A 922,746-nucleotide genomic window follows, 5' to 3' on the forward strand; every position below is an offset into this window, starting at 1 on the left:
TCCCTTTAACAAATTATCAATAACACTCGTTATCAATAATTTACCATTATGTTTATGTAAATGTATTAAACATTTGTTGGTATTCACAACTTGTTTCATATGCAAAAATTCATCTGAAACAAAAGTGAATTTAGCAGCTTCATAAAACGAATTATACATAGATTTCGCTTCTTCAACAGTTCCTTCAAAATCGGTATAAAGTGTTGCAAAAATACCTCTCGAAAAATTACCTCTATTTGGCATAAAAATAATTTCAGAAGAAAAATCGTTTTGTAACTGATTAACCGATTGATTAATTTCTCCTAAATGCTGATGCGTAAATGGTTTGTAATATGAAAAATTATTATCTCTCCAAGTATAATGTGTTGTTGCAGACAATGAGGTCCCTGCTCCTGTTGCTCCTGTTACTGCATTAATATGCACATCGTTATTTAGTAAACCTGCCTCTGCTAATGGCAACAAGCCCAACTGAATTGCCGTAGCAAAACAACCTGGATTCGCTATATAATTTGCAGTTTTAATATCTTCTCTTTGTAATTCTGGCAAACCATAAACGAATGTTTTTCCGTTAAAAACTTTATCTGATTCTAATCTAAAATCGTTTCCTAAATCAATAATTTTAGTGCTTTCTGAAAATGTATTTGCTGACAAAAACTTAACCGAATTACCATGACCCAAGCATAAAAATAGCACATCAACTTCTGGATTTACCGTATCGGTAAATTCTAAATCTAAAGACCCAACTAAATCCTGATGTACTTTACTTATTTTATTGCCTGCATTGGATGTGCTGTATACAAAATCAATCTCGGTTTCAGGATGATTAATTAGCAATCTAATTAATTCTCCTGCTGTATAACCTGCTCCTCCAATAATTCCAACTTGTATTTTTTTCATTTTATACTGTTTTTGTTCATTTCTACCATATCACAAATTATGCGATTTCTTCCTTTGTCGAAATGACTCAGTTATTCAATTTAAATTACTTATTTAGAATTTACTTGTTGATATATTTTATTTTGGTTTCCAAAGATTTTAATAAAACCTTTAGCCTCATCGGCTGTCCAACCCTTATTTTCTTCTCCGTAACTTCCAAATTTAGCACTCATTAAATCGTGTTCAGAACTAATCCCGTCTAAAGAAAAATGGTATGGTCTTAAAGTAACAGTTACATCACCACTAACCTTGTCTTGACTGCTTTGTAAAAACGCTTCCATATCTCTCATTACAGGATCTAAATATTGACCTTCATGTAAATGCATACCATAAAAACTTGCCAAATATTCTTTATGTTGTAATTGCCATTTAGTTAATGTATGCTTCTCTAATAAATGATGCGCCTTAATAGTTATTAATGCTGCTGCTGCTTCAAAACCAACACGCCCTTTAATACCTACAATGGTATCACCCACATGAATATCTCTACCTATAGCATAAACAGATGCTAAACTATTTAGCACTTCAATATTTATCTCAGGACTATTTTCAACGCCATTTACAGCTACTAATTCTCCTTTTTCAAAAGTTAATTTTACTTTCTCTTCTTCGGCATGTTTTAATTGCGACGGATATGCTGAATCTGGTAATGGTTTATCAGAAGTCAATGTTTCTGAACCACCAACACTCGTTCCCCAAAGTCCTTTATTAATTGAATATTTTGCTTTTTCCCAAGACATATCGATACCATTGGCTTTCAAATAATCAATTTCTTCTTGTCTTGTTAACTTTTCATCTCTAATTGGCGTAATAATTTTAATATTTGGCGCCAAAGTTTGAAAAATCATATCGAAACGTACTTGGTCGTTTCCAGCTCCTGTACTACCATGAGCTATATATTCTGCATCTATACTTTTTGCATACTCAACAATTTCAATAGCTTGAATAATACGTTCGGCACTTACCGATAATGGATAGGTATTATTTTTTAATACATTTCCAAAAATTAAATACTTCACTACTTTTTGATAAAAAGTTGCAACCGCATCAATGTTTTTATACGTTGTAACGCCCATTTTATAGGCATTACTTTCAATATAACTTATTTCGTCTTTTGTAAAACCACCTGTATTAACGCTTACCGCATGTACGTCATATTCTTTAGATAAACTTACCGCGCAATACGACGTATCTAATCCGCCACTATATGCTATTACTAATTTTTTCATGTGAATATTATTTATTGTTTTTAATTTCTGTAAAACAGAAATCCTTTATTTTTTTTCTTTTTTTAGAAAAAGTGCCTCTTTGATGCTTTTTAATCTTTTAAAAACACTTTCTTTAATTGGTTTTACTTCTTCTTTTTTTGCCTTTGGGTCATACAACATACCTGTACATAAACACATTTTTCTATCGGTACGTGTTAATACATCGTAGTTCTTACAAGTTTGGCAACCATCCCAAAAAGACTGATCGTCTGTTAACTCAGAAAATGGCACAGGTTTATATCCTAAATCACTATTTAATTTCATGACTGCCGAACCTGTAGTAATACTAAACACTTTAGCATCTGGAAACTTAGTTCTTGAATGTTGAAATATTTTGTGCTTAATCTTTTTTGCTAAACCTATATTTCTAAAATCTGGGTGTACAATCAAACCTGAATTTGCTACAAATTTACCATGTCCCCATTTTTCTATATAACAAAACCCAGCAAATCTAGTGCCTTCTAAAGCAATAACAGCATTGCCATTCTTCATTTTAGAAGCAACATATTCTGGTGTTCTTCTTGCTATTCCTGTACCTCTAACTTTAGCAGATTCAGCAATTACATCACATATTTCTTGTGCATACTTGACATGATCATCATTAGCGATTATGACATCTATTTTTTTCATGTGTTTATAATCATCGTTTTTTATCGGTCATATGTAACATTCATTTAATCATTTCCTTGAATATTGAAAATTTAGTTTTGAATGTTTCATAAACGAATACCGTCTAAATAAACTTAAAAAATTAAATACTTGTTTTTTTTAAAATCCAATGAGACTATAGAGTATAGACTTATACACACGAGGTATAATGATTTTTAAAATTTCTATAAATGGATTTTTTGCTCTCGGGGAAGCAGGACACACCTACTTCAAAATAAAACTAAACCCCCAGGGGGCGACGAAAGCGGCGTGCAGGATTAGTAATATTAACTAATATGTTCAAGAATTGAACCTTAACTTCTGTAATAATAAAATTTACCGTTTTCATAATAATAGTAACTCTAAATCGTCGGCCTTAGCCCCTTTCGTTAACTAGATAGTGCAATATTACATAAAAAAAATGACGTAAAGCAAAGGAAATCATAAAATATAATAGATTTTATAATGTTCAAATTTTATTTTACATTAATAATAACTGGTAGTTCAAAGGCTATTTTAACTTGTTGCCCTCGTTTTATTGCTGGAAATATTTTAGGCAATGAATCTATACTTTTATTAAGTAAAGTCTTAATATTTGGAATTTCTTGAAAAGTAAGGGTATCTATTTTAGAGCTTGAAAGCGATAATACACCTGTTTCAGACACTTCAAAGCTTAATACAATAGTATCATTAATATCTTGAGTAACTACAATACCTTCGCTCTCTAAAAAACTAAAAATTTGAGTTGTTAAGTGGCTTTCAAAACATTGCTTTTTTTCTTGCTTAGTTAGCATAGAGTCACAAGAAGAAAAGGTTGGATATGCATCAACATCATTCCAATTAAAAGTTTGTAATTCTTCGTTTAATATAGCCTCGGAAGATGTTTTTTTTACATTAAAATACTCGCAAGAGGTGAGCATAAAAACTAATATAAAAACGTAGAGGTGCTTCATGGATTAAAAGTATGCACGAAAATACGATTTTTTTAGATTATTAACTCACACTATTTTTCACCTTCTTCTTTATTAACTTTAAGAAACTTTTCTTTTTTTAACTCTGTAATACGATGATTTGCAAATTCTTTCATTTTACTATCTGGGAATTTTTTATTTAAATCTTCATAAACTTTAATTTTCGCATCATAATCTGCGTAATAATTCTCAAGCGTCAAAGCTAAATGAAAATGAGTCATTTGGTTTGTTGGATTTTCTCTTATCGCTTTTTTTAATGTAGTAATAGCCTCTTTAGGTCTTTTAAGTTGATTTAATACCGTTGCCAATTTTGCGTATTCAGTATCTAAGGGTTTATCTAATAAAAATATGGCTTTTGAAATATACTTTTCGGCAGTCTCAAAATCATTTATACGCTCGTAATACGTACCAATAACATATATAGAAGTAGCATCAAGTGGATTAAACTTTAATGCTAACTCTCCATATTCTATTGCTTTTTCGTAATCATACAATTTAATATAACTAAGACTTAGTTTTTCATAAATAAATCCAAGAGACTCATCTAAAGCAATTAACTTTTTAAACCATATTATAGCATTATCATAATCTTGTTTATTATAATAATTTTGAGCTTTTAAATTAATAAGCTCTATATTATTCTCATACGTTTCTAAACCTTTATCTACATACTCATTTACAAGATCATACTTTCTATGTTTAAGAAAATATTTGGCTATTCTATAAATGGCTTTTTGATGGGTTTGGTCTAGCTCATATGCAGAACGAAACCTATTTATAGCTGTAGAATCTTTTAATTTTTCTAAAACCAATCCTAATTCGTAATGATAATTTGGGTTTTTATCATCTATATAAACCAAATCGTTAAAAACCTTAACGGCTGTTTCATGTTTTTTAGTTTTAGATAATAGTCTTGCATATTCAAACTTCAATAAGACATCTTCTGGATTTGCTTCAATGCTTAACTCATAATTTTTAAGCGCTTCATCATAATTACCAATAGCTATGTATGCTTTCGCTATTTTACCATACACTTCTTTTTGATTATTATACCTTTTATAACTATTAATGGCTTTGGAATAATTTCCATTAGCATACAAACTATCTGCAACATTTAAAACCGAAGTTTGCGCTTCGGTTTTAAATAGCATTAACAATAAAATGATTGTAAATATTCTAACCATTTTTAATCTGCTACTTGAAATATTATTGGCAAACTATAAGGCACATTTACTTTTTTCCCTTTCTGCTCGCCCGGAATCATTTTAGGGAGTGTTTTAATAACCCTTATAGCCTCTTCCTCTAAACTAGGATGTGGCGCTCTTGAACGTACATCAATCACATTACCTTCTTTATCAATTTTAAAAATAACATTGATGCGCTGCCTTCCTGTTAGTCCGTTATCCTTTGCTATTTTTGTATTGAAATATTTGTTGAAATGTTTAGAAACTTCATTAGATGTACATTTTCTCTGTTCACTATTAGACATGTTTTCGCACCCAGGAAAAATTGGAGCTTTTTCTACAACAGTAAATGGTATATCAATATTTTCATCAATAAGAACTTCATTTAAAGGAATCGTTTCTAACTCTTTATTTTTAACATCATCTTGAACTTGAAAAATGATAGGTAATGAGTATGGCACATTTACTATTTTTCCTTTCTGCTTGCCAGGAATCATTTTTGGCAAAGTAGAGATTACTCGTATTGCTTCTTCTTCTAAATCAATATGCGGTGCTCTTGCTCTAATTTCATCTGTAGTTATACCTCCCTTTTCATTAATTTTAAATATAACATTAATGCGCTGCCTACCTGTTAAACCTAAACTATCTGCTATATTGGTATTGAATTTTTCTTGAACAAGTTTTGAGATTTTTTCAGACATACAGTCTCTTCGCTCTTCATTACTAGTTAGATCTTCACAACCTGGAAAGACTGGAACCTGTTCTATTACAGAAAAAGGCACATCTATATTTTCTGTATACTCATCTGCTACTTGAAAAATGATAGGCAAACTATAAAGCACATTCACCTTTCTCCCTCCTTGTCTACCAGGAATCATTTTAGGCATTATTTTAAGAACTCTTAAAGCCTCTTCCTCTAAAGCAGGATGTGGAGCTCTTGTACGAATATTAACAACATTACCTTCTTTATCAATTTTAAAGATTACATTGATACGCTGTCTACCTACTAAACCTAACTCAGTTGCTAAATTTGTGTTGAAGTTTCGATTTACATATTTATTTATATTTTCAGAAAGACATCTTTTTTGATCTATAGTATTTAAATCTTCACATCCAGGAAAAACAGGAGCTTGATCTATTTCAGAAAAAGGTACATCCTCTAAATTGGCATATTTAGTTTTATCAAGTGTTTTAGATAAACCAATCATTGCCTGCTTTTCTTCTTCTAATGTAATTTCTTCTTTAGCTTCAATAGCATTTTTTAATTGGTTTATTTGCTCTACTAAAGGTAATTCTTTTTTTTCTACTTTGTTTTTATAACTCGCACACGATGTATAAACCAACATCCCAAAAACCAGAGGAATTAGCAAGCCATACTTAAATAAATGAATTTGTTTTGATTTCGATTTTGTTAACATAACGATTCGTTTTTTGATTAATGATTGTTTAAAAAAGGTATTGATGAATGATATATTTTTAGTCTCGAAAACTTGAGCTAACAAATTTTGATAGTACTGAGATTTATCTTGATGTTTTACAGCTTCGGCATCTGCAATAAACTCATGAAGTGTATTTATTCTATTTTGATACATATATACCAAAGGATTAAACCAGAATAAAATACGAAGTATTTCAAAAAATAATAAGTCTAAACTATGCAAATGTTTTACATGAACCGTTTCGTGTTTTAAAATAGCTTCTCTTTCTTCACTTTTAATAAAATCTCCAAGAAACACATATCGAAAAAAGGAAAATGCGGCATTGCTATTTATCAATTTTACTAACGTTAAGTCTTTTTGATAAGTCTTAGGGTTCTTAAAAATTAAAACTAAAATTCTAATTAACTTATATAAAAAAACAGATAAAGCTATAGCAATTCCTATATAAAAAGCGATTACCCAATAAGAAACACTATTATCTATAACAACTGTTTCTAATAACACGGTGTTATTTGTATTTGAAGCCGATTGCCCAATAACGACTTCTGGTAGCGATATAATATATTCTTGAGGCAAAACATCTTTAAAACGATTAATCTTTATAAACGGTATTGCAATTGACAATAAAGAGGTTACTATAAGATACATTCTATTCCAATTAAAAAAAGTTTCCTTTTTTAAGAATACATCATATATTAACAAAAAGAATAATTGAAACGCAACGGTTTGAACAATATAATGTAACATAACTATTCCTTTTTATTAATTTCCTTTAAAACCGATTCTAACTCGTTTAAACTGATATCATTTTTCTTAACAAAAAACGACACCATACTTTTAAATGAGCCTTGAAAATAATTATCAACTAATTTATTTATAGATTGATTACTATAGTCTTGTTGCTCTAATAGTGGAAAATAAATATGCCCCTTACCTTCTTTTTCATAACCAACAAATCCTTTATTTTCTAATATTCTAACAATGGTTGACACGGTATTATAGGCAGGTTTTGGCTCTGGAAATTCTTTAATGATGCTTTTAACATTGGCCTTTTTTAGCTGCCATAATATTTGCATGATATCCTCTTCTGCTTTGGTAAGTTGTTTCATAACTTATAATAATTAATTTATTCAACTAAGATTTTAGTTTAAACAAATATAACTAAAAAATTAGTTTAAACTAAAGTCTTAGTTAAAAAAAGCTATGATTAGGATTAATTGTTGAAATTTTAAGCCCTATTACCGGAGGTATTATTATCGCCCCTTTTTAGGACATTAATTGTATAACTTATAATAAGAGTGCTTCTAAAACAGTAACTCGATCTGCTTTTGGCAACTATATAAGTTTTCTAAGACCTAAGTTTATAAAATTTATAGTTGCAATACGCTATTTCGGAGTTTTTATTGGATTATTTATAGACCACAGTAGCTACCTAATTAGTGGATAGAAGAAACCCTGTGGGTCTCTCACCTCCACAGGGCTATGTAAATTGCTATTATCAACAAAAAAATTGAGGGATTAAATAATTTTTTGAAGTGTTGATACACAAATTTAATCAAATCATTTGTATTTGAAATGTGGGAAACCCGTAACTTGATTGCGGGTTAAGCATAGTGTCTTGTTATAGTAGGCTTTATGAAGGTAAAAAAAAAAAAAAAAATTAAATAAACCCTCTGATTCTAGCCTCATTTAACAACGTTTCATCTTGTCCATCCTGAACTTCAAAAATTTCTCTTAGATGTTTTTTTCTTTTCTCAACAGCACTTAATGAAATATCTAAATGAGAGGCTAAGTTTTTTGTTTTTATGCCTTGAGATAACAAATAAAGTATTTTTCTGTTTTTTTCATCTACAACGATATCACTAGTAATTGCTTTTCTAATAAAGCTGTTTACTGTACCACTATAAAATGGTGGATTATTAAGTACTGCTTGAAACGCACTTGCAAGTTCGCTAGATGTTAAATCACTTTTAATTAAAAACCCTTCAGGATCAATTGTTTTTATAATATTATGAATTCTAAAAGGTTCATTAAACATTGTTAAAATTATAATTTTTGCCCCAGGTAAATTTTTACGAGCATAGCCTGCTAAATCTTCTCCAGAAGTCATTTTCCCATCTGTTGATGGCGGCAAACTAATATCAACAAATAACACATTATAATGTGATTCATTTTCAATAGACTTATCCATTAAAGCAATAGCCTCATCGCAATTATTCGCTATATCTATTTGTAATTCTTGATTTTCCTTTTTAGTAAAAAGCAATGTATTTTGATACCCCTCAATAATCATTGGATGGTCATCAATCATTAATATTTTAATTTTTTGAATCATAAAATTTAGTTTTTAGGCTATTGGAGCTTCAATAGTTACTGTTGTTCCTACGTTTTCTTTTGAGGTTATATTAATTGTTCCATCAATTTCTTTGATTCTTGAATTCATATTCTTTAAACCTATGCCAGATTTTGCTTTATTCACATTAAATCCTAAACCATCATCGGTGATGGTTAAACAAATTACCTTGTTTTTTAATTTAAAATTAATATCTACAATAGATGCATTAGCATGCTTATAAATATTATGTAAAGATTCTTGAATAATTCTATAAATATGAATCTTTGTTTTATTAGAGATTTCATCCCAAATAATGGCACCATCATGATCTAGATTATACTCTAACTTATAAACATTGGTTTGAGTTTCTACCAAGGTTTTAATAATATCTATAAAACCAGAGCCAGAAACAAAATCGGTATTTAATTCATGTGATACTTTCCTAATATCTTGTTCAATTGTTTTTAGTTCATCAATATATTGGCTTCTAGTTTTAATAGCCTCAGCACTATTGTTCATGTTTAAGCTATCTAAACTTAAACGAGTGCCAAATAAACGCCCTAAAACACCATCATGTAACTCCTCAGAAATCCTCTGTTTTTCTAGTGTTCTAGCTTCTTCTATACTTTCATTTTGAGACAGCATCAGGTTGTAAATTTCTTCATTTGCTTCCTGCTGTTGCTGTATAAATTTTAATTGTCTATTTTTATTTCTTTGTGTTATTACTATGTATAATAATAATGATGTTACAACTAAAATTATAGAAATTATTAGCAACCATAATCGCTCTCTAGTAATTTGCTTATTTTTTTGCTCTATTTGATTGGTTTCATATTGTATTCTTGTAAATTTCTTTCTTGTAGCCCTTTCATTTTTAATTAAACTATCATTAAGTTTTATATATTTATCATAATACTTAACAGCAACACTATCATCTTCAATCTGAGACAATAACAATAATGACCTTAACAAATCGTCTTTTGAATATTTTTCTGAAATTTCTTTAGATTTATAAGCATAGTGTTTAGCCGAATCTATTTTATTAAAACTCTTATAATATTGTGCTAAATGTTGATTAATTATTACAGTATAAGACTCTACGCCTATACTATCGCAAATTTTTAACGCTTTTAGATATAAGTTTGGAAGTTTTTCATAATTATTTGATAGAAATAAAGCATGGGCATAATTGTCTAAAACTAAAGCATAAAAATCTGGTCTTTCATTTTTTAAATTTTTATTGTCTAAAATTTCATTTAGCTGATTTAACGCATAGTCATATTGACTAGCATCTTTATATGTTACGGCTAAATTATTTTTTAAGTTATTTAACATAACTTTATTACTACTATCAAACTCATTTTGTTTATCAATTGATTTTTTATAATAAAAAATAGCTTCATCAAATTGTTCTAATATTTTGAAAATATGACCTAAATTATTGTAAAAATGCAATTGATACTTAATAACATCTTTTGTTTCCTCTAATTTATCTAATAAAGACAAACCTTTAATAGACGTTAACTCGCTGCCTGTTAAATCTTTTTCTTGTTTTTGAATTAATGCAATATCTAAAAGCACTACAGCTCTATTATAATTGTCTTTAAGGGCATTAAACAACTTTTCTGCTCTATCATCATAATAATAAGCACTATCAATTACCCTATTATAATAATAATAGCCTAAATTTTTATTTACTTTTGCTAATGCAATAGAGTCCTTTATTTTATAGGCTAGTTTTAAAGCATTATGGTTATAATATAAAAACTCTTTATTATTATTTTTTTCAGAATAAATTGAAGATAAAGTAATATAACTCTTAACAATTAAAGAATCTATTTGTTCGTTTTTAGATAAGATTTTTGCGCGATTTGCGTAATGCAATCTTTTATCAATAGTGCTAAATTTAGTATTCTCTGTCTTGGCAAGATAATATTGAATACTATCTAAATTATGATTTATGACTTCTTGAGAAAAAGAGGCATAAGAACAAAATAACAATAGAAGATAAAATTTAATATTCAAGTGGATAAATTAACTAATTTATCAAATGTATTTATAATTTTTCAATTTTATAAAAAAAGATAAGGCCTTTATCATACAATAAAGGCCTTTATAAAAATTATTTTTATATATTATTATCTTGTTTCTACAATTCCATCTCCAACAAATTTAGCTGTTTCTGGGTTAAGTAACACATCATCTTCGTTTAAATCTTGTTTAGTACAAGAAGTAAATGATGCAAAAATAACTGCTACAATTAGGGTGATTTTTAGGGCTTTCATAATATTTCAATTTTAAGGTTAATTTATTTTTCACTAATTTTTAATAATAATTGTATCGAAGACTTTGAAAAACAAAATCTTTAATAGAGGGAAAAATGGATAATTAACTTAAAAATCGAACGCACAAAAGCGCACAGATTTTTCACTTTAAAATTGAGGGATTTGACAATACTGTCAATAAATGGATTAATTTTCTTTCGGAGCTGAGGGGAATAATAAGGGGTGCTCGTTAAGAAGTACTAAAATAGGTTAAACCGCTTGTTAAAATGAAATATATTCGATGAAATACATGATTTCAACGATTAAGTGTAGAAAACTACTTTGTTATTGTTCACAACTTGTTGAAAACTATAAAAGCGTTGATTTATTTTTAACTAAACTCGTCTTAACAATTATTGTTCTAACATCTTCATTTAAATGCATATTCTGCAATCTATTAACAAGCAATTGAGTAGCATTAGCACCAATAACTTTAGCATGTTGACGTATAGTAGTTAATCTTGGCAATGTATGGTTCGAATCAGATTTACTTGCAAAACCGATTACAGACATATGTTTAGGTACTTTTTTACCTAAATTAATAGCTGAATTTATTGCTATTATCGCAGAAGAACTATCAGCAGACACAACACCATCAATAGTATTGTTTTTTCTAAAAAAAGATTTAATTTTTTTCTGATGATCATCTTTCTTGAATATTCTTAAAACTAAAGGGTCCTGTCCTCCATTTTCTAAAATAGCTTTATTATAACCACGCTCTCTTAGCTTTCCAACACTTAAATCATCTATATTACTTATAAATACAATATTCTTTCTATTTTCAAGCAGCAAGTTTTTAGTCGCATTATATGTAGCATCAAAATCATCAACAATTACCTTATCACACATAACATCATGAGCTACTCTATCAAACATAACTATTGGTAAACCTTGACTTATTGTTTTTTTAAAATGATCTATTTCATTTTTAATCTGTGTTTCCTCTGAAACGCATAAAATAAATCCATCAACACTTCCACTTGCCAATAATTGTAGACTTGCTTTTTCTGTTTCTAAAGACTCATTAGAAATACATGTAATAATATTGTACCCTAATTTAGTTGCTTCTCTTTCAATACCAAAAAGAACTTTTGCTAAAAAGTGATTAAGAATATTAGGTATAATAACACCTATGGTTTTAGTTTTATTCTGTTTTAAACTTAAAGCCATTCTATTTGGCTTATAGTTATATAATTCAGCAAGTTCTTTAACACGCTTTACGGTTTCCTCTCCAATTTCTTCACTATTATTTAAAGCTTTAGAAACTGTAGAGATAGAAACATTTAACTCTTTTGCAAGCTGTTTTAAAGTAACCATGTTATATATTTAAATAAATTAAAAGTGCACGCAATTTACAAAAATCTCTTTTCGAAATAACTTTGTCTAAAATAAGTTATTAAAGGTTTCTTTTAAGCATGAATATTTTTATTCTGAGCAATAAAAATATAATCTTAAATATAATTTAATGTTTTAAAAGATTGAGAATGGTATTTTTGTGCTTTTAAAAAATATGATATGGATTTTTCAAAAGTAAAACTTGTAGTTAGTGATATGGATGGCACCTTACTTAACACTAATAGCGAAGTAAGTAATCGATTTTTTATTCAGTTTGAAAAACTTAAACAACGTAATATCCACTTTGTAGCTGCAAGCGGTAGACAATACCAAAGTATTTTAGAAAAACTAGATACTATAAAACATGATATTTCCATCATTGCTGAAAATGGTGGCATTATGCAACATAATAATGAAACAAATATTCTTTTACAGTTATCTACTGAAGATGTTTTAAAAACTATTAAAACTTTAAGAAATATTGAAGGATGTTATATTGTTTTATGTGGAAGAAAATCGGCTTACATAGAAACTAACGATTCGAATTTTATTTCAAAATTCAGTAAATATTATGCAGAGTATAAAATTGTTGAAGACCTTACCAGAGTAACAAACGATGATTTTTTAAAAATTGCTGTTTATCATTTTGAATCTTCTGAAACATATATTTATCCACATTTAAAAGCATTATCAAACCAATTGCAAATAATTGTTTCTGGACAAAACTGGCTAGATATTTCCCATGCTAATGCAAATAAAGGATACGCCTTAAATATGATTCAAGAAAAGATGGGCATACATAAAAATGAAACGATGGTTTTTGGCGACTACAATAATGACTTGGAGATGCTAAAATTGGCGCATTTTAGTTACGCAATGGAAAATGCACATCCAGACGTAAAAAAAATAGCAAGTTTTGAAACTAAAAGCAACTCTGAAGAAGGCGTAGAAACTATACTTGATCAACTTTTAGAAAGATTGTATATCTAACAATTTTTGAATACGCATATAAACTGTTTAAAACAAAAAAGCATTCTTTTTTATATAATAAAAAAAGAATGCTTCAAAATAAATATATAAACTACTAATTAACTTCTTACTTCATTAACAATTGCTAAAGCAGCTTTTACATCTTGCTCTAACTTAGCATAATCCTTATTAGCTATAATGTCTTTAGATATTAATTGAGATCCCATACCAACACAAGTAACACCTGCATCAAACCATCCTTTAAGATTTTCTCTTGTTGGAGATACACCTCCTGTAGGCATAACGCTTGTCCATGGTTGAGGTCCTTTAATTCCTTTTACAAATTGTGGCCCGTAAATATCACCCGGGAATAATTTAACAATCTCACACCCTAATTCTTCAGCACGTGTAATTTCTGTTAATGTACCACAACCTGGAGACCATAATACTTTTTTACGGTTACAAGCAATTGCAATATCTTCTCTTAAAACAGGTGTTACAATAAAATTTGCTCCTAAAGCCATATATAATGATGCGGCAGCTCCATCGGTAACAGAACCAACTCCCATAATCATACCTGGTAATTCTTTAATAGCATATTTAGTTAATTCGCCAAAAACTTCATGAGCAAAATCACCACGAGCTGTAAACTCCATCAATCTAGCTCCACCATCGTAACATGCTTTTAATACTTTCTTACTTAATTCTATATCATTGTTAAAAAACAAAGGAATCATCCCTGTGTCTTTCATAGCTTGAGCTACTTCTAATCTTGAAAATTGTGCCATTTTATAAATGTTTATTTGTTGAATTGTTTGTTTGTTGAACTATTAAACCCATTAAACGATTCAATAGTTCAACAATTAAACACTAATATTATCTTGCTACTCTACCAGATGCATCACCACCCATTAATTTTTCCACTTCTGCAACAGTTACTAAGTTAGCATCGCCTTTAATAGTGTGTTTTAAACAAGATGCTGCTACGGCAAAATCTAATGCATTTTGATCATCTTCTGGGTATGTTAATAATCCGTAAATTAAACCTCCCATAAATGAATCTCCACCACCTACTCTATCAACAATATCAGTAATTTGATATTGACGTGTTTCAAACATTGTTTTACCATCGTATAATACGCCTGCCCATGTATTATGAGAAGCTGAAATAGAACCTCTTAACGTAGTAATTACCTTTTTAGCTCTTGGAAATTTTTTCATCATTTGTTGACAAACAGATAAAAAAGCTTCCGCTTTTACATCATGACCTTGAGTTTGAACACTAATACCTTCTGGTTTAATTCCAAAGTGCATCTCTGCATCTTCTTCATTACCTAAAATAACATCACAATACGATGTTAATTCAGTCATGATCGCCTCACGGTCACCACCATATTTCCATAATTTAGCTCTATAATTTAAATCGGTAGAAATAGTAATTCCTTTTGCACTAGCAGCTTTTACTGCTTCTAAACAAACATCGGCAGAACTTTGAGAAATAGCTGGAGTAATACCTGTCCAGTGAAACCACTCAACACCTTCAAAAACAGCATCCCAATCAACCATTCCTGACTGAATATCTGCCATAGAAGAATTAGCTCTATCATAAACTACTTTACTACCTCTAGAAACCGCACCTGTTTCAAGGAAATAAATACCTAAACGGTCTCCACCCCAAACAATTTTATCAACACCAACACCTCTTTTACGCATTTCCATCATAGCACATTCACCAATATCATTTTTTGGTAAACGCGTTACGAAATCACATGATATTCCATAGTTAGCCAATGAAACAGCCACGTTAGACTCTCCTCCTCCATAAACAACATCAAAGTTATTTGCTTGCGAAAATCTTAAAAATCCTTGAGGAGCTAATCTTAACATGATTTCTCCAAATGTTACTACTTTACTCATTACTTAAATTATTATTTAGTTAATTATATATTTGCTTAAACGTTTAAGCAATTTTTTGAAATTTAATCAAAACCAATTAAAATATAATGGTTTTGATTATAAAAACTAAAACATTATATTTGCTTAAACGTTTAAGCAAATATATAAAAAAATTGAATACAAAAAAGAAAACAACCATAAAAGATATTGCTAACGTATTAAACATTTCTCCTGCAGCAGTTTCAAAGGCACTTCATAACGACCCTAGAATAAGTGATAAAACAAAAAAAGCGGTAAAACAAGTAGCCAAAAATTTAAACTACCAGCCCAATCATCTAGCTAGTGCATTACGCAAAGGAAAAAGTAAATTAGTTGGTGTTATTATACCCAGAACAAACAGTAACTTTTTTTCTTCTGTTATTCAAAATATTGAAGAAGTTTTAAATAAAGAAGGTTACAATATAATAATAACACAATCTAATGAATCGTACCAAAAAGAATGTAACAACATAGATACATTATTATTTACTCAAGTTGATGGTATTATAGCTTCAATGGCAAACGAAACTATTGATTTAAACTATTATAAAAAAATCAAATCTAAAGGTATTCCGTTAATTTTATTTGATCGTGGAGAAAACGATTTAAACGTTGATTATATAGGAATTAATGATTATGATAGCAGTCATAAAATTGTTGAACATTTGGTAAATCAAGGCTGTAAACGCATAGCCCATATTGGTGGATATAAACACACCCGAATTTTCAATAATAGAATAAAAGGCTATCTAGATGCACTAAAAAAACATAATTTACCTCTTGAAGATGAGCTTCTTATTGAAAGTAGCCTTACTATAGAAGATGGAAGGCAAAAAATGTCGAAATTATTAGCTTTAAAAAACCGACCAGATGCTGTATATGTAGCTGGAGATTATGCAGCATTAGGTGCTCTTCAAATACTAAACGAACACCATATTAACATCCCTAAAGACATTGCACTAGTGGGTTTTGGAGACGAACCCTTTACGGCTATGGTTACGCCAACAATAACCAGTATAAACCAACACAGTGCTGAAATTGGAAAACAAGCTGCTTATACATTTTTAAAGCATGCCAAAGAAACAACTATTAAGCAAAAATTAAACAAAATAATTTTAGACGCAGAATTAATTATTAGAGATTCTTCAAACGTAAAAAAGCTTAATTCTTAATATAAAAAAAAGCGTATAAATAAATATACGCTTAAACTGCTATTAATCTTTCTATAAGTTGAATTTGAACAATAGATAGAGAGAGAACAATATTACAATTTTTAATTATTTCACTATGTAACTTTTGTTACATTAAGTTTATTCTACAAAATTACAATCACAGCTAAAACAGAAAAAGCATCTCGATTTCCTATAAAGAAAAAGAAGGCTTACAGGATAAACCTAAAAACATTTAACTAAGTAATTAATTTCAGCTATTCCTCTCAAAAACCACACAACTTCTTTAATTACAAAAAAGCCCTAATCTCTTAGAGCTTTCGGAAATTTGGCAATATGGATAAGGCTCCTACTTAATGATAATTTTAAATAAACAAAATACATCTATACCTTTTAATGTTTTATAAATTTTAATGTCGCCTTTTTATCATCAGCAATTATCATCAAATAATAAATTCCAACAGATTTGTTCTTTATCTTTAATTTAAATTCTTGTAAATTCATAAAAGATTCTTGCTGGATTAGTTTACCTATATCATCAAATACCTTTACCTTAATTAAATTATAACTCACTCCTAAATTAAAATTAACAATACTTTTTGTTGGATTTGGGTAAGCGGTAATTAATTGTTCAAAAGTATTTTCTATGACACTAAGACTAGTTAACGAAAAATCATCTGAGGTTACTATACTCCAATTATTTGAAGAATCTTTAAATTGAAAATGAATCGTGTAATCTCCAATCACCAGACCAGGAAAATCAATAGCTTCACTTAAATTTATTAGCTGTGATGGGCTATCTATGGATACATAAATTGCATTAGCAATGTCATTATTTACCCAATAGCGATATGCAGTAATTTTATTATTAACTACAGAATTGGTTTTATAAAAAAACTGATTCACTGGGACACTCCAATTACCTTTATCATCCTTAAACCTAATACTAAAAAGATGCAGTCCCTCTTCAATATTCTCAATAGGAATCACTTCCATTAATTGCATTTGTTGCATTGGTGTAGTAGCAACAAGTGCATTGGTATCAATGTCATTATCAAACCAAAATTGGTAAGCTACAATATTGCTATCCGTCAAGTTATTATAATAAAAAAACTGATTTTGAGGAATGCTCCATCTTCCTTTATCATCTTTAAAATGAATGCTAAAAATATGAAGTCCATCAGATAGTGTTTCTAAAAATATTGAAGTGTCCAATAGCAATTGTCCATTCGGCGAAACCGTTTCGATTATTTGTGAACTATAATCATTATCAAACCAATACTGATAGCCATTTATATTATTGGTAATTAATTCATTATAATATAAAAAATCACTTGAGGTATTACTCCACCTATTTTTACTGTCTCTAAAACGAATATTAAAGCGATGCAATCCATCCTTTAATGTTTCAAGAGGAATTGCTGAATTCAACATTAAGTTTTCTGTTGAAGAAACCGATGCATAGATATTTGAATCATAGTCATTGTCAAACCAGTATTGATAGCTGTTTATACTATTGGCTGTCAAATTATTAAAATAGAAAAAATCACTTGAGGTAACGCTCCAACGATCATCAGTATCTTTAAAACGAATATTAAAAATATGTAGTCCATCAGATAGTGTTTCAAGAGGTATATCTGTATTCAATTCTAAGTTTTCTACTGGAGAAACCGATGCATAGATATTTGAACCATAGTCATTGTCAAACCAGTATTGATACCTAGAAATGTTATTTTGGGCCATGCTATAAGAACCTAAAAACAGATAGTTTATAAAAAATATTAGCCCAATTTTCAATAGTTTTTTCATAACTAATTTTGTTGAGCGTTAACTGTAAAAGAAATATTTAAAACCCCATTACTATCGGTAGTGGTTTGTATAGATTTAAATGAAACATGAGGATTTATAGGTACCGCTCCTTCTTTAAAGGGCAATAGTCCTCCATAAAGCCCCACTTCAGTTCCGTCATCACCTAAATACGTTACAGAGGCATCGGGTAATAGATGAAAATCTGATGCAACCATATCAACAAAAACAGTTGCCATGTCAACCTCCTTGTAATTATTTAAATCTGTAGCTCCTGTTTGAAGAGAAGGAGATGGGTGAGCAAAAATGTTATATTGAAAATTATTGTAACTACAATTTCCATCCGAAAGTAAATTAGTAGTGGTGAAAATATTGTTCATAAATGTATTTGCATCACAATTCGATAATGTACCAAATCCAGATTCATATGTTATAACATTATTTTTAAAGACATTGGAATTAGACTCAAGTATTCTACCTCTTAGGATACAGTTTGAGATTACCGAATAGGTTACCCCTTGAATATGAAAATCGCCAAGAATATCACATTGAATTACGGATGCATTTGTTGGAACTATTCCTGTATTGGTAAAATATAAATTCGCAATTTTTAATCTTATCAAAGTGAATCCATTAATATCAGCATCAGATTTAACCAAACCTCCTTGGAATTGCATGCCTTCCATATATAGGTTGGATGCATTGCTTCCTATAACAATACGACCAGAATTGATGGTAGAACTATAAATATAAGTTTTTCCTGTTACTGCGGTTGAATCTGTATCATACCCCGCACCTATAATTACCAAACCTTTATCTATGGTGGTAGGCGCTACAAAATTACCTCCTGAAACATACAACGTATCACCAGTTATTGAAGCATCATAAGCATCTATCAAAGGTGCATCTCCACCAAAAATAGTTGTAGTTCCGTCGCTATGCAAAGCAACTGACTTTTGAGCTGTTGAATAAACAACTACAAAAAGTAAAAAAATTGAAAGTAAAAATTCTCTTTTCATAATAGTATTATTAATTAATTATAGTAGTTGTTCTAAAGTATACTATGTTAAAAAGAAGCCAAATGATATTAATCAGTCCAATTATAATTACAGAACTTAAAAGCTTCATATTAAGTTTTCAAAAAAAAGCATCCCGATTTTCTATAAAGAAAAAAGGAAAGCTTTCATATGAATACATTTTCAAAGCTAATATTTTCATTATAAATCACTGAATATCAATTATTTTTAACTATATTTATAAATATTAACTTCTGTTCTAGGAGTATTGGAATAAAGCTTCCCCACAATCTTCACTTTTTCGTCCAACAAGCTTCTAAACACTAAAAAATTATTTACTATGATTAAATTACTATTAAAATCGACAGTAAGTTTTTGCCTGTTCGTAGCTTTAGGTTTAACGTTATCAGGATGTAGCAACGAATCGCTTGTAGATATGCAAGCAGAAGACTCATTAAATATCACTTTGTTCGCTAAACAAAGCGCCTCACAAAAGGACAAAATGAATATTACTACGCACTTAAGTGGCGATAACGAAGTACCCGCCAGAGACACTAATGCCACTGGACAAGTTGTTGTTCGCATTAACAAAGATGAATCGTCAATTTATTTTAAAATTATTGTCGCCAATGTACAGACGAACATTACTGGTTCACATTTTCATATGGGTCCTGCTGGCACTAATGCGGGTGTTGTTGTAAATCTGTTAAATATTAGTGACTTTCCTCCAGAGACCATTGCTCCTGTTAACGGCGTTTTGGCTGAAGGCACTATTACAGCAAGCAACTTATCAGGTGCCCTTGCTGGTAAGCCATTAAGTAATCTGATTTCGGCTATTAGAGCAGGTAACATTTATGTTAATGTCCATACAACAACTTATCCAGGAGGTGAAGTTAGAGGACAATTATAATAACAACTAAAATTAAAAACCTAGCTAAAAAATCAATCCTTCATGCTAGGTTTTTTTTTATTATCGTTGCATACTAAAACAAAAAAGCATCTAGATTTTCTATATAGTAAAAGAAAAGCTTCGACAAGTAGTTAAGTAATTTAATTTACCTGATAAATGTCATTCTTAAAGGCTATGATATATAATACTTTAGCCTTTAAAAGACATACTATGCAATCTAAGTCATTATTATTCGCGGGGATTATCTTATTAGTAGTTGGTATTCTTCTTAAAAAAATGACACAGCTGGAAGTAATAGGATTAGCTACCATTATTACTGGTGTTACATGTAAGTTAATTTACATCGTTTTAAAAGCGAGAAATGGGGAATATAAACCAGGAACAGAGCTTTTTATTTTAACTGTTGGACTATTGTTGTTTTTTACAGGCCTGTATCTGAAAGGTGTAGAACAAAACCTGATTAAACCAATCTATTTAATTGTTTTGGGAATAACTCTAAAAATAATTTTTATCATCAAATTTATTCAGAATATTCGATCAAATTAAGGATAGGGTATTGTCATCAAACAAAAAGCCTTAAAACAAAAAAGCATCCCGATTTTCTATAAAGAAAAAAGGAAAGTTTCACATGGAGAAACAATACAATTATTTATTTAGGTTCTGTATCTTTTGAAAATAGCCAGAATTGCAGCAACTGTAATAACTAATGAAACAATGCCAACAATACAGAGAAACATCACCACAACCCAACCAATCATAGCCTGTATTTTGGGAATATCAGGATTAGGAGGGCTACTACTTCCTTCAATAATATGTGCTATTCCCATCAACAAGGCAAACCAACTAATAATTCCTGAAATTATAAGGATAACCACATTTAAAAAAACAGGGGTCTTCAACAATGGATTTTTCATAACACCTTATATATAAAACCTTAAATTAAACTACAAAAAAACCACCTCTTTATAAACATGAAGTGGCTCTCTTAAGCTACACTTAAATTCAATTCATCTGAACCTCATTCCACTTTTCTGCAAGTTTGGAAAGGTTGGACTTCATTAAATCATCGGGTGTCATGGCAATTCTGAATTCGCATATGGCTTCAAAATTTAAAAACCATGGTTCGGCAATAGATGGGATGTCTGAAGCATCAGGAACATCCACCACCATTACGGCTCCGCGCTTGCCATCCTGTTCGGTAAAATAAATACTTTCTGGTTTAATATCATCGATGACTCGACCAATAATTTCACCAGCAGTACCATTTCTAACCATTGTATTGAAAGGCTCAATAGGACAGGTTACATTAACTAACATTCTCATATCTATTAGTTTTATGGATTAATAATCCCTTGAAGATACAAAATAATGCTGTTATTTAATTATTTAACATGTTAATTTTTAAGCATCTATACTGTTTTGAAATATATTCCATAACAAAAAGCGCCCCAATCTTCAATTAAGAAAAAGGAACCCTTATCCATTGATAATCATAAAGAGCCTATCAAACAACACAACTTCTTTATACTGCCAAAAAAAGCCCTAATTTATTAGAGCTTTTTTAGATTACTGCTATTTGCTAAAGATTTTAATTTTTAACAATATAGGATTATAATTTATTCAGGGATTATTTAACAAGTAGAAATTTAAACGTTACCGGAGTCTGAAGTGTTACGGAGTTGTTTTGTGGATTATATAATATTACTTGAACATTTGCTTGTCCATTACCATCAATACTTTGTAAATAAACAGACAAAATACATCCTTTTAAATCAACATTGGCGGAAGCAAGAAAAATATCTCCCATTTCAAAAGGTTTACCCACTGGAGGGTCAACTTTTAGACTGTTTGGAGAATACCATGGGCTATTTCCACTAATGGTGCCATTACTTCCAACAGGAATGGTAAAAGAGCCATCGGCACTGGTAGACACAGGTGGTGAACTTATTGTAATGGTGCCTGGAGTATTATCAATTACAACACCATCTCCAGCAGTAATAGTTGATAATTTAAAGTCATTGGTTGTACCATCCCCAATTAAAATTTGACCATCTGTAACCGTCGAAGCATTAAGCCCCGTACCTCCATGTTCAACAGATAGTATATCTGTTACCTTAGTTGATAAGTTTATGGTATTATCAGCAATATCTTCATTTAGAATGGTTCCATTCAGAATCTCAGAAGTTTCAACAGCCCCCTCATGAATATCCTCAGCAAGGATTTCCTCATTTAGTATTTTTTCAGTTGTAATGGCATCATCAGCAATATCATCGGCATAAAATGCATAGGGCACAGCCATAAACTTTTGATTGCTTACCATTGTATAATTACCATCATTATTGGTTGATATTTCAACTTTTAAGAACTGGTCTGCATCAATCCAAGGAATATCAAGTAAACGCACATAACTAGTGCTTGTCACCTCACCTTTCCCAATGACTAAACTAAACAAACCATGAGCATCTGTAGTCGTAATATGGGTTTCTTCCCATTGAACCTCTCCATCAAGCCCTTTTGCAATAGTAAACCGAACTCCAATTTCTTTGTTATAAAGAGGGTTTGCTTCAATATCAATACCAACAATTTCCTGCGTTTTATCGTTAAGAGCTACAGCTTGATAATAAATGCCATCCAGATTGCCTATTCTCTGTGCTGAAATTAAATTAATGGCGCTAATAAAAGTTACTATAAAAATATATTTAAATTTTTTCATTACAATCATATTAAAGGTTATTACTACTCAGTTAAATTAAAGGAAAGGCCTAATGTGATACCGTAGCTTCGGTTAGCGGAAGTTTGACCTGAATCTTTTTCTATATTACCTAATCCATATAGGTATAAGCCTTCTGCATATGCAGATATAAAATTAGAAATATTAAAGTTGAGTCCTATATTACCAATAATTCCAAAATCTGACTTCTTCAGTATGCCTGACTTTGTAATATTAAACTCCTCATTGTTTAAAATCTGGGTACCACGTAACAAATAACCATAGTATCCATTCAGAACAAAATAGGGACTAAACACTCTTCTTTTTAATATATAGCCTCCTCCTATTTTGGCCTCTGCATATTCTAAACGCCAGGAATAATTCATGCCATCGTAAACATAGTTGGCCCCTCCATTCCTCTTACCCAAACCTGCTTTAAAAATTACGTTATTTCTAAAAATATTGCGGTATCCTATACCATATGAGCCTGCGAATACTGTTTGGTAATCAGGATTTTGCTTGACATTATCACTATTAACAAATTTAAAGTCACTTACCAATTGAGATGCCTCTATGGTGAAACTTGGTTCTTGCGCTTTGCTTGAAAGCGAAATAAAAGTTAATGTTAATACTAGTATAATTCTTTTCATATTAATGATTATTTAGATATTATTAATTTACTGACAGATTGCTTATTATTATCGTCTAGGACCTTTAAAAGATATATTCCTATTGCCCAGGAGCTACAGTTAATAACGTGCTCTCTTAGGTTTTGAATTTTTTGCTGGTAAATAGTATTTCCTTGTATGTTAGAAATACTGATAAAAGCTTCTTTAAGCACATTGGTACTTTGCAGGGTAATCCTGTATTGAGATGGATTGGGAAAAACTTTAATGTCTAATGCTTCAAAATCATTTTGAATCACTTTCTCAATTTTATAGCTTAACGGCTGAAGAAAACCTTGCGAAACATTATTATTTTCAACATTTTGGGTGTTATAGGCTTGTCCTATGGTTTGCTCATAAGAATGCCCATCTTTTGATGTCGTTGTCCCATAACTTGAGATACTTTGTCTTGCTATTGTTTGTGAGTAACCATTAAATGATAAGAGCATAATAGCAACTCCCCATTTAAAAAGCCATCCTTTGAATTTTTGTTTTTCTAATAATAGTTTCATGTATAATTGTTTCATAGATCTAAAATTTAAATTTTATAAAATATAGGGTAAAAGCGATTTTTTTTTCGGCCGTTAACTTGTTAGCATTACTATATTATATAACATGTCACAATTTAGAATTCCTACCCCATGTTCTGTTTTTTTTATAATTTTTCGTTGAAATACTTGTAAGTTTCTGAAAAACAAATTTTTTTAAAAGTACTGTGAAGATTACAGGTGGTCATAATACACACTCGCTTATTATAATTTCCATTTATGGAACACCCTTGTTTTAAATGTACTGTGGAGGTGGTAGTGCAATTAATGATTATATACCAGTTAAAAAGTATAATAAAGATGTTGCCTAAAACAAAAAAGCATCCCGATTTTTACTAAGTAAAAAAAGGAAAGCTTCTCATTGGTATACCAAATTTACTTTGGTAAACTACTTTCCCGAATATTAATTCGGGAACAACACAACTTCTTATTATTGCCAAAAAAAGCCCTAATTTCTCAGAGCTTATTTGTTGCAATTTTGCGGTCTGGACGGGACTCGAACCCGCGACCTTCGCCGTGACAGGGCGACATTCTAACCAACTGAACTACCAGACCGTTGCTTTATTGCGGTTGCAAATATACACGCCTTTTTTAATATGTCAAACCTTTTTTATACTTTTTTTTGACTTTTTTTTATTAATTAAATTTTTGACGCTCTACCATATAGGTAGTGAGGATGTTATCAAAATTTTTATTAATATCGGCTTCTACATATTTTATTTTATACTGCGCACATTTTAAACGTAACGCCGTAAAATAATTATTTACTACTTCATGATAATTTTCTTTTATACTATCGGCGTACAAATTAATAAACTCACCTGTTTCAACATCAACAAACCGCTTTGGTTTATTATCAAAGTCGAAATTTTGTTCTTTTTCTTTATCAAAAACATGAAATAGAATAACTTCATGTTTATTATATTTTAAGTGGCGCAATGCTTCAAATATTTTCGTTTCATCTTCTGAAGTTTGAAACATATCGGTAAACAAAAAAATCATAGAACGTCTATGTACTTTTTCTGCTATTTCATGTAAATATTTATAAGTCTCTGTTTGTTTATTAACTGGTTTTGATACCACAGCTTCACTTAAATGATTTAAAAGCATTTGATGATGCCTCTCACTACCCTTCTCTGGCGCATAATAATCATAATCATTACTATAAATACTTAAGCCCACAGCATCACGTTGTTTTTTTAAAATTTGCATTAATGCAGCTGCTGCTAATGCCGAAAATGCTACTTTATTTAAATTATTAATAGAAAAGCGATCCATTTCAGGATAATGCATCGAACTACTATTATCTAAAATGATATGACAACGCAAATTAGTTTCATCATCATAACGTTTGGTATAGAGTTTATCTGTTTTAGCAAATAGTTTCCAATCTATATGACGTGTACTTTCGCCTTGATTATATATTTTATGCTCTGCAAATTCTGCCGAGAACCCATGAAACGGACTTTTATGCATGCCAGCAATAAACCCTTCTACGACTTGCTTTGCAAGTAATCCTAAGTTTTTAAAACCTTCTGCTTTATTAAGTTCGTTTTGTAAATTCATGAGTTTTATTGCAATTATTTTAAAACACCATCAACAATACCGTAAGCAACAGATTCATCGGCACCCATCCAATGGTCGCGATTAAAATCTTTCATTATTTTATCAAAAGTTTGTCCGCAATTATCAGCTAAAATTCGTGCGCTTAACTCTTTTGTAATTACAATTTCTTTAGCCGTAATTTCAATATCACTAGCTTGTCCGCGTGTTCCACCACTAGGTTGATGAATCATAACACGGGCATGTGGCTGTATAAAACGTTTCCCTTTTTGTCCTGCAGAAAGTATAATAGACCCCATAGAAGCAGCAAAACCAGTACATATGGTAGACACTTGACTGTTTAGTGATTTTACACAATCGTAAATAGCAAAACCAGAAGTTACATAACCTCCAGGGCTATTAATATATAATTGAATATCAAAATTATTCAAGGTATCTAAATACATCAATCTATCGATAACATGCTTTGCAGATTTATCATCTACTTGTCCCCATAAGAATACTTTACGTTGCTCTAATAATTTGGTATCAATAGCATCTTGTACTTTTATTTTATCACTCATTTTTATTTAATTTTTATCTAAAATAAAAAAAGGTTTACCATTACGGCAAACCTTTTCAATTTTCTTTTTATTTAACTTTTATAATAGACCGTCAATAGCATCTGTATAGGCATTTTTAGGTGCTACACCAACTTGTCTACCAACAACTTCTCCGTTTTGAAAAACTAAAACAGTAGGAATGTTACGCACACCATATTTAGCAGCAAACTCTTGATTTGCATCTACATCAACCTTACCAACTACTGCTTTCCCATCATATTCTTCACTTATTTGTTCAATAATTGGTCCAACCATTCTACATGGTCCACACCAAGCTGCCCAAAAATCAACTAATACAGGTTTATCACTTTTTAATACTGTTTCTTCAAACGTCGCATCTGTTATTTCTAATGCCATAATATTTATATTTTAATATGTTCTTAATTCATTTTAACAACACAAAATTAGTCAAAAAAAACTTTAAAGCTTACAACCCAACAATTTGTTTTACCTATAGCTATATTGTTGGAAGTTATTTTTGATATTTGAGCGCATAAAACAAGCTATCTGCTATATCATTTTAAGTAAGCTTTGTGTTTAATAAAAAAAATCTCATCCATAACTATTAAAAAATTAATTTAATTTATAAACCACATTTTGTTCTTCTAGCTCTTTTATCAATTCTTGAGATACTTTCACCTTTTGTTTTCTGCTTGGCATACTCAATTTTATTTTTTCTTTGGTATCGTACACTAAAAAATTAAGCATCTGATTTCCGGGATGCATGTTAACCAATTCCTTTAAAGCTTTTATTTTTTGTTCATCTAAATCTTTAATATCCAGTTGTATTGAGAGCTTTTTAGCATAATGCTCCATCACATCATGCAGCAATTGAAAATTATTAAACTGCATTCGTGGATCGCTCTTTTTTCCAGTATCTTTATTTACCCAACCATCTCGAATAAATGTTTTAACATAAACGAAATTATTCTGCATTAAAAAATGTCTGAATTTTAAATATTCTTCACCAAAAATTCTAAATTCATGACTATCGGTATAATCTTCAACAGTAAATAACGCCCATCCTTTTCCTTGTTTACTCACACGATGTTGTACATCGGTTACTACGCCACCAAATACAAGTTCACGGTTCACATAAGGTGCTACATCATTAAACATGGCAAGTGTTGCATTGCAAAAAGTTTTCATTTCTGTTTTAAAATCATCTAATGGATGTCCCGAAATATAAACCCCAACCACTTCACGTTCTTGGGCTAATTTCTCCATAGTTCCCCACTCTTCACATGGAGGCACTTCTGGCTCAGCTATTTGAACATCACTAGCATCTCCAAACAAACTTACTTGTGCCGAATTCTCATTTTCTTTATAACGCTGTGCATATTTAATGGCCATTTCTAAAAACGTCATACCATCACCTTCTCTATGAAAATATTGTGCTCTATGCGTATTTTCAAAACAATCAAATCCGCCTGCTAACGCAAGATTCTCGAATGCTTTTTTATTGGCCGCACGTAAATCGATACGCTTTGCTATATCAAAAATAGATCTATAATTACCGTCTTCTTTTCTATTATCAACAATAGTCATAACAGCCCCATGTCCTACCCCTTTTATAGCTCCCATTCCAAAACGAACTGCATTGTCTTTATTTACCGAGAACTTATAATAACTCTCATTAACATCGGGTCCTAAAACAGGTAACTTCATGCGTTTACATTCTTCCATAAAAAATGTAACCTGCTTAATATCATTCATATTATTCGACAATACCGCTGCCATATATTCCGCTGGATAATGCGCTTTTAAATATGCAGTTTGGTAAGCTATCCAAGCATAACAAGTAGAGTGTGATTTATTAAAAGCATAACTCGCAAAGGCTTCCCAATCTTTCCAAACTTTTTCTAAAACTTTAGCATCATGTCCATTTGCACTGGCTTGTTCAATAAACTTTGGCTTCATTTTATCCAGTACCGCAATCTGCTTTTTACCCATCGCCTTACGCAATACATCGGCTTCACCTTTAGTAAATCCTGCGAGACTTTGGGACAATAACATCACCTGCTCTTGATATACGGTAATACCATAAGTTTCCTTTAAGTATTCTTCCATGGCTGGTAAATCGTACTCAATTTCCTCATCACCATGTTTACGACGAACGAAACTTGGAATATACTCCATAGGTCCTGGACGGTACAAAGCATTCATCGCAATTAAATCTTCAAACACCGTTGGTTTTAAATCACGTAAATGTTTTTGCATTCCGGGAGATTCATATTGGAATACACCTACTGTTTCACCTCGTTGGAATAACGCATAGGTTTCTTCGTCATCTAAAGGAAAAGTATCTGGATCGAGTAAAATATCATGTTTTGCCTTAACAATTTTAACGGTATCCTTAATTAAAGTCAGCGTTTTTAATCCTAAAAAGTCCATTTTTAATAAGCCCGCATCTTCTACAACGGAGTTATCAAACTGGGTAACATATAAATCGGAATCTTTAGCAGTTGCTACTGGAACGAACTTTGTAATATCATCGGGCGTGATAATAACACCACAGGCATGAATTCCCGTATTTCTTACCGAACCTTCTAAGGTTCTTGCCAGGTTTACTGTTTCAGCTTGTAAATCACTTCCATCTGCTATATTTAAAAGTTCATTAACTTTTTCTAAATCTTCAGCACGAAACTTACTCGCTAAATCTTTTTCGCTTAAACCGAAAATTTTTCCAAGTTTAGACATGGTTGGAATCAACTTCGCTATTCTATCAGCATCAAAAAGTGGTAAATCTAAAACACGTGCTGTATCTCGAATAGACGACTTTGCCGCCATGGTTCCGTAAGTAATAATTTGTGCTACTTGGTTACTTCCGTATTTTTCAATAACATAATCCATAACTCGACTTCGACCTTCATCATCAAAATCGATATCAATATCGGGCATACTCACACGATCTGGATTTAAAAAACGCTCAAAAAGCAAATCGTACTTAAGTGGGTCTATATTAGTTATCCAAAGACAATAAGCAACTACCGATCCTGCTGCCGATCCACGCCCCGGACCTACAGACACATCCATTTTTCGAGCTTCGCGAATAAAATCTTCTACAATTAAAAAATATCCTGGGTACCCAGTATTTTCTATAACACTTAATTCGAAATCGAGACGTTCTACAACCTCTTCTGATAGTTCTTCTCCATATCGTTTTTTAGCACCTTCAAAAGTTAAATGTTTTAAAAACGCATTTTCTCCTCGCTTACCCCCATCAACTAAATCCTCTTCATGTTTAAATTCATCAGGGATATCGAATGCTGGCAATAATACATCTCTCGCTAATTGATACCCTTCTATCTTATCAACCACTTCTTGTACATTAGAAATGGCTTCAGGAATATCTTTAAACAATTGTTTCATCTCATCAGGAGATTTAAAATAATACTCCTGATTTGGCATACCGTAGCGGTAACCTCGACCACGACCTATGGGAGTTGCCTGTTTTTCACCATCTTTTACACACAATAAAATATCGTGTGCATTAGCATCTCCTTGCTTTTTGTAATAGGTATTATTGGTAGCCACCAACTTAACATTATGCTTATTTGCCAATGCTATTAAAGTTGGATTTACACGATTTTCATCTTCTTGATTATGGCGCATCAATTCTACATACAAATCGTCACCAAACTGTTCTTTCCACCAGATTAGAGCTTCTTCTGCTTGATTTTCACCAATATTCAGGATTTTACTTGGTACTTCACCATATAAATTCCCTGTTAAAACAATTAAATCTTCTTTATATTCTTCAATTAATTTTTTATCAATTCTTGGTAAATAATAAAACCCATTTACAAAGGCATGCGACGATAATTTTGCAAGATTATGATACCCGTTTTTATTCTTCGCCAAGAATACAATTTGATAGCCATTATCTTTTCTAGATTTATCTAAATGATTTTCACAAACAAAAAATTCACAACCAATAATAGGTTTCATTTCTTTAACAGTAACGGCTTCGCCTGTTGCTTCTGCTGCTGCAATTTTAGCTTTAACACTACTATTATGCCTGCTTACTGCATTTACAAAGTGAAACGCTCCCATCATATTAGCATGGTCGGTTAGCGCTACTGCTTCCATATTATATTCGGCTGCAACCGAAACAATATCGGCAACACCCATAGTAGATTGTAATACTGAAAACTGGGAGTGGTTATGAAGATGCACAAAATCCACATCGGCTAACTCCGATATATTTTGTTTAATTTCTTCGGAAGAAATTTGGCTTCCTTCAGCTTTTTTTATTCGCTCTAAAATTTTAGCACTTTCACGCTTAAGATTAATATGCTTTAATCCTATAAGCTGAATCGTATCTGGGTTAGCCTCTTTAAAATTCTCAAAATAATCAGGTTGAACATCCAATTGGTCTTTGGTATATTCACCCAAACGCACCAATTCGAAAAAACAACGTGTAGTAGCCTCTACATCGGCAGTCGCATTATGCGCTTCAGAAAAGCCTACATTAAATAAATGCTCGTGTAACTCAGATAATGTTGGTAATTTAAACTTCCCGTAACGCCCACCTGGAATTTCGCATAAACTTGCTGTATGCTCTGTACAGGTATCTAAAACAGGTAATTCTTGTAATGGGTTTTCAAGAGCACCGCGTACAAATTCAGCCCCCATAATATTAAGGTCGAACTTTACATTTTGCCCAACTACAAACTTAGTTTTACCTAAAGCCTCATTAAACTTTTCTAAAACCTCAGCTAATGGAATACCTTGCTCTTGTGCTAATTCAGTTGAAATACCATGAATTTTCTCAGCATCATAAGGAATGTTAAACCCTTCTGGTTGCACCAAATAATCCTGACTTTCAATACAGTTACCCATTGCATCATGCAGTTGCCATGCTATTTGTATACAGCGTGGCCAATTATCGGTATCGGTAATTGGGGCATCCCAGCGTTTTGGTAATCCAGTAGTTTCTGTATCGAAAATTAAGTACATTAAATCTATTTATATGTTTATGGATTTATTCGTTTAGAACAAAAAACGAAGAGTATAAAAATACACAGAAATTCGTCTTTTTTAAACTGAAGTTATAAACATTTATAAACAAAAAAACGCAACCCTAGGGGTTGCGCATATCTTAACCTAAAACACTATTTACTACACCAACTCTTTATATGATTTTTCTGTATTAATAGATGCTTGAATAGCACTTTTGTGCTTTAATAATAACGAATCAATAGTGGGGGGTAAATTTCTATCTTTCAAAATCTCATTATATTCTTCCAATCCAGCTTCCTCGCCTCTAATAGCTTCATTCAATATAGCTTCTTCATTATTTGAAGTAAGCAATGTTTTTAAAGATGCCCAATTTCTGTGCAAAACACCTTTAAAAGCACCTGAATCTTCGGGTATTTCACCATAACGCAAAATTTCAGTTCTTAATTCTTTTGCAAATTCACTTCGTTCTGAAACTCTTCGTTTAAAAAACATTTGTAACCTTTCATCATCCACATGGTCGATAGCATTCAAATACCCTTTTTCAGCATCATAATTCTTAATTAATAATTTGTTTAATTTATTTGAAATTTCTTCTGTGTACTTCATAAAATCATTTTCATTTTAAATTCCAATAAGTTCTTTTAAGATGCGTATTGTTTCACATCTGCCACTATTAACATAAGGCACAAACCCAATAAAAACAAAGGATTTAACAGTTTTGTGATAATTTTAGTATCTTTTAACACAAATGGACGACTATAATATTTTATAGTACATTTGAAAAACAATATATTATTATGAAATCTAACTTTTTATTACTCACCCTACTTATTTTCATAAGCTGTAAAGCCCAAAACACACCATTATACATTGGTACTTATACAGATGGTTACAGTGAAGGTATTTACAAATTAGATTTCAACCAAAATACTGGGCAACTTAGCAATCTGCAATTAGCTATTTCTACCCAAAACCCATCATTTATTACATATTCCAGAAATAAAAAATACATCTATGCCGTAAGCGAAAGCTTAGGAGGCTCCGTTTCTTCATTTAAAATTCGAGAAAACGGACATCTCAAATTTTTAAATAAAGTGAGTAGTAATGGCGAAGGTCCTTGCCATATTTCATTAAACAGACAAGGAAATAAAGCTGTAGTTTCAAATTACCGTGGCGGTAGTGCTTCTATTTATAGCATTGCAAGAGACGGAAAACTTAATGATGCTACTCAAATTTTTAATTACAACACAGACGATAAGGTATCGCATGCCCATTCTGCCCAATTTTTTAGAGATGAATTATATATAGCTGATTTAGGCATAAACGCTCTATACCAATATAAACTTAAAGGCGATACATACGAATTAGCATTACCTACTATTGTTGAAATGACAGAAAACCCGGGACCTCGTCATTTTACAATAACAAAAAACGGTCTATTTATATACATTATAAATGAATACGGAAATTCCATTACCTCGTTTAAAAAAACAGAAAACGGATTTGAACAAATTGATTATGACACTACTTTAGATAAAAACTATGAAGGCAATAATTCCTGCGCCGATATTCATTTATCTAGGAACGAACTTTACTTATACGGATCTAATAGAGGTGAAAACTCCATCGTAGTTTTTAAAAGAAATAAGTTTAATGGCACGATTCAAAAAATCCAAACAGTGCCTGTTCATGGTGACTGGCCAAGAAACTTTACACTAGATCCTTCTGGAAAATTTTTATTAGTAGCAAACCAAAAAAGTCAAAATATTTCGGTTTTTAGTATCAATTCATCTACAGGAAAACTTTCTTTTTTAAATGACGTAAAAGTACCAAGACCTGTATGTTTGTTATTTTAAAAAATTATGGCAATCAATTTAATTCAAAAGCAAAATAAAGCCTTGATAATTAAAAAAATATAGTATCTTTGCGCCCTCATTAATAACCGAGGTCGAGAACCTCAAATAATTAATTATTATGCCAGTAAAAATTAGATTACAAAGACATGGTAAAAAAGGGAAACCTTTTTACTGGATCGTTGCAGCTGATGCACGTTCAAAAAGAGACGGTAAATACTTAGAAAAATTAGGTATCTACAATCCAAACACAAACCCACCAACTGTTGAATTAAACGTTGATGGCGCTGTAACATGGTTGCAAAATGGTGCACAACCAACTGATACAGCAAAAACACTTTTATCTTACAAAGGTGCTTTACTTAAAAATCACCTTGCAGGTGGTGTTAGAAAAGGCGCTTTAACTGAAGAGCAAGCTGAAGCTAAATTCACAGCTTGGTTAGAAGAAAAAGAAGGAAAAGTACAAGCTAAAGCTGATGGTTTATCTCAAGCTGAAGCGAAAGCTAAAGCTGATGCTCTAGCTGCTGAAAAAGCTGTTAACGAAGCAAGAATTGCTGCGGCAGCTCCTGTTGCTGAAGAAGAAGTTGTTGAAGAAGCGGCTCCTGAAGTTGAAGCATCAAACGAAGAAGAATAAAAAACAATAATTTTTTTATACTTTTAAACTCCGATATTAATATCGGAGTTTTTTTGTGAAATAGTATTTTGATTTGCAAAATATATTATTGAACAAATCCCGATGAAAATCGGGATCTCACAATTATTAATACTTTTAAAGATCCTGAAACAAGTTCAGGATGAAAAAAATTAGTTTTCAATGAAAAAAGAAGATTGTTTTTATTTAGGGAAAATTGTAAAGAAATACAGTTTTAAAGGTGAAGTTTTAGCTAAATTAGACACAGATCAGCCAGAACTTTATGAACACTTAGACGCTATTTTTTTAGAATTAAAAAATAACCTCGTGCCTTTTTTTGTTGAAAGTTCACAATTGCACAAATCAGAATTACTTCGTATAAAATTTGAAGATGTTGACGAAGAAGCAGATGCCGATGCTATTATGAAATGTGGTTTATATTTACCCTTAGACTTATTACCTAAACTAGAAGGTAATACGTTTTACTTTCATGAAGTGATTAACTTTACTATTGAAGACGTTAATTTTGGGAAAGTAGGTATTATTAAAGCTATTAATGACTCTACAGCCCAATCCCTTTTTGAAATTGACAGAGAAGGTGTAGAAATCCTAATTCCTATGAATGACGAATTTATAGTAAAAGTCGACAGAGCAAACAAAACTATTTTAGTGAATACCCCAGAAGGGTTAATCGACTTGTATTTAGAATAAAAATTAAGCGAGCCGCATCGCTTCTGCCTCTCTTGTTATATGATGTAACGAAGATTCAATACAATCGCGTTGTTTAATTAAAAGTTTACAAAGTGATAAAGGCAAGTTCATTTCCATCAGAAACTCGTTATATTCATAAATACTCAATTGCATCACATTATTAACTTGTCTAAATAAGTCAACATCCTTATCATAACGCAATATTTTTTTTAAATTCAACTTTGTTAAATGATTTCTTCTATTTAACATGATAGAGTCATCTATCTTTGTTTCCAATTTCTTTGATTCATTTTGCAACATCGTACAAAATTCGCTTCTCTCAATCTCTTTTTCTTTAAAAAAAGATTTTAAACTACTATCAACATCATCATATTGTATTTTTGAAAATATTTTTTCTACTTCATGATTCATTAATAACAAATCATTTAATTTCATTAAAATTTTATCGTATCGTTTTACCCCCAAACCATTAAGTATTTTTATAATCTAATATACGCTAATTATAACTCAATCTGGATGTCGATAGTATATTATTTAACATAGTTTATCCACATTTAACATTTTATTTATACTATTGTCCTAATTCTCAATACAATTTCATGTCTAAAAAACCTTTTGTTTTCAAACAATTTAATGTAAACCAAGATCAATGTGCTATGAAAATCGGTACCGATAGTGTATTGCTTGGTGCTTGGACTTCTATTGAAAATAACCCTTTTTCTGTTTTAGATATTGGAGCAGGAACAGGTGTACTATCTCTTATGCTAGCACAACGCTGCTTCGCAGAACTCATTGATGCCATTGAAATTGATGATAACACCTATGAACAATGTGTCGATAATTTTGAACAATCTACGTGGGGAGACCGTCTTTTTTGTTATCATGCTTCATTAGAAGCGTTTGTAGAAGAAATTGAAGATAAATACGATCTCATTATTTCTAATCCGCCGTTTTACTCCGAAGATTTTAAAACTGAAAATACGCAACGTGATTTAGCTAGATTTACCGATGCTATGTCATTTGAACATTTAATTGATAGTGTTTCAAAACTGTTATCTGAAGACGGTATATTCTCTGTAATTATACCTTTTAAAGAAGAAGTTGCATTTATTGAAATCGCTTCAAATTACCATCTTTCGCCCAATAAAATACTCCGTGTTAAAGGCAATCCAAATTCAGAAATTAAAAGAAGCCTTTTAGAATTCTCTTTTCACAAAAGCCACATAAATGTAAATGAGTTAATTATTGAAACAGAACGTCACAAATACACTGCAGACTATATAAATCTTACCAAAGATTTTTATTTAAAAATGTAACTAATTCCGTAAAGATTAATTAAATTTGAGAAGGTAAAATGATAAATTCTTAAAAAAAATAAGGATTTCTAATTATTTCACTAAAACCTTTTAATTTAATTTAAATGAAACCAGATTTATTTGAAGCACCAGATTATTATAATCTTGACGAATTATTAAGTGATGAGCATAAATTAGTTCGTGATGCTGCTCGCGCCTGGGTAAAACGTGAAGTCTCACCAATTATAGAAGACTATGCTCAAAAAGCAAAATTCCCTAAGCAAATTATAAGTGGCTTAGCTGAAATTGGTGCATTCGGACCATACATTCCTATGGAATATGGCGGTGCTGGTTTAGATCAAATTTCCTATGGGTTAATTATGCAAGAAATAGAACGAGGAGATTCTGGTATTCGCAGTACAGCTTCGGTACAATCTAGCTTAGTTATGTATCCTATTTGGAAATATGGTAATGAATCACAGCGCCAAAAGTATCTACCCAAATTAGCTAGTGGCGAATGGATGGGTTGTTTTGGTTTAACAGAGCCAGATCATGGTAGCAACCCAAGTGGTATGGTTACTCATTTTAAAGATATGGGCGACCATTATTTATTAAATGGAGCTAAAATGTGGATTAGCAATGCGCCTTTTGCACAAGTTGCGGTAGTTTGGGCCAAAGACGAAAACGGACGTATTCATGGTTTATTAATAGAACGTGGCATGGAGGGCTTTACCACTCCTGAAACCCATAACAAATGGTCGTTACGAGCAAGTGCTACAGGCGAACTTATTTTCGATAATGTAAAAGTCCCTAAAGAAAATTTACTACCTAACAAATCTGGTCTAGGTGCGCCTTTAGGTTGTTTAGATTCTGCTCGTTATGGCATTGCTTGGGGTGCTATTGGTGCCGCTATGGACTGTTATGATACAGCTTTACGCTACAGCAAAGAACGTATACAATTTGGAAAGCCTATTGGACAATTTCAACTGCAACAAAAGAAACTTGCTGAAATGATTACCGAAATTACCAAAGCTCAACTTTTAACATGGCGTTTAGGTGTTTTACGTAACAATGACAAAGCAACATCTGCGCAAATATCTATGGCAAAACGCAACAATGTAGATATGGCTATTAATATTGCCCGTGAAGCTAGACAAATGCTAGGTGGTATGGGAATTACAGGCGAGTATAGTATTATGCGCCACTCTATGAATCTTGAAAGTGTTATTACCTATGAAGGCACTCATGATATTCATTTATTAATAACAGGTCTTGACATTACTGGATTAAATGCTTTTAAATGATTTATCTTTTTTAATAAAGAGATCATTAATCGTATTCGCTAAAAAGCTTAATATCTAAAATGAGGTTCTATGGCATAGAATCGCTATCTAAATACCCCTTTTCAAAAATCTTTATAACTAAAATTTAGAAAAAAAGTGACTTTCGACAGGTTTTAAAAAAAAATCATACCTTAAATTTGTCGCTTACAAAAAACATTCAACCTTTTGAAACTATGCAAGAATCAAGAAAAGACATTGTTCAATTTATTAATTTACAGTTAGCGGCACTAGGCCAACCTATTTTTAAAGATAGTGATGACAGTGATGAAAAATTTTGTGACCCAAAATTCGAATTACTGACCACTGAATTAATAAAAAGTATCCGTCAAAAATCAAGATTATTGGCAGATCACCATTGCCCCGCAGATTCAAGAATTCAAAACTTTATAGATGATTATTTAAAAGAGGTTTCAATTAATAAATCATTAAAAATACCTAATAAAACATTAATATTATCTAAAAAAGGTCATGCTAGAGAGGTAAGCCTACCACCTAATGGAAATTTATTTAAAAGTGATTTAGTTACAACCAATAGAGTTAAACAAGGGATTTTAAATAATCCATTACATGATAAAAGAACAACAAAAGGCACCTTTCATATTGTTGAAGGATCTTTACCAGTGCCACTAGATAAAAAAGAGGTTCCCAAAATCACGTTTGCACACCTTTTAAACGCAGCGTTTAACCCATCTGATGAATTAAAAATATTGCCATTTACTGCCAATCAAGAAGAGAAAGCAAAAACAATGGTATCAATGTTATTAAGACCTATCGTTTGCCCAGAAGTGCCAAACGTCATTTCTAAAAAATCTTTAGAAGTACGCTTTTTTGCGCCTGGAAATTTAGTGAGTAATTTGGATTTTGTGGAATCTATTTTCGGGAATGCAGGCAATCCTAATTTAGCTTTAAATGATGCAGCATTAGACACAGAACATTGGATAGGCCACACAGGTTGTATTGTTTTAGCTCCCCAATTAATAACACTAAAGAAGAAAGATGTAGGACTACCTCATTTTGATGAGGCTACAGAGCGTCAAAAAAGAGATGGCATGTTCTGGAAAGACGCCAACGAGTTATATAATGATGGTGGTGCTTTTAAAATTACATGTAGAGACGACAGAGGTGTGGTAATTACCCTAATTGCAGATAATTATTACGGGTATTCTAAAAAAGAAATTAAAACACAAATTAGTTATTCAGCTAATTTATTTGGCTTAGTTGAAGAAGAACATGCTGGAGGAGCAATGGCTTTTGCCAGAAGAGTAATGGGAGACACTCTAGACGGTAAAGATTACTACGAATTTAATGATGGAAAACATACTTTTGAAGATGTTAAAACACTGCTAGGGAATAATATTGATATAATGCCTGAAAATTATGCAGTAGATAAAAAATATCCTAACATTATATACATTCCAGAATTTTCATATGTAAACACAAACACCAATAGTATTACCTGGGAACATGATGGTAAAGAACAAAAACTAACCATATCGCCATACAAAACATATATACATCCTACTGGAAATAAATTTAGATTAGAAAAACATAAAACCATTAATTTATGGCGAATAGTAGATACATTTGCAGAAGGTGTTTTTTGCCATAAACCATGTACTGTTTCGGGCGGCGGAAAGTCTGAAATTTCAAAGTCTATGCAAAACGCAATTACTTACAGCACATTTAACATTCATGATATTGATGAAGACTTTAAAAAAGCAGATGAAATAATAGAATTTAACTATTCTACACGTTGGAAAATAAAAGACCCAAACCGACCTAAATCTAGACATTTTTTAAGTGATGATAGAACACTAAGTTCGGCGGTAAAACTACTAACACCTTCAAAAGAAAACTCTGATGAATTCAACGAATTTTTAAGTAACATTCCGGTACATATCAGATCATTAGTGCTTTTTGTAAAACGATTATACAGACAAGCACATGGTGCATTAAACTGGAAAGATTATATGTCTGTAGAAATAATCAATGGACAAAAAGGAACAGGTCTTTTGTATAATAACACTCCAGTAGTTGGTAGTTATGTTCGCATCGGGTTCAATCAAAAAGGAAACTGGATGTTAAATAAATTAAGATCTGATTTTTCTCCTTGTGAAAAAATTCAAACCGAAGATGATATTACTGCTTCAATAACATTACCAAGAGAACAGATAAAAAACTTAAATCCAGAATTTAGTAATAAAAGTGTAAAAGTACTCACTAACTGTGAAGCGCATCTATTTCAAAGACCTGATGAAGCTGTTGTAAGAGGCTATGATAAGAATGCAGAGTTAGATATTATTTCAAATGGTCGTTTTTTAACAAATTATGAATTATTAAAAAAAGCAGATGCTATAGCCATTTATGAAGACACTATCAACTTCGACAAATACACACAACCAGTAAAAGACTTCATTACAAACATAGTAAATAGTGCTAATGATGAAGAATATTTTGTACTGCCATCGCATACCAGAATTGTGAATGGAGAACCTACTGCAAACCCTCGATATTTGGAACCAAGTAGACATATTGAAGAAACTGAGGAAAGTTATTTAGCAGATACAGGTATAAGATTACTTAGAAAAATAAAGTTCGATCAACCAGTTGTTCATGTCGTAAATGCCGTTCTTCCTGGCAGAAGAAATAACCCTGTTGATAAGGCCGCAGGAATTCGTCCATTGGCAGTGTACAACCCAATTCATTACCAAGAAACTCCAGAATTGTTTATGGACTTTATTTGTAGTTTAACAGGTAAGTCGCCATCAACTACAGGAGCAGGTTCTGAGGGCGCCTTAACCAAGGCTCCATTTAATATGCTAACACCAACTACCGATTTAAATAATGCGTTATTGTCGCATATTTTAACAGAATCAAATGGTTTTAGTACTGCTGCTGGATATGTAGGTGCAGAAAACAAAATAGATCATGATGTTAGTTTACTTATTCCAGAGATTTGGGCTCGATTGGAACCAAAAGATAGAGATCCAAAAAAATTAATACAAAATGGATCTTTAGAAAAACTTGAAGATTTTGAACATAACGGCCAAACTATATTAGCAAGTCGTTTAGGATATAGAATTACCAAAACATTTTCATTAAGATGCTTAAATCGTTTATTTGACGAACCTACTGCTGTTTTTAATGAAAAAATGTTAAAACCAGAATTACAAGGTTTAGAAGATTATGTAGACGGTATAAATAATATTGTTGAAGCTCAAGAAAAAGTAGCATTAAGCTATTTTGAAGATGGCAGTATTGAAGCAGCTATTCCGCCGTTAAAAATATTATTACACATCATGGCATATGGTTCTTATGAAGGAAAAAATATTAACGATCCAGAATTAAGAACGTATTTTGACAGAGACTATGTCATTAATAGTGATTGGTATAAAGAACGATTGGAAATAAAACAGAAAAAAGATATTTGTTTTTACGATTCTCAAATAGCATATTTAGAAACATTTATGAAAAACCCAAATAATGACGCTTTAGTTTCTGAAATGAAAATTAAAGAACAATTAGATACTGTAAAAGAACGTTTTAATAGTGTAAAATCTAATGATTACATAAACCGTCTAGTAGGAACTATAGGAGCCGACCCTTTGTATCATAAATAAAACACAATAGTAGTTTTTGTAAATAAAAAGCGTTTCAAATTGAAACGCTTTTTATTTACATTTACTTTAACTCTATCTGTTTTCATCTCAAAAAGAGATTAGATTTATAAAGCTATTAACTCTCAGGGGCAAGTTCCACCTCAAGACCTTCCATTTCAGGCGACATTTGTATTTGACAACCTAAACGCGAATTGTCTTTAACATCAAAAGCTTCTGAAAGCATAGCTTCTTCATCATCGCTCATTTCTGGCAATTCTGTATCACTCGTTACGTAACATTGACAAGAAGCACACATAGCCATACCACCACAAACTCCAATAGTACCTTCTGGGGCTAATTCATAAGACCTTACAACCTCCATAAGATTCATAGCCATATCTGTTGGCGCTAGCAATGTATGTGCTACACCATCTCTATCTGTTATTTTTATTGTAATATCTGACATTCAAAAATTTTAAGACGCAAAAATAAGTAAATAATTTGAAATAAACTATTAATCCTACTAAATTAGTAGACTATTAAAAATATCAGTAAACATAATACCTGAACAATAATTTGTAAGTTATTTTTTAACTAAAAATTGTTAATTCTAAATTTTAAAGCTAACATAAGTCATAAAATTGCCTGAGACAATAGATTAATTTTACAGTATGAGTCTTTTAGGTTAATTAAATGTATTTATGAATTCTCAACCATCAAATAAAAACACATTTATACATGCTGGTATTGTCTCCAAAATTGGAGACGAATCGGTTGTGGTTTCTTTAGAGCAAAATATTCATTGTGAATCATGTCGAGCTAAAGCTGCTTGTGGTATTTCAGAATCTAATACCAAAGAAATTGAAATAATAAACCCAAATGATTCATATAAAATTAATGAGCATGTTAATGTGGTTTTAAAAAAAGCACTTGGCTTTAAAGCTGTGTTTTGGGCTTATGTTTTTCCTTTTATTTTAATGTTTCTTACTTTAATAATAGCATCTATTTATTTAAAAGAATGGATTGCTGGAATCTTATCATTACTCATATTAATACCTTATTATCTCACGCTCTATTTTTTAAAAAGCACGTTAAAAAGTGCCTTTAAAATTTCCATATTAAAAATATAATTAAGCATGTCTGAATCTGTTTTATATAGTGTTTTCTTATTAGCTTCCTTGGGAATCATTGCAGCTATTGTTCTGTATGTAGTCTCTAAAAAGTTCTATGTTTATGAAAATCCTTTAATAGGAGAAGTTGATAATTTATTACCAGCTGCCAACTGTGGTGGTTGTGGATCTCCTGGTTGTAAAGCTTTCGCTGAAAAACTAGTAAGCTCTGAAGATATTTCAGATCTTTTCTGTCCCGTTGGAGGCAACGATGTTATGAAACAAGTTGCTACGGTTTTAGAAAAAGAAGTTGCCGAAAAAGACCCTACGCTAGCCGTTTTACTTTGTCAGGGTAGCTGTGAAGTGAGACCAAAAACTACCGAATATCAAGGCCCTAGAAACTGTGCCATATCTGCAATGATCTATAGTGGAGAAACCGATTGTCAATATGGTTGTTTAGGCGATGGTGATTGTGTTGCAGTATGTAAATTCGACGCCATGTACATGGATGAAACTACTGGACTTCCCGTAATAATTACAGACAAATGTACATCTTGTGGTGCTTGCGCTGAAGCTTGTCCGAGAGACATAATTGAAATGCGTCCTAAGCACAAAAGGGATTTAAAAATATTTGTTGGCTGTTTAAACCAAGACAAGGCAGGTATTGCAAAAAAAGCCTGCGATGTTGCTTGTATAGGATGCTCTAAATGTGAAGATATATGCCCAAAAGATGCTATAGACATGTCGAATAACTTAGCATATATAGATCCTGTAGCCTGTACTTTATGTAGAAAATGTGTCGATGTTTGCCCTACACACTCTATTATAGAAACAAATTTTCCGAAGAAAAAAGTGAAAAAGGTTGAACCTAAAGTTGAAAAAGCAGAAGCAAATGTTGAATCTGATAAAATAAAGACCGATGCTTAAAACATTTCCAAAAGGCGGTATTCATCCACCAGAAAATAAAATAACGTCATCTAAAGGTATTAAAAAAATGACAGTACCTAAAGTTGTATATGTTCCCATATCACAACATATAGGTATTCCTGCCGAAATAATTGTTAATGTTAAAGACAAAGTAGAGAAAGGGCAGGTTATTGCAAAATCTGGCGGATTTGTTTCTTCTAACATACATACTCCTGTAGCTGGAACAGTTACCAAACTAGATAAAATAATAGATACCAGTGGCTACAAAAAACAATGCATTGTTATTAGAACTGATGCTAAAAATGAAGCTAATTTTGAAGAAATTGAATTCCCTTTAAAAAAGGAGATTATTCTTGAACCTAAAGACATTTTACAGAAAATAAACGATTATGGTATTGTTGGTTTAGGAGGTGCTACATTTCCTTCTCATGTAAAATTAAGCGTAAAAGAGGGAAACATTTTAGACCACCTTATTATTAATGGTGTAGAATGTGAACCGTACTTAACAGCAGACCATCGTTTAATGCTTGAAAAAGCTGAGGAAATTATAGTTGGCATCCATATTTTAATGACTGCTTTAAAAATTAATAAAGCTATTATCGGTATTGAAAACAACAAAAAAGATGCTATAAATATCTTTAAAAAACTAACTCAAAACGATCCAAAAATTCAAGTTGCTGCTTTACAAGTTAAATACCCACAAGGCGGCGAAAAACAACTAGTAAGAGCCCTATTAAATAGAGAGGTTCCTAAAAACGGATTACCATTAGACGTTGGTGTTATTGTACATAATGTTGGAACCATTTACGCTATTTATGAAGCCATTCAGCATAACAAACCATTAACAGAACGTGTGGTTACGGTTACAGGAAAAAAATTAGAAAATGCTTCTAACTACTGGGTTAAAATAGGAACTCCTATTAAAGATTTAGTATCTGAAGTTGGAGGCTTACCAGAAGGTACTCGTAAAATAATTAATGGCGGACCTATGATGGGAAAAGCTATTAAAAACCTAGACGTCCCAGTAACTAAAGGCACTTCAGGCATCTTGGTTATTCATGAAGATGAAGCAAGCAGAGGTGAACCAAAAAACTGTATTCGTTGTAGCGAATGTGTAAATGTTTGCCCAATGGGATTAGAACCGCATCTTTTAATGAATCTTTCAGAAAAAGGGATGTATGAAAAAGCTTCTTATGAAGATATTATGACTTGCATAGAATGTGGTTCTTGCAGTTATGTATGTCCTTCACACAGACCCTTATTAGACTACATAAGATTTGGAAAAAACATTGTTAAAAAGTTAAATACAGCTAAAAACTAACTATGAGTAATCAATCCATAATTGTATCGGCGTCTCCGCATGTACACTCAGATAGAACTTCTAAAAAACTCATGTATGATGTGGTTATAGCATTAATACCTGCATTTTTAATTTCTATATATGTATTTGGAATTAGTGCATTAATAGCAACAACTGTAGCAATTGCCTCGTGTATGTTGTTTGAATATCTTATTCAGAAATATCTTTTAAAAACAGATGTCACTATAACCGATGGTTCTGCTTTAATTACAGGGATTTTATTAGCATTTAATTTACCTGCTACCTTACCAATCTGGATGATTATTGTTGGTAGTTTAGTTGCCATTGGCGTTGCAAAACTATCCTTTGGAGGCTTAGGATTCAATATTTTTAATCCAGCTTTAGTAGGACGTGTATTTTTACTCGTATCATTCCCAGTACAAATGACCATGTGGCCAACAGCTATTGAAAACAACACCAAACTTGTAGATGCTGTTACAGGAGCAACGCCACTTGGTGTGATAAAAGAAGGTCTGCAATATGGCGAAACAATGACTGAAATTAGTTCGAAAATCCCTTCTACTATCGAGATGTTATTCGGATTTACAGGAGGATCTTTAGGAGAAATGTCGGCAATAGCTTTACTATTAGGAGGCTTATATTTAATTATACGAAAAGTTATTACTTGGCATATTCCAGTTACACTCTTAGCTTCTATGGCAGTTATAACAGGTGTTTTCTGGCTTATAAACGCAGAGCAATATGCCAACCCAATAATTCATTTACTTTCTGGTGGTGCTATTTTAGGAGCCTTTTATATGGCAACCGATCTAGTAACAAGTCCTATGACAAAAAAAGGCATGATCATTTTCGCCATTGGTATTGGGTTAATTACTGTTTTAATACGGCTTTTTGGAGCCTATCCCGAAGGTATTTCGTTTGCTATTTTAATCATGAATGCCTTTGTGCCATTAATCAATAAATATTTCAAACCTAGAAGATTTGGAAATAAAATAAAATCTAAAATCGTGTAATTATGAGTAAAAAAGAATCAACATTTCTAAGTATGGTGGTATCTCTTTTATTGATAACACTCATTTCGGGGTTCGCCTTAGGCTTTGTAAACGATTTAACAATTGAACCAAAAGCAAAGGCCAAATTAGCAAAAAAAGTAAATGCTATAAAATTGGTATTACCAGAATTTGATAATAACCCTGTTGAAGACGTAAAAAAAATTAAAACAGCGCTTGCTAAAGATAGTATTGAAGTGTATCCTGCTTTTAAAAACGACCAATTCGTTGGTGCTGCTGTTATTAGTTATTCTGATAAAGGCTTTAGCGGTTTAGTAAAAATTATGGTCGGTTTTAAAGCTGATGGAGCTATAAAAAACATAGCGGTTTTAGAACAAAAAGAAACCCCTGGATTAGGAACAAAAATGAAAGACGAATCGTTTTTAAAACAATTTAGAGATAAAAACCCTGCCACATTTAAATTAAAAGTTAAAAAAGATGGCGGAGAAGTTGATGCATTAACAGGAGCAACCATTTCTTCTAGAGCCTTTAGTGAATCGACTAAAATGGCTTACGATATTTTCGTAAAAAATCTTGAGGCTATCAACAAAACTAAACATTAAGAATTATGGCTGAACTACTGAATCAAAAGCAAAATTTCTTAAAAGGAATTATTAAAGAAAACCCAATTTTTGTGATGCTGTTAGGTATGTGTCCTACATTAGGTGTTACCTCATCGGCATTTAATGGTTTAGGAATGGGTGTCGCTACCCTATTTGTGTTATTAATGTCTAACATTGTGGTTTCATTAGTGAAATCTCAAATACCTAGTAAGGTTCGTATTCCTGCGTTCATCATTATTATAGCTTCTTTTGTGACTATTGTTGAAATGGTTTTAGAAGCTTTTATTCCATTTTTATATGAGCAATTAGGAATTTTTATTCCCTTAATTGTGGTAAACTGCTTGATACTTGGTAGAGCTGAAGCTTTTGCATCAAAAAACAATGTTTTAGCATCTATTCTTGATGCTTTAGGTATGGGATTAGGTTTTGTTCTAGCTTTAACTGTTTTGGGTGCTGTACGCGAAATACTAGGTAGTGGTAGTTTATTTAGTTTAAAATTTGTTCCCGAAAATGCTAACACATTTATACTATTTATTTTACCTCCAGGAGCCTTTATTGCCTTGGCGTATTTAACTGTTATTTTCAACAAGCTAACCTCTAAAACAATTTAAGATATGGATTATGTAATTATACTTATAGCGGCCGTATTTGTAAACAATATTGTATTATCACAATTTTTAGGCATCTGTCCTTTTTTAGGAGTATCTAATAAAGTATCGACGTCTATTGGGATGTCTGGTGCGGTTTTATTTGTAATGACGATTGCCACAACCGTAACTTATTTATTGCACCAATATGTACTAGTGCCAGCAGGATTAAACTATTTAAGAACCATTACGTTTATATTAGTCATTGCTGCTTTAGTACAAATGGTAGAAATTATGCTGAAAAAAGTAAGTCCGTCCCTATATCAAGCATTGGGTGTATTTCTTCCTTTAATAACGACTAACTGTGCTGTTTTGGGTGTTGCTATATTAGCTTTAGGATTAGACAATGGCAGCTTATTAAAAGCCGTATTTTTTGCTATTTCAAACTCTCTTGGTTTTGCTTTGGCATTAATTGTTTTTGCAAGTATTAGAGAACAACTAGAACTCGCTAATATTCCAGAAGGTATGAAAGGGGTTCCTGTTAACTTATTAGTTGCAGGACTTTTATCTTTAGCGTTTTTAGGGTTTACTGCTTTGGTGTAACATTTTATAGGTGGAAGGCACGAAACTAGATGCTGAAATAAAATCAGCATAATAAAACACTTCAATTAAAAATGCCTTTTTCAAATTGTTGAAAAAGGCATTTTTAATTTGGGTTAGCCAACTTCTAAATTAATTCACTTGATATATTTCACCCGAAAAGAAAAGATCATCGGTTTGAGTAAATTTTGAATTGGATTTAACTTGCTTTGTTAAAGCATCTTCTCTTTCTTCTAAAGTAATATCATCAAAACGTCTTATAATACCGGTCACTAAAGGATATTTTAATCGCACTAACATTTGATGCATCGTCGGATCTTGTTCTTTTGCATTATGAACTAAAATATCTTCTTGTTCAACGCCATTTTCTCCAATGGTGACAACTTCTAATTTCAACCCGTTTAACACCAAACCTTTATCTCTATTTTTTCCAAAAACCATAGGTTTTCCATCTTCAACAAATAACTGTTTATCCTCACGAATATTTTTATCGGTAAATTGGGTATAGCAACCATCATTAAAAATTACACAATTTTGTAAAACTTCAATTAAAGATGTACCATTAAATTTTTCAGCATCAATAAACATTTGTGTCATTTCTTTGGGCGTATTCCCTCCTATTCTAGCAAAAAACCGAGCTTGAGCTCCTATAGCTAATTCACCTGGTTGAAAAGGTTGTTGCGTATTTCCGTAAGGTGATGATTTTGTTTTTTGACCAACCAAAGACGTTGGTGAAAATTGCCCTTTTGTTAATCCGTAAATTTCATTATTAAACAATACAATATTTAAATTTATATTTCTACGTAACACGTGAATAAAATGATTACCACCAATAGCCATAGAATCGCCATCGCCAGTAATAACCCAAACACTTAAATCTGGGTTTGCTAACTTAACGCCTGATGCTATAGCAGGTGCTCTACCATGAATACTGTGCATACCATACGTATCCATATAATACGGGAATCTTGAGGAGCATCCTATACCAGAAATAAAAACAACATCTTCCTTTTTTACACCCATTTCTGGAAGTGCTTTTTGCATGGCTCTTAAAATAACATAATCATCACAACCTGGGCACCAACGTACTTCTTGGTTGCTTGCAAAATCCTTAAACGTATATTTTTTAACTGCTGTTGTTTCCATAATTAGTCTACTATTTTTTTGAATTCTGTGATTAGTTCACTATTTCCAAAAGGCAAGCCTTGAATTTTGTTATATTGTAACAATCCACAGATATTAAAATTCATTTTTAAAATATTTACAAACTGACCATTGTTTAACTCGCAAACCACAATTTTCTTGAACTTACTTAAAACGCTTTCTGTGTTTTTGGGTAATGGGTTTATATAATTAAAATGAGCATACCCAATTTTATTATAGCCTTCATTATTTAATTGTTTTACTGCCGAATGTAAACTACCATAAGTACCTCCCCAACCAACAACTAATAAATCACCTTCTTCTGCAAATTCAGTAGTTAAATCGGGTATATAATTTTGTACACGTTTAATTTTTTCAGCCCTAATTTTTGTCATGAATTCATGATTTTCTGGAACATGAGACACATCACCTGTAACGCTGTCTTTTTCTAAACCACCAATTCTATGTTCTAAACCAAAAGTACCTGGAACTGCCCAATTACGAGCTAGCGTATCTTCATCTCTATCATACGGATGCCAATTTCCTGTCACTTTAGTAACTTTATTGTTTTTAATTTCAGGCATTTCAGCAACTCTTTTTATTTTCCAAGGTTCAGAACCATTAGCAATATATCCGTCTGTTAATAAGATAACAGGCGTCATGTGTTCTAAAGCCAATTTTGCAGCTTGATAGGCATAATTAAAACAATTAGAAGGCGTACTTGCCGCTAAAACTATAACAGGACTTTCACCATTTCTTCCATACATAGCTTGCATTAAATCGGATTGTTCTGTTTTCGTTGGCAACCCCGTTGAAGGACCTCCACGTTGTACATTTACCACCACTAAAGGCAACTCTACCATCATAGCTAAACCTAAAGCTTCGCCCTTTAAGGCTAAACCAGGTCCAGAGGTTGTTGTAATTGCTAAATCGCCAGCAAATGAGGCTCCAATAGCAGAAGTAACACCTGCAATTTCATCTTCAGCCTGAAATGCTTTTACTCCAAAATGTTTGTGTTTAACAAGTTCGTGTAAAATATCTGTTGCCGGAGTAATGGGATAGGAACCTAGAAATAATTCTAATCCCGACTTTTCTGCGGCTGCTAAAAAGCCCCAAGCTGTGGCTGTATTGCCTCCAATAATTCTGTATGTACCCGATTCCATTTTTGCAGGCGAAATAGTATATGCATTAGGAATTAACTCTAGTGTTTCGGCATAATAATAGCCTGCATTTAACACTCTTGTATTCGATTCGATTAAGTGAGGTTTAGAAGCGAACTTTTTATTAAAAAAATCGATAGTATGCTCTGGTGAGCGATCATACATCCAATACACAATACCTAAAGCAAACATATTTTTACTTCGGATAATGGTTTTATTATCTAAATTCTCAATATCCTTTAAAGCCTCTTTAGTTAATGAAGACATAGACACTTCTATAACTCTATAATTACCTAAACTTCCATCTCTAAGAGGGTTTGTCTCGTATTGCGCTTTTTCTAAATTCTTCTTTGTAAATGAATCTGAATCAATAATAATTGTATGTCCTGGTTTTACCGAATATAAATTTGTTTTTAAACCTGCTGGATTCATTGCCACCAATAAGTCTACATCATCTCCAGGAGTACTAATTTCAACACTACCAATATGGACTTGAAAACCAGAAACACCATACAAACTTCCTTGTGGCGCTCTTATTTCTGATGGATAGTTAGGAAATGTTGAAACATCATTACCAAACATAGCAGATGTATCTGAAAATTGTGTTCCTGTTAACTGCATACCATCGCCAGAATCACCAACAAATCTTATAACTACAGCGTCTAACGCTTCACTCTTAAGATTTATATTATTTGAAATTTTATTAGCTATCATGAGAAATTAATTATTTTTAAAAAGCGTCTTTACACTAAAACCATTTTATCAAATATAATTTTCATTTTTTAATATAAACGTGACAAAAGTCATATTTAGATCATAAAATGGAAAGTACTTTTACTGCATTAAATACAATTAATTATGGCAATTATTATAACCGACGAATGCATTAACTGCGACGCTTGCCTTACAGAATGTCCAAATAATGCAATCTATGAACCCGATCAAGAATGGGCATATTCAGACGAAACTGCTTTAAGTGGCACTATTACTCTTCCAAATGGAGAGGAAGTAGATGCAGATGAAATGAACGAACCGATATCGGATGAATTTTATTTTATTGTACCAGATAAGTGTACAGAATGCAAAGGTTTTCATGACGAACCTCAATGTGCTTCAGTATGTCCTGTTGACTGCTGTATACCAGATGAAAACCATGTAGAAGATGAAGCTACCTTATTAAATAAGAAGGCTTGGTTACATGCAGAGTAATATTTACAAAACATTATTTTAAGGATTTACGTTTCCTTTTTCGTGTTAATTTCAAACGTTCAACAACCTAAGAAATTATACGTTATAAAAATGAGGATTTCATACCATTTGAAATCCTCATTTTTTTTTTAAAAGTAGTTATCTACAAAACAAAGCACATAAAAATTCTTTTCAATTAATTATTTATCACATGACAATTATCATAGTCTAAATGTGATTCTAGTCTTAATTTTAACCAGTTGATTTAATAACTGAAGGTTAAATCATTATGTGAAATACTAATGTTGTTGTAATCGATTACATTTCACATGAAAATTTTACCAAAAGTTTTATAAATACTATTTTATTTAAAATAAGATAATTAATATTATGAAAAAAAAATTTCCAAAATTAATTTGCGATGCTAATGAGGCAGTTGCTAGAGTAGCTCATAAAACAAATGAGGTCTGTGCCATCTACCCTATTACACCCGCATCTCCTATGGGCGAACATGTAGATGTTTATAGCTCAAAAGGACAAAAAAATATTTGGGACAATGTTCCTAGAATTGTAGAAATGCAAAGTGAAGGTGGTGCTGCTGGAGCAGTTCATGGTGCGTTGCAAGCTGGGGCTCTAACTACAACTTTTACAGCTTCACAAGGACTCCTTCTTATGATTCCTAATATGTATAAAATGGCAGGTGAATTATTACCTTCTGTTATACATGTTGCAGCAAGAACCATTGCTACTCATGCGCTTTCAATCTTTGGTGACCATTCTGATGTTATGGCTGCAAGACAAACAGGTTTTGCGATGTTATTTGGAGGGTCTGTACAAGAAGCCCAAGATATGGCATTAATCTCGCAAGTAGCAACTCTAAAATCTAGAATTCCTTTCTTAAATATTTTTGACGGATTTAGAACATCTCATGAAATTTCAAAAATTGATTCTATTACTGATGATATTATTGAAGCAATGATGCCTGAAGACAAAATTCTAGAACACAAAAAACGCTCACTAGACCCAGATAGTCCGGTAATTAGAGGGACGTCTCAAAATCCAGATGTATTCTTCCAAGCTAGAGAAGCAGCCAATACATTTTACGATAAAGTGCCTGGAATTGTTGAAGAAACTATGAATGAATTCTACGAGCATACAGGTCGTAAGTATAGTTTATTCTATTATGAAGGTCATCCAGAAGCGGAACGTGTTATTATACTTATGGGTTCTGGTGAAGGAGCAGCAAGAGAAGCTGTTGAAGCTATGGTACATAACGGCGAAAAAGTAGGTGTGTTATTTGTACGCTTGTTTAGACCATTCTCAATCAAACATTTTGTTGATGAATTACCAGAAACTGTTAAAAAAATAGCAGTTCTAGATAGAACAAAAGAACCTGGAAGTGTTGGCGAACCACTATACCAAGATGTTATTACAGCATTAACTGAAAGCGACAGAGATATGCCTGTTGTTGTTGGTGGTCGTTACGGTTTATCTTCAAAAGAATTTACACCTCAAATGGTTAAAGGCGTTTATGATGAATTATTAGATGATAAACCTAAAAATCACTTTACAGTTGGTATTAATGATGATGTTACTTTCACAAGTCTACCAATTGACACCTCTTTTTCCATTGAACGTAACACCTTTAATTGTATGTTCTACGGTTTAGGGTCTGATGGTACTGTTGGAGCTAATAAAAACTCTATTAAAATTATTGGTGACACCACTGATAATTTTGTTCAAGGATACTTTGTTTACGATTCTAAAAAAGCAGGAGCTCAAACCATTTCACATTTACGTTTTGGACCAAAACCAATATACTCTTCGTACTTAATTGATAAAGCAGATTTTATTGCGAGTCATCAATATAAGTTTATTAAAAAGTTTAATATGGTTGCCGATTTAAAACAAGGAGGTACCTTCTTATTAAACTCACCATACTCTAAAGATGAAATATGGGATCATTTACCAAAAAGAATTCAAAAAGAATTAATCGAAAAAGAGATTAATTTCTATGTAATTGATGCCACAAAAGTAGCTGCAGAATCGAATCTTGGTAAACGAACAAATACGGTATTACAAACTTGTTTCTTTGCTATTTCTGGTATTTTACCAAAAGAAGAAGCTATTCAAAAAATTAAAGACGCTATTGTAAAATCGTATTCTCATAAAGGAGAAAGCATTGTTAAAATGAATTTTACCGCGGTTGATAATTCGCTTGCTAATCTTGAAAAAGTAGAATATCCAAAAGAAGTTTCTAGCGAAAGACACTTAGAAACCGCTATGCACAATGCTCCAGATGGATTTGTCACTGAGGTTTTAGAAAAAATACTAGGTGGTTTTGGAGATGAATTACCTGTAAGTGCATTCCCTGTTGACGGAACCTTCCCAACAGGAACCACTAAATATGAAAAAAGTGGTATTGCAGATACTGTTCCTGTATGGGATGATGCCGATTTATGTACACAATGTAATAAATGTGTTGCTATTTGTCCGCATGCTGCCATTAGGGCAAAAGTTGTAACCAATGAAACGCTATCTAATGCACCAGGTTCTTTAAAATCAGTTGCTGCAAAAGGAAGCCCTTTTAATAAAAATGAAGAATCTTATGTCCTTCAAGTGTCTCCTCAAGATTGTACAGGTTGCGACCTTTGTGTTGCTGTTTGTCCTGCGGTAAGTAAAGAAGATCCAGACTTTAAAGCAATCAATATGCATAAAAAACTGGAAGTTGAAACTGTAGAGGATGTAAATTGGGATTACTTTATTGATTTACCAGATTATAACAGAACCGAATTACGTATTACAAATGTAAAAGGCTCTCAGTTTTTAGAACCTTTATTTGAATTCTCTGGCGCTTGTTCTGGTTGTGGAGAAACACCTTATATTAAGTTACTAACCCAATTATATGGCGATAGTATTTTAATTGCAAATGCCACAGGATGTTCTTCAATATATGGCGGTAATTTACCAACAACACCTTACACAACCAATAAATTTGGTCGAGGACCAGCTTGGGCAAACTCACTATTTGAAGATAATGCTGAATTTGGTTTAGGTATGAAATTAGCTTTATCTAAGAAGCAAGAAATTGCAGTAAACTTATTAAAATCTGTTGAAAATGAAGTTGGAACAGAATTAGTTGATGCTATTCTTAATAATCCTGAAAGTAACGAAATTGAAAAAGCTGAGAATTTCAAAAATCTAGATGTTTTAAATGAAAAACTGGCGAGTATCGATAATAAAAATGCTAAAAAGCTTTCTCATCTTACTGAGTATCTACGTAAAAAATCTGTATGGATTTTAGGTGGCGACGGTTGGGCTTATGACATTGGTTTTGGTGGAGTAGATCACATCTTAGCCTCTGGAGAAAACATCAACATTCTAGTAATGGATACTGAAGTTTACTCTAATACTGGCGGACAAACATCTAAAGCAACACCTCTTGGTGCCAGTGCAAAATTCTCGGTGTCTGGAAAACGTACTAGTAAGAAAAGTTTAGCACTACAAGCTGTGTCTTATGAGAATGTTTATGTTGCTCAAATTGCTATCGGTGCTAAAGACCTTCAAACGCTTAAAGCTATTGAAGAAGCAGAAGCATATCCAGGAACATCCATTATAATTGCTTATTCACATTGTGGTGAACATGGTTATGATTTAGCTCAAGGTGTTTCTCAGCAAGAAAAAGCTGTCGATAGTGGTTATTGGCCTCTATTTAGATTTGACCCTTCTAAGCCACAAGGCAAGAAGTTTAGATTAGATTCTAAAGCGCCTTCAATTCCTCTTAAAGATTTTATGTATAACGAAACTCGTTTTACCAGAGTCGCTAAAGAAAATGCTGAATTGGGAGCTCAACTTCTAGAACAAGCTCAAGAAGAAGTGAATTCTAAATGGGAACGTTTAGAACTATATAGAGATATGTAAAAATCTCTTAATAAAATGAAATTCCCCATGCTACAAAAAGTAACATGGGGAATTCATAATACTTATAAATACTAACAATAAATATACTTATTATGGAAAATGATGCAAGTAAATATTTTATAAATGCTGCTCAAAAACTCAATCAAGCAAGTAAAGAGCTATTTAAACCAGAAGATGATATTGTTACATATCTAGTCTGTAAAAATTCTCAATATGCTATTGAAAATTATTTAAAAGGGTATCTTTTAAAAAATGAAGTTGACACTACTGAATATGAAACAATAGAAAATCTTTATGAACAGTGTAAAAAACTTAACAAAAAATTTGAAAAAGTCAGCTTAGTTGGTTTTGATTGTAAAGCTCATAATCTAGATTCTAGATATTGTAATGAGGTTACAAAAATTAACAATTGTTTTGATATAGCAGATAGCTTAGATACTTTTCTAAGAAAAGAAAAAATAATTTAATTTATATTTTATTTAGCTTTAGTGTAACTGATTAATACGTTAATCAACACTAAGCTATGTTTAAAATTTAAAAACTATTAAGCTTCTATATTAATAACTTGTTCTATTTGTGGCACGTACTTTTTAATAGTCATTTCCACACCAGATTTTAACGTCATTTGATTAACGCTACAACCAACACAAGCACCTTGCAACTGAACCTTAACCAAGGTATCGTTTTCTTCTATAGATAATAGAGAAATATCTCCTCCGTCACTTTGTAAAAAAGGACGGATTTCATCTAGTGCTTTCTCTACATTTAATCTAACTTCTTCTGCTGTCATTTATTATTTTTTAACTGCTGAACATCCAGCCATCGTTGTAATTTTTATAGCTTCGGTAGGTGGTAAATCTTCATTACGGTTTACAACTTCTTGTACTACATTTTGTGTTATTTTCTCAAAAGCTTGCTCTAACGGAGTTGCTGTTTGTAATGCTGCTGGACGACCAACATCTCCTGCCTCTCTTATACTTTGTACTAAAGGTATTTCTCCTAAAAATGGTACTTGTAAATCTTCAGCTAAATTTTTAGCACCTTCTCTTCCAAAGATATAATATTTATTATCAGGAAGTTCGTCTGGTGTAAAATATGCCATATTTTCTATAATTCCTAACACTGGAACACTAATGCTTTCTTGTTGAAACATAGCAACTCCTTTTTTAGCATCTGCCAATGCTACATTTTGCGGTGTACTCACTACCACAGCACCAGTAATAGGAAGTGATTGCATAATACTTAAATGAATATCTCCTGTTCCAGGAGGTAAATCTAAAAGCAAGAAATCTAGTTCTCCCCAATGTGCATCAAAAATCATCTGATTTAAAGCTTTTGCTGCCATAGGACCTCGCCAAACTACAGCTTGATCTGGTTGTGTAAAAAATCCAATAGATAAGATTTTAACACCATAATTTTCAACAGGCTTCATTTTAGATTTTCCAGCGACATTTACAGCTAAAGGTTTTTCTGCCTCAACATCAAACATAATAGGAATAGATGGTCCATAAATATCGGCATCTAAAACACCGACGTTAAATCCCATTTTGGCTAAAGTTACTGCTAAATTTGCAGTGACTGTAGATTTCCCTACACCTCCTTTACCCGATGCCACGGCCACTATATTTTTTATACCAGGAATAGGGTTTCCTTTTATAACATTTGCTTTGGGGGTAGCAGGTGCATCTACCTTTACATTCACTGTTATTTTAGCCTTTTCATAAACTAAATTATGAATGGTTTTTAAAATATCTACTTCTGTTCGTTTCTTAGCTTGTAAGCTAGGGTTTTTTATAGTAATATCTACAATAACTTCATCTCCAAAAGTAACTACATTTGTCACGGAGCCACTTTCAACCATATTTTGTCCTTCACCCGGAACCGTAATAGATTCAAGAGCTTTAAGTATGTCTTGTTTACTTAATTTCATCTGTATTCTTGTTTGTTCAAAATTAATATCATCCTACTAAATCTATCTTGCATCAAATAATTTAGATTTGTTCTAAAGTACAAATATACGCTGAAAAGTTAATATTTTAAAACAGATTTATTGAAATGATTGCCAAAGGTATTTGCTTTCAATATTAAATTAACTGATTTAAATCATGTGTCAAATTAAAGTTTAAAAGTATTATGTATTAATAATGAATTACAACATTCTTCTGTCATTAATTAGATGATTTTGGTATGATTTATGATAGATATTTTTTTAAATAACACAAAGCTGGCTTATGAAAAACTTTATCCTTTATTGTGTTTTTATATTTTTTATTGGAATTTCAAGTTACGGACAAGGTAAAATTGGTCGCACCGAAGAAAGTTTAAAGAAAAACGAGAAAACAACTAAAAATTCTAAAAGTAGTATCAGCAACAACAACTCTAATAATAATTTATTAACCGAACTTGTTGGCGGCTTCTTTGTACAAATATTTGCTTACACTGTCTATGGCATTGCTATTGAATCGCCTTTTGAAGTAGAACATCAAGCAAGTAACGCACACCTAAGTAAACACCCTTATTTCAATTCAAAAAAAGGTAATTATACGTACGAATGGAACCAAGACACTCCTCTTTTTAGAACCTCATTATCTGCTAAATATATTATGGAAAATAGCAGATTAAAAGGGTCTCATTTAAATATGGATCTGCGGTTTTTAAAAAGGTTCGGATTAGAATTAAATTATCTTCAATTATGGGAAAACAATCCTAACTTTGGAAATGATAATTTAGCAATTTATACCGCACTTGCAAAATACCACCGGGTACGTACCGAAAAATTTAATGCTTGGTGGGGATTAGGGCCTTCTTATGTTGATGGCGCCGTCAATGAATTAGGTTTTACCTATGGATTAGGTGCTGAATTATTTTTTACCAAACCACTAAGCCTTGAAACTAACTTTAATCAGACCTTTATAAACAGTGAAACTATTAATAAATTTAATGGATTAATAAATTATCATATTAAAAAACACAAACTAATTATGGGTTACGAGCATCTTAAAATTGGAAGTCAGACTTTTTCGACTGCTACAGTAGGCATTGGTGTTTTCTTTTAAATTAAAGCTTATAACTCTTTAGAAGGGTCCCAAAAAATGGCATCAAAATCTTGAATTTGATTTTCAACAACTTTAACCCCTTCACTTTCTAGAAGTTGTTGCATTAAATTAGTGCCATCAAAATGATGTTTACCTGTTAACAAACCCTTTCTATTTACTACACGGTGTGCTGGCACATCTTTATTATGAGAGCCGTTCATAGCATAACCTACCATTCTAGCACTTCTAGCTGCTCCAAGATATTTAGCAATAGCACCATAACTTGTAACACGTCCGTAAGGTATTTGCTTTGCAACTTCAAAAACCTTATCAAAAAAGTTTAATGTCTCTTGCTGCATAAACTACATTTCTTTAATAATATTAATTAAAGTTACAATAGAAATTATACCAGTTATACCTCCAATAAGGTAGTTCATACTTTTTTGAGAAGCTATGGGTTTATCTTTTATTTTATGGAAAAAGAACATATAAACATAAAGCATAACAAAGGTTCCCATAGCAGCCCCCGAAATATATGCAATGATACTAATCTGGCTAAAGTTTAACCAGCCAAAGGATGCCAAAGTAATGGTCATATACGCTTGATAAGGAATAGGAAACATATTAATTGCTGATAAAAAAACACCTTGAAAAAACCGACTTTGCTTACTTTTCATTTGAGGCTCCACAAGTTCCTTTGATTCCTTTTTAGCTACAAGAAGAAAATAGATGGTAATTAAAACGAAAATAACAAAAGCAACACGTTGAAGAACATCTACAATCTCTATATGATTACTTAAATATCGTGCAAAAATGGCAGCTACATAAGTTTGTATTAATACAACAACACAAACCCCTATTGAAAACACAATACCTCTCGTAGGACCTTCCTTTAAGCTAATTTTAGCTGCTGTCATGTTTAACAAACCTGGAGGAATAACACCTACTAACGCTATAAATAGCCCTAAAAAAAAGATAAAAGTTATATTCAAACCTATTTAATTTTAAATCGAATATACGTAATTGGTTTGTTTTGTTCTAAATATTGCGATTCGTAAAACGTCTGAATACTTGTAACTTCCTCTGGACTTCCTTCCTGTTTATACACATTATGATTGGCATATAACACCTCATGCCCTGCACCATGTAACAGGCCTAAAGTATAACCATGCATAAACTCGCTATCGGTTTTTAAGTTTACAACACCGTCTGGTTTTAAAATAGTTTTATAGCGTTTTAAAAACACATCATTAGTCATTCTATGTTTAGTTCGCTTATATTTTATTTGCGGATCGGGAAAAGTAATCCAAATTTCATCTACTTCATTTTTACCAAAAGCATGATCTATAAGTTCTATTTGAGTACGTAAGAAAGCAACATTGGATATGTTTTCTTCAATGGCTGTTTTAGCCCCTCGCCAAAAACGTGCGCCCTTTATATCAATACCTATAAAGTTTTTATTAGGATATTTTTTTGCTAATGCTACAGAATACTCTCCTTTACCACAACCTAATTCTAAAACTAAAGGATTATCATTTTTAAAAACTGCTGTTCTCCAATTTCCTTTTAAACTGAAACTTGAATCTACTAATTCTTCTCTTGATGGTTGAATAACATTAGAAAAAGTTTCATTTTCTCTAAATCTCCTTAGCTTATTTTTACTTCCCACAGGTTACTAATTATTTTATTTTTATTGAAATAATAATTATTTGGTAAAATTAAGGAAATATACGAGAGTGTTTATATCCTTATCTTTGAAATTACTAAAAATTGCGTGTGAGTCTGAGTCCCGATAACTATCGGGATTGGAACACCTCGCAGAAAGCGACTTGTAAAATAGTTATATTCATGAGTTCAATAATTTAAAATATTTACCAACAAGTAAAGCCCGACCACGTCCAAGCGTAGTCACACCACTTTATATAAATGAAAAAAAAATTTTAGTAGCGCCGTTAAATTGGGGATTAGGACATGCCACAAGATGCATTCCTATTATTAAGGCTTTAATTAATAATAATTACACACCAATTATTGCTAGTGATGGTGTTGCGCTTTCGCTTTTAAAAAAGGAATTCCCTAATCTATCATCTGTCGAATTACCATCTTACAATATAACCTATGCTAAAAATGGCAAGTATTTTAAATTAAAAATGCTGAAAGATTCGCCCAAACTTATTAAAGCTATAAAAGCTGAAAAAAAGCCATAAAGCACATTATTGAAAACAGTAGTATTGATGGCATCATTTCAGATAATAGATTGGGTGTTTATAGCAAAAAAATACCTTCCGTTTTTATAACACATCAATTGAATGTTTTAAGCGGAATTACGACCTGGTTTAGCACTAAAATTCACGAGCAATTTATTAAAAAATTCAACATTTGTTGGGTACCAGACACTAAAGGCGCACTTAATTTAAGTGGTAAATTAGGGCATATAACCACCTTTAAAATACCGTTAGAATATATTGGTCCTTTAAGCAGATTTGAAAAAAAACAGGCAACAATTATTAATGATGTTTTAATTTTACTTTCCGGACCAGAACCACAACGGACCTTACTTGAAGAAAAATTACTGTTAGAATTTAAAAACTATAAAGGCAAAGTTGTTTTTATACAAGGTATTATGGAAACCGAACAAAGCATACAGGTTCTAGGAAATATGACTATTTATAATTTCATGACTTCAGAGTTATTAGAAAAAACTATAAATGAAAGTGCTTTAGTTCTTTCTAGATCTGGTTATACAACGGTTATGGATTTAGCCAAACTTAACAAGAAAGCTTTTTTTATTCCTACTCCTGGACAGTTTGAACAAGAATATTTAGCAAAACGCTTTACTGAATTAAGCTTAGTACCAAGTTGTAAGCAAGAAGACTTCACTTTAAACAAACTAAATGAAATTAATGCCTATGAAGGTTTAAAAGCATTTGATTATAAAACAGATTATAAAAAATTATTTCGCCTTTTCGAGAGTGAATGAAAACTCGCTACCTACACCAAACTCACTTTCTACATAAATTTTTTCATCGTGCGCTTCGATAATATGTTTTACGATAGACAAGCCTAAACCTGAACCGCCTTCTTTACGAGAGCCACTTTTATCAACACGATAAAAACGCTCAAATAAACGTGATAAATGGACTTTCTCAATACCTTCTCCATTATCGGTTACTCGAACAATAACTTTGTTTTTTATAAGGTTCTCTATACTTACCTCAGTTGTGCCTTTATCTCTTCCGTATTTTAATGAATTCACTATTAAATTCATTAAAACTTGTTGTATACGTTCCTTATCTGCTTTCACCAAAATAGGTTTAGTATAATTCATATCAAAAGTTAATGTAATGCTTCTTCTACTTGCTTTCATTTCTAGCATATCAAAAACATTTTTTACTAACTCGACAATATCAAAAGTTTCAATATTTAAACTTAAATCACCAACTTCTAACTTGGTTATCATGTCTAAATCTTTGATAATGTAACCTAGTCTATCAATCCCTTTACTAGCCCTTTCTAAATATTTTTCTCTTAGGTTTTTATTATCCATGGCGCCATCCAACAATGTTAAAATATAACCTTGAACAGTAAATAAAGGGGTTTTTAATTCGTGTGACACATTACCAAGAAACTCTTTTCTGTATTTTTCTCTAACTTTAAGTGTTTCTATTTCAATTTTTTTGTCGCGCGCAAACTTATCAATTTCTTGAGTAAGTGTTCGCATATCTGTAGTTATGGCTCCTTTTGTTAAACTAGCAGACTCTAAAAGAGTTAAATCGTCGTATATTTTTTTTACACGTCTGTATATAAAACGCTCTACCCTATATTGAATTAAAAGAAAAGAAAATATATAAGTGGTAACAAAAAAAACAAAGGGCATCCACCATATAAGTTCAAAATAGTAATATAAAAAAACGCTCATTAAGAGCGTTATATATATGGTAATATAAAACGAAGTTTTTGTTGCAAACCGATATGATTTTTTAAATTTTGCCTGCATTAATCAACAAACTTATAGCCTACTCCTTTTACTGTTTTAAAACTATCATCACCTAATTTCTCACGAAGTTTACGAATGTGAACGTCTATAGTTCTTCCTCCTACTACCACTTCGTTTCCCCAAACGGTATCAAGAATTTCATCGCGTTTAAATACCTTTCCAGGTTTAGATGCTAACAAAGATAATAATTCAAATTCTTTTCTAGGAAGTATAATTTCTACACCTTTAGAAGTGATTTTATATTCGTCTCTGTTTATTTCTAGAGTTCCTATTTTCACAGTATCTACAACATCTTCTTCTTTAAATCGACGTAAAAGTGCTTTTACTTTACTTACTAAAACCTTAGGTTTTATTGGTTTTGTTATATAATCGTCTGCACCAGCATCAAATCCTGCTACTTGAGAGTAGTCTTCACCTCTGGCTGTTAAAAAAGTTACAATGGTATTTTTTAAATCTGGATTTTTTCTAATCAACTCACAGGCTTCAATACCGTCCATTTCTGGCATCATCACGTCTAATATGATTAAATGTGGCTGATTTTTTTTTGCTTTTTTAACACCTTCTAAACCATTTTCGGCAGTAATTACTTGATAACCTTCAGCTGATAAATTATAACCAACTATTTCCAAAATATCTGGCTCATCATCAACTAACAATATTTTTATATCTTTTTTCTTCATCTGTGAATTTTATTACTTTTTATTAAATCATATGAAACATTCTTATTTAATCACGAATATGTCATGTTGAAAAGTATAAAGTAATCTTATTTTTAAGTAAAGATAAAACTAATAACAAGATTTAATTAATATCCTAAGATAAATAACATTAAGGTAACAAACAATATACATAAACTTAATGTTTCGACATATAACTTAAATATTTAACAGTTTTTTGGCATCACTTTTGCTGTATTTTATTACCTTTATTAATCTTAATAGAAACTATGAAAAAAAACTACTTTTTCACTTTAATATTTGCTTTAACACTTTTGATTTCCTTTCAAGGATTTTCTCAAAGTAGTGTTAACACTACTTTTGTACAGCAAAATATTAAAGAATTATCTATTTACCCTAACCCTGTTACTAACGGTAAAACATTTATATACATTACATCTAAACGTAATTTAACCAAAAAGGTTGAATTTTTTAACGTACTTGGAAAACAAATTTTCTCAATAGTACTAACAGGCAAAGAATTAAATATTTCTAACCTAAGTAAAGGTGTTTACATATTAAAAGTTACCGAGAATAATGTTAGTGAAACACGAAAACTTATAATTAAATAATTTAATCAAACTTTATAATTTTAAAGCGTTACCAAATGGTAACGCTTTTTTATTTTATCTACTTTTGCTGTTATGATAGATCAAAATTCCATATTTAATATTAAGACACAAACCCAATTTAACAATTTGGCACTTGAAGTCTTTAACTATCAGTTTAAAAACAACAAAGTATACAGGTCATTCTGTGATTTATTATACAAACACCCCAGCGATGTTAAAACTATTGAGGACATCCCTTTTTTGCCCATTCAATTCTTTAAAACCAAAAACATCTTAAGTTCAAAAGCATCTATACAAACAACTTTTACTAGCTCGGGCACTACAGGAAGTTCTACAAGCAAACACCATATAACCGATTTAGACATATATAAACAAAGCTTTACCAAAGGCTTTAAACAGTTTTATGGCAACATAGACGATTATGTTATTCTTGCCTTATTACCTTCTTATTTAGAACGAAAAGGGTCGTCGTTAATTTATATGGTAGACGATTTAATTAAACAATCTAAACAACCTGAAAGTGGGTTCTATTTAAATAATATTTCTGAATTAAAGGATAAACTTATCAAGCTTGATCATGAAGGTAAAAAAGTGCTTTTAATTGGTGTTTCTTTTGCTTTATTAGATTTAGTTGAAACTTATACATTCAACTTAAAAAGCACCATTATTATGGAAACTGGTGGTATGAAAGGACGAAGAAAAGAATTAATAAGAAATGAATTACACAAACAACTAAAACAGGGGTTCGGCGTTGAAACTATACATAGTGAATATGGCATGACCGAACTTTTAAGTCAGGCATATTCTAATGGAAATGGTGTTTTTAAATGCCCGAATTGGATGCGTATATTAACTAGAGATACTGAAGATGCTTTAACTATCAATCCTTCTGAAAAAGCTGGTGGTATTAATGTTATTGATTTAGCTAATATTAATTCGTGTTCGTTTATTGCTACACAAGACTTAGGTCGTGTAAATAAAAATGGAGAATTTGAAGTTATTGGTCGTTTTGATAATTCAGATATTCGTGGATGTAATTTGATGGTCTTGTAAGTTACCGACATCCCTTAAGACTTATTATAAAAAAAATCATGAAAAGTCTTTTTTTATTACTTTTACTAAGTACCTCCTTATCCTTTTCTCAAACTACAGATTATAACACTAAAAAAGGATTTGCAGCCAACGGTTATGATGTTGTAGCATATTTTAGCAACCAAGCTTTAGAAGGAAACAATATTTACAAAACAACATATGATGCCGTTGAATATAAATTTGTTTCAAAAGAAAACTTAAATACTTTTAAAGAAAATCCTAAAAAATTCATTCCCCAATATGGAGGATATTGCGCTTATGCTATAGCTTCAAAAGCACATAAAGTTGCTATAAACCCAAAAACCTTTGAAATAAAAAATGGCAAACTCTATCTATTTTATAACGCCTGGGGAACAAATACTTTAGAGTTATGGCAAAAAGAAAATAACGACACTTTAATAGAAAAAGCCGACAAAAACTGGGAACTCATAAAATTTAAAAAATAAAATATTTCCTGTAAGTTTTAGAAAAACATTACGACCAAAAAAGAGCTAAGAAAAAGAAGAATTAATTTTTAGTTGGTTGGTTAGTTTAAAGCCTGATTTCTCTCGAAATCAGGCTTTATTTTTTATACTAAACGTAAAACAAAATAGTTTTTCTTGCCACGTTGTAACAATACAAATTTGTTATTTATTAAATCTTTAGCGGTAATACTATAATCTTCTTTTACCTTTTCTTTATTAACCGAAATAGAGTTTTCCTTTAATGCACGTCTTGCTTCTCCATTAGATTTTAAAAAACCTCCTTTTTCTGCCAAAGCTGCAATAATATCCAGTCCGTTTTCAATATCAGACTGCACAATTTCAGTTTGTGGCACACCATCAAAAACATCTAAAAATGTTTGTTCATTAAGCTGTTTTAAATCATCACTAGTCGATTTCCCGAAAAGTATTGCACTCGCTTTAATAGCATTATCTAAATCTTCTTTAGAATGCACCATAACCGTAATTTCTTCAGCTAAACGCTTCTGTAAAACACGTAAATGCGGCGCTTCTTTATGTGCTTCAATTAAAGATTTTATAGCTTCTTTTTCTAAAAAAGTAAATATTTTAATATACTTTTCGGCATCTTCATCACTTGAATTTAACCAATATTGATAAAATTTATAAGGTGATGTTCTATTAGCATCTAACCATACATTACCACCTTCAGATTTTCCAAATTTAGAACCATCAGATTTTGTAATTAAAGGACACGTAATAGCAAATCCTTTTCCTCCACCAACTCTTCTAATGAGTTCTGTTCCTGTTGTAATATTACCCCACTGGTCGCTTCCTCCCATTTGTATGGTGCAATTTTTTTCTTTATATAAATGAAGAAAGTCATAACCTTGAACAAGCTGATAGGTGAATTCTGTAAAACTCATGCCTTCTGAAGATTCTGATGAAATTCTATTTTTAACAGAATCTTTCGCCATCATATAGTTTACTGTAATGTGCTTACCTACATCACGAATAAATTCTAGAAATGAAAAATCTTTCATCCAATCGTAATTATTCACTAAAATTGCAGCATTTTGGGCATCACTTTCAAAATCTAAAAAATGTGCCAATTGTCCCTTTATTGCTTCTTGATTATGACGTAAGGTTTTTTCATCTAACAAATTACGCTCGTTAGATTTCCCTGATGGATCTCCAATCATTCCCGTAGCACCACCAACCAAAGCAACAGGTCTGTGTCCACAACGTTGATAATGTGCTAATAGCATAATAGGGACTAAATTTCCAATGTGTAAAGAATCTGCTGTAGGATCAAAACCTACATAAGCACTTCGCATGCTTTCCATTAAGTGTTCTTCTGCTCCAGGCATTACAGTATGTATCATGCCTCTCCAAGTTAATTCTTCAACAAAATTCTTTATCATTATTAAATCAATTTAGTAATCTTTGGCAAATATAAAAATACGGATAGAATTACTAATGCATTATCATTATTTATTACTTTAGTTGCATGATTTTAGTAACAGGAAGTACAGGTTTAGTTGGCGCACATTTACTTTATAAATTAGCTAGTAATAATGAAAACGTTAAAGCTATTTATAGAAGTTCTCATAAATTAGAAAACGTAAAAAATGTATTTTCTACTTATACCAAAGATTATGAGCTCCTTTTTAATTCTATTGAATGGATACAAGCGGATATTCTAGATATTCCTTTATTATCTGAAGCTTTTAAAAATGTGTCTTATGTTTATCATTGTGCTGCCTTTGTATCATTTGAGCCAGATAAATACCAACTTTTAAGACAAACTAATATTGAAGGCACTGCTAATATTGTAAATCTTTGTATTTCAAACGACATTACAAAACTTTGTTATGTAAGCTCTGTAGCAACAATAGGAAACACTTTAAACAAAGAGCCAATTACCGAAAAAACAGAATGGAATCCAGAAGTAGACAATAGTGTTTATGCAATTACAAAATATGGTGCCGAAATGGAAGTCTGGAGAGGTACGCAAGAGGGTCTTAATACTGTTATTGTAAATCCAGGTGTTATTTTAGGAGCAGGTATTTGGCGTTACGGAAGTGGCAGTCTGTTTAAAAAAGCACATAAAGGTTTAAAACATTATACATCGGGAACTATCGGACTTATTTCTATTGACGACGTTATTAGTATCATGATACAACTTTTAAAAAGTGATATTGTAAATGAACGCTTTATATTAGTTGCCGAAAACTGGACATACAAGCAGTTTTTACAAACCTTAGCAAAATCTGTTGACGCTAATATTCCTGAGAAACTAGCATCAAAAAGATTGTTAAAAGTAGCTTGGAAATTAGATTGGTTAAAAAGTAAAGTAACAGGTAAACGCAGACAGCTAACCAAGCAAATTGCGTATTCATTATCATCTAAAAAAAACTATAGTAGCAATAAAATAGAAACAACTCTTAACTATACGTATAAAGACGTTAACAAAAGTATTACTGAGATTGGGAGTCTGTACTTGAAACAGGCGAAATAAGTTGTCCTTCTTCTTTAATTTTCTTTTTCAAAAGAATTTCGGTTAAAGTATCCTTTTTCATTATTAACTTTAAAGAGTCTTTAATTTTTATATTTTTTATAGAATCTAAAGCTTTCACTTTCATTAAAGCTTCCAGAGAGTCCTTTACTATTTTCTCCTTTTCTTCCTTTAATTCTAAATCTTTATAAATCTTTTTAAGACGCTCTAAACTGTCTTTAATTTTTTCATAAATTTCTTGGTATTCTTTTATATGAAATGCATAATATTCGTTACTTAAAGCAAACTGTAAACTATCAATATGATGCTTGTCAAAAACATATGTATTATGATTAATACCTGAATCCTTTAATATTTTTCTATACTTATTATTAGCAGATGTAAGCAATTTGATATCAATTAAAACATCTACCATTTTATCCTTAGAAATTAAATTCTCTGGTTTCTCGGGTTTTTTAAATTCATAACAAGCTGTCGCTAATAAAAGAATTCCGAAACCTAATATGAATCGTTTTAAAATCATCTATTAAAGGTTAATCGTTTAGCAGATTTTATATCAGAAAATTTAGCATTTTGATATACTAAAGCACCGTTTAAAAATGTATGTGTTATTCTAGATTTAAACGTTGTGCCTTCAAAAGGCGACCACCCACATTTATAAAGAATATTATCTTTTTTAACAGTCCATGGATTATTTAAATCTACTAAAACCAAGTCGGCAAAATAACCTTCTTTTACATAACCTCTTTTCTCTACTTGAAATAATATAGCTGGGTTATGACACATTTTTTCTACTATTTTTTCTATAGAAATTTTACCTCTATGAAACATTTCAAGCATCGCAGGTAAAGCATGTTGTACTAATGGTCCGCCAGATGGTGCACTTGTATATACATTGTTTTTTTCTTCAAGAGTATGTGGCGCATGGTCTGTAGCAATAACATCTATTCTATCATCTAATAAAGCCTTCCATAATTGATCTCTATCTTTTTCGGTTTTCACCGCTGGATTCCATTTAATAAATGTTCCTTTTTCATCATAATCTTTATCGCTAAACCATAAATGATGCACACAAACTTCGGCAGTTATTTTTTTATCTTTTAGCGGCATTTTATTTGTGAACAAACTCGTTTCTTTTCCTGTTGAAAGATGAAAAACATGTAACCTTGCCCCTGTTTTTTTAGCTAATTCTATAGCTTTTGAAGATGACAAATAACAAGCCTCTTCACTTCTTATAATAGGATGACACTTTACAGGAATATCATCACCATACGTTTCTAAATGCTCTTGAAAATTCTTTTTAATAGTTGCTTCATCTTCACAATGCACCGAAATAACCATATTGGTACTTTTGAAGATTTTTTCTAAAATTTCTGGATCGTCAACCAACATGTTTCCAGTAGAAGATCCTAAAAATAATTTTAATCCAGCAACCGATTTCGGGTCTACTTTTAAAATCTCTTCTAAGTTATCATTGGTTCCACCAAACATAAACGAATAATTAGCAAACGATGTTTTAGAGGCTATTTCAAACTTTTCTTCTAATTTTTCAACTGTAGTCGTTTGCGGATTTGTATTTGGCATTTCTATAAACGATGTAATCCCTCCCGCTATGGCTGCTCTAGATTCTGATTCTATATTCGCTTTATGCGTTAACCCTGGTTCTCTAAAGTGTACCTGATCATCAATAGCTCCTGGTAATAAATATTTACCTTCAGCATCAATAACATGTACATCGGCAGATTTAGCACTTATAGAATCATTAATCTCTTTAATATATTCGCCTTCAATTAATATATCACCATTAAAAATGGAACCTTCGTTTACAATGTTTACATTTTTAATTAGAATCGTTTTTTTCTTCATAATTTCTACTTTGTAAAAAGACTTTTAAGTTTCATTGATACCACTCCAAAAATAGCTTCTGAAATTATACCTGAACTTAATTTAGACTCTCCTCGCGTTCTATCTGTAAATATAACTGGTACTTCTTTAATCTTAAACTTTTTTAAATAGGCTTTAAACTTCATTTCTATTTGAAACGCATAGCCAATAAACTTAATTGCATTTAAATCTATGGTTTCTAATACATTTCGTTTATAACAAACAAAACCTGCAGTGGTATCATGAATTTTCATACCTGTAATGATACGCACATATTTTGAAGCCAAATAAGACATTAAAACACGATTCATTGGCCAATTAACAACATTAACGCCGGTAACATATCGAGAACCTATAGATAAATCTGCACCCTCAATATGACAAGCATTATATAATTTCTGTAAATCATTTGGATCATGAGAAAAATCGGCATCCATTTCAAAAATATATTGATACTTTTTATTCAAACACCATTTAAACCCATGAATATAAGCCGTTCCTAATCCTGATTTCTCATTACGTACTTCTAAAAATAATCTATCCTCAAAAACTTTTTGAAGTTCTTTTACTTTTAAAGCAGTTAAATCTGGTGAATTATCATCAACAATTAAAACGTGAATAGCGTTCGATTTAGATAATACAGCTCTAATAATTGCTTCAATATTTTCTATTTCGTTATATGTTGGAATGATAACTACTGTATCTTGCATACTCTATTCTTAGTATAAACACATTATTTTCAGCAAATGTACATCATTTAAAAGATTTTTTTTTCTAAATATTCCTTAATAATGTAGCTATATTGTTAATAATTATAATAATTTTATGCTATGATTCGCGATGTATCTTCAAATGAATTATTTACCATTTTAATCCTTTTTGGTATTGCTATAATAGCAGTAGCAAAGTTAGTGGCGCCTAAGCGTTTTGAAGATTTTCTTTATGTTATAGGAAACTTTAAGTATCTTAAAATATATTCTAGAGAACAAAAATTCTTTGACAACTTTGATGCTTTATTGTTTATAAATTTAATTATTTCAGTATCTATTTTTAGTTTTATTATATATCAGCATATTACAGGAATTCAAAATGTTTCAATTAACCTTATTTTTAAGCTAACTATTGGTATTGGATCTTTTATTTTAATAAAAGTACTTATTGAACGCTTAATAGGTAGCATTTTTGAAATTGATAAAATTATAGATGCATATCTTTTTCAAAAGATTAGTTATAAAAACTATCTAGGCCTTGTATTACTGCCACTAAACGCTCTTTTACTATTTAGTTTTAAAAATTCGTTAAGTTTAGTTTATATAATTATTACCCTAATTTTGATTGTAAACATAATCGGACTTATTACGTCAATTAAAACACATCTAAATTTAATAAAGGGCAACTTTTTTTATTTTATTTTGTATCTTTGCGCTCTCGAAATTACACCTTACATCATTTTATACAAGGTGTTTATTGACAGATAAAGAACAAAACTACTTGCGTTTATGAAAGTGAAAACCATTTTAGTATCTCAACCTGAACCTAAAATTGAGAACTCGCCCTATTTCGATTTACAAGAAAAACAAAAGGTAAAAATAGATTTCAGACCCTTTATTCATGTTGAAGGTGTTTCTGCTAAAGATATCAGGCAGCAAAAAGTAGATTTAAACAATTACACTGCTATTATTTTAACGAGTAGAAATGCTGTGGATCATTTTTTTAGAATTGCTGAAGAAATGCGCTTTAAAGTTCCAGATAGCTTGAAATATTTCTGTCAATCTGAAGCAGTTGCTTATTATTTACAAAAATATGTGGTTTATAGAAAGCGTAAAATTTATGTTGGAAAACGTACATTTTCAGAACTTTCACCATTAATAAAGAAATACAAAGACGAAAAATTCTTATTACCAAACACAGATAAAGTAAAACCAGAAGTTCCTAGTACTCTTGATGCATTAGGAGTAGATTGGAAACAAGCTACTTTTTACAAAACAGTAGTAAGTGACTTATCTGATTTAGCAAATGTTTCCTATGATGTATTAGTGTTTTTTAGTCCATCTGGAATAGAGTCGTTATTTCAAAATTTTCCTGATTTCAAACAAAATGAAACCAGAATTGCTGTTTTTGGAAACACAACCATTAAAGCTGTTGAAGAAAAAGGATTGCGTGTAGATATTGCTGCACCAACTCCAGAAACACCTTCAATGACTATGGCTTTACAAAAATATATTGAAAAGGCTAATAAAGGAAAATAGTTCTATTTTATAATACTATTAAAAAAGCCCAATTTTTAAATAAAATTGGGCTTTTTTGTTTTAAAACGCATACCGCTGCGGACCACCACGCCTAATTTCTTCACTACAATGCATTTCAAACTTTTTAAAGTTTTCTCGAAAGGCATTAGTTAATTTAAAAGCTGTTTTATAATAAGCGTCATCATCATTCCAAGTTGCTCGCGGACTCAAAACACTTGTTGGCACTCCAGGACATGATCTTGGTTGCGCCACTCCAAAAACGGAATGTATATGATACGTATCATATGTATACAACCCTAAATCACCATTTAAAACGGCATTAATCATGGCACGTGTATATTTTAACTTCATTCTAGTACCAACGCCATAAGAACCGCCTGTCCACCCCGTATTTACCAACCAAACATTAACACCAGATTCTATCATTTTATTGCTTAACATTTCAGCATATTTAGAAGGGTGTAATGGCATAAAAGGCGCTCCAAAACAAGCCGAAAATGAAGGTACGGGTTCTACAACACCAGCTTCGGTACCAGCAACTTTAGCCGTATAGCCTGAGATAAAGTGATATGCAGCCTGACTTGGTGTTAATTTAGAAATTGGAGGTAATACTCCAAAGGCATCAGCCGTTAAAAAAAAGATGTTTTTTGGGTTCTTACCTATCGAAGGTATCTGAATATTTTCAATGTGATTTATAGGGTAACTTACTCTAGTATTTTGTGTTATGGAAGTATCTTCAAAATTAACATGTCCGTTTTTATCTAAAATAACATTTTCTAAAATAGCACCTTTTTTAATAGCATCATAAATTTCGGGCTCATTCTCTCTTGATAAATTAATCACTTTTGCATAACAACCACCTTCAAAATTAAAGACTGTATTTTCTTTGGTCCAACCGTGTTCATCATCGCCAATTAAGCTTCTATTTGGATCTGTAGATAGCGTTGTTTTTCCTGTGCCTGAAAGACCAAAGAAAATAGCAGTATCACCATCTTTCCCAACATTAGCACTACAGTGCATTGGCAAAGTATTTTTATATACAGGAAGAATAAAATTTAACGCTGAAAAAATACCTTTTTTAATTTCACCAGTGTAACCCGTTCCACCAATTAAGGCTATTTTTTTAGTAAAATTTAAAATCGCAAAATTATGTTGGCGCGTACCATCAATTTCTGGGTTTGCCATAAAACCTGGAGCATTAACTACTGTCCATTCTGACTCAAAATCTTTTAGCTCATCCTCATTTGGTCGTAAAAACATATTATAAGCAAATTGATTACTCCAAGGATACTCATTTACAACCCGGATATTTAGCTTATAATCTTCATCGGCACAAGCATAGCAATCTCTAACAAAAACTTCTTTTTCAGAAAGATAGTTCGCTACCTTATTATATAAAGCATCAAAAGCATCTGCCTCAAACGGAATATTAATATCTCCCCACCACACAAGATCTTTAGTAATAGCATCTTTTACAATAAATCGATCCTTTGGAGAACGCCCTGTAAACTCGCCCGTATTAACAGCTAAAGCTCCAGAAGATGCCTCAACACCTTGTCCTTTTTCAATAGCAATGTCATGAAGTTGTTCTGGGGATAATTGATATTGAACTTTAGCATTTTTAATACCATATTTTTCTAACGAAATCGTTGTAGTAACTTGCTTGTAGTTTTTCATATTTTGCTTAAAATTTATTCATATCGCAAAATTAAAATAATTATTTTAAATTATTCTTAAAAAATATCATTTTTAGGTTTCATTTTTAACAAATTAACAAAAAGCAACCCCCAAGCGATAATTAAAAACAAACCTCCTATTGGAGTAATAAAACCTATAGTTTTAAAATCGAAACTTGATAAGCTATTCGTTGCTAAACCATAAATTGAACCTGAAAACAAAATAACACCGAACAACACAAAATAGAATAGGATTTTTTTATTCTTTACCTGTACATTCGAGACATTTCCTATAAATAATAGTAACAACGCATGATACATTTGATAACGCACCCCTGTTTCAAAAGTTTTTTGTGCTTCAACTGTTATTAATTCTTTTAAAGCATGCGCACCAAAAGCACCTAAAATAATGCTTATTAAACCTAAAATGGATGCCGTAATCAAGATAGTTTTATTCATAATATTTATATTATTCTTAACAAAATAGTGATATATTTATTAAATTCACAAGACAGAAAACATTATCTGATTTCTAATTGATATTAACAAAATTAATCAACAAAACTCAATATGCGAAAAATTTTAGTCATTGGTTCGGGAAAATCAACTTCTTATCTTTTGAAATATTTACTGAATAAATCTATTTCAGAAAAACTTCATATAACTATTGGCGATATAAATATTGAAAACGCTAAAAAACTCATCGGGAATCATAAAAATGCAACAGCAATTCTATTAGATGTATTTAATAATAAAGCTCGTAATGAAGCTATTAAAAACACAGATATTGTAGTTTCTATGCTACCTGCTCGTTTTCATATAGAAGTTGCTAAAGACTGTATTTTATATGGCAAACATATGGTAACGGCGTCGTATGTTAGTGAAGACATGCAGGCACTAGATGTTGACGCTAAAGCTAAAGGTATTGTTTTAATGAATGAAATTGGTGTAGACCCAGGAATAGATCACATGAGTGCTATGCAAGTTATTGACCGTATTAGAGATCATGGCGGACACATGATTTTGTTTGAATCGTTTACAGGCGGTTTAGTAGCTCCAGAAAGTGATAACAATCTATGGAACTACAAATTTACTTGGAATCCTAGAAATGTGGTTACTGCAGGACAAGGTGGCACTGCCAAATTTTTACAAGAAGGTACCTATAAATACATTCCTTATAATCGTTTATTTAGACGTACAGAGTTTCTAGATATTGAAAAATTTGGTCGTTTTGAAGTTTATGCCAACCGCGATTCTTTAAAATATCAAAGTGTTTATGGCTTAGACCATGTGCACACCTTATATAGAGGCACCATGAGACGTGTCGGTTTTAGTAGAGCATGGAATATTTTCGTTGCACTTGGTATGACCGATGACAGTTATACTATTGACGATAGTGAGAATATGAGTTATCGCGATTTTGTAAATGCTTTTCTTCCTTATAGCCCTTCAGACTCCGTTGAATTAAAACTAAGACACGAACTTAAAATAGATCAAGATGATATTGTCTGGGACAAACTTGTTGAACTCGATATTTTTAATGCTCAAAAAAGAGTAGAACTTAAAAAAGCAACCCCAGCTCAAATTCTTCAAAAAATATTGATGGATAGTTGGACACTTGCCGAAGATGACAAAGACATGATTGTTATGTATCATAAATTTGGCTATGAAAAAAATGGCAAAAAATATCAAATTGATGCTAATATGGTGGCATTAGGAGAAAACCAAACCTATACTGCCATGGCTAAAACAGTAGGATTACCAGTGGCAATGGCAACTATAGCTATTTTAAATGGGAAAATTAAAGCTACTGGTGTACAAATTCCAATCAAAAAAGAAATTTATCGGCCAATTCTAGAGGAGTTAAAAGAATATGATATTAAATTTAATGAAAAAGAAGTTCCCTATTTAGGCTACAATCCATTAAATAATTAGGAATAAATCAACCCTATGTTTACCGCTACAATATCAAAAAACACGCTTCGAGTAATCATTAATACAAAAAATAGTTTCAATTTAAAATCAAATAATTACTTTTACATTCTAAATTAAAACAATTCATTACATTTAACATCCATGACTTTATGGATATTAAATATGACCATTGACCAAACCATAAATACAAACATATGAAAGCCAAAACAAAAACCATCACCATTGACGGTATAGACAAAAAAATACTCCGTACTTTAATGGAAGATGCAAGAATACCTATTTTAGAAATAGCTCGAAATGTTGATATTTCCGGAGCAGCTATTCACCAAAGATTGCGTAAACTTGAAAAATCTGGTTTAATTTCTGGTTCTAAATTTATTATTAACCCCAAAATATTAGGCTACGATACCGTTGCTTTTATTGGAGTTTATTTAGACAAAGCCGTACACAACCCAGAAGCTATAAAACAATTAAAAAAAGTACCTGAAGTACTAGAATGCCATTACACTACTGGTAACTGGAATGTTTTAATCAAAATATTATGTAAAGACAATGCGCATTTAATGCATTTACTTAATAATGACATACAAACCATATCTGGCGTTTCAAGAACAGAAACTTTTATTTCATTAGATCAACAAATTGACAGACAAATTTCAATATAAAAAAATCCCAAACAATTATGTTTGGGATTTTTTGTTTTATTGAGATACTGAAACAAGTTCAGCATAACAAACTAAGTTTGCTACATTTTCATTAACCAAGAACGTACATCGACTTCTTGTTTAATAATAGCTCTTAACTCTTCAATTTTAACACGTTGTTGCTCCATAGTGTCTCTATGACGAATAGTAACTGTATTATCTATTAAAGTATCATGATCTACTGTAATACAAAATGGTGTTCCGTTAGCATCTTGCCTTCTGTAACGGCGTCCAACAGCATCTTTTTCATCATAAATGATATTAAAATCCCATTTCAATTCATCTACAATTTTACGAGCTACTTCTGGTAAACCATCCTTTTTAACCAATGGTAAAATAGCCGCTTTTACTGGCGCTAAAACACTTGGTAATTTTAAAACCGTTCTTGTAGTTCCGTTTTCCAATTCTTCTTCTTGTAAAGAATTTGAAAAAACCGCCAAAAACATACGATCTAAACCTATAGACGTTTCTAACACATAAGGTGTATAACTTTTATTTTCTTCATGGTCAAAATATTGTAATTTCTTTCCAGAATATTCTTCATGTGCTTTTAAATCAAAATCGGTTCGTGAGTGAATACCTTCTAATTCTTTAAAACCAAATGGAAATTTAAATTCAATATCGGCTGCGGCATCAGCATAATGCGCTAATTTTTCATGATCGTGAAAACGATAATTCTCAGCACCCATACCTAAACTTAAATGCCATTTCATTCTAGTTTCTTTCCAGTAGTTATACCACTCTACTTGCGTGCCCGGTTTAATAAAAAACTGCATTTCCATTTGTTCAAACTCACGCATTCTAAAAATAAATTGTCTTGCAACAATTTCATTTCTAAAGGCTTTTCCTGTTTGTGCAATACCAAAAGGAATTTTTTGTCGGCTTGTTTTCTGTACATTTAAAAAGTTTACAAAAATACCTTGTGCCGTTTCAGGACGTAAATATAAATCCATCGCCGATTCAGCAGAAGCTCCAAGCTTAGTACCAAACATTAAGTTAAACTGCTTAACATCAGTCCAGTTTTTACTTCCTGTAAGTGGATCCGCAATTTCCAATTCTTCAATAAGTGCTTTCACATCAGCTAAATCTTCATTTTCTAAAGATTTTGCCATTCTTGAAAGTATTGCATTTATTTTTTCTTGATAGCCAACAACACGTCCGTTTGTAGATACAAACTCTTCTTTATTAAAAGCATCACCAAAACGTTTTGCCGCTTTAGCAACTTCTTTATCAATTTTAGCCTCAATTTTAGCACAATAGTCTTCAATTAAAACATCGGCTCTATAGCGTTTTTTAGAGTCTTTGTTATCAATTAATGGGTCGTTAAACGCGTCAACATGTCCAGAGGCTTTCCAAGTGGTAGGATGCATAAATATAGCGGCATCAATACCCACGATATTTTCATTCATTTGCACCATGGCTTTCCACCAGTAGTCACGTATGTTTTTCTTTAATTCTGCGCCGTTTTGTGCATAGTCATACACTGCACTTAAACCATCGTATATCTCACTACTTTGAAATACATATCCGTACTCCTTTGCATGCGATATTACCTTCTTAAATTGATCATCTTGATTTGCCATGCTGCAAAAATAAAAAACCGCTCGAAACAAAAGGGGGTCTTTGTTAAAAATTAAGTATCTAAGTTGTTTATTTTTTATTTAATTCAAGTTTTTTGTACAAAAAGCATCATTATGTTCAATACTAGTAACTTTATATTTTCCCAGTAAGGCTTCAGTACCCAAACCAGAACCTTAAAATCAAGTTTCGCTCCTAGTGATTTAAAACCTATAGATTCAGAAGCATCACTTAGTTTTAAAAGGTTACTCCCTACTCTAGTGGTTTCAGACAAATCACGTATATCTTGCAAAGAAATAAGTTTTCCGTAATGTTTAGCTATAATACGTAAACAAGTGGGTCCACAGTCTTTACTGTCAGGTTGTTTGTAAAAAGGGAAGGCGTTTTTCAAGAGTTTTTCTTTATTCAATACTATTAATAATTCTTTTAAAAACAATACTGTCCGAGGGATGTGGTGAATTATTCAAAACAACCTGATTTTGTTTATTTAGAATTATATATCTTGGAATCGAATGTACTTTTAAATATCTTCCTAGTGATGAATTTTTACCATTGATAACTAAATATTGATTACGAATATTAAGATAACTTTCAAGTTCTTTTGATTTTTTTAACCACTTCTTTTCATCTTCATCTATTGATAGGTAAATCCATTCTACGCTATTTTTAACTGATAATTTATCTCTAAAGTTTTGTGCTTTTTTTATTTCGCTTACACAAGGAGGGCACCAACTTGCCCAAAAATTTATAACTCTTATCCTTTTATTAGAACGGTTAAAAATTTCGCCTAATGTTAAAGTATCCCCATTTTTACTGAGTAATTTGGTGTTTAATGCCGATTGAGAAAGTTTTAATTCGAAGGAATTTAAATCTTCTATAAAATCTTCCATTTCCTTTGTATACTCGGAATCTGGATATTTTTTGCCATATTCGCGAATTACATTTTTAAAAAAAGAAACACTTTTTTTACTGTACCCAAAGCCTCTTCCATGATAAACAGTTATGAGAGAAGCGATTGCGTACTCCTTGGTTTTTTCATCAAAATTATGTTCTATAACAGCTTTTTCTGCCAAAAATTTTTCTTTGGAATAACTTGGATGATCTGAAGTGTCAAAGTAATTTCTTATGAGTACTGATAAAGCAGATTTGAAAGAACCTATATTTAAATGGCTCTCATCCTTAAAATCATCTATTGTAATATCTCCTAAATAGTCTTTAAAATTAAACAACTGCTCTTTACTGCTATACTCTTTTTGAATAATTGTAAATAATTCCTCTGGGCCAGCCAAGTAAAAAGAGTCTCCATTTTTTTGTGTTCTGGGGATTATTAATTCATATATGTGCGAATATTTCAAATCGGATTCTACAAAATCAATAAATAACTTTGATGTGATATTATGCCTCCTTACGTATTTATTAAAAAAGCCTACTTTTTTTCTGTAAATAGAGTCTACCCTGGATTTATATTCTATGATACTGCCTTTATAAGGATTGTGTATATATCTTGGAGTAGAATCTTGTAAACTTGAATAAAAGTTATGTTCATCTGCTTTTTCTCCCTTAATGCTAAATCGCTTATTTTTAATTTCAAAAATTATCGTATCATTTGGTTTCGCCATAAATGTAGCACGATACTTGAAATCTTTGGACCATGAAGTCAAGTGTAAGAGTTGCGGTTCTAAAATAGAATCGATCTCCATGACTATAGAGTCACCAATCACTTTTCGGTCAGTAATGCAATTTCCATGAATAAGTGAAGCCGAAGACGCATTTAGTACACTAAAATGGTTAAAAGGTCTTAAATCATCTGTTTTACCAATAATTAAGACTTTTCCTTTTTTTACATTATTTATGTCTTTAATCTTTTTATGATTGCTATTGTTTTTACTATTACAGCTAAAGACTACAATAACTAATACGATATAAAATATTATCTTTCTCATTGAAATATTAAATGCAGTTAACACAGGTTAAAAGTAATTACCTTTAACCTGTGTTTTTGTTAAAGTTGAACTAAAGGTCCCGTACATATCAAACTGGTATAACTTGTAGGAACATTAGCGTCACACCAACTTCCACAGTTCTCACAGCTATTGACGTCTCCCCACCATGCAGCTCCAGTATTACTATTTTTACAGTAGCATTGATTACTGCCATAACCACCGAATACTATTTTAAGTTCGTTGCACTGAAGCATATCACTAGCTTCTAACTTTAACTTTTTTAAACGTAATATTTAAATTAATAATTGAGAGACGATCAAATGTAAGAATTATTTTCTAATATTTGAAGTAAAAAATAAATTAACAATAATAAAAACCTACTTGCTTAAAAGTAAAAAACTATACAAATAAGTACTTATACTTACAAAAATAAATTAGAAGCGACAAAGAAATTTTCTAGACTAAGCATCTATGCACAAATTTTTTATTTAACTTTATAAACTGTCTTATCTATATCAATGCTCAAATCAATTCTAAATTTATTCTTCCCAAAAGTCTGTTATGCTTGCCATAACCTATTGAATGATAATGAGGACACTATTTGTATCGATTGCCGACACGATTTACCCATAACCAACATTCATTTTGAGGATAATGATACTATAAAAAAAGTACTTTACGGACGCGCAAACATTGAAAATGGCACTGCCTTATTTAGGTTTGAAAAAAAAGGACTCATACAACAACTCATCCACAATTTAAAATATAAAGGCTATGAACATATTGGATTTGTTTTAGGAAATTGGCTGGGTGGTGAACTAAAAACTCTAGAAACATACAAAGACATAGATGTCGTAATTCCTGTACCACTGCATGATAAGAAGCTTAAAAAACGAGGTTATAACCAAGTTTCAAAATTCGGACAACAAATTTCTGAAGCTTTAAATATTGATTATAAAGATGACGTGCTAATTAAAATTACGAATACAAAATCGCAAACCAACAAAAGCCGATTCTCTCGCTGGACTAACACAGACGAATTATTTGCACTAAAAAACATGAAAACTATTGATAACAAACATATTTTATTGGTAGACGATATTATTACAACAGGAGCAACACTAGAAGCCTGTATTTCGGTTTTAAATCAAGCAAAAAACATAAAAATAAGTATTGCAACCATGGCAATAGCCTAATAAGATTGTCGTTATATCTATAAACTCACATCATACATCAGAAAATCTATTACATATTAAAACTACTGTAAAATATATCACATCCCTACTTCTTTAAGTTTATCCATAGCGGTGCTATGCAAAAACTTATAAGAAGTCATATTTTATTGTATTTTTAATCTTCATGACGACTTTCTAATGCATGATGTGAATTAAAAATTATGTAGGTTTGTGCAAAAGTATTATTTAGTAATGATTAAGACGCTTTCAAATTTTATTTTAGCTCTATCTATCGGGCTTGTTTTTGTTAATTGCGCCAACCGTGGTACACCCGAAGGCGGTCCTAAAGACTTAGACCCTCCTGTTATTGTAAAGGCGATTCCTGAAAACTATTCTACAAATTTTAGTGGTAATGAAATTAAAATCTATTTTGATGAGTATGTTAAAATGAAAGACCTTCAAAAGCAGCTTATTATTTCGCCTCCAATGGATACACAGCCAGAAATTACACCTATTGGAAGCGCAAGTAAATACATTACTATTAAAATTCACGACACCTTACAACCTAATACTACTTACGCATTTAACTTTGGAAATAGCATTGTAGATAATAACGAAGGAAACCCTTATCCTTATTACCGATATGTACTGTCTACAGGAGGTTATATTGATTCACTTACTGTTAAAGGAAATATTATTGATGCCCTAAAAAGACAACCTGAAACCTTTGTAAATGTAGCACTTTACGAAGTCGATTCTACCTTTTCAGATTCTATTATTTATAAAGAAAAACCAAAATATATTACCAACACATTAGATAGCATTACAACCTTTTCTATTGAAAACATAAAAGCTGGAAAATATATGTTAATAGCTTTAAAGGATGGTAATAGCGATAATAAATTTCAGCAAAAAACAGATCAGATTGCATTTTACAAAAATTTTATTGAAGTGCCTACAGATTCGCTTTATACACTTAAATTGTTTTCTGAAGACCTCGATTTTAAAGCTGTAAGACCTATTTTAGAAGCTAGTGAAAAAATTACATTTGGTTATGAAGGTGATTATAGAGGCATGAAGATTAACATTAATTCTGAAATACCTGACGATTTTAGTTACCGCATTACCAAAGACGAAAAAACAGATACACTTTACTATTGGTACAAACCTAAATTAGAAGTAGACTCCCTTCTTTTTACAGTTTCTAATACCAAATATAAATTTGAAAAAGATTATACCGTTAAAATACGAGATAAAAAAAGAGATTCGCTAACCTTAAAAGGCATACCACCTGTAGGCTCTGAAGATCCTTATAAAATAAGAGGAAGTGTGCCTTTTATGAGTTTTGATGATTCTAAAATTAGTTTAATGGATAAAGATTCTTTAACCATTGATTTTACTACACAATTTGACACTATTAATAATACTTATGCTATAAACTTTAAAAGAACTGAAGCAAATAGCTATAAAATACAAGTGTTACCAGAAGCTTTTGTTGACTTTTTCGACACTACTAATGATACTTTAAACTATTCTACATCTACTAAAAAAACATCCGATTATGGTTATGCGCGTTTTACCCTAGTAAATGCTACATACCCACTTATTGTTCAATTAACTACTGAAAAAGGAGATGTGAAATTTGAACAATATGCCGTTTCTGAAAGCACCGTAGATTTTTTAAATCTGCCACCAAGTACCTATTACATTAGAGTTATTCATGATGTAAACGGTAATAAAAAGCACGATACGGGTAATTATCTTAAAAAAATACAACCCGAAAAAGTGAGTCATTTTAAAGAAATTGAAATTAGAGCAGATTGGGGTTATCCTGAAACACTTCAATTTATAACAGAGTAAAGGTATCTTTATCGTTTAAAAATTTAAGTTTATTTCTATAAGCTTCAACGTGTCTTTTTTCTAAAGTAACCACTTCAACCTGTTCTTTACCAGGTTTAAAAGTCGTTTTTATATTTCCTAAAACATCGTACACCGCAGAGTGTCCTGAATATTCCATATTTAAACCATCTACGCCTACTCTATTGACGCCAATAACATAGCTCATATTTTCAATAGCACGCGCTTTTAACAAGGCATCCCATGCAGATATTCTAGGTTTTGGCCAATTGGCAACATACATTAAAACATCATAATTTTCAACGTTTCTTGCCCAAACAGGAAATCGTAAATCATAACATACTAGCGGACAAATTTTCCAACCTTTATAATCAATAATCACTTTTTCATTTCCTGCCGAAAACACTTTATCTTCGCCTGCAAGGGTAAAGGTATGTCGCTTATTATAATAGGTTATTTTACCCGAAGGTTCTACGAAAAGCAATCTGTTATAATACTTATTTTCTTCTGAAATAATAAGACTTCCTACGATGGCTGCATTTGTTTTTGAAGCCATTTTTTGCATCCATAAAACGGTATCACCTTGCATGGTTTCAGCCACTTTTGAAGCTTCCATTGTAAAAGCTGAAGTAAACATTTCGGGAAGTACAATAACATCTACTTCATCAGATATCTCATCTATTTTATTTGAAAAACTTATACGATTCTGCTTTGGGTTTTCCCAAACCAAATCAGATTGAACTAATGCGATTTTAAGTTGATTTTGCATAATTAAAATGGCGCTTTAAAATATTAAATCTAATTTTATAACTTTTTGAATAAATCAATTAATTATTTTTAGCTCAGCTTCCTTTAATTTCTGTTCTAATTTTTTAAGTCGATTTTGCCATTTGGCTTCATCGTTTGGAGATAATTCACCATTATCTTTTAATTTTTGATAGTCTTCTTTTACATCATTTAAATTATCTCTGACTTCAAAGAAATAATCTCTTACTTCCTCTCTTTTATCAATTTTATCATCTAACTGTTTCTGTTTTTCCTTAAGTTCCTCCTCCTTTTTCCTTAATTCTTTTAAAGATTCTTCAATTTGCTCTTGCTTTTCTGCTGCAAGCTTTTCGGCTTCAAGGCGTTTTTCTAAACTAGATTGTATTCTCTCTTTTTCTATGTCAGAAAGTTTATTCGTAACATCTTTACCTTTATTATAAAAATTATCCCCTTTAACATTATACACTTTGCCATCATTTGTAATAACGCGCTCTTTAGTCCCGCAAGAAATAAACAATACTGTAATAACAATAGTAATCAATCTTCTCATTTTTGCTTTTTAATTTAAGTTCCATCTATGTAACAACAATAGCATCATTACATTCCCATATTTTATTATAATATAAGGGTTTTCATATATTACACAAAATATCAGTGGCTCTTTTTAAAGTATCTTCTGTCTTTGCAAAACAAAACCTTAACACTTTATCATCGCTGTTATTGCAATTAAATACTGATAAGGGAATGGATGCTAAACCTTTTTCTACAGTTAGTCGTTTTGCAAAATCGACATCATATTCATCAGTAATTTCAGAATAATCTAACACTTGAAAATAAGTACCTTTTGAAGGCGTAAATTTGAATCTGGAATCTTTTATTAAACTTAAAAATAAATCTCTTTTTTTCTGATAAAAAGCAGGCAATTCTAAATAATGTTTCGGCTCTTGCATATAGTCTGCAATTCCCTTTTGCGTTGGATGATGAATACAAAACACATTAAATTGATGTACTTTCAAAAACTCCTTCATGAGCTCCTTTGGCGCACAACAATAGCCAATACGCCATCCAGTATTATGAAATGTTTTACAAAAAGAAGCTACTACAAAACTTCTAGTTTTCAACTCTGGAAACAAACAGGCACTTTGATGTTTTTCTTTATCAAAAATCATGTGTTCATAAACCTCATCACTTAACACAATAATATTAGTGTCTTTTGTAATGGCTTCCAATTGTAACATGTCTTCATGCGAAAACACAGTCCCCGTTGGATTATGAGGCGTATTAATAATAATCATTTTAGTTTGACTATTAATCTTTTCTTTTACCTGCTCCCAATCTACCTTAAAGTTATTATACGCTTGCATCTGAATAGGAATAACTTTTCCTCCGTTAAGCTCTACTATTGGTTGGTAACTGTCATAAGCTGGTTTAAAAATAATAACCTCATCATTCGGTTTTACAAATGTTGTAATAATAGTAAAAATAGCTTGTGTTGCTCCAGCTGTTATGGTAATTTCAGTTTCTGGGTGATAACTCGTACCATAAAGTAAATCAAACTTTTTTGCAATTACCTCTCTTAATTCTAAATTACCCGTAATTGGTGCATAATGATTATAACCAGAATTCATAGCCTGACTTACTAAGTCAATTAATTTTTGGTCACTATCAAAATCAGGAAACCCCTGTGATAAATTTATAGCATGATGTTCTGCTGCTAAGCCACTCATCACAGTAAAAATGGTTGTTCCTACATTAGGAAGTTTAGAAATATGTTGCATTTTTTGATAAATAGAGTTGTAAATTTACAATAATAAATAAATGCTTTTTTATATTTAAGCATATTCAATTTTTAACACTATGAAATATCTTAAAATTATTCTTCTTTTTATAACTATTAATATCTCTGCTCAGCAAGGAGGCATGTGGATTCCTTCACTTTTAGAAGGCTTGAATGAAGAAGAAATGACTAGTCTTGGAAGCAAACTATCAGCTAAAGATATTTATGATATTAACCATTCTAGTTTAAAAGACGCCATTGGTCATTTTGATGGTGGATGTACCAGTGAAGTTATTTCACCCAAAGGGTTAATATTAACAAACCATCATTGTGGTTTTGGTCAAATTCAATCCCATTCTTCGCTTGAAAACGATTATTTAAAAGATGGTTTTTGGGCTATGAACCTTGATGAAGAACTGCCTAATAAGGGCTTATATGTAGAGTTTATTGTAAGCATTCATGATGTTACTAATGAGGTTTTAAATTTGATTAGTGATGATATGACTGAAAAAAATAAGCAGTCTGTTATATCTAAAACCAGTAATAACATCATGAAAAACTGGCCAAAAGAAACCTGGCAAGATGTTAAGGTTAAATCTTTCTACAAAGGCAATCAGTACTTTTTATTTGTTACAGAACGATTTGAAGATATCCGATTAGTTGGAGCGCCACCAACAAGTATTGGTAAATTTGGCAGTGATACTGATAACTGGGTTTTTCCAAGACATACAGGCGATTTTTCATTATTTAGAATTTATGCCGATGAAAACAATCATCCAGCAACATATAGCAAAAACAACAAACCATATAAACCAAAACACTTTTTACCAATTTCTTTAGATGGCATTGAAGAAGGAGATTTTACTTTGGTATTTGGTTTCCCTGGTCGTACTAATGAGTACTTACCTGCCGTTGCCTTAGAACATATTACAAAAGAATTTAATCCAACAAATATAGCTATTCGTGAAGCAGCTTTAAAAGTGATTGATGCAGAAATGAAAAAAAATGATGACGTACGCATCAAATACGCATCAAAACAATCCGATATTGCTAATGCGTGGAAAAAATGGATTGGCGAGAATTTAGGAATTCAAAAAAGTAATGCCGTAGCAAAACGACGTGAATTTGAAGCAACTTTCACAAAAGCTTTAAAGGAAAAAGGTTTAGAAGCTAAATACGGATCTATTCTTCCCAAATTTGATGTGTTATACAAAGACTTTGCGCCTGTAAATATTAAACGCCGTAATTTTATTGAGGTTTTTTTAATAACCAATGAGTTAATGCAAATGGTATTTAGAACATATCAATTTGAGAACGCTATAACAGCAAATTCCGAGAATTTAGAACAAGCAAAAGCTAGTTTAATTGCCGACTTTAAAGGTGTTCATAAAAATTATGATATTACCGTAGATAAAGACGTTTTTGAAGCCGTGATGCCATTTTACAGCAACAATGTAGACTCCAGTATTTATGACAAAACAGCATTTACTCATTTAGATAGCGCTTTAAAATTATTAGAAGGTTCTAATGTTAAAGATATCATCAAAAAATTGAATAAAGATGCTGCTTATCAGTATGCAAAACCTATAATTGACGAATTTTTCAACACCATTAATAATGAGTTTCAGAAAAAAAATGAACCTATAACTGCCTTACAAACCAAATATATGACGGCTTTAATGGAAGCTTTGCCAAATGAGCGATATTTTCCAGATGCCAACAGTACACTTAGAGTTACCTACGGGCAAGTACGTGGTTATTCTCCCAGAGATGCTGTACAATATAATGCTGTAAGTTATTTAGATGGGGTTATTGAAAAATATGTACCGGGAGATTATGAATTTGACGTTCCTGAAAAATTACGTGATTTATACGAATCTAAAAATTATGGGAAGTATGCAGATAAAAATGGAAAAGTTCCAGTTTGCTTTTTAGGAACTAATCATACCACTGGAGGAAACTCTGGAAGTCCTGCTATTGATGCCTATGGAAATCTTGTTGGTTTAAATTTTGACCGTGTTTGGGAAGGTACTATGAGTGATATGAACTATGACCCAGATATTTGTAGAAATATAATGGTCGATTTACGGTATGTGCTTTTTATAATTGATAAATATGCTGGGGCAGCACATTTAATTGATGAAATGGTTTTGGTGCATCCTAAAAACTAAATCTCTTAATTTATTTTTGTTTTAATCCTCGATACAATTTCGAGGATTAAAAGATTTTCTTGAAATCAACTATCCTTTAGGCAGAAGCATAGAGATATTTCTCTAGTTTCATTTTAACAAAATGTCAAAAATCAAAATTCTGTTATTTAGATTCCCGTTTTCACGGGAATGACAATTTCAACGAAAATCCATAGTCAGAGCCTTCAGGAATTCTTTTCGATTAAACAATCTCCATTTTCTTCAATAAAAAAGATGCATTCATATTTTTACATATACCCGTTTTTAAAGTGTAATCAAAATGAAGTTCATCATTAATAATTTCAGCATCAAAATAATAGTTTTTTACATCGTCAAGCTCCTTTTCAATTTCACATAAACTTAAATCATGTGTTGCAATAATGCCTGTAGCATTTGAAGCAACTAACTTTTCAACAAATTTACGCGAGCCAATAGCTTTATCGGTACTATTGGTGCCTTTTAAAATCTCATCTAAAACAATAAAATACGGCTCTTTTTGAATGGCATCTACAATGTATTTTAATCGTGTGAGCTCTGAAAAGAAATACGAACTATCGTCGGTTAGCGAATCTGTTGTTCGCATACTTGTAATTAACTTAACTGGCGAATATTTACTGGTTTTAGCGCAAATTGGTAAGCCTACATTTGCCATAACAATATGCAAAGACACCGTTCTTAAAAATGTACTTTTCCCAGCCATGTTTGCTCCTGTAACAATAAAAAATTGTTCATTATTAATGGTTAAGTCACTATCAACCCGTTTATTTTTATTTAGCAACGGATGCCCTAAACCTTCAGCATGTATAACCGAACCATCATTTACAATATCTGGAAACACAAAATCTGGGTGATTAAAAGCAAAATTTCCTAAGGAATTATAAGCATCAAAAAACGATACAACTTCAAACCATACAGCTACTTTATCGGCATGTTCTTCAATCCATTTTTCAATATGGAAACTGTTTTTAACATCGGAAAGAAATAACCCATTTCCAAAAATGGCAGAAATTAAATTATTTCTATTATCCAAAGCATCTATAGCCTTAGAAAGTTCTTTAAAAATGGTTGAAGCCTTTTTATTTTCTTTCTGAATTTGTTGCTGCTTTTGTTTTAATAATTCTGATGAAAAGGTTTCGTTTTCTATTAAATCTAACAATAAGGCATATTGACGAAACGTATCTTTAACCTTATCGGTATTAGACGCAAGCGAATTTATCTTTTTAAGATAACTGCCTGTTACCCCCAAACCAACTAACAACCAGTAACCTATTAAAGCTTGATTTGTTATTATACCAAAAAGTATAAGGGTAAATACAAGTATTGAAATTACTAAAAAGCCTAAAGGCAACCTCTTCATAACTTTAGGTAAAAACGACTGATAATTCTGCAACCAATTTATAATTTGCTTTGCAGGCGTTTCTATATGTACCAAACTTGAAGTCGCCGAATAATATTGTCGCCATTTGGGTTTAGCGCTCAACTCTTTTATAGCATCTTGTCTCAAAACAATATCATCAACATGATTTGCTTTTAAGGCATTCGCTAAATTTTGAGTACCTTCTTTACTCGTGGTTCTATTTATGAATTGAAAAAAAGAACCACGCCCAAATAAATCGATATCTAAACTATAAAAATGATTGGAATCTTGAAATTCTAAACCGCCTTGCCTATGATGAAAATCACCTGAAGCAATTTCAATTTCATCTTCATTAATTTTAACCAAAGCTTCATTAAAATGTCTTTGTGCTTTTACATCATTATATTTTGATAATAAAAGCAAAAATATAACAACTCCAATAACAGCAATAAAAACAGCTACTTGCCATTGAGAAAACGTTAAATAAACACCAAAACTCACTGCTATAAAAACAACCAATCTTAATGTACTTAAACCTGTCATTTGTTTATAAAGCTTTTGAACTTCTGCTTTATAAATATCTAAATGCTTTTTATAGTATGACAAAGGATTACTCATTATCTGTTTTTTATGGACTCGTAAAGAAACAAAAAGCCCTGAAAAACTTCAGAGCTTTTAACTTATATTTTATAGATTTTTAATTTAGTCTCTTGACATAAAGATGCGTAACACATACCAGAACAACAACATTAATGAAGCAAATAAACCTAATGCTGCTGGAATATATTCATCTTCAGAATATTTATTTACCAAATTTGAAGTTTGATATAAAATAGATCCTGCTGCTAAAGCACACATGCCAACTGAGAACCAAAGCCCCAAATTAAATCCAAATAATGTTCCAGCCAATATCAAACCAATTGCTATAAAAAATCCAACGGTTAAACCTGCTCTTAAAAATGAAAAATCTTTTTTAGTAACAAACACAATAGCAGACAAACCAGTAAATAAAGCCAACGTAACAATTGCAGCCTGATTTAAAATTTCAGTACCATCTTCCATATAATAGGCCGCAATATAAATTATAGGCACAAAAATAAATGCTTCAGCAAGTATATAAACGCCGTATGCTAAATATTGTGTATTCTTATCTGGTGTTTTTAAAGTCATTTTCTCTGCATAGTTAGTTACAAACATAAAGCCTCCTAACATAATTAACCAACGATAACCTTCAGTCATTGAAAGCATAAAATCAACAATAGTTTCACTTTGAAGTAATAAGTACTCAAAAAGAATAAAAACTAATACTCCACCAGCAACATGTGAATAAGTCTTTTTATAAAATGCCACACGATCTATATCTGATACTTGGCTTAATAACAATTTATCATTATTTTGAAACTGCTCCATAAAATTTCTATTTTAAAATATGGGTTTAAATTTATAAAAAAGAAACCGAATTTTTACTTAAAAAGTAAGAATTCGGTTTCTAAATCTATATTAAATAAAAATTAATCTCGTCCTCCTGCAAACACTCTAAAACCCCAATAAACTAAAGTTGCTAAAGAGCCAACTGCTGCCACTAAATAGGTTCTTGCTGCCCATTTAAGCGCATCTTCAGATCCTTTATACTCATCTTTAGATACCATATTTTTGTTTTTCAACCAAGCCAAAGCACGATGACTAGCATCATATTCAACTGGTAATGTAATAAAGCTAAACAAAGTTGCAAACCCCATCATAACCAAACCTGCAACAGCGACCCAATAACCTAATCCTAAGCCTGCTGCAGCACCTAACATAAGTCCTCCAAAAACAATCCAAGTAGACATTCCAGAAGTAACACTAACTATAGGCACTAAAGCAGATCGCATGGTTAACCATTGGTATGCTTTAGCATGTTGTACGGCATGTCCACATTCATGTGCAGCTACAGCTGCAGCCGCAGCATTACGTTGATTGTAAACTGCTTCACTTAAGTTTACTGTTTTATTTTTCGGGTTATAATGATCGGTTAAACGACCCGATGTAGAAACAACCTCAACATCCATAATACCATGATCTGATAACATTTTTTCAGCAATTTCAGCACCACTCATCCCATTATGTAAGTGTACTTTTGAATACTTAGCGAACTTACGTTTTAACGTACTACTCACTAACCAACTGATTAACGTAATACCTCCTAATAATATATAATATACTAACATTCTAAATCTTTTTAAAATTTTAATTCATAATAAAATAGAACAAAAATAACGCCAATTTTAATTTATTGATATTATGTCAGTAAATTAAAAAGTGAGGAGTCTAATTTATAGAATCCCCACTTTAAAAAACACTTAAAAGTTAACCAAAAAATTAATGTTATGCTTCAGCATATTCTAAATCGAATGCCTCAGCTATTTCTTTATAAACAATTTTACCATTAACAATATTCAATCCTTTTTCTAAAGACGGACTATGTTTACATGCTTCTTCCCAACCTTGATTGGCTAATTTAATAACATAAGGTAAAGTTACATTAGTTAATCCCATAGTGGAGGTATAAGGTACTGCTCCTGGCATATTGGCAACAGAATAATGCACCACCTCATCTACAATATACGTTGGATCTTGATGTGTTGTTGGTTTAGTGGTTTCAAAACAACCTCCTTGATCTACAGCTACATCAACCATTACGGTTCCTGGGCGCATGTCTTTAAGCATATCTCGGGTAATTAATTTTGGTGCTTTTGCTCCTTTTATCAATACACCACCAATAATTAAATCGGAGTCTACTATATGTTTTCTGATGTTATATTCACTAGAAAATTCACTAACAACGTTATTAGGCATCACATCACTTACGTAACGTAATTGCTTCATATTAATATCTAAAATATGTACACTAGCACCTAACCCTGATGCCATACGAGCAGCCTGAAGTCCTACAACGCCCGCTCCTAAAATCAACACTTTTGCTGGAGGCACACCTGGTATCCCACCTAATAAAATACCACGTCCCATAATGGGTTTCTCTAAAAATTTCGCACCTTGTTGAATTGACATTCTTCCTGCCACCTCAGACATTGGAATTAATAATGGTAAGGTACCATCCGCATCTTCAACCGTTTCATAAGCAATACATACCGCATTACTTTTTATCATAGCATATGTAAGAGGTTCGCTTGATGCAAAATGAAAATATGTAAAAACAACTTGATTTGACTTAATTAAATGATATTCTTCTTCAATAGGCTCTTTTACTTTAACAATCATATCGGCAACATCATAAACTGCTTCAATGGTGTCAAGAATAGTTGCTCCTGCTTCTGTATAATCTTCATCTAAAAAACCACTATTAAAACCTGCATTTTTTTGCACGTAAACTTCATGATTTCTTTTAGTAAGCTCAAACACTCCTGAAGGAGTCATACCTACTCTATTCTCGTTATTTTTTATTTCAATAGGAACTCCAATTTTCATAAGTAAGCGATATTATTTATTAAGTTAGTTTTAATTTTTATCAAAAATAAACGAATTGATTGATATTTGAAGTTTAAATTTTAATTTATTTAAATTATTATTATCAAATTTAACATTTTATTAGTAAATATATAATGTATACCGATTTACTAGACATATTACCGAGGATTCAATAATTGAATAAAAATGAATTAAGAATACTAAAAGAAAACGTACTGTATATCTAGTTCTTCTGATATTTTATTTTGAAGAAAAGCAATAAAAAGGAAGAAATAATGGTGATACTATTAGCAAAAATCATAGATGGACTTTCCTTTAAAACCCCATAAATTAACCACCCCAAAACACCAACAAAAAAAATAGCTAGCATGGGTAAAGACAGACCCGAAACGTCTTTGGTTTTCCAAGTTTTATAAACCTGAGGTAAAAAAGCTGCAGTTGTTAAAATAGCTGCGACAAATCCGATGATTTCCATATAATTTATGTGTTATTATTTAAATAAAAAATATTTGGACGTTACCACAAGGGTCGGGCTTTATTCGTTGGTTTATATTTTAAATTATTGAACTCATGAATATAAATATTTCACTACTCGCTTCCTCCTATCGTGGGTGAGCTCAAACAGACCGTTCAATCCCTAACGTGGGAACCAATAACCTTTGTCGTTTCGAACGAAGAGAGACATCACATAATCAAATACGGAATAAATTATGTGATGTCTCAATCGTACCTCTGTCTACATGACAAAACAATGTTATTAACCTACTATATTCACAATTTTACCAGGAACTACAATCACTTTTTTAGGTGTGCGTCCTTGTAATTGTTCTTGAGTTTTTTCGTGCGCTAAAACCGTTTTTTCAATATCATCTTTACTCATATCTAATGGTAATTCTAATGTGAAACGCATTTTCCCATTAAATGAAATTGGGTAGTTTTTACTGCTTTCTACTAAATGACTGGCATCAAATTCTGGAAATGGTGCCGTTGTAATAGACTCGTTATGGCCTAACTGATTCCATAATTCTTCAGCAATATGAGGTGCATACGGAGAAATTAAAACTAATAAAGGTTCCAAAATCTCTTTTGAAGTACATTTTTGAGCCGTTAACTCATTAACAGCAATCATAAAGGTTGACACCGACGTATTGAATGAGAAATTCTCAATATCTTCTTGTACTTTTTTAATGGTTTTATGAAGTGTTTTTAGAGCATCTTTTGATGCTGCTGCATCTGTAACTTTAAGCCCATTATCATCAGCATACAATTTCCACATTTTTTTAAGAAACGAATGCACCCCTGTAATACCAGCAGTATTCCAAGGTTTATATTGTTCTAAAGGCCCTAAGAACATTTCGTAAAGACGCAAACTGTCTGCGCCGTAATCTTTTACAATGTTATCTGGATTGACAACGTTGTATTTGGATTTAGACATTTTTTCGACTTCGCGAGACACTTTAAAAGTTTCGTTTTCTTCTGTAATAAACTCAGCATTTTTATATTCTTCTCTCCAGTTTTTAAACGCTTCAACATCTAATTCATTAGAAGCATTTACAAATGATACATCAGCATGTAGCTTTACAAACTGAAATTCAATTTTATCACGCATAAACTCAATTATCTCTTCATTTTTCATCGAGTTTAACGTATCAATTATTAAAGGGTCGTCACCAAATATTTGTTTCAGCTTTAATGAATGTAATACTGGTAATTCAGACATTAACCATTCCAATAAATCATCTTCAGCTTCTTTATCTATAAAACTCTCATCTAATTTAAAGTTACTATTGAAACTTTTAAATACTGGCTTATGCTTTATCGGATGCCAACGATTAAGACCTTTATCGTCAATTTTTAAATATGAAATCCTTCTATAAACAAAAGCACTAGTCCCCAAAATCATCCCTTGGTTAATCAGTTTTTTTGCAAACTCATCAACAGGAACAGCACCTTTATCAAACAAGAATTTTTGCCAAAAACGCGAGTACAATAAATGTCCTGTAGCATGCTCACTGCCGCCAATGTATAAATCGACATCTTTCCAATAGTTAAGCGCTTCTTTGCTCGCAAATACTTCAGTATTCGAAGCATCCATGTAACGATTAAAATACCATGAACTTCCTGCCCACCCTGGCATGGTGTTCAACTCTAATGGATGAATGGTTTCATTATCGATTAAATCATTTGAAACGACTTCATTCTTATTGGTGTCCCAAGCCCAAACAGTCGCATTTCCTAATGGCGGTTCACCGGTTTCGGTTGGTAAATATTTTTCTACTTCTGGTAATTTTATTGGTAAATTTGCAGCATCAATCATTTGTGGCATACCATCAACATAATACACAGGGAATGGTTCACCCCAATAACGCTGACGACTAAATACCGCATCGCGCAAGCGGTAATTTGTTTTTCCTTCACCTTGACCAATTTGCTCCAATTCGTAAATAGCACGTTTGGTTGCTTTTTTGTAATTCATTCCGTTAAGGAAATCACTATTACCAATAACGGTTTTATCTTTATCTGAAAACGCTGATTCTGAAATATCTACACCTTCAAAAATATTTATAATGGGAATGTTAAAATGTTTTGCAAAAGCATAATCTCGTTCATCTCCACAAGGCACCGACATGACTGCTCCTGTTCCGTAACCTGCTAAAACATAATCGCCAATCCATACTGGAATAGGTTCTTTTGTAAACGGATGTTCTGCATACGCACCTGTAAATGCTCCAGAAATGGTTTTTACATCGGCCATTCTATCGCGTTCGCTACGTTTTGCTGTAGCTAAAATATACGCATCAACCGCTTCTTTTTGTTCTGGTGTTGTTATCTGTGATACGAATTCGTGTTCTGGTGCCAACGTCATAAAACTAACACCAAAAATGGTGTCGGGTCTTGTTGTGAAAACGTCAATTTGGCGAGACCCTTCGACTGCGCTCAGGGTGTCATTAGAAATTACATTGAATGTTACACTTGCTCCAACCGATTTACCAATCCAGTTACGCTGACTTTCCTTTAAAGAATCTGTCCAATCTATGGTATCTAAACCTTGAAGTAACCGTTCGGCATAAGCAGAAATTCGCATACTCCATTGGGTCATTTTTTTCTTATTACAGAATGGCCACCACGTTCTGAAACACCATTAATTATTTCATCATTTGCCAAAACTGTTCCTAATGCAGGACACCAGTTTACCTCAGTTTCTGCTAAATAAGTTAAACGGTATTGCAGTAATATTTTTTCTTGTTTTTTTGAAGTAAAAGCATTCCAATCTTCAGCAGAAAAAGGGTCAATATCAGCATCACAAACCGCATTTACTTTTGCATTTCCTTCAGCTTCAAAAAGCTTTACTAACTCGGAAATATCTTCAGCTTTATCGCTATCATTATTATACCAAGAATTGAATAATTGAATAAAAATCCACTGCGTCCATTTATAATAACTAGGATCACTTGTACGAACCTCACGAGACCAATCGAATGAAAATCCAATTTGATCCAATTGACGGCGGTATGTTTTTATGTTTTCGGCAGTTGTAATCGCTGGGTGTTGCCCCGTTTGAATCGCATACTGTTCCGCAGGCAAACCAAAACTATCATAACCTTGTGGATGTAATACATTAAAACCTTGATGGCGTTTATAACGTGCATAAATATCAGACGCAATATACCCTAGCGGGTGACCAACATGTAATCCTGCACCACTTGGATACGGAAACATATCTAACACATAAAATTTTGGTTTATCACTTATATTTTCGGCTTTAAACGTTTGATTTGTTGCCCAATAATCTTGCCACTTTTTCTCGATTTTATTGAAATCGTATATCATCCTGTCTGTATCTACTTTTTAAAAGCGCAAATTTACGGTTTAAATAGAAACCAGTAAAGTGTTTACTTCTAATTAATCTATTCTATTAAATAATATGTCTTTAAAAAGCAATTTGTAATTTCGCCGCAAAATTAATTTCACGAATTTGATTAATAATACAACCAAAGCACATTTAGCTTTATTAGGCGCTAACACTATTTATGGCGCTAATTATATTATAGCCAAAGGTATTATGCCAGATAAAATTGGACCATCGGCATTTGTATTTATTAGACTTTCTTGCTGTGTCATCTTATTTTGGATTATAAAACTTCTATTTGTTAATGAGAAAGTAGAAAAAAAAGACCTCTTTAAACTTGCGCTTTGCGGATTATTTGGAGGTGCCTTAAACCAAATGCTGTTTTTTCATGGCATAAACTTAACATCGCCCATAGATGCCTCAATAATTCAAACTGCAACTCCTGTATTAGTTTTAATTTTTAGCATTATCATTTTAAAAGAACGGATTACAAAAAATAAAGTTATAGGAATTTCTTTGGCTGGGGTTGGCGCTATATTTTTAATTCTTTATGGAAACAAAGTACAGGGAACCAGTTCTTTTTTAGGCAATCTATTTGTATTTTTAAATGCTTGTAGCTATGGGTTATATCTCGTAATTGCTAAAACCTTAATGAAAAAATATAATGCTATTACCGTTATTAGCTGGATATTTTTATTTGGATTTCTTTACGCTTTCCCTTTTGGGGTTAATGATTTTTTAAGTACAGACTTTAAAGAATTTACAGTTAACACCTATTTAACTATAGCTTATGTCGTTTTATTTACAACATTTTTAGCGTACCTATTTAACATTTATGCGCTTAAACACTTAGCACCCTCTGTAACTAGTAGCTATGTTTATTTACAGCCAGTAGTTAGCTTTATCATGGTTAGTGCACTCGCATATATCTTTATGCAAGAGGAATATGCACAAGATATTAATCTTATAAAAATATTAAGTTGTGTTGTTGTTGCAAGTGGTGTTTATATAATAAGTAAACCAGAAAAAAAAATCAATTTAAAACAATATTGAAAGTTTAAGCGTTGTTATTTATACTGTATTAGAATACTTTGTTATTTTTACGTTATTAATCCAAGTTACTTTATGAGCTCATCATTTGAAAAACATCAAAAACGCAGACTTATTTCATCTTACTTTTCGGTCGTATTAAGTATTGCTTTGGTATTGTTTTTATTAGGATTACTAGGCATGCTCGTTTTAAATGCAAAAAAAGTATCCGATCATTTTAAGGAACAAGTTGTTCTTACTATATATTTAAAAGACTCGGCAAAAGAGGTTGAAACAAAACAGCTTGAAAAAAGTTTAGCCATGTCTGATTATGTAAAATCCACCGAATACATCTCAAAAGAGCAAGCAGCCGAATCAATGAAAGCTGAAAACGGCGAAGATTTTATGGATTTTGTAGGTTATAATCCCTTACAAAATTCTATCGACGTTCATTTAAAAGCTGACTTTGTAACTTCGGAACAACTTGAAAAAATTTCAACAGAAGCAACCTCTAAAAACTTCGTAGATGAAGTAGCTTATGATAACGACTTGGTTAATTTAATGAACGATAACGTTAAAAAAATAAGTTTCTGGGTACTGGTTATAAGCGGTATTTTCACCTTAATTGCTGTATTACTTATAAATAGTTCCATAAGATTGGCCGTTTACTCCAAACGATTTACCATAAAAACCATGCAAATGGTAGGCGCTACAAAACAATTTATTCGTCGCCCCTTTGTCTGGAAAAGTGTGCGTTTAGGTATTATTGGTGCTGTTTTAGCTTTAATAGGAATGGCTATTGTTTTATATTATTTAAACAAAACATTTACCGAATTAGAGTTACTAAGTAATCCCATATTAATAAGCATGTTGTTTGCTTTCATATTTGCTTTAGGCATTATCATTACTTGGATTAGCACCCATTTTGCTACCCAACGTTTTTTAAATTTAAAAACAGACGACCTTTATTATTAGATAATTTATAATAGCCTTAACGTAAGTTTTTAAATAAATCCGTTAATTTGCATCACTACTTTTAGATTAATCATGGGAGAAAAAAAACAAAAAGACGCTACAAAACCTGTTTTTGTATTCGGAAAGAAAAACTATAAATTCATGTTTATAGGCTTAGCATGTATTGCCTTAGGATTTATATTAATGTCTGGTGGAGGTAGTGACGATCCTAATGTTTTTAATCCTGAAATTTTTAGCTGGAGACGTATTCGTTTAGCTCCAATGCTAATTCTTACTGGTTTTGGTATTCAAGTGTATGCCATTTTACTTAATCCTGATAAAAAGTAATCAACTTAATGTATTAGCAAACTTTGCTGCCATTATTTTTACATAATCAAACCCATTCTGCATAGCATCATCTAAGTTTTTTGAATGTTTTAATACGGCATCAGAATAATCTATTCCAAATTTCTTAATACTATTTTTATCTAAATCTATAGCACCACAAAAAGTAGCAACTCTAATATTTTTAGCGTTCGCGGAAGCAATAACACCTTGAATCGTTTTTCCTAAAAAAGTTTGAGAATCTAATTTACCTTCACCAGTAATAATCCAATCGGCATCTTCTATATGTGCATCAAAATTGGCAAGATGCTTTACTAACTGAATCCCCGATTCTAAAGCACCATTTAAAAAAACTTTTGACGCTATTCCCATTCCTCCAGCTGCGCCTGCACCTTTAACTAATTGAGCTTCCACACCAAAAGTCTTTTTAATAATTTTAGAAAAATCTTTTAAGCCTTTATCTAGCATTTCGATGTCTATTTGCGATGCTCCTTTTTGAGCACCATACACATAGGCCGCACCATTTTCTCCGTATAAAGGATTTGTAACATCACAAGCCACTTGAAATTGAATGCTTTTTAGTTTAGGATGAACACCTGCAAAATCAATGGAAGTAATTTGAGACAGATTAGCCCCTATTGGTTTTATCTCTTCTCTGTTTTTATCTAAAAAACGATACCCTAAAGCAACTGCCATTCCAATACCGCAATCGTTAGTGGCACTTCCTCCAATACCCAAAATAATTTTTGTGGCACCTTTATTAATGGCATCTAAAATCATTTCCCCTGTCCCTAGAGTAGTTGCCTTTTTACAATCAAACTCATATGGCTCCAATAACTTGACACCAGAAGCTTCAGCCATTTCTATAAAGGCTGTTTTAGAATTTTCGGAATATAAATACGAGGCTTCAATGGGTTGAAAAAACGGATTGTTTACTTGAATCTTTACAATTGTTCCATTCAAATAATGATTCACCACATCAATAGTGCCATCACCACCATCAGCTAATGGCAACTTTAAAATAGTTGCATTTGGTAAAATAGTTTTAATACCAACCTCAACAGCATTACAAAATTGTAATCCTGTTAATGAGTTTTTAAATTTATCTGGGGCTATTACTATTTTCATTGATTGATATTTTAACTTAAAATAGATGGAAGAAAATAACTAAAAATTAATATAGCCACAAAAAACATGACAAGAATATAAACTTCTCTTATCATAAAGTCTGATTTTTTAATAGCTACATTAAAATTTGATATTCTTTTTATTTCTGTTTTACCCGTTAATGCACTGACAAGGTATGCTACAACTAAAGCTATTATTACACCCGTGAAATTAAGCCAAATCCAGAAAATATGAATTCCTAAGTCTATATGAAAAATCTCTTGAATAGTTTTTGAAAATATTAAATTAATAAGTACCGCTGAAATAATGCCTGCGTTCATTCCTATATGATTTACTTTTTTTGAAAAGAATGCTAAAAAGAAAGTAACCAAAACGGGACCATAAAACACAGAACCAATAGCATTAATAATCTCTATAACCGCACTTTTGCTTCCTCCAAAAAGAAAGGCACTAGTAATGCATACCAATCCCCAAAACACCACGGACCCTTTCGAAATAAACATGTATTTTTTTGTACTCAATTTTGTTTCTCCTCGGTTAAAGAAATCTTCAACCGTTACAGCAGATAAGGAATTAACCGTTGAACTTAAAGATGACATAGCCGCAGATAAAATACCAACCATTAAAATACCTATTAGACCGTGTGGTAAATATTTCATTATAAAAACAGGAACCATTAAATCTGCTTTAACTCCATGAGTAGCATACTCGTTAGGAAAGTATTTTTGAGTTGTGATGGCTATTTCTTCAAGAAAACCTGGTGCCGTTGTTATTAAACCACCAATAACCAATCCCATGATACAATAAATTAAAACGACAGGAAACCTTAAAAGACCGTTAGCCATTAAAAGGGTTCTAATTGTTTTTTCATTTTTAGCAGATAATAACCGTTGCGCTTGTGTTTGGTCGCAACCATAGTAGGATGCATAAAGAAAAAAGCCTCCTATAATCATTGGTAACAAACCATATTCATTTCCTTCTCCTATTCCTAAATTATAGTCTATAACTTGTAATCTTTCAGGAGAAAAACCTTCTGCTAAACCGCCATGTTCTTGTAAAAGACTCCATCCAAAATACAAGCAAATAATTAACCCTACAAATAAGATAATCATCTGTATGGCATCTCCCCAAACTACAGCTTTCATACCGCCTTGCCATGAATAAATAATAGTAATAACACTTATAATTAAAATAGTATATACAAAATCTATATCTAAAACAGCTTGTAAAATAATAGCAATAGTATAAACCATTACTCCAGTTCCTAAAGCACGACTAATTTGAAACACGATACTTAAAATTAACCGCGTAGAGGTGCTAAATCGTTTTTCTACAAACTCATAAATGCTAACGACTCCAGACCTAAATAATGGAGGAATAATCACTATCATTATAAAAATCATGGCAAGCGGAACAGCAAACTCAAAGGTTAACCATTTCATGCCTCCACCTAATTTTAAACCTACAAAAGCTGGCGCTGATATAAAACTTATGGCCGATAATTGTGTTGCCATTGTAGAGAGACTTAAAGGAAACCACCCCATGCTTTTACCTCCTAAAAAATAATCTTTAGAGTCTTTATTATCTTTAAAGAAAAAACCCATTCCTAAAAAGAAAATGATGTAAAATATTATTATACTATAATCTAGCCAATTCATAATCTATATATACGTTTTAATCTCTATTAATTAGTTTGCTTTCTAAATCGATTTTATTGAACTCGTTTAAACTTTTTTATTACTAAAATCAACTATTTAATAAATCAATTAATAAAGCTGCGCTCCATGAAAAATTATTCCCGCCATAACCTGCATTTCCATGTTCATGTATTTCTTTTCTTGAATCAAAATATTCGTAAAAACCATTTTTCTCAATAATACTAATAGTGTCTTGTTTTACGCGTTCTGCAATATCGTTATATCCATATTGTTTTAAACCATTATAAAGTATCCAGTTAAGATTAATCCACACAGGGCCTCTCCAATATTTTTTAGGACTAAATCGTTCGCTTGTTGGATCAAAAGAAGCACATAAATATTGATGTTCTCCACCAAATTTATCCAGCATAACTTTAACCATTGAAGCTGCTCTTTCCTTGTTAGGAATATTAGCAAACCATGGAGAAAATGATGATGAAGATATATATCTGATTGGTTTTTCATTTCGCAAATCATAATGAATATAAGCACCTAACTCTTCATCAAATAATTTATCGTTAAATGATTTAATACTTTTTGTTTGCCATTTTTGTAGTTGTGCAATTTTATCTTCATTATTTCCCATAAGCTTGTATAATGCTATCAAGCTTTCGTTAGACTTTATTAGCACAGAATTAAATAAAGGATCTTGCACTAAAAACGGAGATAATTCTGCTATTTTTTCATCGCTATAATTATTTTCCTTTGCTATTTCAATAATATACAAATAATGATCATATTCTCTTTTTGAAGGTCTTTCTGAAGCATCTACATGAGTTGTATCTCTTCTCTCAAAAGTATATTCTGGCGAATTCATAGTTTTCCATATATCATCCCAAATAGGTGAATTATCGGTTCCAGATTCCCAATTATGGTATATATATATTAAACCTTCATCTTGAGGATCTCTATTTTTATAAAAATATTCATGATTAAAATAAACCTTATCAATAACCGTTTCTATAAACTTTAAAGTTGCTTTTTTATCGCTACTAATTCTATATAAATTTTCTAAAACAAATCCCGTTACAGGAGGTTGTGTCATGCCAGTAGATTTATACTTTTTTGAAGCTTCAGGGTGTAAATTTGAACAATGAAAATCAGGCCCCGGAAAATAACTATCACTTTCGGTATGAAAAATGATATGTGGTATAAATCCATTTCCCCATTGCGCATCTAACAAGGTATTTATTTCGGCTTCGGCCTTTTGCATATCAAAATGCGCAAAACCTATGGCAATTAAACCAGAATCCCAAAACCATTGGAATGGGTATAAGTTTGCACAAGGAATACTAAAACGATCCTTCCAATTGTTATTAAGAACTTCTCTAGCTTTTTTTTGTAATTCTTTCATAGGTATCTATCTTACTAAAAAACTCATCACCTACACTTAGCAGTAAGTGATGAGTAATTAAACTAAATTAATATGGGTTAAAAGTTAAACGTTGCAGTTATAAAAAACCGTCTTGGCAAAATTGGTCTTCCAAAGAAGAACTCTGCATCACCAGCTTGATTAACGTTTCTTGGATCTCCTTCTGTTACACCTTCATCATCAAATAAGTTAAATATGGAAAATCCTAATCTTAAAGTATCATTACTGTCTTCATTATCTCCCATTTTAAACATATAACCAGCACCTAAACGTGCAATAGTTATTGCATCTAATTCAACAGTATTATTATCTGCTGCAAATTTGCTTCCTGTATGGTTAAACGAGAATAATGCATCAAACGCTCCAACATCATAATTTACACCTAAGCTCCCTAAAAAGTTTGGTTGTCTTGCTAACTCATTACCTTCGTTAACAGTTGATGATGTATTATTTGTTAAATCTGTAGAAACATTTTTAGTAATTTCATGATCTTGATACGTTGCTGTGCCTCTTAAACTAAAGTTATCTGCAAACGCCCAATCAAATGTTGTTTCTAAACCAATTGTTGATGTACTTTGTTCAGATCTTGTTAAATCTACTAAAGTACCACTTACAAAACCTTGGTCTATTTTTATTCTATCGCTCAACCCAACATAGTAAGCTGCTAAAGATCCTTTTAATTTTTCTGTTCCTACTTTTGCACCTGCTTCAAATTGAATAATCTGTTCAGAATCATATTTACTACCAGTTACACCAGTTGCTATAGGAGAGAACCCTCTAATTTGTGGAAAGAAGAACCCTTTAGAAAAGTTAGCATATAAGTTTACTTTCTCATTTAATTTATATAAACCTGCTAAAGATACTGCCCAATCTGTTGCACTAACATTTGCTCTGGTAAAACTCCCATCGGCAAAACGCACATTTGCTAATTCTGGTGTTAAACTATTATCTTCATAAACTTGACTTTCTACTATATTTCCATTACTAAAAGTCCCCTCAGTACTCTCAATTCTAAATCCTACATCAAAACGCCATTTATCAAAAACCATCTCATCAGTTAAATAAAATGCTGACTTATTTTGAGATAAAAATTTGTTTGAAGTCATTCCTATCCTATTATATAGTCCGCCTTGTGAAAAAGTAACATCATTTCCTCCTGCATCAACATAACTTAAGTTAACTAGTTTTGGATTATTATTGAATTCGGATAAAACACGGTATTGGTAATTTACATCTTCAGCTTCAGTACGAGCTAAAAACACACCTCCTGTAATATTATGTGTTCCGCTAGCTCCTTCTAAAGTTTTAGTTAAAGACGCCTCTCCAGAATAATCTGTCATAGGACGCAATCTATCTATATGTAAATTATCTATAACCAAATCATTCCCACTTATACCTGTAGACATTCCTTGGTATTGAGCTGTAAACCCCTGATTATCTGGCGCTAAATTAGTAACATATTCGTTTAATGTTATTGGGTTTGGACTAGCACCATTACCTCCTATATACAATGCAAAGTTGTGCTTATAATTTGCATATTTCACTTTAGATTTAAACACTAAATCACCAGAGAAGTTATAATTAAAATCTCCCATGATATAACCACCTTGTGTAAAAACACCGTCTTCTATAGGGCTTTCATAAACACCTCCTGGTGTTAAAAATGATGTATGGGCTAATTCACCCGACAACAACTGAGAAACATCCTTTCCATCATTACCAGTAAGTCTTGTTCTGCTGCCTCCGTCTAATGGTAATGGCATAAAAAACTGTGCTTTATCATTTATAAATTGACCATGAACTGTAAATGATCCATTTTCAAATTTCTTTTTAATATTGGCTCTAAACTGAACTCCTTTTGTTGGTAATCCTGTTTCTATTGGCCCCTCATCTTTTCTAACAAAACCTGTAAACGCATAGTATGTATTAGAATCTTCTCCACCTAATTTTCCACCTGTATAAAAGTCGGTTTTTAAACGTCCTTTATCTGCCCACTCAACATTAACAATATTTCCTGGGTTAGAATCTCCTGTTTTACTAGTATAATTAATAATACCTGCAACAGATCCTGCTCCATATAAAACGGCAGCACCACCACGAACAAATTCAACACCTTTAAAACCTATATCTGGTCTTGCATATACGTCATGTGCAGATGAATTTAAACCAAATGTGCTCATTAATGGCATACCATCATATTGCAATGGATTAAACACATATTGTCCTCCAGAAGGCAAACCTCTTACAAAAACGTTTGTAGCAGTTTCACCACCACCACCTTCAGCAGTAATACCTGGAATACTTCTAATAATATCGGCTTGACTATTTGCAGAAAGCTTGGTTATTTCTTTTTGCTTTATCGAACTAATAGACATTGGTGTTTCTTTTTGTGATCTAAACGTTGCAGATGCAGTTAAAACAACTTCATCTAAAGAATTCCCACCTTCTTGCATTACAATCTGTAAATTAATAGAACTTCCTTCAAGATTAATAGATTTCTCTTGAGTTAAATAACCTAAGTAAGTTATTTGTAAAGTTTGAGTTCCCGTGACACTGGTAGTAAAACTAAACTTTCCATCAAAATCTGATGTAGTTCCAGAGGCACTTTCTAAAATTAGGATATTAGCTCCTGTAATTGGAACACCTGACTTATCATTAATAGTTCCCGAAATTTCAGTTTGCGAAAACATTACTGAAATGCTAAAAAGGCATAATAGTGTTAAAATAGTTTTTTTCATTTTATTTAGAATTAGTTAAATTTAAGTCAAATATACAGTCGAATACATAATAAAAGTGCTAAAAAATTATGATATTTGCATGCAAACGTTTGCGGGAACGTTTGTCATTCTGTTTTTTAACAAAAAAAGTCCAATGAAAAAAGAAATTATTACTTTAAAAAAGTTAGCCGAAATACTTAATTTGTCTATTTCTACAGTTTCAAGAGCGCTTAATGACCATCCAGATATTAGTGAAACTACTAAAGAAAAAGTTAAAAAATTAGCTCATACTATGCACTACATTCCTAACCTTTTTGCTAAAGGATTTAGAAAACATAGAACAAATATTATAGGCGTTATAGTGCCTAACATTACGCATTATTTTACAACTACTATAGTTAGAGGTATTCTTGAAGAAGCATCAAAAAGAGGCTATCGCGTTATTATCTCAGAGTCCAATAACGATGTAAAAAAACAAACAGAAATGTTAGATACGATGATACAATTTGGCGTAGACGGTATTTTAGCATCACTAACCAAAATGACAAGAGATATAGATAAAATTTTACCAACCATAAATACGGTTCCATTTATTTTATTTGATAAAGTCTCAACTAAAATTCCCTGTACACAAATAACTATAAATGATGAAGAGGCCGCTTTTAATGCTGTTGAACATTTAATAAATATTGGCAAAAAGAGAATTGCCATAATTAAAGAAAGAGAATTTTCATATAATTCTGAAAAAAGATATGCTGGTTATTTAAGAGCCTTAAAAGAACACAATATTGAAGTAGATGAAAAAATAATTATAAGTGTTGATGATATTTCCTTACATCAAGGTAAAAGCATGACAAATTTATTGCTTAGTTTTAAAAAAAGACCCGACGCTATTTTTACTATAACAGATAGTGCAGCAATTGGGGTGATTAAAACATTAAATAAGTTTAACATTAAAATACCAGAAGACATTGCTGTAGTTGGCTTTAGTAATAACATAAACTCTACTATTATTGAACCTAAACTAACAACCATAGATCAACCTGGAGAAACTATAGGGAAAACATCTGTTAAATATTTAATAGAAGAAATAGAAAGTGTTACAGATAACATTACGAATAAAATGATAGAAATAAAAGGAAATCTTATAATTAGAGATTCTACCTTTAAAGCTTAAAATATTTGTTATAATTACACATTACTACCTCTATTTTAATATTTTTGCCGCATGGATATAATCGACTCTATAATCCTTGGCATTATTCAAGGACTTACCGAATTTTTACCTGTATCGTCAAGTGGCCATTTAGAATTAGGAAAAGCCATTCTTGGAGACAACTCTATTCCTGAAGAAAGTTTACTGTTTACAATCGTTTTGCATTTTGCAACAGCTTTAAGTACTATGGTTGTTTTTAGAAAGGATATTTTAAACCTTATTAAAGGCGCTCTAAAATTTAAATGGAACGAGGATTTACAATTCATTTCAAAAATTGCTATTTCAATGATTCCTGCGGCTATTATAGGATATTCTTTCGAATCAGAGTTTGCTGAATTATTTAGCAACAATATTAAATTAGTAGGCTTTATGCTTATTCTTACCGCTCTATTACTTTATCTAGCAGACAATGCTAAAGACACAAATAAAAAAGTATCCTTTAAAAATGCTTTTATTATTGGTATATCTCAGGCCATTGCTATGCTTCCTGGCATATCACGTTCTGGAGCAACTATTTCAACATCCGTATTATTAGGAAACGACAAAACTAAAGCGGCACGTTTTTCTTTTTTAATGGTAGTTCCCTTAATTTTCGGAAAAATAGCTAAAGATATTTTAAGTGGTGATTTGACTTACAATAGTGAAAACTTCACGTCTCTATCAATAGGATTCACGACCGCTTTTGTTGCTGGTTTATTTGCTTGTACATGGATGATATCTCTTGTTAAAAAGAGTAAGCTCTCTTACTTTGCAATCTATTGTGCTGTTGTTGGTATTATTGCTATTAGTTATTCTTTAATGAATTAAAAATGAAAACTGCCGAAGACTACCTTTCTGGACAAGTTCTATTAATTGACAAGCCCCTTAATTGGACGTCTTTTCAAGTCGTTAATAAATTGCGTTGGGAAATTCGTCAAGCTTTCAACATAAAAAAAATAAAAGTCGGTCACGCAGGTACTTTAGACCCTTTAGCAACTGGATTATTAGTTATTTGCACAGGCAAAATGACTAAGCAAATCGATACATTTCAAGGGCAGATAAAAGAATACACAGGCACTATTGTATTAGGAAGTACAACACCTTCTTATGATTTAGAAACCGAAGTTGACAACACCTTTCCTACTAGTCATATTACTGATGATTTAATTAAAGAAACCACCAAGCAGTTTATAGGAGACATTCAACAATTACCTCCTGTTTTTTCAGCATTAAAAAAAGACGGAAAACGTTTATATGAATATGCCAGAGCAGGTGAATCTGTTGAAATTAAAGCACGAACGGTTTCCATTTCAGAATTCGAAATCACAAAAATTGCCGGCATACATATCGACTTTAGAGTGGTTTGTAGTAAAGGCACTTACATACGCTCTCTAGCAAACGATTTTGGAAAAGCATTACATTCTGGAGGACATTTATCTGCATTACGCCGCACTAAAATTGGTGATTTTGATGTTAGCAACAGTACTTCTATAGAAAACTTTATCGCATCGCTTAAAGGCTAAGTTGTTTAGTTTTACGTATATTTATTAAACATTTGCTATAAACAAACCGATTTGAACCTAACAAATCAACATAAAGCCCTACTACTTACGTTTCTTATTTCTGGAACCGTAATACTTTCTGTTTTCAATTTAAGCTTAAAACAGCATGATGAAAATATTTCTGAAAGTTATTATGAAATGGAACCTGAAAAAGAGCTTACCGAAGAGGACGTTAAAATTATTGAAGCATTAGAAAAATTAAATGCTAGTAAAGCTGAAACCAACAAAGCATATAATGAAACTCAAGATAATAAGCACTTTGCACAAGCTTATAAACCCATTGCTCCACCAGAAGACTATGTTCCTAAACACAATAGCTCTGAGGAAAATAGAGACGCTTACACTAAAGCTTATGATGTTGCTGATACCCCTAAAGTAAACCAAGATGAACTTTCATCTTTTGATAAAGTAAATGACTTATTAAAAAAACAAAAAGAAGATGGATCTAACTCAAAAAGCACCATTAGTTTTTCATTAGTAAACAGAACAAAAATACATATCCCTATACCTATTTATCTTTGTGAAGTTGATGGTAAAATTGTTGTAAATATCACTGTAAATGACAAAGGAAGTGTTATAGATACCTATGTAAATACATCTTCAAATTCAACTAACGAATGTTTAATTGAGCATGCTTTAGATTATGCAAAAAAATCACAATTTAGTGTTGATGCATCAAAAAAATCACAAATAGGATCAATTACATTCTACTTTATTGGCAAACATTAGGCTCTAATTGACAAAGCATTTCGGTAACATCTTCTATAATGTTTTGCCCTTTATCATCATTATACCAATGTTGTAAATCTTCTTTAAATTCTGGTGTTAATTCACCATTTTCAGCCTTAAACCTATTTACATAGCTTGTTGCTTCACTTGGTCGTGGACCATAGGTAGTTAAAACATCTCCTGTTTCGTCATCAATCATAATTAATTTAGGTACAGAACGAGACCCATAAGTTAAAAAAGCATCCATTAACTCCAAGTTTTCGTCACGAATCACAATTTTCATATCAATATAATTGCTCAACTCTGCAATCTTATTAATTGCAGGTAACATATGTGCTGCATCGCCACACCAACTTTCAGTAATAACAAGCCAAGTAATATGATGACGAAATTCGTTAATCCTACGATTTGAAGCTTCAGATATTTTAATAGTTTTATCCCAACGCTTCATACGTTTATCATTAAGCTTTGTGTAATTTGCTAGCGCTTTTGTTTTTTCTTCTCCTGTATTTGACTTCTTATCCACTAAATGCTTAACTAATTCTCTGTAAGCTTGATATGATATACCTTTTTGCAAACTATTTTTTATAATTGCGCTCATAATATAATTCTTTTTGGTGACACAAAATTAGTATCTTGGTGTTCTATTTTAGCTGACTTTTGTCATGCTTTGTTTTTATACCTTACATTTTTAATAAAAAACCATGAAAAAACATAGATGCAGTTGGTGTGAAGGTGATGCTTTATATGAAGCCTATCATGACAAAGAATGGGGAGTTCCCGTTTATGATGATGCTACGCTTTTTGAATTTTTAATTTTAGAAACCTTTCAAGCAGGCTTAAGCTGGATAACCATACTTAGAAAGCGTGAAAATTTCAGAAAAGCTTTTGATGATTTTAATTATAAAAAAATAGCAACATACAAGCAAGATAAAATTGACGCTCTATTACAAGATGCTGGTATTATAAGAAACAAATTGAAAGTTAATGCAACTGTTAGTAATGCTCAAGCATTTATAAAAATTCAAGAAGAGTTTGGAAGTTTTAGCAATTATATTTGGGGTTTTGTTGATGGAAAGCCCATAAAAAATAACTGTAAAACCTTGCAGGATATTCCTGCTACAACAGAAATAAGTGATATTTTAAGTAAAGATTTAAAAAAACGCGGGTTTAAATTTGTGGGCTCCACGGTTGTCTATGCGCATATGCAAGCTACTGGAATGGTAAACGATCATGTGGCTGAATGCTATAGATATGAGGAAGTTTAGCTATTATTTTAAATACCTGTTTATATTATTGTGAAAAAGTCTAATTATTTCAGTTGTACTCATTCAAAAAATAAAAAATGAAAAACATATTTTACAACGGTTTGCTATGCATATTACTTTTATGCTATTTTCAATCGTGCAAGAAAAAAACGGAACAACTCAAAAGTGAAGAATCAACATCAATTTTAAAAAACGACACTAATTTTACATCAATATTTGATGGAAAAACGTTAAACAATTGGAAAGGTGACCCAACTTATTGGCGCGTTGAAAATGGATGTTTGGTAGGAGAAGTTACTCCTGAAACAATTTTAAAAAGAAACACTTTTATTATTTGGCAAGGCGACAAACCAGCTAATTTTGAATTAAAGCTGGAATATAAAATCTCTGCAACAGGCAATAGTGGCATCAATTATAGAAGTGAACTTATAACCGAAACTCCATTTGCACTTCGAGGTTACCAAGCAGATATTGATGGAAAAAACAGATATACTGGACAAAATTACGAAGAAAAAAAGAGGACGACTTTGGCTTATCGAGGCGAAAAAGTTATTCTTGAAAACAACAATAATATAGTTGATTTAAAATCAAATATAAAAAACAATTGTTGGCAAATTAGAGATGTTGTTGAATCTTTAGGGCAATCTGATTCGCTTAAGGTAAGCATAAAAAATAATGACTGGAACCAAGTTCATCTTATAATAAAAGGAAACAGACTAAAACATTATGTGAATGATATTTTGATGAGCGATGTTATTGATAACGACTCTATTAATCGAAATTTATCTGGATATTTAGGCGTACAAGTACATACTGGCCCCCCTATGAAAGTGGAATACCGAAATATTAAATTAAAAAACTTTAATTAATTATTTTTTCAAGACTTTTGTTAAATCTGGAACAATAGATTGTTTCGCTTTATTCACATTAATATAATCGTCCAAATCTTTTATTGAAATGACCTTAAAATTATGGTCAGTTAAATACTGAAGGTGTTCTTTAAATAATTCTGGTGGTGTATTAACCCAAGGATGTTCAATATCTGGCACGCCATGAATCGTTATAACCACAATACTCCCATTTTTAGCTTGATTAAAAGCATCAATAATCTCATCTTTATTATCCGCTTTCATTGCCCAACTTGGTATTAAAAAAGGGTGATCTTCTAATGGATTATAAGGTCTGTTTCCTCCCGCACGTGCATATTTATAACCCAATTGCTGAAGTATTTCTAATGCAGAAGCATTTAAATCGTAAGCTGGATAAGCAAAAGATTCTAATTTCTCAATAGCCATTGAATCGCATTTATACTCAATAGCTTTTACTTGTTCTATATATTGCTGATTTGTAATTTTATTAATTTTCGCGTGCGAAAGTGTATGATTTCCTACTTCAAACCCCATTTCTGAAAGCGCCTTAACCTGACCCCAAGTCATATATTTTGTACTATCCTTATAATTTGGAGGGAACTCACACATAAAAAAAGTGGCATTAAAATTATGCAGTTTTAATAAAGGCGCAACAACAGTATATTGGCTTGCACAACCATCATCAAACGTAAGCACAACTAATTTGTCTGGTATATCTTGCTTTAAAATTTGTGAATATCCAAAAAACGAAAAAGAAATCAGCAATACAATAATATATCTTTTCATGTATTTTTTCTAAATTAGATGTCTACAAGATAAAATATTTTTAAATTCTTACTTTAAATAGGTCAAAAAATTGTCTCGAGAAATATTTTCTGCACCAAGGCTTTCTAGATGATTGGTGTATACTTGGCAATCTATAAGTTTATAATTAGTGTTTTGAATAAAAGTAATAAAACCCACTTTACTTGCATTACTTTCTTTAGCAAACATACTTTCTCCACAAAACACACCATTTCCTAAATCGATTCCATAAAGTCCACCAACTAAAATATCATTTCGCCAAACCTCTACAGATTTTGCAAAACCTAACTCATGTAATTTCACATAAGCATCAATCATGTTATTGGTTATCCAAGTCCCCTCTTGCCCTTCCCGTTTAGCTATTGAGCATGCTGTTATAACTGTTTTAAAAGCTTTGTTAACCGTAACCGTATAGTTTGTTTTACGCAATACCTGTTTCATACTTTTCGACACTTTAAGCTTCTCTGGAAATAGCACAAAACGTGGGTTAGGTGACCACCACAAAATAGGCCCTTCGGAATCATACCAAGGAAAAACGCCTAATTTGTAGGCTAATAATAAACGCTCTACCGATAGATCGCCTCCAATAGCCAACAAGCCATCTTCATTAGCTTGAGACACCTCTGGGAAACATAAATCTTGTGTTAGTAAATGCATTAATTTTAATACTAAAGATAATTCTATAAACTAATAAACCTCAATATTTATTATAATATTGAGGTTTTAATTTTTCACCCTTCCGTATTTTAATACTTGGGAATCAAAATCTATCTTCCCTAAAAAAGTTAAGGAATAATTATTTGCTTTTAAAACGGTAAATCGTCGTGATCATCTTCTTTTAAATCTCCTGCAGGCTCAAAAGCATCTGCTGGTGGTACTGGTGGCATATTTCCTCCTGAAGCTTCAGCTTGTAAAGCTTCAATTCGCCAACCTTGTATAGAATTAAAATATTTAGTTTCTCCTTGTGGGTTTACCCATTCTCTACCACGTAAGTTGATACTAATTTTTACCTGTTGTCCTTCTTTGTAGCTGTTCAACAAATCTGTTTTATCTTGCACAAACTCCACCATAATATGTTGTGGATATTGTTCTTCTGTTGTTACTACAATTTCTCTTTTTCTAAACCCGTTACTCCCAAAAGTTTGAGTTTCGCCTACCATTTTTATTCTTCCTTGAACTTCCATGTATTACTATTTAAATCTATTATTTCACAAATGTAACTATTATGTTGTTTAACTAAAAACAGATTTACTAACAACTTGAACAATAATATTAACAGATTTACATTATATTACATGATTAATTAATTCAAACATGATTTTAACCAAAAATAGTAATGCCTTTAGATGGATCATAATAATAGCTTCATTTATTATTGTCTCGTTAATTTTATGGGAAACCTATAAATTTTTTCAGCATTTTAAAGATGAAGAACGCATTAAAATGGAAAATTGGTCGTTCGCTCAAAGTGATTTACTAAAAACAGATAACCTTAATGAAGACATGGGTAATTTACCTTTAAAGGTTATAACTAGTAATAAAACTACCCCAATGATTATGGTTAATGTAGATGGAAGCATTGATTTTAATAATATAAATAACAAGAAAATAAATGATTCCATTTATGTTAAAAAATTAATTTCAAAATTTGAAAAAGAAAACCGTCCTATTGAAGTTAAATTTGACGGCAAACTTTTCAGCACATTATACTACGGAAATTCGCCATTGTTAAACAAATTAATATACTACCCATTTGCTTTATTACTTATCATTATTCTTTTTATAGCGCTTATTTACTTTTTTTATAAGAGTTCAAAAAATGCCACTCAAAATAAGCTTTGGTCTGGTATGGCAAAAGAAACAGCGCATCAAATTGGCACACCTTTATCATCTTTAATTGGGTGGACCGAAATCTTAAAAACCGAACATGTAAATCCTGATTATATTACTGAAATTGAAAAAGATGTAGACCGGTTACAAACGATTACCGAACGTTTTAGTAAAATTGGTTCCATCCCTACTCTAGAGCCTTTAGATATTATTGAAGAAACTATAAACTCGTATGATTATTTAAAATCGAGATCTTCTAATCTTATAGAATTTAAAATAATAGTACCAGAAGGTAATATTTTTGTAAATCTTAATAAGCAATTATATAGTTGGACTATTGAAAACTTAGTAAAAAATGCTATTGATGCCATGAAAGGTCGTGGGAAACTTACCGTAGAAATTTCGCAACTGGAAAACAATATAAAAGTAAGTGTAACTGATACTGGAAAAGGAATTCAGAAAAAAGATTTTAATAGAATATTTGAACCAGGCTACACTACAAAAAAACGTGGCTGGGGTCTAGGCTTATCACTTACAAGACGTATAATTGAAGATTTTCATGATGGTAGAATAAAAGTTCTACAATCTGAAATAGACAAAGGAACCACAATACAAATTGTATTAAAACGCGCTATAGATTATGCAGGATAAACTCATTCTGATAAAAGAAGTTATTTTAAATAATAACTGCCCTGAATGTTATAGTAATAAAGGTTTAAATTTAAGCTTTAAACAACAATTTGTTGAAACTAAATTTCATAAATCAATTACTACCGAAATTAAACACGAGATTAAATGTCAAACTTGTGATACTATTATTTATCCTGTACAATGGACTGATGATATTGAGCGTGTTGTTGCCTATCAAAAAAGAGCATTTATACCTAAAAAAGCATCAACCTATTTAAAAAAAATGTCCTGGATTATTATTGGTATTGCACTCGCTATAATTATTACTACTGTATCGATTTTACTTTATACAAACTTATAATTGTGCTTTAATAGCATCTGCTGTGGATTTAAATTCTTCCACAGTTAGCGTTTCTTTTTTAATAAAACGTGCATCTTCCATGCTATGCAACGGAATTAAATGTACATGTGCATGAGGCACTTCTAAACCTATTACAGTAACCCCCACTCTATGACAAGGAATTGCTTTTTCAATAGCTAAAGCTATTTTTCTAGAAAAACTCATAAGGCCATTATAAGTAGCTTCATCCAGATCGAAAATTTTATCGACTTCATTTTTGGGAATACAAAGTGTATGTCCTTTACTATTAGGGTTTACATCTAAAAATGCTAAAAAATCATCGGTTTCAGCAATTTTATAACAAGGGATTTCGCCATTAACTATTTTAGTAAAAATTGAAGCCATAATAATTGAGAGTTTGAATAACTGTAAATATAAAAGATTCCTAATAATATTAATTAGGAATCTTAATTAGAATTTAATAATGTTTAAATAGATTCCTGCCTTCGCAGGAATGACAATTATCTAGAAATCTCGATAATATCAAATTTCATAACACCGTTTGGCACTTGAATTTCTGCAACATCGCCAACAGATTTACCCAACAAACCTTTACCAATAGGAGAATTAACAGAAATTTTTCCTGTTGCTAAATCTGCTTCACCATCAGCAACCAAAGTATAATTCATTTCCATACCATTGGTTTGGTTCTTTATTTTTACTTTAGACAATACCAGTATTTTAGAATTATCCATTTGAGATTCATCAATTACACGTGCTCCTGCTAAAGCATCTTCTAATTTAGAAATGCGCATTTCTAACATCCCTTGTGCTTCTTTGGCAGCATCATATTCGGCATTTTCACTTAAATCGCCTTTATCTCTTGCCTCAGCAATAGCTCTTGATGCTTTTACACGTTCTACATCTTTTAATTGCTTAAGTTCGGCTCTTAATTTTTTTAATCCCTCAGGTGTATAGTATGATACTTTACTCATAACTTCATCGTTTATTTAATAATAAAATGCTGAAACAAGTCCAGCATAAAAAAAATCCCGTATAAACGAGATTAATAACAAATATACAAAAATTTTAACTCAGTTTGCAATTTGTTGTAAATTGCAAATCAATTTTTTAAGTCTTATGAAATCTATTTTATTTCTACTTTCTCTTATTATTTTAACTTCGTGTAGTCGTAATGATATTATCAAATCTAATCCATACATACCTAATTATAGTTTTAACACAGGAATTTTAATAAATACTAATTTACCAGAATATAGTCAGCTAAAATTTTCAGGTAACCATGTTATTTTAAATAACTATGGTTTTAAAGGTGTTGTGCTTTATTATGTGGGTGGCGAGCAATATACAGCTTTTGAATTAACAGATCCCAATCATATCCCTAGCTCATGCTCTAAACTAAATGTTGAAGGTGTTATTGCTACTTGCGGTTGCGATGACGGTAATAGTTACGATATTTTAACAGGATCAATGCGAGAAGGCACAACTGGCGGCTATACTTTAAAGCCATACCGTGTTGAAGTTTCGGGAAATATTATACGCGTTTCTAATAATTAAAAAACCTCAGCATAAGTAAATGCTAAGGCTTTTTAAAATATATTATGATTTCTTAAAACTTTAAAGTAACGCCTACTAAAAAGTTTGTTGTTGCTTGCGGATAATAGCCCTGTACTTCAAAAGATGTACCTGGAGTACTCCAATTATCTAAATAAGTATAACCTCTATCGACATATTCTTTGTTAAATATATTATTTACTAATCCAGATAATACAATCGATTTAAAAACAGAGTTCGTTTTTATTTCATATACTATATTAAAATCACTCGTAAAATAACTAGCTAATTTTGAAGCTTCTGTATCTGTATTACTTAGATATTGTTCTCCTACATATTTAGACAATAAAGAAAATTGTAAATTATCTATTGGCTGGTACACAAATGCATTGCCTGCAACAACACTAGGTGAAAATGAAATAGTTGTATCTCCTAAATTATTAGTAGATCCATCTCTAGTTAAAACAAAATCTTTAATTTTATTCTCACTTAAAGTAATATTTGGACGTACACTAAGGTGTTTGTTTAATATAATATCGGCATCTATCTCTAAACCTAATCTATAACTTTTATCTACATTATCACGCAAAAACTCTCCAACATCATCTATATCTCCTGTTAAAACCAATTGATTTTTATAGTTCATATAATAAACATTCGTATTTAACTTCACGTTATCACTTTTAAATCGCCATCCGAATTCCAAATCGTTTAATTTCTCTGATTTTACATTATTATTACTTTGGAAATCATTCCTGTTTGGCTCTTTATTAGCTATAGCATACGACAAATAAAGACTGTTTTTTGTATTGAATTTAAATGTAGCTCCCAGTTTAGGGTTAAAAAAACTATAGTCTTCTTTTACCGCAATTGGATTTCTACTAGAAGTTAATCCAATTGTTTTATAATTCACAAAGCGCCCTTGTAAATCTAAATAGGCACTTAATTTATTGGTAACCTTTAAGGTTGCCTTAGAAAAAACACTTAAATCTTTTTTCTTTGCATCACTAAAATAGTAACGATCTCTAATATTTGCTGTTGGAGCAAATTCTTTAGCCCAAATAATTTCACCAAAATGATCTCCTGTATAATGGTTATAAGACAATCCAGAAACTATATTTATCTTTTCATCTTTATAAGTCACGTTTGCATTAGCCACATAAAACTTGTTATCTAACCAACGGCGTACAATTAAATTGGTTGCTGGGTTTCCATACCAATCTTCACCTGTCGCAATAACTAAATCATTATACTTAGAAACTGGACTATCTTCTTTAAACTGTTCGAAAAAACCTTGACCTTTTGTATAGTTTAAGCCAACATTTGTAGACCAATTATTATTTAAACGTTCATTCCAATGAAGTTGGTAGTGGTCTTGCTGATAATCGTCAACTTCATTTTCATAAGTATATGGATTTTGACGACGATCTTCTTTTAATTGCGTCGCGTCTAAACCATACCAAGCTTGATAAGTCTTTTCCTTACCTCCAAAAGTTATCGCTTTAATTAAAGTATTATTATCAATATAAGACGCCTGTAAAAAATATGATTTTAAATCTGTAGATGCTCTATCAACATAACCATCAGAAGAAATTTTAGATAAACGCCCTGCAATTTCTATATGATTATTAATCCTTCCTGTACTAAATTTAACATTATGTTTTCTAGTGTTATACGAGCCAATAGTATTTGAAATCTCACCAAATGCAGTCTCTGAAATGGCATCAGTTAAAATATTTAAACTGGCACCAAATGCTCCAGAACCATTTGTTGATGTTCCTACTCCACGTTGTAATTGTATGCTTTGTACAGATGAAGCAAAATCACCTAAATTCACCCAAAAAGAACCTTGGCTTTCTGCATCATTATACGGAATCCCATTAATTGTAACATTAACTCGTTCTGAATTAGAACCACGCACATTCATATAAGTATATCCAACTCCTGCACCAGCATCAGATGAAGTAACCACTGAAGGCAAATATTTAAGTAAAATAGGAATATCCTGTCCTAAATTACGCTTTTCTAATTGTTCTTTCGTTACGTTTGAATGTGTAATTGGAGAATCTGCGTTTACACGCACTGCACTAACTAAAACTTCATCTAGTTTTTCTGTTTTAGTTGAATCTTGTTGTACTTGATTTTGTTGTGCGGTTGCACCGACTGATAACACTAATAGTGTTAAAAAAAGAAATAAATTTTTCATACGATTATGATTTTATAATCGAATAAAAAGAGGTAATTATTCTTAGTTATTAATAAATTATTTTTTGAAGCAAAACGCTTCATTTTCCATGAGCTTAATCATATATCTAATTGACATGAATTAAAACTCGATTTCCTAAACAGCATTACCTGTTCTAGGTTCAGTGGGTATGATCTCAGCCTTTTGGGAGTTAAAAGTTAAAAGCTAAAAGTTAAAAGTTTATTAGACTGTTAACTGAAAACTGATGACTGCTAACTGAAAAAGCACCCCTTTTTTGAGAACGCTGCAAATGTACTAACGAATTGCTTATTATCAATTATTAATTGTCAATAATTTTCAATCTAAATTTGGTTTTCTTCTGTTTGCTTTTTTTTCAGATAGATTACGTTTATTTTTCAACCGTTTTCTAATGACTGATTTAGGAATTTTTGTTGAAATCCGCTTTTTAGGAATAATTAATCCAGTTCTTATTAGGTTTAAAAACCTATTAATTACAAGCTCTTTATTTTTATGCTGACTTCTACTTTCTCCACATTGTAAAATTAAAACACCTTCTTTTGTCAATCTATTTTCTAGCTTATAAAAAAGGCGTTGCTTTTGTTCTTCATTTAAAACTGAAGATTCTTTTAAATTAAAAATCAATTCTACTTTTGAAGCTACTTTATTAACATGCTGTCCTCCTGCTCCAGAACTTCTAATAGCTTTAAAGGTTAATTCTTTTAATAAGGCTTCGGTATTAAACATGTTTTACGCTTGATGCGGATCTTTAAGTAAATCGTTTACTGTTTTTACTGGATTAAATGTTTCTAGAGGCACCTCAACAAATATAGAATTCCAATAAGCCATACTACCATTCCATAACCCAGGAAGTTCTAATGCTTTAATATCAATACCATTTTGTGTTTTCATCGTTATAAAAGCAGCCTCAGGATCTACAAAGTCTAAAAGATTAAATTTCTCGCCTTTATAATTTTTAACACCACAAACTAAATCTGTTGGATTAAAATGAGTGGCATTTTTAACGATATCTTCTTGTGCTTTATTTTCAATATCTATTTGAGCAAATTCAACGATTTGTAATGATATATTTCCATTTTCATCTTTTACCCAAAATGGACCTCCACCAGGCTCCCCTTCATTTTTAACCATACCGCAAACACGAATAGGTCTGTTTAGCTTATCTTTTAAATAATTTCTTTTTACTTCGGAAGTAAAATCATCAAACTCTGAATCAATTGAAACATTTAATTTTTGAGATAAAAACATGGCTATTTCGATCATGTCGTTTTCAGAAACCAAGTCACCATCCAACTGATTTAAAAACGTAAAAGCTTTTTCTTGAACTTCTAAAAGAACACCTGCTAGTAATTTTTTGTATTCTGAAACTTTAATATTTGTATTAGCAACAACAATATTATCTATGTTTTTTATAAAAACCAGATCGTTATTTAGCGTGTTTAAATTCTCTAATAAAGCGCCGTGACCAGCTGGTCTAAATAAAATAGAACCATCTTCATTCCTAAAAACCTCACTTTCATTTGTTAATGCTATAGTTTCCGTTGCTTGATTTTGATATGAATAGGATACGTTAAAAACTGTATTTGTTTTTTGTTCTAAATCGGTTTTAATTTTATTTAATTCTGAATTAAAATAATTATGATGTTGCTCAGAAACCGTAAAATGTAAATCGGCTTTATTATTAGAAGAAGCATACAATGTAGATTCAAATAAATGTTCGTAAAAAGCAGTTACTACTTGCTGTTCATATTTATGAAATGGCAGCAATCCTTTTGGTAAAAAACTATAATTCAAACCGTTTTCATTAAGCATGGTTTTTACAAATTCTAAATACTTTTCACCTGCTGCTAAACTTTCATAATTAGAATTCGATACTTTTACTTTAGAATTAACCTCATCATAAAAAGGGAATTTTTCTAAATTAGAAATAAAGGTTTTTATTAATGTATCATTTTGTCTTTTAGCATAATCTACTATAGTTTCATTTGAAGCATCAAAGTTTTTCAAAAACTGAAATAAAAATTTAAACATTCGTGTTGCTGCACCTGAAGCAGGCACAAACTTCACAATAGATAATGCATTTTGTTTCGCGTTATATAATTCAATAAAACCTTGAGTCTTACCCTCATTAAAACACTCAACACCTTTCCCTATAGTAGCTGCTTCAACTAAGTTAGAATAGGACATGCCATTTTTAATGCGACTTATTTGGGCATTCACTTGTGCTTGTGTTATCCCTTTATTTTGTATTTGTTGAATATCTTTTTCGGTAAACATTAATTATTTTTTTAAAAGTATATCAATATGTTTAATTGCTAATTCTAAACGTTCTTCCCTATTTCCTTTTAATAAAACATAAGGTCTTTTATTTACAACCAATGCCTCTTGAAAAGCTTTAAACATTTTTTCTCTGTGTTCTGACTTATCACGTAAATCATCTGCTTCCCAAGGCGTGTCAATATAGGTTAAAAAATATAAATCGTACGTATTTTCTAACGCATACTTTTCAAGAATAGGATCACAGCTTCCTAAATAATAAGCCTCAGAATAGACTTTGGTTTCTAATAAATCGGTGTCACAAATTAAAACCGTTTTTGTTTTTTGCGCCAATTTATTTTCAAGTTTTATTTGACCTTCTGCAATGGGTAACAAATCATCAACCTCGCAAGTTTTACGTTCGTTATTCCATTTATTCTGAAGATATTCACGTGCATACTCAGGCACCCATATAGAATTATAATGCCTAGCTAATTGCCTAGACAAGGTTGTTTTACCTGTAGATTCTGGTCCAAACAAAACTACTTTAATACAGTTTGTCGATTGCTGTTTATACTTTTCTTCCATGTTAAATAACCAAATATAGCTATTATTGTAAATCCTAAATATTGCAAACTTGTAAAAGTAAATCCTTTGTAAAAATATAATGGAACCGAAATTAAATCACCTACAATCCAAAATATCCAATTCTCTAATTTTCTCCTTGCCATAAGCCACATACCAACAAAAAATATAGCGGTAGTAAGCGTATCAACATAAGCAACCCAACTTGTCCATTTGTCAAATGCATTGTAAACTAAGTAAACAAAAAGCAGTGTTACTAAAAATATAGTTGCACCTAATTTTTTTTCGTTAAACGTTGTTTTCGAAATTGGAGTCACATGTGTTTCATCAACTTTTCGAGTCCAGATATACCAACCATAAAGACTCATAATAAAATAGTAGACATTAATCATCATATCTCCTAACAATTCCCATTTTAACAATAAGTAAACAAAAATAGCAGTACTAATGATTCCCGTTGGGAATACCAAAATGTTATTTTGTTTTGAATACCAAACAGATAAAAACCCAAATATTACAGCTATTATTTCAAGAACGATATCTAATGTTTCATAGGCTGTGTATTGCCCAAAGAGGAAGTCAAAAAGGGAGTTCATAGTTGTCTGGCAAAGGTGTTAATGTTAATTCTACTGATACTTTCATATATAACTCACTTCTTTTTATTAGCCCAAAAACGACATGTCATTCTTAAAATTAGCCCTAAATGTAATACCTTTTTTTTCAAGAGAGAAAAACACATCAACTTCTATATAAATAGTTTTAATCTGTAGATATGAAATGGATGATATTCCATTCATAATGTTAAAAACTATTCATAACAGCAAAAATTAAAGACTAGAATCTATCTTGTCGATACACTTTTCTATCTAATTAATCCTCAAGATTATATTTTATTTAACAAATTTAAAATATTGAAAATCAATTAATTATTGTCCTTACTATTTTATTTAAAAAACATAAATAACTAATAATCAGTATTTTAATTAAAAATATACGTTAAATAAAATATAAACTTGTTTTTTATAAATTTAAAAAAATCAGAATAGAGCAGGATAGAGCAGGATAGTCTTTTTAAATGTGAAATTTACATTTGATAACTAACTAACAACTAAATACATTTTTTATGAGAAACAAAATTACGATTTTGATTTGTATTGTGCTTTGTACATTATTTTCTGCACCAGTGCAAGCGCAAGAAAAAAAGGTCTCTGGGACAATTTTGGACACTGCGGGTCAGCCGTTACCTGGTGTTAACATTATTATTAAAGGAACTCAAAGAGGTACAAGTACTGATTTTGATGGAAATTTTTCTATCAGAGCAAATGAAGCAGATATTCTAGTAATATCTTACCTTGGTTTTGTAACCAAGGAAATTGCGGTTAAAGGTAAATCTACTATTAATGTATCACTAGATTCTGATACTAGTGATTTGGATGAAGTAGTATTGGTAAGTTTTGGTAAACAAAAAAAGAGTAGCGTTATTGCCTCTATTAGCACTATTAAACCATCTGAATTAAAAATTCCATCTAGTAATTTAACAACTGCTTTAGCAGGAAGAGTTGCTGGTTTAATTTCTTTCCAAAGAGGGGGCGAACCAGGAAGAGATGATGCGAGCTTCTTTGTGAGAGGCGTTACTACATTTGGATATGGTAATGGCCCTCTTATTTTAATTGATGGAGTCGAATTAACGGTTAGTGATCTTCGTAGAATTCACCCAGATGATATTGCTGCATTCTCTATTATGAAAGATGCATCGGCGACTGCCTTATATGGTGCACGTGGAGCAAATGGTGTTATTTATGTTACATTAAAAGAAGGTATTGAAGGTCCTGCTCGTTATTCTGGCAGAATAGAAGCGTCCTTTTCATCTCCAACAAGAAATATCGAATTAGCCGATCCTATTACTTATATGAGAATGGGCAATGAAGCTGTAAAAACAAGAGATCCTTTAGGATTATTAATTTATTCTCAAGAAAAAATAGCAAAAACAGCTGCTGGTATAGACCCTATTCTATATCCTACTACAGATTGGTATAGAGAGCTATTTAAAAATTACACACTAAATAAAAGAGCCAATTTTAACGTAAATGGTGGTGGTAAAGTAGCAAAATACTACGTAGCCATGTCTGCTACCCAAGATAATGGAATATTAGAAGTGCCAAAATTAAATGATTTTAACAATAACGTTAAGTTCACTCAGTTTAATCTTCGATCCAATACCAATATTGACTTAAGTAAAACATCTAAACTTAATGTTAAATTTAACCTTGCTTTTGATGAATATAGTGGACCAGTTACTCCAAGTGGTCAAAGTGGTGGTCAGTATGTGTATAATTTAGTAATGCGGTCTAATCCTGTTTTATTTAGACCTTTTTACGAACCAGATGCTGCAAATGAATTTACCAATCATATCCTTTTCGGAAATTATGCAGAAGACGACAACACTCCTAGTTACATAAACCCTTTCGCTGAAATGGCTAAAGGTTACCAAGAGGGTACCACCAATAAGTTGATAGGACAATTAGAATTTATTCAAAATTTAAAGTCTGTTACAGAAGGGCTTGAATTTAAAGGTGTTTTTGCTGCTACTAAAGAGTCTAGATATTCTATTAATAGAGCTTATAACCCTTATTATTATTCGCCATACCAAAACCCTGATACTGATGAAGTGATATTGATACCACTAAACGAAGAACAAGGGACAGAATATTTAGATTTCGCTGATGGCGAAAAGTATGTTTCATCTACAACCTATTTAGAATCTAGGCTTACCTATAATAAAACCCTCAATGAAACACATGATTTTACAGGACTGCTAGTATATACCTTAAACCACAGATTATTTTCTGTTACAGGGGGAACATTACAAGATGGATTAGCATTCAGAAATATGGGGCTAGCTGGTCGTTTTACATATGGATATGACAATCGTTATTTTGGTGAATTTAACTTTGGCTATAATGGCTCTGAAAGATTTGCTAAAAATGAACGTTGGGGTTACTTTCCTTCACTTGGTTTTGGATGGTTAGCGTCTAATGAAAAGTTTTTAGAAAACAATAATGCCATTACAAACTTAAAGTTTAAAGTTACTTACGGTTTGGTAGGTAATGATGCTATTGGAAGTAGATCCGACAGGTTTTTTTACTTGTCACAAGTTAATCTAAACGATGGCAACTATACATACCCTACAGGTGAAGCCTACGATTATAGAAACGGAGGCATTAGCATAGGTAGATATGCAAACGATCAAATAACTTGGGAAACGGCTAAAAAATTAAATTTAGGAATTGAGCTGGGTTTATTTAACGATTTAACATTTGAAGTCGATTTTTTTAGTGAAAAAAGAGAAGATATTTTAACAGATAGAATAATACCTTCTACATTAGGTTTGCAAGCAGGGGTGAGAGCCAATGTGGGTGAAGCTAAGAGTCAAGGTATTGATGGTTCATTAGTGTATAATAAAAGTTTTGATAGTGATTTTTGGCTACAGGCCAGAGCAAACTTTACCTATGCAACTAATGAAATTACTAAAATTGAAGAACCAGATTATTCTGAAACTCCTTGGTTATCTCGGGTAGGCCAACCAATTAACCAAGTATGGGGGCTTGTTGCCGAACGGTTATTTGTAGATCAAGCAGAGGTTAATAATTCACCAGAGCAAAGTTATGGAGAATATACTGGGGGAGATATCAAATATAAAGATATCAATGAAGATGGTAGAATTACAGAATTAGATAGAGTGCCAATAGGTAATCCTAGTGTACCAGAAATTGTATATGGTTTTGGGGTATCAGTTGGTTATAAAGGGTTTGATTTATCATGCTTTTTTCAAGGATCAGCAAATTCATCTTTTTGGGTAAATGCTTTAGCAACAGCTCCTTTTTATAATGGACAACAACTATTAAAAGTTTATGCAGATGATTATTGGTCTGAAACTAACAGAAATGTATTTGCAACATGGCCAAGACTTTCAAATTCAAGAATCCGTAATAACGATCAAACAAGTACATGGTTTATGCAAGATGGTGCCTTTTTAAGATTAAAGTCTGCTGAGATAGGATACAATTTACCTGATAGCTTTACTAAAAAATTAAAAATGGATAAAGTACGTTTGTATGCAAGTGGAACGAATCTATTTGTTTTAAGTAACTTTAAACTTTGGGATCCAGAGTTGGCAGGAAATGGCTTAAGTTACCCTAACCAAAAAGTACTAAATCTAGGTTTAAACGTTTCATTTTAAAAAGATAAACTATGAAAAAATATATATATTCATTAACAATAATTGTAGCATCTTTATTTTATACGTGTAGTGATTATTTGGATGTTGTGCCCGATAACGTAGCGACTATAGATAACGCGTTCACAGATAAATTTAATACAGAGAAATTTTTATACACCATATATGCCGCTCTACCAAGTGCAGGAGATGTATTCAACCCTGGACTAAATACGGCAGATGAAGTTTGGTATCCCAGAGAGCGAAATTGGAATATTGATATTCCAATGGGAAGACAAAATGTAACTACTCCTGAATTAGACAGGTGGGCAGGAACAGGAAAGAACAACCTCTACGTAGCAATAAACAACTGTAATATTTTCCTAAATAGAATTGAGGGCGTAAGAGATATGACTGACTCAGAAAAAGAATTATGGACTGCAGAGGTTAACTTTTTAAAAGCATATTATCATTTTTATTTAGTGCAAATGTACGGTCCTATCGTTATTAATGATGAAGAAATAATAGTTTCAGATTCTGCAGATAAGATTCTTCAAGTACGTAGTTCAATTGACGAATGCTTCACTTATATTATTGATTTGTTAGATAAAGCAATCGTAGATTTACCTCTTAACTTAAACTTTGAAGTTGAAGAATTGGGACGCGTCAACAAATTAATTGCAGCGTCTATAAAAGCGAAAGTTTTAATGACATATGCCAGCCCATTGTTTAATGGTAATAGCGTTTATACTAACTTTAAAAACAGTGAGGGAGAAGCCTTATTTCCAACTGCTTACGATCCAGAAAAATGGAATAAAGCCGTTATAGCTTGTAAAAAGGCTATAGATTTATCAGAAGAAGCAGGTATAAAATTATATCAAAAAGAAGATTATCAAAATGCATTTCAAGCAAATCTTTCAGATGAAACATTATTAACAGCAGCTTTAAGAGATAGAATTACTAAAGAGTGGAACAATGAACTCATTTGGGGCGATACTCAATTTGCAGCAAACGGAAGCACTTTGCATGGTAATTCGATGACTGTTTTATTTCCTCTAACAAGTCAATATAGACCAGCACAAACACATGCTGCAACAATGCGAATAGCTGAACTGTACTATAGCGAAAATGGAGTTCCTATTGATGAAGATGTATCGTTTGATTATGCTAATAGATTTAAAACTAGAACAGCATCAGAGGACGATAAGTTTCATGTAGAAGTAGGTGAGGAAACAGCAGTTCTAAATTTTAATAGAGAAACACGTTTTTATTCAGATTTATCTTTTGATAGATGTGTATGGTATGGTAATGGAAAACAAGGTGCTGAAGATGATGTATATTATATCCATAAAAGATCTGGTGAGTTTGCTGGACCTGTATCAAGGTCAGATTATAATATGACAGGTTATGCGCCTAAAAAGTTAATAGGAATGGATACCGAAATAGCTGGAGGAACACGTTTAGCTATAGTAAGATACCCTTTTCCTATAATCAGGCTAGCAGATTTGTATTTATATTATGCTGAGGCATTAAACGAATCTAAGACCGCTCCAGACAGTCAAGTTTACGAGTATATAGATTTGGTTCGCGACAGAGCAGGTCTTGAAGGTGTTGTTTCTAGTTGGTCAAACTACTCTAATGCACCTAATAAGCCATTAACTAAAGAAGGAATGAGAAAAATTATTCAGCAAGAAAGACTTATTGAATTCACATTCGAAGGTGGGCGCTTTTGGGATTTAAGGCGTTGGAAATTATTAAAAGATTATATGAATAAGCCAATAAAAGGATGGTCTGTTGAAGAAGAAGCGTTAGATGATTATTATACTCCAAGGGTAATATTTAGCCCAACTTTTTCTGAAAAGGATTATTTCTGGCCAATTCCAGAGAATGAGATAATTAATAACCCAAGATTAATTCAAAATTTAGGATGGTAGTTTATTATTAACATAAAACAAACGATTATGAAAAAAATATTTAAATTATTAATGTTAGCCCTTTTTTTCTCAGCTTATATAGCTTGTGATGAGTACGAGCACATGCCTGTTTCTTCTGATAGAGAAAAACCTTCTATAATAGAGAATATTCAATATTCTGCAATAAACGGAGGTGTAGATATTACATATGATATACCAAACGATAAAGATTTATTATATGTAAAAGCTGTTTATACAAATACCTTAGGTGAAGAATCTGAAGTAAAAACATCTATTTTCGATAATAAAATTCAAGTTTTAGGATTTGGGGACACTTCTGAAAAGAAAATCTCCTTATATGCCGTAGATAGGTCTAATAATGTTTCAGAACCAGTAAGCATAATGGTAACACCATTAGCATCTCCTTTATCTTTGATACAACCATCTTTGAGTATTATAGCAGATTATGGAGGCGCTCGTTTTACATGGGAAAACGAAACCAATACACCAATAGCTATAGAGTTAATGGTTAAAAATAACCGTGGAAAAATGGAAATTTTAGAAACGGTTTATACAGAAGCAAAATCTTCGCAACAAGCCTTAAGAGATTTAGAATCTGTACCTACATTATTTGCAGCACTTATTAAAGATAATTATGGTAATGTTTCAGATACCATTTTTGCGAATACTCCAGATAAATTATTAACACCTTTATTTGAAGAGAAATTAGATAAAAACTTATTCTTACCTGTTTACTTAGACAATGATGATAACTGGAATGCATGGGGGGATTATTTTGGTATTTTTGATGATAATCCTACAACTATGGGACATACAGGAGGTTCAGGTTTAGGTACAGGTACAAATATTTTTACGGTAGATTTAGGTGTTAACGTATCCTTAAGTAGAATTAGGCTTAATAGTAGGTTAAGAAAAACACAAGAAATATATGGTAGAGGCGCTCCTAAACAATATAAATTGTATGGTGCTAAAACATTACCAGGTACAGACGGTAATTTAGATGATTGGACATTTTTACGTACATGTGATACTTGGAAACCTTCAGGGTTACCATTAGGGTCTCTATCAGACGAAGATGTAATTCAATATACAGCTGGATTTGAATTTATTTTTGATCTGCCTGTAGAAATTCGTTATTTTAGAATAGTAGTTACTGAGACCTGGGATAATGCGGCTTTCTGTAATATTACAGAAATGAACGTATGGGGTAGTATCTTTGATTAAAAAATTAAAAATTTGAATTATGAAAAAAAATAAATATATTTTACTACTATTAATTATAGTAAACCTTTTTGCGCTATCATCTTGTACAGATACTTATGATTTACATCAAAAATATCTTGAAGATGGAGAAACTATATATACAAACAAGGTAGATTCTGTTGCTTCTCTTCCAGGAAATAACAGATTGAAACTTTCAGGTTATATTACAAATGCTTTTAATGTCGAAAAGATAGTTGTATATTGGAATAATGGCGAAAACAGCCAAACGTTTCCTTATACAAAATCAGAAAATTTCACAGACCCTTTAGACTTAGTTATTACTGGGCTAGATGAAAATTCATATCAATTTGATATTTTTTCAGTAGATGCAGATGGTAATAAATCTGTTAAAGTAACAGCTTTTGGAACTTCATTTGGAGAGATTTATAGATCAAACTTAGAATCTAGATTATTAAAATCCTATTATTACAAAAAAGATAGTGATGCTATAGTTAAATTTAATATTAAGAGCGATTTGACTCGAGATACTGAAGTGTCATTCACTAATTTAAGTGGAGAAGACGTTTCTGTAACACTAGGAGAAGATGACGAAGAAGTTATACTGGTTAACATAGATCCAACTAAAGAAGTCATGTACAGAACTAATTACGTACCAACACCTATGGATGATGAAACAGCAGAAGAAACATCTATAGACGAGTTTACCTCTGATTGGACATCATATACATTACCATCCACGTTAAAAACAATTGCAGAAAGTTTCATGTTCACACCTACTCTAGGTGGTTCTCAAGCCAATTGGACTAATGAAAATGGCCTTAATATAACCGTTGAGTTTAGAAAAAGTGTTGCTGGCTCTATAGTAAGTTCTAGTACAACTTCAAACGAAGTAGCAGGAACTTATGAAATTAGAGGCATGGAACCGGGACAGCAGGACATCGAAATAGTGGTTACAGATATTTATGGAAACTCTTATGCTACCACCTATTCTGCAAAACCAATTGAAGCCTATAATAGAGATTTATGGTCTGTTATAGATGTTTCTTCAGAAGAACCAAAGGAAAACACTTGGGGTAATGGTGGTGAAGGTATTCACGCTATAGACGAAAGTACTGCTACATTCTGGCACACACAATGGGATTTGGCACAACCAGATTACCCACACCATCTTACTATAGATATGGGAGAAAGCCTAACTATCTTAGCTTTTGAGGTTCTTGGTAGAACCAAAAACAATAATAAAGCTGCAGGAGAACATGAGTTCTGGGCAAGTTCAGACAACGCAACTTGGACTTTAATTGCTAGTTACACAGGTGAATTATCAACAAGTAAAATACTTATTGAAACAACAGAAACTACTGCACGCTATATTAGATATAATGCTGTTGCCCCAGGAAGTGGCGCTACAAATTATACTTTTTTAGCTGATTTAAGTATCTATGCAAAATAGAAAAACGCTATTTAAGTCACATAAAAAAGGGTTGATAAATCAACCCTTTTTTATTACCTCATTTATGTTCTTTTCAAGATAAGGAATAACTATTTATATAATCTCCATTTTAAATTTGTTATGATTTTATAATAATCCGTTTTAATTATAATTTTATAAAAAAATGAAACATACTTTTATTTTTAAATATGCACCTTCTGCAATAATTTATATTTTCATACTTTGTATCTCCTCTCTAAAAGCACAAAATTTTACTCGAATAGAATCTGTTGCAGGGCTAAGTATATTAGAAGAAAACAATGGTGTTTCCATAGCAGATTATAACCGTGATGGTTATCTTGATGTTTTTGTGGTTGCTTTAGGAAAAGATGAAGATGGCATTGCTAAAAGTCATAGCCGCTTATTTAAAAATAATAACGACGGTACTTTTATTGATGTAACAGAAGCCTCTGGTTTACGTATCGATTTGTTTCCTGTAAATGAGCAAGAAGGCGTGTTTAAAAATTTAGAAGGCGTTAAATATGGCGCTTTTTGGGGTGATTATGATAATGATGGATTCCCAGATTTATTTCTAACAAATATTTATAAAATATATCTTTTTCACAATGAAGGTAATGGAACTTTCCAAGATATCACCACTCAAGCAGGCTTTCAAAAAAATAGTACCTGTTTAAATACCGGAGCAACTTGGTTTGATTATAATAAAGATGGATTCTTAGATTTATATATATCAGATTGGAATGGATGCGACAGCAATAAACTTTATGAAAACAATGGAGATGGCACTTTTTCTAATGTTACAAATTTATTTGGAACTTTAGAAAACAAACAATCTTTTATGAGTGTTCCTTTCGATTTTAATAGTGATGGTTGGCTAGATTTATATGTAGTAAATGACAATGCTACAAAAAAAAATGATTTGTTTATAAATCAAAATGGAACAAGTTTTATTGAACAGGCAAGTACTTATGGATTAGACCATGCTGGAGATGATATGGGAATTGCCATTGGTGACTACAACAATGACGGTTTTTTTGACATACATGTAACAGCCATAAACATAAGTCCTCTTTTCTTGAATAAAGGAAATAACACATTTAATAACGCAGCTCCTGAATTAGGTGTCGAATTAACTGGATGGGCATGGGATACCGTGTTTTCAGATTTTGACTTAGATGGCGATGAAGATTTATTTATAGTTAATGGATTTGATTTTGGAGGAAATAGCACTGAAAATAATATTTATTTTGAAAATTTTCATGCAAATGGAGAACCTAAATTTATTGATAGTTCAAGCAAAACTAATTTAGAAGCCTTAACAATTAGTATGGGTGCCGGCATTTTTGATTTTGACAACGATGGTGATTTAGATATATTAGTAACAAATGCAGATAGACCTTCCTATTTATACGAAAACAAAACAACCGATTTAGCGTTACCCGATAAAGATTTGCATTGGTTTAAAGTTTCCTTACAAGGTACCACATCCAACAGAGACGCTATAGGAACAACGCTTTCAATAACTACTGATCAAAAAACCTTACACCGCTATTATTCAGGAAAAGGGTTTTTGTCACAAAATTTAAAACCAGTTCATTTTGGACTGGGAACAGCTACCGAAATTCAAGAATTAAAAATTACATGGCCTTCAGGACTGGTTGAAACTTTTAATAACCTCCCTTTAGATAAAACAATTCTAGCCAAAGAAGGGGCTAATTATGAGGTTTCCACCACACAACCTAGTATTAAGGTTTATGGCTGTACTGATCCAGATTCATGCAATTACAATCCAAATGCAACCATTAGTTCAGGAGAGTGCTCTTATCTGGAGTCAAAATCTATTTATGGAAACGTAAATGCTATCCAATTGAGTACTGAATTTTATAGCTATCCTCTATCAAATGGTTCTTCAGTCACTTGGAAAGTTGATGGAGGTAACATTTTAGAAGGAAGTGGTAGCAGCATTATAAAAGTTAAATGGGATAATACAACTATAGGTACCGTTACTATAATAGAAAGTAATGATAATTGCTCAAGCCAAAATGTAGAATTAAAGGTTAACCTAAGATCTGAAAATGACTCATTTACCATAATTCCCAGAAAATCCGTGGCTCGATTATGGAATGAAGCCTTATTAGATGCTATTCGAAGAGATTATGCACGCCCTACTGTTCACGCTAGGAATCTATTTCATACTAGCGTAGCCATGTATGATGCATGGGCCATATATGATTCCCAAGCAAAACCATACCTTATTGGAAATACAGTACATGGGTATTTAAATAAATTTGATGGTTTTGAAACATCTGAAAACTTGAGTGACGCACGAGATAAAACGATAAGTTATGCGGCCTATAGACTATTACAATATCGTTTTAGAGATTCACCAAAACATGATGAAGTATTCAAAATTTTTGATGATTTGATGACTGAATTAGGCTATAGCCTAAACGAACTATCAGCTGACTATTCTAATGGAAATGCGGCAGCATTAGGAAATTATATAGCCGAAACAGTTATCGATTATGGACATACAGATGGTTCAAATGAAATAAATAAATATAGCAATCAGTATTATAACCCTATAAACTCGCCTCTTCTATTAAATAATCCCGATCAAATTAATGAACCTTTAATAAACCCGAATAGATGGCAACCATTAAGCTTTGATACTTTTATAGATCAAAGTGGTAATTTAATTGAAGGCTCTACACCTGATTTTTTAGGTCCCGAATGGGGCAATGTAAAACCTTTTAATTTTAATGAAGCTGAAAAAACAATTTATTCACGATCAGGAAATCAATATATTGTTTATGATGATCCTGGAAGTCCTCCGCAACTGGATGTATCAAAATCAACACCCTCAAGTGATGCTTATAAATGGAACTTTTCATTAGTTTCAATTTGGAGCTCACATCATAACCCTTATGATAATGTTATGTGGGACATCTCACCTAAATCTATTGGGAATATTAATTTTGAATTGATCCCTAGAGAACAGGAAAATTACAAATATTTTTATCAGGAAGAAGATGGTGGGGATATAAGTTCTGGACATGCTATTAACCCGTACACCAATGCTCCATATGAGGAGCAAATAGTACCAAGGGGTGATTATACTAGAGTTTTAGCTGAGTTTTGGGCAGACGGACCAGATTCAGAAACACCTCCTGGTCATTGGTTCACAATACTTAATTATGTTAGTGACCATGAGTTGTTTGATAAAAAATTCAATGGAAAAGGAGATAAACTTAATAATCTTGAATGGGATATAAAATCCTATTTTATTTTGGGAGGAGCTATGCACGATTCTGCAATAGCTTCATGGAGTATTAAAGGATGGTATGATTATATAAGACCCATTTCTGCCATACGCTTTATGGCAGAAAGAGGTCAAAGCACAGATTCTTCTAAAGACAATTATAATGTTGCGGGCATTCCATTAAAAGATGGATATATTGAAACTGTGGAAGAGGGCGACCCTTTAGCAGGTAATGCAAATGAAAACGTTGGAGAGATTAAAGTTTTAGCATGGAAAGGTCATGATTATATTAGTGATTCTAATACCGATGAAGCTGGAGTAGGTTGGATTTTAGCAAAAAATTGGTGGCCATATCAAAGACCATCTTTTGTCACACCTCCTTTTGCAGGGTACGTTTCTGGACATTCAACGTATTCAAGAGCTGCAGCAGAGGTTATGACACTAATTACAGGAAGTGAATACTTCCCTGGTGGGATGGGAGAGTTTATTGCTGAAAAAGATAATTTTTTAGCCTTTGAAAAGGGACCTTCGGTGGATGTTACATTACAATGGGCCACGTATCGTGATGCTTCTGATCAATGTAGTTTATCAAGAATATGGGGAGGCATACACCCCCCTGCAGATGATATTCCCGGAAGAATAATTGGAGAAAAGATTGGCCAAAATTCATTCTATTTTGGAAAGGATTATTTTCAAGAGAATATTAAAACAACCAATAAAGAGCAATTAATATATCCTAATCCAGTAAATGCCTCACTAAATGAATTACATATAACAAATACTGAGAGCTCCGATGCATTTAACCTTTTCGATATTAATGGAAGACATATCAAATTAATAGATATTCAATATTCTGAAAACCTTAAAGCGACCATATTAAAATTTCCAAATACAATTACAACAGGGGTTTATATCCTCAAAATAAATAATAATTCAAAAAAATTAGCATTTACAAATTAGAAAATAACCTTCCAGTTTACCAATTAAAAAATATGAAGAAAGAACTACCAACAATTACTTGCCTAAAAATTATGCTATTTATTGCTGTATTTGGATTTTTATCAATGTCGGTTATCGCTCAAAAACAAATGGAAAATTTAGACCGTGGGGTATTAGCTGTTAGAACCAGTAGTAGTAAAGTTTTGGTAAGTTGGAGAATTTTTGGAACAGAATTCTCAACAGCTTCCTACAATGTATACCGAGGCTCTACTAAAATAAATGCAACCCCTATTACTGGTGCAAGTAATTTTGAAGACACAACAACTACCAATAGTACTTACAGTGTTTCTGCGATTATTGATGGAGTTGAACAACAACTGTCAAATACTGTTAATACATGGGCGGATATTTATAAAAAAATACCTCTAACGCCTCCTCCTGGTGGAACAACTCCCGATAATATTTCATATACTTATACTGCTAATGATGTATCGGTTGGAGATTTAGATGGTGATGGGCAATATGAACTTGTTTTAAAATGGACACCTACTAATTCCCATGATAATGCCCATAAGGGCTACACAGGAAATACGTTTCTCCAAGGATTAAAAATGGATGGCACTATTTTATGGACTATAGATTTAGGTAGAAATATTCGTTCTGGAGCTCATTACACACAATTTATGGTGTATGATTTAGATGGTGACGGAAAAGCGGAAATTGCTTGTAAAACTGCAGATGGCACAATAGATGGATCTGGCACTATTTTAGGAGATAAAAATGCAGACTATAGAGACAATAGAGGTTATGTTTTAGAAGGATCGGAATATTTAAGTCTCTTTTCAGGCGAAACAGGAGTTTTTATTGCTACACAAGACTACATTCCTGCAAGAGGAAAAGTATCTGATTGGGGAGATAGTTATGGCAATAGGGTCGATCGTTTTTTGGCATGTATTGCTTATCTTGATGGTAAACGCCCTAGTGTTGTTTTTACTAGAGGCTACTATACACGTACGGTTTTAGCAGCTTACGATTATAGAGATGGACAATTAACCAATCGTTGGGTGTTTGACACTAACAAAAAGGGCAATGAGAAATATTTCGGACAAGGAAATCACAATATAGCAGTAGGTGATTTAGATGGTGACGGAAAAGATGAAATTCAATTTGGATCTTGTGCCATAGATGATAATGGTACTGGATTATACTCTACAGGTTTTGGTCATGGAGATGCTGCACATTTAGGAGATTTTAACCCTGAACATGAAGGATTAGAATATTTTATGGCTCACGAAGAAGCAAACAACCCTAAGGTACCACAGATTGATTATAGAGACCCTAAAACTGGTAAAGTTTTCTGGAGTATTCCTGGTAATGGAGATATAGGTCGTGGAGTAACTGCAGATATAGACCCAAACCATATTGGCACAGAAAGTTGGGCATCTAACGGATCTGGAATACACAATACAAAAGGCGAAGTAATTTCTACAACGTATCCCACTGCTGGTCGAAGAGGTGCTAGCTTTAACATGTTTGCATGGTGGGATGGAGATTTATTACGAGAAATAGTAGATAAAACAGTAATTGCCAAATGGAAACCAGAAACCAAGACTACAGAAATATTACTTAAAGGTTACAACTATGATGGCATGAATTTAAAAAGTAATAACTGGACTAAATCTAACCCTTGCTTAATTGCAGATATTTTAGGAGATTGGAGAGAAGAGATTATTTGGAGAAATGAAGAAAACACAGCATTAGTAATTTTTTCTACACCTTATCCAACAACCAAAAGAATTTTCACATTAATGCACGACCCATTATACCGTACAAGTATTGCTTGGCAGAATGTAGCTTATAATCAACCTGCTCACACTAGTTTTTATTTAGGACATGGCATGAAAAAGCCTCCTGCTCCTAAAATTTATTTAGCAAAAAAAGAAATAAACTCTAAAAGAAATTAAAAATTATTACATGAATATCTTTCAAAAAAAAAGCTTAAATATATCGATAAAATTAGGGGCGCTCTTTGTAATAATATTCACAATAGTACAATGCGCCACTCCTACTAAACAAATTGATCTAAAAGGAAATTGGTCGTACAAACTAGACAAAGAAAACGTTGGTTTAAAAGAAAAATGGCAAACTCTTAAATTCAAAGATACCATTCAACTTCCAAGTTCTTTGAGAGATAAAGGCATTGGAGACAATCCAACATTAACAACCGAATGGACAGGAAGTATTTACGATAGCACATGGTTTTTTAACCCAACAATGCGTAAATACAGAAAAAAAGATAGCTTAAAATTTCCATTTTGGTTAACTCCAGACAAACATTATGTAGGAGCTGCTTGGTATCAAAAAGACATTATAATTCCAGAAAACTGGAAAGACAAAACCTTAGGTTTAGAATTAGAAAGACCACATTGGCAAACTCAAGTTTGGATAGACACTGTTTATGGTGGCTCTCAAAACAGTTTATCGGCATCTCACCAATATACTTTTAACCAAAATATAAATCCAGGAAAGCACACAGTAACTATTCGTATAGATAATGCCATAAGAGACTTAGATGTTGGCATTAATTCGCATAGTATTTCAGACCATACACAAGGAAATTGGAACGGCATTGTTGGAAATATGATTTTGTATCCAATCAATGAATATAAAATAAATCAACTTAAAATAACTCCTAATCTTAGCGATAAAAACATTCAAGCTAAAATCATTCTGAATAAAAAAACACAAGAAAATTTAAAAGTCTCAATTAAGATAAATGGTTTAAATCATGAACAGCATTTAGAACCTTCAACTTTCAACTTTGAAAATAATTCAACCGAATGTATTATTAAAATCCCAATGGGTGATGATTTTAAAACTTGGAGCGAGTTTAATCCAAACCTATATAAAATTGAAGTCGCCATAGAAAATGAAGATGGTATTCAAGATGTAAAAGAAGATGTTTTCGGAATGCGAGCATTCACTATAGAAGAAAAACATTTCAAAATAAATGGCACTCAAATATCTTTAAGAGGCACTACAGAATGTAGTGTATTTCCGCTAACGGGTTACCCTCCTACAGATGAAGCTTCATGGACACGTATTTATGAAATATGTAAATCATTCGGATTAAACCACATGCGTTTTCATTCGTATTGCCCGCCAGAAGCTGCCTTTATAGCAGCAGATAAAGCGGGGATTTACCTGCAAGTTGAAGGTCCAAGTTGGGCAAAATATTCTGTTAGTTTAGGAAACGGAAAACCCATTGATACCTATTTAATGGAAGAAACAAAACGCATTATTGATGCTTACGGCAATCACCCTTCGTTTTGTATGATGGCTTATGGAAATGAACCTTCTGGAAATTATGTTCCTTATTTAGAAAATTGGGTGAGTCATTTTAAAGCTTATGATCCTCAGCGTGTATTTACTGGAGCATCAACAGGTAGAAGCTGGTCTATTATTGAAAATAGCGATTTTATTGTGCGCTCTCCTCCTCGTGGTTTAAATTGGAAAAATGAACAACCACAAAGCCTATTTGACTACCGAGATAAAACTGAAAACCAAAATAGGCCTTATGTCACTTTCGAAATGGGACAATGGTGTGTGTATCCTAATTTTGATGAAATTAAAAAATATACAGGTCCACTAAAAGCTAAAAATTTTGAATTGTTTCAAGAAGATTTAAAAGATCACCATATGGCAGATCAGGCAAATGATTTTTTAATGGCATCGGGTAAATTACAAGCTTCTTGCTACAAACAAGAAATAGAAGCGACTTTACGAACTCCTAATTTAGCAGGGTTTCAGTTGCTAAGTTTAAATGATTTTTCTGGTCAAGGCACTGCGCTAGTTGGAGTTTTAGATGCTTTTTGGGATGAAAAAGGATACATTTCTGCTGAAGAATTTAAATCGTTTTGTAATGATGTTGTACCACTTGTAAGATTACCAAAATATACGTTTTATAATGATGAAACTTTAATAGCTAATGTTGAAGTTGCTAATTTTAGTGGTGAAGTATTAAAAGATGCAAACTCAAAATGGGAATTACTTAATGAAGAAAACACAATACTTCAATCAGGACATTTAAATTCAGAAGCTATTCCTATTGGAAAAGGCAATAAAATTGGAGACATTAACTTACCATTAAATTTTATAAATAAAGCTTCAAAATTAACTTTAAAAGTTCATGTAGGAAACTATACAAATCAATGGTATGTTTGGGTATATCCTAAAACTGAAACAAAGGTTAATGTTAATGACATCTACATCACCAAAAGTTTAGATAAAAAAGCAACTCAAATTTTAAAACAAGGCGGCAACGTATTATTACTTGCTGCTGGTAAAGTAGAAAACGGAAAAGATATTGTGCAGTATCAAACCCCTGTTTTTTGGAATACATCTTGGTTTAAAATGAGACCACCACACACAACAGGCATTTTACTGAAAGACAAACATCCTGTGTTTAATGATTTTCCAACAGATTATTATGCTGATTTACAATGGTGGGAAATTGCAAATAGACAGCAAATTATGAATTTAGAAAACTTCCCGCCTAATTTTAGACCAATCGTTCAACCTATTGATACTTGGTTTTTAAATAGACGATTAGCAATGCTTTTTGAAGCACATGTAAATGGTGGAAAGTTGATAGTTTGTAGTATTAATTTAGATGGAGTTAATGACAACCAACCTGTAGCAAAACAATTATACAAAAGCATTATAAGCTATATAAATTCAGATGATTTCAAACCTAATGATACTATTTCATTAGACATTATTAATGAGTTATTTGAAAAGAAAGAACGTACAATATGGAATTCTTATGTAAAAGAAAATCCATAAATATTACTTAAAAACGTTTAGTTATTATGAAGTTTTACTTTCATTATATTCTCATTTTATTATTAGCTACAAAGTCTGTTAATAGTCAAACGATTACTATTGACGCACAAATTGAAACTCCAAAAATTATTGAGAATAGCTTAAAAATGGGTAATCCAGGATCAACTGGAAAAGAAATTACTATAAACAATAAGTTCTTATCATTAGCAAGCAAACCCATGATTCCTGTTATGGGAGAAATTCATTTTTCAAGATGTAATCCTGATAAGTGGGAAGATTTAATTCTAAAAATGAAAGCCAATGGCATTACCATTATTTCTACCTATGTTTTTTGGATTTATCACGAAGAGGAAAAAGGAACTTTTAATTGGGAAGGAAGTAAAAACTTAAAACGTTTTATAGAGCTATGTAAAAAGCATGATGTTTGGGCATATCCTCGAATTGGTCCATGGTGTCATGGCGAAGTTAGAAATGGTGGATTACCAGATTGGATTGTGAACCAAGAAGCATTTAAACCACGAACTAACGATGCCAAATATCTTGAATATGTTGACCAATGGTATCGTGAAATTTCCGAGCAATTAAAAGGACTTTATTATAAAGATGATGGTCCTGTTATTGGAATTCAATTAGAAAACGAATATTGGAGAGGAAAAGGAGGCGAAAAACACATCATGACTTTAAAAAATATAGCTTTAAACTACGGCATTGATGTGCCCATGTATACCATTACTGGCTGGAGAAATACGTCTACTCCAGAAAATGAAGTTATACCGCTTTGGGGAGGTTATCCTGCTGCTCCTTGGAATACCAATATTAAAGAAATAAAATCTAATGCCAGTTATGTGTTTAACAAACCTATAAACGATCAAAGTATAGGAAACGAAGCCAGTACTACTAAATACCAACCAAATTACTCGTTATACCCATACTTTACTTGCGAATTAGGAATTGGCAACCAAATTTCAGAACACAGAAGACCTGTTTTAAACCCTATTGACGGCATAACTATTGCAACATCAAACGTAGCTTCTGGAAGTAACTTACCAGGATATTATGTATTTGCAGGTGGCTTAAACCCTGTTGGAAAACTCACCACATTGCACGAGGAAAGATATGAATCTGGTTATTGGAATGAATACCCAATTATATCTTATGATTTTCAAGCTGCTTTAAGAGAAACTGGCGAAATATCATCAGCATATCATAAATTAAAACCTTTACATTATTTCTTGTCGGAGTTTGGAGAGCAACTTGCTCCCATGACACCCATTATTCCTTCAAACAACGACAATCCAGACGATTTGCAATACGCTTTTAGAGTAAAAGATAATAGCGGGTATTTATTCGTTTCAAATTATTATAGAGGACATAAAAAAACTACTAAAAAAGATGTACAATTTCATATTAAATTAAAAGAAGGAGATATTAAAATTCCATCTTCATCAATAAACATAGAAGACAGCACCGTTTTTATATGGCCTGTAAATCTTAAAATGGGTAATAATATATTAAAATATGCCACTGCCCAACCCATTTGTAATATTAAAACTAAAAAAACTGAAGACTGGTATTTTACGGAAACGAAAAACATAAACACCGAGTTTCTATTTGATTCAAAAAGCATTGGGACAGTTACTATTAATGGTCTAAAGCAAGAAAAAAAGAATGATGGTTATTTATTGAATACTATTAAATCAGGACTAAGCAATCCTATTATTATTAAAAATAGGGATGGTTCTGTGAAGCGCATTTTTGTATTATCAGAAAAGCAAATGGATAACTTTTGGTATTTCAAAAGCAAAAACAAAACATATGCATTTCTCTCTACAGCCCATTTAGTGATGAATGAAAATGAAAATCTACACGTGTTTTCAACTCATGAAACCGATGAAGTTATTGCATTAAACAGCACATTGAAATCATCAAGCAAAACTAAAAACGGCTTTAAATATTACACCATAAAAAACGAAAAAAATAACATCAACTTTAATCTTGAAAAAGTCGATTTAATTGATGAAGCAAAATGGCTTCAAATTTCACCAGAGAATTATCAAGATAAAAATGAGATGTATCACAAACAGTTTTTTAAGCATTTTAAAGTTGAAAACACTGCAGACATCAAAAAAGCCACTTTTCATTTTCTAACAGAAGAAACTTGTATAATTCGTATCAATGGTAAATGGCTCAATCAAAACATAGCTATTGAAAAAACAAGCCAATTAGACTTTACAGGGTATTTTAAAAAAGGAGAAAACGACATCCTATTAGATTTTCCTTATGTAAAAAATAAAAAAGCTTTTGTTGGTGTTTTAGAAGTTGAATTCTATAACGCAAACAAAATACTTATTCCAACAGATCTAAGCTGGCTAAACACAGAGCAATACAAAATTCCTGCACCTTGGGATCTTGTTCGTAACAAAACAAAACCTGTAATAACAGAAAAACCAATCCAATATCAAGATTTTGGTTTCACACCAAACAGATACCAACTAACTTTAGATAAAACTCAAATAGACACATACAAAAACATATATTTAAGACTTAATTATTCTGGAGACAAAATAACATGCTATTCTGGCGAAAATTTGGTTGCAGATAATTTTAATAACGATACTACTTGGTCTATAAATCTTACTGATATTAAATTAGAAAAAGATGTGCCATTAATTTTTGAAATTGAACCCTACGGAGAAAATCCTAAAATTTATTTTGACTTACCTCAAATTTTAGATAAAACAAAAATAAATTCAATAGAAATAAATGAAGAATATCTGAACGTTTTTGAGCTAAAAAAATAGAAAAACCACCTATTTCAAATCATCAAAAAACGATTCATCATCTTCAAAAGCAGTACCAATAACAACCATATCGGCTCCGGAATTATAAGCGTTCTCTAATTGTTGTTTACAACGAATTCCGCCACCAACAATAAGCGGGATTTTTAGGTTTTTTTTCACAAGAGGAATAATGTCTGCATCCACAGGCACTGTGGCTCCACTACCCGCTTCTAAATACATGAGTTTCATACCCAACAACTCGCCTGCTTTTGCGGTATCTATAATGTTTTGAATATTATTTCTTAACATAGGCTTGGTGTCAGTAACACACGCTACAGCAGTTTCTTTTCCACTTTCAATCAAAATATAGCCTGTTGAAATTACTTCTAAACTTGTGTTTTTTAATTTTGAAATAGAACGCACATGCTTCCCTATTAAATATTCAGGGTTTCTACCAGAAATCAAACTTAAAAACAATATAGCATCGGCTTCATCAGTAATTTGTGAAACATCACCAGGAAATAAAACAATTGGTAAATTGGTGTACTTTTTAATTTCAGTGACCAAAATTTCTGTCGAATCAACATCTACTGTACTACCGCCAACAAAAATATGAGTGGCTATAGATGTATTTACTTTTTTAATAAAACGGCACGTAGTTTCAATTAAAAACTTATCAGGATCTATTAAAACTGCTAGTAGTTTTTCACCATTTAAAATCGAATCATTTATGTTGTTATAAATATTATTCATTAGGCGCCATAGCAAAAGCACAGGTAAAACCTTCAAACTCTAAAAATTGAATATCATAACGATGCTTTTTCGTTTTATAATCAATCCAAGCATTCGTTTCTTCATCTATTATTTCAAACGGGATGACCAAACAATGCTTTTTAAAGCTTAATCCAGGGGTCGCATACAACTTATATAACGATTCTTTTATACACCAAATAACTGTCAATTTTTTTGTATAACTTATATCCCTTTCATTTAAATAATCAAACTCATAATCAATAAATTTATGAGCGATAACATTTATTTTATCACGTTGCTTTTCAATATCAACACCTATAATTAAATCGCTTATTATAACTGCAGAAAAAATAAAGGAGTGCGTTATAGAAATTTGCTTACCATCTTTTAAATGTGGTTTTCCATTTTCATCATAAAACAAATCGGAATCCTCATATCCAAAGGCTGCTAACAAATGACGTACACTTAAAAACCCACGCTGATGCAACTCACTTTTCATACCTAAAACACGCTCTAAACTTTCGGGTTTTAAATTAATGGGGTGCATTAAATCATTAAAAGACTCTTCTATCTTCCAGATTTTAACAACAGTTTGTGAATTTGGTGTAATGGTTTTATAAAGTGGCATTTAATATTCTAAATGTTATTAGTTATCTTTGCACCGCCAATGGCATATTAAACATTTTTGATAAGCGAATTTAACTATTTTAAATACGAATGCAAAGATGTTTTCCCTTTATAAAATTGAAAAAGAAAATAATATGAGTACAAAAACGATTCCTTTCGTAGCTAATAAAGTTAAAGACTTATCACTTGCCGATTGGGGAAGAAAAGAAATAGAATTAGCTGAAGCTGAAATGCCAGGACTAATGAGTCTTCGTGAAGAATATGGAGCATCTCAACCCTTAAAAGGTGCGAGAATTGCAGGATGTTTACACATGACTATTCAAACAGCGGTTTTAATTGAAACCTTACAAGCTTTAGGAGCCGAAGTTACTTGGAGTTCTTGTAATATATTTTCAACTCAAGATCAAGCTGCTGCTGCTATTGCTGCTGCAGGAACAGCGGTTTATGCTTGGAAAGACATGACCGAAGAAGAATTTGATTGGTGTATTGAGCAAACCTTATTTTTTGGTGAAGACAGAAAACCACTGAACATGATTCTGGATGATGGTGGCGATTTAACCAATATGGTTTTAGACAAATACCCAGAATTATCTGCTGGTATTAATGGTTTATCTGAAGAAACAACTACTGGTGTTCACAGACTTTACGAACGTGTAAAAAATGGCACACTAACTATGCCTGCAATTAACGTAAACGATTCGGTAACAAAATCGAAATTTGATAACAAATATGGGTGTAAAGAAAGTGCTGTAGATGCTATTCGTCGTGCTACCGATATTATGTTAGCTGGAAAACGTGTTACTGTTTGTGGTTATGGCGATGTTGGTAAAGGTACAGCGGCTTCTTTTAAAGGCGCTGGAAGTATTGTAACTGTTACAGAAATTGACCCAATATGTGCACTTCAAGCGGCTATGGACGGTTTTGAAGTTAAAAAACTAGAAACGGTTATTGGCAATACAGATATTGTAATTACAACAACAGGAAATAAAGATATTGTTCAAAGTCATCATTTTGAAGCTTTAAAAGACAAAGCTATTGTTTGTAACATTGGGCATTTCGATAACGAAATAGATATGGCCTGGTTAAACAAAAACCACGGTCATACCAAAAACACCATCAAACCTCAAGTAGATAAATATACTATAAACGGAAAAGATGTTATTATTCTTGCCGAAGGGCGTTTAGTAAATTTAGGTTGTGCAACTGGTCACCCAAGTTTTGTAATGAGTAACTCATTTACAAACCAAACTTTAGCTCAAATAGAACTTTGGACTAATGCCGATGCTTATGAAAACAACGTGTACATGTTACCAAAAGCATTAGATGAAAAAGTCGCAAAATTACACCTAGCTAAAATTGGAGTAGAACTTACAGAGCTTCGTGACGACCAAGCCAGTTATATTGGTGTCACTGTTGACGGTCCTTATAAGCCAGAACATTACAGATATTAATTAAGTTCCTGCGAAAGCAAGAATCTCATAAACTGAAACTACATTATAATTAGAACCCTTACAGAAATGTGAGGGTTTTTTTATTTATTTCTATTCATCAACCATATCTTCTTCAAAATACCACCACAAGCTGGAATCAATAGAAGCTTTCATTTTATTAATATCTACATCATCTTTTAAAAAAATAGTAATGTTTTCATCCGCACGATTCTGCCCCATACTTTCCCTAATTTCAATAAGCTCTATTTCCTTAAAATGTTGTAGATGATTTTTTATTTTAGTGTCTAAAGTCTCATCACTCAAGAAAATCTTGATAGTTTGCTGGTTTGGGGAATTTCTAATCTCAGATCTAAAAGGAAGTTGCATAAAAAATAGTTTTAAGTGAAACAATATTTAATCTAAAAGAATTTCTCTAGGCAATGCCTTAGGATTTCTATTAAAATTGTCATTCCTGCAAAGGCAGGAAATCTAAACAGGATTTTTTGTTTCAAAAAAATTCTGTGTTTACAAACGCAATACACTAAGTTAGTAATTTATTTTTTATAAATCAATAAAAAAAGCCCTCACTAAAACAGTAAGAGCTCTTAAATTTTTAAAGAACACTTTTATTCTATTAATTTAAGGGTCGCTAAATCATGAAAATAAAAGTTTCTATCGTTGTTCATAGACACAAATAAACCATTAGGAAATGCACTTCCAAGAGATTCTGTAGTAACATCGCAACCATCGGTTTCTGTGGTTCCTAAATTAATCTCTTTAATAAAAACATTCGTTTTTAAATCGAAAATATTAAACGTATTTGATTGCTGATTAGATACAATTAAAAACCCTTTGTCTTCATATTTAGCAATAGCAATACCTTCTATATCTTGTTTAAAATACTCGCCTCCAAAACAATAAATCTCCTTATCACCCATTGATGGTTCTGCATAATATTTACGAATGCAATGCTTCTCATCAGAATAATACACAATACCTGTTTCATTATCTACAGCAATAGCTTCAATTTCCTTTTTACCACTAAATGCTCCAAAACTTCTAACAAAATTAGCATGTACACCTAAACTATCTGAAACTATTTCATATTGGTATAAATAACCTTCCATTGGGCCTGCTTTTCTTCCCACAATAGCATAAAGCCTTTCTGTTTTTGACGATTTGTAAAGCGCGATACCCATAGGTAGGTTAAACTCTGGCTCAGTAACATCAGTAAACACTTTAAAACCGCCATGATCTAATGGGTTCATCTCTGGAACTGAAAACAAACGTATTTGATGACGTTCTCTTTCGGTAAATGCAATGACATCTACTTTAGTAGAATCATTCAACTTGAAACCATATTCTAAATCGATATTATTAGGTCTTTTTACATTTGTAATGCTTTTATTTTTAATAATTTTTCCTTTCAAATCAAAGGCATAAATGCCTCCATCTGTATCTTTATCAGTTCCAAAAACTATACTTTTTGAAGCATCTTTTGGGTTTATCCAAATTGCAGGATCATCGGTATCATGAGGTGTTTGCTCTGTTACGATAGTGGCTACTATTTCTGGTAATTTGGCCATACAACCCAAAAGCAAAACAGTAATACCAAAAACAATATTTATTTTTAATTTACGCATTTTAGGTTCTTATTTTTTCTTGAATAAATCATATTTTAAACCAAAGGTAAGACGTCTTCCGTAGTACTCCATTTGCATGGTTCTTGCTTTAACGCCTTGAAAATATCGCAAGGGTTGATCTGTAATATTATTCAAAGAAAAGTATGCACTAAAACCATTTCCTATTTTGTAAGATCCATTAAAATCTACCAAAAATTGTTCGCCGTAGTATCTATCTTCAAAAGCATTACCTCCAATTTCATCAATATAAGAATCTGAATAGTTTGCAGATAAACGTAAGCTTAATCTATTACTAGTATATGCTAACGACCCGTTAAACATATTTGGTGCAGTTCCTGGCAAATCTAAATCACTTCTCTCTTCTCCATCACTATTTCTTATTCCATCTGCATTAGATGTTAAGTATGTGTAGTTTACCATGATACTAAAGTTTTTAGCAAATCCTGGTAAGAAATCTAACTGACGTTGAAAATTAACCTCGGCACCAAAAATACTAGCATCGTCACCATTTTGTGGTTGAAACACATCAAAACCAGTAGCAGTATCTTCATATTGATAAGTATAAATAAAGTCTTTTATTCCTTTTTGAAACAATCCTCCTGAAATAATACCTACGTTCTTAAAATAATGTTCTGCCATAACATCAAAGTTCATAGAAGTTGTTGCACTTAAATCTGGATTTCCTAAAACTATTTCTTCATCATCTGTAATAACATCTCTATTTGGCACTATATCGGCATAATTTGGTCTTGCTAATGTATTCGTCCAAGCAAAACGTAAAACAGTTCTATCATTTAAATTATATTTTAAATGCACTCCTGGTAATATATGAGCATAATCTTTTTCTTTAGTAATGGTACCTAAAATATCTTCTTCATCCTCAATTTGATTCCCTGTTGCTTTGGTTTTAGTTCCTTCTACTCTTAAACCTGCTAATACACTAAACTTATTCGAAATTTTTTGATTAGCCATAAAATAACCTGCATATACATACTCTTTTACTTTGTAATTTGCCCTTGCGTATTCACTAGGAACATCTTCAACTTCAAATAAAGAAGCATTATTTAAATCTAAACTTCCTAAAAACTTATTGTCTACAAATTGTCCTGCAGCATATTTACTTCCTGCTAAGTAATCTGAATCTGTTTGATCTATTAGCGGTAAAGCTGTTAAATCATCGAAAGCAGAGTTTAACGGAGCATATTCAAAAAAGTTATTTTCACGTTCCTTGTTTTTAACTTTAGAGCGTCCACCAAACTTAATAAACCCATCATTTGTATTAAAAAAGTTTACTGGCAATTTAAAATTCACAAACGCATTAAAATCTTTTTCGTCAGTATATTGATTTTCTTCGGTTATTTCTTTTAAACCAAATTCGCTAAAATCTACATCACTAGCGTTTACAGGAGTAAGTAACGGAAATTCTGTATCTGATAAATCTTCATTTAAAGCCACATCTTTTACTCTATATGATATGTAACGCTCATTCAAACGCTCTTCTGATGCTGTTGAAAAAGAAGTCATCCAATCCATTTCTAAGGTACCCAATAAATGGTTTCCACCTAAGCTGTAGTTTTGCATACGCTGATCTTCAAGACGCGCATTTTTATTCCTGTTACTGTCAATACCACCTTTAGTCTGTCTATCAATTTCACCTGTATAACCTATAATGTTATCTGAAGCATCTAATTCTGCCTCTATTTTTTTGTATCGCAGTCTATAACGATTTTCTCTATCGTCTCTCCAGTTATACATCGTTTTTAAATAAATAGTATTATTAGCATCAAAAGCATAATCGAAATTAGCAGAGAAGCTACGACGAATACGTTCTACTAAATAGGTTCTTATATCAGATTCTTCAATATATGGTTTTACTTCTACATCATCACCAACCATATTTTCAGCTTCATTAACCCAAACAGCTTCTACATTATCCGATCCAAAATCATTATCGTTAATTGAAGTTGAAAGCATCCATCCAAATTTTTTGTTTTCAGATTTTCCACCAACTAAAAAAGACCCGTTAAGGATTTTCTTGTTAGTAATAAAATTAACGCCCGAACCCAGTGTAGCAGATACTCTATAACCATTAGGAGAGGTTCTTGTTACTAAATTTACAGATCCTCCTAAAGCATCAGCATCCATATCTGGAGTTACCGCTTTATTAACTTCTATAAGTTGAATCATGTCTGACGGAATTAAATCCATTTGAACATTTCTATTATCACCTTCGGCTGAAGGAATACGACTTCCGTTTAGAGTAACCGAGTTTAATTGAGGAGCAAGACCTCTAATAATAACATTACGCGCTTCCCCTTGATCGACTTGCATCGTGATACCAGGAATACGTTTTACAGCATCACCGATATTAGCATCTGGAAATTTCCCGATTTGATCGGTAGACACAATATTAGTAATATTTTGTTTGTTTTTTTGCGCGTTTAAAGCTTTTGCTTGTCCGCTATTAAATCCGTTAATAACAATATCGTCTAATGCTAATGCTTTAGGCTTAATAGTTATTGTAACAGTAGATGTTTTACCATCTTGCACCATAACATCCATTTTAGCATCTTCATAACCTAAATACTTAACTGTTATGGCTTGATTTCCTGCAGGAACTTCCAGTAATAAAAAATTTCCATCGACATCTGAATAAGCTCCTTTATTTAAAGACTCAATTAAGATGTTACTAAAAGGAACTTGGAGACCATCATTATCTATAACAACTCCCTGTATATTACCTTCTTGTGCAAAAGTTAAAAAAGATATCATTGTAATAAACAATGATAATGCGTAATTTTTTTTCATGATTTTTGTTAGTTTTTTATATCGTACGAAATAACAAAATCAATAAGGCAAGTGTTTTAAGTAATTTTTAAATAAAGGTTATCTATCAATATAAAACAATTGAATTTTACACTTAATTAACATTAATAAAAACTTTTGATGATACTAAGGGATTATTGAAAACAAATTAATAAAAAAGAATTTCAATTATATTCAAACAAAAAAAAGCCCTTTCTGTAAACAGAAAGGGCTTTAAATTTTTAAAAGAAAAATTATTTCTTAAGCATCAAAAGGCTCAATAGAAACATAAGATTTGTTATCTTTTTTCTTTGTAAACTTTACAACACCATCAACATAAGCGTGTAATGTGTGATCTTTTGAAGAATATACATTCTCACCTGGGTGATGTGTATTTCCTCTTTGTCTTACAATGATATTTCCAGCTAATGCAGCTTGTCCACCAAAAATCTTAACACCTAAACGTTTTGATTCTGATTCTCTACCATTTTTCGAACTTCCGACTCCTTTTTTATGTGCCATTTTATTTCGATTTTAATTTTTAATATTAACTTAAAGCAGCTATTAAATCGGCTTTCTTCATAGAAGAAATACCTTCAACACCTTTAGCTTTTGCTAAGTCTTTTAATTCAGCAACTGTTAATTTGCTTAAATCTTGATTTGCTTCTGCTTTTGGTGCAGCAGCTTCAACTTTAGGTTCTGCTTTTGCTGGAGCAGCTTTTTTAGCTCCTGAAGCAGCAATACTTTCAATTACAATTTCAGTTAAAGACTGACGGTGACCATTTTTAACACGGTATCCTTTACGTCTTTTCTTTTTGAAAACTATAACTTTATCACCTTTAAGGTGCTTTAAGACTTTTGCTCCTACTTGAGCTCCGTCTATAGCCGGGGCGCCTACAGTTACATTGTTACCATCATCTAAAAGAAGAACATTATCGAAAGAAACTTTCTTACCTTCTTCTGTTTGTAAACGGTTAACAAAAACTCTTTGGTCTTTAACAACTTTAAATTGTTGCCCTGCTATCTCTACAATTGCGTACATAGCGTAACGTTTTTATTTATTAATTTTGTTCAAAAATGAGTGCAAATATACAGCTAAATAATTAATCTACAAACGTTTTATTTGTTTTGATTAACATTTCCGCTGTTTTTAAAAAGTTGCATAACAACCAGTGTGGAAACTATAGTAGTTGCAAATCCCATAATAGCAACAATAAAAGCAATTAAACCTTCATTTATATCAAAACTACCATTCATAGAATCTAATAATAGAGGTAAAAAATCATGATTAATTTCAGTAGAATAAAATAAGAAAAAAACTGTAAATATAATAGTAGCGATAGCACCAGTAGTTATACCAATTTTAAAACCTTCTCCATAAGAAAAAGAATTTGGTTCATTTAGTTTTCTTAAACGAACAACTTCATAAATTCCAAAAGCAGTAATAACAGCATTAAAAAAACTAAAAACAGGATTTGTATTTAAATTAAAAAGTGCTAAAATTAAAAAATACGCAATTAAAACAGCACTAGTAACAAGTCCAAACCTAAGAGTAAGTGATATTTTTTTCATATTTATCTATATTATGTGTACTTCAATTTCGTGAAAAATTATGTATTATAATAATTTTTTTATCACTTTCTAAAGTAAATGGTATTTTCCTTTATAATTAAGAGTTATAAAATCTGATTTTTTAACAACCTAAAACAGCAATATTTAGTAGTTTTGTAGTCGTAAAAAATAATAAACAGAAACAAATGAAAACTATAAAAAGTATATTAAGTCTATTTGTAATTGCAACTATTTTTTTTAGCTGTAAGAACACTAATAAAGCAGAAATTAAAACCATTGAAGTTGCAACTGAAACAGTAAAAGAGTTAGACCCCAATGCAACTTATGCTAAAGCAGAATTCACTATTAATGGAATGACTTGCGCTATTGGTTGTGCGGCTACAATTGAAAAGAAAATAGCCAAAATGGATGGTGTGAAAACTGCTAAAGTAGATTTTGATAAAAAGTTAGCTATGGTTGAATATAACGAGGCTAAAGTAACACCTAACTTGCTGGAAGAAACCGTTACTAAGGTAGCCGATATTTATAAAGTTGCTGACATGAAAACGGTTGATGCTTTTTCGAATACTAAATAAAAAATAGATTCCTCCTGAAAAAATTAAGCTGTTTGCACAGCAAAATATAATAAAAAAGCTTCACTACATTAGTGAAGCTTTTTTATTTCCATTTTATAGTTTCCATAATATGCCTAATATCTTTTTCTAAATAATAGGCTGCAGGCAAAATAGAATCGTATTTAGTTTTTACATTAAAATACAAAGAGCCTGTTAAAAAATGATTCACACTATCAGTTACATAAAATTGTGCTGGCGATGCTACATCTCCTATGACTTCTGAAAACTGCCCATAAACTTTACGTTCTTTATTCTCATAAGGAAACACAGGAATTTCATCGGCCTTAATCATATGTTTTTGAGTAAAATTTTGAGCATCCTTAATATAATTTATTAATTTTCCATCACTACCACCTATAGGTTTATAGGTTAAAAACAAAGTTGCATTTAACGATGGGTATTCAATATTTAAACCATAACTCCGAGTTGTTGATTTTACCTGCTTAGAGCTCACTTTTGTAGCCAACAAGTTGGTTTCAAAAGCAAAAGGCAGTTCTAATTTTGTCTGAACATATTTTGCTTCTGGATAATCTAACCGTAAAAAAGCTTTAGGCTTTGGCACATAATCTTCTCCACAAGAAAAAAAGGATATCATAAACAATAAAATGTAAAAATTCTTAACCATTATCTTATTGTGAATTTTACTAGTTTGATACGTTTTTTATCTAAAGCTTCAATAGTAAAAACGTAATTTTCAAAATTTATTTTACTATTTAATTTAGGAAAACTACCAGAAATTTCAAGGACAAAACCTGCTACAGTTTCAGCCTCTCCTTTGTTTTCTTCAAAAACAGAAGCATTTTCTTCTTTTATAATTTTATAAAAATCTTTTAAAGCTGTTTTCCCTTCAAACACATAATTATTGTTATCTAATTTAGAATACATTAAATCTTCATCATCAAACTCATCACTAATATCGCCCACAATTTCTTCAATAATATCTTCTAAAGAAATTAAGCCGGAAGTACCGCCATACTCATCAACTACCATAGCTAAATGCACTTTCTTTTCTTGAAACTCCGCCATTAAATCATCTAACTTTTTATTCTCTGGCACAAAGAAAGGCTCTCGTATTAAACTTGTCCAATCAAATTGTTTTCTATCAATAAAAGGCAACAAATCTTTCACATAAAGAATCCCTTTAATAGTATCTATATTGTCTTTATAAACAGGGATTCTAGAATAGCCATTAGCAATTATTTCTGGCATAATATCAACATATTTCTGTTCAATATTAAGAGCAAAAATATCAATTCTAGGACGCATAACTTGTTTCGTATCCGTATTTCCAAAAGACACAATACCTTGCAAAATCTTGTGTTCTTCTTTTGTGGTATCTTCTTCACTTGTTAATTCTAGAGCCTGAGACAATTGATCGACACTTAAATTAGACTTTTGCTTCCCTAATTTTCTATGTATAGCTAGCGTTACACTTCGCATAGGCAAACTAACTGGCGATAATAGAACATCTAAAACCCTTAATGGGTATGCCATAAAACTAGCAAACTTTAAATTATTTCTACTTGCATAAATTTTGGGTAAAATCTCGCCAAAAAGTAAAATCAAAAAAGTAACAATAATAACTTCTATAGTAAATTGAAGAATTGGATTTTCTATAGACTCAAATAAAAAACGACCCAAATATGCAAACAAAATTACAATGGCAATATTTATAAAATTATTAGCAACTAAAATGGTGGCTAATAACTTTTTGGGACGCACTAATAATTTTGAAATAATTTGAATACGTTTAGACTTTGCTTCTAATCCAGCTTCTATATCTGTTTTAGAAAGCGAAAAAAGAGCCACTTCAGCACCAGAAATAAGAGCTGAACATGTTAAAAGGAAAAACAACAATACATATCCAAATGCCATTGAAAAATCAATTGCTATAAAAAAAACTTTAAAACTCGCGGGGTCAGGATCCAATTACTACGGTTTTAGTTAAACATAAGGCTTTCGATAAAAAGTTCGGACTCATTATCATTAAAATGGCAGATCATCATTATCTTCTACTGCTGGTTCGCTAGTTGCTTGTTGGCTAGCAGCAGGTTTTTGAGCAACTGGTGCATTTGATGCACTATTTTCACTTTCTTTCTTAGTAGATAAAAATGTAAAATCTGTACATTGAATTTCGGTAGAATATCTATCGGCTCCTTTATCGTCTTGCCACTTTCTAGTTTTTAAGCGTCCTTCAATATAAACCTTATCGCCTTTGCTTAAATATTTTTCACAAATTTCGGCACCTTTATTTCTAACAACAATATTATGCCACTCAGTATTTGTAACACGTTCATTAGTTTGCTTGCTTACGTATGTTTCATTTGTTGCCAAAGGAAAACGACCAACGCAACCTCCACCTTCAAAATAATGCATTTTCACTTCATCTCCCAAATGCCCAATTAGCATCACTTTATTTAATGTTCCAGACATAATATTTGTTTTTATAATAGAGCAAAAGTAAAGAATTGCTTTCCATTTGTTTAAAATTAATAAAAAAATGTGACTACGTATCTATTCTATTTTAAAAATTAAATCTTTCGATAAAATTTCCAATCAGTATTGGCACTGGATAATCATGAATTTCATCAATTAAAATACCCGCTTCTTTAAGTATACCTACATTAACAATCCAAAATTTAGTGTACAAGTGTTGGTGTGATAATTTATGAATAATAGTGTCCTTATTATATTGTACTAATTCAAAAGAAATATCTTTTAGTAAATCATGTTCAGAAATTAAAGGCTTTAATGTTTTAACATCCATTTCATTTTCAGTTTCAATTAACGGAAACTGATATAAATTTTGCCAAATCCCTTTTCCTTGCCTTTTTTGCAAAATGGTTTTTTGGTCTACAGAAATAAAAACCAAAAAATTGAAATGTTTCTTTTTCGCTTTCGCAGATTTAATTTTAACTGGTAAATCACTAATCGTATTTTTATTAAAGGCGATACAACTATCTTGAAACGGACAAATATTACAATCAGGATTTTTAGGCTTACACTGGATAGCCCCAAATTCCATAATAGCTTGATTAAAGTCTGCTGGATTATTTACATCTATTAACTCTTGAGCCAATTGTTTAAATTCTTTAGAACCTTTTGATGAATTAATAGGTGTATCAATTCCAAAATAACGAGATAATACTCTATAAACATTACCATCTACGACAGCTGCTACTTCGTTAAAACAAATAGAAGCAATAGCACTTGCAGTATAATCGCCTATACCTTTTAACTTTAATAAGTTTTTATAATTGTTTGGAAACTCTCCTTTTAACTCGTTAGCTACATGCTTAGAAGTAGCATGTAGATTTCTAGCTCGCGAGTAATATCCAAGCCCTTGCCAAAGTTTTAAAACATCACTTTCATTCGCATTGGCAAGGTCAAAAACAGTAGGGTATTTAGCAATAAAAGCTTCATAATATGGTAAGCCTTGTTTCACTTGTGTTTGCTGTAAAATAATTTCTGATAACCAAATATAATACGGGTTATTGGTTTGCCTCCACGGCAAATTCCTCTTGTTAATTGAATACCAATGTGTTAGTGTTTTTGAAAATATCATTAATTGAATAAATAAGGGAAACAAAAATAAACGTTTATAATCTTAAATTTTAATGAATTAGGTTTGAAATATTGAATATTTAATTCCTATATTTGCATCCCTTTAAAATTATATATAGTAACCTAAAAATAAAATATTAAAAATGACGAAGGCGGATTTAGTAGCGAAGATTTCTGATAAATTAGGAATTGAAAAAGGAGATGTTCAAGCAACTGTTGAAACATTTATGGAAGAAGTAAAAACTTCTTTAGAAAGTGGTGATAATGTTTACTTAAGAGGTTTTGGAAGCTTTATTATTAAAACTAGAGCTGAAAAAACTGGTAGAAACATTTCTAAAAATACTACAATAAAAATACCAGCTCATAATATTCCTGCATTTAAGCCTGCAAAAGTTTTTGTTGAAGGTGTTAAAACAAATGTAGACGTTAAATAAAGCATTAAAATAAATTATTAATTTAAAAAACTCAATGTATGCCAAGTGGTAAAAAACGCAAGAGACATAAGGTAGCAACGCACAAGCGTAAGAAACGCAGACGCGCTAACCGTCACAAAAAGAAAAAATAAACCACAAAAGAGTAGTTAGATTAACTACTTTTTTTGGTTTTAAAAAAAACGTTCTTTGAAATGAGTTCTTAAAAAATTTCACACTTATATAAGTGCTTTTTGAACTCCACGGATTTAATAAATCCTGTGAAGTCTATTAATTAAAATTAATTAATAGATGAATAATGTATAATCCATCTGTACAGTTCAGTGAACAGTAAACAGTTACAGTTAGCAGTAAAAATTACTGTAAACCGTAAACTGACACTGTGAACTAGAAAGTATGGATAAAAATTAACTAAATGGATAAAGAATTGATCATTAGATCTAGTTCCGAAGAAGTTGATTTTGCCTTATTAAAAGATGGAAAACTTATTGAATTACAGAAAGATGAAGGGGTTAATAACTTTTCGGTTGGTGATGTGTTTATAGCCAAAATAAGAAAAGCTGTTCCTGGTTTAAATGCTGCATTTGTAAATGTAGGTTATGAGAAAGATGCTTTTTTGCATTATCATGATTTAGGACCAAAACTTCCTTCACTTTTAAAATTCACAAAAAGTGTAAGCGCAGGTAAACTAAAAGATTTTTCTTTAAAAAATTTCCCATTTGAAAAAGATATTGATAAAGACGGAAAAATTTCTGATGTCTTAAAATCAAATCAATCGCTATTAGTACAAATAGTAAAAGAACCAATTTCTACAAAGGGCCCTAGAATAAGCTCAGAGCTTTCTATTGCTGGTAGATATATTGTTTTAGTTCCTTTTTCTAGTCGTATTTCTATTTCTCAAAAAATAGAAGACAAAGAAGAGAAAGACCGATTAAAACGATTGGTAAAAAGTATCACACCGCAAGGTTTTGGTATTATAGTTCGTACTGTAGCACAAGGCAAAAAAGTAGCAGAGCTAGATAAAGATTTACAAAATTTGCTTAGTCGTTGGACGGCAATGTGTAAAAAGCTACACAAAGCACATCATCCGAGTAAAGTATTAGGAGAAATGAATAAAGCCTCGTCTATTTTGCGAGATATATTTAACGACACCTTTACAGGAATTACTGTTGATGATGAAGAGCTTTACATCCAAATTAAAGATTACGTGCAAGAAATTGCACCAAACAAAGAATCAATAGTAAAATTGTATCAGTCTAATATCCCTGTTTTTGAAAAATTTGGGATTGAAAGACAAATAAAAACCTCCTTTGGTAAAACCGTTTCTATGGCAAAAGGTGCGTATCTAGTAATAGAACACACTGAAGCACTACATGTTATAGATGTAAACAGCGGTAATAGATCTAACAAAGCCAACAGTCAAGAGGATACAGCATTAGAAGTTAATTTAATAGCTGCTACCGAAATGGCTCGTCAATTACGTTTACGTGATATGGGCGGCATTATTGTAGTAGACTTTATAGATATGACCAATGCTGAAAACAGGCAAAAGCTTTTTAATCACCTTCGTGATGAAATGAAAGATGATAGAGCTAAACACAAAATATTGCCTCCAAGTAAATTTGGATTGATACAAATAACTAGACAACGCGTTCGCCCAGAAATGAACATTAAAACACGTGAGGAAAATCCGGATGTGATTATTAATGGCACTGAGGTTGAAGCACCAATAGGAATTGTGCAAAAAATAACACACGACCTTGAACAACTATTAAAAAAAGACTATAAAAAGCTGACTTTAAACACACATCCTTTTATAGCAGCCTTCTTAACAAAAGGCTTTCCATCTATACGTTCTAAATGGTTTTTAGAACACAAAAAATGGGTTAAAATATTACCAAGAGACGCTTACACGTACTTAGAATATCATTTTTTTGATAAAGATGGTAATCGAATTAAATAATTAAAAAACCCGCTACTTTATATAGTTTGCGGGTTTTTGTTTTTATATAAGTTTTAGTTTTATATCTGCTTTAAAATCACCGATAAAAGAGGTTAGGAAATTATATTTTACATCCAAATTTTTCTGAAACTATTCTATCCATGATGGCAACTTAAAAATGTAAGTTCCATCGAAACGGCATTAATTCAAATTTTTGAGATGCTTAAACGAGTTCAGCATGACATATCTTTTACAACGACGGAGCATTGAAGGTATCTCCTTGAGATAAGTCGCCCGTTTCAAATCCCTTTTTAAACCAACGCATGCGCTGTGCAGAAGTGCCATGGGTAAACGAATCTGGCACCACTCTACCCGTTGACTGTTTTTGTAATCTATCATCTCCAATGGCATTAGCCGCATTTAAGGCTTCTTCAAGATCGCCAGTTTCCATCATACGCGTCATCGTTTGTGAATGATGCGCCCAAACACCAGCTAAAAAATCGGCCTGAAGCTCCAATTTAACTGAATGTTTATTGTATTCAACCTCACTAACCTGACCTCTTAATCGTTGCACTTTTTCAGAAATTCCTGTAATTTTTTGAATATGATGCCCAACTTCGTGCGCAATCACATAAGCCTGAGCAAAGTCTCCAGGTGCATTTAACCTTCTTTCCATATCATCAAAAAAACTTAAATCTAGATATAATTTCTCATCGCCTGGACAATAAAAAGGTCCTGTAGCACTTGAAGCTGAACCACAAGCAGAAGACACAGAACCTGTAAAAAGCACTAAGGTTGGCTCTCTGTAATCATCTAAAAGTTTATTCCACACATCTTCTGTATTTGCTAGGATGGTCGCACTAAATTCAGCTAATTCTTGGTCTTTTGCACTTGCTGTATATGGCGAAGAAGATTCAGTTTGTACTCCCCCACCACTTAAAAACTGACTTATTAGAGTTAATGGATTTTTGCCCATTATTAAAGAAACAACCAAAAATGCACCAACAATAAACAGTCCAACTTTTGAAAAAAGAATCTTAAGCAATGGCCTTAATAATGATGGATTAAATCCGCCTATTCCTTGACCAGAACTACGTTTACCTCTACGATCTTCAATATTGGAGCTCTGCCTTTTACCTTTCCATTTCATATTGATTGCTAATTTATTAGTTGTTTTATATGACTTATATTTTAATTATAATTGCTCTAAAACATTAACAAGCTGGATTTGGCAACTCAGCGTGCACTTCATTAATTTGTTCTAACAACTCATCACTTAAAGTCATATCTATAGAACCTATATTCTCTTTAAGCTGTTCTAAACTAGTAGCACCAATTATATTACTAGTTACAAAAGGTTGTTGTGTAACAAATGCTAAACTCATTTGTGCCAAGGTTATATTATTATCCTCTGCTATTTTTAAATAGCGTTTTGCAGCTTCTGTACATTGATCGCTACTATAACGTGCAAATCTTGGAAATAATTTAAGTCGGGAATTATCCCCCGCAACACCTTTAATATACTTGCCTGAAAGCACTCCAAAAGCCATTGGTGAATAGGCTAATAAACCAATATTTTCACGTAGAGACACTTCAGCCATATCGCCTTCAAAAACTCTATTAATAAGTGAATAAGCATTTTGTATGGTTATCATTCGGGGTAAATCATTTATTTTAGATTCTTCCATATAGCGCATCGCACCCCAGGCTTTTTCATTAGACATACCTATATGGCGAATTTTACCTGCTTTAATTTGTTCGTTTAAAGCATGTAATACTTCATTAAAATTATCTTTCCAAACATCATCAGGATTATGCTTATAATCTCGTACTCCAAACGTATTGGTTTGTCGCTCTGGCCAATGTAATTGAAATACATCTATATAATCTGTTTGCAAACGTTTTAACTCATTATTTACAGCATCATTTATGGCATTTTTACTAAAACCTGTTGTACGAATATGAGCTGTATAATCGCCAGGTCCGGCAATTTTTGAAGCAATAACAACCTTGCTTCTATTGCTGGTTTTTTGTAACCAAGTGCCAATAATTTCACTTGTTCTACCTTGTGTTTCGGCAGTTGCAGGAACCGGATACACTTCGGCGGTATCAATAAAATTGACACCTTGCTCAAAAGCATAATCTAATTGTTCGTGACCTTCAGCTTCTGTGTTTTGGTTTCCCCAAGTCATAGAGCCTAAACATATTTTACTAACTTTAATATTGGTATTTGGTAGTGTTGTATATTTCATAATTACTTTTTATCATTCTCCTTAGTATGGCAGAAATCTTTTTAATTAAAACTCAAATTTATTAATATTTACAAAAAGCCTAAAGATAAAAAACCTTTCAAGTTAAATAAAACTTGAAAGGTTATAAAATTATAATCAAATCAATTTATAGATTCCCGCTTTTACGGAAATGACAAAAAGTTTAATTATCGTTTAACAATTTGGACAATTCATCTAATTTAGGTGTTAAAACGACCTCGATACGTCTATTTTTTGCTCTTCCCTCTGGAGTATCATTTGTAGCTATTGGAGCAAATTCACCACGTCCTGCTGCGGTTAAATTTCCAGCATTAATAGCCACATTTTCTCTTAGGATATTAACTATTGATGTCGCACGTTTGGTTGATAAATCCCAATTACCTTTTAATTGTCCGCTACCTTGGTAAGGTACATTATCGGTATGTCCTTCGATTAAAACAGCGATGTCTGGATTATCTCCCAATACACTGCCTAATTGCTGAACTGCTCTTCTACCTTCAGTTCCAACAGCCCAACTTCCTGAACTAAATAACAATTTATTTTCCATAGACACATACACCTTACCATCACGCTGTTCTACAGTTAAACCTTTACCTTCAAAATCGGTTAACGCTCTTGAAATAGCATTTTTTAAGGCTGTCATAGCAGCATCTTTAGAAGCTATTACATTTTCTAATTCGGCTACTCGGATAGAACGTTCTTCTAATTCTCTTTTAAGTTTTTCTAAACGAGCATTTTCATTAGCTAAAGCTTGTTCTTTAGCTTCTAACTGTGCTAATAATTCTCTGTTTTTTTGAGAATTAGCAGCAATAGCCTTAGAGCTATTCTTTTCTAAAGCATCATAAGACGCTTTTAGATTATCTAAATTAGATTTTGTCGCATTATAATCGGTTTGTAATTTATCGCGTTCTGCTAAAGCCTCATCATAGGCGGATTTCAGTTGCTTTAGTTCATTTTCGGCAGCATTTTTATCGCTTAAAAGCGATTCGTTATCATCAGAAAGTTTTCTATTTTCTTTCTTTAAATTATTATATTTCCCTTCTAAATCTTTGTATATTTTTGGTGAAACACAAGAAGCAAAAAAGGTTAACACTAATACGGCTAATGAAATTTTTTTTATCATTTTATTAAAATTCTATTTGGGTTATTTAATTTTCTATTTCTACTAAAATCGGACAATGATCGCTATGTACAGCTTCCGAAAGTATAACGGCTCTTTTTATGTTTTCTTGTAATCGTTTTGAAACCATAGCATAATCTAATCGCCAACCTTTATTATTTGCTCTAGAATTAGCTCGATAACTCCACCAACTGTATTGCTGTTCTTCCTGATTTAAATACCTGAATGAGTCTACAAACCCACTACCAATAAAACGTCCAATCCACTCCCGCTCTTCTGGCAAAAACCCAGATACACCTTTCATTTTGGGGTTATGAATGTCTATTTCTTCATGACAAATATTATAATCACCACAAATAACCAAATTAGGAAAGCCTATTTTCAATGTATTGATATACTCTTGAAACATGTCCATGTATTCTAACTTATGGTCTAAGCGTGCATCATTAGTTCCAGATGGTAAATACAAACTCATTACCGAAACGCCATCAAAATCTGCACGAATATTTCTTCCTTCGAAGTCCATTGACTCAATTCCTGTGCCATACTCAACATGATTAGGTTTTATTTTACTTAAAATAGCAACCCCACTATATCCTTTTTTTTCTGCACTAAACCAATAACTGTAATTATAACCTGCTTCAATAAAAACATCTAAATCTAACTGCTCTTTTAATGCTTTAATTTCTTGCAAACAAATAACATCTGGATTAGCCGCTTTTAACCATTTTATAAAGCCTTTATTAATTGCCGCTCGAATACCGTTTACGTTATAGGATATAATTTTCATATTTTACTTATTCAAATTAAAAACTCAATCTTAGTTGTGATAACCCTTTATTTAAAAGCGTTATTTTTAGCTAAAATAAATAATACGCTACTTTTACACTATTAAATACAATAGGAGTTTTAACGAAGCTATTAACAAAATATTTTCAACGATTTACAGTTTAAATATCTAATGAAGTTTTATACATCCATTTTAATGGTTTTAATTGGGTTTTGTGGATTTTCGCAAAATCAATCTTCAAATTATAGAACTATAAATGTTGCTGTAAAAGACTCTATTTATATAGATACTGTAAGTATAAATTCTAGTTCATTCTCAATTAAAAGAAAGGATAAAACTAATATTGATTCAACCTTCTATAATATTGATTTTGGAAAAGCACTGTTAACTTTTAAAAAGCCTGTAGAAACCGATTCTATCATTATAAATTATCTGAGATTTCCAGATTTTTTAACTAAAACCTATAAACAATTAGATGAAACTATTATTGTAGAAAACACAAGCAATCTTGAAAGATTATATAAATTATCACAACCTAATAATACGACGAACACAATTCCTTTTGATGGTTTAACAACTTCTGGAAGTATTTCTCGTGGTGTAACTATAGGGAATAATCAAAACTCGGTTTTAAATAGTGAATTAGATCTTCAAATTACAGGAAAACTAAATGATAAAGTATCACTTCGAGCATCAATTCAAGATGCTAATATTCCATTACAAGAAAGCGGTTACTCGCAACGATTAGATGAATTTGATCAAGTTTTTATTGAGCTATTTAGCGATAACTGGAATATTCGTGCTGGCGATATCGATTTACAAAACAACGACTCGTATTTTGCCGCATTTTCTAAGCGAGTACAAGGTCTTTCGGTAAATTTAAACTTAGGTGATGACAATAAAAAAACAAACCTATTTGCTGCTGGTGCTATAGTAAGAGGTCAATTTACTACCAGCCAATTTACAGCACAAGAAGGGAATCAAGGACCTTACAAATTACAAGGACAAAACGGAGAATTGTTCGTGCTAATTGTTTCTGGTAGTGAGACCGTTTATGTAAATGGCATTCCTGTAAAACGAGGTGAAGACCAAGATTATATTATTGACTATAATGCTGGAGAAATTATTTTTAACTCGACATACCCCATTACCTCTGAAATGCGTATAACAGTCGATTATCAATTTAGTGAACGTAATTATTCTAGATTAGTGGCTTATGGTGGTGGACGTATTGAAAGTGAAAAATTAAAATTTGGTGTTTCTGTATATTCTGAAAATGATGCAAAAAATCAACCATTACAACAAAATCTATCGGAAAACCAAGTAGAAATCTTAGCAAATGCAGGTGATGATAAAACACAAATGGTAGCGCCTTCAGAAATTCAAGAGGCTTTAAACGAAAATAGAATCTTATATAAAAAAGAACTTAATAATGGTGTTGAAACCTTTGTTTTTTCTAACAATCCAGATGATGAATTGTACCGAGTTACTTTCACACCAGTAGGTGAAAATCAAGGTAGTTATATTATAAGTAACATTAATGCCATTAATAATATTTATGAATATGTTGGCGTTTTACAAGGAAATTATGCTCCTATCATTCAACTTGTAGCACCTACAAAGCTTCAAATTGCGGTTGTGAATGGTAGTTATAAACCAACAGAAAAAACACAGGTTAATTTTGAAGCTTCGGCTAGCAAAAATGATTTAAATTTATTTTCAAATTTGAATGATAATAACAATGATGGGTTTGCTGGAAAATTAAATTTTGAACAACGCCTTATTAAAAGCGACAGTCTTTGGAGTATTAATGCCTTTTTTGATAGCGATTATATTAGTGCAAATTATAGAAATATTGAAGGCTTGTACAATCCAGAATTTAATAGAGACTGGAATTTAGATCCCTCGAATATAAACGGAATAGGAAATAATTTAGGAAATCAAACCTTATTAAATTCGGGAATTCGAATTTTTAACCCTAAAAAAGGTCGTATTAATTACCACTTTGAACATTTAAATTATTCTGATGGATTTACAGGAAACAAGCATGTTGCAAATACTAATTTACTTTTAAACAAACTAAGTCTTGTCTCTTATTCTAGCTTTTTAAATGCAAATTCTAATATAAATACTTCAACGTTTTTAAGGTCGTATAATACGATTACTTATAGCATGAAAAAAAATTGGATAGGTTCAAAATTAGCTATTGAAAACAATAAGCAAAAAAATATTTCAACTCAAGAATTAACAGCTTTAAGTCAGAAATTTAAATCGTACGAACTCTTCTTTGGTGTTGGAGACAGTACCAACGTTTTTGCTGAAGTTGGCTATAAAAACAGAGTTAACGACAGTATCAGAAATAACGAATTACAAAAAGTAAATACCTCGAATACTTTTTATTTAAACTCTAAATTGGTTCAAAATAAGAATACTAATTTATCGCTGTACTTTAATTACAGAACACTTACCAATGAAGATGAAACGATTGATGACGAGCGTTCTATAAATTCCAGATTGCAATACAATCAAAAACTATTTAAACAAATTATACAATGGAATACTATTTTTGAGACCAACTCTGGCACACTTCCACAGCAAGATTTCACATATATTGAAGTTGAACCTGGACAAGGCACTTACACATGGATAGACTATAACGAAAATGGTATTCAAGAATTAGAAGAATTTGAAATCGCTCAATTTCAAGACCAAGGTAAATATATTCGAGTGTTGTTGCCAAATCGTATATTTATAAAAACACATCAAAACAGATTGAGCCAAACACTTACTATAAATCCGTCTCAATGGTCTGTTAGCGACATTGAATCACGAAAATTTTGGTCACATTTTCATAATCAAACCACATATCTAATAGATAGAAAATTAAAACGAAACAACAATAGTTTTAATTTAAATCCTTTTGAAACCAATTTAGAAAATCAATTAGGCTTGCAATTAAATTTTAGAAACGTGTTATTTTTTAATCGTGGAAAACAAGATTATACAACGTCTTACACGTATTTATCTAATACCTCAAGGAATATCCTATCTATTGGTTTTATTGAAAATAGTTTAAAAAGTCAGCAATTAAATTTTAATCATAAACTAGCCGAAAATTGGTTAGTAAATTTACTTGCAGCGTTTGACTCTAACGAAAGTATTAGCGAAAATTTTGTAAGCAAAAATTATAATTTTGAGGAAACTCGCTTCAATCCAAAACTATCTTATTTATTTAACGATAACTCTCGTTTTGACATCTTTTATCAGCATGCTTCAAAAGATAATACTATTGGCAATTTAGAATCTTTAAAGCAACAAAAGTATGGTGCTGCCTTTTCGTTCGCAAATAAAGAAAAAGGCGCCATAAATGGTGAATTTAACTTTTTATCTAACACGTTTACAGGTAATTCAAACACACCAGTTTCCTACCAAATGCTTGAAGGTTTACAACCTGGAAAAAACTTCACTTGGAGTTTGTTGGCACAGAAAAAACTAACCAATTTCCTTGATCTTAATTTAACATATTACGGCAGGAAAACTGAAACCAGTAAAACCATTCATACAGGTTCTGTTCAGTTAAAAGCTTATTTTTAAAACCTAGAATTATCTACTTTTTCAAAAATTGTTATGATACTTCTAACAGCTTCTATATAAAACTCAGGATGAATATTTTCATAATCATCTGTTGGTTTGTGATAATCTTCATGATCATCAACACCAAAATATAGAAACGGAATATTTTTTCTGTAAAAACTTGCATGATCTGAAGAGAAAGTCCAATTGTCGTTCCAACGACCTTCATCATGCCCAATCAACAACTTCAACGTTTTAGAATTCTGAAATTCTAAAACTGCTTCTTTTAGAAAATTATGACGTATAGTTCCAACGGCAAATAATTCGTTTTTATCACTACGACTTATCATATCTAAATTAATATTTACTTTTATGTCCATTATTGGAACAATGGGATGTTCTACAAAATATTTCGAGCCTTGTAAATCTAATTCTTCGCCATCAAAAGCTGCTAAAATTACCGAATGCTTAGGTGGGTACATTTTAAAAAATTCAGCAAAAGCAAACAAAGCGCTTATACCAGAAGCATTATCATCTGCTCCATTGTATATGTCTCCTTTCTTAATACCTTCATGATCGTAGTGTGCACTAATAACAATATATTCGTTAACCAAAGTCGTTCCTTTAATAAGCCCTAAAACATTTATTCCATTATACTGTTTTTTGTCGTTTACAAATGAAAATAATTGTTCGTAAGTTTTGTTTATTGGCAAAACATCTAACTTAGAATATTCATTAATAATAAATTTCTTAGCTCTTATCGCTCCTTGTGTTCCTGTTCGTCTACCTTCATATAAATCAGAAGATAAGATTTTCAAGTTCTGTAAAAGTGCTATTTCATTAAATAAAACTGTTTTTTCTACAGCCGCTGTTTGTCCGTTACTATTGAAAAATGAAACTAATAAAAAAAGAAAGAGGCAAATTACTTTAGTATGCATTTAATTAATTTAGATATTAAATCTAAACAAAAAATCCCACACAAAATGTATGGGATTTCAATTTTATAAAAATTAATTGCGCTTTTTACAAATTCGCTTTCATTAATTCTCTATTCATTCTTGCGATATTATCTAATGAAATTCCTTTAGGACATTCCACTTCGCAAGCACCTGTATTAGTACAGTTTCCGAAACCTTCTAAATCCATTTGAGCTACCATATTTTTAACACGATCTGCTGCTTCAATTTGTCCTTGAGGCAATAATGCATATTGAGATACTTTAGCACCAACAAATAACATAGCAGAAGAGTTTTTACAGGTAGCAACACAAGCTCCACACCCTATACATGTTGCAGCATCCATAGCTTCATCGGCTGCATGTTTAGAAATAGGAATAGAGTTAGCATCTTGAGTATTTCCTGATGTATTTACAGAAATATAACCTCCTGCTTGTTGAATACGCTCGAAAGCCATTCTATCTACAACTAAATCTTTTATTACTGGAAAAGCTGCTGCTCTAAATGGTTCGATGGTAATCGTATCACCATCTTTAAACATACGCATGTGTAACTGACAAGTGGTTATACCTCTATCAGGACCATGTGCTTCTCCATTAATATACATAGAACACATCCCGCAAATACCTTCACGACAATCATGATCGAAAGCTACAGGCTCTTCACCAGAGTTTACAAGTTGTTCGTTTAGAACATCCATCATTTCTAAAAAAGACATATGCTCTGAAATATCAGTGACTTTATAATCGACCATTTGCCCCTTAGCAGAAGCGTCTTTTTGTCTCCAAATTTTAAGTGTTAAATTCATAGTGTCTTTATTATTTATATGAACGTTGTTTTAATTCAATATCTTTAAATTCTAATTCTTCTTTATGTAAAACCGCATCAGCAGGTTCACCTTTATATTCCCAAGCAGATACAAAAGCAAAATCTTTATCATTACGTTTTGCTTCTCCTTTTTGTGGTCCAGATTCTTCTGCAGATTCTTCTCTAAAATGTCCGCCACAAGATTCTTCTCTTACTAAGGCATCTTTTGCAAATAATTCTCCTAACTCTAAGAAATCGGCAACACGACCTGCTTTCTCAAGTTCAGTATTCATTTCGTTAGCACTACCAGGCACTTTAACTTCTTTCCAGAATTCTTCACGAATGGCTTTAATTTCAGCCATTGCTTCAGTTAACCCTTGAGCATTACGAGCCATTCCTACTTTATCCCACATTACTTTCCCTAGACGTTTGTGGAAATAATCAACAGATTTTGTTCCTTTATTATTTACAAAGAAATCAATTCTATCTTTTACTTCTTTTTCAACTTCGTCAAATTCAGGTGTGTCAGTCGGAATCTTTCCTGTTCTAATATCATCAGCTAAATAATCACCAATAGTATATGGTAATACAAAATAACCATCTGCTAAACCTTGCATTAATGCAGATGCTCCAAGTCTGTTTGCTCCGTGATCTGAGAAATTAGCTTCTCCAATACAATAACATCCAGGAATGGTTGTCATTAAATTATAATCTACCCAAACACCACCCATAGTATAATGAACTGCAGGGTAAATCATCATTGGTGTTTTATATGGATTTTGATCTACAATTTTCTCATACATTTGAAATAAGTTACCATATTTAGCTTCAACTATGGCTTGACCTAATTCGTATATTTTTTCTGCTGATGCATTTTTTATGTTATGAATTTTTGCTTGCTCTTTTCCATAACGCTCAATAGCAGCTGCGAAATCTAAATACACCGCTTCTCCTGTTGCATTTACTCCGTAACCCGCATCGCAACGTTCTTTAGCTGCTCTAGACGCCACATCACGAGGCACTAAGTTTCCAAATGCAGGATAACGACGCTCTAAGTAATAATCTCTTTCGTCTTCAGATAAGTCGGTTGGTTTTTTACTTCCTTCTCTAATAGCCTTTACATCTTCTATATTCTTTGGAACCCAAATACGTCCATCATTACGTAATGATTCGGACATTAACGTTAATTTAGATTGATAATCCCCGGAACGTGGAATACATGTTGGGTGAATTTGTGTATAACAAGGATTAGCGAAATACGCACCTTTTTTATGAATTTTCCAAGCTGCAGTAGCATTAGAACCCATAGCATTAGTTGATAAGAAATATACATTTCCGTATCCTCCTGTTGCAATTACAACGGCATGAGCAGAATGTCGTTCTATCTCTCCTGTAATTAAATTACGAGCTATAATACCTCTTGCTTTACCATCAACTTTTACAACATCTAGCATTTCATGGCGGTTAAACATTTCAATTTTACCACGAGCAATTTGTCTATTCATTGCTGAATATGCACCTAATAATAATTGTTGTCCTGTTTGACCTTTAGCATAAAATGTTCTAGAGACTAATACGCCACCAAATGAACGGTTATCTAAAAGCCCACCATAATCACGAGCAAAAGGCACTCCTTGAGCAACGCATTGATCTATAATATTTGCAGACACCTCAGCTAAACGATATACGTTAGCCTCACGAGAACGATAATCGCCTCCTTTTACGGTATCATAAAATAATCTGTATGTTGAATCACCATCTCCTTGATAGTTCTTTGCTGCATTAATTCCTCCTTGAGCTGCAATTGAGTGTGCTCTACGAGGTGAATCTTGATAAGCAAATGCTTTTACATTATATCCTAATTCTGCTAAGGTTGCAGCGGCTGATCCTCCTGCTAAACCTGTTCCAACAACAATAACATCAATATGTCTTTTATTCGCTGGATTTACTAAATTGATATGATTTTTATAATCTGTCCATTTATCTTTAATTGGACCTTTTGGTACTCTTGAATCTAAAGCCATACTATACTAAGATTAATGGTTAAGGTGATGAAAAAGTGCAATAATTATAAACCCTAATGGAATTATAATTGAATACATTTTACCAATATTTTGTAATGTTTTCTTTCTTCCTGCCGTAACTCCCATAGATTGGAAAGCAGATGTAAAACCATGAGCTAAGTGTAATCCTAAAAACACAAAAGCTACTACATATGCTGCTACGCGCCAAATAGGAATAAATTTGTGTTGTAACTCTCCAAAATATCTTGTTGGATCTTCTGGTAGAAACTCAATATACTTATGGTTAACTTCAGGCAACCAAAAATCAATAAAGTGTAATAAAATGAATGCTAAAATAGCAAGCCCACTATAAATCATATTTCTACTCATCCAAGAAGAATTTGCTGCCCCATTATTTCTAGCATAGGCAACGCCTTGGGCTTTTTTATTTTTAATTTCTAAAACAAAACCTAAAACAAAATGAAATACAACACCAAAAATTAAAACAGGTTGTAAAGCAAATTGCACCAATGGATTGGTTCCCATAAAATGGGATAATTCGTTAAAAAGGTTTTCACTAAAAAGCGATGTTATATTTACCGCTAAATGAATAATTAAAAAGAAAATAAGGAAGAATGCTGAAAGTGCCATAGCTACTTTTCTTCCAATTGAAGATTTAATAAATCCGCTCATATTTTAAGTTATTTTGTATTATGCAAATGTAGGTCAGAGAGCTTTTATAGACAACTAACAATCGTCATGTTTTTGCTATTTAGAATGGTTTTAAAAAAAGTGTTTTTAATACAGCTAATTATTCAAAAACAATTTTCTTAGTAATCATAGAATTATCTGAATGTATGTTTACAATGTAAATTCCTTTAGATATTCCTGTTAAAGTAATTGTTTGTATTCGAGATGAATTGGAAATATTAATATTAGATATTAATCGTCCACTAACATCATAAATAACCACCTTTTCTAGATTAATAAACGATTCATTCTTAATATAAAATTGCCCAGAACTTGGATTAGGATAGATACTAATGGCTTTATTTAATTCTTTATCTTCAACATTTAAAGGACATGAGTATGTTACCATAGGAGATTTAGTATCGAAACATGAAAAATTAGAAGGGAAACTCGATTCACTTCTACTTTGTACATCATTTGCTGCTGTAATATTATTAACGGATAATATTCGCTGCTGTTCACTTAATCCAATGGCGTAATGCATCACATCATTTCCGTTATTAACAAAAGGCGAATTATCTATTACATGAGCTAACTGATGTGCATGTCCTAATTCATGAAGAGCTACGCTTTCAAAATCAATTTTAGCCCCTTGGCCTCCTACCCCATAGTACCAATCTTCTCCATCATCAAAAACGATATCGATTTCAGCTGTAAACACTTCAAAATCTTCTGCGGTAAATCCACAGCCTGAAAAAGAATAACTTGCCTCGCCTAAAGTTCCTTCTGGTAATTCTGACCCTACATCAAACCTTATTATATTTACACCATTTGAATCATTAGAAACGGTATTACCAATAGTAAAATTTACACCTGTTTCGCAACGCCATGTATCTAACGCAGTTAAAAACGATGTTTTTGCAGCTGTATTTGCATTAAAACTTGTTTGCATATTAAAAATATAACCTCCACTTCCATCATTATTAACGTGTCTTGTTTGGTAAGCATAAATATTTCCAGAATTACTAGGTACTTCGAACTCACCATTAATTTCTGAATAAGGAATTGTTAAATCTTCAGTAGATATTATACTATTTGAAGCATTATCAGCCACCATAATCTTTCCAGTCCCAGCTCCAGATGGCACTTCGACAGTAATTGATGATGCAGACCAAGTAACTTGAGTGTCTAAAGCATCAATAAAAGTATCACCTCCATCATCGCCATTACTAAAACTTACTTTGCCTTTATCTATCCCAAAATCGCCTGTAGAACCATCTGGAATAGTAATTGTAATTATTGACTTTGTACCAGCCGTTATGGTAGTTGGAGAAAAACTAATAGCACTAGGAACTAATGTTTGACTTGTTTTAGAAAAAGTTTTCTGGGTAGATAAATTAGATAATTCAGTATACTCCGTTTTTGTATATAACTTAATATCATCATATAATGAATTTGAAGTACTTTTTCCAGACTTAAATGGATGCATTACAGTGCCCTTATTTAAATTATATTTATAAAACCCTTGCAAAGAACTATATACTGTAAATTTATTTTTATCAGACACCTTATTACTTGAAATCACATTGTTTTTATGCAAAGTAAAAATACCCAAATCACCCTTATTCAACTTTAAATTAGGTACAATTAATTGACTTTGCATTCCTATTGTACCTCCACGAGTAATGACTTCAATAGTATTGAAAAGTTCTCCTTTAAAAACCTTATAAACTTTAATGATATTAGATGTATATATCTTACCATTATCTTCATTCCAAAATGACTTTTTTGATATTACTTCACCTTCTACAACTAAGCTAGAATTCTCAATCTGTTGCTTTAAAGATATTTTTCGAAGTAATTTCTGAGCACTTAAATTAGAAACACATACAAAGAAAAAACATAAAGCTAATATTATTTTATATGTTATATCTCTTTTCATGATAATCGAAAACAATTTTATTCAATGATTGTAATATTATCAAATATAACAATTATTAATATATAATTTATTTAGCTTTGTTATTAGTTTACTTATTTTTAATATCTTAAAACTTATATGAAATACTCACCAATACATAATCTACTCTTTATTCAAAACAGAAAAAACTTTGTATCCAAAATGAAACCTCTAAGTTTGGCTGTTTTCAACTCTAACGATATTTATCCTATTAGTGCAGATAGCACCATGCCTTTTCAGCAACACAGAGATATTTTTTATTTAAGTGGTGTAGATCAAGAAGAAAGTATTTTAGTACTTTTTCCTGATTGCCCAAAAGAAAAACATCGTGAAATCTTATTCTTAAAAGAAACCAATGAGCATCTCGCTATATGGGAAGGTGAAAAACTAACTAAGGATGCTGCTTATGCCACCAGTGGAATAAAAACTGTTTATTGGTTGCAAGACATGGAAAAAATCATGTATGAATTGATGACTCAATGCGATACTATTTATATAAATACAAATGAGCATTATAGATCATCTGTTGAAACTGAAACTAGAGAAGACCGTTACACTAAATGGTTAAAAGACAAATATCCTGCACATGCTGTTGCCAAAAGCGCTACTATTTTACAAAATCTACGTTCTGTTAAAAATCAAATTGAAATAGACTTAATACAACAGGCTTGTAATATTACAGAAAAAGGATTTCGTCGTGTTTTAAACTTTTTAAAACCTGATGTTTGGGAATATGAAATAGAAGCAGAATTTATGCATGAATTTTTGCGCAATCGCTCAAAAGGATTTGCTTATAGTCCAATTATCGCTTCGGGAAATAATGCCAATGTATTACACTATCTTGAAAACAATAAACAATGTAAATCTGGCGACTTATTATTACTAGATGTTGCAGCTGAATATGCCAACTATTCTAGTGATATGACACGAACAATTCCTGTTTCTGGTCGATACACACAACGACAAAAAGACGTTTATAATGCTGTTAATAGGGTGAAAATAGAAGCTACAAAAATGCTAGTTCCTGGAACTGATTGGGCTAATTATCATATTGAAGTGGGAAAACTAATGACTTCTGAGCTTTTAAGTTTAGGATTACTTAACAAAGCCGATGTGCAAAATGAAAACCCCGATTGGCCTGCTTATAAAAAATATTTCATGCACGGAACTTCTCATCATATGGGTCTTGACACACATGATTACGGCATTTTAACCGACCCAATGCAGGCTAATATGGTATTTACTGTTGAACCTGGCATTTATATTCCTGAAGAAGGTTTTGGTATTCGTTTAGAAGACGATGTTGTTATTCAAAATTCTGGAGCACCTCTTAACCTAATGAAAAATATTCCTATTGAGATTGAAGAAATTGAAGATTTAATGAATTCTTAAAAAAATAAAAGAGGGTTGTATTTTAAAATACAACCCTCTTGCTAGCAATACTAAATTTGTATTTTATAGAGTGACTAATTCAAATAAATAATCGTTTAGTTTTTGCAGCGTATTAATTTTATCTTTTGAGTTTATTAATAAGGAAATATTATTATTACTTCCTCCATAAGAAATCATTCTAATTTTTATATCCTGTAATATTTGAAATAATTTATAGGTGTTTTCATGAGCAACTACTGAGTGACCAACCAAACAAACAATACTTTGATTTTTATCTACTTCTACTGAAGAAAACCGCTCTAACTCAGCCACTATTTTATCTAAGTTTTTATCATCATCAATTGTTAATGAAACTGCTACTTCAGATGTTGTGATCATATCTATAGACGTCTCATAAACTTCAAAAATTTCAAATACTTTTTTTAAGAAACCATGAGCTTGTAACATTCTGCCAGATTTAATTTTTATGGCAATAATATTATCTTTTGCAGCTATAGCTTTAATTCCGTTTTCAGATGTTTTACTAGAAATTAAAGTACCATAAGCCTCTGGATCCATGGTGTTTTTTAACCGCACAGGAATACAATCTTCTCTAACAGGAGTAACTGTTTGCGGATGTAATATTTTAGCACCAAAATAAGCTAATTCTGCAGCCTCATCAAACGATAAATTAGAAATTGGTTTTGTGTTTTCAACATATCTTGGGTCGTTATTATGCATCCCATCAATATCGGTCCAAATTTGCACTTCTTCAGCTTTAATAACGGCTCCTATTATTGTTGCTGTATAATCACTTCCGCCACGTTGCAAATTAGAAACTTCATCATTAGCATCTAAACAAATAAATCCTTGAGTAATATATATATCTGAAGATTCGGCTTGGCCTAAAACAGTTGCAAAATGTTCTTTAATATATTCAAGGTTAGGTTCTTTTGCACTATCAATACGCATAAAACTTAATGCTGGTAACAATGCTGAACGAATACCTTCTTGTTTTAAATATGCATTAAACATATAAGTTGAAAGTAACTCACCTTGTGCAACAATATTATTTTCTAAAACAATTGTAAAAGACTTATAAGTACATTCTACTAAAAAATTAAAAACACTAGACACATAATCTTTAACGTTTTTATTTAAATCAGTATTCAATATAAGACCATCAATAGTCTTAAAGTAAGCTTCATGTAAACTGTTAATCTTTTCAATGGCTTCATTAGGAAGCTTCTCTTCTATATCTTTTGAAATGGCAACTAGTTGATTTGTTGTACCAGACATCGCTGATAGTACAACTACCTTTTTTTTACCGTCGTTAATAATATTTTTAACGTTACATATATTTTCAATGGAACCAACTGATGTGCCCCCAAATTTCAATACCTTCATTTTCATTAATTTGAGCGCTAAACTATAACTAGTTTATATAATAAAGATATTTATTTAAAAAAAAGTTTATTTTTGCACAAACTGTTAAATAATTAACACAAGCATTTTGTTTTAAACTTTAAAACCAGAAATTAACTTTGCAAAAAGGCTAAATGCTATCATTAGTAGATGAACCATCCATAACTAAATCCTGATATATAAAGGAATACTTAAATGGATGTTTCATGTGACCAAAACAATAAAAATAAACACATGAAAACGGTATCAAATTGTGTTGAAGACATTTTAATAACACAACCTTACTTAGAAGAAGCACTATCTAGAAACATTATAAACTTTAGTGCTTTGGCAATTGAATTAACTGAACCCATTAGTAAAATGCTAAAAAAACCGGTAAAACCAGGAGCAATTATGATGGCTTTAAGACGTTATAATCCACCTGTTACTTTAGGAAATTCAATAAAAATGAAAAAGGTTATTCAAAATTTAGGCGATATAACGGTTCGTTCCAACCTTACTGATTTTACGATTAAAAATTCCGATACTATTATTGATAATCACTCTAAAATTTTAAATAAAATAAATCAAGAGACGAAACTATTTTACACATTCACAAGAGGTATTCATGAAAGTAACATTATAATTTCTAGCATTTTAGACGACTTTACTCGTGAATGTTTTAAAAACGAAACATTTCTGGCAACACAAGATGGACTTTCTGCCATAAGCGTTAATCTGCCACAAGACAATTCTAAAATAGCAGGTTTATACTATCAATTTTTTAAACGATTGGCTTGGGAAGGCATTGTGCTTTATGAAGTCATTTCAACAACAAACGAATTTACAATCTTAGTTGAGGAAGAATTTGTAGATAAAGCTTTTTCTGCTATAAAAAAGGTGAAGGCTTAAAAAAATTGAAACTCTGACTTACAGTTCTTACGAAAAACAAAATATGAACTTAATTTACAAAGGCACAACTATTTTTTATACAGATGATGGTACTGGAAATATGGTAGTATTGCTACATGGCTTTTTAGAAAATAGTAATATGTGGCTTCCGTTTATTCCAGCGTTATCAAAAAACAATAGAGTTATTTGTATTGATTTATTAGGTCATGGAAAAACAGATTGCTTAGGATACGTTCATAGTATGGAACTCATGGCCGATGTTGTTCACGCTGTTCTTTCTCATTTAAAAATTAAAAAAGCAACTATTATTGGGCATTCTATGGGTGGCTATGTGGCACTTGCTTTGGCAGAAAAAAAACCAAATTTAATAAAAGGTTTATGTTTAATGAATTCTACGGCACAAGAAGACTCGTTCGAAAAAAAGAAAAACAGAGACAGAGCCATTCTAGCAGTAAAACAAAACCACAAAACATTTATACGACTTGCTATATCAAATTTGTTTAGACCAAAAAACAGAACCATTTTTTCTAAGGAAATAAAACAAATAAAAAAAGAAGCATTACAAACACCTTTACAAGGAATTATTGCCGCCTTGGAAGGCATGAAAATCAGAAAAAACAGAACCTTTATATTATCTAATAATAGCTATAAACAAATGATGATGGTTAGCAAAAAAGATCCTGTATTAAATTATGATAGCTTAATAAATCAAACAAAAAACACCCAAGTTAAAGTTGTAGAATTTCCAGATGGACACATGAGTCATATTGAAAATAAAAACTATTTCTTACAAGAAATTATTCATTTCATCGAAAAATAAAGCTTTTGAACTATTTTTTGTGTAATTTTTTTATATATTTAGGTTCTAAATATTTTTCATCATGAATAATAAATCTGAACAACTTACTTTAATTCCAAAAATATACTGTAGTCTTTTTGGTCATGATTATCAAGTTACAAAAAAAGTTACTTACCATGTTAAAGAATATACGTGTTGTCATTGCAAAAAACAATTAACTACAAACAGCAATGGAAAATTAATTGAGCTAACACCTAAGTTTAAAGAAATTAATGACATCCTTGAGCGCATTCACTCCAAAAGAATGATGCGTTTAAAGAGAAAAACAATCACTTCGTCGATTTATTAATGCCTTATTAAAAATTAACAAATCTTTTTTAATACATTATTACGCTCTAATTGAAGCTAATAAAAAAAGTAAATGAAAAACATTCATTGTAAGATGTTTGGTCATGATTTTCAAGTAACAAGAAATGTGACCTATCATGTTAAAGAATACACCTGTAAAAACTGCAAAAAAGAACTCACTACAAATAGCAGTGGTAAATTAACAGAGTTAACACCTAAATTTAAAGAAATAAACGACGTATTAGAACGTATTCACTATAAACGCAAATTGAAAACTTCTGAACAAACCGTTACAAATAACAACTTATTGGTTTTTAGTCATTAATACTCTTCCACCCTTGCGCTTTAATAGGTATTTTAGTTTCTGCTCTTGTAACTAAGTCAATGCCATCATTAGCTTCTTTAATAAAGCCAATTACAGTAAAATTTGGATTTGCTTTAATTTTAGGAAAATCTGCTTGAGAAATAGTAAATAACAATTCATAATCCTCTCCGCCATTTAAGGCAACTGTTGTGCTATCGATATTAAATTCTTCACATGTAGAAATAACTTGAGGATCTAAAGGTATTTTAGACTCATATAAATCACATCCCACATTACTCTGTTTACATAAGTGTATAATTTCAGAAGACAAGCCATCACTAATATCAATCATCGATGTTGGTTTAACCTCTAAATCTTTAAGCAACTTAATAATATCTTTACGAGCTTCTGGCTTTAATTGACGCTCCATTAAATAAGAATAAGGTTCTAAATCTGGTTGATTATTAGGGTTTACTTTATACACTTCTTTTTCTCGTTCAAGTATTTGTAATCCCATATAAGCAGCTCCTAAATCGCCAGTAACAACGAGTAAATCATTTGGTTTAGCTCCGTTTCTATATACTTCATTATCATCTTCAACTTCACCAATAGCAGTTACAGAAATTAACAAGCCCGTAGTTGATGATGTAGTATCACCTCCTACTATATCAATATTATAAATATTAGCAGCCGTTTCAATACCTGCATACAAATCTTCAAGTGCTTCAAGAGGAAACCTATTAGAAACCGCTATTGAAACAGTAACCTGTGTAGCTATTGCATTCATAGCATACACATCTGAAAGATTCACTACAACCGCTTTGTAACCTAAGTGTTTTAATGGCACATAACTTAAATCAAAATGAACACCTTCAATAAGTAAATCGGTGGTTACAACAAGTTTCTTTTTATTAAATTCTAAAACAGCTGCATCATCACCAACACCTTTAATTGTTGACTTCTGTTTAATCTTAAAATTTTTAGTTAAATGATCTATAAGGCCAAATTCTCCTAAATCACTTAGTTGTGTACGTTGCTGATTTTTATCTTCTATCATGCTGCAAAAATAAGAAGCTTATTTTACAAACGTATAACTTTTAGTAAATATGCTTTAAAATCATTTTATTAATAAAATTAACATATAAGCAGTCACTTTCTACATCATAACAAAAACCTATAAAACTATATGCTAATATAATGTTAGGTTGTATGGAAATCCATGACTTATATTGTATATTTGCAGTCTATTTAGACAAAATCTAATTAAAGATTATGATAAAAGTTTCTGATACAGCTAAGAAAAAAGTTATTGAGCTTATGCAAGATGATGGCTATAACCCAACTATAGACTTTGTGCGCGTTGGTGTTAAAAGTGGAGGTTGTTCTGGTTTGTCCTACGATTTAAAGTTTGACAAAGAAAATAATGATGGTGATAAAGTTTTTGAAGATAATGGTGTTAAAATTATTATTGACAAAAAAAGCTTTTTATATTTAATAGGAACAACACTAGAATATTCTGGTGGATTAAACGGAACAGGATTTGTATTTAATAATCCTAACGCAAACCGCACATGTGGTTGCGGAGAATCGTTTTCATTATAAAAAATAAGAAGCATTATGTCAAAGTATACAGAAGACGATTTACGCGAAGAGCTTAAAACCAAAGAATACGAATACGGTTTTTATACCGATATTGAATCTGACACATTTCCTATTGGTTTAAATGAAGATATTGTACGTGCCATTTCTAAAAAGAAAGAAGAACCACAATGGATGACCGACTGGAGATTAGAAGCCTTTAAAGCTTGGAAAGAAATGACTGAGCCAGAGTGGGCAAATGTGCATTATAAAAAACCAGATTTTCAAGCTATTTCCTATTATTCGGCTCCTAGTAGCAAACCAAAATATGATAGTTTAGACGAAGTAGATCCTGAATTATTAGCAACTTTTGCTAAACTGGGAATTTCTATAGATGAACAAAAAAAATTATCTGGGGTTGCTATGGATGTTGTTATAGACTCTGTCTCTGTAGCTACAACATTTAAGAAAACACTAGGTGAAAAAGGTATTATTTTCATGAGTATTTCGGAAGCCATAAAAGAGCATCCAGAGCTTGTTAAAAAATATTTAGGAACTGTAGTACCACAAAAAGACAATTTTTATGCCGCTTTAAATAGCGCTGTTTTTAGTGATGGAAGTTTCTGCTACATTCCAAAAGGCGTACGTTGCCCTATGGAACTATCTACTTATTTTAGAATAAATCAAGCAGGTACAGGACAATTTGAAAGAACGCTTGTTATTGCTGATGAAGGCAGTTATGTAAGTTACTTAGAAGGTTGTACCGCTCCAAGTCGCGATGAAAACCAATTACACGCAGCCGTAGTAGAGCTTATCGCTTTAGATGATTCCGAAATTAAATATTCAACGGTACAAAACTGGTACCCTGGAAATGCAGAAGGTAAAGGTGGCGTTTTTAACTTTGTAACCAAAAGAGGTTTATGCGAAAAAAATGCTAAAATCTCATGGACACAAGTTGAAACTGGTAGTGCTGTAACTTGGAAATACCCTAGTTGTGTATTAAAAGGCGATAATTCGGTTGGTGAGTTTTACTCCATTGCAGTAACTAATAATTATCAACAAGCCGATACTGGAACAAAGATGATTCACTTGGGTAAAAACACCAGGTCGACCATTATTTCAAAAGGAATTTCAGCAGGAAAATCACAAAACAGTTATCGTGGTTTAGTAAAAGTTAGTCCAAACGCAGATAATGCCCGTAACTTTTCACAATGTGATTCTTTATTAATGGGTAACGAATGTGGTGCACATACATTTCCATATATAGAAGCTAAAAACAAGTCGGCTAAAATTGAGCACGAAGCCACTACCAGTAAAATTGGTGAAGACCAAATTTTTTATTGCAACCAACGCGGTATTGATACCGAAAAAGCCATTGCCTTAATTGTAAATGGTTTTAGTAAAGAAGTATTAAATAAACTTCCTATGGAATTTGCTGTTGAAGCACAAAAATTATTAGAAATAAGTTTAGAAGGAAGTGTAGGTTAAAATAAAATGAAAAAATCAATAATTCTACTTATATGTTTTTTAGCCATTTTAAGCTGTAAAAACGAAACGAAATCTAAAGCAGTTAATCAAAATAATGAGTTAACCTTGCTAGAAGGCGAGTTCGTATTTTATGATGGTGCAGCTGTTCTACAAACACCTACCGAAATTTATGGTGTGTTTATTACAGATAAAATCCAAGAATTAAATAAGCAGGCTAAACAATACCAAAAAGCACCAACAGATATGGTTAAGGTTGAAATAAAAGGTAAAGTTTCAACACAAAAAGACGATAAAATTCTTTGGGACAATAAAGTAGAAATTGTTGAAATATTAAATATATCAGCATCCAATCAAGTAGATAATAACGTAGTAAAATTAGGAGAACAATAACATGTTAAAAATTGAAAATTTACACGCCAGTATAGAAGATAAAGCCATTTTAAGAGGCATTAATTTAGAAGTAAAACCAGGAGAAGTGCATGCTATTATGGGACCAAATGGTTCAGGAAAAAGCACATTGGCTTCGGTTATTGCTGGAAAAGAAGAATATGAAGTTACTAATGGCTCCATTCTTTTTAACCAAGAAGATATTAATGAACTAGCTGCTGAAGAGCGTGCTCATAAAGGTGTGTTTTTATCATTTCAATACCCCGTAGAAATCCCTGGAGTTTCTGTCACAAACTTTATAAAAACAGCTATAAACGAATCTCGTAAAGCTAAAGGATTAGAGGATATGCCTGCGAAAGACATGCTAAAACTAATTCGTGAAAAAGCAGAGTTGTTAGAAATTGATAGAAAATTTTTATCACGCTCATTAAACGAAGGATTTTCTGGTGGTGAGAAAAAACGTAACGAAATTTTTCAAATGGCTATGTTAGAACCCAAATTAGCCATTCTTGATGAAACTGATTCTGGTTTAGATATTGATGCCTTACGAATTGTTGCAAATGGCGTAAATAAACTTAAAAGCAAAGACAACGCAGTTATTGTAATTACACACTACCAACGCTTGTTAGACTATATCGTTCCAGATTTTGTTCACGTACTTTACAATGGTCGTATAGTAAAATCTGGTGGAAAAGAATTAGCACATGAGCTTGAAGAGAAGGGCTACGACTGGATTAAAGAAGAAGTAAACGCATAGTTAGTTCGCAGTATCAGTATACAGTTTGCAGTTGCTTACTCAAGTTCTGATTACTCTTGCTAATCTATTAAATAATAAAACAGTTATAAATTATACAGATTTAGTAACACCTTTTAAGGCTTACTGAAGACTGACCACTGAAGACTGAAGCATGGATTTAAAAGAAAAATTATTATCATCCTTTTTAGTAGTAGACAATCAAACAGACGTAAATGCTTACGTTCACGATGTTAGAAACGATGCTATAAAAATATTTAAGGAAAAAGGCTTTCCCACAAAAAAAGAGGAAGCATGGAAATACACCTCTTTAAACAAAATATTAAAAGAAGATTATAGCGTTTTTCCTAAGCAAGAAAATGCTATTGAATACAGAGATGTCAAAAAGTATTTTATCCATGAAATAGACACTTATAATATTGTATTTATAGATGGGAAATATTCATCACACCTATCTAGAACGACACACGATGGCATGGATATTTGCCTTATGTCTTCAGCATTAACAAAACCAAAATACCGTTTAATTATTGAAAATTATTTCAATAAAGCGGCAACTACAGATAGTTTAACGTCTTTAAACACGGCTTTCGCAAGCGAAGGTGCTTACATATATATACCAAAAAACAAGTTGGTTGATAAGCCCATTCAAATTATAAATTTCTCTACAGGAACCGAAGCAGCAACTATATTGCAACCGCGCAATTTAATTGTAGTTGAAGAGAATTCGCATGTACAAATAATTGAGCGTCATCAAAGTTTAACCAATAATGCGGTTTTAACAAATAGTGTTACCGAAATTTTCACAAACAAACGTGCTATTGTAGATTATTATAAAATACAAAATGATAATACCAACGCATCGTTAATAGATAATACCTTTATAAAACAAAAACGAGAAAGTGTAGCATCAGTGCACACCTTTTCATTTGGTGGTAAATTAACACGTAATAATCTTAATTTCTATCAACAAGGAGAACGTATAGATTCTACGCTTAAAGGTGTTACAATTATTGGCGAAAAACAACATGTAGATCACAACACACTTGTACATCATATAGAACCAAATTGTGAAAGTCATCAAGACTATAAAGGCATATATGGAGAAAATTCAATAGGTGTTTTTAACGGAAAAATAATTGTAGAAAAAGAAGCGCAAAAAACAAACGCCTTTCAAGCAAACAACAATATTTTAATTAGTGATAAAGCAACTATAAACACCAAACCTCAACTAGAAATTTTTGCCGACGATGTAAAATGCTCACACGGTTGTACCATTGGACAGTTAGACGAAAGTGCTATGTTTTATATGCGTTCTCGTGGTATTCCAGAAAAAGAAGCTAAAGCACTTTTAATGTATGCATTTAGTAATAATGTATTAAGCTCGGTTAAAATTCAAGAAATAAAACAACGCATCACCAAAATTATCGCTAATAAATTAGGGGTTAATATTGGTTTCGATCTGTAAAATTATTTGAAGCTAATCCCGCTTTCGGCAGTCGCTCTCTGCGAGGAGCTTCAACAAATGCCTCAATCGGGGCTAGATATAAACGCTATGTTCAACGTAAACGACATAAGAAAAGACTTCCCCATTCTTTCGCGCAAAGTAAATGGTAAACCATTAGTCTATTTCGATAATGCTGCAACTTCACAAACACCACAACAAGTTATTGATGTAATTGTAGATTATTATTCAAATTACAATGCTAACATTCATCGTGGTGTACACACTTTAAGTCAAGAAGCAACCGATTTATACGAACAAGCACGTCAAAAAATTCAAAAACACTTCAATGCGAAATTCTCGCATGAAATTATATTCACTTCTGGCACAACCCATGGTATTAATTTAGTAGCCAATGGATTTTCATCACTTTTAAAAAAAGGAGATGACATTATTGTATCTGCATTAGAACATCATAGCAATATTGTACCATGGCAAATGCTTTGCGAAAGTACAGGGGCTAGTTTGAAAGTTATTCCCATGAACCTAGAAGGCGAATTGGTAATGTCTGAATTTGATAAATTACTTTCAAAAAACACTAAACTTGTATTTGTAAATCACGTATCAAATGCTTTAGGTACAATAAACCCAATAGAATACATTATAGAAAAAGCCCATCAAGTAGGCGCGGCCGTTTTAATTGATGGCGCACAATCTGCACCCCACATAAAAGCTGATGTTCAAAAATTAGATGTTGATTTTTATGTTGCATCAGCTCATAAAATGTGTGGACCAACTGGCGCTGGTATGCTTTATGGTAAAGAAGTATGGTTAAACAAACTACCACCTTATCAAGGCGGTGGCGAAATGATTGCCGAAGTTACTTTTGAAAAAACAACCTATGCCGATTTACCACATAAATTTGAAGCTGGAACACCAAATATTTGTGGAGGGATTGCTTTTGGAGCAGCATTAGATTATATGAATACTATTAGCTTTGATTCTATTGCTAAATATGAGAATGATCTTTTAGAATATGCTACTAAAAAACTTCTAGACATAGAAGGCTTAAAAATTTACGGTACTTCAAAACAAAAAACATCAGTCATTTCATTTAATTTAGAAGGTATTCATCCATATGATGTGGGCACAATTTTAGATAAATTAGGTATTGCTGTTCGTACTGGTCATCACTGCGCTCAACCTATTATGGATTACTTTAAAATTCCAGGGACTGTGCGTGCTTCATTTGCTTTTTACAATACCAAGCAAGAAATAGATACTTTGATAGCAGGTGTTAAAAAGGCAAAACTGATGCTTTCTTAAAATCAGTTTAAAACAAAATATCTACTCTCCTATTAAATTTTAGATTGGGTATCTTATCGAAGAATTTATGTCTTCATACGATTTTTGTTAATCTTTTCATAAAAAAACCTATCTTTAATAGATTATAACCTTCTAATTAATAGCACATGAAAAAATTAATACTAGCATTTGCTGCCCTATCTTTTGTTTTAACATCGTGTAGCAATAATGAAAATGACATTACTTCGGAGCAATCTAAGATTGATATGAGTGATTTTTATGTTTACACTAATGCCGATGTAGATGAAACCTCTAAGCTGACAGCAACAAAAAGCCCTTTAAAGTCTTGTTATACCATGGTTAATCTTAACCGGTTATTAAAGGAAAACCCTGGTCTTGAAAAAAAGATGTACGATATTGAATATTTTACAAGACAGTTTATTGCTAGTAAAAAACCAACTGGAACACCAGGTGGAGGACCTGGCGGAGGCACTACAGATCCACCAGCTGACACAGATACAGATGGTGATGGCATCTATGACATTTATGATGATTGCCCGACTATATCTGGTTTGTCTGAATATAATGGCTGTCCTGCCCCTTATGCTAACGAAATCATTATTCCAGTTGTAATCAACATTATAGAAAAGTATGATGGTCAAGTAACCCAGGAACAAATAGATTCGCAAATAGCTATTTTAAATGAAGATTTTAACAATTTAAACTCAAGGACTGTAAATACTCCTTTAGAATTTTCGACATCTGTTGCGAACTTCGACATCACGTTTACACAGAGCTCGGTTAAAAGAACAATTTCAAATAAAAAAAGTTGGGGAACCAGAGATGCCATGAAATTTTCCAGTCAGGGTGGTATTGATGCTACTGACCCATCAACATATTTAAATATTTGGGTTTGTGAAATTGGACGTGGCATATTAGGGTATGCTCAATTTCCTGGTGGTCCAGAAGCTACAGACGGCGTTGTTATTGGTCCCAATTATTTTGGAGAAACAGGTGGCAATTATGGACATGGAAGAACCGCAACCCACGAGATTGGTCACTGGTTAAATTTACGCCATATATGGGGAGATGGTGGATGTTCGTATGACGATTTTGTAACAGACACTCCTACTTCCGACGGACCTAATTATGGTTGTCCTGAAGAAACTATTAATTGCGGCACAGTTGATATGACCATGAATTACATGGATTATGTTTACGATGATTGTATGTATATGTTTACCCATGGTCAGAATGACAGATCAAGATCTCTATTTACCAGTGGTGGTTATAGGTATAGCTTTGTAGACTAAATCGATAATTGTTTATAAAATATTTAAAAGACACCAACTTTGGTGTCTTTTTTGTATATTATTTTTTTAAATTTTATAATAAAATTCATGAAACTTTTAACCTTATTACTCACGATGTTTGTTCTACAATCTTGTAGATGCCAAAAAGAAACATCAACTATGAATGATAATTCTGAACAAGAAAAACAAACTGAATTACTCTCTGGGAGTTATACAATTTCATCAATAGAAAGTAACAGAAATCTTCCTGATAATTTAAACATAACATTTGATCAAAACACGAATAAAGTATCTGGTTTTACTGCATGTAATCGGTTTTTTGGAACCTATACAATTGAAAAGAACTCCATATCCATTAGCAATTTAGCTACTACAAAAATATATTGTAAAAATGTTATGGATATTGAAAAACACTTACTAAAAGCTTTATCAAATATTAAGACGTATTCGATAAAAAACAATCAAATAAATTTAAATAATGGTGATGCTATTTTAATTGAAGCTTCAAAAGATTCACTTGATAGCATACAACCAGAAAACAATTATCTTATTGAATATTCTGTTTCATCAAGAGGCTTTTATAAACAAATTACAATAAACAAAAAAAACATTTCAATCTTAGAACAAAGAGCAGGAACACCAACAGCTTTTAGTTTAGGAGAACAGAACTGGAAAACCCTTATAAAAGCCATTAGTTCTATAAATACTAAAACCATCCCAAACCTTGAAGCTCCAAGTAAAGCATTTCAATATGATGGTGCTGCTATTGCTCGATTAAAAATAACTGATAATGGGAAAACTTATCAAACTCAACCTTTTGATCATGGAAACCCACCAAAAGAAATAGCAAATCTTGTTAAAGAAATCCTATCAATTTCAGAAAACATTGAATAGCAACGTTTGATGTTGTATTTTTACATAAAATTTTTAAGTATGAGTATTGAAGAAATTCAAAACGAAATTATAGACGAATTCTCCATGTTTGAAGACTGGGAAGAGCGTTACCAATATATGATAGATTTGGGCAAAGATTTACCCTTAATTGACGACCAATACAAAACGGACAGCAACATTATAAAAGGTTGCCAAAGCAAAGTATGGGTACATGCCGAAATGAAAGACGATAAAATAGAATTTACTGCCGATAGTGATGCTATAATTACTAAAGGTATTATTGCTATATTAATTCGTGCGTTTTCAAATCAGCATCCAAAAGATATTATTAATGCCGATACCGATTTTATAGACCAAATCGGGTTAAAAGAACATTTGTCGCCAACACGTGCCAATGGATTAGTAAGCATGGTAAAACAGCTTAAAATGTATGCCATAGCATACCAAACACAACTGAAATAAAATTGATTCGTTTTTTCGTTCATAAATAAAACTCTAAACGACTAAACAAATAAACGCATAAACATTTAAAAGATGAGTAACACAACAATAGACACTGCCGAATTAGGTGAAAAAATAGTTAACGTTTTAAAAACTATTTACGATCCAGAAATACCTGTAGATATATACGAATTAGGTTTAATTTATGATGTTTTTGTAAATGAAGACTACGACGTAAAAATATTAATGACTTTAACAACACCTAATTGCCCTGTAGCAGAAACATTACCCTTAGAAGTTGAAGAAAAAGTAAAATCTTTAGACGCTGTAAAAAGTGCTGAGGTTGAAATTACTTTTGATCCACCATGGACACAAGAACTTATGAGTGAAGAAGCTAAATTAGAATTAGGAATGCTTTAGAATTTAATTTTAAAATAAAATGACAAAAGAAGTTATAAAAAAAGAAGAAGACGTTGTAGCATTAAGCCCTACTTTAAATAGAAAAGTTGTTCATTTAAAAGATTTAATGATTACTGTTATAGAATTTACTAATGGTCCTATGGCTCAACCAGATCCTCCACATAATCATCCACATGAACAAATTTCTTATGTTGCAAGTGGCTCACTTAAATTATTTATAGAAGATCGAGAATATATTTTAAATGAAGGTGATGTTTTTAAAGTAGAATCTAACCTTAACCACTGTATTCAAACCTTAACAGAAAACGTTAAGCTTATAGATGGTTTTGCGCCAATTCGAGAAGACTTTCTTTAAAATTTAAAATAAAGAATAAATAATGCCAGACGACATTATAAATCGCGTAGCGAATAGTAAATTAATAACTATTAACTTAGAAGACTATTATCCAAAAGGGCAACGTATACTCTTTGATATAAAAGACTGGTTATTTGAAGGATTTGTGTTGCGTGAAAAAGACTTTAGAAACCAAGTTACATTATTTGATTGGTCACAATATAAAGATACCTATGTTGCATTAACATGCAGTACAGATGCCATTATACCTGGATGGGCGTATATGTTAATAAGTATTCAATTAGAGCCTTTTGCTAAAAAAATAACAATTGGTAATCTTGATCATTTAGAAACTAGCATTTATCAAGATGTTTTAAATGATTTGGATGTTACTGAATTTACAAACAAACCTATCATAATAAAAGGTTGTTCAAAAAAACCTGTACCTCAAAACGCCTATATAATGCTAGCAACAAAGTTAAAACCTATTGCAAAATCTATTATGTATGGTGAAGCTTGCTCTTCTGTTCCATTGTATAAAAATAAATAATTCTTACAAATTTTATGTGACCTAACATGTATTAAGGGTCTTAATTTTATATTTGCACAAGTTTAAAAAATTATAAAAAAACATGAAAAAATTATTATTTATTTTTTTGGTTGGAATTGCGTCGGTAAATGCACAAACTAAAAAAGAATTACAAGCACAAAAAGCAGAAAAACAAGCAACAGCAAATGCTGCTCAAGCTGAAGCTAATGCTTTACAAGCTAAAATAGACGCCTTACCTGGATGGAGAACAGGAGCTTTTGGTACTATTGGAGGTAGTTTGTCTAATTTTAATAATTGGTACGCACAAGGTGCTCCTAATAATGCCTCTGGTAATTTAGGGTTTACTTTAAATGCATATGCTAACTTAATAGAAGAAAAATTCTTTTGGAGAAATTCATTAAGCACTAATTTGAAATGGGTAAAATTAGATAATAAAGATATTGAAACAGATGACGATAGCTTTAATCCGACGACTGATGTCTTTAACATATCATCATTATATGGAAGAAACATTACTAAAACTATAGCAGTTTCTGGATTAATGGAATATAGAACAACATTATTAGACAACTTTAACGACCCTGGATATTTAGATTTAGGTATTGGAGCTACATGGACACCAATCCAAAATTTAATAGTAGTTATTCATCCCTTAAATTACAACTTTGTTTTTAGTGATAATGATACCGTTTTTGAATCGTCTTTAGGAGCTAAAATTGTTGCAGATTACACAAGACAAATAGGAGCAATAAACTTTAAATCAAACTTTTCTACATTCCAAAGTTACAAAAGTAGTGATTTATCAAACTTTACTTGGACAAACTCATTTGGCTATACCCTTTGGAAAATGATTGGTGTAGGTTTTGATTTCGGATTAAGAAGTAATAAGCAAGAAGCTTTAAACTATGCTTTAGCTCAAACCCCTGCTACAGCAACTTCTTTTGATGATGTTGATAATAAGCTACAAACCTATTATACAGTTGGTTTGAGTTATAAATTTTAATTTTAAAAAAAACATTCTTTAACTATAAGCGCACTTTATAAAGTGCGCTTTTTTTGTTTATAAATGTAAGTGAAATTTAAATAAATTGCATTTTAACCTATTTATTTGATTTTTATCGATATATAGCTCTATATTGCCCCCGATTACTAAAGAGCTATTTAGAGACACTTTGTTTTCAGTATTATTGTTTGCCCTAAACACTAAATGAAATTAACACTATGATTGAAAATAATATAAAAATTGTTTTAGCAGAAGACAATACTACACTTTCCTTATTACTAAAATTCAGGTTAGAAAAAGAAGGATACCATTTATTCATAGCAAAAGACGGTAAAGAAGCTCTAGAATTAATAGAAACTCACACACCAGATTTAATCATAACGGATATTATGATGCCTTTTATAAGCGGATTAGAGGTTATTAGCCATGTTCGAATAAAACTAGATATGGATGCTCCAATAATAGTGTTTTCTGCTGCTGGACAAGAAGAAATGGTACTTAAAGCTTTTAACTTAGGAGCTAATGATTTTATGGGAAAACCATTTAGCCCAAATGAATTAATGATTCGAGTAAAAAGACTTTTAGGATAAAAATTTTATGCTAGAATATCAAACCTATATAGATTATATAAAAGACGCTCCTTTGCTAATGAAAATAGCTTGGGGAGCATGCTGTTTTTTAATTTCAATAATTCTGCTACTTACCATCTATCTCAAATTCATAAGAAGATATTTAAGAATAAAAGAATTAGAAGATTTAGAGTTTAGAAAAGAATACGAAGTATCAATAATTGAATATCTATACTCAGGAGATGATAGTGGAACCATTAATTCTATTCAAGAATCAATTATAGATAAAATAAAAGTATCGATAAATAACAAATCAAAACGAAAAATTATCATAAAAGTTTTATATGATTTAATGAATGAAGTTTCAGGAGAAATGTCTGATTCAATTAAGATATTTTATTATAAAACAGGACTTATAAATGACGCATTAAAACGTTTAGAAAGCAAAAAATGGCATATTATAGCAAAAGGGATTGGAGAATTAACACGCTTTAAAATTGATGAAGTTAATAATAATGTCACAAAATTCATAAAACACCCTAAAAAAGAAGTTCGGAAAGAAACACAATTATACCTAGTAAGCTTATATAAATTTGAAGGACTTTCATTTTTAAACAACATGGCAACACCTTTGTCTGAATGGACTCAAATACAATTATTAGAAATTTTACAAAATTTCGATGATCAGCAAATTTGTGATATTAAACCTTGGTTAAAATCAACAAATGATAGCGTGGTATTGTTTTCATTAAAATTAGCACAAGTCTATAATCAATTTGAAGTTCAAGAAACTTTAATGGAATTACTATCACATAATTCTAAAAATATTCGAGTTTCAGCCATCGAAACTTTAACGCATTTATATGGTATTGAAGCCAAAGAAATGCTTAAAACTAACTTTAATGAATTAAGCTTAGAAGAACAAATTTCATTCTTCGGTATGCTTGAAAAATTAGTAGTTCCAACAGACGAACCTTTTGTAGAAAAATATTTATTTCATAAAAACTTTGAAATACAACTTTTAGCACTTAAAATATTAAAATCAATCAATCTTGATAAGTACATAGGCTTAAGTAAAATGCCTATAGACGAAAAAGATTCATCTATGTTAAAACTAGTAGATTCCCTATAATTATGGATACAAGTAGCGTACAAATAATTTTAAAATTACTGCATTATCTCTTTTTTGGGTATGCATTTATAGCCATATTATCATACATTATTTTATCTGTTATTTCTGGAAAAGAAACTATTGAGTATCTTAAAAAAAATAGCTTTGTTAATTATAAAGATATTCTATCTTCAACTATGTCTCCTTCAATAACGATTATAGCACCAGCATATAATGAAAGTCTTAATGTTGTAGAAAACGTAAGATCCTTATTATCTAATCATTATGTTAATTACAGTGTTATTATTGTAAATGATGGCAGTAAAGATGATAGTCTAGAAAAATTAATTAAAGCCTACGATTTAGAAAAAATAGAGTATTTAATTAATGATAAAATTAAAACCCAACCACTAAGAGCTGGTGTATTTAAATCTAAAAATCCTGCCTTTGAAAAATTAATGGTAGTAGATAAAGAAAATGGAGGAAAAGCTGATGCTTTAAACATGGGTTTAAACATTAGTAAAACTAAATATGTTGCCTGTATCGATGTAGATTGCTTACTATTAGAAGACGCCCTTCAAAAAATGATAAAACCGTTTCTAGATGAAACAGGTACAAAAGTTATTGCTGCGGGTGGTGTTATTAGAATAGCAAATTCGTGTGTTATAAGAGGCGGTAAACTAATAGATGTAAATCTCCCAAAAAACCTACTTATTCAATCTCAGATTTTAGAATATTTGAGAGCTTTTCTTCTTGGAAGAATGGCTTGGAGCAGACTAAATGGATTGTTAGTAATTTCAGGTGCATTTGGCATATTTGACAAAGAAATAGCCATTGCGGTTGGAGGTTATGACACGCAAACTGTTGGAGAAGATATGGAGATTATAGTTAGAATGCGTCGCTATATGGAAGAACGAAATGAAAAATATAGAGTTTCGTATATCCCCGATCCACTATGTTGGACAGAGGCACCAGATAGTTATAAAGTATTTATATCGCAACGAAATAGATGGACACGCGGCACTATTGAAACCTTAAAGAAACATCGAAAAATTGGTTTTAATAGAAAATATGGATCGTTTGGTTTAATAAGCTATCCCTATTGGTTAATATTTGAGCGCATGGCTCCAATAATTGAAGCAGTAGGACTTATTTATTTTATAATATTAATTGCATTACGAGAAGTAAGATGGGAATATGCCTTATCATTTTTAGTATTGTCCTATTTATTTTCAGTTTGCTTTTCCATCATTGCTATTTATTCAGAAGAACTAACCTTTCATCAATATAAAAAAAGAGGCACCGGCTATAAACTTGTTTTATTAAGTGCTCTAGAACCTTTTGTACTTCATCCTTTTATATTATATGCAGCCATTCGTGGTAATTACGATTACTATTTTAATAAGAAAAAAAAATGGGGAAATATGGTAAGAAAAGGTTTAGCAACAACTTAAAATTACCATTATAAAAAACAAAAAACCAATGAAATATAAACTAAACCCCCAGAATACATACAAATTTGCATATTTAGCAATATCATTAATTTGTGGATTTTGGCTAATCAGTTTATTTGAGTTTATTTTATCAAAATCAACAGAAATAAATCTAATATTAAAATTTATAAACGACTTTTGGTGTGGCTTCATAATAAGCCTTTTATTATTTCCTTTTTTTCTTCTAATCAATATATTTTCAAAAAAATGGAGCTTTATAATCCTTAAGATATTACTCATACTTATTATAGTCATCCAATTTTCATTAGTTAAATATAGTTTATCGACTATGCTAAACTTAGGAGCCGATATTTTAGGTTATTCGTTTGATGATGCTTTTAGTACTGTTTCAGTATCTGAGTCTATTTCTATAACTTACTTTTTACCGTTTATAATTTTCCCGCTATTGTTTCTTGCAATATATCAAATTATTAAAAAGTATATAGATACAACAATGCTAAAAGGAATAGGCGTTATATCTATTTTGATTTTTGGTAGTTTAAAGTTGATATTTTCAACAGTCTCAGTGGCAGCTAATAAAAATAAGATTGCCTTCTTAACATATGATATTATAAAGTTTCAGAAAGAAAAGAACCTTTTAAAAAATTTTAATTTAGATGGAAGGGAAGATTATCCACTGTTAAAACCTTTTGATCTATCTAAAGATGTATTATCTCCATTTATAGAAGCAAAAACCGAAAAGCCTAATATAGTTGTAATTGTTGTAGAAGGCTTAGGTAGTGAATTTGTAAATAATAACGAATACAGTGGATTTACACCTTACATTGACGAACTAATAAATAAATCGTTATACTGGGAAAACTTTACAAGTACTACGGGTAGATCGTTTGGAATATTACCCGCTTTACTAGGGTCTTTACCATATGGCGAAAAAGGATTTTTAGAATTAACTAAAACACCTTCTCATATATCACTTATTAGCGTCTTAAAAGCCAATGGATATACAACTTCATATTACTCAGGAGGCCCATCTAGCTTTGATAGAAAAATCAATTTTTTAGAATATAACGGTATTGATAAATTGATAGATGAAAATAAATATGGTTCAGATTATCAAAAAACAGCTAGCAATGATGGTGGATTTTCATGGGGATATCCCGATGGTGAAATCTTTAGAAAAGCATTAACTTCTTTAGATACTGAAAAACAACCGCGCTTAGATATAGTAATGACTCTTTCTTCTCACGAGCCTTTCGAATTCCCTGATAAACAAGAATACATGGCTAAAGTTGACAAAATGTTAAGTACCTCACAAAGATCAGAACTCCTTAAAAATAAAATATCCAGTCACAAAAATATTTTCTCTTGTCTTCTTTATACAGATAATGCTGTAAAAGAATTTATGAACAGTTATAAAGAAAAACCTGAATATTCTAATACTATTTTCATAATAACAGGTGATCACAGATTAATTCCAATCACTCAAAAAGATAAACTCTGTAGGTTTCATGTACCCTTTTTAATATACAGTCCTATGTTAAAAAAAGCAGAAAAATTTAAATCTATATCGTCACATTGGGATGTTACACCTAGCTTATTAAGACACTTATTTAATAATCATAAGTTTAAACCATTAGAGAAAACTGCTTGGATTGGTAATGGATTAGATACAGCTAAACAATTTAGAAACATTCATAAAATACCTTTAATGAGATATAAAGGCAGTCTAAATGATTTTATATATAAAGATTATTTCTATTCTGATGGCGAATTATTTAAGATAAATGAAAATTTTGGCACTTATAAAGTTACAGAAGATGCACTTCAAAAAGCCATTGCAGATTCTTTATTAGCATTCAAAAAAATAAATGCATATGTTACACAACGTAATAAAATATTCCCTGACTCACTTAATATTTATGTTACTCCAAAAATGGAGTTTTCAGAAAAACAATTAGCAATAATTAATAACTATAAAAAAGAAAAAACATTTGATGAATTATTATTAATTACTAGAGATTTAGCTTTTAAAAAACAATATGCAGAAGCACGTTTATTATGTGATTTCATTTTAAACGAATTCCCAAATTATACAGATGCCAGAGTACTTAAAGGTAGAACCCTTGCTTGGGAAAAAGATTTTGAAAACTCTGAGAAAGTACTTCTAAATGCTCTTAAAAGATCACCTTATTATGATGATACTTATTTAGCAATATTAGACTTGTATTGGTGGTCTGGACAAGAAGATAAATCAATAGAAATATACAATCAAGCCATAAAAAATGAAGTTAAAAACCCAGAGATTAGTTATAAAATAGCAAAAACCTATCAACGGGGAAATAACACTAAAATGTCAATTAAATTAATTGATAGTATTATTAAAAACCACCCAAACAACACTGATTATTTAACCTTTAAAAAAACCTTGCGTTAAGGGTTTTAAATTATGAATAAACACATATATTTAATATTATTTTTAATAAGCTTCAGTTCCTTAGGGCAACAAAAAGTGTTTAAAGGAGATCCCGATCGAGCTTTCAAAGTAGCAAGAGAATTGGCTTTTAATAAAGAACGTAAAAAAGCGCAAGACACCCTTTTATTAATATTAACCAAATACCCAAACTATCATGATATCCGTTCCTTTTTAGCTAGTACATACTCATGGGATGGCGATTATGAAAAAGCAAAAAAAGAGTTTACATATATTTTAAAAAACAATCCAAACAGACTAGATACTTGGGAAGCTGCAATTAAAAATGAATTATGGAGTAAAACGCCTTTTAAGGCTTTAGAAATGAGTAATAAAGCTTTAAAATATTTTCCTAAAAACCCTGAAATCTTATATTTAAAAGCAAGTGCAGAAGATGGGTTAGACAATCCAGAGGAAGCGTTATTAACCATTGAAGACATATTACAAGACCATCCAAATCATGAAAAAACAAAAGCTTATAAAATAAACTTAATAGATAAATTAAGTCTCAACATTATTGGTTTAAAATCTTCTGTAGATATATATTCAACAGTCTTCAACCCTATGCAATTCTACCTAATAAAGTATGTTAGACAAACAAAATATGGTAGTATTCATAGTAAAGTAAATATAAGTAGACGTTTTGAGTCAACAGGAGCACAATTTGAAGTAGATATGTATCCAAGAATAACAAAAGGATTGTATGCATATCTTAATTTTGGTATCTCCAATTCCTTTTTATTTCCAGATATAAGATATGGCGCAGAATTACATAAGTCTTTACCATTAAGTCTTGAAGCATCTTTAGGATTTAGATCTCTAAAATTCTCTTCATCTACTACTACAATTTATACAGGTTCAATTGGTTGGTATACAGGAAATAATTATTGGTCGTTTAGAACTTATGTAACTCCTGGAGATTCTGGTGCTAGTAAATCAGTAGCACTTACATATAGGAAATACAGAAGAGATGCTAATAATTATTTAAGTGCAGAAGCAGGAATGGGAATCTCACCAGATGAAGACAGATTCAACCTTAGTTCGAATGCAACAATAAACCTAAACTCTCAAAAATTTAATTTGGGATACTACTTTACTTCTAAAAACGAAAAAAACTTATGGGGTATTCAAAGTGGTATATCTCATCAAGAAATTAGTTTTAATCCAGGTTCTTATTTCTGGATATATTCCTTTTCGTTATCTTGGGACCTAAAATTTAGATAACCCAAAACAAGTAAAACATTAAATGAATCTGAAAAACAAACTTTCATTAACCTACGCTAGAAGTCTTATGGTTACTGGAGCTATATCTGAATCCTGTAGAGAAGTTGAAATTGAAATATGTAAACATATTTCACAAGATAATAATAAGATTATAGTAGAGTTTGGAATGGGTCAAGGTAATATAACCCGAGAAATACTAAAAAGGATATCACCTACATCTAAATTATATGCCTTCGAGGTCAAAGAAAGCTTTTGTAATGATGCAAAGCAAACTATTTTAGACGACCGACTAATAATTATAAATGATGGTGCTGAAAATTTGCAAAAACATATACAAGGAGAAATCAACACTGTAATTTCTTCAATTCCATTATCTTTTTTTAGTAAAGAAAAAAGATCTACAATTATAAATGGAGCATATAATCTTTTGGAAGACAATGCATATTATAGTCAACTTTTATATACCAAGATTCATTTAAAAAAGTTTAAAAGAATCTTCGAAGAATGTTATATAAAATCACATAAAAATCTTTTTCCAGAACACGTTTATCACTGTAAGAAAACAAGAAACTAAAATAAAAAATCACTCCATATCCTCGCCATCATAATCAGGATACAAGAACTTATTATAAGGAAAACGCGTTACATGAATCTCACGAACCTCATCGTAAACTCGTTTTTTAAAGTCTTCTAAATTTTGCTTGTTCAAAGCAGAAATAAACAAGGCGTTATTACCAACTTTACTCATCCATGTACTTTTCCATTCCTCTAATGAGTAATGTCTTTCCGTACGTTCAGTTTCTAAATCATCTTCATCTATATGATCTTGCTGATATGCATCAATTTTATTAAAAACCATAATAGTTGGTTTATCCCCACTCTTTATTTCTCCTAAAATTTTCTCAACAGATGCAATGTGCTCTTCAAAATTAGGATGTGAAATATCAACTACGTGCAATAATAAATCGGCTTCTCTAACCTCATCAAGTGTACTCTTAAAACTATCTACCAATTGTGTTGGTAGTTTTCTTATAAACCCAACCGTGTCACTTAATAAAAAAGGTAAGTTTTGTATCACCACTTTTCTAACTGTAGTATCTAAGGTTGCAAATAGTTTGTTTTCGGCAAACACCTCGCTCTTGCTAATCACGTTCATTAAAGTAGATTTCCCAACATTTGTATAACCAACCAAGGCCACACGCACCATTTTACCACGATTACCACGTTGCACAGCCATTTGTTTATCAATGGTTTTAATACGTGCTTTTAACAACGCAATTTTATCACGTACAATACGTCTATCTGTCTCAATCTCCGTTTCACCAGGACCACGCATACCAATACCCCCTTTTTGGCGTTCAAGGTGTGTCCACATACCTCTTAACCGAGGTAATAAATATTCACATTGCGCCAATTCCACCTGTGTTCTTGCGTAACTGGTTTGAGCACGTTGGGCAAAAATATCAAGGATTAAGTTCGTTCTATCTAAAACCTTAACATTAAGTATTTTACTAATATTTCGTTCTTGTGCCGATGATAATTCATCATCAAAAATAGCCGTACCAATATCATTTTCTTCAATAAATATGCGCACATCTTCCATTTTACCTGTACCTATAAAGGTTTTAGGATTGGGCATATCCATTTTTTGAGTAAATCGTTTTATGGCATATCCACCAGCAGTATATGTTAAAAACTCCAACTCATCTAAATATTCTTTAGATTTTTCTTCATCTTGTTCTTTTGTTATAACACCTATTAAAACAGCACGTTCTAACGAAATATCTTTCTCTTCTATCATAAGTGCAAAGTTACATAATTGCGATCATTTTTATTTGAAAAAGAATTCTAAGATATGAAATATAGAAGTTTCCATTAAAATCATCATAATCGCTAATACAGGAATCTAAAATATAGAATTTAAGAAAATTATATATTTATTATTTTTAAGCCTATTTTTGATTTATGACAGACACTTTTGAAGACATACCAGTAAGACACGATTTACAGACTATTGCTTTTTATAATACTGAAAATTTATTCGATATTTATGATGATAAGTATACTAATGACAACGACTTCTTGCCTTCTACTGCAAAAAAGTGGACACCAAAACGTTATGACAACAAGCTTAGAAAATTAAGCTTTGCCATTTCTAATATAGGAAAAAAAGAAACAGGTAAACACCCTGCTCTTGTTGGGTTGGCAGAAGTTGAAAATGCTAAAGTTATCGAAGATTTAATAAGCTCAAAACATCTTGAAGATTGTAATTACGGCTATGTACATTATGATTCTTTAGACGAACGCGGTATTGACGTTGCGCTTATGTACGATAGAAATGCTTTTCAAATAATATCGTCTGAACCTTTTACTATTAAATTAACAGATGATGATGGCTATCCTGATTATACCCGAGATATTTTATTGGTTTCTGGACTATTAGATGGCGAAAATGTACACATTCTAGTTAATCATTGGTCGTCTAGACGTGAAGGAGAAAAAGAAACCGAATTCAAACGTATTGCTTCCTCTGATAAAGCTGGAGAAATTATTTCTAATCTCCGATTTGAAGATGAAGATGCTAAAATTATAGTGATAGGCGATTTTAATGATGATCCATCAAGCAATAGTATTAAACGTTTGGTTGAAGGTTTTGATTTGTTTAACCCTATGGAAACCCTACGTTCATACAACCGTGGTACAACCAACTATAACCGCCAATGGAATTTATTCGACCAAATATTAATTTCTACCAATTTTTTTAAAACCTCTGATAATTTATTTGAGTATCATACTGCTAATATTTTTGATGAAGATTTTTTAAAACTTTTTAACGGAAAATTTAAAGGCACACCTTTTAGAACCTATGTGGGGAAAAAATATAAAGGAGGCTATAGCGATCATTTTCCTGTATATGCTATTTTGAAAAAGTAATAAAACGTTGTTGCGAGAAACAACAACAATCTTTTTGTCATGTCGACGTAAGGAGATATCGCACACTCTATGTTGCCTTTATTATGTGATGTCTCCTTGCGTCGACATGACAATTAATGCCTTTTAAACAGCCATAGAAAGCACATAAGTCAATCCTAAAACAAGAACAGGCAGCAAGAATAACAACCAAATATTATAAGTGTTTGATTTCTTTTTATTCATTTTAGCATTAATCATCATGCGGCGTTTACCTGTATATTGCATCCAGTTTTTAAAACATACAAATCCTGAAACCAAAATAAATATAATCCACGCTTTTTCTTGAGACATCGTGCTCACATGCATTTTACTAAAAAAACCTGCAAAGAAAACACCTAAAAGCAATAGCAATGCACATTGTAAAACGGACACATATACTATAGCAATAGTATTAGATTTTTGCTTGTATTTAGGCTTGAAATATAAAAATATGCTGTAAAACAGAATGTCGAAAGCGTTCATTTAAATAGTTTTGGGCGAAAATACTATTAAAATTCATATGGTTTATTATCATTCCACATAATCCACACGAACTTCATCCAACTCATAAACCCCATCAAAAGTATCTTGTCCACTACCAGTAAATTTAAATGCGATATGGATGGTGCCTGTAGCACAAGACAAATCAACGGTTCCAGAATTAAACCATGGCACAAATGAATCAGAATCTTTTACCACATAAGCAGCAGAAAGCACTCCCCAAGTTGCAGAGGTAATATGATCTTCGGTGCCATCCCAATCTAACGAATACAAGACTTCCATAAAGCTACTATCTGCTAAACTGTTAGAAGTTTTAAAACGAAGTGTAGCACTACTATAAGTATCTAAATCAATGACAGGAGTGATTAACCATCCTATATTACTAGCATCACCCGAACTTGCTGATTGAAATCTTGCAGATCTTCCTAAAGATGCATTGGAGGATGTTGACGAATACCCTTCCCAAGCTTCTGTGCCTGCTTCTATATAATTTGTCCAACCATCAATAACTATAGGTTTATTATTTTTTTGAGATTCGAAATCTTCATAAAATAAATTACTTGTTCCTATACTAGAAGCTAATCCGCAATCTAATTCTATGGGGTCACAACGTTCACTACTATCAAAATTAACATCAGTTACACTATTAACAATAATAACGTTAAAATCGTCTCCAAAATCTCGACTAAATACACCTGTAATACTTCCTTTTCCCTGCGGAATAATAACCGATTTAAAATCTGAAAACGTACTGGTTTGCATAAGTATTGATGTTCCCGAATCGCAACTTTCTAAAGTACGCAGCCCGTCATACTCATCAATAGATTCACTGGCATATGTAGCTCCTAACTCAAACCTATTAAGCTGCATATTATCCATTTGTATTAAAGTGTTTTGATCGGCATTCGTTAAATTTTCAGGACTTACTACTTTCGGAATTATGGTAGCGACTTCATTAGTTCTAATAACTATATCACGATATTCGGCTGCTTGAATTTGTTTTACTTTTACCGCATCGCCCTTTCCAATGGTTATCACACCATTTGATTCACCAATAGTTAATCCCGCTAATTTTATATATATCTTCCTTCCAAATTCATAGGTATCAGACAAGCTACTTACATTAATATCTACTTTCAGTCCTAACCTTGGGTCGGCATCTGTATCACTATCATCTATTTTATTTTGAATAATAAGTTCTTCAAAAAAGTTTCCAGCAGCATCACTAGAAACCACATAACCTTCGATATAAATATCTTCATCCTCATAAATTCTAGCAATTAAATCCCCGCTATTTACTGCTTGCTCATACCTTTGTTGAACGGCTCTAAAGGTCGTTATCTTATTTTCAGGAATACTTATATTTTCAGAATCACTTGGCAAAGGAATATTATAATCGTCATCATTAACACAGGATATTATTATAAAAACACCCAACAGAATGCATAGTTTATTAATATATTTTAGCTGTATCATCTCTTTATTTTTTTTTAAAATCTTACATTCAAATTAAGGAAATAGGTTGCCCCACGTCCGTACCAATATTTAGACCCAAACACGGGTTTATCGAGTGCTTTATCATCTCGTAATTGTCTGTAATTGGCATTGCGCCCTTGTTCAAAACCTCCTGTTTTATAAACTTCATCTAGCAAATTATTTACACTTGCAAAAAAACCTATATAATAATCACCAACTAACCACGATTTACCACCAGTTAAGTTTACTGACATATAATTATCAAACGTTTCTTGTTTTAAAAGCTCTAGAGCAATGGTTTCATCATAATCAATGAATGGTTGTCCATCGACATCTTTGTAAAAATTATCGGTTCGAGTCAATGGACTGATATCTATATATGTTTTATCGAAAAAATTAGCTGTGGCTCCAAACCACCAATAATCGGGATCGCGATACTCGAAACCAACTGAGTAAGCCTGATGTGGACCTACTGCTAACTTATAATTTTTTAAATATGATTTACCTAAATACACATTCTCGAATCGATCTGAAGACAGATATAAATTAGGATTATTAGCATATGTATATTGCCCAAGCGCCACTACTCCTTTTAGTTTAATAGTAGTTGTAACTTGTGCTTCAATACCTAATTCGGTTCCTAAATAATTTTTATCAACACCCTGTAAAATCTCTTGAATAAACTCGGTATCATCAGTTCCTGATTGTTGTGTACCCGATTCTGCAATAACATTTCCAATGCCATCGGCGAAGAAAAACGAAATTTCGTTAGCATCTTTCAACGATGTATAAAAGCCAGTTAATTTTGCTTTTACAATGTCTGAACGATAAATATAACTAGCGTCAACAGACATTAGTTTTTCTTCGGTAATATTTGGTACGATGTTATGATTTGATCTAGAATTTGAGAAACTATTTCTAATAGAAGGCGCTTTGGTAATATAACCCATATTAACATCTATAATATGCTTGCCAGAAATTTTATAGATTGCACCTGCCTTTACACCCATTCCTATAAAAGATAAGTTTTCTCCTTTACCTAAAGAATTATTAGCGAATGATTCATTTTGGAACAACCCTTCTCTTTGATATTGTGTGCTGGTTATACTTGTAGAAACATAAAAATCAAACTTATTATATTTAAACTGAGCTTGAGCATAGCCAGAAAAAACACTAGCAAACATATTATAATTGTAACCATAGGTTTCGCCAACTTTTGCATTAGTATTTGGGTTTTGCAAATCAAATTGAACACCATCAAAACTATCAATATTTAAAAACCCAGTGCCTCCTAACAAATCTAAAACCTCAGCATAATTTTCAGATTTTAAATTTTTATAATTTAATGCAGTATTAAATATTATATGCTCATTAATATCTTTTTTATAAACCATATTAATAGATAATTGTTTGTCATCTACCCTATCTTCATACAACATGTATGTTGCATTTCTTCCTAAAGATGTATTAATAGAATTTGCATCGTATAATTGTTTCCAATCTAATTGTCCATTATTTAAAAACGCTTGTTGGGCTTGGTATGCAAAACCCAAATCGTTCGGAAAATTTCGTTCAAAATAGCTTGGTAGTTTTTGGTAATAGCTAGGACTTGGGTTTGTTCCTCCGCTTTCAAACGTATTTTGTCCATCGTTTGTGGTTACTAAATTTGCACCTCCATAAGCCAATCGGCTATTTCCAAATTTTCCAAATTGATAACCAATGTTAGTATTTAAAGATGATTTAGTGTTGATATTCCAATAATGATTCAGCATCACAATAGGTTCAATCACTTCTTTAATACGTGAATTACGTTTTTTACCATCTTGATAACCCCAATATTCATTATACTTTATGCCTTTTAAATCGTAAACCTCTTGAGTATTTGCTGATGATTTACCGCGTTTATTAGGGGCATAAATCCCTGTGAAACTTAAACTATGTTTCTCATTAAACTTTTTTTCTGCGGAAGCGAATAAAGAATTAGAATCATAAAGTGTTGCGTCTTGATAACCTTCGTTTCCCCAACGACGCCCTAAAGACAGCGTATATGCCCAGCCACTTTTTAAAAGACTAGAAGCATAGGTTGCCATAAGTCTGTTTGAATAACTTCTATTTGAAGATGAATAGGTAATACGCCCTCCAGATTTCATTTGGGAAGCTCTGGTATTAATATTCGTTGTTCCTAAAATGCCTCCAAAGTTATAGCTTGATGGCGTTAAACCCGAAGTTAATTCTTGATTACGTAAAACATCATTCATACCTCCCCAATTACTCCACTGTGGGCGACCGTTGTAAATTTTATTCATTTCAATGCCATTAATTAAAACGGAACTATTATCTGAATCTAAACCACGCATTCTAAAAAAAGAGGAACTAAACTCGAAGGCAGCAGTACGCTGAAAAATATTTAAAGACGATGACAGTAAACCAGAAATATTACCATAACCACTTTCGTCCCCATCTAATTCGTCATCAGATAATATAATAGTAAACAAGTCTTGAGAAGATCGCTCAAGCTCTAAAGTCATATCAGTAATATTTACCGTCAATCCTTCATTTACAATTATTGGATATCGTTTTGTAAAATATCCTAATTTAGATATTTTTAGAATCTGTTCTCCCAAAGGGATGTTTTCAGTAAACTGAAATTCACCTAATTCATTAGTTAATTGTATTTGTTTAGTAGCTTCTATGGTAATTGTAACATTTGTGATAGGTTGAAAAGAGTCTCCATCAATAACACTCCCTTTTATTAAGGTTTGCTGTGAATTAGCAAAAATTGCAAACTCACATAATAATAAAAAAATTATAAATTTTTTCATGTTAATTTTAAACACCTATTGATTGAATAAGCGACTTTAAAAGTAAGAAATTTATATTAAATGTATTTTTTGGTTAATTTTTGTATTATATTAACTATATTTAAATACAGTTTTTTACTACTATGAAACCTCTTAAATTCTTTATTCTTTCTTTGTTTTTATGTGTATTTATTAATATCAATGCACAAGAAAAAATATTTAAAATTCACACTATTGCCTTTTATAATTTGGAAAATTTATTTGACACCATTAATGACCCAAACAAATTAGATGAATATAGTCCTATGATGGAACTTAAAACAAATAGAAGTGTTGTTTACCTAAAGAAAATTAAAAACATGGCTCAGGTTATATCAGAAATTGGTGTAGATATTACTAAAAATAGTCCTGCTATAATTGGTGTTGCCGAAATTGAAAACAAACAGGTACTAAATGATTTGGTTAACGATTCTATTTTGTTGAGAAAAAATTATGGTATTATACATTTTGATTCTCCTGATGCTAGAGGTATTGATGTAGCGCTTTTATATCAGAAAAAAATATTTACACCTATAGCATCAAGTAAACATGAACTGAAAATTTATGATGATTCAAGAAAACGAGTTTATACAAGAGACCAATTATTGGTTAGTGGAAACTTAGATGGCGAGCTTATTCATGTTATTGTTTGCCACTGGCCATCGCGTCGTGGTGGTGAACAACGAAGCAGACCAAAACGTGTGGCTGCTGCTAAAGTTAGTAAACACTTAGTTGATTCCTTACAAACCATAAACCCATATGCAAAAATTTTTATTATGGGTGATTTAAATGATAACCCAACAAACAAAAGTGTAAAAGACATTTTAAAAGCTAAAAAAGACAGACAAAAAGTTGAATTAAAAGGTGTTTATAATCCTTTTGAAACGTTTTATAATAATGGCGAAGGAACAACAGCCTATAGAGATTCATGGAGTTTATTTGATCAAATTATGGTAACGAAACCTTTACTAGAAAAAGACTATTCCACTTTTAGATATTATAAAGCAGGTATCTATAACAAAAACTACTTAATTACTAATACAGGGAAATATAAAGGTTATCCTCACAGAAGTTGGTCAAATGGCGGGTTTGATAATGGTTATAGCGACCATTTCCCTGTTTATACTTATATTATAAAGGAAGTCCCAGCTGCCATTCAGACATCTTACCAAAAAACTAAAACCAACTAATAGTACTACCTACAACCAAGTATTCCAAGGAATTCTAGATAAGAATAACACTAGAGCTATTGTATAAAAAACAGCAATAGTTTTTAATTTTACATTAGAAGTTAATTTCTTTTTATGTTTTGAATACCCAATAGTTATTAAAGCTACTGCTAAAATATTTACAAACGGGTGTTCTACAAGGTATAATCTTGCTAAAGAATTACCCATAACGCCTCCTCCTAATTCACTCCATAATTCAAATCGAGGTGATACAAAGTAAAGTATCAAACCAATTAATAATTGAATATGAGACACTATTAAAGTAAATAACGATATTCTAAAATCTTTGGCTTCGTATTCTTTATCTCCAAAAGTTTTAATTAAAGCATTTACAACTGCAACGATTAAAACTAAAAGCACTAAATATGCCCAACATGAATGAATTGATAATATGGTTTCGTACATGAATACAATTTTTTAGAATTTATAATAGCAAATGTAATAATTAAAAGCATTAAAAAATCGCTTCAAAGGAAGCGGTTTAAAAATTTATTATATAATTACACGGTTATTCTTGTGCTTTTTCAGCATTATTACTACACAAAAAACTCTATCTAAACGTAGGTTATTATTACGTTAAGGGGCATAAATATTTTGAATAATTAATTGATTTCAATATATAAACAATAAATTTGTAATAACTACAAAATCTAATTAACTAACGATTCATTTATGAAAAATCTATTCATTTATACACTCACTTTTTTATGTGCCATTTCTTCTTTTGGGCAAATTCAATCTTATTATAATGGTCTCGATTTGACAAATACTGGTGAAGATTTATTTTTAGAATTATCAACTAGATTAAAATCTACTCACATATCAATTCCCTATACATCTACAGCAACTGATACTTGGGATGTTTTAAAGCAAGCGGAAGAAGATCCAGATAACCCTTCAAATGTATTATTGATTTATGGTTTTGATGATACAGATGGAGATTATAAAACAGATAGAACAAGAGCGAAAACGGAGACTGATACTGGTGGTGGCGATCCAGGTAAATGGAATAGAGAACATATTTTTGCAAAGTCTATAGCAAATCCTATTTTAGTAACTGATGACCCAGGTCCTGGAACTGATGTACATAATTTAAGACCAGCTGATTCAGAATGGAATTCGCTGCGTAGTAATCGTAAATTTACAGATGGAAGTGGTGATTCTAAAATTATAGCAGGCAATGGTGGCTGGTATCCAGGTGATGAATGGAAAGGAGATGTTGCACGTGCAATTATGTACATGTATTTACGGTATAATGGTGATGGATCTAAGACGTCTGAAACACAATGTTTTCCTAAAGCAATAGGCTACGGCAACGTATTATCTGCAGATCCTAATATGATAGATTTATTTTTAAAATGGAACGCTGAAGACCCAGTTTCTGATTTTGAAGACCAACATAACCCAGTTGCAGAGGGAATTCAAGGTAATAGAAATCCGTTTATAGATAATCCGTATTTAGCAACCCTTATTTGGGGTGGTTTAATAGCTGAAGACCGTTGGGATTTAAATGATAATTCAGATACTGAAGCACCAAGTTTGCCTGAAAACCTAATAGCAACAACTATTAAAGATGATGAAATTGAAATTAGTTGGGATGCTTCTACAGATAATGTTAATGTCATTGATTATTTAATTTATTTAGATGGCGTGTATTTACAATCAACATCAACAACCTCTACTTTAATTGAAAATTTATTTTCAAACACAACATATCAAATTACTATTAAAGCTAGAGACAATTCTTCTAACTTGTCCGCTGCAAGTGAGATTTTGAATGTTACAACTTTACAGGGACCTATAGTTTTATTTTCAGAAGATTTTGAAAATTGTGGTGATTTGAATTTCTTTACTTATAGTGAAAGTAGTACTAAAGATTGGATATGTAGCCCGCAATACGGAGAGAATAATTCAGGTTCGATAGGTATTAACGGCTACCAACAGGTTACTTTAAGTAAAGATTGGTTAATCACATCTAATTCAATTGATTTTGATACAAGTTCTGGAGAAAAATTAAGTTTTTATACTGATGCTGCTTATGGTTCATCTACATTAGAATTAGTGTATTCATCAGATTATGATAAAACAGATGGTCCAGAAAATTTCACTTGGACAGCAGTACCAAACGTTACAATCCCTTTGCATTCTGATGGGTCAGGAACAGAAGAAGTATACACCTTTACTGATATAGATATTAGTGAAATTACTGGCTCTGTTTATTTTGCATTTAAATACTATTCAAACAATGAACCGACTCGTTGGACGGTTGACAGTTTTGAGATTATTGCTGGAAATTCTCTTGCTATTGATGATTTTAATACTGAAAACTCCATAGTAAAAGCATACCCAAACCCAAATGATGGGAGTTTTAGCATTACTGTTCCTTTAGTTGAAAAAGAAGTTGTTGTAGAGTTATATTCCATACAATCTCAATTAATTTCTAGAAAATCACACATCGTTAATGATGGAATAGTAAAAATGAATATACAAGAAAAACCAGCTGGTTTATATATAGTTAAAGTACATTTAGAAAGTAAACTTAATGATATAGCTTTAAAAGTTGTAAAAGGATAGAGAAACTTTTTGAAGTTGAGCTTCTAAATAAAAAAAGCCCATTTATATATTGTTAATAATATACAAATGGGCTTTTTTATTTACTGAATGATTCCAAAAGAATTAAAACTTAGACTTTTAAAGGTCTATTAGGATTTTACATTCTATTATATTCAATCCAAACATAAACAATTCAAATTAAGAATATGATATTACATCATGAAATAAACATTACACCTTATAGAAATAGTTTGTGTATGTATTGAACTTAATAGCAGAGTATTAAAATAACTAACGATTATTAATTAATTTAACTTAAAACTTGAACTTAGTTTTTGAAACGAATTATGACAATGTATAAAAACAAAAAGACCGTCTTTACGACGGTCTTTTCTATGTTTAATGTGATTATTAATTATTCATTAACAACCCACGAACCATTAGTTTTAATAAACTTAGTAGTGTATTCATTTTCTCCGCTATCATAAATAACATAAGTTAGAAGATACTTTTGTCCTTCTGCAGCATTAGGATCTAAGTTATCTAAAAGTATAGCTAATGCATACTGAATTTGTGCATCTGACCAATTATAATCAAAATCACCATAACTAGCTAAGTTTCCAATTAATCCTGAATATTCAGGATCAGTTAATTGAGATGCCATATATTCATAATCACCATTTCTTACTAAAGTGTATCTGATAGTATTATCTGGAATCCAAGTGTTATCTTCTTTTCCAAATTGCAAACTACTATCAATTGTTGATTGATAACCTACCCAGACACCATCTATTTTTGTATATGAATTACCACGTGTTTGAGCTCCGCTTGAACTAGACACATAACTATATAATACATTTAACTCTTCTCCTTCTTGTGCAAAAGGGAATTTTAGATTTAAAAATGTTGGCAAATAACCATCTGGTTGCGTTGAACTTCCAAAAGTTTCAATACCCATGGAAGTAAAATCTTCATCACTTACTAAGTAAACCCCATCTGTAGCTATTTCCCATCCGTCCTCTGTAAAAGTATAAATCACTTTATTTGATGTTGTACTTCCTACTGTTTCATCATCTAAAACGTCATTAGTCATAATTGCCGACCAAGTATTGGCAACACGAATACCATCTATTGTTCCAGTTGGACCGTTAGTACCTTGGCGAATTGCAATTCTATTTGCTGTATTACCAGCAAAACCAGTATTTGTTGCTTCTGGTGTTGTAGGCTCTGTAGCTTCTGGTGAAGTTAAAACATATAAATTTGATGTACCAGTAGCTATATCATAAGTTGCAACAATAAGGTATGTTGTATTTAAATCAAACGGTGTAGAACCCCAAGTTGGGCTATTAAATGAGCTAGCTCCAATACCGAACAAAACATTTCCAGATCCATCACTTTTAGCACCAACTCTAGCTGAATAATTAAAACTACCATCTTCTTCCATTAGGTGGAAAAAATAGGTTCCATCACCAACTTCACTTAAGTTTATTAAGGCACTCGCATAAACTGTTCCAGTTTCTATAATTGATGTAAAAGAGGTATTAACATCTTCAAAACCTGAACCAAAAGCTATAGCACCCCCTATATTAGTACTAGGATAATCTGTCATTTCTAAACTTGAAGTATTATATACTACAAAACCTGAAGTTCCTGAATGTGCAGTCCAATCAGAAGTAATAGTTGTTAGGTCTCCTGCTGCGGATCCATAATCAAAATTTTCTTCAAGAGAAATTGTTGGAGTCACTTTATATGCACTTCCTGTATATTGAAAATATGATGCTGCTACATAATCGCCTTCATTTGGAGAACTGTAATTATCACTAATAATATCTACTAAATAATCTTCTGGAGTAGCATCAGATTGAAAACCTAATAAATCACTTCCGCTTAAGGCATAATCTTCTTGCTTTAAACTATAATCTCTTAACCAAAAAGCACTACCAATGTATAGTCTATAATCTACTGTTACAGCCGACCCATTACTTAAAAATGGATATAATTCTGATAAATAATCTGGTAACATTGATTTAGCATCGTCTAACGAACTAAAACTCCCAAATGATAAATCTAATTCATCATAATCATCATCACTAAGTGTTAATTTAACTTCTTCTACAACACCTGGATTATTTGCATTAGCGTCATTATGAATATCTTCCATAGGGTTACAACCAACAATGATTGTTCCTAACAAAATTGTATATAAATAAAATATTTTTTTCATAGTTCTTTTTTTAAAAATTTACTTTTAATCCTACACTATACGTTCTACCTGCTCCATAATATACTAAAGCGGTTGCAGCCGTTCCATCTACATCATTTGCATCTGATACATATTCTGTATTAAATACATTATTTATTTTACCATTTAACACAGCTTCAAATGAACCCATATTAAATACATGGCTTACACCTACATCAAACAAACCGTATTCTGGAACTTCCCATGTATCAGGAAGTCCTGCTTCGCCCCTACTTGTAACTTGGTAAGAAGCAAACATATCTCCAGCGTAGTTATAATCTACATAAAGGCTTGATTTGATAGCAAATTTATAACTTGCTCCCAAGGCAAATGTAGTTTGTGCTGCATCACCAACTTTTAAATCTTTTGCAAACACATCAACCTCACCTACTGGTGTGCCGTCCTGACTTCTAATAATTGCCGACACGTCACTTTTCCATTGCCAATCACCAATAGATGCCATACCTGTAACAGTAAATTCGTCTGATAGTTTATATCTAAAATCAACTTCTATACCTTGATGTAAAGCATCCATACCAAGTAGATTGTAAAAAACTAACTCATCACTTGAAGACGGTCCTGGTAGAGAACCATTTATAGCTTTATCTAACCAGCTTGTCATATATAGGTTAACATTGGCAGATAGCTTATCGCTTCTATATCCATAACCCAGCTCAAGACTAAATACTTTTTCATTTTCCGCGTCTTGATTAGCATCAATTCCATCTTCATCTTGGAATACCGTATCTAAGAATGGTGCTTTTGAAAAATACCCAACATTAACAAATACATTATTATTTATATCTAGGTTATAGTTACCTCCACCTTTAATTCCATATCCAACAAAATTAACTTTCTCAGAATTTCTAGTACCAATAATTTCACTATTCATATACTCTTTTTGTTGATAATTAGTATTTGAAACATCAGCAGCCATAAATAAATTTAACGATTCATTAACCTGATATTCTGCTTGACCAAAAAGACCTGATCTTACAACAACACCATCGTAATCCTTATTGTATTTATCTCCAACTCTTAAAGGTTTACCAAAAGCATACGTATCAGACTCATTATCTAAGAAAAATTGTCCTCCTAATAAATCATCTACCTCATACCAGTGCGACCCCACATAGTAACGTGCATCTAAACCTCCAGAAACAGTTAACTTCTCGTTAATTCTATTTTTGTAAGTCGATAATAGTCCATACCATTCATGAGAATTTCTAGAAGAAGAAATAATGTCTGAAGAACCTGCTGTTCCATTAGCTATATTTTCTTCAACGACTTTGTCAAAATCAATTGGCTGCAATCCTGCACCACCTATTCTATAATCGCTTGATCCTATTTTAGATCCTTCATCTCTTCGACCACCTCCAGATCCAAATGAAGCATATAATGCTGTCGATAATGCCGACTTATCATTAATGTTCCATAAATGATTTAAAGATATTTGAGGTTTGTGATAAAAATTATAAGATTGGTGATATACTTCTCCATTTTTATAACCCCAATCTTTATTAGCCTTTTGTGGTCCAGAATCTGTATCTAATAATTCTGAAATCGTAGAACGATTAAAACGTTGTCCATGCGTTTGTTGTGCACCAAACGCAGTAAATGTTAACCTGTTCTTTTCATTTAATTGTTGAGATAAACTTATAAAGTAATTATATCCTGAAAATTCTCCGCCATCAATATATCCATCACCAGATATTTTTGATGCACTAACCGTTGCGGCAAATCCTTTGTCAGATAATCCTGTAGAATAAGTCATTCCATATTTTAAGTAGCCATCATTTGCAATTCCAGTGAAAACATTCCCACCTGCTTCTGCATCAGTACTTTTAGTTAAAATGTTAATAGTTCCTCCAATAGAAGGCACTGCAACTTTTGAAGCTCCTAACCCCCTTTGAACCTGCATTGAAGAAGTAACATCACCTAAACCTGCCCAGTTAGACCAATAAACACGGCCGTTTTCCATATCATTAACAGGAACTCCGTTAATCATTACAGCAACATTTTCAGAGCTAAAACCTCTCAAGGAAACTCTACCATCACCATAACCACCACCAGATCTAGTAGCATAAACACCTGGTGTTGCTTTTAATATTTCTGGAAATTCTTGTGTGCTTAATTTTAAAGAAATATCTGCAGCTTTAATAGTAGAAACAGCTACTGGTGTTTTTCTATCGACAGCCACAGAAGCTATAATTTGAATCTCTTCTAAACCAACTTGACTAGATTCAAGTTCAATATTACCCATAACTTTATCTCCAGAAAAAGAAAAAGTTTTAGAGGTGTAACCCACATAAGTAATTACAATTTCTCCCTGATTAGATTCAGTCTTTATAGAGAAATTACCATCAAAATCGGTAACAACTCCATTAGTTGTACCTTTTTCAATAACATTAGCTCCAGGTAAAGACATGTTTGTTCCAGCTTCTAAAATAGTACCCGAGATAGTACTTTGAGCCATAATTACTGTAGAAAACAAGAATCCTACAGTTAACATTAAAAAATGCGTAGTTTTTTTCATAATTAATTATTTGAAATTAGTCATGGCAAAAATACATATTAATTGGCATTATATATTATGTAATTGTTAACAAATATTAACAATTATTACAAGCAAAAACAGCATAAATATTAAAATATTCATGCTGTTTTTGTGATTTTAACAAAAAATTGTTAAAAACTAAGTTAAATTCTTATAGTAATTTAACAAATTAGAAGTAGAAGAATCATGTTCGTTATTACTTATATTGTTAAATTCTTGTAAAATTTTAGTTGCCAGTTGTTTACCTAGCTCTACACCAAATTGATCGTAACTAAAAATATTCCAAATGACACCTTGTACAAATATTTTGTGCTCATACATGGCTATTAACTCACCTAAGCTTTCTGGTGACAACCTATTAATAAATATAGTATTTGTTGGTTTGTTTCCTTGAAACACTTTAAAAGGTATTAAATCTCCTGTTGCTCCTTCAGAAATAACTTCAGCTTCACTTTTCCCATTTAAAAGCGCTTCTGTTTGTGCAAAAAAGTTGGACATTAATTTATCTTGATGATCTTTATTTCCATGTAATGCATTAGCAAAACCAATAAAATCGGCAGGTATTAATTTTGTTCCTTGATGGATTAACTGAAAAAAAGCATGTTGCGAATTAGTTCCAGGTTCACCCCAAATAATAGTTCCTGTTTGATAGTCTATTGGGTTTCCATTTCTATCAACACTTTTACCATTACTCTCCATAATACCTTGTTGCAAATAGGTTGCAAACTGATTCAAATATTGAGAATAAGGAATAATAGCTTCACTCTCCGCATCAAAAAAGTTATTATACCAAACACTTATTAATGCTAAAACAACAGGGATATTATTTTTAAAATCTTCATTTTTAAAATGATTATCCATTTTATTAGCACCTTGTAGCAAACTATCAAAATTATTATAACCTACAGCTAAACTAATACTTAAGCCCACAGCACTCCAAAGTGAAAAACGACCACCAACCCAATCCCACATTGGAAAAATATTGTTTTCATCTACTCCAAAAGCTTTAACATTAGCAATATTAGTTGATACTGCTACAAAATGTTTTGCAATAGCATCTTCTGTTGCCGATTGTAAAAACCAGTCTTTTAAAGTATTGGCATTAGATAACGTTTCCTGTGTAGTAAATGTTTTTGAAACAACAACAAAAAGAGTCGTTTCCGGATCTAATTTTTTAATGACCTCGTTAACATGATCGCCATCTACATTACTAACAAAATGTGTTGTTAAATGGTTTTTATAATATTGAAGAGAATCTACAACCATCGCAGGTCCTAAATCGGAACCTCCAATTCCAATATTAACCACATCGGTAAATGCCTTACCAGTAAAACCTTTTCTTTCACCATTTACCACCTCATTAGTAAATGCCTCAATTTTTTGCTTTACTTGATAAATCTCTGGCATCACATTAACACCATCTACAGTAAAATTGGAGTTTTTAGGCGCACGTAATGCGGTATGCAAAACAGCTCTTCCTTCAGTTTCATTTATTATTTCGCCAGAAAACTGACTCTTAATAGCGTCTTTTAATTTAACTTCATTAGCTAATTCAATTAAAAGCTTTAAAGTTTCTTCTGTAATCCTGTTTTTTGAAAAATCTACATAGAAATCATCCCACTTAACAGTAAACTTATTTGCTCGTTCTTTATCTTGAGCAAATAAATCTTTCATATGAACATCTTTTACAGAATTAAAATGTTGTTGAAGTTTTTTCCATGCTTCTGTTGTTGTAGGATTTATAGTTGGTAACGCCATATACTAATGGTTTAATGTGACTAAATTATTATTTAATGTTTCTTCAGATTTAGATTCTTCAAATGGAATCGCATCCAATTGAGTTTTTATTGGTTTTATAAAATCTAAATACTTTACTTTTAATGAATCTGAAATTGGCTTTGCCTCTGGTAATTTTTGTTTAAATGGATCAACCTGTCTACCATTTTTCCAAAAACGATAACATACATGCGGTCCTCCCGTATTACCTGTCATGCCTACCCAACCAATAACATCACCTTGTTTTACAAACTGACCAACCTTAGCCTTACGCTTACTCATATGAAGGTATTGCGTTTCGTAGGTCGCATTATGTCTTATTTTTACATAATTACCATTTCCTCCTCGTCTTTTAGACTCTGTAACAGTACCATTAGCAGTTGCCATAATAGGTGTTCCTATAGCTGCAGCAAAATCGGTTCCTTTGTGTGGGCGCACTTTATAACCATAAACTGCAATTCTTCTTTTTAAATTATATCTGGATGATATACGTTTAAATTTCACTGGTGCTTTTAAAAAGGCACGACGTAAATTTTTGGCTTCATCATTAAAATAATCTACAATACCTTTTACAGAATCTGTTTCAAATTCAAAAGCATAAAAAGGTTCACTATTGTGCTCAAAAAAAGCAGCTTTAATATTATGAACACCTGTATAAATGGTATCATCTATATATTTATCTGTATAAATCACTTTGAAACGATCTCCTTTTTGAAGACGCCTAAAATCAATAGTCCATGCATAAATTTCATCTGCCATTTTATAGGCTAAACGCTGACTTAAACCTTGCTCTTCTAAAGTTTGAGAAATATTATTATTAATAATACCTGTGGCTATTTTTTCAACATACTTTATAGGTTTTCTACTCGTATAGGTATGAATAGAATCGTGAAAATTAATAACGACATACTCTTCTAAATTTGGTTGATATATAAAACATTTTGGTAACTCTAAAGAATCTTTAGAACAAAGTAAGGTATATGGTTTGCCAATTTGAAGACGTCTTATATCAAAACTATCTTTAGCTTTTTCGGCGATATGAAATATTTTAGGATAACCAATTCTATTTCTTTCAAGAATTTCTCCAAAACTATCTCCTTTTTTTATAGTATCTCTTTTAACAACAAAGTCATTTAATTTAAACCCAAATTCATATAATTCTTTAGGTATTTCAACTGCTGCTAATTCTTCTTCTACTAATTTTGTTTTTGGTTCTTCTTTACAACCAATAAATAGCAATATTAATAACGTTAATATTAAATATCTATTCCCCAATTTTCTATTTCTTGTATTGTCCATAACTCTGGAAAAAATATTCTCTTTTGATATTTTGGATGCATGTATTTTACCCATTCACTTCCTCCTGTTGCTTCGGCCGTTTTTCCGCCTATTTTTAAATAATGATTTGCTGTATTATAATGTGCCATCACCCACTTTATATTAACGGTATAATCGTAATGACGCATAGCATCAACTAAGTCTTTGTTTTCTCTAGCTTCTTTTGGAAGTTCTTTAAATTTAGAGTACAAATTGTTAGTTTGATAAAATTTGGTAAATCTAATAAATTCGTCTTTATATCTCTCTTCAAAAACTGTTAATGTATAACTTTTTTTTCCTGTTTTATAATCTTTTCCCGCAGCTTGCCAATACAAATGCTCAAAAGCATTTTCGTAAGATGAATTTCTATCAATTGTATCTCTAAAACGTTTATCAATAAGATTTATAAGTTCGGTAGACGCAAATTCAATCTTTCTGTATTGTGCACTTTGAAATCCGCTTGCAGGTGTTAATGTGGTTCTAAACTTATTATAATCGTCTACATCCATACCATCTTTCATAATGCTAAAAGACGACGTTAGCATATCAAAATAACGACTAATACGCATGAGTTTAGAAGTAAATAGAATTGCATCAACCTCATCTGTTTTAGCCACCTGATCTATCTCCCAAAGTATCATTTTAAATAAAAGTTCATTTATTTGATGATACATGATGAAAACCATTTCATCTTTAAAAACCGTACGTTGTACTTGAAGATTTAATAAAGCATCTGTTTGAATATAATCCCAATAATTTAAAGGTTTACTATTTAACAAACCTTCAAGATAGCCTTCTAAATCTTGATCTATTGCTTCGTATTTTTTTAAGTTGGTTTTCTATTTTAGACTTCAAAATTCCTTAATTATTGACAACTATTTTGAATGGATGTTTTAATCCTTTAAAAGCTTCTAAATCTGCTCTTAATGAGCCAACTGCTAAATCTGCTTTGATTCGTAAAGGTAATTTATTTTTATCTTTTGAAACCCAAAGTGTTAAACTTTCTTCTTCTTTAAAAACACGACCTGCCATAACGTAAGGTCTAAATTTCAATGTTTCAATTTTACCAAAATCGGTACTAATGGTTTCTTCTCCTAAATATTTAAGTTTAAAACCGTAATTTTCTTCATCAAAGAACATATCTATACGAACTTCATCTCCAATTTTCAAATCACTTGTATCTAGGTTATTTCGCAAGTAATAAAATGTAGACACCATATCTTGAATATTAGGTTTCGTATCTATTACAGATTTTTTATTATGCTTCTTGTCATTAACGTAGGCCTTGTTATTTTGCTGATCAAAATCTATTTCTAAATCTTTGGTATGTCCCCCTTCATCAATATTTCTAACAAATTTATACGGCATATTGGTTTCCTTATCAAAATAGCTTTCGTATCTATCTTTTACTTTAAAAAACCATTTTATCATACCAGTAGTCCAGCCTTTGCCAACAACATGGTATACATCTTTATCTCCTAATTTAGAATCTTTAACCGTAAGTGTAGCGTTTCCAGCTTTCATCCAGCCGCTATAGCTCATTTTAAATTTAAACCATTCCCCATCTTCAAACGCAGATTCTTGCTGCGAAAAAGACATTTGTATGGTAAATATTACTGTTATTATAAGTAGTATGTTTTTCATCTGTTATGGGTCATTGACATGTAACTTCTTAAATTTACATTTATTGTTTTAAGTAAGAAATTACAATTACTATTCCAAAAATATAAAAATTCTTAAGACATGATGTTTATATAAGAAGTTCTTAACCTTAATTTGTTACATAAAACAGAAAACCTTAATCGTTTTTGTTTTGATGGAGTCTCTTATTAATGCTAAATAAAACCTAAAACCAAAAACCGATATTAAAAAACCAAATACTTTGTTTTTGTTCTGGGGAGTAGCTATATTTTACCTGAATAGGTCCAATGAAAGTTTCTATGCCATATCCTAAACCATAACCTTGATAATCTGGGAGCGTGAGCCATTCACCACTTTCAAATAAATCATCTTCTATATTTGCCCAATTTCCTTCTAAAGTTATGTGGTGCTTTTTATAAATCTCATAATCCGCACTAAAAGAAGCTTTTATATAACTATCGCCTGTAAGAGAAATAAAATCATATCCTATAAAAGGAATAAAATTGTTTATTAAATTATTACCATAACCTCCAAGAGCAAAATCTAATGATCGGGTAGATTTATCACCAAATTTAAAACCACCACTACTATGTATATTAAAAGCTAATTTATCTGATAGACTAAAAGCATATCCTAAAGCGCCTTTCATTATTGAAAAATTATCAAAATCTTGGTTAAACTTTGAAGCATAAAAATAGTTATATATATCGCTATTAAAATAAACACCTTTGTTAGGGAAATATTTATTATCGTATGTATCTAATTTTATATTCGCAAAAACACTAAAATAATCGGTGTTTTCAAATATAAAATCATCATTTCCATTAGAAATTTTTAGTGTTTCTGATTTCACTTCTAATCGTTTATGCTCTATTCCCATACTTAATGCAAAATCCTTTCTAAAAAGCGTTTGCAAATAAAACTGATTGGTTTGATCTTGTAATTTAGCATCAATTTTATTAAGCCCCATGGCACTTACTTCAGTGTCTTCTAAAAGTAATTGGGCATTTATATTTTTATTAAATGTATTATATCTAGAACGCACACCTACACTCCAATAAAAACCTCTGTCGATTAAATATTCAAAATTATACCTAACCTGATCCCCTAAAATAAAATCTATTGAGGCTATATCATTGTCAAATAATAAACGTTTTTGGGTTAAATTAATTAATGCTGCACTTTTATATAAATCGTCAAAATGTAACCCTAATTTTAAAAAAGTTGTGTTTTTTGTTTCTTTCAGTTTTGCTATTAAATGATAATTTTCTTCATTTTCACTTTTAGCTAATTTGTATTGAAAGGAATCAAAATTGTTAGTTGCAACAAGATTATCTATCCCTTTTGAAAAATCATTGTAACTTATTTTTTTATTAGATTTTAATTTTAGCTTTCCTAAAACGTAAGCTCTGGTATAATTATTTATTCCTTCAATAGAAAAAGAACTAATTGTAATACTATCTGGAAATTGCTTTATTATTTTTTCATTTTTTTTAGTTTTAAAAAAAGATTTTAAAGCTTCAGATTTTAAAATAGCAGCTCGCTTACCACTTTCAATAATTTTTGCTCCATCATCAAAGGAAACGACATTATAAGCTTTAATATCTGGTTTAATATAAATATCCGTTTTTTGTGCTTTAGTCTCCATAGTCTTTATAGTTCTAAAGTTATTTATTTGAATTAAAACATCTGGTGCCGATGTTAATTCATCCCGATTTAATAACTCATCCTGAACATCAACTCCAATAATAACAGCCATTCCTTTTTCTCGTAATTCATCAATAGGATAGTTATTTATTACACCACCATCAATTAATACTTGATTCTTAATCATAACAGGTTGAAAAAGCGATGGAAGCGCACTACTTGCCAATATAGATTGTGTTAAATCGCCTTTATCTAACAACACTTGTTTACCTGTTTCCACATTAGTTGCTATACAGAAAAACGGAATGGGCAACTTATCAAAACTATTAATATTATTAACATGAAAGGTTAATTTAGATAGCAAACTATAGGTATTTTGCCCTCTCGACAGCGCCGAAGGCAACTTAATTTTAAAGTTATCGAACGGCAGGGTTAATATATATTTTTCAGAATTATCACGCTCATAAAAAGCTTTTGAAGCTCTAGGCAATTCATCATTTATAATTTTATCAAAATCTACTTCTTTAAAAATGGAATCGAGTTCTTTACCAGAGTAACCAGAAGCATATAACGCACCTATAATAGCCCCCATACTTGTACCTGCTATATAATCAACTTTTACCCCTAAACTATCAATAACCTTTAACACACCAATATGCGCTAATCCTTTTGCACCACCACCACTTAACACTAAGCCTACCTTAACCTCATTATCTTTTTGTTTATCCTGCGAAAAACTCTCAAGGCAAACAACAAATAATAAAAAGGTTAGTAGGTATTTCATGTATTTCTATTTATTTTTTCAATTTTCACTTGTAACACTTATAAAATCATTACTCTGTACCTTTAAATTAATAGTCATGGATGTTTCATTTTTTATGATAATAATTATAAACTTTCTCTGCACGAGATACACCAACAACTAATTCTAATTCGTCTAATTTTGCATTAGCAACACGTTTTACCGACTTAAAATGTTTCAATAAATCTACAACTGTTTTTTCTCCTATTCCAGAAATAGTTTCAAGTTCTGTATTTAAAGCACTTTTACTTCGCTTATTTCTATGATGTTCTATCCCAAAACGGTGAGCTTCATTTCGTAAAAACTGAATCACTTTTAGGGTTTCACTTTTCTTATCTAAATATAAGGGAATTGGATCATTTGGATAGAATAATTCTTCTAAACGTTTTGCAATACCAACAATGGCTATTTTTCCTCTTAAATTTAAAGCGTCTAAACTTTTTAATGCTGATGATAATTGCCCCTTTCCCCCATCAATAATAATAAGTTGTGGCAATGGCTGCTCCTCTTCTACTAGACGCTTGTATCTGCGATACACCACTTCTTCCATAGAAGCAAAATCGTCTGGTCCCTCAACTGTTTTTATATTAAAATGACGATAATCTTTTTTGCTTGGTTTCCCATTTTTAAACACCACACAAGCCGCTACAGGGTTTGTTCCTTGGATATTAGAATTATCGAAACACTCAATATGTCTTGGCTCTTCATGAAGACGTAAATCGGTTTTCATTTGTGCCATAATCCGCTTCTCGTGTCTGTCTGGGTCTACAATTTTTATTTGTTTAAAACGCTCTAATCTATAATACTTGGCGTTTCTAATAGATAAATCTAAAATATGCTTTTTATCGCCTAATTTAGGTATAGTAATTTTAACATCATCTCCTAATTCTACCTTAAAAGGCACATAAATTTCTTTTGAATTGGAATTAAATCGTTGTCTAATCTCGGTTATTGCTAATTCTAGTAACTGCAAATCGGTTTCATCTAATTTCTTTTTAATCTCTAAGGTATGTGAACGGATAATAGAACCGTATGATAATTGCAAAAAATTAACGTAACCATAACTTTCATCACTAACAATAGAAAACACATCTACATTGCTAATTTTAGGATTTACAATCGTAGACTTTGCTTGGTAGTTTTCTAAAACCTCAATCTTTTCTTTTATTTTTTGAGCGTCTTCAAACTGCATGTTTTCAGCAAAACTTTTCATTTGAAGCTTAAATAGGTTTAAAGAATCTTTAAAATTTCCTTTTAAAATTTCTTTTATAGCTTTAATATTTTCATTGTAAGATGCTTCAGTCTCTAAACCTTCACAGGGACCTTTACAATTTCCTAAATGATATTCTAAACATACTTTATACTTACCAGCCTCAACTTTATCTTCAGCTAAATGATAATTGCAAGTGCGCAAACTATACAATCCTTTTATTAAATCTAACAGTACATGTACTGTTTTTCCACTGGTATAAGGTCCAAAATATTCGCTACCATCTTTAAAAACACGTCGGGTAGAAAACACTCTGGGAAAACGTTCTTTTTTAATACATATCCAAGGATACGACTTGTCGTCTTTCAACATCACATTATAGCGAGGTTGATATTTTTTAATTAAGTTATTTTCAAGTAAAAGCGCATCAGTTTCTGTATCAACAACGATATGCTTTATGTCGGCAATTTTTTTTACTAATACTCGGGTTTTTCCATTATCGTGAGTTTTTGTGAAATAGGAGCTTACCCGTTTTTTTAAATTTTTAGCTTTTCCTACATATATAATTGTTCCTTCTTTATCGTAATATTGATAAACTCCAGGTTGATTTGGTAGTGTTTTTAATTGTATTTCTAAATCGGGAATATCCATTAAATCAAAGGTAATTATTTTAATTTTTTATTGTTGAAATACTACTTATATATATGTGTTAAACTTTTAAACATTTTCAATTTTTAATTGACTAATTCCCTACATTGTGCCTATTTCTGAAAAACAATAAAATGAACAAAAAAATTATCGGACGCATTGATATTGTTGATTTTCCTGGATTAGGACTATTCAATATTGACGTTAAAATTGATACAGGCGCCTATACATCGGCTATTCATTGCTCTAAAATTATTGAAGAAAACAATAGTTTAAGATGTATTTTTAATAGTGACGACCATAAAAACTTTGGAAAAACTGAAATTATTTTCGATACATTTTCTCGTACTAATGTAAAAAGCAGCAACGGATTTAAAGAAAACAGATATAAAGTGAAATCTGAAGTTGTATTTTTTGGAAAAACATATAAGATTAACTTAACTTTAAGCACAAGAGACGATATGAAATTCCCTGTATTAATTGGGCGGCAATTTTTAAAACAAAAATTTATTGTTGATGTAGATTTAGAAAACGTTTCTTTTAATAAAAAAACACAATGAATATAGTAATCTTATCAAGGAATTCAAATTTATACTCAACTGAAAGGCTAATTGAAGAAGGCGAAAAAAGAGGTCATAAAGTTGAGGTTATAGACCCACTAAAATGTGATATCATTATAGAAAAAGAAAAACCTACTATTTATTATAAAGATAGATATTTAGACTATGTTGATGCCATTATTCCTAGAATTGGAGCTTCGGTAACCTTTTATGGTTGTGCTGTAGTAAGACAATTTGAAATGATGGGTGTTTTTACCATTGTAACTTCAGATTCTATTCAACGCTCAAGAGACAAACTACGTAGCTTACAACGCTTAAGTAAAGCAGGTATTGGCATGCCTAAAACTGTTTTTACTAACTATTCCAGAGATGTTGAAGAAGTTATTGAGCATGTTGGAGGCACACCTGTAATTATTAAATTATTAGAAGGTACACAAGGCTTAGGAGTTGTTTTAGCAGAAACAAAAAATGCAGCAGAATCGGTTCTAGAGGCTTTTAACGGCTTACAAGCTAGAGTTATTGTTCAAGAATTTATAAAAGAAGCCGGCGGTGCTGATTTAAGAGCCTTAGTTGTTGATGGTCAAGTTGTAGGCGCTATGAAACGTCAAGGTAAAGAAGGTGAATTTCGTTCTAATTTACATCGTGGCGGCTCTGCAAATATTGTAAAACTTAATCATGATGAATTAAAATTAGCAATGAATGCTGCAAAAGCATTAAAACTGCCCGTTTGTGGTGTAGATATGTTACAGTCTGCTCGTGGTCCTTTACTATTAGAAGTAAACTCTACACCAGGATTAGAAGGTATTGAAGCTGCTACAGGACGAAACATAGCAAAAAGTATTATTTTTTATATTGAAAAAAACAGTCATAAAAAATAAATGAAACTTCCAAAAACTAACATACTAACCATTCTAAACACTAAAATATATCCTGGAGAAAGCAAGGAAGTTAATTTTGATGTAGCCAACTTGCACACATCAACACCTGTAAACATTCCTATTATTGTTGAACGTGCAAAAAAACCAGGACCAATTGTATTATTCACAGCTGGTATTCATGGGGATGAGGTTAATGGTGTTGAAATTGTTAGACAATTAATTGCAAAAGGTATAAATAAACCTAAGTGTGGCACTATAATATGTATGCCTGTAATTAATATTTTTGGGTTTATAAATTTAAAACGGGAATTTCCAGATGGTAGAGATTTAAACCGTGTGTTTCCTGGTACTATTAATGGCTCTTTAGCTAGTAGAGTTGCTTATAAATTGATAAACCAAGTGCTCCCTTATGTAGATTATATCATGGATTTTCATACAGGTGGTGCTGGTCGTTTTAATGCACCACAAATACGCATTATAGATAAAAACAAACAACTTAATGATTTAGCAAAAGCTTTTGGAGCGCCTTTTGTTTTATATTCTAAAAACTTATCAAAATCATTTAGACATACCTGTTTTAAATTAGGCAAACCTATGCTACTTTTCGAAGGCGGAAAGTCATTTCACATCGATGAAACTATAACAAATTCTGGAATTAATGGCGCTAAACGTGTTCTAAAACATTTAGATATGCTAAGTGTTAAATTTAAAGTATCACACCCTAAAAAAGAAACCGTTTTTATTGAAGAAAGCAAATGGCAACGCGCCAAATATTCTGGTATGTTTAGAGCTACTATTGCTATTGGCAAACATGTTGAAAAAAAGATGTTTTAGGAAACATTACCGACCCATATGGAAAATTTAGTTACGAAGTAAAAGCACCAAATTCTGGATATATAATTAATGTAAATGAATCCCCTATTGTTTATCAAGGGGATGCTTTATTTCATATCTCAACAAAACTTGAAGCTTAAAATATGACCAAATCTGAATTACGAAAAACATACAAAACACTTCGTAATAATTTATCAGAAAATGATATTGATGAATGTAGTTTAGCTATCGCCAACCAGCTTTTAAAGCTGCCTATTTGGGAATATGTTTTCTATCATATTTTTTTAGCTATTGAAGAACAAAAAGAAGTTAACACCGATTATATTTTAAATATTCTTTCGGGTAAAGACAAAAATATTCTCATTTCAAAAAGTGATTTTGATACTGGAGATATGACTCATTTTCTTTTAACAGATAGTACCGTTATTAAAAAAAATAAATACAATATTCCTGAACCCATTGATGGCATCGAAATTTCTAGTGATAAAATTGACGTCGTTTTTATTCCGCTTTTAGCATTTGACAAAAAAGGGCATCGTATTGGTTATGGCAAAGGTTTTTACGACCGGTTTTTAGCTGGTTGCAAACCCAAAACCATCAAAATTGGGTTATCTTTTTTTGAAGCCGAAATTGAGATTGTAGATGTTTATGAAAGCGATATTAAGTTAGATTATTGCGTGACTCCCGAGCAAGTTTATAGGTTTTAATTATTACAATTCTCGCAATAGGTTTCTCTTAAATAATTATTTTCTAATAATTGAAATGTAACACCACCATCTTCTACTGCATTAAATAATTTACAGTAGCGTTCTTTATTCATGTTAATGGCATTTAGCATAATGGTTTTGTAATTTAAATCTTTGGTAAAATCTACACTTACCAAGGTTAAGTTTAAATAGTAAAACAATAAGTTTTCATCAATATCAATACTTCTTGCTTTATTTTCAAGCAATTTTACAGACAATTCGATATTAGCATAATAACTAAAAAATTGTGCTAAACTTAAATAATCATAATCGGAAAGCGGAAACTTGTTGTAATTATTATTAATATAAGCAACCGATTTATCTTTATTTACATAATCTCTTTTTTGCATTAAATTTTCGGCTCTAACAATATGAAAATTAACCATCATTCTAGAAATAAGCGCACTATCTATTCCGTAATTTCTTAATGCAGCAATTTGACTTTTTAACTTAGTTTCATCTATTTCTATTGCTTTAAAACGCCATAATTGAATTTTAAGAGCTGCTATATTGTATTTTACTTCTCGATCTTTAGGAACTAATTTTTCTAATTCTAATAATTCGTTATAAACAATTAAAATTTGTCTAACATTTAGCATATATCTAAAGGCTGAATTTTTATTAAATATCTTAACAAATTTGGCTTGTTTTGGGATATTCATTTTTCTTAAAATATCTGGTGATACTTCTTTTTCTTTAAGCCTTTCGAAAATTGAATTTTGAATAACCCTTGCTTCATCTAATTTTTCGGCAGTAATAGCCGTATTAAATTTATTTAATAAAACATCAGCAGTCATCGTTTTATACTTGTCTTTCTTTTCTAATTCTAACTCTAAAACCGCCTTTCTATGATGCTTCAAGATAGACTCCATCTCTTCTGAAAGTCCTCCTATTAATTTTGCCTTAATTTTAGATTTACTCAAGCCCGATAAACTTTCGTACTTAGTTCCTTTAATATCATTTAAAAACTCCACCCAATTTTCCGAAGAAGAAACCGTTGTTTTAATAGTTGGTTTTTGAAATGATTGTAACGCCGCTACAATACTATTAGCACGTTGCTCCTGTAATTCTATATTTCTATCTAAACGTCCTTCTATAGACGAATATGCTTTAATATTTATAGCTTTAATATTAAAATCTGTTAATCGTAAAGAATCATAAATGGGTTTTATATCTTCTTGGGAATAATTAGATTTATTCTTTTTAAAAGGAATTTTAAACTTTAAAGTTTTGTTTCTAAGCACATAACTTTCTTGTGCAGATGATTTTATTTCTTTTGGATTATATGTTAACGAATCTAAGTACATTCCCATATCTAACAACTCCCAAGGGTAAGATTCTAAATCGTAAATTGTATAATACTGACATAAGTTTTTATTGTTTAAAAACAAGATGTTATATTCTAATTCGTCATTAAGAAAACCTTCTGGTATTTTACCAACAAACGTTCTAAAAATATTTTCTCCATTGGGTTTTAACCCTTTTCTTAAGTCTTTAGTATAAACAGGCTTAAGTAAAAACCCTCTTATTTGACTCTTTTTAATCAATTCAATATCACAGGCATACCTGTCTTTTAAAACAATATCAATAGCAACACCATCTCCATCATTTTTAAACAATAAATTGAACCAATTTTTATCATTAACCTGAAAATACAGATTATCATGTTCTCTTTTTATTGAAAACTGAACCTCCTTGGGTTTTTTATTAAATATTTGAAAACATTGTTGACACTTTTGATTTCTGTCATTTCCCGGAAAAACAATATCATAAGTGTTTTGAGCACTAATTATATTTGAAAGACATATGAAGAATAAGGCAAGAAGCAGGTATTTAATTTTCATTAATTGAGGGTTTTAAAAAAATTTATTAAATATAACAAATACCTTTAAGAGTAGAAAAATACTTACCTAATAAATAATTGAAGTTTCTACTTAATTATTAGAAAACGCCTTTTTATTAAAAACAATAAGCATAATAAAACCTGTACTTATAGCCATATCTGCGATATTAAAAACAGGTTCGAAAAAGTTAAAACGTTTACCCCCATAAAACGGAATCCATTGGGGTAAATCTACTTCAAATAACGGGAAGTATAGCATATCTACGACGCGACCGTGTAGTAAGGAATCATAACCTCCTGCTTCTGGTAAAAATGTTGCAACTTGATTATAACTGTCATCAAACAAAACACCATAAAAAACAGAATCAATTATATTTCCTAAAGCTCCTGAAAATATTAAAGCTATTGCTATTATTAATATTTTAGAACCCTGTTTTTTAGTCGTGTCATACAACCAATATCCAATACCAAATATAGCAACGACTCTAAATAAAGTTAAAGCTACTTTTGCAGTTCTATCTGAGATGAAAGAGACAAAGTCACTAATTTTTGTTCCCCAAGCCATACCATCATTTTCAATAAAATATATTTTAAACCAACTAAAGACATCAATACTTTCATGAAGCGTAAAATGGGTTTTAATATATATTTTACTAACCTGATCGATGAGTAAAATAAGAATGATTAAGAAAATAGATTTTTTTAGTGACATCAAACAAAAACGCTTTAAAATGTATTCCTTCCCGATAGCTATCGGGATGCGCAGGAATGACAAATAAAAAACGTCTCAACCCCGACAACTATCGAGAGAGACGTTTCAAATATATATTCATTGAAAATTATTGCATGTTTTTTGCTTCAATACTTAACGTAGCATGAGGCACCAACTTTAAACGCTCTTTATTTATTAACTTACCTGTTACACGACATATACCATAGGTCTTGTTTTCAATTCTAATTAAAGCATTTTTTAAGTCACGAATAAATTTCTCTTGACGAATGGCTAATTGTGAATTAGATTCTTTACTCATAACAGCACTTCCTTCATCAAAGGCTTTAAATGTAGGCGATGTATCTTCTGTACCATTATTATGGTCATTCATATATGCACTTTTAATAAGCTCTAAATCATGTTTTGCCTTTTCTATTTTTTCTGAAATCAGCACTTTAAATTCTGCTAAATCTGCATCCGAATATCTTATGTTGGTGTCTAAATTCATAGTTTCTTAATGTTTTTGAATATACAATTTGGTATTTACATCATCAAAAGCAATTTCTATACCATTTTCTAATTTGTCTATAATTTGTATTTCGTTTGTTAATGTTTCTGATTTTATATAAGTCATATTAGCATCTACTGCACTTGTAATATTTTCATCTTTTTGAAAGGTTACATCAATTCTATCTGTAACTTCAAATCCTGAGTCTTTACGTAAATTTTGAATACGATTAATTAACTCTCGTGCAATACCTTCCTTTCGTAAATCTTCACTAATAGTTACATCTAAAGCTACTGTTAAAGATCCTTCATTTGCAACCAACCAGCCTTCAATATCTTGAGATGTAATTTCTACATCTGCACGTTCTAAAGTGACTTTTTTTCCGTTTACTTCGATGCCTAAAATACCATTTTGTTCAATATCTTTAATATCTTCAGAAGTAAAGTTATTAACGACTTTAGCCACATCTTTCATGTCTTTACCAAAACGAGGTCCAAGAACTTTAAAGTTTGGTTTTATTTGTTTTACTAAAATATCTGATGCATCTTCTAAAACTTCGATTTCTTTTATGTTAACCTCTGATTTTATAAGGTCTGAAACTGCTAATATTTCATTTTTTTGAGATTCACTATCTACAGGAATCATTATTTTTTGTAAAGGTTGCCTTACTTTTATTTTTTCTTTAGCTCTAAGTGATAAAACCAAAGATGAGATAATTTGCGCACTTTCCATTTTGTTTTCCAGAGACTTATCAACATATTGGTTGTCAAATTTTGGAAATTCTGCCAAATGTACACTTTCGAAAGTTTCTTTTTGAGATACAGAATTTAAATCTAAGTACAACTTATCCATAAAGAACGGTGCAATTGGAGCACCTAGCTTAGCAATAGTAAGCATACACGTATAAAGTGTTTGATATGCCGAAATCTTATCCTGTTGATAATCCCCTTTCCAAAAACGTCTTCTACTTAAACGCACGAACCAGTTACTAACATAATCTTGAGTAAAGTCTGAAATTGCTCGAGCAGCCTTTGTAGGCTCATAGTCGGCATAATAGGCATCTACTTTTTGAATTAAGGTATGTAATTCTGAAAGTATCCAACGGTCTATTTCTGGTCTTTCATCTAAAGGAATATCAGCTTCGCTATAATTAAAACCATCAAGATTTGCATATAGCTGAAAGAATGAATAGGTGTTATAAAGCGTTCCGAAAAACTTACGTTTCACCTCTTCAATACCTTCTAAATCGAATTTTAAGTTGTCCCAAGGATTTGCATTAGAAATCATATACCAACGCGTGGCATCGGCACCGTAATTTCCTAAAGTTTCAAAAGGATCGACTGCATTCCCTAAACGCTTCGACATTTTTTGTCCGTTTTTATCTAACACCAAACCGTTAGACACCACATTTTTATAAGCAACAGAATCAAAAACCATAGTACCTATAGCATGAAGCGTATAAAACCATCCACGTGTTTGATCGACGCCTTCCGCAATAAAATCGGCTGGATACGATTTTTTATCGTCAATTAATTCCTTATTCTCAAACGGATAATGCCATTGTGCATAAGGCATAGAACCAGAATCAAACCAAACATCTATTAAATCGCTTTCACGGAACATTTTCTGTCCTGTTGGTGATACTAATACAACCTCATCAACTATATTTTTATGCAAATCGATTTTTGCGTAGTTTTCTTCGGAATTGTTTCCAACTTCAAAATCTGCAAAAATATCTTCTGCTAAAACACCTGCTGAAACAGCTTTTGCCATTTCACTTTTTAGTTCTTCAACTGAACCAATACAAATTTCTTCTTTACCATCTTCGGTTCTCCAAATTGGCAGAGGAATTCCCCAATAACGAGAACGTGATAAATTCCAATCGTTAGCATTTGCTAACCAATTCCCAAAACGACCTGTACCTGTTGCTTTTGGCTTCCAGTTAATGGTTTCGTTAAGTTCGAACATACGTTCCTTAACATCGGTTACTTTAATAAACCACGAATCTAACGGATAGTAAAGAATAGGTTTATCGGTTCTCCAACAGTTTGGGTAACTATGTTTATATTTTTCAACCTTAAAGGCTTTATTTTCTTCTTTTAATTTAATGGCTATTTCAACATCTACCGAGCGTTCTGGTGCTTCTCCTTCATTATAATATTCATTCTTCACATATTTACCAGCATATTCATCCATTTCTGGTCTAAAACGCCCTTGTAAATCAACTAATGGCACCAAATTACCATTGTCATCTTTCACCAACATTGGTGGCACTTCTGGTGTTGCTTGTTTTGCAACTAAAGCATCATCTGCTCCAAAAGTAGGTGCTGTATGAACAATTCCTGTACCATCTTCCGTCGTTACAAAATCTCCAGAAATAATTCTAAACGCATTTTCGGGGTTATCGTTTGGTAAGGCATACGGCATTAATTGCTCGTAAGTGACACCTACTAAATCTTTACCAACAAACTCTTTTACAACGTAAAAAGGGATTTTTTTATCCCCCGATTTATAAGCTAATAATTCTGATTTATCTTCAACTTTATTGAACTTTCCTGAGAATTGATAATTCACCAACTTTTTAGCTAAAACTACATTTATTGGCTCAAACGTATATTGATTGTATGTTTCAACTAAAACATAGTCAATTTTTGGACCAACAGTTAATGCTGTATTACTTGGCAATGTCCAAGGCGTGGTTGTCCAAGCTAAAAAATAAATATCACCTTCGTTTTGTAAAAAATCTGGTAATGATTCTGGTTTTGCTTTAAACTGAGCTACAATAGTTGTATCAGTCACATCTTGATACGTTCCTGGTTGGTTTAACTCATGCGAACTTAAACCTGTTCCAGCTTTTGGAGAATACGGCTGAATGGTATACCCTTTATACAACAAGCTTTTGTTATATATTTCTTTAAGCAACCACCAAACACTTTCCATGTATTTAGGCTCGTAAGTAATATATGGATCGTCCATATCTACCCAATAGCCCATTTTTTGTGTTAAATCATTCCAGACATCTGTGTAACGCATAACAGCTTTACGACAAGCGGCATTATAATCTTCAACTGAAATAGTTTTTCCAATATCCTCTTTGGTAATGCCTAGCTCTTTTTCTACACCAAGTTCTATTGGTAAACCATGTGTATCCCAACCCGCTTTACGCTTTACTTGATACCCTTTCATGGTTTTATAACGCGGAAAAATATCTTTAATAGCACGTGCTAAAACATGGTGCACACCAGGTAATCCGTTTGCAGAAGGTGGCCCTTCAAAAAACACGAATGGCTTATGACCTTCTCTGGTAGTTACACTTTTTTCAAAGATGTTGTTTTCTTGCCAATAGTTTAAGATTTCATCTGCAACATTTGGTAAGTCAAGTCCTTTATATTCAGGAAATTTCATCTGATATTCTTTATTTTGTCTAAATGGACAGATGTAAGCTTAATTTTTAAAATATTTAAAAACACATATTAATTGTTAATTGTCTAAATATTAAAGCTTTCACGCTCATTTACCCTATATTCTTATAAGGTTGCGAATTTAAGAAATTTTGTGAAATTAGAGCGTGTTAAATTAACTTATTGACAATAAGGAAATACAATTTTATTACCTCTTATTTTTAAAAATTGTTTCTCTTTAAATTAACAATTAATACCTCATTAATTTTCGAAACAATAAACTAGACAAATAACAAATCTAATTCTAGACGCTGAAGACTAAACCAGAAACCCTACCAAGTCTTCAATTTTAGAAATCAATTGAATTTTAATGACTGTATTTTTAAGCGATATTTTATTGTATTTTGAAACAAAAATAGTTGAAAAACCTAATTTTTCGGCTTCAAGAATACGTTGTTCGACACGCTGTACTGGTCTAATTTCTCCAGACAAACCCACCTCGGCAGCAAAACAAAAGTCTTTTTGCAAAGCCACATCTTCGTTAGATGATAAAATTGAAGCAACTACTGCCAAATCTATCGCAGGATCATCTACTGTAATGCCTCCTGTTATATTTAAAAATACATCTTTAGCACCAAGCCTAAATCCTGCTCGTTTTTCTAAAACGGCTAATAACATATTTAAGCGTTTTGCATTAAAACCTGTGGCACTTCTTTGAGGCGTTCCATAAACTGCTGTACTCACTAAAGCCTGAACTTCAATCATTAGCGGACGCATACCTTCAAGAGTAGCTGCTATAGCATTTCCAGACAATTCTTCGTCTTTCTTAGAAATTAAAATTTCTGATGGATTGGAAACTTCACGCAAACCAGAACCTTGCATTTCATAAATTCCTAATTCATTTGTGGAACCAAATCTGTTTTTATGGGCTCTTAAAATTCTGAATACATGATTGCGATCGCCTTCAAATTGCAAAACCGTATCAACCATATGCTCTAAAATTTTAGGACCTGCAATATTTCCATCCTTAGTAATATGACCAATTAATAATACAGGAGTTGCTGTTTCCTTTGCAAATTTTATTAGTTCAGTAGTACATTCTTTTATTTGAGAAATACTTCCAGAAGACGATTCAATATAATCGCTATGTAAAGTTTGAATAGAATCAATTATAACAATATCGGGCTCTAAAGCTTCTATTTGCTTAAATATATTCTGCGTTTTCGTTTCTGTAAGAATATAACAATTGTTATTGTTTGGATTGATACGTTCTGCACGCATTTTTATCTGTTTCTGACTTTCTTCTCCTGAAACATAGAGTGTTTTATATGGTAATTTTAATGAAATTTGAAGTAGCAAGGTGCTTTTTCCTATACCTGGTTCTCCTCCTAAAAGTGTTAATGACCCAGGAACAATTCCACCTCCTAAAACGCGATTAAACTCGCCATCAAAAGTATCTAATCGGGGTTCTTTAGAAACATCAATATCTTTAATCCGTAATGGAATGGATGCTTTTTTAGCAGTCGAAGTTGGTGATTTCCAATTGCTTTTTTCTGGTTTTTGAATAACCTCTTCTACAACAGTATTCCATTCTTTACAAGCATTACATTGCCCCTGCCATTTGGCATATTGCGTGCCACAGTTCTGACAGAAAAAAGTAGTTTTAACTTTTGCCATTAATACCCGAAATCTGCTTTAATTAAATCTGCTTTTTCAAGCACTAAATCTTTAGTAATACCTGCTATTTCTTTTAACGTATAAGCAGATTGATAAGTACGCATCGCTTTTTTGGTCTCACCCGTTTCTTCATAAAAACGTGCTAAATAATAACCTCCTAAAAGCGTTTCTGGATATGCTTTTCTTGCCATTTTTCCTAAATCTTCATAATATTCAAAACTTTCATTTTTTTCTATAGCTGCAGAAATCGCTTTAAAATCGTTAATTAAAATCTGCTTATCAATACCAAACAAATCATAAATAATTTGATATTTCTCTTGAAGATAAACAACTGGAGATATTTCTAATTCAAGAATTGTTTCTTTATACTCCTTTTTACTAATAGGTTGAAAAACTTTAAAAATACCTTCTATAGCATTTGGTATAGCATGTGTTGGTACAGAATAGTGAGACGGTCCTTCAAAGCTATCAAAATCAAAATATAAATTTTTATTCTCTATATTAGAAATATCGGTCTTTAAAACATTTGTCATTTTTTTAACAGACGACGCATCATTATTGGTATTTGCCAAATAATAAAAGGTTTTAGAATCTAATTTAGCCAGTCTTTCTGGAATATAATCAATCAGATTTGGCGCTAATTCTGGACTGACAGCTATATATCCTTGAAATAATGGCTGTGGTTTTAATAAAAAATAATTGATAAAGTTTGCTGTTTCACCATGACCAACAGCAACTCTAAAATTAACTGTTCTATATTTATTCTCTATATAAGGTATCAATTCCATTCCTACAAACTCAAAAAAAGCTGCACCAGTTTCAATAGGTAATGAATTTTGCTCAGAATACATACAATCGTCATAACGTGTATTGAACTGATTAACACCAACAACAATGGTCTGGGGCATATCTTCCCAATAACTATAATAATCCACATTTCCCGCAACAGATTCAAACAAATAATCGCCATCAAAAACTATAAATATGGGATACCTTTTATCTTCATTTGTAGTATATCCTCTGGGAAGTTGAATTTTTAATTCACGCGTATCACCTAATTTTGAAGAGGCTATAGTTTCGTATTTAACTTGCGCTTCAATAAAAGAAGACATAAAAAACAGAAATAAAAAGGAAATAATAGTATGCTTCATTTTTAATTGATTTGAGATTTAATAGCAGCAAGGTATGAAATAAAGCGAAACTATAAAATGTGCTCGTTCTTCTTTTTTCTATTATAAATAGGTAAGCATATAAGGGACAATCCTCCGAAAATAATAATCATAAGTGTTTGTGACGCCCACATAATCCAACCAAAAGCAATACTAGGTTCTTTGGTAATTCCAAAAATTGAAAAGCCTAAATAAACAGCAACAGGATAGGCACCAATACCTCCACTGGTTGCCGCAATACTAAAACTTGCCGAAATAAATCCAATTAAGATCGCTCCAGTTGAAATTCCATTCAAGTCATCAATAGCCAAAGAAGTCACATAAAACATAAGCAGATACATAACCCAAATAAATAAGGTATGAAAAATAAATGCCCACTTCTTTTTCATTTTAAAAATACTTAATGCACCTTCAATTAAACCAGCTACAAAAACTCTTATTTTTAAGGCTATTTTAGAGTCGCTTTTTCTAATATATCTTAAAAAAAACACCATTAGAACTATTCCAAAAACTAAAGCAATAACAATTTTAGTTACATCAAATTTTTCAATTAAAAATCCATAAATAAAATCAAATTGCAAAAAAAGCGTCATTATAATAATACCTAACATCACAATTAAATCGGCAATTCGCTCTGCTACAATAGTTCCAAAACCTTTTTCAAAAGGCACTCCTTCATAATTTGCAAGTATAGATGCTCTAGCCACTTCTCCCGCTCTTGGTATGGTATAATTTATTAAATAGGTTGCAAAAACAGCCATAATACTATTTCCGAACTTAATATTATACCCTAAAGGTTCTAATTGAAAACGCCAACGATATGCTCGAGACAAATGACTCAAAAAGCCTAAAAACAATCCCAATAAAATCCAACTTTTATTTGAAGATTTCCAAAATTCTAAAATTTTAGGCAAGGGAACATCACTTAAAGAATACCAAACTAAAAAAACTCCCAGTATTAATGGGAGTGTGATTTTTAGTATGTTCTTTATCTTTTTGTTCAAAAGCTTATATTAATAAGTTTGTACCTTCATCTGGAAAAACTAAAGAAGGTTTAAACACCTTTGCTTCTTCAATATCCATAAAAGCATAAGTAATTAATATTAAAGTATCTCCCACCGAAACTTTTCTAGCGGCAGCACCATTAAGAGTGATTTCACCACTATTTCTTGGCCCTGGAATACAATAGGTTTCCAAACGCTCTCCATTGTCATTATTTACAATTTGAACTTTTTCACCTTGTATAATATTGGCCGCTTCCATTAAATCTTCATCTATAGTAATACTACCAATATAGTTTAGTTCTGCACCGGTACATTTTACTCTGTGAATTTTAGATTTTACTACTTGTATTTGCATGTTGCAAAGATAATTAATTTAAAGCGATATTATCTATAAGTCTAATATCATCTGCATAGGCAGCTATAAATGCTCTATACGTTTTATTGTTAGATTTTCGTTTAACTGGTTTTAGGGTTTCTGTATCTGCAATAATGAAGTATTCTAACTTTAATAAATCGTGATTTGCAAACTGATTTTCAACCCATTCCTGTACTTTATTAGCACTTTTTGTGCCAAATTTATTTTTGGCAGTTGTTAAGGTTTTATAAATAAATGGTGCTGCATCTTTATATTCTGGATTCAATCTAGTGTTTCTTGAACTCATTGCTAAACCAGATGCCTCTCTATGTATATCACAACCAACTATAGTTACAGGAATATGGTGTTTTTCAACCATTTTCTTGATAATTTGAAGTTGTTGAAAATCTTTTTCACCAAAATAAGCATTATCTGGTTTTATAATTTCAAAAAGGCGTTTCACAATCGTTCCAACACCATTAAAATGTCCATCACGAAATCTTCCTTCCATTTCAAACTCTAGACCATCAAAATCAAACGATTCTGAGACCGTGTTATCTCCATAAACATCAGCTACTGAAGGCGCATAAATCAAAATAGCATCTTTACTTACTGTTTTTAGTAGTTCTAAATCGCTATCTAATGTTCTTGGATACTTTTTAAGATCTTCTTTATTGTCAAATTGTGTAGGATTCACAAAAATACTAACAACAACTCTATCGTTATTTTCGAATGCCTTTTTAACTAATTCTAAATGTCCTTCATGCAGTGCTCCCATAGTAGGAACTAATCCTACGGTTAACTTTTTAGCTTTTAAGGCATCGAGAGCAGCCGTAATTTGTTGTTTTTCTGAGTATACTTCCACTTTTTAATATAAAATTAACGCGTGCAAACTTAAGATTTTACCATGAAACTGCATAAAATTTTGTACTTTTGCGTGTTTTTTATTTTGAATTCTAAAAAAAGAAACAACATTTATGTAATAAAACACGATATAATTTCTGCTTAATTTAAAAAGCAAATTATTATTTATTCCATAATCATTATTAAGTCAACAAAAACAAACATATGAAAGATAAGAGGATATTGTATGTATCATCTGAAGTAGTGCCTTATTTACCTGAAACCGAAATTTCTTCAATGTCTTTTGAAGCACCTAGATTAGTAAATCAACAAGGTGGACAAATTCGAATTTTCATGCCTCGATATGGCAATATTAATGAAAGAAGACACCAATTACATGAAGTTATAAGATTATCTGGAATAAATTTAGTGATTAATGACTTAGATATGCCACTTATAATAAAGGTAGCTTCTATTCCTAAAGAGCGTATTCAGGTTTACTTTATTGATAATGATGAATATTTTAAAAGAAAAGCTACGTTAACAGATGAAGACGGAAAACTATTTTCTGATAATGATGAACGTGCTATCTTCTTTGCAAAAGGTGTTATTGAAACCGTAAAAAAATTAAATTGGTCGCCAGATATTATTCATGTACATGGCTGGTTAGCTGCTTTACTTCCTGTTTATTTAAAAGAATATTATAAAGACGAACCTTTATTTAACGAAAGTAAAATTGTTACTTCTATCTACAACCAAAGTTTTAACAATACTTTAAATAAAGATATGATCAATAAAGTTAAATTTGACAATATTAATGAAGAGGCTATTAATGTGCTTGAAGAACCGTCATTTAACAACTTAATGAAAGTAGCTATTGATTACTCTGATGCATTAATAATAGGATCTGAAAATATTACAGATGAATTGAATGATTATTTAAAAGCATCGAACAAACCTATTTTAGAGTACAAAAGCAAAGATGAATTTGGAGAAGCGTATACTAACTTTTTTAATACAGAAGTTTTAAGCTAAACACCTACATATTCATTATATTTTATATATGAAAAAGATAATTAAAGCCCTTAAATTTCCTGTTACTTTTCTTTTAATCCTTGTTTCTTTTATTGCTTGCGATAAAGATTTTAGTGTTATAGAAAGCGATGTTCTAGGTAAAGAAAATGCCAATTTTTTAACAGATAGTGTATATCTACCTATATCGGCATATAACAAAAAACTCGATTCAGTACAAATTAATGGATTAGCGTCTAATTTATTAGGGGTTTTTAATGATCCTGCTTATGGACAAACCACAGCGAATATTGTTACGCAAATAACACCAACAACATTTAATCCTGATTTTGGTATAAATACTAAAATTGATTCGGTAGTTTTAACCATCCCTCTTTTTAGCAGAACTATAACTGATTCCACTTATACTATAAGTGACTCCTTATATGGTAACTCACCAATTAAATTATCTGTCTATAAAAACGATTATTTCTTAAGAGACTTTGATCCAAACTCGACTCTTGGAACGTCTCAAAAATATTATTCAAAATCTGATGGAACTGTTTTAAATGGAACTTCTGTTATTAATTTTGAAGATCATAAAAGTGATTTAATATTAGAAGATTTAGATTTTATTCCTAGTAACAAAAGAATAAGATTAGATGTTTCTGACACAGATGGAACTATTACTACTTCATATTCTACTCCAGCTTTAAGAACAAAATTAGATACTCTTTTTTGGAGAAATACAATTATAAATAAGCAAGATGACCCTGTACTAAGTAATCCAAGTAACTTTAATAATTACTTTAGAGGTTTGTACTTCAAAGCAGAAGCTATTGATGGGAAGGGTAATATGATTTTATTAAACCTAGCGTCTACTGGTGCTAACATTATTATTTATTACTCTAAAGACTCTTCAGTAGCAGGAGAAAGAACACAATCAACATACACATTTAATTTTACAGGAAATAAACTCAACACCTTTATTAATGATTACAATCTGGTCTCTTTACAAAACGGGAATAAAGATTTAGGCGACACAAAACTTTATTTAAAAGGAGGCGCAGGATCAATGGGAGTTATAGATTTATTTAATGGAAATGTAGAATATACAGATGAAAATAATACAACTTCTATTATTACAGCTCTAGATGCTTTTAAAAAATCCTATAGAAAAACAGATGCTACAGGAGAATTTATTAAAGATAGCAATACTGGAAATTACATTCTAAAAAGGTTGATAAATGAAGTGTTTTTAACCATTTATGAAGATGAAGAAATCAATATTGGCACATATAGCAATGAATTTCATAAATATGACCGTATTTACGCATACGATATTGAAAACAATCAATCCACTATTGATTATCAAATAGATCCAATTGATTCTAAATTAATTAGTTTAAGCCAAAGAGATACTATTCTAGGGAAATACAAAATACGTCTTACAGAACATTTAAATAATATTTTACTAAGGGACTCTACAAACACAAAAATAGGATTGGTATTATCTAATAATGTCAATTATACAAATAATGCTGAAATTTTAAACAGCAATGATGCTGTAACTGGTATTCCTGCAGCAGCTATAATTTCTCCAAGAGGTACTATTTTGTATGGTAGTAATGAAAATGTTCCAGATAATAAAAGATTAAAATTAAAAATATTTTATACTGAACCTAAAGGAAACTAACTAGTTAACCTGTTTTTGTTTCATAAAAGTCACTCATAGTTATAAAGATGAATTTCATCGTGTAAAAAAGGACTTCATATAATAATTATTATTCATTAATATTTATTTTACATATTTGCTTAAAATTATTAAACCCCAAAATCTAAATTATGTGTGGAATTGTAGGATACATTGGTCATAGAGAAGCTTACCCAATTGTAATAGAAGGCCTTAGACGTTTAGAATATAGAGGCTATGATAGTGCTGGTATTGCATTATTTGATGGTACAGATTTAAAAATTTGTAAAACAAAAGGAAAAGTAGCCGATTTAGAAGAACGTTCAGATAAGGAAATAACAAAAACAGGAAATGTTGGTATTGGACATACACGCTGGGCAACTCATGGTGTTCCTAATGATGTTAACTCGCATCCTCACCTTTCAAACTCAGGAGATCTTGTAATTATTCATAATGGTATTATTGAAAATTACGATTCACTTAAACAAGAATTAATATCCAGAGGATACACTTTTCAATCAGATACTGACACCGAAGTTCTTATAAATTTAATTGAAGACGTAAAAAAGCAAGAAAATGTAAAACTTGGACATGCTGTACAAATTGCATTAAACCAAGTAATAGGAGCTTATGCCATTGCTGTATTTGATAAAAACAAACCAGAAGAAGTTGTTGTTGCTCGTTTAGGAAGTCCATTAGCTATAGGAATTGGTGAAAACGAAGATGAATTTTTCATTGCAAGTGATGCCTCTCCTTTTTTAGAATATACTAAAAACGCTGTTTATCTTGAAGATGAAGAAATGGCGGTTATTAGATTTCATAAAGGCATAAAAGTTAGAAAAATTAAAGATGATTCTTTAGTTCCTACCTATGTTCAGGAATTACAATTAAATCTAGAGCAAATAGAAAAAGGTGGTTATGAACATTTCATGCTTAAAGAAATTCATGAACAACCTAAAGCTATAACAGATACATATAGAGGAAGATTATTAAGAAATGAAGCTATTATAAAAATGGCTGGTGTTGAAGATAATATGAAAAAGTTCCTCAATGCAAATCGTATTATTATTGTAGCTTGTGGTACCTCATGGCATGCTGGGTTAGTTGCTGAATACATTTTTGAAGATTTAGCAAGAATCCCAGTAGAAGTAGAATATGCTTCTGAATTTAGATACCGGAATCCTATTATTACAGAAAACGATGTACTCATAGCCATTTCTCAATCTGGTGAAACAGCTGATACACTTGCCGCTATTAAATTAGCAAAATCTAAGGGGGCTTTTGTTTTTGGTGTTTGTAATGTGGTGGGATCTTCTATTGCTAGAGAAACACATGCTGGCGCATATACACATGCAGGACCAGAAATTGGGGTTGCTTCAACAAAAGCATTTACAACACAAATTACAGTATTAACATTAATGGCTCTTAGGTTAGCTAGAGCCAAAGGCACTATTAGTAGTTCAGATTTCCGTCAGCATTTACTAGAATTAGAAATGATTCCTAAAAAAGTAGAAAAAGCTCTAGAATCCGATTCTATAATAAAACAAATTGCCGATATATATAAAAATTCAACCAACTGTTTATATCTTGGTAGAGGATACAATTTCCCTGTTGCTCTTGAAGGTGCTTTAAAATTAAAAGAAATTTCTTATATACATGCTGAAGGCTACCCTGCAGCAGAAATGAAACATGGGCCAATTGCTTTAATTGATGAAAACATGCCTATTGTTGTAATTGCAACAAAAAAAGGTCATTATGAAAAAGTAGTTAGTAATATTCAAGAAATTAAATCTAGAAAAGGTAAGATTATTGGAATAGTAACAGAAGGTGACGTTCAAGTAAAAGAATTAGCAGATCATGTTATTGAAGTTCCTGAAACATTAGAGTCTTTGTCTCCTCTTTTAACCACTATCCCTTTACAATTATTATCATATCATATTGCTGTTTTATTAAATAAAAATGTAGATCAACCAAGAAATTTGGCAAAATCGGTAACGGTAGAATAACTTTAAAATAGGATCTATTATATTATATAAGACTAAGAAATGATAAAATCTCATATTTTAGTCTTTTTTTTGTCAAAAAAAACAACAAAACACCTGTTTTTTTATTAAAAAATACTATGCGTGCATAATTTTTTTATATTTTTATATTCAACTAATGTTTTATTTACATATATTACTATCCTGAAATTAACTAATTCTAAAAATAGATGAAAACAATTTTTCAATTTTTATTGTTGTTTTTTTGTGCTATATCATTCTCACAAACAACAATTACTGGTGCTGTTGTTGATGATAACAACCAACCTATTCCTGGAGCAAATATTATTGTTGTCGGAACTTCGTCAGGAACAGTTACTGATTTTGACGGTAACTTTATCCTAAATTATAATCAAATTGTACCATTCAAAGTCCAGGCAAGTAGTGTTGGCTTCGAATCAATGACAATTGAAGTCACAGAAAACAATCAAATATTAAATTTTATACTTAATGAAGGAACATCATTAGATGAAATTGTGATTTCAGCATCAAGAACACCTGAAAGTATAAGAGAGTCTCCTGTTACCATTGAAAGGTTTGATATTAAAGATATACAATATGCATCCTCACCAGACTTTTACTCTAGTTTAGAAAATTTAAAAGGAGTAGATGTTAATAAAGGAAGTTTAACTTTTAATGCTGTTAATACTCGTGGATTTGCTACTTTTTCAAATACACGATTTGTTCAACTCGTTGATGGAATGGATAATTCTCTTCCAGGATTAAATTTTGCTTTAGGTAACATATTAGGATTAAGTGAACTGGATATAAGTAGTGTAGAAATATTACCAGGAGCATCTTCGGCCCTTTACGGAGCAAATGCCTTTAATGGTATTCTATTTATGACTAGCAAAGATCCTTTTACACACCAAGGAGTGAGTGCTTATGTAAAAACAGGATTGACTGTACAAGATGAAGCTGGCGATAATCAATTTCATGATTTTGGATTTCGTGCTGCTCATGCATTTAGTGATAAATTTGCAGCAAAAGCGTCATTTTCTTATTTAAGAGGTACAGATTGGTTTGCATCAGACAATAACCAATATACGTTAGGAGCGGTAGGAACAGCAGATATTATATCATCTTTTAGATCTGACCCTGCCCATGACGGATTAAATATATATGGAGATGAAGTAGCTTTAGCAGCAAACGAAACAGGTCAACCACAAAATCTTAATGAAGTTGCTCAGTTTTTAGAAGCCAATGGAATTTTACCAACAGGTGCAAGTGGATTAGTACCTGCCGTAAATGTTGCAAGAACAGGATATAAAGAATCTGATTTAACCGACTATAAAGCTGAAAGTATTAAGGCATACTTTACACTTAACTACAGACCTTTTGGAAATAATACTGAAATTATTTGGAGTTCTAAAATTGGGAAAGGTTCATCTATATATCAAGGATCAAATAGATATGCCATAAAAGATTTTGCATTACAACAACACAAGTTAGAATTTAGAGGCGATAATTTTTTCCTTAGAGGCTATACAACTATAGAAAATGCTGGTAATTCATATGACATGCGATTTACAGGAATTAACATGAATAAAGTAGGAGCTTCGGAATGGTTTGGAGCGTATGCCGCTGCTTATGCCCAAGGAGCTGGACAAATAGCGGGAAGCGGAGGCAACATTAACGACCTTGCAATCCAAACTCAAATACATAATGGAGCGAGGACATTTGCAGATAACTTATACACCCCACAACCAGGCACTCCTGAATTTATAGCTCTTTTTAATAAGGTTACAAATGACCCAGATATAACAACTGGATCTAAATTAGTGGACGAATCTAAAATGGACATTGCAGAAGGAAATTATAACTTTAGAGATTTGTTGAATAATGTTATAGACCTACAAATAGGTGGTCAATACAGACAGTATTCATTAAATTCTAGTGGAAGTGTGTTTACAGATTATGATGGCTCTATTGATTATAATGAATATGGCGCTTACCTACAAGGTATCAAAAAATTAATGGACGATAGATTAAAAATTACAGCGTCCATTCGTTATGATAAAAACGAGTTTTTTGATGGCAGCTACTCACCAAGGCTTTCTTTAGTTTATGCTGCTGGGGAAAACAAACAACATAATTTTAGAGCCTCCTTACAAACGGGATTTAGAAATCCAGATACTCAAGCACTCTTTATTGGTTTTGATGTGGGTAGAGCTATATTAGTAGGTTCAGCTCCAGATAATTTAGATAGAAAATTACCTAATACAACTTTAACAGGTAGAGATGCGTATTTCAATGCTTACACATTATCTTCAGTACAAGGATTTGCAGCTAGTGGAGGCACCACATCTTTAGTTCCCGTTAATGGTAATGGTATTACTTCCCTAGCTAAACAAGAAAAAGTTACAGCCTTTGATGTAGGGTATCGTGGGAAAATAGAGTTTATAACCGTAGACCTTAATGCCTATTTTAATACTTATGACAACTTTAGTGCTCAAAAATTTATTGTTACACCAAAGTCGGGTTCTGTAAATGATGCATCAGGGGTTATTGATGTTGCAACGGGAAATTTTCAAGTTTTTAATGTATACACCAATTCATCGGCAGATATTAGTTCATATGGTGGTGTTATTGGTTTATCCACCAAAATTGCACGAGAATTTAATCTAGGATTCAATTACACGTATTCAGAATTAGATTTTGATCAATCAACAGACCCGGATTTTAGTGCAGGATTTAATACCCCAAAGCATAAAGTAAAAGTATCATTAGGAAACCCTGAATTATTTAAAAATTTCGGATTTAATGTTAATGCACGCTGGAGTGATAAATATTTTTGGCAAGCAACCATAGCTAATGCTATTATATCTGCTAGAACGGTAGTTGATGCACAAATAAACTATTCAGTGCCTTCCATGAAATCTACATTCAAAATTGGAGGAACTAATTTAGGTGGAAAAGAATATCAAAGTGCTGTTGGTTCTCCTTTTATTGGTTCACAATATTTTGTTTCATGGATCATTAATAATTAATTGATTCTAAAAAAGAATTTAGTATAAATTATATTTTTAAAACACCTTCTGTTATAAGGTGTTTTTTTATTCCAAAAAACCTCTAAAAACAACTTTTTTTTTAAATTAAAAAATATATCTTTGCACGCGAAAACTAAAACTGTTTTCACACAATTAAATCGCATAATATTAAACATATAAGTAATGTCTAAAGTTACAGGTAAAGTTGCACAAATAGTAGGTCCGGTTATCGATGTTGCATTCGATGCAGGTTCAGAGCTTCCAAAAATTTACGATTCATTAGAAATTAAAAGACCTGATGGTTCTTTATTAGTACTAGAAGTACAATCTCACATTGGTGAAGATACCGTACGTACTATTGCAATGGATTCTTCGGATGGTTTAAGTAGAGGAACAGAAGTTGTTGCAACTGGAGCGCCTATACAAATGCCGATTGGTGGTGATGTTTACGGACGTTTATTTAATGTAATTGGAGATGCTATTGATGGTCTTGGAAATTTACCTAAAGCTGGAGATGCTGGGTTACCAATTCACCGTCAAGCACCAAAATTTGAAGATTTATCAACCTCTACTGAAGTTTTATTTACTGGTATTAAAGTAATCGATTTAATTGAGCCTTATGCAAAAGGGGGTAAAATTGGTTTATTTGGTGGTGCTGGTGTAGGTAAAACAGTACTAATTCAAGAGTTGATTAACAATATAGCAAAAGGTCACGGTGGACTTTCAGTATTTGCTGGAGTTGGAGAAAGAACTCGTGAAGGAAATGACCTTTTAAGAGAGATGTTAGAGTCTGGTATTATTAAATATGGTGATGACTTTATGCATTCTATGGAAGAAGGCGGATGGGATTTATCTAAAGTTGATAAAGCTGGAATGAAAGAATCTAAAGCGACTTTCGTATTTGGACAAATGAATGAGCCTCCTGGAGCACGTGCACGTGTTGCCTTATCTGGTTTAACTATTGCTGAATATTTCCGTGATGGTGCTGGTGAAGGACAAGGAAAAGATGTACTTTTCTTCGTAGATAACATTTTCCGTTTTACACAAGCTGGTTCTGAAGTATCTGCATTACTTGGTCGTATGCCTTCTGCGGTAGGTTACCAACCAACATTAGCAACAGAGATGGGTGCGATGCAAGAACGTATTACTTCAACTAAAAGGGGTTCTATTACATCTGTACAAGCGGTATACGTACCTGCGGATGATTTAACGGATCCTGCTCCTGCTACAACTTTTGCTCACTTAGATGCAACTACGGTATTATCTCGTAAAATTGCTGAGTTAGGTATATATCCTGCAGTAGATCCATTAGATTCTACATCAAGAATTTTAACTGCTGATATTTTAGGACAAGAACATTATGCTTGTGCTCAACGCGTAAAAGAGTTATTACAACGTTATAAAGAATTACAAGATATTATTGCTATCCTTGGTATGGAAGAATTATCTGAAGAAGATAAATTAGCTGTAGGTAGAGCAAGACGTGTTCAACGTTTCTTATCTCAACCTTTCCACGTAGCAGAGCAATTCACAGGGATTCCTGGTGTATTAGTTGATATTAAAGAAACTATTAAAGGATTTAACATGATTATGGATGGTGAATTAGATCGCTTACCAGAAGCAGCGTTTAACCTTAAAGGAACTATTGAAGAAGCTATTGAAGCTGGAGATAAAATGCTTGCTGAAGCTTAAAATTAGTTAGCAGTAATCAGTATTCAGTCCTCAGTGACTGTAAACTGTAGACTGCAGACTGCAAACTAAAAGATTATGTATTTAGAAATTGTATCACCTGAAGCAACCTTATTTAGCGGAGAAGTAACTAGTGTTTCTGCTCCTGGAGTAAATGGTGAATTTGAAATGCTTAAAAATCACGCCCCTATTGTTTCTTTATTAAAAGAAGGGTTTGTTAAAATTTCGGGAAACATCGAATTAGAAAAAGAAGTTGAAGATAAATTTACTAAAGGAGACAAAGGCAAAACTTTACTAAAAATAAATTCTGGAACTTTAGAAATGAAAGATAATAAAGTGATTGTTTTAGCCGACTAACTTTTTTTTATTTTAAAGTATAAACAAAAAACGCGAAGCATTTGCTTCGCGTTTTTTGTTTATACTTTTTTAATCACATTGGTAACAATACCCCAAATTAAAAAGTTGTTTTCTTCTGTAATGTGTATGATGGGATAATCTGGGTTTTCTGGCTGCAACCAAACTTCGCCATTAGACACTCTTAAGCGTTTTACCGTAAACTCGCCATCTAAGAAACAAACGGCTATTTTATTGTTTGTGGGTTCTAAACTTCTATCTATTACTAATAAATCGTTATCATCTAATCCAGCACCAATCATAGACTGTCCGCTTACTTTAGCATAAAATGTAGCTTCTTTGTTTTTTACCAGTTCTTCATCTAAAGATAAACGTTGTTCTTTAAAATCTTCGGCTGGTGATGGAAAGCCTGCTGAAACGCCTGCATCGAAAAAATGAGCTGAAGCTCCATCAACGGCTTCTGGTGTAAAAAATGTTAAACTTCCTGATTTATGTGCTATCATTTTATTCTTTATTACTGTTTAAACTTAATTCTTAATTTTGCATAAGGGATTGCAGTGGAAATCCTTTTGTTTACTTTAGATAATACAGAACTTTAAAAAAGTCCTGACTTTATTATAGATTCCTGCCTACGCAGGAATGACAAAACAAAAGATTGCAACGTAAAGCCCGACCTGTTCCTGAACTAAATTCAGGATAAAGGTAACGCCCAAATTAACATTTTACTTTTATAATATCGTTAATATTAGTGGTATATCTTGGTGATAATCGTTCTTGACGCATTTTCCAAGTGCGTTTTAAATCTTGATTACCTATTTTAATTTTGTAATTTTTATACTTGCTATTCATACTATCAATAGCTTGCATTAAAGGTTGATGTTTTGGGTTTTCGTGTTCGAAAATATTTAATTGAAAATTATCAACTGGAACTAAACCTGTAACAATAACCCCTGCCCTTTTATATTTTATTCCTGTTTTAAAGATAGACATTACTGCGCTAACAGCACAATTACTTATAATTAAAGATGAATTTGTTGGGTAAGACAGGTTGACGCTGGTACTTGCACGATGTTGTTCTAAGTCTTTTTTATGCCTGTCGCTACTAAGCGTAACAATAATAACGTAGCAACTAGAACCTTGCTTTCTTAGCTTTTCGGCACAGCTTGATGCAAATGTTGAAACGCGTTCTTTTATATTATCGATATCTGAAAATGTGTATTCGAAACTTCGAGTGGTGGCAATAGCTTGCTTATCTTTTACCTCATCTAATTGCAAGGTTGGAATACCTTGTAAATCTTTCTGTAATTTCCATTCGGTTATTGAAAAAGTTTTACGCACCCATTCATCAGGAAGTTGTGTGAAATGGAATGCTGTGTAGCATCCTTTTTCTTTTAAACGCTTTGCTAAACGGCGTCCTATGCCCCAAACATCTTCAATTTTAATCCATTTTAAAGCTTTTATGCGTTTTTCTTCAGAATCTATAACATAAACTCCTTTAGTTTGTTTTGGAAATTTACGTGCTATTTTATTAGCCACTTTACTTAAGGCTTTTGTTGGTGCAATACCAACACTAGTAGGGATTCCTGTCCATTTTAAAACACGTTTCCTTATTTGATTTCCGTAGTCGTCAAAATTAAAGTTTTCAAAGCCTTTAAATTGCAAGAATGATTCGTCAATACTATACACCTCAGCATCTGGTGTGAATTGCTTTAATATAGACATAACACGGCTACTCATATCGCCATACAGCGGATAGTTAGAAGACAACACATGAATATGATTTGATTTACAAAAGCTTTCCCATTTAAAAATAGGTGCACCCATTGGAAGGTTTAACGCTTTGGCTTCATCACTTCTAGAAATGACACATCCATCGTTATTTGAAAGAATAGCAATTGGTTTCCCTTGTAAATTAGGGTTAAAAACACGTTCACAAGACGCATAAAAATTATTACAGTCTACTAAGGCATACATAGTAGTAAAGATAAATGAAAGACTTAAAAAAATTACATTTTTAAGTAAAATTGAATGTTAAAAAAACTTATTGTTTTCTATAATAGAATTACCAACACGCTTATAACTTACTTGTTTTCCGTTGGCACAAAAATCATACCTTCCTTTAGCTTTTTGTTCTGAGGCAGATAACAACACCACATCATCTACAGTACAATTATAATCTTTAGCGACTTTCTTTTTAATATGGCTAATAGTTGCGCGCCCTTTTTTTAATTGATTTTGAATTTTGTTATCTAATTTAGGTTCTTCAAAATCGTCAGCCAACTTACACCCGTTCTTTTCAGCAGATTTTGCGATTTCTTTTACCTCAACATTATCTTGTGTAGCCTTATTATTTTTAGAACTTTCGGCATCAATATATTCCCAGGTATAATCGGCTTTTAAAAGTACACGCCTTCCATCATCGGTTTTTACTATATAGTTGTTTTGTGCAAAACTAAAACCTGAAATAATAAATAAGAGAGTAAAGAAAAACGTTTTCATAACAAGATTATATTTAATGGAAATTCAAAAATACGTTTTTAATAAAAACGATGAAACTATTCTTCAACATACTCTAAAATATCTGCTGGTTGACAATCTAAGGCTTTACAAATAGCTTCTAAAGTTGAAAAACGCACCGCCTTTGCTTTTCCCGATTTTAAAATGGAAAGGTTTGCAGGCGTGATATCAATAATTTCTGCCAATTCATTGCTTCGCATTTTACGCTTTGCTAGCATGACGTCTAAGTTTACAATTATTGGCATGGTTAGATTGTTAGTTCGTTTTCTTCCATCAAAAAATTTCCTTCTTTAAATATTTCTGCAAAAACAAAAGCTAGAAGCATTAGAATTAGAGGAGTAAATGATATAGAAAACCCACTAATACCTCCATCTTGGAATCGTACAGCAAAATAGCATGTTAATAGAAAGAATATAAACAAATATTTTCCAATTTTCCGAAATGATTTAATATTATCTTCTCGAAATGTATTAAGATGCTTCACTGATTGCATTACTTTTTGAAACTCTTTAATAAGTAAAAATATCACGAGCAATACAGCAACATACTTAAAGTAATTTAGGTACAGAGAACTGGTTGTTATTTTCTCTAAAGAATATACCTCCTTATCTTCTCCTACATCAATTTTTTTCCACTTAGTGAATGCATTAAAAGCATTGGTCTGTGCATTGAAATTAAACTCTCCCTTAGAATAAAAATCTTTATCCAATTGAAAATGTATTAAAAATGCAGTCAATGCAATAAATAAAAAAATGTGAATTACTTTTATGAGTCTACAAAGATTAACTGCAATATTCAAAAGTCTATTTTTAGTCATAACGCTGGTTATTTATCGTTTATCAATAACAAATATGTAAATAATTATCGAAAAACAATAATTTTTTATTGAAAAAACATAATTTTAAAATCTTCGAAAGTTCTTTTTACATTTGTAAATATGAGTGATACTTTTAAAACCATAGCTAAATTTCAGTATTCTAGTGAAGCCCAAATTATAAAAGGACGGTTAGAATCTGAAGGTATAGACGTTTTTTTAAGCGACAACTTTACCATAGACACAGACCCGCTTGTAAGTAATGCCATTGGTGGTGTAAAACTTAAGGTATTAACCAAAGATGCTTTAAAGGCTGAAAATATACTTAATAATATTTCAAAATATTCTTTAGATGATGAGGGCAACTCCTTAGATTGCCCTAATTGTAATAGCAACAAAATCCAATTATTTTCTACAATTAAAGATTTTAAATCATTCTTTTCGTTTATAATTGGTTTCCTCTTTGGAACATTACCTTTTTACGCTAAAGACAAATACAGATGCGACGTTTGTAATCATGAATTTGACATCAAACTATAAGCTTCTTTTAGCTTTTTAACAACTGTTTCAATTTCCTCTTCATTTAAATCACCAAACCCGAAACGGATACAACAGGTGCTTTTATCTTGGTAAAGAATGGTTTTTGGAAGAAATAAATCATGCTTCTGAGCTTGTGCTGCTAACTTAACTAAGGATATTTTTGGTTCAAAACGTAACCATAACGCTAAGCCTCCTGAAGGTTTTCCCCAATAAACCCCTTTCTTAAAATTTTTGGTGAGACATTCACATAAAAAATCACGCCTTTGTTTATAAATGATGATGTTTTTCTTAATTAATCGGTGTATTTCACCTTCATAAATAAGTTCAGACAACATTTGTTCTTGAATTAAATCTCCTTGCCTATCTAATATTTGTAAATAGTTTTTAGCCTCTGAAATTAAATTTTCTGGAGCTATTACAAATCCGGTCTGGAAACTTGGAAATAAAGATTGTCCCAGTTTTCCTAAATAAATAATAACACCATTAGCATCAGAACTCGCCATAGGTAACATAGCAGAACCATCAAACTGAAAATCGTAATCGAAATCGTCTTCAATAATAGCAAACTGATAGTCTTTAGCAAGTTGCATTAATTGTAAACGACGTTCGGCACTAAGCGCTCTCGTAGTTGGGTAATGTCTATGCGCACATACATAAATACACCTTATAGCATTTTTTATAAAATGTTTCCTAATATAGTCTACATCTATCCCATCGTCGTCTATGGGAATGGTTTTAATATTGGCACCAGATTGCTGAAAAATCATATTGGCAGCATAATTACTTAAATCGCCAACCAAAACAGTATCATTGGGTTTTAATAATAATTGAGAAACAATATATAAACTCATTTCTATACTTCGTGTACTCATTAAATTATGAGACTTAATATGAAATCCGCGCGTAGCATTTAAATAATTACATAATTGAATTTCGAAAGCAGAATGAGAAGGTAGTGCTGTTTGATTCCATTTTGAAATTAACGTTTTTCGCTTCATGGAGGCACTATACCATTTAGAAAATTGATGTGTAGGGTGTAATCTTAAATCGGGTTGCCCATCATTAATACTGTACTTTTTTTTATTTTGTTCTTCCGTAGGAGCCAAATTAAAAGAAGGCTGAAAAGGAAAACCTGTTGTTTTGGAATACTCATTAACTTGATCAATATGTTGCGACGTCGCTTTAATAGCTGCCGTTTTCTGTTCTGGAACTAAGATACAAGTACCTTTATTTGGTATAATCTCCACCCAACCTTGGGACGCTAATTCATCATAAACAGCAACAACCGTATTTCTGTTGAGATTAAATAACTCACCAAAAGTACGAGTTCCAGGTAACCAAGTGCCTTCGGTTAAATAGCCACGTTGAATCGCATTAATAATTTGTTGCGACGCTTGAATATATACAGGCGTTGCATTCGATTTTTCAAGATGAATTAATTGCTCTAAAAGTTTACAAACCGGACTATTCATTATTTTAAAACTGGACTACTTAACTAGTCCAGAAAGTTACGAATTTTGCAGCGTAAAAAACACATTGAATTACTTGTTATGAAAAACAATTATTTTTTAGCTATAGCTATACTAGTTTCTATTATCGGAAATGCTCAAAATGAACCTATTAAACAACGAGACACAACTGCTCTTGGAGAAGTAATAATCAATTCCACACGAATAGATTTACCTTTTAAAGAAAACTCTAGAACCATTTCTATAATTTCTTCAGAAGATATTAAAAATAGTGCTGCCAATAATATAGCCGATTTATTACAGCAAGTAGCTGGTTTAGATATTAGACGACGTGGTACAGCCGGAAGTCAAGCCGATTTATACATTCGTGGAGGAGGTTTCGATCAAACCTTACTACTTATAGATGGTATAAAAATGGACGATGCACAAACAGGACATCACACCATGAATGCCGCTTTACCTATAGAGGTTATTGAACGTATTGAAATCATAAAAGGTCCTGCAGCACGAGTGTTTGGGCAAAATGCTTTTAATGGCGCTATAAATATTGTCACTAAAAAAGAATTGAAAAATTCGGTTTCCATTAAAACAGAAACTGGTTCTTTTGGACAATTTAATGGTGGTGTAACTGTTGGGGCAGACTTGGAGAACTCATCACACATTGTACATATAGATAAAATGTCTTCTGCAGGGTATCGCCATAACACCGATTACGATAACAGCAACTATTTTGTAAAAAGTGTTTTTAATAAGAACAAAAAAGCCATTGAAATGATTACTACGTTCCAAGAGCGAAAATTTGGCGCAAACGGATTTTATGCCAGAGCAAGTGCTACTGAACAATATGAAGAAACTCAAAATAGTTTGATTAGTTTTTCTACAGAGTTCAAAACTGAAAGACTAACAATGACTCCTCGTGTTTACTGGAAACGAAATCAAGATAAATATGTGTACTTAAGAAACGACCCAACGGTTTACAGAAACTTACACATTACCAACAAAATGGGTGCAGAAGTTAATGCAAGCTACAGATCTAACGCTGGAATTACAGGCTTTGGTGTCGATTTATCTAAAGTTTATATAAAAAGTAACAATTTAGGAGATCGCAACAGATTTATGACAACCCTATTTTTAGAGCATGAATTTAAATTAATAAATGATAAATTAGATATTACGCCTGGAGTTGCCGTAACCTATTTTTCAGATTTCGATTTTTATGCCTTTCCTGGTATAGATCTGGGTTACAAAATAAGCGACCAATTAAAAGCCTATGGAAACATTGGTTATACATACAGAATACCAACTTATACAGATTTGTATTACAACGACCCAAGTACAGCAGGAAACCCAGATTTAGAAGTTGAAGAAGCCTTTGCCCAAGAAATTGGAATTAAATATTTCTCCCCTAAATTTTCAGGGTCATTAGCGGTATACAACAGAGATGCACAAAACTTGATTGATTATATTCGTCCGAACACGACAGAAACCATTTATACAGCCACAAATATTACCGATGTTAACACTAAAGGTTTTGAAGTTGATTTAGCATATCATTTTAAACTAAGCAATTTTAAGCAAACACTCGCCATTGGATATAATTTTTTAGAAGATGATATTTTAGAGCAAAACAAAGAATTATCACGTTACTCATTAAACACTCTTAAACACCATTTCACCACCCGTTTAAGCACGCAATTATTTAAAAATGTGAGTCAGAACATTATATATAAACATGCCGAACGAACTACAGGCGATAGTTATAATGTATGGGATGCTTCACTAGCTATAAACCTAAAACAATTAGAGTTTACACTAACAGCAAGCAATATTTTTAATGCCGATTATATCGAAGCTGGTTTTGTACCCATGCCACCGAGCAATTTATTATTTGGATTGAGATACAATCTTAAATAAATATGATTTAATAAAAAGACCAGATGAAAATCTGGTTTTTTCTTTTTTTATAATCTTTAAAAACACTGACTTAAAAAGTAAAGTGATGGCTACTCCTACTAAATATGGTTTTTAAAGTTAAATTAATTTTACATGAACGAAACTAAACACAACTGGACAAAAGAAGAAATTCTAGATATTTATAACAAACCATTAATGGAGTTGCTTTACAAAGCAGCTACAGTGCATCGCTTACACCATGATCCAAATACAGTTCAAGTAAGTACTTTGGTCTCTATTAAAACAGGAGGATGTTCTGAAGATTGTGGATATTGTCCCCAAGCAGCTCGTTATCATACCAATATTGAAGGAAATGATTTAATGAGTGTCCAACAAGTAAAAGCACAGGCATTACGTGCCAAATCTGGCGGAAGTTCGCGTGTGTGCATGGGAGCAGCTTGGAGAAACGTAAAAGATGGAGAAGAATTTGACCAAGTGTTAGAAATGGTGCGAACCATTAATAAACTTGACATGGAGGTATGCTGCACATTAGGCATGATTACCAAAAACCAAGCACAACGATTAGCCGAAGCTGGTCTGTATGCATATAATCATAATTTAGACTCCTCTGAGGAGTATTATAAAGAAGTCATTTCTACACGAGGTTATCAAGATAGACTAGATACTATTAATAATGTGCGTAAAACCAATGTAACGGTTTGTTCTGGTGGCATTATTGGTATGGGTGAAAGTACTGAAGATAGAGCAGGGATGCTTGTTTCTCTTTCTACATTAAATCCACAACCAGAATCGACTCCTATAAATGCATTGGTTGCTGTAGAAGGCACGCCATTAGAAAACCAACAACCCGTTTCTATTTGGGACATGGTACGTATGGTTGCTACAACACGTATTGTAATGCCTGAAACACAAGTACGTTTAAGTGCTGGAAGAACACAAATGTCTAGAGAAGGACAAGCCATGTGTTTTTTTGCTGGTGCTAACTCTATTTTTGCGGGAGATAAATTATTAACAACTCCAAACCCTGATGTAAATGAAGACCTAAAAATGTTTGAGTTGTTAGGGTTGAATCCGCAAAAACCTTTTACTAAAAAAGTACAACCAAAAACGGTTGAAGCTGCAGAATCTCAATATGAAGCATTAGGTGAAAAACCAAAATGGACACGCCCTAAACATACTATAGAGCGTAATGAATTGGCAAAAAAAAAATGCTAAAACGATTAAATAAATAGAAATCAACTAATAAAGTCCGACCTGAAAGGTAACACCCAAACCCGATTTAAGTTTAGTAGCATTTTATTAACTTTACAAATCTAAATTTATTGTGCCTTGTCATTAAACCTTCAAGATATTCCTCGTGTAAAAACCATTACCAAGGAGGACTTTTTAAAACACTATTTTAAACCGCAAAAACCTGTGGTGATTGAGCGTTTAATAGACCATTGGCCTGCTTATAGCAAATGGAATTTAGACTATATGAAATCCATAGGCGGAGACATTACTATTCCGCTTTATGATGATAGACCTGTAGATTATAAAGATGGTTTTAATGAGCCTCATGCCAAAATGAAACTAGGCAATTATATAGATTTATTGAAAACTGAACCCACTAAATACCGTATTTTTTTATGGAATGCCATTAAGGAAATACCAGCATTACAAAAAGATTTTTCGTTTCCAGATTTTGGCTTACGCCTTATGAAAGGGATTCCGATGTTGTTTTTTGGCGGAACAGAATCGCACACCTTTATGCATTATGACATTGATTTAGCTAATATTTTTCATTTTCATTTTGAAGGTAAAAAGCAGGTTATTTTATTTGACCAAAATCAGAATGATTTTTTATATAAAATTCCGCATTCGCTAATTACTCGTGAAGATATCGATTTTAACAATCCAGATTTTGAAAAATGGCCCATGCTTAAAAAAGCTAAAGGTTATAAAACAGAACTAAATCATGGTGAAATTTTATATATGCCCGAAGGCTATTGGCATTATATGCGCTATAAAACTCCAGGTTTTTCTATGAGTCTACGTGCTATTGCTAGAAATCCGAAAAACTTTAGTAAAGCTGTTTATAATTTGGTTATTATGCGGAGTTTTGATAACATGATGCGCCGAATTAAAGGACAGAAATGGATTGATTGGAAAAACGAGCAAGCTGTTATAAATACCCATAAAGGTTTATAAACAATACTTACTTTTTTTGCAAAACTTGTAATATATTTGCTCATTAAATTTTAAACTCAAATGATGCAAAAATTAATTTTATTAGTAACTATTCTTAGTGTAACCCTTATAAATGCTCAAGCTTTTATAGGTAATAATGACAATAAATTTCAAGTAGGAGCTAATTTTCAAAATAATGCTACTGGTATTAATTTAAGTTATGATTTTGGTGTTGGTCCAAACATGTCATTTGGGATATCATCTACTTATGCATTAAGTGTAAATGAAATTATTGATGCCAATTTTGGCGATCGTTTTGATATTAAAGGACGCTTTAATGCTAATTTAGGAAATGTCATTAATCTTGATGAAAATTTTGATGTTTATCCAGGATTAAATTTAAGTCTTAAAAATTTTGGTGGTCACTTAGGAGCGCGATACTTTTTTTCTGATGGTTTTGGCCTTTTTACAGAACTTAATATACCATTAGCAAAATATAACAAAGATATTTTAACACCCGCAGAAAAATTATACAACCAGTTTACAGTTAATTTCGGTGCTGCTTTTAGCTTATAAAGCTAGTTTTAAATAATAAAAAAGCGGAAAACTTTATTGTTTTCCGCTTTTTTTTGTTACGCTTTTTAAAGAAAAAATATGCTTTATTTTATAAGTTCATTAGCTTTTTCGTATACCAAATATGGCTCCCAACCTCTGTACAAAAAATAATCAATAAACTTTTTCCTTTTCTTATAAATATTAGTTTCTTTAAGTAAATTCGCTCTTTTTTCGGCCAAACCATCGAAAACTTCGACATACTCCTCGTTTTCAATTTCTGAAATAGCAAGATTTATATTACATTTGGATACGTTTTTTTTCTTAAGCTCGAAAGATAAACGGTTGATTCCCCAACTCTTAATTCTAAACTTACCCTGAACAAATGTTTTGGCAAAACGTTCTTCATTTAGAAAGTTATGCTTTATTAGGTGCACAATAATAACATCTATAGCTTCGGGTATCATATACATACCCTCAAGCTTTTGCCTTACTTCTTGATGACACCGCTCTTGATACGCACAATAATGCTCTAATTTTTTAGTGGCTTCTTGTACTGTATATGTTTTTTTGGTTTGCATAGCACTTCAAAAATAACAATAGATACATTAATAATTAGTATAAAATTTATAAAAGCCAAATCCTTAGATTAAAAAACTTAATGGTATGAGGAAAATTACTTTACTAATAATATTGCTTTTAGTTTGTAGAGTTGGGTTAGGACAAACCTCATTATCTGCTGGAGATATTGCTATAACTGGTTTTAATTCCGATGACCCAGACCAAATTTCTTTTGTATTATTAACAGATGTACTTAACACAACCACTATTCATTTTACAGATAATGGATGGTTAAATTCAGGTGGATTTAGAACTGCAACTTCTGAAGGCGTTATATCTTGGTCTGCAACTTCCGATTTAGTTTGTGGCACTGAAATAATTATTATTGATACAAACTCCATATCTCCCAATACTTACTCCGCAACTAGTGGAACAGTAACTGAAACATCCTTAGGTTTTGCACTAAATACTATTAGTGGAGATCAAATTTTAGCTTACCAAGGTACAGATATATCTCCGACGTTTATTTACGCAGTCAATTTTGATGGAGCAGGTTGGACTGATGCCACAAGCACAAATGATTCTGCCCTTCCAACTGGACTTACAGATGGTATTAATGCTATTAATTTAGGACAAATTGACAATGCCGTTTATGACTGTTCAACGACTTCCGATACATCTTTGGTTTTAGGTGCAGTATCAACTTTTGGAAATTGGATTTTAGACGATAGTCCATTAACAACAGGAGGTTGCTACTACTCTTGTGCATCATGCTCTGGTGGCACAGTAACATGGGATGGAACAATATGGAGTGGAACGCCAGATGTAACAACACAAGTTATAATTACTTCTAATTATAATACGACAAACGGAGGAAATGAAGTGAGCTTTAGCGCCTGTGCTCTTAAAGTTGAAAATGGAGCTACATTAAACATCGCAGATAATGATTATGTTGAAGTTCAAAATGATTTAACTGTTGATTCAGGAGGTGTTATTACGGTTCAGCCTTATGGGGCTTTTATTCAAAATGATGATTCTAGTAACGTAACAAATAATGGTTCAATATCTGTAATAAAGGAAACGGCACCTTTAAATGCTTGGTATGAATACACCTATTGGAGTTCCCCTGTTTCTGGAGAAACTATTAGCCAAGGATTATTTGAATCTGAAACTTCAAGACGCTTTAAATTTAATGCACAAAACTTCTTAGATTCTACAGCTGAAACTGAAAACGACAATACGACTATTGCTGGACAAGACGATATAGATGATGATGGTAATGATTGGCAATGGGTTACAGGAAGCACTGTAATGCAGGCCGGCATTGGATATGCTGCTACACACTCTAAGACATTTTTTACTGGTCCACCAATGAGTACTCCACCATATAATTTTGAATATATTTTTGATGGAGCTTTTAACAATGGTGTTATTACAACTCCTATATACAGAAATGACTATGAAAGTAATGATAGCAATTGGAATTTAATAGGAAACCCATATCCTTCTGCTATTGATGCTAATTTATTTTTAGCAGCCAATTCTAGTGTTGCTCAAGACATTACGGGTACTAGTTATAGTGGAACCGGTTATACAGATGGCGCTATCTATTTATGGTCTCAAAACACGGCGCCTTCAGCAACGGCAAATGGTAATGAAAAATTTAATTTTTCAGCCTCTGATTATGCCATTATTAATGGAACTGGTAGTAATGCGGGAGGTGATGGATTAACACCAAATAGATTTATACCTTCAGGTCAAGGGTTTTTTATCGCTATGTTAAATACTGCTACACCTGTTTCAACAAGTGTTAATGGAGATGGTCATACTATTTCACAAGGCACAGTTGTTTTTAATAATGCCATGCGCGTAAAAGGAACGACAGATAATAGTCAGTTTTTCAAAAATTCAAACACTAAATCTAAAACCTCTACATCTGCCATTAATAAACTTTGGATTAATTTAACCTCTAATAATGGGGTGTTTAACCAGACACTTATAGGTTATTTAAAAGGAGCAACCAATAGTGACGATGGCTCATATTTTGATGCTATAAAAAATACGGCTTCAGGAACATCTGCTATTCTATACTCCACCATTGAAGGGTCTGATAAAATATTTGCTATTCAAGGAAAAGCTGAAAATAGTCTAACAAAAGATGAAGTGATTTCATTAGGGTTTGATACCAGTATTGACGTACCAACTATTTACAAATTATCTGTTTCTAAATTAGAAGGCAACTTTTTACATTGTAATACTATTTATTTAAATGATACTTTAACAGGTACAACTCATAACTTATCTACATCTGATTATAACTTTACATCGGAAGTTGGAACGTTTAACAATCGTTTTAAAATTAGCTTTACTGCTAAAGCTTTAGCTATAGAAGATAACTTATTAGGTACTAAATCACTAAAAATTATTCAGTTAGATAATGACACTATTCAGTTTAGCACTTCAAATAACTTAAGTATTAAATCAGTTCGTGTTTTTGACTTGTTAGGCAGAGAACTTTATAATTTAAAAGGTAATAGTCGTACTGAAATTTACAAATTTTATAACTTAAACAATGCAGTTTATATTGCTAAAGTTGAATTGTCTAACGGTATTATTATTACTAAAAAAAGTATTAAAAACTAACTTATCTATAGGAAAATTAAAAATCTCATAAAGCCATCTTTATAGCAATTAACAGATTCTTAATCATACTTTCTCGCAATCACGTTATAAACTATATTTTAGAGACAAAATAAAGTTTCTTCCTGCTGCTGCAATACCTGATGAATACGTTTTATAACGTTGATTGCTTATATTTTCTAAACTAGCAGTTAGTGTTGTAGAATTAGTTAATTGATATTGGCTTCTTAAATTAAATGTATACCAAGATGGACTGTATGGGTTTCCGTTAGAATCTAATGCATAGATATAATCTTTTTCTATTTCAGAAGGTGCCAATTGATTAAAAGATAATTCGTTATTATAATTTAGAAAAAAATCAAACTTTAAGCTTTTATTAGTCCAAATTACATGGGTATTTCCAAAATAAGGCGCCACATGTCTTATAGGCACTTCTATACCATCATTTTCTTCGGTTCCTCCAATAATACTATACTGTGATGTTAATTTTAATTTATTTGTAATAGGCATTTTCAACCCGACTTCAAACCCGTAAATCCATGCTTTTGAAGCGTTTTGCATGGCTTGTACATTACTTAATTCGCCATCATAAATAATTTCTGTGTTGCCATTTAAATTATAATCTCTTCGCACTAAAGCATTATCTAAATAGGTATAATATGTACTCATATCTAGAATAAGTTTCTGACTAAAATTCAATTTTAAACCTAACTCGCCACCATAAGCATACTCGGGTCTTAATGTTTCATTGGGCACAACTACCGAGCCTGGTTCCGAATCGAACACCTTTCCTATATCATCAATATTTGGCGCTCTAAAAGCAGACGATGCATTTAATTTCCATTGCATTATATTATTTGGCGACCAACTTAAGCCCGCAGTTCCAGTAAGGGCTCCAGCTTCATTTTTTGAAGACTCAAAAGGTAAGTTTAAATACACATTATTTGCTTGAAAATTAGCTTTAGAAACTACATGATTAAAGCGTAAACCAGACTGAAATATAAATTTAGGATTTGGTTTGTATTTAAGACTTGTATAAACAGCTGCCGATTGCCAACTTGCACCATTGGGATACCTAGAAACTGTTGGAGATATTAGATTCGTAGAAATATTTTCTTCTTCACCATGAGACATAATTTTATTATAAACATATTCTAGACCATAAAAGAATTGTGTTTTATAACTTAGAGTTTTTTCAAAATCTAAATTAAAAGAATAAGCATCAACAGCTTCTTCTCGAACACTTCTGATTTCGGATTGAAAATCACGATCCATCCTACTCTCTTGAAAATTTTGATAGGCTAAAGTTGCTTTAATCTTATCGTATAAATTTGAGTTACTACTTAATTTAGTAACCTGTAAATTAGACATAAACCATTTTTGTGGTCCGTAGCTCCATTCTGCCGATCGTAACAAGCCTTTTTTATAACGAATTAAACGATCGTATCTTGGCGTATTTGAAGTTGTCGTGTAAAATAACCCTAAATTAAAGCTTAAATTTTCAGAAGGTTCATATCGTACCTTTTGCATCATATTAAGTTGATTATAACCCGATTCTCGTTGAACAAAAGGGTTGCTATTTTTTATAATAACATCTCCTGCATTGGTCGTCAAAACAAATTCTGGTCTTAAATATTCATCAGGTCCATATTTACCCATTTTTAAATCGCCAAAACTCGTATAACTCGCATTAGTTACAAATGCCCATTTTTTATATCCTAAATTAAAATCGAAATGTCCGGTTTTTTCATCACTTGCAGTTGCGTATCTTACAATGATATTTGATTTAAGCAATAACGAATCTGCATAAGACAATCTTGGTTTTTGAGTATAAAAACTCATAACACCTCCAATAGCATCACTCCCATAAATAACAGATCCAGAACCCAAAGTAACTTCGGTGGTTTGAATTGAAAAAGGATCGATAGCTATAACATTTTGCAAATTACCCCCTCTAAATATGGCATTGTTCATTCTAACACCATCAACCGTAATTAATAATCTGTTGGTTGAAAACCCACGAATCATGGGACTTCCACCTCCTAACTGACTTTTCTGAATATAAACTTGCCCTGTATTCTCTAACAAATCGGCACTTGTTTGTGGATTTGAAAACTGAATACTTTCTGGTGTTATACTCACTATTTTTTGAGGAATATCTTTTTTGCTTTGTTCAAACTTTGAAGCCGAAATAACAATTTCTTCGAGTCCTTGAGTGTTAGAATTTAAATACACTCGATTTAAAGGTCTCAATTCGGTTTTTACAATTCTTCTTAATATGTGTGAAAGATGTTTGAAATATATAATTTCTGAATTTGAAAACTCATCTAAATTAGCCTCACCCAAAAAGTTAGTAATTACACTTTTTGTTTTATCTATATTATATATAGCAACGCCAATAATGGGTTCGTTTGTGTCTTTACTAAGCACCTTAATATTTTGAGTCTGTGCTGTTATAGCAACAAAAAAGAAACAAAAAAGAAAAAACAACTTCATGTTTAACTAAAAACTTGATTAAATACTTGTAGAGATTTTGACGTTCTAAAACTCCCCAAATGTAATTCAAAATAAAGCAAAATCATATTTAAAAACGACTGTCTTTGTTTACCATTTACTTTAACTAAAGATAAGGTATCAAATGTTGTGCCCAAAAGCTGTTTTAGTAAACTAAGATTTTCTCCCTTTATAGAATATTTACTTTGTTCTTGTTTTTCAAATTTACCATCACTTAAATTAAAATAATTGAATTCTATGTTTTTTAAATCTGGATAAAACCCCAAGTATTTAGTAAGGTTAAGCAAAAAAAGTAAATGGAAATTTGAATATTCTGAATGGGCATCAAGCCATTGTAAAGTAGTTTCTATATAACTAAAAAGTATCTCATTTTGCTCTTCTTCTTTTAAAGCATTTGATAATACCTCAGCTAAAAACATAACAATAGAACCTTTTAAAACATTAGTATGTAAACTCGTGTATAGATGATTTAGCTTTGTTTCTTTTACAGATTGCAAAGACCTATTATTTTTATAATCTATAACTAATTGTAATTGAGATAGTGGTTGATAATATGCACTTTTTGATTGTCCGCGTTTACTTTTAAAAATGCCTCTTAAAATGATACTAACAAGCCCTAATTGTTGTGTATAACATTTTACAATAAGGTCGTTATCTCTATATTTTAGTTTAGATAATACTATTGCATTGGTGGTTATTAACATTATCTAACAACCATTAGTTTTAAAACCTTGGTTTCAAACGTATCTAAATCAGATAACATAACTAAATACACTCCTGAAGCTACGACATTATTAGCAAGATTTTTACCATTCCAAAATGCTGTCCCTCCATCTATTTCAAGATTATAACCTCGGTATCTCTGGTTTATTCTAGATTGTGCTTCAGCCACTAAATTACCTTCAATATCAGTAATTTTAATATTTACATTTTCTGAAATATCTTTAATTTTTACTTTTTCTTCAACAATATTAAAAGTAGGTCTCACAGGATTAGGATATGCATAAGCTTCTTGCAAATCTTCAAAAGTACTTGAACCACCAGCGCTAAAAGAAACCAATCCACGACTCGTAGCTATATAAACGATTCCATTCGTACTATCTATAGACACATCTTTTATTTCATTTGAAGGCAAAGGAGAATTATCCTTAGTAAAATGAAATATGGTTTTTTGTCCATCTGATGAAAAATAAAATATGCCCGAATCTGCTGTAGCGATCCATTTATTATTAGAACCATCTACCTCTATATCTGTAATAAATTGTTCAAAAAGTAACTCTTTAGCAATACCGTCTTCTTCTATAATAATTTCATCGACTTCTACATTATTATCTTCAAAAAAATTAGACGTATTATATAATACACGTAACCCTTTAAAAGTACCTATCCATAACTGATTTCTTTTATCTAATGCCAATGCCGTTACAAACTTGCTAGGCATATTTTCATCTTCTTTATAAATATCTTTTATCAATACTTTTCCTCGCGTTTCATTAAATCCAATGACCCCAAATTTATAACTTGCTAACCACTTTGTTTCATCACTACCAATAACAAGGTCTCCAAAACCTAAATTACTCCCATATTCTTCAGGTATAACACTTGTAAAACTATATGAATTCCATTGGTTATTATTTGGATTAAAAGATTTTAAAGGCTTATTAATAAGACTTGTAACGGTCCATAATAATCCGTTTCTATCAAATGCTGAAGCACCGACCCTAACATCTATATAATTGGGATTGTCAGGCAAATTTAATGATTCTAGACCACTATTCGTTTCATTGTACAATAACGTAGGAACATCTTCATTTATCTCTAATAAACCACTAAAAAAAGAGCTTATATATACTTGACTCGTATTCAATGGATTTATAGCTATTTTATTTAAACATTTTGCTTCTAAAACGTCACTATATGGGTTATTTATCCAAACATCATCTTTTAAGTGACTAAAACCTCTACTATTTAATGGGTAAGGATTATAATACAAATTATACTCACCAAAAGTCACCCACAACCCATCTGGTTCTGCTTCAATAGAAAAAGGAACATTTAACAAAGGCCCTTCGGGATGAATTTCTTCATAAGAAACAGGACTTGAAATTAGTGTTTTTAATACTCCAAAATCTTTAGTACCTATATAAATATATTCTGAATCTATTGATGCTGTATTAAACTGTGTATTAAAAGTAGAAGTATCTACTAATGCTTGAGAAAGCAAATTGAAACTGGCATCATAAATAAAAATAGTGTTCTTAGTTGTAACGATTAAATTATCATTGACAGATTGTAATTCAACAGGCGCTTCAGAATATAAAAACAATTCCGTTAAAGCATCATTTACAACTTCATAAATCCTTTTATTAGTTCTTACTGCATACAACTTATTTGCTGAGGCTTCAATAGCTAAAAAATCTCCAGATGTAACAGTTTGCCAATTTTGATAGTCTATTAAATTAGGATTTGAAATTAATGCCTTTCTTAAACCATTACCACCCATACAAGCCGCATAAATATTTCCATTATGAATAGCTGTTTGATTCACTTGTATTTGAGATCCACCATTGCCGATAAAATAAGTGTCTCCAAACTCTAAACGTTCTAAATTAAAAACCGAAATTCCATAATTTGTAGATACATATACTACATTTTCGTAGGCATTAAAATGATTTATTCTTTTATCTGTTCCTACTATAGTCGGCTTATTAATAATATCAACTAAGGTTAAAATATTATCGTCATTATCAAAAGCTATTTCTATAAGTCCGTTTTCATAACCAATAATTAGTAACTCATATACCTCACTGTAATATATAGTAGAAATAGTTTCACCAGACAAACCATTAATAGTTGTGAGTTCTTCAATGTTATTTGTTTGTATATCTAAACTAAAAATAGCATTTTCTGAAGCAGCATATATCTTATTATTTCCTTTTACAACATCTTTAATGTTATAATACGAAAAATATCCTTCCCAAAGTGTCGAAAAATCTTGAGCAAATTGTGATAATGGAAATAAAAAAATAAAAAAAATAAATAGTCTTTTAAACATAAATGATTTTAATATTCAAATATATTTATATCTAACGAGTTTTACTTCAAAATAATATATTTTAAAGCAAAAAGCATCCTAATAAACTAGAATGCTTTTAATTTTAATTAATCTTATATCTCTATACAACACCTTGAGCTAACATAGCATCAGCTACTTTTACAAAACCAGCAATATTAGCACCTTTTACATAATCGATATAACCATCGTCATCTTTTCCATATTCAATACACGATTTATGGATGTCTGACATGATATCTTTTAATTTATTATCGACTTCTTCTCTAGTCCATTTAAATCGTAATGAATTCTGTGTCATTTCTAAACCAGATGTTGCTACGCCACCAGCATTTGAAGCTTTTCCAGGAGCAAATAATATTTTTGCTTTATGAAATACAGCGATAGCTTCTTTAGTTGAAGGCATATTTGCTCCCTCACTTACACAAATACAACCATTTTTTAAAAGTGTTTTAGCATCATTTTCATTAAGTTCATTTTGCGTTGCACATGGTAAAGCTACATCACATTTTACACTCCAAGGGGTTTCTCCTTTTACAAATATAGCATTTGGATACAATTCTAAATACTTACTTATTCGTCCGCGTTTTACATTTTTCAACTCCATAACAAAAGCTAACTTTTCTGCATCTATACCTGCTTCATCATAAATATATCCCGAAGAGTCTGACAATGTTAAAACTTTACCTCCTAACTGTATTGTTTTTTCTGCTGCATATTGTGCTACATTCCCCGAACCAGATATAACAACATTTTTACCTTTAATATCGTTATTTTTAGTTTCAAGCATTTTTTGTGCAAAGTATACATTGCCATAACCTGTAGCTTCTGGTCTAATTAATGATCCGCCCCAAGACATACCTTTTCCTGTTAAAACACCAGTAAAACCATTACTTATCTTTTTATACATACCAAAAAGATATCCTATTTCTCTTGCTCCTACACCAATATCTCCTGCTGGTACATCTGTATTATGCCCTATATGTCTAAATAACTCTCCCATAAATGCATGACAAAATCTCATAATCTCACCATCACTTTTTCCTTTAGGATCAAAATCACTACCTCCTTTACCACCTCCCATAGGTAAAGTTGTAAGACTATTTTTAAACACTTGCTCAAATGCTAAAAACTTTAAAATACTCATGTTTACAGTAGGATGAAAACGCAAACCGCCCTTGTAAGGTCCTATAGCTGAATTCATTTGAATCCTATACCCTCTATTCACTTGTATTTCACCCGAATCATCAACCCAACAAACCCTAAATGTAATAACACGCTCTGGCTCAACCATTCTCAATAGAATGTTTTTACCATGATAAATGTCATTTTGAACTATATAAGGAATAACTGTCTCAGCAACTTCCTCTACAGCTTGTAAAAACTCTGGTTCTTGACCATTACGTTCTTTTACAAGATCTAAAAACGAATCAATTATGTTTTTCATTTAATCTTATTTGTATTAATAATATATTAAAAATGTAATTTATAGACACAAATATACGATATCTTTAAAAATTACATTCTTTTTTTTTGATATTCGCAATAAAATTTCTCAAACTCTTTAGGTAAATTTACAAGCATTTGTTTGTTAATCGACTTTTTATATATTTGTTAGTATTTGTGCCTCAATAAACAAAACCTTATTATGCTTAAATTGAAACATTTAGCTTTATCTTTTTGCATACTTATTATCTCTCAAGCTGTAAATGCTCAATTAGGTTTTTCTCATGAAATAGGGGTTATTGCTGGACCTGTACAGTTTCGTTCAGATTTTGGAAGTCGTAATGAAGCTGCAACCAACTTTGGTAATTCGGGATATGGAGTTGGAATTATTCATTATATTAATTTTGCTTACAGAGCAGATTGTAATTGTTATACGACCGACACCTACTTTAATGACCACTTTAAATTACGAAACGAAATATCATACAACAGAACAAACCTTGATCATCATGGTTTTTGGGTGTTACCAGATAAAATTAGCGTACAAGCAGATCAACTTCGAGCTCATGAGGGAGTTGCTAGTAACTTTGATATTGGTACGCAAATAGAGTTTTTTCCATTAAGTATTCGCTCCTTTCAAGCATTTGCCTATAAAATTGCTCCTTTTATAAGTTTGGGTATTCATCATACTTCTTTTAGTCCTCAAGCAAGTACAACTTTTAATAACCCAAACCCTAACGCTTATGGAGATGTATTTGATTCATCAAACATTTATAGTTATTGGTTTAATAATTATACTCCAGGGGTCGATCCATATCCAATTGATGTTAATGGAGGAAGTACCTGGTCTACAGTTGCAAGTGTTGGTTTTCGTTATAAGCTTACTGTACTAACTGATCTAATGTTAGATTTAAGATGGCAATATTATTATAGTGACTGGATTGATGGACTAGATCACAATTGGAGAAATTATGATAGAAAAAATGATTGGTTGGTCTGGCTTAATGTTGGCTATATCTATTATTTAGATTAATTTATCCCTTTAGCCTCATTATCCTGCTTTTTTCTCTTCTTGACACAAATATTAACAAATTCAACTCGTTTTATTTCGGTGTATTCAGATGCAATAATTACCTTTAAGATTAGTTAATAAAATTACTATGATTAATAAAAATTTCCTTTTTGCTTTTTGCTGTTTACTCTTTCTTTTAAATTGTAAAGAAGCTATAAAAACAACATTTTCAGACGTAACCATTTCAACAAAAAACAATGACATTGTTGCTATTAATATTCCTCAGGCTTACGGTAATGAAACGATTATTACTAATATAAATTCTGAAATAAACAAAGCAGTTGCAACTGCTTTACATATTGGAGAAGCCGATAGTATTCCATCCATTTCAACTGAAGAAAGTATTATTTCCTTTAACAAAGAATATCAGTCATTTAAAACCAACTTCCCTGAAAGTACTCAAATATGGGAAGCCCAAATAGATGGCGAAATACTACACCAATCGCCTGAAATTATATGTATAGCTATAACCACGTATATAAATACGGGTGGTGCTCATGGTAATTTAAATATCTCTTTTTTGAATTTTAATAGTGAAACAGGACATCTAATTCCAAATGAAAATCTATTTAAAAATATGGATACTTTCAAAAAAATAGCAAAAACTTATTTTAATGAAACTATTAAAGATAACGATTATTTATTTGATTCTGAAAGCTTTGAATTACCCCAAAACATAGCCTATAACGAAGATGGTATTGTTTTGCTTTATAACACCTATGAAATTGCGCCTTACGCGTCAGGTATTATAGAATTTACTATCCCTTTCGAAAATATAAGCGATATTTTAGTTTTTAACGGCTCTTATTAAAGCTAAAACATAGCCCAAATGCATACCTTCATGAAACAATATAAATTGCAAAGCATCATCAATATTTTTTAATGTATTGCCTGTTGTAGAAACGGTATACTCTTGGTAATTTTTAAAAACACCACTTTTGTAATCATCTACTAATTGTTCAACAGAGCTAAATAATAATGCTTTAATTTCATCAACTTCTGCCTGAGAAACAAATGCTTCTGGCTTAGAATCTTTTCTATATTTATTTATTAAATCATCACTTACAGCCATTGGCAATCCTGATAATTTATAGGCTAATAACTGTTGTGTCACTACTATATGTCCAATATTCCAAATGATATTATTATTAAACCCTTCAGGAATTTTATTTAAATCTTCTAAAGAATTATTTTCAAGATATTTCTTTGAAAAAACGCGAATGTTAGATAATACGTCGAAAGTAAATTGCATGTTTTTAAATTTTTGATAAATATACTTTTAAATGTAATAATTCTTTTTATTTTGTTGTAAAATTATAAAGATTTACATCTGCTAGGAAATGACAAAATGTAATTAATTATGAAACATTCATAACTAATTTTTCGATACCAAAGGAAATGATTAAATGAATGTTACATGTAATCGATAAAAAACAATAAATATAAACACATGAAAAAAGTATACTACCTAAAAACATGTAGCACTTGTAATAGAATTTTAAAGGAATTAAATCTTTCTTCCGACTATATTTTACAAGATATAAAAACTGAAAGCATCACTGTTAAACAATTAGAACACATGGAAAGTCTTGCTGGTAGTTATGAAGCTCTTTTTAGTAAACGCTCTAAACTTTATAAAGAAATGGACTTAAAAAACCAAGAACTTAGTGAGCGTGATTTTAAACATTACATTTTAGAGCATTATACTTTTTTAAGTCGTCCAGTTATTTTAGTTGATGATACAATTTTCATTGGAAATTCTAAAAAGGTTGTTGAAGCAGCTAAACAGCATATTGATTCTATAAGCTAATAACTATTTTTTTATTAAACATATTCCTGTACCATATAATGATTAGATAAAAACATTCAAAGCAACCGATTGCTTTTTTTAGGGGTTTATTTTATATTTTTGCTAATAAGCATTAATTTCCATCTGTATTCCTTCAAATAAAAGAATACCTTACTAAAAACACAAAACAATTAGTAACCAGTTAAAAAAATCATTTTGAAAAAGAAGACTGCATTTAAAATTATTAGCATTTCACTTCCTTTTTTATTGATATTATTTATAGAACTAATATTAAGAGCAAGCGGATATGGTGAAAACTACCAGCTTTTCAAAACACTAAAAGTTAAAGATAGACCAGAATACTTAGTAATGAATTCTGATGTGTCTAAAAAATATTTCAAGAACGAAGGTTTTAAATCTGATAATCAATCCGACTTATTTCTTAAAACGAAAACAGATAGTACATTTAGAATTTTTGTGCAAGGAGCTTCTACTGTTGTAGGCTTTCCTTTTTATCATGGCGGCTCATTTCCACGTATGTTGAAGCATAGATTATCTCAAACGTTTCCAAATAAAAATATTGAAATAATAAATACAGGTATAACTGCTGTTAACTCTTATACTTTAGTAGATTTAACTAATGAAATCATAGAACAAAAACCAGATTTAGTACTCATTTATGCAGGACATAATGAATATTATGGAGCATTAGGAGTGGGATCATCTAGTTCTATTGGTAGCCACCCAATAATCGTTAGATCCTATCTTTTTCTTAAAAAATTCCGCTTTTTTCAACTACTAGACAATAGCTATTCTAAAATATTTAGTCATTCTAAAAACACACCTAAAATTGGTGAAACTAATTTAATGGAGGTCATGGCAAGAGAACAGCGCATACCTTATAATTCGGAAGTTTATCAAGCAGGAATAAATCAATTTAAAGATAACTTGGAAAAAATATTAAATAAATACAAAAAAAATAATATTCCTGTTATTTTATCTACCATAGTATCCAACGAAAAAGATATAAAACCATTTAAAAGTGATAGTATAAATAACAAAAAAATGTTTTTAAAAAATTTAAAAACAAACAATATTGAAGCAAATAAAGTAGCACAGAATAACGCATTAGCAGCCTATAAACTAGGCACATATTATGTTAAAAAAAATCAAGATTCAGCTAAAAAATACTTACACTTAGCTAAAGAACTAGATTATCTTAGATTTCGGGCTCCAGAAAAAATAAATGACGTTATCGTTAATTTAGCTGAAAAGTATAGTTACTCCTTAATAGATATGAAAGCTACTTTTTTATCTCATTCACCTGATGGCACTATAGGAAATGAGTTGCTCACAGAACACTTACACCCAAATATAGAAGGCTATTTTATTATGGCAGATGCTTTTTATAATAAAATAAAAGAATTAGATGTTTTAAAAAACTGGGATAATTACATGACGTATAACGAAGCTTTCCAAGATATACCTACAACAGATATTGACTCTATTAAAGGAAAACTTATTATAGCTGATTTGAAAAGGTCTTGGCCTTATGTTATGAATATGTCTGGTAGACTTCCAAGGTCATCTTATTATGCAATTACAAACCCAACTTACGAAGAAAAAAAAGCCATGACTATTTATATGAACCAACCGCAGTGGAAAAATGTAATGATTGAAGCTTTTGGCACTTATGAGCGTACAAAAGCATATAATAAAGCACTTCGTGTTGCGCAATCTTTAATTTTTGAATATCCAGAACAAGCAGATGGATATCTTGAAGCTGGCACAATGTGTTTAAAAATGGAAGATCCAGAACGCGCTGTTTATTATTTTATTAAATATAATCAGTTAGACAAAACAAGTACATCTGCAAAACAGTTAAGTGAAGTTTACATTGCATTAAATAAGATAGATTTGGCACAAAAAACTCTTTTAAAAGCACAGAAGCAAGGCATAAATGATGAAGAACTAAATAAGATGCTTAAAGATATAACTGAAAGAATGAATTAAAACCTACCATGGATTTTTAATGTCTTTATCGGTATACAAATGATTTCTCTTAATAAAATGAGAATTATTTTCTTCTTTTTTTAGTATTTGATTTCTACCAAATAAGCGTTGAAAAAAGGATAGAGGACTCAGAAACACATAAAATATAATGAACATGATTATATAGTTCATTACTACACCAAAATAAAATGAAAAAGAAAACCAGCCTTTTGCTATTAAAGTTGTTAACCTTCTAGAAATAAGTGCTATAATTAAAAAACTTATAGATAAATAGATAAACCAACTTATATCAAACCAAAAACTGGCAATAAGTGATGCTAAGGCTAAAACAATTATAGTTTCAAGTGATTTTTCCCAGTTCATTAAAATAAAGAGTAAATAAACGGAGCCAATGCAGAACCGTTGGTTAAAAATATTAATATTCCAAAAAGCAAGAATATTATAATTAGTGGTACAAGCCACCATTTTTTTCTTTCCCTAAGAAAAAGGAAAAAGTCCTTAAAAAATTCCATCTATTTATTTTTTTATTAAGTAATTATCTAATACCAAAACGTCCATACCTGATTTCATAAAACAATTATATGCCTCCTCAGGAGTATTAACAATAGGTTCATCTTTAACATTAAAACTAGTATTAATAAAAATGCCTATTCCTGTAATTTGTTTGTAAGCTTGAATTAAACTCCAAAATAATGGATTTACATCTTTTTTCACCACTTGAACCCTTGCTGAAAAATCAACATGTGTAATAGCTGGTAAATCAGATTTTATAAACTTACGCTTCGCTTCTAAACTATATTGACAAAAATCATCTGGTATTTTTTTTCTCAATGACTCTCTAACCTTACTTGTAAACAACATATAATAAGAATGTTTTCCAAGTTCAAAATAGGTATCATAATCTTCTTCACAAACAACAGGTGCAAATGGTCTAAAACCTTCTCTAAATTTAATTTTCATGTTTAGGTTATATTGCATCTCAGGATCTGTTGCATCGGCAATTATACTTCTATTGCCTAAAGCCCTAGGACCAAATTCAGATCGACCATTATACCACCCCACTACCTTTTTTTGTGCGATGCACTGTGCCGTGGCTTTGGTTAACGCTTCTTGATTTTCAAATTTCTGGTAATTACATTTATACTTTCGTAAAAGTCTCTCAACATCATGATTTGAATATTTAGGTCCTAAATAAACATTAAAAGGATTCTTTAATCCAGAAAAGTTTAATTTAGGGTTCTTTATATAGGCTGTAGCTAAAGCAGCTCCCAAAGCCCCTCCGGCATCTCCAGCTGCTGGTTGTATATAAATATCATCAAAAATATTTTGTTCATATAATACCGAATTTGCAACACAATTAAGCGCTACGCCTCCAGTTATACACAAATTATTTTCTTTTGTTTCTTGTTTTATATATTTAATTAATTTGACAAGAACTTCTTCTGTGACTTTTTGAGCCGCAAATGCTAAATCGGCATGAACTTGTTCTAATTTATCTTCGGGTTGCCTTTTTATTAATCCGAACAGGGTTTTCCATTTTTTTGGATTTACCATCCGTAAACCTACTGAGTATTCAAAATATTCTTGATGCAATTTTATGGAACCATCTGGTTTAATATCTATTAATTTTTCCTTTATGGTTTTTACAAATTTTAAAACTCTTTTTGAATTAGGATTACCATAAGGTGCTAACCCCATCATTTTATATTCGCCAGAATTAACTTTAAAACCTAAAAAATAGGTAAATGAAGAATAAAATAAACCTAATGAATTAGGAAATTGCAATTCACCTAATACTTGAATACCTTTTTTACCACATGCAATCCCATAAGTAGTTGTTGCCCATTCACCCACTCCATCAACGGTTAAATAAGCACATCTATTAAAGGGAGACGTATAAAATGCACTTGCTGCATGAGATAGATGATGCTCAGGAAAATTTATAGTTATTTTGTGTGTTTTAGATTTACATAATTTTCTAATCCTTTTTTTAATGAACTGTTTAATAAAAAGTTTTTCCTTTAATAAAACAGGCATAGCTTTAGCAAATGATTTAAACCCTTTTGGAGCAAATGCATAATACGTTTCTAATAGCCTTTCAAATTTCAAAAAAGGTTTATCATAAAAAGAAATAAGATCAATATCTTCAATATTAAACCCAGATTCATATAAGCAATATTCAATAGCGTTTATAGGGAATGAAGCGTCATTTTTTATTCTTGAAAATCGCTCTTCTTGGGCAGCGTATAAAACCTTTCCGTTTTCAATAATAACGGCAGCAGAATCATGATAGTAAGCAGAAATACCAAGAATTTTCATTTAGGTAAATTTAATGTATAATTTGTTTTATTGGAACTTTCTATATTATTATGTTTTAAATGATATGACCAATTTTATAAAAAATAACAGTATTCTTTTAGACTAATTAATTATACACATTAAATCATGTTAATTCTGGGCAATTTTATTTTTTGTTTCAAACAAATATACACAACCGATTGTATTTTTTCAACGCAATCGGTTGTTTAATTTAAAAAAAATTATATATTTGAATCAGTTTAATATATTTTAGAGATAATATGCCACACATTACGCAAAAAAGACAATCGGTTACAAAACACCAAAGTTATAGCCGTTAGAAATCGTAACAGCATTTTTTTCTAAAATAAATACTAAAAAACAATTAATTTTCTAAACTAAATTTTATGACAAATTTTTTACTTTTGAAAAACAAAAGCATCAACAAATTAGGTTTCCTAATTTTGATGTTTCTGTTTAGCGCAGGTATGACTGCACAAGTATCAGTTTCTGGAACAGTTTCAGATGCTAATGGACCAGTACCAGGTGTGAATGTAATTTTAAAAGGCACTAGCACTGGTGCAACTACAGATTTTGATGGGAATTACACCATTAAAAATGCATCACCAAATGGCACTTTGGTATATAGCTTCATAGGCTATAAGACAAAAGAAGTTTTAATCAACAACCAACAATCCATCAATGTAACACTTGAAACCGATACCGCTGCATTAGATGAGATTATTGTTATTGGGTATGGTACACAAAGAAAGGAATCTGTTACAGGTTCTGTGGTTTCCATTAAGGGAGAAGATTTAGGCGAAGTTCAAGCTGCCAACTTTCAACAAGCCCTTCAAGGACGAGCAGCTGGTGTTCAAATATCTACAACCAGCACTAAACCTGGAGCTGCTCCACAAATTCGTATTCGTGGTGTACGTTCTCTTTCAGCAAACAATGATCCTTTAATAGTACTTAATGGCATCCCTTTTTCTGGAGGTCTAAGTGATATTAATATGAATGATATTGCAAGTCTAGACGTATTAAAAGATGCATCAGCTACTGCCATTTATGGTTCTAGGGGTGCTAATGGTGTTATTCTTATAACAACAAAATCTGGTAAAAAAGGTCAAAAAGCAAGGTTTACTTACAACACGTATTACGCTACTAAAGAAGTTTTTGCTAAGTATCCTATGATGAATGGAGCTCAACTTACACAGTTACGTGCTGATGTTGCCTCTAATAATGGAGGAACTCCTATTTATGATATAGGAGGTGATGAAGATTTAGCAAATGATACGGATTGGCAAGATTTGCTTTATGGTAGTGGGCTTCAAACAAGCCACGATATAAGTGTTCAAGGTGGATCTGAAAGAGGATCATATAATATTGGTGTAGGATATTTTAAAGAAACTTCTGTTGTACCAGGTGATGCTTTCCAAAGGTATTCGCTAAGAGCACAAGTTGACCAAGAAATTGGAGCTTTCCGTTTTGGACTAAACTCGGTAATGAATTTCAGTAAGACTAGTGGAATAATTGGTATTGATGGCGCATTATCTGCATCACCATTATTAAGTCCGTTTAATGCTGATGGAACTATTAATACCCCTGTTCGTCTTCAAACTCAAGCTGATGATAACTGGATTCCTACCAGATATGAAGTAAACCAAGTTGGAGAAGGCAGAAGAAATGACCAGTTAGATTTTGGTGCATACAATAATATATATGGAGAAGTTAACATACCTGGAATTGAAGGATTAAAATACCGCATTAATGTTGGATTAAACATACGCACAAGTAGAGATGGTAATTTTACTGGTCGTGGTATTTTTAATTATAACCTAAGCAATAATTCATCTGCAAGCTATAATAGTTCAATTAATAAAGATTACGTAATTGAAAACCAATTACTTTTTGATAGAACTTTTGCTGAAAAACATCAAGTAAATTTTATAGGATTATTTTCGTCTCAAAAAACTGAATATGATGATGTTGGCCTTGGGGTACAAAATATACCAAACGAACAATTCTTATTTTATAACTTAGATTCAGCTCTTGCTGAAGATATTACTAGCTATGGTACAAACTATTCATCTACTGGATTATTATCTTATATGGGTAGAGTTATGTATCAATATGATAACCGTTATTTATTTACTGCCACAATGCGTTCGGATGGGTCTTCTAGACTAGCTCCAGGTAATAAATGGGTTACTTATCCTGCAATGTCTATAGGGTGGAACATAGGTAATGAGTCTTTTATGGAAGATGTAGAATTTGTAAACAGTTTAAAAATACGTGCAGGTTATGGAGAAACATCAAATCAGGCTGTGTCTCCTTATTCTACTCAGGGACGATTAACTGAAAGAGACTATAATTTCGGGAGTACTTTTTCTACAGGATATTTTGTATCTCAATTACCTAATCCAAATTTAGGATGGGAGTTTTCAGAAACATATAACTATGGTTTAGATTTTGCATTGTTCAATAATCGCCTATCTGGTACTGCGGAATACTATGTAACAAAAACCAACGATATTCTTTATGGTCTTGGACTTCCAGCAACATCTGGTGTTAATAATGTTACAAGTAATATTGGTAAAACTGAAAACAAAGGTTTTGAGCTATCTCTTAATGGAACTATTATAGATAATCCTGATGGCTTAACTTGGGATGCTGGAATTAATCTTTATTCTAATAAAAATAAAATCGTTGCCTTAGCTACCGGAGAAGAAGAAAATACTGGACAACTATGGTTTGTTGGTTCTCCTATTAATGTTATATATGATTATAAAAAAGTTGGTCTTTGGAATGAAACTGATGCAGATTATCAATATTTACAAGATTTCGAATCAGGTGGTAATGTTGGTATGGTTAAGGTACAATATACAGGAGATTTTAATCCAGATGGTTCTCCTACCAGAGCTGTAAATTCTGAAGACAGAATTGTACAAGATCCAACACCAGATTTTCAAGGTGGTTTTAACACCCGTTTAGCTTATAAAAACTTCGATTTAAGTATGGTTGGTACGTTCCAAAAAGGAGGTATTGTAGTAAGTACATTGTATAGTGGTAACGGATACCTTAATTTACTTACAGGTAGAAGAAATAATGTAGATGTAGATTACTGGACACCAACTAATACTGATGCAAAGTATCCTGCTCCAGGTGGAATTCAAAGTGGTGATAATCAAAAATATGCTAGTACTCTAGGCTATTTTGATGGTTCTTTCCTTAAAGTTCGTACTATAACTTTAGGTTATAACTTTGACCAAGGTTTAATAAAAGACTTAGGCATCCAAAAACTTCGTGTTTATGCCACTGCACAAAACCCATTTGTGCTATTTTCAGATTTCCATAAAGAATCTGGTATGGATCATGAGACAAACTCTGGAGTTGACTCGAACGGAAATCGCCAAAACGTAGCTGTAAACACGAGTAATATATCAGTTGGAATTCCAACAATTGGAACAAATGTACCTACAACACGCAATTACATGATAGGGTTAAACTTAACATTCTAAAAATATTATTATGATAAAAAGATTAAAATTTAAAATAATAACTACTGTAATACTTACAGTAGCCTTGTTTATGGGGTCTTGTACACAAGATATTCTACAAGAAACACCAAGGAGTGCTTTTACTCCAGATTTTTTCCAAACCGAACTAGGGGTTCAAGGAGGTATTACAGCTTTGTACGAAAATTTAAGATACATGTACGGACAGGCATATCATTATAATTCTTTGGAAACTGGAACAGATGAATATACATATGCTCAAAGTGCCGATAATAATTTTAAGAATGCCGATTTATCTGGTGTTGGTAATATTATTTCAGACACTTATACAACAAGTGTTATTTGGAATACTGTATACCCTGCTATAAATACCGCCAGTGGAATTATTGAAAATGCCGCTGCTGTTGGTATAGATCCCTCTGTAATTGCTGAAGCAAGGTTTTTCCGTGCTTTTGATTACTTCTTATTAGTACAGACTTATGGTGGTGTTCCATTAGATATGGGAGCAGGTGAGTTAAAGTTTAACACGTCGGCAGTTAGAACTTCGGTACGTAATACAGTGCCTGAAGTATATACTAAAGCCATATTTACAGATTTAATTACTGCTGTTAACGATTTACCTGACAACCCAAGATTAACGGGTACGGTAACTAAAAATGTGGCTAGATTACATTTAGCCAAAGCCTATTTAACTTATGCTTGGTGGCTTGAAAACCCAAATAATATTCCTACATATCCTGAAGCTGCAAGAACAGACCCTGATGGACATGATGCTTCTTACTATTTTCAGCAAGCCTATAATATAGCTGTTGAAGGAATTGACAATCCAGGACCTTATGAATTACAAGAATATTTTTATGATGTACATGTAGGTTCTAATGACCGCAATAAAGAAATGATGTTATATGCCGATCGTACTGAAGAAAGTGAAATATATAATGGTGCAAGTCTAGGATGGAGTGGTACTGATAATAGCGCTAATACAGCTGTTTGGATGGTAACATCTAACTATACCACGATTAATGTTGATGGTGTAGCTGCAGTACAACGTGAAGCTGCACAAAGTTTAGGTCGTCCATGGACACGTATGGCACCAACAATTAATGTGTTTGAAGAAACATTTGCTGAAAAAGATTTAGATTCTCGCTACGATGGTACCTTTGTATCTAGTTATAGAGGAAACTGGGATGTTGCCGGTAATACAACACCAACGCTAACTGCTGCTAATGGTTTAGAAATAGCACCTGGAGACGCTGTTATGACATTCTTGGATGACTACAACCCTGCTGTAGATTATAGCGTAAATGGTGGTAATCTTGGTGGAGGACAAATTCCTGGAAGATCTGATTATGTAATAAATTTAAATGAAATAAACAGAAGATTTTACCCAGGCTTATGGAAATTAGGTACGTATCGCACCGATAATGAAGGCGGTTTAGGATCGCCTAATGGAGCACTTACACGACCTTTCCCAATAGCTAAATTTTCAGAATTCTATCTTGTTGCAGCAGAAGCTGCTGTTAAAGGTGCAACTGTTCAAGGTGGAAAAAGCGCTAGAGATTTAGTTAATGTGCTTCGTTCACGTGCTGGTAAATGGCGTTTTGATAATGGTGAACAACAAGAACGTATAGAAGATAACAGTGCTGCAATGGTAACCGTAACACCTGCTATTATAGATATTGACTATATTTTAGCAGAGCGTTCTAGAGAATATTTTGGTGAAGGTTATAGATGGTTTGATTTGGTTCGTACGCAAAAATGGGCTGAAATAGCTGCTACCTATAAAATAGGAAGTAATGATGCTACTGACCATAGTCCAGCAGAATTTACAAGAACTATTGAGGATTATCATTATTTAAGACCAATACCTCAAGACCAATTGGATGATTTAGATATGACAGATGCTGAAAAAGATGCATATCAAAATCCTGGGTATAAATAATAGTATTAGTTTAAGTTAGTTTAAATTAATTTTTGTGAAAAAACCGTCTGATTTTATGGCGGTTTTTTTTATTAAAAGACAATTTAATTATATAATTTTAAGGAAAACAGACCTTTTCAACTTATTAATAGATGAAAAAAAATATTTTTAAAATAATACCTCTCAAGTTAATTATAATTTTAGTTCTTTTTAGTTGTCAATCTAATAAAGAATCTAATCTTACTTTAGCAGATGGAACGGATGGCAATTGGCTTTTGCATGGGCTTAATTATTCTGAAACTCGATTTAGTCCTTTAACAGATATTAAAGAATCTAATATTAATCAATTAGGTTTAGACTGGAGTTTAGACCTTGGTTTAAAAAGAGGCATTGAAGCAACACCTATTGTAAGAGATGGCGTTATGTATTTAACGGGACCTTGGAGTATTGTTTTTGCAGTAGACTTGAGAACTCATTCCTTACTTTGGAAATATGATCCTGAAGTACCCAAAAGTTTTGGTGAAAAAGGATGCTGTGATGTTGTAAACAGAGGTGTTGCCCTATATGAAAACAAAGTTTATGTAGGTACATTTGATGGCAGGCTAATTTCATTAGACAGTAAAACCGGCAAAAAGATTTGGGAAGTTTTAACCATCGATCAATCTAAACCTTATACCATAACTGGTGCACCAAGGGTTGTCAATAACAAAGTAATTATTGGTAATGGAGGCGCAGAATTAGGTGTTAGAGGTTATTTTACGGCCTATGATGCAGACAGTGGAAAACAGGTTTGGAGGTTTTATACAGTCCCTGGAGATCCATCCAATCCTTTTGAAAATGAAGCTATGGAGAAAGCCGCTAAAACATGGACAGGAACATGGTGGAAATATGGCGGCGGCGGTACTGTTTGGGATGCCATGGCTTTCGATCCAGATTTAAATCTGCTTTATGTTGGTACAGGAAATGGCTCACCATGGGATAGAAATAAAAGAAGTCCTGAAGGAGGCGATAATTTATATCTTTCGTCTATACTTGCTATTAACCCTGATACAGGAAAATTAATTTGGCACTATCAAACAACGCCTGGAGACTCTTGGGACTTTACTGCTACACAGCATATGGTTCTTACCGATTTAAATATTGAAGGAAAAAAGCGTAAAGTATTAATACAAGCTCCAAAAAATGGATTCTTTTATGTTTTAGACCGAACAAATGGTGAATTAATTTCAGCAGAAAAATTCACTTATGTAAATTGGGCAGATAGTGTTAATTTGAAAACAGGCAGACCAGTTGAAAATAAATGGGCTAGGTATGACAAAGCTAATATAGATCTTGCTCCAAATTTTAATGGAGCCCATAACTGGCAGCCTATGGCGTTTAACTCAAATCTTAATTTAGTTTATATTCCTGCAAGAGAAACCTTTTCAAACTATGGACAAGATACAACATGGGTATATAATAAGTCGGGATTTGGAACAGGAGTTGGCTGGAATCTAGCTATTGGTAGCGTTGATTCAAGACCTACTATAAAAGATGCAAAAGCCACCAATATTGGCAAACTTATAGCGTGGGATCCTATAAATCAAAAGGAAGTTTGGAGTGTTGAACAAGACAATATTTGGAATGGAGGCTTATTGACAACAGCTTCAAATTTAGTATTTCAAGGTACAGCCGATGGTCGAATAACAGCTTATAATGGTTTGAATGGTCAATTAATTTGGGAAGCCAATTTACAAAATGGCATATTGGCGCCTCCAATAACTTATTTAGTAGATGGTATTCAATATATTACCGTTATAACTGGATGGGGTGGCGGATACGGCATGAAGAATAAACATACGAATTATATTCTTCCCGGTACAATTTATACATTTAAAATTGGAGGAAAATCAGAATTACCAAGTGAAATGCCTTTATATGCTCGTGATCTTATTAATCCTAAATGGGAACTGGATTATAATAAATCTGGTAAAGGAGAGACCCTTTATTATAAATACTGCGCCACTTGTCATGTAGTTGCAGAGAATGGTGGTGGTGTGGCTCCCGATTTAGGATATAGCTTTATGGTAGGAACTGAGGCTTTTGAGAAAGTAGTTTTAGAAGGACTTTTACTTCCAAATGGAATGCCAAAATTTGATAACCGACTTACTAAAGAAGAGGTTAATAACATACAGCATTTTATAATTAATATGGCAAGATCAAAAAGCGATAAAAATAAAAGTACAGAGGAATAAGAAGAAATTAAATTTTAGTCCGATGTATTTTACTTTGAAGGATTGTATGACTTAATAAAAATTAGGAGTTATAAAATGTTTAAAAATGAGGTCGCTTTATATTAATAAAATGACCTCATTTTTAATTATAACTATTATTTTTATTTGTATGGGTCAAGTGTAACGATACTACCATCCTCATTATAAGTTATCTCTGCCACTTTAACTGAACGTAAATGGGTAACTCCTTTTGACAAACTAGAGTCATGATAAAACAAATACCACTTACCCTCTACTTCACAAATAGAATGATGTGATGTCCATCCTACAACAGGATTTAAAATTCTTCCTGAATAAGTAAATGGACCATAAGGACTATCTCCAATAGCATAACAAATAAAATGCGTATCGCCTGTTGAATAAGAGAAATAGTATTTACCATTGTATTTATGCAACCAAGAGGCTTCAAAAAATCGACGTTCATTATCGCCTTCTAATAACAAATTGCCATGTTCATCTAAAATCTGAACTTCTTTAACGTCTTCAGAAAACTCTAATAAATCGTCCGTTAATTTTGCAACCAAGGGTAATAGTGCGGGTTCGTCTGGTTTTGGTAATTCATTGTTTTCATCGTATATATTATTTCTAAATTTTTGAAGTTGACCTCCCCAAATTCCTCCAAAATACATATAATAACTACCATCTTCATCTTCAAAAACAGCAGGATCTATGCTATAACTTCCACTAATTGGTTTTGGTTGTGCAACAAAAGGTCCAATTGGAGAATCCCCTACAGCAACACCTATTTGAAAAATACCCTCTTTATTTTTTGCTGGAAAAAACAAGTAATACTTTCCATCTTTATGAGCGGCATCTGGAGCCCACATTTGTCTTTCAGCCCATGCTACGTCTTTTAAATGCAAAGCAACACCATTATCTACAGCATCGCTATCAATAGAATCCATAGAAATAACATGGTAGTCTTCCATACCAAAATGATCTCCATTATCATTAAAAGGAATTCCTGCATCAATATCGTGCGACGGGTAAATATATATTTTTCCATTAAAAACATGAGCAGATGGATCTGCTGTATACATATGAGTAATTAATGGTTGTGAAATAGCTTTCTTATTTAATTCATTGAAATCAATTTCTTCAGTACTATCTTCTGGCATAATTTATTCTTTTAATTTCTTCTTTCTTTTAAATCACTCTCTAATTGTTCCTCCATATTCTTATTAATTTCGTAAAAAAACAAGAGAATACATCCTAACAAAAATGGAATTGCAGGAAATATACTTATCAACATTTTTGTACCATGAATAGCACTTTCTGCTTGAGAAACAGCATTTGGAATGTAGTTATACAACCCTAAAATCCAAGCTACCAAAGCACTACCTATACTTAATCCCGCTTTTAAACCAACCATCATAGCTGAAAATATTATAGCAGTTGCTCTACGGTTATTTTTCCATTCTGAATAATCTGCAACATCGGCTATCATAGCCCAAAGAATTGGAATGGTAATTCCATAAAAGAAACCATGTAATATTTGTGATAAGAACATGAACTCTACAGACTCTGGAGAAAAGAAATAAAAGAAAATGATGAACAAGGTTGATATAAACAAAAACATTCTAAAAACGTCTCTTTTTCCATATTTATCAGCAAGAAATTTAGATAATCCAATACCAACAATCATGAAAATGATACCACCTGCATTAAATAACCCAAAACCGGCAGAAATTGGATCTTCTCCAAAAAAGTTTATTCCAATATTATTTAACATATCCAACAATGGACTTATAAATAAAGTAAGTGACTCTGCATCAACGTAATTTTTGAAATAGTATACATAAGAACCGCCTTTCATTGCAAGAGTTACAAAAACTAATGTTGTTAAAAGCAACATGATAACCCATGGTCTATTTTTTGTTAAGTCTCTTAAATCTTCAATTAAAGTAGATTTCTGTTCAAGCTTAGGTACTACACGCTCTTTTGTTGTAACAAAAGTGATAATTAACATAATTGTTCCAATAATTGCTAACCACGTCATTACTTTTTCAATACCAATTGCTTTATCTCCACCGCCAGCAGATTCAATAATTGGCAACATAAATACTTGTACAAAAAATTGAGCAAACATAACGGCTACGAAACGATAAGCAGACATACTGTTTCTTTCCTTCATATTGCCTGTAATAACACCACTTAAAGCAGAATACGGTAAATTATTTGCTGCATATAATAGCAACAATAATGTATATGTAATTACAGCATATATTACTTTTCCTTTGTATGTAAAATCTGGAGTGCTAAACGCTAATAAAGCAACTACACCAAGAGGTACGGATGTAAAAAGAATCCAAGGTCTAAATTTACCCCATTTAGATACTGTTCTATCTGCTAATGCTCCAATTATAGGATTAAAACCAAATGCGGCAACAAGACCAACCGTTAGCATAATGGCCGATGCGTGACCCGCATCAAGTCCATAAATATCTGTATAAAAATATGCCAGATATGTTATTAACGTTTGAAAAACCAAGTTAGCAGCGAGATCTCCTAAGCTATATCCAATTTTTTCTTTTATGGATAATTTTTGAGAAGTTGTATTCATATTTTTATTGGTTAGTTGGGTGTTATTTTTTTAAACTAATAATACTATCATATGCTTTTTTAGCTTGTAACCTTCTATCAAAAATCATCGGATAATTTGTACGTCCTTCAATAGGCCAATTGTTTAACCAAGTATGGCTATCACTTAAACCCCAAAAAGTAACTCTACTAATTTTATCTTGATGCTTTAAAAACAATTTAAAAATATCCTGATAGCGTTTTGTGAATTTTATTTGAATAGAATCTGGTAGGCTTTTAGAATAAGGATTCATTTTTTCACTACTTTCAAAATTCTGACTTACCTCTGCTCCTACTAAATCCCAAGGACTAGGTAAAACATTAATATCAAGCTCTGTAATAGCTACTTTAACACCAAGTTCAGCATAAGCTAAAATACTTTCTTCAATAACTTCTATAGATGGTGAATCTAACCTCCAATGTCCTTGCATACCAATACCATCTACTTTTATGCCTTTGTCTTGAATACGTTTTATCATCTTAATAGCACCATTTCTTTTATCAACACTGGTCATATTATAATCGTTATAATACAAGTCAGTATCGGGGTCGGATTCAGATGCCAATTTAAATGCGTACGCTAAATAATCTTCACCATAAGTATCTAAAAAAACAGAATTTCTTAAAGTCCCATCTTCATTTAATGCTTCATTTACAACATCCCAAGAATTTATTTTTCCTTTATATCTACTAACAATAGTTTTTATATGGTTTTCCATAACAGAAGCCATTTCTGCACTGTCTTTTATTGTTTTAAACCATGGTGCTAATTGACTATGCCAAATTAAAGTATGACCATGAATAAACATGTTATACTTTTTACCAAAGGCTACATATTTATCGGTTAGTTTAAAATCAAATGTGTCTTTTGATGGATGGACAAACATTGATTTCATAATATTTTCGGCAGTAATACTGTTGAATTCCTTTGAAATTAATATCGTTTCTAAAGAATCTTGTTCTTCTATTTGGCTTTCATTAATAGCTACTCCCATATAGAAATTCTCTTTAAACTCATTTTTTAAAGAAATAACTTCTACAGGTTTTACTTCATTAACTTTTTTACAGCTTATTACTAATAGTAATAGAGCTATAACAACTAAAAAGGGTTTTGTTTTTTTCATTTTTTATTTAATTAGTTAAACCATCTAGAAAACCAAATAATGCTAGTTTATAATTATATCCTGAATTGAATAATAATGGCCATTCGCTTTGATTATTATAAAAATCTAACAACCAACTATCGGTATCTCTCATGCCCCAAAATGTAATTCCAAATTGTTGAGCTTCATGAATAGTTTTATATATGGTTGCTAATTGTTTGTATCTTTCTTTTTGAGCATTTAATCTTTCTGTTGTGAGACGAGTTAAAGCTTTATCTTTATTAACAGTCAAATCTACTTCAGAAAAATGGATTAAAAGACCAGTATCATCTTCTGATTTACTACAACTCATAAAAAGCACTAAAACAACTAGTGTTATATATTTTAACATGCTATTCATCTTTAATTCTTTTAAAGCTTTGCTCAGGACCTAAATAAGTTTCTTTTAAATTGCTTCTTTCCGTTTCTATGATAATTTTTTGAAGTACTAAACCTTCATCAACTCTATAATAATTCAGTGTATGATTTCCTGTTTTATCAATTTCAAATTCAGTAGTAATAACTTTAATTTTATCTGAAACATTTGTGTGCCAATTGCTTGGTACTTTTCCGTTATAATTAAAAATATTAGGATCTGAATCGTAATTTATTTGAATAGGTTTTTCTTCATCGAAAGACAAACCATAATACATACCTTCTCTGGTAGCATAATTAATAGTTGGTGAAAAATACATGCTCACTTTTACAGTACCTGTCGTTTGGAAATTAACATCGTAAGACAATTTAGGCGAACTCTCCTTCAATGTAACTCTACCTTTTTCTATTGGTAATGAAATTATAGAAGAACCCGTTTTACCAAGGTTTTCAACAACAACCCATTTAAAAGTTTCTGGTTCCGATTTATTTGAAAAATGATTTGCATCAATCGCTATAAAACCATTATTCTCAACAAAACCTTTAGTCTCTTTTAAATCGGTATTATGTGTTTGGACATAAACGGGAATCATTTTTTTATTAGCCTTAACAAAAAAAGATGTTTTATGTAATCCTTTAGGAGCTTTTTCCCAATCTATACTAACCTTTATTCTTTCTTCTTTGTCAATAGTTCCTTTTGTTTTAGAAAAGGTTATCCATTTAGATTTTGAGTTTATTTTAAAATTGAAAGGTTCTTGTCCTCTATTAAAAACATCAAAATAGAATATGTTATTTTCAAAAGAAGTAAAAGTTGGTAAAAGAGCATCTTCTGTAGCATTTGGCCACCATTTTTCAGAACCTTCAACAGCAATCCCAACTTCTGAATTATTTGGTAATTTTATAGTTTTTGTTTCAGGCATAATGTTTTCGGATGGTGCTCTCCAACTTGTCGATCCAATATATGCTTGAGACATCATATGATTCCATTTTCCACTAGACATGATTTTATTATAGTGATTATCAAATTCAGCTACTTTTTTAAATAAATCATTCGCTTTTTTAGCTAGTACATTTGTGGAAGTTCTTCCTTGTTCTGCATATAGCTTATTTTTCGCTACGGTAACATATAATTCGTTAAGATTCGCGCCAGATAAAACATGATAAAGTACCAATTGGTAAAAGGCGTCTTTATATTCTGGTTTTAAATTTTTATTAATGTCTTTAGCTTTTTCAGCTAATTCATTATATTCTTTAACAACCCTTTCAGCTTCATTATAATGAATTAAACTATAGGTTTTAGCATCTAAAAGCTCAGGAGTTCTACGAGCATTATACTTTGTGTAAAGCTTTAAAATATTGGCTATATCTTCTGTAAATTGACCATCAAAATTATCTCTAGCCCACTGGTAATAATAATCTTGTAGATTACTGGCATCCCACTTTTCAGGATTCCAAGCATAGTCTAAAAAGAAAGAAATAGGAAATTCCATAGGTTTAATATCACCAACATTTACAATCCAAACCTTATCTACACCATGTTTATAAGCTAAATGCATTTGCTCCCAAACACGTTCAATTTGGTTTGTGTTTGTCCATTTATAACTTCGTGGACCACCAACATAATCAAAATGATAATAAATACCGTAGCCACCTTTACGGGGTTTCGCATTTAAGCTTGGTAATTTTCTTAAGTTACCCCAATTATCATCACAAAGCAGTAATGTAACATCTTCTGGAACTTGCATACCTTTATCATAATAATCTTGAACTTCTTTATAAAGTGCCCAAATTTGAGGGGTATCCTCAGCAGGTTTTTTAGTTACTGTACTAATAATTTCTCTTTGTGTTTTAACAATATCCTCTAACAACCCAATTGCGGTGCCTTCAGTCATTGCCTCATCACCATCACCTCGCATACCAATTGTTACTAATGTTTCTTTATTACCCATACGCTCAATACCACCTTTCCAAAATGCTTTTAAACCCTCTGCATTCGTATTGAAATCCCATGTGCCATTTTTAGACTTTTCCCATTCGGCATGAGACCGAACTAAAGGTTCATGATGGGAAGTACCCATAATTATACCATACTCATCTGCTAAATCACCATTTTCAGGATCATCAACATAAAATTTATTTCCCCACATGGCAGGCCACAAATAATTTCCTTTTAATCTTAAAATAAGTTCAAAAACCTTATCGTAAAATTTAGAATTAAGATCACCAAAATTTTCATCTGCCCATCCAGTCAATGCAGGCGCTTCATCATTTATAAATATACCTCTATATTTTACTTTAGGTTCGCCCAAAGTATGAATCCCTGGAAGCACATGTAATTCCAATTGTTTTTTAACAGGAACATCTGCCCAGAAATACCAAGGAGACACGCCTATTTGTTTTGAAAGATCATAAATCCCATATATTGTTCCTCGTTTGTCTGAACCAGCAATAACCAATGCTTTTTTAACGCCTGCCATAGGATTTTCGATAATTTGAGTTGTAAATTTCTCTAGCGTGCCTTGAAGTTTACTAGCATCTATTTTACCTTCTTTTGCTAATTGGTCAATTATTAAACTCTTACCCAAAGTGCCAATAATTACTATATAATCTTCGGTTTGAGAAATAGTATTGATAATGTTTGGTTGAATACCCGTAACATTTTTAAGATCTTTTTGCAGATGACCTGTAACACGAATTACTCCTGGAAAATCGTTATTACTTACTAAAATAGAAGCAACTTTAGAATTACTTGCTAAAGGGAAGCTCCCCTCTAAAGTTTCAGAAGACACATATTTTTCTGGATTGATACCTTGCATACCATTAACAACAGAAAATAGTAATGTTAAAAATATGGTTATGGTGGTTTTTTTTAGATTAGTTGTAAAAGTCATTTTTTATTAATTTCCTGGTGCAAAAGGGAATTTTAATGATTCAAAATAGTTTAAAGTTTTAGTTGGTGCTTCAACACCTTTTGGTAAAGTTTTTTTAGAATATTGCTGAAAGTATAATAAGCAAGCATCTCGCCACCATTTCGCCTCTTTATATTGGATGTTTAGCAACATTTTAACTTCGTTATATCTCTGAAAATCCACATATGGCTTCATAGCATTCCAAGTCTTTAACATAGCCTCTACTTGATTAACACCTTCTTGATATTTTAAAGCCATTCCATCCCAAAGTGTTTTTCCGTTTTTTAATTTATAATCCCATGCTACATGATGAAACCATAATAAAAATTCTTCTGGACAAGTATTTAAATCATTAAACATCTTGGCTACTTCAGGTGCATATTGCTCCACAGCATTACTTCCTGAAGTACTTCTATCAAAACCAATGCCTTGAGCATCTGCTTTGTGGTAATAGACTGGATTCCATTCTGGTCTTGACAAATTAGAAACCCATGGTCCAGGACCATAATGATGACCCGTTGCCATAATATGATGCAAACCTAAAGGTGTCATATAATTTACTGTAGCTTCTAGAGAAGCTAACATAAACTCTTTAACAGGTTGAACAAAATCATTGGCATTAGAAAAAGTAGATTTTATCCATTCATCAGCAATGTTTTCAGAGGTTAAATACGGATTCCATGCAAGGCGACCAAAACCATACCAATTGGCTTGCAAAAACACATTCCCAGTCCAATTTCTATCGGCACCAATATTGCTAACACCCGCCATTCCTGTTAGTTTTTTATTATCAAGTGTACCATCAATAACTTTAGCAACAGTAGACGCTTTACCTTTTCTGTAAGTATCTGCATCTAAAACTTCTTTATACATAGTTGGAAGAAATACAGAATGCGTACTGCAACCTAAATATTCTTGTGTTATTTGAAACTCCATCATTAAAGGCGTTTTTGGCATAGCACCAAACATAGGATGAAAAGGTTCCCGAGGTTGAAAATCTATTGCGCCATTTTTTACTTGAATAAGAACATTGTCTTTAAATTGTCCATCATAAGGAACAAATTCTGTGTAGGCTTGTTTTGCTCTATCATTAGCATCATGCTCCGAATAAACAAAGGCTCTCCACATAACAATGCCACCAAAAGGAGCTACAGCTTCAGCCATCATATTGGCTCCATCTACATGGTTTCTGTCATAATTTTGAGGTCCAGGTTGCCCTTCAGAATTTGCTTTAACCAAAAAGCCTCCAAAATCAGGTATCGATTTATAAATTTCAGCTGTTTTATCTTTCCACCAGTTAATAACACCAGCATCTAATGGATCGGCTGTTTTTAAACCTCCAATCTCGATTGGAGCAGAAAATCGTGCCGTTAAGTATACCTTAATACCATAAGGTCTAAAAATATTTGCTAAAGCTTTAACTTTCTCTAAATATTGAGGCGTTAAAATTAAGGCATTGGCATTTACGTTATTTAAAACAGTACCATTAATACCTATAGATGCATTTGCTCGGGCATAATCTATATAACGCTGATCTATATAATCTGGCAACCTATGCCAATCCCAAATAGAAGCTCCAGAATAACCTCTTTCTACTGTTCTATCTAAATTATCCCAATGATTTAAAACTCTTACTTTTAATTTAGGAGCATCTACAATAGATAGATTTTTAATAGATTTATTTGTTTGTATTAATCTTAAAAAATTAAATACACCGTATAAAACACCAACGTCTGTTTTTCCAGATATAACTATTTGTTTTTTCCCTTTTAATGTGATTGATTTAATAATAAAGCCTTCTTCATTTATCGTATTAAATTCTTTTTCTAATAAACTTGAAATATCATGACTTAAAGATGCTTTAGATCCTAAAACTAGGACATAATCATTAATATTACTTTTATTTACTTTAGACAAATACACCTCTCCTAACATTCCAGAAAGCCCTCTTTCTAATTCATTTAAACCAATGTTTATCGTTTCAGAATCACCAAAAGGTATTAATCTTTTAATATGAGATTGGTATTCTTTTCTTAAAGATTCGTTTTCAATAAAATCATACTGCAACCACAGCTTATATCCATCTTTAGCAAAGCTATTTAAGTTAATTATACATAAAAACAGAATAAGCAAACGATATCTATTCATCATAAATCTTATTTTAAAACAAACCATAATTTCTATTAAATATTAATATCAAAAAAAAATCAAATAAATACGCATTGTACAATATATGTATAAATTCATTGTGAAAACAAAAAATATATTTAATTTGCAATCGGTTGCGTAAATCTAAAGCATTCCTATTAAATATAAAAATTTTTAATCTATTTTTACTGTTATTTTATTTCCCAACTTAATTAAAGAAACCATTTATATGAAAAATTCACTACTAAAAGCTTTATTGTTAATATCATTTATCACCATTATAAACTCCTGTAAACAAGAGGAAAACAAAATTCAAAACACTAATAATAGCAATATTAAGCTACAGGATACTTTTGCTTTTTACAATCCTTCACTTTCAATTAAAGACAGAGTACAAGATTTAATGGGGAGATTAACACTTGAAGAAAAAATAGGACAAATGATGAATGGTACGCCGGCAATTGAACGTCTGAAAATTCCAGCCTACAACTATTGGAATGAAGCGCTTCATGGTGTTGGTCGCACTTGTTCTGCAACCATTTTCCCTCAAGCTATTGGATTAGGAGCTACTTTTGATGCCGATTTAGCGTATCGTGTTTCCTCAGTAATTTCTGATGAAGCTAGAGCTATTTATAATGCTACCAATAAGAAAGGCTACAACAGGCAGTATAATGGTTTAACATTCTGGACACCTAATATTAATATTTTTAGAGATCCTCGTTGGGGTCGCGGACAAGAAACATACGGAGAAGACCCTTATTTAACTTCTATTATGGGAGCATCCTTTGTTAAAGGTTTGCAAGGAGACAATCCAAATTATTTAAAAACGGCAGCTTGTGCTAAACATTTTGCTGTGCATAGTGGTCCTGAAAAAGTAAGACATGAATTTAATGCCGAAGTAAACCAAAAAGATTTATGGGAAACCTATTTACCTGCTTTTAAGGCATTGGTTGATGTTAATGTAGAATCTGTAATGTGTGCATACAATAGAACAAATGGGGAACCTTGTTGTTCCAGTAATTATTTAATTACCGATGTTCTTAGAGATACGTGGAACTTTAAAGGTCATGTTTTAACAGATTGTAGCGCTTTAATAGATTTCTACAAACAACCTGATGAAGGTGGTCATGGCGTCGTGAATTCTGATGCTGAAGCTGCTGCTCTAGCCGTAAAAAGCGGTGTAAGTCTTAACTGCGGACCTACTTATCAAGCCTTAAATGATGCTGTTAAAAAGGGATTAGTTACAGAAAAAGAAATTGATAAACAATTAGAAATTTTATTACAAACAAGATTTAAATTAGGCTTGTTTGACCCTAAAGGTAGTAACCCTTATGATGCTATCTCTATTGATATTGTAAATAGCGAAACCCATAGAGCACTGTCTAAAGAGGTGGCTCAAAAAAGTATAGTACTGCTAAAAAACAATGGTATTTTGCCTTTAAGCAATGATTTATCTAAGTATTTTGTAACAGGACCAAATGCCGCTAGTATAGAAATACTTTTAGGAAATTACTACGGGGTAAATTCTAATATGGTTACCATTTTAGAAGGCATTAGTGCAGCAATAAAACCTACAAGTCAGTTACAATTTAGATTAGGAGCCATGCTTAACAAGCCATCTATAAACCCAATAAATTATGCAACTGGACATGCTGGAAATAGCGATGTAACCATTGTAGTATTAGGGGTTTCTAGTCAATTAGAAGGTGAAGAAGGGGATTCATTAGATTCAAATACTGCTGGAGACCGATTAGACTATAATTTACCTGAAAATCAAATAGATTACCTAAAAGAATTAAGAGAAACTGCCAACAAAGACTCAAACAATAAAAAACCAATTGTAACAATAATTACCGGAGGAAGCCCAATAAACCTTGCAGAAGTAGAAGCCTTGTCTGACGCTGTTTTATTTGTTTGGTATCCTGGTGAAGAAGGCGGAACTGCTGTTGCCGATATTCTTTTTGGTAATGTGTCGCCTTCGGGAAGGTTACCAATTACGTTTCCAAAATCCTTAGACCAACTACCTGCCTTTGACGATTATTCTATGAAAGGACGCACATATAAATATATGAATGAAACGCCATTATACCCATTTGGTTTCGGATTGAGTTATACAACTTTTGAATACACTAATATTGAGGTATCATCTCCAATTATTTCAAAGGAAGAAAACCTTATTGTGCAAGTTTCTGTTACCAATACAGGACATGTAAAATCTGATGAGATTATACAAGTTTATATTTCAGATCTAGAAGCAACAGTTAGTGTTCCAAACTCTCAATTAATCAACACGAAACGTATAACATTAGAACCCGGAAGTACTGAAAACATATCATTTCAGTTAACACCAAAAGATTTCGAAATTGTAAAAAATGATGGTAGTAGAACTATAGAATCTGGTGCATTTAAAATATCTATAGGTGGTTCTAGCCCAATGAAACGAAGTTTTGAACTTGGGGCTTCTAAAATGTCTGAAATTTTAGTTAACGTAAAATAATTTTCAAAAAATGAATACATTTAAAGCTTTAATTATAGCTCTAGTCATACTAACTTCTAATACTATACTTAGTCAAGTTAAGCTTCCTAAATTAATAAGTGATGGCATGGTGCTGCAAAAGGATGTCAAAATTCCCCTTTGGGGATGGGCAAGTCCTAATGAAAAAATAACAGTAACCTTAAACGAAAGAAAACACAGAACTAAGGCATCTACAAAGGGGAACTGGAGCTTGAATCTCCCTAAAATGAAAGCAGGTGGGCCTTACACCATAAAAATATCTGGTAAAAATGATATCGAAATAAAAGACATTCTAATAGGTGATGTTTGGCTTTGCTCTGGACAATCCAATATGGAACATCAATTATATAGACATGATATTATTTATGCAAATGAAATTGCTACCGCTAATTATCCCGAAATACGCCATTATAAAGTACCTAAAACTACTAGTATCTCTGGAGAAAAAGAAGATTTAGAAGGCGGTAAATGGCTAAAAGCAGTAGGCGAAGAAGTGAGACCTTTTTCAGTAGTAACTTACTTTTTTGCGAAAAAAATATATGAAAAATACCATGAACCTATAGGCCTTATTAATGCGAGTGTTGGTGGTACACCAATTGAAGCTTGGATTCCAAAAGAAGGTTATAAAAACTTCCCAGACATCTTAAAAATAATTGAAGAAAATAAAGATACTGCTTTTGTAAATAGTCAAAAAAGAACGTTTCCCAATGCTACAAAAACTCCAAAAATAACAGATAAAGGCTTAATTGGAGAAAAACCTTGGTATGCTGTAGATTTTGTTCCAAAAAACTGGAGAACAATTAATATTCCTGGATACTGGGAAGACCAAGGTGTTAAAGATTTAAATGGTGTAGTATGGTACCGCAAAGAAATTGATATTCCACAATCCATGGTTGGTAAAGAAGCACGCGTTTTTCTGGGAAGAATTGTAGATGCCGACGAGTTATATATAAATGGTATAAAAGTTGGAAACACAACCTATCAATATCCACAAAGAAGATATACATTACCAGCTAACACTCTAAAATTAGGTAAAAATATTTTTGTAATACGTGTTACTAATAACTCTGGAAAAGGCGGTTTTGTTTCAGATAAGCCTTATTATATATGTACAGCAAATGACACTATAGATCTTAAAGGTTACTGGAAATACAAAGTAGGTGAGGTTTTTAAACCTCGCAGCAATTTCTTTTCTTCATCTACTAAAAAGCAACGAACAATAAACCCTCAGAACGAACCAACATCCCTTTATAATGCGATGATAGCGCCTTATAATCAATATCCCATAAAAGGAATTCTTTGGTATCAAGGCGAGAGTAACACGGGGCAATCAAAAAAATATGAAGGCTATATGCATGCCTTAATTTCTGGTTTAAGAACAGTATTTAATAATCCCGAAATTCCATTTATATATGCACAACTTCCAAATTTTATGGATGTATCCTATTCACCTTCAGAAAGTGGTTGGGCAGAGTTTAGACAAACTCAACTTAAAGCACTTTCTAATCCTAATACAGCAATGACCGTTAATATTGATTTAGGAGAATGGAATGATATTCATCCAGAGAACAAAAAAGACGTAGGAGAACGTATGGCTCTTGCAGGACTAAAACTAGCATATAATCAAGATATTGTTTATTCAGGACCGATATACAAAGATCATAAAATAGAAGGCAACAAGATGATTCTTTCATTCGCTCATGTTGGTAGTGGATTAATTGCTATTGATGGTGAAGCACTGAGTGAGTTTGCTATTGCTGGTGATGATAAAAACTTTGTTTGGGCAGACGCTAAAATAGAAGGCGATAAAATAATAGTTTCTAGCGAGCAAATTTCAAATCCAAAATATGTGCGTTATGCATGGGCAGATAATCCAGATAACCCAAATTTATTTAACAAAGAAGGCTTGCCTGCATCACCTTTTGAAACTGAATAAATAATTTTATGAAATAAAAAAAGAATGACACTTACTTGAGACAAATTTGTATAATAGTAAGTGTTTTTTTATTTCCTTTTAGAAGATTCTCTAATAATAACTTCAGTATTTAACACCCGTGTTTCTTTAACCTCATCTTTATCTTTAGACTTTAAAGTTTTCAAAATAATTTCTGCTGAAGCTTGACCCATTTTAGATCCAGGGTTGGTAATTGTTGATAAATGAGGTTCTATAATTTGTGAAATGGGGTCATTATTAAAACCAATTACAGCTAAATCTTCAGGGACTTTAATACCTCTTTTTTTCGCACATTGTATAGCACTCACTCCTAAAATATCACCTGGAGCAAAAATTCCATCTGGTGGATTTTTTAAATCAAGAAGTTTATTGGTAGCTCTAGCCGCCTCTTCTAAAGTTATTCCGTCTAGTTTAACTATAAGTTCATCTTCAATAGGAAGGTTAAATTCTTTTAAAGCATCTAAATAGCCTTTTTTTCTTTCATAATATATACTAAATTCCGATCCTGCAGCAAGGTGAGCTATTCGTTTACATCCTTGAGATATAAGATGCTTTGTTGCCTTATAACCAGCATTATAATTATCAATTATAACTTTATATGTATTAAACTCTTCTTTGGGTACCCTATCAACAAAAACCAAAGGGGTATTACTGTCTATAAATAACTGAAAATGCGACGTATCTTTTGTCTCCATAGCTAACGAACAAATAATACCACTAACTCGATTATTATATAAAGACTGAACTAAATTAACTTCGCCTTTATAAGAATCATGAGACTGTACAATAATAACATTATACCCTGCTTTTTTTGCAGTAATTTCTATGCCACTAATTAATGAGGCAAGAAAAGGCTGTTCGATGGTAGGTAATAAAACACCTATTGTTTTTGTTTTTTTACTTCTTAAACTAGCTGCCAGATTATTTGGACGATACCCCATTTCTTCAGCCGTTTTTTTAACCTTTTCAATAGTTTTTTTACTAATACTATGATGATCTTTTAATGCCCTAGAAATAGTAGAAGTAGCTAAATTTAGTTTTTTTGCAATATCATAAATAGTAACTTCTGTATGTTCTTTCATTCAATAAAAAAATTTAGTAAATATAATACATCTTTAAAAAAAAGATATATTATATTTAAACTATCAATTAAACAACCAAAATATGCCTATTTTTTCTACTGTTTTTTTAAAAAATTTATCTATCCTAAGTTTATTAACTTTATTCATTTCATGTAAAAAAATTTTCAACTCTAAACAATCGGTTGCGAACCATGAATATAGCACTTTTTTTTGGTTTAATTACCAAGGTAAAGATGACTCTTTCAAATCTATTTCAAAAACGAATGATTCATATATAAACCCTATTTTATCTGGTTTTTATCCAGATCCTAGTATTTGCTATGCCAATGGTAAATTTTACTTAATAAATTCATCATTTTCATACTTCCCAGGGATACCCATTTTTGAAAGTATAGACCTTGTTAATTGGCATCAAATAGGTCATGTAATTACTCGTAAAGAACAAGCAGATTTTAGTGGCTTAAAAGTATCTAAAGGCATGTTTGCTCCAACTATAAGGTATCATGATGGTACGTTTTATGTCATTTGCACAAACGTTGAAGCGTCTGGAAACTTTATTGTAACTGCTAAAAACCCTGAAGGTCCTTGGTCAGACCCTATAATTCTTCCAGAGGTTGAAGGTATAGACCCAGACCTTTTCTTTAATGATGATGGCAAAGTATATATCACACATAATGGTGTACCGCCAAATAATATTTCGAAACATGAAGGTCATCGTGCTATTTATATGTTTGAATATGATTTGGAAAACAAAAAAGTCATTGGCGACTCTAAACTACTGGTGAATGGTGGTACGAGCATGGATATAAAACCTGTTTGGGTTGAAGCGCCTCACGTTTTTAAAAAAGACAGTTACTATTATTTAATTTGCGCTCAAGGAGGTACCAGAGATAATCACTCGGAAGTAGTGTTTAGAAGTAAAGCTGTTTTTGGTCCTTATTTAAGTTATGAAAACAACCCTATACTAACACAGCGTCATTTAAATCCTAGTAGAGAAAATGCAATTTCATCAACAGGACATGCCGATTTTGTAGAACTGCCTAATGGCGATTGGTGGTCTGTGTTTTTAGGCTGCAGACCTTATGAAGATGATTTATATAATACAGGTAGAGAGACCTTTTTAATGCCTGTATCTTGGGAAAATGGTTGGCCAACTGTTGTTGGTGGCAAAAACCCATTACCTGTTATACATAAAAAACCAAACTTACCAATATCACAAGAACCAATAAAACCTACCACAGGTAATTTTGTGTCTCATGACGATTTTAATAAAAACACCTTAAACTTTAATTGGAATTTTATAAGAACACCTTTAGAAAATTGGCACAAACTAGATGGCGATAATTTGCTTATAAAACCTAGAACAGAATCCATACATACTAAGACAAATTATTCGTTTATAGGAAGAAGGCAGCAACATTTACAATTTGAAGCATCTACTAAACTGTTTTACAAAGTAACAGATACATTACAAACAGCAGGCTTAGTGGCGTTTCAAAATGAAGATTTTTATTTATTAATAGGAAAACGTTTAAATAAAAATGGCAATACTGAAGTGTTTTTAGAAAAAAATGCAGGTCCTTTAGATGCCAGTAAACCTACTATTATTACAAAAAAGGAATTAAATGAAAACACAGATGACTTGTTTTTAAAAATAGAAGGTGAAAAACGTTTTTACAATTTTTATTATAAAACAAAAGAAGAAGAACCTTGGATATTATTAGGAGATCACATGGATGCCTCTATATTAAGCACCAATAATGCAGGTGGTTTTGTTGGTACGTATTTGGGAATGTATACGTCTTTGAAGCATTTTTAGACGTTCAAAAAATTATCTTTTACATATTAAAAACAAAAAAGTCCAACATTTCTGTTGAACTTTTTTTGCTCCTTCTCTTGGGCTCGAACCAAGGAGGTTATTGCTTTGATTTTTAAAATATTACTATATTACGCATGTAAAAGACACCCATTTGTTCACCTCTTTATTTAGCATAAGATTAATCTTGTGGTCTGGATGGGACTCTATAAAAAATTCATAACACATTAAAAATAAAACCCTTTATATTTTTAAATTCTAAATTTGTATATTTATTACTCCCTTTTAATGAGAATTATTAATTAGCAAAATCTCTAATAATTGTTAATGCTTTATAATTCATGATTAAGAAAACCTTACTATTCTCAAATAAATGTTCTATTACTACTTCTAATGAGCAATTAGTTATAAAATCAGAAAATAGAAATAAAACAATACCTATTGAAGACATTGGCTATATTGTAATAGACCATCACGAATCCTTTATAAGCATTCCTGCACTAAATAATTTAATTAATAACAATTGCGCATGCATTATTTGTAATGATAAACACCTTCCTAATGGCATGCTATTAAACTTAAATAGTCATCACATTCAACAAGAAATATTTAAACACCAAATAAATGCAAGCATCCCTTTAAAAAAACAATTATGGCAACAAACAATCATTGAAAAAATTAATAACCAAGGGTTGTTATTAGAAAAAATAACTGGAGCAAAAAACAAGTTTGAATATTTAGCAAGTAAGGTTTTGAGTGGAGATACTTCAAATATGGAAGCTGTAGCAGCAAATTTTTACTGGAAGTCTTTTTTTGAAATTGATTTTAAAAGAGCCCGTTTTGGTAATTATCCTAATAATTTTTTAAATTATGGTTATGCTATTTTAAGAGCTGCCACAGCTAGAGCACTTTCTGGTAGTGGGCTATTAAACACCTTAGGTATTCATCATAAAAGTAAATACAATGCCTTTGCTTTAGCTGATGACATAATGGAACCCTTTAGACCTGTTATAGATGAAATAACACATCATATAATGCAGCATTATGATGAGCAAGAACTTACAACAGAAATAAAGTCTGAGATTCTATCTATATTAACTAGAACCGTATATTTTAAGAATGAGAAAAGCCCATTAATGGTAGCGTTACAAAAAACAGCAAGCTCTTTACAGCAATGTTATTCTGGCAAAAGAAAGAAGATTAAGTATCCTAAGCTATGGAATTAAATGGATACAGGATTATGTGGCTATTTGTATTTTTTGATTTACCAACCGAGACCCCTAAAGACAGAAAGAATGCTGCTGGCTTTAGAAAAAATATTATGAAAGATGGTTTTACCATGATGCAATACTCTGTTTATATGCGGCATTGTGCAAGCAGTGAAAGTGCAGATGCTCATGAAAAAAGAATAAAAAAACTGTTACCTCCACTAGGCAAAGTAAGTGTTTTAAGAATTACTGATAAGCAATTTGGTAATATTATGAATTTTTGGGGACGTGCAGAGCAGCCAAAAGAACCACAACCCACACAATTAGAATTGTTTTAAATTAAAAAATGCCTCAATATTGCCTTATCACTGCAAAAAAGAAGCATTCTTTTTAACGATATTTTACTTTAATTATATGATTATTAGAAGGTAACAAGCCAACTAATATCATGTTTTCTAATCTTTAATCAAACCACAACGAGCTAAATAAAGGGCATGTAATTTTTAAAATATCATGTTTTCTAATCTTTAATCAAACCACAACGCACAAACAATACCTGCTTTTGAAGACGGTAATATCATGTTTTCTAATCTTTAATCAAACCACAACCCAAGGGGTAACACTACTTGTAATGGCATTAATATCATGTTTTCTAATCTTTAATCAAACCACAACATATTACATAGTCATCATTTAAACCATGTGAATATCATGTTTTCTAATCTTTAATCAAACCACAACGTATTTAATTATCATTTTCATTTTAGGACTAATATCATGTTTTCTAATCTTTAATCAAACCACAACAGTATATCTCATAATCGGACAAACCTTTTTAATATCATGTTTTCTAATCTTTAATCAAACCACAACTTGCGTAAGGACTTCCTTTATGTTTGTGATAATATCATGTTTTCTAATCTTTAATCAAACCACAACTTTGATTAGGTTTTCTAATTCGGGTGCTAAAATATCATGTTTTCTAATCTTTAATCAAACCACAACTAATACTAATAATAGAAGTGATAATTCTATAATATCATGTTTTCTAATCTTTAATCAAACCACAACTCCAAACGCTACATTACGAAACAGATCTGAAATATCATGTTTTCTAATCTTTAATCAAACCACAACTAGAGGAAGTTACTTTAATAAAAGACCACGAATATCATGTTTTCTAATCTTTAATCAAACCACAACGTATATAAAGAAGGTTCTTATTATATTGATAATATCATGTTTTCTAATCTTTAATCAAACCACAACTGGCAGATATAGAACACGAACTAAGCAATTAATATCATGTTTTCTAATCTTTAATCAAACCACAACTAAAGCCCCATCTTTAACAGATGACTTATAAATATCATGTTTTCTAATCTTTAATCAAACCACAACCTATCGCTCACCTGCTCTTCTGCAAATGGAATATCATGTTTTCTAATCTTTAATCAAACCACAACAATCCCGATGATGACAAACCATTAATATCAAATATCATGTTTTCTAATCTTTAATCAAACCACAACATGAGGAAGACGTAGAGCGTCAGGAAGAAAAATATCATGTTTTCTAATCTTTAATCAAACCACAACACCAATATTCAAATATTGAAAAAGACGATTAATATCATGTTTTCTAATCTTTAATCAAACCACAACTACTTCCATCGAATTTAAACATACAAATGGAATATCATGTTTTCTAATCTTTAATCAAACCACAACATTAGCTTATCGTTAACAGTATCTAACGCTAATATCATGTTTTCTAATCTTTAATCAAACCACAACTGTTATGGAATTATAATACAACCATGCATAATATCATGTTTTCTAATCTTTAATCAAACCACAACAGCAATTACGTATAGGTGGTGTTGGCAATGAATATCATGTTTTCTAATCTTTAATCAAACCACAACAGGAGCTAAATCTATTAAATCTTGTAAGGTAATATCATGTTTTCTAATCTTTAATCAAACCACAACGGTATGTTATAAACAGTAAATTCTACTCATAATATCATGTTTTCTAATCTTTAATCAAACCACAACTCAAGCTTCAGTTAGTGAATCAGCAAGCAAAATATCATGTTTTCTAATCTTTAATCAAACCACAACGAAGCTGTTAGTTGATATGATCTCGGATATAATATCATGTTTTCTAATCTTTAATCAAACCACAACGATCGGCGATGGATCTTTGACGGACAATTTAATATCATGTTTTCTAATCTTTAATCAAACCACAACACATTAAAATTGAATTATGAAAAGAGCAGTAATATCATGTTTTCTAATCTTTAATCAAACCACAACCCGAGATTTAATAGTAACCAATTGCCTCTTAATATCATGTTTTCTAATCTTTAATCAAACCACAACGACTCAGAAAGTGTGTCGAAGTCTATAAACAATATCATGTTTTCTAATCTTTAATCAAACCACAACGGCTATACGGTAGATAAATTATATTTCTTTAATATCATGTTTTCTAATCTTTAATCAAACCACAACGATAATTGTTTCATTTTGCCAGTTCTAAAAAATATCATGTTTTCTAATCTTTAATCAAACCACAACTGTGAGTGAATTATAATATAACCATGCATTAATATCATGTTTTCTAATCTTTAATCAAACCACAACGCTTCATAGAAAACAAAAGGCAGTTATTTCAATATCATGTTTTCTAATCTTTAATCAAACAAAAAAATATGTCAATGAACTTTCTGCTTATAATTCCAAAAATGACCAATTATACTTTTTGAATTTTTCCTGAAACTGAGATTTTTATTTTTATAGGAGTAAATGATAGCCATCCTGTTTTGCCCTCACCAAAACTTTGAATTCTTACATAATATGGTTGATAGTTATTTTGAATTGAAGCCTCTGTATTCAGTCTAAATTCATAGAATTTCGAAGACAACTTTTGAGTTCTATACAAATGCTCTTTTAAAAGCTCATAATTTGGTTTTTCCCAATTAATTTCATCTTCATTTATTCCTAATAAAAACATATCATTAATATGTAATGTCGATACTATTTCTTTACCTCCTTCTGGTAATTTATAAACAGGTAATCCTTGTCTTTTTCTTTCAACTACGGTCCAAAAAGTAACCACAGCTTCTTTTAAAACATCTTGCTCATCTTTATAAATTAAAACATGGTGATTATTTCTTGGGTTTACCCATTGGTTTAAGTTGTCTTTTAATTGTTCTGCACCACTAAAATTCTCTTTCATTCTTACTCTTAAAATAGGTACAGGACTACCATTTTTATTAGGTAGGAATATTTGCGGTTGTTTTATACCTTTCTCATCAACTACAAAAAAGGTATTAGCTGGAATTTTGTTTTTTACAAAACCACCTAACTCTTGTACCTTCTTTAAAATTAATAATCTGATTGTTTCATCTACAACCTTGTCTATATGTTTTGAAGTAGTTAAAGTATCAATTGGTTTTCTAACATGGAAAGCTTCTTCACTAAATGGTGCTTTACGTTTACCAAAAACAGTTTCTTTATGTAATTGCCCTCTGGCTGCAACTCCTTTATTTTTATGTTTCTTTCCATTCTTGATTGTAATATGCGTTCTCACGGTAATATCTTTAGCTACTCGCTTATGAGATACTAAAATATTTTCTACAGCCTTTTCTGCATCATAATTGAAAGTCTTCCATGGTAATGGGAAATTTTTCATTTCTGAGTTTTTTTTATATCTATTCCATTTTGTTAGCTCTTGTACATAAGCAACTTTTGTGCAAGCCATTACTAAGGCATCAATAGCGTGATGACGATGGTCTTCACGAGACTTAGAATTCTCATTGTTTAAAATATGATTAAGCCCCCATTTATGTCTTAAATTTGAAGTTGCTTGCCCTGGAGACACAATAACTTTATCACAAATTTTAGAAAGATAATTTTTAGCTTCTTTACTTATATATCTTGTATCATTTAATTGTCTTGAAGTAAAATCATCATCAAAATTTTGCTGAATAAATCTTTTAAATTTTTGATAGGCTTTAGGGTATTCTTTAGTATCAGAAAACAATTTTAATGCACGTTCTTTTATTGTAGACCAATTGGCTTCATCATTACCATAAAATTCAAAGGGTGTTTTGTTTCCTTTTATTCTATTTTCATCTGCCCAACATAATGTTTTATTACTATAACTGTCATTTAAAGACCTGCTCCAAGGGTGAATATGCTCTATTTGTACCTGTCCTGAAAATAAATCTGTAATAGAAATACCTTTTCCTGTGTACGGACATGTTTTTTTACATTCTTCCCAAAGTTTAAATTTTAAGATATTATCGTGTGTAATACGCGTGTATTTTTCTACTTCATGTTTTACTCTATCATTTTCTGCTTCTAAACGTTTTTGATTTCTTCTTACAGTATTACGTTGTAATTTAGATGCTTTTAAATCGCGTGCCATTTCTACCTTTATTTCATCTATCTGTCCGTATTCTTTAATTAGTTCATTTACTAACTTTCGTAATTCAAATAACGCTGTAATTACAATAGGATTTCTAATAGATTGTATTTCTTTATCGGCTTCTTTCCCAACGGGTAACTTTCTAACTAAAGTTTTAGCATCTATAGTTGCAGAATGATGATATAGCTTTTTTAATTGTTTATCATTAAAACCAAAATCTTTGCGGAGTAATGCTTTAATGGTTTCAATAAATCCGCCTTCAATTTTAGAACGTACTATGCCTTCTACATTATCAATTAGCTCCAATTGATTTTTATTAGCTTCAGGTGTATCATTCTGCCATTTATCGCCAAAAGTATTTTTAATCCCACCCATTACTACAGCAACATCGTAAGTGTAACCTAGTTGCATAAAGGGTAAAATATTGTTAATTGCTTTCCTACTTAAACTTGAATAACCGTCTTTAACATTAAACTTAGATATAGCTTCTGCTTGAACCTCGTTAAACCCCCACTTTTTAATAGCATAGTCTTTTAAATTAGATTTACTATCAAAAAAATAAAGCACATGCCAAATATCATCTTGTTCTTTTTCAGTAAATTCAAACCATTTTTTTTCAAAATATTTTTTATTAGATAAATTTGAAATGGTATGTGTACCAACTATTTTATCATTGTCCTTATAATTAAATTTATGCTCTGCGCTTTCTTTCCCAATAACTTTTCTTATTCTTTTAAATACAGGTTTATCTACAGAATACAGAAAGTTTACAATTTTTTCTTTGTCTTCTTGACTTATTTTTAATCCGTTACATTCAACTGTATTTACCCATTGCCAAACCCTAAACTGTTCAAAAACTATAGAACTTATTGGACATTTGGTTTTTGTAGGTTCAAAAGAACAATTGCCAACTAAATGTTTTTGAGAACGCAAAGGACGTTGATGAAATAAAATACCATCCTCTTTATAGTCATCTAATTTTCTGCCTCCAAAAAGTGTTTTTAAGTCATTATTTAAAGCTTCATGAAATTGAGCTTGTTTATTCCAGATTAGCTCAAATTCGTCAACATACATTTGACGTGTTGTATATCTATTTCTAATACGCTCTAAACCATCTTGAAAAGGTGTGTTTTCTTTTGGATAAATTTGGTATAAATATGACCCTAAGGTTTTGTCTTGAATACTTTCAAGAGTTTCAGTAATACCTATTTTACCATCTTTTGCATTACCTTTAAAAATAGCACCATCATCTTTACCTCCTTTTCTACTATTACTTAAAAAACCTCTACGTTGAATTAAGTGGTAAAATATGCGTCCTATTTCTTCTAAGGTCAATTCTTCTTTTAATGCTTTTTGTCTTAATTCATAAGGATTTAAAGCAAACCAACTGGCTAATTTCTTTTCAGGAAACCGCTTAGTTTTTTTCCATTCTTTAAAATCAGATTCAGTTAATGGGCACATGTTGTATTTTGAAAGTGCATTTAACAATATTTTCTTTCTTAAACGTCTTCTAAAAAACTGACGTCTAACTCCTCTTGCTCCAGTTCTACTCGCATTTTTAGACATTTCATTGTCTCCATCTCCTAAATTTTCAACACCCATTGGAAAAATTCTACTTCCAATGCCTAGTATTTTATCTTGTTCATCATCTATTAATGCCCAACCAATACTGTTAGTTCCTAAATCTAAACCTAAAATTTTTGACATCTATTTTTAATATTAAAGAATTATTAAAAATACAAAAAAATAACGTAAGATTTTACGGGATTTATCATAGGCATTTCTGTATTATTTTGTTATATTTGACATAGATTAAAATTTCTAATCTTTAATCTTATCACAATAAGGCTATATGCCGTAGATGAAAATCTTTAGTCCTGCTTCGGTGGGACTACTTTTTTTAAACTATAAAGGTCATGACTAGACCACAAATCATATCTATTAATAATCTTTATACTCCCTGTGTAGGGGAAGAACCCGCAGAATTAAACCACAGTTTGACAAAACATTAGGTGTTCTGTATTAAAAAGGACACCCTTTTGATGCCCTTTCTTTTAATTAAACATTATTCATATTGCCATCTATAGCCTTCAGAAGGCTTCCTATCCCCTCTACAAAACCTTGCAATGCAAGATTTAGAAACCCCTGTCTTTCTAGAAGCTTCAGCCACAGACTTATATTCAGACAAAATACGTCCATCTAAAGCCATTTTAATTACAGTTTTCCTTCTCTTATCTTTTAAATTCATCGGAATAGAATAAGAATAAGACCAATAGTAACTCTTGCAAGTTTTATTTTGACCTAAACATGCATTACTTATTGATGTCTTAGCTGCACTAACTGCATTAGCTGCACTTTCTAAGCAGTCATATTTAGCAATTAAGCTTCCATCTTCAATGGAATATTGATAAATAGTTTTTTGGATACCACCGCCACTATCGCTGTTTAAGCCATTAGTTCTACTATCATACCGTATTATATACTCTTTTTCCTTCTGAGCCAACTCATCAGTAGTACTAGCAGTATCAATCTGAGTCCAAGTGAAAGCATCGGGACCATAAGTCCCGATAGCTTCTTGAAATTGACCTTTCTCACCTCTATTTGCCCGTTCTTGGTGGTCAAGTTTACGTTGATGGATACTATTTTTAGTTGCACCTATATAAACTTCTCCTGTTAACTTATTTTGGGCTTTATAAATTACATTAATTTTCTTCTTTTCCTTCATCATCATCACTACATTTATTTGATTTGTATTTTCCTTTCTTTGGGTTACTAATTTTTTTCTCTTTAACCAGTTCACTCAAATAATATTTAACTTGCCTTTCCTTTATTGTAAGGGAAGTTGTGAAATGACGAACTAATTGTGCCGTTTCAAAAGCAGTACAAGTATTTGAGTCAAAATATTGGATAATTTTATCTCTGTTATCATCTACTCGTCTTCTATCTGACCTGTTAAGAATTTCACCTTCGTCTGCATCTCCATAGCATTCCAACCATGTTTCTGATGAAATACTAAACTCATTTACTTTTTCATTATCATCTGGAGCATACCTAAAGAAAATATCTTTTAAATATCTAACCCCTTTACTGGTTCTATTTATGCCTAAGGCAAAATCAGATTCTTGCGCAAATACAGAACTCCCTTTTATACTATCCATTACTAAAGGCTTATCATACATTTTAGGCGTATGGTGTATACATATTAATGTAACTCCTAGATCGTAACAGATATTCCTGAGCCTTTGCATGACTTTTTCAGCATCAGAACTATCCTCAAGTTTACCTGGATTCATTCTTGTGATACTATCTATGAATACGACTTCTGCTCCTGAATCTTTAATTAAATGCTTTAGTTCAGTCCAATCTTTATCACTTAAAATTCGGCTTTGAAAATCCAACCCTTGATACATGTAATTATCATCAACAAGTTTTTTTTGTACGTCATTCAAAGTATTATATTGAATCTTATTGCGTTCAGCTCGATTTTCCCAAAACTCTTCTAAACCAACAAAGAGTATCTTTTTTGGTTTGCCATCAAGTTCATATCCAAAAAACTCCTTTGCTCCGTAAGCCAATTTCATAGCTAAATTTTCACAAAAAATGGTTTTACCACTTTTACTCGGCCCAAAGACCAATCCAAATGACTTTTCTTTTATACCATGCCATAAAAATTTTGGTTTTGGTCTTGTTTTTAATTCCTTCAATACTTCTTTAAATGTCAAATGCCCTTTATCATTTAATGATTTTTTAATCATTGTTCAAAATTTATAATAAACCAACACTATTGTGGTTTTTCTATTGCGAAATTGATTATTATTTTAGACAAATATGGATACAAAAAAACGTATCCACCTAAAGTTCAATGTATTCAGTATGTTGCAAAAAAAAGAGGCTAAATGCCTCTTACCTTTTTATATGTATTTTTAATTATATTGATGAACTGAAGAAGTCCTTATCAAATTTTTCATTTAAAGCTTTTATAGATTCTTTAGGAGAAGCATGCCCATTGATGAATTTATTTGCCTGAATTCGAGAATTTGACATTTGATGATATTTAGCTTTATCAAAATACTCACAATAATCATCTAAAAACCTAAATAAATCTGGATGTGTGATTCCAGATATAACATTTTTATCATACATGGATTGAAATAACCAAATAACCTGATTCTTGTTCAGCTTAAACTTTAACTTGTCACTAATTTGGAAATCTTCTGATTTAAAATTTGATGAAAAATCATAAAGTTTTTCACAAAACTGTATTATCAAAGCCTTATCCTTAGCTTCAAAATCTGAGCTTTGATTTAAGTAGGTAATTAAATCATTGATTTTTTTTAATTGATTTTTTTTAAATCCCTCAATGCTTTCTGAAGTATAAACACCCTTTCTATCTAATTCTTTTATGAATTTCGAACAATATTCATCAAAAGATATATTTAGCGCCTTATCAAATTCTTCATAAAAATTTATGGTTTCTATTTCATATTCTAAATCTACTACCTCTCGCTCAAAACCAAATTCATCATGAAATGTTCTTTTTGATTTACCAACAACAACTTCAGCTTGAATATTGGATTCATTTAAATCTAGTGTCGGGGTTTCACCATTATTAACAATTTCCTTATGGCGGATGTCATTTAACAAAAAATCCTTTTTAATTATATTTATTTCTTTTTGTGTTTTTGGGATTCCTTGGTTTAATTCTATTAATAAAAGTCTATTTTCCATTAAAGTTAGGTTTGCGCATATAATGCATACAATGCAATTACAATATATTAATAAAAGTACCAATTAATTTATATAAGTAAAACAATGATTTTACATTAGTAAATTTCATTTTAGCCATAGTATTTTAATGTCAGTAATTATTATTCTTTCAAAAATTAGTCAAAAACTACCTCTTTTAGATAAGCATGCGTAAAAAGCCAAGTTATAAACTCAACTTCTTACCATACTTTTCCAATGCGCAAATAACTTTTTCTCAGTAGTTTTATGATTATAGAGCCAAAACCGTCTCAGAAAATATTCTAATTTTCATAGAAAAATAGAATAAAAAGATACAGCATAATGCTCTTCATCATTTATTTAGTTAAAATGTCAAAATGATGTGTATGGTAGTTTTTACCATCTATACAGAACACAATCCTGCCCTCGTAAGTAATTTTTAATTCTGTGCAGGAAACTGTTTGATGTTTCCTTAAGACACCAACTTCCTGTAACACCTTCAACTTAAAGGGTGTTTGTAGTTTAATAATTCTATTTTGACCGTTAACCACGTAAATAATGTGTGGCGAGCAATATTTCAAAAGCTCAATCAGATGCTTATTGCTCATGTTTTAAAAATAATTTTATTGATAAACGCTACATAATAATATCCTTCAAAAGGAAATAATTATCTTCTTGATTTTTCAAGGCCGCTCTTAAATGATTAACAAACTCATAAGTATTGCTATTTCTGCTTAAGAAGTTATCTATATAATTACTCTTCGTGCTTTCTGTAAAGAGGTTGTACAAATTCCATAGGTTTATATAACCATCATCATCTGCCCTAAAATGCTCATCATCTATGTGGTTTTTGACAATGGTGTTGATTTGTGAATCCGTGATATTTAAATCAAACACCCCTTGCTTTTTGTCTTTTCTTAAATGATTATAGATTTTCATCTTGCCTAACAAGTGGGCCATCTGTTCATCGTTAATAATGAAATCCTTTAGATTTCTCATATTATCAACATGCTCTTCTCGTTTGTAGTTTAAAAACAGTTCTTGCGTTTTAGATTTTAGCTCGTCTACACTACTTACTCTTAAATCATCTTTTAGCCCATCTGTAGCGATACACAAATTACAGCACACCATATTTTTAAAACCGATAAAGATTTTAAACCTTTCGATGGTTTTCTTGGAAAATAGGTTTTGCTCAGAGTACGAACGAACACCACCAACGGTTAGATTAAGCTTCTGGTTGTTGATGTAAGTATGAACATGAGGTATTTCTAACATAAAAGCCAAACGCTCGTAATAAATGGTTTTCTCGTGCTCCAATAATTCCTTTGCTGGTTTGCCTATTGCAGAAGGAATACGTCCTTTAATAACATGACTGGTTCTAATATTAGGCATCATAACTGTTCCTTCTGGAAATAGTTGCTGTGCTGTTTCTCTCACTGCGCTTATAAACTCAAAATGCGGTATGGTGCTCTCGTTATCTTTAGCAAAAACAGGAATTGTGCAATCCTGTCTTAGATGTGATAAGCTCACCTGTTCTGTGTTAGCCTCTATAAAATTTCCTTGTGATATAGTAACATCATCTTCTGATATAACTTGACTACTTATGTTGTTATTAACTGTTCTGATCAATTCCATTTTGTTGATTTTTAGATTGTTGATTAATTATCTGTGAGTTTGGTATTACTTGAGATGCTGCATTTTCAATAGCCTTCTTTCTTATGAGAATCGTATCCTTGATTTTAGTTTGATAGCTCGGGTACTTTATGTAGATGTGGCGTAATCCTTCAACTGTGGTACATGCAAAAATCTCTTTAGCTATTGTTGCAAGTATTTCTTGTTCTGTCTTATCGTTATTGCACCAGTTAACTAGTAGTTTTCCTGTTCCGCTTGTTATCTTAAATTCTGGCTTTCCAGAGAATAGATTTGTACGATCCTTAGATGCTATTACTAAATGGTTGTCATTTATAATTTCAAAGCAAGTGGTCATTTCGAAATCTAGACCTTCGCGAGTTATATCCTTCAATCCCACCTTAACAACTTTGGTTTTACCATTAGCATCCTTATCCATGGAATAATCTATTTTCTTTCTTACTGTTGTAATAACATGGCAAGTTGATGCTAATATTGCATCAATAAATGCTTGATGCCTGGGACTTACGCGACTCCAGTCTTGGAACCTTCCACCTAGTTGTTCATGGATTTGGAGGCATCCACCCTTTCCGTTCCATTCATGTGTGATTGAATCAATAATTATTACTTCCATCGAAGCTTTTTCACATGTTTTAAGAGCCTCAATATATCTTTCTGGAGAATACGGAGCTTCCAGGTTTAGAGTGTTGTATTCGCCAAGTGCAGCATAGAGATTTGCTGAGCCATTTTCAGTGTCTATTACTGCTATTTTAGACCAATCATTGGTCATTCCAAACGCCATTAATAGGGCTGAGTAGCTCTTACCAAATCCACTTGGACTCGATATTCCTATTCTTAATTTTACTCGTTGTTTTTGAGCTTTTTGTAAATTCATTATAATTCGTATTTAAAATTTTAGTTAATAAAAAAGGGTCATATTCCATTTTGGAATAAAACCCTTACTCGAAAAAGTTGAATTGGCGACTACATCACTAATTCTTGCTCAATTACTTGTTCTGAAAATTCAGCAAGTGATTCTGCAGATTTACTAACAGTTACACCATCTCGGTCTGAAACAAGAAGTATATCAGTAGCTTCAAGGTCAAACACATAATTAGTTTTCCTGTAAACAGGTGCGCCAAGATGAGTGATTATTTCACCCTCAGTGCCTTTGCGCTTTGGTTCCTGTCCTTCATAAAAAGGCTCTAAGCTTTCAGTAACAACTACTTTTCCTTCGATAGGATAAGGTGCGTCCTCAATAAGAATTGCCTCCATAGCCTTCGCATCCAACTCATTAAGGGTTATGAATGCTGACCTGTTTGCAAAGGACATGAACCCATTATTTATTACAGGCGCACGCTGGTCTACACGTACTTTACCAAAAGTTTCCCCTTCAGTATTTTCAAAATAAGTAACAATTGCACCAGTTACGGGGTGAGCCTTTATAATTGGCTTGTTTGAAAGAACATTGGATTTATCCATGATTTCAAATGATTTAAATTAAGTTGTTTTGAAGGCACAACATTTGCCTGAAAGTAAACTGATTACTCCCAAAGCATAAAAAGAGTTGAGCGTGAAGTTTTGGTTTTTTTAATGAGTTAGCAGGAAGGTAAGATTGGCGACGTTTTTGGACTAATTAAACATCCCTTTTTAAAATTTCATGACATGAATTGTGGTACCCCAAGTGCCCAATTTATTAAAAAGGGAGGGGGTGCCTGTGGTATTATGTTGTGTTCGACTATGAAAACAATTTAAAAAAAAATTTAAAAAAAATAAAATTCTCGTGAATACTGCCCCATGATTAGTATAGTAGAAAATAAAAAGGGGTTTTTGGAATTACAGTAGATTCATCTTTTCATTTATACTATTCCATTAAATAACACCTGTTAAAAAATGGACATATTTTATAGTTTCTTATATATAGAGTAAACCTGAAATATAAAATATGTCCATAAATTTACAGATGAATACTCATTTGCTATCTAGTTGTTTCTTCGCGGTTGTTCTTTATTATTAATAAATTATTGTTTTTCAGCGTAATGCATGTGCCTTCAATGACTTTTAATTCTTTCTGGAGACTATTTATCATTTAGCTTTATAAAGCCATAAATGGCTAATCCACCAACTACTAATATGCCTAATGCTTTTATGCTGTTGCCAACTCCATCACCAAAGCTATGCCCGTCCATCATCCCTGTAAAGCCCCATAGACAAAGAAAAAAAGCAATTATTCCTATAAAAGCACATCCATTATTGTTGCTTTCTTTTTTCATTATTTAATGAAAGTGTATTAAAATTTAAATTTTGTTGCTTTTTTGCCACCTAACCTCCTTATATCAATCATTTCAATTTCAAATTCATAAATGTTTTGTTTTTTATTTTCATGTTTTTCAAGAAGCTCTTCATTTAAATGATTAATATGCTCCATACTACCAGCTTGAAATACTTCAGTTTTAACAATTTTATTAGAATTTGAACTATTCTTGATCAAAGAGGCGGAGGCTTTAAATAAATATTGGTCTTTAGTATACTCCACTTTTAGCCCTCCATCAATATTATTGCCTGATATCAAATACATTATATTGCGCTTACTCATATCATATTTTAATGCAGGATTAGACTCAGATAATTTATACCCTTCTTCTTCCTTATCCTTGAATAAGGTCAAAAATAATTCAGCGATCTTACTAGAATCTGTTGTATTGCCGCTTATTTTTATTGAATGTGGTAGCTTATCTGAATTTCTGATTACAACTGGCTTTCCAATTAATTCACCTTTTGTTGTATAGAGTGTGATTTCATTTTCACCATATTTTTTCACAAGCTCATCTACTTTGTTTTGTGTGTGCCCAAATACACTAAAAATTAAAATGAACATTATCATCATAGTTGTTTTCATATTGCTTCTTTTTAAATTTGAAATGCACTTATGATTAACCATTTTCATCATTGTAATTGATATTCTTTAGCATTGTAATTATAAATAACTATACTACTTTCTCCACTCATAATTTCAAAATCATTTTCCTTTTCATTTGGACTTGGATAATTACCATCTCTATCCCCTCGAATAGCTGCTAATTGGATATAAACAGCCGTAGGGCCATTATTAGTAATGGTAAAAACTGGATTGTTTGAGTTATCAAAAATTACTGTAAGCTTGTCTAATAAGGCGGTAATAGTTTTGGTTTGTTCAACTGGATTTCCTTGAGTTGGTGAATGGTTTGCTTTTACAAAAATATTGTCGCTACTACTACTTCCAAAGTCATTTGCAACATATATAACTTCATGCTTATAGTTAATAGTATCATTCTCTGTTTGACCAGAATCATCATCACTACAAGAGCTTAGAATAACTCCTATTAACAGGAGTATTAAAAATTTACATTTTTTCATAATATTAAGTTTTGTTAAGTTCAGCCTTGGGGAGACTAATTATTAATTTTAGATGCACTTTCCCATGGTACAAAATTGTTTATAAGGACTCTATTTTCTTTATGGGAATCCTCAATTTAGGGCTTTTTATATGCCCTAAAGTTAATTAAATTATTAGTATTGCGGTCTTACGTCCGCATTAAATCCTGTGGCAATCTATTCTTTTGTTACATGGTTGACGTAAACAAAAGGATATGTAATTATATTGCTTTGGAATGGATAAGCTCTAGTAAGTCCAATCGGAGTTTTGCTCTTGACCATAATATTGACGAAAAGACTGTTAGAAAGATTATCCAAGAAGATGGTTACAGAATTCCTGTTAAAACACTTCAAAAAATATGTGATGCTAGAGAAATAAGATTATCTCAATTTTTTGAATTGCTAAATTTATAATAGGAGACCTCTCTAATTTCCAATTGAAAGTTGGCAACTTGACCTCGACAACTTTGACAGATTATTTATAGCTTTTTAAATGGTACCTTGATATGGGCACTATATTTATCTAATTCTATTCCATGTTTAAAACTTCGAACTTCAATAATTTTATTCTCTACTGATCCGTACACTAATTCCAAGTAGAATTTATCAACGGCATAAAATTTATGCTTATATGATTGAAATAATTACTCATTTTTACTTTTAACATAAAATTTGATGAAATGAAAAAATTAAAATTTGAAGATTTACCAAAAGCAATGGAATTAGCACTTGAAAAACTGACAACCATAGAACATCAATTAAATGATTTAAAACTATACTTTCAGCCTAAAGAACCAGTTGAACTAATGACCAGAAATGAAGTAACTGAATATTTAAAAATAAATATGACCACTTTATGGAATTGGACAAATAAAAGAAAACTTACAGCATATGGGATTGGAGCTAGGGTTTATTATAAAAGAAGTGAGATAGAGAAATCCATTATTAGATTTAAAAAATAATGAGTTTAATCTATGATTTATTTGTAAGAAAGTGATTATATTAGCAATGATTCTTAATAATTCAATTAAACACCATATAAATCAACACATATCCGTCTAAATTGGCATAATATTAAGTATTCAATAAATCATATAACTAAGTTGTATGCAATGCAAAAAAAAGCACTATGGAATCTAACTCTGCAATAGTTTCAGGAAGAACTTTATTGATAAGTGTAGGAATTGAAGAATATCTGCGAACGTCTGATTTTAGTAAAGTTAGATACGCAAATAAAGATGCATCTGAATTAAAAAAAGCATTTGAAATTGATTCAACAATAGACGAGAACGAAATTGTACTTCTAATAAATCAACAAGCGACAAAATCTACAATTAAAAAAGAACTTGAAAAGATAACTCAAAAAGCAACTAAATTTGATAGAATAATATTCTTTTTTGCTGGACACGGTGCATATTCAGAAGGACAAAATTGGATAGTCCCTTTTGATGCTTATAAAACAGACATTACGAATACTGGAATTTCAATTAAAGAAATACTATCTCTTTTTAGAAAGTCGGACTGCAAAAGAAATATTATGTTCTTCGATTGCTGTCACAGCGGATTTGAACTTGGAGAAGATGAAAGGAATTTAAATTCTGCATTCGAAATAGAAGATTTACTTTACCTCTATAAAGATGAGGAATATTGTTCTGGATTTGCATCATCAAAATCAACAGAGACTTCTGTTTCTAATGATGTTTTACGTAATGGAGTTTGGTCGAGTTTTTTAATTAGGGCTTTAACTGGTAAAGCAAATAATAAAATTTATGAAGATGGTATTTTGTTTAACGATAATCTACAGGATTTTCTAAATAAAAATGTCAAAGATTTTGTTAAGAGAAATACTACTGACAGAAAAGACCAAACACCCACTTGTTTTGGCAATTTTACAAATCGCTTTCCAATTATCAACATTAACCCAATTATAGAGCAGAAGCTTATTTCACAATCTTACTCAAATATTTCTTTTAAACGAATATCAATGTTAAGTGAAGAAAGAGGAGATGTTAAAAGTTTAAACGGTTTTATAAAAGGTAAACATAAAGTACCTAATTATAAAAACTCAACAACCGAAGATTTTATAAAATCCTGTAGTTTAAGAGAAATATTCGAAGATATTGGAGAAATTACAGACTCAATAAAAAAATTAAATTATAAAAGAAAGGAAGTGGAAACCAATATTGAAAACGGCTTTGCTTCTATTTCAACACCTGATTTTACTTACTTTATTAATATTGAACAATTGGACGAAGAACCAAGCGAATACATTTTAACACGCACTTTAGAAGAATTCAAAGATTCCCAAATAATTGATTCCGATAAATTTAATTCGATTTTTGAAAAATCTTTCGATGAATTAAAATTTGACTTATCTAAATCTATAGATATAGAAAACCTTATTGACCACATAGAAGATTTAGAAAACGATAAAATCAAAGTAGATTTTGACCACAATAATCTTAATTGGTGTAAGATAAACATCGAAGGATTAGAGTATGATATTGTAGTAGAACCAAATTCGATTTCAATTACATACTACCGAATGACTAGTCCTTTTAACTTAATTAAAGCATTTGAAAAAACCCATAATACTCTATTAAACACACCTGAATTAAAAATACTTGAATAAGCAATGCATACAACAAAGAACTGAGTTAAAAAACAAGCAATATTAGGCTAATTTAGAAACAAAGTTTTCATCATAAGGTCTTCCAGATTTTGCAATAGCAAATGCCTGCTTTAATAACTTATTTGCTACAGCAATTAATGCTAATTTTTTGCTTTTTCCTTTATTAACTAATCTTTCATAAATTTCTCTACAAGCCTTGTTATGCTTACAGGCTGAAAAAGCGCATAGAAACAGTAGATTTCTCAGCTTCTTGTTACCAACCTTGCTTATTCTACTTCGACCTCTTACGCTACTACCGGATAATCTTATAGTTGGAGTAATCCCAACATAACTGCATAGCTGCGATGCTGTCTCAAACTTCTTAAAGCCATCAGTTACTACTATTAAAAACAAGGCAGTCTTTACTCCCATACCTGGGATACTGTTTAATAATGTTAATTGATATTGTTGGTCTTGTTTCACTAAAGCTAATAGGCGTTCCTCGATCGCGGCAATCTCCTTTTTTAAATGCTTTACATGACGCTTTAATGAACGATATACAAACTTTGAAGGTATTCCTAAAGTTTCTTCCCCATGAAGTTTATTCTTTGATGCCGTACTCTGTTTTATGTAACTATCTAGTAATCTAAAGAGCTGCAAGCATTCGCTCTGGACTTCATTTAAAGCTGTGTAAAGAGGAACACCATTCATTTGTCCATACTCACAAATAGCTTTAGCATCACTCTTATCTGTCTTTACTTTGGCCAACTTCATCTGGATAAAGCGTTTTACTGACAGCGGATTCACAACAGATACACAAACTCCTGACTTGAATAAAAACTGAGCTAAACGGTAATGATAATAGCCTGTTGCTTCCATGACTACTAATGCGCCTTTTGACACATAATTTAAAAAGCTTTTAAATCCTCTCTCATCATTTTTAAACTGGGTGTGACCTGTTTGGGAACCATAAACATCAAAGACATCTTTACTAATGTCTAATCCATAAATTTCACTATATTTATTCATAAGAACTGTATTTGGAAAGAACGAGCTACTGACGTTTCAACAACTTGAAATCGAGATCTAAGGTCTCACAGAACTGAACGAAATCTTAGTAGTAAAAGAGAGAGGGTTATCAATGTTGTCGAAGTCTAGGCTTCACCGTATATACTAATCTTATTTCTCTCTTTTGTTCTTTCTATTAGTTATCTAATTTAATGAAAGACAAACTTAAGCAGTATATAAGCTATGGCTTGGCCTGTCGTCACTTGGAAAATCCTGCGGATTTTCAAAAGCCAGTTTTTATCAGGAAAGTCTGTGCCGAGTCACGCCACAGCTCATATACATCACCGTTGCCAGTAATTTAAAAACTCACAATATCAATAAATTCTTAATGATTAAGAAACTAAAAGACAAATTAAATAAAATCGAAAAATGGGAATTTTTAGGTTTTATATTTAACATACTTATATTTTTAATTGGATTTGGGGCTAGTGGAATATATTTAGTTGTAACTGGTTTTAATGGATCAAGCTATATATCAATAATCATTGGCATTCTTTTAGCTTCAATAGGTTTTGGTCACATATTCACTCAATACTTAGATAGATTTAAATTGTTGAATTACATAATGTATATTCCAGCAATTATAATCGGAGGTTTAGCTTTAATCACTATAGTCGGATTTGCTCTTTTACCATTTTCACCTGGAATAAACTTAAACATCGATTTAGGAATTTTAATATTAAAAGATGGTTTTGTTCGATTTGCACTTATAATTTTGGATTGTGTGCTAGCTTATAAAATGTTTAGGTATCTTAAAACTAAGATTAAAACAAAAAAACGGATTTAAATACTCATAAAATACTGAAAATAAAAAAAACTACTAGTAACACAGTATATAAAAAATTGCTAGTTTTAGTTAAACCAATGTTAGTTGCTCGTTTGCTAGCTTCTGATTTTCCTTCGGAAAATCCTCGCACACAAACACGCAACTTTCCATATACCAAACGTTAGCAACAATTAAAAAAAAACATGAGAGACGAATTCAAATACGAATTAATAGATAATCCTGTTTCATTCATTTGCTCTAAATGGATGTTGGATAGAACGCCTTTTATTTTCGGTGAAGACAGGATAAAATATATTGAGTGGAAAGAACAACTTGCTGAAAAACTTCAGGTGGATAGTAAATCTATGGTCTTTACTGGAAGTTCAAGTTGTGGTTTTAGCTTAAATCCAAATAAAAATTATCGTCAATTTCACGAGGATTCGGATATTGATATTGCTATTATTTCCGGATATCATTTTGACATAGCTTGGAAGACTTTAAGAAATTTAGGAACAAAACGTTTCGACCTAAATAGCGTCCAACAAAATAGCCTAAAAGAGCACGTTAACCGTTTAATTTATTGGGGAACTATTGCAACAGACAAAATATTAGAAATACTTCCATTCGGTAAAGAATGGACATTGCATTTACTTGATATGGAAAAGGTTGACCCAATAAATAATAAAACAATAAATATTAGAATTTATAAAGATTATGAGTCTCTGCGAGCATATCATATAAACAACATAACAAATTTAAGAACTCAACTCTTCGAGAATGAATAAAATGACAAATTTTTTAAACACAACAAACAGAAATGTGGCTTGGTTCAAAGGAGCTTTTGACCGAGGAGAATTGGATATGAAACCGCCTTTTCAACGAAACCCAGTTTGGGTGACGAAACAAAAAAGCTATCTAATAGACACTATATTAAATGAATATCCAATTCCAGAAATTTATATGCAGGAAACTGTGGATGAAAAAGGTAAAGCAAAATATATTATTGTGGATGGGCAACAAAGAACACGAGCAATGTTGGAATTTCTTGAAGGTAAATATTGCATTAACGCCAAGGAAAGTCCAGATTTTGCCGATATGTATTTTGAAGATTTAACCACAGACCAAAAAAAGACAATTTTTCAATACAATTTTGTAATTCGAGTTTTACCTGACATTCCAGACCCTCAATTGAGAGAAATATTTCAAAGATTAAATAAAAATGTTGTTTCGCTTAATAAACAAGAATTGCGACAAGCCACATATTGGGGGCCTTTTATAAAAACAATGAATACATTATCTGATAAAGATTATTGGAGCAAAATTGATGTTTTTACAGCCAACGATATCAGAAGAATGATTGATGTAGAATTTATTAGCGAATTGGCAATTTTTTATATGCACGGCTTCCAAAACAAAAAGGACAATTTAGATAAGTATTATGCACTTTATGAAGAAGAGTTTGAAAACAGTAAAGAGGTAATGGAAACTTTTGACACAGTAAATGGAGAAATTCTTAAGATTCTACCAGAAATAAATAATACAAGATGGAGTAAAAAAGCCGATTTTTATACATTATTTGGATTCTTTGCAAAACAAAAAGATGAACTTCCACTATCTAAAGATAAAAGAGAAATGGCAAGAAATAAGCTTTTAGAATTCGCAGAAGAGATTAACTACTTTGTAAAAACCGACAAAGGTGATGAGGAAGTAAGTTACAATCCAGAAACCAAAGAATATGGAAGAGGAATTAGAGCAACAACAGATTCAGGAAGTCGAAAAGTTAGAGAAAATGCCCTAAATATAAAACTCGAAGGGCTTTGGGAATAATAACTGGTGCTAACAATATATATATAAATAGCGAAAATCCTTGCTAACACTATGGTTTAGGCGTTTTTGGGAAGTCGTAAAATTTAAAAATTCGGCTTGAATATCATCCGAAAGGTTATCGCCTATTTTCAGAGCTACCTTTCATATACGGGGCCGTTTGAAATATAAAAAAATATGACTGAAATTTTATATAAATATAGAAGTCTTGATAATTTCAAGAATTTTGTAGATATTATTCTTAAAAATAGACTTTTCGCAGCTCCATATAAAGATCTGAATGATCCAATGGAAGGTCAATATTATTATAGAACTGGAGAATTAAATAGAAACATTCGGAGTAAGTTAACTGAAGAAAAAGGCAAACTAAGATTATGTTCGCTATCAAGGGTGAATAATAATGAATTAATGTGGTCTCATTACACAAATGGACAAAGAGGAGTTGCAATTGGATTAAGAATTAATGATGATAAATATACAGTTAGACCAATAGTATATAATGGACTTGCTTCAATACAAAATCAAAATTATAATGACCAGACTGCAATCGAGATTCTCAGTCATAAGTTAGCTGTTTGGAGTTATGAACGAGAGGAAAGAGTTTTTATCCGAGATAAACATTTTGTAAATATTCAAGTTGTCGAGATTATTTTGGGGAGAAGTATGAGTACTCCTGATATTAGTTTAATAAAAGATTTAGTGGAAAAAATTAATCCAGATATCCAAATTATTAGAGCTCAAGAAATTATGAATGATTAAAAAACTGCACACAACAAAGTCGAATATAAATAATTGCTATTTTCAATATGACTAAAGGGAAGCTAACTACTTCCCTTTAACCTATTCACCTCCCTTCAATCTATTCATTTCCAGACTAATCTTTTTCTGTACCACCTTTCCATAACTATCCTGTGTAATCTTCATACTAGAATGACCAAGTAGTTCAGAAACTATTTCCATAGGAACATCATTATAAAGCAAAACTGTACTTGCAAAAGTTCTTCTAGCCATGTGTGTAGTTAACCTCTTTTCTATACCAACTAAATCAGCTATTTCCTTTAGATAAGAATTATAACGCTGATTGCTTATTCTAGGAAAAATGTAAGTATCACCATTTTGGTAATTCTCTAAAACCTCTAGTGCTTTTGGCAATAATGGTATAGACAGCTCCTTAGAGGTCTTCTCACGCTTCATCTTAATCCACAAATTGCCATCAAAACCTTTAACAATATTGGATTGCTTTAAGCTCATTAGCTCATTATAAGGCAACCCTGTATAACAAGAAAACACAAACAATTCCTTGATGAATTGCAACCTAGATTGCATAAACTCATGTTGTTCTAATAAAACTAATTCTTCAGGAGATAAAAACACCACTTCTGTTCTAACCGTTTTAGTTTTATAAAGTATAAATGGGTCTTTATCTAAGTAGTTTTCAGCCAAAGCAGTTCTAACTACTCTTCTAAACCGTTGTAAAGATTTATTAATAGTAATTTGTTTTTGATTCTTTTCAACTTTTAAGTAATATTCAAAATCATATAGAAATTGTAATTCTAACTTTTTTAGTGGATAATCATTAGTTTTAAACTGCCATTTTATAAATGACTTTACATCCTTTTTTATGTAGTTAAACTTACTCCATGTTACTTGTTTTATGTCAATATTTATAAGCGTTTTAAGCTTCTTTAAGTAACGTTCAAAGAACTCAACTATATTGTATTCTTTTTGTGTTTTAACGCCCTTATACAAGCTGTAAATATCATCAACATTAAAAGCTTCCTCTTTAACTTGAAGCAATAAAAAAGCCCTATTAATTTTTGTTTTAATAAGGCTTAGTTGGCTGTTGATATATTCAGAATCTGGTTCTGGTGGCTTAACGGATTGTTGTTTGCTGTTCCAGTTTGCTGAGTTAATGAATAGTCCTGATGAAATTTGTTTTCTTTTACCACCATATGTTATTCTAACTAAAATAGAAACTTTGTTATCAGCACGTTTTCTATTTTTATATAATATAAATCGGATATTAATTTTTTGTATTGTCATTTTAATTAATTTTAGTTAAAAATTAGGAATATTTTATGATTAGGCATTCGCAAAGCACCAACCCTTATAATCCAACAAAAGATGAAAAATTTATTGAATACTTTCTGGAAAATGAAGGCATTAAATTCATGCCTCAAGTGCGTATAAACAATTTAAAAGGAGATGAGAAGTATGCTTATAGAGACGTAGATTTTTACCTTCCTAGATTAAAAATTTATGTAGAATATTATGGGTGGTATAACAAAAGTAAGATTAATAGATCCGAATATGACTTAAAAACTAATGTCTATATAAATAATAGCATTCCAACAGTTATAATATATCCACACGAACTCGGATACCTAGATTATGCATTTCATGTAAAATTATTGAAGCTAATGAGGATACCTAAGTTTAAAAATTCTTTAGCTCTATTTAGATATAAGGTTAGTCGATATCTCTATAATGGGAAAGGTTATTTTTTCTTTTTGTCGTTGCTATCTTTTATAATAGGTGCTGCGGCATTAATGCAGTCAACTCATAATGGAGGTTTCTTTTTTATAATATATGTGCTTGGGTTTAGTATTGGGGTTGGTTTGTTTGTTCATTTTTTAAGGAATTTATATTTAATATTTTTTAAGGATTATTAAGTGTTACCTTTTTAGAATATAATGTTACCTAATAGCATGCCTTTTTCTACCAAATAAGTTGGCAACTTGGCATTTTATATAAAATGCAATTAATGCAGTAAATGCAAGTATTATAAGAAAAGCATATAAAAACAAAAAAGTCCAACATTTCTGTTGAACTTTTTTTGCTCCTTCTCTTGGGCTCGAACCAAGGACCCTCTGATTAACAGTCAGATGCTCTAACCAACTGAGCTAAGAAGGAATGTTATATTCGCCTTAGCGAGCGCAAATATATATATATTTTTAATTACTGCAAACAATATTTTTAAAAAATTTAATTAAAAATCGCTTTAAAAATATCATTCCCGTTTGCAAATAGAACTAAAGCTATTAATATAAAGAATCCTACCATTTGGGCATACTCCATAAACTTATCTCCTGGTTTTCTACCAGACACCATTTCATACAGCAAAAACATAACGTGTCCGCCATCTAAAGCAGGTATTGGTAATAAATTTAAAACCCCTAGCATGATTGATAAAAAAGCTGTTAAGCCCCAAAAAGCTGCCCAATTCCATACTGGAGGGAACATATTCCCAATGGCAGCAAAACCACCTAATTGTGAAGCGCCCTTTTTTGTAAATATATATTTAAACTGAGCAAAATAGTCAACTATAGTCCAGTATCCTAATGAAAATCCTTTACTTACACTCTCTGTAAAAGAATAATCTTTATGACGATACGTAATATAATCGGCATCGGTAGACTGTAAAACTACACCAATTTTTGAATCTTTATCAGGTGTAATAACAACATCCTTTGTAGTATTATCTCTTTCAATGGTAAGCTTTACTTCGGCATTTTCAACATTTCTGTTTTTTATAAAATAATGATAGTCTGTGTCATAGCTTATATTATTTCCATTTACAGCAATAATTTTATCATCTTTTAACAAACCTGCTTTATCCGCTGGAAAATCGGGTATTATAGAATCTACAATAAAGGGTGCTCTGGCTTTAAAAGCACTAGTATCTCCATTTTCAAACATTTTGGTTCCAATACCTTCGGGTATAGCTATATCTAAAATAGATCCATCTTGTCGTTCAACTTTTATAGACTTAATCGTTCTAAACATTAAGTTAGAATTAATACTAGAAATTTCTTCTATTGGAACGCCATCGGCACTAATAATTTTATCTCCTTGTTTAAAACCAATATCTTCCATGGTTTTAGTAATACCATAACCATACTTAACATCATCTTTTAAAGAATAATTGGTTCCCCAAGTAAATACTATAAAAATATAGATTACAAAAGCCAAAATAAAATTAACCGTTACACCACCTAACATAATAATTAAACGCTGCCATGCTGGTTTAGATCGAAACTCCCAAGGTTGTGGTTCTTGCGCCATTTGCTCGGTATCCATACTCTCATCAATCATTCCCGAAATTTTAACATAACCTCCTAATGGCAACCAACCAATACCGTAAACAGTATCTCCTATTTTCTTTTTAAAGAGTGAAAATTTCACATCAAAAAATAAGTAAAACTTTTCAACTCTTGTTTTGAATAATTTAGCAGGAATAAAGTGTCCTAACTCATGTAAAACAACTAATATTGATAGGCTCAACAATAATTGAGCTCCTTTTATTAAAAATACTGACATCTACAATTTTTTTATAATCGCACAAAAGTAAGCTTTTCACATCATTTAGAAAACTTATTAAAATTAATAGCTAGTTTTTTAACACCGATTTATTAATTACACCTTGGCTAGTATCTAATTGTACAAAAAGTACTCCTGAAGAAAATGAAGCAACATTAATTTTTTGTGTCCACTGTGTTTGATATAATAATTGTCCAAATATGTTAAATATTTTTATTTGATTAACCTCTATGTTGTCTGGTTTAGTTATGGTGAAGTTATCTTGAGCTGGATTTGGATATAGTAGAAAATTATTCTCAATCTCAGATTTATTATTTGCTAGCGTTACTGTATTGTTTTTTGAAATTAAGTCTGCTTCGGGATCAAACTGAATAGAAGCTACAGTAAAATTAACCGAATTAAAAAAGTCTTCTTGATTCACTGTATTATTTAATGTTATATCGAGCGTCTCCCCTAAAGCACCTATAAGCCTTAAAGGTACTGGAGCTTCAAAATAAGAAACTGAAGGATCACTTTGTGTTTGAGAAATTTGAATATGAACTTGGTTAACCGATGGTTGATTCCATTCAATAGTATAACTAGGATACCCTTCTTTATATAACCAATTGTTAAAAAATGCTGTTAAGTTTTCGCCACTTGCTGCTTCCATAATAGGTATAAAATCTTCTGTCTTAGCATAGCTATAAGCATAGTTAACATTACTTAAATAGTTTTTAATGCCTTGAAAAAAATTATTATCACCTATTTTCTTTCTTAACATATGCAAAACCATAGCGCCTTTATTATAAGTTAATCGGCTACTAAATATCCTGTTAACATTTGTTGTATCTGTATCTGTAAGATATACTGCGCCGTCTAGCAAAGATGTAATGGATATGTTTCGTTGTTCTTTCCATGTTGTAAAAGCAGTATTCCCATCAAGATTTTCTATAGTTAATCCAGATAAATAGGTTGCAAAGCCTTCATTAAGCCAAATATCTTTCCAACTACCACAAGTAATTTTATCTCCAAACCATTGATGCGCTAGCTCATGAGCAATTAAATTACGACCAAAACTACCCATAAACGAAACGGTTGTATGTTCCATTGCTCCTCCCCATCCAAATTGTGCATGACCATATTTTTCGTTTGCAAAAGGATATTCTTCAAATAAATTAGAATACAAATTCATAATATCTACAGTAATGGGAGTGCTTGCTTGGGCCGAACTTAAATTTTCCGGATACACATAATTTACGATATCAAAAGGATTTCCACTATTGTCTACCGTATGCGAATAAACTTCATAATTTGTTACCGCTATCGCTATTAAATACGCAGGAATGGCATAACGATGTTTAAAATGAGTGGTTTTATTTATTCCGTTAATAATCTGACTTTGCTCTAATCCATTAGACACAGCAACATATTCTTCATTAGATGGATTAAACCTTGGTGTTGTTATATATACGTCTAAAGAATCTGATTTATCATTTAAATCTTGCTTACAAGGCCACCAACCTTTTGCGCCATAAGGCTCTGAAAGTGTCCAGATAATAGGGTCTCCAGCATGTGTACTTTGTTCAAAAGAACCAAAACCAGAACTTATTGGGTTACCTGAATAACTTATGGTTAAGGAATCTAATACACCCATATTCTGAATAGCAGATAATGTAATAACCAATTCATCATCTGTATTTTGAATAAATGACAGGGTATTTCCTCTTTGTTTAACTTGAGAAACCGTCATATTATCTGCTAAATCGAAAGTAACGTTACTTAAATTTTCTTTCGCTTCAAAATAAGTAGTTACATCTCCAGTTATAAATGCTATTGATGGATCTAAAGTAAATTCTAATCGGTGATATTTTATATTATAATTGCCTGTGTTAACATTTGCTTTTTGAAGCATTTTCTTTGAGGCAGACTTTGCTTCTAAATCTCTTATAGTTTTTAATGTGTCTTCGAACTCTTGTCCAAAAAAACTTAAAGTAAATAAGCAACATACTACCAATAAAAATACTTTCATTTTTGTGTGTTTTTAATAGCTTTTCTAAGAATTCTTTTCAACTAAAAATACTGCTTTATTAGTTATGTGTCGTATTTTTGCATTCAATCTTATAATTAATCTTTAAAATTATATATAAATGCTTTCTTTTTTTAAAGACTACAAAAAATTTGCTATTGTTTTTGCCATCATTTCTATCATTATTGTTACCCTAATATATAATACTTTAAATGTTTACCAACCGTTACCTATTTACCAGCCAACCATGGTAAGTACAGAATTGGTAGACAGTACCATTCAATATCAAAAAAAATATCATAAAATAGCCGATTTTTCACTTACCAATCAAAACGGAAAGACTATTACCCAAGACGATTATAAGAATAAAATTTATGTGGCCGATTTCTTTTTTACGACCTGCCAAACCATTTGCCCAATTATGACAGACCATATGGTCGATATCCAAAAAGCAATTTTAAATGATGATGAAGTCATGCTTCTCTCGCACTCAGTAACTCCAAAAATTGATTCGGTTGCTCAACTAAAACGTTACGCTATAAAAAAGGGTGTTAACGATAAAAAATGGAATTTAGTTACGGGTGATAAAAAACAAATTTATGAATTAGCACGAAAAAGTTACCTCGCAGTTAAAACTTTTGGTGATGGTGGTACTTTTGACATGATACACACCGAAAACTTTATGCTTATTGATAAAAAACGACAAATTCGCGGTTTTTATGATGGCACTAATACTGAAGACATAGAAAGACTTCTAGAAGATATAAAAATTCTAAAAGAAGAATATCTACAATAGTTTTATCTACAATTTTTTTAGGCTAAATTTTTACATTACTTTTGTTTCTTTAAAATCAATCTAAATAAGCTTGCAAGACACATTAGCAAATTTAAACCGAGGAGAACGTGCCATTATCACTGATGTTTCGTCTATTCATATTCCATTAAAACTCTTAGAAATGGGTTGTTTACCTGGCAATTCTGTTGAACTTGTACAACTAGCTCCATTTCAAGACCCTATGTATTTAAATATTAATGGGTCGCATGTGGCTATTAGAAAAGAAACTGCTATTCATATTTTAATTGAAAAAATAGATGAGTAAGCAAATAAACGTCGCCCTAATAGGAAACCCCAATACTGGAAAAACTTCTGTTTTTAACGCCCTTACTGGTTTAAACCAAAAAGTAGGCAATTATCCTGGTATTACAGTTGAAAAAAAGGAAGGTATTTGCAAATTACCACGCGGTGTAAAAGCCCATATTATTGATTTACCTGGTACTTACAGTTTAAACGCTTCATCATTAGATGAAAATGTGGTTATCGAACTCCTTTTAAATAAAAATGATAAAGATTTTCCCGATGTTGCCGTTGTTGTAAGTGATGTTGAAAATTTAAAAAGAAACCTGCTTCTCTTCACCCAAATTAAAGATTTAGAGATCCCTACACTGCTTGTAATTAACATGGCAGACCGTATGAGGTATAAAGGTATTTCATTAGATATTCCTTACCTAGAAGAACAGCTCCAAACTAAAATTGCATTAATAAGTACAAGAAAAAACGAAGGCATTGATAATTTAAAAAACCTTATTACTAATTATAAAGAGATCTCGGTAACACCTTGTTTAAATGCCTTTGAAATTGATAAAGATTATTTTGAAAATTTACGAAAAGCATTTCCTAATCAACTTATATACAAACTTTGGTTAGTTATCACTCAGGATGTAAACTTTGGAAAAACCGACAGAAATGAAATTGATGCTATAGCCAGTTTTAAAACTAAAAGTAAAGCCGATTTAAAACGATTACAGCAAAAAGAAACTATTAAACGTTACCAATTTATAAACAATGCGCTTAAAAAAGGGCAAACCATTGATGCTTCTCAAGCTAAAGATTTACGCACAAAACTCGATCGCGTTTTAACACACAAAGTTTGGGGCTATCTTATTTTTGGAGTTATTCTACTTACTATTTTTCAAGCTATATACGACTGGTCTAGCGTTCCTATGGATTATATAGATAATGCTTTTGCTTCGCTAAGTGAATGGGTAAAAAACAACTTACCTCAAGGTGATTTTACCAATTTATTAGCAGAAGGTATTATTCCAGGACTTGGAGGCATTGTTATTTTTATTCCTCAAATTGCCTTTTTATTCTTGTTTATTTCAGTTCTAGAAGAAAGTGGTTATATGAGTCGCGTGGTCTTTTTAATGGACAGAATTATGCGTCGTTTTGGTTTAAGCGGAAAAAGTGTTGTTCCCCTTATTTCTGGTACAGCATGTGCTATTCCAGCTATTATGGCAACTCGTAACATTGAAAGCTGGAAAGAGCGGTTAATCACTATTTTAGTAACACCTTTTACAACCTGTTCTGCAAGACTACCAGTATATTTAATTATCATATCGCTAATAATTCCGGAAGGGCGATTTCTAGGATTAAGCTATCAAGCTTTAACCTTGATGTTTTTGTATCTAATAGGTTTTTTAACTGCCGTTTTTTCAGCAGCAATTTTAAATAAAATATTAAAACTTAAAAGCAAAACTTTTTTTGTAGTTGAAATGCCAAATTACAAACTACCGCTATTTAAAAATGTGGCATTAACAGTTATTGAAAAAACAAAAGCGTTTATTTTTGGTGCAGGAAAAATTATTCTTGCCATCTCTATTGTGCTTTGGTTTTTAGCCTCTTATGGTCCAGGTGACAATTTTAATGATGCAGAAAATATTATTAAAACGGAATACGCTTCACAACAATTAACCGACGAAGAAATACAGCAACATATTGCGTCTTATAAATTAGAACATTCCTTTATTGGTATTACAGGTCGCGCCATTGAACCTGCTATAAGACCTTTGGGTTACGATTGGAAAATTGGTATTGCTATTGTAAGTAGTTTTGCTGCTCGCGAAGTATTTGTTGGAACCTTAGCGACTATTTATAGTGTTGGAAATGATGATGAAGCCACCATAAAAAACCGAATGGCCGCAGAAATTAATCCTATTTTAGGAGGCCCTTTATTTACGTTCGCTTCTGGTATTTCATTGCTCTTGTTTTATGCTTTTGCTATGCAATGTATGAGTACATTAGCTATTGTAAAGCGAGAAACTAACAGCTGGAAATGGCCAATTTTACAATTAGTTATTATGAGTAGCTTCGCTTATATTGTTGCTTTAATTGCATTCCAATTTTTGAAATAATTTAGTCATCTCCTTTGTGATACAATAATGTTATGAAACCAGAATAACTTCGACAAACTAAGTATGAATACCATCATTCAAAACATATTAGTTTTTACAGCAATTGGGCTTGCTTTAATCTTCTTGATTAAAAAATTTGTTTGGAAAAAACCGAAATCAAAAAAATCTTGCGGTGGCGATGATGGCTGTGGGTGTCATTAAGGATTACCGACAGTGCTTATATAGTATTGCATTCTTTTACAAACAAATTACTAGCAACAATTTGGGATATACTTATTAAATTTTCTCCAATTTTAATAACCATTGAATTATCAAAATCTTCTCTAGACAAAATTATAATTTCTGAACCTAATGCAATTTTATGTTTATCTAAATATTTCAAAAAAGCCGATGATGTATCTTTAACTCCCACACAAACCGCTTTAGTGTTTTCTGATAAATTAAAAAGTAATATCTTCTCTGTTTTTTTTATAGCTCCAAATTTGTTTGGAATTGGGTCGCCATGAGGATCATGCGAAGGATAATTAAGGAATTTATCCAATTCATGAATAAGCTTTTCAGATTTTATATGTTCTAACTGTTCTGCAATTTCATGGATCTCATCCCAAGAAAAATTAAGTTTTTCAACTAAAAACACTTCCCAAAGTCGGTGTTTTCTAACTATGTCTGCTGCAATTTCACCTCCTTTAATAGTAAGATTTACACCCTGATATTTTTTATAATTAACATAACCCTTTTCAGCCAACTTCTTCATCATATCTGTAACCGATGATGCTTTAGTCTCTAAAGCATCTGCAATGCTATTTGTACTTACAGTATGGACTCCATATTTCCCTAATTGATATATGGATTTTATGTAGTTTTCTTCTGTTAGGGTAATCATAGTGATATTCATTTAACCACAAATATAGTTTATTTATTATTTTATTTTTATTTTTTAGATTAGTCTAAATTTATATTTATATTTGCAAAAATATATTTTATGAAATATCTATTTTGGTTTTTAAGTTTACTCTCAACAACATCAAACGCACAACAAATAACGGGAAGTGTATTTTCTGATGGCGAACCATTACCTTATGTTAATGTATACCTGAAGGGCACTTCCAAAGGCACAACAACTAATGAAAACGGTTTTTATAAACTTAATGCTATTGAAACAGGAGACTACACAATTATAGCATCTTTTACAGGATATCAGAATCAAAGAAAGAACATAACCATTTCATCGCGTGATATGGTTATAAATTTCGATTTATTAGAATCTGAAATGCTAGAAGAAGTGGTAGTTACGGGAACTTTAAAAGCAGTTTCACGTTTAGAAAGTCCGGTGCCTGTTGAAGTCTATTCTCCCGCTTTTTTTAAAAAGAATCCAACTCCAAATATATTCGAAGCTTTACAAAATGTAAATGGTGTACGCCCACAAATCAATTGCAATGTTTGCAACACAGGAGATATTCATATTAATGGTTTAGAAGGGCCATATACACTTGTTCTTATAGATGGTATGCCAATTGTTAGTGGTTTATCTACAGTATACGGCTTATCTGGCATTCCCAATTCCTTAATAGAACAAATTGAAATTGTAAAAGGCCCGGCATCTTCTCTTTATGGAAGCGAAGCTGTTGGTGGTCTAATTAATATCATAACCAAACTTCCAGAAAATGCTCCTAAATTTTTTGCAGATAGTTATACCACTGGTTGGGGAGAAGTGAATCTGGATTTGGGATATAAAGCCAATATAGGATCTAAAACTAGTCTTCTTACTGGAATCAATTATTTTAATTACAACAATCCAATAGATAATAACAATGATAATTTTACCGATTTAACCCTCCAAAATAGAATTTCAATATTTCAAAAATGGAATTTTGAACGAAAAAACCAAAGAGCATTTTCTATTGTAGGACGTTATTTTTATGAAGACCGATGGGGAGGTGAAATGCAATGGAATCCATCATATAGAGGTGGCGATGAAATTTATGGAGAATCTATTTATACATCACGCTTTGAGCTTTTAGGAAAATATCAACTCCCTATTGAAGAAAAAATATTGTTTCAGTTTTCATATACAGATCATGATCAAAACTCGGTATATGGCAATGTTCCATATTTGGCACAACAACGTATTGGTTTTGGACAATTTACCTGGGATAAAACCTTAAAGAATCACGACCTTTTATTTGGAACTTCGTTACGCTATAATTATTACAATGATAACACTCCTGCTACAGAAGTAGCAGATAAGGTTCTAATTCCATCTGTATTTATACAAGATGAAATAAAACTATACGACAAGCATACATTATTATTAGGAACACGTTATGATTATGACAAAAGACATGGTAATATATTCACGCCTCGAATTGCATACAGATTTAAACCTACCGCCAATGATATTTTTAGATTAAATGCCGGAACAGGATTTAGAGTCGTTAACATTTTTACTGAAGAACATGCCGCATTAACAGGTGCTAGAGACGTTATAATTACAGAGGCATTAAAGCCCGAGCGTTCTTACAATGTTAATATTAATTACTTAAAAAAGTTTTATACTAAAAGTGGCATGATAATGGGATTAGACATTTCTGCTTGGTATACCCATTTTACCAATTTAATTCTTCCAGATTACGACACAAATCCTAATCAAATTATTTACGATAACCTAAACGGAAAAGCTGTTACAAAAGGCGTAAGTTTTAATTATGATGCCATAATTACTAATGGCGTAAAACTGCTGGTTGGAGGTACATATCAAGACGTATCTCAAACAGAAAACAATATTAAAAAACGTCAAATTTTAACGGAGCGCTTTACAGGAACTTGGGCAGCATCGTATAAAAATTATAAATACAACCTAACACTAGATTATACGGGTAATATTTATGGACCTATGCGATTGCCTTTATTAGGTGACTTGGATCCTCGTAAAGAAAATTCTCCTGTTTGGAGCATTCAAAATATTCAGCTAACTTTTGATGGTTTAAATAATTTCGAAATATACGGTGGCGTAAAAAACCTATTAAACTGGACTCCCAATAAAGGAAACCCTTTTATTATATCAAGAGCACACGACCCTTTTGATAAAAATGTTGATTTTGATAGCAATGGCAACGCTTTGGTAAACGATGACCCTAATAGTCCTAAATATAACCCATATGGATTAACATTCGACCCATCATATGTATATGCGCCAAATCAAGGCATTCGCTTATTTTTCGGATTACGTTACTCCATTAAATAAATCTAACAATGGGATATATTAAAAGACAATCAAATGATGTTTTAAAATCTACATTAAAAAGCTAATCTCCAAAACTGAGCTACTAAAAAGGTTACCACAAAGCCTAAAATAACTGGCATAATAGACGCAAAAACTGTCCATTTCACACTTTTGGTTTCTTTATAAATGGTATAAATTGTCGTACTACAGGGGTTATGTAACAAACTAAACAACATGAGGTTTATAGCTGTTAAAAGCGTCCAACCACCTGCCCTTAAAATATCGGCTGTGGCATTCATAGAGTCTAATTCAAACATCACTCCAGCGCCTTGTCCTCCAGAAACCCCAGTAACCATAACGGTTAGCATTAAAATGGTTGGAATTACAATTTCATTGGCAGGAATAGCGACTATATAAGCTAATAAAATAACACCATTTAATCCTAAAAGAAACCCGAAACCGTCTAGCGAATGTATCGTCCAAGCCGCAATACTTTCGTTACCTATATAAACATTAGAGATTATCCAGATAACCGCACCAGCAGGTGCTGCAAAAACAATTGCTCGCCATAATACAATTAAAGTTCTATCAATTAATGAGGTGTAAATGGTTTTCCAAAAACGAGGCGGTCTATAAGGCGGTAATTCTAAATTAAAAGTAGACACTTCTCCTTTTAAAAGTGTTTTAGATAACGCCCAAGATACCGTAAACATAAAAGCCATACCTAAAACAGCAATACCAATAACAGCTAATAGCGATACAATACTTGAAAATGATTCGGGAACCACAGCACCAATAAAAATAGTAGCTATTAATATTTGAGTAGGCCAACGCCCGTTACACAACGAAAAATTATTCGTAATAATAGCAATTAAACGCTCTCTAGGACTATCAATAATTCGCGTTGCAACAACACCAGCTGCATTACAACCAAAACCCATACTCATGGTTAAGGCTTGTTTACCATGTGCGCCAGATTTTTTAAATAAACTATCTAAATTAAAAGCGACACGTGGCAAATAACCAAAATCTTCCAACAGGGTAAACATGGGAAAAAATATCGCCATAGGTGGTAACATTACCGCTATTACCCAAGCAACTGCTAAATAAACACCATCAATTAAAAATCCATTAAGCCACCAAGGCATATTTATACTTGCAGCACCACTTTTAAGTACCGGATGAATGGTATCTAATAATAATTCTGCTAATAATGATGAAGGATAATTTGCACCTATAATGGTTAACCAGAGCACAACTCCTAAAATTAAAAACATAATAGGAAATCCGAATATCTTACTCGTTACTATTTTATCTATTTTAGAATCTAAACGAAAGCGTTTTTTCGAATTATCTACTTGAACACTATCTTTTACAATATTGGCAGCATCGGCATAAATACTCTCCGTTAAGTTATCATGAAAATCATCACCAATTTGCCAGCGCAATTCATTAGATAATTCAATAATATGGTCTATATTTTTTTGATTCATTTGCTATATTTTAAACGAGTTCACCTGTTCTTAAAGCATTAATAATTTGCGCATCGCCTTCTAATAATCTGAAAGCAACCCATCTACTATTAGGAATACCTGGAAACTCTTTTTTAATTTCGGCAGCAAGTGTTTTAACTGCTTTTTCAATATTTTCAGGCACACTTTTAATTCTATGAGGTTTGCAAACAATTGTACCATTAGCAATTTCACTAATGGTTTGAATCAATTCAGGAATACCTTCATTAAATCGAGCACTAGTAGGCACCACAGGAATTCCTAAATCTTTCGAAAGTGTTCGTATATCAATAGAAATATGGTTTCGTTTGGCTTCATCCATTAAATTTAAACACAGAACCGCCTTATCGGTAATTTCTAATATTTGAATGACAAGATTTAAATTACGCTCTAATCGATTCGCATCGGCAACAATAACCGTAACATCGGGTTTTCCAAAAAGAATAAAATCTCTTGCGGCTTCTTCATCTTCAGATGTAGAAAGCAATGAATACGTTCCTGGTAAATCGACCAATTTATATTTATTGGTATTGTATTCAAATCCGCCTTCGGCTCTAGTAACTGTTTTTCCTGGCCAATTACCTGTATGTTGCCTTAATCCAGTTAAAGCATTAAACACCGTACTTTTTCCTGTATTTGGGTTACCTGCCAACGCCACTACAAAATCGAAATTATCGGTTCGTACACCTAATTTTTTTAAGCCTTCAGCATTAAAATGAGCACAGGTATCGCAAGCACTTTTTACTTTTGTATCCATGATTTAATCTTTTTTAATAAGGATTTTTTTAGCTTGGTCTTTTCGTAACGCAATAGACGTTCCTTTAATTAAATAAGCGTGTGGTTCTCCCAAGGGGTTCATAAGATCAATACTAATATCTGCACCTTTTACAAATCCTAAATCCAGTAACCTTCTTCTGCTTTCGCCTCGACTTTCTTTAGAAATTCCTATAATTTTAGCCGTATCAGATTCTTTTAAACTCGATAATCTAGCAATATTATCTTCTATAACAACTTCTTGTTCAATAGGTGCTACGGTTAAATTTGCAGCTACAATAGGTGCTAATTTAAACTCCTCTCCTTCCGATTGAAAAACAATTCGGGTCGTATTATTTTCAATCACTTTAATAAGTGATCCTATATGAATGTTTTCGGCTAAAATCTGTTTATAAATAATTTCTGGTTCATCTTCTATATGCGTAATTCTACCAATAGAATTTACCGGAAGCAAGGGCAATTCTACACCATTAACCTCGGCTATTTTACCTGTTCTTGTTGGAATAGGATCCCCGTGCGGATCAAACTTTGGGTTTCCTAAACGAGCAGCAAGTGTATTGGTTTCATCATGACTAAGCTTATGCTCCATCTTTTCTGCTCTATCATGCCATTCGGTTTTATGAAACCCTGTTTTATCGGCTAAATAACGTTCCCAAAGCCGATGGACTCTAACAATGCGAACCGCATATTCTCTGCCTGTTTCTGTTAATTTTAAAATATCTGATTCAAAATAAATTAAATCATTAATTGTCATTTTTTTTACGGCTTCTACAATGCTATTATGATTAAAATCTAAAACCTGAACCAAAGTTTTCATATCGACTTTGTTTCCTGAATTTTCAAAATGATATAACTGCTTTAAAATGTCTTCAATTATTGTTTTTTCATTGCTCTTTAAATTCTTTTTAAGAATCCAAAACCAGCCTTTTGTTGGTCTAAATAACACAAAAAGCAATACTGTTATGACAAAAAATATAATAAGTGCCGATATTGGATTATATGTATTCATATTAAATACTTAAGTATAAATTTTGAGCAACTTCTTTAGAAATAATCATTTTTTTAAATTTGGTTTCTATAGTTAACGAATTATCAAAAGGTTCAAAATCTAAAACCTTAATAGCGTCTCCTAATGCCAAATTATTCTTGTTTAAATATTTTAGAAACACATCAGATGAATTTTTCACTAATGCTAAAACACCTTCTTTTCCTGTTTCTAAATCTAAAATATTCACACTTTTTACAGGCGCATAATTTCCGTCTTTATCTGGTATAGGGTCACCATGTGGATCGTGTGTGGGGTTTCCTAAAAAATCATCTAATTCGTTTACTAATTTTAACGATTTTATATGTTCTAACTGTTCTGCTACATCATGAACCTCATCCCAAGAAAAATTCAACTTTTCTACTAAAAACACTTCCCATAGGCGATGTTTTCTAATAACCAAAGCTGCTGCCATACGCCCTTTTTCGGTTAGACTAACCCCTTGATATTTAACATAATTAGCTAAGTCTTTTTCAGCTAATTTTTTAATCATATCGGTAACCGAAGAGGCTTTAGACTCTATTTTTTTTGCAATTGCATTCGTACTTACAGCAAGACTTCCTTGTTGCCCTAACTGATAAATAGCTTTTAAATAATTTTCTTCTGATAGTGAAACCATATTCTAAAAAATATAATACAAAGATACAGTAATTTACCTTAAAGTAAAAATACTTTTAGATTAGACTAAAAATAATAAACTTTCAGAAATACCAAATCAAATATCTAATAACAAATTATTTATATCTTAGTAAAATGGCACAACACAACGAACTTGGTAAAAAAGGAGAGCAATTAGCCGTTGATTTTCTGTTGAAAAACGATTACCAGATTATAGAGCGTAATTACCGTTTTGAAAAAGCCGAAGTTGATATTATTGCCAAAAAAAATGACATATTAGCTGTTATTGAAGTAAAAACACGTTCGACAGTAGATTTTGGAAATCCGCAAGATTTTGTAAAACCGAAACAAATTCAACGCCTTGTAAAAGCTGTTGATGACTATGTGAGTGTAAACGATTTAGATGTAGAAGTCCGCTTTGATATTATTGCGATTGTGAAAGCAGGTGGCACTTTCAATATTGAACATTTAGAAAACGCCTTTTATCATTTTTAAATCCTTTGTTATTTATTCATTAAGCAAAAAAGAATTTACACTAAAATTTAGAGTCTAAAATAGATTTCTGTTTTCCTAGGAACGACAAACTATTCTTCAAAAAAAGCTTTTACAGCCTCTAAATCTTCTGGTTTTGCTATGATGTGTTTCTCTTTATCTAAAATGAAATAGGTTGGTGTTGCTGTTACTCCATAATCATTCCCTATATCATTTTCCCATTTACCTAACCCAAGCACATGAATAAAATTTGGTAATTTTAAAATTCTATTTTTCCACAATTTATCATTATCTTCTAAACCAATGGCAATGACTTGAGTCTTTCCTTTGTCTTGAGATTTCACAAAAGCATCTAAACGCGGAACCTCATCTAAGCAATGTGAACACGTGCTATTCCAAAACAAAACAATGTAGTTTTCAGCAGTATTTAATGCACTTAAATTTTTAGTTATTTTCTTGTTGTCTTTTTCAATTTCTATTGAAAAATCGGGTGCTTTTTCACCTAAAGAAACCCTTTTAAACAACAATAAATCTTTAACTAATTGTTGATCGTTTAAAGCTAAAGCAACATCTATTAAATACGTTTCAGAAATATAATTTGCAACAGACTCATTTCCTAAATCAGCAAGTTGCTGCCATAAATCTAATAAAAGAATCCTCTTAATCTTATTAGGAGCTGTTTTCATAGCACCATAAAAAACATCGATATTCTTTTTATAGTTTGCTTCTTCATCTAACGTTTCAGAAGTCATTCCGAACACATAATTTAACATGCGCTCTTCTAAAAAACTAGAGCTTTGTAATGTTATATTATTAAAATCTACATAATCAAAATAATGTGCTTCTAAATTTTTAATATATGTTTTTACATTTTCATATTTTTTAGGAATATATGGTTTATTAGCTTTAATAAATTGAAGTGCAATAGTACCTTTCGCTGCTTTTTCAAAACTTAACTGCGTATCTCTTTGTGTTTTAAAGATGGCTTTTAACGCTGTAGTATCTTTACTTTGTTGTCTATAATAATTACCAATACTTTGAGTAACCATAGACATGCTATTCGTATAAGACGCTAATAGTTTATTTTCTGAAGAAGATGTAAATTTTACACCTGTTTCCGAATTAAAAGTAAGTACTATATCTTCTTTTCCATTATAAATAATATCAAAATTATAATCTTCTTGCGGTACAGCATATACTAATTTATACATGCCTTTTGCTGCTGTAGAATCTAATTGAAACTGAAAGCTTCCGTCCTCTTTTATTTCTGCATTAGTAATATATTCTGAAATGGTAGGCATCGCCTTATACAATAAAGCAACATTATAGTCTTTAGCTGGAGAGAATATTCCTTTTATGGTATGCTGAGCAAAAAGAAATGTTGGCAATAAAACTACCAAGACAATAATTCGGTTTAACATGGATACTAATTTATTTATATTTCATAAAAATCAATAATCAAGCCACAATAGGTTTTAATAATTCTAATGCTTGTTTTACAGATTTAACAGATTCAAAAGTTAATAATAATCGCAAACCATTACGCGTTTGCTTTTCTTTCATTTTACAAATACTAGGATTTTTTTGTACAAATTGAAGTACTTTAGTAAATCCATTACTTTGATAAAAGTTACTCTGCTGGTCGGTTATAAAATAGCCTACAAATTTACCTTTTTTCATGATAATTTTCTCGAAACCTATTTTAGTAGCCAACCACTTTATTTGGACACTATTTAATAAATCGGTCACTTGACTTGGCAACTCTCCAAAACGATCGATTAATTCTTTTTCAAAGGTCTGTAATTCTACTTCAGTTTTTAAATTATTTAGCTGAGTGTACAAATTTAAACGTTCAGCAATATTATTTACATAATCATCTGGAAATAGCAATTCAAAATCGGAGTCGATAGTCACTTCTTTTACATAAACTTTATCGGCTTCATCTTCATTATACAAATCTTTAAACTCATTTTCTTTAAGTTCATCAATAGCTTCGTTTAATATTTTCTGATAGGTATCAAACCCTATTTCATTTATAAATCCGCTTTGTTCACCGCCTAATAAATCGCCAGCGCCACGAATTTCTAAATCTTTCATAGCAATATTAAATCCGCTTCCTAATTCTGTAAACTGCTCTAAAGCTGTAATTCGTTTTCTAGCATCGTCCGTCATTGCCGAATACTCAGGCGTTATAAAATAACAAAATGCTTTTTTATTACTTCGTCCAACACGACCACGCATTTGGTGCAAATCACTCAATCCGAAATTATTAGCATTATTTATAAAAATGGTGTTTGCATTAGGTACATCAAGACCACTTTCAACAATGGTTGTACTTACTAATACATCAAAAGCGCCATCCATAAACGATAACATAAGTTGCTCAAGTTTTTTACCTTCCATTTGACCATGACCAATGCCTATTTTAGCATCGGGAACCAAACGCTGAATCATACCAGCCACTTCTTTTATATTTTCAATACGGTTATGAATAAAAAATATTTGTCCGCCGCGTTCAATTTCATAACTCACGGCATCACGAATACTTTCTTCATTAAATCGAATAACATGACTTTCTATAGGATAACGATTAGGAGGTGGCGTTGTTATAACCGATAAATCGCGTGCTGCCATTAAACTAAATTGAAGCGTACGCGGAATAGGTGTTGCGGTTAATGTTAACACATCTACATTATCTTTTAGTGTTTTTAGCTTTTCTTTTACGGCAACTCCAAATTTTTGTTCTTCGTCAACAATAAGAAGTCCTAAATCTTTGAATTTTACATTTTTATTAACAAGCTGATGCGTCCCAATAATGATATCAACTTTCCCAGCTTCTAAAGCCTCAAGGGTTTCTCTTTTTTCTTTAGCCGTTCTAAATCGGTTTAAATAATCGACCGTTACAGGGAATTCTTTTAAACGAGCTGCAAAAGTTCTTGAATGCTGATATGCCAAAATGGTTGTTGGCACTAAAACAGCGACCTGCTTTCCGTTATCCACCGCTTTAAAAGCCGCACGAATAGCAACTTCCGTTTTACCAAAACCAACATCGCCACAAACCAATCTATCCATGGGGCGTTCGCTTTCCATATCCACTTTTATATCGGCAGTCGCAGTACTTTGGTCTGGTGTATCTTCGTAAATAAAAGATGCCTCTAACTCGTGTTGCATGTAACTATCTGGTTTGTATTGATAGCCTTTTTCGGTTTTACGTTTGGCGTAAAGTTTTATCAAATTAAACGCTACATGTTTTACACGTGCTTTTGTTTTAGCTTTTAAAGTTTTCCAAGCGGCACTACCAAGTTTGTAAATTTTTGGTGGTTTCCCATCTTTTCCATTAAACTTGGTGATTTTATGAAGGGAATGGATGCTTAAATACAACACATCGCGCTCACCATAAACCAACTTAATAGCTTCCTGTTTTTTACCTTCTACATCTATTTTTTGAAGTCCTCCAAATCGCCCAATACCATGATCTATATGCGTAACATAATCGCCAATATCTAAATTTGTAAGTTCTTTTAAAGTGATGGCTTGCTTTTTAGCATAGCCATTTTTAACATGGAACTTATGGTAACGTTCAAAAATCTGATGATCTGTATAACAAACTATTTTAGAATCATGATCTACAAAGCCTTGATGTAATGATAAAACGATGGTTTTATAATGAACATCTTCTTCTACATCATCAAAAATATCATGAAATCGTTTGGCTTGTTGTTCACTAACACAGGCTATATAATTAGTATAGCCTTTATCGTGATTGGTGTTTAAATCTTCAATTAACAAATTGAATTGCTTATTGAATGAAGGTTGTGGCGAGGTATTAAATTCTATTGATTGCGATGCATTAGTTGCACTAAACAAAGCAGAATTACCAAACTCAACAATAGAAAACTCTAATAACTGCCTTTTTAGCATTTCAGAATTACAAAACAGCTCGTTTGGTTCGGCATGCTTAATATCTGACGACAGTGTTTTAAAGGCTTCTTCTGCTTTGATATAAAAATCGTCTATTCTTGAAAAGAATAAATCGGCATTTTTAAAATAAACAACTGTTTTTTGAGCAATATATTTTAAAAAACTTTGACGTTTTTCTTCTAATAATTTATTGGCAACATTAGGGATAATGTTTATTTTTTTTATCTGCTCTATAGATAATTGTGTCTCGACATCAAAGGTTCTAATGCTATCAACCTCATCACCAAAAAACTCGATTCTATAAGGCTGGTCGTGCGAAAACGAAAACACATCTACAATACCACCACGTACCGAAAACTCTCCAGGTTCGGTAACAAAATCGACTCGTTTAAATTGATATTCGAACAATACTTCATTTACAAAATCGATAGATAAATTATCATTAACCGATACTTTTAAGGTATGGCGTTCTAATTCTTTTCTGGTTACAACCTGCTCAAAAAGCGCATCAGGATACGTAATGATGATGGCTGGCTTTTTTTGAGAATTTATGCGATTTAAAACCTCGGCTCGCAACAATACATTAGCATTATCGGTTTCTTCTATCTGGTAAGGTCTTCGATAACTTCCAGGATAAAATAGCACATCTTTATCACCACATAATTGTTCTAAATCATTTAGATAAAAAGCAGCTTCTTCTTTATCGTTAAAAACGATTAAAAAAGGTTTATCTACTTCTTTAAAAACACTAGATATTACAAATGAAAACGAAGAGCCTACAAGGCCTTTTAAATGTGTTTTACTTTGAGAATGGACAATAGAAGTTTTCAGATTTTGCGTTTGCAAAGTCTGTGCATAAGTTTGCGAGAGAATAGTTTTACTCACGTCATTTTGTTTTTCGATTTGCAAATATAAGGTTTCGGATCATTTTTAAAGTAGTTTGAAAAGAATTTACTATGGTTTGTGCTATATAAATTATCACAACCAAAAGGTCGTAGATTATCTTTTTAGTTCCGTTAGAGATTTAGCCCCGATAACTGTCGAGATTAAAACCCCTCATTGAGAGCCCTTCGACTTTCTTCAGAATGAACTTCTTCCAAAAGCCGAACCCGTTCCTATACTAAATTCAGGATGATGGTAATACCCAAAAAATTAATTTTTTCAGTTTAGTTTATTAAAAAAAATATGTAGGTTTGCATCAAGTAATAAAACAAAAATATATGTCGTTTTCAGATTTATTTGATAGTGGGTTTAAAAAGCGTAATGAAGATCATTTTGCTTCTATAGTTCGTGTAGCTATGGCTGATGGTGCTATTTCTAATGAAGAAAAGGCGTTTTTAGATAGATTAGCTCGTAACTTAGGTATTAGTGAAGGAGATTACCAGATCATTTTAAAAGATTATCAAAAACATCCTATTAATCCACCTTATGACTATGATCGTCGTTTAGAGCGTTTATACGATTTAGTACGTATGGTACATATTGACCACATTGAAGGTGAAGAAGAAATTGCATTATTAAAAAAGATTTCTGTTGGTTTAGGTTTTCATGCTGTAAACGTAAAATATATTATAGACAAAGCTTTAACACTAGTACATAATGGTGTGGATTTAGAGACTTTTGTGGACGATATGAAAAATATGAATAGATAAGAATTTATCGATTTTGATATAAAAAATGCGAACTATTAAGTTCGCATTTTTTATTTATACAACTTTAATTGAATACGCTTTCGCGGAACATCAACTTCTAGCACTTTTACTATAATTTGCTGATGTAAACTCAAGTGTTCGTTCACGTCTTTTACAAAACTATCTGATAAATTTGAAACGTGAATTAAACCACTTTCTTTTATTCCAACATCTACAAAACAACCAAAATTGGTAATGTTATTAACGATGCCAGGAAGCAATTGACCTTCGCGTAAATCATTAATAGTTTTTATATTCTGATTGAAAGTAAACACTTTGGCTTGTTCTCGAATATCTAAACCAGGTTTTTCTAATTCCTTAATAATATCTTCTAATGTAAGCAAACCAACCGATGCTGTGCAATAGTGTTTTAAATCTATTTTTTTAAGTAGTTCTGAATTACCAATTAAATCCTCAACCGATTTGCCTAAATCTTTCGCCATTTTGGTAACTATGGTATAACTTTCGGGGTGTACTGCCGAATCGTCTAACGGATTTTTAGCATCTTTTATTCTTAAAAACGCGGCGCCTTGCTCGAACGCTTTGCCTCCCAATCGTGGTACGTTTTTAATATCTGTTCTTGAAGTAAAAACACCATTTTCATTTCGATAATTAAAAATGTTTTCAGCCAGTTTTGGACCAATCCCGGATACGTAACTCAATAAGCTTTTACTAGCGGTATTAATATTTACACCTACCGAGTTCACACAATTTTCAACCACTACATCCAATTGTTTTTGAAGCTTAGTTTGATCGACATCATGCTGATATTGTCCTACTCCAATAGATTTAGCATCAATTTTAACCAATTCTGCTAAAGGGTCCTGCAATCGTCTTCCTATAGATACCGAACCTCTAACCGTAACATCGTAATCTGGGAATTCTTCACGAGCAATTTTTGATGCCGAATAAATACTCGCACCTGCTTCGCTCACTACAAAAACTTGCACATCGTTTTTAAAATGAATCTTTTTTATAAGGGCTTCGGTTTCTCGTGAAGCGGTGCCATTTCCAATAGCAATGGCTTCAATTTTATAAGCATCGGCTAACGAACTTATCTTTTTCATGGCACCAATACTATCGCTTTTTGGGGGATGCGGGTAAATAGTTTCGTTATATTTTAATTGTCCCTGTGCATCTAAACAAACCACTTTACAACCTGTTCTAAACCCTGGGTCGATGGCTAAAACACGTTTTTCACCTAATGGTGACCCTAATAACAGTTGCTTTAAATTTTTAGCAAAAACGCTTATGGCAGATTCATCGGCTTTATCTTTAGCTATTTGCAAGGCTTCGTTACTTAACGAAGGTAGTAATAAACGTTTATAGGCATCTTTAATAGCCATGTCTATCTGTTCTGCGCAAGCATTACGACTTCTAATTATTCTGCTTTCAATTTTATTTAAAGCACGGTCGTCATCAATAGAAATTTTAACCCGAATAAAACCTTCGTTTTCTGCTCTTAAAATAGCGAGTAATCTGTGTGATGGTATTCTGCTAAGGCTTTCTTCCCAATCAAAATAATCTCTAAATTTTTGAGCTTTTTCATCGTCTGCTTTTGTTTTTACCACTTTCGTGGAAATCATAGCAAAACGTTCTAATTGCTGACGAATGTTATTTCGAATATCGGTACGCTCATTAATCCATTCGGCAATAATATGGCGCGCGCCTTCTAAGGCTTCTTCAACCGAATTCACTTCTCCTTTTGCATATTTGAAAGCAATGGACTCCACATTATTTGCATTTTGAGACATAATGATTTTTGCTAAAGGCTCTAATCCGTTTTGTCTTGCTTTTTCTGCTTTTGTTTTTCGACTCTTTTTATAGGGTAAGTATAAATCTTCTAACGCTATTAAATCTTGAGCTGCTTCTATTTTTTGTTGTAATTCTGATGTTAAAACAGCCTGTTCTTGTAAAGCTTTTAAAATGGCTTTTTTGCGTTTTTCTAAAGTTTCATATTGCTCTTTAAATTTTACAATATCGCCTATTTGAACCTCATCTAAATTACCAGTAGCTTCTTTTCGGTAACGCGAAATAAACGGAATGGTGCAATCTTCATTAAGTAATGCAATGGTGTTTTTTACAGATTGCTCTGGAAGTTGAGTTTGAGAAATTATAAATTTTATCATGCTATTTAATAAAAAAACCTATCAAGTTTTCCTGACAGGTCTAATTTATATTTTAATTTAAAATTGTAGTAATACTTAAGCAACTTTTTTAAATAAATCGAAACAAGGGCATTTTTTACAACGCTTGTTCTCGCCTTTTTTAAATTTTTTACAACAGCTACTTTTTACTTTATCAGTAGTAATAATACCGATTCGTTGTAACTCTTTAATAGCCTTTTTTTCTTCTTTTTGCCCAAAACAGAATCTAAAGTTTAGATTATGAGACAAAAATAAGTTATTTTTATTAAATCTAAATAAGATTAATTGTTAAATAATTATTGCGCTGTATCAGCAGATGCAGAATTAACTGTTAACTGTTGAATATCTCTATCAAACAAATAAAGTCCGCCCTTATCATCACCTATAAGGTTTATCTTGTCAAGAATAGTTCTAGCCATAGCTTCTTCTTCAATTTGCTCAGAAACGTACCATTGTAAAAAATTGTGGGTGGCATAATCTTTTTCTTGTAGGCTTATATGAACTAACTCATTAATACTTTCTGACACAAAAACTTCATGTTTAAATAACATTTCAAACATATCTTTAAAAGAACTGAAAGTAACATTAGGTGCTTTTAATTCAGAGATATGTGCATGTCCTCCACGCTCATTTACAAACTTTACAAGCTTTAACATATGGTCGCGTTCTTCATCCGACTGATCATACATAAACCCTGCAACACCCTCTAAACCTTTTACCTCTGCCCAACACGCCATAGCTAAATATATTTGAGATGATTCAGCTTCAATTCGTATTTGGTCATTAAGTGATTTTTCTATGATTTTTGATAACATGATATTGCTTTTTGTAAAGTTACTGAAATCTTTAAGACTACTAAAACCTTAGCTTAACAATTAATACTAGAAACATATAAAAATCATGATAATTTCTAATTCAGTAATTCTAAAATGACTTATTTATATTTTATACCAAAAAAAAGGGTAAAAAAAATCCCGCTTTCAAAAAGTTATTGAAAACGGGATTTAAATAATTATAAAAAAAATTAATTTCCAGCTTGTGCTTTAGCTTCTTCTATCATTTTTTCATTTGGCAAAATAGCGACATTTACACGTCTGTTTTTTGCTCGCCCTTCTACTGTTGCATTATCATGAAGCGGTTGTGTTTCTCCAAACCAGTTTGTTGTAAGTCTACTATTAAATATACCATTTTGCGATAAATAATTGGTAACGGCATAGGCTCTGTTTTTAGAAAGAGTCATGTTATATTCTTCTGCACCTTGACTATCTGTATGCCCAACAACTAAAATATTAGTATCAGGATATTCTTTAAAAACCCCAATTAGTTTATTAAGTGTTGTTTGTGATGCAGTATTGATATTATATTTATTAGTGTCAAAATACACACCACTACTTTCATCAAAAGTAATAACAATACCATTATCTACACGCTCTACCTCTGCCCCTGGAATTTCTTCTTCAATTTTTTGCGCTTGTTTATCCATTTTATTTCCAATAAGAACTCCTGCACCACCACCAATAACACCACCAATAACAGCTCCTAATTCTCCGTTTCCGCCTTTACCGACATTATTTCCAATGATAGCACCTAAAATAGCACCACCAGTAGCACCAATAACGGCTCCTTTTTGTTTATTATTTGCGTTTTGAATAGCACCACAATTTGTTAAACTAAAAGTTAAAACAAGTACTAAAACGATTATTCCAATTCTATTTACTAATGTTTTCATATGTTTATTTATATATTATTTTGTAAAATTCATAATGATAGTAAATGGTTTCCCATCAACTGACACTGTTTGTTGCCATTGCATTGCAGCTTCAGACAATGATGTTAAGCTCAATCTAAATCCTTGATTAGTATCTGATTTGTGTTTTTCATCAGTAGGCTTTAATAAAAAATCATAAAGACCAGTTTGTTGATCAATCTCTTGAATTGTAAACACAAAATTACGAGCTCCTGTTGAGCAGCTAGGATCATTAATAGTATAAATTCCTGTATTATTATTAGGAATAAATTGCCAAGTACTGCCTTCAAAACATGCTTTTGATGCATCACTAAGTAAAGTAACATTATAAGTTCCTGCTTCACTATAAGAAATAGAACTTAAGGTCCATTCTCCTTTAATGACTTTTTTAGAAGTTCTAACTGTTTTTGAAGCTCCACAAGACACCAAACTAATGGTAAATAATAAAAGGATTAATTGTTTCATAAATTATTTGATTTGTTTGTTATAATTTAATATACGAATATTCTGAACTTTTAGATGCTTTAACCATATAATTTATCGAAAGGATTTTAGTGATTAACATATATAAGAGTAAGACACCCACATATAATAAAAGTCACTTTTTAACAATAATTAAATTGTAAAAACCTTAATACTTAGTATCAATGATACTATAAAAGAATAATAAAATGAGTAATTAACTTACCTGCAAACCATTACCAACATTAGCATCGTCTGGATTTACGAACACCAATTTACCATCGGGTGTTTCAGTCATTAAAATCATACCTTCACTTTCAACACCACGTAAGGCCCTTGGTGCTAAGTTTACCAAAACAGTTACACGTTTGCCTACTACTTCTTCGGCTGTAAAACTTTCGGCAATACCAGAAACAATAGTACGAACATCAATACCTGTGTCTACTTTTAAAACCAGTAGTTTTTTAGCTTTCGGCATTTTTTCGGCCTCCAGAATAGTTCCTACACGAATGTCTAACTTTGTAAAATCGTCAAAAGTAATCGTCTCTTTTTGAGGTTCTACAACAGCATTGGCAATTTCATTTGCTTTTTTACTAGCTTCTAGTTTATCCAACTGAAATTGAATGGTTTCATCCTCTATTTTAGAAAATAGCAATTCTGCTTTTCCTATTTGGTGTCCTGCAGGAAGTAACACTTGTTTTGTACTAACTTCATTCCATGACGTTTCGACTGCGCTCAACGTGACATTTAAGATCTTTTTAAGTTTTGTAGAAGTAAATGGTAAAAACGGCTCGCTCAATGTTGCTAAGGCAGACGCTATTTGAAGCGCCACATACATAATGGTTTTGGTACGTGCTTCATCAACTTTAACCACTTTCCAAGGTTCAGCATCAGCTAAATATTTATTTCCTAAACGGGCTAAATTCATAAGTTCCTGCCCCGCTTCTCTAAAACGGTACCGCTCAATAGAACTAGAAATAACATCTGGATATGCTTTTACAGCTGCCAAAGTTTCTTCATCTACTTGAAGTAATTCACTTGGTGTTGGCACAATGCCTTCATAGTATTTATTTGTTAATACCACAACACGGTTAATAAAGTTTCCGAAAATAGCAACCAACTCGTTATTGTTTCTTGCTTGAAAATCTTTCCATGTAAAATCGTTATCCTTAGTTTCAGGTGCATTTGCTGTTAACACATAACGCAATACATCTTGCTGACCAGGAAAATCTTTTAAATATTCTGGCAACCAGACTGCCCAATTTTTTGATGTTGAAAGTTTGTTACCTTCTAAATTTAAAAACTCATTTGCAGGCACGTTATCGGGTAAAATATAACTACCTTCTGCTTTTAACATCGCAGGGAAAATGATACAGTGAAATACAATATTGTCTTTCCCTATAAAGTGTACTAATTTAGTGTCTTTATCTTTCCAATACGGTTCCCAATCTTTTCCTTCGCGTGCTGCCCATTCTTTAGTTGATGATATATAGCCAATAGGTGCATCAAACCAAACATACAATACTTTGCCTTCGCCACCTTCTGCTGGCACAGGAATACCCCAATCTAAATCTCTAGTTACTGCTCTAGGACGTAAACCATCATCAATCCACGACTTTACTTGTCCGTAAACATTGGGTTTCCAATCTTTTTTATGACCTTTTAAAATCCATTCCTTTAAAAATTCTTCGTGTTTATCTAAAGGTAAAAACCAATGTTTTGTTTCTTTTAAAGTCGGTACATTTCCTGTTAAAGCAGATTTTGGATTAATTAAATCTGTAGCATTTAAACTGGTTCCGCACTTTTCACATTGGTCGCCATAAGCTTCTTCATTTGCACATTTTGGACACGTACCTGTTACAAATCGATCGGCTAAAAACTGATTCGCTTCTTCATCATAAAGTTGCTCGGTGGTTTCTTCTATAAATTCACCTTTATTATTTAACGTTGTAAAAAACTCGGAAGCTGTTTCATGATGAATTTTAGCACTTGTACGTGAATAATTATCATAAGTAATACCAAAATCTTCAAACGATTTTTTGATAATAGCATGATATTTATCTACAATATCTTGGGGTGAAACTCCTTCATTTTTCGCTTTTATAGTAATTGGAACACCATGCTCATCACTACCACCAATAAGTATCACATCGTTTCCTGTTAATCGTAAATAACGTGCGTAAATATCGGCAGGCACATACACTCCAGCTAAATGCCCAATATGAATGGGACCGTTTGTATAAGGAAGCGCAGTAGTAATGGTATATCGTTTTGGTGTATTCATCAATCTAAAAATTATTTTATATCATCATTATGGAGGAAATACGACTGCAGCAATCTTTTAAATTAAATTTTAATTCAACAGATTCCCAGATTTCGCTCGAAATGACAGTTCATTTTCAAGCCGTAAAAGTACGCATTTTGAGTACGATTTAGAAAATAAAAAGTATTAAACAAAAGATCCCGCAGAAAAAAGCGGGATTAGTTCAATCAACTATTTTGAATTCGTCTTTCAAACTTTTCAAAATAGAATTTCACTAAAAAAATGTACATTTACATTATGTCAAAAATCTCATTAACCTATATATTGTTTTTAGCTATTTTTTTGTTAGGAATAGCAGACCTTTCAGCTCAAAACATATCATTAAATAAAACTAGTACATTGATACAACCTCCTTACTTAAAAGTTGGCGATACTGTTGCCATTGTTGCGCCTTCGGGGATTTTAAAAAATAGAAATCCGGAAATTGAAAAAGCAAAATCACTCTTAAAAAGCTGGGGATTACTTGCGGTTGTTGGCAAACATGTTTTTAATCAAGCAAATCATTTTGCCGGTACCGATGATGAACGTTGTGAAGATTTACAAAACGCTTTAGACGACCCAAAAATTAGTGCCATTTGGTGTGCTCGTGGTGGTTACGGTGCGGTTAGAATTTTAGATAAATTAGATTATACTAAATTTAAAATGAATCCGAAATGGGTTATAGGCTATTCGGATATTACAGCGCTACACAGTCAAATTCACAATGAAGGTTTTGAGAGTTTGCATGCTATGATGTGTACCAGCTTACAAGATGATGCCGAAACCATAAAAGAGACCATTTCAACTTTTAAAAAAGCGCTTTTTGGTACACCGCTATCTTATACCTTAAAAGGCTCTAGTTATAACAAAACAGGAACAACTACTGGTGAATTAATAGGAGGAAATCTATCAATCTTACAAACCATGTTAGGATCTAAAACCATTATGAATACTTCGGGAAAAATACTTTTTATTGAAGAAATAGGCGAATATAAATATCATATTGACCGACTACTACAAAGTTTAAAACGTGCAGGGTATTTTGATAATTGTAAAGGTGTTATTATTGGCGATATGACCAAAATTAAAAAAAACACAACACCTTGGGGAACATCTATTGAACAACTTATTTTAGATGTTTTATCAGATTATGACTTTCCAGTGGCTTTTAATATGCATGCAGGACACGCCAAAGATAATCGTGCTTTAATTTTGGGCAGAACGGTTGATTTAACGGTGAATACTGGTCAATCAACCATTATTTTTAATAATTAATAGAATATGTTATAATCTTAGGACTGTATTAACCCCTTAACATAAATTCTATGAAACAAAAATTACAATTATTAGCAGTGATTATGACGCTTTTATTTTCATTTAATGCTAAAGCAGATACTATTAAAAATTCTAACTTAAACTTGAACAATTCAGATGTACGCAAATGCTTATTAGAAGCATCTGAAAATGATGGTTGGAAATTAGCATCGGTTTATTTAGATTCTGAAAATAAAATAGTAATGATTTTTGATAAAGCAAACGATACGAAAGTATATACTAGTAAAGAAACACTAGAGCTTTAGAAAATTTTTCACAAATTAAAAATTCTAAAACCCAACTAAGCTATATTGTTTAGTTGGGTTTTTTATAATTACACCCCAAACTGACTTAAATGGTGATCTAAGTGTTTATAGAACAAATTATTCCATTCACTAGCTGTTAATTTTCCAAAAAAATATGATGGTTTATTATCAAAATAAGCCAGACCTAAACTTTGGGTTTTCTTAATATATTCTATTAACCTTTCTTTTTCTAAATCGAACTCTTTGGCATCTGAAATAATAAATTCTGGTGCGGTTCTACTGTTTTTCTTGTATGGCTTTTCTCCAACAACATAAGGTTTTATAATAGCTTTAAGCATCCATATTTTAAACCTGTTGGGTTTTGGGTGGATATTATCATAAATCATTTCGTAAGTCACATTGCAATGTGCCAACATTTGGTCAACACTCATCTTTCCCCATTGCGGTTTTGCATAGGCATCTAACTTATTAATTCTATCAATAATTATATTGGTTTCTTTTAAATCGAAGATGTTTTTCATTACTTTTTATAATTAATCTGTTAAAGTCTTCTAAATTAATAAAAAAGGAATATAAATTCAGATTTAAAAGATTAGAACAGGTAAATTAAAACAATTTATTTAACGCTTTTAATTTATTTTTAAGTTCTTGAATAGTAACTTCTTTAAAGTTAAATTCTAAATTAGGGTTCTCTTGGGTTTTAGTTTCAAGAAAATCTAAATAAAGCTTTCCTTTATTTTTTTTAATAGCAACAAGAATAACGTCTTCATCATTTGGCACCTCTTTAAAATCATATACTTCTCCATACTTACTGCTAGGTAAAACAGAATTAATTTCTTTAAAAACCATATTAATAATGGCGCCTTCCGAGTTTTTAATTTTGAATTTATATTTAATTCTGCTTCTATTACTTCTAAATCTATCACAGTTTATCCATCCCAAAAAAGAACTTCTTAAAATATAATTATTAACGTCTGAAACACTAAAATCTTTACTTGCAATTTTTGTTTCTAATTTTTTAGTAATTATTGAATCTGTTAATATATTTGAGAGTCTTGCATTTACACGGGGAATATTATTATTTGTAGTATTCTCATCAACTTGAAAAATAATAGGTAATGAATAAGGTACTGAAACCGCTTCCCCTCTTTGTTTACCAGGTTGCATTTTTGGTAATAATGAAATAACTCTTTGAGCTTCTTCAACTAGATCTGGATGATTAGCTCTGACTCGGATATTCGCTACATCTCCATTTTTATCAATTTTAAAAATAACATTAATTCTTTGTCTTCCTGTTAAGCCAATTATAGAGGCTATGTCAGTATTAAACTTTCTTTGTACAAATTTACTAATGGCATCACTAGTACAATTTTTTCTAAGAGATGCTTTATCGAGATTCTCACAACCTGGATATATTGGAGGCACTTGAACAACAGCAAAAGGGACATCAATATCTTCTTCAAATTCTTTAAATTCAACACTTTCTGTTATTGCATTATCTTCAAGATTCCAGTTAATTAAGCCATTTTTCCATTCGCCAGAAAACAATTGCATATCTTTTTTCTTGTTTTTTGTTGGAAATAAAATTTCAATACTTGTATTTTCTTTTAACTTTAAATCTACTTCACCTTTTTTAGCTTCAATAAAAAGCATACCTCCTGTTTCTAATTGTTTTCCGTTTGATATTGTACTTAAATTAGCTAAAAGCATATCAGATAACTTGTAATATTCTGTAACATTCAAATTAATGTTTCCATTTATAATATCGCCTTTAGCATCAACAAATGAGTTTGCTTTTATAATTAGTTTAGTACCTTCCTTACAAACTAAAACAGTATCTTTTTGTGTGTTTATTTTTAGTTTTTGAGGTGTTTTTTTAAATGAAGTCTCAACGTTGTTAATTGGTTTTAATGCTACAACTTTTACAACTTCTTTTTTAGGAGAAACAGAATCTTTTAAAATTATTGGTTCATTTATTTTAATTGAAGTTTCAATAGCTTTTTTAATTGGAATAGTATCAACTACGATACTATTATCATTAAGGTTTTTACTTTGAATTGGTTCTTCTGGTTTATTTGAAATTATAGCATAAAAAACTACAGCAATAGCTAAAACAGAAATTAAAATTCCTAAAGCCTTAAACCATTTATTTCTAACATAAATCTGTTTCGCTTTCACAATGTCTGTTTTTAATTTCTGACGTTTTAAACCTTCTAAAAACAAAGTATGCTCATCAAAAAGAGAGTTAAAATCTGAATCGGTTTTTAAACGGTTTTCAAAAATTAGAATCTCACTTTCAGAAAGTGCTTTGTTTAAATAACTATTAATTAACTCTATATTTTCTATATAATTTTCCATGATTTCTCGAATTAAGATTGAACCGTTTTACTAGTTTGATAGATGTTCTTTGCTTTTGTTAAGCACTTATACTTCTGGTTTTTTGCAATTTTTTCAGATTTAAATTGCATCACTTTCGCTATCTCTTTAAAAGACATGGCTTTGTTGTAAAACAGTTGTAAAAGTTGCTGACATCGTTCTCCTAATTCGAGAAATGCATGCTCTGCGAGTTGGTATTTTTTTTCTTCTAAAACACTGTTGAAGTATTCAACTTCTGTATCGTTTAAATTATGAAGTTCTTCTTTTGAAAATTTCTTTTGAGCATCTTTCCAAATAAATCGAGATACCGAATATAAATAAGTGTAAAAAGATGAAGTAAGTTTGAAATCTGACTTTTCTAGATTTCTATTTAAAATTATTAATGCTTCTTGAAATACATCTAAAGCATCTTGTTTTTGTCCGCCTTTAGATAAAACTAAGGCTTCAATTTTAGGGTATAGGCTATATAGTTTACTAAAAGCATTTTCCCGCTGACCATCTTTAAAGAGTTCTAAGATTTTTTTATCGTTCATAAAACTGGTTTATTACTTAATGGTCATTATGCTAAAAGGTCACCTAAAATATTTTAAAAAAATTAAACATTTAGTTTAACTGAATAAGATTCCTGCTTTCTCAGGAATTTAAAACCTACGTTCTTTCTGTATCTGTTCGTAAGCAGCTTGTACCTGTCTAAACTTTTCTTCGGCGCCTTTTTGGTGTTCTTTGCCTAAATGAATCACTTTATCTGGATGGTATTTTTTAGCCATTTTTCGGTAGGCTTTTTTAATGTCATCTACCGTAGCACTTTTAGTTATTTCTAAAACTTTATAAGCATTATCGCTGCTGTTATAAAACATGGCTTTTATACTCTCGTAATCTCGCGAGCTAATTCCTAAATAACCAGCCATGGTATAAATTTGTTTTACCTCATCTTCGGTAACCGTCCCATCGGCTTTCGCAATACCAAACAAAAAATGCATCAATTGTAAACGAGACGGATGATCCATCATTTGTTTAATTTGAAAACACACTTGCCTTGTAGATATATTTTTCTGTCTGCTTATATTTTTAAACAATTTAAAAGCATGATTGGCACGTTCCTTTCCATACATATTTACAAATTGCTGACGCACAAAATCTAACTCACGTTGGTCTTGAACCCCATCAGCTTTTATAACAATAGATGCTAAAACAAGCAAGCTTACTTCAAAATCGCCCGATTGTGTTTGTGGTCTGCCTTGTGGTTGTGTACGATAAGTTGTTCTTCTTCGTCCTTGTAATTGCGGTTGCTCTTTTCCATCTGCTAATGCATCAACCACACTACCTAATGCTAAACCAATAATAGCCCCAATTGGACCTCCAAACGACCAGCCTAAAGAAGCGCCTATCCATTTTGAAAAACTCATGTAAGTATCTATTTTATTTATCGTCAAACCTACATATAAAATCATTCTCTTAAAAGAATAAAGTATATTAAGTCGGTTCACGCTCACCTATTTAATAAAATAAAAAAACGAGCGGAAATATAATATTAGTTAGTTGATTATTATACCTTATTGTTACACAATTGGTATCTTTGCAATCTAAAAAATTGTTAATTATTTAAATTTAAAAAATATGTATCCAGCAGAATTAGTAAAACCAATGCGCGAAGATTTAACAAATGTTGGTTTTGAAGAATTACATACTGCCGAAGCGGTTGATGCGGCTATAGCAAAAGAAGGTACTACTCTTGTAGTTGTAAATTCAGTTTGTGGTTGTGCAGCAGCTAACGCACGTCCAGGTGCTAGAATGAGTTTAGCTAACAATAAAAAACCAGATCATATTGTAACTGTTTTTGCAGGTGTTGACAAAGAAGCTGTTGATGCTGCTCGTGGTTATATGGTTCCGTTTCCTCCTAGCTCACCAAGTATGGCATTATTTAAAGACGGCCAATTGGTACACATGTTAGAACGCCACCATATTGAAGGACGTCCTGCAGAATTAATTGCAGAAAACCTTGTTGATGCTTATAACGAGCATTGCTAGAATAGCATTAAACAATTATATAGCAAAAAAACCCACGATAATCGTGGGTTTTTTATTTAATCACGCAACCCTTTTTATAAATTGGCATCTTAATAATAAACTGCATTTTTATGAAAAAAATAATAGTTCCTTTATTTTCAGTCTGTTTATTATTTATGGCTTTTCAATGTGAAGACAACAACACTATCACTATGGAAGAGGAAAAAGAATCATTAAATGTTTCTAAAAAAATTATTGAAGATTTAGCCAATACCTCTATTTGCAATGAAACTACCACATGCAAATTTATAGCTTTTGGCAGCAAACCATGTGGAGGTCCTTGGAGCTATTTAACATATTCTACTTCAATTGATACGGATAGATTAGAAGGTTTAGTTAATGAATTCAATGAAAAACAAGCCGATTTTAATCAAAAATGGAACATTGCATCTGATTGTTCCTTTGTAACACCTCCATTAAGTATCGAATGCAAAAACAACACCTGTATTCCCGTATATTAATCCAATAATTTATTATAAGACTGGAATTAAAAAATTAAAACCATAATTTTATTGTGGTTTTTTTATTTTTGCGACATGCAAAAACTATTGTCTTACCCTTTAACCATAATTTATTACCTGTTTTTTTTTAACACTTATAGTCTTTCATCCTATCCAGTGGTTTTGTTTTAATGTTTTTGGCTATCAAGCACATAAAAAAAGTGTTGATGGATTACAATTTACATTAATGCGTTGCGCAAATATTTTAGGCACACGTTTTACGTTTAACAATCCACACCAAATAGACATTAATCAACCCCTTATAATAGTAGCTAACCATCAAAGTTTACACGATATCTATCCTATTACTTGGTACATGCGTAAATATCATCCTAAATTTATTAGCAAAATAGAATTAGGAAAAGGCATTCCAAGTGTATCTTACAATTTACGCCATGGAGGCGCGGCTTTAATCGATAGAAAGAACCCACGCCAATCAGTCCCTGCTCTTATAAAGTTTGGTGAGTATATTGAAACAAATAAGCGAACTGCTGTTATTTTTCCTGAAGGCACACGAAGTAAAAATGGCGAACCAAAACCATTTCAAACAAAAGGTTTGGAAATTTTAATTAAAAAAATTCCATCCGCTTTAATTGTCCCTATTACTATAAACAACTCTTGGAAAATGTTCCGTTATGGTAAATTTCCAATGGGTTTAGGCACTCATATCACTTTTACTGTGCATAAGCCTTTAAAAGTTGCTACCTTTGTAGATAAACAAGAACTTATTAATAGTATTGAAACAACTATTAAACAACATATAATACCTTAAATATATAAATTATGTCTTTAAAAAATAAGAGATTTGAAGTGATGCAGTTTTTAGAAAAAGACATTGATGCATTAGTAGAAAAATATTTGATCCCAATTGAAAGTATCTGGCAACCAACAGATTTTTTGCCAAATTCTGAAACAAATGATAACGCTTTTTTTGAAGAAGTTAAAGAGATTAGAGAATTAGCAAAAGAATTGCCTTATGATTTCTGGGTGGTTTTAGTAGGTGATATGATTACCGAAGAAGCATTACCAACCTACGAATCGTGGCTTATGGATGTTGAAGGTGTCGACCAAGTTAACGGACAAACTGGATGGTCTAAATGGGTGCGCCAATGGACTGCAGAAGAAAACAGACACGGCGATGTGCTTAATAAGTACCTATATCTTTCTGGTCGTGTAAATATGAGAGAAATAGAAATTACGACGCAACATCTTATTGCCGATGGTTTTGATATTGGTACCGATAGAGATCCTTATAAAAACTTTGTTTATACCAGTTTTCAAGAATTAGCAACGTATGTGTCGCATAATCGTGTAGCTAAATTAGCTAAAGATAAAGGCAACAAGCGTTTATCTAAAATGTGTAAAATTATTTCTGGAGACGAAATGAGACACCACCATGCTTATTCGGAATTTGTGGAGCGCATTTTTGAAGTAGACCCAAGTCAAATGATGATGGCTTTTCATTACATGATGAAACAAAAAATAACGATGCCAGCTCACTTTTTAAGAGAAACTGGTGGCAAAATAGGATCGGCATTTGAAGAATTTTCAAACACAGCACAACGCATAGGTGTTTATACTTCAATGGATTATATTGACATTTTAGAAAAACTCATTAAACGTTGGGAAATAGATAAAATTTCAAACCTTAATGATGAAGCCGAAAAAGCAAGAGATTACTTAATGAAACTACCTTCTAGAATGTTTCGTGTTGCAGAGCGCATGAAAGTTCCAGAAAACTCTTTTCAATTTAGATGGGTAGAACCAGCAATAATAAAATAATTATAACACATTATATCTTTAAAAAAATTCCTTTCCCAACCGAAAGGAATTTTTATTTTTACACCAGTTATTAATTGAATTTAGTGGAAAATAAAAATAAAGCATAGCATTACTTACGGTTTCTTTTTATTTTGAATAGAAAGAAAAAAAAAGGCGTTTTATTACGATAAATTTAACTGATAAATGGTATTAAACAATGACAAACTCAGAAGACATTATTAATAAAACAAAAACGTTTGTAAAAGAAACGCTAGCCCATGCAGAAGGCGGGCACGATTGGTTTCATACCCTAAGAGTTTATAATAATTCATTACTCATCTCTAAAAATGAATCTGTAGATAACTTTGTAGTTTCTCTAGGTGCTTTATTACACGATATTGCCGACAGTAAATTTCATGATGGCGATGAAACCCTTGGACCTAAACTAGCACGCGAATTTTTATTTAAACTAAATGTAGACTCTTTAGTTATTGAACATGTTATAAATATTATTGAAAATATTTCTTTTAAAATGAGTCTTTCAACAAACAAAACAGAACGATTCACATCTGCAGAATTAAATGTTATACAAGATGCCGATAGATTAGATGCCATTGGCGCTATTGGTATAGCAAGATGCTTTAATTATGGTGGTTTTAAAAATAGAGCACTTTACAATCCAGATATAAAGCCAAATCTTAATATGAGTAAATCGGAGTATAAAAACTCAACAGCTCCAACAATCAATCATTTTTATGAAAAACTATTGTTGTTAAAAGATAAAATGAATACTAAAACAGGAAAAAAGATAGCCAATGAACGCCACGATTACATGTTAAGTTTTTTAGATCAATTTTATAAAGAATGGCACGGTACTAACCTATAATCATCTTTATTTCCTTTCTATAACTTGATGCGCTTTTACCTGTTATCTCATTAAACTGCTTATTAAAATGCGAGAAATTATTAAATCCGCATTCAAAACAAACATCGGCAATACTCATTTGGCTTTCGTTAAGTAACTTTGTAGCATGTACTACTCTATATTCATTAACTAATTGTGTGAATGTTTTCCCAGTTGCTTTCTTAAAATAACGACAAAATGCTGGTACAGTCATACTTACCTCATTTGCTATTTCATCTAAAGTAATATGTTTTTGAAAATTTTTATTAACATATTTAAAAATAACATCTACTTTAGAACTATCCTGTGCTTCAGTTTCAAAAGCAAAACCATCAGCATTCAACAAATTATAATCATCTGTTTTTGCTAAATAATTCAATATATCTAAAAATTTCAAGACACGCTTAAGACCATCATATTCTGAAAGTTTTTCAATTTTAGATCCTATCTTCTTTTTGGTACCTACTTTAAATCGGATTCCTTTTTTTGCTCTTTCAAATAAAGATACTATAGGAGCTATTTCTGGAACATTAAGAAAGTCATCTCCTAAAAAATTAGACCTAAACTGTATAGTCGTTTCTGTACCGTTTGCAGTTAATCTATCTGTAAACCCATTATGAGGTAAATTAGATCCTATTAATATAAGTTGACTATTATTAAAATAAGATAAATGGTTACCAATATGTGTTTTTCCTTGCCCTTTGTTAATATAAATAAGCTCCAATTCTGGATGAAAATGCCAATATGCACCATTCTTATCTACAGTATCTACATGTTGCTTAACTAATATAGAACTTCCGAAACTAGGGGTGAGCTTCCTAAAAGTTGGTTTTTTATTAATCATAACAAATCTATTATATTACAAAATTACAATATATAACTCTGGAAACGTATCATTTATTACCGAAATTGTGTGTTATTTTATCATCACACTCATTTAACATTTAGTTAACAGATAATTTAGCATATAAATAGGTCAAATTTGATGTTTTTTTTACTTCACTTCTGCAGTAATTTTGTCTTGCAGATTATTAGTAATATATGCTATCGTAAAACATTTAGTAATGTATTTATTAAAGTTACACGATAATTAAAACTTAAAAGATTTAAAAAACATATAATAGCTCTGATAATAAAGAGTTTACAATATTCATTAATAATTAGTTTAATGTCTTATTTAGTTTAGTTGGTAAAGTGAGCTGTGGTGGCTCACTTTTTTTTGATTTAATTTTAAATTGTAAACTACATAAACTTAAGGTCTACATTCGGATCAAGTCAAAAAGTTGCTCTACTAATAATTAGTAATGTTTAATGGTAATTGTTTGCATGATAAATATCATATCATTTCTAGGAATAAATAATTAAATTAAAACATTGAAAATATTTTGTGTGCAATTTAATACTTCCGTTTTTTATTTCAACTAATTACCATACGCAAGATATTTCTCAATAGAATTCATTCACTTTAATTACTATTATTATGAAATTTCTGTATCTAATAATTTTAGTTTGTTCTTTTCATATTTCAGAAGCTCAAGCAATTGACAGCACAATAACAAAAACACCTCAAGAACTATATGACTTCCACACTTTAAAACAAAAAAGGAATAAAACTGCAGCATGGATTCTAGTTGGTAGTGGACTAATAATGACCATGTCTGGGTTAGTTATTAATAGTACAGATGAAGCTGCAGAAGCTCTTACTCTAGGTTTAGTGGATATAGAAGAGGTGCATAAAGGAGATTGGTTAATTTATACTGGTGGAGCAACATCGCTTGCGAGTATTCCATTCTTTATATCAGGGAGTAAACACAAAAGAAAAGCAACCCTTTCATTAAAAGGAGAACAAAATTTAGTCGGAAATATAACTTTTCGCAAATTCAATAATTTGTCAGTTGAATTAAAAATAGATTTTTAATGATTCAATAAAGATTAAAATGAATAGGCTACTCATCAATTTAGTTTTATTTTTTTTTACTTCATGTATGCCTTTAAGAATTGCTCCTTTTATTAAAGATTATAAAATTATGCTTGTGTTTTTTGAGGGTTCAAAGGAAGTATAGGCTTCTCCTTTTTAGAACTCCTTAAATAGATCATGTCCAAAAGTTGTATTTAAGCAAAAATTCCAGTTAATCTAAAGCCGAAATTTCACTTTACAAGTAGCAGCAAACCCAATTATTAGTATTTCTATTAAAAATTGCCTTAATTATATGCTAAATTACCTTAACATATACTTAACATTTATTTAACTGATAATTTAGCATATAAATTAGCCAAAATGAATGTTTTCTAAACACTCCTTCCCATATACCTTTGCAGTGTTGAACGTTAAAAAATTCAAATCATGAAAAATGTAATTAAAAAAAGCATTCTATTAGTAACAGTGTTTACTACAATGCTAAGTATCGCAAATGAAATTCCTAACAACATTAAAAAAACGTATAAGGAAACAGCATTAACAATTAATAATGTAAGCCAAGGAGATTTATTAACTATTAAAGATTACAATGGTATTGTTCTTTATAAGGAATTAATAAAATCTAATGGGACTTATAAAAAAGGATTCGATTTAACTGCGCTTCCAAGTGGAGATTATTTTTTCGAAGTTGATAAAGACATGGAAATTAAAACAATTCCATTTACCGTTAATTATCAAAGTGTGGTATTTAATAAGGAAAAAGAAACTTCAATCTACAAACCTTATTTAAGACAAAAAGGAGATTTAATACTTATTTCAAAACTAGCTCCGAATTTAGAACCTTTGAAAGTTAGCATCTATTCTGAATTAGAAAGTGGTTCTGAATTATTATACACTCAAAATATTGAAGGCCTACAATCTATTGATATAGCATATAGATTAAAAAAAGGAAGCTTTAAAATAGTATTCAACTCTAATGGTAAAGAGTTTACAAAATTCATTAATAATTAGTTTAATGTCTTATTTAGTTTAGTTGGTAAAGTGGGCTGTGGTGGCCCACTTTTTTTTTGCATCATTTTCTCTTCCAGTACTTTTTATAAAATATAAATCTGCTGTGTTAATTGCTTTTATTTAGAGATTAACACTTTTCTTGATATTAATACAAAACCAATCTACTTTGTAATAATATGCTCTATTAACAAATAAATATGCCTTTTTAATTAACATAAAGTTAATGTAAAAATAACAGATAAAATACCATATAAATACATCAAAATCAATGTTTTACAAACTTAAAATCTGTCCTATATTTGTAGTGTTGAACGTTATAAAACTCCAAATTATGAAAAACGTAATTAAAAACACAAAAAAAGGAATCTTAATGGTAACTATGTTTGTTACCTTGTTAAGCTTCGCAAACGAGAGATCATTTACAATTAAAAATGATGCTAACAGAACCTCACTGACTTTTTACAATGTAAAAGAAGGGAACCTATTATCTATTAAAGATGATAACGGAATCATATTATACAAAGAGCTCATTCAGGAACAAGGAACTTACTCAAAAGGATTTGATTTAACTTCACTACCAGATGACAACTATATTTTTGAACTAGAAAAGGATATGGAAATTGAAACTATTCCTTTCACTGTAAAATCTAGTGTAGTTGAATTTGACAAAGAAGAGGGAAAAATAATTTTCAAACCCTTTACAAGAGTCGTTGGTAATTTAGTTTATCTTACACAACTTGCACTAAATGATGAATCTTTTAAAGTAAACATCTACTATTCAAACTCTAATTTTACTTCAGATTCAGAACTCGTATATTCTGAAAAAATTGAAAACACAAAAGACATTAAAAGAGTTTACAAATTAGTTGGTTTATACAAAGGTAATTACAAAATTGTTTGTAATCTAGACGATAGAATATTTACAAAATTCATTAACTAAACAGTTAACAAGCCAACCCCGTTAAAAAAGGTGAGCAATAGTTGCTCACCTTTTTGTTTTTTAAAACAACCTCAACTGCCCTTCTTTATATGGTTCATGTAAATTACAGTTGAGTTTAGGCATTTGTGTATCCTTAAAATATTTTTGTCTTGCTAATTTTACTAAGTTATTAATTTGTTCAGCTATTTTACCTTCTCCATGCATTCTTGTGCCATAAAGGCTATCATTTAGGTGTCCTCCATGGCAACTTTCTATTTGATGTAATACTTTTTCAGCGCGATCGGGCATTGTTTTATGAATCCAATCTGAAAAAATCTCACCAATAGCTCCGTTTAATCTAACAATAGTATGTGCAATAGATAAAGCACCATAATCTGAAGCTGCTTTTGCCAATGGCAAAATTTCATGACTATTTATTGATGGAATAATAGGTGCCAACATAACATTAACAGGAATACCGTTTTCGCTTAATACTTTAACGGTTTCAAGTCTTTTTTTAATTGTTGTAGTTCTAGGCTCTAAAACACGTCGAATATGTTCTGACAAAGACGTAATAGACATATTTACAGCTATTAAATCATCTTTTGCTAAAGCTTTTAAAAGGTCTAAATCTCTTAAAATTAAAGCATTTTTTGTTATAATAGCTACAGGATGTTTGTATTTCAAAAACACCTCTAAGCATTGACGCGTAATTTCAAATTGCTTTTCGGCAGGTTGATAACAATCGGTATTTCCAGACATTACAATAGGGTGTGCTTTCCAACTTTTCTTTTTCAACTGTGCTTCTAATAATTTAGGCGCGTCTTTTTTTACCATAATACGGCGCTCAAAATCTAAACCAGCACTATAACCCCAAAATTCGTGACTATTACGTGCATAGCAGTAAATACAACCATGCTCACAACCTTGATAAGCATTCATAGAATAAGCCATCCCAATATCTGGACTCTCCACTTTGTTTACAATCGTTTTAGGAAAAACATCTAAATATAATGTTTTATTAGCATCAGGTACTTCGCCTTCTTTATGACAGAATTCTAAAAAATCGTCACGCGTTTCATGAGTTAATTCAAAAAAACGATTAGCCACATTACGTTGTGCACCACGACCTTTTATTGGAGATTTTGAGTTCAATGTAGTTAAATTAAAGATTCTAAGCTTTTTAAAATTACTTATAATTTATATTGAAAACTGTTAAATTTAAAATGGGTTATTAACAAAATATGCGTACTCACAAACTTGACTTTGTCAGAGATAAAATTATAACTTCGTTTAACATTAAAACGATTTCATACCCACAAGTTATTAACAATTAAAAAAATGAAAAGAACTACACTTCTGTTTTTATTATTAACAATTAACTATTCTTTTTCTCAAAAATTATTCATTACAAAAAGAGATTATAGTAGTGGAAACGTGTCAACCCATATTCATTCATTACAAGAAATCAATCAGACAAATGGAAATCTTATAAGTAATTATAATTTTAGTACTAGCTTTCCAAATAGCTACTCCCCAAGAAGTCTATCATTCAATTACGAAACAAATGAAATAATAGGGGAAGCTGACGGTATTATTGTAAAATATAATATTGATACAGGTATTGAAACATCTTTTAACTTACCATCAACATTAAACACCAATTATGGAGAAATAATTTTTGTGAAAAACCGACTATTCATTACAAAAAGAAATTATAGTAGAGGAAACGTGTCAACCTATATTCATTCATTACAAGAAATCAATCAGACAAATGGAAATATTATAAGTAATTATAATTTTAGTACTAGCTTTCCAAATAGCTACTCCCCAAGAAGTCTATCATTCAATTACGAAACAAATGAAATAATAGGGGAAGCTGACGGTATTATTGTAAAATATAATATTGACACAGGTATTGAAACATCTTTTAACTTACCTTCAACACAAAACACCAATTATGGAGAAATAATTTTTGTAAAAAACCGACTATTCATTACAAAAAGAAATTATAGTAGTGGAAACGTGTCAACCTATATTCATTCATTACAAGAAATCAATCAGACAAATGGAAATCTTATAAGTAATTATAATTTTAGTACTAGCTTTCCAAATAGCTACTCCCCAAGAAGTCTATCATTCAATTACGAAACAAATGAAATAATAGGGGAAGCTGACGGTATTATTGTAAAATATAATATTGATACAGGTATTGAAACATCTTTTAACTTACCAACAACATTAAACACCAATTATGGAGAAATAATTTTTATAAATACTCGAGACTATTCTCTGAGCATTAATAAAAACAACTCAATTAGCAATATACCCAAACCCATAAAGGCATATGATCTAATAGGTAAGGAGGTTTCTACAAACACTAAAAATGAAGTTATAATTGTTGTTTATAAAAATGGTAGTAGAAAAAAAATATTCCAAATAAATTAAAAACTGTTGCTAACATTGTGTAAAAACAATGATTAATTTTAATCTTAAATCAAAAGGTTAGTGCGTATTTGGTCACTATAATTTTCCTGCGAAAAATCCTTGGACACAAAAAAGCACTATTCTTATACGTAACCGTTAAACGAACCTCCCAAAAAAACCATTTCTAATCTCTGTTCCCAGGAAAATCAGCTTTTCTTTTTTGTAAAAATGCGGTGGTACCTTCAGCAAAATCTTCGGTTCCAAAACACTTACCAAATTGCTTTATTTCAATATCAAAACCATTAATACCATCTTTAAAATTAGCATTTATAGCTTTAATAGCAGCGCCTATAGCTACAGTTGAATTTCGTAAAATTTTGGCTGAAATATTTTGGCAAAAGGATATTAATTCTTCTTGTTTTTTAACATGGTTTACCAAACCATAACTACATGCCGTTTCAGCATCTATCATACTTGCAGTCATAATCATTTCCATGGCACGACCTTTTCCAATAAGTTGTGGTAAACGCTGTGTCCCACCATAACCAGGTATAACACCCAATGACACTTCTGGCAAGCCCATTTTCGCATTATCGCTAGCCACTCTAAAATGACAAGCCATAGCTAATTCTAGTCCGCCACCAAGCGCAAAACCATTTATTGCGGCAATTACTGGTGTCGATAAATTTTCAATAAAATCAAATAATAAGGCTTGTCCTTTTGCTGCTAAGTTTTTGCCTTCTTTAACACTATAATTAGCAAACTCACTAATATCGGCTCCAGCCACAAAAGCTTTATCGCCACTACCTGTTACAATAATAACTTTAATAGCGTCATCTTCATTGGCTTCATTAAAAGCTTCATGCAACTCCTGTATGGTCTCTCTATTTAATGCATTTAACTTTTTTGGACGGTTAATCGTTATGATTGCAACAGCTCCTTGGGTTTCTGATAGAATATTTTGGTAATTCATAGTTGTTAATTATTTTGATTCCTGCATTGCTCATTGATTCCTATTTTTTAAAATTACTATCTTGAATCTCCGATTTATGAGGAATGGATTATGCTTTTGGAAATGTAACTTTAAATGTGGTGCCCATATTTTTTTCTGAACTAAATTCAATACTCCCATTATAGGTTTCAATAATATTTTTAACCATCGCTAGCCCAAGTCCCATACCACTTGTTTTAGTTGTGAATTTTGGCTCGAATACCTTTTCTTTGTTTTCTTCTGAAACACCTGAACCATTATCTGAAACAGTAATTATAACATCTCTATCATTAGAACTAACATTAATTACAATTTTTGGAATTTGATTTTCTGGCATGGCCTGAATAGCATTTTTAACCAAATTTGTAACTACTCTTATTAGTTGAGTTCTATCAAATTTTGCGATAACTTCGTCAGATTCTGAAGTAAAGAATATATAGTCTTCATTAAAAATATCGAGTGCTAATTTTACAATTTTAACCACATTTAGGGTTTCATTTTGTTGCGCAGGCATTTTAGCAAAATTTGAAAATGCCGAGGCAATAGAACTCATGGTATCTATTTGCTGAATAAGTGTTTTGCTATATTCATCTACTTTTAAATGAATATTCTCATCTTCTGGATTAAACTTGCGCTGAAAGTTTTGAACCGTTAAACGCATAGGGGTTAAGGGGTTTTTAATTTCATGCGCTACCTGTTTTGCCATTTCTCGCCATGCCTGTTCACGTTCACTGCGTGCTAATTGCACAGCACTTTCTTCCAGCTCATCAATCATACTATTATATGAATTAACTAACGTAGAAATCTCTTCACTGGTATCGTTTACCTCTATTTTTTTGTTTCGCTTTTCTAATCGGGTTGTATTAATCTTATCACTAATAGCCTTTAATGATTTTGTAATATATTTTGATAACAAAAATGCAATAGCAATCGCCATTAATAATACAAGCATAAAGGCATAGGCGATACGCTCTAAAAACTCCAAAAGTTCGTTAGTAAGAAAATCGTCCTTTTCTAAATATGGAATATTTAATATCGCAATGGGTTTCGATTTTTGATCAACCAAATAGGTATAGGAAGATTGAAAAGTTTCTCCATTTTCTATATGTATATCCACGTACTTATGACCAACTCTATTCGAAATGGCATTTAAAACCGCTGCCTTTAGACATTTCTCGGCATCATTAACTTGTAAACTTGCTTTAGAGGACAACAATAAAGTGCCTTCTAAATCGTGTAAATTAATTTGAAGCTTATGTATATCGGCAACATTATAAATCTCGTCCTTAAAAATTAAAGGGATATTTTCGGTTTTAACTTCCCATGTGTTTTGCCTTCCATTTAAAATGCGCTTTAAATGGGTTTGAACATTGCCTTCTTTACGGTCTAAACGCCCTTCATGATAATCTTTACTTTGTTCTTTATATTGAATGATGGCTACCGCCGAAATAAGTATAGATGCTAGTAGCACTAGCAGAATCATGGCTAAAAAAATACGGGTTCGTAGAGAGAGTTTTTTTAATTTCATGAATAGTTACTGTGCTTTTAAAACTTCAATAAATATAACAATAATTAGACCAAACAGCCTAAGGCTTCTATAAAATAAAGTTAGCAGGTGGTTGCGTTAGGGATTGTAGTGGTAGCTTTTGGCGAGGCACGTATCGAGCCAAAACTTTAAGCGAAAAGCCCGACCTTTATGCTGAACTTAATTCAGGATAAAGGGAACGCCCAAATAATAAAAGAATTTCAAAGAAAACCCCGAGACATAATCTCGATGAATCATTTTTCACTTTTATGCATCTGGATTTTTATTGCGTATGTTTTTATAAACTTTAAAACCTAACATAATTAAAACCCCTAAAACAAAAATACCAACAACGCCCCATACCCAATTTATAGCACTTTTTAAAATAACTAAAAACACTACTGCAAAGAGAATAAATGTAGCACCTTCATTCCAAATACGCATAAAACTAGACGTTTTTTTAACCACATCGTTTTGTAATTGCTTATAGTATTGATGGGTTTTTAAGTGGTATATGATGAGTAAAACAACGAAGCCTAATTTTACATGCATCCATGGTTGTTGCAACCAAAACGGTTGTAAAACAAGTAGCCAAATAGCAAAAAGCGTTGCTAAAATAGCAGATGGCCAGGTGATAATAAACCATAGTCGTTTTGCCATAAGCTTTAATTGTTTTCCTAAAATTTCTTTATCTGGTGATGGTTTATGAAAAGCTTCTATTTGATAAACAAACAAGCGTGGTATATAAAACAAGCCCGCAAACCAAGTGATTACAAAAATGAGATGAAATGATTTTATATAATAGTAATATTCCATAATTTAAGGTTTTAAAGTCTTTACTATTTCTCTATTTAAAAAATATGCAGTAACTAAAGTTGCTAGAACATCTGCAATTGGGAACGATATCCAAACACCTAATTCGCCATAAAACTCGGGTAAAATAAAAATGAGCGGTATAAAGAAAACTCCTTGACGTAATAAAGTTAATATTAAAGCGGGTTTAGCTTTACCTATAGCTTGAAAATAAGCGGCCCCTATTAATTGTACTGCAATAATAGGTGTTGCAGCAAATACCCAGCGCATTGCACTTGGAGTTTGACTAATTACACTAACATCGGTAGTAAACATTTTGGTGATAGCCTCTGGAAAAAACATAAGAACCAAAAATACTAAAGTTGCTAAGATAGAGGCATATTTTATAGCAATATTAATCGTTTCTCTAACCCTTGTATAGTTTTGAGCGCCATAATTAAATCCTGCAATAGGCAAAAAGCCCTGAGTAATTCCTAACACAGGAAACATAGCAAACATAAGCATACGACCAACAATAGCATAGGACGTTACAGAGGTTTCACCTCCAAAATCATACAAAATATTATTCATAAGTAAATAAGTGATACTTACTACGGCTTGTCTTGCAAGTGTAACAAACCCCAAAGAACTTATTTCTGAAACTATGCCGAAATTCAATCCGAAATGTGAAAAATCAATCTTTAATTCGGAATGTTTAGACATAAAAAACCAAACAATAAAAAGAAAACAAAGCACATATGAAATGGTGGTTGCCCATGCAGCACCTTCCATTCCAAAGTCTAAAAGATTAATAAAAATATAATCTAAAAGCAGATTACTTACTGAAGGGATCATCATAGCATACATGCCAAATTTAGGTTTGCCTTCTGCCCTAATAACAGCATTTCCCATCATACTTAGCGCCAAAATAGGCACACCATAAAGCACAATTTTATAATAAATTTTGGCAGGTTCAAAAATGGTTCCTTTACCACCAAAAGCAGGAATAATACCATCAACAAACCATAATCCAAAAACAACAAGTGTAACCGTAAGTAATAAGGTTAAGGTAATCTGATTTCCAAAAGTTTTTAATGCTTTTATGGTATTGTTAGCTCCTAATGCTCTTGATATTATGGACGCTCCTCCAATACCAATGCTCATACCTAAAGCAGCTATAAAAAAGGATACAGGAAGCACAACATTTATAGCTGCAATAGCTACAGAGCCTATCCAATGCCCCACGAAAATGGTATCTACAAGTATGTTTAAAGACATTACCAAAATACCTATAGAGGCAGGAACCGCTTGTTTAATTAAAAGTTTCCCTATGGCTTGCGTTCCTAAATCTTGAGAAGCTATTTTAGACATTATACTGTTGCTTTTTTAGAAGCCTCCCATTCTTTTATCCATTTAGCAATTAAAGCTACCCATTCGCTATCATCATTTAAACATGGTACGGTTGTAAAATCTTGTCCGCCCATTTCATGAAAAATTTCTTGTCCTTCCATAGCAATTTCTTCTAATGTTTCAAGACAATCACTAACAAAAGCCGGAGTTACAATCGCCATGTTTTTAACACCTTGTTTTCCTAAACGCTCAATAGTTCTATCGGTATAAGGTTGTAACCATGGGTCAAATCCTAAGCGCGATTGAAATGATGTTGAAAACGAATCGTCTTTAAATTTCAATTTTTCGGCAACTAATCTAGTAACTTCTAAACATTGATGCTTATAACAAAACTCATGAGCCTTACTAGGAGTTATACAACAACTTTTATCTATTTTACAATGTGATTTCGTAATGTCGCTTTTACGAATATGACGCTCTGGAACGCCATGATATGAAAACAAGACATGCTCGTAATTTTTACCTTTTAAATGTTTCTTTATAGAATTTGCAAGCACTTCAATATAATCTGGTTTATTGTAAAACGCAGGAACCGAATCAATTTTTAGATTCGGAAAATATTGCTGACGAAGTTCTTCGGCTAATACCGTAATCGTCTCCGTAGTTGCCATAGCAAATTGTGGATATAATGGAAATAACAAGACCTCATCAACACCTTTATCTACTAATCCTTGAAGGCCTTTTTTAATAGTCATACTACCATAGCGCATCGCTAGAGCAACAGGAACATCTACTTGTTCTTGTACTTTATTTTGAAGTCTTTCAGAAAGTACAATTAAAGGAGAACCTTCGTCCCACCAGATTTTTTTATACGCTGCAGCCGACTGTTTTGGTCGTGTATTTAAAATAATGCCTTTTACAAGCGCTGTTCTTGCTACAAGCGGGATATCGATAACACGCTCGTCCATTAAAAACTCACCTAAATATTTTTTCACATCTTTAGGCTCTGGACTATCTGGCGAACCTAAATTGACTAATAAAATTCCTTTTTTCATTTCTTTTTTTGTTATCTATTTAAGCAATACAAAATACCTCCAAGTATGTGCTGCTTAAATGCTGGTTCTGAATAGGACTCTTTAGTATGTCCTAAAGCTGTATAAAACATTTTTCCTCCATCAAATTCTTGACACCATGCTATCGGATGAAACTCACCATTTTTACCACCTTTATAAGATGATTCATCTAGAGTTAAAAGCACATGAATAGCATCACTTATAGATTTAAAATTATACCATTCATCATAACGAATCCAATGTTTAGGCAAGTGCTTTGTTGATTGATGTTTTTTGTTTACTCTATTAATTGTGGCTTCACATTTTTCAGGATGATTTAAAAAATATGCACCTACAAGTTTGCCAAACCAAGCCCATTCAAACTCGGTATCTGAAGCTGCATGAATACCCATAAAACTCCCACCGCTTTTAATATAATTTTCAAATGCTTTTTGTTGGTCTTCATTTAAAACATCGCCTGTAGTATTAAGGAAAATTACTAAACCATATTGTTTTAAATTATCTTTAGTAAACACTTTAGCATTTTCAGTATGCGTAACTTCAAAATCATTTTCAACACCTAATAAATTAATAGTTTGAACACCACTTTCTATAGATTTATGCCTAAATCCTTCTGTTTTAGTGAATACTAACACACTTTCTGTAGCATAACAAAAACTACTTAAAAGTGCAACCCATAAAATTAATGATAGTTTCATAAAATCAACCTTTATCATGCTCTGCTTTTTTTTCATGATATAATTTAGGACGCTCTTCATTATAATCACAATCTTGAAAAATACCACAAGACACATTAGATCGCGATAAAGATTTACTATTCTTATTTTTTGATAATGCTTCAATTTCTGGAGTTAAATATTTCATCTCTTTCTTTTTTAAAAGATTAGGATTGTTTTTAAAAATCTAATTTAAGGACATTATATATTTTTTTGGTGTTGTTCCATATTTCTTTTTAAATGCTGCAATAAAATGACTGGAAGTACTGTATCCTACTTTAAGCCCAACTTCATTAACATTATCATTTCCTGCTTCTAATAATTTTCTGGCTACTTCCATTTTATAATCAAACAAAAAACTAAACACCGAATCCCCATAAATTTGTTTAAATCCTTCTTTAAGCTTTTTAAGACTTAACCCTATTTCGTCGGCAAGCTCTTGCAAACTAGGAGGTTCAGCTATTCTAGAAACAATAATATCTTTGGCTTTTCTAATTTTAATAACATTAGTTTCATCAACCAAAAACGGACATTGCTCAATATTAGCATCTTCACTTCTATTAAAATATAAACTTAAAAGCTCATAAGCCTTCCCTTTAAAATACAATGACTTTATTGAGTGATTTAAGTTATAATTAATTAGCTGATTTAAAGCAATGGCCATAGATGGCGAAATGATACCATCTTTATAATACTTCTTATCCTTATTATCATTGTTTAAAAATGAAATATAATCGGCTTCTTGAGAAAATAATCCATGAAACTTTTTAATAGAAATTAATACGGAAACTATCCAAGAATTAGGTTCCACTTGCAGGTTAATTGGCAAATCCTGTTTTGGATTGTAAAGCAATAATGAATTTTCTTCAAAAACATTTAAAGCATACCTTCCTTCGTTAAAAAGAAACTTACTTGACCCTTTGAGACAAAAATGAAATTGTATATAATCGCTATCTATGTATTTTTCAATACTTTGAGCGACACTTTTATCATTTTTATGAACTAATACCAAAAATCCATCATCAACTTTTGTTTCTTCAAAAGAACCTTTAGCGACATTTTTATTGTTAATTTTATCATTCACAATACCTCTTTATTTAGATTCATTATAAATTAACGGCTTGAAATATGCCGAATACTATGCAAAAATATGACAAATATCATATAATCGTCAAAAAATAGGGTAAAAAACCACAAACGATATTAAAAGTTCTTTGAGCGTTACTTTTTTTATTGCAATCCATATACATTTGCTTCACATTATCAGGTATAGCAGCATGCAGAAGTACAATATTTCAAGAAGTAATTACTTTTATGCTATTGGTTTGAGTTATAAAAAAGCCGATGCAGACATAAGAGGGCACTTTAGTTTAGACGAAGACTCTAAGCTAACGCTTCTAAATCAAGCAAAAGAGAACAATATAGAAAGCTTAATAGTTACTTCTACTTGTAACAGAACCGAAATTTATGGTTTTGCTCAACACCCCTTCCAACTTATTCAATTACTTTGTGATAATACAAAAGGTACCGTTGAAGAGTTTCAAAAAGTTGCCTACATATACAAAAACAACGATGCTATTGCTCACATGTTTCGTGTTGGTTCTGGTTTAGATAGCCAGATTTTAGGTGATTTTGAAATTATTAGTCAGTTAAAAATAAGCACTAAACTTTCAAGGAAACACGGTTTACTTAATCATTTTACGGAACGCTTAGTAAATGCTGTTATTCAAGCCAGTAAACGTATTAAGACTGAAACAAATATTTCGTCAGGAGCAACTTCAGTATCATTTGCTTCTGTTCAATATATTTTCAATACTGTTGAAGATGTTTCTAACAAAAATATATTACTATTCGGAACTGGAAAAATAGGAAGAAACACTTGTGAAAACCTAGTAAAACATACCGAAAACGAACATATTACTTTAATTAATAGAACTAAAGATAAAGCAGAACAAATTGCTGGAAAATTTAATTTATTGGTTAAGGATTATGCTAATTTACAAGAAGAAATTAACGAGTCTGACATATTAATTGTAGCTACTGGTGCGCATCGTCCAACAGTAGACAAACAAATTATTCAATCTAAAAAACCACTTCTAATTTTAGATTTATCGATTCCTAAAAATGTAAATGAAAATGTTGAAGAGTTAGAGAATGTAACACTTGTTCATTTAGATGATTTATCAAAAATTACCGATCAAACTTTAGAAGCACGTAAACAGCATATTCCTTTAGCTGAAACTATTATTGAGGAAGTTAAAGCCGAATTTAACAGTTGGTTAGAAACCAGAAAGTTTGCTCCAACTATTAAAGCTTTAAAACATAAACTAAGTGATTTTGCTTCAGCCGAGTTAGACACACAACGCAAAAAATTATCTGACTTTAATGAAGCCCAAGCCGAATTAATTAGTAATAATATTATTCAAAAAATAACCAATCATTTCGCGCATCATTTAAAAGATGATACGATTTCTACAGACGAGAGTCTAGAACTTATAAAAAAAGTGTTCCAGTTAGAACCTTCAAAAAAAAATGTCTAAAACCATAAGAATTGGCACACGCGATAGCGAATTAGCGCTATGGCAAGCCAAAATAGTGCAAAGTCAACTTGAAAATTTAGGTCATAAAACCGAACTCGTTCCTGTAAAATCTACAGGCGACTTAGTTTTAGACAAGCCTTTATACGAATTAGGGATTACTGGTATTTTTACCAGAACATTAGATATTGCTATGCTAAATAACGATATTGATATTGCGGTTCACTCATTAAAAGATGTACCAACCATACTTCCTAAAGGTATTGTACAAGCAGCTGTTTTAAAACGAGGTAATGTTAACGATACTCTGGTTTTTAAAAATAATGAAGAGTTTTTAGGGGCTAAAGATGCTGTTATTGCAACAGGTAGTTTACGCAGACGCGCCCAATGGCTAAACAGATTCCCTACACATACTATAGTAGATTTACGCGGCAATGTAAATTCACGTTTACAAAAGCTTGAAGATAATGACGAATGGAACGGCGCTATTTTTGCAGCAGCTGGTATTGGTCGCATTGGTATAAGACCAGAAGAAGCTATTAATTTAGACTGGATGATCCCTGCTCCTGCACAAGGCGCTATTATGATTACAGCTTTAGAAGACGATGAAGACATTAGAGCTGCTTGCGCTGAATTAAATCATGAAGAAACAGAAATTTGCACAAGTATTGAACGCGAATTTTTAAATAAATTAGAAGGTGGTTGTACGGCTCCTATTGGTGCTTTGGCTTACATAAAAGACGAAGAAATTAACTTTAAAGGGGTTTTATTAAGTCCTGATGGCTCTAAAAGAATAGATGTTACCAGAGTTAAAAAACTAGGCGAACACAATGATATGGCTCAGTTTTGTGCCGATTTCGTTATTGAACGTGGTGGTAAACGCCTCATGGATATTATTAAAAATTCTTCTAAAAAAACAAATGTATATTCTACGAAGGCATTTACTGAAGACCAACGTCTTTTATTTCATGAAAAAGTAGTTGCAGATAGTAGTGATTTCATTAAAATAAGCTTGAATAGAATACATCCACGTTTCTTAAAAAATGAAATTAGGAATGTTATTATTACCAGCAAAAATGCCGTTGAATCTTTAATAACTAATTATTCGGCTATCGAACTACAGTTTAAAAACATTTACTGTGTTGGTCGTCGTACCAAACGCTTAGTTGAAAATAAAATAGGCAAGGTTACACACTCTGAAAAGAATGCAAAAAAACTGGCAGAATATTTAGTTGAATACATTGAAGGCACAGAAGTAACCTACTTTTGTAGCGATATAAGATTAGATGCTTTACCAACTATTTTAGAGCAAAACAACATTAAAGTCAACGAAATTGAAGCCTATGAAACCAAATATGATGGTTTAAAAGTTGATGATTCTGTTGAAGCAGTCATGTTTTATAGCCCGTCAACAGTTGAAAGTTTTATTCAAAAAAATAAAGCAGAAGTTATTGCGTTTTGCATTGGAGAAACAACAGCAAATGAAGCAAAAAAACATTTTAGTGACGTAAGAGTTGCCAAAGTACCAACCGTAGAAAGTGTTATTGAGTTGGTTAATGAGCATTATGTTTGATGATTGTCATTCCTGCACAGGCAGGAATCCATTTTTATAAAATTTAAGTTTCAATTTAAAAGATTCCTGCCCTCGTAGGAATGACAAAAGGTATGAGTATTAAAAACGATTTATTTTTAAGAGCATTAAAAGGAGAAACCGTAAACCGTCCACCCGTTTGGATGATGCGTCAAGCTGGTCGTTATTTACCAGAATTTATGGCAATAAAAGAAAAATACGATTTCTTTACACGTTGCCAAACTCCAGAATTAGCAAGTGAAATTACCGTACAACCTATTAGACGATACGGTATGGATGCTGCAATATTATTCAGCGATATTTTAGTTATTCCACAAGCTATGAACATTGAGGTACAAATGAAACCTAATTTTGGACCTTATCTTCCTAATCCTATTCGCTCTCAAAAAGATGTTGATAACGTCATCGTACCAGACGTAAAAGAAGCTTTAAATTACGTTTACGAAGCCATAAAAGCTACTAAAGAAAAACTTAATGATGAGATTCCATTAATAGGATTTGCAGGTTCTCCTTGGACAATTCTATGCTATTGTGTGCAAGGTCAAGGCAGTAAAAACTTCGACAAAGCCAAAGAATTTTGTTTCACCAATCCTATTGCGGCACATCAATTATTACAAAAAATAACAGATACTACCATTGCCTATTTAAAAGAAAAAGTAAAAGCAGGTTGTAATGCTGTACAAGTATTCGATTCTTGGGGAGGTATGTTATCACCTGTCGATTATCAAGAATTTTCATGGCAATATATACAGCAAATCATCGATGCTTTAAAAGATGATGCTCCCGTAATTGCTTTTGGTAAAGGTTGTTGGTTTGCTCTTGACGAAATGGCTAAATCTGGTGCTTCGGCTTTGGGTGTAGACTGGACATGTTCTGCAAGAAATGCACGTTACTTAACCGGAGGAAACATTACGCTTCAAGGTAATTTTGATCCAACACGTTTGTTTTCACCACCAACAGAAATAAAGAAAATGGTACACCAAATGATTAATGAGTTTGGCAAAGACAAATACATTGTAAACCTTGGTCATGGTATTTTACCTAACATTCCGTTAAATCATGCCAAAGCGTTTATTGATGCTGTAAAAGAATATAAAAGCCCTTCTTAATCTCCACAAAAAAGAAGATACTCTTACAAGAGTTTAAAATATTAAAAAATGTAAATAAATTTAATAGCTTTACGAAACAAATCACTTTTCCTTTAGAGAAGGTTAACGAGAGGCTTTATGATTAAAAATATCATTTCAGGAATTAAAGCATACTTCGGTGCTTTCAGTTTAATTTCAAAATTAAAACTCTGGAAGTATTTTGTAATTCCTATGATTATAAGTTTCGTAACAGCACTTTTTATTGGGATTTCAGCATATGGCTTATCTGATAATATTGGAAGTTTCATTTCTAAAGCATGGATTTGGGACTGGGGGAAAGACACCTTTACAACTATAAGTAGTTTTATTGGAGGACTTATCATTATTGTTATCGGTTTAATCCTTTTCAAACACGTTATAATGGCATTATCTGCGCCATTTATGAGTCCCGTTTCCGAAAAAATTGAAACACATTTAACAGGAATCACCAATCATAATCATAGAAACACAAGTTTTTCACAACAGCTTTGGCGAGGTATTCGAATTAATGGTAGAAATCTAATTATGGAACTACTTTTAACTATACCCATTCTACTTCTTAAATTTATCCCCATTATTAATATTTTCTCAACAATATTATTGTTTTTACTACAAGCCTATTATGCAGGTTTTGGCAATATGGATTACACTTTAGAACGTCATTACCAATATAAAAAAAGTCTTCAATTTGTAAGTAAGCATCGTGGTTTAGCCATAGGCAATGGCATTGTTTTTATATTGTTTTTGTTAATTCCGGTAATTGGTGTTATTTTGGTTTTACCGCTATCTGTTACAGCGGCAACATTAAAAACAGTTGACGCACTTCAACTAAAAAACAACTTACCAAATGCAGCTTAATTTCGGCAACTTCTACATAAAACCTATACAAATTAAAGATGCTTGGAGCCTTTGCAATTTTATAGTATCTAATGAAGACCGATTAAAACGTTATTTTTCAAAAACATTAGAACAAAATTTAACGCCTACCTTATCTAATATTTTCGTTGAAAAAAAGATAAAACAATTCAACTTAAAAGAAGAATTCTTATTTACCATCAAAGAAAACGAAACGAATCAATTAGTTGGTTTAGTTTATATTAAAGAGTTAAACTGGACTAAAAAACAAGGAGAATTTGCCTATTGTATTGATTATAGCTTTGAAGATAAAGGCATCACAACTCATGCCATAAAAATTTTATCAGACTACGCTTTTGATGAAATCGGATTAAAAACACTTCAAATAATCGTTTATAAAACAAATATTGCAAGTATAAAAGTTGCTGAAAACTGTAATTTTATACGAAAAAGAACACTAGAAAACGAATTTACACCATCAGGTGAAAAAGCTATAGATATGGAACTCTATGAATTGTATAGTGAAATAGAATAAATTAAAATGAAAGATAAATTTTACCAATACATACAAGATTTACAAGAAAGTATCACTTCAAAACTTCAAGAAATTGACGGGAAAGCTAAATTTCAAGAAGACATTTGGGAACGACCAGAAGGTGGTGGTGGACGTACTCGTGTTATTGAAAACGGCAACGTTTTTGAAAAAGGCGGTGTTAATATTTCAGCTGTTCATGGCAAATTACCAGATACCATGCAAAAAATGTTTAAGGTAGGTGAAGCCGATTTTTTTGCCTGCGGGTTAAGTTTAGTGTTACATCCAAAAAACCCGATGGTGCCTACAGTCCATGCGAATTGGCGTTATTTTGAAATGTATGATGAAAACAAAAACATTATCAACCAATGGTTTGGTGGCGGACAAGATTTAACACCCTATTATCTATTTGATGAAGATGCTAAACATTTTCATCAAACTTGCAAAACGGCTTGTGACAAACACAATGCAGAATTTTACCCTAAATACAAGGCACGTTGCGATGAATATTTTTATAACGCACACCGTAATGAAGGTAGAGGTGTAGGTGGTTTGTTTTTCGATTATTGTAAAGCATCAGAAGATATGACCATGGACAACTGGTACAACTTTGTTACCGAAGTTGGAAATAGCTTTCTAGAGGCTTATGTCCCTATTGTTGAAAAACGAAAAGAATTGCCATATACAGACGAACAACGGAAGTGGCAAGAAATACGTCGTGGGCGTTATGTAGAATTTAACTTGGTTCATGATAAAGGCACTTTATTCGGACTAAAAACCAACGGACGTATAGAAAGTATTTTAATGAGTTTACCGCCTCATGTTCAGTGGGTTTATAATCATCATCCTGAAGCGGGAAGTGAAGAAGAACGATTAATAAATATATTACAAAACCCTATAGATTGGGTAGCCCCTTAACCCCAAAGGGGAACACTCTTGTGAATAAAAATTGAAACAAAATATAAATATCATTGTTCTTTAAATTAAAAAAGTTAAACACTTAAAACCCTATTCACCCCTAATAGGAATTCCCCCATTGGGGGTTAGGGGGCAACTATGTATCCAATAAAAAGAAATAGAAGATTAAGAACCAATGAAGCCATTCGCTCTTTAGTTCGTGAAACCATCATTACACCAAACGACTTTTTAGTACCGCTTTTTGTTGTTGAAGGTAAAGGCATAAAAGATGAAATTGCTTCAATGCCAAATTACTTTAGATATAGTTTAGATTTATTGGAAGGTGAAGTGAAAGAACTTTGGAAACTTGGATTGAAGTCTGTTTTGCTTTTTGTAAAAGTACCTGATAACTTAAAAGACAATAAAGGTACCGAAGCTTTAAACCCAAACGGATTGATGCAACGCGCTATTAAAACCGTTAAAAATGCATGTCCCGATATGGTTGTAATGACCGATGTCGCTATGGATCCTTATTCATCGTACGGACATGATGGTATTGTTGAAAACGGAAAAATCATAAACGACGATACTGTTGAGGTTTTAACCGAAATGAGCTTATCTCATGCCGAAGCAGGCGCCAACTTTGTAGCGCCTAGCGATATGATGGATGGTCGTATTTTATCCATTCGTGAAGCTTTAGAAGACGAAGGTTATACAGATACAGGTATTATGAGCTATTCAGCTAAATATGCATCTTCTTTTTATGGTCCTTTTCGTGATGCTTTAGATTCTGCTCCAGTAGATCTGATTGATGTCCCAAAAGACAAAAAATCTTACCAGATGGATTATGGAAACCGTTTTGAAGCACTTAGAGAAACAGAAATGGATATTGACGAAGGTGCCGATATTGTTATGGTAAAACCAGGCATTTCTTATCTTGATATTTTAAGAGACATTAAAAATGAAGTAGATGTACCTGTTGCTGTTTATCAGGTTTCTGGCGAATATGCGATGATAAAAGCTGCTGCCGAAAAAGGCTGGTTAAATCATGACCAAGTGATGATGGAGACGACTACAGCCTTTAAACGCGCTGGTGCAGATATTATAGCGAGTTACTTTGCTAAGGATGTTGTTAAATTGATTTCGTAAATTAGCGTTTAACAAAATCAATTCTTAATGAGCACACTAATTTTTTGGGCAACTATTTCTATTTTCTTTTCTTTTTTATGCTCGATCCTTGAAGCTGTATTATTAAGTATTACACCCACCTTTATAAATGTAAAGAAACAAGAAGGTAAAGTTTATGCTTTAATTCTTGAATCGTTAAAAAAAGATGTAGACAAGCCTCTAATTGCTATATTAACATTAAACACCATAGCGCATACATTGGGAGCCATGATGGTAGGTATTGAAGCAGAAAAACTACCTTTTAAAATTGAATTATTTGGCATTAATACCGTTGGTGTTGTATCTGCAATTATGACGTTTTTAATTCTTGTCGCTTCTGAAATTATACCAAAAACTATTGGTGCAACGTATTGGAAAAAACTGGCTAATTTTACATCTAAAGCGCTTACTGTTTTAATTTTTCCTTTAAAATGGACAGGTATTTTATGGCTATTACAACTTACAACTAAACTTATTGGAGGTAAAGGTCATGGTAGTATATTAAGTCGAGAAACTTTTATGGTAATGACCGATATGGCTCATGAAGAAGGTGTATTTCTAGAAAGTGAAAGCAAGGTTATAAAAAACCTTTTAACCTTTAAGGATGTTATGGCAAAAAATGTTATGACTCCTAGAACGGTTATGAAAACCGAAAATGAAAACTCAAGCGTTGAAGCGTTTTTTAATAAAAATCTGAACCTGCGTTTTTCAAGAATCCCTATTTATAGCGATACCGAAGATAATATTAAGGGGCTTGTTTTAAAAGATGATGTGTTTAAAGAAATGGCTTTGGGCAATGGCGCAAAAAAGCTATCAGAAATTAAACGAGACATTATTATAGTAGATCGTAATATTGCTATACCGACGCTTTTTGAAAAATTAGTTGCCACTAGAAATCACATGGCTTTAGTGGTTGATGAATATGGTACTGTTAGTGGTATAGTAACTATGGAAGATGTTATTGAAACATTGCTTGGTTTAGAAATTATGGATGAAAGCGATAATGTATCAGATTTACAAATCCAAGCCAGAAAAAACTGGGAAGCAAGAGCCAAAAAATTAGGTATTTTAGAAAATCCTAAAACTGAAGACTAATGGAAACTTGCATCATACCATCTCCATTAGGTTTTACTAAAATTGTTGGAGACATTGATGGTATTTCTTCTGTAACTGTATTAAATTCTGAAGAAAAAATAACAGACATAATCCCCATACAATTAGAAGATTGCGTAATTCAATTAAATGAATACTTCGAAGGATCTAGAAAACAATTCGATTTAAATTTAAATCCTCAAGGAACTGATTTTCAAAAAAAAGTATGGAATGCTTTATTAACCATTCCTTATGGTAAAAGCATTTCTTATCTGGAATTATCAAAACAATTAGGTGATGTAAAAGCTATTAGAGCAGTAGCTAATGCCAATGGCAAAAACCCCATTTGGATCATCATTCCTTGTCATCGAGTAATTGGCACAGACGGTAGTTTAACTGGTTATGCTGGTGGTTTATATCGTAAAAAATGGCTTTTAGACCATGAGAGCCCTTTCAAGCAACTAGCGTTATTTTAAAGTTTAACAAACTTTTTTAAAAACTCAATAAATCATAAATAACTGATTTACAATAAATTAAAACTAATTTATGAATTAATTTTATTATATGAGATTGTTGTCTCATATAAATTTATAAGTATTTTTTATATCTTTATTCTTTTATAAGACAAAATTCTCATGGGCAGTGTTTCATTAAATTCAGGTCGTAAAGTACAAAAGCAAAAAACAAGACTTAAAATTTTAAATACCACACAAGAGTTATTAAAGCAAAACCAAAACTTAAGTCTTGAAGATGTTGCCAAAGCATCAAATATTTCCAGAGCTACTATATATCGCTATTTTTCAAATATTGACTTATTATGCTCTGAGGCAAGTTTAGCCATCTTAACAAATTCTACCGAAAACACATTTTTAGAAAGTCAACACCTTCCCATAATTGATCGCATATTATACATTCAAGATTATTTTAATGAGTTAGCCTTAAACAATGAAGCAGCATTTCGTAAATACTTAAGTATTTATTTAAAAGAAGACAACTCATATAAAACTCAAATCTCTAGAAGCTCAAGAAGAATGGCAGCGTTAAAATTAGCCCTTATTCCTTACAGAAATCAAATTGACAGAGATGTTTATAATAAACTATTATCGGTTTCAACAGCATTAATGGGTATAGAATCTATTATAACAGCTAAAGACATTTGTAATTTAAATAATAGAGAAACAAAAGCTTCTTTAGCTTGGGGTTTAAGAATTATACTAAGTAGTATTTTTTAAAAAACAATCACAAATACTTATAGGTCGGGTTTTAATTATTATATTTAATTCAACTAAACATAATAGAATGAAATTTCTAAAAAAATTCTTTAAATGGCTTGTTATTATTATAGTAGCTCTAATAGCTTTACTCTATATTTTTGATTATGGTTATATTATAAGAGGTGCTAAAATTGTTTATCTCACAGGACATAAAACGGCTTTCATTGACGACTATCCTCATTTTGAAAACGATACCATAAAAAAAGGAAATAACTCCAGTCCTTGGGCAAAACATATAGATTATAATACCGCAAAAGAAACTGAAAAACTTTCTGAAGTTAATAAAGCTTGGGGTACCATTGCTTATCTTATTATAAAAAATGATAGTATTTGGTTTGAAAACTATTATGATGAATTTAATGAGGATTCGAAAACCAACTCTTTTTCCATGGCAAAAAGTATTACCACTTCGCTACTAGGAAAGGCTATTATGGATGGGTCTATTAAAAGTTTAGACCAGCCTGTTAGTGACTTTTATCCACAATATAATTATGCGAAAACTACTGTTGGCGATTTAGCATCTATGGCATCTGGTTTAGATTGGGTAGAGCATTATACAAGTCCGTTTTCAGTAACAGCTAGAGCAAATTATGATGATGACTTATCGGAAACTATCTTAAATCAAAAAGTAGTAAAAACACCAGGAAAAGAATATGAATATTTAAGTGGAAGTACCCAATTACTTGGAATGATTATTCAGAAAGCGACTGGTAAAACATTAGCAAATTATCTTTCAGAAAGTTTTTGGCAACCTATGGGAGCAACTGATGATGCACTTTGGCAATTAGATGACGAAGAACACAAACTCGCAAAAGCATTTTGCTGTATTTCTAGTAGTGCTAGAAATTTTGCTCGATTTGGTAAGTTGTATAAAGATCATGGAAAATGGAACGGCAAACAACTATTAGACTCTGCTTTTGTTACAAAATCAATAACGCCTCGATTTAAGGAAAGTCCACAGTATGGTTACGGATGGTGGTTAAAAGATGTTGGCGACAAACACTTTTTTATGATGCGAGGTCATCTTGGGCAGTACGTTATAGTTGAGCCTAATGATAATGTAATTATTGTTCGGTTAGGTCATAGAAAATCACCCGATAAAGGTGTTGGTGAATTCACTGAAGATATTTCAGTTTATATTGAAGAAGCTTATAAAATGCTAAATGAATGATATCAAAATTACACCTTGAAAACATATTATTTCTAGATATTGAAACCGTACCAGAGGTTCAATATTTCTCTGAATTAGATGAAACCAAACAAGCGCTTTGGGAACACAAATCTAAATACCAACGCAAAGACGAATTCACCGCTGAGGAGTTTTATGATAGAGCCGGAATTTGGGCAGAATTTGGTAAAATAGTGTGTATCTCTGTTGGATATTTTACATTTACAGGCGATTTAAGACAATTTAGAGTCACCTCTTTTTATGGTGATGAAATTACCATTTTAAAAGACTTTAAAAATCTATTAATTTCTCATTTTAGTCAAACTAAACATTTGCTTTGTGCGCATAACGGCAAAGAATTCGACTTTCCTTATATCGCACGTCGAATGATTATTCATAATATAGAATTGCCTTATAAACTCAATTTATTTGGAAAAAAACCTTGGGAAGTCCCTCATTTAGACACCTTAGAATTATGGAAATTTGGTGATTATAAAAGTTATACATCACTAAAGCTACTAACCCATGTTTTAGGTATTCCTTCTCCAAAAGATGATATTGATGGCAGCGAAGTATATCGTGTGTATTACGAAGAAAATGAAGTTGACCGAATTATAATTTACTGCGAAAAAGACACCATTGCTGTGGCACAAATCTTTTTACGTTTACGAGGCGATGATTTATTAAGCAACGATGAAATTATTCATATATAAATGACAAAAGAAGCCCTATTAAAAGTTGAAAATCTCTCTATATCATTTGGAAAAAACGAGGTCATTCATAATATTTCATACGAATTAAAAAAGAACGAAATTTTAGGGATTGTAGGCGAATCTGGTTCTGGAAAATCTGTATCTTCCTTAGCTATATTAGGACTTCTTCCAAAAAATATTTCAAAAATAAATTTTGGCAGAATTATATACAATGAACAAGATTTAATTGAGTCTTCACCAAAATTTTTACAAAATATTAGAGGAAACAAAATCGCCATGATTTTTCAAGAACCTATGAGTTCTTTAAACCCGTCTATGACCTGCGGAAAACAAGTTCAAGAAATTTTATTACAACACACAAAACTTACAAAACAAGAAGCTAAAGAAGAAACCCATTTACTGTTTGAAAAGGTAAAACTACCAGACGTAAAGCATACTTACAATAAATATCCTCATGAAATTTCTGGCGGACAAAAGCAACGTGTTATGATAGCCATGGCTATTGCCTGTAAACCCGATATATTAATTGCAGATGAACCCACAACAGCTTTAGATGTTACTGTTCAAAAAGAGATTATTAAGCTAATAAAAGACCTCCAAGCAGAAACCAAAATGAGTGTTATATTTATTACGCACGATTTATCTTTAATATCTGAAATTGCTAATCGTGTGTTAGTGATGTATAAAGGTAATATTGTTGAAGAAGGCTCTGTAATCAACATTTTTAAAAATCCACAAAACAACTATACTAAGGCCCTTATTAATTCGCGTCCTTCCTTAAATACGCGGTTAAAAAATTTACCAACTATTGACGATTATTTAAATAATACGGTTTCAAATACGATTATAACCTCAGAAGAGCGTAAGCAAAATCATGAGAAACTTTATAGTAAAGCACCTTTGCTAGAAGTTATTAATGTTGAAAAAGAATATATAACAAAAGGCAACTGGTTTAATAAAACGAACACTTTTAAAGCAGTAAACGACGTTAGTTTTAAACTATATGAAGGTGAAACTTTAGGTTTAGTTGGCGAATCTGGTTGCGGAAAATCTACGTTAGGAAATGCCATCCTTCAATTAGACAAAGCTACTGCGGGTCAAATTTTATATCAAGGTATCGATATTACAAAGCTTTCTAAAACTGAAATTAGAAAACTCAGGAAAGACATTCAAATTATTTTTCAAGACCCCTACTCCTCTTTAAACCCTAGAATTCCTGTTGGAGAAGCCATTATGGAGCCCATGAAAGTACATCAACTTTTTAATTCTGAAGAAGAACGTAAAGAAAAAGTTATAGATATTTTAAATCGTGTAGGTTTATCCGAAGACTACTTTAACCGATATCCTCATGAGTTTTCTGGTGGACAAAGACAACGTATTGGTATAGCCAGAACCATTGCATTACAACCTAAATTAATTGTCTGTGACGAATCAGTCTCTGCTTTAGACATATCGGTTCAAGCTCAAGTTCTAAACTTATTAAACGAACTTAAAGACACTTTTGGTTTTACGTATATTTTTATTTCACACGATCTTGCCGTTGTAAAATATATGAGCGACCAATTATTGGTAATGAATAAAGGTAAAATAGAAGAATTAGACGATGCAGATATTATATATAAATCGCCTCAAAAAGAATACACAAAAAAATTAATTCATGCCATTCCAAAAGGATTATAGCATGAATATTTTTTTTGTTAAATAGACTACGCTTTTTAAAAAATTCAAATTTTCTTTTACAGTTTCTTTGAATTTGCTTTCGCCATTTGTAGGTTGTTCAGGTAGATTTGTTGCAATATTCATAAGCGTAAAATTCATGATAGATTTGGGGAAATCTATTAATTTAACTTGGTTTATTTGGGGAGTACTAATATCAAACATTTTTTTTAAAAAACCAGTCAAAAAACACAAAAAATCGTTCAAATACGTATTTTTTTAACATTTCGTAGGTTTTTCTTCTTTCAGATCTTTCTGTCGAAAACTTTAAAGGCTCATTTCTGGAATATCGCCCTCTATAATTAGAGCACCTTCTGTCGCATTTTTAATTACTTCTACAGAAACTCCTGGAGCACGTTCTAAAAGCTTAAACCCCTTACTCGATACTTCAAGTACAGCCAAATTGGTTACAATTTTTTTAACACAACCAACTCCAGTAAGCGGTAATGAGCATTTTTTTAATAATTTAGATTCGCCTCTTTTATTAGTATGCATCATAGCTACGATAATATTTTCGGCACTTGCCACTAAATCCATAGCACCACCCATACCTTTTACCATACGTCCTGGAATTTTCCAATTAGCTATATCACCATTTTCAGCCACCTCCATGGCGCCTAAAATAGTTAAGTCTACGTGCTTTCCACGAATCATAGAAAAGCTCATGGCCGAATCAAAAAAACTAGCACCTGGAAGCGTTGTTATGGTTTGTTTACCTGCATTAATAACATCGGCATCTTCTTCACCTTCAAAAGGAAAAGGCCCCATGCCTAAAACGCCATTTTCACTTTGGAATTCTACTTCTATATCGTTTCGAACATAATTAGCTACTAAAGTGGGAATACCAATACCTAGATTAACATAATAACCATCTTGTACTTCTTTAGCTATACGTTTTGCTATACCTGTTTTATCTAACATAATTTCGTCATTCCTGTGAAGGCAGGAATCTTTTTAATTAAACCTTGTTTTTTAAAGATAGATTCCTGCGCACGCAGGAATAAAACTTCTATTCTTTTACTCTTACCGTTCGTTGTTCAATACGCTTCTCATAGGTTTCTCCCTGAAAAATACGTTGAACAAAAATTCCTGGAATATGAATTTGATTTGGATCTAAAGCTCCTAATGGTACTAATTCTTCAACCTCAGCAACTGTTATTTTAGCGGCTCCACACATATTAGGGTTAAAATTTCTAGCAGTCCCTTTAAAAACTAAATTACCAGCCGCATCACCTTTCCATGCTTTCACAAAAGCAAAATCGGCTTTAAAAGCATGCTCTAGTACATACATTTTACCATCAAACTCTCTGGTTTCTTTACCTTCTGCTACTTCTGTTCCGTAACCAGCAGGTGTATAAATAGCAGGAAATCCTGCCTGAGCAGCTCTACAGAGCTCTGCTAAAGTTCCTTGAGGTATTAATTCTACATCTAATTCACCAGAAAGCATTTGTCGCTCAAATTCATCATTTTCACCCACATAAGAGGATACCATTTTTTTTATTTGTCTTTTTTGAAGCAATAATCCTAAGCCAAAATCGTCTACACCTGCATTATTAGAAATACAGGTTAGCCCTTTTATACCAAGTTTTACTAATTGCCCGATAGCATTTTCTGGAATACCACTAAGCCCAAAACCACCAAGCATAAAAGTCATATTATCTGAAACTCCATGAAGAGCTATTTTAACATTATCTACTTTTTTATTAATCATTATTATTAATTTTAGCTTTATAAATTTACGAATAATAGAATTATAAGACCGAAACATTAACAAATAAAAAAACCATTCTGAAAAGAATGGTTTTAATTATATAATTAATTACTGAAATAAATTCATAATACTGTTTTAATATTAAAAATCTAAATCATCAGGCGTATCATTAGAATCGTTTTCAATACCAGTGCTCTCGTCAATGACTTTTGAACAATCTACATTTATAGAAAGATTAGCAGGTTCTTCAAAATCTTCTGCTGAAATATTTAAGGTTTCATCGGCATAACAACTTTTCATATAAACACCCCAAATAGGTAATGCCATAGCTGCTCCTTGCCCATATGTAATACCAGCAAAGTGCGCTGCTCTATCTTCAGCTCCTACCCAAACACCTGTAACTAAATTCGGTACTATACCCATAAACCATCCATCACTTTGATTTTGTGTGGTTCCTGTTTTTCCTGCTATAGGATTTGTAAATCCATAAGGATACCCTGTTATTATTTCCGAAAATTCTCTCCTATAGGAATCTGCTCCTTTTCCTCTTAAGCGAGCTCCAGAACCATATTGTGTTACACCTTCCATAAGCTTGATTGTTACATAGGCTGTTTCATCACTTAAAACATCACGTGTTTCTGGCTTAAACTGATACAAAATAGTACCGTTTTTATCTTCAATATTAGTAACCATTACTGGTTTTGTATACACCCCTTTATTAGCAAATGTTGAATAGGCTCCCACCATTTCATAAACACTTAAATCGGGTGTTCCTAATGCTATTGATGGTACTGGAGGTATTTCAGATTCAACACCTAGTTTTTTTGCTAAATCTACCACCGTTTGTGGACCAACTTTATCAATTAATCTTGCGGTTATTGTGTTTACTGATTTCGCTAAGGCATTTTTTAAAGTCCTTGTGCCTCCATAATCATTTTCACCATTAGAATTCCTAGGACACCATTTTTCTGGATTTCCATATTTACCAGCATCTATACAAAATGGTGTATCTGGCAATTTATCACATGGAGAGTAATGAAGCTGATCTATAGCTGTTGCATAAACAAATGGTTTAAAGGTAGAACCCACTTGTCGCTTTCCTTGTTTTACCATATCGTACTGGAAATGGCGGTAATTAACACCTCCAACCCAAGCCTTAACATGACCTGTAAGCGGATCCATAGACATCATGCCTGTACGTAAAAACGATTTATAATAACGCATGGAATCAATAGGTTTCATAATGGTATCTACTTCACTCGCTTTCCCTTCTTTCCATGCAAAAACAGTCATTTTAGTAGGTTTATGAAATGAAGCTATAATTTCTTTATCTGATTTTTCAGCATTTTTTAATATGCGCCATCGCTCACCTTGTTTCATAGAACGATTTAATAAATCATCTACTTCACTCTTATCTAATTCTAAAAAAGGTGCTGTTGGATTACGCTTTGGTGTGTTTTGATTAAAAAATTCTGCTTGCAACCTTGGCATATGTTGCTGTACAGCATCTTCAGCGTATTCTTGCATACGAGAATCTATAGTTGTGTAAATTTTTAAACCATCACTATTTATATTCCATTTTGTACCATCAGGTTTTGGATTATTCTTAATCCAATCCTTCATAAATCCTCTTAAGTATTCTCTAAAATAAGTTGCCATACCTTCACGATGTGATTCTGGCGAATAATTTAAATCAAGCTCTGTTTTTTGGAGCGAATCTTTAACGGCTTCTTCTAAATAACCATATTTTTCCATTTGAGCCAAAACCACATTACGTCTATTTTTAACTCCAACTGGATTTCTTCTTGGATTATACAATGCTGAATTTTTGAACATACCTACCAACATAGCCGATTCTTTTAAATCAAGATCTATAGGCTCTTTTCCAAAGTAGATTCTGGAAGCACTACGAATACCGTCTGCGTTATTTAAAAAATCATATATATTAAAGTACTGAGCAATAATTTCTTCTTTTGTGTATTGGCGTTCGAGACGAATAGCAATAATCCATTCTTTAATTTTTTGAGTAATCCTACCCAATGTATTTTTAGATCCTTCACCATGAAACAACTGTTTGGCTAATTGTTGAGATATTGTACTTGCACCGCCGCTACTTCCTAATTTAATTACAGCTCTTAAAGTACCTCGTGCATCAATTCCTGAATGCTCATGAAAACGCGCATCTTCGGTAGCGATTAAAGCAGTAACTAAATCTGGCGATAAATCATCATAACTTACAGGGGTTCTATTATCATTAAAATAGAATTTACCTAAAGTTTTCCCATCTGAAGAAATAATTTCGGTTGCTAAATTTGTTTTCGGATTTTCTAATTGTGTATGATCTGGCATGTCGCCAAATACACCCCAGGATGCTAATAAAAATATAAGCACTGCTGAAAATATACCTCCTAAAAATAACATCCAAAACCAACGAATGTATTTAGAGAAATCTTGAACTGGTGCTTTTGTGTTTTTTTTTGCTTTTGCCATGTACTTTAGGTTAATACATCTCGGGACTTCCCGATATAAAACCGGAACACTCGATGTGACATTTAATTATTATTTATATGTTCTACTCTAAAACCAATATCTGTAATACCTTCAAGCTCTGTAACACCATTTACTTTTCCGTTCTCTCTCATAGCTTGTTGAATATTAATGGTATATTCTCCTATTTCATTAAAAACAAATGGTTCATCTTGTCCTTTATACCAAAGTTTGTTTTCTTTAACATCGGTTAAGCCAGTACCTAAAAGTTTTCCGCTAGGGTCTGCCATTCTATATTCTAAAGTGTCTTTTATAGTTTTACCGTGCGGATAAACCATTTCGACAATTAAAAACAAATTATTGTATTTGTAAGCATTTGTATTTCTTAAGTTCACAAATAGATTATATTTTTTTGTTGAGTCTGGAGGTGTTACTTTAAAGCCTATAATGGAATCTTTATGCCATAAATTAGGCACCGATTTATACTCGTCAAAAACACGATTTGAATCGCAAGACACAAATACAAAAGAAAAAATTAAAAAAAATAACAAGACACTATTTCTCAGCATTTTTACTGTTTTGGGGTTTAGGTTTTCTTTTATTATTACTGTTTTTGTTTCTATTATTTGGATTGGGTTTATTCTTTGGAGTCGCTTTTTTATTAGCTTGATTTCCTTGCCCCCCCTGATTAGTTCTCTGATTAGGTTTTTGATTAGGTTTCCTCCTATTGTTTTTACGTTTATTATTAGGTTTTGGACTATCGAAACGTGTTAAACTATCCTGCCCTACAACGTTTTCAAACTCTGTTTTAGTATCTTCTACAAGTTCTGATGCATATTCTTCAAGGCTAGCAATAGGTTTATTCTTTTTATTAGCTTCAATAATTTCATTGGCCTGCTCTGTAGTTATTTTATGCCAATTCATCCACTCACCTTCATAAGCATACCACATGTGTCCTTTAAAAATATCTGTTTTTTGACAAACAGCTGTACCCTTTTCAGTTTTAAGTTTAATATCTGTTTTAGGAAAACTTTTTAAAGCATCTAAATAAGAATCTAATTCATAATTTAAACAGCATTTTAATTTACCACATTGTCCTGCTAATTTTTGAGGATTTAAAGACAGTTGCTGATAACGTGCTGCTGAAGTGCTTACCGAACGAAAATCGGTTAACCAAGTAGAACAACATAATTCGCGTCCACAAGAGCCAATACCACCAAGTCTTGATGCTTCTTGACGAAAACCAACTTGTTTCATTTCTATACGCGTTCTAAACTCGCGTGCAAATACTTTAATAAGTTCCCGAAAATCAACACGCTCTTCGGCTGTATAATAAAAAGTAGCTTTACTGGCATCGCCTTGAAACTCAATATCTGAAATCTTCATTTGAAGTTTCAAATCGATTGCAAATTGACGCGCTCTAACCTTCATAGGCTCTTCTTTATCGCGTGCCGTTTGCCAAATATCTATATCCTTTTGGCTTGCTTTTCTGTATATTTTTAATAGTTCTTCGGGAGTTTCAGAAATATTTTTACGTTTCATTTGAACGCGTACCAATTCCCCTGTAAGGGTTACCATACCAATATCATGACCAGATTGCGCTTGTGTCGCAACAATATCGCCAATGCTTAACGTTAAATTTTCGGTATTTTTATAATAATTTTTTCGGCCGTTTTTATAACGAACCTCAACCCAATCAAATGGTTTTTCTCCATTTGGTAGCGACATATTTGCTAACCAATCAAAAACAGTTAATTTATTACAACTATCTGTACCACAAGTACCATTATTTTTGCAGCCTTTTGGAGAGCCGTCTTTAGTTGAGCAACTTGCGCAAGCCATATGTTATTATATATTGAATTCGCTAATAATTAAATTATTACGAATGAAGGTTTATAAATATTTTAGTTTTCCGCCTATGCGAAAACAAGAATGAAAAGCAATTTTTTGAAATTAATTTTCTAAAAACGCCGTTTGGATGTAAAGATAAGATTAATATACTAACAAATAAAAATTGAAAAAATATTTAAACACTTTTAACGTCTATAATCTTTACTGGACAAGCTTTTGAAGCATTCTCACAATCATCAAGAATAGCTTCTTCATTAGATTTTAATGTGAAAAATCCTTTTTTATCAACCGCGTGTAATAAAACTGATTTTCCATCTTTTTTTGACATTTGAAATTGTTTCGGCGCTAATTCAACGCAATAATTACACCCAATACATTTATTACGCTGTAATGTTATTACAACCATTAAGCTTCTACTTTATTTTCAACAATTTTATATAACTTATCGGATGGTCTAATTCTAAAACCTAACGGAATAGTTACCATATCGCCTTTTTTACCTTTTTCAGATTTTTCATCATTCACCATCATATCACCAACTTCAACTTCTTGAGCTCCCGTAGTTGGACCTGTTATTAAAATGGTATCGCCTATAGAAATATCATAAGCTTCAATTTTAAACTCGCCAATTTGAGGTTTAGGAAAATAATGAGTTCCCTTACCTAAATACACTTTCTTTTGTGTAGCATGAGAGCCTGAACCTGTTGCCCATTCTCCTAGTTTCTGACCAAGATAATACCCATTCCAAAAACCACGATTATACACTTTTTCAAGTTCTTGCATCCAGGTAATTACTTTTTCTTTTTGATACGTTCCATTATTTAAACTATCAATAGCATCACGATAACAAGAAATTACTTTGGCTACATATTCTGGCGCTCTGCCGCGACCTTCAATTTTTAAAACGGTAATACCTGCATTTACAACTTCATCTAAAATATCGATGGTACACAAATCTTTAGGAGACATGATATATTCATTATCAATTTCCATTTCAAAGCCTGTTTCTTGCTCGATAACCGTATATTTTTTTCTACAATTTTGTTTGCAAGCGCCTCTATTTGCCGAAGAATTATATGAATGTAAACTCATGTAACATTTACCAGAAACCGCCATACAAAGCGCACCGTGGCCAAAAATCTCGATTTCCACAAGTTTACCTGAAGGTCCTTTTATTTGGTCTTTTTCAATGTATTCGGTGATCTTTTTTACTTGTCTTAAACTAAGTTCTCTACTCAATACCATCGTATCGGCAAACATGGCATAAAACTTTACCGTTTCAATATTTGTAATATTTATTTGAGTAGAAATATGCACTTCCATTCCAATTTCTCTAGCAGTCATAATAACAGCCTGATCCATGGCTATTACAGCAGTAATCCCTGCTTCTTTAGCTTTATTTATTAAGGTTTTTACAATCGATAAATCGTGATCGTAAATAATCGTATTTAAGGTTAAATACGTTCTCACTTGTTTTAATTGACAACGTTTTGCTATTTCTGGTAAATCATCTAAAGTGAAATTTACAGTAGCTCTAGCACGCATATTTAATTGTTCAACACCAAAATATACAGAGTCTGCACCATTATCTAAAGCAGCTTGCAAGGATTCAAAATTTCCTGCTGGAGCCATTAATTCTATTTGTTGCATAGCTATTTTATTGATCTTTGGTTTTGAATGTTTCAAAAATATTCCTCAAATCTTTTTTATACGGAAGATGATCTGCTCGTCCCTTTTTAAAGATATCATTGCTATTTCCTTGTCCTTTTCTAAGTGCTTTTTGCTCTTCATGAGGCAGTCTATTTATTTCCATACAAGTAGAAGAACAGCAATTTTCCATCTCTTCTTTACACTTAGGACATTGAATAAATAATAAATGACATGCTTCGTTAGCACAATTGGTATGTACATCGAAAGGTTCACCACATTGATGACAATTGGCAATAACATCTTCACTAATGCGTTCTGCACGTCTATCATCAAACACAAAATTCTGACCCAAAAATTTATTTTCTAAATGGTTTTCATTTACCTGTCTGGTGTATTCAATAATACCACCTTCTAATTGGTAAACATTTTTAAAGCCTTTATGTTTAAAATAGGCACTGGCTTTCTCGCAACGAATACCACCTGTGCAATACATCACCAAATTTTTATCCTCTTTATGGTCTTTTAAATCTTCTTCAATAATATCTAAAGAATCTCTAAACGTATCAACATCTGGAGTTATGGCATTTTTAAAATGACCTATTTCGCTTTCATAATGATTACGCATATCAACCAAAACGGTATTTTCGTCCTCTATAAACTGATTAAACGCTTCAGCTTTTAAATGAATACCTTTATTGGTTACATCAAAAGTATCATCATTCAAACCATCGGCAACAATCTTTTTTCTAACTTTTACCTTAAGTTTTAAAAACGATTTGTTGTCTTGTTCTACGGCAATATTTAATCGGATGTCTTTTAAAAAATCAATAGAATCTAAATGTGTTTTGAATTCATTAAAACGGTCGGCGGGTAATGATAACTGTCCATTAATGCCTTCATGAGCCACATAAATTCTACCCAAAACGTCTAATGCGTTCCAAGTAAGAAACAAATGGTCTCTAAAAATTTGTGGATTGCCAATTTTGGCATATTGATAAAAAGAAAGTGTTAATCGATTTTTTCCTGCTTTATCGATTAATTCGGCTCTTTCTTTTGCACTTAATTTATTGTACAGTTGCATGCTATACTAATTTTTAAGGTTAAAGAATATTATAAAGAGGCAAAAGTACGGTTTTTAAAAAAAGTGTCCAATTTAAAATAAAAAAGCACCTAATATATTAGGTGCTTAAGTAATTAGTTTGAGTTAATCAGCATGTAAAAATGCTCAAGTTAGTCAATTTCATAGCAAAAATCTTCTCACTTTGTTTAATAGATGCAAAATGTATTAAAAGGTTGCGTCATAAAATTGTATGATGTTAAAAGATGTACTATTTTAGCATACTACTTCAGAAAAAAAATAAATAAAAATGAGCAGCGAAAAAGAAGCAAAATTAAAAGCACTTAAACTTACATTAGATAAATTAGATAAGGCTTACGGGAAAGGTACTGTAATGAAAATGAGCGATGCCGCGGTTGTAGATGTAGAGTCTATTCCTTCTGGATCTTTAGGTTTAGATATAGCTTTAGGCGTTGGCGGTTATCCACGCGGTCGTGTTATTGAAATATACGGACCAGAATCATCAGGTAAAACAACCTTAACATTACACGCTATAGCAGAAGCTCAAAAAGCAGGTGGTATTGCTGCATTTATTGATGCAGAACATGCTTTTGATAGATTTTATGCAGGAAATTTAGGCGTTGACATTGATAATTTAATTATTTCTCAACCTGATAATGGGGAGCAAGCATTAGAAATTACAGATAACTTAATCCGTTCTGGAGCTATTGATATTGTTGTTATAGATTCTGTAGCGGCATTAACACCAAAAAGTGAAATAGAAGGCGAAATGGGGGACTCTAAAATGGGGCTTCACGCTCGTTTAATGTCTCAAGCTTTAAGAAAACTTACAGGATCTATCAGTAAAACAAACTGTACTGTGATATTTATTAACCAGTTACGTGAAAAAATTGGCGTTATGTTTGGTAACCCAGAAACAACAACTGGAGGTAATGCTTTAAAGTTTTATGCTTCTGTAAGATTAGATATAAGACGTTCTACACAAATTAAAGATAGTAACGGAAACGTTTTAGGTAATAAAACAAGAGTTAAAGTGGTGAAAAATAAAGTAGCACCTCCTTTTAAAATGGCTGAATTTGATATTATGTATGGTGAAGGTGTAAGTAAAGTTGGGGAAATACTAGATGTTGCTGTTGAACTTGAAATTGTTAAGAAGAGTGGTTCTTGGTTTAGTTATGAAGAAACGAAACTTGGGCAAGGTAGAGATGCTGTTAAAGCCATTATAAAAGATAACCCAGAACTTTTTGATGAACTAGAAGAAAAAATAAAAATCGCCATTAAAGGCTAAAACAAAACTAAAAAAATCTCGAGTAATCGGGATTTTTTTAGTTTCATGCGCAACCTTTTAATTACTACTGCATCTACCTAATGCAAACACAAATTAAAAAATTGCTATGAAAAAATTATTTCTACTTTCCTTAATACTAATATTAGCATCATGTAGTGTTGACGGTGATAGTACAAATTATAGTTTTGAGGTTTTACCAGTACAAAGTGTAGATATCCCAGATGAATTTGAATTAGGAGAAACATATCCTATAACCATTTCGTATCTTAGACCATCTACTTGCCACTCTTTTAAAGAGTTTTACTATCTTAAAGAAAACAATATCCGCACAGTTGCCCCTATAAACTTTGTGTTTGAGGACAACAATTGTAACGATCTTTCAGATGTATTAGTAGAAGAAACCATTAATTTTATTGTGACTAGCAATGGTTCTTATATCTTTAAGTTTTGGCAAGGAGAAGACACCAATGGAGAAGATCAATATTTAACTGTTGAAGTACCCGTTTTAGAGTAATTTATTTTTAATTAATACGTGTTTAATTTGAGTTTAAATCAACTCATAGAAAATTGTAAAATTAATGATACCAAAGCACAAGGAGAATTGTATAAGCTCTTTTCGAGTAAGCTATTTTCAGTGTGTTTGAAGTATTCAAAAAACTATGCTGAAGCAGAAGATAATTTGCAAGATGCATTTTTAACAATTTTTAATAAAATTGGGCAATATAAAAACAAAGGCTCTTTTGAAGGTTGGTTAAAACGTATTACGATAAACACCGTATTACAACGATACAGAACCGAAAAGGTTTTTGATATTATAAATGAAAATAGCATTGAAGATGTTGTACTAGAAATTGATGAAGACGAAATTTCAATCGATTATTTATTACAAATTATTCAAGAATTGCCAGATAGGTATAGAATGGTTTTTAACCTATATGTATTAGATGGCTATTCACACAAAGAAATAGCAGACATGCTAAATATTAATGTAGGAACTTCAAAATCTAATTTAGCGCGAGCTAGACAAACATTGAAACAAACTATTGAAAGTTATAAAACAGCCAAAAGTACACAATCATTATAATGAAGGATAAAAAGCATATAGATCGATTATTTCAAGAAGGTCTTAAAGATTTTGAGGCTACACCTAATGATGCTGTGTGGAAAAATATTGAGGCTAAACTTCAAAAAAAGAAAAAACAGCGTATTATTCCTATTTGGTGGCGTTATGCTGGGGTTGCGGCTTTACTATTGCTACTTTTAACTATTGGAGGAAGCTACTTTATTAATACTGATAAACCTCAACCAAATACAGTTGTTGATACAGAAACTAAAACAGATAATGATGCTAATAATATAAATAAAGATGCCTTAAACGGATTACCTACAAACAAAAGTATTATTACAGAGAGTCATATAGAAAACAATAACATAGAAAAGGCTCCTCTAAATACCTCTAAATTATTAAATACTAAAACTAATACTTCAACCGAATCATCGGTTGCTGAAACAACCGACTCTAAAATTTTAAATCAAAACACAAACAACCATACTTCATCTTCAAATAAAGTATCAAATCTATCTAATTCAACAATAAAAACAAAAACGGTAATTGCTTCCAATCTTGAAGAAACAAATAAAAACATTAATCAAAGTCTAAATAATTCAACTTTAATTGATAACAATAGTGCTAAAAAAATCATTAATAACACCTCAAAAAAACATAATACAATTGCTAAATCTAATGAAGAAGAGATAAATGCTTTAGCTAACAACAAAACAAGCGAAGAAAATATACTTACTATTGAAGAAGCGATAGACAAGACTAAAGATGTTATTGAAAAAGAAAAACTAAATAGATGGAGTATTACTCCTAATGTAGCTCCTGTATATTTTAATAGTTTAGGGGAAGGCTCTTCAATAGACCCGCAATTTAATAGCAACTCTAAAACAGGAGAGGTTAATATGAGTTATGGAATTTCTACTAGCTATGCTGTAAATAAGAAATTGAGTATTCGTTCTGGTATTAATAGAGTAAATCTGGGTTATAACACTAATAATATTGTTGTTTACAGATCCGTTGGTGTAAGTAGCAGTACACGCGCGCTGCAAAATGTAAGTGTTGCTAAAAATAATAGTAATACAGATGTTACTGCTACTGATAATACTTCGGAAAGTATTTCGCTTGTAAGTGGAGAAAATTTTATTTCAAATGAAAGTCCAGAATCATTTGGTGCATCAAATACCTCTATTAATCAATCTTTAGGATATATTGAAGTTCCTATAGAAATTCAATATATCCTATTAAATAAAAAATTAGGCATTAATGTTATTGGTGGTTTTAGTTCATTCTTCTTAAATAATAATGAAATTTATTCTGAAGTAAATGGCAGTAACAGAACCCTTTTGGGTGAAGCTACCAACTTAAACACAATAAGTTATAGTGCTAATTTTGGTCTAGGTTTAAACTATCAAGTTTCTAAAAAAATAGACTTGAATTTAGAGCCTATGTTTAAATATCAAATTAACACGTTTAACAATACATCTGGCGATTTTAAACCTTATTTTATAGGGGTTTATACTGGATTCGCCATTAAATTTTAGGTTTTTGGTTAGATCTATAGATATTGATTTTCAGTAAGCTCGGAAATCAATATCAAAAAAAACTGCTCTTCCCCAGAGCAGTTTTTTATTTGTTAAACATTTGTAACTGCGTTAAAATAATAGTTCTAGAATTTTCATTTAATGATTTAGTATCTTTAACTGTAAAATTTTCTGTCGATATAAATTCATGAATTTTAGCACGCATTTCACCAGGTCCTCCACTAAAAAAAGTGTAAGAAAACCTTTTTTTATTATCAGCAAACGTAATTGGCACAATGGGTATGCTATGATTAATAGCTAACCTAAATGCGCCATCTTTAAATTCATCTAATTCAATATGTTCCTCTGGCACACCACCTTCAGGAAAAATACAAATACTTAAACCAGATTTTAAACGTCTTTGCGCTCTTAAAAATACCGCTTGCCTACTTTTAGCAGAACTTCTATCTACCAAAATACAAGTACGCTTATAGAAAAATCCAAATAACGGAATTTTAGCTAATTCTTTTTTACCAACAAATACAAAAGGATTATTAACAGAAACCAACATAAGCATGATATCTGCCATAGACGTATGGTTGGCAATAAACATATAACTCTTATCTTTTTCTGGTTTTTGTTCGCTTTCAATGCGGTAATTAAATCCCATGCCTATTAAAATAATTTTTGCCCAAACTCTAGCTATTTTAAAAAAAAACGGATACCAGGACTCTTTTAAAATTGAAATTAAAAGAATCGGGAACATAATTAGTATTGGCAAACCCACAAGTGTATAAAACCAAATACGATATAATACCCAAAAAATGTGTTTTATAAATTTCATGAGTATCAAAAATACTATTATAAATTGATTATCTTTAAAACATAACAACTTAAAATATTGAATTATGAGTTTACTTTATTCTTTACTAATTGGCGCTATAGCTGGTTGGTTAGCTGGAAAATTAATGAAGGGTGGTGGTTTTGGAGTATTACTTAATATTGTAATTGGTATTATTGGAGGCATTGTTGGAAACTGGCTTTTTGCAACATTAGGCATTTCACTAATGAGAGGTGTTATAGGCGATATTTTAACAGGAGCTATAGGAGCATCGGCCATATTATTTATTGCAGGCTTATTTAAAAAATAATCTTTTTTCTGTTTTTTACAAAAGTGGTTCACGCCACTTTTTTTTATTGCATAACTTATCTTTAAATTTGCAGCTTATAAAAAATTTATGGCACGCATACTTACAGGCATACAAAGTACAGGAACACCACATTTAGGAAATATTTTAGGCGCTATTTTACCCGCCATTAAAATGGCTGAAAACCCAGAAAACGATTCCTTTTTATTTATTGCCAATCTACATACATTAACTCAAATTAAAGATGCTAATGTACTAAGAGAGAATACTTACTCTACAGCTGCTACATGGCTAGCTTTTGGCTTAGATATTGAAAAAACAGTGTTTTACAGACAAAGTGATATTCCGCAAGTAACTGAGTTGTCTTGGTATTTAAGTTGCTTTTTTCCTTACCAGCGTTTAACATTAGCACATAGTTTTAAAGACAAAGCCGATAGGTTAGAAGATGTGAACTCGGGGTTATTTACGTACCCCATGCTTATGGCTGCCGATATTTTATTATATGATGCCGAAATTATCCCTGTTGGAAAAGACCAACTACAACATATAGAAATGACGCGAGATGTCGCGTCTCGTTTTCATGCTAAAGTAGGCGACACTTTTGTAATGCCAGAAGGAAAAATACAGGAAAACACGATGCTTATTCCTGGTACCGATGGTGAAAAAATGAGTAAAAGTAGAGATAATACTATCAATATATTTTTAGCCGATAAAAAATTGCGCAAGCAAATTATGTCTATTCAAACGGATAGTACACCGCTTGAAGAACCTAAAGATTGGAGTACTTGCAACTGTTTCGCTATTTATAGTTTATTAGCTTCGGAAGCTGAAATAGCAACTATGAAAGCTAATTACGAAAACGGTAATTACGGTTACGGACATGCAAAACAGGCTTTATTTGAATTAATAGTTGAAAAGTTTTCAGAACAACGTGAACGATATAACTATTACATGAATAACCTCAACGAAATTGATGCTGCATTGGCTGTTGGTGCAGAAAAAGCAAAATTGATTGCCAATGGGGTTTTAAATAGAGTTAGAGAGAAGGTTGGTTATTAACAAATTACTGCCTTCACAGGAATAACAGATTAAATAACCTCAAACAACTTTCCAGGTAACGGTCTAATAACACCTTTCAATTCCATAGTTAATAAAATACTGGCCACTTTAAAAATAGGAAGATTACAACTAATAGCTATATGATCTAGTTGTTGCTTATTTTTATCTTTTAAATAATTATAAATTATTTTTTCAGTCGAATCTAATTCTACAAACAATTGTTTTTGAATAACAGGTTTTTTGTCTTCTTCTAATTGCCAGTTCAAAATATAAGGTACATCTAGTGGTGTACTAAGCATGTGTGCTTTTTGCTGTTTAATTAAATTATTACAACCTACACTTTGGCTATCTGTTGTGCGTCCTGGAACAGCAAACACATCCCGATTATACGAACTGGCAATATCTGCAGTAACTAAACTTCCTCCTTTTTCGGCAGATTCTATAACAATAGTTGCTTCACTTAAGCCAGCAATAACTCTATTTCGTTTTAAAAAATTATTTCTATCAAAATGATCACTACTCCAAAAATCGGTAAAAAACCCACCATTTTTTTCAACTTCACCCATATATTTTTTATGCACTTTTGGATAGATTTGATTTAACCCATGCGCTAAACAACCTACGGTTTGTAAATTGTGTTTTAAAGCTGATTTATGAGCGGTAATATCTGTTCCGTAAGCAAACCCAGAAACTATAACAGGATTATAAATAGCTAATTGTTCAATTAAATCCTCACAAAACACAATACCACTGGTTGTAATTTTTCTAGCTCCAACAATGCTAATAATTCGCTGTTTTTTCAAATTAATCTGACCTGTTTCAAATAACAAAATAGGTCCGTCAATACAATGTTTAAGTTTTTCAGGATAATTTTTATCTTCAAAATAAGATACTTTAATCTGATTACGATTTATAAATTCAATTTCACTCTCAGCTTCTTTTAAATGTATTACTTCAAACAAATGACCCAAAATAGTAGTGCCAATACCATCAATTTTAAGAAGATTCTGCTTTTTTTCTTTTAAAATAGCTTCAGCAGAACCACAATGTGAAATTAATTTTTTGGCCGTTATATCACCTATATTCGGAACATGTTGTAAAGCTAAAGTATAAAGTAAATCATTTTCTGTCATGCTATTCATTTGATTTTGAATCTACAATAAAAGAGTTATTAATCATTAATTGAGACTTTAAATTTATATATTCGCTTCAAATCTAAGTAAATTCTTTCAACTGTTTGGTAAATTGTAGAAAGAGAATCTACTAGTTGTTAATAAATACTTCGACTTAAATTTTATCAGCAGACATAATTTTTTAACTTTGTTTTTATGCAATTAGAAACCTACATCAGCGACTTATTATATAGATATGAGTGTGTGACCATTCCTGAGTTTGGCACCTTTTTAACACAACCTGTTTCTGCCACTGTAAATAACACTACAAACGTTTTTTATCCTCCTAAAAAAGTAGTGTCTTTTAATGAGCAAATTCAAAAAAACGATGGGTTATTAGTAAATTATATTGCAGATGTAGAAAAGATTCCTTTTGAAATTGCAAATGAAAAAATTGCAAAACGTGTTACCATATTAAAAGATTTTTTAACTCAAGGCGAAACACTTACTTTTAAAAATATAGGGGAGATTGTATTTAATAGTGAAGGCAAAATTTTATTTGAACCTTCATATCATTTAAATTATCTAACGGATGCTTTTGGTCTATCTCAATTTGTATCACCCTCAATTACAAGGGAAACTTACAAAGAAGAAGTTGAAGCTATTGAAAAAGTAATTCCAATTACTATTACGCCTGAAAAACGCAAATCGAGACCTTATTTTAAATACGCAGCAGTTGCTTTAATTGCTTTAACTTTAGGTGGCTTTGCTGCTTCTAAATATTATGTAAATCAAATTGAAGCGCATAACCAATTAGCACAAGAAGAAGCCGAACAAAAGCTAGATAATAAAATACAACAAGCAACTTTTAATTTAAACCCGTTTCCCGCGATTACTTTAAAAGTAACGAAACAAGCAGGGAGTTTTCATATTGTAGCCGGAGCTTTTAGAATTGAAGAAAACTGTGATAAAAAAATTGATCAACTTAAAGCTGATGGTTTTAAAGCTAGAAAAATTGGCGTTAATAAATATGGTTTACACCAAGTTGTTTATGCAAGTTATGAAAACAGACTTGAAGCTTTAAAAGCGCTTAGAAACATTAAAAAAAACCATAATAAAGACGCTTGGCTACTTGTAGATTCTGATACAAAAATTATAAATACGTTAAGCAAAGTAAATGCTTCTAACGAAAAATCATTACAAACAGCTGAAACAAAAGAGAGTACTGACCTTGCTAACCAACAACCACTAAGTAATTCTCCAGAAACAGCTGATAATTTTGAACTAAAAGAAAACCCAAACGTTATAAAAATAATCCATAATGTTAAAACTGTTGAAAGTGGCTATTATTTAATGTTAGGAGCTTATAACAATTCGGCAAAAAGAGATGCTTTTTTAAGTGAACTAACATCTGCAGAATTATCTAATATATCGTTTTTCTTCGATACCAAAAACGCCATGTATTTTGTATATTACAAAGAAAAATTCAACGATTTAGAATCTGCTAATAAATCATTACAATCAAAAGGAAATCTATCATATACAGGGAAGATGGCTGTAGTTAAAGTAGAAAATTAATCTAAATTTCTACATGTAATTATATTTTAGCTTGAACCTTCAATATCCTAAAAACCTTTTTTACCTTTGCATCATCATTTAAAAAGCTGAGATGCAAGCAAAAACACCCGAACAATCTAAAACAACACTTACCGATATGGTTTTACCTGGTGAAACCAATCCTTTAAATAACCTTTTTGGTGGTGAACTTTTAGCACGCATGGATCGTGCTGCTAGTATTGCAGCAAGACGTCATAGCCGTCGTATTGTTGTAACGGCTTCTGTTAACCATGTTGCTTTTAACAGAGCAGTTCCTTTAGGAAGTGTTGTTACTGTTGAAGCAAAGGTGTCTAGAGCTTTTAAAACCTCTATAGAAGTGTTTATTGATGTTTGGATAGAAGACCGAGAGTCTGGTAACAAAACTAAAGCCAATGAAGGTATTTACACCTTTGTAGCTGTTGATGAAACAGGGCGACCTATTGCTGTACCTGAAGTTATTCCTGAAACCGATTTAGAAAAAGAACGTTTCGATGCCGCTTTGCGTCGTAAACAATTAAGCTTATTACTTGCTGGAAAAATAAAACCTAATGAAGCCACAGAATTAAAAGCTTTATTTGACTAGTTAAACCTTTATAAATTACATTTTATAAATCCAATTCGCCGGATTTTGAGTTGAACTCTCTTTAAAAATACTAAAACTTAGTATGGTTTCACCATTAGAAGAATTTGTAAACACTTCTCCTATTTCTTGATTGGTTGTCACTTTATCTCCCTTTTTTACATATACTTTTCCTAAATTTTTATATGCAGTAAAGTAGTTTCCGTGTTGCACCATCACTACTGTATTGGCATTTTTAATAGCGATTACAGCAGTAACTTCACCATTAAAAACAACATGAACTTTAGCACTTTTTTCTGTTGCTATTCTAACACCATTACTTTTAATGGTAAGAGATTTATTTAAAGGATGCGGTTGTGTTCCATAACGTAACTTTACCAAACCTTTATCAACTGGCCAACCCAGTTTTCCTTTATTAGACTCAAAATTTTTAGCTAAAGCTTTTCCCGCAGGAGTTAACGCAAAAGTTGTTGAGCTAGAAGATTTACCTGCCTTTTTATTCGACTTTGCAATTTCCGCTCTAATAATATCATTAATTTGTTTGTCTATTCTATCAGCCTCACGCTGTTTCTTCCTTATTTCAGACGTGTATTTACTCAAATTACTTTTAATAGACTGCATGATAGTTTGGTGCTGCTTACGCTCTTGTTCTAATGATTTTTGAACCACTCTATTTTCTGCTATCAATTGCTTTTTAGCTTCTTGCTGCTTTTGTAAATCAATATTTGTCTTTTGTAATTCTTGTGTTTTAGTCTTTATCGTTTCGCCTTGTTCTCTTTGATGGTCTGAATATTGTTTAATGTATTGTAAGCGCTTATAAGCTTGTTTAAAATTATCTGAAGACAACAAAAACATAATTCTACTTTGTTCATTCTTACTTTTATAAGACTTTACAATCATAGCTGCATAATCATCCTTAAGCTCTTTTAACTCATCTCTAAGACTTGTTATTTTCTTTTGATTATTATTAATTTCTCGCGTTAATAAATTAGCCTGTTGGTTGGTAACTTTAATTAAATTACTTAACACATTTATCTTATAATTAAAGTCTTCAATTAATGATAATTGTGATTTTTGTTTTGATTTATTTTCTAAACGTAATTCATTTATTTTCTGAATTTCTCTACGTAATTCTTGTCGGCGTGTTTCTAATGCTTTCTGTTTATTGTTTTGAGCAAAACCTATTGTACTACAAATTAAAAAGAGTACTAGAAAAAATATCTTATATGTTAGTTTATATCCCTTCATTAAAGAGTAATGGCTTTAAACCCTGACGGTATTTTAAACGGAAATCGTAAGTCTTCATTTAAAGACACCGATTTAAATTCTAAATCAATTGTCATTTCTTCATTCGTCTCAACAGCTATTATTTTTAAACGTTCTGGAAACATTTGCTTTTCTACTTCTTGGTATGACAAATAATCAATTTGTAAATGCCTGTGTTCTTTTGGTTGAGATATTTGTTGAGACTTTACTTTGAAATATGAAGGGTCTAGCAATAAAAAAAGCTCAAACAATTCTCGTTGTTTTTTAGGCTGAAGCACATAAACACCATCATCAACAGACGCTTTATAAGACGCTTTTTCTAAATTAAACAACGATTCACCCAACAATAAATTTTGAACCTTTTGAAAGTCTAATTCTGTTCCTAATAATTTGCTTAAATATGCAAAATCGCCTTCAAAATAAGTATTATCTAACTTATTATAAAAACTCATTTTTTCAGGGGTAATTAATGCTTTTACTATTGAAAAGGTGGCGCTCATCCATAGTTTTTCGTCCTTTTTAACTCTAAAACTAACCGAATGTGTTTGCGTATTTCCACCTTGAGTATAGGTTATTTTAAGTTTAGATTGAAGGGTTTTAAAATCGGGGCTTTGTTTCGCATTTTCTTTAATAAGCTGCTTTATAGATAAATTATAATTTGCTTGACCACCACTAACTGTTTTTGATGATTTACAGTTAAATAACAATAGTACTAACAAGCTTAAAATAATATGTAGGAATCTGTTCATTAATTAGGGGTTTGTAATTGTTTTGTTTTATCACTAAACGTTTTTGCTTTAGCAGTATTGTTTAATAGTGCATAAGCCTTACTTAATTGATTATAGAAATCGGCTTCCATTTTAGCATCTTCAATAATATAATCGATGCCTATCTCTAAAGAGGCTATAGCTTCTTTCGGCTTATTTAATTGATTTAAAGCCACGCCATTTATTAAATATAAAATAGGTTGCGATGGATACTTTTCAAGAGCCTTAGTACTTTTTTCTTCTGCCAACTTATACTGCTGTAAATCGATTTGCAATAATAGAACGTTGCGTAAAATACCTAAATTATTAGAATCTTGTTTCAATGCCAATTCAAAATACTCTAAAGCTTTTGCTTTATTATTTTTGGATAGATAGTATTGACCTAATTCTGATAATGATTTTTCATTATCATTTTCGCTAACCATTGAAGTAGCTTCAACTAAATCTGTTTCATATTGCGGATGCTCTTTTACAAAATTCACAAAATCCGATAGCACTTTTTGCTTTGCTTCGGGTTTAATTTGTGTGCTTTTAACCACTATTTTCATAGATTCGATAGCCCTATCAGCATCTTTTTCATCTAAATAAAACTTGTAAAGTGCCAAATGAACCAATTGCGATTCTGGATTCACCTTTAAAAGTTCTTTAGCCGTTTCAAAAGCTTTATCTTTTTCGTTGTTTTCGCTGTAGCGGAAAATAAGCGCTAAGTAGTTTGATTCTTTATCGGGGTTACTTTCAACACGTTCTTCTAAATTTTTTATTTGATCTTTTTTTCTACCCGTTGCCGCATAAATTTTATTACGCATAACATCTCGTGCAACCGAAATACCAAACGCAGCATCCAATTCGTCTAAAAGCTCTAAAGCATTATCATACTTTTTTGTTCTAACATATAAAGATGCTAAATCTTCTTTATAATCTGGATGGTATTTAACCAGTTGTTTAACTGTTTTAATGGCCTTATCATAATCATTTTGTGCGGCATAAAAGCCGTAAAGTTCATCTAAAAACCATTCATTATCAGGATCTAAACTTACTGATTTTTTTAAGGCATCTTCTGCAGCTCCAAAGTTTTTAAGCTTTGAATGATTTTTTCCTAATTCAAAATATAAAACAGGTATCGAATTATCTAATTCAATACATTTTAAAAGCGCCTCATTCGAACGGTCGTAATTCTCAATACCCTTTTGTTTTAAAGCTTCATAAAAAAGCTCTTGAAATTTATCTTCAAAATCACCTAAATCGTCATTTGGCTTTTTATTAAAATCGACTTGAGCATAATTCATCTGCGGAAATATTAACATTCCGAAGAGTAAAAAAAGTATGTAAAATCTTTGTTTCATTAATTAGGCTATGCTTTTCAATTTTATTTGGGCGTTACCTTTATACTGAATTAAATTCAGAAACAGGTCAGGCTTTCTTCTATATCATTTTATTTGTTCTCGATACATTTTGCTCTTACTTCACAAAACACTCAAACTGACATAAAAAAGGATGCCGCATCAAATGTTATGCATTCACGATTTCATTAATTTAATAATGAAAAATCCCTAACGCTACTATATAGTTCCCAAATAGTGTTCCAAACTCTAATTGATACTATTCTTTATTCCAAAACAGAATAATCGCCAATACTTATTGATGTAAAGTTGCCATTATATTTTACATGATTACCAATCATAGCATTATCTAAATTAGCATTTTTGATGTTTGTATTAGTCTGAATTAAACTATTTTTAACAGTTGAATTCTCAATAACAGTATTATTTCCAATAGACACAAAAGGACCTATTGTACTATTTTTAAGCACCACATTTTCGCCAATAAAACAAGGCTCTATGATTTTAGAATCATTTAATTGAGCAGAAGATGCTACCAATTGCTCTTCGCCATCTGCCTTTAAAAATCCTAACATGCGTTGATTCGTTTCAATGGTTATGGCTTTATTACCACAATCCATCCATTCATCAACGGTTCCTGTTTTAAATACTTTTCCTTCTGCCATCATACGTTTTATACCATCATTAATTTGGTATTCACCGCCATTCATAATATTTTCATCAAGAATTTCCTGTAGTTTCCCTTTTAAAACACCCACGTCTTTAAAGTAATAAATACCAATAACCGCTTGATCACTAACAAATGTTTCTGGTTTTTCTACAAGTTCTATAATCTCTTTATCATCATTTAGTTTTACAACACCATAGGCTTCTGGGTTATCAACTTGTTTTGTCCAAATAACACTATCGGCTGTAGGATCTAAATCAAACTCGGCACGAATTAATGTATCTGCATAAGCAATAACTGCAGGCCCCGATAAAGATGGCTTAGCGCACATAATAGCGTGTCCTGTACCTAAAGGCTTATCTTGGCGATAAATAGAAGCTTTAGCTCCTAAACTTGTTGCTAAGGCTTCTAAACTAGAAACCACTTCGTCACCAAACCATGCAGGGTCTCCTAATACGAAAGCGATTTCTTCAATAGGTTGCTTTAATACTTTGGCTATATCTTTTACCAAACGATGCACAATAGGTTGTCCCGCAACTGGTATTAATGGTTTTGGCACAGTTAAACTATGTGGGCGTAAACGAGAACCTCGTCCTGCCATTGGTACTATTATTTTCATACTTAATATTTTGTCATTCCCTCGAAGGAGGAAATCTTTTAAGTTAAACTTATAATTTGTTTTTAGTTGTGTCGGTAAAAACACCCTTAAAGTCCCCTCAAGGGGACAATTTGTTTTCCCTTATGGGGAATTAAAGGGGCTATTATTTTACGCCTGTACTCCCAAAACCACCTTCTCCCCTATCTGTTTCAGATAGTTCATCAACATCAATCCATTCGGCACGTTCATGTTTTGCAATAACTAATTGAGCAATACGCTCACCATTTTCTATGATAAAATCTTCATTAGACAAGTTTACTAATATCACTCCTATTTCACCTCTATAATCGGCATCAACCGTTCCTGGAGCATTTAAAACTGTAATGCCTTTTTTTGCTGCTAATCCACTTCGTGGACGAACTTGCGCTTCAATACCCACAGGTAACTCTATAAATAAACCTGTTTTTACAATGACTCTTTCTAATGGTTTTAATGTAATAGCTTCAGAAATATTAGCTCTTAAATCCATGCCTGCCGACGCTAAAGTTTCGTAATGTGGTAATGCGTGATTGGATTTGTTTATGATTTTTATATTCATCTATTTATATCAATTGTTTTTTATCGGTCATATGTAACATTCATTTTAATCATTATACTGTGTATCTAAATTTTAGTTATGAAAGTTTCATTCTATAATTTATAAGATGCTTCGACTGCGCACAGCATGATACTTTATCTTTTTAACAATTGTTTTAATTCTCTTTTTTCTAATATGAAAACTAAGCCCAAAAATACTAAAACTAAGCCTGTATTTAAATAATAGTTCGCATTAGTATTTAGTGCTATTATAGATAAACCAATAGCTAGTGCTAAGTAACTTAATATACTTTTAAGATGATAAGGCACCGCATAATACTTTTGTCCAAAATAGTACGACATTATCATCATTGTACCGTAAGCTATTAGAGTTGCCCAAGCTGATGCAATAAAGCCTATCTTTTCTATCATTACCAAATTAAAAACAATAGTAATTATTGCTCCAACTAACGACAAATACATACCATAGCGTGTTTTATCTGTTAACTTATACCAAATAGCTAAATTAAAATAGATACCTAAACATAAATTAGCTAATAATACTATCGGTACAATTTTAATAGCAATCCAATAGCTTTCATCTCTAACAATAAGAGATTTAAAAATGTCTAAATATGCTATTATAAATACTAACATACCACTTCCAAAAATAACAAAGTACTTCATTATGCGCGCATATGTTTCCTTAGCATTCTTTTCTTTAGCATGGTTAAAAAAGAAAGGTTCTGCCCCAAGCCTAAAAGCTTGTATAAAAATGGTCATAAAAACTGCTATTTTATAACATCCACTGTAAGCTCCATTTATGTCTTTTCCCAGTACATCAGGTAGTAACCATTTATCAAAATTCTCGTTTATTACATACGCTAAACCTGCTACCATAATTGGCAGTCCATAATTTAATAACTGTTTAAAAATGACTTTACTAAACTGTAATTTTATTTTGAAAAAATATGGTAATAATAGTAAAAATGTAACTATACTAGCAGCTAAATTAGAAATGAAAATATATTTAACTAAATCGTTACTATCGTAATTTGAGTAGTTTATTCCAAATTTTGGGATTGCCCAAAGAAAAAAGAAATTTAATATAACATAAATAAGGATGTTACTTAATTTAATAGCTGTAAACATAATAGGTCTACCTGTTGCTCTTAAATATGCAAAAGGAATAACAACTACAGTATCTAAAACTAAAACGCCTATTAATAAGTTAAAATAACTCTGGTTTAAGTTTACTAAATGAGCAAGCTCCTCATTAAATAAAAAAACTGCTATTAGAAATAAAATAGCTGTAACTGTTAAACTTATTAATGCTGTAGAAAACACTTTATTTTTCTCCTCGCTTTTACTGAAAAATCTAAAGAATGCCGTTTCCATTCCATAAGTAAGAAGTACATTAAAGAATGCAGCATAAACATAAAAAGTTGTATTATCTGAATAACTTTTAGTTTCTAGCTGCCCTGTATGTAATGGCACTAAAACAAAATTCATTAGTCTCGGCAAAACAGTTGCCAAACCATATATAATAGTGTCCTTAAAGAACTTCTTAATTGTACTCAATGATTGGTTATTTATCTTGCTAAAAATACGTTTTTAGCAAACGCAAACCAAAGATAAGTTATTGCTTATTAGATGATGTGTTAACGCAAGGGCTTAGTCTCTTTTTTTGAAATAGTCTCAATTTTAAAGTACTTTATTTTATTTGCATGCTGATAACTAACAACACACTCTGTGTTTTTTAAATCAAATGGGAGTTTTTTCGGGAGTTTCGGAACCTTATTACCATATTCAGCTAAACGGTCACTACTCATTATAATATCATGCTTTTGATTTGCTTCTGTTATAAAACGACCAATAAAAAGTGTGCCGTTTCTAGACTCCAGTTTTGTTTGTTTTCCTTTAAAATAAACACTATCAAGTTTGATGTTATTTACATTTGATATCACTGGAATAAATATATTAAAACCAGAACCCTCGCCTTCTACTACTGATATCCATTCTTGGTAATAAACATCTCCAAATGTAACAGGAGCTGTGTTTTGAATTTTTTGAGTGCTTACACACTGTGAAAAAGTCAGTATAATAAAAACCATTAGTAATAATGATACTATATTTTTAAATGCTTTCATTTTTTATATTTGAATATTATGAAAATACTATCTCAAAATTAATGCCATGAAAAAGCCTCACTAAAAAGTGAGGCTTGATATTATAATGGATTCCTGCCTCCGCAGGAATGGCAAAATCTAATTGTTTAAAGCTTCCGCTCCACCAACAATTTCTAAGATTTCGTTAGTAATAGCTGCCTGACGTGCTTTATTATAAGTTAATTTAAGCTGATCTCTTAATTCTGTTGCATTATCTGTTGCTTTATGCATTGCTGTCATACGTGCACCATGTTCACTTGCAAAAGAATCTCTAATACCTTTATACAACTGCGTTTTTAACGACTTAGGAATTAATTGCTCTACGATTTCTATTTTTGATGGCTCAAAAATATAATCAGCATTATTATTTGCCTCACCTTCAATAGAAACAATTGGTAAAAACTGCTCAGTCATTACTTCTTGAGTTGCTGCATTTTTAAATTTATTATAAACGATTTCTATTTTATCGAACTCGCCAGCAACAAATTTAGCCATTAACTCTTCAGCAATTTCAGCGACATTATTAAAAGTTAAATCATCAAAAATGTCACTTTTATTAGCTATAACAATGTTTTGTTTAGAAAAAGCATCATTAGATTTTTTTCCAATTGCGACAACAGACACATTTTTTCCAGCATACACATTACTAATTAAGTGTTGTGTTTGCTTAATAATGTTAGAATTAAAAGCGCCACACAAACCTCTATTAGAAGTAATAGGCACAATTAAAACATTTTTAACTTCACGTTGTACAGAAAATTTACTTCCAGAATCCTCATCTAAAGTCGCACTTAAACTTTGTAAAAGCTCAGTTAACTTATTTGCATAAGGACGCATTGCTGTAATAGCGTCTTGTGCTTTCTTTAACTTTGCAGCCGATACCATTTTCATGGCACTGGTAATCTGCATGGTTGAAGATACCGATGATATTCTGTTACGTATTTCTTTTAGATTAGCCATAATCTCTTTTTGTCATTCCGAAATTAATACGGAATCTATTTTAATTGAACTTCAAAACATGAGATTCCTGCTTGCGCAGGAATGACAATTATGCTCTATATTTTCCTGATAAATCTTTTGCTACAGCTGTTAATGTATCTGTAACTTCATCAGTTAATTTACCTGCTTTTAATGTTGCTAAAACATCTGCATGTTTTGCTTTTAAGAACTCTAAGTACTCACCTTCAAATTCCTTTACTTTCTCTACAGGAACATCTCTTAATAAGTTTTTAGATCCTGCATAAATAATAGCAACCTGATCTTCAACTTTAAACGGATCGTTTTGAGCTTGTTTTAAAATTTCAACATTACGTTTTCCTTTTTCAATTACATTTAAAGTAACCGCATCTAAATCAGATCCAAACTTAGCAAACGCTTCTAATTCGCGATATTGAGCTTGATCTAATTTTAAAGTACCTGATACTTTTTTCATGGATTTAATTTGTGCATTACCACCAACACGAGATACCGAAATACCTACGTTAATTGCTGGACGTACACCAGAGTTAAATAAATCTCCATCTAAGAAGATTTGTCCATCTGTAATAGAAATTACGTTTGTTGGAATATATGCAGAAACGTCTCCCGCTTGTGTTTCAATAATTGGTAATGCTGTTAATGAACCACCACCTTTTACCATTGGTTTTAAAGAGTCTGGAAGGTCGTTCATATCTTTAGCAATATCATCATCATTGATAACTTTAGCAGAACGCTCTAATAAACGAGAGTGTAAATAGAATACATCTCCAGGATACGCTTCACGTCCTGGTGGACGACGTAATAATAAAGATACCTCACGATAAGCAACTGCTTGTTTAGATAAATCATCATAAACAATTAAAGCTGGACGACCAGTATCTCTAAAATACTCACCAATTGCAGCACCTGCAAAAGGAGCATATACTTGCATTGGAGCTGGATCAGATGCATTTGCAGCCACAATAGTAGTATAAGCTAAAGCGCCTTTTTCTTCTAATGTTTTAGCAATTAAAGCTACTGTTGATGCTTTTTGACCAACGGCAACATATATACAATATACAGGCTCACCTGCATCGTAAAATTCTTTTTGATTTAAGATAGTATCAATACAAACGGCTGTTTTACCAGTTTGACGGTCACCAATAACCAACTCACGTTGACCACGACCTACAGGAATCATAGCATCAATAGACTTAATACCTGTTTGTAATGGTTCTGTTACTGGTTCACGGAAAATAACACCAGGAGCTTTACGCTCTAAAGGCATTTCGTAAGTTTCACCAGAGATTGGTCCTTTACCATCAATAGGATTCCCTAATGTATCTACAACACGTCCAACAATACCTTCTCCAACTTTAATAGAAGCGATACGATTAGTACGTTTAACAATAGAGCCTTCTTTAACACCTACTGAAGCCCCTAATAATACAATACCTACATTGTCTTCTTCAAGGTTAAGTACAATACCTTCTAAACCGCCTTCGAATTCTACTAACTCGCCATATTGCGCATTAGATAATCCATAAGCACGTACAATACCATCACCTACTGTTAAAACAGTTCCAACTTCGTCTAACGAAGCAGATGCCTCAAATCCTGCAAGTTGTTGTTTTAAGATTGCTGATACTTCAGCTGGTTTTACTTCTGCCATCTTATTTTAATTTAATGTAAATTCTCTTTTTAATTTGTTAAGCTTATTAGAAATACTCGCATTGTATTGCTTATCTCCAATTCTTAAGATGAAACCACCTAAAATACTTTCATCTACTATATTTTCAAGTTCCACAGCTTTATTAGTAAGCTCTTTTACTTTAGCAAGCACTTTAAGTTCTAAATCGCTTGTCATAGGAAAGGCTGTAGTTACTTGTGCTGTTTGTTTTCCGTTATATTCATCAAATAACACGCTATATTTTAGAGCAATGTCGTTTAGTATATTTATTCTTTTGTTTGTTATTAATACATCAAACAAACCTGTACTAATTGCATTTAATTTAGGAAAAATAGCTTCTAACGCAGATTTTTTAGTTTCTGCTTTAATAACAGCATTATTAAGCATATCGCTTAACTCTATATTTTCTGCAATAGTTTCTGCCATTAACTTCATATCGCTATTTACAACATCAGCCTTTTTTTGGTCATTTGCCAAACTTAAAACTGCTTTTGCGTAACGTATTGCTGCTCTTGTTCCTGCCATTATACTTTTAGTTTAAAGTTGCTTCACCCAACATAGACTCAACTAACTTAACTTGTTTGTCTTTGTTAGATAATTCTTCACGTACTACTTTTTCTGCTATTTCTATAGAAAGATTAGCTACTTGTGATTTTAATTCGGCAATAGCTGCTTTCTTTTCAGATTGTATACTCGCTTGTGCTTGCTCAATAAGTTTTGATGCGCTTTCACTGGCTTCAGTTTTAGCTTCCTCAATCATTTTATTTTTCATGTCACGAGCTTCTTTAAGCATTTCATCACGTTCTGCTCTAGCCTCTTTTAATAACTTTTGGTTATCTGCTTGAAGGTTTTGCATTTCTAATTTTGCATTTTCAGCAGATTCTAATGCATCTTTAATACCTTCTTCTCTTTTTTCTACAGCATCAAGAATTGGTTTCCAAGCAAACTTTTTTAATAAAAGTACTAATCCAACAAATAATAATAATTGCCAAAAGAATAATCCGAATGAAAATTGTTCAATTAATTTTTCCATTTATATAACTGTTATATTCTAATTAATTTTTAATTTAAAAAAACAGCTTTAACCAACCGTTAAAGCTGTTTTAGTTTTTTTTATGCTGCAAATAAAGCAGCAAATCCAATACCTTCAATAAGTGCTGCTGCAATAAGCATAGCAGTTTGGATTTTTCCAGAAGCTTCTGGTTGACGCGCAATTGCATCCATAGCAGATCCACCAATTTTACCGATACCTAAACCAGCACCAATAACGATTAAACCTGCACCAACAATACTTGGAATTGTCATAATATATATATTAAAAATTAAACATTCAATTTATTAATGATCATCACCATGATGCTCTTCTACAGCTGATCCAAAATACAATGCTGATAACATTGTAAAAATATATGCTTGTAAAGCTGCAACTAAAAGTTCAAGTAGTGAAAGCACAAATGCTAACCCAAATGATAATGAACTTCCTAACCAGTTTTTAAATATAAACATTAAACCAATAATACTCATTAATACAATGTGACCTGCAGTAATATTTGCATACAAACGTATTAATAAAGAAAACGGTTTAATAAATGTACCTAACAACTCAATAGGTGCTAAAATAATTTTCATTGGCCATGGCACTCCAGGCATCCAGAAAATATGACCCCAGTAATTTTTATTAGCAGTAAAGGTTGTTATTAAATAAGTTAATAATGCTAATGCTAATGTTACTGCAATATTATTTGTAACATTAATTCCTAAAGGTGTTAATCCTAATAAGTTTATAATCCAGATAAAGAAAAACACGGTTAACAAGAAACTCATGTAACGCTTATAATGTTTTTTACCAATATTTGGAATAGCTATATCATCACGTATATATAATATAATAGGTTCTAAAAGTCTACCAAAACCTTTTGGCATACTACCTGTTTTATATTTTTTAGCCATTCTTCCAAACATGAAGAACATTAATAGACCAATAATTAAAATTGTGAATACGTTTTTAGTTATAGAAAGATCTAAAGGCTTATCGTTTGTTGCATGATGATGCTCATCATGATTAATAACTCCTTCGGCATTGGTTTTATAAATTTTACCATGGTATAACTTGTAGTAATTGCCATTAGATTCGGCAACTTCTTCTCCATGATGTAATTTTGATGAAGAAAATACTTGTAAACCATTATCCCATAATATAACAGGTAGTGGAAAACCAATATGTTTATTTTCACCTTCGTCACTCACATAAGAATACAAACCAAAGTCATAAGAATCTAATAAGTGATGATTTATATATTCTTTAATTTCAGTTTTAACACTTTCATTACCCTCAACCTCAGGGGCAATTTCTTTTAAATGCATCTCTTCTTGAGCTAATGCACTAATAGAGAATAGTGTACTTAATAAAAAGAATAGCAAGCTAGCAATTTGGTTTCTTTGCATGTTAAATGAAAAATTTATCCTTAAAAATCGGTGCAAAGGTATGCTTTTATCTGAAAATCAAAAAACAAAATTTTATATTATTTATCAATAATATTTCAATTAGCTAAAATCGTCTAAATCATTAAGAAACTTAGAGAGAATAATACTTTCGGTAATAAGGCAAACGACATAAGGAATAAAAAAAGTAAAAAATTCTAATCTACTCAAATTACCATCGGAATTATATTCTGGATAAAGGAGCAGAAAAAAGAAAACAAATTTCAACATACTTGCCCCCATAAAAATAAAACCTAACTGATCTTTAAGCTTCTTTTTTAGTAAAAAAAGAACTAGAATAGCACTACAAGCCAATACTACATTAATACAATACGAGTAGATTAATTGATTCGTATCAAAAGATTGGCTAATGAGATTATTTACAAGAAGATGAATGAAAAAAGCTATCGCAGCAACACCTACTACAATTAAGCATTTAATAATACTATTTTTTAAAATCAAGGATTTAACTTATTTATCTGTTTTAATACAGCATATAAAGAAATACCAACACCTATTAAAGTACAAACAATTAAAAATGCTTTACCACCAGAACTATTATAATTAGTATCTAACCATTTTCCTAACAACACAAAAAGGTATATAGTAATACCCATTTGTATGGCTATTCCTGATAACGCTGCAATTTGTTTAAGCTGTTTTTTCGGTTTCTGTTGATCTTTGTTTTTCACCTTTGTTCATTTCTTTTACTGTGCCTTTCATAGCACATGTAACATTAAATGTTGCGCCTGGTTCTACTGCTAATTTACCAGCAACCACTTCGCCTTCAATATGTGCCGATGCTTTTAAAGTAAGTGTACCCGATAAGGATAATTTACCAGAAAACTTACCTTCAAAATAGGCATCGGTTCCTTGTAAGGTCCCTTTTATAAAACCAGCTTTACCTACTACAACTTTTCCTGATGTTTTAATATTACCTTCAATAACACCATCAATTCTAAAATCGCCTTCGCTATTAAAATCACCAACAATTTTAGTGCCTTGAGCTATAATATTTTGATTTGAACTTCCTTCAACCATTTTTTTTTTTTTTTTATTATCTGAAAACATAAAACTATCAATATTAGTTATTATCTCTATTTAAATAAGCCTCCAAATTTTTATGAATTTGAATGATTTGATAATTTGCAGATGATACTGCAAAATAAGGCTCTTTTATCTTTTTCTTATTTTCTTTTGTTAATAACTGATCGAATGTTTGTGCAATTTGTGCATTTTTTAAACCATGAACAATTACAAAGGATACCTCTGGACTATAAACATCTATAGATGATTTTAATTTATAATACTTAATACTCTTTAAAACGGTATCTAAATCTTTTTGAAAAGCCAAAAGTTGCTCCTTCTCTGGATTTTTAAATTGAAATACCACCTTGTAATTACTAACAATACTATCATTTACTTCTACAAATTCTGTACTCGCTAATTTTGGCAATACATTACTTTCTAAATCTTGTGCACGCTTACCCTCAGGAGTATTTGCATAAGTAACCGCTAAGTAATTAATTGCTTTTTTATAAGGTTCATACCCATAAAGTCGTCCCGTTGCAGTAGCTTTTAAAAGTTCTAATTTAGATACAATAGCCTCACCGTCAAACCTATTAATATAATCTTCACTTTTAGAAATAACATCTTTGTATTCCTGATTTTGATGTTGAATATATAATGCTTCATATAAGCTTTCAGGACTATTTTCGTCTTTTTCTGAAACCAATTCAGGATTCTTTAAAATAAAGGCATAACGCGATTCTGGATAATCATTTATTATTTCATTTTTTGCTATAGAAGCTTCATCGTTTTCAGCTAACAGCTCATAAATTTTGTATAAGTTATATTTAGAAGGCAATATTAATCGCTCTTCTGGATTACTACTTAATAAATCTTGAAACTTATCTTTTGCCAGTTTGTATTCTTTAAATTTCTCTTTGTAAATTAACCCTAATTGATAATAAGCATAATTACGATCTTTAGAAATACTATCTATTTCTTTTTCTTCAGAAGGAATTTTAGAAATATAAAATTGCGGATCGAATATTTCATCTTCAGTTGCCGATGCGGCAATATCATTATTTGAAACGCCTCCTCCTATTGTTATTGATTGTCCTTTACTAGACCATCTCCAGTCATCACTTAATGTTCTATCTCCCCATATTTTTACAAACTCATTTTTACCATAAGCAACGGTTGTTGGGTTATAAAAATAAAATGTTGCAGCTTGATTGGGCAATCCAGGAATACCTCTATTTACTTGACCTATAGTATTGTTTACCGTTGCTAACCCTTTGTTTCGTTCGGCAGCTTCTGCCTTTTCTTTTTCTTCTTCGGCTTTAATTTTAAGATTTTCAATAAAAGACTCAAAATAAGTCAGTCGCTCTGCTTCAGACAAATTAACCAAATTTAAAATACTATCGTTTACCTTGGCAATAGCCTCATAGTAAATAACATCTTCTAAATTATCCCGCTTCTTTTTTATAACTCGGTATGGTTTTGAATTAAGAACCAAATTAGTTAGAGTACTATCATAATATTGACCAGCAATACTATAAATAGATTTATCAAAATTCATATCGCCAAGAGTTTCGTAATTTCTAGCTTTAAGCTGCTTGTCTCTAGAATCTGTTCGCAACGATTTATTATAATATACAACCGCCAAAGAATCTGATTGGTTGGTTAAATGATACTCACCTATTTGATGATAAATTTTATCTAAAAACGGACGGTTTTCTCTGTTTTCTTCTAATTCTTCAAGTAACTCTACAAGCTCTAATTTATTACCGTTTTCGTAATCGAAATTTTTAATTTTTTCTAAATACGCACAAATCATGTAGATTCTTGGCGTTTTTCTATTTAGCTCAATAACACTTTCAAAAGCGATATTTGCACTATCCTTTTTTCCTAACTGATTATATAATTGCCCCTGAATAAAGCGATAACGACCACGCTCATCATTACTTTTCGTGGCATTTGATGCTATTTCTAATTGTGTAATTGCACTATCTACAGACTTGGTGTTTAAATAAGCCTGAGCTAACATAGACGTTGCGTCTGCTAAATCTTGATTTTCCAGTTCCTCTTGAAACAATAAGCGCTTTAAATTTTTAATAGCCAACTCATCATTATCTAACCGAATATTGGTTTTTTCACGCCAAATTTTAGCTTGATTTATCTTATCACTAGCAGGATACTTATATAAAATGTAATTAAAAGCTTCTAAAGCTGGAACAAAACGCTGATCGAAATATCTCGATTTTCCTAAAAGTAAATACGCTTCATCAATTTGCGGGTTTTTCTCTTTCCCGTCTATATTCATACTATGCTTCTGAATCGTTTTTACTGCCTTTTCTTCAGCTTTAGTGAAATTTTCGTTTTTAGATTGACCAGGAAGTATAACCTCATCAACTATTTGCATACGCTCTATAGGTAATACATCCCAATAGTTGTCAAAATAGCTGTCGTTAAGCGTATTTCTACCTTCCTCTAATGCATTATAGCCGTTATAAAGGGTATTAAATTCTGCCGTAACAGCATGAAAATTTCGGTTAATAAATTTATCCTTTTTTCTAGAACAACTTACTAACAGAAATATAGAACATACAATAAAAAATAAGGCTTTAATAGGTGTTTTCAATGCTGGTATTTTTTAGTCTAAATAATAACTATAAACTCTTGCTATTATTATATATAGACGTAAAAATAAGCATCTTTTTTAATTAACCTATAAAATAAAGTTTCTTTTAAAAAACTGTTAACTTGCAAAATGCGCTTCTAACTCCTTTAAAGTCACTTCACTTGTTTCTAAGTCTTTTACAATTTCGCCTTTTTCAAGCACCACAATACGTTCGCAAACATCTGTAACATGCATTAAATCGTGGCTAGAAATTAAAACCGTTACACCTTGTTTTTGAGCCAAATCTCTAATAATCACTTTTAAACGAATTTGAGTTGTTGGATCTAAATTCGCAAAAGGCTCATCTAAAACAATAACCTCAGGATTACCTATTAAAGTCGCTACAATGCCCACTTTCTTTTGGTTTCCTTTACTCAAATCTCGTAAATATTTTTTTTGCCCTAAAATTTCATCGTGAAAAAAATCTTGAAATTGTGCTAATAAGGTATCAACATCGGCTTTATTTTGGTTGCGTAAATCTCCTATGAAATAAAAATACTCTTCGGCAGTTAAATAACCAATTAAAAAGCTTTCATCAATAAAAGCAGAAGTAAACGGTTTCCAGTTTTCACTTTTATTTACTTGTATATCATTACTTTTTATAAAACCTGTTGTAGGCTGAATTAAATCAAGCAACAAACTAAAATAAGTTGTTTTTCCTGCACCATTATTGCCAACTAAACCAAAACTTTGCCCTTTAGGAATTTCTAATGATTCTATATTAAGAACTAGGTTTCCGTTATATTTTTTTGATAAGTTATATGTGGTTATCATGATTACATTTTTTAATTATTTTGATTGAATGCATCAATCATTTTATATTTTGATTTTAAATACTTTGTGGTAATATTTTTCATTAATTTTTGATGAAACACAATGCCAATAACACCTAGAACTGTTAATACTAAGCAGGCAATTTCGAAACTAATTAAAAAATAAAACAATGCAAATAATCCCATTGGTATGATTAACAAAGGAATCCCTATTAACCACTGTACAGCACCAGTACCCTGATAATTAAATGCAGCTTTTTGACTTAAATCAATCTTTTTTCTATTAAAAGAACCACCATACAACATGACATGCGAATTAACACCTATGTTATAAATAGCTGCCGCAAAATGTGCTAATAAAATTTTCCATCCAAAATAAACGTATGGAATTCCGAGTACAAATAAAATAACAACACTTAGTGCCATTAATGTGAATTTTGATTTTAAATATTGTTCATATTTAATATTCTGACTCATAAGTAACTTATAATAACCGCTATCCCATGCAGGAATAAACTGCCCAAAATTTATTAGAAAAATACCTGTTGAAAAAACACCTATAAAAACAAAAAACCATGGCATATTTTGATAAGTGGGTTGCGGATAAAAGAACAAACCATACAACAAGCCTATGGCTAACATAAAAACAGAAGACTTGGTGCGTTTATTACGCCAAATTAATTTTAAATCTAATTGCATAAAGGGCGCAATCTCTCCAAAGTTTTTTGTCCAATCTAAGTTTGATGCATTAACTGCTTTTATTTTAGTTTTTAATCCACTATCTAAAAAAAGTTTTTGTTTTAAAATCTTAAAGTTATAAGCATAAAGCAATATCAATATTAAAGTTGGTACTAATATAAATACAGGATTTTCACAAATTGAAATAATCCCTTTTGAAAGCGCATCAGAAATATTTATAATTTCAAAATAATTTAAACTATAAAGCCCTCCTACTAGAAGTATAATTGGTAAAAATGATAATTCGGTTTCCACAGATTTACTTTCAATAATAAAATTAAGAAAGTTATTAATTAGGATTAAAATTATAATAGTCACTAACCAAACCAAAACGGTTATAACATCATAACCACTATAAATAAGCTTGATACAAAAAGGAACAACTGCAAATAAAGGCAAGAAATTAATAAATGACAATACCGATTTCCCCAGCACATAATTAACAATAGATTTCCGTCTTACAGGAAGTATGAGCAAGGGCTTAACACTCATAACTGGAAGTTTTTGGAAAAAAAAACGAATTATCAAATCTCCTAAAACCCAAAAGAATATGAAACTGCTAAAAGCGACAAGTGGATCTAAATTAGGATAAACTTCTTTTAAAATTTTATCCATAAAAAACCCTATGAATAAAAACATGACCATAAAATAAAGCGCAAAAAAGCCCATCAATATTTTTATACCTAAACTTTTTCCAAAGCTAGCAGACCTAAAAAAAGCTTTCCACTCTAGTCTTAAAAATTGCTTTACCATAATGCTCGTTAATTATACTTTTTTGAGTAATTGTTTGTATTTTCATGCTCCTAAATTAACCAAACATCATAGCTTTTTGAGTAACACCTAATATTTTTTAGATAATTTTATTCTTAAATCAGTATTCTATAAAGCTACCATTAGCACACATACTAGTATAGGTTTTTTGAATTTGCTGATTTAATTTAGTTAAATATCTAATTCTATGAGTTAGTAAGTTTTTTAGTTTAATTGTTACATACAAAATTTAATTTTACAAATCTACTTCACTATTTTTGTAAAAATTTTTCACATGTCATCATTTTACAAACTATCAATTAAAGATATTAAAAGAGAAACTAATCAAGCTATTAGTATTACGTTTAATCTTCCAGAAAACTTAAAAGACACTTTTGCCTTTAAAGCAGGTCAATACATTACTTTAAAAACAAATATTGATGGTCATGAAGTGAGACGTGATTATTCTTTATGCTCGTCGCCAAAAAGTGGCGATTTAAAAGTAGCTGTAAAAGAAGTAGCTGAAGGCACTTTTTCATCTTACGCCAATAAAACATTAAAAGTTGGTGATATTTTAGAAGTAGCACCGCCAAAAGGTCGTTTTATTTTTACACCTAACGATTCTAAAACTAAAAATATAGCAGCATTTACTGCTGGTAGTGGCATTACACCCGTTTTAAGTATTATAAAATGTGCTTTAGAAGAAGAAGTTCATAGCAAAGTTATTTTAGTTTACGGCAATAAAACAACTGAAGATACGATGTTTTTAAATGAACTTTTAGAACTTCAGCATCAATACAAAGATAGATTCTCTGTTCAATTTGTATTTAGCCAACAAGATGAGGACAATGCTATTTTTGGTCGTATTGAAAAAAGCACTGTTAATTATGTCGTAAAAAATGAATATAAACATATTGAAGTTGATGCTTTTTACCTTTGTGGACCAGAAGCCATGATACATACTGTAAAAAATGTATTAACAGATCATGGTATTGACGAAGAACGTATTCATTTTGAGCTTTTTAAAGCCGCCAAACCAGCTGAAGTTGAAGAAAAAACGGTTGCAACAGGTAATACCCAAATCACCATTACTGTTGATGATGAAACTACAACTTTTGAAATGGCACAAAAGCAAACCATACTTGAAGCTGCCTTAGATGAAGATATTGATGCGCCTTATTCTTGTCAAGGTGGTATTTGCAGTAGTTGTTTAGCGCGTATAAAAGAAGGTGAAGCTACGATGCGTCAAAATAATATTTTAACCGAAAATGAAGTTGCCGAAGGTTTGATTCTTACTTGTCAAGCACATCCAACCACACCAACTATTACTGTTGATTTTGATGATGTTTAAATGTTGTTTCTGTTAAAACAGGAATCTCTTAAATTGAAATAGATTATTAAAATGGATTCCTGCCTGAGCAGGAATGACAAGTCAATTCTATAATATGTCTTTAATCTTATCTACAATGCTTTTAGGAGATATACTTCTAGAAGCTTCTCTATAATTTTCTGGATATTTATTACCGTAAACTGAAGTTGGAATTTTTGGAAACTGATTTCTATCTGCCAATAACGCATACTCATCTGGTTGATTAAAAGGCGCAAATCCCGCATACGGATGCGTTACACCCCAAATAGTAATTGTTTTTATGCCTAACATAGCAGCCATATGGGCGTTTCCAGAATCCATAGAGAGCATCACATCTAAATTAGAAATAACATCTAATTCTTCATCTATTGAAAGCTTTCCTGCAATATTAATGACATTATTAAAATCGTTTTCAAAATTATTTAAAATATCTATTTCCTTTTGTCCGCCACCAAATAAAATAATTTTATAGTCTTTTGAAAGTGATGCTATAACGTCACGCATTAAATCTACTGGATACATTTTTCCTTCATGAGCAGCAAAGGGTGCTATCCCAATCATTTTTTTTGAATCTGATCCTAATAGCGTTTGAAGTTTTTTTGATAAGTCTGATTTATTAGGAAAAACAGGATTTGATAAATCTACAGGAAATCCTAAAACCTTAAAAACATCAGCATATCGCTCGTGAGTGGTTTTAAGTTGCTTAAATATACTTCCAGATACTAATGCCTTTTTTTCTTTTCTACCTTTATCTATTGAAACAAGTCGTTTACTATTTATAAGTTTTCTTAAAATTTGACTCCTTAATACATTATGTAAATCTGCAATCGCATAAAATTCATTTGCTTTATTTAACTCTCTAGCAAGTTTATAAAGTCCAAAAGTACCTTTGTGTTTTCCTTTAACATCTGCAGAAAAAACAGTAGCGTTTGGTAAATCTCTAAAAAAAGGAACAAAAAAAGCACGTGTTAAAACAGTGATTTTTATATCTGGATATTTTTGGCATAACCCATTTAAAACAGGTACTGTCATGGCGACATCACCCATTGCTGAAAGCCGAATAACTAAGATGTTTTTTTTTGGTTTCGACATCAATTTTTTACTGTAAATATAACAGTCTTAGCCAAAATAAAATTCAGTTTTTAACTGATTAATTATTTTTGCTCTCTTAGAACAGGATTAAGCTCGTCGTCATTATACATTTTCATTTGCTTATACACTTTCATGTATTTATCTCCCTTTTCAATATCGGTCAATAATGTATCAATAGCAGTAGATAAATCGACACGCTGTTCTAGTAAAATATCTAATTTTTTTTGGCAAGCAGCTTTATGCGCTTCTGAAGCATCAATGCGAGTTGCTTCTTCATTCATGTGATATACTTTCAACGCTAAAATTGATAATCTATCAACGCCCCAAGCAGGACTTTCGGTATTAATTGTAGCATCTTCTTTAACAGTTACATTTTTATATTTCTCAAGAAAATAGCTGTCAATATATTCAACCATATCTGTTCTATCCTGATTAGAAGCATCTATTTGACGTTTTAAAGTTAAAGCAGCAACAGGATCAATTTGTGGATCGCGAATAATATCTTCATAATGCCATTGTACCGTATCAATCCAACATTTTCTATATAATAAATGTTCTATTAAATCACTTTCAGAATAAGGATTTTCAAATGGTTGATCAACGGTATTAATAATATGATATTTCTCAATAACGTCTTGAAATATTTTGTTAGCTATACTTGTAAACATAATGTATTATTTTAAAGTGTAAATATAAGTCTATTTAATTAACTTTACTATTCTAAATAATCAATATAGACGCTATGAATATTCATAATATTTCTGAAAAAAACTCGGTTTTAAACACCTTTATTTCTGAAATTAGAAACGTAAATATCCAAAAAGACAGCATGCGATTCAGAAGGAATATTGAGCGTATAGGTGAAGTCCTAGGTTATGAAATGAGTAAAACATTAAATTACAAAACAGACACAATTGAAACTCCTTTGGGACATTGCGACATTAATTTGATAGAGAATAACATCGTTTTATGTTCTGTTTTAAGAGCAGGTGTGCCACTACATAATGGATTACTCAATTATTTTGATACTGCCGAAAATGGTTTTATTTCTGCCTACAGACATCACAAAGAAAATCTAAAAAGTTTTGAAATTATTGTAGAATATTTAGCATGCCCAAATTTAGAAAACAAAACACTTATTTTAGCAGACCCCATGTTGGCTACTGGTCAGTCTATGGTCACCACTTTTGAAGCTTTAAAACCTTTTGGAACACCAAAAGAAATCCACTTAGTTAGTGTTATTGGAGCACAAGAAGGTATTGATTTTGTTGAAAAACACTTTGATAGTAAAACAAATTTATGGATTGCTGCTATTGACGAAAAGCTTAATGATAAAGGTTATATAATACCAGGACTTGGTGATGCAGGCGATTTATCTTTTGGCGAAAAACTACAAAAATAACAAAATAAAAGGCACTAAAATTAAAACAGAAAGAAACACTTCTTTAAACCATTTTTCTTCAATAATCTCAATATAATTTGTAATAATTATTGATAATGGTGCAAATGCAAATAAAAATTCGCTTCCATCTTTTTTAGGTGCTAATATGATAATCACTAACGCGATTACACCAGCAAAAAGAATCGTATTAAAAGAAGCTCTAAAGGCTTTCTTTTTTTGTTTGATACTCTTTATATAAAATAGTGACGACCAAATTCCAAAAGATAAAAGCAATGTGATGGCAACTAAGTATTGAGTTGAATTGTAACTACTTAAATCATAACTTACTTCTGGAAAGCTTTTAAATAATTCGAAAAAATTATCATTTAAAATAATTGAAGTACCAATAGTTATAAGAAAAACAGTTATCACACCTGTAAAAGGAATAATCCAATGGTTTATTTTAGTTTCAGAATATAATAACAATGATATAAGAATTATAACAAAAAACAGAATAGCCCAAAAATAAAATAAGGCTGCAATAGCAATCCAAAAAGCAGCATCAAACAACTTCTTTTTAACATTTATTTGAGAACGCAGACTTATTATTCTACGTAAACCTAACATGACAAAAAAGTTAGAAAAAATAACATTTACATGACTGGTAGAGCTTGTAATAGCCAGTAAAAACAAACTAAATAAAAGAATTTCGTAGTTGTTTTTATTAGACAAATTGTTTTTACTAACAATAAAATTAAGCAGCAATATAGAGGCATAACAAACACCAAATAAAACCAGTTGTTTAAAAACAAACACCATGGTAATTGACCCTTTTATTAATTCTATTCTTGCTGTTATAAAAGCAATAAGGACAATAAAAAAGACAATGATAAAATTTATTGGTCTAGATTTACTAAAAATACTTGTAATCATTAACGGTTTTTGTATTTTTGTCTCGTAAATATACTAACTATATAACCGGTTAGAAAATAACATATCAAACACATGAAAGATTTCTTTTACGCGATACAAGATTTATTTGTTAATGTACTTTTTGCTCCTTATGATGCCTTAAGAGCATTAGAACTAGAAAACTGGTTTTTAGCAAATACATTGTCATGGATTTTTATCATTATTGGATTTGTAGCTATGGTTTACTGGATGCTACAATTAAAAATATTTAATGATAATAACGAAGAAGATAAAAGTATTTCTTCGCATTCATTTTTATAAATCGAATCCGATATCTTTACGATAATTCATCTTATCAAAATGTAGTTTTTCTATATTTTGATAAGATTTTTTTATGGCTTCTTGATACGTATTTCCATAAGATGTAATAGCCATAACGCGTCCTCCAGAAGTAACCACTTTGCCTTCTTTTAATTGCGCTCCAGCATGAAAAGGTAATGAATCTTCAATGGCATCAATACCAGTTATTTCTTTTCCTTTTTCGTATGCTTCAGGATAACCTCCTGACACTAACATGATAGTTGTTGCAGCACGCTCATCAATTTCAATATTAATTTTATCTAATGTTCCATGAGCCATAGCCTGTAGAATTTCAACAAAATCATTTTTAAGCCTTGGTAAAACAACCTCAGTTTCTGGATCGCCCATTCTAACATTATATTCAATAACTTTAGGGTCGTCTCCAACTTTTATAAGTCCGATAAAAACAAAACCCACATACGGCAAGTTATCTTTTTTAAAACCACTAATCGTTGGTTTTACAATGCGTTCTTCAATTTTATTTAAAAATTCATCGGTAGCAAATGGCACTGGAGAAACAGCTCCCATACCACCCGTATTTAATCCTGTATCGCCTTCACCGATACGTTTGTAATCTTTAGCTGTTGGTAAAATTTTGTAGTTTTCACCATCCGTTAATACAAAACAACTTAATTCAATTCCATCTAAAAACTCTTCAATAACAACCTTAGTACTTGCTTCACCAAATTTAGCATCAACCAACATGCTTTTTAATTCCGATTTAGCTTCTTCTAAATCATTTAAAATAACAACCCCTTTTCCTGCTGCTAATCCATCTGCTTTTAACACATAAGGCGCTTTTAATGTTTCTAAAAAGTCATATCCTTTCTCAACAGTTTCTTTCGTAAAACTCTCATAAGCTGCCGTTGGGATATTATGGCGATATAAAAATTCTTTGGCAAATTCTTTACTGCCTTCTAATTCGGCTGCTGCCTTTTGCGGACCAATAACAGAAACATGTTTAATGGCATCATCATTTAAAAAATAGTCGTGAACACCCTGTACTAAAGGATCTTCGGGACCAACAACAACCATATCAATATTTTCTTTTAAAACTAATGTTTTAATAGCATCAAAATCGGTTACTCCAATATTTACATTGGTCGCTATTTCTGCAGTTCCTGAATTTCCAGGTGCTACAAATAATTGATTAGATAATGGACTTTGAGCAATTTTCCATGCAAAAGTATGTTCTCTTCCGCCAGAACCAAGAATTAAAATATTCATTTTGATTGTTTTTTATTAGATTCCCGTTTTAATCGGGAATGGCAAATTATGGTTTTATACGATTGCAAAAATAAAATTAATGCCACCAATTCACGAATATTTTTTATTTACTTTACAAAAATTATACTTTAGCTTGAATTTATTCGATTTTTCTTTAAAAATTAAAGGCTTCCCAATAGATGAAGCTAAACGTTTTTTGAAAACTATCCAAAATAAAAAGGAAGTTGATTTTACAACTTATACTGAAGCTAAAAAACTTGACATTGTTACGTATCACTTGAAACACAATACGTTTTACAACGCTTTTGCGAAAAACATCAATGCACAAGATTGGAATAGTATTCCCGTAATGACCAAACACGATTTACAACAACCTTTGCAACAAAGACTTTCAGATGGATTTACAACAAAAAATGTTTATATAAACAAAACATCTGGTTCTTCTGGTGACCCATTTATTTTTGCAAAAGACAAATTTTGTCACGCTTTAACTTGGGCTTGTTTTATTGACAAATATACTTGGTACAATTTAGATTTTAACACCTCTAAACAAGCGCGATTTTACGGCATTCCATTAAACAAAAAGCACTATTATAAAGAGCGTTTTAAAGACGTTTTAAGTAAGCGTTTTCGGTTTTCAGTTTTCGATTTAAGTGATGCGCAACTTGAAAAGAATCTCAAAAAATTTAAATCGACTCGTTTCGATTATATTAATGGTTATACCAATTCTATTGTTCAATTTGCTAAATATTTAGAACGTAAAAATATCGTTCTTAAAACTATTTGTCCGTCGCTTAAAGCTTGTATTGTAACTTCTGAAATGCTTTTTAAAAAAAATGAAACACTTTTAGAAAACCAACTAGGAATTCCAATTATTAACGAATATGGCGCTGCCGAATTGGGTTTGATTGCTTTTCAAAATAAAAAAAAAGAATGGCTGATTAATAATGAAGATTTATTTATTGAAATTTTAGATGAAAAGAACAATCCTTTGCCATATGGCGAAGAAGGTCGGGTTGTTATAACATCGCTTTACAATAAAGCACATCCGTTTATTAGATATGATTTGGGGGATCTTGGAACTTTATCTAAAATGAGTACACCTCAAAAACCCATCCTTGAAAAATTAATTGGAAGAACGAATGATATCGTTGTTTTACCCAGCGGTAAAAAAGCTGCTGGATTAACTTTTTACTATGTTACTAAAACCATTATTGAAGATGATGGAAACGTAAAAGAGTTTATTATAGAACAGCTAAAACTTGATACGTTTAAAATTAGTTATGTAAGCCATAAGTTTCTTACTGAAAAGAATTTAAATGCAATAAAAGGTGCTATTTCTAAATATTTAGAACCGAACTTAACGGTTCTTTTTGAAAGAAAACAAATATTAGAACGCTCTAAAAGTGGAAAACTAAAACAGTTTAAATCTTATTTATAGAAATTGTTTGTTTTGATTTTACAAAAAAATGCTCTTTTAAAAATACAAGCATACAATACACAGATTTTAATGTAGAAAACCCCAAACCTTTTTTATAAACCCAATAATTATATTTAATTAAATTCAATTTGTTTGAAGACATTGAATTATCTCGAACTCGATAATAAGCCAACGATTCCTTCATGCCCTGAGCCCTTTTACCAGACTTTTTAATAGCTGATAACCATAATAACCAATCTTGTCGTTTACGTAAATCAGGCGTCTTTATTTTGCCTAATACTTTCGCGTTGTATATTCCAGTTAAATTACCAATGTAATTGCTTTTTAAAAGCTTACTGTATGCTAATTGAGGTATTGCTTTTACTTTTTTATTTAAAGCTTCTCCCTTTTCATTTATTAATTGATAACTAGAAAAACACACATCGCAATTTTCAGTTTGCATACATGCTATTTGGATTTCTAGTTTTTCTGGTTTCCATAAATCGTCAGCATCTAAAAAAGCAATATAATCGCCTTTTGCAGAATCAATGCCTTTATTTCTAGATATGGCTGCTCCTAAATTACTTTCGTTTTTAAGAAGTTTTATATTTGGATGGATTTTAATAAATTCTTGAACTATTGAAAGTGTTGCATCCTTCGAATTATCATCGATTAGTATTAACTCCCAATTTTTATAGGATTGATTTAGAACACTGCTTATAGTTTCTGAAATAAAAGCTTCAGAATTAAACATGGGTGTTATAATAGAAACTAAAGATTGCATTTAAGTTATTTAATATGCTTTTTCTTCTCCTTTTAAAGCATTTAAAAAAGTTTGAAAAATAATTTTTAAATCTAATAACAAGGACCAATTTTCAATATAAAAAATATCATACTTTACTCGGTTAATAATATCTTTATCTGTTTCCACCTCACCTCTAAATCCACTAATTTGAGCCAATCCAGTAATACCAGGTTTAACAAAATGGCGTACCATAAATTTATCTATTTTTTCAGCAAATAAATTTGTATGTCTTACCATATGAGGTCTTGGTCCAACTACAGACATATCCCCAAAAAACACATTAAAAAACTGAGGTAATTCATCAATACTGGTTTTACGTATAAATCTACCAACTCTTGTAATACGCATATCTCCTTTGGTTGCTTGTTGTAAATTAGCATCTTCATTAGGAGTCATAGATCTAAATTTATAACAATCAAATTCATTATAGTTAAAACCATTTCGTGTTTGTTTAAAAAACACAGGTCCTTTACTTTCTAGTTTAATCAATATTGCCAAAATAGGTGTTAACCATGATAGTAAAAAAACGATAATAGCTGACGAAAACAAAATATCAAAAAGTCTTTTTGTTACTTTATTAATTGGATCTTGAATTGGTATTGATCTTATTGATAGAATTGGAATATAATTATAATATTCATACTTAAGTTTTTTGGAATAAATATCTTTATTATCTGGTATAAATTTTAACTCTCTTAAGTTATTATCGGCAAAATCAATTAACCTATTCGTTTGTTTGTTTGTTAATTCTGCAATAGAAAAATATATCTCGTTAATATTATTTTCTATAATATAATTGAAACATGTTTGTAATGAAAAGTTATCATCTTGAACTCGAAATTGTTTTTTAAACTTGTACCCAAAATGAAGTTCTGTTTTAAAAATTTTTATGAGTTGTCTGGTCTTTTCAGTATCTCCTATTACTACGACATCTCTTAAATTCCCTCCTAATGCAGCTCTGTATTTCTTTAAAATAAAAAAGAATAAAAATTTAAAAAATGTAACTAATGCAAAAACAGTAATAAGATAATTAACCAAAGCTAACCTGCTAATATTTGGTTGTTTAAAAAACCCAATAAAAGCATATAAAGTAATAAAGAAAAAAAACGTTTGACTCAATAATAATGTAACTATTTGGATTATCTTGGTGTAACGTTGTACCTCATAAAACTGATTTTTAAAGGCAATAATTATCCAAAATATAGATACATATAAGATAAATATGTAGGTGTTATTTAAATTAATCTGAAATAAAAAAATAGCACCAATTATGACACTTAAATCAATTAAGTATGACATTGGTTTTAAAAACCCCGAGTATCTACCTTGTTTAAACGTATTCAATTATTTTTTTATATGCTTATTAAAATTTTTATGCTCGCTTTTATATAACTCATCTTGAGATAAGGTTTTAAAATATTCAAAAGTGAGTTTCATACCTTCTTCCCTTCCAATATTAGGCTGCCAATTTAATACTTTTTTTGCCAAACTAATATCTGGTTGCCTTTGCATAGGATCATCAACAGGTAAATCTTTATAAACTACTTTTTGATGTGTCGCCGTGAGTTTCATTATTTCTTCAGCAAATTCTTTTATTGAAATTTCATGTGGATTTCCAATATTTACCGGATAAGCATAATCACTAAACAATAAACGATAAATACCCTCTACTTGATCGTCAACATAACAAAAAGACCTTGTTTGAGATCCATCTCCAAATATTGTTAAATCTTCCCCTCGTAATGCTTGCCCCATAAAAGCTGGGATAACACGTCCATCATTAAGTCGCATTCGAGGACCATAAGTATTAAATATTCGAACAATACGTGTCTCTAAACCATGAAACCTGTGATACGCCATAGTGATAGATTCCTGAAAACGCTTTGCTTCATCATAAACACCTCGTGGTCCAATCGTATTTACGTTACCGTAATAATCTTCAGTTTGTGGGTGTACTAAGGGATCTCCGTAAACTTCGGATGTTGAAGCAATCAATATTCTAGCGTTTTTATCTTTTGCTAAGCCTAATAAATTATGGGTACCTAAAGACCCTACTTTTAAGGTCTGAATAGGTATTTTAAGGTAATCTATTGGGCTAGCTGGTGATGCAAAGTGTAAAATATAATCTAAATCTCCTTCAATTTTTATGAACTCAGTAACATCATGCTCTATGAATTCAAAATTAGGATGGTTATTTAAATGTGCTATATTTTTTTTATCACCCGTAATAAAGTTATCCATGCCTATAACATGAAATCCTTCATTTATAAAGCGATCGCATAAATGCGAACCTAAAAATCCTGCTGCTCCGGTTATTAAAACTCTTTTCAAACTTATCTTTTATTAGTTATATACCTTCCTTATAATAAATGTTGAGTAATTAAGAAAACCTTCTTTAAAACATATATACATAGAACTTCATTTTCAGTTTCTGCTAAATGTGCTCCATTGGTCTACGCTATCTGTTTCTATTACTGATGCTTTCATTAAGGAAATTTAATTAAAATCTTCAGGTGCAAGCTCCTTCCAATGTCTTAAGGCATTCAAAAAATTGTAGCGAAATACAAACCCATTATCGATCAAATATTGAGACTTTATATTAGTAGGAAACCCTGCTTTTTTAACCCTTGTTGGGTGAATATCAGATTTAAATCCAAATAATTTAGAGCCAATTTGAATAAAAAAGGCAATGAAAGCAAGAACATTAACACCCATTTTGACAGTAGGTCTATTGTAATTTAGTTCTTTTTTTACAATTGAAACCATTTCTTTTAGAGGAATCAATTCACTTTCTGCATAATTATATACAATTAAATTCTCTTTTTTATCCATCGTAAATAATATACTTTCAACTAAGCCATAAACATACCCATAACCTTTGATAATATCTCCTCCATTTGGCAGAATAAAACTGCCCTTTTTAAGAGCTCTAATCATTCGATAAACATTTCCAGGATCCTTTGGCCCAAATATAACACTAGGTCTGACTATTACTAGTCTTCTTTCTGTGTTTTCGGATAACCATTTCTGATGAATCTTTTCTGCAAGAGCCTTAGATATTCCGTATGCTGTTTCTGGATAAATCATCGACTTTTCAGTTCTTTGTTCTAATGATTTTCCATACGGAGCAATACTACTTGTGAAAAACATATTTTGCAGTCCTGAAATTCTTGCAAAATCATTTATGTTTTTAGCACCTGGTACGTTGGTATCAAAATATTCTTTATAATCATGCCCTGGCTCTCGATGAATTGCTGCTAAATTAAAGATCCATGACTCCCCCTTTTCAAAAGGCTCTAGACCAATATTTATGTCTTCTCTAACATCAACATTAACAAAACTAACTTTATTGTTCTGAAAAATTTCTTTAGGTTTTTTAATATCAGCTATGATATATTTATCAAACCTATTTAAAGAAATAAAGTGTTTAATGAGATTTGTTCCTATATAACCTGACCCTCCAAATAATATCGCTATTTTATTCATTCTTTCCTTCTTCAAATTGTGATAATATTTTCTTGTTAATTTCTCTTCTTTCTTTATCAAAAAACCATCCCCATTTATTAAAATATTTTATCATTGAAGTAACATGATAATATAATAATTTATAATTTGAGTAAGACCCTCTACCGTGTTTATGAATAATGGTTAGTTTAGGGTAATATAAGGTTTTGAAATTCTTATGGATTCTTCTTGTTAAATCTATATCTTCTGGATACATAAAGAATCGCTCATCAAAACCTTGTACTTGTTCAAATACTTTACAATTGATAAACATAAAACAACCCATAACGTATGGAATGTTAATTATTCTATCAAAATTAAAAAATTTAATTTCATACAAATAATTGAAATAATTTTGAACACTTTTAATTGGAAGAAATCGCCTTACAATTAAATTAACGGGAGTAGGTAATAACTTTGCTGAATATTGAATACTTCCATCAGGGTTCAAAATTTTTGGAGCAAGCAAACCAACTTCTTTATTCTCCTTCATAAACAAATACATCTTTTCCAAAATATCAGCCTCAAAAATCACATCCGCATTTAAAATTAAATGAAATTCTGAAATTTTATTTGCTATATTAATTGCTACATTATGAGCAGAACCAAAACCAATATTTTTTCCGGTATGTATATATTCAACATTTTCATTTACTGAAATTACTTCTTTTAAAATATTGGTAGGGGAATTATCAATAAAATATAGTTTTATTTTTAATGGAGAACCAAAAACAGTTTTAACAACTGATTCTATTTCGAATTTATCCGTTTGAAAAAGAACTACTGAAATTGTCAAATTAAACAACATAAATATTGGGCTTAAATTAATTGATTATTAATTACTTTTTTTTCTCTTATTAAAGATAGATAAAAAATAAAAACATAAAAATTACTTGGTGTTGCTGTTTGAAAAGGGGATTCGATAATCATTATATACAAAAACATTATATAAATATAAAAGTACGTTTCCTCAGAAAACCTAAAAAGATAATACCCTAAAACCGTCCACAATAAAAATTTTAATATAAAACCTATAATTCCTAATTCTATAATGTCTGTCAAAAATTGATTGTGGGAATGGTTTTCTTTTGGTAGTTCAGTAAACATACTGCCTAATAAGTGTTTTCTTTCCTTTAAAACATTTACATTAGAATTTATCCCGAAACCTGACGTATTCTCTTCTATTGCATTATATGACATCTTCCATAATCGGCATCTATTTTGATCTATTTTACAAATGTTAAAAAACAAAAAAGACAAGGTAATCATCCACAAAACAACCAAACTAAAACTCCTTATTTTAAACGATTTTACAACAAAGAAAACAAAACAAAAAAGAACAAAGATAAAGAACATCATTCTTGATCCAAGCAATAAAATAGAAATTAATGTAAAAATAAAATAGCTCAAATATAAAGACTTGCCAATTTGTTTATTTTGATATTGCTTCACACAAAAAAAGAATCCACAAAAAAAGAAACTAGAAATAAATAATGAATGAGAATATTTAATCCAGAAAAAAACTTTCTGATTAAACAGTTTTATATTATCGTCAACGAAATAATTAAGATAATCAATATCGTAAAATTCTCCATAATTTAATAAAAATAAAATTCCAGTTATAATTATTACCGACATTAAAACTGTATAAATTACAACGACGTCCTTCTGCAATTTATCAATATCAATATGAAAAGTTCTAAACAAAAATACAATCGAAACTAAAACAAAAATTATTGGTATCGATAAATCCTCAAACTTAGAAACTTTACCGAAAAATAAATAAATAATAAATATTAAAATATAAATTAAATACCATAGTTTAAGGATTATTCTTTTTTGCTTATCCAACAAAAATGAGATTACTGAATATAAAGTCAATATTAGCAAAATAAATGTAACCCAAGCAATTTTTAAAAAAAGGACTCCAAAAAATAATGTAACTATTAATTGTCCATAATATCCGTCTTTCAAATTCAATTTAAACCAATTTAGTATTGATCTAAAAAAGAACACATTGATACTAAAAACTAATATTAAAGTTAAATAAAAGTAGAAATTAGTACAATCCAAAATATTATAAACTATAAATGGATCCAAATTATCACTTCCTAAAACCGTTAATTTATTCTTAGAAATTGAAAGCCCATTTGGAATTCCACTTATTTTTCTATAGACATCATCGTTACTTAATAAAAACACTTCACTATTATCATTATTTAGTAAAGATAAACTGAGAATTTTAATTTCTTCCTTTTCATTAAAGTTCTCGAAATCTAATCTTAATTTTTTTAGTATTTTTTTATCACTCCCTAATTTAAAAAGTAAAACTTGTTTGTTTTTATCATTTGAAAAAGTCCTAGAGCTTGCCAAAGCAATATCTTCTTCATTAAAAGAATTTCCTTTGTCATAATAAACTTTAACAAAATTATTCCCAACAAGTACATCACTATCAATTTCAATTTTTAAAACTTTTGATTCTTTTGCAAGACTATATTTGAAAACCGTACAAAAAAGAATTCCTAGAAATAATGATAACAGGATATTTAAATAAATTTTAGTGCAAAAATTCATTTTAAACATATTTTTATTACTCTCATAAATACAACAAATAAAAGCAAAAGCCTGTTTTTCATAATAACAAACAAACTATTTGTCGTTTTCACCCCAGTATTCGTAACATTATTACCGTGTCTTCTATAGTATAAATAGGGTTTATTAAAATAAAACGTTTTTCCAAAAATAGATCCTAAAGAATATATCCATATATCATGCATAGGGATGTATTTAGGAAAAGGAAGGACCATTCCTAGTAATTCTTTTTTAAACGCCATAGTAGCACCAATGCAATGATTTTTTAGAATGTTTTTAACGAGTCCTTTATTATTGTTTTCCAAAACAAACAATTCTTTTGTTTTATTAACATCCTTCTTAAAAAGATTAACATTTGAAAAAACAACATCATATTCCTTCAATTTACCCATATAATCAACAACTTTATTTTCAGGCCAAATATCATCTTGATCAGACAAAAAAATAATGTCTCCAGAACATTTAATTAAGGTGTTTTCAAAATTATATATAGGATTTCTGAATTTATTGTTTTTATATATTTTAATTCTTGAATCATTATATTTTTCTATAATCTCAATTGTTTTATCCGTTGAGCTATCATCTGAAATTACAACCTCATCATTTAAATCAATTTGTGTTAAAATAGAATCCAACTGTTCCTTTATATATTTCTCTCCATTATATGTAGCGATGCAAACTGAAATCATATTTAATTTTTTACTAATACTATGCTTACATTGTTAAAATTACTCTTATGAATTGAAAACTCATTTAGCTATCACCTAGCTTTCTTTAAATCTACAAACAAAATCTTCTGATTCAATACATACTAATTTTAGATTTCCAATCTTCTATAGGTTCATACAAAACATATTTCCTAAAAATATAGAAACAAAATCTATACACTTTTCACTTTCATCAATACAAGGAACATAATGCCTGATAATTAAACAATTTAATTCTATCGAATTCTTAATAATTAAAACCTGTTCCAGATAATAACCCCGTGTTTCAAAAGTTTGGCTTTATACAACTGTTTTTATGTAGTAACCTTTTCTGACAAAAAACGGATGATTTTATTATATAATCTCCTGAAAATCTGAAAAACACTATATAAACATATAGTAAAATTATTACAACATTCAAACCCGAAATTTAATCTTTTTATTCGTAACATCAGTTATTCACTTTAGTACAATTCTTTTGTTTTCAAAAAATCTAAAAAAAATCGGATAAACTAATTGCAAAACTATTCCAGAAAAAACAAACATATTTGAAAAGGTGTTAAAAAACATCATAGCCAATAGAATAGCAATTTGAGTAACATGAAAATTACTTCTTTTGGGGACTAGCATCATCATGATTAACAAGAAAAACACTCCGTAAAATGATAAAATTATTGGTCCAATCCATTTAGCATGTGCGTAAGATTTACTATAAACACCTCCAACAGTTAACCAATCTCTTATTCGAATGATTTGCTTTTCTTCCATATTAAAAACACTAACTATTCTCTTCGATATAAAATCTGGTAAACATTCTTGAACTATTAAAGAAATTATATTGTAATCTACAGTCTCTGTTTTATTTATGGTATTTTGAAAATTAGCAACTGGAGATGCTCCATATAAATAAGTCCAGTAAAATTCCTTAGGTATAGGTGAATCCATAAAACTTTCTGTTGCCCCACTCTTTAAAGGAATATAATTTGAGTCTCCATTTGCAGACCGTAGATTACCTAAGTACCCAAAAACATATAAAACTCCAAGAAAAATCATAACAAGTAAAAGGATTTGCTTTAATTTAATCATATAATTCAAAGATAAAATGAAGACAAAAAAACAAGAGAATAATCCTATCATTATCATTCCTCGATTTAATATTATAATTCCTGGTAAAAGTGTTAAAATAAAATATACTAAATTCTTTCTTCCTTTATTAGATATTAAAGTATGAAAACTATAGACAATAAGAAAAGAAGTAAAGGAAACAAAAAAAACATGAATTACCTTTATTCCAAAATCCTTATAATCAATTTCTTTACCTCCAAATAATAAATAAAACAAGGGAGAATTGCCTTCGAATAAAATTTCAATACCCAAAACAAAAAAAACAACTATAAGTCCTTTTTTTATAGTAAACCCTTTCTTTATAACGATTTTTTTATACCCGATTATTGATGCTTTTTCTGTAATTAATCCAAAAATTAAATACAAAATAAACGTTAAACTAAAAAACGCATAGGCCCCAAATGAGAGCTTCGGGAATGCAGAAGACCATCCTAATAAGTACAACAAAAACACTAAACCAAAACTAACTAAGTAAATATAAAATGGGTTCTTGAAAAATTTTAACATTATTTATGGTAATAATTCTTGATAAAATACACGAAAAAAAACAAAGGTTTTATGTTTAAAAGATTGCTTAGCACACCGTAATAAACCAAAAATAACGCCCAAAAACATATCTTCCCTGTTTACGGCCAAGTATTCCCTCAATCCTTTGGAATACAATCTAAATTTTAAAATAAAATTATCTAAATTTGAATCCTCTACAAAAGATAATGAATGTTTAAATTCTACTTCTAATTGATAATAATAACTCTCTTTCTTTTTCAGTCTTTTAAAAAAATCAAAATCTGAAAAATACAAAGGTATCGTTTCATTATATCCAGAAATACTTAAAAATGATGATAACCGTATAAAAGCTCCGCTATTTAAAAAGTTAAGATTCTCTGTTTTAATTCTACCCTTTGTAACTTCCTTTAAAGGAAACCCTTTAGAATACCTAACAATACACGGAGAATATATTTGATCCTTATATTTGAGAATAGGCATATAATAATTTATATCTGTACGAATTGATTTAAACAAAACATCAAAATAATCAGGGTTTATGATAGAATCTTGATCCAGAATTAACAACCATTCTTTATGCTTTTGGTTAGCAAACGAGGCTCCATAATTATACGCTGCACTTACACCAGGGTTAGTTGGGTCATGAACATATTGAATAGATATTTTGTTATGTTCAATTTTGTCTGAGGCCTTTCTGTTTGGTGAATTATCATAAACAAATATATCAAGAACAGAACCATTAGGGATAGCTTCGCATAATGATCTAAAAGTACTTGTCTTTTCTAACTCTTCATTGTAAAGAACAACTACGGCTAATATTTTTTTTAAAAAAACTTTCATTTAAAATAATTTTGAAATAAAACAAATATTAGGAACTTCTTTACCTAATAAAACAAACTGAATGCAATTCCTAAGATTCTATTTGTGTGAATTCAAAAATAGAATAATAATTTAAATATTCTTAAGCTTTATTTGACATATTCAAAGAATAGTTATAGCCACTAATTTTAAGAACATCCATTTTATTCCTATTACGTGAACAATAATTAAGTTTTAGTCTATTTCCTTCAATAAATTCGGATATCCCCTTTAACATATATAAGAAAATTCTTCGTAATTCCTAATTCATTCATCCATTGTCGGACAATTAATGTTTTAAATGGCCCTGAGTCAATTCGATTATTACCGATCCTATTTTCCCACAACCAAATTGGAGTTGGTCATAAGCCATACTTTGCTTGTATAGCTTCATAGAAATCCTTATTAACACCATTCTGCTTCATCAGTGCTTCGTAGTATTTCGTCTCCACCTTCTACTCCTAAATCTCCTAAAAACAAAATAGATTTATTTCTACTCATTATTTTGAAAACTAAGGAGGAGTTATTCACTGGATTAAAGTTAATCCATTCGTTCTGTCTCCTATTACTTTAAGATCAACTCCATCCCCGATAGAAAAGCTGTCATTTGCTTTTATATCAAGAATTAGAACTTCTGACTTTCTTATTATTTTATTTTTTTTAACTAAAAAGGAGTAAGACTTCATTTCGTTTAACCTAACCCATTCCTCATTCAAAGCCGAATGTAATATTTTAGTGATTATAATTTTCTTCCTTTTTAATATTTCGATCAATACTCCTGCATGGTCCTCATGAGGGTGAGTAATAACCCATGCATCTACTTTTCCTCCTAATTGAACCAAATAATCTTCGACAATAATAGCCGAATCAGAAGATCCACCATCAACAACAATTAATTGATTATCATCTGTTTTAATGATATAACCCATTTGTACAGCATCGTCAAACTGATCTAACTGCCATAATGAAAAATCTTTTTCACGACCAGTGAATGATTTAATGTTAAAAAAATTAAACCTGTCATCACTTATTCACAAGAAAAAAAACATAACACCCCTAAGAATATCATTTTTTGCACACTCATCTTTTAAAGATATGCAAAAATTTCTTTAGCGGTAATACCTAGCTCTTATTTAATGAGTTAGACTCCTTTATCTTTTAGTAGTCTAAGTAAAATATTAAAATTTTCATTTCTTTTCATTATAAAGAAAATCCCAATAAGCCAAAATACTATAGCTAAAGTATGTATCAAAATCCCTTCTGATGAAAATAATTTTACACCAAAAAATATTAATACGGCTGAAATTAAAACAAGAATACTATCAACAGAGAATAGTTTTATTCCTTTAATTTCTTTTTTACTATAAAACAAATACATACCAAACATGCATATGTGTACTAAAACACTACTCCATGCGGCGGCAATTATACCATATTTAGGGATTAATATAAAGTTAAGAACTACACTAGCAATTAGTGATACAAATACTGTAATTACTCTATAAACTTGTCTGTCGGAAATTGTCAAAATATTTCCGAGTAAAGAACACACTGTTCTTATAATAATTACAATTGATAATGGAGCAACCAGTGGCACTGCAAATAAATATTCCTCGGTGTACAAAAACTGAATTATAAAACTCCCAAAAGAAGTAAATAAAAGAAACATTGAGCACCCCAAAATTATTAAATAAAGCAATAACCTTGAAACCAACGAGGCTATGTTTTCTCCTTTGGCATATTTGAAAGATAAATAAGGTAGTAGCACATTTGATAGCATTTCTGAAGCTATCAATAATACCAGTACAATCCGAAATACAGCTTGGTATAGCGCCACCTCTTTCGCTCCTAAATAAATAGAAATTATTTGAGTATCAATCATAAAATAAAAAATCCCTAATACAGTATGAAGCCCAAAAGACCAACTATTCTTAAAGAGTGATTTTTGCATATTAATATCAAAAGCTCTAATATTAAAAGATTTTCTACACAAATAAGTACTCCATAACAACTGTAAAACCCTGCAAATAAGCAGGTAAAAAGCTAACATCACTAGCCCTGTATCTACAAACCAATATATCAATACAACTACAGTAACACCAATTGCATAAATAATTGTGGTCTCAGTATATTTATGGAACTTATTCTGAACCTTTAGTAATGATTGGAAGTACACAACAAAAGAAGAAACAACTGCAAACAACATATACAATCCTCCAACCTTTAACCATTTTTTATCATACAATAAACACAAATAAACTATGGCGAAAACACTAACAAATATTGATATCAAAACCTTCGAAAACAAACTATTGGAAACATATTTTTTATGATCGAGTATATACCTTGGGAAATCCTTCATAATCATCAATGAAAACCCAAAATCTGCACAAATAACAAGAATGGCAGCAAGAGAAAAACCAAAACTTAAAATTCCAAAATCTTCAAGTGACATTAATTTTGCCAAAACAATGAAAACCACACTCCCTGTGTATACTTGAAGTAACGAGGTGGCCGATGACCAAAGTATGTTTTTGGATATAGTTGACATTTATTCCTTGGTTAAATTAGCATTTATGCCTTTTTCAAAGTAACGCCTCTGTTAATTAAAACAATACTTGAGTTAAGCGCATAGTTCATTTTTTTCTTCTTCTATGTATTGTTGAACAGTTCAAGTTTCACTTATCCTTTTTAGGGTTCATCAAAAACAGAAAAGCCCTTTCAACTAACATTTAATCTCCTTTTCGGTGTTACTCTTTAAATTAATAAGGAAATTATATTACATAGGAACTCCTTTATAATCTATAGTCATCTTATTCGCTAAAAAAATAAATTCTTGTCATTCAAGATTACATCATAAAGAACAATTGCGTTATCTAACATAATTTCCTCAATAACAAATTTAGCCTTAAAGTTTAGGCCAATAAATGAACTCATATGCTCGCTTGTTCCATAATGATATTAAAAAAAAAATCTTAACTTATAACTTAGTATCCCTTTAATCGAAACAAGCCCCATTTACCTCTCATTTGTGTATATTTAATAAACTCATAAAAACTCTTTTAGAATTATTTGCGTCATGGTATTTATTAAAAACCAGATTTTTACTTTTAATCTGTTCTTTATACTTATTTTCTCTTATTATTTCTGCGATACTGTTTGTTAATTCTACCCAATTATAAACAATAGGACCAGATACAATGCTTTCATAATCGAAATACATCTCGCGAGAAGAATTCTTATATTCTTCAAGGTCAAATGCTGCAAAAATGATCGGTTTTTCCGTTAAAAGAAAATCAAAATATGCGCCAGAATAATCAGTAACTAACATATCTGCGTCTTTTAACATAAAATTTATATCACTTACATCCTCATCCGACAGGTGAATAATTCTGCCTTTGTGCTCCTTCTCTATTTTACTATGTAAATTATTATCTACAAAATGTCCTTTACTTACAAAAACTATATTTTCTTTTTCTAAAAAAGGTTCAAGAATGTTTTCGTCAAAATCTTCTAAATTAAATAAACTCTTTGCCTTATTGTGATTCCTAAATGTTGGCAGATAATATATAATTTTACATTTTTTAAATCTTATTTTTAAATCTGCATTAAACTTATCAATTTCTTTGTTATAAAAAACATCATTTCTAGGGCAGCCTGATTCAATAATTTGATGTGGTGCCACATTAAATGCTGAAGCCATTTTTTCTGAAAAGACCTCTGAGTTAGAAACAATGTAGTCGTAATTATATTCACATACAAATGGAAAAAAAACTGGAATAAGTTTTCTTTGAAAAAAAGAATGAATATTAGAATATTTATCATCTAACCCAATTTTTTTCATTGGGTTTCCATGCCATAAATGTATCCAATTTGATCCATTAATGAATAAAAAATTAATATCTCTTTTTCCTGAGCTAACAATAACATTTTTAGCAATCAAACTATAACAAATAGCTAAAAGACTACTTGTTAAATAAGACACTCCTCCTTCTCTAATTATTAGATTTTTTATATTAACATCTCTAGTAAGCCATATGGCTTTTATTTCTGGATGATTTTCTTTAATATATAAATATAAATATTTACTATTATCAGAAAACCTATGGCCATACCATGCTCCAAATACCCATATATTTTTATTCCTAGGAATTAAAAGTTGTAGCCACCAAAAAGGGAGAAATAATAAATACCCTATATATTTAAAAACTCGAAGCATTAGCTAGTTTTTTCTTTTTAATAGATTTCTCAATTCTTCTTGAGATATTTTTCTAGGATTATTGCCTAAACGCTCTAAATTAACATTAGAAATAATTATGTTTTCATAATCATGAATTTTTAATTTTTCAAACGACAATTCTATTCCCAACTCTTTGGCAAACTTCCTCAAAAACAGTTTAGCCTCAATCCCAATGTCTACCCGAAAGAGCTCACAAAGTTCTTTCATATTTTGCTTGACATAACTCAATCCTCTTGAATCATTCAAATCCAAATCTGTTACATCATTATTATATTCAAAAAATTCTGGTAGTGTTAAGAAGACAGCATGTCCATGAGGTATTGAAAAATACGTCGTAAAAGCATACGAAACAGCATGTGCTCCCGTTGTTTTAGAAATATTAATTGCCTTTCCTGCCAAATAAGAAGCCTTCATTATTGCTTTTCTACTTTCCTTATCCGGCTGTGTTACGCATTTTTTTAAATTTTGAATTAGTAGTTCTATGGATTCTTTTGCAAAACCTTTTGAAATATCATTAGCCCCAACACTCCAATAGGATTCTACCGCTTGAGAGAAAGCATCTAATCCAGCGCAAGCCGTTAAATATTTTGACTGTGAAAACGAAAAATCGGCATTTAAACAAGCTACATCTGGAAGCACATTATCATGAGCCAATGAATACTTTTTTTTATCATGATAAACAACTGCAAAATGAGTTGCCTCACTTCCAGTTCCTGCGGTAGTAGGGATAGCTATTAAAGGTACTCCTTTATTCGTAATTAGTTTTGTGTTATTTATAATATCCAGCCCTTTAAGATGAGTATTAGAAGAAAATACATTTATTAACTTAGCCATATCAATTACACTACCTCCTCCAATGGCTAGTATCATATCACAACTTGTTTGTTGATATAACTCTACACCTATAAGTGAATCTTCATATTTAGGGTTTTGTTCAAACTCAAAAAACCTAACAAAATCAACGCCCTTCAAAGAAGTCTCAATAAATTTTTGAGCTCCTGAGGTCACATAAGATTTTTTTCCCGTAACGAGAAAAATCTTATTAGCAGAATACTTGCTAACAAGATTTTTCAAACCACTAACAGTTATATTTTCAATATATTCTTGGATCATTTAAGAAACTGTTGAAATGCTATCTTATTTTCTACAGGAGTCTTTGTTGGCCTGCCTAGATTTTCACGTGCGCCTTTGTTAACTTTTATTTCTAAAAATGCTCGACCTTTATGCTCTATCATAGCTTTAAACTTCTCCTTAATTTCATTTACTTCACAAGCAGTATCTACCAAAGTATATCCAGATGCTCTGGCTATTTGGGTAAAATCAATATCAAAAGCAACTGTTGGTTGTCCTCCTACAGAATCATGAGCACCATTATTTATAACTATATGCTTAAAATTTTCTACGCCTTTCATCATACCATTAATTGTAAGGCTTCCCATATGCATTAGTACAGACCCATCTCCATCAATACAAAATACATTTCTATTTTTCTTTTCAATAGCTATACCCATAGCTATTGAAGAAGTATGTCCCATCGCTCCTACAGTTAAAAAATCTTTCTCATGAGATTGATTTAATGCTTCTCTATATTCAAAAACTTCTCTCGAAGTTTTACCTGTTGTAGAAATAACAATATCATCTTTCTTTAATTGTCCAATAATCAATTTGACAGCACCTTCTCTATTAAGCTCAAAAGAAGATTCTTTATCATTCTGTAACTTATATTTTTCAAAAGTGTTTTTTCTAACTAATAAAGCATAAGGTTTTTTATTATTTGAAGTAATTTCTATTGCCTTATCTAAAACTGTATCAATATCACAATTAGCATCTACTATTTGGTAAGATATATCCATGGCCTTTAAAAGCTCCTCACTAACCTTTCCTTGTTTTACATGTTGTGGTTCGTCCTTTATTCCTGGTTCTCCTCTCCAGCCTATTAATAATAACATTGGAATACCATAAACATCATCATCTGCAATGGATAATATCGGATTCACAGTATTTCCAAAACCTGAATTTTGCATATATACTAAAGGCAATTTTCCACTGGCTAAATAACTACCAACTGCTAATCCAATTGATGCACCTTCATTCGCAGATATTATATGCCTCTCTTGAGGAGCATTGTCGGATATATATGCACATATATCCTTCAATAACGAATCAGGAACTCCTGTAAAAAAGTCCACACCTCTAGAGGTAAGAGCCTTATAAAAATTTGAAGTATTAATCATACTGTTTTTTTATTACTTTGTTCCTGGAATCAACTCAAGAATCTCTTTAATTGAAATACAATTATTTTTTGATTCAAAAGAACGTTTATGTGTTAAAATAGATTTTGCTGTATCTAGCATTGCAGGATATGCACTTCTTAACAATTGATTTGCATAAATAACAACATTCACTCCAGCTTCAGCAAGCTCATCCTCCGTTATAGTATTATAACTTGATGGCACAGCGATAATTGGAACTCTTCTATCGAATTTTTTAAATTTAGCACAGAATTCTAAAATTTCAGCTGGAGAAGTCTCCTTAGAATGAATCATAATAGCATCTGCACCAGCTTCGATATAAGCCTTTGATCTATTTAAAGCATCTTCCATTCCCGCCTTAAGAATTAAACTCTCAACCCTTGCAATCACCATAAAATCATCTGTCACTCTTGCTGCTCTTCCTGCTTCTATTTTTTTTGAAAAATTTTCTATTGTATCTTGATATTGCTGTACATCAGTACCAAAAAGCGAATTTTTCTTTAAACCTATTTTATCTTCGATTATTACTGCTGAAACACCTAATCTTTCAAGAGTTCTAACAGTAAAAACGAAATGTTCTATTTTCCCTCCTGTGTCGCCATCAAAAATAATAGGCTTAGTAGTTACTTCTACCAAATTATTAATGTTATTAACTCTTGAAGTAATATCTACAGCTTCAATATCAGGTTTCCCCATTGAAGTTGAATCGGTCAAGCTACTTGCCCACATACCATCAAATTCTCTTCTTTCTCCATTTACATCAACATAAATGTTCTCAGTAATTAAACCTGTAAGTCCGTTATGAGCTTCAATAATCCGGACAATGTTTTTTGAATGTATTAATCTACGAAGTCTTGCTCTCCTTATATCAGGAGTTGTTCCAATCTCCTTTAACGCTTTATTTAACTGAGTTGTAGAAATGCCATCCGTATATGGCACCTCAACAAGTTTACCTCCCCATTCATTTAGAGTATCAATTACTTGCTTTCTAGTTTCTCTCTGAACTCCTTCTTTCCAATCATCACCATGAACCACAAAATCTGGCTTCAGTTTTAAAAGATTAGGCCTATAATCTAATGTGTCTTGAGAAATAACCTTATCAACTGCTTTTAAATTTTCAAGAATAACCTTTCGTTGCTCATATTCCAGATAAGGAATTCGTTTGTAACTAGCAATTGCTTTATCTGTTAATAATCCAACTGTCACTTCACCAAGTTTAGCTGCTTCATTCAAAATATTTAAATGTCCTGGATGTATTAAATCAGCACTCATACCCACATAAACTTTACTCATAATTTTTGTTTTTAACTTCTATTTTTTATTAAACATTTCTTTAAACTTTCCTTCCAATCCAGAATTTCAATCTTTAGTTTTTCTTTTATTTTAGATTTGTCCATAACACTATATTTTGGTCTGGTAGCAGAAGTTGGATAATCTTCAGTTTTTATAGGTGATACACTCATATTTATTTTACTTTCATCGAAAATTGCTTTAGCAAAAGCATACCAACTAACAACACCCTCATTACTATAATGATAAATTCCAAATAGATTATTTTCTTCAACTATTATCTTCAAAATAACTTCTGCCAAATCTCCTGCATAAGTTGGTGTCCCAATTTGGTCAGAAATGACATTAAGTTCGTCCCTGTCTTTACTCAACCTAAGCATAGTTTTTAAAAAATTATTACAATGCTCTGAATATAACCAAGAGGTTCTTAAAATAAAATGCTCTTTCAATTTTTGCTGTATTTTAACCTCTCCTTGTAATTTAGAAGCTCCATATACGCTAATAGGGTTAGCTACATCTTTTTCTGTATAAGGTTCACTTTTTTTACCATCAAAGACAAAATCAGTTGAAATGTGAATCAAGATTGCACCTTCTTTATTACAGACCAATGCTAAATTTTTCGCCCCTATAGCGTTTATTTCAAAAGCTTTTTCGACATCTTCTTCTGCTTTATCTACAGCAGTGTATGCTGCACAATTAACACAATAATTTATTTGCTTATTAGACTCAAAAAAAGCTTGTACCTGTTTTAAATCGCAAATATCCAACTCTAAATAATCCGTATAAATAAAGTTTAAATTATCATGTTGACTTTCAACATCTTTAATACACGTAGCTAATTGCCCATTACCCCCAGTAACCAAAATATTTATCATAAAACAGCTTCTTTTAAAGTAGGTAGCTGCAAATCCTTTTCAGAAACCACGAATACTGTTTCATCTAATTTCCAATCAATATTCAAATCTTTATCATTATAAATAATACCGCCTTCTGACGCTTTATTATAAAAATTATCGCATTTATACGAAAAGATAGCGGTATCACTTAACACAATAAAGCCATGTGCAAAACCGCGTGGAACGAATAACTGTTTTTTATTCTCTTCTGTTAATTCTACAGCCACATGCTGTCCAAAAGTTAAAGAGTTTTTTCTAACATCTACAGCAACATCTAAAACCTGCCCCTTAATAACTCTTACTAATTTAGCTTGGGCATATTCTCCAACCTGATAATGTAAACCTCTTAAAACTCCTTTTGAAGAAAAAGATTCATTATCCTGGATAAATTTAATATTTTTTCCAATTAAGACATTAAATACATCCTGATTAAAACTTTCAAAAAAATAACCTCTGCTATCATTAAAAATTTTTGGTTCTATTATAAAACATCCTTTTAATTTAGTTTCTTTTACTCTCATCATTCTTTATCCAATAACCCTAATAAATTCTTTCCATAACCACTTTTAAGTAAAGGTTCAGCTAAAGACTTAAATTGTTCTTTATCAATATAACCCATTTCAAAAGCAGCACCTTCAATAGCTCCTATTTTTAAACCTTGTCTTTCTTCAATAACCTCAACAAATTGTGAAGCTTGCATTAAAGATTGAAAAGTGCCAGTATCTAACCAAGCCGTACCTCTATCTAATATACTAACACTTAGCTTGCCTTGTCTTAGGTACTCTTTATTTACATCTGTAATCTCTAATTCTCCTCTATCACTAGGTTTCATGTTTTTCGCAATATCGACAACGGTATTATCATAAAAATAAATACCAGGAACAGCATAATTAGATTTAGGTTTTTTTGGTTTTTCTTCAATAGAAATAGCTTGACCCTTTGCATCAAACTCAACGACACCATAACGTTCAGGATCATGCACCCTGTATGCGTAAATAATACCTCCTTCAGGATTATTATTAGCTTGCAAAAGCTTAGCTAAACCTGTGCCATAAAAAATATTATCACCTAATATTAAAGCTACTTTATCATTCCCAATAAACTCTTCACCAATAATAAATGCTTCAGCTAATCCATTAGGTGCTTCCTGAACAGCATATTCAAATTTACACCCATACTTTTTACCATCTCCCAATAAATCTTTAAACAAAGGTAAATCTTTAGGTGTTGAAATAATTAACACTTCATTTATACCTGCATTCATTAATGTTGAAAGCGGGTAATAAATCATAGGTTTATCATAAATAGGCATCAATTGCTTACTAACTGATAAAGTCAAAGGGTGTAATCGTGTTCCAGATCCTCCTGCTAATATTATTCCTTTCATATTAATTATATTGTTTTTTATAATATGATTGATATGCTCCGCTAGTTACATTATTAAGCCAATCTTCATTACTTAAATACCAATCTATTGTTATAGAAAGCCCTTCTTCAAAAGTTACTGAGGGTTTCCATCCTAATTCTTTATTAATCTTTGATGCGTCTATAGCATATCTTAAATCATGTCCTGGTCTATCTTTAACATAAGTTATTAGCTTTTCTGATGACCCGTTTGGTCTATTTAGTTTAATATCCATTTGCTTACATAATAACTTGACTAAATCAATATTTTTCCATTCATTGAATCCACCAATATTATACGTTTCACTTATATTTCCTTGATGAAAAACCAAGTCAATAGCTACGGCATGATCAACCACATATAACCAGTCTCGAGTATAATTCCCATCTCCATAAACAGGTAATGATTTACCATTAATAATATTATTAATAAAAAGAGGAATTAACTTTTCTGGAAATTGATTTTGTCCATAATTATTAGAACAATTTGTTATCACATAAGGCAGTCCATAAGTTTCACCATAAGCTCTTACAAAATGATCTGAACTAGCCTTTGACGCTGAGTAAGGAGAATTCGGGTCGTATGAAGTTGTTTCGGTAAACAAACCTGTTTCTCCTAAAGAGCCATAAACCTCATCAGTGCTAACATGATAAAATAATTTATTATTAAAATCCTCTTTCCAAGTATTTTTAAAAGCATTTAACAAAATCATGGTCCCAATAACATTCGTTTTAACAAATGCTAAAGGATCTTTTATAGATCTATCGACGTGAGATTCTGCTGCTAAATGAATCACACTATCAAATGAGTACTCTTTAAACAACTCATTTATAAAGAGTTCATCAGTTATATCTCCTTTTATAAAAGTATAATTAGGTTTATTTTCAATATCTTTTAAATTTTCTAAGTTACCTGCATAGGTAAGCATATCTAAATTAAAAACATTATAATCAGGATACTTTTCAACAAAAAGCTTTACTACATGAGAACCAATGAACCCTGCTCCTCCAGTTATTAAAATTGTCATGACTCTATATTTAAAGTTTTGATTGTTTTTTTAAGAAATCACCTAAACCAATAAAAGAAAACACCAATAATGCTAATACAACGAATACTATTGGGAGTACAAACTTCTTTTTGTCTGTCCATTCTCTAATATCATAACCTGATTTTGGGAAATTAGCTAATACATTAATTATGTTTTTTTGGATGGCTTTTGTGCTGTCTATTTCTCTTCTTCGATTTTCATAACTCAATCTTTGTTGAATAATTTTTGACTCATCAACTATTAAACTTCCTCCTGCTGATTCGGCATCTCCCATATACAAATTGGTGCCAGACCCTGGTATTTGCTCTTTTTGAGATTCATTAATTCTAATTTTTAAATATTCTTTAGCTAATGAGTCTGTTTTTTGAACCTGTTGAAGAAGTGAATAGTCTTTCTTTTCTAATATTTCACTATTAGACTTAAGGATATCTTCTAAATAGTCATTATCACAAAGTTGATCTACAAAAGATTCTTCTATTTTTTTATATAGATTTCTATCAGTAGACGCCACTCCTATTCTATGAATAGGAAAACTATAAGTCGTCAAGGATTCTTTAAACCTATCATAGGTCATTTCTAATCGAGATAGTGAATCTAAACGATTATAAAATGCAGAATACATTTCAGCCATGTTATTTTCGTCTAAATCTGGTTCAATATAAAATCCTTTTAAATTAGAGGCTTCCACGCCAGAGATCTTCAATCTTTTTGCTAACTCTGAAGTGTCTTTATCTATATGTGCTAATTGATGAAACTGCTTAATGTTTTCATAAACTTGTCTGGTAGAATTAAAATTGGTTTGAATAAATAAATTGGCTCCATACAATTTCTCAGAATTCATGTCAATAATAAAACCTATACCTCCACCTAAAATAATTGCGGCTGCATACCAAACCAAACGTTTATAAATATGCACTAACAGTAATAAAACAACGTTATAAATACCAATAAAAATACTACCTATAAACTTAAAAAACCGATCAAAAGCATTGCCTATAAGTTTAAACAACTGCCCTAAATCTACTTCTTCAGATTGTGGTTGTGGAGATTCTTTACTCATAATTTTTATTTAATTAAATATTTGTTCTAATATGGTTCTTGTTATTAAATAGGTTGGTCTTACACCCGATGTTCCCAATCCGCCAGAAGCTAGTGTCGCTCCTGTTTCTAAGGGATTATCACTCGCATAATACGCATATCTTACTTTTACATTTGGACTGATACTACCGCGTACTTTAGACGCGGCTTGAATGGCTTTTTGATAGTGAGCACCTTCCATTTCTAACCCTATCACATTCCATGTTGAATTGTAAAAGAATTTCAAAATATCTTTGTTTTGTAAGGACGTGCCCAAAACAGTTATCATAGCCCCTTCATAAACACCAACACCTTGGTTTTCTAAATCTTCTCTTTTTAATTCATTTTCAAAAGGATAATTATCTGCAGTACCTTCAAAGATGTGAGCCGATGGTATCATAATATCACCTTTACCGCCTTCTAAAATCCCTGCTTTACCCATAATAGATAAGGATTCTACATTTAAATGAATTTTATTTCCTTTTGATTTGTATGGCTTCAATAATTCATCAATAGTTTCATAAGCCTGCTCACCAAAAGCATAATCCATAACCAAAATAACAGGTTTTGTTTTATTTAAAAGTGCTTCATCTAATTTAATATCCACTTTTGAATAATCCATTTTGCTCGAATCAAAAATTTGAACATCTATATTAGTTCCTGACGAATCTTTTACATAAATCATACCTTTTTGTAACGCTTCCTTAGTTACTTTATTTCTAAGATTTTCATTCTCTTTTTTACTTAAAGACTCATAAACCTCAAAAATATCTTTCTTAGAATTTATAGTTTTTAAAGCACTTGGAATAAAAAGCGTGTTCATAACACTGTGCATATTCGCACTAATAATATGTAATGGTCTGTCTAAAAGTTTGTTTTTAAGAAGCACTTCCTTTATAGTATCTGCCCATATTTCACCATGAATATGATGTCCTATGCTATCTCTTAATACTGGACTAAAGGTAATTGTTCTCTTTTTTGCATTTGTTTGCTCTTCAATGGCTAACTTTCCTAACCAATATATGATATGTAAAAAACGTTCTGGCTGTTTAATTGTTGCAAATTGATTATAAACGGTTGTTAGCTCTTTAAATGTTCTGCCTAAAATATTAGCCGCATGTGTTATAGCAACTTCTCGATCATCTTGAGTTAGTTTCTTTTTAGATAACACTACTTTTTCAAGTTTTATCCAATCTCTAGTTGTTGTCCCTTCTTCGTCAATTAAAACCCGAGAACTTATTTTATGAGATTCTACAAAAAGAAATGTAAGATGTGTTAAAATATCATAAATATCTGATCGCCCGCGTGTAATCTCAATATTCATTTGTTCGTCATCAATTCTGTAACAATTACGACGTCTTTTTTCTGGAATAATAGGTTTAAAATGCGAATTAGAATAGCCTTCATCACTTGTTAAATTAATAAAAGTACATTCTTCAATCCCAATAGGCAGTCTGTCTATTACATAAAGTAGTCCTTCTAATTCCGCCTTTTCTTCTCCAATAGAACCATATATTTCTGGTCGTAAAAGCAGTAAAGATTCTCTAAGCGTTTCACCAGAAATTCCCATAGGTTTATAAAACCCTCGGTTAAATAAATGGCGCATAGTAATATACATCCTTTCGATGGCATTCGAGCTTTCTTGAGCTCTTGTTCTTTCATGATGTTTTTTATTACTCATACCCATTTTAACTCGCCAAAGATACTATTATTTAGATTAATTATCGTGAGGAAAACCCTCAACAATTTTTCTATCATTTGATAATCTTGGGATTTTATTTTGTCCTCCCAATTTACCAACAGATTTCATATAGTCCTGAAATCCGCCTTTTTTTACCCTTGTAATTTTAAGAGGTTGTAACACCTTGCCAACTATTAAATCGAAATAATAACTATTTTGTTTTTGAAGTGATTCATCTATTTTTCTCGCTAAAGCGGAAAGATTTTTTGGTTCATTTTCAAATTCTATAAACCACTCATGGTATGGTAAACCTTCCTCAGGATTTATTTGAGGCGCAACCGTAAACTCTGAAACTCTTATTGTTGTATTTAAAGTCGCTTCTTGCATCGCTTGTTCTACTTCTTTTGCTATAACATGTTCTCCAAAAGCAGAAATAAAATGTTTAATTCTTCCTGAAACGATAACACGGTATGGTTTCGTTGATGTAAACTCAACCGTATCACCAATATTATAAGCCCATAACCCGGCATTAGTTGAAATTATCATCACATAATTTACACCAATAGCAACATCTTTAATTGTGATTCGTTTTGGATTTTCATTAAAAAATTCGTCGGCTTTAATAAACTCATAAAAAATCCCTGAATTTAATTGCAACAGCATCCCTTTTTCATGCTGCTTATCCTGAAAAGCAAAAAATCCTTCACTGGCAGGATACAATTCTATACTATCCACTTTTCTGCCAATTAAATTTTCAAATTTGGCTCTATAAGGCTCATAATTAACACCTCCAAAAATGAATAAGTTGAAATTCTTGAAAATATCACCGACTTTTTTACCTGTTTTTTGCTGAAGTTTTTCAAAGTACATTTGTACCCATGATGGAATTCCAGAAATAATGGTCATATTCTCTGGAAGTGTTTCTTCAACAATAGCATCTACTTTAGTTTCCCAATCTTCAATACAATTGGTTTCCCAAGACGGTAATCTGTTTTTTTGAAGATATTTAGGGACATAATGTGCTACAATGCCCGAAAGCCGACCTAATTGCACACCATTTTGCTCATTAAGAATAGGACTTCCTTGAAGGAAAATCATCTTTCCATCAACAAATTTGGCATTCCCCGTTTCATGAATATACATTAAAATAGCATTTCTTGCTGCTTCAACATGTGTAGGCATACTTTCTTTGGTAATAGGAATGTATTTTGAACCCGAAGTGGTACCTGATGTTTTTGCAAAGTAAATTGGCTTACCCTTCCAAAGGATATTGTCTTGTCCAGCAACTACTTTTTCAACATACGGTTTTAAAGCTTCATAATCTCTAACGGGAACTCGTTTAACAAAATCTTCATAATTATCAATACTTATAAAATCATGATCTTTTCCAAATTCGGTTCCTGCAGCATTCGCTATTAAGTCTTCAAATACGTTTTGCTGAGTTTCAACAGGGTTATTTGCCCATTTTTGAATCTTTTTACAAACACGTTTTGCAAATGGTTTTGCTAAAGCAGATTTTAATGACATCATTTATTTAAAATCGATAAAATTTGTTGGGTTAATAGGGTAACCATCATTCCAAAGTTCAAAATGTAAATGAGGTCCTGTTGATAGTTCTCCAGTATTTCCTGCGGTGGCAATAACTTCTCCTGCTTTTACTAAATCACCCTGAGATTTTGTTAATGCCGCATTATGCTTATATACAGATATGAGTCCGTAACTATGCTCTATTAATATCACATGTCCTGTGTTAGCTGTCCACTCTGCAAAAATAACAATGCCATCGGCTGTTGCTTTTATCGGGGTGTTTTTTGCGACAACAATATCTACAGCATAGTGCTTTTCTTTTAAATTATAAGGCTCACTAATTGTTCCGTTTACTGGAGGGAATAACACAAAGTTAGTTGAAGATGTTGCCGATTCAAATAAATTATACTTATCTTCTTTATCTACTTTTTCTCGTAAAAGAGAATCTTCGGCTATGGGATTAAAATCGACTTCACTAGCTTCAAGTTTAACCGCTTCTACAATAGAGTCTTTATTAAAATCTGCCGCACTTAAATCACCTTTTAGCACCTGCTTTATTGAAGCAAAATACCTATCGTTCATCGCTATAACTTGCTGTAAAGAATCCGTTTTATAATTTAACTCTGTTGCTTTCTTTTTTAATGCCGTTGAAGAATACCCTGGAATATATTCTCTAAGTGGAGTAAAAGCAATAATTGCATACGTTACACCTATTAAAAAAATTGCAGATAAAGAGGCCAACACAAAAACATTTAAGCGTGTGAGTTTAAGAGATAAGCGTTCTTCAAAAGTGTTTTCATTAAGAATAACAAGTTTGTACTTATCAAGTAATTTATGCTTTATTCTTTTTGGCTTCTTTTTTTCTTTCATGTATTTATAACCATTATTTTTATCGGTCACATGTAGCATTCATTTAATCATTTCCATGGGTATCGGAAATTTAGTTATGAATGTTTCATACTAAACAAAAATAAATAGAATTTATTAAAGATACTCCTCTTTTAAACAAAGTATAACAGTCTATTAATTCTCTTTATGCTAAAGTTATACTTTAAACGACATAATTAAACTTTAATTATTAACTTTGCATAACAAAATTAAAAATTATGATCTCATCAAGTATATTTTTAGGAATGATTGGAGCTCCACAAATTATTTTAATTGTAGTGGTTGTTTTATTATTATTTGGAGGTAAAAAAATACCAGAATTAATGCGCGGATTAGGAAGCGGTATTAAAGAATTTAAAGACGCTAGTAAAGAAGACGAAAAAAAAGACGATTCTAAAAAATAAAAAGAAACATATTTAATCAAACAAAAAAACCAACACAATGTGTTGGTTTTTTTGTGGCTCAATTTTAATTAAATCGATTATTTTTCAATTTTTATAGATTTTATAATAGCCTCTAATTCGAATATATAATTACGTTTTTCTACAGACGGTGCATAAGCAAAACCTTCGGCTATTATCCATCTGTTATTAATTTTGTCTTCAATAGCATAGTTTATATAGGGTCCAGCCATAACCGCATTCTTAACTTCCCACATCCCTTTTGTTTCTAATGTTGGCTTATTGTCTAAAATAATTTCTGTATGGAAAGGTGTATATGCATTTTCAGTAATCATATACGAACCCTCTAAAGGACCTGCAATGTATTTTTGACCAATAGAGTCTCTAACTTTTACAATCTGATCGATTATACTTGAATCTTTTTTAATGGCTTTTAATGGTAATTCATATAATAGAATATTAACATACCCTGTTGGAATATCTCTTTTTAACCAATAAAACTTATCCGCTTTGGTTGCTAAAGTTTTTCCTATTCTATAAGCCGTTGGAAACTCTATATTCAATCCTAGATGTTCTTTAATCTCTTTCGCGTTATATAACGATTTTCTTGTTTGCTTTTGTTTTGCTGATATTTCAGTATTCTTAAACGATTCAATTATTTTAGACGTGTTATCATTAAGCACTTTAATGACCTCTTGTTTTGTTTTACCTGAAACGGTAATTACTTTTTGTGGTTGCGAATAAACATTATTCTTAAATGTAATAGCGGGCGTCTTACCCATTTCTATTTTTAGAATCGTTCTGTTTTGTGTAATAAAACCGGAAAATACCTGCGTAGGTATTTGATTAATATTAAAAACAGGTTCATCCTGAGGCAGACCATAAATAGGCGATGCTAATACATTTCTAATAGTTTCTCCAACACTACCATCCCACATGTCGTTGCTTATAACAACAGAAATATCATTTATTTTTCCACTGGAGTCTAAAAGAATTCTTTGGTTTGGTTTTTTGTCGCCACAAGACATTACTAATAATAATGAAAATGCTGCTAAAAATAAATATCGCATAATAAAGTTAAGTTTTGAAGAATTATCCTTTTGAAATTTTAAGTTTCATTCCTGGTTTTAATTTATTACCACTAATATCGTTCCAATCTTTAATATTTTGAACAGAAACTCCAGAAAATTTTTGAGAAATACTCCAAAGCGAATCTCCACTTTGCACTGTATACGTGGTTATATTTCCTGAAAGTGGTTTTGAAGTCGTTTTTTTGGTCACTGTTTTTGCTGTAGAAGTAGGTGCAGCCACATAAGGTTTTCTTGGGTAAATGGTTAACCGTTGTCCAATACTTAAATTGTTGCTTCTTAAACCATTCCACTTTTTAATATCACTCACTCTAACCCCATAAATTCTAGAAATTCTTCCTAAATAATCGCCCGATTTTACTTTGTATCGAATTCTATCATTTGCATTAAAAAATTGCGGTAAAGGCTTTTCTCGTTTGGCAAATTCTGCTTTTGCAAAGGCATAAATACTATCTTCATTATTTACAAATTTACCAATAACCTCATTTGGCAATCGCAACGCATAATTTTCTCCTTTAATAAACGGAATGATATCCAATTTATACGACGGATTTAAAAACTGAAGTTCTTCAACAGGTGTACCTGTTACTTCTGAAACTTGATCGAGCGTAATCATTTCTTTAACCGTTACGGTATCGGTTTCAAAATAGGCTACTTCAGGTTTTAATTTTTTAAACCCATGTGCTTCAGCATACTCAAAAATATACATATTAGCTAAAAAGGCTGGTAAATACCCTGCTGTTTCACGTGGCAAATTATGACGAATATTCCAGTAATTTTGATAACCTCCAGAACGTCTTATCGCTTTTGAAACATTTCCTGGACCGGAATTATACGCTGCTAAAGCCAAATCCCAATCACCAAAAATCTCATATAACTTAGACAAATATTTTGAAGCTGCCTCAGTTGATTTAATGGGATCGCTACGCTCATCAACATAACTACTTACATCTAATCCGTACATTTTACCCGTAGCAAACATAAATTGCCACAGTCCTGTAGCTCCTACTCTAGATTTTGCTCTGGGTTTTAATGCAGATTCTACGATAGCTAAATATTTTATTTCTAAAGGGATATTATAATTGTCTAGCTCCTTTTCAAATAGCGGAAAATAAAATGCACTTAAGGTTATTAGTTTTTGTAAATGTTTCCTTCTGTGTTTTAAATACGATTTTATAACACTTTCTAATGCAGGATTATACTCAACATTAAACGGCGTTCTAGCATCTAGTTCTTTTAACCTTAATTTAAGAGTGTCGGTTGGTAATTCTGGATAATCAATATCTTCAAACGTAAGTTCGGTAACCGATTTATAAATGGTATCATACAAAGCTGTACTATATAATTCTTCATACCACTTTTCATCAAACTGAACTGCTAATTTATTATCCTTTAAATTTTTAATTGAAAAACTATCTGTTTCAACTTCAATAGCCTTAACAAGATTAGTTTTTCCATCGATTATGGAATCTTTAATACTAATTGTTTGTAATGAAATAGAATCTTGATTTTGAGAAAAACAAGTTCCAATATTGAGAAGTGATACTATTATAAAAAAACGAAAAGCCATAAAATCTAGTTCAATTTATTAATGAACGATATTATGGCTAAAATCGTATTTTTTAGGCGAATTTGAAAACGAAATAACGTTTATTCTAAAATAGCAGCTATTCCAGGAAGTGTTTTACCTTCTAAACTTTCTAGCATAGCGCCTCCACCAGTACTTACATAACTCACTTTATGTTCGAAACCAAACTGTTTTACAGCAGCTACAGAATCCCCTCCACCAACAAGTGAAAATGCACCATTTTTAGTAGATTCGGCAATTGAGTTTCCTAATTCAATAGTTCCGTTTGCAAAACTTTCCATTTCGAAAACACCAAGAGGTCCATTCCAAAGTATTGTTTTAGATTTCATAACAACATCATGAAATAATTTAATAGATTTTGGACCTGCATCAACACCTTCCCAACCATCAGGAATGGCATTTATATCTACTATTTGCGTATTTGCATCATTACTAAAATCATCTGCAGCAACAACATCAACAGGAATATGTATTTGCACATTTTTTTCTTTTGCTTGCTTTAAAATATCTAAAGCTAAGTCCATTTTATCATCTTCACAAATAGAGTTACCTATTTTTCCACCCTGAGCTTTAACAAAAGTAAACGACATACCACCACCTATAATTAAGTGATCTACTTTATCTAGTATGTTTTCAATAATAGTGATTTTTGAAGAAACCTTAGCCCCACCAAGTACTGCTAAAACAGGCTTTTCTCCAGTTTCCATTACTTTTTGAATGCTTTCTATTTCTTGTGCTAATAATTTTCCGAAACATTTTTTGCCTTCAAAAAACTGTGCGACAATAGTAGTAGAAGCATGTGCTCTATGCGCTGTACCAAAAGCATCATTTACATAAACATCTCCTAGTTTAGAAAGTTTCTCTGCAAATGCTTTATCGCCAGCAGTTTCTTCTTTATAAAAACGTAAATTTTCTAATAATAGCACTTGTCCAGGTTCTAAACTAGCAGCAGCAGCTTCAACATCTGCTCCAATACAATCAGGCACAAATTTTACTTCTACACCTAAAATATCTTCAACTTTAGCTGCAATATGCTTTAACGAAAACTCATCTTGAAATCCTTTTGGACGTCCTAAATGAGACATTAAAATACAACTTCCACCATCTTCTAAAATTTTGATGATTGTTGGTTTTGCAGATACAATTCTAGTAGCGTCTGTTACTTCAAACTTTTCATTTAATGGCACATTAAAATCTACACGAATTAATGCTTTTTTATTTTTAAAATTAAAATCATTAAGAGTTTTCATTTATATATTGTTTTGTTTTATAAGTAATTATTTCACAAATGTAACTAATTAAACAACCTATTCAAACGTGTTTTTTTACGAAAACGATTGAACCTGTTAAGAATTATAAAAAAATTATATTTCCGTTGATAATTTACATTTTAATGCATAGGATAATGGTTACCTACAAATTTATATTCAAGACAATCTATTCTTTTAACAAAACCAAAAAAATTATGTAGGTTTGTCTCATGCTTTTTCAAGATGTTTTAGGGCAAGATCATATTAAAAACCATTTAACCACAAGTGTTGATAATGGTAGAATTCCTCATGCACAATTGTTTGTTGGTAACGAAGGTTCTGGTACTTTGCCAATGGCTATTGCTTATGCTCAATATATTTTATGTAGCAATTCTAACGGAGAAAACAATACAGGCAATGATGCTTGCAATCTAAAATTTAAAAATGTTTCGCATCCCGATTTACATTTCGCTTTTCCAGTAACTACTAGCGATAAGGCTAAAAGCCACCCTGTTTCTAGTCATTATTTAGAAGAATGGCGCCAACTTTTAAAAGAACAGCCTTATGGTAATTTATTTGACTGGTATAAACTTCTGGGTGTTGATAACAAGCAAGGACAAATTGGTGTTGATGAAGCTCATGATATTGTAAAATCTCTCACTTTAAAATCTTATGAAGGTGGTTATAAAGTGATGCTTATTTGGATGGCTGAAAAAATGAATATTGCCTGCGCCAACAAGCTTTTAAAACTCATTGAAGAGCCACCAAATAAAACCATATTTATTCTTATTGCTGAAGACGAAGAGCAAATAATTAATACGATAAGATCACGATGCCAAATATTGCATTTTCCTCCTTTGGCAGAAAATGTTATTAAAGATGCTTTAGTTAAGCAATATAATCTAGATCTAACTGTTGCGACTAAAATTGCACATCAATCTAACGGAAATTATAATAAAGCTTGCGATTTAGTCTATCATGATTCTGAAGATATACAGTTTGAAACTTGGTTTATTTTCTGGATTCGTAGTGCTTTTAAAGCCAAAGGAAATAAAGCCGCTATACACGATTTAATTTCTTGGAGTGAAGATATTGCAAAAACAGGACGCGAAACTCAAAAACAATTTCTTAATTTTTGTTTAGATTTTTTCAGACAAGCCTTACTCCTAAATTATAATGCTACAGATTTAGTGTATTTAGAACCTAAAACAGAAAAGTTTAAATTAGAGAACTTTGCTCCATTTGTACATGGGAATAACATTATGGATATTTCAAATGAATTACAAGACGCCATTTATCATATTGAGCGTAACGGAAATTCTAAAATTATCCTAACCGATTTGTCTATAAAATTAACGCGTTTACTTCATAAAAAAGCTGAGTAAACAAAAAACACTCTGCTAAAATTTCTTTCAACAGAGTGCTAATTATTTGTAAATCAGTATTTTATACTATTATAACTTTTTATGATCGGCATTTAAAGCCTCTAAAATAGTTTTGGTTAAATCATTTTCATCTGCACCATACATAACTGTTGCAGCGGCATCACTAGTTCCTAAAATGAATGTATATCCGTTGGTTTTTCCATAGTCTTTAACAAAATCTTTTACTTTAATTATTACTGAATCTATTTCTACTTGAAAAGACTGTTGTAATTGTTGTTGTTCAAATTGCATTTGCTGTTGTAACTGTTGTTGCTTTTGTTGTAAACCTCCCATTAATTCTTGAGCTTTTTTCTGAGATGATTTTTGAGCTATTGTTTGAGTACTTTGAGCCTCGGCTTGAAACGCCCTACCAATACTATCAGCTCTTTTTCTAAAAGCTTCTTCTTTTACTTTAAATTTAGCTTCTACATCTATCTTTTCTTGGAAATCGTTAATAACTGTTCCATTATCTACAAAACCAATCTTATTTGGTTTTTCACAAGAAGCTAATACTAACATAGCTAAGGCAACATAAATAATTTTTTTCATCTGTTTTAATTTATTCTTTAATTGGTTTTGTTTTTTTAATTCCGAACAAATGTAATAAAGTAAACTATAATGTAAAACGGAATTTTTTTGAAATATATAACTCTTAAAATAATTTACTGTTAAGTTCTACTTAAAAATATATTAGAAGGTTTTTCATTAATATCATAGAGATCGAAAACTAATAGAATATGGTTGATAAATTAAATTATTCATTAAAAAAGAGAAGCATAATAAATTCTTATACTAATAACAAAAACAAATAACAAAAACTTATTAAAAACGAATCCATATAAAGCGATTTAAGCCATTTTTAAATAAACTGCTTGTGTTACGAAAGGCAAGTGCCTTAAAACACAATATCACTTTCGCAAATGCGTTTTACTTGTTTTTTATGATATAAATTAATGAAGATGCTTCTTTTGTCTTGAAAGATTTTAAATTTGAAACCAACCCTATCCAAAAACCTTTAATAGGATTCATTTTTCCAGATTTATATTTTTCTGAAAGTAAGCTCACATAAAAAGCATCAAATAACATCGGTTTTACTTTTTTCACTTCCATTGAAACTTTTGAGACTAATTTAGAAATAGAACTTTTATTAAAATGCCAAAGGTGTCTTGGTACATCAAAAGCAGCCCAATAATTTTTATAATATAACGCATCGTAACTTTTATAATTAGGAACCGCAATTATTAAAGTACCATTTGGTTTTAATAATTTTTTAAAAGCAGCTATTTGTTCTTCTAAATCTGGTAAATGCTCTAATACATGCCAAAGCGTAATAACATCAAAACTTTCTGGTTTAAACTTTGAAAGCTGATCTGTATTAAAAACCAAATCGTTTGTTTTTTTATTTGCTATGTCTCTTGCTTGGTTGTTTGGTTCAATTCCAGTTACGTTCCAATTATTATCTTTCGCAGTTTGTAAAAAGTCGCCTGTACCACATCCAACATCTAACAAATTTTTTGTATCTGAAGCAAATGAATTTATTAGTTTTAATTTCTTTTTTAAAGAGATTGTTCTAACTAAATGATATACTTTTTCAAAAAGATTACGTTGCGAATCTGTATGCGAAATATAATCTTCGCTTTTATAATACTCAGGTAATTTATCTAAAGTTGGTTGCGGCATGGTTTCAAGAAAACCATATTCTGAATTCTGAATTAATTCGAATTCTTCACCAGAAACAGAATAGTCTTTTACTTTTAAATACGTATGATTTGAGTTTTTATTTACCACGAATTCCAGAATGTTATTTATAAAAATATCTTTTAAAAATGGATTCCTGCCTACGCAAGAATGACAACGTTTTATCTAAATTATTTTATGTTCCACGTGGAACGTTTATAAATAAAACCTCTTTATCAAGAAATTTATCTTCCCATATAAACCAATAATACAGAAATATCATTTGGCGAAACACCACTAATTCTTGATGCTTGTGATACGGTTGTTGGTTGTATTTTTTTAAGTTTTTCACGCGCTTCAAAACTCATAGATTTAATTTGTGAATAATCGAAATTCTCTGGAATTTTCACATATTCTAATCTACTTAATTTGTCGGCGTTATTTTTTTCTTTAGCTATATATCCAGAATATTTAACTTGAATTTCCGCCTGCTCAATAACTTCGTTATCTAAATTATTATCTTGAATATATTGTTCAACTGCTTCAAATTTTCTAATATCATCAATTGTGATATTAGGTCTAGAAAATATTTTAAACATCTTATCAGACTGTTTAACTAATGCCGATCCTTTAGATTCTAAAACAGGATTTGCTTCTTCTGGTTTAACACTCGTATCACTAAAAAACTTAACAAACTTTTCAGCTTCATTATGTTTTTGCTCCATACGTCTTAAACGTTTTTCACTTGCCAAACCTATACTAAAACCTTTGGGTGTTAATCTTAAATCAGCATTATCTTGGCGTAATAAGGTTCTGTATTCCGCCCTTGATGTAAACATTCTATATGGCTCTTCAGTCCCTTTAGTAATTAAATCATCAATCAACACTCCAATATAAGCTTCGTCCCTTCGTAAAGTAAAAGCCTCCTTTTCTTGAGTTTTCAAACTTGCATTTATACCTGCCATCAAACCTTGAGAAGCTGCTTCTTCATAACCTGTAGTCCCATTAATTTGTCCGGCAAAATATAAACCTTCAACTAACTTGGTTTCTAAAGTATGCTTTAATTGTGTTGGCGGAAAATAATCATACTCTATAGCATAACCAGGTCTAAAGAATTTTACGTTTTCAAAACCAACGACAGAACGCAAGGCTTTAAACTGAACATCTTCTGGTAACGATGTTGAAAAACCATTCACATAAACTTCACAGGTTTTCCAACCTTCTGGTTCAATGAATAATTGATGCCTATCCTTATCTGCAAACCTATTTATTTTATCCTCAATAGAAGGACAATAACGCGGGCCTAAACTTTTAATTCTACCATTAAACATAGGCGACCTATCAAACCCTTCTCGAAGCAAGTCATGCACCTCAAGACTCGTATAAGTCATATGACAAGAACGCTGATTTTCTAATGGTTTTGTAATATCTAAATAAGAGAATTTTTCAGGATTTTCATCCCCAGGCTGTTCAACCATTTTAGAATAATCTAAAGAACGTCCATCCACTCTTGGGGGTGTTCCCGTTTTCATTCTACCAGATTCAAAACCTAAATCAACAAGTTGTTCTGTAATTCCAGTAGCCGCTTTTTCACCTGCTCTACCTCCACCAAAATTCTTGTCGCCTATATGAATTAATCCATTTAAAAAAGTACCGTTTGTAAGCACAACAGACTTTGATCTAATCTTAATTCCTAAAGACGTTTTCACACCAACTACCTTATGATTTTCAACTAATAAACCAGATACCATTTCTTGATAGAAATCAAGATTAGGCGTTCCTTCTAAAAGTAATCGCCAATCTTCAGCAAAACGCATTCTATCACTCTGCACTCTCGGACTCCACATAGCTGGTCCTTTAGATTTATTAAGCATTTTAAACTGAATAGCAGACGTGTCAGAAACAATACCACTATAACCTCCAAGCGCATCAATCTCTCTTACAATTTGTCCTTTAGCAATTCCGCCCATAGCAGGATTACAAGACATTTGCGCAATGTTTTGTAAACTCATGGTAACAAGTAATGTTTTACTTCCCATATTAGCAGCAGCAGCAGCAGCTTCACTTCCTGCATGTCCTGCTCCAACAACTATAACATCATAAACCTCGTTAAACATAACTATATTATTTAATATTTATTAAAGACGTTTCGACTGTGCTCAACGTGAAAATTTAATTCCAACTTAACATGTTCCACGTGGAACACATTTATAATTTCAGTTTGCAAATATACGTTGTTTCTTGATTACTGATCTAATTGACCTAAGTAGTGGTTTTCTTTTTCACGCATGATTTTAGCATCGTCATCAGTTTTGTCTTTATATCCACAATAATGAAGTACGCCATGAATAATAACACGATGTAATTCTTCTACAAAAGACACATCAAAATCTCTAGCATTATCAGCTACTCTTTCAACCGAAATATAAATATCACCTTGTATTAATTTTCCCATGGAGTAATCAAAGCTAATAATATCTGTTAATGTATCGTGATTTAAGAATTCTACATTTAATTTATGAAGGTATTCATCATCACAAAAAACATAATTGATTTCTTCTAGCTTATATGATTCTAATGAGATTGTATCTGAAATCCATTTAGAAATAACAGTCTCGTCGTCTAATTTAAAATCTGTTTCGTAATTAAAACTAATCATTTGATTGCTTAAAATATTCTTGTACTTTCTTCTTGTAAACTTGCTGCAAAGGTAATGTTTGTCTATTCAATATTTCAGTGGTTTGAAAATATTGTTTAGCAGTTGGAATTTGATTATTTAAGTTGTTATCAAATTCACTTTTATTTGTTTCAGATTCACGTTTATTATCTTCGCCTTGTTCAAAAGCAGCGTTATCCATTTTTAACAATTGATGTTTTAAATCCATCATTTTTTGAAGCGTTTCATTAGTAAAACCTTTGTTTAATAAATCGAGTTCTACCTCTTCCATTTTTGCTAATAAAGATTTTCCATTGCCAGAATTACCCCTTCCTTCTTTTGCATCCTTTGCAAGCCTCTTTTCTAAAGCGTTTCTTAATTCTTGTTGCTGTTGATAAATTTTAAACAGTTCGCCATTCATATCTTCATTAGAACCTTCGCCTTCTCCGCCAGAGCTTTCACCATTTTCTCCTTCACCTTGTTTCTTTCCTTGTTTACCATCTTTACCCTTAACACCCTCCTTATCACCTTCTCCTTCTTTGTTTCCTTTTCCTTTATCAGGTTTTCCTTGTTCTCCTTTTTTCATGCCATCCTTCATCATTTCATTAAGCTGTTCCTGACTCATAATAATATCTGGAAGTTGCATATCACCTTCGCCTCCTTGACCTGCAGACATGCTCATACTTTCTTGCATATTATCTAAAACATCGCTTAAATAGTCTGCTAAATTATTAGCCGCTGTAATTACAAATTGCTGACTGGAAACACCTTGATATAATTGATTTTCGGCTAGTAGATTTAATGATTTATCTATATTATAAAAAACCTCTGTGATTTCATTATTCACTTTTTCAGAGATTTTAGACTGCCTTAAAGACAAAGCAAATAAACTATCATCAACATGTTCAAAATGCTCTTTTAACTCATTTTGTTTTATTAAATAAGTTGAAAATTTATTGTGGTTAGCATCAACAGATTTAAACTGATTCATAAGCGCTTCTTGATCAAAAGAAAAAAGCACCAAATTATCTAACACCTGACGCAACATTTCCATATCTTCTTGCATTTGTTCACCTCCACCAGCTTGCATTGCATTAGACATTTTCGCACTCATATTTTTCATTTTTTGAGCCGCCTTCTTCTGACTTTTTTGTGCGTTCTTTAAACCTTCATTTGGTTGATTTTCATTTGTATCTTGAGGATCTTTTTGTTCCTCATTTTTCTCTAATTGCTCAGAAGCCTTTTTTTGATCGTCATCAATTTCCTTTTCATCTAACTTATCTCTTGGAATATCAATGGGCTTTTTTAATTCCTTACTATCCTTTTCCAAATCTTCAATTTGCTTTTTAAAATCTTCAAAAGCTTTATTTAATTCATCTTGCTTTTCTTTTGTATTTTCTTCTTCATCTTTAGTTGAAAGCCTTTCTTGTTCCTCAGCTAATTGCTCTAAATCATCTTTAAGCTTTTCTAACTTCTTTTCAACATAAAAACGTTTTGTTAATTCTAACAACTGTTCTAAACTTCGCTTTTTATTTTTATTTTGTTTAGCAAGTTCATCCAACTTCTTTACTAATTCTTCCTTACCTATTTTCTCATGAAGTTTTTCAATTTCTTTTAAAAGCTTTTCATCTTTTTGAAGCTTTTCTTCATTCTCTTTTAATCGCTCTTTTAAATCCTCTTTAAACAGATCTTCCTTTGGATTCTCTTTTTGAAATTCTTCTAAATTATTTTTAAGTTTTTTATTGAAACTCTTCATCATGTCGTCTTGTTCCTTCTGACGCTTAAAAAATGATTCTAATTTCTTTTTATCATTAAAATTTAAAGTAGATTTCTCCTTACTCGTTTTTGTTAACTCATCAAGCTTTTTATCTTGCTCTTCAAACGTCTTTAAAGACTTATTCAAATCCTTTATAGATTCGCTTTGTTGCTTTAAGTTCTTTTCAACCTCTTCATCTTTGGTTCGTTTTCTGTAATTAAACACATTACTCTTTACACTTTTACGCCCGTTAACTAAATCATTATCAATTACTTGAAAGTACACATTATAAGAAATACCAGCTTCTATTTCTAAATTATTAGGAAACGCTGTAATAAAATCTGAAATATTAGAATTTGAATAACCCAAGGTTTTAAATACCTTATTTGCCTCATTATCAGTTGGATAATAAACCAATTGTAGGTTACTAAAACCATAATCATCACTTATTTGTCCGTAGAAATATAAGGTTTGTAGATCTAAAGTATCCTTTTCTACCTTGATGTTAATCTCTGGATATTCATCTTTAATTACATCAATTCTAAAATCTAAATTTTCGTAGTCTGTTAAATTACTGTTGCTCGTGCTTAATGTATAATCGAAATTATTAAAAACTTGCTTATTAGCTTCAAAAATACCATACATACCAACATTAAAACCAATCGTATCTTTGGCGTATAAATTAACATGGTCGGTTGCTTTTGTTTTAAGTTGCCAATTAATTTTCGTGCCTTCAGGAACAACAGCATTACCTGTACCCTTCAAAACTTCGTCTTGCTTTTTAGTATAATTAGGATAGTCTAAAACCATTTCAAAACTTAACAAAGAAGGCACTTCAACAACACTTAATGTATAAGGTTTAGAAGTAATATCGTTAGCTGTTAATTCAAAATCGATATTAGTTTTAGGTTGCGAAAACACATATTCAAATTCACCAATCCTTTTCTGTTGTAAAAAATAAGTTTCGTTATTATAAACTATTTGAGCAGATTCTGGCATCACCTCACCCACTACTTTAACAATTAATTTGAAATCTTTATTTTCAATAGCATTTAACTCATTATTCACTACAAAAAATTGAAACGGTGCTGGTGGCTCATAAGCCGTTTTATAATGCACCACACGCTCATAACTATTACTAAACCAATTAGAATTGCCTGTTAAAAATGTAATCAATACAATTAAAACAGGAATAATAGCGTATTTAAAATAAGAAATGTTCTTTTTAAAATTAATCGCTAGTTTAAAAGGAATTGGATTTAGCTCTAAAGATTTCTGTTCGATACTTGCTAATAATAATTCCGATTTCGATTCATTTTCATTTAGCTGAAGTACATTTAATAACTTATCGTTTACTTCAGGAAAATGATGACCAATAATTTTTGAAGCGTCTTTATAATTTATACCCTTTTGAAGTTTGAATAATTTGGCTAACGGAAAAAATATAAACTTGACAAGTAAACCGAATTCAACACCAATAAATAGCCAAAATAAAATGGTTCTTGCTATTGTGTTAAGCCATAAAACATGCTCAATAAATAAGGTAAAAAGAAAATATAATAAGCCAATGGCAAAAAACAAAATAGCACCTTTAAGCAATTCATTGGTATAATAACGCCTAATAAAAGCTTCTAATTTACCTTGTATATTTTCGAAATTATTCATGATTTGGGTAGATTTCCGCCTTCACGGAAGTGAAAAAACTAATTTAATAGACTAAACTACAATTTTATTTTTTACGAGATTTATAATTAAGTGTTAATTAAGATGTTCTGTTTAATAAAAAGCAAAAAACTTCTGGCTTCTAGTTTCGGTCTTCTGTCTTAATACATATCTTTGCAACAAATTTACAAAACATGACCAACAATGTTCGTGTGCGTTTTGCACCAAGCCCAACAGGACCTCTTCATATAGGAGGTGTTCGTACAGCGTTATTCAATTATTTATTCGCTAAAAAACATAACGGAACTTTTATTTTAAGAATAGAAGATACCGATCAAAATCGTTACGTTGAAGGTGCCGAACACTATATTATTGATGCTTTAAATTGGTGTAACATGCCTTTTGATGAAGGTCCAGGAAAAAATGAAAGATTTGGCCCTTACAGACAAAGTGAACGTAAACATTTATACAAGCAATATGCTGATGAATTAATTGCAAACGGCAACGCCTATTATGCTTTTGATACGGCTGAAACTTTAGATTTTCACAGAAAAGACCATGAAGCTAAAGGAAAAACCTTTATCTATAATTGGCATAACCGTTTAAAATTGAGCAATTCTTTATCTCTTAGCGCGGAAGAAACTCAAGCTAAATTAGACGCTGGTGATGATTATGTTATTCGTTTTAAGAGTCCGCAAGATGAAACCTTGCATTTAACAGATATTATTCGTGGCGATATAAAAATTGATACCAATGTTTTAGATGATAAAGTATTATTTAAAAGTGATGGTATGCCAACCTATCATTTAGCTAATATTGTAGACGATCATTTAATGGAAATCTCACATGTTATTCGTGGAGAAGAATGGTTGCCGTCTTTAGCATTACACTACCAATTATACAAAGCATTTGGTTGGGAAGCTCCAGAATTTGCGCATTTACCCCTTATTTTAAAACCAACAGGAAAAGGAAAATTAAGCAAGCGCGATGGCGATAAATTAGGTTTCCCTGTGTTTCCGTTACAATGGACAGACCCTAAAACCAACGAAGTATCTAGAGGTTATAAAGAAGATGGTTATTTTCCCGATGCTATGATTAATTTCTTAGCTTTTTTAGGATGGAACCCAGGAACAGAACAAGAAATTTTTAATCTTGAAGAACTTATTGAAGCCTTCGATTTAGAGAAAGTAAACAAATCTGGCGCACGTTTCGATCCCGATAAAATTAAATGGTTTAACCACCATTATATGCAAGAGCAATATAATGAAGATTTAGCTGAAGCTTTTAAAAATAGCCAAGTTGAACTATCTGAAATTGATGTTGAATACATAGCTTTAGTTGTTGGCTTAATAAAAGAACGCGCCACTTTTGTGTCCGACTTTTGGAACTTAAGTCATTTCTTTTTTACGGCACCAACATCGTATGATGAAAAGGCTTCTAAAAAAGCCCTTAAAGAAGGTACTGATGCTATTATGAATCAAGTAATTTCTATTATAAATACTATTGAAGATTTTACTGTAGAAAACCTTCAAACCGAAATTAAAGGCTGGATAACCTCTAACGACATTAGTTTTGGTAAAGTTATGATGCCTTTACGATTAGCATTAGTAGGTGCTTTACAAGGACCTGATGTGTTTGATATTATGTATATGATTGGAAAAAATGAAACGGTTAAGCGTATTGAGAATATTGTAAAAACACTGTAATTAAAACTAAAGTTATAGTACAAATTATTAAACCTCTCCATAGAAATATGGGGAGGTTTTTTGTTGAACTTGAATTGAATTTATCAGAAAAAATAGCTAACTTCGTTAAACGTCTGATATTAAACATTAAAACGATTTCTTATCATTATAGTTGTGTTTCATACTTAAAAACGTTTAGCGTAAAAAAATGAAGAAAGAAATAAAACTTCTAAAATGAATCCAGAGGAGGAATTGAAATTAGAAATACTACAACTACACGATTTATATTGGTTCAGTTATTTAAAAGGAGACATTTCAGTAATGGCTGATTTACTGTCTGAAGAATATACGCAAATAGGTAGTGCAGAGCGTGAGGTTTTTTTTAATAAAAAAGAAGCCGTTCAATTTCTATATGAAACGATTGACCAAGTAGCTCACAAATTTGAAATGCGAAACAGAAATACTTCTATTGAGTTACTGAACGATACTTTTATAGTTTATGAATTATGCGATGCGTATGCACTTGTAGATAAAAAATGGCTGTTTTATAATAAATTTAGATCCACTACCCTACTCAAAAAAGAGAAGCTTGGATGGAAATTTATTCATCAACACAGCTCATTTTCAGATAGTGGAACATCTGAAGGTCAAAATATATCTATTGAAAAAATTACGGCTGAAAACCAGCACCTTCAAAATGCCGTAAAACAACGAACCATTGAATTGGAGGAACAGGCAACAATTTTGGAACAGGCTAATTTTGATTTGAAGAACTCTTTAAAAGAATTGCAATCAAAAAACCTGATTATAGAAGAACAAAAAAAGGCTTTACTTCAATTAGATGCTGCTAAAACACGATTTTTTGCGAACGTATCACATGAATTACGAACACCGCTTACGCTAATTCTTTCTCCTCTTAGCACAGCGTTAAACAGCAAAATACTTGATGATGAAAATAAAGCCTTAATTTCTCTTGCCAAAGAACAAACCAATGAATTGTTAGAGCTCGTTAATGAAATACTCGACTTAACAAAATTGGAATCTAATAAAATGAAGATTAAGGAAGAACCTACCGACGTGTATCAACTAATGCGGCGACTCATTTCAACTTTTGAATCTTATGCCAAACAAAAAAATATCAATTTAATATTTGAGTTTGCTAAAAATATGCCGCATGGCCTAATGTTAGACAAATTGAAAATCGAACGCATTTTCAATAATTTATTATCCAACGCCTTAAAATTCACGCCTATAAACGGAACCATTACCGTAACCATAAAAGACAAAGTTTACGACTGGCTAATAGAAGTAACAGATACCGGAAATGGCATCCATCCAGATGATTTACCTCATATTTTTGATAGGTTTTACCAAACCAACCAACTAGAATTACCAGTAGAAGGAGGTACAGGTATTGGTTTGTCTTTGGCCAAAGAATTGGCCACAATAATGCACGGAGAATTATCTGTAATTAGTACATTAGGCAAGGGAGCCTCTTTTACCTTGATTTTACCTAAAAAAGAAGTAATAGGTTATACAGACGACAGTTTAACTATTGACCCCATCATTACAAACAAAATATCAATTAACAAACTTAAAATTCTCGATCCACTACAACAAGATATAGGTAGTAATAAGCCTACTATTTTAGTGGTTGAAGATAATTACAGTTTGCGTTCTTATTTACAATTTATATTATCTGAAGATTTTTATGTGCTTACCGCCGAAAACGGACAGGAAGCACTCATAACCCTAAATCAAATCTCGCAAGTAAAAAAGGATACACCCGATCTAATTATTTCTGATGTAATGATGCCTGTAATGGATGGTTTCAAACTATTAGAAACCCTTAAAACCAATGAGAACTTATGGATGATTCCTGTTGTAATGCTTACTGCTAGAGCTGAAATAGAAGATCGACTAACGGCATTGCGTATTGGCGTTGATGATTATTTAACAAAACCCTTTGAAGAAGCAGAGTTGTTTGCTCGTATTAATAACTTATTGAATAATGTTAAAAAGCGTAAGAACATAAGCCCTAAAAAGCTGAAGGCTAATACTAAAATATCAAGTGTATCGCATTCATCTGATAAGTCAACGCTCTGTATTCCCGATCAGGAATGGCTTGCCAAATTAGAAGAAAAAATAAAATCAAATATTAGTAATTTCAATTTGTCTGTAGACACACTAGCAAATGAATTATTTATAAGTCGTGCTCAATTTTTTCGTCGTGTACAAGCCCTAACAGGTATGACTCCTTTGCAATATATAAAGGAAATCAGATATGCTTTTGCAAGAAATTTACTTGAGACTAAAAATGTGCGTAGTGTTAAAGCAGCCTCTTATGCCATTGGAATAAGAAAAGTACAATACTTCTCTGAAAAATATAAAAAACGCTTCGGAAAATCTCCTTCTGAATATTTAAAATAAGCTACCCATACTATCGAGCTAAATCTTAAACAATTTTAACAATGAGACCATTAAGGTGTGTTATGATACTAATGAGGCGCACAACATACAAATGAGTTGTATAAACGAGATTTTTAGATCAAACATTTAAATAATCTTTGTGATGTTAAAATTGGGAAAGCCGAAAACCAACCAGAGTAGGCAATCATAATAATCTAATCAACATGAATACTACAACTAAAATCTTTACAGTTATTATTACAGTTATTATAGCTACGTCATGGAGCTGTAAACAAGAAAACAAAAATCCTGAAAAAGAAGAAACGCCCAAATCAGCCACTGTAGAAGAACTTGGACAAATGAACCGAGACTTTGCAAAAGCATTAAATGCAAAAGATGCTGTAGCCGCAGCTGCTGTTTACAGCAAAAATGCTTCTATCCTGCCACCAAACGAACCTATTGTTACAGGACGTGCTAACATTCAAGCGTATTGGCAAGGAGCTATTGATGCCGGAATTATTGATGCAACCGTAAAAACGATTGATGCTAAAAGTGAAGGTAACCTAGGATACGAAATTGGAACGTTTACAATGCGGTTTCACGGAGCGAATAACGATACAATAGTTGAAGTAGGTAAATACACAGAAATACTTGAGCGCAATAAGAAGGGAAAGTGGATTTCTACCTATGGTATGTGGAGTAGTAACGCACCAATGTCAACAGAATAAAAGTACGAATGCTCAATAAAACCCATAAGTAATTACTTGTTCTCACCTACTTCTGAAAACCCTTACGGGTTTTCAGAAGTAGGTGTACTTGCAAAATTGAGTGATAACCCACTCAAATACTCATAGCCAAGATTATTAAACAAACATTTCAAAATAAAGAATACTAAAACGAAACCATAGCTCCAAAAACCAACATGGTTTGATTTCCTTTAAAACGAGAACTTCAACCAATATATACTCAACGATTGACTTTCTTGTTTCTTAAAAAAACCTATAAACTGTCTTATTTTTTTCGCCTATTTTCTTAAATAAATTTAATTCCAACCCTTTCTTTAAATCTCTACTTGCTGTTGCAGAAGAAATATCTTTAAAAACAGCCATATAGTCTTTTCTGCTAAACTCTGTTTTATTTAATGAAACGAAATACTCCAATCTGTCTTGTTCATTAAATGTCCTATTATTAAAATTTAAAAGTTCGCTAATAGACGTGTTAATAACGTCTAACATATATTCAATAAAGGTTGTTGATTGTCCAGATTTGTCACTTTCTGCTAAAGCTTTATAATATTCTTCTTGGTTACTACTAATTAAGGTTTCAAAAGGCAAAAATTCAAAAACTGGATATTTTTCCATAAGAATTAATGTTTGCCATAATCTCCCCATTCTACCATTTCCATCTAAAAAAGGATGAATAAATTCCATTTCGTAATGAAATACGCAACTTTTTATGAGCTCAATTTCATTTTCATTTTTTAAATATTTAAATAGGTCTTTCATTAAAAACGGAACGTTTTCAAATGGAGGCGCCAAATGCTCTACTTTAGAACCTTTTACAATACCAACACCTTGTTTTCTATATTTTCCAGCATCTTCAATTAAATTTTCCATTAAATCTTGATGCGCTTTTAAAAAAGATGTTTCTTTTTTTGGATGGTACTTTTCTAAATTTTCATAAATCTTAATAGCATTTAAAACCTCAACAACGTCTTTTTTAGGAGCAATGACTCTTTTGTTTTCTATAAGTGCTGTAATCTGATCTTCTGTTAATGTGTTTCCTTCTATTTTTAACGAAGAATGAATGGTTTTAATTCTATTCTGTTTTCTTAATTTAGGAGAAGGTCTATTTAGAAAGTTAGCATTTACTTCACCTATTTTTTCAGAAATAGATGTTATTAACTTTAAAATTTTATGTGTTATTTCGTAAGGAGGTTTCATTTTAATAGTATCAAATGATACTATCAAAGATACAATCATTTACTTGTAAACAATTATATAAAACAAAAAAATAAATTGAGCACAACAATTAATTAAAGCAGAAACCTTAACAAGCTTTAATAAATACCATTAAAAAGAAGTAAAAATGTAAAAAATTAAAACGAAACCAAAGCGCCCAAAACCAACATGGTTTGGTTTCCTTTAAAACGAGAATTTCCACCAGCTGTATCTAACTCTTGGTTTTCTAGTTTCTTCAAAATATTTGTAAACCCATAAATGTATTGAGCTTTCAACTTTAAATTCTTAATGCCAACTGAGGCTCCAATGGCTCCATTTAAATTAAATTGAGAAATATCGGCAATGTCTTCAGCTGTTAAATTATTATAATTATTTATAACATAGCCTTCTTTACCTTTCTCTTTAAATTCTAACTTACCATTGTATTGTAACATGGGGCCAACATCAATAGTAAAATGATCCGGGATCACTTTTATATGTCCTAACAACGCTACTTGAGCAGCAAACATTTTGTAATCTATAAACTCATCAGAAGTACTAGAACTATTTGGTTTGCCTAAAATACCAATAGTACTTTCTGAAAGTTGCATACCAAAACTCATATTATACCAACGGTGAGGAATATCAACGGTTGCCAACAAGCCTCCTAAAAAACCATCACCTTGTTTAGTAATAAAATTATTCGTCGAAACATCAAATTTTGTAACTCCTCCAAAAATACCAATACCATTACTAATTCGATAATTTCCTCTTTGTGAAAAACTTTTTGTAACAAAACACATACAAATTGCTACTAATAGGAAAGATTGCTTAAATTTCATTGTTAACATTATAAGTCACCAAATATAACATAATTTTAGTATCTTAATTTTTATAACCATTTTTTAAATAAGACATTATGAACTTCTTTTTTCCAATTATTATTTTCTTAGGATTGATTATCCTAATCTCATCATTCTTTATTGTTAAACAACAAACCGCAGCTATTATTGAGCGCTTTGGGCGTTTTCAAATAATTAGACAATCTGGATTACAACTAAAAATTCCGTTAGTTGACAAAGTTGCTGGCAGACTAAGTTTAAAAATTCAGCAATTAGATGTTATTATTGAAACTAAAACTTTAGATGATGTTTTTGTAAAACTAAAAGTATCTGTACAATACAAAGTCATACGCGAAAAAGTATATGATGCTTTTTATAAGTTAGATTATCCTCACGATCAAATTACGAGTTATGTGTTTGATGTGGTGCGTGCCGAAGTACCAAAAATGAAATTAGATGATGTATTTGTGAAAAAAGATGATATCGCTATTGCTGTAAAAACAGAATTAAATGATGCTATGATGGAATATGGTTACGACATTATAAAAACTTTAGTAACCGATATTGATCCTGATGCGCAAGTAAAAGCTGCCATGAACCGTATTAACGCTGCCGATAGAGAAAAAACAGCAGCACAATATGAAGGTGATGCTGCCAGAATTTTAATTGTTGAAAAAGCAAAAGCCGAAGCAGAAAGTAAACGTTTACAAGGTCAAGGTATTGCAGACCAACGTCGTGAAATTGCTCGTGGTTTAGAAGAATCTGTTGATGTGTTAAATAGAGTTGGTATTAACTCTCAAGAAGCTTCTGCGCTTATTGTTGTAACACAGCATTATGATACCTTACAAGCTATCGGACAAGAAACAAATAGTAACTTAATATTATTACCTAATTCGCCACAAGCAGGAAGTAATATGCTAAACGATATGGTTGCTAGTTTTACAGCAAGTAACCAAATTGGAGAAGCGATGAAAGAAGCTAAAAAGAAAAAAGAGTAGAGTTAATTTGGTTTATACATCACGATTATTTGAATAACAATTGCCAAAACAATTAATAGACAGATTTCAATTTGAGTTAATAATTCTACTGCACTAGTAGCTCTTTTACCAATTGACATCTGTCTTCTGCCTTCGGTTATTTGGATTTTAGATAAATCGTCAAGATTTTTATTAATACTTATTATTAAATCCTCTTGATTGCCTTTGTTTTTGAAGTTTGACGCTATAAAAGTTATTTCATGATCTTTAAGCAATTTAAAATTGCTTTTAAAATACTTAAAGATTGTGTATTCTTCAGGTGTAAGCCTTGTTTGTTCGTACATTAAAATGAAATCTCTAATATGCTCGTTAGTGTTATCATTTTCCTGATTAAAAAATACAGTGTCTGATAGTTTGAGAGCGACTTCCTTTTTCTTAACTAATTTAAATATTTTAAATACTAAATCGCTAGCTATTAGTCTATCTTCATAGATTGTAACAACAGAATCCTTAACTCTTATAAAATTGTTTCTATCAATTAAGTTTGTGGCTAATATTAAAATAAATACCATCAAAATTCCTAAAACCCACTTAATTTTATTGAATAATTTCATAACTTTTTAATCCGTTTAATAAAAAAAAGCTGTTAGCCAATATTGAGCTAACAGCTTTTTACATTTACATGTCAACTAACTAAAATTAAGTATTGTCTTTACGCCATGGCTTATAATTTTTATATGCTGGTCCTGTTAATTTTGATCTTTTAGAAACAAAACTTATGGGCGTATATGTTTTTTCAGATTTATTCTGCCAAGGCTTATAATTTTTATATGCTGGTCCTGTTAATTTAGTTTTTTGTGATACAGTATAAACTAAAGTAACTTCATTTTTATGTAACCATGGCTTATAGTTTTTATATGCTGGCCCTTTAAAATCACTTCGTTTCTGTGCAAAGGCACTTAAGGAAAGAAAAACTATTGACAACGTTAAAACTAAATTTTTCATTTTGCTATGTTTATAATTTTAACAAAATTAACGACATACGCTAGCTTAAAGAGCTAAGAGAAATCACTTAATCTATATCCGTATTTATACGGATACTCATATTTAAATGAGTTTAATTTTAGTTGCTTTTTTTATAAGTTCTGCGGTATTTTTTACTTCTAATTTTCTTAAGATGTTAGCTCGGTGCGTTTCAATAGTTCTTTTACTCACAAATAATTTTGAAGCTATTTCTTTGTTAGTCAGCCCCATAGAAATTAACTCTAAAACCTCAGTTTCTTTCTTGGAAAGTATGTCCTGGCTTATCGTTTGCTCAGACATATAGTTTATCATCTTTTCTGAGATTTTTGGACTAAAATACTTTTTCCCTTTATGTACTATTCGGACAACCTTTATTAATTCGTCTTGATCTGTATTTTTAAGCAAGTAACTATAAGCTCCGTTTTTAGCACACTTAGCTATGTAAATTCCATCATCATGCATTGATATTATTATAGGCTTAATATTAGAATTTAAGTTCTTTATTCGATTTAAAACTTCAAATCCATCCATATTAGGCATGGTAATATCAAGTAGAGCAATATCTATATCTTCAGTATTTTTTATTGCTTCGAGGAATTCTTTACCATCTCCAACACAATCAACAACTTGAATGTCTTTGTGTTTTATTAATAATTCTTTTAAGCCATTACGAAACAGCTCATGATCATCGGCAATAATTATTTTAATTTTATTCATTAACTATTGGTAATTCAATTTCAAAACTTGTGCTTCCTGGTATTGAGTTAATTTTAATCTCTCCATTGCAAATCTCTACACGCTCTTTAATATTTATAATTCCAGACCCCAGTTTTATATTTTTAATATTAAAACCACAACCATCATCAAAATAAAACAGAGATATAAAATCATCAAACTCTGAAAGTGTGATTTTAATATTTTTGGAGCTAGCATGTTTTAATGTATTATTGATTAATTCTTGACTAATTCTAAAAATATTAATTTCTTGGTATTTTGTAATCTTACTATTAGATTGTTTGGTAAGATCTTCAAAATCAATTGTAATTCCAGACGACTTATTAATGCTAACAACAAAATTAGTCAAGGCTGCTCCTATTCCAAAGTCATCTAGTATAGATGGCATTAAATCATTAGACATTAAACGTATTTCAGAAATAGTGTCGTCAACAATTGTTTTCATTTCTGCTCGTTGTACTTTATTCTGAACTTTATTTTCAATATAAAATTTTAATGATGTTAATAAAGGCCCTATTCCATCATGAAGTTCACGAGAAAGTCTTCGTCTTTCATTCTCTAAACCATCTACTAATTGTCGTTTAGTACTAATACGATTTTTATTTTCATTATTTCTAAACTCTATGAGTTTATCTCTCATTTTTACTAAGCTTTTGCCTAATGAATCGTTTTGACTTTTAGGAATATAATGTGTATTTAAATTCATTTTTCCAATTTCATTAGAAAATTTTACAGCACCTTGTAGCGATTTTTTTAAATTAGCAAGTGCCTCAAACATTTCTTTAATTTCATTTGAATTTAGCACAAATTCATTAGTTTGATTGTAATCGCCATCTGCCATAATTTTTAAACTTTTCTTCATGTTAATAATAGGGTTAGCTATTATTCTCGTAAGAAATAATGATAAAACTATGGCTACAAATGTAATTATTAAGATTAAGCCTAATAATCTCTTTTTTAGGTCTTTTAATGGTGCTATTACCTCGATTTTATCAATTTCAGATAGTATAGCTAACTTAAGGTTAGATATACTAATTTGGCTGTATACCCCATAAACTTCAATGTCTCGATAGTCTTTATAAACCCCTCTACCTTCTTTACCAGATAATGCTTTAATTAAACCTTCTGATTTTACTAATATGTCAAACGGTGTTTCTTTTGGTAAAAAGCGCGATTGAGACCTCATATGATAATCTTCACCAACTAAATAAGATTCGCCAGTATTTCCCATGCCTGTTCTTTCAAGCAAAATACTCATAATCTTATTATATGATATAAGCTTAACCTTTATTTGGTTACTATCAATTACAACTAGGCCTATAGACGTTTTATTTTGTTTATGATATTTTGTTAAATCGTAAATTCCGGAAATATGAAAATTATTTTCTATTTCACTAATGTTAAAAGCGTCTTCAGGGTATTCTGAAAAAGGAACATCTAAAAAATTACTCCATTCTGCTTCAATTAAATTTTCTAATTGAATCTTTTTTAGTGTTTTTATTGAATTCAATTGCAATAGAATTCTATCCTCCAATACATTTGAAAACTGATTATAAAAAGTGATTGAAAGGACAACAATTACTAAAAAAATTAAACTATTTATTATAGTTAATATTAAAGCTCTTAAACTCATTTTTTGTGTTTATAAATTATCCTCTAACTCTAAATATAAAATTATATTTTAAAAGGATGTCGTTCTTCCCAATCTTGCTTAGGGTTCATCAACTTAAAAATTTGTTTTAAAATGGCGTTAATAAAACCATTAGTGTGTTTTATATATACGCTCATGGGTTCTGGCTTTGCACCTACTGAGCTTTTAATTGCCATAGCAGTTCGTGCATATACAATATTAGGAAACTTGTTTTCAATAGCATATTTAACCATATCATACAGCATATTTAAATACAACTGATTGGGATATTGGTGTATCGTATCATAACCTAAAAAATAGGTTTCTAAATCATCGCCATTTAAAATCAAAGTATAAAACCCGATTAATTCGTCATCTAAGTAATAACCATAAACTTTAAACGATTCTTTTAATTGAAGTTTTAAATTATAAAAATGATTTTGAGGTAAAACAAACGTATTGAATTTAGCATTATTAGAAACATTTAAATACAATTGATAAAGTGTTTCAGAATGTGTTTCAATGGCTTTTAAATCTAATTCTTTAGACGTTATTGCTACTAGTTTATTTTTGGCTCGCTTATATCGGTTTTTGTACTTTTTATTCAAACTGGCCACATAATCTTCCATTTTCAACCAATTTGGATTTACACGCATCGTCATATTTGGCTGAACATAAACATGATGTAATTTATGAGACAGAAAAAAATCTTTACTTTTATGAATAGTGTCCGCTTCAAAAAAATCTTTGAGCATAATAGCTCTAATGGTTTTCTTTTGAGTTGTTTTAATTCTAATTTTAAGAGCGTTTAAAGCTTCAAAAACAATATTTAGATAATCTATATGCGAAATGTTATTCGTTTGATAAAATACACCATGCTGCCCTGTATGCATTAAATTACCAACCACTAAAATATTTCCTCTTACTATTTTAGAAACTATACTTTTAAAAGTTTCTTTAAAACAAGAAACTTCTGTTTTTCTAAACATATCTTTTAAGTACAATTGCACGCGCTGTACCACCGCAATTCCTACTAATACGTCGTTATTAAAAACACCCACATAAAAAAATTGAATATTTTTAGGAGATGCATCTTCTAAAGCAGCAAAATAATTGGGTTGTAAAAAACTATCATGATCAGTAATATGCTTCCAGGATTCTGGAAGTTCATAATGTGAATTATAAATACAATATGTTTTCAATAGAAAATAAAAAGACCGAAGTTAAAAACCTCAGTCTTTGTTTATGTTATAAAATTACAAAAATATTATTTCCAACCGCAAATAATAGCACCCATTACTCCAAGTGTTACAATCCAATATCCTGCATTAATAAAAATGTATTTAGCACTTTTACGTTCAAATAAAGCATTAGTTCCAATAATTGGAAGTGCAATAAAAACCCCTGTTAAAACGCCATGTAAAGCACCATGCTTAAAGGTTCTGAATGCATCTGAATAATCTGCAATAAAAGCTTCGTAAGAAGGTAACGCTGCAGATGGATCTCCACCTATAAGGCTAAAAACCCCCATTTGATGAATAACTATTCCTGGTAAAGCTGTTGCCAATAAAAATGCAAAGATTAAAGCTAAACCAAAAATTTTAACCATATTCCCGCCTTTAACTTGCTCGTCGGTCATACCTGCTGCTTGCATCCAAGCATTACCAAATACTTTTGGATTGTACCAAATAAATCCGACTACCAATGCCGAAACAGCTGCAACTAGCATTGCAATTGGGTTTAATAATTCCATAATATATCTTATTAGTTAGACGTTAAATATAAATAAAATTATTACAACCAATTATCTTAAAAACTTAAAACCAATCAAATAGATTGCGCTTCTAACACTAAAAGGTCATTTTTATCTTCAAGTGCTTTATTTATAAATTCATTTACAGCATCATTCTTTTCTAGTCCGTTTTCTAATAAGACACCCAAAGTAATTGCAACAGCAATACGTGTTCCTACTTTTTTAACGGCTGTATTAAAAAGTGGCTGTAACTCTTCATAACTCACGTTTTTAGATAATTCTTTAATCTCTGATTTTGCTTTAAGCTGTTTAGCCTCAGGCAAATTAGTATATTTTTTTCCTAATTGCTGAATAACATCAATAGCTTTTCGTTGTGATTGTTGATTATTATTTGGCTTCGATTGTTGTTGTTGAGGCTTAGGTTTTTGTTTTGCCCAAGTATCTCTCAATCCTACTGTTTTATTAAATATTAATTTATTTGAAGTTGAATCGTTATCAACATTAAAATAACCTAAGCGTTGAAACTGAAACCTGTCTCCTACTTTAGCTTCTAATAAACTAGGCTCTACAAAGGCTTCAATAGTTTTTAAAGAATTAGGATTTATAAATTCCATAAAATCTTTGTCCTGATAACTGTCTGGTGCTTCATCAATAAATAAACGGTCGTACTCTCTAACTTCTGCGTTTACAGCATGTTTTATAGATACCCAATGTAGCGTTCCTTTTACTTTTCTAGAAGTATCTTCAGAATACGTACAATGAATTTCTGTAATATTTCCATTAGTATCTTTTTCAACACTTTCGGCTTTAATAATGTAAGCGTTCTTCAATCGTACTTCTCCACCTAATTTTAATCTGAAAAACTTATTACCAGCTTCTTCTTTAAAATCCTCTTTTTCAATATATAGTTCTCTTGAAAATGGAACTTTTCTAAAGCCTGCACGTTCATCTTCTTGATTATTTTCGGCTTCTAACCATTCCTCTTTTCCTTCAGGATAATTCGTAACTACTAATTTTACAGGGTCTAAAACCGCCATAACACGCGGTGCTGTTTTGTTTAAATCTTCACGAATACAAAACTCTAAAAGTGACACATCAATGACATTATCACGTTTTGCCACTCCTACCGTTTCAACAAATTTTCTTAATGATGCTGGTGTATAACCGCGACGACGTAAACCAGAAATAGTTGGCATTCTTGGGTCATCCCATCCTGCTACAATTTTATCTTCAACCAATTTAAGCAACTTACGTTTACTCATAATAGTATAGCTTAAGTTTAAACGCGCAAATTCACGTTGCTTTGGTCGAAGTAAATTAGGATCTATAACTTGGTCTAAAAACCAATCATAAAGCTCTCGGTGTGGTTTAAATTCTAACGAACATAAGGAATGTGAAATTTGCTCGATATAATCACTTTCTCCATGCGTCCAATCGTACATCGGGTAAATACACCAATCGTTACCTGTTCTATGATGATGCTTTTTTAAAATCCGATACATAATAGGATCACGCATCAACATATTGGTATGCTGCATATCAATTTTAGCTCGTAAAATATGAGATCCTTCTTCAAATTCTCCCGCTTTCATACGTTCAAATAAATCAAGGTTTTCTGCTACCGTTCTATTTCTATAAGGTCCATCAACACCCGGTTGTGTTGGCGTTCCTTTTTGTTCTGCCATAGCTTCACTTGATTGCGAATCTACATAGGCTTTTCCTTCTTTAATAAACAGAATAGCCCAATCATACAATTGCTGAAAGTAATCAGATGAGAATAATTCTTTATCCCATTTATAACCTAACCAAGATATGTCTTCCTTAATAGCATCTACATATTCTTGCTCCTCTTTAGCAGGATTTGTATCATCAAAACGAAGGTTTACTGGCGCATTATATTTTTCTCCTAAACCAAAACTTATTCCAATAGCCTTGGTATGACCTATATGTAAATAACCATTAGGCTCTGGAGGGAAACGAAAACGCAAGTCGTTTTTAGACATTCCCTTTGCTAAATCTTCTTCTATAATTTGCTCAATGAAATTGAGTGATTTTCTTTCTTCAGACATGCTTCTTATTTATTTCAACTAAATAAGCTTCAAAATTACGGAAATTCAAACTATTTTAGCTTAATAAGTTAAAGAAGCTAATGGGAAAAATAAAAGTTGAAAACATTCGGGTATTTGCATATCACGGCTGTTTAAAAGAAGAAACAAAAATAGGCAGTGATTACCGTGTAGATTTAGAGGTTGAAGCCGATTTACAAACCTCAGCAAAAACGGATGATTTGAATGATACTGTAGATTATGTTTTTTTAAATCGTATTATAAAAGAAGAAATGGATATGGCTTCTCACCTACTCGAAACGGTTGCAAAACGTATTTTAAATAGAATTTTTAACGAAGATAAATTAGTAAAAAAAGCCACCGTTTGGGTTAGTAAACTAAACCCGCCTATAGGTGGTGACGTTGCAAGAGTAACAATAAAAATGACTGATAAACGTAAAAAGTGATTTTATGCATTGAAAAGTCACAATTTTTTTTACTTTTGCACCAGATTTCCGATATTATCAGGAATAACAATTTTTAATTATGGCGTCGTGGCCGAGTGGCTAGGCAGAGGTCTGCAAAACCTTCTACAGCGGTTCGAATCCGCTCGACGCCTCAAAAAGCTTTCAGTTTATTCTGGAAGCTTTTTTATTATAGGGGGTTTATTTGTTCTAATTTTTCTTTTAGAAGTTCTTTCTCTTTTGGAAAAAATCCTTGAACTAAAAGCAATATGCCAAATCCTAAAATTACAAGCGCTATAATTTTTTTGGTTTTAAAAATTAATCGAGGTGTTAGCTTGTTTTTCAATTTTTTTTGCAATAACTATTTTAATAAGGTCTACTAAAAAATAAACAATTAAAATAGTACATAAAAATACCACAATACCATCTTCCGATTGTGTTAATGAATTACCAAGTACAATAAAAGCAACCCACCCTAATAACACACCAATATTTATAAAGTTTAATAGAAAGCCTTTTAAAAATAGCTTTCCATACCCTTTTTTTATTTCAACTTTATGATATTCTCTAACAATATCTCTAAAAGATTTTGATGTTTTTAAAAATGAAATAATACCATAAACAACCAATAATACACCTCCAAAAATCAGGAAATTAGGATCGTCTTTAATTTTTTCTAAGAGTTTATTAGTACTAAAAAAGGCCACAAATATAAAAATGATATCGGCTAACATAACGCCACAATCAAAAATTAAGGCACTTTTAAAACCTTTGGTTGCGCTTGTTTCAAGAAGTACAAAAAAAACAGGACCAATAGTAAAGGCAAGTATAATACCAAATGGAATGGCTGTTAAAATATCATCAAACATAATTTATATGAAGCTTTACACAAAGTAAAGAAATATTTTGATGAAAATTAATACGAACTAACAAGTATATAAAAAAGGTGCTTAAAAATAAGCACCTTTATAAATTATAGGGAATAAAATCTTATTGCTTAATAAGCTTAATACTATTTACACCATTTACAGTTTTTATTTGTGCAAAGTACATGCCTCTTTTTAAACTTGAGCCATCTATTTTAACATTATCAGAATTTGGTAACATTGATATCACATTTTTACCTAAAATATCGAAAACTTTAATAGAAGTCATATTTATATTTTTAGTCTTTACGGTCCAGCGATTTTGAGTTGGGTTAGGATATAAACTAAATTCTGATATTTCAAGATCATCAGAACTAAGTACAAAATTATTCTTACTAAAATATATATTGTCGTAAAAGAAATTACCATTTCCTTCAAATTTTATTTGTGAAACGGGTATTCCATCCCAAGCTGCACCATTATTTGCGGCAAAATTTGCAAAAACCGATAAAGGAATAAACACACTTTGCCATGAACCTTGAACTAAAGTTTCGTCTCCTCCACCTGCTAAATCAATAACATACCTAGGTTCTTCGGAAGAACCACAACAAGGCGTATTTGCATCAATAACATAGAATTGAATTAGTGTTGAACTCGTAGCATAATAATCAAAATGAACAAAATCATATTTTGAAACACCTGGTGATTCTTCTATACTTAAATCAATAGCAGTAAAGACAGAACCATAATAATTTAAATTTTCAATTTTTGCTGTCATATTGCCATCGGACTCTATATCAACTTCAGAGTTAGGACCACTACCAGTAAAGTCTTGAAAAACATAATTAGCTACAGTATTGGTTGTATATGTATCGCAATAAACTGATAACACTTCACTCTCAGAGATTAAAGGACTAGGTGCAGAAACCGTTGGGTCTGGCAGAGGACAAGCATCACAACCTGGTCCGCAATCAATACCTGTTTCAGATTGATTTTTTACACCATCACTGCATGTTGCCACAATTGCAGCACCCGCATCAGCCGTATTATAATCTATCCAAAGTTCTCTAGAAACCGTGTCTCCATCTGTACCTTCCCAATTACCTCCACCTTCTACTCTATTTGGAAAAAATGAAATGCGATTATACTCTCCTGTAGAAGATACAGCAGCAAAATCCTAAGCAACTGAACTACAGTATATTCCAGAACAAAAACCATCAACTTCTTTATCAGGTTGTCCAATACCTGAAGTTAATTTGCCCAAAATAGCTATTGGGTTTCACCCACATAATAAACATCCGCCCTTATCGCTTTGGTAGTGGTAACATCAATGGTATTGTCTGTCATAATAAGAATCACATTTTGCCAAGGCATACCTCCAGCATTAGAAATCATCCTACCTACTTTCCCGTAAATAGCATTTTCTACCGTAGCATCCACAATATCTATAGTAGTAGTCATTGATTCTCCCGCATTAAAAACCCAACTTCCCTCAAGAGGCGCAGGATCGAATGTATTATGCATAATCATACACTACAAAAAAAAATTTAGTGTTATTTTAGTTTTAGTAAAAAGAAATATTAAGTATATATTAAAACTTCAACTTTTCATCTTTATCCCAAAGCCCCCAATAGGCTCCAACGTCGCCTTCAGCTCCAACTTTCCATGATTCATCAAAAGATGAAAAATAGAACATCTCAATATCATCGGAAGCTGACCATACCAGAGAATTTATAAAATACTTTAATGCATTCTCATGTGATGGTATGGCACCTTGAAGTCCTTCTCCAAAAGAAGGCCATCCGGTTTCTGTAATAATCACTTTTTTTCCTTTTCCAGCATCTTTGGCCTGATTATACATATCACTCATATAAACCAATGAATATTCTAGACTACAACCTTCCCAATAAGGATAGCAATTAGCTAGAATAACATCACAAGCTTCAGTAATCCTGGGTCTGTGACTAAACTCATAGTATGCATCAACATAGCCCATTGGAACATCTGGAATAGCGTCTTTAAATTGATACATAAAAGCTAGTAGTTCATCTTCAGTCAAATCCTTTCTGTACATAACTTCATTACCAACTGCGGCAATATCAACATAGCCTTCTTTTGCTAATTTTATAAGTCCTGCTATCTCTTTTTTATTAATTTCTGCATCATCACCTAACCAAGCACCCACTAAGGTTTTTATGCCAAACTCTTTAGCAATACGTGGAATAGCCTCATTACCATCAGTACATGAAAAAGAACGAATCCATTTTGTGTATGGTTTTATAATTTTCATTCGCCTTCTAATCTGTTTTTCTGTAATTTGCTCTCCAGGTTCTTGCCCTTCTTCATAAGGACTAAAACACAACCCATGCATACCCCCTTTTAATACTCTTTTAAATAGGTTGTGTAAACCCTTTGGCGTTTTATCATCAAGATTTAATCCAGCTAATGATCTAATTTTATCTACTCTATATGACATAATTTTATTCTATAATTTTCTAGAGTTCCCCTCTTCGTTTTATTAATTCTTCTTTAATTTTTTCAGCTCTTTCTTCTGATAAACTATATTTCCACATCACCCACATAGCCAATGCCGCTGTAAGAGAAGGAACTAATATATCTGCTATTCTAAGGTTATTCATAGTATCTAGAGTTTGTACTGTTACATTTGGATCGAAACCTACAATCTTCAAAATCAATCCTCCTAAAACAAGTGCTATAGACTGTCCTATTTTAACCATTAACCAATAAATAGCTCCAAATGTTCCTTCTTTTCGTGGCATACCATTTTCTAGTTCATCCAAGTCACAAACATCGGCAGTCATAGACATCATTAAAGTAAATAACCCTCCCATTCCGAAAGCAAAAAATGGAATAGGTAAAAATATTAACCATGGTATATCATTCCCAGGGTCTATAGTAAACCAAGACATTCCAATATCATTTAATATAGGATTTAAGTATTCAAAAATAAAACCAAGAGTTGAGGTTAATCCTTCCCCTAAAGACGTATCATTAAATTTACTATTTAACTCTTTATCAAATCCCCACCATTTTAAAATATATCCGATAATTGAGAGCGCTGTAGAGATTAAAAAAGCATTTTTCTTACCCCATTTACTTGCCATTTTTGAAATAATAGGAATTACTAAAAATGCGGTAATTATAGCATTAATGGTATTAAACCAAGCTGGCCAAGTACCTGCAATTTCATAACTACCATTATACATATAAAATACAATGATAAAAACTCCAAATGCAGCTACAAGCTGAAATCCATTAAAAACTAAAAATGTAGCGCCACACAACTTCATAAAAGGTTTATTTTTAGAAACTTGAACAATCCCAGCTAGTAGTTCTTTGATATTAGAAGCCAGCGTTTTCAAATTAATTTTTTTTCGTCCTTTCATGTTTGCAGAATCAATACCTTTACAAAACAAAGCTGGTAGAACTCCAAATACCACACACATTACACCAACGATAAGTGCCATCGTACGAACACCTTCTGTTTGTGTATTAAAAGTATTTGTATCTGGTATAATTACATAAAGCCACGGCACAATCATCCAAGCAATTTGCCCCATAGTATTAGAGAAAGCCATTAAGCGTGTACGCTCATTATAATCTGAAGTCATTTCATATCCAAGACCCACTAATGGAGTTGCAAACATTGTATTACCTATAAGGAATAACAATTGAAGAATCATAACATGCCAAATAATATAAGTTTGCGAAGCATTATCATCAATTTGCCACATTAAAAAGAAAAGTATACCACTTACAATGGCACCAATAAAAATATAAGGCCTTCTCCTACCCCATTTAGATGTTGTATTATCTGAAATGAAACCCATTATTGGATCTGTTAAAGAATCAAATATTCTTGGTAAACCACCTAAAAGACCAGCCCATAAAGGATCTACACCCCAAGCTGTTAAAAGGAAAAATTGAATAAAGACACCTAAAGTTCCTGGTAAAATGTTTAATATAAAATGACCAGCGCCAAAGGCAGATTTTTGTCCTAATGGTACTTTATTTCTAGATACTGTTTTAATATTAGACATGTATTATTGGTTTTTAATTGGTATTAATATGGTTTGTATAGCTTGCCCGCTTATTTGAATATCTATAGACTTTTCGCCTAAAGACATCTTTATGTTTTTTGTTTGTTCTCCTTCATTAAAAATTACAATTGCAATAGATTCATCAGGATTTTGAGCTGCAGTAACCATTAAAGTATCATCTGAGTTTTCAAGACCAATTATTTTTGCTTCTGGTCTTATGTATTTACTAAAGTGAGCCATGGTATAATAAATAGGGGTGAAGTAGACCTCATCAGTATCAAGATCAACAATAACAGGTGCTACACACCAATTTTCAAACCAATTGGGTCCTCCTTGTTTATCTAAAACCATATTCCAATCTACCCATCCGTCTACCCAATTATTAAGACAGCCAATAATATCTCTAGCGTAGCGGTTTACTGGTGCATATTTAGGATGTAAATACTTTTCTTCTTCAGATGCCCAATCCCAACCCCAATCGGTCGCTTCTTTTTTCCAGTACCAAGCATCGTCTTTCCATTTTGGGATTTGGGAGTCTACACAACCTTCAGTTTCAATTAAAAATTTGTTTGGTGCTTTATTGTGCGCGTATTGTAATGCTTCTGGAAAATAATCATAGGTACTTTCATACCAGTGAATGGCAGTTCCGTCAAAGTATTTTGAAGATGCTTCGTCTCTATACATCTCATCTACCCATTCTTTTAAACCCGCTCTGTTTTGATCGTACCCTAAAATGATTTTATCACCATAGCCATCAGACTCTAATTTTGGTCCTAAATGAAACTCAACAAAATCGGTCATTTCTTTTGGCGAAAAATGCATGCTTTCCCAATTGTTTCCATTACCGTGTGGTTCATTTTCTACTGTAAAACCCCAAATATTAATACCTTCAGCTTTATAAGCATCTAAGTATTTTGAGAAGAATAATGCCCAAGTATCATAATATTCTGGGAGTAATTTACCACCAACCCAATCGTTATTATCTTTCATCCAAGGCGCAGCTGTCCAGGGCGATGCAAATATTTTAAAACCGTCTTCAGACACTGCTAAGGCATCTTTTATCATCGGAATTAAATCATCCCTATCTTCTTCAATAGAAAAATGTTCTAAATTTTTATCCCCTTCAACTGGTGTATAAGAATAGTTAGAAAGTGAAAAATCACAAGAATTCATGTGTGTTCTAGTAAGTGAATATCTCGCACCCTCTTTAGAAAAATAAGCTTTCAAAATTGTATCACGATTTGCTTGACTAAGCTTGTTTAATAAATAAGCTGAAGATTCTGTAAATGCCCCTCCAAAACCTGTAATTGTTTGGTACGTTTCATTTGGTAAAATTTTTATAATACTAGCCTGATCTCCAGAAACTCTTTCTGTAATCATCTTTAACTGATTGCCACTAGCAGAAGTTTCATAAACTTCTACTATTAACTTATCTTGATTTTCATTACAACTTAACATAAGAAGAACAAAAAGTGAATACACACTGTATTTTAATATTTTCATATTTTAAAACTTTAACTTGACTCATTTATCTATTTGCCATAATTTCTCCAATAGTTATTGGTGTTAAAACGTGTTCCATTAAGGCATCTTTATCGCCATTATAAGTTTTAGTTATTGGCTGTCCATCTCTAGTTAAACCTTTAAAAATGCCTTTATCAACTAAACTCCACAACGCATATTTTGCTTGTCCTTTAAGGTTTATAAGTCCAAAATGATTCTCGGAACCTAATGCGTTGTGCGCATCTTTCCATTGTTCGTCGAATGCTTCAAAATAGAAACAAGAAATGTTCGCTTTGTTTGTCCAATTTCTTATAAGTTGGTAATACCTTCCAGACTTATACTCATCTGTAGCTCTAGAACCTTTTTCTCCATAATGCCCGTTTGATAGGGTTGCCCATCCTGTTTCTCCAATATGTACAGGTTTATTAACTCCCAGACTTTTCATATAATTTGATACACTATCATGTTGTGCTTTTGCAAATTGGAATGCCCGTTGCATAGCGGCTTCAATTTTTTCGGTATCAGATAATTCAAATTCATTTTCTGGTACTGCCCAAAATTCTGGATTATAGTGTGAATTATGCATAGGGTAGGTGTGCATGGAAATATAGTCGACGGCTTTAATAAGATTTTCTAAATCCTGAGTATGATAACTAGGATCACCTCCTCCCCAAGAAGAAAAATCATCGGAACTTGTAATCCATAAATCTTCAGAAAGTTCTCCAGACTTCTTTAAATCTTGTAAATGATTTACCCATTTTAAAACAACATTAGGTCTAACAAAATAGCTTGTTGCCCAACGTACCATGGCTTCATTACCAACCGCAATAATTTTAACAATATCTGGGTATGCTTGTGCTAAGGCTACAGCTCTATCAATTTCTCCAGCATTCTGTTGGCTTTCTACTTCATGATTAGGCTCTAAACCCGTCCAAGCATTCTCGCAATCAATCCACGCCCCTAACATCACATACATTTCAAAGTTTTTATCTTCGGCTTTTAATTCACTAATCGCTTTTAATAAATTAGGTGCTTGCTGTAACTGAACATTATAAGTGCGTAAAATTTTCACTCCCATAGCAGCCAATATTTTCATATCCTCTTTTAACTGAGATATGGTAGGTTGTATATCGCGCGATTTTTGACGATATCCTCCATACGAAATTGCTAGGTAATTAGGGTTTCCTAAAATTTCTGCTGCTGTTTTATATAATGGCCCTTTTTTAGGTTGTTGATTGCATCCTAGCATAAATAATAAAATTGGTAGAATTAGTAATATTTTTAAATGTGTTATCAACTGTTTCTTTTTATATCATTTCTTTATAGAAACAATTATTTGATTAATCTCACCTTTTCTTTTGAAAATTGAATTAGATATTTGCGTATCAAGTTTTAAACTATTAAACACTGTTTGTTTGCCAGTATTAAAAACAACTTGTACACTATCTTTATCTGACAATTTATATATAATAGGTACTTGACAGTAGGTGAAACAAAGGGAATTAGCTTCTAATTTTATTTCCGTTACTTCTTTATTAATATTGGTATAATTAAATGATTGTGGTTCTTTTAAAAACTCATTATCTCTAAGCAAACGCGGGTTAAATAGTACGTTTCCATTTTTAACAAAAACACCCAACTCTCCAATTCTGCTTAATATATCTTCTTTAACCTGACCCGTCATTCCTGGTTGTTGTGCCCCTTTTGTGGCTGGTGTATGCGAATAAGGATCGGTTGGAAATGCTCCGTATAATTCTGGCGATTTATGCACGCCAATACCTGCATTTATTTCATAATAATGATCTAAAAGCTTGCCGATAATAACTTCACTTTCATTCGTATTTATTGCCAATAAACAATTTTCTTGTACAGCCAATAATAGTTTAGATACCATGTGCCAGTAGATAGAGCCTAAACCTTCATAACCAAAAAATGTTCCTGAACGTCCTGTAAAAGCTTTATGATTAAAAATGGATTCGAACGTGTCTAACAATAACTTGGTATCTCTTTCTACAAGAAACTGATATTTATTTGGTAAGCTTGACAGCGCTTCTTTTAAGCTATTCGCATTGTTAAAATTGCCATTAAAATGATAATTCCCTAGAACATCTTTTTCTATAATTTGTTGATGCCCTTCTGCTACTAATTGTTTTAATAATTCAGAATCTTCAAAACAAGCTTTAGGAATATTATTTTTTTTATCAAACCTTGGTAATTCCTTATCTGGATATAAAATATAACTGTATTGATCTTCTCTAAATAAGGCACTACTTTTTAAACCATCTAGCAATTCTAAAGCCTCTGTTGGAGATAAATAGCTAGAACTTAAAGCAGCGACTTGACCTTCTAACATTTCTGGCAGATATGAGATTGATACTTCAGTATCATTTTCAACTGTCATTAAATTATAGGCATGAAACATTTTATCTGAGCGTTTATTAGCATCAATTGTATGTTGTAAATAGGTTTTTGTAATTGTTATAAAATCTAAAAGCACTGATTTATTAACGTCACTTTTAGTAGCAGAAAATCCATTCTTATAAATACTACTTCTATATTTACTAGCTGCGAGCCCTAAACCATCTAGTACCGTTTTACGGTCTTTATTTGATATGTTTCTAGAAAGAATATGTTTATTACTATCAAATGTTGTAACAACTTCGTTTAAAAAAACCGATAATTCTTTCGATATTAGAACGTTATCCATATCAGATTTAGTAACGACTTCTTCAAAGAAATTTAAAAACCTATTTAAATAGTAAAGGGTTACCATAGATACGCCGTTACCAACTAATGCATTGTTGGCATCATTCCATTCTGGTCTTTGCGTATTTAACCAAATACCGCCTTCTGGGATAAAGTTTGATACTTTAGCTAATACGGTAGCTAATAATTTTTCAATTAAATTAACCTTATATATCGCATCATTTTTATCTCTTAATAAAGCCCCATCAGCACCTAATTCTTGCTTTCTCTGATTGATTTCAGCATCCAATTTATGATCGAAATCTATGGTGTCTTTAGGATTGTCAAGTGTTTCTTTATAGCTTTTAATTTTATATGGCACATTAGCATAAACAAAAATGTTTTCGCTAAATCGTTTTGCTAAAAGGCTAGGGTAGTAGTCTTCTATAAATTCTAAGAATTTTAATAAATAAATAATTTGATGATCGCCCCAATAGCCAATGTAAGACCACGGGTCGTTTTCTTCAATTACCTCCCAATCAAAACCATCTTTTGTAACACGATATGGATTATAACCTTCAAATGTTGTCGCATTTAAAAACTTATGAATCATACCTTCTATAAACTCTGGATAGGAGTGAGCCAAGGCTTCCCAATTTTGGAAAATATCACGCCAGTTTCCTTCGTAATCTAAAATTTTAGAACCGTCTATTTCACTTCTTGTATTAATTGAAAATTTATTCCAAGGTCTACTAGGATCGCCGTGTCTTCTACTAAATTTTAGAGGTAAATATTCAAAACAAAGTCGTTTAAAATCTTTATCAACCTCTTCTTCTGCTAAATTCTTTAAATAATTTAAAGTAAATAACTCTGGAAGTTGTTTTAAATGTGATTCTTTGTTTTTAAAAAATTCTTTATTGGCTTTTGAAATGTATGTTATAAAGTCTTGTTTTTCAATGTTGTAACCGTCATCAAAAATACCACCTCTCATAATATTGAAAAGCGTATTTGAAAAATGCCTCATATTAACAAGTGGATCTTCAGTCATTTGCAAGCCATCTGAAGCGCCTGTTAAATTAATTAGGTTGTTAGTTCCTGCATCAATATCATTTTGAACACGCTGTTCTAAATTTTGCTCATTCTTAATTATTTCAGAAATTTGAACCACTCCAGAAATAGATTGATTTACGTTAGTAACAAACATCCATTTTTCCTGTGAATTTGCTTCTAATTCTATATCTGAGGAAATAAAATAAGCTCCTTTTTCTGCTTTTACATCTTCTTCTTGTTTAATACTTTTAAGCTTTCTAAAGTTATTTAACTGTAAAGAGGATAATAAATACGTTGGATTTTTTAACCCATAAGACCAAACAATATTAGCTTTTAACGCTTCACTTGGTTCTGCCTTATCAACAATTATAGCGCTTAATGCATAAATACCTAAACCTACATTTGGCCATAATTCACTTTTTTTATAGGCATCAACTAAATTACTTCGGCTATTTTGTAAATCGGCAGTAACACCACTAGGTAAAATATTTTGCAATCCATCTAAAATTGTAACACTAATTTTAGAATCAGAATTATTTATTAAAGTCGATTTTTTAACAAATCCAAATTCATTACTAGAGCTCCATTTATATCTAAAGGTTAACCCTAAGTCTAGATTTATTTCTTCAAAAACAACTTTATTTCCATAGGTGTTTTTATATATGCTTCTTTTCGTTTTATAAAATCCCATTTGCCTATTAGAAAATGGTTCCCAAACTAAAGTTTTATCATGCAAATGAATTTGAATTACAGTTTTACTACCTGTTATATCGGCAGATTCTGTAATCTTATCATCAGTATAATAAGGAAATATTGAGGATTCAGCATTTTTTCTTCCAGAAGATAAACCGCCATTACTAGAAATAAACATCCAGTGATTTGAGTCGCTTACAATGCTCATAAAAAATGGACGCATTTCATCGCTATTTGAAATCTTGTAATAGGTTTCATTATCAAAACTAACTAGTTCTCCATTTACTTTATCTGATAGCCCTAAAGTCATTTCTTCTTCTTTATAAATTGTTTGATTCATTTATTTCTTATTATTTCATTAGGCTTTTAAGCCTTTAGTTCATGATTAATAAAAAGGTTAGCTAGTAAAATAGCTTTAGCTAACTTTTTTTAATATTTAATTATTGGTTCATTGTAACAGAGACATTATCGAAGTATGCTATAACTCCACAGCCTGAAACTGCTCCACAAGCTGCCTTGAGTTGCAGGGTTACGCCACCACTTACATCATCACCAGTAGTTGTGGTAAAAGTGTAATTAGTCCAAGTATCTGTTGGAGTAAGAGGTGCGCCACCAAGAATTTCAGCTTTTGAAACACCTTCTGGACTTTTCTCAGAGAAAAACTCTGCAAATACAACGCCTCCTGCTCCAGCTAATGATCCTTTTAAGTCGAACGAAATTGTTACAGAAACACCTGTACCAATAGCTGGTTCGCTATTTAAATTAGCTTGTTTTATAACAATCTCCGTACCTTCTCCTGCTACAAGTTTGCCCGAGAAAGAACCGCTTTGAGCTTCTTCGTTAGTAACAGTAAAAACGCCTCCTTGAGCATCAAAAATTGTATAACCCGTTGTATCACCAGTTTCAAAATCACCATTGTTGGTTAAACCACCATCAACAGCTCCACCGCCACCACCAGTACCACCACCTGAACCACCACCTGAACCACCGCCACCGTTAGTAGCTCCAGATTGTTCAATGTCATCAATATAAATTGGTTGCCCATCTCCTCCGTTAGCCCAATCTGTATTTATAACAAGTCGTGTATACGTATAACTAGACATAGCTTGATCTGAAAAATCAAAAGTTAAAGTAACCCACTCATTAGCATTGGCAACTGTTTGGAAAATCTGATAAGCAGGAGGGTCAATAACACCTGGTTCCTGCTCCAAACGTGCTCTAACTTCTATATTAGGTTTTGGCGACCATATTTTCATTGTAAATATCATGCCATTAGCTAAGTTCACTAACGGACCTCCAAGTCCTTGACTCGAATTAACTCCAGCATAAAAAGGCGTTCCAGATGGCTTAATCAATTCCAAAACTTTAGAAGAAGTATTCCCTGAAGGCTGAGGGTTATCTATAACATCTACTATAGCGCCTTCAAATGGACTAAAAATATTAATACCATCTTCAAAGTTTAAAGGAAAACCACTAGAGGTACCACCACCTCCACCACCAGAGTCACAATCTAAACAGAAAAGTGATACATTATCAATAACTACAACACCTGTATCTCCTCCTAAATCAAAGAAAATACGGTTATCTAAACCACCAATAATATCGGCAGCCACAAGATCATACGTAAAAGTCTGTGTTTCTGCTGTTAAGTTAACGACTCTGTCTACACTTTTAAAATCGCCAAAAGTATCTCCTATTCCTGCAATAATAGTACGGTTACCATCAGATGAAGCATCAAAAGAAAGTTTATAGGTCTTACCTGGAATCATCTCAATTCCTTTTTGACTCAAATTAATTTCGAAAGAATTAGCGGGTAAAGGTGTTCCAACTTCTGCAAAAGTAAAGCTATTGCCTCCTTCTGTTCTAACATCTAATGCATTACCATACCATGCAGTTCCATCACCTGTTTCAAAATCACCATTAGTAAGTAAACCATCATCAAATGCAGTTCCGCCACCGCCACCACTTCCAGTACCGTATAACATTAAATCATCAAAATAATAGGTATCTGTATTCTCTGCATTCAAATCGAAGAAAATAACAATTTTATCAAACCTGTCACTCTCTGCGCTTGAAAATGGGAATGTTAATTCCTCCCATCCACTAGTTACTGATGTTGTTAAAAAGGTTTCAAAATTATTGTCTTTATTGCCTATTTCTTCTAACTTAATTCTAACTTCTGTGTTTTCTCTGGCAGACCAAACTTTTATTTTTAACCCATCATGTGAGTTAAAATCTAATTTAGAATCTAAATCTATTTGGCTATTATCCCATGGGTTTTGATTTAATTTTGTGATTTTTGCTACTTTACAAGATTTATTAATCTCATTATCGAAATCTGGATTATCAATTATTTCAAAAGTAGTTCCATCAGAAATAATTCTTTCCGATGGTATATCAGCCATAAATGTCATGTTTAGATCTGAGCCACCCAACGATTGCATGTCTTCTTCAGTACATGTTAACGGAGTTTCTATTTGATTTATATCATCAATATAAAAAGCTCCAGCAGTAGTACCAAGACCATCAACAAATAAGGTTAATTTTGAATACTCATCTGAAGAATTAAAATTAAAAATAATTATTTCCCATCCTGTGCCTCCATGACTAGCAGTTTCTTGAATATCTCCTCCTGTTCCTTCTTCAAATTTTAATAGAACATCTACAGGTTCATCTGCCCAGAAATTAATTGAAATACTTTTATTTGTAGTGAAATCTAGGTCTGAACCTAAGTCAAAACTAATACCTTCATATTCAGCCCCTGAATTTGTAATTGCTCCCACTTTTGAAGTATTTGCATTTGCACCTCCAGGAGCAGGATTATCAACAACTTCAAAAGATGCTCCACCAAATACCTCAGCTTCATATTTCGTGTTTTCACCATCAAAAGTAATTGGTATGGTGGCTATTTCTGGAATTAAAATAGTTATCTCATCCTGAAAAGTACTGGAACTACCCGCAACGACAGATGCCGTTAAAATGATAGTGTACGTCCCATTTGGGTATGTCTTTACTGGGTTAATAAGCGTAGAGCTAGTTTCGTCTCCAAAATCCCAACTATAATTGGTTGCTTGTGTTGAAAGATTAATAAAAGTTACTGTACCTGTATCTGCATTAAGAGTATACGAAAAGCCAGCAACAACTTTTGGTAAAACCGTGTCTTCCTCTTCACAACCTAATAATGCTATCGCCAAGATTAAAATCGAAATATGTTTAAATGTTCTAATTAATTTTTTCATGGTTTCTTTATTAATTGTTACTACTTTTATATACTCTTACATAATCTACAAGCATGCTCTGCGGAAAGGTTTCATCACTATCTGGAGCTCCTGGAAAGGCACCTCCCACCGCTAAATTTATTATGATATAGAATGGTTTATTAAAAACCCAATTCCCTGTAACATCAGTCCCATCTTCTAGTTCATAAATAACATCGGATGGTGTCACTTCAATGTCGGAAGGCGTTATTTGATTATATAACACATCATCTATATAGTAATTAATGTATTCGGGACCCCACTCGATACCATAAATATGAAAGCCAGCATCTAAACGATCATTTCCCAAATCATAACTTTTTGTAATTTGACCTTGAGGATTGGTTTCACCAGAGTAACCTGGACCATGTACAGAACCGCTTACTTTAGTCGGTTCTTGTCTACGATACTCCATAATATCTATCTCACCACAAATTGGCCACTTCAAAGTCTCTGGATTATCATCAACCTCTGTTTCACAATCGGCGCCTAGTAACCAAAAGGCAGGCCATAGACCCGAGCCTCCTGTAACCTTGATGCGTGCTTCAAAACGTCCGTAAGCTTGTTCAAATAAATCTTTGGTGGAGAGTCTTGCAGACGTGTATGAGGCACCATTAAAATCTTCTTTTAAGGCAGTAAGAAGTAATACGCCGTTTTCAACTTTAACATTTTCAGTGCGCTTAGTATAATATTGCAACTCGTTATTACCCCAACCATTTACTCCTGTTCCAGTATCATAACCCCAAATTTCGGTATTGGGAGCGCCTTCTGCATCAAACTCATCGGCCATTACCAATACTTTGAACTTGGCTACGGTTTGTGTTTCGTCTGTAGAACAGCTAAAAATAAAAAAGCACAAAATCGACAAAACCAAGACCGTTTTTAGATTTAGATGATACCCTTTCATATTAAATTTATTTATTTGATTCATGACTTAATTTTTTAAGTTGAAATGGTTATTCGTTTTTATAGAAATATATATTATCTACATAAAAACTTTTTGGCCCTGCTGTATTGTCTGATACAAAAACTATTTGACCTAAAGCGCTTCTATCTGTTAAGCCTGTTATATTAAAGTCTACACTAATCCATTGCCCAGCAGATAATGTTGGCGACGTTTGAATTTGTGTATCATCTCCTGATGGACCACCAGTAAATATATTCGTCTCAATAATGTTATTAGGTCCTATATTTCTTAATTGAATTGTTAAAGCTGCACCAGGTTGTAATGCGTCGATAACAAAAACATCCATATGCAATAGCGTCATATCACTCGCATTTATAGTAGGGATATCTCCATTAAACTCAATACCAAAAAAGTTCACATCATTGTAGTTTAGTATATTATCTTCCCCTGCTTTAAAAGCATTTAATGTAGAATTTTGAAATTCTCCAAAATCACTAATTAATGAAACGGGTACGTTTGTATATGCATCACTAAAAATAGAGATTACGTTATCTGTATTTCTTTCTGGAGGTGTTGGTGCAAAATCAAAAGATCTTGCTACTTCGACCTTTAAAGAGCCCGCTGCTAGTACTCCATTAACGCTAGCCGTTAGAACAGCAGTGCCCTTACTATGTGTAAGCACAACAGCTTGTATTTCATCATCTACCTTTTTAAAATCTACTGTAGCAACCGCTGGGTTTGATGAATGAAAATCAAAATATGATGCGGTAACAGCATTTGTTTGATTCAACCCTGAACCTAAATTAAACGTTTGTGTGAAATCTGTAATTGCAACAGTTCCACCAACAAAGGTAGGCGCAACCATATCTTCACCATTTAAAATAGATGGCTTTGGCTGACCAATGGTTCCCAGTTTTTCAAACTTTAATTCGTCAATCCAAAACGTATAGCCAAATCCGCCTGTAGCTTGAGTTCCTGCAGAATACCAAAACATACCTCTTTCTTCAATCAATTTAGAAGCATCTGGAATCGGAATCGTATATTTAACCCAGTTCGTACTCAAACTTATATTTGATCTCGTTACTTGATATTTATTTTCACCAAAGTCAGTACCAAAACCCATTTGGCCAATAGATACGCCTTGTGACGCTTTAGCCCAAAACGTTAACGCATCAAATTCGGTAAGGTTGCGTCCCGCACCATCTACTCTAAAGATAGCACCAGCAAAATTCCCATCAGGATCATCAGCATTCGGCACATCAAAACGCATTGAGGACTGACTTTCGTAGCTTTCATTATCATCAACAGTCCAAGCGGTTGCTTTAGAACCTTCAAACGGAAAGTAAAAATCGCTACCAAGACCAATAGGTGAATCTATAAAAACCCCTCCTGTCTTAGAGTTAGTAGCAAACTCTACCTCATCTGATATTTCTCTTTCACAGCTCGTAGCCGCGAAAAAAAGTAACCCTGATAGCAGTATAATTTTTGAATAAATAAATTTTATATTTTTCATTTTTCTATATTTTTATTTTCCAATGTTGATGTGGATATATGTTCTAATTTCCCATTCATTACCATCACCAAATCCAACAGGACTTATGGTTGGTATTGCAGGAAATATATTTGGAGGCACAACATTTGGTGCGTATCGTGGAGAAAACTCGTTAAGAGAACGCCATGTTCCTCGAACACCAATTTTAGTATTTGGTAAAATAAACCAGTCTTGTTTACCAATAGAAGTTGATAAATCTAACATAAGTTGTACTGGATAAGTTAAGTTGAAATCGCGATGGTAATCGAAAGGCCCCCAATCATTAATTTTAAAAGAATGAATAAGTTTAAACTTATTATATATTAATCTAATATCTCCTCCAACACGTTGAATCATTCGTTCGTCACTTCCATTTGCTTGTCCGTTTCCGGCATAAAAGTTTGCAATAAGACCAAGGTCTGGGCTAACTTTAGATACTATACGAGAATGTGCTTCCCACAAATCTTGCGCAGGCGCTGCATTAGGAAAGGCAAAAGAAGATCGATCAGCCAAAAAACCTATGGCTGCATCTTGAGCTGTTGGATGATGGCGAAAAACAAAGCCAAAATTAAAAGCAAATTTAGCATCTTCCTGTCGGTCATTATCCCATTCGTACATCCAAGTGCCAGGAGTAGGATCATAAGTAAATAAAATTTCTCCTGCAGTGGTTTCTCTATTTCCTCTTACAGCAAACGGATCATCTTGAATATTTCTAAGTCTTCCTGGTGCATCAACATCATTTGGCATTGCATCAACAATTGGTTTTTGCCACAAAAAGTTAGGAGCTATTTGAACATTACCTATGGTATATGTAAAACCAGTAAGAAAGTTATTTTGGTTACCACTTCCTGAATCTTTTAGTCTCCAACCTGTAAAAGTTTGTGTTTGATCTGCACCACCGTTAGCAACCAATCCCATAGTTGCTCCTTGAGCATACCAATTAAATAATCCTTTTTGAAAGGTTATTTTAGCTTTTGCCCCCCAGTTATCCTTTTCATTAACCTTATCATTATAAATAATATAATTTCCTGTTTGGCCTTCAGCAATTTGAAATTGTCTTCCGTTTAGGGGTTGTCCTCCCCAAATACCACCAGCTTCAATCTCGAATGCCCCAAATTCTCTTTTAGCATGAAGCGTTACTCTACGTGTTTTTGGAAGCGGTACAGCAATTGAAGTTACGGCTTCACCAACTTCATCAATATCTTCATGATAAACCGCTGTAAGATTATAATGGCCTAATTTTTTACTATATTTCAACAATATAGCAGGATTAGCACCCCACCAAAGTTGAGGTCCAAATGCTGCTTTTAAGCCCTTTAGTCCTTTTTTGCCATCTACTTCAAAACCTAAAATCTCTCCGTTATATATATCTAAATTTGTCCCATAATTAGCTTGAGGATATAAACCAAAGAAATCGCCTTCGTATCCCCAATGATAATGTCCTGTTCTATAAAAACCTCTTAAGTCAAAATCTTTAGCATTCCACTCAAATTCTGCATTATATACTTTTACGCGATTAGGATCTGTAATATCTACATTTCCTTCATCTGTATTTACAGAAAAAGGGCGTCCAGTATTTTCATAAAAAATTTCATCTATAGGATTTTCAGCAACATTACCAAGAATATTAAAATTAACATTAGCTCTCATATTAGAACTAGGATTTCCTTCAACTCCAATAAAATATGACTGCATATGATCGAAACCTAATTTATTAGGATATGTAGATTCATCAGGGTTAGCATCACTAGGCGTTGTAATTAAATTACCTCCTGTATTGAAGGTTGTAAACTCCGCTCTTAAATTGCTAAGTCTAATTTTATCAGAAGACTGGCTTTTTAGAGCTGCTTTATCACCTCTAGCTTTTAAAACAGCATCCATTAATTGAATATTATCAAAATGATCTTTTACGATTTCAGCTGTAACACCTTCTCTATATGGGTTTAATTGATGTGCTTCTTTTAAAGCATAATATGCAGCACGTGGATATAAATTGTATAACCCACGCTCGTTGGTTGGCCCCTTAGCACAAATACCAAACCACTCTTCATTCATATTATTTTCTCCAGGAGCTAAATCTCTAGCATAACCACCGTTAGACCATGATGCATTTTTGTCATGCACATCTGAATTTTTTCTATCATCAAAACCATATTTCCACCAACCATCACTAAATTGAAATGTAAAGCCACCAATAGAATTATCTGCTTTATCAAAACCAGCAGCGTTTTCATATATTTCTTTCCAGTTCTCTACCATATAATATGCTTGAGAAAATTGATCTTCTTTTTTTCAATTTCATTAAATGCATCTGCACCAAATTCAGTAAACATAATTGGCTTATTAAGCTTTTGTTTTACTACTTCGAACATATCTGTAAATGAAGATCCACGATAAGAATTCACGCCATAGATATCAACATCTTTACATTCTTCTGCAACAATATCTATAAACAAAACATCTCCATTACAAATAGCTACTGGGTGAGAAGTATCCATAGCCTTCATTTTTTTAGCTGCTTCATTCATCAGTTTATACATGGGTCTTCCTCTTTTTTCACCAATAAATTTCTTCTCTTCATCACTATCGGGAAAATCTTCTGTTTCTGCACCAGCCCAGAAAAGACCATAATTATTCTCATTACCTAATAAATAAAGTAATAACCCTGGAGTATCTTTATAATCTTTTACCAATTGCTCCATTTCGGCAATTAGAAACTCTTGAGTCCGAGGCTCTGAATATATAGTAACAGGTGTCCAAACACCATCTAAGGTTAATCCATATCGACCAAAGGAATGATTAAGCATGGTATAAATACCATAGTTCTCGTATATGTATTTAATCCATTTTGAAGGAATACCAGTATATTGACGAATTACATTAACGTTCATGTTCTTAAGAAGAGACATTTCGGTATCAAGTGCTGCTTTGATTACATCGTCAGACTTTTTCCAGAAATTAGCATTTACAGTATTTGTTCCAATTGGAATATAATCCCAATTCATACCATTAATCATAAAGTCCTTTCCATTAACGACTAATTTCATACCTTCTTCATTACTTACAACTGATACTTTATTAGACTGCGCAAAAGCAGTTACTGTAAATAAAAAAAGTACGAATCTTAGAAAATTGTTTTTCATAGTCTTATTTAATTATTTGTGTTAGTCTTAAACTTTTTCTAATTGGTTGTTTTCTTGAATAAGACATTTTAAACAACACAGATTAGGTGGTGATTTGTTTTATATAAAATTAGAAATCAAAATTGTGAAATCGGCAAAAAAGACCTCAACAAAAAACATACACAATGAAATAAACATCATTTTTTTAAGAAAACATTAATAATATAAGTGTTTTTATAAAGATTTAGGAGCTTTTAAGTAAGGTATTAAATCTTGCTAAACAGGGTTTGTTGTGGTATTGTATAGGTAAAAAACATACGTGTTGTACATATTCATACTAATGCTTAAATTAATTATTAAGGATTTTGTGAATTAATTATTACTTATATTAACTATACACTAATAAATTAACTAAGATATATTAAGAGTTTAAGTACTGATATATAAGCTTTTTAACAATAGCCAATATGATAAAGCACACAACATTCAATTATTAAAGCAAAATGATAAAGTCTTTTTTAAAACCTGAAAGACTATTTAGTGATGTATCATTCATAATAATTACTTATTAAATATTACGATTCAAAATACTATGTCATTGTATTTACAATAATTAATATAATTTAAAAGGGGACAAACATTAATGTTTATCCCCTTAAATAAACTAAATTATATTACATTTCAGGTTTCTCGGTTTGAAAATAACAATACCAAGCACGAGGTCCATCTTCAACTCTCACTTTTAGAGTAGTATTTGTTATTTCAATAATCTCTAAAGTACCAGAGCTCTCACCGTTATACCAACACATAAATCCACCATCAGAAATATTTATTGTCGTCCCTCTATAAGTGGGATCTATCGCATCTTCTGTTGCAATAGAAGATGATGGAGATAAAGTTACCGTTTTAACTCCAGTAAGTCCTGGGGCAACTTCAAGACCATGACAGGTATTACCATCAATACCTATAGTGTTTGCGTAATCTCCATTAACGTAAGCGATTTCTGTTAACTGTTCAAAAGTGATATCGCCTTCATCAGACTGTGAATACACAAATTCTGCATCATACATACAACGTTTATCTTCCCACCAAGAACCTGCGTTAAACCAAGCAGCATATGTATGTGAGCCATCTGCTTGCACTTCGTTTGGTCCTAATCCAATATTTCCATCTTTATCTGCTGCCCAGTACCATTTTTTATTATTACCAGCACCACCAGTTAAAAACTTTTTAGCTTCTTGGTCGTCGAAAGAACTATATACATCAATATTGATTGAAGACGTACTTTGAGATCCGCCAGTTCCAGAGGCTATAACCGTAACTGTATATGTGTTTGTGTCAACTTTTGAAAACCTATGACTTGTAACTCCTGATGCGGCTACAGCATCTGTATTGTCCCCAAAGTTGTATATATAAGTTATTGTGTTATCTGCCGTAGCTGTAAAATTTACTAAGCCACTACCATCTCCACCTGGATTGTTAGAGTCTTCACCAACAATCTCATAAGAAATTTGTATATTACTTGGTGCAACTATATCTCCAACTTCGTAATTATCTTCTTCGCAACTCATTAATGTTATTAATGCAAGAACAAAGGTTATATAATATTTAATTGTTTTCATCTTTTTATTTTTTATTTATGAAAATATAAGTTATCAATATACACGGTAGCATTACCACCTGAAGTATCCCAAACTAGTTGGGTAATTCCAGCGCGATCCATATCATAATTTGATAAAGGAATAGTGACACTAACCCATGTACCTTGGTTAATTACTGGAAGAAACTCAATATCTTCCTGAACAGGGTTATAAGTGGTGTTTACCATTTTAAGTCCTAAGGTGGTGGCGTCTTGTGTATAGTAATCAAAATGTAGATAGCTCATTCCAGTCAAATCTGTTGGGTTATCATAGTTGGTTACAATACCTGAATAATTTAATAAATCATATTGCCAAACATTGTTTCCTGCTATAGGGAAATCTGATAGTGTTGTTGTTTGACCCCAGTCAGGATTTACTTCACTTAGCGCAACCCCTGTATAAGAATCACTATAAATAGAAATAACATCAGCCTGTGCTATAGTAGGTACTGGAGCAACCACTGTTGGTTGAGCGCCAGACTTAGAAGAAAAATATAAATTATCAATATATACTTTCGCGCTTCCTCCAGACGTATCCCAAATAAATTGAGTTACTGCAGATAAATCCAAGTCAAAATCTGATAATGGAATGGTTACACTTGCCCATGTTCCTCTTATTATATTGCCTACAAACTCAATATCTTCTTGATTAACAACGGTATTTACCATTTTTAATCCTAAAGTTTCTGCATCAGGTGTAAAGTAATTAAAATGTACATAATCCATACCTGATAAGTCTGTTGGTGCATCATAATTTGAAACAATACCTGAATAGTTTAAGTTTTCATATAACCAGATATTGTTTCCATCAATATCAAGAGTTGTCAAAGTTGTTGTTTGACCCCAATCTGGGTTTATTTCGTTTAAACCAATGTTAGTATATGCATCACTAAAAAGAGAAACAACATTAGCTTCAGTTGTAGTTGGTGTTGGAGCAGGAACCTCAGGGGTTTCTGCTACAATGGAAGGGTTCCAGAAATAAATATTATCTATAAACACAGTTCCTGCTGCCCACGTGTCGCCTACAAGTTTCAGTTGAAATATTTCTGTAACCGTTAGACCTTGATCTGTGTAATCTGAAACAAGGATATCCAAGCTTGTCCATTCACCAGTTGTTAAATCTTTTTTTATAGGTGCTTCTGTAGCGCCTCCAGGAGTGTTATTAATTAATGAAGTTTCTAATTTAAGACCTTCATCTGCCGTCCAAACGTCCAAGTGTAAATATTTCATTCCTGAAACATCTATTGATGTTCCATCTGCTAAAGCAATACCTTGATAACTAAGGTTAGTGTATTGTAACATTTCATCACCATTTAAATCAAAAATACCCCAGCCACTTCCTTGTCCGGCTTGTCCCCAATCTGGGAAATAATTAGTATTAGGAACGTCTGTGTATTTAGTACTATATATGGATATAACATCAGTTTCCTCTCTGCTAGGAGGTGTAGGAGCTGAATCTGTAGGTTGTAAAATGGCCGTAACTTCAAAATCAAAAACACACTCTGTTGTTTGAGACGATGCACTCATTGCTACTACTCTAATGGTATACGTTCCAGCTTCTTGATATTGGTAATCTACGGGTTCTCCATTATTAGCTGTTTCAGGTTCATCTTTTCCTGGTTCCCCAAAATAGACCTCGTAAGAAATACCAAATTTAGCCGTTACAGTTACATCTACTTCTTTAGATATAGCTTTGTCATTGCTTCTTTTAATATTTTCGTTTAATACACAACTCATTTTGGGTGCTTCGTAAACTACAGGGAGAGATTTTGTTGCAGTAGCTGTTAGACCTGTTAATCCAACGGCCTCAATAATTACATCGTAAAATTCTTCTTCTGGAAGTTCAGCATATTGATGTACCACACTTTCACCTTGAATTACTTCTGCTAACATTTCAGTACCATCTCCAAAATTTATATTATAAGATGCGGCACCTATAGCATTTGGTGTAATACTTATTAGACCTAAATTTCCTGTATCTTCATCCAAGATGGGTTTAAAAACTGCAGAAACTTCTGATGGCGCCTCAACTTTATCAATAAAACTTAAATCATTATCATCTTCGGCGCAACTCATGAAGAAGATCAAAGCGAAACTAAATATATATTTTAATGTTTTCATATCTTATTTTTTTAATTTGAATATCCTGGGTTTTGTGACCAAGTGTTTCCAGCAAGCTCAATTTCAAGTCTTGGAATAGGAAATAAGTCATGCTTATTAACTTCAAAGCCAGGAATCGTACTCGTTTTCTCTGTTCTAACCTGATCGAAAAACCGATGACCCTCTCCAGCCAATTCCAATCTTCGCTCTTGCAAAATGTTTTCTAAGGTAGCAGGAACTCTGTAACTGATATCTCCAGAAAAGGCTCTATCTCTAACTTCGTCGAGCAATGTTTGAGGGTCTCCTTTAGGCGATGTAGCTTGAAGATTAGCTTCTGCAGCCATTAACAATACATCAGAATAGCGTATTGCTCTATAGTTATTACCGTGGGTAATTCTAGTGTCTGGTAAGTTAGCTTCCTTATATACCATGTATTTAAAATTGTAATAACCCGTATATTCATTTCTTTTATCAAATTTTAATTCAGGCATTTGTGCTGCGTAAGCTTCAATATTAAAAAATGTTGCATTGAGTCTAGTATCTGCAACATCATATAAATCAACAAGCTCTGGAACAGGCGTGCTAAACGTATTGCCATCATCATAAGGACCCCAGTTTACCTTTTCACCTGTAAATCTTGGTGACATATAACCTGCTGCTACATTACCTTCAGAATACTCTAATTGCTCATAATTTCCTCCTTCAACACCTATAGAATATTGAATTTCAAAAACAGATTCTTCATTATTCTCGTTGTTATTAAGAAAAATAGTTCCAAAATCCTCAACTAAACGATATTGTTTTGACTTAATTACTTTATCAAAAGCATCTGCAGCCTTGTCATATTCTTTTTGGAATAAATACACTTTACCCAATAAGGCCCACGCAGCTCCTTTTGTAGCTCTGCCTGGTTGCGCTTGTATCCAAGGCAAACTATTTGTAGCAGTTATTAAATCTTGTTCAATTTTATCATAAACGTCCGCTTTAGGAGTTCTACCAATAGATTGAGCGCCTTCAACAGAGATTCTTCCGTCAACTATTAACGGGACATCGCCAAAAAATTTAACTAATTGAAAATAGTAAAATGCCCGCAAAAATAAGTTTTCAGCTAATAATTCAGGTTTTCTGTCAAAATCAACTTGATTTTGAAATTCAACAATATAGTTAGCTCTGCCTATACCAGCATACATCCATTTCCATACATTTCTTAAAGCTAAATTATCGGCATTATGAGTCATGTCATCAATCTGTTGCCATTCTGGAGTATCTGTAGGCCGCTCACCTCCACATAAAGCATTATCTGAGGCAATTTCTCCTAGTATGTGAATTAAATAATTGGTTCCTAAAAGGTCATATGTGCCAATTAAAGCATCTTCATAATCTTGTTGTGAATTAAAGAAGTTTTCAGTATTCTGTTGTCCTTCTTTAGAGATATCAATATAATCATCACAAGCATTAACTGAGATAGTTAAGGCTGCAAGTATCATTAATTTTATTATATTATTTTTCATATCGCTTAGTCTTTAAAATGAAATATTAACTCCAGTAGTAAACGTTCTAGTTTGAGGGTATTGACCCAAATCTACTCCTGCGCCCAATGGACTTGCATTAGAAACATCTGGATTATATCCACTATAGTTAGTGAATGTATATAAGTTGTTTACAGCTACGTAGAGTCTAAACCTGTCTAAACCTAATTTTTCTAAGACTTCACTAGGTAAAGAATATCCTAATTGAACATTCTGTATTCTTAAATAAGAACCGTCTTCTACATAAAAATCAGAAAACAAAACATTACCAGACGCATTGTTTGATGCTCTTGGAACAGTATTTGAAGATCCTTCTCCAGTCCACCTGTCCAAGTATAATCTTGATTTGTTGCTATACGTTAAAAAACGTTCATAACTTCTAACCACATCATTTCCTATTGACGCATATAGTGAGGTGCCAAAATCAAAATCTTTATAATTTAGGTTCAGATTAAATCCTACCGTGGCATCAGGGATAGGGTTACCTATTACCGTTTTATCAACAGAGCTATCAATAACACCATCACCATCAATGTCAACAAATCTAATGTCGCCTGGTGCTGCGCCATCTTGAAACTTGTCGTCAAGGTCATCTATCGTACCATCATCGTTAGTATCTGTGTTTAAAGCATCTATTTCTGCTTGGTTTTGATATATACCATCCGTTTTTAGGCCATAAAAGACACCGATTGGAAGACCTGTTTGGAACCTTGATGTTTGCTGAGCCAAATCAAATAAGCCTCCAGAAATAAATCCTGCTGCATTATTTACTTTAACAGCTTTGTTCTCAATGGTAGTTACGTTTAAGCCTAATCCTAATTTAAATTTGTCCGAAAAGTCATGATTAAAATTTAAACTTATATCAAACCCTTTATTCTCAATAGTTCCAGCATTTACAATTGGAGCAGAACTACCCGGAGCCGCAGCACCTACTAAAGCAGAAACTTCTGGGATTAATAATAAGTCCTCTGTTGTTTTCTTATAATAATCGGCCGTTAAATCTAATTTTCCATTAAAGAACCCTGCATCTATACCAATATTTGTTTGTGTATTGGTTTCCCATTGTAAATTAGGGTTAGACAAAGCACCAATGGCATTACCATAGTATAAATTGTCTCCAAAAGAATACGAAGCTTCTGTACCGTTGGTTCCTTGCAGGAAGCCTAACCATCTGTAGCTACCTATTTTGTCATTACCAGTAATACCCCAACTAGCTCTAACTTTTAATTTGTTAATACTTTCTGATTTGAAAAAACCTTCATTACTTATTAACCAACCTCCTGAAACAGAAGGAAAATATCCTATTCTATTTTCTGGACCAAATCGTGTTGATGCATCACGTCTTAACATAGCTGAGAAGAGGTATTTACCATCATAATCATATTGCACTCTACTAAAGAATGAATACCATCTGTCTTCGTTTATACCTGTTGATGCATTGCTATTCTGTCTTATAGTTTCTCCGCTATCAATATTCCCGTCAGCATCTACAACCTCATCATAAATAAATGATTGAGTATTAAATAAGTATGCATTTTTCCAGCTATCTCTATCTGGACTTATGGTTAAATAACCAAACCCGTAAGCACCATAAAAATTCTCACTTCTTATAGAAGAACCCAATAAAGCACTAACATTATGTTTTTCTATTGAAAACTTATAGTCTATAAAATTCTCAAAATTATAATCGAAGTAATTTTGGTTGTCTTCACTTACTGTACTAAAAACATCCGTAACTCCGTTATCATTTCTATCTAAATCGAAAGCTCCTCCATTTAATGTAACGCTATTTACAACCTTCCCAGATCCGTAATAGCTTAAAGGGTTATATCCTCTATTTACAACATCGGCATAATTAAAATTAAAACGGCTAGTTGCTTTTAAGTTTTCTAAAATATTATATTCTAATTCGATTTTCCCAGTAAACCTATTCGTTTTAGATTGATTGTAGGTGTTATTAACTACAGCTAAAGGATTCACAATTTCAGAACCCTGGTTATCTCCAATATAAGTAAACCCTCTTGATGGACCTGTTCCGTCTGTACCGTCATAAACCGAAGTTAAAGGTGATGCATTTAGACCATAATATAAAACAGACCCTCTACCGCCTTCATTTATTCCTTTACTTTTAATGTTTGTGTAAAGTAAAAATGTATTAAGTTTTAATTTTTTTGATAAATCGATGCCTAAGTTGTTTTTAATGGTCATACGGTTATAATTAGATTTATCTGGAGCTATAATACCATCTTGAGCAAAATAACTAGCACTTACACTATATGTAACTGTATCTGAACCTCCATTAGCTCCAATTGTATGATTTATAATTGGAGATGTTGTAAATAATTCATCTTGCCAATCTGTTCCAACACCAAATCCTCCAATATTGGGATAAGGAATACCATTGCCATCTGCAGCTTCTGTTTCATTTATATATACAGCATACTCTGTAGCATTCATTAAATCTAATTGATTTGAAGCCTGTTGCATGGATAAAAATGAGTTATAAGAAAACTTTGTAGCTCTGTTTCTCTTACCAGATTTAGTTGTAATAAGTATAACACCATTAGCTGCTTGAACTCCATAAATAGCAGAACTAGCATCTTTAATAATGTCCATTTTTTCAATATCATTTGGATCTATAATACCCAAATCTGGACCAATATTAACACCATCAACAATAACCAAAGGGCTATTATCTCCGTTGGTTGTTACACCACGTATTCTAATATTTAATCCCGCTCCAGGAGATCCCGAATTGGATGTTACTTGTACACCAGCTGCATTACCTTTTAAAGCTTCTTCAATTCTGGCAGGGTTAGATTCAATAATCTTTTCTGAATCTATACTTGTAAAAGCTCCAGAAACTAATTCTTTTCTTTGAGAGCCATATCCAATTACAACAACCTCTTCGAGCTTAGCAAGATCTTCTTCTAATTGAATTTTTAAATTAGCAGAATCCGTTATAACAATTTCTTTTGTTATATAACCAATATAGCTAAATGATAAGGTAGCACCTGCTTCAACATTGGTAATTATAAAATTACCGTCAAAATCTGTTACTGTTCCTTTACTTGTATTCTTGACTATTACATTAACTCCTGGTATAGGAAAGCCTGCATTGTCTTGAACATTTCCACTTATATCTTTATTCTGCGCACTAGCGTAAGCAAAAAAGAATAAGGTTAAAATTTTTAAGAGTGTTTGCCTCATTTTAATATAGTTTATTTAGTTTCAGTAAAGCTAGTATCACTAATTGTTAATTTATAGTTTTTTACCTCAACAAAAAACATACATAGTAAAAAAATTATGTAAATTTTACGAAAAAGACAATAATTACAAGGGTTTTTAAGAATAATGAATTACAAAAAAATAACCTTTAAAACAAAAAAACACAACAATGTTGTGCTTTTGTATAGGTAAAAATTAAGTGTGTTGTAGTCTTAAATTTCTAAAATGTAGTCTGTAAGGCTTGACTCGTGTGGTAAATTCATTTTTTTACGCAATCTGTATCGTTTTACCTCTACACTTCTTGAAGATATATTAAGCAAAGGCGCTATTTCTTTTGAAGATAAATTTAGTCGTAAATAAGCACATAATCTTAAATCGTTTGAGGTAAGCGATGGATGTTCTGCTTTTATGATTTTAAGAAAATCTTTATCGGCGTTATTAAAGGCTTCTTCAAACAGATGCCAATCATCGGTATTATTTAAATTTTTGTCAATTATTTTAATAACATGCTTAATTGCATTTTTAGTATCATCGGCATTTTTAAGTTCTTTTTTAATACTATTTAAAAACTCATTCTTTTTAATTAAGCTCATAGTAGAAATACCAAGTTCTCTATTTTTATTTTCAATATCTTGCCTTAAATTATCATTATTAAAACGCATTAATTGTTGTTTGTTTTCAAGTTCTTTAAGCTCTAAATCTCGCATCGTTTTACGTAATAATTTTTCTCTTTGTTTTTTGTAATAACGCTTATACATATGGTGCATAAATAATGAAAACAATAAAACAATAAGGATATAGCTTACCAAAAATAAATTGGATAAAAACCAAGGCCTCTCTATATTAAAACTATAAGATGCTACATTAGCACTAATATTATTACCTGTTTTAGCACGTACATTAAATGTATAATCGCCATACGGAAGGTTATTAAAAAAAACTTTTGATTCGTGTGTCCATTCACTCCATTTAGGATATATTCCTAATAATTGATATTGATACTTGGTACCTAACGATTTTTCAAATTCTGGTACACTATAACTAAATTCAAAATTATTTTCTTGGTTTTTAAAAGTACCATGAATAGATTTATTAATAATTTTTGGAGGTGAATTTAAGTCTGTTTCAGCAATTGAATTAATAGAAACTCTATAATTTTTATTACGAATTTTATTTAAATTTAATAGTAAATAACCTGAAGAGGTTCCTATTAAATATTTTTCCTTATTTATAAAAGTTATATTTTCATATCCTGTTTGACCAATTGGAAAAGATTCTGAAAATGAAATTTTATTAAATTTTAACTTATCACTTAATTTACTTGTAATTACATAATTTAAATTGTTTTTAGAAAAACTCCATAATGTATTGGTTTCTTTAATAAAAACAAGTCTTCCAGATGTGTAGTTTTCTTTATCTAAAATGGCGCTTAAAATTGAATCTTTTACAAATGAATTTATTTTCTCTTTATATTTAAAAACACCATTACTATAGGTATAATAAATATTATCATTATAATTAATTAAGCTAGAATTAAGTTCTTTTTCGACATTTAAATCCTTATCCATTTTTACAACTTCTGTAAAATCATCATTTACTTCAAGAATAAAAACACCTTTATATTCATGACTTACCAATATTTTATTTCCAGATATTTCAAAAAACTTACTAGAAAAGTTAAATCCTTTTATCTTATTTTTTAAAACCCATGTATTATTTTTTCTTTCAATAATATATAAGCCATCATAATTACCTTGAAGTAATGTATTTTCATTTATTGGCTTAATACTCCAAGTGCCTTGTATATCTATAATCTTTTCAATTTTGTTATTATTAATAACAAACGTTCCTGAATCATGCCCGCAAAATAACTGATTATTAATTTCGCTTAAATTCCAAACAGCTCCTTGAGATCCTTCAATAAATTTAAAATTATCTTTAGACTCTAATGATTTATAAAATAGACCTTGATTGGTTCCTAAATATAAATTGTTATTAAACACAGCAGAGGCATAAACTGTTCCTATTTTTCCTTCTTTATCTTTATAAATTGTAAAAGGAGAATTAATATTAACACAGTTAATACCATTATTTAACGCTAGCCAAATATTATTATCAAAGTCTTCAAATACATAATGAATAGAATTATTGCTTAAGCCATTAGTTATATTAGTATGATAATCTATCTCGCCATTAACAGTAAGATGAATAATACCGTTAGATCTAGTGCCTAGTATAAAACTCTTATCTTTTAATTGCGTGCTTCTATAAACACTTACTTTAGAAAGTAGGGTATTTGCAGGTATATTCCATTTTATAAGTTTATTATCATTTAGAATATAAAACCCACTATCTTCTGTTTCTATTAATAGTTTATTGTCATGATAAAACATGTTAACCATTAAATTATCTTTAATTATATCATGATTAGAAATTAATTTAGCTTTTCCTTTTTCTATAGTATATAAACCGTCTTTAGTTTTTTGAAAATAAATTGCATCATTAACTTTAAATATTTTATAAATTAAATTTTCAGATTCTATAATATCTAAAGTTTGATCGTTTTTATGATATATATATATTCTATTTAAAGATTGAAATAAAATAAAATCATTTAAACTAATAATGTTCCAAAACTCTTCATCTTCAATAAATTTTATATTTAATTTTTTTGATAAGGATGTATATAATAATACACCTAAATCATTTTTTTTCCAATAACCGAATTCTTGATTACACCCTGTATAAATAATATCATCTATAATATTTACAGAGCGTATTATAGATTGATTAGGAGATTTATATAATTGCCATTTTGAACCATTAAATTCTAATAGTCCTTTATTATTAGCCACATATATATATTTCTCTTTAGATTGTGTTATAGACCAATTTTGTGTTTCGGCGCCATAATCATTTGGATAAAAAATTTGAATAGGGGGTTGCTCTTGAGCTTTCAAAATAATAAAAGCAAATAACCATATATACCTTATATAAAAAATAGCGTTTTGCATTTAAATAAAAATAAATGTTATGGTACTAATATAATCTAAATCCTTTTAAAATAAGGAATTAAATAAAAATTGTATGGCTTTAGTATGGAAAAAATAAGATTTAGATCTTGTTTTTAAATACCATACAAAAAAAGCCAATACTTAAAGTATTGGCTTTTTATGTATAAGACACGTTTTTAATTTATTCATTCATTCTCTTTATTCTTCCTCCTAAAACTTTACTTTCATTAACTGTTTCTGGATTGCCGTAAATAAACACATCACCTCCAGCTCTAATTTTAACATCTACTAATTTTGATGCATTTACATGAGCTTCGCCTGCGGCTTTTATATTTACTTCTGTTTTATCTGTTTTAAACTCACTTCCTTGATAAGTACCACCTGTTGAAATTGAAATATTTTGATTTTTCGATTTACCAGTAACTGTAATTATACCACCTGTAACAGCTTTAATATTTGTATAAGTAACATTTACTGGAACATTAATTTTACCTCCTTCTTGAGCTCTTAAATCTATTTCAAATTGTTTTATAGTATCATCAGAAAGTACTTTAGCACCTTCATTAACATCTATAACATCAAGAGCTGTATAATGTAAAACTATTTTTGTTTTATTACCATCAAAAGCTTCTTCTAATTTCATTTTTATTTTTAAAGTTCCGTTTTTATTATTTATAATAACATCTGCTTTGTTTTCTCCTGTTATAATAACTTTGTTATCATTAGACTTTACTAATTCAACTTCTATTAAATCGTAAACTTTAAGCTCGCTAAAATCGCCAACAGCTTTTTCAATAGGGTTTTGTGCAAAAATTACTGTTGTTATAAAAAGAATAAATACTTTAACTAATGTTTTCATATGTTTATAATTATTGTTTTTTATGTAACGCAAAACTATCAATAATTATTCCGTTGTTAATTCACTTTATGAAAATTTTATAAGAAACTAAAATATACTAAGATATCTATATAATCTAACCTGTTACTATATCTAAATAATCTTAAACACATAATTTCTATTTAGAATTGGTTGTTGTTAGTATCATTCCATTTTTTTTAGTACTTAAGAAACTACTATATTGTGCTTTACTAATTATTAAAGTTAAACATTATGAATAAGTTATTATCTAAATCAGCATTAATAGTTGGAATAATTGTTACTGCATTTTTTCTTTTAGCTGTTGGTCCAAAATTAATAGGGTCAATATTAGAAAATGGAATAAATGGAATAAAGGAAATAGGAGGAGCAATTATGAATTGGTATGATAATCCAACTGGGTTTTTCATTACCTATTTTGTTGGATACGCTGTTATTTGGAAAAGTAAACTAATAGGGGCACTTATTATTATTCTTGCCTGTGTATTAGTTACTCTAGTTAATATTGACAACATGGGGTGGATTATATTCACTCTCCCTGCTGCTGCAGTAAGTATATTATATTTATTACTTTGGAATAAAACTAAAAGAATAAAAAACAATGCCTAAGAATGTATAACCGCAATTACAGCATATTCGACTACGTCCGAATCCACTCGGAATTACTAATGTCAGTGCCAAACCTAAAATTAACGCTTATAAACCCGTAACTGAAGGTTATACGAGACCATTAAACGAACCTCTCAAAAATAAAAAGAAAGCCTCAAATTATTACATAATCTGAGGCTTTTCATTTTACTAAAATTTCACGAATTAATCTTCAGGTTTTCCTATTAGATTAAAATCGAGATGTTTTTTAACTAAATCGGTGTTTTTAACTTTTACAATAACCTCATCACCTAATTGATACATGGTTTTTGTGTTTCTGCCAACCATAGCATATAAATCTTGATCGAACGCATAATGATCGTCATTCATATCGCGAACACTTACCATACCTTCACATTTATTAGAAATAATTTCTACATAAATTCCCCAATCGGTTACACCAGAAATAACACCTACAAATGTTTCATCTTTATGGTCTTGCATAAATTTAATTTGCATGTATTTAATAGAATCGCGTTCTGCTTTAGTAGCCAGATTTTCCATGTTACTAGAATGGTTACATTTTTCTTCATAAATATCCTCGTTAGCCGATTTTTCACCATCTAAATACAATTGTAATAAACGGTGTGCCATCACATCGGGATACCTACGAATAGGCGATGTAAAATGACTATAATAATCGAAAGCCAAACCATAATGTCCAATATTTTTGGTGGTGTATTCAGCTTTACTCATGGTTCTAATTGTTAAAGTATCAACTAGATTTTGTTCTTTTTTTCCGTTTACTTCTTTTAATAAATTATTTAAAGAACTAGAAACACTTTTTCTATCTTTAAAATTTAATTTATAACCAAACTTAGAAACAATACCTTGTAAACTAGCTAATTTACTATCATCTGGCTCGTCATGAACTCTATATACAAAGGTTTTTTTAGGATCTTTTTTACCAACAAATTCCGATACTTTTCGGTTGGCTAATAACATAAATTCTTCAATTAATTTATTAGCATCTTTACTGGTTTTAAAGAATACACCAACTGGATTTGCTTGTTCGTCTAAATCAAATTTTACTTCTACTTTATCAAACGAAATAGCACCATCACGCATACGTTTATTACGCATTTTTTTAGCTAGTTCATCCATTTTTAAAATAGCCAAAGCAATATCTTTTGAAGTTTCGTAATCTTTTCCAGTTAATGAAACTTCACTTGGAATGGTGGTATTTATTTTTCCTGTGTTTTTAAGTACTTCGTCTGCGCTCAGTGTGACATTATTCTCAATAACTGCTTGGGCTTCTTCGTAAGCAAAACGTGCATCACTATAAGTTACGGTTCTACCAAACCATTCATTTTTAATGTCACATTTATCATTCATTTGAAACACAGCAGAAAAGGTTAGTTTTTCTTCATGCGGACGTAATGAACACGCTTTATTAGATAATACTTCTGGTAGCATAGGTACCACACGGTCTACTAAATATATAGAGGTGGCACGTTCGTATGCTTCATCATCTAATACAGAGCCTTCTTGTAAATAATGTGATACATCGGCTATATGAATACCTATTTCATATAATCCGTTATCTAAAATTTTAAACGATAAGGCATCATCAAAATCTTTAGCATCTTTAGGATCGATGGTAAAGGTTAAATCTTTACGCATATCGCGTCGCTTACTAATTTCTTCTTCTGTAATAGAGGTATCTATATTATTAGCAAATTCTTCTACTTCATGCGGAAACTCGTTTGGTAATCCATATTCAGCTAAAATAGCATGAATCTCTGTACTATGATCGCCTGGTTTACCTAAAACTTGCACCACTTTACCATAAGGTGAATCGGCATTTTCTGGCCAATCTTCAAGTTTTACAAGCACTTTATCGCCATCTTCAGCTTTATTAATTTTATTAATAGGAACAAAAATGTCTTTATACATTTTATTACTATCGGCTACTACAAAAGCAAAATTCTTCTTTTCATGAATTTGAATAACACCAACGTATTCGCTTTTTTCTCGATTTAAAACCTTTGTAATTTCGCCTTCTAATTTTCCTCTATGGCGTCGTTTATAAACATAAAATTCTACTTCATCGCCATTTAAGGCTTTATTTATATTGTTTGATGCAATAAATACATCATCTTCAAATTCATCGCAAATAACGTAACCGTTACCTTTTGCAGCTAAATCTAATTTTCCTGTATAATATTCGGTATTAACAATGGCTTTAAATTTACCACGTTCTACTTGTTCTATATCTTGTTTAGCAGCTAATTTTGCTAAGGTTTTTATAATTTGGTTTCTGCTACTAGCATCATTTACACCTAATTTAGCAGCAATTTGTTTGTAGTTGTAAGATTGATTTCTGTCTTTTTTTAAAATACTTAAAATTGTATTTGATAGGTTGGAAATACCTTTGTTGGATTTCCCTTTTTTCTTTTTTGTCATTTAATTTTTGTAATCATATTCATTTCCTAAGATACAGGAAATTGTGTTATTAAATAGCATTATTTTAGGAGAAGGTTTGCTATTTATTTTATACAAAGTTACAATTAAATTATTTAATCTTATTTTCTTAGTGTTAAATTGAAGTTATCAACTATATATATTATATAATTCTTTTTCTTTTAAAATTTAAAAAATAAATGGTGGTTATTATAGTGTGTTAATATCTGGTATAACTTTTTTAAATTTTATTTTGATTACAATAAATTTACATTCTGTTAATAGGTAATTAACAATAGAATTTATATTAATAGGTTCATTTTTAATGATTTTAATTTTTCTATAAACAGTTGTTAACAACTAAAAAGTACTGTTAATTTTTAATAAATATTTATATTTTCATGTTTATATGTATCAAATTTTAGTCTCATAACATTGCTAAAAAAAGTGAGTTAAATTTTAGGTTTTTTAGTTCAGGTTTTTGATTGGAAAATTAAATGGATATTCAATATTATTCTTTTAAAAAAGAATAAACAGTTATTAACAAGTAATGAGTGTTAAAACGATGAGTAATGAACATTGCTTTATTTTTTAATAAGAAATAAAATTAAAAACTTTATAAATAATGAAGTAACTTATTGATTATTAGTTATAAGTATTTTATAATAGTACTTATTAACATTTAAAATTAACTAAGCTAAATTTTTTGAGTTTCTGTTGAAATAGTAATTCTGAAGAAAATAAGAATTTAAAATAAAGTATTTTAAAGATAGAACTAAATAATGATTGATTAAAAGGTATTGTTAATTTGTAACTTATTAAGTTATAATAAATAGAGTTTCATTAACTTTGAACTTTAAACTATATATTACTTTTATTATGATAATTTCAATAGGAAATGACCACGCAGGAACCGATTATAAATTTGCCATCATGAAGCATTTAGAAGCAAAAGGTTATACTGTTAATAACTATGGTACCGATACAAATGATAGTGTAGATTATGCCGATTTTGTACACCCTGTTGCTGAAGATGTTGAAACTAATAAAGCCGATTTTGGTATTTTAGTTTGTGGTAGTGCAAATGGAGTTGCTATGACAGCTAATAAACACCAAAAAATACGTGCTGGTTTGTGTTGGAATAAAGAAATTGTACATCTTATTCGCAGTCATAATAATGCTAATATTTTATGCATTCCTGCTAGATTTACTGCTATTCCACAAGCTTTAGAAATGGTTGATGTATTTTTAAATACAGAATTTGAAGGCGGACGCCACCAAAACAGAATAGATAAAATACCTTTATCTTGTTAAATGGCACACAACCATTCTCATAATCATTCGCATACACATCCAGATTTAAAAGGACGCAATCTTTTAATATCTATATTTTTAAATATTCTTATTACAGTTTCACAGGTAATAGGTGGTCTTATTTCTGGTAGTTTAGCGCTTTTAAGTGATGCGCTTCATAATTTTAGTGATGTACTTTCATTAGTAGTTAGCTATTTAGCCAATAAATTATCTAAAAAACAAGCTTCATTACACAGAACTTTTGGATATAAACGCGCTGAAATATTAGCAGCGTTTATTAATGCATCTACACTAATTATAGTTGCTATTTTATTAATTATTGAAGCTATTAAACGTTTTCAAGACCCAGAAGAAATAAAATCTAATTTAGTTATTTGGATGTCTCTTTTAGGAATTATTGCTAATGGTATTAGTGTCCTTTTACTTAAAAAAGATTCTGAAGCTAATATGAATATGCGAAGTGCTTATTTACATTTACTTACCGATATGATGGCAAGTGTGGCAGTACTTATAGGTGGTTTATTAATGAAGTTTTATCAGATTTATTGGATAGATAGTGCTTTAACTTTAGCGATAGCTATTTATTTAATTTGGATGGGTTTCGATTTATTAAAAACATCTACCAAAGTACTCATGTTATTTACTCCAGATCATATTCCTATAAAGCAAATAGTTGAAGAAATAAATGCTTTTGATGTTGTTAAAAACTTTCATCATGTTCATGTATGGCAGTTAAATGAAGATGAAGTGCATCTAGAAGCACATATCGATTTTAATGAAGATATTACATTATCAGAATTTGATAGCGTTTTGCACGAAATAGAAGATTTAGTGTTTGATAAATACCATATAAATCATGTAAATATTCAACCAGAATATAGAAAACCTGATGCTAAGGACGTGATTGTACAAGACTAGATTATTTTTTTATTTACGTGAAAACGGAAATTTTTTTTGAGTAAATATAAATATGCTAAAAATAGAAGTAAAAACCTTTTCAGAACTTACTAAACTAGAATTATACAATTTACTACAATTACGCAGTGAAGTATTTGTTGTTGAGCAAGATTGTGTGTATCAAGATATTGATGGAAAAGATATAAAAGCAATACATGTTTTAGGTTTTAAAAATGAAAAAATTATTGCGTATACCAGAATTTTTAAACCAGGAGATTATTTTGAATATGCTAGTATTGGTAGGGTAGTAGTAGCAAAAAATGACCGTGCTTTTAAATATGGTTATGATATTATGAAAGCTTCAGTTCAAGCTATTGAAAACCATTTTAAAGTGAAAAAAATTAAAATTTCAGCGCAAGCATATTTAAAATCATTTTATAATAATTGTGGGTTTAAAGAAATAGGAGAGGAGTATCTTGAAGATGATATTCCACATATAGCCATGATAAAAGCGTAATTATCTTTTTAAAGTAAAGTAACCTTTTACAGTCTTGCCTGTATTTAATACAATAATATACCAATAACTATCACTTGTTAATAAGGCTCCATTATAAGTTCCATCCCAACCAGAAGCATTAGGAAGTAAAAATTTTAATAGCTTACCATGTCTATTATAAATGGTAATATTATTAATGCTGTTATGGTTATCAATGACTTTCCATAAATCATGACTTCCATCATTGTTAGGCGTAAAATATTTAGGAATGTAATAATCGCCATTATTAATTAATACATTAAAGTTTGATTCATTATTATGGCAAACCGTTTCATTATAAATGTAAATGGTTTGAGAGGTTGAAATTATATCTCCAGAATTAAGTGGTGTACCATGACCTCCAGGTGCTGTAAAATAATTTCCGTTGGTAAGTATTGGTAAAGCATAACTAGGTCCAATATAATCGTCTAAAACATCCACTAAAACAAAATTATTACAAGCATTAGGTGCGTTAACATAATTAGAAAAAGAAACAGGTTGCCAATAATTATGATCTTCATTTACTTTATCAACAACAACACAGTTTAAATCTGGATTTAAATTAAAATTCATTAAAACCACATTATTATTATTTCCGTTATTAACATTTAAATCACATAATTGATTATTACTACAGTTTAAACTTGTTAACGATTCATTTTTGGTAAGATCTAATACTGTTAATTGATTACTAAAACAAATAAGAGTATTTAATCGACTATTATTGCTAACATCTAATAGACTTAATAAGTTTTGCTCACAAGATAAAGTAGATAGGTTTGTATTTAAGCTAACATCTAAATTTGATAACAAGTTATTACCACATTGAAATGTACTTAGCACATTATTATTACTAATATCAATTGATGTTAGTTGATTGTTTTCACAAACCAAATCAACTAAAGCTATATTCTTTGAAATATCTAAACTTGTTAAATTGTTGTTTTCACAACGTAAAGCTCTTAAATTAGTATTTTGAGAGGTATTTAATGTTGATAATTGATTGTTAAAACCCCATAAAACTTCTAAGTTAGTATGTATAGTAATATCTAAATTAGATATTTGATTATTGCTAAAAAATAGCTGAGTTAATTGTGTGTTTTGAGAAATATTTAATGTTGATAATTGATTATTAGAACAATTAAGTATAGATAAGGATGTAAAATCTTCAATACCTGTAAGGTCGGAAATATTATATCCTGTAACATCTAAATTTACATTAGCATTAATATTTGATGTTAAAACCAATCCATCTATGGGTGCAACATCTAATCCTTTATCTATTAAAGCTTGTTCAAAATTAGGGTCAGGAATAGTAGTAGTTTGTGCAGCACCAACAAAGCATATTAATGATAAAATAATTAAAAATTTTATCTTTTTAATTGCCACCAACATAGGTAATTAAAATTTCAACACGTCTATCAAATTTAGGATCGCCACCAAGTGGAAATTTTCTTCGCATTCCTAAATGGCGCATACGTTTTTTATCAACGCCTTTTTTAGCAAAATAATCGTAAACATATTTTGCTCTGGTTTCAGAAAGGTTTCTTTGTTTTGTTCTTCTATCAACAGCATCTCTACTATTTTGCGTACAACACACATGCCCTTGAATAGTAAAATAAATATCTTTTCTTTCAGCAAGTACTTCAGCAATTTCGTTTAATATTTTTTTAGACTCTGGTGTTACTGTACTGTAACCTGTTTTAAATAATATATTTTTAAAAATTATTTTATCGCCTTTAGAACTTTCTTTTATTAAGTCTACAACATTTTTTTCTTTAACCTTAGGTTCTTTCTCTTCTACTTTTGGTTTAGGTGTTTTAGCTTTTACAATTATTTCAACTTTTCTGTTTAAACCTCTTATTTTTAAAAGATTTTTTTCGTTGACTATTTTTAATAAAACCTCTCCTTTTCCGTCAACATTAGTTATTAAGTTTTCACTAATTTCATTATTAGAAAAAATAGTTTTTATAGCATCTGCACGTTGTTGAGATAGTTTTAAATTATAAGTATCTGCACCAATATCATCACAAAACCCATATATAGAAATAAATTCTATATCAACATTATTTAGGGTAGAAATAAAAAGAAGTAAGCGATTTTCTTCGGTAGATGGAACTATATATTTATCGGTATCAAAATAAACTTCATGAGTTAATTTATTTTGAGAAAAACCAAATATGCCATAGCATGTAATTAATATTAAAACAAATAGTTTATTCATAGTAGGAATATAGAATAATGAACTCGTTTAAATTTTTCACAATTGGCTAAAAATCATCCTTTTGCAATCACTTTTTGTCTTTCCTTCCTTCCGTAGCTCTGCTATGAAACTCAAAAAAGCCTTCAACCGAGCACAAAATGACTAATTCTCGCTTCAATCAAAATAGTTTAAACGAGTTCAAGGATATAAATATACTATTTTAATTTTCGATAAATAAACTTACTTGGTTTATCTTAAATAATCCATATAAGCAGTAATACTACCTAGTATTTCGGTAGCCTTTTTTATTTTAGAATCATGAATTTTATAGTACTCATATAAACCCTCTCTATAAGTATAACGTTTTACAATTTCTTCAGTTAATAATTCTAATAAATAATTTTTATTTTCATCTATTACACTAGATTTAGAGATATTTAAATTAGAAATTAGTGTATTGAAATCTTTTTCAATATTATCATTTAATTCTTCTTTTTGAGAAGCTTCAAAGGCTTTATAAAGCGCTTTTTCTGTTTCAGTTTCAAAAGAAAAGTTATTTGTTTTTAGGTAGTTTTTAAAATCTTTAAAATCAGTATCTGTTAATTTTAAAGTATTTACATCGCTTATATTATGCTTGTAATAATAATTAGTGGCATAATTAAAAACAAGATCGTTGTTTACTATGGCGTTGGTAATAGCAGAATTTTTTGAAGCATTAAAAATAACATCTGGAAATACGCCACCACCATCAAACACTCTACGTCCATTTTTGGTTTTAAATTCATTATAATTTTCTTGTGTAACACGAACAGCTTCTCCTTTTTCGTTTCTATGCCAATAATCTAGAGCTTGAATACAACGTCCTGAAGGTGTATAATATCTAGAAATAGTAATTTTAATTTGTGTTCCATAAGTAAGTTTTTTTGGGCGTTGTACTAAACCTTTTCCAAAACTTCTAGACCCTACAATAACGGCACGATCTAAATCTTGTAAAGAACCAGAAACAATTTCACTAGCTGAAGCACTACCACTATCTATTAAAACTACTAATGGTATTTCGGTATCTATAGGGTCGTTTTGTGTGTAATAGGTTTTATTGTATTTTTTTACTTTAGATTTTGTGGTTACTATCAATTGACCTTTGGGTACAAATAAGTTTACAATTTTAATAGCCTCGTTTAGTAAACCACCTGGATTACCACGTAAATCTAGAATAATACGTTCGGCTCCTTGGGCTTTTAAATCGCGTAAAGCATAATTAGTTTCGGCTGCTGCTTTATCGTTAAATCTGCTTAACACAATATAGCCCGTTTTATTGTTAACCATAGAAAAGTGTGGTACTGCACTAATTTCAATTTCAGCTCTTTTTATAGTCGCTGTTTGTATTTTTCCTTGGCGTTTAAAAGTAACTTCAACCGAAGAATCTGGAGCACCTTTTAATAAATCGCCAGCATGATCTTTATAAGTTTCAATTTGTATATTTCCCACTTTAATAATTTCGTCGCCTGCTTTTAAACCAGCTTTATCTGCAGGATAATTTTTATATGGTTCTACAATAATGAGTTTGTCTTTTAATGTTTTTACTTTAGCTCCAATACCTGTATAATCTCCTGTATTATTAATTCTAGAAGCTTCTACATCTTGCTCGTTATAAAAATTTGTGTAAGGATCTAAATCTGCCAGCATGCTTTTTATAGCCGTATCCATTAAATCACCAGGGTTGGTTTCATCAACATAATTCATGTTAATTTCCTTAAACAAGGTTGTGAAGATTTCTATTTGTTTTGCTATTTCAAAAAAATCGTTTTTAAAAGCCGTTCCTGTTAAGAATATAATGCAAGCTAATGCAGGAATTATAATTTTCTTTTTGAATACGTTTTTCATGTGCTTATAATTATTGTTTTATCGGTCTCTTGTAACATTCATTTAATCATTTCTTATGGTATCGAAAATTTAGCTATGAATGTTTCATTAGAGTTATTTTATTTTTTCAGAAACTTTGTCTTGAAATTTTTCAAATAAAAGTTTCATTCTGTTTTCAACTTGGGTTAAAGTGGGTTTGTCTTTGCCAATGTACAAAATCATAAACGCATGCTGTGTTGTAAAATTGTTAAAATAAGTCCCTTTATTTAAGCGGTAAGATTCTCTTAGCAAACGTTTTATGCGGTTTCTATCTACAGCGGTTTTAAAATTTCGCTTACTTACAGAAACCCCAGTTTTTGCAATAAGATCTTCATCAAAAGTAGTAGGCATATAAACTAAACGCAATGGATATGCAGAAACCGATCGACCTTCTGTAAATAATAGATCAATGAGTTTTTTGCTTTTAAGTTTTTCTTTTTTATTGAATGTGAATTTCAAGTAGTTTCCTTTAAAAACTCAAAGGTAGTAAAATAAAAAATCCACTTGGTTTTAATGTGAGTTTTTCAGCATGTTGTTTAATTTTAATGATCAAATACATATTTGTATCAGTCGTTAAACGAATTCATATTTTTTCTTATAATGTAAAGTTCTTTCAGTTATTTCCTTCCATTCTCACATGATATAAATCATTGTTAAAACATTGGAATCCTAGTACTTTAACTATTTAAAAACTAAAGTTAGCATGGGCGATTTAAATGTTAGCAAACTGAGGACTAAAAAAGATAGAGCAAATTATATTTATCATTTATTAAATGATATAGAGGCTCTTGATTTAATGATTGAAAAAGGTTTAATAGAAGATGCTCCTATTAGAATTGGTGCAGAACAAGAATTTTGTTTGGTTAACAATCAATTTCTACCAGAAGGTAAGTCATTAGAACTTTTAAAAGATATAAATGACAATCATTTTACAACTGAAATTAGTAATTACAATCTTGAAATAAACCTAGATGTTTTAGAACTTAAAAATGATAACTTTTCAAAATTACATAGAGAGTTAGATTCGTTGTTAGAAAAAGCTAAAAAAGCGGCAGCTAAAAAAGGCATTAAAATTATTTTAACAGGTATTTTGCCTTCATTATCTGTTAATAATGTCGACGAGAAAAGTATGACGAATGTTGAACGTTATTCACATTTAAATGATGCTATTAAGCAAGGACGTAGACGCCAAAGTTTCGATATTCATATAAAAGGTGCAGATGAAATAAATTTATTGCATGATTCCGTAATGTTAGAAGGTTGCAATACCAGTTTTCAAATGCACTTACAATTAAGCCCAAAAACGTTTGTAGACAATTATAATTGGGCACAAGCTATTTCAGGTCCCGTGTTAAGTGCTTGTACAAATTCGCCAATATTATTTGGTAAGGAGCTTTGGAGTGAAACTAGAATAGCCTTGTTTACACAAAGTATAGATACCCGTGCTAATTCATATTTATTAAATGAAAAACAATCTAGAGTCAGTTTTGGTAGTAATTGGCAAACAGGGTCTATTACCGATATTTTTAAAGACAATATTTCTAGATTTAGAAGTTTTTTAACTACTGATTTTACACGAAATAGTGTAGACATGGTTAAAAATGGAGAAACACCAAAATTAAAAGCATTACGCTTGCATAATGGTACCGTGTATCCTTGGAATAGAGTATGTTATGGTGAATTTAATGGCAAGCCAAATTTAAGAATTGAAAACCGATACATACCTTCTGGCCCTACAACTACCGATGAAATTGCTAATATGATGTTTTGGGTTGGTGTTATGTTAGGTAAGCCAAAACAGTATAATAACATTCATGAACAATGGGATTTTAAAGATGTAAAAACCAATTTTTTTAATGCAGCGCGTTATGGAATGGCAGCTCAGTTTTATTGGAATGGCAAATACATTTCTAGTTACGATTTAATTTTAAACCAATTACTCCCCATGTCATATAAAGGGTTGTATGCAGCAGGCGTATCGCCTAAAGATGCCGAACATTATTTAAAAGTTATTAAAGATAGAATTAAACGCCATAATGGTTCAGAATGGCTTGTTAGAAATTTTAGGAGCTTATTAAAAAACCACAAACGTTTTGAAGCTATGCAATTGCTAACGGCTAAAATGTATGAAAAACAAGAAACGGGATATCCTGTTTCTACTTGGAGTATGTTACATCATACACAAGATGTTCCTTTTATAAAAAACCGTTTTGTTAAGCATATTATGAGTTATGATATTTTTTCAGTAGACAAAAATGATAGTATCGAACTTGTTTTAAATATTATGAAATGGAAAAATATTCATCATATGCCTGTTATAGACACTAATAGAGTATTGGTTGGTTTAATAACATGGAAAGATCTAGAGGTGTATTTAGATAATACAAAACAAAAACACAATAGTATAGGTAAATTAATGAAAACAGATCTGATAACTGTTGATGAATATACACCTGTTGAAACGGCGAAAAGACTCATGGAAGACCAGGCTATTGGTAGTCTTCCAGTAATTAAAAACAATAAATTAATAGGTTTAATTACTTTAAACGATTTTTAATATATGACTGATGTATATAGCAAAGCTTTAAATAATAAAATAGCTGTTGGTAGAATACTTGATAAAATTGAAGGTTCTCATCCAGGACCAACAGTTGTGTTTTTTGGTGGTATTCATGGTAATGAAACAGCTGGTGTTTTTGCTATAAAAGATACTTTAGCAGGTATAAATGCATCCTATGTAAAGGGTACTATTTTTGGGGTTTCGGGAAACTTATCAGCACTTAAAAAAAACCAGAGATATACTGAAAAAGATTTAAACAGGTTATGGACAAAAGAAAGTATTGAAGCCATTAAAAAAAAATCTAATTTAAATGCCGATGAGAAAGAGTTAATAGCCTTATTAGAGGTTTTAAATGATATTTTAAAAACCAATCAGCCACCATTTTATTTTATCGATTTACATACTACATCTAGTCAAACACTACCTTTTATTACTATTAATGATGCATTAATAAACCGAAAATTTTCTAAACAATTTCCTGTACCTATTATTTTAGGTATAGAAGAATATTTACATGGACCCTTATTAAGTTATATAAACGAATTAGGCTATGTCTCATTGGGGTTCGAATCTGGACAGCATGATGATTTACGCTCCATAACCAATACTATTGCTTTTATATATTTAACCTTAGTTTTTTCTGGAGTTTTAAATGAGAAAGGTCTCGTAGGTTTTTCTAATTTTTATAAACAATTACAAACTCAAACAATTCATATTGTAGATGTTTTTGAAATTATTTATCTTCATAAAATACAACAGCACGATACTTTTATAATGCTAAACGGTTTTAAAAGTTTCCAAAGTATTAAAAAAGGAACGAAACTGGCTATTAATAATGATATTGAAATAACTTCTCCATGTAGTGGTCGTATTTTCATGCCATTATACCAAAAAAAAGGTGCCGAAGGTTTTTTTATTATTAAACCTATAAAACCTTTTTTATTAAAATTGTCAATAATTTTAAGACATATTAAAACAGATAGTTTTTTGGCATTTTTACCTGGTATTCATTGGTTAAATAAAAAAGAGGGTATTTTACAGGTAAACTTAAAAATAGCTAAGTTTTTTGCGAAATCATTTTTTCATTTGTTAGGTTATAGAAATAGACAAATTACAAACACGCATTTAAGACTAAATAATCGCGAACGAGTTGCTAAAACACGTATGTATAAAAAAGAACCTTGGTATTAATTTAAGGGTTTTTTGAGAAGTTTCGTTTAACGTGTTTGGCAACTGGTTTTATTAATTCAACCTTTTAATTTCAGTTCTTTTGGTATAATTATTAGTTCGTCTGAAGCTTTAATAATTAAATTTTGAATTAAATTGTAATATTCTTCCTCTGACATTATATCAATAACTTTGTAAATACCTCGATTTTTCAATTCTTTAAAAATTGGATTTGAATTTTCTGAGCCTTCAAAATGGAAGTATGCTAAATACTTTGGTGATAAAGGGAAATAGACTTCTGTATTTATACTAAATAGACCAAGTTTTCCTTCTATTTGATTAGGTATGAAATTAACTGGACAATCAGAAGTGTAAAATTCGTTACCATCTGGTGCCTCAAGAACAATAAGTTTGAGTGGTTTTAAATGATGAAAAATATAATTTAGGAAAAGTATTAATACTCTATTGAGTTTGCTATTTGTTAATTCTCCTTCACTAATAAGCTTATAAAAGTCTTTTTCTTTTAAGCTTTGTAAATCTTCATAAGATTTAGAAAGTACACTTATAGTGATTTCTAAAAAAGTGTTTTTATGCTCACTTTCTAAAATTCCTTTGATAAAACTCCTCCAAAAATCCGACCTTATCATCATATTTGGTGTAAATTGAACGATTATTTCCCAGCATTTGTCTGGGATTTCATCATTATCATCCAAATCTTTTAACATTTCGTGATATAGGTTTTCTAAATCACAATTAAGAGATTCAAACATTCTAGGAAATCTATCGTCTTCACTTTCAATATCGAATACATTTGTTTCAGCCGTAAAACTACCTATGCTTTTCTGTCTTGTGAATTTTTCGCCTTTTTTTATTATTGATACCATCCATTGTTCCTTATTTAAATATCCAAATTCTTTCAAGTAAACTTGTGGAAGTTTATGCTGGTCTTGATTTGGCGGAAATTTAATAACTGTAAAATCATTAAATAAATTTTCAATATCCTCGAAAGTAGTTTCTACTTTATTTGCTTCATTTTTCTTTAATAGATTTAAAGCTAAAATCATTTTAACTTTATCTATTGGGCTAACAAATACTATTGTATATTTTTTGAGGTCAAGATGCGTAAATTCGATGTGGAAATCTCCTCGAATTTTAATTTTATTAATTTGAGAATATTGAACTTTTAATAAGGACTTTCTATTCGGAAAGTAAATGCTTTTGTTTGTAATAACGAGAGCTTCGTGTTCAGCTTGGAATATGAATAAGACGTTTTCTTTTTTAGAAATTTCATCTAGATTTTCATCAATCCAATCTAGTTCTTTTTGAGAAATCTCTGTTTCTTTCCTTTGGAAGAGATTGTAGTTCATTTATCTTGTTACTTACTGGCTTTATTTTATTCCACAAGAAAAGATAATATTTAACTCTTTTACGAAATCAAAATCATCCATCCATTTAACTTTCATATTATCGCAAACGTGAGGGATTTTAATTTTCGTTGGTTTTTTACTGAAATCCTTTTTCTCTTTTGTTACAACAATAGCTTTCTCGTTCATTGCGTGTGCAATAACCCAAGGGTCTGCTTTTGAATGTATTCCGTTACTCGCAACTAAATATTTATGTTTTGGATTATTAGCGTAAATTTCTTTTAGACAATTTGTAACAGCTCCATCTATTTTTCTAACAGGTATATCGCTGTTTTTTAGCCAAATAAATAAGTCGTCTTCACCTTTCTCAATTTCCTCAAATACTAATTCAGGAATGAAAATTATTCCTTTTTTACCTAAATCATTTAAAACATTCCAATATGTAGGACTAATTGATGGTGAATAATAACTTTGCCATGCTTGAATGAGAATGTTTGCATCTATGCAGAATAAAGGGTTTTCTCTTTCAAACATTAAGCTAATAGTTTTTCGAATTTTTGAAAATTATTGATTGGAGTATTTAATAAATTACTCGCAATTGAAGGAGAAATAATTCCCGTACTAAAAGAATCCATAACTATTCTAGTGAATAATTTGCTGTTTTTATTCAATCGAAGTAAATATGGATTTGGTCCATTTTTATTTTCTTTTTGTTTTTCTTTTTTTATCAATTCCTTTTCAAGAAATAATTCAAAATCTCGTTGAGCTTCATCTTTAAGAGTTTTGTATTCTGATTGTGAAATCAAGTTTAAATTTAGAGCGCGAACTATTAGAGCAAAAGAACTAATTCCTAATTCTTTTGCTTTTTTAAATATTTCCTTATTTGACGCAAATACATCACTACCAAATTGACTTACTAATTTTTTTGGCATTAGAGCATTAGCTGCAACTTGATTACAGAAAAGCTCAACAGGATGAAATTTTGATTTTGGTTTATCAGTAAAATCAATATCGATTTCATTAGAAACTCCAGATTTGGCAATCCAAATATGAGCTAATTCGTGAACTAAAGTAAATAGTTGCGGAGCATTCCAGTTTTTAGAATTCACAAACAGAAATGGTGCATATTTATCAGCAATAGCAAAACCTTGAATTAAATCTTTATCAAGAGTAAGTCTCGAATGTAAAAAACTAGTTCTAGAAATAAATACACCAGCTAATTCCGCTTTATCAACCCATTCATTAATTGGTGTTTTAGAATATTCTTCTGGGTTAATATTTAATGTTTTAAGAATGTCTTGAGCAACAATATTTGGGTCATCACTTAAAGAGTATTTACCTACAAAAGGTAAAATATCTTCGCCACTATCTTCAAACAGTTCGCTAATCCAATTTTGTTTTTGTTGAACTTCTCTAATAATAAATAATGAAGCAGTATCAAGTTTCAATGATGAATCTCTTCTATAATCTTCTAATGGATGAAAATCTTTAGGGATTTCGGGTAAAAAAAACAAAGAAAATGGTCTTCGGTAACTTTTTGCTAAAATTTGTGCTTGCCTTATAGTCGGATAATCATTTCCATTTTCCCAACTCAATAATCTTTCAGAAGATACTTTGATTTTATTTGCAGCATCATCAACAGAGATTCGAGCAGACTCGCGAGCCCACTTTAAAATCTTTGGTGTTAAAAATGCTTTATCTGCCATTATTATTATTTATACAAATCTAGTATTATTTTTGAAGTATTGATTCCACTTTACTTGTTAATTCTTTTGAGCATTCTGAAGGAATCGAACCTTCAATCTCCTCTTCACGAAAGTTTTCAAGAAGACTTTCGTGGAGGGGACGCTTTAATGACTAGGTCAACCTTTAAGCTAGAATGCGATTTAAGTTTATAATAATTTCATTTCTATCAGTTTCATTTATTCTTCCAAAATTTGAGTTTAAGAGATTTCCAATTGCATTTGAATATCTATGACTATTATTTTTAAGTTTTGAAAGAGACTTTACTTGATTGATTTTTTTATTAGATTTTGTTGTAATTTCTTTTTTGGATATTATTTCTGCAAGTATTTGATTATTTGGTTTGCATTTTTCACAAAGAGTGTAACCGATGTTTTTAATAATATTTGTTATTAATAAAAAATCATTGAAATCAATTTCTTTATATTCATTCGGCTCTCTATTAGAATGAAATGTTATGTTATAAAATAATTTATAGGTTTTTACTTTTTGAAGATATAATTTAAGTTTTTTATTATCTTTTTCTTCAGAGTGTGCGAATCGATTTCTCACAAATCTGTAATATTCATAGCCAAAATAAACTTCTTCTTCGATTTCTCTAATTCCATTTTTTAAGGAGCCAAAAGTGTTAATTAATAAATTGTCAAAGTCAGTTTCACCATCTTTTTTATCTGTCCATTCTGGAATGTAACTTTTGTATTCTTTTTTAAATTCATCAAAAAATTGTTCAGCTTTTTGCATAACAGACATTATATAAAACTGCCTAATTCGTGATTCAAAAAGTTTTATAGAAACGGTATCTACTTTTACACTATGTTTTTCGGCAAGAGCTTGTATATATGATTCTTTATCTAGTGTTTTTGATAGGTTACTTGTAAATTCTCTTATGGCTAATTCATTACATTCTACGACAGCATCAAATTCTCCGAGTCCTTTTTTTAGACTCCTAAAGGATTGAAATGAAAATTTAGTTTTGGTGTAGTCTCTGTTCATTTTTTAACTTGTTGCCTAACTACGTTGATATGAAATCGTTTTAATGTTTTATATCATACGTTAAACGAAGTTAGCAAATTTTTCTGACAAAGTCAAGTTGCTGAACTACAATAAAAAGCACTTATTTTTCTTTTTTCATTGCTTTTTCTGCTTTTCTGCGCTTGCCGTAATCTTTATATAGTTGTCTCCAGCTTCTACCGTTTGCGTTTAAGTATTGCTCATTTTTAGTTTTATAAATTTCGAAAATAGCTGAAATTTGCTTCATACTTTTATAGTCTATAGCCATTTCACGTGCTTCTTGTAGATTTTTTAGTATCACTGCTTCTTCTTTTGCTGTAAGGTCTGTAACGATGGCATGATATGCTTTTAAAGTAAAAGCTACTTTTCCAATGGTATATTTATCAAGAATTTTTTCTACTTGATCTTCATTAAGATTAGCTCTAAGCCCTGTCATAAGAGTTTCATGTACCAATTGAGGCATTGCTGAATCTGCGATAATAGAACGATCTAAATTAGTTAGTTGTTCTCCTGTTCTAGGGTTTATTCCTGCTGGAACAGTTTCAAAAGGATGACTATTGTGCCAGTTGCGAACAGCTGTTAAATGTGATGTTATTAATGAGGTTATTGTAGTTTCTTTGGCTTCGTCATTAAGATTTAATTCTTTAACCCAGCTACTGGCTTTATCTAATAAATTTTCGGTTTGAGCGAAACCAGAAACTGAAGATAGCACTAGGGCAAGACTAAAAATTTTTAATATTTTAATGGTTTTTGTTTTAATTGAATTTAGCATGTTCTTAGGTTGAGAATATTAAAAGACTAAAGGTACTTTAAAAGTAACGCAATCTCAAATTCTACTCGATAATCAAGATTAAAACACTCTGTAGTTTACTTCTAAATAAACTTTTGTTTATGTAAAAAACCTCATGAGCTTACTCCAAGGTAATTTACCAAGTGTTTTCCCAGTCTTTCCAAACGGGTTCTAAACCATTTTCTTGAAGCATTTTAGCAATTGCTTCGGTAGAACGCTCATCTGAAATTTCAAATTGTTCTAATGACTGTGGCTCTACCACATACCCCCCAGGATTGGTTTTCGATTCAGCACTTAATGAGGTTATTCCTAAGTGCACAATGTGATTTCTGAAGGTTTCACTTTCGCGAGTACTCATAGATAATTCCACATCGTCGTCTAATAACCGGAAAGCGCAAATGGTTTGAACCAAATCGCTATCGGTCATTTCAACCTTAGGTTCCAGACCGCCACTATGTGGTCTTAGGCGTGGAAAAGAAATGGAATATTTGGTTTTCCAATACGTTTTTTGAAGGTGTTTTAAGTGTAGAGCAGTAAAGAAACTATCGGCACGCCAGTCTTCTAAACCAAACAAGGCACCCAACCCTATTTTATGAATTCCTGAACGTCCCAAACGGTCTGGTGTTTCTAGTCGGAAATCGAAATTCGATTTTTTACCTTTCGGGTGATGTTTTTTATATTCGGCGCGGTTGTAGGTTTCCTGATACACTAAAACGGCGTATAAATTCGCTTCAATTAGTTCTTCATATTCTTGTTGATGTAAGGGCTGAACTTCAATGGTAATGTTAGAAAATTGATGTTTAATTAGCTCCATGGCATGCTTAATATAGGGCACACCAACGGTTTTATTCGCTTCACCGGTAACCAGTAAAATATGGTCATAGCCCTTAGATTTTAAGAAGGCGACTTCCTTTAAAATATCGGCATCGGTTAAGGTTCTACGCGGAATTTTATTGGTCATGCTAAAGCCACAGTAGGTGCAAATGTTTTGGCATTCGTTAGATAAATACATTGGTACATACATTTGAATGGTATTCCCAAAACGCTTTTTAGTAATCAGTCGGCTTTGTTGTGCCATTTGCTCTAAATAAGGTCTGGCTGCTGGCGAAATAAGCGCTTTAAAATCTTCTAAATCGCGTTTGGTTTTAGCCAGAGCAAATTCAACATCTTGTGCTGTTTTCGCGTTGATACTGTTTAAAGTCATTTCCCAATTATAGGTATCGAAAATGGTTTGAAACGAAGTGTTCATAATGAAATCTTAGTTTAAAAAACTGGTTAAAGGGCTGCTGGCTTCAGCGTGATGTTTCACCGTCGCCAGTTTGGCGTTGTAAGCTATACGACCGGCTTCAACCGCCATTTTAAAAGCTTTGGCCATTTCAATAGGCTTTTGTGAAACGGCAATAGCGGTATTTACTAAAACCGCATCGGCACCTAATTCCATAGCAAAGGCAGCATGCGACGGACTTCCAATTCCGGCATCAACAATCACAGGAACATTGCTTTGTTCGATGATAATTTCAAGGAAATCTAAAGTTTTTAAGCCTTTATTCGTTCCAATTGGTGCACCTAAAGGCATCACACATTGAGCTCCGACGTCTTCTAAACGTTTACATAAAACAGGATCGGCATGAATGTATGGCATCACCACAAAACCTAATTTTACTAGTTCTTCAGCAGCTTTTAGGGTTTCAATGGGGTCGGGTAATAAGTATTTTGGGTCTGGATGAATTTCTAGTTTAACCCAATTGGTTTCTAAAGCTTCTCGAGCTAATTGTGCAGCAAAAACAGCTTCTTTAGCATTGCGAACGCCAGAGGTATTTGGTAGTAAATTAATGTGTGGACGCATGATGCTTTTTAGCATTTGGTCCTGTTCGTTATTTACATCTACTCGTTTTAAAGCTACGGTTATTAATTCACTTTCGCAGGCCATTAAAGCGTCGGACATGAGTTGATTAGAACTGAATTTCCCCGTTCCTGTGAATAATCTCGATTGAAAAGTTTTATCTGCTATGGTTAGTAAATCGTTCATAATTAAAAAGTGTGTCGTTGTTCTTGTGTTGCTGATGCGTTTAGTAATTTATTGAACGTTGAAATGGTATTGAAATCCTTAGTGATGGCTCCAGACATCGCAATACCATAAATTCCAGTTTGTAAAAGTTGCGAAATATCGTTTTCAACAATGCCTCCAATTGCTATAATTGGAGTTTGGGTTTTTAGTTCATCAAGTATGGTTTGGTAGCCTTCCAATCCTAAAATAGGACTTAAATTATTTTTAGTTTTCGTAAATCTGAAAGGTCCTAAACCAATATAATCGACGTTTTTACTAATTAAATATTCGCAATCTTCGAGCGTATTAGCCGTACCTCCAATCATAAACCATTTCCCTAAATACTCTCGAGCAATAGCTGGACAAGTATCAGTTTTTCCTAAATGAACGCCATCAGCATTAACTGCTTTTGCTATTTTGTAATGGTCATTTATAATTAATCGTGTTTGGTAATGCGCTGTAATTTCTCTGGCTTTTTCAGCCGTTTTTATTATGATATGCTCATCTGTATTTTTAAGTCGAAGTTGAACTTGTTCAGCACCAAAAGTACAGGCCTTTTGAATGTTTTTAAGATGCTCTTCCGGCGTTTTTCCTTGTGATATATAATGTAATTTAGCGATGTTCATATTGTTATTTTTTTGTTTGATAGGTTTGATTACCGAGTAAACTTGTGTTAGAATTTAAGAACCGTTCGGTATAATATTTAGCCAATTTTGAGGCGTCTTCCAAATGAATATCTAAAGCTAAATTGGACGCTAAAGCTGAGGATAAGACACAACCACTACCGTGTTTATTGGAAATGGTTTCAGCCTTTGGCGGAATATTTACCATTACAATGCGATTATAATACAATTCATCCCAGCCTTTTTTATCTTCTCGATGACCTCCTTTTAGATAAATATTAGTTAAAGATGACATGTGTTCGAGGGTGTCTTGAACACTTAAATTTGGATATAAACTATTAATCTCGTCGTAATTTGGGGTGATAATGTCACAGGATATCCAAATAGCATCCAGAATATTTTGATGGTCTTTAGAGTGAAAATCATAACCTGAACTGGCTTTTAAAATAGGATCTAAAACAATTTTTATTTCAGGATTTAAATCTTTCAATTGTTTTAAAATATCGAGTAAAATATCCCAAGATTGTACAATCCCAATTTTAACTACTGAAATATGAAAGCGTTCAAATAGGGTTTTAATTTGTGCTGAAATAATTTTAGGATTCGTCCAAATACATTGTTTAAAATCCACATCGTTTTGAACGGTAATGGCGGTACAAACCGATAACCCGTAAAGACCATGCGCTTCAAAAGTCTTAATGTCCTGAGTGAGTCCTGCCCCGCTACTCGGGTCGAATCCCGCAATGGATAATATGTATTTTTTGTCGTTTTGCATAAAATGGTTGTCATGCTGAACTTGTTTCAGTATCTTTTTAATTATTTAAGACTTAAATAGAAAATGATTTCTCATCTTTTTAAAATCGTTTATAGGAGATGGGCTTTGCCAAATACCACCTAAAACACCTATACCTTGGTACCCCAGTTTATCAAATTCGTTAAGATTTTTTGTGGTGACGCCTCCCATACCAATGATGGTTTTATTGATATGATTTACATCAAACCCCTGCCCTTTATAGCCTTGTTTTGAAATGGATGAAAACACCGGACTTAACAAGTGATAATCGAAATTGAACTTACAATCGCCGAGTTCTTCAGGAGAATGAAATGAACTGCTCATGCTTATCTTGTATTTGTTTCTAATGTTTTCAAGAGTTTCAACAGAGACTTCTCTCCTTTTTGCTTCCTGAAAGTGAATGCCTTTTAAATTATAATGTTGAAAAAGCTCATGAAACTGATGAACCACAACTCTATTGTGATATTGTGAATCGATTTGATTTAAGTACTCACAATACTCTTCATAATTATAATGTGGTTTTCGAAAATGGTAGTATGGTAATCCTTCACGAAACAACTCGTGAAGGATTACCATTTCATTTTTAATATCGTATTCAGGAGCAATTAGAACTACCATTTTTATTTATTTTGTCACCCTGAATTTATTTCAGGGTCTCATTTTAAGGTTAACATTTAAACTATAGATACACCTCAGAACCTTTTTCTTTAAATTCCTGAGACTTTTCTTTCATCCCTTTTTTAATGACTTCGTTTTCTACAATGTCATTTTCTTTAGCAAAGTCACGCACTTCTTGAGAAATTTTCATGGAGCAGAATTTCGGGCCGCACATTGAACAGAAATGAGCAATTTTAGCTCCCTGGGCTGGTAAGGTTTCATCGTGGTATTCACGCGCACGTTCTGGGTCTAAACCAAGGTTAAACTGGTCTTCCCAACGGAATTCAAAACGTGCCATACTTAAGGCATTATCGCGGTGTTGTGCTCCTGGATGCCCTTTTGCTAAATCGGCAGCATGAGCGGCTAGTTTATAGGTTACCACACCTACTCTAACATCTTCTTTATTTGGTAAACCAAGGTGTTCTTTAGGTGTCACATAACATAACATGGCACAGCCATACCAGCCAATCATAGCGGCTCCAATACCCGAAGTAATATGGTCGTATCCCGGAGCAATATCGGTGGTTAACGGACCTAAAGTATAGAAGGGCGCTTCATCACAAACCTCGATTTGTTTCTCCATATTTTCTTTAATCATGTGCATGGGTACATGTCCAGGGCCTTCAATAAAGCATTGTACATCATGCTTACGAGCAATTTGAGTAAGTTCACCTAAGGTTTCCAATTCAGCAAACTGAGCTTCATCATTAGCATCGGCAATGGAGCCTGGACGTAAACCATCACCTAAAGAGAAAGCAACGTCATACGATTTCATAATCTCACAAATGTCTTCGAAATGCGTATATAAGAAACTTTCTTTATGATGTGCCAAACACCATTTTGCCATGATGGATCCGCCACGAGAGACAATACCGGTAATACGTTTGGCAGTCATTGGTACGTAACGTAACAGTACTCCGGCGTGTATAGTGAAATAGTCTACCCCTTGCTCTGCTTGCTCTATTAAGGTATCACGGAAAATTTCCCATGTTAGGTCTTCGGCAACGCCATTTACTTTTTCTAAAGCTTGATAAATAGGTACTGTTCCAACAGGAACTGGTGAGTTTCGAATAATCCATTCGCGGGTTTCATGAATGTTTTGCCCGGTAGATAAATCCATAATGTTATCGGCTCCCCAACGGCATGCCCAAACCGCTTTTTCAACTTCTTCTTCAATGGATGATGTGGTTGCTGAATTACCAATATTCGCATTAATTTTCACTAAGAAATTACGCCCTAAAATCATAGGTTCGGCTTCAGGGTGATTGATGTTTGAAGGAATCACGGCACGACCACGAGCAACTTCATCACGTACAAATTCTGGTGTGATTTTATTTGGAATTGAAGCCCCGAAATCTTGACCCGGATGTTGTTTTCTAATCTCGGTCATTTCATCGATACGCTGATTTTCGCGAATGGCGATGTATTCCATTTCTGGCGTAATAATGCCTTGTTTTGCGTAATGTATCTGGGTAACATTCTTCCCTTTTTTAGCTCGTAATGGCTTTTTTAAATGTGCAAAACGCATGTGGTCTAAACTCGTATCCTTTAAACGTTGGTTACAATATTCAGAAGAAAATTGATCTAATTGCTCGACATCGCCGCGATCTATAATCCATTGTTCGCGAATGCGTTCAATACCGTTATGCACGTTAATTTCTTTTTCCGGATCGGTATAAGGTCCAGAGGTATCATAAACCGTTACTGGTTCGTTTGGGGTTAATTTTTCGGTAAAGGTATCTTTTGTCTCGCTTAAGGCAATCTCACGCATAGCCACTTTTATTTGCGGATGGAGTTTCCCTGAAACATAAATCTTTTTAGAATTTGGAAACGGGTTTCTAGTAATTTGCCCTGCTTTTGGTGCTGTGTCTTTATTTTTCATTGTTTTGTGGTTTTCAAAGTAATTATCCGCCTTGGGTTGCCTGAATGATGAGAATATTATCGCCATCCTGAAGTAATTGTTCTTCCCAATTGGATTTGGAAATAATCTGTTGATTGATGGCTACAGCAATGCCAATTTGTGGAAAATTTTCCTGTTGCAGAAGCTGTGAAATATTGACGTTGTTATCAATATTCAGAGCTTGTTCGTTAAGGTGAATCGTTATCATTTACAATACATTTTATATTGTAAACCGTAGAGGAAAGTAATGACTTTGAAAAAAGACACTTCACGATTTGAGAAGTGCATTTATGAAAAGATGTGCTAGTCGGTATTGAAACAGGCTATTCAACTTTTCCCTTCGGCGGTACTAACCGCATCAGGTTCAAAGGGTATGTCTCAGTTCTAAAAATAGGTTTAGAACACCCCTAAAGTTTACATGACGAAGGTATTAAAAAATAAAGTGTTAGTACTATATATTTTAAATAATTTGATTATTGTGGCTATAAAAAAAGACCTCTTTTAATTAAAAAGAAGCCTTTTGAATATGGAACTCATTTAAAATGAAGCGAATTTTACTTTACATTTTATTGTTTTCTCTGTTAATATCGGCCATCATGTTTTTTGGGTCAATTTCTACAGATTTTACTGTTTTTGAAGTTGCGAACGTGTAAGTTGGATATGCCCAAGCCCAGTCTTTTATAATAGTTGCTGAGGTTGGTTTTTCGCCACGCATCATTTGTAACGGAATATAGAAATCTTCGGTAGTTCCATCTGTATAAGTAACTGTTAAATCGATAGGCATTGGCATGATGCCAATACGTTCTAGAGTTACAGTGTTATTTTCAACTGTTTTTATACCATAATCAATAGTGTTGGTGGTTTGAGTAAAATCAGTTAAATACCAATCTAATTCTAATCCAGATATTTTTTCGGCAGTTCTAATAATATCAAGTGGTTTTGGGTGTTTAAAAGCAAAATCGTTAAAATATTTTTTAATAGTAAGCTGTAAATTGTCTTCCCCCATTATATAACCTAATTGTGCCAAAAACACAGCGCCTTTATAGTAAGAGGCTAAGCTATAAGATCTGTTAAAATTATATCTGTCTCCATGAGTAGTTTGTGGTTGTTCTTTTCCAGATTTTGCAAGATATATATAAGCGTTATAAATATCTTTTAAAGGATTTGTTTTTCCTTCATTAAAAATAGTGTTTACGCCATTATATTCAATATAGGTTGAAAAGCCTTCATCCATCCATGGATGTTTAGATTCATTTGAAGCTAATAAGAACTGGAACCATGTATGTGCCATTTCATGTGAAATAGTGCCTTTAATAATTCCTTCATAGGTACCTTCTCCAAGAATAAGCGTGCACATGGCGTATTCCATACCACCATCACCTCCTTGAATAATAGAGTATTGTTTGTAAGGATATTTACCAACTGTTTTACTGTAGTATTGCATGAATTCTACAGATTTAGGCTGAATTCTTTTCCAATTATCTTTTTGTTTTTCTGATAAAGTATTTTTATAGAAAAAGTGGAGTAATGGGCCGTTAGGTACTTGCATGGTATCATGATTATAATCAGGATCGGCAGCCCATGTAAAATCATGCACATTTGGTGCTACAAAATGCCAAGTAAGTTTATTGCCTTTTGGTCTATTTACAATTCCAGTTTCGTAACCATAACCTATTTCATTCGGGTTTTGAAGATAACCAGTACCACCAATAACATAATCTTTATCAATAGTCAGTTTTACATCAAAATTCCCCCAAACACCGTGGAATTCACGACCTATATAGGGGTCGGCATGCCAACCTTCAAAATCGTATTCGGCTAGTTTTGGGTACCATTGTGCCATTGATAAGGCAACTCCTTCTTTATTATTTCTTCCTGAACGACGTATTTGCACAGGAACTTGCGCGTCAAAATTCATGATAAACGTTACGCTTTCTCCTGGTTGAATAGGTTTTGCCAGATCTACTTCTAAAACCGTGCCTACTGTTTCGTATTTTAAAGCTATACCATTTTGATTTAATGCGTTTACTTTAATATACCCGATTTCATTTGGTTTAAGTTTACTAATACGGTCTTTTACTCGTCCGTCAGGGTCAGCAATAGTTCGTGAGCGTACATCCATTTCGCTACCCGGCTGAAAGGCATTAAAATATAGATGGTAAAACACCTTGTTTAAAACGTCTGGTGAATTATTGGTATATACTAAAGTTTGTTTTCCTTTATATTGATATGTTTTTACATTCATATCAATCTCCATTTTATAATCTACATGCTGTTGCCAATACGAAGATGTTTTGTTAGTGTTTGATAATAAAGGAGTTAAGTGTGTTTGTGGTAAAGGTGCTGTAGTAGATGTTATTTCTTTTGTACTATTACAAGAGATTAAAAATAGTAAACTAAATGCAGAAATAAATAAACGTTTCATAGTGTTGAAAATTAAAAAAAGAGGCTTTAAGGCCTCTTTTTTTATTATAAAATAAGTTATTTAATTAGCTGTTTTTGCTGCCATTATTAAAGCATTATAAGCATTAACCATTTTTGCAGATTTGACTAAATCTGCAAAAGGTTTTATATCATTAGTATCACCACCAACAATTACTTTTGTGTTAATAGCTAAACCAGAGTCTAGTATAATTTGCTTTACTTGAGCAGCACTTAATTTAGGGAAATATGAACGAATTAAAGCAGCAACACCTGCAACAGCTGGAGCAGCCATTGAAGTACCACCTTTTGTGTCATATTCATTTTCTGGTGTTGTAGAATATATTTTTGCGCCTGGTGCAAATACATCTACATTTACTTTACCATAATTAGAAAAGCCAGCTATCATACCAGAACCATATTTAGGCTCTAAAGCACCTACAGTTATAAATGTATTTGAAACTTCTGGACCCACGCCAATAGCATCATTAGGGTAAACATTTGTAATGTCTATATCGGCACCTTCATTTCCTGCTGCATTAATAAAAAGCACATCATTTTTTCCAGCATAAGTAATAGCATCACGAACCCACTCACTATGAGGCGAATAGTATTTGCCAAAACTTCCGTTAATAACTTTGGCACCATTATCAACTGCATATCTAATAGCAAGTGCAATGTCCTTATCGTACTCATCACCATTTGGAACAGCTCTTAAACTCATAATTTTAACATTATTAGCCACACCATTCGCTCCTTTTCCGTTATTGCGTTCGGCTGCAATAATACCAGCAACGTGTGTACCGTGGCTTTCTGTTTTTTTAACAGGTTTTATGTTTCCATTACCGTAGAATTTAGTAGACATATCATCTGGGTTATCATCATTTATACGTCCTTTAAATGCTTTGTTTAGGTTATAGTTTAAACGATCATTTATACTTTCTAAGCCATTTTTTATTTCTTTTTTTGCCTCGCTTAAAGAATCCATATCATTACTGTACATGTATTTGGCAACTTGTATAGCTTGGGTTAGTGCTTCGTCTTCTGTTTTAATAGCATTTACCTCTGCTTTGGTATAATCAGATTTACCTAAGTATTTTGTAATAGCATCATCAGCACTTGTAATTTGCTGTAAAATTTGTTCATAATTGGTTTTATAACCATTGTATTTTTGGTATTCTTTATCGTATTCAGCTTGGGCTTTAGAGTACTCAGTATTGCTGGTATCTCCACTTGCAAGAATGCGTACATATTCTAATTGTTCGTTATAACCATCACCTAAAAAATTCCAACCATGTATATCATCAACATAGCCGTTTTTATCATCGTCTTTTCCATTATTTGGAATTTCTTCTTTATTGGTCCAAATCACATCATTTAAATCTTCATGATCGATATCAATTCCAGTGTCAATTACCGCAACAATAACAGTTTCTCCTTTTTTATTTTTAATAATCTCTTTATATGCTTTTTCAACACTCATTCCTGGAATGGTATCTTTTACTAAATCTAAGTGTCCCCAAGTATGTTTTTCATTTTCTGTTAATTCCGATACTTTTAATGGTGAACTGTCAATATTTTCAATAGGAGTTGATAGAATATCTGCAGTACTTCCGCAGCCATAAAATAAAGCAGTAGCAAGTACTGAAAGTGATAGAATTTTAATTGTTTTCATGTGTTTTTATTTATTGTTTTTCAAAGGGCAAATGTAACATCCATATAGTCGCTTTTTTGTTTGACTAAATTTATAGTCATGGATGTTTCATATAAAAATATTTGAGTTAGTCTATTTTATTTAATTAAATATGTCTTGAGTTGAAAAGGTGTTTTTTAATCTGACCCCTTTATCTGTTTTAGTCACTGTAATAATTTCATTATGTGCATCGTGTTCTAAAAACAAGTAGTAATTATTGTCGGCTGCCATATTAAGAAATTTTTCTTTTTCGTTTAATGTTAATAATGGTCTAGTGTCGTACCCCATAACAAATGGAAGAGGTAAATGTCCAACAGTAGGTAGTAAATCTGCCATAAAACAAATGGTTTTTCCTTTGTAATGTATCATAGGAATCATTTGTTTATCGGTATGCCCATCGGCAAAAAAGATATCGAAATCAAGTTCAGAATTTTTAAGCATATCCGTTTCAGGAAGCGATGTAAATTTTAATTGTCCGCTTTCTTCCATAGGTAAAATATTTTCTTTTAAAAAGGAAGCTCTTTCGCGTCTGTTAGGTTGAGTTGCCCATTGCCAATGGTTTTTATTACTCCAAAAAGCAGCATTTTTAAAAGCAGGTTCGTAACCTGTTTTGTCTTTATTCCATTGAATACTGCCTCCACAATGATCAAAATGTAAATGTGTTAAAAAAACATCGGTAATATCATCTCGGTGAAATCCTTGTTTTTTTAGTGAGCGATCTAAAGTAAAATCACCCCAAGGAAAGTAATATCCAAAAAATTTATCAGATTGTTTATTGCCCATACCATTGTCAATTAATATAAGCCTGTTCCCATCTTCAATAAGTAGGCAACGCGCTGTTAAATCAATCATATTATTGGCATCGGCAGGATTGGTTTTTTGCCATATAGATTTAGGCACAACACCAAACATAGCACCACCATCTAGCTTAAAATTTCCAGCGTTTATTGGGTATAAATTCATAGGAGTGTAAAATTAAGAAAACTATTATTAATGCTTATAAATGTTAAGAATATATTAAGAATAAAACATAAAATTTATTGATTATTGAAGATAAAATGCATTTTTTGTGTTTTATTTTTTAATTTATGTTATAAATTGAAAGTATTTTTTTTAAAGATTTAGTTTATTACATTTTTTAAACGTTTACCAAAGTCGAATAAAGCTTTAATTTCCATTATGCTTGCTAAGCGTTCTTTTCCAAAAATGAGTAAGGCGTTTCCATTAGATTCTACATGATAATATGGATTACTCTCAAAGAAATGGGTAAGTTCATCATTAAAAAAACGGCTTATTTCTCTTTCGTTATCTCCTAATAAATGAAACCGATGTGAAAAATCATGATGGTTTTCAATATTGATGTCTTTAAACCCTGCAAAGGCTGAAACTTTTTCTAAAAATCCTTCTTTATCTAATGTGAATTTTGGGATATTATATTTTAAATCAATATGAAGCATAGTGGTTCTAATGACTTCTTTTGCAATAAATTCACCTTCAGAAAATTCAATATCAAACAATTTGATGGCTTTATCTTTATGTGAAAGTTTATTGTAAATATGATTGATGTGTTTCGTATTAAAGAACAAAAAGTTGTTTAAAAAGGTCGCTTCTTTTATTTTTTTTGAAGAGTAGTTGTAAAGATAGTCTTTAGCTAAGCTTTCCATACTAGTTTGACGCCTTGTTAAGTTCTTTTTAATAATTTTTGGAACAGGAAGCATGCGTCTTAGTGCAAAAGGATGTTTAGAATCTGTGTCATGCATATCTAAACCAATAACATCAAAATAACCACCACGTTTTTTAAATAGTTCTTGATAACTGTACATGTTTTCCATAACAGTATGATCTACAAATTCACACATAGAAAAATCTACAATAACATTTTGATCTTCAGGAACAGCATCTAAATGTTGCTTAAGTTTATAATAATTTAAAAAGCTACAAAAGTGCTTTACGCTTACGTAAAAACTATTTTCACTTTCTGCTTCTGTGTACATTAAAACATTAGGTTTTAACAGGTTTCTAACAAATAAACCAACACTTTTATTAATAATAAAATGAATAATAAGTGTTGTAATTACGCCAGAAATAATACCTGTAATTAGTCCTATTTTTAAAGTAGTAATGAGTGTAACAAAGAAAATAATAAGTTGTTCTTTGCCTATAGAAAATATTTTTGTGATGATATTTGGTGACGCTAATTTGTAACCCGTATAAACTAATATAGCCATTAAAGCAGGCAAAGGAATTCTAGTTAATTGCGTGCTAAATAGTACAATAAACAATACTAAAAACAAAGCATGAAAAAAGTTTGAAGACCTATTACTAGCACCATTGTTTACATTTACCGAGCTACGAGCAATTACTGTTACAACATTTAAACCTCCTAAAAGCCCACTACCTATTGTAGCTACACCTAAAGCTTTTAAATCTTTATTTACGTTAGAACGTCTTTTTTCTGGATCTAATTTATCTACGGCTTTAATACTTAAAAGAGATTCTATACTTGAAATTAGGGTAAGTGATAACACACTATCCCAAAATAATAGGTTCCAAATACCATTAAAATTTGGACGCGGAATGTCAGCAATAATGGTTTGAATACTTGGAATACCAGAAATCATATATTCTTTAGCAATAGGGTTAGGCTCGTGTAAGCCTATTTCAAAATAGTAACTAAACCCAATAGAAAGAATAACAATCCACATAGGTGCTGGTATAAGTTGTAAATATTTATTTCTAATTTTAGAATAAAATAGCATAATAGCTAAACTTAAAATACCTGCCAATGCTGCATAAATTAAACCTTTGTTTTCGTAATGTACAGCGTCATTAATTGTATAGGGAATTTCAAAAAGATAATCTATAGTATCATTTCGTTTTATTTTGTGGGCAAACATAATATGGAATTGTTTACCTAAAATAATAAGTCCGATGGCGGCTAACATACCTTGAATAGCAGATGATGGAAAAAAATCGGCAAGGGTTCCCATTCTAAAAAAACCTAAAAGAAGTAATAATACGCCCGAACACATAATGGCAACATAGGCACTTTCTATTCCAAGTGTTGTTATGGCAACTAAAAGCACCCCAACCAAACCGTTTCCAGGTCCAACAATAGTAACATGACTACCACCAAGTATAGAAACAATAATACCACCAATAACGGCTGCTATAATACCTGCTATTGGAGGTGCATCACTAGCCATGGCTAACCCTAAACCTAGAGGTAATGCAATAAGACTAACCACAAAACCAGAAAACATGTTTTTGGGCAAGGCTTTTAAAAAGTCTTTTATGTTATTCTTTTTAGGGCTCATTGCAAGATTAATACATCGGTTGGTAATTCGGTTAAAATATGTTCAATATCATGCGGAAATAAACGATCCCAAAAAGTCATTTTTGAAGGCGCATTCATAACTAATAAATCGGCACGAGAAATTTGAGCATAATGACCAATAGAGTAGCCTTTTTTACCAAATATAGGTTGAGATTTTATAATAATATTACTTGTATATTCTTCAGGAATATGTTCTATAATTTCTTTAATTCTAGAGTTTTCTCTTAGTTTAATACGCTCTTTTATAATAGATGCTCTTCTAAGCGATTTATCATCATCAACTTTAACAGCTACTTGTTGCTGATTAATTTCTTCTACAATGGTAATTTTTTGTGCTTTAAGTTGTTTTGCAACATAAAAAGAAGTTGTTATTGTTTGTTCTGTTTTAGGGTCTTTTAATCCATTAACAACAATATGCTCACAAGGTACACGCTCTACAGAAGGCTTTATTAGTAATAAAATAGAACATTTTGCTTGTCGTGTAATTTTTCTAGCGATAGAACCTACATAATATTTTACAAAGCGTTCTCGCTGAACAGCTCCAAGAACTAATAAATCAATTTTTTTTTCTTCTGAAACAGATAAGATGACATTAACAGGATCTCCTTTTTTAAAAACAACTTCATAATCTAATTTGTCTTTTTCAAAAGATTTAAGAATAACTTTTAGCATGTTTACTTTTTCTTCAGAAGCATCGCCAACATGTATTAAAAATAACTTCGAATTAAAAAACACTGATAATCTAGCTGCCTCAAAAAGGTTCGCTTTTAAGTTGGGAGAATATGCTACCCCAATTCCAATACTTTTAAAAGGTTTTAAAGACACAGTATTACTATTAATTATTCCGTAAGTTCGTAAGATAGTATTTTTTTAAAAAAATAAATCATCTGTTTTTACTTAAATTCGTAATTTAAAAAGAATATAAAATATGTTAGAATTAGCGGGTATTATTATATTAGGGATATTGGCACAATGGTTTGCATGGAAATTTAAAATTCCAGCCATTTTGCCTTTAATTCTTATTGGTTTATTAGTAGGCCCTATTGCTGCAGAATTTTTATCAGAAGATGGTTCTAAATGGATTGAACCTATTTGGAATGGAAAAGAAGGTTTGTTTCCTGATAAAAGCCTTTTTTATTTTGTGTCACTTGCTATAAGTATTATTCTTTTTGAAGGTGGGTTAACTTTACGAACGGGAGAAATTAAAAATGTTGGTCCTATAATAACCAAGCTAATAACTATTGGTGTTTTAGTAACATTTTTTGGAGCAGCTTTGGCGGCACATTTTGTATTTTATTTAACTTGGGAAATATCGTTTTTGTTTTCGGCTTTAATAATAGTTACAGGACCCACAGTAATAACGCCAATTTTAAGAAACATTCCTTTAAAAAAGGACATTTCGGCAGTTTTAAAATGGGAAGGTATTTTAATAGATCCGATAGGCGCTTTGGTTGCTGTACTTGTTTTTGAGTTTATTAGCGTTGGAGAAAGTGGAGGGTTTACTAAAACAGCATTAATAGAATTTGGAAAAATTGTTTTATTTGGATCTACATTTGGGTTTACGTTTGCACACGCCATTAATTTCTCTATTAACAAAAAATGGGTGCCTCATTATTTATTAAATGTATTTGCATTAGCAGCTGTATTGGGCGTTTTTGTATTGTCAGATACTTTTGCTCACGAATCTGGGTTGCTTGCCGTTGTGGTTATGGGAATGGTATTAGGAAACTCTAATTCACCATATTTAAAAGAACTCCTTTATTTTAAGGAATCTTTAAGCGTTTTACTCATCTCTATTTTATTTATTTTACTTGCGGCAAATATTAATATAGAAGACTTATTATTAATATATAATTGGAATGCTGTTATATTATTTTCTTTAGTTGTTTTTGTTATTCGGCCAATAGGTGTTTTTTTAAGTACTCAAGGTTCTAAATTAGAACTGAAAGAAAAGCTCTTTATTAGTTGGGTAGGACCTCGTGGTATTGTTGCTGCAGGTATTGCTTCTTTATTTGGATTAACACTTGCCGATAAAGGTGTTGTTGACGCTAAATATATAACACCGTTAGTGTTTATGATTGTTTTAGGAACGGTTTTATTAAATGCAACAACAGCTCGATTATTTGCAAAATTAGTAGGTGTTTTTCTTAATAAATCTGAAGGTATTTTAATTGTTGGTGCATCTAAAATTTCTAGGTTATTAGGGCATTATCTTGAAACAAACGATAGGCATGTGGTGCTTATTGATAGTAATGAAACAAATATTAGAAAAGCAAAAGAATTAGGTTTGGAAGCTATAACTACCAATATTTATTCAGATACACTTATGGATAATATTGAATTAAACGATGTGGGTTACCTAATGGCATTAACAGGAAATACAGAGATTAACAAATATGCCATAAATAAATTTAGTAAACAATTTGGAGAAAACGGTTCTTTTAGGTTAGTTACTGCGCAAGAAATGCTTGATGATACTAATAATCCAAAAGAGGGATTGTTTTCACATAAAGATGATTTTAATTCTTTAATTGAGTTAACAAGAAAACACCCATCTATTCAAGAAATTGATTTAGAAGATAAAGCGCATTATGAGGAGTTAATTACTATTTCAAATAGTGATGAAGATATTATTCCTTTGTTTGTAAAGGATAATGAAGGAGAACTTCATATTATATCGTCTCATAATTTAGAGTTTAAAAACATTGAAGAAGGCTTTCAACTTGTTTATTTGGGAAAACCTTTTGATATTGAAAAGGTACCAACCATTGAAACTAAAAAAACTAAAGAAGAATAAGATTTCTGAAACTATCTAATATAACAAAACGTAGCGTGTTAAAATACGCTACGTTTTTGCTTTTTTAGTTTTAATTTTCTGGTTTAACATTAAATTCTTTACTTAAAAAATATTCCATATTCCATGTTTCAAAATCATTATATACAGTCTCTCCATCCTGTTTTACTAAAACATCATGTACTGAAGCGTTAAACTTAAATAACTGTCGCATGTAATTATAGTCGTCTTGGGGTATTCTTATAGAATTTTCAAAACCATTTTCTTTAACAGAGCTATTGTATTTTTCTATTGAAGAATTAGATTCGTTAGTAATATTTAAAAACACAATATCATCATTATTTTTAAAGCTATTTCGTCTTTTTTTCATTCGTTCTAAGCTTTCTCCTTGATAGTATGAATGTGGATTCCAAAATTGAACCACCACAATTTTTCCTTTATATGGTGCTATAATTTTCTTGAATATGGCTGTTTCTAGTTCGTTATCTGGCAACTCGTAAAACTCTGGTTTTGCTAATTCATTTTTAAATAAATCATCTCCTAATTGTATTAGATGTGGACTTTTGATATCTTTTTTTAATTCTGACCAATACCAAGCTTTATCATTGTATAGACCATCAGCTTCCATTATAAATTTTAATGTTCTAGTTTTTATAATTTCATAGATTAAATTGTTTTTTATTCCTAAACTGGCAGCTATTGAGTCTTGTTCTTTCCATTTATTTGTAAAATGTTTTTTCCGAGCAAATTCTTTTTTATCCTTAATAGAATTTAAATATTCTTTTCTTAAAGACTCATATTTTTTATTGAAAGCACTTATTTTACTTGTTAATTCTTTAGAAAATGTTTTTCTGTCCTTTGTTGGGATAAAAGCAATTTTAATAAGTTCTTCTTCTTCTGTGCTTAATTCTACATTTTTACTTTCCAAAAACTCTACGAAACTACTAGTGTTAAGACCTGTACTTACTCTTTCATATTTTGATTTTGGTTGTAGTGGTTGTGCATACTCTAATCTGTTTATAAAACCGGCAAAATTTTGATTTACCAATATAGACTGTTTATGTAATGGTAGATCTTTTATAAAGTTGTAATAGTCCTCAGGAAGCGTGTCATCAATATTATTTGCCTTTCTTTTTCCTTGTCCATATCTGGGAGTATGAGTGGGAGAATAATAATCTAATAAAGAGTAATACGTTTCGAGTATAATGTCATTTTTTAAAAGTTCGCTTGTCTTTTTATCTATTTCTCCACTTTGCTCGTAAGCTTTAACTTTGTCTAAAGCATTGGTTTTAAATTGAAGTATATATTCTTTAAAAGCTACAGGTTCCATAATTGCTTCCTTTTCTTGGAAATCACCTCCGTTATAATTCGGTTTATAGTGCAGTAAATTGGTATTTATATTTCCTAAAGGACCTTGGTAAGCAACATTTTTTAGAGGGTAGGAAATGCGCCTTGGTTGTTTTATATCGTCCCAGTTTAAAATAACAGATAAGTTTTGTCCGGGCTCTAAATAAAAGGTTATTACTTGGCTTTTAATTCTAAAAAAGTTTTGCATGGGATATTCTAGTGGCAATTCCAATTCAAAACGACCATCTTCATGAATTTCTATGACTCTGGGCTTGTTTTCTCTTGTTAATTGGTTGGTATAATAAAACACACCTGTTTTTGCTCCTAATGTTTGGTCATAGCCTTTTATATAACCAATAATTTTTGATTTTCTTTTTGTAAAAAAGGCTGGTGTTTCAAAGTTCTCTAATACTGTAGTCGTTGTATTTGATAATTCGCTTTTCAACCACTTTTTAACAGCTTCAGGAATCTGAGCGTCATTAATTTCTTCTAATGTATTACAACCCTTTTTGTGATTGTTTGCGTTACAAACTAAAGTTGTTAAAGCAACGAGTAGTACTGATAAAATCTTTTTCATAATGCTGGTTTATTGATTGATGTAAGTTTTAATAATGTCTTTATAAGACCTTCCTGAGGTAATAACTGTTTTTTTATGATTGAGTAAATTAATAACATAGCGGTTGTTAAAATATTTTTGAAATTCTTTTACATAATCTGTATTAATTAAATAACCTCTATGCACTCTTAAAAAATTATTTGGTAATTTTTCTTCAAGTTGAGTTAAAGATTGCTTAATAAGTTCACTTCCTTTATTTGTGTATATAGTCACGTATTTTTCTGTAGATTCAAAATAACTAATGTCTTCTATCTTTACAAAAATTACTTTATCTCCTTTTTTAACGGTTATAGACGTAATTATTTTTTTCTCTTTGGTTTCGCTAATTGTGTTTATAGCCTTAAAAAGATTCTCTTTTGAAAAATGTGTGTTTAACTGTTTTATTTTTAAAACAGTTTGTTGTAATCGTGTTTCTTTTACGGGTTTTATTAAGTAATCTATGCTATTGGTTTCAAATGCTTTTAACGAGTAATCTTCAAAAGCGGTACAGAATATAACCATAGGTATTACTTTTAATTTTTTCAACAATTCAAAACCAGTTAAACCAGGCATTTCTATGTCTAAAAAAATAATATCGGGTGTTAAATCTATTATGAGTTTTTCTGCTTCATAACCATTTTCTGCTTCTCCTATAATTGTGAATAATTCCGAAAACTTAGTAATTAATTTTTTAAGGCGTAATCTTGCCAAACGCTCATCATCAATAACTAAAACAGTATATGTTTTTTTCATGATTATAATTGTGATGGAATTAATATTGTAATACTCTTTTTAGGCGTGTTAGTCCAATTTAAGAACGCTTTGTCACCATAACATAATCGTAACAAATCATACACAGATTGTAATCCGTAGCCACTATACATATCTTCTGGAAAATCGTCTCCATTGTCGCTAACAGTAATGTGTAAACTGTTTTTTCCTTGTTTAATTTCTAAATTTATTACTCCAGGTGCTTCCACTTTAGAAACACCATGTTTCACTGCATTTTCAATAAGTGGCTGTAAAAGATACATGGGAATTTCTTTTTCTAGTAACCCTTTTTCTACATCAATTGTAAATTGTAAACGTTTTTCAAATCTAATTTTTTCAATTTTCAAATAGTTTTCTACCATTTCAACTTCATCTTCTATGGTACTCATTTTCTTTCCTTTTCTGTTGATAGAATACCGAAATAAATCTGATAAAGAAAGAATCATATCTTCAGCTTTACTAGTGCTTTCATGCATTAAACTTGCTATAGAGTTTAATGCATTATATAAAAAATGTGGATTAATATGAGCATGTAGCGATTTTAGTTCGTTTTGGGTATTTAATTCTTTTAATTTTCTTAATTCTATTTCTTTTTGTTTTACTAAAGAATCTGAGAAATGATTTAAATACATTAACAAGCCACGACCTAGTGTTAAGGTTAGAAAAATGAAAAATAGAGGAATATAAACAGGAAGTGTTTCGTTTGTTTTTCCAATTAAGAAATAGCCTATTAGCACAGGAATATGTAATACACTAAATGTTAAAACTAGTTTCATTACAAATTGATATGTAAAGCCTAAGTAATTATTGATTATTTTTTGTTCTATTATCCATAATAAAAAGGAAATAATTAATGCAGAACTTAATACATACAGAAAGCTGTATATGGATTTATTTAAAGAACTATTATTTGGTTGTTCAATATCTATAATGTAGCTATATATCCAATGTAAATTCATTAACCCTAATAGAATTACAAGCATAGGAAAAAAGTAATGTAAGTATGTTGTTTTTCTAGTATTAAAAAGCCCAAATGCGAGTACAAACATTAATAGCCCTAGAAACCCAATCAATGTATAAACCTTTAAATGTGCTAAATTTTTATTTATGAAAAGATTGGCATATCTCCATGGGTAAGTTTTGTACATATAATTAGAAAATTGTTGTTTAAAGTTATCTGCATATAACTTCTGAACCAAAAATTTGTCAATTTCAGTAAACTCTTTATCTAATATATTATAAGTAGGACTGTTAAAGATAGCCTCAGTAGGATAGGTGATATTTAAAAAAAGTATATCATTATTATCCTGAATAAAACAGATGGTTCTTAAAATTTCATATTGTATGTATTTTTTTCGGTCTTCTAAATTAGTGTCTTCTTTAAAACTAAAATATAATGACTTTACATGTTCATTAGATCCGTGTTTATTTCTGTATTTATCGGTTTCAAAATTAATTTTTATTGTAGATGAAATAATATCAGAATAAGAATAGCCTTGAACTTTAGTGTTTCTATTGGTTTTATCCTTAGTATATTCTGAAAAGTTATTTTTTGTAAAACTTGAAAAAGATTCAATTGTTTTATTAGGAATTACTTTTTTTAAACTTTCTATAATTTCACTAACAGCTAAACTATCTTTCTTTGTAGCATTTTTAAGTGTAAATAAAATGGGACCTGAAAATTTTTTAGCAGTTTCATTACTTCTATTTATTTTGCCTTCAAAAAGCTTATCTTTTACATACTCCCAATGTATGTCTTTCTCTTTTTTCGAATAGTTATTTCCTTCAACTTCTACTAGTAATGAACCTTCGGAAGAATTTATCATCCTTAAAAAGAGTGGGATTATTAGTATTATAATTAAGGCTATTTTTTTCATCTTAAATTTGTTACACTACAAAGAAACCTCATTAAGATGTTTTTCAAAATGTTTTTGCGACGAATAGCATTTTTTAATAAAAAATTATTCAGCTAAACATAGATGTTTTTCAATAAAAAAGCCTCTTCGTTTTCACAAAGAAGCTTTTAAATACTCGTTTTATGAGATTTTTAACCTTTTACTTGAAGGTTTGTAAATTCTTTAGTCACAACAAGAGTATTGTCTTTAAATTGAACATCTTTCAAATCAACATATTCATTATCTACTTTGATAGATTTTACTTTAAAAGGCAATCCAAATAAGTTAATTTTAAAGGTGTTATAAGGGGTTATATATTGGCCTCTTTTATGAATTCTTATAATTAGTTTATTTTCAGTTCCGGCAAGATTAAATTTCTTTAAACTATAGCGTCCTTTTGTGTAATCGTAACCATCATCAGCATCTTCATATAGCTCAGAATCTTCTTTACCATCTTTGTAATAAACATCTAAGCTTAATTCTTCAATAATTTTTTCTCCAACATATTGTTGTACCGGGTATTTTGGAATAATAGCACCAGATTTAACGAAAATTGGCATACTATCAATATCGGCATCAACCCAAGTTTCTTTTCCTCCAGAAACTAATTCTTTTGTCCAGAAGTTATACCAGTCGCCTCTAGGAATGTACATGCGCCTTCCTTTTGCGTTTGGTTCGTTTATTGGACAAATTAATATTTGATTACCACAAATAAATTCGTCTGTTCTATAATGTGTTTGCGTGTCTTCTTGATCGAATAATACTAAGGATTTTAGCATGGGTACATTATCATGCGAATATTGATAGAATGAGGTATATAAATAGGGTAACAATTCATATCTAATCTCAATAAATTTTCTAACAATATCTGTAATTTCTTTATCAAAAGCCCAAGGTTCTTGATCGCCATGATCTCCAGAAGAGTGTGTTCTACAAAATGGGTGGAAGGCTCCTAATTGAATCCAACGTGCATATAATTCGCCGTTAGGTTGTTCTGCAAAACCACCAATATCAGATCCTGCAAAAGAGAATCCAGATAATGCTAATCGTTGTGCCTGTATGTTTGCTATTTGCAAGTGTTCCCAAGTTGCAACATTATCTCCCATCCATGTAGAGGTGTAACGTTGTGTTCCAGAATAGGCAGAACGTGTAATTACAAACGGACGTTTAGGATAGTTAAATTTTTTCAATCCGTGGTATGTGGCTCTGGCCATCTGCATACCATAAATGTTATGAGCTTTATTGTGGCTACATGGATTACCGTCGTAATCGTGACGAACATCTGATGGGAATGTTTTTCCTGGAACATCCATTACCGCAGGTTCGTTCATATCATTCCAAACACCTTTTACACCTATATCTTCAATAAGTTCTTTAAATAAACCTGCCCACCATTCTCTTACTTCTGGTCTTGTAAAATCTGGAAAATAACACTCCCCTGGCCAAACCTTACCTTTCATATAAGGGCCATCGGCACGTTTACAGAAATAATCTTTATCAAGAGCTTCTTTAAATACGCTGTATTCGTTATCTATTTTAATACCTGGATCAATAATTACAACGGTTTTAAAACCATCATCGGCTAATTCTTTCACCATTCTTTTTGGGTCTGGAAAATAATCTTTACTCCAGGTAAAGCAACGAAACCCTTCCATGTAATCGATGTCTAAATAAATAGCATCACATGGAATTTGTAATTCTCTAAACTTGGCAGTAATTTCTTTTACATTAGATTCTGGATAGTAACTCCATTTACATTGGTGATAACCTAAAGCCCACAATGGTGGTAATTCTGGTGTTCCCGTTAAATCAGTATAACTGGTTACAACATCTTGCATTTTAGGACCATAAATGAAGTAATAATTCATTTCACCTCCTTGTGCCCAAAAACTAGTTACATTTCTTCTTTCATGACAAAAATCGAAATATGTTCTAAAGGTATTATCAAAGAAAATACCATAAGATTTTCCATTGTGTAAACCGGTATAAAAAGGAATGGCTTTATAAATAGGATCGGTGTTTTTTCCAAAAGCATAAGAATCTGTTGCCCAATTTTCAAAACGACGTCCTTTTAGGTTTAAATGCTCTGGTTTATCTCCAAGTCCGTAATAGCTTTCTCCATTTTGGGCAGCTTTACTCATTTTAACAATATCTCCTCCTAATTCGTAACTCTCTTCCCAGTGAAAACCTAGTTCGTCTTCACAAATAATTTTGTTGTCTAGGGCGTCATAGAGAGATACTCTTAAATCTGATTTATGGATATGACAAATTAGTTTTGAGGTGGTAACAATATATTTTTCATCATCATTTGTGATTTCTAAATGATTATAACCTCTACTAGCATCTTCATCTATAGCATAAGAGAAGTCTCTTTCAAATTTACCAACCGTTGTATAAGTAAAGCGTAGTACGCTGTCTCTTAGCACAGTAAGTTTAAGAATAACATTGTTTGATGTTGAGAAATGTAGAATATCTACATTTTTTGTATAGTCTATAATATTTGAAGGAAACAGGTTTCCTTTATATTCTAATTCAGTGTTTAAAATCATAATTTGGACAATTATTTAATTGTCCAAATTACTAAATATTATAAGTTTTAAAAGCGTTTTTTTGGTAAAAAAACATTAATTTATTTGTTAATACACAAATTATCAAGTGGATAATTATAAATATATTAAGATTTGAATTGAAACACTGTAACAGCTAATGGAGCTAATGTAATTTCTGCTGAATAATCTTTACCATTCCAAGGATTCTTTTTTATGGTTATTGATTTTTTGTTAGAAATACCACTACCACCAAATGCTTTGGCATCACTATTAAATAACTCAGAAAGTTTACCACTAACAGGAACTCCTATTTTATATTTTTTTCTAACGGCAGGCGTTAAATTACAAACTACTATCACATCGTTTTTAGCAATTTTACCTTTTCTTATATAAGAAATAACACAGTTCTCATGGTCGTCGTAACTTATCCATTCAAAACCTTCTCTAGAAAATCCGTTTTCATATAAAGCAGGTGTTGTTTTGTAAAGTAAGTTTAGTGCTTTAAAAAAGTTTTGAAAGTTTTTATGAGGCTCAAATTCTAATAAATTCCAATCTAAACTACCTTGAAAATCCCATTCATTATATTGTGCAAATTCACCACCCATAAACAATAGTTTTGTTCCAGGATGTGTAAACATATAACCATATAATAAACGAAGATTAGCAAAACGTTGCCATTCATCACCAGGCATTCTTCCTAAAATAGAATTTTTACCGTACACCACTTCATCATGAGAAAGCGGAAGCATAAAATTTTCTGTAAAAGCGTATGCTAAGCTAAATGTAATATCGTTTTGATGGTATTTTCTATAAATAGGATCTTTTGCAAAATATTCTAATGTATCATGCATCCAGCCCATCATCCATTTCATACCAAAACCTAAACCACCTAAAAATACGGGTTTTGAAACGCCTGGAAAAGCCGTAGATTCTTCGGCAATAGTTTGTGTGTCTGGAAATGAAGCATAGATTTCTTGATTTAATTCTTTAAGAAATTCAATGGCAGCAAGGTTTTCTCTTCCTCCATAAATATTCGGTTCCCATCCACCATCTTCTCTAGAATAATCTAAAAACAACATGGAGGCAACGGCATCTACACGTAAGGCATCTGCATGATATTGTTCCATCCAGAAAGCTGCATTACTTATTAAAAATGATTTTACCTCGTTTCTTTCGTAGTTAAAAATTAAACTTTTCCAGTCTTGATGATAGCCTTTTCTTTTATCAGGATGTTCATATAAGCAAGATCCATCAAAAAAGCCTAAACCGTGTGCGTCTTCAGGGAAATGAGAAGGTACCCAGTCTAAAATAATACCTATATCATTTTGATGGAGTTTATCTACTAAATATTTAAATTCTTCTGGATATCCAAAACGTGAAGATGGCGCAAAATAACCTGTTACTTGATATCCCCAAGATGGATCATAAGGAAACTCCATAATAGGCATAAGTTCTACATGAGTAAAATTCATGTCTTTTACATAGTTAACCAATTCGTCAGCTAATTCAAAATAGGATAAAAATCGATCTTCTTCTACTTGTTTTTTCCAAGAACCTAAATGTACTTCATATACCGAGTAAGGTGCATCTAATGCATTATGGCTTTTACGTTTTTTCATCCAGCTTGTATCCTTCCATTTGTAACTATCGTCCCAAATAATGGATGCTGTTTTTGGAGGGTGTTCACAACGTCTAGCGTAAGGATCTGCTTTTTCTGTTTTTATGCCATTGTTATGACTTTCAATTTTGTATTTGTATATATTGCCTTTACCTACTAAAGGAATAAAACCTTCCCAAATACCACTACTATCCCAGCGGACATTTAATTGGTGTTCACCTTCGGTCCAAAAATTAAAGTCACCAATTACCGAAACTTGTTTAGCGCTAGGTGCCCAAACTGCAAAATAAGTACCTTCTATACCATCTACAGTTGTAATATGAGATCCAAATTTTTCGTAAAGCCTATAGTGTTTCCCCGCTTTAAAAAGGTTAATATCGAAGTCTGTAAATAGACTATAAACTTTTACTTGTGCCATATATTATATTACAAATCCGTTAGGTATAACTGCTCCATTTTTAATTACTACGATGCCTTCTTTAATAGCGTAAGTATCTGTTTCAGTATCTTCTAAATGAGATCCTCCATTTATTCTTACATCATCACCAATGCGACAGTTTTTATCAAGAATAGCATTTTTTATAAAGCAACGTTCTCCTATTCCCATCAACACTTTTATTTTTTTATCCTCTATTTCTAGAAGTGTTTCGTAATAATCACTACCCATCATATATGTTTTTATGACTGTAGATTCTTTTCCAATTCTTGAACGAATACCAATAACAGACTGTTCAATTTTAGCGGCACTAATAATACATCCTTCAGCAATAACAGCCTTGTCTAAAGTAGTTCCTGCTACTTTTGTAGTAGGTAACATTCTGGCATGCGTATAAATACGTTTTGCTTTATCATATAAATCAAACTGAGGAATATTGTCCGTCAATCCGATATTAGCTTCAAAAAAGGAATCGATATTACCAATATCTGTCCAATAACCTTCATATTGAAAACTTAATGTTTTGTGTTTTTCAATAGATTGCGGAATAATTTCTTTACCAAAATCGATAGTAGATTCATCGTCCATTAAACTTATTAAAAGGTCTCTATTAAAGATATAAATACCCATGGATGCTAAATAATTTCTACCTTGACCTTTCATTTCATCACTTACTTCAGAGGTCCAATCTGGTAATAAACTGGCATCAGGTTTTTCAATAAAAGAGGTTACTACACTTTCATCATTTGCTTTCAAAATACCGAAAGAAGTAGCATCTTTTGCATTAACAGGAATAGTGGCAATAGAAATTTCAGCATTACTTTCTTCATGTGCAGCTATCATTTTATCATAATCCATTTGATAAAGTTGATCTCCTGACAATATTAATGCATACTCAAAATCGTGCCTTAAGAAGTGATGCATACTTTGTCTAACAGCATCTGCTGTTCCTTGAAACCATCCTTTATTACCTGGTGTTTGTTCTGCTGCAAGCACATCAACAAAAGCACTACTAAAAAAGCTGAAATGATAGGTGTCTTTAATATGTCGGTTTAAGGAAGCAGAGTTAAATTGTGTTAAAACAAACATACGCTTAATGTCTGCATTAATACAATTTGATATGGGAATATCAACCAATCTATATTTACCTGCAATGGGTACTGCAGGTTTAGATCTTTGTTCTGTTAACGGGTGTAGTCTCGAACCTTGCCCTCCACCTAAAATGATGGATAAAACCTTATTATTAATCATATTCAGTCAGTTTTTATAGTGTTATATAAATTTATGTATTCTTTAGCAGAAACATCCCATGAATGATCTAGTTGCATGATCGTGTTTCTTATTGTTTTATATTTTGTTTGATTACTGTAAAGTGTAACACCTCTGTCAATAGCTTCTGTAATTTCTGGAACGGTTACATTTTTATGACAAATACCAAAGCCATTTTCTTCAGTAATATCAATAACAGTATCTTTTAAACCACCAATGCTTCTAACAATAGGAATGGTTCCATATCTTAAAGCGTACATTTGGTTTAAACCACAAGGTTCTACTCGAGAAGGCATTAGTAAAAAATCTGCCCCGGCATATATAATATGAGACAGCTTTTCGTCATATCCTATAAAGGCATTGTATGTCCCAATATAATCTTTTTTTAATAATTCTAGTTGGTTTTCAACTAAATCATTTCCAGAGCCCAGTAATAATATAGTAGCATTATTTTTTTCGAGCGCTATTTTAAAAGCCTCTGGAAACAAATCAGAGCCTTTTTCGTTAACTAAACGCCCAATAAAAGCGAAAAGTGGTTTTTCAAAGTCTAAATTAAAGGTATCACACAAATATTTTTTATTTGCTTTAGCGCCAGAATGTACTGTTTTAGAACTGTAATTTTTAATTATGTAATGATCTGTTTCAGGATTCCAAACCTTCCAATCAATGCCATTTAAAATACCCGAGCATTTTTCACTTTCTGCTCTTAACAAGCTTTCTAAGCCGTTTGCTTCTAGTTTTAATTCTTCCATATAGCTAGGAGATACCGTAGTAACAGCCCAAGCACATTTAATTGCTGAAGCTAATGGGTTTATTGAGCCACCCCAGTCAAGTAAACCAACATTTTCAAAATTAAAAGGCGGAATTAAACCTACTTTTTCATGAGAAAACCAACCTTGGTATTGTGCATTGTGAATGGTTAATATATTAGGAATCTTTCTAAATGCTTCATATTTATAACTTTCTTGAAGCATAAATGGAATTAAACCTGTGTGATGATCGTGACAATGAATAATATCTGGATAATTGTCCCAAGTTAGTAACCAATCTAAAGCTGCAATTTGAAATGATAAAAACCGTTCGGTATCATCCATTGAATAAACATAGTCTTTAAAAAGCAGTTCTGGAACATCAATAAAAAACACATCGAAGTCTAAGGTGTTCTCTGTTAAAGTTAAAACACGAAAATCATAAGGCTCCACACCTAAATTTATAACACCGTTATATATGGTATGAAAATTATGTTCTTTAGTAAACTTATTGTTATAAAAAGGCATAATAACCTGAGAGGATGTAGTTGAGCCTTTTTGATATTTAGGTAATGCTCCAACAACATCTGCAAGCCCTCCGACTTTAGCAACTGGATAACATTCTGCACTTATATGTATAATATTCATATGTAATAATTACGAATTTTATAAACTTACAAAATAAATAGTAACCATTTTGGAGGAATTTTATTTTTAAAGAAAAAATTGTAGAATTGGAATTAATCAAAATTATCAATAATGAAAATGAAAAAAAGTTTAAAAATACTGTCAATCATTCAATGAAAATTTATCATAAAAACAAAAGTTAATCTTTAAACTTTCTACTGATTGATTAATGAAAGAGAGAAATGTTTAATCATTCAGTTTTGAAATAACTATAATTGCTTGTTGTAAAATTTTAATATTACCAACTTAGCGCATAAGTTTTTACCTTATTTTACTTTTCAAGTAAATTATTTATTCTATAAACACTATTATTTGAATTTTCTTTCAAGTTAAAAGCAAAATGAATTTATATTTGTCTTTATATATGTTTAAAAATTACTTCTTTATAGTTTTACTTACTCTTTTTTGTTTAAAAACAAGTGGGCAAACAAAGTCCTTTAAAAAGCAGTTAGATAGTATACAAGCATTAAGGCAATTATCTAAAAACACAGATTTAGATATAGAAGCTAGAATACAATATGCTAAAAAGGCAAGCGAGTTATCTTATATAACACAAGTAGATTCTGTTATTTTAAATTCGAATTTTTTACTTGCTGATTGTTATTCAGATGATAGGAGGTATTTCAGAGAATCAATAAGCTTAAATCGGAAAAACTTAATATTAGCAAGCAAACTTAATGATTCACATAGTAGGGCTTATATAAATTATCATTTAGGGTATGCATATCATTATTTAGAAAAAAGCGATAGCACTTATTATTATTACTACAACTCTTTAAGAATATTTGAACATTTAAAACCTGTAAAGAATGAGTACCTTTTACGTCAGTCCAGAATACTTTCAAATATTTCTCATCTACAGCGAGTAGAACGTGATTATATAAGCAGTCAAGCAAATACAATAAAAGCTATAAATATATTGCTTTTTATCCCAGAAACTGAAGACAGTTTAGATGATTTGTCCAATTTATATAACAATTTAGCTTTAAATTTATATGACCTTAAAGAGTACGAAAAAGCCATAGAATATTATAAGAAGGCTATAGGTGTTAGTAACAAAATGATTGATAATTATAAACGAAAATTATTTATAAACATTAATCTTGCCGAATTATATAGAGTAACTTATAGATATGAAGAAGCATTTAAAATATACAATAAACTACTAGAAGATAAAACTATAGAAAAAAAAGACCCAAGTTCTTATGGAGCCATATTAAATAATATGGCGTATACCATGTTTTTGGAAAAAGATAAAGATTATGCTAAAATAGACTCTTTGTTTACTGAGGCTTATAATATTTTCTGTGATTTAGATTTATTTTATGAAATCTCTGGAAGTGGTAATGATATGGCAGAGTTTTATTTAGATACTAACAAAAAAACCAAAGCGTTATTTTATTCTAAAAGATCCTATGAATATGGGAAAAAAGCGAATGAATATAAAGAAGTATTAAGAGCTTTAAAAATGCTTTCAAAGTTATATGAAGGAAATGAAGGGAAAGCCTATTTATACGAACACATAAAATTAAATGATAGTTTAATTGATGTTGAACGCGCAAGTAGAAATAAGTATGCTAGAATACAATTTGAGACCGACCAATATATAAAAGAGACAAAGCGTTTAAGCACTCAAAACATATTAATTATAGCAATAGGAAGTATATCAATACTGGTATTAGGTCTTTTATATTTTATAAAATTACAAAAAACTAAAAACAATGAGCTTCAATATATAACAGAGCAAGAGCTAGCAAATCAAGAGATTTACAAATTAATGTTAAAGCAACAAGCGAAGCAAGAAGAAGGACGTTTGCAAGAACGTCATAGAATATCAGAAGATTTACATGATGGTATTTTGCCTAGGTTATTTGGCACCAGAATGGGTATGGGTTTTTTAGATATAAAAGGAGATAAAAGCACCTTAAAACAATATAATAAGTTTATAGATGAGATGCAAAAAATAGAAAAGGAAGTAAGAGATGTGTCTCATGAGCTAAAAAGTGATACCATAGGCTTAAAAGCTAATTTTGAATCTATTTTAGAAGCGTATATAAAGACTCAAAGCGTAGCAGGAAATTTTAAGTATGAAATAATAAATGATGACAAAATAAAATTTGAGTTGTTTAATGAGACCATAAGAGTTGAAATTTATCGAATACTTCAAGAACTTATACAAAACATTGTAAAACATGCAAAAGCTACAGTTGTTTCTCTTTCTTTTACATTGAAAGACGAAGTTGTAAGGATTAATATATTAGATGATGGTATTGGATTTAATACAGAAAAAAAACATAAAGGAATAGGCTTAAAAAACATAGCCTCAAGAGTTCTTAAATTAGAAGGTGAACTTAAAATAAACTCACTTTTAAATAGTAAAAAAGGAACAGAATTTGATATAAAAATACCTGTAAAAAAAGAATTTTAAGGATGATTAAATTATTTAATGTTTTAATTATAGAAGACCACCCGTTAATTGTTAACGCTTATGAAAATGCCCTTAAGCATATAAGTAAAAATAATAGAAAATTAGAATTCGATATTGATGTTGCTTCAAATTGTGATAGTGCCTATGTAAAAATAATGGAATCATCAAATACTCAAAAAATAGATTTTATTTTTCTAGATATTAAATTGCCAGCTTCTAAAGATGGAACACTAATTTCTGGTGAAGATTTAGGTATTAAAATAAAAAAAGTATTACCAAAAGTTAAAATAATAGTTGCCACCACTTACAATGATAATTATAGAATTAATTCAATATTTAAAAGTATTAATCCTGAAGGTTTTTTAATTAAGAATGATTTAAATCCTAAAGAGCTTGTTTTAGCTATAGAAAGCATAATTGAAAATAGTCCTTATTATAGTAAGTCTGTAGTTCAATTAATGCGAAAACAAGTATCTAATGAAATAATAATAGATGATCTTGACAGAAAAATACTTTATGAATTATCTAGAGGAACAAAAATGAGTGAATTACCACAAATAATTCCACTCTCTATTTCTGGAATAGAAAAAAGAAAACGGATATTAAAAGAACTTTTTAATTTAGACAAAAAAGACGATAGAGGATTGATTAAAATAGCAGAGGAAAAAGGGTTTATTTAGTCATTCAAAATCTGTTAATCAAATTCTTAAAAAACCTTACTTATTTTGAGGCAATCCCTTTTTTTTAATGCTTCTAGCTTCTCTACATTTGGAGTGCTATTAGTAAATTATCTATCAAGAAAAATATTTCTTTGGGGGGTGATATTAAATAAAACGGCATGATAAAATTATCATGCCGTTTTTATTTTAAAAATAGTCTTTATAAGAAACTCAATTTTTTTTAATCATTCAATTTAAGTACCGCCATAAATGCTTGCTGAGGTATTTCAACATTACCAACTTGACGCATACGTTTTTTTCCTTTTTTCTGTTTTTCTAGTAATTTACGCTTACGAGATATATCTCCACCATAACACTTGGCTGTTACATCCTTACGTAATGCTTTAATAGTTTCTCGTGAAATAATTTTAGCACCAATAGCTGCTTGAATTGGAATATCAAATTGCTGACGTGGAATAAGCTCTTTTAATTTTTCACACATTTTTTTACCAATATTTTGAGCGTTATCAGCATGTATTAATGCCGAAAGTGCATCAACAGGTAAGGCGTTTAATAAAATGTCTAAACGCACAAGTTTTGATACTTTCATGCCAATTGGATGATAATCAAAAGACGCATATCCTTTAGAAACGGTTTTTAAACGATCGTAAAAATCGAATACAATTTCTGCTAAAGGCATTTCAAAGGTTAATTCAACACGCTCTGTTGTTAAATAGGTCTGATTTAATACAATGCCTCTTTTTTCAATACAAAGAGACATGACGTTACCAACAAAATCAGCTTTAGTAATAATGGTTGCTTTAATATAAGGTTCCTCAACTCTATTCACTGTTGAAGGATCTGGTAAATCAGAAGGATTATTTACAATAAAAGCTTCATCAGGATTTTTATTTGTATAGGCATGGTAAGATACGTTGGGAACTGTAGTAATTACAGTCATATCAAACTCGCGTTCTAAACGTTCTTGTATAATTTCCATGTGAAGCATGCCTAAGAAACCACATCGGAAACCAAAACCTAAAGCCGCTGAGCTTTCTGGAGCAAATACTAACGACGCATCGTTTAGTTGTAGTTTCTCCATCGAGTTACGGAGTTCTTCGTAATCTTCAGTATCAACAGGATAAATACCTGCAAATACCATGGGTTTTACATCTTCAAAACCTTCAACAATATTGGTAGTTGGATTTGCGAAATCGGTAATAGTATCACCAACTTTTACTTCTTTAGCGGTTTTAATTCCTGTTATTAAATAACCTACATCACCTGTTTTAACACTTTGCTTGGCAACTTGCGTTAGTTTAAGTGTACCAACTTCATCGGCATAATATTCTTTATCTGTAGCAACGAATTTTATTTTTTGTCCTTTTTTAATTTCTCCATTAAATACTCTAAAATAGGTTTCAATACCTCTAAACGTATTGTAAACAGAATCGAAAATTAAGGCTTGAAGCGGTGCGTTTGGGTCGCCTTTAGGAGCAGGAATACGCTCAATAACAGCTTCTAAAATTTTATCAACTCCAAAACCAGTTTTTCCACTAGCGTGAATCACTTCTTCTGGGTCGCAACCTAATAAATCTACAATATCGTCGGTTACTTCTTCTGGGTTGGCGCTTGGTAAATCGACTTTATTAAGTACCGGAATAATTTCTAAGTCGTTTTCTAAAGCCAAATATAAATTAGAAATAGTTTGTGCTTGTATGCTTTGTGCGGCATCTACAATAAGTAAAGCACCTTCACAAGCAGCAATAGAGCGAGAAACCTCGTATGAGAAATCAACGTGACCTGGTGTGTCGATTAAGTTTAGAATATATTTTTCGCCTTTGTATTCATAATCCATTTGTATGGCGTGAGACTTAATGGTAATACCGCGTTCGCGCTCTAAATCCATACTATCAAGTAGTTGGGCTTGTTGTTCTCTAGCCGTTACCGATCCTGTAAAATCCAATAAACGGTCGGCAAGTGTACTTTTACCGTGATCTATATGTGCAATGATGCAAAAGTTTCTAATGTTCTTCATAGTCAACAATCTTCATAAAAAAAGATTTTGCAAATATAGATTTTTTTTAAGTGAGCATGAAAGATTGAATAGATGTAATTTAAAGAGGCTATTCGCTGTTTGTCATTGAGTGTCTTTTTAATAGAGATTATAGTTTATAAATTTGTAAGATAATTACACTCGATGTAATGTTTAAAAACGTAAATTAGACACTTTAAATGTATTGTAAACAATGTTTAATCAAAATAAATTTATAAGTAACAAATGCCAACAACACTATTAAGTTTAGGATTAAAGCAGTTTTTTGGTTGTTTTTTAGTAGTCATTTTAATGAGTTTTAAAATGTATTCACAAGTAACACCAACACCTTCTCAAGAAGAAATTTCTATACCAGAAATTGAAAAAACATATCTTCATATAGATCGCTCTTATTATAATATAGGTGAATCCTTATGGTATAAGGCCTATTCGGTTTATGCCTATAATAACTTGCTATTTGATAAGAGCAATATCCTGTATGTAGAGTTAATTTCTCCTGATTCTAAAATACTTGCTAGAAATAAAACAAGGTTAGAAGAAGGGTTGGGGCATGGGGACTTTAAATTAACTGATTCTGTTGGAGTGAAGCCTGGTGTATATCAAATAAGAGCCTACACCAATTGGAGTCGTAATTTTGATAAGGAATTTGTTTTTAAGAAGGAGATTGAAATCATGGATGTTTTTGATAGAGATGCAAGCAAAACCAATAAAGAGTATAAAGCAGAGAGAAAAAAAATAAAGAACAAGACTATTGAAAAACCAAAATATACATTTAACACCCAGTTTTTTCCAGAGGGAGGTTCGCTTATAGAAAACATTATAAGCATTGTGGCTTTTAAAGCTGTTGATAATAATGGTTTACCTATTGTTGTAAAAGGCAAGATTTTTGATTCTGATGAAAACTTAGTTGCTTTAACGGAAAGTGTACATGATGGGATGGGTAAATTTCAACTAAAACCTACAGAAGGGAAAGCATACTATGCTAAATTTATGACTTTAAATGGTGACGAAATTGAGGTCCCACTTCCAAAAGTAAATAAGCAGGGCTATTTATTAAGTGTAAAAGCAAAAAACGGAAAACATATTGTAACAATTAAAACCAATCAAGAGACTTTAGCGATGTATCCAGACGCTCCTATCACTGTAATTGGTGCTACAAGAGCGATTACTTATTTTGAAGGAACGCAGTCTTTAAACAGTACAACGCTTTCTTTTGAAGTTCCCGAAACTGATTTTCCTGAAGGCATTAGTCAAATAACATTATACGATGCCAATGCGCGGCCTCAAAGTGAACGCTTGTTGTACATTGAAAAAAACAATGATGTAAAGGTTGAAATAGCAACAGATAAAAAAGTATACAAAACAAAAGAAAAAGTAATTGTAACTATTTCGTCTAAGACTTCTTCTGGTGAGGCTGTGCCAGCTAGCTTTTCATTAAGTAGTACAGACATGAATGGCGTTTCGGAAACAAAAAATTATGGAACGAATATTAGTTCGTATTTTTTTATGGAATCGGATATCAGAGGTAAAGTGTACAATCCCGGGTATTATTTCGATCGTTCTAATTCAAAAAGATTGGATTATTTAGATTTATTACTCTTAACACAAGGTTGGCGAGATTTTTTATGGAAAAAAATGCCCGAAATTAATGATAGTCTTGCGTATAAAGTTGAAAAGGGAATCACGATTTCAGGTAAGGTAAAGCAACTTTTTGGAAATAAAGAAAAACCAGATAGTAATGTTACGTTGGCCTTATTCAATAAGGGAAAAGTGAATATACTTAATAATGTAACAGATACTATTGGAAGATTTAAATTTGAAAATCTAGTTTTCATGGGAGAGGCTTCAATGATGCTAAATACCCAAAATGAGAAAGGAAAAAACCGAGGAATGCTTTTATTAGATTCCCTTTACTTGCCGCCAATGGTTGTCGATTTTAAGAGGGACAGTATCATTTATACCTCAGAAAATATGGTTGTAAAAGAAAATATATATGAAAAACACATCATGTTTGGTGTTGCTGCAGAAAATATATTGGACGAAGTTGAAATTATTGCAAAAAAGAAAAATGGACCAGCTAGTTTATATGGAAATGCAGATAACACTTATGTGATAGATGAAAAAACGCAACACTTTTCAGATATATTTCAACTCATCCAGTTTTCAATACCGGGCGTGACAGCCATTGGTGGTGTAATTGGGTTTAATAGATATGGTGCACGACCCGCATATATCTTGATTGATGGTGTTGAATGGGACCAAAACGATTTAATGGGTATTCATACAGATGATGTTGCAAAAATAGAAGCTTTTAAAGGTCCAAGTGCTGCAATATTTGGAACAAGAGGCGGAAATGGTGTCATAATTATTTACACAAAAGAAGGGGTTATTAATAAAGACCCAAAACCAGTCTTTCATTCTATAACACAAAAGATAGAAGGTTTACATAACGCACGTGTTTTTTATTCCCCAGAAGATATTGAAAATCCATTCTTCGAAATGGATAATAGAAGAGCCATACGCAATACGTTGTATTGGAATCCGTATGTGCATCCAAATGAAAATGGCACGGTAGAAGTAACATATAGTAACAGTGAGGTTAACACGACGGTAAAAGTCATTATAGAAGGGATCACCGCTACAGGTATTCCTGTGGTTAAGCATGCTTATTATACAATTGAAGAATAAGAAGATGTTTTTTTAAGCGTAACTTAATTTGAAATAACGCAGTTCGTCAGAAAAGTATTTTATCTCATACGCTTATAAAGTTTATTTGTGGTATAAATATTTAAATTTACTGTGATGAAAAAATTATGCTACGCTTTATTGTTTTTATTAATTGCATTTAAATCATTTTCTCAAGAAACTGAAAAGCTTCCTAAAGAGCCCTGGGAAGAAATTGTTGAAATAAATGGTCAAAGATATTCACTTCTTAAAAAATGGAATTCTGATATTAAGGTTCAATTAGAAGGAAATTACACTACAACAGATTCTTTAAACATTACTAAAGTTTTAGCTAAGCTAAATGCTATAACAGAAAGCATCAATATTGGGTTTTCAAAAGATGAAATAGCTAACTTAAAAATTAGTTTTATAGATGCAAATGTGAATGAGAGAGATAAATACGGTGAAATGTTACGTATGTTTTCAAAGGATCAAAAAGGATTTACAAAAGGAAAACTATATATTTATAGCAGTAAGTCTAATCCAAATTTCAATAATTCTTTAGAGTCTACAATCTCAAAAGCTTTGGTAGGAGGTTTTTTTTCGCCTCTATTTCAAAACAAAAGAAATAGCATTTTTAATCGTGCAGTAAATTATAATAATAGTAAAGTACCTTTAAACGCTAAAGATATAGCTATCATTAAAGAAGCCTATAAACCAGACTTTGAAAAGAAACTTCAAATTGCTAATAAACAATTTAAACACATATTAGACGATTTATATACAAAAAAAGTAAAAGCACGAGACCGTATTTATGGTGGGTTACAAACCCTGTAGCTCTTATATTTTTACCAGCTTTAATTTTATCATTATTCTTTATATTTCTTATTAGTAAAATTAAAAAGTCAATAGATCTAAAAATTAAAAGAGATTGGCTAAGGTTTGGAGTAATTGCTCTTATAAGTTTGTTTTTTATGAGCATTGTTATCATACTTTGTGTGTCTTTTTATGATTTCTTAACAATACCTGATGATTATGACAAAGCACCAATAATAAGGTTAGACACAATTTTATCAACAACAGTATCATTATATTTAGTTTTATTTCCTCTTCTTTATTTGTTTCGCTTTATAGAACTAAAAATTCAAAAAACATTAAAAAGTATATTTACAAAAACAGCCTTAATTTTTTTATCAACAGGTTTTTTACCGTTTATCTGCACAGTGTTGCTATTTGGTATAGTAATAAATCATAAAGGAAGTTTTGTTAATATTCAAGGTGATTATTTAACACTATCTAAAATATTTTTATTTTTAATGGCAATCGCTTCAATACGTGCATTAATAAGTTTTTTCATTTTTAAAGAGCGAAATTTAATTATTGAAAACGAAACAAAACTTTCAAACTTAAGAGAACTAAAAACCAAAGCCGAATTAAAATCGTTACAATCTCAAATCAACCCCCATTTTTTATACAATGCTTTAAATTCTATTGCAAGTTTAGCGCATACAAATGCCGATAAAACAGAAAAAATGGCATTGTCGTTATCAGATTTGTTTAAATATACCATTAACCGAAAAGGAAAAAAGACAAGTACTGTAAATGACGAATTAGAAATGGTACGCAGCTATTTAGAAATAGAACAAACCCGTTTTGGAGATCGTTTAGAGTTTGTTATCAATGCAAAAGAAGATGTGTTACAAGTAGAAATTCCGATGTTTTTATTACAACCATTGGTAGAAAATGCGGTAAAACACGGTGTGTCTAAAGTTGAAGATAAAGGCGTTATAAAACTTAATATTATAAAAACAGACAAAGGTTTAGAAATTGAAGTCATAGACAATGGACCTGATTTTCCTGAAGGCTTGGTGAGCGGACATGGCTTACAAACGGTTCACGATTTATTACGCTTAAGTTATGGAGACAAAGCATCACTAAAGTGGCAAAATACGCCACAAAAAAGTATTAGTATTTCAATTGATAAAACAGCCTAAAAATGAGTACAAAATATAGCTCTATCATTATAGACGATGAGCCACCAGCAAGAGACCGTTTATTAAAATTGCTAGGAAATTTTCCTGAAACGTTTCATATTTTAGATGTAGCTAAAAACGGACGAGAAGCCAAACAAAAAATAGAAGCCTTAAACCCCGATCTTATTTTTTTAGATATTGAAATGCCAGGGCTTACAGGCTTTGAGTTATTAGAAGCACTGGAAACAATTCCTATGGTTATATTTTGCACGGCTTATGGAGAATATTCTTTAAAAGCGTTTGAAACCAATAGCATCGATTATTTGGTAAAACCTGTCCGTTTGGAACGTTTAGAAAAAACCATTGAAAAACTAAAGTCACTTGATAGGCATTTTTCTACTCAAAATTTTTCAAGCTTGTTAAAAGAAATAACACTTCAAAAAGAAGCTAAAAAAATGACATCTATTACAGTTAAAAAAGGCGACAAACTTGTTTTTATAAAATTAGAAGATGTCTCACATTTTGAGGCAGGCGATAAGTATGTTAATGTACATGCTAAAAACGATATTCATTTAAGCGAGCAATCTTTAACCCAATTAGAACAAAAATTACCAGATAACTTTTTGCGCATTCATCGTGCTGTAATTATTAATACGGATTATGTTAACGATGTCCAAAAATACTTTAATAGTAGGTTTGTAATCACTTTAAGTAACCCTAAAAAAAGCAGTATTACAACTGGTAGAAGTTATAATGATGCGATTAAAACTTGGATGAGTTTATAACTAAGATCTGACATGTCTTTTTCGTAAAGCGTTCAATTTTTTAAAAACCTCATAAGGCTCCATTTTATTAAAAAACACTAATTTTGCCCAAAAATATAAACGTGGTAAAAATAGACAACATAGAACTTCCCGATTTCCCATTGCTTTTAGCGCCTATGGAAGACGTAAGCGATCCACCTTTTCGTGCTTTATGTAAGGAACAAGGAGCCGACGTTGTTTATACCGAATTTGTTTCAAGTGAAGGCCTAATACGTAATGCCGAAAAAAGCGTTATGAAATTAGATATTTACGAAAAAGAGCGTCCTGTAGGTATCCAAATTTTTGGAGCCAATTTGGATAGTATGTTACAAACTATTGATATTGTAGCAGCTTCAAAACCTGATATTATCGATATCAATTTTGGTTGTCCCGTTAAAAAAGTAGTAAGTAAAGGAGCAGGTGCAGGTATTTTAAAAGATGTGTGCCTCATGGAGCAACTTACTGCCGAAATGGTTAAACGAACCAATATTCCTATTACTGTAAAAACGCGTTTGGGTTGGGATCACGATTCTATCAGAATTGTTGAGGTGGCTGAGCGTTTGCAAGATGTAGGCTGTAAAGCCATTGCTATTCATGGGCGCACCAGAGCGCAAATGTATAAAGGCGAAGCTGATTGGAAACCGATAACCGAGGTGAAAAATAATCCAAGAATGCACATTCCTGTGTTTGGAAACGGCGATGTAGACACTCCAGAAAAAGCCATGTTAATGCGCGACGAATTTGGATTAGATGGTTGTATGATTGGTCGTGCTAGTATTGGGAATCCATGGTTTTTTAAGCAAGTAAAACATTTTTTTGAAACAGGTGAGCATTACCGACCAATTACTATGCAAGAGCGTGTTGAGGCTGCTCGCCGTCATTTACAAATGGCGATAGATTGGAAAGGCGAAATTTTGGGTGTTTTTGAAACCCGCCGTCATTATACTAATTATTTTAAAGGCATTCCGCATTTTAAAGAATACCGAATGAAAATGGTAACTAACGACCATTCTAAAGATGTATTCGCAGCGTTTGATGAGGTGTTAGAAAAATTTGGTGACTTTCAGTTTACAGAGTAAATATCCCCTCGAGGGGATTATAGGGGTGTTTTTAAAATATAATGAAGTGTTTCGGCAAAGGCTAACAACTACTATCGCTTTTGTATGTGTCTGCCAATTATTTTTTTTAGCCTAAGTACCTGGTGTATTTGTTATAACCATATTTTTTTTATTCTCATCCTTTTTTAAGGAGGAGTGGATTTCATTTTGAAAAAAATGAAAGACGAGGTGGTTTTTCGCGAGAAGGATTGCAGCGACATCCTTTTTGCTTTTTTTTTTGCAAAAAGATAAAGCGTAAAGCCTGTTTGCCATTTTTCATGGCAACTCGCCCTAATAATTCTGAACTAACGATTTTGAAATGCGTACCGATGCTATTTTTGAAGCAATAATACCTAAAATTGAAATAGTTAAAAACACAATAACAAAATTTTCAACTTTTATGATAACAGGGTAAGCAAGTGATGGTGTTATCATAACCAAGGCAAATCCTTTTTGTAGCAGAGTAATTATTAAAGCAACACCTAAGCCTATAAATCCTCCAAGAATACTCATTAAACTACCTTGGAAAAAGAAAATTTTACGAATATCTGAGACTGTAACACCAATATTAAAAAGGGTATTAAGACTTTTCTTTTTATCTAACATCATCATTATTAAAGAGCCTATTACGTTAAAAAACGCGATAATTAGTACGAGCGTAAATATTAAATAAACTGCTAAATTTTCGGTGTTTAACATTTTGTAAAGCGCATCATTTAATTGGGCTTTATTTTTTATCATAATATTTTCGCCTAAAATTGTTTGAATCTTTTGTTTTACAAGAGCTTCATCAACACCTTTTTTAAGCTTAAATTCTATAGCACTTATCTGATTTGGTTTGTAGTTTAGTAAGTGTTGTGCTAAATCTATAGGTGCAAAAACATGAGAGTCATCTAGTTTTTCATTTACAGAAAAGATACCAACATTTAGAGCGTTAATAGCATTAACGGCATTTTTTGTAGAAGTTATTTGTCCTTTTCCTGGTTTTGGAACATAAATGGTAACGTGTTTAGCATAGTCTAAAACTCCCATAGATAGGTTGTGTGCAATGCCATAACCCACAAGTATTTGATTAGATTTTTGGTCTAGCCAACTACCATATTCTATAACAGAATCTATATTTACAACTTTCCGAAAATGCTCGTCAACTCCTTTTATAATAGCAGGATAGTTTTTGTTATCAAAAGTAACAATAGCACGCTCTTCAATAATTTTTGAATATAATGCAACTTCATCTATACTATTGAGTTTAGAAGTTTCATCTTCAGTTAAAAAAAATGATTTCCCAACGGTAGCTTCAGCTTTTAAATCGGGGTCAATAATGCTAGAAAATTGTAGCGTAAAATCTTTTAAACCAGCAAAACCAGAGAGTACTACAAATAATGAAGCTGACCCTAAAATAATTCCTATTACAGCAATAATAGTTATAAAATTAATAGCATTATTACTGCTTTTAGAGCGTAAATAACGTTTTGCTATATATAAGGAAACATTCAATTATGATTTTTTTCTTTTATCAAGTAAATTTGGGTCTGCAAGTGGGTTTTCTTTTCCCTTTAACGATTTATCTATTTGATCGATATATTCTAAAGAATCATCAATAAAAAACTCTAATCGTGGCATGCGTCTTAGTTGATTTTTAGTGCGTTGTGCTATTTCATGCTTAATTAATGGCGCATTAGATTTTATACCTTCTATAAGTTCCGCTCCTTTGTTATTAGGAAAAATACTTAAGTATACCTTAGCAACCGACAAATCGACAGTTACTTTTACTTTAGATACCGATATTAAAATACCATGCATACCACCTTGTGTAGCTGCACCTTGAAGTACTTCAACTAAATCGCGTTGTAAAACCGATGCTATTTTTTTTTGTCTTTGACTTTCTTCTAAGTTGCTCATTTGTTTCTACCTATTTATAGGTTTAGAATGCAAAAATAACGGATATTTAAAGATTATCTTATTTTTAGGGTGCTATTTTCATATCTTGATATGGAATTTAGGTTGAATTCATAGATTTCCGTCTTCACGGAAAGAATAAAAATAATTCCGAATGAATAAAATTGAACATATAGGTATTGCTGTTAAAAATATTGACGACTCAAATGAATTGTTTACCAAATTGTTTGGAGAGCCACAGTATAAAACAGAAGCGGTCGAAAGTGAAGGTGTAAAAACATCATTTTTTAAAGTAGGTAATAATAAAATTGAACTATTAGAAGCTATAGATCAAGATAGTCTAATTGGTAAATTTATAAATACGAAAGGAGAAGGTATTCATCATATTGCTTTTGATGTTGATGATATTGAAGCAGAAGTAAAACGATTGAAGAAAGAAGGCTTTATTGTTTTAAATGATATACCCAAAAAAGGTGCTGATAATAAGTTAGTTGTGTTTTTGCATCCTAAGACAACAAATGGTGTACTTATAGAGCTTTGTCAGGATTTTTTTTAAATGAATAAATTTCTTGTAGAGTTTTAAAATTAATATTAGATTTGCACTCCAATTTGGGTCCCATAGCTCAGTTGGTTAGAGCACCTGACTCATAATCAGGTGGTCCTTGGTTCGAGCCCAAGTGGGACCACACAAAATATCCGTAATTCATTAATAATAAAATGATTACGGATTTTTGCTTTTATTATATCTACGATTGAAAGGTATTTTAGATTCTTCTTAAATAATAAATACAGTTGATGGTTGAAAATATTAACCCCAATTATTAAGAATACAAAGGTAGTTTCTAGTTCCTTTTTTCTCCGCTTAAAAAGTCCTCATCTGAGGGCTTTTTTCATGTATGAAAGTTAATTATTATTTATAAATTCTCTGTTTTTACTAGACATTAAGGTCAATTAATTAATTCATCTAATTTGAATAGTAATTCTTTATCATTAGTCTAATTTGATTTGAATAAAAACTCATAAAGATGTAATTCTGCAAATTTATCATCTCCAATCTCCTAATAAATGGCCTTTTGAAATAAAAGGGAATATCTGAAATTTAACTCCAATACGCTATTAATGAATAAATTGTGAGCGGGGTATCATTGTAAAAACTTGTAAAAATATTTAATAATCACGGAAATGGCTCTTAAACGCCATTATTTAGACTACCTTATAAAAAAAGAAAATTTTTAAATGATTGGAAAATTAAGTAAATCGCAGGAACTCCTGAATCGAAGAAAGGAATCTGTGGCCAATGGCGTTGGTATTTTTAATAACGCTACAGTTAAAGATGCTAAAGGAGCCATCATTATTGATGCTGATGGGCGAGAACTTATTGATTTTGCTGGAGGAATTGGAGTGGTAAATGCAGGGCACTGCCCTGAACCCGTAGTTGCCGCAATAAGAGAACAGGCAGGGAAATATCTTCATACAAGTTTTAATGTTGTTACCTATGAACCTTATATAGAACTTTGTGAGGAATTAGCTGAAATTTTGCCCCACGGAGAAAAAACCAAGGTTATGCTAGTAAGTACTGGTGCCGAAGCTGTAGAGAACGCCATAAAAATTGCCAGACAAGCAACGAAACGACCTGCTGTTATTTGTTATACAGGCGCCTATCACGGGCGTACCATGATGGCCATGACATTAACCAGCAAGATAAGCTACAAATACGATTGTGGCCCCTTTGCTCCAGAGGTTTATAGGCTCCCTTTTCCAAATGTTTACCGTTATAAAGGGTCTAGGGGTGAGGCTACCTTTGTTAAAGAAGAACTCAAACGACTGCACGAAAGTGCCCTTAATTTAGTCGATGTAAAAAATGTCGCCGCTATTATTTTAGAACCTATACAAGGAGAAGGCGGGTTTAATGCGATACCACAAAAATATTTGGAAGGACTAAGAGCCTTTTGTGACGAGCATGGTATTATGCTTATAATGGATGAAGTTCAAAGTGGTTTTTGTAGAACAGGACATTGGGCTAGTTGGCAACATTATGGTATACAGCCGGATATAAGTACCTATGCTAAATCTATGGGGTCGGGTCTTCCTATTGCCGCCGTGGTGGGGCGCGCCGAGGTAATGGACGCTGCCGCTTCAGGCTCAATTGGCGGTACCTATATTGGTAGTCCAGTTTGTTGTGCTGCCGCTTTGGCCACTATTAAATATATGAAAAAGATTAATCTTAATCAAAAAGCAAAAGTTTTAGGAACGGATATTAAGAGGCGTTTAAAAAACTTGAAGAAGGTCTGTCCTGAAATTGGTGATGTAAGAGGAATTGGTGCCATGATTGCAATCGAGTTTGTAAAAAATAATGACCCTAGCCAACCTGATGCCGATTTGTGTTCCAAGATTGTGGAGGGGTGTTCAGAGAACGGTTTGATCCTTCTAAGTGCAGGCACGCATAAAAATATTATTAGAATACTATCCCCTTTGGTAATCACCCAACAACATCTGGACAAAGGAATGACAATTTTAGAAAACGAGATTAAAAAAGCTACAAAAAAATAAATATGAGACCATTCGCAATTGCAGGAATACAAATGAAAGTATCAGCTGTCGCTTCCAACGTGGAAATGATGAAGTTGAAAATTGACATTACCATGAACCTTTACCCATGGATTCAAATGATTATGTTTAGTGAACTTTGTGCTTATGGGCCATTGACCCATACAGCCCAACCAATTCCTAATAATTTTGAAGCGGAGATGCAGGCTATGGCCAAAAAATATGGGATATGGCTGCTCCCTGGTTCTATATTTGAAGAAAGTGAGGGCAAAATTTATAATACAGCCACGGTTATCAATCCCAAAGGTAAAATAGTGACGCGTTACCGCAAAATGTTTCCATTTTATCCTTACGAAACAGGGGTAACACCCGGACAGGATTTTTGCGTATTTGATGTGCCTAAGGTGGCAAGGTTTGGAGTTTCTATTTGTTATGACATGTGGTTTCCTGAAACTATTCGTACTTTAACCACTATGGGAGCCGAAGTCATTATGCATCCAACAATGTCGGGTACCATTGATCGTGATATCGAACTGTCTATAGTTAGGGCAATGGCTTCAGTAAACCAATGCTATTTCTTTGATGTTAATGGTTTAGATACTGGTGGATGTGGTCGTTCTATTGTTTGTGGACCTGACGGACGTATTTTACATCAGTCAGAAGGCACTGAGGAAATCATACCACTTGAACTGAATATTGGAATGGCAAAAAGAAGTCGGGAATTGGGTATTCTTCGCTTAGGGCAACCTCTAAAAAGTTTTCGTGACCATATACATTCAGGCCAATTTGGAATTTACCAACCTAATATACCCACGCCTTATTTAGATTCTTTAGGCCCATTGGTAAAACCTACGCGACTTGATAAAATTGCAGAATTGAAGATAAAAGAAAATTTATTGGCGCAACAAGCCTCACCCATCCATTATAAAGGGGATGGTTTAATTTAAATCGAAATATTATGGGTGGAATTCCAATGAGTAAAAATAAAAAATCAAATACAATTAAGGATTATGTGAGTTGGTTTGAAATACCGGCAATCGATTTTCAGCAAGCGGTACATTTCTATAACCATATATTCGGGATTGAAATGGAACAGAACATAACAGATGTTAATGCCATGGCCTTTTTTCCAGTTAAATCAGGTATTGGTGGAGCTGTAATTGCCAGTCCTGGATCTATACCTTCAGATACTGGACCATTGATCTATTTAAATGGAGGTAAAGATCTCAATAATGTGTTAAACAAAGTAGAAGAGGTCGGCGGACGCATAGTGATGTCAAAAACACTCATTAGTGAAGATGCTGGCTATTTTGCCATTTTTATAGATTCACAAGGAAACAAACTGGCCTTGCATTCAAAAAATTAAAATGTGACTAAGAATAAAACAAAAAGTGCACCTTATTATAATATCGGACAGCTTCGGGTTGATTATTGGAATAAATTAAAAATTGAAACCTCCGAACTTTCCCGTTGCAATAAAGGGTCTGCAAATGAAACAACCCATAAACAGAAAGTCGAAGGGCTACTCAAAGATTTAAAAGGAGTGGAATGTTTTTTCGCCTCTCCAGGAAAAGAGCGCTTGCAAAAACTCGAAAATGCCTTTTTAAGTCATGAATATGCATCCTTATCCAATTTGGTAGCTGAAACAACAAAACAATTGGTAGGCGATAGTTATAGAAGTAATCTTGAGTTTATTACTCAAGAAGAAAATAGTATTGAATCGCCAAGTGAAGACCAATATGATGGAGCTAGAAAAAATCACTTTGAGGTCTTGTTTGTTGACGAGATATCAGAACAAGAAGAGACCAAGCTTAGTAATAGCTTGAGATTACTTCGATCTTCCAATGATAAATTTACTTATGGTGTTGTAGTGCAAACCTCCTTTCAAGATGCCATGATTGCATTGCTTTTTAATTATAATATTCAAGCTGTCGTTGTTCGTTATGCACCTCCATACTATTCAAAGGGTATTGCTCCAATTATCAAACCCTATATCCAACAAGTAACAAAATTGGATTTCTCCTATAAATCCGAAACAGACCTCGGACCTTTAATAGGCTCGTTAATAAAGCAATTCAGATCAGAATTAGATGTTTATTATGTGACAGATACTTCATTGGGTCATTTAAAGGATAGTACATTAAAAGGTTTTAGGCGCATATTCTATCAGACCGAGGACATACAAGAACTGCACCTTACTATTATGCATGGCATTATGGAAAGATACAATACCCCTTTCTTTTCTGCCTTGGTTGAATACAGCCAAAAACCTACTGGGGTATTTCACGCCATGCCTATTTCTCGTGGTAATTCTGTTTTCAAATCGAGATGGATTAACGATTTTGGTGATTTTTATGGTCGTAATATGTTTTTGGCAGAAACATCTGCCACAACAGGTGGTCTAGACTCTTTATTACAGCCTACAGGCTCTATTAAAAAAGCACAGGAGATGGCGCGTGATGCCTATGGTTCACAATACACCTATTTTGTTACCAACGGAACATCTACAGCTAATAAAATAGTCATGCAGGCCTTGGTAAAACCTCATGATGTCGTACTTATTGATAGAGATTGCCATAAGTCGCATCACTACGGACTGGTGCTAGCTGGTGCCTATCCCGTTTATTTGGATTCCTATCCTATTGAAGAATACTCCATGTACGGAGCGGTTCCTTTAGAACAAATTAAAACCAAATTACTGCAATTAAAAGAGGCAGGAAGACTGGACAAAGTAAAAATGTTACTCTTAACCAACTGTACTTTTGACGGGCTTGTGTATAATGTAGAGAGGGTGATGGAACAAGTTCTCGCCATTAAACCAGATATGGTTTTTTTATGGGATGAAGCTTGGTTTGCTTTTGCAGGATTTGCATATAATTATAAGCAGCGTACTGGTATGTATACGGCCAACAAGCTTTATGAAAAATATAATAGTCCTAATTATAGAAAGCAGTATAATGAGCATATAAAAGAATTACGTGCAGGAGACCAATCATTATTACCCGATCCCGATAAAGTTCGGATACGGGTATATGCTACTCAAAGTACACACAAGACTTTAAGTAGCTTCAGACAGGGTTCCATGATTCATATTTGGGATGAGGATTTCCGAAGAATAACGGAAAACACATTTCTTGAAAGCTATATGACCCATACCTCTACCTCGCCTAACTACCAGATGTTGGCCTCACTCGATGTTGGAAGACGCCAAGTGCAACTAGAAGGATTTGAATTGGTTGAAAAGAGTATTGAAATGGCTATGGTACTTCGTGCCAAGGTAAATGATAATCCTCAGTTGAGTAAATACTTTGATGTCTTGACTGTACACGATTTTATTCCAGATAAATTTCGTCAAACTGGCCTTAAGGAATACTATACCAAACTTGAAGGTTGGAATCGGATGGACGAGGCTTGGGAAAAAGATGATTTTGTTCTGGATCCAACCAAAATCACCTTATATATTGGTAAAACAGGCGTTGATGGCGATACTTTTAAGAATAAATATTTAATGGATAAATTCAATATCCAAATCAACAAGACGTCTCGCAATACTGTATTATTCATGACCAATATTGGGACCACGAGAGGTAGTATTACCTATCTTATCAATGCGCTTTTAAAAATTACAGATGAATTGGATGATGAGTTAAAAGCACTGAATGACAGGGAAAGGGAAATTCGGGATAAAAGAATACACTCCTTAACCAAAGAAGTACCGCCATTACCAGATTTCAGTTATTTCCATCACTCATTTCAAGCAGTTCCTGGAGTTCCTGGAGGTAATTTGCGAGAAGCTTATTTCTTGGCTTATGACGAGGACAATTATGAATATATACCCTTAAATGAATGCTTGCCTATTATGGATACAGGAAGAAAATTAGTTGCTTCTACATTTGTAATTCCTTATCCGCCAGGTTTTCCTGTATTAGTTCCTGGGCAGGTAGTTAGCGACGAAATCATCAATTTTTTGACTGTACTTGATGTAAGCGAAATACACGGTTATCGTTCCGATTTAGGTCTTAGGATATTTAAAGAAAAGGTACTCAACAGGCATAAGGTCACCACTTCTATCGGTGGCATGTCTATTGGGAAAAATAAAAAACAATAAATTTAATCATTGAAAAATATTTATATGACAATTAAAAAAACAATAAACATAAAACAAGATATCAAACCAGTTGCCAAAAAAGCAATACCTGTAAAAAAGGCATCAAAAAAAAGGAAGTACTTAATGGTATACCAGATATAAGAAGATATTTCTATAAAAATGAAACACCACTTTATTTTATAAGTGCTACTAATTTTAATATGCTTGGTGCCGATGAATGGATAAAAGGATTTAAATTTATCTGCCATATTGAGTGCTTTGACGGTCAACACCCTAATGTATTTTCACCTCATGAGGAAATACCTCATGACGAATTCACAAGTATTGAAGATATTAATAACTATCTTTTGCAACATCCAGAGGTTCAAGCATATTTGAACCATAGAAAAAAAGGGAAATCTGCGGGAAAGGCCATGTTTCTAATGTTTGATGAAACGACTGAGAAGCTGGCTAAAAAATTAGGACTTGAAATAATGTTCCCTACTGCAAAGATGCGAACCTTAATGGACAACAAGGTAAATACAAATAGAATTGCCGAAAAAGCAGGTGTGCCTTGCGTGCCTTATGTGCTATCACCTGTTGAAGATTATGCACACCTGAATAAAGTTTCCAAAATTCTTGGTACTGATTTAGTCATTCAAACTCCTTTTGGCGATTCAGGTCATACCACATTTTTTATTTCCAATGAGGAAGAATTCAAAAAATATGAAGAGGAGATAGTTAAAGAAAAAGAAGTTAAAATAATGAAACGTATCAATTGCAAAGGTTCAGCTATCGAAGCCTGCGTTACCAGACACGGAACCATTGTAGCTCCTTTAATGACGGAACTTGTTGGTTTTAAAGAGTTGACTCCTTACAAAGGGGGTTGGTGTGGAAACGAAATTTATCCCAATGCATTTAGTCCTGAAATTCGTGAAAAGGCAACAAAATACACCAATCTTTTCGGTAATCAATTAAGAAAAGAAGGTTACAAAGGCTATTTTGAGCTGGATTTTTTGATCGATCAGGATAATGGTGAAGTTTATCTAGGCGAATTAAACCCTAGGGTTACGGGAGCAAGCTCTATTACTAATCATGCCGTTTTTGCCTTGGCAGATGCGCCTCTTTTTGTATTCCATATTTTGGAATGGATGGATGTGGAGTATGACTTAAACATCAAAGAATTAAATGAGCGATGGGCAAGACAAGAAAATATAGATGGGTGGAGTCAATTGATTATCAAACACACCAAAGATACTATTGAGTATGTTTCTGAAGCCCCAAAATCTGGTATATATAAAATGTTTGATAATGGTCACATACAATTTGACAGAATGGATACCCACAGAAGAGCTGTAGAGACGGAAAACGAAGCGTTTTTCCTCCATATAGCTAAAGAAGGAGATTATTTATATGAAGGGGCCGATATGGGTATTTTAGTCTCAAGGGGCCGTATGATGACCAATGATTTCAAGCTAAACGCACGTGCAAAAAATTGGATAAATGCCATTAGCGGTAAATATGTCTCTCAGATTACTGAAGATAAACGTGAAGAAATTGTTCTTAGTGGAAGTCTAACAAAATAATATGGAATTTAAAAGTATTAACCCTTATAACGGAAAGCAAGTAGGATTATATAAAGCACTTACTCAAGAAGCATTGGTTGAAAAGCTTAATAGAAGCCAAATCGCTTTTGAATCTTGGCGAAATGTTCCTCTTGCGGAGCGTTGTAATCTCATTAAAAAGGCAGGACAAGTGTTGCGTGATAATGTTGAAGCGTATGCCCAAATGATTACGTTGGAGATGGGGAAACCAATTTCGGAGTCAAGGACAGAAGTGAACAAATGCGCTTGGGTTTGCGATTATTATGGCGAAAATGCTCCCGTGTTCCTTGAGGATCAATCTATAATCACAGAAGCAGAACAAAGTTTTGTGCGGCATGATCCTATTGGAGGGGTTTTAGCAATTATGCCTTGGAATTTTCCTTTTTGGCAAGTTTTTAGATATGCTGCTCCATCGCTGACAGCCGGTAATACTGGTTTGTTGAAACATGCCCCGAACGTTTTCGGCTGCGCCCAACAAATTGAGGATGTATTTACCAAAGCAGGGTATCCTTCCTATGTTTTTCAGAACCTGATTGTTCATCATGATCAAACTGAACTAATTATTTCCAATGATGCAGTAAAAGCAATAACGCTAACTGGGAGTGAAAGAGCTGGTTCTGCAGTAGCGGAAATAGCTGGACGACAAATAAAGAAAAGCGTGCTAGAGCTCGGCGGAAGCAATGCCTTTATCGTTTGGGAAGATGCAGATATAGATAAAAGCGTCCAAATAGCACTTACTGCCCGTATGCTCAATTGCGGCCAAAGTTGCATTGCAGCAAAGCGCTTTATTTTAATGGAAAGTATCTACAAAGAATTCGTTCAGAAATTCACTAAAGCTGTCAAGGACTTAAAACGAGGAGATCCATTGAACGAAAATACCACCATAGGTCCACTTGCTAGGCTTGATCTTGCCAATCAATTGAATAAACAAGTGAGAGAATCCGTTGTACAAGGTGCTCAACTTTTACTTGGTGGCAATCAAAACGGGTGTTATCACGAACCAACCATTTTGGGTGATGTGGTGCCTGGTATGGCTGCATTCGATCAAGAAACTTTTGGGCCATTAGCAGCTATGGTTAAAGCCAAAAGTATAGATCATGCATTTAAGCTCTCGGAAAATTCCAGCTATGGCCTTGGCGTAACGGTGTGTACAAAAAATACAGAGAAGGCATTAAAATATGCAAACAGAGTTAGCGATGGTGCGTATTTCATTAACGAATTGGTTAGATCGGATCCCAGATTACCTTTTGGTGGGACCAAAAACTCTGGATATGGACGTGAATTGGGAAAAGATGGGATGATGGAATTTATAAATCGAAAAGTAGTCTATGTTAAGTATTAAATAAAGCCATAGAATGTAGTTATAGTCCAAAATTATCCAAATACAAACAATATTGCAAACCTCTTAAACTTCTTATTATATTTGGTGTTAAAGGTGTTTCTCTAAGTTTTTTAATAAAAAGGTTAATGTGTAATTTTGGATAAAAGTGGTACAATTGGGACCACTTTTACAGATTGTAAAGCCTTTCATTTTTTTGAAAGGCTTTTTTTGTTTTTATAAAGACTTAACTTTTATTAGAATAAAAAAAGCTTTTATAAACTTCTCTACATTTTTATATTTAATATATTTGTCTAGTCAATAAAGAATGAGGGATTATTTTTTATATACACATACTTTTAAGGTATAAAACAGTTTTTAACTAATGTTAATTGAAACAGAAAAATGTGCTTTTCGTCTGATTTTTTTGTTGTTTCATAGATGTTTTTAGGTGGATTTAGCCGTGTTTATTTTTATTACTCGCTTTTTTTAATATTTTTGTCTTTATAATGACAATACAAAATAAAAGAATAATTGCCTCAATCTTATTTGTATTAATAAGTTTTGTATGTGCTTCTCAAATGCCTAGTGTTGAACCACCACCTCCTGGGACACCACCACCTGGTCTACCTATTGATGAGTATGTATTAATTGGTATAGCTTTCGCTTTATTTTATGGGGTTAGAAAATTATTACTTCAAAAAGCTAATAATAATTAAGATTCCTTATTTAGCTCTAAAAGTTTAGCCACATATTTTCCCAAAACATCAAACTCTAAATTAACAACAGTTCCTTTTATAAAGGTGTGAAAGTTAGTATACTCATAAGTATAGGGTATAATAGCCACATTAAAACTATCTTTTTTTGAGTTAACAACCGTTAAACTTGTTCCATTTATGGTTATGGAACCTTTTTCAATAGTTATATTATTTAAACTAGAATCGTAACTAAAAGTAAACACCCAACTGCCATTTGCTTCTTCAACGTTAGTACATATAGCTGTTTGATCTACATGACCTTGTACAATATGCCCGTCAAGCCTATCTCCAAGCATCATAGCACGCTCTAAGTTTACCTTGTCGTTAATCTCTATTGTCCCTAGATTCGTTTTGTCTAATGTTTCTTTAATAGCTGTAACGGTGTATAAATCCTCAACTATTTTTACAACAGTTAAACAAACACCATTATGTGCTACGCTTTGATCTACTTTTAACTCTTTTGTTATAGGGCTTTTAATGGTGATATGAAGATTGTCTAATTCTTTTTTTAAACCTGAAACGACACCAATATTTTCAATAATTCCAGTAAACATATTATTATCTGTTTATTTAGTTAAATTTGTATCATCAAAATTACGAACAAAACTTATCATTTTTAATGAATAAAGCAGAAAATATAATAGTAGGAATATCAATAGGTGACTTAAATGGTATTGGCGGAGAAATAGTTTTAAAAACATTTGAAGATGAAAGAATTCTAGATTTCTGTACACCAGTAATTTTTGCATCTATTAAATCTATGAGTTTTTTAAAAACACATTTTAAGTCAACAATTAATTTTCATAGCATAAATAGTATAAATCAAGTTGCTTCTGGAAAGGTGAATGTTTTTAACTGTTGGAAAGAACCTGTAAATATTGATTTTGGAAAAGAAGATACTAAGATTGGAGAGTTTGCTATAAAATCTTTAGCATCAGTAACAAAAGCTTTAAAAAATGGCGATGTAGATGTTTTAGTTACTGCGCCAATTAATAAGCATAATATTCAATCGGAAGAATTTAATTTTCCTGGACATACCGATTATTTGGCACAAGAATTAGAAGGGGAAAGTTTAATGTTTATGGTTACCGATACTTTAAGAGTAGGATTGTTAACAGACCATGTACCAGTAAAAGACATATCAAAGCATATCACATCAGAATTAATTGAAAAGAAAATAAATACGGTTTATAATTCACTTTTAAAAGATTTTAAAATAGGTAGACCAAAAATAGCCGTTTTAGGAATTAATCCACACACAGGAGATAGCGGTGTTATTGGAACAGAAGATGATGATGTATTAAGACCAACACTTAAAAAAATTAAAGATACAGGGAAATTGGTTTACGGTCCTTATGCCGCCGATAGCTTTTTTGGTTCTAATAATTACAAAAATTTTGACGCTATTATTGCATCATATCACGATCAAGGTTTAATTCCTTTTAAGACATTATCATTTGGTCAAGGTGTAAATTATACTGCAGGTCTAAATAAAGTAAGAACATCTCCAGATCATGGAACGGCTTATGAAATAGCTGGAAAAGGAGAAGCTGATGAGAATTCATTTAAAGAAGCACTTTATACAGCGATACAAATTTTTAAAAATAGATGTGATTATGAGGAGATTACTTCAAATCAGTTAAAAAAAGCACCTAGAATAGAGCGCAAACAAAGACCTAATTAACCTTCAAGATATTTAATGTGTAAAGAACATTTTACATTAAAAAAATAAAATTTTTCGAGGATTAAAGATATAAACAAAAAAATGTTTATAAGTACTGTCACGTAAATAAAAATTTATATATTTGCAGGCTCAAAATAGATGTGATAATGAAGCCATTAAAAGAGTTTACAATTCCATTTGTAGGGTTAAAGGTAGGAAAGCATCAATTTGAGTATGAAATTAGTGAAACGTTCTTTGAATATTTTGAGTATGAAGATTTTAACAATGTAGATGTTAAAGTAGATCTTGTTTTAGAAAAAAAGACAACTTTACTTGAATTACATTTTAAAATTTCTGGATTTGTTAATATTAATTGCGATCTAACTAACGAACCCTATAATCAAACCATTGAAAATGAATTTGATTTAGTCGTTAATTTTGGTGATGAATATAATGATGAAAATATTGATATTCTTATTATCCCTCATGGGACATATGAAATTAATATACAGCAATATATTTATGAATTAATAGTACTAGCTGTACCAATTAAGCGTGTTCACCCTGGAGTTGAAGATGGCACATTAAATTCAGAAATACTTGAAAAATTAGAACAATTAAGCCCTGGGCTTAAAGAAGAAAAACAAAAAGAAGAGGATATTGATCCTCGCTGGAATACATTAAAAAAACTATTAACGGATAAATAAATATAGAAAATGGCACATCCTAAAAGAAAAATCTCGAAAACAAGAAGAGATAAAAGAAGAACACATTATAAAGCAACTGCGCCACAGATTGCTACATGCCCTACAACAGGTGAGGCTCATTTATATCATAGAGCTCATTGGCATGAAGGAAAATTATATTATAGAGGTCAAGTATTAATTGATAACTCTGAAGAAGTAGAAAACGTAGCATAAATAATATGCACGCATATTATAAAACGCTCATTGTATGAGCGTTTTTTTTATGATATGACTTTTCTAAAGACAAAAACAGATAATTTGTGTGTTATTAAAGTAAAATTTAGTAGTTTTCACAAAATTTTGAACGTTTTTGTCCAATTTTAGTAATTTTTTGTTAGAATTAACTATAAAGTTATGAGTAAAATCTCAGCGGCGATTACAGCTGTAGGTGCATATGTGCCAGAATACGTATTAACCAACCAAATTCTTGAAACGATGGTTGATACAAATGATGAATGGATTACCTCTAGGACAGGAATTAAAGAACGTCGAATTCTTAAAGACGAAGGAAAAGGAACTTCTTTCCTTGCTATTAAAGCAGCACAAGACCTTATTAATAAAAAAGGAATTGACCCTAAAGATATAGAGATTGTTATTGTTGCTACAGCAACTCCAGATATGAAAGCAGCTTCAACTGCTGCTTATACTGCTTCAGAGATTGGTGCTACTAATGCATTTTCTTTTGATATGGATGCAGCATGTTCAAGCTTTTTGTTTGGGATGTCAGTAGCTGCTAGTTATATAGAATCTGGTCGTTATAAAAATGTCTTATTAATTGGTGCCGATAAAATGTCATCAATAATTAATTATAAAGATCGAGCTACTTGTATTATCTTTGGAGATGGAGCAGGTGCTGTTTTATTTGAAGGCAATGACGAAGGTTTAGGTTTACAAGACGAATACCTAAGAAGTGATGGAACTGGTAGAGAGTTTTTACAAGCTACTTACGGAGGGTCTTCACACAAGTTAACTGCAGAAATATTAGAAGAAGGCGGGCAATATGCTTTTCAAGAAGGTAGAACAGTATTTAAAAATGCGGTGTTTAATATGGCCGATGCTGCAGTTAAAATATTAGAACGTAATAATTTAACAAAAGATAGTGTAGATTGGCTTGCAGCACATCAAGCAAATAAGCGTATTATTGATGCTACTGCCCAACGCATAGAATTAGATGACGAAAAAGTAATGATGAATATAGAAAAGTACGGAAATACAACTTCTGCTACTTTACCATTACTGATTAACGATTACGAATCGCAACTTAAAAAAGGAGATAATATAATATTCGCAGCCTTTGGAGGCGGATTTAATTGGGGGTCTATTTATTTAAAATGGGCATATAATTCTAAAAACTAACCAAACCAAAGTAATTAATTAGCAAAATCATGGATATTAAAGAGATTCAAAACTTAATTAAATTTGTTGCCAAGTCTGGCGCAAGTGAAGTTAAATTAGAGATGGATGATATCAAAATCACCATAAAAACAGGATCAGAGTCAGATACAACTATTGTACACCAAGTTCCTGCTGCTCAAATGCCTCAACTAGCACACCAAGTTCCTGTGCAACCTGCTGCAACAGAACAAGCACCTTCAGCTAGTGAACCAGTAGCTGTTGCTAGTGAAGATTCAAAATATATTACTATAAAATCACCAATTATTGGTACTTTCTATAGAAAACCATCACCAGATAAACCTTTATTTGTTGAGGTAGGACAAACTATTGCCGAAGGCGATGTACTTTGTATTATAGAAGCTATGAAACTTTTCAATGAAATTGAATCAGAAGTTTCAGGGAAAATAGTTAAAATATTAGTTGACGATTCATCTCCTGTAGAATTCGATCAACCATTATTTTTAGTAGATCCATCATAACCTATTAAAAATTCCAATATACAAATCCCTAAATCCAATATTTGGAATTTGGCGATTGGAATTTGTAATTTTTAATTCAAGAAGTTATGTTTAAAAAAATATTAATAGCCAATAGAGGAGAAATAGCACTTCGTGTTATTAGAACCTGTAAAGAAATGGGCATTAAAACAGTTGCTGTATATTCTACGGCAGATGCAGAAAGTTTACATGTAAAGTTTGCTGATGAAGCTGTTTGTATAGGACCTGCTGCAAGTAGTGAGTCTTATTTAAAAATGTCTAATATTATTGCTGCTGCCGAAATTACTAATGCAGATGCCATTCATCCTGGATACGGATTTTTATCAGAAAATGCTAAATTTTCAAAAATTTGTGAAGAGCACGGAATTAAATTCATAGGTGCATCGCCAGAGATGATAGATAGAATGGGCGATAAAGCAAACGCCAAAGAAACCATGAAAGCTGCAGGTGTACCTTGTGTACCAGGTAGTGAAGGAGTTATAAAAGACTTTTCTGAATGTGAAAAATTAGCCAAGGAAACAGGATATCCTGTAATGCTTAAGGCTTCTGCTGGAGGTGGAGGAAAAGGTATGCGTGGTGTTTTTAAACCAGAAAATTTAAAAGAAGCTTGGGATTCTGCAAGACAAGAAAGTAAAGCTGCCTTTGGAAATGACGATATGTATATGGAAAAGCTTATTGAAGAGCCAAGACATATCGAAATTCAAATTGTTGGTGATTCTACTGGAAAAGCTTGTCATTTATCAGAAAGAGATTGTTCTATTCAACGTCGTCATCAAAAGTTAACAGAAGAAGTGCCTTCTCCTTTTATGACCGATGAACTTAGAGAAAAAATGGGAGAAGCTGCAGTAAAAGCTGCTGAATATATTAAATACGAAGGTGCAGGTACTATAGAATTTTTAGTAGATAAGCATCGTAATTTCTACTTTATGGAAATGAATACTCGTATTCAAGTAGAGCACCCAATTACAGAGCAAGTGATAGATTTCGATTTAATTCGTGAGCAAATTCTAGTCGCAGCAGGTGTGCCAATTTCTGGTAAAAATTATTTTCCAAAATTACACTCTATAGAATGTCGTATTAATGCCGAAGATCCTTTTAATGGGTTTAGACCTTCACCAGGACGTATTACTACATTACACGCACCAGGAGGTCATGGTGTACGTTTAGATACGCATGTTTATGCAGGTTATTCTATTCCGCCAAATTATGACTCTATGATTGCTAAGTTAATTACAACAGCGCAAACAAGAGAAGAGGCCATTAATAAAATGAAACGTGCTTTGGACGAGTTTGTAATAGAAGGCATAAAAACAACTATTCCGTTTCATAGACAACTTATGGATCATCCAGATTATTTAGCAGGTAATTATACTACTAAGTTTATGGAAGATTTTGTGATAGAAAAAGAAATCATTGAAGAATAAATAATCAAGACTCCGAAAGCAATTTCGGAGTTTTTTTTGGCGTTACCCAAGGGTCGGGCTATCCACTATATCTTTTGTTTTGTCATTCCTGAGAAGGCAGGAATCTATAAAAAGTCAAAAACTTGTTTTTTAAGTTCGTTTTATTCTAAAAGAAAACAAAAGGATGCCGTTTCTATCCCTAACGCAACCCAAAACTTCAATTTAAAATTCTAACTTAGCTTCATGAATTTGTCTTATTGGGAAATAAAATCATGGCTAACAAATATAGACTATACTATAGTTGGCAGTGGTATTGTAGGTCTTAATTGTGCTTTACAACTTAAAATACGTTTTCCAAAAGCTAAAATTTTAATATTAGAAAAAGGGATATTACCACAAGGAGCAAGTACAAAAAATGCAGGATTTGCATGTTTTGGAAGCCTAAGCGAAATACTAGATGACTTAAAATCACATTCTAAAGAAGAAGTAATTCAACTCCTAGAAAAACGCGTAAATGGCTTAAACTTATTAAGAGAGACTTTAGGAGACAAAATCATTAATTATGAAAATAATGGTGGTTATGAATTGTTTATTAATGGAGATAATACTCTTTTTGAAACCTGTTTGTCTCAATTAGAAAGCATAAATAAAATGCTAAAGCCTATTTTTAATATTGCTGTTTTTAGTTTAAAAGACAATAGTTTTCATTTTAAAAACATAAAAGCACAGTATATTTTTAATCCGTTTGAAGGTCAATTAGATACTGGAAAAATGATGGAAGCATTGCTCCAAAAAACACAAGCAAAAGGTGTTAAAATTTTAAATAATATTACAGTAGAAAGTTTTTCAGAAGTTACAGGTTCTGTAAAAATAAAAACCAATCTATTTGAGTTTTCAAGCTCAAAACTATTTATAGCAACTAACGGATTTGCGTCACAACTTTTAAAAGAAAACGTAAAACCAGCACGTGCTCAGGTTCTTATTACCAAGCCTATTAAAAATTTACATATAAAAGGCACATTTCACTTAGATAAAGGGTATTATTACTTTAGAAATATAGATGATAGAATTCTTTTAGGTGGTGGTAGAAATTTAGATTTTAAAGGCGAAGAAACAACCGAGTTAAATCAAACCGAATTAATTCAAAACAAGTTAGAAGCACTTTTAAAAAAAACGATTTTACCAGAAACTTCTTTTGAAATAGATTACAGGTGGAGTGGTATTATGGGAATTGGCTCGCGAGAGCTTTCAGGACAAAAAAAGGCCATTGTAAAGCAAGTGTCTAATTATGTATTTTGTGGTGTACGGCTTGGAGGTATGGGCGTAGCTATTGGGAGTTTAATAGGAAAAGAATTAGCAGAACTAATTCCTGCATAGGCAGGAATCTTTTAAATTTAAACATGAACGTAAAACAGGAGTTATATAACCAATGTATTCAATTTATAGAAAATCGTTTTCAAACTATTAAAAAAGCGATAAGCGAAATTCAAGAATCACTTACATCAGAAACGAAAAGTAGCGCAGGCGATAAACATGAAACTGGTCGAGCCATGTTACAATTAGAACGTGAAAAGGCAGGCAATCAACTTGCCGAAATTCAAAAAATAAAAGAAATACTTTCTAAAGTTGATGTTTCTAAAACTTCTAAAAGCATTGGTTTAGGAAGTGTTGTTTATACTTCAAAAGCTAATTATTTTATAGCCATAAGCGCAGGCGTATTAAAAGTTCAGGAAGATTCTTTTTATGCTATTTCGTCTAACACACCAATTGGGCAATTACTATTAGGTAAAACGATTGGAGATGTTGTAAAATTTAGAGACAAACAATTTAAAGTTGAATCTGTTTTATAGTTTATTTTTTTCAATAGAAAGACAAACTTCTAATCCATTTTTAAGATTTTCAGGATACTCAAAAAACACAATGTCATCGCCTATTTCAGCTTTAATTAAATAATAATTGCCTTTGTAATAAGATTGTTTAACGGTTGCTTTTAAGTTTGATTTATCTGTGATATTTACTTGATGTGCGTAAACAATATGGCCATTAATCTCATTAAACTCTTCAAAAAAGGAAGCAATTAATTTATCTTTTGGGTTGTTGTATAAGCTTTGAGGTGTGTTTTTTGCAATAATTTTAGCATCATGTAAAACAATCATCTGGTCTGAAAACGATAATACATCATCTTTGTCATGCGTAGCAACAATACAAGTAATGTTTTTTTCTTTTAAAAATTTAAATAAGCTTCTGCGTAAGGATTGTTTTTTAAAATTATCAATATGACTAAAAGGTTCATCGAGTAAAAGAACTTCTGGTTGTTTGGCAATGGCTCTGGCAATGGCAACACGTTGTTTTTGTCCGCCACTTAAATATTTAACTTTAGTATTTGCTACCTCATTAAGTTCAACAACTTCTAGAAGCTCGTTAATACGCGCTTGTTTTTCTTCAGGATAAAAGTTAGAAAGAAAGGCGCCAATATTTTCTGAAACGGATATGAACGGCATTAAATCGAACTCTTGTGCTACATATTTCATGTATTCAGGACCAACAATTAAATTGTGTTTAGGTCCTAAAATTTCATGTTCTTTCCAGAAAATGTCACCTTCGTTTAAATCGTAAGTACCATAAAGTAGTTTTAAAAGTGTACTTTTTCCTGAACCACTTTCTCCTATAATAGAAAAGTGCTCTCCTGCTTCAACAGAAAAATTAATGTTACTTAAAACAGATTGGTTTTTATAACTAAAGGATAGATTGTTTACTTGCAGCATAAGAATATTCTAAAAGCAAAAATAACATAAAAGAAATTATTATATGGATTCTTTATTTATTCGGCAATTCTTGAAATCCCATATTGTAAAGTGTAAATCCAAAAATATCGGCATATTGATCTATAATTTTACTAACAGGTGTTCCTGCACCATGACCAGCATCGGTTTCAATACGAATTAAAACTGGGTTTTTTCCGGTTTGTTTACTTTGTAATTCGGCAGCAAATTTAAAACTGTGAGCAGGCACAACCCGATCGTCATGATCACCTGTTGTAATTAAGGTAGCAGGGTATTCAATACCTTCTTTTATATTATGTAAAGGCGAATAGCCTTTAAGATATTTAAACATGTCTTTACTTTGCTCAGCAGTTCCATAATCATAAGCCCACCCTGCACCAGCGGTAAAAGTATGATAGCGTAGCATATCTAAAACGCCTACAGCAGGCAGTACTACTTTAGCTAATCCGGGGCGTTGTGTCATAACTGCACCAACTAATAGTCCTCCGTTAGAACCGCCTCTTAATGCTAAATATTTAGACGATGTATATTTTTTATCTATTAAGTATTCTGCTGCAGCGATAAAATCATCAAACACGTTTTGTTTTTTCATTTGTATACCTGCTTCATGCCATACTTTGCCATATTCGCCACCACCACGTAAGTTTGGAACAGCCAAAACACCGCCTTGTTCCATCCAAACGGTATTGGTGATACTAAAAGTTGGTGTTAGACTAATATTGAATCCGCCATATCCATAAAGTATTGTTGGGTTTTTTCCATCTAATACTATCCCTTTTTTATGGGTTAGTATCATCGGGATTTTTGTGCCATCTTTAGACTTGAAAAAAACTTGATGACTTTCATATTCATTATAACTAAAATCTATTTCAGGTTTCCAATGTAAAGTAGTTTTTCCTGTTTTAGGGTTTAAGGCGTAAATACTTGATGGTGTATTGTAATTGGTAAAGGCATAATATACAGTTTTTGCGTCTTTTTTACCCGAAAATCCAGTAGCAGTACCTAAGTTATGTAATTCAATATTGTTAATTAAAGTACCGTTATAATCATATTGCTTTATTTTGGAAATGGCATCAACCATGTAGTTTGTAAATAAAAATCCGCTGCCTTTTGTTGCTGCGTTTAAAACATGTTCTGCTTCAGGAATAAGGTCTTCCCAATTTTCAGGTGTTGGATGTGAGACATCAACTGTAACTATTTTATTATTAGGAGCATTAAGGTTTGTAACAAGATATAATTTATTGTCTTTATTGTCTATAATATAAGTGTCAGTATTTGTGTGATCTAATATGGTAATGAGCTTGCTATTAGGAACCGATAAGTCTTTAATATATAGTTTGTTGCCCGATGTAGAAGTTCGAGGTGTTAAAACTAAATATTTATTATCTTCAGTAACAGTTGCATAAATATAGCGGTGTTTTTCTTCTGGAATTCCACCAAAAATTAAAGTATCTTCTTTTTGAGGTGTTCCTAGTTTATGATAATATATTTTGTGCTGATCTGTTTTAGCAGATAACTCACTTCCCTTAGGTTTATCATAACTTGAATAATAAAAGCCTTCATTTTTATACCATGAAATAGCACTAAACTTTACATTGATTAAGGCATCTTCAACCTTCTCTTTTGTATTAGTATTTATAATGATAATTTTTCTCCAGTCACTACCACCTTCAGAAATGGAGTAAGCCAATACGCTTCCATCTTTTGAAAAACTTAAAACATCTAAAGAGATAGTGCCATCTTTTGAAAACGTATTGGGATCTAAAAAAATGCTTTCTTTACCATTCTTTTCTTTTCTATAAATAATATTTTGATTTTGTAAGCCATTATTTTTTGAAAAATAGGTATAATTACCCTCTATAAATGGCGCACCAATTCTTTCGTATTTCCATAAGCTAGATAAACGCTCTTTTAGTTTATTTCTGTAAGGAATAGTATCTAAATAGTTAAAAGTAGCTGTGTTTTGTGTTTTTACCCAAGCGATGGTTTCATCACTTCTGTCATCTTCTAACCATCTAAAAGGATCTTTTACTTTATGATTAAAGTAAGTGTCAATAATGTTTACAGTTTTGGTTTTGGGATAATTCAAAAGGAAAAATATTTTAGGCTATTAATAATATAAGGGCAAAATGTAAAAGATGTGTTTTTTCAAAAATAGACAAAAAAAGCTCCTGTAAAAAATACAGAAGCTTAAGCGTTTAATTTAGTTGATAAAGTATTAATGTTTTACACTAAATTATTTTCAATTAAATATTCGGCAATTTGAATGGTATTAGTAGCAGCACCTTTACGTAAGTTATCTGCAACAATCCACATGTTTAATGTATTAGGTTGTGTTTCATCTCTACGTAAACGCCCCACAAAAACCTCATCTTTATCATGTGCAAAAATTGGCATTGGATAGGTGTTTGTAGCGGTATTATCTTGTAAAATAACACCTGGAGTATCACTAATAATTTGTCTAACCTCAGCTAAATCAAAATCATTTTCAAATTGAACATTTACAGATTCTGAGTGTCCGCCAGCTGTAGGAATACGAACAGCAGTAGCAGTAACAGAAAATGTTTTGTCGTTAAATATTTTTTGTGGCTCTCTAGCCAATTTCATTTCTTCTTTAGTGTAACCGTTTTCTAAAAACACATCGCAATGTGGTAATGCATTTCTACCAATTGGATAAGGATATGCCATTTCACCTTCTATTCCTGCAATTTCGTTTTCCAACTGCTTAACCGCTTTAACACCTGTACCAGAAACCGATTGGTAAGTAGAAACAACAATACGTTTCATTTTGTATTTTTTATGAAGTTGCGATAAAGCCAAAACCATTTGTATAGTTGAACAGTTAGGATTTGCAATAATCTTATCCTCTTTAGTTAATTCATTCGCATTAATTTCTGGGACTACTAATTTTTTAGTAGGATCCATTCTCCATGCAGAAGAATTATCAACTACTGTAGTACCAACTTCAGCAAATTTAGGAGCCCACTCTAAAGAAGTATCTCCACCTGCAGAAAATATAGCAATTTGTGGTTTTGCAGCCACAGCATCAGCTAAACCAATTACGGTATATTCTTCATTTTTATATGTTAATTTTTTTCCAACAGATCGCTCTGAAGCGACTAACAATAATTCTGTAACAGGAAAGTTACGTTCTTCTAATACTTTTAGCATGACTTCGCCAACCATTCCTGTTGCTCCTACAACTGCTACTTTCATTTTTTATAATTTTAATATTTAATAAAATTGAGTAAGCAAAACTAACCATTAATTCTTTTTTAGGATGAAAAAAAAGCCTCTGTTTTTTCAAAACAAAGGCTTTTTAACAACAAATAACACAATGTTATTTATTTAACAAGTTGTTATTTTTTAAGTAAGTCTCTTATTTCTACAAGCAAGTCTTCTTGAGATGGTCCTGCAGGAGTAGCTGGTGCTGGTTCTTCTTTTTTCTTCATTTTATTAACACCTTTTACAATTATAAACATAACAAAAGCTACAATGATAAAATCGATAACATTAGTAAGGAAAGCTCCCCACATTACGGAAACTTCACCTTCTAATACGCCTTCTGCATTAGCGATGCCTTCTTTAATTACAAATTTTAAATCTTTGAAATCAGCATTAAATATTAACCCAATTAGCGGAGATACAATACCTCCTGTAAAGGAAGTTACTACTTCTTTAAAGGCAGCACCCATTACAAAACCCACTGCAATGTCTATAAGATTGCCTTTCATTGCAAATTCTTTGAACTCTTTAAGCATAATTTTAAATTTCTAGTTAGTGAGCTACTAAAATAGTGAAAAAGTTAAAGAATTAACATTTGTTAAAATACTTATTGTAAAAAAATACGTTTTACACGCTGAGAAATTGAGGTAATTAGCTCGTAAGAAATGGTGTTTGCTGTTTCTGCTAAAGTTTCTGCCGTTGAGTTTGCATCAAAAATAATGACTTCATCACCTTCTTCGCAATCAATGTTTGTAATATTAACCATTATCATGTCCATACAAACATTTCCTATTATAGGAGCTTGTTGTCCATTTATGGTAACAAATCCTTTTTCATTCCCATAAATTCTACCAATACCGTCGGCATGACCAATAGGAAGGGTTGCCGTTTTTTGAATTGAATCCCCTATATATGCTCTATTATAACCAACAGATTCTCCTTTTTCAATGGTATGAATTTGAGAAATAATGGTTTTTAAAGATGCTATGGGTTTTAGATTTTTATTTTCTTTTTCAGAATTTCCAAAACCATATAATCCAATACCACTTCTTACCATATTTAAATGTGCCTCTGGATAGTTTAAAATTCCAGATGTATTACAAATATGAAGCAGAGGTTTATAACCAATGGCTTTTGTAAGCTTTTCGGTAATAATTTTAAACGTTTTAATTTGATTTAAAGTGAATGCTTTTTCATTTAAATCTTCGCTGGCTGCCAAATGTGAAAATATAGATTCAACTTTTATAGTTTTGGTTTGGCTTAGTGTATTTTGTATAAAATCTATATCATTATGCCAAAATCCTAATCGGTTTAATCCCGTATTAAACTTGATATGAATAGGATATTCAACCTGTTTTTCATGAGAAGCAACACTAATAAATTCTTGTAAAATTTTAGCATTATATATACTAGGTTCCAAACAATACTCAATTAATGTTTTAAAATTTACAGCTAGTGGATGTAGTACTAAAATAGGTTTTGTTATACCGGCATTACGTAATGCTACACCTTCGTTTATATAAGCAACTGCAAAATAATCGACACCTAAATCTTGTAAATAGTTTGCTATTTCGTTAGCATCACTACCATAAGCAAAAGCTTTAACCACTGCTAAAAATTTAGTATCTTTTTGTAGTTTAGATTTGAGGTATTCAAAATTATGTTCCAGTGCTTTTAAGTCAATTTCAAGCACAGTTTCTTGTGCTTTACTCATTCTTGTCTTTATTTTTAGAATGTATTTCTTCAGCATCATTCACTTTCATATTACGCACTTTATCTCGCATAGTTGCTTTATAATAAGCAGCTCTACTTAAAGGTTCATATTCATCAACTTCTCCTAAAAGCACTAGGTTTTCACTTTTAGATTTTCGGTAACTGTATTGGGCTAAGTTTCCAGTACGAGTACAAACAGCATGTACTTTAGTAACATATTCTGCAGTAGCCATAAGGTTAGGCATTGGGCCAAACGGATTGCCTTTAAAATCCATGTCCAATCCAGCAACAATGACACGAATGCCTTTATTGGCTAAATCATTGCAAACACGAACAATCTCGTCGTCAAAAAATTGTGCTTCATCAATACCTACAACATCACAACCATCTGCTAAAATAGGAATATTGGCAGCTGCAGGAACTGGAGTCGATCTAATTTCGTTGGCATCATGAGAAACTACCATGTCTTCATTATAGCGTACATCAATAGTAGGCTTAAAAATTTCAACTTTTTGTCTTGCAAATTGGGCGCGTTTAAGCCTACGGATTAATTCTTCGGTTTTTCCAGAGAACATGGAGCCACAGATTACTTCAATCCATCCAAATTGTTCTTTATGATTTACGGTATTTTCAAGAAACATTTTGTAATTTTAGCACTAAAACAAAGCAATTATTCATTTGTATAAAGGTGGCGCAAATTTATTAAAAATCAAAAGTCTAATTTGCATAAATTTTAAATTTATAAATAATGAAATATCCATGACTAAAATTTTAGTCACACATAAGAATTACTATATGGATGTTACATGTGACAATTAATAAATAATAATTATAAACACATGAAAAAGAAGCTAGAGTCAGAATTAATTAGTATAGCCCACAGGATTCTTAAGTTAAAAGGAAAGGAAGATGTTATTAAAATGCATTCTGAGGTTGCTGAGCTTTTTGAAAAGTTATCGGTATTAAAGTTTGCTCACGAAAATTTTGAAGGAGATATACCAACCATTGGTAGCGATTCTTCTTTTTTTGGAATGTTAGACCAAGCTTTTAATAATAAAGTAAGTGATAATATTGAAGTTGATGATAAGGTTTATATTAATTTAGATGAATCTGAAAATGAACATATCACAGAACCGCTAATGAATACTATTAAAGATATGGTGGCACAAATGCCAGAGGATACAGAGGATATTGATACTGTTTTTGAAGAAGCCATACCAAAACCAGACATAAAAAAAACAGATTTAGAAGATATTACAGCAGGATTTAAAGATATGCCTATTTTTGAACCGGTTTCAAAATCTCTAAATGGTGTTTCAAATGAAAAGAAATCTTTAAATGATAAATTAAATAGAGGCGGATTACATATTGGGCTTAACGATAAAATTGCTTTTATTAAACATTTATTTGATGGTAAAAGTGAAGATTATGAACGTGTTTTATCGCAATTAAATACGTTTAATTCATTAAATGAAGCTACACATTTTATTCAAAATATTGTAAAGTTAGATTATAATAATTGGGATGGTAAAGAAGAATTTGAAGTCCGTTTTATGAGCATTATAGAAGCTAAGTTTGAATAATGAGTAAACTTTACATTGTACCCACACCTATAGGAAATTTAAAAGACATCACCTTTAGAGCTATTGAAGTTTTAAAGGATGTCGATTTAATTTTAGCCGAAGACACCCGAACCTCAGGTAAATTATTAAAACATTACGAGATTTCAACCCACATGCAATCGCATCATATGCATAACGAGCATAAAACAGTTGAAAATGTGTTGCAAAAAATAAAAGCAGGAACAACTGTTGCACTTATTAGTGATGCCGGTACACCAGCAATTTCAGATCCTGGTTTTTTATTAACAAGAGCTTGTATAGAACATAATATAGAAGTCGATTGCTTACCAGGAGCGACAGCCTTTGTACCAGCACTAGTAAATTCGGGCTTGCCAAACGATAAGTTCGTGTTCGAAGGTTTTCTACCTGTTAAAAAAGGCAGACAAACCCGATTATTATTACTAGCAGAAGAGACCAGAACTATTATTTTTTATGAGAGTCCGCATAAACTCATAAAAACACTTGGACATTTTTGCGAGTATTTTGGCGAAGACAGACAAGTGTCTGTGTCGAGAGAATTAACCAAATTATACGAAGAAACCATTAGAGGAACCGCCAAAGAAGTTTTTGAACATTATACAAACAAACCACCAAAAGGAGAAATTGTAATTATAGTTGGTGGAAAAAGTAAATAAAATGACAATAGAAACATTTATAAATAAGTTAAGAAGTACGCCGAAGGCAATTGCCTTTTCGGAAACAATGGAAGTTATAGAGGCAAACTATCTGTTTACACCAACGGCTTTTAAAAATGGAGGTTTACAAAATGATGCAGGGCAAAACTCTGGATCTTGTAAGTTGTTTGCTTTTGCAAAACTTCAAAATTTCACTAAAGAAGAAACTTTAGCGTGTTTTGGACAATACTATTTTGATGAAGTTTTACTAGACCCAAACGGTACCGGACATCAAAACATTAGAAACTTTATGAATACTGGATTTGATGGGTTAGTTTTTGAAAATGAATCTTTAATTCAGAAGTAATTTGGTACCTTCTATAAATTGTTGGTATTTTAATAATTCCTCAGGATTAGTTTTGGCATTAGTGCGTTTTATTTCGTCCCCTGCCTCGTTGCGTTCAATTATATAAAAATTATCGCCATCTTCTAACATTTGTAAATAAAGCTTTAAACTTCCGTCTTGATTATAAAATTTTGTAGCTTCAAAACTATCATATGTAGAAGATATATGTTCAGAGAAAACTTTACCTCCCTGCACATATTGAGTTATCTTTTTACCATCATCAATAAATATTTGAGATACAATATTGCCAATTAAATCATAAGAAACTGATTCTATTACTTTTTCGTCTTCTATTTTAGATTCAGATTTTAGTTGTCCATTTTCAAAATAGCTAAGACTTTTACCATATCGGATACCATTTTTGTATTTATTAATTGTTTTTAATTTTCCAGATAAAGAATAGATTTTTTCTTCCCCGTTTAGCGTTCCATTTTGATAATTTGATTTTGAAAAAATCTCTCCATTACTATGAAAAACAATATTTAAGCCATTTAAAAGGCCGTTTTTAACTTTGAATTCTTCCCACTTTTTAAATTTATCTCCTACAACGTAATATCCATTTAATGGTTTTCTAGATTTATTATCTCTATAAACACTTAATCCGTCATAGGAATCTATAAAATATGAGTTTTTTTCTATAAGTGTAAAGTTTAATAAGTCCTCTTCAGGGGTGTCTTTACAGCTAGAAAGTAGAATTAATATAATAGAGTAAATGGTTAGTAATAATGGTTTAAAAAGTTTCATATTTTTATTTTCAATCTTATTTTATCTAAAAGCAAAGCATTCTAAGTTTCATCGTCTAATAATTTAGATTCCTGCCTTTACAGGAATGAGATTCTATACATGTTTCCCTTTCTCCCAACTATGCATAACTAAAACTGAGTTATAGCAAACTCTTAATATTCATTAAAAAATTTAGCAAGGTTTTTAGTTTCTAAATCGTGGTCGGTAGATAAAGATGTTACTAAAGGCATATTTTATAATTTTAGTAGTATTTTTGAATTTACAAGTTAACAAAAAATAATTCATAAAAATGGCAGTTCATATTACTACAAAGTGGTTAGGAGACATGAAGTTTGAAAGCACAAATCCGTCAGGAAATAACTTAACTATTCAAGCTACCCCTGAAAACGGTGAACAAGCAGAAGGTTTAAGACCTAAGGCATTAATGCTTTCTGCTTTAGCAGGTTGTTCGGGCTTAGATGTGGCATCATTAATAAAAAAAATGAAGCTAAAGGTTGAAGATTTTAAAATTGATATTGATGCTAATTTAACCGAAGAGCATCCTAAACATTACGATAAAGTTACGATGAGTTTTCATTTTTACGGAAATGATTTAAATGAAAAAAAGCTTCAAAAAGCAGTTGATTTATCTGTTGAAAAATATTGTGGCGTTATGGAAATGTTTCGTCAATTTTCAGAGTTAACTGTAGAAACTCATTTTTATAAGTCATAGAAATGCGTTGGACGCTAAAACCAAAACCACAACCTGAAAAACTAAAGGCTTTAAAAGAAGCACTTCAAGTAGACGAAGCCACTGCAACTTTGTTGTTGCAACGAGGAATAGAAAACTATGAAGATGCTAAACGGTTTTTTAGACCTAGTTTTGAAGATTTACACGATCCGTTCTTAATGAAAGATATGGATAAGGCCGTTGCGCGTATTGAAAAAGCGATTGCTAATAAAGAAAACATTTTGGTTTATGGCGATTATGATGTTGATGGCACCACATCGGTAGCCTTAATGTCGTCTTATTTAAAAACAAAACACAATTTAGTTTATACTTACATTCCAAACAGGTATGATGAGGGTTATGGTATTTCTTATAAAGGAATCAACTTTGCACAAGAAAATAATTTTTCACTTATTATCGCTTTAGATTGCGGTATAAAGGCTATTGAAAAAGTAGCTCATGCTAAAACATTAGGAGTCGATTTTATTATATGTGATCACCATAGACCAGGAGCAGAAACTCCAGAAGCTGTTGCTGTTTTAGATCCTAAACAAGACGATTGTAATTATCCTTATAAAGAGTTATGTGGTTGCGGTGTTGGTTTTAAATTAATTCAAGCACTAGCATCAAAAGAAGGGAAAACGGCTGAAGATTTAAGTGAATATTTAGATTTAGTAGCTACGGCTATTGGCGCAGATATTGTTCCTATTGATGGTGAAAATAGAGTCTTGGCTTATTTTGGTTTAATGGTTATCAATTCAAACCCGAGACCAGGTATAAAAGCTATTTTAACTCAAGTTAAAAAAACAGAACTGACCATTACCGATGTTGTGTTTATTGTAGCGCCTCGTATTAATGCGGCTGGACGTATGAAGCATGGTAATTATGCAGTGACTTTATTAGTTGAAGAAGATGAAGATTTAGCGACAAAGTATGCCAGTGAAATTAATGAGTATAATCTTGACAGACGAGAAATTGATAAAGAAATTACACAAGATGCTCTTAAGCAAATTGAAGAGCAAAAAGAACAAAACCGACTTACAACTGTTGTTTTCCATGAAGATTGGCATAAAGGCGTTATTGGTATTGTGGCTTCTAGGTTAACCGAAACCTATTATAGGCCTACATTAGTTTTCACTAGAAGTGGTGATAAATTAGCTGCCTCAGCACGATCGGTGAAAGGGTTTGATGTTTATAATGCTTTGGAAGCATGTAGCGAACATATTGAGCAATTTGGAGGACATAAATATGCAGCAGGCTTAACTTTGAAAGAAGAAAACTATGAAGCTTTTAAACAAGCTTTTGAAAATGAGGTTTCTACAACCATTGATAGGGATTTACTAATACCAGAGATTAAAATAGACGCCCAAATAAATTTAGATGATATTACATCTAAGTTTTATAGAATTTTAAAACAATTTGCACCTTTTGGCCCTAGCAATATGACGCCTGTTTTTATGACTGAAAACTTAATTGATACAGGTTATGGAAAATGTGTTGGCGAAGATAAAACACATCTAAGATTAACTGTTACACAACCAGAAGTTTCTACCAGAATAGTCTGTATTGGTTTTAGTATGGGAGATAAGCTTGATATTATTTCTGAGAATAAACCCTTTAAAGCTATTTATTCTATTGATGAAAATGAATGGCAAGGTAATGTATCACTTCAATTAAAGTTAAGAGATATTAAGGAATAAATATGGCAAAAACAGATCCTTACGCAGCATTGCGCATTAAAGAATTCAATATATTTTTATTAGTACGTTTTGTATTGGTTTTTGGATGGTCTATGCAGTTTATTGTTATAGAATGGCAAGTATATAGCATCACTAAAGATCCTTTGTATCTTGGTATTATTGGTTTAATGGAAATTATTCCTGCCTTTACCATGGCATTATTTGCAGGACACATTGTAGATCAAAAAGAAAAGCGAAACCTTTTAGCAAAATGTATTGCAGCATTTTCATTAATTAGTTTAGGCTTATTTTTATTAACATGGGATGAGATAGTAGCAGATTGGAGTACAAAAACAATATTATATGCTATTTATGCTTTTGTGTTTTTTGGAGGATTTTTGCGTTCCTTTTTCGGACCCACTATTTTTTCGTTAGTGGCTTTAATTGTACCAAAAAAAATATACCCAAATGCAGCCACTTGGAGTACAAGTACTTGGAAAGCGGCAGCTGTTTTAGGGGCTCTTTTTGGAGGGTTTTTTATTCATTGGATTGGTGTTGACAAAACACTTTGTATCATATTTATATTCGTTTTAACCTCATTAATACTTGTTTTTCAAATTAAAAAGAAACCCATTTTAAACCCAAAAATAGGAGAACCTATTAAGGAAAGTTTAAAAGTTGGTGTGCGTTTTGTTTTTAATAATAAAGCCATTTTAGGTGCGTTAACATTAGATATGATAGCCGTTTTATTTGGTGGCGCTGTAGCTTTATTGTCTGTTTTTGCTCAGGATATTTTAGAGGTTGGTTCACAGGGGTTTGGTATTTTAAACGCTTCAGTATCGTTAGGAAGTATTTTTAGTATGTTTATGACGACCTACTTACCAATAAGTAAAAATGCGGGTAAAAAATTATTAGCTTCTATTTTCGGATTTGGATTGTGTATTATTGCTTTCGGACTTTCGGATGTGTTTTGGATAAGTGTCCTTGCTTTATTTTTAAGTGGTGCTACCGATGGCGTTTCTATGGTAATAAGACAAACCATTTTACAATTAAAAACGCCAGATAATATGCGAGGTAGAGTATCTGCAGTAAATTCTATGTTTGTAGGCTCTTCTAACGAACTTGGGGCTTTTGAAAGTGGCGTTGCTGCCAAAATAATGGGTCCTGTTGTTGCAGTAGTTTTTGGAGGTACCATGACTTTAATTACCGTACTTACAATAGGTATTAAAAATCCTGTGCTTAGAAATTTAGACTTAACTAAGGATATTGAGGCTCATGAGAATGAAGAAGCTTAATATGTAATCAACTCAAAATTTTCTCCATCAAAAACACCATAAGTGTAATACTGAATCCAGTCGCCAAGATTGATGTATTTTGATGTAGCATTTAAAGGGATTTCTAATGGCAGATGTCTGTGTCCAAACACAAAGAAATCACGGTGTTTATCCTTTAGTTTATGTTTGCTATATTGTACTAACCATTCGTTATCATCTCCAAGAAATTTAGCATCATCATCTCCAGAAATGAGTTTGTTTTTTACTGATAAGTATTGTGCTACACGCATACCAATATCTGGATGTGCCCATCTAAAAAGCCATTTAAAAAACGGATTTGTAAATACTTTTTTCATGCGTTTATAACCTTTATCGTGTGGTCCTAAACCATCACCATGACCAATAAAAAATGTTTTATTATTAAAGGTGAATTCTTTGGGTTTGTGGTAAACAGGAATGTTGAGTTCGTCTTCAAAATAGCCGTTCATCCATAAATCATGATTTCCAACAAAATAGTATATGGGAATTCCAGAATCTGATAGTTCAGCAAGTTTTCCTAAAGTTCTGGTAAAACCTTTAGGTACTACGGTTTTATACTCGAACCAAAAATCGAATAAATCGCCAAGAAGAAAAATGGCAGCAGCATCGTGTTTTATGTGGTCTAACCATGCTACGAATTTTTTTTCGCGAGGACGAGAAGCTTCTTGTGTAGGAGCTCCTAAATGGTTATCTGAAGCGAAATATATTTTTTTCCCTTTTGGAATTTGCATGTTGTAAATATACTAATTCCTGCGAAATTGCAGATTCACGAATACATTATTATATCACATGAATAAATGAGTAATGCAGGAATCTCATTATTGGTAAAACTGTTTGCTATTGCGTTAGGGATTGAGCAATTGTTGGAGCTCCTCGCAGAGAGCGACTTGTGAAAGCCCGACCTCCCGATAGCTATCGGGATGGTAACGCCCTAAACGTTATCGAAAGCGAACCATTCGGCAAAAGAGCTATCGGTTTCTTGTAGTTTTAAAGAGTGCAAACTAATATGTGATGGCAGACGTTTTTTTATTTTTTTAGAAAAATCTATAACCATCATTTCACTAGTAGGTTGGTAATCTACCAGTAACACATTGTGTCCACGGTCTTGAAGTTCTTTTGCGAGTTCTACATGCGGGGTGTTTTTGTTAAAAACGGTAGCATGGTCAAAAACATCTACAATTTCTTCTTTCACAATTTTTTTAAGATCACCAAAATCTATAACCATACCATATTTTACATGGTTTATGTCTTTAATAGGTTTGCCAAAAACAGTAACCGAAAGCTTGTAGCTATGGCCATGTACGTTTTTACATTTACCGTCATAGCCATAAAGTGCGTGACCAGTTTCGAAAGAGAATTGTTTAGTTATGCGAATACCACTCATTATAAAGTATAGTTTAAAAATGCAAAGATATTCATTTTGTAAAAGCAAACGGATTTTAGATTACATTTGCTCGCTTTTATCCAAAAAAGGATAGATGATTTTTATTTACGCTTATGAGTCATCTATTTGAATCCATCGATTTTGTTGAAAATCCGCTTTATGAACAAATAATTTCAGATCTAGCTAAACAGCAATTTAGTAGTGTTGAACACTTTTTTTCTTTAGATGAAGTCGCTTTATTTAGACAATCTCTTTTAGAAAAGTACGAGGAAGATGCTTTTAAAAAAGCGGCTATTGGGAGTAAGTTGAATAAAACTATTGAAAAATCGATTAGAGGCGATTTAATTTTATGGATAGATGAAACGAAAGCAAACCAGACAGAATCCTTGTTTTTTAGTAAGATTAACGATTTGGTTACCTACCTAAATAAAACATGTTTTCTGGGTATTTTAAACAAAGAATTTCATTATGCTTTATACCCTAAAGACACGTATTACAAAAAGCATATTGATACGTTTCAAAATGATGATAGGCGTAAATTATCGTTTGTATGTTATTTAAATGAAGACGGATGGTTACCCGAAAACGGAGGTGAACTAGTTTTGTATTTAAATAAAAACGGTGAGGAGACCGAAAAAGTTATTTATCCGTTTCCAGGAAGAATGGTAATTTTTGAAAGTCAGATTATTGAACACGAAGTAAAACCTGTAAAAACCAAAAGAATGAGTATTACAGGTTGGTTAAAAACCCGATAGTTATTTTCGTTTTTTTCTGTTTACTACATAAACAATTATTAAAACTAAGGCGAGTACTAGAAACAATCCGTTTCCGCTTAAAAATGATAAGAAATCCATATTATTCTTTATTAATTCTGTTTTTGTTATATCTATAAATCAAATAAGCTAATAATACAAGCAATACAAATGGCAACATAGAGCCAATAAAAACACCTATTTCATATTCTTTACTAGGAGCGTTTTGAATTTTTTCTTCAAAATTGATGTCTTGTAATAAAGTAATGAATAGTTGCATATCAATAGTTTATTTTTTTGTTACAAAGTTAGTTGTTTTGAGAAAGCTGCGTAAATGTTTTTCTGAATTTTACAATTAATGGAATGCCTCTAGCAATAATCCAGAATGTAAGTGCTATAAAAATACCGTGTAGTTTGTAACCCATACTATCTAGCCAAAAAAGAATGGGTATAAAAATGATAAATGTTGAAAATAGCAATACATTTCTTAAATGTTTCATTTTACCTAAACCTTTAAAAATACCATCAAAAATAAAGGCGATAGCGCATAGAGGTTGCATGATAAGTATAATCCAAAATGAGTCATAAAAAAGATTTAAAACTTCGGGGTCGTTAGAAAAGAGGTTTCCTAATGGGTAATAGAAAATAGCTCCAATTATAGCCATAGCACAGCCAATAAGGATGCCGTATATAATTAATTTATTGCTTAATTTAAGAAGGGAATCGTATGCTTTAGCACCTAATAATTTTCCAGATAAAATATTGCCGGCACTAGCATAGCCATCGATAAAAAAAGCGCCAAAAAACCATAAGTTTATAGATATGGTATAGGCCGCAATGTATGCTGCTCCATAGCCTGTAGCAAAACGCGTAGCAAAATAAAGCGTTGTATTTAGCGCTATGGTTCTAACAAACAAGTTAAGAATCATGATAATGAATTTGTTTATTTCTTTATTTAAAGGGAAGCTTAGTTTTAAAGGAATACTTGTTTTTTTAAGTAAATAGTATACCGATAATAATGCCATTAAAAATTGGGCTGCTAAACTAGCGTAAGCCGCTCCTTTTATATTCATGGCAGGTATATAATTTTGAATACCAAATACAAATATATAGTCTAAAATAATATTTGTAAAAGCGCCAATAATGGCTATAATCATAGGGTAATAGGTGTTTTGTAAGCCTCTAAATGTTCCGAAAACAGCTATTGTAAATAGGGTAAAAGGAAAACCAAAAACACGTATTTTGTAATAGTCTACACTATATTCTAAGATTAAGTTAGAAGCGTTATATAGTTTGAAAATGTTTGTAGCAAAGGGATAGGTTGATAGAATAATTAAAATGCTTAGCGATGTAATTATAAAGATGGCTTGAGCGGGTAAGTTTTTTATTTTGTCTAGTTTATTAGCGCCAACATATTGAGAAACTATAGATGAAATAGCACTTCGTGTTTGTCCTAATACCCAAATTAACATTGAAATGAATGCGCCTACAATACCTACAGCAGCTAATGATTCGGTGGCATTTACATTAATATTTCCAACAATAGCCGTATCGGTAATAGATAATATGGGTTCTGATATGCCTGCGATTAAAGCTGGAATAGCTAATTTATTTATATGTTTTAAACTAATGTTTGTATTCATAAAACAAGTTCGTAACAGTAAAAAGGATGTTTACTTTGATTAGGAAAATAAATGGGGGTTAGTTGTTTGTATCCACGACGTTCATAAAATTTTAAATTTCGTGTGTTTTGAGAAAATGTATCTAATCTTATAGAAGTAATATGGTTTTTTAAAGCATAATCTTCAGCATACTGCATGAGCTGTTGCGCATAACCTTGTCCTTGTTGTTTTGGATGAATAGCTAACCGATGGATGTAGATATTATTGTCATTTTGAGTTAACCAGAATACAGGTTTATAAACGTCATCCATAAAAGTTGAAATAGTAATACAGCCAATAACAGTGTTTTGTATTTCTAAAACATATAATTCATTCCGTTCAAGATCTTTAAAAAAGGCTTCTTTATTAGGGTAAAAAGCATTCCATTGATAAATATTTTTATCAATCAAATTATTCGCGCAAGCTTTTGTAATTCGTATTAGATTATCAATATCTATTGGAGTTGCTTTGCGAATCATTTAAAAGTTTTACTTTTACGTCAAATTTATTGTAAATTTAGCTATCAAACTTTATAGATATGAAGAATATTTTAGTTCCAGTAGGATCATCAAAAAATGCATTAAGCCATTTACAGTATGCTGTAGACTTTGCTGAAGCTTTTGGGGCGAAACTGTTTATTGTGCAAGTATATAACGTATATACAAAAGCAGGGACCATGATTAAGGTTGATAATATTATAGAACGTGAAAGTAAAGAGTTTTTAAATAATTTAGTTTCTAAAATTGATACAAAAAATGTTGATGTTACCGTTAGGGTTTTAAAAGGAAAATTAATTGATACTTTAGAGTTAGCCTGTAAAGCTGCCAATGTCGATTTAATTTTAGTTGAGCCTAGAACAAACTCTATTAAAGATGAGGTGTTTTTAGGAAAGACATCGGGTAAAATTATAAAACAAACTCAAATACCAGCGCTTATAGTACCTGAAGGGTATATATTTAAGCCTATAAAGAATATTTTATTAGCAATAAAATCGGCCATTATAAAAAAGGAAAATGCTTTAAATCAATTGATAGATATAAAAAACAATTTTGATGCTGTTGTTAATTTATTGTTGGTTAAAACAGTTTATTATAATGAAGGTGATTTTGATGTCGAAGATAATTTAACTAGTATTGTAGCTAGTATAACAGAAACAGAAAATGCGACAACATTTCAAGGGGCTTTAGAATATTTTCAAACGCATAACCCAGACTTGTTGTGTGTGGTAAGGCGTAAGCGAGGTTTCTTTACCAAAAAATGGGAAAAAAACACGATTCTTAAAAAGGACTTCCATAGTAAAAGACCAGTTTTAGTATTAAGTGGTTTAAAATAAAACATGGGGATGTAGCTCAGTTGGCTAGAGTGCTTGACTGGCAGTCAAGAAGTCGTGGGTTCGAATCCCATCTTCTCCACTATTAAAAATAAAGGCTTTAGAGGTTTTGCTTCTAAAGCCTTTTTTAATTTGCGCGTATAAATAAACTTAATGAAATTTATTTTATATAAAAAATATATATTACAATTTAGTAGTAAAATTATTGAACAACTGATATAGAATATAAACCATAGGCAGATGTTCTTGTACAAGTATTCCTGAGAATTATTTATTAAATGAGGATTAAACCACATCAAAATCAATCAAAACAAAAACATTAGAAGGTTTTTTAAGCATTTTTAATTTAAATTTATGATTTATTCAAATTTTTATAAAATATTTGTTTTGAAAACTTTTAGATTAATGATTTTTTAGGATTATATGGTATTTTATAATTTTAAAATATAAGCGAATTAATTTATACCTAATACTATTAAAAAACAACACCTTAATAAGCTCATAAATGATTATTAACAACCTTTTAATGCATCAAATTAGATTTCTTTTTTTTATAATTTTAACGTGTACACAAGTTTCTTTTTCACAACTAAGAACAGTAAAAGAATTAGATATCAATTGGAAATTTCAAAAGGGAGATTTTGAAAATGCTTTTCAAGTAGATTTTAATGATTCTAAATGGGAAAACATAAGTGTTCCGCATGATTGGGCTATTTACGGACCTTTTGATAAAGACATAGATAAGCAGGATGTTGCCATTGTGCAAAATGGTGAAAAAGTAGCTACTGAAAAAACAGGAAGAACAGGTGCTTTACCACATACCGGGTCTGCCTGGTATCGAAATAAATTTACCTTACCAAATTACGAAAATAGAAAAAAAGTGATTTTACTTTTTGAAGGCGCCATGAGTGAGCCCCAAATTTATTTAAATGGCAAAAAAGTAGGAGCATGGGCTTATGGTTACAGTTATTTTTATTTTGATGTTTCAGAATTTATTAAAGAAGGCGAAAATACGTTAGCTGTAAAACTAACAAATAAAGAATTTGCTTCACGTTGGTATCCTGGAGCAGGTTTATATCGAAAAGTAAGTGTTATTGTAAAAAACAAGGAAAGTATCAACCAATGGGGAACGTTTATTACAACGCCATTTATTAATAAAGATGAAGCCAAAGTTAATATAAAAACAAAAGCTTCAATTAAAAATGGGTCTTTGATTACTACTATTTTTGATGCTGATGGAAATCAAATAAGTACAGATAAAACATCAATAGAATTTGGTAATGAATTCGATCAAAATATCAAAGTTCAAAATCCTAGATTATGGAGTCCTGAAACGCCTTACTTGTATAAAGCGGTTTCACAGTTGTTTGTTGGTAATGATTTGAAAGATGAGGTGTCAACACGTTTTGGAATCCGAGATATTAAATATGAAGCCAATAAAGGATTTAGTTTAAACGGAGAAGTTACAAAGTTTAAAGGGGTTTGTTTACACCACGATTTAGGTCCCTTAGGAACCGCAATAAATAAAGCAGCATTACGTCGCCAATTAACTATTTTAAAAGATATGGGATGCAATGCGATTCGTAGTTCGCACAATATGCCATCATTCGAGCAATTAGAATTGTGCGACGAAATGGGATTTATGTTTTTAGCCGAAAGTTTTGATGAATGGGCGAAACCAAAAGTGAAGAATGGCTACCATCGCTTTTTTAATGATTATGCCGAAAAGGATATTGTAAACTTAGTGCAAGCCACAAGAAACCATCCGTCCATTGTGATGTGGAGTTCTGGAAATGAAGTGCCAGATCAAAGGGGTGAAGCAGGTGTGAAACGGGCAAAATGGCTTCAAGATATTTTTCATAGAGAAGACCCTACACGACCTGTTACCGTTGGAATGGATCAAGTAAAGGCAACAATGGAATCTGGTTTTGGTGCATTATTGGATGTTCCAGGATTAAATTATCGCGTTCATTTATATGAAGAGGCTTATAAAAAATTTCCACAAGGTTTTATTTTAGGATCAGAAACGGCATCAACTGTTAGTTCCAGAGGTGTTTATAAGTTTCCTGTTGTTCAGGAAAAAAATAAACAGTATGAGGATTTTCAAAGTTCCTCGTATGATTTAGAAGCCTGTAGTTGGTCTAATGTGCCAGATGAAGATTTTGTATTACAAGATGATAAACCTTGGGTTATAGGTGAGTTCGTATGGACTGGTTTTGACTATTTAGGAGAGCCTACACCCTATGATGAAAGTTGGCCATCACGCAGTTCATATTTTGGGATTTCAGATTTAGCAGGACTTCCTAAAGATCGTTTTTATTTGTATAGAAGCAGATGGAATAAAACAGATGAAACACTTCATATTTTACCACATTGGAATTGGGAAGGTCGAGAAGGAGAAATAACCCCTGTTTTTGTTTATACCAATTATGATAGTGCAGAGCTTTTTGTAAATGGAAAAAGTATGGGAATTCAGAAAAAGAACGCTTCTACACCACAAAACAGATATCGTTTAATGTGGATGGATGTTAAATATGAGCCTGGAAACCTGAAAGTCGTAGCTTTTAATGCAGAAGGAATACCTGTTGCAGAAAAGGAACTTAAAACAGCAGGTAAACCCTATAAAATAATATTGGATCCAGATAGAAAAACATTACATGCCGATGGAAAGGACTTGTCTTATGTAACGGTATCGGTGGTTGATAAAAATGGTATTCCATGTCCAAAAGCAACAAATCAATTAAAATTCAAAGTAACAGGACATGGAAAATATAGGGCAGCTTGTAATGGAGATGCCACGTCTTTAGAAATGTTCCATTTGCCAACCATGAAACTTTTTAGTGGAAAATTAGTCGTCTTGGTTCAGTCAACTAATGAATCTGGAACTATTGAATTATTTGTTACAGGTCATGGATTAAAAAGCGGAAACTTGAAGTTGAATTCAACAGATTAGTTTCTCATCTCACAAAAAATAAATAAATCCAAAAGGTATTCTAACAAGCAACATCATAATATATAAACTTCTCTACATTCTAAAAAGCTTCAAAAGTTTATATTTTTGAGGCTTTTTTATTTTATAGCTAACAAATTTTAACTTATAATAATTTATTGAGTTCGATTAATATATTTTTGCATATGTTATTTATTTTTAAGTAATTTATAAATGTTTATCTGACACTTATAAAGTATGTCAAATATAATTAAGATTTATATAGTGAAACCAATTTTAAATTAAGTTTAAAATTGTCTGTAATGATATTATTGAACCTTTAAAAAGTATAAATAATTTCTAATTTCACCTTGTTCTGAGTCTGTTTACAGATAAGGATTATTTAGAAAGATGTTATGGTTTAAAAGAAGAACAATCAACCCATAGTAAAAACAATGGAATAGAGGTGCCTAAGATAATAGCTTTGGCACACAAAAATTTTTAAGTACCAGTGAGTTATTAGGGACTGAATTATTTCTTGTTTTCGGTTTTTCTTTTAAGAAAGAAAAAGATAATGAGCATTTAAAATAAATTTAATAAGCAACTAAATAAATAAAGTATATTATGAATAGATTAAAAAAAAGTATCTATGCTTTTTCATTAATGGGAATAGCACTTTTAAGTGTGCAATGCAAAAGTGATAAGAAAAAAAATACAGAAGAAACACCTCAAAATAAAACAGAAAATATGGTAACAATTTCAAAGGAGGCTTATGGTGTAACATCAGATAGCATTGCCGTGGATAAGTATATAATGAAAAATGAAAAAGGCATGGAAATAAGTGTCATTACTTATGGAGGGATTATTACATCTTGGACTGCTCCAGATAGGAATAATGATTATAAAGACATTGTTTTAGGGTATAATACTTTAGAAGATTATGAAAAAGAAACACCATTTTTTGGAGCCTTAATTGGAAGATATGGTAATAGAATTGCGAAAGGAAAGTTTTCATTAGATGATACGGAATATACATTAGCAACTAACGACGGCGCAAACCATTTGCATGGTGGTGATAAGGGATTTGATAAAGTTGTTTGGAATGCTGCTGAAGTTAAAACAGATAGTACAGCATCATTAGTTCTTACCTATTTAAGCAAAGACATGGAAGAAGGCTATCCTGGTAATTTGGAAACTAAAGTAACTTATACACTTACAAATGATAATGAATTGCAAATAGTTTATGAAGCAACTACCGACAAGAAAACCATTGTAAATTTAACGCAGCATTCTTATTTTAATTTAACAGGTGATTTTTCTAAAACCATTTTAGATCATGAAATTACTATAAATGCAGATAAATTAGTACCTGTTGATGCTACATTGATTCCAACAGGAGAACTTACAGATGTTGCAAATACGCCTTTTGATTTTAGAGAAGCAAAAGCTATTGAAAAAGACATTAACACTAAAGATGAACAACTAGAAAGAGGTTTAGGTTACGATCATTGTTGGGTGTTAAACAATCAAAATGAAGGTGTAAGATTGGTAGCATCTGCTTATGAAAAGGAAAGTGGAAGACAACTAGATGTTTTTTCTGACGAACCAGGTATTCAACTATATACTGGTAATTTTTTAGATGGTACACTACCTAGTAAACAAGGCGGAACGTATGCGCATAGAACAGGATTTTGTTTAGAAACACAACATTATCCAGATTCTCCAAATCAAGAAAATTTCCCAACAACGGTTTTAAATCCTGGAGAGAAATATATTTCTAAAACATCATTTAAATTTTCTGCGAGATAAATTAAAGTTTTTAGATAGTTTATATAAAAATCCCCGTAATGATAACATTATGGGGATTTTTTGTTTCTACTTAAAAAGAGAAAAATTAAAACCGTTTTCCTCTAGTTTTTTATATTTTTTATAATCAAATTTATATAAAAAAGCGCCTTTTTTTGACCCAGACATGTCCTTTTTGTTTAAAGGAATAAGTAGTTTTAGTGAGAGTAATTTTTTTCTAAAATTTCTAGAGTCTAATTTCTTTTGATGAATTACTTCATAAAGATTTTGTAATTGTGGTATGGTAAAGTTCTTTGGAAGTAATTCAATACCAATAGGGTAAAATTTAGATTTTCTACGTAATCGGTTTAAAGCATCTTCTACCATTTTATTGTGGTCTAAAACTAGCTTAGGAAGTTTATCTACTTCATACCACAGGGCGCCATGTTTTTTAACTAGTTCTTTATCATACTCATCAATTCTAATTAAGGCATATTGCCCTATAGATATACAACGCGCTCCAGAATCTCTATCCACCTCAGTATAGGTTTTAAGTTCTTCCATAAAAATATTATCTAGTCCCGTAATTTCTTTTAAAACTCTGTGAGCTGCCTGTGGTGCTGTTTCATTAGGTTTAACAAAACTACCAATAAGTGATAATTCACCTTTTAATGGGTTTACAAGTCTTTCAAAAACCAGAAGCTTTAATATGCCTTCATCAAAGCCAAAAATAATACAGTCTGTAGCAATAAATATTTTTTCTGCATTTTCATACCAATTGATTTTAGTTATCTGTTTTGTTATCATTATTAATTACTTTAAAAAGTCTATAGCTAGTGTCACAACTTGGTTTAGGTGTTCTGGCAGTGAATCTTTGTTCCAAGGATGTTTTGCTCCAAAAACATGATTAGCACCATTTATAAGCTTTAATTGACTGTTAGAATTCCATTTATGCAGGTTTTTTGCTTCTTCAATTAATACGCTAGTATCATGGTTTCCATGAATTATTAAATATGGAATGGTTAAATGAGTTACCGCTCGTTTAATAGACAGGCGTTCTTCATTTTTTATAAAATCTTCATAAAACTGATAATAGTGAGGCATTTGTTGTTTTGTTCGTCCGTTTAAAACGTATTTAACGCCGTCTTTCTTCCATTGTTCTAAATCACCTGTTGTTGATATTCTTTTTCCAAAACTACTAACACCTGCTAAACTAATAATTTTTTTAATTCGAGGGTTTTCTTCTGCTTTTATAGAAACAATACCACCTGCTCTACTGTGGCCTATTAAGTTAATATTTGTGAAATTTGAAATATTCTTTAAAGTATCATTTTTAGAAACCCAATTAATAACAGATTCTAAATCGTCTAATTCCTTAGTGTAATTATTATTACCAAAGGCTTCAAGATCTGGAAAATCTATGGGTTGCTCCATGGTGCCTCCATTATGAGAAAAGTTGAATTTTATAAAACAGAAACCGGCTTTAGCAAAAGCATTTGCCATTAAATTCCAAGCACCCCAGTCTTTAAAGCCTTTATAGCCGTGACAGAATATAATAATTGGTAAATTGATTTTGTTTTGAAGATAAGTAGCATCTATCAAAATGGGTTTTTGATGTTTGCCTTCAATAATAAAATCTTGTTTTAAAATCATTTTATCTCTTTTTCGGTAAAAGGAATATTAATATTACAAATCTCTAAAATAAGTTGTTTTAGTTCACTACTAAAATTTTCGAGAGTTTCTTTAGTTATTAATATATCTTTTTTTGCATAATTACCTGCTTTATCTTTTTTCGCAAACTTTAAAAAGCCAGCACTCAAATTTTTAAAAGAAATAATGCCTGCTTCAATAGGGAGTTTTACGTCTTTAGAAAGTTGCATCATATAAGCATAAGTAAGTATTTGAAAACTTTTGCTGTATTTAGTATAATCTGTTGTTATATCTTCCCAATTTACAACTTCCACTTTATTTAATTCAACACGCCCTGTTTTATAATCTATAATTCGCGTTATGCCATTGTATTCATCTACTCTATCAACTTTTCCTGTAAGCGTTACAGGAAAATCTAATTCAGGAATATCAACTTGTACATTGTTTTCCAGTTCAATAGCTAGTATTTTTATTTGGTTACCAGCTTTTAGTTCTTTAATTTCTAGATCTAAAAAATTAGAAACATAGCGTTTAGCAATCTCATAAATAATTAGATTTTTTCCTTTGGTTATATCACCTTCTTTATAAACATCAGTAAAATGATGTGTTACTATTTTATCAATATCTTTTTTAAGTTTTTTGATTCCCTCTACCGATAAAAATGTACCAATTAGGGGCTTATAAAAATCCTCTAGGGTATTATGAACAACGGTTCCTAAGGTATTGGCAGCAACCGTTTCTTCAACATCATTATGCTCTTTAATTTTTAAAATTTTCTGATAATAAAAATCAATAGGATTTCGAATGTAATTTGTAAGTGATGAAGGTGAAAATCCTTTTTTTGCAAGTTCTTTAAGTTTTAATTGTAAATCGGGTGTTTTTTCAATAACGTTTAATGTAGGCGTAATTACGGGGATTTGTGGTGATATTATTTGATGATTGATAGGATGTATGCCTTCTAATTCTAATTGCGTTATAAATCTGCTTTTTTCTCCTCCAGTTAAAATATCGGCTTCGGTATTATATAAAATATAAATATTTTTTGCGCGTTGTAAAAGGCGATAAAAATGATATGTATAAACGGCATCTTTTTCTTTATAAGTAGGCAAGTTATTTTCTATTTTAACATCAAAAGGAATGAACGAGTTATTACTTTTTCCTGAAGGAAGTACACCTTCGTTAACAGATGATATAATAACGGTCTCAAAATCTAGAACGCGAGATTCTAACATACCCATAATTTGTAAACCTTGTAATGGTTCGCCTTGAAAATCTAAGCTTTCAGAGCTTAATAACTCTTTGTAAATACTATATAAGGTTGATACATCTTTAATATGATTGTATTCGGTATTTAATTTGATAAGCTCATTAAATAATGCATAAAAACGAAATAAATATTCTAGTGATAGTAAGTTAGAATCTTTGTCGTTATCTAAATAGTTTTTTATACTTAGTATTAATTGTGAGCAGTTATTTAGAGCTAAATCAATAGATGTATTCCAATTAGAAAATAACAAATCGATAATGTCATTTGATTTGTTAGCTATTTGTTTTAAACGTGCTGTTGTTAAATAAACAATGTTGTTTGCATCTATTGTTTCAATTATTTGCGATGCATAATCTACATGATCAATAAAAAATAAAGGTCTTATAAATTGATGTGATAGAATATTAATAACATCTTTATAATAAAAAGATACTGAAGTATTTTTATGAATGTAAAATAATGCTTCAAAAAGCGATGATAGTGGAATGCTTTTTAACGGAAAACCCATAGTTATATTTAGGGCTTCTATATTTTTAGGGATAGAATTTAATACAGGAATTAATAAGTTTTCATCACCTAAAACTACTGCGGTATTTTGTAATGACTTATTTTGTTTTTCTATCGATTTTAATAATGATCCAATATATTTAGCTTGTCCTATATTTTTTGGAATCCCAAAGACTGATATATTTTTTTCTTTGGAATAATTTGTCGTTATCCAATTAAAAGTATTGTTTTTAAAGTGTTTCCAATTTGTTTTATGCTGTCTTGTAAATAAAGCAGCATCATGCTTAGGGTTGTTTATAAAAACAGCATCTATATCCCAATATGTTTGTGCTAATTTATTTTCAAGGAGCTGTTGTATAATGGTTTCTTCAGCAGTATTTAGAGCATTAAAGCCTAAAAAAACATGTTGTTTTTTAGGGTTATCGTCAATATATGTTTTTAAATTTTGGACTGCTTGTCTATAAATTAGACCTTGATAGCCTATATTTTTATTTAAAAGAGCCTTGGTAAAGTGATTATAGTAGTCGTAAAGTTTGTTCCAGAAGGAGAGGTAATTTTTTACAAATTCTGTTTTTTCTTTTTCTAACGACCAATGTTTTAAATCTTGGATAGCACTTAAATAGTTGAATATTTTATCTTGTGGTATTAAGTACCTGTCTATTTCATTAAAATCTTGAAGCAGTATTTGTGCCCATTTTGAAAAAGACTCAAAAGAGTCGAGGTTTTCTTTTTTTGTTAATTCGGTATAGCTATTATAAAACTCAAAAAGAAGTTCGGTATTTGAAACTGTTTTTAGTTGTGATAGTGCTTCTACAAACTCTTCTATGCTTATAATTTCGGGAGCAAAAATAGTTTGATTAGTAACTTTTTTAAGTTGATGTTTTAAAAATAGTCCTGCCCTTTTACTCGGTAAAACAAAAGTTAATTGAGAGAGATTTACATGTTTGTTTTGTAAATCTTTTAAAACATCAAATATGAAAGTTGTCATTCTATAAAAATAAAAAACGCTTCGGATATCCGAAGCGTTTTTTTGTAAAACTTATTTTATTAAAACTATTTACTAGTTTTTATTTTGCTAAGTTAATTTCAACACGTCTGTTGTTAGCTCTACCTTTACGAGTATTGTTAGAATCGATTGGTTTAGCTTCTCCATATCCTAGTGCAGAAAGTCTGAAAGCATCAATACCATTTTCAATTAAGTATTCTTTAACAGAATTTGCTCTAGAGTCAGATAATCTTTGGTTTAGTTTCTCGCTACCAACACTATCAGTATGTCCTTCAACAGTAAATTTAGCTGTTGGGTATTCTTTAAGTATTGAGATAATATCAGCTAATACAGCCTCAGATTGAGATTTGATAGTAGATTTTCCAGTATCAAATAAGATCGTTTTAGCATATTCATTAAGCGTTTTTTGAACTTCTTCACTAACTTCTGGACAACCACTGTTAGCTACAGTACCTTTAACATCTGGACATTTATCATCTTTATCTAAAACACCGTCACCATCAGTATCTGGCCAAGGGCATCCATTGTTTGCAGCAGGACCAGCAGTGTTAACACATTTGTCATCAGCATCAGTTACACCATCACCATCAGCATCAGGACAACCAGCTAAAGCTTTTAATCCAGCAACTGAAGGACAGTTATCATCTTTATCGGCAACACCGTCACCATCAGCATCAGGACATCCGTTAAGCTCAGCTAAACCAGCTTCGTTAGGACAAGAGTCTTTGCTATCTTCAATACCATCACCGTCAGTATCAGGACAACCATTGAAAGCTTCTAAACCAGCAACATCTGGACAAGCATCATCTTTGTCATATATACCATCACCATCAGTATCTGTTCCACCAAATTTGATAGAAATACCAGCTGTATGTTGGAAGTGAGTTGTTAAGTAATCTTCAAATGCATGTTTGTACGAAGTTTGTATTGTTAAACCAACATTGTCGCTAAACCATACATTTAAACCAATAGTACCGTTTAAAGTACCAGCACCAATTTCGTCAATCCAAGTGTAACCACCACCAACACCTACGTAAGGGTCAAGAGTTGTATTTTGTAAGAAATTGTATTTAATAGTACCATCTACTCCATAGTAAGATAAATCATCTACTTCGTTAGTGGTATCTGGGTTTGTGCTAATATCACCCCATTTATCTATTTTATTTAAAGAACCCGCAACTCCAAAAGAGAAACCATCACCAACGTATTTAGATACAGAGATAGTTGATAAAGAAGGTAAGATGTTCCAGTGGTCAGTCACGTTAGCGAATTCATCAAAAATAGTTTCACTAAAAAGTCCGCCATCTCCATTAGGATAAGCGTCTACAGCGTTAACCCCAATGTTAATTTGCCATGGGTTGTTTTGGTCTTGCGCATTAGAGTTGCTATAACCAAGTACAAGCAACATTGCGAACAATAATCTGCTAAGATTTTTCATATTCAAAAGTTTAATTTTTAAGTGTTAATCGTGAACAAAAGTAAGTTGTTAAATTTTATTAACAAAGATAAATATATGAAAAAAAAGAAGAAAACTACTATTCATCAATAGTTCAGAATGATTTTAGATAATTTTTATTCTTTTTAAACTTTAATAAACCCTTTAAAATTCGCTGCTAGATGGACTTTTTAATCAAGAACAATTTTCCGTAAATGTATTCTTTCTTTTCTTTTTAAAATTTTCAAAAAAAAAGCTGATAGTGCTTTTTTTTTCGTTTAAAAACAGCTTTTCAATATTTTATTGTAATTGTCAACCATAGCCTACATAGTACGTATAAAGTAAAATCAACCTCAATATTAGTGGAAGTTTTGTGTTTCATTATATTTCTTTTGCTGTAATAACACGATCTGTATATACTAGTATTTTCTTTTTTACGGTGATTTGCATGTCTTCTAAAACATCTTTATATAATTGCAATTGCTGCTTGTGTTTCTTGTCTTCACTGCCTGTTTTATAATCAATAATAACAGCTTCGTTTTTAGTGTTTATTACCACTCTATCAGGTCTTAATATCATACCTTCTTTGGTAATAATATCTCGTTCGTTATATATAGTATAATTTGAAGTGTAATAATTTTTTAGTAGCGGATGGTTTACAATCTGTATTACAGTATTTTTTAAAGTAGCAGCTTGTTCAGTATTTATTATAGATGCATTAATACTATCTGCTATAACAGAATCAATATTATCTTTTGTATTTATTTGAGCCATGATGTTATGAATAAGGTTTCCTTTTTCTATAGCTTCTTCTTGTTTAGTATCCCAAAGGAATCCAGATTTAGTAACGACTTTAATGTTATGTTCTTCTTTAGACGTTGATATAAATTCTTGCTGAATAGACGTTTCTTTTGATGTTATTGTATTTTGAAAAATCCTTTTAGGGTTTCCAAAAGAGTATATTAATTGCGAATCATTCCAAACATTAATATGCTGTAAATAATTTATAAATAATCCTGAATATTTTTTTGCTTTAGCATCGTTTTTCAATGCATCGTCATTTTTGCTAATAATATATAATTGTTCGGCTGCACGGGTTAGGCTTACATATAATAAATTAATATTATCTAATTCTTGTTCCGATTTGTGGTTGATATATATGTTTAGACCAGCATCACCATAATGTTCAAAATCTTTATTATAGTTTAATAAAGTATGCTGAAAACCATTAAATTTTTCTTTATCTAGTGGAAACCATTCTTTGGGTTCTAACTCTCTATAAATATCTAAATCGGCAAAAGGAAAAATAACGACAGGGAATTCTAGACCTTTAGACTTGTGAATAGTCATAATTTGAACCGCATTTTGTCCTTTAGGAGAAATAATACTTAAGCTTTCTTTTTTCTTTTCAAAGTAGGCTAAAAATCCAGAAATATCGGACCCTTTTTTTTGTGAAAAATCTAAAACAACATCTAAATAAAATTGAATGTAGGCATTAGATGTTTTAACTAAGTTAAAATCACGTACAATAGTTTCAGCTAAGTCGTATAGAGGCAGCTGGAGCAACGTGGCATTATTTATATAAATATTGAAAGTTTCAAAACTCTTAAATAAATCGGAAATTGATAAATTAATATGGTTGATAAAGAATTCGTGCTTATCTTTAATATTAAATAAGCTTGCTAGATAATTTAAAGCAGAAATTTTTATTTCGTTATTTTTTGGTTGAATTAAAAGCGTTAATAAATCATTTACAAAATTTACTTCTATTGAGTTTGAAATTAATAAGGTTTCAGATGATACAATTGGTATTTGGTGTTGACTTAAATAATTTGCTACAGCAACGCCTTCTTTTTTCTTTCTTACTAAAACACAAATGTCTTGTAGTAAATAGTTGTTTTCTAAACAGCAATTTATGGTTGCTAATACCTTTTCTGAAAAAATAAGATTTCTATCGTCTTCTTTATCAATATTTAAAAATGATAATTCAACATAGCCACTTTCATTTTTAGAGCTATTTTGAGATGCATTTTCATAAAGTGTTTCGTAATCCTTTTTACTGAAAACATGGGTTGAAATAAATTTGAAAAAATCATTATTAAAATGAATTATTTCTTTAAAACTTCTATAATTTGTTGGTAAATTTTCTACGCTTTTTTCAACATAAAACGGATTGTCATTATTGAATAATCCAATAAATTGTTCTGCTTTTCCACCACGCCATCTGTAAATAGCTTGTTTAGCATCACCTACTAGCATGGTACTTCCTGTCTCGGTTGCTAATGAATTACCTATGAGCGGAATTAAATTTTGCCATTGCATTTCTGAAGTGTCTTGAAATTCATCAATAAAATAATGATTGAATTTTTCACCTATACGCTCATAAATAAAAGGCGTGGGTTGATTTTTAATTTCATTACTAATAATGGTATTAAACTCTGAAATAAGCATTTTATTCTGCTCTTCTTTCAACATTTTTAATTCATTATTGATTGCATTTAAAACAGATAAAGGGGTTATGTTTTTGTAAAATGATTTTAGAAATTTAAGACGAAAAACAGAAGTCTTGGTTTCATTAAAAGCTACACCTATTTGAGGTTGAATTTGTTCTATTATTGAAGCAATTTCATTGGTAACACGTTTTGGATAAAGTGTTTTTGATCCAATATCTTCTTGCCACTTGGCATCAAAATTAATGTCAAAAATGTTTTCTGCTAACTTTTTAAAATGTTTTGGTAAGTAGCTTCCAGAAAAATCATTAAACTCTAAACCGGCCTCTTCAATTAAAGCTAAAATACTTTTCGCATGGTCAACAATATAACTTTCTAAAATAGAAATTTCTTTTTTTAACTGATTTTTCAGCACTTTAAAATCGTCTAACGATTTATCTTTTAATGTTTCAATAAAAGGGATATCATTTTCATTAACCAGTAGTTTTGCAATTTTATTAAAATCAAAAGACACATCCCAACTTTTGTCATCATCAGCTTTTTCAATAGCAAAATCTATTAAAACCTTGGTTAGTGCATCGTTAGTTCCTGCTTTTGCTATGAGGCTATCTACGGCTTCATTTAATAGCGCGTCTTGATCTAATTCTACTTCAAAATTTAAAGGTAGTTTTAAATCATGAGCAAAGGTTCGTATTAATCTATGTGTAAAACCATCAATAGTCGATATATCAAAAGCAGCATAATTATGTATAATTGTATTTAGTAATTTTTTAGATTTTTCATGAAGCATTATGGGTTCTATATTTAATTCTTCACAAATAGTTTCAAACATACTATTTGGAGATTCTAAAATAGATGCATCAGAAAATTCTTTTAAGGTATCAATAATGCGGTCTTTCATTTCGGCAACTGCTTTATTGGTAAATGTGATAGCTAAAATGTTTTTAAAAAGATAGAGATTACTGGTGTTAAATAGAATTTTTAAATAGGCTTTTACTAGCGTAAAGGTCTTTCCGCTACCTGCAGAAGCGTTATAAATAGCAAAAGGTTGATTTGATGGCATAAAACAAATTTGGATACAAGATAAAAACTATCAATGGTTTGATAACAATTTATTATTTTTAATTAACCTGTTTTATCCGTAAATTTGAAATAAATTAAATATTAATATTTTAAAACAAAAAATTATGGCTTTTGAATTACCAGAATTGGGATATGCTTATGATGCTTTAGAACCTCATATAGATGCACGTACCATGGAGATACACCACTCAAAACATCACCAAGGATACACAAACAATTTAAATAATGCTATTGCAGGAACAGATTTAGAAGGAAAATCTATTGAAGATATTCTTGCAAATTTAGATATGAATAATGGTGCTGTTAGAAATAATGGTGGTGGTTTTTTTAATCACTCATTATTTTGGAGTATTATGAATCCAGAAGGAAAAGGATATTTATCTGGAGAATTAAAAGATGCTATTGAAGCAGAATTTGGTTCTAAAGAAGGATTTATGGATGCTTTTTCTAAAGCTGCAGCAACACGTTTTGGGTCTGGTTGGGCTTGGTTATGTGTGCATAAAGGCGGGAAAGTAGAAATATGTTCTACACCAAATCAAGATAATCCTTTAATGCCAGGTGTTACTTGTGGAGGAACACCTATTTTAGGAATCGATGTTTGGGAGCATGCTTATTACTTACACTACCAAAACCGTCGTCCAGATTATATTAATGCATTTTTTAATGTAATTAACTGGAATGAAGTAGAGAAACGTTACGCTGAGGCAAAGTAAAAAAACTAAACCTTTAAATATTTTAAAGCAAACTCCTTAATTGGGTTTGCTTTTTTTATGGCGTTACCTTTCCTGAATTAATTTTAGGAACAGGTAAGACTATCTAATATCTCTTTTTGTTAGTTATTATGAATTTGTTTCAGAATTTCATAATATTTTGAAAAATGAAGCCAGTATTATACCTAACATAAAAATAGAGTTATATAAAAATGAAAAAGGCGAACGAATGTTCACCTTTTTGCCCCAAATCTACCATGAACTTAACCTACTTATGTTATGGTTCTGCTAAAATAGAATAGAATAAAGGATTGATAAAATATTTTAGTTAAACGACTAATATATTAGCTTAACAGGATTAGCAAAAAAAGATAGAGGTGAAAGTTTTTTTATTAAAAGAAATAATTATGCATAAAAAAAGGCGAACAGATGTTCACCTTTTTTTGCCCCAAATCTACCATGAACTTAACCTACTTATGTTATGGTGAGTCTAATTTAGATGTATTTTAGATAAACTGATTATTTTTTAGATGAACAGCACTTTTTTTAGGTAAAATGTATTTTATTCAATTTATGTATTATAAATTTATAAAAACATCAATTAATAAGCACGTTCATTATTGCCTTCGTAAAAATTGATAAATGCTCGGTTTACAACTCTATTTCCACCCACAGTTGGATAGTTTCCTGTAAAATACCAATCGCCTAAATGATTAGGACATGCTTTGTGTAAATTTTCTACTGGTTGGAAAATAATTTTCACTTCAGCTTTTATGCTTTCATTACTTAATAATTCTGAAATTTTATCTGAAATTTGTTCATCAGTAAACGGATCATAAATTTCCTTTACGAAGTTTTGAACATTTTTATCTGCTAATTCCGTTTGTTCTATGCATTTATTATAAACATCTTTTACTATATGGTATTTGTTGTTGTCTTTTAATAATTCTAAAGCAGCTCTAAAGGCTACTAAACTTTCAAGATTTGCCATATCAATACCGTAACAATCAGGATATCTAATTTGTGGTGCAGACGACACTACAATGATTTTCTTAGGATTTAGGCGGTCTAGCATTTTAAGAATGCTCATCTTTAAAGTGGTACCTCTTACAATACTATCGTCAATAATAACTAAATTATCAGTAGGTTTAATAACGCCATAGGTAACATCGTATACGTGAGCAACTAAATCATCTCTACTGCTATCTTCTGTAATAAATGTTCTAAGTTTTACATCTTTTATTGCTATTTTTTCAACTCGAGCGTGCTCAGATAAAATCTCGGTGACTTTAGCTGCTGATAACGAGCGTTGCCCATTTAGAATAGCATTTGTTTTTGTTTTATTAATAAACGCATCGGCGGTTTCTATCATTCCAAAAAATGATGTTTCAGCGGTATTTGGAATATATGAGAATACGGTATTTTTTGTGTCATTATCAATAGCCTCAAGGACTTTAGGCATTAATAATTTCCCTAGCATTTTACGCTCTTGGTATATTTCGGCATCGCTTCCTCTCGAAAAGTAGATACGTTCAAACGAACAAGCTTTCTTTTCTAAAGGTTGTAATATTTGTTTTAGTCTTACTTCTCCAGCTTTTTTCATTATTATGGCTTGTCCTGGTTCTAATTCCTTAACGTCTTCAAATTTTACATTAAAAACGGTTTGAATTACAGGGCGTTCTGATGCTACAACTACTATTTCATCATCTTGATAATAATATGCAGGTCTAATACCTGCAGGGTCTCTTAAAACAAATGAATCTCCATGCCCTATAAGCCCAGCCATGGCATAACCTCCATCCCAGTTTTTGGCAGCACGTCTTAAAATTTTTGCCACTTTAAGGCGTTCTGCAATAAGTGGTGAGGCTTGTTGTTTATTGTAGCCTTCTTTTTTAAGGTCTTTATAAATTTTACTTACAGCATCATCTAAAAAATGACCAATTTTTTCCATGATAGTAATGGTATCGGTATACTCCTTAGGGTGCTGTCCTAATTCAATAAGATTGCTAAAAAGCTCTTTAACATTAGTCATGTTAAAGTTTCCTGCCATAATCAGGTTTCTGTGCATCCAGTTATTTTGTCTTAAAAAAGGATGTACACTTTCTACGCTATTTTTTCCAAAAGTACCATAACGGACATGACCTAATAAGACTTCTCCTATATATGGGATATGTTTTTTTTGTGCAGCAACATCATCCATGTATTCAGGATGTGCTTTAAATTCTTTATTAACGCGTTCATTAATTTGAGCAAAGATATCTTGTATAGGTTGTTGTGCTATCGAGCGCACTCTGCTTATATAACGTTCTCCTGGATTTGTATTTAGTTTAATACTAGCAAAACCGGCACCATCTTGTCCACGGTTATGCTGTTTCTCCATCATGAGATACATTTTGTTTACACCATAAAAGGCGCTACCGTATTTTTCCTTGTAAAATTCTAGAGGTTTTAAAAGTCTTATAACTGCTATTCCACATTCGTGTTTTAAGGCATCACTCATAATAATAAATGTTTTCGCTTTTCTCGTTATTTTATTTCAAATCATTGAATCTATGATTTCGTAGAAATAACGAATTTTATTTTTAATTAAAAACGCACTCTTTTAGAGCGCGTAGTATTATGATAATTCTATTTCAAATTGCGTTAATTGCTTAAATTGCAATAATCGTTTATGGACTTCATCGTTCGATAAATTTTGCATACGTTCAGTTCCAAATTTTTCAACACAAAAAGACGCTAACGTTGAGCCGTAAATAACTGCGTTTTTCATATTTTCAAAAGAAGTATCTCCAGTATTTGCAATATAACCAGCAAAACCGCCTGCAAATGTATCTCCAGCTCCAGTAGGATCAAAAACTTCTTCTAAAGGTAAAGCAGGAGCATAAAAAACATTGTGATCATGAAACAATAATGCCCCATGTTCTCCTTTTTTAATCACCACATATTTAGGTCCCATAGCATGAATTTTTCTGGCGGCAACTACTAATGAGTATTCACCAGTAAGTTGTCTAGCTTCTTCATCGTTTATGGTGATAACATCTATACGTTTTATAACGTTTAGTAAATCGTCTAAAGCACAGTCCATCCAAAAATTCATGGTATCTAAAATCACCATTTTTGGTTTTGTTGTCATTTGGTCTAGCACGCTAGCTTGTACTAGTGGGTGTAAATTACCAAGCATAACAACTTCGGCATCTTTATAATCTTCAGGAACTACAGGGTTAAAATCGGCAAGTGTGTTTAGTTCTGTTGCTAAAGTATCACGCGAGTTCATATCATTATGATAGCGACCACTCCAAAAGAATGTTTTACCTTCTTTAACGATTTCAATTCCTGAAATATCAATATTTTTACTGGATAATAAATCTAAATATTCTTGAGGAAAATCGCCGCCTACAATAGAAACCGCAGTGGCATCAACATTAAACTGCGAGGCAGATAAACCGATGTAAGTTGCTGCTCCACCAAGTATTTTATCGGTTTTTCCGAAAGGTGTTTCAATAGCATCAAAAGCTACAGTACCTACTATTACTAATTTACTCATGAATAGAGTTATGATTTTTGTGCAAAGATAGGTTATTTAAATATTTAGGCAATAAAATTTTTTTATTGAAAAGCTGACTTATTACAACTCACTTAGGTGTTTCAACAATTCACTAATTTTCATTTTTTTAATAAACTTATATCATGCATTTTTGCTTCAAAATAGAATATTATCATGAATAAACTCTTGTTAGGTAGAAGTAATCTTTTTATAGCAATAATGATGTTTATTATTATTAGTGTTTTATATTTTGGATTGGCAGGGTTATTTTTCAATAGGTATCCATTTATAGCGTTATTTTTTGGTTTAGTTTCAGCTTTTGTCTCAGCATACTTTCTTTCGGTGGTAGTAAATAAGGAAGCTTTACAAACTCATAAACATTTAAATTTATTGTTTGTATATGCTTTGAACACATTCGCCTTTCCTTTTTTTATTGGGTTTTTAACTATATATATTGAAAAATTAGTAGCCCCCATGCAGAAGCTTTTTATTGAAACATTTTCTAATCAAATAGCAATAAATTATTTAACCTTTTTAGGACCTTATTTTCTTATTTTAACTATTAGTATACACTTTTTGTATTTTTATAAAGCAAATAAGAAAACAGTTGTTAAGCTTATGCATGATGATGCAAAAAGTAGTATTAGTTTAAGTCAATTAAAAATGCAATTAAGTCCTCATTTTTTATTTAATAATATTAGTACTTTAACTAGTATTATAGAGGAGAACCCCAAAGCAGCAGTTAATTTTTCTGAAAACCTTTCTAACATCTATCGTTATTTATTAGAAAAAGAAAAAGAGGATATAGTTAGTCTAGATGAAGAATTAAAGTTCACTAAAATGTATATTGAATTACTTTCCGTAAGGTTTGAAGAAGCCTTTGATTGTAATATTGAAGTTGTTGATTGTAATAATAAATATATCATTCCATTATCTATTCAGCAAGCCATTGAAAACATTGTTAAACACAATGAAATTAATGCTGAGACCCCATTAAAAGCAACCGTTTTTGTTGATGAGAATAAGGTTGTAATTACAAATACTTTAAATCCAAAAAGAACTATTAAAACCTCTTTTAATATGGGTATTAAGAATATCTCCGATAGGTATTTGTATTTCACAGATGAAAAAGTAACTGTTTTTAAAACAAAAGATGAATTTAGAATTGAATTACCAATATTAACTCTTGAAGCATAAAATATGAAACCAATTTATTTACTAGTACTAGCATTATTTTTTTGTGGTTGTAAAGTTGATCAAGAGAACGTTTTAGATGTTGAATTTAAGGTTGTTGATTTTACTTTTAAAAAGGAGTTTTTTGACACGCATACAGAAGATGAAAGAAACAAAGCTTCAGCAATGTTAACTAGTATAAACAATTATTTTAAGTTTACCAAAGACGGCAAACTTTATGTCGATTCAACTTTTGGGAAAACATTTTTAAACGATTCTATTTTTAATTACAAAATAGATGGAAATATTATAGAGTTAGAGGGTAAGTCTGGTAAAAATGAAATTATACTTTCAGGAAGAAGAGAAGAAAATTTTATTGATATTTATTTTGAAAATGATATATTTAAAAGAGTAGGACTATTAAAGCCAAAAAAAGCACCAATAAATAAAAACAAAGAGCTTGTTGGGAGTTACGTAATAGGAGGATATGGCTTAGGTTACCGTTATCAAAAAAACACAAATTTAGGTCATGATTTAGTGCAATCTACATTAAAATCACAATTTCAATTTAAACCTAATGACACCTTGGTGATGCCTCAAGAATTTGGAAAATCATTTTTTGGCGAGCATATATTCCATTATGCTTTTGATGGGAAATTACTTGTTCTTGAAGGTGAAATAGGTAGGTTTGACATTCCTGTTGAAAAATGGCAATCAGAAGGTACATTTGAGTTATTGCCAAACGATGGTTATTTTACAAGTTTAATTTTTTCACTCCCAAGAATCACAAATAAATAATTAAGGTTAATTCGTTAAATGAAAACAGTAATAATAGAGGATGAATTACCGTCGAGTAGAAAGTTACAGCGTATGTTGGAAGACTTTAATTATGAGGTTTTAGCATGTTTGTTTTCAGTAAAATCTGCGATTAAATGGTTTGAAACATATGATCATCCAGATGTTTTATTTGTTGATATTCATTTGTCTGATGGTTTAAGTTTTGAGATTTTTAAGCATGTTGAAATTAAAAGTTTTATAGTTTTTACTACTGCATATAGTGAATATAGTATTAAGGCTTTTGATTATAATAGTATTTCTTATTTACTTAAACCCATAAACAAAATTCAATTAGAAAAGGCAATACAAAAAGCAACAACTATTAGTCAAAATAAAATTAAGTTATTAGCTTTAAAAGAAGCTGTTGAAGAAAACAATGTAGCGTTATATAAAAACAGATTTGCTGTTAGAATTGGTAAAAAATTAAAGTTAATAGAAACGAATGATATTGAATGTTTTTTTAGTTCAAATGGTATCACTTATTTGCGTTCAAATGAGTTTAATTATATTATTAATACAGCATTAATAAATCTTGAAGGAGAATTAAATCCTAGTGTTTTTTTTCAAATAAGTAGAAAATGTATTATTAACATTAACGCTATTAAAAACATTGTATCTTATTCTAATAGCAGATTAAAATTAGAATTAAACTCATATCAAGAATCTGAAATTATAGTAAGTCGAGAGCGTGTAAAAGATTTTAAGAAATGGATTAGTGATGAAAGTTAAAAACTATTTTCTCCCAAAATCGGCAGGAATTTCTCCCCAAGCTTTGGTTTCCCATTTCACAATAACTGTTTTGTAGGTATTATTTTTTAACCAATCAATAGCTCTGTCAACTAATTCAAAAAGTGCTTTGTTTTTATTGTTGCGTTCAAGTTTTGTATTACATGTTTTCCTTTTTACCCAGCTCATGGCTGTCTTAGAATCGGTATATAATATACGGTCGCTATTATTTTTTTTAAGAAGTGCTAAGCCGTGTACTAAGGCTAAAAATTCTCCAATATTATTGGTGCCTTCTTCAAAAGGACCTTGAATGAATAGTTGTTTTTTTGTTTTGGTATCTACGCCTCTATATTCCATAATACCAGGATTTCCGCTGGAGGCAGCATCCACTGAAATAGAATTATAATTAGGTTGCCCTATTTTTTTTAATTGTTCGGGAGATAATTCACTTTTAAAGTCTTTGTTTTTTCCAATATAATCAAAGTAGTTTCCTTTTAAAGCATTTTGGGCAGCTTCAAAAGTTAAAAACGATTTGTATTGTGCGCCTTCAAAATTGGTGATTTGTGCTTTGCAGTCATTCCATTTTTCAAAAACACCTGTTTTGTGCCCTTTCCAAACGGTATAATATTTTTTTTTCTTAGTTGCCATTTTTTTATTTCCGCGAAGGCGGAAATCTTTTAATTATAGTTCTAATTATTTCCTTACGACAGTAATTTTTCAACAACTTTTGGAAAGTGCTCCATTTCCAATTCATGAATTTTTGCCGCAACAGTTTCAGCTGTATCATTTGTATTCACTTCACATGTTGCTTGAAAAATAATAGCGCCTTCATCGTAATGTTCATTAACATAATGAATAGTAATACCTGTTTCTACTTCATTATTATCAACTATAGCTTTATGTACATGCATGCCATACATGCCTTTTCCTCCATATTTTGGTAATAGTGCAGGATGTACATTTACTACTTTATTTGGAAAAGCATTCAAAATATTTTCAGGAAATTTCCATAAAAACCCAGCTAAAACAATAAGATCTGGTTGTGAAGCTTTTAATATGTTAAGGACATCATCCGTTTTTGTAAAAGCTATTTTGTTAAAAGAAAGAGCGCTAACATGAAGTGTTTTACATCTATCTAAAACTTTAGCATGAGGATTGTTAGTTAACACTTGAACAACAGAGGCATCTTCTGTGTTGTGAAAAAACTTAATTAGATTTTCAGCATTTGTGCCACTTCCGGACGCAAAAATTACAATTCGTTTCATCTGTTGGTTTATGTTTTTAAATTAATGTCAGATGTAATTCGAAAATCGAATGTACAATAATGTTCAGCAAAATTAACAAGCTCATATCGTTTTACAGACTGTAATGTTAAAGGTTATATGAACAAAAAAAAGAATAATTATTAACAATTAGAAGGTAAAATTAAAATAGTTAAAAGTAATTTTAGTAAATTACCAACACATTTTTAAATTAAAGGTGTGTTTTAAAAATAAAGTTTTTTATTTTTGCCAACTAATTAAAACATTTAAATTAAAAGATTATGTCAGACATTGCATCAAGAGTAAAAGCGATTATCGTAGACAAATTAGGAGTAGATGAGAACGAAGTTGTAACTGAAGCAAGCTTCACAAACGATTTAGGAGCAGACTCTTTAGATACTGTAGAATTAATTATGGAGTTCGAAAAAGAATTCGACATCCAAATTCCAGACGATCAAGCTGAAAATATTGCAACAGTTGGTCAAGCTATATCATACATAGAAGCAGCAAAATAAGCAAAATACTTTATGGAATTAAAGCGAGTTGTAGTCACAGGATTAGGGGCTTTAACACCAATTGGCAATACCAAAGATGAATTTTGGGATGGTTTAATTAGTGGTAAAAGTGGTGCTGCGCCTATAACATATTATGATACCGAGAAGTTTAAAACAAAATTCGCTTGCGAATTAAAAAACTTTAACGCAACAGACTTTTTTGATAGAAAAGAGGCTCGTAAGATGGATAAATTTGCACAATACGCTATGGTAGCAGCAGATGAAGCCATTGAGGATTCTAAATTAAACCTTGAAGAAGTCAATAAATTACGTGTAGGTGTTATTTGGGGTGCAGGTATTGGTGGATTAGAAACTTTTCAGCAAGAAGTATTAAACTTTGCTGCTGGTGATGGTTCTCCAAGATTTAATCCATTCTTTATTCCTAAAATGATTGCTGACATTGCGCCAGCAAACATCTCTATAAAACATGGTTTTATGGGGCCAAATTACACAACAGTTTCTGCCTGTGCATCTTCAGCTAATGCTATATTTGATGCATTAAACTCTATTCGTTTAGGGTATTGTGATGTTATAGTTACAGGAGGAAGTGAAGCAGCAGTTACTATAGCTGGTATGGGTGGTTTTAATGCCATGCACGCTTTATCTACTAGAAATGAAAGTCCAGAAACAGCTTCTAGACCTTTTGACGGTTCCAGAGATGGTTTTGTTTTAGGTGAAGGAGCAGGTGCTTTAGTTCTAGAAGAATATGAGCATGCAAAAGCAAGAGGGGCAAAAATATATGCTGAGGTAGCAGGAGGTGGATTATCTTCTGATGCTTACCATATGACCGCGCCGCATCCAGAAGGTATTGGTGTTGTTGAGGTAATGAAAAATTGTTTAGAAAATGCAGGACTTAAACCAGAGGATGTAGACCATATTAATACACATGGTACATCAACACCTCTAGGTGATGTTGCAGAACTTAAGGCAATTACAAAAGTTTTTGGTAGTCATGCAAAGCATATAAATATTAATTCTACAAAATCAATGACAGGACACCTTTTAGGTGCAGCAGGAGCTATTGAAGCTATTTCGGTTATATTGGCAATGGAGCATAATATTGTACCTCCAACAATTAACCACACTACTGTTGATGAAAATATTGATCCAGAATTAAATTTAACTTTAAACAAGGCTCAAAAACGCGAAGTTAAAGTAGCAATGAGTAATACATTTGGATTTGGCGGTCACAACGCTTGTGTATTATTCAAGAAAATAGATTGAATCCCGAATGAAAAACATTCGTAACATATTAAATTCCCGTTTTAAACGCAACGGGAATTTTTTTATGGAATTAAATAAAATTCTTGGATTTAAGCCTAAACAAATAAAATTCTATAAAAAGGCCTTTACACACCGTTCTATGAATATAAAGGACAGTAAAGGAAATGCTATTAATTATGAGCGCTTAGAATTTTTAGGCGATGCCATGCTAAGTTCGGTTATAGCTTCTCATTTATATCTTGAAGTTCCAAGTGGTGATGAAGGTTACTTAACTAAAATGCGATCTAAAATTGTAAGTAGAGAGCATTTAAATGAGTTAGGTAGAGATCTTAAACTCATTGATTTAGTTGAAAGTAAAATACCTCCAGGTCAATTTGGAGACAATATTCATGGAAATTTATTTGAAGCTTTAATAGGTGCTATTTTTTTAGATAAAGGGTATAAGTATTGCGAGAAATTTATTTTTAAGCGCGTTATTATTCCGTATGTAGATATAGAAACTCTTGAAGGAAAGGTAATAAGTTATAAGAGCTTATTGATTGAGTGGTGCCAAAAAGAAAAGAAAACATTTAATTATAATGTTTATGAAGATACTGGTAATGATGATGTTAGACATTTTTCAGTAAAGCTTTCAATTGACAATAAAATTATAGCTAAGGCAAGAGCCACATCAAAGAAAAAGGCTGAAGAAAAAGCATCAAAGCGTGCTTTCTTTGCATTCCAAAGCAGGATGTCTAAAATGATTTAAAGAAATTTCTTTAAAAACAATTTACTACAACGTTTTAGTTGCCTTTCTTATTAAGATTAAGTAAAATATATCATTACTAAATTTTTTAAATACTATATTTACGCTTTTAATTTAAAGTTATGGCCGTTCATAAGCTTGTTCTTGACGATGTTTTTGATGAAGTGTTGTGCACTTTAATAGCAATTCATTGTTCGCTTGAAGATTACCGTTTGGCCTATCTTCTTAACAAGCATTTAGGAATAACTTTAATTAGAAAACCATCAGATTTAGACTATGATAAAGGTAAATCAACGTATTCTATTTTTGATTGGGAAGATGATAAACAATTAATAACTTGGAGTTTTGTTTCTAATGTTTGTAAAACAGAAAGTTTCCAACAAATAAATTATGAATCATTATTTGAAAACCAAGAAAAAATAACAAAAACGACTCATTTAATACCTGAATATAAGCGTGTTAATTATTTTTTAAAAATAGATAACGAGTTCAATTTAAGTAAAGAAAAATATATTGTAAATAGTATATTAAGAATACCTCAAATTGCAACAGCTTATAGTATTGATAGTAGTCAATTAAAATCTAAAGACAATTTAATTTTTAGCTAATGCCGATAAGAAAGAAAACCAAAATAGTAGCTACATTAGGTCCAGCTACAAGCACCAAAGAAGTTTTAAAAGGAATGCTTGAAGAGGGCGCTAACGTATTTAGAATTAATTTTTCTCATGCCGATTACGCCGATGTTGCAGAGCGTATAAAAATGATTAGAGAACTAAACGATGAGTTTGGTTTTACTGCGGCTATTTTAGCAGATTTACAAGGACCAAAACTTCGTGTAGGAGTTATGCAAGAAGATGTTGTTGTGAACCCTGGTGATGAAATAATTTTTGCAACAGGTGAGCGATTTGAAGGCACAAAAGAACGTGTTTACATGACCTACGAAAGGTTTCCACAAGACGCTAAACCTGGTGAGCGTATTCTTTTAGATGATGGAAAATTAATGTTTGAAGTTGTTTCTACAAATAGTAAAAACGAAGTAGTTGCACGTGTTATTCAAGGAGGACCTTTAAAATCTAAAAAAGGAGTTAATTTACCAAATACCAATATATCGCAACCTGCGCTTACAGAAAAAGATATTGAAGATGCCATTTTTGCTATCAGTCAAGATGTGGATTGGATTGCTTTATCATTTGTACGTCATGCAGAAGATTTAATACAATTGCGTGATTTAATAAACCAACACACTAATCATAAAATTCCAATTATAGCTAAGATTGAAAAACCTGAAGCTGTAGAGAATATCGATAAAATTGTGACTCATTGTGACGGTTTAATGGTAGCACGTGGTGATTTAGGTGTAGAAGTTCCAGCAGAAGAAGTTCCACTAATTCAAAAACAATTAGTATTACGAGCTAAAAAAGCTAGAATTCCAGTAATCATAGCAACCCAAATGATGGAAACTATGATTGATAGTTTAACACCAACAAGAGCCGAAGTAAACGATGTTGCTAACTCGGTTATGGATGGTGCAGATGCTGTTATGCTATCAGGTGAAACATCTGTGGGTAAATATCCAGTTCAAGTTATTAGACAAATGTCAAATATCCTGAAAAGTGTAGAAGATTCTAATCTTATACAAGTACCACAATTGCCTCCTCATATTCGTACTAATCGTTATATAACAAAATCTATTTGTTATCATGCCGCAAATATGGCAAATGAAATTAGTGCTAAAGCTATTTCAACATTAACAAATAGTGGCTATACAGCTTTTCAAATTTCAGCTTGGAGACCATCATGTCATATACTAGTGTTTACTTCAAACAAGCGTATTTTAACTCGTTTAAGTTTACTTTGGGGCGTTCGTGCTTTTTATTATGATAAGTTTGTAAGTACAGATGAAACTATTGAAGATGTAAATGATATAGCTTGTAAAAAAGGATATTTAGAAGTAGGAGATATGCTAATTAGTTTAGCAGCTATGCCTATTCAAGAAAAAGGAATGGTAAATACATTAAGAGTTACAGAAATTACAAACTGTAGTTTTTAGTAAAAGACCTCAATATTAATAAAAAAAACTCCCGTAGATAATTTCTATGGGAGTTTTTTATTGTGTATATTTTTTAGCTATTTTATTAGAAAGTTCCTATAAAATGACTTCCTCCAACGTTTACTAATTCTGCTCCTTTAGTTACTTCTTCTGTTTCTGTATCGATAACATAAATATTTCCGTTTTGTCCAACTGGAGCTTGAGTTACAAATATTTCAGTTCCATTAACAGCAAAACCTTGGTATTGGAATAAGTAGAAATCTGGATCATAAGGGATAGCATCAATTTTTATAGCTGTTTTTGTATTTAAATCAACTAAAGCAAAAAATCCTTGTGCTCCAGCTAAACCTTCTTGAGATCCTGAGTGACGGTAAGCTACTACTGCTTTTCCGTTTGCAGTAGGTCTCCAAGCAAGAATATAAACTTCTTCAATACCTAAAGCATCGTCTAAGTTAAAATCATACGTATTGTCATATTCGTTATTGGATCCAATTTTTAAGATGTGAGATCCTTCTGGGTCGCCTTGGTTGGCTTGATAAACACTTCCGTTATATTCGAAAGAATTAATACTACGGTAACCATTAGTATTTCCGTGGCCTACATTAGAAGAAATTACAATTGGGTTTAATAATGAAGGATAGTCTAATACAATAGTTTTAGACCCTAAAATTTCGTAATCATTATCTCTTTCGGCAGTAGTAGGATCAACTTTACTTATACGTGCGCCAATGTATAATTTATTTCCAGCAGCATTTAATGTAGGCATATCAATTCTAGAAATATAATAACCGTTTGCTTCTTCTTCTGCTGTTAAAGGAATATTTGACTCTTGAAAATTTTTAATTAAAGAATTTTCTAAATCTAATGTTACAATACCCATAGTCGCTTCGGTACGTATATATGTGTCGTCTGTAGCATCGTCTGGTGTATCGTTATCATCAAATTGGTGTTCGGTAGAAACATAAACAGCAGCACCTGTCTTATCTCCATCAAATAATTTTATCCATCTTGGAGCAGAACCTACGTAAGGTGCAATGCTAACCTCAGAACCTGTTGGAGTGAAATTTTGACCACCATTTACAGTATATTTAGTATAGTTTCCTCCAGTATCTCCAGCATAGCTAATGTTAAAAATTGTGTTACCACCTTCAGAGGCTTGTAAACGAGCTGTTCTGTTTGAAGGTACTATAAACCCATTCTCAAAAGGTTCGATTGATATAGTTGGGTCTTTGGCATCTTCGCTGCTAATGCTATAAATTAAAGTACCACCATTACCATCACCTGGGTTATCTCCCATTTTAGCTGCGGCAACAGTAATCCATCTACCATCTTCAACAAGTTCAGGGTCTAGGTTTCCGTCATTATCATCGCTACTACAAGCTGTAATTAGGCTGGCTACTAGTAATAAGGTAACTAATGTTTTTGTATTTAAAAATGTTCGTTTCATTTTATTTTGAATTTTAATAGTTAGAAATTATTTGATTTTATAATTTAATTTTAGATAGAATGCTTGTCCTGGTTTTTGTACTCTTAAATTATCGTATAAGGGTTCATCGAGTATATTTTTAATATCAAAACTTATAATTAATTTATTGTTAGGAAAGTTGTAGGTAAGTCCAAAATCTTGAGCGATTTGTTGTGGAACTTCAAAAAAATCATTTCCTGCTGTATTGCTACCTTGAGGGGGTAAATATGAAAATGTATCGGTAAAATATAGGGTGTAAAAGAAGTTTAATCGAGAATCTTTTTGAATAGCGTTTTTTATAGAATAGCGTAAACCTCCATTCATAGTAAAAAATGGGGTATTAGGCACGTCTATTTCTATACCACGATTTATAACTTTTAAAGTTAAACGAGTAATATTAAAGTTGAGTTCTAAATTGTTATTATAGCTATAATTTAATTGAGCCTCTATCCCTTTAGAACTTCCGTTACCTTGATTTTCATAAAGTATAAGCTCTTCGTCTGGTGTTCTTTCAATGGGTAAACCAATTCTGTCTTTAATATTTCTAGTAAAAAGGTTTGTTGTTAGAGTAAATTCATGTTTTTTTAATTGAAATGCTCCAAATCGAAACCCTAAATTGTAGTTTTTACTTTGTTCTGGTGTTATACTTGGGTTGGCTATTACATTATCACCATCATTACCAAAAGTTTCAGTTTCGTTTGGCAAACGAATGGCTTTTTCAGCCGAAGTTAATAGTGTAACTTCGGGAATAATAGCATATGAAATTGCAAATCCGTATCCATTATATTTTTTATTACTACTTATTATTTCGTCTACTATTATATTGTTTCCTTCGTTATCAGTTTGGTTTTCAGGATCTATACTAACTGTTTTTTGTTGATAATGTTTGCCAAATAAATTTGTTTTTAATTTATTATTGAAAGCATTTAACTCATAGGTTAAAGAATAGATGTTTTTATATAAGTCTCTAGACCCTGTATATGTGTTTTCTGTTGCGGAAGCAAACTCATCTTTATCTTCTCTATCAATACTACTAAATACGTGATTGAATAAAACTTTATGAGAATTGTGTAAAGCATAAGATATTCCAGTTCTTACAGACGCTACATTTCTATTAATATAATTATGGATGGGACCATATTCTGTTTTCTCTTGTTGAGAACCCCATGTGTATTGATATTCATTGCCTTGATAGTCTATTGATCTTTTGCCATTCCAGCTATATGCCCAAGGTAGGGTATCACTAACTACACGGTTTCTTTTTCCATATAATCCATGAATGTTTACATCTAAACCTTTGGTAAATAAACTTTTCTTTTGGTAGGTTAAGTTTGTAAGTAAAGCATCTGATTCCATGAATCGATCTTTATAAGGCATAATAGTAATAAAAGCACCATGTTGAATCTCTTTATAATCATTAGACCCGGTAACTCCAATTAAAAATTGGTCAGCCCATTTTACATTAGTAAATCCAATTTGAGCCATTCCTCCTGTAGATTTGTAGGCATCATTAAATCTTCTTGCTGTTATAGGGGTTTGTACACCTCCTAATCCAGTAACTTTAACTTGACCACCCCAAACTTTATAATCATTGTCTGAATAATTATGAAAAGCAGAACCTTTTACAGTAAAACCAGATTTTTCAAAACGATATAAGCCATTTAAACTGGTTTGCAATGTGTTAAATGATCCATAAGACACAGAAGCACTGAAGTTTGTTTTTGTAGAATTATGAAGTACAATATTTATGGCGCCACCTAAAGCATCGTCTGCCAAATGACCCGGGACAACGCCTTTGTAGATTTCAATTCGTTTTATCATTGATGGAGGAATACTATTTAAACTAAAAGAGGGGCCATAAATAGAAATTGGTATACCATCAATAAAAATGCGAACAGCACTACCGGTTAATCCATTTAAACTATATTCTACCTGTGATCCTAAACCACCATTTTGTCTTAATTTAACGCCAACTGTCGTATTTAATAATTCGTTTGTTTGAATATTTCTAACACTTGCTTCTTCCGTTTCTATAACGTTTACAGCAAAACCATCGTCTTCAATTTTACGTTTTTCAGTTTTAGTTTTTACTAAAACTTCTTGTAAATCCTGATAGTTAGTTAATTCTAAAATACTATTAACTGATTTGATTTTAGTGTTTAATAGAATTGATTTTGTTACACTTTTAGCGTTAAGAGAATGAATGTTAAGTATGTAATTACCGTAGGGGATATTTTTAAATATAAACTCTCCGTTTATACCTGCCGATGTTTCTTGTTTAAGATTAGAGTTTTCTAAAACTATTGATGTACCTATTGCTGGCTTATTATTATCAAACAATACATAACCTGTAATATTTCCGTTTTGACTAAAAGCAGAATAGCTTAAAAACAATATTAAAACGGTGACATAAATTTTAATAGGAATCATGAATAAATTTTTGTCAAAAATAACCTTATTTATATTTAGTCCAAATAAAAATAAAAGTTTTAATGATAATTTGTTTTATGATAAGCTATCATGTATTTTTAAAAATATATTAAGGATATAATTGAATATTTAATAAAATAAAATCGTTATTTTAAATAAATCTAAATAAAAGGACTCGTGATTAATGAGTGTTATAAAGGGATGATTCCTTAAAATAGTATAAATATTTTTTAAAAAAAATGGATTGGTAATTAGAATTCAAATTTTAACTGAACGCTAATAGATTTTTTTTCTATTGGCGTTTTTGGTTTTTCAGTATTTAAATTAGACATAGAAATACCAAGTAATCGTACCGAATTATTCAATTTTTCTTGATACAATAACTCTTTTGCTGTTTCTAAAATAATATCGGTATCTCTTATATAATAAGGCAGTGTTTTACTTCTGGTTTGCAAAGAGAAGTCACTATATTTTATTTTTAAAGTGACTGTTTTGCCAGCAACTTTGCTTTTAGTTAAGCGTTTGGAAACTTCATCAGCAATATGTTTTAGCTTTTTAAGCATGAATACTTCACTTGATAAATTTTCACTAAAAGTACGTTCGGCAGCTAAACTTTTTCTAATCCGGTTTGGCTTTACTTCACTATTATGGATTCCTCGAACTACATAGTAGTAATAACGACCAGATTTACCAAAATTTTCATCTAACCACTCCATAGATTTTTGTTTTAAATCTAAGCCCGTAAAAATGCCTTTTTGGTACATTTTTTCTGCCGTTACTTTTCCAACCCCATAAAATTTTCTAATGTCTAACTGTTCTAAAAATTCAATAACCTCTTCTGGATTTACTACTTTTTGTCCGTTAGGTTTGTTATAATCACTTGCAATTTTAGCAATAAATTTATTTATAGAAATACCTGCGGAAGCTGTTAAACCAACCTCATTAAATATTCGTTCACGAATTTCTTTAGCAATTAAAGAAGCGCTTGGGTTTCCTTTTTTGTTTTCAGTAACATCTAAATAAGCTTCGTCTAACGAAAGCGGTTCTACCAAATCGGTATAATCATAAAATATTTTGCGAATTTTTTTAGAGATTTCTGTATATCTATCAAAATGAGTTTTTACGAAAATAAGATCAGGACATAATTTGATTGCTAAATTCCCAGACATAGCACTTTTTACTCCAAATTTTCTAGCCTCGTAACTCGCAGCACTTATCACACCACGTTTACCACCACCGCCTACAGCAATGGGTTTCCCTTTTAAATCGGGGTTATCCATTTGTTCAACAGATGCAAAAAAGGCATCCATATCTACATGAATAATTTTTCTAATTGGTAAATCGTTTGACATAGTGTAAATTTAGGCATTCTTGTGAAGGCAAGAATCTCAATTAATAAAATTAATGAAAATATACCCGTTTTTTCGGGCTAAATTATGATAGAAATAGAACGGAAGTTTTTAGTAAAGTCGGATACTTATAAAGAGGAAGCTTTTAAAAAAAACAGAATTGTTCAAGGATATTTAAATTCTCATAAAGAAAGAACGGTTCGTGTTAGACTAAAAGGAGATAAGGGGTTTATAACAGTTAAAGGACAATCTTCAAAAAATGGATTATCACGTTTTGAATGGGAAAAAGAAATTAATAGTTCAGAGGTAGAAGCGTTATTAAAACTTTGTGAATCAGGTGTTATTGATAAAATACGTTATGAGGTCAAAATAAAAAACCATATTTTTGAAGTAGACGAGTTTTTTGGAGATAATGAAGGTTTAGTTATTGCTGAAGTTGAATTAAAAAGTGAAAATGAAACCTTTGAAAAACCCGATTGGTTAGGAGAAGAAGTTACAGGAGATGTTAAATATTATAACGCTATGTTAAGTGAAAATCCTTATAAAAACTGGGATTAATTTTAAAAATTATACAGATGAAGAAGCTAATATTTTTAATGTTTATTTTAATCTTTTTTGTAGCCTGCAAAGAAGAATCAAAAACATCAATTTCAAATATAGAAGAAAACACACCAGAACTTATTGAGGAAAAAATAGATTCTATAGTAGAAATAGAACCTGTTAAAAAATCAGTAAAAGACATCAAAGATGAATTACATGCTAAAGGCTTTAAAACTTTTGATTATGTTGATGAAAAAACCCAAGACACTATTTTAATGCAACGATATTTTATGGTGTTTTTAAAAAGCGGTCCAATACGATCTCAAAATGAAGAAGAAGCCGAACTTTTGCAAAAAGAACATTTAGCACATTTAACAAAAATGTATGAATTAGGTTATGCCGATATTTCAGGACCTTTTGGTGATGATGGCGATATTAGAGGTGTAACTATTTACAATGTACCAACACTTAAAATAGCAGATAGTTTAGCCCATGCAGATCCTATGGTTAAAGCAGGACGTTTAGAAATTGAAATACATCCATGGTGGGCAGCAAAAGGAGGATCTTTAAAATAATACTTAAACTTATTAAGATTATTTTACAGTTTATTAATGTTACATCTATTGTAGCATTACTAACGGCACATTTTGTTATAAAAGAGCGAACTTTTTTGTCTTCATTGATTTTCTATGCGCTTCCTTTACCTATAATTATTGTTGTCGTTTTGTTTATTTCCATTGTTCTTACTAAAAAATGGAGACGATTTAATTTAATACTGGCTTCAATATTATTACTGGTATGGTTAAGTAAAAGCTTTAAGCTACATATTCCAGATGATATTAATAAATCAGATTTAGAAATAGTTTTTTGGAATGCTTCAAGAGCTAACGATTTTCAAATGGCTTTTAATAAAAATGAAGGGGTGCCAGATGTAATGGTTTTAGTAGAATCAAAAAAAAATGATATTGAAGAATTTAAAAGGAAATATCCTAATTATTATTTTTATGAATCTGATAGAGAGTTATTTGTTTTTTCAAAAGCACCATTAATTATTGAGAGTGAAAACAAATCAAAGTTTAGTACAACAGTTATAAATTTTAAAACGTTTGGGATTAATTTTTATGCCGTTGATGTTACAGGAAGTTTTGATGTTCCTAGAGAATGGGGGCTGAATTATGTAAATAAACAAATTAACAGAAAAGATAATACTATTGTTTTAGGTGATTTTAATGTGCCTTATGAATCTATTTATTTAAAGCAATTTAAAAAAGGTTTTAATCATGCATTTAACGAAAAAGGGAATGGGTTTAGAGAAACGTGGTATAATAATATTCCTTTGCTTTCTTTAGATCATATTTGGGTTTCTAAAGATTTAAAGGTTTTAAAAACGGAGAAGTTTTATACTAAGGAATCTGATCATAGTATGTTAAAAACTTATATAAGGAAATAACTTTATTCTGAAATTGTAATCCATCGTTTAGCCTCATTACCAAATTCATCAACAACAGTAATAAGGTGTTTACCTGCTTTAGGAATAATAGCTAACTCGTGAATGTCTTTAGTGCTTCCAATATACCTTTCATCAATATACCAAAATACTGTTGTTTCAGGTTTTGAATGCGCTATTTTTAAGATGAGATCATTCGTTTTTCCATCAAAGTCTTTTGGTAAAAAAATGGTGTTATTTTCTTTCGGATAGATAAATTGAATAGACACCCTATTTTCACCTAAACAATCATCTCTAAATTTTGGCAACGGTTTATAAAACGGGTTTTTAGTTTTGTAATAATAAGCCATTAGTGGAGGTAATACAAACCAAGATTTATGCTTTATGTTATTGATGTCTACACATGAGGAATTTACTTGAAATGTTTCTGTTTTATCTAAATGCACAAGAATATGATACGGACAAGGCTCTGTTTTTAATCCGCTTATTTGGATAAATTTATTTTCTATATCATCGCAATTTTGTGACGCGCGATAGCCACTTTTTTTACAAATCGATATTTTTTGCATGTCGTCAAAAGGTTTTGAAAACCAATCGCTGTTTGGTAATAAATCGAACACATCAAATAAAATAGGTGCTGCTGTTTGCACACCAACTAATCCTGGTCGACCTTCGCCATCGGCATTGCCTACCCAAACACCTACTACATAATCTTTGGTGCTTCCAATAGCCCAAGCATCACGAAATCCAAAGCTAGTACCTGTTTTCCAGGCAATTTGTTTAGAGCCATCAAAAAACTCCCAATTTTCATCACTTTCAGGTCTGTTTACTTCTTTTAAACTTTCATAAGTTAAATAAACAGAAGCGGCATCAAATAAGGTTTTATCATTTGTTTTTTTTCCGAAGTCAATATGTTTTGAGGCTAGAAAAGTAGGTTCGCAAAATTCATTTGAGAAATATTCGCTAGAAGTTTCAGAATAATGATTTAAGGTTGAAGAAAGTGCTGCATAACTTTTACATAAATCCCATAAGTTGCTTTCGGCACCACCAAGAATTAAAGATAATCCATAATGATTGGCATTATATTTTAAATCTTTAAGATGTAATTCTTTTAGATAATGGTGAAATCTATCCAATCCAAATGTTTGTAACATACGAACAGCAGGCACATTTAAAGACCTTGATAAAGCGCGACTAGCAGGTACAGCACCATCGTAGGTTTTATTATAATTTTCAGGGTTGTAACTTCCAAATTGAGTTGGCACATCGGTAACTAAAGAATTAGGAAGCATATCGCCAGCATCTAACATGGCTGCGTATAAAAAAGGTTTTAAAATACTACCTGTGCTTCGGGGTTTATTAATAATATCTACATCTTTTTGATGTGCTTTATCAGTTGGAGTGTTGCCTATATAAGCTAAAACTTGTCGTGTTTTCACATCTAAAACTAAAACGGCAGCATTGTAAATTTCATTCTGACTTAATTGGTTATAATGACTTTTAACAATATGATTAACTCGTTTTTGAAGTTTAGCATCTATAGTTGTTTGTATGCGTTTTCCTTTATTTAATTGCACTACTTTTTGTAATAGATGAGGTGCTGTTTGAGGCAGCGGATAGGGTTTTTGTGGCAGGCCTTCTATAATAGATAAGTTATAAGTAAGTGAATCTATAATTTGATTTTTAAGTAATTTTTTAAGAAGACTATTCCGTTTTTGTAACAATCGTTCTTGATTTTTACCTGGGTAAATTAAGCTAGGAGCATTTGGTAGGACTGCTAAGGTGGCGTTTTCTGCCCAAGATAACTCGTTTGCCTTTCTATTAAAATAACGCCATGAAGCGGCATCGAGTCCAATAACATTGCCTCCAAAAGGCGCATTGCTACTATAATAGGCTAATATCGTTTCTTTTGATGCTCGAAATTCTAATCTTGTGGCTAAAATAAGTTCTTTTAGTTTTTCAAAATAAGTTCTTTTTTGTCCTTTTCTAGATAAGCGAATCACTTGTTGTGTTAGTGTACTGCCTCCTCTTTTTATGCCTCCAGACTTTAAATTATTTCTTAAAGCTTTAAATATTGAAATAGGATTAAACCCCGGGTGTTTATAAAAGTATTCATCTTCAAATTGAATAATGCAGGTTTTAAATTTTTCAGGAACACTATCGTTATATGGAAACCGCCATTGTCCATCTGAAGCTATTTGTGCTCCTAAAAGTTCATTATTTGCGCTTGTTATTATAGTAGCTGTAGGGTCTTTAAATAACAATTTTGGTAAACAAAAATAATAGGCAATCAAAATGATGGTTATGATTACAGATTTTATTTTATGATGTTTTATGTAGTTTGTTATTTTGTTCATTTTTTACCCTTTCGTCTTTGATTTCTTTTCTGAAATCAAATCCACCTTCCCTTTTTTAAGGGAAGGAATTGCTTATAGTTTTAATTTGAAGTCACGTTCCATTATAATGTTTCAATTTTTTTAAATTCTCCTCCTTGTTTCAAGGAGGAGTGGATTTGGTTTCCCTAAAAGAAACCGAAGACGAGGTGGTTTTAATCTTTAAAATGATTTGCTATCTCATCCAAAACTTCAGGTAGATTTTCAAAAACTAATTTGTTTTCAAATCGAATGACTTTAAAACCTAATTCTTCTAAAATTAGAGTTCTTTCATGATCATAATTTTGTTGTGCAAAATCTAAATGAATAGCGCCGTCTAATTCTATTATTAGTTTTTCTGAAGGACAGTAAAAATCTACTATAAAATTTTTAATGCTATGTTGTCTTCTGAATTTTCTGTTTTTAAGTTGTTTTCTTTGAAGAGATTTCCATAATGTAGCTTCTGCTGGAGTTAAATTTTTTCGTAATTCTTTTCTCCTTTCTTCTAAGTATTTATAGTTGTGAATTTGTTTCATGTTTTTAAACTTATAGATTTTTTAACCCTTCCGTCTTTAAATCTGATAAGATTTAAATCCACCTTCCCTTGTAAGGGAAGGAATTGTTTCAATTAAAAATTACGTTTTATTATAATAGTTTCTACTTTTTAAATTCTCCTCCTTGTTTTAAGGAGGAGTGGATTTGGTTTCCCTAAAAGAAACCAAAGACGAGGTGGTTCTAAAAACCAACTATTTTTCAACAGTAACCCATTGCCCTTTAGTTCTAACCAAATAATCATTATCATACATGGCTTCCGCTTGTACGCCGTATAAATAATAAGTTCCTAAATAGGATGCATTTAACATGACATTAAAGATTTTAGTGCTATGTTTTCCTTTTTCTGGTAAATCGAAATAGAAATTCACACGATCGTCTCTAATATCTGTAAAGCGCGCTTGATTTGTTGTTGAGCTTCCAAAATCTGTAAATCGGGTGTTTACAATTTCCCAACCCGATGGGAAAATTTGAGTTAAAGCCACATCGTTGACTCGTTCATCTTTTAAATTACTCACATTTACGGTAGCCACAAAATCTTGTCCTTGTTGTAATTTTGAAACATCAATTTTATTCCCTTTTAAATCCTTATAAGCGATAGCAATACTTAAACCTCGTTGTTCTGCTAACTCTTGTCCTAGCGGTAATTTTCCTGAGTTTAAAATACGTACATAAACTAAATTGCTTTTGTTGTTTGTAAATGACAAGGTGTTGCTACCATCAAGAACTTGTAATGTGCGTTCTGCAATGGCGTTTTTAGAATTAATAGTTTCTGTTTTTCCATTAATACTGTAATTTAAACTTAATGCTTTTCCGCCATTGGCATTTACTATTTTTGCCATAGCTAACAGACTGTAAGCCGTAGTTTGTGTGCTCATCCAGCGGTTACTCGATAAGTCTTTAGCAATATATTCGGCTAGTTCGCGTATTTTAGAGTTTTTGGTAAGCACCATGGTTTCTAAAGCCATGGCACGATTTCTATCAACAGAACCATAAGTATAATAACTGTAACGAAGGGGTTTAAAATTAATATTTGCCGATTGCGAAATGTTATCACTCGTTTCTTTTTGTCCGACTAAAGCATAGGCTGCTGCCAATCGCCATTTAGCTTCATTTGAAATCTCTGAAAATTCTCGTAAACGGTTCATACTTGCTAAATCGGCACTTCCTACCAATGCTAATGTGTACAATCTGTATGCTTGAGCAAGATCAGAATTATAATTTCTGTAGCTTGGACGCCAATCTCTTGCGGCTTGTTTTTGATATCTAATCCAGTTACTTTTAAAGGTTAGTGGTAATACAAAACCTTTCTTTTCGGCTTCAATTAAAAAGTGTCCCGCATAACTAGTTCCCCAATCGTTTGCAGAGTTTTCACCCATCCAATAGCTCATACCGCCATTTGATCTTTGAAAATGACTTAAACGTTTTATGCCGTTTTCAATATTGGTTTGAATTTGTTGTTTTTTATCGAAGGTTAAATCGAAAATATCACCCAAGAATAACTGTGGAAACACGCTCGATGTGGTTTGCTCTAAACAGCCATGAGGATATTGGATTAAGTATTGTAACCTACGTGAAAAATCCATAGGCGGTAATGTTGAGAATTCTATAGTAGCAGTATTTGTTCCAACAACCCCAAAGGTTGAAAAATCAGCTGTTTTGCTAGTGTTTGCTTCTAAAGTTTCATCAATAGTTTTTGAGGTCAATGGGTTTGGATTTACAACATCTAACTCGACTTTATAAGTTGATTTTTCGCCATTTCCAGTAGCGATAACTTCAACAGTATTAATACCTTTGGCTTTGCTAACATCTAATTCAAAATAAGTCATTTGCTCATCGGGGTTTGCAAAAGCAAGTGTTTTCGTTTTTTCGCCAACAATGGTAATGCCGTTACTTAATTTTAAGCTGATTTTTACATTTTTCACTTTAGGCTCCATAGCAAATACGGTAACCGGCAACGTTACTTTTTCACCTGGGCTTAATTTCCGCGGAAGCGAAGCCAAAACCATAAGTGGTTTTTTAACTTCAACCGATTTGTCTGTGCTGCCGTAAGCACCATCGTTATTGTTTCCTGCAACCACCATAGTACGTACTGCACCAATATAGTTTGGTAGTTTTATAGTGTGTGTTTTGGTTTTGCCTGCCTCTAATTTAAAAGGTCCTAAATAAGTAACTACAGGTTTAAACCGATTGGCTTTTTTGTTTTTTCCGCCAGCTGCACTTCCGTCTCCACCAATAGCAAATACTTGGTCTATGCTTCCTGAATATGCGCCAATAACATCATCAAATACATCCCAAGTTTTTACGCCAAGCGCTTCACGTTTATAGAATTCGTTCCATGCATTAGGCGTTTTAAAACGGGTTAAATCGAGTAAACCTTCTTCAACCATAGCAATGGTATAGGTCATGGCTTTTTTGTTTTTTTCTGAAACATGTACTTCAAAGGTTTGCTCCGGGCGCAAGGTATTTGGCATTTTTAATTCGGGTTGTAATTTGGTATTTGGGTCTTCAACCATCATAGGAATAACTCCATATAAACGAATAGGTAAATCGTTAGCCGATATAGCATGTGGTTGTAATAATGAAATATTCACAAATACATTAGGAGCCATTTCTGAAGTTATAGGAATATCGACAACCGTTTCACCTTGTTTGGTTTTTACCCATTTATAATCTAATACTTCAGTGCCATTTTCTATGCTAACTAAAGCACGACCTTCGCTACCTGAAGCAAAGGTTATTTTAGCTGTTTCTCCAACATTATATTTTTCTTTATCGGCAGAAAACACTAACATTTTAGCAGCTTCTTTATCGCTAGATGGCGCTTTTTGCCACCAATTTTTATAAAAATAAGCGGTTCTTCCTGTAGCGTGACCACTTACAGGATCTGATACTCTAATGAGGTAACGCCCACGATCATTATCCGGAATTTTAAGTTTGAAAGTTCCTTTTCCGTTGGCATCGGTATTTATTTTTGAAGTGATATAAGGTCTGTGATAACTACTAGACACATAGCTTGATAAATCGTCGTAAGAGGAATTCCACCACCAACGCCATTCAACTTTATAAACTTTAACTTCAAGATTATTTCTTTTTATTGGTTTTCCTTTTGCATCAACTACAACGACATCAAAAGTTTGATTTTCATCTGTAAAATAAGAGCCATAGGCGTTTCCTTTAGGAGAACGTAACCCTACAAAAAATTTATATGGTGCATATTGTTTGGTAAACGCATCCATAGAGAAATCGCCACCGTTTTCAAAAGCACGCACTAAAAACTGCACGTTTAACATACCGGGTGCATTTTTACCAACTTCTAGCTTTTTATTTATATTGGCTGTACCAGCTTCATTTACTTTACCTTCAAATACATTAATTTCTTCGGTGTTAAATTGACGTGTCGGGTCGTTAAACGTATAGTCTTTATAGTTTTTAAAACTCGTATACGAATTGCTGAATTTTGCTTTTACTTCAGCTTTCAAGTTTTTTCCTGGAGCGCCATGAAGCCATTTTACATCTAAAGTTCCTTTTAAAGGTTCGGTACTTGTAAGGATATCATTTTCAAAATCTATCTTAATTTTTAATCGGTTAGGTTTTACAGCTTCAATTTTTAAACCTTTATAAAATGTAGCACCACCAACCGATACTTTAGCATTGTAATTTCCTGTTTTATTTTCGGTAGATGTTGGAACCGTGAATTTATAGAAGTTATCCAGATTATCTATTGTGACATCTTTATATACTAATTTCCCATTAGGATCTGTGATTTCCATTTTAACAGGATGTCCTTTTGGCAATGGGTTTGAAATATCGTTAAGCATGAAAGTTAAGTGCAACGTATCTCCTGGTCTCCAAACACCACGTTCGCCATAAATATAACCTTTAAGTCCGCGTTGTAATTTGTTTCCAGAAACATCAAATTTACTTAAGGAAAGTGAGTTTCCGTCGGCTAATTTAACATAGGTTGTATTTTTTCCTTTTGATATAATGGCAAAGGCTGCATGTTTTTCGGCATCAATAGTGACTAAACCTTCGGTATCGGTTACAGCAGTTTCAAGTGCTTGTTGCTGAAAATTATAAAGCGTAACACTAGCATTTGTTTCTGGATTGGTGTTTAAAATATTAGTAACAGCAAAATAATAGGAGTTATTAGCGCTTCGTTTTGCAATTACTCCCAAGTTGGAAGCCAGTAGATTTTGAGAGACTATTTTGTTTTCGGTATAATATGCAACATGGCAAGGGTTGTTTTCTTCACGCCAATTATACCTGTAGTCTTTATATCGGTATATTAAATTGTCCCAATATTGTTCTTCGCGTAAATCTTTATCTTTTGATGCTTCGGTATAATTGTCCTCGTAATCGTCTTCTTCATAATAATCGTCATAATCATCATTTTTAGAATTTGAAGTAGATGTATTTGCATCACAATTGTAAAGCGAATAACTTTTATTATAACTTAGTTCAACACGATAAATAGCGCCAGGATCTGCGTTAATAAATTTAGATAAATCGATGCTATAAGCTTTCCATTTACCTGTATTTTCAGCTTCGGTTTGTAATTGTATAGTTTGTTTTGCAATACGTCGCCCCACTTTTTTTATATCGTAGGTATTACGACTATTTAAATTATTGTCTTGCAGAAATTGAAGCACATTATCTTCAAAAATTTTAATGACTCTAACATCAATAGCGCTTAAATTTACAGCTTCAAAATTGAATTTTAAGGCTTCAGAATTTGGCAAAATAGTACCATTACTTATTAATCGTACTTGAGGCTTTAACTCTTCAAAAGCAATGGTTTCAGAAAATGGTTTTTTAAGTTTGTAGTTATCGGTGTTTTTGATGCCTTCAAATACATCAACCTGAATATGTCCAACTACTTTACTGTCCGGATATACTTTTAATACATTGCCATTTACTATATATTTCGGGTTTTTTACTTTCTGAATGGTTACTAAGCCATCAAAATTTTGTTGTTTTTTTAAAGGATCGGAAAAGTTGATTGAAAGATGTTGTTCTGGGAATTGAACGACATTTACGTCTATAATAGAAAAGTTATTGATTCCAGGGATAACCAGTATACTTTCTCCTTTATTAGAGGCATTTATAGGCTTTCCGTTCCATGAAACAAGAATTTCACTGTCTTCAATTAATCGATTAATACTATCAATTTTAAACTCAAAAGTTTTAGCTTGTTTATTCGCTTCATTAAAAACAAGAGATAGGTTTTTGTTGTTTTGAGAGGCTTTTACCAATTGTTTCGCTTCCTTAATAGAAATAATATCTGCCGATTTTATAACACCTCCAATATATTGCCAATTTTTACTGTACGATTGTAAATTATTTGTAATCACATTAAAGTTTGGAGTCATGGTTTTAAACTGAAAGGTGTAGTTTTTAAAACCATCAGGTATGTTTTTATAAAGACTATTTAGTTTAACAGAAACGGTGTATTCCGTATTAGGTTCTAAAAAGTCATCAGGTTTAAAAAGTAAGGCGTGCTTGTTTAATGCGGTTAATTTTCCTTGTACATTGGGTGAAATAGAAAGAATATTCTCTGTTATTTCTTCATTCATTTTCCAGCCTTCAACGTCGTTTGTTAAGCTAATTTCTATAGGACTTGCCACAGATGTTAAGCCAGAGGTTGTGTAACTTATATAATATTTAAACTTAAAAAGATTATCGGTTTCGTTTACTTTCTTGTTACATGAAGTGGCAATTGCTAATAAAATTACAAAAACCAGTAGTCTTTTTAATGACATAATTTAGAAGGGTTTATATGAAAATGAACAGATTGAAAAGAAAGCGTGAGATGTTTCTTGTTAATAGTTACGTTCAGATTTTAAAGTTTAGATTTTAGGGTTTGTTAATTTGTTCTTAAAGTTAAGCGTTTTTGGTAATTATCGATATTAAATTTTGACTAATAAATGAGTTATTTATTTATGGGGAATGCAATATATAATATGATTGTAAATTTCAGTAAAAACGACTTTTTATTGCTATATTCGTAAATAATCTTAGTATGAATAACAAATCAATAAAATATGAAAGCTTTAGGAACTGATTTTGGTATAAACGAGGCGCTTAAAACCTTAGGTGTTAAAACTATAAATGAAGGCACTTCAACAGGTTTAACTACATTTTCTAATGGCGATATTATTGAAAGTTATTCGCCAGTTGATGGACAATTAATTGGAAAAGTAAAAAGCACTACAAAAGCTGATTATGAAAAAGTGATGGACGCAGCAACAACTGCTTTTAAATCATGGCGAACTATGCCTGCACCACAGCGTGGAGAAATTGTGCGTCAGTTTGGAGATAAGCTACGAGAGAAAAAAGAAGCTTTAGGAAAATTGGTGTCTTATGAAATGGGTAAAAGCTACCAAGAGGGTTTGGGTGAAGTTCAAGAAATGATAGATATCTGTGATTTTGCTGTGGGACTATCACGTCAGCTTCATGGTTTAACCATGCATAGTGAACGTCCAGGACACCGTATGTATGAGCAATACCATCCATTAGGAGTTGTTGGTATTATTTCTGCATTTAATTTTCCTGTTGCGGTTTGGGCTTGGAACACGGCTTTGGCCTGGGTTTGTGGTGATGTTTGCGTTTGGAAACCAAGTGAAAAAGTACCCCTTTGTGGCATTGCTTGCCAGAATATAGCTGCTGAGGTTTTTGTAGAAAACAATTTGCCAGAAGGGATTTCTAATTTAATAAATGGCGATTATAGAGTGGGTGAGTTTATGACTAAAGACTCAAGAATTCCATTAATTTCTGCGACAGGGTCTATACGAATGGGTAAAATTGTGGCGCAAGAAGTAGCTGCTCGTTTAGGAAAAAGTTTATTGGAGTTGGGTGGTAATAATGCTATTATTGCAACACCAGATGCCGACATTAAAATGACGGTTATTGGTGCTGTTTTTGGCGCTGTTGGTACTGCAGGACAACGTTGTACCTCTACCAGACGTTTAATTATTCATGAATCTATTTACGATAAAGTTAAAAGTGCTATTGTTGATGCCTATAAACAATTACGAATTGGAAATCCGTTAGATGAAAACAATCATGTGGGACCATTAATTGATAAAGAAGCTGTAGAAATGTATCAAAACGCTTTAGAACAAGTTGTTAAAGAAGGTGGGCATATTATTATTGAAGGAGGAGTACTTTCTGGTGAAGGCTATGAAAGTGGATGTTATGTAAAACCTGCCATTGTAGAAGCAAAACCAGATTTTAAAATGGTACAGCATGAAACCTTTGCACCTGTTCTCTATTTCTTGAAATATTCTGGAGCTATTGAAAATGCCATTGAGATACAAAATGGTGTGGTACAAGGCTTAAGTTCGGCCATTATGACCAATAATTTACGGGAAGCTGAGCGATTTTTATCTGTTCAAGGATCAGATTGTGGAATTGCTAATGTTAATATAGGAACATCTGGCGCTGAAATTGGTGGTGCTTTTGGGGGTGAAAAAGAAACTGGCGGCGGAAGAGAATCTGGTTCTGATGCCTGGAAAATTTATATGCGCAGACAAACCAATACGATTAATTATACAACAGAGTTGCCTTTGGCGCAGGGTATTAAATTTGATTTGTAATTAATTGTTAAGACATAAAAAAACCTTGCCCCAATGCCGATTTTTTTCGGGAGTGACAAGGTTTATATCTAAAAAAGATTAATAGCATTGCGAATTTAATATTTTTTCTTACGTTTTCAAAATTGTAAAGTTAACTTAAGGTTAAATTTATTAACAAATGTTAACTGTATTTTACTTTTCGTAATATTCTTAAAGACTCTTTGTAAGACTGATATAGACTTTCACTATGTTTTTTTAAATATGGTTTTGCTTCATTAAGTTTGTCAATAGCATCATGAAATAGATTTAGGTAACAAATTAGGTAGGTTACAGGTAAGTTCTTTAAATCTAATTCTTCAGCTTTAGTAAATGACAATCCTTTTTTTAGTTTTTCTAAAATAGCATTATTAGTATTATAAATATGATGCAATACTTTTTTATCATATTGAGGGGGTTCAAATAAAAGTTTGGTTTCAATATTATAATTGGCATTGTTTTCAAAACGAATATTAGTTTCTTCAAGTTGGTAATATTTATTTTGATTTTGAAATCCAAGATTTACATATTCAATAATTTTAAAACTATCTGCATCAAAAGAAATGGAAACTTCATCTAGAGCAGAAAAAAATAAACGGACTTGTTCATTTATCAGTTCAATATCAACTCTAGAAAAGAAAACTTCGTCTTTAACTATTTTTTTTTGTCCTGCCCAACACACCACAAAATACTCCTTAAAAACTTTGTATTGTGCATTGTAATCTTTTCGGGTATTCATAAACTCAAAAACACCATTTAAAGTATGTTCTATATTGTTTTGAGCGTTGTTTTCAATAGCTTCAACTATTTTAGAGTTGGTATCTTTTATTGCAACATCAAATACTTTTGGCATGCTCATACTACCATCTCTAAAAAAAACAGAACCTCCATAATATTTCCAGATGTTTTTTCTAAGCGACGTAATTTTATCTATGGCTCTAATAGTTACTAAGCCAACAACTTTGTCGTCTGGGAGATGTGGAAACGGAATGTTTTCGTATTGGACTATTGGTGGATTTGTTAAATAAGCATTAATAAGATTTTGAATTTTGCTATCATCAAAAAAATCGACACCAACAATATTATTGTCTTCATCTTCTACTCCAATTACAATATATGAGTTGTTTTTAGGATTACTGTTTGAAAGCGCACATACATGTTTTAAAAACTTAGCTTTTCCTTCTTTATGGCTGATATCAATTTTTCGCTTTTTATCATAAAAACTGTTCTCATCATTATGAGCTAAAAGGTGTTTTATAAGTAGGCGTTTATTAATCATAATTCTCATTCCTGCGAAGGCAGGAATCTTATTGTTTATCATTCCAAATTTGATTTGGAATTCATATTATAGTAATTCAATTTCTTTTAAAAGGTTTTCTCTTGCTTGTTGTTCAAACTTATTTTTGTAAAATTCAGTGAAATATAAAGTTTTTCGTTCTAAAAAATGCTGCAACACTTTCTTCCTTCCTTTTTTGTATATGAAATCAGGAAACATAGCATATTCTTTTCTTATGTTTTTAATATAAGTTTCATATGTTTTCCAGTCGCTTCCTAAAATTGATAAATCAATGTCTAATAAATAGGAATTATCATTATTTTCTTTTAGAATTAGTTCATGTTTTTTGGTTGAAATAATTAAATTTTTAATCGTTTTTAATCTTTTTTTGTCAAAATTTAGTGATTTCAATCTTTTTCCAGCCAAAAGTGCACTTTTCTCTTCATTGTTGTTTTTGGTAGGTTTGTAAATAATATCATGATACCATATCGCTAGTAAAAAAGTATCATAATTTGTAATATTTGATTTTATTGTTTTAGTATGATTAAACATTGCTGCGATATGAGATAGATTGTGATAATGACGAATTTTAAGAGTGTATTGTTCTTCAATTTCTTTCCATAATAAATTAATTAAAGATTGATCTGAACTAAACTTTGTTATTAATTGAAACCATTCTTTTTTTAATTCGTTAATCATAGTTCCTTTTTAATAGTACTACTATTCGCCTGCGCTGTTGGAAATACCAATATATCAGCAATATTTACATGAGGCGGACGTGATACTGCAAAATAAATAATCTCTGCAATGTCTTTTGCTTCAAGTGCTTTAAAGCCTTTGTAAACGCTATCTGCAATTTTATCACCTTTAAAACGCACTTGAGAAAATTCAGTTTCAACTAAACCAGGACTAACAGCTCCAACTTTTATTCCAAACGGATTTAAATCAATACGCATACCTTCGGTAATTGCTAAAACAGCGTGTTTGCTGGCACAATAGACATTGCCTTTTGCGTAGACTTCTTTACCCGCCGAAGAACCAATATTAATGATATGTCCAGATTGTCGCTCTGTCATTTGTGGTATAATAGCTTTACTTACATATAAAAGACCTTTTACATTGATGTCTATCATGGCATCCCAATCATCAATACTACCTTTGTTTATTGGGTCTAAACCGTGTGCGTTTCCTGCATTATTGATGAGAATATCTATGTCTTTAAAGTTTTCTGGAAGTGATGCGATAGCATCAAACGTAGCTTCTTTATAGCTTACGTCAAAATTTAAAATATGAACGTTTGTTAACTTTTCTAAAGCTTTTTGTATGGTATTAAGTCGTTGTAATCGTCTTCCACAAAGTATTAAATTAATACCATTTTCTGCAAATTTATAGGCTGTTGCTTCACCAATACCACTGGTTGCACCTGTTATTAGGGCTGTTCTTGTCATTTATTTGAATTCAATTTTTCGCATTTAATGTATGTTTTTTTGCAATTCACATATAAAAATACTTAAAAACGGATTAAAAATTTTATTATTACCTATTAATTCTGTTCGGGTTAAACAAATTGTTATAAAGTCTAAAATGAAAGTTATCCCGTATATTAAGATATAATCAAAAAAACTTAATGAAAATGAAAACACTAAAAAAATTAATTTTACCTCTATTATTTTTAACATTTATATTTTCTTGTGATAATTCAAACTCTGGTGGCGAAAACAAATCAGCACCTTCAATATCTGTAAAGCTTGTTGATGCTCCAGGTGATTTTAAGGCGGTTAATGTTGAAATCGTTGATGTTATGATTAAAATGGATGATGACACCGAAGGCGATAATGGCTGGATGTCGCTAGAAGTTCAAAATGAAACTGTTAATCTTTTAGATTTTACAGGTGGACTTAATAAAGTTCTTGTAGATCGTTTTCCAATACCTGAAGGTACTTTGAGCCAAATGCGTTTAGTATTAGGTGATGGAAACACCATTGTTATAGAAAATGATTTAAATGAAGATAAGGAATATGACCTTAAAACACCGAGTGCACAACAATCGGGTTTAAAACTTAAAGTAAATGCAGCTATAGAAGCTGGCTATACCTATGATTTTATTTTAGATTTTGATGTTGAAAAATCAATTGTAAATGCAGGAAACTCTAGTAATATCATTTTAAAACCAGTGCTTTATGTGAGTACTGAAGCAAGTTCAGGAATAATTGAAGGGATAGTTGAGCCAAGTGACGTCGCTTCAATAGTAACGGTATTAGTAGATGATATGGGAACTGAAGAAACTGATGATGATTTTATTATTTCAGCAAATACAGATGAAAGCGGAGCATTTGCCTTATGGGGTGTTCCAGAAGGAACATATGATGTTATTGCTATGCCATTAGATGAAGAATCTGATTATACTGAAGGTTCTGCTTTAGCAGTTTCTGTTATTAATGGTCAAACTACAATTATAGGAGATCCAATTCAATTGGATTTTAAACCAGGTTCAATTAGTGGTGATGTAACAAATGATATTGTTGTAACGGTTACAGTTAAAGATAGTGTTACTGAAGAAGTTGTTGCAACAATAGATTCAAATGCTAATGGTGAATTTCTTTTTGAAGAGATTCCTGTAGGGGTTTATACAGTAACAATAAGTGCTACAGATTATGTGTCGCAAATTTACTCAAAAGACAGCTCTACTGACGTTTTAGTTACTGCAAACACAGAAACAGTTTTAGATGTAATAACATTAGAGGCTATTTAAAAAAAAATCTAGATATTAAAAAAAGAGCATCACTTTAAGTGATGCTCTTTTTTTTACCAATAATTGGCAATACTTGAAAAATATTTTAACCAATTGTTAACAGGCTTTAACGAAAAATTTTAACAATTTGCATGGCTCAAATAAGGGCAGTATATTCGAGCTTTTAAAAAATTAAAAATGATGGAAGAAACCAGTACAATTGATATTAAGACAATTAACGAGAAAATTGAAAAGGAAAGTGCTTTTGTTGATTTACTAATGCTAGAGATGAACAAAGTCATCGTAGGACAAAAACACATGGTAGAACGTTTGCTAATTGGTTTATTAGGACAAGGACATATTCTATTAGAAGGTGTTCCTGGTTTAGCAAAAACCCTTGCCATTAATACTTTGGCACAAGCTGTAGATGGGAGCTTTAGCAGAATACAATTTACACCAGATTTATTACCAGCAGATGTTACAGGGACTTTAATCTATAACATGAAGCTTAATGATTTCTCTATAAAAAAAGGACCTATTTTCGCTAACTTTGTTTTGGCTGATGAGATTAACAGAGCACCAGCAAAAGTGCAATCGGCTTTATTAGAAGCTATGCAAGAAAAACAAGTAACTATTGGTGATGAAACTTTTAAGTTAGATAAGCCATTTTTAGTTATGGCTACGCAAAACCCTGTAGAACAAGAAGGAACCTATCCGTTACCAGAAGCACAGGTAGACCGTTTTATGCTTAAAACGGTTATTGATTATCCGAAAATTGCCGAAGAGCAATTAATAATGAGAGCTAATTTAAAAGGCGCTTGGGATAAAGTAAATCCAGTAGTTTCGGTAGAACAAATTTTGAAAGCTCAAGAGGCTGTTCGCGAAGTGTATATGGATGAGAAAATTGAAAAATATATTCTTGATATTATTTTCGCAACGCGCTATCCTGAAAAATATAAACTAGCCGATTTAAAACCACTAATTTCTTTTGGAGCATCACCTCGTGGAAGTATCAATATGGCTACTGCAGCAAAATGTTACGCTTTTATTAAGCGTCGTGGTTATGTTATTCCAGAAGATGTTCGTGCCGTAGTTTATGATGTATTAAGACATAGAATAGGCATTACTTACGAAGCAGAAGCCGAAAATGTAACATCGGTAGATATCATCAATAAAATAGTAAACGAAATAGAGGTACCATAAAGAGTTGGCAGTATTTCAGTTATCAGTCTTCAGTACTTACTCTCATGTAAATAATACTGAACACTTATACTGAATACTATTTTGTGACTGCTTACTGCATACTGAACACTGCATACTGAAAACATGGATACTAAAGAATTACTAAAAAAAGTACGTAAAATTGAGATTAAGACACGTCGGTTGTCTGATCATATTTTTGGAGGTGAATATCATTCAACCTTTAAAGGGCGTGGAATGACTTTTAGTGAAGTGCGTCAATATCAGTTTGGTGATGATGTTCGTAATATAGATTGGAATGTTACCGCACGATACAGCGAACCATTTGTAAAAGTTTTTGAAGAAGAACGCGAACTTACCATGATGCTTATGGTAGATGTTTCGGGTTCAGAATTATTTGGAACAAATGAGCAATTTAAAAATGAAGTTGTTACCGAAATAGCAGCTACCTTAGCGTTTTCTGCAACACAAAATAATGACAAAATAGGACTTATTTTATTTTCTGATAAAGTAGAATTATATATTCCTCCTAAAAAAGGGCGTTCTCATGTGCTTCGTATTATTCGTGAGCTTATAGAATTTAAACCGGAAAGTAAACACACAAATTTAGCAGAAGCATTAAAGTTTATGCAAAATGTGATGAAGAAAAAAGCCATTGTTTTTGTACTGTCTGATTTTATAGCAGATGATTATCATCAAACTATGAAAATAGTATCCAGAAAACATGATGTTACTGGTATTAGAGTTTATGATAAGCGTGAAGAAGAGATACCTAACTTAGGCATGGTACAGATGGAAGATGAAGAAACTGGCGAGTTGATGTTGGTTAATACAGCTTCAAAAAAAGTACGGCTAAATTACGGGAAGTTTTATAATGAAAAGGTTCATTATTACAAAGAAAGTTTTACAAAGTCTGGTGCAGGTGCTATAGATTGCCGTGTAGATGAAAGCTATGTAAAAAAGCTGTTAGGATATTTTAAAAGAAGAGGATAATTTAAGTTAAAAGTTAGAAAGTGAAAATATTAAAGTTTAAAAATAATGTTACTATTGAAATGAAGTCTTCAGTCTTCAGTCTTCAGTCTTCAGTCTGGTTTACTTTTGTTTTTTGCCTAATTACTCTAAGTTCATTTTCACAAGTTACCTCTGCAATAGATTCTACATCCATTAAAATTGGTGAACGAATAACCTATCATATTCAAGTAGAAACAGATACTACAAGTTTGGTGGTGTTTCCTGAAGGCCAATCATTTTCACCTTTAGAAATGATAGAATCTTATAAGGTTGATACTTTAAAAAAAGGGGATAAATTTAATCTTATAAAAAAGTACGGATTAACACAATTTGATTCGGGAGCATACACCATACCGAGACAAAAAATTATTATTGGCGATAAAACATTTTTTACCGATTCGTTAAAAGTTGAGGTTAATAATGTGGTAATAGACACTACAAAACAAGGGCTTTTCGATATAAAACCTATTATAGAAGTAAAGAAACCGTCTAGTAATTGGTGGAAATATGTATTACTAACACTTTTAATAATAGGTGTTGTTGTATTTTTAATCTACTGGTTTATTTGGCGAAAAAAACCATTGACAGAAGAAGAACAAATTGCATTACTTCCACCTTACGATAGAGCTAAATTAGCTTTAAAAAAATTAGACGAAAGCCATTATTTACAAAGTGAAGACATCAAAGAATATTATTCCGAGCTTACATTCATTATTAGAAAATATCTTGACGAGAAAGTTTACGATCGTGCTTTAGAAAGTACAACAGATGAATTAATAAGCAGACTTAATTTGTTAAAGGATGGTAATCAAGTCGATTTAAGTAAAGAAGACATTAAAAATCTAGAAAACATCTTAAAACGTGCCGATTTAGTAAAATTCGCAAAGTCGGCAGTCGATGTAGAACTTGCTAAATTAGATAGAAACACTATTGATGTTGAAATAGATCATGTAAAAGAAGCTTTGCCAGAACCAACTGAAGAAGAAAAACTTTTAGATGAAAAATACAGAGAAGAGTTAGAACGTAAAAAGAAACGTAAAAAAATCATAATTACAGTTGTAATAGGCGTGTTCCTTTTAATAGCAACTTTTGTTGGATTTGGTTTAAAATACGGTTTTCAATATGTAAAAGATACTATTATTGGGCATGATAGTATAGAACTTTTACAAGGCGATTGGGTAAATAGCAAGTATGGAGTGCCACCTGTTACAATAAGTACACCTAAGGTTTTAAAGCGCGTGGAATTACCAATTCCAGATGAAGCTAAAGCTAATGTAAATATGACTTCCTTTGCTTATGGTTCTTTAATAGAATCATTTAGTATCATGGTTAACACAACAACATATAAAAATTTAGGTGAAAACAAAATAGATATAGAACAGGTTTCAGAAGGCACTATAAAGGGCATGGAGCAACAAGGCGCTCAAGATATTGTTGTTTTAAGAGAAAAGTTTGTTACACCTAATGGTGCTGAGGGTTTAAAAACCTATGGAACACTTAAAACCAAAAACCCTATAACTCAAAAAATACAAGATGGTAATTACATCTTATTACAATTTGTTTCAGAAAACGTATTACAGCAAATTGTTCTTACATATTCTAAAGATGATGTTTACGCAGACCAAATAGTAGAACGTATTGTAAACTCAGTTGAACTTAAAAAAGCAGAAGATTAATGTTTGAGGGTATAGAATTTTTAAATAAACAATGGTTCTGGTTGTTGCTTACGCTACCACTAGTTATACTTTGGTATATTTTTAAAAACAAAAAGCAGACAGCAGAACTTAAAATATCTAGTTTAAAAGGTTTTAAAGTCACCAATTCATGGCTGCCAAAAGTTAAGCACCTATTGTTTGTATTTAGATTAATTGCTTTAGCATTATTAATTACAGCGTTGGCAAGACCACAAACAGTAGATGTTTCAACAAAAACTAAAACGACACGAGGGATTGATATTGTTATGGCAATAGATGTATCTGCTAGTATGTTAGCAAAAGATTTATTACCTAATAGGTTAGAAGCCCTTAAAAAAGTAGCAGCAGAATTTATAAAAGGTAGACCAAACGATAGAATTGGTTTGGTAGAATACGCTGGTGAAAGCTATACAAAAACACCTATTACAAGTGATAAAGCCATTGTATTACGGTCTTTAAAAAGTATTAAATACAATACTATTATTGAAGGAGGAACAGCAATAGGTATGGGATTAGCAACCTCGGTTAACAGATTGAAAGATAGCAAGGCAACGAGTAAAGTTATTATTTTATTAACAGATGGAGTTAATAATTCTGGGTTTATAGATCCTAAAATAGCCAGTGAATTAGCTGTTGAATATGGCATAAAAACATATACTATTGGTTTAGGAACTAACGGTATGGCATTATCGCCTATTGGTATTTTACCTAACGGACAATTTCAATATGGACGTGCTCAAGTAGAGATTGATGAAGAACTACTTAAAGAAATAGCTACCGTTACTGGTGGTAAATATTTTCGAGCTACTAATAATAAAAAGTTAGAAGAAATTTATGATGAAATTAATAAGTTAGAAAAAACTGAAATTGAAGAATTTAAGTTTTATAATTACGAAGAAAAATATCGGTCACTAGTACTTTTAGCGGGATTATTATTGCTTTTAGAGCTGCTAGCGCGTTTTACAATTTTCAGAAGTTTCATCTAAAAACTGTTTTTAAAGAATTAATAGTTAATGTATCAATTAGAAGAAAAAATATGGTTTTGGTTATTAGGCGTTATTCCTGTAATATGGCTACTGTTTTTAGTGCTTCAATTTTGGAAATATAAAGCACAGAACAAGTTTGCAGACAAAAAGTTACTTAAAAGACTAAGCCCTAATGCATCATTATTTAAATCGGTTTTAAAAATTATTGTGTTAAGTTTAGCTTTTGCATGTTTAGCGATTGCTTTAGTAAACCCGAAAATTGGAACCAAGTTAGAAACAGTAAAGCGAGAAGGGGTTGATATTGTTTTTGCAATAGATGTTTCTAAAAGTATGCTGGCTGAAGATATTGCTCCAAACCGATTGGAAAAATCAAAACAATTGGTAACTCAAATTATTAATAATTTGGCAAGCGATCGGGTTGGTATTATTGCTTACGCAGGAAAGGCATTTCCGCAACTACCAATAACAACAGATTATGCATCGGCAAAAATGTTTTTGCAAAGCATGAATACCGATATGTTATCATCTCAAGGAACAGCTATAAATGAAGCTATAGAATTGGCTAAAACGTATTTTGATGATGAGCAACAAACCAATAGAGTCCTTATTATAATTTCTGATGGAGAAGATCACAGTGAACAAGCTGCGTCGGTAGCCGAAGAAGCTAGTGATGAAGGCATCAGGATTTTTACTATTGGTGTTGGTGATGCAAAAGGAGGTCCTATCCCGGAAAAAAGGAATGGGATTGTTTTAAATTATAAAAAGGATAGTCAAGGTGAAACAGTGATTACGCGTTTAAATGAAGAAACGCTTAAAAATATAGCTGACGCAGCTAATGGTGCTTATATTAATGGAAAAAATACAAATGATGTTGTTGAAAATATTCGTGAGATTTTAAATGGCATGGATAAAACAGAATTTGAAGCTAAACAATTTGCCGATTTTAAAGACCAGTTTCAATGGTTTTTAGGCTTTGGTGTTTTCTTCTTGTTATTAGATGTTTTCCTATTAGAACGTAAAACCGCTTGGTTAAAGAAGTTGAATTTATTTAATGAGAATTTATAAGTTTTTTAACGAAGAAAAGAGACGAGGTTTTATATATTAGAATTTAGAATAAAATAAAACATCCATCACTAAAAACTTAGTCACACAAAAGAAATCATTGTTTGGATGTTACATATGACCGATGAAAAAGAATGATTATAAACAGATGAAACAAATAACAACATATATATTACTACTAATAACAACAGTATCTTTTGCTCAAGAAAAAGATAAAGAACAATTATTGGCATTAAAAAAGGCGAATAATTATGTGTATGAAGGTAATAGTTTAATACAAGAAGATGATTTTGTTTCTGCAGAAATGGCATATAGAAAAGCCATTTCAGAACAACCTTCAACCGTTGCAGGTATTTATAATTTAGGAAGTTCGTATATAAAGAAAGGAAACTTTGATGAGGCTTTATACAGACTTCAAGAAGCAGCTGAATCAGCAACGTCTAAAGCAGAAAAGCATAAAGCATTTCATAATATAGGTAATGTTTTAATGCAGAATAAAAAATGTAAGGAAGCCGTTGAAGCATTTAAAAGTGCATTGAGAAATGACCCTGCCGATGATGAAACACGATATAATTTAGGTTTAGCAAAGGTGTGTGCAGAACAGCAGAAGCAAGATCAAAAAGACGAGAATAAAGACGACGAAAACAAGGATAATAAGGACGAGAATAAAGATAATAAAGACCAAAAGGAAAACGACGATAAAAAAGATAAAGACGGCGATAACAAAGACGAAGACAAGAAAGACGAAGGCGATCAAGATAAAAAAGAAGGTGAAGACGAAAAGGATGATGAAGGAAAGCCTAAAGATGAAAAAGAGGATAAAGGAAAAGGTGATGAAGAAAAAGAAAGACCAACAACAACCTAAGCCACAACCGGGACAAATGTCTCCTCAGCAAATGAAAAATTTGTTAGAAGCTATGAATAATCAAGAACAAAAAGTTCAAGAGAAAATGAATGCTGAAAAGATGAAAGGGGTTAAAATACAAACTGATAAAGATTGGTAGTAAATTGATCTATGATTAACGATTAATCAGATTTTTGAAATAAGAATATCATGAAAGCTAATAATTTAGAAGATAGAGTTATTGATTTTGCAGTTTTCGTAATAGATTTGATTGAAGATGTAAAAAAGAATTATGCTGGCAATTATTATGGAAATCAATTAATAAGGTCTTCTGGTTCTCCTGCCTTAAATTATGGAGAGGCTAGAAGTGCTGAATCTCATAAGGATTTTGTTCATAAAATGGGAATTTGTTTAAAAGAATTAAGGGAGAGCTATAATTGTTTAAAAATTATTAAAAAAGGGAATTTGTACACTGGAAATCAACAAAAAATAGATATGGTTTTAGATGAGAATAATCAACTAATTTCAATTTTTGTTACTAGTATAAAAACATCGAAGAGCAATAATTCTAATATCAAAAATCGTTAATTGTTGTTCGTTAATTATTATGAAGTTTATAAAATACATATCAATATTACTATTTATACTTACTACAAGTATTGCTTCTTCGCAAGTAAAATTTGAAGCTAAAGCAAGTAAGCAAAAATTAGGAATAAACGAGCGTTTGCGAATTGATTTTGAAATGAATCAAGACGGAGATAATTTTAATCCGCCAAGTTTTTCTAATTTTACTGTGGTTGGAGGTCCTAATCAATCGGTAAGTAATTCATGGATTAATGGTAAGCGTACTTATAAAAAAACATACAGTTATTTTTTAGCTCCAAAAAAGCGAGGTGATTTTACTATTACACAAGCGAGTATTACAATAGATGGTGAAACCTATAAAACACTACCCTTAAAAATTGAAGTCACTGCGGCTGTCGATAAACCAAAGGACCCTAATGATCCTAATTTTATAGCATCTGAAAATATTCATTTGGTAGCAGAGGTGTCAAAAACCGATCCTTATTTAAACGAAGCTATAACCGTTGTTTATAAACTATATGTGTCTCCTACAATAGCTGTCGATAATTGGAACGAAATAGATAGTCCGAGGTATAATGATTTTTGGAGTCAGAACATAAACACCCAAGGACAGAAAGTTCAAAATGGAACTTATGAAGGTGAAGATTACAGATATTTAGTTTTAAGAAAAACAGTATTATATCCTCAAAAAATAGGAAAATTAAATATCGAGCCATTAAGCTTAGATATCGCCATGCGTGTGCCTTCAAATAGACGTGATATTTTTGGAAGCCGATTAATGACGCGTGTAAACAGAACAATTTCTGCTGGCAATAAAACTATTAATGTAAAGCCTTTACCAGAGACAGGGAAACCAATAGATTTTACCGGAGCCGTTGGTGATTTTAATTTTAATGTTAGTACTTCAAAATCAGTTTTAGATGCTTCAGAATCTTTACAGTTAAAAGTTGAGGTTAGTGGAAATGGGAATTTAAAACTATTCAAATTACCTAAAATCTCCTTACCTAGCTCTTTAGAAGTTTACGAACCAGAACATAAAGAAAACGTAAATACAACTTCATCTGGCATGCAAGGTAACATTTCAGATAATTATACGGTTGTGCCACAATACAAGGGAAAATACCCTATACAAAGCATTTCGTTTTCTTATTTTGATTTAAAAACAAAAAGTTATAAGCGTTTAACGTCAGACGATATTTTAATTGATGTTTCAAACGGGCCATTAAATAACACGAATGCTAATAAAACTGGAGCTATTTCAAATGCAGGAAAACAACCTGTGGTTTTAAATAATGACCAGTTTGCATTTATTAAAACAACTTCAAATTTCACAAGGATTAAGCCTACTTTTTTCTTTAAAACAAATTTATTTTGGAGTTTGTTATTATTTCCCTTTTTAGCAATTCCTTTAGCCATTGTTATAAGAAATAAAAAAGCAACTAGAGATGCTGATGTTTATGGAAATAGAATTAGAAAAGCAGATAGATTAGCTAAAAAATATTTAAAAGGTGCTAAAAAATCTTTAGGACAAAAGGAAGCCTTTTATATTGCTTTAGAAAAAGCATTGCATAATTATTTAAAAGCAAAATTGCATATAGAAACTAATGATTTAAGTAAAGATAAAATCAATAATTTACTTAAAAAGAAACAAGTTGATGAGCAACCAATTAACGACTTTATTAGTATTTTAGAAAGTTGTGAATTAGCACGGTATACACCTATTGATATTGTGACTATGCAAGAAGATTATGATAAAGCGGCCAAAGCTATTTCTTTAATTGATAAACAAGCACGTTAAAATGAAGCAGCTAATTTACATAATATTGTTTTTGTTAAGTTTTTCTGGTTTTTCACAAAACCATGCCTTGTTTGATAAAGCGAACGCCCTATATAATGAAGGCAAATATGCAGAAGCTATTGATAATTATAGCGCTATTTTAAAAAGTGGAAATCATTCTGCAGAATTGTATTTTAATTTAGCAAACGCTAATTACAAACTTAATAATATTGCGCCTAGTATTTATTATTATGAAAAAGCACTCCAATTATCACCAGATGATGCTGATATTAAAAATAACATGGCATTTGCAAAAAATATGACTATTGATGCCATTGATATAATTCCCGATTCTGGATTTTCAAAACTTGTTAAAAGCTTAACAAATTCAATGTCTTTTGATAATTGGGCAAAAATATCAGTAAGTTTAGTGTTTTGTTTTGTTGTTTTATTTCTAATCTATTATTTTGCTTACTCTACTTTAAATAAACGATTGGCATTCATAGGAAGTTTAACAGCGCTAATATTTGTTTGTATAACACTTGTTTTTGCTTTTCATAAGTTTAATTTAGATAAAAACGACAACCCTGCAATTGTTTTTGCACAGGAAAGTAAAGTAAAAAGCGACCCTAGTTCAAGAAGTGAAGAGTCTTTTAGATTACATGAAGGCACAAAGGTTCAGGTAGTAGAAGCATATAACGATTGGAAAAAAATAAAACTTTCTGATGGTAAAACAGGTTGGATCCCTTCAAAAGATATTAAAACGCTGAGTGATTTTTGATTAGACTTAATTTGTTTTAAGAATTTTATAAAATATTTAACAGAATAAATAAAGTCAAATATTATATTTGCTTTTTTAAATTTTAGATGATTAGAAAAATAACAGCATTATTTTTTATAGTTTTATTCATGGGGCTAATTATAGCTCCAACTGTAATTGTTGTTTTAGATGATTCTATTGATACATCAATTTTTTCTTCTTTAACAGAAGAAGAAGAAAACGGTAAAGCTAAAAAGCTTTTATCTCCTTTTTCTTTACAATCTAATGAATTTACTAGTAATCTTGAATTAAAAAACTTTGAGCATTTTGGGTATTATTTTAAAAATTACCCTAAACCACATCTTAATTTAATTTCTCCCCCACCAGATTATAACATAATATAATTTCGATTTTAAGACCTAATAAACTTAGGTCAACTAAATTAATTTTTAACAGCTTTTGGTGTATACATTGAAAGCAAAAGTTTATTATATTATGTTTAAAACTATTAAAAATGACTTGCCAGCAAGTATCGTTGTATTTTTTGTTGCTTTACCTTTATGTTTAGGTATTGCATTAGCAAGTGGAGCTCCATTATTTTCGGGAGTAATTGCTGGAATTATTGGAGGAATTGTTGTAGGAGGTTTAAGTGGCTCCAAAGTAGGTGTTAGTGGTCCCGCAGCTGGATTAGCAGCTATTGTTTTAACAGCTATAGGAACATTAGGAGGTTATGAAAATTTCTTGGTGGCGGTTGTTTTAGGAGGTGTTATTCAATTGCTTTTTGGTGTATTAAAAGCAGGTGTTATTGGTTATTATTTTCCGTCTTCCGTTATTAAAGGTATGCTTACTGGTATAGGAATTATTATCATTTTAAAGCAAATCCCTCATTTTTTTGGTTATGATATAGAACCTGAAGGTGCAGACAGCTTTATTGAAGTATCGGGCGAAAACACATTTTCGGCTATTTTACATATTTTTGATAATATTACATTAGGCTCTGTACTTATCGGCATTATTGGGTTGGCTATTATCCTTTTTTGGGATAAAGTGCTTTCTAAAAAAGCAAAGTTCTTTCAAATCATTCAAGGCCCACTTGTAGCCGTAGTAGCTGGTATTATTTATTTTATGCTTACTAGTGGTAATGATACTTTAGCCATTTTACCAAAACACTTGGTAAGTGTACCAATACCAGAAGATGCCGTATCATTTTTAAATCAATTTAGTTTTCCTAATTTTTCAGTTATTACTAACACTGAAGTTTGGGTAGTAGCATTTACCATTGCATTGGTAGGTAGTTTAGAAACACTATTAAGTGTTGAAGCAGCAGATAGAATAGATCCTCACAAAAATGTAACACCAACAAATAGAGAATTACTTGCGCAAGGAACTGGAAATATTATTTCGGGATTAATTGGAGGTTTGCCAATTACCCAAGTTATTGTTAGAAGTTCTGCAAATATTCAATCTGGTGCAAGAAGTAAAACATCTGCGATTTTGCACGGTTTTTTTCTTTTAATTTCGGTTGTTTTAATACCTAAGTTGTTAAATATGATTCCGTTATCGGTTTTAGCTGCCGTCCTTTTAATTGTTGGTTACAAATTAGCAAAACCGTCATTATTTAAGCAAATGTATAATTTGGGCTGGAAGCAATCCGTTCCGTTCTTTAGTACTATTTTAGGAATTGTTTTTACCGATTTGTTAGTTGGTATTGGTTTAGGACTTGCAGTTGGTATAGTAGTTATATTATTGAAAAGTTACCAAAACTCACACTTTCTTCATATTGAAGATAAAAGTAACGGCAAGCATAAAATAAAAATGACACTTGCAGAAGAAGTTACGTTTTTTAATAAGGGAGCTATTTTAAAAGAATTAGATAGTTTACCAAGAGATACTTATTTAGAAATAGATATACTTAAAACCAGGTACTTAGATAATGATATTATCGAAATTCTTGAAGATTTTGCTTTTAAAGCAAAAGAAAGAAATATAGATATTAAGTTGGTTTCTAAACGAGGAATTGTTGAAAACCCTCCAAGTTTTATTGGGTTTTTTGATGAAAGACCAAAATCTAAAATAAGTTTAAGTTAAACAATCATGAAAAACAAAAAATCTAAAATATTAGTGCTATCAGACTTAAAAGAGTCTACTAGAAATGTGTTAAAAAGCAGTGTTAGTTTAGCTAAAATGGTTGATGGGGATATTGATTTTTTTCATGTTATAAAACCGACAGATGTCGTTGAAAAAGAAAGTCAATTATCAGCATTTCGAACGATTAATGAACAACATAGTGCAACCAAAAAAGATATTCAGAATTTTGTAAATCCGCTTTCAGAAGCATATGGTATAGATATAAATTACAGTTATACGTTTGGAAATGTAAAAAATGAAATTCGAGAACATATTGCAAATAATAAACCTGATATCATTGTTTTGGGGAAAAGAACTTCTAAAACATTTAAAGTTATGGGAGATAGTATAACTCAATTTGTTTTAAAAGAATACGATGGAGTAATTATGATAGCTTCAGATAATGCTCTAGAACCAAATAAAAATTTATCATTAGGGTTTTTTAACGATATAGATGAGTCTTCTGAATTTGTAGAAAATTTAATAAAACATACAGAAGCACCAGTAAAATCTTTTAAGATAAGAAAAAAATCAGATGCATTAAAAGAAGCAAATATCTCCGATGATAAAAAAACAATAGAGTTCGTATTTGAGAAAAATGATAATACAATTATGAATCTTTCAAATTATTTATCAAAAAATAATATCAATTTATTATGCATAAATAGAGGAAAGAAAAAAACAGCTAATAAATTAAGTTTTATGTCGTCTGATATTAAAGAGGCTATAAATAAACTTGATGTCTCACTTTTATTATCAGGAGGACAAAATTTTTCAATACAACAATAATTAAATTAATAATATATTATGAAAGCACATACAAGAGAAACACAAGCAACCATGACGCCACAAAAGGCTCTGGATTTTTTAAAAGAAGGAAATCAAAGGTTTCAAAATAATTTAAAAGCGAATAGAAATTTATTAGAGCAAGTAAATGATACTAGCGAAGGGCAATTTCCTTTTGCAACTATTTTAAGTTGTATAGATTCAAGAGTTTCTGCAGAATTAGTCTTTGATCAGGGTTTGGGTGATATATTTAGCGTTCGTATTGCTGGAAATTTTGTAAATGAAGATATTTTAGGAAGCATGGAATTTGCTTGTAAACTTGCAGGAACAAAGGTTATTGTTGTTTTAGGACATACGAGTTGTGGTGCAATAAAAGGCGCTTGTGATGATGCTAAGCTAGGTAATTTAACAAAGATGTTAGAAAAAATTAAACCAGCAGTAAAAGCCGTGAGTGAGCCTACAGATTCAAGTTTAAGAAACTCATCAAATTTAGAATTTGTTAATAATGTTGCCGATAAAAATGTGCTTTTAACTATAGATAGAATTATGGATGAAAGTCCAGTTTTGGCAGAAATGCAAAATAAAGGTGAAATTAAAATTGTTGGCGCTATGTATGATATTCATACTGGTGAAGTCACTTTTCATGAATAAATAAAAACAGCTTTCTATGGGAAATATTATTATGAAAAAGAAAGCAACTTTGGTAGCATTAGTCTTTGTATTAATGCTACCTTTTTTTGTACAAAGTCAAGACAGTAGTTTTGGTAATTGGCTTATTTATATTGGGAATAAAAAGCTGAAAAATAATTGGAACATCCATAACGAAGTACAGTATAGAAATTATAATGCTATAGGAGATCTTGAACAGTTACTTTTAAGAACAGGTTTAGGATATACTTTTAATGAAAACAAGAATAATATTTTGTTGGGTTATGGTTATATCTTATCTGAAAATTATACAGGAAATGTAGATGATAAAGTATCAATTAATGAACACCGAATTTTTCAACAGTTTATATCTAAACAAAATATAGGTTCTGTAAAATTAAATCATCGTTACCGTTTTGAACAACGTTTTGTAGAGTCTGATTTTAAGATGCGTTTCCGTTATTTTTTAGGGGTTAATATCCCATTAACTAATGCAGAAAATCCTAATAACAAATATTATGTATCGGCATATAATGAGATTTTTTTAAATACTAAAACATCCATTTTTGATAGAAACAGAGTCTATGCTGGTCTTGGTTATAATATGAATAAAAGTTTAAGAATTGAAGCAGGTTATATGAACCAGTTTTTTGAAACAAGTAGTAGAGACCAATTTAATTTAATAACCTTTATTACTTTTTAGAAAAGTATAGTTATTCTAAAAAAACCAATACTTTTAAGTATTGGTTTTTTTTTTGACAAATTATGAATTAACTTCGGAATTATTAAAAACTATAATTAAGCATGAAAAATTTATTTTCAAATATAAAAGGAGATGCATTTGGTGGTATTACTGCAGGAATTGTAGCATTACCATTGGCATTGGCATTCGGAGTCTCATCAGGTTTAGGACCAACTGCAGGACTTTATGGCGCTATTTTTATTAGTTTTTTTGCTGCGCTTTTTGGAGGTACAAGCACGCAGATTTCTGGGCCAACCGCACCTATGACAGCTGTGAGCATGGTTGTTATTGCAGGGATTATTGCAACTAACGATGGAGATATTAATAAAGCTTTACCTGTAATACTTACCGTCTTCTTATTGGCAGGGCTCATGCAAGTAGGTTTGGGTGTTTTAGGTTTAGGAAAATATATCAGGTATATCCCATATCCTGTTGTTTCTGGTTTTATGACTGCAATTGGTGTTATTATTTTATTGACTCAAATTTTACCTTCTTTAGGATATTACCCAAAAGAAGATATGGAGTTTGTTAATACGTTTAAACCTCATGCCGAAGAAGTTATTTTAGAAAACATATTAAAAGAACAAGCTGGCGAAGGTATTTTAGTTTTAGAAGATTTTAAAGAAACCGTTAATAGAGCTCACGAAATTTCGCAAGAGGCTATATTAAAAGAATCTCAAACTTTAGCGGCAAAAGATGCTTCGGGAGCATTGGGAGCTGTTAAAATTTTGCCTACAGCTTTACAAAATATTAATTGGTTAGAATTAATATTAGCTTTAGGTACTATTTTAATAATTTATGGTTTTAAACGAATTACTAAGGCCGTTCCAAGTACACTAGTTGCTCTAATTGTAATGTCTGGAATAGCTGTTGGTTTTGAATTAGACTATAGACCAATAGAGGAAATTCCTAGCGGACTTCCAATACCAAATCTAGAAATATTTACAGGTTTTAAATTAAGCCATATTACACCATATATTTTTACAGCACTTACCTTGTCTTTACTTGGTGCAATAGATTCATTATTAACTAGTGTTGTTGCAGATAATATGACCAAAACAAAGCATAAACCGAATAAAGAATTGGTTGGTCAAGGTATAGGTAATAGTATTGCTGCTGTTTTTGGAGGTATTCCAGGTGCAGGTGCTACTATAAGAACCGTAGTTAATATTTCTTCGGGTGGTAAAACAAAATTATCTGGAATGATTGCGGGGCTTTTATTATTAGTAATTTTATTAGCATTAGGTCCTGTAGCATCAAAAATTCCAGCTGCTGTTTTAGCAGGAATCTTAATTACTGTAGGTATTGGTGTTATGGACTATAAAGGTTTAAAAGCTATTCCAAGTTTACCTAGAGATATTAAATTTGGACCATTTAAATTAAGTTCAGAAGTGTTAATAATGATTGTTGTATTATTACTTTCAACATTTTGGGATTTAATTTATGCTGTTGGTATTGGTTTAGTTATAGCCTCTTTAATGTTTATGAAAAAAATAGGTGACTTAACAGCAGAAAGAAGTAATGTAAAACCCTTAAAAGAAGAAGCTTGGAAAGATGAAATTAATTTTCCAGAAAACTTAAAAGAAGAGGTGTTTATAAAACACATAAAAGGACCGTTATTTTTTGGTTCTACTAGTGATTTTCAACAACTAACAGCTCAAATTCCAAATACCGCAAGAACGGTTATAATTAGATTAGGACGTATGCAATATATGGATCAATCTGGATTATACGCGATGGAAGATATGCTTCAAGATTTAAATAAGAAAAATATTGAAGTACTTTTTGTTGGTCTACTAAAACAACCTAAATATATGATGGAGCGTATTGATATTATTCCAGATTTAATTCCTAAAGAACATATATTTGATAACTTTAAAAAGTGTTTAGAATGGATAAAATCAAATGGAAAAAATCATAAATAGGTCATGAAGTTAGAAAGGGTTTTTCAAAATAATGAAAAGTGGATTAAAGATAAATTATCTAACGATCCTGAATATTTTAATGATTTAGGGAAAGGGCAAAAGCCAGAATTGTTATTTATAGGTTGTTCAGATAGTCGAGTGACTTCTGAGGAGTTAATGGGGTTAGGTCCAGGCGAGGTTTTTGTACACAGAAATATTGCTAATATGGTTACAGGAACCGATTTAAATGTGATGTCTGTTGTAGAATATGCTGTTATTCATCTAAAAGTAAAACATGTTATTGTTTGCGGACATTATGCTTGTGGTGGTGTAAAAGCTGCTATGCAATCGGCAGATTTAGGTATTTTAAATCCGTGGTTACGTAATATTCGCGATGTGTATCGCATTCATAAAACTGAGCTAAATAATATTGATGACGAAGAAAAGAAATATGATCGTTTAGTAGAATTAAATGTACAAGAACAATGTGTAAACCTTATAAAAACAGCAGCCATACAAAAAGCTTTAAGAGAAAGAGGGTTAACAGTACATGGTTGGGTATTTGATGTGAATACAGGGAAACTCATCGATTTGAAAATCGATTTTGAAAATATTCTAAAAAGTATCAGAGAAATTTATCATTTAGATTAAATAAAAAAGCCACTCAATGAGTGGCTTTTTTGTTAAATAGGTTTTATCCAAAGCAAGTGTTTCCATCTTTCTTTTTCATTTAAAATAAGTATTATATTTATTGTAAATAAAACACCTGTTTGTATAAGTTCTCCAATGTCGTTGGGTTCTAAAAACAAGTGAAAAAGGAAAATATGCAATGTAATAGGGAGCAAAAAAAGGGCGCCAATAAATCCTGAACCTTGAATAATTAAAAGTAATCCAAAGAGCAACTCACAAATTCCAAGTACTTGCCAAAAATACCCAGTTTGTTTAGATCCACTTATATATAATACTTTTTGAAGTGTTGATTCTTTTTCGGGTGATGAAAATTTATTAGCTGTTTCTAAAACTTTAATAGGACTCGGAATAGTTTTTTCAAATTTATGAATACCACCATATACCATAAAACCTCCAAGAATTAAACGAACTAAAATATAAAATACGCTGATTGATAATTTCATCTGTTTAAATTTTATTTTTTATTGGTCAGATTTAATTCGTTAATAACATTTCGTTTAGTAATAACGTAATTATTATGACTCATTTCATAATTAAAAAGTAGTTACACCTTCATTAGGTTGGTATACATAGTTAAAAGTGTAGTAAGGCGTTGCATCTACAAAAGCATCAGGATTATCAGGCGCATTTTCATAATAACTCAAAATCTCTACTTTTGCATAAAGCCCTTTATTGGTTTTAAAAACAAGAATTTTTCCAGGAGTTGGACTGATTACATGACTAGGAGGGCCAGCATATGTATACCATCCGTTTCCACTTCCTGTAGTAATGGCATATCCTGTATCCGAATCTTGTGTAAAAAGAGATGTGTCTACTTCGTTAATTGAAGCTATCGTTCCATTAGCAATATACACAGCAGCATTTCCTGTTCTATCAGGTTCATCAGTTGTTTCTAAAGAAACACCTCCGTTTACAATAATAGAAGTTCCTCTAAAGGCAATATCCCAATCGGTTTCACTTGTTGTTATTTCTCCTGTTTCAAAATTAAACTTAGTAAAAGAACCAGAGATATCCTCTCCCGATCCTTGACCTCCAGAATGAGGCGCATGTAAGTTTGAAATGGTTTTAGATTCTATGTCTAAAATAGTTGGAGTATCATCATCATTACAAGATGAGAAACCAATAAAAAGAGCGACTAATGTTAAAAATTTAAATGTGTTCATAGTGTTTATATATAATTATTAAAATTGAATGTGTAGTTTTCCATAAATAATACGTCCTGAAATATTGGTGATATTTTGAGGGTCTGTAAATCCTAAAATATTATCAATACCAAAGCCTATTTTATGGTTTTTAAAAAGTGTTTTATTTAAAGCAAAATCCCAAATGGTGTAGCCTTTAACAAAATCATCATAGCGGTCTAAATATGTATTTCCATTGCTATCTATAATGCCATATTTACTACGATAGGTTCCACGAATGTTGGCATCTAAAAGCCATTTTGTGAATTCGTAAAATACCTTAATGTTTCCCATGTGGCGAGATCTATTAAATAAACCGAAGTAATCTTCTTTTTTAAGTTGAAAGGAAGGAGAACTAGAAGATACTCTTGCGTAAACAGTACCATTTTTAAAAGCTGTTTCTGCTGTTTTATCTTTAGCAATAAGTAATTGATAGCCCCCAGAAATTTTTAAGCTATTATTAGGTTTCCAATTTGTATTAAATTCAATACCTTGAGTGTATACCGTATTTATGTTGAAGTAACTAAATACATTTTGTCCATTCGTTTTATTAGCAATAACACGAGTATCAATTAAATCGTTTATACTATTTCTAAAAATATTTAGGTGTAATTTTAAGGAAGAAAAAGGTTGGTAATCTGCACCTAAATTCAAGCTTATAGAATTCTCAGAATTTAAATCGCTTTCAAATTCAGTAATAGGTATAATAATGTTTGCAATTTGTCCTTCTGCTTGTAGTTCTGGAATTTTTGTGCCAACCGCATTATAACCTAAAACGGTGTATCCAACAGTGGCATTGGTAAAATCGAAATATAATTGTCTGAAATCGGGAGTCTTAAATCCGTAACCAACGGATGCTTTAATGGCTAATTCGCTATTAAATTCATATCTAATAGCTGCTTTGGGGCTAAACTGCGATTTGTATTTATTATGATTATCAAAACGAGCTCCTAGAATAATATTAATATTCTCATTTGGGTTTGTATCATATTGTAAGTAAGCATAAGGTGAATTAAATTCTGGATTGGTTGAAAAGTCAGTTCTCTTCAACGTTTCATGATTCCAACCTAAACCACCAATAAAAGCACTTTTTTTAGAAGCATTAAAAGTTGCTCTAATTTCTGGACGCAATAAAAATTGATTAAAATAACTATCACTAAACCTAGATTCATCTGGGTTATTTAAGTATTCGTTGGCTTTATAACGCGTAGCATAAAATTCAAAATAGCTATGCCATTTTTTACTATAGGTATGACCTAGCTTTAAATGCGTATTCCACTCGTTTATATTACTTTCTCCATTTAAGGTAGCTGATGCCACATAATCTTGGTTTTGTGTGTAATATTTACCAGAAATTAAAAGATTGGTAGCCTTTGAAAATTCATAAGTAACTTTTGTGTTTAAAGTATAGTTACTAAAAGGCTCTATAGTTTTTAAATCATCACTTTTATCTAAATCATAGCCATTACTACTATATCTATTCAAAAAAGTAGTTATTCCAAGTTTTTGTTTTTTGTAATTTATGGAGCTGCTTAAATCGTTGGTGTTAAAGCTACCATGCCTGTAATTTACATGACCAATAAACCCTTCTTTAGGTGTTTCGGTAATTATATTAATAACACCTCCAAGCGCTTCACTTCCGTATAAACAGGAAGATGCGCCTTTAACTATTTCTATTTGTTTTGTATTGCCAACAGTAATTCTATTAAGGTCTAGAGTACCTGCCGAACGTCCCACAAGCGGTACACCATCAACAAGAATTAAGGTGTATTGCGCATCTAAACCTTGTAATTGAATACCATCTCCTCCACCAAAATCTGAAACTGTAATTAAACCAGTTTGCTCATTTAAAATATCATTTAATCGAACTGAATTAGATCTTTCAATATCCTTTTTACTAATAATTTGAGCGGGTAGCGGTAAAGATGATAATTGTCTTGTAGTCCGGGTTGCTGTTATTATTATTTCATCTAAATCTTTAGTTTTTGTAGAATCTTTGGAGGCATTACTTTCTTGAGAAAAAGAATAGCTCACAAAAAAAAGTGAAAAATAAATACAGAAATATTTTTTATTTAGAATCATTCTTAATTAATTTGCTGCAAATATATAAGTTATTTTAATTTAGTCTAAATAAGAATTGATAAATTTTAAATTTTTTTTAATCATTAATATCAAAATATTAACAATGAAACAATTAGCACTTTTACCATTATTATTTTTAGCATTTTCATTACAAATGAATGCGCAAACCAAAAAAGAAAAAGATCAAAATGCCATAAAGGATATGTGTGGTTGTTATGAAATTAAGTTTAAATATGCCGAAACTTTTTCTCCAGATATTGCTTATGAAAAAGCTTATGATTACAGAGCACACGCCTTAGAATGGGCAGAATTAGTAACCGATAAAGACAATAAAATTGGCATTCAACATTTACTAGTTGTTAATGATACTATGGTTATTAAGCATTGGCGACAAGATTGGGAATTTGAAAACAAAAGTTTATTTACATATAAAGCAAAGAACACTTGGGATGTAAAACATGTAACTGAAGATGAAGTAAAAGGACAGTGGTCTCAAAAAGTATATCAAGTAGATGATAGTCCGCGTTATTCTAGTTCGGCAACTTGGGTTCATGTCGATGGAAAACGTTTTTGGGAAAACAAAACCGATGCACCACTTCCTAGACGCGAATACTCTAAAAGAGATGATTATAACATTTTAGTAAGAGGAAACCGTGTCCAACTTAAAGATTATGGATGGTTACATGAACAAGATAACGATAAAGTTATAAGAACAAAAGGAGAGGAAGACGAATTATTAGTTCAAGAAAAAGGCTATAATATTTATACAAAAGTAGCTGATGAAAAGTGTAAAGTTGCTAAAGCATGGTGGAAGAAAAACAACAAAGTTTGGGTAAAAGTTAGAAAAGAATGGGATAAAGTCTTTGCCGAAAATACCGAGGTGAAATTAAAAGAAAAAGTAGATGGTAAAAAACTATACGAGTACTTATTTGCCTTAAAAAATAACGCTACAAGTAAAGATATTAGAACCATTATTAACAAGTTTTTAAACTAGTAAACAATTCTTTAACAGCACATTTTAGCTATGGACGATATAAATACAATTTATTATAATAATTTCGGAATAGCATTCCAATGGAAAAGATGTGCTGCTAAAGATTTTAAGAAAATTCAATTAGTCTTTAGAAACACAGGTTTGTTTTTAACAGAAAAGGAGCTTTTTCAGTTTTCTAATAATATAGAAAAGTCTATAGAAAAGTCTTGTTATTGTGAAGATTGTAAAAAAAATAATTATTACAAATCGCTACTTTTAGAAGCTCCAAACCCACAAACAAGCTTTGCAATGAGTTATGCTGAATTAAAAGATATGCAAGATTTATTAAGTGGTACTTTGTTTCAATTAGGCTTAGATAAAATGCTTAAAAATTTCACTATTGATAATAGCTGAATCTAAGCATTAATTTCTGAGGCAGTATCTGTTTCTTTAGGCGCTAAAAGATTAGGGAATATCATTGGGAATATTTCTTTTACAGGTTTGTAAAGGACGGTTTCTTCAATATTTTCTTCATCAACAAAGGTGATAGTGCTATTTAGTTTGTCAAAAATATTTAGCACAATACTTAAAATTAGTGCAATTTTTATAGCCCCAAAAATACCACCAAGTAATTTGTTTAAAATGCCTAGAGCTGCAAAATTCGCTAACTTTGTAAGCGCTTTTCCTGCTAAGGCTATAGCTAAAACAATAATGATAAACGTTATGGCAAAGGCAACAATATTAATAGTTTTTTCATCCCACTCAGTTTTAGTTTGTAAAAATTCGGAAGCAAAGTTGCTAAAATGTATGGCACCATAAACACCTGCAATTAATGCAACTAATGAGGAAACTTCAACAAAAAGCCCTTTCATAAAACCTCGAACAAGTCCAAATAAAACCAAGGCACCTAAAACAATATCAATAACACTCATACGTATACAATTTAAGCAAATATAAAATAATAGTAAGACTTAGGTTTATTAACTTTGCAGCTTTAATTAGTGAAACTAATATTTTAAACTTTTGTTGTTTATAAATATTTTTTAGTGGAACTAATTCCGATTTAATATCGGGAACTCATTATAATATAGGATAAACTTCATGGCAAGAGACGAAGAATTAAAGGAACGCTGGGATTTGGTGGTAGAAAAACTATCCAATCAATTTGCTGATGGAGACAGGTTAGATCTTGATGCCATTATTTATCTAATAGGTGTGCAAGAACTTGGACAGTTAGCGCAAAGCTTTAAAAAAGATCAAAAGTTAGATTTAATGCATATTGCTATTTGCAAGTTGCTAACGCCTTATGGTTATTACGAGCTCGATTTTGTAGATAATGAAGGCTGGCCACATTACAAAACTTTAGAAGCTTTACCACATTTAAAAGCAGGCGAGCAAAGTGTTTTAATGAAAGAAGCTATTGTAAACTATTTTTTAGAAACCGAATTTATAGATTAGGAATTTTACGTCTTTGCTAAGAAATTTTTCATTTGCAGAAGCAATCTCTTTCTTTTTTACAGATTACTTTGTCGTTTCCTCCTCGTAATGAGGATAAATTAATTAAATTTGCATTCATTTTTGAAATGACGTCATGATAGATAAGATAAAAGAACTTATAGCCGAAGCCGAAGCTTTTAAAGCGCAAACCAAAGAAGAGGTTGAAACATTCCGTATAAAGTATTTAGGTAAAAAAGGATTGTTAAACGATTTTTTTGCCGAGTTTAAAAATGTAGCAAACGACCAGAAAAAGGAATTTGGTCAAACCATAAATAAGCTTAAAAAAACAGCTGAAGACAAGGTAAATGCATTAAAGGAAGAGCTAGAAAGTAAAGAAGAAGTAAAAGGTGTTTATGGCGATTTATCACGTCCAGGAGAACCTGTTCAAATAGGAGCACGTCATCCAATTTCAATTGTTAAAAATCAAATTATAGATATTTTTTCTCGTATTGGTTTTAACGTAAGTGAAGGTCCGGAAATTGAAGATGATTGGCATAACTTTACGGCGTTAAACCTACCAGAGTATCATCCAGCACGTGATATGCAGGATACATTTTTTGTTCAAACTAACCCAGATATTTTATTACGCACACACACCAGTTCGGTACAAGTGCGTTATATGGAAAATAATAAACCGCCTATTCGTACTATATCACCAGGTCGTGTTTATAGAAACGAAGCGATTTCGGCACGTTCACATTGTTTTTTTCATCAAGTAGAAGGTTTATATATTGATAAAGACGTAAGTTTTGCCGATTTAAAACAAACACTTCAACACTTTACTACCGAAATGTTTGGTAAAAGTAAAATACGTTTACGTCCATCGTACTTCCCATTTACAGAACCAAGTGCAGAAATAGATGTGTATTGGGGATTAGAAACAGAAACCGATTATAAAATAACCAAAGGAACAGGTTGGTTAGAAATTGGTGGTTGTGGTATGGTAGACCCTAATGTTTTAGAAAATTGTAAAATAGATGCTAAAGCATATTCAGGATTTGCTTTTGGTGTAGGTGTAGATCGTATAGCTATGTTATTGCATCAAATAGGAGATATTCGTTTATTAAGTGAAAATGATGTTAGGTTTTTAGAGCAGTTTAAATCTGCGTTATAACTGTCATTCCTGCGAAGGCAGGAATCTTTTCAATTGAATTTCTTAGTTTATTATGAAAGACGATATTATTATTCCCAAAGTAGAAGGCGTTTATATAGCAGTAGTAAACGAGTATAACGATATTTATAAAACTCAAGATTGGAACGCTTATATAATTAATGAAAAAGAGGTTGATTTAGAGATGGTGCTTATTGTAACTAGTGGTTACAGTGAAGAAAAAATTACATCTACATTTAGAAAAAAATTAGATGTTTTACCTAAAAAAAGTTATGCTAAAATAGAGTTGATGCAAGAAGATTTATTTGCTTTGAATAACACTTTTAAAGTTACTTTTTTTGAAGGGAATACCATGTTTGATAAAATATACTTATTTAGAAAAAACACTATAAATTTAAAGGCTTTGCAAACCATTCCTTTAATGCAGGTTAAAGGGGTTTTGGTAAAGTAAAAAATTCCTTTAAAAAAAGGAATCTCATAAATTTATTCTACAATTTTTTTTTGAAGTTCTTTATTACGTTAGAGATTATAGGCTTTCAACTGCGCTCAAGATAAACTCATCCTTTTTTTATTTTAAAATAAAACAGACTTTAAAAACAGGATCCTGACTTTATTATGGATTCCTACCTTCGCAGGAATGACAAAACAAAAATATAGAGTAAAGCTTTGGTCTTTAGGTAACACCCAAATAATTAATCCAACTTCTCAGTTAATTTAGTAAACACTTTTTTCGGGTCTTTGTTTTCGTATAAAATCTCGTAAACAGCATTTATAATGGGAATTTGGGCTTTTTTTGCGTTTTTTTCATGAAGTAAATGGGCGCTTTTAGTAGCGTAATACCCTTCAGCAACCATACTCATTTCCATTTGAGCCGATTTTACAGTATAGCCTTTACCAATCATATTACCAAACATGCGATTTCTAGAAAACACGGAATATCCTGTAACTAATAAATCGCCTAAATAAGCTGAATTATTAATGTTACGTTTCATTTTATGTCTTTTCTTTATAAAACGTTTCATTTCCCGAATGGCATTGCTCATTAATACACTCTGGAAATTATCACCATACCCTAAACCATGAGCAATACCTGCAGCAATAGCATAAATATTTTTAAGCATAACTGCATATTCAACACCTATAACATCGTCGCTAATTTTGGTTTTTATATAATCGCTTGATAAAGTATTAGCAATATTTTTTGCTTTATTTTCATCAGAGCATGAAATGGTTAAATACGATAAACGTTCTAAAGCAACCTCTTCAGCATGACAAGGACCTGCGATAACCGCAATATTATCATAAGGGACTTTATAAATGGCGTGAAAATGTTCGCCAACTAAAAGTCCTGTTTCTGGCATGATACCTTTTACAGCAGATACTATTGTTTTATTAGAGATATCGACAGTTAATTTTTCTAATTCACTGTGTATAAAAGCAGAAGGAATTACAAAAATTAAAACATCGGCATAGTCAGCAATTTCATTTATATCGTTGCTAATTTTTAGCTGTTCTAAATGAAACTCTACCGAACTTAAATAATTAGGGTTGTGTTGCTCTCTTAAAAGATGTTCTTTAGTATAAACACTGCGCATATACCAACCTATTTCATCCAAGTTTTCAGAAAGCATTTTTACAATAGCTGTCGCCCAACTTCCTGCACCAAAAACCGCATATTTTAAAGGTTTATTCATAAAAGGATAAATCATTATAAGTTCAAAAATACATAAAATATTAATCATTGTTATAGCGTCAAAATAATAAGAATTTATTTTTTTGGCACGTGTTTTGAAATGCTTGAATTAGAAACTATAAAATATTTGATTATGAAGACTATAAAATTACTTTCAAGCTTTGCACTAATAGCAACACTATTTACATCATGTTATACCGATGTTATTGTTGAAGAAGTTGTTGAAACTCCTCAAATCAATATAAATCAGTTATTAGGAGCCTATGAGTTATGGTATGTAGATATTAATGCCACTAAAGGTTATGGAGAAACACCGTTTTTACAAAAGGCTTTTACTATTTCGTTTAAAAATGGCGTTGTGTATGCTAATAATAATATTGTTGGACTAGGAGATAGTGGTAATGGTTTTGGAATAGATGTAGGCGAATATGATGCTTATAATATGATTTTAGATGTACAACATGATCTTGATGGTTTTGAAACTTTTGATGTATATCAAATTGATAATAATACTATAGAGCTTTATAACCCAAATAATGATACATCGTATTTTTTAGATGGTTACCAACGCAGCAATTTTGATTACGATTTTGTGTTTTATGATAACATTCATTATTTCTTGCAAGAGTATGAGGCTTGGGAAAAAACATTTACCAGTAATTATGGCGCTATTAATGAGTTTGATAACGAAAACTTTTTACAGTTTTTAGCAGGCGGAAATGATTCCACGTTTCAGAGTTCACAAGATGATAATGGTACAACAGCAAATAATTTAATATGGGATTATACAGGTGTTTATGGTGTTGGAAATATTAGTGGCGATATGTATTTAAAAACTTTAACATTAGATTATGATTTCTTCAACAATGAATATTTTGAATTGAGCGTTATTAATGATAGAACAATAGAATTGTTTCACCCAGCATCAGAAACAGTTTATGAATTTGAAGGCAGAGGTTATATACAGTATTTAAAATCGGCTAATACGAAAGATAAAAAGGCTGTATCTAATATAGACAAAAAACGAAAGTTTAGAAAAGATAAAGTAGAAAACCCACGTGAAAACACAAGGGTTTAGATAGATAATTAAACGTGAGACTCCGTATTCTAGCGGGATTAGTTCAATTAATGTTTCACTAAAATTTTTGGTTGGTTAGTTTGTTTAAAAAACCGTTTAAAGCAATTTGTTTTAGGCGGTTTTTTTATTCCATTAAGTAAGTGATTCTCCAATTCATTTTCGACAATCTTTCGGTAAAAAAGGTATGTATGATTTTAGGATTTCCAAGTGTAAATCAAATTAGTCTAAAAGTATTTGTTTTTTTGAACTTAATAAAATCTATTAAGAAGTTACCTTTAAATTAATCTTATTTAAATACCTCTAAACAAATTCTGATAGTATGGATTTTACATTTTCACGAACATTAATAGCTTTACTTATTGAGAGTTATAAGATCGGTCGCCGTACAAAAATATCATGAAATTATTTTTAAGTAAACAATATTAGCGGTGTAATTTTTAATTATTAAATATAATAAGCTAATATGAAAAAAAGCCTTAGAATAATTAGATCAAGTATGCTCATTTTTGTCATTACCTCTGTTTTAAGTTGTAATGCACAGAATGGTAGTGATACGGATAAACAACAACCAGAGATAGGACAAATACCACCACATCCACCTAGATTACCCGAAGGTGTTATTCCTGCATTCCCTGGAGCATGGGGAGGTGGTATGTTTACAACTGGAGGACGTGGAGGGAAAGTATTTGCTGTTACTAATCTTAACGATAATGGTCAAGGTAGTTTGCGAGCAGCGCTTGAAGCAGAGGGACCTCGTATTGTTGTTTTTCAAGTTGCAGGTACAATTAAAATAAAAAAGGATCTGAATATTAATCATCCTGATATAACTATTGCTGGTCAGTCTGCACCAGGGGATGGTATTTGTATTGCGGGAACGTTAAATATTAACACACACAATGTTATTGTACGTCACATTCGTGTACGTCGTGGTGTTCCTGTTGGTGGACAAGGAGATGATAATATTGGTGGAAATCCAGATCATCATATAATCATCGATCATTGTTCGACAAGTTGGGGAATGGACGAAAACATTTCACTTTACCGCCAAATGAGACCTTCACTAGATGGCAGTAAGAGAATTAAAGTTCCTGCAGAAAATATTACCATTCAATGGACCATTTCTAGCGAAGCACTTGATGCTCGAGGACATGCTTTTGGAGGCACTTGGGGTGGGAATCCCTCTACGTTTCATCATAATCTTTTTGCTTGTAATACAGCTAGAAACCCATCTATAGGTATGTCTGGTGACTTTGATTTTCGTAACAATGTTATCTTTAACTGGGGTCATCGAAGTATGGATGGAGGAGATGAAACGTCTCAAGTAAATGTCATCAATAATTACTATAAACCTGGTCCTGCTACTAAAGAAAAGATACGAGCTGTCTTTGCTCGTATTGAACAAAGAAGTATGTATTCTCCTGGAAGTGCTTGGGCTGAAGGCGAATGGTATACTAAGGCTGAAAACAGACCAGGAAAATGGTATGTAGCTGGTAATATTATGCATGGTAATAAAGAGCTTATTAATAACAACTGGGCTGGTATGCAAGGTCCTGAAAAAATAGCTCGTGTAAATACACCATTTGTAGGTTGGCCTGTTGCTCCACATGAAACAGCGGATGCCGCTTATCAATCTGTGCTAGCAAAAGTTGGTGCTACATTGCCAAAAAGAGATGCTGTAGATATTCGTGTAACGGAAATGGTTCGTTATGGAAAAACTACGACTGAGACAGGTATTCTTAAAGATATTTCGGAAGTTGGTGGTTATCCTAATTTAACTTACGATGCTACCAAAGTTCTTGTTGATACTGACGGTGATGGTATGCCTGATACATGGGAAGAAAAATATAATCTTGATTCTAAAAACTCGTCTGATGGTGCTATTGATTCCGATGACGATGGGTATACAAATGTAGAAGAATACCTTAATAGCACGAACCCAAATGAAAAAATTAATTATCGAAATCTTGGTAATAACATTGATACAATAAGTTAATTCAAACTCTCGCTCTTTTGTAAGTAAAAAAGGGTTTTGTGAAAATTTTGATTATTTAGTTAGCATAAAAACCGCTTAAAGCAATTTGTTTTAGGCGGTTTTTTTATGATTTTGAGGGTATTCTGCTGCTTTTCGTAAGTTGGATAGTACTAAGTAATTAATTTATACGTCTCAAGTTTGTTTTTTAAAACAACAAAACAAGAAATTCTGAGTTGTGTCAAATGGTGTTAAATGGTCTTCTGTAATGCACTTGATTTTGTCAAATCCATTTTTCAATTCTAATGTTAACTCATCTTCATTGTATTGCTTTATTTCGACACCGCTACATTTTTTAGGTCCATTTTTGGAAAAGGTTCCAATTATCAAGAATCCACTTATAGATTGTTTTGCAATTTTTATATATTTTTCTATTTGTTTAGTCTTTGTTAGAAAATGAAAGGTTGCCCTGTCGTGCCAAACATCAAAAGTCATGTTAGGTTCAAATTCCGTAATATCGCTTACAATCCAATTTACTTTATTTGCTTTTTCTCCAAGTCGTATTTTTGCTTTTTCAAGTGATTTAGCCGAAATGTCAAGTACAGTAACATTTTCAAATCCTTCATCAAGTAAGTAATCGACAAGTTTGCTGTCACCACCACCTATATCTATTATTTTGGCAGTTTTCTTCAGTCCGAAAGAATGGATAAATTCAAGTGAAGTTTTAGGCATTTTTTGCGTCCAACTAACTTGATCTGGATTTTTAGTTTCATAAACTGTTTCCCAATGTTTCTTTCTATCTAATGTCATTGCTATGTCTCATTTTTTAGCATGTAGTCCATGTCAAAATAAAGTTACGTATCAGTAAATTATTTGATTGCTAAACTAAAGTTAGCTATTTTTTCTGATAAGTACAAGAAGCTGATTACCTATAAAAATTCATTTCATCTAAATACTCCCAAACATATTCTGGCAGCATGGGTTTTACGTTTTTACCAGCTTTAATAGCATTACGTATAAACGTTGAAGAAAGTTGCATGATAGGTGCATCAACAGTATGAATTTTTTTATGCCCGTTAAATTGAGTAACTACTTTGTTTTCAGAAATACGAGGATACACATAAATATCATGGTTTTCAAGAATGAGTTGGTAGTTTTTCCATTTATGAAAACCTTTTAAATTGTCTTCACCCATAATTAAAGCAAACTCATAATCGGGATGCTTTTCTTGTAAATAAGTAAGCGTATTAATAGTATAACTAGGTTGTGGTAAACTAAACTCGATATCGCTAGGTTTTAGTTTTGGATACTCTTTAGTAGCACGATAAACCATTTCTAATCGCTGATAATTATCTAGTAAACTACTTTTCTTTTTAAACGGATTGTGAGGTGTTACTACAAACCAAACTTGGTCTAAATCGCTATATTCTGCTATATGGTTTGCAATAACTAAATGCCCGATGTGTATGGGATTAAATGAGCCAAAATACAATCCAATTTTCATCTGCTTATTTTTATTTTATTAATTAGGTCAGATGTAACATCCATTTAATCTTTTTTTATGCAATCTAATTTTTAATTATGAATGTTTCATTAAAAACGATTTAAGATTTTAAAAAATTACGAACTAAACTTTCAGCTTCAGTTAAGGCTTTTTCTAAATTATCATTAACGACTATAACATCAAATAAAGGTGCCGTAGCAAGTTCTGCTGAAGCTTTAGAAACACGCATGTTTATTTTATCTTCACTTTCAGTTTTACGTTTTTTTAGTCTAATTTTAAGGGCATCAATACTAGGCGGTTTAACAAAAATAGCTAAGGTCTCTTCTGGAAATTTTCGTTTTATACGTAAACCACCAGACACATCAATATCAAAAATAACATGTTTGCCCATAGCCCAAATACGCTCGACTTCAGTTTTTAAAGTGCCGTAAAAATTATCGCGATACACTTCTTCCCATTCTAAAAACTCATCGTTTTTAATTTTGTTTTTAAATTCTTTTAACGATAAGAAATAGTAATCTTTTGCATGAACTTCTGTGCCTCGTTTTTCTCGTGAGGTTGCCGATATGGAGAATTCTAAATTTAAATCTTCAATACCTAATAAATGCTTTACTATGGTTGTTTTTCCAGAACCTGATGGTGCTGAAAAAACGATGAGTTTGCCTTGTTTTGTATGATCTTGTTCTGCCAAGTTTAATGTTTTTATAGACACTTCGACTGCGCTCAGTGTGACATTACGAATTTAATTTGTCTAACTATATTTTTTTGCTTTTTTAAAGGGCATTCAATAATTGTTCCTTAATTTTTTCTAGTTCATCTTTCATCTGCACTACTAATTGTTGCATAGGCGCATAATTACTTTTAGAACCAATGGTGTTAATTTCTCGTCCCATTTCCTGACTAATAAATCCTAGTTTTTTCCCATTAGATTCTTTAGAATTTATAGTTTCTAAAAAATAATTTAGGTGATTTTTTAGGCGTACTTTTTCTTCAGTTATATCAAATTTTTCAATGTAATAAACCAATTCTTGTTCAAAACGGTTTTCATCGTACTTTTCTTTTAATTCTTCAACGCCTTTAAGTAAACGCTCTCTAACACCTTCAACACGCTCAGGATCCATAGTTATTACTTGTTCAAGTAAATCATCAATGCTTTTTACACGCATATTAAAATCTTGTTCAAGAACCTTTCCTTCATTTAATCGATGATTAATTAAATCTGTAACAGCTGTGTGTATTTCGTTTTCAATAAGTTGCCACTCATTCTCATCAATTTCTTCACGCACAGTATTTAAGGCATCAGGAAACCGAACAGCCATTTTAAGTAGTTCTATATCGCTACCATCTACTACATTTTTTAACTGTTGTATATATTGCTTAACAACAGGCGTGTTTATTTGTGTTGAGGTATCTTCGGCAGTCGTTTCAACATAAATAGAAAAATCTATTTTACCACGAACCAATTCATTAGCAATAAGCTTTCTTATAGAAAGTTCTTTTTCTCTATAAATAGAAGGCATTCTTGCATTTAAATCGAGACTTTTGCTATTAAGAGATTTTAACTCTATACTAACTTTTTTTGAGGGTAATTGCAATACAGATTTTCCGTAACCTGTCATTGAATATATCATAAACGTATGTATTTAAGATTTACAAAGGTAATTAAAACCTAAGTGATAGAAAATAATTAATTTTTACAGTATTTGATGTGTTTTTCTCAATTCTATGATATTAAATAGTTTTCTTTAATTGTGTTTTTCAAAATAATAGTAGTTTTATATCTAATTACCGAATGACTGAAAATAGGATATATGTTTAAAAAGTTTGTATTAGTATGTGTTTCAGTAGTTTTTGTAAACTGTAAATCTGATGTAAAAGAAGTTAAAGAGGATAATAATTTACAAGCGGAATTAGAATATAAAGCACAAGCTGTATTAGGAGAAGGCGCTTTTTGGAATTATAAAACTCAGGAATTATACTGGATAGATATAGATAGTAAACGTTTTAATATTTATAATCCTAAAACCAAAACAAATAAATTTTTAGAAACACCATCTAAAATTGGAACTGTAGTTCCTGTTAATGATACTATTGTTTTAGCAGCATTAGAAGATGGGGTTTATAAAATGAATATTAATTCTGGAACAAGTACTTTGTTTACAGGCATGAAGGAAGATTTGTTTGAAAGTAGATTGAATGATGGAAAATGTGATCCAGCGGGTCGGTTTTGGGTAGGTTCTATGCATAATCAATATGAAACAGGAAAAGCAAATTTATATAGTATTAATTCTGATAGTTTATTAGTGAAAAAAATAGATAGTGTGACTATCTCTAATGGTATAGTTTGGACTTCAGATACTAAAACGATGTATTATATCGATACTCCAACTTCCCAAATTAGAGCCTATGATTACAATAACGAAACAGGTGATATTACTAATGCAAGAGTTGCTGTTCAAATTCCAGAATCTTTAGGTATGCCAGATGGTATGAGTATAGACGAAGAAAATATGTTGTGGGTTGGTATGTGGAATGGTAATGCCGTTATAAGATTTAACCCAATTACGGGTAAGGTTGATAGAAAGGTTAATGTACCTGCACATAATATTACATCGTGTGCTTTTGGAGGTAAAAATTTAGATACTCTTTATATTACTTCTGCACGCACTGATATGACTGATGATGAATTGAAAAAATATCCGCTTTCAGGGTCGGTTTTTAAAGTTGTACCTGGAGTTAAAGGTGTGAAGAGCCATTTTTTCAAAGAGAAATAATTTTATAAATGGTTTAAAAATGAAGTTTATAAAAAGTACTATTCTACTATCAGTTTTTTTCTTACTGGGACTTTATGGTTGTAAAAAACAAGTGTCTTCTGTAAATAAATTAGAAGCTAATAATCAAAAATGGATTGATAGTATAATTCAAAATCCGCCAGAAGGGATGGTATGGATTCCTAGAGGCACTTTTCAACAAGGTGCTGTTTCACAGGATAAAATGGCTATGAATCATGAAAAACCACAACACACTGTAACTGTAGATGGTTTTTTTATGGATATAACAGAAGTAACTAATGCACAGTTTTCAAAGTTTGTACAACAAACAGGTTATGTAACGGTTGCAGAACGAGACATTAATTGGGAAGACATGAAGAAGCAACTTCCTGAAGGCACACCAAAACCACCAGATAGTATTTTACAGCCAGGATCGTTATTATTTAAAAAAACAAAATCTTCTGTTCCTAATTTATATGATTTCTCACAGTGGTGGAATTGGTCTATAGGCGTAAATTGGAAGCATCCAAATGGTGCTAAATGCAATTTAGAAGGAAAAGAAAATCATCCCGTTGTTCATATAAGTTATGAAGATGCTGAAGCATATTGTAAATGGGCTGGACGACGTTTACCAACAGAAGCTGAATGGGAATATGCCGCTCGTGGAAATAAAAAAAACACAACGTTTTTTTGGGGAGATGATAGAATGCAACTTTCAAAAATGGCAAATAGTTGGGAAGGCGAATTTCCTGTAAAAAACACATTAGAGGATGGTTTTGAAAGAACAGCTCCAGTAAAATCGTATCTCCCAAATGGGTTTGGACTTTATGATATGGCAGGGAATGTTTGGGAATTTACTTCAGATTGGTACAACGTAAATTATTATAATGAACTTGCTACTTTAAATATTTCGGTGGTAAACCCAAAAGGTGCAGATAAAGCATATAATCCTAACAACCCGTATCTTCAAGAAAAAGTAATTAAGGGAGGTTCTTTTTTATGTAATGATTCTTATTGCGCTAGTTATAGAGTGTCTTCACGTATGGGGACAAGTATAGATTCTTCAGCAGAACATGTAGGGTTTAGAACGGTTTTAACCTTAGACATGTTGCTGTTTTAAATTAATATATGTTTTATAGAAATAAAAAAAGCTCTAAATCAATATCAAGCTGTTAAGACGATATTAAAAAAGAGCCTTAATAAATTGTAGAAAAATGAATGTTTCTTTTAGAAGCTATTAGCTATCTCTTTATGTTTCATCCTTTTAATTCTTATAGCTAACATAATAAAAATATTTATCATATCCGATAAAACACTTATTTATTCGATGAAATACGTAAAACATTTTGTTTTACTAAAAAGAACCGTAAATCTTTATAGTATTACAAACCTAGTTTGGGTGTATAATGCCTGATTTTTATTTGGATGGTATTATTGATAACCAAAAAAAATAGAACTTGATATTCGAAAAAAAAACACCCTATTTTCAATACTTTTGAGAATAGGGTGTTTTATAAAATTTTTTGTACTCAAGGTAAGAATTCAGTACAAAGGCATCGAGATCCTTTTTAAATAGTAGTTTTTTAAGCTGTTCAATCTCTTTTTTACCACTTAATTTTTTGAGATTACGATTTTTAAAAATATTATAAACGGCCAGCACTATTTTAATATAATTTTTTGTGCTTATTTTCATTTTAGTTTTCGGAATATATACTTTTTGAAGGGCCATATTTTTCGGCATGTTCTTTAGCCATTTTTTGTCCTCTGCTAATTTCTAAATGGGAGATTTTAAAATGATTGATAAGACTCCAAGTTCTATGATAGCGCTCATAAGGATCTTTAGATGACAAAAGCATCCATTTGTATGCAATTGATAAATCATTAAGTGAGTCATTTAAATAGTTTTGGTGTCTTGCTCCTAAAGAAAATTGAGCTTCAGAATAACCTTCTAAAGCTAATTTTTTCAATACCTCAATCGGACACTCGTATTTACTAAATCTCAATTGACTTAAAAGATAGGTTGCTTTATCATGACCTTGTTCTGTGGCCATTAAAAGCCATTTTTCGGCTTGGGTTCTTTTTTTAGAACTACCATAGCCAAAGTATGCCTTGCCCATTTCAAATTGTGCTTCAGCATCTCCATTTTCGGCTTGAGCTTTTAATTCTGAACTAACTTGTTGAGCATTTGTCTTCAATGAGATAAAAATTGTTAGTGTAAATGACAAAAACAATAATTTAAAATTTTTAATCTTCATAATATCATTGCTTTAATACGGGTTGTAAAACAATATGTTCTTCAAAACCTGAATAATAATTTGCTAAATGACCTTTTGATGCAGGCCATTTAATAGAACTTGGAGTTACTTTTATAAAGAGGTTATTGTCTTCAATTTTTTCTAATGTCCAAATGGAAAAGAAATAACCCGACATCATATATAAGTCAGGAATGTACGACTTGGTTTTCTTTTTCTTAGCTTTATCTAAAGGTTCAATCTCTTCAGATTCGATGCCTGTTAAAATAACCTTTAAAGTGTCATCTATATTGTAAATATAATTGTATTTATAAGTAAAATTTAATTTATAGGAATCTTTAATATTAAGGTTAACAATTAATTTTCCGGTGTTAAAATTGTAGGAGTGAACAATAGAATCTTGTTCAACTAAATAAGTACCTTCCAGATTTTCTAAAGATTGCGCATGCAAGGATAATTTAAGAAAAAAGAGAACAAGCAATATAGAAGATGTATATTTCATTGCTTTAAAATTATACAACTAAAGATAATCTTTTTTTTGTTAAGTTTTCCTGTTGTAAGTTCGTCTAAAATTTTCAATTTAAACGATTCGCTGTAATGTCTGATTACTTTGTCATTTTTGTACATAATGTTTAAAATTATGTAGCCTTATTTCAGGACGGGTCAAGCTTGCCTACAACGTTTATGTATAAGGAAAGTTGCGTGTTTGTGTGCGAGGATTTTCCGAAGGAAAATCAGAAGCTAGCAAACAAAGCAACTGCCATTGGTTTAGGATAAAACTAGCAATTTTTTATATACATCTTAAGTTTGTCTTTCATTAAATTAGATAACTAATAGAAAGAACAAAAGAGAGAAATAAGATTAGTATATACGGTGAAGCCTAGACTTCGACAACATTGATAACCCTCTCTCTTTTACTACTAAGATTTCGTTCAGTTCTGTGAGACCTTAGATCTCGATTTCAAGTTGTTGAAACGTCAGTAGCTCGTTCTTTCCAAATACAGTTCTTATGAATAAATATAGTGAAATTTATGGATTAGACATTAGTAAAGATGTCTTTGATGTTTATGGTTCCCAAACAGGTCACACCCAGTTTAAAAATGATGAGAGAGGATTTAAAAGCTTTTTAAATTATGTGTCAAAAGGCGCATTAGTAGTCATGGAAGCAACAGGCTATTATCATTACCGTTTAGCTCAGTTTTTATTCAAGTCAGGAGTTTGTGTATCTGTTGTGAATCCGCTGTCAGTAAAACGCTTTATCCAGATGAAGTTGGCCAAAGTAAAGACAGATAAGAGTGATGCTAAAGCTATTTGTGAGTATGGACAAATGAATGCTGTTCCTCTTTACACAGCTTTAAATGAAGTCCAGAGCGAATGCTTGCAGCTCTTTAGATTACTAGATAGTTACATAAAACAGAGTACGGCATCAAAGAATAAACTTCATGGGGAAGAAACTTTAGGAATACCTTCAAAGTTTGTATATCGTTCATTAAAGCGTCATGTAAAGCATTTAAAAAAGGAGATTGCCGCGATCGAGGAACGCCTATTAGCTTTAGTGAAACAAGACCAACAATATCAATTAACATTATTAAACAGTATCCCAGGTATGGGAGTAAAGACTGCCTTGTTTTTAATAGTAGTAACTGATGGCTTTAAGAAGTTTGAGACAGCATCGCAGCTATGCAGTTATGTTGGGATTACTCCAACTATAAGATTATCAGGTAGTAGCGTAAGAGGTCGAAGTAGAATAAGCAAGGTTGGTAACAAGAAGCTGAGAAATCTACTGTTTCTATGCGCTTTTTCAGCCTGTAAGCATAACAAGGCTTGTAGAGAAATTTATGAAAGATTAGTTAATAAAGGAAAAAGCAAAAAATTAGCATTAATTACTGTAGCAAATAAGTTATTAAAGCAGGCATTTGCTATTGCAAAATCTGGAAGACCTTATGATGAAAACTTTGTTTCTAAATTAGCCTAATATTGCTTGTTTTTTAACTCAGTTCTTTGTTACCAAACGTTTTATTATTCAGTTTCATATATTTTTAATAAACCTGCTTTGGTATATTCACCTACCTTGAGATGATATTGTCCATCAGGATTTAAAATCAAGAAACCTCCATTCAACCCATCATGCTTAAAGAATTTAGATCTAATTAAATCATTTTTATCCGTAATCCATTTGATTTTATTTCCGTGATAATAATATAAATCTTTAACTTTTCTATTTTTGATCCAAATATGGTTGCAATTTTCAATTTTATTTAGCTCTTCGGATAAATTCCCATAAAAAATATCCCAGGGAACTTGATATTTTGCTATAGTCCATTTAGGGTCATTATCAATGAAATTAATGACTGTTTTTTTTGAAAAATCAAGATTGTAATTTACAATGTCATATAAGTATTCTTTTAATTCGCTAAAGAATTCCGATTCGAGAACATTTTTTTCATCGGTTGGGACATTAATAATCTCTCCTTGAGAATTTTTTATTCTGTATTCATTAAAGGTAGAATTATTCACAGTTTTATTTGTTGAACAAGTCATTATTAAAATAACAGATATGAACATGATTTTTTTCATAATGTTTGGTAACGTTTATGTGTAAGGAACGTTGCGGTTTTGTGTGCGAGGATTTTCCGAAGGAAAATCAGAAGCAAGCAAAAGAGCAACGACCAAACGATTAAACTAAAATAAGCAATGTTTTTTACACGGTGTTAGCTTTTCGTTGTTTTTTTCAGATTTATAATTATTAGGCATAATTCCGTTTTTTGTTTTTCCAGCGTTTGAGTGAATTCGGGCAGTTATTTATTCCGCAAACTTTTCCAATTCCGTTGAGTGAGCAATTCCTCAAGTTTTTTAGAATGCTAAAAAGGAAAATATTTTAATATAATGGTAGCAACAAATATTATTGAACTAATTAGACCAATAATACCAAACCAATCAGAACGAAAATATTCAATTAATCCATTATTGGTCAAAATCATCAACCTAAATTCCAGAATCGCAAACAGAATGAAAATCCATAAATATATTGTATAAAAAAACATTAATCCAATATGTTCTAGTCCGTCTGTTAAAATCAAAAATGAAAACAAAAGAACACCAATTATATTGATAATTCTCATAGAATTGATTAATGTAGTTTTTTTGTCCAATTGATTAATGTTATTCATAAATTCAATTCAGTTTCAATTTCAGCAAACAAGCTAAAGGTCATTTATTTAATTATCTATAAGTTAAATTTTTAACGTTCTACCTCAATGAATGCCAACGTGTTCGTGTATGGAAAGTTGCGTGTTTGATGGCGAGGATTTTCCGAAGGAAAATCAGAAGCTAGCAAACGAGCAACTAACATTGGTTAAGCTAAAACTAGCAATTTTTTATATACTGCTTAAGTTTGTCTTTCATTAAATTAGATAACTAATAGAAAGAACAAAAGAGAGAAATAAGATTAGTATATACGGTGAAGCCTAGACTTCGACAACATTGATAACCCTCTCTCTTTTACTACTAAGATTTCGTTCAGTTCTGTGAGACCTTAGATCTCGATTTCAAGTTGTTGAAACGTCAGTAGCTCGTTCTTTCCAAATACAGTTCTTATGAATAAATATAGTGAAATTTATGGATTAGACATTAGTAAAGATGTCTTTGATGTTTATGGTTCCCAAACAGGTCACACCCAGTTTAAAAATGATGAGAGAGGATTTAAAAGCTTTTTAAATTATGTGTCAAAAGGCGCATTAGTAGTCATGGAAGCAACAGGCTATTATCATTACCGTTTAGCTCAGTTTTTATTCAAGTCAGGAGTTTGTGTATCTGTTGTGAATCCGCTGTCAGTAAAACGCTTTATCCAGATGAAGTTGGCCAAAGTAAAGACAGATAAGAGTGATGCTAAAGCTATTTGTGAGTATGGACAAATGAATGATGTTCCTCTTTACACAGCTTTAAATGAAGTCCAGAGCGAATGCTTGCAGCTCTTTAGATTACTAGATAGTTACATAAAACAGAGTACGGCATCAAAGAATAAACTTCATGGGGAAGAAACTTTAGGAATACCTTCAAAGTTTGTATATCGTTCATTAAAGCGTCATGTAAAGCATTTAAAAAAGGAGATTGCCGCGATCGAGGAACGCCTATTAGCTTTAGTGAAACAAGACCAACAATATCAATTAACATTATTAAACAGTATCCCAGGTATGGGAGTAAAGACTGCCTTGTTTTTAATAGTAGTAACTGATGGCTTTAAGAAGTTTGAGACAGCATCGCAGCTATGCAGTTATGTTGGGATTACTCCAACTATAAGATTATCCGGTAGTAGCGTAAGAGGTCGAAGTAGAATAAGCAAGGTTGGTAACAAGAAGCTGAGAAATCTACTGTTTCTATGCGCTTTTTCAGCCTGTAAGCATAACAAGGCTTGTAGAGAAATTTATGAAAGATTAGTTAATAAAGGAAAAAGCAAAAAATTAGCATTAATTGCTGTAGCAAATAAGTTATTAAAGCAGGCATTTGCTATTGCAAAATCTGGAAGACCTTATGATGAAAACTTTGTTTCTAAATTAGCCTAATATTGCTTGTTTTTTAACTCAGTTCTTTGTTGTGGTTAGTTTTTTATTATAAAATCTGCGTAATACCAATTGTCCTTTATTTGTTTGTCAGTTCCAATTATTCCTTTGGCAATTATTTTATTGTCTTTGTCAAATTCCACAAACTCTCTTTGGATTTTTAATTCAGATATTTCATTGATGAATTTTTGAAGTTTAGAAATGTAAAACTTGTATTTGTCCGAAACCTTTGAAACTGGAAATTCCTTGAATGAATTCTGAAATAATTGAATATTTCCAGAACATAAACCTGTATAATTGGAATTTGAAAAAATTAACCAAGTTTCTCCCTTTTTAAATTGTGAGCCACACATATCGGTACTGGTCTGGATAACAATTGAATTTAAAGAATCTACACCTTTATCTTTTCTAGTAATCAGAAATTCAATTGATAAAGTTTTATCATCAATTTTATTAATGCTTTTTACAGTTCCTTCGAAAATTTGGTCAGTGTTATTGATTCTTTCTAGAACTGATATTTCTCTCCAATCTTTACAAGAGCAAGCATATCCGAAAATCGAAATAAGAAAAATAATGATATTTAAAATGATTTTCATTGTTTTGTCAAATTAACCACAACGTTGATGTGTATGAAAAGTTGCGAGTTTACGGGCGAGGATTTTCCGAAGGAAAATCAGAAGCTAGTAAACTCGCAACTGACATTGGTTTAGGTTAAAACTAGCAATTTTTTATACACGGTGTTAGCAAACGTTTTATTATGACAATTTTGCTTTTTTTATTTTTCGGTATGTGAGAATGCTACCAATGATTATTAGAATAATTGAAGGGTAAAAACTCAGCACTGCTAATATTCCTAGTCCTACTGCATTTCCTGCGTCAATTAGTCCTAATGCATCAAGTCCTAATAAAATTAATAAAGGTCCAGTCCCCAAAATGAATATTATTATTCCAATCTTTAATGTTTTATGTAATTTACTCCAAGTTGATTTCATCTTAATTAATTTTAGTCAAGGTTTACTAATGGTTAGTTTATGAATGTACGATAATTTTTGGTCAAGAATTTGCTTTTACGTTTTGTTATAGTCAAAGTTCGTTTTTATTTACCGTTTCCAAAGTCATTCAGCCGCAACATTATCGTTTACTTGGTGTCTGTCAGCAGCTTTTTTGTTATAAAACCGATATTTTTTTAAAATCCGTAGAATTATTAATCGTTTTAAAAATACTTTACACACATTGGTCTTAATGTTTGCTAACGTAATTGTGTATGATTAGTGGCGTGTTTAAGCACCTAATTTAGCAAATATAAACGGAATAGAAAATCCGCGAGGATTTTCGTAAGTAGGCGATAACTAGCCATTAATTATAGCATCCATGAAAAAGCAGAAAGTCCAGTATCTTTAAAGTTCACCAAAACAATTAAGATATGAAACCTGAACAAACTGCTCAACCAAAGTTATACATAGGAATTGACATACACAAGAGAAGCTGGAAAGTTCATTGTGCCACGGATCTATTTTCCGGAAAATCTTTTACCATGCCCCCAGAACCAAAGGTTTTAGAGGTATATGTTCACACCCATTTTCCTAGCTATGAAGTCTCTATCGCTTACGAAGCGGGTTGTTGTGGTTATTATGCCCATCGTAGCTTTGAGGGTTTTGGTTGGAGCTCGTTAGTTGTCAATCCAGCAGACATTCACCGAAAAGGAAAAGAACGCTTCACAAAGACCGATAAGATTGATGCTCAACTGATAGCACGAGAACTCAAAGACGGAAGGTTGGAGAGCATCCATATTCCAGAAGTAGAGCGTGAGCAACTGCGAAGTCTTTTTAGAAGACGTAATGATTTGGTTAAGGATTTTAGGCGGGTAAAGAGTTATATAAAAATGCAGCTGCTCTATTTTGGAGTAAGGGTTCCCGAATCCTTTGATAATGACCATTGGAGTCATGACTTTAGAGCTTGGATAGACGCTATTATTTTCAGTCATCCGACAGCCCGCGAGACACTTGATAGTAGAATGCGCAGTTTTAGATTTATAGATAAAGAGCTAAGAGATGTTTCTTCAAAGCTACGGGCTTATTGCCGTAAGCATTACAAAAAGGACTATTATCTTTTACGGAGTATTCCAGGAATAGGAGGTATCGTCGCTTGTGGGATTATTTGTGAATTGGGAGATTTGCGCCGCTTTAACAATATAAAACATTTGGCTGGCTATGTTGGTCTGGCACCAGGGATACACCAAAGTGGCGATAACCAAAGGCATACAGGTATTACTATGCGCGCTCACCGCTTAATGCGGAGTTATTTTATAGAAGCCTCATGGCAAGCCATACGAACCGACCCTGTGATGCAAGCTTATTATCGTAAACACGTAGGAAAAAATGTTAAGAGCATCATTGTAAAGATAGCTCGTAAATTATTGAGTAGAACCTTAGCCGTTATAAAAACAGAAATACCATATACCATTGGAGTGATAGAATAATATAAACCAATAACAGAGCTCACAAAGAAGTAGCAAAACCTGTATCACAAAACACCGTAGGTGAACCAAATTATTAGGTATCACACATTTTTAGCAAGTGGACAGGTTTATTATAACTTATAATCATACAGATGCTGGTGACCATCATGTTTTAGAATGGATCACATATAGGATGCGGAGCAAGTTATTTAAATGCCATTGAAATGTTGATAATCCTATCGGAATTATCAACATTTCAACACCACAGAGTCATCATTATGAGATAATTAAAAAATAAATAATAACTTTGGAGAACTAGGCTAGTGCTTTTCATAGGACACGGTGTTGTGGCTAGTATTTTTATTCTTCATTTAATAAAGAGTCCGATTTTATTTTATTTTCAATTGACTTCTTGATCTCATGGATATCATGATGAATTTGCTTGTTGTTTTCTAAAATTGGTTCCAATTGATAAAGCTCTTCGCTAGAATTGAAAATTTTATTATTGTCGAATGGATTAAAAATTCCAAAAAGTCCAAATATTAAAGCCATTATAAGTCCAAACCATGTTGCAATTTGTCCGTTTCTATATCTTAAATCTTCTGTAGATTTAAATCCATTTCTCACAAAATCTTTTAGTTCCTCAGATACAAATAAAAGTCCCATAAGGTTATTCATAATAAGGTTATAAGTGTGCTCCTCCAGCTTAACTCCTTCGAATTGAATTTCATTTCTAGAATTATATATTTTACTGACATCAGGGAATTTTAAATGCATTCCTTCTTCATTCAGAATAACATTAGAAGTTGCACTGTCCTGTTTTGGGCTTTTGAAGGAATCATGCATTATATGCATTGATTTATTTTGTGCTTCTGGATTTGGTATTAGATTTATATATCTGTCAGCTTTTAGATTTTCTACAAGTGATACAATTTCAATAAACTTCTTTAATTCATCCTTTCGTAGTTTTATATCGTCAAAGAAGCCTTTACGAATAAAGAGCAAAGCAGTTTTTTGTTGAGGAAGAACAAAAAGAGCAGAATTTTTATTTTTAGTAAAATATTTATTCTGAAGAAAAAAACTAAAAAACTCCAAATCATCATTCGAAATTTCTTCAAGTAGTTTTAGGAAATCCTTTTCTCTATTATTGTATTTTCTCATTTTTTTAAGAGTGTTGATATATTAGCCACAACGGTCTCGGCTATGGTTAGTACGGGAATTAAAAGTAGTAAACTTTTGATTAAGCACTTAGCCAAAACTTTTTATTTTGTTTTATCTTTTTTATTCTAAAGCCAAATCAAAAAGATTTGGCGGACTTTGTTAAGAGCTCTAAACTTTGGGTTAAGCACCAAAACCCGTATTAATTATAGCCATTGTTGTAGCTAGTTTTTATTTGGCTGATTTATATTAAAATTAAAAACATCAGGTCTTGAGTAATGTCCAACGACATCAAACATTCGTTTTGCTTTAATAATGTCTTGAAGATTAATATCTGCATATAATATTCCTTCTTTCGCTTCTAGTGGTCCAGCGATAATTTTCCCGTTTGGTGCGATTATAGAACTATTACCAACATTAATCCATTCTCTTCCTTCAGGGTAAAGTTTTTTAAATTCATACTCATCAGGAATGTCATCCATTTTTAAAGCCATACAAGTGCTTATTACAAACAATCCTCCTTCCCTTGCAACATGCTGCATAGTTTGAATCCAGTTGGGACTTTTATCCCAAGTAGGTGAAACTAATATTTGAGTACCAAATTCGTAGATAGCATTTCTTGCTAATGGCATAAAGTTTTCCCAGCAAATCAATCCTGCTATTTTACCAACTGAAGTATCATAAGAACATAAGGTACTACCATCTCCTTGAGACCATATAAGACGTTCTCCGCCTGTTGGCATTAACTTTCTATGTTTACCTAGAATTAATCCTTTGTCGTCTATAAAAAGTAAGCTATTAAATAAACTTGCATTACTGGTTTCAGTATTACGTTCATGCATTCCAATAACAACATTAACCCCAACTGTTTTAGCCGCTTTACAAAGTTTTTTCGTAGAATCATCAGGTACAGAAACAGCATTTTCAACAAGTTTCAAGTAAAGGTCATTTAAATCAGCTCCTTTACTATTTGGAATAAGCCATACCCAATCTGGATAACCAGAAATAAAAGCCTCTGGGAAAACGATTAAGTTAGCGCCGTTTTCACCGGCCTCTAAAATCGCTTCACAGGCCTTTTTAACCGTTTTTTCTTTGTTTAAGAAAACAGGTGAAAGTTGTGCAGCAGCTACTTTTATATTTTTTGTCATCTCGTTTATTTTTTAATTAGCTACAACGGTTGGTATAAGAATAGTGCGGTTTTGTGTCCGAGGATTTTCCGTAGGAAAATCAGAGTGACCAAAAGGGCACTAACTTTAGATTTTGTACTAAAATACGCATTATTTTTATACGATGTTAGCTGTAGTCTTTTTAACTTTCCCAGGTTATATAGTCCAAAGTTCCATCTTGATTAATGTTTACGACTAGCAGTTGGTTACAAGGCTCTCCATCGATGTCAATTGAATAGTCAAATGTTGCGAAATAAGAAGCTTGTGGATAAATACCAACTCTTATTAAGTTTAGTTTTTCCATTAGCTGACTATTCCTTGATTTTTTTCGATTACTTATGTCAATTATATCAGATAATTCGTCTTCGTTAAGTTCGTCAAGATAGAAATTCAGGTAATCCGATGTCATACTTACGTCTTGCTTAAAGTCCGATTTTATATAATTGCGATTTTGTTTGTTGAACTCAGGTATTCTACTCACGAATTCAAGTATTTGACTTAGTTCAGATTGATTTGTAGAACCAGTCTCGAAATTTAAATCCAGATTGATTTTTCTATTTCCCAATATTAAAGTCCAATCGTAATAATCTTCAAGTTTATCCGAATCAATTTTCTTTAAATCTGGTTTTTCCAAAACTTGAATTTCTTCGTTGTCATTTTTAAGCACTTCTTTATCTCTTTTGAAAAAATCAAATATTCCCATTTGCGAATTTTTTGATCAGATTACAGCTAACGTTGATGTATATGGAAAGTTGCGTGTTTGCGTGCGAGGATTTTCCGAAGGAAAATCAGAAGCTAGCAAATGAGCAACTAACATTGGTTTAGCTAAAACTAGAAATTTTTTATATACTTTGTTGGCAACAGTATTTTTTAGTAAAAAACAACTAGTTAAATTATTTTAATCCTCTTTTAAATTTCCTGTTTCATCATAATATTCAGGATTTTCTGCTATCCGACCACTTTTATAGTTATAAATGCTTTTGACTTTTTTAGTAATATTATCATAGTACCAAATAGACTTTCCTTGTAATGTGTCATTTATATAATTACTTTCATATTTAATATTCCCTGATTTATAATAGCCAATTTCTATTCCGGATTTTAAAGTATCTATTAGTTTAAATCGTTTATATATATTGTCTAAAGAGTCAGAAATAGTAACATGTTCGATATTCGCAGAGTCTTTGTGATTTTCAATTAGCATTTTTTCTCCATCATAGTTTAAAACTACGCTTTCATAATCGTTATCTGGACTTTTTTTTGAAATACAACTAAATAGTATAAAAAAAGAAAGTACTAGTATATGTAGATTAGGATTTAAATATTTTTTCATTTAGTCTACTTTATTCATGATAAGGACATATTGTTGCCAACAATGGTATAACAAACATTATGTTTGTTATACTGCCAATTTAAGATATATATAACATATGTTCAATATATCTTTTATATATACTGGTAAAAATATAATTAATTACTTACAAATCCAAGGGGTTTGTAATAGAATCAAAACTACTTTTAGCAACATGAGTATATATTTCTGTTGTTTTGGTAGAGCTATAGCCAAGAAGTAATTTAATGTGCCTTAAATTAGTACTAGCCTCTAATAAATGAGTAGCAAAACTATGTCTTAAAGGTGTGTTGTGGTGGTGCTCACCCCTGCAAATTATTAAGATTCTTTTTGTTGTGTTTTTTAAGTGCGATTTTACTAGTTGTTTGACTGTTGGCGCACTTTTAATATACTACTGAAGGATTGTAGTGTGGTGTGCACCCTTGTAATTGTTAAAGATAAATTTCTATTCAAATTAACGCCAACTCTTGAAAATTTAATAGATATTTTATTGCTTTTAAGATCAAATGCTAGGAAGTATGCAAAACTTTCATCTTTATAATCAGGAATAGAATAGTCGGTATGTTTTTACGTTATTACTTCAATAATTAAAAAATTTCGGCAAAATTTCGGCAAAACAATAAAATAAAAAACCATAAAACGTTGTTTTTTAACGAATTACGGTTTTTAAAAGTACTCAAGGCGGGAATCGAACCCGCACTCCGAAGAATCGGATTTTGAATCCGACGTGTCTACCAATTCCACCACTTGAGCCAATTTGGATAGCAAAAATATATATTTTTTCGTTATTAAACATAAAAATACTGTGCAATATACTTTTTAGGTTAAAATAAATGTATAAATTTGCACCTCGTTTAAAATAAGGTACTGTTTAGTGCTATAAAACAACAAGTTAACTATGCCAATTGTAATAACCGAAGCTAAAATTTTTGCATGTACACAGAGTAAAGCGCTAGGTAAAAAAATTGCTAAGGCTTTTGGTGCCGAATTAGGAAACGTAATAACTTCAACTTATAGTGATGGTGAATTTCAACCATCTTATGAAGAATCTATTCGTGGTACTCGTATTTTTATTATTGGATCTACAAATCCAGGACCAGAAAATTTAATGGAAATGTTGTTAATGATTGATGCGGCAAAACGAGCTTCAGCAAGGCATATAACAGCAGTATTACCTTATTTTGGATGGGCAAGGCAGGATAGAAAAGATAAACCAAGAGTGCCTATTGCAGCAAAATTAGTCGCTAAAATGTTGGAAGCTGCTGGTGCAACTCGCATTATTACCATGGATTTACATGCAGACCAAATACAAGGATTTTTTGAAAAACCTGTAGATCATTTATTTGCTTCTACTATTTTTCTTCCGTATTTAAGAAGCTTAAATCTTCCAAATTTAACGATTGCTTCTCCAGATATGGGAGGGTCAAAAAGAGCGTACGCATATTCTAAAGCATTAATGAGTGATGTCGTAATTTGTTATAAGCAGCGAGAAAAGGCTAATATTATTTCTCACATGGAGCTTATTGGTAATGTAGAAGGAAAGAATGTGGTATTAGTAGACGACATGGTAGATACGGCAGGTACATTAACAAAAGCAGCCGATTTAATGATGGAACGAGGTGCCTTAAGCGTAAGAGCTATATGTACACATCCAATATTATCGGGGAAAGCTTATGATAATTTAAACAATTCAAAATTAGAAGAATTAATAGTAACAGACTCTATACCCGTTAAGCCTTTAAGTGATAAAATTAGAGTTTTAAGTTGTGCAGATTTATTTGCGGAGGTTATGGATAAAGTACACAACAATCAATCTATTAGTTCGAAATTTGTAATGTAAGTGTCTTTCTTATGTCTTTAAAAAGGACATAAATAAAGACTATTAAATAAGAATAATTATTAATTAAATTTATATATAAACAAAGATGAAATCAATTACAATCAACGGATCTCAAAGAGAAAGCGTAGGCAAAAAAGCAACAAAAGCCTTACGTAATGCTGGTCAGGTTCCTTGCGTATTATACGGAGGAGATAAGCCAGTTCATTTTTCAACAACTGAATTAGCATTCTCTAAATTGGTGTACACACCAAATGCACATACAGTTGTAATTAATTTAGAAAGTGGTGAAACTTTTAATGCTGTACTTCAAGATATTCAATTTCACCCTGTAACAGATAAAATTTTACACGTAGATTTTTATCAATTATTTGAAGATAAAGAAATTGCATTAAACATTCCTGTTAATTTAATAGGAAATTCAAGAGGTGTTAAAAATGGTGGTGTTTTAAGAAGACCATACCGTAAATTACGTATTAAAGCACTTCCAGTAAATTTACCAGATTTTATTGAAGTAGATATTACTCCATTAAAAATTGGTGATAAAGTTTCAGTAGGACAATTAGCAAACGAGAAGTATACTATTTTGCACCCTGATAGTTCAGTTGTATGTGCAGTTAGAACTTCTAGAACTGCAGTAGCTGATGATGATGAAGATGAAGACGAAGTAGAAGGAGCAGAAACTCCAGCAGCAGAGGCAGCTCAAGAATAGTTATTATTCTTAAATTTATAAAAAAAGCATTCTGGGTTTATTCAGAATGCTTTTTTATTTTTACAAAAAAGTAAAAGTTTATGTTTCGGTTTTTAATCAGTTTATTTAAGAAAAAAAATCAGAAAGAAGAAGATTACATGAAAAAGTATTTAATTGTTGGTTTAGGTAATATTGGAGAAAAGTATGCCAATACACGTCATAACATAGGATTTAAAATATTAGATTATTTCGCAAAAGAGGAAGACTTAACTTTTGAAACACAAAAACTTGGAGACGTAACAACATATAAACTTAAAGGAAGAACCTTTGTATTTTTAAAACCTAATACCTATATGAATTTAAGTGGTAAAGCGGTTTTGTACTGGTTAACTAAAGAAAAAATTCCTTTAGAAAACATGCTTGTAATTACTGATGATTTAAACTTACCTTTTGGAAGTATTAGAGTTAAAATAAAAGGAAGTGATGGCGGTCATAACGGTTTAAAAGATATTCAAGAAAAGCTAAATACCACAAAATACAATCGTTTTAGATTTGGAATAAGTGATGCTTTTAGTAAAGGAAAACAAATTGATTATGTTTTAGGTGAATGGACAGAAGAAGAAAATAAAATCTTAAATGAGCGCTTAGATAAATCAGTAGCTCTTATAAAATCTTTTGCTCTAGCTGGTGTAAATAATACGATGAATTCCTTTAATGGTAAATAATAATCGCTTGGTTATTTTATAATAATTTTTTTAGTAGATCTTTTTAAACCATCATCTGCAATTAAAAAATATAAGCCAGATTGTAAACTGTTTAATTCAATGTCCTCACTGAAATCACCCCCTTCTTCAAAATATTTTTCATATATAAAATGCCCTCTAGAATCAAATATCTTGACATTGATATTACGGTTTAATGCGGTGTTTAATTGAATTGTAAATTTACCATCATTAGGATTTGGAAAAATAATAAAATTTTCGAACCCATTTGTTTCAATAGATTCAGTAGGAGTAATATTAAGTGTGTAATCTTCAACTTCACCATCAACTATAGTTTGAGAAGGTGTATGTAGTTCTGTGTTTACATATTTAGTAGAAACCCTCATAATAGTATTTCCTAAGACAGCATCAATAGGGATTGTAATTGAGAGAGGAGAATTGGCTGTTGCTCCATCTGTAACATTGGTAGTAGAACCTAAATCATAGACTTCAGAATCATCAAAGCTAGCATTTTGATTCCAATCAATCCAAACTCTTGTTCCTGCTTCAAAATTGCCCTTTGTATTTATGTTTACATTTAAAGGATAAGAAGAATTCCTATTAACAGTAGTAGAAATAAACGACGTATAATCACTATATTCTGAGGGTCTTTCTGAGATATTATCAATCGTATTAAATTGTACTAATGTTGTGCTTGCTTCATTGTTCCCTGTAATATTAAGTGTGTAATCTTCAACTTCACCATCAAAGCCATTTTCACAAGAGGTAACAATACCGTCATCTTTATATTTAGTAGAAATTCTCATAATGGTATTTCCAATACTAGCAGATATAGGTACTGTTATAGATAAAGAAGATGCACTTGTAGGTCCATTTGACACACCAGTAGCATCACCTAAATTATAAGTTTCTCCAGGGTCATCAAAACTACAATTTTGGTTCCAGTCTATCCATACTTTGGTATTCGTAGTATATTGTTCATCTACAGCTATACCAGAATCGGTATTAACATTTATTGTTAAATCATAAGAGTTATTTCTATTTAAAATAGTAGAAATATTAGTATAATTACTATAACCAGATGGTTTGCCAGAGGCATTATTAATGGTGTTAAATGATACCAATGTTGTACTTGTTGCATAATCAATATTTCCTTCTGAATGGCATTGAGAGTTATAAAAAGGAAGATTTACTATTTTGTTTTTTGTTATAGAAGCAGACGTTCCAGTAATTGTAATAGGATAATCTTCTTGAGCAATATTTGTTAAATTGCTAATAGTCATTGTTACAGCGCCAGAAGTATTTAAACTAGAAGGTGTAAATGTAACAGATGAATTACTAGGGATTCCTGAAGCACTAAAAACCGTATTTTCAGAAAAACCATTAGCAACTACAAAATCAAAATGAAATGTAGCCGAAGTTTCAGCACAAGCGATAGGATCTAAAGTTTCTTCAACTATAAAAAAGTCTGGATTATTTGAAATAGAAAAATTGAAATTCGATACGTCATAAAAGATATTATCTGCAGCTTCAATTAGTATTCTGGCATTTGTGGTGTCTGTAATAGCTGGAACGGTGTAACTAAAAACACCATCATTTGGGGTGTTAGTAGCAATAGATGTTGGAAATGTTAATCCGCCATCTGTAGATAATTTAATGTTTACATTCTGACAATTTATAGTGCCATTAGTAGTTTGTCCAACTTCCCACTCTATAGTTTGAGTAGAGCCTTGAGACCAAGACACAGGGTTTTTTATTGTAAAAGGAATCGCATCTTCAACAAAAATCTGCATTCTATCAAAACTCGTTTGTCCTCCTGTAGCTGCAGCTGTTGCTCTATCTCTAACAGTTAACGCCCAGTTTAAAGTTCTGGACACACCTGAAACTGTTTCCCAATCGCTTCCTAAAGTAGGGTTGGTTTGTGTTGTATTACCTTCTAAAACACTGCTAAATTTAGGAATATATCTTTCTGAAGAGCTAGAAGGTGGTAGCGAACGATTCATGGAACCAGAGGTTACATCTGGACCAAAATTTAAATAATTAACAACACCGCTATCAATTTGTTCCCAACAATAAGTTAAATTATCACTTCCATCAACATCAGTTGCAGCACCTTTTAAAATATATGCTGTGCCTTTTGGAATATAATAATCATTTCCTGCATCTGCAATAGGTGGGTTATTAGAAATCACTTCTGGTGTTTGGCAACTTTTACCACTTAAATTATCTAATATTTGTTTTATGCTATGATAATGAAAATAATCATCGCTATGTAATTCTACATTATTTAAACCTTCTATTCCAGCATATGCCATAATAGTTGTTCCACTACCAGGTTCAGAATTTACGCCAGTTCCTTCATCTTCATATGCATAAGTATGATTTGCTCCCATTTGGTGACCAATTTCATGTACAACAAAATCGAGGTCAAACGTATCACCTTCAGGAATACCATCTGCAGGAGAAGTAAATCCACTTCCTTTAACACCATCATTACAAACGCAACCTATACATCCAGCATTTCCACCACTACCAGTAGCTCCAAATAAATGTCCAATATCATAAGTGTCTTCTCCAATTACAGTGGTTAAGGTGTTTTGGAGTTCAGAACTCCAAGCGCCATCAGTCCCGGTACTTGCATCAGAATAAGGATCTGTACTAGCTTTTGTATATATAAGTTGGGTGGCATTTACAAGTTCGAAAGTAACAGCCATATCTGTTTCAAATACTTCATTTACTCTGCTTAATGTCGCATTAATTGCAGCTAATGCATCAGTAATAGAATCACTTACATAATGATAAGCGGTGTATTCAGCAGTAGTTGAAATAGCAATTTTAAATTTTTGCAAGGTTTGGTTGTTTGCACCACCTTCATTAAGTTTAATTTTAGCTGTACTACTGTTTTTATTAAATGTTTTATTTAGTGCATCTAGTGTTTTGCATTCAAAGGTATTTGCAATCTTGTTTTTATCCTGTTTACTATATAAAATATATTGGTTAGAGTTTTTAGAAACAGGTTGCATGAAAACGGTTGGCTCATCAGCATAAGTAATCATGGTTTGTACACCATTAGGAGATACACTCATACGTAATCGTGCTCCTGTGTTATTTGGGTTAACACCAACATACGATTTTATATTAGGGTATTTAGCAGCAAGTTCTGGAGAAAACACAGAAGCTTCATAAATTTTAAAAGTTTCAAATCCTCCATTTTTTCCAGGAATACTTATTAACGATGTGGTTTTTTTATTTTTTTTACTTCTTAAACTCACTGAAGACAACCTTTGTTTAAGAGAAAGCATATCTAGTTTAAATAAAAGCATTTTATCTTTATTTAAATTTAATGCAGATATTTTTTTAGAATCTTTAGTGTTTTCTATTTTTTCCCAAGAAGAATTTTGACTAAATGCCGAAAAAGCAATCAAAAATATGGTAGTTGCTAAAACATAATGTAGTTTTGCTTTCATAAAATACTATTTGGGGTAATTTCATTAGTCATTGCCAACAAATTTAGTTTATTTTTAATTAAAATGGCAAATTAGTGCTTTTTATGAGTGAGGTTAAAAACATTGAAGCGTATACATCTAAAGAACCTACTGTTGTTACCATTGGCACTTTTGATGGCGTACATATAGGGCATCAAAAAATAATTAAACACTTGATTAATACAGGGAAAAAGGAAGGTTTAAAATCTGTAATTCTTACTTTTTTTCCTCATCCCCGTATGGTTCTGCAAAAAGATTCAAATATTAAATTAATAAATACTATTGATGAGCGAAGCCAAATTTTAAAAGATTTAGGGTTAGATTATTTACTTATTAAAAAATTTACTAAAGATTTTTCAAGACTTTCTGCTGAAGATTTTGTAAAAGATTTATTAGTTGATAAGTTACATGCTAAGAAAGTAATTATAGGTTATGATCATAGATTTGGAAGAAATAGAAATGCAGATATTAATGATTTAAAAACCTTTGGAAACCTTTATGGTTTTGATGTTGAAGAAATTTCAGTACAAGATATAGATGATGTAGCTGTAAGTTCCACAAAAATTAGAAATGCTTTAAGCGAAGGAAACATTGTAAAAGCAAATAGTTTTTTGGGGTATCATTTTATGTTAACTGGTATAGTTGTAAAAGGGAAAGCCTTAGGTAGACAAATAGATTATCCTACAGCCAATATTTTAATAGAAGAAAACTATAAGTTAATACCAAAACAAGGGGCTTATATTGTGCGTTCAGTAATTGATGGTGTATTAATTTATGGCATGATGAATATAGGTGTAAACCCAACTGTCAATGGGGAAAAAGAAACTGTTGAAGTTCATTTTTTAAATTACAATAGCGATATTTATGGTAAAAAAATTCAAATAGATTTATTAGACCGTATTCGTGATGAGGTGAAATTTGAATCGGTTGAAGCTTTAAAAAATCAGTTAACAAAAGATAAAGAAACAACATTACATTATATTGCAAAACATCTTGGTTAATGAGATGTATTTTAAAAAACCTGATTAAATAAAATCATGTAATAAGGTTCATTATTTTTTTTAGAAGTTAGTTTCAAAATAATTCATTACTATCTCCGCAATTCCCTAAATTTGTCGCTTAAATTTTAAACAAATGTTACAAGTACCTTTTATTAGAGAGAACAAAGATTTGGTGATTACTCAATTGGCAAAAAGAAACATTGATGCTTCGAGTATGATTGATGCTGTTATTAATTTAGATGAAGACCGTAAGCGTATTCAAACAGCATTAGATAATACGTTGGCCGAATCTAATGCGTTGTCCAAAGAAATAGGGAATTTGTACAAATCTGGTGAAACTCAAAAGGCTAATCTTTTAAAAGAAAAAACAAGTCAGTTAAAAGAATCATCAAAAGAACTTACCGATGAACTTGGTAATAAAGTTAATGAGTTAAACGAATTACTTTATAAAATACCAAATGTTCCAAATGCCATTGTACCTCCTGGAAATTCTGAAGAAGATAATGAAGAAGTTTTTAAAGAAGGTGACATTCCTGTCTTGCACGAAGGTGCATTACCACATTGGGAATTAGCAAAAAAATATGACATTATAGATTTTGAACTTGGTAACAAAATCACAGGTGCTGGGTTTCCTGTTTATAAAGGTAAAGGAGCTAGATTACAACGTGCCTTAATTGCTTATTTTTTAGATAAAAATACGGCTGCAGGGTACACCGAATATCAATTACCGCATTTGGTAAACGAAGCATCAGGTTTTGGTACTGGGCAATTACCAGATAAAGAAGGACAAATGTATCATGTTACTGGAGATAATTTATATTTAATACCAACTGCCGAAGTACCAGGTACTAATATTTTTAGAGATACATTGCTTAACGAAAGCGATTTACCTATTGGTATTACAGGGTATACGCCATGTTTTCGTCGTGAGGCAGGAAGCTATGGTGCACACGTAAGAGGTTTAAACAGATTGCATCAATTTGATAAAGTTGAAATTATTCGTGTTGAACATCCAAGTAAATCTTATGAAGCTTTAGATGGTATGATTGCTCACGTAAAAAACATTTTGCAAGAATTAAAATTACCATACAGGATTTTACGATTATGTGGAGGCGATACCTCTTTTGCATCGGCTTTAACATACGATTTTGAAGTGTTTTCAACAGCTCAAGACCGTTGGTTAGAAATTTCATCGATATCAAACTTTGAAACTTTCCAAGCTAATCGTTTAAAGCTTCGTTTTAAAAATAGTGAAGGTAAAAACGAACTAGCGCATACACTAAACGGAAGCTCTTTAGCATTACCACGAGTACTTGCTGGGATTTTAGAAAATTATCAAACTAAAGACGGGATTATTATTCCTGAAGTCTTACAGCCTTATACTGGTTTTAGTATTATTGATTAAAAAAACCACATTACATAAAAAAGAAAGTAAAAACCTGCAATTTAGCAGGTTTTTACTTTTTAATATCGATTAAGTGTAAAATAATCAAGTTATTTAGTGATTTTAGGTAGATTTCTTTTGCGTTTTGGGATTTATTTTAGTATTTAGCTTAACCAAACCTAGCAAACTTAACCAAACCTAGCAAACTTAACCTATCATGAAAAATATTAAACGCCTCATACTTTTACTTGCATTGATTTTTTTCGCAAATAAGGTTTTGTTTTCAGATTTCGAAATTTCTAAATCCGAAAATAAAGCAGTAGTAGTTGTAAGTAAATAGATAGTTACTTTATTAAAATTATACCTTAATACTTAGTGTTAAGGACGTACTTATAATGGAAGTTTTTAATGAAAAAATTAAAGATTGTCCCCAATCATGTACGACATTGTTTTTTTAATTAACGGTTAGTTAAGTTTAAATAGGACACTTATTTTGGTTGGTTATGCCCGAATTTTATTCGGGCATTTTTTTTATAATAATATTTACAATATCTAAAAATCACAATTGTTATATTTACAACATGAGATTTCCTATTCTTTTTATTGTATTCTTTTTAACAAGTACTTTTGTGTTTGCTCAAGCAGATGATATGCTTGCTAAAGATTATTTTAAAAATGGTGATTATGAAAAGGCATTGTATGAATATAAAAATCTATATAAAAAATCACCTTCTAGTATTACTTATATAAACCAAATAGTTAGTGCTTATCAACAGTTAGAGCAATACAAAGAGGCTGAAATATTTTTGTTAAAACTAATAGAACGCGTTAAATATCCTGCTTTTATGGTTGAATTGGGATATAATTATCAACTTCAAAATGATATAGAAAACGCTACCATATATTATAATAAAGCGCTTGCTAGTATAGATGATAGACCAAGTAATGTGTTTTCTGTAGTTAAAAGTTTTCAAAGTCACACGCTTTTAAACGAAGCCATAGTTTCTTATGAAAAAGCAATGTTGTTAAAACCCGACTATAATTTTAATTTACAATTAGCACAGTTATATGGAGAGCAAGGGAACATTGAAAAAATGTTTACAAGTTATATTGATTTTGCAGAAAAAACCCCTTCTTTATTAAGAAACATAAAACTTAAGATTAATAATTTTATAAGTGAAGATGCTACGAGTGAAAATAATATTTTGTTCCGAAAAATTGTACTTAAAAAAAATCAGCAAGAGCCTAATTTACTTTGGAATGATTTATTAAGTTGGTTATTTATTCAGCAAAAAGATTTTAAAAAAGCCTTCATTCAAGAAAAAGCCATTTTTAATAGACAACCTGAAAGTTTAAGTAATATTGAAGACTTAGCCGACATAGCATCTAGTGAAAATGATAATGAAACTGCTAAGGAAATTTATACATTTATAATAGAAAAAGCCCAAGATCAAGACACCCTATTACATGCTCATTATAAATTATTACAATTAGAAACAGAAGAAGTAGTAAAAGAAAATTATAACGATATTAAGGCTACATATCTAGCGTTGTTTGATGAATTCGGTACTTTTTCACAAACGTTGAACCTTCAAATTTCATATGCGCACTTTTTAGCGTTTTATATGAATGAAACAGTTAACGCAACATCTTTTTTAGAAAAAACCTTAGAGTTGCCTTTAACCGAATTAGAAAAAGCAGCCGTTAAGCTAGAATTGGGAGACATTTTAGTATTACAAGAAAAATTCAATCAAGCTTTAATTTATTACACACAAATTCAACGTAATTTAAAAAACAGTACCATTTCGCAAGAAGCACGATACAAAGTTGCTAAAGCTAGTTATTACAAAGGCGATTTTAAATGGGCAGAATCTCAGCTTAAAATTTTAAAAGCATCTACATCTCAACTTATAGCCAATGATGCGCTCGAGTTAAAATTACTTATTACAGATAATAAATATGAAGACTCACTGCAAACAGCTCTAAAATTATATGCTAAAGCCGATTTATTAGCATTTCAAAATAGAAATGAAGAAGCTATTAATATATTAGACAAAATTTTAATTGAGCATAAAACAGAACCTATTATAGCACAAGCTTTATACAAACAAGGTCAGTTGTTTGAAAGTAAAAAGCAATTTGAAAAAGCTGCTACAAACTACGAATCTATTATAGAAAATTACAGAGATGGTATTTTAATAGACGATGCACTTTATAAATTGGCAGAACTTTATACAAATCATTTAGAGCAGCCAGAAAAAGCAAAAGCACTATACGAGCAAATTATTTTTAATCATGCCGATAGTATTTACTTTGTAGACGCTAGAAAACGATTCAGAGCTTTACGCGGCGATGCTATAAATTAGACCATTAAACGATTTAACGAAAAGCAATTAAATACACATGTATATATACAACGTAACATCAAACATAGACGAATCTATTCATGAGGAATGGTTAACTTGGATAAAAGAACATATTCCGAAAGTATTAGCAACAGGCAAATTTGATAAAGCAACTTTAACTAAGGTTTTGGTTGAAGAAGATATGGGCGGCGTTACTTACTCGGTGCAATACCGTTCATATTCTCGCGAAGCTTTAGATGCCTATTATAGAGAAGATGCCGATAAATTAAGAGATGAAGGCATGAAAAAATTTGCCGATAAAATGTTGGCTTTCAGGACAGAGCTTCAAATTATTGATGAGTATACGGTAAACTTTAAATAGTTTTGTCATTCCTGCGAAGGCAGGAATCCATATATATACCTTACTTTTGTTTTTTTAAACACCATAATTCGTGGCAAATAACCCAAACCAGCACCAAGTAAAAGCAAAGAAGCATTTAGGTCAGCATTTTTTAAATGATGAATCTGTTGCGCAACAAATTGCAGATACACTAACTTTAAAAAATTATAAAAATATTTTAGAGATTGGTCCAGGAATGGGTGTTCTTACTAAGTATTTACTTAAAAAAGACATTACAACTTATGTTATTGAAATAGATACCGAATCGGTAGAATATTTACAAGCGAACTACTTAAATCTGGCGCCTAGAATTATAGAAAAGGATTTTTTAAAATTCGATTTAAACGAAGTTTTTAAACAAGAACCTTTTGCAATTATTGGAAATTTCCCATATAATATCTCAACACAAATTGTTTTTAAAACTTTAGAAATGCGCGACCAAATTCCAGAGTTTTCTGGGATGTTTCAAAAAGAGGTAGCACAACGTATTTGCTCTAAAGAAGGCAGTAAAGTATATGGTATTTTATCGGTATTAGTTCAGGCATTTTATGACGCTGAATATTTATTTACGGTACCACCAAATGTTTTTAATCCGCCACCAAAAGTAGAATCAGGTGTTTTAAGACTCACAAGAAAAGAAGGTTTCACATTGCCTTGTGATGAAAAGTTGTTTTTTAAGGTCGTTAAAACAGCATTTCAACAACGACGAAAAACAATTCGTAACAGTTTAAAAACATTGAATTTAAGCGATAGTTTAAGAGAAGATAGTATCTTTGGAAAACGTCCAGAACAATTAAGTGTTCAACAATTTATAGAACTTACAACGTTAATTGAAAACGACGCTTAGAATTTTTTAAAATTTTTCCATTTGTTAGAAGAAAACGAAAACATACAATTTCAATTAACGGATGAACTTATAGAACAAGTTGAGTTACTTATCGAAAACCAAAACGATAAAGAACTTCACCAGTTATTAGATGAGTTTCACCATGCCGATATTGCCGAAATTTTAGATGAATTAAATCTAGAAGAGGCTATGTATATTATTAAGCTTCTAGATTCTGAAACGACTGCCGAAATTTTAATGGAACTCGATGAAGATAATCGAGAAAAAGTTTTAAGAAATCTATCATCAAAAGAAATAGCAGAAGAAGTTGAGGAGTTAGACACCGATGATGCTGCCGATATTATTGCAGAATTATCAGAAGAACGTCAACAAGAAGTTATTTCTCATATTGAAGATGAAGAGCATAAAGAAGAAATTAGAGAACTTCTTGCTTATGATGAAGATACAGCGGGTGGTCTTATGGCAAAAGAACTTGTTAAAGTGTATGATACCTGGACAGTTGCTGGATGCCTTCGCCGCATAAGAGGGCAAGCCGAGGAAGTTACCAGAGTACACTCTGTATATGTTGTAAATAAACAAGAAAAACTTGTTGGAAGGCTTTCCTTAAAAGATCTTATAGTTGCAAAAAACGAACAAAAAATAGCCGATATTTATATTTCTAGTGTCGATTATGTTAACGAACATGATGAAGCCGAAGATGTTGCCAGAGTCATGCAGAAATACGATTTAGAAGCCATTCCTGTAGTAGATGATAATCATAAACTTTTAGGTCGTATCACTATCGATGACATTGTAGATGTCATGAAGGAAGAAGCCGAAAAAGATTATCAATTAGCAGCAGGTATTACTAGCGACGTTGAGGCAGATGATAGTATTTGGGAACTCACAAAAGCACGTTTGCCTTGGTTATTAATAGGCATGTTTGGAGGGTTAGGTGCAGCAAGTATAATAAATGGGTTTAGCGATGCTATGTTAAGGTATCCAGCATTAATGTTGTTTGTACCATTAATACAGGCTACCGCTGGTAATGTAGGCGTACAGTCTTCTGCTATCGTCGTACAAGGACTAGCAAATAATTCCATTGATGGAAAAATTTTAAGTAGATTATTCAAAGAGTTTTTATTAGGCTTAGTAAATGGTGTGGCTATAGCTGCCATTGTATTACTTATTAGTCATTTTGTTTTTGGTACAACCTATAAAGAATCTTTAACCATTTGTATAGCACTTATAGCAGTTATTATAATGGCCGCATTAATAGGAACATTTATACCCATTTTTTTAGATAAAAAAGGTATTGATCCTGCCGTAGCAACGGGACCTTTTATTACCACAAGTAATGATGTTTTCGGAATTCTTATTTATTTTTTAATAGCTAAATTAATTATAGGGTTTTAATTTTTTGGCGTTACCACAAGGGTCGCGCTTTCCGTTATATCTTTTTAAAAATGCTCTAGTAATTAGTAAGTTATTTTGTTTACTGTCAAATCTAGTGCTTCATTAAAATCAATTTTTATAATTTTTTAAAAAGGATGCCACTGCAATCGCTAACGCAAAACTTCGTAAATTTGCTATTATTTCAAACTCAATATGTCACACTGAGCGCAGTCGAAGTGTCTTTAATATATGAACATCCTTCACCTCGATACCAATCACGAATTACTAATAAATCAACTAAACGATTTAGGGTTTACTAATCATGAAGATTATACGTCTTTAAAAGAACAAGTTGAAGCCAAAATTCAAGATTACGATGGCATTATATTAAGAAGCCGATTTACCATAGATAAACAATTTTTAGATGCCGCAAAAAACCTAAAATTTATAGGAAGAGTTGGTGCGGGTTTAGAAAATATAGATTGCGATTATGCCCAAACAAAAGGCATTACCTTAATCGCAGCACCCGAGGGCAACCGCAATGCAGTAGGCGAGCATGCACTTGGTATGTTGTTGTCGTTGTTTAATAAACTAAACAAAGCAGATGCCGAGGTACGACAAGGTAAATGGTTACGAGAAGATAATCGTGGTATTGAGTTAGATGGAAAAACCGTGGGACTAATTGGCTATGGCAACATGGGAAAAGCTTTTGCTAAAAAACTAAGAGGTTTTGATGTTGAGGTACTATGCTACGATATAAAAGCAGGTGTTGGAAATGAAAACGCAAAACAAGTAACACTTAAAGAGTTTCAAGAAAGAGTGGATGTAGTTAGTTTACATACGCCACAAACACCACTAACTTTAGGTATGATAAATTCAGAATTTATCAATGGTTTTAAAAAGCCATTTTGGTTCATTAATACTGCTCGCGGTAAAAGTGTTGTTACCATAGATTTGGTTTCAGCATTAAAATCAGGAAAAATCTTGGGAGCAGGACTTGACGTATTAGAATATGAAAAAGCATCCTTCGAAAATTTATTCTCTAATACAATGCCAGAGGCATTTCAATATTTAATTGATTCAGAAAACGTATTACTTTCACCTCATGTAGCTGGTTGGACTATAGAAAGCAAAGAGAAGTTAGCACAAACTATTGTAGACAAAATAAAGGCTAATTTTTGCTAGTATAACTCAAAATAGGGTTAATAGCATTGAAAATCCTTTTGAAATTTATCATAATGATTTTAGAACACATCCAGAAAATAGATGTATCATAGATTTTTATATTCCTATCGAGTAAAAGAAATAACCTATAAAAATATAATTACTATTGACTTATTTAGAGATTTTACAAGATTACAATTTAACTGTTTTACAATGGGTAGCTATTGGATTAGCTGTTTTTCTTTTAGGTTTATCTAAATCTGGAATTAAAGGCATAGGCATTATCATTGTGGTTATTCTGGCTTTTGTTTTTGGAGAAAAAGCATCTACGGGCATATTGTTACCCATGCTAATTTGTGCCGATGTTTTTGCAGTTATTTATTATAACAGGCATGCACAATGGAACATCATTAAAAAACTAATTCCATGGATGATTGCTGGCGTTTTGGTTGGTGTATGGATAGGTAATGATATTTCTGAAATGGTGTTTAAAAGGCTCATGGCAATCATTATTATTGTTTCTGTATTGATAATGTTTTATTCTGAAAGTAGAAAGTCTAACAAAGTACCAACCAACAAATTATTTTCTAGCGGAACAGGGTTTTTGGCTGGTTTTACAACTATGATAGGTAATTTAGCAGGACCTATTTCGAATATTTATTTTCTTGCTATGCGTTTCCCAAAGAATGAATTTATTGGTACAGCGGCTTGGTTATTTTTCATCATAAATGTGTTTAAATTACCTTTTCATATTTTTGTTTGGAATACGGTTACTATAGAAACGTTGGTTTTAAATTCCGTTTTAATTCCACCTGTTATTATTGGATTTTTCTTAGGCGCTTATATTGTTAGGCTTATTTCTAATGTAAATTATAGACGTTTTATATTAATTGTTACAGCTATTGGAGGTGTTATTATGCTTTTTAGATAATTTATAAATTAATTCTTGTAACATTATTATAAGTTAATACACATATAGTTAGTAGTAAATCAATTTTTACTATTTTTATATGCAACCAAAAAAATAATATTATGTCTGATGAAAAAAATTTAAGCGACGACCTAAACGACATGTTAGGCGATGCAAAAGAAGGAGCTAAAAAAGCATCTGATAAAGCTGGTAAATTTGCAGAAGAAGCAAAGGAAAAAGCTAAAGAGTTTGCCGGAGAAGCAAAAGAAACTGCATCAGAGTTTACTGATAGTGCTAAAGAAACATTTGATAATGTAACTGGTGAAAACAAAAAAGTATTGGCTGGAGTTTTGGGTATTCTTTTTGGTGGACTTGGAATTCATAAATTTGTTTTAGGTTATAATAAGGAAGGTATAATACTATTAATTGCAACGGTAGTAACATGTGGTATTGCTTCTATAATTGGTTTTATAGAAGGTATTATATACTTAACTAAGTCTGATGAAGAGTTTTATAACACATATCAAGTTGGAAAAAAACCTTGGTTTTAAAAAATATAAATGAATAAAAAAGTCAAAAAAAATCATTTTGACTTTTTTATTTAAATTTAACATCGTAATATTGCAATATATAAATAAATAAAAATGGGCATTACTAAAACGCAAATGTTTACCGAGCAACAAAATGATTTAGCACAATTTTTTAAAGTGCTTGGTCATCCTGCTCGTGTAGCTATTCTACAATATATAAGTAAACAAAATGCTTGCATTTGTAATGATTTGGTTGAAGAAATTGGTTTAGCGCAAGCCACAATAAGTCAGCATTTAAAAGAATTAAAAAGTATAGGTTTACTTAATGGTGAGGTAGAAGGTAAAAGCATGTGTTACTGTATAAATATTGAACGTTGGACCGTAATACAAAATCAATTAAACTCCTTTTTTAATACAACAAAATCTAATTGTTGCTAAGGTTTTTTGTCATTCCAACGAAGGCAGGAATCTTTTAAATTGAAAATAAAATCACTTAATTATGAAACATTCAAAACTAATTTTTCGATACCCAAGGAAATGATTAAATGAATGTTACCGATAAAAAACAATAATTATAAACACATGAAAACACAAGAATTATTTAAAGTATTAGAAAGCAATCAGGACAAATCTTTATTGTTTGAATATGCTCCGAATTTACTAATTGGAGCTAATTATCATATTACTGAAGTAAAACACTTAACAGTCGATTCTGTTGATTGTGGTTCACAAACAGATGCATGGAAAGAAACTATTATTCAACTTTGGGAAAGTCCGAGTGAGTTGGGTAAAACAGAATACATGACTGTTTATAAAGCGTTGGCTATTCTTAAAAAAGTAGGTAAAATGAAACCTTATGTTTTAGATGCTGAGGTAAAATTTGAGTATAGTAATGCAACCTTTCATACCGCGCAGTTATTTGTTAATGATTTTGATATACGGGGAAATAATTTAATAGTTAAATTAGCCATCGAAAAGACAGATTGTAAAGCCAAAGAAATTTGTGGTGTTCAAGACGTTGAAGCAACAGTTACAAGTAATGAGCCTTGTTGTTCACCAGATGGAAATTGCTGTTAAATAACTTCTGTCATTCCTGTGAAGGCAGGAAGCCATTATAAATAAAGTCTCAATTAATAAGATTCCTGCCTTCGCAGGAATGACTAATAGATATGAAAAACATTTTAGTATTATGTACAGGTAATTCCTGTAGAAGCCAAATGGCACATGGGTATTTAAACCATTTTTTAGATAACAGAAAAGTAAAGGTTTATAGTGCAGGTATTGAAACTCATGGTTTAAACCCTGGGGCTTTAGCCATTATGAAAGAAGATGGATTAAATATAGACCACCACACGTCAAATCATGTAGATGAATATGCTGATATAGATTTCGATTATATTATCACAGTTTGTGATCATGCTAATGAAAACTGTCCATACATCCCGAGTAAAAATGCGTTACGTTTACATCATAACTTTTACGACCCTTCAAAATTAGTTGGGACTGATGACAAAAAACATGCTGCTTTTTTAAAGGCTAGAGAAGAAATTAAGGCGTATTTTAAGGAGTTTGTAGCAAAACACAACTTGGTTTAATCACCATTATTCCCCATAAATTTGCGTTCTAATTCTGCTTGAAATTCTTCCATAACAGGTTTTACAGTACTTTCAGGTAAGTCAGCAATTTTAATATACATAAGTCCGTCAACCGAGTTATTAAACAGAGGATCTACGTTAAAAGCAACGAGGCGGGCATTTTGTTTAATGTATTTTTTAAGCAATACAGGTAAGCGTAAAGCACCAGGTTCAATTTCGTCAATAAATTTGTCGAATTTGTTTAAATCGGCTTCGGTTTCATCAAAGACAAAATCTTTATCGGCATCTTTCAGTTTTACTTTAAACTCTTTTTTAGGGTGTACGTATTGCGCAATATAAGGGTCGTAGTAATGCGATTTCATAAACTCAATCATTAATGATTTAGAAAAATTTGAAAACTGATTACTAATACTTACTCCACCTATTAAAAATTTATGTTCTGGAAAACGCAGTGTGATATGTACAATACCTTTCCAAAGTAAAAATAAAGGCATCGGTTTTTGTTGGTATTCCTTTATAATAAAGGCACGTCCCATTTCTATAGATTGGCTCATCATTTTATAAAGTTCGGGTTCAAACCGGAATAAATCTTGTAAATAAAAACCATCAATACCGTAGCGTTCAAAAATTTTAGAGCCTAATCCCAATCTATAAGCACCTGCTAAAATCTTTTTTTCATTATCCCATAAAAACATGTGATGGTAATACGTATCAAAAGTATCTAAATCAATCGCCTCATTAGTACCTTCACCAACTTCTCTAAAGGTAATTTCACGTAATCTACCAATTTCTCTAAGGATGTTAGGGATTTTTTCTGCTGGAGCTAAAAACACCTCGTAATTTTTACTTTGTAAAAGCCTAAAATCACCTTGATAAAGCGCTTCAACCTCATTTGTCATTAGGACAGTATCAACAGGTGTTACAATATTTTTAGGAGGTTTAGGGGTTTTTAATGTAGATGATATATTATCTAATATTTTCGATTTATCTTCAAAAGAATTCGATAACATATACGTTTTTCGTCTTAAAAACTCTGAAAATTCTTCAATCTTACTATATTCTTTTTGATCGGCTACCGATATAGGTTTTCCAATTCTAACTTTAATAACACGTCGCTTTTGAGTTAATACTTCAGATGGTAATTTGGCAGTTCTAAAAGTGTCGCTAATTTTTGAAAGCTTGTAAAATAATTTACTGTTTTTAGCATGAAAATAGATGGGAACAACTGGTACTTCGGCTTTTTTAATAAGCTTCATGGCAGTTTCTTCCCAAGGTCTGTCTACCATTAGTTTACCATCACGATAGGTAGATACTTCGCCAGCAGGAAATATTCCTAAAGGATGCCCTTCTTTTAAATGTAAAATGGAATTTTTAAAACCTGTAATGCTAGACTTTATATCTTTTCTATCCTCAAAAGGATTAACAGGCATAATGTAAGGTTTTAAAGGTTCTATTCTATGTAATAAAAAATTAGCGATTATTTTAAAATCTTGTCGCTGCTCTAACATGAGTTTTAAGAGCAGAATGCCGTCAATACCTCCTAGTGGGTGATTAGAAACAGTAATATAAGCTCCATCTTTAGGAAGTCGTTTTAAATCTTCCTCAGGAATTTCAAATTTAATTTGAAACTCTCCTAAAATACTATCTAAAAACTCAAGGTCTTTTAAGTGCTTGTTTCTATTGTAAAATTTATTTAGGGTAGATATTTTTAGCATTTTCATAAGTAACCACCCAATAAAGGTTCCGATAAATCCGTACTTATCTAAATTTATAGCTTTTGCTACTTCTTTGGCAGTTACTAAGCCTGTATCTTGTGGTTTACTCATGAGTGTAAATGTACTAAATTGTTTATTTAGTTACTACTTGAATGGTTTCTTGAGTTAATTGTTTTAATAACACAGTTTTACCCATTTCAATTTGAGTAATAGCTTTTTCGTTATAATGCCTAATCGTGTAAAGCGATACCTTTTCGTTGCAAGTTACTTTAAATTTTGCTTTTAAATGATGTAATAATTTTTCAAGATTGTTATAAATATTGTCAATACATACAGAAAAACTAATTGCTGAATTTTGAATAACATCTACTTTCATTTTATACAAATGTAAAAGGTTGAAAATTTCACTAATATTTTCTTCAACAATGTATGAAAAATCTAAAGATGAGAGTGAAATAAGTACTTGGTTTTTCTTTACAATAAAACAAGGTATCATGGGTTCTAAAGTAACATCTTTACCAATTGTTGTACCTGAATTTTCAGGGTTTAAAAATGATTTAACCAATAGAGGTATTTCTTTTCCTTGTAGTGGTTGTAATGTTTTTGGATGAATAATAGAAGCACCATAAAAGGCCAGTTCAATAGCTTCACGGTAACTTATTTTGTTTAATAATTGTGCGTTTTCAAAATAACGTGGATCTGCATTTAATACGCCTGGTACATCTTTCCAAATGGTAACGCTTTCTGCATTTAAGCAATAAGCAAAAATAGCAGCTGTATAATCGCTACCTTCTCGACCTAATGTTGTGGTAAAATTGTTCGCATCACTACCTAAAAATCCTTGTGTTATATTTAATTTAGATTTGTTAAAGTTTAATGATATTAATTGCTGTGTTTCTCCCCAATCTATATTAGCACGTCGGTAATAATTATCAGTTTTAATATACTCTCTTGCATCGATCCAATTATTTTTTAAACCGATAAAATTTAAATAGTCACTAATAATTGTAGTAGAAATTAATTCGCCAAAGCCTATAACTTGGTCGTATAAAAAATTATAATCTGGCGATTTGTTACTTTTTAATATCCTGTTAAGTTCATCAAAAAATGATTGTACTTTATTATAAACTTGGTGAGATTCGTCATTAAAAAGCGTTAGTAATATTTCGTTGTGAAATTTAATTACGTCTTGAATAGAACTTTGTAATTCGGTTTTGTTCTCAAAATAAATTTTAATAACAGCTTCTAAAGCATTGGTGGTTTTACCCATAGCAGAAACAATTATTAAAGAGTTTTTATATCCCACTTTTTGTAGTAGTGACACCATGTTTTTTATACCCTCTGCATCTTTAACAGAGGCTCCACCAAATTTAAATATTTGCATATTACAATTTTGATATATAGTCTTTAATACCTTTTTCGTTTAAATGTACAACATTCCAGTCTCTTAAAATTTGTGCACCTTTTTTCTCGTATAAATTTATGGCAGGAGCATTCCAATTTAGTACCTCCCAGTTAATACGTTTTACTCCTAAAGTATGGCCGAATTTAACCACCTCGTCTAGCAGAGCTGTACCTAATCCTAAACCTCTCATATCTTCGCTAACCACGAGGTCTTCTAAATGCAGAATTTTGCCTTTCCAAGTTGAATATCGGTGGAACATAATGGCAGTGCCTTCTACTTTTCCATCAACTTCGGCGATTAAACATTCAAAGGCTGGATTCTCGTTAAACCCATCATTTTCTAAGTCCTGAAGAGTTACTTCAACAGCATCGGGCTCTTTTTCGAAGATGGCTAATTGGTTTATAAGGTCTAGCACCCTTGACATATCTTCTTTTATAGCTTTTCTTATTGTAAAATTCATAATAATTAATAATTATTTCAAAGATACTTTAAACTTGTGATTTGAGAAGATTTATCTATAGCGAAAACGATGTAGTTTATTAAATTTTATAGATATTTGTATAAACAAAAATACCATCTTCATGGCTCATAAAAAACAAACATTAGGAGAGTTCATTATTGAAAACCAATCATCTTTTAAATATTCTTCAGGAGAATTATCCAGTCTCCTTAATTCTATTAGGTTAGCGGCTAAGATAGTAAACCATGAAGTTAATAAAGCTGGTTTGGTTGATATTATTGGAGCTGCTGGTGATACTAATATACAGGGAGAAGATCAACAAAAATTAGATGTTTATGCAAACGATAAGTTTATACAAACTCTAACAAAAAGAAATATTGTTTGCGGTATTGCAAGTGAAGAAGAAGATGATTTTATAACTATTAATAGTCAAGATGAAAATCATCAAAATAAATATGTTGTTTTAATTGACCCTTTAGATGGCTCTTCTAATATTGATGTGAATGTATCTGTTGGGACTATTTTTTCTATCTACAGAAGAATTACTCCGGTAGGAACACCAGTTCAACTAGAAGATTTTTTACAAAAAGGTAGTAAACAAGTAGCAGCTGGTTATGTGGTTTATGGTACTTCTACTATGTTGGTTTATACAACGGGTGATGGTGTAAATGGTTTTACCCTTAACCCAGCTATAGGTTCATTTTACTTATCGCATCCAGAGATGGAATTTCCTGAAGATGGTAATATTTATTCTGTTAATGAAGGCAATTATACTCATTTTCCTCAAGGTGTTAAAGATTATATTAAATACTGCCAAAAAGAAGAAGAAGACAGACCTTATACATCAAGATATATTGGTTCTTTAGTGTCCGATTTTCATAGAAATATGATTAAAGGAGGCATTTATTTATACCCACAAAGTTCAAAAAATCCGAAAGGAAAATTACGTTTACTTTACGAATGTAATCCCATGGCTTTTTTAGCAGAACAAGCCAATGGAAAGTCTAGTGATGGATTTACTAGAACTTTAGATGTTGAGCCAACAGAATTGCACGAACGTGTGCCTTTTATTTGTGGAAGCAAAAACATGGTAGAAAAAGCAGAAGAATTTATGCGTAATGCTAAGTAAAAAATAAACTTTAAATTATAAAAAAAGCGAACTTTTCAGTTCGCTTTTTTTATATAAAATATTTTAATAATATTAATGAAGACCAACCAAATCGCCAGTAACATCTTTTGATGGTAAATCTGATTTTCCCATTAAGTAAATATCAACTTGACGAGCAGCTTCTCTTCCTTCAGAAATAGCCCATACAATTAATGATTGTCCGCGACGCATATCGCCAGCAGTAAATATATTAGGAATATTGGTTTGGTATTTACCATACTCTGCTTTGTAATTAGAACGCGCATCTCTGTCTAATCCTAATTGATCGGCAATAGTGCTTTCAGGACCTGTAAATCCAAGTGCCAATAATGCTAAATCACATGGCCAAGTTTTTTCAGAATCTTCAATCTCTATTAATTTAGGACGTTCACCAGGAATCATCTCCCACTCAACATTAACTGTTTTTAAAGCGATAAGTTTTCCGTTTTCGTCTTTTATAAATTCTTTTGTATTTATTAACCAGTTACGTTCAACACCTTCTTTGTGAGAAGACGATGTTTTTAACTGTAATGGCCAATAAGGCCAAGGTGTAGTTGGAGAACGGTGTCCTGGAGGTTTCGGCATAATTTCAAAATTAGTAACCGATTTTGCACCATGACGGTTGGACGTTCCTATACAATCTGAACCTGTATCACCACCACCAATAACAATAACATCTTTACCAGTTGCTAAAACTTGGTCTTTTATTTCTTGACCAAAAACAACTTTAGTTTGTTGCGTTAAGAAATCCATAGCCTGTACAACACCATCAGCATCAATACCAGGAGTTGGTAAACTTCTTCTTTCTGTTGCACCTCCACAAAGTACAATGGCATCAAAAGCTTTTAATTCTTTTACATCGTAGTTTACACCAACATTAATATTGGTTTTAAATGTAATACCTTCAGCTTCCAAAATGGCAACACGACGATCTATAACACCTTTTTCCATTTTAAAATTTGGAATGCCGTAGCGTAATAAACCACCAATAGCATCATCTCTTTCAAAAACAGTCACGAGATGTCCTGCTCTATTTAATTGTTGAGCTGTTGCTAAACCAGCAGGTCCTGAACCTACAACAGCAACTTTTTTACCTGTTCTTTTTTTAGGCGGCTGTGGTTTTATCCAACCTTCTTTAAAAGCGCGTTCAACAATATTTTTTTCAATATTTTCAATAGAAATAGGATCTTCAATAATTCCTAATACACAAGCTTGCTCACAAGGAGCTGGACACAAACGACCTGTAAACTCAGGAAAGTTGTTTGTAGAGTGCAATATCCAAGACGCTTTTTGCCATTCGCCTTGATGTACCATGTGATTAAAATCTGGAATTAAATTACCAAGTGGGCAACCACTATGGCAAAAAGGAATACCGCAATCCATACAGCGAGAACCCTGTTCAGTAATGTCTTTATCACTTAAAGGCACTGTAAATTCTTTATAATGTGTTACACGTTCTGGTACAGGCGTGTATGTTTCATCTTTTCTTTCGAATTCTTTAAAACCTGTTACTTTTCCCATCGTACTATGCTATTTCTAATTCTTCAACCATTACTTCTCCTTTTGCTAAACGCTCTAATGCTTTTTTATATTCAGTAGGCATCACTCGAACAAAATTCTTTAAGGTATTGTCCCAGTCGGCTAATAATGTTTTAGCAAGATTACTATCTGTATATAAAGCATGTTTTTCAATCCATGATTTTAAATCGGCTGCATCTTCTGGTAAGATATCTTCAAAATCTATGGTTTCTGTGTTACACAATCCGTTCACAAATTTGTTTTCTGGATCGTATACATAAGCAATACCACCACTCATACCAGCAGCAAAATTTCTACCTGTAGTTCCTAAAACAATAACTTTACCACCTGTCATATATTCACAACAATGATCGCCAACACCTTCAACCACTGTAATGGCTCCTGAGTTACGAACGGCAAAACGTTCACCAGCAATACCATTAATATAAGCTTCTCCTTCAACTGCTCCAAATAAACATACATTACCAACTATAATGTTGTTTTCAGCTATAAAATCAGCTTTAGCAGGTTTTTTAACAATTATTTTAGCTCCAGATAAACCTTTACCTAAATAATCATTTGTGTTTCCTTCTAAGTTAAAGGTCAGTCCGTGTGCTCCAAAAGCTCCGAAACTTTGTCCTGCAGAACCAGTAAAGTTTATATTTAATGTGTTTTCTGGTAAACCTAGATGCCCATGTGCTTTAGAAATTTCGTTACTAATAATAGCCCCTACTGAACGGTCTATATTATTTATAGGGAACTCTAAAGTTGTTGGTACTTTATTCGCAATGGCAGTTCTAGAATGCTTTAAGATAGTGAAATCTAAAACATTTTCTAAATTATGATCTTGTTTTTGAGAATTCTTAACAGACATTTCTCTGTAAGAATCTGGTCTATGCAAGATAGAAGATAAATCTAATCCTTTTGCTTTATAGTGTGTAATAGCTTTATTAGCGTTTATTTTATGAGTTTGACCAATCATTTCATCCATGGTTCTAAACCCTAATTGAGCCATGATACCTCTTAATTCTTCAGCGATATAGTAGAAGAAATTAATAACGTGTTCTGGTGTGCCTTTAAAGTTTTTACGTAATTCTTTATCTTGAGTTGCAATACCTACTGGGCAAGTGTTTAAATGACATTTACGCATCATAATACAACCTGAAGCCACAAGAGGTGCAGTTGCAAATCCAAATTCCTCAGCTCCTAATAAACAAGCAATAGCAACATCACGACCAGTTTTTAACTGACCATCACATTCTACAACTATACGAGAACGTAAATTGTTTAAAACCAATGTTTGTTGTGCTTCTGCTAAACCAAGTTCCCAAGGTAGCCCTGCGTGTTTTAATGATGTTAAAGGTGAAGCACCAGTACCACCATCATAACCAGCAATAAGAACAACATCTGCTTTTGCTTTTGAAACACCAGCAGCAATAGTACCTACTCCAACTTCTGAAACTAGTTTTACATTAATACGTGCTTCACGATTGGCGTTTTTCAAGTCGTAAATTAACTGCGCTAAATCTTCAATAGAATAAATATCGTGATGCGGTGGCGGTGAAATCAATCCTACAAAAGGCGTTGAGTTACGTGCTGCTGCAATCCATGGCAACACTTTTTCACCAGGTAATTGTCCGCCTTCTCCAGGTTTAGCACCTTGAGCCATTTTTATTTGAATTTCTCGAGCATTAGATAAGTAATGCGAAGTCACTCCAAATCGACCAGAAGCTACTTGCTTAATAGCAGAGTTTCTGCTATCGCCATTTGCATCTGGAATAAAGCGTTTTCTATCTTCACCACCTTCACCAGAATTAGATTTTCCTCCAATTCGGTTCATAGCAATGGCTAAATTTTCGTGAGCTTCTCTAGAAATCGACCCGTAAGACATGGCTCCTGTTTTGAATCGTTTTACGATATCGGTCCATGGTTCTACTTCATCTAACGGAATAGGATCTAAATTATCAAACTCAAATAAACCACGAATGGTCATTAAGTTTTCTGCTTGCTCATTTACCGCTTTTGCGTATACATCATAACTAGCTTGATCGCTTAATCTAACCGCTTGCTGTAATTTAGCAACAGTTGTTGGGTTAAACATGTGACGCTCTCCATTACGTCTCCATCTATAATCACCACCAATATTTAATCCTAATCGTTTATCTATAAAAGTATCAGGATACGCATATTTATAGCGTTCACTAATTTCTTTTTCAATTTCATATAAACCAATACCTTCAATTCTTGAAGCTGTGTATGGGAAATATTTTTCTACGAATTGTGAGTTGAAACCAACAATTTCAAATATTTGAGAACCTCTGTATGAATGTAATGTAGAGATTCCTATTTTGTTCATGACTTTTAAAATACCTTTTCCAATGGCTTTGTTAAAATTATCGACAGCTTTTTGCTCGTCAATACCTTCAATAAAACCTTCTTTTACTTGCATTCTAATAATCTCATTAACCATGTATGGGTTAATAGCACTAGCTCCGTACCCAAACAACGTAGCAAAATGATGCGGCTCTCTAGGTTCGGCAGATTCAATAATAATATCAAAATAAGAACGCTTACGTAAACGGTTCAATTGATGGTTTACATAAGAACAAGCCAATAACGATGGAATAGGAGCAAATTCTTTATTTACACCTCTATCAGACAAGATAATGATATTCGTCTTTCTTAATAAGGCTTTTTCAATTTGTACAATAATATCGTCTAAGGCGTCTTCAAGTCCGTTAAGTCCTTTTTCCTTTGGATATAACATTTCAATAGTTTCAGCTTTAAAACTTTCTATTGAAATATTTCTTATTTTTTCTAAATCGGCATTAGAAATTACAGGGTTTTGAATTTTTAATTTTCTACACTGTCTTTCTGTAATGCTGAAAATATTTCTGTCTTTTCCTAACGATAAGCTAATATCTGTTACAATTTCTTCTCGAATACCATCTAAAGGTGGATTGGTAACCTGTGCGAATAATTGTTTAAAGTAATTTGAAATGAGTTGAGGTCTATCAGATAAAACCGCTAAAGGCGTATCTATACCCATAGAACCTAAAGCTTCTTTTCCAGCAACGGCCATTGGTGTAATAACCTCTTGAATATCTTCAAATGTATAATTAAATAAACGTTGTCTTGTTTTTATATCGATAGTTTCGATTGGACACGTTGTATTTGTGTATGGTACGTCTTTTAAATGTAACCTTGTTTTATCTAACCATTCTTTATATGGTCTTTCTGAAACAATTCTACTTTTAATTTCTTCATCGTTAATAATACGACCTTCATTCATGTCTACCAAGAACATTTTTCCTGGTTCTAAACGTCCATGACTTTTAATATCTTCTGGTGCAATATCTACAACTCCAATTTCTGAAGACATGATAAGCTTACCACTTTTAGTAACGGTATATCTTGAAGGTCTTAAACCATTACGATCTAATAAGGCTCCTACATAATCACCATCGGTAAAAGGAACTGAAGCTGGACCATCCCAAGGCTCCATAATACAAGCATTATAATCGTAGAATGCTTTACGTTCCTCAGACATGGTTTTGTGTTTTTCCCATGCTTCAGGAATCATCATCATCATTACTTCAGGTAAAGAGCGTCCTGTATGTGTTAATAATTCAACTACCATATCCATAGAAGCAGAATCTGATTTTCCAGGAAGTATGATAGGGAATAGTTTTTCTATTTGAGGTCCGAAGACATCACTCTTCATAATCTCTTCGCGAACACGCATTCTACTTACGTTACCTCGTAATGTATTAATTTCACCATTTTGACACATGAAGCGGAATGGTTGAGCCAATTCCCATGCGGGCATAGTGTTTGTTGAGAAGCGTTGATGTACTAAAGCTAAGCGTGTTACTAAATCTTTCTGTTGTAAATCTGTAAAATAAGGCCCAATATCTTCTGGCATTATAATACCTTTATATATTAAAGTTGTTGTAGATAAACTTGGTAAGTAGAAATATTCGCTTTGAGATATCTTTGAACATCTAATAGCATGTTCAGTAATTTTACGAGCGGCATATAATTTTGCTTTAAATACAGCCTCATCAATAGCTTCTGTTTTTCCAATAAAGATTTGTTCTATATTGGGTTCTGAAGCTAAAGCTATTTCTCCTAATTGCGAAGAATCTACAGGAACTTCTCGCCATCCTAAAATAGAAAGTCCTTGCGCTTTTATTTCTTTTTCAAAAGTGTCTTTACAAAATTGATATTGGTTTTTTACTTTTGGTAAAAATAGCATACCTACGGCATACTCTCTTTGAGCAGGGATTTCAAAATCACATACTCTTTTAAAATAATCGTGAGGGATATCAATTAATAAACCAGCACCATCACCAGTTTTTCCATCGGAGCTAACACCTCCACGGTGTTCTAGTTTTACTAGAATTTCTAACGCATCATGAATGATTTGATTTGTTTTTTCTCCTTTGAGATTACAAATAAAACCTGCGCCACAATTTTCGTGTTCAAATTCAGGTAAATAGAGTCCTTGTTTCTTCAGCATAATCAACAAATATTGGTTTAAAAACGTGAGTCGAAATGCTAAGATATAACCTAGTTTTTAAATAACCATAGAGGGTAATATATTATTCCGATTTTTTAAGAGAAGCAAAGCTAAAAATACTTATATATCAATAATAATGAGATTTATTAATAAATATTCAATTGATAATAATTTGTTATAAATACATATATGTGAATTAATAATAAAGAAACTTCATAATGTTAAAAATATAATCATTAAAAACTGACAAATATTGACAAATTCTCAAAGTATTTGTTTGTTGAAAAATCAAAAAATCAAAAAATAAACAGAATACCTATAAAAAAATAGGGTAAAAAATAGAAAATCAACAAAAGTAACATAAATACCCCCATTTTTTATGGGGGTTAAAACTTTTTAGTATAGTTTTACGCCATTCTTAAGGAAAAATTAACCAAAAAATTAAAACTTAAAAATTAAACATTATGAAAAAATTAATTACACTTTCAATGCTTTTTATGGCAACGGTATTATTTGCTCAGGAAGAGGAGGCTGCTCCATCATTTAGTGTTAGTGGAAGTATAGATGCTTATTACAGAGCTAATTTAAATGCGCCAAACGATTTAGATAATTGGACTGCACCGGGCTCATCATTCGCAAACTTGCCAGGTTTTGCTTTAGGTATGGCAAATGTTGTTATGTCTTATGAAGGAGAAAAAGCAGGTTTTGTTGCCGATTTAGTATTTGGACCAAGAGGTACAGATGCTATTTTTGCTTCGCCTATGTATTCTGCAACAGGAAACATTGTTAATCAATTATATGCTTACTGGAATGTTAGTGAGTCTGTAACTCTAACAATGGGTAACTTTAATACCTTTTTAGGTTATGAAGTTATTTCTCCAACAGCAAACTTTAACTACAGTACATCTTATTTATTCTCTTATGGACCATTTAGCCATACAGGTTTAAAAGCTGATATTGCTTTATCGGAAGATTTTAGCTTAATGTTAGGAGTAATGAACGATACAGATTTAACTGAATTTAACCCAACTGGAGATTATGCTTTTGGTGCACAATTAGGATTTAAAGGACAGTTCTTAAACTTCTTGTTAGATCCATCTTTTACTGAGATTGATTTTACAGGTGGATTTGATTTATCTGATGATTTCTTCTTAGGAATAAATGCAGCAAGTTTAACTGTTGAAGATGATGGAGGTTCTTTTACAGGTGTGGCATTATATCCACAGTTAGCTACTTCTGATTCCTTTACTATTGGTTTGAGAGGTGAGTATTTTATGGAAGGTGATTTCTTTGGAGCTATTGGAGCTTCTGATGTTGATGGTGATGCTTCTGTATTTGCAGTAACATTAACTGGTAGTTTTGCAATTGATAATTTAACAATCAAGCCAGAATTAAGATTAGATTCTGCTAGTGAAGATGGAACTTTTATGGATAGTGATTTAATGCCATCTAAAAGCTTAAGTTCATTTGTATTAGCAGCTATTTACTCTTTCTAAGAAAAGTAAAAAATAAAATTTAACAAAGAGAATAAAATAAAGTTTCTGTTCTCTAAGAGCAGAAACTTTATTCTTTTTTAACACTAACCCTAAAAATTATATATTATGTCAATGTTAAACATGCCCCTTATAATTCAAGATACCGCCGCAATAGAAGGCGACATGGGAATGCTTTGGATGCTTATTTCAGGTATCTTAGTATTCTTCATGCAAGCAGGATTTTTCTTAGTAGAATCTGGAATGACAGATTCTAAAAACGCAGTGAATATCGCCATGAAAAACTTCTTGGACATTGCAGTTGGTTCTTTGGCTTTCTGGTTTGTTGGATATTCATTAATGTATGGTGCCGATCAAGGTGGAGGTTTCTTTCACTGGGGTGGATTTACTTTTTCTCAAGGAGCTGCCGATTTATTCTTCCAAACTGTATTTGCTGCTACTGCTGCAACTATTGTATCTGGAGCTATTGCAGGAAGAACAAAATATACAACTTACGCTATCTTTAGTATATTATTAACAGCTATCATTTACCCTATCGCTGGTGGTTGGGAATGGAACGGTGGTTGGTTAAATAATACTGATGGTATTATGCCTGCTGAATTTATCGATTTTGCTGGGTCTTCTATAGTTCACTCTGTTGGTGGATGGGCTGCTTTAGTTGCTGCTTGGATGGTAGGACCAAGAATTGGTAAATATTTAGATGGGAAACCTGTTGAAATGCATGGACACAACCAAATGTATGCTACTTTAGGTGTATTTATTCTTTGGTTAGGATGGTTCGGTTTTAATGGTGGTTCTCAATTAGCATGGGGTGGCGATGATGCTACTGCTGCTTCTCAAGTGGTACTTGTAACTAATTTAGCAGCTGCGGCTGGTGCATTAAGTGCCTTACTATTTACTTGGATTAAAAATGGAAAACCTAATTTAGGAATGACTTTAAATGGAGCACTTGCAGGTCTTGTAAGTATTACTGCTGGTTGTGGTAATATGAGTGAAGGCGGTGCTGTTTTAGCTGGTTTAATAGGAGGTATTCTTGTCGTACTTTCAATAGGATTTATTGAAAAAACATTAAAAATTGATGATGCTGTTGGTGCTATTTCTGTACATGGTGTTGCTGGTGCTTGGGGGACTTTAGTTATAGGTCTTTGGGGTATTGATGGTGATACTGGTATCGGTCTTTTCAATGGTGGAGGTGCTGCTCAATTAGGAGCACAAGCTATAGGAGTATTAGCTTATGCTGTATGGGCAATTGTTTTATCGTTTGTTTTCTTAGGAATTATGAAAAAGACAGTTGGACTTAGAGTTTCTGAATCTGAAGAAATTGCAGGTCTTGATATCTCTGAACATGGAACGTTAGCTTACCCAGGTAAGAGACAAAGAGAAATGGAAGATTAATTTCTATTACTATAATACACTTTTTTTGAAAATTTGATAAAAAGATGCCTTATTAATAAGGCATCTTTTAATTGTTTAAAAATGGTGGGTTTTGATTATAAAAGAATCTAAATATTCTTTAATATTGAATACTAAACAATTTAAGATAATATTATTATGAAGAAAATTGAAGCAATTATTAGAAAATCAAAGTATCGCGTAGTTAAAGAGGCTTTGCATGATGTTGGGGTGAATTTTTTCTCTTACTGGGATGTTACTGGTTTGGGAAATGAAAAAGAAGGTCATGTATATAGAGGCGTGTCTTACAGTACAAGTGATATTCAACGAAGACATATATCAATTGTTGTAAATGATGATTTTGAAGAAGCAACCATTCAAGCAATTCTTAATTCTGCTGGAACAGGAGAAGTTGGAGATGGTAAAATATTTGTATCAGATATAACTGAATGTTACAGAATACGTACTGGAGAAAAAGGTGGAGACACTTTAAAATAAATAATCATCAAATAAGACAATAAATATAATTATGGAATTACTTACAACAAATAATGTATGGATGATGATCTGTACAGCACTGGTTTTCTTTATGCATTTAGGTTTTGCATTTTTAGAAATCGGCTTAACTAGACAAAAAAATACAATAAACATATTATTTAAAAACATTTTTATTATTACAATAGGTCTATTGCTATACTGCTTAATAGGTTTTAATTTAATGTATCCTGGTTTTGCTGAAGGTTCTTCAGGGATTTTTGGTTTTGCAGGTTTTGGATTAGATTCACCATTAACAGCAGAAGGAGCTTTAGATTTAACATATAATGAAGGCTATACGTATTGGACAGATTTCTTATTTCAAGGTATGTTTGCTGCAACAGCGGCAACTATAGTTTCTGGAGCTGTTGCTGAGCGTATGAAAATTGTACCATTTATGATTTTTGCTATTGTATATGTTGGGTTTGTTTACCCAATTGCAGGATCTTGGAAATGGGGTGGCGGATTTTTACAAATGTTAGATACGCCTTTTTATGATTTTGCAGGTTCAACATTAGTACATTCAGTAGGTGGATGGGCAGCTATAGTAGCGGTTTGGTTACTAGGATCTCGTATAGGTAAGTTTAAAAGTGGAAAACCACAAGCTATTCCAGGTCATAATATACCATTAGCAACTGCTGGAGTTTTAATTCTTTGGTTAGGATGGTTTGGATTTAATGGTGGTTCAGTGCTTTCTGCAGATCCAACATTAACATCATTAACTTTAGTTACAACATGTTTAGCTGCTGCGGCTGGAGGGGTTGTTTGTATGCTTGTTTCTACGGCTATGTATAAAAATTTAGATTTAACAATGTTCTTAAATGGAATACTTGGAGGTTTAGTTGGTATTACTGCAGGTGCAGACCAAATGAGTCCTACCGATGCTATTTTAATAGGGTCTATAGCTGGTGCATTAATAGTATTTGCAGTAAGCTTTGTAGATAAATTAAAATTAGATGATCCTGTTGGAGCTATTGCAGTTCACCTTATTTGTGGTATTTGGGGAACGTTGGCTGTTGGTATATTTGGAAATTTAGCAGGAATGGATCAATTTATTAGTCAATTAATAGGAGTAGGTTCTTATGCAGTATTTTGTACTATAACAGCGTTTATTATAATTTTTACGCTTAAGAAAACAATGGGAATAAGAGTCTCAGAAAAAGAAGAATTAGAAGGATTAGATGCTCATGAGCATGGTATGGATGCATATCCAGACTTTAGATTAAATGAACATTAAAATATAATAACATTTAGTTAGTATTAAAAAGGATGCCTTGCTTTATGTAAGGCATCCTTTTTTTATGTTATAAAATAAATGATAAATACATTATAAAATTATTTAAATTTGATAGAAATAATTAAAGGTGTTATCATGAAAAAAATTGAAGCTATTATAAGAAAGTCGAAATTTAGTTCGGTAAAAGAAGCATTGCATGAAGTAGGTGTGAATTTTTTTTCCTATTGGGATGTTACTGGAATAGGAAATGAAAAAGAAGGACATGTCTACAGAGGTGTCTCATATAGTACTAGTGATATTCAACGTAGGTACCTCTCTATTGTTGTTAATGATGATTTTGCGGATGCAACTGTTAAAGCAATTATTACTTCTGCTGGAACAGGTAATGTAGGTGATGGTAAAATATTTGTTTCAAATATAAAGGAAGGCTACAGAATTAGAACTGGTGAAAAAGGTAATGACACTTTGAATTAGTGCTTGTTACCAATCTAAATTAACATAAAAAGAGGCTATCTAAAAAGTAATTACTTTTTAGATAGCCTCTATAAATATTGTTTAAGAAATATTAATTAAGCAGAATTTCTACTAGCATTAATATTTCCAAATAAAGAACGTGTTACAATTTTTTCATATATTTTTAATTGTTCTTCGTCTTTTACTCCCGATTTTATTAGCTCTTGAATTTTTTTAAGTGCATATTGTTGTATCGTAAGTAATGGTAAAACAATAGACTCTCTTACTTCAATAGAGGCTTTTCCAGAAGGCTCATTTTCCATGAGTTCTTTATATCCTGTAAGTTTTAGTAAAAGTGATTTTGTAGTATTGTATTCTGCGTAAATAATATTCCAGAAATCACCAAATTCTTCATCTTCAGACATGTATTTTGTTAAATCGAAAAATGATTTGGTTAAAGACATCATACTGTTTTCTAAAAGCGTTTTAAAGAATTTAGAGTTTTTGTAAAGTTGTTCTACTTTATAAAATTCGCCTTTATCTTCATATTTTTTTAGTGCTGTACCAACACCGAAAAATCCAGGAACATTTTGTTTTAACTGACTCCAAGAACCTACAAACGGTATGGCTCTTAAATCTGAAAATATTAACTTATCTGAACTACCTCGTTTTGATGGTCTACTACCAATATTAGTTTTTGCATAATACTTTAAAGTACTCATCCTTTCTAAATAAGGAATAAACATGTCATGACTTTTAAAGTTTTTGTATGCTTCATAACTTGTTTCAGCCAAGTCATTCATAACAACTTTGTCTTCTTTAGTCATTAAATGCTTGTCTTTACCAATACGGTTAAACATACCAGAACTTATTAATTGTTCTAAGTTGTATTGCGAAGAATCTAAAGTTCCGAAATTAGAGCTAATCGTTTGTCCTTGAATAGTAAGTTGTACTTCTTTGTCTTCAATAGTAGGTCCTAAAGAAGAGTAAAACTGGTGTGTTTTTCCGCCACCTCTAGCTGGAGGACCTCCACGACCATCAAAGAATATAGCTGTAATGTCATATTTTCTAGACATTTCGGTAAGCAACTCTTTAGCTTTATAAATACCCCAGTTTGCCATTAAATAACCACCGTCTTTTGTCCCATCTGAGAAGCCAAGCATAATAGTTTGTTTGTTTCCACGACTTTTTAAATGGGCTTTGTAAGCTGGGTTTGTGTATAATTGCTCCATAACCATTGGGGCATTTTCCAAATCGGTAATGGTTTCAAATAGCGGTGCAACATCTACAGTTAAGTTCTCTTTAAATGCAACCATTTTAAGCATTGCAAATAACTGCATAACATTTAATGCCGTTTGGTTGTTACTTATAATGTATCTATTAGCACCTCGCTCGCCATTGGTTTTCTGTATGGCTTTGATGGCTTCAATAGTTTTTAAGGTATTGAAAACCATTTCATCTTCAAAAGCATCAATATCAATGGTTTCATCTGAAACCTCAGATAAAATTTTAATTTGTTCGTCTTCAGAAAGATCGTGATAATTTTTAGGGAAAGATTTAGCGCCTTTCTCAATTAATTGATCGATTACTGTTGTAAAAACAGAATGATGAATTCTGCTATCTTGACGAATATCTAAGGTTGCAAAATTAAATCCGAAAAGATGAATTCTATTAATTAAGTTATTTATTTCACTAACATATAAAGATTGATGTTTTTCTACAATAAGGTTTCTAATACTCAATAACTCTGTAAGAAGCTCTTTGGCTGTAATGGTTTCAGGAGTATTTAAATTTACACTGTAGTTATACATGATAGTTTCCAAGCGAATAATACGCTCTTCAACACCTCTAAAAGTTAGTTTTCGTCTTAAATTTTTAAGATCTGAATAGTATTTTTTTAATATAGCTTGTTTTAGCTTATTGGCAACTTTTATTGTCGTATCTGGTTTTACAAAAGGATTTCCATCACGATCGCCTCCTGGCCAAAAACCAATATTAATTATTTCGTTGTGTTTTTTACTGTCGTCGTAAATATTTTGTTGGATGTAATTGTAAATTTCTCCGAAGGACTGATAAAAAACATTTTCTAAATACCAAATTAAGCTTTTAGCTTCATCATAAGGCGTTGGTTTTTCATGCTTAAAGAAAGGTGTTTTTCCTAATTGAGCAAACAAATCATTAATTCCAGAAAGGTCATTATTTTTAATAGCTGCTGTTAAATCGGTAATGATACCAAGTACAGTTCCTGGGTAAAATTGTGTTGGGTGTGCGGTTAAAACAATACGCACTTTAAATTCTTCTAAATAACTTTTTAATTCTTCTAATTTATTTTCAGAAGAGGCTGTTTCTTTAAGATTTCTTAAGGTTCCAATCCCTTCCATATTATTTACCGTAGGAAAGGCAGCATCTTCAACAGCATCAAATAATACAACTTGACGTTCTATGTATTGTATGAATCTAAATAACAGGTTTATCTGGCTTTCTTTAGAGCGTCTTCCTTGATATTTTCTAAAAAAAGTATCTACTATAGTTGTAGGGTCGTCTCCATTTGCAAATCCTTTTTTACAAGTTTCGTGAAATAAAGGAAGAAGCACTCCTGTTTTTGTAATAGTATCAAAGGGTAAGGTCATAAATATACTATTGTATATTTGGTATTTTGACAAAACGCTTTGTTTAAATCGTGTTAATTTTGGCTCTACTGACATGATATCGTTCTATTGAAAATTAGTCATAAAAATAGTAAAGCTTTAGTAAAGGAACATGGTCTTGCTAAAGTTTTATTGATTTTTGTTGTTTGATGAATTCTAGTTAAGAATAATTAAAAAAAAAGGAACTATGATAGTATCTTTCTAATTAATTTACCACTTTATTTAATGCTTTTTAAGAAACTTCATATATGAGAGTATGATATATATCATATTTCGGGCTAAAAGAACAGCATACTTTTGCTGATTAGTAAATTAAAGATTATAGATGAAATATTCTTGACTTTTAAGGAGGTTACATCTAATAATTGAAAAACAATAAATATTAAGTATATGAAAAAAGCACATTCATTCCATATCCCAGTAATGGGTATAGGATTTACAATAGATTCGCCTTTAAAAGTGGCTCAATATGGTATTGATTCTGTTATTTCTTTGGTAGATGATATTCTTATTGAGAAATTAAGAAAAATGTATAGTGAAAAATTTGAGATTCCTTATAGCGAAATCACAGATAAAGTAGATGATTTTAGAGCAAAAAGGATTACTTCATATTTAAATTTGATACATGATACTGTAGAAAAAAAGTTTGAAGCTTTAAAAAATATAACACTTGAAAAAAGTGATGATATGAAAGCTTATATAAACATGTTGCCTTCAAATTCGTCAATAAAAGCAGAGTTTAAAAAATTAACAGAAACAGGATTTAATGTTTCTGAAATTAAAAATTGGGCAGCTAAAAATTTGACAAAAGGAAGTATAGATGTTAATATTATGACTAAGGTTGATAAAGACAACTATATTAAAGACCAACAATTGCCTTCAGAATATAATGATGCTCATGCCGCTTTAAGAGGTTTTGCCAATAGTAAATTAAATGCTTCGGTTGTATTATCGGCAGGTATGAATCCTAGACTGTATGCTTACATGAGTCAATTTGATGATTTTTACCCAACACAAACAGGTGCTTTTAACAAGAAAATTATCTTGAAGGTTAGCGATTATAGATCGGCATTAATTCAAGGTAAGTTTTTAGCAAAAAAGGGTTTATGGGTTTCAGAATACAGAATAGAATCTGGACTTAATTGTGGTGGACATGCTTTTGCTACCGATGGATATCTTTTAGGACCTGTTTTAGCAGAATTTAAAGAAAAACGAGAAGAGTTAAGAGCCTCTATAGAAAGTGTTTTAAATCAAGAATTAGAAAATCAAGGTCGTGTTATTTCAGAAACACCTTTAAAAATAGAGATTTCTGCTCAAGGTGGTGTTGGAACACATGAAGAACATGAATTTTTAATGGATACCTATGAGTTAGATTCTATTGGTTGGGGAACACCTTTTTTGTTGGTTCCAGAAGCTACAACGGTAGATAAAAAAACATTAAATCAGTTAGTTGCAGCTAAAGAAGATGATTTGTATTTAAGTGATATTTCGCCATTAGGAATTCCTTTTAATAGTCTTAGAGGAAATACTAAAGATTTAGAAAAAGAAGTGTTAATTAAAAAAGGAAGACCAGGAAGTGCTTGTCCTAAAAAGTTTGTGTCATTAAACAAAGAATTTAAAGAAAAAGGGATTTGTGTGGCTTCTAGAGAATATCAATATTTAAAAATTAAAGAATTAGAGAATGAAGGTTTACCTGAAAGAGAATTTCAGAACAAATACAATAAGATTATTGAAAAATCTTGTACCTGTGTTGGTTTAGGAACATCGGCCTTATTAGCATATAATTTAGATACAAAAACAGAAGGTGAAGGCGTTTCTATTTGTCCCGGACCCAATATGGCATATTATTCAAAAATTATGAGTTTGAAAAATATGACCGATCATATTTATGCAAGAGATAACATGGTATCTAGAACCGATAGACCAAATTTATTTATTAAAGAGCTTTATATTTATATTGATTATTTAAAAAATAAGTTAGAAGAAGTAAATACAGAATTAACTAAGAAAGAAGAGAAATATTTCTTAACATTTACTCGTAATATGAATGAAGGTGTGGCTTATTATAAATCTTTGTTTAGCGAATTAAAAAACACGTTTAATGACATAAAAGAGGAGGTTTTAAATGAGTTGGATAAGGGTGAAAAAACACTGAGACTAATAGCTTTAGAAATTGAAAATTTGTCTGTTAAAAATCAAAATGTTAAAGTGTTAGCATAGAATGAAATGTATTATTCAAAACTAGAGTTTTAGTTTTATTAATGAAATAAGCGTTTGTTTGTTAAGAATTTAAATAATTGCAAAAAACCTAATATGTCTTTAATTCTCCGTTATTTTTTGAGGTAAATACAATTCATTATAATTTTAATTAAGATATTTGTAAAAAGTAAAGCCTTAGTACAACTATTGGTTTTGCTTAATTAAAATAAATAGTTTTAATTAAGAATGGATTTAGTAAAAGAAATTAAAAGACTTAAAGAAGAAAAGAACGCTGTAATTCTTGCGCATTATTATCAGGTTGCTGAAATACAGGATATTGCAGATTATGTAGGCGATAGTTTAGGCTTGTCTCAAAAGGCAGCAGAAACCGATGCCGATATTATAGTATTTGCTGGGGTTCATTTTATGGCAGAAACAGCTAAAATTTTAAATCCGACTAAAACGGTGGTTTTACCAGATTTAAACGCTGGTTGTTCGTTGGCCGATTCTTGCCCGCCAGAATCATTTGAAAAATTTACTAAAGCACATCCAGACCATGTGGTGATTACTTATGTAAACTGTTCAGCAGAAATTAAGGCATTAAGTGATATTGTTTGTACTTCTTCAAATGCATTAAAAATAGTAGAATCTATACCAAAAGAAACACCTATTATTTTTGCTCCTGATAAAAATTTAGGTGCTTATATTATTAAAGAAACAGGTAGAGATATGCTTTTATGGGATGGTAGTTGCATTGTTCATGAAGCATTTTCTATGGATAAATTGATTGAATTACATAAAAAATATCCTGATTATAAAATTATTGCACATCCAGAATCTGAAGAGCATATTTTAAATACGGCAACATATATTGGTTCTACTTCTGGTATGATAAATTATGTAAAAGATCATCAAGACGAAAAATTTATTGTAGCTACTGAAGCTGGTATTTTGCATAAAATGCAGCAAGAGATGCCAAATACAGATCTTATTCCTGCACCGGCTAAAGAGGACAATACTTGTGCTTGTAGTGAGTGTCATTTCATGAAAATGAATACGCTTCAAAAATTATATGATTGCTTGCTTAACGAGTCGCCACAAATTGATGTTCCTGAGGAAATAAGAGAACGTGCTTTATTGCCTATAGAACGTATGCTAGAGCTTTCTAAATAAATAAACATGACAACAAATTATTTAGTAATTGGTTCTGGAATTGCTGGTTTGACATTTTCGGTTAAAATAGCCGAAAAATTTCCTAATAAAAATGTTGTAATAGTTACTAAGGCAAACGAAGACGAATCGAATACTAAATATGCACAAGGTGGTGTTGCAGTTGTTTTAGACAAAGAAAATGATTCTTTTAAAAAGCATATTAAGGATACTTTAATAGCTGGTGATGGTTTATGTAATGAAGCTGTTGTTAAAATGGTTATTAAGGAAGGGCCTGATAGACTTGAAGAGTTGATGCTTTGGGGTGCAAATTTTGATGTTGATGCTAGTGGTGATTTCGATTTAGGAAAAGAAGGAGGGCATTCAGAATATCGCGTATTACATCATAAAGACATTACGGGTTTTGAAATTGAACGCGCTTTACTAAAACGAGCACATCAGTTACCAAATATTACTATTTTACCACATCACTTTGCTATAGATTTAGTTACAAATCACCATATAAAAAACCTTGAATCAAGCGAATTATCTTGTTTTGGGGCTTATGTATTCGATCAAAAAACAGGACATATTTTTACCATAAAAGCCAACAGTACCCTTTTAGCTTCTGGTGGAATTGGTTGTGTTTATGGGCATACTACAAATCCTGTAATTGCAACTGGTGATGGCATTGCAATGGCTTACAGAGCTAAAGCACGTATTAAAGATATGGAATTTGTTCAATTTCATCCTACGGCTTTATATGAGGAAAAAGGAGAATCTTCTTTTTTAATTTCTGAAGCTGTTAGAGGTTTTGGAGCTTATCTTAGAAATAAAGATGGTTATCGCTTTATGCCAGATTATGATAAGCGTGCAGAATTAGCTTCGAGAGATATTGTATCTCAAAGTATTGATAACGAATTAAAAAAATCTGGTGATCCTCATGTGTATTTAGATTGTACACATTTAGATATGGATGCTTTTATAAAGCATTTTCCTAATATTTATAATAAGTGTTTAGAACATCATATTGATATTAAATCCGATTGGATTCCTGTAATTCCTGCCTCTCATTATTTATGTGGTGGAATAAAAGTGAACAAAAAAGGGAAGACAACTATTACCAATTTATTTGCTTGTGGAGAATGTTCAAGAACAGGTTTGCATGGCGCTAACAGGTTAGCATCTAATTCCTTATTAGAAGCCTTGGTATATGCACACAACGTATTTAAATACCTTGCTAAACATGATGAATCCATTGTTGATGTAACTATCCCCGATTGGAATGATGAAGGAACAACCATACCAGAAGAGCATATTTTAATTCAGCATAACCTTAAACAATTACAAGCCTTAATGCGTAATTATGTTGGTATTGTAAGAAGTAATAAACGTTTAAAACGTGCCATAAAGCATTTAGATCTAATATATAATGAAGTTGAAGATTTATATAAAGAATCTAAAATAACAACTTCGCTTTGTGAGTTACGAAATATGGTGAATGTAGCACATTTAATTATTAGACAGTCTTTAGATAGAACCGAAAATAAAGGAGGTTATTATAATATTGATAATGTTAAAAAATAAACGAGACTCTTTTTTTAAAAAGAGCCTCGTTATAAAATTATAAATAGGTTAAGTTTTTATTTTCCTAACATTAAAAGTTCGTTGCAAACAACTTCAGTAATGTAGCGTTTGTTACCATCTTTATCATCATAACTACGTGATGTTAATTTCCCTTCAATAGCAACTTCTTTTCCTTTGGTTACATATTTTTCAATAATTTCAGCTGTTTTTCCCCAGGCAACCACATTGTGCCATTGTGTATCTGTGATTTTTTCACCTTTATTATTGGTGTAACTTTCATTAGTTGCAATATTAAATTTTGCTAATGTTTTTCCTGATTCTAGATTGATGATTTCTGGATCGTTTCCTAAGTTACCAATCAACTGTACTTTGTTTCTAAGTGTGTTCATAATATTAAATTTATTGTTTAAACAGTTAATACTATCGAGTTCTTATGTTTCGACATGGCAAAGATGAGACAGCGTCCAAATGGTATTCGGTAAATAAATGTTTAAATTCGTTTGTAAATGTTTGTAGTCGTTTGTAAACGGTTAAAAAAATTGTATATTGTTATCTACAACAAATTCAAAATGAAATTTCATATAGAAACAGAACGACTGATTTTAAGATAATTACGCATAACCGATTTAGACGGGATGTTTGAATTAGATTCTGATCCCGAAGTTCATAAATATTTAGGAAATAAACCTGTTAAACAAATTGAAGAATCTCAAAAAATTTTAGAATCTGTGATTAATCAATATAAAGAAAGGGGTATTGGACGATGGGCAGCCATAGAAAAATCTTCGGGAGATTTTATGGGTTGGTCAGGTATAAAACTTAATACAGAATATAATATGAATGGTTTTACCAAATATTATGATGTAGGTTATAGGCTGATTAAACGTTATTGGGGAAAAGGGTATGCAACCGAGTCTGGAAAGGCTTCTGTAAATTATGCTTTTAATATTTTAAAGCTACCTGAGTTATATGCTACAACCGAAATAAGTAACCAAGCATCGCATCATGCCTTGTTAAAAATTGGATTGAAATATGTAGAAGATTTTTACTTTGAACCAGAGCAATTAACCTTACGTTGGTATAAAATTGAAAACAAATAATTATGGGAAAACAATGTTTAGAATGTGGCGAAAAAATTATTGGCAGAATTGATAAAAAGTTCTGTAGTGATGGATGTAGAAATGCATATAACAATAAAGTAAATAAAGACAGTAAAAATTTAATTAGAAATACTAATAACAGACTTCGAAAAAATTACAGAATATTAGAAACCCTCAACCCAGAACAAAAAACAAAAACTTCAAGAGCAAAACTAATTGAAGCGGGTTTCGATTTTAATTATTTCACAAGTATTTATACCACAAAAGCCGGAACTATATATTACTTTGTTTACGATCAAGGGTATTTGCCTTTAGAAAATGAGTTTTATGCTTTAGTAAAACGAGAATAAATATGTTTTTTAGTAACATTTTATAAATCTGATACACAAATTATAAAAACACCTTAATTAGTAATATGTTGCAAAATTCAGAATTTTTAATTCCTACTCTAATAACTATAGCAATAGCTACAATTATTTTTTTGGTTATTTATTTTAGTAAAAAGAATATTATTTTAAGAAAATTATCAAAATTTAAGCCTAAACGAATTACACAATTTAGAACCAATGAGCTAACAAAAGTATCAGGTAAAGTTTTGCAAGTTGAAAAACCTTTTGTTGCACCGTATAGTAAGCGAAAATGTGTCGCTTATATTTTTGAAGTGAAACAAAAAGTAAGTACAGGAAAAAGTTCGCATTGGAAAACATTGGTTAAAAAAGAAGATATACAAGATTTTTTTATTGAAAAAGATGGCGAGTTAGTCATGGTTAAACCATCTCTAGAAAGCAGTAATTATTATAGTTATATGGTTGAAGATAAAAGTGTAAATTCAGGAACATTTAATACGCCAACACCTAAGTTTCAAAACGTTTTAGATGATTTTGGTATTCAAAGTGAGACCTGGTTAGGGTTTAATAAGACCTTGAAATATTCTGAAAGAATTATTGAAATAGGCGAAACTATAACCGTTGGAGGTGTTGCTAAATGGAAAGTGTTAAACGAACCCATTGAAGGATATCATTACAGTAAAATTGCCGCATTAGAAAGTAATGATACGCAGAATCTTATAATTACAGATTTACCTAAAGCTATAGAAGTAAGACGAAGAAATCTTTAATTATTTCCAGGTTTGCCCTTTTAACTTCATGGCGGCTTTAAGGACATCTTTTTGACTTATTTGACCAACCAATTTGCCATTTTCAACTATAGGAAATCGACGTCTTTTAGCATTTAAAAACTTGTTGGCAGCATCAAAAATATTCATGTTACCATCAATAGTTTCTACATTTAAAGCCATGTATTTTTCAATGGTTTTATCTTGCATTGGCATATTGTAATAACGACTTTCACTAATTTGTTTAATACAATCGCCTTCAGATATAATACCAATTAATTCATTCTTTTCATTAACAACAGGACCACCAGATATTCTGTGTTTAATTAATGCCTGCATCACACTTTCAATAGTTTGAGTAGGATTAAACGTAATTAAATCGGTAGTCATATAATCACTAACCTTTAAAGGTGTGTCGTCTGTATTATTTGTTTGTTGCCTTCTAGCCCCTTGAAAACTCTTTATCCCCATGATTAATAATTTAGTAATCTTAAATATAGTTTTTTAATTTTAGAATTCCTAAAAAAATTAATTTTTACATTAAAAAACACGCAACCTTAAACACCTGTTTTTATTTGAATAGTTATATAAATGGTTATTATAATTAAAATAATTAGCATTCTTTTAAGAGTTTAAATGTTAATTTTTTATAGTTTTAGCAATTAAACAAGAAATAAAATGATGAAACAGCCATAATTAAAACTTCATCTTACAGAGGAATGATTATTTGGAGGTTGCATTTGACTATTGGTAACAATTAAAACGAACAAATGAAAAAATTATTAGCATTGCTATTATTGGTGGGAAGTATGCAATTAAGTGCACAAGAAAACACAAATTTATTAAAACATTATGAAGCTTATTATAAGCAAATGAAAACCCAAGGCGATGTGCAAGGTATTATAAATGCGATGACGCATTTAAATGTGTTGGAGCCTTCTGAGGCAAGAAAAGATACTTTGGCATACATATATATGTCTGAAGGTAAATATTCGCAAGCATTAAATACTATTGGTGTAGAAAGAAAATTAGATGATTCTGATATCGCTATTGAGGTAAAGGCCATTTCATTAAAAGCTGTTAAGCAACCTAAAATGGCTATTGGTCATTTTGAAGAAATGTTTAAACGTAATCCAGATGCTAAAGTCGCTTATGAATTAGCAGAACTTAATTTGCAAATACAAAATATTCCGGGAGCAGAAAAACATATTAATTATGGTTTAGTAAATGCGAAAGATGATATGAAAAAAGCGTTTTATGAAACACAAACACCTTACGAGGTTTCTTTAAAAGCTGCTTTTATGTATTTAAATGCATTATGTACTTATAATAAGGATGCAAAAGCAAATATTGATGCTGCTGTTGATATTTTAGATGCGGCATTAAAAACAGCGCCTAATTTTAATTTAATACAATTAACAAAAACAGAATTGTTAAGACAAAAACAGGTTTTACAAGCACAAGCTGCTCAACCTAAAAATTAATAAACATAATAGAATGCAAAAGAGCCGTTTCTGAAATTAGAAACGGCTCTTTTGTTTAAAATAAATGTTTAGGGTTTTTCAATGTTCTGACTATCTTTTTCTAGTTTCTTATTCATTTGAAAATTAAGGTTAGAAAAAGATTCTAAAAATTCTCTTATACTTTCCGTAAGTTCTTTTTTGCTTGTCGTTGATAAGTTTGATAAATTTTCTAGCTTATAAAGCTTTGTTTCTAAAGCTGTAATTCTTGCTAAAGTAGGTTCAGTATTTACCGCATTAGGAATGGTTTGTTTAGAATTTTTTATAAGTACTTTTATAGGATCTTCGTCGTTATCAAAATAACTTAAATCTCCTTTTTTTACATTGGTTGCAATAGTTTGCAATTCGTTGTATTCATTCCAATCTGCAATAGCTTTAGCTGTTTTTTCATCTAAAGTAAATTCAATATAATTAAGTTTAGAAAGGTCTTTTTCTGATATATCTTGACTAATGTTTTCATCTTTATTATCAGGTAAGTTAGTTTCCTGTTTTTGCTTGCAACAGAAGAAAATAACAAATAAACTGAGTGTTGCTAAAAATTTAATATTCATCGGTTTTTATCAATAGTTTTTATTAGTTACATGTAGCATTTAGTTACCTATTATCTTGTTTGTCAAGATTTAGTAACGGGCTTTTTATGTAATTTGTTTAAAAGATGCTTTACAAAGATATAGTAATAGTTGATTTTTTAATTGAACTCATTTAAACTTTTTGGTTTGAAGTGATAATTAGTCGCTTTGTGACCAGTTGAAAACTTTTTTGAGTTGCATAACATCGCTACCGAGCAAAAAAAAAGTAAAAATTGGGTGTAAGTGGACAATTTTTTAGCCTGTTGATAATACTTAAACGGGTTTATTATAAACGATAATCAAATTGAAAATATTATGAATATAATATTGTTTGTTGTTATTTATGATAAAATAAATATGATTTTAAAGACATCTAATTAATTGTATATTTGAGCCACCCTAAATTCAAATTATTATGCTTGAAAATTTCTGGTTTAATGTGCAATATGGTATTAACCATGTGCTTGATGTTAATGCCTACGATCATGTTTTATTTCTTATCGTTTTAACAGTTCCGTATATGTTTAAAGACTGGAAACGTATTTTTTTATTGGCTTCCATGTTTACTTTGGGTCATACGTTGTCTTTAGTTTTAGCGGCATATAATGTGGTAAAAATAAATGCTACAATAATTGAGTTTTTAATTCCTGTAACCATTTTAATTGTTGCACTTTTTAATGTGTTTACAGCGGGAAAAGGGGCGCAAAAAGAAAAAGTAGGGATATTGTTTTTGTCTACCTTGTTTTTTGGGTTAATTCACGGATTGGGATTTGCTCGCGAATTTAAAATGCTATTGGGAGATTCTAATAGCAAACTTGAATTGTTAATTGAGTTTGCTTTAGGAATAGAGATTTCGCAAATTATTATTGTGTTTATAGTCTTGTTTTTAGGGTATATAATGCAAACGATATTCAGATTTTCTAAACGCGATTGGATTATGGTAATTTCTTCAATTGTAGTAGGATTTGCAATTCCGATGATACAGAATCGTTTCCCTTTTTAAAAGAAGCTTCAATAGAATGGATTAAATTTTCGTAAAACTTTAACGAACTTGCGTTGTAATTAAAACACGAACCAAGTATCTTCGTTATATTGTTTTGCGTTAAGGATTGCAGTGAAAATCCTTTTGCTTTTTGCAAAAGATTGTAACGTAAAGCCTGACCCGAATTATTAAATTTTTTCTTGTTAAATCACGAAATTTTAAATGAGGGTAACGCCATAATTAAAAAAAATAATAATGCCAGAAAATAAACAACTTAAGTACGATAAAGCTTATTTAAGAATTGCTCAAGAGTGGGGGAAACTATCGTATTGTAATCGTAGGCAAGTAGGAGCGCTTATTGTAAAGGATAGAATGATTATTTCTGATGGATATAATGGTACGCCATCGGGATTCGAGAATTTTTGTGAAGATGATGAAGGGTATACTAAATGGTATGTTTTACATGCTGAAGCAAATGCTATTTTAAAGGTTGCATCGTCTACCCAATCCTGTAAAGGCGCTACGCTTTATATAACCATGTCGCCTTGTAAAGAATGTAGCAAATTAATACATCAAGCTGGTATTGTAAAAGTGGTTTATAGGCAAGGTTATAAAGACGATTCTGGATTAAAATTCTTGCAAAAAGCAGGGATAGAACTTAAACAAATTGAAGATATAGAAGCCTAAATGCCTTATCAAAAAAAATATTTGCCCTTAATTCTTGGCGTTGCAATTGCAGCGGGTATTTTTATTGGAGGTAAGTTAAATTTTGCCGATTCGCCACAACGTTTGTTTACTAAAAACAGTAAAAAAGATAAGCTTAATAGGCTTATTGATTATATTGATTATGATTATGTTGATGATGTTAATACCGATAGTATTGTTGATGTTACAGTAAATGGTATTTTAGAAAATTTAGATCCTCACTCGGTTTATATTCCTAAAGAAGATATGCAACGTGTTTCTGATAATATGAAAGGCGATTTTGTAGGTATTGGTATTCAGTTTTACACCTATAAAGATTCTATTGCAGTTATTAGAACAACCGAAGGAGGTCCTAGTGAAAAAGCAGGAATTAAAAGCGGCGATAGAATTGTTATGGCAAATGGTGATTCGTTATTTGGTGATAAATTAAATGACGGCGAACTATTAAAAAAGCTTAAAGGCACTATAAACTCTAAAGTAGATTTAAAGGTTTTTAGAAAAGGAGAACCTGAACTTTTAGATTTTAAACTTAAACGAGGCAAAATTCCTTTAAAAAGTGTTGATGCCGCTTATATGTTAACTGATGAATTAGGTTATATTAAAATAAATCGTTTTGCAGAAAGTACATATAGAGAATTTAAAAAGGGATTGGATGAATTACAAAGTTTAGGAGCAACCGAAATTGCTTTAGATTTACGCGATAATCCAGGCGGTTTCTTAGATATTGCAGTGCAAATAGTTGATGAGTTTTTAGAAGAGGATAAACTTATATTATTTACTAAAAATAAACGTGGGAATACGGAGAAAAGCTTTGCGACTGATGAAGGTGATTTTGAAGATGGAAAAATTTATGTGCTTATAGATGAAAATTCTGCTTCGGCTAGTGAGATTGTTGCCGGGGCATTACAAGATAATGATAAAGGTACTATTGTTGGGCGTCGGTCTTACGGAAAAGGTTTAGTGCAACACGAAATGGATTTAGGAGATGGTAGTGCGGTACGTTTAACAGTATCTCGTTATTATACGCCAACGGGACGTTCTATTCAACGACCTTATAAAAAAGGACATAAAGATTATTACGACGAATATTTTGAAAGGATTCAAAGCGGTGAGTTATTAGATTCTGAAAAAATTCAAGTGGTAGACTCTTTAAAATATACGACACCTAAAGGAAAAGTTGTTTATGGTGGTGGCGGTATTATACCAGATGTATTTGTGCCTATAGATAACACGATGCACAATGAAACACTTACTTTTTTACAACGTCGTGGTTTTATTGGTTATTTTGTTTTTGAAGAGTTAGAGAAAAGCCGAAATATTTATCAGGATGTTACTAAACAAGATTTTATAGATTCTTTTGAGGTAGATGACGATATGGTATTTGCGTTTCAAGATTATATAAATGTAAGAACCGCTTCTAAAATTACATTTGTAGCCTATCACGAAGAAGTAAAGCAATACCTAAAAGCAACACTTGCAGATCAATTATATGGTAATGATGCGTATCAAGAAATTTTAAATCAGCGCGATATTATGATTGATGAGGTTATTGAGTTGAGTGTTGGTGAAGAGTAATCTATTCTGTAATTTTATCATGCACCTTAGTATGTTTCCCGTTATTCCAAAGTGTTAAAATATCGGTTGCTACATGTGTGCCACTACCAGAACAAATGGCGAATTGGCTACGCCAACCCGCTAATGATCCAGCAACATATAGGTTGTCTTCAATTAAATGGTCTGTATTTTTTAGCCAAATTCGATCTTTTTCAATAGCGGCTCTTGGGTGCGGTTCTATATAGCTTTCAAGCCCTTTAATAGTTAATAAATTAGTATAACCAACGGCTATAACCACAATTTTAGAAGTGTAGATGTTTTTGTTAGTTGTAATTATAAACACGTCACTCGATTTAGATATGTGACTAACTTTCTCTTTGTCTATTTGTTCAATATGAGGATATAAAGTGGCAAGTTGTTTTTTGCCATTTTCTAAAATAGAAGTACCTGTTGTGCCTGGTTCTAATCCTAGAACATTATTAAACAAAGCAGTTTGTAAATGAGATGTTTTTTGATGTGTGATAATGCCAATACGTTTGTTTTTAGCAAAAGCTTTATTTTTTGCAGAACCTAAAACTAATGCACAAGACATACCTGCTGCGCCACCTCCAATAATTAAAGTATCATACATTATTTAAAAAAGATTCTTTGAGGCTATGCCTCGGGTTTCCCTTGATATTGTCATTCCCGCAGAAGCGGGAATCTAAAGTAAAGAATTTTCGTTTTACTTTTTGAATGAAAAGCAAAATTCTTTACTGACGTCCTTTTACTTTTTGTTCAATACGTTTTGAAACTCTTAAAATAGCCATCATTAATATTACGCAAAGAGATGCTACAATAGTAATTAATGCAACGGTACTTTCGCCTTCAAAAGGGTTGTTAAAATCAACTTTAGTAAAGTTAAAAATCATTAGTCCTAAAGCAACGATACTTATTATAATAGTTAGTGTTTTCATGTGTTTTTATTTGTCCTTTTTTAATGGTCTAGATGTTGTATCTAGATTGTCATTCTTCTGTCTGATTGCATTTATAATAGTGAATGTTTCATTTTATACAAGATTAAATAGCGCTTTAATATTATGAGCAAATAATTTAACAGCAATAGCGAGTAAAATAACCCCAAAAACTTTGCGTATAATGTTTATACCATTGGCGCCTAAAAAACGTTCAATTTTCCCAGAAGTTTTTAATACTGTAAAAATAATAATAACATTCATTAAAACCGCAACAATAATATTTTCTGTTCTAAATTCTGCTCTTAACGACAGTAAAGTGGTTAAACTCCCAGGACCAGCAATTAGTGGGAAAGCTAAAGGAAAAATAGAGGCCGTTAGTGCGGTGTGTTCTTCTTGTTTGTATAAGGTAATACCTAAAATCATTTCTAAAGCAATAAAAAATAAGATAAAAGCACCAGCTACGGCAAATGAGTTTACATCAATACCGATAAGATTTAAAATGCTTTTTCCTAAAAATAAGAAAACAATTAAAATAACTCCAGCAATAACTGAGGCTTTTCCGCTTTGTATATGTCCAACTTTTTTTCGTAAATCAATAACAATAGGGATGTTTCCAATAATATCTATTACGGCAAACAGTACCATAAAAGCAGTGAATATTTCTTTAAAATTAAATTGCATTGTTCTGAGCTTTAAATTGTATCGCAGCAAGCTGCACTTCTGTTGATAGTCATTCTCGCTAAAGCGGGAATCTAAGAAAATAATACATCTAAAATAGATGATTTGAAATTTTCGGCAAAAGTAGCTTATTATCTTAATTAAATTCAGCTAAAGTTAACTATTTTTGCTGCTTACAAGATAAGTAATTTATGTTTCAATTAGGGAAAACCATTGTTTCTGAGGATATTATAGAGAAGGATTTTTTATGCAATTTATCTGCCTGCAAAGGCGCGTGCTGTATTGACGGTGATGCTGGAGCTCCATTAGATGCTGATGAAGCTAAAATATTAGAAGCTATTTATCCGAAAGTAAAACCTTTTTTACGAAAGGAAGGTATTAAGGCTATAGAGTCTCAAGGTACTTACGTAACATCTGAAGATGGTGAGTTAGAAACACCTTTAATTAATGGAGCCGATTGTGCATATGTTATTTTTGATGAAAAAAAAGTGGCACTTTGTGCTATTGAAGAAGCATACAATCAAGGTGAAGTGTCTTGGAAAAAGCCTGTGTCTTGTCATTTGTATCCTATAAGAGTTCAGGATTACAGTGAGTTTTCTGCGGTAAATTATCATAAATGGCAAATTTGTGATGATGCTTGTACACTTGGTGAAGAATTAGGAGTTCCAGTCTATAAATTTGTAAAAGAAGCCTTAATTAGGAAATTTGGCGAAGATTGGTATGCAGAATTAGAAAAAGTAGCCAGCTCTAAAAAAAGTTAGCCAACTCTATTTTAAAATTTAAAACAATCTTTAGTTTTTTTGTTCACTTTTGAAAATTAAGAATCCTTGTTTTATAGTGCTTAAGCGGTTTTCGTTAAATGTAAACACTTGATTTTCAGTATATTATTTTGAGTTAAGATTTTTTGTAATTATCAGAAATTGTTAGGTTTTGTTAAAAACTTGTTGACAATGTTTATAACTATGCCTTTCATTTATGGCTACATTTTCCAATCTTTGTTAACCCGAAATCAAAGCAAATTTTCGTTTAATTTTATTCAAAAAAACAGAAACCAATGTCTCAGGCTATAGAACCCATTCTTCAAGAAAACAAAGATCGTTTTGTTATTTTTCCAATTCAACATCATGATATATGGGAGTGGTATAAAAAGCAAGAAGCAAGCATTTGGACTGCTGAAGAAATTGATTTACATCAGGATCTTAATGATTGGAATAATAAATTAAACGATGACGAGCGTTATTTTATTAAACACGTTTTAGCCTTTTTTGCAGCTAGTGATGGTATTGTAAACGAAAATTTAGCAGAAAACTTTGTGTCTGAAGTACAATATTCTGAAGCTAAATTCTTTTATGGTTTTCAAATTATGATGGAAAACATTCATTCTGAAGTGTATTCATTATTAATTGATACCTACGTAAAAGACGATAAGGAAAAAGATGCATTATTTAATGCTATTGAAGTATTTCCAGCTATTAAGGAAAAAGCAGATTGGGCACTTAAATGGATAGATTCTCCAAGTTTTGCTGAACGTTTAATTGCTTTTGCAGCGGTTGAAGGTATTTTCTTTTCTGGAAGTTTCTGCTCGATATTTTGGCTTAAAAAACGTGGTTTATTACCTGGTTTAACGTTTTCTAATGAACTTATTTCTAGAGACGAAGGTTTACATTGTGATTTTGCAGTGCATTTGCATGAAAATCATATTGTAAATAAAGTGCCAAAAGATAGAATTACACAAATATTAACAGACGCATTAGATATTGAGCGTTCATTTATTACCGAATCGCTTCCAGCAAGTTTAATTGGTATGAATGCCAAGTTAATGACACAATATTTAGAGTTTGTAACTGATAGATTATTAGGTGAATTTGGATGTGATAAAGTTTATAACTCAACTAATCCTTTCGATTTTATGGACATGATTTCATTGCAAGGAAAAACTAATTTCTTTGAAAAACGTGTTTCTGAATACCAAAAAGCTGGTGTGCTTAATAAGGAAGAAGATAAAGATAAATTCAGTTTTGATGCCGATTTTTAATTTAAGAGTATCCCATCAAAGTTTGCTTTGATGTTTCCGTTGAAATTGTCATTCCCATGAAGATGGGAATCTGAAAAAAAACGGGAAGAACTCTTTAATTGAAAAACTAAACTAAATACCATTTTATTAAACTTAACCTAAGTAACTGAATTTTAGCTTGCTACCGTAAAAGCTAAAATGTAGAATAAATAACTAACCTTTTTTCTGAAGGTGTATCAGAAAAAAAAATAAAACCGTGTAAAAAATGTATGTAGTAAAAAGAGATGGCAGAAAAGAACAAATCATGTTCGACAAAATTACAGCAAGAGTACGTAAGTTATGTTACGGATTAAACGAATTGGTTGATCCTTTAAAAGTAGCTATGCGTGTTATTGAAGGACTTTATGATGGTGTTACCACTAGTGAACTAGATAATCTTGCGGCAGAAATTGCTGCAACTATGACTACTGCACATCCAGATTATGCACGTTTAGCAGCGCGTATTTCTGTTTCTAATTTACACAAAAACACTAAGAAAACCTTTAGTGAGGTTATGGAAGATTTACATAAATATGTAAATCCAAGAACAGGTAAAGAAGCACCTCTTTTAGCAGATGATGTATATGAAGTGATTATGGCTAATAAAGAACGCCTAGATTCAACTATTATATACAATCGCGATTTTGGTTATGATTATTTTGGTTTTAAAACATTAGAACGTTCATATCTTTTGAAATTAAATGGACAAATTGCTGAACGTCCACAACACATGCTTATGCGTGTTTCAATAGGAATTCATTTAAATGATTTAGATGCTGCTATTGAGACTTACGAACTCATGTCTAAAAAATATTTTACACACGCTACACCAACATTATTCAATTCGGGTACACCAAAACCGCAAATGTCTTCATGTTTCTTACTTACAATGAAAGAAGACAGTATTGATGGGATTTACGATACATTAAAACAAACGGCTAAAATATCACAATCTGCAGGAGGAATAGGTTTAGCTATTCATAATGTGCGTGCTACAGGAAGTTATATTGCAGGTACTAATGGAACAAGTAATGGTATTGTTCCTATGCTACAGGTATTTAATGATACGGCGCGTTATGTAGATCAAGGAGGAGGAAAACGTAAAGGAAGTTTTGCTATTTATATAGAAACTTGGCATGCCGATATTTTCGATTTTTTAGATTTAAAGAAGAATCATGGAAAAGAAGAAATGCGTGCTCGTGATTTATTTTATGCGATGTGGATTTCAGATTTATTCATGAAACGTGTAGAGGAAGATGGTCCTTGGACGTTAATGTGTCCAAATGAATGTCCAGGAATGGATGAAACACATAGTGAGGCTTTTGAAGCTTTATATTTAAGATATGAAGCCGAAGGAAAAGGTCGTAAAACAATTAAAGCACGTGAACTTTGGGAAAAAATATTAGAATCTCAAATTGAAACAGGTACACCTTATATGTTGTATAAAGATTCGGCTAACCGTAAATCTAATCAGCAAAATCTAGGAACCATTCGTTCTTCAAATTTATGTACTGAGATTTTAGAATATACGTCGCCAGACGAGGTTGCTGTATGTAATTTAGCTTCTATAGCGTTACCAATGTTTGTTAAAAACGGGGAGTTCGATCATAAAGAACTATTCCGTATTACAAAACGTGTTACTAAAAATTTAAATAGAGTTATTGATAGAAATTACTACCCTGTTAAAGAGGCAGAAAATTCTAATATGCGCCATAGACCAATTGGTTTAGGAGTTCAAGGATTGGCAGATACATTTATTCAACTGCGTATGCCTTTTACTAGTGATGAAGCTAAAAAATTAAATCAGGATATTTTTGAAACGCTTTATTATGCTGCTGTAACAGCAAGTATGGAAGAAGCTAAAGCAGATGGTCCATACCAAACTTATGAAGGTTCTCCTATAAGTAAAGGCGACTTTCAACATAACCTTTGGGGGTTAAATGATGCCGATTTAAGTGGTAATTGGGATTGGGAAAAACTACGCAAACAAGTCCTTAAAAACGGTGTGCGTAACTCCTTATTAGTAGCGCCAATGCCTACAGCATCAACGTCTCAAATACTAGGTAACAACGAATGTTTTGAACCCTATACATCTAATATATACACACGTCGTGTATTATCTGGTGAGTTTATTGTAGTTAACAAACATTTACTTGAAGATTTAGTAGAGTTAGGTTTATGGAATGAAGGTTTAAAACAAGATATTATGAGGGCTAATGGTTCGGTACAAGGTATCGATATCATTCCTCAAGATATAAAAGACCTATATAAAACGGTATGGGAGTTAAGTATGAAAGATATTATAGATATGTCTCGCCAACGAGGCTATTTTATAGATCAATCGCAATCACTTAATTTATTCTTAGAAGGCGCAACGATGGCTAAGTTAACATCAATGCATTTCTACGCATGGAAAAGTGGCTTAAAAACAGGTATGTATTACTTACGTACTAAAAGTGCTGTAGATGCTATTAAATTTACTTTAAGCACCACTAAAAAAGAAGAACCAGTAGCTGAGGTTGTAGAAGTTAATGATGTTGCAGTACAACAACAAGAAGCAAAGAAGCAGAAATTAGCGGTTCAAAACGCTGCTAAATTTGCAAAGCAAAATACACCAGAAATAGAGCCTATGACTGCAGAAGAAATGAAAGCGCTTATAGCTCAAGCCAAAGAAGCAGAAGGTGATGATTGCTTAATGTGTGGATCATAAAATAGATATTGGGTTTGTTCCCTCGAAAGGGGGAACCCCAAATTTTTAGAAAAGCATCTCGTAAGGGGTGCTTTTTTGTATTAAAAATACTATATTTATATTCAAACTTAAAAACTAATGTTAGATAATACAATACAAATAACCGAAGATGTTTTAGCTAGCAAAAACATGCGTTTCGTAAATTATATAATAGATTTAGTAGCTCAGTATGCTATTATTTATAGTTTGGCATATTTGTTTTTTTATATTGGAGAGTTTACGGGGTATTATGGATTAGCGGACTTTTGGAATGGTTTATCTAACATTGAAGATTATATAGTGTCTTATACTATTATGTTTATTTACTTTTTTTTAATGGAAGCATTTACTTTTAGAACTTTAGGTAAATATGTAACTAAAACGAAAGTTGTTCTAGATGATGGCCAAGACCCAACTTATCAAGATGTTTTAAAAAGAAGTTTTTGTAGAATGATTCCCTTTGATGCCTTGTCTTTTTTAGGTACTATAGGGAAAGGTTGGCACGATTCTATTTCTAGTACGTATGTAGTTGATATTGGTAGGTTTGAAGCTAAAAAGAAATCCTTTAGTGAATTAGATCAAATAGGTGTTTCTCAAGACATATAATTTTAACAGTATACGACCAAAAACAAAAAAGCATCCTAAATAGGATGCTTTTTGTATATCAATAAATTCAATTTATAATTTAATCTAAAATATCATTTTTCGTAACAGTATTATCATTTTCAGACATCAAGGCGAAAAATTTGTTGATGTTTGGAAGAATAATAATTCTTGTACGTCTGTTTTTAGATCTGTTTTCAGATGAATCATTAGCTGCAATAGGTTGGTAACTACTTCTACCGGCTGCAATTAATTTTTCTGGAGCTACATTGTATTTTTCTTGTAGTTTACGAACAACAGATGTCGATCTTAATACACTTAAATCCCAGTTGTCTGCAATATTTGCAGTTTTTATAGTTCTAGAATCTGTATGACCTTCAACCATAACATCTAAACTAGGTTCAGAATTAATAACGTCGGCTAATTTTTGTAAAATATTATCTGCCTTAGAACTTAATCTATAGCTTCCAGTATTAAATAACATATTGTCAGCGATAGAAATCATAACCACTGTTTCATTAATATTAACAGCAAAATCGTCATTTTCATTCATGTTGCTTTCGTTAATCGTTTTTTCAAGATTAAAAGCAACAGCTAAATTCATAGAATCTTTAAGTGTTTTAGCTTGATTCAATTTGTTAGCATCAACGTTTTTTAACGTTTCGCGCATTTTTACTTTAGTATCATTTGATATTACAGCAACATTACCAACAACATCTAATTTGGTGTCATTCTCTTGTTTAAGAGTTGCTATTTTAGAGTTGTAAACACTTACTCTAGCTTGAATTTTATCAAACTTAGCTTCTAAATCTTCCTTAGCAACTTTTGTTTTTTGTAATTCACTCTTAATTTCTCCATTTTCTTGCTGTAAGGCTACATATTTCTTTTTTGAAACACAAGAGATTGTAAAAATTGTAACTAATAATAAAATCGAAATTTTCTTCATAATAATAACTTTAGGTTTATATCATTTACGTAATGAAACCCAATATAGATTATAAAGTATTTGATTTTTTTTTACTACTATTTATATTGGCATAGATAAGCCGTTTGTTCGGATACTTTTACATCAAATTTTTCATTAGCATCAATCTCATAAGCTTCACCTGCTTTGAAAGTTTTCCAATGAGATGCTCCTGGTAATTTAACGTGCATTTCACCTTCAATTACTACCATCGTTTCGTGTTTAGAAGTGCTAAATTCGTATTCGCCTGCTTCCATAACACCAATGGTAGATTTTCCTGTTGCCGATGTATAACCTAAAGATTTTACATTCCCTTCAAAATATTCGTTTGTTGAAATCATAAATAGTTTTTTCATGGTAAAAATACTATATTTAAATTTAAATACTATAATTATATATGATAAGAAAGTCTTTTTTCTTTGGACTTTTAATTTGTTTGGGTGTTATCCTTTATTTAAATCCAAATTTTAAAACAATTTCAGCAGGAGTTGCAATACTGCTTTTTGGAATGATAATGTTAGAAGAAGGTTTTAAAGTTTTTACTAAAGGACCATTACAAAACATCTTAAAAAAGACCACAAATAAACTTTATAAGAGCATTACTGCTGGAGCCTTATTAACAGCATTAATACAATCTAGTTCATTGGTTTCTGTTATTACCATATCATTTATTAGTGCTGGATTAATTACATTGGCAGAAGGTTTAGGATTAATTTTTGGTGCAAATATTGGCACAACCGCTACTGCTTGGTTGGTTGCTGGTTTTGGACTTAAAATAAAAATATCGGCATTAGCAATGTCTATGCTTGTTTTTGGAATTATATTTTCATTTCAAAAAAAGCCATCTTTTAAAGGTATTGGAAATGTTTTAGCAGGATTAGGTTTTTTCTTTCTTGGGATTCATTACATGAAAGAGGGCTTTGATGTTTTTAAGGAGTATATAGATTTATCAGAATACGCTGTTTCTGGATTTCTAGGGGTGTTAATTTATACTGGATTAGGGATAATTATTACAACCGTTTTACAATCTAGTAGTGCTACTTTGGCATTAATATTAACAGCTTTATCCGTAGGACAGATAGAGTATGAAAACGCATTAGCTTTAGCTATTGGTGCTAATATTGGCACAACCATAACAGCAGTTTTAGGAGCACTTAGTGCAAATAGTGCAGGAAAAAGACTGGCAACTGCACATTTTATTTTTAATGGTATTACAGGCTTGGTAGCCATGACTTTTATATACCCTCTGTCAAGATTAGTAAATAGCTTATCGGAAATATTATATATTTCTACAACAAATTACACTTTAAAGCTTGCATTATTTCATACCATATTCAATGTTTTAGGAGTACTTTTAATGTTACCTTTCATTAAGCGTTTAGAACGCTTTTTATTGCGGTTTTTTAAAGAGAAAATTAATAAGGATGTTGATGAACCCAAATACCTTAATCCCGCGGTATTAAAATTTCCTGGATCTGCTATTTCAGCATTGGTAAAAGAATCACAATATTTATATAAAAATAGTGTATTCGAAATCGTTTCTCATGCCTTAAATATTCATAGAGAAGACATAAAGTCTGAAGAAAATCTTAAAACAATTATTAAAAAATCTAATATTGATTTTAAGACTGATATTCAAGATTTATACTATAAAAAGGTTAAAACCATTTATGGCGAAATTATAAAATATGCTTCAATTGCTCAGAGTACATTGAGTTTAACTAATAAACAAATTAAAGCCATTACGGATATTAAAATTGCGAACCGAAAAATGGTAGAAATAATTAAAGATGCTAGAGAGTTAAATAAAAATATATCATTAGTTTTAAATATGGATAACCAATATTTACAAAACGAATATGATAATTATAGAAAAAAATTAACGAAAGTATTAAGAGTTATTTATTTGTTTAGAACTGAAGAAAATAATGCAGAAAAATATGATGCAAAATTAAAACAGTTAAAGAAAAATGCCAAGTTGAACATCAGGCAAAGTAACAAATCTATTGATAGATTAATAAGAAAAAATTTAATCACGGCCGAAATGGCTTCGTCATTATTTAATGATTATACTAATGTAAATGACATGATTAAAAAATTAATTGATGTTGCCGAATTATTATACGGCAAGGTAGATTCATTAATAGAAGATAATGTGAAAAACTAAAAAACACTTATCAGTAAATAGTTTTACCGATAAGTGTTTTTAATAATATCTATTCTCTTTTTTAGTATTATCTCAACTATTAGCGTTTGGAGTTTCAGTATCTAATATAGTTGCAGGCTTTACCGAAGCGTCATGTGCATTATCGTAAACTTCTAAAAGATTCATTGTCGCATTTAATAAATCCTTTGTTTCAAGTAAAATACTAAAATATAAGGTTGTATTTTTTGGACTAGATTCTTCGTTACGTGTGCGTTCTACTTGTTTTTGTATTTTGTCCGTTACTAAAGAAATTATTTCTGATTTTCTACTTAAAATATTTCCAATTTCTTCAAAAGATCTAGTGTCGAATGCATTTTTAGTATTATTAAATAATATTTCAAAGCGAGCATCAACTTCTTTAAGCTCTTTTATTTGATTGAATTTTAATTTTTTATGATTGTTGTTTACGTGTTTATGACTTACTTTAGAAATGTACTCTAAAGATTGTGTAATATCTTGTAAGTAGCCTAAAATGTTAATATAAAAATCACTAGCTCCAATACTGGATTCATCTAAATTTTTGATGAAATAGAAAACATTATCTCTTAAATCATCAACCTCGGTAGACAATTTAACTATTTGTTTATTATTCTTTTTTAATAGTGATAAATCTTGTTTTGCAAGGCCATTTATAGAATTAGTGTAAATTTTATTGCCTCTTTTTATAACATTTGCAATATTGTTAGCACTCTCTGCAATAACACCTTGAACAGAACTACTTTCTGCTTTTGTTAAGCTATCTTCAGCTTTTACTTGTTTACTCTTTTTATTATGTGCAACATAACTTCTTATTAGTAAAGCAAAAGCAATTACTAAAAGAATAGGGAACATAACAGTAATATTCAAGTTTAATAAATAAGCTACTAAAGCAGCAGCCGAAAAAGCACTAAAGGCAGTAAAAAACCAACCTCCAATAACATTTAATACTCCAGCAACTCTGTAAACAGCGCTTTCTGCACCCCAAGCTCTATCTGCTAAAGAAGTACCCATGGCTACCATAAATGTAACATAAGTAGTAGAAAGTGGTAGTTTGTATGATGTTGCGATAGAGATTAAAACAGCAGCAACCATTAAATTTACAGCAGCCCGAACTAAATCGAAAGCAGGTAATTCAAGTTTCTTGTCTTTAGATATTGCTATTACAGGTACTTCAAATTGTTTTTCAATTTTTGCTTGCCATGATTTTGGTAGCATATATGATGACATTTGAGACATTAATATAGCAGATCTAACAAATCCTCGTGATAAAAAATTAGGTTGAAAACGCTCTTTAGTTTCTCCTTGACTTGATAAATCTAAGGATGTTTTTACTACATTTTTAGCTTTTGTAGAAAACCATAGAGTTAATACCATAACCATACCTGCAGCAAATAATAACAAGTTATTTGTTGGCACTTTTGCTGCTAGTACATCCATTGGGAATTCAGATGCAGAAACACCTGATGCTGTCCAAGCTAAAAACGAATTATAAGCGGCAACAGGTACGCCAATAAAGTTTACTAAATCGTTTCCTGAAAAAGCTAAGGCTAAAGCAAAGGTACCTACGATAATAATTAATTTATAAATATTTGTTTTAGTAAATGCAATTAACGCATAAGATAATAGAGACCAAAAAATGGAACTAATTAATACAATTGGTAATACTTGATTTTCTAAAAAGTCTGTCATTGTTCCTCCACCAAGAATATCAAAAGATTCTTTTGCGTAAGATGTTCCTTTTAAACCTTTCATAAAAATGAAATAGGTAATGGCTGTTAAAGCAAAACCACCAAATAAAGCACCTACCCAGTTAGCCTTTTTTTCAAAATTATAAGATAATAGTAATCTTGAAACCCATTGAACCAAGGCGCCAATGGAAAAAGCGACGACTACCGAGAGTAGTATTCCAAAAATAATGAGTGAGGCTTTTGATGTATTTATATAGTTAATAACATCTCCAAATTCTCCGCCATCATGACCTATTTTAATTAAGGCCATAGCAACTGCAGCTCCAAGTAATTCGAATACAATAGATACTGTTGTAGATGTAGGCATACCTACTGAATTAAAGAAATCAAGCAATAATATATCTGTTATCATGACTGCCATGAAAATAATCATGATTTCATCAAACATAAATTCGCCAGGGTTAAAAATACCCTTTCTTGCTACTTCCATCATGCCACTTGAAAAAACGGCTCCTATGGCTACACCTAAACTAGCAACTATCATGATAGTTTTAAATGATATGGCTTTGGATCCAATAGCAGAATTTAAAAAGTTTACAGCATCGTTGCTTACACCAATAACTAAATCAGCTATTGCTAAAATGGCTAAGGCAATGATCATGTATAAATAAATATTATCCATAGGTCTTAATTGTAAAAGGTCTGCAAATATCATGACAATATATGATTAAAATGTTATGTAATTGTTATATTATAAAAAATTAAAAGTGGATATCAAAACCTAATCTGAAGGTGATATTATCCTTGTTTCCGTCTAGAGTTGTATAACTAATGTCACTTTGTACTTTTAGTTTATGTCCTACTATAAATTTGTTTATGCCAAGCGTATATTGTTCTGTTGGTAATGCGCCAGTAACATTTTCGTAATTTAGAGTAGTAAAACGTGCCGCTATTTCATAGTTACTTTTAAATAAATAACCAGCTTGTAAGTTTAAAGCGTTACCTGTTAAAACAATATCTCCAGTAGGAGTTGTTCCATCTAACTCTGTTGCAACTTCATCATTAGCTGTTCTTTTTGCATATTCGCCCATAAAAGAAAAGCCATTATATTTAAACATAGCATCAGCAAAAATGGTGGTTTGATCTGTTTCGTATATAGAACCATCAGTTCTAATCATATAATCACCTGCAAAGCCTCTTTCTCTTACAGCATCTTGATTGTAGTTATAGGTAAATCCTAACATTAATTTTGGTTTTTCTTCACGTTTCAAGTCAGATTGAAAGTAATCCCCCTTAGATTTAAAGGTTCCAAAAGGAAGAAACTCTATTCGACCAGTATATTGTAAACCGCCTTCATTTCCTTCGGTTACATTACGTCCTTCTCCTTGAGAGATTGCGAATTTTTCACGCATTAAAAAGTTCCCACCTAAATTTGATTTATGACGAAGTTGAATACCTAAGTCACGATCTATATTAAAGCGGCTGTTTAATAACGAACGATCTATTAATTGAAGATTAGCGGAAGACACCACACGTTCTACGTTTCCTGGTAATTTTGTTTGTCCTGCCCAAAGTTCCCAGTTTTTTGCAAAACTCCACATAATTACAGCATCTAAAATATAGCGCGGTGTATTTCTGTTAAACTGATTGGCACCTGATATATCTCTATTAGATAAGCCTAACTCTAATTTGTATTTTAATTTAGGGCTATAAGCAAAACCATCAAATTTTAAACGTGCACGACGAACAATAAAGTTATGATCTGGACTTCCGTATTGGTTACCGTCATGATCCCAAGAAGACATAGATCTAACTTGAAAACGAGGTGCAAATTTCACACTAAAAGAGCTGTCTTTTGCAGTAAAATTGATTAATCCTTTACCAAATGATGTGTCGCTGATTTCTTGTGCATTTAAGGAAGTAATTGCAAGCAGAATTGCTGCAACAAGCGTAAATTTAAGTTTCATTGTATTTATTAGTTTTTGTCGCTGCAAAGAACTAAAACCAATGTTAACTTAATGTTTCCAAATGATTAATTTTATAACAAAAAAAGACTGCCTTGGCCTAAGGCAGTCTCATTAGAAATCATGATAATGTAGTCGACAAAAACTAATAGATTATATGAAATACTAATTGTTTGTCTTAAGACTTTACAAATATCAGAGATATAGGTAATCTTAATGTAACCTCAATATTAAGTAATTATTAATATTCCAATGTTAAATCTTTATATGTAAAATGCTTAAGTACAGTCGGTTGTGTTTTCAATGTTAAATTAATGTTATGTGAATGTTGCTTAAATATTAAGGAATATGTATCTTTGATATATAATGTTAAATCCCCCATAATTATGAAGAAGTTTATTTTATTTTTTGCCTTTTTAATTACTGTGGTATCTTTTGGTCAACAAAAGAGAGATTTAAAACTTAATAAAGAAACCAATTTAATTGATGTTGTTTATTATCATGACAATGGAGAAGTAAGCCAAACAGGGTCTTACACTACAGATGGTAAATTACAAGGTAAATGGTTAAGTTTTAACGCAGAAGGTAAAAAAACAATTTCGGGAAATTATGATAATGGAAAAAAAGTCGGCAAGTGGTTTTATTATACTAATGAAACTATTAAAGAAGTAGATTATAATGCCAATGTTATTGCTGGTTTAAAAGAAACAGACGCTAAAGGCGGAAATGATTTTTAAGCTGAATAAAGGCATAAAAAGAAAAAGCATCCCTAATGGGATGCTTTTTCTTTTTTATATAAACTTTCTTTTCTATTAAAGGAAAGCCATTTTTTTATATTATAAGCTAGCGTTTCTCCATGTCCAAGTAGAAATATCAACTTTTGTACCTGTGTTATATGCATCTGTAGTAGTAGCTGCATTACCATCAATGATTACATTGGCAAGTGGACCATCATCTTTCATGTCAATGTTTTTATCATAACCTTCTAAGTAAAGGTTCGTGATAGTACCACCAGATTGTTTCTTAAATTGTAAAGCAGTTCCTCCTACTGTAGAAATAGCAGTTACATTTACAAACTTTGGATTTCCATTATCTTTATCTCCTTCAAAGGCTGTAGAGAAATCAGCTAGAGTATGGGAAATATAAGCATTGGTTACAGTGCCATTCCATCCTTCAGTCCAGTCAATAGCATCATCAAAATTATTTTCTAAGTAGATGTTAGTTACAGAAACAGTCCCTCCAAAGAATTCAATACCATCATCTTCACCATCAATTACAGAAATGTTTTCTAAAGTTGTTCCAGAACCAACAGCATATAGTGACACACCGTTGTATTGAGATTCAGAGTTAATTTGAGCTCCTGTGCCTTTAAGTACTAAGTAAGTAACAGAACCAGAACTTTCAGTATCGTTAGTGCCTCCATAAATGAATCCACCAATTTCAGCCTTAGCATTAACACCTGCAGTAGTAGTAGCGTTTCCACAAATTGTTAATCCACCCCAGTCTCCTGTATTAGCATCTGCCGAAGAAATAACAACTGGATTAGTAGCAGTTCCTTGAATATCTATTTCACCACCTTGTAAAACAGCAATATAAACTCCTGTGCCACCATCTCTAGCAGTAATTTTAGTTCCAGCAGGAATTGTTAATTTTGCACCACTTTGTACAATATAAGAAGAGTTAAGTGTGTAATTTACTGATGCGTCTAAAGTTACATTACCAGTAACAGCACCTTGTAATAAACTGCTCTCAAAAGAAATATCTGAACTTACCCATGGGAAATCATCAGCAGTTATAGTAGGAACAGCAGTCGTGTTTAGAGCAAAATCAAAAATACTTTCGTCTACATCTGGAGTAGTATCGTCATCTTCAACCATTGCTACAGGTGTATAGCCATCATTAAAAATTACACTTGAAGTTGGAGCACCATCTTTCATGTTTAAATCTAAATCATAACCTATTAAAGTTAGACCATCAATTGTACCACCAGATGTTAATTTGAATTGTAAAGCAGTACCACCAACTGTTGAAACAGCAGTAATGTTATTGAATTTAGGGTTACCATTATCTTTATCACCTTCAAAAACTGTAGAGAAACCTTCTACTAATGCACTTGTATGTGTGATATATGCATTAGTAACAGAGCCATTCCACCCTTCAGTCCAATCGATAGAATCATCCCAGTTATCCTGTAGGTATAAATTAGAAACAGAAACGGTTCCACCAAAAAACTCAACACCATCGTCTTCTCCATTAATTACAGCAACATTATCAACTAAAGTACCAGAACCAACAGCATAAAAAGATATCCCATTATATTGAGAATCTAAACTAATTTGAGCACCAGTACCAACAATTTGTAAATATCTTATAATACCAGAACTATCAGTATCATCAGTACCTCCATAAATAAAACCTCCAACTTCTGCCTGTGCATTAGCACCTGCAGTAGTAGTTGCTTTACCACATAAAGTTAAGCCTCCCCAATCCCCAGGGTTACCATTTGCAGATGACATAACAACTGGATTTCCAGGTGTACCATTAATATTTATTTGACCTCCCATTAATACAGCTATATAAACATCTGTACCACCATTATCGGCAAGGATTTTGGTTCCTGCAGGAATGTTTAATGTTGCACCGTTATCAATAATAAACGATCCTGTTAAGCTATAAGCAGTACTTGCAGAGAGTATATAGTCTTCTTTTAAAGTTCCTTTTAAAATACCAGCTTCTAAGTTAGCTATAACTTCCGTATTTTCTTTACCTATTGGATTTGGATCTTCAGAATCACAACTGGTTAATGTAATGGCTGCAAATACTGCGGCTATTCCAAAAAATTTTACAAATACATTCTTCATTTTAATTTTTTATTTAAGTTTTATAATCAATATTTTGTTGCACAAAGAAAACAGATTTATGTTTCCTTCTGTTTAATTAAATATTAAGCATAAGTTACCTTTCAATATGAAAATCTTTCTTATGTTAAGTAAGTGTTAATAGTAGTTTAATAGGATAAATCGATTAAAAATAAACCATCCTTAACATATAATGTAGAGGATGGTTTTAAGTATTTTAATCCTATAAAAGATTTAATAATTTATGTGTTTCGATTTTAGAAATCGTACTTCAAACTTAAATTTAATTGGGCTCCTTTTTTATAGGATAAAACCACTTTATTAGTTTCAACACTTGTATTAATATCTCTTATTAATTGTTTTTGTTGAATGTCTGGATTTAGTAAATTTCTACCTACTAATTTAAGTTGTAATTTTTCGGTTAGCATTTTGCTTACTACTAAGTCTAGAGTAAAGAAGCCTTTTTCAATTATTTCATCATTATATAATACAGCACTGTTACTAAAATCTTCAGGAGATCCTAAGGCAAAAACCTTATCAGAAGAATAATTTCCAGTTAATGTAGCATTAAATTCTTTTTTAGTTTGACTATTATAACTTAAAGAACTGTTTAAAATTAAATCTGAAGCACCTTGTAAATCAGATTCTGTTACATTTTTATATTGAAACTCTTCTAATAAATCTTGGTTAAACCACATTTTGGTTATGTTGGTGTTGAAGTCTAAAATATGTTCTTCATCTTCATTTTTAATAAGCCCTAATCTTGCTTCTAATTCTACACCAAATACAGTAGCTTTTTCCCCAGTATTTGAATATTGAAATATTCCTGAAGAGCCTCTGGTTTGTGCTAAGTTAATAGGTCTTTTAATGTCTTTGTAAAAAGCTGTAGCAGAAAATAATTGACCTTTGCTAGGAAAAAATTCATACTTTAAATCGGCATTAAAAACATCCGACTTTTCTAAATTAGGATCTCCACTAGTAACACGACCAGTTGGTGATACATATTCAAATGGTGCTAATTCTTTAAACTCAGGTAAGGTTTGTGTTAAACTTGAAGCAAAACGAACTGCATGCTTTTCGTTTAACTCATATTTTAAGTTTAAACTTGGGTAAAGTTCAGAATATTCTTTTTTGATAGACCCTACACGCCCCACAAAATTGGCAACATCCCATAGTACGTTTAATTCATCTCGTTCAAATCTTACACCTGCATTACCTGAAAACTTTGCACCAAAATGAAAATCTAAATTGGCGTAACCAGCCATAATGTTTAAGTCGGCTTCATATCTATCTGCATCTCTTTCTCTTAAAACTAAACCGTTATCAAAATTGTCTGCTGTAAAAGTTTGAGAAAATTGATCTATAGATGGTACTTGAAAACCTCTTGCTCTTACACCAATAAATAACGAACTAAATACACGGTCTTTTTGGCGATAGTCTGCTCCAAAATTTAATTTGAATGGGTGGTTTTCATCCTCATCTAATGTGCCGAAAGAAATCGCATCATTAATATAGGCATTGTATTCTGTGTCTTCAATTTTTTGATTAGACTTTCTTTGTTGAAAATCTCCAACGTGGGCATATTGTACGGTGTTTGCATCCAATATGTTTGCTTCGTTTCTAATTCTATTTGGTTCTTGAGCTAAAACATAGTTGTAACCAGCTGCCCAAGTTAGTTTATTGTTTTCTGTTATATTATGATCACCTTCTATTTGATTTACTAATAAAATAGTTTGTTTAAAATTTTGATCTCTTACAAAAGCACCATCTTCTTGCGGATCTTGATCGAATACATAACCTTCACCATTTCTACCTTGTTCGTAAACATTATCGTTACTTGTATTAACAGATAAACTACTAATTTTAAGTTTATGATTATCATTTAACTTCAATCCTAAATTAACATAACCCGTAGTGTTTGTTTTGGTATTAAAAGATTCGGTATCTGTAAATTCGTTGTCTAAGATGTTTGAACGGTAACTTCTAAAAATACCTTCTTGATATTGGTGTGTTTTAGAGTGAGAACCCGCAACAAATACTTTTAGTTCTTTACCTAGTACATTAAACTTCTGTGCTCCAGAAAGTGAGATGCCGTAATTTCCAGTGTTTTTTTCTTTAAGAGGATCCCAGCTTTGTCTGGTAATTAAGTCTACTAAGGCGTATTCTTTTTTGTGAAAGCCTAAAGTTACATCTTCTGTTGCTACACTTCTTTTAAAAGACCCATCTAAACCTAAAACATTGATGTTGTATCCAGAGTTTAAATTAATAGAAGCTCCTTTTTTAGAATATCCTTTAGAAGTAATATCAACGTTCCCTGATGTTTGGTCTGCGTAGCTAGATGTTGTATACGTTTTACTAATCCCAACATTTTCAATCATATTCGTTGAAAATAAATTAAGATTGATGTTTTTATTATTTACATCGTCAGAAGGTATTGGTAAACCGTTCATTGTAGTTGATAAATATCTATCACCTAAACCTCTTATGTAAATATCTCCAGACCCTTCACTTTTAGTAACACCAGAAATTTTTGTGGTTGCAGATGCAGCATCAGAAACACCAATTTTAGACAAACGCTCTGCCCCAATACTTTCTTTAATAACTACCGCTTTCTTCTGTTCTAATAATAAAGCTGTTTCACTTTCTCTTTTTGTTGTAGTTGTAATTACAACTTCATCTAAAGAGGCTGCACTTGCACCCATTGGCACATTTACTTCTGTTATTTTTCCAGCAATAATTGTTACAGGTATTTCTTGAGTTTCGTAACCTACAAAGCTAAATATTAATGTATACTCTCCAGCGTTAAGATTTTCAAAAGTATATAACCCATCAAAATCTGAAGTTGTTCCTGTTGTTGTGCCTTTAATTAAAACATTAGCAAATGCTAAAGGTTCATTATTGTATTCTTTGTCGATTAACTTACCAGACACAGAACCAGTGTTTTGAGCATATGAAATTGTTGCCGAAACAAACAGTAACAATAGTGTGATTTTTTTCATTCTTTTTAGTTTTTATCTCCGGCAAAGAACGAAACACTATGTGAATAGAGTGTTATCTATAGATTAAAGAACTGTCATAAAAGTGTTAGATAAATGTTACCTTATTGCTGTTTGATTTCTTAATTAGTTACAATTAATTAACATTAAAAACCAAAAGGTTTTCTAATAAAAATTATAGATAATGAAAGTTAGATATAAAAGTAATATAGTTGCTTTACTTATATTCTAATACGTATTGTAAAAAAAGAAGAACTAATAAACAGTTTAATTATTGAGCAGTAGTCGTTTTAGGATCAGAATCTGCGCTAGCCATAACTAGAGCTAAATCATTTAAAGAAATGCTGCTAGCAGCTAAAGATAATTTTACTTCAGAAGGCTCGTTAGAATCAACATGAACATCAATTTCTTGAGATTCATACCCAACAAAGCTGCAAACTAGAGTGTAGTCGCCATCTTCTAAGTTTTCAATAACAAATAAACCAGTTAAGTCTGTGTCTGATTTTATAGAGGTTCCTTTAACTAAAACACTAGCAAGGACTAAAGGCGAGTCATTCATTTCTTTGTCTAGCACTTTACCAACAATTAATCCAGTATTTTGCCCAAAGGAAAATATGGTAAAAAGAAATAAAGAAATGTATATTAAATGTTTCATTTTAGTTTGCTATAAATATCACAACAAAGAAAAAGATTACTAAATAAGCATGTGTTACTAAAAGGTTAATGATTTATAATTAAAATGTTACCTTAATGTTAACAGATAAGAGTTTAAAATTTGATGGTTTAAGTCAAATTTAAAAGCTTTCTTTTTATTGAATTTATTTATCTTGCCAACACTTAATAAATTACTATGAACTGGGAACAACTATTATCTTTAAAACGTTTTGGCGATACCAATAAACGTATACGAAAAGAGCAAGACGAAACACGTTTAGGATTTGAAGTTGATTACGATAGAATCATTTTTTCATCAGAATTTAGAAGTCTACAAGATAAAACGCAGGTTATCCCATTATCTCAAACCGATTTTGTGCATACGCGTTTAACTCATAGTTTAGAAGTTAGTGTCGTTGGTCGTTCATTAGGACGATTAGTTGGGAAAAAATTGTTAGAAAAACATCCACATTTGCAACGTGTTCATGGGTATCAAGCGAACGATTTTGGAGCTATTGTGGCAGCAGCGGCATTGGCACATGATATTGGAAACCCGCCTTTCGGGCACTCTGGAGAAAAAGCTATTGGCGAATTTTTTAAAACGGGAGAAGGAAGTCAATATGAAGAACAATTAACAGCAAAGGAATATCAAGATTTATGTGATTTTGAAGGGAATGCTAACGGATTTAAAATTTTAACAGAAAGTAGAGCTGGTAGAATTGGTGGCTTACGTTTAAGTTATGCAACACTAGGTGCCTTTACAAAGTACCCAAAAGAGTCGCTTCCTAAAAAACCAACAACACATATTGCCGACAAAAAATATGGTTTTTTTCAAAGTGAAAAAGAGGCTTATAAAGATATCGCTAAAGAATTAGGTTTATTAAAGCGAAGTGATGCAGCTATTAGTTACGCGCGTCATCCGCTCGCATTTTTAGTAGAAGCAGCCGACGATATTTGTTATACCATTATCGATTTTGAAGATGGTATTAATTTGGGGTTAATTCAAGAAGAGTTTGCTCTTGAATATTTGTCGAAAATAATAAGAGATACCATTAAACCAGAAAACTATTATGCCCTTTCAACTAAAGAAGACCGTATCGGGTATTTACGTGCTCTAGCCATTGGAACGCTTATTAACGAAGCAGTCGATATTTTTATGAAACATGAAGATGCTATCTTAAATGACGATTTCGATTGTGCTTTACTTGACAAAAGTAAATACGAAGCACAAATAAACGATATTCTAAAAATTAGTATAGAAAATATATATCAGTCTACTGAGGTTGTCGATAAGGAAATTGCAGGCTATGGTGTTATTAATACCTTGTTAAACACCTATACCAATGCTGTAAATAATTGTTATAATAATACGGCTTCCAATTACGATAAACTAATTATAAAGGGCTTACCGAAGTCAATAAAAATAGAAAATAGCAGTTTATACGAGCGATTATCTAGTGTGTGTTATTATGTGTCCTTGCTATCAGACAGTAAAGCAATTTTAGATTATAAGAAAATAAAAGGCATTAGTTTTTAGAATATTATTTTGGGCGTTACCCTGTCGGGTCGGGCTTTTTGTTGCAATCTTTTTTTTAACGTCATAGCGAGAAGAAACGACGAAGCAACCTGCCAAATCTTAGCCAAAACAAAATATGTTTCTATGAGCAGAAAAAAGGATTTTCACTTCAATCCCTAACGCGGGCGTATTTGCCAAAGTAGTTTATTAAACTTTCAACATCCAGGCCAATCAGTTTTTGAAGTTCACTAACTTTACCATGCTCTATAAATTTATCAGGAATCCCTAATGTTTTTATGGTGTTTTTATAATTATGTTCAGCAGCAAATTCTAAAACAGCACTTCCAAAACCACCTTTTATACTATTGTCTTCAACGGTAATAATCGTGCTATATTTTTCAAAAATAGTATGAAGTAAAAGTTCATCTAAAGGTTTTACAAAACGCATGTCGTAATGAGAAACATCCAGGTTTAAAATAGCTTCCGAAACATTGTTAGCCATATTTCCAATACTTAAAATAGCTAAATTTTTACCAGCTTTAAGCTGAATGCCTTTACCAATATCCATTTTAAAAAATGGTTGTTTCCAATGTGTTGTAACGCCTTTACCTCTAGGGTAACGAATAGCAATTGGTTGTTCTAATCCTAATTGCGCTGTGTACATGATGTTTCTTAATTCAACTTCATTTCTTGGAGCAAAAATAATCAGATTAGGAATGCACCTTAAATAACTTAAATCGTAAACACCATGATGTGTTGCACCATCTTCACCAACTAATCCAGCTCTGTCTAAACAAAAAATAACAGGTAGTTTTTGTAATGCAACATCATGAATTATTTGATCGAAAGCACGTTGTAAAAAGGTTGAGTAAATATTACAAAACGGAATTAAACCTTGGGTAGTCATCCCCGCTGCCAATGTTACAGCGTGTTGTTCGGCAATACCAACATCAAAAGCACGTTCTGGCATGTCATCCATCATGTATTTTAACGAACTTCCCGTAGGCATAGCAGGTGTAATGCCAACAATATTTTTATTTTGTTTGGCAAGTTCTACAATAGTATATCCAAAAACATCTTGATATTTAGTGAATTCTGAAGGCGATTTTGAAATAAGATCTCCTGTAGAAGCATTAAATTTTCCTGGAGCATGGTATTTAACTTGGTCTTCTTCAGCTTGTTTTAAACCTTTCCCTTTTGTGGTTATTATGTGTAAAAATTTAGGGCCTTTAATAGATTTTAAGCGTTCAAGTTCAGAAATAATTTTAGCAATATCATGGCCATCAATAGGTCCTGAATAATCAAAATTTAGGGCTTTTATAATATTATTTCTTTTTTGAGTGCCCTTTTTTACATTAGTTAAATATTGTTTTAATGCACCAACACTTGGATCGATACCAATAGCGTTATCATTTAAAATCACTAACAAGTTGGCGTCTGTAACTCCTGCATGGTTTAGGCCTTCAAAAGCCATTCCGCCAGCAATACTAGCATCACCAATAACAGCAATATGCTGTTTTTCTGTTTCACCTTTTAATTTGGAAGCAATTGCCATACCCAATGCTGCAGAAATAGATGTAGAGGCATGTCCAACTCCAAAGGCATCATAAATGCTTTCCTCTCGTTTAGGGAAACCACTTATGCCACCTATTTGTCTGTTAGTATGAAAATCATCTTTTCTGCCCGTTAGTATTTTATGTCCGTAAGCTTGATGTCCCACATCCCAAATAAGTTGGTCGTCTGGGGTGTTAAACACATAATGTAGAGCGATTGTTAATTCAACTACACCTAAACTAGCACCTAAATGGCCTTCTTTTGTAGCAACTATGTTAATGATAAACTCACGTAATTCTTTTGCAAGTATAGGTAAGTCTTCTTGTTTTAAAAGACGAAGCTCTTTGGGAGAGTTTATAGTATTTAAAAATGAGTTTTGCACAGGGCAAAAGTACGAGAATGAATTAGTATTTTTGCTATTATGATAGAACCTTTTGATGACACCTATTTTATGAAACGCGCCCTTCAGGAAGCTGAGATTGCTTTTGAGAAAGGTGAAATACCTGTAGGTGCTGTTATTGTTATTGACAATAGAGTTATTGCTAGAGGTCACAATTTAACTGAAATGCTTAATGATGTTACGGCACATGCCGAAATGCAAGCTATTACTGCAGCAGCTAATTTTTTAGGAGGTAAATATCTTCAAAAATGTACGTTGTATGTAACTTTAGAGCCTTGCCAAATGTGTGCAGGGGCTTTGTATTGGAGTCAGATTTCTAATATTGTTTATGGTGCAAGAGATGAAGAGCGAGGGTGTATTAATTTGAAAACAAAATTACATCCTAAAACCATTATAAAAGGTGGTGTAATGGCTGATGAGGCTTCCGCTCTTTTAAAACGTTTTTTTATTGAAAAGCGGAATTTGAATTAACTTGTCATGTCGAAACGAGGAACCATTGAGACATCACATAATAAGTGATTTCTAATAAGATTTTGTGACTTCGTGTTTTTTGAGCGACAAAAATTATGCGATTTCTCATTGCATTCGAAATGACAAAAGCTTTTAATTTATTTTTATATCTATGTAAATATTATAATTAGCACGAAATTGAAAACTGTATATTAAATCGAGGTTAGGGATTGAAGAGGAAATCCTTTTTGTAAAGCACAAGCAAAAAGATTGCAACCTTTCGACTGCGCTCAAGATAAACTCTAGCGCGACCTCCTAATAGCTATCGGGAAAGGGAATACCAAAAAAATAAAATTAATTACGTTTATCGCCTTCGCGTTCTCGCATTTTATCTAAATTTTCTTTAGTTAGCATATAGTCTTTAATATCTTTATCTTTCCAATGGTAGTATGCAAATAAAGGAAATACTATAATAAAAAGACCTAGAACTCCAAAGCCAATAAGTTTTTGAGAGTATTCTAAATCTGTTGTAAGACCTAAAATAATACTTGTAAATGCTGCAATAGCTAATAAAAGGATAAAGTATTTCATTATTATTTAGTAAAATTAATTAGTTGACGCCTGTAAGCAGTTAATAATTTTGATTTTGAAATATAGCCAAAATATTTGCCATTTTTTATAACGGGTAAATTCCAAGCACCACTGGTTTTAAATTTATCCATGATTTGTTTCATAGAATCCTTATTGTAATCAATGATACCTGCATCAGCATGCATCAGGCTGGCAGCGTCAACATTATCATATAAGTCAGAATTAAACATAATGTGCCTAATGTCATCAAGTCGAATAACGCCTAAAAACTCTTGTTCATCATTTACGACAGGAAAATGATTTCTAGAAGATTTTGAAACGGCGTTTTTTAAAATATCTCCAAGTAGCATCTCTGGTTTTAATATAACAAAATTGGTTTCAATTACTTTATCAATATCCATAACCATGAGTACATTTTGGTCTTTATCGTGGGTCATGAGTTCGCCGCGTTTAGCAAGTTTTAATGTGTAAATGGAGTGCGATATATAGTGTTTTGTAATGGTAAATGAAATGGCTGATACAATCATAAGTGGTAGGAATAGTTCGTAACCGCCAGTTATTTCTGCAATAAGGAAAATAGCTGTTAACGGGGCGTGTAAAACTCCTGCCATTAGGCCCGTCATTCCTATTAGTGTAAAGTTGGATTCTGATACTTGAAGACCGAATCCAATATTATTAATTATTTTAGCAAAAGCGTTTCCAAGAGCGCTTCCCATCACCAGTGTCGGAATAAATAAACCGCCTACACCGCCAGCACCAAAAGTAGTTGTCATGGCAATAGCTTTAAAAACAGCAATGCCAATTAGCAGCCCAATAACAATCCATATATTTGATAAATCAAAATTGAAAGGTGTTGTTCCTATGGCAGCTAAATGATCTCCTTTTAAAAGATTATTCATAATACCATAACCCTCACCGTAAAGAGGTGGTATAAAATATAGTATAGTACCTATGGCTAAGCCTCCAATTAATAACCGTATGGCACGACTTTTAAATTGATTAAAAAAGTTAGTAATGGCAAAAAATACTTTTGAGAAATAGACAGAAGCCAATGCTGTGACTAAGCCAAGTACTGCGTATAAGGCAATGTCGTTGACTTCGAATTTGTCAATTAATTCAAATCTAAGTAAAACATCTGTTCCTAAAAACATATAAGATGTTACAACTGCTGAAATTGATGCTAATAAAAGAGGTACTAAAGACGCAAAAGCAATATCTAAGCTAAATATTTCAACAGCAAACACAATTGCTGCAATAGGCGCTTTAAACATGGATGCCATAGCTCCAGTAGCTGCGCAACCTATTAACAACATTCTGGTTTTGGTATTCATGTGAAATAATTGTGCCGCATTAGAGCCCAAAGCAGCACCTACACTTACTGCGGGACCTTGTAAACCTACCGATCCACCAAAACCAGCTGTTAAGGGAGCTGTAATTAAAGACGCATAAATATTATATCTTGGAATGATGCCATTTAGTTTAGAAATAGCATGCAGAGTTGATGAAATACCATGACCAATATGTTTTTTTAACCAGATTTGTTTTATTATATAAACCAAAAGCAATCCAATTATTGGAAAAATAAAGTACAAGGTGTTTTGGTAGTTTTTAAAAAAATTTAATTCAAAAAGTAATTGAATGTAATGCGTTAGGTTTTTAAGTACTACTGTGCCCATACCAGCTAAAAAACCAACTAATATGCTAAGTATGTAAACAAATTGACGCTCGGAAATATGTTTATATTTCCAAATTAAAAATTTGAATAAAAGGCTTTTGGAATTAGATGGCATTTTATAAAATTACTAAAAAAATTTATATGAAAACCGGGTTTAGTTTTTTATGATTTTAAATTAGTTTTAAGCTTAAAAATATGCCGATATAAGATAAGGTCCTTTATTTCCTCTTCTATGTTTTTTTACGAATTATTCTGTAGTGTAATTAATTGACGTCTGTACGCTGTTAATAACTTAGACTTAGAAATGAAACCAAAATAAATTCCGTTCTTTTTAACAGGTAAATTCCATGCGCTACTGTCTTGGAACTTTTTCATAATGTCGGTCATTTTATCAGTGTCCAGATTTATGACTTCAGGTGGTTTTTGCATCACATCGGTAGCTACAACTTCTTTGTATAAAGATTGATCGAACATAATGGGTCTTAAATCATCTAAAAGAATAATACCTTGCAATTTATGAGTGTCTTTTTTTACTACTGGAAAGATATTTCGATTAGATTTTACAACAGCTTTATGTATAATTTCTTCTAAGGTCATTTCTGGTCTTATGATTATAAAATTTGTTTCTATAACTTTATCTATGTCCATTAATGTTAAAACAGCATGGTCTTTATCGTGTGTTATCAATTCACCTTTTCTACCTAGTTCCATATTATAAACCGAATGCGGTTTGAAATATTTAGTAATACTAAACGATATGGTTGCTGTAAGCATTAACGGGATAAAAAGTTCGTATCCGCCAGTAAGTTCTGCAATTAAGAAAATAGCTGTTAGGGGAGCGTGTAAAACCCCAGCTAATAAACCTGCCATACCAACTAATGTAAAATTACTTTCGGAAATAGGGCTGTTAAATAATCCACAGTTATTTACTATTTTAGACATACAATACCCCATAATACTTCCCATAAACAGCGTTGGTGCGAAAATACCTCCTACACCACCTGCACCAAAGGTCAAGGAACTGGCTATAATTTTAAAAAGCATGAGTCCTATTAAAAGTAGAACAACAACCCAAATGTTGTTTAAATCCATTTGAAATAAATTGTTCTTTAAAGCTTTTTCTGGGTTACCAACAATTAAATTATTTATAACATCAAACCCTTCACCGTATAATGGCGGAATTAAAAAAACAAGTATTCCAATACCAATACCACCAACAACTAGTTTTTTTATAGGCGAATCTAGTTTGTCGAAAAGTTTCTGAATTCTATCATATACTTCAGTAAAATAAATAGAAACAAATGCCGCGATAATACCTAATAAAATATAAAAAGGGGCGTCTGAAATAACAAATTTATCTTCAATTCTAAATGGTAGTAAAATATCGTCTCCAAAGAAAAAATAAGAAGTTAAAATAGCAGAAAGTGATGCTAACAAAAGCGGAAGCATAGAAGCTATTGTTAAGTCTAAACTAAACACTTCTATAGCAAAAATGATAGCAGCAATAGGAGCTTTAAATATGGCAGACATAGCTCCTGCAGAGGCACAACCAATTAAAAGTGTTCGAGATGTTTGATTTAAATGAAACATTCTCGAAATGTTTGAACCTATAGCTGCTCCTGTTGCAACGGTAGGACCTTCTAACCCTACAGATCCTCCAAAACCAACGGTAAGAGGAGCGGTTAAGATAGAACCGAACATTTGGTATTGCTTCATGATACCCTTTCGTTTAGAAATGGCATAAAGCGTTGATGGAATACCGTGGCTTACTTTGTTTCTAATAACATATTTAATAATAAAATAAACAAGTGTTAGTCCTAAAATAGGGAATAGAAATAAGAATGCATGATGGTATTCGTTAATTAATTTACCTTCTAGTACATGCTGAATAAAGTGTGTTAAATTTTTTAGAACAACAGCGCCAAGACCTGAAGTGAAACCAATTATTATACTTAGTATATATACAAATTGCCTATGAGAAATATGCTTAGCTCTCCAGATTAAAATTTGTTTTAATATTGTTTGTTTAGGCATGGTTGAATCTAAAAAAAATGCTGTTAAAGTAGGAATTTAATAAAGAGGCATATTCTTTTAAATAATAAGTCTAACGCCACCCAAATCTTGGATTTTATATGGGAATTTATCACTAGGAGAGCCAATAAACATGAAGTTGATAGGAATACTCCACTTTTTTGATAAATTTTTAATCAAATCTGGACTAAATTTACCTTTTTCAATAATAAATTCAATATCAATTTCTGGATATTCCCTATTTAAAAAATCAATTTCTTGTTCTAAGTTTTTAGGAAGAACATCATTCTTATCTAAGGCTAAAACAATTTTAAGTTTTTTGGTATGCTCATTCTTAGTAATATATAGCATTACTTTATTAAGCGTAGCAATATTGTCTCCTTTAGTAAAAAAAACAAACTCTTGTGAATTTATTTTATTGATTGTATTTAGTATTTTTTTGTCAGTTCTCAATACTAAACTGCGAATAGGATCAAAAATACTATGTATTACATTTAATAAGAAGTTTAATAGAACGATTCTATTAAGCATAATAATTATGAAAATAATAGTTGGGATAAAATAATCAAGAAACACAACTAAATTACTAGGGGTGTCATCTTTAGGAGTCATTGAGATATTTCCAACTAATGCTACAATAACAGCAAAAATGGCTAAAAGAACAGCTCCCCATGTTGCTTTTTCAGGTCTAGGTAATTGGCTCCTTTTTACTTTTAGTAAAATGTTTCCAATACCAAATAACACCATAACAGATAAGAATGAAATGGTATAAACACCTGCTAATAATTTAACATTTCCATTAGTAATAAGTAAAACAGAAACGGATAATATAAAAAACATTAAAATAATTCTATAGGAGCTCCCTTTTGAGTTTTTCTTTAAAAAAAACGGAGGTAAGATTCTATCTAAAGTCATACGTTCCAATAAACCAGAAACACCAACAAAACTGGTTAATACGGCACCACTTAATACTAAAAAGGCATCAATGGATATTAAAATAGCAATCCAGTTTCCTCCAACATGAGCACCCATTTCAGTTAATAACGTATTTTGATATGCATCACTTTGTAAAAGAGGAAGCGAAAAAAGAGCTAAAGCAAATATGGCCATTAAAGGGTTTATTACACTAACAACAATCCACATGTTTTTAAGTGTTTTTGGAAAAACACCTTTCTCTTGTTCTTCAACAAAATTAGCAGAACTTTCAAAACCAGATACGCCTAACATAGATGCGGCAAAGCCTAAAAATATGGCTGTTGTAATACTTCCTCCTGGTACAGGAAGTTTCCAGTTTTCAAAAAATAGACTTATACCATTTTGACTAAGAAAATATATGATAAACGCACTTAATATAGCTAAGGATATTAAATGAAAAATAAAAATACCTATAGCAACTTTAGCAGATTCTGTTATGCCTCCAATAGTAAGTGCTGCAAAAACACCTAATAGCACAATAGTAGCTATTATTATAGGCATAGAAGTAATTAGATGATGTAAATAATGAATAGCTTCATTAGCAGAAATAACAGCTGTTGCCATATAAGAAAGCAATGTTAAGGTTGCTGCAAATGAGGCTAAAAATTTGCTAGTAGTATTTAACAAGGCATTATATGCGCCGCCATTTAGAGGAAGTGCTCCAACAACTTCACCATATATTTTTCTAAAAAGAAATAATACAACAGATACTATTAATAATGTTATCCATGCATATTGACCTGCAAATGCAATAGCAAGTGCCGAAACATATAAAACAGAAGAGCTAATATCATTACCACAAATAGCTGTGGCTGCTAATTGGTTTAATTTCTTAGTATGCCCTTTCTTTTTCATTATTTCAAAGTTATAACTCTATTTTAAGGTGAAGTTCACTTAATTGTTTATCATCAATTGGTGCAGGTGCATCAATCATAACATCGCGTCCCGAATTGTTTTTTGGAAACGCAATAAAATCACGTATGGTTTCTTGTCCGCCTAAAATAGCAACTAGTCTATCTAATCCAAAAGCTAAACCACCATGTGGTGGAGCACCATATTGAAAAGCATCCATTAAAAAACCAAATTGTGCTTTTGCTTCTTCTTCTGTAAAGCCTAAATGTTTAAACATAATGGCTTGGGTTTCTTTATCATGAATCCTGATAGAGCCACCTCCAATTTCATTTCCATTTAATACTAAATCATAAGCATTTGCTTTTACGTCTCCTGGATTAGAATCTAATAATTCTAATTGTCCAGGTTTTGGTGAAGTAAAAGGGTGATGCATCGCATGGTAATGTCCTGTGTCTTCATCTAATTCTAACAAAGGAAAATCAATAACCCAAAGTGGTGCAAAAACTTTTGGGTCTCTTAGGCCTAAACGTTCTGCTAATTCCATACGTAAAGCACTTAATTGTGCACGAACTTTATTTTTATCACCAGAAAGCACACAAATTAAATCTCCTGGTTTAGCACCAGTAACTTCAGCCCATTTTGCTAAATCGTCTTGATTGTAAAATTTATCGACTGATGATTTGTAACTTCCATCATCATTACATCTTGAATAAACCATTCCTAAAGCACCAACTTGCGGACGTTTTACCCAATCAATTAATTTATCAATTTCTTTTCTCGTGTAACTATTTCCTCCTGGAACAGCGATACCTACAACTAATTCGGCATTATTAAAAACACCAAAATCTTTATGTTGTGCAACGTGGTTAAGTTCACCAAATTCCATTCCGAAACGAATATCTGGTTTGTCGTTACCATATAAACGCATGGCATCATCATATAATAATCGCGGAAATTTTTCAACTTCTACACCATTTACTTCTTTTAGTAAATGACGTGTTAATCCTTCAAAAACATTTAAAATATCTTCTTGTTCAACAAATGCCATTTCACAATCTATTTGTGTGAATTCTGGTTGTCTGTCGGCACGTAAATCTTCATCTCTAAAGCATTTTACAATTTGAAAATATTTGTCCATACCACCAACCATAAGCAGTTGCTTAAAGGTTTGTGGCGATTGAGGAAGTGCATAAAACTGACCTTCATTCATTCTTGAAGGTACTACAAAATCTCTTGCACCTTCTGGAGTCGATTTTATTAAATAAGGCGTTTCAACTTCTATAAACCCTTCTTTAGATAAATAGTTTCTAACTTCTTGAGAAACTTTCGATCTGAAAATCAAACTGTTTTTTACTGGGTTACGGCGAATATCTAAATAACGATATTTCATGCGTATATCTTCACCACCATCGGTTTTGTCTTCAATGGTAAAAGGAGGAAGAATAGATTCGTTTAAAATAGTTAGTTCTGAAACTAATATTTCAATATCACCAGTTGGAATATTTGGGTTTTTTGAAGCACGTTCAATAACGGTTCCTTTTACTTGAATTACAAATTCACGTCCTAAGTTTTGAGCTTGCTCCATCATTTGTTTAGATGTGCGTTCTTCATCAAACACCAATTGCGTAATACCATAACGGTCACGTAAATCTACCCACACTATAAAACCTTTATCTCTAGATTTTTGAACCCAACCTGAAAGGGTTACTTCTGTATTAATATTTGTAGCTGTTAATTCGCCACAATTATGACTTCTGTACATTGTTGTATAATTGAAGTGCAAATTTACATAAGTTATATGACTATAAAAATGAAAAAAGCCTCAATATTTTATTGAGGCTTTTTTACTATTAATTGAGTTAGTCACTTAATTAATCTATTCGTTTATTCATATTAAAAACTTCTTGAGGAATTCCTTCTTCAGAAATTGTTTTTCTTCGCAACCACATTTTTAGTTTCATAGTTAAAAAGAATAAAACAGGAACAACTATTAATGTTAAAAAGGTTGCTACAAATAAGCCATAAATAACTGTCCAAGCTAATGGCCCCCAAAACACAACATTGTCTCCTCCCATATATATATTAGGGTTAAAGTCTTTAAATAAAGTAAAGAAGTTAATGTTTAAACCAATAGCAAGAGGTATTAACCCGAGTATAGTTGTTATTGCTGTTAATAGTACGGGTCTTAAACGGGCTTTACCTGCTTTTACAATACTTTCAAATAAATCTTTAGTTTCTAAATACTCAGATTCATCTAGGTTTTTTTCATTTTTCTTTCTATCAATAAGTAGTTGTGCATAATCTAGCAATACCACACCATTGTTAACTACAATTCCAGCTAATGAAATAATACCAACCATAGTCATCATAATTACAAAGGCAGAGCCAGATATTACAAGACCACCAAAAACACCAATAAAACTTAAGAAAATAGCCAACATAATAATTGTTGGTTTTGATATTGAATTAAATTGAAATATTAAAATAAAGAATATAAGCATCAAACCTGTTCCAAATGCGCCCATTAAAAAGGTCATTTGCTTATTTTGCTCTTCAATTTGTCCTGTGTAATCTATTTTAACATTTTCAGATAAACCATCGTAACTTTTCATTTCATTCTGAATTTGTGTAACAATAGCACCGGCATCTGTAAAACCAGGAGCTAAAGCTGAATAAACTGTTACAACACGTTTAGTTTCTTTATGTTTAATAGCACTAAAGCCAGAATTGTTTTCATGTTTAGCTACAGTAGATAATGGGATGTTTTTTATTTGACCAGAAGCCATATCCCTAAAGGTTATATTCTGATTAAATAAGGCACTGGTATTATATCTGTTTTCTTTATTAAAGCGAACATAAATATCATAATCATCGCCACCTTCTTTATAAATCCCTGCTTTTGAACCAAAAATAGAGTTACGTAATTGCTGACCAACTTGTGAAGCACTTACTCCTAACTCACCTGCTTTTTTACGATCTACCGTTACTTTCATTCCAGGCTTATCTTTATTTACATCTATTTTAAGCTCATCAATTCCTGGAATATTTTTAGTGTTAATAAACTCGCGCATGTTTTCTGCAGTTGCAATGAGTTCATTATAATCATCACCTTCTATTTCAATATTAATTGGAGCACCTGCTGGTGGGCCATTAGCATCTTTTTCAACAGAAATAAGTACACCAGGATAAATACCAGCTAAAGCAATTTGCACTTTTTGACGTAACAACTCACTATCTTCACCTCGTCTATATTTATACTCTCGCATTGATGCTGTAATTTTTGCTTTGTGTGGCATTTCAGCTGCCGAACCACCATCGGTTTGAGGGTTTCCAGCACCTTCACCAACTTGTGAAACAGCATTTTCTACTAAATAGTTATAATCACCATCTTTATATTGACTATCATCTAAAACTTTAAATACACGTTGTTCAATTTCTTTAGTAATAGCATTTGTTTTTTCAATAGCAGTTCCTTGAGGATATTCTATATAAACAATAATTTGATTAGGCTTATTATCTGGAAAGAATTCTACTTTAGTACGTTGCGTAGCCAAAGAAGCACCAAATGCTATAAATGCTACAATTAATAATAGGAAAGTACTAATACTAAAAACATAAGGCATTTTACCAGAGAGCGCATAACGGAGTTGTTTTTCATATGCATTTTCTAACTTTTTAAGCGTTTTAGTTTGAAAACTATTTGCCCATTTGCGTAAAAATAAACGGTATACCCATAACAAAATTGCCGTTATTACCATGAGTGTCCCTAAGGCTCTATATTCACCACCAACAATAAATATAAAAAGCCCTATGCCAGCCATAATACTTGTTGTTTTAACTATTTGTTTTAAAGGCATGTCTTTGTCTTCAGTATTCATAAATTGAGATACCAAAACAGAGTTAAAGAAAATAGCAACAAATAATGATGACCCTAAAACAACAGAAAGCGTTATTGGTAAAATCATCATAAACTCACCCATAATTCCTGGCCATAATCCTAAGGGAATAAAAGCAGCAACAGTTGTAGCTGTAGAAATAATGATAGGAAATGCTATTTCTCCTATACCTTTTTTAGCAGCTTGAATTCTACTCATGCCTTCTTCATCCATTAAACGATATACGTTTTCAACGACTACAATACCGTTATCTACAAGCATCCCAAGTCCCATAATTAACCCAAAAAGCACCATGGTGTTTAAGCTATGACCAAGTAAATTTAATATCATGAGAGACATAAACATGGACATTGGTATTGCAAAACCAACAAATATGGCATTTTTAAAGCCTAAAAAGAACATTAAAACTGTAACAACTAAAAGAACTCCAAAAATGATGTTATTGACTAAATCGTCTACTTGACCAATAGTTACTGAAGATTGATCATTTGAAATAGTGACTTTCAAATCTTGTGGAAAATCATTTTCAATAGCATTTTTAACAATAAGTTGAATTTTTTCTGCGGCTGCAACCATGTTTTTTCCTGCACGTTTTTTAACATCTAACATAACAACAGGTGCGCCAAATTCTCTTGCAAAAGTGGTTTTATCTTCATCTTTAAATGAAACAGAAGCTACATCTTTTAGGTAAATAGATTTTTCTTTTTCAGATTTTACAACAAAGTTTTCCAATTCTGATGGACTTTCTATTTCTCCAAGAACTCGAATGGTCCGTCGTTGTCCACTTGTTATTAAATTACCTGCAGACATAGTTACGTTACCTCCATTAATAGCGTTTATTATATCGCTAAAAGTAACTTGTGCAGCCATCATTTTATAAATATCTACTGCTACTTCAACTTCTTTTTCCTGTGCACCACGAATATCTGCTTTTTTAATTTCATCCAAGTCTTCTATTTCATCTTGAAGTATTTCAGCATATTCTTTTAGTTTTTCTATAGGATAATCGCCAGAAATATTAATATTAAGAATCGGCATTTCTTCAGATAAGCTCAACTCAAAAACATCAGGTTCTACTTTTGCCCCATTAAATGTTGGCCAATCTTCACTTGAAGTTTCAGTATCAATCTCATCTTTTACTTTTTGTTTTGCCTGCTCAACGGTTATATGTTCATCAAACTCAACAATAAGCATTGAGTAATCTTCTTGAGATGTTGAGGTAATTTCTACCTTATTACTTACTGTTTTTAATTTGTCTTCTAAAGGGTCAGTAATAAGTTTTTCAATATCTTCGGCTGTATTTCCAGGAAAAACAGAACTTACATAAATTTTAGTTTCATTTACTTCAGGAAAATTTTCTCTAGACATATCGAAAAAAGCAGAAGCACCTAAGTAGAAAATAACTAAAATAAGCACATACATTGTAGTCTTATTATTTATAGCCCAAGATGATAATCCAAATTCTTTATCTACTTGTTTTTTTTGTTTAGTCATAACTCTTTGATTATTGATTGATTACTTTAACAGTTTGACCGTCTTTTACACTTCTGGCTCCTTCTTGTATAATTTCAGAACCATTTTCAATGCCACCTAAAACCTCAATAACATCGCCTTGCGTTTTGCCCGTTTTAATAATAATACGTTCTGCAATCCCTTCGTTATTAGCATTTTTATTTTTTATAACATAAATATATTGATCTCCTTCAGCATTTTCAGAAATGATACTTTGGGGAATTAATAAGGCATTTTCGTTTGAGTAGTCGTTAATTTTTAGTTTTGCTGTTAAGTTTGGTTTAATGTTCTTGTCTTTGTTTGGTACAGCAATTTCTACTTTGAAAGTCCTGTTTGCTGGATTTATAAAATTACCTGCTTGTCTTACTTTTGCATCAATAGTTTTTCCTAAAACAGGAATTTCTACTATAACATTTTTATTTTCAGTAACACTACTTACATATCTTTCAGGAACATCTGTTTCTATATACATATTGTCTAAATTTACAATACGCATTAATTGAGATTGACCTGGTTGTACGACACTTCCTTGTTCTGTAATAATATCGTCAATAGTACCATTAAAAGGTGCTCTAACACTTGTTTTAGCAATTTGTTGTTTTATTTGATTTACAACTTGCGATTGTGCTTCATAATTAGATTTAGCTTGTAAATATTGAATTTCACTACCAATTTTTTGATTCCAAAGACGCTCTTGACGGTCATAAGTTGTTTTAGCTAAATTCGCTTGAATTTCTGCTTGAGCTAATTGTTGACTTAAACCACCATCATCTATTTTTGCTAATAATTGTCCTTTGAAAACTTTTTGTCCTTGGGTTACATATACTTTAGATAATACACCACTGAACTCAGGAAAAATAACTAAAACATTTTTTGTACTTACATTACCCTGTAGTTCTAAATAATGATTAAAAATTTCATGTTTAGCTGTAAATGTAGTTATTAAAGGTATTTTTTTTGTAGTATCTAAAATGGATATTTTATGATCTAACTGTTTTAATTGTCCAGCTATTTCTTGCTGTTTGGCTACAATTTCAGATCTTTTAAGTCTGATTTTTTCCAAATTTTCAGTGGCAATAACGTTTTCTACTGATTGCTTTTTGTCGCCCCCACAAGAGGTTAAAAAAAGTGTTACGATTAATAGTGGGTATATAATTTTCATTTTTGATTGATTTTAATTGTTTGTTGTATTTAATACAGTTTCTAGTTCTGCTTTTTTATTTATTACATCGAGCATGGCTTGAAGAAATTCTTGTTGCGAACTATATAATTGTGTTTGTGCTTGTCTTAATTCAAAACTAGTAGCTATACCTTCAAAAAATTTGATTTGGTTTTTTGCTTCTATGCGTTCGGCTAGATTTAAGTTTTGTTTTTTATTATCATAATCTTCAATAGCAAATTGATAATCGCTTTTTGCAGATGCAATTTGTAATTTTAATTTTTGTTCGGTTTCTGTTAAATCTTCTTTGGCTTTTTCAAGATTTATTTTAGCGCGTTGTGTTGCAGCACTTCTTCCGCCAGAACTAAAAATAGGAATGTTCATGCTTACACCTAACAAAGAAGAACCAAACCATTTTTGGTCTTTCTCTAAAAAACTAAAATTATTGTTGTTACCTGAATAACCACCATTAACAAAGCCTTTTAAGGTTGGCAATGCTTTGCTTTTTTCTAACTTTAAAAGGAGTTCTTTAGATGTTTTATCATTTTTAGCTATTTTATAATCGATATTATTATCAATATTGTCTTCAACTTCTAGCAAGTCTAAAACAATATTTTGAGCTGTTAAACTTTCTAAACTGTCTGTTAAAGTCGTTTTGTTGTTTATATCTATTCCTAATGTGATATTTAACATTTGATATGCCAGTTTTTTTAAACGCGAGGTATTGTTTAAAGTGCTTTCAATTCCTGATAATGTAATTTGTAGTTGTTCTACGCTTTCTTCATCTCCTAAACCATTTTCATATATTTTAGTTGATTCATTAAGATTTTTCTTTAGAACATCCATATTACGTTCTAAAATCTTTACGCTTTCTTCGGCAAGAAGTACATTTCCATAAGCGTTTATTACGGCTTTTCTAACTTCTAAATCTGTTTTTTCTTTTGCATTTTTAGAGATTTCTAAATACACTTTTGCAGATTGAAGTCCTACTAAATACGAGCCATCAAAAATTAATTGTTCTAATTTTATAGTCCCATTCATGGTTTGTTTAGTGCCAAACGCTACTTCGGCAAACTCACCAACATTTCCACCAAAAAATTCTGCTGGAATTAATGATACTTGCTGTTTTAGCCAGTTGTTATAATCTATACTTGCACTTATTTGTGGTAACCCTATTGTGGTGGTTTCCCATTTTTGTTTTTTAGCAGCATCAATATCTCGAGATGCATTTTTAGCTGTTCTGTTATTTTCTAGAGCATAATCAATGGCGCCTTGTAAGCTAAAATTATATAAGTTTTCTTGAGAAAACCCTTTGACTATTATTAGTAAACTAAAAATTAATATTAGTTTGTTTTTCATTTTATGATTGATTTGATGTTATAATTTCATTTAATAATTGTAATCCTTTTTCTGTAACAATAGCTCTTAAGTGGTATTCTAAGAAGCTTCCCATTAGGTATTCCATGTTATATATTTTTGAAGGAAAATAAGTGTCATCTTTTATGCCTACCATACCATTAAAATACATTCTAGAAATAAAATCAATATTAATACTCGACCTATATAATTCGATATCTATTCCTTTTTGAAGACTCTCTTGAACCGATTCATGCATTTTTTCAAATTGTTTCAAATGCAAACGTTGGTATATTTGTGGGTAATATTTTTTAAGTTGATATTGAGGTGATGTTTTTTCGTTTTTAAGATATTGCATCACAAACATTTTTATGTCATATAATTGTTGAATAGGGTTTTGTGATGTATTACAAATACCATCAATGCCTTCGCAAATATTTTCAAAAACCTCAAAGGTTACAGCCTCAACAAGTTTCGTTTTATTAGCAAAATGGACATAAATGGTTTTTTTAGATATGGCCATATTGGTTGCTATATCATCCATGGTTACGCTTTTAAACCCTAGGGTTAAAAACATTTCTGCTGCTTTATGGGTAATTTTTTCTCTCATAATAAGGCGCGAAATTACAACAGGAAACTTTAAAAACCTAAAAAGTTTCCAAAGTTTTATGAAAATTTAACACATAATTTACATTGAGAGTTTTTAATACCATGAATTACTTTATTTTTACAACATGCTTTCAATAGAAAAATACCAACATGTTTTTGTTGAATATTTAGAAAAATATTCAGCTGTTAAAGAACCAGAAACTTTATATAGTCCTATTCAATATATTTTGAATTTAGGAGGAAAGAGATTGCGTCCGGTTCTAACTTTAATGACTTCTGAAGTTTTTAATCAAGATTATAAAAAGGCTTTAAATGCTGCTTTAAGTATAGAGGTATTTCATAATTTTTCTCTAATTCACGATGATATTATGGATGATGCACCTTTAAGAAGAGGTAAAGCTACGGTGCATGAAAAATGGGATGTAAATACAGGAATTCTTTCTGGTGATGCCATGTTAATTATGGCGTATCAGTTATTTGAAAATTATGATGCCAAAACATTTCAAGCATTGGCGAAACTTTTTAGTAAAACAGCTTTAGAAGTTTGTGAAGGACAACAATATGATGTCGATTTTGAAACGAGAAATGATGTTACTATTGACGAGTATTTAAAAATGATTGAATATAAAACAGCTGTTTTAGTTGCAGCTGCTATGCAAATGGGAGCTATTGTTGCAAATGCTTCAATTGAAGATCAAAACAATATTTACCAGTTTGGCAAAAACTTAGGTATTGCATTTCAATTACAAGATGATTATTTAGATGCATTTGGCGATCCAAAAACGTTTGGAAAACAAGTAGGAGGTGATATTATTGAGAATAAAAAAACGTATTTATATATTAAAGCTTTAGAATTTTCAAATGAAAACGATAAAGCTGAATTAAAACAGCTTTTTTCATCAAACCCAGAAGATATTTCTACCAAAATTGAAGTAGCAAAGCAGTATTTTGAATCATCGGGCTCTGCTGAAGTTACTAAAATAGCCATTGAAGAGTATACACAAAAGGCTTTTACAGTTTTAGAATCTATAAATATATCTGAAGAGAAAAAGGCATTATTAAAAGCTTTTGGCAATAGTTTAATGAATAGAACCGTTTAATGCAATTACCAACTACTTTTGAAAATTTAATTGAAGAGGCAAATCAATTAGATTTATATAAAAAGCTAATTCTTCAACTTAATAAAGATTTTTTGTTAGCCAATATTGATTTAGATTTTCATGTTGAAATTCTACCTACTAGCTTAAAACTTTTATTACATGAAACCGTATACAAGCTCATTCAAGAGAAGTTTGCCGACTATCTTAATTTACTTTATATTATAGATGTTTCTGAAAAAAAGGTTAAGGCATTAGATGGTGATGATACACTTAAACTTGCAGAAGATGTGGCGTTTTTAATTTTAAAACGAGAATGGCAGAAAGTTTGGTTTAGAAATAAATATAAATAAGTTAATTAATTAGGATAAAATTATCTTAATTAAAAACATCTTCATATATTTGCATAAAATAATAATCATTTTATGTTTTCCAAAGCTTGTGAGTATGGTATTAAAGCAGCAATTTTTATTGCAACAAAATCTTATGAGGGCAAACGAGTAAGTCCGAAAGAAATTTCCATTGAAATAAATTCTCCACAAGCTTTTACAGCAAAAATATTACAAGCTTTAGTAAGGCATAATGTTGTAAATTCGGTAAAGGGAGCATACGGTGGTTTTGAGATTGATAAAAAAGATATTAAAGTTATAAAGCTATCTCAAATTGTAAATGCTATAGATGGTGATAATATTTATAATGGTTGTGGCTTAGGGCTTGATATATGTGATGAAAAACACCCTTGTCCTGTTCATGATAAATTTAAAATTGTGAGAGACGAATTAAAACACATGTTAGAAAACACAACGTTGGAAGAATTGGCGCTTAATATAAAATCTGGCGTATCATTTTTAAAGGTCTAAAAAAATTTGAATATAAATAGGATAAAAATATCCGAAATAAAATTAATTATGGAAATATTAAATAAAGATTCAGAAAAGCAAATAGGACAATTTGTAGCAGACGATTTTAGAACTGCGGCAGTATTTAATAATTACGGCATCGATTTTTGTTGTAAAGGAGATAGAACCGTTGAAGAAGTTTGTAATAAAAAAGGAATTGAAGTTAATAGGCTTTTAGACGAAATACATGCTGTTTTAAACTCTAAAACAGATCAATCAATAGATTATAAATCGTGGCCATTAGATTTGTTGGTTGATTATATTGAGAAAAAACATCACCGTTATGTAGAAGAAAAAGATTCCAGTACTGCATCAATTTTTAAATAAACTTTGTGCAGTTCATGGAGAAAGACATCCGGAGTTATTCAAAATAAATGAACTTTTTTCGGCTTCGGCAGGAGAGCTTACTTCGCATATGAAAAAAGAAGAATTAATTCTTTTTCCATTTGTAAAAAGAATGGTTAATGCAAAATCAGAAAATGGCGTTGTACAGTCTCCACAATTTGGTACCGTAGAAAACCCTATTGCTATGATGATGCAGGAACATGATAATGAAGGTGAACGTTTCAGACAAATTGCTAAACTAACCAATAATTACAATCCGCCTGCAGACGGATGTAATACATATCAAGTTACTTTTGCAATGCTTCAAGAGTTTGAACAAGACTTACATTTACACATACATTTAGAAAACAACATATTATTCCCTGGAGCTGTTAAATTAGAACAACAATTTGGTTAATAGCAATTTTTAATAATAGCTCTAATTTAAAAATCCAGAAAGACTTTTGTTCTTTCTGGAATTTTTAATTAGTATAAACACTTATATATTTGGTGTTTTTATTTAGCTAAAGTCATTACAATGTCAAAAAAACTTGTACTAATATGTTTATTTAATTTTTTAATTGCAGCCCTTATGGGGTTGGCATTACGCTATTCGTTTCTTAATTCTATAAATATTAATTATCGGTTTTTGATGCATGCACATTCTCATGTGGCTATGTTAGGGTGGGTATATTTAATGCTTTATGTATGCATTGTACATTATTTTGTTCCAGAAAAGAAACCTATATTTAATAGACTGTTTTGGCTAACACAGTTTGCGGTAGTAGGCATGATGATTAGTTTTCCTTTACAAGGCTATGCGGCTATTTCAATTTCATTTTCAACGTTACACATTTTTTGCAGTTATTACTTTGTTTATTTAATTTGGAAATATCATAAAGCAGAATCTATAATTACTAGTTATTTATTAAAAGCATCACTTATTTTTATGCTTTTATCTACTTTAGGGGTTTGGTGCTTGGGACCCGCTGTATCTATGCTAGGTCAAGCTTCAGCATTTTATCAAATAGCCATTCAATTCTTTTTGCATTTTCAGTTTAATGGGTGGTTTATTCTAGCTGTTATTGCTTTATTTTTTCATGTTTTAAACGTTGAAGACTCTATCCAATTCAGGTTGTTTTTTAAACTTTTAATATTGTCAATCATACTTACATTGGCTTTACCTGTATATTGGTTTGCACCGCATATAGCTTTATTATGGATAAATGGGTTAGGAGTTTTAATTCAATTAGTTACCTTGCTATTATTTTTAAATCTAATAAAACCTAATCAAGTTTTACTACTAAATCATCATTCTAAACTTACTATTTACATGTATAGTTTTGCTGTATTTTGTTTTGTTTTAAAAATAGGTTTACAATTATTATCACTTATTCCAGATGTTTCAGAAGTTGCTTATCAGCACCGTAATTTTATTATTGGTTTTATTCATTTAACGATGTTGGGAGTTATTTCAGGATTTCTATTTGGATTTCTATTACAAAGTAAAATAGTTACAATTAATAGGTGGATGTATTTTGGGGTGTTCCTGTTTTTTTTAGGATTTCTTTTAACTGAATTGCTAATAATAATTCAAGGAAGTATGTTTTACTTCGGAAAAGGAATTATAACAAACTATTATCTTTTTTTATTCCTTTCTAGTATTTTTTTACCATTAGGAATTATACTCATTATCATTAATATTTTAAAAACAAAAAAAGTATGAATCAGAAACCACAAAGAAGACATATAGCACTTCAGCCTTTAAGTAGAGATCATCATCATGGTTTGTTATTATCTTGGAAAATAAGAACGGGGTTTAGTAAAAATATAGAACCAAAACGAATAAAAGCCTATGCCGATTGGTTTTTTGAAACACATTTAATACCTCATTTTGAAATGGAAGAAGCTCATGTTTTTACCATTTTAAATGAAAAAGATGAACTAATTAAGCGTGCATTGGCAGATCACAGACGATTAAAACGGTTGTTTACCAAAGAAATTAATGATGACGCTAAAACGTTAAGTATAATTGAAGAAGAATTAGATAAGCATATCCGTTTTGAAGAACGCGTATTATTTCCAGAAATACAAAAAGTAGCTACAGAAGACCAATTAGCTATTATTGAAAAAATTCATCAGCATGATGATTTTATTGATAAGTTAGATGATGAGTTTTGGCTCTAGTTTTTCTTTTCTAACTTTAAACAAGCAGTATTCCTATTCCAAAAAGGACAACAAACCCAATAATTATTCCTTTCCAAAACGCATTCGCTTTTTTTAATTCCATAAACTGAAACGCAATACCTAAAAACTTTAGAGCTGATAGTATTAAAATAGTGAGTACAATATATTTACTCTCAAGCTTTGAAATTAATGCCGAAGTTATTGTAAGCATTATTAAAATAACCCAAGTTAAGGTAGCTGTGTTTTTCATCTATTTAAAAGTTTGTATTAACCGTTGTTTTATGTTTTAATTATTGGTTTTCGTTTCCAAATGTCCATTATGGGCTAAAAAAGCAAATAAATTACAGGAAAAAGCATCATCCAAATTAAATCGCACATATGCCAAAAAGCACCACTAGCTTCAACATCTTCAATACTTGTATTAGATTTTTCTTTTTTTATTCCGAAATAAACTGATGCTAAAATCACTAAGCCAACAATAACATGAATGACATGAAATAAGGTAAGCATCCAATAAAACGTGAAGAATGTATTGTATCCAACAGTAATGCCCTCGCCAAGTTTTTCATAATATTCAAAGCTTTTTAAACAAAGAAATAACCCGCCAAAAAGCATAGTAAAAAGCAGTAGTTTTTTAAATTTATCTTTGTTCTTTTTTTTAATTCGCTAACTGAAACCGCCATAAAGTAACCACTAGTAAGTAAAAACAGGGTGTTAATCATACCAAAAGTAGTATTAAGTTTTAAGCTTGAATCATGAAAAATTTCAAGGTCTTGATTGCCGTAATATACCATGGCTATTAGAGCAGCACCAAAAGTAAAAAGCTCTAAAAATATAATAATCCACATGAGTATACCTCCAGGAGGATACCAAATGTTTTTTGAATTAATTTGTTGAACACTCATAATTTAATCCCAATCTAATAATCGTTTTTCTCCCTCTATTTTCTGAATGTCTGTTATATCTTGAGACATTTCTATAACTCCTTTATAGTTTTTATCATTATCTCTAATAGCAAAATATCTAATATGGATAATCTTGCCTTTAAAATTGAACCAAAATTCAGCAACATCTTTGGTGCCTGCTCTAAATTCGTCAACAATTCGCAATACCATATCCACACTTTTTGGTGGATGACAAAAGCGCACTTCACGACCAATAATACCTTTACTACGAGAAAAAACACGATCATCTCCACGGTTGTAAAAAATTACTTTGTCATTTTCATCTACATAGGTAATGTCTATGGGTAAAAAGCGCAATAATAAATTTACTTGTTCAGGAGTCATGTAACCTTCATCATAATGAAATGTGTTTTCTAGCGAAAAAGATAAATCTCTTTTGGTATTATCTTCACTAGGATGTATATATGCTTCTTTTTCAACGGATGGATAAGGCGTAGGTTTTTCATCTAGCATCCAGCCAATTTCTGCATCACCAATATAAAAATCTTTCCATTCTTCTTCAGTTATCAAATCCATAGCATTAGGAAACAAACGCATATCTTCAATAGTTAATAAGCGTTCAATTCCTAATGTTAAATAGGGGATGTTTTCATGAATTTTTTGAGTGTTTTTTTCTGAGTTATAGTTGTTAAGTAGTTTTATTTGATCTCGTAAATTATCATGAAATGACCACATGCCTTGACTGGGTCCTTCCCAACCATGTTTTTCCAAATAAGGAAATAATTGATTCTCTTTGCGTACAAAGCGTTTTTCAATAGTAGCTAATTGATTGAAAACATTGTAATATTTTTGAAAATCGTCTGCGGGATTTACTTCTTTCAATTCTAATATTAAGCTTTGAATTAAAGAGCTTTCTTGATAATATACTTTTACAGGATGCCCATTTGGCAATGTTTCTACTACGGGTAAAAAGGAATTCATTTTATCTAAAATTTTTAATTATTTATGATATAATTTTCTAAAAACGTGTAATTGTTTTTTTAAGACTGATGTTTAATTTTTTCATAAAGTTGAACTAACGATTGTAATAATTCAACAGGATTGGTAAGTATTTGATAATGATTTTGACCAAACATTTGCGGTAAATAATATTTAGCATTGGCTTCGATTGCTAATGCATAGGAATTTATTTGACGTTCGTTTAATTCTCTAAGGGCTTGTTTTACGTCATTTATACCATATTTGCCTTCGTATTTATCATAGTCATTTGGTTTTCCATCTGAAATTAAAATAACCCATTTGTTTTTGGTGTCGCGTTTGTCTAATAAAGCTCCAGAATGTCTTAACGCAGTACCAATACGGGTATATCCACAGGGCTCTATACCACCAACTCTATGTTTTGCGGTATCCCAATTGTCGTCAAAACCTTTTAGTGTGATGTAACTAGAATGATTTCTGGTTTTTGAATAAAAACAGTCAATGGAGAAATCGATATTGAACTCATTTAATATTTCACCAAATAGAATTGACACCTGTTTTTCTACATCAATAACTCTATTTCCCGCTGCATAGCCATCACTAGAAAGACTGGTATCTAATAGTAATAAAATAGATAAATCTTTTTCTTTTTTCCGTTTTGATATATATATATTTTCAGAAGGAGTATGTCCAGTTTTAACATCAATAAACAGATCTGTTATAGCATCAATATCAAATTCTTCTCCCTGAGTTTGTCGTCTTTTTTGCTGATATTTGTTATTAACCGTCGTTAGCATTTTACGCAAACCAACCAAAGTAGATCGGTTTTCATGAAGTGTTTTTTTGTAATAAGGTATATCACACGTTAATTGTGTTTTTGGGTACACTTTACAAAAATTTTCTTTATAAGTTCTAGCAGCATAATCCCATTCATCATAGTTTATAAAATGTCCCTCGCCTTCATTCTCAGAGCTTTCAGCAATTGTGGTGTTTTCAATAAAATCGGCTTGATATACCGAGTGAGCTACATCATCAACACGAACGGTATGTTTCATTTTAACATCGTCTAATGCATTTGAGTGATCTTCTAAATCATCGTCGCCATCCATATCTCTAAAATTTCCTCCAAATTCTTCGGCAGTTTCAACCTTTTCAAATTGATGTTGTAAAACAGCATCTTCCATCTGCTTTTGGTCTATTTGGACCGAAATGATTTCTTCTACAGCTTTAGATTTAATTGTTGTTTTTGGTTCTTCTTGATTAGCTTCTTTTACTTTGTCTGTAAAATTTTTTAATTTCTTTTTTGAATTGTCTTCAGCCGAGTTTCGCATCCACTTTCCATAAATAAAAGTGAAATCTGCAGGTTGTTTTGCACTAGATTTTGATTGTTGATGTGCTATGAATTTTTGGTAATATTTTTGAGTAATAGGAAATTGATCAAATAACGATTTTAAAACGGCACTTGAATATTCTTTTGCTTTGTTTTGTGATTCGATTAAATCATAATCCTGATTATCATTCCAATTTAAATTTAAATTTTTTTGAATTGACAGGTATAAAACTCTAAATAGGTAGAAGGAAATATTTTCTTCTTGGGTTGAGAATTCATAATATTTTGAAGGTAAGAAGAAGTTATTATTTCTGTAACCGCCTTCTCTTTCTGCTTCAAAAATTTCTATAGATTCTCCTGTAATGGCACGGGCAAAAATGACTAACCGGGATTTGATATCGGTTAAGTTTACTGCATGCTCAAGTTGTGCTTCTTTTTTCTTTTTTCTGTTTTTAAAAAAGAAAGCAAATTTGGTAAAAATATATTCGTCTGGTTCAAACTCAAACATAGTTTTCTGTGTTCAGTCGCAGTTCTCAGTCTCAGTGTGCAGTGTTTACTGCTACTGTAACTGTTTACTGAATTATATCATTAAATCACTTAAATCTTTAAGCGCTTGAATAACTTCTAGATCGTCTGTTAGAGGTTCTATTACTGCCACATGAACAGAAAGTCGTTTTGGTAAGCCAACATGAATAAGTTTTGCGGCATCAACTAACAATCTTGTAGATACGGTTTCGGTTAAACCTAATTCAGTTAGATTTCTAATTTTTGTAGCAATATTGACTAATTTTTTTGCAATATCTGGTTGAATATTTGTTTCCGAAACTAGAATTTCTGCTTCTAGTTTTGCTTCTGGATAATCAAAAGATATAGAAACAAAGCGTTGTCTTGTAGATGGTTTTAATTCTTTAAACCCACGTTGATATCCAGGGTTAAAAGAAGCTACCAACATAAAGTTTTCATGTGCTTTAAAAGTTTCACCAAGTTTATCTATAAACAATTCTCTACGGTGATCTGTTAAAGAGTGAATAGCAACAATAACATCTGGTCTAGCCTCAGCAATTTCATCTAAATAGATAATATGTCCTTCTTTAACTGCTGTGGTTAATGGACCGTCTAACCAAATAGTTTCGGCTCCTTTTATAATAAATCGTCCTATTAAATCTGTAGATGAGGTTTCCTCATGACATGAAATTGTAATTAATTTGGTGTCAAGTTTGTGTGCCATAAACTCAATAAATCTAGATTTACCGGTTCCTGTTGGACCTTTTAGTAAAAACGGAATTTTACATTTATAGGTATGCTCAAAAACATCAATTTCTTTATGAATAGGTTGGTAATATGGTGTGTTCATTTTAGTCATACTAAATGTTAGCAATTATGTTTAGCCCTGATTTCCACCGTTTTACAACCCTTCGATTGTCTTAACCTTTTTTTTCTTCAAAAAAGATATAATGAAAAGCAGGAAATAGCTGCAAAAAACCAGAGCTATACCATTCCTGCATTTTCAATACAGAAATGGTATTTTCTTCTTTCAAATTTTAACTCTGGCAAAGTTAGTCTAGTTGTTAATTGGTGTTATTTCTAAAGCTTCATCATTTGGTCTACCATGTTTATAGAAATCTATAAAATACAATATGATACCTGTCATGAATAAGGTTGCGCAAATAATAAGTACAATAAAATGAACTTCAATTTCTTTTTGAACAGCTATGAATTCCATTTTAAACTTACGTTCTAGATATACTTGAGCAACACCAGCAACTCCAAAAGCAACTGTCATCCCTATCATGCCAATATTAGACATCCAAAATGCCATTCTACCTCGTGTGCTTTCGTAAAGTTTTCTACCCGTCATATTTGGTAAACTATAACTAATAATAGCTAAAACTATCATAGCGTATGCTCCCCAAAATGCTAAGTGACCATGCATTGCAGTAACTAAAGTACCATGTGTGTAGAGGTTTGTTTGTGGTAATGTATGTGCGAAACCTAATAGACCTGCACCTATAAATGATACAATAGCAGCTCCAAGTGTCCAATATAAAGCGAGTTTGTTAGGGTGTTTCTTTTCACCTTTTCTATACATATTTACAGCAAATAAAGCCATGGCTAAAAAGGCTAAAGGCTCTAGAGCAGAGAAAATACCACCTACAATTAGCCAAATCTTGTTTACACCAATGTAGTAATAGTGATGTCCTGTTCCTAAAACACCAGAAAGGAATGTTAGTCCAACAATTACATACAGCCATTTTTCAATAACCTCTCTATCTACTCCAGTAAGTTTGATTAATAGGAATGATAAAATACCACCCATAATAAGTTCCCAAACACCTTCTACCCAAAGATGAACTACCCACCACCTGAAGAAAGAATCTTTTATTTGACTATCAAAAGGAAGCATACCTGGTAAATATAGTAAGGCCGCAAATAAGAGACCCATTGAAAGCACTAAGGCTGTTGTTGTTCTTCGTTTTCCTTTAAATAATGTTGTTAGAATGAGACCTAAAAAGAGTAAAACATTTACAACTACTAGATAGTCTAATGGTCTTGGTATTTCTAAAAATTTACGTCCTTCCCAATAGTTGAAATGGTATCCTACAATAGCGGTAACACCAACAAGAGCAAGACTTATTAATTGTACATAAGCAAGTTTTACACTTACTAATTCGCGTTGTGCTTCTTCTGGAATAATATAATAGGCTGCACCCATAAAACCAGATAATAGCCATACAACTAAAAGATTAGTATGTACTGCTCTGGCGGTGTTGAAAGGAATGAAGCTATGCAAACCATCCATTCCAGCATGTGCAAAACCCATTATAAAACCATATACTATTTGTAATCCGAATAATAGCATGGAAAGGGCAAAAAACCAATATGCTACTTTTTGTGATTTATATTTCATTTGTTTATATTTCTGTTAGTTAGTTATCATCTTTGGATAGTGGAGATACCACGGTTTCGAAACCATTTAAATCTATTTCTCCAATCCAGTTAAAAAAGGCAATCAGATCTTCAGCTTCTTCCTTAGAAAATCCATAAGCGACCATTTTTCTGCCATTAGGAGCCCAATCTACAGGGGTCATTAATACAGCTTTAATGTAACCTTCGCCTCGGCGTTCAACTACCTTTGTTAATTCGGGAGCATAATATGCGCCTTCACCCATAATTGTGTGGCACCCCATACAGTTGTTTTCTTCCCAAATGTGCTTTCCTCTTACAACAGCTTCTGTAATATTTTCATCATTAGATTGGTCATTAGATTTACTAAAAGAATAAATGGTAAGTCCAATAAATATCAGAAAAGTCACTACTGTTCCACCAAGAAAGAAAGCTCTTGCTTGTTTTTTTGATAACATATTTAATTAGTTTTGATTAGTATTATTTATTTGGTTCATGAAATTTTTAAATAGGATAATTTTATCCTATTTAAAGAATGAAGCAAAAATACCTTTTAAGATTTTCAAAAAACATGACATTTATCAGTTTTTGGTTTCTAGCGACTTTGCTTGATTAAATAATTTATGTAGTAGTGAATAATGTTTTAAAAATCTTTCTTTTTTGCTTTAAAAACGATTCTTAAAACAGGTAAAATAATCCAAATAATTAGCATTGAAAAAGAGACTATTAGTCCGAAACTAGTGCCGAAAAATTGTTTAAAAATAGCGCCCGTATAACCTAATAAGGCTGAAATATCTAATTTTAAAAGAATGAGAGTTCTTGATAAATCAATAGGGTTTAACATGGTTCCTATTAGAGATACTTTATCGAGAGGGTAATCTTCAAATAATACTAAGGACATTAAAAAGATACCATCATAAATTATACCTAGAAATAGCCACAATAAAATAGCGTATCCAAAGCCTTTAATTTTATTTTCGTTTGATAAAGCAATATTATAAGCTAATGCTGTAAATATTAAAGTTAGAAATGTGCCAGTAATGAGTAGTAGTGAAAAATCCCAAATGGCATTACTTTTAAATAGCCCATAAAACACAAAAGGCAAACCTAATCCTAAAATTAAACTCATAGATAGAGATAAAGCAACACCTAAATATTGTCCTAAAAAAATGGATGAGCGTTTTATGGGTTGTGCCAAAAGAAGTTCTGTAAATTCTTTAGAGTTGTAATAATACATAACACCAAATATGGTTCCAATAAGTGGTACTAAAACAATGATTACATTCATTAAAGTGATAACAGCTTTAGATAAATCGTTGTTTAAAAACAGCAGTATAATACCTAATAATAAATAGAAAGCAAAATACACATAACTCCAGCGGCTTCGCATTAAATCGTAAAAACTATATTTTAATATTTTAAGCATGATTTTCAGTTAAAATGGATGCAATAGCATGTTCGAAATCGGGTTGATTGGTTTTGGTTTTTAATTTTGAAACCGTGCCTTTAAAGTAAATTTTGCCTTCTAATAAAAACACAATTTCATCAGACACTTCTTCAACAAAACTCATAATATGCGAGGTTATTAAAATGGTTTTGCCTTTGGATTTTTCGGCTTGAATTAAATGTTTTAGCCTAATAAGGGAAATAGGATCTAAACCAGATGTTGGTTCATCTAAAATTATTAGCGGACTATTAAACATAAAGGTTAAAACCAGATTTACTTTTTGCTTAGTTCCGCCAGAAAGTGTTCCTAGTTTTTTGTCTAAAAACGGATGCAATTTAAATAAGTCTATTAGTCGTTCATCTTCATTAGTTTTACCACGTAAATCCTTTATCATTTTAATAAGCTCTTTTACTTTTAAATTACTTGGAAAATTAGCTATTTGTGGCAAATAATCAATTTGATGTCTGTAATTTGAGTTTTTCTTTATGTTTTCATCGTTAATAGAAATCTCTCCTTTATTAGGAATAACCATTCCTAAAATAGATTTTATTAAAGTGGTTTTTCCAGAACCATTAGGACCAAGCACCGCAAAAACACCACCTTTTTTAATGCTTAAATCAACACCACTTAGCACTTGGTTTTTTCCAAATCTTTTATGTAAATTTTGAATGTTTACCATGACATTTTTTTTGTTACAGGGTTATTATCTAAAAGATTATCTGGAGTAAAAACGGGCGATACCTTTTCAGAAAAATCTATAATATCTATAAATAAACTACGTAATAATATGATGGTTTCTGGAGTGCGATTTACAATGTAAGAAAAGAGTTTTACAGGTCTGTAGGGTACATCTCCAATACCATCTTTGTTTAAATCGTAACCCGTGTAATTACTCCAATAATTTCTATCGAAAACATTGTCATTTATATTGCTATTATAAGAAATATCAAAAGAATTATATAAGAAATTGTTTTCTAAAAAACTGTTGGTATAGCAGGCTCCACGAACTTTAATTGCCCACCCGTTATTTATAAAATTATTGTTTTTATAAACAATCCTGTTTGACCCTTCTATATTAATACCTATCGTGTTTTCTTCAAATGTATTCCCAATTATTTCTGCATCGTTTATTTCTTTTAAAAGCATACCATAAGATGCTGTTCCCCAATTTTCTTTAAAAGTATTGTTGTACATTTTTATTTTTTTTGAAAACATAACAGCTACACCAGCACCATTGTTTTCGAAGGTGTTGTCTTGATAGACGTCATTGTTAGAAAACATAAAATGCAATCCGTATCTTAAATTTAGGGCACTTACGTTATTTTTAATCAAACAATCGTCTGAAAACTCTAAATAAATACCATCACGAACATGTTCTATATAATTGTGTTCAATTTCAATATGATTGCTGTACCATAATTGAATTCCATTTCCTGAATTGTATTCTTGTATCGCATCACCAACTATTTTATTATGATAAATTTTTCCGAAGCTTGATTTTTCAATATAAATTCCGAAAAATAATTTCTCTAAAACCAAGTTTTTAATTACAAAATGTTTACTTCGTTTAATACGAATAGCTGCATAATCTTCGGTGTAACTGGTACCAACATTTATTATAAACAAACCATCAACGGTTACATTATTAGAAACAACAGTAATGATTTCTCCCTTTTTTTCACCGTCTATTAAAGGGTAGTTTTTGCCAATAATAGTGAGTGGTTTATCAATTAAAATTTTATGCTCTTTATAGATGCCTTTTTTTACTATGATAGTATCATAATCTTTGGCTTGCATTATGGCTTTTTTTAATGAAGAAATGGCACAAGAGTTGCATACTTCAATTTTTTGAGCATAACAAGAGTAAGTCATTAAAATGACTAGTAAAAAAAAGGATATTTTGTGCATTTTACTAGTTTTTTAAATGTGCTAGTAGTTGGTTCCAAGTATATAATGTTCCTCCTTTTTCCGATTGAATTTTTTTTGCGTCTTCTTCAGTTTTGAATGCTGATAAATATGCTCCCATCGGACTCGGAATGTTTTTACTTATTAAAAAAGTAGATTTAGTTGCATCTATAAGTGATTCTGGTGCTGTATAATTATTTGAAAGATACAGTTTGATTTCTGAAGTATCAAATTCTTTCATAAAATGAATCATACATTCTGATGCATCAAATTTATAAATTTTACCTTTTTTAGTAACAATTTCGGCGGCATGAACTTTGTCTACAATTGTCATTTTACAAAAATAACAGCCGTCATCGCCATAGTTTATAGCCTTGGGAGATACATTACAGCTGAAAAATAACAGCAATAGTATGCCTGTGTAATAGTGTTTTAGTGTTTGCATGTTTTTTAGTGTTTGTTTTTTTCTCTACATAGTTAACTTTTTATGGTTTTTTTCTTGCCAATTAAAAAGGCGATAAATGCTGAGGCTATACCTAAACCTAAAAATAATGCGCCTAAACGAGGGTAGGAATGTGCTTTAAAATTTAAAATGTCTTTACTACCAAACAAAGGTGGCTGAAACCCCATTACACTGCCATCTGGATTGGTAAACTTCATAATGGCTTTAGGGTCTAATTCATGACCATAATCATGTTCCCAAAGATAAAAGTCGTATAAGCCAGCACTACATAATACAATCATTAAAACAAACCAAAATAAGAACCATTTATAGTTGCCTTTAAAAGCAATTATTAATCCTAAAATGGTTGTAAGAATAATTCCAATAGGAAAAATTTTGAATTCAGGAATTGCATCCGGAATATATTTCATGCCTACATAATGATTCATCAAATTAATATTTTTAATATCAAAGGGATTCGCATCCGAAAAATCATTGATATGGATATACATGCCTAAAGGCGTTGGGTATTGGGGCGCTTCTAAGGTGATTTTCCAAAGCGGAAAAAGAAATAAGCCCAAAGGCAATAAAGCGGCGATAAGCATTATAATATTTGACTTTTTCATTATTTTGAGTCTTAATTATATTATTGTTTTTAATGTTTGAAAAGAAAGGCGAGAGCAATAATTCAACTCTCGCCTTGATAAGGAAATAAACACTAAAACAAAATTTCCTTAATTTTAGTAAGTTGTTATTCGCCTAAAGACCAAGATAATTCTAGGTTTGATGACGCAGGAGATACACGAATATAACCTTGCATTTCTTGATGTAAAGCAGAACAGAAATCTGTACAATAAAATGGCCAAACACCAACTTGTTTAGGTTCCCAAATAAATGTTTCGGTTTGTCCTGGCATAATTAGTAATTCGGATGTGTTGGCTCCAATCATAGCAATACCATGAGGCACATCATAATCTTGCTCTAAATTAGTAACATGAAAATATACTTTGTCTCCTACTTTAATACCTTCAATATTATCTGGTGAAAAGTGGCTCCGTATCATGGTCATTTGTATATGAACTTCTTTGCCATTTCTAACTACTTTAGTGTCGGCATCACTTTTGGCAGCATATGGGTGTTTGTTTTCTGCCAATTTATAAAGTTTTTTAGAATTTCCTTCAATTAATGAGGCGGGACAACCAGCAGCATAATGAGGTTCACCGATTGTTGGAAAATCTAGAAGCAATTCCATTTTATCACCAGATATATCATAAAGTTGAGCCGATTGAGTAACTTCTGGACCTGTTGGTAAATAACGGTCTTTAGTAATTTTATTCATGGCAACAACATATTTACCAAAAGGTTTTGCTGAGTTTCCTCCGGGAATCATTAAGTGACCAACAGAGTAATATGTAGGTTTTCTATCTATAACTTCCCAAGTTCCTAATTTCCATTTTACTACTTCAGATGAAATAAAGAATGTTGTGTAGGCATTCCCTTTTCCATCAAATTCTGTATGTAATGGTCCTAATCCTGGTTGTTCTACAGACCCTGCAAGTACATCTTCAAATTTTAATATTGGAATACCGTAAGCATCACCATCAAATTTTTTATTAGCAATGGCATCTTGCATTTTAGTAAATGAATGTACTGTTAAATTAGCTGAAAGTTTTCCGTTACCAACTATATATTCACCAGTAGGATCTACATCACAACCATGGGGTGATTTTGGAGTAGGCAATAAGAAAACAGCCCCAGGAACATCTATTGGGTTAATTGTTAAAACCTCTTTTATCATAGTAGATGTAGCAGAATGTGTTTCATCACTATATACATTATGCGCATAGTTAGTTGGCATTTTAGTTCCACCACCATTGTTTACATATTCTTCAATTTTTTTCCAGTTTATGGCAGCAATAAAATCTTTATCGTTTTGTGATGCATTAACTTCTAAAAGAGAATTAGCTTCCTCGGTATTATAGGTAGTAAAAAAGAACCATCCGTGAGATTTTCCACGTCCAGGGTGTGATAAATCATAATTAAATCCAGGCATTAATATTTGAAATTTAATAGACATTTCACCATTGTCTGGATTTACCTTTAAAAATGATAAAGCGCCTTTAAAGTTGCCTTTATAATCTTTAATAGACATATCTTTTTGAGGAATAGGTACTGAAAATCGAGTGCCTGCAACAACATACTCCGTGTTTTCAGTTACAAATGATGAACTGTGATTTCCAGCACTATTAGGAATTTCAATAATCTCTGTAGTTTCAAAAGTTGTTAAATCAATTTTTGCAATACGAGGTGTATTGTTTGCATTAATGTAAATATACCTGCCATCAAGTTCCCCATTGGTTTGCGAAATATCAGGGTGGTGAGAATCATCCCAAGGAATAAAACCATGAGATGTGTTTAACATAGGGCTAGTTTCTTCGTTATAACCATATGCTTTTTCTGCATCTTGAGAAAATACAGGAATTACTTTAAAAAGGCGTCCAGACGGTAAGCCATATACAGATAATTGTCCGCTAAATCCTCCAGAAATAAACGCATAAAACTCATCGTGCTGCCCTGGAGCAACATATACTTTTTCGGCAGCATTAGAACTTAATGCACTGTTTGATTTTGAAGAATCTCCATTATTGCAACTTGCAAAAGTCAAAGCAATAATTAAAAATCCTATAGAACTATTTAATATTTTTTTCATAATGTATTATTTAAATGATTAGTTTTCAGGCAAAATAACTTTATCTACAACATGTATAATACCATTTCCAGCAGGTATACTAGCAATTATTTTGGCTCCTCCAATAAATACATCATCTTCAATAACTTCTACGTTTACGCTTTGATTATTAGCTTGCCCTAGTTTTTTAAATTTCTTTAGAAAGTCTTTTGAGTAGTTGCCAGGTGTAACGTGGTTTAATAAAATATTTGATAAAGTGGCTTTGTTCTCAGGTTTTAATAAATTCTCAACTGTTCCTGCTGGTAATGCCGCAAAAGCATCGTTTGTTGGTGCAAAAACCATTAGTGGACCAGCATTTACTAAAGCATTTTCCAATTCGGCTGCCTGAACAGCAGCTACAAGTGTTGTATGATCTTTTGAACCGATTGCTATTTGCAATATGTTTGGAGTAGAGCCGTCATCTTCAATAAAAGCTTGTCCTTGTTTTTCATCAGTTGTAGATACAACTGTAGTTGTAGATGTTTCTGCAGGAGTTTCTTTATTATTTTTACAATTAAAAAAGAAAACAACAAGGAAAACGGTAAGTAAAATGTTTAAGTTGGTTTTCATATAATATTATTTTAATGTTCTAAAGTATTCTAAAACAGCTCTAGCTTCGGCCTCTGTAAGGTTTTGATTTGCCATAGGAGCACCATTAAATTCAGTTAATAAATCTTTAGCTAAAGGGTTTTTTTGCATCATTTCTTCTGGATTTAAAATCATATTCATAACCCATTCTGGAGTCCTACGTTCTAAAATGCCTAATGGTGCTGGGCCAATAAATTTTTTATCTACACGGTGGCATGCAGTACACATTTTTTTATACACATCTTCACCATGAGTTGCCATGGTTTGATCTATTTCATCCCCAAGTTCAACAGATTTTATTGGACCAACGCCTTTGTCGTTTAAGTCTATTCTTTTTGATGCAGTAACAGGCTCAGCTTTAGTTACTTTTTTTTCTGTTGTAGTTGTTTTTTCGTAAGAGAAACCTGCTTTCTTTTTTTCTTCTTTACCACCACAGCTTATAAGTAGTAAAATTAATAATGTCATTAAAGTTTTTAGTGTTGTTGTTTTCATATTGATTAAATTTATTTGTCAAATCTATAATCTTGATTAATAATATAAAATGATATATGTCATATTTAAGACAAAATTATCTTTTTTATATTTGTATAAATTTATTTATATTCTAAAATGCTCTCAAAATCTTCAAAATATGCCATTAAAGCCGTTACATTTTTGGCTTTAAATTCAAGTAAGAAAAAAAAGGTAATGGTTAAGGATATTGCCGAACCTATTAATGTTCCGCAGGCATATATTGCTAAATTACTTCAGGATCTAGTTCGGTTTAATATAGTATCTTCTGTTAGAGGTCCTAAGGGCGGATTTTATTTAGATGATAAAAATAAAGAGCAGTCTGTTTTTAGTATTATAAATGTTATTGACGGAGAAAAAAAGTTGAGTACTTGTATGTTAAGTTTAGGAAGTTGTAATGAGACAAAACCTTGTCCTTTACATAATATATTAAGTGCTTCGAGAGATGAAATATTAAAGAATTTGAAAGATAAAACTATTAAGGAATTATCATTAGATGTTAAATCTGGAAATTCGTTTTTACCACTATAAGGCTAAAAGTACAACCTCACAAAAGGCGCCCAAGAATCTGCATAAATACTTTTTTGATTGTTATACAGAATATCATATCTAATGCCAAAAGTAATATTGCCATTTCTATATCCAGCACCTAAAAATAAAGCAGGAATCCAATAATTATCGTCTTCAATATTTAAGTTAACATTATAGCGTCTATTTACGTTAAGTTGTTCAAATTCTGCCGAAAGTTGAATTTCATTAATAATATTAAAAAGACTAATAATACTACCGCCTAAAATAGTAGATTTATAGATGCTTTTTTGATTGTTAAAGGTTGCATTAAGTCCAAAACCAAGGGCTATTATTTCATTAAATTCATATATAGCACTAGGAGCAATAGTTGCACTAAAAAAGGTGTCACTAAAATTTAAACCAAAACCACCTCCAAAACGTACACCTTTCCAGAGATCATTTGTTTTATCTTGTGCATAAGAGAAATGAACAAAACAAAAAACAATTAAGAAAATTAATAGTTTTGTTTTGTTGATTATAGAAAATATGGGCATAAATTTATAATTCATTAAAAAATTAACACAAAATATTGCTTATTGATGATAACGATTCTTGTTATCTTATAAATATAGTAAAAGAAACACCTAATTTTTTTAAAAGTTGTATTTTTGACCCCAAATTTGAGTAAACGATAGTGAATTATAATAATAATGGATAAATTTTCCTTTTTAAACGCAGCACATACAGCATATTTTGCCGATTTATACGATCAATATTTACAGAACCCAGATAGTGTAGAACCTAGTTGGAGAGCTTTTTTTCAAGGTTATGATTTTGGTAGTGAAAATTATGGATTAGAGGGTGAAATAGTAGAAGGTGTTTCGGCACAAATGCCAGAATACCTACAGAAAGAATTTCAAGTTATAAAACTTATTGATGGTTATAGAATGCGAGGGCATTTGTTTACTAAAACAAATCCTGTACGAAATAGAAGAACCTATACACCAACATTAGATATTGAAAATTTCGGTCTTTCCGCAAACGATTTAGATACTGTTTTTAATGCAGGTGAAATTTTGGGTATTGGCACCCAGACTTTACGTGAAATTATTATTCATTTAGACAGGATTTATTGCAGTTCTATAGGCGTAGAATATATGTATTTACGTAATCCTGAAGTGATTTCATGGTGGCAGGGTAAATTAAATTTTAATGATAATCAACCTAATTTTTCACCAGATAAAAAGAAATATATCCTTTCGAAATTAAACCAAGCGGTGAATTTTGAAAACTTTTTGCAAACAAAATATGTTGGGCAAAAACGATTTTCTCTAGAAGGAGGTGAATCATTAATTCCAGCAATAAGTAATGTGCTTTTTTATGCTGTTGAAAAATATGATGTAAAAGAATGTGTTTTAGGAATGGCTCACCGTGGGCGTTTAAGCACACTCGTAAATATTTTTAGAAAACCAATGAACGAACTCTTAAGTGAGTTTGATGGTAAAGATTTTGAAGACGAAGATATAGATGGAGATGTTAAATACCATTTAGGGTTAACCTTAGATAAAACCTATCAAAATGGTAAAACCATAAAAATGAATTTGGTGCCAAACCCATCACATTTAGAAACGGTTGCATCGGTTGCTGAAGGTATTACAAGAGCAAAAATTGACACAGATTACGAAGGAGACGATCAAAAAATATTACCAATAATAGTGCATGGAGATGCCGCTATAGCAGGTCAAGGTATTGCTTATGAAGTAGCTCAAATGAGTCAATTAAATGGTTACAAAACTGGAGGTACTATTCATATTGTTGTTAATAACCAAATTGGTTTTACTACTAATTATTTAGATGCGCGTTCAAGCACCTATTGTACAGATGTTGCAAAGGTAACTTTATCACCAGTTTTACACGTAAATGCAGATGATGCTGAGGCTGTTGTACATGCTGTAGAGTTAGCTTTAGACTATAGAATGCGATATAAGAAAGACGTTTATATAGATTTGTTGGGTTACCGTAAATATGGACATAATGAAGGTGATGAACCTCGTTTTACACAACCAAAATTATATAAAGAAATAGCAAAGCATAAAAACCCTTTTCAATTATATTCTAGTAAATTAATTACTGAAAATACTATTGATAAAACATATTTAGACACTATTGTTTCAGAGTTTAAAGAGACTTTAGAGAGTGAGTATGTAAAGTCAAAAGAGGCAGAATCTTCTAAAGTTAGAGAATTTATGCAAGAACGTTGGACTAATTTTCAACGACAAGGGCTAGAAGGTATGTTAAAAGTTGCAGACACAACATTTCCTGAAAATAATTTAAAAAATATTTCTAAAATTGTTTCAACAGTTCCAGAAGGTGTTAAGTTTTTAAGGAAAGCCGAAAGAATTCTTGACGGACGATCAAAAATGGTTTTTGAAACCGATACTTTAGATTGGGGAATGGCTGAAACTTTAGCCTATGGTAGTTTGTTAGAAGAAGGATTTAATGTGCGTATATCTGGTCAAGATGTTGAGCGTGGTACATTTAGTCATAGACATGCTATTTTACGTGATGAAATATCAGAAGAACGTATTAATTTATTAAACACAAACCCAGAGAATAAAGGTAAAATGGATATTTTTAATTCCTTTTTATCAGAATATGGTGTGCTAGGTTTTGATTATGGTTACGCCATGGCAAATCCAAATACATTAACTATTTGGGAAGCACAATTTGGAGATTTTAGTAATGGTGCTCAAATTATATTTGACCAATATTTATCGGCAGCAGAAGATAAATGGAAAGCGCAAAATGGTATTGTTGTTTTATTGCCACATGGTTATGAAGGGCAAGGATCTGAACACTCATCGGCAAGAATAGAACGTTATTTACAACTTTGTGGTGATGATAATATGATAGTTGCAGATTGTACAACACCTGCAAATATTTATCACTTATTGCGTCGTCAAATGAAGCGCGATTTTAGAAAACCATTAATAGTTTTTACACCAAAAAGTTTATTACGTCATCCAAAAGCAGTTTCAAGTTTAAATGAATTAGCTTCAGGTAACTTTCAAGAAGTTATAGACGATACAATAAATCCAGAAAATGTAAAGAAACTTGTTTTCTGTACAGGTAAATTCTATTATGATTTATTAGCAGAAAGGGAAGTCATAGAATCAGATGATGTTGCTTTAGTTAGAATTGAGCAATTATTTCCTTTGCATTTAGAAAAAATTCAAGAAATAATAAGTCGTTATCCTAATGTTAAAACATATGCTTGGGCACAAGAAGAACCTAAAAATATGGGAGCTTGGAGTTATATGTTACAACGTATGGATTTGGTTAAATTAGAAGTTTATTCTAGACCATTTAGTTCGGTTCCAGCTCCAGGGTCTAGTACACGAGATAAAGGCAGACAGCGTCGTGTTATTAATGCTGTTTTTGATAAAAATTAGTTAAAAAAAGAAAATCAATTAAAATAAAATTATAAAAAATGATTTTAGAAATGAAAGTGCCTTCACCAGGCGAGTCTATTACAGAAGTAGAAATAGCAACATGGCTAGTAGAGGATGGAGATTATGTAGAAAAAGATCAAGCCATTGCTGAGGTAGATAGTGATAAAGCAACACTTGAATTACCTGCGGAAGCTAGTGGAATTATTACACTCAAAGCTGAAGAAGGTGATGCTGTAGCTGTTGGTGCTATAGTATGTTTAATTGATACAAGTGCGGAAAAACCAGAAGGAGATGCTCCAAAAGTTGAAAAACAAGAAGAAGCACCAAAGGTTGAAGCTCCTAAAGCTGCTGAGCCAGAAGCTAAAACGTATGCTACAGGTTCTGCAAGTCCTGCTGCAAAGAAGATTTTAGCAGAAAAAGGTATGGATACTGCTTCAATTTCTGGAACAGGAAAAGACGGTAGAGTTACTAAAGATGATGCTATAAATGCGATTCCTTCTATGGGAACTCCAACAGGAGGGAATAGAGGAACTTCTAGAAGTAAAATGTCTATGTTACGTCGTAAAGTAGCAGAGCGTTTAGTTGAAGTTAAGAATACAACAGCTATGTTAACTACTTTTAATGAAGTTGATATGTCTCCTATTTTTGCGTTACGTAATGAATATAAAGAAACCTTTAAAGCAAAGCATGGTGTTGGTTTAGGGTTTATGAGTTTCTTTACCCTCGCAGTTGTTAGGGCTTTAGAAATGTATCCAGCAGTAAACTCTATGATTGATGGAAAAGAAATGCTGACTTATGATTTTTGTGATATTAGTATAGCTGTTTCTGGACCAAAAGGACTTATGGTACCAGTTATTAGAAATGCTGAAAACCTAAGTTTTAGAGGTGTAGAATCTGAAGTAAAACGTTTAGCACTTCGTGCTAGAGATGGTCAAATTACAGTTGATGAAATGACAGGAGGAACCTTTACTATTACAAATGGAGGTGTTTTTGGAAGTATGTTATCTACACCAATTATAAACCCGCCACAAAGTGGTATTTTAGGAATGCATAATATTGTAGAGCGTCCTGTTGCTATTGATGGAAAAGTTGAAATACGTCCTATTATGTATGTAGCTTTATCTTATGATCATAGAATAATTGATGGAAAAGAAAGTGTAGGCTTTTTAGTGGCTGTAAAAGAAGCCTTAGAAAATCCAACAGAATTATTAATGAATAATGATGTTAAAAAGGCTTTAGAGCTTTAGTCTACAAAAATAATTTTATAAAAATAGCTGCCATTTTGGTGGCTATTTTTTTTATTAACAGTCTATATTATATTAATAATAACATTAATTGATATAATAACAATTACTAATATACCTAATCCAATTGCAAGGTATTTTTCTAGAGTACTATTGTTTTTTTTCATAGTTTGGGCTTATAAATAGGTTTCTTTTTGATTTATACAAGTTTAAACTCTATGCTATTAGAGCACAGGGTAATTTGATAATGCCTTTTTTAATGAATTAATTAATAGTACTGTAAAAGTATATTGTAATAAGGATATATAAAATAAGTACATATACGTATTTTATATAATGGAAGTTTATAAAAAGCGAAAACTCTAAATCATAACAATTTAGAGTTTTCTATAATTCTCCCTAAGAACTAATTAATAGCACTGTAAATGTATAGGATATAAATGTGAAAAAAAATACGCACTTCTACGTATTTTATAAATGAGTTTTATTAACGTTTGCCCAAATAGAAAGTGACGTAGGTTTATTATCTAAGCAAAGTTTAGCTACAATATTGCTTCTATGTTTGTCTACAGTACGTATAGAAATATTTAGTTCTTCAGCAATGTCTTGGCTGGTTTTATTTTCAGAAATAAGTTTTGTTATTTTTAGTTCAGATTTAGTTAATAAGTCCAAGCCTTTTGGTTTTTCATTATAACCATTATGTTTTAAAAAGGAGCCAATTTCTTCACTAAAATAAGGTCTATTATTAAGAACATTGTCAATACAAGTTTCAATTTCTTCAATAGCAAAATCTTTTAAAATATAGCCATAAACATTATAGGCTTTAGCTTTATCATATAATTCTTCTTCTTTATCAAAAGTGATGAGGATAATTTTGGTTGAAAGGTTGTTTTTTTGACAAGCCTCAGCAATTTCTAAGCCTGTTTTCTGCGGCATTCTTATATCAAGAATAGCAATTTCTGGCTTTAATTTTACTATAAGGTTATAAGCACTATTTCCATCGGAAGCGCTTCCAACTATATTAAAGTTTTTAGAAGATAAAAAATCTGTTAAGCCTCGTAACATTAAAGGGTGGTCGTCTGCAATTACAATTGAGGTATTCATTAGTTAGGGATAAATGCTATTAATAGATGATTATAATTAGTTATAATTTTAAATATAGAAATTTCTTTTCGTAATCGATAATGGCTTTTCCTTTTTTCAAAATATCTGCGCCAATAATACCGTCTACAGGTTTTGAATTATGATTAATTAAAGCTGTATTTACATGGCTAAGGTTAAATAAAACTAAAACAACTTTATCGTTTTTCCATTTTCCTATTTTAACTTTATTTTTTTTAGACATTTTAGTGTCCATGTCGGTTGCTCCAGCTCCTGCAGCTTTAATTTCAGAATCTTTAACTTTTAGATTGAAAGTTTCAATGGCTTCAAAGCCAACACACGAACTTGATGCTCCTGTATCTAAAATGAATAAACCTTTATGTCCATTTATTGTTGCTTTAATTTCAAAATGGTTGGTTTGTGTTAAATGTAATTTTACTTTAGTGTAGCCTTTGTCAAGAAGAAATTGTTGAAGCTTTGCCATAAATTGATTTTAAACAAATATAATGATGTAAAAACAATTATTTTTACAAAATAATAGAAGTAAAAATTTAAAACTTTAATATTTGATAGTTACAGACACGCATACCCATTTATATAGCGAAGCTTTTGATGAAGATAGAAACGACATGATAAATCGAGCCATGCAACAAGGCGTGTCTAGGTTTTTTATTCCAGCCATTGATTCTACTTATACTACATCTATGCTTCAACTAGAACAAGATTATCCAAACAATGTTTTCTTAATGATGGGTTTACATCCTACACATGTAAAAGATAATTATAAAGAGGAATTAAAACATGTAGAAGAGATGCTTGCAAGTCGAAAATTTTATGCTGTTGGTGAAATTGGTATAGATTTATATTGGGATAAATCGACATTAGAAATTCAGCAAGAAGCATTTAAATATCAAATACAATTAGCAAAACAATATAAATTACCAATTAATATTCATTGCAGAGAGGCATTCGATGAAATATTTGAAGTTTTAGAAAGTGAAAAAAGTGATGATTTATTCGGAATATTTCATTGTTTTACAGGAAACTTGGAGCAAGCACATCGGGCTATTTCTTATAATATGAAATTAGGTATTGGAGGTGTGGCAACTTTTAAAAATGGAAAGATTGATCAGTTTCTAAATCAAATAGATTTAAAACATATTGTATTAGAGACCGATTCACCATATTTAGCACCTGTACCATATAGAGGTAAACGAAATGAGAGTCTATATATATTAAAGGTGTTAGAGAAATTATCTATCCTATATAATATAACTCCAGAAGAAGTTGCAAATATTACAACTCAAAATTCGAAAGAGGTTTTTAAAGTTTAGAAATATGAAAAAATCAAAAGCGAACATATTACTTATATACACAGGTGGTACTATAGGTATGATTAAGGATTTTAAAACAAGTACGTTAAAAGCTTTCGATTTTAAAACTCTTTTAGAGAAAATACCAGAGTTACAGTTGTTAGATTGTAATATAGATACAGTTTCATTTAAGAAACCTATAGATTCTAGTAATATGAAACCCGAATATTGGGTGCAAATAGTTGATATAATAGAAGATAATTATAGTGATTTTGATGGTTTTGTGGTACTTCACGGAAGTGATACCATGAGTTATACCGCTTCTGCATTAAGTTTTATGTTAGAAAATTTAGCAAAACCTGTCGTGTTTACAGGTTCACAATTGCCTATTGGAGATTTGCGTACCGATGCCAAGGAGAATTTAATAACTTCTATTCAGGTAGCGTCATTAAAACATGAAAACAAACCTTTAATTAAAGAAGTGTGTTTATATTTTGAATATAAATTATATCGCGCCAATAGAACTACAAAAATTAATGCAGAAGATTTTCAAGCTTTTGCCTCCTTTAATTATCCAGATTTAGCAGAATCAGGAGTGCACTTAAAGATTAATAACAAATATTTATTCAAACCTGATTTGAATAAAACTTTAATAGTTCATAAAAAATTAGATAATAATATAGCCCTTATAAAACTGTTTCCGGGCATTTCAGAGGTAATAGTTAGTGGAATTATTAATTCTCCTAAGCTAAAAGCTGTAATTATTGAAACTTTCGGGTCTGGAAATTGTACTACTGAAAAATGGTTTGTTGAGATACTAACAGAAGCAATTTTAAAAGGGATATACATTATTAATATAACACAATGCTCTGGTGGTAGTGTTATGATGGGACACTATGAGACTAGTAATCAGTTAAAAGAGATTGGTGTTATATCAGGAAAGGACATTACTACTGAAGCTGCAATTGGAAAGCTAATGTTTATGTTAGGGCAAAATATTTCAAGTATAAAATTTAAAAATATCTTTGAAAAACCCCTTAGAGGAGAAATGTCTTAAATTTAACTGATAAAATTTTAGCCTTTAAACTTTTTTTCGTTATTTCATACCCTGTAATTTAACTTAGATTAAATACAGAGAGGTGGCCGAGTGGTCGAAGGCGCACGCCTGGAAAGTGTGTATACCTCAAAAGGGTATCGAGGGTTCGAATCCCTTCCTCTCTGCTGTTATTTTTTACTTTTAATTACTTTATTTTTTATATCTTTAACACTTTAACTAATAAAATTAAGATCGAGAACATGAAAAGATTATTTTCTATCCTTGCTATCGCTGGAATGATGGCATTCGGAACTGCTAATGCAACTACAAACACAAGCACTAGTGCAGCAGTAACAACTGTAACAACAACTACTCAAGAGCCTGACGCAGCAGCAGCTGAAGATTTAGGATTTCATCAAGAATTAAAAAAGCGTTTTATTGAAGGTGGCCCAGGATTTATGGGAATAGTACTTTTATGTTTAATTCTAGGTTTAGCAATCGCTATTGAAAGAATTATCTTTTTAAACCTTTCTACAACAAATTCAAAAAAATTAACTCAATCTGTTGAAGATGCATTATCATCTGGTGGTGTTGAAGCTGCAAAAGAAGTTTGTAGAAACACAAAAGGACCTATTGCTTCTATTTTCTATCAAGGTTTAGATAGAGTTGATGAAGGTGTAGAAGCTGCTGAAAAAGCTGTTGTAGCTTACGGTGGTGTACAAATGGGACAATTAGAAAAGAATGTATCTTGGATTTCTTTATTTATAGCATTAGCGCCAATGCTTGGTTTCATGGGTACTGTAATTGGTATGATTCAAGCATTTGATAAAATTGAAGCAGCTGGAGATATGAACCCTTCATTAGTGGCGGGTGGTATTAAAGTAGCACTTTTAACAACAGTATTTGGTCTAGTTGTTGCAATTATACTTCAAATTTTTTACAATTATATTATTGCTAAAATAGATAGCATTGTTAATGATATGGAAGATTCTTCTATTACATTAATGGACTTGTTAATTAGAAACAAGAAGTAATAATTTAAAATTGTAAGTATTATGAAATGAGCCATGTCAATTTAAGGTTATAATGAACTTAAAATGATTATTGGCGAATTACATCTGACTTATTTAACACAATAAAATTTAAACAGATGAAAAAAATATTAACCATATTATTAGCAGTTGTAGGTATACTTTCTATAGTATTTCTAGCTATGATAATATCAGCAGGAGATGAAGCGATAAAAGCTGGAGAATCTAGTGGATCTGTAAATACGTTTATGTATATTGGATATATTGTTTTCTTTTTAACTTTAGCTTTTGTAGTTATTTTTAGTTTGAAAAACATATTCTCTGATGGAGATAAACTTAAAAGTACATTAAAAGGACTTGGTGTATTTGCTCTACTATCAGCGATTTGTTATTTTGGATTAGCTAATGGAGTAGAAACACCATTAAAGGATGGTGGATCGTTATCAGCAAGCGGCTCTCAATTATTAGGAGCAGGACTATGGTTGTTCTATCTACTTCTTTTAATAGCAGGAGGCTCTATGTTGTTTTTCGGAATTAAAAAAATGGCAAAATAATATGGCAAAAAGAGCAGCACCGGAAGTTAATGCAGGCTCAATGGCCGACATTGCTTTCTTACTATTAATCTTTTTCTTAGTTACAACTACTATAGAAAAGGATTCTGGTATAAACCGAAAATTACCACCTATTGATGATTCAGAACAAGATGTTATTATAAAACAGAAAAATATTTTTACTGTTTTATTAAATAAGAATGACCAATTGTTAGTAGAAGATGAGAACATGGAACTTAAAGATTTAAGAGCAGCAGCTGTTGAATTTTTAGATAATAATGGAGATGGTTCTTGTAGTTTTTGTCAAGGGAAGAAAAACTCTTCTTCATCTGATAATCCAACAAAAGCAATTATTTCGTTAGCGAATGATAGAGAAACTTCTTATTCAGCATACATATCTGTACAAAATGAATTAGTTGCAGCTTATAATGTATTAAGAAATAGATTGGCACTTCAATTAGGACCTAAAAAAGGGTTTCCAGGCATGGATTTTGTTCAAATGCAAGAAAACTATAAAAGTGTTCAATGGCCTGGAAATAAGGATAAGTTGAAAGCTGTTATTGATCAAATTAAAGAATTGATTCCTCAGAAACTATCGGAAGTACAATAGGTAATTTAGAATTAAATAAATAGAGATTAATATGTCTAAATTTAAAAAGAAAAAGGATGGAGGATTAGCTCCAATTAACACAGCATCATTACCAGATATTGTATTTATGTTATTATTCTTTTTTATGGTTGCAACCGTAATGAGAGAAGATACACTTATGATTAAAAATGCTTTGCCTTTAGCTAACCAAATAGAGAAACTTGATAAAAAGAATCCTGTTAGTTATATATATATTGGAAGGCCTAGTGATAACTATAAGAAATTTGGTACAGCAGCGAGAATACAGTTAAATGATAAGTTTGCTGATGTTAGCGAAGTAGCTGCTTTTATAGGAGCAGAAAGGGCTGCACTAAGAGAAGAACTTATTCCATTTTTAACGGTATCTTTAAAAGTAGATAAAGATGCTAATATGGGTATTGTTGGTGATGTTAAGCAAGAACTAAGAAAGGTTAATGCATTAAAAATTAACTACACAACAGGTAGTGGTGATGCATTGAATAATTAAGTAAAATAATCTTAATTTGTTAATAAAAAAGGGCATTCTTAAATAGAATGCCCTTTTTTATTAAGTTATATATTTGAGTATTTATATTATATTAAAATCTAGTTTAGATGAAAAGATTATTTGTTTTTATAAGTATTATGTTCTTTGTACAAAAAATAGATGCACAAGAGCAAGTAAATAAAATAATTGATTCACTTTATAAAGAAGATCAGTTTTATATTGGTGTAACGAATAATTTATTTGGAAATAAGCCAGCAGATTTATCTCAAAGTGGTTTTTCTAGTGGTTTTCATTTAGGTTTTATTAAAGATATGCCTATCAATAACAATAGAAATGTTGCTATTGGTATTGGTATGGGATATTCTGTTAATTCTTTTAATGAAAACTTACTTATTAGTAAAGATAATTTAGGAGCGGTATCTTACACTATTTTAGATGATGATAAAACATATACTAAAAATAAGTTTTCTAGGCATTTACTTGAACTACCTTTAGAATTTAGATGGCGTACCTCAACACCATCAGAATATAATTTTTGGCGTATTTATACAGGTTTTAAGTTTAGTTATATGTTTGCGCATACCACTAAATATATAGGAGATTTAGGCAGTTTTAAATATACAGATATTGAGGATTTTAATAAGTTTCAGTATGCTTTAACATTAAGTGCAGGTTACAATACTTGGAATATTTACATGTATTATGCTTTAAATTCTATTTTTTCTAATAATGTTAATGTTGATGGACAGTCATTAAACATGAATGCTATAAAAATTGGTTTAATGTTTTATATTCTATAACCAATAGGGGACTAATATAAGTTGTGGAATTAGACCAACAAATAAACCCATAATTAATTCTTTGTAGGTATGCGCTTTTAAATGTAATCTAGACGTTGCAACAGCTCCAATTGCAATCATCATTAAAGCTAAAGCACCATTAATATTGATGCTAAAGTGAATACTTAAAGCTAAAAAAAACATAAAGACTCCAGATACAGAAATCATATGTATACTTGCTTTAAACTTAAATACAGCAAGCAGTAAACAGGTCATTGTAGAAATTAATATACCAACAAAAAAATAGTAAAGTTCAATAACTTGTGTTGGAGTTAAAATACGCTTTATTACAATAAGAATAACAATGCAATTTAATGCTAGCGGGTAGATACGTTCATTAGTGCTTTTTAAGTAAATAGAGTTTACCTTTCCCAATGTTTTGAGCAAAAAATAGAGTAGTATAGGTAGGATTATGGTAAGTATAACAAGAGAAACTATTTTTGCGTGTATAATTTCACTAGGTATATATCTAGGCGATTTTGAAAAATAAAAAAGGACACCTAAAAGGGGCATTAATAATGGATGCAAGATATACGATATGCATTTTAAAAGCCAATTCATCATATTTTTTTACGTAACCTAGCTACTGGGATATCTTGTTGTTCTCTGTATTTCGCAACTGTACGTCGTGCTATAGGATATCCTTTTTCTTTCAAAATAGAAGCTAATGTTTCGTCTGTTAATGGTTTTTTTTTGTCTTCTTCTTCAATAACGGTTTCTAATATTTTTTTAATTTCTCTTGTTGAAACATCTTCACCTTGATCATTTTTCATGGATTCTGAAAAGAATTCTTTTATCAGTTTTGTTCCATAAGGTGTGTCAACATATTTACTATTTGCAACTCTTGATACTGTAGAAACATCCATAGAAATTTCATCTGCAATATCTTTAAGGATCATCGGTTTTAAATTGCGTTCATCTCCTGTTAAAAAGTACTCTTTTTGGTAGTGCATAATAGCACTCATTGTAATAAATAAAGTTTGTTGACGTTGTTTTATGGCTTCAATAAACCACTTAGCGGCATCTAGTTTTTGCTTTATAAAACTAACTGCGTCTTTTTGTGATTTCGATTTGTCTTTAGATTCTTTATAGCCATTAAGCATGTTGTTATATTCTCTAGAGACATGAAGCTCTGGAGCATTTCTTCCGTTTAATGTTAGTTCTAATTCGCCATCAACAATTTTTATAGCAAAATCAGGAACCACATGTTCAACAATTCTATTGTTTCCAGCGTAAGAGCCACCTGGTTTTGGGTTTAAATGTTCAATATTTGAAATAGCATCTTTTAATTGAACTTCTGAAATATTAAATTTCTGAAGTAATTTTTGATAGTGTTTTTTAGTGAATTGTTCAAATGCATTATCAATAATATTAATTGCTAATAGACAATCTGGTGTTTTTTCTTTTCGGTGTAACTGAATGCTTAAACATTCTTGTAAGTTTCTAGCACCAACACCAGCAGGATCTAGCTGATGAACAATTTTTAAAACTTTTTCAATGCTTTCTTCTGTGGTATAAACGTTTTGTGTGAACGCTAAATCGTCCATTATATCACTTAACTCACGACGTATATAACCACTTTCATCAATACTACCAACTAAAAATTCGGCAATATCTCGTTCTTCATCAGACAGTCTATAGGTGTTTAATTGATTTATTAGGTGTTGGGTAAAAGATGTACCAGCGGCATAAGGCATCGTTTTTTCCTCATCATCACTACTATAATTATTTGCTTGCGTACGATAATCAGGGATTTCATCATCACTTAAATATTCATCAACATTAATATCGTCTGCATTTATACTTTCGTTATCATTAAAATCATCAGTATTGTCTAAGTCAGAATCATACTCATTTTCAATATCTTCTTTACCACTTTCAAGAGCTGGATTTTCTTCTAACTCTTGTTTTAAACGCTGTTCAAATGCTTGTGTAGGCAACTGTATCAATTTCATTAATTGAATTTGTTGCGGTGATAGTTTTTGCGATAATTTAAATTGTAAATATTGCTTAAGCATGTTCGAATTATGGTTGTTTCTCAAAGATAAAAAAAGGAATTAGCTTACCAAAGTTGTGCCAACTTTCCTTTTTTATGAAAATTGACTAAAATTGTGCATTTTGAGGTGTTCTTGGAAAAGGAATAACATCTCTAATATTACTCATTCCTGTAGCAAACATAACCAAACGCTCAAAACCAAGCCCAAAACCAGAATGTACTGCGGTACCAAATTTACGTAAATCTAAATACCACCAAAGGTCTTCTTCAGGGATATTAATAGCGGCCATTTTTTCTTTTAAGATATCTAAGCGCTCTTCTCGTTGTGCACCACCTACAATTTCGCCAATTCCAGGAAATAAAATATCCATGGCTCTAACCGTTTTGCCATCTTCATTTAAACGCATATAAAAAGCTTTTATGTTTGCGGGATAATCAAATAAAATAACTGGACATTTAAAATGTTTTTCAACTAAAAAACGTTCGTGTTCACTCTGTAAATCACAGCCCCATTCATTAATTAAATATTTGAATTTTTTCTTTTTATTAGGCTTGCTGTTTCTTAAAATATCTATAGCTTCAGTATAGCTAACACGTTTAAAGTTATTTTCTGTAATGAAATTTAATTTTTCAATTAAACTTAAATCACTACGTTCAGCCTGAGGTTTTGTCTTTTCTTCGTCTAATAAGCGATTATTTAAAAACTCTAAATCTTCAGGGTTATTTTCTAAAATATAGGATATTACATATTTAAGAAAATCTTCAGCTAAATCCATATTACCAGCTAAATCCATAAAAGCAACTTCAGGTTCTATCATCCAAAACTCTGCTAAATGACGTGAGGTATTGGAGTTTTCTGCTCTAAAAGTAGGTCCGAATGTATAGACCTTACCCAATGACATCGCGTAGGTTTCTGCTTCTAATTGACCAGATACGGTTAAGTTGGTTTCTTTTCCGAAGAAATCTTTAGAGTAATCAACATTACCTTCATCATTTAAGGGTGGATTTTTAGCATCTAAACAAGAAACTTTAAACATTTCTCCTGCGCCTTCAGCATCACTCCCAGTAATAATTGGAGAGTGCATATAGTAGAATCCGTTCTCGTTAAAATATTTATGTATAGCAAATGATAATGCAGATCTTAAACGCATTACGGCACTAAAAGTATTTGTTCTAGTACGTAAATGAGCGTTTTCTCTTAAAAACTCAAAGGAGTGTTTTTTTGGTTGAATAGGATACGTTTCAGGATCTGAATCGCCTAAAATTTCTAAGTAATTTACTTGTATTTCAACTTTCTGACCTTTGCCTTGGCTTTCAACCAATTCGCCTTTAATATGAATTGCTGCTCCTGTTGTAACTCTTTTTAAAAGTGCTTCATCAAAATTTTCAAAATCTAAAACACATTGTATATTATTAATTGTTGAACCGTCATTTAAAGCTATAAATCGATTAGCTCTAAAAGTTCGAACCCATCCTTTAATTTCTATTTCAGGTAAAATAATGTTTTGTGTTAATAATTCAGAAACGGAACGTAATTGCATAAATACTTGTTTTGAAATGTAAATATAACGGTTTAAATTATTAAAATTGAAATTATAAATCGTAAAAATTTGATGTAATTTGTTTTATTTAACATAATTAGGTTCTAATCTGTAATTTATATGTTAAAATTCTGTTCTTCTATATCATCCTCTTCAGGAATGATATTAATAGATGGTTTTCTTAGTACTTCTTTATTGGCAATACTACGCTCTAATGATAATAAAAGAGAAGGAAGTAATAATAGGTTAGATAACATTGCAAATAGTAACGTTGCCGAAACTAAAGCTCCTAATGCAACTGTACCCCCAAAGCTTGAGATTGTAAATACTGAAAAACCAAAGAAAAGTACTATTGAAGTATAAAACATACTTACTCCTGTTTCTCGTAAAGCCCCATAAACAGATGTTTTAATTTTCCAGTTATTAGCCTGTAATTCTTGTCTATATTTTGCTAAAAAGTGAATAGTATCATCTACTGAAATGCCAAATGCAATACTAAATACCAATATAGTTGAAGGTTTTATAGGTACTCCTAAATAACCCATTAAACCAGCCGTTATAACTAATGGTAATAAGTTAGGAATAAGAGAAACTATAATCATACGAGCAGACCTAAACATATAAGCCATAAAAATTGAGATTAAAATTATGGCAAGGGATAACGAAATTGCTAAGTTTTTAACTAAGTATTTAGTTCCTTTTTGAAATACTAAAGCTTTTCCAGTTATCGTAATATTGTATTTTTCTTTAGGGAATACTTTGTCTATTTTAGTTTGAAGATTTTCTTCAATACGTTCCATTTTATCTGTGCCAATATCTTTCATAAAAGTCGTGATACGAGCATATTGTCCAGTTTTATCTACAAAATTATTAAGCAAGTCTACATTTGAAGTTGAATTTTTAGCATACGATAAAATAAAACTGTTTTCTTGAGACGTTGGTAATTGATAAAATTTAGGATTTCCGTTATAGTATGCTTGCTTAGAATATTTAACTAAACTTACAACAGATATTGGTTTAGATAATTCTGGTGTTTCAATAATTAAATCTTCTAATTCATTCATGCGTTTTAGCGTAGAAAGCTTCATAACCCCTTTTTTACGCTTTGTATCAACCATGATTTCTAAAGGCATAATACCATTAAACTCATTTTCAAAAAAACGAATATCATTCACAAATTCTGATTCTTGCGGCATATCTTCAATTAAACTGCCCGATATTTTTATTTGATAAATGCCAATAATACTAACAACAAGAAGTATAAGTGAAGTAGCATAAATAGCAATACGTTTTTTACGAACCATCCATTCCATCCAATTAACAAATCCACCAATCCACTTTTTATTTAAATGTTCTAAATGTCTATCCTTAGGATATGGTAGAAACGTATAAATGATAGGTATAATTAATAAACAAAGGATGAAAATGGCTAGAATACTAAGTGATGCTACAACTCCAAATTCTTTTAGCAATGAGCTTTCCGTTAGAATAAAAGTAGCAAAGCCTGATGCCGTAGTAACATTGGTCATTAATGTAGCATTTCCAATTTTTGTAATAACGCGTTGTAATGATTTTACTTTATTCCCATGCAATTTAACTTCATGCTGATATTTATTAATTAAAAAGATGCAATTAGGAATACCTATTACAATAATTAATGGAGGGATGAGTGCCGTTAATACACTTACTTCGTATCTTAATAAACCAATGATTCCTAAAGTCCAGGCAACTCCTATACAAACAACAATTAAAGAAATAATAGTTGCTCTAAATGACCTAAAAAAGAAAAAGAAAATTAAAGAGGTTACCAACAATGCCGCAAAAACAAAAAGGTTTATTTCCTTAATAATATTCTGCGAATTTAAAGTTCTTATATAGGGCATACCAGAAACTCTAACATCTAAATTATATTTAGCCTCAAAAGCTTCAATGTTTGGTATTAAAATATTAACAACAAAGTCTTTTCTAGCAGAAGTGTTTACGATATCTTTATTTAAATATATGGCACTTCTAATTGTTTTTGTTTCTTTATTGAATAAAAAGTTATCGTAAAAAGGATACTTGTTAAAAAGTTCGTTTTGAAGTGTTTCAATTTGCTTAATTGTAGATATTGAGTCTTTAATAAACGGTTCTAAAGCAAATTTCTCGTTTTCAGTATCTTTTACTAGTTTTTGTAGATCTTTTATAGATATAACAGATTCTACAGCAGTATCATTTTTAAAGCTATTGGATAATTTATTCCAAGCATTTAATTTTTCTACAGAAAATAAAGTGCTGTCTTTTACACCAATTACAATTAAGTTTCCTTCCTCACCAAACTTTTGTAAAAAGTCATTATAGATTCTGTTTACCTCATGGTCATCAGGGAGTAAATTAGCCTCCGTATAGGTAAAACGCATATATTTCCATTGCGTACTAAAAAGTAAAGTAGCTATAACTATACCAATAAGAATGATTATTTTATTACGTAAAATCAATCTTGCTGTAACGTCCCAAAAGTCTTTTGAAAAAAGTTTAAACATGCCTTATATAAAAGATGGGCAAAGTTAGAAAAAAGCACCGTATTACCTCATAAAGAGACGTTAAATGTAAATTTAAAAGCAACATTATCTCCAAATTCAGGTAAGTGATATGCACCATATCGATATGTGAAGCTTAATCCGAAGCCAAATAGCAATTTATTAATTTCAAATCCAGATTCTGTATACCCTTTTTTTAAGGAACCAAAGGTAATATTTTGGTGTCTTTCAGGTTTTTTTATGTCACCAATTGCATAACGTGTTATTATAACAAGTTGTGGTTTATATCGTTTTGAAACATGAAAAGGTTTTAGGTAATGCTTTACTTGAAGCGTTGCAAATTTATCAGAAAAGAACTCATTAAAGAACATGGTTTCAAAACTATTTAGTCCAGCTACAGAGAAACGTTGTAAAATAGTTTCCTTATTGATATTGTTTGGATAAGCGTGATATAAATGAGTTAGAGGTGTATTTCCGTTTGTTATTCCAGAAACCAATGTGATTTCTGATAAACCATTATCTTTTGTTCCTATTTGATGAATGGTTCTAAAATCTAATTTCGAAAAACCAAAGTCACTTTTAAATACATCTTTAAAGCTTTTTGTATACTGAAGTGTGAATTTGGGAAATCCTTCTTTAGTTTCTTTGATACCGCCCTGTGAAGTTTGATAATTACTAAATGGGCTCCATTGAAGCGCTATTTTTGCAATGCTTAAATCGAAATTTTCAAATGTGTTGCCATCAAAATTAAAACTGTAGTTGTAAGTAGGGTCTATTTTAGTTAAGGCAAGTTGGGTTTCTGTTAATAAATGAGGTGTTAACTGATGCTCTAAATCTATAGATTTTGTAATATGTTTATGAAATAAATCAATATTTAATAAGCGCGGTTCAAAGAATTGAAAAAATCGTTTGTCTGTTAAAAATTTCGTGCTACCTGTTTCTTGTAAATCATCAGTATAAGAAAAATTAAGCCAAGTATTTGTTTTTTCTGCTATTCTAAAGCCACCACCAATGCTATATTTAAAACGGTCGTCTCCAAATCCATAAACTACATAACTATTAACTCGGTATTTTTTAGAGAAAGCATCATTAGTAATCCCACCAATCCCTGTTCTAAGCGCTTCGTATTGATTATATTTAATTAAATATCTTAAGTCGAAGTTGAAGTATTTAGTTGGAAGGTATCCATTACCAAGATGTTTAAGAAACTCACTTTTTGTGATAGAATCTTGTGTTATTTCATTAATGTTTTTTGCATGTGCTTGACTATAGGTTAGCGCATGACAAAGAACAAATAAAAAAAGAAAACAATGCTTTAACATTTGCTTAATGGAATAGGGTTTATAAAAAAAAGCGACATTTTAGTCGCTTTTCAAATTATACTGTCATGATTTCTTTTTCTTTAATATCGAAAATGTCGTCAACCTTTTTAACGTACTTATCTGTCATTTGTTGCACATCAATTTCGGCATTCTTTTTTAAGTCTTCAGAAACATCTTCATTTTTCTTGATGTCGTTATTAGCGTCTTTTCTTGCTGTTCTTATACTTATTTTAGCATCTTCAGTTTCAGCTTTTGCCTGTTTTGCTAAATCGCGTCTGCGTTCTTCGGTTAAAGGTGGTACATTAATAATGATAGTGTCTCCGTTATTCATTGGGTTAAAACCAAGATTTGCATAAGCAATACCGCGTTCAATTTCTTGTAACATGTTTTTTTCCCAAGGTTGTACAGTAATTGTTCTACCATCTGGTGTGTTTACATTTGCGACTTGACTTAGTGGTGTTTGAGATCCGTAATAATCTACCATAACACTCCCAAGCATTGCAGGACTTGCTTTTCCTGCTCTAATGTTAGTCAATTGTTTTTCTAAATGCTTAATAGCATTATCCATTGCTTCTTTAGTGCTATCTAATATAAATTGTATGTCTTCGTTCATTGTTTTAAACTTTAAGTTCGATAAATACAAAAATTACGCCAAATGTTATACGTTTACTTCGGTTCCTATATTTTCTCCAGAAACGACTTTAAGTAAATTACCTTTTTTGTTCATATCAAAAACAATAATAGGTAATTCGTTTTCTTGACTTAAGGTAAAAGCTGTTGTATCCATTACTTTTAAGCCTTTTCGTAAAACATCATCAAAAGTTATGAAATTAAATTTTATAGCTTTATCATCTTTTTCAGGATCGGCATTATAAATACCATCTACACGGGTGCCTTTTAAAATAACATCGGCTTCAATTTCTATGGCACGTAAAACAGCTGCAGAATCAGTTGTAAAATAAGGATTTCCTGTTCCTCCTCCAAAAATTACAACCCGCCCTTTTTCTAAATGACGCATGGCTTTTCTTCTAATGAAAGGTTCTGCAACTTCATTAATTTTAATAGCTGTTTGTAGTCTTGTTGGCATTCCTGCATCTTCTAAAGCGCCTTGTAGAGCTAAACCATTTATAACGGTAGCGAGCATGCCCATGTGGTCTCCTTGTACACGATCCATGCCTTTACTCGCACCAGCAACACCTCTAAAAATATTACCACCACCAATAACTATGGCAACTTCTATACCTTTGTCGGTAATTGTTTTTATGTCTTGTGCATATTCTGCTAATCGTTCTGGGTCTATACCATATTGGCGAGTTCCCATTAAGGCTTCACCAGATAGTTTAAGGAGTATTCTTTTATATTTCATTTGTTCTTTATGAGGTGTCCACAGTTGTGGAAACAAAAGTTTAGCAAAGCTACATAAATTTTTTATTTTTTGAATTTATATAAATTGCGAATTTGTATATAAAAAAGCCACCATTCTTTTAGAATAGTGGCTTTGTATTAAAAGGATCTTGCTTTCGCAGGAATTATTATCCTAAAGTAACACGTTTAAAACCTGTTAAAGTAACATCTCCGTAAGATGCTACGTATTTAGCAACATCGATTTTTTCGTCTTTAATAAACTTTTGATCTAATAAACATTGTTCTTGATCTAAAGTTGTGTTATCTGAAATATAACGATCCATTTTACCTGGTAAAATTTTATCCCAAATTTGTTCTGGTTTACCTTCAGCTTTTAATTCTGCTTTTGCAGCTTCTTCAGCTTTTGCAAGTACGTCAGGAGTTAATTGAGCCATAGAAATATATTGAGGTACATTTTTAAGCGTTTTACCTAAACGACCTAGTTCAATATTATCTTTTTCTATAACAGCAATTCTTGCTTCAGTTTCTGATGCGATATATGCAGGATCAAAATCTTTATAAGATAATGTAGTTGCACCCATTGATGCAATTTGCATAGCAACATCTTTAGCTAAAGTTTCAGCGTTATCTACTTTTGCAGATAAACCAACTAAAGCAGCAATTTTATTAATGTGTACATAAGTTCCAACGTAAGGAGCTTCTAATTTTTCAAAAGCGTTGATTTCTAATTTTTCACCAACAACTCCAGTTTGCTCGATTAATTTATCGGCAACTGTCATACCACCAAAATCAGCAGCTAAAAAAGCTTCTTTAGATTCGTGGTTTAAAGCGATATCTGCTAATTGATTAGCTAAAGCTAAAAAGTTTTCGTTTTTACCAACAAAATCAGTTTCACAACCTAATACAATAGCAACACCAGCAGTGTTGTCTGCATTTACTTTAGACACAGCTGCACCTTCGCTAGACTCACGGTCAGCTCTTTTTGCAGCTACTTTTTGACCTTTTTTACGTAAAACCTCAATAGCTTTATCGAAGTCTCCTTCAGCTTCAACTAAAGCTTTTTTGCAGTCCATCATACCTGCACCAGTAGCTTGTCTTAATTTATTTACTTCAGCCGCTGTAATTTTTACTGTAGTACTCATAGTTATTATAATTTAAAAAAGTCGTTCAATATATTTTCAATAAAGAAAAGAACTAAACGACTTATTTGTGTTGTATTAATGTTATTTATTCTTCTTCTTCAGCAACAGCTTTTTTAGCTGGAGCAGCTTTAGCTTTAGGAGCTTCTTCTTTTGAAGATTCAGCTGCGTCTTTTTCAGCTTTACGTTCTGCTAATCCTTCAGATACTGCAGATGTTACGTGAGATAAAATTTTATCAATTGATTTAGAAGCATCATCGTTTGCAGGTATTACATAATCAACTTGACGTGGGTCAGAGTTGGTATCAACCATTGCAAAAATAGGAATGTTTAATTTTTGAGCTTCTTTAATCGCGATGTGCTCACGTTTAATATCTACAACAAATAAAGCACCTGGTAAACGTGTCATGTCTACTATAGAACCTAAGTTTTTTTCTAACTTAGCTCTTAAACGATCAACTTGTAAACGTTCTTTTTTAGATAATGTTAAGAAAGTACCATCTTTCTTCATTCTATCAATAGAAGCCATTTTTTTAACAGCTTTTCTAATAGTAACAAAGTTAGTTAGCATACCACCTGGCCATCTTTCAGTGATGTAAGGCATGTTGATTTCTCCTGCTTTTTCAGCAACGATATCTTTTGCTTGTTTTTTTGTTGCAACGAATAATATTTTACGTCCAGAAGCTGCAATTTTTGCAAGTGCTGCACCTGCTTCATCAATTTTAGCTGCTGTTTTGTAAAGGTTTATAATATGGATGCCGTTACGCTCCATATATACGTAAGGAGCCATGTTTGGATCCCACTTACGTGTAAGGTGACCGAAGTGTACACCTGCTTCAAGTAATTCTTTTACTTCTACTGCCATTTTGTAATAGTTTACGTTCTGTTGAATTAGCAATAATTAAGTGGTCATTTTTAAAATTCGCCTTAACTATTTAGATGCTAAACTAAATCCTGCTTTTACACTAGGACAACATTAACTTGTTTAAATTTTGTTTTATTTGAAAATGATAAAGGATACTGTTTAACAGATCCTGAACCAAGTTCAGGATATTAACGTTTAGAGAATTGGAATTTCTTACGCGCTTTTTTCTGACCGAATTTTTTACGCTCCACCATTCTTGGATCTCTTGTTAATAAACCTTCTGGTTTTAATGTTAATCTGTTCTCAGCATCAACTTCGCACATAGCACGAGAAATTGCTAAACGAACAGCTTCTGCTTGACCAGTAATACCACCTCCATATACATTTACTGTAATATCAAAGTTGCTGTCATTGTTAGTCATAACTAAAGGTTGTTTTACTTTGTACTGTAAAGTAGCAGTAGTAAAATAATTAGCTAAGTCTTTTTTATTAATCGTAATGTTTCCTTTTCCTGGAGAAACATAAGCACGAGCAACAGCCGTCTTTCTACGGCCAATTTTGTGAATTACATCCATTATTTGAATTCGTTTAAGTTTATTGTTTTTGGTTTTTGAGCAGCATGTTTGTGCTCTGTACCAACAACAACTGTTAGATTACGGAATAAATCTGCACCTAATTTATTTTTAGGTAACATTCCTTTAACTGATTTTTCTACTAATCTTGCAGGATCTTTTCCATACAATTCAGTAGCTGATAAACTTCTTTGACCACCTGGATAACCTGTGTGACGAATGTACGTTTTATCGTTCCATTTGTTTCCAGTTAAGTTGATTTTTTCAGAGTTAATAACAATTACGTTATCTCCGCAATCAACGTGTGGTGTGAAGCTAGGCTTGTGTTTACCTCTTAAAAGTATTGCTACTTTAGAAGCTAAACGACCCAAAGATTGACCTTCAGCATCAACTAAAACCCACTGCTTATCTACAGTTGCTTTATTGGCTGAAATGGTTTTGTAGCTTAATGTGTCCACGTTTTTAATTTATTTTTATTAAACATTCCTCTCTCAAAAAGAGTTTGCAAATGTACGATAATCTGATTGATTACCAAATAGTAACGCAGTAATTTTTTGATAGGTTTGTCAATATCTTTTTGAATATTAAAATTCCTTGATTATTAGTATGTTGTTTGTTGTACAATGCTCTTTTAAGTCTCGTTTTTAGAAATGACTTTTATTCTTTATTTTGAAGGGGTGTAGCTCAATAATCGTAAAGCATTTAAAACGACGACTAAAGTTGAGCCTTCGTGTCCAATTACAGCTAATCCAAGAACTATAGTGCCCGTAATAGTTAATGGTACAAGAATGGCTACCATACCTAAACTGATAACTAAATTTTGTTTTATTATATGTTTTGCTTTTCTACTTAAACCAATTGCGAATGGGAGGTTATCTAGTTTATCTGCCAACAAAGCAATATCTGCTGTTTCTAAAGCAACATCTGAGCCTGCTGCTCCCATTGCAATACCAACGGTGCTTTTTACCATGGCAGGAGCATCATTAACACCATCACCTACCATGGCTACAGTGCCAACTTCTTTTTTTAATTTTTCGATAGCATTTACTTTTTCTTCTGGTAGTAAACTACCTAATGGATCGGTAATACCAATTTTTTTGGCAATGGCATCAGCTACCTTTTGATTGTCTCCCGTTAACATAATCATTTTTTTTATGCCCATTTTTTTTAAAGCAGAAAGTGTAGAAGCAGCTTCTGGACGAGAAATATCCATTACAGAGATAATGCCTAAATAGGTGTTATCTTGATAAACAATCATAGAGGTATGCCCATTAGATTCAAGTTCTGTCATTTTTTCATGAATCTCGGTAGGCACTTTTTTTTCTGTTAATTCTTCAAAGAGTCTACGATTACCAATATGAACTGTAGTGCCATCCCATTGGGCTTGAATACCTCGAGCAGTTAATGATGTTATATTTTCTGCAGGTAAAATTGTGATGTCTCCAAGCTCTTTTTCAGCGCCTTGAACAATAGCATCTGCAAGTGGGTGGTCGCTCAATTTTTCTACAGCTATTGCTGCTTTAAGTAACTGTTCTTTGGTATTTTTGCCAAAAGGAATGGCATGAGTAAGTGTTGGCTTGCCTTGAGTGAGCGTTCCTGTTTTGTCAAATGCAATAGCATGCACGCTACCCAAATCTTCTAATGGACGCCCGCCTTTTATTAAAACACCTTGACGCGCTGCTCTAGCAATACCTGCCAGTACGGCACTTGGCGTTGAGATGGCTAAAGCGCAAGGGGAAGCGGCAATTAAAACAGACATCGCTCTATAAAAACTTTCTTGGAAAGTTTCATCGATAACTAAAAACCCAAAACATAGTAAAAATACCAGACCCAAAACTAAAGGGACATAATTTTTTTCAAATTTATCTGTTAGTTGTTGTGTTGGTGATTTTTGAGTTTCAGCTTCTTTAACTAAGTTGATTAATCTAGATAGCGTACTGTCTTTAGATTGTTTTAAAACCTTCACTTCTAAGAGACCATTACCATTAATGGTTCCAGCAAACACACGATGTTCAGAGGCTATTTTTGTAAGGTTGCTTTCATCTTTCCATTTTTCCGATGGATATTTATCAACAGGAACACTTTCACCTGTAATAGGAGCTTGATTAACGGCGCTTGTTCCTTTTGTAATAACGCCGTCTGCCGCAATTTTAGAATTTGGTTTTATTATAATAATATCACCCAGTTCCAACTTTTCAATAGAAATTTCAGTTACAATACCATTCCTTCTTACTATTGCCATGGGTGGTGTTAAGTCTGAAAGCGCAGCAATTGATTTTCTTGCTCGTTTCATGGCATAATGCTCTAAGGCATGACCTAAACTAAATAAAAAAAGCAGTAAAGTACCTTCACCATATTTCCCCAAAGCTGTGGCGCCTAAAGCGGCAAAAAGCATTAAAAAATCTATTTGAAACTTTCCTTTTAGTATGTCTTTTCTTGCGCTAATAAGAGTAAAATAGGCTCCAAAAAGTCCGCCAATGATAAAGAAAATAATAGGTGTAATTTCAGGAACGCTGGAAATAAATGAAAAGGCAACACCTAAAATCCAAAAGCTTCCACTTGTTATTGCAAAATAAAGTTCGGTGTTTTCTCCAAAGAACTTAATATATTTAGGAACATAATCGTGGTCTTCCTGTTTTGCCATTTTGCTATTTAAATTTCTAAAAGTTCTATAATTTTATACTTTATAACATCATTTTATTTAAGGTATAGAACCTATTAGATTGTGAAAAAATCTAACATATAAAAATACGCTATTTTTGATTTAGAAACATTCTATTTTATAGGGTTGAATACTTTTCAATTTAGGATTTTTGAAAATGATTTTCTTATGAATTTAAAGCGCTATCAAATTTTTTAAAAAATGAGTGATGCCTTATTATACTATGTGAGAAGCAATTTTTGTCTATTTTTGCAAAGTTATGCAAGAATTAAAACTTTCAGATTGGTTACCTACCACAAACAAAGAGGTTAAAATACGCGGTTGGGATGCGCTAGATGTTATTCTATTTAGTGGTGATGCATATGTAGACCATCCGTCGTTTGGACCAGCAGTTATTGGTCGTATTTTAGAAAGTTATGGTTTGCGTGTGGCTATTGTGCCGCAGCCAAATGTAAATGATAATCTTCAGGATTTTGTAAAAATGGGTGCTCCAAAGTTGTTTTTTGGAGTTACAGGTGGTTGTATGGATCCTATGATTAGCAATTATAATGCTAATAAAAAGAAACGTGATAAGGATGCATATACACCCAATGGAGATATTGGTTTCCGCCCCGATTATGCGACTACAGTTTATTCTAAAATTTTAAAGGAAAAATGGCCAGATGTTCCTGTGCTAATTGGTGGTATTGAAGCCTCTTTACGCCGTGTAACGCATTACGATTATTGGAGTGACAAATTACTGCCAACTATTTTAGAAAGTTCTAAAGCTGATATGTTGGTGTATGGTATGGGTGAGCAACCTTTACGAGAGGTGGTGCGTTTGTTACAAAAAGGTGTTCCTTTTTCTAGTATTACTACAATAAAACAAACAGCTGTTTTGCTGGATTCTGATACGAAAATACCAAAGAATAGTAATTGGGAAGATGTTGAAATTGTATCGCACGAAATATGTTTAAAAGATAAAAAGGCCTATGCGTCAAACTTTAAAACCATAGAGCAGGAGAGTAATAAATTGGCTGCACGACGTATTTTTCAGAAGGTTGGTGATAAGACTTTGATGATTAATCCGCCATATCCAACCATGACAGAAGACGAAATTGATGCGTCTTTCGAGTTGCCTTATACGCGATTACCGCACCCTAAATACAATAAGCGCGGACCAATTCCTGCGTATGAAATGATTAAGTTTTCTATTAATATCCATCGTGGGTGTTTTGGAGGTTGTAGTTTCTGTACTATTTCTGCACACCAAGGAAAGTTTATTGCGTCTCGTAGTCAGGAATCTGTTTTAAAAGAGGTTGATATTGTTGCTAATATGCCAGATTTTAAAGGCTATTTATCGGATATTGGAGGGCCAAGTGCCAACATGTATAAAATGAAAGGTAAAATACAATCTATATGCGATAAGTGTGTAGCGCCTTCATGTATTTCGCCTGTTATTTGCAGTAATTTAGATACGTCACATAAACCGTTAACCGAATTATATCAAGCAGTTGATAAGCATCCGAAAATAAAAAAATCGTTTATAGGTTCTGGTATTCGTCATGATATGTTGGTGCCTGAGTTTAATAAAAATGCCGACCCTAAAGAGTTAGATGCTTATACCGAAGAGGTGATGACAAAACATATTTCTGGTCGACTTAAAGTAGCACCAGAACATACCAGCGATCCTGTTTTAAAATTGATGCGGAAGCCATCATTTACTTATTTTCATAAATTTAAGGAACGTTTTGATAAGATTAATATTAAGAAAGGATTGAAACTACAGTTGATTCCTTATTTTATATCAAATCATCCAGCTTGTGAAGTTGAAGATATGGCAAATTTAGCTGCCGAAACTAAAGATATGGGTTTCCAGTTAGAACAAGTACAAGGGTTTACTCCAACTCCAATGACGGTTGCTACCGTTATTTATTATAGTGGTTATCATCCGTATACGCTTAAAAAAGTAAATACGCCTATAACTCGTAAGGAAAAAGATGAGCAGCACCGCTTTTTCTTTTGGTATAAAGACGAAAACAAGGCTTGGATAAAAAACACTCTAAACAAATTAGGACGTCAGGATTTATTGAAAGTGCTTCTACCTGAAAAAACTGAAAAATGGCGTAAAAACACGCCAAGTGGAGATGCAAAGCATACTTTTGATGATGCGATTCCTTTTAATCAACGAAAAAATAAAACCAAATTTAAATCTAAGAAGAAACGTAGGTAAGTTTTAATATTTTCTGGTTGTTATCTAGAATGTGTAATAGTATTTAAATAGTATTGGTTTTTGGTTTAGATATTACTTTCAAATTATTCCTGTAACGTGTTTTAAAGAAGTACCTTTGTGGCATTATTTATCTGTTGATATTAATTATCCTTTTCGCAACACTTTGGCGAAATTTTTAGACTTTTTCCTTAAGTCTTTATTTTAATTAATGAAACCCTAGTGGCCAACTTAATGCCTGATTGCTAGTAAGTAACTATTTAATAGTGATTTTTTAATCTTACGACTTGCTAACGTCATTACTCTGCAATCCGTTTCAATTTAAAACAAAACGATGATTTCAGATATAGGTATAAATAAACCAGAAGCTTTTTTTCCAGAACAGCCCATAGCACAATTTAATCAATCTATAAATGTTACGCGTACTATTAAAGGTTTAGAAGCGGGTAAGCCTATACAAATAACAGAATTTTTCAGTAACGGTTTGCTGTTGCTTAATGAGTTACATAATCATCTAAAAAAAAGTTTGCCTAATAAGACGTTCCAAGAGCAACGTGCATATCGTTCGGCATACCGAAAGATATCAAGTCTTATTTATATAAAAATTGTAGATCATAAATTAACTGTAAAAAAAGCACCTGCTATTGGTTGGTTAGCAAAACTGTATCCAGAAGCAGGTAGTTTTTTATTGCCTTTTTCTAAAGTTCAAGGATTGAATAGCTCTTGGCAATGGTACCAAAACGGTATTTTACTTCCTGTATTACGAAATAAAATCTATCCGTATTACGGTGTTTATTTCCCCACGCGGTTTGATCATTTAATACTTTTTGATAATTGGTTGAAACGTTACGAAGGTGCTAAAAAGTCGGCTATAGATGTGGGTATTGGAAGTGGTGTATTAGCTTTTCAATTGGTAAAGCATGGTTTTCAAAAGGTTTTCGGAACCGATACAAATCCTAATGCTATTATTGGACTTACAGAATCTATGGGCGATACAAAAATGTCTCGGAAAATAGAACTGGATTTCGCCTCTCTTTTTGGTAAATTTGAAAAGCAAACCGAATTGATTGTTTTTAATCCGCCATGGTTGCCCGCAACACAAGATTTAGATAAAAATGACGAAGCTATTTATTATAATGAAACCCTATTTCCAAAGTTTTTTACTGAAGCTAAAAAAAGACTCTTGCCAGAAGGGAAACTCGTTATTATATTCTCGAATTTAGCGCAGATAAGCCATGTTACAAAAGAGCATCCTATTGAGACCGAATTATCCAAAGGTGGACGGTTTAAATTAGATGCCTGTTTAAAAAGAAAAGTGAAAGCTGCTTCAAATAAAACCATGCGAGAGCAAAATTGGCGTTCTGAAGAAGAAGTGGAGCTTTGGGTTTTGGTTAATGGGTAATGTTTTGAAGTTTTAAATTTGCTATTATCCAATTGAGAGTTTTGCAGCATCTTTCCATAAATAATGTGGCATTGGTTCTTCAAGTTTCCAATTAATACTCATTGGTTTAGAGCCATTAAAATCTTTTAATTCACCTTCACCAATAAAAACATAACCTAAACTATTACCAAACTCGTTTTTAGCTTTTTCTCTAACAAATAGTAAAATTTGTTTTTCAGATTCTTTATGTTTAACATATGATAAGCCTTTTCCTAAATCTGGTCTTGCTGAGTTTTGAGTTTGCCAATGAAACAATTTTTCATTTACAGCATAATCATCATACATTGTTGTAGGTGAAAAATTTTCTTCTGATTTTATAAGATTGATAAATAATATTTCAGTATTTAAATCTTTGTTTTCGGCTGTACCTTCTCTGTTAGATGACTTTTTCTCAAAAGAACTAAACTTAAAAGCTGTTAAAATTTGATCTCTTGTGTAGCGACTATGTAATTTTAATGGTTGTTCATAAGGAAGTTGAATAGGCAATTCTTTAAAGTCGATATTTTCGATTAATACTTCAAGAACTTCTTTTATTTCTTCAACTAAAACACTACTTGAACCAATTAATTTTATGCTTTTTTCTAATGAATCAAATCCACCTTCTTTTTGCCAAACATCATAATGTAGCATTAAAAGCATTGTTTTTTCATTCGAATTAAAGTCTGAAATTTTTATAATGAAATTTTGTTTTGCAATTTTTAAAATGAAAGAAAAATAACTTAATGAATTTGTTGAAAGCCATTTATTTGAAATTGCAGAAACAATTTCTTTTTCATTTTCTGAATCGAAATCATTTATTTTACCTGCAAGTTGACAAAGTCTTTTCCAGCTATCCCTTTTGTAAATAGATTGTAACGGAATATTATAAAACTTACTAAAGTTACCTATTGATAAAGGTAGATTAGTATCGTGTTGAAACTGTTGAATTCTATTCATTAGGTTTTTCTTATTCAAAGAAGTTGCAGCTGTTATATTTTTTAGAATAGTTTCTTTCGTCTTTTTCTCTAAAATTATTGAGCACCCTAATGGTAAATGAGGAAAATTATCTTCAATTTCATTAGCAACCGTTGTATTCGTTTTACCAATTAAGGCTCTGAATTTATTTTCAAAATTGTATTCTGGTCTAGAGTTTCCAATAAAGTCTAAAATGGTTAAACAATCTTTATCTTCATAAAGTCTTAAGCCTCTTCCTAATTGTTGTAAAAATATGGTTAGACTTTCTGTAGGTCTTAAAAAAAGTAATGTATCAATTTCAGGTATATCAATTCCTTCATTAAAAATATCAACTACAAATAAATAATTTACTTCTTTTTTCTCTAATTTTTTCCGAATAGAAACTCTGTTTTTACTGTTTTCACTTGTTAAATAATCCGCTTTTAATCCTGCTAAAGTAAATTTTTCTGCCATGTATTTTGCATGTTCCATAGAAACGCAATAACCTAAAGCTCTGACATTATTTATGTCTTTTGTGTATTTGTCTAAAGCATTTATTATTTCTCCAACTCTTCTATCGCTTTCTGTATATACATTTGTTAGTTCACTTGCGATATATCTACCTCGAACCCATTTAACGTTAGATAAATCAATACTATCAGTAATTCCAAAATATTGAAAAGGACAAAGTAATTTTCTGTTCATTGCTTCAGGTAATCTGATTTCTGCAGCAATTTTGTTGTTAAAATCCTCTAAGATGTCTCCGCCATCCATTCTCTCAGGTGTTGCTGTAAGGCCAAGAAGTATTTTTGGTTTAAAATAGTTGATTATTGACCTATAGCTTTTTGCTTTTTGATGGTGGCATTCATCAATAATTATATAATCATAATAATCTGCTGAAATATTTTTTGTTTCAAGTTGGTTATTTACGGTCTGGACAGAAGCAAATACAAATTCAAAATTATCAGGAACCAAACCATCAACCCATAATTCACCTAGATTATTGTTTTTCAGAATACCTTGAAAAGTTGAAAGTGATTTTTGTAGTATCTCTTTTCTATGCGCTAGAAATAGTAATTTTGATGATTTATTATTTTTTCTAAAACGTTTATAATCGAAAGCAGAAATTACTGTTTTTCCAGTTCCTGTTGCTGCTACAACAAGATTTCTAAATCTACTATGTACACTTCTTTCAACTTCTAATTTTTCTAAAACTTCGTTTTGATAAGGAAAAGGTTTGATGTCAAAATGAACAGTTGTGTTTTCATAAGCTTTACTAAACTTACTCTGTTTTAAAGCATTTTGTAGCTTCTCTTTATGTATAGAATTATCAAATAATTCGAAGTCATCACTTTGCCAATATGCATCAAATGTCTTTTGAAATTTGTCAATTATATGACTTACTTCTTTAGTTGTAATTTTTAAATTCCATTCTAAACCATCTGTTAAAGCTGACCTTGAAAAGTTAGATGAACCAATATATGCAGTATGAAAACCTGTATTTCTATAAAACAAATAAGCTTTTGCATGTAACCTTTCGCTACTTGTGTTGTAAGATATTTTAACTTGTGTATTTGATAGTTTTGAAAGTAATTGGATGGCTTTGTAATCTGTTGCTCCAATGTAAGTAGTGGTAATTACTTTGAGTTTCCCACCACGTTCAGTAAAATCTCTTAATTCTTTTTCAAGAATTATTATTCCCTTAAATTTTATAAAAGAGACTAATAAATTTATTTGATTAGAAGAAAGAATCTCTTTTTTTAGCTCACTTTCTAGAGATAAACCTACATTTCCACCAGTAAATAATTCACTTTGTGTTAAAGTACTGTAAGGTGTGATTTCTTTTAAATGTAAATCTAAATTTGAGAAGTGTGCATCAGTTTTTGAAAATACAGCTTTTAAAATTTCACCTTCAATATTTACTAAGTCATCATTGAAATCTTGTTTGCCTATTTCGACCTTTAAAAGTTTTATTATTTTATTGGCAATCAGGATTTGTTGTTCAACTTTATTTTTGCCTAAAATATCAAACGCTTGCTTTAATGTTTTAGATAAATGATTAGATAGAACATTTGAAGCTTCTTCTTTATGAATTAAATTTTTCTTTAGAAAGAATTCATCTTTATCAAGTTCTTTTAATTTTTCTGATACTAGCTGTGTTACTAACTGTTCATATATTCCTTGATTCATAATTCAATAAATTCTTTTAGAATAGGCACATCAGCTTCTGCCCAATCTAAATTAATCAATTCATTCTTATAAGCAAGTAAAAAGCCACAATGTTCTCTTAGTTTTAACTCACCTGAAAGATATTCTACAATAAAAGGAATCAATTTAATTTTGAAATTTGGGTATTGATGAGTAACAGAAGTCAATTTTTCTTTAACTTCAATTTTAATATTTAATTCTTCAAAAATTTCTCTTTTAATACAATCAATTTCAGATTCTCCCGTTTCAATTTTACCTCCTGGAAATTCCCATTTCAGTGGAAGCTTCATAGTTTCGCTTCTTTGAACTGCTAAAATTTTATCATCAAATTGGATGATTGCACAAGTAACATTAATGGTTTTCATTTATAAAAATTAATGCGCCTCCAGCCAATCAGCACCAATACCAACTTCAACATCTAAAGGAACATCCATAATAAATGCATTTTCCATTTCAGTTTTAACTAAGGTTTTAATGGTTTCTAGTTCGGGTTTATAAACATCAAAAACCAATTCATCATGTACTTGTAAAAGCATTTTGGTTTTATAGTTGCCTGTTTCTAGTTTATTATAAATATTAATCATGGCAATTTTAATAATATCGGCAGCACTACCTTGAATAGGAGCGTTAACGGCATTACGTTCTGCTGCACCTCGAACAACGGCATTACGAGAATCGATATCTTTTAAATAACGACGGCGCCCCAAAACGGTTTGTACATAACCGTAATCGCGAGCAAAATCGACTTGCTCATTCATGTAGGCTCGAAGCTTTGGATACGTTTCATAATAAGTATCAATAAGCTCTTTGGCTTCACCACGAGATAAATCGGTTTGATTGCTAAGCCCAAAAGCAGATACCCCATATATAATTCCGAAGTTTACAGTTTTCGCATTGCTACGTTGCTCACGAGTTACGTCTTCTAAAGGCACATTAAATACTTTTGAAGCGGTAGACGCGTGAATATCTTCACCGTTTTTAAAAGCCTCAATCATGGTTTTTTCCTTACTTAAAGCAGCAATAATTCGAAGTTCTATTTGCGAATAATCCGCAGCTAATAAAATGTAGTCGTCATTTCTAGGGATGAATGCCTTTCTCACTTGTCTTCCACGTTCGGTACGAATAGGAATGTTCTGCAAATTCGGATTATTACTACTTAAACGCCCTGTAGCAGCAACAGTTTGCATATAATCGGTATGTACACGTCCTGTAGCTTCTTCAACCTGTGTTGGTAAAGCATCTACATAAGTGCTTTTTAGTTTCGCTAATCCGCGATAGTCTAAAATATTTTGAATAATGTCGTGCTCTTTTGCTAAATAGGATAAAATATCTTCGCCTGTGGCATATTGTCCTGTCTTCGTTTTTTTCGGCTTGTCAACTAATTTTAGTTTTTCAAAAAGAATAATACCCAACTGTTTTGGCGATGCGATATTGAACTCCTCACCAGCGGTTTCATAGATTTTTGCTTCTAAGGTTTTAATGTCGTTATTTAAATCTTCAGAAAGGGAGTTTAAAAAAGCAACATCTAAATTAATCCCTTCAACTTCCATAGCAGCTAATACTCGAAGCAACGGGATTTCAATATCATCAAACAGTTTTTGAGTATTAGCGTCTCCTAATTCTTTTTCAAAATGTTCTTTAAGTTGTAGTGTGATATCGGTATCTTCAACGGCATATTCGGTTTGCTTTTCTAACGGAACATCACGCATGGATAATTGATTCTTGCCTTTTTTGCCAATTAATTCTGTAATAGAAATAGGCGTATAGTTTAAATACGTTTCGGCTAATACATCCATATTATGTCGCATATCTGGATTGATGAGATAATGCGCTAGCATGGTATCGAATAATTTTCCTTTTACTGTAATATTATATTTAGCAAGGACTTTAATATCGTATTTTAAATTCTGACCAATTTTCTGAATGCTGTCACTTTCAAAAAACGGACGCAATTGCTCTATAAGTTCTTGAGCTTCTTCTTTGCTTTCTGGAAAAGGTAAATAAAAACCTTTGCCTGTTTCCCATGAAAAGGCAATACCTACTAGTTCTGCAATTAGCGGATTTAAACCTGTGGTTTCGGTATCAAAACATACCGAGGTTTGATTCATTAAATTTTTAATGAATAGTTTAGTTGCCATACCTGGTGATACACTTTGGTAAAAATGCGACCTAGTTTCTGCTGTTTTTCTGGCGAATTCTGAAACAGTTTCGGTTTTAGTAGCACTAGAAGGGTCTGCTCCAAACAATGAAAACTGTCCAGCACCTGCCGAAGCACTTTCTTTAGGTGTTGCTTTTACTTCTGCTTTTTCTGAAGTTTTTTCAACAGCAACAGGCGGTGTTTCAACTGAAAATGTTTTAGTAAAATTATCTATTAAGCGTCTAAACTCTAATTCTTGAAAAATCTCAATGACTTTCGGGATATCGGGATGATTTAATTCAAAATCTTTAGCATTAAAAGTAACAGGAACATCTAGCATGATAGTGGCTAGTTTTTTAGAAAGCATTCCTAATTCGCCATTAGCTTCAATTTTCTCTTTCATTTTACCCTTAAGTTCATGCGTATTGGCTAAAAGGTTTTCCATGCTTCCATATTGTGCTAAAAACTTTTTGGCTGTTTTTTCGCCAACACCAGGCAGTCCAGGAATATTATCGCTAGAGTCGCCCATCATCCCTAAAAAGTCAATAACTTGTAATGGGTCTGTCACTTCAAATTTTTTCAGAACCTCTGGAATGCCCCAAGTTTCGTAACCGCCACCAAAAACAGGGCGATACATAAAAATATTTTCAGAAACTAATTGTGCAAAATCCTTATCTGGTGTGACCATAAACGTTTGGTAACCCTCTTTTTCGGCTTGTTTTGCCAGTGTACCTATAACATCATCGGCTTCAAAACCAGTTTTAACCATAATAGGAATATGCATGGCTTTTAAAATATCTTGAATAATAGGGACAGCAATTGTTATGGCTTCTGGTGTTTCATCTCTGTTGGCTTTGTAAGCATCAAACATTTCAACCCTATCGGCACTTCCGCCTTTATCGAAACAAACGGCTAAATGGTCTGGGCGCTCTCGTTTTATAACATCTAGGAGCGAATTCATAAACCCCATGATAGCTGAGGTGTCTAATCCTTTTGAATTGATTCTAGGGTTTTTTATAAAGGCATAATAGCCACGAAAAATTAATGCAAAGGCATCAACTAAAAAGACACGTTTATTGTCAGACATTTTGTTTGTTTTGATAGAAAACCAAAACTACAAAAAGTTATGCGTAAATCACTTCTTAAGTTATTTCGATTTATTCACTTTAAAAAATAAAATCTTAACTAATAGTTAAATAAAATACACTTTTTAAATACTCATTTATAATACTATTATCTTTGATAAAAAAAGGATGCTTCGTTGGATAATATTTTTAGTTGTTTATTTGATTTTTGACCTGTATGCGTTTCAGTCGTTTAAAACAGTTTCAAAAAACAATTGGCTACATACATTCTATTGGGTTGTTACGGCATTAATAATTGGTAATTTTGTGTTTCATTATTATGGGTTTAATAGACGAGATGGTTTTTCGCATGCACACGCTTATGCTTTCGGATTTTTTGTAGCACTTTTAGTACCAAAAGCTGTTTTATTGATAGCGATGATTAGTGAAGATGTTTTTAGAATTCCGCTAGCTATTTATCGTTATTTTATAGAAGGAGATAGTACTAAAGGTAATTATTTTGCTTCTAGACGTCAGTTTATTAGTAAAATGGCGTTGGGTATTGCCGCCATACCTTTAGCGTCAATTATTTATGGTATTTACAAAGGGAAATATAATTATAAAGTATTAAAATATACTTTGCATTTTGAAGATTTACCTGAAGCTTTTGATGGCTATAAAGTTACTCAAATTAGCGATATCCATTCAGGAAGTTTTGATAATATGGATAAGGTTAAATATGCCGTAAATTTAATAAATGAACAAGAAAGTGATGTGATATTATTTACTGGTGATATGGTAAATAATAAGGCTGATGAGTTAGTGCCGTATAAAAATGTTTTTAATAAGCTGAAAGCAAAAGATGGGTTGTTTTCTATTTTAGGAAATCATGATTATGGCGATTATGTTACTTGGGAATCAGATGAAGCTAAACATCAAAATTTAGAAGATTTAAAAGAACTTCAAAAGGAAATAGGATTTGATGTTTTGCTAAACGAAAGTCGGTTTTTAGAAAAAAATGGAGAACGTATAGCATTAGTAGGTGTAGAAAATTGGGGCGTAGGTGGCTTTAAACAGGCTGGTGATTTAAAAAAGGCATCTAAGGGTATTGACGAAAATGATTTTAAAATATTGATGAGTCACGACCCGTCACATTGGGAAAAAGAAGTTATTAATGATAATTATAACTATCATTTAACATTAAGTGGGCATACACATGGTATGCAATTTGGAATTGAAATACCTGGGTGGTTTAAGTGGAGTCCTGCAAAATGGCGTTACAAGTATTGGGCAGGTATTTATAAAGAAATGGGACAATATATAAACGTAAATAGAGGTTTTGGTTATTTAGCATTTCCCGGACGTGTTGGGATATGGCCTGAAATTACAGTTATTGAACTTAAAAAGGGTGTTGAATTAGCTTAAATGCGTATAAATATTGTAGATAAAAGTAAATTGTTTATATTTATAAATAGGTATGAATCAAACCATTTATACCGTTGATTTTCAAACCAAATAAAAATTGTAGGTTTGTAAAACAATAAGTTGACTTAAAACTTTTAAGATATGTCAAAATTTGGAGAACTTATCGATGTAGATATCCCTGTTCTGTTAGATTTTTTTACAGAATGGAATGAACAATCTACGGCTATGCATCCAGTATTGCGCGACGTAGCTGCTGCTATGGGTGATAAGGCTAAAGTTATTAAAATTGATGTTGAAAAAAATCAAGAATTAGCTGAAGCTTTACGGGTAAAAGGTTTGCCAACATTAATTGTTTACAAAAATGGCGAAATGAAATGGCGACAAAGTGGTGAACAAGATGCGAACACACTTATTAGTATTATCCAAGAATACATTTAAAATGTAATGGCACTGAAATTGTAGTTTAAATGGCTAAAGTGTTCTAATACTTTAGGTAAAACGTATTGCAAGTTTTTTGAAGCTTTTACACTATCATGAAACACAATAATACTTCCATTTGTTGTTTTTTTAATTACATTATTCAAACAGGTTTCTTTACTCACTTTATCATCCCAGTCAAACGATAATATATCCCACATAATTATTTTATAACCTTTATTTATAAGGCTGTTTCCTTGTTTGGTTGTAATTTTCCCGTAAGGTGGGCGAAACAAATTGATGGTGTTATCAGAATCGTTTTTTTTAGAATGTATTATTTTTTGTGCTTTAGAAATGTTTGCTAAATAATCTTCAGTTTTCGTTTTCCAACCTTTAATATGATTATGTGTATGGTTTCCGATGGAATGACCTTCTTCTAAGATATTTTGAAAAATAATAGGGTGTTTTTCAATATTATTTCCAATGCAAAAAAAAGTAGCTTTTGCATTAAATTTATTTAAGGTGTTTAGTGTCCAGTTTGTAATTTCTGGTGTTGGTCCATCATCAAAAGTAAGGTAGATTGTTTTATTAGCTGAAGCGATGTCCCAAATATAATTTGGGAACATCTTTTTTACAACTAACGGTGTTTTTATAGGAGTTAAGGTCATACCTTAAGCTATTCAGTTTCTAAGCTATTATCTGAATGGATATCGAGGTCTTCTTGTTGTTCATTAGAAGGTTTATCTCCACCGTAAAAAGATTTAAATAATATCAAATAATTATTAAATATGTCTCCTTCGGTTTTAGCAAATTCAGAATCGTATTTAATTAAAACATCAACTAAGCCTTTGTAACGTTGAATATCGGTATATATATCTTCAAATAGCTGCTCTTGTTGGTCTATTTTTAAACTACTGTAATACGTTAGGTTTTCTTGATACTTTTTAGCAACTTCTTTAAATAATTGTTGTGCTTTTTCTTTATTGCCAACTTCATAGTAAGCGCCAATATAAGGCTCTAAAAGGGTATAATAGCCAAAATATTCAACAGGCATATTAGTCATGGCTATATCTGCAATTTCTTCAGCTTTGTCTAGTTTCTTTTCACTAATTAATTTTTCAATTAACCGTGCTAAATTACTTCTATAAGTTATTGAGTTTTTACGAGTTTCTGGATCATGGTAAATATCTGGACTACCACTATTTCCCCAATCCCATGTTTTAACTTTTTCATACATTAAATCGGCATCTACCCGTCCCATTTCAAAAGGATTATTTTTATCTAGCTCGCTTTTAATTGGTACTAATTTGTAGCACATACCGTCTAATTGTAAGTAGTCTTTCATCCAAAGATAATCGTCATCACCAAAACTACCTCCTGTAAAATAAATAGGACGTTTCCACTCATTGTTAGCCACAATATCTAGCATCAATAATCTGTTTTTGTAAAGCGCTCCACCTGTAACATGGATGTCAATATAGGGTACAATTTTATCAGCATCGCTTTCTTTTACAATACCAGATTTTAAAGCATTTTCTTTACTCACAGGAAGTCTTAAAAATTCTGTTGGTAAATAACTCATTTTTAAATCTTGTGGTCTTACTTGAGATAAATCGACACCTTCTTGTTCCAGCACATATTTATATTTTGTTTTAGGATTATCGCTATCAATAAAATTTAAAAACTGTTTAATTTCTAACGTATCTTTAATAACAGGATTAATAACGATATAATCGTTTGTGCCGTATCTATATAAATCGTGGGTAAGTTGAGATGGTACAGGGTCACTTTCATAAGCTTTACGTTTCATCTGATCTATATACCAGTCGGTTTGAAACAAACTGGTGTTAACAACGCGTACATCTGTTCTGTAACCTTCTATTTCTTGAGCATACCAAAGGGCAAACGTGTCATTATCTCCAATGGTAAATAAAATACCGTTTTCGTCACAGGAATCTAAATATTTTTTAGCCATTGATTTGGCGGTGTATTTACCAGATCTATCATGATCGTCCCAATTGTTAGCAGCCATAATAGTAGGCACTAAAATTAAACAAGCTATTGAAATAATAGGAGCTGCCAATTTTTTTGGTAAATAATTTTTAAGGGTGTCGTAAATAGCATAAACACCAAAGCCAATCCATAGCGCAAATACGTAAAAAGATCCAACCACCGAGTAATCACGTTCTCTAGGTTCAAACGGGCGTACATTGGTATAAACTTGTATAGCTATTCCTGTAAAAAGAAAAAATACGAGCATTATCCAAAATAATTTTTTGTCTTTATTGAATAAAAAGAAGAAGCCTAATAAGCCTAAAATAAGTGGTAGTAAATAATAAGTATTTCTTGCTTTGTTATTTTTAACATCGCTTGGTAAATTATCTTGTGAGTAGCCCAAATGCCATTCATCTATTAACTTTATTCCTGTTATCCAGTTTCCATGGTTGTCATACCGCCCTTGAACATCATCTTGTCTTCCAGAGAAATTCCACATAAAATAACGCCAGTACATATAACCTAATTGGTACTCTAGCATGTAAACAATGTTACTAGCTAATGATGGTTTTTCTATTTCTATAGAATTTTTTTCTTTGGTTAAAAATTTATCGTAATCCTCGTAATCTACATAGCCTTGAGCGACTTGATTTTTAAATTCACTTATTTGAGTTTTATATTGAGTTATTCGATTTAAGGCATAAGTATTCGCTTGTTCTTCAGAGGCACCTGCATTTATTGCATTGTTATAAAATGTGTTTTGTAAACCAGGTTTTACCTTAAAATCTAAAAAGCCAGAAAACATCATGTAATTCTCAGCATGTTCACCACTCCACATACGTGGAAGAATAGAAGCTTGTTTTGAGTTGTAGTTTTGTTTCGCTTTTTTATAATCGTTTACAATAACATATTTTCCTTTTTCTAAATCCTTTTCATATTTAGGTTTATCGTCTACATAGGGCGTTTTTTCGTCTAAATACGCATATTTATCTGTAAACTGAGGACCGTAAAACAAATGGGTTTCAGGATACTGTTCTAAATTATAGTAGGCTAATAATTCTCTAGCACTAGATGGGTTATTTTCGTTAATAACCACATTAGCATTGGCGCGAATAGGTAGCATTAACCAAGTAGAAAACCCTATAATAACAAACGTTAAACAAAGAATAGCGGTGTTTAAATGTGTGTATTGTTTTTTTCTAGTGTATTTTAAACCATAGTAGATTATGGCAACTAATAATATACCAGCAATAATAGATCCTGAATTAAAAGGAAGTCCAATAGTGTTGACGAAAAAGATTTCTAAAGCACTAAAAATTTTAAGAATGTTTGGTGCTAATAATTTAAAAACAAATAGTAGAACACCTACCGAAACGACATTAGCAATAATGAAGTTTTTAATAGTAATATCCTTATAGTTCTTAAAATAGTATATAAGTCCAATAGCAGGAATAGTTAGTAATCCCATAAAGTGTACTCCAAAAGAAAGTCCAATTACAAAAGCAATTAAAATTAGCCAGCGGTTTCCACGTGGTTTATCCATGTCTTGTTCCCAACGTAATCCTAACCAAAATAAAATTGCCATAATTAAAGTAGCCATGGCGTAAACTTCAGTTTCAACAGCATTAAACCAAAATGAGTCGGTAAAAGCAAAGGCCAAACTACCAACTAAGCCGCTTCCTAAAATGGCGATAGCTTGGTTTTTATTAATAGTATCATTATCTCCAATAAGTTTTTTAAGCAATAAAGTAATAGTCCAAAACATAAACAGGATAGTAAAAGCACTAGAAACAGCACTCATCATATTCATCATCCATCCAATTTGCGAAGGTTCTAAAGCAAAAATAGAGAAAAAAGCACCCATCATTTGAAATAAAGGAGCTCCTGGAGGGTGTCCAACTTGTAATTTTGATGATGTTAAAATGTATTCTCCTGCATCCCAAAAACTAACGGTAGGTTCTACTGTTAAGCTGTATGTAATAAGTGCTATTAAAAAAGAGAACCATCCTGTAATGGTATTCCATTTTTTAAAATTAAAATCTATCATAAAGGATTATGTTTATTTGCTTTGGCGAATTTAATAATAAATATGAAATGAGGCATAACTATTTAGTTTGTGTTAACATTCCAAGTTTGATTTAGTGAAATTAACCAAAAAAGAAGCTGTAATTTATAGGATGAAAACAAGTGCTATTAAAAAAACTGTATTTATTTATTATTATTTTTTAAAAAATGCTTGCGCAAAGAAAAATTTCTTCTAAATTTGCACCCTCAATTACACATTGGCCCATGGTGTAACTGGCAACACGTTGGTTTTTGGTACCAAAGAGTCTAGGTTCGAGCCCTAGTGGGCCAACAGTTTAATCCTAATTTCGATAGAAGTTAGGATTTTTCTTTTTTAGATTAAATCTTAAAAGTAATTATAGGTCTTTTAGCATGATTTACTAAATCTTCGCTTATACTTCCATTAAAAAAATGAGAAATACCTTGTCGTCCATGAGTACTCATACCTATTAAGTCGGCCTTTATAGATTCAGAAAAATTCATAATACCTGTTTCAATGCTTAAGTCATTATATATGTTTATGGAGTATTTAGTGAAATCAAAACTTGTCGCAAATTTTTCCATTCTATTTTTAGCTTTGGATGAGGTTATAAACTTATTTGGTGTGTTTACCATAAGTAAATGCAGTTTAGCTTTTAAGATTTCAGCAAATTGAATAGCAACTTTGTATGATGTTTTGTTTTCGTCTTTAAAATCGGAAGCGAAAACAAAATCTTTGATTTTGAAGTTCTCATGTTCTTTTTTAATAACTAAAACAGGGGTGGTTGAGGTGCGTACTACTTTTTCAGTATTACTGCCAATAAGTATTTCTTTAAAGTTACTTACGCCGTTAGATCCCATAATAATTAAATCAATATTTTGCTTTTCGCAAACATGAAAAACACCTTTAAATATTTCGTGAAATTCAACATGGTCACGTATAGTTAGGCCTTTTAAGTAGTCTTTATCTTTAAATTCTTCAAATTGTTTATGAGCTAATTTCATAAAATAAATAGCTTCCGGTAAGTCGTTGTATGAGCTTATTGCATCAACTTTATGAAGCGGAATTTCTAGTACATGAAGCAAATGTATTTCACAATTATGTTTTTTAGCTAATTGAGCAGCTACTTTTAATGCATTTTCTGCTTGAGTGGAAAAGTCGGTAGGTACAAGTATTTTTTTCATAGTTTAGATGTTTGAGTTCCTATAAATTTATAAATTAATACTTTATAAATCAATTAAAATATTATATATTTGCACCGTTGAAAGGCGAATTAAGAAAATGAGGGGACGGAAAGTCCCCTCTTTTTATACTAAAAAATGTTTAAAAATACCGTTAAAAAATTACTTGAAACTGCTCTAATTGAGCGTTCAGATTTATTTCTAATAGATTTCTCTATTCAAGGCGATAACCAGATAAAAGTTATTATTGATGGCGATAATGGTGTTTTGGTTGAAGATTGTATGTTTGTTAGTAGAGCAATAGAGCATAATTTAGACAGGGAAGAGCAAGATTTTTCTCTAGAAGTTATGTCGGCAGGAGCAACTGCTCCTTTGGTTAATACTAGACAGTATAAAAAACATTTAAATAGAGTGCTTAATGTTAAAACAACTTCAGAACAAATTGAAGGAACTCTTACAGAAGCAACCGATAATAATATTATTTTAGAATGGAAAGTTAGAGAGCCTAAGCCTATAGGTAAAGGTAAGGTAACTGTAAAGAAACAAGCGAATATCGCTTACGAAAATATTGTAGAAGCAAAAGTTATGATTAAATTTTAATTCAATAAGAGTTATGGAGAATATCGCGTTAATTGAATCTTTTTCAGAATTCAAAGACGATAAGCTAATTGACAGAGTAACGTTAATGGCCATTTTAGAAGATGTATTTAGAAGCGCCTTAAAAAAGAAATTTGGCGATGATGATAATTTTGATATTATTGTAAATCCTGATAAAGGTGATTTAGAAATATGGAGAAATAGAGTTGTTGTAGCTGATGGTGAGGTAGAAGAGCCAAATCAAGAAATTACTTTAACTGAGGCTCGTAAAATTGAACCTGATTTTGAAGTTGGTGAAGATGTATCTGAAGAAGTTAAGCTTATAGATCTTGGAAGACGTGCAATTTTAGCATTACGTCAAAATTTAATATCTAAGATTCATGAGCATGATAATACCATAATTTATAAGCAGTTTAAAGATTTAATTGGAGAGATTTATACAGCAGAAGTTCATCATATTCGTCATAGAGCAGTTATTTTATTAGATGACGAAGGCAATGAGATTGTGTTACCAAAAGATAGACAAATTCCATCTGATTTCTTTAGAAAAGGAGATAATGTAAGAGGTGTTATTGATAGTGTAGAGCTAAAAGGAGCAAAACCTACTATTATGATGTCTAGAAGCTCTCCTGCTTTTTTAGAAAAATTATTTGAACAAGAAATACCTGAGGTTTTCGATGGTTTAATTACTATAAAAAATGTAGTTAGAATACCTGGTGAAAAAGCTAAAGTAGCGGTAGATTCTTATGATGATAGAATAGACCCTGTTGGAGCTTGTGTAGGTATGAAAGGATCTAGAATTCACGGTATTGTACGTGAATTAGGTAACGAGAATATTGATGTAATTAATTATACTAATAATTTACAATTATATATTACACGTGCTTTAAGTCCTGCAAGAGTGACTTCAATAAAAATTAATGAAGAAACAAAACGCGCAGAGGTTATTTTAAAACCAGAAGAGGTAAGTAAGGCTATTGGTCGAGGCGGTCATAATATTCGTTTGGCGGGTCAACTTACTGGTTATGAAATAGATGTATTTAGAGAAGGTGCAGAGGAAGATGTTGAGTTAAGAGAGTTCTCTGATGAAATTGAAGGATGGATTATTGACGAGTTTAGTAAAGCTGGATTAGATACTGCTAAAAGTATTTTAGAGCAAGAAGTTAATGATTTAGTAAAAAGAACAGATTTAGAAGAAGAAACAATTAAAGACGTTATAAGAATTCTTAGGGAAGAATTTGAAGAATAACATATATTTGAGTATTTTAAAGGCGATTTATGGCTGAAACAATTAGATTAAATAAAGTATTACGTGAGCTTAATATCTCTTTAGATCGTGCAGTAGAATTTTTAGATTCTAAAGGCATTGATATTGAGAAGCGACCTACTACGAAAATTTCTGAAGAAACATATACAGTTCTTTCAGATGAATTTCAAACAGATGCAAACAAAAAAGTAGCATCTAAAGAAGTTGGTGTTGCTAAGTTAAAAGAGAAAGAAGTATTGCGTGAACAGCGCGAGCGTGAACTTGAAGAAAAACAAAAAGCATCAGCCAGAAGAGAAGAAGTTGTAAAAGCCTCTAAAGTAATTTCTGGTCCTAAGCAAGTTGGAAAAATTGATTTAAATCCAAAAGCTAAAAAAGCTGAAGTTAAACCAGCTGAGGTTAAGGATGAAGTTAAAAAAGAAGATATTGTTAAACCTGAAGTTGTTGAAACAGTAAAAGAGGTTCCTGAAGTTGTTAAGGAAGATGTTGTTCAAGAAGAGGTTAAGCAAACTGTTAAAGCAGAGGATTCTAAACCAGTTGCTGAAGAAAAACCAGTTGCAGAAGAAAAACCTGTAGTTGAAGAAAAAGCACCTTCTAAAGAAGCTCCAATCATAATTGATGACGAGATTGTTATTCCAGATGAAAAAGTTAAAACTCAATATCAAAAACTTACTGGTCCAAAAATAGCAGGTGATAAAATTGATTTATCTCAATTTAATAAACCAAAGAAGAAGCCAGTAGATAAAAAGCCTGAATCTAAAGCAGGTGAAGCAGGAGCTGCTAACAAGAAAAAACGTCGTCGTATAAGTAAAGTTGGTGGAAATCAACCAGGTAAACCTGGAGGTCAAAATAGACCAGGCGGAGTTAACAGACCTGGCGGAAATGACCGTTTTAAAGGTAAACCAGGACAAGGAAGACGTAATATCGTTAAGGAAGAACCTTCTGAAGAAGATGTTAAGAAGCAAGTAAGAGAAACTCTTGAAAAACTTCAAGGTAAATCTAGCAAGGGTAAAGGCGCAAAATATAGAAGAGATAAAAGAGACCAGCATAGAGAGCAATCTGAAATCGATCAGCAAATTGAAGCTGCAGAAAGTAAGATCATTAAAGTAACAGAGTTTGTTACTGCAAGTGAAATGGCAACTATGATGGATGTAGGGGTTACTCAAATTATTTCTGCATGTATGTCTTTGGGTATGATGGTAACTATGAATCAGCGTTTAGATGCTGAAACATTATCTATTGTAGCAGATGAGTTTGGTTATAAAGTAGAATTTGTAACTGCCGATATTGAAGAGTCTATAGAAGAAATTGAAGATAAACCAGAAGATTTAAAATCACGTGCTCCAATTGTAACAGTAATGGGACACGTAGATCATGGTAAAACATCACTTCTAGATTATATTCGTCAAGAAAATGTAATTGCTGGAGAATCTGGTGGAATTACACAGCACATTGGTGCTTATGGTGTAGAGTTGGAGAATGGACAAAAAATAGCGTTTTTAGATACACCAGGTCACGAAGCCTTTACAGCGATGCGTGCTCGTGGTGCTCAAGTTACAGATATTGCTATTGTTGTAGCTGCTGCCGATGATGATATTATGCCACAAACTAAAGAGGCTATTTCGCATGCACAAGCTGCTGGAGTTCCTATTGTTTTTGCAATTAATAAAATTGACAAACCAGATGCTAACCCTGAGAAAATTAAAGAAGGCTTAGCACAAATGAACCTGTTGGTTGAAGATTGGGGAGGGAAAATTCAATCTCATGATATTTCGGCAAAAATGGGAACTGGTGTTAAAGAATTACTAGAAAAAGTATTGCTAGAAGCAGAATTATTAGAGCTAAAAGCAAACCCAAATAAACCAGCAGTAGGAACCGTAGTTGAAGCTTTCTTAGATAAAGGACGTGGTTACGTATCTACAATTTTGGTACAAGCAGGAACTTTAAAAGTTGGTGATTATGTACTTGCAGGAAAAAATAGTGGTAAGGTAAAAGCGATGCATGATGAGCGTGGAAACGATGTTGTTTCTGCAGGACCATCTACACCAGTATCTATTCTTGGTTTAGACGGTGCCCCACAAGCGGGTGATAAATTCAATGTATTTGAAGATGAGCGTGAAGCTAAACAAATTGCATCAAAACGTGCACAATTACAACGTGAGCAATCTGTTAGAACGCAACGTCATATAACACTTGATGAAATTGGTCGTCGTATTGCACTTGGAGACTTCCAAGAGTTAAATATCATCCTTAAAGGTGATGTTGATGGTTCGGTTGAAGCTTTAACCGATTCATTCCAAAAACTATCAACTGAAGAAATTCAAGTTAATATACTTCATAAAGGTGTTGGCGCAATTACTGAAAGTGATGTTTTATTAGCATCTGCATCTGATGCAATTATCGTAGGATTTAATGTGCGTCCGGTTGGAAATGCAAGAATGATTGCTGATAAAGAAGAAATTGATATTAGAACATATTCTATTATTTACGATGCTATCAACGATCTTAAAGATGCGATGGAAGGTATGTTATCTCCAGAGCTTAAAGAAGAGATTTTAGGTACTGCTGAAATTAGAGAAATATTTAAAGTAACTAAAATAGGTAGTATTGCAGGTTGTATGGTTACCAATGGTAAAATACTTAGAAACGCTGGAATTCGATTAATTAGAGATGGTGTTGTTGTATATACAGGTGAATTAGCTTCGTTAAAACGATTTAAAGATGATGCTAAGGAAGTAACAAAAGGTTACGATTGTGGTATGCAAATTAAAAACTACAACGATATTAAAGAAGGCGATATTATTGAAGCTTTCCATGAAGTTGAGGTTAAAAAGAAACTTAAATAATCTATTAGTTAGATCTATATATAAGTAAAAAAGTAAAAGCGACCAATTTGGTCGCTTTTTTTATGGAGCTATTTTTTTATTACTTAAAGTATTATTAATTCTACAATTAGAATTTCAACTTTAAAAATTAATCTTTTTTCTTTAATGGTTTAAAAATAAAAGCACTTGGGAATTTTATTTTAATACGTTTTAAAGCCCTGTCTGCTTCTAAACGTGTTCTAAAGTTACCAACCCAGATTTTAAAGTTTGGTGGTTCATAGGTGTCAGTTGAAGCCCAATCTGTAAAAGATTCTTTAAATTCTTTTTGTGCTGTTTGTGCGCCAGATCTATTACCATTATAGATTTGAATCTTATAACGATCGGAATTATTTTCACTTTTATTTATTTCTTTTTTTAGATTTAGTAAAGTTTCAATTTTTTTGTCTTGATTTAAATTTACTGTTCCCTCTTGTGAAAAACTAGATGTTGTGGGTATTATAAACCCTAAAAAAGCTAAAGCACTAATTTTCAAACTCAATATTTTCATTTTCTTATTATATTTGTACAAATGTATACGTTATAATTTTAATTGCGGTTGTTTTTATTATTTAGAATCCCTCTAAATTATCAATTAACAGTTCTGTAACATTTTGCAAATCGACTTTAAATATTACTTTTGCCTGAGATTTTTATAAGTTTTTTTTTGTCAATACAAATGACAAAAGTCATACCAAAGTTTAGAAGTTAATTTAACCAACAATATGAAACAGGTGATTCACCGTAAATTAAGTAAAAGCATTCTTCATGTCGGCTTAATTATTTTATTAGCGTTTACAACCTCTCTTTCTGCTCAAGATGGAGACCCAGCAAAAGGAAAGTCATTATTTAATGCCAATTGTGCGGCTTGTCATAAATTAGATAAAAAAATGACAGGACCTGCATTGCGTAATGTAGAAACTCGTTTATCTGATGAACAAGGTTTAGATAGAGAATGGGTTTACGCATGGATTAAAAACAGTTCAGGTATTATTAAATCTGGCGATGCTTACGCAAACAAAGTTTACAACGAGTATGGTGGTGCAGCAATGACTGCATTTCCACAATTATCAAATGAGGATATAGATAACATTCTAGCTTATACAGCAGAAGAAAAGAAAGCGCCAGCTGAAACAGCAAATATTGGTGCAGTAACAACTGAATCAACAGGAGCGTCTTCAGGTATTTCTAACGAAATTATTTTAGGAGCCTTAGCGATCTTATTTCTATTGTTAGCCGCCGGGTTGTTTTTGGTAAACAAAACACTACGTCGTTTTGCAGCTGCTCAAAACATTGAGTTACCAGAAGCTTCAAAAAGAACACCACTTTGGAAAGCTTTTGTGCAAAATCAATTTTTAATGCTTGTTGTTGCTATCTTCTTTTTATTATCAAGTGCGTATTTTGTTTATGGTTATTTATCTCAAATAGGAATAGATCAAGGTTATCAACCAGTACAACCTATTCATTTTTCACATAAAATACATGCAGGCGATAATGGTATAGATTGTAAATACTGTCACTCTTCTGCAAGAGTTAGTAAAACATCTGGTATTCCTTCTTTAAATGTGTGTATGAACTGTCATAAATCAATTTATGAATATAATGGAGAAACAACTCCTGAATATTCAAAAGAATTTTATGATGGTGAAATCAAAAAATTATATGCTGCTGTAGGATGGGATGATGCCGATCAAAAATACACAGGAGATTCTCAGCCAGTTAAATGGGTTAGAATTCATAACTTACCTGACTTTGTTTATTTTAATCACTCACAACACGTAACTGTTGCTGGAGTAGAATGTCAAACATGTCATGGACCTATTGAAACCATGGAAGTTGCAGAGCAATTTGCGCCTTTAACAATGGGTTGGTGTATTGAGTGTCATAGAACAACCAATGTGAATATTAAAGATAATGACTATTACAAAAAAATACATGAAGAGCTATCTAAAAAGTATGGCGTAAAAGAATTTACGGAAGCAGAGATGGGTGGTTTAGAATGTGGTAAATGTCACTATTAATAAATTTTAATAAGAAGTAATTCAATTATATAATATGTCATCAAACAAGAAATACTGGAAAAGTGTTGAAGAGCTAAACGAGAATAGCTCTATTGTTGAGACGCTAAAGCAAAACGAGTTTGTAGCAGAAATACCTACTGATGAATTTTTAGGAGATAAAGATACATTAGAAGCTTCATCTACAACGCGACGCGATTTCTTAAAATACGTAGGATTTACTACTGCTGCAGCATCTTTAGCTGCTTGTGAAGGTCCTGTAAAAAAATCAATTCCTTATATAGTACAACCAACGGAAATCATTCCTGGTGTCGCTAACTATTATGCTACTACAATTGCAGACGGTTTTGATTTTGCTAGTGTTTTAGTTAAAACGCGTGAAGGACGTCCAATTAAAATTGAAAACAATACGATGGCAGCTACCAATGGTAGTGCAAATGCTAGAGTAAATGCTTCTGTTTTAGGCTTGTATGACAGTTTAAGAGTTCAAGGTCCTAAAAAAGATGGAAACGCTATTTCTTGGAGTGAATTTGATGCTGAAACAACTGAAAAATTAACAAGTATTGCGGCAGCTAATAAAGACATTGTGTTGTTAACACAAACTTTTGCAAGTCCATCTACGAGTAAATTAATAGCTGAGTTTAGTGAAAAGTATGGTAATGTTCGTCATGTAGTTTATGATGCTGTTTCAGAATCAGCTGCATTAGATGCATACCAAGCTAAATATGGAGAACGCGCATTAGCTAATTACGATTTTTCTAAAGCGATGACTATTGTATCTGTTGGTGCAGATTTCTTAGGAGATTGGCAAGGTGGCGGATTTGATTCTGGGTATTCTAAAAATAGAGTTCCAGATCACGGTAAAATGTCTCGTCATATTCAGTTTGAATCGAATATGTCGTTAACAGGTGCAAATGCCGATAAGCGTGTACCTTTAAAACCAAGCGAACAAAAATTAGCTTTAGCTAAATTATATAGTTATGTTGTTGGTGGTTCTGTTTCAGGAACTTTACCAGAGCATATTGATGTGGCTGTAAAAAAGGCAGCTACTCAACTAAAGAAAGCTGGAAGTAAAGGTTTAGTAGTTACAGGAATTCAAGATGTAAATGCACAAACCGTTGCTTTAGAAATTAATGAAGCTTTAAATAGTAAAGCTTTTGATAAAGCTACTCCAATTAAAACTAGACAAGGTAACGATAAAGCAGTTGCTTCTTTAGTAGCCGATATGAAGGCTGGGAAAGTTGCTGCAATTATTATGAGTGGAGTAAATCCATTATATACCTTGCCAAATGCTTCAGATTTTGCTGAAGGATTGAAAAAAACAGAATTATCTGTAGCGTTTTCAATGAAAGCAGACGAAACGTCTTCAGAAACTGATTATATAGCTGCAGCACCACATTATTTAGAATCTTGGGGTGATGTTGAAATAAAGAAAGGACATTATGCGCTAACACAGCCAACTATTCGTCCTTTATTTGATACAAGACAATTTCAAGAGGCTTTATTAAAATGGACAGGAAACGATGTTTCTTATCACGATTATATTAAAGACGCTTGGGGAACTACTATTTTAGGTGGAAGTTCTTTCAATCAAGCATTGCATGATGGTATATATGTTGGGGAAATTGATGCTCAAATTGAAGGTGCAAATTCAGAAGCAACTGAAACGCCTTCTAGTAATGCTGTAAGTGCTTTAGCAACTTCAGCAAAATCTGAAGGACTAGAGTTAACATTATATACCAAAGTAGGTATGGGAGATGGGCAACAAGCCAATAACCCATGGTTACAAGAATTTCCAGATCCAATTACAAGAACATCTTGGGATAATTACCTAACGATTTCTAAAGCAGATGCTGATGCAATAGGTTTAATTAATAAACATGTTGCTACTGGAGCTTTAAATGGAAGTTATGCTAATGTAACTGTAAATGGTACAACTATTACTGCACCAGTAATGATTCAACCAGGACAAGCAAAAGGTTCTGTTGGATTAGCATTAGGTTACGGGAAAACTTTAGGTTTAAAAGAAGAAATGCAAACAGGTGTTAATGCCTATGCATTATATCAAGGTTTTAATAGTGTACAAAACGTTACTATTGAAGCTGCTGCTGGCGAGCATGAATTTGCTTCAGTACAGTTGCATAATACTTTAATGGGTCGTGGAGATATTATTAAAGAAACAACTTTAGAGATATTTAATACTTCAGATAGAGATGTTTGGAATAAAGTTCCAACAGTTTCTTTAAATCATAAAGAAACACCAGTTACATCTCCAGAGGTTGATTTATGGGATGAATTTGATCGTTCAATTGGGCATCACTTTAACTTATCAATCGATTTAAATGCGTGTACTGGATGTGGAGCTTGTGTGATAGCTTGTCATGCTGAAAACAATGTGCCAGTTGTAGGCAAAGAAGAAGTACGTCGTAGCCGTGATATGCACTGGTTACGTATTGATAGATATTATTCATCTGAAGAAACATTTGCAGAAGACGACACTAAGAAAGAAGAGTTTTCTGGATTATTTGGTGATCAAGGCTCTTTAGGAGGGTTTGGTGAGTTAGAAAATCCAACTGAGAATCCTCAAGTAGCTTTCCAACCAGTAATGTGTCAACATTGTAACCATGCACCTTGTGAAACTGTTTGTCCTGTGGCAGCAACATCACATGGTCGTCAAGGTCAAAATCATATGGCTTATAACCGTTGTGTTGGTACTAGATATTGTGCAAACAACTGTCCTTATAAAGTACGTCGTTTCAACTGGTTCCTATACAATGGTAATGATGAGTTCGATTATCATATGAATGATGATTTAGGACGTATGGTATTAAATCCAGATGTTGTAGTACGTTCTCGTGGTGTTATGGAAAAATGTTCTATGTGTATTCAAAAAACACAAAAAACAATTTTAGATGCAAAACGTGACGGACGTGAAATTAAAGATGGAGAATTCCAAACAGCATGTTCTGCAGCTTGTAGCAACGGAGCAATGGTATTTGGAGATATCAACGATAAAGAAAGTAAAGTTGCAAAACTTTTAGAAGATGATCGTATGTATCACTTATTAGAAAGTGTAGGTACAAAGCCTAATGTGCAGTATCATACAAAAGTGAGAAATACAACTGAAGCATAAATTTAATTAAAGAATCAATTATATAATTATGGCGTCTCATTACGAAGCACCTATTAGAAGACCCTTAGTTACTGGGGAAAAATCATACCACGATGTTACTGTGGATGTGGCTAAACCAGTAGAAGGAAAAGCAAATAAACAGTGGTGGATAGTTTTTTCTATTGCACTTGTAGCTTTCCTTTGGGGTATTGGATGTATTTTATATACGATATCTACAGGTATTGGAACTTGGGGATTAAACAAGACCGTAGGTTGGGCTTGGGATATTACTAACTTTGTTTGGTGGGTAGGTATTGGTCACGCAGGAACTTTGATTTCGGCTGTACTTTTATTATTCCGTCAAAAATGGAGAATGGCAATTAACCGTTCGGCGGAGGCTATGACCATTTTCTCTGTTGTTCAAGCAGGTTTATTTCCAATTATTCACATGGGTCGTCCATGGTTAGGATACTGGGTTTTACCAATTCCGAATCAATTTGGTTCATTATGGGTAAACTTTAATTCGCCATTACTTTGGGATGTATTTGCAATTTCTACATATTTATCGGTATCGTTAGTATTCTGGTGGACAGGGTTACTTCCAGATTTTGCCATGTTAAGAGATAGAGCAATCAAACCTTTTCAAAAGAAAATATATGCTTTATTAAGTTTTGGATGGTCGGGACGTGCTAAAGATTGGCAACGTTTTGAAGAAGTATCTTTGGTACTTGCTGGTTTAGCAACACCTTTAGTACTTTCTGTACATACTATCGTATCATTCGATTTCGCTACTTCGGTAATTCCTGGTTGGCATACAACAATATTTCCACCATACTTTGTGGCTGGTGCGGTATTCTCAGGATTCGCTATGGTAAATACGCTTCTTATTATTATGAGAAAAGTATGTAACCTAGAAGATTATATTACTGTACAACACATTGAATTAATGAACATCGTAATTATGATTACAGGTTCTATAGTAGGTGTGGCATATATTACTGAGTTATTTATTGCGTGGTATTCTGGTGTAGAATACGAACAATATGCTTTCTTAAACAGAGCAACAGGACCTTATGCTTGGGCATATTGGATGATGATGTCTTGTAACGTTTTCTCTCCACAATTTATGTGGTTTAAGAAACTTAGAACAAGTATTATGTTCTCGTTCTTTATATCAATTGTTGTAAACGTTGGGATGTGGTTTGAGCGTTTTGTAATTATTGTAACGTCGTTACACAGAGATTACTTACCTTCATCATGGACGATGTTCTCACCAACATTTGTAGATATTGGAATTTTTATTGGAACAATAGGTTTCTTCTTTGTATTATTCTTATTATACTCTAGAACCTTCCCAGTAATTGCACAAGCTGAAGTTAAAACTATTTTGAAATCGTCAGGTGAGCGTTATAAAAACATTAGAGAAAGAGGAGATAGTTTAGTAGGTACTGGATCAGATCCAAGAACTTCTAAAACAATTAATAAAGAAACAAAAAACGAAAAGTAGCATATGGAAGCTTCAAAAGTAATTCACGCTATTTATACCGATGATGATATTTTAATGTCTGCTGTTAAAAAAGTTAAGGCAGAACGATATCACATTGAAGAAATATATACACCATTTCCGGTTCACGGACTAGACAAAGCTATGGGTTTAGCGCCTACGCGTATTGCTATAACAGCATTTATATACGGATTGGTTGGTTTAACCGTTGCAATTGTAATGATGAATTTTATTATGATTGAAGATTGGCCTCAAAATATTGGAGGAAAACCAAGCTTTAGTTATATAGAAAACATGCCAGCATTTGTACCTATTATGTTTGAGTTAACCGTGTTTTTTTCAGCGCATTTAATGGTAATTACATTTTACTTACGTAGTAGAATGTGGCCTTTTAAGAATGCTGAAAATCCTGACCCAAGAACTACAGATGATCATTTTTTAATGGAAATCGCTGTTAACGGAAATGAAGATGAATTAGAAGGTTTGCTTAAGGAGACTGGAGCAGTTGAGATTAATTTAATTGATAAAGCGCATTAAGATAAAGATGAAGAGCTTAATTAAAATATTAGTATTAGCAGTTATTTTCGTTGCAGTATCTTGTAAAAAGGATACAGCTCCAAACTATCAATTCATGCCTAACATGTATGAATCTGCTGGTTACGAAACTTATGGAGAAGCTGCATTTCAAAATGGAGTTGAAGCGCAAATACCTGCACAGGGTTCTATACCAAGAGGATTTGTGCCTTTTGAAATAGAAAATTCTACTGAAGGTTATGAATTAGCTAAGGCTACTTTAACAAGTTCGTTAGATTCTACACAAGTAGATTTAGCAAGAGGTAAAGAGTTATATGATATATATTGTGGTATTTGCCACGGTAATAAAGGAAAAGGTCAAGGTAATTTAGTTAAGCGAGAAAAAATTCTTGGTATACCAAATTATGCAGACAGAGAAATTACTGAGGGAAGTATTTATCATACTATTTATTACGGTAAAAATGCCATGGGTAGTTATGCTAACCAATTGAACGAAGAAGAACGTTGGCAAGTAGTTTCATACGTGGTGAAATTAAGAGCTGATTTAGTAAAGTAAGAAGATAAGATTATATAGATATGTACACATTTTCGAATAAATTAAAGACATTTTCTTTCATCTTAATGATATTAGGAGTCATAGGTGTTGGATATGGTTTTTTGACATCTCATAAGTCTTTTGAAGAGGTTGAAACCTTACTTGCAGGAGAACACCATGGAGGAGGTCATGCAGAGGAAGCTACACATGCTGCTCCAAGTCATGATACCCACGAAACAACTAATGCTCATGGAGAAGAAGCTCATGCTGATGCAGGTCATTCTGCTGTAGATGAGCATACAAAACATGTTGAGCATGTTCAACATCAAATAGCAAACAGACCTTGGTCTGCATTATATGTTGCAGCTTTTTTCTTTATGATGATTGCTTTGGGAGTTTTAGCATTTTATGCTATTCAAATTGCATCACAAGCTGGATGGTCTCCAGTATTATTTAGAATTATGGAAGGGATTACATCTTATCTTTTACCAGGAGCACTTATTGTGTTAGCTATAGCTTTAGGTTCTCATTATATTGGTCATGATAATATATTCATGTGGATGAATCCTGAAGTAACTAATCCGGAAAGTGAACATTATGATAAATTAATTGATGGCAAATCAGATTGGTTAAATGTAGGATGGTTTGCAGTTAGAGGTTTAATTTTTATTTCAGGTTGGAGTTTATACCGTCATTTTTCACGTAAATTTTCAATTGCACAAGATACTGCAGAAGATAAAAGTAATTTCAAAAAGTCTTTTCGTATATCAGCAGCATTTTTAGTATTCTTTATTTATACAGAATCTATGATGTCTTGGGATTGGATTATGAGTGTAGATCCACACTGGTTTTCTACATTATTTGGATGGTATGTATTTGCTAGTATGTTTGTAAGTGGAATAACAGTAATTGCATTAATAACAATATACTTAAAATCTAAAGGTGTTATAGAATTTGTAAATGAAAATCATTTACATGATGTCGCTAAGTTTATGTTCGCTTTTAGTATATTCTGGACCTACTTATGGTTCTCGCAATTTATGCTAATTTGGTACTCAAATATTCCAGAAGAGGTAACTTATTTTGTAACGCGTTTTCAAGATTATAAATTACCATTCTTAGGTATGGTGGTTATGAACTTTGTATTCCCAATATTAATGTTAATGAATGCTGATTACAAACGTATTCCATGGTTTGTAGTTATGGCAGGTTTAGTTATATTATTTGGACATTATATAGATATTTTCAATATGATTATGCCTTCAACCGTGGGAGATCAATGGTTTATAGGTATTCCTGAAATAAGTTCAGTACTATTATTTGCAGGATTATTCATATTTGTAGTGTTTACGGCATTAACAAAAGCACCACTACTTGTAAAAGGATATCCTTTTAGAAAAGAAAGTGAAGAATTTCATTATTAATCAAGATATTAAATAAAGACGAACGATACCAATGACTGCTTTATTAACAATTATAGTTTTAGTATTTATTTTAGTTGCCATTTGGCAAATGGTAAAGATTTTTGATTTGGCTCAAGCTAAAAACGAAAATTCTCAAGTTGCTAGTGACAAAGATAATACCATGAATGGGTATTTAATGATGGGCTTTTTAGCGTTCATTTATATCATTACCATTGTATGTTTTGTTAAATGGGGCGATTTGCCTTTATTATCCAATTCGGCATCCGCGCACGGTCCAACTATTGACAATTTGATGGTTATCTCTATGATAATTATTTTTATAGTACAGACTATTACGCAGTTTTTATTACACTATTTTGCTTTTAAATATAAAGGTGAAAAAGGTAAAAAAGCGTTGTTCTTTGCCGATAATAATAAACTGGAGGCTATCTGGACAATTATTCCAGTAATCGTTTTAGCAGGTTTAATTATTTATGGATTAAGTACTTGGATTAACATTATGGGTGTTGATGAGAGTGATGATCCATTAGTGGTAGAATTATATGCACAACAGTTTAACTGGAAAGCAAGATATGCTGGAGCAGATAATAGTTTAGGTAAAGCTAATGTGCGTTTAATTGATATTGACCGTGCTAATATTTTAGGTTTAGATGAAGCAGACCCAAATGCACAAGATGATATTATAACAACAGAATTGCATTTACCAGTAGGTAAGCCTGTGTTATTTAAAATGCGATCTCAAGATGTTTTGCATTCAGCTTATATGCCTCATTTTAGAGCTCAAATGAACTGTGTTCCTGGAATGATTACACAATTTGGTTTCACACCAACAGTTACGACTGCTCAAATGCGTGAAACACCACAAATGCAAGAGAAAGTAAACAGAATTAATAAAATTAGAGTTAAAAATAGTGAACCATTAGTTGCTAAAGGAGAAGAAGCCTTAGAGCGTTATGAGTTTGATTATTTACTATTATGTAATAAGATTTGTGGAAAATCTCATTATAACATGCAAATGAAAATTGTTGTAGAAACTCAAGAGGAATATGATGCTTGGATTAAAGAGCAAAAAGAATTCAAGAACTCTCTAATTAACTAATTTAAAAGATAAACACGATATAAGATTATGTCAGCACACGCAGATACTCACGCTCACGACGACGACCACGGACATCATCATAAAGAAACGTTTGTGACTAAATATATTTTTAGTCAAGACCATAAAATGATTGCCAAACAGTACTTAATAACAGGTACGATAATGGGAGTTATAGGTGTTTTAATGTCTATGATGTTTCGTATGCAAATTGCATGGCCAGAAGAACCTAATGTGTTATTTGAAGCCTTATTAGGTAAATGGGCACCAGATGGTGTTATGGATGCCGATATTTATTTGGCATTGGTTACTATTCATGGTACCATCATGGTATTTTTTGTATTAACTGCAGGTTTAAGTGGTACGTTTAGTAATTTATTAATTCCATTACAAATTGGAGCTCGTGATATGGCATCAGGATTTCTGAATATGATATCATATTGGTTATTCTTTTTATCGAGTGTAATCATGGTTATATCGTTATTTGTTGAAGCGGGACCAGCAGCAGCAGGTTGGACTATTTATCCACCATTAAGTGCTTTACCAATGGCGCAAGGTGGTTCTGGTATGGGTATGACATTGTGGTTAGTTGCTATGGCTATATTTATTGCTTCATCTTTAATGGGATCTCTTAATTATATTGTTACCGTAATTAATTTACGTACAAAAGGTATGTCTATGACAAGACTTCCATTAACTATTTGGGCATTTTTTATTACTGCAGTAATAGGTGTAATATCATTCCCTGTACTATTATCTGCAGCATTATTATTAATAATGGACAGAAGCTTTGGGACGTCATTCTTTTTATCAGATATATTTATTCAAGGTGAAGTCTTACATTACCAAGGTGGTTCACCTGTGTTATTCGAACATTTATTTTGGTTCTTAGGACACCCAGAGGTGTATATTGTAATATTACCAGCCATGGGATTAGTTTCCGAGATTATGGCATCAAATTCACGTAAACCTATTTTTGGTTACCGTGCTATGATAGCATCTATTTTAGCAATTGCATTCTTATCAACTATAGTTTGGGGACATCATATGTTTGTTTCTGGTATGAATCCTTTCTTAGGTTCTGTATTTACATTTACAACCTTATTAATAGCAATTCCTTCAGCAGTAAAAGCTTTTAACTGGATAACTACATTATGGAAAGGTAATTTGCAAATGAATCCTGCCATGTTATTCTCTATTGGTTTTGTATCAACATTTATAACTGGAGGTTTAACAGGAATTATTCTTGGGGATAGTGCTTTAGATATTAATGTTCATGATACTTACTTTGTTGTAGCACACTTCCATTTAGTAATGGGTATCTCTGCATTGTATGGTATGTTTGCTGGAATTTATCACTGGTTTCCAAAAATGTTTGGTAAAATGCTAAATAAAAACTTGGGGTATATCCATTTCTGGATAACAGCAGTTTGTGCTTATGGTGTGTTTTTTCCAATGCACTTTATAGGAATGGCAGGTTTACCTCGTCGTTATTATACCAATAGTAACTTTCCTTTATTTGATGATTTAGCGAACGTAAATGTTATCATTACTATCTTCGCTTTAATTGGAGGTATTGTACAAATAGTTTATTTATACAATTTCTTTGGTAGTATTTTCTATGGTAAGAAGGCTACTCAAAACCCTTGGAAGTCTACAACTCTTGAGTGGACTACCCCAGTAGAACATATACATGGTAACTGGCCAGGAGAAATCCCTCATGTACATCGTTGGGCTTACGATTATAGTAAACCAGGACATGATGTAGATTTTATTCCACAGCATATTCCTTTAAAAGACGGAGAAGAAGAACTTCAGCATTAAGAATTTTTATTTTTATATAAATTAAACCCACCTTATTGGTGGGTTTTTTGTGTTTTTATAATTTTTTTTATCGATGAAATGTAAAATAATTCAAAATAAATCGATGAAATACAAAAAAATCAGTTAAATTGCGCAAGTAATTTATGTCAATATAGATTATTGATTAATCTTTTAGATATATTTTATCATAAAAAGTTATTTAATAGTAACCCTAATTAACCAAATCTATGAAAACAAAATCCCTTTTTAGGTACGCATTAAATTATGCTACTTTTTGTTTTGTCTTTTTTTGGACACTATTATCTGTAAATGCACAGTGTCCTACAGTAACAAATTCAAATCCTATAATTTTAGATGCTTCAGGATATACTTTCGCCGATTTAAGCGACGATTATGTTACTGAAGTTGGTACCAATGGAATCGTTTGGTATACAGATTCTACTGGAGGAACTATAATTAGTTCTACACAATTACTTGATGAAGGCACTTATTATGTTGATGATAGTTCTGGTTCCTGTGGTTCTAGAACATCAATTAATGTAACATTTCAAGTACCTCCAAGTAATCAAAATTTAGATGGTATTTTTTGTAGTAATGAAAATCCAGATATACAAATGTATATTGATGAAGTACTTCAGTTTGATATACCTTCTGGTGGTTCTGTCGAAATATATAATGATCAAGCTTTAACAGACTTGGCAATTTCAACCGATTTGCTATCTGGGTTTTATACCTATTATATTATTTTTGTAGATGAATTTGGTAATAAAAGTCAAATAGAAGACGGCGAAACAATTGTTGTGGAGTCTCCTTCCGATCCAACACCTCCAACTACTCAAGAATTTTGTGCAGATACAAGTCCAACAGTTGGGGATTTAAATCCAGGTACAGCTTCTCTAAATTTTAATTGGTATGCAAGTATAGATGTTAACGGAAATCCTAGTGGAGCACCATTATCTTCTTTAAATTCTTTAACAAATGGGACATATTATATTCAAACTAATAATGGATGTAAGAGTAACACAATACCAGTTACAGTAACTATAGATACTCCACGAAATGCTGGAACATCTGAAAGTTTACCATATTGTGAAAATGACATACCAACAGCAGATTTTAATTTATTTGATATTTTAGGAGGTACAAAAGATTTAAATGGAACTTGGTCTGGAGATTTAATAACGTCAAACGGAGATTCAGGTACTGTTAATATCGCAACTCTAGCAGTAGGTACTTATATAAATACTTATACAGTGTTTAGTACTGGTATTTGTCCAAATGCTACTTCTTCAGTGACTATAACTATAGCACCAGCACCAGAATCAGGAACAGCCAATACGCCGGTAGAATTTTGTTTAGAAGCGATAACAACAGGACAAACCTATAATTTATTTGATTTATTAACGGGCGAAGACCAAACAGGAACATGGAGTGATGATGATAGTACATCGGCACTTAGTGGAAACACAGTTACCCTTGATGGACTTTCAGAAGGAACCTATAATTTTACATATAATGTAGATGCTATTGGAAGCTGTGACGATGTAGATGTGACAGTTCAAATTATAATAAATCCGCAACCAAATTCAGGAACACCATCACCAGCTTTATTTTGTGAAAATGATTTAACAGCAAATTCGCCATTAGATCTATTTGGACAATTAACAGGAAATGATTCAGGAGGAACATGGAATGATGATAGTACAACAGGATTGTTAACAGGAAGTGATGTTGATATTACAGGTTTAGCGGTTGGATTATATAATTTCACTTATAGTATTACCAATGGGTTTGGTTGTACAAATAGTTCAACAGTAGTTGTAACAATAGCACCAGCACCAGAATCAGGAACAGTAAATACACCAGAAGAATTCTGTTTAGCAGACATAACAACAGGACAAACCTATAATTTATTCGATTTATTAACCGATGAAGACCAAACAGGAACATGGAGTGATGATGATAGTACATCGGCACTAAGTGGAAACACGGTTACCCTTGATGGACTTTCAGCTGGAACCTATAATTTCACATATAATGTAGATGCTATTGGAAGTTGTGATGATGTAGATGTGACAGTTCAAATTATAATAAATCCGCAACCAAATTCAGGAACACCATCACCAGCTTTATTTTGTGAAAATGATTTAACAGCAAATTCGCCATTAGATCTATTTGGACAATTAACAGGAAATGATTCAGGAGGAACATGGAATGATGATAGTACAACAGGATTGTTAACAGGAAGTGATGTTGATATTACAGGTTTAGCGGTTGGATTATATAATTTCACTTATAGTATTACCAATGGGTTTGGTTGTACAAATAGTTCAACAGTAGTTGTAACAATAGCACCAGCACCAGAATCAGGAACAGTAAATACACCAGAAGAATTCTGTTTAGCAGACATAACAACAGGACAAACCTATAATTTATTCGATTTATTAACCGATGAAGACCAAACAGGAACATGGAGTGATGATGATAGTACATCGGCACTAAGTGGAAACACGGTTACCCTTGATGGACTTTCAGCCGGAACCTATAATTTTACATATAATGTAGATGCTATTGGAAGTTGTGATGATGTAGATGTAACCGTTCAAATTATAATAAACGATACACCAGCACCAACAGCAGATACACCTCAAGAATTTTGTGATACAGCTACTGTTGGGAATTTAGTTGCCACAGGAACAAGTATTCAATGGTACAATGTTGCAACTGGGGGAACGCCTTTAGCAGCTACAGATGCTCTTGTTGATGGTAATATCTACTATGCAACGCAAACAGATGCAACAACGGGTTGCGAATCTTCAGTGAGAACAGCAGTAACAGCTATTATATACCAATCTCCAAATGCGGGAGACCAAAATTCAACAGGTATTGTAGCATGTAATAATGGTACTATCAATTTAAATTCTGGATTAGATGGCACTCAAGATTTAGGAGGAATCTGGTATGAAGGTTCAGATAATACAGGTATAGTAGTTGCGAATCCAACAGCATATGATGTTACTGGATTTACTGCTAATACTTATCAATTTACTTATTATGTAGTTGCATCGTCACCATGTGTAGATGATAGCGAAACAATAATAGTAACTATCGAAGCACCTTTAGATGCAGGAACAAATAATACTTTAGATGTTTGTAGTAATAATGGAACAACAGATTTATTCTCACTTATTGGAAGTGCTGAAACAGGAGGAACTTGGTCTCCTGCTATGGCGAGTACTACAGGTGTTTTTGATCCTTTAGTTGATGCTTCAGGAACATACACATATTTATTAACAAATGCTTGTGGAACTTTTAGTAGTCAAGTAGATGTAACAGTGACTCAAGCTCCAAATGCGGGAAGCGATAATACTGCTTTAATATGCGTTATTGATGGCGTAACCGATTTATTCTCATTTTTAGGAACTTCAGCTCAAACAGGAGGTACTTGGTCACCAGCTTTAACAAGTGGTACAGGAGAATTTAACCCTAATATTGATGCTCAAGGGATTTATACTTATATAGTGGCAGCCACATCACCATGCTCATCAGATTCAATGGCTCAAATAACAGTAACTGTTAGCGATACTTCTGCACCCGTAGTTTTAGAAGCAAATCCAGAGTTTTGTTTAGTAGATAATCCAGTCGTTTCAGATTTAAATAGTGCTTTAAGGTTTACAGGAACTGTAAATTGGTATGAAGATGATGCTTTAACTAATTCGGCAAATCCAACTGATAATTTAGTCGACGGAGAAGATTATTATGCCACTCAAACTAATAGTGACGGTTGTGAATCTTCAACTAATATTCAAGTCACAGTAACTATTAATAATACACCAACACCAACACTAGTAGATGCTACTAAGGCGTATTGTTTGAACGATAATCCTCAACCTAGCATTAGCGATCTTACTTTAAATATTACAGAATATGATTCAAATACAAATAATATAGTTTGGTATGACGCTGAATCGAATGGAAATATAATAGGCAGTTCAACTATACTTTCAAATTTAACATCTTATTATGCTGTTTTAGTTGATGCTAATACAGGATGTGAAAGTAGTGTAAGATTAGAAGTTACTCCAGATATAACATCATGTGGTAAACTGGTTTTACCTGATGGTTTTTCACCAAATAATGATGGTGTAAATGATTCATTTGATTATAACAACTTAGATATTTTATATCCAAACTTTGAAATTGAAATCTTCAATAGATATGGTAACGTTGTTTATAAAGGAAATGCTTCAACACCTCGTTTCAACGGAAAGTCTAATCAATCAAGATCGATTGGAAATGGCGACTTACCTGTAGGTGTTTATTATTACATTTTCAAATTTAATGATAATACAAACAAACCAGAACAAGGACGTTTATACTTGAGCAGATAATTTTTTAGATAACACAATTTAGAAACTATGAAACATTTAAATATATATCATAAAATAGCTGCGATAGTAGGATTGACATTCTTAATGTCTGTTCAAAGTTTTGCGCAGCAAGACCCTCAATTTACACAGTATATGTATAATATGAGTGTTATAAATCCAGCATATGCAACAGCAGATGAAGCGATTTTGAATCTTGGAGGTTTATATAGAGCACAATGGGTAGGAATTGAAGGCGCACCCAAAACAGGAACCTTTTTTGCACATACACCTATAAATGAAAAAATAGAAGTTGGTATTTCGTTTGTTAACGATAATATTGGTGACATTGTTCAAGAAAATAACATTTATGCTGATTTTGCTTATGTTTTACCCGTTGGTTTAGATTCTAAATTATCGTTAGGTATTAAAGCAGGATTTACTTTTTTCGATGTTAATTTTGATGGCTTTAATTTACAATCGGGAAATACATCTACAGATTTAGCATTTAATGAAAACGTTAATAAAACCTTTCCTAATTTAGGAATAGGAGCCTTTTACTTTACCGATAATTATTACATCGGGTTATCTGCTCCAAACATGTTATCATCAAAACATTTAGAAACAGAAAATGGTGTTAGAGCTACTGGAGTTGAAAATGTTCACTATTTTTTAACAGGTGGTTATGTGTTTGATATCAATCAGAATTTAAAACTTAAACCAGCATTTATGGCTAAATCGGTTAAAGGAGCTCCTTTAGCATTAGATATTACAGCAAACGTTTTAATTAATGAGAAATTAGAAGCAGGTTTAGGATATCGATTAGACGATGCTATAAGTGGTTTGATAGGTTTTAGAATTTCACCAGAACTAAAAATAGGATATGCTTACGATTTTACAACTAATAATCTAGGAAGTTATAACTCAGGATCACACGAAATATTCATTTTATTTGATGTTGATTTATTCGGTTTCAAAGGAGGATATGATCGTTCACCAAGATTCTTCTAAATTTTAATAATAGGAAAACATGAAACATCCATTATTGAAAACTTTGTCAAATGAATTAGCAACCGAATGGATGTTACATCTGACAATTAAAAAACAATAAAAATATACAGATGAAAAAACATATATACATATTTGCAAGCCTTTTATTAGTTAGTGGAATAACATTAGCGCAAAAAGGAAATATAAAAAGAGCTAATAAACTTTTTGAAATGAGAGCCTACAATGAAGCGGCAGAAATCTATGAAACCAAAGAGCGTAATCAAGAAGTGCTTCAAAATTTAGCCGACAGTTATTATTATAACACGAGTTTTGAAAAGGCTGTTAAAACCTATAGTGAGCTGTTTCAAACCTATGGTGATTCTATTAATATTGAATATCATTTCCGTTATGCGCAAGCTTTAAAAGGAGTTAAAGATTATAGCGAAGCCGATAAACATTTAAGTAGGTATTATGACAAACCATTTAATACCAATGCATTTATTGAAACTACAGGAAAAACAACACCTCATAATTTTAAGTTACAACACATTATGAATGAAAATTCGAGTAGCGATTTTGGCTTGTCGTTTTATGGAGAGAATAAAGTAGCTTTTGCTTCGGCAAGAAACATTAAAAACCCATCTTATTCATGGAATGAATTACCATATTTAGATTTGTATAGCGCAACCTTAACAGATCATAATACGCTTGAAAATATTCAGCCTTTTTCAGATGCTATTAATACAAGTTCGCATGAAAGTAGTGCCGTATTTACTAAAGATGGTAAAACGATGTATTTTAATAGAACCAATGCCACGCGTAAAAAAGCAGACGAAGAACGTATTGCACATATAAAAATTTATAAAGCAGAATTAGTTGATGGCAAATGGACTAATGTTACCCCGTTGCCATTTACATCAAATAACTATAGTACCGAACATCCAGCCTTAAGTAAAGACGAAAAAACACTTTATTTTGCAAGTGATATGCCAGGAACAATAGGAAGTTTTGATATTTATAAAGTAACTATAAATGACGATGGAACTTACGGAGAACCAGAAAATTTAGGAGCTACAATTAATACAAAACACAGAGAACAATTTCCTTTTATAAGTGATTCAAATGTACTGTATTTTTCTTCAATTGGTCACCAAGGTTATGGTGGTTTAGATGTGTTTAGAAGTAATATGGTTAATGGAAGTTTTGATGAACCAATAAATTTAGGAAGTTCTATAAATAGTAATTTAGATGATTTTGCTTTTGTTATTAGAGAAAAAGATAACATGGGTTATGTATCTTCAAACAGAAAAGGAAACGACAGATTATTTGGTTTTACTAGAGAAGAAAACGTATTGTTAAAATATCAAGTAGCGGGTATTGTTCAAGATTTAAATAGTAAAGAGTTATTAGCAGGTTCTTTATTAACATTATTTGATGAATCTGGAACTATAATTCAAGATGTCATTGTTGGTGATGATGCATATTATATTTTCAAAATAGAGCCTAATAAAAAATATACAGTTAGAGGAACCCGAAAAGCATATATTCCACAAGATGTTGAGTTCTCAACAGATAGCGATGGGAAAGTTCAACATAACATATACTTAAATTTAGAATCTTTTGCAGATGCTGAAGAGCATGTTAAAGAGAATGAAAAGGGAGAAGTACAAATAGAATTAGAAAAAATATACTTTGATTTTGATAAATCTAATATCCGTAAAGATGCTGCGGTAACGTTAAATATATTGGTTGATTTAATGAAGAAATATCCAACTATGGAAGTTGAAGTTTCAGCACATACAGATGCAAAAGGGTCAGATCAATATAATTTAAAATTGTCTAAACGACGTGCAGCTTCTACACTAGAATATTTGGTTAGTCAAGGCATTGAAAGAAAGCGATTAAAAAGTATTGGTTACGGAGAAAAGCAACCCCTTAACGATTGTATTAAAGAAGGTGTTTGTGACGATGAAGAATACGATGTTAACAGACGTTGTGAATTCACAATTTTAAATTAACCTATTATCCAGCTAAGGCGGGAACCTCATTAAATAAAATGTATAAAGCCTTTCCAATTCGGAAAGGCTTTTTGTTTATATTTGCTTTTAGTGAACTTTTTGTCATTCCCGTAAAGGCGAGTATCTTTTTTTAATTGAACCTAAATGTCACCTTGAGCGCAGTCGAAAGGCATCAAACATGAACGAAAACCTAGATCCAACAGACGATAATTTTTCACCTGAAGAATTAGACGTAGAAAGAAAATTAAGACCCTTATCCTTTGATGATTTTACAGGGCAGGATAAAGTGTTGGAAAATTTACAAATTTTTGTTCAGGCCGCAAATTTACGAACCGAAGCTTTAGATCATACGCTATTTCATGGACCTCCAGGATTGGGTAAAACAACCTTAGCTCATATATTAGCGAGTGAACTTGATGTAGGTATTAAAGTAACTTCAGGTCCTGTTTTAGACAAACCAGGGGATTTAGCAGGATTACTAACTAATCTAGAAGAACGCGATGTGTTATTTATTGATGAAATACATCGATTAAGTCCTATTGTAGAGGAGTATTTGTATTCAGCAATGGAGGATTACAAAATTGATATTATGATTGAAACAGGACCAAACGCAAGAACGGTTCAAATCAATTTGAATCCGTTTACATTAGTTGGTGCGACTACCCGATCAGGATTATTAACAGCACCTATGCGTGCACGTTTTGGTATACAAAGTAGATTGCAATATTATAAAACCGATTTACTAACCACCATAGTACAACGAAGTGCTAATATTTTAGGAGTACCTATTTCTATGGAGGCAGCCATTGAAATTGCAGGAAGAAGTAGAGGGACACCTCGTATTGCAAACGCTTTATTACGTCGTGTTCGAGATTTTGCTCAAATAAAAGGCAACGGTTCTATAGATATTAAAATCGCAAAATATGCTTTAGAGGCTTTAAATGTTGATGCTCATGGATTGGATGAAATGGATAATAAAATTTTATTAACCATTATTGAAAAATTTAAGGGCGGACCTGTTGGTATTTCTACAATTGCCACTGCGGTAAGTGAAAGTGCTGAAACCATTGAGGAAGTTTATGAACCTTTTTTAATACAACAAGGTTTTATTATGCGAACACCTCGTGGTAGAGAAGTTACCGAACAAGCGTATAGACATTTAGGAAAAGTAAAAGGACCAACTCAAGGTGGTTTGTTTTGATAAATAATAAAACTAAATACACTAAACTTATTAAAACCGAAGCCAAACGCCTCGGTTTTTTATCTTGCGGTATAAGTAAAGCAACTTTTTTAGAAGAAGAAGCACCACGATTAGAAAAATGGTTGAAAAATAATATGCATGGTGAGATGCATTATATGGAAAACCATTTTGATAAGCGTTTAGATCCTACAAAACTGGTTGAAGGTTCTAAAAGTGTTATTTCGTTATTACTTAATTATTATCCAGAAGAAAAACAGAATGAATCGAGTTTCAAGCTTTCAAAATACGCTTACGGAACCGATTATCATTTTGTAATAAAAGATAAATTAAAATCACTTTTAAATTTTATTCAAGAAGAAATTGGCGCTGTTCATGGACGTGCCTTCGTAGATTCGGCACCTGTATTAGATAAAGCATGGGCAGCCAAAAGTGGTTTAGGTTGGATTGGAAAACATAGTAATTTATTAACCCAACAAGTGGGGTCTTTCTATTTTATTGCTGAACTCATTATCGATTTAGATTTAGAATACGATTCGGCAACAACAGACCATTGTGGAACCTGTACTGCATGCATTGATGCTTGCCCTACAGAGGCTATTACAGAACCTTATGTTGTAGATGGGAGTAAATGTATTTCATATTTTACTATTGAATTAAAAGATAATATTCCAACAGAATTTAAAGGAAAGTTTGACGATTGGATGTTTGGTTGTGATGTATGTCAAGATGTATGTCCATGGAATCGGTTTTCAAAAGCACATAACGAACCGTTGTTTAATCCGCATCCCGAATTACTGTCAATGACTAAAAAAGACTGGGAAGAGATTACTCAAGATGTGTTTAGTAAGATTTTTCAAAAATCGGCTGTTAAGCGTACTAAGTTTTCAGGATTAAAACGAAATATCGATTTCTTGAAATAACACTATTTTTTATTCTTTTGTTGACTCCCTTTTTACCAAAGCGGTTTCTAGGGTAATAGTTTTTGGTGTTTTAGGTTTCTTGTTTTTAATGGCTTTAATTTCTTTGTAAAGCTGTTTAAAAGCAGTTTTTCCCATTTGGTAACCCGGTTGGTCTATAGTTGTAAGGGTTGGAGAGATAACTGACGACATAAACCAATTACTAAATCCAACAATACTTATCTCTTCAGGAATTTTAATACCTTGTTTGTTAAACTCATTAAGAGCGCCAATAGCTACTAAATCGGTATTTATAAAAATACCATCAACATCACTATGATCTTTTAATAGTTGTTGTGCACTTTTTTTACCCTCTTCAAAACTCATATCGCCGCATTCACATATATAGACTAATGAAGGGTCGTATGGCATATTATTATCTAATAACGCTTTTTTATACCCGAGAAATCTATCAATAGAGTTTTGAGGTAGAAGCGGACCTCTAAAATGAGCAATGCGTTTACAACCTGTATCAATTAAATGCTGGGTAGCATCATATGCTGCTTTTCGGTCATCTATAATAATTTTTGAACACTTTACAATTTTTGCAATTTTGTCGAACATGACCATAGGCTTATTTAGAGCAAGTACTTCATTTAAATGATTAAAATTTGCAGTGCCATTTGCTATTGAAATTAAAATGCCATCTACGCGCTGACTTAACAACAAATCAATTTGTTTCTTTTCGAGTTCATAAGATTCATTTGATTGTAGAATAATAACCAAATAACCTTTTTTCTCTGCTTGAGCAACAATACCTTTAATAACACTCGAGAAAAAATGGTGAACAATTACAGGAATTATTAATCCAATAGTTTTAGATTCCTTAGTTCTTAAATTAACTGCAAAGGCGTTGGGTTTGTAGTTTAGAGTTTTTGCTAATTCTTTTACTAGTCCTTTTGTTTTTTTACTAACATCAGGATAGTCTTTTAATGCTTTTGAAACAGTTGTTACTGAAATGTTTAAATGCTCTGCAATTTGTTTTAATGTTACTGGTTTCATGTTTTTATAATTATTGTTTTTTTATAGGTCACATGTAATATTCATTTAGTCATTTTCTTGGCTACCGAAAATTTAGTTATGAATGTTTCATAAAAAAACATCAATTTCTTAATGCTAAATATAATGAAAATATCAAAAACGAAAACGTTTTCGTTGATTTCGAAAACGTTTTCGTTGCGAAAATTGTATTTTTAGTATAGTGTAAATGTAAATTGCATAAGAATTAAACTATATAATTATTAAATAACTAAAATTTAAGACAAAATGAATTCAACTAAAACTAAATGGAGTGTTTTGCTTCTAATGTTATTTTCAGTATCGTCAATTTTTGCACAATCAACGATTTCTGGAACAGTTAATGATCAATATGGCGTGCCACTTGGTGGTGTAAACGTTATACTGGATGGAACAACTAAGGGTTCAGTAACCGATTTTGATGGAAACTACACCATTGCTAATGTAGAAGATGGAACTTACACGTTAACAGCTACCTTTATAGGTTACAAAACTTTTGCAAAAAGTATTGAAGCTCAAGGCGGAGATATTACAGTGAGTTTTTCAATGGATGAAGATGCAGCGTCTTTAGACGAGATTGTTGTAACTGGGGTTGTAAATCCAAAATCTAAATTAGAATCGAGTGTATCGGTTTCTACTATGGATGTTAAACTTATTGAGCAAGCTTCTCCAAGAAGTGCAGGTGAGCTGTTTAGAAACATACCAGGTATTCGTGCAGAATCTTCTGGTGGTGAGGGTAATGCAAATTTTAACGTACGTGGTGTGCCAATTTCTTCTGGAGGGTCGAGATACTTTCAAATTCAAGAAGATGGTTTGCCATTAAACTTATTTGGTGATACCTCTTTTGGAAATGCTGACAACTTTTTAAGAATTGATTCTAATATTGGTAGAGTTGAAGCTATTAGAGGTGGTTCTGCATCTACGCAAACATCTAATGGACCAGCAGGTATCATTAACATGATTAGTAAAACAGGTGCTACAGAAGGCGGTTCATTTGGAACAACTTTCGGATTGGATTACCAAACGAGTCGATTAGATTTTGAATATGGTGCACCGATAGGCGAAGGTTTATCATATCATATTGGTGGATTTATGAGAAGTGGAGAAGGGCCAAGAGAAATAGGTTACCAAGGTAATAAAGGTGGACAATTTAAAGCGAATCTTACAAAAAGATTTGAAAGCGGATATGTACGTGTTTATGCAAAGTTTTTAAACGATAAATCGGTAATGTATTTACCAATGCCTATGTTATTAGAAGGTGATAATGCAAACCCAACATTTTCTAACCTTCCAGGGTTCGATATTACTAATGATGCCGTACAATCTGCGTATTTACAACAAAGTGCTGGAACGAACCCTTTTGATGGTGGTGGTAGACATGTAAATGATGTTAGAAATGGAAATAATCCTATCTCTAAAGCTTTAGGTGCTGAGTTGTCTTTTGATTTAGGTGATGGATGGAAATTAGCAGCTAAAGGAAGATATTCTAACAATAGTGGCGAATGGGTTGCACCATTTACAGCAGCTGTTGGTACGGTTTCAGAAATTGATGCTACTGCTAGAGCAGCAGCTGGTGCAGGTTCTGAGCCATTAGTTTATGCTGATGGAGATAGAGAAGCTTTCAACCCATCAAATGGATTAGCTCAAATTATACACATGTTCGATGTAACTGTTGATGATTTAAGTAACTTTTTTGGAGATGTAAAAATATCTAAGAAATTAAGTGATAATGTTGGTGTAACGGCTGGTTTATTTACAGCAACTCAAAATACTAAAATTGGATGGCAATGGAATTCTTTCCTTTCTGAAGTTAAAGGAGGCGGTCAAGCTAGATTAGCAGATTTTGATGGTTTTTCAAGAAATGGTCAATATTCTTATGGGACGCCAGTTTGGGGTAACTGTTGCCAACGTAAATACAATACAGTACATAATGTAAATTCTCCGTATGTTGGTGTTGATGCAGATATTACTGATAAATTAAATTTTGATGGTAGTGTGCGTTTTGAAAACGTTAAAGTGAATGGTAACATACAAGGAGGTCCAACAAGTCAGGGAGCATATGATTATGATGGTGACGGTGTAATACAAGATATTGAGCAATCTGTTCCTGTTATTGCCGGTAATGCGGGTCAAATTGTTAATGATGATTATAACTTTGTGTCGTATTCTGCAGGTCTTAATTATAAGTTAGATGCAGGTGCAGCCATTTTTGCAAGATATAGTTCTGGTGCTTCTGGTAGAGCAGCCGATAGAAATTCTTATGGAACAGATGGTAAAGCAGATGTACAATATGATGAAGTGTCTCAATTAGAAGTTGGTTACAAGAAAAGATTAAAAAATGGTGTGCTTAACTTAACAGGGTTTATGAGTAACACTGATGAAGGCTTAAGTAATGAGTTAAATAGAACTGTTGGAAATCCATTTAAAGCTTTAGGTTTAGAAGTAGAAACTGCTATGGCATTTGGAGATAACTTCTCTGTTAATGGGTCTTTTACTTGGACAAAAGCAGAAATTGATGGTGGTGCAAATAAAGGAAATACTCCAAGAAGACAAGCAGATTTAGTTTACAACGTATCACCATCTTATAGTTTTGGTGAAAACAGTCAGCATAGTGTAGCTTTAAGTATGCTAGGCACTACTAAATCGTATGCTCAAGATGATAATGCATTAGTAATGCCAGCATATGCATATTTTAATTTGATAGGTAGAGTTGGTTTAACAGAAGGTCTTTCTGTAGTGTTAAGTATGAATAATATTTTTGATACTGTTGGTATTACAGAAGTTGAAGGTAACGGGGATGGAGCTTTTGGAACAAATCGTTTAGTAAGAGCTAGGTCTATTAGTGGTAGTTCTTCTACAATTTCTTTACAATATAAATTTTAGAAAATTGATTAATAGCAAAGAGTTTGTTTGATTTTTTAAGTGATTAGTAATTAGGGTTGATGAAATCTCTCACTAAATATCAGCCCTTTTTATTAATCTTCAATTTGAATTTTCTAATTTAAACATTTGAAACATCTCTGGTTATAAAGGTGTTATAGTCGACAATTAAAAAAAACAATAAATATAAACACATGAAATATTTAGTATTAGTACTTGTTTTTTTGGTTTCTTTAGGAAGTAGCTCTCAAGATTTAAATAATGCTATTAAATTTGATAAACAAGATAAAATAATAGTTTATGGTAGCGATACCTGTCATTATTGTATTGATACTAAAGCTTATTTAAAAGAAAGAAAAATAGATTTCACGTATTACGATGTAGATGTAAATTTAGAAAAGCAAAGAGAAATGCTAATAAAATTACAAAAGGCAGGGTTTTCAGTTGATAATTTGTCTTTGCCAGTTGTCGATTTACATGGAAAACTTATAATGAATGGGACTGATTTTGAAGGATTTCTAAAAAAATTAATCATTAATAAAAAGTAAAGATGAAAATAACTAAACCAAACTTATCCTTTTGGCAGATCTTTAATATGAATGTTGGGTTCTTAGGGATTCAGTTCAGTTTCGGTTTACAGCAAACAGCTGTTAATCCTATATTTTCATTTTTAGGAGCACATCATGAAGATTTACCATTATTAAACCTTGCAGGTCCTGTAACAGGTTTAATCATTCAGCCTATAATAGGTGCGATTTCCGATAAAACGTGGTCGCCACGTTGGGGGAGACGTAAACCCTTTTTTTAATAGGAGCTATAATAGGTAGTTTGTGTTTGTTTGCTTTTCCATTTAGTTCTGCGCTTTGGTTTGCTGTTGGTTTATTATGGATTCTTGATGTTGGTAATAATATGGCAATGGAACCTTATCGTGCTTTTGTGGGTGATAAATTACCAAATAAACAATTAAGTTTTGGTTATCAAATGCAAAGTTTGTTTGTTGGTGCAGGTATTGTTTTGGCTAATGCTTCTATTTTTCTTTTTCAAGATTGGTTTGGTGGTGCAGAAACCATATCAGAAACTGTAAAGGAAATTCCTAAATGGTTGTATTATTCATTTTTTATTGGAGCAATATTATCGGTTTCAACCATTTTGTGGTCGGTTTTAAAAACACCCGAAATCCCACCTTCTAATGAGGAATTAGAAGAAATTAATAAACATAATGCTTTATCTCTTTTAGAGCGTATAAAAACGCCATTTAACGAAATTATTAATGCCATAAAGGATATGTCTAAATTTATGTGGATACTATCTGGAGTCTATTTATTTCAATGGTATGCTTTATTTGTGTATTGGCAGTTTATTGCGCCTATGTTTAAAGAAAGTATGGGTTTTAATAGCTCTGAAGCTTTAAGTCAGGCGGCAAAGATGAATACTACTTATAATCTTTCAACTATTGTTTTTGCCTTAGCTTTAGTGCCATTAGCGTTAAAATTTGGAGGTAAAAAAGTATACGTAATAAGCTTGTTTTTAACAGGAATTGCGATGCTCTCTATTCCATATATTCAAGATCCCCTTTTAGTTGTTTTACCTATGATTTTATTTGGAATAGGTTGGGCGGCAATGATGGGTATACCATATTCAATGGTTTCTAGAATTGTCCCTCAGAAAAGACGAGGTGTTTATATGGGGATTTTAAATATGATGATTGTTATTCCCATGGGGATTCAAACCATAACTTTTGGTCCAATAGTAAAAAACTTATTGAATAATAGTGCTGTTAATGCCATATTATTTGGAGGTGTATTTTTTATTATAGCTGGTGTCCTAGCGTTACGTTTAAAGGAACCTAAAGTTGATGCAGAGAGCGGAGAAATAATAATTCCAGGTGGTGGTGGACACTAACCTTTCTTTTTAAAGAGTATAATAAAACGTAAATGAATTTTGAAAAATAATATAAAAAATATAGATATTTTATGTGTTGGTGAAGTACTTGTTGATTTCATCGGACATCAATCGGGCGTTCAAATTAACAACACAAGAGATTACCACAGGTATTTAGGTGGCTCTCCAACAAATGTGGCTATGAATTCAGCTAGATTAGGATTGAAATCCGTTTTGGTTGCTACAGTTGGTAAAGATGGTTTTGGAGAATATATATTTGAAAGACTTGGTGAAGTAGGCGTGAATTCTAATTTTATTAAGCAAGTTGATAATCATCCTACAAGCGTCATTTTTGTTTCAAGAACAGATAGTACTCCAGATTTTATTCCTTTTCGTGAAGCAGATTATTGTATTACTGAAGATCAAATTTCAAAAGAAACATTATTAAATACCAATATTTATCATACAACATGTTTTGCTTTAAGTAAAAATCCTGCACAAGAAACCATTTTAAAAAAAGCAGAAGAGGCATTTAATTTAGGTTGTAAATTAAGTATTGATGTAAATTATGCTAAAAAATTATGGGAAAGTCAGGAACAAGCGCTTCAAGTAATTAAAGCGTATTGCAAGTTTAATCCTTTAGTTAAAATAAGTGAAGATGATATGCTTAGACTTTTTGAGCAAAAATTACCTCATGAAGATATATTTAATTTTTTCCATTCTGAAGGCGTAGAAACAGTTTGTTTAACTCTAGGAAGCAAAGGTGTTAAATTATCTCAAAAAGGGAAAGAAGTTATTCAATTACCAGCCATACAAATAGATGTAGTTCAGGACGCCACTGGAGCAGGCGATGCTTTTTGGTCAGGCTTTTTATTTGCTTATATAAAAGAAAAACCTATTGAAAAGTGTTTAGAAGTGGCTTTACAATTAGCAGCATTAAAACTTCAAAATGTAGGTAGATTACCAGATAACATTAATATTTTATCAGAACTTCTGTAAAAACTGAAATCATGTCGAAAGTTAATAAAATTACTAATGGGGTAATGCTAAATGCTTACCCAGATAGCATAGGCAAAAACTTAAGTGATACCGTATCTATGTTGCAAATGCCAGAATTTAAAGATGCTTTTTCTTTATTTTATGTGTTGCCAACTTTTTTTAATAGCGATTTAGATAGAGGGTTTTCAGTTATAGATTATAACTTAAATAAAGATCTGGTTTCAGAAACAGATTTAAAAGCTTTAGAGAAACTAAATATTCAATTAAAATTTGATATTGTTTTAAATCATTTATCAGTGGCATCTCCACAGTTTAAGGATTTATTAAAACACGGAGATCAATCAAAATACAAAGACTTTTTTATTAATTGGAACGAATTTTGGAAAGGTAACGGCGTTTTAGGAGTAGATGGTGTTATAGTGCCTAATGAAGAATTTCTTAGTAAGTTGTTTATGAGGAAATCGGGTTTACCTATTTTAAAAGTGCGTTTTCCTGATGGTACAGAAAAGCCTTACTGGAATACGTTTTATCAGCAAATAACCTATAATAAAATTACGGATTCCGATTTAAAAAGTATTAAGGAATTATCTACCAATCAAGCATCCTTAATTTGCGAAAAAGTAAATAATGCTATTGACAGAAACGAAGATTTTAATAACATTAATTTTGAAGATAGCAATAAGTTTAAAGAAGCTGTTTTATCTATAATAGAGCAAAATCGTTCTTATTTAGGTCAAATGGATGTGAATGCTAAATCGCCATTAGTTTGGGATTTTTATGAAGAAACCTTAAAAAAAGTTAGTGGTTTTGGTTGTTCTATATTAAGATTAGATGCTTTTGCTTATTTACATAAGGAAATTGGGCAGACAAACTTTTTTAATAAGCCGGGGACTTGGGATTATTTAGAACGGATTAATCAAATTGCACAAAAAAATGATTTAACACTTTTACCTGAAATTCATGCAGAATACGGATTGCATTTGCATGATGAGGTAGCAAATAAAGGGTATCAAATTTATGATTTTTTCTTGCCCGGATTAACAATACATACTATTGAAAATAGTTCAAATAGAGCGTTATTAACTTGGGCAAAAGAAATTATTAGTAAAGGTTACAAAACAGTAAATATGTTGGGTTGCCATGATGGAATACCAGTGTTAGATTTAAAGGGTAAAGAAGTTAAAGGCGTATATAATAAGGGCTTGTTGGAAGATGATGAAATTGAAGCTGTCATGAATAAAATCATGGAGCGTGGTGGTCGTGTAAAAAATCTTTACGATCCATCAGGGAATAAGATTTCTTATTACCAAGTTAATGCTACTTTTTTTAGCGCTTTAGGTGAAAGTGAGAAAAAACTTTTATTAGCTAGAGCTATTCAAATGTTTATGCCTGGAATCCCTCAGGTATGGTATTTAGATATTTTTGCAGGAGAGAACGATTATGAAGCAGCCGATAAAGGAGGAAGTGCAGGTCATAAAGAAATTAACCGTACAAATTTAACTATGCAAGAGATAGAAGATGGTCTTAAAAAGAATATAGTTAAAAATCAACTAGAAATCATCCGATTACGGAACACTTCTAAAGCGTTTTCAGGAACTGTAATAATAAATGATACACCAGATAACGAATTAGATATCAGATGGGAGAATGGTGTTGATTTTGCGCAACTTAAAGCAAATCTTCAAACGCATATGTTTACAATTACGTATTCAGAAAATAAAATATCAAAAATATCCAAGTTTTAATATCATATTGTTTGAATTTACTAGATGTTTCTGGTTAATATTTAATGAGTTTTAGTTAATAAAGTACCCTTAAAAATTCAAAATTTACACAGTTTTCCTTGAGTAGGATTGCTATATTTGCTAGATGTAATTTTTAATAATTATTTCTAATGAGCAAAGAAAGTAAACGTAGTGATGCTTTATTATATCACGAATTACCAACACCAGGTAAAATACAAGTAGTTCCAACAAAAAAATACGCAACCCAAAGAGATCTTTCCTTGGCATATTCACCTGGGGTAGCTGAGCCTTGTTTAGAGATAGAAAAAGACAAAGATAACGCTTATAGGTATACAGCAAAAGGGAACCTTGTTGCAGTAATATCTAATGGAACAGCGGTTTTAGGTTTAGGGAATATTGGTCCTGAAGCATCAAAACCTGTTATGGAAGGTAAAGGTTTACTATTTAAAATTTTTGCAGATATAGATGTTTTTGATATTGAAGTTGATACCGAAAATATTGATGAATTTATTGCCACAGTAAAAAATATAGCTCCCACTTTTGGAGGTATTAATCTTGAAGATATTAAAGCTCCTGAAGCTTTTGAAATTGAAAGACGATTAAAAGAAGAGCTTGACATTCCTGTGATGCATGATGATCAACACGGTACAGCCATTATTTCGGCAGCAGCGTTAATTAATGCTTTAGAAATAGCAGGAAAGAAAATTGAAGAAGTACAAATAGTTATAAGTGGCGCTGGAGCCGCTGCCATTTCATGTTCACGTTTATACCAAGCTTTTGGTGCTAAACGAGAAAATATGGTCATGCTAGATAGTAAGGGTGTTATTAGAAACGATAGAGGCAATTTAACATCTGAAAAAACAGAGTATGCTACACATAGGAAGATAGATACGCTTGACGAAGCCATGCAAGATGCTGATGTGTTTATTGGTTTGTCAATGGCCGATATTGTGTCTCCAGAGATGTTGTTGTCTATGGCGAATAATCCTATTGTATTTGCTATGGCAAATCCAAATCCAGAAGTGAAATATGATGTCGCTATAGCAACACGTAAAGACATTATTATGGCTACGGGTAGAAGTGATCATCCTAACCAAGTAAATAATGTTTTAGGATTTCCATTTATATTTAGAGGCGCTTTAGATGTAAGAGCTACAAAAATTAATGAAGCTATGAAAATGGCTGCTGTAGAGGCTTTAGCGCGTTTAGCTAAAGAGCCAGTACCAGAACAAGTTAATATAGCTTACGGAGAAACTAGATTAGCTTTTGGTAAAGATTATATCATTCCAAAACCAACAGATCCAAGATTAATTGCCGAAGTACCACCTGCAGTTGCCAAAGCAGCTATGGAAAGTGGTGTTGCAAAAAAGCCTATTACAGATTGGGATGCATATAAAGATAAATTAAGAGAGCGTTTAGGTTCAGACAACAAAATGGTAAGATTGCTGCTTAGTAGAGCAAAATTAGACCCTAAGCGTGTTGTTTTTGCAGAAGCCGATCAATTAGCTGTTATAAAAGCAGCTCAAATAGTATATGAAGAAGGTGTTGCCGTTCCTATTTTATTAGGTAGAAAGAAAACGATAAAAAATTTAATGGCAGAAATTGATTTTGATGCCGATATACTTATTATAGATCCTAAGACAGAGGAAGAAAAAGATAGAAAAGATAAGTATGCCAAAGTATATTGGGAACAACGTAAGCGTAGAGGTGTAACACTTTATGCTGCACAACGCTTAATGAGAGAGCGTAACTATTTTGCAGCTATGATGGTTAATGAAGGTGATGCTGATGCTTTAATTTCTGGGTATTCGCGTAACTATCCTTCGGTTGTAAAGCCTATGTTAGAACTTATTGGAATGGCTAAAGGTGCTAATAGAATAGCAACAACCAATGTAATGATGACCAAAAGAGGTCCGTTATTTTTAAGTGATACGTCTATAAATATCAACCCAAGTTCTAGTGAGTTAATAAAAATTGCCAGAATGACTTCTCAAGTTGTAAAAATGTTTGGAATGAATCCAGTCATGGCAATGATTTCGTATTCAAATTTTGGGTCTTCAAAAAATATTGAAGCATCCAAAGTGAGAGATGCTGTAGCCTATTTACATCGTCGTTATCCAGATATGATTGTAGATGGCGAGTTGCAAACAGATTTTGCTTTAAATGCAAACATGCTAAAAGAGAAATTTCCGTTTTCAAAATTAGTTGGAAAAAAAGTAAATACGCTTATTTTTCCAAATTTAGATTCAGCGAATATTACTTATAAATTATTAAAAGAATTAAACGAAGCAGAGTCTATTGGACCAATTATGATGGGTATGCGTAAGCCAGTTCATATTCTTCAATTAGGTGCTAGTGTAGATGAGATTGTAAACATGACTGCAATAGCAGTAATTGATGCCCAACAGAAAGAACAATTAGAGTTAGAAAAGGTTGACGCTAAATAATTTAGTGAAAATAATTTTATTACATTTGAAACATTAACTGAAAGCGCTAAATGATAACACATATTCAAGGGAAACTTGTTGAAAAAAATCCAACACATGTTGTTATTGATTGTAATGGAGTAGGGTATATGTTAAATATTTCATTACATACATTTTCTCAAATATCAGATATCGAACAACTTAAGTTATATGCTCATTTGCAAGTAAAAGAAGACTCGCATACACTTTATGGGTTTTCATCATTAGCAGAGCGAGAAATTTTTAGATTGTTAATCTCTGTAAGTGGTATTGGGGCTAGTATAGCTCGTACTATGTTGTCGTCACTAACACCAAAACAAGTTAGAGAAGGTATTGCTACTAGTGATGTTGCTTTAATTCAGTCTATAAAAGGTATAGGCGCTAAAACTGCACAGCGTGTTATTTTAGATTTAAAAGACAAAATTTTAAAGATTTATGATATTGATGAAGTTTCTGTGTCTAAAGACAATACCAATAAAAATGAAGCGTTATCTGCTTTAGAAGTGCTTGGGTTTGTTAGAAAACAGGCAGAACGTGTCGTTGATAAAATTGTTATAGCACAACCAGAAGCGACCGTAGAAACTATAATTAAGCAAGCTTTAAAAAATTTATAATAGATTTTGAGCATAACTAACCTTATTTTTTATAAATCAAATAAAAAATGTCAACAAAAGCGCAGTCATAGTGCTTTTTTGATTTTTGCATTATTCTTTTCTTTAGTAGGGTGGTCGCAGCAACTGGTGGTTCAAGACTCCGTTAAAACGGGTTTTGACTTGGGTACAATTAAAACACCAAAACCAAATAGTGTAGAATCTAAATATACTTATGATCCTACAACCAATCGCTATATTTATACCGAAAAAATTGGAAGTTTTAATATTAATTATCCAATAATATTAACTCCTGAAGAGTATTATGATTTAGTTGCTAAGGAAAGTTTAAAAGCTTATTACAAAGAAAAAACAGATGCTTTTGATGGTAAAAAAGATGGTGCAGAAGATGGTCAAAAAAATCTATTGCCAGAATTTTATGTTGAATCAGATTTTTTCGAGAGTATTTTTGGAAGTAATACCATAGAAGTTATTCCTCAAGGATCTGTAGAAATGGATTTAGGGGTTTTATTTTCAAAACAAGACAACCCATCATTTTCTCCTAGAAACCGAAGTAATTTCACCTTTGATTTCGATCAAAGAATCAGTTTAAGTCTTTTAGGTAAAGTGGGAACAAGATTGCAAGTAAATGCTAATTATGATACACAATCTACTTTCGATTTTCAAAACCTTATCAAATTAGAATATACACCAACAGAAGATGACATCATACAAAAAATTGAAGTTGGTAATGTAAGTATGCCTTTAAACAGCTCGTTAATTACGGGGGCTCAGAGTTTATTTGGAGTAAAAGCGCAATTACAATTTGGTAAAACTACAGTTACAGGGGTGTTTTCTGAACAAAAATCTCAAGCAAATACAGTCGTTTCTCAAGGTGGTGGCACCTTAGAAGAATTTGATTTGTTTATTAGAGATTATGATGAAAACAGACACTTCTTCTTAGCGCAATACTTTAGAGATACTTATGATAAAACCTTATCTACGTACCCTTATTTTAACAATGGAGGTTTGCAAATAACCAGACTTGAAGTTTGGATGACCAATAGGAGTAATAGAACAGATAATGTTAGAAACATTATAGCTCTTCAAGATTTAGGAGAGTCTTTTTATGACTCTACAAATCCTGATAATGATAATTTATTATTAGATCCTATTCCAAATGGGTTTATCAACACAACTAGTGCTTTCCCAGATAATAAGAATAATGATTTTGATCCAACTTCAATTGGGTCGGGGTCTATTTTAACAGACCAAATAAGAGATGTTGCAACAGCACAACAAGGGTTTGGTTCTTTATCTTCTGTTGTTAGAGAAGGATCAGATTATAATAAAATAGAAAATGCTAGAAAATTAATTAACGGACAAGAATATACATTTAATAAAGAATTAGGTTATATCTCGTTAAATCAGCGTTTAAATAATGATGAAATTTTAGCAGTAGCGTTTCAATTTACGGTTGGTGGTAAAGTGTATCAAGTCGGTGAATTTGCTAATGATGGTGTAGATGCAACTAATGTAACAACTAATGGCTCTGGTCAGGTAACAAATGTTGTTAACTCTAATTTAGTATTAAAGTTGTTAAAAAGTAGTATCACAAATGTGAATCAGCCTGTTTGGGACTTAATGATGAAAAATATTTATGATACGGGTGCTTATAATTTAAGTTCAGATGATTTTAAGCTTAATATCTTTTATAATGAAGCTTCACCATTAAACTTTATTTCTCCAGTTGGCACCACAGAGTTTCCAACTCCAGCAACAAATGAAGATCCTTTAAATGAAACGCCTTTATTAAGAGTTTTTAATTTAGATAAACTGAATTTTAATAATGATCCGCAATCAAAAGGTGATGGTTTTTTTGATTATGTTCCAGGAATAACAGTCATTCCGCAAGCTGGAAAAATAATTTTCCCAAGCGCAGAACCTTTTGGAGAATTTCTGTTTAATAAACTAGCGCTTAATGCTAGTGAGGATTATTCAGATCCTACTAGTTATAACGAAAACCAAGCAAAGTATGTTTATGATGTACTTTATAGTAGTACAAAAGCGGCAGCTTTAGAAGAGGTTGAAAAAAATAAATTCAAATTAAAAGGACGTTATAAATCTTCTGGAAGTAATGGTATTCCAATAGGTAGTTTTAATGTGCCACGTGGTTCGGTAAGAGTAACTGCTGGAGGTCGTGTATTGGTTGAAGGTATCGATTATACGGTTAATTACACAGCAGGAACCGTTCAAATTTTAGACGAAGCTTTAAAAGCGTCAAATACACCTATTGAAGTATCTACAGAGAATAATGCTGTTTTCGGGCAACAAACTAGACGTTTTACAGGTATTAATGTAGAACACAAGTTTAACGAAAACTTTGTATTAGGTGGAACACTTTTAAACCTTAACGAGCGACCTATAACACAAAAGGCAAACTATGGTACTGAACCTATAAATAATACTATTTTTGGTTTTAATGGAAACTATGCTACCAAAGTGCCTTTTTTAACACGATTAGCAAATAAATTGCCTAATATAGATACCGATGCAGAATCTAATTTTTCACTTAGAGGAGAATTTGCATATTTAGCACCTGGATCACCAAAAGGAACCAATCTTAATGGAGAAGCAACTTCTTATGTTGATGATTTTGAAGGTTCTCAAAACGGGATTGATTTAAGGTCGCAACTATCATGGTTTTTATCAAGTAGACCATCAGATTTAGATGGAGATGGATTAGACGATAATAGTACTGGTGTAGAAAGTGGATATGGTAGAGCACTTTTAAACTGGTATACTATTGATCCTATTTTTTATAGTAGCCGCCGTCCTAATGAAATAACTGATGAAGATATGTCTAGTTTATACACGAGCCGTGTATTTATTAATGAGTTATTTCCAGACAGAGATTTAGTGCAAGGACAAAATTCGGTACTTTTTACTTTAGATTTAGCGTATTACCCACAAGAACGAGGGCCTTATAATTTTGACACGACAACATTAGATGGTATAAGCCCTACTGAAGCTAGAGCTAACTGGGCAGGTATAACACGCCAATTAACATCTACAGATTTTGAACAACAAAATGTTGAGTATATAGATTTTTGGTTACAAGATCCTTTTCAAGAATCTCAAACAAACTCAGGAGGAAAACTTGTTTTTAATTTAGGTAATATTTCAGAGGATATTGTTAAAGATGGCAGAAAATTATATGAAAATGGTTTGCCAGAAGACGGTAATGTTAGTTTGTTACCAACTACAGATTATGGTACTGTAGTACCACAAAATCAATCTTTAGTTTATGCATTTGATACCACAGGGGAAGAGCGTAATAATCAAGATGTAGGTTATGATGGTTATAATGATGAAGATGAATTACTAAAATTTGGAACTAGCTTTGGAGACGACCCTTCAAACGATAATTATGCTTACTTTTTAAATACTGAAGGTGATATATTTGAGCGCTATAAAAAGTACAATGGTGTAGAAGGTAATACACCTGATACATTTAGTAATACGGATAGAGGAGCAAATACCCAACCAGATGTTGAAGATATTAATCGTGATAATACCATGAATACGATTGATAGTTATTTTGAATATGAATTAGACCTTACAAGACAAAATTTACCAGAATCTCAAGCCGATTTTGATAATATTCCCAATAGTAATCCATTAAAAGAATTTTTAAGAGATTTCAAGCAAACAAAGCGTCAACTTCCTAATGGGGAAAATACAGATGTAAGATGGTACCAATTTAGAATTCCTGTACAGGGCGCTCATGCTAAACCTGTTGGAGGGATAAGCGATTTAAGATCGGTGCGTTTTGCTCGTATTTTTTTAAAGGAGTTTACAGAGCCTACAATTTTTCGTTTTGGAACTTTAGATTTGGTAAGAAGCGATTGGAGACGTTACACACAAGCTTTAGATAAAAATGATCCAACTCCTGACGATCCTCAAACTGATTTCTCAGTAGGTGTTATAGGAACGCTGGAAAATGAAGGAAGTTACAAGAGGCCTCCAGGAATTGAGCCAGAAGAATTATTTAATAATAATACGGTTATACAACAAAATGAACAATCATTAGTCGTAAAGGTCTGTAATTTAGAGAGCGAAGATTCTAAGGCTGTTTATAAAAACATAAGTGTTGATATGCGTCAATTTAAACGTATGAGAATGTTTATGCATGCTGAAGATAATGAATCTGGAACAGTATTAGAAAATAATGATCTAGTTGGTTTTATAAGAATGGGTAACGACCTTACCGAAAATTATTATCAAATAGAAATCCCATTAGAAGTTTCAACGTCAACATCAAGAGCAGGTTTGTGGCCTGAAGTCAATGAAATTAATTTGCCAATAGAAATTCTAGGAAAAATTAAAGCACAAGGGATTTCAGATATGACTTTGAGTAATGAAGATGCAACATTTTATGATGTTGTAAATGACGATATTGTATTAGCTACAGATCCATTTACCGGATATGTTACAGGACAGCATCGCGTTGGGATTAAAGGAAATCCAAATTTTGGAGATATAAGAACTTTAATGGTTGGTGTTAAAAACGTAACTGATAGAGATGATCTTTGTGCAGAAATTTGGTATAACGAACTACGTTTATCCGATATGGATAACGAAGGTGGTTGGGCAGCAGTAGTAAGTATGGATACTAACATTGCCGACTTTATGAATATTAGTGCTACTGGAAGTCAAAGCACATCGGGTTTTGGTTCTATAGAACAAGGTCCAAGTCAGCGTAGTTTAGAAGATGTTAAGCAATATGATGTTGTTACTAATATAAACGTTGGACAATTGTTGCCAAAAAAATGGGGTATTCAAGTCCCATTTAATTACGGGCAAAGTGAAGAACTTATTACCCCTAAATACGATCAGTATTATAAAGATTTAACCTTAGAATCTAGACTAGATGTTGCTGATACAAATGCTGAAAGGGAACAGGTAAAACAAAATTCTGAAGATTATACTAGACGTCAGAGTATCAATTTCATTGGTGTTAGAAAAACAAGAACCACCGATGCAAAACCACGTTTTTACGATGTAGAAAATGTAACGTTTAATTATTCATATAATAAAGTGGAGCATCGAGATTTTGAAATTGAAAATTCGATAAATAAAACATTACGATTAGGAGCCAATTATGCTTTTAATTTTAATCCTTTAAAAGTAGAACCCTTTAAAAAGAACGATTCCTTATTTACAGGAAAATATTGGAAGATTTTAAAGGATTTTAATTTTAATTTATTGCCAGCAAGCTTTACAGTTAATACAGATTTAAAAAGACAATTCAATCGTCAGAAATTTAGAGAAATTGATTTAGGTCAAGGTAATATTGGTATTGAAGAATTATTTAGAAGAAATTACACGTTCGATTTTCAATATGGGGTTAATTACAATTTAACCGATGCATTACAGTTTAATTTTACAGCATCTAATAATAACATAGTTAGAAATTATTATAAGGATAATGATTTAATAAGAGGTGAGCAAGATGAAACTTTAGACGTATGGGACGGACTTCTAGATTTTGGTGATCCAAACCGACAATCTCAAGATTTAGGAATTACTTATAAGTTACCAATTAATAAAATACCAACATTTAGTTTTATAGATGCAACCTATCAATATAGTGGTAATTTTCAATGGCAAAAAGGCTCAGACTTGTATGGGAATTTAGAACTTACATATACAGATCCAAATGATCCTAATACTCAATTAACAGGGAATTTCGATTTAGGAAATACTATTCAAAATGCCAATACACACAATATTAATACAACCGTAGATATGATAAAGTTGTATAAATATATTGGTTTAGTTAAAAAACCTATTAGTAGAGTAAGAAGAAGAGCCGCATCTGCAGGGCCTCCAGGAGCAGGTCAGGAAAATGGAAATTCAGCTCCTAAAGTAAAGAACAAAGGAGGCGCAAAATTATTTAATGCTGGAGTTGATATTTTAACGACTATTAAAAGAATTCAGTTTAGTTATTCTGAAAATAACGGAACGTTTTTACCAGGATATTTACAAAGTCCAGGTTTTGTAGGGACATTAAAACCAACTGTAGGATTTACATTTGGTAGTCAAAGCGACATTAGATATTTAGCAGCAAAACGTGGCTGGTTAACAGTGTTTCCTGAGTTTAATCAGCAATATACTACCACTAATACCAAACAATTGGATGTGTCTGCTAGTTTACAGCCCGTTAAAGACTTAAAAATAGACATCGTAGGTAATAGAGCTTATTATGAAAATTATACTGAAAACTTTAGAGTTAATAGTATTGGTAGTGAGTTGGAATATCAATCACTAACACCAAATACATTTGGTAATTTTAATATATCTACATTACTTATTAAAACAGCGTTTAGTAATAGTGATGAAACAACCTCTGATGCTTTTAACGATTTTAGAAGTAACAGGCTTGTTATAGCTAATAGGCTTGCAGAAAAATATTATGGAACAACTTCTTTTCCAACAGACCCAGAAACAGGATATCCAGTAGGTTTTGGAAAAAGTAGTCAAGCGGTATTATTACCAGCATTTTTAGCAGCCTATACTGGTCAAGATGCGAGTCAAGTTAAAACCACTGCGTTTAGAGATGTCCCAATTCCTAACTGGGATTTAAAGTATACAGGATTCATGAAGTTTGAATGGTTTAAAAAGCGTTTTAAACGTTTTTCATTAACTCATGGGTATCGTTCAACATATACTATAAATCAATTTCAATCTAATTTGGATTACAATGCTAATAATCCTGAAGCATTAGATCAAGGAGGTAATTTTAAAAACAAAACATTATTCAGTAATATCAATTTAACAGAAATGTTTAGCCCATTAGTTCGAATTGATTTCGAAATGAAAAATTCGGTTAAAATTCTTGCTGAGATAAAAAAAGATAGATTGTTGTCTCTTAGTTTTGACAATAACTTAATGACAGAAGTTTTAGGAAACGAATATGTTATTGGTTTGGGATATAGAATTAAAGATTTGCGTATCCGCTCTAATTTAGCAGGGCCAAGTAAGCGTATTGTGAGTGATTTAAATATGAAAGCAGATGTATCTGTTAGAGATAATAAAACGATTATCAGGTATTTAGATTTAGAAAATAATCAGGTTACTTCTGGGCAAACTATCTGGGGTTTAAAATATTCAGCCGATTATGCTTTTAGTAAAAACTTAACAGGTATCTTTTATTTTGATTATACGTTCTCTGAATATGCTATATCAACAGCATTTCCACAAACAACAATTAGGTCTGGATTAACAATCAGATATAATTTTGGGAATTAACATATATTCTGTTTGAATTTAAAGTTTGAATAAATACATTTGCCTTCAATAAATTAAAATAATAAAATGAATATTCCATCAGAATTAAAATATACTAAAGACCACGAATGGATTAAAATAGATGGCGATGTTGCTACTATTGGTATTACCGATTTTGCGCAAAGTGAATTAGGTGACATTGTATATGTTGAAGTTGAAACTCTTGACGAAACTTTAGAAGCGGAAGAGATTTTTGGAACCGTTGAAGCGGTTAAAACAGTATCTGATTTATTTTTACCACTTTCAGGTGAAATTATAGAGTTTAATGAGGCTCTAGAAGATGAACCAGAAAAGGTAAATACTGATCCCTATGGTGATGGATGGATGATAAAAGTTAAATGTTCAGATTTATCTCAAGTAGATGGACTCATGTCTGCCGATGACTATAAAACTTTAATTGGTGCTTAAAAAAAAAGCATTAGTTATTAGTATAGTTTATACACTAGTATTAACTTATGTTAGTTTAGTAAAGCTTAATAATGTCCCAGATATTGGAGTGAGTTTTGGTGATAAAATATTTCATTTTCTGGCCTATAGTTTATTAACTTTTTTATGGTTTAATACCTTTCTTTTTAATTTTAATTATAAAGAAAAAAAGGCAATTACGTATGCTGCAATCATTTCAATTGTTTTTGGTATAGTTGTTGAGGTGTTACAAGAGATATTGACTGTTTATAGGACAATGGACATTTACGATGTTATGGCGAACACATCTGGTGTATTAGTAACTGTTCTAGTAATAGTTTTGATTAAAAATATTGACGTTAAAAAAATATAAAGGCTTGCTTTTTTGATAAATAAATAGTTATTTTAGCAATCCTGAGTAAAACAATAAAAAATTATGGAACCTAAAAAAATCCTAGAGCAAATGTTGGACGTAATAGTTCACTTTATTTCGCAATTGGCTTAGCTTTAATGTTGTTTTTAACAAATTATGCTATCAATTACAAAACTTACGATAAGTCTGATATTGATATAGGGCAATTAAACTTAGATGAATTGGACGAAGAGGAAATTCCAATTACAGAACAATTACTAGCACCACCACCTCCACCACCACCACCTGCTGCTCCAGAGGTAATTGAGATTGTTGAAGATGAGGTTGAGGTTGAAGAAACAGTTATAGAATCTACAGAGGTTGATCAAGAAACAGAGATTGTTGAGGTTGAACAAGTAGAAGTTTCAGAAGTTGAAGAAGATATCGATGTACCTTTTTCTGTTATTGAAAATGTGCCTGTTTTTCCAGGTTGCGAAAAAGGTAGCAATACTGAAAAAAGAGATTGTATGTCTAAAAAAATAGCTCAGTTTGTTAACAAAAAATTTAATACAGATTTAGCTTCAGATTTAGGATTATCAGGAAGACAACGTATTAATGTTATTTTTAAAATTGATAAAACAGGAGCAATTACAGGCATTCGTGCTAGAGCGCCACACCCAGGATTGGAAAAAGAAGCTGCTCGTGTAATTGGTCTACTTCCTAAAATGAAACCAGGAAAGCAACGTGGTAAACCAGTAAATGTGCCATATTCATTACCTATTATTTTCCAAGTACAAGATTAATTAAAATTGTCATTCCCGCGAAAGTAGGAATCTATTATAAAATCCCGTTACATGTTTTGTAACGGGATTTCTTTTTTGGTATGCTTATTGAGACTTTATCATAATATTAACATAAAACTATAATTATTATGAAATGAGCATAAACAAAATTGTGTTTATATTTTGGGCAAACAATAAATTTTGTTTTGCGAATTACATTTGACTTTAGTTTAAAATAAAACGATAACAAATGAATAATCAAAAGAAAACTCACGAACTCATTCGGCAAAATGAGCAAATCGTGAAAAAATCACAAAAGCATGATGCAAATTTACAAAAAAACTCCACCCTTTACTTCCAAGTAGGACTAATTGTGTGTTTACTGGCGGCCTATGGTTTGCTTGAGATGAAGTTTGAAACAACAATTCCTCAAGATTTTGCTCTTGTCCTAAATCCTCCAGATTTTACAGATGCACCTGTTGAAAAATTTAAAGTTTACGAGGAACCCAAAACAGAAGTTAAACCTGAAGTTGTCAAAAAGGTTTTATTGACAGATAAAATAAAAGAAGTTGATAATGATTTTAAGATGAAAGAATTTGTTGATATAATAACAAGTGAACAAAATAATTCTTCAGAGTCCCCTTTGGATCCGAGTTCAATTAATGTTGAAAAAATAACTGAAGAAGTAAATATTCCTGTTGCGTTTATTCAGAACGTTCCTATTTATCCTGGATGTGAAAATAAAAAAACAAATAGTGATAAACGAAAATGCATGTCTCAAAAAATCACAAAACTTATTCAGCGAAAGTTTGATGGAAATGATATTGCATCAGATTATGGCTTGTCTGGTAAACAAAAAATTGATATTCAATTTACCATTGATAAAACAGGCCATGTAACTAATGTTATAACGAGATCGCCTCATCCAAAATTAGATGACGAAGCAGAACGGATTATTAATATGATTCCAGAAATGACTCCAGGAAGACAAAACAATCAAAATGTTGGTGTTCTTTATAGTTTGCCAATAGTGTTTCAAGTGCAGAATTAAAGAGTTGCAATTTTAAATATTTTAAAACCGTTATCATCTCAATATGATAGCGGTTTTTTATAACAGTATTTTAAAAAATACTATCTTTCGCCTTTAATCAACTTTTAATCAACTTATGAGGCAATACATTGTACTACTTCTACTTTTAGTTCAATACAATATTTATGCTCAAAGTCATTCGTATTACGAAAAACCACCAGTTTTTTCAAATTGTGAAAATGTAGTTATAGATTCTCTTCAAAATTGTTTTGATAATAATGTTTTCACTCATATTTATGAGAATTTTAAAGTACCTCAAAAGATTTTAAATGAAAATTACAAAGGAGAAGTTATTGTCCTTTTTGAAGTAGATACTACAGGACAATTTAAAGTGATTTACGTTGATGCGATGTATAATGAATTAAAGGACGAAGTAAAACGTGTTTTTTCAACCTTTTCAAAAATACAACCAGCGACTTACAATGGCAGAAAGACTTATAAACAGTATTCTATTCCTGTAAAAATACCTTTAGTAAACCAAACTGTGGTGACTCAGGATTTAGCAAAAGAAAAAGAAGTTTCGAAGTTAGAAAAGCAAGCAAAAGCAGAGTTTGATAAAGTGAACGATGATTTAAAAGTTTTTGAAAACGAAGCTTATAATAGTCAATTAAATATTCAGTTTACGCATAGTGATTATTCTAGATTTGATAGACAAATGAATCTTATTGGCACTAATAGTCATACGGCTTCTAAACCATTTGTTTATGAAGCAGTTTCAAAATATTACGATTTTAAAGCAGAAAAACAAAAATTACTAAAGGAAACTGATAATTGGGGAGGAAGAAAACTTTGGAATGAACACTTAGTACAATTACAAGGAAAAGACTATTGGTTTACTATCGATCCTATTTTCGATTTAGAAGTAGGTAAAGATACCGATGCCAATTTTAGTTCTACCTATAATAATACGAGAGGGTTTTTAGTGCAAGGTGGTTTGGGTAAAAAGTTTAATTTTTATGCATCGGTTTTTGAAAGTCAAGGGCGTTTTGCAAAATATGTAAACGAATATGCAGAAAGTTTAAAAGCTTTTGGTCCAGATCCAGCTATTATTCCAGGACGTGGTATTGCAAAACGATTTAAAACTGATTCTTATGATTATCCAGTGGCAGAAGCTTATTTGTCGTATGCGCCAGCTAAATTTATTAATGTCCAATTTGGACATGGTAAAAACTTTATTGGTGATGGATACAGATCGTTATTGTTAAGTGATGTGGCGAGTCCGCATCCATTTTTAAAATTGAACACCAAGTTTTGGAAAATAAAATATACCAATACATGGATGTGGTTAAAAGATGTAAGACCCGAAGTCGAAAATGGTAAAGCATTTTTAACAAAATATATTGCCAATCATTATTTAAGTTGGAATGTGTCTAAACGATTAAATATTGGTTTGTTTGAATCGGTGTTATGGACTAATAATAATGATAGAGGTTTTGATGTGAATTATTTAAACCCCATTATATTTTATAGAGCTATTGAGTTTGAAACAGGACAAGGTGCAGGAAATGCTATTTTAGGAGCTTCAGGGAAATATAAATGGAATGATAATGTGAATTTTTATAGTCAGTTTATTCTAGATGAATTTTCGTTAAGCGATATTAAAGGCGGAGAGAAAAGTTGGAAAAATAAGTTTGGATACCAAATAGGGATAAAATATTTTAATGCTTTTAAAGTTGATAATTTAATGCTTCAATTTGAGTATAATCGAGTACGGCCTTTTACATATTCTCATAATACTATTGTTTTAAATTATGCACATAATAATCAATCTATGGCACATTTATGGGGTGCTAATTTTAGCGAAGCTATATTGATAGGTCGTTACAATTATAAACGTTGGTATGCCGATGCGAAACTTATTTTTGGTGTTCGTGGTTTAGATTTTAATGATGGTACTGATAATTTTAGTTATGGCGGTGATATTTATAGAGATTATAATGATAGGCCTTTTGATACTGGCGTAGAAGTAGGACAAGGTATTAAAACCAATATATTTAACGGAAATTTACAAGCGGGTTATATGGTAAACCCTGCATCTAATTTAAAAATATTTACAGATATTACGGTTAGAAACTTTAATCCTGAAGCGACTACAACAACTACGTTTAAAAATAATACGGTTTGGTTTAATTTTGGAATTCGTACCGATTTATTTAATTGGTATTTTGATAATTAAATTACTGTTTTGTCATTCCCACGAAGGTGCGAATCTCATTAATTGAAGCTTTAATAGGTTATACATGTTGCGTTAGGGATTGATACGGCATCCTTTTGTTTTCTCTTAAGTTAAAAATGAACTTTAAAAACTAGTTTATAACTTTATTATGGATTTCTGCCTGCGCAGGAATGACAAAACAAAAGATATAGAAGAAAGCCCGACCTTTAGGTAACGCCCTAAAATTCTTCATATTTAATTTACCTTTAAAAAGCATTGCTCAAAATGGTTTTATAAAGTATCTTTGCACTCGCAATATAAAAGCGATTAAGCATAAAACATATTGAGTAATTCAAAAACTTCATTATCAGCTCCTTCTGTAATTTCAGATTTTAAAGAAATCACTAAAATGCGATTAGCATTAAGCGTTGTTTTTTCATCTATTGCAGGTTATTTGTTGGGTGTAGATACGGTTGACTTTAAAACTTTAGTACTATTAGCTTTTGGTGGCTATTTTATGGTAGGTGCTTCTAATGCATTCAATCAAATTATTGAAAAAGATTTAGATGCTTTAATGGATCGCACCAAAAACAGACCTATTCCTGCGGGACGTATGTCGGTAAACACCGCTTTTGTTATTGCTTCAATTTTTACATTATTAGGTATTATTATATTATATACTATTAATAAGCAAACAGCCATGTTTGGGGCTATTTCTATTTTTATATATACCTGTGTTTATACACCTTTAAAAACAAAAACACCTATTTCTGTATTTGTCGGTGCTATTCCTGGTGCTATACCGTTTATGTTAGGATGGGTAGCAGCGACTGATAATTTTGGAATAGAACCAGGAACCTTATTTGCATTACAGTTTTTTTGGCAGTTCCCTCATTTTTGGGCTATTGGCTGGTTTTTGTTTGAAGATTATAAAAAAGGTGGGTTTTTTATGCTACCTACGGGCAAACAAGATAAAGGAACAGCAGTGCAAACTATGATGTATACTATTTGGACCATACTGGTTTCTATTATTCCTGTATTTGGGTTTACTGGAGATTTACATCTTTCTATAATAGCGGCTATTTTAGTTTTTATATTAGGATTAGGCATGCTGTATTATGCGATTCAATTATTTAAAAAAATGACAGAACAGGCAGCTAAACAATTGATGTTGGCAAGTGTTTCTTATATAACACTTGTACAAATTGTTTATGTAGTCGATAAATTTATAAGTTAATCATGGATTTAACTCAAGGTACTCAAGAAGAAAAAAATAGTAGAGCAAAAAAAATGATGCTTTGGTTTGGTATCATTTCACTTATTATGTCTTTTGCAGGATGGACGAGTGCTTTTGTAGTAAGTAGTTCTAGACCAGATTGGTTAAAAGATTTTCAATTGCCTAATGCATTTATAATTAGTACGGTTGTTATTATTATTAGCAGTTTTACTTTTTTATTAGCAAAATCAGCATTAAAAAAAGGAAACAGGAATGCCACAACTATCTGGTTAGTAGCGACACTCGTTTTAGGAATTGTTTTTATTTTTAATCAGTTTTCAGGGTTTCAACAAATCATAGATTTAGGGTATAATTTTACAGGTCCTACTAGCAATGTAACTATGTCTTACATCTATTTAATAGCTTTAGTGCATGTTTTGCACGTGGTTGTTGGTTTAATTTGTTTGTTGGTAGTAATTTATAATCATTTTAAACAGAAGTATAATACGACGAAGATGTTAGGCTTAGAATTAGCAGGAACATTTTGGCATTTTATAGATATTCTTTGGGTTTATCTCTTCCTATTTTTGTATTTTGTAAGATAGTATTTTATGTCTATTTTAAATTACAATAAAATTTAATAGAGAAAATTCAATAAAACTAACAATTATCATAGTTTAAAATTTAGGGTTGTATATTTCGTCAGATAAATAAAATGATTATTTTTGTCCAACTTTAAAAAAATAACCAACGTATATGAGTACTACAGTTGTGAATACTGGAACAGAAGGCAAAACTTGGGGAGGCGGTAACGAACCGTTAAAAGCAAGTTATGGTAAAATGATGATGTGGTTTTTCATTGTTTCTGATGCTTTAACATTTTCTGGCTTTTTAGCGGCCTACGGATTTTCAAGATTTAAGTTTATTGATGCATGGCCAATTGCCGATGAAGTGTTTACTCACGTGCCATTTTTACATGGACAAGAGTTACCAATGATTTATGTGGCATTTATGACATTTGTGCTTATTATGTCGTCTGTAACTATGGTATTAGCTGTAGATGCTGGACATCATTTAAATAAAGGCAAAGTAACGCTTTACATGTTTTTAACTATTATAGGTGGTTTAATATTTGTTGGGTCTCAAGCTTGGGAATGGGGAACGTTTATAAAAGGAGATTTTGGAGCTGTACAAACTAAAGGAGGAAATATTCTTCAATTTGTTGATACAGACGGACATCGTGTGGCACTTAGAGATTTTGTAGTTGCTGATGCACATGCAGATAGAGATCAACATGAAAGTAAAAATGGTTTGTGGTTTGTTGGAGAAGGAACATTACCAACTTATACTGTTGATGAAGTTATTCATGGTTTAGAGTCTCATGAAAATGTATTGGTTAGAACTCAAATTATAAATGAAGCAGGAGAGAAAACAGTACTTTCAAGAGACGAATCATTAAAACAATTAAAAGCTAATGGTACAGCTGTTGTAGAAGGTGCTAATTTGCATGTAAACGAATACGGTTCGCCTTTGTTTGCAGACTTCTTTTTCTTTATTACAGGTTTTCACGGTTTCCACGTATTTTCAGGTGTTGTAATTAATATCATTATTTTCTTTAATGTGGTATTAGGAACTTACGAAAGACGTAAAAGCTACGAAATGGTAGAAAAAGTTGGTTTATACTGGCACTTTGTAGATTTAGTATGGGTATTTGTATTCACGTTCTTCTACTTAGTTTAATTATTTAAGAATATATTTTCATCCCGATATCATCGGGGTCTAAAAAGCATTAAAAATGGCACACGCACATAAATTAGAAATATTTAGAGGTTTAGTTAAGTTTAAATCGAATACTCAAAAAATTTGGGGTGTTTTAATCTTTTTAACTTTAGTAACAGCTGTTGAAGTTGTACTTGGTATATATAAACCAGAAGTTTTAATGGGCAATGTTTTAGGAATGAAAGCTCTTAACTGGATTTTCATAATACTAACTTTAGTAAAGGCATACTATATTACTTGGGATTTCATGCACATGCGTGATGAAACTAAAGGATTAAGACGTTCTGTAGTATGGATCGCTATTTTCTTGGTTTTATATTTAATATTTATCTTATTACAAGAAGGAGGTTACGTTTTTGATGTATATGATAATGGATTTATTAAAAGAGATTTTTAACTAAATAATAGTTAAATAGATATATAAAGGCGGTTTTTAAACCGTCTTTTTTTATTTTTGCACTTCTGTATTTATAAAAAAATACGTTTCATTTAATGGATTATAAAAAAGCTAGTAGGTACGTTATTTTAGGAGTCTTATTTTTTCTTCCTGTGTCATTTTTGTTGATTTTATATCCAGCAACGCACAATTATACGCCTTTAGATATAGTAAATGAATCTGTTTTAGATTTACAATCATTTTCTTCCAATTCCAATGAAACCATTGTTTTAAAAGATTATATTACTGTACTCGGTTTTTTTGGTAATAATCCTGAAAAAAGTAATACAGTCGCTCTAAATTTAAAAGAATTGGTTTATGATAAGTTTAAGGGGTTTAAAAAATTTCAAATTGTTATTTTAATGCCGAATGGTACAGAGGATGCGGTTAAAAAACTTAAAAATGAAATTAGTTCGTATGAAGATTTAAGGTTTTGGCATTTTGTTTTTGGTGAACCGAATGCTATTCAGCAAGTGTATAGTAGTCTAAAAAATAAGAGTGATTTAAATTCAGATTTATCATCAAGAAATGTATTTGTAATTGATAAAGATTTAAATCAAAGAGGACGACTTGATGATAGAACAGATAATGAATTAGAAAAGAAGAAGCCTGCTTATAGATTATACGCTTATGATTGTATTGAAGTAGCCGAAATTAAGAATAAAATGAGTGACGATTTACGTATTTTATTTACAGAATACAGACAAAAACGTAAAGGAGAGTTTAATTCTGATACAAGAAGAGCTAGCGATTTGAATGGTAATAATGATAATTAAATAGATTAGAATTTAAAAATGAGCAAAAAAACTAATTATTCGTATATAGGTATTGCCTTTGTTATTTTGGTTTTTGGAATTATTTTTATTCCAAAAATAGTGGATAGAATTACTAATGGAGATGTTATTAGAAATGAAAGTAGAAGCGATTTTGCTGAAGATAAAAAGACAACCCGTTCAGATTTGTCTTTTATTAAAATAAACGGTGAACCAAAAAAAGTTCCAGCATTTTCATTCACCAATCAAAATGGTAAAATCATTACCAATAAAGATTACGAAGGTAAAGTTTATGTTGTTGAATTCTTTTTTACAACATGCCCAACTATTTGTCCGCGTATGAATGCTAACCTTATTCAAGTTCAAAATACATTTAAAGATTTTGAAAATTTTGGTGTGGCATCTTTCACTATAAATCCAGATTATGATACTCCAGAAGTTCTCAAAGCTTACGCAGATAAGTACGGAGTAACAAATCCAAATTGGAATTTAATGAGTGGCGATAAAGAAGCTATTTATAAATTATCAAACACGGGTTTTAATATTTATGTGGGTGAAGGTGATGAAGCAGCTGGTGGTTTTGAGCATTCAGGAAATTTTGCTCTTATAGATAAAAATGGTTTTATACGTTCTAGAAAAGATGATTTTGGAAACCCAATTATTTACTATAGAGGTATTGCTTCAGAGGATGAAAAAGTTGATGATGATGGTGAAACAGAACAAATTAGTGCGTTAAAAGAAGATATAAGAAAATTGCTAAATGAGTAAATCAAAAGAAATACTAGACGAAAAAAAATATAACAAACTTATTGTTGTATTATCTGTTTTAATCCCAGTAGTTGTTGCTGTTTTGTTTGGGGTTAAAATTCCAAATGTTGAACCTTTAACGTTTTTACCTCCAATATATGCTTCTGTAAATGCTATTACAGCATTGGTTTTAGTTTTGGCATTTATTGCAATTAAAAATAAAAAAATCATACTACATAAGCGACTAATGACTTTCGCTATCACATTATCTGTATCTTTTTTAATTATGTATGTAGCGTACCACATGACGAGCGATTCTACTAAGTTTGGAGGAGAAGGTGTTGCTAAATATATGTACTACTTTATTTTATTAACACATATATTGTTATCTATTATTGTAATTCCATTTGTGTTAATTACCTATGTAAGAGCTATTACTAATAATATAGAAAAACATAAAAAAATAGCTAGAATAACATTTCCGTTATGGCTTTATGTTGCTGTAACAGGTGTAGTTGTTTATATTATGATTTCTCCTTATTATGCTTAGCATTATACCTAGTAAAATAAAGAATTTGTAAAATGAGAAAAATAATTATCATACTAGTTCTTTTGTTTTTAGTTTCAGTTTCTGCTGAAGCCCAATGCGCTATGTGTCGTGCTGTTTTAGAAAGTGAAGAAGGGCAAAGTGCCGCCGAAGGTATAAACGACGGTATAGTTTACTTAATGGCTGTTCCTTATATTCTTGTTGGAGGAATAGGTTACTTTATTTATAAGAAATACAATACGTTAAAAAAGTAATAAAAATTTTCTGGAACACTTTTTGTAACATTTCTTTGTTTGAATAGTCTAATCTTTAAGTTCTATAACTTAATTAATCAATCAAGAAATGTTAGAAATCAATCAATTGCACAAGTCCTATCCTATAGGAGACTCAAGTTTACATGTTTTAAAAGGAATTGACCTTTCTGTTGAGGAAGGTGAAATGGTAGCAATCATGGGGTCTTCAGGCTCTGGTAAGTCAACGTTGCTTAATATAATAGGCATGTTAGATGAAGCAGATGAGGGCGATTATATTTTAGATGGACTACCCATTAAAAATCTTACAGAAAAAAAAGCAGCTGTTTATAGAAATAAATTTTTAGGTTTTATTTTTCAATCCTTCAACTTAATTAATTACAAAAATGCTTTAGAAAATGTAGCATTACCTCTATATTATCAAGGTATGAAACGTAAAGAGCGTCAAGAATTAGCTTTGTTTCATTTAGAAAAGGTAGGACTTGCAGATTGGGCAAAACATTTACCTAAAGAACTTTCTGGGGGTCAAAACCAGCGTGTTGCTATAGCAAGAGCGTTGGCTGCAAACCCGAAATTATTATTAGCCGATGAGCCAACGGGAGCTTTAGACACCAAAACGTCTCATGAAATTATGGCATTCATTCAACAATTAAATGATGAAGGGAAAACCATTTTAATGGTAACTCATGAAGAAGATATTGCAAATATGTGTAAACGTATTGTTCGTCTTCGAGATGGTGTTATTATGGAAGACAAAAAAGTAGACCAAGTTAGAGCAGAGCAATATGTTTGATGTAGACCTTTGGAGGGAAATATTTCAAAGTATTAATAAAAATAGAACCAGAAGTTTATTATCTGGATTTACTGTAGCGTTTGCCATTTTGTTGTTTACTATTCTTTTTGGTATTGCCAATGGTTTAAAAAATACATTTAAAGAAGCTTTTATAGATGATGCTACAAACTCTATAGATATTCGATCTGGAAGAACAACTAAAGCTTCAAAAGGACTTCAGGCAAATAGACGCATACAATTTAAAAACGAAGACTATAATTACATAAAAGACGAATTTGGTAACAAAGTCGAGTTTATTACAGGTAGGATTTATAAAAATGTTACGGCATCTTTTAGAAATGAACAAAATACGTACGATTTAAGAGCCGTTCATCCCGATCATCAATTTTTAGAAAAAACTAAAACTTATGAAGGGCGTTATATCAATCAAAGTGACATTAAAAACAAAACAAAGGTTGTTGTTATAGGTCGATTAGTAGAAGAAGATTTGTTTTTAAAAACAACGGCATTAGGTAAATATGTAAATCTTAGTGGTGTACTATATAAAGTGGTAGGTGTTTTTGCTGATGATGGCGGTGATAATGAAGAACGAAGAATTTATATGCCAATAAGTACGGCACAGCAAGTTTATGGTAGTAATGATTATATCGATCAAATAAACCTGACCTATAATCCAGAAATGAATTATGATGAGGCTTTATCGTTTAGCAACCTGATTACAAAAAAACTGAAAGAGCGTTTTTCAGTGGCAAATTCCGATCAAAGAGCTATTAGAGTTCGTAATATGGCAGAAGGGACTAAAGCTGTTGGTCAAATGACTTTTGGATTAACGGTAATTATTCTAGTCATAGGTTTTGGAACATTAATAGCAGGTATCGTTGGTGTTAGTAACATTATGATTTTTATTGTAAAAGAGCGGACTAAAGAAATTGGTATCCGTAAAGCATTAGGGGCTTCTCCTAAATCTATTGTATTTATTGTTTTATTAGAATCTATTCTTATTACAGCTATAGCTGGTTATGTTGGTTTATTATTAGGAGTAGGTGTTTTGGAACTTGTAGGTCCTAGTTTAGAAACATATTTTATTAAAGACCCTGGTGTAAGTAATGGTTTGGTAATAGGAGCAACCCTTACCTTGATAGGAGCTGGAACTATCGCTGGCTATTTACCTGCAAAACGAGCATCGAGAATTAAACCTATTGTAGCACTAAGAAACGATTAATGATGTTTAAATTTTTATTCGATATAGATACATGGCAAGAAGTTTATGATAGCTTTAGTAAAAACAAACTAAGGTCTATTTTAACCATGGTAGGTGTTTGGTGGGGCATTTTATTGTTGATAGGACTTTTGGGTTCAGCCAGAGGTTTAGAAAATTCATTTAATCGTTTGTTTGGTGATTTTGCAACGAATAGTGTGTTTATTTGGGGGCAAAGTACAGGTATGCCTTTTAAGGGTTTTCAAGAAGGAAAACAAGTAAGATTATCATTAACTGATGCTAAAAAAGTTGAAGACAATGTTGAGGGCATCGAATTTGTTGTACCAAGAAATCAGAACCAAGCTACTGTAATTAGAAATTTTTCGTCTAGTAGTTTTTCTATAAATGGCGACTACCCTTTGTTAGATCAGGTACAAAAGAAAAAATTAATTCACGGACGTTTTATAAATCAAAATGATATTGATAATAATAAAAAAGTAGTGGTCATATCTGAAGAAGCCTATAAACAACTTTTTGAAAAAGATGAAAACCCTATAGGTGAGTATATTCAAATTAATAAAATTAATTTCAAAGTTGTTGGTATGTTTGAAAATGGTAATGAGAATATGGGACCGACATCCAATATGCATATTCCGTTTACAACCTTTCAACAAATTTATAATCAAGGCGATAAAATTGGCTGGATGATGATTACTGGAAAACCAGAATACGATATCAAGCAAATTGAAAATGATGCTAAATTATTACTTAAAAATTTAAATAAAATTCACCCAGAGGATAATAGAGCTTTTGGAAGCTTTAATTTAGGTAAAGAGTTTGCTAAAATGACTGGATTTTTAATTGGTATGCAATTTTTAACATGGTTTGTAGGTATCGCAACCTTATTTGCAGGTGTATTTGCTATTGGAAATATTTTGCTTATCACTGTTAAAGAACGTACAAAAGAAATTGGAGTTAGACGTGCTTTAGGTGCAACACCTTTTGAAATAAAACGACAAATAGTTGTTGAAGCAGTGTTTTTAACTTTAGTAGCTGGTTTAGTTGGTATTATATCAGGAGGGTGGATTTTAATAGCTTTAGATAGTGCTTTCGGACAAGGGGCAGATGCTATTATAGTTAATGCTTCTGTATCTATATCCATCGTATTTATAGCATTAATCATATTAGTAATTCTGGGCACTTTAATAGGATTGATACCTGCATTTAAAGCCACAAGTATAAAACCCATAGAAGCATTAAGAGAAGAATAAACAATCAAAAAAATGAACAAAACAGTAAAAATTATTTTAGTAATAGTAGCCATCATACTATTAGCATTTGTACTTAAGTATTTTAAAGATGCAAATTCGAAAGCTATTGAAGATTTTAAAGTAGATGAACCTTTTTATACCTCTATAAATACTAAAGCGGTAGCAACAGGGAAATTAAACCCAGAAGAGGAGATTGAATTAAAACCTCAAATTTCGGGAATTGTAGATAAAATATTAGTTGAAGAAGGCGATGTTGTTAAAAAAGGTGATTTGATTGCTAAAATTAGAGTAGTACCTAATGAGCAAAGTTTAGTAAGTGCAAAGAGTAGAATAGCATCTTCAAGATTATCATTTGATAATACCAAGGTGTTATATGAAAGAAATAAAACGCTTTTTGAAAAAGGTGTTATTTCTCAACAGGATTTTGAAAATAGTGAATTATCATTTAATCAAGCAAAAGAATCTTTAGGACAAGCTCAGAACGATTATCAAATTATAAAACAAGGGTCTATTTCTGGCGGAAGTTCTGCAAATACTAATATTGTGGCCCAAATATCAGGAACTATTTTGGAAATTCCAGTTAGAGAAGGGGATCAAGTTATACAAAGTAACAACTTTAATGCAGGAACTACTATCGCAACCATTGCAGATATGAGTTTAATGATTTTTGAGGGTAAAGTTGATGAAGCCGAAGTTGGTAAACTTGAAGAAGGTAAAGATATTAAAGTGATATTAGGTGCCATAAATGATAAAGAGTTTCCAGCTAAATTAATCTTTGTCGCACCTAAAGGGATTGAAGAGAATGGTGCTGTACAGTTTACTATTAAAGCAAACGTTACTATAGATGCTTCAACAAATGTAAGAGCGGGCTATAGTGCCAATGCCGAAATAGATATTGAAAGTAAGGACAGTGTTTTTGCTATTAAAGAAGCTTTACTTCAATATAATAGAATAACCGAAAAACCTTTTGTTGAAGTACAAAAAGAAGAAGGGAAATACGAAAAAGTGAATGTAGAATTAGGCTTATCTGATGGGATTAATGTAGAAATAACAGAAGGCATTAAAGAAGGCGATAAAATAAAAGTGTGGAATAAAGCTTCAAAAGATAACGAAGATGAAGAAGAAAAATAATTTCAGAAAAATTCACATGAAAAACTACTTTTTGTTTTTAGCATTTATGATACTTTGTATATCTGTTTCTGCACAACAAAAAAAATGGACTTTACAGGAATGTGTTTCATATGCATTAGAAAATAACATTACGGTTAAGCAAACAGAGAATGCGTTGTTAAGTAATGAGCAAGATATTTTAGCAGCTAAAGGTCAATTTTTGCCATCAGTTAGTGCTAGTGCTTCTCAGGGATTAAGTTTAGGAACGAGTTTAGTAGCTGAAGGTATCTTTGCTAATAGAACAAGTCATTCAACCAATTTAGGAGTTAGTGTGTCTCAAAATGTTTTTAATGGATTTAGAACACTTAACCTATACAAACAATCTAAACTTACAAGAGAGACTAACGAGCTAGAGTTAAACAGAATTAAAGATGATATTTCTTTAAACGTAGTAAATGCATATCTGAATGTATTGTTTAATAAAGAAAATTTAGAAACAGCTGAAGTTCAATATCAGTTTAGTGAAAAGCAATTAACACAAGTGAAAAATTTAGTTGATGCAGGGGTTCAACCTAGAGCTAATATTTATGATGCTGAGGCAACATTAAGTAGAGATACGCAACAAGTAACTATAGCCGATAATAATTATAATTTAGCATTACTTGCTTTGTCTCAATTTTTACAAGTGCCTTTTAATAATTTTGATGTTGTTATTATTGATATTAATACGCCATCAGAAGGGTTGTTATATAGTAGTGTAACGCCAGTTTTAAATTATGCTTTAGAAAACAGAATTGAGATTAAAATAGCTGAAAAAAACATTGAAAATGCCCAGTTAAATACAGAAATTTCTAAAAGTGGTTATTTGCCAAATGTATCGCTAAGCTATGGCTTTGGTACCAATGCATTTTATTCAAATTTAGCCAATAATCAGGCTGCTTTTATCGATCAGTTAGATGATAACAAAGGCCATAGTTTTAACCTTAGAGTGGGAATTCCAATTTTCTCAAGATTTCAGAATAAAACTTCGGTTGCTAAATCAAAAATTCAAGAAGACAATAGTAAACTTCGTTTAGATCAAGCAAAATTAGATTTAGAGTCTAATATACAGCGAGCATATACCGATGCACAAGCAGCATTAAAGGCGTATATGGCTGCAAAAAAATCAATGGCTTCACAAGAATTAGCCTTTAATAATTCAAAAGAACGCTATAATATTGGTAGTATGACCTCTTTTGAGTTAGAGCAGGCTAGGGTTCAGCTAATTAATGCACAATCTTCTTTAATTAATGCTAAGTATGATTTTGTTTTTAAAACAAAAGTTTTAGATTTTTATATGGGTAGATCATTGACGAACTAGACTTTTTATTTTAATGAAATTAAAATGATAACGTTATAATTGTTTCATTGAGGAAATATCAGAACAAAGTGATAGTTTTGCATGGAATAATTTGAAGTTAAGATGAACACATTAATCCTTAGTATAGAAACTGCAACAACTAATTGTTCGGTGTCACTTTCAGAAAACGGAAAACCAATCGTTTTAAAGGAAGATTATGATAATGGCTATTCGCATGCCGAAAGATTACATGTTTACATAAATGATGTTTTAAAAGAAGCTAAGATTGATGCGAAAGATTTAGATGCCATAGCCATAAGTAAAGGCCCTGGGTCTTATACTGGGTTACGTATTGGAGTTTCGGCAGTAAAAGGACTTTGTTATGCCTTAAATAAACCATTAATTTCAGTTTCTACTTTAGAGGCTTTAGCGCATCAAGTAAAATGTAAAGAAGGTGTTATTGTAGCGATGTTGGATGCCAGACGTATGGAAGTGTATTCTGCTATATTTGATTCCAATTATAATCAAATAAGAGATACTGAAGCCCAAATTTTAGATGAATATGCGTTTGCAGATTATCTTGAAAAAGGAAAGGTTTATTTTATTGGTAATGGTGTCGAAAAAACAAAAACATTAATCAATCATCCTAATACCATTTTTATAGAAGATAAATTACCATCTGCTAATGAGATGAGTTTATTAGCTTATAATAAATACAAAATAAGCGACACCGAAGATGTCGCTTATTTTGAGCCTTATTATTTAAAAGATTTTGTGGCTTTAAAGCCGAAACCTAAAAATTAGCCTTGTTTATGTATTTCGACTTGGTGTGGGTAAGGAATTTCAATACCTGCAGCATCAAGTGCTTCTTTTACATTTTCTGTTGTTTCGAAATATACATTCCAATAATCTGCTGAATTACACCAAGGTCTTACAGCAAAGTTTACAGAACTATCTGCTAATTCTAATACATTAACTGTAGGTTCTGGAGTTTTTAAAACTTTTGGATTAGCTAATAAAACACGCATCAAAACATCTTTGGTTTTCTTAATATCGGCATCATAACTAACTCCGATAGTTAAATCTACACGGCGTGTACCTTCTGTAGTATAATTAATGATGTTTCCATTAGATAGCGATCCGTTAGGAATTATAATCTCTTTATTAGATAGTCCTATTAATTTGGTTGTAAAAATTTCAATTTCTTTTACAACACCAATTTCTCCTTGCGCTTCAATTAAATCTCCAATTTTAATAGGTTTAAAAATCATGATTAAAACGCCACCAGCAAAATTACCTAACGAGCCTTGTAATGCCATACCAATAGCTAAACCGGCGGCAGCTAGAATAGCAGCAAACGATGTGGTTTCTACACCCATGGTGCCAAGTACAACAACAATTAAAACAATTTTTAAAATCCAACTTAGTAAGTTTAATAGAAATTTTTGTAGACTTTCATCATAATCTCTTTTAGACATTACTGCTTTTGTACCTTTCATAAGGTTTCTTATTACCCAAGAACCAATAATCCAAATAACAATAGCGCCAATAATTTTAAGACCATATTGTAATCCTAGTTCAATCCATTTTTCTGTGTCGATGTTTTCTAAATCCATAATATATATTAAAGTTAAATTAGATATGCAAAACTAAAACTATTATAATGTTTAGCCTTGAAAATTGCACTAAAAAAAGCAGTTTATTAAAGTCAAAATAGCAGGAACTGCTTGTAGGTAAAATAGTTTAATTTTCTTTGTAGAATAAGACCCGTAAATACCTGCAATAGTCACACAAATAAGAAAAAATACAGCAATTTTTATATCTTTTTGTATGATGGAGAATATTAATCCAGCAGCTAAAAAACCATTATACAAGCCTTGGTTTGCTGCCAATACTTTGGTTTGTTCGGCAAATTCTTTAGATTTTAATCCAAATGTTTTGATGCCTTTTGGTTTGGTCCATAAAAACATTTCTAAAATTAAAAAGTAAATATGTTCAAGAGCAACTAGGACAATTAAAAGGATAGTTAAAAAACTCATATTTATATATAATTAATCAAAAATGTATCTCAAAGTTAAAGAAAATTAAACATAAAAAAAGCGTTCAAATTTTGAACGCTTATATTTTAAAAAAGGGACGTCTCATTCGTTATCCATTAATAGCTTCTACCATTTCAACTTTACCAGGAAGCATTTCTTTCAGCATATTCTCTATACCGCTTTTTAAGGTATATGTAGATGATGGGCAGCCACTACAAGCGCCTTGAAGCATCACACTTACGTTTTTAGTATCGGCATCATAAGATATAAATTGAATATTACCACCATCACTCGCTACAGCTGGTTTTACATATTCTTCAAGTATATTTATTATTTCTTTAGACGTGTCATCTAATCCTTCAAAATGAGAGTCTTTGTGAGTATCTGTTTTCTTAAGGGATTCAGCTGCTTCAGGCAATACAATGTCTTTCCCGTCTTCAATGTAACTTCTAATAAATTCGCGAATTTCAATAGTAATATCTTGCCATTCTGTTATGTCGTATTTCGTTATCGAAACATAATTTTCATCAATAAAAACACTTTTCACAAATGGAAAGTGAAATAATTCAGTAGCAAGTGGCGATAATTTTGCGTCATCAATTGAGGTAAATTCAAAAAGCGAAGTTACTATTTTTTTATTAGCAACAAACTTCATTACCGATGGGTTTGGTGTGCTTTCAGCATATACTGTAACTGCTGTTTTTTTTGTTTCAGCTGTTTTTTCAACTACGATGCCACCATCATTTAAATAAGCTTCAATTTGTTCTGCAACTTCGTCTTGTACATCACTCCATTCAACAATATTAAATCGTTCAACAGCAATAAAATTCCCTGAGATATAAACCTTTTTTACGAATGGTAAATAAAATAATTGTTGCGCTAAAGGTGATGTTTTAGCGTCATCTATATTATTAAATTCAAAGCTTTGGTGTTGCGTAATAAATTGATTTACTTCAAACTTGATTATGGCGTTATTGGTTGTTTCTTTCACAGAAACCTTGAAAGTATTCATTTTAGCTAATTTTTTACAAAAATACTAAAAGAAAACTTTAGATATCCATATATTTGAGTTTTGTTGCCTTTTTAGAAGGTTTTAAGGAGCGTGTTTTAAAGACCGTCTTTTTTTTGTGTAAATTTTTGATAATCAATATGTTTGTGTAAACCCAAACCTGCCTTATTAAAGTATATGAAATTAAAAAATATTTTTCTACTAGCAATTGTAACATGCTTTGTAAACATTGCTATTTCGCAAGAAGGGTTGCCTATATATACAGATTATCTTACAGATAATTATTATTTAATTCACCCGTCTATGGCAGGTGTAGCTAATTGTGCAAAGGTTAGATTAACAGCTCGCCAACAATGGTTTGGACAGGATGATGCTCCTAAGCTTTTAACCTTGAACATTAATGGAAGAATAGGAGATACGCCTTCAGGAATTGGAGGGATTTTATATACTGATAAAAACGGTTATCATTCTCAATCTGGAGCTTATTTTACTTATGCTCATCATTTAATGTTTTCTAGAAGTGAGGCAGATTTAAATATGCTTTCTTTTGGTTTAAGTGCGGGGATTATTCAATATAAATTAGATGAAACTACGTTTTTGTTTGATGGTCCAGATCCTATAATTGATGGGATTGTACAAAGTGAAACTAATTTTAATATAGATTTTGGATTTTCATATCATTTCCTAGATTTTTATTTACACGGTACGGTTAAAAATGTATTAGAAAATGCAGGAGTTAATAGCGATACTAATATAACAAGTAATTTAAGACGTTATTTACTTTCTACAGGGTATGTTTTTAGTAAATTTGATAGTACTTGGAGTTATGAACCTTCGCTAATGTTTCAGTATAGAGATGCTACTAAAGAAGCTTCAATAGATTTTAATGCCAAAGTATATAAAGAAATGGATTTTGGTAAAATTTGGGCTGGTTTATCTTATCGAAACAGTTTTGATGGCGCTGAGTATATTACTAATTCCGGAGCTATAAATAGTCAACGATTACAACAATTTACACCTATTTTAGGTTTAAATTATAATGAATTTATGTTTGCGTATAACTATACACATCAAACAAATTCGGTCGTGTTTACTAACGGAGGTTTTCATCAATTTACTTTGGGATATAATTTTGCTTGTAAGCGTGAAAAATATAGCTGTAATTGTCCTGCAGTAAATTAGAAAGGCTCATTTATTAAAACGAGCCTCTATTATTTAATTCCAAGTATATTTTTTCTTTTTAGCTAGTTCTTTAATCGCTTTTGTCAAGGCGTTTTCTAAGCCATTTGTGTTTTCTGTTTTATGTTGAGAAATATAAACTTTACGTTTCGTATCTAATTCTTGAATCTGTTTTTGAATTTGTTTGCGTTCTTTTCGTTTTGTATCAATATAAGCTTTAATATCATTAGCCGATTTCCCTTTAAGTGCTTCGGGTAAAACATCATCTTTTAATTCTTCAATAACCACTTCATTTAAAGTTTCTGCATCTACTAAATCCCAAGTTTGGTTTTTATATAAGTGCGAACTTTTACTAACTGTTCTACTTACTGCATTCGATTTGCTTAAATAACCTGCTTTAGAATCTTGTTCTGCTTGTAGTGCTATTTTTTCTTTCCCCTTTGAGCCATAAATAACATACGTTTTATTTAATTTTTGATTTAATATAAGAATTTCATCATCATAAGGCGAAGCAATATAAGCAGTTTTTCGGTTTTGGTTGATTGCTATATAATTACCGTTAGTTAATTGGGCACCATCTTTCCAAGAAGATGAAACACCTTGGTTGTAATCGCCACAAAAAATAGTATTTATAGTAATATCTTTTTCTTTAGCATTTGTACAAGCATTTTTATAATTAATTTTTCCTTGAGTAAAAGGTTCATTACCCGCAATAAAAATCAATTTTAAATCATCAGGGTTTTTACCCCAATTTAATTGGTTTAATGATGTTTGTATAACCTGCCCACAATATTCTTCACCGCCATTTGTAGTTAAAGAAAATAATGCTTTAGAGATTTCATCTAAATCATCACTAAAGGCTAAAACTTGTTTAATATAGCCTTCATCACTGTTTAATCGGTCATTTCCATATTCATATAAAGCAATTTGTAAATTGGGTTTATTAGTGCCACATTTAGCATAAGAGAGTTCGTTAACTATTTCCCATAGCTGTGCTTTGGCTTGGTCTATTAATCCGTCCATACTATTACTAGTATCAAGTAAAAGAGCTACTTTTATATACTGTTTATTTAGGTTGTGATTAATGGTTTTTGTCTCAAAATAATTATGAGATTGTCTTTTGTTATTAGCATGACAAGCTATAATGCTTATTAAAGCCATGCTAAATAGAAATGCTTTAAAATGTGTTTTCATGATATATTATGTTTTTTGATTAATAGAGTAAATCTATAACCAACCTTTTTTATAAAAAAAGCAAAATGAGTGAAGTAGGTGTTTAAATGCGTAAAGTGAACTTTTGAATATGTAAGGCATGCTTTTTAGACTTAAACGTGTCTAATTTTATGAAATCTTCATTTTAATAAACCAAGTAAAGTGCGTAAGTTTATCATTATAAAATAGTAGATGAAGTTATTTTTAAAACATATATGGTTTATTGGTATTGTATTTAGTACAACTATTTTCTTTGCCCAAGAAAATGATATTGGAACGATACAACCAAGATTTACCGTTAGGGGTTCTGTTATTGAAAGCGATACCAGAGACCCAATACCTCATGTGAATATAGAAGTTAATGGAGGGGGGTATACAACTACCGATATGTTTGGTGATTTTAGAATTGAAGCAAAAAAAGGCGATGAGATTACTATCAGACATAAAGATTTTGAAACCGTTTATT

772 protein-coding genes, 8 tRNA genes, 9 pseudogenes, 1 CRISPR repeat array and 1 riboswitch (2 of these 791 only partly in view) are annotated in these 922,746 nt (G+C 31.5%); of the genes and pseudogenes, 362 read left to right on the forward strand and 427 right to left on the reverse strand.

Going from position 1 to position 922,746, the window contains the following annotated elements:
* From argC to RHP49_05015, 11 genes are all read right to left on the reverse strand, one after another.
* Nucleotides 1–897, reverse strand: the 5' portion of a protein-coding gene (gene argC, locus RHP49_04965; GenBank protein ID WNH13606.1) for an N-acetyl-gamma-glutamyl-phosphate reductase. 87 nt of this gene lie to the left of the window's left edge; only the first 897 of its 984 coding nucleotides appear in the window; it begins with the start codon at nucleotides 895–897; its stop codon lies off the left edge, out of view.
* Between the two features lie 89 nt (nucleotides 898–986).
* Nucleotides 987–2,165, reverse strand: coding sequence for an argininosuccinate synthase (locus RHP49_04970; GenBank protein ID WNH13607.1), 1,179 nt, complete (start codon nucleotides 2,163–2,165; stop codon nucleotides 987–989).
* 45 nt (nucleotides 2,166–2,210) lie between these two features.
* Nucleotides 2,211–2,825, reverse strand: a complete 615-nt coding sequence (locus RHP49_04975) for a GNAT family N-acetyltransferase (GenBank protein WNH14382.1) — start codon at nucleotides 2,823–2,825, stop codon at nucleotides 2,211–2,213.
* A gap of 503 nt (nucleotides 2,826–3,328) precedes the next feature.
* Entirely contained in the window at nucleotides 3,329–3,805 is a 477-nt protein-coding gene (locus RHP49_04980; GenBank protein WNH13608.1) for a hypothetical protein, read from the reverse strand.
* Nucleotides 3,806–3,855: 50 nt separating this feature from the next.
* The gene (locus RHP49_04985) at nucleotides 3,856–5,007 is read right to left on the reverse strand and encodes a tetratricopeptide repeat protein (protein ID WNH13609.1); all 1,152 of its coding nucleotides are present in this window, start codon (nucleotides 5,005–5,007) and stop codon (nucleotides 3,856–3,858) included.
* 2 nt (nucleotides 5,008–5,009) lie between these two features.
* The gene (locus tag RHP49_04990; protein ID WNH13610.1) at nucleotides 5,010–7,193 is read right to left on the reverse strand and encodes a M56 family metallopeptidase; all 2,184 of its coding nucleotides are present in this window, start codon (nucleotides 7,191–7,193) and stop codon (nucleotides 5,010–5,012) included.
* Nucleotides 7,194–7,195: 2 nt separating this feature from the next.
* The gene (locus tag RHP49_04995) at nucleotides 7,196–7,555 is read right to left on the reverse strand and encodes a BlaI/MecI/CopY family transcriptional regulator (protein ID WNH13611.1); all 360 of its coding nucleotides are present in this window, start codon (nucleotides 7,553–7,555) and stop codon (nucleotides 7,196–7,198) included.
* A gap of 551 nt (nucleotides 7,556–8,106) precedes the next feature.
* Nucleotides 8,107–8,781, reverse strand: coding sequence for a response regulator (locus RHP49_05000; GenBank protein WNH13612.1), 675 nt, complete (start codon nucleotides 8,779–8,781; stop codon nucleotides 8,107–8,109).
* A gap of 12 nt (nucleotides 8,782–8,793) precedes the next feature.
* On the reverse strand, nucleotides 8,794–10,806 hold the full coding sequence (locus tag RHP49_05005; protein ID WNH13613.1) for a sensor histidine kinase: 2,013 nt from the start codon (nucleotides 10,804–10,806) through the stop codon (nucleotides 8,794–8,796).
* A gap of 113 nt (nucleotides 10,807–10,919) precedes the next feature.
* On the reverse strand, nucleotides 10,920–11,066 hold the full coding sequence (locus RHP49_05010) for a hypothetical protein (protein WNH13614.1): 147 nt from the start codon (nucleotides 11,064–11,066) through the stop codon (nucleotides 10,920–10,922).
* Nucleotides 11,067–11,414: 348 nt separating this feature from the next.
* A complete protein-coding gene (locus RHP49_05015; protein ID WNH13615.1) occupies nucleotides 11,415–12,422 on the reverse strand; it encodes a LacI family DNA-binding transcriptional regulator in 1,008 nt (335 codons plus the stop codon).
* Nucleotides 12,423–12,620: 198 nt separating this feature from the next.
* On the opposite strand from RHP49_05015, the gene RHP49_05020 reads away from it, so the two are divergent.
* Nucleotides 12,621–13,430: an HAD family hydrolase gene (locus RHP49_05020; GenBank protein ID WNH13616.1), complete on the forward strand. Its 810-nt coding sequence runs from the start codon at nucleotides 12,621–12,623 to the stop codon at nucleotides 13,428–13,430.
* A gap of 98 nt (nucleotides 13,431–13,528) precedes the next feature.
* Here RHP49_05020 and RHP49_05025 read toward each other — a convergent pair whose 3' ends face one another.
* Together RHP49_05025 and RHP49_05030 are read right to left on the reverse strand one after the other, a co-directional pair.
* Nucleotides 13,529–14,197 (reverse strand): bifunctional 4-hydroxy-2-oxoglutarate aldolase/2-dehydro-3-deoxy-phosphogluconate aldolase, encoded by a 669-nt coding sequence (locus RHP49_05025; GenBank protein WNH13617.1) that lies wholly within the window; start codon nucleotides 14,195–14,197, stop codon nucleotides 13,529–13,531.
* Nucleotides 14,198–14,285: 88 nt separating this feature from the next.
* Nucleotides 14,286–15,326 (reverse strand): sugar kinase, encoded by a 1,041-nt coding sequence (locus RHP49_05030; protein WNH13618.1) that lies wholly within the window; start codon nucleotides 15,324–15,326, stop codon nucleotides 14,286–14,288.
* Between the two features lie 152 nt (nucleotides 15,327–15,478).
* On the opposite strand from RHP49_05030, the gene RHP49_05035 reads away from it, so the two are divergent.
* Complete coding sequence (locus tag RHP49_05035; GenBank protein ID WNH13619.1) at nucleotides 15,479–16,516, forward strand: LacI family DNA-binding transcriptional regulator; 1,038 nt, start codon at nucleotides 15,479–15,481, stop codon at nucleotides 16,514–16,516.
* A 390-nt stretch (nucleotides 16,517–16,906) separates the two neighbouring features.
* On the opposite strand, the gene RHP49_05040 is transcribed toward RHP49_05035, so the two are convergent.
* Entirely contained in the window at nucleotides 16,907–18,322 is a 1,416-nt protein-coding gene (locus tag RHP49_05040) for a T9SS type A sorting domain-containing protein (GenBank protein WNH13620.1), read from the reverse strand.
* Nucleotides 18,323–18,324: 2 nt separating this feature from the next.
* Nucleotides 18,325–19,338 (reverse strand): hypothetical protein, encoded by a 1,014-nt coding sequence (locus RHP49_05045; protein WNH13621.1) that lies wholly within the window; start codon nucleotides 19,336–19,338, stop codon nucleotides 18,325–18,327.
* A gap of 499 nt (nucleotides 19,339–19,837) precedes the next feature.
* Here RHP49_05045 and RHP49_05050 point away from each other — a divergent pair, with 499 nt between their 5' ends.
* Nucleotides 19,838–20,245: a CHRD domain-containing protein gene (locus RHP49_05050; protein WNH13622.1), complete on the forward strand. Its 408-nt coding sequence runs from the start codon at nucleotides 19,838–19,840 to the stop codon at nucleotides 20,243–20,245.
* 210 nt (nucleotides 20,246–20,455) lie between these two features.
* Nucleotides 20,456–20,791, forward strand: coding sequence for a hypothetical protein (locus RHP49_05055; GenBank protein ID WNH13623.1), 336 nt, complete (start codon nucleotides 20,456–20,458; stop codon nucleotides 20,789–20,791).
* A gap of 107 nt (nucleotides 20,792–20,898) precedes the next feature.
* Here the strand turns inward: RHP49_05055 and RHP49_05060 are convergent, their stop codons facing one another.
* The 11 genes from RHP49_05060 to RHP49_05110 form a co-directional block, all read right to left on the reverse strand.
* Nucleotides 20,899–21,159, reverse strand: a complete 261-nt coding sequence (locus RHP49_05060; GenBank protein WNH13624.1) for a hypothetical protein — start codon at nucleotides 21,157–21,159, stop codon at nucleotides 20,899–20,901.
* Between the two features lie 88 nt (nucleotides 21,160–21,247).
* Nucleotides 21,248–21,568 (reverse strand): panthothenate synthetase, encoded by a 321-nt coding sequence (locus RHP49_05065; GenBank protein WNH13625.1) that lies wholly within the window; start codon nucleotides 21,566–21,568, stop codon nucleotides 21,248–21,250.
* Between the two features lie 304 nt (nucleotides 21,569–21,872).
* Nucleotides 21,873–22,958, reverse strand: coding sequence for a hypothetical protein (locus RHP49_05070; protein WNH13626.1), 1,086 nt, complete (start codon nucleotides 22,956–22,958; stop codon nucleotides 21,873–21,875).
* A gap of 23 nt (nucleotides 22,959–22,981) precedes the next feature.
* On the reverse strand, nucleotides 22,982–23,605 hold the full coding sequence (locus RHP49_05075; GenBank protein WNH13627.1) for a hypothetical protein: 624 nt from the start codon (nucleotides 23,603–23,605) through the stop codon (nucleotides 22,982–22,984).
* A gap of 8 nt (nucleotides 23,606–23,613) precedes the next feature.
* Nucleotides 23,614–24,147 carry a T9SS type A sorting domain-containing protein gene (locus RHP49_05080; GenBank protein ID WNH13628.1) on the reverse strand — a complete coding sequence of 178 codons (534 nt, stop codon included), beginning with the start codon at nucleotides 24,145–24,147 and terminating at the stop codon, nucleotides 23,614–23,616.
* 502 nt (nucleotides 24,148–24,649) lie between these two features.
* A tRNA-Asp gene (locus RHP49_05085) sits at nucleotides 24,650–24,723 on the reverse strand.
* Between the two features lie 81 nt (nucleotides 24,724–24,804).
* Complete coding sequence (locus RHP49_05090; GenBank protein ID WNH13629.1) at nucleotides 24,805–25,734, reverse strand: DUF58 domain-containing protein; 930 nt, start codon at nucleotides 25,732–25,734, stop codon at nucleotides 24,805–24,807.
* 14 nt (nucleotides 25,735–25,748) lie between these two features.
* Nucleotides 25,749–26,294 (reverse strand): ATP-dependent Clp protease proteolytic subunit, encoded by a 546-nt coding sequence (locus RHP49_05095; protein WNH13630.1) that lies wholly within the window; start codon nucleotides 26,292–26,294, stop codon nucleotides 25,749–25,751.
* A 78-nt stretch (nucleotides 26,295–26,372) separates the two neighbouring features.
* Nucleotides 26,373–26,690 carry a thioredoxin gene (gene trxA / locus RHP49_05100; protein WNH13631.1) on the reverse strand — a complete coding sequence of 106 codons (318 nt, stop codon included), beginning with the start codon at nucleotides 26,688–26,690 and terminating at the stop codon, nucleotides 26,373–26,375.
* Between the two features lie 216 nt (nucleotides 26,691–26,906).
* The gene (gene dnaE / locus RHP49_05105) at nucleotides 26,907–31,295 is read right to left on the reverse strand and encodes a DNA polymerase III subunit alpha (protein ID WNH13632.1); all 4,389 of its coding nucleotides are present in this window, start codon (nucleotides 31,293–31,295) and stop codon (nucleotides 26,907–26,909) included.
* Nucleotides 31,296–31,457: 162 nt separating this feature from the next.
* Nucleotides 31,458–31,904 carry a PA2169 family four-helix-bundle protein gene (locus tag RHP49_05110; GenBank protein WNH13633.1) on the reverse strand — a complete coding sequence of 149 codons (447 nt, stop codon included), beginning with the start codon at nucleotides 31,902–31,904 and terminating at the stop codon, nucleotides 31,458–31,460.
* 191 nt (nucleotides 31,905–32,095) lie between these two features.
* Between RHP49_05110 and RHP49_05115 the strand changes: the two genes are divergently transcribed.
* The 3 genes from RHP49_05115 to rimM all read left to right on the forward strand — a co-directional run bounded on the left by RHP49_05115 (nucleotide 32,096) and on the right by rimM (nucleotide 34,493).
* Nucleotides 32,096–33,154: a lactonase family protein gene (locus tag RHP49_05115; protein ID WNH13634.1), complete on the forward strand. Its 1,059-nt coding sequence runs from the start codon at nucleotides 32,096–32,098 to the stop codon at nucleotides 33,152–33,154.
* 118 nt (nucleotides 33,155–33,272) lie between these two features.
* Nucleotides 33,273–33,785, forward strand: coding sequence for a 30S ribosomal protein S16 (locus RHP49_05120; GenBank protein WNH13635.1), 513 nt, complete (start codon nucleotides 33,273–33,275; stop codon nucleotides 33,783–33,785).
* Between the two features lie 180 nt (nucleotides 33,786–33,965).
* Nucleotides 33,966–34,493: a ribosome maturation factor RimM gene (rimM, locus tag RHP49_05125; GenBank protein WNH13636.1), complete on the forward strand. Its 528-nt coding sequence runs from the start codon at nucleotides 33,966–33,968 to the stop codon at nucleotides 34,491–34,493.
* A 3-nt stretch (nucleotides 34,494–34,496) separates the two neighbouring features.
* On the opposite strand, the gene RHP49_05130 is transcribed toward rimM, so the two are convergent.
* Complete coding sequence (locus RHP49_05130; GenBank protein ID WNH13637.1) at nucleotides 34,497–34,958, reverse strand: hypothetical protein; 462 nt, start codon at nucleotides 34,956–34,958, stop codon at nucleotides 34,497–34,499.
* A 134-nt stretch (nucleotides 34,959–35,092) separates the two neighbouring features.
* Here RHP49_05130 and RHP49_05135 point away from each other — a divergent pair, with 134 nt between their 5' ends.
* The 3 genes from RHP49_05135 (at nucleotide 35,093) to RHP49_05145 (ending at nucleotide 40,751) form a co-directional block, all read left to right on the forward strand.
* Nucleotides 35,093–35,809 carry a methyltransferase gene (locus tag RHP49_05135; protein WNH13638.1) on the forward strand — a complete coding sequence of 239 codons (717 nt, stop codon included), beginning with the start codon at nucleotides 35,093–35,095 and terminating at the stop codon, nucleotides 35,807–35,809.
* Between the two features lie 104 nt (nucleotides 35,810–35,913).
* Nucleotides 35,914–37,092 carry an acyl-CoA dehydrogenase family protein gene (locus RHP49_05140; GenBank protein WNH13639.1) on the forward strand — a complete coding sequence of 393 codons (1,179 nt, stop codon included), beginning with the start codon at nucleotides 35,914–35,916 and terminating at the stop codon, nucleotides 37,090–37,092.
* Nucleotides 37,093–37,304: 212 nt separating this feature from the next.
* Nucleotides 37,305–40,751, forward strand: a complete 3,447-nt coding sequence (locus tag RHP49_05145) for a hypothetical protein (GenBank protein WNH13640.1) — start codon at nucleotides 37,305–37,307, stop codon at nucleotides 40,749–40,751.
* Between the two features lie 115 nt (nucleotides 40,752–40,866).
* Here RHP49_05145 and RHP49_05150 read toward each other — a convergent pair whose 3' ends face one another.
* The gene (locus RHP49_05150) at nucleotides 40,867–41,196 is read right to left on the reverse strand and encodes a 2Fe-2S iron-sulfur cluster-binding protein (GenBank protein ID WNH13641.1); all 330 of its coding nucleotides are present in this window, start codon (nucleotides 41,194–41,196) and stop codon (nucleotides 40,867–40,869) included.
* 235 nt (nucleotides 41,197–41,431) lie between these two features.
* Here RHP49_05150 and RHP49_05155 point away from each other — a divergent pair, with 235 nt between their 5' ends.
* Genes RHP49_05155 through RHP49_05185 form a run of 7 tightly spaced genes read left to right on the forward strand, consistent with a single transcriptional unit; the run spans nucleotide 41,432 to nucleotide 46,889 of the window.
* Complete coding sequence (locus tag RHP49_05155; GenBank protein ID WNH13642.1) at nucleotides 41,432–41,860, forward strand: SoxR reducing system RseC family protein; 429 nt, start codon at nucleotides 41,432–41,434, stop codon at nucleotides 41,858–41,860.
* 6 nt (nucleotides 41,861–41,866) lie between these two features.
* On the forward strand, nucleotides 41,867–42,766 hold the full coding sequence (locus tag RHP49_05160; GenBank protein WNH13643.1) for a Fe-S cluster domain-containing protein: 900 nt from the start codon (nucleotides 41,867–41,869) through the stop codon (nucleotides 42,764–42,766).
* Nucleotides 42,759–44,087 carry an electron transport complex subunit RsxC gene (gene rsxC / locus RHP49_05165; protein ID WNH13644.1) on the forward strand — a complete coding sequence of 443 codons (1,329 nt, stop codon included), beginning with the start codon at nucleotides 42,759–42,761 and terminating at the stop codon, nucleotides 44,085–44,087. Before RHP49_05160 ends, rsxC begins: the two co-directional genes overlap by 8 nt.
* A 2-nt stretch (nucleotides 44,088–44,089) precedes the next feature.
* Nucleotides 44,090–45,100: an RnfABCDGE type electron transport complex subunit D gene (locus RHP49_05170; protein WNH13645.1), complete on the forward strand. Its 1,011-nt coding sequence runs from the start codon at nucleotides 44,090–44,092 to the stop codon at nucleotides 45,098–45,100.
* 2 nt (nucleotides 45,101–45,102) lie between these two features.
* Nucleotides 45,103–45,699: an RnfABCDGE type electron transport complex subunit G gene (locus RHP49_05175; GenBank protein ID WNH13646.1), complete on the forward strand. Its 597-nt coding sequence runs from the start codon at nucleotides 45,103–45,105 to the stop codon at nucleotides 45,697–45,699.
* A gap of 5 nt (nucleotides 45,700–45,704) precedes the next feature.
* A complete protein-coding gene (locus RHP49_05180; GenBank protein WNH13647.1) occupies nucleotides 45,705–46,310 on the forward strand; it encodes an electron transport complex subunit E in 606 nt (201 codons plus the stop codon).
* A 3-nt stretch (nucleotides 46,311–46,313) separates the two neighbouring features.
* Nucleotides 46,314–46,889, forward strand: a complete 576-nt coding sequence (locus RHP49_05185) for an RnfABCDGE type electron transport complex subunit A (GenBank protein ID WNH13648.1) — start codon at nucleotides 46,314–46,316, stop codon at nucleotides 46,887–46,889.
* Nucleotides 46,890–47,018: 129 nt separating this feature from the next.
* On the opposite strand, the gene RHP49_05190 is transcribed toward RHP49_05185, so the two are convergent.
* Both RHP49_05190 and RHP49_05195 read right to left on the reverse strand, forming a co-directional pair.
* Complete coding sequence (locus RHP49_05190) at nucleotides 47,019–48,032, reverse strand: 2-oxoacid:ferredoxin oxidoreductase subunit beta (GenBank protein ID WNH13649.1); 1,014 nt, start codon at nucleotides 48,030–48,032, stop codon at nucleotides 47,019–47,021.
* Between the two features lie 2 nt (nucleotides 48,033–48,034).
* Entirely contained in the window at nucleotides 48,035–49,903 is a 1,869-nt protein-coding gene (locus RHP49_05195) for a 2-oxoacid:acceptor oxidoreductase subunit alpha (protein ID WNH13650.1), read from the reverse strand.
* 144 nt (nucleotides 49,904–50,047) lie between these two features.
* On the opposite strand from RHP49_05195, the gene RHP49_05200 reads away from it, so the two are divergent.
* From RHP49_05200 to RHP49_05210, 3 genes are all read left to right on the forward strand, one after another.
* Nucleotides 50,048–50,398 (forward strand): 4Fe-4S dicluster domain-containing protein, encoded by a 351-nt coding sequence (locus RHP49_05200; GenBank protein ID WNH13651.1) that lies wholly within the window; start codon nucleotides 50,048–50,050, stop codon nucleotides 50,396–50,398.
* A gap of 369 nt (nucleotides 50,399–50,767) precedes the next feature.
* Nucleotides 50,768–54,298, forward strand: a complete 3,531-nt coding sequence (gene nifJ, locus RHP49_05205) for a pyruvate:ferredoxin (flavodoxin) oxidoreductase (protein WNH13652.1) — start codon at nucleotides 50,768–50,770, stop codon at nucleotides 54,296–54,298.
* 92 nt (nucleotides 54,299–54,390) lie between these two features.
* The gene (locus tag RHP49_05210) at nucleotides 54,391–54,765 is read left to right on the forward strand and encodes a HEPN domain-containing protein (protein ID WNH13653.1); all 375 of its coding nucleotides are present in this window, start codon (nucleotides 54,391–54,393) and stop codon (nucleotides 54,763–54,765) included.
* 77 nt (nucleotides 54,766–54,842) lie between these two features.
* Here RHP49_05210 and RHP49_05215 read toward each other — a convergent pair whose 3' ends face one another.
* Both RHP49_05215 and RHP49_05220 read right to left on the reverse strand, forming a co-directional pair.
* A complete protein-coding gene (locus tag RHP49_05215) occupies nucleotides 54,843–55,088 on the reverse strand; it encodes a NifU family protein (protein ID WNH13654.1) in 246 nt (81 codons plus the stop codon).
* A 3-nt stretch (nucleotides 55,089–55,091) separates the two neighbouring features.
* Nucleotides 55,092–56,228: an Mrp/NBP35 family ATP-binding protein gene (locus tag RHP49_05220; GenBank protein ID WNH13655.1), complete on the reverse strand. Its 1,137-nt coding sequence runs from the start codon at nucleotides 56,226–56,228 to the stop codon at nucleotides 55,092–55,094.
* A gap of 301 nt (nucleotides 56,229–56,529) precedes the next feature.
* On the opposite strand from RHP49_05220, the gene RHP49_05225 reads away from it, so the two are divergent.
* Complete coding sequence (locus tag RHP49_05225) at nucleotides 56,530–57,354, forward strand: hypothetical protein (protein WNH13656.1); 825 nt, start codon at nucleotides 56,530–56,532, stop codon at nucleotides 57,352–57,354.
* A gap of 8 nt (nucleotides 57,355–57,362) precedes the next feature.
* On the opposite strand, the gene RHP49_05230 is transcribed toward RHP49_05225, so the two are convergent.
* From RHP49_05230 to trmB, 3 genes are read right to left on the reverse strand one after another with little or no spacing between them, the layout of a single operon-like run.
* A complete protein-coding gene (locus tag RHP49_05230; protein ID WNH13657.1) occupies nucleotides 57,363–57,692 on the reverse strand; it encodes an MGMT family protein in 330 nt (109 codons plus the stop codon).
* 3 nt (nucleotides 57,693–57,695) lie between these two features.
* Complete coding sequence (locus RHP49_05235) at nucleotides 57,696–58,325, reverse strand: lysine transporter LysE (protein WNH13658.1); 630 nt, start codon at nucleotides 58,323–58,325, stop codon at nucleotides 57,696–57,698.
* 2 nt (nucleotides 58,326–58,327) lie between these two features.
* Entirely contained in the window at nucleotides 58,328–59,002 is a 675-nt protein-coding gene (gene trmB / locus RHP49_05240) for a tRNA (guanosine(46)-N7)-methyltransferase TrmB (protein WNH13659.1), read from the reverse strand.
* Nucleotides 59,003–59,638: 636 nt separating this feature from the next.
* Between trmB and RHP49_05245 the strand changes: the two genes are divergently transcribed.
* Entirely contained in the window at nucleotides 59,639–60,313 is a 675-nt protein-coding gene (locus RHP49_05245; protein WNH13660.1) for a glycosyltransferase, read from the forward strand.
* Here RHP49_05245 and RHP49_05250 read toward each other — a convergent pair.
* Nucleotides 60,287–61,330 (reverse strand): ATP-binding protein, encoded by a 1,044-nt coding sequence (locus tag RHP49_05250; protein WNH13661.1) that lies wholly within the window; start codon nucleotides 61,328–61,330, stop codon nucleotides 60,287–60,289. The two genes, RHP49_05245 and RHP49_05250, sit on opposite strands and share 27 nt — an antisense overlap.
* On the reverse strand, nucleotides 61,330–62,010 hold the full coding sequence (locus RHP49_05255) for a response regulator transcription factor (protein WNH13662.1): 681 nt from the start codon (nucleotides 62,008–62,010) through the stop codon (nucleotides 61,330–61,332). The genes RHP49_05250 and RHP49_05255 overlap by 1 nt, the downstream gene beginning before the upstream one ends.
* A 266-nt stretch (nucleotides 62,011–62,276) precedes the next feature.
* On the opposite strand from RHP49_05255, the gene RHP49_05260 reads away from it, so the two are divergent.
* The 3 genes from RHP49_05260 to RHP49_05270 all read left to right on the forward strand — a co-directional run bounded on the left by RHP49_05260 (nucleotide 62,277) and on the right by RHP49_05270 (nucleotide 64,156).
* A complete protein-coding gene (locus tag RHP49_05260; GenBank protein ID WNH13663.1) occupies nucleotides 62,277–62,618 on the forward strand; it encodes a T9SS type A sorting domain-containing protein in 342 nt (113 codons plus the stop codon).
* A gap of 72 nt (nucleotides 62,619–62,690) precedes the next feature.
* On the forward strand, nucleotides 62,691–63,671 hold the full coding sequence (locus RHP49_05265) for an acyl transferase (protein ID WNH13664.1): 981 nt from the start codon (nucleotides 62,691–62,693) through the stop codon (nucleotides 63,669–63,671).
* A 38-nt stretch (nucleotides 63,672–63,709) separates the two neighbouring features.
* Entirely contained in the window at nucleotides 63,710–64,156 is a 447-nt protein-coding gene (locus RHP49_05270) for a YHS domain-containing (seleno)protein (protein WNH13665.1), read from the forward strand.
* A 122-nt stretch (nucleotides 64,157–64,278) separates the two neighbouring features.
* On the opposite strand, the gene tyrS is transcribed toward RHP49_05270, so the two are convergent.
* Nucleotides 64,279–65,574 carry a tyrosine--tRNA ligase gene (gene tyrS / locus RHP49_05275; protein WNH13666.1) on the reverse strand — a complete coding sequence of 432 codons (1,296 nt, stop codon included), beginning with the start codon at nucleotides 65,572–65,574 and terminating at the stop codon, nucleotides 64,279–64,281.
* Between the two features lie 86 nt (nucleotides 65,575–65,660).
* Between tyrS and RHP49_05280 the strand changes: the two genes are divergently transcribed.
* Nucleotides 65,661–66,671, forward strand: a complete 1,011-nt coding sequence (locus tag RHP49_05280; GenBank protein ID WNH13667.1) for an NAD-dependent epimerase/dehydratase family protein — start codon at nucleotides 65,661–65,663, stop codon at nucleotides 66,669–66,671.
* Here the strand turns inward: RHP49_05280 and RHP49_05285 are convergent.
* The 3 genes from RHP49_05285 to RHP49_05295 are packed head-to-tail and all read right to left on the reverse strand — an operon-like array spanning nucleotide 66,631 to nucleotide 69,262.
* Nucleotides 66,631–67,191: a DUF4296 domain-containing protein gene (locus RHP49_05285; GenBank protein WNH13668.1), complete on the reverse strand. Its 561-nt coding sequence runs from the start codon at nucleotides 67,189–67,191 to the stop codon at nucleotides 66,631–66,633. The genes RHP49_05280 and RHP49_05285 overlap by 41 nt on opposite strands.
* Nucleotides 67,188–68,534, reverse strand: coding sequence for a dihydroorotase (locus RHP49_05290; GenBank protein WNH13669.1), 1,347 nt, complete (start codon nucleotides 68,532–68,534; stop codon nucleotides 67,188–67,190). The genes RHP49_05285 and RHP49_05290 overlap by 4 nt, the downstream gene beginning before the upstream one ends.
* Nucleotides 68,535–68,539: 5 nt before the next feature.
* Nucleotides 68,540–69,262 carry a polyprenol monophosphomannose synthase gene (locus RHP49_05295; protein WNH13670.1) on the reverse strand — a complete coding sequence of 241 codons (723 nt, stop codon included), beginning with the start codon at nucleotides 69,260–69,262 and terminating at the stop codon, nucleotides 68,540–68,542.
* Between the two features lie 120 nt (nucleotides 69,263–69,382).
* Between RHP49_05295 and RHP49_05300 the strand changes: the two genes are divergently transcribed.
* A complete protein-coding gene (locus RHP49_05300; protein ID WNH13671.1) occupies nucleotides 69,383–70,030 on the forward strand; it encodes a DUF4271 domain-containing protein in 648 nt (215 codons plus the stop codon).
* A 21-nt stretch (nucleotides 70,031–70,051) separates the two neighbouring features.
* Entirely contained in the window at nucleotides 70,052–70,801 is a 750-nt protein-coding gene (locus RHP49_05305) for a uroporphyrinogen-III synthase (GenBank protein WNH13672.1), read from the forward strand.
* A gap of 60 nt (nucleotides 70,802–70,861) precedes the next feature.
* Here RHP49_05305 and pckA read toward each other — a convergent pair whose 3' ends face one another.
* Nucleotides 70,862–72,478, reverse strand: coding sequence for a phosphoenolpyruvate carboxykinase (ATP) (gene pckA, locus RHP49_05310; protein WNH13673.1), 1,617 nt, complete (start codon nucleotides 72,476–72,478; stop codon nucleotides 70,862–70,864).
* Nucleotides 72,479–72,534: 56 nt separating this feature from the next.
* Nucleotides 72,535–72,936 carry a DUF423 domain-containing protein gene (locus tag RHP49_05315; protein WNH13674.1) on the reverse strand — a complete coding sequence of 134 codons (402 nt, stop codon included), beginning with the start codon at nucleotides 72,934–72,936 and terminating at the stop codon, nucleotides 72,535–72,537.
* Between the two features lie 111 nt (nucleotides 72,937–73,047).
* Between RHP49_05315 and RHP49_05320 the strand changes: the two genes are divergently transcribed.
* Both RHP49_05320 and RHP49_05325 read left to right on the forward strand, forming a co-directional pair.
* Nucleotides 73,048–74,412 carry a saccharopine dehydrogenase NADP-binding domain-containing protein gene (locus RHP49_05320; GenBank protein WNH13675.1) on the forward strand — a complete coding sequence of 455 codons (1,365 nt, stop codon included), beginning with the start codon at nucleotides 73,048–73,050 and terminating at the stop codon, nucleotides 74,410–74,412.
* 194 nt (nucleotides 74,413–74,606) lie between these two features.
* Nucleotides 74,607–75,077, forward strand: coding sequence for an Lrp/AsnC ligand binding domain-containing protein (locus RHP49_05325; GenBank protein ID WNH13676.1), 471 nt, complete (start codon nucleotides 74,607–74,609; stop codon nucleotides 75,075–75,077).
* Nucleotides 75,078–75,157: 80 nt separating this feature from the next.
* Here the strand turns inward: RHP49_05325 and RHP49_05330 are convergent, their stop codons facing one another.
* From RHP49_05330 to RHP49_05345, 4 genes and pseudogenes are all read right to left on the reverse strand, one after another.
* Nucleotides 75,158–76,699, reverse strand: coding sequence for a glycine--tRNA ligase (locus RHP49_05330; protein WNH13677.1), 1,542 nt, complete (start codon nucleotides 76,697–76,699; stop codon nucleotides 75,158–75,160).
* Nucleotides 76,700–76,872: 173 nt separating this feature from the next.
* A pseudogene (locus RHP49_05335) lies at nucleotides 76,873–77,085 on the reverse strand (cysteine peptidase family C39 domain-containing protein).
* Nucleotides 77,086–77,095: 10 nt separating this feature from the next.
* On the reverse strand, nucleotides 77,096–78,637 hold the full coding sequence (locus RHP49_05340) for a TlpA disulfide reductase family protein (protein WNH13678.1): 1,542 nt from the start codon (nucleotides 78,635–78,637) through the stop codon (nucleotides 77,096–77,098).
* Between the two features lie 59 nt (nucleotides 78,638–78,696).
* Nucleotides 78,697–78,891: a hypothetical protein gene (locus RHP49_05345; GenBank protein ID WNH13679.1), complete on the reverse strand. Its 195-nt coding sequence runs from the start codon at nucleotides 78,889–78,891 to the stop codon at nucleotides 78,697–78,699.
* 264 nt (nucleotides 78,892–79,155) lie between these two features.
* On the opposite strand from RHP49_05345, the gene RHP49_05350 reads away from it, so the two are divergent.
* Nucleotides 79,156–79,833: a phosphoribosyltransferase family protein gene (locus tag RHP49_05350; GenBank protein WNH13680.1), complete on the forward strand. Its 678-nt coding sequence runs from the start codon at nucleotides 79,156–79,158 to the stop codon at nucleotides 79,831–79,833.
* A 231-nt stretch (nucleotides 79,834–80,064) separates the two neighbouring features.
* Entirely contained in the window at nucleotides 80,065–81,672 is a 1,608-nt protein-coding gene (locus tag RHP49_05355; GenBank protein ID WNH13681.1) for an Ig-like domain-containing protein, read from the forward strand.
* Here the strand turns inward: RHP49_05355 and RHP49_05360 are convergent.
* The 3 genes from RHP49_05360 to RHP49_05370 all read right to left on the reverse strand — a co-directional run bounded on the left by RHP49_05360 (nucleotide 81,659) and on the right by RHP49_05370 (nucleotide 84,212).
* The gene (locus RHP49_05360; GenBank protein ID WNH13682.1) at nucleotides 81,659–82,438 is read right to left on the reverse strand and encodes an amidohydrolase; all 780 of its coding nucleotides are present in this window, start codon (nucleotides 82,436–82,438) and stop codon (nucleotides 81,659–81,661) included. The genes RHP49_05355 and RHP49_05360 overlap by 14 nt on opposite strands.
* 54 nt (nucleotides 82,439–82,492) lie before the next feature.
* Nucleotides 82,493–82,984, reverse strand: coding sequence for a hypothetical protein (locus tag RHP49_05365; GenBank protein ID WNH13683.1), 492 nt, complete (start codon nucleotides 82,982–82,984; stop codon nucleotides 82,493–82,495).
* An 82-nt stretch (nucleotides 82,985–83,066) separates the two neighbouring features.
* On the reverse strand, nucleotides 83,067–84,212 hold the full coding sequence (locus RHP49_05370; GenBank protein ID WNH13684.1) for a methionine aminotransferase: 1,146 nt from the start codon (nucleotides 84,210–84,212) through the stop codon (nucleotides 83,067–83,069).
* A gap of 79 nt (nucleotides 84,213–84,291) precedes the next feature.
* Here RHP49_05370 and RHP49_05375 point away from each other — a divergent pair, with 79 nt between their 5' ends.
* Nucleotides 84,292–86,382 carry a S46 family peptidase gene (locus RHP49_05375; protein ID WNH13685.1) on the forward strand — a complete coding sequence of 697 codons (2,091 nt, stop codon included), beginning with the start codon at nucleotides 84,292–84,294 and terminating at the stop codon, nucleotides 86,380–86,382.
* A gap of 220 nt (nucleotides 86,383–86,602) precedes the next feature.
* On the opposite strand, the gene RHP49_05380 is transcribed toward RHP49_05375, so the two are convergent.
* The 6 genes and pseudogenes from RHP49_05380 to RHP49_05405 all read right to left on the reverse strand — a co-directional run bounded on the left by RHP49_05380 (nucleotide 86,603) and on the right by RHP49_05405 (nucleotide 95,056).
* Nucleotides 86,603–88,375, reverse strand: a complete 1,773-nt coding sequence (locus tag RHP49_05380; protein ID WNH13686.1) for a DNA mismatch repair protein MutS — start codon at nucleotides 88,373–88,375, stop codon at nucleotides 86,603–86,605.
* Between the two features lie 84 nt (nucleotides 88,376–88,459).
* A complete protein-coding gene (locus tag RHP49_05385; GenBank protein WNH13687.1) occupies nucleotides 88,460–89,167 on the reverse strand; it encodes a Bax inhibitor-1 family protein in 708 nt (235 codons plus the stop codon).
* Nucleotides 89,168–89,268: 101 nt separating this feature from the next.
* The gene (locus RHP49_05390) at nucleotides 89,269–89,967 is read right to left on the reverse strand and encodes a zinc metallopeptidase (protein ID WNH13688.1); all 699 of its coding nucleotides are present in this window, start codon (nucleotides 89,965–89,967) and stop codon (nucleotides 89,269–89,271) included.
* Nucleotides 89,968–90,124: 157 nt separating this feature from the next.
* Nucleotides 90,125–91,225, reverse strand: coding sequence for an alanine dehydrogenase (gene ald / locus RHP49_05395; protein ID WNH13689.1), 1,101 nt, complete (start codon nucleotides 91,223–91,225; stop codon nucleotides 90,125–90,127).
* Nucleotides 91,226–91,448: 223 nt separating this feature from the next.
* A complete protein-coding gene (locus tag RHP49_05400) occupies nucleotides 91,449–91,700 on the reverse strand; it encodes a SemiSWEET transporter (GenBank protein ID WNH13690.1) in 252 nt (83 codons plus the stop codon).
* 282 nt (nucleotides 91,701–91,982) lie between these two features.
* Nucleotides 91,983–95,056: pseudogene (locus RHP49_05405) on the reverse strand (class I tRNA ligase family protein).
* A 145-nt stretch (nucleotides 95,057–95,201) separates the two neighbouring features.
* Between RHP49_05405 and RHP49_05410 the strand changes: the two are divergent.
* The 3 genes from RHP49_05410 (at nucleotide 95,202) to RHP49_05420 (ending at nucleotide 97,406) form a co-directional block, all read left to right on the forward strand.
* On the forward strand, nucleotides 95,202–96,128 hold the full coding sequence (locus tag RHP49_05410) for a DMT family transporter (GenBank protein WNH13691.1): 927 nt from the start codon (nucleotides 95,202–95,204) through the stop codon (nucleotides 96,126–96,128).
* 72 nt (nucleotides 96,129–96,200) lie between these two features.
* Entirely contained in the window at nucleotides 96,201–97,079 is an 879-nt protein-coding gene (locus RHP49_05415) for a permease-like cell division protein FtsX (protein ID WNH13692.1), read from the forward strand.
* A 72-nt stretch (nucleotides 97,080–97,151) separates the two neighbouring features.
* On the forward strand, nucleotides 97,152–97,406 hold the full coding sequence (locus RHP49_05420) for a DUF3098 domain-containing protein (protein WNH13693.1): 255 nt from the start codon (nucleotides 97,152–97,154) through the stop codon (nucleotides 97,404–97,406).
* On the opposite strand, the gene RHP49_05425 is transcribed toward RHP49_05420, so the two are convergent.
* The 4 genes from RHP49_05425 to RHP49_05440 all read right to left on the reverse strand — a co-directional run bounded on the left by RHP49_05425 (nucleotide 97,407) and on the right by RHP49_05440 (nucleotide 104,338).
* Nucleotides 97,407–98,531 (reverse strand): glycerate kinase, encoded by a 1,125-nt coding sequence (locus RHP49_05425; GenBank protein ID WNH13694.1) that lies wholly within the window; start codon nucleotides 98,529–98,531, stop codon nucleotides 97,407–97,409.
* Between the two features lie 11 nt (nucleotides 98,532–98,542).
* Nucleotides 98,543–100,189 carry a sodium/solute symporter gene (locus RHP49_05430; GenBank protein WNH13695.1) on the reverse strand — a complete coding sequence of 549 codons (1,647 nt, stop codon included), beginning with the start codon at nucleotides 100,187–100,189 and terminating at the stop codon, nucleotides 98,543–98,545.
* A gap of 88 nt (nucleotides 100,190–100,277) precedes the next feature.
* Nucleotides 100,278–101,582 carry a trehalase family glycosidase gene (locus RHP49_05435; protein ID WNH13696.1) on the reverse strand — a complete coding sequence of 435 codons (1,305 nt, stop codon included), beginning with the start codon at nucleotides 101,580–101,582 and terminating at the stop codon, nucleotides 100,278–100,280.
* A gap of 77 nt (nucleotides 101,583–101,659) precedes the next feature.
* Nucleotides 101,660–104,338 carry a TonB-dependent receptor gene (locus tag RHP49_05440; GenBank protein WNH13697.1) on the reverse strand — a complete coding sequence of 893 codons (2,679 nt, stop codon included), beginning with the start codon at nucleotides 104,336–104,338 and terminating at the stop codon, nucleotides 101,660–101,662.
* Nucleotides 104,339–104,471: 133 nt separating this feature from the next.
* Here RHP49_05440 and RHP49_05445 point away from each other — a divergent pair, with 133 nt between their 5' ends.
* Genes RHP49_05445 through RHP49_05460 form a run of 4 tightly spaced genes read left to right on the forward strand, consistent with a single transcriptional unit; the run spans nucleotide 104,472 to nucleotide 107,803 of the window.
* Nucleotides 104,472–105,494, forward strand: a complete 1,023-nt coding sequence (locus RHP49_05445) for a LacI family DNA-binding transcriptional regulator (protein WNH13698.1) — start codon at nucleotides 104,472–104,474, stop codon at nucleotides 105,492–105,494.
* A gap of 51 nt (nucleotides 105,495–105,545) precedes the next feature.
* A complete protein-coding gene (locus RHP49_05450; protein ID WNH13699.1) occupies nucleotides 105,546–106,340 on the forward strand; it encodes an undecaprenyl-diphosphate phosphatase in 795 nt (264 codons plus the stop codon).
* A gap of 2 nt (nucleotides 106,341–106,342) precedes the next feature.
* On the forward strand, nucleotides 106,343–107,035 hold the full coding sequence (gene truB / locus RHP49_05455; GenBank protein WNH13700.1) for a tRNA pseudouridine(55) synthase TruB: 693 nt from the start codon (nucleotides 106,343–106,345) through the stop codon (nucleotides 107,033–107,035).
* Between the two features lie 51 nt (nucleotides 107,036–107,086).
* Nucleotides 107,087–107,803 carry a hypothetical protein gene (locus tag RHP49_05460; protein WNH13701.1) on the forward strand — a complete coding sequence of 239 codons (717 nt, stop codon included), beginning with the start codon at nucleotides 107,087–107,089 and terminating at the stop codon, nucleotides 107,801–107,803.
* Here the strand turns inward: RHP49_05460 and RHP49_05465 are convergent.
* Nucleotides 107,787–108,404 carry a thioredoxin family protein gene (locus RHP49_05465; protein WNH13702.1) on the reverse strand — a complete coding sequence of 206 codons (618 nt, stop codon included), beginning with the start codon at nucleotides 108,402–108,404 and terminating at the stop codon, nucleotides 107,787–107,789. The two genes, RHP49_05460 and RHP49_05465, sit on opposite strands and share 17 nt — an antisense overlap.
* A 103-nt stretch (nucleotides 108,405–108,507) precedes the next feature.
* On the opposite strand from RHP49_05465, the gene RHP49_05470 reads away from it, so the two are divergent.
* Both RHP49_05470 and RHP49_05475 read left to right on the forward strand, forming a co-directional pair.
* Entirely contained in the window at nucleotides 108,508–109,071 is a 564-nt protein-coding gene (locus RHP49_05470) for a DNA-3-methyladenine glycosylase I (protein WNH13703.1), read from the forward strand.
* Nucleotides 109,072–109,148: 77 nt separating this feature from the next.
* Nucleotides 109,149–109,940 carry a DUF1080 domain-containing protein gene (locus tag RHP49_05475; protein ID WNH13704.1) on the forward strand — a complete coding sequence of 264 codons (792 nt, stop codon included), beginning with the start codon at nucleotides 109,149–109,151 and terminating at the stop codon, nucleotides 109,938–109,940.
* Here RHP49_05475 and RHP49_05480 read toward each other — a convergent pair whose 3' ends face one another.
* The 3 genes from RHP49_05480 to RHP49_05490 form a co-directional block, all read right to left on the reverse strand.
* A complete protein-coding gene (locus tag RHP49_05480) occupies nucleotides 109,941–110,726 on the reverse strand; it encodes a polysaccharide deacetylase family protein (GenBank protein ID WNH13705.1) in 786 nt (261 codons plus the stop codon).
* A gap of 48 nt (nucleotides 110,727–110,774) precedes the next feature.
* Nucleotides 110,775–111,401, reverse strand: coding sequence for a leucyl/phenylalanyl-tRNA--protein transferase (aat, locus tag RHP49_05485; GenBank protein WNH13706.1), 627 nt, complete (start codon nucleotides 111,399–111,401; stop codon nucleotides 110,775–110,777).
* Between the two features lie 149 nt (nucleotides 111,402–111,550).
* Nucleotides 111,551–111,928 (reverse strand): DUF3127 domain-containing protein, encoded by a 378-nt coding sequence (locus RHP49_05490; protein ID WNH13707.1) that lies wholly within the window; start codon nucleotides 111,926–111,928, stop codon nucleotides 111,551–111,553.
* A 130-nt stretch (nucleotides 111,929–112,058) separates the two neighbouring features.
* Here RHP49_05490 and RHP49_05495 point away from each other — a divergent pair, with 130 nt between their 5' ends.
* Complete coding sequence (locus RHP49_05495) at nucleotides 112,059–113,225, forward strand: HAMP domain-containing sensor histidine kinase (protein ID WNH13708.1); 1,167 nt, start codon at nucleotides 112,059–112,061, stop codon at nucleotides 113,223–113,225.
* The gene (locus RHP49_05500) at nucleotides 113,215–113,565 is read left to right on the forward strand and encodes a hypothetical protein (protein WNH13709.1); all 351 of its coding nucleotides are present in this window, start codon (nucleotides 113,215–113,217) and stop codon (nucleotides 113,563–113,565) included. The genes RHP49_05495 and RHP49_05500 overlap by 11 nt, the downstream gene beginning before the upstream one ends.
* Here the strand turns inward: RHP49_05500 and RHP49_05505 are convergent.
* Complete coding sequence (locus RHP49_05505; protein ID WNH13710.1) at nucleotides 113,560–113,949, reverse strand: HIT family protein; 390 nt, start codon at nucleotides 113,947–113,949, stop codon at nucleotides 113,560–113,562. The genes RHP49_05500 and RHP49_05505 overlap by 6 nt on opposite strands.
* Nucleotides 113,950–114,065: 116 nt before the next feature.
* Nucleotides 114,066–114,539 (reverse strand): transcription elongation factor GreA, encoded by a 474-nt coding sequence (gene greA, locus RHP49_05510; GenBank protein WNH13711.1) that lies wholly within the window; start codon nucleotides 114,537–114,539, stop codon nucleotides 114,066–114,068.
* A gap of 145 nt (nucleotides 114,540–114,684) precedes the next feature.
* On the opposite strand from greA, the gene RHP49_05515 reads away from it, so the two are divergent.
* A complete protein-coding gene (locus RHP49_05515; GenBank protein ID WNH13712.1) occupies nucleotides 114,685–115,122 on the forward strand; it encodes a hypothetical protein in 438 nt (145 codons plus the stop codon).
* Nucleotides 115,123–115,174: 52 nt separating this feature from the next.
* Here RHP49_05515 and RHP49_05520 read toward each other — a convergent pair whose 3' ends face one another.
* From RHP49_05520 to pnuC, 5 genes are all read right to left on the reverse strand, one after another.
* On the reverse strand, nucleotides 115,175–117,325 hold the full coding sequence (locus RHP49_05520) for a TonB-dependent receptor (protein WNH13713.1): 2,151 nt from the start codon (nucleotides 117,323–117,325) through the stop codon (nucleotides 115,175–115,177).
* Between the two features lie 336 nt (nucleotides 117,326–117,661).
* Nucleotides 117,662–118,069 carry an alternative ribosome rescue aminoacyl-tRNA hydrolase ArfB gene (gene arfB, locus RHP49_05525; protein ID WNH13714.1) on the reverse strand — a complete coding sequence of 136 codons (408 nt, stop codon included), beginning with the start codon at nucleotides 118,067–118,069 and terminating at the stop codon, nucleotides 117,662–117,664.
* A gap of 3 nt (nucleotides 118,070–118,072) precedes the next feature.
* On the reverse strand, nucleotides 118,073–119,620 hold the full coding sequence (locus RHP49_05530) for a DUF4301 family protein (GenBank protein ID WNH13715.1): 1,548 nt from the start codon (nucleotides 119,618–119,620) through the stop codon (nucleotides 118,073–118,075).
* Between the two features lie 3 nt (nucleotides 119,621–119,623).
* Nucleotides 119,624–120,187, reverse strand: a complete 564-nt coding sequence (locus RHP49_05535; GenBank protein ID WNH13716.1) for an ATP-binding protein — start codon at nucleotides 120,185–120,187, stop codon at nucleotides 119,624–119,626.
* Nucleotides 120,142–120,780, reverse strand: coding sequence for a nicotinamide riboside transporter PnuC (gene pnuC, locus RHP49_05540; protein WNH13717.1), 639 nt, complete (start codon nucleotides 120,778–120,780; stop codon nucleotides 120,142–120,144). The genes RHP49_05535 and pnuC overlap by 46 nt, the downstream gene beginning before the upstream one ends.
* 527 nt (nucleotides 120,781–121,307) lie before the next feature.
* Between pnuC and RHP49_05545 the strand changes: the two genes are divergently transcribed.
* From RHP49_05545 to RHP49_05580, 8 genes are all read left to right on the forward strand, one after another.
* Nucleotides 121,308–124,424: a TonB-dependent receptor gene (locus RHP49_05545; protein WNH13718.1), complete on the forward strand. Its 3,117-nt coding sequence runs from the start codon at nucleotides 121,308–121,310 to the stop codon at nucleotides 124,422–124,424.
* Between the two features lie 11 nt (nucleotides 124,425–124,435).
* On the forward strand, nucleotides 124,436–126,334 hold the full coding sequence (locus RHP49_05550; protein ID WNH13719.1) for a RagB/SusD family nutrient uptake outer membrane protein: 1,899 nt from the start codon (nucleotides 124,436–124,438) through the stop codon (nucleotides 126,332–126,334).
* A 27-nt stretch (nucleotides 126,335–126,361) separates the two neighbouring features.
* Nucleotides 126,362–127,558 (forward strand): DUF4959 domain-containing protein, encoded by a 1,197-nt coding sequence (locus tag RHP49_05555; GenBank protein WNH13720.1) that lies wholly within the window; start codon nucleotides 126,362–126,364, stop codon nucleotides 127,556–127,558.
* Between the two features lie 19 nt (nucleotides 127,559–127,577).
* Nucleotides 127,578–129,008 (forward strand): DUF4998 domain-containing protein, encoded by a 1,431-nt coding sequence (locus tag RHP49_05560; protein ID WNH13721.1) that lies wholly within the window; start codon nucleotides 127,578–127,580, stop codon nucleotides 129,006–129,008.
* A gap of 163 nt (nucleotides 129,009–129,171) precedes the next feature.
* Complete coding sequence (locus RHP49_05565; GenBank protein WNH13722.1) at nucleotides 129,172–133,230, forward strand: FG-GAP-like repeat-containing protein; 4,059 nt, start codon at nucleotides 129,172–129,174, stop codon at nucleotides 133,228–133,230.
* A gap of 32 nt (nucleotides 133,231–133,262) precedes the next feature.
* Nucleotides 133,263–135,173 (forward strand): rhamnogalacturonan lyase, encoded by a 1,911-nt coding sequence (locus RHP49_05570; GenBank protein ID WNH13723.1) that lies wholly within the window; start codon nucleotides 133,263–133,265, stop codon nucleotides 135,171–135,173.
* 10 nt (nucleotides 135,174–135,183) lie between these two features.
* The gene (locus RHP49_05575; GenBank protein ID WNH13724.1) at nucleotides 135,184–138,054 is read left to right on the forward strand and encodes a glycoside hydrolase family 2 TIM barrel-domain containing protein; all 2,871 of its coding nucleotides are present in this window, start codon (nucleotides 135,184–135,186) and stop codon (nucleotides 138,052–138,054) included.
* A gap of 26 nt (nucleotides 138,055–138,080) precedes the next feature.
* Nucleotides 138,081–140,855, forward strand: a complete 2,775-nt coding sequence (locus RHP49_05580) for a beta-galactosidase (GenBank protein ID WNH13725.1) — start codon at nucleotides 138,081–138,083, stop codon at nucleotides 140,853–140,855.
* Nucleotides 140,856–140,864: 9 nt separating this feature from the next.
* On the opposite strand, the gene RHP49_05585 is transcribed toward RHP49_05580, so the two are convergent.
* Nucleotides 140,865–141,587, reverse strand: coding sequence for a geranylgeranylglyceryl/heptaprenylglyceryl phosphate synthase (locus RHP49_05585; GenBank protein ID WNH13726.1), 723 nt, complete (start codon nucleotides 141,585–141,587; stop codon nucleotides 140,865–140,867).
* Nucleotides 141,580–142,215 carry a 4'-phosphopantetheinyl transferase superfamily protein gene (locus RHP49_05590; GenBank protein WNH13727.1) on the reverse strand — a complete coding sequence of 212 codons (636 nt, stop codon included), beginning with the start codon at nucleotides 142,213–142,215 and terminating at the stop codon, nucleotides 141,580–141,582. Before RHP49_05590 ends, RHP49_05585 begins: the two co-directional genes overlap by 8 nt.
* A gap of 133 nt (nucleotides 142,216–142,348) precedes the next feature.
* On the opposite strand from RHP49_05590, the gene ahcY reads away from it, so the two are divergent.
* A complete protein-coding gene (gene ahcY / locus RHP49_05595) occupies nucleotides 142,349–143,665 on the forward strand; it encodes an adenosylhomocysteinase (protein ID WNH13728.1) in 1,317 nt (438 codons plus the stop codon).
* A gap of 90 nt (nucleotides 143,666–143,755) precedes the next feature.
* On the opposite strand, the gene RHP49_05600 is transcribed toward ahcY, so the two are convergent.
* The 6 genes from RHP49_05600 to RHP49_05625 all read right to left on the reverse strand — a co-directional run bounded on the left by RHP49_05600 (nucleotide 143,756) and on the right by RHP49_05625 (nucleotide 149,664).
* On the reverse strand, nucleotides 143,756–144,031 hold the full coding sequence (locus tag RHP49_05600) for a hypothetical protein (GenBank protein ID WNH13729.1): 276 nt from the start codon (nucleotides 144,029–144,031) through the stop codon (nucleotides 143,756–143,758).
* 239 nt (nucleotides 144,032–144,270) lie between these two features.
* Nucleotides 144,271–145,287 carry a phytase gene (locus RHP49_05605; GenBank protein WNH13730.1) on the reverse strand — a complete coding sequence of 339 codons (1,017 nt, stop codon included), beginning with the start codon at nucleotides 145,285–145,287 and terminating at the stop codon, nucleotides 144,271–144,273.
* A gap of 9 nt (nucleotides 145,288–145,296) precedes the next feature.
* Entirely contained in the window at nucleotides 145,297–148,095 is a 2,799-nt protein-coding gene (locus RHP49_05610; protein ID WNH13731.1) for a TonB-dependent receptor, read from the reverse strand.
* A gap of 258 nt (nucleotides 148,096–148,353) precedes the next feature.
* On the reverse strand, nucleotides 148,354–148,614 hold the full coding sequence (gene rpmA, locus RHP49_05615) for a 50S ribosomal protein L27 (protein WNH13732.1): 261 nt from the start codon (nucleotides 148,612–148,614) through the stop codon (nucleotides 148,354–148,356).
* Between the two features lie 25 nt (nucleotides 148,615–148,639).
* Nucleotides 148,640–149,134, reverse strand: a complete 495-nt coding sequence (gene rplU / locus RHP49_05620; protein WNH13733.1) for a 50S ribosomal protein L21 — start codon at nucleotides 149,132–149,134, stop codon at nucleotides 148,640–148,642.
* Nucleotides 149,135–149,211: 77 nt separating this feature from the next.
* Nucleotides 149,212–149,664 (reverse strand): DUF4199 domain-containing protein, encoded by a 453-nt coding sequence (locus RHP49_05625; protein WNH13734.1) that lies wholly within the window; start codon nucleotides 149,662–149,664, stop codon nucleotides 149,212–149,214.
* A gap of 185 nt (nucleotides 149,665–149,849) precedes the next feature.
* On the opposite strand from RHP49_05625, the gene RHP49_05630 reads away from it, so the two are divergent.
* Entirely contained in the window at nucleotides 149,850–150,239 is a 390-nt protein-coding gene (locus tag RHP49_05630) for a heavy metal-associated domain-containing protein (protein ID WNH13735.1), read from the forward strand.
* Between the two features lie 82 nt (nucleotides 150,240–150,321).
* Here RHP49_05630 and gldD read toward each other — a convergent pair whose 3' ends face one another.
* From gldD to mutY, 4 genes are all read right to left on the reverse strand, one after another.
* The gene (gene gldD, locus RHP49_05635) at nucleotides 150,322–150,873 is read right to left on the reverse strand and encodes a gliding motility lipoprotein GldD (GenBank protein ID WNH13736.1); all 552 of its coding nucleotides are present in this window, start codon (nucleotides 150,871–150,873) and stop codon (nucleotides 150,322–150,324) included.
* A 29-nt stretch (nucleotides 150,874–150,902) separates the two neighbouring features.
* On the reverse strand, nucleotides 150,903–152,207 hold the full coding sequence (locus RHP49_05640) for a gliding motility-associated protein GldE (GenBank protein WNH13737.1): 1,305 nt from the start codon (nucleotides 152,205–152,207) through the stop codon (nucleotides 150,903–150,905).
* Nucleotides 152,208–152,264: 57 nt separating this feature from the next.
* Entirely contained in the window at nucleotides 152,265–152,711 is a 447-nt protein-coding gene (gene ssb, locus RHP49_05645) for a single-stranded DNA-binding protein (GenBank protein WNH13738.1), read from the reverse strand.
* 91 nt (nucleotides 152,712–152,802) lie between these two features.
* A complete protein-coding gene (gene mutY / locus RHP49_05650) occupies nucleotides 152,803–153,843 on the reverse strand; it encodes an A/G-specific adenine glycosylase (protein ID WNH13739.1) in 1,041 nt (346 codons plus the stop codon).
* A 142-nt stretch (nucleotides 153,844–153,985) separates the two neighbouring features.
* On the opposite strand from mutY, the gene RHP49_05655 reads away from it, so the two are divergent.
* Complete coding sequence (locus RHP49_05655; protein WNH13740.1) at nucleotides 153,986–154,276, forward strand: HU family DNA-binding protein; 291 nt, start codon at nucleotides 153,986–153,988, stop codon at nucleotides 154,274–154,276.
* 412 nt (nucleotides 154,277–154,688) lie between these two features.
* On the forward strand, nucleotides 154,689–156,236 hold the full coding sequence (locus tag RHP49_05660) for a ribonuclease E/G (GenBank protein ID WNH13741.1): 1,548 nt from the start codon (nucleotides 154,689–154,691) through the stop codon (nucleotides 156,234–156,236).
* A gap of 229 nt (nucleotides 156,237–156,465) precedes the next feature.
* Here RHP49_05660 and RHP49_05665 read toward each other — a convergent pair whose 3' ends face one another.
* The 4 genes from RHP49_05665 to RHP49_05680 all read right to left on the reverse strand — a co-directional run bounded on the left by RHP49_05665 (nucleotide 156,466) and on the right by RHP49_05680 (nucleotide 160,395).
* The gene (locus tag RHP49_05665; protein WNH13742.1) at nucleotides 156,466–157,365 is read right to left on the reverse strand and encodes a neutral zinc metallopeptidase; all 900 of its coding nucleotides are present in this window, start codon (nucleotides 157,363–157,365) and stop codon (nucleotides 156,466–156,468) included.
* A 64-nt stretch (nucleotides 157,366–157,429) separates the two neighbouring features.
* On the reverse strand, nucleotides 157,430–158,467 hold the full coding sequence (locus tag RHP49_05670) for an aldo/keto reductase (protein WNH13743.1): 1,038 nt from the start codon (nucleotides 158,465–158,467) through the stop codon (nucleotides 157,430–157,432).
* Nucleotides 158,468–158,648: 181 nt separating this feature from the next.
* Nucleotides 158,649–159,608, reverse strand: coding sequence for an OmpA family protein (locus RHP49_05675; GenBank protein WNH13744.1), 960 nt, complete (start codon nucleotides 159,606–159,608; stop codon nucleotides 158,649–158,651).
* A 25-nt stretch (nucleotides 159,609–159,633) separates the two neighbouring features.
* A complete protein-coding gene (locus RHP49_05680; GenBank protein ID WNH13745.1) occupies nucleotides 159,634–160,395 on the reverse strand; it encodes an exodeoxyribonuclease III in 762 nt (253 codons plus the stop codon).
* Between the two features lie 171 nt (nucleotides 160,396–160,566).
* On the opposite strand from RHP49_05680, the gene RHP49_05685 reads away from it, so the two are divergent.
* The gene (locus RHP49_05685; protein ID WNH13746.1) at nucleotides 160,567–163,989 is read left to right on the forward strand and encodes a hypothetical protein; all 3,423 of its coding nucleotides are present in this window, start codon (nucleotides 160,567–160,569) and stop codon (nucleotides 163,987–163,989) included.
* Here RHP49_05685 and RHP49_05690 read toward each other — a convergent pair.
* From RHP49_05690 to RHP49_05710, 5 genes are all read right to left on the reverse strand, one after another.
* Nucleotides 163,986–164,906 carry a M28 family peptidase gene (locus tag RHP49_05690; GenBank protein ID WNH13747.1) on the reverse strand — a complete coding sequence of 307 codons (921 nt, stop codon included), beginning with the start codon at nucleotides 164,904–164,906 and terminating at the stop codon, nucleotides 163,986–163,988. The genes RHP49_05685 and RHP49_05690 overlap by 4 nt on opposite strands.
* Nucleotides 164,907–164,991: 85 nt before the next feature.
* Nucleotides 164,992–165,732 (reverse strand): succinate dehydrogenase/fumarate reductase iron-sulfur subunit, encoded by a 741-nt coding sequence (locus RHP49_05695; GenBank protein WNH13748.1) that lies wholly within the window; start codon nucleotides 165,730–165,732, stop codon nucleotides 164,992–164,994.
* Between the two features lie 10 nt (nucleotides 165,733–165,742).
* Complete coding sequence (locus tag RHP49_05700; protein ID WNH13749.1) at nucleotides 165,743–167,755, reverse strand: fumarate reductase/succinate dehydrogenase flavoprotein subunit; 2,013 nt, start codon at nucleotides 167,753–167,755, stop codon at nucleotides 165,743–165,745.
* A gap of 12 nt (nucleotides 167,756–167,767) precedes the next feature.
* Nucleotides 167,768–168,427 (reverse strand): succinate dehydrogenase cytochrome b subunit, encoded by a 660-nt coding sequence (locus RHP49_05705; protein WNH13750.1) that lies wholly within the window; start codon nucleotides 168,425–168,427, stop codon nucleotides 167,768–167,770.
* A gap of 118 nt (nucleotides 168,428–168,545) precedes the next feature.
* Nucleotides 168,546–170,366, reverse strand: coding sequence for a T9SS type A sorting domain-containing protein (locus tag RHP49_05710; GenBank protein WNH13751.1), 1,821 nt, complete (start codon nucleotides 170,364–170,366; stop codon nucleotides 168,546–168,548).
* 117 nt (nucleotides 170,367–170,483) lie between these two features.
* On the opposite strand from RHP49_05710, the gene RHP49_05715 reads away from it, so the two are divergent.
* The gene (locus tag RHP49_05715) at nucleotides 170,484–171,776 is read left to right on the forward strand and encodes an aminopeptidase P family protein (protein ID WNH13752.1); all 1,293 of its coding nucleotides are present in this window, start codon (nucleotides 170,484–170,486) and stop codon (nucleotides 171,774–171,776) included.
* A gap of 63 nt (nucleotides 171,777–171,839) precedes the next feature.
* On the opposite strand, the gene RHP49_05720 is transcribed toward RHP49_05715, so the two are convergent.
* Nucleotides 171,840–173,162: an aspartate kinase gene (locus RHP49_05720; GenBank protein ID WNH13753.1), complete on the reverse strand. Its 1,323-nt coding sequence runs from the start codon at nucleotides 173,160–173,162 to the stop codon at nucleotides 171,840–171,842.
* Between the two features lie 252 nt (nucleotides 173,163–173,414).
* Here RHP49_05720 and RHP49_05725 point away from each other — a divergent pair, with 252 nt between their 5' ends.
* From RHP49_05725 to RHP49_05740, 4 genes are all read left to right on the forward strand, one after another.
* On the forward strand, nucleotides 173,415–174,071 hold the full coding sequence (locus RHP49_05725) for a hypothetical protein (GenBank protein ID WNH13754.1): 657 nt from the start codon (nucleotides 173,415–173,417) through the stop codon (nucleotides 174,069–174,071).
* A gap of 43 nt (nucleotides 174,072–174,114) precedes the next feature.
* Nucleotides 174,115–174,891: an alpha/beta hydrolase gene (locus tag RHP49_05730; GenBank protein WNH13755.1), complete on the forward strand. Its 777-nt coding sequence runs from the start codon at nucleotides 174,115–174,117 to the stop codon at nucleotides 174,889–174,891.
* A 61-nt stretch (nucleotides 174,892–174,952) separates the two neighbouring features.
* Nucleotides 174,953–175,219 carry a hypothetical protein gene (locus tag RHP49_05735; protein WNH13756.1) on the forward strand — a complete coding sequence of 89 codons (267 nt, stop codon included), beginning with the start codon at nucleotides 174,953–174,955 and terminating at the stop codon, nucleotides 175,217–175,219.
* A gap of 72 nt (nucleotides 175,220–175,291) precedes the next feature.
* The gene (locus RHP49_05740; GenBank protein ID WNH13757.1) at nucleotides 175,292–175,543 is read left to right on the forward strand and encodes a hypothetical protein; all 252 of its coding nucleotides are present in this window, start codon (nucleotides 175,292–175,294) and stop codon (nucleotides 175,541–175,543) included.
* On the opposite strand, the gene thiL is transcribed toward RHP49_05740, so the two are convergent.
* The gene (gene thiL / locus RHP49_05745; protein ID WNH13758.1) at nucleotides 175,533–176,579 is read right to left on the reverse strand and encodes a thiamine-phosphate kinase; all 1,047 of its coding nucleotides are present in this window, start codon (nucleotides 176,577–176,579) and stop codon (nucleotides 175,533–175,535) included. The genes RHP49_05740 and thiL overlap by 11 nt on opposite strands.
* Before the next feature lie 215 nt (nucleotides 176,580–176,794).
* Here thiL and RHP49_05750 point away from each other — a divergent pair, with 215 nt between their 5' ends.
* The 19 genes from RHP49_05750 (at nucleotide 176,795) to RHP49_05840 (ending at nucleotide 194,835) form a co-directional block, all read left to right on the forward strand.
* Nucleotides 176,795–177,124, forward strand: a complete 330-nt coding sequence (locus RHP49_05750; GenBank protein ID WNH13759.1) for an iron-sulfur cluster assembly accessory protein — start codon at nucleotides 176,795–176,797, stop codon at nucleotides 177,122–177,124.
* A gap of 15 nt (nucleotides 177,125–177,139) precedes the next feature.
* Complete coding sequence (gene sufB, locus RHP49_05755; protein WNH13760.1) at nucleotides 177,140–178,588, forward strand: Fe-S cluster assembly protein SufB; 1,449 nt, start codon at nucleotides 177,140–177,142, stop codon at nucleotides 178,586–178,588.
* A gap of 6 nt (nucleotides 178,589–178,594) precedes the next feature.
* Entirely contained in the window at nucleotides 178,595–178,978 is a 384-nt protein-coding gene (locus tag RHP49_05760; GenBank protein WNH13761.1) for a hypothetical protein, read from the forward strand.
* Nucleotide 178,979: 1 nt separating this feature from the next.
* Nucleotides 178,980–179,732: a Fe-S cluster assembly ATPase SufC gene (gene sufC / locus RHP49_05765; protein ID WNH13762.1), complete on the forward strand. Its 753-nt coding sequence runs from the start codon at nucleotides 178,980–178,982 to the stop codon at nucleotides 179,730–179,732.
* 151 nt (nucleotides 179,733–179,883) lie between these two features.
* Nucleotides 179,884–181,197 (forward strand): Fe-S cluster assembly protein SufD, encoded by a 1,314-nt coding sequence (gene sufD, locus RHP49_05770; protein WNH13763.1) that lies wholly within the window; start codon nucleotides 179,884–179,886, stop codon nucleotides 181,195–181,197.
* Nucleotides 181,198–181,284: 87 nt separating this feature from the next.
* Entirely contained in the window at nucleotides 181,285–182,499 is a 1,215-nt protein-coding gene (locus tag RHP49_05775; GenBank protein WNH14383.1) for a cysteine desulfurase, read from the forward strand.
* Between the two features lie 146 nt (nucleotides 182,500–182,645).
* Nucleotides 182,646–183,791, forward strand: a complete 1,146-nt coding sequence (locus RHP49_05780; protein WNH13764.1) for a zinc metalloprotease — start codon at nucleotides 182,646–182,648, stop codon at nucleotides 183,789–183,791.
* Between the two features lie 87 nt (nucleotides 183,792–183,878).
* Nucleotides 183,879–184,685 (forward strand): META domain-containing protein, encoded by an 807-nt coding sequence (locus tag RHP49_05785; protein WNH13765.1) that lies wholly within the window; start codon nucleotides 183,879–183,881, stop codon nucleotides 184,683–184,685.
* Nucleotides 184,686–184,724: 39 nt separating this feature from the next.
* Nucleotides 184,725–185,147, forward strand: coding sequence for a SufE family protein (locus RHP49_05790; GenBank protein WNH13766.1), 423 nt, complete (start codon nucleotides 184,725–184,727; stop codon nucleotides 185,145–185,147).
* A 72-nt stretch (nucleotides 185,148–185,219) separates the two neighbouring features.
* Nucleotides 185,220–185,546: an SUF system Fe-S cluster assembly protein gene (locus RHP49_05795; GenBank protein ID WNH13767.1), complete on the forward strand. Its 327-nt coding sequence runs from the start codon at nucleotides 185,220–185,222 to the stop codon at nucleotides 185,544–185,546.
* Nucleotides 185,547–185,565: 19 nt separating this feature from the next.
* On the forward strand, nucleotides 185,566–185,901 hold the full coding sequence (locus RHP49_05800; GenBank protein ID WNH13768.1) for a cupin domain-containing protein: 336 nt from the start codon (nucleotides 185,566–185,568) through the stop codon (nucleotides 185,899–185,901).
* A gap of 22 nt (nucleotides 185,902–185,923) precedes the next feature.
* Nucleotides 185,924–186,430 (forward strand): DUF2480 family protein, encoded by a 507-nt coding sequence (locus RHP49_05805; protein ID WNH13769.1) that lies wholly within the window; start codon nucleotides 185,924–185,926, stop codon nucleotides 186,428–186,430.
* Nucleotides 186,431–186,512: 82 nt separating this feature from the next.
* Entirely contained in the window at nucleotides 186,513–187,433 is a 921-nt protein-coding gene (locus RHP49_05810) for a DUF3078 domain-containing protein (protein ID WNH13770.1), read from the forward strand.
* A gap of 218 nt (nucleotides 187,434–187,651) precedes the next feature.
* A complete protein-coding gene (locus RHP49_05815) occupies nucleotides 187,652–188,023 on the forward strand; it encodes a response regulator transcription factor (protein ID WNH13771.1) in 372 nt (123 codons plus the stop codon).
* Nucleotides 188,024–188,030: 7 nt separating this feature from the next.
* Nucleotides 188,031–189,134: a hypothetical protein gene (locus RHP49_05820; protein ID WNH13772.1), complete on the forward strand. Its 1,104-nt coding sequence runs from the start codon at nucleotides 188,031–188,033 to the stop codon at nucleotides 189,132–189,134.
* A gap of 2 nt (nucleotides 189,135–189,136) precedes the next feature.
* Complete coding sequence (locus RHP49_05825; GenBank protein ID WNH13773.1) at nucleotides 189,137–190,567, forward strand: glycosyltransferase; 1,431 nt, start codon at nucleotides 189,137–189,139, stop codon at nucleotides 190,565–190,567.
* Between the two features lie 328 nt (nucleotides 190,568–190,895).
* Nucleotides 190,896–193,001 (forward strand): sulfatase-like hydrolase/transferase, encoded by a 2,106-nt coding sequence (locus RHP49_05830; GenBank protein ID WNH13774.1) that lies wholly within the window; start codon nucleotides 190,896–190,898, stop codon nucleotides 192,999–193,001.
* A gap of 12 nt (nucleotides 193,002–193,013) precedes the next feature.
* Nucleotides 193,014–194,261 (forward strand): YaiO family outer membrane beta-barrel protein, encoded by a 1,248-nt coding sequence (locus RHP49_05835; protein ID WNH13775.1) that lies wholly within the window; start codon nucleotides 193,014–193,016, stop codon nucleotides 194,259–194,261.
* Between the two features lie 22 nt (nucleotides 194,262–194,283).
* Nucleotides 194,284–194,835 carry a methyltransferase domain-containing protein gene (locus RHP49_05840; protein WNH13776.1) on the forward strand — a complete coding sequence of 184 codons (552 nt, stop codon included), beginning with the start codon at nucleotides 194,284–194,286 and terminating at the stop codon, nucleotides 194,833–194,835.
* 9 nt (nucleotides 194,836–194,844) lie between these two features.
* On the opposite strand, the gene hflX is transcribed toward RHP49_05840, so the two are convergent.
* On the reverse strand, nucleotides 194,845–196,062 hold the full coding sequence (hflX, locus tag RHP49_05845; GenBank protein ID WNH13777.1) for a GTPase HflX: 1,218 nt from the start codon (nucleotides 196,060–196,062) through the stop codon (nucleotides 194,845–194,847).
* A gap of 164 nt (nucleotides 196,063–196,226) precedes the next feature.
* On the opposite strand from hflX, the gene RHP49_05850 reads away from it, so the two are divergent.
* Entirely contained in the window at nucleotides 196,227–197,195 is a 969-nt protein-coding gene (locus RHP49_05850; protein ID WNH13778.1) for an endonuclease, read from the forward strand.
* 123 nt (nucleotides 197,196–197,318) lie between these two features.
* Here RHP49_05850 and RHP49_05855 read toward each other — a convergent pair whose 3' ends face one another.
* Genes RHP49_05855 through RHP49_05865 form a run of 3 tightly spaced genes read right to left on the reverse strand, consistent with a single transcriptional unit; the run spans nucleotide 197,319 to nucleotide 202,012 of the window.
* Nucleotides 197,319–197,696 carry a hypothetical protein gene (locus tag RHP49_05855; protein WNH13779.1) on the reverse strand — a complete coding sequence of 126 codons (378 nt, stop codon included), beginning with the start codon at nucleotides 197,694–197,696 and terminating at the stop codon, nucleotides 197,319–197,321.
* Nucleotides 197,697–197,744: 48 nt separating this feature from the next.
* Nucleotides 197,745–199,190: a DUF5689 domain-containing protein gene (locus RHP49_05860; protein WNH13780.1), complete on the reverse strand. Its 1,446-nt coding sequence runs from the start codon at nucleotides 199,188–199,190 to the stop codon at nucleotides 197,745–197,747.
* Nucleotides 199,191–199,204: 14 nt separating this feature from the next.
* Nucleotides 199,205–202,012 carry a carboxypeptidase-like regulatory domain-containing protein gene (locus tag RHP49_05865; GenBank protein ID WNH13781.1) on the reverse strand — a complete coding sequence of 936 codons (2,808 nt, stop codon included), beginning with the start codon at nucleotides 202,010–202,012 and terminating at the stop codon, nucleotides 199,205–199,207.
* A 122-nt stretch (nucleotides 202,013–202,134) separates the two neighbouring features.
* Between RHP49_05865 and RHP49_05870 the strand changes: the two genes are divergently transcribed.
* Complete coding sequence (locus tag RHP49_05870; protein WNH13782.1) at nucleotides 202,135–203,220, forward strand: endonuclease/exonuclease/phosphatase family protein; 1,086 nt, start codon at nucleotides 202,135–202,137, stop codon at nucleotides 203,218–203,220.
* Between the two features lie 9 nt (nucleotides 203,221–203,229).
* Here the strand turns inward: RHP49_05870 and RHP49_05875 are convergent, their stop codons facing one another.
* Nucleotides 203,230–203,664, reverse strand: coding sequence for a hypothetical protein (locus RHP49_05875; GenBank protein ID WNH13783.1), 435 nt, complete (start codon nucleotides 203,662–203,664; stop codon nucleotides 203,230–203,232).
* Nucleotides 203,665–203,931: 267 nt separating this feature from the next.
* Here RHP49_05875 and RHP49_05880 point away from each other — a divergent pair, with 267 nt between their 5' ends.
* The gene (locus tag RHP49_05880; GenBank protein ID WNH13784.1) at nucleotides 203,932–205,833 is read left to right on the forward strand and encodes an endonuclease; all 1,902 of its coding nucleotides are present in this window, start codon (nucleotides 203,932–203,934) and stop codon (nucleotides 205,831–205,833) included.
* Between the two features lie 394 nt (nucleotides 205,834–206,227).
* Here the strand turns inward: RHP49_05880 and RHP49_05885 are convergent, their stop codons facing one another.
* From RHP49_05885 to uvrC, 8 genes are all read right to left on the reverse strand, one after another.
* Nucleotides 206,228–208,036, reverse strand: coding sequence for a hypothetical protein (locus RHP49_05885; protein WNH13785.1), 1,809 nt, complete (start codon nucleotides 208,034–208,036; stop codon nucleotides 206,228–206,230).
* 10 nt (nucleotides 208,037–208,046) lie between these two features.
* Entirely contained in the window at nucleotides 208,047–210,590 is a 2,544-nt protein-coding gene (locus tag RHP49_05890) for a carboxypeptidase-like regulatory domain-containing protein (protein ID WNH13786.1), read from the reverse strand.
* 159 nt (nucleotides 210,591–210,749) lie between these two features.
* Nucleotides 210,750–212,369, reverse strand: a complete 1,620-nt coding sequence (gene pgi / locus RHP49_05895) for a glucose-6-phosphate isomerase (GenBank protein ID WNH13787.1) — start codon at nucleotides 212,367–212,369, stop codon at nucleotides 210,750–210,752.
* A 3-nt stretch (nucleotides 212,370–212,372) separates the two neighbouring features.
* On the reverse strand, nucleotides 212,373–213,686 hold the full coding sequence (locus RHP49_05900) for a peptidoglycan DD-metalloendopeptidase family protein (GenBank protein ID WNH13788.1): 1,314 nt from the start codon (nucleotides 213,684–213,686) through the stop codon (nucleotides 212,373–212,375).
* Nucleotides 213,644–214,483: a tryptophan 2,3-dioxygenase family protein gene (locus RHP49_05905; GenBank protein WNH13789.1), complete on the reverse strand. Its 840-nt coding sequence runs from the start codon at nucleotides 214,481–214,483 to the stop codon at nucleotides 213,644–213,646. Before RHP49_05905 ends, RHP49_05900 begins: the two co-directional genes overlap by 43 nt.
* Nucleotides 214,484–214,565: 82 nt before the next feature.
* Entirely contained in the window at nucleotides 214,566–215,348 is a 783-nt protein-coding gene (locus tag RHP49_05910; protein WNH13790.1) for a DUF3108 domain-containing protein, read from the reverse strand.
* A 202-nt stretch (nucleotides 215,349–215,550) separates the two neighbouring features.
* On the reverse strand, nucleotides 215,551–217,776 hold the full coding sequence (locus tag RHP49_05915) for a patatin-like phospholipase family protein (GenBank protein WNH13791.1): 2,226 nt from the start codon (nucleotides 217,774–217,776) through the stop codon (nucleotides 215,551–215,553).
* Between the two features lie 85 nt (nucleotides 217,777–217,861).
* Nucleotides 217,862–219,655 carry an excinuclease ABC subunit UvrC gene (gene uvrC / locus RHP49_05920; GenBank protein ID WNH13792.1) on the reverse strand — a complete coding sequence of 598 codons (1,794 nt, stop codon included), beginning with the start codon at nucleotides 219,653–219,655 and terminating at the stop codon, nucleotides 217,862–217,864.
* A gap of 131 nt (nucleotides 219,656–219,786) precedes the next feature.
* On the opposite strand from uvrC, the gene RHP49_05925 reads away from it, so the two are divergent.
* The 4 genes and pseudogenes from RHP49_05925 (at nucleotide 219,787) to RHP49_05940 (ending at nucleotide 222,631) form a co-directional block, all read left to right on the forward strand.
* The gene (locus RHP49_05925; protein ID WNH13793.1) at nucleotides 219,787–220,212 is read left to right on the forward strand and encodes a RimK/LysX family protein; all 426 of its coding nucleotides are present in this window, start codon (nucleotides 219,787–219,789) and stop codon (nucleotides 220,210–220,212) included.
* Nucleotides 220,209–221,090: a 30S ribosomal protein S6--L-glutamate ligase gene (rimK, locus tag RHP49_05930; GenBank protein ID WNH13794.1), complete on the forward strand. Its 882-nt coding sequence runs from the start codon at nucleotides 220,209–220,211 to the stop codon at nucleotides 221,088–221,090. Before RHP49_05925 ends, rimK begins: the two co-directional genes overlap by 4 nt.
* Nucleotides 221,091–222,064: pseudogene (locus RHP49_05935) on the forward strand (succinylglutamate desuccinylase/aspartoacylase family protein).
* A gap of 3 nt (nucleotides 222,065–222,067) precedes the next feature.
* Nucleotides 222,068–222,631 (forward strand): 5-formyltetrahydrofolate cyclo-ligase, encoded by a 564-nt coding sequence (locus RHP49_05940; GenBank protein ID WNH13795.1) that lies wholly within the window; start codon nucleotides 222,068–222,070, stop codon nucleotides 222,629–222,631.
* On the opposite strand, the gene RHP49_05945 is transcribed toward RHP49_05940, so the two are convergent.
* From RHP49_05945 to panC, 9 genes are all read right to left on the reverse strand, one after another.
* Nucleotides 222,628–224,514, reverse strand: a complete 1,887-nt coding sequence (locus RHP49_05945) for a hypothetical protein (protein WNH13796.1) — start codon at nucleotides 224,512–224,514, stop codon at nucleotides 222,628–222,630. The genes RHP49_05940 and RHP49_05945 overlap by 4 nt on opposite strands.
* 90 nt (nucleotides 224,515–224,604) lie before the next feature.
* Nucleotides 224,605–225,225: a lipoprotein signal peptidase gene (locus RHP49_05950; GenBank protein ID WNH14384.1), complete on the reverse strand. Its 621-nt coding sequence runs from the start codon at nucleotides 225,223–225,225 to the stop codon at nucleotides 224,605–224,607.
* 127 nt (nucleotides 225,226–225,352) lie between these two features.
* Nucleotides 225,353–225,733 (reverse strand): TraR/DksA C4-type zinc finger protein, encoded by a 381-nt coding sequence (locus RHP49_05955; GenBank protein WNH13797.1) that lies wholly within the window; start codon nucleotides 225,731–225,733, stop codon nucleotides 225,353–225,355.
* Nucleotides 225,734–225,739: 6 nt separating this feature from the next.
* Entirely contained in the window at nucleotides 225,740–229,138 is a 3,399-nt protein-coding gene (gene ileS / locus RHP49_05960) for an isoleucine--tRNA ligase (protein WNH13798.1), read from the reverse strand.
* Between the two features lie 314 nt (nucleotides 229,139–229,452).
* A complete protein-coding gene (radA, locus tag RHP49_05965) occupies nucleotides 229,453–230,811 on the reverse strand; it encodes a DNA repair protein RadA (protein WNH13799.1) in 1,359 nt (452 codons plus the stop codon).
* Nucleotides 230,811–231,962: an alpha/beta hydrolase-fold protein gene (locus tag RHP49_05970; protein WNH13800.1), complete on the reverse strand. Its 1,152-nt coding sequence runs from the start codon at nucleotides 231,960–231,962 to the stop codon at nucleotides 230,811–230,813. Before RHP49_05970 ends, radA begins: the two co-directional genes overlap by 1 nt.
* Nucleotides 231,963–232,012: 50 nt before the next feature.
* The gene (locus tag RHP49_05975; protein ID WNH13801.1) at nucleotides 232,013–232,984 is read right to left on the reverse strand and encodes a lysylphosphatidylglycerol synthase transmembrane domain-containing protein; all 972 of its coding nucleotides are present in this window, start codon (nucleotides 232,982–232,984) and stop codon (nucleotides 232,013–232,015) included.
* Nucleotides 232,985–232,988: 4 nt separating this feature from the next.
* Nucleotides 232,989–233,339 carry an aspartate 1-decarboxylase gene (locus RHP49_05980; GenBank protein WNH13802.1) on the reverse strand — a complete coding sequence of 117 codons (351 nt, stop codon included), beginning with the start codon at nucleotides 233,337–233,339 and terminating at the stop codon, nucleotides 232,989–232,991.
* Between the two features lie 13 nt (nucleotides 233,340–233,352).
* The gene (panC, locus tag RHP49_05985; GenBank protein WNH13803.1) at nucleotides 233,353–234,204 is read right to left on the reverse strand and encodes a pantoate--beta-alanine ligase; all 852 of its coding nucleotides are present in this window, start codon (nucleotides 234,202–234,204) and stop codon (nucleotides 233,353–233,355) included.
* Nucleotides 234,205–234,407: 203 nt separating this feature from the next.
* Between panC and RHP49_05990 the strand changes: the two genes are divergently transcribed.
* The 6 genes from RHP49_05990 to RHP49_06015 all read left to right on the forward strand — a co-directional run bounded on the left by RHP49_05990 (nucleotide 234,408) and on the right by RHP49_06015 (nucleotide 243,964).
* Nucleotides 234,408–235,217 carry a glycogen/starch synthase gene (locus RHP49_05990; GenBank protein ID WNH13804.1) on the forward strand — a complete coding sequence of 270 codons (810 nt, stop codon included), beginning with the start codon at nucleotides 234,408–234,410 and terminating at the stop codon, nucleotides 235,215–235,217.
* A 28-nt stretch (nucleotides 235,218–235,245) separates the two neighbouring features.
* Entirely contained in the window at nucleotides 235,246–236,889 is a 1,644-nt protein-coding gene (locus tag RHP49_05995; protein ID WNH13805.1) for a DUF4270 domain-containing protein, read from the forward strand.
* 149 nt (nucleotides 236,890–237,038) lie between these two features.
* Nucleotides 237,039–238,892 carry a glutamine--fructose-6-phosphate transaminase (isomerizing) gene (gene glmS / locus RHP49_06000; GenBank protein ID WNH13806.1) on the forward strand — a complete coding sequence of 618 codons (1,854 nt, stop codon included), beginning with the start codon at nucleotides 237,039–237,041 and terminating at the stop codon, nucleotides 238,890–238,892.
* 206 nt (nucleotides 238,893–239,098) lie between these two features.
* Nucleotides 239,099–241,918, forward strand: a complete 2,820-nt coding sequence (locus RHP49_06005; GenBank protein ID WNH13807.1) for a carboxypeptidase-like regulatory domain-containing protein — start codon at nucleotides 239,099–239,101, stop codon at nucleotides 241,916–241,918.
* A 183-nt stretch (nucleotides 241,919–242,101) separates the two neighbouring features.
* Nucleotides 242,102–243,610 (forward strand): F0F1 ATP synthase subunit beta, encoded by a 1,509-nt coding sequence (gene atpD / locus RHP49_06010; protein ID WNH13808.1) that lies wholly within the window; start codon nucleotides 242,102–242,104, stop codon nucleotides 243,608–243,610.
* A gap of 75 nt (nucleotides 243,611–243,685) precedes the next feature.
* Complete coding sequence (locus tag RHP49_06015; GenBank protein ID WNH13809.1) at nucleotides 243,686–243,964, forward strand: F0F1 ATP synthase subunit epsilon; 279 nt, start codon at nucleotides 243,686–243,688, stop codon at nucleotides 243,962–243,964.
* A 59-nt stretch (nucleotides 243,965–244,023) separates the two neighbouring features.
* Here RHP49_06015 and umuD read toward each other — a convergent pair whose 3' ends face one another.
* From umuD to RHP49_06040, 5 genes are all read right to left on the reverse strand, one after another.
* A complete protein-coding gene (umuD, locus tag RHP49_06020; GenBank protein WNH13810.1) occupies nucleotides 244,024–244,464 on the reverse strand; it encodes a translesion error-prone DNA polymerase V autoproteolytic subunit in 441 nt (146 codons plus the stop codon).
* Nucleotides 244,465–244,675: 211 nt separating this feature from the next.
* Complete coding sequence (locus tag RHP49_06025; GenBank protein WNH13811.1) at nucleotides 244,676–245,935, reverse strand: Y-family DNA polymerase; 1,260 nt, start codon at nucleotides 245,933–245,935, stop codon at nucleotides 244,676–244,678.
* Nucleotides 245,936–245,992: 57 nt separating this feature from the next.
* On the reverse strand, nucleotides 245,993–246,460 hold the full coding sequence (locus RHP49_06030) for a DUF3157 family protein (protein WNH13812.1): 468 nt from the start codon (nucleotides 246,458–246,460) through the stop codon (nucleotides 245,993–245,995).
* A gap of 56 nt (nucleotides 246,461–246,516) precedes the next feature.
* Nucleotides 246,517–246,723 (reverse strand): helix-turn-helix transcriptional regulator, encoded by a 207-nt coding sequence (locus tag RHP49_06035; protein WNH13813.1) that lies wholly within the window; start codon nucleotides 246,721–246,723, stop codon nucleotides 246,517–246,519.
* Between the two features lie 2 nt (nucleotides 246,724–246,725).
* Nucleotides 246,726–247,295 (reverse strand): DUF2975 domain-containing protein, encoded by a 570-nt coding sequence (locus RHP49_06040; GenBank protein WNH13814.1) that lies wholly within the window; start codon nucleotides 247,293–247,295, stop codon nucleotides 246,726–246,728.
* Between the two features lie 120 nt (nucleotides 247,296–247,415).
* Between RHP49_06040 and RHP49_06045 the strand changes: the two genes are divergently transcribed.
* Nucleotides 247,416–247,832, forward strand: a complete 417-nt coding sequence (locus RHP49_06045) for a DUF2007 domain-containing protein (GenBank protein ID WNH13815.1) — start codon at nucleotides 247,416–247,418, stop codon at nucleotides 247,830–247,832.
* On the opposite strand, the gene RHP49_06050 is transcribed toward RHP49_06045, so the two are convergent.
* Nucleotides 247,808–249,304 (reverse strand): PLP-dependent aminotransferase family protein, encoded by a 1,497-nt coding sequence (locus tag RHP49_06050; GenBank protein ID WNH13816.1) that lies wholly within the window; start codon nucleotides 249,302–249,304, stop codon nucleotides 247,808–247,810. The genes RHP49_06045 and RHP49_06050 overlap by 25 nt on opposite strands.
* Nucleotides 249,305–249,382: 78 nt before the next feature.
* On the opposite strand from RHP49_06050, the gene RHP49_06055 reads away from it, so the two are divergent.
* The 4 genes from RHP49_06055 to RHP49_06070 all read left to right on the forward strand — a co-directional run bounded on the left by RHP49_06055 (nucleotide 249,383) and on the right by RHP49_06070 (nucleotide 253,960).
* Nucleotides 249,383–251,215, forward strand: coding sequence for a TonB-dependent receptor (locus tag RHP49_06055; protein WNH13817.1), 1,833 nt, complete (start codon nucleotides 249,383–249,385; stop codon nucleotides 251,213–251,215).
* Nucleotides 251,216–251,347: 132 nt separating this feature from the next.
* Entirely contained in the window at nucleotides 251,348–252,430 is a 1,083-nt protein-coding gene (gene bioB / locus RHP49_06060; protein ID WNH13818.1) for a biotin synthase BioB, read from the forward strand.
* A gap of 114 nt (nucleotides 252,431–252,544) precedes the next feature.
* Nucleotides 252,545–253,405 (forward strand): cupin-like domain-containing protein, encoded by an 861-nt coding sequence (locus RHP49_06065; GenBank protein WNH13819.1) that lies wholly within the window; start codon nucleotides 252,545–252,547, stop codon nucleotides 253,403–253,405.
* A 63-nt stretch (nucleotides 253,406–253,468) separates the two neighbouring features.
* On the forward strand, nucleotides 253,469–253,960 hold the full coding sequence (locus RHP49_06070) for a hypothetical protein (protein ID WNH13820.1): 492 nt from the start codon (nucleotides 253,469–253,471) through the stop codon (nucleotides 253,958–253,960).
* Between the two features lie 83 nt (nucleotides 253,961–254,043).
* Here RHP49_06070 and RHP49_06075 read toward each other — a convergent pair whose 3' ends face one another.
* Complete coding sequence (locus RHP49_06075) at nucleotides 254,044–254,517, reverse strand: RecX family transcriptional regulator (protein WNH13821.1); 474 nt, start codon at nucleotides 254,515–254,517, stop codon at nucleotides 254,044–254,046.
* A gap of 85 nt (nucleotides 254,518–254,602) precedes the next feature.
* Between RHP49_06075 and RHP49_06080 the strand changes: the two genes are divergently transcribed.
* Nucleotides 254,603–257,140, forward strand: a complete 2,538-nt coding sequence (locus tag RHP49_06080; GenBank protein WNH13822.1) for a hypothetical protein — start codon at nucleotides 254,603–254,605, stop codon at nucleotides 257,138–257,140.
* A gap of 84 nt (nucleotides 257,141–257,224) precedes the next feature.
* On the opposite strand, the gene RHP49_06085 is transcribed toward RHP49_06080, so the two are convergent.
* From RHP49_06085 to gdhA, 4 genes are all read right to left on the reverse strand, one after another.
* A complete protein-coding gene (locus RHP49_06085) occupies nucleotides 257,225–259,633 on the reverse strand; it encodes a TonB-dependent receptor (GenBank protein ID WNH13823.1) in 2,409 nt (802 codons plus the stop codon).
* A 2-nt stretch (nucleotides 259,634–259,635) separates the two neighbouring features.
* Entirely contained in the window at nucleotides 259,636–260,355 is a 720-nt protein-coding gene (recO, locus tag RHP49_06090; GenBank protein ID WNH13824.1) for a DNA repair protein RecO, read from the reverse strand.
* A complete protein-coding gene (locus RHP49_06095) occupies nucleotides 260,355–262,706 on the reverse strand; it encodes a two-component regulator propeller domain-containing protein (protein WNH13825.1) in 2,352 nt (783 codons plus the stop codon). The genes recO and RHP49_06095 overlap by 1 nt, the downstream gene beginning before the upstream one ends.
* A gap of 121 nt (nucleotides 262,707–262,827) precedes the next feature.
* On the reverse strand, nucleotides 262,828–264,171 hold the full coding sequence (gene gdhA / locus RHP49_06100; GenBank protein ID WNH13826.1) for an NADP-specific glutamate dehydrogenase: 1,344 nt from the start codon (nucleotides 264,169–264,171) through the stop codon (nucleotides 262,828–262,830).
* Between the two features lie 201 nt (nucleotides 264,172–264,372).
* On the opposite strand from gdhA, the gene RHP49_06105 reads away from it, so the two are divergent.
* Together RHP49_06105 and RHP49_06110 are read left to right on the forward strand one after the other, a co-directional pair.
* The gene (locus tag RHP49_06105; GenBank protein WNH13827.1) at nucleotides 264,373–265,203 is read left to right on the forward strand and encodes a glutamate dehydrogenase; all 831 of its coding nucleotides are present in this window, start codon (nucleotides 264,373–264,375) and stop codon (nucleotides 265,201–265,203) included.
* A gap of 127 nt (nucleotides 265,204–265,330) precedes the next feature.
* Entirely contained in the window at nucleotides 265,331–266,053 is a 723-nt protein-coding gene (locus tag RHP49_06110; protein WNH13828.1) for a DUF3298 domain-containing protein, read from the forward strand.
* Here RHP49_06110 and RHP49_06115 read toward each other — a convergent pair.
* Nucleotides 266,030–266,494 carry a DinB family protein gene (locus RHP49_06115; GenBank protein WNH13829.1) on the reverse strand — a complete coding sequence of 155 codons (465 nt, stop codon included), beginning with the start codon at nucleotides 266,492–266,494 and terminating at the stop codon, nucleotides 266,030–266,032. The two genes, RHP49_06110 and RHP49_06115, sit on opposite strands and share 24 nt — an antisense overlap.
* A gap of 198 nt (nucleotides 266,495–266,692) precedes the next feature.
* On the opposite strand from RHP49_06115, the gene RHP49_06120 reads away from it, so the two are divergent.
* Together RHP49_06120 and RHP49_06125 are read left to right on the forward strand one after the other, a co-directional pair.
* The gene (locus tag RHP49_06120; protein WNH13830.1) at nucleotides 266,693–267,052 is read left to right on the forward strand and encodes an ArsC/Spx/MgsR family protein; all 360 of its coding nucleotides are present in this window, start codon (nucleotides 266,693–266,695) and stop codon (nucleotides 267,050–267,052) included.
* 195 nt (nucleotides 267,053–267,247) lie between these two features.
* Complete coding sequence (locus RHP49_06125) at nucleotides 267,248–269,044, forward strand: hypothetical protein (GenBank protein WNH13831.1); 1,797 nt, start codon at nucleotides 267,248–267,250, stop codon at nucleotides 269,042–269,044.
* Nucleotides 269,045–269,047: 3 nt separating this feature from the next.
* Here RHP49_06125 and RHP49_06130 read toward each other — a convergent pair whose 3' ends face one another.
* Genes RHP49_06130 through RHP49_06140 form a run of 3 tightly spaced genes read right to left on the reverse strand, consistent with a single transcriptional unit; the run spans nucleotide 269,048 to nucleotide 271,363 of the window.
* Nucleotides 269,048–269,407, reverse strand: coding sequence for an SxtJ family membrane protein (locus RHP49_06130; GenBank protein ID WNH13832.1), 360 nt, complete (start codon nucleotides 269,405–269,407; stop codon nucleotides 269,048–269,050).
* Nucleotides 269,407–269,556, reverse strand: a complete 150-nt coding sequence (locus RHP49_06135; GenBank protein WNH13833.1) for a DUF5989 family protein — start codon at nucleotides 269,554–269,556, stop codon at nucleotides 269,407–269,409. The genes RHP49_06130 and RHP49_06135 overlap by 1 nt, the downstream gene beginning before the upstream one ends.
* A 4-nt stretch (nucleotides 269,557–269,560) precedes the next feature.
* A complete protein-coding gene (locus tag RHP49_06140) occupies nucleotides 269,561–271,363 on the reverse strand; it encodes a carbamoyltransferase N-terminal domain-containing protein (protein WNH13834.1) in 1,803 nt (600 codons plus the stop codon).
* 386 nt (nucleotides 271,364–271,749) lie between these two features.
* On the opposite strand from RHP49_06140, the gene RHP49_06145 reads away from it, so the two are divergent.
* The 3 genes from RHP49_06145 to RHP49_06155 all read left to right on the forward strand — a co-directional run bounded on the left by RHP49_06145 (nucleotide 271,750) and on the right by RHP49_06155 (nucleotide 279,015).
* Entirely contained in the window at nucleotides 271,750–274,863 is a 3,114-nt protein-coding gene (locus RHP49_06145) for a TonB-dependent receptor (GenBank protein ID WNH13835.1), read from the forward strand.
* 10 nt (nucleotides 274,864–274,873) lie between these two features.
* The gene (locus RHP49_06150) at nucleotides 274,874–276,802 is read left to right on the forward strand and encodes a RagB/SusD family nutrient uptake outer membrane protein (protein WNH13836.1); all 1,929 of its coding nucleotides are present in this window, start codon (nucleotides 274,874–274,876) and stop codon (nucleotides 276,800–276,802) included.
* A gap of 131 nt (nucleotides 276,803–276,933) precedes the next feature.
* Nucleotides 276,934–279,015, forward strand: a complete 2,082-nt coding sequence (locus RHP49_06155; GenBank protein WNH13837.1) for a PQQ-dependent dehydrogenase, methanol/ethanol family — start codon at nucleotides 276,934–276,936, stop codon at nucleotides 279,013–279,015.
* Between the two features lie 140 nt (nucleotides 279,016–279,155).
* Here the strand turns inward: RHP49_06155 and RHP49_06160 are convergent, their stop codons facing one another.
* The 6 genes from RHP49_06160 to RHP49_06185 are packed head-to-tail and all read right to left on the reverse strand — an operon-like array spanning nucleotide 279,156 to nucleotide 288,208.
* Nucleotides 279,156–280,172 (reverse strand): glycoside hydrolase family 43 protein, encoded by a 1,017-nt coding sequence (locus RHP49_06160; GenBank protein WNH13838.1) that lies wholly within the window; start codon nucleotides 280,170–280,172, stop codon nucleotides 279,156–279,158.
* An 11-nt stretch (nucleotides 280,173–280,183) separates the two neighbouring features.
* On the reverse strand, nucleotides 280,184–281,617 hold the full coding sequence (locus RHP49_06165; protein WNH13839.1) for an MFS transporter: 1,434 nt from the start codon (nucleotides 281,615–281,617) through the stop codon (nucleotides 280,184–280,186).
* A gap of 22 nt (nucleotides 281,618–281,639) precedes the next feature.
* On the reverse strand, nucleotides 281,640–282,758 hold the full coding sequence (locus tag RHP49_06170) for an endo-1,4-beta-xylanase (GenBank protein WNH13840.1): 1,119 nt from the start codon (nucleotides 282,756–282,758) through the stop codon (nucleotides 281,640–281,642).
* 7 nt (nucleotides 282,759–282,765) lie between these two features.
* Complete coding sequence (locus tag RHP49_06175) at nucleotides 282,766–283,128, reverse strand: endo-1,4-beta-xylanase (GenBank protein ID WNH13841.1); 363 nt, start codon at nucleotides 283,126–283,128, stop codon at nucleotides 282,766–282,768.
* Between the two features lies 1 nt (nucleotide 283,129).
* Nucleotides 283,130–286,042: a glycosyl hydrolase 115 family protein gene (locus RHP49_06180; protein WNH13842.1), complete on the reverse strand. Its 2,913-nt coding sequence runs from the start codon at nucleotides 286,040–286,042 to the stop codon at nucleotides 283,130–283,132.
* Between the two features lie 6 nt (nucleotides 286,043–286,048).
* Nucleotides 286,049–288,208: an alpha-glucuronidase family glycosyl hydrolase gene (locus RHP49_06185; GenBank protein ID WNH14385.1), complete on the reverse strand. Its 2,160-nt coding sequence runs from the start codon at nucleotides 288,206–288,208 to the stop codon at nucleotides 286,049–286,051.
* A gap of 229 nt (nucleotides 288,209–288,437) precedes the next feature.
* On the opposite strand from RHP49_06185, the gene RHP49_06190 reads away from it, so the two are divergent.
* Entirely contained in the window at nucleotides 288,438–290,705 is a 2,268-nt protein-coding gene (locus RHP49_06190) for a glycoside hydrolase family 3 C-terminal domain-containing protein (GenBank protein WNH13843.1), read from the forward strand.
* 10 nt (nucleotides 290,706–290,715) lie between these two features.
* A complete protein-coding gene (locus RHP49_06195) occupies nucleotides 290,716–292,659 on the forward strand; it encodes a sialate O-acetylesterase (GenBank protein WNH13844.1) in 1,944 nt (647 codons plus the stop codon).
* Nucleotides 292,660–292,727: 68 nt separating this feature from the next.
* Here the strand turns inward: RHP49_06195 and RHP49_06200 are convergent, their stop codons facing one another.
* Nucleotides 292,728–293,759, reverse strand: a complete 1,032-nt coding sequence (locus RHP49_06200) for a LacI family DNA-binding transcriptional regulator (GenBank protein WNH13845.1) — start codon at nucleotides 293,757–293,759, stop codon at nucleotides 292,728–292,730.
* 82 nt (nucleotides 293,760–293,841) lie between these two features.
* On the opposite strand from RHP49_06200, the gene RHP49_06205 reads away from it, so the two are divergent.
* The 3 genes from RHP49_06205 to cas2 all read left to right on the forward strand — a co-directional run bounded on the left by RHP49_06205 (nucleotide 293,842) and on the right by cas2 (nucleotide 297,121).
* A complete protein-coding gene (locus RHP49_06205; protein WNH13846.1) occupies nucleotides 293,842–295,578 on the forward strand; it encodes a glycoside hydrolase family 43 protein in 1,737 nt (578 codons plus the stop codon).
* 338 nt (nucleotides 295,579–295,916) lie between these two features.
* Nucleotides 295,917–296,801, forward strand: coding sequence for a type II CRISPR-associated endonuclease Cas1 (gene cas1, locus RHP49_06210; GenBank protein ID WNH13847.1), 885 nt, complete (start codon nucleotides 295,917–295,919; stop codon nucleotides 296,799–296,801).
* The gene (gene cas2, locus RHP49_06215; protein WNH13848.1) at nucleotides 296,792–297,121 is read left to right on the forward strand and encodes a CRISPR-associated endonuclease Cas2; all 330 of its coding nucleotides are present in this window, start codon (nucleotides 296,792–296,794) and stop codon (nucleotides 297,119–297,121) included. The genes cas1 and cas2 overlap by 10 nt, the downstream gene beginning before the upstream one ends.
* A gap of 104 nt (nucleotides 297,122–297,225) precedes the next feature.
* Nucleotides 297,226–299,502: direct repeats of the CRISPR family, unit length 36 nt; unit sequence AATATCATGTTTTCTAATCTTTAATCAAACCACAAC.
* 43 nt (nucleotides 299,503–299,545) lie between these two features.
* On the opposite strand, the gene cas9 is transcribed toward cas2, so the two are convergent.
* The 10 genes from cas9 to RHP49_06265 form a co-directional block, all read right to left on the reverse strand.
* A complete protein-coding gene (gene cas9 / locus RHP49_06220; GenBank protein ID WNH13849.1) occupies nucleotides 299,546–302,932 on the reverse strand; it encodes a type II CRISPR RNA-guided endonuclease Cas9 in 3,387 nt (1,128 codons plus the stop codon).
* Nucleotides 302,933–303,290: 358 nt separating this feature from the next.
* On the reverse strand, nucleotides 303,291–303,953 hold the full coding sequence (locus tag RHP49_06225; protein ID WNH13850.1) for an NUMOD1 domain-containing DNA-binding protein: 663 nt from the start codon (nucleotides 303,951–303,953) through the stop codon (nucleotides 303,291–303,293).
* Complete coding sequence (locus RHP49_06230) at nucleotides 303,928–304,980, reverse strand: AAA family ATPase (protein ID WNH13851.1); 1,053 nt, start codon at nucleotides 304,978–304,980, stop codon at nucleotides 303,928–303,930. The genes RHP49_06225 and RHP49_06230 overlap by 26 nt, the downstream gene beginning before the upstream one ends.
* A 172-nt stretch (nucleotides 304,981–305,152) precedes the next feature.
* On the reverse strand, nucleotides 305,153–305,953 hold the full coding sequence (locus RHP49_06235) for a hypothetical protein (GenBank protein ID WNH13852.1): 801 nt from the start codon (nucleotides 305,951–305,953) through the stop codon (nucleotides 305,153–305,155).
* A gap of 633 nt (nucleotides 305,954–306,586) precedes the next feature.
* On the reverse strand, nucleotides 306,587–307,585 hold the full coding sequence (locus RHP49_06240) for a DUF3871 family protein (GenBank protein WNH13853.1): 999 nt from the start codon (nucleotides 307,583–307,585) through the stop codon (nucleotides 306,587–306,589).
* Nucleotides 307,563–308,474, reverse strand: coding sequence for an AAA family ATPase (locus tag RHP49_06245; protein WNH13854.1), 912 nt, complete (start codon nucleotides 308,472–308,474; stop codon nucleotides 307,563–307,565). The genes RHP49_06240 and RHP49_06245 overlap by 23 nt, the downstream gene beginning before the upstream one ends.
* 89 nt (nucleotides 308,475–308,563) lie before the next feature.
* Nucleotides 308,564–309,061: a hypothetical protein gene (locus RHP49_06250; GenBank protein WNH13855.1), complete on the reverse strand. Its 498-nt coding sequence runs from the start codon at nucleotides 309,059–309,061 to the stop codon at nucleotides 308,564–308,566.
* 596 nt (nucleotides 309,062–309,657) lie between these two features.
* Nucleotides 309,658–309,852, reverse strand: a complete 195-nt coding sequence (locus RHP49_06255; GenBank protein ID WNH13856.1) for a hypothetical protein — start codon at nucleotides 309,850–309,852, stop codon at nucleotides 309,658–309,660.
* 17 nt (nucleotides 309,853–309,869) lie between these two features.
* Nucleotides 309,870–310,478, reverse strand: a complete 609-nt coding sequence (locus tag RHP49_06260; protein ID WNH13857.1) for a hypothetical protein — start codon at nucleotides 310,476–310,478, stop codon at nucleotides 309,870–309,872.
* A gap of 47 nt (nucleotides 310,479–310,525) precedes the next feature.
* Nucleotides 310,526–310,975, reverse strand: coding sequence for a hypothetical protein (locus tag RHP49_06265; GenBank protein WNH13858.1), 450 nt, complete (start codon nucleotides 310,973–310,975; stop codon nucleotides 310,526–310,528).
* A 249-nt stretch (nucleotides 310,976–311,224) separates the two neighbouring features.
* Between RHP49_06265 and RHP49_06270 the strand changes: the two genes are divergently transcribed.
* From RHP49_06270 to RHP49_06280, 3 genes are all read left to right on the forward strand, one after another.
* Complete coding sequence (locus RHP49_06270) at nucleotides 311,225–311,407, forward strand: helix-turn-helix domain-containing protein (protein WNH13859.1); 183 nt, start codon at nucleotides 311,225–311,227, stop codon at nucleotides 311,405–311,407.
* Between the two features lie 266 nt (nucleotides 311,408–311,673).
* On the forward strand, nucleotides 311,674–311,955 hold the full coding sequence (locus RHP49_06275; GenBank protein WNH13860.1) for a helix-turn-helix domain-containing protein: 282 nt from the start codon (nucleotides 311,674–311,676) through the stop codon (nucleotides 311,953–311,955).
* A gap of 167 nt (nucleotides 311,956–312,122) precedes the next feature.
* Nucleotides 312,123–313,625, forward strand: coding sequence for a caspase family protein (locus tag RHP49_06280; GenBank protein WNH13861.1), 1,503 nt, complete (start codon nucleotides 312,123–312,125; stop codon nucleotides 313,623–313,625).
* A 42-nt stretch (nucleotides 313,626–313,667) separates the two neighbouring features.
* Here RHP49_06280 and RHP49_06285 read toward each other — a convergent pair whose 3' ends face one another.
* Nucleotides 313,668–314,633 (reverse strand): IS110 family transposase, encoded by a 966-nt coding sequence (locus RHP49_06285; GenBank protein ID WNH13862.1) that lies wholly within the window; start codon nucleotides 314,631–314,633, stop codon nucleotides 313,668–313,670.
* A gap of 367 nt (nucleotides 314,634–315,000) precedes the next feature.
* On the opposite strand from RHP49_06285, the gene RHP49_06290 reads away from it, so the two are divergent.
* From RHP49_06290 to RHP49_06305, 4 genes are all read left to right on the forward strand, one after another.
* Nucleotides 315,001–315,459, forward strand: coding sequence for a hypothetical protein (locus tag RHP49_06290; protein ID WNH13863.1), 459 nt, complete (start codon nucleotides 315,001–315,003; stop codon nucleotides 315,457–315,459).
* A 182-nt stretch (nucleotides 315,460–315,641) separates the two neighbouring features.
* The gene (locus tag RHP49_06295) at nucleotides 315,642–316,223 is read left to right on the forward strand and encodes a hypothetical protein (GenBank protein ID WNH13864.1); all 582 of its coding nucleotides are present in this window, start codon (nucleotides 315,642–315,644) and stop codon (nucleotides 316,221–316,223) included.
* Nucleotides 316,216–317,265, forward strand: a complete 1,050-nt coding sequence (locus RHP49_06300; protein ID WNH13865.1) for a DUF262 domain-containing protein — start codon at nucleotides 316,216–316,218, stop codon at nucleotides 317,263–317,265. The genes RHP49_06295 and RHP49_06300 overlap by 8 nt, the downstream gene beginning before the upstream one ends.
* A gap of 174 nt (nucleotides 317,266–317,439) precedes the next feature.
* Nucleotides 317,440–318,021, forward strand: a complete 582-nt coding sequence (locus RHP49_06305) for a DUF2971 domain-containing protein (protein ID WNH13866.1) — start codon at nucleotides 317,440–317,442, stop codon at nucleotides 318,019–318,021.
* Nucleotides 318,022–318,102: 81 nt separating this feature from the next.
* On the opposite strand, the gene RHP49_06310 is transcribed toward RHP49_06305, so the two are convergent.
* The gene (locus tag RHP49_06310; protein WNH13867.1) at nucleotides 318,103–319,305 is read right to left on the reverse strand and encodes a site-specific integrase; all 1,203 of its coding nucleotides are present in this window, start codon (nucleotides 319,303–319,305) and stop codon (nucleotides 318,103–318,105) included.
* Between the two features lie 35 nt (nucleotides 319,306–319,340).
* On the opposite strand from RHP49_06310, the gene RHP49_06315 reads away from it, so the two are divergent.
* Nucleotides 319,341–319,934, forward strand: a complete 594-nt coding sequence (locus tag RHP49_06315; protein WNH13868.1) for a hypothetical protein — start codon at nucleotides 319,341–319,343, stop codon at nucleotides 319,932–319,934.
* Between the two features lie 167 nt (nucleotides 319,935–320,101).
* Here RHP49_06315 and RHP49_06320 read toward each other — a convergent pair.
* The 3 genes from RHP49_06320 to RHP49_06330 form a co-directional block, all read right to left on the reverse strand.
* Nucleotides 320,102–320,175: transfer RNA gene (locus RHP49_06320), tRNA-Asn, on the reverse strand.
* A 72-nt stretch (nucleotides 320,176–320,247) separates the two neighbouring features.
* Nucleotides 320,248–321,582: an RIP metalloprotease RseP gene (rseP, locus tag RHP49_06325; GenBank protein WNH13869.1), complete on the reverse strand. Its 1,335-nt coding sequence runs from the start codon at nucleotides 321,580–321,582 to the stop codon at nucleotides 320,248–320,250.
* 70 nt (nucleotides 321,583–321,652) lie between these two features.
* Nucleotides 321,653–323,590, reverse strand: a complete 1,938-nt coding sequence (locus RHP49_06330) for a M1 family aminopeptidase (GenBank protein ID WNH13870.1) — start codon at nucleotides 323,588–323,590, stop codon at nucleotides 321,653–321,655.
* Nucleotides 323,591–323,708: 118 nt separating this feature from the next.
* Between RHP49_06330 and RHP49_06335 the strand changes: the two genes are divergently transcribed.
* The 3 genes from RHP49_06335 to feoB (RHP49_06345) all read left to right on the forward strand — a co-directional run bounded on the left by RHP49_06335 (nucleotide 323,709) and on the right by feoB (RHP49_06345) (nucleotide 326,779).
* A complete protein-coding gene (locus tag RHP49_06335; protein ID WNH13871.1) occupies nucleotides 323,709–324,383 on the forward strand; it encodes an SCO family protein in 675 nt (224 codons plus the stop codon).
* Between the two features lie 70 nt (nucleotides 324,384–324,453).
* Complete coding sequence (locus tag RHP49_06340; protein WNH13872.1) at nucleotides 324,454–324,687, forward strand: FeoA family protein; 234 nt, start codon at nucleotides 324,454–324,456, stop codon at nucleotides 324,685–324,687.
* Nucleotides 324,680–326,779, forward strand: a complete 2,100-nt coding sequence (gene feoB / locus RHP49_06345) for a ferrous iron transport protein B (protein ID WNH13873.1) — start codon at nucleotides 324,680–324,682, stop codon at nucleotides 326,777–326,779. The genes RHP49_06340 and feoB (RHP49_06345) overlap by 8 nt, the downstream gene beginning before the upstream one ends.
* 217 nt (nucleotides 326,780–326,996) lie before the next feature.
* Here feoB (RHP49_06345) and RHP49_06350 read toward each other — a convergent pair whose 3' ends face one another.
* Entirely contained in the window at nucleotides 326,997–327,659 is a 663-nt protein-coding gene (locus tag RHP49_06350; GenBank protein ID WNH14386.1) for a metal-dependent transcriptional regulator, read from the reverse strand.
* 102 nt (nucleotides 327,660–327,761) lie between these two features.
* Here RHP49_06350 and RHP49_06355 point away from each other — a divergent pair, with 102 nt between their 5' ends.
* The gene (locus RHP49_06355) at nucleotides 327,762–330,023 is read left to right on the forward strand and encodes a TonB-dependent receptor (GenBank protein ID WNH13874.1); all 2,262 of its coding nucleotides are present in this window, start codon (nucleotides 327,762–327,764) and stop codon (nucleotides 330,021–330,023) included.
* Between the two features lie 53 nt (nucleotides 330,024–330,076).
* Here RHP49_06355 and feoB (RHP49_06360) read toward each other — a convergent pair.
* The 3 genes and pseudogenes from feoB (RHP49_06360) to RHP49_06370 all read right to left on the reverse strand — a co-directional run bounded on the left by feoB (RHP49_06360) (nucleotide 330,077) and on the right by RHP49_06370 (nucleotide 333,951).
* Nucleotides 330,077–332,270: pseudogene (feoB, locus tag RHP49_06360) on the reverse strand (ferrous iron transport protein B).
* Between the two features lie 3 nt (nucleotides 332,271–332,273).
* Nucleotides 332,274–333,296: a metal-dependent transcriptional regulator gene (locus tag RHP49_06365; protein WNH13875.1), complete on the reverse strand. Its 1,023-nt coding sequence runs from the start codon at nucleotides 333,294–333,296 to the stop codon at nucleotides 332,274–332,276.
* Between the two features lies 1 nt (nucleotide 333,297).
* The gene (locus tag RHP49_06370) at nucleotides 333,298–333,951 is read right to left on the reverse strand and encodes a metal-dependent transcriptional regulator (protein ID WNH13876.1); all 654 of its coding nucleotides are present in this window, start codon (nucleotides 333,949–333,951) and stop codon (nucleotides 333,298–333,300) included.
* 134 nt (nucleotides 333,952–334,085) lie between these two features.
* Here RHP49_06370 and RHP49_06375 point away from each other — a divergent pair, with 134 nt between their 5' ends.
* Nucleotides 334,086–334,445, forward strand: a complete 360-nt coding sequence (locus tag RHP49_06375) for a YraN family protein (GenBank protein ID WNH13877.1) — start codon at nucleotides 334,086–334,088, stop codon at nucleotides 334,443–334,445.
* 89 nt (nucleotides 334,446–334,534) lie between these two features.
* Here the strand turns inward: RHP49_06375 and RHP49_06380 are convergent, their stop codons facing one another.
* Together RHP49_06380 and mfd are read right to left on the reverse strand one after the other, a co-directional pair.
* Entirely contained in the window at nucleotides 334,535–335,863 is a 1,329-nt protein-coding gene (locus RHP49_06380; GenBank protein WNH13878.1) for a TlpA disulfide reductase family protein, read from the reverse strand.
* 37 nt (nucleotides 335,864–335,900) lie between these two features.
* A complete protein-coding gene (gene mfd, locus RHP49_06385) occupies nucleotides 335,901–339,248 on the reverse strand; it encodes a transcription-repair coupling factor (GenBank protein ID WNH13879.1) in 3,348 nt (1,115 codons plus the stop codon).
* 335 nt (nucleotides 339,249–339,583) lie between these two features.
* On the opposite strand from mfd, the gene RHP49_06390 reads away from it, so the two are divergent.
* Nucleotides 339,584–340,015: a TerB family tellurite resistance protein gene (locus tag RHP49_06390; protein WNH13880.1), complete on the forward strand. Its 432-nt coding sequence runs from the start codon at nucleotides 339,584–339,586 to the stop codon at nucleotides 340,013–340,015.
* A 50-nt stretch (nucleotides 340,016–340,065) separates the two neighbouring features.
* Here RHP49_06390 and RHP49_06395 read toward each other — a convergent pair whose 3' ends face one another.
* The 5 genes from RHP49_06395 to metG all read right to left on the reverse strand — a co-directional run bounded on the left by RHP49_06395 (nucleotide 340,066) and on the right by metG (nucleotide 346,694).
* Entirely contained in the window at nucleotides 340,066–342,183 is a 2,118-nt protein-coding gene (locus tag RHP49_06395) for a Tex family protein (protein ID WNH13881.1), read from the reverse strand.
* Nucleotides 342,184–342,497: 314 nt separating this feature from the next.
* A complete protein-coding gene (locus tag RHP49_06400) occupies nucleotides 342,498–343,016 on the reverse strand; it encodes a ferritin (protein WNH13882.1) in 519 nt (172 codons plus the stop codon).
* A gap of 209 nt (nucleotides 343,017–343,225) precedes the next feature.
* Nucleotides 343,226–343,930 carry an OmpA family protein gene (locus tag RHP49_06405; protein ID WNH13883.1) on the reverse strand — a complete coding sequence of 235 codons (705 nt, stop codon included), beginning with the start codon at nucleotides 343,928–343,930 and terminating at the stop codon, nucleotides 343,226–343,228.
* 15 nt (nucleotides 343,931–343,945) lie between these two features.
* Complete coding sequence (locus RHP49_06410; protein ID WNH13884.1) at nucleotides 343,946–344,413, reverse strand: lipocalin family protein; 468 nt, start codon at nucleotides 344,411–344,413, stop codon at nucleotides 343,946–343,948.
* Between the two features lie 214 nt (nucleotides 344,414–344,627).
* The gene (metG, locus tag RHP49_06415; protein WNH13885.1) at nucleotides 344,628–346,694 is read right to left on the reverse strand and encodes a methionine--tRNA ligase; all 2,067 of its coding nucleotides are present in this window, start codon (nucleotides 346,692–346,694) and stop codon (nucleotides 344,628–344,630) included.
* A 276-nt stretch (nucleotides 346,695–346,970) separates the two neighbouring features.
* Between metG and RHP49_06420 the strand changes: the two genes are divergently transcribed.
* Both RHP49_06420 and RHP49_06425 read left to right on the forward strand, forming a co-directional pair.
* Nucleotides 346,971–347,987 (forward strand): LD-carboxypeptidase, encoded by a 1,017-nt coding sequence (locus RHP49_06420; GenBank protein ID WNH13886.1) that lies wholly within the window; start codon nucleotides 346,971–346,973, stop codon nucleotides 347,985–347,987.
* A 50-nt stretch (nucleotides 347,988–348,037) separates the two neighbouring features.
* Nucleotides 348,038–348,292 (forward strand): hypothetical protein, encoded by a 255-nt coding sequence (locus tag RHP49_06425; protein ID WNH13887.1) that lies wholly within the window; start codon nucleotides 348,038–348,040, stop codon nucleotides 348,290–348,292.
* A 68-nt stretch (nucleotides 348,293–348,360) separates the two neighbouring features.
* Here the strand turns inward: RHP49_06425 and RHP49_06430 are convergent, their stop codons facing one another.
* The 4 genes from RHP49_06430 to RHP49_06445 form a co-directional block, all read right to left on the reverse strand.
* Nucleotides 348,361–348,813 carry a DUF1569 domain-containing protein gene (locus RHP49_06430; protein ID WNH13888.1) on the reverse strand — a complete coding sequence of 151 codons (453 nt, stop codon included), beginning with the start codon at nucleotides 348,811–348,813 and terminating at the stop codon, nucleotides 348,361–348,363.
* Nucleotides 348,814–348,898: 85 nt separating this feature from the next.
* Nucleotides 348,899–350,650 carry an energy transducer TonB gene (locus RHP49_06435; GenBank protein ID WNH13889.1) on the reverse strand — a complete coding sequence of 584 codons (1,752 nt, stop codon included), beginning with the start codon at nucleotides 350,648–350,650 and terminating at the stop codon, nucleotides 348,899–348,901.
* A gap of 11 nt (nucleotides 350,651–350,661) precedes the next feature.
* On the reverse strand, nucleotides 350,662–351,201 hold the full coding sequence (locus RHP49_06440) for a sigma-70 family RNA polymerase sigma factor (GenBank protein WNH13890.1): 540 nt from the start codon (nucleotides 351,199–351,201) through the stop codon (nucleotides 350,662–350,664).
* Nucleotides 351,202–351,309: 108 nt separating this feature from the next.
* Nucleotides 351,310–352,074: a DnaJ domain-containing protein gene (locus RHP49_06445; protein WNH13891.1), complete on the reverse strand. Its 765-nt coding sequence runs from the start codon at nucleotides 352,072–352,074 to the stop codon at nucleotides 351,310–351,312.
* 211 nt (nucleotides 352,075–352,285) lie between these two features.
* On the opposite strand from RHP49_06445, the gene RHP49_06450 reads away from it, so the two are divergent.
* The 5 genes and pseudogenes from RHP49_06450 (at nucleotide 352,286) to RHP49_06470 (ending at nucleotide 355,882) form a co-directional block, all read left to right on the forward strand.
* Entirely contained in the window at nucleotides 352,286–352,696 is a 411-nt protein-coding gene (locus tag RHP49_06450) for a BrxA/BrxB family bacilliredoxin (GenBank protein ID WNH13892.1), read from the forward strand.
* 110 nt (nucleotides 352,697–352,806) lie between these two features.
* A complete protein-coding gene (locus RHP49_06455; protein ID WNH13893.1) occupies nucleotides 352,807–353,196 on the forward strand; it encodes a hypothetical protein in 390 nt (129 codons plus the stop codon).
* A 75-nt stretch (nucleotides 353,197–353,271) separates the two neighbouring features.
* Nucleotides 353,272–354,007, forward strand: a pseudogene (locus RHP49_06460) (lysophospholipid acyltransferase family protein).
* 11 nt (nucleotides 354,008–354,018) lie between these two features.
* Entirely contained in the window at nucleotides 354,019–355,017 is a 999-nt protein-coding gene (locus tag RHP49_06465) for an acyl-ACP desaturase (GenBank protein WNH13894.1), read from the forward strand.
* A gap of 196 nt (nucleotides 355,018–355,213) precedes the next feature.
* A complete protein-coding gene (locus tag RHP49_06470; protein ID WNH13895.1) occupies nucleotides 355,214–355,882 on the forward strand; it encodes an HD domain-containing protein in 669 nt (222 codons plus the stop codon).
* Here RHP49_06470 and RHP49_06475 read toward each other — a convergent pair.
* Entirely contained in the window at nucleotides 355,872–356,744 is an 873-nt protein-coding gene (locus RHP49_06475) for an AraC family transcriptional regulator (GenBank protein WNH13896.1), read from the reverse strand. The genes RHP49_06470 and RHP49_06475 overlap by 11 nt on opposite strands.
* A 636-nt stretch (nucleotides 356,745–357,380) precedes the next feature.
* Between RHP49_06475 and RHP49_06480 the strand changes: the two genes are divergently transcribed.
* The 3 genes from RHP49_06480 to RHP49_06490 all read left to right on the forward strand — a co-directional run bounded on the left by RHP49_06480 (nucleotide 357,381) and on the right by RHP49_06490 (nucleotide 359,769).
* A complete protein-coding gene (locus RHP49_06480; GenBank protein ID WNH13897.1) occupies nucleotides 357,381–357,818 on the forward strand; it encodes a hypothetical protein in 438 nt (145 codons plus the stop codon).
* 426 nt (nucleotides 357,819–358,244) lie between these two features.
* Nucleotides 358,245–358,829 (forward strand): hypothetical protein, encoded by a 585-nt coding sequence (locus RHP49_06485; GenBank protein ID WNH13898.1) that lies wholly within the window; start codon nucleotides 358,245–358,247, stop codon nucleotides 358,827–358,829.
* 331 nt (nucleotides 358,830–359,160) lie between these two features.
* A complete protein-coding gene (locus RHP49_06490; protein ID WNH13899.1) occupies nucleotides 359,161–359,769 on the forward strand; it encodes a hypothetical protein in 609 nt (202 codons plus the stop codon).
* Between the two features lie 60 nt (nucleotides 359,770–359,829).
* Here the strand turns inward: RHP49_06490 and RHP49_06495 are convergent, their stop codons facing one another.
* A complete protein-coding gene (locus RHP49_06495) occupies nucleotides 359,830–360,903 on the reverse strand; it encodes a PA0069 family radical SAM protein (protein ID WNH13900.1) in 1,074 nt (357 codons plus the stop codon).
* Nucleotides 360,904–361,089: 186 nt separating this feature from the next.
* Here RHP49_06495 and RHP49_06500 point away from each other — a divergent pair, with 186 nt between their 5' ends.
* Complete coding sequence (locus RHP49_06500) at nucleotides 361,090–362,196, forward strand: hypothetical protein (protein WNH13901.1); 1,107 nt, start codon at nucleotides 361,090–361,092, stop codon at nucleotides 362,194–362,196.
* 163 nt (nucleotides 362,197–362,359) lie between these two features.
* Here the strand turns inward: RHP49_06500 and RHP49_06505 are convergent, their stop codons facing one another.
* From RHP49_06505 to RHP49_06540, 8 genes are all read right to left on the reverse strand, one after another.
* A complete protein-coding gene (locus RHP49_06505; protein WNH13902.1) occupies nucleotides 362,360–363,148 on the reverse strand; it encodes an enoyl-CoA hydratase-related protein in 789 nt (262 codons plus the stop codon).
* A gap of 88 nt (nucleotides 363,149–363,236) precedes the next feature.
* On the reverse strand, nucleotides 363,237–364,694 hold the full coding sequence (locus RHP49_06510; protein WNH13903.1) for an ATP-binding protein: 1,458 nt from the start codon (nucleotides 364,692–364,694) through the stop codon (nucleotides 363,237–363,239).
* A 264-nt stretch (nucleotides 364,695–364,958) separates the two neighbouring features.
* A complete protein-coding gene (locus RHP49_06515) occupies nucleotides 364,959–365,507 on the reverse strand; it encodes a CopD family protein (GenBank protein WNH13904.1) in 549 nt (182 codons plus the stop codon).
* Nucleotides 365,508–365,510: 3 nt separating this feature from the next.
* A complete protein-coding gene (locus RHP49_06520; GenBank protein WNH13905.1) occupies nucleotides 365,511–366,854 on the reverse strand; it encodes an MATE family efflux transporter in 1,344 nt (447 codons plus the stop codon).
* A complete protein-coding gene (hemH, locus tag RHP49_06525; GenBank protein WNH13906.1) occupies nucleotides 366,854–367,888 on the reverse strand; it encodes a ferrochelatase in 1,035 nt (344 codons plus the stop codon). The genes RHP49_06520 and hemH overlap by 1 nt, the downstream gene beginning before the upstream one ends.
* 11 nt (nucleotides 367,889–367,899) lie before the next feature.
* Nucleotides 367,900–368,604, reverse strand: coding sequence for a ThuA domain-containing protein (locus RHP49_06530; protein WNH13907.1), 705 nt, complete (start codon nucleotides 368,602–368,604; stop codon nucleotides 367,900–367,902).
* 4 nt (nucleotides 368,605–368,608) lie between these two features.
* Nucleotides 368,609–368,770: a hypothetical protein gene (locus tag RHP49_06535; protein ID WNH13908.1), complete on the reverse strand. Its 162-nt coding sequence runs from the start codon at nucleotides 368,768–368,770 to the stop codon at nucleotides 368,609–368,611.
* Nucleotides 368,771–368,809: 39 nt separating this feature from the next.
* Entirely contained in the window at nucleotides 368,810–369,709 is a 900-nt protein-coding gene (locus RHP49_06540; GenBank protein WNH14387.1) for an AraC family transcriptional regulator, read from the reverse strand.
* Between the two features lie 190 nt (nucleotides 369,710–369,899).
* On the opposite strand from RHP49_06540, the gene hemA reads away from it, so the two are divergent.
* The 13 genes from hemA to RHP49_06605 all read left to right on the forward strand — a co-directional run bounded on the left by hemA (nucleotide 369,900) and on the right by RHP49_06605 (nucleotide 383,255).
* Nucleotides 369,900–371,162, forward strand: coding sequence for a glutamyl-tRNA reductase (gene hemA, locus RHP49_06545; GenBank protein WNH13909.1), 1,263 nt, complete (start codon nucleotides 369,900–369,902; stop codon nucleotides 371,160–371,162).
* Nucleotides 371,155–372,732 carry a hydroxymethylbilane synthase gene (gene hemC, locus RHP49_06550; GenBank protein ID WNH13910.1) on the forward strand — a complete coding sequence of 526 codons (1,578 nt, stop codon included), beginning with the start codon at nucleotides 371,155–371,157 and terminating at the stop codon, nucleotides 372,730–372,732. Before hemA ends, hemC begins: the two co-directional genes overlap by 8 nt.
* 92 nt (nucleotides 372,733–372,824) lie before the next feature.
* Nucleotides 372,825–373,859, forward strand: a complete 1,035-nt coding sequence (gene hemE / locus RHP49_06555; GenBank protein ID WNH13911.1) for a uroporphyrinogen decarboxylase — start codon at nucleotides 372,825–372,827, stop codon at nucleotides 373,857–373,859.
* A gap of 117 nt (nucleotides 373,860–373,976) precedes the next feature.
* On the forward strand, nucleotides 373,977–374,735 hold the full coding sequence (locus tag RHP49_06560) for an EI24 domain-containing protein (protein WNH13912.1): 759 nt from the start codon (nucleotides 373,977–373,979) through the stop codon (nucleotides 374,733–374,735).
* A complete protein-coding gene (locus tag RHP49_06565; GenBank protein ID WNH13913.1) occupies nucleotides 374,725–375,267 on the forward strand; it encodes a GNAT family protein in 543 nt (180 codons plus the stop codon). Before RHP49_06560 ends, RHP49_06565 begins: the two co-directional genes overlap by 11 nt.
* Nucleotides 375,268–375,273: 6 nt before the next feature.
* A complete protein-coding gene (gene hemF, locus RHP49_06570) occupies nucleotides 375,274–376,182 on the forward strand; it encodes an oxygen-dependent coproporphyrinogen oxidase (protein ID WNH13914.1) in 909 nt (302 codons plus the stop codon).
* Between the two features lie 138 nt (nucleotides 376,183–376,320).
* The gene (gene hemB, locus RHP49_06575) at nucleotides 376,321–377,310 is read left to right on the forward strand and encodes a porphobilinogen synthase (GenBank protein WNH13915.1); all 990 of its coding nucleotides are present in this window, start codon (nucleotides 376,321–376,323) and stop codon (nucleotides 377,308–377,310) included.
* Nucleotides 377,311–377,337: 27 nt separating this feature from the next.
* On the forward strand, nucleotides 377,338–378,423 hold the full coding sequence (locus tag RHP49_06580; protein ID WNH13916.1) for a hemolysin family protein: 1,086 nt from the start codon (nucleotides 377,338–377,340) through the stop codon (nucleotides 378,421–378,423).
* Nucleotides 378,423–378,896, forward strand: coding sequence for a methylated-DNA--[protein]-cysteine S-methyltransferase (locus RHP49_06585; GenBank protein ID WNH13917.1), 474 nt, complete (start codon nucleotides 378,423–378,425; stop codon nucleotides 378,894–378,896). Before RHP49_06580 ends, RHP49_06585 begins: the two co-directional genes overlap by 1 nt.
* 159 nt (nucleotides 378,897–379,055) lie before the next feature.
* Nucleotides 379,056–379,652, forward strand: a complete 597-nt coding sequence (locus tag RHP49_06590) for a TetR/AcrR family transcriptional regulator (protein ID WNH13918.1) — start codon at nucleotides 379,056–379,058, stop codon at nucleotides 379,650–379,652.
* 67 nt (nucleotides 379,653–379,719) lie between these two features.
* Nucleotides 379,720–380,865 carry a serine hydrolase gene (locus RHP49_06595; GenBank protein ID WNH13919.1) on the forward strand — a complete coding sequence of 382 codons (1,146 nt, stop codon included), beginning with the start codon at nucleotides 379,720–379,722 and terminating at the stop codon, nucleotides 380,863–380,865.
* Nucleotides 380,862–381,575, forward strand: coding sequence for a 3'-5' exonuclease (locus RHP49_06600; GenBank protein ID WNH13920.1), 714 nt, complete (start codon nucleotides 380,862–380,864; stop codon nucleotides 381,573–381,575). The genes RHP49_06595 and RHP49_06600 overlap by 4 nt, the downstream gene beginning before the upstream one ends.
* Nucleotides 381,576–383,255 carry an ABC transporter ATP-binding protein gene (locus tag RHP49_06605; protein WNH13921.1) on the forward strand — a complete coding sequence of 560 codons (1,680 nt, stop codon included), beginning with the start codon at nucleotides 381,576–381,578 and terminating at the stop codon, nucleotides 383,253–383,255.
* A gap of 303 nt (nucleotides 383,256–383,558) precedes the next feature.
* On the opposite strand, the gene RHP49_06610 is transcribed toward RHP49_06605, so the two are convergent.
* From RHP49_06610 to RHP49_06645, 8 genes are all read right to left on the reverse strand, one after another.
* Nucleotides 383,559–384,212 (reverse strand): 3-oxoacid CoA-transferase subunit B, encoded by a 654-nt coding sequence (locus RHP49_06610; GenBank protein ID WNH13922.1) that lies wholly within the window; start codon nucleotides 384,210–384,212, stop codon nucleotides 383,559–383,561.
* An 88-nt stretch (nucleotides 384,213–384,300) separates the two neighbouring features.
* Nucleotides 384,301–385,002 carry a CoA transferase subunit A gene (locus RHP49_06615; GenBank protein WNH13923.1) on the reverse strand — a complete coding sequence of 234 codons (702 nt, stop codon included), beginning with the start codon at nucleotides 385,000–385,002 and terminating at the stop codon, nucleotides 384,301–384,303.
* A 141-nt stretch (nucleotides 385,003–385,143) separates the two neighbouring features.
* Nucleotides 385,144–387,492 (reverse strand): transglycosylase domain-containing protein, encoded by a 2,349-nt coding sequence (locus RHP49_06620; GenBank protein WNH13924.1) that lies wholly within the window; start codon nucleotides 387,490–387,492, stop codon nucleotides 385,144–385,146.
* A 62-nt stretch (nucleotides 387,493–387,554) separates the two neighbouring features.
* Entirely contained in the window at nucleotides 387,555–388,058 is a 504-nt protein-coding gene (locus tag RHP49_06625; GenBank protein WNH13925.1) for a gliding motility lipoprotein GldH, read from the reverse strand.
* On the reverse strand, nucleotides 388,045–389,331 hold the full coding sequence (gene ricT, locus RHP49_06630; protein ID WNH13926.1) for a regulatory iron-sulfur-containing complex subunit RicT: 1,287 nt from the start codon (nucleotides 389,329–389,331) through the stop codon (nucleotides 388,045–388,047). The genes RHP49_06625 and ricT overlap by 14 nt, the downstream gene beginning before the upstream one ends.
* A gap of 184 nt (nucleotides 389,332–389,515) precedes the next feature.
* Nucleotides 389,516–389,746 (reverse strand): ferredoxin, encoded by a 231-nt coding sequence (locus RHP49_06635; protein ID WNH13927.1) that lies wholly within the window; start codon nucleotides 389,744–389,746, stop codon nucleotides 389,516–389,518.
* A complete protein-coding gene (locus RHP49_06640; protein ID WNH13928.1) occupies nucleotides 389,746–390,990 on the reverse strand; it encodes a peptidase U32 family protein in 1,245 nt (414 codons plus the stop codon). The genes RHP49_06635 and RHP49_06640 overlap by 1 nt, the downstream gene beginning before the upstream one ends.
* Before the next feature lie 7 nt (nucleotides 390,991–390,997).
* Nucleotides 390,998–392,071, reverse strand: coding sequence for a rhodanese-related sulfurtransferase (locus tag RHP49_06645; GenBank protein ID WNH13929.1), 1,074 nt, complete (start codon nucleotides 392,069–392,071; stop codon nucleotides 390,998–391,000).
* Between the two features lie 286 nt (nucleotides 392,072–392,357).
* Here RHP49_06645 and recA point away from each other — a divergent pair, with 286 nt between their 5' ends.
* The 4 genes from recA to RHP49_06665 all read left to right on the forward strand — a co-directional run bounded on the left by recA (nucleotide 392,358) and on the right by RHP49_06665 (nucleotide 395,960).
* A complete protein-coding gene (gene recA / locus RHP49_06650; protein ID WNH13930.1) occupies nucleotides 392,358–393,356 on the forward strand; it encodes a recombinase RecA in 999 nt (332 codons plus the stop codon).
* Between the two features lie 106 nt (nucleotides 393,357–393,462).
* Complete coding sequence (locus RHP49_06655) at nucleotides 393,463–393,870, forward strand: hypothetical protein (protein WNH13931.1); 408 nt, start codon at nucleotides 393,463–393,465, stop codon at nucleotides 393,868–393,870.
* Between the two features lie 27 nt (nucleotides 393,871–393,897).
* A complete protein-coding gene (locus RHP49_06660; GenBank protein ID WNH13932.1) occupies nucleotides 393,898–394,440 on the forward strand; it encodes an RNA polymerase sigma factor in 543 nt (180 codons plus the stop codon).
* Nucleotides 394,440–395,960 carry a hypothetical protein gene (locus tag RHP49_06665; GenBank protein ID WNH13933.1) on the forward strand — a complete coding sequence of 507 codons (1,521 nt, stop codon included), beginning with the start codon at nucleotides 394,440–394,442 and terminating at the stop codon, nucleotides 395,958–395,960. Before RHP49_06660 ends, RHP49_06665 begins: the two co-directional genes overlap by 1 nt.
* 85 nt (nucleotides 395,961–396,045) lie before the next feature.
* On the opposite strand, the gene RHP49_06670 is transcribed toward RHP49_06665, so the two are convergent.
* Nucleotides 396,046–396,783 carry a lysophospholipid acyltransferase family protein gene (locus RHP49_06670; GenBank protein WNH13934.1) on the reverse strand — a complete coding sequence of 246 codons (738 nt, stop codon included), beginning with the start codon at nucleotides 396,781–396,783 and terminating at the stop codon, nucleotides 396,046–396,048.
* Between the two features lie 64 nt (nucleotides 396,784–396,847).
* On the opposite strand from RHP49_06670, the gene RHP49_06675 reads away from it, so the two are divergent.
* On the forward strand, nucleotides 396,848–397,090 hold the full coding sequence (locus RHP49_06675; GenBank protein ID WNH13935.1) for a GlsB/YeaQ/YmgE family stress response membrane protein: 243 nt from the start codon (nucleotides 396,848–396,850) through the stop codon (nucleotides 397,088–397,090).
* An 87-nt stretch (nucleotides 397,091–397,177) separates the two neighbouring features.
* Nucleotides 397,178–398,146 (forward strand): tryptophan--tRNA ligase, encoded by a 969-nt coding sequence (gene trpS, locus RHP49_06680; GenBank protein WNH13936.1) that lies wholly within the window; start codon nucleotides 397,178–397,180, stop codon nucleotides 398,144–398,146.
* A 29-nt stretch (nucleotides 398,147–398,175) separates the two neighbouring features.
* Here the strand turns inward: trpS and dprA are convergent, their stop codons facing one another.
* A complete protein-coding gene (gene dprA / locus RHP49_06685; GenBank protein ID WNH14388.1) occupies nucleotides 398,176–399,279 on the reverse strand; it encodes a DNA-processing protein DprA in 1,104 nt (367 codons plus the stop codon).
* A 195-nt stretch (nucleotides 399,280–399,474) separates the two neighbouring features.
* Between dprA and RHP49_06690 the strand changes: the two genes are divergently transcribed.
* Nucleotides 399,475–400,836, forward strand: coding sequence for an SPOR domain-containing protein (locus tag RHP49_06690; protein ID WNH13937.1), 1,362 nt, complete (start codon nucleotides 399,475–399,477; stop codon nucleotides 400,834–400,836).
* Nucleotides 400,837–400,927: 91 nt separating this feature from the next.
* Nucleotides 400,928–401,437 (forward strand): acyl-CoA thioesterase, encoded by a 510-nt coding sequence (locus RHP49_06695; GenBank protein ID WNH13938.1) that lies wholly within the window; start codon nucleotides 400,928–400,930, stop codon nucleotides 401,435–401,437.
* A 15-nt stretch (nucleotides 401,438–401,452) separates the two neighbouring features.
* Here the strand turns inward: RHP49_06695 and RHP49_06700 are convergent, their stop codons facing one another.
* From RHP49_06700 to RHP49_06790, 19 genes are all read right to left on the reverse strand, one after another.
* Nucleotides 401,453–402,682: a peptidoglycan DD-metalloendopeptidase family protein gene (locus RHP49_06700; protein ID WNH13939.1), complete on the reverse strand. Its 1,230-nt coding sequence runs from the start codon at nucleotides 402,680–402,682 to the stop codon at nucleotides 401,453–401,455.
* Nucleotides 402,682–403,449, reverse strand: coding sequence for a DUF4292 domain-containing protein (locus RHP49_06705; GenBank protein ID WNH13940.1), 768 nt, complete (start codon nucleotides 403,447–403,449; stop codon nucleotides 402,682–402,684). Before RHP49_06705 ends, RHP49_06700 begins: the two co-directional genes overlap by 1 nt.
* Nucleotides 403,449–404,753 carry a tetratricopeptide repeat protein gene (locus RHP49_06710; GenBank protein ID WNH13941.1) on the reverse strand — a complete coding sequence of 435 codons (1,305 nt, stop codon included), beginning with the start codon at nucleotides 404,751–404,753 and terminating at the stop codon, nucleotides 403,449–403,451. Before RHP49_06710 ends, RHP49_06705 begins: the two co-directional genes overlap by 1 nt.
* A gap of 320 nt (nucleotides 404,754–405,073) precedes the next feature.
* Nucleotides 405,074–406,093, reverse strand: coding sequence for a sugar phosphate nucleotidyltransferase (locus tag RHP49_06715; protein WNH13942.1), 1,020 nt, complete (start codon nucleotides 406,091–406,093; stop codon nucleotides 405,074–405,076).
* Nucleotides 406,094–406,235: 142 nt separating this feature from the next.
* Nucleotides 406,236–406,670, reverse strand: a complete 435-nt coding sequence (gene dut, locus RHP49_06720; protein WNH13943.1) for a dUTP diphosphatase — start codon at nucleotides 406,668–406,670, stop codon at nucleotides 406,236–406,238.
* Nucleotides 406,671–406,804: 134 nt separating this feature from the next.
* Nucleotides 406,805–408,229 carry an oligosaccharide flippase family protein gene (locus RHP49_06725; protein ID WNH13944.1) on the reverse strand — a complete coding sequence of 475 codons (1,425 nt, stop codon included), beginning with the start codon at nucleotides 408,227–408,229 and terminating at the stop codon, nucleotides 406,805–406,807.
* Nucleotides 408,230–408,309: 80 nt separating this feature from the next.
* On the reverse strand, nucleotides 408,310–408,798 hold the full coding sequence (locus RHP49_06730) for a hypothetical protein (GenBank protein WNH13945.1): 489 nt from the start codon (nucleotides 408,796–408,798) through the stop codon (nucleotides 408,310–408,312).
* Between the two features lie 117 nt (nucleotides 408,799–408,915).
* The gene (atpG, locus tag RHP49_06735) at nucleotides 408,916–409,776 is read right to left on the reverse strand and encodes an ATP synthase F1 subunit gamma (protein WNH13946.1); all 861 of its coding nucleotides are present in this window, start codon (nucleotides 409,774–409,776) and stop codon (nucleotides 408,916–408,918) included.
* Nucleotides 409,777–409,864: 88 nt separating this feature from the next.
* Nucleotides 409,865–411,445, reverse strand: a complete 1,581-nt coding sequence (atpA, locus tag RHP49_06740) for a F0F1 ATP synthase subunit alpha (protein WNH13947.1) — start codon at nucleotides 411,443–411,445, stop codon at nucleotides 409,865–409,867.
* A gap of 6 nt (nucleotides 411,446–411,451) precedes the next feature.
* Nucleotides 411,452–411,988, reverse strand: a complete 537-nt coding sequence (gene atpH / locus RHP49_06745; protein ID WNH13948.1) for an ATP synthase F1 subunit delta — start codon at nucleotides 411,986–411,988, stop codon at nucleotides 411,452–411,454.
* A gap of 7 nt (nucleotides 411,989–411,995) precedes the next feature.
* On the reverse strand, nucleotides 411,996–412,496 hold the full coding sequence (locus tag RHP49_06750; GenBank protein WNH13949.1) for a F0F1 ATP synthase subunit B: 501 nt from the start codon (nucleotides 412,494–412,496) through the stop codon (nucleotides 411,996–411,998).
* An 80-nt stretch (nucleotides 412,497–412,576) separates the two neighbouring features.
* Entirely contained in the window at nucleotides 412,577–412,768 is a 192-nt protein-coding gene (gene atpE / locus RHP49_06755; GenBank protein ID WNH13950.1) for an ATP synthase F0 subunit C, read from the reverse strand.
* 33 nt (nucleotides 412,769–412,801) lie between these two features.
* A complete protein-coding gene (gene atpB / locus RHP49_06760; GenBank protein ID WNH14389.1) occupies nucleotides 412,802–413,827 on the reverse strand; it encodes a F0F1 ATP synthase subunit A in 1,026 nt (341 codons plus the stop codon).
* A gap of 180 nt (nucleotides 413,828–414,007) precedes the next feature.
* Nucleotides 414,008–414,406 (reverse strand): DUF6168 family protein, encoded by a 399-nt coding sequence (locus tag RHP49_06765; GenBank protein ID WNH13951.1) that lies wholly within the window; start codon nucleotides 414,404–414,406, stop codon nucleotides 414,008–414,010.
* The gene (locus tag RHP49_06770; protein WNH13952.1) at nucleotides 414,403–414,636 is read right to left on the reverse strand and encodes an AtpZ/AtpI family protein; all 234 of its coding nucleotides are present in this window, start codon (nucleotides 414,634–414,636) and stop codon (nucleotides 414,403–414,405) included. The genes RHP49_06765 and RHP49_06770 overlap by 4 nt, the downstream gene beginning before the upstream one ends.
* Complete coding sequence (locus RHP49_06775; protein WNH13953.1) at nucleotides 414,596–415,015, reverse strand: polymer-forming cytoskeletal protein; 420 nt, start codon at nucleotides 415,013–415,015, stop codon at nucleotides 414,596–414,598. Before RHP49_06775 ends, RHP49_06770 begins: the two co-directional genes overlap by 41 nt.
* A 13-nt stretch (nucleotides 415,016–415,028) precedes the next feature.
* Complete coding sequence (locus tag RHP49_06780) at nucleotides 415,029–417,593, reverse strand: tetratricopeptide repeat protein (GenBank protein ID WNH13954.1); 2,565 nt, start codon at nucleotides 417,591–417,593, stop codon at nucleotides 415,029–415,031.
* A gap of 117 nt (nucleotides 417,594–417,710) precedes the next feature.
* Nucleotides 417,711–418,406: an ABC transporter ATP-binding protein gene (locus tag RHP49_06785; GenBank protein WNH13955.1), complete on the reverse strand. Its 696-nt coding sequence runs from the start codon at nucleotides 418,404–418,406 to the stop codon at nucleotides 417,711–417,713.
* A gap of 11 nt (nucleotides 418,407–418,417) precedes the next feature.
* Entirely contained in the window at nucleotides 418,418–419,896 is a 1,479-nt protein-coding gene (locus RHP49_06790; GenBank protein ID WNH13956.1) for a DUF5687 family protein, read from the reverse strand.
* 292 nt (nucleotides 419,897–420,188) lie between these two features.
* Between RHP49_06790 and RHP49_06795 the strand changes: the two genes are divergently transcribed.
* Entirely contained in the window at nucleotides 420,189–421,244 is a 1,056-nt protein-coding gene (locus RHP49_06795) for a ferredoxin--NADP reductase (protein WNH13957.1), read from the forward strand.
* Nucleotides 421,245–421,331: 87 nt separating this feature from the next.
* Here the strand turns inward: RHP49_06795 and RHP49_06800 are convergent, their stop codons facing one another.
* On the reverse strand, nucleotides 421,332–422,354 hold the full coding sequence (locus RHP49_06800; GenBank protein WNH13958.1) for a glycosyltransferase family 9 protein: 1,023 nt from the start codon (nucleotides 422,352–422,354) through the stop codon (nucleotides 421,332–421,334).
* Nucleotides 422,355–422,416: 62 nt separating this feature from the next.
* Complete coding sequence (locus RHP49_06805; GenBank protein WNH13959.1) at nucleotides 422,417–423,022, reverse strand: DUF4254 domain-containing protein; 606 nt, start codon at nucleotides 423,020–423,022, stop codon at nucleotides 422,417–422,419.
* A gap of 74 nt (nucleotides 423,023–423,096) precedes the next feature.
* On the opposite strand from RHP49_06805, the gene upp reads away from it, so the two are divergent.
* On the forward strand, nucleotides 423,097–423,756 hold the full coding sequence (upp, locus tag RHP49_06810) for a uracil phosphoribosyltransferase (protein ID WNH13960.1): 660 nt from the start codon (nucleotides 423,097–423,099) through the stop codon (nucleotides 423,754–423,756).
* On the opposite strand, the gene RHP49_06815 is transcribed toward upp, so the two are convergent.
* Nucleotides 423,745–424,668, reverse strand: coding sequence for a DUF6427 family protein (locus tag RHP49_06815; protein ID WNH13961.1), 924 nt, complete (start codon nucleotides 424,666–424,668; stop codon nucleotides 423,745–423,747). The genes upp and RHP49_06815 overlap by 12 nt on opposite strands.
* Before the next feature lie 72 nt (nucleotides 424,669–424,740).
* On the opposite strand from RHP49_06815, the gene RHP49_06820 reads away from it, so the two are divergent.
* On the forward strand, nucleotides 424,741–424,968 hold the full coding sequence (locus RHP49_06820; GenBank protein WNH13962.1) for a uracil phosphoribosyltransferase: 228 nt from the start codon (nucleotides 424,741–424,743) through the stop codon (nucleotides 424,966–424,968).
* Here the strand turns inward: RHP49_06820 and purD are convergent.
* A complete protein-coding gene (gene purD / locus RHP49_06825) occupies nucleotides 424,963–426,234 on the reverse strand; it encodes a phosphoribosylamine--glycine ligase (GenBank protein ID WNH13963.1) in 1,272 nt (423 codons plus the stop codon). The two genes, RHP49_06820 and purD, sit on opposite strands and share 6 nt — an antisense overlap.
* A 79-nt stretch (nucleotides 426,235–426,313) precedes the next feature.
* On the opposite strand from purD, the gene RHP49_06830 reads away from it, so the two are divergent.
* Nucleotides 426,314–427,675: a phenylacetate--CoA ligase family protein gene (locus RHP49_06830; GenBank protein WNH13964.1), complete on the forward strand. Its 1,362-nt coding sequence runs from the start codon at nucleotides 426,314–426,316 to the stop codon at nucleotides 427,673–427,675.
* Here the strand turns inward: RHP49_06830 and RHP49_06835 are convergent.
* From RHP49_06835 to RHP49_06945, 23 genes are all read right to left on the reverse strand, one after another.
* Nucleotides 427,659–428,438, reverse strand: coding sequence for a glycosyltransferase family 2 protein (locus RHP49_06835; protein WNH13965.1), 780 nt, complete (start codon nucleotides 428,436–428,438; stop codon nucleotides 427,659–427,661). The two genes, RHP49_06830 and RHP49_06835, sit on opposite strands and share 17 nt — an antisense overlap.
* A 9-nt stretch (nucleotides 428,439–428,447) precedes the next feature.
* Nucleotides 428,448–429,758 carry an undecaprenyl-phosphate glucose phosphotransferase gene (locus RHP49_06840; protein ID WNH13966.1) on the reverse strand — a complete coding sequence of 437 codons (1,311 nt, stop codon included), beginning with the start codon at nucleotides 429,756–429,758 and terminating at the stop codon, nucleotides 428,448–428,450.
* Between the two features lie 45 nt (nucleotides 429,759–429,803).
* Nucleotides 429,804–430,790 carry an SDR family oxidoreductase gene (locus RHP49_06845; GenBank protein WNH13967.1) on the reverse strand — a complete coding sequence of 329 codons (987 nt, stop codon included), beginning with the start codon at nucleotides 430,788–430,790 and terminating at the stop codon, nucleotides 429,804–429,806.
* A gap of 165 nt (nucleotides 430,791–430,955) precedes the next feature.
* Nucleotides 430,956–431,945 (reverse strand): NAD(P)-dependent oxidoreductase, encoded by a 990-nt coding sequence (locus RHP49_06850; protein ID WNH13968.1) that lies wholly within the window; start codon nucleotides 431,943–431,945, stop codon nucleotides 430,956–430,958.
* Nucleotides 431,938–432,771 carry a glycosyltransferase gene (locus tag RHP49_06855; protein WNH13969.1) on the reverse strand — a complete coding sequence of 278 codons (834 nt, stop codon included), beginning with the start codon at nucleotides 432,769–432,771 and terminating at the stop codon, nucleotides 431,938–431,940. Before RHP49_06855 ends, RHP49_06850 begins: the two co-directional genes overlap by 8 nt.
* 11 nt (nucleotides 432,772–432,782) lie before the next feature.
* The gene (locus RHP49_06860; GenBank protein ID WNH13970.1) at nucleotides 432,783–434,537 is read right to left on the reverse strand and encodes a hypothetical protein; all 1,755 of its coding nucleotides are present in this window, start codon (nucleotides 434,535–434,537) and stop codon (nucleotides 432,783–432,785) included.
* Nucleotides 434,534–435,244, reverse strand: a complete 711-nt coding sequence (locus RHP49_06865; GenBank protein ID WNH13971.1) for a glycosyltransferase family 2 protein — start codon at nucleotides 435,242–435,244, stop codon at nucleotides 434,534–434,536. Before RHP49_06865 ends, RHP49_06860 begins: the two co-directional genes overlap by 4 nt.
* A gap of 477 nt (nucleotides 435,245–435,721) precedes the next feature.
* Entirely contained in the window at nucleotides 435,722–436,894 is a 1,173-nt protein-coding gene (locus RHP49_06870) for a hypothetical protein (protein ID WNH13972.1), read from the reverse strand.
* 3 nt (nucleotides 436,895–436,897) lie between these two features.
* Nucleotides 436,898–437,734, reverse strand: coding sequence for a glycosyltransferase (locus RHP49_06875; GenBank protein WNH13973.1), 837 nt, complete (start codon nucleotides 437,732–437,734; stop codon nucleotides 436,898–436,900).
* A gap of 545 nt (nucleotides 437,735–438,279) precedes the next feature.
* Nucleotides 438,280–438,681: an MBL fold metallo-hydrolase gene (locus RHP49_06880; protein ID WNH13974.1), complete on the reverse strand. Its 402-nt coding sequence runs from the start codon at nucleotides 438,679–438,681 to the stop codon at nucleotides 438,280–438,282.
* Between the two features lie 212 nt (nucleotides 438,682–438,893).
* On the reverse strand, nucleotides 438,894–440,303 hold the full coding sequence (locus RHP49_06885) for a flippase (GenBank protein ID WNH13975.1): 1,410 nt from the start codon (nucleotides 440,301–440,303) through the stop codon (nucleotides 438,894–438,896).
* Nucleotides 440,304–440,777: 474 nt separating this feature from the next.
* On the reverse strand, nucleotides 440,778–441,971 hold the full coding sequence (locus RHP49_06890; GenBank protein WNH13976.1) for a CDP-glycerol glycerophosphotransferase family protein: 1,194 nt from the start codon (nucleotides 441,969–441,971) through the stop codon (nucleotides 440,778–440,780).
* Between the two features lie 3 nt (nucleotides 441,972–441,974).
* On the reverse strand, nucleotides 441,975–443,105 hold the full coding sequence (locus RHP49_06895; protein ID WNH13977.1) for a phosphonoacetaldehyde reductase: 1,131 nt from the start codon (nucleotides 443,103–443,105) through the stop codon (nucleotides 441,975–441,977).
* Nucleotides 443,102–444,226 (reverse strand): phosphonopyruvate decarboxylase, encoded by a 1,125-nt coding sequence (gene aepY, locus RHP49_06900; GenBank protein ID WNH13978.1) that lies wholly within the window; start codon nucleotides 444,224–444,226, stop codon nucleotides 443,102–443,104. Before aepY ends, RHP49_06895 begins: the two co-directional genes overlap by 4 nt.
* 12 nt (nucleotides 444,227–444,238) lie before the next feature.
* Entirely contained in the window at nucleotides 444,239–445,537 is a 1,299-nt protein-coding gene (gene aepX, locus RHP49_06905) for a phosphoenolpyruvate mutase (GenBank protein ID WNH13979.1), read from the reverse strand.
* Nucleotides 445,538–445,548: 11 nt separating this feature from the next.
* On the reverse strand, nucleotides 445,549–446,409 hold the full coding sequence (gene rfbD / locus RHP49_06910; GenBank protein ID WNH13980.1) for a dTDP-4-dehydrorhamnose reductase: 861 nt from the start codon (nucleotides 446,407–446,409) through the stop codon (nucleotides 445,549–445,551).
* Nucleotides 446,406–446,951, reverse strand: a complete 546-nt coding sequence (gene rfbC / locus RHP49_06915) for a dTDP-4-dehydrorhamnose 3,5-epimerase (GenBank protein ID WNH14390.1) — start codon at nucleotides 446,949–446,951, stop codon at nucleotides 446,406–446,408. The genes rfbD and rfbC overlap by 4 nt, the downstream gene beginning before the upstream one ends.
* Entirely contained in the window at nucleotides 446,951–447,817 is an 867-nt protein-coding gene (gene rfbA, locus RHP49_06920; GenBank protein ID WNH13981.1) for a glucose-1-phosphate thymidylyltransferase RfbA, read from the reverse strand. The genes rfbC and rfbA overlap by 1 nt, the downstream gene beginning before the upstream one ends.
* A gap of 1 nt (nucleotide 447,818) precedes the next feature.
* A complete protein-coding gene (gene rfbB / locus RHP49_06925) occupies nucleotides 447,819–448,862 on the reverse strand; it encodes a dTDP-glucose 4,6-dehydratase (GenBank protein ID WNH13982.1) in 1,044 nt (347 codons plus the stop codon).
* A 10-nt stretch (nucleotides 448,863–448,872) separates the two neighbouring features.
* Nucleotides 448,873–449,943, reverse strand: a complete 1,071-nt coding sequence (locus RHP49_06930) for a hypothetical protein (protein ID WNH13983.1) — start codon at nucleotides 449,941–449,943, stop codon at nucleotides 448,873–448,875.
* Nucleotides 449,944–449,952: 9 nt separating this feature from the next.
* Nucleotides 449,953–451,641: a hypothetical protein gene (locus RHP49_06935; GenBank protein WNH13984.1), complete on the reverse strand. Its 1,689-nt coding sequence runs from the start codon at nucleotides 451,639–451,641 to the stop codon at nucleotides 449,953–449,955.
* Between the two features lie 36 nt (nucleotides 451,642–451,677).
* On the reverse strand, nucleotides 451,678–453,171 hold the full coding sequence (locus tag RHP49_06940) for a GH3 auxin-responsive promoter family protein (protein ID WNH13985.1): 1,494 nt from the start codon (nucleotides 453,169–453,171) through the stop codon (nucleotides 451,678–451,680).
* Nucleotides 453,172–454,038 carry a M23 family metallopeptidase gene (locus RHP49_06945; GenBank protein ID WNH13986.1) on the reverse strand — a complete coding sequence of 289 codons (867 nt, stop codon included), beginning with the start codon at nucleotides 454,036–454,038 and terminating at the stop codon, nucleotides 453,172–453,174. It lies immediately after the preceding gene.
* A 236-nt stretch (nucleotides 454,039–454,274) separates the two neighbouring features.
* On the opposite strand from RHP49_06945, the gene tatA reads away from it, so the two are divergent.
* Nucleotides 454,275–454,460, forward strand: a complete 186-nt coding sequence (gene tatA / locus RHP49_06950) for a twin-arginine translocase TatA/TatE family subunit (GenBank protein ID WNH13987.1) — start codon at nucleotides 454,275–454,277, stop codon at nucleotides 454,458–454,460.
* Between the two features lie 77 nt (nucleotides 454,461–454,537).
* Here the strand turns inward: tatA and RHP49_06955 are convergent, their stop codons facing one another.
* The 3 genes from RHP49_06955 to RHP49_06965 all read right to left on the reverse strand — a co-directional run bounded on the left by RHP49_06955 (nucleotide 454,538) and on the right by RHP49_06965 (nucleotide 458,383).
* Nucleotides 454,538–455,527, reverse strand: a complete 990-nt coding sequence (locus RHP49_06955) for a DUF4837 family protein (protein WNH13988.1) — start codon at nucleotides 455,525–455,527, stop codon at nucleotides 454,538–454,540.
* A 22-nt stretch (nucleotides 455,528–455,549) separates the two neighbouring features.
* Complete coding sequence (locus RHP49_06960; protein WNH13989.1) at nucleotides 455,550–457,115, reverse strand: LysM peptidoglycan-binding domain-containing protein; 1,566 nt, start codon at nucleotides 457,113–457,115, stop codon at nucleotides 455,550–455,552.
* Between the two features lie 80 nt (nucleotides 457,116–457,195).
* The gene (locus RHP49_06965; GenBank protein WNH13990.1) at nucleotides 457,196–458,383 is read right to left on the reverse strand and encodes a phosphoglycerate kinase; all 1,188 of its coding nucleotides are present in this window, start codon (nucleotides 458,381–458,383) and stop codon (nucleotides 457,196–457,198) included.
* Nucleotides 458,384–458,613: 230 nt separating this feature from the next.
* Between RHP49_06965 and RHP49_06970 the strand changes: the two genes are divergently transcribed.
* Nucleotides 458,614–459,768: a DNA polymerase III subunit delta' gene (locus RHP49_06970; GenBank protein WNH13991.1), complete on the forward strand. Its 1,155-nt coding sequence runs from the start codon at nucleotides 458,614–458,616 to the stop codon at nucleotides 459,766–459,768.
* Nucleotides 459,769–459,837: 69 nt separating this feature from the next.
* Here the strand turns inward: RHP49_06970 and RHP49_06975 are convergent, their stop codons facing one another.
* The 5 genes from RHP49_06975 to RHP49_06995 all read right to left on the reverse strand — a co-directional run bounded on the left by RHP49_06975 (nucleotide 459,838) and on the right by RHP49_06995 (nucleotide 467,561).
* Nucleotides 459,838–460,356 carry an OmpH family outer membrane protein gene (locus RHP49_06975; protein WNH13992.1) on the reverse strand — a complete coding sequence of 173 codons (519 nt, stop codon included), beginning with the start codon at nucleotides 460,354–460,356 and terminating at the stop codon, nucleotides 459,838–459,840.
* A 378-nt stretch (nucleotides 460,357–460,734) separates the two neighbouring features.
* Entirely contained in the window at nucleotides 460,735–461,595 is an 861-nt protein-coding gene (locus RHP49_06980; protein WNH13993.1) for a class I SAM-dependent methyltransferase, read from the reverse strand.
* 134 nt (nucleotides 461,596–461,729) lie between these two features.
* Nucleotides 461,730–463,601: a tRNA uridine-5-carboxymethylaminomethyl(34) synthesis enzyme MnmG gene (gene mnmG / locus RHP49_06985; protein WNH13994.1), complete on the reverse strand. Its 1,872-nt coding sequence runs from the start codon at nucleotides 463,599–463,601 to the stop codon at nucleotides 461,730–461,732.
* A gap of 128 nt (nucleotides 463,602–463,729) precedes the next feature.
* Nucleotides 463,730–464,143 (reverse strand): rRNA maturation RNase YbeY, encoded by a 414-nt coding sequence (gene ybeY, locus RHP49_06990; GenBank protein ID WNH13995.1) that lies wholly within the window; start codon nucleotides 464,141–464,143, stop codon nucleotides 463,730–463,732.
* Nucleotides 464,136–467,561, reverse strand: a complete 3,426-nt coding sequence (locus tag RHP49_06995; protein WNH13996.1) for a DUF4175 family protein — start codon at nucleotides 467,559–467,561, stop codon at nucleotides 464,136–464,138. Before RHP49_06995 ends, ybeY begins: the two co-directional genes overlap by 8 nt.
* A 191-nt stretch (nucleotides 467,562–467,752) precedes the next feature.
* Here RHP49_06995 and gltX point away from each other — a divergent pair, with 191 nt between their 5' ends.
* From gltX to RHP49_07010, 3 genes are all read left to right on the forward strand, one after another.
* Nucleotides 467,753–469,264, forward strand: coding sequence for a glutamate--tRNA ligase (gene gltX / locus RHP49_07000; GenBank protein WNH13997.1), 1,512 nt, complete (start codon nucleotides 467,753–467,755; stop codon nucleotides 469,262–469,264).
* A 213-nt stretch (nucleotides 469,265–469,477) separates the two neighbouring features.
* Complete coding sequence (locus tag RHP49_07005) at nucleotides 469,478–471,673, forward strand: response regulator (protein ID WNH13998.1); 2,196 nt, start codon at nucleotides 469,478–469,480, stop codon at nucleotides 471,671–471,673.
* 203 nt (nucleotides 471,674–471,876) lie between these two features.
* Nucleotides 471,877–472,380: a DUF4440 domain-containing protein gene (locus RHP49_07010; GenBank protein ID WNH13999.1), complete on the forward strand. Its 504-nt coding sequence runs from the start codon at nucleotides 471,877–471,879 to the stop codon at nucleotides 472,378–472,380.
* Between the two features lie 261 nt (nucleotides 472,381–472,641).
* Here RHP49_07010 and RHP49_07015 read toward each other — a convergent pair whose 3' ends face one another.
* The gene (locus RHP49_07015) at nucleotides 472,642–473,595 is read right to left on the reverse strand and encodes a Fic family protein (protein WNH14391.1); all 954 of its coding nucleotides are present in this window, start codon (nucleotides 473,593–473,595) and stop codon (nucleotides 472,642–472,644) included.
* 155 nt (nucleotides 473,596–473,750) lie between these two features.
* On the reverse strand, nucleotides 473,751–474,434 hold the full coding sequence (locus tag RHP49_07020) for a hypothetical protein (protein WNH14000.1): 684 nt from the start codon (nucleotides 474,432–474,434) through the stop codon (nucleotides 473,751–473,753).
* Nucleotides 474,435–474,511: 77 nt separating this feature from the next.
* Here RHP49_07020 and RHP49_07025 point away from each other — a divergent pair, with 77 nt between their 5' ends.
* On the forward strand, nucleotides 474,512–475,432 hold the full coding sequence (locus RHP49_07025; protein ID WNH14001.1) for an SPFH domain-containing protein: 921 nt from the start codon (nucleotides 474,512–474,514) through the stop codon (nucleotides 475,430–475,432).
* A 2-nt stretch (nucleotides 475,433–475,434) separates the two neighbouring features.
* Here the strand turns inward: RHP49_07025 and RHP49_07030 are convergent, their stop codons facing one another.
* The 7 genes from RHP49_07030 to RHP49_07060 all read right to left on the reverse strand — a co-directional run bounded on the left by RHP49_07030 (nucleotide 475,435) and on the right by RHP49_07060 (nucleotide 482,621).
* Nucleotides 475,435–476,025, reverse strand: a complete 591-nt coding sequence (locus RHP49_07030; protein ID WNH14002.1) for a chemotaxis protein — start codon at nucleotides 476,023–476,025, stop codon at nucleotides 475,435–475,437.
* A gap of 85 nt (nucleotides 476,026–476,110) precedes the next feature.
* Nucleotides 476,111–476,416, reverse strand: a complete 306-nt coding sequence (locus RHP49_07035) for a hypothetical protein (GenBank protein ID WNH14003.1) — start codon at nucleotides 476,414–476,416, stop codon at nucleotides 476,111–476,113.
* Nucleotides 476,417–476,518: 102 nt separating this feature from the next.
* On the reverse strand, nucleotides 476,519–477,151 hold the full coding sequence (locus RHP49_07040) for a response regulator transcription factor (GenBank protein ID WNH14004.1): 633 nt from the start codon (nucleotides 477,149–477,151) through the stop codon (nucleotides 476,519–476,521).
* Nucleotides 477,144–478,802: a histidine kinase gene (locus RHP49_07045; GenBank protein WNH14005.1), complete on the reverse strand. Its 1,659-nt coding sequence runs from the start codon at nucleotides 478,800–478,802 to the stop codon at nucleotides 477,144–477,146. Before RHP49_07045 ends, RHP49_07040 begins: the two co-directional genes overlap by 8 nt.
* A 41-nt stretch (nucleotides 478,803–478,843) precedes the next feature.
* Nucleotides 478,844–480,001, reverse strand: a complete 1,158-nt coding sequence (locus RHP49_07050; protein WNH14006.1) for a GNAT family N-acetyltransferase — start codon at nucleotides 479,999–480,001, stop codon at nucleotides 478,844–478,846.
* Between the two features lie 65 nt (nucleotides 480,002–480,066).
* Nucleotides 480,067–480,552 (reverse strand): DUF1761 domain-containing protein, encoded by a 486-nt coding sequence (locus tag RHP49_07055; GenBank protein WNH14007.1) that lies wholly within the window; start codon nucleotides 480,550–480,552, stop codon nucleotides 480,067–480,069.
* A 74-nt stretch (nucleotides 480,553–480,626) separates the two neighbouring features.
* Entirely contained in the window at nucleotides 480,627–482,621 is a 1,995-nt protein-coding gene (locus RHP49_07060) for a glutamine--tRNA ligase/YqeY domain fusion protein (protein ID WNH14008.1), read from the reverse strand.
* 80 nt (nucleotides 482,622–482,701) lie between these two features.
* Here RHP49_07060 and folB point away from each other — a divergent pair, with 80 nt between their 5' ends.
* Nucleotides 482,702–483,064, forward strand: a complete 363-nt coding sequence (folB, locus tag RHP49_07065) for a dihydroneopterin aldolase (GenBank protein WNH14009.1) — start codon at nucleotides 482,702–482,704, stop codon at nucleotides 483,062–483,064.
* Between the two features lie 81 nt (nucleotides 483,065–483,145).
* Nucleotides 483,146–483,216: transfer RNA gene (locus RHP49_07070), tRNA-Cys, on the forward strand.
* Between the two features lie 35 nt (nucleotides 483,217–483,251).
* Here the strand turns inward: RHP49_07070 and RHP49_07075 are convergent.
* From RHP49_07075 to RHP49_07165, 19 genes and pseudogenes are all read right to left on the reverse strand, one after another.
* Nucleotides 483,252–483,930: pseudogene (locus RHP49_07075) on the reverse strand (LysE family transporter).
* Between the two features lie 121 nt (nucleotides 483,931–484,051).
* A complete protein-coding gene (locus RHP49_07080) occupies nucleotides 484,052–484,948 on the reverse strand; it encodes a T9SS type A sorting domain-containing protein (GenBank protein WNH14010.1) in 897 nt (298 codons plus the stop codon).
* 248 nt (nucleotides 484,949–485,196) lie between these two features.
* Nucleotides 485,197–485,451, reverse strand: a complete 255-nt coding sequence (locus RHP49_07085; GenBank protein WNH14011.1) for a hypothetical protein — start codon at nucleotides 485,449–485,451, stop codon at nucleotides 485,197–485,199.
* Between the two features lie 67 nt (nucleotides 485,452–485,518).
* Nucleotides 485,519–486,403 (reverse strand): glycosyl hydrolase family 17 protein, encoded by an 885-nt coding sequence (locus RHP49_07090; GenBank protein ID WNH14012.1) that lies wholly within the window; start codon nucleotides 486,401–486,403, stop codon nucleotides 485,519–485,521.
* Between the two features lie 19 nt (nucleotides 486,404–486,422).
* A complete protein-coding gene (locus RHP49_07095) occupies nucleotides 486,423–487,988 on the reverse strand; it encodes an MFS transporter (GenBank protein WNH14013.1) in 1,566 nt (521 codons plus the stop codon).
* 3 nt (nucleotides 487,989–487,991) lie between these two features.
* Nucleotides 487,992–489,491 carry a glycoside hydrolase family 30 protein gene (locus RHP49_07100; protein ID WNH14014.1) on the reverse strand — a complete coding sequence of 500 codons (1,500 nt, stop codon included), beginning with the start codon at nucleotides 489,489–489,491 and terminating at the stop codon, nucleotides 487,992–487,994.
* A gap of 25 nt (nucleotides 489,492–489,516) precedes the next feature.
* Nucleotides 489,517–490,740 carry a glycosyl hydrolase family 17 gene (locus tag RHP49_07105; GenBank protein ID WNH14392.1) on the reverse strand — a complete coding sequence of 408 codons (1,224 nt, stop codon included), beginning with the start codon at nucleotides 490,738–490,740 and terminating at the stop codon, nucleotides 489,517–489,519.
* A 63-nt stretch (nucleotides 490,741–490,803) separates the two neighbouring features.
* Nucleotides 490,804–494,259 carry a hypothetical protein gene (locus tag RHP49_07110; protein WNH14015.1) on the reverse strand — a complete coding sequence of 1,152 codons (3,456 nt, stop codon included), beginning with the start codon at nucleotides 494,257–494,259 and terminating at the stop codon, nucleotides 490,804–490,806.
* A 100-nt stretch (nucleotides 494,260–494,359) separates the two neighbouring features.
* Nucleotides 494,360–497,158, reverse strand: coding sequence for a carbohydrate binding domain-containing protein (locus RHP49_07115; GenBank protein ID WNH14016.1), 2,799 nt, complete (start codon nucleotides 497,156–497,158; stop codon nucleotides 494,360–494,362).
* A 10-nt stretch (nucleotides 497,159–497,168) separates the two neighbouring features.
* Complete coding sequence (locus RHP49_07120; protein WNH14017.1) at nucleotides 497,169–498,107, reverse strand: glycoside hydrolase family 16 protein; 939 nt, start codon at nucleotides 498,105–498,107, stop codon at nucleotides 497,169–497,171.
* Nucleotides 498,108–498,132: 25 nt separating this feature from the next.
* Complete coding sequence (locus RHP49_07125; protein WNH14018.1) at nucleotides 498,133–499,596, reverse strand: glycosyl hydrolase family 16; 1,464 nt, start codon at nucleotides 499,594–499,596, stop codon at nucleotides 498,133–498,135.
* Between the two features lie 12 nt (nucleotides 499,597–499,608).
* Nucleotides 499,609–501,873: a hypothetical protein gene (locus RHP49_07130; GenBank protein ID WNH14019.1), complete on the reverse strand. Its 2,265-nt coding sequence runs from the start codon at nucleotides 501,871–501,873 to the stop codon at nucleotides 499,609–499,611.
* Nucleotides 501,867–502,757, reverse strand: coding sequence for a glycoside hydrolase family 2 TIM barrel-domain containing protein (locus RHP49_07135; protein WNH14020.1), 891 nt, complete (start codon nucleotides 502,755–502,757; stop codon nucleotides 501,867–501,869). Before RHP49_07135 ends, RHP49_07130 begins: the two co-directional genes overlap by 7 nt.
* A gap of 653 nt (nucleotides 502,758–503,410) precedes the next feature.
* Entirely contained in the window at nucleotides 503,411–504,358 is a 948-nt protein-coding gene (locus RHP49_07140) for a hypothetical protein (GenBank protein WNH14021.1), read from the reverse strand.
* Between the two features lie 11 nt (nucleotides 504,359–504,369).
* On the reverse strand, nucleotides 504,370–506,496 hold the full coding sequence (locus RHP49_07145; GenBank protein WNH14022.1) for a hypothetical protein: 2,127 nt from the start codon (nucleotides 506,494–506,496) through the stop codon (nucleotides 504,370–504,372).
* Between the two features lie 11 nt (nucleotides 506,497–506,507).
* A complete protein-coding gene (locus RHP49_07150; GenBank protein WNH14023.1) occupies nucleotides 506,508–507,986 on the reverse strand; it encodes a RagB/SusD family nutrient uptake outer membrane protein in 1,479 nt (492 codons plus the stop codon).
* A gap of 12 nt (nucleotides 507,987–507,998) precedes the next feature.
* Complete coding sequence (locus tag RHP49_07155) at nucleotides 507,999–511,214, reverse strand: TonB-dependent receptor (protein WNH14024.1); 3,216 nt, start codon at nucleotides 511,212–511,214, stop codon at nucleotides 507,999–508,001.
* 230 nt (nucleotides 511,215–511,444) lie between these two features.
* On the reverse strand, nucleotides 511,445–514,246 hold the full coding sequence (locus tag RHP49_07160; GenBank protein ID WNH14025.1) for a triple tyrosine motif-containing protein: 2,802 nt from the start codon (nucleotides 514,244–514,246) through the stop codon (nucleotides 511,445–511,447).
* Between the two features lie 181 nt (nucleotides 514,247–514,427).
* Nucleotides 514,428–515,105: a head GIN domain-containing protein gene (locus RHP49_07165; protein WNH14026.1), complete on the reverse strand. Its 678-nt coding sequence runs from the start codon at nucleotides 515,103–515,105 to the stop codon at nucleotides 514,428–514,430.
* A 252-nt stretch (nucleotides 515,106–515,357) separates the two neighbouring features.
* Between RHP49_07165 and RHP49_07170 the strand changes: the two genes are divergently transcribed.
* Nucleotides 515,358–515,732 (forward strand): hypothetical protein, encoded by a 375-nt coding sequence (locus RHP49_07170; protein WNH14027.1) that lies wholly within the window; start codon nucleotides 515,358–515,360, stop codon nucleotides 515,730–515,732.
* Nucleotides 515,733–515,936: 204 nt separating this feature from the next.
* Here RHP49_07170 and RHP49_07175 read toward each other — a convergent pair whose 3' ends face one another.
* Complete coding sequence (locus RHP49_07175; GenBank protein WNH14028.1) at nucleotides 515,937–518,177, reverse strand: RNB domain-containing ribonuclease; 2,241 nt, start codon at nucleotides 518,175–518,177, stop codon at nucleotides 515,937–515,939.
* An 876-nt stretch (nucleotides 518,178–519,053) separates the two neighbouring features.
* Between RHP49_07175 and rpiB the strand changes: the two genes are divergently transcribed.
* Genes rpiB through RHP49_07190 form a run of 3 tightly spaced genes read left to right on the forward strand, consistent with a single transcriptional unit; the run spans nucleotide 519,054 to nucleotide 520,902 of the window.
* Entirely contained in the window at nucleotides 519,054–519,488 is a 435-nt protein-coding gene (gene rpiB, locus RHP49_07180; protein ID WNH14029.1) for a ribose 5-phosphate isomerase B, read from the forward strand.
* Nucleotides 519,489–520,406, forward strand: a complete 918-nt coding sequence (locus RHP49_07185) for a cation diffusion facilitator family transporter (GenBank protein ID WNH14030.1) — start codon at nucleotides 519,489–519,491, stop codon at nucleotides 520,404–520,406.
* Between the two features lie 52 nt (nucleotides 520,407–520,458).
* Nucleotides 520,459–520,902 (forward strand): GNAT family N-acetyltransferase, encoded by a 444-nt coding sequence (locus RHP49_07190; GenBank protein WNH14031.1) that lies wholly within the window; start codon nucleotides 520,459–520,461, stop codon nucleotides 520,900–520,902.
* On the opposite strand, the gene RHP49_07195 is transcribed toward RHP49_07190, so the two are convergent.
* The 4 genes from RHP49_07195 to rnpA form a co-directional block, all read right to left on the reverse strand.
* Nucleotides 520,903–522,309, reverse strand: coding sequence for a T9SS type B sorting domain-containing protein (locus RHP49_07195; GenBank protein ID WNH14032.1), 1,407 nt, complete (start codon nucleotides 522,307–522,309; stop codon nucleotides 520,903–520,905).
* A complete protein-coding gene (locus RHP49_07200; GenBank protein ID WNH14033.1) occupies nucleotides 522,299–523,144 on the reverse strand; it encodes an OmpA family protein in 846 nt (281 codons plus the stop codon). Before RHP49_07200 ends, RHP49_07195 begins: the two co-directional genes overlap by 11 nt.
* A gap of 228 nt (nucleotides 523,145–523,372) precedes the next feature.
* Nucleotides 523,373–525,007 carry a S41 family peptidase gene (locus RHP49_07205; GenBank protein WNH14034.1) on the reverse strand — a complete coding sequence of 545 codons (1,635 nt, stop codon included), beginning with the start codon at nucleotides 525,005–525,007 and terminating at the stop codon, nucleotides 523,373–523,375.
* A gap of 93 nt (nucleotides 525,008–525,100) precedes the next feature.
* Nucleotides 525,101–525,484, reverse strand: coding sequence for a ribonuclease P protein component (gene rnpA, locus RHP49_07210; GenBank protein ID WNH14035.1), 384 nt, complete (start codon nucleotides 525,482–525,484; stop codon nucleotides 525,101–525,103).
* Nucleotides 525,485–525,728: 244 nt separating this feature from the next.
* On the opposite strand from rnpA, the gene RHP49_07215 reads away from it, so the two are divergent.
* Entirely contained in the window at nucleotides 525,729–527,582 is a 1,854-nt protein-coding gene (locus RHP49_07215) for a CBS domain-containing protein (GenBank protein ID WNH14036.1), read from the forward strand.
* A 3-nt stretch (nucleotides 527,583–527,585) separates the two neighbouring features.
* Complete coding sequence (locus RHP49_07220) at nucleotides 527,586–528,776, forward strand: succinylglutamate desuccinylase/aspartoacylase family protein (protein ID WNH14037.1); 1,191 nt, start codon at nucleotides 527,586–527,588, stop codon at nucleotides 528,774–528,776.
* A gap of 56 nt (nucleotides 528,777–528,832) precedes the next feature.
* Here RHP49_07220 and RHP49_07225 read toward each other — a convergent pair whose 3' ends face one another.
* The 17 genes from RHP49_07225 to RHP49_07305 all read right to left on the reverse strand — a co-directional run bounded on the left by RHP49_07225 (nucleotide 528,833) and on the right by RHP49_07305 (nucleotide 547,956).
* On the reverse strand, nucleotides 528,833–530,119 hold the full coding sequence (locus RHP49_07225; GenBank protein ID WNH14038.1) for a DUF4238 domain-containing protein: 1,287 nt from the start codon (nucleotides 530,117–530,119) through the stop codon (nucleotides 528,833–528,835).
* A 21-nt stretch (nucleotides 530,120–530,140) separates the two neighbouring features.
* Complete coding sequence (locus RHP49_07230; GenBank protein ID WNH14039.1) at nucleotides 530,141–530,650, reverse strand: DUF4411 family protein; 510 nt, start codon at nucleotides 530,648–530,650, stop codon at nucleotides 530,141–530,143.
* Nucleotides 530,650–531,822: an XRE family transcriptional regulator gene (locus RHP49_07235; protein ID WNH14040.1), complete on the reverse strand. Its 1,173-nt coding sequence runs from the start codon at nucleotides 531,820–531,822 to the stop codon at nucleotides 530,650–530,652. The genes RHP49_07230 and RHP49_07235 overlap by 1 nt, the downstream gene beginning before the upstream one ends.
* A gap of 163 nt (nucleotides 531,823–531,985) precedes the next feature.
* Entirely contained in the window at nucleotides 531,986–532,852 is an 867-nt protein-coding gene (locus RHP49_07240; GenBank protein ID WNH14041.1) for a hypothetical protein, read from the reverse strand.
* A gap of 121 nt (nucleotides 532,853–532,973) precedes the next feature.
* The gene (locus RHP49_07245) at nucleotides 532,974–533,642 is read right to left on the reverse strand and encodes a DUF3826 domain-containing protein (protein WNH14042.1); all 669 of its coding nucleotides are present in this window, start codon (nucleotides 533,640–533,642) and stop codon (nucleotides 532,974–532,976) included.
* A gap of 154 nt (nucleotides 533,643–533,796) precedes the next feature.
* Complete coding sequence (thiH, locus tag RHP49_07250; protein WNH14043.1) at nucleotides 533,797–534,909, reverse strand: 2-iminoacetate synthase ThiH; 1,113 nt, start codon at nucleotides 534,907–534,909, stop codon at nucleotides 533,797–533,799.
* Nucleotides 534,910–534,918: 9 nt separating this feature from the next.
* On the reverse strand, nucleotides 534,919–535,689 hold the full coding sequence (locus RHP49_07255) for a thiazole synthase (protein WNH14044.1): 771 nt from the start codon (nucleotides 535,687–535,689) through the stop codon (nucleotides 534,919–534,921).
* Nucleotides 535,690–535,691: 2 nt separating this feature from the next.
* Entirely contained in the window at nucleotides 535,692–536,333 is a 642-nt protein-coding gene (thiE, locus tag RHP49_07260) for a thiamine phosphate synthase (GenBank protein ID WNH14045.1), read from the reverse strand.
* A gap of 4 nt (nucleotides 536,334–536,337) precedes the next feature.
* Nucleotides 536,338–537,105, reverse strand: coding sequence for a hydroxymethylpyrimidine/phosphomethylpyrimidine kinase (locus RHP49_07265; GenBank protein WNH14046.1), 768 nt, complete (start codon nucleotides 537,103–537,105; stop codon nucleotides 536,338–536,340).
* A gap of 45 nt (nucleotides 537,106–537,150) precedes the next feature.
* Nucleotides 537,151–537,741 carry a thiamine phosphate synthase gene (locus tag RHP49_07270; protein ID WNH14047.1) on the reverse strand — a complete coding sequence of 197 codons (591 nt, stop codon included), beginning with the start codon at nucleotides 537,739–537,741 and terminating at the stop codon, nucleotides 537,151–537,153.
* Between the two features lie 61 nt (nucleotides 537,742–537,802).
* Nucleotides 537,803–539,662 carry a phosphomethylpyrimidine synthase ThiC gene (thiC, locus tag RHP49_07275; protein WNH14048.1) on the reverse strand — a complete coding sequence of 620 codons (1,860 nt, stop codon included), beginning with the start codon at nucleotides 539,660–539,662 and terminating at the stop codon, nucleotides 537,803–537,805.
* A 22-nt stretch (nucleotides 539,663–539,684) separates the two neighbouring features.
* Nucleotides 539,685–539,888: a sulfur carrier protein ThiS gene (gene thiS / locus RHP49_07280; GenBank protein ID WNH14049.1), complete on the reverse strand. Its 204-nt coding sequence runs from the start codon at nucleotides 539,886–539,888 to the stop codon at nucleotides 539,685–539,687.
* Nucleotides 539,889–539,998: 110 nt separating this feature from the next.
* A riboswitch (TPP riboswitch) is annotated at nucleotides 539,999–540,099 on the reverse strand.
* A gap of 140 nt (nucleotides 540,100–540,239) precedes the next feature.
* Nucleotides 540,240–542,105, reverse strand: a complete 1,866-nt coding sequence (locus RHP49_07285) for a M1 family metallopeptidase (GenBank protein WNH14050.1) — start codon at nucleotides 542,103–542,105, stop codon at nucleotides 540,240–540,242.
* Nucleotides 542,106–542,165: 60 nt separating this feature from the next.
* The gene (locus tag RHP49_07290; GenBank protein WNH14051.1) at nucleotides 542,166–543,776 is read right to left on the reverse strand and encodes a S8 family serine peptidase; all 1,611 of its coding nucleotides are present in this window, start codon (nucleotides 543,774–543,776) and stop codon (nucleotides 542,166–542,168) included.
* Nucleotides 543,777–543,896: 120 nt separating this feature from the next.
* Nucleotides 543,897–544,757, reverse strand: coding sequence for an MBL fold metallo-hydrolase (locus RHP49_07295; protein WNH14052.1), 861 nt, complete (start codon nucleotides 544,755–544,757; stop codon nucleotides 543,897–543,899).
* A 158-nt stretch (nucleotides 544,758–544,915) separates the two neighbouring features.
* On the reverse strand, nucleotides 544,916–547,111 hold the full coding sequence (locus RHP49_07300; GenBank protein WNH14053.1) for a SulP family inorganic anion transporter: 2,196 nt from the start codon (nucleotides 547,109–547,111) through the stop codon (nucleotides 544,916–544,918).
* Nucleotides 547,108–547,956 carry a universal stress protein gene (locus tag RHP49_07305; GenBank protein WNH14054.1) on the reverse strand — a complete coding sequence of 283 codons (849 nt, stop codon included), beginning with the start codon at nucleotides 547,954–547,956 and terminating at the stop codon, nucleotides 547,108–547,110. Before RHP49_07305 ends, RHP49_07300 begins: the two co-directional genes overlap by 4 nt.
* A 103-nt stretch (nucleotides 547,957–548,059) precedes the next feature.
* Between RHP49_07305 and RHP49_07310 the strand changes: the two genes are divergently transcribed.
* Nucleotides 548,060–549,928 (forward strand): sodium:proton antiporter, encoded by a 1,869-nt coding sequence (locus RHP49_07310; protein ID WNH14055.1) that lies wholly within the window; start codon nucleotides 548,060–548,062, stop codon nucleotides 549,926–549,928.
* Between the two features lie 70 nt (nucleotides 549,929–549,998).
* Here RHP49_07310 and RHP49_07315 read toward each other — a convergent pair whose 3' ends face one another.
* The 7 genes from RHP49_07315 to RHP49_07345 all read right to left on the reverse strand — a co-directional run bounded on the left by RHP49_07315 (nucleotide 549,999) and on the right by RHP49_07345 (nucleotide 561,802).
* Nucleotides 549,999–551,849 (reverse strand): hypothetical protein, encoded by a 1,851-nt coding sequence (locus RHP49_07315; GenBank protein WNH14056.1) that lies wholly within the window; start codon nucleotides 551,847–551,849, stop codon nucleotides 549,999–550,001.
* A 9-nt stretch (nucleotides 551,850–551,858) separates the two neighbouring features.
* On the reverse strand, nucleotides 551,859–552,620 hold the full coding sequence (locus RHP49_07320) for a LytTR family DNA-binding domain-containing protein (GenBank protein ID WNH14057.1): 762 nt from the start codon (nucleotides 552,618–552,620) through the stop codon (nucleotides 551,859–551,861).
* 2 nt (nucleotides 552,621–552,622) lie between these two features.
* Complete coding sequence (locus RHP49_07325; protein ID WNH14058.1) at nucleotides 552,623–554,464, reverse strand: histidine kinase; 1,842 nt, start codon at nucleotides 554,462–554,464, stop codon at nucleotides 552,623–552,625.
* A gap of 221 nt (nucleotides 554,465–554,685) precedes the next feature.
* On the reverse strand, nucleotides 554,686–557,082 hold the full coding sequence (locus tag RHP49_07330) for a glycoside hydrolase family 31 protein (GenBank protein ID WNH14059.1): 2,397 nt from the start codon (nucleotides 557,080–557,082) through the stop codon (nucleotides 554,686–554,688).
* Between the two features lie 125 nt (nucleotides 557,083–557,207).
* The gene (gene glgB, locus RHP49_07335) at nucleotides 557,208–559,118 is read right to left on the reverse strand and encodes a 1,4-alpha-glucan branching protein GlgB (GenBank protein WNH14060.1); all 1,911 of its coding nucleotides are present in this window, start codon (nucleotides 559,116–559,118) and stop codon (nucleotides 557,208–557,210) included.
* A gap of 3 nt (nucleotides 559,119–559,121) precedes the next feature.
* Nucleotides 559,122–560,387, reverse strand: a complete 1,266-nt coding sequence (locus RHP49_07340; GenBank protein WNH14061.1) for a glucose-1-phosphate adenylyltransferase — start codon at nucleotides 560,385–560,387, stop codon at nucleotides 559,122–559,124.
* Between the two features lie 2 nt (nucleotides 560,388–560,389).
* The gene (locus RHP49_07345) at nucleotides 560,390–561,802 is read right to left on the reverse strand and encodes a glycogen/starch synthase (GenBank protein ID WNH14062.1); all 1,413 of its coding nucleotides are present in this window, start codon (nucleotides 561,800–561,802) and stop codon (nucleotides 560,390–560,392) included.
* Nucleotides 561,803–562,181: 379 nt separating this feature from the next.
* On the opposite strand from RHP49_07345, the gene RHP49_07350 reads away from it, so the two are divergent.
* Both RHP49_07350 and RHP49_07355 read left to right on the forward strand, forming a co-directional pair.
* Complete coding sequence (locus RHP49_07350; GenBank protein WNH14063.1) at nucleotides 562,182–564,269, forward strand: histidine kinase; 2,088 nt, start codon at nucleotides 562,182–562,184, stop codon at nucleotides 564,267–564,269.
* Nucleotides 564,270–564,271: 2 nt separating this feature from the next.
* A complete protein-coding gene (locus RHP49_07355) occupies nucleotides 564,272–564,949 on the forward strand; it encodes a response regulator (protein ID WNH14064.1) in 678 nt (225 codons plus the stop codon).
* Between the two features lie 220 nt (nucleotides 564,950–565,169).
* Here the strand turns inward: RHP49_07355 and lepA are convergent, their stop codons facing one another.
* Entirely contained in the window at nucleotides 565,170–566,966 is a 1,797-nt protein-coding gene (gene lepA, locus RHP49_07360) for a translation elongation factor 4 (protein ID WNH14065.1), read from the reverse strand.
* A gap of 243 nt (nucleotides 566,967–567,209) precedes the next feature.
* Between lepA and RHP49_07365 the strand changes: the two genes are divergently transcribed.
* The 5 genes from RHP49_07365 (at nucleotide 567,210) to dusB (ending at nucleotide 573,503) form a co-directional block, all read left to right on the forward strand.
* Nucleotides 567,210–569,672, forward strand: a complete 2,463-nt coding sequence (locus RHP49_07365) for a TonB-dependent receptor plug domain-containing protein (GenBank protein WNH14066.1) — start codon at nucleotides 567,210–567,212, stop codon at nucleotides 569,670–569,672.
* 114 nt (nucleotides 569,673–569,786) lie between these two features.
* Nucleotides 569,787–570,485, forward strand: a complete 699-nt coding sequence (locus RHP49_07370; GenBank protein ID WNH14067.1) for a hypothetical protein — start codon at nucleotides 569,787–569,789, stop codon at nucleotides 570,483–570,485.
* Nucleotides 570,486–570,622: 137 nt separating this feature from the next.
* Complete coding sequence (locus RHP49_07375; GenBank protein ID WNH14068.1) at nucleotides 570,623–571,642, forward strand: histidine kinase; 1,020 nt, start codon at nucleotides 570,623–570,625, stop codon at nucleotides 571,640–571,642.
* Nucleotides 571,643–571,644: 2 nt separating this feature from the next.
* On the forward strand, nucleotides 571,645–572,406 hold the full coding sequence (locus RHP49_07380) for a LytTR family DNA-binding domain-containing protein (GenBank protein WNH14069.1): 762 nt from the start codon (nucleotides 571,645–571,647) through the stop codon (nucleotides 572,404–572,406).
* Between the two features lie 101 nt (nucleotides 572,407–572,507).
* Nucleotides 572,508–573,503, forward strand: coding sequence for a tRNA dihydrouridine synthase DusB (gene dusB, locus RHP49_07385; GenBank protein WNH14393.1), 996 nt, complete (start codon nucleotides 572,508–572,510; stop codon nucleotides 573,501–573,503).
* Between the two features lie 309 nt (nucleotides 573,504–573,812).
* Here the strand turns inward: dusB and RHP49_07390 are convergent, their stop codons facing one another.
* Together RHP49_07390 and rbfA are read right to left on the reverse strand one after the other, a co-directional pair.
* The gene (locus RHP49_07390; GenBank protein ID WNH14070.1) at nucleotides 573,813–575,018 is read right to left on the reverse strand and encodes an ABC transporter permease; all 1,206 of its coding nucleotides are present in this window, start codon (nucleotides 575,016–575,018) and stop codon (nucleotides 573,813–573,815) included.
* Nucleotides 575,019–575,423, reverse strand: a complete 405-nt coding sequence (gene rbfA / locus RHP49_07395) for a 30S ribosome-binding factor RbfA (GenBank protein WNH14071.1) — start codon at nucleotides 575,421–575,423, stop codon at nucleotides 575,019–575,021.
* 151 nt (nucleotides 575,424–575,574) lie between these two features.
* Here rbfA and mce point away from each other — a divergent pair, with 151 nt between their 5' ends.
* The 9 genes from mce to RHP49_07440 all read left to right on the forward strand — a co-directional run bounded on the left by mce (nucleotide 575,575) and on the right by RHP49_07440 (nucleotide 585,695).
* Nucleotides 575,575–575,976 carry a methylmalonyl-CoA epimerase gene (gene mce / locus RHP49_07400; protein WNH14072.1) on the forward strand — a complete coding sequence of 134 codons (402 nt, stop codon included), beginning with the start codon at nucleotides 575,575–575,577 and terminating at the stop codon, nucleotides 575,974–575,976.
* Nucleotides 575,977–576,032: 56 nt separating this feature from the next.
* A tRNA-Ile gene (locus RHP49_07405) sits at nucleotides 576,033–576,106 on the forward strand.
* 550 nt (nucleotides 576,107–576,656) lie between these two features.
* Nucleotides 576,657–577,970, forward strand: a complete 1,314-nt coding sequence (locus RHP49_07410) for an aspartate aminotransferase family protein (GenBank protein WNH14073.1) — start codon at nucleotides 576,657–576,659, stop codon at nucleotides 577,968–577,970.
* A gap of 2 nt (nucleotides 577,971–577,972) precedes the next feature.
* The gene (locus RHP49_07415) at nucleotides 577,973–578,914 is read left to right on the forward strand and encodes a carbon-nitrogen hydrolase family protein (GenBank protein WNH14074.1); all 942 of its coding nucleotides are present in this window, start codon (nucleotides 577,973–577,975) and stop codon (nucleotides 578,912–578,914) included.
* Nucleotides 578,915–578,925: 11 nt separating this feature from the next.
* Nucleotides 578,926–579,333: a VOC family protein gene (locus RHP49_07420; GenBank protein WNH14075.1), complete on the forward strand. Its 408-nt coding sequence runs from the start codon at nucleotides 578,926–578,928 to the stop codon at nucleotides 579,331–579,333.
* 3 nt (nucleotides 579,334–579,336) lie between these two features.
* A complete protein-coding gene (locus RHP49_07425; GenBank protein WNH14076.1) occupies nucleotides 579,337–582,075 on the forward strand; it encodes an aminotransferase class I/II-fold pyridoxal phosphate-dependent enzyme in 2,739 nt (912 codons plus the stop codon).
* Nucleotides 582,076–582,176: 101 nt separating this feature from the next.
* Nucleotides 582,177–583,640 (forward strand): biotin carboxylase, encoded by a 1,464-nt coding sequence (locus RHP49_07430; GenBank protein ID WNH14394.1) that lies wholly within the window; start codon nucleotides 582,177–582,179, stop codon nucleotides 583,638–583,640.
* A gap of 1 nt (nucleotide 583,641) precedes the next feature.
* On the forward strand, nucleotides 583,642–585,000 hold the full coding sequence (locus RHP49_07435; GenBank protein WNH14077.1) for an NAD-dependent succinate-semialdehyde dehydrogenase: 1,359 nt from the start codon (nucleotides 583,642–583,644) through the stop codon (nucleotides 584,998–585,000).
* A 485-nt stretch (nucleotides 585,001–585,485) separates the two neighbouring features.
* The gene (locus RHP49_07440) at nucleotides 585,486–585,695 is read left to right on the forward strand and encodes a hypothetical protein (GenBank protein WNH14078.1); all 210 of its coding nucleotides are present in this window, start codon (nucleotides 585,486–585,488) and stop codon (nucleotides 585,693–585,695) included.
* Here RHP49_07440 and RHP49_07445 read toward each other — a convergent pair.
* Nucleotides 585,692–586,288, reverse strand: coding sequence for a riboflavin synthase (locus RHP49_07445; GenBank protein ID WNH14079.1), 597 nt, complete (start codon nucleotides 586,286–586,288; stop codon nucleotides 585,692–585,694). The two genes, RHP49_07440 and RHP49_07445, sit on opposite strands and share 4 nt — an antisense overlap.
* A 65-nt stretch (nucleotides 586,289–586,353) precedes the next feature.
* Between RHP49_07445 and pdxA the strand changes: the two genes are divergently transcribed.
* The 8 genes from pdxA to RHP49_07485 all read left to right on the forward strand — a co-directional run bounded on the left by pdxA (nucleotide 586,354) and on the right by RHP49_07485 (nucleotide 593,288).
* Nucleotides 586,354–587,418 (forward strand): 4-hydroxythreonine-4-phosphate dehydrogenase PdxA, encoded by a 1,065-nt coding sequence (pdxA, locus tag RHP49_07450; GenBank protein ID WNH14080.1) that lies wholly within the window; start codon nucleotides 586,354–586,356, stop codon nucleotides 587,416–587,418.
* 146 nt (nucleotides 587,419–587,564) lie between these two features.
* Entirely contained in the window at nucleotides 587,565–588,104 is a 540-nt protein-coding gene (locus RHP49_07455; GenBank protein WNH14081.1) for a DUF177 domain-containing protein, read from the forward strand.
* A gap of 9 nt (nucleotides 588,105–588,113) precedes the next feature.
* Nucleotides 588,114–588,317, forward strand: coding sequence for a 50S ribosomal protein L32 (gene rpmF / locus RHP49_07460; GenBank protein WNH14082.1), 204 nt, complete (start codon nucleotides 588,114–588,116; stop codon nucleotides 588,315–588,317).
* 180 nt (nucleotides 588,318–588,497) lie between these two features.
* Nucleotides 588,498–589,499, forward strand: coding sequence for a beta-ketoacyl-ACP synthase III (locus RHP49_07465; protein ID WNH14083.1), 1,002 nt, complete (start codon nucleotides 588,498–588,500; stop codon nucleotides 589,497–589,499).
* A 29-nt stretch (nucleotides 589,500–589,528) separates the two neighbouring features.
* Complete coding sequence (gene accB, locus RHP49_07470; protein ID WNH14084.1) at nucleotides 589,529–590,017, forward strand: acetyl-CoA carboxylase biotin carboxyl carrier protein; 489 nt, start codon at nucleotides 589,529–589,531, stop codon at nucleotides 590,015–590,017.
* 86 nt (nucleotides 590,018–590,103) lie between these two features.
* Nucleotides 590,104–591,459 carry an acetyl-CoA carboxylase biotin carboxylase subunit gene (accC, locus tag RHP49_07475; GenBank protein ID WNH14085.1) on the forward strand — a complete coding sequence of 452 codons (1,356 nt, stop codon included), beginning with the start codon at nucleotides 590,104–590,106 and terminating at the stop codon, nucleotides 591,457–591,459.
* A 222-nt stretch (nucleotides 591,460–591,681) separates the two neighbouring features.
* Nucleotides 591,682–592,815, forward strand: a complete 1,134-nt coding sequence (locus RHP49_07480) for an FAD-dependent oxidoreductase (GenBank protein WNH14086.1) — start codon at nucleotides 591,682–591,684, stop codon at nucleotides 592,813–592,815.
* Nucleotides 592,816–592,838: 23 nt separating this feature from the next.
* Nucleotides 592,839–593,288 (forward strand): 3-oxoacyl-ACP synthase, encoded by a 450-nt coding sequence (locus RHP49_07485; protein ID WNH14087.1) that lies wholly within the window; start codon nucleotides 592,839–592,841, stop codon nucleotides 593,286–593,288.
* On the opposite strand, the gene RHP49_07490 is transcribed toward RHP49_07485, so the two are convergent.
* From RHP49_07490 to RHP49_07515, 6 genes are all read right to left on the reverse strand, one after another.
* Complete coding sequence (locus tag RHP49_07490) at nucleotides 593,283–594,203, reverse strand: ABC transporter ATP-binding protein (GenBank protein WNH14088.1); 921 nt, start codon at nucleotides 594,201–594,203, stop codon at nucleotides 593,283–593,285. The two genes, RHP49_07485 and RHP49_07490, sit on opposite strands and share 6 nt — an antisense overlap.
* 52 nt (nucleotides 594,204–594,255) lie before the next feature.
* Complete coding sequence (locus RHP49_07495) at nucleotides 594,256–596,310, reverse strand: prolyl oligopeptidase family serine peptidase (GenBank protein WNH14089.1); 2,055 nt, start codon at nucleotides 596,308–596,310, stop codon at nucleotides 594,256–594,258.
* A 137-nt stretch (nucleotides 596,311–596,447) separates the two neighbouring features.
* Nucleotides 596,448–597,437, reverse strand: a complete 990-nt coding sequence (locus RHP49_07500; protein ID WNH14090.1) for an aspartate-semialdehyde dehydrogenase — start codon at nucleotides 597,435–597,437, stop codon at nucleotides 596,448–596,450.
* 143 nt (nucleotides 597,438–597,580) lie between these two features.
* A complete protein-coding gene (mscL, locus tag RHP49_07505; GenBank protein ID WNH14091.1) occupies nucleotides 597,581–597,982 on the reverse strand; it encodes a large conductance mechanosensitive channel protein MscL in 402 nt (133 codons plus the stop codon).
* 71 nt (nucleotides 597,983–598,053) lie between these two features.
* The gene (alr, locus tag RHP49_07510) at nucleotides 598,054–599,160 is read right to left on the reverse strand and encodes an alanine racemase (GenBank protein ID WNH14092.1); all 1,107 of its coding nucleotides are present in this window, start codon (nucleotides 599,158–599,160) and stop codon (nucleotides 598,054–598,056) included.
* Nucleotides 599,153–599,800 carry a thymidine kinase gene (locus RHP49_07515; GenBank protein WNH14093.1) on the reverse strand — a complete coding sequence of 216 codons (648 nt, stop codon included), beginning with the start codon at nucleotides 599,798–599,800 and terminating at the stop codon, nucleotides 599,153–599,155. Before RHP49_07515 ends, alr begins: the two co-directional genes overlap by 8 nt.
* Before the next feature lie 198 nt (nucleotides 599,801–599,998).
* Here RHP49_07515 and RHP49_07520 point away from each other — a divergent pair, with 198 nt between their 5' ends.
* The 3 genes from RHP49_07520 to RHP49_07530 are packed head-to-tail and all read left to right on the forward strand — an operon-like array spanning nucleotide 599,999 to nucleotide 601,762.
* Nucleotides 599,999–600,742: a hypothetical protein gene (locus tag RHP49_07520; GenBank protein WNH14094.1), complete on the forward strand. Its 744-nt coding sequence runs from the start codon at nucleotides 599,999–600,001 to the stop codon at nucleotides 600,740–600,742.
* The gene (gene rsmI, locus RHP49_07525) at nucleotides 600,742–601,416 is read left to right on the forward strand and encodes a 16S rRNA (cytidine(1402)-2'-O)-methyltransferase (protein ID WNH14095.1); all 675 of its coding nucleotides are present in this window, start codon (nucleotides 600,742–600,744) and stop codon (nucleotides 601,414–601,416) included. The genes RHP49_07520 and rsmI overlap by 1 nt, the downstream gene beginning before the upstream one ends.
* A 1-nt stretch (nucleotide 601,417) precedes the next feature.
* On the forward strand, nucleotides 601,418–601,762 hold the full coding sequence (locus tag RHP49_07530) for a HopJ type III effector protein (GenBank protein WNH14096.1): 345 nt from the start codon (nucleotides 601,418–601,420) through the stop codon (nucleotides 601,760–601,762).
* Here the strand turns inward: RHP49_07530 and RHP49_07535 are convergent.
* Together RHP49_07535 and RHP49_07540 are read right to left on the reverse strand one after the other, a co-directional pair.
* Nucleotides 601,748–602,545: a hypothetical protein gene (locus RHP49_07535; protein ID WNH14097.1), complete on the reverse strand. Its 798-nt coding sequence runs from the start codon at nucleotides 602,543–602,545 to the stop codon at nucleotides 601,748–601,750. The two genes, RHP49_07530 and RHP49_07535, sit on opposite strands and share 15 nt — an antisense overlap.
* A 123-nt stretch (nucleotides 602,546–602,668) precedes the next feature.
* A pseudogene (locus tag RHP49_07540) lies at nucleotides 602,669–602,775 on the reverse strand (carboxymuconolactone decarboxylase family protein).
* A gap of 59 nt (nucleotides 602,776–602,834) precedes the next feature.
* On the opposite strand from RHP49_07540, the gene RHP49_07545 reads away from it, so the two are divergent.
* From RHP49_07545 to RHP49_07555, 3 genes are read left to right on the forward strand one after another with little or no spacing between them, the layout of a single operon-like run.
* Nucleotides 602,835–603,257, forward strand: coding sequence for an OsmC family protein (locus RHP49_07545; protein ID WNH14098.1), 423 nt, complete (start codon nucleotides 602,835–602,837; stop codon nucleotides 603,255–603,257).
* Between the two features lie 2 nt (nucleotides 603,258–603,259).
* Nucleotides 603,260–604,954 carry a single-stranded-DNA-specific exonuclease RecJ gene (gene recJ / locus RHP49_07550; protein WNH14099.1) on the forward strand — a complete coding sequence of 565 codons (1,695 nt, stop codon included), beginning with the start codon at nucleotides 603,260–603,262 and terminating at the stop codon, nucleotides 604,952–604,954.
* Between the two features lie 2 nt (nucleotides 604,955–604,956).
* Complete coding sequence (locus RHP49_07555) at nucleotides 604,957–606,228, forward strand: MFS transporter (protein WNH14100.1); 1,272 nt, start codon at nucleotides 604,957–604,959, stop codon at nucleotides 606,226–606,228.
* Here the strand turns inward: RHP49_07555 and RHP49_07560 are convergent.
* Both RHP49_07560 and RHP49_07565 read right to left on the reverse strand, forming a co-directional pair.
* The gene (locus RHP49_07560; protein WNH14101.1) at nucleotides 606,225–606,977 is read right to left on the reverse strand and encodes a UDP-2,3-diacylglucosamine diphosphatase; all 753 of its coding nucleotides are present in this window, start codon (nucleotides 606,975–606,977) and stop codon (nucleotides 606,225–606,227) included. The genes RHP49_07555 and RHP49_07560 overlap by 4 nt on opposite strands.
* A 200-nt stretch (nucleotides 606,978–607,177) precedes the next feature.
* On the reverse strand, nucleotides 607,178–607,630 hold the full coding sequence (locus RHP49_07565) for a 6-carboxytetrahydropterin synthase (GenBank protein WNH14102.1): 453 nt from the start codon (nucleotides 607,628–607,630) through the stop codon (nucleotides 607,178–607,180).
* A 113-nt stretch (nucleotides 607,631–607,743) separates the two neighbouring features.
* Here RHP49_07565 and RHP49_07570 point away from each other — a divergent pair, with 113 nt between their 5' ends.
* On the forward strand, nucleotides 607,744–608,385 hold the full coding sequence (locus tag RHP49_07570) for a 2OG-Fe(II) oxygenase (GenBank protein ID WNH14103.1): 642 nt from the start codon (nucleotides 607,744–607,746) through the stop codon (nucleotides 608,383–608,385).
* Between the two features lie 100 nt (nucleotides 608,386–608,485).
* Here RHP49_07570 and RHP49_07575 read toward each other — a convergent pair whose 3' ends face one another.
* The 3 genes from RHP49_07575 to RHP49_07585 are packed head-to-tail and all read right to left on the reverse strand — an operon-like array spanning nucleotide 608,486 to nucleotide 610,522.
* Nucleotides 608,486–608,662, reverse strand: a complete 177-nt coding sequence (locus RHP49_07575) for a hypothetical protein (protein ID WNH14104.1) — start codon at nucleotides 608,660–608,662, stop codon at nucleotides 608,486–608,488.
* Nucleotides 608,663–608,690: 28 nt separating this feature from the next.
* Nucleotides 608,691–610,025 (reverse strand): MATE family efflux transporter, encoded by a 1,335-nt coding sequence (locus RHP49_07580; GenBank protein ID WNH14105.1) that lies wholly within the window; start codon nucleotides 610,023–610,025, stop codon nucleotides 608,691–608,693.
* The gene (locus tag RHP49_07585) at nucleotides 610,022–610,522 is read right to left on the reverse strand and encodes a GNAT family N-acetyltransferase (protein WNH14106.1); all 501 of its coding nucleotides are present in this window, start codon (nucleotides 610,520–610,522) and stop codon (nucleotides 610,022–610,024) included. The genes RHP49_07580 and RHP49_07585 overlap by 4 nt, the downstream gene beginning before the upstream one ends.
* A 59-nt stretch (nucleotides 610,523–610,581) precedes the next feature.
* On the opposite strand from RHP49_07585, the gene RHP49_07590 reads away from it, so the two are divergent.
* From RHP49_07590 to RHP49_07605, 4 genes are all read left to right on the forward strand, one after another.
* Entirely contained in the window at nucleotides 610,582–611,376 is a 795-nt protein-coding gene (locus RHP49_07590) for a universal stress protein (GenBank protein ID WNH14107.1), read from the forward strand.
* A gap of 5 nt (nucleotides 611,377–611,381) precedes the next feature.
* A tRNA-Ala gene (locus RHP49_07595) sits at nucleotides 611,382–611,455 on the forward strand.
* A gap of 444 nt (nucleotides 611,456–611,899) precedes the next feature.
* Nucleotides 611,900–614,326, forward strand: a complete 2,427-nt coding sequence (locus RHP49_07600; protein WNH14395.1) for a DUF4982 domain-containing protein — start codon at nucleotides 611,900–611,902, stop codon at nucleotides 614,324–614,326.
* Nucleotides 614,327–614,926: 600 nt separating this feature from the next.
* A complete protein-coding gene (locus RHP49_07605; protein WNH14108.1) occupies nucleotides 614,927–616,111 on the forward strand; it encodes an aldose epimerase family protein in 1,185 nt (394 codons plus the stop codon).
* Nucleotides 616,112–616,177: 66 nt separating this feature from the next.
* Here the strand turns inward: RHP49_07605 and RHP49_07610 are convergent, their stop codons facing one another.
* The 5 genes from RHP49_07610 to RHP49_07630 form a co-directional block, all read right to left on the reverse strand.
* The gene (locus tag RHP49_07610) at nucleotides 616,178–616,894 is read right to left on the reverse strand and encodes a DNA mismatch repair protein MutT (GenBank protein WNH14109.1); all 717 of its coding nucleotides are present in this window, start codon (nucleotides 616,892–616,894) and stop codon (nucleotides 616,178–616,180) included.
* Between the two features lie 6 nt (nucleotides 616,895–616,900).
* Nucleotides 616,901–617,740 (reverse strand): alpha/beta fold hydrolase, encoded by an 840-nt coding sequence (locus tag RHP49_07615; protein ID WNH14110.1) that lies wholly within the window; start codon nucleotides 617,738–617,740, stop codon nucleotides 616,901–616,903.
* The gene (locus tag RHP49_07620) at nucleotides 617,737–620,499 is read right to left on the reverse strand and encodes a PD-(D/E)XK nuclease family protein (GenBank protein WNH14111.1); all 2,763 of its coding nucleotides are present in this window, start codon (nucleotides 620,497–620,499) and stop codon (nucleotides 617,737–617,739) included. The genes RHP49_07615 and RHP49_07620 overlap by 4 nt, the downstream gene beginning before the upstream one ends.
* 79 nt (nucleotides 620,500–620,578) lie before the next feature.
* The gene (locus RHP49_07625) at nucleotides 620,579–621,955 is read right to left on the reverse strand and encodes an OmpA family protein (GenBank protein ID WNH14112.1); all 1,377 of its coding nucleotides are present in this window, start codon (nucleotides 621,953–621,955) and stop codon (nucleotides 620,579–620,581) included.
* 378 nt (nucleotides 621,956–622,333) lie between these two features.
* Nucleotides 622,334–625,465, reverse strand: a complete 3,132-nt coding sequence (locus RHP49_07630; protein WNH14113.1) for a UvrD-helicase domain-containing protein — start codon at nucleotides 625,463–625,465, stop codon at nucleotides 622,334–622,336.
* 124 nt (nucleotides 625,466–625,589) lie between these two features.
* Between RHP49_07630 and RHP49_07635 the strand changes: the two genes are divergently transcribed.
* On the forward strand, nucleotides 625,590–626,198 hold the full coding sequence (locus RHP49_07635) for a superoxide dismutase (protein ID WNH14114.1): 609 nt from the start codon (nucleotides 625,590–625,592) through the stop codon (nucleotides 626,196–626,198).
* Nucleotides 626,199–626,796: 598 nt separating this feature from the next.
* Here the strand turns inward: RHP49_07635 and RHP49_07640 are convergent.
* Together RHP49_07640 and RHP49_07645 are read right to left on the reverse strand one after the other, a co-directional pair.
* The gene (locus RHP49_07640; GenBank protein WNH14115.1) at nucleotides 626,797–628,695 is read right to left on the reverse strand and encodes an amidophosphoribosyltransferase; all 1,899 of its coding nucleotides are present in this window, start codon (nucleotides 628,693–628,695) and stop codon (nucleotides 626,797–626,799) included.
* Nucleotides 628,696–628,812: 117 nt separating this feature from the next.
* Nucleotides 628,813–629,739 (reverse strand): PfkB family carbohydrate kinase, encoded by a 927-nt coding sequence (locus RHP49_07645; protein WNH14116.1) that lies wholly within the window; start codon nucleotides 629,737–629,739, stop codon nucleotides 628,813–628,815.
* Between the two features lie 174 nt (nucleotides 629,740–629,913).
* Here RHP49_07645 and RHP49_07650 point away from each other — a divergent pair, with 174 nt between their 5' ends.
* Genes RHP49_07650 through RHP49_07660 form a run of 3 tightly spaced genes read left to right on the forward strand, consistent with a single transcriptional unit; the run spans nucleotide 629,914 to nucleotide 632,478 of the window.
* Complete coding sequence (locus tag RHP49_07650) at nucleotides 629,914–630,936, forward strand: histidine kinase (protein WNH14117.1); 1,023 nt, start codon at nucleotides 629,914–629,916, stop codon at nucleotides 630,934–630,936.
* A gap of 3 nt (nucleotides 630,937–630,939) precedes the next feature.
* The gene (locus RHP49_07655; protein WNH14118.1) at nucleotides 630,940–631,710 is read left to right on the forward strand and encodes a hypothetical protein; all 771 of its coding nucleotides are present in this window, start codon (nucleotides 630,940–630,942) and stop codon (nucleotides 631,708–631,710) included.
* A gap of 18 nt (nucleotides 631,711–631,728) precedes the next feature.
* Nucleotides 631,729–632,478: a LytTR family DNA-binding domain-containing protein gene (locus RHP49_07660; GenBank protein WNH14119.1), complete on the forward strand. Its 750-nt coding sequence runs from the start codon at nucleotides 631,729–631,731 to the stop codon at nucleotides 632,476–632,478.
* A gap of 3 nt (nucleotides 632,479–632,481) precedes the next feature.
* On the opposite strand, the gene RHP49_07665 is transcribed toward RHP49_07660, so the two are convergent.
* Nucleotides 632,482–633,123, reverse strand: a complete 642-nt coding sequence (locus RHP49_07665; protein ID WNH14120.1) for a ribonuclease H family protein — start codon at nucleotides 633,121–633,123, stop codon at nucleotides 632,482–632,484.
* A gap of 53 nt (nucleotides 633,124–633,176) precedes the next feature.
* On the reverse strand, nucleotides 633,177–633,740 hold the full coding sequence (locus tag RHP49_07670) for a phosphoribosylglycinamide formyltransferase (protein WNH14121.1): 564 nt from the start codon (nucleotides 633,738–633,740) through the stop codon (nucleotides 633,177–633,179).
* A 278-nt stretch (nucleotides 633,741–634,018) separates the two neighbouring features.
* Here RHP49_07670 and RHP49_07675 point away from each other — a divergent pair, with 278 nt between their 5' ends.
* The 5 genes from RHP49_07675 (at nucleotide 634,019) to pyk (ending at nucleotide 638,310) form a co-directional block, all read left to right on the forward strand.
* On the forward strand, nucleotides 634,019–634,252 hold the full coding sequence (locus RHP49_07675; protein WNH14122.1) for an acyl carrier protein: 234 nt from the start codon (nucleotides 634,019–634,021) through the stop codon (nucleotides 634,250–634,252).
* A 12-nt stretch (nucleotides 634,253–634,264) separates the two neighbouring features.
* On the forward strand, nucleotides 634,265–635,515 hold the full coding sequence (fabF, locus tag RHP49_07680) for a beta-ketoacyl-ACP synthase II (protein WNH14123.1): 1,251 nt from the start codon (nucleotides 634,265–634,267) through the stop codon (nucleotides 635,513–635,515).
* Between the two features lie 7 nt (nucleotides 635,516–635,522).
* Nucleotides 635,523–636,263: a ribonuclease III gene (rnc, locus tag RHP49_07685; GenBank protein WNH14124.1), complete on the forward strand. Its 741-nt coding sequence runs from the start codon at nucleotides 635,523–635,525 to the stop codon at nucleotides 636,261–636,263.
* A gap of 119 nt (nucleotides 636,264–636,382) precedes the next feature.
* Nucleotides 636,383–636,868, forward strand: coding sequence for an IPExxxVDY family protein (locus tag RHP49_07690; protein ID WNH14125.1), 486 nt, complete (start codon nucleotides 636,383–636,385; stop codon nucleotides 636,866–636,868).
* Nucleotides 636,868–638,310 carry a pyruvate kinase gene (gene pyk, locus RHP49_07695; protein WNH14126.1) on the forward strand — a complete coding sequence of 481 codons (1,443 nt, stop codon included), beginning with the start codon at nucleotides 636,868–636,870 and terminating at the stop codon, nucleotides 638,308–638,310. Before RHP49_07690 ends, pyk begins: the two co-directional genes overlap by 1 nt.
* An 85-nt stretch (nucleotides 638,311–638,395) precedes the next feature.
* Here the strand turns inward: pyk and RHP49_07700 are convergent, their stop codons facing one another.
* The 3 genes from RHP49_07700 to dinB form a co-directional block, all read right to left on the reverse strand.
* The gene (locus RHP49_07700; GenBank protein WNH14127.1) at nucleotides 638,396–639,757 is read right to left on the reverse strand and encodes a hypothetical protein; all 1,362 of its coding nucleotides are present in this window, start codon (nucleotides 639,755–639,757) and stop codon (nucleotides 638,396–638,398) included.
* A 27-nt stretch (nucleotides 639,758–639,784) separates the two neighbouring features.
* Nucleotides 639,785–642,205 (reverse strand): TonB-dependent receptor, encoded by a 2,421-nt coding sequence (locus RHP49_07705; protein ID WNH14128.1) that lies wholly within the window; start codon nucleotides 642,203–642,205, stop codon nucleotides 639,785–639,787.
* A gap of 251 nt (nucleotides 642,206–642,456) precedes the next feature.
* Nucleotides 642,457–643,557, reverse strand: a complete 1,101-nt coding sequence (gene dinB / locus RHP49_07710; GenBank protein WNH14129.1) for a DNA polymerase IV — start codon at nucleotides 643,555–643,557, stop codon at nucleotides 642,457–642,459.
* Nucleotides 643,558–643,641: 84 nt separating this feature from the next.
* Here dinB and RHP49_07715 point away from each other — a divergent pair, with 84 nt between their 5' ends.
* From RHP49_07715 to RHP49_07725, 3 genes are all read left to right on the forward strand, one after another.
* Nucleotides 643,642–644,112 (forward strand): CYTH domain-containing protein, encoded by a 471-nt coding sequence (locus RHP49_07715; GenBank protein ID WNH14130.1) that lies wholly within the window; start codon nucleotides 643,642–643,644, stop codon nucleotides 644,110–644,112.
* Nucleotides 644,113–644,129: 17 nt separating this feature from the next.
* On the forward strand, nucleotides 644,130–644,669 hold the full coding sequence (locus RHP49_07720) for a YciI family protein (GenBank protein WNH14131.1): 540 nt from the start codon (nucleotides 644,130–644,132) through the stop codon (nucleotides 644,667–644,669).
* 95 nt (nucleotides 644,670–644,764) lie between these two features.
* Nucleotides 644,765–645,544 (forward strand): endonuclease/exonuclease/phosphatase family protein, encoded by a 780-nt coding sequence (locus tag RHP49_07725; protein ID WNH14132.1) that lies wholly within the window; start codon nucleotides 644,765–644,767, stop codon nucleotides 645,542–645,544.
* A 2-nt stretch (nucleotides 645,545–645,546) separates the two neighbouring features.
* Here RHP49_07725 and pbpC read toward each other — a convergent pair whose 3' ends face one another.
* The 3 genes from pbpC to RHP49_07740 form a co-directional block, all read right to left on the reverse strand.
* Nucleotides 645,547–647,898 (reverse strand): penicillin-binding protein 1C, encoded by a 2,352-nt coding sequence (gene pbpC / locus RHP49_07730; GenBank protein WNH14133.1) that lies wholly within the window; start codon nucleotides 647,896–647,898, stop codon nucleotides 645,547–645,549.
* A gap of 191 nt (nucleotides 647,899–648,089) precedes the next feature.
* Nucleotides 648,090–648,449: a DUF559 domain-containing protein gene (locus RHP49_07735; GenBank protein ID WNH14134.1), complete on the reverse strand. Its 360-nt coding sequence runs from the start codon at nucleotides 648,447–648,449 to the stop codon at nucleotides 648,090–648,092.
* 210 nt (nucleotides 648,450–648,659) lie between these two features.
* Entirely contained in the window at nucleotides 648,660–654,227 is a 5,568-nt protein-coding gene (locus RHP49_07740) for an MG2 domain-containing protein (protein WNH14135.1), read from the reverse strand.
* A 282-nt stretch (nucleotides 654,228–654,509) separates the two neighbouring features.
* Between RHP49_07740 and RHP49_07745 the strand changes: the two genes are divergently transcribed.
* Entirely contained in the window at nucleotides 654,510–656,063 is a 1,554-nt protein-coding gene (locus RHP49_07745; GenBank protein WNH14136.1) for an aldehyde dehydrogenase family protein, read from the forward strand.
* A 160-nt stretch (nucleotides 656,064–656,223) separates the two neighbouring features.
* Here the strand turns inward: RHP49_07745 and RHP49_07750 are convergent, their stop codons facing one another.
* From RHP49_07750 to RHP49_07760, 3 genes are all read right to left on the reverse strand, one after another.
* A complete protein-coding gene (locus tag RHP49_07750; GenBank protein ID WNH14396.1) occupies nucleotides 656,224–657,357 on the reverse strand; it encodes an ATP-binding protein in 1,134 nt (377 codons plus the stop codon).
* Nucleotides 657,358–657,423: 66 nt separating this feature from the next.
* Nucleotides 657,424–658,053 (reverse strand): hypothetical protein, encoded by a 630-nt coding sequence (locus RHP49_07755; protein ID WNH14137.1) that lies wholly within the window; start codon nucleotides 658,051–658,053, stop codon nucleotides 657,424–657,426.
* Nucleotides 658,050–658,802 (reverse strand): SDR family NAD(P)-dependent oxidoreductase, encoded by a 753-nt coding sequence (locus tag RHP49_07760; GenBank protein WNH14138.1) that lies wholly within the window; start codon nucleotides 658,800–658,802, stop codon nucleotides 658,050–658,052. Before RHP49_07760 ends, RHP49_07755 begins: the two co-directional genes overlap by 4 nt.
* A gap of 185 nt (nucleotides 658,803–658,987) precedes the next feature.
* Here RHP49_07760 and RHP49_07765 point away from each other — a divergent pair, with 185 nt between their 5' ends.
* The 18 genes from RHP49_07765 (at nucleotide 658,988) to RHP49_07850 (ending at nucleotide 676,862) form a co-directional block, all read left to right on the forward strand.
* Entirely contained in the window at nucleotides 658,988–660,106 is a 1,119-nt protein-coding gene (locus RHP49_07765; protein WNH14139.1) for a DUF4382 domain-containing protein, read from the forward strand.
* A gap of 180 nt (nucleotides 660,107–660,286) precedes the next feature.
* Nucleotides 660,287–661,288: a MoxR family ATPase gene (locus RHP49_07770; GenBank protein ID WNH14397.1), complete on the forward strand. Its 1,002-nt coding sequence runs from the start codon at nucleotides 660,287–660,289 to the stop codon at nucleotides 661,286–661,288.
* 123 nt (nucleotides 661,289–661,411) lie between these two features.
* A complete protein-coding gene (locus tag RHP49_07775) occupies nucleotides 661,412–662,278 on the forward strand; it encodes a DUF58 domain-containing protein (GenBank protein WNH14140.1) in 867 nt (288 codons plus the stop codon).
* A 20-nt stretch (nucleotides 662,279–662,298) separates the two neighbouring features.
* The gene (locus tag RHP49_07780) at nucleotides 662,299–663,972 is read left to right on the forward strand and encodes a hypothetical protein (protein WNH14141.1); all 1,674 of its coding nucleotides are present in this window, start codon (nucleotides 662,299–662,301) and stop codon (nucleotides 663,970–663,972) included.
* Nucleotides 663,972–664,976: a VWA domain-containing protein gene (locus tag RHP49_07785; GenBank protein WNH14142.1), complete on the forward strand. Its 1,005-nt coding sequence runs from the start codon at nucleotides 663,972–663,974 to the stop codon at nucleotides 664,974–664,976. The genes RHP49_07780 and RHP49_07785 overlap by 1 nt, the downstream gene beginning before the upstream one ends.
* A gap of 27 nt (nucleotides 664,977–665,003) precedes the next feature.
* On the forward strand, nucleotides 665,004–666,041 hold the full coding sequence (locus tag RHP49_07790) for a VWA domain-containing protein (protein WNH14143.1): 1,038 nt from the start codon (nucleotides 665,004–665,006) through the stop codon (nucleotides 666,039–666,041).
* A gap of 145 nt (nucleotides 666,042–666,186) precedes the next feature.
* Nucleotides 666,187–666,903 (forward strand): tetratricopeptide repeat protein, encoded by a 717-nt coding sequence (locus RHP49_07795; GenBank protein ID WNH14144.1) that lies wholly within the window; start codon nucleotides 666,187–666,189, stop codon nucleotides 666,901–666,903.
* Nucleotides 666,872–667,042, forward strand: coding sequence for a hypothetical protein (locus RHP49_07800; GenBank protein ID WNH14145.1), 171 nt, complete (start codon nucleotides 666,872–666,874; stop codon nucleotides 667,040–667,042). The genes RHP49_07795 and RHP49_07800 overlap by 32 nt, the downstream gene beginning before the upstream one ends.
* A gap of 50 nt (nucleotides 667,043–667,092) precedes the next feature.
* Nucleotides 667,093–667,470: a four helix bundle protein gene (locus RHP49_07805; GenBank protein WNH14146.1), complete on the forward strand. Its 378-nt coding sequence runs from the start codon at nucleotides 667,093–667,095 to the stop codon at nucleotides 667,468–667,470.
* A gap of 19 nt (nucleotides 667,471–667,489) precedes the next feature.
* Nucleotides 667,490–669,265, forward strand: a complete 1,776-nt coding sequence (locus RHP49_07810) for a BatD family protein (protein WNH14147.1) — start codon at nucleotides 667,490–667,492, stop codon at nucleotides 669,263–669,265.
* A 1-nt stretch (nucleotide 669,266) separates the two neighbouring features.
* Nucleotides 669,267–670,025 carry a tetratricopeptide repeat protein gene (locus RHP49_07815; protein WNH14148.1) on the forward strand — a complete coding sequence of 253 codons (759 nt, stop codon included), beginning with the start codon at nucleotides 669,267–669,269 and terminating at the stop codon, nucleotides 670,023–670,025.
* An 86-nt stretch (nucleotides 670,026–670,111) separates the two neighbouring features.
* Nucleotides 670,112–670,408 (forward strand): hypothetical protein, encoded by a 297-nt coding sequence (locus tag RHP49_07820; protein ID WNH14149.1) that lies wholly within the window; start codon nucleotides 670,112–670,114, stop codon nucleotides 670,406–670,408.
* A gap of 91 nt (nucleotides 670,409–670,499) precedes the next feature.
* Nucleotides 670,500–672,092: a SulP family inorganic anion transporter gene (locus tag RHP49_07825; protein WNH14150.1), complete on the forward strand. Its 1,593-nt coding sequence runs from the start codon at nucleotides 670,500–670,502 to the stop codon at nucleotides 672,090–672,092.
* 6 nt (nucleotides 672,093–672,098) lie between these two features.
* Complete coding sequence (locus RHP49_07830; protein ID WNH14151.1) at nucleotides 672,099–672,920, forward strand: universal stress protein; 822 nt, start codon at nucleotides 672,099–672,101, stop codon at nucleotides 672,918–672,920.
* Nucleotides 672,921–672,938: 18 nt separating this feature from the next.
* Nucleotides 672,939–673,568, forward strand: a complete 630-nt coding sequence (locus RHP49_07835) for a carbonic anhydrase family protein (protein WNH14152.1) — start codon at nucleotides 672,939–672,941, stop codon at nucleotides 673,566–673,568.
* A gap of 31 nt (nucleotides 673,569–673,599) precedes the next feature.
* Complete coding sequence (locus tag RHP49_07840) at nucleotides 673,600–674,268, forward strand: DUF2490 domain-containing protein (protein ID WNH14398.1); 669 nt, start codon at nucleotides 673,600–673,602, stop codon at nucleotides 674,266–674,268.
* A gap of 101 nt (nucleotides 674,269–674,369) precedes the next feature.
* Nucleotides 674,370–676,232, forward strand: a complete 1,863-nt coding sequence (locus RHP49_07845; GenBank protein WNH14153.1) for a SulP family inorganic anion transporter — start codon at nucleotides 674,370–674,372, stop codon at nucleotides 676,230–676,232.
* Nucleotides 676,233–676,235: 3 nt separating this feature from the next.
* The gene (locus RHP49_07850) at nucleotides 676,236–676,862 is read left to right on the forward strand and encodes a carbonic anhydrase (protein WNH14154.1); all 627 of its coding nucleotides are present in this window, start codon (nucleotides 676,236–676,238) and stop codon (nucleotides 676,860–676,862) included.
* Between the two features lie 32 nt (nucleotides 676,863–676,894).
* Here RHP49_07850 and RHP49_07855 read toward each other — a convergent pair whose 3' ends face one another.
* The 3 genes from RHP49_07855 to RHP49_07865 form a co-directional block, all read right to left on the reverse strand.
* Nucleotides 676,895–677,344 carry a DoxX family membrane protein gene (locus RHP49_07855; protein ID WNH14155.1) on the reverse strand — a complete coding sequence of 150 codons (450 nt, stop codon included), beginning with the start codon at nucleotides 677,342–677,344 and terminating at the stop codon, nucleotides 676,895–676,897.
* Between the two features lie 90 nt (nucleotides 677,345–677,434).
* Complete coding sequence (locus RHP49_07860) at nucleotides 677,435–678,064, reverse strand: HmuY family protein (protein WNH14156.1); 630 nt, start codon at nucleotides 678,062–678,064, stop codon at nucleotides 677,435–677,437.
* An 18-nt stretch (nucleotides 678,065–678,082) separates the two neighbouring features.
* Nucleotides 678,083–680,116, reverse strand: coding sequence for a TonB-dependent receptor (locus tag RHP49_07865; GenBank protein ID WNH14157.1), 2,034 nt, complete (start codon nucleotides 680,114–680,116; stop codon nucleotides 678,083–678,085).
* A 151-nt stretch (nucleotides 680,117–680,267) separates the two neighbouring features.
* Between RHP49_07865 and RHP49_07870 the strand changes: the two genes are divergently transcribed.
* A complete protein-coding gene (locus RHP49_07870) occupies nucleotides 680,268–681,158 on the forward strand; it encodes a hypothetical protein (protein WNH14158.1) in 891 nt (296 codons plus the stop codon).
* A gap of 30 nt (nucleotides 681,159–681,188) precedes the next feature.
* Nucleotides 681,189–681,551: a hypothetical protein gene (locus RHP49_07875; GenBank protein WNH14159.1), complete on the forward strand. Its 363-nt coding sequence runs from the start codon at nucleotides 681,189–681,191 to the stop codon at nucleotides 681,549–681,551.
* Nucleotides 681,552–681,553: 2 nt separating this feature from the next.
* Here RHP49_07875 and RHP49_07880 read toward each other — a convergent pair whose 3' ends face one another.
* Nucleotides 681,554–682,069 (reverse strand): CvpA family protein, encoded by a 516-nt coding sequence (locus RHP49_07880; GenBank protein ID WNH14160.1) that lies wholly within the window; start codon nucleotides 682,067–682,069, stop codon nucleotides 681,554–681,556.
* Nucleotides 682,070–682,238: 169 nt separating this feature from the next.
* On the opposite strand from RHP49_07880, the gene RHP49_07885 reads away from it, so the two are divergent.
* The 3 genes from RHP49_07885 (at nucleotide 682,239) to RHP49_07895 (ending at nucleotide 684,196) form a co-directional block, all read left to right on the forward strand.
* The gene (locus RHP49_07885; GenBank protein ID WNH14161.1) at nucleotides 682,239–682,595 is read left to right on the forward strand and encodes a hypothetical protein; all 357 of its coding nucleotides are present in this window, start codon (nucleotides 682,239–682,241) and stop codon (nucleotides 682,593–682,595) included.
* 133 nt (nucleotides 682,596–682,728) lie between these two features.
* Nucleotides 682,729–683,748, forward strand: a complete 1,020-nt coding sequence (pheS, locus tag RHP49_07890) for a phenylalanine--tRNA ligase subunit alpha (protein ID WNH14162.1) — start codon at nucleotides 682,729–682,731, stop codon at nucleotides 683,746–683,748.
* Nucleotides 683,749–683,800: 52 nt separating this feature from the next.
* The gene (locus RHP49_07895; protein ID WNH14163.1) at nucleotides 683,801–684,196 is read left to right on the forward strand and encodes a hypothetical protein; all 396 of its coding nucleotides are present in this window, start codon (nucleotides 683,801–683,803) and stop codon (nucleotides 684,194–684,196) included.
* 241 nt (nucleotides 684,197–684,437) lie between these two features.
* On the opposite strand, the gene RHP49_07900 is transcribed toward RHP49_07895, so the two are convergent.
* Nucleotides 684,438–685,439, reverse strand: coding sequence for a glycerol-3-phosphate dehydrogenase (locus RHP49_07900; GenBank protein WNH14164.1), 1,002 nt, complete (start codon nucleotides 685,437–685,439; stop codon nucleotides 684,438–684,440).
* A 132-nt stretch (nucleotides 685,440–685,571) separates the two neighbouring features.
* Between RHP49_07900 and RHP49_07905 the strand changes: the two genes are divergently transcribed.
* Together RHP49_07905 and RHP49_07910 are read left to right on the forward strand one after the other, a co-directional pair.
* Nucleotides 685,572–686,516: a nicotinic acid mononucleotide adenyltransferase gene (locus RHP49_07905; GenBank protein ID WNH14165.1), complete on the forward strand. Its 945-nt coding sequence runs from the start codon at nucleotides 685,572–685,574 to the stop codon at nucleotides 686,514–686,516.
* Between the two features lie 463 nt (nucleotides 686,517–686,979).
* Complete coding sequence (locus RHP49_07910; GenBank protein ID WNH14166.1) at nucleotides 686,980–688,509, forward strand: polysaccharide lyase; 1,530 nt, start codon at nucleotides 686,980–686,982, stop codon at nucleotides 688,507–688,509.
* Between the two features lie 171 nt (nucleotides 688,510–688,680).
* Here RHP49_07910 and RHP49_07915 read toward each other — a convergent pair whose 3' ends face one another.
* The 4 genes from RHP49_07915 to RHP49_07930 form a co-directional block, all read right to left on the reverse strand.
* On the reverse strand, nucleotides 688,681–689,295 hold the full coding sequence (locus RHP49_07915) for a class I SAM-dependent methyltransferase (GenBank protein ID WNH14167.1): 615 nt from the start codon (nucleotides 689,293–689,295) through the stop codon (nucleotides 688,681–688,683).
* A 115-nt stretch (nucleotides 689,296–689,410) separates the two neighbouring features.
* Entirely contained in the window at nucleotides 689,411–689,989 is a 579-nt protein-coding gene (gene nadD, locus RHP49_07920) for a nicotinate (nicotinamide) nucleotide adenylyltransferase (protein WNH14168.1), read from the reverse strand.
* 100 nt (nucleotides 689,990–690,089) lie between these two features.
* Entirely contained in the window at nucleotides 690,090–690,680 is a 591-nt protein-coding gene (gmk, locus tag RHP49_07925) for a guanylate kinase (GenBank protein ID WNH14169.1), read from the reverse strand.
* Nucleotides 690,681–690,762: 82 nt separating this feature from the next.
* Nucleotides 690,763–691,620: a YicC/YloC family endoribonuclease gene (locus RHP49_07930; GenBank protein ID WNH14170.1), complete on the reverse strand. Its 858-nt coding sequence runs from the start codon at nucleotides 691,618–691,620 to the stop codon at nucleotides 690,763–690,765.
* A gap of 180 nt (nucleotides 691,621–691,800) precedes the next feature.
* Between RHP49_07930 and RHP49_07935 the strand changes: the two genes are divergently transcribed.
* Together RHP49_07935 and RHP49_07940 are read left to right on the forward strand one after the other, a co-directional pair.
* Nucleotides 691,801–692,763 (forward strand): SMP-30/gluconolactonase/LRE family protein, encoded by a 963-nt coding sequence (locus RHP49_07935; GenBank protein WNH14171.1) that lies wholly within the window; start codon nucleotides 691,801–691,803, stop codon nucleotides 692,761–692,763.
* A 19-nt stretch (nucleotides 692,764–692,782) separates the two neighbouring features.
* Nucleotides 692,783–693,880 carry a formylglycine-generating enzyme family protein gene (locus tag RHP49_07940; GenBank protein ID WNH14172.1) on the forward strand — a complete coding sequence of 366 codons (1,098 nt, stop codon included), beginning with the start codon at nucleotides 692,783–692,785 and terminating at the stop codon, nucleotides 693,878–693,880.
* 574 nt (nucleotides 693,881–694,454) lie between these two features.
* Here the strand turns inward: RHP49_07940 and RHP49_07945 are convergent.
* Both RHP49_07945 and RHP49_07950 read right to left on the reverse strand, forming a co-directional pair.
* Nucleotides 694,455–695,015 carry a hypothetical protein gene (locus RHP49_07945; GenBank protein ID WNH14173.1) on the reverse strand — a complete coding sequence of 187 codons (561 nt, stop codon included), beginning with the start codon at nucleotides 695,013–695,015 and terminating at the stop codon, nucleotides 694,455–694,457.
* 4 nt (nucleotides 695,016–695,019) lie between these two features.
* Nucleotides 695,020–695,514, reverse strand: a complete 495-nt coding sequence (locus RHP49_07950; GenBank protein ID WNH14174.1) for a hypothetical protein — start codon at nucleotides 695,512–695,514, stop codon at nucleotides 695,020–695,022.
* A gap of 507 nt (nucleotides 695,515–696,021) precedes the next feature.
* Here RHP49_07950 and RHP49_07955 point away from each other — a divergent pair.
* Nucleotides 696,022–696,987, forward strand: coding sequence for an IS110 family transposase (locus RHP49_07955; GenBank protein ID WNH14175.1), 966 nt, complete (start codon nucleotides 696,022–696,024; stop codon nucleotides 696,985–696,987).
* 44 nt (nucleotides 696,988–697,031) lie between these two features.
* Here RHP49_07955 and RHP49_07960 read toward each other — a convergent pair whose 3' ends face one another.
* The gene (locus tag RHP49_07960; protein WNH14176.1) at nucleotides 697,032–697,589 is read right to left on the reverse strand and encodes a hypothetical protein; all 558 of its coding nucleotides are present in this window, start codon (nucleotides 697,587–697,589) and stop codon (nucleotides 697,032–697,034) included.
* Nucleotides 697,590–698,608: 1,019 nt separating this feature from the next.
* On the opposite strand from RHP49_07960, the gene RHP49_07965 reads away from it, so the two are divergent.
* The gene (locus RHP49_07965; protein WNH14177.1) at nucleotides 698,609–699,574 is read left to right on the forward strand and encodes an IS110 family transposase; all 966 of its coding nucleotides are present in this window, start codon (nucleotides 698,609–698,611) and stop codon (nucleotides 699,572–699,574) included.
* Between the two features lie 35 nt (nucleotides 699,575–699,609).
* Here RHP49_07965 and RHP49_07970 read toward each other — a convergent pair whose 3' ends face one another.
* Both RHP49_07970 and RHP49_07975 read right to left on the reverse strand, forming a co-directional pair.
* Nucleotides 699,610–700,167 carry a hypothetical protein gene (locus RHP49_07970; GenBank protein WNH14178.1) on the reverse strand — a complete coding sequence of 186 codons (558 nt, stop codon included), beginning with the start codon at nucleotides 700,165–700,167 and terminating at the stop codon, nucleotides 699,610–699,612.
* Between the two features lie 159 nt (nucleotides 700,168–700,326).
* A complete protein-coding gene (locus tag RHP49_07975; protein ID WNH14179.1) occupies nucleotides 700,327–700,563 on the reverse strand; it encodes a hypothetical protein in 237 nt (78 codons plus the stop codon).
* Nucleotides 700,564–700,994: 431 nt separating this feature from the next.
* Between RHP49_07975 and RHP49_07980 the strand changes: the two genes are divergently transcribed.
* Entirely contained in the window at nucleotides 700,995–702,050 is a 1,056-nt protein-coding gene (locus RHP49_07980) for an IS110 family transposase (protein WNH14180.1), read from the forward strand.
* Between the two features lie 339 nt (nucleotides 702,051–702,389).
* On the opposite strand, the gene RHP49_07985 is transcribed toward RHP49_07980, so the two are convergent.
* The 6 genes from RHP49_07985 to RHP49_08010 all read right to left on the reverse strand — a co-directional run bounded on the left by RHP49_07985 (nucleotide 702,390) and on the right by RHP49_08010 (nucleotide 706,457).
* Nucleotides 702,390–703,190: a hypothetical protein gene (locus tag RHP49_07985; GenBank protein ID WNH14181.1), complete on the reverse strand. Its 801-nt coding sequence runs from the start codon at nucleotides 703,188–703,190 to the stop codon at nucleotides 702,390–702,392.
* Nucleotides 703,191–703,411: 221 nt separating this feature from the next.
* Entirely contained in the window at nucleotides 703,412–704,335 is a 924-nt protein-coding gene (locus RHP49_07990) for a carbon-nitrogen hydrolase family protein (GenBank protein ID WNH14182.1), read from the reverse strand.
* Nucleotides 704,336–704,495: 160 nt separating this feature from the next.
* Nucleotides 704,496–705,056, reverse strand: coding sequence for a DUF2004 domain-containing protein (locus tag RHP49_07995; protein ID WNH14183.1), 561 nt, complete (start codon nucleotides 705,054–705,056; stop codon nucleotides 704,496–704,498).
* 195 nt (nucleotides 705,057–705,251) lie between these two features.
* The gene (locus tag RHP49_08000; GenBank protein ID WNH14184.1) at nucleotides 705,252–705,686 is read right to left on the reverse strand and encodes a hypothetical protein; all 435 of its coding nucleotides are present in this window, start codon (nucleotides 705,684–705,686) and stop codon (nucleotides 705,252–705,254) included.
* Between the two features lie 145 nt (nucleotides 705,687–705,831).
* Nucleotides 705,832–706,092: a tyrosine-type recombinase/integrase gene (locus RHP49_08005; protein ID WNH14399.1), complete on the reverse strand. Its 261-nt coding sequence runs from the start codon at nucleotides 706,090–706,092 to the stop codon at nucleotides 705,832–705,834.
* Nucleotides 706,093–706,377: 285 nt separating this feature from the next.
* Nucleotides 706,378–706,457: transfer RNA gene (locus RHP49_08010), tRNA-Leu, on the reverse strand.
* A 145-nt stretch (nucleotides 706,458–706,602) separates the two neighbouring features.
* On the opposite strand from RHP49_08010, the gene RHP49_08015 reads away from it, so the two are divergent.
* The 3 genes from RHP49_08015 (at nucleotide 706,603) to pth (ending at nucleotide 708,957) form a co-directional block, all read left to right on the forward strand.
* Complete coding sequence (locus RHP49_08015) at nucleotides 706,603–707,544, forward strand: ribose-phosphate pyrophosphokinase (GenBank protein WNH14185.1); 942 nt, start codon at nucleotides 706,603–706,605, stop codon at nucleotides 707,542–707,544.
* Nucleotides 707,545–707,629: 85 nt separating this feature from the next.
* The gene (locus RHP49_08020; protein WNH14186.1) at nucleotides 707,630–708,253 is read left to right on the forward strand and encodes a 50S ribosomal protein L25/general stress protein Ctc; all 624 of its coding nucleotides are present in this window, start codon (nucleotides 707,630–707,632) and stop codon (nucleotides 708,251–708,253) included.
* Nucleotides 708,254–708,333: 80 nt separating this feature from the next.
* Nucleotides 708,334–708,957, forward strand: a complete 624-nt coding sequence (gene pth, locus RHP49_08025) for an aminoacyl-tRNA hydrolase (GenBank protein WNH14187.1) — start codon at nucleotides 708,334–708,336, stop codon at nucleotides 708,955–708,957.
* An 11-nt stretch (nucleotides 708,958–708,968) separates the two neighbouring features.
* Here pth and RHP49_08030 read toward each other — a convergent pair whose 3' ends face one another.
* A complete protein-coding gene (locus tag RHP49_08030) occupies nucleotides 708,969–712,421 on the reverse strand; it encodes a GEVED domain-containing protein (protein ID WNH14188.1) in 3,453 nt (1,150 codons plus the stop codon).
* A gap of 83 nt (nucleotides 712,422–712,504) precedes the next feature.
* Between RHP49_08030 and RHP49_08035 the strand changes: the two genes are divergently transcribed.
* From RHP49_08035 to RHP49_08090, 12 genes are all read left to right on the forward strand, one after another.
* Complete coding sequence (locus RHP49_08035; protein ID WNH14189.1) at nucleotides 712,505–713,440, forward strand: bifunctional riboflavin kinase/FAD synthetase; 936 nt, start codon at nucleotides 712,505–712,507, stop codon at nucleotides 713,438–713,440.
* A gap of 133 nt (nucleotides 713,441–713,573) precedes the next feature.
* The gene (serS, locus tag RHP49_08040) at nucleotides 713,574–714,845 is read left to right on the forward strand and encodes a serine--tRNA ligase (protein ID WNH14190.1); all 1,272 of its coding nucleotides are present in this window, start codon (nucleotides 713,574–713,576) and stop codon (nucleotides 714,843–714,845) included.
* A gap of 560 nt (nucleotides 714,846–715,405) precedes the next feature.
* Nucleotides 715,406–717,190, forward strand: coding sequence for a tetratricopeptide repeat protein (locus tag RHP49_08045; protein ID WNH14191.1), 1,785 nt, complete (start codon nucleotides 715,406–715,408; stop codon nucleotides 717,188–717,190).
* A 37-nt stretch (nucleotides 717,191–717,227) separates the two neighbouring features.
* Complete coding sequence (locus tag RHP49_08050; GenBank protein ID WNH14192.1) at nucleotides 717,228–717,551, forward strand: DUF4286 family protein; 324 nt, start codon at nucleotides 717,228–717,230, stop codon at nucleotides 717,549–717,551.
* Nucleotides 717,552–717,621: 70 nt separating this feature from the next.
* Nucleotides 717,622–718,416 (forward strand): 16S rRNA (adenine(1518)-N(6)/adenine(1519)-N(6))-dimethyltransferase RsmA, encoded by a 795-nt coding sequence (gene rsmA, locus RHP49_08055; GenBank protein WNH14193.1) that lies wholly within the window; start codon nucleotides 717,622–717,624, stop codon nucleotides 718,414–718,416.
* A 21-nt stretch (nucleotides 718,417–718,437) separates the two neighbouring features.
* The gene (gene mgtE, locus RHP49_08060; protein ID WNH14194.1) at nucleotides 718,438–719,811 is read left to right on the forward strand and encodes a magnesium transporter; all 1,374 of its coding nucleotides are present in this window, start codon (nucleotides 718,438–718,440) and stop codon (nucleotides 719,809–719,811) included.
* Between the two features lie 228 nt (nucleotides 719,812–720,039).
* Nucleotides 720,040–720,975: a 2-hydroxyacid dehydrogenase gene (locus tag RHP49_08065; GenBank protein WNH14195.1), complete on the forward strand. Its 936-nt coding sequence runs from the start codon at nucleotides 720,040–720,042 to the stop codon at nucleotides 720,973–720,975.
* 145 nt (nucleotides 720,976–721,120) lie between these two features.
* On the forward strand, nucleotides 721,121–721,885 hold the full coding sequence (locus RHP49_08070) for a sulfite exporter TauE/SafE family protein (GenBank protein ID WNH14196.1): 765 nt from the start codon (nucleotides 721,121–721,123) through the stop codon (nucleotides 721,883–721,885).
* A gap of 101 nt (nucleotides 721,886–721,986) precedes the next feature.
* Nucleotides 721,987–722,415 (forward strand): TM2 domain-containing protein, encoded by a 429-nt coding sequence (locus tag RHP49_08075; protein WNH14197.1) that lies wholly within the window; start codon nucleotides 721,987–721,989, stop codon nucleotides 722,413–722,415.
* Between the two features lie 93 nt (nucleotides 722,416–722,508).
* Nucleotides 722,509–722,832, forward strand: a complete 324-nt coding sequence (locus RHP49_08080; protein ID WNH14198.1) for a metalloregulator ArsR/SmtB family transcription factor — start codon at nucleotides 722,509–722,511, stop codon at nucleotides 722,830–722,832.
* 144 nt (nucleotides 722,833–722,976) lie between these two features.
* Nucleotides 722,977–723,471 (forward strand): DUF6428 family protein, encoded by a 495-nt coding sequence (locus RHP49_08085; protein ID WNH14199.1) that lies wholly within the window; start codon nucleotides 722,977–722,979, stop codon nucleotides 723,469–723,471.
* A gap of 92 nt (nucleotides 723,472–723,563) precedes the next feature.
* Nucleotides 723,564–723,989 (forward strand): arsenate reductase ArsC, encoded by a 426-nt coding sequence (locus RHP49_08090; GenBank protein WNH14200.1) that lies wholly within the window; start codon nucleotides 723,564–723,566, stop codon nucleotides 723,987–723,989.
* Here the strand turns inward: RHP49_08090 and RHP49_08095 are convergent.
* The 3 genes from RHP49_08095 to RHP49_08105 are packed head-to-tail and all read right to left on the reverse strand — an operon-like array spanning nucleotide 723,986 to nucleotide 727,569.
* Nucleotides 723,986–725,815 carry a lysophospholipid acyltransferase family protein gene (locus RHP49_08095; protein ID WNH14201.1) on the reverse strand — a complete coding sequence of 610 codons (1,830 nt, stop codon included), beginning with the start codon at nucleotides 725,813–725,815 and terminating at the stop codon, nucleotides 723,986–723,988. The genes RHP49_08090 and RHP49_08095 overlap by 4 nt on opposite strands.
* Nucleotides 725,816–725,837: 22 nt before the next feature.
* Nucleotides 725,838–727,088 (reverse strand): aspartate kinase, encoded by a 1,251-nt coding sequence (locus RHP49_08100; protein WNH14202.1) that lies wholly within the window; start codon nucleotides 727,086–727,088, stop codon nucleotides 725,838–725,840.
* 1 nt (nucleotide 727,089) lies between these two features.
* A complete protein-coding gene (locus RHP49_08105) occupies nucleotides 727,090–727,569 on the reverse strand; it encodes a GNAT family N-acetyltransferase (GenBank protein ID WNH14203.1) in 480 nt (159 codons plus the stop codon).
* Between the two features lie 121 nt (nucleotides 727,570–727,690).
* Between RHP49_08105 and fbp the strand changes: the two genes are divergently transcribed.
* On the forward strand, nucleotides 727,691–728,698 hold the full coding sequence (gene fbp / locus RHP49_08110) for a class 1 fructose-bisphosphatase (protein ID WNH14204.1): 1,008 nt from the start codon (nucleotides 727,691–727,693) through the stop codon (nucleotides 728,696–728,698).
* A gap of 72 nt (nucleotides 728,699–728,770) precedes the next feature.
* Here the strand turns inward: fbp and RHP49_08115 are convergent, their stop codons facing one another.
* Both RHP49_08115 and gltB read right to left on the reverse strand, forming a co-directional pair.
* Nucleotides 728,771–730,237 carry a glutamate synthase subunit beta gene (locus tag RHP49_08115; protein ID WNH14205.1) on the reverse strand — a complete coding sequence of 489 codons (1,467 nt, stop codon included), beginning with the start codon at nucleotides 730,235–730,237 and terminating at the stop codon, nucleotides 728,771–728,773.
* 4 nt (nucleotides 730,238–730,241) lie between these two features.
* Complete coding sequence (gltB, locus tag RHP49_08120; protein ID WNH14206.1) at nucleotides 730,242–734,756, reverse strand: glutamate synthase large subunit; 4,515 nt, start codon at nucleotides 734,754–734,756, stop codon at nucleotides 730,242–730,244.
* A gap of 464 nt (nucleotides 734,757–735,220) precedes the next feature.
* Here gltB and RHP49_08125 point away from each other — a divergent pair, with 464 nt between their 5' ends.
* From RHP49_08125 to RHP49_08145, 5 genes are all read left to right on the forward strand, one after another.
* A complete protein-coding gene (locus RHP49_08125; GenBank protein WNH14207.1) occupies nucleotides 735,221–736,252 on the forward strand; it encodes an outer membrane beta-barrel protein in 1,032 nt (343 codons plus the stop codon).
* 105 nt (nucleotides 736,253–736,357) lie between these two features.
* The gene (locus RHP49_08130; GenBank protein ID WNH14208.1) at nucleotides 736,358–737,644 is read left to right on the forward strand and encodes an ammonium transporter; all 1,287 of its coding nucleotides are present in this window, start codon (nucleotides 736,358–736,360) and stop codon (nucleotides 737,642–737,644) included.
* A gap of 156 nt (nucleotides 737,645–737,800) precedes the next feature.
* Complete coding sequence (locus RHP49_08135) at nucleotides 737,801–738,139, forward strand: P-II family nitrogen regulator (GenBank protein ID WNH14209.1); 339 nt, start codon at nucleotides 737,801–737,803, stop codon at nucleotides 738,137–738,139.
* Between the two features lie 31 nt (nucleotides 738,140–738,170).
* A complete protein-coding gene (amt, locus tag RHP49_08140; protein ID WNH14210.1) occupies nucleotides 738,171–739,412 on the forward strand; it encodes an ammonium transporter in 1,242 nt (413 codons plus the stop codon).
* Between the two features lie 135 nt (nucleotides 739,413–739,547).
* Nucleotides 739,548–739,886, forward strand: coding sequence for a P-II family nitrogen regulator (locus RHP49_08145; GenBank protein WNH14211.1), 339 nt, complete (start codon nucleotides 739,548–739,550; stop codon nucleotides 739,884–739,886).
* Nucleotides 739,887–739,981: 95 nt separating this feature from the next.
* Here the strand turns inward: RHP49_08145 and RHP49_08150 are convergent, their stop codons facing one another.
* On the reverse strand, nucleotides 739,982–742,570 hold the full coding sequence (locus RHP49_08150) for a phosphoenolpyruvate carboxylase (GenBank protein WNH14212.1): 2,589 nt from the start codon (nucleotides 742,568–742,570) through the stop codon (nucleotides 739,982–739,984).
* Between the two features lie 333 nt (nucleotides 742,571–742,903).
* Here RHP49_08150 and RHP49_08155 point away from each other — a divergent pair, with 333 nt between their 5' ends.
* The 3 genes from RHP49_08155 to nadB all read left to right on the forward strand — a co-directional run bounded on the left by RHP49_08155 (nucleotide 742,904) and on the right by nadB (nucleotide 747,448).
* The gene (locus RHP49_08155) at nucleotides 742,904–744,733 is read left to right on the forward strand and encodes a hypothetical protein (GenBank protein WNH14213.1); all 1,830 of its coding nucleotides are present in this window, start codon (nucleotides 742,904–742,906) and stop codon (nucleotides 744,731–744,733) included.
* A gap of 225 nt (nucleotides 744,734–744,958) precedes the next feature.
* On the forward strand, nucleotides 744,959–745,885 hold the full coding sequence (nadA, locus tag RHP49_08160) for a quinolinate synthase NadA (GenBank protein WNH14214.1): 927 nt from the start codon (nucleotides 744,959–744,961) through the stop codon (nucleotides 745,883–745,885).
* A gap of 6 nt (nucleotides 745,886–745,891) precedes the next feature.
* Nucleotides 745,892–747,448, forward strand: coding sequence for an L-aspartate oxidase (gene nadB, locus RHP49_08165; GenBank protein WNH14215.1), 1,557 nt, complete (start codon nucleotides 745,892–745,894; stop codon nucleotides 747,446–747,448).
* Nucleotides 747,449–747,504: 56 nt separating this feature from the next.
* Here nadB and ssb (RHP49_08170) read toward each other — a convergent pair whose 3' ends face one another.
* Entirely contained in the window at nucleotides 747,505–747,837 is a 333-nt protein-coding gene (ssb, locus tag RHP49_08170) for a single-stranded DNA-binding protein (protein ID WNH14216.1), read from the reverse strand.
* Nucleotides 747,838–748,065: 228 nt separating this feature from the next.
* On the opposite strand from ssb (RHP49_08170), the gene RHP49_08175 reads away from it, so the two are divergent.
* The 3 genes from RHP49_08175 (at nucleotide 748,066) to RHP49_08185 (ending at nucleotide 749,665) form a co-directional block, all read left to right on the forward strand.
* The gene (locus RHP49_08175; protein ID WNH14400.1) at nucleotides 748,066–748,548 is read left to right on the forward strand and encodes a GNAT family N-acetyltransferase; all 483 of its coding nucleotides are present in this window, start codon (nucleotides 748,066–748,068) and stop codon (nucleotides 748,546–748,548) included.
* A 2-nt stretch (nucleotides 748,549–748,550) separates the two neighbouring features.
* Nucleotides 748,551–748,898 carry a hypothetical protein gene (locus tag RHP49_08180; GenBank protein WNH14217.1) on the forward strand — a complete coding sequence of 116 codons (348 nt, stop codon included), beginning with the start codon at nucleotides 748,551–748,553 and terminating at the stop codon, nucleotides 748,896–748,898.
* A 65-nt stretch (nucleotides 748,899–748,963) separates the two neighbouring features.
* A complete protein-coding gene (locus RHP49_08185) occupies nucleotides 748,964–749,665 on the forward strand; it encodes a hypothetical protein (protein ID WNH14218.1) in 702 nt (233 codons plus the stop codon).
* Here the strand turns inward: RHP49_08185 and RHP49_08190 are convergent, their stop codons facing one another.
* The gene (locus tag RHP49_08190) at nucleotides 749,666–750,133 is read right to left on the reverse strand and encodes a CBS domain-containing protein (GenBank protein ID WNH14219.1); all 468 of its coding nucleotides are present in this window, start codon (nucleotides 750,131–750,133) and stop codon (nucleotides 749,666–749,668) included.
* 299 nt (nucleotides 750,134–750,432) lie between these two features.
* On the opposite strand from RHP49_08190, the gene RHP49_08195 reads away from it, so the two are divergent.
* Nucleotides 750,433–751,146 (forward strand): hypothetical protein, encoded by a 714-nt coding sequence (locus RHP49_08195; protein ID WNH14220.1) that lies wholly within the window; start codon nucleotides 750,433–750,435, stop codon nucleotides 751,144–751,146.
* 68 nt (nucleotides 751,147–751,214) lie between these two features.
* On the opposite strand, the gene RHP49_08200 is transcribed toward RHP49_08195, so the two are convergent.
* The gene (locus RHP49_08200; GenBank protein WNH14221.1) at nucleotides 751,215–751,733 is read right to left on the reverse strand and encodes a hypothetical protein; all 519 of its coding nucleotides are present in this window, start codon (nucleotides 751,731–751,733) and stop codon (nucleotides 751,215–751,217) included.
* A 433-nt stretch (nucleotides 751,734–752,166) separates the two neighbouring features.
* On the opposite strand from RHP49_08200, the gene RHP49_08205 reads away from it, so the two are divergent.
* The 3 genes from RHP49_08205 to RHP49_08215 all read left to right on the forward strand — a co-directional run bounded on the left by RHP49_08205 (nucleotide 752,167) and on the right by RHP49_08215 (nucleotide 755,013).
* Nucleotides 752,167–752,754: a HupE/UreJ family protein gene (locus RHP49_08205; protein WNH14222.1), complete on the forward strand. Its 588-nt coding sequence runs from the start codon at nucleotides 752,167–752,169 to the stop codon at nucleotides 752,752–752,754.
* Nucleotides 752,755–752,988: 234 nt separating this feature from the next.
* A complete protein-coding gene (locus RHP49_08210; protein ID WNH14223.1) occupies nucleotides 752,989–753,420 on the forward strand; it encodes a dCMP deaminase family protein in 432 nt (143 codons plus the stop codon).
* A complete protein-coding gene (locus RHP49_08215) occupies nucleotides 753,421–755,013 on the forward strand; it encodes a S41 family peptidase (protein WNH14224.1) in 1,593 nt (530 codons plus the stop codon).
* Nucleotide 755,014: 1 nt separating this feature from the next.
* Here the strand turns inward: RHP49_08215 and RHP49_08220 are convergent, their stop codons facing one another.
* The 3 genes from RHP49_08220 to RHP49_08230 all read right to left on the reverse strand — a co-directional run bounded on the left by RHP49_08220 (nucleotide 755,015) and on the right by RHP49_08230 (nucleotide 756,629).
* Complete coding sequence (locus tag RHP49_08220) at nucleotides 755,015–755,623, reverse strand: NAD(P)/FAD-dependent oxidoreductase (GenBank protein ID WNH14225.1); 609 nt, start codon at nucleotides 755,621–755,623, stop codon at nucleotides 755,015–755,017.
* A 121-nt stretch (nucleotides 755,624–755,744) separates the two neighbouring features.
* Nucleotides 755,745–755,948, reverse strand: a complete 204-nt coding sequence (locus RHP49_08225) for a hypothetical protein (GenBank protein WNH14226.1) — start codon at nucleotides 755,946–755,948, stop codon at nucleotides 755,745–755,747.
* Between the two features lie 93 nt (nucleotides 755,949–756,041).
* A complete protein-coding gene (locus RHP49_08230) occupies nucleotides 756,042–756,629 on the reverse strand; it encodes a MarC family protein (protein WNH14227.1) in 588 nt (195 codons plus the stop codon).
* A gap of 188 nt (nucleotides 756,630–756,817) precedes the next feature.
* Here RHP49_08230 and RHP49_08235 point away from each other — a divergent pair, with 188 nt between their 5' ends.
* The 4 genes from RHP49_08235 (at nucleotide 756,818) to RHP49_08250 (ending at nucleotide 762,013) form a co-directional block, all read left to right on the forward strand.
* On the forward strand, nucleotides 756,818–757,387 hold the full coding sequence (locus RHP49_08235) for a DUF3109 family protein (protein WNH14228.1): 570 nt from the start codon (nucleotides 756,818–756,820) through the stop codon (nucleotides 757,385–757,387).
* Nucleotides 757,388–757,680: 293 nt separating this feature from the next.
* Entirely contained in the window at nucleotides 757,681–758,661 is a 981-nt protein-coding gene (locus RHP49_08240) for a ribonucleotide-diphosphate reductase subunit beta (GenBank protein WNH14229.1), read from the forward strand.
* 244 nt (nucleotides 758,662–758,905) lie between these two features.
* Nucleotides 758,906–761,389 carry a ribonucleoside-diphosphate reductase subunit alpha gene (locus RHP49_08245; GenBank protein ID WNH14230.1) on the forward strand — a complete coding sequence of 828 codons (2,484 nt, stop codon included), beginning with the start codon at nucleotides 758,906–758,908 and terminating at the stop codon, nucleotides 761,387–761,389.
* 117 nt (nucleotides 761,390–761,506) lie between these two features.
* A complete protein-coding gene (locus RHP49_08250; GenBank protein WNH14231.1) occupies nucleotides 761,507–762,013 on the forward strand; it encodes an RDD family protein in 507 nt (168 codons plus the stop codon).
* 79 nt (nucleotides 762,014–762,092) lie between these two features.
* On the opposite strand, the gene RHP49_08255 is transcribed toward RHP49_08250, so the two are convergent.
* Complete coding sequence (locus RHP49_08255; GenBank protein WNH14232.1) at nucleotides 762,093–762,956, reverse strand: OmpA family protein; 864 nt, start codon at nucleotides 762,954–762,956, stop codon at nucleotides 762,093–762,095.
* Nucleotides 762,957–763,033: 77 nt separating this feature from the next.
* On the reverse strand, nucleotides 763,034–763,330 hold the full coding sequence (locus RHP49_08260; protein WNH14233.1) for a pyrimidine/purine nucleoside phosphorylase: 297 nt from the start codon (nucleotides 763,328–763,330) through the stop codon (nucleotides 763,034–763,036).
* A 41-nt stretch (nucleotides 763,331–763,371) separates the two neighbouring features.
* On the opposite strand from RHP49_08260, the gene RHP49_08265 reads away from it, so the two are divergent.
* Nucleotides 763,372–765,141 carry a Na/Pi symporter gene (locus RHP49_08265; GenBank protein ID WNH14234.1) on the forward strand — a complete coding sequence of 590 codons (1,770 nt, stop codon included), beginning with the start codon at nucleotides 763,372–763,374 and terminating at the stop codon, nucleotides 765,139–765,141.
* Nucleotides 765,142–765,213: 72 nt separating this feature from the next.
* Here RHP49_08265 and RHP49_08270 read toward each other — a convergent pair whose 3' ends face one another.
* Together RHP49_08270 and RHP49_08275 are read right to left on the reverse strand one after the other, a co-directional pair.
* Nucleotides 765,214–767,529: an inorganic phosphate transporter gene (locus RHP49_08270; protein WNH14401.1), complete on the reverse strand. Its 2,316-nt coding sequence runs from the start codon at nucleotides 767,527–767,529 to the stop codon at nucleotides 765,214–765,216.
* Nucleotides 767,530–767,608: 79 nt separating this feature from the next.
* The gene (locus RHP49_08275; protein ID WNH14235.1) at nucleotides 767,609–768,814 is read right to left on the reverse strand and encodes a porin; all 1,206 of its coding nucleotides are present in this window, start codon (nucleotides 768,812–768,814) and stop codon (nucleotides 767,609–767,611) included.
* Nucleotides 768,815–769,197: 383 nt separating this feature from the next.
* Between RHP49_08275 and RHP49_08280 the strand changes: the two genes are divergently transcribed.
* Nucleotides 769,198–769,548, forward strand: coding sequence for a nicotinic acid mononucleotide adenyltransferase (locus RHP49_08280; protein ID WNH14236.1), 351 nt, complete (start codon nucleotides 769,198–769,200; stop codon nucleotides 769,546–769,548).
* Nucleotides 769,549–769,647: 99 nt separating this feature from the next.
* Here the strand turns inward: RHP49_08280 and RHP49_08285 are convergent, their stop codons facing one another.
* The 3 genes from RHP49_08285 to RHP49_08295 all read right to left on the reverse strand — a co-directional run bounded on the left by RHP49_08285 (nucleotide 769,648) and on the right by RHP49_08295 (nucleotide 775,320).
* Nucleotides 769,648–771,672 (reverse strand): hypothetical protein, encoded by a 2,025-nt coding sequence (locus RHP49_08285; protein WNH14237.1) that lies wholly within the window; start codon nucleotides 771,670–771,672, stop codon nucleotides 769,648–769,650.
* A gap of 254 nt (nucleotides 771,673–771,926) precedes the next feature.
* The gene (locus RHP49_08290) at nucleotides 771,927–774,668 is read right to left on the reverse strand and encodes a TonB-dependent receptor (protein WNH14238.1); all 2,742 of its coding nucleotides are present in this window, start codon (nucleotides 774,666–774,668) and stop codon (nucleotides 771,927–771,929) included.
* 268 nt (nucleotides 774,669–774,936) lie between these two features.
* Nucleotides 774,937–775,320: a carboxypeptidase-like regulatory domain-containing protein gene (locus RHP49_08295; GenBank protein WNH14239.1), complete on the reverse strand. Its 384-nt coding sequence runs from the start codon at nucleotides 775,318–775,320 to the stop codon at nucleotides 774,937–774,939.
* Between the two features lie 195 nt (nucleotides 775,321–775,515).
* Between RHP49_08295 and dgt the strand changes: the two genes are divergently transcribed.
* Nucleotides 775,516–776,856 carry a dNTP triphosphohydrolase gene (gene dgt, locus RHP49_08300; protein WNH14240.1) on the forward strand — a complete coding sequence of 447 codons (1,341 nt, stop codon included), beginning with the start codon at nucleotides 775,516–775,518 and terminating at the stop codon, nucleotides 776,854–776,856.
* A gap of 148 nt (nucleotides 776,857–777,004) precedes the next feature.
* On the opposite strand, the gene dxs is transcribed toward dgt, so the two are convergent.
* Complete coding sequence (gene dxs / locus RHP49_08305; protein ID WNH14241.1) at nucleotides 777,005–778,771, reverse strand: 1-deoxy-D-xylulose-5-phosphate synthase; 1,767 nt, start codon at nucleotides 778,769–778,771, stop codon at nucleotides 777,005–777,007.
* 39 nt (nucleotides 778,772–778,810) lie between these two features.
* On the opposite strand from dxs, the gene RHP49_08310 reads away from it, so the two are divergent.
* A complete protein-coding gene (locus tag RHP49_08310; protein ID WNH14242.1) occupies nucleotides 778,811–779,260 on the forward strand; it encodes a nucleoside deaminase in 450 nt (149 codons plus the stop codon).
* 333 nt (nucleotides 779,261–779,593) lie between these two features.
* Here RHP49_08310 and RHP49_08315 read toward each other — a convergent pair whose 3' ends face one another.
* From RHP49_08315 to RHP49_08355, 9 genes are all read right to left on the reverse strand, one after another.
* Nucleotides 779,594–779,830, reverse strand: coding sequence for a hypothetical protein (locus RHP49_08315; protein ID WNH14243.1), 237 nt, complete (start codon nucleotides 779,828–779,830; stop codon nucleotides 779,594–779,596).
* A gap of 2 nt (nucleotides 779,831–779,832) precedes the next feature.
* The gene (locus RHP49_08320) at nucleotides 779,833–781,620 is read right to left on the reverse strand and encodes a chloride channel protein (protein WNH14244.1); all 1,788 of its coding nucleotides are present in this window, start codon (nucleotides 781,618–781,620) and stop codon (nucleotides 779,833–779,835) included.
* A 125-nt stretch (nucleotides 781,621–781,745) separates the two neighbouring features.
* The gene (locus tag RHP49_08325; protein ID WNH14245.1) at nucleotides 781,746–783,539 is read right to left on the reverse strand and encodes a chloride channel protein; all 1,794 of its coding nucleotides are present in this window, start codon (nucleotides 783,537–783,539) and stop codon (nucleotides 781,746–781,748) included.
* 57 nt (nucleotides 783,540–783,596) lie between these two features.
* Nucleotides 783,597–785,366, reverse strand: a complete 1,770-nt coding sequence (locus RHP49_08330; protein WNH14246.1) for an APC family permease — start codon at nucleotides 785,364–785,366, stop codon at nucleotides 783,597–783,599.
* Nucleotides 785,367–785,376: 10 nt separating this feature from the next.
* Complete coding sequence (aspS, locus tag RHP49_08335) at nucleotides 785,377–787,125, reverse strand: aspartate--tRNA ligase (protein WNH14247.1); 1,749 nt, start codon at nucleotides 787,123–787,125, stop codon at nucleotides 785,377–785,379.
* Nucleotides 787,126–787,234: 109 nt separating this feature from the next.
* Nucleotides 787,235–790,753, reverse strand: a complete 3,519-nt coding sequence (locus RHP49_08340) for an efflux RND transporter permease subunit (protein ID WNH14248.1) — start codon at nucleotides 790,751–790,753, stop codon at nucleotides 787,235–787,237.
* Between the two features lie 10 nt (nucleotides 790,754–790,763).
* The gene (locus RHP49_08345) at nucleotides 790,764–791,933 is read right to left on the reverse strand and encodes an efflux RND transporter periplasmic adaptor subunit (GenBank protein ID WNH14249.1); all 1,170 of its coding nucleotides are present in this window, start codon (nucleotides 791,931–791,933) and stop codon (nucleotides 790,764–790,766) included.
* 12 nt (nucleotides 791,934–791,945) lie between these two features.
* Complete coding sequence (locus RHP49_08350; GenBank protein ID WNH14250.1) at nucleotides 791,946–793,289, reverse strand: TolC family protein; 1,344 nt, start codon at nucleotides 793,287–793,289, stop codon at nucleotides 791,946–791,948.
* 1 nt (nucleotide 793,290) lies between these two features.
* Nucleotides 793,291–793,896 carry a TetR/AcrR family transcriptional regulator gene (locus RHP49_08355; protein WNH14251.1) on the reverse strand — a complete coding sequence of 202 codons (606 nt, stop codon included), beginning with the start codon at nucleotides 793,894–793,896 and terminating at the stop codon, nucleotides 793,291–793,293.
* Between the two features lie 124 nt (nucleotides 793,897–794,020).
* On the opposite strand from RHP49_08355, the gene RHP49_08360 reads away from it, so the two are divergent.
* The 6 genes and pseudogenes from RHP49_08360 (at nucleotide 794,021) to RHP49_08385 (ending at nucleotide 798,402) form a co-directional block, all read left to right on the forward strand.
* Nucleotides 794,021–794,995, forward strand: coding sequence for a polyprenyl synthetase family protein (locus RHP49_08360; protein WNH14252.1), 975 nt, complete (start codon nucleotides 794,021–794,023; stop codon nucleotides 794,993–794,995).
* A complete protein-coding gene (locus tag RHP49_08365; GenBank protein WNH14253.1) occupies nucleotides 794,995–795,345 on the forward strand; it encodes a hypothetical protein in 351 nt (116 codons plus the stop codon). Before RHP49_08360 ends, RHP49_08365 begins: the two co-directional genes overlap by 1 nt.
* A gap of 72 nt (nucleotides 795,346–795,417) precedes the next feature.
* Complete coding sequence (locus tag RHP49_08370) at nucleotides 795,418–795,852, forward strand: Rrf2 family transcriptional regulator (protein WNH14254.1); 435 nt, start codon at nucleotides 795,418–795,420, stop codon at nucleotides 795,850–795,852.
* Between the two features lie 48 nt (nucleotides 795,853–795,900).
* Nucleotides 795,901–796,633: pseudogene (gene ric / locus RHP49_08375) on the forward strand (iron-sulfur cluster repair di-iron protein).
* Nucleotides 796,634–796,753: 120 nt separating this feature from the next.
* On the forward strand, nucleotides 796,754–797,941 hold the full coding sequence (locus tag RHP49_08380; GenBank protein ID WNH14255.1) for a hypothetical protein: 1,188 nt from the start codon (nucleotides 796,754–796,756) through the stop codon (nucleotides 797,939–797,941).
* Nucleotides 797,938–798,402 carry a hemerythrin domain-containing protein gene (locus RHP49_08385; protein ID WNH14256.1) on the forward strand — a complete coding sequence of 155 codons (465 nt, stop codon included), beginning with the start codon at nucleotides 797,938–797,940 and terminating at the stop codon, nucleotides 798,400–798,402. The genes RHP49_08380 and RHP49_08385 overlap by 4 nt, the downstream gene beginning before the upstream one ends.
* Nucleotides 798,403–798,418: 16 nt before the next feature.
* Here RHP49_08385 and RHP49_08390 read toward each other — a convergent pair whose 3' ends face one another.
* The 16 genes from RHP49_08390 to RHP49_08465 form a co-directional block, all read right to left on the reverse strand.
* Nucleotides 798,419–798,652, reverse strand: coding sequence for a cytochrome C oxidase subunit IV family protein (locus RHP49_08390; protein WNH14257.1), 234 nt, complete (start codon nucleotides 798,650–798,652; stop codon nucleotides 798,419–798,421).
* A 74-nt stretch (nucleotides 798,653–798,726) separates the two neighbouring features.
* Nucleotides 798,727–799,017 carry a cytochrome c oxidase subunit 3 gene (locus RHP49_08395; GenBank protein WNH14258.1) on the reverse strand — a complete coding sequence of 97 codons (291 nt, stop codon included), beginning with the start codon at nucleotides 799,015–799,017 and terminating at the stop codon, nucleotides 798,727–798,729.
* Nucleotides 798,987–799,307, reverse strand: coding sequence for a hypothetical protein (locus RHP49_08400; protein WNH14259.1), 321 nt, complete (start codon nucleotides 799,305–799,307; stop codon nucleotides 798,987–798,989). Before RHP49_08400 ends, RHP49_08395 begins: the two co-directional genes overlap by 31 nt.
* Before the next feature lie 3 nt (nucleotides 799,308–799,310).
* Nucleotides 799,311–800,288, reverse strand: coding sequence for a PAS domain-containing protein (locus RHP49_08405; protein ID WNH14260.1), 978 nt, complete (start codon nucleotides 800,286–800,288; stop codon nucleotides 799,311–799,313).
* 59 nt (nucleotides 800,289–800,347) lie between these two features.
* Nucleotides 800,348–802,123 (reverse strand): VWA domain-containing protein, encoded by a 1,776-nt coding sequence (locus RHP49_08410; GenBank protein ID WNH14261.1) that lies wholly within the window; start codon nucleotides 802,121–802,123, stop codon nucleotides 800,348–800,350.
* Nucleotides 802,124–802,195: 72 nt separating this feature from the next.
* Nucleotides 802,196–802,978 (reverse strand): CbbQ/NirQ/NorQ/GpvN family protein, encoded by a 783-nt coding sequence (locus RHP49_08415; GenBank protein WNH14262.1) that lies wholly within the window; start codon nucleotides 802,976–802,978, stop codon nucleotides 802,196–802,198.
* Nucleotides 802,979–803,176: 198 nt separating this feature from the next.
* Complete coding sequence (locus RHP49_08420; GenBank protein ID WNH14263.1) at nucleotides 803,177–804,523, reverse strand: cbb3-type cytochrome c oxidase subunit I; 1,347 nt, start codon at nucleotides 804,521–804,523, stop codon at nucleotides 803,177–803,179.
* 19 nt (nucleotides 804,524–804,542) lie between these two features.
* Nucleotides 804,543–804,929 (reverse strand): cytochrome c, encoded by a 387-nt coding sequence (locus tag RHP49_08425; protein WNH14264.1) that lies wholly within the window; start codon nucleotides 804,927–804,929, stop codon nucleotides 804,543–804,545.
* A 233-nt stretch (nucleotides 804,930–805,162) separates the two neighbouring features.
* Entirely contained in the window at nucleotides 805,163–805,945 is a 783-nt protein-coding gene (locus RHP49_08430) for an ABC transporter permease (GenBank protein ID WNH14265.1), read from the reverse strand.
* Nucleotides 805,938–806,645, reverse strand: a complete 708-nt coding sequence (locus tag RHP49_08435; GenBank protein WNH14266.1) for an ABC transporter ATP-binding protein — start codon at nucleotides 806,643–806,645, stop codon at nucleotides 805,938–805,940. The genes RHP49_08430 and RHP49_08435 overlap by 8 nt, the downstream gene beginning before the upstream one ends.
* Nucleotides 806,639–807,874, reverse strand: coding sequence for a nitrous oxide reductase family maturation protein NosD (locus tag RHP49_08440; GenBank protein ID WNH14267.1), 1,236 nt, complete (start codon nucleotides 807,872–807,874; stop codon nucleotides 806,639–806,641). The genes RHP49_08435 and RHP49_08440 overlap by 7 nt, the downstream gene beginning before the upstream one ends.
* A 4-nt stretch (nucleotides 807,875–807,878) precedes the next feature.
* Nucleotides 807,879–808,316 (reverse strand): nitrous oxide reductase accessory protein NosL, encoded by a 438-nt coding sequence (locus tag RHP49_08445; GenBank protein ID WNH14268.1) that lies wholly within the window; start codon nucleotides 808,314–808,316, stop codon nucleotides 807,879–807,881.
* Between the two features lie 32 nt (nucleotides 808,317–808,348).
* Nucleotides 808,349–808,939 carry a hypothetical protein gene (locus RHP49_08450; protein WNH14269.1) on the reverse strand — a complete coding sequence of 197 codons (591 nt, stop codon included), beginning with the start codon at nucleotides 808,937–808,939 and terminating at the stop codon, nucleotides 808,349–808,351.
* Between the two features lie 125 nt (nucleotides 808,940–809,064).
* Nucleotides 809,065–811,023, reverse strand: coding sequence for a Sec-dependent nitrous-oxide reductase (nosZ, locus tag RHP49_08455; GenBank protein WNH14270.1), 1,959 nt, complete (start codon nucleotides 811,021–811,023; stop codon nucleotides 809,065–809,067).
* Between the two features lie 18 nt (nucleotides 811,024–811,041).
* Nucleotides 811,042–811,611: a fasciclin domain-containing protein gene (locus tag RHP49_08460; protein WNH14271.1), complete on the reverse strand. Its 570-nt coding sequence runs from the start codon at nucleotides 811,609–811,611 to the stop codon at nucleotides 811,042–811,044.
* Nucleotides 811,612–811,617: 6 nt separating this feature from the next.
* Nucleotides 811,618–812,121, reverse strand: coding sequence for a cytochrome c (locus RHP49_08465; protein WNH14272.1), 504 nt, complete (start codon nucleotides 812,119–812,121; stop codon nucleotides 811,618–811,620).
* A 117-nt stretch (nucleotides 812,122–812,238) separates the two neighbouring features.
* Between RHP49_08465 and RHP49_08470 the strand changes: the two genes are divergently transcribed.
* Nucleotides 812,239–812,670, forward strand: coding sequence for an Rrf2 family transcriptional regulator (locus RHP49_08470; protein WNH14273.1), 432 nt, complete (start codon nucleotides 812,239–812,241; stop codon nucleotides 812,668–812,670).
* Nucleotides 812,671–812,672: 2 nt separating this feature from the next.
* Here RHP49_08470 and RHP49_08475 read toward each other — a convergent pair whose 3' ends face one another.
* A complete protein-coding gene (locus RHP49_08475; GenBank protein WNH14274.1) occupies nucleotides 812,673–813,203 on the reverse strand; it encodes an alpha-ketoglutarate decarboxylase in 531 nt (176 codons plus the stop codon).
* A 156-nt stretch (nucleotides 813,204–813,359) separates the two neighbouring features.
* Here RHP49_08475 and RHP49_08480 point away from each other — a divergent pair, with 156 nt between their 5' ends.
* Nucleotides 813,360–816,101 carry a 2-oxoglutarate dehydrogenase E1 component gene (locus tag RHP49_08480; GenBank protein ID WNH14275.1) on the forward strand — a complete coding sequence of 914 codons (2,742 nt, stop codon included), beginning with the start codon at nucleotides 813,360–813,362 and terminating at the stop codon, nucleotides 816,099–816,101.
* A gap of 38 nt (nucleotides 816,102–816,139) precedes the next feature.
* Complete coding sequence (gene odhB, locus RHP49_08485; protein ID WNH14276.1) at nucleotides 816,140–817,348, forward strand: 2-oxoglutarate dehydrogenase complex dihydrolipoyllysine-residue succinyltransferase; 1,209 nt, start codon at nucleotides 816,140–816,142, stop codon at nucleotides 817,346–817,348.
* Nucleotides 817,349–817,816: 468 nt separating this feature from the next.
* Here odhB and RHP49_08490 read toward each other — a convergent pair whose 3' ends face one another.
* Nucleotides 817,817–818,449, reverse strand: a complete 633-nt coding sequence (locus tag RHP49_08490; protein ID WNH14277.1) for a response regulator transcription factor — start codon at nucleotides 818,447–818,449, stop codon at nucleotides 817,817–817,819.
* A gap of 40 nt (nucleotides 818,450–818,489) precedes the next feature.
* Complete coding sequence (locus RHP49_08495) at nucleotides 818,490–818,930, reverse strand: retropepsin-like aspartic protease (GenBank protein WNH14278.1); 441 nt, start codon at nucleotides 818,928–818,930, stop codon at nucleotides 818,490–818,492.
* An 82-nt stretch (nucleotides 818,931–819,012) separates the two neighbouring features.
* On the opposite strand from RHP49_08495, the gene RHP49_08500 reads away from it, so the two are divergent.
* From RHP49_08500 to RHP49_08535, 8 genes are all read left to right on the forward strand, one after another.
* Nucleotides 819,013–819,780, forward strand: coding sequence for a TatD family hydrolase (locus tag RHP49_08500; GenBank protein ID WNH14279.1), 768 nt, complete (start codon nucleotides 819,013–819,015; stop codon nucleotides 819,778–819,780).
* Nucleotides 819,781–819,784: 4 nt separating this feature from the next.
* On the forward strand, nucleotides 819,785–820,816 hold the full coding sequence (locus tag RHP49_08505) for an asparaginase (GenBank protein ID WNH14280.1): 1,032 nt from the start codon (nucleotides 819,785–819,787) through the stop codon (nucleotides 820,814–820,816).
* A gap of 76 nt (nucleotides 820,817–820,892) precedes the next feature.
* Nucleotides 820,893–820,980 (forward strand) — tRNA-Ser (locus tag RHP49_08510).
* Between the two features lie 75 nt (nucleotides 820,981–821,055).
* Nucleotides 821,056–821,829 (forward strand): MotA/TolQ/ExbB proton channel family protein, encoded by a 774-nt coding sequence (locus tag RHP49_08515; GenBank protein ID WNH14281.1) that lies wholly within the window; start codon nucleotides 821,056–821,058, stop codon nucleotides 821,827–821,829.
* A 116-nt stretch (nucleotides 821,830–821,945) separates the two neighbouring features.
* A complete protein-coding gene (locus RHP49_08520) occupies nucleotides 821,946–822,380 on the forward strand; it encodes a hypothetical protein (GenBank protein WNH14282.1) in 435 nt (144 codons plus the stop codon).
* 1 nt (nucleotide 822,381) lies between these two features.
* Nucleotides 822,382–822,987 (forward strand): biopolymer transporter ExbD, encoded by a 606-nt coding sequence (locus RHP49_08525; protein WNH14283.1) that lies wholly within the window; start codon nucleotides 822,382–822,384, stop codon nucleotides 822,985–822,987.
* Nucleotides 822,988–823,018: 31 nt separating this feature from the next.
* Nucleotides 823,019–823,492 (forward strand): biopolymer transporter ExbD, encoded by a 474-nt coding sequence (locus RHP49_08530; GenBank protein ID WNH14284.1) that lies wholly within the window; start codon nucleotides 823,019–823,021, stop codon nucleotides 823,490–823,492.
* A 107-nt stretch (nucleotides 823,493–823,599) separates the two neighbouring features.
* Entirely contained in the window at nucleotides 823,600–824,292 is a 693-nt protein-coding gene (locus RHP49_08535) for a porin family protein (protein ID WNH14285.1), read from the forward strand.
* On the opposite strand, the gene RHP49_08540 is transcribed toward RHP49_08535, so the two are convergent.
* From RHP49_08540 to RHP49_08595, 12 genes are all read right to left on the reverse strand, one after another.
* On the reverse strand, nucleotides 824,287–824,706 hold the full coding sequence (locus RHP49_08540; GenBank protein WNH14286.1) for a hypothetical protein: 420 nt from the start codon (nucleotides 824,704–824,706) through the stop codon (nucleotides 824,287–824,289). The two genes, RHP49_08535 and RHP49_08540, sit on opposite strands and share 6 nt — an antisense overlap.
* Nucleotides 824,707–824,891: 185 nt before the next feature.
* Complete coding sequence (rpoN, locus tag RHP49_08545) at nucleotides 824,892–826,349, reverse strand: RNA polymerase factor sigma-54 (GenBank protein WNH14287.1); 1,458 nt, start codon at nucleotides 826,347–826,349, stop codon at nucleotides 824,892–824,894.
* 85 nt (nucleotides 826,350–826,434) lie between these two features.
* Nucleotides 826,435–827,868, reverse strand: a complete 1,434-nt coding sequence (gene asnS, locus RHP49_08550) for an asparagine--tRNA ligase (protein WNH14288.1) — start codon at nucleotides 827,866–827,868, stop codon at nucleotides 826,435–826,437.
* A 116-nt stretch (nucleotides 827,869–827,984) separates the two neighbouring features.
* Entirely contained in the window at nucleotides 827,985–830,390 is a 2,406-nt protein-coding gene (locus RHP49_08555) for an MMPL family transporter (protein WNH14289.1), read from the reverse strand.
* Nucleotides 830,391–830,437: 47 nt separating this feature from the next.
* Nucleotides 830,438–831,709: a DUF5686 family protein gene (locus RHP49_08560; protein WNH14290.1), complete on the reverse strand. Its 1,272-nt coding sequence runs from the start codon at nucleotides 831,707–831,709 to the stop codon at nucleotides 830,438–830,440.
* A gap of 55 nt (nucleotides 831,710–831,764) precedes the next feature.
* On the reverse strand, nucleotides 831,765–832,322 hold the full coding sequence (gene frr, locus RHP49_08565) for a ribosome recycling factor (protein ID WNH14291.1): 558 nt from the start codon (nucleotides 832,320–832,322) through the stop codon (nucleotides 831,765–831,767).
* Nucleotides 832,323–832,367: 45 nt separating this feature from the next.
* A complete protein-coding gene (gene pyrH, locus RHP49_08570; GenBank protein WNH14402.1) occupies nucleotides 832,368–833,075 on the reverse strand; it encodes a UMP kinase in 708 nt (235 codons plus the stop codon).
* 166 nt (nucleotides 833,076–833,241) lie between these two features.
* The gene (gene tsf, locus RHP49_08575; protein ID WNH14292.1) at nucleotides 833,242–834,216 is read right to left on the reverse strand and encodes a translation elongation factor Ts; all 975 of its coding nucleotides are present in this window, start codon (nucleotides 834,214–834,216) and stop codon (nucleotides 833,242–833,244) included.
* Between the two features lie 85 nt (nucleotides 834,217–834,301).
* Nucleotides 834,302–835,078, reverse strand: a complete 777-nt coding sequence (gene rpsB, locus RHP49_08580; protein WNH14293.1) for a 30S ribosomal protein S2 — start codon at nucleotides 835,076–835,078, stop codon at nucleotides 834,302–834,304.
* A gap of 188 nt (nucleotides 835,079–835,266) precedes the next feature.
* Nucleotides 835,267–835,653, reverse strand: a complete 387-nt coding sequence (gene rpsI / locus RHP49_08585) for a 30S ribosomal protein S9 (GenBank protein WNH14294.1) — start codon at nucleotides 835,651–835,653, stop codon at nucleotides 835,267–835,269.
* A complete protein-coding gene (rplM, locus tag RHP49_08590; protein ID WNH14295.1) occupies nucleotides 835,653–836,108 on the reverse strand; it encodes a 50S ribosomal protein L13 in 456 nt (151 codons plus the stop codon). Before rplM ends, rpsI begins: the two co-directional genes overlap by 1 nt.
* Nucleotides 836,109–836,314: 206 nt before the next feature.
* A complete protein-coding gene (locus RHP49_08595) occupies nucleotides 836,315–838,294 on the reverse strand; it encodes a heavy metal translocating P-type ATPase (protein ID WNH14296.1) in 1,980 nt (659 codons plus the stop codon).
* Between the two features lie 277 nt (nucleotides 838,295–838,571).
* On the opposite strand from RHP49_08595, the gene RHP49_08600 reads away from it, so the two are divergent.
* A complete protein-coding gene (locus RHP49_08600; protein ID WNH14297.1) occupies nucleotides 838,572–840,524 on the forward strand; it encodes a YgiQ family radical SAM protein in 1,953 nt (650 codons plus the stop codon).
* 331 nt (nucleotides 840,525–840,855) lie between these two features.
* Nucleotides 840,856–841,923 carry a methyltransferase gene (locus RHP49_08605; protein WNH14298.1) on the forward strand — a complete coding sequence of 356 codons (1,068 nt, stop codon included), beginning with the start codon at nucleotides 840,856–840,858 and terminating at the stop codon, nucleotides 841,921–841,923.
* Between the two features lie 24 nt (nucleotides 841,924–841,947).
* On the opposite strand, the gene RHP49_08610 is transcribed toward RHP49_08605, so the two are convergent.
* Genes RHP49_08610 through polA form a run of 3 tightly spaced genes read right to left on the reverse strand, consistent with a single transcriptional unit; the run spans nucleotide 841,948 to nucleotide 848,327 of the window.
* Complete coding sequence (locus RHP49_08610; GenBank protein ID WNH14299.1) at nucleotides 841,948–845,085, reverse strand: DUF3427 domain-containing protein; 3,138 nt, start codon at nucleotides 845,083–845,085, stop codon at nucleotides 841,948–841,950.
* Nucleotides 845,082–845,468 carry a (deoxy)nucleoside triphosphate pyrophosphohydrolase gene (locus RHP49_08615; GenBank protein ID WNH14300.1) on the reverse strand — a complete coding sequence of 129 codons (387 nt, stop codon included), beginning with the start codon at nucleotides 845,466–845,468 and terminating at the stop codon, nucleotides 845,082–845,084. Before RHP49_08615 ends, RHP49_08610 begins: the two co-directional genes overlap by 4 nt.
* Before the next feature lie 9 nt (nucleotides 845,469–845,477).
* Nucleotides 845,478–848,327: a DNA polymerase I gene (gene polA, locus RHP49_08620; protein WNH14301.1), complete on the reverse strand. Its 2,850-nt coding sequence runs from the start codon at nucleotides 848,325–848,327 to the stop codon at nucleotides 845,478–845,480.
* A 166-nt stretch (nucleotides 848,328–848,493) separates the two neighbouring features.
* Here polA and RHP49_08625 point away from each other — a divergent pair, with 166 nt between their 5' ends.
* A complete protein-coding gene (locus tag RHP49_08625; GenBank protein ID WNH14302.1) occupies nucleotides 848,494–849,729 on the forward strand; it encodes a metallophosphoesterase in 1,236 nt (411 codons plus the stop codon).
* Nucleotides 849,730–849,870: 141 nt separating this feature from the next.
* The gene (locus RHP49_08630) at nucleotides 849,871–850,167 is read left to right on the forward strand and encodes a thioredoxin family protein (protein WNH14303.1); all 297 of its coding nucleotides are present in this window, start codon (nucleotides 849,871–849,873) and stop codon (nucleotides 850,165–850,167) included.
* On the opposite strand, the gene RHP49_08635 is transcribed toward RHP49_08630, so the two are convergent.
* Nucleotides 850,164–850,772 carry a polysaccharide deacetylase family protein gene (locus tag RHP49_08635; protein ID WNH14304.1) on the reverse strand — a complete coding sequence of 203 codons (609 nt, stop codon included), beginning with the start codon at nucleotides 850,770–850,772 and terminating at the stop codon, nucleotides 850,164–850,166. The two genes, RHP49_08630 and RHP49_08635, sit on opposite strands and share 4 nt — an antisense overlap.
* A 50-nt stretch (nucleotides 850,773–850,822) precedes the next feature.
* On the reverse strand, nucleotides 850,823–854,188 hold the full coding sequence (locus tag RHP49_08640) for a DUF2723 domain-containing protein (GenBank protein WNH14305.1): 3,366 nt from the start codon (nucleotides 854,186–854,188) through the stop codon (nucleotides 850,823–850,825).
* A gap of 236 nt (nucleotides 854,189–854,424) precedes the next feature.
* Here RHP49_08640 and RHP49_08645 point away from each other — a divergent pair.
* Nucleotides 854,425–854,497: transfer RNA gene (locus RHP49_08645), tRNA-Gln, on the forward strand.
* 47 nt (nucleotides 854,498–854,544) lie between these two features.
* On the opposite strand, the gene RHP49_08650 is transcribed toward RHP49_08645, so the two are convergent.
* Nucleotides 854,545–855,369 carry a universal stress protein gene (locus RHP49_08650; protein ID WNH14306.1) on the reverse strand — a complete coding sequence of 275 codons (825 nt, stop codon included), beginning with the start codon at nucleotides 855,367–855,369 and terminating at the stop codon, nucleotides 854,545–854,547.
* Nucleotides 855,370–855,504: 135 nt separating this feature from the next.
* Here RHP49_08650 and rimP point away from each other — a divergent pair, with 135 nt between their 5' ends.
* The 3 genes from rimP to infB are packed head-to-tail and all read left to right on the forward strand — an operon-like array spanning nucleotide 855,505 to nucleotide 860,073.
* The gene (gene rimP, locus RHP49_08655; protein ID WNH14307.1) at nucleotides 855,505–855,966 is read left to right on the forward strand and encodes a ribosome assembly cofactor RimP; all 462 of its coding nucleotides are present in this window, start codon (nucleotides 855,505–855,507) and stop codon (nucleotides 855,964–855,966) included.
* Nucleotides 855,967–855,979: 13 nt separating this feature from the next.
* Nucleotides 855,980–857,212 (forward strand): transcription termination factor NusA, encoded by a 1,233-nt coding sequence (nusA, locus tag RHP49_08660; GenBank protein WNH14308.1) that lies wholly within the window; start codon nucleotides 855,980–855,982, stop codon nucleotides 857,210–857,212.
* Between the two features lie 29 nt (nucleotides 857,213–857,241).
* The gene (gene infB, locus RHP49_08665) at nucleotides 857,242–860,073 is read left to right on the forward strand and encodes a translation initiation factor IF-2 (protein WNH14309.1); all 2,832 of its coding nucleotides are present in this window, start codon (nucleotides 857,242–857,244) and stop codon (nucleotides 860,071–860,073) included.
* Nucleotides 860,074–860,200: 127 nt separating this feature from the next.
* On the opposite strand, the gene RHP49_08670 is transcribed toward infB, so the two are convergent.
* Nucleotides 860,201–860,599 (reverse strand): SPOR domain-containing protein, encoded by a 399-nt coding sequence (locus RHP49_08670; protein WNH14310.1) that lies wholly within the window; start codon nucleotides 860,597–860,599, stop codon nucleotides 860,201–860,203.
* Between the two features lie 214 nt (nucleotides 860,600–860,813).
* On the opposite strand from RHP49_08670, the gene RHP49_08675 reads away from it, so the two are divergent.
* The 13 genes from RHP49_08675 (at nucleotide 860,814) to queG (ending at nucleotide 881,631) form a co-directional block, all read left to right on the forward strand.
* Nucleotides 860,814–862,109, forward strand: a complete 1,296-nt coding sequence (locus tag RHP49_08675; protein ID WNH14311.1) for a cytochrome c3 family protein — start codon at nucleotides 860,814–860,816, stop codon at nucleotides 862,107–862,109.
* 34 nt (nucleotides 862,110–862,143) lie between these two features.
* Nucleotides 862,144–865,239, forward strand: coding sequence for a TAT-variant-translocated molybdopterin oxidoreductase (locus tag RHP49_08680; GenBank protein WNH14312.1), 3,096 nt, complete (start codon nucleotides 862,144–862,146; stop codon nucleotides 865,237–865,239).
* A gap of 28 nt (nucleotides 865,240–865,267) precedes the next feature.
* Nucleotides 865,268–866,725 (forward strand): NrfD/PsrC family molybdoenzyme membrane anchor subunit, encoded by a 1,458-nt coding sequence (gene nrfD / locus RHP49_08685; protein WNH14313.1) that lies wholly within the window; start codon nucleotides 865,268–865,270, stop codon nucleotides 866,723–866,725.
* Between the two features lie 3 nt (nucleotides 866,726–866,728).
* Entirely contained in the window at nucleotides 866,729–867,259 is a 531-nt protein-coding gene (locus RHP49_08690; GenBank protein ID WNH14314.1) for a DUF3341 domain-containing protein, read from the forward strand.
* A gap of 7 nt (nucleotides 867,260–867,266) precedes the next feature.
* The gene (locus RHP49_08695) at nucleotides 867,267–867,812 is read left to right on the forward strand and encodes a cytochrome c (GenBank protein WNH14315.1); all 546 of its coding nucleotides are present in this window, start codon (nucleotides 867,267–867,269) and stop codon (nucleotides 867,810–867,812) included.
* A 20-nt stretch (nucleotides 867,813–867,832) separates the two neighbouring features.
* Nucleotides 867,833–869,215 carry a quinol:cytochrome C oxidoreductase gene (locus RHP49_08700; protein WNH14316.1) on the forward strand — a complete coding sequence of 461 codons (1,383 nt, stop codon included), beginning with the start codon at nucleotides 867,833–867,835 and terminating at the stop codon, nucleotides 869,213–869,215.
* A 31-nt stretch (nucleotides 869,216–869,246) separates the two neighbouring features.
* Nucleotides 869,247–870,314, forward strand: coding sequence for a cytochrome c oxidase subunit II (locus RHP49_08705; GenBank protein ID WNH14317.1), 1,068 nt, complete (start codon nucleotides 869,247–869,249; stop codon nucleotides 870,312–870,314).
* Between the two features lie 27 nt (nucleotides 870,315–870,341).
* Complete coding sequence (locus tag RHP49_08710; GenBank protein ID WNH14318.1) at nucleotides 870,342–872,135, forward strand: cbb3-type cytochrome c oxidase subunit I; 1,794 nt, start codon at nucleotides 870,342–870,344, stop codon at nucleotides 872,133–872,135.
* A gap of 227 nt (nucleotides 872,136–872,362) precedes the next feature.
* Nucleotides 872,363–876,526, forward strand: coding sequence for a gliding motility-associated C-terminal domain-containing protein (locus RHP49_08715; GenBank protein WNH14319.1), 4,164 nt, complete (start codon nucleotides 872,363–872,365; stop codon nucleotides 876,524–876,526).
* 27 nt (nucleotides 876,527–876,553) lie between these two features.
* A complete protein-coding gene (locus RHP49_08720) occupies nucleotides 876,554–877,513 on the forward strand; it encodes a type IX secretion system membrane protein PorP/SprF (GenBank protein ID WNH14320.1) in 960 nt (319 codons plus the stop codon).
* A gap of 110 nt (nucleotides 877,514–877,623) precedes the next feature.
* Entirely contained in the window at nucleotides 877,624–879,510 is a 1,887-nt protein-coding gene (locus tag RHP49_08725) for an OmpA family protein (protein ID WNH14321.1), read from the forward strand.
* A 178-nt stretch (nucleotides 879,511–879,688) separates the two neighbouring features.
* On the forward strand, nucleotides 879,689–880,711 hold the full coding sequence (gene ruvB, locus RHP49_08730; GenBank protein WNH14322.1) for a Holliday junction branch migration DNA helicase RuvB: 1,023 nt from the start codon (nucleotides 879,689–879,691) through the stop codon (nucleotides 880,709–880,711).
* Entirely contained in the window at nucleotides 880,711–881,631 is a 921-nt protein-coding gene (queG, locus tag RHP49_08735; GenBank protein WNH14403.1) for a tRNA epoxyqueuosine(34) reductase QueG, read from the forward strand. The genes ruvB and queG overlap by 1 nt, the downstream gene beginning before the upstream one ends.
* 9 nt (nucleotides 881,632–881,640) lie before the next feature.
* Here the strand turns inward: queG and RHP49_08740 are convergent, their stop codons facing one another.
* A complete protein-coding gene (locus RHP49_08740) occupies nucleotides 881,641–882,669 on the reverse strand; it encodes a LacI family DNA-binding transcriptional regulator (GenBank protein ID WNH14323.1) in 1,029 nt (342 codons plus the stop codon).
* A 264-nt stretch (nucleotides 882,670–882,933) separates the two neighbouring features.
* Here RHP49_08740 and RHP49_08745 point away from each other — a divergent pair, with 264 nt between their 5' ends.
* The 27 genes and pseudogenes from RHP49_08745 to tsaB all read left to right on the forward strand — a co-directional run bounded on the left by RHP49_08745 (nucleotide 882,934) and on the right by tsaB (nucleotide 917,645).
* The gene (locus tag RHP49_08745) at nucleotides 882,934–885,567 is read left to right on the forward strand and encodes a TonB-dependent receptor (GenBank protein ID WNH14324.1); all 2,634 of its coding nucleotides are present in this window, start codon (nucleotides 882,934–882,936) and stop codon (nucleotides 885,565–885,567) included.
* A gap of 191 nt (nucleotides 885,568–885,758) precedes the next feature.
* Nucleotides 885,759–886,112 carry a glutaredoxin family protein gene (locus RHP49_08750; protein WNH14325.1) on the forward strand — a complete coding sequence of 118 codons (354 nt, stop codon included), beginning with the start codon at nucleotides 885,759–885,761 and terminating at the stop codon, nucleotides 886,110–886,112.
* Nucleotides 886,113–886,114: 2 nt separating this feature from the next.
* Nucleotides 886,115–887,466: pseudogene (locus tag RHP49_08755) on the forward strand (MFS transporter).
* A gap of 39 nt (nucleotides 887,467–887,505) precedes the next feature.
* Nucleotides 887,506–888,444, forward strand: a complete 939-nt coding sequence (locus RHP49_08760; GenBank protein WNH14326.1) for a PfkB family carbohydrate kinase — start codon at nucleotides 887,506–887,508, stop codon at nucleotides 888,442–888,444.
* Nucleotides 888,445–888,455: 11 nt separating this feature from the next.
* Entirely contained in the window at nucleotides 888,456–890,189 is a 1,734-nt protein-coding gene (locus RHP49_08765) for a glycosidase (GenBank protein ID WNH14327.1), read from the forward strand.
* A 149-nt stretch (nucleotides 890,190–890,338) separates the two neighbouring features.
* Nucleotides 890,339–892,636 carry an NADP-dependent malic enzyme gene (locus RHP49_08770; protein WNH14328.1) on the forward strand — a complete coding sequence of 766 codons (2,298 nt, stop codon included), beginning with the start codon at nucleotides 890,339–890,341 and terminating at the stop codon, nucleotides 892,634–892,636.
* A gap of 50 nt (nucleotides 892,637–892,686) precedes the next feature.
* Nucleotides 892,687–893,268, forward strand: coding sequence for a Holliday junction branch migration protein RuvA (gene ruvA / locus RHP49_08775; GenBank protein WNH14329.1), 582 nt, complete (start codon nucleotides 892,687–892,689; stop codon nucleotides 893,266–893,268).
* Nucleotides 893,269–893,346: 78 nt separating this feature from the next.
* On the forward strand, nucleotides 893,347–900,558 hold the full coding sequence (gene sprA, locus RHP49_08780; GenBank protein ID WNH14330.1) for a cell surface protein SprA: 7,212 nt from the start codon (nucleotides 893,347–893,349) through the stop codon (nucleotides 900,556–900,558).
* Nucleotides 900,559–900,624: 66 nt separating this feature from the next.
* A complete protein-coding gene (gene gcvH / locus RHP49_08785) occupies nucleotides 900,625–901,005 on the forward strand; it encodes a glycine cleavage system protein GcvH (GenBank protein WNH14331.1) in 381 nt (126 codons plus the stop codon).
* The gene (locus RHP49_08790; protein ID WNH14332.1) at nucleotides 900,998–901,375 is read left to right on the forward strand and encodes a VanZ family protein; all 378 of its coding nucleotides are present in this window, start codon (nucleotides 900,998–901,000) and stop codon (nucleotides 901,373–901,375) included. Before gcvH ends, RHP49_08790 begins: the two co-directional genes overlap by 8 nt.
* A gap of 137 nt (nucleotides 901,376–901,512) precedes the next feature.
* A complete protein-coding gene (locus tag RHP49_08795) occupies nucleotides 901,513–902,157 on the forward strand; it encodes an energy transducer TonB (GenBank protein WNH14333.1) in 645 nt (214 codons plus the stop codon).
* A gap of 229 nt (nucleotides 902,158–902,386) precedes the next feature.
* Entirely contained in the window at nucleotides 902,387–903,187 is an 801-nt protein-coding gene (locus tag RHP49_08800; protein WNH14334.1) for an energy transducer TonB, read from the forward strand.
* Nucleotides 903,188–903,302: 115 nt separating this feature from the next.
* The gene (locus RHP49_08805) at nucleotides 903,303–905,402 is read left to right on the forward strand and encodes a gliding motility protein RemB (GenBank protein ID WNH14335.1); all 2,100 of its coding nucleotides are present in this window, start codon (nucleotides 903,303–903,305) and stop codon (nucleotides 905,400–905,402) included.
* A 388-nt stretch (nucleotides 905,403–905,790) separates the two neighbouring features.
* The gene (gene cyoE / locus RHP49_08810) at nucleotides 905,791–906,618 is read left to right on the forward strand and encodes a heme o synthase (protein ID WNH14404.1); all 828 of its coding nucleotides are present in this window, start codon (nucleotides 905,791–905,793) and stop codon (nucleotides 906,616–906,618) included.
* Nucleotides 906,619–906,620: 2 nt separating this feature from the next.
* A complete protein-coding gene (locus RHP49_08815; GenBank protein WNH14336.1) occupies nucleotides 906,621–907,202 on the forward strand; it encodes a cytochrome c oxidase subunit 3 in 582 nt (193 codons plus the stop codon).
* A gap of 151 nt (nucleotides 907,203–907,353) precedes the next feature.
* Complete coding sequence (locus RHP49_08820; protein WNH14337.1) at nucleotides 907,354–908,337, forward strand: cytochrome c oxidase subunit 3; 984 nt, start codon at nucleotides 907,354–907,356, stop codon at nucleotides 908,335–908,337.
* A 55-nt stretch (nucleotides 908,338–908,392) separates the two neighbouring features.
* Entirely contained in the window at nucleotides 908,393–908,773 is a 381-nt protein-coding gene (locus tag RHP49_08825; GenBank protein ID WNH14338.1) for a cytochrome C oxidase subunit IV family protein, read from the forward strand.
* 95 nt (nucleotides 908,774–908,868) lie between these two features.
* On the forward strand, nucleotides 908,869–909,588 hold the full coding sequence (locus RHP49_08830) for a hypothetical protein (protein WNH14339.1): 720 nt from the start codon (nucleotides 908,869–908,871) through the stop codon (nucleotides 909,586–909,588).
* An 18-nt stretch (nucleotides 909,589–909,606) separates the two neighbouring features.
* Nucleotides 909,607–910,353 carry an SCO family protein gene (locus RHP49_08835; protein WNH14340.1) on the forward strand — a complete coding sequence of 249 codons (747 nt, stop codon included), beginning with the start codon at nucleotides 909,607–909,609 and terminating at the stop codon, nucleotides 910,351–910,353.
* Nucleotides 910,346–910,882, forward strand: coding sequence for a DUF420 domain-containing protein (locus RHP49_08840; protein WNH14341.1), 537 nt, complete (start codon nucleotides 910,346–910,348; stop codon nucleotides 910,880–910,882). The genes RHP49_08835 and RHP49_08840 overlap by 8 nt, the downstream gene beginning before the upstream one ends.
* 32 nt (nucleotides 910,883–910,914) lie before the next feature.
* The gene (locus tag RHP49_08845; GenBank protein WNH14342.1) at nucleotides 910,915–911,133 is read left to right on the forward strand and encodes a hypothetical protein; all 219 of its coding nucleotides are present in this window, start codon (nucleotides 910,915–910,917) and stop codon (nucleotides 911,131–911,133) included.
* A gap of 88 nt (nucleotides 911,134–911,221) precedes the next feature.
* Nucleotides 911,222–911,923: an ABC transporter ATP-binding protein gene (locus RHP49_08850; GenBank protein ID WNH14343.1), complete on the forward strand. Its 702-nt coding sequence runs from the start codon at nucleotides 911,222–911,224 to the stop codon at nucleotides 911,921–911,923.
* Entirely contained in the window at nucleotides 911,916–913,145 is a 1,230-nt protein-coding gene (locus RHP49_08855; protein ID WNH14344.1) for an ABC transporter permease, read from the forward strand. Before RHP49_08850 ends, RHP49_08855 begins: the two co-directional genes overlap by 8 nt.
* Nucleotides 913,146–913,147: 2 nt before the next feature.
* Complete coding sequence (locus tag RHP49_08860) at nucleotides 913,148–914,392, forward strand: ABC transporter permease (GenBank protein ID WNH14405.1); 1,245 nt, start codon at nucleotides 913,148–913,150, stop codon at nucleotides 914,390–914,392.
* 12 nt (nucleotides 914,393–914,404) lie between these two features.
* Entirely contained in the window at nucleotides 914,405–915,523 is a 1,119-nt protein-coding gene (locus RHP49_08865) for an efflux RND transporter periplasmic adaptor subunit (protein ID WNH14345.1), read from the forward strand.
* A complete protein-coding gene (locus RHP49_08870) occupies nucleotides 915,507–916,862 on the forward strand; it encodes a TolC family protein (protein WNH14346.1) in 1,356 nt (451 codons plus the stop codon). The genes RHP49_08865 and RHP49_08870 overlap by 17 nt, the downstream gene beginning before the upstream one ends.
* A 102-nt stretch (nucleotides 916,863–916,964) precedes the next feature.
* Nucleotides 916,965–917,645 (forward strand): tRNA (adenosine(37)-N6)-threonylcarbamoyltransferase complex dimerization subunit type 1 TsaB, encoded by a 681-nt coding sequence (gene tsaB, locus RHP49_08875; GenBank protein ID WNH14347.1) that lies wholly within the window; start codon nucleotides 916,965–916,967, stop codon nucleotides 917,643–917,645.
* Here tsaB and RHP49_08880 read toward each other — a convergent pair.
* The 3 genes from RHP49_08880 to RHP49_08890 all read right to left on the reverse strand — a co-directional run bounded on the left by RHP49_08880 (nucleotide 917,642) and on the right by RHP49_08890 (nucleotide 919,892).
* Complete coding sequence (locus RHP49_08880; protein WNH14348.1) at nucleotides 917,642–918,457, reverse strand: mechanosensitive ion channel; 816 nt, start codon at nucleotides 918,455–918,457, stop codon at nucleotides 917,642–917,644. The genes tsaB and RHP49_08880 overlap by 4 nt on opposite strands.
* Before the next feature lie 69 nt (nucleotides 918,458–918,526).
* Complete coding sequence (locus RHP49_08885; protein ID WNH14349.1) at nucleotides 918,527–918,880, reverse strand: DUF1304 domain-containing protein; 354 nt, start codon at nucleotides 918,878–918,880, stop codon at nucleotides 918,527–918,529.
* Between the two features lie 109 nt (nucleotides 918,881–918,989).
* Nucleotides 918,990–919,892, reverse strand: coding sequence for a NifU family protein (locus RHP49_08890; protein ID WNH14350.1), 903 nt, complete (start codon nucleotides 919,890–919,892; stop codon nucleotides 918,990–918,992).
* A 174-nt stretch (nucleotides 919,893–920,066) separates the two neighbouring features.
* On the opposite strand from RHP49_08890, the gene RHP49_08895 reads away from it, so the two are divergent.
* On the forward strand, nucleotides 920,067–921,071 hold the full coding sequence (locus RHP49_08895; GenBank protein WNH14351.1) for a type IX secretion system membrane protein PorP/SprF: 1,005 nt from the start codon (nucleotides 920,067–920,069) through the stop codon (nucleotides 921,069–921,071).
* Nucleotides 921,072–921,104: 33 nt separating this feature from the next.
* Here the strand turns inward: RHP49_08895 and RHP49_08900 are convergent, their stop codons facing one another.
* Nucleotides 921,105–922,262 (reverse strand): VWA domain-containing protein, encoded by a 1,158-nt coding sequence (locus RHP49_08900; protein ID WNH14352.1) that lies wholly within the window; start codon nucleotides 922,260–922,262, stop codon nucleotides 921,105–921,107.
* Between the two features lie 210 nt (nucleotides 922,263–922,472).
* Between RHP49_08900 and RHP49_08905 the strand changes: the two genes are divergently transcribed.
* Nucleotides 922,473–922,746: the beginning of a histidine kinase gene (locus tag RHP49_08905; protein WNH14353.1), read on the forward strand. The gene runs 1,892 nt beyond the window's last position; 274 of the gene's 2,166 nt are visible here — the first part of the coding sequence; it begins with the start codon at nucleotides 922,473–922,475; its stop codon lies off the right edge, out of view.

The sequence above is a fragment of the Flavobacteriaceae bacterium HL-DH10 genome (genome assembly GCA_031826515.1).
Taxonomy (GTDB): domain Bacteria; phylum Bacteroidota; class Bacteroidia; order Flavobacteriales; family Flavobacteriaceae; genus Thalassobellus; species Thalassobellus suaedae.

Coding starts and splice junctions, on each gene's coding strand:
- RHP49_04970 (WNH13607.1), bottom strand. CDS start 2,165: ATGAAAAAATTAGTAATAGCATATAGTGGCGGATTAGATACGTCGTAT.
- RHP49_04980 (WNH13608.1), bottom strand. CDS start 3,805: ATGAAGCACCTCTACGTTTTTATATTAGTTTTTATGCTCACCTCTTGC.
- RHP49_04985 (WNH13609.1), bottom strand. CDS start 5,007: ATGGTTAGAATATTTACAATCATTTTATTGTTAATGCTATTTAAAACC.
- RHP49_04990 (WNH13610.1), bottom strand. CDS start 7,193: ATGTTACATTATATTGTTCAAACCGTTGCGTTTCAATTATTCTTTTTG.
- RHP49_04995 (WNH13611.1), bottom strand. CDS start 7,555: ATGAAACAACTTACCAAAGCAGAAGAGGATATCATGCAAATATTATGG.
- RHP49_05000 (WNH13612.1), bottom strand. CDS start 8,781: ATGATTCAAAAAATTAAAATATTAATGATTGATGACCATCCAATGATT.
- RHP49_05010 (WNH13614.1), bottom strand. CDS start 11,066: ATGAAAGCCCTAAAAATCACCCTAATTGTAGCAGTTATTTTTGCATCA.
- RHP49_05015 (WNH13615.1), bottom strand. CDS start 12,422: ATGGTTACTTTAAAACAGCTTGCAAAAGAGTTAAATGTTTCTATCTCT.
- RHP49_05020 (WNH13616.1), top strand. CDS start 12,621: ATGGATTTTTCAAAAGTAAAACTTGTAGTTAGTGATATGGATGGCACC.
- RHP49_05025 (WNH13617.1), bottom strand. CDS start 14,197: ATGGCACAATTTTCAAGATTAGAAGTAGCTCAAGCTATGAAAGACACA.
- RHP49_05030 (WNH13618.1), bottom strand. CDS start 15,326: ATGAGTAAAGTAGTAACATTTGGAGAAATCATGTTAAGATTAGCTCCT.
- RHP49_05040 (WNH13620.1), bottom strand. CDS start 18,322: ATGAAAAAACTATTGAAAATTGGGCTAATATTTTTTATAAACTATCTG.
- RHP49_05045 (WNH13621.1), bottom strand. CDS start 19,338: ATGAAAAGAGAATTTTTACTTTCAATTTTTTTACTTTTTGTAGTTGTT.
- RHP49_05050 (WNH13622.1), top strand. CDS start 19,838: ATGAATATTACTACGCACTTAAGTGGCGATAACGAAGTACCCGCCAGA.
- RHP49_05055 (WNH13623.1), top strand. CDS start 20,456: ATGCAATCTAAGTCATTATTATTCGCGGGGATTATCTTATTAGTAGTT.
- RHP49_05060 (WNH13624.1), bottom strand. CDS start 21,159: ATGAAAAATCCATTGTTGAAGACCCCTGTTTTTTTAAATGTGGTTATC.
- RHP49_05065 (WNH13625.1), bottom strand. CDS start 21,568: ATGAGAATGTTAGTTAATGTAACCTGTCCTATTGAGCCTTTCAATACA.
- RHP49_05070 (WNH13626.1), bottom strand. CDS start 22,958: ATGAAAAAATTTAAATATATTTTTATAGTAACTTTTATTAGCGCCATT.
- RHP49_05075 (WNH13627.1), bottom strand. CDS start 23,605: ATGAAAAGAATTATACTAGTATTAACATTAACTTTTATTTCGCTTTCA.
- RHP49_05080 (WNH13628.1), bottom strand. CDS start 24,147: ATGAAACAATTATACATGAAACTATTATTAGAAAAACAAAAATTCAAA.
- RHP49_05090 (WNH13629.1), bottom strand. CDS start 25,734: ATGAATTTACAAAACGAACTTAATAAAGCAGAAGGTTTTAAAAACTTA.
- RHP49_05095 (WNH13630.1), bottom strand. CDS start 26,294: ATGAGTGATAAAATAAAAGTACAAGATGCTATTGATACCAAATTATTA.
- trxA (WNH13631.1), bottom strand. CDS start 26,690: ATGGCATTAGAAATAACAGATGCGACGTTTGAAGAAACAGTATTAAAA.
- dnaE (WNH13632.1), bottom strand. CDS start 31,295: ATGTACTTAATTTTCGATACAGAAACTACTGGATTACCAAAACGCTGG.
- RHP49_05110 (WNH13633.1), bottom strand. CDS start 31,904: ATGAAGTACACAGAAGAAATTTCAAATAAATTAAACAAATTATTAATT.
- RHP49_05115 (WNH13634.1), top strand. CDS start 32,096: ATGAAATCTAACTTTTTATTACTCACCCTACTTATTTTCATAAGCTGT.
- RHP49_05120 (WNH13635.1), top strand. CDS start 33,273: ATGCCAGTAAAAATTAGATTACAAAGACATGGTAAAAAAGGGAAACCT.
- rimM (WNH13636.1), top strand. CDS start 33,966: ATGAAAAAAGAAGATTGTTTTTATTTAGGGAAAATTGTAAAGAAATAC.
- RHP49_05135 (WNH13638.1), top strand. CDS start 35,093: ATGTCTAAAAAACCTTTTGTTTTCAAACAATTTAATGTAAACCAAGAT.
- RHP49_05140 (WNH13639.1), top strand. CDS start 35,914: ATGAAACCAGATTTATTTGAAGCACCAGATTATTATAATCTTGACGAA.
- RHP49_05145 (WNH13640.1), top strand. CDS start 37,305: ATGCAAGAATCAAGAAAAGACATTGTTCAATTTATTAATTTACAGTTA.
- RHP49_05150 (WNH13641.1), bottom strand. CDS start 41,196: ATGTCAGATATTACAATAAAAATAACAGATAGAGATGGTGTAGCACAT.
- RHP49_05155 (WNH13642.1), top strand. CDS start 41,432: ATGAATTCTCAACCATCAAATAAAAACACATTTATACATGCTGGTATT.
- RHP49_05160 (WNH13643.1), top strand. CDS start 41,867: ATGTCTGAATCTGTTTTATATAGTGTTTTCTTATTAGCTTCCTTGGGA.
- rsxC (WNH13644.1), top strand. CDS start 42,759: ATGCTTAAAACATTTCCAAAAGGCGGTATTCATCCACCAGAAAATAAA.
- RHP49_05170 (WNH13645.1), top strand. CDS start 44,090: ATGAGTAATCAATCCATAATTGTATCGGCGTCTCCGCATGTACACTCA.
- RHP49_05175 (WNH13646.1), top strand. CDS start 45,103: ATGAGTAAAAAAGAATCAACATTTCTAAGTATGGTGGTATCTCTTTTA.
- RHP49_05180 (WNH13647.1), top strand. CDS start 45,705: ATGGCTGAACTACTGAATCAAAAGCAAAATTTCTTAAAAGGAATTATT.
- RHP49_05185 (WNH13648.1), top strand. CDS start 46,314: ATGGATTATGTAATTATACTTATAGCGGCCGTATTTGTAAACAATATT.
- RHP49_05190 (WNH13649.1), bottom strand. CDS start 48,032: ATGGAAACAACAGCAGTTAAAAAATATACGTTTAAGGATTTTGCAAGC.
- RHP49_05195 (WNH13650.1), bottom strand. CDS start 49,903: ATGATAGCTAATAAAATTTCAAATAATATAAATCTTAAGAGTGAAGCG.
- RHP49_05200 (WNH13651.1), top strand. CDS start 50,048: ATGGCAATTATTATAACCGACGAATGCATTAACTGCGACGCTTGCCTT.
- nifJ (WNH13652.1), top strand. CDS start 50,768: ATGAAAAAAAAATTTCCAAAATTAATTTGCGATGCTAATGAGGCAGTT.
- RHP49_05210 (WNH13653.1), top strand. CDS start 54,391: ATGGAAAATGATGCAAGTAAATATTTTATAAATGCTGCTCAAAAACTC.
- RHP49_05215 (WNH13654.1), bottom strand. CDS start 55,088: ATGACAGCAGAAGAAGTTAGATTAAATGTAGAGAAAGCACTAGATGAA.
- RHP49_05220 (WNH13655.1), bottom strand. CDS start 56,228: ATGAAATTAAGTAAACAAGACATACTTAAAGCTCTTGAATCTATTACG.
- RHP49_05225 (WNH13656.1), top strand. CDS start 56,530: ATGAAAAACTTTATCCTTTATTGTGTTTTTATATTTTTTATTGGAATT.
- RHP49_05230 (WNH13657.1), bottom strand. CDS start 57,692: ATGCAGCAAGAGACATTAAACTTTTTTGATAAGGTTTTTGAAGTTGCA.
- RHP49_05250 (WNH13661.1), bottom strand. CDS start 61,330: ATGCAGGCAAAATTTAAAAAATCATATCGGTTTGCAACAAAAACTTCG.
- RHP49_05255 (WNH13662.1), bottom strand. CDS start 62,010: ATGAAGAAAAAAGATATAAAAATATTGTTAGTTGATGATGAGCCAGAT.
- RHP49_05260 (WNH13663.1), top strand. CDS start 62,277: ATGAAAAAAAACTACTTTTTCACTTTAATATTTGCTTTAACACTTTTG.
- RHP49_05265 (WNH13664.1), top strand. CDS start 62,691: ATGATAGATCAAAATTCCATATTTAATATTAAGACACAAACCCAATTT.
- RHP49_05270 (WNH13665.1), top strand. CDS start 63,710: ATGAAAAGTCTTTTTTTATTACTTTTACTAAGTACCTCCTTATCCTTT.
- tyrS (WNH13666.1), bottom strand. CDS start 65,574: ATGATAAAGAATTTTGTTGAAGAATTAACTTGGAGAGGCATGATACAT.
- RHP49_05280 (WNH13667.1), top strand. CDS start 65,661: ATGATTTTAGTAACAGGAAGTACAGGTTTAGTTGGCGCACATTTACTT.
- RHP49_05285 (WNH13668.1), bottom strand. CDS start 67,191: ATGATTTTAAAACGATTCATATTAGGTTTCGGAATTCTTTTATTAGCG.
- RHP49_05290 (WNH13669.1), bottom strand. CDS start 68,534: ATGAAGAAAAAAACGATTCTAATTAAAAATGTAAACATTGTAAACGAA.
- RHP49_05295 (WNH13670.1), bottom strand. CDS start 69,262: ATGCAAGATACAGTAGTTATCATTCCAACATATAACGAAATAGAAAAT.
- RHP49_05300 (WNH13671.1), top strand. CDS start 69,383: ATGATTCGCGATGTATCTTCAAATGAATTATTTACCATTTTAATCCTT.
- RHP49_05305 (WNH13672.1), top strand. CDS start 70,052: ATGAAAGTGAAAACCATTTTAGTATCTCAACCTGAACCTAAAATTGAG.
- pckA (WNH13673.1), bottom strand. CDS start 72,478: ATGAAAAACTACAAGCAAGTTACTACAACGATTTCGTTAGAAAAATAT.
- RHP49_05315 (WNH13674.1), bottom strand. CDS start 72,936: ATGAATAAAACTATCTTGATTACGGCATCCATTTTAGGTTTAATAAGC.
- RHP49_05320 (WNH13675.1), top strand. CDS start 73,048: ATGCGAAAAATTTTAGTCATTGGTTCGGGAAAATCAACTTCTTATCTT.
- RHP49_05325 (WNH13676.1), top strand. CDS start 74,607: ATGAAAGCCAAAACAAAAACCATCACCATTGACGGTATAGACAAAAAA.
- RHP49_05330 (WNH13677.1), bottom strand. CDS start 76,699: ATGGCAAATCAAGATGATCAATTTAAGAAGGTAATATCGCATGCAAAG.
- RHP49_05340 (WNH13678.1), bottom strand. CDS start 78,637: ATGAGAAAGATAATATTTTATATCGTATTAGTTATTGTAGTCTTTAGC.
- RHP49_05345 (WNH13679.1), bottom strand. CDS start 78,891: ATGCTTCAGTGCAACGAACTTAAAATAGTATTCGGTGGTTATGGCAGT.
- RHP49_05350 (WNH13680.1), top strand. CDS start 79,156: ATGCTCAAATCAATTCTAAATTTATTCTTCCCAAAAGTCTGTTATGCT.
- RHP49_05355 (WNH13681.1), top strand. CDS start 80,065: ATGATTAAGACGCTTTCAAATTTTATTTTAGCTCTATCTATCGGGCTT.
- RHP49_05360 (WNH13682.1), bottom strand. CDS start 82,438: ATGCAAAATCAACTTAAAATCGCATTAGTTCAATCTGATTTGGTTTGG.
- RHP49_05365 (WNH13683.1), bottom strand. CDS start 82,984: ATGAGAAGATTGATTACTATTGTTATTACAGTATTGTTTATTTCTTGC.
- RHP49_05370 (WNH13684.1), bottom strand. CDS start 84,212: ATGCAACATATTTCTAAACTTCCTAATGTAGGAACAACCATTTTTACT.
- RHP49_05375 (WNH13685.1), top strand. CDS start 84,292: ATGAAATATCTTAAAATTATTCTTCTTTTTATAACTATTAATATCTCT.
- RHP49_05380 (WNH13686.1), bottom strand. CDS start 88,375: ATGAGTAATCCTTTGTCATACTATAAAAAGCATTTAGATATTTATAAA.
- RHP49_05385 (WNH13687.1), bottom strand. CDS start 89,167: ATGGAGCAGTTTCAAAATAATGATAAATTGTTATTAAGCCAAGTATCA.
- RHP49_05390 (WNH13688.1), bottom strand. CDS start 89,967: ATGTTAGTATATTATATATTATTAGGAGGTATTACGTTAATCAGTTGG.
- ald (WNH13689.1), bottom strand. CDS start 91,225: ATGAAAATTGGAGTTCCTATTGAAATAAAAAATAACGAGAATAGAGTA.
- RHP49_05400 (WNH13690.1), bottom strand. CDS start 91,700: ATGGAAATCATCGGATTTGTCGCAGCTATTTTAACAACTGCAGCTTTT.
- RHP49_05415 (WNH13692.1), top strand. CDS start 96,201: ATGAGCTCATCATTTGAAAAACATCAAAAACGCAGACTTATTTCATCT.
- RHP49_05420 (WNH13693.1), top strand. CDS start 97,152: ATGGGAGAAAAAAAACAAAAAGACGCTACAAAACCTGTTTTTGTATTC.
- RHP49_05425 (WNH13694.1), bottom strand. CDS start 98,531: ATGAAAATAGTAATAGCCCCAGATAAATTTAAAAACTCATTAACAGGA.
- RHP49_05430 (WNH13695.1), bottom strand. CDS start 100,189: ATGAATTGGCTAGATTATAGTATAATAATATTTTACATCATTTTCTTT.
- RHP49_05435 (WNH13696.1), bottom strand. CDS start 101,582: ATGAAAGAATTACAAAAAAAAGCTAGAGAAGTTCTTAATAACAATTGG.
- RHP49_05440 (WNH13697.1), bottom strand. CDS start 104,338: ATGAAAAAAACTATTTTAACACTATTATGCCTTTTTAGCATTTCAGTA.
- RHP49_05445 (WNH13698.1), top strand. CDS start 104,472: ATGAAAAAAGAAATTATTACTTTAAAAAAGTTAGCCGAAATACTTAAT.
- RHP49_05450 (WNH13699.1), top strand. CDS start 105,546: ATGGATATAATCGACTCTATAATCCTTGGCATTATTCAAGGACTTACC.
- truB (WNH13700.1), top strand. CDS start 106,343: ATGAAAACTGCCGAAGACTACCTTTCTGGACAAGTTCTATTAATTGAC.
- RHP49_05465 (WNH13702.1), bottom strand. CDS start 108,404: ATGAGCGCAATTATAAAAAATAGTTTGCAAAAAGGTATATCATATCAA.
- RHP49_05470 (WNH13703.1), top strand. CDS start 108,508: ATGAAAAAACATAGATGCAGTTGGTGTGAAGGTGATGCTTTATATGAA.
- RHP49_05475 (WNH13704.1), top strand. CDS start 109,149: ATGAAAAACATATTTTACAACGGTTTGCTATGCATATTACTTTTATGC.
- RHP49_05480 (WNH13705.1), bottom strand. CDS start 110,726: ATGAAAAGATATATTATTGTATTGCTGATTTCTTTTTCGTTTTTTGGA.
- aat (WNH13706.1), bottom strand. CDS start 111,401: ATGCATTTACTAACACAAGATTTATGTTTCCCAGAGGTGTCTCAAGCT.
- RHP49_05490 (WNH13707.1), bottom strand. CDS start 111,928: ATGGAAGTTCAAGGAAGAATAAAAATGGTAGGCGAAACTCAAACTTTT.
- RHP49_05495 (WNH13708.1), top strand. CDS start 112,059: ATGATTTTAACCAAAAATAGTAATGCCTTTAGATGGATCATAATAATA.
- RHP49_05500 (WNH13709.1), top strand. CDS start 113,215: ATGCAGGATAAACTCATTCTGATAAAAGAAGTTATTTTAAATAATAAC.
- RHP49_05505 (WNH13710.1), bottom strand. CDS start 113,949: ATGGCTTCAATTTTTACTAAAATAGTTAATGGCGAAATCCCTTGTTAT.
- greA (WNH13711.1), bottom strand. CDS start 114,539: ATGAGTAAAGTATCATACTATACACCTGAGGGATTAAAAAAATTAAGA.
- RHP49_05515 (WNH13712.1), top strand. CDS start 114,685: ATGAAATCTATTTTATTTCTACTTTCTCTTATTATTTTAACTTCGTGT.
- RHP49_05520 (WNH13713.1), bottom strand. CDS start 117,325: ATGAAAAATTTATTTCTTTTTTTAACACTATTAGTGTTATCAGTCGGT.
- arfB (WNH13714.1), bottom strand. CDS start 118,069: ATGTTTAATACCGAAGCCTTATTAAAAGAATTAACCTTTAAAGCTATT.
- RHP49_05530 (WNH13715.1), bottom strand. CDS start 119,620: ATGTTTACCGAAAAAGATATTCAACAAATACAAAATAAAGGGATAACA.
- RHP49_05535 (WNH13716.1), bottom strand. CDS start 120,187: ATGGAAGAAAAGTATAAACAGCAATCGACAAACTGTATTAAAGTAGTT.
- pnuC (WNH13717.1), bottom strand. CDS start 120,780: ATGAACTCCCTTTTTGACTTCCTCTTTGGGCAATACACAGCCTATGAA.
- RHP49_05545 (WNH13718.1), top strand. CDS start 121,308: ATGAGAAACAAAATTACGATTTTGATTTGTATTGTGCTTTGTACATTA.
- RHP49_05550 (WNH13719.1), top strand. CDS start 124,436: ATGAAAAAATATATATATTCATTAACAATAATTGTAGCATCTTTATTT.
- RHP49_05555 (WNH13720.1), top strand. CDS start 126,362: ATGAAAAAAATATTTAAATTATTAATGTTAGCCCTTTTTTTCTCAGCT.
- RHP49_05560 (WNH13721.1), top strand. CDS start 127,578: ATGAAAAAAAATAAATATATTTTACTACTATTAATTATAGTAAACCTT.
- RHP49_05565 (WNH13722.1), top strand. CDS start 129,172: ATGAAACATACTTTTATTTTTAAATATGCACCTTCTGCAATAATTTAT.
- RHP49_05570 (WNH13723.1), top strand. CDS start 133,263: ATGAAGAAAGAACTACCAACAATTACTTGCCTAAAAATTATGCTATTT.
- RHP49_05575 (WNH13724.1), top strand. CDS start 135,184: ATGAATATCTTTCAAAAAAAAAGCTTAAATATATCGATAAAATTAGGG.
- RHP49_05580 (WNH13725.1), top strand. CDS start 138,081: ATGAAGTTTTACTTTCATTATATTCTCATTTTATTATTAGCTACAAAG.
- RHP49_05585 (WNH13726.1), bottom strand. CDS start 141,587: ATGAATAATATTTATAACAACATAAATGATTCGATTTTAAATGGTGAA.
- RHP49_05590 (WNH13727.1), bottom strand. CDS start 142,215: ATGCCACTTTATAAAACCATTACACCAAATTCACAAACTGTTGTTAAA.
- ahcY (WNH13728.1), top strand. CDS start 142,349: ATGAGTACAAAAACGATTCCTTTCGTAGCTAATAAAGTTAAAGACTTA.
- RHP49_05600 (WNH13729.1), bottom strand. CDS start 144,031: ATGCAACTTCCTTTTAGATCTGAGATTAGAAATTCCCCAAACCAGCAA.
- RHP49_05605 (WNH13730.1), bottom strand. CDS start 145,287: ATGCGTAAATTAAAAATAAATATTGTTTTTGGTATTACTGTTTTGCTT.
- RHP49_05610 (WNH13731.1), bottom strand. CDS start 148,095: ATGAAAAAAAATTACGCATTATCATTGTTTATTACAATGATATCTTTT.
- rpmA (WNH13732.1), bottom strand. CDS start 148,614: ATGGCACATAAAAAAGGAGTCGGAAGTTCGAAAAATGGTAGAGAATCA.
- rplU (WNH13733.1), bottom strand. CDS start 149,134: ATGTACGCAATTGTAGAGATAGCAGGGCAACAATTTAAAGTTGTTAAA.
- RHP49_05625 (WNH13734.1), bottom strand. CDS start 149,664: ATGAAAAAAATATCACTTACTCTTAGGTTTGGACTTGTTACTAGTGCT.
- RHP49_05630 (WNH13735.1), top strand. CDS start 149,850: ATGAAAACTATAAAAAGTATATTAAGTCTATTTGTAATTGCAACTATT.
- gldD (WNH13736.1), bottom strand. CDS start 150,873: ATGATATCCTTTTTTTCTTGTGGAGAAGATTATGTGCCAAAGCCTAAA.
- ssb (WNH13738.1), bottom strand. CDS start 152,711: ATGTCTGGAACATTAAATAAAGTGATGCTAATTGGGCATTTGGGAGAT.
- mutY (WNH13739.1), bottom strand. CDS start 153,843: ATGATATTTTCAAAAACACTAACACATTGGTATTCAATTAACAAGAGG.
- RHP49_05655 (WNH13740.1), top strand. CDS start 153,986: ATGACGAAGGCGGATTTAGTAGCGAAGATTTCTGATAAATTAGGAATT.
- RHP49_05660 (WNH13741.1), top strand. CDS start 154,689: ATGGATAAAGAATTGATCATTAGATCTAGTTCCGAAGAAGTTGATTTT.
- RHP49_05665 (WNH13742.1), bottom strand. CDS start 157,365: ATGAAATGGAAAGGTAAAAGGCAGAGCTCCAATATTGAAGATCGTAGA.
- RHP49_05670 (WNH13743.1), bottom strand. CDS start 158,467: ATGAAATATACAACACTACCAAATACCAATATTAAAGTTAGTAAAATA.
- RHP49_05675 (WNH13744.1), bottom strand. CDS start 159,608: ATGATAAAAAAAATTTCATTAGCCGTATTAGTGTTAACCTTTTTTGCT.
- RHP49_05680 (WNH13745.1), bottom strand. CDS start 160,395: ATGAAAATTATATCCTATAACGTAAACGGTATTCGAGCGGCAATTAAT.
- RHP49_05685 (WNH13746.1), top strand. CDS start 160,567: ATGAAGTTTTATACATCCATTTTAATGGTTTTAATTGGGTTTTGTGGA.
- RHP49_05690 (WNH13747.1), bottom strand. CDS start 164,906: ATGCATACTAAAGTAATTTGCCTCTTTCTTTTTTTATTAGTTTCATTT.
- RHP49_05695 (WNH13748.1), bottom strand. CDS start 165,732: ATGAATTTAACACTTAAAATTTGGAGACAAAAAGACGCTTCTGCTAAG.
- RHP49_05700 (WNH13749.1), bottom strand. CDS start 167,755: ATGGCTTTAGATTCAAGAGTACCAAAAGGTCCAATTAAAGATAAATGG.
- RHP49_05705 (WNH13750.1), bottom strand. CDS start 168,427: ATGAGCGGATTTATTAAATCTTCAATTGGAAGAAAAGTAGCTATGGCA.
- RHP49_05710 (WNH13751.1), bottom strand. CDS start 170,366: ATGAAAAGAGATATAACATATAAAATAATATTAGCTTTATGTTTTTTC.
- RHP49_05715 (WNH13752.1), top strand. CDS start 170,484: ATGAAATACTCACCAATACATAATCTACTCTTTATTCAAAACAGAAAA.
- RHP49_05720 (WNH13753.1), bottom strand. CDS start 173,162: ATGAAGGTATTGAAATTTGGGGGCACATCAGTTGGTTCCATTGAAAAT.
- RHP49_05725 (WNH13754.1), top strand. CDS start 173,415: ATGAAAACGGTATCAAATTGTGTTGAAGACATTTTAATAACACAACCT.
- RHP49_05730 (WNH13755.1), top strand. CDS start 174,115: ATGAACTTAATTTACAAAGGCACAACTATTTTTTATACAGATGATGGT.
- RHP49_05735 (WNH13756.1), top strand. CDS start 174,953: ATGAATAATAAATCTGAACAACTTACTTTAATTCCAAAAATATACTGT.
- RHP49_05740 (WNH13757.1), top strand. CDS start 175,292: ATGAAAAACATTCATTGTAAGATGTTTGGTCATGATTTTCAAGTAACA.
- thiL (WNH13758.1), bottom strand. CDS start 176,579: ATGATAGAAGATAAAAATCAGCAACGTACACAACTAAGTGATTTAGGA.
- RHP49_05750 (WNH13759.1), top strand. CDS start 176,795: ATGATAAAAGTTTCTGATACAGCTAAGAAAAAAGTTATTGAGCTTATG.
- sufB (WNH13760.1), top strand. CDS start 177,140: ATGTCAAAGTATACAGAAGACGATTTACGCGAAGAGCTTAAAACCAAA.
- RHP49_05760 (WNH13761.1), top strand. CDS start 178,595: ATGAAAAAATCAATAATTCTACTTATATGTTTTTTAGCCATTTTAAGC.
- sufC (WNH13762.1), top strand. CDS start 178,980: ATGTTAAAAATTGAAAATTTACACGCCAGTATAGAAGATAAAGCCATT.
- sufD (WNH13763.1), top strand. CDS start 179,884: ATGGATTTAAAAGAAAAATTATTATCATCCTTTTTAGTAGTAGACAAT.
- RHP49_05775 (WNH14383.1), top strand. CDS start 181,285: ATGTTCAACGTAAACGACATAAGAAAAGACTTCCCCATTCTTTCGCGC.
- RHP49_05780 (WNH13764.1), top strand. CDS start 182,646: ATGAAAAAATTAATACTAGCATTTGCTGCCCTATCTTTTGTTTTAACA.
- RHP49_05785 (WNH13765.1), top strand. CDS start 183,879: ATGAAACTTTTAACCTTATTACTCACGATGTTTGTTCTACAATCTTGT.
- RHP49_05790 (WNH13766.1), top strand. CDS start 184,725: ATGAGTATTGAAGAAATTCAAAACGAAATTATAGACGAATTCTCCATG.
- RHP49_05795 (WNH13767.1), top strand. CDS start 185,220: ATGAGTAACACAACAATAGACACTGCCGAATTAGGTGAAAAAATAGTT.
- RHP49_05800 (WNH13768.1), top strand. CDS start 185,566: ATGACAAAAGAAGTTATAAAAAAAGAAGAAGACGTTGTAGCATTAAGC.
- RHP49_05805 (WNH13769.1), top strand. CDS start 185,924: ATGCCAGACGACATTATAAATCGCGTAGCGAATAGTAAATTAATAACT.
- RHP49_05810 (WNH13770.1), top strand. CDS start 186,513: ATGAAAAAATTATTATTTATTTTTTTGGTTGGAATTGCGTCGGTAAAT.
- RHP49_05815 (WNH13771.1), top strand. CDS start 187,652: ATGATTGAAAATAATATAAAAATTGTTTTAGCAGAAGACAATACTACA.
- RHP49_05820 (WNH13772.1), top strand. CDS start 188,031: ATGCTAGAATATCAAACCTATATAGATTATATAAAAGACGCTCCTTTG.
- RHP49_05825 (WNH13773.1), top strand. CDS start 189,137: ATGGATACAAGTAGCGTACAAATAATTTTAAAATTACTGCATTATCTC.
- RHP49_05830 (WNH13774.1), top strand. CDS start 190,896: ATGCTAAACTTAGGAGCCGATATTTTAGGTTATTCGTTTGATGATGCT.
- RHP49_05835 (WNH13775.1), top strand. CDS start 193,014: ATGAATAAACACATATATTTAATATTATTTTTAATAAGCTTCAGTTCC.
- RHP49_05840 (WNH13776.1), top strand. CDS start 194,284: ATGAATCTGAAAAACAAACTTTCATTAACCTACGCTAGAAGTCTTATG.
- hflX (WNH13777.1), bottom strand. CDS start 196,062: ATGATAGAAGAGAAAGATATTTCGTTAGAACGTGCTGTTTTAATAGGT.
- RHP49_05850 (WNH13778.1), top strand. CDS start 196,227: ATGACAGACACTTTTGAAGACATACCAGTAAGACACGATTTACAGACT.
- RHP49_05855 (WNH13779.1), bottom strand. CDS start 197,696: ATGAACGCTTTCGACATTCTGTTTTACAGCATATTTTTATATTTCAAG.
- RHP49_05860 (WNH13780.1), bottom strand. CDS start 199,190: ATGATACAGCTAAAATATATTAATAAACTATGCATTCTGTTGGGTGTT.
- RHP49_05865 (WNH13781.1), bottom strand. CDS start 202,012: ATGAAAAAATTTATAATTTTTTTATTATTATGTGAGTTTGCAATTTTT.
- RHP49_05870 (WNH13782.1), top strand. CDS start 202,135: ATGAAACCTCTTAAATTCTTTATTCTTTCTTTGTTTTTATGTGTATTT.
- RHP49_05875 (WNH13783.1), bottom strand. CDS start 203,664: ATGTACGAAACCATATTATCAATTCATTCATGTTGGGCATATTTAGTG.
- RHP49_05880 (WNH13784.1), top strand. CDS start 203,932: ATGAAAAATCTATTCATTTATACACTCACTTTTTTATGTGCCATTTCT.
- RHP49_05885 (WNH13785.1), bottom strand. CDS start 208,036: ATGAAAAAAATATTTTATTTATATACAATTTTGTTAGGAACAATCATT.
- RHP49_05890 (WNH13786.1), bottom strand. CDS start 210,590: ATGAAAAAAACTACGCATTTTTTAATGTTAACTGTAGGATTCTTGTTT.
- pgi (WNH13787.1), bottom strand. CDS start 212,369: ATGGCGTTACCAACTATAAATCCTACAACAACAGAAGCATGGAAAAAA.
- RHP49_05900 (WNH13788.1), bottom strand. CDS start 213,686: ATGGACAATACAAGAAATAGAAAATTGGGGAATAGATATTTAATATTA.
- RHP49_05910 (WNH13790.1), bottom strand. CDS start 215,348: ATGAAAAACATACTACTTATAATAACAGTAATATTTACCATACAAATG.
- RHP49_05915 (WNH13791.1), bottom strand. CDS start 217,776: ATGAAATACCTACTAACCTTTTTATTATTTGTTGTTTGCCTTGAGAGT.
- uvrC (WNH13792.1), bottom strand. CDS start 219,655: ATGGATATTCCCGATTTAGAAATACAATTAAAAACACTACCAAATCAA.
- RHP49_05925 (WNH13793.1), top strand. CDS start 219,787: ATGAACAAAAAAATTATCGGACGCATTGATATTGTTGATTTTCCTGGA.
- rimK (WNH13794.1), top strand. CDS start 220,209: ATGAATATAGTAATCTTATCAAGGAATTCAAATTTATACTCAACTGAA.
- RHP49_05940 (WNH13795.1), top strand. CDS start 222,068: ATGACCAAATCTGAATTACGAAAAACATACAAAACACTTCGTAATAAT.
- RHP49_05945 (WNH13796.1), bottom strand. CDS start 224,514: ATGAAAATTAAATACCTGCTTCTTGCCTTATTCTTCATATGTCTTTCA.
- RHP49_05950 (WNH14384.1), bottom strand. CDS start 225,225: ATGTCACTAAAAAAATCTATTTTCTTAATCATTCTTATTTTACTCATC.
- RHP49_05955 (WNH13797.1), bottom strand. CDS start 225,733: ATGAATTTAGACACCAACATAAGATATTCGGATGCAGATTTAGCAGAA.
- ileS (WNH13798.1), bottom strand. CDS start 229,138: ATGAAATTTCCTGAATATAAAGGACTTGACTTACCAAATGTTGCAGAT.
- radA (WNH13799.1), bottom strand. CDS start 230,811: ATGGCAAAAGTTAAAACTACTTTTTTCTGTCAGAACTGTGGCACGCAA.
- RHP49_05970 (WNH13800.1), bottom strand. CDS start 231,962: ATGAAGCATACTATTATTTCCTTTTTATTTCTGTTTTTTATGTCTTCT.
- RHP49_05980 (WNH13802.1), bottom strand. CDS start 233,339: ATGCAAATACAAGTAGTAAAATCTAAAATTCACAGAGTAAAATGTACC.
- RHP49_05990 (WNH13804.1), top strand. CDS start 234,408: ATGAAAGATAAGAGGATATTGTATGTATCATCTGAAGTAGTGCCTTAT.
- RHP49_05995 (WNH13805.1), top strand. CDS start 235,246: ATGAAAAAGATAATTAAAGCCCTTAAATTTCCTGTTACTTTTCTTTTA.
- glmS (WNH13806.1), top strand. CDS start 237,039: ATGTGTGGAATTGTAGGATACATTGGTCATAGAGAAGCTTACCCAATT.
- RHP49_06005 (WNH13807.1), top strand. CDS start 239,099: ATGAAAACAATTTTTCAATTTTTATTGTTGTTTTTTTGTGCTATATCA.
- atpD (WNH13808.1), top strand. CDS start 242,102: ATGTCTAAAGTTACAGGTAAAGTTGCACAAATAGTAGGTCCGGTTATC.
- RHP49_06015 (WNH13809.1), top strand. CDS start 243,686: ATGTATTTAGAAATTGTATCACCTGAAGCAACCTTATTTAGCGGAGAA.
- umuD (WNH13810.1), bottom strand. CDS start 244,464: ATGATAGCACATAAATCAGGAAGTTTAACATTTTTTACACCAGAAGCC.
- RHP49_06025 (WNH13811.1), bottom strand. CDS start 245,935: ATGTATGCCTTAGTAGACTGTAATAATTTTTATGCGTCTTGTGAACGT.
- RHP49_06030 (WNH13812.1), bottom strand. CDS start 246,460: ATGAAAACGTTTTTCTTTACTCTCTTATTTATTATTTCAGGTTTTAGT.
- RHP49_06035 (WNH13813.1), bottom strand. CDS start 246,723: ATGCCAATAATTGTAAACTTAGACGTCATGCTAGCAAAGCGTAAAATG.
- RHP49_06040 (WNH13814.1), bottom strand. CDS start 247,295: ATGACTAAAAATAGACTTTTGAATATTGCAGTTAATCTTTGTAGACTC.
- RHP49_06045 (WNH13815.1), top strand. CDS start 247,416: ATGAGTGATACTTTTAAAACCATAGCTAAATTTCAGTATTCTAGTGAA.
- RHP49_06050 (WNH13816.1), bottom strand. CDS start 249,304: ATGAATAGTCCGGTTTGTAAACTTTTAGAGCAATTAATTCATCTTGAA.
- RHP49_06055 (WNH13817.1), top strand. CDS start 249,383: ATGAAAAACAATTATTTTTTAGCTATAGCTATACTAGTTTCTATTATC.
- bioB (WNH13818.1), top strand. CDS start 251,348: ATGAACGAAACTAAACACAACTGGACAAAAGAAGAAATTCTAGATATT.
- RHP49_06070 (WNH13820.1), top strand. CDS start 253,469: ATGCAAAAATTAATTTTATTAGTAACTATTCTTAGTGTAACCCTTATA.
- RHP49_06075 (WNH13821.1), bottom strand. CDS start 254,517: ATGCAAACCAAAAAAACATATACAGTACAAGAAGCCACTAAAAAATTA.
- RHP49_06080 (WNH13822.1), top strand. CDS start 254,603: ATGAGGAAAATTACTTTACTAATAATATTGCTTTTAGTTTGTAGAGTT.
- RHP49_06085 (WNH13823.1), bottom strand. CDS start 259,633: ATGAAGTTGTTTTTTCTTTTTTGTTTCTTTTTTGTTGCTATAACAGCA.
- recO (WNH13824.1), bottom strand. CDS start 260,355: ATGTTAATAACCACCAATGCAATAGTATTATCTAAACTAAAATATAGA.
- RHP49_06095 (WNH13825.1), bottom strand. CDS start 262,706: ATGTTTAAAAGACTATTTATTTTTTTTATTTTTTTATTTCCATTATCA.
- gdhA (WNH13826.1), bottom strand. CDS start 264,171: ATGAAAAACATAATTGATTCGTTTTTAGATCTTGTAAAAGAACGTAAT.
- RHP49_06105 (WNH13827.1), top strand. CDS start 264,373: ATGCTTAAATTGAAACATTTAGCTTTATCTTTTTGCATACTTATTATC.
- RHP49_06110 (WNH13828.1), top strand. CDS start 265,331: ATGATTAATAAAAATTTCCTTTTTGCTTTTTGCTGTTTACTCTTTCTT.
- RHP49_06115 (WNH13829.1), bottom strand. CDS start 266,494: ATGCAATTTACTTTCGACGTATTATCTAACATTCGCGTTTTTTCAAAG.
- RHP49_06120 (WNH13830.1), top strand. CDS start 266,693: ATGAAAAAAGTATACTACCTAAAAACATGTAGCACTTGTAATAGAATT.
- RHP49_06130 (WNH13832.1), bottom strand. CDS start 269,407: ATGAACTGGGAAAAATCACTTGAAACTATAATTGTTTTAGCCTTAGCA.
- RHP49_06135 (WNH13833.1), bottom strand. CDS start 269,556: ATGGAATTTTTTAAGGACTTTTTCCTTTTTCTTAGGGAAAGAAAAAAA.
- RHP49_06140 (WNH13834.1), bottom strand. CDS start 271,363: ATGAAAATTCTTGGTATTTCTGCTTACTATCATGATTCTGCTGCCGTT.
- RHP49_06145 (WNH13835.1), top strand. CDS start 271,750: ATGACAAATTTTTTACTTTTGAAAAACAAAAGCATCAACAAATTAGGT.
- RHP49_06150 (WNH13836.1), top strand. CDS start 274,874: ATGATAAAAAGATTAAAATTTAAAATAATAACTACTGTAATACTTACA.
- RHP49_06155 (WNH13837.1), top strand. CDS start 276,934: ATGAAAAAAAATATTTTTAAAATAATACCTCTCAAGTTAATTATAATT.
- RHP49_06160 (WNH13838.1), bottom strand. CDS start 280,172: ATGCCAGAAGATAGTACTGAAGAAATTGATTTCAATGAATTAAATAAG.
- RHP49_06165 (WNH13839.1), bottom strand. CDS start 281,617: ATGAATACAACTTCTCAAAAATTATCCATAAAAGAAAAAATTGGATAT.
- RHP49_06170 (WNH13840.1), bottom strand. CDS start 282,758: ATGAAAAAAACAAAACCCTTTTTAGTTGTTATAGCTCTATTACTATTA.
- RHP49_06175 (WNH13841.1), bottom strand. CDS start 283,128: ATGTTAAAATATATAACACTAGTTGTTTTAGTGCTTTTTATGAGTTGT.
- RHP49_06180 (WNH13842.1), bottom strand. CDS start 286,042: ATGACTTTTACAACTAATCTAAAAAAAACCACCATAACCATATTTTTA.
- RHP49_06185 (WNH14385.1), bottom strand. CDS start 288,208: ATGAATAGATATCGTTTGCTTATTCTGTTTTTATGTATAATTAACTTA.
- RHP49_06190 (WNH13843.1), top strand. CDS start 288,438: ATGAAAAATTCACTACTAAAAGCTTTATTGTTAATATCATTTATCACC.
- RHP49_06195 (WNH13844.1), top strand. CDS start 290,716: ATGAATACATTTAAAGCTTTAATTATAGCTCTAGTCATACTAACTTCT.
- RHP49_06200 (WNH13845.1), bottom strand. CDS start 293,759: ATGAAAGAACATACAGAAGTTACTATTTATGATATTGCAAAAAAACTA.
- RHP49_06205 (WNH13846.1), top strand. CDS start 293,842: ATGCCTATTTTTTCTACTGTTTTTTTAAAAAATTTATCTATCCTAAGT.
- cas1 (WNH13847.1), top strand. CDS start 295,917: ATGATTAAGAAAACCTTACTATTCTCAAATAAATGTTCTATTACTACT.
- cas2 (WNH13848.1), top strand. CDS start 296,792: ATGGAATTAAATGGATACAGGATTATGTGGCTATTTGTATTTTTTGAT.
- cas9 (WNH13849.1), bottom strand. CDS start 302,932: ATGTCAAAAATTTTAGGTTTAGATTTAGGAACTAACAGTATTGGTTGG.
- RHP49_06225 (WNH13850.1), bottom strand. CDS start 303,953: ATGATGAAGGAAAAGAAGAAAATTAATGTAATTTATAAAGCCCAAAAT.
- RHP49_06230 (WNH13851.1), bottom strand. CDS start 304,980: ATGATTAAAAAATCATTAAATGATAAAGGGCATTTGACATTTAAAGAA.
- RHP49_06235 (WNH13852.1), bottom strand. CDS start 305,953: ATGGAAAATAGACTTTTATTAATAGAATTAAACCAAGGAATCCCAAAA.
- RHP49_06240 (WNH13853.1), bottom strand. CDS start 307,585: ATGGAATTGATCAGAACAGTTAATAACAACATAAGTAGTCAAGTTATA.
- RHP49_06245 (WNH13854.1), bottom strand. CDS start 308,474: ATGAATTTACAAAAAGCTCAAAAACAACGAGTAAAATTAAGAATAGGA.
- RHP49_06250 (WNH13855.1), bottom strand. CDS start 309,061: ATGGATAAATCCAATGTTCTTTCAAACAAGCCAATTATAAAGGCTCAC.
- RHP49_06255 (WNH13856.1), bottom strand. CDS start 309,852: ATGAAAAAAGAAAGCAACAATAATGGATGTGCTTTTATAGGAATAATT.
- RHP49_06260 (WNH13857.1), bottom strand. CDS start 310,478: ATGAAAACAACTATGATGATAATGTTCATTTTAATTTTTAGTGTATTT.
- RHP49_06265 (WNH13858.1), bottom strand. CDS start 310,975: ATGAAAAAATGTAAATTTTTAATACTCCTGTTAATAGGAGTTATTCTA.
- RHP49_06275 (WNH13860.1), top strand. CDS start 311,674: ATGAAAAAATTAAAATTTGAAGATTTACCAAAAGCAATGGAATTAGCA.
- RHP49_06280 (WNH13861.1), top strand. CDS start 312,123: ATGGAATCTAACTCTGCAATAGTTTCAGGAAGAACTTTATTGATAAGT.
- RHP49_06285 (WNH13862.1), bottom strand. CDS start 314,633: ATGAATAAATATAGTGAAATTTATGGATTAGACATTAGTAAAGATGTC.
- RHP49_06290 (WNH13863.1), top strand. CDS start 315,001: ATGATTAAGAAACTAAAAGACAAATTAAATAAAATCGAAAAATGGGAA.
- RHP49_06295 (WNH13864.1), top strand. CDS start 315,642: ATGAGAGACGAATTCAAATACGAATTAATAGATAATCCTGTTTCATTC.
- RHP49_06300 (WNH13865.1), top strand. CDS start 316,216: ATGAATAAAATGACAAATTTTTTAAACACAACAAACAGAAATGTGGCT.
- RHP49_06305 (WNH13866.1), top strand. CDS start 317,440: ATGACTGAAATTTTATATAAATATAGAAGTCTTGATAATTTCAAGAAT.
- RHP49_06310 (WNH13867.1), bottom strand. CDS start 319,305: ATGACAATACAAAAAATTAATATCCGATTTATATTATATAAAAATAGA.
- RHP49_06315 (WNH13868.1), top strand. CDS start 319,341: ATGATTAGGCATTCGCAAAGCACCAACCCTTATAATCCAACAAAAGAT.
- rseP (WNH13869.1), bottom strand. CDS start 321,582: ATGTCAGTATTTTTAATAAAAGGAGCTCAATTATTGTTGAGCCTATCA.
- RHP49_06330 (WNH13870.1), bottom strand. CDS start 323,590: ATGAAAGTATTTTTATTGGTAGTATGTTGCTTATTTACTTTAAGTTTT.
- RHP49_06335 (WNH13871.1), top strand. CDS start 323,709: ATGCTTTCTTTTTTTAAAGACTACAAAAAATTTGCTATTGTTTTTGCC.
- feoB (WNH13873.1), top strand. CDS start 324,680: ATGAGTAAGCAAATAAACGTCGCCCTAATAGGAAACCCCAATACTGGA.
- RHP49_06355 (WNH13874.1), top strand. CDS start 327,762: ATGAAATATCTATTTTGGTTTTTAAGTTTACTCTCAACAACATCAAAC.
- RHP49_06365 (WNH13875.1), bottom strand. CDS start 333,296: ATGAATACATATAATCCAATATCGGCACTTATTATATTTTTTGTCATA.
- RHP49_06370 (WNH13876.1), bottom strand. CDS start 333,951: ATGGTTTCACTATCAGAAGAAAATTATTTAAAAGCTATTTATCAGTTA.
- RHP49_06375 (WNH13877.1), top strand. CDS start 334,086: ATGGCACAACACAACGAACTTGGTAAAAAAGGAGAGCAATTAGCCGTT.
- RHP49_06380 (WNH13878.1), bottom strand. CDS start 335,863: ATGTTAAACCGAATTATTGTCTTGGTAGTTTTATTGCCAACATTTCTT.
- RHP49_06390 (WNH13880.1), top strand. CDS start 339,584: ATGTCGTTTTCAGATTTATTTGATAGTGGGTTTAAAAAGCGTAATGAA.
- RHP49_06395 (WNH13881.1), bottom strand. CDS start 342,183: ATGATAAAATTTATAATTTCTCAAACTCAACTTCCAGAGCAATCTGTA.
- RHP49_06400 (WNH13882.1), bottom strand. CDS start 343,016: ATGTTATCAAAAATCATAGAAAAATCACTTAATGACCAAATACGAATT.
- RHP49_06405 (WNH13883.1), bottom strand. CDS start 343,930: ATGAAAACATTAGTAAATAGAATTGGAATAATCGTTTTAGTACTTGTT.
- RHP49_06410 (WNH13884.1), bottom strand. CDS start 344,413: ATGAAACAATTAATCCTTTTATTATTTACCATTAGTTTGGTGTCTTGT.
- metG (WNH13885.1), bottom strand. CDS start 346,694: ATGAATACACCAAAACGATATACCATTACTACTGCGCTTCCTTATACA.
- RHP49_06420 (WNH13886.1), top strand. CDS start 346,971: ATGTCAAAAATCTCATTAACCTATATATTGTTTTTAGCTATTTTTTTG.
- RHP49_06425 (WNH13887.1), top strand. CDS start 348,038: ATGAAACAAAAATTACAATTATTAGCAGTGATTATGACGCTTTTATTT.
- RHP49_06430 (WNH13888.1), bottom strand. CDS start 348,813: ATGAAAAACATCTTCGATTTAAAAGAAACCAATATAATTATTGATAGA.
- RHP49_06435 (WNH13889.1), bottom strand. CDS start 350,650: ATGGAAAATTATATAGAAAATATAGAGTTAATTAATAGTTATTTAAAC.
- RHP49_06440 (WNH13890.1), bottom strand. CDS start 351,201: ATGAACGATAAAAAAATCTTAGAACTCTTTAAAGATGGTCAGCGGGAA.
- RHP49_06445 (WNH13891.1), bottom strand. CDS start 352,074: ATGAGTTTTTCAAAATGGATAGGCGCTTCTTTAGGCTGGTCGTTTGGA.
- RHP49_06450 (WNH13892.1), top strand. CDS start 352,286: ATGTATCCAGCAGAATTAGTAAAACCAATGCGCGAAGATTTAACAAAT.
- RHP49_06455 (WNH13893.1), top strand. CDS start 352,807: ATGAAAAAAATAATAGTTCCTTTATTTTCAGTCTGTTTATTATTTATG.
- RHP49_06465 (WNH13894.1), top strand. CDS start 354,019: ATGTCTTTAAAAAATAAGAGATTTGAAGTGATGCAGTTTTTAGAAAAA.
- RHP49_06470 (WNH13895.1), top strand. CDS start 355,214: ATGACAAACTCAGAAGACATTATTAATAAAACAAAAACGTTTGTAAAA.
- RHP49_06475 (WNH13896.1), bottom strand. CDS start 356,744: ATGATTAATAAAAAACCAACTTTTAGGAAGCTCACCCCTAGTTTCGGA.
- RHP49_06480 (WNH13897.1), top strand. CDS start 357,381: ATGAAATTTCTGTATCTAATAATTTTAGTTTGTTCTTTTCATATTTCA.
- RHP49_06485 (WNH13898.1), top strand. CDS start 358,245: ATGAAAAATGTAATTAAAAAAAGCATTCTATTAGTAACAGTGTTTACT.
- RHP49_06490 (WNH13899.1), top strand. CDS start 359,161: ATGAAAAACGTAATTAAAAACACAAAAAAAGGAATCTTAATGGTAACT.
- RHP49_06500 (WNH13901.1), top strand. CDS start 361,090: ATGAAAAGAACTACACTTCTGTTTTTATTATTAACAATTAACTATTCT.
- RHP49_06505 (WNH13902.1), bottom strand. CDS start 363,148: ATGAATTACCAAAATATTCTATCAGAAACCCAAGGAGCTGTTGCAATC.
- RHP49_06510 (WNH13903.1), bottom strand. CDS start 364,694: ATGAAATTAAAAAAACTCTCTCTACGAACCCGTATTTTTTTAGCCATG.
- RHP49_06515 (WNH13904.1), bottom strand. CDS start 365,507: ATGGAATATTACTATTATATAAAATCATTTCATCTCATTTTTGTAATC.
- RHP49_06520 (WNH13905.1), bottom strand. CDS start 366,854: ATGTCTAAAATAGCTTCTCAAGATTTAGGAACGCAAGCCATAGGGAAA.
- hemH (WNH13906.1), bottom strand. CDS start 367,888: ATGAAAAAAGGAATTTTATTAGTCAATTTAGGTTCGCCAGATAGTCCA.
- RHP49_06530 (WNH13907.1), bottom strand. CDS start 368,604: ATGAAACTATCATTAATTTTATGGGTTGCACTTTTAAGTAGTTTTTGT.
- RHP49_06535 (WNH13908.1), bottom strand. CDS start 368,770: ATGAAATATTTAACTCCAGAAATTGAAGCATTATCAAAAAATAAGAAT.
- hemA (WNH13909.1), top strand. CDS start 369,900: ATGCAGAAGTACAATATTTCAAGAAGTAATTACTTTTATGCTATTGGT.
- hemC (WNH13910.1), top strand. CDS start 371,155: ATGTCTAAAACCATAAGAATTGGCACACGCGATAGCGAATTAGCGCTA.
- hemE (WNH13911.1), top strand. CDS start 372,825: ATGAGTATTAAAAACGATTTATTTTTAAGAGCATTAAAAGGAGAAACC.
- RHP49_06560 (WNH13912.1), top strand. CDS start 373,977: ATGATTAAAAATATCATTTCAGGAATTAAAGCATACTTCGGTGCTTTC.
- RHP49_06565 (WNH13913.1), top strand. CDS start 374,725: ATGCAGCTTAATTTCGGCAACTTCTACATAAAACCTATACAAATTAAA.
- hemF (WNH13914.1), top strand. CDS start 375,274: ATGAAAGATAAATTTTACCAATACATACAAGATTTACAAGAAAGTATC.
- hemB (WNH13915.1), top strand. CDS start 376,321: ATGTATCCAATAAAAAGAAATAGAAGATTAAGAACCAATGAAGCCATT.
- RHP49_06580 (WNH13916.1), top strand. CDS start 377,338: ATGAGCACACTAATTTTTTGGGCAACTATTTCTATTTTCTTTTCTTTT.
- RHP49_06585 (WNH13917.1), top strand. CDS start 378,423: ATGGAAACTTGCATCATACCATCTCCATTAGGTTTTACTAAAATTGTT.
- RHP49_06590 (WNH13918.1), top strand. CDS start 379,056: ATGGGCAGTGTTTCATTAAATTCAGGTCGTAAAGTACAAAAGCAAAAA.
- RHP49_06595 (WNH13919.1), top strand. CDS start 379,720: ATGAAATTTCTAAAAAAATTCTTTAAATGGCTTGTTATTATTATAGTA.
- RHP49_06600 (WNH13920.1), top strand. CDS start 380,862: ATGATATCAAAATTACACCTTGAAAACATATTATTTCTAGATATTGAA.
- RHP49_06605 (WNH13921.1), top strand. CDS start 381,576: ATGACAAAAGAAGCCCTATTAAAAGTTGAAAATCTCTCTATATCATTT.
- RHP49_06610 (WNH13922.1), bottom strand. CDS start 384,212: ATGTTAGATAAAACAGGTATAGCAAAACGTATAGCTAAAGAAGTACAA.
- RHP49_06615 (WNH13923.1), bottom strand. CDS start 385,002: ATGATTAATAAAAAAGTAGATAATGTTAAAATAGCTCTTCATGGAGTT.
- RHP49_06620 (WNH13924.1), bottom strand. CDS start 387,492: ATGGCAAAAGCAAAAAAAAACACAAAAGCACCAGTTCAAGATTTCTCT.
- RHP49_06625 (WNH13925.1), bottom strand. CDS start 388,058: ATGCTGAGAAATAGTGTCTTGTTATTTTTTTTAATTTTTTCTTTTGTA.
- ricT (WNH13926.1), bottom strand. CDS start 389,331: ATGGCTTGCGCAAGTTGCTCAACTAAAGACGGCTCTCCAAAAGGCTGC.
- RHP49_06635 (WNH13927.1), bottom strand. CDS start 389,746: ATGGTTGTAATAACATTACAGCGTAATAAATGTATTGGGTGTAATTAT.
- RHP49_06640 (WNH13928.1), bottom strand. CDS start 390,990: ATGCAACAAATAGAATTAATGGCTCCAGCAGGAAATTTTGAATCCTTG.
- RHP49_06645 (WNH13929.1), bottom strand. CDS start 392,071: ATGCAACTGTACAATAAATTAAGTGCAAAAGAAAGAGCCGAATTAATC.
- recA (WNH13930.1), top strand. CDS start 392,358: ATGAGCAGCGAAAAAGAAGCAAAATTAAAAGCACTTAAACTTACATTA.
- RHP49_06655 (WNH13931.1), top strand. CDS start 393,463: ATGAAAAAATTATTTCTACTTTCCTTAATACTAATATTAGCATCATGT.
- RHP49_06665 (WNH13933.1), top strand. CDS start 394,440: ATGAAGGATAAAAAGCATATAGATCGATTATTTCAAGAAGGTCTTAAA.
- RHP49_06670 (WNH13934.1), bottom strand. CDS start 396,783: ATGAAATTTATAAAACACATTTTTTGGGTATTATATCGTATTTGGTTT.
- RHP49_06675 (WNH13935.1), top strand. CDS start 396,848: ATGAGTTTACTTTATTCTTTACTAATTGGCGCTATAGCTGGTTGGTTA.
- trpS (WNH13936.1), top strand. CDS start 397,178: ATGGCACGCATACTTACAGGCATACAAAGTACAGGAACACCACATTTA.
- dprA (WNH14388.1), bottom strand. CDS start 399,279: ATGACAGAAAATGATTTACTTTATACTTTAGCTTTACAACATGTTCCG.
- RHP49_06690 (WNH13937.1), top strand. CDS start 399,475: ATGCAATTAGAAACCTACATCAGCGACTTATTATATAGATATGAGTGT.
- RHP49_06695 (WNH13938.1), top strand. CDS start 400,928: ATGCAAGCAAAAACACCCGAACAATCTAAAACAACACTTACCGATATG.
- RHP49_06700 (WNH13939.1), bottom strand. CDS start 402,682: ATGAAGGGATATAAACTAACATATAAGATATTTTTTCTAGTACTCTTT.
- RHP49_06705 (WNH13940.1), bottom strand. CDS start 403,449: ATGAACAGATTCCTACATATTATTTTAAGCTTGTTAGTACTATTGTTA.
- RHP49_06710 (WNH13941.1), bottom strand. CDS start 404,753: ATGAATTATGCTCAAGTCGATTTTAATAAAAAGCCAAATGACGATTTA.
- RHP49_06715 (WNH13942.1), bottom strand. CDS start 406,093: ATGAAAATAATAGTACCAATGGCAGGACGAGGTTCTCGTTTACGCCCA.
- dut (WNH13943.1), bottom strand. CDS start 406,670: ATGAATATAAAAATCATAAACAAATCCAATCACGCATTACCACATTAC.
- RHP49_06730 (WNH13945.1), bottom strand. CDS start 408,798: ATGAAAGCATTTAAAAATATAGTATCATTATTACTAATGGTTTTTATT.
- atpG (WNH13946.1), bottom strand. CDS start 409,776: ATGGCTAATCTAAAAGAAATACGTAACAGAATATCATCGGTATCTTCA.
- atpA (WNH13947.1), bottom strand. CDS start 411,445: ATGGCAGAAGTAAAACCAGCTGAAGTATCAGCAATCTTAAAACAACAA.
- atpH (WNH13948.1), bottom strand. CDS start 411,988: ATGGCAGGAACAAGAGCAGCAATACGTTACGCAAAAGCAGTTTTAAGT.
- RHP49_06750 (WNH13949.1), bottom strand. CDS start 412,496: ATGGAAAAATTAATTGAACAATTTTCATTCGGATTATTCTTTTGGCAA.
- atpE (WNH13950.1), bottom strand. CDS start 412,768: ATGACAATTCCAAGTATTGTTGGTGCAGGTTTAATCGTTATTGGTGCT.
- atpB (WNH14389.1), bottom strand. CDS start 413,827: ATGCATTTAAAAGAAATTGCCCCTGAGGTTGAGGGTAATGAAAGTGTT.
- RHP49_06775 (WNH13953.1), bottom strand. CDS start 415,015: ATGTTTTCAGATAATAAAAAAAAAAAAAAAATGGTTGAAGGAAGTTCA.
- RHP49_06785 (WNH13955.1), bottom strand. CDS start 418,406: ATGATAACCACATATAACTTATCAAAAAAATATAACGGAAACCTAGTT.
- RHP49_06790 (WNH13956.1), bottom strand. CDS start 419,896: ATGGTAAAGCAATTTTTAAGACTAGAGTGGAAAGCTTTTTTTAGGTCT.
- RHP49_06795 (WNH13957.1), top strand. CDS start 420,189: ATGTCATCATTTTACAAACTATCAATTAAAGATATTAAAAGAGAAACT.
- RHP49_06800 (WNH13958.1), bottom strand. CDS start 422,354: ATGTCGAAACCAAAAAAAAACATCTTAGTTATTCGGCTTTCAGCAATG.
- RHP49_06805 (WNH13959.1), bottom strand. CDS start 423,022: ATGTTTACAAGTATAGCTAACAAAATATTTCAAGACGTTATTGAGAAA.
- upp (WNH13960.1), top strand. CDS start 423,097: ATGAATATTCATAATATTTCTGAAAAAAACTCGGTTTTAAACACCTTT.
- RHP49_06815 (WNH13961.1), bottom strand. CDS start 424,668: ATGATTACAAGTATTTTTAGTAAATCTAGACCAATAAATTTTATCATT.
- RHP49_06820 (WNH13962.1), top strand. CDS start 424,741: ATGAAAGATTTCTTTTACGCGATACAAGATTTATTTGTTAATGTACTT.
- purD (WNH13963.1), bottom strand. CDS start 426,234: ATGAATATTTTAATTCTTGGTTCTGGCGGAAGAGAACATACTTTTGCA.
- RHP49_06830 (WNH13964.1), top strand. CDS start 426,314: ATGCCACCAATTCACGAATATTTTTTATTTACTTTACAAAAATTATAC.
- RHP49_06835 (WNH13965.1), bottom strand. CDS start 428,438: ATGCAATCTTTAGTTTCTATTATAACACCCATGTTTAATTCTGAAGCT.
- RHP49_06840 (WNH13966.1), bottom strand. CDS start 429,758: ATGTCATACTTAATTGATTTAAGTGTCATAATTGGTGCTATTTTTTTA.
- RHP49_06850 (WNH13968.1), bottom strand. CDS start 431,945: ATGAATAAAATAGCGATATTATTTGGAGGGTCAGGTTATATAGGAACA.
- RHP49_06855 (WNH13969.1), bottom strand. CDS start 432,771: ATGTTGTTTAATTTGACAATTTCAGTAGTTCTTTTTCAAACGGATAAA.
- RHP49_06860 (WNH13970.1), bottom strand. CDS start 434,537: ATGAATTTTTGCACTAAAATTTATTTAAATATCCTGTTATCATTATTT.
- RHP49_06865 (WNH13971.1), bottom strand. CDS start 435,244: ATGATTTCAGTTTGCATCGCTACATATAATGGAGAGAAATATATAAAG.
- RHP49_06870 (WNH13972.1), bottom strand. CDS start 436,894: ATGTTAAAATTTTTCAAGAACCCATTTTATATTTACTTAGTTAGTTTT.
- RHP49_06875 (WNH13973.1), bottom strand. CDS start 437,734: ATGAAAGTTTTTTTAAAAAAAATATTAGCCGTAGTTGTTCTTTACAAT.
- RHP49_06880 (WNH13974.1), bottom strand. CDS start 438,681: ATGGGTTATATCATTAAAACAGATGATAATCAATTAATTGTTGTTGAT.
- RHP49_06885 (WNH13975.1), bottom strand. CDS start 440,303: ATGTCAACTATATCCAAAAACATACTTTGGTCATCGGCCACCTCGTTA.
- RHP49_06890 (WNH13976.1), bottom strand. CDS start 441,971: ATGCTTCGAGTTTTTAAATATATAGGGTATTTATTATTTCTCCCTTTT.
- RHP49_06895 (WNH13977.1), bottom strand. CDS start 443,105: ATGATCCAAGAATATATTGAAAATATAACTGTTAGTGGTTTGAAAAAT.
- aepY (WNH13978.1), bottom strand. CDS start 444,226: ATGATTAATACTTCAAATTTTTATAAGGCTCTTACCTCTAGAGGTGTG.
- aepX (WNH13979.1), bottom strand. CDS start 445,537: ATGAGTAAAGTTTATGTGGGTATGAGTGCTGATTTAATACATCCAGGA.
- rfbD (WNH13980.1), bottom strand. CDS start 446,409: ATGATAAATATTTTGGTTACTGGGGGTAATGGGCAATTAGCTACGTGT.
- rfbC (WNH14390.1), bottom strand. CDS start 446,951: ATGAGAGTAAAAGAAACTAAATTAAAAGGATGTTTTATAATAGAACCA.
- rfbA (WNH13981.1), bottom strand. CDS start 447,817: ATGAAAGGAATAATATTAGCAGGAGGATCTGGAACACGATTACACCCT.
- rfbB (WNH13982.1), bottom strand. CDS start 448,862: ATGACAATTTTAATAACTGGAGGAGCAGGGTTCATTGGTTCTCATGTA.
- RHP49_06930 (WNH13983.1), bottom strand. CDS start 449,943: ATGAGTAAAGAATCTCCACAACCACAATCTGAAGAAGTAGATTTAGGG.
- RHP49_06935 (WNH13984.1), bottom strand. CDS start 451,641: ATGAGTAATAAAAAACATCATGAAAGAACAAGAGCTCAAGAAAGCTCG.
- RHP49_06940 (WNH13985.1), bottom strand. CDS start 453,171: ATGATGTCATTAAAATCTGCTTTAGCAAAACCATTTGCAAAACGTGTT.
- RHP49_06945 (WNH13986.1), bottom strand. CDS start 454,038: ATGAAAGAAAAAAAGAAGCCAAAAAGAATAAAGCATAAATTACTTGAT.
- tatA (WNH13987.1), top strand. CDS start 454,275: ATGATCTCATCAAGTATATTTTTAGGAATGATTGGAGCTCCACAAATT.
- RHP49_06955 (WNH13988.1), bottom strand. CDS start 455,527: ATGCGATATTTATTTTTAGCAGCATTTTCATTATTATTAGTAATGTCT.
- RHP49_06960 (WNH13989.1), bottom strand. CDS start 457,115: ATGGCTTTTCGTTTTTTTATAATAGTATCACTTCTCAATATTGGAACT.
- RHP49_06965 (WNH13990.1), bottom strand. CDS start 458,383: ATGAAAACTCTTAATGATTTTAATTTTAAAAATAAAAAAGCATTAATT.
- RHP49_06970 (WNH13991.1), top strand. CDS start 458,614: ATGCTTTTTCAAGATGTTTTAGGGCAAGATCATATTAAAAACCATTTA.
- RHP49_06975 (WNH13992.1), bottom strand. CDS start 460,356: ATGAAAAAAATTATTTATGTTGCCTTAGCTATGTTAGTATTAGCTTCT.
- mnmG (WNH13994.1), bottom strand. CDS start 463,601: ATGTTTAACGAGGTTTATGATGTTATAGTTGTTGGAGCAGGACATGCA.
- ybeY (WNH13995.1), bottom strand. CDS start 464,143: ATGATTAGTTTTAATTACGAAACAGATTTTAAATTAGACGACGAGACT.
- RHP49_06995 (WNH13996.1), bottom strand. CDS start 467,561: ATGAATAATTTCGAAAATATACAAGGTAAATTAGAAGCTTTTATTAGG.
- gltX (WNH13997.1), top strand. CDS start 467,753: ATGACCAACAATGTTCGTGTGCGTTTTGCACCAAGCCCAACAGGACCT.
- RHP49_07005 (WNH13998.1), top strand. CDS start 469,478: ATGAATCCAGAGGAGGAATTGAAATTAGAAATACTACAACTACACGAT.
- RHP49_07010 (WNH13999.1), top strand. CDS start 471,877: ATGAATACTACAACTAAAATCTTTACAGTTATTATTACAGTTATTATA.
- RHP49_07015 (WNH14391.1), bottom strand. CDS start 473,595: ATGAAACCTCCTTACGAAATAACACATAAAATTTTAAAGTTAATAACA.
- RHP49_07020 (WNH14000.1), bottom strand. CDS start 474,434: ATGAAATTTAAGCAATCTTTCCTATTAGTAGCAATTTGTATGTGTTTT.
- RHP49_07025 (WNH14001.1), top strand. CDS start 474,512: ATGAACTTCTTTTTTCCAATTATTATTTTCTTAGGATTGATTATCCTA.
- RHP49_07030 (WNH14002.1), bottom strand. CDS start 476,025: ATGAAATTATTCAATAAAATTAAGTGGGTTTTAGGAATTTTGATGGTA.
- RHP49_07035 (WNH14003.1), bottom strand. CDS start 476,416: ATGAAAAATTTAGTTTTAACGTTGTCAATAGTTTTTCTTTCCTTAAGT.
- RHP49_07040 (WNH14004.1), bottom strand. CDS start 477,151: ATGAATAAAATTAAAATAATTATTGCCGATGATCATGAGCTGTTTCGT.
- RHP49_07045 (WNH14005.1), bottom strand. CDS start 478,802: ATGAGTTTAAGAGCTTTAATATTAACTATAATAAATAGTTTAATTTTT.
- RHP49_07055 (WNH14007.1), bottom strand. CDS start 480,552: ATGGAATTATTAAACCCAATTGCAATGCTAGTTGCAGCTGTTTCGGCA.
- RHP49_07060 (WNH14008.1), bottom strand. CDS start 482,621: ATGTCTGAAGAAAGAAAATCACTCAATTTCATTGAGCAAATTATAGAA.
- folB (WNH14009.1), top strand. CDS start 482,702: ATGGGAAAAATAAAAGTTGAAAACATTCGGGTATTTGCATATCACGGC.
- RHP49_07085 (WNH14011.1), bottom strand. CDS start 485,451: ATGCATAATACATTCGATCCTGCGCCTCTTGAGGGAAGTTGGGTTTTT.
- RHP49_07090 (WNH14012.1), bottom strand. CDS start 486,403: ATGTCATATAGAGTAGATAAAATTAGATCATTAGCTGGATTAAATCTT.
- RHP49_07095 (WNH14013.1), bottom strand. CDS start 487,988: ATGTCTAATATTAAAACAGTATCTAGAAATAAAGTACCATTAGGACAA.
- RHP49_07100 (WNH14014.1), bottom strand. CDS start 489,491: ATGAAAATATTAAAATACAGTGTGTATTCACTTTTTGTTCTTCTTATG.
- RHP49_07105 (WNH14392.1), bottom strand. CDS start 490,740: ATGCTAGGATGCAATCAACAACCTAAAAAAGGGCCATTATATAAAACA.
- RHP49_07110 (WNH14015.1), bottom strand. CDS start 494,259: ATGAATCAAACAATTTATAAAGAAGAAGAAATGACTTTAGGGCTATCA.
- RHP49_07115 (WNH14016.1), bottom strand. CDS start 497,158: ATGAAAAAATTAATTAGAACATTTAAACATATTTCGATTTTAATCTTG.
- RHP49_07120 (WNH14017.1), bottom strand. CDS start 498,107: ATGAATCAAATAAATAAATTTAATATGAAAGGGTATCATCTAAATCTA.
- RHP49_07125 (WNH14018.1), bottom strand. CDS start 499,596: ATGAAAAATATAAAATTTATTTATTCAAAAATTATACTGCTATCAGGG.
- RHP49_07130 (WNH14019.1), bottom strand. CDS start 501,873: ATGGTAGAGAACTGGAAAGAAATATATGAAAACGCTGCTGGTTTTGAT.
- RHP49_07135 (WNH14020.1), bottom strand. CDS start 502,757: ATGAAAAACAATTTTCTAAGATTCGTACTTTTTTTATTTACAGTAACT.
- RHP49_07140 (WNH14021.1), bottom strand. CDS start 504,358: ATGAAAACAATTAAATATTATATAACCTTTGTTCTTGCATTAATAACA.
- RHP49_07145 (WNH14022.1), bottom strand. CDS start 506,496: ATGAAAACATTAAAATATATATTTAGTTTCGCTTTGATCTTCTTCATG.
- RHP49_07150 (WNH14023.1), bottom strand. CDS start 507,986: ATGAAAAATAATATAATAAAATTAATGATACTTGCAGCCTTAACTATC.
- RHP49_07155 (WNH14024.1), bottom strand. CDS start 511,214: ATGAGGCAAACACTCTTAAAAATTTTAACCTTATTCTTTTTTGCTTAC.
- RHP49_07160 (WNH14025.1), bottom strand. CDS start 514,246: ATGCAAAACGCTATTTTTTATATAAGGTATATATGGTTATTTGCTTTT.
- RHP49_07165 (WNH14026.1), bottom strand. CDS start 515,105: ATGAAAACATTAGTTAAAGTATTTATTCTTTTTATAACAACAGTAATT.
- RHP49_07170 (WNH14027.1), top strand. CDS start 515,358: ATGAATAAGTTATTATCTAAATCAGCATTAATAGTTGGAATAATTGTT.
- RHP49_07175 (WNH14028.1), bottom strand. CDS start 518,177: ATGACAAAAAAGAAAAAAGGGAAATCCAACAAAGGTATTTCCAACCTA.
- rpiB (WNH14029.1), top strand. CDS start 519,054: ATGATAATTTCAATAGGAAATGACCACGCAGGAACCGATTATAAATTT.
- RHP49_07185 (WNH14030.1), top strand. CDS start 519,489: ATGGCACACAACCATTCTCATAATCATTCGCATACACATCCAGATTTA.
- RHP49_07190 (WNH14031.1), top strand. CDS start 520,459: ATGCTAAAAATAGAAGTAAAAACCTTTTCAGAACTTACTAAACTAGAA.
- RHP49_07200 (WNH14033.1), bottom strand. CDS start 523,144: ATGAATAAACTATTTGTTTTAATATTAATTACATGCTATGGCATATTT.
- RHP49_07205 (WNH14034.1), bottom strand. CDS start 525,007: ATGAAAAACGTATTCAAAAAGAAAATTATAATTCCTGCATTAGCTTGC.
- RHP49_07215 (WNH14036.1), top strand. CDS start 525,729: ATGGGCGATTTAAATGTTAGCAAACTGAGGACTAAAAAAGATAGAGCA.
- RHP49_07220 (WNH14037.1), top strand. CDS start 527,586: ATGACTGATGTATATAGCAAAGCTTTAAATAATAAAATAGCTGTTGGT.
- RHP49_07225 (WNH14038.1), bottom strand. CDS start 530,119: ATGAACTACAATCTCTTCCAAAGGAAAGAAACAGAGATTTCTCAAAAA.
- RHP49_07230 (WNH14039.1), bottom strand. CDS start 530,650: ATGTTTGAAAGAGAAAACCCTTTATTCTGCATAGATGCAAACATTCTC.
- RHP49_07235 (WNH14040.1), bottom strand. CDS start 531,822: ATGGCAGATAAAGCATTTTTAACACCAAAGATTTTAAAGTGGGCTCGC.
- RHP49_07240 (WNH14041.1), bottom strand. CDS start 532,852: ATGAACAGAGACTACACCAAAACTAAATTTTCATTTCAATCCTTTAGG.
- RHP49_07245 (WNH14042.1), bottom strand. CDS start 533,642: ATGCTAAATTCAATTAAAACAAAAACCATTAAAATATTAAAAATTTTT.
- thiH (WNH14043.1), bottom strand. CDS start 534,909: ATGAACACTTCGTTTCAAACCATTTTCGATACCTATAATTGGGAAATG.
- RHP49_07255 (WNH14044.1), bottom strand. CDS start 535,689: ATGAACGATTTACTAACCATAGCAGATAAAACTTTTCAATCGAGATTA.
- thiE (WNH14045.1), bottom strand. CDS start 536,333: ATGAACATCGCTAAATTACATTATATATCACAAGGAAAAACGCCGGAA.
- RHP49_07265 (WNH14046.1), bottom strand. CDS start 537,105: ATGCAAAACGACAAAAAATACATATTATCCATTGCGGGATTCGACCCG.
- RHP49_07270 (WNH14047.1), bottom strand. CDS start 537,741: ATGGTAGTTCTAATTGCTCCTGAATACGATATTAAAAATGAAATGGTA.
- thiC (WNH14048.1), bottom strand. CDS start 539,662: ATGAAAAATAAAGACACAGCACCAAAAGCAGGGCAAATTACTAGAAAC.
- thiS (WNH14049.1), bottom strand. CDS start 539,888: ATGATAACGATTCACCTTAACGAACAAGCTCTGAATATTGATAACAAC.
- RHP49_07285 (WNH14050.1), bottom strand. CDS start 542,105: ATGAAACGTTTATTTATTTCTGCATTTAGTTTACTATTTTTAATCTCT.
- RHP49_07290 (WNH14051.1), bottom strand. CDS start 543,776: ATGAAAACAATTAAAATTCTATCACTTTCAGTACTTGCTACTGCTTTA.
- RHP49_07295 (WNH14052.1), bottom strand. CDS start 544,757: ATGAATTTATACCCAATAAACGCTGGAAATTTTAAGCTAGATGGTGGT.
- RHP49_07300 (WNH14053.1), bottom strand. CDS start 547,111: ATGAGCCCTAAAAAGAATAACATAAAAGACTTTTTAAAAGCCTTGCCC.
- RHP49_07310 (WNH14055.1), top strand. CDS start 548,060: ATGTTAGAATTAGCGGGTATTATTATATTAGGGATATTGGCACAATGG.
- RHP49_07315 (WNH14056.1), bottom strand. CDS start 551,849: ATGAAAAAGATTTTATCAGTACTACTCGTTGCTTTAACAACTTTAGTT.
- RHP49_07320 (WNH14057.1), bottom strand. CDS start 552,620: ATGAAAAAAACATATACTGTTTTAGTTATTGATGATGAGCGTTTGGCA.
- RHP49_07325 (WNH14058.1), bottom strand. CDS start 554,464: ATGATAAATTCTTCCGAAGGTTCATTACTAGTAGAAGTTGAAGGAAAT.
- RHP49_07330 (WNH14059.1), bottom strand. CDS start 557,082: ATGATTTTAAACACTGAATTAGAATATAAAGGAAACCTGTTTCCTTCA.
- glgB (WNH14060.1), bottom strand. CDS start 559,118: ATGGCACAAGTAAAAGTTTATAGTCTATTTACAGACTTCGATATTAAC.
- RHP49_07340 (WNH14061.1), bottom strand. CDS start 560,387: ATGATTAATAATAAGGTTTTATCCATCATTTTAGGTGGAGGGCAAGGT.
- RHP49_07345 (WNH14062.1), bottom strand. CDS start 561,802: ATGAATATTATACATATAAGTGCAGAATGTTATCCAGTTGCTAAAGTC.
- RHP49_07350 (WNH14063.1), top strand. CDS start 562,182: ATGAATTTATATTTGTCTTTATATATGTTTAAAAATTACTTCTTTATA.
- RHP49_07355 (WNH14064.1), top strand. CDS start 564,272: ATGATTAAATTATTTAATGTTTTAATTATAGAAGACCACCCGTTAATT.
- lepA (WNH14065.1), bottom strand. CDS start 566,966: ATGAAGAACATTAGAAACTTTTGCATCATTGCACATATAGATCACGGT.
- RHP49_07365 (WNH14066.1), top strand. CDS start 567,210: ATGCCAACAACACTATTAAGTTTAGGATTAAAGCAGTTTTTTGGTTGT.
- RHP49_07370 (WNH14067.1), top strand. CDS start 569,787: ATGAAAAAATTATGCTACGCTTTATTGTTTTTATTAATTGCATTTAAA.
- RHP49_07375 (WNH14068.1), top strand. CDS start 570,623: ATGAGCATTGTTATCATACTTTGTGTGTCTTTTTATGATTTCTTAACA.
- RHP49_07380 (WNH14069.1), top strand. CDS start 571,645: ATGAGTACAAAATATAGCTCTATCATTATAGACGATGAGCCACCAGCA.
- rbfA (WNH14071.1), bottom strand. CDS start 575,423: ATGAGCAACTTAGAAGAAAGTCAAAGACAAAAAAAAATAGCATCGGTT.
- mce (WNH14072.1), top strand. CDS start 575,575: ATGAATAAAATTGAACATATAGGTATTGCTGTTAAAAATATTGACGAC.
- RHP49_07410 (WNH14073.1), top strand. CDS start 576,657: ATGATTGGAAAATTAAGTAAATCGCAGGAACTCCTGAATCGAAGAAAG.
- RHP49_07415 (WNH14074.1), top strand. CDS start 577,973: ATGAGACCATTCGCAATTGCAGGAATACAAATGAAAGTATCAGCTGTC.
- RHP49_07420 (WNH14075.1), top strand. CDS start 578,926: ATGGGTGGAATTCCAATGAGTAAAAATAAAAAATCAAATACAATTAAG.
- RHP49_07435 (WNH14077.1), top strand. CDS start 583,642: ATGGAATTTAAAAGTATTAACCCTTATAACGGAAAGCAAGTAGGATTA.
- RHP49_07440 (WNH14078.1), top strand. CDS start 585,486: ATGACAATACAAAATAAAAGAATAATTGCCTCAATCTTATTTGTATTA.
- RHP49_07445 (WNH14079.1), bottom strand. CDS start 586,288: ATGTTTACTGGAATTATTGAAAATATTGGTGTCGTTTCAGGTTTAAAA.
- pdxA (WNH14080.1), top strand. CDS start 586,354: ATGAATAAAGCAGAAAATATAATAGTAGGAATATCAATAGGTGACTTA.
- RHP49_07455 (WNH14081.1), top strand. CDS start 587,565: ATGAAGCCATTAAAAGAGTTTACAATTCCATTTGTAGGGTTAAAGGTA.
- rpmF (WNH14082.1), top strand. CDS start 588,114: ATGGCACATCCTAAAAGAAAAATCTCGAAAACAAGAAGAGATAAAAGA.
- RHP49_07465 (WNH14083.1), top strand. CDS start 588,498: ATGAGTAAAATCTCAGCGGCGATTACAGCTGTAGGTGCATATGTGCCA.
- accB (WNH14084.1), top strand. CDS start 589,529: ATGGATATTAAAGAGATTCAAAACTTAATTAAATTTGTTGCCAAGTCT.
- accC (WNH14085.1), top strand. CDS start 590,104: ATGTTTAAAAAAATATTAATAGCCAATAGAGGAGAAATAGCACTTCGT.
- RHP49_07480 (WNH14086.1), top strand. CDS start 591,682: ATGAATTTGTCTTATTGGGAAATAAAATCATGGCTAACAAATATAGAC.
- RHP49_07485 (WNH14087.1), top strand. CDS start 592,839: ATGAACGTAAAACAGGAGTTATATAACCAATGTATTCAATTTATAGAA.
- RHP49_07490 (WNH14088.1), bottom strand. CDS start 594,203: ATGCTGCAAGTAAACAATCTATCCTTTAGTTATAAAAACCAATCTGTT.
- RHP49_07500 (WNH14090.1), bottom strand. CDS start 597,437: ATGAAAGTAGCAGTTGTAGGAGCAACAGGAATGGTTGGCGAAGTCATG.
- mscL (WNH14091.1), bottom strand. CDS start 597,982: ATGCTTAAAGAGTTCAAAGAATTTGCAATGAAAGGCAATCTTATAGAC.
- alr (WNH14092.1), bottom strand. CDS start 599,160: ATGAGTAAAGCACAAGAAACTGTGCTTGAAATTGACTTAAAAGCACTG.
- RHP49_07515 (WNH14093.1), bottom strand. CDS start 599,800: ATGTTTCTTGAAAATACCGTAAATCATAAAGAACAATTTGGATGGATT.
- RHP49_07520 (WNH14094.1), top strand. CDS start 599,999: ATGAAAAAGAAGCTAGAGTCAGAATTAATTAGTATAGCCCACAGGATT.
- rsmI (WNH14095.1), top strand. CDS start 600,742: ATGAGTAAACTTTACATTGTACCCACACCTATAGGAAATTTAAAAGAC.
- RHP49_07530 (WNH14096.1), top strand. CDS start 601,418: ATGACAATAGAAACATTTATAAATAAGTTAAGAAGTACGCCGAAGGCA.
- RHP49_07535 (WNH14097.1), bottom strand. CDS start 602,545: ATGAAACTTTTTAAACCATTATTACTAACCATTTACTCTATTATATTA.
- RHP49_07545 (WNH14098.1), top strand. CDS start 602,835: ATGGCAGTTCATATTACTACAAAGTGGTTAGGAGACATGAAGTTTGAA.
- recJ (WNH14099.1), top strand. CDS start 603,260: ATGCGTTGGACGCTAAAACCAAAACCACAACCTGAAAAACTAAAGGCT.
- RHP49_07555 (WNH14100.1), top strand. CDS start 604,957: ATGGCAAAAACAGATCCTTACGCAGCATTGCGCATTAAAGAATTCAAT.
- RHP49_07560 (WNH14101.1), bottom strand. CDS start 606,977: ATGCAAATTCCAAAAGGGAAAAAAATATATTTCGCTTCAGATAACCAT.
- RHP49_07565 (WNH14102.1), bottom strand. CDS start 607,630: ATGAGTGGTATTCGCATAACTAAACAATTCTCTTTCGAAACTGGTCAC.
- RHP49_07570 (WNH14103.1), top strand. CDS start 607,744: ATGAGTCATCTATTTGAATCCATCGATTTTGTTGAAAATCCGCTTTAT.
- RHP49_07575 (WNH14104.1), bottom strand. CDS start 608,662: ATGCAACTATTCATTACTTTATTACAAGACATCAATTTTGAAGAAAAA.
- RHP49_07580 (WNH14105.1), bottom strand. CDS start 610,025: ATGAATACAAACATTAGTTTAAAACATATAAATAAATTAGCTATTCCA.
- RHP49_07585 (WNH14106.1), bottom strand. CDS start 610,522: ATGATTCGCAAAGCAACTCCAATAGATATTGATAATCTAATACGAATT.
- RHP49_07590 (WNH14107.1), top strand. CDS start 610,582: ATGAAGAATATTTTAGTTCCAGTAGGATCATCAAAAAATGCATTAAGC.
- RHP49_07600 (WNH14395.1), top strand. CDS start 611,900: ATGCATCAAATTAGATTTCTTTTTTTTATAATTTTAACGTGTACACAA.
- RHP49_07605 (WNH14108.1), top strand. CDS start 614,927: ATGAATAGATTAAAAAAAAGTATCTATGCTTTTTCATTAATGGGAATA.
- RHP49_07610 (WNH14109.1), bottom strand. CDS start 616,894: ATGATAACAAAACAGATAACTAAAATCAATTGGTATGAAAATGCAGAA.
- RHP49_07615 (WNH14110.1), bottom strand. CDS start 617,740: ATGATTTTAAAACAAGATTTTATTATTGAAGGCAAACATCAAAAACCC.
- RHP49_07620 (WNH14111.1), bottom strand. CDS start 620,499: ATGACAACTTTCATATTTGATGTTTTAAAAGATTTACAAAACAAACAT.
- RHP49_07625 (WNH14112.1), bottom strand. CDS start 621,955: ATGAAAAATCTTAGCAGATTATTGTTCGCAATGTTGCTTGTACTTGGT.
- RHP49_07630 (WNH14113.1), bottom strand. CDS start 625,465: ATGCCATCAAATCAACCTTTTGCTATTTATAACGCTTCTGCAGGTAGC.
- RHP49_07635 (WNH14114.1), top strand. CDS start 625,590: ATGGCTTTTGAATTACCAGAATTGGGATATGCTTATGATGCTTTAGAA.
- RHP49_07640 (WNH14115.1), bottom strand. CDS start 628,695: ATGAGTGATGCCTTAAAACACGAATGTGGAATAGCAGTTATAAGACTT.
- RHP49_07645 (WNH14116.1), bottom strand. CDS start 629,739: ATGAGTAAATTAGTAATAGTAGGTACTGTAGCTTTTGATGCTATTGAA.
- RHP49_07650 (WNH14117.1), top strand. CDS start 629,914: ATGAATAAACTCTTGTTAGGTAGAAGTAATCTTTTTATAGCAATAATG.
- RHP49_07655 (WNH14118.1), top strand. CDS start 630,940: ATGAAACCAATTTATTTACTAGTACTAGCATTATTTTTTTGTGGTTGT.
- RHP49_07660 (WNH14119.1), top strand. CDS start 631,729: ATGAAAACAGTAATAATAGAGGATGAATTACCGTCGAGTAGAAAGTTA.
- RHP49_07665 (WNH14120.1), bottom strand. CDS start 633,123: ATGGCAACTAAGAAAAAAAAATATTATACCGTTTGGAAAGGGCACAAA.
- RHP49_07670 (WNH14121.1), bottom strand. CDS start 633,740: ATGAAACGAATTGTAATTTTTGCGTCCGGAAGTGGCACAAATGCTGAA.
- RHP49_07675 (WNH14122.1), top strand. CDS start 634,019: ATGTCAGACATTGCATCAAGAGTAAAAGCGATTATCGTAGACAAATTA.
- fabF (WNH14123.1), top strand. CDS start 634,265: ATGGAATTAAAGCGAGTTGTAGTCACAGGATTAGGGGCTTTAACACCA.
- rnc (WNH14124.1), top strand. CDS start 635,523: ATGAAAAACATTCGTAACATATTAAATTCCCGTTTTAAACGCAACGGG.
- RHP49_07690 (WNH14125.1), top strand. CDS start 636,383: ATGGCCGTTCATAAGCTTGTTCTTGACGATGTTTTTGATGAAGTGTTG.
- pyk (WNH14126.1), top strand. CDS start 636,868: ATGCCGATAAGAAAGAAAACCAAAATAGTAGCTACATTAGGTCCAGCT.
- RHP49_07700 (WNH14127.1), bottom strand. CDS start 639,757: ATGAAACGAACATTTTTAAATACAAAAACATTAGTTACCTTATTACTA.
- RHP49_07705 (WNH14128.1), bottom strand. CDS start 642,205: ATGATTCCTATTAAAATTTATGTCACCGTTTTAATATTGTTTTTAAGC.
- dinB (WNH14129.1), bottom strand. CDS start 643,557: ATGTCAAACGATTTACCAATTAGAAAAATTATTCATGTAGATATGGAT.
- RHP49_07715 (WNH14130.1), top strand. CDS start 643,642: ATGATAGAAATAGAACGGAAGTTTTTAGTAAAGTCGGATACTTATAAA.
- RHP49_07720 (WNH14131.1), top strand. CDS start 644,130: ATGAAGAAGCTAATATTTTTAATGTTTATTTTAATCTTTTTTGTAGCC.
- pbpC (WNH14133.1), bottom strand. CDS start 647,898: ATGAACAAAATAACAAACTACATAAAACATCATAAAATAAAATCTGTA.
- RHP49_07735 (WNH14134.1), bottom strand. CDS start 648,449: ATGAAACAAATTCACAACTATAAATACTTAGAAGAAAGGAGAAAAGAA.
- RHP49_07740 (WNH14135.1), bottom strand. CDS start 654,227: ATGTCATTAAAAAGACTACTGGTTTTTGTAATTTTATTAGCAATTGCC.
- RHP49_07745 (WNH14136.1), top strand. CDS start 654,510: ATGAAAGCTTTAGGAACTGATTTTGGTATAAACGAGGCGCTTAAAACC.
- RHP49_07750 (WNH14396.1), bottom strand. CDS start 657,357: ATGATTAATAAACGCCTACTTATAAAACACCTTTTAGCTCATAATGAT.
- RHP49_07755 (WNH14137.1), bottom strand. CDS start 658,053: ATGATTAACGAATTAAAAAAAGAATGGTTTCAATTAATAACAAAGTTT.
- RHP49_07760 (WNH14138.1), bottom strand. CDS start 658,802: ATGACAAGAACAGCCCTAATAACAGGTGCAACCAGTGGTATTGGTGAA.
- RHP49_07765 (WNH14139.1), top strand. CDS start 658,988: ATGAAAACACTAAAAAAATTAATTTTACCTCTATTATTTTTAACATTT.
- RHP49_07770 (WNH14397.1), top strand. CDS start 660,287: ATGGAAGAAACCAGTACAATTGATATTAAGACAATTAACGAGAAAATT.
- RHP49_07775 (WNH14140.1), top strand. CDS start 661,412: ATGGATACTAAAGAATTACTAAAAAAAGTACGTAAAATTGAGATTAAG.
- RHP49_07785 (WNH14142.1), top strand. CDS start 663,972: ATGTTTGAGGGTATAGAATTTTTAAATAAACAATGGTTCTGGTTGTTG.
- RHP49_07790 (WNH14143.1), top strand. CDS start 665,004: ATGTATCAATTAGAAGAAAAAATATGGTTTTGGTTATTAGGCGTTATT.
- RHP49_07795 (WNH14144.1), top strand. CDS start 666,187: ATGAAACAAATAACAACATATATATTACTACTAATAACAACAGTATCT.
- RHP49_07800 (WNH14145.1), top strand. CDS start 666,872: ATGAAGAAAAAGAAAGACCAACAACAACCTAAGCCACAACCGGGACAA.
- RHP49_07805 (WNH14146.1), top strand. CDS start 667,093: ATGAAAGCTAATAATTTAGAAGATAGAGTTATTGATTTTGCAGTTTTC.
- RHP49_07810 (WNH14147.1), top strand. CDS start 667,490: ATGAAGTTTATAAAATACATATCAATATTACTATTTATACTTACTACA.
- RHP49_07815 (WNH14148.1), top strand. CDS start 669,267: ATGAAGCAGCTAATTTACATAATATTGTTTTTGTTAAGTTTTTCTGGT.
- RHP49_07820 (WNH14149.1), top strand. CDS start 670,112: ATGATTAGAAAAATAACAGCATTATTTTTTATAGTTTTATTCATGGGG.
- RHP49_07825 (WNH14150.1), top strand. CDS start 670,500: ATGTTTAAAACTATTAAAAATGACTTGCCAGCAAGTATCGTTGTATTT.
- RHP49_07830 (WNH14151.1), top strand. CDS start 672,099: ATGAAAAACAAAAAATCTAAAATATTAGTGCTATCAGACTTAAAAGAG.
- RHP49_07835 (WNH14152.1), top strand. CDS start 672,939: ATGAAAGCACATACAAGAGAAACACAAGCAACCATGACGCCACAAAAG.
- RHP49_07840 (WNH14398.1), top strand. CDS start 673,600: ATGAAAAAGAAAGCAACTTTGGTAGCATTAGTCTTTGTATTAATGCTA.
- RHP49_07845 (WNH14153.1), top strand. CDS start 674,370: ATGAAAAATTTATTTTCAAATATAAAAGGAGATGCATTTGGTGGTATT.
- RHP49_07850 (WNH14154.1), top strand. CDS start 676,236: ATGAAGTTAGAAAGGGTTTTTCAAAATAATGAAAAGTGGATTAAAGAT.
- RHP49_07855 (WNH14155.1), bottom strand. CDS start 677,344: ATGAAATTATCAATCAGCGTATTTTATATTTTAGTTCGTTTAATTCTT.
- RHP49_07860 (WNH14156.1), bottom strand. CDS start 678,064: ATGAACACATTTAAATTTTTAACATTAGTCGCTCTTTTTATTGGTTTC.
- RHP49_07870 (WNH14158.1), top strand. CDS start 680,268: ATGAAACAATTAGCACTTTTACCATTATTATTTTTAGCATTTTCATTA.
- RHP49_07875 (WNH14159.1), top strand. CDS start 681,189: ATGGACGATATAAATACAATTTATTATAATAATTTCGGAATAGCATTC.
- RHP49_07880 (WNH14160.1), bottom strand. CDS start 682,069: ATGAGTGTTATTGATATTGTTTTAGGTGCCTTGGTTTTATTTGGACTT.
- RHP49_07885 (WNH14161.1), top strand. CDS start 682,239: ATGGCAAGAGACGAAGAATTAAAGGAACGCTGGGATTTGGTGGTAGAA.
- pheS (WNH14162.1), top strand. CDS start 682,729: ATGATAGATAAGATAAAAGAACTTATAGCCGAAGCCGAAGCTTTTAAA.
- RHP49_07895 (WNH14163.1), top strand. CDS start 683,801: ATGAAAGACGATATTATTATTCCCAAAGTAGAAGGCGTTTATATAGCA.
- RHP49_07900 (WNH14164.1), bottom strand. CDS start 685,439: ATGAATAAACCTTTAAAATATGCGGTTTTTGGTGCAGGAAGTTGGGCG.
- RHP49_07905 (WNH14165.1), top strand. CDS start 685,572: ATGAAGACTATAAAATTACTTTCAAGCTTTGCACTAATAGCAACACTA.
- RHP49_07910 (WNH14166.1), top strand. CDS start 686,980: ATGAAAAAAAGCCTTAGAATAATTAGATCAAGTATGCTCATTTTTGTC.
- RHP49_07915 (WNH14167.1), bottom strand. CDS start 689,295: ATGACATTAGATAGAAAGAAACATTGGGAAACAGTTTATGAAACTAAA.
- nadD (WNH14168.1), bottom strand. CDS start 689,989: ATGAAAATTGGATTGTATTTTGGCTCATTTAATCCCATACACATCGGG.
- RHP49_07930 (WNH14170.1), bottom strand. CDS start 691,620: ATGATATATTCAATGACAGGTTACGGAAAATCTGTATTGCAATTACCC.
- RHP49_07935 (WNH14171.1), top strand. CDS start 691,801: ATGTTTAAAAAGTTTGTATTAGTATGTGTTTCAGTAGTTTTTGTAAAC.
- RHP49_07940 (WNH14172.1), top strand. CDS start 692,783: ATGAAGTTTATAAAAAGTACTATTCTACTATCAGTTTTTTTCTTACTG.
- RHP49_07945 (WNH14173.1), bottom strand. CDS start 695,015: ATGAAGATTAAAAATTTTAAATTATTGTTTTTGTCATTTACACTAACA.
- RHP49_07950 (WNH14174.1), bottom strand. CDS start 695,514: ATGAAATATACATCTTCTATATTGCTTGTTCTCTTTTTTCTTAAATTA.
- RHP49_07955 (WNH14175.1), top strand. CDS start 696,022: ATGAATAAATATAGTGAAATTTATGGATTAGACATTAGTAAAGATGTC.
- RHP49_07960 (WNH14176.1), bottom strand. CDS start 697,589: ATGAAAAAAATCATGTTCATATCTGTTATTTTAATAATGACTTGTTCA.
- RHP49_07965 (WNH14177.1), top strand. CDS start 698,609: ATGAATAAATATAGTGAAATTTATGGATTAGACATTAGTAAAGATGTC.
- RHP49_07970 (WNH14178.1), bottom strand. CDS start 700,167: ATGAAAATCATTTTAAATATCATTATTTTTCTTATTTCGATTTTCGGA.
- RHP49_07975 (WNH14179.1), bottom strand. CDS start 700,563: ATGAAATCAACTTGGAGTAAATTACATAAAACATTAAAGATTGGAATA.
- RHP49_07980 (WNH14180.1), top strand. CDS start 700,995: ATGAAACCTGAACAAACTGCTCAACCAAAGTTATACATAGGAATTGAC.
- RHP49_07985 (WNH14181.1), bottom strand. CDS start 703,190: ATGAGAAAATACAATAATAGAGAAAAGGATTTCCTAAAACTACTTGAA.
- RHP49_07990 (WNH14182.1), bottom strand. CDS start 704,335: ATGACAAAAAATATAAAAGTAGCTGCTGCACAACTTTCACCTGTTTTC.
- RHP49_07995 (WNH14183.1), bottom strand. CDS start 705,056: ATGGGAATATTTGATTTTTTCAAAAGAGATAAAGAAGTGCTTAAAAAT.
- RHP49_08000 (WNH14184.1), bottom strand. CDS start 705,686: ATGAAAAAATATTTAAATCCTAATCTACATATACTAGTACTTTCTTTT.
- RHP49_08015 (WNH14185.1), top strand. CDS start 706,603: ATGCCAATTGTAATAACCGAAGCTAAAATTTTTGCATGTACACAGAGT.
- RHP49_08020 (WNH14186.1), top strand. CDS start 707,630: ATGAAATCAATTACAATCAACGGATCTCAAAGAGAAAGCGTAGGCAAA.
- pth (WNH14187.1), top strand. CDS start 708,334: ATGTTTCGGTTTTTAATCAGTTTATTTAAGAAAAAAAATCAGAAAGAA.
- RHP49_08030 (WNH14188.1), bottom strand. CDS start 712,421: ATGAAAGCAAAACTACATTATGTTTTAGCAACTACCATATTTTTGATT.
- RHP49_08035 (WNH14189.1), top strand. CDS start 712,505: ATGAGTGAGGTTAAAAACATTGAAGCGTATACATCTAAAGAACCTACT.
- serS (WNH14190.1), top strand. CDS start 713,574: ATGTTACAAGTACCTTTTATTAGAGAGAACAAAGATTTGGTGATTACT.
- RHP49_08045 (WNH14191.1), top strand. CDS start 715,406: ATGAGATTTCCTATTCTTTTTATTGTATTCTTTTTAACAAGTACTTTT.
- RHP49_08050 (WNH14192.1), top strand. CDS start 717,228: ATGTATATATACAACGTAACATCAAACATAGACGAATCTATTCATGAG.
- RHP49_08065 (WNH14195.1), top strand. CDS start 720,040: ATGAACATCCTTCACCTCGATACCAATCACGAATTACTAATAAATCAA.
- RHP49_08075 (WNH14197.1), top strand. CDS start 721,987: ATGTCTGATGAAAAAAATTTAAGCGACGACCTAAACGACATGTTAGGC.
- RHP49_08080 (WNH14198.1), top strand. CDS start 722,509: ATGGGCATTACTAAAACGCAAATGTTTACCGAGCAACAAAATGATTTA.
- RHP49_08085 (WNH14199.1), top strand. CDS start 722,977: ATGAAAACACAAGAATTATTTAAAGTATTAGAAAGCAATCAGGACAAA.
- RHP49_08090 (WNH14200.1), top strand. CDS start 723,564: ATGAAAAACATTTTAGTATTATGTACAGGTAATTCCTGTAGAAGCCAA.
- RHP49_08095 (WNH14201.1), bottom strand. CDS start 725,815: ATGAGTAAACCACAAGATACAGGCTTAGTAACTGCCAAAGAAGTAGCA.
- RHP49_08100 (WNH14202.1), bottom strand. CDS start 727,088: ATGCAAATATTTAAATTTGGTGGAGCCTCTGTTAAAGATGCAGAGGGT.
- RHP49_08105 (WNH14203.1), bottom strand. CDS start 727,569: ATGAATTTTACAATAAGAAAAGCTATAAAAGAAGATATGTCAAGGGTG.
- fbp (WNH14204.1), top strand. CDS start 727,691: ATGGCTCATAAAAAACAAACATTAGGAGAGTTCATTATTGAAAACCAA.
- RHP49_08115 (WNH14205.1), bottom strand. CDS start 730,237: ATGGGAAAAGTAACAGGTTTTAAAGAATTCGAAAGAAAAGATGAAACA.
- gltB (WNH14206.1), bottom strand. CDS start 734,756: ATGCTGAAGAAACAAGGACTCTATTTACCTGAATTTGAACACGAAAAT.
- RHP49_08125 (WNH14207.1), top strand. CDS start 735,221: ATGAAAAAATTAATTACACTTTCAATGCTTTTTATGGCAACGGTATTA.
- RHP49_08130 (WNH14208.1), top strand. CDS start 736,358: ATGTCAATGTTAAACATGCCCCTTATAATTCAAGATACCGCCGCAATA.
- RHP49_08135 (WNH14209.1), top strand. CDS start 737,801: ATGAAGAAAATTGAAGCAATTATTAGAAAATCAAAGTATCGCGTAGTT.
- amt (WNH14210.1), top strand. CDS start 738,171: ATGGAATTACTTACAACAAATAATGTATGGATGATGATCTGTACAGCA.
- RHP49_08145 (WNH14211.1), top strand. CDS start 739,548: ATGAAAAAAATTGAAGCTATTATAAGAAAGTCGAAATTTAGTTCGGTA.
- RHP49_08150 (WNH14212.1), bottom strand. CDS start 742,570: ATGTCAGTAGAGCCAAAATTAACACGATTTAAACAAAGCGTTTTGTCA.
- RHP49_08155 (WNH14213.1), top strand. CDS start 742,904: ATGAAAAAAGCACATTCATTCCATATCCCAGTAATGGGTATAGGATTT.
- nadA (WNH14214.1), top strand. CDS start 744,959: ATGGATTTAGTAAAAGAAATTAAAAGACTTAAAGAAGAAAAGAACGCT.
- nadB (WNH14215.1), top strand. CDS start 745,892: ATGACAACAAATTATTTAGTAATTGGTTCTGGAATTGCTGGTTTGACA.
- ssb (WNH14216.1), bottom strand. CDS start 747,837: ATGAACACACTTAGAAACAAAGTACAGTTGATTGGTAACTTAGGAAAC.
- RHP49_08180 (WNH14217.1), top strand. CDS start 748,551: ATGGGAAAACAATGTTTAGAATGTGGCGAAAAAATTATTGGCAGAATT.
- RHP49_08185 (WNH14218.1), top strand. CDS start 748,964: ATGTTGCAAAATTCAGAATTTTTAATTCCTACTCTAATAACTATAGCA.
- RHP49_08190 (WNH14219.1), bottom strand. CDS start 750,133: ATGGGGATAAAGAGTTTTCAAGGGGCTAGAAGGCAACAAACAAATAAT.
- RHP49_08195 (WNH14220.1), top strand. CDS start 750,433: ATGAAAAAATTATTAGCATTGCTATTATTGGTGGGAAGTATGCAATTA.
- RHP49_08200 (WNH14221.1), bottom strand. CDS start 751,733: ATGAATATTAAATTTTTAGCAACACTCAGTTTATTTGTTATTTTCTTC.
- RHP49_08205 (WNH14222.1), top strand. CDS start 752,167: ATGCTTGAAAATTTCTGGTTTAATGTGCAATATGGTATTAACCATGTG.
- RHP49_08210 (WNH14223.1), top strand. CDS start 752,989: ATGCCAGAAAATAAACAACTTAAGTACGATAAAGCTTATTTAAGAATT.
- RHP49_08215 (WNH14224.1), top strand. CDS start 753,421: ATGCCTTATCAAAAAAAATATTTGCCCTTAATTCTTGGCGTTGCAATT.
- RHP49_08220 (WNH14225.1), bottom strand. CDS start 755,623: ATGTATGATACTTTAATTATTGGAGGTGGCGCAGCAGGTATGTCTTGT.
- RHP49_08225 (WNH14226.1), bottom strand. CDS start 755,948: ATGAAAACACTAACTATTATAATAAGTATCGTTGCTTTAGGACTAATG.
- RHP49_08230 (WNH14227.1), bottom strand. CDS start 756,629: ATGCAATTTAATTTTAAAGAAATATTCACTGCTTTTATGGTACTGTTT.
- RHP49_08235 (WNH14228.1), top strand. CDS start 756,818: ATGTTTCAATTAGGGAAAACCATTGTTTCTGAGGATATTATAGAGAAG.
- RHP49_08240 (WNH14229.1), top strand. CDS start 757,681: ATGTCTCAGGCTATAGAACCCATTCTTCAAGAAAACAAAGATCGTTTT.
- RHP49_08245 (WNH14230.1), top strand. CDS start 758,906: ATGTATGTAGTAAAAAGAGATGGCAGAAAAGAACAAATCATGTTCGAC.
- RHP49_08250 (WNH14231.1), top strand. CDS start 761,507: ATGTTAGATAATACAATACAAATAACCGAAGATGTTTTAGCTAGCAAA.
- RHP49_08255 (WNH14232.1), bottom strand. CDS start 762,956: ATGAAGAAAATTTCGATTTTATTATTAGTTACAATTTTTACAATCTCT.
- RHP49_08260 (WNH14233.1), bottom strand. CDS start 763,330: ATGAAAAAACTATTTATGATTTCAACAAACGAATATTTTGAAGGGAAT.
- RHP49_08265 (WNH14234.1), top strand. CDS start 763,372: ATGATAAGAAAGTCTTTTTTCTTTGGACTTTTAATTTGTTTGGGTGTT.
- RHP49_08270 (WNH14401.1), bottom strand. CDS start 767,529: ATGGATAATATTTATTTATACATGATCATTGCCTTAGCCATTTTAGCA.
- RHP49_08275 (WNH14235.1), bottom strand. CDS start 768,814: ATGAAACTTAAATTTACGCTTGTTGCAGCAATTCTGCTTGCAATTACT.
- RHP49_08280 (WNH14236.1), top strand. CDS start 769,198: ATGAAGAAGTTTATTTTATTTTTTGCCTTTTTAATTACTGTGGTATCT.
- RHP49_08285 (WNH14237.1), bottom strand. CDS start 771,672: ATGAAGAATGTATTTGTAAAATTTTTTGGAATAGCCGCAGTATTTGCA.
- RHP49_08290 (WNH14238.1), bottom strand. CDS start 774,668: ATGAAAAAAATCACACTATTGTTACTGTTTGTTTCGGCAACAATTTCA.
- RHP49_08295 (WNH14239.1), bottom strand. CDS start 775,320: ATGAAACATTTAATATACATTTCTTTATTTCTTTTTACCATATTTTCC.
- dgt (WNH14240.1), top strand. CDS start 775,516: ATGAACTGGGAACAACTATTATCTTTAAAACGTTTTGGCGATACCAAT.
- RHP49_08310 (WNH14242.1), top strand. CDS start 778,811: ATGATAGAACCTTTTGATGACACCTATTTTATGAAACGCGCCCTTCAG.
- RHP49_08315 (WNH14243.1), bottom strand. CDS start 779,830: ATGAAATACTTTATCCTTTTATTAGCTATTGCAGCATTTACAAGTATT.
- RHP49_08320 (WNH14244.1), bottom strand. CDS start 781,620: ATGCCATCTAATTCCAAAAGCCTTTTATTCAAATTTTTAATTTGGAAA.
- RHP49_08325 (WNH14245.1), bottom strand. CDS start 783,539: ATGCCTAAACAAACAATATTAAAACAAATTTTAATCTGGAGAGCTAAG.
- RHP49_08330 (WNH14246.1), bottom strand. CDS start 785,366: ATGAAAAAGAAAGGGCATACTAAGAAATTAAACCAATTAGCAGCCACA.
- aspS (WNH14247.1), bottom strand. CDS start 787,125: ATGTACAGAAGTCATAATTGTGGCGAATTAACAGCTACAAATATTAAT.
- RHP49_08340 (WNH14248.1), bottom strand. CDS start 790,753: ATGACTAAACAAAAAAAACAAGTAGATAAAGAATTTGGATTATCATCT.
- RHP49_08345 (WNH14249.1), bottom strand. CDS start 791,933: ATGAAAATTATATACCCACTATTAATCGTAACACTTTTTTTAACCTCT.
- RHP49_08350 (WNH14250.1), bottom strand. CDS start 793,289: ATGAAAAACAAACTAATATTAATTTTTAGTTTACTAATAATAGTCAAA.
- RHP49_08355 (WNH14251.1), bottom strand. CDS start 793,896: ATGAGAGAAAAAATTACCCATAAAGCAGCAGAAATGTTTTTAACCCTA.
- RHP49_08360 (WNH14252.1), top strand. CDS start 794,021: ATGCTTTCAATAGAAAAATACCAACATGTTTTTGTTGAATATTTAGAA.
- RHP49_08365 (WNH14253.1), top strand. CDS start 794,995: ATGCAATTACCAACTACTTTTGAAAATTTAATTGAAGAGGCAAATCAA.
- RHP49_08370 (WNH14254.1), top strand. CDS start 795,418: ATGTTTTCCAAAGCTTGTGAGTATGGTATTAAAGCAGCAATTTTTATT.
- RHP49_08380 (WNH14255.1), top strand. CDS start 796,754: ATGTCAAAAAAACTTGTACTAATATGTTTATTTAATTTTTTAATTGCA.
- RHP49_08385 (WNH14256.1), top strand. CDS start 797,938: ATGAATCAGAAACCACAAAGAAGACATATAGCACTTCAGCCTTTAAGT.
- RHP49_08390 (WNH14257.1), bottom strand. CDS start 798,652: ATGAAAAACACAGCTACCTTAACTTGGGTTATTTTAATAATGCTTACA.
- RHP49_08395 (WNH14258.1), bottom strand. CDS start 799,017: ATGCTTTTTGGCGGGTTATTTCTTTGTTTAAAAAGCTTTGAATATTAT.
- RHP49_08400 (WNH14259.1), bottom strand. CDS start 799,307: ATGAGTGTTCAACAAATTAATTCAAAAAACATTTGGTATCCTCCTGGA.
- RHP49_08405 (WNH14260.1), bottom strand. CDS start 800,288: ATGAATTCCTTTTTACCCGTAGTAGAAACATTGCCAAATGGGCATCCT.
- RHP49_08410 (WNH14261.1), bottom strand. CDS start 802,123: ATGTTTGAGTTTGAACCAGACGAATATATTTTTACCAAATTTGCTTTC.
- RHP49_08415 (WNH14262.1), bottom strand. CDS start 802,978: ATGACTAAAATGAACACACCATATTACCAACCTATTCATAAAGAAATT.
- RHP49_08420 (WNH14263.1), bottom strand. CDS start 804,523: ATGAAATATAAATCACAAAAAGTAGCATATTGGTTTTTTGCCCTTTCC.
- RHP49_08430 (WNH14265.1), bottom strand. CDS start 805,945: ATGCTTAAAATATTAAAATATAGTTTTTACGATTTAATGCGAAGCCGC.
- RHP49_08435 (WNH14266.1), bottom strand. CDS start 806,645: ATGGTAAACATTCAAAATTTACATAAAAGATTTGGAAAAAACCAAGTG.
- RHP49_08440 (WNH14267.1), bottom strand. CDS start 807,874: ATGCACAAAATATCCTTTTTTTTACTAGTCATTTTAATGACTTACTCT.
- RHP49_08445 (WNH14268.1), bottom strand. CDS start 808,316: ATGCAAACACTAAAACACTATTACACAGGCATACTATTGCTGTTATTT.
- RHP49_08450 (WNH14269.1), bottom strand. CDS start 808,939: ATGAAAAAGTCAAATATTATAATGCTTATCGCCGCTTTATTGCCTTTG.
- nosZ (WNH14270.1), bottom strand. CDS start 811,023: ATGAAAAAAATATTAAATAGTTCTATAGGATTTTTAATTATTGCTTTG.
- RHP49_08460 (WNH14271.1), bottom strand. CDS start 811,611: ATGAAAACCAACTTAAACATTTTACTTACCGTTTTCCTTGTTGTTTTC.
- RHP49_08465 (WNH14272.1), bottom strand. CDS start 812,121: ATGAAAACAACAACACTAAAAACTTTAATGACATTATTAATTTTACTA.
- RHP49_08470 (WNH14273.1), top strand. CDS start 812,239: ATGCTCTCAAAATCTTCAAAATATGCCATTAAAGCCGTTACATTTTTG.
- RHP49_08475 (WNH14274.1), bottom strand. CDS start 813,203: ATGCCCATATTTTCTATAATCAACAAAACAAAACTATTAATTTTCTTA.
- RHP49_08480 (WNH14275.1), top strand. CDS start 813,360: ATGGATAAATTTTCCTTTTTAAACGCAGCACATACAGCATATTTTGCC.
- odhB (WNH14276.1), top strand. CDS start 816,140: ATGATTTTAGAAATGAAAGTGCCTTCACCAGGCGAGTCTATTACAGAA.
- RHP49_08490 (WNH14277.1), bottom strand. CDS start 818,449: ATGAATACCTCAATTGTAATTGCAGACGACCACCCTTTAATGTTACGA.
- RHP49_08495 (WNH14278.1), bottom strand. CDS start 818,930: ATGGCAAAGCTTCAACAATTTCTTCTTGACAAAGGCTACACTAAAGTA.
- RHP49_08505 (WNH14280.1), top strand. CDS start 819,785: ATGAAAAAATCAAAAGCGAACATATTACTTATATACACAGGTGGTACT.
- RHP49_08515 (WNH14281.1), top strand. CDS start 821,056: ATGAAAAGATTATTTTCTATCCTTGCTATCGCTGGAATGATGGCATTC.
- RHP49_08520 (WNH14282.1), top strand. CDS start 821,946: ATGAAAAAAATATTAACCATATTATTAGCAGTTGTAGGTATACTTTCT.
- RHP49_08525 (WNH14283.1), top strand. CDS start 822,382: ATGGCAAAAAGAGCAGCACCGGAAGTTAATGCAGGCTCAATGGCCGAC.
- RHP49_08530 (WNH14284.1), top strand. CDS start 823,019: ATGTCTAAATTTAAAAAGAAAAAGGATGGAGGATTAGCTCCAATTAAC.
- RHP49_08535 (WNH14285.1), top strand. CDS start 823,600: ATGAAAAGATTATTTGTTTTTATAAGTATTATGTTCTTTGTACAAAAA.
- rpoN (WNH14287.1), bottom strand. CDS start 826,349: ATGCTTAAGCAATATTTACAATTTAAATTATCGCAAAAACTATCACCG.
- asnS (WNH14288.1), bottom strand. CDS start 827,868: ATGCAATTACGTTCCGTTTCTGAATTATTAACACAAAACATTATTTTA.
- RHP49_08555 (WNH14289.1), bottom strand. CDS start 830,390: ATGTTTAAACTTTTTTCAAAAGACTTTTGGGACGTTACAGCAAGATTG.
- RHP49_08560 (WNH14290.1), bottom strand. CDS start 831,709: ATGTTAAAGCATTGTTTTCTTTTTTTATTTGTTCTTTGTCATGCGCTA.
- frr (WNH14291.1), bottom strand. CDS start 832,322: ATGAACGAAGACATACAATTTATATTAGATAGCACTAAAGAAGCAATG.
- pyrH (WNH14402.1), bottom strand. CDS start 833,075: ATGAAATATAAAAGAATACTCCTTAAACTATCTGGTGAAGCCTTAATG.
- tsf (WNH14292.1), bottom strand. CDS start 834,216: ATGAGTACTACAGTAAAAATTACAGCGGCTGAAGTAAATAAATTAAGA.
- rpsB (WNH14293.1), bottom strand. CDS start 835,078: ATGGCAGTAGAAGTAAAAGAATTACTTGAAGCAGGTGTACACTTCGGT.
- rpsI (WNH14294.1), bottom strand. CDS start 835,653: ATGGATGTAATTCACAAAATTGGCCGTAGAAAGACGGCTGTTGCTCGT.
- RHP49_08595 (WNH14296.1), bottom strand. CDS start 838,294: ATGGCAAAACAGGAAGACCACGATTATGTTCCTAAATATATTAAGTTC.
- RHP49_08600 (WNH14297.1), top strand. CDS start 838,572: ATGCAAGAATTAAAACTTTCAGATTGGTTACCTACCACAAACAAAGAG.
- RHP49_08605 (WNH14298.1), top strand. CDS start 840,856: ATGATTTCAGATATAGGTATAAATAAACCAGAAGCTTTTTTTCCAGAA.
- RHP49_08610 (WNH14299.1), bottom strand. CDS start 845,085: ATGAATCAAGGAATATATGAACAGTTAGTAACACAGCTAGTATCAGAA.
- RHP49_08615 (WNH14300.1), bottom strand. CDS start 845,468: ATGAAAACCATTAATGTTACTTGTGCAATCATCCAATTTGATGATAAA.
- polA (WNH14301.1), bottom strand. CDS start 848,327: ATGTCTGACAATAAACGTGTCTTTTTAGTTGATGCCTTTGCATTAATT.
- RHP49_08625 (WNH14302.1), top strand. CDS start 848,494: ATGCTTCGTTGGATAATATTTTTAGTTGTTTATTTGATTTTTGACCTG.
- RHP49_08630 (WNH14303.1), top strand. CDS start 849,871: ATGTCAAAATTTGGAGAACTTATCGATGTAGATATCCCTGTTCTGTTA.
- RHP49_08635 (WNH14304.1), bottom strand. CDS start 850,772: ATGTTCCCAAATTATATTTGGGACATCGCTTCAGCTAATAAAACAATC.
- RHP49_08640 (WNH14305.1), bottom strand. CDS start 854,188: ATGATAGATTTTAATTTTAAAAAATGGAATACCATTACAGGATGGTTC.
- RHP49_08650 (WNH14306.1), bottom strand. CDS start 855,369: ATGAAAAAAATACTTGTACCTACCGACTTTTCCACTCAAGCAGAAAAT.
- rimP (WNH14307.1), top strand. CDS start 855,505: ATGTTTAAAAATACCGTTAAAAAATTACTTGAAACTGCTCTAATTGAG.
- nusA (WNH14308.1), top strand. CDS start 855,980: ATGGAGAATATCGCGTTAATTGAATCTTTTTCAGAATTCAAAGACGAT.
- infB (WNH14309.1), top strand. CDS start 857,242: ATGGCTGAAACAATTAGATTAAATAAAGTATTACGTGAGCTTAATATC.
- RHP49_08670 (WNH14310.1), bottom strand. CDS start 860,599: ATGAAAATATTGAGTTTGAAAATTAGTGCTTTAGCTTTTTTAGGGTTT.
- RHP49_08675 (WNH14311.1), top strand. CDS start 860,814: ATGAAACAGGTGATTCACCGTAAATTAAGTAAAAGCATTCTTCATGTC.
- RHP49_08680 (WNH14312.1), top strand. CDS start 862,144: ATGTCATCAAACAAGAAATACTGGAAAAGTGTTGAAGAGCTAAACGAG.
- nrfD (WNH14313.1), top strand. CDS start 865,268: ATGGCGTCTCATTACGAAGCACCTATTAGAAGACCCTTAGTTACTGGG.
- RHP49_08690 (WNH14314.1), top strand. CDS start 866,729: ATGGAAGCTTCAAAAGTAATTCACGCTATTTATACCGATGATGATATT.
- RHP49_08695 (WNH14315.1), top strand. CDS start 867,267: ATGAAGAGCTTAATTAAAATATTAGTATTAGCAGTTATTTTCGTTGCA.
- RHP49_08700 (WNH14316.1), top strand. CDS start 867,833: ATGTACACATTTTCGAATAAATTAAAGACATTTTCTTTCATCTTAATG.
- RHP49_08705 (WNH14317.1), top strand. CDS start 869,247: ATGACTGCTTTATTAACAATTATAGTTTTAGTATTTATTTTAGTTGCC.
- RHP49_08710 (WNH14318.1), top strand. CDS start 870,342: ATGTCAGCACACGCAGATACTCACGCTCACGACGACGACCACGGACAT.
- RHP49_08715 (WNH14319.1), top strand. CDS start 872,363: ATGAAAACAAAATCCCTTTTTAGGTACGCATTAAATTATGCTACTTTT.
- RHP49_08720 (WNH14320.1), top strand. CDS start 876,554: ATGAAACATTTAAATATATATCATAAAATAGCTGCGATAGTAGGATTG.
- RHP49_08725 (WNH14321.1), top strand. CDS start 877,624: ATGAAAAAACATATATACATATTTGCAAGCCTTTTATTAGTTAGTGGA.
- ruvB (WNH14322.1), top strand. CDS start 879,689: ATGAACGAAAACCTAGATCCAACAGACGATAATTTTTCACCTGAAGAA.
- RHP49_08740 (WNH14323.1), bottom strand. CDS start 882,669: ATGAAACCAGTAACATTAAAACAAATTGCAGAGCATTTAAACATTTCA.
- RHP49_08745 (WNH14324.1), top strand. CDS start 882,934: ATGAATTCAACTAAAACTAAATGGAGTGTTTTGCTTCTAATGTTATTT.
- RHP49_08750 (WNH14325.1), top strand. CDS start 885,759: ATGAAATATTTAGTATTAGTACTTGTTTTTTTGGTTTCTTTAGGAAGT.
- RHP49_08765 (WNH14327.1), top strand. CDS start 888,456: ATGTCGAAAGTTAATAAAATTACTAATGGGGTAATGCTAAATGCTTAC.
- RHP49_08770 (WNH14328.1), top strand. CDS start 890,339: ATGAGCAAAGAAAGTAAACGTAGTGATGCTTTATTATATCACGAATTA.
- ruvA (WNH14329.1), top strand. CDS start 892,687: ATGATAACACATATTCAAGGGAAACTTGTTGAAAAAAATCCAACACAT.
- gcvH (WNH14331.1), top strand. CDS start 900,625: ATGAATATTCCATCAGAATTAAAATATACTAAAGACCACGAATGGATT.
- RHP49_08795 (WNH14333.1), top strand. CDS start 901,513: ATGTTGTTTTTAACAAATTATGCTATCAATTACAAAACTTACGATAAG.
- RHP49_08800 (WNH14334.1), top strand. CDS start 902,387: ATGAATAATCAAAAGAAAACTCACGAACTCATTCGGCAAAATGAGCAA.
- RHP49_08805 (WNH14335.1), top strand. CDS start 903,303: ATGAGGCAATACATTGTACTACTTCTACTTTTAGTTCAATACAATATT.
- cyoE (WNH14404.1), top strand. CDS start 905,791: ATGCGATTAGCATTAAGCGTTGTTTTTTCATCTATTGCAGGTTATTTG.
- RHP49_08815 (WNH14336.1), top strand. CDS start 906,621: ATGGATTTAACTCAAGGTACTCAAGAAGAAAAAAATAGTAGAGCAAAA.
- RHP49_08820 (WNH14337.1), top strand. CDS start 907,354: ATGAGTACTACAGTTGTGAATACTGGAACAGAAGGCAAAACTTGGGGA.
- RHP49_08825 (WNH14338.1), top strand. CDS start 908,393: ATGGCACACGCACATAAATTAGAAATATTTAGAGGTTTAGTTAAGTTT.
- RHP49_08830 (WNH14339.1), top strand. CDS start 908,869: ATGGATTATAAAAAAGCTAGTAGGTACGTTATTTTAGGAGTCTTATTT.
- RHP49_08835 (WNH14340.1), top strand. CDS start 909,607: ATGAGCAAAAAAACTAATTATTCGTATATAGGTATTGCCTTTGTTATT.
- RHP49_08840 (WNH14341.1), top strand. CDS start 910,346: ATGAGTAAATCAAAAGAAATACTAGACGAAAAAAAATATAACAAACTT.
- RHP49_08845 (WNH14342.1), top strand. CDS start 910,915: ATGAGAAAAATAATTATCATACTAGTTCTTTTGTTTTTAGTTTCAGTT.
- RHP49_08850 (WNH14343.1), top strand. CDS start 911,222: ATGTTAGAAATCAATCAATTGCACAAGTCCTATCCTATAGGAGACTCA.
- RHP49_08855 (WNH14344.1), top strand. CDS start 911,916: ATGTTTGATGTAGACCTTTGGAGGGAAATATTTCAAAGTATTAATAAA.
- RHP49_08860 (WNH14405.1), top strand. CDS start 913,148: ATGTTTAAATTTTTATTCGATATAGATACATGGCAAGAAGTTTATGAT.
- RHP49_08865 (WNH14345.1), top strand. CDS start 914,405: ATGAACAAAACAGTAAAAATTATTTTAGTAATAGTAGCCATCATACTA.
- RHP49_08870 (WNH14346.1), top strand. CDS start 915,507: ATGAAGAAGAAAAATAATTTCAGAAAAATTCACATGAAAAACTACTTT.
- tsaB (WNH14347.1), top strand. CDS start 916,965: ATGAACACATTAATCCTTAGTATAGAAACTGCAACAACTAATTGTTCG.
- RHP49_08880 (WNH14348.1), bottom strand. CDS start 918,457: ATGGATTTAGAAAACATCGACACAGAAAAATGGATTGAACTAGGATTA.
- RHP49_08885 (WNH14349.1), bottom strand. CDS start 918,880: ATGAGTTTTTTAACTATCCTTTTAATTGTCCTAGTTGCTCTTGAACAT.
- RHP49_08890 (WNH14350.1), bottom strand. CDS start 919,892: ATGAATACTTTCAAGGTTTCTGTGAAAGAAACAACCAATAACGCCATA.
- RHP49_08895 (WNH14351.1), top strand. CDS start 920,067: ATGAAATTAAAAAATATTTTTCTACTAGCAATTGTAACATGCTTTGTA.
- RHP49_08900 (WNH14352.1), bottom strand. CDS start 922,262: ATGAAAACACATTTTAAAGCATTTCTATTTAGCATGGCTTTAATAAGC.